At 48.0% G+C, this 922,746-nt stretch carries 834 protein-coding genes, 14 tRNA genes, 1 other RNA gene and 37 pseudogenes (2 of these 886 only partly in view); 401 read left to right on the forward strand and 485 right to left on the reverse strand.

The genetic code is table 11. The features are described 5' to 3' along the window. A protein-coding gene (gene trkA, locus K0C01_RS00540; protein ID WP_221170140.1) for a Trk system potassium transporter TrkA crosses the window boundary here: on the forward strand, positions 1-289 show its final stretch. It extends 1,049 nt beyond the left edge of the window; 289 of the gene's 1,338 nt are visible here — the last part of the coding sequence; its start codon lies beyond the left edge, outside the window; its stop codon occupies positions 287-289. 11 nt (positions 290-300) lie between these two features. Here trkA and K0C01_RS00545 read toward each other — a convergent pair whose 3' ends face one another. Further along, entirely contained in the window at positions 301-1,263 is a 963-nt protein-coding gene (locus K0C01_RS00545; protein ID WP_259372378.1) for a beta-ribofuranosylaminobenzene 5'-phosphate synthase family protein, read from the reverse strand. 154 nt (positions 1,264-1,417) lie between these two features. On the opposite strand from K0C01_RS00545, the gene ilvD reads away from it, so the two are divergent. Further along, complete coding sequence (gene ilvD / locus K0C01_RS00550; RefSeq protein ID WP_221170141.1) at positions 1,418-3,172, forward strand: dihydroxy-acid dehydratase; 1,755 nt, start codon at positions 1,418-1,420, stop codon at positions 3,170-3,172. Positions 3,173-3,266: 94 nt separating this feature from the next. Beyond that, entirely contained in the window at positions 3,267-4,229 is a 963-nt protein-coding gene (locus K0C01_RS00555) for a zinc-dependent metalloprotease (protein WP_221170142.1), read from the forward strand. Between the two features lie 137 nt (positions 4,230-4,366). On the opposite strand, the gene K0C01_RS00560 is transcribed toward K0C01_RS00555, so the two are convergent. Further along, on the reverse strand, positions 4,367-4,915 hold the full coding sequence (locus K0C01_RS00560; protein WP_221170143.1) for a hypothetical protein: 549 nt from the start codon (positions 4,913-4,915) through the stop codon (positions 4,367-4,369). A 30-nt stretch (positions 4,916-4,945) separates the two neighbouring features. On the opposite strand from K0C01_RS00560, the gene K0C01_RS00565 reads away from it, so the two are divergent. Then, positions 4,946-7,693: an AAA domain-containing protein gene (locus K0C01_RS00565; protein ID WP_221170144.1), complete on the forward strand. Its 2,748-nt coding sequence runs from the start codon at positions 4,946-4,948 to the stop codon at positions 7,691-7,693. Between the two features lie 93 nt (positions 7,694-7,786). Here the strand turns inward: K0C01_RS00565 and K0C01_RS00570 are convergent, their stop codons facing one another. Together K0C01_RS00570 and K0C01_RS00575 are read right to left on the reverse strand one after the other, a co-directional pair. After that, a complete protein-coding gene (locus K0C01_RS00570) occupies positions 7,787-8,971 on the reverse strand; it encodes a pyridoxal phosphate-dependent aminotransferase (protein WP_221170145.1) in 1,185 nt (394 codons plus the stop codon). Next, the gene (locus K0C01_RS00575) at positions 8,968-9,453 is read right to left on the reverse strand and encodes an Lrp/AsnC family transcriptional regulator (protein WP_221170146.1); all 486 of its coding nucleotides are present in this window, start codon (positions 9,451-9,453) and stop codon (positions 8,968-8,970) included. Before K0C01_RS00575 ends, K0C01_RS00570 begins: the two co-directional genes overlap by 4 nt. 136 nt (positions 9,454-9,589) lie before the next feature. Here K0C01_RS00575 and K0C01_RS00580 point away from each other — a divergent pair, with 136 nt between their 5' ends. Continuing rightward, positions 9,590-11,077 (forward strand): class I adenylate-forming enzyme family protein, encoded by a 1,488-nt coding sequence (locus K0C01_RS00580; protein ID WP_221170147.1) that lies wholly within the window; start codon positions 9,590-9,592, stop codon positions 11,075-11,077. A 15-nt stretch (positions 11,078-11,092) separates the two neighbouring features. Here the strand turns inward: K0C01_RS00580 and K0C01_RS00585 are convergent, their stop codons facing one another. The 7 genes and pseudogenes from K0C01_RS00585 to K0C01_RS00615 form a co-directional block, all read right to left on the reverse strand. Further along, positions 11,093-11,446 (reverse strand): helix-turn-helix transcriptional regulator, encoded by a 354-nt coding sequence (locus K0C01_RS00585; protein WP_221170148.1) that lies wholly within the window; start codon positions 11,444-11,446, stop codon positions 11,093-11,095. Positions 11,447-11,619: 173 nt separating this feature from the next. After that, positions 11,620-12,270 (reverse strand): triose-phosphate isomerase, encoded by a 651-nt coding sequence (gene tpiA / locus K0C01_RS00590; protein WP_221170149.1) that lies wholly within the window; start codon positions 12,268-12,270, stop codon positions 11,620-11,622. A gap of 89 nt (positions 12,271-12,359) precedes the next feature. Beyond that, the gene (locus K0C01_RS00595) at positions 12,360-12,896 is read right to left on the reverse strand and encodes a multiprotein bridging factor aMBF1 (protein ID WP_221170150.1); all 537 of its coding nucleotides are present in this window, start codon (positions 12,894-12,896) and stop codon (positions 12,360-12,362) included. 129 nt (positions 12,897-13,025) lie between these two features. Next, a complete protein-coding gene (locus K0C01_RS00600) occupies positions 13,026-13,637 on the reverse strand; it encodes a CDP-alcohol phosphatidyltransferase family protein (protein WP_221170151.1) in 612 nt (203 codons plus the stop codon). Further along, positions 13,634-14,149, reverse strand: a complete 516-nt coding sequence (locus tag K0C01_RS00605; RefSeq protein ID WP_221170152.1) for an adenylate kinase family protein — start codon at positions 14,147-14,149, stop codon at positions 13,634-13,636. Before K0C01_RS00605 ends, K0C01_RS00600 begins: the two co-directional genes overlap by 4 nt. Before the next feature lie 2 nt (positions 14,150-14,151). Next, positions 14,152-15,246, reverse strand: a complete 1,095-nt coding sequence (hisC, locus tag K0C01_RS00610; protein ID WP_221170153.1) for a histidinol-phosphate transaminase — start codon at positions 15,244-15,246, stop codon at positions 14,152-14,154. Between the two features lie 277 nt (positions 15,247-15,523). After that, positions 15,524-16,141 (reverse strand): annotated as a pseudogene (locus tag K0C01_RS00615) (RNA-guided endonuclease TnpB family protein); the annotation flags it as partial. A gap of 108 nt (positions 16,142-16,249) precedes the next feature. Between K0C01_RS00615 and K0C01_RS00620 the strand changes: the two are divergent. Both K0C01_RS00620 and K0C01_RS00625 read left to right on the forward strand, forming a co-directional pair. Further along, complete coding sequence (locus tag K0C01_RS00620; protein ID WP_221170154.1) at positions 16,250-16,501, forward strand: YhbY family RNA-binding protein; 252 nt, start codon at positions 16,250-16,252, stop codon at positions 16,499-16,501. 2 nt (positions 16,502-16,503) lie between these two features. Beyond that, positions 16,504-17,397: a mechanosensitive ion channel family protein gene (locus K0C01_RS00625; protein ID WP_221171156.1), complete on the forward strand. Its 894-nt coding sequence runs from the start codon at positions 16,504-16,506 to the stop codon at positions 17,395-17,397. A gap of 72 nt (positions 17,398-17,469) precedes the next feature. On the opposite strand, the gene ffs is transcribed toward K0C01_RS00625, so the two are convergent. Then, positions 17,470-17,783, reverse strand: an RNA gene (ffs, locus tag K0C01_RS00630) — signal recognition particle sRNA. Positions 17,784-17,863: 80 nt separating this feature from the next. On the opposite strand from ffs, the gene K0C01_RS00635 reads away from it, so the two are divergent. Further along, on the forward strand, positions 17,864-18,109 hold the full coding sequence (locus tag K0C01_RS00635) for a DUF5798 family protein (RefSeq protein ID WP_221170155.1): 246 nt from the start codon (positions 17,864-17,866) through the stop codon (positions 18,107-18,109). Positions 18,110-18,223: 114 nt separating this feature from the next. Further along, a complete protein-coding gene (locus tag K0C01_RS00640; RefSeq protein ID WP_221170156.1) occupies positions 18,224-19,168 on the forward strand; it encodes a thiamine-phosphate synthase family protein in 945 nt (314 codons plus the stop codon). A gap of 18 nt (positions 19,169-19,186) precedes the next feature. On the opposite strand, the gene purL is transcribed toward K0C01_RS00640, so the two are convergent. Beyond that, entirely contained in the window at positions 19,187-21,337 is a 2,151-nt protein-coding gene (gene purL / locus K0C01_RS00645) for a phosphoribosylformylglycinamidine synthase subunit PurL (RefSeq protein ID WP_221170157.1), read from the reverse strand. A 471-nt stretch (positions 21,338-21,808) separates the two neighbouring features. On the opposite strand from purL, the gene K0C01_RS00650 reads away from it, so the two are divergent. The 3 genes from K0C01_RS00650 (at position 21,809) to K0C01_RS00660 (ending at position 24,195) form a co-directional block, all read left to right on the forward strand. Further along, positions 21,809-22,495 carry a CehA/McbA family metallohydrolase gene (locus tag K0C01_RS00650; protein ID WP_221170158.1) on the forward strand — a complete coding sequence of 229 codons (687 nt, stop codon included), beginning with the start codon at positions 21,809-21,811 and terminating at the stop codon, positions 22,493-22,495. 2 nt (positions 22,496-22,497) lie between these two features. Continuing rightward, the gene (locus K0C01_RS00655) at positions 22,498-23,595 is read left to right on the forward strand and encodes an asparagine synthase C-terminal domain-containing protein (RefSeq protein WP_397541152.1); all 1,098 of its coding nucleotides are present in this window, start codon (positions 22,498-22,500) and stop codon (positions 23,593-23,595) included. 165 nt (positions 23,596-23,760) lie between these two features. Continuing rightward, positions 23,761-24,195, forward strand: a complete 435-nt coding sequence (locus tag K0C01_RS00660; protein ID WP_221170160.1) for an acyl-CoA thioesterase — start codon at positions 23,761-23,763, stop codon at positions 24,193-24,195. Position 24,196: 1 nt separating this feature from the next. On the opposite strand, the gene K0C01_RS00665 is transcribed toward K0C01_RS00660, so the two are convergent. Together K0C01_RS00665 and K0C01_RS00670 are read right to left on the reverse strand one after the other, a co-directional pair. After that, a complete protein-coding gene (locus K0C01_RS00665; protein WP_221170161.1) occupies positions 24,197-25,306 on the reverse strand; it encodes an AAA family ATPase in 1,110 nt (369 codons plus the stop codon). Positions 25,307-25,414: 108 nt separating this feature from the next. Further along, positions 25,415-26,245, reverse strand: a complete 831-nt coding sequence (locus K0C01_RS00670; protein WP_221170162.1) for an MBL fold metallo-hydrolase — start codon at positions 26,243-26,245, stop codon at positions 25,415-25,417. Between the two features lie 201 nt (positions 26,246-26,446). On the opposite strand from K0C01_RS00670, the gene K0C01_RS00675 reads away from it, so the two are divergent. From K0C01_RS00675 to K0C01_RS00690, 4 genes are all read left to right on the forward strand, one after another. Next, entirely contained in the window at positions 26,447-28,426 is a 1,980-nt protein-coding gene (locus K0C01_RS00675; protein ID WP_221170163.1) for an aconitate hydratase, read from the forward strand. A gap of 76 nt (positions 28,427-28,502) precedes the next feature. Further along, positions 28,503-29,006: a ribosomal protein S18-alanine N-acetyltransferase gene (rimI, locus tag K0C01_RS00680; RefSeq protein ID WP_221170164.1), complete on the forward strand. Its 504-nt coding sequence runs from the start codon at positions 28,503-28,505 to the stop codon at positions 29,004-29,006. 15 nt (positions 29,007-29,021) lie between these two features. Continuing rightward, positions 29,022-29,462: a DUF5809 family protein gene (locus tag K0C01_RS00685; RefSeq protein WP_259372381.1), complete on the forward strand. Its 441-nt coding sequence runs from the start codon at positions 29,022-29,024 to the stop codon at positions 29,460-29,462. Positions 29,463-29,524: 62 nt separating this feature from the next. After that, positions 29,525-30,097 carry an NUDIX hydrolase gene (locus K0C01_RS00690; RefSeq protein ID WP_221170165.1) on the forward strand — a complete coding sequence of 191 codons (573 nt, stop codon included), beginning with the start codon at positions 29,525-29,527 and terminating at the stop codon, positions 30,095-30,097. 103 nt (positions 30,098-30,200) lie between these two features. Here K0C01_RS00690 and yciH read toward each other — a convergent pair whose 3' ends face one another. After that, positions 30,201-30,494, reverse strand: a complete 294-nt coding sequence (yciH, locus tag K0C01_RS00695; RefSeq protein WP_221170166.1) for a stress response translation initiation inhibitor YciH — start codon at positions 30,492-30,494, stop codon at positions 30,201-30,203. Between the two features lie 232 nt (positions 30,495-30,726). Between yciH and K0C01_RS00700 the strand changes: the two genes are divergently transcribed. Together K0C01_RS00700 and K0C01_RS00705 are read left to right on the forward strand one after the other, a co-directional pair. Then, entirely contained in the window at positions 30,727-31,050 is a 324-nt protein-coding gene (locus K0C01_RS00700) for a transcription factor S (RefSeq protein ID WP_221170167.1), read from the forward strand. Between the two features lie 53 nt (positions 31,051-31,103). Further along, positions 31,104-33,800, forward strand: a complete 2,697-nt coding sequence (locus K0C01_RS00705; RefSeq protein ID WP_221170168.1) for a phosphoenolpyruvate carboxylase — start codon at positions 31,104-31,106, stop codon at positions 33,798-33,800. A gap of 1 nt (position 33,801) precedes the next feature. On the opposite strand, the gene K0C01_RS00710 is transcribed toward K0C01_RS00705, so the two are convergent. The 5 genes from K0C01_RS00710 to K0C01_RS00730 form a co-directional block, all read right to left on the reverse strand. Continuing rightward, the gene (locus K0C01_RS00710; protein WP_221170169.1) at positions 33,802-34,389 is read right to left on the reverse strand and encodes a GNAT family N-acetyltransferase; all 588 of its coding nucleotides are present in this window, start codon (positions 34,387-34,389) and stop codon (positions 33,802-33,804) included. A 64-nt stretch (positions 34,390-34,453) separates the two neighbouring features. Then, the gene (locus K0C01_RS00715) at positions 34,454-35,023 is read right to left on the reverse strand and encodes an NUDIX hydrolase (protein ID WP_221170170.1); all 570 of its coding nucleotides are present in this window, start codon (positions 35,021-35,023) and stop codon (positions 34,454-34,456) included. A gap of 276 nt (positions 35,024-35,299) precedes the next feature. After that, positions 35,300-36,724, reverse strand: a complete 1,425-nt coding sequence (gene purF, locus K0C01_RS00720) for an amidophosphoribosyltransferase (protein ID WP_221170171.1) — start codon at positions 36,722-36,724, stop codon at positions 35,300-35,302. A 3-nt stretch (positions 36,725-36,727) separates the two neighbouring features. Continuing rightward, complete coding sequence (locus K0C01_RS00725; RefSeq protein ID WP_221170172.1) at positions 36,728-36,898, reverse strand: 50S ribosomal protein L37e; 171 nt, start codon at positions 36,896-36,898, stop codon at positions 36,728-36,730. A 183-nt stretch (positions 36,899-37,081) separates the two neighbouring features. Further along, positions 37,082-37,939, reverse strand: coding sequence for an SDR family oxidoreductase (locus K0C01_RS00730; RefSeq protein WP_221170173.1), 858 nt, complete (start codon positions 37,937-37,939; stop codon positions 37,082-37,084). Positions 37,940-38,730: 791 nt separating this feature from the next. Here K0C01_RS00730 and K0C01_RS00735 point away from each other — a divergent pair. Next, a complete protein-coding gene (locus tag K0C01_RS00735; protein WP_221170174.1) occupies positions 38,731-39,648 on the forward strand; it encodes a DUF368 domain-containing protein in 918 nt (305 codons plus the stop codon). Positions 39,649-39,716: 68 nt separating this feature from the next. Here the strand turns inward: K0C01_RS00735 and K0C01_RS12980 are convergent, their stop codons facing one another. From K0C01_RS12980 to K0C01_RS00760, 5 genes are all read right to left on the reverse strand, one after another. Beyond that, positions 39,717-40,217 (reverse strand): DDE-type integrase/transposase/recombinase, encoded by a 501-nt coding sequence (locus K0C01_RS12980; RefSeq protein WP_221171158.1) that lies wholly within the window; start codon positions 40,215-40,217, stop codon positions 39,717-39,719. A gap of 256 nt (positions 40,218-40,473) precedes the next feature. Continuing rightward, positions 40,474-41,235: a sugar phosphate isomerase/epimerase family protein gene (locus tag K0C01_RS00745; protein ID WP_221170175.1), complete on the reverse strand. Its 762-nt coding sequence runs from the start codon at positions 41,233-41,235 to the stop codon at positions 40,474-40,476. 294 nt (positions 41,236-41,529) lie between these two features. After that, a complete protein-coding gene (locus K0C01_RS00750; protein ID WP_221170176.1) occupies positions 41,530-41,808 on the reverse strand; it encodes a helix-turn-helix transcriptional regulator in 279 nt (92 codons plus the stop codon). Between the two features lie 408 nt (positions 41,809-42,216). Further along, on the reverse strand, positions 42,217-43,338 hold the full coding sequence (locus tag K0C01_RS00755; RefSeq protein ID WP_221170177.1) for an aminotransferase class V-fold PLP-dependent enzyme: 1,122 nt from the start codon (positions 43,336-43,338) through the stop codon (positions 42,217-42,219). A gap of 96 nt (positions 43,339-43,434) precedes the next feature. Further along, entirely contained in the window at positions 43,435-44,772 is a 1,338-nt protein-coding gene (locus K0C01_RS00760) for an RNA-guided endonuclease TnpB family protein (RefSeq protein ID WP_221170178.1), read from the reverse strand. 228 nt (positions 44,773-45,000) lie between these two features. On the opposite strand from K0C01_RS00760, the gene K0C01_RS00765 reads away from it, so the two are divergent. Next, positions 45,001-45,741, forward strand: a complete 741-nt coding sequence (locus tag K0C01_RS00765; RefSeq protein WP_221170179.1) for an NRDE family protein — start codon at positions 45,001-45,003, stop codon at positions 45,739-45,741. On the opposite strand, the gene K0C01_RS00770 is transcribed toward K0C01_RS00765, so the two are convergent. Together K0C01_RS00770 and K0C01_RS00775 are read right to left on the reverse strand one after the other, a co-directional pair. Then, on the reverse strand, positions 45,734-46,183 hold the full coding sequence (locus tag K0C01_RS00770; RefSeq protein WP_255568325.1) for a hypothetical protein: 450 nt from the start codon (positions 46,181-46,183) through the stop codon (positions 45,734-45,736). The genes K0C01_RS00765 and K0C01_RS00770 overlap by 8 nt on opposite strands. A gap of 274 nt (positions 46,184-46,457) precedes the next feature. Further along, positions 46,458-47,159 (reverse strand): IS6 family transposase, encoded by a 702-nt coding sequence (locus K0C01_RS00775; protein WP_221169818.1) that lies wholly within the window; start codon positions 47,157-47,159, stop codon positions 46,458-46,460. A 68-nt stretch (positions 47,160-47,227) separates the two neighbouring features. Here K0C01_RS00775 and K0C01_RS00780 point away from each other — a divergent pair. The 6 genes and pseudogenes from K0C01_RS00780 to K0C01_RS00805 form a co-directional block, all read left to right on the forward strand. Continuing rightward, positions 47,228-47,422 (forward strand): annotated as a pseudogene (locus tag K0C01_RS00780) (DUF2892 domain-containing protein); the annotation flags it as partial. Positions 47,423-47,505: 83 nt separating this feature from the next. Beyond that, positions 47,506-47,916 carry an SRPBCC family protein gene (locus K0C01_RS00785; RefSeq protein ID WP_221170181.1) on the forward strand — a complete coding sequence of 137 codons (411 nt, stop codon included), beginning with the start codon at positions 47,506-47,508 and terminating at the stop codon, positions 47,914-47,916. Positions 47,917-48,153: 237 nt separating this feature from the next. After that, the gene (locus K0C01_RS00790) at positions 48,154-49,872 is read left to right on the forward strand and encodes a methyl-accepting chemotaxis protein (RefSeq protein WP_221170182.1); all 1,719 of its coding nucleotides are present in this window, start codon (positions 48,154-48,156) and stop codon (positions 49,870-49,872) included. A 94-nt stretch (positions 49,873-49,966) separates the two neighbouring features. After that, the gene (locus K0C01_RS00795) at positions 49,967-51,673 is read left to right on the forward strand and encodes a sensor histidine kinase (RefSeq protein ID WP_221170183.1); all 1,707 of its coding nucleotides are present in this window, start codon (positions 49,967-49,969) and stop codon (positions 51,671-51,673) included. A gap of 166 nt (positions 51,674-51,839) precedes the next feature. Next, positions 51,840-53,132 (forward strand): RNA-guided endonuclease InsQ/TnpB family protein, encoded by a 1,293-nt coding sequence (locus K0C01_RS00800; RefSeq protein WP_221170184.1) that lies wholly within the window; start codon positions 51,840-51,842, stop codon positions 53,130-53,132. A gap of 228 nt (positions 53,133-53,360) precedes the next feature. Next, a complete protein-coding gene (locus K0C01_RS00805; protein ID WP_221170185.1) occupies positions 53,361-54,911 on the forward strand; it encodes an MATE family efflux transporter in 1,551 nt (516 codons plus the stop codon). Between the two features lie 212 nt (positions 54,912-55,123). Here the strand turns inward: K0C01_RS00805 and K0C01_RS00810 are convergent, their stop codons facing one another. Then, positions 55,124-56,746 (reverse strand): tryptophan--tRNA ligase, encoded by a 1,623-nt coding sequence (locus tag K0C01_RS00810; protein ID WP_221170186.1) that lies wholly within the window; start codon positions 56,744-56,746, stop codon positions 55,124-55,126. Positions 56,747-56,947: 201 nt separating this feature from the next. Between K0C01_RS00810 and K0C01_RS00815 the strand changes: the two genes are divergently transcribed. From K0C01_RS00815 to K0C01_RS00825, 3 genes are all read left to right on the forward strand, one after another. Beyond that, positions 56,948-57,652: a phosphoglycolate phosphatase gene (locus K0C01_RS00815; RefSeq protein WP_221170187.1), complete on the forward strand. Its 705-nt coding sequence runs from the start codon at positions 56,948-56,950 to the stop codon at positions 57,650-57,652. Between the two features lie 83 nt (positions 57,653-57,735). Then, a complete protein-coding gene (locus K0C01_RS00820) occupies positions 57,736-58,842 on the forward strand; it encodes an OBG GTPase family GTP-binding protein (protein ID WP_221170188.1) in 1,107 nt (368 codons plus the stop codon). Positions 58,843-59,366: 524 nt separating this feature from the next. Further along, complete coding sequence (locus tag K0C01_RS00825) at positions 59,367-59,642, forward strand: DUF5789 family protein (protein WP_221170189.1); 276 nt, start codon at positions 59,367-59,369, stop codon at positions 59,640-59,642. A 138-nt stretch (positions 59,643-59,780) separates the two neighbouring features. Here K0C01_RS00825 and K0C01_RS00830 read toward each other — a convergent pair whose 3' ends face one another. Both K0C01_RS00830 and lonB read right to left on the reverse strand, forming a co-directional pair. Continuing rightward, positions 59,781-60,500, reverse strand: coding sequence for a CPBP family intramembrane glutamic endopeptidase (locus K0C01_RS00830; RefSeq protein ID WP_221170190.1), 720 nt, complete (start codon positions 60,498-60,500; stop codon positions 59,781-59,783). Positions 60,501-60,681: 181 nt separating this feature from the next. Next, positions 60,682-62,892 (reverse strand): ATP-dependent protease LonB, encoded by a 2,211-nt coding sequence (lonB, locus tag K0C01_RS00835; protein WP_221170191.1) that lies wholly within the window; start codon positions 62,890-62,892, stop codon positions 60,682-60,684. 166 nt (positions 62,893-63,058) lie between these two features. On the opposite strand from lonB, the gene K0C01_RS00840 reads away from it, so the two are divergent. Together K0C01_RS00840 and K0C01_RS00845 are read left to right on the forward strand one after the other, a co-directional pair. After that, complete coding sequence (locus K0C01_RS00840) at positions 63,059-63,586, forward strand: nicotinamide-nucleotide adenylyltransferase (RefSeq protein ID WP_221170192.1); 528 nt, start codon at positions 63,059-63,061, stop codon at positions 63,584-63,586. A gap of 174 nt (positions 63,587-63,760) precedes the next feature. Then, complete coding sequence (locus K0C01_RS00845) at positions 63,761-64,540, forward strand: SAM hydrolase/SAM-dependent halogenase family protein (RefSeq protein ID WP_221170193.1); 780 nt, start codon at positions 63,761-63,763, stop codon at positions 64,538-64,540. 447 nt (positions 64,541-64,987) lie between these two features. Here the strand turns inward: K0C01_RS00845 and thsA are convergent, their stop codons facing one another. The 3 genes from thsA to K0C01_RS00860 all read right to left on the reverse strand — a co-directional run bounded on the left by thsA (position 64,988) and on the right by K0C01_RS00860 (position 68,540). Next, positions 64,988-66,532, reverse strand: coding sequence for a thermosome subunit alpha (gene thsA / locus K0C01_RS00850; RefSeq protein WP_221171159.1), 1,545 nt, complete (start codon positions 66,530-66,532; stop codon positions 64,988-64,990). 360 nt (positions 66,533-66,892) lie between these two features. Then, positions 66,893-67,771, reverse strand: coding sequence for a glycosyltransferase family 2 protein (locus K0C01_RS00855; protein ID WP_221170194.1), 879 nt, complete (start codon positions 67,769-67,771; stop codon positions 66,893-66,895). A gap of 58 nt (positions 67,772-67,829) precedes the next feature. Beyond that, positions 67,830-68,540 carry a class I SAM-dependent methyltransferase gene (locus K0C01_RS00860; RefSeq protein ID WP_221170195.1) on the reverse strand — a complete coding sequence of 237 codons (711 nt, stop codon included), beginning with the start codon at positions 68,538-68,540 and terminating at the stop codon, positions 67,830-67,832. 158 nt (positions 68,541-68,698) lie between these two features. On the opposite strand from K0C01_RS00860, the gene K0C01_RS00865 reads away from it, so the two are divergent. Then, positions 68,699-68,989 (forward strand): helix-turn-helix domain-containing protein, encoded by a 291-nt coding sequence (locus K0C01_RS00865; RefSeq protein WP_221170196.1) that lies wholly within the window; start codon positions 68,699-68,701, stop codon positions 68,987-68,989. On the opposite strand, the gene mfnA is transcribed toward K0C01_RS00865, so the two are convergent. From mfnA to K0C01_RS00880, 3 genes are all read right to left on the reverse strand, one after another. Further along, positions 68,986-70,056 (reverse strand): tyrosine decarboxylase MfnA, encoded by a 1,071-nt coding sequence (gene mfnA / locus K0C01_RS00870; RefSeq protein ID WP_221170197.1) that lies wholly within the window; start codon positions 70,054-70,056, stop codon positions 68,986-68,988. The genes K0C01_RS00865 and mfnA overlap by 4 nt on opposite strands. Positions 70,057-70,135: 79 nt before the next feature. Continuing rightward, the gene (gene ppsA, locus K0C01_RS00875; RefSeq protein WP_221170198.1) at positions 70,136-72,454 is read right to left on the reverse strand and encodes a phosphoenolpyruvate synthase; all 2,319 of its coding nucleotides are present in this window, start codon (positions 72,452-72,454) and stop codon (positions 70,136-70,138) included. 494 nt (positions 72,455-72,948) lie between these two features. Continuing rightward, positions 72,949-73,842, reverse strand: a complete 894-nt coding sequence (locus K0C01_RS00880) for a PhzF family phenazine biosynthesis protein (protein WP_221170199.1) — start codon at positions 73,840-73,842, stop codon at positions 72,949-72,951. A 166-nt stretch (positions 73,843-74,008) separates the two neighbouring features. On the opposite strand from K0C01_RS00880, the gene K0C01_RS00885 reads away from it, so the two are divergent. Next, complete coding sequence (locus tag K0C01_RS00885; RefSeq protein WP_221170200.1) at positions 74,009-74,707, forward strand: phosphoribosyltransferase; 699 nt, start codon at positions 74,009-74,011, stop codon at positions 74,705-74,707. Positions 74,708-74,762: 55 nt separating this feature from the next. On the opposite strand, the gene K0C01_RS00890 is transcribed toward K0C01_RS00885, so the two are convergent. The 3 genes from K0C01_RS00890 to K0C01_RS00900 are packed head-to-tail and all read right to left on the reverse strand — an operon-like array spanning position 74,763 to position 79,467. Further along, a complete protein-coding gene (locus K0C01_RS00890) occupies positions 74,763-75,593 on the reverse strand; it encodes a segregation and condensation protein A (protein WP_221170201.1) in 831 nt (276 codons plus the stop codon). Beyond that, positions 75,590-79,156: a chromosome segregation protein SMC gene (gene smc, locus K0C01_RS00895; RefSeq protein ID WP_221170202.1), complete on the reverse strand. Its 3,567-nt coding sequence runs from the start codon at positions 79,154-79,156 to the stop codon at positions 75,590-75,592. Before smc ends, K0C01_RS00890 begins: the two co-directional genes overlap by 4 nt. 20 nt (positions 79,157-79,176) lie before the next feature. After that, positions 79,177-79,467: a DUF7518 family protein gene (locus K0C01_RS00900; protein ID WP_221170203.1), complete on the reverse strand. Its 291-nt coding sequence runs from the start codon at positions 79,465-79,467 to the stop codon at positions 79,177-79,179. A gap of 244 nt (positions 79,468-79,711) precedes the next feature. On the opposite strand from K0C01_RS00900, the gene hisD reads away from it, so the two are divergent. The 8 genes from hisD (at position 79,712) to tbsP (ending at position 87,827) form a co-directional block, all read left to right on the forward strand. Continuing rightward, on the forward strand, positions 79,712-80,980 hold the full coding sequence (gene hisD, locus K0C01_RS00905; protein ID WP_221170204.1) for a histidinol dehydrogenase: 1,269 nt from the start codon (positions 79,712-79,714) through the stop codon (positions 80,978-80,980). Positions 80,981-81,107: 127 nt separating this feature from the next. Beyond that, on the forward strand, positions 81,108-81,878 hold the full coding sequence (locus tag K0C01_RS00910) for a PHP domain-containing protein (RefSeq protein WP_255568331.1): 771 nt from the start codon (positions 81,108-81,110) through the stop codon (positions 81,876-81,878). 39 nt (positions 81,879-81,917) lie between these two features. Beyond that, a complete protein-coding gene (locus K0C01_RS00915) occupies positions 81,918-83,057 on the forward strand; it encodes an ArsA family ATPase (protein WP_221170205.1) in 1,140 nt (379 codons plus the stop codon). Positions 83,058-83,211: 154 nt separating this feature from the next. Continuing rightward, positions 83,212-84,048, forward strand: coding sequence for an RAD55 family ATPase (locus K0C01_RS00920; protein ID WP_221170206.1), 837 nt, complete (start codon positions 83,212-83,214; stop codon positions 84,046-84,048). A 289-nt stretch (positions 84,049-84,337) separates the two neighbouring features. Next, complete coding sequence (locus K0C01_RS00925; RefSeq protein ID WP_221170207.1) at positions 84,338-85,213, forward strand: hypothetical protein; 876 nt, start codon at positions 84,338-84,340, stop codon at positions 85,211-85,213. Then, positions 85,210-85,770, forward strand: coding sequence for a DUF8135 domain-containing protein (locus K0C01_RS00930; RefSeq protein ID WP_221170208.1), 561 nt, complete (start codon positions 85,210-85,212; stop codon positions 85,768-85,770). The genes K0C01_RS00925 and K0C01_RS00930 overlap by 4 nt, the downstream gene beginning before the upstream one ends. 2 nt (positions 85,771-85,772) lie before the next feature. Next, positions 85,773-86,855 (forward strand): THUMP domain-containing protein, encoded by a 1,083-nt coding sequence (locus K0C01_RS00935; RefSeq protein WP_221170209.1) that lies wholly within the window; start codon positions 85,773-85,775, stop codon positions 86,853-86,855. Between the two features lie 159 nt (positions 86,856-87,014). Further along, positions 87,015-87,827 (forward strand): transcriptional regulator TbsP, encoded by an 813-nt coding sequence (tbsP, locus tag K0C01_RS00940; RefSeq protein WP_255568333.1) that lies wholly within the window; start codon positions 87,015-87,017, stop codon positions 87,825-87,827. 137 nt (positions 87,828-87,964) lie between these two features. On the opposite strand, the gene K0C01_RS00945 is transcribed toward tbsP, so the two are convergent. From K0C01_RS00945 to K0C01_RS00965, 5 genes are all read right to left on the reverse strand, one after another. Continuing rightward, positions 87,965-88,618, reverse strand: coding sequence for a phosphate ABC transporter permease (locus K0C01_RS00945; protein WP_221170210.1), 654 nt, complete (start codon positions 88,616-88,618; stop codon positions 87,965-87,967). Positions 88,619-88,742: 124 nt separating this feature from the next. Further along, positions 88,743-91,688: an excinuclease ABC subunit UvrA gene (uvrA, locus tag K0C01_RS00950; protein ID WP_221170211.1), complete on the reverse strand. Its 2,946-nt coding sequence runs from the start codon at positions 91,686-91,688 to the stop codon at positions 88,743-88,745. Between the two features lie 62 nt (positions 91,689-91,750). Beyond that, positions 91,751-92,113: a cell division protein SepF gene (gene sepF, locus K0C01_RS00955; protein WP_221170212.1), complete on the reverse strand. Its 363-nt coding sequence runs from the start codon at positions 92,111-92,113 to the stop codon at positions 91,751-91,753. 174 nt (positions 92,114-92,287) lie between these two features. Then, entirely contained in the window at positions 92,288-92,782 is a 495-nt protein-coding gene (locus K0C01_RS00960) for an RNA-binding protein (RefSeq protein ID WP_221170213.1), read from the reverse strand. Positions 92,783-92,820: 38 nt separating this feature from the next. Next, positions 92,821-93,834, reverse strand: coding sequence for a type II glyceraldehyde-3-phosphate dehydrogenase (locus K0C01_RS00965; RefSeq protein WP_221170214.1), 1,014 nt, complete (start codon positions 93,832-93,834; stop codon positions 92,821-92,823). A gap of 139 nt (positions 93,835-93,973) precedes the next feature. Between K0C01_RS00965 and K0C01_RS00970 the strand changes: the two genes are divergently transcribed. After that, a complete protein-coding gene (locus K0C01_RS00970) occupies positions 93,974-95,170 on the forward strand; it encodes a phosphoglycerate kinase (protein WP_221170215.1) in 1,197 nt (398 codons plus the stop codon). Positions 95,171-95,299: 129 nt separating this feature from the next. On the opposite strand, the gene K0C01_RS00975 is transcribed toward K0C01_RS00970, so the two are convergent. Then, a complete protein-coding gene (locus K0C01_RS00975; protein WP_255568335.1) occupies positions 95,300-95,503 on the reverse strand; it encodes a zinc ribbon domain-containing protein in 204 nt (67 codons plus the stop codon). 384 nt (positions 95,504-95,887) lie between these two features. Between K0C01_RS00975 and K0C01_RS00980 the strand changes: the two genes are divergently transcribed. The 4 genes from K0C01_RS00980 (at position 95,888) to K0C01_RS00995 (ending at position 99,096) form a co-directional block, all read left to right on the forward strand. Beyond that, the gene (locus tag K0C01_RS00980) at positions 95,888-96,835 is read left to right on the forward strand and encodes an aminopeptidase (RefSeq protein WP_255568336.1); all 948 of its coding nucleotides are present in this window, start codon (positions 95,888-95,890) and stop codon (positions 96,833-96,835) included. Positions 96,836-96,913: 78 nt separating this feature from the next. Beyond that, complete coding sequence (locus K0C01_RS00985) at positions 96,914-97,564, forward strand: HVO_0476 family zinc finger protein (protein ID WP_221170217.1); 651 nt, start codon at positions 96,914-96,916, stop codon at positions 97,562-97,564. Between the two features lie 15 nt (positions 97,565-97,579). Then, positions 97,580-98,221, forward strand: a complete 642-nt coding sequence (locus tag K0C01_RS00990) for a protein-L-isoaspartate(D-aspartate) O-methyltransferase (protein WP_221170218.1) — start codon at positions 97,580-97,582, stop codon at positions 98,219-98,221. A 131-nt stretch (positions 98,222-98,352) separates the two neighbouring features. Then, positions 98,353-99,096 carry a protein-L-isoaspartate O-methyltransferase family protein gene (locus K0C01_RS00995; RefSeq protein WP_221170219.1) on the forward strand — a complete coding sequence of 248 codons (744 nt, stop codon included), beginning with the start codon at positions 98,353-98,355 and terminating at the stop codon, positions 99,094-99,096. Between the two features lie 3 nt (positions 99,097-99,099). Here the strand turns inward: K0C01_RS00995 and K0C01_RS01000 are convergent, their stop codons facing one another. Next, positions 99,100-99,588 (reverse strand): DUF7382 domain-containing protein, encoded by a 489-nt coding sequence (locus K0C01_RS01000; protein ID WP_221170220.1) that lies wholly within the window; start codon positions 99,586-99,588, stop codon positions 99,100-99,102. A 75-nt stretch (positions 99,589-99,663) separates the two neighbouring features. Between K0C01_RS01000 and K0C01_RS01005 the strand changes: the two genes are divergently transcribed. Beyond that, positions 99,664-100,767, forward strand: coding sequence for an ATP-binding protein (locus tag K0C01_RS01005; protein WP_221170221.1), 1,104 nt, complete (start codon positions 99,664-99,666; stop codon positions 100,765-100,767). A 54-nt stretch (positions 100,768-100,821) separates the two neighbouring features. On the opposite strand, the gene K0C01_RS01010 is transcribed toward K0C01_RS01005, so the two are convergent. Then, a tRNA-Asp gene (locus K0C01_RS01010) sits at positions 100,822-100,894 on the reverse strand. Between the two features lie 239 nt (positions 100,895-101,133). On the opposite strand from K0C01_RS01010, the gene K0C01_RS01015 reads away from it, so the two are divergent. The 8 genes from K0C01_RS01015 to K0C01_RS01050 all read left to right on the forward strand — a co-directional run bounded on the left by K0C01_RS01015 (position 101,134) and on the right by K0C01_RS01050 (position 110,672). Beyond that, positions 101,134-101,361, forward strand: a complete 228-nt coding sequence (locus K0C01_RS01015; protein WP_221170222.1) for a DNA-directed RNA polymerase subunit H — start codon at positions 101,134-101,136, stop codon at positions 101,359-101,361. After that, positions 101,361-102,926 (forward strand): DNA-directed RNA polymerase subunit B'', encoded by a 1,566-nt coding sequence (locus tag K0C01_RS01020; RefSeq protein WP_221170223.1) that lies wholly within the window; start codon positions 101,361-101,363, stop codon positions 102,924-102,926. The genes K0C01_RS01015 and K0C01_RS01020 overlap by 1 nt, the downstream gene beginning before the upstream one ends. Positions 102,927-102,928: 2 nt before the next feature. After that, complete coding sequence (gene rpoB / locus K0C01_RS01025) at positions 102,929-104,758, forward strand: DNA-directed RNA polymerase subunit B (protein ID WP_221170224.1); 1,830 nt, start codon at positions 102,929-102,931, stop codon at positions 104,756-104,758. A gap of 2 nt (positions 104,759-104,760) precedes the next feature. Next, complete coding sequence (locus K0C01_RS01030; protein ID WP_221170225.1) at positions 104,761-107,670, forward strand: DNA-directed RNA polymerase subunit A'; 2,910 nt, start codon at positions 104,761-104,763, stop codon at positions 107,668-107,670. Further along, complete coding sequence (gene rpoA2 / locus K0C01_RS01035) at positions 107,663-108,877, forward strand: DNA-directed RNA polymerase subunit A'' (protein WP_221170226.1); 1,215 nt, start codon at positions 107,663-107,665, stop codon at positions 108,875-108,877. The genes K0C01_RS01030 and rpoA2 overlap by 8 nt, the downstream gene beginning before the upstream one ends. 9 nt (positions 108,878-108,886) lie before the next feature. Then, entirely contained in the window at positions 108,887-109,318 is a 432-nt protein-coding gene (locus K0C01_RS01040) for a NusA-like transcription termination signal-binding factor (protein WP_221170227.1), read from the forward strand. Between the two features lie 349 nt (positions 109,319-109,667). After that, positions 109,668-110,096, forward strand: coding sequence for a 30S ribosomal protein S12 (locus K0C01_RS01045; protein ID WP_221170228.1), 429 nt, complete (start codon positions 109,668-109,670; stop codon positions 110,094-110,096). 3 nt (positions 110,097-110,099) lie between these two features. After that, entirely contained in the window at positions 110,100-110,672 is a 573-nt protein-coding gene (locus K0C01_RS01050) for a 30S ribosomal protein S7 (RefSeq protein ID WP_221170229.1), read from the forward strand. Positions 110,673-110,727: 55 nt separating this feature from the next. Here K0C01_RS01050 and K0C01_RS01055 read toward each other — a convergent pair whose 3' ends face one another. Beyond that, on the reverse strand, positions 110,728-111,480 hold the full coding sequence (locus K0C01_RS01055; RefSeq protein ID WP_221170230.1) for a DUF5781 family protein: 753 nt from the start codon (positions 111,478-111,480) through the stop codon (positions 110,728-110,730). A 212-nt stretch (positions 111,481-111,692) separates the two neighbouring features. Between K0C01_RS01055 and K0C01_RS01060 the strand changes: the two genes are divergently transcribed. From K0C01_RS01060 to K0C01_RS01100, 9 genes are all read left to right on the forward strand, one after another. After that, a complete protein-coding gene (locus K0C01_RS01060) occupies positions 111,693-113,879 on the forward strand; it encodes an elongation factor EF-2 (protein ID WP_221170231.1) in 2,187 nt (728 codons plus the stop codon). Positions 113,880-114,044: 165 nt separating this feature from the next. After that, positions 114,045-114,581 (forward strand): amino acid-binding protein, encoded by a 537-nt coding sequence (locus K0C01_RS01065; RefSeq protein WP_221170232.1) that lies wholly within the window; start codon positions 114,045-114,047, stop codon positions 114,579-114,581. Continuing rightward, on the forward strand, positions 114,581-115,528 hold the full coding sequence (locus tag K0C01_RS01070) for a homoserine dehydrogenase (RefSeq protein WP_221170233.1): 948 nt from the start codon (positions 114,581-114,583) through the stop codon (positions 115,526-115,528). Before K0C01_RS01065 ends, K0C01_RS01070 begins: the two co-directional genes overlap by 1 nt. Before the next feature lie 949 nt (positions 115,529-116,477). Then, positions 116,478-117,743, forward strand: coding sequence for a translation elongation factor EF-1 subunit alpha (tuf, locus tag K0C01_RS01075; RefSeq protein WP_221170234.1), 1,266 nt, complete (start codon positions 116,478-116,480; stop codon positions 117,741-117,743). Positions 117,744-117,746: 3 nt separating this feature from the next. Further along, on the forward strand, positions 117,747-118,055 hold the full coding sequence (gene rpsJ, locus K0C01_RS01080) for a 30S ribosomal protein S10 (protein ID WP_221170235.1): 309 nt from the start codon (positions 117,747-117,749) through the stop codon (positions 118,053-118,055). Between the two features lie 38 nt (positions 118,056-118,093). After that, positions 118,094-118,681 carry a rhomboid family intramembrane serine protease gene (locus tag K0C01_RS01085; RefSeq protein WP_221170236.1) on the forward strand — a complete coding sequence of 196 codons (588 nt, stop codon included), beginning with the start codon at positions 118,094-118,096 and terminating at the stop codon, positions 118,679-118,681. A 14-nt stretch (positions 118,682-118,695) separates the two neighbouring features. Then, positions 118,696-118,767: transfer RNA gene (locus tag K0C01_RS01090), tRNA-Ala, on the forward strand. A 179-nt stretch (positions 118,768-118,946) separates the two neighbouring features. Beyond that, the gene (locus tag K0C01_RS01095; protein ID WP_221170237.1) at positions 118,947-120,620 is read left to right on the forward strand and encodes a potassium channel family protein; all 1,674 of its coding nucleotides are present in this window, start codon (positions 118,947-118,949) and stop codon (positions 120,618-120,620) included. 283 nt (positions 120,621-120,903) lie between these two features. After that, positions 120,904-120,976, forward strand: a tRNA-Val gene (locus tag K0C01_RS01100). A 122-nt stretch (positions 120,977-121,098) separates the two neighbouring features. On the opposite strand, the gene K0C01_RS01105 is transcribed toward K0C01_RS01100, so the two are convergent. Next, the gene (locus tag K0C01_RS01105; protein ID WP_221170238.1) at positions 121,099-121,758 is read right to left on the reverse strand and encodes an alpha/beta hydrolase; all 660 of its coding nucleotides are present in this window, start codon (positions 121,756-121,758) and stop codon (positions 121,099-121,101) included. A gap of 157 nt (positions 121,759-121,915) precedes the next feature. Here K0C01_RS01105 and K0C01_RS01110 point away from each other — a divergent pair, with 157 nt between their 5' ends. Both K0C01_RS01110 and K0C01_RS01115 read left to right on the forward strand, forming a co-directional pair. Further along, positions 121,916-122,095, forward strand: coding sequence for an HVO_0416 family zinc finger protein (locus tag K0C01_RS01110; RefSeq protein ID WP_221170239.1), 180 nt, complete (start codon positions 121,916-121,918; stop codon positions 122,093-122,095). A gap of 118 nt (positions 122,096-122,213) precedes the next feature. Next, the gene (locus K0C01_RS01115) at positions 122,214-122,522 is read left to right on the forward strand and encodes a cyclin family protein (protein ID WP_221170240.1); all 309 of its coding nucleotides are present in this window, start codon (positions 122,214-122,216) and stop codon (positions 122,520-122,522) included. 166 nt (positions 122,523-122,688) lie between these two features. On the opposite strand, the gene K0C01_RS01120 is transcribed toward K0C01_RS01115, so the two are convergent. The 5 genes from K0C01_RS01120 to K0C01_RS01140 form a co-directional block, all read right to left on the reverse strand. Further along, positions 122,689-123,186 (reverse strand): phosphopantetheine adenylyltransferase, encoded by a 498-nt coding sequence (locus tag K0C01_RS01120; RefSeq protein ID WP_221170241.1) that lies wholly within the window; start codon positions 123,184-123,186, stop codon positions 122,689-122,691. A gap of 69 nt (positions 123,187-123,255) precedes the next feature. Further along, positions 123,256-123,843, reverse strand: a complete 588-nt coding sequence (locus tag K0C01_RS01125) for a winged helix-turn-helix domain-containing protein (RefSeq protein ID WP_221170242.1) — start codon at positions 123,841-123,843, stop codon at positions 123,256-123,258. A gap of 116 nt (positions 123,844-123,959) precedes the next feature. Then, on the reverse strand, positions 123,960-125,216 hold the full coding sequence (locus K0C01_RS01130; protein ID WP_221170243.1) for an RNA-guided endonuclease InsQ/TnpB family protein: 1,257 nt from the start codon (positions 125,214-125,216) through the stop codon (positions 123,960-123,962). Positions 125,217-125,219: 3 nt separating this feature from the next. Next, positions 125,220-125,360, reverse strand: a complete 141-nt coding sequence (locus K0C01_RS01135; protein ID WP_397541138.1) for a DUF2080 family transposase-associated protein — start codon at positions 125,358-125,360, stop codon at positions 125,220-125,222. A 184-nt stretch (positions 125,361-125,544) separates the two neighbouring features. Continuing rightward, the gene (locus tag K0C01_RS01140) at positions 125,545-126,615 is read right to left on the reverse strand and encodes a glutamate--cysteine ligase (protein WP_221171162.1); all 1,071 of its coding nucleotides are present in this window, start codon (positions 126,613-126,615) and stop codon (positions 125,545-125,547) included. Between the two features lie 35 nt (positions 126,616-126,650). Between K0C01_RS01140 and K0C01_RS01145 the strand changes: the two genes are divergently transcribed. Continuing rightward, positions 126,651-127,025 (forward strand): DUF7322 domain-containing protein, encoded by a 375-nt coding sequence (locus tag K0C01_RS01145; RefSeq protein ID WP_221170245.1) that lies wholly within the window; start codon positions 126,651-126,653, stop codon positions 127,023-127,025. A 10-nt stretch (positions 127,026-127,035) separates the two neighbouring features. Here the strand turns inward: K0C01_RS01145 and rad50 are convergent, their stop codons facing one another. Together rad50 and mre11 are read right to left on the reverse strand one after the other, a co-directional pair. Further along, positions 127,036-129,690 (reverse strand): DNA double-strand break repair ATPase Rad50, encoded by a 2,655-nt coding sequence (rad50, locus tag K0C01_RS01150; protein WP_221170246.1) that lies wholly within the window; start codon positions 129,688-129,690, stop codon positions 127,036-127,038. Further along, entirely contained in the window at positions 129,687-130,913 is a 1,227-nt protein-coding gene (mre11, locus tag K0C01_RS01155; RefSeq protein WP_221170247.1) for a DNA double-strand break repair protein Mre11, read from the reverse strand. The genes rad50 and mre11 overlap by 4 nt, the downstream gene beginning before the upstream one ends. A gap of 225 nt (positions 130,914-131,138) precedes the next feature. Between mre11 and K0C01_RS01160 the strand changes: the two genes are divergently transcribed. Continuing rightward, positions 131,139-132,395 (forward strand): Glu/Leu/Phe/Val family dehydrogenase, encoded by a 1,257-nt coding sequence (locus K0C01_RS01160; protein WP_221170248.1) that lies wholly within the window; start codon positions 131,139-131,141, stop codon positions 132,393-132,395. Between the two features lie 414 nt (positions 132,396-132,809). Further along, on the forward strand, positions 132,810-133,619 hold the full coding sequence (locus tag K0C01_RS01165) for an RIO1 family regulatory kinase/ATPase domain-containing protein (protein WP_221170249.1): 810 nt from the start codon (positions 132,810-132,812) through the stop codon (positions 133,617-133,619). A gap of 99 nt (positions 133,620-133,718) precedes the next feature. Here the strand turns inward: K0C01_RS01165 and K0C01_RS01170 are convergent, their stop codons facing one another. Then, positions 133,719-135,107 (reverse strand): sodium-dependent transporter, encoded by a 1,389-nt coding sequence (locus K0C01_RS01170; RefSeq protein WP_259372384.1) that lies wholly within the window; start codon positions 135,105-135,107, stop codon positions 133,719-133,721. Between the two features lie 222 nt (positions 135,108-135,329). Here K0C01_RS01170 and K0C01_RS01175 point away from each other — a divergent pair, with 222 nt between their 5' ends. Both K0C01_RS01175 and K0C01_RS01180 read left to right on the forward strand, forming a co-directional pair. Continuing rightward, a complete protein-coding gene (locus K0C01_RS01175) occupies positions 135,330-136,874 on the forward strand; it encodes an acyl-CoA carboxylase subunit beta (protein ID WP_221171164.1) in 1,545 nt (514 codons plus the stop codon). Positions 136,875-136,876: 2 nt separating this feature from the next. Beyond that, a complete protein-coding gene (locus K0C01_RS01180; RefSeq protein ID WP_221170250.1) occupies positions 136,877-137,116 on the forward strand; it encodes a DUF8022 family protein in 240 nt (79 codons plus the stop codon). 63 nt (positions 137,117-137,179) lie between these two features. Here the strand turns inward: K0C01_RS01180 and K0C01_RS01185 are convergent, their stop codons facing one another. The 3 genes from K0C01_RS01185 to K0C01_RS01195 form a co-directional block, all read right to left on the reverse strand. Beyond that, positions 137,180-138,592 (reverse strand): ribonuclease FAU-1 family protein, encoded by a 1,413-nt coding sequence (locus tag K0C01_RS01185; protein ID WP_221170251.1) that lies wholly within the window; start codon positions 138,590-138,592, stop codon positions 137,180-137,182. 163 nt (positions 138,593-138,755) lie between these two features. After that, on the reverse strand, positions 138,756-139,349 hold the full coding sequence (locus K0C01_RS01190) for a riboflavin synthase (protein WP_221170252.1): 594 nt from the start codon (positions 139,347-139,349) through the stop codon (positions 138,756-138,758). A 105-nt stretch (positions 139,350-139,454) separates the two neighbouring features. Then, positions 139,455-141,305, reverse strand: a complete 1,851-nt coding sequence (locus tag K0C01_RS01195; RefSeq protein WP_221170253.1) for a UvrD-helicase domain-containing protein — start codon at positions 141,303-141,305, stop codon at positions 139,455-139,457. A gap of 274 nt (positions 141,306-141,579) precedes the next feature. Between K0C01_RS01195 and K0C01_RS01200 the strand changes: the two genes are divergently transcribed. The 9 genes from K0C01_RS01200 to K0C01_RS01240 all read left to right on the forward strand — a co-directional run bounded on the left by K0C01_RS01200 (position 141,580) and on the right by K0C01_RS01240 (position 151,527). After that, entirely contained in the window at positions 141,580-141,975 is a 396-nt protein-coding gene (locus K0C01_RS01200; RefSeq protein ID WP_221170254.1) for a DUF7310 family coiled-coil domain-containing protein, read from the forward strand. Next, positions 141,972-142,652 (forward strand): DUF7311 family protein, encoded by a 681-nt coding sequence (locus K0C01_RS01205; RefSeq protein WP_221170255.1) that lies wholly within the window; start codon positions 141,972-141,974, stop codon positions 142,650-142,652. The genes K0C01_RS01200 and K0C01_RS01205 overlap by 4 nt, the downstream gene beginning before the upstream one ends. Before the next feature lie 16 nt (positions 142,653-142,668). Next, complete coding sequence (locus K0C01_RS01210) at positions 142,669-144,561, forward strand: ATPase, T2SS/T4P/T4SS family (RefSeq protein WP_221170256.1); 1,893 nt, start codon at positions 142,669-142,671, stop codon at positions 144,559-144,561. Then, positions 144,558-146,261 (forward strand): secretion system protein, encoded by a 1,704-nt coding sequence (locus K0C01_RS01215; protein WP_221170257.1) that lies wholly within the window; start codon positions 144,558-144,560, stop codon positions 146,259-146,261. The genes K0C01_RS01210 and K0C01_RS01215 overlap by 4 nt, the downstream gene beginning before the upstream one ends. A gap of 87 nt (positions 146,262-146,348) precedes the next feature. Next, positions 146,349-146,819, forward strand: coding sequence for a DUF7283 family protein (locus K0C01_RS01220; protein WP_221170258.1), 471 nt, complete (start codon positions 146,349-146,351; stop codon positions 146,817-146,819). After that, complete coding sequence (locus K0C01_RS01225; RefSeq protein ID WP_221170259.1) at positions 146,797-147,192, forward strand: DUF7285 family protein; 396 nt, start codon at positions 146,797-146,799, stop codon at positions 147,190-147,192. The genes K0C01_RS01220 and K0C01_RS01225 overlap by 23 nt, the downstream gene beginning before the upstream one ends. Further along, positions 147,185-148,033 carry a DUF7284 family protein gene (locus K0C01_RS01230; protein WP_221170260.1) on the forward strand — a complete coding sequence of 283 codons (849 nt, stop codon included), beginning with the start codon at positions 147,185-147,187 and terminating at the stop codon, positions 148,031-148,033. The genes K0C01_RS01225 and K0C01_RS01230 overlap by 8 nt, the downstream gene beginning before the upstream one ends. Beyond that, positions 148,030-151,005, forward strand: coding sequence for a DUF7286 family protein (locus K0C01_RS01235; protein ID WP_221170261.1), 2,976 nt, complete (start codon positions 148,030-148,032; stop codon positions 151,003-151,005). The genes K0C01_RS01230 and K0C01_RS01235 overlap by 4 nt, the downstream gene beginning before the upstream one ends. An 84-nt stretch (positions 151,006-151,089) precedes the next feature. Further along, positions 151,090-151,527 (forward strand): DUF5791 family protein, encoded by a 438-nt coding sequence (locus K0C01_RS01240; protein WP_221170262.1) that lies wholly within the window; start codon positions 151,090-151,092, stop codon positions 151,525-151,527. Here the strand turns inward: K0C01_RS01240 and K0C01_RS01245 are convergent. After that, positions 151,519-152,259: a hypothetical protein gene (locus tag K0C01_RS01245; protein WP_221170263.1), complete on the reverse strand. Its 741-nt coding sequence runs from the start codon at positions 152,257-152,259 to the stop codon at positions 151,519-151,521. The genes K0C01_RS01240 and K0C01_RS01245 overlap by 9 nt on opposite strands. 263 nt (positions 152,260-152,522) lie before the next feature. Between K0C01_RS01245 and K0C01_RS12985 the strand changes: the two are divergent. Then, a pseudogene (locus K0C01_RS12985) lies at positions 152,523-152,711 on the forward strand (hypothetical protein); the annotation flags it as partial. Positions 152,712-152,884: 173 nt separating this feature from the next. Next, complete coding sequence (radB, locus tag K0C01_RS01255) at positions 152,885-153,586, forward strand: DNA repair and recombination protein RadB (RefSeq protein WP_221170265.1); 702 nt, start codon at positions 152,885-152,887, stop codon at positions 153,584-153,586. A gap of 60 nt (positions 153,587-153,646) precedes the next feature. Here radB and K0C01_RS01260 read toward each other — a convergent pair whose 3' ends face one another. The 7 genes from K0C01_RS01260 to K0C01_RS01290 form a co-directional block, all read right to left on the reverse strand. After that, on the reverse strand, positions 153,647-153,913 hold the full coding sequence (locus K0C01_RS01260; RefSeq protein ID WP_221170266.1) for an elongation factor 1-beta: 267 nt from the start codon (positions 153,911-153,913) through the stop codon (positions 153,647-153,649). Next, positions 153,910-154,089 (reverse strand): HVO_2753 family zinc finger protein, encoded by a 180-nt coding sequence (locus tag K0C01_RS01265; protein WP_221170267.1) that lies wholly within the window; start codon positions 154,087-154,089, stop codon positions 153,910-153,912. Before K0C01_RS01265 ends, K0C01_RS01260 begins: the two co-directional genes overlap by 4 nt. 182 nt (positions 154,090-154,271) lie before the next feature. Further along, a complete protein-coding gene (locus K0C01_RS01270; RefSeq protein WP_221170268.1) occupies positions 154,272-155,513 on the reverse strand; it encodes a tripartite tricarboxylate transporter permease in 1,242 nt (413 codons plus the stop codon). Positions 155,514-155,594: 81 nt separating this feature from the next. Further along, on the reverse strand, positions 155,595-155,936 hold the full coding sequence (gene rpl12p / locus K0C01_RS01275) for a 50S ribosomal protein P1 (RefSeq protein ID WP_221170269.1): 342 nt from the start codon (positions 155,934-155,936) through the stop codon (positions 155,595-155,597). Between the two features lie 15 nt (positions 155,937-155,951). Beyond that, positions 155,952-156,992, reverse strand: coding sequence for a 50S ribosomal protein L10 (locus K0C01_RS01280; protein ID WP_221170270.1), 1,041 nt, complete (start codon positions 156,990-156,992; stop codon positions 155,952-155,954). Between the two features lies 1 nt (position 156,993). Next, positions 156,994-157,632, reverse strand: coding sequence for a 50S ribosomal protein L1 (locus tag K0C01_RS01285; protein ID WP_221170271.1), 639 nt, complete (start codon positions 157,630-157,632; stop codon positions 156,994-156,996). Positions 157,633-157,740: 108 nt separating this feature from the next. Then, positions 157,741-158,037: a DUF7545 family protein gene (locus tag K0C01_RS01290; RefSeq protein ID WP_221170272.1), complete on the reverse strand. Its 297-nt coding sequence runs from the start codon at positions 158,035-158,037 to the stop codon at positions 157,741-157,743. A gap of 240 nt (positions 158,038-158,277) precedes the next feature. Here K0C01_RS01290 and K0C01_RS01295 point away from each other — a divergent pair, with 240 nt between their 5' ends. Both K0C01_RS01295 and K0C01_RS01300 read left to right on the forward strand, forming a co-directional pair. After that, positions 158,278-158,550 (forward strand): DUF357 domain-containing protein, encoded by a 273-nt coding sequence (locus K0C01_RS01295; RefSeq protein WP_221170273.1) that lies wholly within the window; start codon positions 158,278-158,280, stop codon positions 158,548-158,550. Positions 158,551-158,752: 202 nt separating this feature from the next. Then, entirely contained in the window at positions 158,753-159,730 is a 978-nt protein-coding gene (locus K0C01_RS01300) for a transcription initiation factor IIB (RefSeq protein ID WP_221170274.1), read from the forward strand. Positions 159,731-159,817: 87 nt separating this feature from the next. Here K0C01_RS01300 and K0C01_RS01305 read toward each other — a convergent pair whose 3' ends face one another. Further along, on the reverse strand, positions 159,818-160,222 hold the full coding sequence (locus tag K0C01_RS01305) for a translation initiation factor IF-2 subunit beta (RefSeq protein WP_221170275.1): 405 nt from the start codon (positions 160,220-160,222) through the stop codon (positions 159,818-159,820). 193 nt (positions 160,223-160,415) lie between these two features. Here K0C01_RS01305 and K0C01_RS01310 point away from each other — a divergent pair, with 193 nt between their 5' ends. After that, on the forward strand, positions 160,416-160,661 hold the full coding sequence (locus tag K0C01_RS01310) for a UPF0058 family protein (RefSeq protein ID WP_221170276.1): 246 nt from the start codon (positions 160,416-160,418) through the stop codon (positions 160,659-160,661). A gap of 204 nt (positions 160,662-160,865) precedes the next feature. Here the strand turns inward: K0C01_RS01310 and K0C01_RS01315 are convergent, their stop codons facing one another. Continuing rightward, positions 160,866-161,315 (reverse strand): DUF555 domain-containing protein, encoded by a 450-nt coding sequence (locus tag K0C01_RS01315; protein ID WP_221170277.1) that lies wholly within the window; start codon positions 161,313-161,315, stop codon positions 160,866-160,868. A gap of 119 nt (positions 161,316-161,434) precedes the next feature. Here K0C01_RS01315 and K0C01_RS01320 point away from each other — a divergent pair, with 119 nt between their 5' ends. Further along, the gene (locus K0C01_RS01320; protein WP_221170278.1) at positions 161,435-163,078 is read left to right on the forward strand and encodes a phospholipase D-like domain-containing protein; all 1,644 of its coding nucleotides are present in this window, start codon (positions 161,435-161,437) and stop codon (positions 163,076-163,078) included. 98 nt (positions 163,079-163,176) lie between these two features. Here K0C01_RS01320 and K0C01_RS01325 read toward each other — a convergent pair whose 3' ends face one another. Beyond that, positions 163,177-165,060, reverse strand: coding sequence for a Hef-associated nuclease (locus K0C01_RS01325; RefSeq protein WP_221170279.1), 1,884 nt, complete (start codon positions 165,058-165,060; stop codon positions 163,177-163,179). Positions 165,061-165,202: 142 nt separating this feature from the next. Here K0C01_RS01325 and K0C01_RS01330 point away from each other — a divergent pair, with 142 nt between their 5' ends. Both K0C01_RS01330 and K0C01_RS01335 read left to right on the forward strand, forming a co-directional pair. Then, complete coding sequence (locus K0C01_RS01330; protein WP_221170280.1) at positions 165,203-165,706, forward strand: Mov34/MPN/PAD-1 family protein; 504 nt, start codon at positions 165,203-165,205, stop codon at positions 165,704-165,706. Next, entirely contained in the window at positions 165,703-166,131 is a 429-nt protein-coding gene (locus K0C01_RS01335; RefSeq protein WP_221170281.1) for an FAD synthase family protein, read from the forward strand. The genes K0C01_RS01330 and K0C01_RS01335 overlap by 4 nt, the downstream gene beginning before the upstream one ends. 27 nt (positions 166,132-166,158) lie before the next feature. On the opposite strand, the gene K0C01_RS01340 is transcribed toward K0C01_RS01335, so the two are convergent. Together K0C01_RS01340 and ribH are read right to left on the reverse strand one after the other, a co-directional pair. Then, on the reverse strand, positions 166,159-167,301 hold the full coding sequence (locus K0C01_RS01340) for a pyridoxal phosphate-dependent aminotransferase (protein ID WP_221170282.1): 1,143 nt from the start codon (positions 167,299-167,301) through the stop codon (positions 166,159-166,161). A 27-nt stretch (positions 167,302-167,328) separates the two neighbouring features. Then, a complete protein-coding gene (ribH, locus tag K0C01_RS01345) occupies positions 167,329-167,760 on the reverse strand; it encodes a 6,7-dimethyl-8-ribityllumazine synthase (protein WP_221170283.1) in 432 nt (143 codons plus the stop codon). A gap of 80 nt (positions 167,761-167,840) precedes the next feature. On the opposite strand from ribH, the gene K0C01_RS01350 reads away from it, so the two are divergent. Further along, the gene (locus K0C01_RS01350) at positions 167,841-168,971 is read left to right on the forward strand and encodes an SPFH domain-containing protein (protein WP_221170284.1); all 1,131 of its coding nucleotides are present in this window, start codon (positions 167,841-167,843) and stop codon (positions 168,969-168,971) included. Between the two features lie 94 nt (positions 168,972-169,065). Next, a complete protein-coding gene (locus K0C01_RS01355) occupies positions 169,066-169,704 on the forward strand; it encodes a MarR family transcriptional regulator (RefSeq protein WP_221170285.1) in 639 nt (212 codons plus the stop codon). Here K0C01_RS01355 and K0C01_RS01360 read toward each other — a convergent pair. Beyond that, positions 169,691-169,936, reverse strand: a complete 246-nt coding sequence (locus K0C01_RS01360) for a DUF7123 family protein (protein WP_221170286.1) — start codon at positions 169,934-169,936, stop codon at positions 169,691-169,693. The two genes, K0C01_RS01355 and K0C01_RS01360, sit on opposite strands and share 14 nt — an antisense overlap. 309 nt (positions 169,937-170,245) lie before the next feature. Between K0C01_RS01360 and K0C01_RS01365 the strand changes: the two genes are divergently transcribed. From K0C01_RS01365 to K0C01_RS01375, 3 genes are all read left to right on the forward strand, one after another. Next, positions 170,246-171,205 (forward strand): transcription initiation factor IIB, encoded by a 960-nt coding sequence (locus tag K0C01_RS01365; protein WP_221170287.1) that lies wholly within the window; start codon positions 170,246-170,248, stop codon positions 171,203-171,205. A gap of 470 nt (positions 171,206-171,675) precedes the next feature. Beyond that, positions 171,676-172,359, forward strand: a complete 684-nt coding sequence (locus tag K0C01_RS01370) for a type I 3-dehydroquinate dehydratase (RefSeq protein WP_221170288.1) — start codon at positions 171,676-171,678, stop codon at positions 172,357-172,359. 2 nt (positions 172,360-172,361) lie between these two features. Beyond that, positions 172,362-172,808: a zinc ribbon domain-containing protein gene (locus K0C01_RS01375; RefSeq protein WP_221170289.1), complete on the forward strand. Its 447-nt coding sequence runs from the start codon at positions 172,362-172,364 to the stop codon at positions 172,806-172,808. 3 nt (positions 172,809-172,811) lie between these two features. Here K0C01_RS01375 and K0C01_RS01380 read toward each other — a convergent pair whose 3' ends face one another. The 5 genes from K0C01_RS01380 to K0C01_RS01400 all read right to left on the reverse strand — a co-directional run bounded on the left by K0C01_RS01380 (position 172,812) and on the right by K0C01_RS01400 (position 177,927). Beyond that, positions 172,812-173,993 (reverse strand): 3-dehydroquinate synthase II, encoded by a 1,182-nt coding sequence (locus K0C01_RS01380; RefSeq protein WP_221170290.1) that lies wholly within the window; start codon positions 173,991-173,993, stop codon positions 172,812-172,814. Between the two features lie 214 nt (positions 173,994-174,207). Beyond that, positions 174,208-174,987, reverse strand: a complete 780-nt coding sequence (locus K0C01_RS01385; RefSeq protein WP_221170291.1) for a 2-amino-3,7-dideoxy-D-threo-hept-6-ulosonate synthase — start codon at positions 174,985-174,987, stop codon at positions 174,208-174,210. A 33-nt stretch (positions 174,988-175,020) separates the two neighbouring features. Further along, complete coding sequence (trpA, locus tag K0C01_RS01390; protein ID WP_221170292.1) at positions 175,021-175,857, reverse strand: tryptophan synthase subunit alpha; 837 nt, start codon at positions 175,855-175,857, stop codon at positions 175,021-175,023. After that, entirely contained in the window at positions 175,854-177,095 is a 1,242-nt protein-coding gene (gene trpB / locus K0C01_RS01395) for a tryptophan synthase subunit beta (protein ID WP_221170293.1), read from the reverse strand. Before trpB (K0C01_RS01395) ends, trpA begins: the two co-directional genes overlap by 4 nt. A 43-nt stretch (positions 177,096-177,138) precedes the next feature. After that, complete coding sequence (locus K0C01_RS01400) at positions 177,139-177,927, reverse strand: indole-3-glycerol-phosphate synthase (RefSeq protein WP_221171165.1); 789 nt, start codon at positions 177,925-177,927, stop codon at positions 177,139-177,141. Between the two features lie 231 nt (positions 177,928-178,158). Between K0C01_RS01400 and K0C01_RS01405 the strand changes: the two genes are divergently transcribed. Next, positions 178,159-179,403 (forward strand): RNA-guided endonuclease InsQ/TnpB family protein, encoded by a 1,245-nt coding sequence (locus K0C01_RS01405; protein WP_221170294.1) that lies wholly within the window; start codon positions 178,159-178,161, stop codon positions 179,401-179,403. 401 nt (positions 179,404-179,804) lie between these two features. Continuing rightward, complete coding sequence (gene dnaG, locus K0C01_RS01410; RefSeq protein WP_221170295.1) at positions 179,805-181,064, forward strand: DNA primase DnaG; 1,260 nt, start codon at positions 179,805-179,807, stop codon at positions 181,062-181,064. 195 nt (positions 181,065-181,259) lie between these two features. Here the strand turns inward: dnaG and K0C01_RS01415 are convergent, their stop codons facing one another. Then, on the reverse strand, positions 181,260-182,603 hold the full coding sequence (locus K0C01_RS01415) for a DUF92 domain-containing protein (RefSeq protein ID WP_221170296.1): 1,344 nt from the start codon (positions 182,601-182,603) through the stop codon (positions 181,260-181,262). 983 nt (positions 182,604-183,586) lie between these two features. Here K0C01_RS01415 and K0C01_RS01420 point away from each other — a divergent pair. The 3 genes from K0C01_RS01420 (at position 183,587) to K0C01_RS01430 (ending at position 185,217) form a co-directional block, all read left to right on the forward strand. Continuing rightward, on the forward strand, positions 183,587-184,195 hold the full coding sequence (locus K0C01_RS01420) for an undecaprenyl diphosphate synthase family protein (protein ID WP_221170297.1): 609 nt from the start codon (positions 183,587-183,589) through the stop codon (positions 184,193-184,195). Positions 184,196-184,430: 235 nt separating this feature from the next. After that, positions 184,431-184,625 carry a cold-shock protein gene (locus K0C01_RS01425; protein WP_221170298.1) on the forward strand — a complete coding sequence of 65 codons (195 nt, stop codon included), beginning with the start codon at positions 184,431-184,433 and terminating at the stop codon, positions 184,623-184,625. A 154-nt stretch (positions 184,626-184,779) separates the two neighbouring features. Beyond that, complete coding sequence (locus K0C01_RS01430) at positions 184,780-185,217, forward strand: DUF5778 family protein (protein ID WP_221170299.1); 438 nt, start codon at positions 184,780-184,782, stop codon at positions 185,215-185,217. Between the two features lie 13 nt (positions 185,218-185,230). Here the strand turns inward: K0C01_RS01430 and K0C01_RS01435 are convergent, their stop codons facing one another. The 4 genes from K0C01_RS01435 to K0C01_RS01450 form a co-directional block, all read right to left on the reverse strand. After that, positions 185,231-185,503, reverse strand: coding sequence for a DUF7513 family protein (locus tag K0C01_RS01435; protein ID WP_221170300.1), 273 nt, complete (start codon positions 185,501-185,503; stop codon positions 185,231-185,233). Then, entirely contained in the window at positions 185,500-187,050 is a 1,551-nt protein-coding gene (locus tag K0C01_RS01440) for a Na+/H+ antiporter NhaC family protein (protein WP_221170301.1), read from the reverse strand. The genes K0C01_RS01435 and K0C01_RS01440 overlap by 4 nt, the downstream gene beginning before the upstream one ends. A 232-nt stretch (positions 187,051-187,282) precedes the next feature. Further along, complete coding sequence (locus K0C01_RS01445; RefSeq protein WP_221170302.1) at positions 187,283-187,714, reverse strand: universal stress protein; 432 nt, start codon at positions 187,712-187,714, stop codon at positions 187,283-187,285. 70 nt (positions 187,715-187,784) lie between these two features. Further along, positions 187,785-187,859, reverse strand: a tRNA-Glu gene (locus K0C01_RS01450). A 362-nt stretch (positions 187,860-188,221) separates the two neighbouring features. On the opposite strand from K0C01_RS01450, the gene K0C01_RS01455 reads away from it, so the two are divergent. The 3 genes from K0C01_RS01455 (at position 188,222) to K0C01_RS01465 (ending at position 190,048) form a co-directional block, all read left to right on the forward strand. After that, positions 188,222-188,728: a YeeE/YedE family protein gene (locus K0C01_RS01455; protein WP_221170303.1), complete on the forward strand. Its 507-nt coding sequence runs from the start codon at positions 188,222-188,224 to the stop codon at positions 188,726-188,728. After that, positions 188,725-189,153 carry a DUF6691 family protein gene (locus tag K0C01_RS01460; RefSeq protein ID WP_221170304.1) on the forward strand — a complete coding sequence of 143 codons (429 nt, stop codon included), beginning with the start codon at positions 188,725-188,727 and terminating at the stop codon, positions 189,151-189,153. Before K0C01_RS01455 ends, K0C01_RS01460 begins: the two co-directional genes overlap by 4 nt. Before the next feature lie 166 nt (positions 189,154-189,319). Next, positions 189,320-190,048, forward strand: a complete 729-nt coding sequence (locus tag K0C01_RS01465; RefSeq protein ID WP_221170305.1) for a fumarylacetoacetate hydrolase family protein — start codon at positions 189,320-189,322, stop codon at positions 190,046-190,048. Between the two features lie 24 nt (positions 190,049-190,072). Here K0C01_RS01465 and K0C01_RS01470 read toward each other — a convergent pair whose 3' ends face one another. Beyond that, positions 190,073-190,819 carry a ribonuclease H-like domain-containing protein gene (locus tag K0C01_RS01470; RefSeq protein WP_221170306.1) on the reverse strand — a complete coding sequence of 249 codons (747 nt, stop codon included), beginning with the start codon at positions 190,817-190,819 and terminating at the stop codon, positions 190,073-190,075. Positions 190,820-190,901: 82 nt separating this feature from the next. Here K0C01_RS01470 and K0C01_RS01475 point away from each other — a divergent pair, with 82 nt between their 5' ends. Next, positions 190,902-191,549, forward strand: a complete 648-nt coding sequence (locus K0C01_RS01475) for a MinD/ParA family ATP-binding protein (RefSeq protein WP_221170307.1) — start codon at positions 190,902-190,904, stop codon at positions 191,547-191,549. Positions 191,550-191,555: 6 nt separating this feature from the next. On the opposite strand, the gene K0C01_RS01480 is transcribed toward K0C01_RS01475, so the two are convergent. Then, a complete protein-coding gene (locus K0C01_RS01480) occupies positions 191,556-192,509 on the reverse strand; it encodes an FKBP-type peptidyl-prolyl cis-trans isomerase (RefSeq protein WP_221170308.1) in 954 nt (317 codons plus the stop codon). A gap of 109 nt (positions 192,510-192,618) precedes the next feature. Between K0C01_RS01480 and cyaB the strand changes: the two genes are divergently transcribed. The 9 genes from cyaB to K0C01_RS01525 all read left to right on the forward strand — a co-directional run bounded on the left by cyaB (position 192,619) and on the right by K0C01_RS01525 (position 199,349). Further along, positions 192,619-193,158 (forward strand): class IV adenylate cyclase, encoded by a 540-nt coding sequence (gene cyaB / locus K0C01_RS01485; RefSeq protein WP_221170309.1) that lies wholly within the window; start codon positions 192,619-192,621, stop codon positions 193,156-193,158. Positions 193,159-193,360: 202 nt separating this feature from the next. Continuing rightward, positions 193,361-194,341 (forward strand): flap endonuclease-1, encoded by a 981-nt coding sequence (fen, locus tag K0C01_RS01490; RefSeq protein ID WP_221170310.1) that lies wholly within the window; start codon positions 193,361-193,363, stop codon positions 194,339-194,341. A gap of 170 nt (positions 194,342-194,511) precedes the next feature. Continuing rightward, the gene (locus K0C01_RS01495) at positions 194,512-194,802 is read left to right on the forward strand and encodes a 50S ribosomal protein L21e (RefSeq protein ID WP_221170311.1); all 291 of its coding nucleotides are present in this window, start codon (positions 194,512-194,514) and stop codon (positions 194,800-194,802) included. Continuing rightward, on the forward strand, positions 194,799-195,155 hold the full coding sequence (locus tag K0C01_RS01500) for an RNA polymerase Rpb4 family protein (protein ID WP_221170312.1): 357 nt from the start codon (positions 194,799-194,801) through the stop codon (positions 195,153-195,155). Before K0C01_RS01495 ends, K0C01_RS01500 begins: the two co-directional genes overlap by 4 nt. A 96-nt stretch (positions 195,156-195,251) precedes the next feature. Beyond that, a complete protein-coding gene (locus K0C01_RS01505) occupies positions 195,252-195,833 on the forward strand; it encodes a DUF655 domain-containing protein (RefSeq protein ID WP_221170313.1) in 582 nt (193 codons plus the stop codon). A 3-nt stretch (positions 195,834-195,836) separates the two neighbouring features. Further along, positions 195,837-196,667 (forward strand): 16S rRNA (adenine(1518)-N(6)/adenine(1519)-N(6))-dimethyltransferase RsmA, encoded by an 831-nt coding sequence (gene rsmA / locus K0C01_RS01510; protein WP_221171166.1) that lies wholly within the window; start codon positions 195,837-195,839, stop codon positions 196,665-196,667. Further along, positions 196,660-197,241: a HemK2/MTQ2 family protein methyltransferase gene (locus K0C01_RS01515; protein ID WP_221170314.1), complete on the forward strand. Its 582-nt coding sequence runs from the start codon at positions 196,660-196,662 to the stop codon at positions 197,239-197,241. Before rsmA ends, K0C01_RS01515 begins: the two co-directional genes overlap by 8 nt. A 66-nt stretch (positions 197,242-197,307) precedes the next feature. Continuing rightward, positions 197,308-198,297 (forward strand): 5-methyltetrahydropteroyltriglutamate--homocysteine methyltransferase, encoded by a 990-nt coding sequence (locus K0C01_RS01520; protein ID WP_221170315.1) that lies wholly within the window; start codon positions 197,308-197,310, stop codon positions 198,295-198,297. Next, the gene (locus tag K0C01_RS01525) at positions 198,294-199,349 is read left to right on the forward strand and encodes a methionine synthase (protein WP_221170316.1); all 1,056 of its coding nucleotides are present in this window, start codon (positions 198,294-198,296) and stop codon (positions 199,347-199,349) included. The genes K0C01_RS01520 and K0C01_RS01525 overlap by 4 nt, the downstream gene beginning before the upstream one ends. A gap of 124 nt (positions 199,350-199,473) precedes the next feature. Here the strand turns inward: K0C01_RS01525 and ndk are convergent, their stop codons facing one another. From ndk to rpl7ae, 4 genes and pseudogenes are all read right to left on the reverse strand, one after another. After that, complete coding sequence (ndk, locus tag K0C01_RS01530; protein WP_221170317.1) at positions 199,474-199,932, reverse strand: nucleoside-diphosphate kinase; 459 nt, start codon at positions 199,930-199,932, stop codon at positions 199,474-199,476. Positions 199,933-199,946: 14 nt separating this feature from the next. Then, positions 199,947-200,111, reverse strand: a pseudogene (locus tag K0C01_RS01535) (50S ribosomal protein L24e); the annotation flags it as partial. 3 nt (positions 200,112-200,114) lie between these two features. Continuing rightward, a complete protein-coding gene (locus K0C01_RS01540) occupies positions 200,115-200,339 on the reverse strand; it encodes a 30S ribosomal protein S28e (RefSeq protein ID WP_221170319.1) in 225 nt (74 codons plus the stop codon). A gap of 6 nt (positions 200,340-200,345) precedes the next feature. Next, the gene (rpl7ae, locus tag K0C01_RS01545; protein WP_221170320.1) at positions 200,346-200,708 is read right to left on the reverse strand and encodes a 50S ribosomal protein L7Ae; all 363 of its coding nucleotides are present in this window, start codon (positions 200,706-200,708) and stop codon (positions 200,346-200,348) included. 275 nt (positions 200,709-200,983) lie between these two features. Here rpl7ae and K0C01_RS01550 point away from each other — a divergent pair, with 275 nt between their 5' ends. The 4 genes and pseudogenes from K0C01_RS01550 to K0C01_RS01560 all read left to right on the forward strand — a co-directional run bounded on the left by K0C01_RS01550 (position 200,984) and on the right by K0C01_RS01560 (position 203,804). Continuing rightward, on the forward strand, positions 200,984-201,967 hold the full coding sequence (locus tag K0C01_RS01550; protein WP_221170321.1) for a tRNA(Met) cytidine acetyltransferase TmcA domain-containing protein: 984 nt from the start codon (positions 200,984-200,986) through the stop codon (positions 201,965-201,967). 417 nt (positions 201,968-202,384) lie between these two features. Continuing rightward, positions 202,385-202,642, forward strand: a pseudogene (locus tag K0C01_RS12990) (tRNA(Met) cytidine acetyltransferase); the annotation flags it as partial. A gap of 355 nt (positions 202,643-202,997) precedes the next feature. Continuing rightward, positions 202,998-203,144: pseudogene (locus K0C01_RS12625) on the forward strand (GNAT family N-acetyltransferase); the annotation flags it as partial. Between the two features lie 42 nt (positions 203,145-203,186). Further along, entirely contained in the window at positions 203,187-203,804 is a 618-nt protein-coding gene (locus K0C01_RS01560) for a GNAT family N-acetyltransferase (RefSeq protein ID WP_255568423.1), read from the forward strand. Positions 203,805-204,060: 256 nt separating this feature from the next. Here K0C01_RS01560 and K0C01_RS01565 read toward each other — a convergent pair whose 3' ends face one another. Beyond that, positions 204,061-205,845 (reverse strand): acetyl-CoA carboxylase biotin carboxylase subunit, encoded by a 1,785-nt coding sequence (locus tag K0C01_RS01565; protein WP_221170323.1) that lies wholly within the window; start codon positions 205,843-205,845, stop codon positions 204,061-204,063. Between the two features lie 116 nt (positions 205,846-205,961). Between K0C01_RS01565 and K0C01_RS01570 the strand changes: the two genes are divergently transcribed. Next, entirely contained in the window at positions 205,962-206,369 is a 408-nt protein-coding gene (locus tag K0C01_RS01570; RefSeq protein WP_221170324.1) for a desampylase, read from the forward strand. A 33-nt stretch (positions 206,370-206,402) separates the two neighbouring features. Further along, complete coding sequence (locus K0C01_RS01575; protein WP_221170325.1) at positions 206,403-206,711, forward strand: rhodanese-like domain-containing protein; 309 nt, start codon at positions 206,403-206,405, stop codon at positions 206,709-206,711. 106 nt (positions 206,712-206,817) lie between these two features. Here K0C01_RS01575 and K0C01_RS01580 read toward each other — a convergent pair whose 3' ends face one another. The 3 genes from K0C01_RS01580 to K0C01_RS01590 form a co-directional block, all read right to left on the reverse strand. Beyond that, on the reverse strand, positions 206,818-207,210 hold the full coding sequence (locus K0C01_RS01580; RefSeq protein ID WP_221170326.1) for a DUF5611 family protein: 393 nt from the start codon (positions 207,208-207,210) through the stop codon (positions 206,818-206,820). Positions 207,211-207,236: 26 nt separating this feature from the next. Continuing rightward, complete coding sequence (locus tag K0C01_RS01585) at positions 207,237-208,094, reverse strand: DUF7093 family protein (RefSeq protein WP_221170327.1); 858 nt, start codon at positions 208,092-208,094, stop codon at positions 207,237-207,239. A gap of 88 nt (positions 208,095-208,182) precedes the next feature. Next, a complete protein-coding gene (locus K0C01_RS01590; protein WP_221170328.1) occupies positions 208,183-208,893 on the reverse strand; it encodes a helix-turn-helix domain-containing protein in 711 nt (236 codons plus the stop codon). A 140-nt stretch (positions 208,894-209,033) separates the two neighbouring features. On the opposite strand from K0C01_RS01590, the gene K0C01_RS01595 reads away from it, so the two are divergent. After that, the gene (locus K0C01_RS01595; RefSeq protein WP_221170329.1) at positions 209,034-210,491 is read left to right on the forward strand and encodes a replication factor C large subunit; all 1,458 of its coding nucleotides are present in this window, start codon (positions 209,034-209,036) and stop codon (positions 210,489-210,491) included. A gap of 163 nt (positions 210,492-210,654) precedes the next feature. Further along, positions 210,655-212,913 carry an NADP-dependent malic enzyme gene (locus K0C01_RS01600; protein WP_221170330.1) on the forward strand — a complete coding sequence of 753 codons (2,259 nt, stop codon included), beginning with the start codon at positions 210,655-210,657 and terminating at the stop codon, positions 212,911-212,913. 179 nt (positions 212,914-213,092) lie between these two features. Here K0C01_RS01600 and K0C01_RS01605 read toward each other — a convergent pair whose 3' ends face one another. From K0C01_RS01605 to K0C01_RS01625, 5 genes are all read right to left on the reverse strand, one after another. Beyond that, positions 213,093-214,901, reverse strand: coding sequence for a site-2 protease family protein (locus K0C01_RS01605; protein ID WP_255568337.1), 1,809 nt, complete (start codon positions 214,899-214,901; stop codon positions 213,093-213,095). 40 nt (positions 214,902-214,941) lie between these two features. After that, entirely contained in the window at positions 214,942-215,514 is a 573-nt protein-coding gene (locus tag K0C01_RS01610; protein ID WP_221170332.1) for a DUF2150 family protein, read from the reverse strand. Positions 215,515-215,624: 110 nt separating this feature from the next. Further along, a complete protein-coding gene (locus tag K0C01_RS01615; RefSeq protein ID WP_221170333.1) occupies positions 215,625-217,247 on the reverse strand; it encodes a preprotein translocase subunit SecD in 1,623 nt (540 codons plus the stop codon). Then, positions 217,244-218,119, reverse strand: coding sequence for a protein translocase subunit SecF (secF, locus tag K0C01_RS01620; protein ID WP_221170334.1), 876 nt, complete (start codon positions 218,117-218,119; stop codon positions 217,244-217,246). Before secF ends, K0C01_RS01615 begins: the two co-directional genes overlap by 4 nt. 63 nt (positions 218,120-218,182) lie before the next feature. Further along, positions 218,183-218,650: a DUF5812 family protein gene (locus K0C01_RS01625; protein WP_221170335.1), complete on the reverse strand. Its 468-nt coding sequence runs from the start codon at positions 218,648-218,650 to the stop codon at positions 218,183-218,185. A gap of 706 nt (positions 218,651-219,356) precedes the next feature. Between K0C01_RS01625 and K0C01_RS01630 the strand changes: the two genes are divergently transcribed. Continuing rightward, positions 219,357-220,670 carry a phosphoglucose isomerase-related protein gene (locus K0C01_RS01630; protein ID WP_221170336.1) on the forward strand — a complete coding sequence of 438 codons (1,314 nt, stop codon included), beginning with the start codon at positions 219,357-219,359 and terminating at the stop codon, positions 220,668-220,670. A gap of 57 nt (positions 220,671-220,727) precedes the next feature. On the opposite strand, the gene K0C01_RS01635 is transcribed toward K0C01_RS01630, so the two are convergent. Both K0C01_RS01635 and K0C01_RS01640 read right to left on the reverse strand, forming a co-directional pair. Then, complete coding sequence (locus K0C01_RS01635) at positions 220,728-221,192, reverse strand: NOB1 family endonuclease (RefSeq protein WP_221170337.1); 465 nt, start codon at positions 221,190-221,192, stop codon at positions 220,728-220,730. Between the two features lie 6 nt (positions 221,193-221,198). Further along, a complete protein-coding gene (locus K0C01_RS01640; RefSeq protein WP_221170338.1) occupies positions 221,199-221,438 on the reverse strand; it encodes a PRC-barrel domain-containing protein in 240 nt (79 codons plus the stop codon). Between the two features lie 260 nt (positions 221,439-221,698). Here K0C01_RS01640 and infB point away from each other — a divergent pair, with 260 nt between their 5' ends. Continuing rightward, positions 221,699-223,504, forward strand: a complete 1,806-nt coding sequence (infB, locus tag K0C01_RS01645) for a translation initiation factor IF-2 (RefSeq protein ID WP_221170339.1) — start codon at positions 221,699-221,701, stop codon at positions 223,502-223,504. Between the two features lie 146 nt (positions 223,505-223,650). Here the strand turns inward: infB and K0C01_RS01650 are convergent, their stop codons facing one another. The 3 genes from K0C01_RS01650 to K0C01_RS01660 form a co-directional block, all read right to left on the reverse strand. Next, entirely contained in the window at positions 223,651-223,797 is a 147-nt protein-coding gene (locus K0C01_RS01650) for a rubrerythrin-like domain-containing protein (RefSeq protein WP_221170340.1), read from the reverse strand. Between the two features lie 86 nt (positions 223,798-223,883). Beyond that, positions 223,884-224,279, reverse strand: coding sequence for a DUF5811 family protein (locus tag K0C01_RS01655; RefSeq protein ID WP_221170341.1), 396 nt, complete (start codon positions 224,277-224,279; stop codon positions 223,884-223,886). Positions 224,280-224,356: 77 nt separating this feature from the next. Continuing rightward, complete coding sequence (locus K0C01_RS01660) at positions 224,357-224,848, reverse strand: pyruvoyl-dependent arginine decarboxylase (protein WP_221170342.1); 492 nt, start codon at positions 224,846-224,848, stop codon at positions 224,357-224,359. Between the two features lie 97 nt (positions 224,849-224,945). Between K0C01_RS01660 and sdhC the strand changes: the two genes are divergently transcribed. From sdhC to K0C01_RS01675, 3 genes are read left to right on the forward strand one after another with little or no spacing between them, the layout of a single operon-like run. Next, on the forward strand, positions 224,946-225,332 hold the full coding sequence (sdhC, locus tag K0C01_RS01665; RefSeq protein ID WP_221170343.1) for a succinate dehydrogenase, cytochrome b556 subunit: 387 nt from the start codon (positions 224,946-224,948) through the stop codon (positions 225,330-225,332). Position 225,333: 1 nt separating this feature from the next. After that, entirely contained in the window at positions 225,334-225,741 is a 408-nt protein-coding gene (locus tag K0C01_RS01670) for a succinate dehydrogenase/fumarate reductase transmembrane subunit (protein ID WP_310736329.1), read from the forward strand. 6 nt (positions 225,742-225,747) lie between these two features. Continuing rightward, positions 225,748-226,542: a succinate dehydrogenase/fumarate reductase iron-sulfur subunit gene (locus K0C01_RS01675; RefSeq protein WP_221170344.1), complete on the forward strand. Its 795-nt coding sequence runs from the start codon at positions 225,748-225,750 to the stop codon at positions 226,540-226,542. A gap of 75 nt (positions 226,543-226,617) precedes the next feature. Here the strand turns inward: K0C01_RS01675 and K0C01_RS01680 are convergent, their stop codons facing one another. The 4 genes from K0C01_RS01680 to pyrB form a co-directional block, all read right to left on the reverse strand. Continuing rightward, entirely contained in the window at positions 226,618-227,541 is a 924-nt protein-coding gene (locus tag K0C01_RS01680) for a radical SAM protein (RefSeq protein WP_255568338.1), read from the reverse strand. A gap of 264 nt (positions 227,542-227,805) precedes the next feature. Further along, entirely contained in the window at positions 227,806-228,153 is a 348-nt protein-coding gene (locus K0C01_RS01685) for a hypothetical protein (RefSeq protein WP_221170346.1), read from the reverse strand. A gap of 6 nt (positions 228,154-228,159) precedes the next feature. Then, positions 228,160-228,618: an aspartate carbamoyltransferase regulatory subunit gene (gene pyrI / locus K0C01_RS01690; protein WP_221170347.1), complete on the reverse strand. Its 459-nt coding sequence runs from the start codon at positions 228,616-228,618 to the stop codon at positions 228,160-228,162. After that, positions 228,615-229,529, reverse strand: coding sequence for an aspartate carbamoyltransferase (gene pyrB / locus K0C01_RS01695; RefSeq protein WP_221170348.1), 915 nt, complete (start codon positions 229,527-229,529; stop codon positions 228,615-228,617). The genes pyrI and pyrB overlap by 4 nt, the downstream gene beginning before the upstream one ends. A gap of 267 nt (positions 229,530-229,796) precedes the next feature. On the opposite strand from pyrB, the gene K0C01_RS01700 reads away from it, so the two are divergent. The 4 genes from K0C01_RS01700 (at position 229,797) to K0C01_RS01715 (ending at position 236,387) form a co-directional block, all read left to right on the forward strand. Further along, the gene (locus tag K0C01_RS01700) at positions 229,797-231,065 is read left to right on the forward strand and encodes a Single-stranded DNA binding protein (protein ID WP_221170349.1); all 1,269 of its coding nucleotides are present in this window, start codon (positions 229,797-229,799) and stop codon (positions 231,063-231,065) included. Continuing rightward, a complete protein-coding gene (locus tag K0C01_RS01705) occupies positions 231,062-232,549 on the forward strand; it encodes an RPA family protein (protein WP_221170350.1) in 1,488 nt (495 codons plus the stop codon). The genes K0C01_RS01700 and K0C01_RS01705 overlap by 4 nt, the downstream gene beginning before the upstream one ends. After that, positions 232,549-233,295: a metallophosphoesterase gene (locus K0C01_RS01710; RefSeq protein WP_221170351.1), complete on the forward strand. Its 747-nt coding sequence runs from the start codon at positions 232,549-232,551 to the stop codon at positions 233,293-233,295. The genes K0C01_RS01705 and K0C01_RS01710 overlap by 1 nt, the downstream gene beginning before the upstream one ends. A 257-nt stretch (positions 233,296-233,552) precedes the next feature. Then, the gene (locus K0C01_RS01715; RefSeq protein ID WP_221170352.1) at positions 233,553-236,387 is read left to right on the forward strand and encodes a DEAD/DEAH box helicase; all 2,835 of its coding nucleotides are present in this window, start codon (positions 233,553-233,555) and stop codon (positions 236,385-236,387) included. Here K0C01_RS01715 and K0C01_RS01720 read toward each other — a convergent pair whose 3' ends face one another. Next, positions 236,388-236,675, reverse strand: coding sequence for a helix-turn-helix transcriptional regulator (locus K0C01_RS01720; RefSeq protein ID WP_221170353.1), 288 nt, complete (start codon positions 236,673-236,675; stop codon positions 236,388-236,390). A gap of 137 nt (positions 236,676-236,812) precedes the next feature. Between K0C01_RS01720 and K0C01_RS01725 the strand changes: the two genes are divergently transcribed. Then, on the forward strand, positions 236,813-238,021 hold the full coding sequence (locus K0C01_RS01725) for a proteasome-activating nucleotidase Pan1 (protein ID WP_397541153.1): 1,209 nt from the start codon (positions 236,813-236,815) through the stop codon (positions 238,019-238,021). Positions 238,022-238,349: 328 nt separating this feature from the next. Here K0C01_RS01725 and K0C01_RS12630 read toward each other — a convergent pair whose 3' ends face one another. Continuing rightward, positions 238,350-238,475 (reverse strand): hypothetical protein, encoded by a 126-nt coding sequence (locus K0C01_RS12630; RefSeq protein ID WP_255568339.1) that lies wholly within the window; start codon positions 238,473-238,475, stop codon positions 238,350-238,352. Positions 238,476-238,614: 139 nt separating this feature from the next. On the opposite strand from K0C01_RS12630, the gene K0C01_RS01730 reads away from it, so the two are divergent. After that, entirely contained in the window at positions 238,615-239,172 is a 558-nt protein-coding gene (locus K0C01_RS01730) for a GMP synthase subunit A (RefSeq protein WP_221170355.1), read from the forward strand. Positions 239,173-239,221: 49 nt separating this feature from the next. Here the strand turns inward: K0C01_RS01730 and folP are convergent, their stop codons facing one another. Then, positions 239,222-241,672: a dihydropteroate synthase gene (folP, locus tag K0C01_RS01735; RefSeq protein WP_221170356.1), complete on the reverse strand. Its 2,451-nt coding sequence runs from the start codon at positions 241,670-241,672 to the stop codon at positions 239,222-239,224. A 140-nt stretch (positions 241,673-241,812) separates the two neighbouring features. Further along, the gene (gene purH / locus K0C01_RS01740) at positions 241,813-243,426 is read right to left on the reverse strand and encodes a bifunctional phosphoribosylaminoimidazolecarboxamide formyltransferase/IMP cyclohydrolase (protein WP_221170357.1); all 1,614 of its coding nucleotides are present in this window, start codon (positions 243,424-243,426) and stop codon (positions 241,813-241,815) included. A 186-nt stretch (positions 243,427-243,612) separates the two neighbouring features. Here purH and purB point away from each other — a divergent pair, with 186 nt between their 5' ends. After that, positions 243,613-244,989: an adenylosuccinate lyase gene (gene purB, locus K0C01_RS01745; RefSeq protein ID WP_221170358.1), complete on the forward strand. Its 1,377-nt coding sequence runs from the start codon at positions 243,613-243,615 to the stop codon at positions 244,987-244,989. Positions 244,990-245,056: 67 nt separating this feature from the next. Here purB and K0C01_RS01750 read toward each other — a convergent pair whose 3' ends face one another. Next, positions 245,057-246,166 carry a M20 family metallopeptidase gene (locus tag K0C01_RS01750; RefSeq protein ID WP_221170359.1) on the reverse strand — a complete coding sequence of 370 codons (1,110 nt, stop codon included), beginning with the start codon at positions 246,164-246,166 and terminating at the stop codon, positions 245,057-245,059. Then, on the reverse strand, positions 246,163-247,389 hold the full coding sequence (lysA, locus tag K0C01_RS01755; RefSeq protein ID WP_221170360.1) for a diaminopimelate decarboxylase: 1,227 nt from the start codon (positions 247,387-247,389) through the stop codon (positions 246,163-246,165). The genes K0C01_RS01750 and lysA overlap by 4 nt, the downstream gene beginning before the upstream one ends. An 80-nt stretch (positions 247,390-247,469) precedes the next feature. Between lysA and K0C01_RS01760 the strand changes: the two genes are divergently transcribed. Further along, positions 247,470-248,390, forward strand: a complete 921-nt coding sequence (locus tag K0C01_RS01760; RefSeq protein WP_221170361.1) for a VOC family protein — start codon at positions 247,470-247,472, stop codon at positions 248,388-248,390. Between the two features lie 9 nt (positions 248,391-248,399). On the opposite strand, the gene K0C01_RS01765 is transcribed toward K0C01_RS01760, so the two are convergent. The 3 genes from K0C01_RS01765 to dapA form a co-directional block, all read right to left on the reverse strand. Continuing rightward, on the reverse strand, positions 248,400-249,227 hold the full coding sequence (locus K0C01_RS01765) for a 2,3,4,5-tetrahydropyridine-2,6-dicarboxylate N-succinyltransferase (protein ID WP_221170362.1): 828 nt from the start codon (positions 249,225-249,227) through the stop codon (positions 248,400-248,402). 81 nt (positions 249,228-249,308) lie between these two features. Further along, positions 249,309-250,073, reverse strand: coding sequence for a 4-hydroxy-tetrahydrodipicolinate reductase (dapB, locus tag K0C01_RS01770; protein ID WP_221170363.1), 765 nt, complete (start codon positions 250,071-250,073; stop codon positions 249,309-249,311). Then, positions 250,070-250,954, reverse strand: coding sequence for a 4-hydroxy-tetrahydrodipicolinate synthase (gene dapA / locus K0C01_RS01775; RefSeq protein ID WP_221170364.1), 885 nt, complete (start codon positions 250,952-250,954; stop codon positions 250,070-250,072). Before dapA ends, dapB begins: the two co-directional genes overlap by 4 nt. Positions 250,955-251,256: 302 nt before the next feature. Between dapA and cmk the strand changes: the two genes are divergently transcribed. Then, a complete protein-coding gene (gene cmk / locus K0C01_RS01780; protein ID WP_221170365.1) occupies positions 251,257-251,829 on the forward strand; it encodes a (d)CMP kinase in 573 nt (190 codons plus the stop codon). Between the two features lie 2 nt (positions 251,830-251,831). Then, positions 251,832-252,722 carry an RNA-guided pseudouridylation complex pseudouridine synthase subunit Cbf5 gene (locus K0C01_RS01785; protein ID WP_397541141.1) on the forward strand — a complete coding sequence of 297 codons (891 nt, stop codon included), beginning with the start codon at positions 251,832-251,834 and terminating at the stop codon, positions 252,720-252,722. A 41-nt stretch (positions 252,723-252,763) separates the two neighbouring features. Here K0C01_RS01785 and K0C01_RS01790 read toward each other — a convergent pair whose 3' ends face one another. Continuing rightward, positions 252,764-253,201, reverse strand: a complete 438-nt coding sequence (locus tag K0C01_RS01790; protein ID WP_221170366.1) for a universal stress protein — start codon at positions 253,199-253,201, stop codon at positions 252,764-252,766. A 92-nt stretch (positions 253,202-253,293) separates the two neighbouring features. Beyond that, a complete protein-coding gene (locus K0C01_RS01795; protein WP_221170367.1) occupies positions 253,294-253,860 on the reverse strand; it encodes a hypothetical protein in 567 nt (188 codons plus the stop codon). Positions 253,861-254,062: 202 nt separating this feature from the next. On the opposite strand from K0C01_RS01795, the gene K0C01_RS01800 reads away from it, so the two are divergent. After that, positions 254,063-255,754 carry a radical SAM protein gene (locus tag K0C01_RS01800; RefSeq protein ID WP_221170368.1) on the forward strand — a complete coding sequence of 564 codons (1,692 nt, stop codon included), beginning with the start codon at positions 254,063-254,065 and terminating at the stop codon, positions 255,752-255,754. Between the two features lie 51 nt (positions 255,755-255,805). After that, positions 255,806-256,723 (forward strand): phosphatase PAP2 family protein, encoded by a 918-nt coding sequence (locus tag K0C01_RS01805; protein ID WP_221170369.1) that lies wholly within the window; start codon positions 255,806-255,808, stop codon positions 256,721-256,723. Here the strand turns inward: K0C01_RS01805 and K0C01_RS01810 are convergent, their stop codons facing one another. From K0C01_RS01810 to K0C01_RS01820, 3 genes are all read right to left on the reverse strand, one after another. Further along, entirely contained in the window at positions 256,724-257,125 is a 402-nt protein-coding gene (locus K0C01_RS01810; protein WP_221170370.1) for a TRAM domain-containing protein, read from the reverse strand. It abuts the gene before it with no gap. Between the two features lie 53 nt (positions 257,126-257,178). Beyond that, positions 257,179-257,682 carry a CinA family protein gene (locus tag K0C01_RS01815; protein WP_221170371.1) on the reverse strand — a complete coding sequence of 168 codons (504 nt, stop codon included), beginning with the start codon at positions 257,680-257,682 and terminating at the stop codon, positions 257,179-257,181. 73 nt (positions 257,683-257,755) lie between these two features. Continuing rightward, entirely contained in the window at positions 257,756-258,367 is a 612-nt protein-coding gene (locus K0C01_RS01820) for a YkgJ family cysteine cluster protein (RefSeq protein ID WP_221170372.1), read from the reverse strand. A gap of 146 nt (positions 258,368-258,513) precedes the next feature. On the opposite strand from K0C01_RS01820, the gene K0C01_RS01825 reads away from it, so the two are divergent. The 3 genes from K0C01_RS01825 (at position 258,514) to hemA (ending at position 260,639) form a co-directional block, all read left to right on the forward strand. After that, positions 258,514-258,885 (forward strand): hypothetical protein, encoded by a 372-nt coding sequence (locus K0C01_RS01825; protein ID WP_221170373.1) that lies wholly within the window; start codon positions 258,514-258,516, stop codon positions 258,883-258,885. Between the two features lie 6 nt (positions 258,886-258,891). Continuing rightward, a complete protein-coding gene (locus K0C01_RS01830) occupies positions 258,892-259,179 on the forward strand; it encodes a ribonuclease P protein component 4 (protein WP_221170374.1) in 288 nt (95 codons plus the stop codon). A 98-nt stretch (positions 259,180-259,277) separates the two neighbouring features. Next, the gene (gene hemA / locus K0C01_RS01835; RefSeq protein WP_221170375.1) at positions 259,278-260,639 is read left to right on the forward strand and encodes a glutamyl-tRNA reductase; all 1,362 of its coding nucleotides are present in this window, start codon (positions 259,278-259,280) and stop codon (positions 260,637-260,639) included. Between the two features lie 84 nt (positions 260,640-260,723). Here the strand turns inward: hemA and K0C01_RS01840 are convergent, their stop codons facing one another. The 3 genes from K0C01_RS01840 to K0C01_RS01850 all read right to left on the reverse strand — a co-directional run bounded on the left by K0C01_RS01840 (position 260,724) and on the right by K0C01_RS01850 (position 263,970). After that, on the reverse strand, positions 260,724-261,350 hold the full coding sequence (locus K0C01_RS01840; RefSeq protein ID WP_221170376.1) for a ribonuclease H family protein: 627 nt from the start codon (positions 261,348-261,350) through the stop codon (positions 260,724-260,726). Positions 261,351-261,402: 52 nt separating this feature from the next. Next, complete coding sequence (locus K0C01_RS01845; RefSeq protein ID WP_221170377.1) at positions 261,403-261,648, reverse strand: DUF8028 family protein; 246 nt, start codon at positions 261,646-261,648, stop codon at positions 261,403-261,405. A 96-nt stretch (positions 261,649-261,744) separates the two neighbouring features. Then, entirely contained in the window at positions 261,745-263,970 is a 2,226-nt protein-coding gene (locus K0C01_RS01850; RefSeq protein ID WP_221170378.1) for a CDC48 family AAA ATPase, read from the reverse strand. Between the two features lie 262 nt (positions 263,971-264,232). Between K0C01_RS01850 and K0C01_RS01855 the strand changes: the two genes are divergently transcribed. Continuing rightward, entirely contained in the window at positions 264,233-265,705 is a 1,473-nt protein-coding gene (locus tag K0C01_RS01855; protein WP_221170379.1) for a cell division protein CdpA domain-containing protein, read from the forward strand. Positions 265,706-265,775: 70 nt separating this feature from the next. Here K0C01_RS01855 and K0C01_RS01860 read toward each other — a convergent pair whose 3' ends face one another. From K0C01_RS01860 to K0C01_RS01870, 3 genes are read right to left on the reverse strand one after another with little or no spacing between them, the layout of a single operon-like run. Continuing rightward, a complete protein-coding gene (locus tag K0C01_RS01860; protein ID WP_221170380.1) occupies positions 265,776-266,231 on the reverse strand; it encodes a Mut7-C RNAse domain-containing protein in 456 nt (151 codons plus the stop codon). Positions 266,232-266,233: 2 nt separating this feature from the next. Further along, entirely contained in the window at positions 266,234-267,937 is a 1,704-nt protein-coding gene (gene polX, locus K0C01_RS01865) for a DNA polymerase/3'-5' exonuclease PolX (protein ID WP_221170381.1), read from the reverse strand. Then, entirely contained in the window at positions 267,934-268,368 is a 435-nt protein-coding gene (locus tag K0C01_RS01870) for a DUF5788 family protein (RefSeq protein ID WP_221171169.1), read from the reverse strand. Before K0C01_RS01870 ends, polX begins: the two co-directional genes overlap by 4 nt. Before the next feature lie 249 nt (positions 268,369-268,617). On the opposite strand from K0C01_RS01870, the gene K0C01_RS01875 reads away from it, so the two are divergent. After that, on the forward strand, positions 268,618-269,505 hold the full coding sequence (locus K0C01_RS01875; protein ID WP_221170382.1) for a rhomboid family intramembrane serine protease: 888 nt from the start codon (positions 268,618-268,620) through the stop codon (positions 269,503-269,505). Positions 269,506-269,508: 3 nt separating this feature from the next. Next, positions 269,509-270,231: an endonuclease V gene (locus tag K0C01_RS01880; protein WP_221170383.1), complete on the forward strand. Its 723-nt coding sequence runs from the start codon at positions 269,509-269,511 to the stop codon at positions 270,229-270,231. Between the two features lie 67 nt (positions 270,232-270,298). Here K0C01_RS01880 and larC read toward each other — a convergent pair whose 3' ends face one another. Then, positions 270,299-271,501 (reverse strand): nickel pincer cofactor biosynthesis protein LarC, encoded by a 1,203-nt coding sequence (gene larC / locus K0C01_RS01885; RefSeq protein ID WP_221170384.1) that lies wholly within the window; start codon positions 271,499-271,501, stop codon positions 270,299-270,301. Between the two features lie 136 nt (positions 271,502-271,637). Here larC and K0C01_RS01890 point away from each other — a divergent pair, with 136 nt between their 5' ends. The 5 genes from K0C01_RS01890 to K0C01_RS01910 all read left to right on the forward strand — a co-directional run bounded on the left by K0C01_RS01890 (position 271,638) and on the right by K0C01_RS01910 (position 276,894). Further along, positions 271,638-272,732: an ATP-NAD kinase family protein gene (locus K0C01_RS01890; RefSeq protein ID WP_221170385.1), complete on the forward strand. Its 1,095-nt coding sequence runs from the start codon at positions 271,638-271,640 to the stop codon at positions 272,730-272,732. A gap of 181 nt (positions 272,733-272,913) precedes the next feature. Beyond that, positions 272,914-273,945, forward strand: a complete 1,032-nt coding sequence (locus K0C01_RS01895) for a phosphate signaling complex PhoU family protein (RefSeq protein WP_221170386.1) — start codon at positions 272,914-272,916, stop codon at positions 273,943-273,945. 148 nt (positions 273,946-274,093) lie between these two features. Further along, positions 274,094-275,389, forward strand: coding sequence for a phosphoribosylamine--glycine ligase (gene purD / locus K0C01_RS01900; protein WP_221170387.1), 1,296 nt, complete (start codon positions 274,094-274,096; stop codon positions 275,387-275,389). A gap of 72 nt (positions 275,390-275,461) precedes the next feature. Next, the gene (locus K0C01_RS01905; protein WP_221170388.1) at positions 275,462-276,016 is read left to right on the forward strand and encodes an acyltransferase; all 555 of its coding nucleotides are present in this window, start codon (positions 275,462-275,464) and stop codon (positions 276,014-276,016) included. Positions 276,017-276,171: 155 nt separating this feature from the next. Next, positions 276,172-276,894, forward strand: coding sequence for a DUF1405 domain-containing protein (locus tag K0C01_RS01910; protein ID WP_255568341.1), 723 nt, complete (start codon positions 276,172-276,174; stop codon positions 276,892-276,894). A gap of 50 nt (positions 276,895-276,944) precedes the next feature. On the opposite strand, the gene K0C01_RS01915 is transcribed toward K0C01_RS01910, so the two are convergent. The 6 genes from K0C01_RS01915 to K0C01_RS01935 all read right to left on the reverse strand — a co-directional run bounded on the left by K0C01_RS01915 (position 276,945) and on the right by K0C01_RS01935 (position 280,792). After that, a complete protein-coding gene (locus K0C01_RS01915; protein ID WP_221170389.1) occupies positions 276,945-277,580 on the reverse strand; it encodes an FAD-dependent oxidoreductase in 636 nt (211 codons plus the stop codon). An 84-nt stretch (positions 277,581-277,664) separates the two neighbouring features. Then, positions 277,665-278,033 (reverse strand): hypothetical protein, encoded by a 369-nt coding sequence (locus K0C01_RS01920; protein WP_221170390.1) that lies wholly within the window; start codon positions 278,031-278,033, stop codon positions 277,665-277,667. Between the two features lie 216 nt (positions 278,034-278,249). Then, positions 278,250-278,333: transfer RNA gene (locus K0C01_RS01925), tRNA-Leu, on the reverse strand. 123 nt (positions 278,334-278,456) lie between these two features. Continuing rightward, positions 278,457-279,800, reverse strand: coding sequence for an alkaline phosphatase family protein (locus K0C01_RS01930; RefSeq protein ID WP_221170391.1), 1,344 nt, complete (start codon positions 279,798-279,800; stop codon positions 278,457-278,459). 120 nt (positions 279,801-279,920) lie between these two features. After that, positions 279,921-280,049, reverse strand: a complete 129-nt coding sequence (locus tag K0C01_RS12635; protein WP_255568342.1) for a hypothetical protein — start codon at positions 280,047-280,049, stop codon at positions 279,921-279,923. Between the two features lie 197 nt (positions 280,050-280,246). Continuing rightward, positions 280,247-280,792, reverse strand: a complete 546-nt coding sequence (locus tag K0C01_RS01935) for an inorganic diphosphatase (RefSeq protein ID WP_221170392.1) — start codon at positions 280,790-280,792, stop codon at positions 280,247-280,249. 319 nt (positions 280,793-281,111) lie between these two features. On the opposite strand from K0C01_RS01935, the gene K0C01_RS01940 reads away from it, so the two are divergent. Then, positions 281,112-281,465, forward strand: a complete 354-nt coding sequence (locus tag K0C01_RS01940; RefSeq protein WP_221170393.1) for a PadR family transcriptional regulator — start codon at positions 281,112-281,114, stop codon at positions 281,463-281,465. 31 nt (positions 281,466-281,496) lie between these two features. Here the strand turns inward: K0C01_RS01940 and K0C01_RS01945 are convergent, their stop codons facing one another. Then, the gene (locus K0C01_RS01945) at positions 281,497-282,027 is read right to left on the reverse strand and encodes a DUF7108 family protein (protein ID WP_255568343.1); all 531 of its coding nucleotides are present in this window, start codon (positions 282,025-282,027) and stop codon (positions 281,497-281,499) included. After that, positions 282,020-282,613 (reverse strand): ribonuclease HI, encoded by a 594-nt coding sequence (rnhA, locus tag K0C01_RS01950; protein ID WP_221170395.1) that lies wholly within the window; start codon positions 282,611-282,613, stop codon positions 282,020-282,022. Before rnhA ends, K0C01_RS01945 begins: the two co-directional genes overlap by 8 nt. Positions 282,614-282,756: 143 nt before the next feature. Between rnhA and K0C01_RS01955 the strand changes: the two genes are divergently transcribed. Continuing rightward, on the forward strand, positions 282,757-283,719 hold the full coding sequence (locus K0C01_RS01955; protein ID WP_221170396.1) for a transcription initiation factor IIB: 963 nt from the start codon (positions 282,757-282,759) through the stop codon (positions 283,717-283,719). 80 nt (positions 283,720-283,799) lie between these two features. Further along, positions 283,800-285,059: a DNA repair protein NreA gene (nreA, locus tag K0C01_RS01960; protein ID WP_221170397.1), complete on the forward strand. Its 1,260-nt coding sequence runs from the start codon at positions 283,800-283,802 to the stop codon at positions 285,057-285,059. Positions 285,060-285,099: 40 nt separating this feature from the next. On the opposite strand, the gene K0C01_RS01965 is transcribed toward nreA, so the two are convergent. After that, complete coding sequence (locus K0C01_RS01965) at positions 285,100-285,255, reverse strand: hypothetical protein (protein ID WP_221170398.1); 156 nt, start codon at positions 285,253-285,255, stop codon at positions 285,100-285,102. A gap of 135 nt (positions 285,256-285,390) precedes the next feature. On the opposite strand from K0C01_RS01965, the gene K0C01_RS01970 reads away from it, so the two are divergent. Then, the gene (locus K0C01_RS01970; protein ID WP_221170399.1) at positions 285,391-286,752 is read left to right on the forward strand and encodes an NAD(P)/FAD-dependent oxidoreductase; all 1,362 of its coding nucleotides are present in this window, start codon (positions 285,391-285,393) and stop codon (positions 286,750-286,752) included. 762 nt (positions 286,753-287,514) lie between these two features. Here K0C01_RS01970 and K0C01_RS01975 read toward each other — a convergent pair. From K0C01_RS01975 to K0C01_RS02010, 8 genes are all read right to left on the reverse strand, one after another. Then, entirely contained in the window at positions 287,515-288,384 is an 870-nt protein-coding gene (locus K0C01_RS01975; RefSeq protein WP_255568344.1) for a lycopene cyclase domain-containing protein, read from the reverse strand. 295 nt (positions 288,385-288,679) lie between these two features. Then, on the reverse strand, positions 288,680-290,710 hold the full coding sequence (locus K0C01_RS01980) for a bacterio-opsin activator domain-containing protein (protein WP_221170400.1): 2,031 nt from the start codon (positions 290,708-290,710) through the stop codon (positions 288,680-288,682). A gap of 316 nt (positions 290,711-291,026) precedes the next feature. Next, positions 291,027-291,857 carry a bacteriorhodopsin gene (locus K0C01_RS01985; protein WP_255568425.1) on the reverse strand — a complete coding sequence of 277 codons (831 nt, stop codon included), beginning with the start codon at positions 291,855-291,857 and terminating at the stop codon, positions 291,027-291,029. A 606-nt stretch (positions 291,858-292,463) separates the two neighbouring features. Beyond that, a complete protein-coding gene (locus tag K0C01_RS01990; protein WP_221170401.1) occupies positions 292,464-293,225 on the reverse strand; it encodes a proteasome assembly chaperone family protein in 762 nt (253 codons plus the stop codon). A gap of 100 nt (positions 293,226-293,325) precedes the next feature. Further along, positions 293,326-293,496 (reverse strand): RNA-protein complex protein Nop10, encoded by a 171-nt coding sequence (locus K0C01_RS01995; RefSeq protein ID WP_221170402.1) that lies wholly within the window; start codon positions 293,494-293,496, stop codon positions 293,326-293,328. 6 nt (positions 293,497-293,502) lie between these two features. Continuing rightward, positions 293,503-294,303, reverse strand: a complete 801-nt coding sequence (locus tag K0C01_RS02000; protein WP_221170403.1) for a translation initiation factor IF-2 subunit alpha — start codon at positions 294,301-294,303, stop codon at positions 293,503-293,505. Continuing rightward, on the reverse strand, positions 294,300-294,497 hold the full coding sequence (locus K0C01_RS02005) for a 30S ribosomal protein S27e (RefSeq protein WP_221170404.1): 198 nt from the start codon (positions 294,495-294,497) through the stop codon (positions 294,300-294,302). The genes K0C01_RS02000 and K0C01_RS02005 overlap by 4 nt, the downstream gene beginning before the upstream one ends. A gap of 6 nt (positions 294,498-294,503) precedes the next feature. Then, positions 294,504-294,782, reverse strand: coding sequence for a 50S ribosomal protein L44e (locus tag K0C01_RS02010; RefSeq protein ID WP_221170405.1), 279 nt, complete (start codon positions 294,780-294,782; stop codon positions 294,504-294,506). Positions 294,783-294,996: 214 nt separating this feature from the next. Between K0C01_RS02010 and K0C01_RS02015 the strand changes: the two genes are divergently transcribed. From K0C01_RS02015 to K0C01_RS02055, 9 genes are all read left to right on the forward strand, one after another. Further along, positions 294,997-295,245 (forward strand): HAH_0734 family protein, encoded by a 249-nt coding sequence (locus K0C01_RS02015; RefSeq protein WP_221170406.1) that lies wholly within the window; start codon positions 294,997-294,999, stop codon positions 295,243-295,245. Positions 295,246-295,363: 118 nt separating this feature from the next. Beyond that, positions 295,364-295,438: transfer RNA gene (locus K0C01_RS02020), tRNA-Met, on the forward strand. 253 nt (positions 295,439-295,691) lie between these two features. After that, positions 295,692-297,548: an ABC transporter substrate-binding protein gene (locus tag K0C01_RS02025; RefSeq protein ID WP_221170407.1), complete on the forward strand. Its 1,857-nt coding sequence runs from the start codon at positions 295,692-295,694 to the stop codon at positions 297,546-297,548. Positions 297,549-297,660: 112 nt separating this feature from the next. Then, on the forward strand, positions 297,661-298,719 hold the full coding sequence (locus K0C01_RS02030) for an ABC transporter permease (protein ID WP_221170408.1): 1,059 nt from the start codon (positions 297,661-297,663) through the stop codon (positions 298,717-298,719). After that, positions 298,716-300,515, forward strand: a complete 1,800-nt coding sequence (locus K0C01_RS02035) for an ABC transporter permease (RefSeq protein ID WP_221170409.1) — start codon at positions 298,716-298,718, stop codon at positions 300,513-300,515. Before K0C01_RS02030 ends, K0C01_RS02035 begins: the two co-directional genes overlap by 4 nt. Next, complete coding sequence (locus K0C01_RS02040) at positions 300,515-301,855, forward strand: ABC transporter ATP-binding protein (protein WP_221170410.1); 1,341 nt, start codon at positions 300,515-300,517, stop codon at positions 301,853-301,855. The genes K0C01_RS02035 and K0C01_RS02040 overlap by 1 nt, the downstream gene beginning before the upstream one ends. After that, positions 301,852-303,429: an ABC transporter ATP-binding protein gene (locus K0C01_RS02045; protein WP_221170411.1), complete on the forward strand. Its 1,578-nt coding sequence runs from the start codon at positions 301,852-301,854 to the stop codon at positions 303,427-303,429. Before K0C01_RS02040 ends, K0C01_RS02045 begins: the two co-directional genes overlap by 4 nt. Further along, positions 303,429-303,863 carry a DUF7555 family protein gene (locus K0C01_RS02050; RefSeq protein WP_221170412.1) on the forward strand — a complete coding sequence of 145 codons (435 nt, stop codon included), beginning with the start codon at positions 303,429-303,431 and terminating at the stop codon, positions 303,861-303,863. Before K0C01_RS02045 ends, K0C01_RS02050 begins: the two co-directional genes overlap by 1 nt. A 95-nt stretch (positions 303,864-303,958) precedes the next feature. After that, the gene (locus K0C01_RS02055; RefSeq protein WP_221170413.1) at positions 303,959-304,468 is read left to right on the forward strand and encodes a DUF7529 family protein; all 510 of its coding nucleotides are present in this window, start codon (positions 303,959-303,961) and stop codon (positions 304,466-304,468) included. On the opposite strand, the gene hpt is transcribed toward K0C01_RS02055, so the two are convergent. The 11 genes from hpt to coaBC all read right to left on the reverse strand — a co-directional run bounded on the left by hpt (position 304,465) and on the right by coaBC (position 315,013). Beyond that, on the reverse strand, positions 304,465-305,019 hold the full coding sequence (gene hpt / locus K0C01_RS02060) for a hypoxanthine/guanine phosphoribosyltransferase (RefSeq protein ID WP_221170414.1): 555 nt from the start codon (positions 305,017-305,019) through the stop codon (positions 304,465-304,467). The two genes, K0C01_RS02055 and hpt, sit on opposite strands and share 4 nt — an antisense overlap. Before the next feature lie 39 nt (positions 305,020-305,058). After that, the gene (locus K0C01_RS02065) at positions 305,059-306,906 is read right to left on the reverse strand and encodes a Na(+)/H(+) antiporter subunit D (protein ID WP_221170415.1); all 1,848 of its coding nucleotides are present in this window, start codon (positions 306,904-306,906) and stop codon (positions 305,059-305,061) included. Then, the gene (locus tag K0C01_RS02070; protein ID WP_221170416.1) at positions 306,903-308,789 is read right to left on the reverse strand and encodes a proton-conducting transporter transmembrane domain-containing protein; all 1,887 of its coding nucleotides are present in this window, start codon (positions 308,787-308,789) and stop codon (positions 306,903-306,905) included. The genes K0C01_RS02065 and K0C01_RS02070 overlap by 4 nt, the downstream gene beginning before the upstream one ends. Beyond that, complete coding sequence (locus K0C01_RS02075; protein ID WP_221170417.1) at positions 308,782-310,437, reverse strand: proton-conducting transporter transmembrane domain-containing protein; 1,656 nt, start codon at positions 310,435-310,437, stop codon at positions 308,782-308,784. Before K0C01_RS02075 ends, K0C01_RS02070 begins: the two co-directional genes overlap by 8 nt. Continuing rightward, positions 310,430-310,810 (reverse strand): cation:proton antiporter subunit C, encoded by a 381-nt coding sequence (locus tag K0C01_RS02080; RefSeq protein WP_221170418.1) that lies wholly within the window; start codon positions 310,808-310,810, stop codon positions 310,430-310,432. The genes K0C01_RS02075 and K0C01_RS02080 overlap by 8 nt, the downstream gene beginning before the upstream one ends. Further along, positions 310,803-311,342, reverse strand: a complete 540-nt coding sequence (locus tag K0C01_RS02085; protein ID WP_255568349.1) for an MnhB domain-containing protein — start codon at positions 311,340-311,342, stop codon at positions 310,803-310,805. Before K0C01_RS02085 ends, K0C01_RS02080 begins: the two co-directional genes overlap by 8 nt. Then, entirely contained in the window at positions 311,335-311,913 is a 579-nt protein-coding gene (locus K0C01_RS02090) for a DUF4040 domain-containing protein (protein ID WP_255568350.1), read from the reverse strand. Before K0C01_RS02090 ends, K0C01_RS02085 begins: the two co-directional genes overlap by 8 nt. After that, positions 311,910-312,320: a monovalent cation/H(+) antiporter subunit G gene (gene mnhG / locus K0C01_RS02095; RefSeq protein ID WP_221170419.1), complete on the reverse strand. Its 411-nt coding sequence runs from the start codon at positions 312,318-312,320 to the stop codon at positions 311,910-311,912. The genes K0C01_RS02090 and mnhG overlap by 4 nt, the downstream gene beginning before the upstream one ends. After that, a complete protein-coding gene (locus K0C01_RS02100; RefSeq protein ID WP_221170420.1) occupies positions 312,317-312,607 on the reverse strand; it encodes a cation:proton antiporter in 291 nt (96 codons plus the stop codon). Before K0C01_RS02100 ends, mnhG begins: the two co-directional genes overlap by 4 nt. Next, positions 312,604-313,665: a monovalent cation/H+ antiporter subunit E gene (locus tag K0C01_RS02105; RefSeq protein ID WP_221170421.1), complete on the reverse strand. Its 1,062-nt coding sequence runs from the start codon at positions 313,663-313,665 to the stop codon at positions 312,604-312,606. Before K0C01_RS02105 ends, K0C01_RS02100 begins: the two co-directional genes overlap by 4 nt. A 145-nt stretch (positions 313,666-313,810) precedes the next feature. Beyond that, positions 313,811-315,013: a bifunctional phosphopantothenoylcysteine decarboxylase/phosphopantothenate--cysteine ligase CoaBC gene (gene coaBC / locus K0C01_RS02110; protein WP_221170422.1), complete on the reverse strand. Its 1,203-nt coding sequence runs from the start codon at positions 315,011-315,013 to the stop codon at positions 313,811-313,813. A gap of 110 nt (positions 315,014-315,123) precedes the next feature. On the opposite strand from coaBC, the gene K0C01_RS02115 reads away from it, so the two are divergent. After that, complete coding sequence (locus K0C01_RS02115) at positions 315,124-315,432, forward strand: uS10/mL48 family ribosomal protein (protein ID WP_221170423.1); 309 nt, start codon at positions 315,124-315,126, stop codon at positions 315,430-315,432. 9 nt (positions 315,433-315,441) lie between these two features. Here K0C01_RS02115 and K0C01_RS02120 read toward each other — a convergent pair whose 3' ends face one another. Beyond that, complete coding sequence (locus K0C01_RS02120) at positions 315,442-316,806, reverse strand: geranylgeranyl reductase family protein (protein WP_221170424.1); 1,365 nt, start codon at positions 316,804-316,806, stop codon at positions 315,442-315,444. A 226-nt stretch (positions 316,807-317,032) separates the two neighbouring features. On the opposite strand from K0C01_RS02120, the gene K0C01_RS02125 reads away from it, so the two are divergent. From K0C01_RS02125 to K0C01_RS02140, 4 genes are all read left to right on the forward strand, one after another. Further along, positions 317,033-317,950 carry an ABC transporter ATP-binding protein gene (locus tag K0C01_RS02125; RefSeq protein WP_221170425.1) on the forward strand — a complete coding sequence of 306 codons (918 nt, stop codon included), beginning with the start codon at positions 317,033-317,035 and terminating at the stop codon, positions 317,948-317,950. Continuing rightward, positions 317,947-318,813 carry an ABC transporter permease gene (locus tag K0C01_RS02130; protein ID WP_221170426.1) on the forward strand — a complete coding sequence of 289 codons (867 nt, stop codon included), beginning with the start codon at positions 317,947-317,949 and terminating at the stop codon, positions 318,811-318,813. Before K0C01_RS02125 ends, K0C01_RS02130 begins: the two co-directional genes overlap by 4 nt. Positions 318,814-318,956: 143 nt before the next feature. Continuing rightward, a complete protein-coding gene (locus K0C01_RS02135) occupies positions 318,957-319,277 on the forward strand; it encodes a 2Fe-2S iron-sulfur cluster-binding protein (RefSeq protein WP_221170427.1) in 321 nt (106 codons plus the stop codon). 101 nt (positions 319,278-319,378) lie between these two features. Beyond that, positions 319,379-319,519, forward strand: a complete 141-nt coding sequence (locus K0C01_RS02140) for a hypothetical protein (RefSeq protein ID WP_221170428.1) — start codon at positions 319,379-319,381, stop codon at positions 319,517-319,519. Positions 319,520-319,799: 280 nt separating this feature from the next. Here K0C01_RS02140 and K0C01_RS02145 read toward each other — a convergent pair whose 3' ends face one another. The 4 genes from K0C01_RS02145 to K0C01_RS02160 form a co-directional block, all read right to left on the reverse strand. Next, entirely contained in the window at positions 319,800-320,378 is a 579-nt protein-coding gene (locus K0C01_RS02145) for a DUF7110 family protein (protein WP_221170429.1), read from the reverse strand. 104 nt (positions 320,379-320,482) lie between these two features. Further along, positions 320,483-321,115 (reverse strand): orotate phosphoribosyltransferase-like protein, encoded by a 633-nt coding sequence (locus tag K0C01_RS02150; protein ID WP_221170430.1) that lies wholly within the window; start codon positions 321,113-321,115, stop codon positions 320,483-320,485. A 184-nt stretch (positions 321,116-321,299) separates the two neighbouring features. After that, a complete protein-coding gene (locus tag K0C01_RS02155; protein ID WP_221170431.1) occupies positions 321,300-322,124 on the reverse strand; it encodes an aldo/keto reductase in 825 nt (274 codons plus the stop codon). Between the two features lie 86 nt (positions 322,125-322,210). Further along, positions 322,211-323,587 carry a geranylgeranyl reductase family protein gene (locus K0C01_RS02160; protein ID WP_221170432.1) on the reverse strand — a complete coding sequence of 459 codons (1,377 nt, stop codon included), beginning with the start codon at positions 323,585-323,587 and terminating at the stop codon, positions 322,211-322,213. A 287-nt stretch (positions 323,588-323,874) separates the two neighbouring features. Between K0C01_RS02160 and K0C01_RS02165 the strand changes: the two genes are divergently transcribed. After that, on the forward strand, positions 323,875-324,315 hold the full coding sequence (locus K0C01_RS02165) for a chemotaxis protein CheW (protein WP_221170433.1): 441 nt from the start codon (positions 323,875-323,877) through the stop codon (positions 324,313-324,315). On the opposite strand, the gene mce is transcribed toward K0C01_RS02165, so the two are convergent. The 7 genes from mce to grpE all read right to left on the reverse strand — a co-directional run bounded on the left by mce (position 324,312) and on the right by grpE (position 332,212). Continuing rightward, the gene (gene mce / locus K0C01_RS02170) at positions 324,312-324,698 is read right to left on the reverse strand and encodes a methylmalonyl-CoA epimerase (RefSeq protein WP_221170434.1); all 387 of its coding nucleotides are present in this window, start codon (positions 324,696-324,698) and stop codon (positions 324,312-324,314) included. The genes K0C01_RS02165 and mce overlap by 4 nt on opposite strands. Further along, positions 324,698-326,380, reverse strand: a complete 1,683-nt coding sequence (locus K0C01_RS02175; protein ID WP_221170435.1) for an acyl-CoA mutase large subunit family protein — start codon at positions 326,378-326,380, stop codon at positions 324,698-324,700. Before K0C01_RS02175 ends, mce begins: the two co-directional genes overlap by 1 nt. Positions 326,381-326,540: 160 nt before the next feature. After that, the gene (locus K0C01_RS02180; protein ID WP_221170436.1) at positions 326,541-327,125 is read right to left on the reverse strand and encodes a GNAT family N-acetyltransferase; all 585 of its coding nucleotides are present in this window, start codon (positions 327,123-327,125) and stop codon (positions 326,541-326,543) included. Between the two features lie 162 nt (positions 327,126-327,287). Then, positions 327,288-328,010: a hypothetical protein gene (locus K0C01_RS02185; protein WP_221170437.1), complete on the reverse strand. Its 723-nt coding sequence runs from the start codon at positions 328,008-328,010 to the stop codon at positions 327,288-327,290. A gap of 237 nt (positions 328,011-328,247) precedes the next feature. Then, a complete protein-coding gene (dnaJ, locus tag K0C01_RS02190) occupies positions 328,248-329,399 on the reverse strand; it encodes a molecular chaperone DnaJ (RefSeq protein WP_221170438.1) in 1,152 nt (383 codons plus the stop codon). A 100-nt stretch (positions 329,400-329,499) separates the two neighbouring features. After that, the gene (gene dnaK, locus K0C01_RS02195) at positions 329,500-331,440 is read right to left on the reverse strand and encodes a molecular chaperone DnaK (RefSeq protein ID WP_221170439.1); all 1,941 of its coding nucleotides are present in this window, start codon (positions 331,438-331,440) and stop codon (positions 329,500-329,502) included. 118 nt (positions 331,441-331,558) lie between these two features. Beyond that, positions 331,559-332,212 carry a nucleotide exchange factor GrpE gene (gene grpE, locus K0C01_RS02200; RefSeq protein ID WP_221170440.1) on the reverse strand — a complete coding sequence of 218 codons (654 nt, stop codon included), beginning with the start codon at positions 332,210-332,212 and terminating at the stop codon, positions 331,559-331,561. 167 nt (positions 332,213-332,379) lie between these two features. Here grpE and K0C01_RS02205 point away from each other — a divergent pair, with 167 nt between their 5' ends. Further along, complete coding sequence (locus K0C01_RS02205; RefSeq protein WP_221170441.1) at positions 332,380-333,138, forward strand: hypothetical protein; 759 nt, start codon at positions 332,380-332,382, stop codon at positions 333,136-333,138. Between the two features lie 11 nt (positions 333,139-333,149). Here the strand turns inward: K0C01_RS02205 and K0C01_RS02210 are convergent, their stop codons facing one another. After that, positions 333,150-335,054, reverse strand: a complete 1,905-nt coding sequence (locus tag K0C01_RS02210) for an SLC13 family permease (RefSeq protein WP_221170442.1) — start codon at positions 335,052-335,054, stop codon at positions 333,150-333,152. A 103-nt stretch (positions 335,055-335,157) separates the two neighbouring features. Beyond that, positions 335,158-335,598, reverse strand: a complete 441-nt coding sequence (locus K0C01_RS02215; RefSeq protein ID WP_221170443.1) for a universal stress protein — start codon at positions 335,596-335,598, stop codon at positions 335,158-335,160. A gap of 168 nt (positions 335,599-335,766) precedes the next feature. Between K0C01_RS02215 and K0C01_RS02220 the strand changes: the two genes are divergently transcribed. Beyond that, positions 335,767-336,228, forward strand: coding sequence for a universal stress protein (locus K0C01_RS02220; RefSeq protein ID WP_221170444.1), 462 nt, complete (start codon positions 335,767-335,769; stop codon positions 336,226-336,228). A gap of 31 nt (positions 336,229-336,259) precedes the next feature. On the opposite strand, the gene K0C01_RS02225 is transcribed toward K0C01_RS02220, so the two are convergent. Beyond that, a complete protein-coding gene (locus tag K0C01_RS02225; RefSeq protein WP_221170445.1) occupies positions 336,260-336,781 on the reverse strand; it encodes a DUF7122 family protein in 522 nt (173 codons plus the stop codon). Beyond that, positions 336,778-337,686, reverse strand: a complete 909-nt coding sequence (locus K0C01_RS02230) for an RsmB/NOP family class I SAM-dependent RNA methyltransferase (protein WP_221170446.1) — start codon at positions 337,684-337,686, stop codon at positions 336,778-336,780. The genes K0C01_RS02225 and K0C01_RS02230 overlap by 4 nt, the downstream gene beginning before the upstream one ends. A gap of 100 nt (positions 337,687-337,786) precedes the next feature. On the opposite strand from K0C01_RS02230, the gene K0C01_RS02235 reads away from it, so the two are divergent. Next, positions 337,787-337,857, forward strand: a tRNA-Gly gene (locus tag K0C01_RS02235). Between the two features lie 40 nt (positions 337,858-337,897). On the opposite strand, the gene K0C01_RS02240 is transcribed toward K0C01_RS02235, so the two are convergent. Together K0C01_RS02240 and K0C01_RS02245 are read right to left on the reverse strand one after the other, a co-directional pair. Beyond that, entirely contained in the window at positions 337,898-338,329 is a 432-nt protein-coding gene (locus tag K0C01_RS02240) for a VanZ family protein (protein ID WP_221170447.1), read from the reverse strand. 101 nt (positions 338,330-338,430) lie between these two features. Then, positions 338,431-338,856, reverse strand: a complete 426-nt coding sequence (locus K0C01_RS02245; RefSeq protein WP_221170448.1) for a TRAM domain-containing protein — start codon at positions 338,854-338,856, stop codon at positions 338,431-338,433. Positions 338,857-339,008: 152 nt separating this feature from the next. Here K0C01_RS02245 and K0C01_RS02250 point away from each other — a divergent pair, with 152 nt between their 5' ends. The 5 genes from K0C01_RS02250 to K0C01_RS02270 all read left to right on the forward strand — a co-directional run bounded on the left by K0C01_RS02250 (position 339,009) and on the right by K0C01_RS02270 (position 344,917). Next, entirely contained in the window at positions 339,009-339,956 is a 948-nt protein-coding gene (locus tag K0C01_RS02250; RefSeq protein WP_221170449.1) for a FlaD/FlaE family flagellar protein, read from the forward strand. A 209-nt stretch (positions 339,957-340,165) separates the two neighbouring features. Further along, on the forward strand, positions 340,166-342,223 hold the full coding sequence (metG, locus tag K0C01_RS02255) for a methionine--tRNA ligase (protein WP_221170450.1): 2,058 nt from the start codon (positions 340,166-340,168) through the stop codon (positions 342,221-342,223). Between the two features lie 63 nt (positions 342,224-342,286). After that, positions 342,287-342,646 carry a DUF7312 domain-containing protein gene (locus K0C01_RS02260; RefSeq protein WP_221170451.1) on the forward strand — a complete coding sequence of 120 codons (360 nt, stop codon included), beginning with the start codon at positions 342,287-342,289 and terminating at the stop codon, positions 342,644-342,646. 376 nt (positions 342,647-343,022) lie between these two features. Next, positions 343,023-343,187, forward strand: coding sequence for a hypothetical protein (locus tag K0C01_RS02265; RefSeq protein WP_221170452.1), 165 nt, complete (start codon positions 343,023-343,025; stop codon positions 343,185-343,187). A 299-nt stretch (positions 343,188-343,486) separates the two neighbouring features. After that, positions 343,487-344,917, forward strand: coding sequence for an RNA-guided endonuclease InsQ/TnpB family protein (locus K0C01_RS02270; protein WP_255568351.1), 1,431 nt, complete (start codon positions 343,487-343,489; stop codon positions 344,915-344,917). A 13-nt stretch (positions 344,918-344,930) separates the two neighbouring features. Here K0C01_RS02270 and K0C01_RS02275 read toward each other — a convergent pair whose 3' ends face one another. The 4 genes from K0C01_RS02275 to K0C01_RS02290 all read right to left on the reverse strand — a co-directional run bounded on the left by K0C01_RS02275 (position 344,931) and on the right by K0C01_RS02290 (position 349,287). Further along, positions 344,931-345,491: a proteasome assembly chaperone family protein gene (locus K0C01_RS02275; RefSeq protein ID WP_221170454.1), complete on the reverse strand. Its 561-nt coding sequence runs from the start codon at positions 345,489-345,491 to the stop codon at positions 344,931-344,933. 294 nt (positions 345,492-345,785) lie between these two features. Next, the gene (locus K0C01_RS02280; protein WP_221170455.1) at positions 345,786-346,607 is read right to left on the reverse strand and encodes an SLC13 family permease; all 822 of its coding nucleotides are present in this window, start codon (positions 346,605-346,607) and stop codon (positions 345,786-345,788) included. Then, complete coding sequence (locus tag K0C01_RS02285) at positions 346,564-347,328, reverse strand: SLC13 family permease (protein ID WP_221170456.1); 765 nt, start codon at positions 347,326-347,328, stop codon at positions 346,564-346,566. The genes K0C01_RS02280 and K0C01_RS02285 overlap by 44 nt, the downstream gene beginning before the upstream one ends. A 108-nt stretch (positions 347,329-347,436) precedes the next feature. Then, positions 347,437-349,287: an SLC13 family permease gene (locus K0C01_RS02290; protein ID WP_221170457.1), complete on the reverse strand. Its 1,851-nt coding sequence runs from the start codon at positions 349,285-349,287 to the stop codon at positions 347,437-347,439. Positions 349,288-349,532: 245 nt separating this feature from the next. On the opposite strand from K0C01_RS02290, the gene K0C01_RS02295 reads away from it, so the two are divergent. Further along, positions 349,533-350,072, forward strand: coding sequence for an NfeD family protein (locus tag K0C01_RS02295; protein ID WP_221170458.1), 540 nt, complete (start codon positions 349,533-349,535; stop codon positions 350,070-350,072). Positions 350,073-350,477: 405 nt separating this feature from the next. Beyond that, the gene (locus K0C01_RS02300) at positions 350,478-350,660 is read left to right on the forward strand and encodes a hypothetical protein (protein ID WP_221170459.1); all 183 of its coding nucleotides are present in this window, start codon (positions 350,478-350,480) and stop codon (positions 350,658-350,660) included. Between the two features lie 98 nt (positions 350,661-350,758). Here K0C01_RS02300 and K0C01_RS02305 read toward each other — a convergent pair whose 3' ends face one another. The 5 genes from K0C01_RS02305 to K0C01_RS02325 form a co-directional block, all read right to left on the reverse strand. Then, complete coding sequence (locus tag K0C01_RS02305; protein ID WP_221170460.1) at positions 350,759-351,586, reverse strand: bactofilin family protein; 828 nt, start codon at positions 351,584-351,586, stop codon at positions 350,759-350,761. Then, entirely contained in the window at positions 351,583-352,539 is a 957-nt protein-coding gene (locus tag K0C01_RS02310) for a hypothetical protein (RefSeq protein ID WP_221170461.1), read from the reverse strand. The genes K0C01_RS02305 and K0C01_RS02310 overlap by 4 nt, the downstream gene beginning before the upstream one ends. Continuing rightward, the gene (locus K0C01_RS02315) at positions 352,539-354,224 is read right to left on the reverse strand and encodes a hypothetical protein (RefSeq protein ID WP_221170462.1); all 1,686 of its coding nucleotides are present in this window, start codon (positions 354,222-354,224) and stop codon (positions 352,539-352,541) included. Before K0C01_RS02315 ends, K0C01_RS02310 begins: the two co-directional genes overlap by 1 nt. Positions 354,225-355,137: 913 nt before the next feature. Continuing rightward, positions 355,138-355,211, reverse strand: a tRNA-Thr gene (locus tag K0C01_RS02320). Positions 355,212-355,788: 577 nt separating this feature from the next. Further along, positions 355,789-356,766 (reverse strand): class I SAM-dependent methyltransferase, encoded by a 978-nt coding sequence (locus tag K0C01_RS02325; RefSeq protein ID WP_221170463.1) that lies wholly within the window; start codon positions 356,764-356,766, stop codon positions 355,789-355,791. A gap of 220 nt (positions 356,767-356,986) precedes the next feature. Between K0C01_RS02325 and dph5 the strand changes: the two genes are divergently transcribed. After that, positions 356,987-357,760 (forward strand): diphthine synthase, encoded by a 774-nt coding sequence (dph5, locus tag K0C01_RS02330; RefSeq protein ID WP_221170464.1) that lies wholly within the window; start codon positions 356,987-356,989, stop codon positions 357,758-357,760. Positions 357,761-357,901: 141 nt separating this feature from the next. Here the strand turns inward: dph5 and K0C01_RS02335 are convergent, their stop codons facing one another. From K0C01_RS02335 to K0C01_RS02345, 3 genes are all read right to left on the reverse strand, one after another. Beyond that, positions 357,902-361,642 (reverse strand): surface glycoprotein, encoded by a 3,741-nt coding sequence (locus K0C01_RS02335; protein WP_221171175.1) that lies wholly within the window; start codon positions 361,640-361,642, stop codon positions 357,902-357,904. Positions 361,643-362,659: 1,017 nt separating this feature from the next. Continuing rightward, complete coding sequence (locus K0C01_RS02340) at positions 362,660-363,391, reverse strand: hypothetical protein (protein ID WP_221170465.1); 732 nt, start codon at positions 363,389-363,391, stop codon at positions 362,660-362,662. Positions 363,392-363,437: 46 nt separating this feature from the next. Continuing rightward, positions 363,438-366,053, reverse strand: a complete 2,616-nt coding sequence (locus K0C01_RS02345) for a PGF-pre-PGF domain-containing protein (protein ID WP_221170466.1) — start codon at positions 366,051-366,053, stop codon at positions 363,438-363,440. Between the two features lie 216 nt (positions 366,054-366,269). On the opposite strand from K0C01_RS02345, the gene K0C01_RS02350 reads away from it, so the two are divergent. Next, on the forward strand, positions 366,270-366,536 hold the full coding sequence (locus K0C01_RS02350) for a hypothetical protein (protein WP_221170467.1): 267 nt from the start codon (positions 366,270-366,272) through the stop codon (positions 366,534-366,536). Positions 366,537-366,892: 356 nt separating this feature from the next. Here K0C01_RS02350 and K0C01_RS02355 read toward each other — a convergent pair whose 3' ends face one another. The 4 genes from K0C01_RS02355 to K0C01_RS02370 form a co-directional block, all read right to left on the reverse strand. Continuing rightward, complete coding sequence (locus K0C01_RS02355; RefSeq protein ID WP_221170468.1) at positions 366,893-368,080, reverse strand: PKD domain-containing protein; 1,188 nt, start codon at positions 368,078-368,080, stop codon at positions 366,893-366,895. 75 nt (positions 368,081-368,155) lie between these two features. Next, on the reverse strand, positions 368,156-369,391 hold the full coding sequence (locus K0C01_RS02360) for an ABC transporter permease (RefSeq protein ID WP_221170469.1): 1,236 nt from the start codon (positions 369,389-369,391) through the stop codon (positions 368,156-368,158). Continuing rightward, entirely contained in the window at positions 369,388-370,590 is a 1,203-nt protein-coding gene (locus K0C01_RS02365; protein ID WP_221170470.1) for an ABC transporter permease, read from the reverse strand. The genes K0C01_RS02360 and K0C01_RS02365 overlap by 4 nt, the downstream gene beginning before the upstream one ends. A gap of 3 nt (positions 370,591-370,593) precedes the next feature. Continuing rightward, entirely contained in the window at positions 370,594-371,340 is a 747-nt protein-coding gene (locus K0C01_RS02370) for an ABC transporter ATP-binding protein (RefSeq protein ID WP_221170471.1), read from the reverse strand. Between the two features lie 208 nt (positions 371,341-371,548). Here K0C01_RS02370 and K0C01_RS02375 point away from each other — a divergent pair, with 208 nt between their 5' ends. The 4 genes from K0C01_RS02375 to K0C01_RS02390 are packed head-to-tail and all read left to right on the forward strand — an operon-like array spanning position 371,549 to position 377,829. Continuing rightward, the gene (locus K0C01_RS02375) at positions 371,549-374,245 is read left to right on the forward strand and encodes a transglutaminase TgpA family protein (RefSeq protein ID WP_221170472.1); all 2,697 of its coding nucleotides are present in this window, start codon (positions 371,549-371,551) and stop codon (positions 374,243-374,245) included. 2 nt (positions 374,246-374,247) lie between these two features. After that, on the forward strand, positions 374,248-374,988 hold the full coding sequence (locus K0C01_RS02380; protein ID WP_221170473.1) for a DUF7269 family protein: 741 nt from the start codon (positions 374,248-374,250) through the stop codon (positions 374,986-374,988). Next, entirely contained in the window at positions 374,981-376,309 is a 1,329-nt protein-coding gene (locus tag K0C01_RS02385) for a DUF58 domain-containing protein (protein ID WP_221170474.1), read from the forward strand. Before K0C01_RS02380 ends, K0C01_RS02385 begins: the two co-directional genes overlap by 8 nt. Then, a complete protein-coding gene (locus tag K0C01_RS02390) occupies positions 376,309-377,829 on the forward strand; it encodes a hypothetical protein (protein WP_221170475.1) in 1,521 nt (506 codons plus the stop codon). Before K0C01_RS02385 ends, K0C01_RS02390 begins: the two co-directional genes overlap by 1 nt. Before the next feature lie 500 nt (positions 377,830-378,329). Here K0C01_RS02390 and K0C01_RS02395 read toward each other — a convergent pair whose 3' ends face one another. Next, on the reverse strand, positions 378,330-379,286 hold the full coding sequence (locus K0C01_RS02395) for an AAA family ATPase (protein ID WP_221171176.1): 957 nt from the start codon (positions 379,284-379,286) through the stop codon (positions 378,330-378,332). Positions 379,287-379,429: 143 nt separating this feature from the next. On the opposite strand from K0C01_RS02395, the gene K0C01_RS02400 reads away from it, so the two are divergent. Together K0C01_RS02400 and K0C01_RS02405 are read left to right on the forward strand one after the other, a co-directional pair. Further along, positions 379,430-380,635 (forward strand): DUF4330 family protein, encoded by a 1,206-nt coding sequence (locus tag K0C01_RS02400; protein ID WP_221170476.1) that lies wholly within the window; start codon positions 379,430-379,432, stop codon positions 380,633-380,635. Positions 380,636-380,641: 6 nt separating this feature from the next. Next, positions 380,642-381,406 (forward strand): hypothetical protein, encoded by a 765-nt coding sequence (locus K0C01_RS02405; protein WP_221170477.1) that lies wholly within the window; start codon positions 380,642-380,644, stop codon positions 381,404-381,406. A gap of 669 nt (positions 381,407-382,075) precedes the next feature. On the opposite strand, the gene K0C01_RS02410 is transcribed toward K0C01_RS02405, so the two are convergent. After that, entirely contained in the window at positions 382,076-382,990 is a 915-nt protein-coding gene (locus K0C01_RS02410) for an NAD-dependent epimerase/dehydratase family protein (protein WP_221170478.1), read from the reverse strand. Positions 382,991-383,090: 100 nt separating this feature from the next. Here K0C01_RS02410 and K0C01_RS02415 point away from each other — a divergent pair, with 100 nt between their 5' ends. The 3 genes from K0C01_RS02415 to aglF all read left to right on the forward strand — a co-directional run bounded on the left by K0C01_RS02415 (position 383,091) and on the right by aglF (position 385,378). Continuing rightward, entirely contained in the window at positions 383,091-383,861 is a 771-nt protein-coding gene (locus K0C01_RS02415) for a hypothetical protein (RefSeq protein WP_221170479.1), read from the forward strand. Positions 383,862-384,008: 147 nt separating this feature from the next. Further along, the gene (locus tag K0C01_RS02420) at positions 384,009-384,512 is read left to right on the forward strand and encodes a type IV pilin domain-containing protein (protein WP_221170480.1); all 504 of its coding nucleotides are present in this window, start codon (positions 384,009-384,011) and stop codon (positions 384,510-384,512) included. Between the two features lie 119 nt (positions 384,513-384,631). Further along, positions 384,632-385,378 (forward strand): UTP--glucose-1-phosphate uridylyltransferase AglF, encoded by a 747-nt coding sequence (gene aglF, locus K0C01_RS02425; RefSeq protein WP_221170481.1) that lies wholly within the window; start codon positions 384,632-384,634, stop codon positions 385,376-385,378. Between the two features lie 45 nt (positions 385,379-385,423). On the opposite strand, the gene K0C01_RS02430 is transcribed toward aglF, so the two are convergent. Next, positions 385,424-385,918 carry a VanZ family protein gene (locus K0C01_RS02430; RefSeq protein ID WP_255568352.1) on the reverse strand — a complete coding sequence of 165 codons (495 nt, stop codon included), beginning with the start codon at positions 385,916-385,918 and terminating at the stop codon, positions 385,424-385,426. A 381-nt stretch (positions 385,919-386,299) separates the two neighbouring features. Between K0C01_RS02430 and K0C01_RS02435 the strand changes: the two genes are divergently transcribed. Then, complete coding sequence (locus K0C01_RS02435; RefSeq protein ID WP_221170482.1) at positions 386,300-386,437, forward strand: hypothetical protein; 138 nt, start codon at positions 386,300-386,302, stop codon at positions 386,435-386,437. Positions 386,438-387,061: 624 nt separating this feature from the next. On the opposite strand, the gene K0C01_RS02440 is transcribed toward K0C01_RS02435, so the two are convergent. Then, a complete protein-coding gene (locus K0C01_RS02440; protein WP_221170483.1) occupies positions 387,062-387,511 on the reverse strand; it encodes a VanZ family protein in 450 nt (149 codons plus the stop codon). Positions 387,512-387,933: 422 nt separating this feature from the next. Between K0C01_RS02440 and K0C01_RS02445 the strand changes: the two genes are divergently transcribed. From K0C01_RS02445 to K0C01_RS02465, 5 genes are all read left to right on the forward strand, one after another. Beyond that, complete coding sequence (locus K0C01_RS02445) at positions 387,934-390,813, forward strand: hypothetical protein (RefSeq protein WP_221170484.1); 2,880 nt, start codon at positions 387,934-387,936, stop codon at positions 390,811-390,813. A 590-nt stretch (positions 390,814-391,403) separates the two neighbouring features. Beyond that, positions 391,404-392,126 (forward strand): nucleotidyltransferase family protein, encoded by a 723-nt coding sequence (locus K0C01_RS02450; protein ID WP_221170485.1) that lies wholly within the window; start codon positions 391,404-391,406, stop codon positions 392,124-392,126. A gap of 58 nt (positions 392,127-392,184) precedes the next feature. Beyond that, a complete protein-coding gene (locus K0C01_RS02455; RefSeq protein WP_221170486.1) occupies positions 392,185-393,651 on the forward strand; it encodes a sugar transferase in 1,467 nt (488 codons plus the stop codon). Between the two features lie 149 nt (positions 393,652-393,800). Next, positions 393,801-394,184: a hypothetical protein gene (locus K0C01_RS02460; RefSeq protein ID WP_221170487.1), complete on the forward strand. Its 384-nt coding sequence runs from the start codon at positions 393,801-393,803 to the stop codon at positions 394,182-394,184. Then, entirely contained in the window at positions 394,151-396,316 is a 2,166-nt protein-coding gene (locus tag K0C01_RS02465) for a CARDB domain-containing protein (protein WP_221170488.1), read from the forward strand. The genes K0C01_RS02460 and K0C01_RS02465 overlap by 34 nt, the downstream gene beginning before the upstream one ends. Positions 396,317-396,396: 80 nt before the next feature. Here the strand turns inward: K0C01_RS02465 and K0C01_RS02470 are convergent, their stop codons facing one another. Further along, positions 396,397-396,669: a hypothetical protein gene (locus tag K0C01_RS02470; protein ID WP_221170489.1), complete on the reverse strand. Its 273-nt coding sequence runs from the start codon at positions 396,667-396,669 to the stop codon at positions 396,397-396,399. A gap of 822 nt (positions 396,670-397,491) precedes the next feature. Between K0C01_RS02470 and K0C01_RS02475 the strand changes: the two genes are divergently transcribed. Next, positions 397,492-400,497, forward strand: coding sequence for a CARDB domain-containing protein (locus K0C01_RS02475; protein ID WP_221170490.1), 3,006 nt, complete (start codon positions 397,492-397,494; stop codon positions 400,495-400,497). A gap of 749 nt (positions 400,498-401,246) precedes the next feature. Here K0C01_RS02475 and K0C01_RS02480 read toward each other — a convergent pair. Together K0C01_RS02480 and K0C01_RS02485 are read right to left on the reverse strand one after the other, a co-directional pair. Then, complete coding sequence (locus tag K0C01_RS02480) at positions 401,247-401,384, reverse strand: hypothetical protein (protein ID WP_221170491.1); 138 nt, start codon at positions 401,382-401,384, stop codon at positions 401,247-401,249. Positions 401,385-401,462: 78 nt separating this feature from the next. After that, complete coding sequence (locus K0C01_RS02485) at positions 401,463-402,776, reverse strand: RNA-guided endonuclease InsQ/TnpB family protein (protein WP_221170492.1); 1,314 nt, start codon at positions 402,774-402,776, stop codon at positions 401,463-401,465. 176 nt (positions 402,777-402,952) lie between these two features. Between K0C01_RS02485 and K0C01_RS02490 the strand changes: the two genes are divergently transcribed. The 4 genes from K0C01_RS02490 (at position 402,953) to K0C01_RS02505 (ending at position 404,816) form a co-directional block, all read left to right on the forward strand. Continuing rightward, positions 402,953-403,240 carry an antitoxin VapB family protein gene (locus K0C01_RS02490; RefSeq protein ID WP_221170493.1) on the forward strand — a complete coding sequence of 96 codons (288 nt, stop codon included), beginning with the start codon at positions 402,953-402,955 and terminating at the stop codon, positions 403,238-403,240. After that, positions 403,227-403,628: a PIN domain-containing protein gene (locus K0C01_RS02495; RefSeq protein ID WP_221170494.1), complete on the forward strand. Its 402-nt coding sequence runs from the start codon at positions 403,227-403,229 to the stop codon at positions 403,626-403,628. Before K0C01_RS02490 ends, K0C01_RS02495 begins: the two co-directional genes overlap by 14 nt. Positions 403,629-404,085: 457 nt before the next feature. Then, positions 404,086-404,382 (forward strand): AbrB/MazE/SpoVT family DNA-binding domain-containing protein, encoded by a 297-nt coding sequence (locus K0C01_RS02500; protein ID WP_221170495.1) that lies wholly within the window; start codon positions 404,086-404,088, stop codon positions 404,380-404,382. Continuing rightward, the gene (locus tag K0C01_RS02505) at positions 404,379-404,816 is read left to right on the forward strand and encodes a PIN domain-containing protein (protein ID WP_221170496.1); all 438 of its coding nucleotides are present in this window, start codon (positions 404,379-404,381) and stop codon (positions 404,814-404,816) included. Before K0C01_RS02500 ends, K0C01_RS02505 begins: the two co-directional genes overlap by 4 nt. A gap of 522 nt (positions 404,817-405,338) precedes the next feature. Here the strand turns inward: K0C01_RS02505 and K0C01_RS02510 are convergent. The 12 genes and pseudogenes from K0C01_RS02510 to K0C01_RS02560 all read right to left on the reverse strand — a co-directional run bounded on the left by K0C01_RS02510 (position 405,339) and on the right by K0C01_RS02560 (position 416,069). Continuing rightward, positions 405,339-405,737 carry a PIN domain-containing protein gene (locus K0C01_RS02510; RefSeq protein ID WP_221170497.1) on the reverse strand — a complete coding sequence of 133 codons (399 nt, stop codon included), beginning with the start codon at positions 405,735-405,737 and terminating at the stop codon, positions 405,339-405,341. Beyond that, the gene (locus K0C01_RS02515) at positions 405,734-405,988 is read right to left on the reverse strand and encodes an antitoxin VapB family protein (protein WP_221170498.1); all 255 of its coding nucleotides are present in this window, start codon (positions 405,986-405,988) and stop codon (positions 405,734-405,736) included. The genes K0C01_RS02510 and K0C01_RS02515 overlap by 4 nt, the downstream gene beginning before the upstream one ends. Before the next feature lie 682 nt (positions 405,989-406,670). Beyond that, positions 406,671-406,954: pseudogene (locus tag K0C01_RS12950) on the reverse strand (type II toxin-antitoxin system RelE/ParE family toxin). Next, positions 406,947-407,228: a ribbon-helix-helix domain-containing protein gene (locus K0C01_RS02520; RefSeq protein ID WP_221170499.1), complete on the reverse strand. Its 282-nt coding sequence runs from the start codon at positions 407,226-407,228 to the stop codon at positions 406,947-406,949. The pseudogene K0C01_RS12950 and the gene K0C01_RS02520 overlap by 8 nt, the downstream one beginning before the upstream one ends. A 509-nt stretch (positions 407,229-407,737) precedes the next feature. After that, entirely contained in the window at positions 407,738-408,034 is a 297-nt protein-coding gene (locus K0C01_RS12995; protein WP_255568354.1) for a zinc ribbon domain-containing protein, read from the reverse strand. A 178-nt stretch (positions 408,035-408,212) separates the two neighbouring features. Continuing rightward, entirely contained in the window at positions 408,213-409,451 is a 1,239-nt protein-coding gene (locus tag K0C01_RS02530; RefSeq protein WP_221170500.1) for an RNA-guided endonuclease InsQ/TnpB family protein, read from the reverse strand. A gap of 5 nt (positions 409,452-409,456) precedes the next feature. Further along, the gene (locus tag K0C01_RS02535; protein ID WP_221169657.1) at positions 409,457-409,585 is read right to left on the reverse strand and encodes an AbrB/MazE/SpoVT family DNA-binding domain-containing protein; all 129 of its coding nucleotides are present in this window, start codon (positions 409,583-409,585) and stop codon (positions 409,457-409,459) included. Positions 409,586-409,722: 137 nt separating this feature from the next. Beyond that, positions 409,723-410,013 (reverse strand): annotated as a pseudogene (locus K0C01_RS13000) (hypothetical protein); the annotation flags it as partial. 107 nt (positions 410,014-410,120) lie between these two features. Further along, the gene (locus K0C01_RS02545) at positions 410,121-411,011 is read right to left on the reverse strand and encodes an AAA domain-containing protein (RefSeq protein ID WP_221170501.1); all 891 of its coding nucleotides are present in this window, start codon (positions 411,009-411,011) and stop codon (positions 410,121-410,123) included. Continuing rightward, on the reverse strand, positions 411,011-413,326 hold the full coding sequence (locus tag K0C01_RS02550; protein ID WP_221170502.1) for an AAA domain-containing protein: 2,316 nt from the start codon (positions 413,324-413,326) through the stop codon (positions 411,011-411,013). Before K0C01_RS02550 ends, K0C01_RS02545 begins: the two co-directional genes overlap by 1 nt. 194 nt (positions 413,327-413,520) lie before the next feature. Next, positions 413,521-414,771, reverse strand: coding sequence for an RNA-guided endonuclease InsQ/TnpB family protein (locus tag K0C01_RS02555; protein WP_221170503.1), 1,251 nt, complete (start codon positions 414,769-414,771; stop codon positions 413,521-413,523). Between the two features lie 299 nt (positions 414,772-415,070). Continuing rightward, positions 415,071-416,069 (reverse strand): IS110 family RNA-guided transposase, encoded by a 999-nt coding sequence (locus K0C01_RS02560; RefSeq protein WP_221170504.1) that lies wholly within the window; start codon positions 416,067-416,069, stop codon positions 415,071-415,073. A 292-nt stretch (positions 416,070-416,361) separates the two neighbouring features. On the opposite strand from K0C01_RS02560, the pseudogene K0C01_RS02565 reads away from it, so the two are divergent. Further along, positions 416,362-417,471 (forward strand): annotated as a pseudogene (locus tag K0C01_RS02565) (transposase). Positions 417,472-417,688: 217 nt separating this feature from the next. On the opposite strand, the gene K0C01_RS02570 reads toward K0C01_RS02565, so the two are convergent. Next, entirely contained in the window at positions 417,689-418,147 is a 459-nt protein-coding gene (locus tag K0C01_RS02570; protein WP_221170505.1) for a hypothetical protein, read from the reverse strand. Between the two features lie 284 nt (positions 418,148-418,431). Between K0C01_RS02570 and K0C01_RS02575 the strand changes: the two genes are divergently transcribed. Together K0C01_RS02575 and K0C01_RS13005 are read left to right on the forward strand one after the other, a co-directional pair. Beyond that, positions 418,432-418,686, forward strand: a complete 255-nt coding sequence (locus tag K0C01_RS02575) for a MarR family transcriptional regulator (protein ID WP_221170506.1) — start codon at positions 418,432-418,434, stop codon at positions 418,684-418,686. Continuing rightward, positions 418,686-419,165, forward strand: a pseudogene (locus K0C01_RS13005) (cell division control protein Cdc6); the annotation flags it as partial. The gene K0C01_RS02575 and the pseudogene K0C01_RS13005, both read left to right, overlap by 1 nt. On the opposite strand, the gene K0C01_RS02585 reads toward K0C01_RS13005, so the two are convergent. Beyond that, the gene (locus K0C01_RS02585) at positions 419,141-419,500 is read right to left on the reverse strand and encodes a hypothetical protein (RefSeq protein WP_221170508.1); all 360 of its coding nucleotides are present in this window, start codon (positions 419,498-419,500) and stop codon (positions 419,141-419,143) included. The pseudogene K0C01_RS13005 and the gene K0C01_RS02585 sit on opposite strands and share 25 nt — an antisense overlap. A 179-nt stretch (positions 419,501-419,679) precedes the next feature. Between K0C01_RS02585 and K0C01_RS02590 the strand changes: the two genes are divergently transcribed. The 3 genes from K0C01_RS02590 to K0C01_RS13010 all read left to right on the forward strand — a co-directional run bounded on the left by K0C01_RS02590 (position 419,680) and on the right by K0C01_RS13010 (position 421,291). Then, the gene (locus K0C01_RS02590) at positions 419,680-419,916 is read left to right on the forward strand and encodes a hypothetical protein (protein ID WP_221170509.1); all 237 of its coding nucleotides are present in this window, start codon (positions 419,680-419,682) and stop codon (positions 419,914-419,916) included. Positions 419,917-420,564: 648 nt separating this feature from the next. Next, a complete protein-coding gene (locus K0C01_RS12650) occupies positions 420,565-420,861 on the forward strand; it encodes a hypothetical protein (RefSeq protein ID WP_255568356.1) in 297 nt (98 codons plus the stop codon). Continuing rightward, positions 420,836-421,291 carry a class I SAM-dependent methyltransferase gene (locus K0C01_RS13010; protein WP_255568357.1) on the forward strand — a complete coding sequence of 152 codons (456 nt, stop codon included), beginning with the start codon at positions 420,836-420,838 and terminating at the stop codon, positions 421,289-421,291. Before K0C01_RS12650 ends, K0C01_RS13010 begins: the two co-directional genes overlap by 26 nt. A 137-nt stretch (positions 421,292-421,428) precedes the next feature. Here the strand turns inward: K0C01_RS13010 and K0C01_RS02600 are convergent. Further along, positions 421,429-422,450: pseudogene (locus K0C01_RS02600) on the reverse strand (IS630 family transposase). Between the two features lie 100 nt (positions 422,451-422,550). Here K0C01_RS02600 and K0C01_RS02605 point away from each other — a divergent pair. The 5 genes and pseudogenes from K0C01_RS02605 (at position 422,551) to K0C01_RS02625 (ending at position 429,277) form a co-directional block, all read left to right on the forward strand. Next, positions 422,551-423,186 (forward strand): annotated as a pseudogene (locus K0C01_RS02605) (IS6 family transposase). 720 nt (positions 423,187-423,906) lie between these two features. After that, positions 423,907-425,118 carry a glycosyltransferase family 4 protein gene (locus K0C01_RS02610; protein ID WP_221170510.1) on the forward strand — a complete coding sequence of 404 codons (1,212 nt, stop codon included), beginning with the start codon at positions 423,907-423,909 and terminating at the stop codon, positions 425,116-425,118. A gap of 48 nt (positions 425,119-425,166) precedes the next feature. Further along, positions 425,167-426,258, forward strand: a complete 1,092-nt coding sequence (gene wecB, locus K0C01_RS02615; RefSeq protein WP_221170511.1) for a non-hydrolyzing UDP-N-acetylglucosamine 2-epimerase — start codon at positions 425,167-425,169, stop codon at positions 426,256-426,258. Then, entirely contained in the window at positions 426,248-427,510 is a 1,263-nt protein-coding gene (locus K0C01_RS02620; RefSeq protein WP_221170512.1) for a nucleotide sugar dehydrogenase, read from the forward strand. Before wecB ends, K0C01_RS02620 begins: the two co-directional genes overlap by 11 nt. A 3-nt stretch (positions 427,511-427,513) precedes the next feature. Continuing rightward, on the forward strand, positions 427,514-429,277 hold the full coding sequence (locus tag K0C01_RS02625) for an alginate lyase family protein (protein ID WP_221170513.1): 1,764 nt from the start codon (positions 427,514-427,516) through the stop codon (positions 429,275-429,277). On the opposite strand, the gene K0C01_RS02630 is transcribed toward K0C01_RS02625, so the two are convergent. Together K0C01_RS02630 and K0C01_RS02635 are read right to left on the reverse strand one after the other, a co-directional pair. Further along, on the reverse strand, positions 429,274-430,368 hold the full coding sequence (locus K0C01_RS02630; RefSeq protein WP_221170514.1) for a glycosyltransferase: 1,095 nt from the start codon (positions 430,366-430,368) through the stop codon (positions 429,274-429,276). The two genes, K0C01_RS02625 and K0C01_RS02630, sit on opposite strands and share 4 nt — an antisense overlap. 172 nt (positions 430,369-430,540) lie before the next feature. Beyond that, positions 430,541-430,846: a transposase gene (locus tag K0C01_RS02635; RefSeq protein WP_221170515.1), complete on the reverse strand. Its 306-nt coding sequence runs from the start codon at positions 430,844-430,846 to the stop codon at positions 430,541-430,543. A 206-nt stretch (positions 430,847-431,052) separates the two neighbouring features. Between K0C01_RS02635 and K0C01_RS02640 the strand changes: the two genes are divergently transcribed. After that, positions 431,053-431,874, forward strand: a complete 822-nt coding sequence (locus K0C01_RS02640) for an alkaline phosphatase family protein (RefSeq protein ID WP_221170516.1) — start codon at positions 431,053-431,055, stop codon at positions 431,872-431,874. A gap of 255 nt (positions 431,875-432,129) precedes the next feature. Here the strand turns inward: K0C01_RS02640 and K0C01_RS12660 are convergent. Then, positions 432,130-432,906: pseudogene (locus tag K0C01_RS12660) on the reverse strand (ATP-grasp fold amidoligase family protein). Here K0C01_RS12660 and K0C01_RS02655 point away from each other — a divergent pair. Both K0C01_RS02655 and K0C01_RS02660 read left to right on the forward strand, forming a co-directional pair. After that, positions 432,896-434,099, forward strand: a pseudogene (locus K0C01_RS02655) (IS4 family transposase). The pseudogenes K0C01_RS12660 and K0C01_RS02655 overlap by 11 nt on opposite strands. A 231-nt stretch (positions 434,100-434,330) precedes the next feature. Further along, positions 434,331-435,503 carry a CDP-glycerol glycerophosphotransferase family protein gene (locus tag K0C01_RS02660; RefSeq protein ID WP_221170519.1) on the forward strand — a complete coding sequence of 391 codons (1,173 nt, stop codon included), beginning with the start codon at positions 434,331-434,333 and terminating at the stop codon, positions 435,501-435,503. A 213-nt stretch (positions 435,504-435,716) separates the two neighbouring features. Here K0C01_RS02660 and K0C01_RS02665 read toward each other — a convergent pair. After that, positions 435,717-437,335: pseudogene (locus K0C01_RS02665) on the reverse strand (transposase). Between the two features lie 564 nt (positions 437,336-437,899). Next, positions 437,900-438,993, reverse strand: a pseudogene (locus tag K0C01_RS02670) (IS630 family transposase). 30 nt (positions 438,994-439,023) lie between these two features. On the opposite strand from K0C01_RS02670, the pseudogene K0C01_RS02675 reads away from it, so the two are divergent. Next, positions 439,024-439,458, forward strand: a pseudogene (locus K0C01_RS02675) (ISH3 family transposase); the annotation flags it as partial. A gap of 438 nt (positions 439,459-439,896) precedes the next feature. On the opposite strand, the gene K0C01_RS02680 reads toward K0C01_RS02675, so the two are convergent. Next, positions 439,897-440,673, reverse strand: coding sequence for an O-antigen ligase family protein (locus tag K0C01_RS02680; protein ID WP_221170520.1), 777 nt, complete (start codon positions 440,671-440,673; stop codon positions 439,897-439,899). Positions 440,674-441,229: 556 nt separating this feature from the next. On the opposite strand from K0C01_RS02680, the gene K0C01_RS02685 reads away from it, so the two are divergent. Both K0C01_RS02685 and K0C01_RS02690 read left to right on the forward strand, forming a co-directional pair. After that, the gene (locus tag K0C01_RS02685) at positions 441,230-442,231 is read left to right on the forward strand and encodes a transposase (RefSeq protein ID WP_221170521.1); all 1,002 of its coding nucleotides are present in this window, start codon (positions 441,230-441,232) and stop codon (positions 442,229-442,231) included. 876 nt (positions 442,232-443,107) lie between these two features. Continuing rightward, a complete protein-coding gene (locus tag K0C01_RS02690; RefSeq protein ID WP_221170522.1) occupies positions 443,108-443,998 on the forward strand; it encodes a hypothetical protein in 891 nt (296 codons plus the stop codon). On the opposite strand, the gene K0C01_RS02695 is transcribed toward K0C01_RS02690, so the two are convergent. Next, positions 443,985-444,569 (reverse strand): hypothetical protein, encoded by a 585-nt coding sequence (locus K0C01_RS02695; RefSeq protein WP_221170523.1) that lies wholly within the window; start codon positions 444,567-444,569, stop codon positions 443,985-443,987. The genes K0C01_RS02690 and K0C01_RS02695 overlap by 14 nt on opposite strands. 373 nt (positions 444,570-444,942) lie before the next feature. On the opposite strand from K0C01_RS02695, the gene K0C01_RS13015 reads away from it, so the two are divergent. Beyond that, positions 444,943-445,272 (forward strand): hypothetical protein, encoded by a 330-nt coding sequence (locus tag K0C01_RS13015; protein WP_255568358.1) that lies wholly within the window; start codon positions 444,943-444,945, stop codon positions 445,270-445,272. A 716-nt stretch (positions 445,273-445,988) separates the two neighbouring features. Here the strand turns inward: K0C01_RS13015 and K0C01_RS02705 are convergent. Then, positions 445,989-446,501 carry a hypothetical protein gene (locus K0C01_RS02705; protein WP_221170524.1) on the reverse strand — a complete coding sequence of 171 codons (513 nt, stop codon included), beginning with the start codon at positions 446,499-446,501 and terminating at the stop codon, positions 445,989-445,991. Positions 446,502-447,020: 519 nt separating this feature from the next. Here K0C01_RS02705 and K0C01_RS02710 point away from each other — a divergent pair. The 7 genes from K0C01_RS02710 (at position 447,021) to K0C01_RS02740 (ending at position 453,308) form a co-directional block, all read left to right on the forward strand. Then, positions 447,021-448,145 (forward strand): DegT/DnrJ/EryC1/StrS family aminotransferase, encoded by a 1,125-nt coding sequence (locus K0C01_RS02710; RefSeq protein WP_221170525.1) that lies wholly within the window; start codon positions 447,021-447,023, stop codon positions 448,143-448,145. A gap of 144 nt (positions 448,146-448,289) precedes the next feature. After that, entirely contained in the window at positions 448,290-449,291 is a 1,002-nt protein-coding gene (locus K0C01_RS02715) for a UDP-N-acetylglucosamine 4,6-dehydratase family protein (protein WP_221170526.1), read from the forward strand. Continuing rightward, a complete protein-coding gene (locus K0C01_RS02720) occupies positions 449,288-450,229 on the forward strand; it encodes a Gfo/Idh/MocA family protein (RefSeq protein WP_221170527.1) in 942 nt (313 codons plus the stop codon). Before K0C01_RS02715 ends, K0C01_RS02720 begins: the two co-directional genes overlap by 4 nt. After that, entirely contained in the window at positions 450,229-450,930 is a 702-nt protein-coding gene (locus K0C01_RS02725; RefSeq protein ID WP_221170528.1) for an acylneuraminate cytidylyltransferase family protein, read from the forward strand. The genes K0C01_RS02720 and K0C01_RS02725 overlap by 1 nt, the downstream gene beginning before the upstream one ends. A 2-nt stretch (positions 450,931-450,932) precedes the next feature. Next, entirely contained in the window at positions 450,933-451,694 is a 762-nt protein-coding gene (locus K0C01_RS02730; protein ID WP_221170529.1) for an oxidoreductase, read from the forward strand. 24 nt (positions 451,695-451,718) lie between these two features. Further along, complete coding sequence (gene neuC, locus K0C01_RS02735) at positions 451,719-452,879, forward strand: UDP-N-acetylglucosamine 2-epimerase (RefSeq protein WP_221170530.1); 1,161 nt, start codon at positions 451,719-451,721, stop codon at positions 452,877-452,879. Between the two features lie 24 nt (positions 452,880-452,903). Then, positions 452,904-453,308, forward strand: coding sequence for an acyltransferase (locus K0C01_RS02740; protein ID WP_221170531.1), 405 nt, complete (start codon positions 452,904-452,906; stop codon positions 453,306-453,308). On the opposite strand, the gene neuB is transcribed toward K0C01_RS02740, so the two are convergent. Continuing rightward, positions 453,305-454,348, reverse strand: coding sequence for an N-acetylneuraminate synthase (gene neuB, locus K0C01_RS02745; RefSeq protein ID WP_221170532.1), 1,044 nt, complete (start codon positions 454,346-454,348; stop codon positions 453,305-453,307). The genes K0C01_RS02740 and neuB overlap by 4 nt on opposite strands. 506 nt (positions 454,349-454,854) lie before the next feature. Continuing rightward, positions 454,855-455,235: a DDE-type integrase/transposase/recombinase gene (locus K0C01_RS13020; protein ID WP_221171178.1), complete on the reverse strand. Its 381-nt coding sequence runs from the start codon at positions 455,233-455,235 to the stop codon at positions 454,855-454,857. Between K0C01_RS13020 and K0C01_RS02755 the strand changes: the two genes are divergently transcribed. Next, positions 455,167-455,457 carry a hypothetical protein gene (locus tag K0C01_RS02755; protein ID WP_221170533.1) on the forward strand — a complete coding sequence of 97 codons (291 nt, stop codon included), beginning with the start codon at positions 455,167-455,169 and terminating at the stop codon, positions 455,455-455,457. The two genes, K0C01_RS13020 and K0C01_RS02755, sit on opposite strands and share 69 nt — an antisense overlap. Before the next feature lie 127 nt (positions 455,458-455,584). After that, the gene (locus K0C01_RS02760; protein ID WP_221170534.1) at positions 455,585-456,280 is read left to right on the forward strand and encodes a PglD-related sugar-binding protein; all 696 of its coding nucleotides are present in this window, start codon (positions 455,585-455,587) and stop codon (positions 456,278-456,280) included. A gap of 8 nt (positions 456,281-456,288) precedes the next feature. Here K0C01_RS02760 and K0C01_RS02765 read toward each other — a convergent pair whose 3' ends face one another. The 10 genes and pseudogenes from K0C01_RS02765 to K0C01_RS02810 form a co-directional block, all read right to left on the reverse strand. Then, on the reverse strand, positions 456,289-457,203 hold the full coding sequence (locus K0C01_RS02765; RefSeq protein ID WP_221170535.1) for a polysaccharide deacetylase family protein: 915 nt from the start codon (positions 457,201-457,203) through the stop codon (positions 456,289-456,291). Positions 457,204-457,712: 509 nt separating this feature from the next. Continuing rightward, positions 457,713-458,821, reverse strand: a pseudogene (locus tag K0C01_RS13025) (transposase). Between the two features lie 365 nt (positions 458,822-459,186). Beyond that, positions 459,187-459,627 (reverse strand): CDP-glycerol glycerophosphotransferase family protein, encoded by a 441-nt coding sequence (locus tag K0C01_RS02775; protein WP_221170536.1) that lies wholly within the window; start codon positions 459,625-459,627, stop codon positions 459,187-459,189. Continuing rightward, positions 459,599-460,597, reverse strand: a complete 999-nt coding sequence (locus K0C01_RS02780) for a transposase (RefSeq protein WP_221169459.1) — start codon at positions 460,595-460,597, stop codon at positions 459,599-459,601. Before K0C01_RS02780 ends, K0C01_RS02775 begins: the two co-directional genes overlap by 29 nt. A gap of 1 nt (position 460,598) precedes the next feature. Further along, complete coding sequence (locus tag K0C01_RS02785; protein ID WP_221170537.1) at positions 460,599-461,528, reverse strand: CDP-glycerol glycerophosphotransferase family protein; 930 nt, start codon at positions 461,526-461,528, stop codon at positions 460,599-460,601. Between the two features lie 37 nt (positions 461,529-461,565). Further along, a pseudogene (locus K0C01_RS02790) lies at positions 461,566-462,516 on the reverse strand (transposase). A 272-nt stretch (positions 462,517-462,788) separates the two neighbouring features. Next, complete coding sequence (locus K0C01_RS02795; RefSeq protein ID WP_221170538.1) at positions 462,789-463,571, reverse strand: phosphocholine cytidylyltransferase family protein; 783 nt, start codon at positions 463,569-463,571, stop codon at positions 462,789-462,791. Beyond that, the gene (locus K0C01_RS02800; RefSeq protein ID WP_221170539.1) at positions 463,572-464,231 is read right to left on the reverse strand and encodes a gamma-glutamyl-gamma-aminobutyrate hydrolase family protein; all 660 of its coding nucleotides are present in this window, start codon (positions 464,229-464,231) and stop codon (positions 463,572-463,574) included. Then, positions 464,231-467,344 carry a PEP/pyruvate-binding domain-containing protein gene (locus tag K0C01_RS02805; protein ID WP_221170540.1) on the reverse strand — a complete coding sequence of 1,038 codons (3,114 nt, stop codon included), beginning with the start codon at positions 467,342-467,344 and terminating at the stop codon, positions 464,231-464,233. The genes K0C01_RS02800 and K0C01_RS02805 overlap by 1 nt, the downstream gene beginning before the upstream one ends. Before the next feature lie 827 nt (positions 467,345-468,171). Beyond that, a complete protein-coding gene (locus tag K0C01_RS02810; RefSeq protein ID WP_221170541.1) occupies positions 468,172-468,591 on the reverse strand; it encodes a DUF8112 family protein in 420 nt (139 codons plus the stop codon). A 1,095-nt stretch (positions 468,592-469,686) separates the two neighbouring features. On the opposite strand from K0C01_RS02810, the gene K0C01_RS02815 reads away from it, so the two are divergent. Beyond that, complete coding sequence (locus tag K0C01_RS02815) at positions 469,687-469,869, forward strand: hypothetical protein (protein WP_221170542.1); 183 nt, start codon at positions 469,687-469,689, stop codon at positions 469,867-469,869. Between the two features lie 129 nt (positions 469,870-469,998). Here K0C01_RS02815 and K0C01_RS02820 read toward each other — a convergent pair whose 3' ends face one another. The 4 genes from K0C01_RS02820 to K0C01_RS02835 form a co-directional block, all read right to left on the reverse strand. Then, a complete protein-coding gene (locus K0C01_RS02820; protein WP_221170543.1) occupies positions 469,999-470,418 on the reverse strand; it encodes a PIN domain-containing protein in 420 nt (139 codons plus the stop codon). Next, complete coding sequence (locus K0C01_RS02825) at positions 470,418-470,720, reverse strand: AbrB/MazE/SpoVT family DNA-binding domain-containing protein (protein ID WP_221170544.1); 303 nt, start codon at positions 470,718-470,720, stop codon at positions 470,418-470,420. Before K0C01_RS02825 ends, K0C01_RS02820 begins: the two co-directional genes overlap by 1 nt. 296 nt (positions 470,721-471,016) lie before the next feature. Next, positions 471,017-471,535, reverse strand: a complete 519-nt coding sequence (locus K0C01_RS02830; protein WP_221170545.1) for an HVO_A0114 family putative DNA-binding protein — start codon at positions 471,533-471,535, stop codon at positions 471,017-471,019. Beyond that, the gene (locus K0C01_RS02835; protein ID WP_221170546.1) at positions 471,519-471,839 is read right to left on the reverse strand and encodes a toxin-antitoxin system TumE family protein; all 321 of its coding nucleotides are present in this window, start codon (positions 471,837-471,839) and stop codon (positions 471,519-471,521) included. The genes K0C01_RS02830 and K0C01_RS02835 overlap by 17 nt, the downstream gene beginning before the upstream one ends. Before the next feature lie 352 nt (positions 471,840-472,191). Here K0C01_RS02835 and K0C01_RS02840 point away from each other — a divergent pair, with 352 nt between their 5' ends. The 3 genes from K0C01_RS02840 to K0C01_RS02850 are packed head-to-tail and all read left to right on the forward strand — an operon-like array spanning position 472,192 to position 473,197. Further along, positions 472,192-472,560, forward strand: coding sequence for a UPF0175 family protein (locus K0C01_RS02840; protein WP_221170547.1), 369 nt, complete (start codon positions 472,192-472,194; stop codon positions 472,558-472,560). Continuing rightward, positions 472,557-473,063 (forward strand): PIN domain-containing protein, encoded by a 507-nt coding sequence (locus tag K0C01_RS02845; protein WP_221170548.1) that lies wholly within the window; start codon positions 472,557-472,559, stop codon positions 473,061-473,063. The genes K0C01_RS02840 and K0C01_RS02845 overlap by 4 nt, the downstream gene beginning before the upstream one ends. Beyond that, entirely contained in the window at positions 473,060-473,197 is a 138-nt protein-coding gene (locus K0C01_RS02850; RefSeq protein ID WP_221170549.1) for a hypothetical protein, read from the forward strand. The genes K0C01_RS02845 and K0C01_RS02850 overlap by 4 nt, the downstream gene beginning before the upstream one ends. 24 nt (positions 473,198-473,221) lie before the next feature. Here K0C01_RS02850 and K0C01_RS02855 read toward each other — a convergent pair whose 3' ends face one another. Next, entirely contained in the window at positions 473,222-474,361 is a 1,140-nt protein-coding gene (locus K0C01_RS02855; protein ID WP_221170550.1) for a Fic family protein, read from the reverse strand. 359 nt (positions 474,362-474,720) lie between these two features. Then, complete coding sequence (locus K0C01_RS02860; RefSeq protein WP_221170551.1) at positions 474,721-475,971, reverse strand: RNA-guided endonuclease InsQ/TnpB family protein; 1,251 nt, start codon at positions 475,969-475,971, stop codon at positions 474,721-474,723. A gap of 152 nt (positions 475,972-476,123) precedes the next feature. On the opposite strand from K0C01_RS02860, the gene K0C01_RS02865 reads away from it, so the two are divergent. Continuing rightward, entirely contained in the window at positions 476,124-476,363 is a 240-nt protein-coding gene (locus tag K0C01_RS02865) for a hypothetical protein (RefSeq protein WP_221170552.1), read from the forward strand. 67 nt (positions 476,364-476,430) lie between these two features. On the opposite strand, the gene K0C01_RS02870 is transcribed toward K0C01_RS02865, so the two are convergent. Then, positions 476,431-478,230 carry an ABC transporter ATP-binding protein gene (locus tag K0C01_RS02870; protein WP_221170553.1) on the reverse strand — a complete coding sequence of 600 codons (1,800 nt, stop codon included), beginning with the start codon at positions 478,228-478,230 and terminating at the stop codon, positions 476,431-476,433. Positions 478,231-478,469: 239 nt separating this feature from the next. On the opposite strand from K0C01_RS02870, the gene K0C01_RS02875 reads away from it, so the two are divergent. Further along, positions 478,470-479,438 (forward strand): nucleotidyltransferase family protein, encoded by a 969-nt coding sequence (locus K0C01_RS02875; RefSeq protein WP_221171179.1) that lies wholly within the window; start codon positions 478,470-478,472, stop codon positions 479,436-479,438. 247 nt (positions 479,439-479,685) lie between these two features. Here the strand turns inward: K0C01_RS02875 and K0C01_RS02880 are convergent, their stop codons facing one another. Then, positions 479,686-479,874 carry a hypothetical protein gene (locus K0C01_RS02880; protein ID WP_221170554.1) on the reverse strand — a complete coding sequence of 63 codons (189 nt, stop codon included), beginning with the start codon at positions 479,872-479,874 and terminating at the stop codon, positions 479,686-479,688. A 1,231-nt stretch (positions 479,875-481,105) separates the two neighbouring features. Here K0C01_RS02880 and K0C01_RS02885 point away from each other — a divergent pair. Beyond that, positions 481,106-481,525 carry a hypothetical protein gene (locus K0C01_RS02885; protein WP_221170555.1) on the forward strand — a complete coding sequence of 140 codons (420 nt, stop codon included), beginning with the start codon at positions 481,106-481,108 and terminating at the stop codon, positions 481,523-481,525. A 206-nt stretch (positions 481,526-481,731) separates the two neighbouring features. Here the strand turns inward: K0C01_RS02885 and K0C01_RS02890 are convergent, their stop codons facing one another. Further along, positions 481,732-483,903 carry a transposase gene (locus tag K0C01_RS02890; RefSeq protein WP_255568362.1) on the reverse strand — a complete coding sequence of 724 codons (2,172 nt, stop codon included), beginning with the start codon at positions 483,901-483,903 and terminating at the stop codon, positions 481,732-481,734. Positions 483,904-483,960: 57 nt separating this feature from the next. After that, positions 483,961-484,194 (reverse strand): hypothetical protein, encoded by a 234-nt coding sequence (locus K0C01_RS02895; protein WP_221170556.1) that lies wholly within the window; start codon positions 484,192-484,194, stop codon positions 483,961-483,963. A 241-nt stretch (positions 484,195-484,435) separates the two neighbouring features. Here K0C01_RS02895 and K0C01_RS02900 point away from each other — a divergent pair, with 241 nt between their 5' ends. The 5 genes from K0C01_RS02900 to K0C01_RS02915 all read left to right on the forward strand — a co-directional run bounded on the left by K0C01_RS02900 (position 484,436) and on the right by K0C01_RS02915 (position 489,291). Then, positions 484,436-485,380 carry a UDP-glucuronic acid decarboxylase family protein gene (locus K0C01_RS02900; protein ID WP_221170557.1) on the forward strand — a complete coding sequence of 315 codons (945 nt, stop codon included), beginning with the start codon at positions 484,436-484,438 and terminating at the stop codon, positions 485,378-485,380. Beyond that, complete coding sequence (locus tag K0C01_RS02905; protein WP_221170558.1) at positions 485,377-486,558, forward strand: glycosyltransferase family 61 protein; 1,182 nt, start codon at positions 485,377-485,379, stop codon at positions 486,556-486,558. Before K0C01_RS02900 ends, K0C01_RS02905 begins: the two co-directional genes overlap by 4 nt. Before the next feature lie 196 nt (positions 486,559-486,754). Then, entirely contained in the window at positions 486,755-486,880 is a 126-nt protein-coding gene (locus K0C01_RS12680; protein WP_255568363.1) for a hypothetical protein, read from the forward strand. A 467-nt stretch (positions 486,881-487,347) separates the two neighbouring features. Further along, positions 487,348-488,505, forward strand: coding sequence for a glycosyltransferase (locus K0C01_RS02910; protein ID WP_221170559.1), 1,158 nt, complete (start codon positions 487,348-487,350; stop codon positions 488,503-488,505). A 51-nt stretch (positions 488,506-488,556) separates the two neighbouring features. After that, a complete protein-coding gene (locus tag K0C01_RS02915) occupies positions 488,557-489,291 on the forward strand; it encodes a hypothetical protein (RefSeq protein WP_221170560.1) in 735 nt (244 codons plus the stop codon). Positions 489,292-489,381: 90 nt separating this feature from the next. Here K0C01_RS02915 and K0C01_RS02920 read toward each other — a convergent pair whose 3' ends face one another. From K0C01_RS02920 to K0C01_RS02940, 5 genes are all read right to left on the reverse strand, one after another. Next, positions 489,382-489,615 carry an SET domain-containing protein gene (locus tag K0C01_RS02920; RefSeq protein WP_221170561.1) on the reverse strand — a complete coding sequence of 78 codons (234 nt, stop codon included), beginning with the start codon at positions 489,613-489,615 and terminating at the stop codon, positions 489,382-489,384. Positions 489,616-489,719: 104 nt separating this feature from the next. After that, positions 489,720-490,976, reverse strand: a complete 1,257-nt coding sequence (locus K0C01_RS02925; protein ID WP_221170562.1) for an RNA-guided endonuclease InsQ/TnpB family protein — start codon at positions 490,974-490,976, stop codon at positions 489,720-489,722. Between the two features lie 70 nt (positions 490,977-491,046). After that, positions 491,047-491,406, reverse strand: coding sequence for a hypothetical protein (locus K0C01_RS02930; protein WP_221170563.1), 360 nt, complete (start codon positions 491,404-491,406; stop codon positions 491,047-491,049). A gap of 298 nt (positions 491,407-491,704) precedes the next feature. Next, complete coding sequence (locus tag K0C01_RS02935) at positions 491,705-492,418, reverse strand: hypothetical protein (protein ID WP_221170564.1); 714 nt, start codon at positions 492,416-492,418, stop codon at positions 491,705-491,707. Positions 492,419-492,517: 99 nt separating this feature from the next. Then, positions 492,518-493,504 carry a GDP-mannose 4,6-dehydratase gene (locus K0C01_RS02940; protein ID WP_221170565.1) on the reverse strand — a complete coding sequence of 329 codons (987 nt, stop codon included), beginning with the start codon at positions 493,502-493,504 and terminating at the stop codon, positions 492,518-492,520. A 361-nt stretch (positions 493,505-493,865) separates the two neighbouring features. On the opposite strand from K0C01_RS02940, the gene K0C01_RS02945 reads away from it, so the two are divergent. After that, the gene (locus K0C01_RS02945; RefSeq protein ID WP_221170566.1) at positions 493,866-495,101 is read left to right on the forward strand and encodes an outer membrane protein assembly factor BamB family protein; all 1,236 of its coding nucleotides are present in this window, start codon (positions 493,866-493,868) and stop codon (positions 495,099-495,101) included. A gap of 158 nt (positions 495,102-495,259) precedes the next feature. Here the strand turns inward: K0C01_RS02945 and K0C01_RS12955 are convergent, their stop codons facing one another. The 3 genes from K0C01_RS12955 to K0C01_RS02960 all read right to left on the reverse strand — a co-directional run bounded on the left by K0C01_RS12955 (position 495,260) and on the right by K0C01_RS02960 (position 499,485). Then, on the reverse strand, positions 495,260-496,195 hold the full coding sequence (locus K0C01_RS12955; RefSeq protein WP_221170567.1) for a flagellin: 936 nt from the start codon (positions 496,193-496,195) through the stop codon (positions 495,260-495,262). Between the two features lie 333 nt (positions 496,196-496,528). Further along, complete coding sequence (gene glmS, locus K0C01_RS02955; RefSeq protein ID WP_221170568.1) at positions 496,529-498,331, reverse strand: glutamine--fructose-6-phosphate transaminase (isomerizing); 1,803 nt, start codon at positions 498,329-498,331, stop codon at positions 496,529-496,531. 2 nt (positions 498,332-498,333) lie between these two features. Next, complete coding sequence (locus K0C01_RS02960) at positions 498,334-499,485, reverse strand: sugar phosphate nucleotidyltransferase (RefSeq protein ID WP_221170569.1); 1,152 nt, start codon at positions 499,483-499,485, stop codon at positions 498,334-498,336. A 2,159-nt stretch (positions 499,486-501,644) separates the two neighbouring features. Here K0C01_RS02960 and K0C01_RS02965 point away from each other — a divergent pair. Continuing rightward, entirely contained in the window at positions 501,645-502,973 is a 1,329-nt protein-coding gene (locus K0C01_RS02965) for an IS4 family transposase (protein WP_221169716.1), read from the forward strand. A gap of 311 nt (positions 502,974-503,284) precedes the next feature. Here K0C01_RS02965 and K0C01_RS02970 read toward each other — a convergent pair whose 3' ends face one another. After that, a complete protein-coding gene (locus K0C01_RS02970) occupies positions 503,285-503,440 on the reverse strand; it encodes a hypothetical protein (protein ID WP_221170570.1) in 156 nt (51 codons plus the stop codon). A 553-nt stretch (positions 503,441-503,993) separates the two neighbouring features. Between K0C01_RS02970 and K0C01_RS02975 the strand changes: the two genes are divergently transcribed. Further along, positions 503,994-505,055, forward strand: a complete 1,062-nt coding sequence (locus K0C01_RS02975) for an ATP-binding protein (RefSeq protein WP_221170571.1) — start codon at positions 503,994-503,996, stop codon at positions 505,053-505,055. Positions 505,056-505,470: 415 nt separating this feature from the next. Here K0C01_RS02975 and K0C01_RS02980 read toward each other — a convergent pair whose 3' ends face one another. Continuing rightward, a complete protein-coding gene (locus tag K0C01_RS02980) occupies positions 505,471-506,361 on the reverse strand; it encodes a DUF8008 family protein (protein ID WP_221170572.1) in 891 nt (296 codons plus the stop codon). 394 nt (positions 506,362-506,755) lie between these two features. Here K0C01_RS02980 and K0C01_RS02985 point away from each other — a divergent pair, with 394 nt between their 5' ends. Further along, positions 506,756-510,214, forward strand: coding sequence for a translocation/assembly module TamB domain-containing protein (locus K0C01_RS02985; RefSeq protein WP_221170573.1), 3,459 nt, complete (start codon positions 506,756-506,758; stop codon positions 510,212-510,214). A 678-nt stretch (positions 510,215-510,892) separates the two neighbouring features. Here the strand turns inward: K0C01_RS02985 and K0C01_RS02990 are convergent. The 3 genes and pseudogenes from K0C01_RS02990 to K0C01_RS03000 all read right to left on the reverse strand — a co-directional run bounded on the left by K0C01_RS02990 (position 510,893) and on the right by K0C01_RS03000 (position 517,494). Continuing rightward, a pseudogene (locus K0C01_RS02990) lies at positions 510,893-511,890 on the reverse strand (IS110 family transposase). 481 nt (positions 511,891-512,371) lie between these two features. Beyond that, complete coding sequence (locus K0C01_RS02995) at positions 512,372-514,654, reverse strand: Ig-like domain-containing protein (RefSeq protein WP_221170574.1); 2,283 nt, start codon at positions 514,652-514,654, stop codon at positions 512,372-512,374. Positions 514,655-514,734: 80 nt separating this feature from the next. Then, entirely contained in the window at positions 514,735-517,494 is a 2,760-nt protein-coding gene (locus K0C01_RS03000; RefSeq protein ID WP_221170575.1) for a right-handed parallel beta-helix repeat-containing protein, read from the reverse strand. 212 nt (positions 517,495-517,706) lie between these two features. Between K0C01_RS03000 and K0C01_RS03005 the strand changes: the two genes are divergently transcribed. Beyond that, positions 517,707-518,456: a phosphatase PAP2 family protein gene (locus K0C01_RS03005; protein WP_221170576.1), complete on the forward strand. Its 750-nt coding sequence runs from the start codon at positions 517,707-517,709 to the stop codon at positions 518,454-518,456. 162 nt (positions 518,457-518,618) lie between these two features. Here K0C01_RS03005 and K0C01_RS03010 read toward each other — a convergent pair whose 3' ends face one another. Beyond that, positions 518,619-519,935 (reverse strand): MFS transporter, encoded by a 1,317-nt coding sequence (locus K0C01_RS03010; RefSeq protein WP_221170577.1) that lies wholly within the window; start codon positions 519,933-519,935, stop codon positions 518,619-518,621. 594 nt (positions 519,936-520,529) lie between these two features. Beyond that, complete coding sequence (locus tag K0C01_RS03015; RefSeq protein ID WP_221170578.1) at positions 520,530-521,255, reverse strand: phosphatase PAP2 family protein; 726 nt, start codon at positions 521,253-521,255, stop codon at positions 520,530-520,532. 154 nt (positions 521,256-521,409) lie between these two features. Between K0C01_RS03015 and K0C01_RS03020 the strand changes: the two genes are divergently transcribed. Both K0C01_RS03020 and uppS read left to right on the forward strand, forming a co-directional pair. Beyond that, on the forward strand, positions 521,410-522,120 hold the full coding sequence (locus K0C01_RS03020) for a DUF6517 family protein (protein ID WP_221170579.1): 711 nt from the start codon (positions 521,410-521,412) through the stop codon (positions 522,118-522,120). A 77-nt stretch (positions 522,121-522,197) separates the two neighbouring features. Beyond that, on the forward strand, positions 522,198-523,115 hold the full coding sequence (gene uppS / locus K0C01_RS03025) for a polyprenyl diphosphate synthase (protein ID WP_221171180.1): 918 nt from the start codon (positions 522,198-522,200) through the stop codon (positions 523,113-523,115). Positions 523,116-523,206: 91 nt separating this feature from the next. Here the strand turns inward: uppS and K0C01_RS03030 are convergent, their stop codons facing one another. The 5 genes from K0C01_RS03030 to K0C01_RS03050 all read right to left on the reverse strand — a co-directional run bounded on the left by K0C01_RS03030 (position 523,207) and on the right by K0C01_RS03050 (position 532,942). Further along, positions 523,207-524,463 carry an RNA-guided endonuclease InsQ/TnpB family protein gene (locus K0C01_RS03030; RefSeq protein WP_221170580.1) on the reverse strand — a complete coding sequence of 419 codons (1,257 nt, stop codon included), beginning with the start codon at positions 524,461-524,463 and terminating at the stop codon, positions 523,207-523,209. A gap of 3 nt (positions 524,464-524,466) precedes the next feature. Next, on the reverse strand, positions 524,467-524,607 hold the full coding sequence (locus K0C01_RS03035) for a DUF2080 family transposase-associated protein (protein WP_397541138.1): 141 nt from the start codon (positions 524,605-524,607) through the stop codon (positions 524,467-524,469). Positions 524,608-524,840: 233 nt separating this feature from the next. Then, positions 524,841-527,756: a PGF-pre-PGF domain-containing protein gene (locus K0C01_RS03040; protein WP_221170581.1), complete on the reverse strand. Its 2,916-nt coding sequence runs from the start codon at positions 527,754-527,756 to the stop codon at positions 524,841-524,843. Positions 527,757-528,228: 472 nt separating this feature from the next. Then, on the reverse strand, positions 528,229-530,628 hold the full coding sequence (locus K0C01_RS03045) for an efflux RND transporter permease subunit (RefSeq protein ID WP_221170582.1): 2,400 nt from the start codon (positions 530,626-530,628) through the stop codon (positions 528,229-528,231). Between the two features lie 55 nt (positions 530,629-530,683). Beyond that, positions 530,684-532,942: a COG1361 S-layer family protein gene (locus tag K0C01_RS03050; protein WP_221170583.1), complete on the reverse strand. Its 2,259-nt coding sequence runs from the start codon at positions 532,940-532,942 to the stop codon at positions 530,684-530,686. A 90-nt stretch (positions 532,943-533,032) separates the two neighbouring features. Between K0C01_RS03050 and K0C01_RS03055 the strand changes: the two genes are divergently transcribed. After that, positions 533,033-533,659: a TetR/AcrR family transcriptional regulator gene (locus K0C01_RS03055; protein WP_221170584.1), complete on the forward strand. Its 627-nt coding sequence runs from the start codon at positions 533,033-533,035 to the stop codon at positions 533,657-533,659. A gap of 3 nt (positions 533,660-533,662) precedes the next feature. Here K0C01_RS03055 and K0C01_RS03060 read toward each other — a convergent pair whose 3' ends face one another. Then, positions 533,663-537,469 (reverse strand): S8 family serine peptidase, encoded by a 3,807-nt coding sequence (locus K0C01_RS03060; protein ID WP_221170585.1) that lies wholly within the window; start codon positions 537,467-537,469, stop codon positions 533,663-533,665. A 177-nt stretch (positions 537,470-537,646) separates the two neighbouring features. Between K0C01_RS03060 and K0C01_RS03065 the strand changes: the two genes are divergently transcribed. Then, complete coding sequence (locus K0C01_RS03065; RefSeq protein WP_221170586.1) at positions 537,647-537,844, forward strand: dodecin; 198 nt, start codon at positions 537,647-537,649, stop codon at positions 537,842-537,844. Positions 537,845-538,029: 185 nt separating this feature from the next. On the opposite strand, the gene K0C01_RS03070 is transcribed toward K0C01_RS03065, so the two are convergent. Continuing rightward, complete coding sequence (locus K0C01_RS03070; protein WP_221170587.1) at positions 538,030-541,797, reverse strand: S8 family serine peptidase; 3,768 nt, start codon at positions 541,795-541,797, stop codon at positions 538,030-538,032. A 126-nt stretch (positions 541,798-541,923) separates the two neighbouring features. Here K0C01_RS03070 and gatB point away from each other — a divergent pair, with 126 nt between their 5' ends. The 4 genes from gatB to K0C01_RS03090 all read left to right on the forward strand — a co-directional run bounded on the left by gatB (position 541,924) and on the right by K0C01_RS03090 (position 547,538). Beyond that, a complete protein-coding gene (gene gatB, locus K0C01_RS03075; protein ID WP_221170588.1) occupies positions 541,924-543,402 on the forward strand; it encodes an Asp-tRNA(Asn)/Glu-tRNA(Gln) amidotransferase subunit GatB in 1,479 nt (492 codons plus the stop codon). A 271-nt stretch (positions 543,403-543,673) separates the two neighbouring features. Continuing rightward, the gene (locus K0C01_RS03080) at positions 543,674-543,994 is read left to right on the forward strand and encodes a DUF8106 domain-containing protein (RefSeq protein ID WP_221170589.1); all 321 of its coding nucleotides are present in this window, start codon (positions 543,674-543,676) and stop codon (positions 543,992-543,994) included. 178 nt (positions 543,995-544,172) lie between these two features. Continuing rightward, entirely contained in the window at positions 544,173-546,680 is a 2,508-nt protein-coding gene (locus K0C01_RS03085; protein WP_221170590.1) for a DNA topoisomerase I, read from the forward strand. Positions 546,681-546,821: 141 nt separating this feature from the next. Continuing rightward, positions 546,822-547,538, forward strand: a complete 717-nt coding sequence (locus K0C01_RS03090; protein ID WP_221170591.1) for a phosphoglycerol geranylgeranyltransferase — start codon at positions 546,822-546,824, stop codon at positions 547,536-547,538. Positions 547,539-547,676: 138 nt separating this feature from the next. On the opposite strand, the gene K0C01_RS03095 is transcribed toward K0C01_RS03090, so the two are convergent. Next, the gene (locus K0C01_RS03095) at positions 547,677-550,124 is read right to left on the reverse strand and encodes a universal stress protein (RefSeq protein WP_221170592.1); all 2,448 of its coding nucleotides are present in this window, start codon (positions 550,122-550,124) and stop codon (positions 547,677-547,679) included. Positions 550,125-550,638: 514 nt separating this feature from the next. Here K0C01_RS03095 and K0C01_RS03100 point away from each other — a divergent pair. Both K0C01_RS03100 and K0C01_RS03105 read left to right on the forward strand, forming a co-directional pair. Beyond that, on the forward strand, positions 550,639-551,109 hold the full coding sequence (locus K0C01_RS03100; RefSeq protein WP_221170593.1) for a winged helix-turn-helix transcriptional regulator: 471 nt from the start codon (positions 550,639-550,641) through the stop codon (positions 551,107-551,109). A 33-nt stretch (positions 551,110-551,142) separates the two neighbouring features. After that, positions 551,143-551,550: pseudogene (locus K0C01_RS03105) on the forward strand (transposase); the annotation flags it as partial. 372 nt (positions 551,551-551,922) lie between these two features. Here the strand turns inward: K0C01_RS03105 and K0C01_RS12690 are convergent. After that, positions 551,923-552,339, reverse strand: a complete 417-nt coding sequence (locus K0C01_RS12690; protein WP_255568366.1) for a hypothetical protein — start codon at positions 552,337-552,339, stop codon at positions 551,923-551,925. An 80-nt stretch (positions 552,340-552,419) separates the two neighbouring features. Between K0C01_RS12690 and K0C01_RS12695 the strand changes: the two genes are divergently transcribed. Continuing rightward, positions 552,420-552,695 (forward strand): RDD family protein, encoded by a 276-nt coding sequence (locus K0C01_RS12695; protein WP_255568428.1) that lies wholly within the window; start codon positions 552,420-552,422, stop codon positions 552,693-552,695. Between the two features lie 53 nt (positions 552,696-552,748). Here the strand turns inward: K0C01_RS12695 and K0C01_RS03115 are convergent, their stop codons facing one another. The 3 genes from K0C01_RS03115 to K0C01_RS12700 form a co-directional block, all read right to left on the reverse strand. After that, complete coding sequence (locus tag K0C01_RS03115; RefSeq protein WP_221170594.1) at positions 552,749-553,363, reverse strand: hypothetical protein; 615 nt, start codon at positions 553,361-553,363, stop codon at positions 552,749-552,751. Next, a complete protein-coding gene (locus K0C01_RS03120) occupies positions 553,353-553,679 on the reverse strand; it encodes a DUF8065 family protein (RefSeq protein ID WP_221170595.1) in 327 nt (108 codons plus the stop codon). The genes K0C01_RS03115 and K0C01_RS03120 overlap by 11 nt, the downstream gene beginning before the upstream one ends. A 106-nt stretch (positions 553,680-553,785) precedes the next feature. Next, a complete protein-coding gene (locus K0C01_RS12700) occupies positions 553,786-554,529 on the reverse strand; it encodes a zinc ribbon domain-containing protein (protein WP_255568367.1) in 744 nt (247 codons plus the stop codon). Positions 554,530-554,550: 21 nt separating this feature from the next. On the opposite strand from K0C01_RS12700, the gene K0C01_RS12705 reads away from it, so the two are divergent. Then, positions 554,551-555,543: a hypothetical protein gene (locus tag K0C01_RS12705; RefSeq protein WP_255568369.1), complete on the forward strand. Its 993-nt coding sequence runs from the start codon at positions 554,551-554,553 to the stop codon at positions 555,541-555,543. Positions 555,544-555,550: 7 nt separating this feature from the next. On the opposite strand, the gene K0C01_RS03130 is transcribed toward K0C01_RS12705, so the two are convergent. Then, positions 555,551-556,177, reverse strand: coding sequence for an IS607 family transposase (locus tag K0C01_RS03130; protein WP_221170597.1), 627 nt, complete (start codon positions 556,175-556,177; stop codon positions 555,551-555,553). A gap of 305 nt (positions 556,178-556,482) precedes the next feature. Here K0C01_RS03130 and K0C01_RS03135 point away from each other — a divergent pair, with 305 nt between their 5' ends. The 4 genes from K0C01_RS03135 (at position 556,483) to K0C01_RS03150 (ending at position 560,080) form a co-directional block, all read left to right on the forward strand. Next, the gene (locus K0C01_RS03135; protein WP_221170598.1) at positions 556,483-556,950 is read left to right on the forward strand and encodes a hypothetical protein; all 468 of its coding nucleotides are present in this window, start codon (positions 556,483-556,485) and stop codon (positions 556,948-556,950) included. A 105-nt stretch (positions 556,951-557,055) separates the two neighbouring features. Then, a complete protein-coding gene (gene aspS, locus K0C01_RS03140) occupies positions 557,056-558,354 on the forward strand; it encodes an aspartate--tRNA(Asn) ligase (RefSeq protein WP_221170599.1) in 1,299 nt (432 codons plus the stop codon). A gap of 61 nt (positions 558,355-558,415) precedes the next feature. After that, positions 558,416-559,249: a pantoate kinase gene (locus K0C01_RS03145; RefSeq protein WP_221170600.1), complete on the forward strand. Its 834-nt coding sequence runs from the start codon at positions 558,416-558,418 to the stop codon at positions 559,247-559,249. A gap of 24 nt (positions 559,250-559,273) precedes the next feature. Further along, complete coding sequence (locus K0C01_RS03150; RefSeq protein ID WP_221170601.1) at positions 559,274-560,080, forward strand: 4-phosphopantoate--beta-alanine ligase; 807 nt, start codon at positions 559,274-559,276, stop codon at positions 560,078-560,080. A gap of 78 nt (positions 560,081-560,158) precedes the next feature. Here K0C01_RS03150 and K0C01_RS03155 read toward each other — a convergent pair whose 3' ends face one another. Continuing rightward, positions 560,159-560,329, reverse strand: coding sequence for a DUF7557 family protein (locus tag K0C01_RS03155; RefSeq protein WP_221171276.1), 171 nt, complete (start codon positions 560,327-560,329; stop codon positions 560,159-560,161). 184 nt (positions 560,330-560,513) lie between these two features. Here K0C01_RS03155 and K0C01_RS03160 point away from each other — a divergent pair, with 184 nt between their 5' ends. Together K0C01_RS03160 and K0C01_RS03165 are read left to right on the forward strand one after the other, a co-directional pair. Beyond that, a complete protein-coding gene (locus K0C01_RS03160; protein WP_221170602.1) occupies positions 560,514-561,440 on the forward strand; it encodes a sulfide-dependent adenosine diphosphate thiazole synthase in 927 nt (308 codons plus the stop codon). A 102-nt stretch (positions 561,441-561,542) separates the two neighbouring features. Then, positions 561,543-563,126: a bifunctional phytoene desaturase/3,4-desaturase gene (locus tag K0C01_RS03165; RefSeq protein ID WP_221170603.1), complete on the forward strand. Its 1,584-nt coding sequence runs from the start codon at positions 561,543-561,545 to the stop codon at positions 563,124-563,126. A 108-nt stretch (positions 563,127-563,234) separates the two neighbouring features. Here K0C01_RS03165 and K0C01_RS03170 read toward each other — a convergent pair whose 3' ends face one another. The 3 genes from K0C01_RS03170 to dcd all read right to left on the reverse strand — a co-directional run bounded on the left by K0C01_RS03170 (position 563,235) and on the right by dcd (position 566,666). Further along, the gene (locus tag K0C01_RS03170) at positions 563,235-564,662 is read right to left on the reverse strand and encodes an APC family permease (protein WP_221170604.1); all 1,428 of its coding nucleotides are present in this window, start codon (positions 564,660-564,662) and stop codon (positions 563,235-563,237) included. A gap of 523 nt (positions 564,663-565,185) precedes the next feature. Continuing rightward, the gene (locus tag K0C01_RS03175) at positions 565,186-566,079 is read right to left on the reverse strand and encodes a thiamine-phosphate synthase family protein (protein ID WP_221170605.1); all 894 of its coding nucleotides are present in this window, start codon (positions 566,077-566,079) and stop codon (positions 565,186-565,188) included. Further along, entirely contained in the window at positions 566,079-566,666 is a 588-nt protein-coding gene (gene dcd / locus K0C01_RS03180) for a dCTP deaminase (protein WP_221170606.1), read from the reverse strand. Before dcd ends, K0C01_RS03175 begins: the two co-directional genes overlap by 1 nt. Before the next feature lie 155 nt (positions 566,667-566,821). Here dcd and pth2 point away from each other — a divergent pair, with 155 nt between their 5' ends. The 9 genes from pth2 (at position 566,822) to K0C01_RS03225 (ending at position 571,303) form a co-directional block, all read left to right on the forward strand. Further along, positions 566,822-567,163: a peptidyl-tRNA hydrolase Pth2 gene (gene pth2 / locus K0C01_RS03185; RefSeq protein WP_221170607.1), complete on the forward strand. Its 342-nt coding sequence runs from the start codon at positions 566,822-566,824 to the stop codon at positions 567,161-567,163. Beyond that, complete coding sequence (gene truD, locus K0C01_RS03190) at positions 567,160-568,485, forward strand: tRNA pseudouridine(13) synthase TruD (protein ID WP_221170608.1); 1,326 nt, start codon at positions 567,160-567,162, stop codon at positions 568,483-568,485. The genes pth2 and truD overlap by 4 nt, the downstream gene beginning before the upstream one ends. A 265-nt stretch (positions 568,486-568,750) precedes the next feature. Then, positions 568,751-569,467 (forward strand): DUF2103 domain-containing protein, encoded by a 717-nt coding sequence (locus K0C01_RS03195; RefSeq protein WP_221170609.1) that lies wholly within the window; start codon positions 568,751-568,753, stop codon positions 569,465-569,467. Between the two features lie 128 nt (positions 569,468-569,595). Beyond that, complete coding sequence (locus tag K0C01_RS03200) at positions 569,596-569,868, forward strand: 50S ribosomal protein L37ae (RefSeq protein ID WP_221170610.1); 273 nt, start codon at positions 569,596-569,598, stop codon at positions 569,866-569,868. Next, positions 569,865-569,999 carry a DNA-directed RNA polymerase subunit P gene (locus K0C01_RS03205; RefSeq protein ID WP_221170611.1) on the forward strand — a complete coding sequence of 45 codons (135 nt, stop codon included), beginning with the start codon at positions 569,865-569,867 and terminating at the stop codon, positions 569,997-569,999. Before K0C01_RS03200 ends, K0C01_RS03205 begins: the two co-directional genes overlap by 4 nt. Beyond that, positions 570,000-570,251 (forward strand): KEOPS complex subunit Pcc1, encoded by a 252-nt coding sequence (locus K0C01_RS03210; RefSeq protein ID WP_221170612.1) that lies wholly within the window; start codon positions 570,000-570,002, stop codon positions 570,249-570,251. It abuts the gene before it with no gap. Between the two features lie 135 nt (positions 570,252-570,386). Then, positions 570,387-570,767, forward strand: a complete 381-nt coding sequence (locus K0C01_RS03215; RefSeq protein ID WP_221170613.1) for a prefoldin subunit beta — start codon at positions 570,387-570,389, stop codon at positions 570,765-570,767. A gap of 150 nt (positions 570,768-570,917) precedes the next feature. Then, positions 570,918-571,151 carry a DUF3194 domain-containing protein gene (locus K0C01_RS03220; protein ID WP_221170614.1) on the forward strand — a complete coding sequence of 78 codons (234 nt, stop codon included), beginning with the start codon at positions 570,918-570,920 and terminating at the stop codon, positions 571,149-571,151. Continuing rightward, a complete protein-coding gene (locus K0C01_RS03225) occupies positions 571,148-571,303 on the forward strand; it encodes a hypothetical protein (RefSeq protein WP_221170615.1) in 156 nt (51 codons plus the stop codon). The genes K0C01_RS03220 and K0C01_RS03225 overlap by 4 nt, the downstream gene beginning before the upstream one ends. 15 nt (positions 571,304-571,318) lie before the next feature. On the opposite strand, the gene K0C01_RS03230 is transcribed toward K0C01_RS03225, so the two are convergent. From K0C01_RS03230 to K0C01_RS03250, 5 genes are all read right to left on the reverse strand, one after another. Beyond that, the gene (locus K0C01_RS03230; RefSeq protein ID WP_221170616.1) at positions 571,319-571,711 is read right to left on the reverse strand and encodes a secondary thiamine-phosphate synthase enzyme YjbQ; all 393 of its coding nucleotides are present in this window, start codon (positions 571,709-571,711) and stop codon (positions 571,319-571,321) included. 174 nt (positions 571,712-571,885) lie between these two features. Next, on the reverse strand, positions 571,886-573,859 hold the full coding sequence (locus tag K0C01_RS03235) for a SpoVR family protein (protein ID WP_221170617.1): 1,974 nt from the start codon (positions 573,857-573,859) through the stop codon (positions 571,886-571,888). Next, entirely contained in the window at positions 573,856-575,166 is a 1,311-nt protein-coding gene (locus K0C01_RS03240) for a YeaH/YhbH family protein (RefSeq protein ID WP_221170618.1), read from the reverse strand. Before K0C01_RS03240 ends, K0C01_RS03235 begins: the two co-directional genes overlap by 4 nt. Beyond that, positions 575,157-577,433, reverse strand: a complete 2,277-nt coding sequence (locus K0C01_RS03245) for a PrkA family serine protein kinase (RefSeq protein ID WP_255568373.1) — start codon at positions 577,431-577,433, stop codon at positions 575,157-575,159. Before K0C01_RS03245 ends, K0C01_RS03240 begins: the two co-directional genes overlap by 10 nt. Continuing rightward, positions 577,430-579,499 (reverse strand): PrkA family serine protein kinase, encoded by a 2,070-nt coding sequence (locus K0C01_RS03250; protein ID WP_221170619.1) that lies wholly within the window; start codon positions 579,497-579,499, stop codon positions 577,430-577,432. The genes K0C01_RS03245 and K0C01_RS03250 overlap by 4 nt, the downstream gene beginning before the upstream one ends. A gap of 248 nt (positions 579,500-579,747) precedes the next feature. On the opposite strand from K0C01_RS03250, the gene glyA reads away from it, so the two are divergent. The 5 genes from glyA to K0C01_RS03275 all read left to right on the forward strand — a co-directional run bounded on the left by glyA (position 579,748) and on the right by K0C01_RS03275 (position 585,649). Further along, positions 579,748-581,046 (forward strand): serine hydroxymethyltransferase, encoded by a 1,299-nt coding sequence (gene glyA, locus K0C01_RS03255; RefSeq protein WP_221170620.1) that lies wholly within the window; start codon positions 579,748-579,750, stop codon positions 581,044-581,046. Positions 581,047-581,370: 324 nt separating this feature from the next. Beyond that, entirely contained in the window at positions 581,371-582,264 is an 894-nt protein-coding gene (locus K0C01_RS03260; protein WP_221170621.1) for a tetrahydrofolate dehydrogenase/cyclohydrolase catalytic domain-containing protein, read from the forward strand. 704 nt (positions 582,265-582,968) lie between these two features. Further along, entirely contained in the window at positions 582,969-583,250 is a 282-nt protein-coding gene (locus tag K0C01_RS03265; RefSeq protein WP_221170622.1) for a PadR family transcriptional regulator, read from the forward strand. 148 nt (positions 583,251-583,398) lie between these two features. Beyond that, the gene (locus K0C01_RS03270; RefSeq protein ID WP_221170623.1) at positions 583,399-584,304 is read left to right on the forward strand and encodes an HhH-GPD family protein; all 906 of its coding nucleotides are present in this window, start codon (positions 583,399-583,401) and stop codon (positions 584,302-584,304) included. A 142-nt stretch (positions 584,305-584,446) separates the two neighbouring features. After that, on the forward strand, positions 584,447-585,649 hold the full coding sequence (locus K0C01_RS03275; RefSeq protein ID WP_397541145.1) for a lycopene cyclase domain-containing protein: 1,203 nt from the start codon (positions 584,447-584,449) through the stop codon (positions 585,647-585,649). An 8-nt stretch (positions 585,650-585,657) separates the two neighbouring features. Here K0C01_RS03275 and K0C01_RS03280 read toward each other — a convergent pair whose 3' ends face one another. Continuing rightward, a complete protein-coding gene (locus K0C01_RS03280; RefSeq protein WP_221170624.1) occupies positions 585,658-587,178 on the reverse strand; it encodes a TrkH family potassium uptake protein in 1,521 nt (506 codons plus the stop codon). Between the two features lie 111 nt (positions 587,179-587,289). Here K0C01_RS03280 and K0C01_RS03285 point away from each other — a divergent pair, with 111 nt between their 5' ends. Both K0C01_RS03285 and K0C01_RS03290 read left to right on the forward strand, forming a co-directional pair. Then, positions 587,290-587,769, forward strand: a complete 480-nt coding sequence (locus K0C01_RS03285; protein ID WP_221170625.1) for an MGMT family protein — start codon at positions 587,290-587,292, stop codon at positions 587,767-587,769. Positions 587,770-587,955: 186 nt separating this feature from the next. After that, on the forward strand, positions 587,956-588,966 hold the full coding sequence (locus K0C01_RS03290) for a mechanosensitive ion channel family protein (protein WP_255568374.1): 1,011 nt from the start codon (positions 587,956-587,958) through the stop codon (positions 588,964-588,966). On the opposite strand, the gene K0C01_RS03295 is transcribed toward K0C01_RS03290, so the two are convergent. Continuing rightward, positions 588,957-589,370 (reverse strand): universal stress protein, encoded by a 414-nt coding sequence (locus K0C01_RS03295; protein WP_221170627.1) that lies wholly within the window; start codon positions 589,368-589,370, stop codon positions 588,957-588,959. The genes K0C01_RS03290 and K0C01_RS03295 overlap by 10 nt on opposite strands. A 148-nt stretch (positions 589,371-589,518) precedes the next feature. Here K0C01_RS03295 and K0C01_RS03300 point away from each other — a divergent pair, with 148 nt between their 5' ends. The 3 genes from K0C01_RS03300 (at position 589,519) to guaB (ending at position 592,637) form a co-directional block, all read left to right on the forward strand. Continuing rightward, entirely contained in the window at positions 589,519-589,845 is a 327-nt protein-coding gene (locus tag K0C01_RS03300) for a DUF7116 family protein (RefSeq protein ID WP_221170628.1), read from the forward strand. 549 nt (positions 589,846-590,394) lie between these two features. Beyond that, positions 590,395-591,060 (forward strand): 2,5-diamino-6-(ribosylamino)-4(3H)-pyrimidinone 5'-phosphate reductase, encoded by a 666-nt coding sequence (locus K0C01_RS03305; RefSeq protein WP_221170629.1) that lies wholly within the window; start codon positions 590,395-590,397, stop codon positions 591,058-591,060. Positions 591,061-591,131: 71 nt separating this feature from the next. Further along, positions 591,132-592,637 carry an IMP dehydrogenase gene (guaB, locus tag K0C01_RS03310; protein WP_221170630.1) on the forward strand — a complete coding sequence of 502 codons (1,506 nt, stop codon included), beginning with the start codon at positions 591,132-591,134 and terminating at the stop codon, positions 592,635-592,637. 14 nt (positions 592,638-592,651) lie between these two features. On the opposite strand, the gene msrB is transcribed toward guaB, so the two are convergent. From msrB to K0C01_RS03325, 3 genes are all read right to left on the reverse strand, one after another. Further along, complete coding sequence (gene msrB / locus K0C01_RS03315; protein WP_221171182.1) at positions 592,652-593,047, reverse strand: peptide-methionine (R)-S-oxide reductase MsrB; 396 nt, start codon at positions 593,045-593,047, stop codon at positions 592,652-592,654. Between the two features lie 40 nt (positions 593,048-593,087). Next, on the reverse strand, positions 593,088-593,696 hold the full coding sequence (locus tag K0C01_RS03320) for a hypothetical protein (RefSeq protein ID WP_221170631.1): 609 nt from the start codon (positions 593,694-593,696) through the stop codon (positions 593,088-593,090). Between the two features lie 313 nt (positions 593,697-594,009). Next, a tRNA-Lys gene (locus K0C01_RS03325) sits at positions 594,010-594,083 on the reverse strand. 224 nt (positions 594,084-594,307) lie between these two features. Here K0C01_RS03325 and K0C01_RS03330 point away from each other — a divergent pair. Continuing rightward, positions 594,308-595,747, forward strand: a complete 1,440-nt coding sequence (locus K0C01_RS03330) for a DHH family phosphoesterase (protein ID WP_221170632.1) — start codon at positions 594,308-594,310, stop codon at positions 595,745-595,747. A 79-nt stretch (positions 595,748-595,826) separates the two neighbouring features. Here K0C01_RS03330 and K0C01_RS03335 read toward each other — a convergent pair whose 3' ends face one another. The 3 genes from K0C01_RS03335 to K0C01_RS03345 all read right to left on the reverse strand — a co-directional run bounded on the left by K0C01_RS03335 (position 595,827) and on the right by K0C01_RS03345 (position 597,287). Continuing rightward, positions 595,827-596,126, reverse strand: a complete 300-nt coding sequence (locus K0C01_RS03335; RefSeq protein ID WP_221170633.1) for a PRC-barrel domain-containing protein — start codon at positions 596,124-596,126, stop codon at positions 595,827-595,829. An 89-nt stretch (positions 596,127-596,215) separates the two neighbouring features. Beyond that, a complete protein-coding gene (locus K0C01_RS03340; protein ID WP_221170634.1) occupies positions 596,216-596,416 on the reverse strand; it encodes a heavy-metal-associated domain-containing protein in 201 nt (66 codons plus the stop codon). 91 nt (positions 596,417-596,507) lie between these two features. Further along, positions 596,508-597,287, reverse strand: coding sequence for an HAD-IIA family hydrolase (locus K0C01_RS03345; protein ID WP_221170635.1), 780 nt, complete (start codon positions 597,285-597,287; stop codon positions 596,508-596,510). A gap of 169 nt (positions 597,288-597,456) precedes the next feature. Here K0C01_RS03345 and K0C01_RS03350 point away from each other — a divergent pair, with 169 nt between their 5' ends. The 5 genes from K0C01_RS03350 to K0C01_RS03370 all read left to right on the forward strand — a co-directional run bounded on the left by K0C01_RS03350 (position 597,457) and on the right by K0C01_RS03370 (position 603,158). Next, the gene (locus K0C01_RS03350; protein WP_221170636.1) at positions 597,457-598,386 is read left to right on the forward strand and encodes an alpha/beta fold hydrolase; all 930 of its coding nucleotides are present in this window, start codon (positions 597,457-597,459) and stop codon (positions 598,384-598,386) included. 76 nt (positions 598,387-598,462) lie between these two features. Beyond that, positions 598,463-599,869 carry a cryptochrome/photolyase family protein gene (locus tag K0C01_RS03355; RefSeq protein WP_221170637.1) on the forward strand — a complete coding sequence of 469 codons (1,407 nt, stop codon included), beginning with the start codon at positions 598,463-598,465 and terminating at the stop codon, positions 599,867-599,869. Between the two features lie 248 nt (positions 599,870-600,117). Next, positions 600,118-600,729 (forward strand): superoxide dismutase [Mn], encoded by a 612-nt coding sequence (sod, locus tag K0C01_RS03360; RefSeq protein ID WP_221170638.1) that lies wholly within the window; start codon positions 600,118-600,120, stop codon positions 600,727-600,729. Between the two features lie 203 nt (positions 600,730-600,932). After that, on the forward strand, positions 600,933-602,294 hold the full coding sequence (locus K0C01_RS03365; protein WP_221170639.1) for a phosphopentomutase/phosphoglucosamine mutase: 1,362 nt from the start codon (positions 600,933-600,935) through the stop codon (positions 602,292-602,294). 48 nt (positions 602,295-602,342) lie between these two features. Continuing rightward, positions 602,343-603,158 (forward strand): nucleoside phosphorylase, encoded by an 816-nt coding sequence (locus tag K0C01_RS03370; RefSeq protein WP_221170640.1) that lies wholly within the window; start codon positions 602,343-602,345, stop codon positions 603,156-603,158. 145 nt (positions 603,159-603,303) lie between these two features. Here K0C01_RS03370 and K0C01_RS03375 read toward each other — a convergent pair whose 3' ends face one another. The 3 genes from K0C01_RS03375 to K0C01_RS03385 form a co-directional block, all read right to left on the reverse strand. Continuing rightward, complete coding sequence (locus K0C01_RS03375) at positions 603,304-604,458, reverse strand: NAD(P)/FAD-dependent oxidoreductase (protein WP_221170641.1); 1,155 nt, start codon at positions 604,456-604,458, stop codon at positions 603,304-603,306. Between the two features lie 83 nt (positions 604,459-604,541). Then, the gene (locus tag K0C01_RS03380) at positions 604,542-605,075 is read right to left on the reverse strand and encodes an Rrf2 family transcriptional regulator (RefSeq protein WP_221170642.1); all 534 of its coding nucleotides are present in this window, start codon (positions 605,073-605,075) and stop codon (positions 604,542-604,544) included. A gap of 86 nt (positions 605,076-605,161) precedes the next feature. After that, the gene (locus K0C01_RS03385; protein ID WP_221170643.1) at positions 605,162-605,830 is read right to left on the reverse strand and encodes a metal-dependent transcriptional regulator; all 669 of its coding nucleotides are present in this window, start codon (positions 605,828-605,830) and stop codon (positions 605,162-605,164) included. A 175-nt stretch (positions 605,831-606,005) separates the two neighbouring features. Here K0C01_RS03385 and rocF point away from each other — a divergent pair, with 175 nt between their 5' ends. Beyond that, positions 606,006-606,905, forward strand: coding sequence for an arginase (rocF, locus tag K0C01_RS03390; protein WP_221170644.1), 900 nt, complete (start codon positions 606,006-606,008; stop codon positions 606,903-606,905). 13 nt (positions 606,906-606,918) lie between these two features. On the opposite strand, the pseudogene trpB (K0C01_RS03395) reads toward rocF, so the two are convergent. The 9 genes and pseudogenes from trpB (K0C01_RS03395) to K0C01_RS03425 form a co-directional block, all read right to left on the reverse strand. Then, a pseudogene (trpB, locus tag K0C01_RS03395) lies at positions 606,919-607,902 on the reverse strand (tryptophan synthase subunit beta); the annotation flags it as partial. 11 nt (positions 607,903-607,913) lie between these two features. Beyond that, a complete protein-coding gene (locus K0C01_RS03400) occupies positions 607,914-609,152 on the reverse strand; it encodes an RNA-guided endonuclease InsQ/TnpB family protein (RefSeq protein WP_221170645.1) in 1,239 nt (412 codons plus the stop codon). Positions 609,153-609,174: 22 nt separating this feature from the next. Further along, positions 609,175-609,303, reverse strand: a complete 129-nt coding sequence (locus tag K0C01_RS03405) for an AbrB/MazE/SpoVT family DNA-binding domain-containing protein (protein WP_221169607.1) — start codon at positions 609,301-609,303, stop codon at positions 609,175-609,177. A gap of 20 nt (positions 609,304-609,323) precedes the next feature. Then, entirely contained in the window at positions 609,324-609,557 is a 234-nt protein-coding gene (locus tag K0C01_RS03410) for a hypothetical protein (protein WP_221170646.1), read from the reverse strand. Between the two features lie 86 nt (positions 609,558-609,643). Beyond that, positions 609,644-612,106 (reverse strand): DNA gyrase subunit A, encoded by a 2,463-nt coding sequence (gyrA, locus tag K0C01_RS03415; protein ID WP_221170647.1) that lies wholly within the window; start codon positions 612,104-612,106, stop codon positions 609,644-609,646. Positions 612,107-612,108: 2 nt separating this feature from the next. Next, positions 612,109-612,528 (reverse strand): annotated as a pseudogene (locus K0C01_RS13030) (DNA topoisomerase IV subunit B); the annotation flags it as partial. 6 nt (positions 612,529-612,534) lie between these two features. Next, positions 612,535-613,803, reverse strand: a pseudogene (locus tag K0C01_RS13035) (hypothetical protein); the annotation flags it as partial. Beyond that, positions 613,795-615,342: pseudogene (locus K0C01_RS13040) on the reverse strand (DNA gyrase subunit B); the annotation flags it as partial. The pseudogenes K0C01_RS13035 and K0C01_RS13040, both read right to left, overlap by 9 nt. Before the next feature lie 180 nt (positions 615,343-615,522). Next, positions 615,523-615,771, reverse strand: coding sequence for a hypothetical protein (locus K0C01_RS03425; protein WP_221170649.1), 249 nt, complete (start codon positions 615,769-615,771; stop codon positions 615,523-615,525). 162 nt (positions 615,772-615,933) lie between these two features. Here K0C01_RS03425 and K0C01_RS03430 point away from each other — a divergent pair. Further along, positions 615,934-616,007, forward strand: a tRNA-Phe gene (locus K0C01_RS03430). A gap of 147 nt (positions 616,008-616,154) precedes the next feature. Continuing rightward, complete coding sequence (locus K0C01_RS03435) at positions 616,155-616,613, forward strand: hypothetical protein (protein WP_221170650.1); 459 nt, start codon at positions 616,155-616,157, stop codon at positions 616,611-616,613. A gap of 39 nt (positions 616,614-616,652) precedes the next feature. Here the strand turns inward: K0C01_RS03435 and K0C01_RS03440 are convergent, their stop codons facing one another. Together K0C01_RS03440 and K0C01_RS03445 are read right to left on the reverse strand one after the other, a co-directional pair. Then, positions 616,653-617,204, reverse strand: coding sequence for a methyl-accepting chemotaxis protein (locus tag K0C01_RS03440; RefSeq protein WP_221171184.1), 552 nt, complete (start codon positions 617,202-617,204; stop codon positions 616,653-616,655). A 210-nt stretch (positions 617,205-617,414) separates the two neighbouring features. After that, on the reverse strand, positions 617,415-617,831 hold the full coding sequence (locus K0C01_RS03445; RefSeq protein WP_255568375.1) for a methyl-accepting chemotaxis protein: 417 nt from the start codon (positions 617,829-617,831) through the stop codon (positions 617,415-617,417). Between the two features lie 354 nt (positions 617,832-618,185). On the opposite strand from K0C01_RS03445, the gene K0C01_RS03450 reads away from it, so the two are divergent. Next, positions 618,186-619,445: a chemotaxis protein CheC gene (locus K0C01_RS03450; RefSeq protein WP_221170651.1), complete on the forward strand. Its 1,260-nt coding sequence runs from the start codon at positions 618,186-618,188 to the stop codon at positions 619,443-619,445. Between the two features lie 35 nt (positions 619,446-619,480). Here the strand turns inward: K0C01_RS03450 and rtcA are convergent, their stop codons facing one another. Then, positions 619,481-620,491 carry an RNA 3'-terminal phosphate cyclase gene (rtcA, locus tag K0C01_RS03455; protein WP_221170652.1) on the reverse strand — a complete coding sequence of 337 codons (1,011 nt, stop codon included), beginning with the start codon at positions 620,489-620,491 and terminating at the stop codon, positions 619,481-619,483. A 161-nt stretch (positions 620,492-620,652) separates the two neighbouring features. Here rtcA and K0C01_RS03460 point away from each other — a divergent pair, with 161 nt between their 5' ends. After that, the gene (locus K0C01_RS03460) at positions 620,653-621,783 is read left to right on the forward strand and encodes a M20 family metallopeptidase (protein WP_221170653.1); all 1,131 of its coding nucleotides are present in this window, start codon (positions 620,653-620,655) and stop codon (positions 621,781-621,783) included. Here the strand turns inward: K0C01_RS03460 and K0C01_RS03465 are convergent. Together K0C01_RS03465 and K0C01_RS03470 are read right to left on the reverse strand one after the other, a co-directional pair. Beyond that, the gene (locus K0C01_RS03465) at positions 621,762-622,775 is read right to left on the reverse strand and encodes a GNAT family N-acetyltransferase (protein ID WP_221170654.1); all 1,014 of its coding nucleotides are present in this window, start codon (positions 622,773-622,775) and stop codon (positions 621,762-621,764) included. The two genes, K0C01_RS03460 and K0C01_RS03465, sit on opposite strands and share 22 nt — an antisense overlap. A 119-nt stretch (positions 622,776-622,894) precedes the next feature. Continuing rightward, positions 622,895-624,544 carry a tRNA uridine(34) 5-carboxymethylaminomethyl modification radical SAM/GNAT enzyme Elp3 gene (locus tag K0C01_RS03470; protein ID WP_221170655.1) on the reverse strand — a complete coding sequence of 550 codons (1,650 nt, stop codon included), beginning with the start codon at positions 624,542-624,544 and terminating at the stop codon, positions 622,895-622,897. 249 nt (positions 624,545-624,793) lie between these two features. Here K0C01_RS03470 and K0C01_RS03475 point away from each other — a divergent pair, with 249 nt between their 5' ends. Continuing rightward, positions 624,794-625,990: a protein kinase domain-containing protein gene (locus tag K0C01_RS03475; RefSeq protein WP_221170656.1), complete on the forward strand. Its 1,197-nt coding sequence runs from the start codon at positions 624,794-624,796 to the stop codon at positions 625,988-625,990. After that, positions 625,983-626,708 (forward strand): hypothetical protein, encoded by a 726-nt coding sequence (locus tag K0C01_RS03480; RefSeq protein WP_221170657.1) that lies wholly within the window; start codon positions 625,983-625,985, stop codon positions 626,706-626,708. The genes K0C01_RS03475 and K0C01_RS03480 overlap by 8 nt, the downstream gene beginning before the upstream one ends. Positions 626,709-626,787: 79 nt before the next feature. Here the strand turns inward: K0C01_RS03480 and K0C01_RS03485 are convergent, their stop codons facing one another. Continuing rightward, the gene (locus tag K0C01_RS03485) at positions 626,788-628,884 is read right to left on the reverse strand and encodes an OB-fold nucleic acid binding domain-containing protein (protein WP_221170658.1); all 2,097 of its coding nucleotides are present in this window, start codon (positions 628,882-628,884) and stop codon (positions 626,788-626,790) included. A gap of 187 nt (positions 628,885-629,071) precedes the next feature. Here K0C01_RS03485 and K0C01_RS03490 point away from each other — a divergent pair, with 187 nt between their 5' ends. After that, a complete protein-coding gene (locus tag K0C01_RS03490) occupies positions 629,072-629,788 on the forward strand; it encodes a metal-dependent hydrolase (protein WP_221170659.1) in 717 nt (238 codons plus the stop codon). Positions 629,789-629,950: 162 nt separating this feature from the next. Next, complete coding sequence (locus tag K0C01_RS03495; RefSeq protein ID WP_221170660.1) at positions 629,951-630,400, forward strand: DUF5799 family protein; 450 nt, start codon at positions 629,951-629,953, stop codon at positions 630,398-630,400. 4 nt (positions 630,401-630,404) lie between these two features. On the opposite strand, the gene K0C01_RS03500 is transcribed toward K0C01_RS03495, so the two are convergent. The 3 genes from K0C01_RS03500 to K0C01_RS03510 form a co-directional block, all read right to left on the reverse strand. Continuing rightward, the gene (locus K0C01_RS03500) at positions 630,405-631,382 is read right to left on the reverse strand and encodes an isocitrate/isopropylmalate family dehydrogenase (RefSeq protein WP_221170661.1); all 978 of its coding nucleotides are present in this window, start codon (positions 631,380-631,382) and stop codon (positions 630,405-630,407) included. 105 nt (positions 631,383-631,487) lie between these two features. After that, the gene (locus K0C01_RS03505; protein WP_221170662.1) at positions 631,488-633,068 is read right to left on the reverse strand and encodes an acetolactate synthase large subunit; all 1,581 of its coding nucleotides are present in this window, start codon (positions 633,066-633,068) and stop codon (positions 631,488-631,490) included. Then, positions 633,065-634,462: an NAD-dependent succinate-semialdehyde dehydrogenase gene (locus K0C01_RS03510; RefSeq protein WP_221170663.1), complete on the reverse strand. Its 1,398-nt coding sequence runs from the start codon at positions 634,460-634,462 to the stop codon at positions 633,065-633,067. The genes K0C01_RS03505 and K0C01_RS03510 overlap by 4 nt, the downstream gene beginning before the upstream one ends. A 96-nt stretch (positions 634,463-634,558) precedes the next feature. Here K0C01_RS03510 and K0C01_RS03515 point away from each other — a divergent pair, with 96 nt between their 5' ends. After that, the gene (locus K0C01_RS03515) at positions 634,559-634,783 is read left to right on the forward strand and encodes a hypothetical protein (protein WP_221170664.1); all 225 of its coding nucleotides are present in this window, start codon (positions 634,559-634,561) and stop codon (positions 634,781-634,783) included. Positions 634,784-634,832: 49 nt separating this feature from the next. Here the strand turns inward: K0C01_RS03515 and glmU are convergent, their stop codons facing one another. The 8 genes from glmU to K0C01_RS03555 form a co-directional block, all read right to left on the reverse strand. Continuing rightward, positions 634,833-636,023, reverse strand: a complete 1,191-nt coding sequence (glmU, locus tag K0C01_RS03520; RefSeq protein WP_221170665.1) for a bifunctional sugar-1-phosphate nucleotidylyltransferase/acetyltransferase — start codon at positions 636,021-636,023, stop codon at positions 634,833-634,835. Between the two features lie 62 nt (positions 636,024-636,085). After that, positions 636,086-637,408 carry a phosphoglucosamine mutase gene (gene glmM, locus K0C01_RS03525; protein WP_221170666.1) on the reverse strand — a complete coding sequence of 441 codons (1,323 nt, stop codon included), beginning with the start codon at positions 637,406-637,408 and terminating at the stop codon, positions 636,086-636,088. Between the two features lie 84 nt (positions 637,409-637,492). Further along, a complete protein-coding gene (locus tag K0C01_RS03530; RefSeq protein WP_397541154.1) occupies positions 637,493-638,110 on the reverse strand; it encodes a 3-isopropylmalate dehydratase small subunit in 618 nt (205 codons plus the stop codon). 8 nt (positions 638,111-638,118) lie between these two features. Further along, complete coding sequence (leuC, locus tag K0C01_RS03535) at positions 638,119-639,582, reverse strand: 3-isopropylmalate dehydratase large subunit (RefSeq protein WP_221170668.1); 1,464 nt, start codon at positions 639,580-639,582, stop codon at positions 638,119-638,121. Continuing rightward, the gene (gene ilvC / locus K0C01_RS03540) at positions 639,575-640,588 is read right to left on the reverse strand and encodes a ketol-acid reductoisomerase (RefSeq protein ID WP_221170669.1); all 1,014 of its coding nucleotides are present in this window, start codon (positions 640,586-640,588) and stop codon (positions 639,575-639,577) included. Before ilvC ends, leuC begins: the two co-directional genes overlap by 8 nt. A gap of 56 nt (positions 640,589-640,644) precedes the next feature. Next, positions 640,645-641,310, reverse strand: coding sequence for an acetolactate synthase small subunit (gene ilvN / locus K0C01_RS03545; RefSeq protein WP_221170670.1), 666 nt, complete (start codon positions 641,308-641,310; stop codon positions 640,645-640,647). A 17-nt stretch (positions 641,311-641,327) separates the two neighbouring features. Continuing rightward, positions 641,328-643,097, reverse strand: coding sequence for a biosynthetic-type acetolactate synthase large subunit (ilvB, locus tag K0C01_RS03550; RefSeq protein WP_221170671.1), 1,770 nt, complete (start codon positions 643,095-643,097; stop codon positions 641,328-641,330). Positions 643,098-643,456: 359 nt separating this feature from the next. Then, positions 643,457-644,662, reverse strand: a complete 1,206-nt coding sequence (locus tag K0C01_RS03555; RefSeq protein WP_221171186.1) for a LeuA family protein — start codon at positions 644,660-644,662, stop codon at positions 643,457-643,459. A 186-nt stretch (positions 644,663-644,848) separates the two neighbouring features. Here K0C01_RS03555 and K0C01_RS03560 point away from each other — a divergent pair, with 186 nt between their 5' ends. The 4 genes from K0C01_RS03560 to K0C01_RS03575 all read left to right on the forward strand — a co-directional run bounded on the left by K0C01_RS03560 (position 644,849) and on the right by K0C01_RS03575 (position 646,836). Then, a complete protein-coding gene (locus K0C01_RS03560; protein ID WP_221170672.1) occupies positions 644,849-645,190 on the forward strand; it encodes a DUF5779 family protein in 342 nt (113 codons plus the stop codon). A 145-nt stretch (positions 645,191-645,335) separates the two neighbouring features. Beyond that, positions 645,336-646,016, forward strand: coding sequence for a hypothetical protein (locus K0C01_RS03565; RefSeq protein WP_221170673.1), 681 nt, complete (start codon positions 645,336-645,338; stop codon positions 646,014-646,016). Then, positions 646,016-646,453 (forward strand): JAB/MPN domain protein-containing protein, encoded by a 438-nt coding sequence (locus K0C01_RS03570; RefSeq protein ID WP_221170674.1) that lies wholly within the window; start codon positions 646,016-646,018, stop codon positions 646,451-646,453. Before K0C01_RS03565 ends, K0C01_RS03570 begins: the two co-directional genes overlap by 1 nt. 59 nt (positions 646,454-646,512) lie before the next feature. Continuing rightward, the gene (locus K0C01_RS03575) at positions 646,513-646,836 is read left to right on the forward strand and encodes a DUF5789 family protein (RefSeq protein ID WP_221170675.1); all 324 of its coding nucleotides are present in this window, start codon (positions 646,513-646,515) and stop codon (positions 646,834-646,836) included. Here K0C01_RS03575 and aglJ read toward each other — a convergent pair. The 9 genes and pseudogenes from aglJ to K0C01_RS13050 form a co-directional block, all read right to left on the reverse strand. Continuing rightward, a complete protein-coding gene (aglJ, locus tag K0C01_RS03580) occupies positions 646,819-647,778 on the reverse strand; it encodes an S-layer glycoprotein N-glycosyltransferase AglJ (protein WP_221170676.1) in 960 nt (319 codons plus the stop codon). The two genes, K0C01_RS03575 and aglJ, sit on opposite strands and share 18 nt — an antisense overlap. A 65-nt stretch (positions 647,779-647,843) precedes the next feature. Continuing rightward, positions 647,844-648,473: a DUF447 domain-containing protein gene (locus tag K0C01_RS03585; RefSeq protein WP_221170677.1), complete on the reverse strand. Its 630-nt coding sequence runs from the start codon at positions 648,471-648,473 to the stop codon at positions 647,844-647,846. After that, the gene (locus tag K0C01_RS03590; protein ID WP_221170678.1) at positions 648,473-649,330 is read right to left on the reverse strand and encodes a triphosphoribosyl-dephospho-CoA synthase; all 858 of its coding nucleotides are present in this window, start codon (positions 649,328-649,330) and stop codon (positions 648,473-648,475) included. Before K0C01_RS03590 ends, K0C01_RS03585 begins: the two co-directional genes overlap by 1 nt. A 64-nt stretch (positions 649,331-649,394) precedes the next feature. Further along, the gene (gene cofD / locus K0C01_RS03595) at positions 649,395-650,387 is read right to left on the reverse strand and encodes a 2-phospho-L-lactate transferase (RefSeq protein ID WP_221170679.1); all 993 of its coding nucleotides are present in this window, start codon (positions 650,385-650,387) and stop codon (positions 649,395-649,397) included. Between the two features lie 51 nt (positions 650,388-650,438). Continuing rightward, a complete protein-coding gene (locus K0C01_RS03600; protein WP_221170680.1) occupies positions 650,439-651,995 on the reverse strand; it encodes a glutamate-cysteine ligase family protein in 1,557 nt (518 codons plus the stop codon). Positions 651,996-652,130: 135 nt separating this feature from the next. Continuing rightward, positions 652,131-652,370 carry a hypothetical protein gene (locus tag K0C01_RS03605; protein ID WP_221170681.1) on the reverse strand — a complete coding sequence of 80 codons (240 nt, stop codon included), beginning with the start codon at positions 652,368-652,370 and terminating at the stop codon, positions 652,131-652,133. Positions 652,371-652,425: 55 nt separating this feature from the next. Then, positions 652,426-653,538: a DNA topoisomerase IV subunit A gene (locus K0C01_RS03610; RefSeq protein WP_221170682.1), complete on the reverse strand. Its 1,113-nt coding sequence runs from the start codon at positions 653,536-653,538 to the stop codon at positions 652,426-652,428. A gap of 8 nt (positions 653,539-653,546) precedes the next feature. Then, positions 653,547-657,254 (reverse strand): annotated as a pseudogene (locus K0C01_RS13045) (DNA topoisomerase VI subunit B); the annotation flags it as partial. Between the two features lie 12 nt (positions 657,255-657,266). Further along, a pseudogene (locus K0C01_RS13050) lies at positions 657,267-657,614 on the reverse strand (ATP-binding protein); the annotation flags it as partial. Positions 657,615-657,715: 101 nt separating this feature from the next. Here K0C01_RS13050 and K0C01_RS03620 point away from each other — a divergent pair. Continuing rightward, positions 657,716-658,408 (forward strand): DICT sensory domain-containing protein, encoded by a 693-nt coding sequence (locus tag K0C01_RS03620; protein ID WP_221170684.1) that lies wholly within the window; start codon positions 657,716-657,718, stop codon positions 658,406-658,408. Between the two features lie 143 nt (positions 658,409-658,551). Beyond that, positions 658,552-659,145, forward strand: a complete 594-nt coding sequence (locus tag K0C01_RS03625) for a HalX domain-containing protein (protein WP_221170685.1) — start codon at positions 658,552-658,554, stop codon at positions 659,143-659,145. Positions 659,146-659,243: 98 nt separating this feature from the next. Here K0C01_RS03625 and K0C01_RS03630 read toward each other — a convergent pair whose 3' ends face one another. From K0C01_RS03630 to K0C01_RS03650, 5 genes and pseudogenes are all read right to left on the reverse strand, one after another. Beyond that, positions 659,244-660,005 carry an ABC transporter permease gene (locus K0C01_RS03630; protein ID WP_221170686.1) on the reverse strand — a complete coding sequence of 254 codons (762 nt, stop codon included), beginning with the start codon at positions 660,003-660,005 and terminating at the stop codon, positions 659,244-659,246. 11 nt (positions 660,006-660,016) lie between these two features. Further along, positions 660,017-660,928 (reverse strand): annotated as a pseudogene (locus K0C01_RS03635) (ATP-binding cassette domain-containing protein); the annotation flags it as partial. Between the two features lie 47 nt (positions 660,929-660,975). Then, entirely contained in the window at positions 660,976-661,779 is an 804-nt protein-coding gene (locus tag K0C01_RS03640) for a nitrilase-related carbon-nitrogen hydrolase (RefSeq protein WP_221170688.1), read from the reverse strand. Further along, positions 661,776-662,204, reverse strand: a complete 429-nt coding sequence (locus K0C01_RS03645) for an SRPBCC family protein (RefSeq protein WP_221170689.1) — start codon at positions 662,202-662,204, stop codon at positions 661,776-661,778. Before K0C01_RS03645 ends, K0C01_RS03640 begins: the two co-directional genes overlap by 4 nt. Before the next feature lie 249 nt (positions 662,205-662,453). Further along, positions 662,454-662,681 (reverse strand): DUF7123 family protein, encoded by a 228-nt coding sequence (locus K0C01_RS03650; RefSeq protein WP_221170690.1) that lies wholly within the window; start codon positions 662,679-662,681, stop codon positions 662,454-662,456. A 177-nt stretch (positions 662,682-662,858) separates the two neighbouring features. Here K0C01_RS03650 and K0C01_RS03655 point away from each other — a divergent pair, with 177 nt between their 5' ends. Beyond that, on the forward strand, positions 662,859-663,938 hold the full coding sequence (locus tag K0C01_RS03655; RefSeq protein WP_221170691.1) for a geranylgeranyl reductase family protein: 1,080 nt from the start codon (positions 662,859-662,861) through the stop codon (positions 663,936-663,938). Positions 663,939-664,005: 67 nt separating this feature from the next. On the opposite strand, the gene K0C01_RS03660 is transcribed toward K0C01_RS03655, so the two are convergent. The 4 genes from K0C01_RS03660 to pepF all read right to left on the reverse strand — a co-directional run bounded on the left by K0C01_RS03660 (position 664,006) and on the right by pepF (position 669,452). Further along, positions 664,006-664,305, reverse strand: coding sequence for a DUF6432 family protein (locus tag K0C01_RS03660; RefSeq protein ID WP_221170692.1), 300 nt, complete (start codon positions 664,303-664,305; stop codon positions 664,006-664,008). A 620-nt stretch (positions 664,306-664,925) separates the two neighbouring features. Further along, positions 664,926-666,161 carry a proteasome-activating nucleotidase Pan2 gene (locus K0C01_RS03665; RefSeq protein ID WP_221170693.1) on the reverse strand — a complete coding sequence of 412 codons (1,236 nt, stop codon included), beginning with the start codon at positions 666,159-666,161 and terminating at the stop codon, positions 664,926-664,928. Positions 666,162-666,275: 114 nt separating this feature from the next. Beyond that, the gene (locus K0C01_RS03670; RefSeq protein ID WP_221170694.1) at positions 666,276-666,779 is read right to left on the reverse strand and encodes a hypothetical protein; all 504 of its coding nucleotides are present in this window, start codon (positions 666,777-666,779) and stop codon (positions 666,276-666,278) included. Between the two features lie 882 nt (positions 666,780-667,661). After that, on the reverse strand, positions 667,662-669,452 hold the full coding sequence (pepF, locus tag K0C01_RS03675) for an oligoendopeptidase F (protein WP_221170695.1): 1,791 nt from the start codon (positions 669,450-669,452) through the stop codon (positions 667,662-667,664). Positions 669,453-669,574: 122 nt separating this feature from the next. Between pepF and K0C01_RS03680 the strand changes: the two genes are divergently transcribed. Then, positions 669,575-670,813: a hypothetical protein gene (locus K0C01_RS03680; RefSeq protein WP_221170696.1), complete on the forward strand. Its 1,239-nt coding sequence runs from the start codon at positions 669,575-669,577 to the stop codon at positions 670,811-670,813. On the opposite strand, the gene truA is transcribed toward K0C01_RS03680, so the two are convergent. From truA to K0C01_RS03705, 5 genes are all read right to left on the reverse strand, one after another. After that, positions 670,786-671,610 carry a tRNA pseudouridine(38-40) synthase TruA gene (truA, locus tag K0C01_RS03685; RefSeq protein WP_221170697.1) on the reverse strand — a complete coding sequence of 275 codons (825 nt, stop codon included), beginning with the start codon at positions 671,608-671,610 and terminating at the stop codon, positions 670,786-670,788. The two genes, K0C01_RS03680 and truA, sit on opposite strands and share 28 nt — an antisense overlap. A 31-nt stretch (positions 671,611-671,641) precedes the next feature. Beyond that, the gene (gene hisS, locus K0C01_RS03690) at positions 671,642-672,946 is read right to left on the reverse strand and encodes a histidine--tRNA ligase (RefSeq protein ID WP_221170698.1); all 1,305 of its coding nucleotides are present in this window, start codon (positions 672,944-672,946) and stop codon (positions 671,642-671,644) included. Positions 672,947-673,053: 107 nt separating this feature from the next. Then, positions 673,054-673,653 (reverse strand): DUF7411 family protein, encoded by a 600-nt coding sequence (locus tag K0C01_RS03695; protein ID WP_221170699.1) that lies wholly within the window; start codon positions 673,651-673,653, stop codon positions 673,054-673,056. Continuing rightward, a complete protein-coding gene (locus K0C01_RS03700) occupies positions 673,650-673,994 on the reverse strand; it encodes a DNA-binding protein (protein WP_221170700.1) in 345 nt (114 codons plus the stop codon). The genes K0C01_RS03695 and K0C01_RS03700 overlap by 4 nt, the downstream gene beginning before the upstream one ends. 45 nt (positions 673,995-674,039) lie before the next feature. Then, a complete protein-coding gene (locus K0C01_RS03705) occupies positions 674,040-674,495 on the reverse strand; it encodes a 30S ribosomal protein S19e (protein ID WP_221170701.1) in 456 nt (151 codons plus the stop codon). Between the two features lie 131 nt (positions 674,496-674,626). Between K0C01_RS03705 and thiL the strand changes: the two genes are divergently transcribed. Continuing rightward, complete coding sequence (gene thiL / locus K0C01_RS03710; RefSeq protein ID WP_221170702.1) at positions 674,627-675,493, forward strand: thiamine-phosphate kinase; 867 nt, start codon at positions 674,627-674,629, stop codon at positions 675,491-675,493. A gap of 78 nt (positions 675,494-675,571) precedes the next feature. Here thiL and K0C01_RS03715 read toward each other — a convergent pair whose 3' ends face one another. Together K0C01_RS03715 and K0C01_RS03720 are read right to left on the reverse strand one after the other, a co-directional pair. Further along, positions 675,572-676,696 (reverse strand): site-2 protease family protein, encoded by a 1,125-nt coding sequence (locus K0C01_RS03715; RefSeq protein ID WP_221170703.1) that lies wholly within the window; start codon positions 676,694-676,696, stop codon positions 675,572-675,574. A gap of 78 nt (positions 676,697-676,774) precedes the next feature. After that, entirely contained in the window at positions 676,775-677,602 is an 828-nt protein-coding gene (locus K0C01_RS03720; protein ID WP_221170704.1) for a molybdopterin synthase, read from the reverse strand. A gap of 92 nt (positions 677,603-677,694) precedes the next feature. Between K0C01_RS03720 and pyrH the strand changes: the two genes are divergently transcribed. Together pyrH and lysS are read left to right on the forward strand one after the other, a co-directional pair. Then, complete coding sequence (gene pyrH / locus K0C01_RS03725; protein ID WP_221170705.1) at positions 677,695-678,387, forward strand: UMP kinase; 693 nt, start codon at positions 677,695-677,697, stop codon at positions 678,385-678,387. Next, positions 678,380-680,053, forward strand: a complete 1,674-nt coding sequence (gene lysS, locus K0C01_RS03730) for a lysine--tRNA ligase (RefSeq protein WP_221170706.1) — start codon at positions 678,380-678,382, stop codon at positions 680,051-680,053. Before pyrH ends, lysS begins: the two co-directional genes overlap by 8 nt. Position 680,054: 1 nt before the next feature. Here lysS and K0C01_RS03735 read toward each other — a convergent pair whose 3' ends face one another. Next, positions 680,055-680,588: a cob(I)yrinic acid a,c-diamide adenosyltransferase gene (locus K0C01_RS03735; RefSeq protein ID WP_221170707.1), complete on the reverse strand. Its 534-nt coding sequence runs from the start codon at positions 680,586-680,588 to the stop codon at positions 680,055-680,057. 93 nt (positions 680,589-680,681) lie between these two features. Here K0C01_RS03735 and K0C01_RS03740 point away from each other — a divergent pair, with 93 nt between their 5' ends. Then, positions 680,682-680,852 carry a DUF7838 family putative zinc beta-ribbon protein gene (locus tag K0C01_RS03740; RefSeq protein ID WP_221170708.1) on the forward strand — a complete coding sequence of 57 codons (171 nt, stop codon included), beginning with the start codon at positions 680,682-680,684 and terminating at the stop codon, positions 680,850-680,852. 285 nt (positions 680,853-681,137) lie between these two features. Here K0C01_RS03740 and K0C01_RS03745 read toward each other — a convergent pair whose 3' ends face one another. Continuing rightward, entirely contained in the window at positions 681,138-682,910 is a 1,773-nt protein-coding gene (locus K0C01_RS03745; RefSeq protein ID WP_221170709.1) for an ammonium transporter, read from the reverse strand. Positions 682,911-683,669: 759 nt separating this feature from the next. On the opposite strand from K0C01_RS03745, the gene gltB reads away from it, so the two are divergent. After that, a complete protein-coding gene (gene gltB / locus K0C01_RS03750; RefSeq protein WP_255568431.1) occupies positions 683,670-688,214 on the forward strand; it encodes a glutamate synthase large subunit in 4,545 nt (1,514 codons plus the stop codon). A gap of 90 nt (positions 688,215-688,304) precedes the next feature. On the opposite strand, the gene K0C01_RS03755 is transcribed toward gltB, so the two are convergent. The 6 genes from K0C01_RS03755 to gcvT all read right to left on the reverse strand — a co-directional run bounded on the left by K0C01_RS03755 (position 688,305) and on the right by gcvT (position 693,640). Beyond that, entirely contained in the window at positions 688,305-688,712 is a 408-nt protein-coding gene (locus K0C01_RS03755) for a universal stress protein (protein WP_221170710.1), read from the reverse strand. Positions 688,713-688,797: 85 nt separating this feature from the next. Beyond that, positions 688,798-689,229 carry a CopG family ribbon-helix-helix protein gene (locus tag K0C01_RS03760; RefSeq protein ID WP_221170711.1) on the reverse strand — a complete coding sequence of 144 codons (432 nt, stop codon included), beginning with the start codon at positions 689,227-689,229 and terminating at the stop codon, positions 688,798-688,800. Positions 689,230-689,305: 76 nt separating this feature from the next. After that, positions 689,306-690,754 carry an aminomethyl-transferring glycine dehydrogenase subunit GcvPB gene (gene gcvPB / locus K0C01_RS03765; protein WP_221170712.1) on the reverse strand — a complete coding sequence of 483 codons (1,449 nt, stop codon included), beginning with the start codon at positions 690,752-690,754 and terminating at the stop codon, positions 689,306-689,308. Continuing rightward, the gene (gene gcvPA / locus K0C01_RS03770) at positions 690,751-692,109 is read right to left on the reverse strand and encodes an aminomethyl-transferring glycine dehydrogenase subunit GcvPA (protein ID WP_221170713.1); all 1,359 of its coding nucleotides are present in this window, start codon (positions 692,107-692,109) and stop codon (positions 690,751-690,753) included. The genes gcvPB and gcvPA overlap by 4 nt, the downstream gene beginning before the upstream one ends. Before the next feature lie 45 nt (positions 692,110-692,154). Beyond that, a complete protein-coding gene (gene gcvH / locus K0C01_RS03775) occupies positions 692,155-692,541 on the reverse strand; it encodes a glycine cleavage system protein GcvH (protein ID WP_221170714.1) in 387 nt (128 codons plus the stop codon). 4 nt (positions 692,542-692,545) lie between these two features. Further along, a complete protein-coding gene (gene gcvT, locus K0C01_RS03780) occupies positions 692,546-693,640 on the reverse strand; it encodes a glycine cleavage system aminomethyltransferase GcvT (protein WP_221170715.1) in 1,095 nt (364 codons plus the stop codon). A 237-nt stretch (positions 693,641-693,877) separates the two neighbouring features. Between gcvT and K0C01_RS03785 the strand changes: the two genes are divergently transcribed. Both K0C01_RS03785 and K0C01_RS03790 read left to right on the forward strand, forming a co-directional pair. Then, entirely contained in the window at positions 693,878-694,351 is a 474-nt protein-coding gene (locus tag K0C01_RS03785) for an NYN domain-containing protein (protein ID WP_221170716.1), read from the forward strand. A 212-nt stretch (positions 694,352-694,563) separates the two neighbouring features. Beyond that, positions 694,564-695,400 carry a TatD family hydrolase gene (locus K0C01_RS03790; protein ID WP_221170717.1) on the forward strand — a complete coding sequence of 279 codons (837 nt, stop codon included), beginning with the start codon at positions 694,564-694,566 and terminating at the stop codon, positions 695,398-695,400. Here the strand turns inward: K0C01_RS03790 and rnhB are convergent. The 4 genes and pseudogenes from rnhB to K0C01_RS03810 all read right to left on the reverse strand — a co-directional run. Continuing rightward, positions 695,397-696,065, reverse strand: a complete 669-nt coding sequence (gene rnhB / locus K0C01_RS03795; protein WP_259372389.1) for a ribonuclease HII — start codon at positions 696,063-696,065, stop codon at positions 695,397-695,399. The two genes, K0C01_RS03790 and rnhB, sit on opposite strands and share 4 nt — an antisense overlap. A gap of 48 nt (positions 696,066-696,113) precedes the next feature. Further along, entirely contained in the window at positions 696,114-697,217 is a 1,104-nt protein-coding gene (gene fni, locus K0C01_RS03800) for a type 2 isopentenyl-diphosphate Delta-isomerase (protein ID WP_221170718.1), read from the reverse strand. 220 nt (positions 697,218-697,437) lie between these two features. Continuing rightward, positions 697,438-698,730, reverse strand: a complete 1,293-nt coding sequence (locus tag K0C01_RS03805; RefSeq protein ID WP_221170719.1) for a tRNA pseudouridine(54/55) synthase Pus10 — start codon at positions 698,728-698,730, stop codon at positions 697,438-697,440. Between the two features lie 337 nt (positions 698,731-699,067). Then, positions 699,068-699,379: pseudogene (locus K0C01_RS03810) on the reverse strand (zinc ribbon domain-containing protein); the annotation flags it as partial. Between the two features lie 165 nt (positions 699,380-699,544). Here K0C01_RS03810 and K0C01_RS03815 point away from each other — a divergent pair. Beyond that, the gene (locus tag K0C01_RS03815; RefSeq protein WP_221170720.1) at positions 699,545-700,105 is read left to right on the forward strand and encodes a TATA-box-binding protein; all 561 of its coding nucleotides are present in this window, start codon (positions 699,545-699,547) and stop codon (positions 700,103-700,105) included. A 12-nt stretch (positions 700,106-700,117) separates the two neighbouring features. Here the strand turns inward: K0C01_RS03815 and hisG are convergent, their stop codons facing one another. Beyond that, on the reverse strand, positions 700,118-700,972 hold the full coding sequence (gene hisG, locus K0C01_RS03820) for an ATP phosphoribosyltransferase (RefSeq protein WP_221170721.1): 855 nt from the start codon (positions 700,970-700,972) through the stop codon (positions 700,118-700,120). Positions 700,973-701,257: 285 nt separating this feature from the next. On the opposite strand from hisG, the gene K0C01_RS03825 reads away from it, so the two are divergent. Next, positions 701,258-702,466 (forward strand): HPP family protein, encoded by a 1,209-nt coding sequence (locus tag K0C01_RS03825; protein ID WP_221170722.1) that lies wholly within the window; start codon positions 701,258-701,260, stop codon positions 702,464-702,466. 152 nt (positions 702,467-702,618) lie between these two features. On the opposite strand, the gene alaS is transcribed toward K0C01_RS03825, so the two are convergent. The 7 genes and pseudogenes from alaS to thiC all read right to left on the reverse strand — a co-directional run bounded on the left by alaS (position 702,619) and on the right by thiC (position 711,683). Beyond that, positions 702,619-705,390: an alanine--tRNA ligase gene (alaS, locus tag K0C01_RS03830; protein ID WP_221170723.1), complete on the reverse strand. Its 2,772-nt coding sequence runs from the start codon at positions 705,388-705,390 to the stop codon at positions 702,619-702,621. Positions 705,391-705,565: 175 nt separating this feature from the next. Next, positions 705,566-706,174 (reverse strand): annotated as a pseudogene (locus K0C01_RS12905) (replication factor C small subunit); the annotation flags it as partial. A 3-nt stretch (positions 706,175-706,177) separates the two neighbouring features. After that, positions 706,178-707,251 (reverse strand): annotated as a pseudogene (locus K0C01_RS13055) (AAA family ATPase); the annotation flags it as partial. After that, positions 707,175-707,939, reverse strand: a complete 765-nt coding sequence (locus K0C01_RS03845; protein ID WP_221170724.1) for a uroporphyrinogen-III synthase — start codon at positions 707,937-707,939, stop codon at positions 707,175-707,177. The gene K0C01_RS03845 and the pseudogene K0C01_RS13055, both read right to left, overlap by 77 nt. Positions 707,940-707,942: 3 nt before the next feature. Beyond that, the gene (gene hemC, locus K0C01_RS03850) at positions 707,943-709,016 is read right to left on the reverse strand and encodes a hydroxymethylbilane synthase (RefSeq protein WP_221170725.1); all 1,074 of its coding nucleotides are present in this window, start codon (positions 709,014-709,016) and stop codon (positions 707,943-707,945) included. Between the two features lie 83 nt (positions 709,017-709,099). Further along, positions 709,100-709,513, reverse strand: coding sequence for a thiol-disulfide oxidoreductase DCC family protein (locus K0C01_RS03855; RefSeq protein WP_221170726.1), 414 nt, complete (start codon positions 709,511-709,513; stop codon positions 709,100-709,102). A 763-nt stretch (positions 709,514-710,276) separates the two neighbouring features. Continuing rightward, the gene (gene thiC / locus K0C01_RS03860) at positions 710,277-711,683 is read right to left on the reverse strand and encodes a phosphomethylpyrimidine synthase ThiC (protein ID WP_221170727.1); all 1,407 of its coding nucleotides are present in this window, start codon (positions 711,681-711,683) and stop codon (positions 710,277-710,279) included. Between the two features lie 129 nt (positions 711,684-711,812). Here thiC and K0C01_RS03865 point away from each other — a divergent pair, with 129 nt between their 5' ends. Continuing rightward, a complete protein-coding gene (locus tag K0C01_RS03865; RefSeq protein WP_221170728.1) occupies positions 711,813-712,619 on the forward strand; it encodes a 23S rRNA (uridine(2552)-2'-O)-methyltransferase in 807 nt (268 codons plus the stop codon). A gap of 11 nt (positions 712,620-712,630) precedes the next feature. Here K0C01_RS03865 and K0C01_RS03870 read toward each other — a convergent pair whose 3' ends face one another. Further along, positions 712,631-714,853 (reverse strand): twin-arginine translocase subunit TatC, encoded by a 2,223-nt coding sequence (locus K0C01_RS03870; RefSeq protein ID WP_221170729.1) that lies wholly within the window; start codon positions 714,851-714,853, stop codon positions 712,631-712,633. 141 nt (positions 714,854-714,994) lie between these two features. Here K0C01_RS03870 and K0C01_RS03875 point away from each other — a divergent pair, with 141 nt between their 5' ends. After that, a complete protein-coding gene (locus tag K0C01_RS03875; protein ID WP_221170730.1) occupies positions 714,995-715,867 on the forward strand; it encodes a twin-arginine translocase subunit TatC in 873 nt (290 codons plus the stop codon). On the opposite strand, the gene larE is transcribed toward K0C01_RS03875, so the two are convergent. Beyond that, on the reverse strand, positions 715,864-716,700 hold the full coding sequence (gene larE / locus K0C01_RS03880) for an ATP-dependent sacrificial sulfur transferase LarE (protein ID WP_221170731.1): 837 nt from the start codon (positions 716,698-716,700) through the stop codon (positions 715,864-715,866). The two genes, K0C01_RS03875 and larE, sit on opposite strands and share 4 nt — an antisense overlap. A 323-nt stretch (positions 716,701-717,023) precedes the next feature. On the opposite strand from larE, the gene K0C01_RS03885 reads away from it, so the two are divergent. Continuing rightward, positions 717,024-719,006, forward strand: a complete 1,983-nt coding sequence (locus tag K0C01_RS03885) for a MutS-related protein (RefSeq protein WP_221171190.1) — start codon at positions 717,024-717,026, stop codon at positions 719,004-719,006. Positions 719,007-719,093: 87 nt separating this feature from the next. Here K0C01_RS03885 and K0C01_RS03890 read toward each other — a convergent pair whose 3' ends face one another. After that, positions 719,094-719,546 (reverse strand): universal stress protein, encoded by a 453-nt coding sequence (locus K0C01_RS03890; protein ID WP_221170732.1) that lies wholly within the window; start codon positions 719,544-719,546, stop codon positions 719,094-719,096. 291 nt (positions 719,547-719,837) lie between these two features. Here K0C01_RS03890 and K0C01_RS03895 point away from each other — a divergent pair, with 291 nt between their 5' ends. From K0C01_RS03895 to K0C01_RS03915, 5 genes are all read left to right on the forward strand, one after another. Then, the gene (locus K0C01_RS03895) at positions 719,838-720,968 is read left to right on the forward strand and encodes an ORC1-type DNA replication protein (protein ID WP_221170733.1); all 1,131 of its coding nucleotides are present in this window, start codon (positions 719,838-719,840) and stop codon (positions 720,966-720,968) included. A 33-nt stretch (positions 720,969-721,001) separates the two neighbouring features. Continuing rightward, the gene (gene rpiA, locus K0C01_RS03900) at positions 721,002-721,664 is read left to right on the forward strand and encodes a ribose-5-phosphate isomerase RpiA (RefSeq protein ID WP_221170734.1); all 663 of its coding nucleotides are present in this window, start codon (positions 721,002-721,004) and stop codon (positions 721,662-721,664) included. 269 nt (positions 721,665-721,933) lie between these two features. Further along, positions 721,934-723,346 carry a RecJ family nuclease gene (locus tag K0C01_RS03905; RefSeq protein WP_221170735.1) on the forward strand — a complete coding sequence of 471 codons (1,413 nt, stop codon included), beginning with the start codon at positions 721,934-721,936 and terminating at the stop codon, positions 723,344-723,346. A 661-nt stretch (positions 723,347-724,007) separates the two neighbouring features. Further along, the gene (locus K0C01_RS03910; protein WP_221170736.1) at positions 724,008-724,358 is read left to right on the forward strand and encodes a NifU family protein; all 351 of its coding nucleotides are present in this window, start codon (positions 724,008-724,010) and stop codon (positions 724,356-724,358) included. A 313-nt stretch (positions 724,359-724,671) separates the two neighbouring features. Beyond that, on the forward strand, positions 724,672-724,959 hold the full coding sequence (locus K0C01_RS03915) for a hypothetical protein (RefSeq protein WP_221170737.1): 288 nt from the start codon (positions 724,672-724,674) through the stop codon (positions 724,957-724,959). A gap of 49 nt (positions 724,960-725,008) precedes the next feature. On the opposite strand, the gene thpR is transcribed toward K0C01_RS03915, so the two are convergent. Continuing rightward, complete coding sequence (gene thpR, locus K0C01_RS03920) at positions 725,009-725,563, reverse strand: RNA 2',3'-cyclic phosphodiesterase (protein ID WP_221171191.1); 555 nt, start codon at positions 725,561-725,563, stop codon at positions 725,009-725,011. Positions 725,564-725,722: 159 nt separating this feature from the next. Here thpR and K0C01_RS03925 point away from each other — a divergent pair, with 159 nt between their 5' ends. From K0C01_RS03925 to trxA, 5 genes are all read left to right on the forward strand, one after another. Next, positions 725,723-726,655 (forward strand): HFX_2341 family transcriptional regulator, encoded by a 933-nt coding sequence (locus K0C01_RS03925; RefSeq protein WP_221170738.1) that lies wholly within the window; start codon positions 725,723-725,725, stop codon positions 726,653-726,655. A gap of 157 nt (positions 726,656-726,812) precedes the next feature. Further along, positions 726,813-729,533, forward strand: coding sequence for a valine--tRNA ligase (locus K0C01_RS03930; protein WP_221170739.1), 2,721 nt, complete (start codon positions 726,813-726,815; stop codon positions 729,531-729,533). Positions 729,534-729,663: 130 nt separating this feature from the next. Continuing rightward, positions 729,664-729,852 carry a YgaP family membrane protein gene (locus tag K0C01_RS03935; protein WP_255568379.1) on the forward strand — a complete coding sequence of 63 codons (189 nt, stop codon included), beginning with the start codon at positions 729,664-729,666 and terminating at the stop codon, positions 729,850-729,852. Between the two features lie 68 nt (positions 729,853-729,920). Beyond that, positions 729,921-731,015 carry an IS630 family transposase gene (locus K0C01_RS03940; protein ID WP_221170741.1) on the forward strand — a complete coding sequence of 365 codons (1,095 nt, stop codon included), beginning with the start codon at positions 729,921-729,923 and terminating at the stop codon, positions 731,013-731,015. A 115-nt stretch (positions 731,016-731,130) separates the two neighbouring features. Beyond that, positions 731,131-731,457, forward strand: a complete 327-nt coding sequence (gene trxA / locus K0C01_RS03945; protein ID WP_221170742.1) for a thioredoxin — start codon at positions 731,131-731,133, stop codon at positions 731,455-731,457. A 93-nt stretch (positions 731,458-731,550) separates the two neighbouring features. Here the strand turns inward: trxA and K0C01_RS03950 are convergent, their stop codons facing one another. The 3 genes from K0C01_RS03950 to K0C01_RS03960 form a co-directional block, all read right to left on the reverse strand. After that, positions 731,551-732,132 (reverse strand): VIT1/CCC1 transporter family protein, encoded by a 582-nt coding sequence (locus K0C01_RS03950; RefSeq protein WP_221170743.1) that lies wholly within the window; start codon positions 732,130-732,132, stop codon positions 731,551-731,553. After that, the gene (locus tag K0C01_RS03955) at positions 732,129-732,416 is read right to left on the reverse strand and encodes a DUF211 domain-containing protein (RefSeq protein WP_221170744.1); all 288 of its coding nucleotides are present in this window, start codon (positions 732,414-732,416) and stop codon (positions 732,129-732,131) included. The genes K0C01_RS03950 and K0C01_RS03955 overlap by 4 nt, the downstream gene beginning before the upstream one ends. A gap of 484 nt (positions 732,417-732,900) precedes the next feature. Then, positions 732,901-733,923, reverse strand: coding sequence for a sodium:calcium antiporter (locus K0C01_RS03960; RefSeq protein WP_221170745.1), 1,023 nt, complete (start codon positions 733,921-733,923; stop codon positions 732,901-732,903). A gap of 274 nt (positions 733,924-734,197) precedes the next feature. Between K0C01_RS03960 and K0C01_RS03965 the strand changes: the two genes are divergently transcribed. Further along, a complete protein-coding gene (locus K0C01_RS03965) occupies positions 734,198-734,482 on the forward strand; it encodes a hypothetical protein (protein ID WP_221171277.1) in 285 nt (94 codons plus the stop codon). A 27-nt stretch (positions 734,483-734,509) separates the two neighbouring features. Here K0C01_RS03965 and K0C01_RS03970 read toward each other — a convergent pair whose 3' ends face one another. Then, the gene (locus K0C01_RS03970) at positions 734,510-736,225 is read right to left on the reverse strand and encodes a glutamate--tRNA ligase (protein ID WP_221170746.1); all 1,716 of its coding nucleotides are present in this window, start codon (positions 736,223-736,225) and stop codon (positions 734,510-734,512) included. Between the two features lie 109 nt (positions 736,226-736,334). Here K0C01_RS03970 and K0C01_RS03975 point away from each other — a divergent pair, with 109 nt between their 5' ends. Beyond that, positions 736,335-736,844, forward strand: coding sequence for a metallophosphoesterase (locus K0C01_RS03975; RefSeq protein WP_221170747.1), 510 nt, complete (start codon positions 736,335-736,337; stop codon positions 736,842-736,844). A gap of 204 nt (positions 736,845-737,048) precedes the next feature. Further along, a complete protein-coding gene (locus K0C01_RS03980) occupies positions 737,049-738,134 on the forward strand; it encodes an aminopeptidase (protein ID WP_221170748.1) in 1,086 nt (361 codons plus the stop codon). A 44-nt stretch (positions 738,135-738,178) separates the two neighbouring features. Here K0C01_RS03980 and K0C01_RS03985 read toward each other — a convergent pair. Then, positions 738,179-738,252: transfer RNA gene (locus K0C01_RS03985), tRNA-Arg, on the reverse strand. Between the two features lie 126 nt (positions 738,253-738,378). On the opposite strand from K0C01_RS03985, the gene K0C01_RS03990 reads away from it, so the two are divergent. Further along, positions 738,379-739,713, forward strand: coding sequence for a hemolysin family protein (locus K0C01_RS03990; RefSeq protein WP_221170749.1), 1,335 nt, complete (start codon positions 738,379-738,381; stop codon positions 739,711-739,713). 58 nt (positions 739,714-739,771) lie between these two features. Here the strand turns inward: K0C01_RS03990 and K0C01_RS03995 are convergent, their stop codons facing one another. The 8 genes from K0C01_RS03995 to mdh all read right to left on the reverse strand — a co-directional run bounded on the left by K0C01_RS03995 (position 739,772) and on the right by mdh (position 746,042). After that, positions 739,772-740,947 (reverse strand): inorganic phosphate transporter, encoded by a 1,176-nt coding sequence (locus tag K0C01_RS03995; RefSeq protein ID WP_221170750.1) that lies wholly within the window; start codon positions 740,945-740,947, stop codon positions 739,772-739,774. Between the two features lie 80 nt (positions 740,948-741,027). Next, a complete protein-coding gene (locus K0C01_RS04000; RefSeq protein WP_221170751.1) occupies positions 741,028-741,717 on the reverse strand; it encodes a DUF5828 family protein in 690 nt (229 codons plus the stop codon). Positions 741,718-741,878: 161 nt separating this feature from the next. Continuing rightward, on the reverse strand, positions 741,879-742,481 hold the full coding sequence (locus K0C01_RS04005) for an IMPACT family protein (protein ID WP_221170752.1): 603 nt from the start codon (positions 742,479-742,481) through the stop codon (positions 741,879-741,881). Beyond that, entirely contained in the window at positions 742,478-742,981 is a 504-nt protein-coding gene (locus K0C01_RS04010; RefSeq protein WP_221170753.1) for a TrpY family transcription regulator, read from the reverse strand. Before K0C01_RS04010 ends, K0C01_RS04005 begins: the two co-directional genes overlap by 4 nt. 131 nt (positions 742,982-743,112) lie before the next feature. Continuing rightward, on the reverse strand, positions 743,113-743,700 hold the full coding sequence (gene hisB / locus K0C01_RS04015; RefSeq protein ID WP_221170754.1) for an imidazoleglycerol-phosphate dehydratase HisB: 588 nt from the start codon (positions 743,698-743,700) through the stop codon (positions 743,113-743,115). 295 nt (positions 743,701-743,995) lie between these two features. After that, positions 743,996-744,244 (reverse strand): hypothetical protein, encoded by a 249-nt coding sequence (locus K0C01_RS04020; RefSeq protein WP_221170755.1) that lies wholly within the window; start codon positions 744,242-744,244, stop codon positions 743,996-743,998. 38 nt (positions 744,245-744,282) lie between these two features. Then, a complete protein-coding gene (gene hisA, locus K0C01_RS04025; protein ID WP_221170756.1) occupies positions 744,283-745,020 on the reverse strand; it encodes a 1-(5-phosphoribosyl)-5-[(5-phosphoribosylamino)methylideneamino]imidazole-4-carboxamide isomerase in 738 nt (245 codons plus the stop codon). Positions 745,021-745,127: 107 nt separating this feature from the next. Then, the gene (mdh, locus tag K0C01_RS04030) at positions 745,128-746,042 is read right to left on the reverse strand and encodes a malate dehydrogenase (RefSeq protein ID WP_221170757.1); all 915 of its coding nucleotides are present in this window, start codon (positions 746,040-746,042) and stop codon (positions 745,128-745,130) included. A gap of 171 nt (positions 746,043-746,213) precedes the next feature. Here mdh and K0C01_RS04035 point away from each other — a divergent pair, with 171 nt between their 5' ends. Continuing rightward, positions 746,214-746,741, forward strand: coding sequence for an Sjogren's syndrome/scleroderma autoantigen 1 family protein (locus K0C01_RS04035; protein WP_221170758.1), 528 nt, complete (start codon positions 746,214-746,216; stop codon positions 746,739-746,741). Between the two features lie 86 nt (positions 746,742-746,827). On the opposite strand, the gene K0C01_RS04040 is transcribed toward K0C01_RS04035, so the two are convergent. From K0C01_RS04040 to K0C01_RS04055, 4 genes are all read right to left on the reverse strand, one after another. Further along, positions 746,828-749,233 (reverse strand): DEAD/DEAH box helicase, encoded by a 2,406-nt coding sequence (locus K0C01_RS04040; protein WP_221170759.1) that lies wholly within the window; start codon positions 749,231-749,233, stop codon positions 746,828-746,830. Between the two features lie 311 nt (positions 749,234-749,544). Then, complete coding sequence (locus tag K0C01_RS04045; RefSeq protein ID WP_255568380.1) at positions 749,545-750,153, reverse strand: diacylglycerol/polyprenol kinase family protein; 609 nt, start codon at positions 750,151-750,153, stop codon at positions 749,545-749,547. Next, positions 750,150-751,904, reverse strand: coding sequence for a glycine--tRNA ligase (gene glyS, locus K0C01_RS04050; protein WP_221170760.1), 1,755 nt, complete (start codon positions 751,902-751,904; stop codon positions 750,150-750,152). Before glyS ends, K0C01_RS04045 begins: the two co-directional genes overlap by 4 nt. Before the next feature lie 3 nt (positions 751,905-751,907). Next, entirely contained in the window at positions 751,908-752,756 is an 849-nt protein-coding gene (locus K0C01_RS04055) for a CBS domain-containing protein (RefSeq protein ID WP_221170761.1), read from the reverse strand. Between the two features lie 155 nt (positions 752,757-752,911). Here K0C01_RS04055 and K0C01_RS04060 point away from each other — a divergent pair, with 155 nt between their 5' ends. Continuing rightward, on the forward strand, positions 752,912-753,280 hold the full coding sequence (locus K0C01_RS04060) for a thioredoxin family protein (RefSeq protein WP_221170762.1): 369 nt from the start codon (positions 752,912-752,914) through the stop codon (positions 753,278-753,280). Between the two features lie 16 nt (positions 753,281-753,296). Here K0C01_RS04060 and K0C01_RS04065 read toward each other — a convergent pair whose 3' ends face one another. Next, on the reverse strand, positions 753,297-753,539 hold the full coding sequence (locus K0C01_RS04065) for a hypothetical protein (protein WP_221170763.1): 243 nt from the start codon (positions 753,537-753,539) through the stop codon (positions 753,297-753,299). Positions 753,540-753,709: 170 nt separating this feature from the next. Here K0C01_RS04065 and purM point away from each other — a divergent pair, with 170 nt between their 5' ends. Both purM and K0C01_RS04075 read left to right on the forward strand, forming a co-directional pair. Then, the gene (gene purM, locus K0C01_RS04070) at positions 753,710-754,687 is read left to right on the forward strand and encodes a phosphoribosylformylglycinamidine cyclo-ligase (RefSeq protein ID WP_221170764.1); all 978 of its coding nucleotides are present in this window, start codon (positions 753,710-753,712) and stop codon (positions 754,685-754,687) included. 192 nt (positions 754,688-754,879) lie between these two features. Next, entirely contained in the window at positions 754,880-755,476 is a 597-nt protein-coding gene (locus K0C01_RS04075; protein WP_221170765.1) for an NAD(P)/FAD-dependent oxidoreductase, read from the forward strand. Positions 755,477-755,836: 360 nt separating this feature from the next. On the opposite strand, the gene K0C01_RS04080 is transcribed toward K0C01_RS04075, so the two are convergent. From K0C01_RS04080 to K0C01_RS04100, 5 genes are all read right to left on the reverse strand, one after another. Further along, entirely contained in the window at positions 755,837-756,376 is a 540-nt protein-coding gene (locus K0C01_RS04080; protein ID WP_221170766.1) for a CBS domain-containing protein, read from the reverse strand. A gap of 183 nt (positions 756,377-756,559) precedes the next feature. Beyond that, positions 756,560-757,057, reverse strand: coding sequence for a chemotaxis protein CheW (locus K0C01_RS04085; RefSeq protein ID WP_221170767.1), 498 nt, complete (start codon positions 757,055-757,057; stop codon positions 756,560-756,562). A gap of 74 nt (positions 757,058-757,131) precedes the next feature. After that, positions 757,132-759,057 (reverse strand): chemotaxis protein CheA, encoded by a 1,926-nt coding sequence (locus K0C01_RS04090; RefSeq protein ID WP_221170768.1) that lies wholly within the window; start codon positions 759,055-759,057, stop codon positions 757,132-757,134. Beyond that, entirely contained in the window at positions 759,054-760,109 is a 1,056-nt protein-coding gene (locus tag K0C01_RS04095; protein ID WP_221170769.1) for a protein-glutamate methylesterase/protein-glutamine glutaminase, read from the reverse strand. The genes K0C01_RS04090 and K0C01_RS04095 overlap by 4 nt, the downstream gene beginning before the upstream one ends. A gap of 217 nt (positions 760,110-760,326) precedes the next feature. Beyond that, the gene (locus K0C01_RS04100) at positions 760,327-760,698 is read right to left on the reverse strand and encodes a DUF555 domain-containing protein (protein WP_221170770.1); all 372 of its coding nucleotides are present in this window, start codon (positions 760,696-760,698) and stop codon (positions 760,327-760,329) included. A 440-nt stretch (positions 760,699-761,138) separates the two neighbouring features. Between K0C01_RS04100 and K0C01_RS04105 the strand changes: the two genes are divergently transcribed. Further along, positions 761,139-761,315, forward strand: coding sequence for a hypothetical protein (locus tag K0C01_RS04105; protein WP_221170771.1), 177 nt, complete (start codon positions 761,139-761,141; stop codon positions 761,313-761,315). A 122-nt stretch (positions 761,316-761,437) separates the two neighbouring features. Here the strand turns inward: K0C01_RS04105 and K0C01_RS04110 are convergent, their stop codons facing one another. Both K0C01_RS04110 and nikR read right to left on the reverse strand, forming a co-directional pair. After that, complete coding sequence (locus K0C01_RS04110) at positions 761,438-762,643, reverse strand: methionine adenosyltransferase (protein ID WP_221170772.1); 1,206 nt, start codon at positions 762,641-762,643, stop codon at positions 761,438-761,440. A 76-nt stretch (positions 762,644-762,719) separates the two neighbouring features. Beyond that, positions 762,720-763,136, reverse strand: a complete 417-nt coding sequence (nikR, locus tag K0C01_RS04115) for a nickel-responsive transcriptional regulator NikR (protein WP_221170773.1) — start codon at positions 763,134-763,136, stop codon at positions 762,720-762,722. Positions 763,137-763,246: 110 nt separating this feature from the next. Between nikR and K0C01_RS04120 the strand changes: the two genes are divergently transcribed. From K0C01_RS04120 to K0C01_RS04130, 3 genes are all read left to right on the forward strand, one after another. Further along, positions 763,247-764,308: an ABC transporter substrate-binding protein gene (locus K0C01_RS04120; protein WP_221170774.1), complete on the forward strand. Its 1,062-nt coding sequence runs from the start codon at positions 763,247-763,249 to the stop codon at positions 764,306-764,308. Between the two features lie 329 nt (positions 764,309-764,637). Further along, on the forward strand, positions 764,638-765,702 hold the full coding sequence (gene aceA, locus K0C01_RS04125; protein WP_221170775.1) for an isocitrate lyase: 1,065 nt from the start codon (positions 764,638-764,640) through the stop codon (positions 765,700-765,702). 131 nt (positions 765,703-765,833) lie between these two features. Further along, the gene (locus K0C01_RS04130) at positions 765,834-767,612 is read left to right on the forward strand and encodes an ATP-binding protein (RefSeq protein ID WP_221170776.1); all 1,779 of its coding nucleotides are present in this window, start codon (positions 765,834-765,836) and stop codon (positions 767,610-767,612) included. A gap of 145 nt (positions 767,613-767,757) precedes the next feature. Here K0C01_RS04130 and K0C01_RS04135 read toward each other — a convergent pair whose 3' ends face one another. Continuing rightward, complete coding sequence (locus K0C01_RS04135) at positions 767,758-768,750, reverse strand: KaiC domain-containing protein (protein ID WP_221170777.1); 993 nt, start codon at positions 768,748-768,750, stop codon at positions 767,758-767,760. Positions 768,751-768,976: 226 nt separating this feature from the next. Between K0C01_RS04135 and K0C01_RS04140 the strand changes: the two genes are divergently transcribed. Beyond that, a complete protein-coding gene (locus K0C01_RS04140) occupies positions 768,977-769,798 on the forward strand; it encodes an NAD(+)/NADH kinase (RefSeq protein ID WP_255568382.1) in 822 nt (273 codons plus the stop codon). Positions 769,799-769,860: 62 nt separating this feature from the next. Then, positions 769,861-770,784: a GTP cyclohydrolase MptA gene (gene mptA, locus K0C01_RS04145; RefSeq protein WP_221170779.1), complete on the forward strand. Its 924-nt coding sequence runs from the start codon at positions 769,861-769,863 to the stop codon at positions 770,782-770,784. Between the two features lie 83 nt (positions 770,785-770,867). Here the strand turns inward: mptA and npdG are convergent, their stop codons facing one another. Genes npdG through K0C01_RS04160 form a run of 3 tightly spaced genes read right to left on the reverse strand, consistent with a single transcriptional unit; the run spans position 770,868 to position 772,891 of the window. Beyond that, entirely contained in the window at positions 770,868-771,536 is a 669-nt protein-coding gene (gene npdG, locus K0C01_RS04150; protein ID WP_221170780.1) for an NADPH-dependent F420 reductase, read from the reverse strand. Between the two features lie 59 nt (positions 771,537-771,595). Beyond that, positions 771,596-772,462, reverse strand: coding sequence for a TIGR01548 family HAD-type hydrolase (locus K0C01_RS04155; protein ID WP_259372402.1), 867 nt, complete (start codon positions 772,460-772,462; stop codon positions 771,596-771,598). A 12-nt stretch (positions 772,463-772,474) separates the two neighbouring features. Further along, positions 772,475-772,891: a UPF0146 family protein gene (locus tag K0C01_RS04160; protein WP_255568383.1), complete on the reverse strand. Its 417-nt coding sequence runs from the start codon at positions 772,889-772,891 to the stop codon at positions 772,475-772,477. Between the two features lie 40 nt (positions 772,892-772,931). Between K0C01_RS04160 and K0C01_RS04165 the strand changes: the two genes are divergently transcribed. From K0C01_RS04165 to K0C01_RS04175, 3 genes are read left to right on the forward strand one after another with little or no spacing between them, the layout of a single operon-like run. Next, positions 772,932-773,453 (forward strand): archaemetzincin family Zn-dependent metalloprotease, encoded by a 522-nt coding sequence (locus K0C01_RS04165; RefSeq protein WP_221170783.1) that lies wholly within the window; start codon positions 772,932-772,934, stop codon positions 773,451-773,453. Beyond that, positions 773,453-774,004, forward strand: coding sequence for an NAD-binding protein (locus K0C01_RS04170; protein ID WP_221170784.1), 552 nt, complete (start codon positions 773,453-773,455; stop codon positions 774,002-774,004). Before K0C01_RS04165 ends, K0C01_RS04170 begins: the two co-directional genes overlap by 1 nt. A gap of 27 nt (positions 774,005-774,031) precedes the next feature. After that, a complete protein-coding gene (locus tag K0C01_RS04175) occupies positions 774,032-775,159 on the forward strand; it encodes an NAD-binding protein (RefSeq protein WP_221170785.1) in 1,128 nt (375 codons plus the stop codon). Positions 775,160-775,196: 37 nt separating this feature from the next. Here the strand turns inward: K0C01_RS04175 and K0C01_RS04180 are convergent, their stop codons facing one another. Together K0C01_RS04180 and K0C01_RS04185 are read right to left on the reverse strand one after the other, a co-directional pair. Further along, entirely contained in the window at positions 775,197-777,020 is a 1,824-nt protein-coding gene (locus K0C01_RS04180) for a ribosome biogenesis/translation initiation ATPase RLI (RefSeq protein WP_221170786.1), read from the reverse strand. 2 nt (positions 777,021-777,022) lie between these two features. Beyond that, positions 777,023-777,352 (reverse strand): EMC6-like membrane protein, encoded by a 330-nt coding sequence (locus K0C01_RS04185; RefSeq protein ID WP_221170787.1) that lies wholly within the window; start codon positions 777,350-777,352, stop codon positions 777,023-777,025. A 491-nt stretch (positions 777,353-777,843) separates the two neighbouring features. Here K0C01_RS04185 and K0C01_RS04190 point away from each other — a divergent pair, with 491 nt between their 5' ends. Further along, positions 777,844-778,125, forward strand: coding sequence for a helix-turn-helix transcriptional regulator (locus K0C01_RS04190; protein ID WP_221170788.1), 282 nt, complete (start codon positions 777,844-777,846; stop codon positions 778,123-778,125). Between the two features lie 65 nt (positions 778,126-778,190). Here K0C01_RS04190 and K0C01_RS04195 read toward each other — a convergent pair whose 3' ends face one another. Genes K0C01_RS04195 through K0C01_RS04205 form a run of 3 tightly spaced genes read right to left on the reverse strand, consistent with a single transcriptional unit; the run spans position 778,191 to position 781,674 of the window. Next, complete coding sequence (locus tag K0C01_RS04195; RefSeq protein ID WP_221170789.1) at positions 778,191-779,057, reverse strand: ABC transporter substrate-binding protein; 867 nt, start codon at positions 779,055-779,057, stop codon at positions 778,191-778,193. A gap of 2 nt (positions 779,058-779,059) precedes the next feature. Continuing rightward, positions 779,060-780,547 (reverse strand): carboxypeptidase M32, encoded by a 1,488-nt coding sequence (locus K0C01_RS04200; RefSeq protein WP_221170790.1) that lies wholly within the window; start codon positions 780,545-780,547, stop codon positions 779,060-779,062. Positions 780,548-780,555: 8 nt separating this feature from the next. Then, positions 780,556-781,674: a M20 family metallopeptidase gene (locus tag K0C01_RS04205; protein ID WP_221170791.1), complete on the reverse strand. Its 1,119-nt coding sequence runs from the start codon at positions 781,672-781,674 to the stop codon at positions 780,556-780,558. Positions 781,675-781,752: 78 nt separating this feature from the next. On the opposite strand from K0C01_RS04205, the gene K0C01_RS04210 reads away from it, so the two are divergent. Further along, complete coding sequence (locus tag K0C01_RS04210) at positions 781,753-783,594, forward strand: PINc/VapC family ATPase (protein ID WP_221170792.1); 1,842 nt, start codon at positions 781,753-781,755, stop codon at positions 783,592-783,594. Between the two features lie 106 nt (positions 783,595-783,700). Beyond that, positions 783,701-784,150: a phosphate-starvation-inducible PsiE family protein gene (locus K0C01_RS04215; protein ID WP_255568385.1), complete on the forward strand. Its 450-nt coding sequence runs from the start codon at positions 783,701-783,703 to the stop codon at positions 784,148-784,150. A 38-nt stretch (positions 784,151-784,188) separates the two neighbouring features. Here the strand turns inward: K0C01_RS04215 and K0C01_RS04220 are convergent, their stop codons facing one another. Together K0C01_RS04220 and K0C01_RS04225 are read right to left on the reverse strand one after the other, a co-directional pair. Then, complete coding sequence (locus K0C01_RS04220; RefSeq protein ID WP_221170793.1) at positions 784,189-784,608, reverse strand: hypothetical protein; 420 nt, start codon at positions 784,606-784,608, stop codon at positions 784,189-784,191. Between the two features lie 126 nt (positions 784,609-784,734). After that, positions 784,735-785,184, reverse strand: a complete 450-nt coding sequence (locus K0C01_RS04225; RefSeq protein ID WP_221170794.1) for a universal stress protein — start codon at positions 785,182-785,184, stop codon at positions 784,735-784,737. A 383-nt stretch (positions 785,185-785,567) separates the two neighbouring features. Here K0C01_RS04225 and K0C01_RS04230 point away from each other — a divergent pair. Then, positions 785,568-785,652: transfer RNA gene (locus K0C01_RS04230), tRNA-Leu, on the forward strand. Positions 785,653-785,835: 183 nt separating this feature from the next. Then, positions 785,836-786,345 carry a DUF5813 family protein gene (locus K0C01_RS04235; RefSeq protein WP_221170795.1) on the forward strand — a complete coding sequence of 170 codons (510 nt, stop codon included), beginning with the start codon at positions 785,836-785,838 and terminating at the stop codon, positions 786,343-786,345. Positions 786,346-786,415: 70 nt separating this feature from the next. Here K0C01_RS04235 and tmk read toward each other — a convergent pair whose 3' ends face one another. After that, entirely contained in the window at positions 786,416-786,994 is a 579-nt protein-coding gene (gene tmk, locus K0C01_RS04240; protein ID WP_221170796.1) for a dTMP kinase, read from the reverse strand. Positions 786,995-787,605: 611 nt separating this feature from the next. Continuing rightward, entirely contained in the window at positions 787,606-788,010 is a 405-nt protein-coding gene (locus tag K0C01_RS04245; protein ID WP_221170797.1) for a DoxX family protein, read from the reverse strand. A gap of 159 nt (positions 788,011-788,169) precedes the next feature. Here K0C01_RS04245 and K0C01_RS04250 point away from each other — a divergent pair, with 159 nt between their 5' ends. Then, positions 788,170-788,583, forward strand: a complete 414-nt coding sequence (locus tag K0C01_RS04250; protein WP_221170798.1) for an HVO_A0114 family putative DNA-binding protein — start codon at positions 788,170-788,172, stop codon at positions 788,581-788,583. A gap of 302 nt (positions 788,584-788,885) precedes the next feature. Further along, positions 788,886-789,317 carry a GIY-YIG nuclease family protein gene (locus K0C01_RS04255; protein ID WP_221170799.1) on the forward strand — a complete coding sequence of 144 codons (432 nt, stop codon included), beginning with the start codon at positions 788,886-788,888 and terminating at the stop codon, positions 789,315-789,317. Here K0C01_RS04255 and carA read toward each other — a convergent pair. Continuing rightward, entirely contained in the window at positions 789,304-790,374 is a 1,071-nt protein-coding gene (carA, locus tag K0C01_RS04260) for a glutamine-hydrolyzing carbamoyl-phosphate synthase small subunit (RefSeq protein ID WP_221171194.1), read from the reverse strand. The genes K0C01_RS04255 and carA overlap by 14 nt on opposite strands. Positions 790,375-790,547: 173 nt before the next feature. On the opposite strand from carA, the gene idi reads away from it, so the two are divergent. Continuing rightward, the gene (gene idi / locus K0C01_RS04265; protein WP_221170800.1) at positions 790,548-791,099 is read left to right on the forward strand and encodes an isopentenyl-diphosphate Delta-isomerase; all 552 of its coding nucleotides are present in this window, start codon (positions 790,548-790,550) and stop codon (positions 791,097-791,099) included. A gap of 34 nt (positions 791,100-791,133) precedes the next feature. Here idi and K0C01_RS04270 read toward each other — a convergent pair whose 3' ends face one another. Continuing rightward, a complete protein-coding gene (locus K0C01_RS04270; RefSeq protein ID WP_221170801.1) occupies positions 791,134-791,505 on the reverse strand; it encodes a DUF7994 family protein in 372 nt (123 codons plus the stop codon). Positions 791,506-791,651: 146 nt separating this feature from the next. Here K0C01_RS04270 and cofH point away from each other — a divergent pair, with 146 nt between their 5' ends. Further along, positions 791,652-793,001: a 7,8-didemethyl-8-hydroxy-5-deazariboflavin synthase subunit CofH gene (gene cofH, locus K0C01_RS04275; RefSeq protein ID WP_221170802.1), complete on the forward strand. Its 1,350-nt coding sequence runs from the start codon at positions 791,652-791,654 to the stop codon at positions 792,999-793,001. Here the strand turns inward: cofH and cofG are convergent, their stop codons facing one another. Next, positions 793,002-794,129 carry a 7,8-didemethyl-8-hydroxy-5-deazariboflavin synthase subunit CofG gene (gene cofG, locus K0C01_RS04280; RefSeq protein WP_221170803.1) on the reverse strand — a complete coding sequence of 376 codons (1,128 nt, stop codon included), beginning with the start codon at positions 794,127-794,129 and terminating at the stop codon, positions 793,002-793,004. It lies immediately after the preceding gene. Positions 794,130-794,188: 59 nt separating this feature from the next. Beyond that, positions 794,189-794,794, reverse strand: a complete 606-nt coding sequence (gene cofC / locus K0C01_RS04285; RefSeq protein ID WP_221170804.1) for a 2-phospho-L-lactate guanylyltransferase — start codon at positions 794,792-794,794, stop codon at positions 794,189-794,191. Between the two features lie 178 nt (positions 794,795-794,972). Here cofC and K0C01_RS04290 point away from each other — a divergent pair, with 178 nt between their 5' ends. The 4 genes from K0C01_RS04290 (at position 794,973) to K0C01_RS04305 (ending at position 799,566) form a co-directional block, all read left to right on the forward strand. Further along, entirely contained in the window at positions 794,973-795,119 is a 147-nt protein-coding gene (locus K0C01_RS04290) for a DUF2080 family transposase-associated protein (RefSeq protein ID WP_221170805.1), read from the forward strand. Next, positions 795,116-796,846, forward strand: a complete 1,731-nt coding sequence (locus tag K0C01_RS04295) for an RNA-guided endonuclease InsQ/TnpB family protein (RefSeq protein ID WP_221170806.1) — start codon at positions 795,116-795,118, stop codon at positions 796,844-796,846. Before K0C01_RS04290 ends, K0C01_RS04295 begins: the two co-directional genes overlap by 4 nt. 447 nt (positions 796,847-797,293) lie before the next feature. Continuing rightward, positions 797,294-798,955, forward strand: a complete 1,662-nt coding sequence (thsB, locus tag K0C01_RS04300) for a thermosome subunit beta (RefSeq protein WP_221170807.1) — start codon at positions 797,294-797,296, stop codon at positions 798,953-798,955. A 230-nt stretch (positions 798,956-799,185) separates the two neighbouring features. Then, positions 799,186-799,566 carry a cupin domain-containing protein gene (locus tag K0C01_RS04305; RefSeq protein ID WP_221170808.1) on the forward strand — a complete coding sequence of 127 codons (381 nt, stop codon included), beginning with the start codon at positions 799,186-799,188 and terminating at the stop codon, positions 799,564-799,566. Here K0C01_RS04305 and K0C01_RS04310 read toward each other — a convergent pair whose 3' ends face one another. Beyond that, entirely contained in the window at positions 799,567-801,252 is a 1,686-nt protein-coding gene (locus K0C01_RS04310) for an NAD+ synthase (RefSeq protein WP_221170809.1), read from the reverse strand. 287 nt (positions 801,253-801,539) lie between these two features. On the opposite strand from K0C01_RS04310, the gene K0C01_RS04315 reads away from it, so the two are divergent. From K0C01_RS04315 to pstA, 5 genes are all read left to right on the forward strand, one after another. After that, positions 801,540-801,944, forward strand: a complete 405-nt coding sequence (locus K0C01_RS04315) for a hypothetical protein (protein ID WP_221170810.1) — start codon at positions 801,540-801,542, stop codon at positions 801,942-801,944. Between the two features lie 240 nt (positions 801,945-802,184). Continuing rightward, positions 802,185-802,324: transfer RNA gene (locus tag K0C01_RS04320), tRNA-OTHER, on the forward strand. 274 nt (positions 802,325-802,598) lie between these two features. Then, entirely contained in the window at positions 802,599-803,591 is a 993-nt protein-coding gene (locus K0C01_RS04325; RefSeq protein WP_221170811.1) for a substrate-binding domain-containing protein, read from the forward strand. An 11-nt stretch (positions 803,592-803,602) separates the two neighbouring features. Continuing rightward, positions 803,603-804,607, forward strand: coding sequence for a phosphate ABC transporter permease subunit PstC (gene pstC / locus K0C01_RS04330; protein ID WP_221170812.1), 1,005 nt, complete (start codon positions 803,603-803,605; stop codon positions 804,605-804,607). Then, the gene (pstA, locus tag K0C01_RS04335; protein WP_221170813.1) at positions 804,607-805,518 is read left to right on the forward strand and encodes a phosphate ABC transporter permease PstA; all 912 of its coding nucleotides are present in this window, start codon (positions 804,607-804,609) and stop codon (positions 805,516-805,518) included. Before pstC ends, pstA begins: the two co-directional genes overlap by 1 nt. Positions 805,519-806,128: 610 nt before the next feature. Here pstA and K0C01_RS04340 read toward each other — a convergent pair. Genes K0C01_RS04340 through pstB form a run of 4 tightly spaced genes read right to left on the reverse strand, consistent with a single transcriptional unit; the run spans position 806,129 to position 809,436 of the window. Beyond that, a complete protein-coding gene (locus K0C01_RS04340; protein ID WP_221170814.1) occupies positions 806,129-806,908 on the reverse strand; it encodes a metallophosphoesterase family protein in 780 nt (259 codons plus the stop codon). A gap of 20 nt (positions 806,909-806,928) precedes the next feature. Further along, positions 806,929-807,939 carry a phosphate signaling complex PhoU family protein gene (locus tag K0C01_RS04345; protein ID WP_221170815.1) on the reverse strand — a complete coding sequence of 337 codons (1,011 nt, stop codon included), beginning with the start codon at positions 807,937-807,939 and terminating at the stop codon, positions 806,929-806,931. 4 nt (positions 807,940-807,943) lie between these two features. Next, complete coding sequence (phoU, locus tag K0C01_RS04350; RefSeq protein ID WP_221170816.1) at positions 807,944-808,633, reverse strand: phosphate signaling complex protein PhoU; 690 nt, start codon at positions 808,631-808,633, stop codon at positions 807,944-807,946. Between the two features lie 2 nt (positions 808,634-808,635). Continuing rightward, complete coding sequence (pstB, locus tag K0C01_RS04355) at positions 808,636-809,436, reverse strand: phosphate ABC transporter ATP-binding protein PstB (protein WP_259372404.1); 801 nt, start codon at positions 809,434-809,436, stop codon at positions 808,636-808,638. Positions 809,437-809,767: 331 nt separating this feature from the next. Between pstB and K0C01_RS04360 the strand changes: the two genes are divergently transcribed. Continuing rightward, positions 809,768-812,509, forward strand: coding sequence for a cation-translocating P-type ATPase (locus K0C01_RS04360; RefSeq protein ID WP_255568389.1), 2,742 nt, complete (start codon positions 809,768-809,770; stop codon positions 812,507-812,509). 150 nt (positions 812,510-812,659) lie between these two features. Here K0C01_RS04360 and K0C01_RS04365 read toward each other — a convergent pair whose 3' ends face one another. Then, a complete protein-coding gene (locus tag K0C01_RS04365; protein WP_221170819.1) occupies positions 812,660-813,094 on the reverse strand; it encodes a universal stress protein in 435 nt (144 codons plus the stop codon). A 149-nt stretch (positions 813,095-813,243) separates the two neighbouring features. Here K0C01_RS04365 and K0C01_RS04370 point away from each other — a divergent pair, with 149 nt between their 5' ends. Then, positions 813,244-814,119, forward strand: coding sequence for a complex I NDUFA9 subunit family protein (locus K0C01_RS04370; protein WP_221170820.1), 876 nt, complete (start codon positions 813,244-813,246; stop codon positions 814,117-814,119). Between the two features lie 49 nt (positions 814,120-814,168). On the opposite strand, the gene K0C01_RS04375 is transcribed toward K0C01_RS04370, so the two are convergent. Together K0C01_RS04375 and K0C01_RS04380 are read right to left on the reverse strand one after the other, a co-directional pair. Beyond that, positions 814,169-814,252, reverse strand: a tRNA-Ser gene (locus tag K0C01_RS04375). A gap of 147 nt (positions 814,253-814,399) precedes the next feature. Continuing rightward, positions 814,400-814,777, reverse strand: a complete 378-nt coding sequence (locus K0C01_RS04380) for a Rid family detoxifying hydrolase (protein ID WP_221170821.1) — start codon at positions 814,775-814,777, stop codon at positions 814,400-814,402. A gap of 193 nt (positions 814,778-814,970) precedes the next feature. Between K0C01_RS04380 and fer the strand changes: the two genes are divergently transcribed. The 4 genes from fer (at position 814,971) to K0C01_RS04400 (ending at position 818,243) form a co-directional block, all read left to right on the forward strand. Then, positions 814,971-815,360, forward strand: coding sequence for a ferredoxin Fer (gene fer, locus K0C01_RS04385; RefSeq protein ID WP_221170822.1), 390 nt, complete (start codon positions 814,971-814,973; stop codon positions 815,358-815,360). Between the two features lie 272 nt (positions 815,361-815,632). Further along, the gene (locus tag K0C01_RS04390) at positions 815,633-816,589 is read left to right on the forward strand and encodes an A24 family peptidase (protein WP_259372391.1); all 957 of its coding nucleotides are present in this window, start codon (positions 815,633-815,635) and stop codon (positions 816,587-816,589) included. A 120-nt stretch (positions 816,590-816,709) separates the two neighbouring features. Then, on the forward strand, positions 816,710-817,111 hold the full coding sequence (gene hisI, locus K0C01_RS04395) for a phosphoribosyl-AMP cyclohydrolase (RefSeq protein WP_397541147.1): 402 nt from the start codon (positions 816,710-816,712) through the stop codon (positions 817,109-817,111). Next, positions 817,104-818,243 (forward strand): DUF7118 family protein, encoded by a 1,140-nt coding sequence (locus K0C01_RS04400; protein WP_221170823.1) that lies wholly within the window; start codon positions 817,104-817,106, stop codon positions 818,241-818,243. Before hisI ends, K0C01_RS04400 begins: the two co-directional genes overlap by 8 nt. A gap of 70 nt (positions 818,244-818,313) precedes the next feature. Here K0C01_RS04400 and glmM (K0C01_RS04405) read toward each other — a convergent pair whose 3' ends face one another. Next, the gene (gene glmM, locus K0C01_RS04405; protein WP_221170824.1) at positions 818,314-819,669 is read right to left on the reverse strand and encodes a phosphoglucosamine mutase; all 1,356 of its coding nucleotides are present in this window, start codon (positions 819,667-819,669) and stop codon (positions 818,314-818,316) included. A gap of 81 nt (positions 819,670-819,750) precedes the next feature. On the opposite strand from glmM (K0C01_RS04405), the gene K0C01_RS04410 reads away from it, so the two are divergent. Continuing rightward, positions 819,751-820,602 carry a ribose-phosphate diphosphokinase gene (locus K0C01_RS04410; RefSeq protein ID WP_221170825.1) on the forward strand — a complete coding sequence of 284 codons (852 nt, stop codon included), beginning with the start codon at positions 819,751-819,753 and terminating at the stop codon, positions 820,600-820,602. 135 nt (positions 820,603-820,737) lie between these two features. Here K0C01_RS04410 and ileS read toward each other — a convergent pair whose 3' ends face one another. Continuing rightward, positions 820,738-823,932 (reverse strand): isoleucine--tRNA ligase, encoded by a 3,195-nt coding sequence (gene ileS, locus K0C01_RS04415; protein ID WP_221170826.1) that lies wholly within the window; start codon positions 823,930-823,932, stop codon positions 820,738-820,740. 105 nt (positions 823,933-824,037) lie between these two features. Then, positions 824,038-825,219 carry a pyridoxal-phosphate-dependent aminotransferase family protein gene (locus tag K0C01_RS04420; protein ID WP_221170827.1) on the reverse strand — a complete coding sequence of 394 codons (1,182 nt, stop codon included), beginning with the start codon at positions 825,217-825,219 and terminating at the stop codon, positions 824,038-824,040. A 139-nt stretch (positions 825,220-825,358) separates the two neighbouring features. Here K0C01_RS04420 and K0C01_RS04425 point away from each other — a divergent pair, with 139 nt between their 5' ends. Further along, positions 825,359-825,910 carry a DUF7858 family protein gene (locus K0C01_RS04425; protein ID WP_221170828.1) on the forward strand — a complete coding sequence of 184 codons (552 nt, stop codon included), beginning with the start codon at positions 825,359-825,361 and terminating at the stop codon, positions 825,908-825,910. A gap of 90 nt (positions 825,911-826,000) precedes the next feature. Here the strand turns inward: K0C01_RS04425 and K0C01_RS04430 are convergent, their stop codons facing one another. The 4 genes from K0C01_RS04430 to K0C01_RS04445 all read right to left on the reverse strand — a co-directional run bounded on the left by K0C01_RS04430 (position 826,001) and on the right by K0C01_RS04445 (position 829,875). Then, a complete protein-coding gene (locus K0C01_RS04430) occupies positions 826,001-826,684 on the reverse strand; it encodes a ParA family protein (protein WP_221170829.1) in 684 nt (227 codons plus the stop codon). A gap of 236 nt (positions 826,685-826,920) precedes the next feature. Further along, positions 826,921-827,349 carry an HIT family protein gene (locus K0C01_RS04435; protein ID WP_221170830.1) on the reverse strand — a complete coding sequence of 143 codons (429 nt, stop codon included), beginning with the start codon at positions 827,347-827,349 and terminating at the stop codon, positions 826,921-826,923. A 175-nt stretch (positions 827,350-827,524) separates the two neighbouring features. Further along, positions 827,525-828,877, reverse strand: a complete 1,353-nt coding sequence (glnA, locus tag K0C01_RS04440; RefSeq protein WP_221170831.1) for a type I glutamate--ammonia ligase — start codon at positions 828,875-828,877, stop codon at positions 827,525-827,527. Between the two features lie 197 nt (positions 828,878-829,074). Then, positions 829,075-829,875, reverse strand: a complete 801-nt coding sequence (locus K0C01_RS04445; RefSeq protein WP_221170832.1) for a M14 family metallopeptidase — start codon at positions 829,873-829,875, stop codon at positions 829,075-829,077. Positions 829,876-830,001: 126 nt separating this feature from the next. Between K0C01_RS04445 and K0C01_RS04450 the strand changes: the two genes are divergently transcribed. Together K0C01_RS04450 and K0C01_RS04455 are read left to right on the forward strand one after the other, a co-directional pair. Beyond that, positions 830,002-830,889, forward strand: coding sequence for an SDR family oxidoreductase (locus K0C01_RS04450; protein WP_221170833.1), 888 nt, complete (start codon positions 830,002-830,004; stop codon positions 830,887-830,889). Between the two features lie 24 nt (positions 830,890-830,913). After that, the gene (locus K0C01_RS04455; RefSeq protein WP_221170834.1) at positions 830,914-831,447 is read left to right on the forward strand and encodes a VTT domain-containing protein; all 534 of its coding nucleotides are present in this window, start codon (positions 830,914-830,916) and stop codon (positions 831,445-831,447) included. 264 nt (positions 831,448-831,711) lie between these two features. On the opposite strand, the pseudogene K0C01_RS04460 reads toward K0C01_RS04455, so the two are convergent. The 6 genes and pseudogenes from K0C01_RS04460 to K0C01_RS04485 all read right to left on the reverse strand — a co-directional run bounded on the left by K0C01_RS04460 (position 831,712) and on the right by K0C01_RS04485 (position 838,129). Next, positions 831,712-832,957 (reverse strand): annotated as a pseudogene (locus tag K0C01_RS04460) (RNA-guided endonuclease InsQ/TnpB family protein). A gap of 197 nt (positions 832,958-833,154) precedes the next feature. Next, on the reverse strand, positions 833,155-834,018 hold the full coding sequence (gene epsC, locus K0C01_RS04465; protein ID WP_221170835.1) for a serine O-acetyltransferase EpsC: 864 nt from the start codon (positions 834,016-834,018) through the stop codon (positions 833,155-833,157). 93 nt (positions 834,019-834,111) lie between these two features. After that, a complete protein-coding gene (locus tag K0C01_RS04470) occupies positions 834,112-834,798 on the reverse strand; it encodes a DUF502 domain-containing protein (protein WP_221170836.1) in 687 nt (228 codons plus the stop codon). A 52-nt stretch (positions 834,799-834,850) separates the two neighbouring features. Beyond that, positions 834,851-835,303: a TIGR00725 family protein gene (locus tag K0C01_RS04475; RefSeq protein ID WP_221170837.1), complete on the reverse strand. Its 453-nt coding sequence runs from the start codon at positions 835,301-835,303 to the stop codon at positions 834,851-834,853. Positions 835,304-835,349: 46 nt separating this feature from the next. Beyond that, on the reverse strand, positions 835,350-835,850 hold the full coding sequence (gene cgi121 / locus K0C01_RS04480) for a KEOPS complex subunit Cgi121 (protein WP_221170838.1): 501 nt from the start codon (positions 835,848-835,850) through the stop codon (positions 835,350-835,352). Continuing rightward, on the reverse strand, positions 835,847-838,129 hold the full coding sequence (locus tag K0C01_RS04485; protein ID WP_221170839.1) for an ATP-dependent DNA helicase: 2,283 nt from the start codon (positions 838,127-838,129) through the stop codon (positions 835,847-835,849). Before K0C01_RS04485 ends, cgi121 begins: the two co-directional genes overlap by 4 nt. Positions 838,130-838,333: 204 nt before the next feature. Between K0C01_RS04485 and serA the strand changes: the two genes are divergently transcribed. Next, on the forward strand, positions 838,334-839,935 hold the full coding sequence (serA, locus tag K0C01_RS04490) for a phosphoglycerate dehydrogenase (protein ID WP_221170840.1): 1,602 nt from the start codon (positions 838,334-838,336) through the stop codon (positions 839,933-839,935). Between the two features lie 85 nt (positions 839,936-840,020). Here the strand turns inward: serA and thrC are convergent, their stop codons facing one another. Further along, on the reverse strand, positions 840,021-841,280 hold the full coding sequence (gene thrC / locus K0C01_RS04495; RefSeq protein ID WP_221170841.1) for a threonine synthase: 1,260 nt from the start codon (positions 841,278-841,280) through the stop codon (positions 840,021-840,023). 133 nt (positions 841,281-841,413) lie between these two features. Between thrC and K0C01_RS04500 the strand changes: the two are divergent. Then, positions 841,414-842,207: pseudogene (locus K0C01_RS04500) on the forward strand (hypothetical protein); the annotation flags it as partial. Between the two features lie 169 nt (positions 842,208-842,376). Here K0C01_RS04500 and K0C01_RS04505 read toward each other — a convergent pair. The 9 genes from K0C01_RS04505 to K0C01_RS04545 form a co-directional block, all read right to left on the reverse strand. Beyond that, complete coding sequence (locus K0C01_RS04505; RefSeq protein WP_221170842.1) at positions 842,377-843,990, reverse strand: bifunctional N(6)-L-threonylcarbamoyladenine synthase/serine/threonine protein kinase; 1,614 nt, start codon at positions 843,988-843,990, stop codon at positions 842,377-842,379. A 3-nt stretch (positions 843,991-843,993) separates the two neighbouring features. Further along, on the reverse strand, positions 843,994-844,128 hold the full coding sequence (locus K0C01_RS04510; RefSeq protein ID WP_221170843.1) for a 30S ribosomal protein S27ae: 135 nt from the start codon (positions 844,126-844,128) through the stop codon (positions 843,994-843,996). Continuing rightward, positions 844,125-844,418 carry a 30S ribosomal protein S24e gene (locus K0C01_RS04515; RefSeq protein ID WP_221170844.1) on the reverse strand — a complete coding sequence of 98 codons (294 nt, stop codon included), beginning with the start codon at positions 844,416-844,418 and terminating at the stop codon, positions 844,125-844,127. The genes K0C01_RS04510 and K0C01_RS04515 overlap by 4 nt, the downstream gene beginning before the upstream one ends. 291 nt (positions 844,419-844,709) lie before the next feature. Next, positions 844,710-845,051, reverse strand: coding sequence for a hypothetical protein (locus K0C01_RS04520; RefSeq protein WP_221170845.1), 342 nt, complete (start codon positions 845,049-845,051; stop codon positions 844,710-844,712). A gap of 114 nt (positions 845,052-845,165) precedes the next feature. Next, positions 845,166-845,708: a GTP-dependent dephospho-CoA kinase family protein gene (locus tag K0C01_RS04525; protein ID WP_221170846.1), complete on the reverse strand. Its 543-nt coding sequence runs from the start codon at positions 845,706-845,708 to the stop codon at positions 845,166-845,168. 14 nt (positions 845,709-845,722) lie between these two features. Then, the gene (gene spt4 / locus K0C01_RS04530; RefSeq protein ID WP_221170847.1) at positions 845,723-845,920 is read right to left on the reverse strand and encodes a transcription elongation factor subunit Spt4; all 198 of its coding nucleotides are present in this window, start codon (positions 845,918-845,920) and stop codon (positions 845,723-845,725) included. Next, positions 845,920-846,492 (reverse strand): DNA-directed RNA polymerase, encoded by a 573-nt coding sequence (locus K0C01_RS04535; RefSeq protein WP_221170848.1) that lies wholly within the window; start codon positions 846,490-846,492, stop codon positions 845,920-845,922. Before K0C01_RS04535 ends, spt4 begins: the two co-directional genes overlap by 1 nt. Positions 846,493-846,495: 3 nt before the next feature. After that, on the reverse strand, positions 846,496-846,894 hold the full coding sequence (locus tag K0C01_RS04540; RefSeq protein WP_221170849.1) for a PIN domain-containing protein: 399 nt from the start codon (positions 846,892-846,894) through the stop codon (positions 846,496-846,498). Then, the gene (locus K0C01_RS04545) at positions 846,891-848,123 is read right to left on the reverse strand and encodes a translation initiation factor IF-2 subunit gamma (protein ID WP_221170850.1); all 1,233 of its coding nucleotides are present in this window, start codon (positions 848,121-848,123) and stop codon (positions 846,891-846,893) included. The genes K0C01_RS04540 and K0C01_RS04545 overlap by 4 nt, the downstream gene beginning before the upstream one ends. Before the next feature lie 150 nt (positions 848,124-848,273). Here K0C01_RS04545 and argS point away from each other — a divergent pair, with 150 nt between their 5' ends. Next, complete coding sequence (argS, locus tag K0C01_RS04550; protein ID WP_221170851.1) at positions 848,274-850,040, forward strand: arginine--tRNA ligase; 1,767 nt, start codon at positions 848,274-848,276, stop codon at positions 850,038-850,040. Positions 850,041-850,154: 114 nt separating this feature from the next. Here argS and K0C01_RS04555 read toward each other — a convergent pair whose 3' ends face one another. Further along, entirely contained in the window at positions 850,155-851,177 is a 1,023-nt protein-coding gene (locus tag K0C01_RS04555; RefSeq protein ID WP_221170852.1) for a MinD/ParA family ATP-binding protein, read from the reverse strand. A 775-nt stretch (positions 851,178-851,952) separates the two neighbouring features. Between K0C01_RS04555 and prf1 the strand changes: the two genes are divergently transcribed. Then, positions 851,953-853,203 (forward strand): peptide chain release factor aRF-1, encoded by a 1,251-nt coding sequence (gene prf1, locus K0C01_RS04560; protein WP_221170853.1) that lies wholly within the window; start codon positions 851,953-851,955, stop codon positions 853,201-853,203. Positions 853,204-853,245: 42 nt separating this feature from the next. Here the strand turns inward: prf1 and K0C01_RS04565 are convergent, their stop codons facing one another. Beyond that, positions 853,246-853,626: a DUF6276 family protein gene (locus tag K0C01_RS04565; protein ID WP_221170854.1), complete on the reverse strand. Its 381-nt coding sequence runs from the start codon at positions 853,624-853,626 to the stop codon at positions 853,246-853,248. A gap of 155 nt (positions 853,627-853,781) precedes the next feature. Here K0C01_RS04565 and K0C01_RS04570 point away from each other — a divergent pair, with 155 nt between their 5' ends. After that, positions 853,782-854,333, forward strand: a complete 552-nt coding sequence (locus tag K0C01_RS04570; RefSeq protein ID WP_221170855.1) for an AAA family ATPase — start codon at positions 853,782-853,784, stop codon at positions 854,331-854,333. Continuing rightward, on the forward strand, positions 854,330-854,743 hold the full coding sequence (locus tag K0C01_RS04575; RefSeq protein WP_221170856.1) for an RNA-binding domain-containing protein: 414 nt from the start codon (positions 854,330-854,332) through the stop codon (positions 854,741-854,743). Before K0C01_RS04570 ends, K0C01_RS04575 begins: the two co-directional genes overlap by 4 nt. Positions 854,744-854,747: 4 nt before the next feature. On the opposite strand, the gene K0C01_RS04580 is transcribed toward K0C01_RS04575, so the two are convergent. The 14 genes from K0C01_RS04580 to K0C01_RS04645 all read right to left on the reverse strand — a co-directional run bounded on the left by K0C01_RS04580 (position 854,748) and on the right by K0C01_RS04645 (position 869,043). Further along, positions 854,748-856,151, reverse strand: coding sequence for a signal recognition particle protein Srp54 (locus K0C01_RS04580; RefSeq protein WP_221170857.1), 1,404 nt, complete (start codon positions 856,149-856,151; stop codon positions 854,748-854,750). 119 nt (positions 856,152-856,270) lie between these two features. Then, on the reverse strand, positions 856,271-857,503 hold the full coding sequence (gene ftsY, locus K0C01_RS04585) for a signal recognition particle-docking protein FtsY (RefSeq protein WP_221170858.1): 1,233 nt from the start codon (positions 857,501-857,503) through the stop codon (positions 856,271-856,273). Positions 857,504-857,506: 3 nt separating this feature from the next. After that, positions 857,507-857,971 (reverse strand): prefoldin subunit alpha, encoded by a 465-nt coding sequence (gene pfdA / locus K0C01_RS04590; protein ID WP_255568392.1) that lies wholly within the window; start codon positions 857,969-857,971, stop codon positions 857,507-857,509. Positions 857,972-858,128: 157 nt separating this feature from the next. Next, positions 858,129-858,575, reverse strand: coding sequence for an SRPBCC family protein (locus tag K0C01_RS04595; protein WP_221170859.1), 447 nt, complete (start codon positions 858,573-858,575; stop codon positions 858,129-858,131). 137 nt (positions 858,576-858,712) lie between these two features. Next, positions 858,713-859,378 (reverse strand): translation initiation factor IF-6, encoded by a 666-nt coding sequence (locus K0C01_RS04600; RefSeq protein WP_221171198.1) that lies wholly within the window; start codon positions 859,376-859,378, stop codon positions 858,713-858,715. Positions 859,379-859,383: 5 nt separating this feature from the next. Next, on the reverse strand, positions 859,384-859,662 hold the full coding sequence (locus tag K0C01_RS04605) for a 50S ribosomal protein L31e (protein ID WP_221170860.1): 279 nt from the start codon (positions 859,660-859,662) through the stop codon (positions 859,384-859,386). Beyond that, entirely contained in the window at positions 859,659-859,811 is a 153-nt protein-coding gene (locus tag K0C01_RS04610) for a 50S ribosomal protein L39e (RefSeq protein WP_221170861.1), read from the reverse strand. The genes K0C01_RS04605 and K0C01_RS04610 overlap by 4 nt, the downstream gene beginning before the upstream one ends. An 83-nt stretch (positions 859,812-859,894) precedes the next feature. Next, complete coding sequence (locus K0C01_RS04615; RefSeq protein ID WP_255568433.1) at positions 859,895-860,551, reverse strand: HAD family hydrolase; 657 nt, start codon at positions 860,549-860,551, stop codon at positions 859,895-859,897. A 554-nt stretch (positions 860,552-861,105) separates the two neighbouring features. Then, positions 861,106-862,215, reverse strand: a complete 1,110-nt coding sequence (locus tag K0C01_RS04620; protein WP_221170863.1) for a pyridoxal-phosphate-dependent aminotransferase family protein — start codon at positions 862,213-862,215, stop codon at positions 861,106-861,108. 270 nt (positions 862,216-862,485) lie between these two features. Beyond that, entirely contained in the window at positions 862,486-865,995 is a 3,510-nt protein-coding gene (locus K0C01_RS04625; protein WP_221170864.1) for a DNA polymerase II large subunit, read from the reverse strand. Between the two features lie 18 nt (positions 865,996-866,013). Next, entirely contained in the window at positions 866,014-866,433 is a 420-nt protein-coding gene (locus K0C01_RS04630; RefSeq protein WP_221170865.1) for a PPC domain-containing DNA-binding protein, read from the reverse strand. Between the two features lie 135 nt (positions 866,434-866,568). Continuing rightward, a complete protein-coding gene (locus tag K0C01_RS04635; RefSeq protein WP_221171278.1) occupies positions 866,569-866,733 on the reverse strand; it encodes a DUF7556 family protein in 165 nt (54 codons plus the stop codon). Between the two features lie 128 nt (positions 866,734-866,861). Continuing rightward, positions 866,862-867,947, reverse strand: coding sequence for a class I SAM-dependent methyltransferase (locus K0C01_RS04640; RefSeq protein ID WP_221170866.1), 1,086 nt, complete (start codon positions 867,945-867,947; stop codon positions 866,862-866,864). Continuing rightward, positions 867,940-869,043 (reverse strand): 60S ribosomal export protein NMD3, encoded by a 1,104-nt coding sequence (locus K0C01_RS04645; protein ID WP_221170867.1) that lies wholly within the window; start codon positions 869,041-869,043, stop codon positions 867,940-867,942. The genes K0C01_RS04640 and K0C01_RS04645 overlap by 8 nt, the downstream gene beginning before the upstream one ends. Positions 869,044-869,245: 202 nt before the next feature. Here K0C01_RS04645 and htpX point away from each other — a divergent pair, with 202 nt between their 5' ends. The 3 genes from htpX to radA all read left to right on the forward strand — a co-directional run bounded on the left by htpX (position 869,246) and on the right by radA (position 872,240). Beyond that, positions 869,246-870,109 carry a zinc metalloprotease HtpX gene (htpX, locus tag K0C01_RS04650; protein WP_221170868.1) on the forward strand — a complete coding sequence of 288 codons (864 nt, stop codon included), beginning with the start codon at positions 869,246-869,248 and terminating at the stop codon, positions 870,107-870,109. Between the two features lie 214 nt (positions 870,110-870,323). Continuing rightward, positions 870,324-870,899: a PspA-associated protein PspAB gene (locus K0C01_RS04655; RefSeq protein WP_221170869.1), complete on the forward strand. Its 576-nt coding sequence runs from the start codon at positions 870,324-870,326 to the stop codon at positions 870,897-870,899. 309 nt (positions 870,900-871,208) lie between these two features. Further along, positions 871,209-872,240, forward strand: a complete 1,032-nt coding sequence (radA, locus tag K0C01_RS04660) for a DNA repair and recombination protein RadA (RefSeq protein ID WP_221170870.1) — start codon at positions 871,209-871,211, stop codon at positions 872,238-872,240. 4 nt (positions 872,241-872,244) lie between these two features. Here radA and hisH read toward each other — a convergent pair whose 3' ends face one another. From hisH to K0C01_RS04675, 3 genes are all read right to left on the reverse strand, one after another. Continuing rightward, positions 872,245-872,904 carry an imidazole glycerol phosphate synthase subunit HisH gene (gene hisH / locus K0C01_RS04665; RefSeq protein WP_221170871.1) on the reverse strand — a complete coding sequence of 220 codons (660 nt, stop codon included), beginning with the start codon at positions 872,902-872,904 and terminating at the stop codon, positions 872,245-872,247. A 208-nt stretch (positions 872,905-873,112) separates the two neighbouring features. Continuing rightward, positions 873,113-873,580 carry a hypothetical protein gene (locus tag K0C01_RS04670; protein WP_221170872.1) on the reverse strand — a complete coding sequence of 156 codons (468 nt, stop codon included), beginning with the start codon at positions 873,578-873,580 and terminating at the stop codon, positions 873,113-873,115. Further along, positions 873,573-873,857: an AbrB/MazE/SpoVT family DNA-binding domain-containing protein gene (locus K0C01_RS04675; RefSeq protein WP_221170873.1), complete on the reverse strand. Its 285-nt coding sequence runs from the start codon at positions 873,855-873,857 to the stop codon at positions 873,573-873,575. Before K0C01_RS04675 ends, K0C01_RS04670 begins: the two co-directional genes overlap by 8 nt. 320 nt (positions 873,858-874,177) lie before the next feature. Here K0C01_RS04675 and K0C01_RS04680 point away from each other — a divergent pair, with 320 nt between their 5' ends. Then, positions 874,178-875,578 (forward strand): RNA-guided endonuclease TnpB family protein, encoded by a 1,401-nt coding sequence (locus K0C01_RS04680; RefSeq protein WP_221170874.1) that lies wholly within the window; start codon positions 874,178-874,180, stop codon positions 875,576-875,578. 103 nt (positions 875,579-875,681) lie between these two features. On the opposite strand, the gene K0C01_RS04685 is transcribed toward K0C01_RS04680, so the two are convergent. Continuing rightward, entirely contained in the window at positions 875,682-876,626 is a 945-nt protein-coding gene (locus K0C01_RS04685; protein WP_221170875.1) for an eIF2B alpha/beta/delta subunit family protein, read from the reverse strand. A gap of 5 nt (positions 876,627-876,631) precedes the next feature. Further along, positions 876,632-876,898, reverse strand: a complete 267-nt coding sequence (locus tag K0C01_RS04690) for a hypothetical protein (protein WP_221170876.1) — start codon at positions 876,896-876,898, stop codon at positions 876,632-876,634. A 193-nt stretch (positions 876,899-877,091) separates the two neighbouring features. On the opposite strand from K0C01_RS04690, the gene uvrB reads away from it, so the two are divergent. Beyond that, entirely contained in the window at positions 877,092-879,143 is a 2,052-nt protein-coding gene (gene uvrB / locus K0C01_RS04695; RefSeq protein WP_221170877.1) for an excinuclease ABC subunit UvrB, read from the forward strand. A gap of 161 nt (positions 879,144-879,304) precedes the next feature. Further along, positions 879,305-881,146: a DEAD/DEAH box helicase gene (locus K0C01_RS04700; RefSeq protein ID WP_255568396.1), complete on the forward strand. Its 1,842-nt coding sequence runs from the start codon at positions 879,305-879,307 to the stop codon at positions 881,144-881,146. 10 nt (positions 881,147-881,156) lie between these two features. On the opposite strand, the gene K0C01_RS04705 is transcribed toward K0C01_RS04700, so the two are convergent. Beyond that, complete coding sequence (locus K0C01_RS04705) at positions 881,157-882,947, reverse strand: excinuclease ABC subunit C (RefSeq protein ID WP_221170879.1); 1,791 nt, start codon at positions 882,945-882,947, stop codon at positions 881,157-881,159. Positions 882,948-883,042: 95 nt separating this feature from the next. Between K0C01_RS04705 and K0C01_RS04710 the strand changes: the two genes are divergently transcribed. Further along, positions 883,043-883,303 carry a DUF7967 family protein gene (locus K0C01_RS04710; protein WP_221170880.1) on the forward strand — a complete coding sequence of 87 codons (261 nt, stop codon included), beginning with the start codon at positions 883,043-883,045 and terminating at the stop codon, positions 883,301-883,303. A 17-nt stretch (positions 883,304-883,320) separates the two neighbouring features. Here the strand turns inward: K0C01_RS04710 and msrA are convergent, their stop codons facing one another. After that, complete coding sequence (gene msrA / locus K0C01_RS04715; protein WP_221170881.1) at positions 883,321-883,851, reverse strand: peptide-methionine (S)-S-oxide reductase MsrA; 531 nt, start codon at positions 883,849-883,851, stop codon at positions 883,321-883,323. Between the two features lie 105 nt (positions 883,852-883,956). Here msrA and K0C01_RS04720 point away from each other — a divergent pair, with 105 nt between their 5' ends. Together K0C01_RS04720 and metX are read left to right on the forward strand one after the other, a co-directional pair. Next, positions 883,957-885,249 (forward strand): O-acetylhomoserine aminocarboxypropyltransferase/cysteine synthase family protein, encoded by a 1,293-nt coding sequence (locus tag K0C01_RS04720; RefSeq protein ID WP_255568397.1) that lies wholly within the window; start codon positions 883,957-883,959, stop codon positions 885,247-885,249. Then, positions 885,250-886,476 (forward strand): homoserine O-acetyltransferase MetX, encoded by a 1,227-nt coding sequence (metX, locus tag K0C01_RS04725; RefSeq protein ID WP_221170883.1) that lies wholly within the window; start codon positions 885,250-885,252, stop codon positions 886,474-886,476. It begins immediately after the preceding gene. Between the two features lie 248 nt (positions 886,477-886,724). On the opposite strand, the pseudogene K0C01_RS12720 reads toward metX, so the two are convergent. After that, positions 886,725-887,201 (reverse strand): annotated as a pseudogene (locus tag K0C01_RS12720) (hypothetical protein); the annotation flags it as partial. Here K0C01_RS12720 and K0C01_RS13060 point away from each other — a divergent pair. Continuing rightward, positions 887,202-887,489: a class I SAM-dependent methyltransferase gene (locus tag K0C01_RS13060; protein WP_397541155.1), complete on the forward strand. Its 288-nt coding sequence runs from the start codon at positions 887,202-887,204 to the stop codon at positions 887,487-887,489. Between the two features lie 112 nt (positions 887,490-887,601). Here the strand turns inward: K0C01_RS13060 and serB are convergent, their stop codons facing one another. Together serB and ilvA are read right to left on the reverse strand one after the other, a co-directional pair. Further along, positions 887,602-888,237, reverse strand: a complete 636-nt coding sequence (gene serB, locus K0C01_RS04735; protein ID WP_221170885.1) for a phosphoserine phosphatase SerB — start codon at positions 888,235-888,237, stop codon at positions 887,602-887,604. 56 nt (positions 888,238-888,293) lie between these two features. After that, a complete protein-coding gene (ilvA, locus tag K0C01_RS04740; RefSeq protein WP_221170886.1) occupies positions 888,294-889,502 on the reverse strand; it encodes a threonine ammonia-lyase in 1,209 nt (402 codons plus the stop codon). Positions 889,503-889,864: 362 nt separating this feature from the next. Between ilvA and K0C01_RS04745 the strand changes: the two genes are divergently transcribed. Beyond that, positions 889,865-891,382, forward strand: a complete 1,518-nt coding sequence (locus tag K0C01_RS04745; protein ID WP_221170887.1) for a stage II sporulation protein M — start codon at positions 889,865-889,867, stop codon at positions 891,380-891,382. A 231-nt stretch (positions 891,383-891,613) separates the two neighbouring features. On the opposite strand, the gene citZ is transcribed toward K0C01_RS04745, so the two are convergent. Continuing rightward, entirely contained in the window at positions 891,614-892,759 is a 1,146-nt protein-coding gene (gene citZ / locus K0C01_RS04750; RefSeq protein ID WP_221170888.1) for a citrate synthase, read from the reverse strand. A gap of 375 nt (positions 892,760-893,134) precedes the next feature. On the opposite strand from citZ, the gene K0C01_RS04755 reads away from it, so the two are divergent. Then, a complete protein-coding gene (locus tag K0C01_RS04755) occupies positions 893,135-894,091 on the forward strand; it encodes a succinylglutamate desuccinylase/aspartoacylase family protein (RefSeq protein ID WP_221170889.1) in 957 nt (318 codons plus the stop codon). A 109-nt stretch (positions 894,092-894,200) separates the two neighbouring features. Here the strand turns inward: K0C01_RS04755 and K0C01_RS04760 are convergent, their stop codons facing one another. The 3 genes from K0C01_RS04760 to K0C01_RS04770 form a co-directional block, all read right to left on the reverse strand. Then, positions 894,201-895,481, reverse strand: coding sequence for a TiaS agmantine-binding domain-containing protein (locus tag K0C01_RS04760; protein WP_397541148.1), 1,281 nt, complete (start codon positions 895,479-895,481; stop codon positions 894,201-894,203). Between the two features lie 153 nt (positions 895,482-895,634). Then, a complete protein-coding gene (locus K0C01_RS04765) occupies positions 895,635-896,501 on the reverse strand; it encodes a universal stress protein (RefSeq protein WP_221170890.1) in 867 nt (288 codons plus the stop codon). Positions 896,502-896,634: 133 nt separating this feature from the next. Further along, positions 896,635-897,813, reverse strand: a complete 1,179-nt coding sequence (locus tag K0C01_RS04770; RefSeq protein ID WP_221170891.1) for an MBL fold metallo-hydrolase — start codon at positions 897,811-897,813, stop codon at positions 896,635-896,637. A gap of 92 nt (positions 897,814-897,905) precedes the next feature. Here K0C01_RS04770 and K0C01_RS04775 point away from each other — a divergent pair, with 92 nt between their 5' ends. The 5 genes from K0C01_RS04775 to K0C01_RS04795 all read left to right on the forward strand — a co-directional run bounded on the left by K0C01_RS04775 (position 897,906) and on the right by K0C01_RS04795 (position 902,000). Then, positions 897,906-898,241 (forward strand): hypothetical protein, encoded by a 336-nt coding sequence (locus K0C01_RS04775; RefSeq protein WP_221170892.1) that lies wholly within the window; start codon positions 897,906-897,908, stop codon positions 898,239-898,241. Between the two features lie 145 nt (positions 898,242-898,386). Then, positions 898,387-899,349: a transcriptional regulator gene (locus tag K0C01_RS04780; protein ID WP_221170893.1), complete on the forward strand. Its 963-nt coding sequence runs from the start codon at positions 898,387-898,389 to the stop codon at positions 899,347-899,349. 68 nt (positions 899,350-899,417) lie between these two features. Then, positions 899,418-900,119: a DUF120 domain-containing protein gene (locus K0C01_RS04785; protein WP_221170894.1), complete on the forward strand. Its 702-nt coding sequence runs from the start codon at positions 899,418-899,420 to the stop codon at positions 900,117-900,119. A gap of 2 nt (positions 900,120-900,121) precedes the next feature. Next, complete coding sequence (gene ribB, locus K0C01_RS04790; RefSeq protein WP_221170895.1) at positions 900,122-900,811, forward strand: 3,4-dihydroxy-2-butanone-4-phosphate synthase; 690 nt, start codon at positions 900,122-900,124, stop codon at positions 900,809-900,811. Positions 900,812-901,055: 244 nt separating this feature from the next. Continuing rightward, the gene (locus K0C01_RS04795; protein WP_255568399.1) at positions 901,056-902,000 is read left to right on the forward strand and encodes a branched-chain amino acid transaminase; all 945 of its coding nucleotides are present in this window, start codon (positions 901,056-901,058) and stop codon (positions 901,998-902,000) included. A 223-nt stretch (positions 902,001-902,223) separates the two neighbouring features. Here K0C01_RS04795 and K0C01_RS04800 read toward each other — a convergent pair whose 3' ends face one another. From K0C01_RS04800 to K0C01_RS04810, 3 genes and pseudogenes are all read right to left on the reverse strand, one after another. Continuing rightward, positions 902,224-902,883: a DUF502 domain-containing protein gene (locus tag K0C01_RS04800; RefSeq protein WP_221170896.1), complete on the reverse strand. Its 660-nt coding sequence runs from the start codon at positions 902,881-902,883 to the stop codon at positions 902,224-902,226. 161 nt (positions 902,884-903,044) lie between these two features. Next, positions 903,045-904,271 (reverse strand): ornithine cyclodeaminase, nickel-pincer nucleotide-dependent, encoded by a 1,227-nt coding sequence (locus K0C01_RS04805; RefSeq protein ID WP_221170897.1) that lies wholly within the window; start codon positions 904,269-904,271, stop codon positions 903,045-903,047. A gap of 143 nt (positions 904,272-904,414) precedes the next feature. Further along, positions 904,415-904,957 (reverse strand): annotated as a pseudogene (locus tag K0C01_RS04810) (hypothetical protein); the annotation flags it as partial. Between the two features lie 340 nt (positions 904,958-905,297). Here K0C01_RS04810 and K0C01_RS04815 point away from each other — a divergent pair. Next, the gene (locus tag K0C01_RS04815; protein ID WP_221170898.1) at positions 905,298-905,474 is read left to right on the forward strand and encodes a DUF8024 family protein; all 177 of its coding nucleotides are present in this window, start codon (positions 905,298-905,300) and stop codon (positions 905,472-905,474) included. On the opposite strand, the gene K0C01_RS04820 is transcribed toward K0C01_RS04815, so the two are convergent. From K0C01_RS04820 to K0C01_RS04830, 3 genes are all read right to left on the reverse strand, one after another. Continuing rightward, a complete protein-coding gene (locus K0C01_RS04820) occupies positions 905,449-906,444 on the reverse strand; it encodes a 5,10-methylenetetrahydromethanopterin reductase (protein WP_221170899.1) in 996 nt (331 codons plus the stop codon). The two genes, K0C01_RS04815 and K0C01_RS04820, sit on opposite strands and share 26 nt — an antisense overlap. 2 nt (positions 906,445-906,446) lie before the next feature. Next, complete coding sequence (locus tag K0C01_RS04825; protein ID WP_221170900.1) at positions 906,447-907,187, reverse strand: coenzyme F420-0:L-glutamate ligase; 741 nt, start codon at positions 907,185-907,187, stop codon at positions 906,447-906,449. A 245-nt stretch (positions 907,188-907,432) separates the two neighbouring features. After that, complete coding sequence (locus K0C01_RS04830; RefSeq protein ID WP_221170901.1) at positions 907,433-908,113, reverse strand: class I SAM-dependent methyltransferase; 681 nt, start codon at positions 908,111-908,113, stop codon at positions 907,433-907,435. 153 nt (positions 908,114-908,266) lie between these two features. Here K0C01_RS04830 and K0C01_RS04835 point away from each other — a divergent pair, with 153 nt between their 5' ends. Further along, on the forward strand, positions 908,267-908,851 hold the full coding sequence (locus K0C01_RS04835) for a DUF7090 family protein (RefSeq protein WP_221170902.1): 585 nt from the start codon (positions 908,267-908,269) through the stop codon (positions 908,849-908,851). Between the two features lie 531 nt (positions 908,852-909,382). Here K0C01_RS04835 and K0C01_RS04840 read toward each other — a convergent pair. The 4 genes and pseudogenes from K0C01_RS04840 to K0C01_RS12730 form a co-directional block, all read right to left on the reverse strand. After that, complete coding sequence (locus tag K0C01_RS04840) at positions 909,383-910,006, reverse strand: OapC/ArvC family zinc-ribbon domain-containing protein (protein WP_221170903.1); 624 nt, start codon at positions 910,004-910,006, stop codon at positions 909,383-909,385. Next, positions 910,006-910,386, reverse strand: coding sequence for a DUF2073 domain-containing protein (locus K0C01_RS04845; RefSeq protein WP_221170904.1), 381 nt, complete (start codon positions 910,384-910,386; stop codon positions 910,006-910,008). Before K0C01_RS04845 ends, K0C01_RS04840 begins: the two co-directional genes overlap by 1 nt. A 4-nt stretch (positions 910,387-910,390) precedes the next feature. Further along, positions 910,391-910,921 (reverse strand): annotated as a pseudogene (locus K0C01_RS12725) (GTPase); the annotation flags it as partial. A 6-nt stretch (positions 910,922-910,927) separates the two neighbouring features. Beyond that, positions 910,928-911,581, reverse strand: a pseudogene (locus K0C01_RS12730) (Hint domain-containing protein); the annotation flags it as partial. Between the two features lie 525 nt (positions 911,582-912,106). Between K0C01_RS12730 and K0C01_RS04855 the strand changes: the two are divergent. After that, entirely contained in the window at positions 912,107-913,561 is a 1,455-nt protein-coding gene (locus K0C01_RS04855) for a Cdc6/Cdc18 family protein (RefSeq protein ID WP_221170906.1), read from the forward strand. Between the two features lie 183 nt (positions 913,562-913,744). Here K0C01_RS04855 and K0C01_RS04860 read toward each other — a convergent pair whose 3' ends face one another. Continuing rightward, positions 913,745-914,395, reverse strand: coding sequence for a S26 family signal peptidase (locus K0C01_RS04860; protein ID WP_221170907.1), 651 nt, complete (start codon positions 914,393-914,395; stop codon positions 913,745-913,747). A 121-nt stretch (positions 914,396-914,516) separates the two neighbouring features. Between K0C01_RS04860 and K0C01_RS04865 the strand changes: the two genes are divergently transcribed. Next, positions 914,517-916,091 (forward strand): DNA-directed DNA polymerase II small subunit, encoded by a 1,575-nt coding sequence (locus tag K0C01_RS04865; RefSeq protein ID WP_221170908.1) that lies wholly within the window; start codon positions 914,517-914,519, stop codon positions 916,089-916,091. A 202-nt stretch (positions 916,092-916,293) separates the two neighbouring features. Here the strand turns inward: K0C01_RS04865 and K0C01_RS04870 are convergent, their stop codons facing one another. Continuing rightward, complete coding sequence (locus K0C01_RS04870) at positions 916,294-916,728, reverse strand: hypothetical protein (RefSeq protein WP_221170909.1); 435 nt, start codon at positions 916,726-916,728, stop codon at positions 916,294-916,296. 185 nt (positions 916,729-916,913) lie between these two features. Here K0C01_RS04870 and K0C01_RS04875 point away from each other — a divergent pair, with 185 nt between their 5' ends. Beyond that, entirely contained in the window at positions 916,914-918,092 is a 1,179-nt protein-coding gene (locus tag K0C01_RS04875) for an aspartate kinase (RefSeq protein WP_221170910.1), read from the forward strand. Here K0C01_RS04875 and K0C01_RS04880 read toward each other — a convergent pair whose 3' ends face one another. After that, the gene (locus K0C01_RS04880) at positions 918,093-918,752 is read right to left on the reverse strand and encodes a metallophosphoesterase family protein (protein WP_221170911.1); all 660 of its coding nucleotides are present in this window, start codon (positions 918,750-918,752) and stop codon (positions 918,093-918,095) included. A 51-nt stretch (positions 918,753-918,803) separates the two neighbouring features. Here K0C01_RS04880 and K0C01_RS04885 point away from each other — a divergent pair, with 51 nt between their 5' ends. Next, a complete protein-coding gene (locus K0C01_RS04885) occupies positions 918,804-918,896 on the forward strand; it encodes a surface glycoprotein (protein ID WP_221170912.1) in 93 nt (30 codons plus the stop codon). Positions 918,897-918,929: 33 nt separating this feature from the next. Here the strand turns inward: K0C01_RS04885 and K0C01_RS04890 are convergent, their stop codons facing one another. Continuing rightward, positions 918,930-920,672, reverse strand: a complete 1,743-nt coding sequence (locus K0C01_RS04890; protein ID WP_221170913.1) for a helicase C-terminal domain-containing protein — start codon at positions 920,670-920,672, stop codon at positions 918,930-918,932. A gap of 194 nt (positions 920,673-920,866) precedes the next feature. On the opposite strand from K0C01_RS04890, the gene K0C01_RS04895 reads away from it, so the two are divergent. Together K0C01_RS04895 and K0C01_RS04900 are read left to right on the forward strand one after the other, a co-directional pair. Then, positions 920,867-921,775 (forward strand): Vms1/Ankzf1 family peptidyl-tRNA hydrolase, encoded by a 909-nt coding sequence (locus K0C01_RS04895; RefSeq protein WP_221170914.1) that lies wholly within the window; start codon positions 920,867-920,869, stop codon positions 921,773-921,775. Positions 921,776-921,912: 137 nt separating this feature from the next. Continuing rightward, positions 921,913-922,434, forward strand: coding sequence for a DUF5817 domain-containing protein (locus tag K0C01_RS04900; protein WP_221170915.1), 522 nt, complete (start codon positions 921,913-921,915; stop codon positions 922,432-922,434). A 108-nt stretch (positions 922,435-922,542) separates the two neighbouring features. On the opposite strand, the gene hmgA is transcribed toward K0C01_RS04900, so the two are convergent. Further along, a protein-coding gene (gene hmgA, locus K0C01_RS04905; protein ID WP_221170916.1) for a hydroxymethylglutaryl-CoA reductase (NADPH) crosses the window boundary here: on the reverse strand, positions 922,543-922,746 show its final stretch. Its footprint extends 1,008 nt past the window's final position; 204 of the gene's 1,212 nt are visible here — the last part of the coding sequence; its start codon lies beyond the right edge, outside the window — the gene reads right to left on this strand; it ends in the stop codon at positions 922,543-922,545.

The following is a 922,746-nucleotide window of genomic DNA, read 5'->3' on the forward strand; positions in this document are numbered from 1 at the left end:
TGCAGAAGCAGTTACACGGTTCACCCGGCAAGAGGATACAGAAAAAGTCTCAATGATCGGCTCACAGGATGGTGAAGTTATCGAGGTGAAAATTGATGATGAGAGTGAATTTGTTGGTGTAGACATTGACACAATGACAGACAAGTTAAAAAATAGAGTGGTCATTGGATCAATTATTCGGGACGGAAAGCCAGTCACACCTCGAGGAGAAACAACTGTCAAGGTTGATGACCATATTGTAATATTCACAAAAACAGAGTACGTGGACGCGATTCTAAAGAAGATATGATGGCTACACTATCACCTCATTGATGCACCATCATTATCGGGACAAGTAAGCATAGTACGTCCATTGAGTCCCAGTTCATCGAGCGCATCGTTTGCTGCTGTTTCTGCTTTGGAAGCTAATGAGTCAGTTGTAAGCGCATATACTGTCGGACCCCAAGACGATTGGCCGACACCAGCGATTGATTCACATGACCGAAGTTTATCAATTAGATCTCCAACTGGCGGACGATATACCCCGCCTTGTTCGTCGGAGTACCAAGATCCGTTAATCTGGTCAATTGTGGTAATAGCATCTCCAGCAGTCTGTATATCATCCATAACAATAGATGGTAAAAGGCGACGAGAGAGAATACCACTAACTTTATTTGCTACATCGGGACTTGCCTGTTCAATGATTGATCGCATACTTTCTTCTTCGGTTTCTCCGTTACGACCTTTCGGAAGGTCTGGAACAACAAGAAGAAACCTCCATCGATCAGGAACGGGTTGTCGTGCAATCACAGGCGGTACTTCCCATTCGCCTCGTGACGGAGGATCTGATGTAAACCGAGCGGTAGGGTGACCTCCATCAATAATGAATCCTCCTTCCTCAAAGCCAGCTACACCAATGCCACTGCGACCTCCACGGCCGAGTTTAGGAGCGATCGACCGAACAGAAAGGTCAGCATCATAGGCACTAGCAATTGCATGACTGACAGCGAGTGCAAGTTGCGTGCCACTACCAAGCCCGACATGGCGTGGAAGTTCGGACTTAATATTGATCTCTGCCCCTGGGAGAGAAAGATGGTCTATAGCAATGGTAGCATACTGCTGCGCCAAATCATGGCTGCAGGAGACTTGTTCAGCAGGCTCAGCAGAAACACTTACCGTAGGAGATTGAATTGCAATACCTATACCACCGTAGATTCGGTCGTATGCTAAAGATAGATTCTGGAATCCGACATGTAGTCGCGCACCTGCTTCGACAGTCGCCATGTAAATACTTGGTCTACAGCTATGATTTTGGTTTCGAAGTTAGCGAGAATTACCGTGGTAGCGGTGCAAACGTTAATGGGTTCAGCCGGGGGATGAGTTTAAGACTGACGTCGAGTTTCGCTAATGGTATTAATACAGACTACATTGTCAGGGTATGGCAGACAAAGAGTATTCATCCGCAGATATCGACACAGGAAAACCGGATCATTTTCCAAGCAGTGATGTCACTGACGGCTATGAGCGAGCACCACACAGAGCGATGTTTCGTGCAATGGGTTATGATGACGGGGATCTATCATCTCCGCTAATTGGAATTGCAAATCCAGCCGCAGATATTACGCCCTGTAATATACATTTAGATGAGCTAGGTGCAGAAGTGTGGGATACAACAGACGAGGCAGGAGGGATGCCTATTGAGTTTGGAACGATCACAATCTCAGATGCTATCTCAATGGGGACAGAAGGAATGCGAGCGAGTCTAATCTCAAGGGAGGTAATTGCTGATTCAGTTGAGTTAGTAGCATTTGGAGAGAGAATGGATGGAATGGTGACCATTGGTGGATGCGATAAGAATATGCCCGGGATGATGGCAGCAATGATACGAACAGATCTGCCATCTGCATTTCTGTATGCCGGATCAATTATGCCAGGCGAACATGATGGACGAGAAATCACCATTCAGAATGTTTTCGAAGGAGTTGGAGCAGTTGCTACGGGGGAGATGGACGATAAAGAACTCCACGAGATAGAGCATAATGCCTGTCCCGGGGCTGGCGCGTGTGGAGGGATGTTTACGGCAAATACAATGGCTTCAATCGCCGAGGCACTTGGACTAGCTCCACTTGGAAGTGCAAGCCCACCGGCTGAAGAGGAATCGAGGTATCAAGTGGCGCGTGAAACAGCACAACTGGCAATTGAGTGTGCACATGAAAACCGTCGACCGTCCGATATTCTGAGTAAAAGATCATTTGAAAACGCAATTACGCTACAGGTTGCTATTGGTGGATCAACCAACGCAGTGCTTCATTTGTTGGCATTAGCAGCTGAAGCAGGAATTGATTTAGATATTGAAGAATTTAACAGTATTTCGGACCAGACTCCAAAGATTGCAGATTTGCAGCCAGGGGGAACATACGTAATGAACGACCTGCATGAAATTGGTGGGGTTCCAGTTATACTGCGGCGATTACTTGATGCTGATTTGATTCATGGTGATACAATGACAGTGACTGGTCGAACTCTTGCTGAGGAACTTGAAAAACTTGAGAAGACAGGAGAACTCCCGCCTGAAGAGGAGATAAGTGCTGAATTCTTATACTCAGTAGATGACCCAATGTACAAGCAGGGGGCAATCAAAATACTAACTGGAAATCTTGCCCCAGGAGGAAGTGTATTGAAAGTGACTGGGGATGATGAACTCTATCATCGGGGACCAGCGAGGATTTTTGAGAATGAGGAAGATGCGATGGAATACGTGCAGGAAGGTGGTATTGAGTCAGGGGATGTCATTGTCATTAGAAACGAAGGTCCTCAAGGAGGGCCCGGTATGCGAGAAATGCTCGGAGTCACAGCAGCTGTTGTTGGACAGGGACACGAAGACGATGTGGCATTAATCACAGATGGTCGGTTCTCAGGGGCTACTCGAGGACCAATGATCGGACATGTTGCCCCAGAGGCATATGTTGGGGGTCCAATTGCTGCGCTAAAGGATGGAGATATTGTTGAGGTTGATATTCCTGACCGCTCCCTATCAGTAGAGATTTCAGATGAAGAACTTGAATCACGTCTTGAAGAATGGGAACAATCAAAACCAGCGTACACATCTGGGGTACTTGCTAAATATGGCAAAATGTTCGGATCCGCCGAAAATGGAGCTGTAACAAACCCAGCCGCCAAAATGGACAAGTAACTCTCTTGCTTGGTCTCTGATTTGGCTTAGAAGTTTTCTAACATAGAACCAGCAGTGGGGAACAGTTTTGTCCATTCAATACCAACGTATTTGCGTGACAGTATATCGGAGTATCCGCGCGGTTATAGGTGCTTCTGGAAACAATCTAATTGATTGGGACGCCGTTGCCGAAGCAGCAAAGGCATCGACAGCACCTGGAGATATCGATCTCTCCCGGGCCGAGCGAGAAGGATACGCAAAAGATGTTCAGGATGCACGAAATGAGATCCAGCGAGCTGCTGGAATCACATTTGACATTCCTGAAACGGTGGAAATTCAAAACCGACATCACTGGATAGATGCGAATATCAGGACATTTCAGCGTGTCATGGAACCACTTGAAGAGCGTGCTGACTCCGCTGTTCCTGGGATTGCTCGAATCGTCAATACCGGGAGTATGAGCGTGACGCTAAGTTTTCTTGGCCGAAATGTCCTTGGACAATATGATCCGTTGTTGCTTGCAGATGCACCACAGAACGAGCATGGTTTGTACTTTGTACGGCCAAATATCAAAAGTGCAGCAAATGAGTTGGATGTCGATTATGATCGGTTCCGTCGTTGGATTGCATTTCATGAGGTAACACACGCTGCTGAATTCTCGCTAGCACCATGGTTACCTGATCATTTGACCTCTCAAATGGAGAAGGGATTAGATGGGTTGACTGAAGGATCACTTGATAGAGAGGCATTCTCAGAGATGCAAACAACAATGACTGTTGTTGAGGGATACGCTGAACTTCTGATGGATGAAGCATTTGACGATGAGTACAAAGAGTTACGAGAAAAACTTGACCAGCGCCGCCGAAATGCAGGACCAATCTCACAGTTGTTACGATACCTGCTTGGAATCGAAATGAAGCGTGAGCAGTACGAAAAAGGACGCGAATTTTTCGATACTGTCATCGAAGAAACGGATCTACAAACGGCTACACAAGTGTGGGAGTCACCAGAGAACCTTCCAAATAAGAACGAGATTGAGAACCCAGATCAGTGGATCAATCGAGTAGCTGAGATCTGAACGAGAATTAACTTCTACAGGCTACGCTCTCGTCCTCAAAGAAGTACCCTGCGTCAGCAGTCAACTACCTCGGGGTCAAGCCCCGCAGCATCCGCCTTGAAATTTCTGTGAATGAGTAGGTAGGGGGAGTTCACTAACTAATAGAACCCTCGATCAACATCATCTTCTTCGATTAGCTGAGAGAGTTCTGCGTCTAGTAGTTCTTCAGCTTCTTCGAACGTCGTTGATAAGGAGTCAACTTTATCAGGGCGCTCACGGTGGTCAAACGTCATGGGGCCGTGAGCTGGGGAATTTAGCGCATTCATTACGTCCTCAAAAAGTGCTTCAGACGATGTGGGGGCGTCTGCATGAGTTTCAAGTACGGTCTCAACTTGCTTAGCAATCTGCTCTGCTTCGGACTCATCTTCTGGTGGTGTCTGGACGGCGAACCGCTGATTGCCTTTATCTGGAAACAGCGGTTCTATATCATCATCAATAGAGCGAGCGATTTTCGAACCAACACCTTTGACGTCAAATGGATTCTTGGCATATGTCTTGAGATGGTAAACTCCTACACCAGGATGTGCAAGATAAAGGTCTTCTCCAATACCATTCTTTCGTTGCCCGGCAATTGCTCGCCAGTCTGTTGCATCAACACCAGAATCAGCGACATCATTTAGAATATCCGTCCAGTCACGGATTCGCATATTTTCAGATATAGAGATTATCCAGAATCAATGTATCGGATAGCGGTCAATAGAAACGACAGTATTTTGCTAATCGGGGACTGCGTCTCGTACGTGATCCGGGGGACGGTAACTGAGACGGATACCCCAGAAGAGGTAACGACAAGATATGGAACCCGATCAGTTGCGACAGTAAAATTACAGGATGAAGCAGGTGATAACAACTCAGTAACGCTGTGGGGCGACTGGGCAGAGACAGCGTCTCTGGTCGATCCAGGGATGGAACTGCTGATTACGGAACTAAAGCAGCAGACAGGAAAAGAAAATAAATACGCAACAACGGGCGACTCGTATGTCATTGTTGAGCCAGATTTTCTCGTTGATGTAACAGATATCAGAGAATGGGTGCAATGTCCCCGGCAGTATTACTTGTCAAAGCTGGACAGTGCACGACAATCTGAGCCATTACTAATTGGGACACTTGTGCACGAAGTGTTTGAAGACTTACTACATGGGCAAGATCGAGCAGACGCAATCACGAAGCGAATTAATGCTGCCTCATTAGATATCGGTCTACTTGGGATGGACCAAGAAACAGTCAGAGCAAAGGTAGCAGGACATGCAGAGGCGATTGATCAGTGGCTTGCCCAGACAACACTTTCTGGAACAGATTCCTGGAGAAGTGAGCAGTTGCTAGTAAGCGATATGTTCGGAATGAAGGGGCGTGCTGATGCAGTACGTCGTGATATGCCAGTGGAGCTGAAAACTGGAAAAAACACGCAAAAAGAACCGAGGTTTCAAGATAAAATTCAGGCCGCTTGCTATGCATTGATGCTCACTGAACGTGGTCTCGAAGTTGATACCGGAATCTTACTGTATACGAAAAACGCAGTTGTTGATCGAACAGATGTATCTGGCGATTTGTCACCGGCTAAGGAATTCTCTATTCGGAATGGTCTGTTAGATTTTGCTGTGAGAGCACGAAACGAAATTGCTGCGATGGAATACGATATTGAGGTTCCAACCGGTTACGAAGGAGATGCAGATTGTGACAGATGTTTTGTACAAGATACATGTCTCGTTGTCTCGGGTCGTTTAGATCAAGAGTCAAAGGCTGGAGCGATTGGAACAGCGATTCCTGAACAACATCGACAATATTTTGACACGACATATGATGCAATTGAAAAAGAGCGGAGAGCAATTCACCGTGAATATCGAAAACTATGGGAACAGACCCCCGAAGAACGTCTCGCAGACGATCGGGCATTGATCAATCTCACAGTTGTAAACTCAAACCAGTACCCGGATGGTCGTTGGGAAATTACCGCTAAAAACCCAGCAACCTCAGTTGGGAAGTTCCAGCAGGGAGACTTAGTGCTCGCAAGCGACGGAGATCCAGTCCACGGAGAAGGAGAATTAGCGACGCTGGAGAAAGCATCCACAGATCATCTCACAATCAGTGTTGATGAGTTTATAGAGTTATCGCGAATTGACGTGTATCCATCGGAGATAACTGTTGATCGGATGCTTACCGCATTACACGATGCACTTCTGCGGGGATCAAAGCGAAAAAGAAGAATTCTCATGGGAGAGGAAACACCAGCGTTTGATGCAGTAAGTGAAGAAATTATCCCGAACAATAGTGCACAGAATACTGCCATTCAGCGTGCACTTGGCGCAAACGACTGTCTTTTGATACATGGTCCTCCTGGAACTGGGAAAACATACACAATCGCTAAACTGATCAAGGAACTTGTCGAGGACAATAATCGAGTCCTGCTAAGCGCATTCACAAATAGAGCCGTTGATAATGCAATTGAGCAATTGCGAGAAATTGGGTTTGCAGATATTATTCGAGTTGGATCTGCAACCGGGGTTAGAGAAGACATGATGGATCTACGGCTACAGCAGTCGGGAGATCCACAAAAGCAGGCAAAGAAACTTGAAACAGCCTCAGTAGTCGCAGCAACAGCTGCCAGTTGCGGATCTACCGTCCTTAGAGAGCAGTCATTTGATGTTGCAGTGATCGATGAGGCGTCACAACTGACAGAGCCTGAAACACTAGCCCCAATTAATCTAGCAGATCGGTTTATTTTGGTTGGGGATCACCATCAGTTACCACCAGTAACGCAAGTTGAAACAGAGGGTACAAATGATACGAAGAGCCCATTCAAAGGAGACCTTTCAAAATCACTATTTGAGCGGATGCTGGACACATATCCTGATGCATCAGTTATGTTGACACAACAATATCGGATGGCCCAACGCATTCAATCGTTTGCCTCAAGAGAGTTTTACAATGGAAAACTACGTCCAGCAACTGCAGAGATAGCTCGTCAGTCACTCTCTGGTCTCCCAACAGTAGATCAAGAAAAACTCCCCTCAGAATTCCAAGGCCAAGTAAACTTTATTGACATACCGGGAGATGATAGGCAACGGACTGATCATAAAGAAGCAGACCACATTGCAACACTTGTAGAGCGTGCAGTTAGTGCTGGAATCAAGCCCGAAGACATTGGGGTTATTGCCCCGTATCGAGCGCAGGTATCAGTTCTCAGTGAGCGTCTTCCAGAACAGGTTGCGGTTGACACTGTTGATAGATTTCAGGGATCCAGCAAAGAACTGATATTAATGTCACTTGTTGCAACCAAATCGCTTGACGGCCCAATTTTCGAAGATCATAGACGGGTAAACGTAGCACTAACTCGAGCAAAGCGAGGCTTAATTTTGGTCGGGGACAAACGAGCGCTTAGCTCTGATCCATTTTACGCGCGAATGATTGAGTGGGCAGAGCATTGACCTTCTTCCACAGCTGAAGCTGGGGACCTTCGCCTTGGTACCACTGTAACTGCAAGAAGAGATTAGGTAGGTGAGATAAAATAGAAGGAGGACCTATTGGTATTCCGAATTAGCAAGGAACTTCTCAATTCTGTTGAATGCTGTTTTGAGCTCATCTAGACTTGTTGCATATGACATCCGGAGATGACCAGTTCCATCATCACCGAATACATCGCCCGGAACAACTGCGACGCCAGCTTCAGTGAGAAGGTCTTCTGCAAACCCATGTGCATCACCGCCAGGCGCTTCGGGGAAAACATAGAATGCGCCTTCAGCTTCAAAGCAATCAATGCCTAATTCATCAAGCCGTGAAAGAACGAATCGGCGGCGGCGATCGTAGTGGGAGAGCATTTCTTCGACGGAGTCTTGGCAGGATCGTAATGCCTCGATTGCTGCATACTGTGCTGTTGTAGGAGCAGACAGCATTGAATACTGATGAATCTTATTCATTGCGCCAATTGCATCCGCAGGCCCCATTGCATATCCCAGACGAAGCCCGGTCATAGCATAGGCTTTCGAAAACCCATTGAACACAATTGTCCGCTCACGCATCCCTGGGAGTGTAGCAATTGAGACGTGGTCAGTCGTGTATGTCAGATCAGCATAGATTTCATCTGAGAGAACAAGCAGATCATGCTCTTTTGCAAACTCTGCAATTGGTTCCAGATCAGCTTGTGTCATGATGGCTCCTGTAGGATTATTAGGATAGCACATCAACAATGCGTCAGCATCCTGGGCTCCAGCACTCTCAAGTGCATCTCGAGTTAGCTTGAACTGGTCATCCCGAGTAGAAACTGGAAGTGGATTTCCTCCGGCAAATGTTACTTCTGGTTGATAGGAAACATATGATGGATCGGGAACAGCAACGGTATCACCAGGTTCAACAATAGCCCGCAAAGCCACGTCAACAGCCTCACTAACTCCAGTAGTAACAATAATCTCTTCATCCGAATCATAAGAGAGATTATACTGTTGGTCAACAGTCGATGCGATAGCTTCTCGAAGCTCTCGCTTCCCCCGGTTAGAGGTATATGAAGTTCGGCCCCGTTCTAGTGAGTGGATCGCTGCGTCACGTGCTGCCCACGGAGCTGAAAAATCTGGCTCACCAACACCTAACGAAATAACATCATCTGCCTCCTCAGCCAACTCAAAGAAGCGTCGAATTCCCGAAGGCGGAACTTCCTTAACGCGCTCAGCAATATTAAACGCCGATGCTTGTTTGGGCTCTTCAGCAGTCATGGTGATATCGATAGTCGGTCATCATCGTCGCCGCCGTTGAAGGCGACCCCATTTTCTTTGTAACGGTCCATAACGTAGTGTGTAACGGTCTGGGTAATCTCTGGAATCGGTGCAATTTGGTCGCTAACAAACTGAGAAACTTCACGCATCGAATCGCCTTCAACACGCATGTGGAAATCATAGTCACCAGAAACAAGTTGAAGCGACTCGACTTCAGGGAATTGGACAAGTCGATCAGCAATATCAATATAGCTTGTTTCGCGGTCGAGTTTAACATTGAGTTCAACTTCAGCTCGAACTCGCTCATCACTTGTCTCACCCCAGTCGATAACCGCTTGGTATCCACGAATGATGCCTTTTTCTTCCAACTGCTTAATTGCGGCTTCAACAGATTCCACATCAGTGTTAAGGATACGCGCAATGTCTTCAGTTGATCGACGGGCGTCGTCCAGCAGAAGGTCAATAAGTTCCTGTTCGTCCATGATATATAGGTGTGGTATGAAGACATATAATTCACCTCTTTTTGCAGTTACCTGGCAATATTAGAAGGATGATCAGTAAATGGAAATGTAAGCGACACTGGGACATACGTGCAACTGATAAGAAAAGATATGATGTATGATTGATGCTGATTGGTATTGTCGAGATTGGCTTGCTCGACGGGCAAATATCTCTCCGAATAAGGAGGCAGTAGTATCCCCATCAAAGGGAGACTCACTTTCGTATCAAGAATTTCATCGAATAGTAGAGGATCGAGCGAAGCACCTTGTCCAGCATCTTAATAACACAGCCCACATAGGCTGTCTCTCTAACTTACCACTGTCATTTGCGATTGATTTGTTTGCTGGCATTCGCGCAGGGAAGACAGTAATCCCGCTAAATCCTACCCGGCCGAAAGAAGTGTTGCTCAGCCAATTAGAGTTAGTCGATGCGCAATCAGTGATGTACAACACTACGACTAACGAAATTGCTACATCACTGGCTGAAAATGGTCAGATTACCGGAATTCAGACAGATGGTATACCAACGGAAGATGGATGTGTCGGGCTGTTTGAGTCTCAGCAACAGTCAATCGACAACATACCCCTACCTGACAAGTGGTTGATTTTATTTACATCTGGGACAACCGGTGATACAAAGCCAGTTCCACTGACGGCAAGCAATTTAGGATCAAGTGCTGTCGGGTCTGCAATGCGATTAGGGATTGATCAACAAGACCGTTGGCTAGATCCACTTCCAACGTACCACATGGGCGGTATTGCCCCGATTATACGGTCAGTGTTGTATGGAACGACTGTCGTACTGCAGGCTAATTTTGAGCCAAATCATACTATAAGGCTGATTGAAAACCACAGTGTATCAGGGATTTCCGTAGTACCCACGATGCTGCAAGAGATTCTTAACGCAGGAAGTCTTCCACTGCTTCGGTTCATTCTCTGTGGAGGAGCCAAAACGCCCCCTGACCTTATTGAAAGATGCAAACGTAGAAGACTCCCAATCTATCCAACATATGGTATGACAGAAGCATCATCTCAGATTGCCACCGCGACACCACTGGAAGCTTACAGGTATCCAGAGTATGTGGGTCGGCCGTTATTCCAGATGGACGTGAAAATCATCCAGGACGGAGAGTCAATGCCTGCTGGTGAAACAGGAGAAATCGTGATTGAGGGACCATCAGTGACAACTGGCTACTACAACGATAAACAAGCAACAAGCAAACGAATAAGTGAACATGGATTTCATACAGGGGATATTGGCCGAGTGACAGAGAATGGAATGATTGCAGTCATCGGTCGTAAAGACAGAATGATTGTTACAGGCGGAGAAAATGTTCATCCTGAAGAAGTAGCTGATGTAATCGAAGGACATCCAGATGTCTCTGCTGTTGCTGTTGTAGGGATTGAAGATGAGCACTGGGGAGAAAAAGTAGCAGCCGCAATAGTAGGAGAAATAACCGAGATAGAGGTAAATGAACTCTGTGGCACCAAGTTGGCGTCATACAAAGTACCAAAAACAGTTGTTACGGTCGAAGAACTACCACGAACGGCATCTGGTACAGTTGACTATTCTGCGGTGCGAGAATATATACGACGTAAAGAATGAATGTGGGAAGTTAAGTTATTCTTCGTATACAAGGTTCATGATCCACTGTGAAAAAGCGTCACTGTGTGGATCAAGTTCTTCCTCGCCAACGAACGGAGAAAGCATATCACCGGCCATGAGAAGAGAAAAGTCAAGATCCTGTGCAGCAGGCATGATATAGTAGGTATTGTGCCCTTCATAGACGGCTTCCTCTCGCCGAACAAGGTCTTGCTCGACGAGTTCACTAACAATACGGCTACCTTTTCGCGAAGAGACATCCAGTTTTTTCCAAAATTCACTCTGATAAATACCACCGGTTTCCCGGACTAACTCTAGACCAGCCAGCTCTTCTTCGGAGAGACTCTCTGTATCAGCAACGCTCACAGGCACCACCTCGCTACGGAATACATGTCCATGTCTGTGATGGGGGCTCAAGCGTGTTTAACTTTTCTAGGTATGACTGGAGAAGAGTTGGATTATAATCTCAGAAACGACACGTCAACAGCCGGGGGGCAAACTCCGCGTCCGCTCAAAAAGTCCGTAAATAAATCAGCTAGAAGTGTTCACGAAGTGATTCCGGAGGCGAGGTCCTCGATGACAGAGCGAGGGGAGTCTGATTTTGCAACACCACTGGCAAGTAATACACCATCGGCACCAAGACGATCCGCAGCAGCAACGTCCTCGCCGCTTGAAATACCAGCACCGCAGTAGACATCGACAGACTCATCGACTGCTGTAACAGCAGCAACCGCATCCTCGACAATGTTAGGATCTGCTTTGCTAACCGGGGTTCCTGACCCAATCAGCTCAGGCGGTTCAATTGCAATAGCATCTGGACCAAGATGAGCAACTGCGGCAGCCTGATTTGGATTGTTTGCACAAACAACGGTAGAAAGGCCAGCTCGTGTTGCAGATTGTATAGCAGCGTCAATATCAGCGAGCTTAAGCCGTTCTTCAGAATGATTAATTAGCGTTCCCGTTGCTCCAGCAGCAGCAACAGATTCAGGTAAGACAGAACCGGTGTGACTACCGTAATCGATTGGGTCAATGTGTTGGCTCCATGTCTCAATATTATAATCTGAGACTGAGTCGAGTGATGGCAGTTGTGGTGCAACGGCTAGGTTAACGTTCTGTGAAGTTTCAGCGTTTGCAGCAGCAGCAGCGATTTCGATAGGGTCACAGTCGTAGGCCTTCAGATTGATCAGGATAAACATACTAATTATCTGTACGTATTCACTCCCGATAGTAGTAGCTTACTTCTCACAGCAAAGCACACCAAAAATTGTTATGAGTAGGCTAGCGCTCAGTCTTTCCGTTCAACTACATCTCCGAGAGTATATCCATCGGTACCACTAGATCCTTGCCAATCAGTCGATCCGTCATCACTACCACCAGCACTGAGAGAGATATCGAAGAAGTTCTCAAGTTTGGCTTGCAGATCATCACTCGGGAGTGTGTCACCGCGCTCAACTTTTCGAATGAGGCTCGCCTTCTCGTTGATTTGTTTGGCCAGTTCAGCCTGCGAAAGCCCTCGGTCTTCGCGCGCTTGGCGAAGTTGCTTGTCGTAATCCTGGGCAAGTTCGTCAACAGAGTCAAACATATCACTCTGTTGGCTTGATGAGGAATAGGACCTAGAGGAAGTCTGGCCAGAAGATGCTGTCGTACTTGTTGTATCCGAGGAATCGGTCGAATATTTCGTAGATGTAGATGAAGATGACTCAGAGGTCTCAACTTCCGTACCAAAGTCAGCACAGTTTGAACAGACCTGGAGTTCTGCCCCTTCAACTTTAATCTTTGTAGGCGAGTCGGTCTCAGTGCCACAAAGCTCGCATTGGACCATGCCTTCTTCTAACACAGCAGTATGCATAAATGATGCGTTGTTCTGGAACACTGTTTTATATGTCAAATATTAGTTATTTTGCGTCAAAATCCGGAGCTGCCATCTGATTTTTGCTGTAATACCACACAGCTATTCATTCAGTGACCGCCAGGCACCGAAAAACCGTTGAATAGCTGTGAGATGTCCGACAACAGCAAAAATAATCAAAAGCCAGCCAACAACAGTATATCCATACACAGGATCGGAATACACAAACATAACAAATCCGATGAGGCCAATGAGCGCAAGGCGGTCAGCACGTCCAAGTAATCCGCCATATTCGCGTTCAAGTCCGATTGCTTGTGTCTGGGTGCCAAGATAGGAGGTAAGCAACACACCAGTAACAGCTAGAAATCCAATTGCATACTGCTGTACACCGGCTGCGAGACCGGCAATGAGAATCACATCAGCGTACCGATCAATGACGTGATCAAGCAGATCTCCAGCCCGTGAGCTGACTTGTTGTTTACGAGCGAGTGCTCCATCAATAAGATCAAGAAGCCCATTTAATGCAACGAATACTCCACCCGCTGCATACAGCCAATGGGCCTCCATAGCAAAATAAAAACAGAGACCTGCAAAGGCCGCGGCAATAAGTCCAAGCACACTAACTGAGTTTGGCGTAAGGCCGGCCCGGTCAGCCGCAGTAACGAATGGGCTTGTAACTCGATCTGCAGTGTTGCGAAATCGATCAAGTGTCATATGTCATCGATGTAATCAAGGTATGATACTTTACCTGCATTTGGCGAGCGGTTCTCTTCAATGACTGCTTGAATCTCACCTGCAACTTCCTCAGGGGTGCGGTTAGTTGTTGTTATTTCATACACTGAGTCTAGACCATGTTGGTCAACTGCCTCTGATAAAATTACATCAAGCGCTTCGCTTCTTGCATTTTCTTTGATGGTTGCTTGCGGTTCCTCTCGTTGCTCAAGTCGCTTTTCAATGGTCTCTGGATGGGCTCTTAGCACGATTACACGGTCAACCGGGAGATAATGAGAAAGATGGGACTCGAATATGAGGTTAGTTTGATCAGTATACCGTTCAGCAATCTCATTGATGTCAGCAATGACACTATCGCGGTTCTCATCAGTGTCTGTGTATAGTTGCTCTTGTTTGATGACATCATTTAGATGAACTACATCAAGATCAGTTTCAAGAGCGTTAGTCGCCGATGTCTTTCCTGTGCCAGGAGTTCCGGTTACTGCGACCCGCATGGTCAGTCACCGTGAGAGGAACTTAAAGCAGCTACAACATCATTTACTGCATTTATTGCTTCGGTTGTTTCTTGCTCAGTTCCACATGAAATGCGGATGCAGTCTGAAAGACCAAAGCTTGAACAATCTCTCACGATGACCCCTCGTTGTTTGAGTTGGTCTGAGACAGTGCTGGCGTCACCGACCTCTGCGAGGACAAAATTACCCTGGCTCTCCCACGTTGGAACCTTAAGTTCGGACTGGAGGCGCTTCCGCTGCGTTTTAGCCGAGCTTACGGTTTTTTCTACGTGGGACTGATCTGCAAGTGCGGCGGATGCGGCTCGACAGGCTATTTCATTTACGGCAAATGGCGTATTAATCCGACCATATGCGTCTGCCCACGAATCAGGAACCAACGCATATCCCACTCGAAGGCCAGCAAGTCCATAGGCTTTTGAAAACGTACGGAGAACAGCAATATCATCTCGGTGGTCAAGCAATTCACGAGCACTCGCTATTGATGAAAATTCACCATACGCTTCGTCAACGACCACAAGTGTATCCGAATCGGTCTGAGCGGCAATCGAACGGATTGTATCGTGCGTGACAACAGATCCAGTCGGGTTATGTGGACTGGTGAGAAACACGATACGGTGGTCGTCATATGCCTCAAGGACGGTCTCATCGGTAACTGTAAAATCACTTTCTCGAGAGACTGGATAGTGTTCAACAGCACCATGGTGATACCGACTGCTCATAGCGTAGTATGAAAATCCTGGTTGAGGAACAAGAATGCGATCACCAGGCCGAAGAACAGCCCGAGAGAGGTAGTCAATTGCCCCGTCAGCGCCAGGAGAAAGCCATACTTGTTCCGGGGACACGTCCCAATGTTTAGCAAGAGACTCAGTAAGGTCAGTATGACTAGATTTTGGGTATTCGTGAACAGAAGAGGCAGCCGATGAAATAGCATCAATGGCGTTCTCCGGGGGACCATGCGGATTCTCGTTAGACCCCAGCGCGACTAGCTCCTCTGGATCCATCCCCAGCTCTCTGGCAACCTCCACAAGGCCCTCTCCAGGCACATATACTTCATGGTCCGACAGGTCTCTGTAGTGCATACATATAATCAGATAGGGAAGGATGTAAGAGTTATCGAATAGAGATGGAAAATAGCATTTTACAGAGGTAGCAAGACGAAGGGCCACCCCTACACAGACAGAGTTCTCGTGCTTGCCGGAGTCCACAACTGGTGGTCTGAATCCCGTATTAACCACTTCCTCGGGCGGCTGGTCCGCCTCGGAACGATCATACTGCGTCTCAGTTAAGAATAACACTCTGGGGTGACGCTCTCACGTCAACTGCCTCGGGGTCAAGCCCCGAGGTTCTTCCCGTGGATCAGTCGGACACGCCTCGGATACCCTCGGTCTGGTCGCCTTGAACGGTATCAGAGGTCACGGTTGGGCCGTCCACAGGTCCCGATGCCTGCCGTCGCAACTTCCACTTCTGCACCTGTGGGAGTGTGTTGAGAGCAGGCACATTTCTATTGTCTTGTGTTCTCAACCACTTCTGCGCGACACTGATACCAGCGCCACGGTCAGCGTGGTCTTGATGATCGCACCCACAGCACTTGAACCGTTTCTTGTGACGGTTCGCCCGGTCTGTGTGGCCACAGACTGGACACTGTTGGCTGGTGTACTCCGGGTCAATATCATCTGACGGAATCCCGCACCATGCGGCCTTGTACGTGATAAAGTCGCGGAGTTTGGCGAACGGTAGTGAATGGAGTCGCCGATTCATTCGAGTCCCGTACTCAATATCATCTCTCATGTCTTTGAGGTCTTCAAAGACAATTACAGGACTGTCGAACCGGTGAATCCACTCGACCACGCGCCGTGACACCGTGTGGAGTTGGTCATGAACGAACCGTTGTTCCTTGTCGCGGAACACATCGTTGAACGCGGTCTGCCCGGCTTCTTGCATCCGCTTCCGCATCGTAGAGATGGCGTTCGTCTCGCTGCCGCTGTAAGTCGTATATTCTATCCAAGCAGAATGTAATATTATCCTACGACTCGTTGTTAGAAGCCAAAAGAATCAAGCCTTAAGATGCCATTTAAATACTCAATGAGTCGTTCTGACTTGCGTGCACGAGCACATGATTTAGATGTTACAGTTTGGGTTGGGAAAAACGGTGTCGAGGCCGTGGTAGAGGAAGCAGATCGGCAGTTGGATGATGATGACTTAGTTAAAGTAAAGTTTCTTCGTGCTGCACGTGGAGGTACCTCAACGGAGGAGTTAGCAGAGCAACTCGCTTCACAGGTTGATGCAGAACTCGTGGAAACACGTGGAAATACAGCCGTGTTCTATCGAGAATGACAATGTTTTTTGGAGTGATTAGTGATTTAATTGATACACTGGGAATAGCCTCTGATCCCGTAGTCATTATCGTCGACGCAGCAATGCCTTATGCGATTTTTATTGTTGCATTCATAGCTTTGTACTACGTTGGAAAGCAGACTGCGATTCCACTCTTCAGTAGAGCACTTCAAAAGCGCGATATTGACGAACACGCACGGAGACCTCTGTTGAAGGCTAGTCGATTTGTTGTCATGTTTGCCGCCATTGCAGTTGCATTCGGAGTGGCTGGATTTGGGAACTTTCTCACGGCGTTAGCAGCTGTCGCCGCTGCTGCAACGCTGGCAGTCGGATTTGCGATGCAGAATGTTATCCGAAATTTTGTTTCAGGACTGTTCATTTTTATAGAACGGCCATTTCGGATCAATGACTGGGTAGAGTGGGACGGTAATTCAGGGATCGTGCAGGATATTAGTTTACGCGTTACTCGGGTCAAGACGTTCGACAATGAACTGTTAACAGTTCCTAATTCAGAATTAACAGACAGTGTAATTAAAAATCCAGTTGCGAACGAAAAGCTCAGACTACGGGTTCTGTTCGGGATCGGATACGACGAAGATATTGAGCAGGCAACCGATATAATCATCGAGGAAGCAAAAGCGCATCCAGATATTATGAACGATCCGGAACCATCGGTGCGCGTGACAGAGCTAGGGGATTCACATGTCGGCTTACAGTCGCGAATCTGGATTGAAAGTCCGAACAGAGCGGATTTTGTAAAGACAAAAAGCGAATATGTACAATCGGTAAAAGAGCAATTCGATGCAGAAGGGATTAACATTCCATATCCACATCGAGAGTTGGTTGGGAGCATTACAGTTGATGAGCAAACAAACAGAGTCGGGACGAGCGATTGACCAAGAAATAACTACTGTCCTACTATTTATTTACTGGTAATAAATGGGTTTATTCTCTCTTTCCTAAAATAAAAAAGGACTCCCAGAATTGCCCAGTCATCCTTGATCGGGGAAACCCGGTTGCCTCCTCCACCCCGCTACCCATCGAGCGACAACTGTCCGGCAGTCCACTGCTCGCTTCCGCGCCTGATGGATTACCGCCGGTTAACCACGATGAGACATCCCTGCAGATGGTCACCGTGGTCCGTCGCCCCCGATGGACGAGGCTTCTATGTTGGCTCCCAGGACCCGATCAGTTCCGACCGGACGCCACTGGGTTTCGGCCCCCGCTGAAGACCTGAGTGCGGGTTTACGAGCAGGGCCTAGCTGCCCGGCCTAGTCCATTTATACATACGTGAACCATTTTTAAGGGCCTTTCGTTCTCCGGACACAAGACATAACAGCAAAAATAATTAAATGAGTAGACATGGGACTGGGAAGCACAGCAAAGAAAATCCAGGTTCTGACGGAAACAGCAGAAACACTACTTGAGCAGTTTAAAGCTGTGAAAGAACGGATTACAGGCTTAGAAGAAACCGCTGACGAAACAAACCGGCGGATTAAGGAATTAGAGCAGAAAGTGGAGTATCAGCAGGAGATACTCACTGCATTGGCTGAAAAAGAAGATATTGAGCTTCCTGAACCGCCTGAGACACAGTCCGAACAGGAATAGTAAGTACGAGTGAGATTTATGACAGATATCTGTTTACTCAGATAATCATAAATTGCATGATCATCTAGTAGGAATAGAAGTATATATATTCATACCACAAGTAGATGGCCATGTATGGTTCTTCGGCTCCCAAGCGAGGTGATTGCTGACAAGTTCATGCCGACCGTGCGCGCCATGCTGGCAGAGGAGTTGAGCGAACATGACTATACTCAGAAAGAAATTGCAGAACGGTTGGGGATTACTCAGGCAGCTGTAAGTAATCATCTAAATGGACGAACAGCTCAGGAAGAGCGAGTGTTAAATCATCCTGACGTACAGAAGACAGTGAAAGAAATTGCCGAAGGGTTTCAGGCTGACGATCTGAATCAAATAGATGCACTAGCGGAATTACTCGTATTAGTACATGACCAGCGGGCTGGAGGAGTCATCTGTGACTTACATCAGGAAGCAGTTCCGGAACTGCAGGATCACGATTGTGATCTCTGTTTGCACGGAAATACATCATCCTCTATACTTGCAAGACGCGATGCACTTCAATCAGTAGAACGATCAGCGTATCGGTTGAGCTCCTGTCCACATCTCCAATCGTTTATTCCAGCAGTTGGAACCAATATCGGAACAGCACTAGAAGGAGCAACTGACATTACAGATGTTGCCGCTATACCCGGCAGAATCAAGCAGGTTGGTGGAGAAGTGCAAGTACCTGCTGAGCCAGAATTTGGCGCATCGGTCAATGTCGCAGAAGCGATTCTTGCTGCAAATTCTGTTAATTCAGATATCCGGGGAGGGCTGAACCTACGGACGGATGAGCAATTAGTAGAAGTGGCGCAAGGCCGAGGAATAACCGTTCATGAATTTGAAGCAGAAAAAGAGAATCGGTCAGGAATGAGAGAGATATTTGAGCAACTTGGAGAGGTGCCAAAGGTGTGTTATCATCGTGGAAAGTTTGGCATGGAGCCAATTTTATTTATATTTGGAGAAACGGCAATGGAAGCTGCGGATTTGACGGTCACACTGACCACGGAAGTAGTTCACCGCGTATCAGACTCACCTAGCTGACAGGAAGGTCTACTATGCCTATGTCATTTCTTGGTCAATTGCTGATCGAAGCTCTGTAACTTGTTCAGCAGACCGGGTAATCGTCTGTCCATCGATGGTAATCGAGAGTGTGCCAGTATCCGTCCCATGGCCAATCCGAACTACAGGCGCGATACCATCAAATTGTTCTTGCACTTGTTCTGGATCAGTTGTCTGGATAATGGCCCTGCCCGGCTGTTCATGGAACAAAGCAGGACCTATGCTAGTATTCGATAGTTCAATTTCAGCGCCTACATTAGAGTCAATCATCTCTGCGAGTGCGACGGCGAGGCCACCATGTGAAACATCATGCATTGCGACCGTGTGGTCATCCTCAGCAACCTCAGCAAGATTCGAAACTACTTCGTGAGGAGTGTCAGGCAGAGTTGGGAACTGGTCACTTCCACCAAATGATTCCAGATACTGAGATCCACCGAGAGACGGTGTTGTCTCAATTCCAAAGTCCCCAACAAGGAGAATCTCTCCGTCAGTGTCCAAGGTAATATCCGGCGTCTCGTACCCGTATTTTACTCCTGTCATTGCGATGGTTGGAGTTGGAGGGATCGGGCCTGCAGGGGAGTCATTATATAATGAAACATTGCCACCGACAACTGGGACAGAGAGTTCTTTGCATCCATCGGCCAATCCTTCGACAGTCTGAGAGAATGCATTATATATATCAGGCTTCTCAGGATTGCCACCATTTAAGCAATCAACAGCAGCAAGTGGAGTTGCTCCGAGTACTGCTAAATTCGTCGCATTCTCAATTGCAACAGCGCGTGCACCGCTGTATGGTGCAGAAGTTGTCCAGTTCGGTGCAGAACCAGCGGAAAGAGCAACCGCTATTTCTTCGTCGCCAGCAGTAGCTTCATGCATTGCAAGCAGTGCAGCATCATGTCCGGGAGGAATTACTGTGCGGGTCCCGACTTCGTGATCGTACTGTCTGTAGACCCACTCCTTCGAGGCAATAGAAGGATGTCCAATAATAGTATCAAAGGCTGATTCGATATCGACATTATTCGGAATATTTGTTTCTGGAGAAGGTGACGGCTCAGTGGGTAGATCATGTGATGGCGCTCCTTCCGCAAGGAATTCTGCAGGGACATCGACGACTGTTTCGCCGTTGAATGTACAAACATAGTTTCCATCTGCAACTTCTCCAATTACCGAGCATCCAAGGTCGTACTTTTCAACGACTTCCACAACTCTATCGACATTTTCAGGTGTAACCTCATAGCACATCCGCTCTTGAGACTCAGCAAGGAGGATTTCAAGAGCGTTCATCCCTGGTTCTCGCTGGTGAACTCGCTCAAGTTGAATGTGTGCACCAAGGTCTCCTTGGGCTGCCATTTCACTGGTTGCACCACCAAGACCGGCTGCTCCGAGATCTCGAGCAGCTTCCACAAGGTCTTCATCGATTAATTGTTCGTTCGTTTCGATAAGCAGTTTTTCTGCATATGGGTCCCCAACTTGAACTGCCGGCCGATCTTCTGTTTCGGCGTCCTCACTCAGATCTTCTGAGGCAAAGCTAGCACCGCCGAGCCCATCACGTCCCGTCGCATTACCAACTAAAACGAGTTTATTTCCTGATTCGTTTACTGCTGCCCGAAGCATCCGATCTTCAGAAGTGACGCCGACACAGGCAACATTGACAAGTGGATTTCCTTCATATCCTGAGTGAAAATCAACACTACCGGCGACAGTAGGAACCCCGATTGAATTACCATAGTCTGCAATACCTTCAACAACACCCTCAAAAAGGTATTGTGAGTGTTCCTCTTCAAAGTCACCAAAGTACAAAGAATCGGCTAATGCGATTGGATAAGCACCCATTGACATGGTATCTCGGACAATACCTCCTACACCTGTCGCAGCTCCGTCGTAGGGATCAACATATGAAGGATGGTTGTGGCTTTCAATTCCCATCGTGATGTACGTCTCACTGTTGGGTAGTTCAACAACTGCTGCATCGTCTCCCGGCCCAACGACAACGTTGTCATCGTCCGAATCAAACGCAGTTAACAACGGTCGTGAGGATCGATATGCACAGTGCTCGCTCCAGAGGTTTTCAAACAGTGCCGCCTCCTCGCTTGTAGGCTCACGACCAAGTGTTTCAGTAATTAACTCCCGGTCTGGAACAGAGAGGCTCATTCAGATAGGTGTTACCCGAGATGCAATAAATGGCTTTCTAAGAGAATACTTACAAGCCTAGCAAGGCAGAAACTAACCTCTTCGGAAGTAGAAAGATGTTAATCAGAGGAATTGCGCAGGTTCAGCCGTTGACGTAGCTCTAAAGCAGTACCATGATCCGCAAGCGGTGGGTCGGCCATGCCCTGACATACTTGGTGGTGACGGGAGAATGGAGTCTGTCCACGGGTATAATCTCGTTCGAAGCCAGCCTCATGATCAAAAACCGTCACAATCTGTGATCCGGTATTACCTAACTTGAATGGTTCTACGTAGGCTGACCGACAGCTGTATCCTCGCCCTACCGCGCTACTCAGTCGCTCCACTCACTGCGTGGCTCCTTGAGAACAGGAACGTAGCCTGTAAAAGTTAGTCAATAAGTTATATGCTGTCTGTATCAAGAGACTTTTTTAACCAGCAGTTGAAGAAATTACTGTGCTGTCGGTCGAGTTGCATGCACATTCCGAAGCTTCGCATGATGGGCGTGATCCTGTTGAATCGCTTGTCGAGCAAGCTGACAGAGTTGGATTGGATGGTCTTGCGGTGACGGATCACGATACAATAGACGCATCTCTTCAAGCAGCAAAACTGGCTGAAAAAAAGGGAATGGTTGGGATTCCTGGTATTGAGATTAGCACAAAGGTTGGTCATGTCCTTGGATTAGGGATAACTGATCGAGTCAAGCCGGGACTCTCTTTTCAAGAGACACTTAGACAGATACACAGCCAAGATGGTATTGCGGTGCTTCCTCATCCGTTTCAAGAATACCGACACGGAGTAGGGGCACATATATCAAAAGAGGAAATGGCTATGGCAGATGCAATTGAAATATATAACTCACGAACACTGTTTGGGATACGGAACTTAGAGGCAAAATGGTACGCTGAAGCATATGGCCTTCCGATGACAGCAGGAAGCGATGCACACATAGCCAAGATGGTCGGACAAGCCAAGACAATTGTGAACACAACTGATCGGTCGGTTGAAGGAATCGTCAACGCAATCAAAGATGGAAAAACAGAGATTGATGCCCGCCGGACACCATGGCATATTAGTTTTCGACAGGCTGCAGGCGGCATCAGACGACGGGTTAAGCGGCGTGTTAAAAAACTTCGAAGATGACAATAAACGGAATATCACAGGATGAAGCTCGCCGTGCGATAGAAGGACAAAATCCATTTCCAGGAACACGAGGATTTGCTGGGGAGATTGATGGAGCCCTCATTCGAGATGTGCTCGGAAGGGAGTTGATATACATTGAAACAGAACCAAAACAAGGAGTCGGTCGGAAATGGGCATTTGATCCGGGTCAACTACAAGAGCCAGAACTCGTTCCAGCGGGATACAGATATTCGCTTACAGAAGAGGAACAGGAGCAGATTTGGAATCTTCCAAATCCAGATCCAGTCACAGAAAGAAAGACCGCACTTGCGCAACTCAGTACTGCAATAGAGACGGCCATTGCGGACGTTGACCCTACCATTCCAGTTGCTTTCTCAGGAGGGGTTGATTCAGCATATCTAGCGGCAGCAACCGAAGGGCCACTGTATGTGTGTGGATTTGAGGGAAGTAAAGATATAATTGCTGCTAAGAAGGCAGCAGCGACACTAAACCGAAATCTGAAGATAATTGAATTAACTCACGAACAGCTTAGAGATGCAACGGTGGAAGTAGTTAATGCAATTGGTCGAACAAATACAATGGATGTGACTATTGCATTGCCATTGTACTTGACAGCTAAGCAAGTTGCAGATGACGGCTTCGACCAGTTGCTGCTGGGACAAGGAGCCGATGAATTATTTGGTGGATATGCAAAAGTGGCAAATGCAAGTAATGATCCCAGAGTTTCGGCAACAACGATTAGAGAAGCTAGAAATGAGGTTTTGAAAACGATCCCAGATCAAATGGAACGAGACATGCGTGCGATAAAAAACGCTTCAGTGACGCCGATTTGTCCATACTTAGACGACAGAGTGGTATCTGCTGCGCTCGAGTTACCGGAGGAGCTGCTGATTGCTGATGATCAGCGAAAGGTTGGGTTACGACAAATTGCAGAGACAAAGCTTCCTGAAGAGGTAGCCTATAGAGACAAAAAAGCACTTCAGTACGGAAGTTATGTGTCACGAGAACTAGATCGTTTGGCTCGACAGGAGGGATATAAACGACGAATCGACAACCATGTTGAGAAATATATCCGACATCTGATTTCTAAAGAGAATTAACTAATGCAGCAAGCACGGTCTAAAGGGAGCACCTCGGCGCAATTTGTTATTGACTACTGAGAAATATAGAGAAACGATGTAAAGTGTGGCCATAATATAAGAAAATTTTATTTCTGTACTGGTCGAATACGGAACCTTCTTGCAAACGCTGTCGCAAGGCTATATATGCCAAATCTGATGGATACGTATCTTGAAAATCGGTTTCATGTTCAACCAAGTGATACAAACAATAATGGAACCGTACACGGTGGAACGGTGATGAAGTGGCTGGATGAAGTTGGTGCAATGTCAGCAATGCGGGTAGCAGGCGGAACAGTTGTAACAGCACAGATGGGCCCGATTAGCTTTGAATGTCCTGTTCCACTTGGAGGTATCGTGCTAATACGATCATATGCTTATCAGACTGGGAACACGAGTATCAACGTATGGTTTGAAGCCTATCGTGAGCACATTGAGTCCGGTGAAACAGAACACATCACGTCTGCAAAAGCAACATATGTAGCGATTGACGAAGACGGGGCACCAGTATCTGTGCCGGATATAGCAATTGAATCAGATGAAGAAAAACAACTTCACGAACAAACTAATAAAAATCTTTAGATTATTCTGAGAACATGTCGCTCAGCTGCTCTCTCCAAGCACGGAATTCATCCAGCTGTTCCTGTTGTTGATCAATTGTTTCTGTGAGATTATCTACTTGGGTTGCAAGTTCATCAACTTCCTGTGCATCTGGTAAGTCATCCGATTCGAATTCTGCCTCAAGACGATTTACATCTGCAGCAAGTGAATCAAGCCGAGTATTAACGTCACGTTCTGATAGTTTCGTTTCAATTTCGTCAAGACGACGGTCAAGACGGTTAACTTCTTTAGCTAGCTCTGAGGTATTTTTCTCTAAGTCTGCGAGAGTGTCATCTCTTGCTGCATCAACCAATTTTTCCAGAGCAGATTCGTATGCAGCAATATTCTCGACTCTCTTTTGTAAGTGATCGATTTTCGCATTAACAGACCGACTTACCTCAAGCCCCAGTGCCTCACGAAGTTGTTCAATTTCATCCTCGTCTACCTCTCCAGATTGGATCTCATCTGTAATATCAGACACAAGGGTACTAGATGATGAGGTATCAGCTTCAGCAGACGGGTTGGATGAACTGGCATGCTGTGCAACATCTGGTGAACCAGACTGAGATTGGCTTGTGCCTTCTGGTATTGTAGTAGACGATTGTTCTACGGCAGATTCTCCTGGACCTGTCGTAGAAAGCATGTCTTTGACCGATTGAGATTGTTCAATTGGCGCAATGTCCTCAATAGAGGTGATTGCCTCCTGTGCAGGGGCTTCAATGTCAGATTTATTTTCGGATACAGTAAGCTCAGGAGTTCTCATAAACGGAGAAGCTTCATCAGGGTCATCAATACGAATTCCATAGACAGTTTCAACTGTCTCTCCTGGAGAAATTGTACGCTCATAAACAATTTGGCCATCCTGATAAGCAGTCCACCGGTCTTTATCGTACTTTGGATGAAACCCGATGTCGTCCATCGAAAAGGATGGAGGGAGGGTGTCGGTTACCTGAATATTACGGGCTGTATCGTGTTCCGAGGTAATTCGAAGTCGAATAACAGGGACAGCAAGCTCATCAGCACTAAATGATTTTGTAACTTGAATGTTATCTTCTTCAAGGATAATCTCGTCGTCTAGTGTATACGTACTCATATTGTCTGTTTGTAATATACCTGAAAAGATAAAGGTTGTACCGCGAAACTGTGAATATATTCGTGATACCTTTATCTCCTATTAGTCCAACAGGACCGCCCTCAAGGACTAGAGTTCGATAGTGTCACCAATTCGTGCGATATCCAGTGATCGTGGATATTTAAAAGAGCTAGCATGCTCGTGTAGCGCAGTTGGATCTGCGGTTAATCCGCGCCACATATCCCAGTGACTTGGTAGTAATCGATCAAGTTGTAGTTGATTTGCTGCCTTGATAACTTCATTTTCGTCATTATACCATTTGGTTTCTTTTGGCTCTCTGGTTTGCTTGTCCAATATCATTCCTCGCGATCCGAATGCAAGCATTCCAAGATCAATATCGTATTTTTCGCCAATTTCAGTAAAGTAGTCACTGGGACGAGCATCGCCACCATGAAAAAATGTGCCGGACTCATGTTCTATAACATATCCAACTGGATCGGTCGCGTCAGGATCGTGAGCCCGTTCAATATGGATCGTGAACTCACCGACGGTAATAGTGTCTCCTGACTCAACCAAACCAAATTGTTCTTCGGTCAATTCCCCGTGTTCGAGCCAACTTTCTTCATCTGTTACATCAAGCGACGCTGGAGGAGCATACATTTTTGCATTAGTTTCCTCCATAATTGGGACCTTCGTCTCACGATGGACGTGGTCTGAGTGTTCATGAGTAGCAAGGATTGCGTCAGCATCAACAACATCCTCTGGGTTAAATGGAACGGGGATCATTCGTACAGTTCGGGGGGGATCTCCTGTCCCAAGATAAGGATCAATAAAAAGCGTAGTGCCGTTTGAGCCCTTGAGTACAGCACCGTTACAGCCAAGATACCAGATAGTAGTTGTTGATGGTGTTGCCTCAGCAATTGCATTTGGGAGCCAGTCTCCCCAGTCACTTGTCGGCATATTAGTAGTTGAGTAGCGTCGTCGTATAGATTCCACGCTTCGATGCAGCAAACCGAGGGAAACAACCGTAGGCACGGTGGGTCGAGGATTTTGTAGTTCCCTCAACCGTTGGTTTCGGGAAGGTAGCTTGGAGGTGACCTATGACTGAATGACAACCTGTTTCCAGAAATTTATATGTGAGTATTACTGATGACAGATAACATGGGCAAAACCATTACAGAAAAAATCCTGTCGGATCACCTTGTTGAGGGAACGTTGGAACCAGGAGAAGAGATTGGGATTGAGATCGATCAGGTACTGACACAGGACACGACTGGAACGATGGTCTGGTTGCAGTTCGAAGCGATGGATATTGATGAGGTACAGACAGAACTTGCAGCACAGTATTGTGACCACCAGACTTACCAGTTCGATTTCCGGAATACAGATGATCACCGATTTCTGCGATCTGCAGCCGGAAAGTTCGGCGCTTACTTTTCACGCCCAGGAAACGGAATCTGCCACCAGGTTCACAAAGAAAACTTTGCCGCCCCAGGAAAGACGCTACTCGGTAGTGACTCACACACACCAACTCCCGGTGGGCTCGGAGAGTTAGCAATCGGAGCCGGAGGTATTGATGTTGCCGTTGCAATGGGAGGTGCCCCATATTATATTGAGATGCCAGAAGTAGTCAATGTTCGACTTGAGGGAGAACTTCCAGAATGGGGAACAGCTAAGGATATAATTCTTGAGTTGCTTCGTCGGCTGTCCGTCAAAGGAGGAGTTGGAAAAGTACTTGAATATACAGGACCCGGAGTGGAGTCACTGACTGTTCCAGAGCGGACAACGATCACCAACATGGGTACCGAGTTGGGAGCAACGACATCAATCTTCCCAACTGATGAAAAGACAGAAGAATTCCTCTCTCTGTTAGGTCGAGAAGACGACTATACTGAACTTCAGCCAGATGAGGATGCTGAGTATCACGAGGAAATTGTTGTTGATTTATCTGAGATCGAACCACTGATTGCGGCACCGTCGATGCCTGACAATGTTGTTCCAGTCGAAGAAGTAGCTGGAAAGGATGTCGAACAAGTAATTGTTGGGTCTTGTACAAACGGGGCATACGAGGACGTACTTCCGGCCGCGAAAATGCTTGAAGGTAACACGGTGAATGAGACGACTGAAATGGTAGTTGCACCTGGCTCCAAACAGGCAAGCAAGATGCTTGCGAAAGAGGGATGGGTTGCAAAAATGATGGCTGCGGGAGTAAACTTCTCAGAATCGACCTGCGGCCCATGCATTGGTATTGGACACGTCCCAGCCTCAGACTCGGTGAGCCTGCGTACATTTAATAGGAACTTCGAAGGGCGGTCCGGAATTGAAGAAGACAACGTCTACCTTTGCTCACCTGAGGTTGCTACGGCGGCCGCAATTGCCGGCGAGATTGTTGATCCACGGGATTTAGCCGAGGAGTCTGATTCCGTTGAGGCACCAGGTATTGAATTGGCAGATAAGTACAGTACAGCCGGTGCTGAAGGCGATACAGATATTATTACACCGAATAAAGCCCCAGATGATGAATTAGTGAAAGGTCCGAACATTGGAGATGTCCCTCTTCGTGACTCTCTTGAGTCAACCATGAAGGGTCCAAATCTGCTGAAGATGGAAGACAATATTACAACGGACCACATTATCCCGGCGACGCAGGATATCCTAATGTACCGGTCGAACATCGACAAACTGTCAGAGTACACACTTTCCCGTGTAGATGAGAATTTCGCAGAACGTGCGGAAAATGCTGAAGGTGGATTCCTTGTCGCTGGTGAAAATTATGGACAAGGTTCGTCTCGTGAGCATGCTGCGATGTGTCCAATGTACTTGGGAGTACAAGGAGTTCTTGCACAGAGTTTCGCTCGCATTCACCGAGCAAACCTCTTTAATTTTGGCCTGCTTCCGCTGGTTATTGATGAAGAGACTTACGAGCGAATTAATCAAGGTGACACGATTGAAGTTGTTGATGACGTTCGGAAGGGCGTCTTAAATGGGAAAGAAGAATTTACCGTACGGGTTAATGATGAGTGGGAAGCGACTGCTATTCTTGATGCATCACAGCGTGAACGTGACATGCTAGCTGCTGGTGGAAAGTTAGCTTGGACGAAACAACAAGCAACAGGATCAGAATCAGTCGCAGACGACTAAGAAGAGATTGTTTCGTTGAGGTATTTCAACACACTACCGATAGACAAAACAAGCAAACAGCCTTATACATGTTTGTGTGACAGATTCAGAAGAGACGTTAGAAGAAGGCATCACAATCAGAGACGTAACAAGAGCAGATCTTCCACAAATTGAACGCATTGAGCAGCAGGCGTTCCCAAATCCATGGCCACGAACGTCATTTGAACGTTACCTGGATGCTGACAGTTTCCTTGTTGCCGAGTCTGAAGATGGAACTGTCTGTGGATATGTCCTTGCTGACGCAACCATTGCAAACAATATTAATATAGGTCATATCAAGAATATTGCTGTCGCAGTTCAATACCGGGGAAATGGAATCGGAACACGGTTGTTACAGCATGCAATTGCTACCTTAGCAATCACAGGAGTAACGATAGTGATGCTTGAAGTGAGGAAAACAAATCATAACGCACGAAAGCTCTACGAACGAGTTGGGTTTTCTGCTGTCGAAGTTCGCTCAAACTATTATCAAGATGGATCTGATGCAATTGTTATGTCAATGCCAGTTACGGATCACACAAGGCCGCAGCGAAAAACATGATGATTCATAATCTGTATGTGCCTGACAACCGAAGGTACAGACATGCATACAGTCGGGGTTATCGCACCAGAGACACCAGAAGAAGTCAGTGACATCTATCAAGAGTTGTCAATGCCATCGGAAGTTGTGGTCAAAGAGGTAGCACGGGCCATTGCACTTGACCCGGAGGAATATGATCAACGAGTTTCAGGAGAGGTTATTGAGACTGCTCGTGATGCGATGTTTGCATCATTGTTGACTGTTTCTGTCGGGACAAAAGCTGAATATGAAGACTGGAAAGCAGGTTTTGATGGTGATATCAGAGAGATTGGCAACGAGAACGTTGATAATGTAGTCTGGCATGTATTTGGTCAACAAGCAATCGCTGCTACATATCAGGCACAGCAGAATGCTGCAATTGCTACACTTCAGCGACAGGCCTTCGGGGAGATATACAGTAAAATCGTGAGGTCCTGAATAATTCGCGTTCCCGTTCCGCAACCGAAACGCCCAGAAGCAAGTCAAGCATATTGATTGACATGGATACAGATTCGTGGGCGGAGATTGACTCGGCTGTTGAATACAAGACCGGATGGTATACTGGAGGATATGATAAAGTAAGGCAACCAGACGGAAGTACCAAAAAATATTATTGGGCATCGCTTCCGCCAGCGGTCGTTATTGTTGCAGTGACCCCAGAAAATGAAGTAGTGTTTGTCGAACAGTATAGACCAACAATAAAAGAACAACAAGACGAATTACCAGCTGGAATTGTAGATGAACACTCAGGTGCTTCCGACGATCAAGTTCGCAAACAGGATTATATTGCCGCCGCAAAGCGAGAACTTCGCGAAGAAACAGGATATATTCCCGGAAAAACGGAATTAATTCAGGACTACGCAGTTGCAACTGGGGTTTTGCGGCATAGAAGGGGAATTGTGTTCGCAGATCAACTTGAGTCTGGAACGCCTGAACGAGATACCAACGAGTTTCTTTCCGTGAAAACAGTTCCAGCAGAGAAGGCGGTGGATGTTGCTAGAGAGCCACCGACAAATGATGCTACGATTAACGGGCTACTGTTAGCCAAAGAAGAAGGACTGCTTTCAAGATAAGGTCATAGTGAATACACCAACATCATAGAATCAGATCAGATTATCGTAGTTGCAACTCACATAGCACATATTACAAAGGGGAATCAGAAATAGGAAAGAGCTTTTACACTACATTGAACCCCCGATCGCGGAGAAATTCTTCGACCCCCTCAAGGTGGTCACCTTGCAGTTCGACAGCCCCATCTTCAACGGTTCCACCACAGGCAAACTGACTTTTCAGATCAGATGATAGACTGTCTAAGTCGACATCATTTGGGTCGAATCCTTCGATTATCGTTACCTCCTTACCGTAACGGCGCTCGTCGATGCGGACTTCGATTTCTTGGGAGTCTTTTGCAACGTCTTCACAGACACAAAGCTCCTCAGGGAGCCCGCACGTCGAGCAGACATCCGACATTTCACACTACACTATGTAATGCATGATATTAAATACTGTCGACAGCACTAGATGTGAAATCGATTTATACTGTCCAAAATCGGGCTCATCAACAAAGACCACCAAGAGAAATAATGATAATGAGACACAATTCGCATTCGATGTGCTCCTTATGTATGGTTGTCGTTGATGGACTGATGATAAAAAGCAACAGAAGAGTACAAGAGTGCAAATCAATTATTGATTGGTAACTATGCAGTTTTGCGATGAATGTGGCTCAATGATGAAAAGCCAAGATGGGAAAATGGTCTGTTCAGGCTGTGGTGCAACAGCACAAAAGGATGAGGAACGGGCAGCTGAATTTGTGAGTACTGAAACACAGACTGATGATGATGTTATCGAAACTGAAGAAGGAATGAGCTTTGAAGGTAAGCCTACTGCGAATGATGTCATCTGTGAGAGTTGCGGGCATACTGAAGCATGGTATACAATCAAACAGACAGCGTCTGCAGACGAGCCCCCGACGCGATTTTTTAAATGCAAAGAATGTGGGTATCGCTGGAGAGAGTATAATTAGATATACTGAGTTAGAATCGGAGGATTTAGCATTAAGGAGATAAGGTGACCGATATGCAACTTCATAATCGGACAGTTCGGCAAGATGTCCGCGAACTGGGTGCTCTTTTAGGGGATATTCTCAAAGAACAAACGTCGAGACGGGATTTTGAGACTGTAGAAGACCTGCGGACAACTGCAATCGCGTACCGAGACGGGGAGATTGAAAATCAGCGTGAGCTGCATGAAATCTTAAACACGCTCTCACCTGAGGAAGAAAGTATTGTCGCCCGAGCTTTCACCTCATACTTTGAGTTGATTAATCTAGCCGAAGAGCGAGAACGAGTTCGGCGGATTCGAGAGGGATCTCATGATGGGACATTACAGGGAACGCCAGAAGAGATGGTTAATAAGCTCACAGAGGCAGATTTGACAGCTGAGCAAGCAGAGTCGCTGCTTGAAGACATCTGTATTGAGCCAACATTTACCGGTCATCCAACAGAAGCCCGGCGAAAGACCGTTAAAACAAAGCTCAGGTCAATTGGAAATCACATAGAAACCCTTGATGAGCGACGACTGACAGACAAAGAACAGGGCCACGTTGAGCGTGATATCAATGCAGAAGTAACATCATTATGGCAGACCCCCCACGTCCGCACACGACAACCAGAACCAGAAGACGAAGCGCGAAACATTCAGTGGTATCTACATAACCCGATATACGAGACGATCGGCGAAATCTACGACGAATTAGAAGATGCCATGGCAGACGCGTATGGAGAAGAGATTACAGTGCCAAACCTCATTCGGTTCCGATCAATGGCCGGTGGAAATCGAGACGGTAATCCATACATGACACCGGAAGTGACGGAATCAACACTTGATCGGCATCAACAACTAATTCTTGATCGATATCGAAAAGATCTGAAAGAGCTACTCGGGGTGCTCAGCCAGGATGGTACTCGCATTACTGCGGGCGAAAAGTTTGAAAAAGCACTATCTGCTGACAGGGAATTGCTTCCAGGAGTTGCAGATGATGCTAAAGACCGGTATCCAGGGGAACCATATCGACAAAAGCTTGTATTGATGCGTGAGCGATTGAACCGAGTAAATGACGTTCGACCAGGAGGATATCAGGGCGTAGAGGAGTTCAAAGAAGATTTAGACACAATCGCTGAAAGTCTAGAACAGAACGGGGCACAGAGTGTCGTCGAAGGACATGTTAATCCGCTTCGTCGATGTGCAGAAACATTTGGGTTTTCCCTTGCAAGTGTTGACTTGCGAGATCATGCTTCCCGGCATACGGAGGCGGTAAGTGCTCTTCTAGAACGAGAAGGAATTGACTATGCTGATTTGTCAGAGCCTGACCGGATTGAGACATTGACAGACGCAATTCTGCAGGAAGACGCAATCGTTGACTTAGAAAAGACAGAAGACATTCCAGACGAGATTAGCGATGTGTGTGCCCGGTTTGTCCGTCTTGCTGACTGGCACCGTCAGTTTGGTGTCGAATCGATTCGAGCGTATTGTATTTCAATGGTTGATCGGGCATCGCATGTTCTTGAGGTATTATTCCTCGCTGACCAAGCAGACGTTGTTGAGTTACCAGGGCACTCTGGAATCGACATCGTTCCAATTATTGAAACGAAAGAGGCAATGGAAGGTGCTGATGAGATCCTTGAAACCTTGTTAGATAATGACGCGTACAGCCAAGCAATCGAAGCAAGAGGCAACGTTCAAGAAGTGAGTCTTGGGCATGCAGATGCTAATCAGCAGAACGGGTTCCTGACAGCTAACTGGTTGATTCATCAGACGCAGCGAAACCTCTACTCTTGCTGTGACACGCATGACGTTACCCTTCGGATGTTCCACGGCCGAGGAGGGCCAATTTCACGAGGAGGAGGTCCAATGAATGCTGCATTACGATCATTGCCAATTGAAACAATAACCGGACAGGTTCGGTTTACAGAAGGTGGAGAATCTATCGCAGAAAAGTACGGAAACCGTCGTATTGCCGAGCGGAATATCGAGCAAATGATCAACGCGCAGGTTCGGGCAAGAAAACAATCCCACCATGAAGAAACAAGGCCACCAAAACAGGAGTGGCTTGAGGCCATGGAAGTAATGTCATCGGCCGCAAGAGATGCGTATCGGGAACTAGTTGAAGCAGATGGATTTGTCGAATTCTTTGAGGAAGCAACGCCAATCTCGGTAATTGAAGAATTAGATCTCGGGTCACGATCATACTGGGAGATTGGAGAACGATCCGTCGAAGAAATTGGGGGGGTACCATGGAACTTTGCTTGGACACAGTCACGATACCTGTTACCGAACTGGTATGCACTAGCATCTGGGATCGATGCATATCTTTCAGAAGGTGGCGAGATGAGTGTGCTCAAAGAGATGTACGAAAAATGGCCATTCTTCAAAACAACCCTGGACTACGCTTTCCTTGCCTTAGGACGAGCCGATATGGAAGTCGCCACTGAATATGCACAAAATGCGCATCCAGAGTATCGAGAAAAATTTGTTCCGATTCTTGAGGAAGAATATGATCGGGCTGTCAAGCTGAGTAAGGAAATTACTGAACGAGCTCATCCAATTGATAGAGACTGGCTACGAGAGTCATTGCATCGACGAAATCCGTATATTAAGCCATTACATCTTCTACAGGCCCATTTACTGTCTCAGACACATCGGACAGCGACCGAGGAGCGAACACTTCGATTAACAATTAAAGGAATCGCTGCAGGGTTGAAAAATACTGGATGAGTTATTTGATTCGTTGTCCAGTGTAAGTTTGGTTGTCAACTTTATTGAATGCGTATTGGATTTTTTCAGGTGGCCCTCGATCCATACCCCGGTCAATTAACCTAACTTGGCGATCAGGAAGATCAGCTTTATCGAACGTTTGCAATCCTGTCTTATATTTGGAAGGCGATAAGAGAGCATCAGTAGAAAGAACCACCTCGTTGAGCTGACGAGTTTCACCCGTATAGTAAAATCCGGCACGATACATTGCTTCATACGCGATGGGATTGTTGACAGCGATGCGGACTAAAGAATATGGTTGTCCTATAATCTGATCCTGAACGAAGAGGGCAAGCTTTGGGCCCAAGCGTCTTCCACGAGTTGATTCAGAGACAGTGATATAACGAATACGAGCAGCGTTCTGAACACCACGATCATCATTAAATGCTACAGCGCCCTTAATTGGGTGAGATCCAGGTTGTGACGACCGAACAATTGCTTTGCCAGTACCGGGAAGAATAAACTTTCCAGCATAAGCAAACCTCTCATGCGAGATATCTATTGTGGGTCCATCGTCAGGCCATCCAAGAAACTCATACCGGAAGTCCATGCACGAGAAAACACCTAACTAAACATAAATACCCGTATAATTCATTTGTAAACGAGAATCTATGTCACGTAGATGGGGACCAGTCAGTAACAAGTGATAGAAACTGTGAAAGAATTCGACCGGTTGCCCCCCAGATTGTATATCCGTTAACATAAAAATAGTGAACGGTACTGTTACCATAATCAGGATGGTACTTCCGTTCAAGTTCATGGTTAGTATTATCAAGGAGTTTATCTAGCGGAAGTACAGCAACGTCAGCGACCTCCCGGTCATTCGGAGTATATTCGAGATCAGGTGCTTCAGCGACAAATGGTGAGACAACATAATCGGTTACAGTTCGGATGTCATCCAGTCGGCCAACAGTAGAGGCCTCATTCGGTGGCAATGCAATTTCTTCATTTGCCTCTCTGTATGCAGTCTCCTCCAAGCCAGCATCGTACGGTTCGTAGCCTCCACCGGGAAACCCCATCTGTCCGGGATGCCGCTCAAGTTCATCTGATCGCTTGATAAAAAGTATATGTGGGGCTGAATCACGATAAATGACTGGGATTAGTACCGCAGCAGACCGTCCAGGAGAGTCGATACGGCGCGGGGTGTACAACCGAATTGGGTCAATATCAATTGTATTAATCATAGCAGTCTCCGTGCAATTCATTCAATGTGTAGCTTGAACAGCCAGCTTTCGCGGTCAAACCAGTAGTTGCTAGTAGGCCGTGCCGATAGTATTTTGCGGTTTATCCCTTACCACTGACACTTGTTATATTCTCCATCTAAATCCCGAAGTAGAGTGTTAACGTAACTATAACTGTAATTCCTCATCAGAGATACTCCAACAGAAGGTTATAATAAAATATATGACCGCTTTGACCTCTTCCCACCCATTCAGGAGTGGGTTTTCACCTCACAATTTCTATAATTGATCAACTTGAGGTCTTGACACATCTCGGTCAGCAGGTTCACCTTCGATATCGTATGGATATTCTCCGGTGACACAACCGAAACAGAGATCCGTATCTGCCTTATTGAGCGTTTCAGCTACTGCATCAGCTGAGATGTATGCTAAAGAATCAGCACCAATCTTCTCACGGACCTCCTCGACGGACTTACCTGCGGCAATAAGTTCATCACGACTGGCCATGTCTATACCGAGATAGCATGGTGCTCGAATCGCTGGTGACCCAATGCGAACATGTACAGAATCCGCTCCGGCGTCGTTAATGATATCAATAAGTTGTGTCGACGTCGTTCCACGAACAATCGAATCGTCAATGAGTGTCACCGATTTCCCCTCGACTGTGCTTTTGATCGGATTTAGTTTAAGTCGGACAGCACGCTCTCTCTGGTCTTGAGTCGGCATAATAAATGTTCGGCCAACGTATCTGTTTTTCATCAGACCCTCAGCAAATTCAACATATTTACCTTCATCTTGTGCTGCCTCAGCATAACCGCTTGCAAATGCTCGACCGGAGTCTGGCACAGGGATTACAACGTCAGTATCAACACCCTCCTGTTCCCACAAGGCCCTTCCAAGCTGTCGGCGGGCTTCATAGACCAATTGATCATCAATTACTGAATCAGGACGAGCAAAGTAGACATCTTCAAAGAAACAGTGAGCATGCGTGTCTTTTGTTACCAGCTGATATGAATCAAATCCGTCTCCTTCATCCTCAAGTACGATCATTTCGCCTGGACGAACATCGCGAACCAGTTCGCCATCAAGCGTATCAATTGCAGCTGATTCTGAAGCAAGTATATAACCGTCATCAACCTGACCAATTACAAGTGGTCGATTGCCTCGGGGATCCCGGACACCAATGACCGTATCATCATGCATTATTGTCAACGAGTAAGATCCATGAATGCGCTGTACAGTATGCTTAACAGCGCGAACCAAGTCTTCTTCTAAGAGATTGCGAGCAAGGTCATGAGCAATGACCTCGGTATCTCCGTTGCTCGTGAATGCATGTCCAAGTTCTGCCAACTCATCTCTGATCTCATCGGCATTTACAAGATTGCCATTATGAGAAAGCGCTAACGATCCACTCTTAAACGAAACAGAAAACGGTTGCGCACAGCATGCCCCAAGGCCGCCCGATGTCGGGTATCGGACATGACCAATCCCATTAGTGCCATTCAATGACTCGATGTCATCAGGATCAAACACTTCACCGACGAGGCCCACATCAACGTGGTCATACTGCTGAAAGCCATCGTGAGTCGCAATACCTGCGGATTCCTGTCCACGATGTTGCAGAGCGTACAATGCGTAATATAGCGGTCGAGCAGCGTCCTGTTCCGCAAGGGAGACGCCTACGACACCGCATTTTTCGTGCATAGCCTACTCGCCAGATTTTGACTCCCACTCGTAGTCGCGTCGCTTACTCGACTTACCGAAGCCACAAGAGGAGCATCGGTCTTTTTTAACGTGGTATGATTTTTCACCACAGCGACGACATTTGACATGGATGTTCTTGTTTTTCTTTCCTTGTCCCGAAGTTCCCTTCGTCATAGTGTAATAGATACGAAGGAGTCCCGGCGTATAATCGTTATGTCTTCGATGGCAAATCTTCAATGAGAAAGTGTAGAATAGAATATATTATCATAATTGTTCAAAACATTATTCAAAAGTGATTATAATCGTTTGGCAGACAAACAATATAAGAGATACTCACCAAGCAGTCTCGATGCTGAGCTAATTAAGAACAGATTGTAGAACACGGAAGATTTTATCACGGATGGCAGCGGGCACGTGTCTTGTGAGAATCCCAACCGAAGCGGTAGTACCAACGGGATACCGAGGATTAGGATTGTCAACAGTGGCGGCCTGATAGATCGTTTGGGCAACGTTCTCGGGAGGAATGGCTTTTCCCCAACCGTCTAGCGATTCAAACTTGGACAAGGCTTGATAAAACCAGTCATAGGCACCAGTCTGCTCAAGAACATCGAGATCTTCCGTAATTCGCTGTGGGAATCGGGTGTCAACAAGGCCAGGTTCCACAACCACAACATCAATGCCATAAGGTTCAACCTCAGGCCGAAGGGCATCACTTAGCGTTTCTAATGCATGTTTGGACGCACAGTATGTACCTGCACTTGGTAATGCGACCCGTCCAGCAACAGACGAAATATTGATGATTGTTCCACTGCCCCGTTCTCGCATGTGTGGAAGGACAGTCCGGGTCAGACGGTGAGGTCCGTACACGTTGACGTCAAACTGTTCATGGAGAGATGTAGTTGGTACTTCTTCAACAGGACCAAACTGTCCATAACCGGCATTGTTGACTAAACAGTTAATTTGACCATTATCGGCAAGCACCTGTGAAATAACATTCTCTATCTCGTCGGGATCTGTAACATCAAGTTGATATGCATCACACCCACTCTCTTTGAGTTGCTGTATATCATCAACTATACGGGCAGTTGCACAAACATGCCATCCCCGATCATTGAACCATTTCGCAGTTTCTTGACCAATCCCAGAAGAGCATCCGGTAATAAGTACAGTCTTATTAGGAGCAGAGGACGACGTAGTATCGGATTTAGACGACATACATAACACTCAGAACAGAAGAATAAAAGACACGTGAACTTGGTTATAGGCTGAACAGGCGCAATACCACGGCCTTCAGGCCGTGGATACGCGCCGTCACTTGTGGTAACAGACCACCCCTCAAACACTCCCCAGAGTTTCCCACGCTAATATTTAATTGACAGGCCATCTAACCAAGGAAGAGGAATTGGTCGGAACGGAGCGGATTCCGAACCGTCCTTCGGAGGTCGTTCGAAAATCGGAGATTTTCGTGATCACGATAGACTCGTCTCTCGGACGACGGCCTGTCCGCCCACATAACAAGGCAGTACCCGGGAGGGCAGTCGGTGAACACACGTTCTAAAAGAGTGTGTCTGTGCCGACTGCTCAAAGCGAGCAAGACGATACCCCTGACTCTGCTGACACCTGCTGGCGTCCCCGTGGCGAAAACAACACTGGGACGCCGTACACGGTCGAGGATAGGGGTAACGGCGGGTTGGCACCGCCAGCAGTCCACCACACCGACACTGTGGGACTACCCGTGCCCGAAAGGTGTGGTAGTCCGTCGATTGGACTGCAAACCTGAAGCCCCCATCGCTCGGGATTCCTCTGCCTTCTGTCGGAGGAAAGTGTCAAATCAACGGTTAATGCATAACGTCAACAACCTCGGGGTCAAGCCCTGAGGCACGCTGCCTGCTTTTTCTGTGAATCTTGATTCTAATGTATTCGCAGTTATGCTATTATATCTGATCTGACATGCATCCATGAGAAATGAAGTAGTTTTTTCTGAGTAAGGCCCGGAACTGCGAGTAATGCGATCATTGGTATCTGTTTATTTGAAGGGTATTGCGATGGGAGCAGCAGACAGTTTGCCAGGTGTGTCTGGTGGAACGATTGCCCTCATCGTCGGCATCTATGATCGCTTGGTACAAGCGATTTCATCGCTGAGGCCAGATCCTCTTCGCCATATACTATCCCTTCACAGAGCTAAGTCTAGGTCCGCATTCATTGCGGAGATACGAGGAATGGAAGTTCCCTTCTTATTGGCACTGGGAGCAGGGATTGCAACAGCGTTCATATTTGCAGCAGAGATTCTAACGGCTGCATTTGCTCACTATGAGGTACAACTGTATGGCTTCTTTGTTGGATTAATTGCAGCTTCAGCAGTGTTAATCGGGAAAGAATTGTATTGGACACCTCAACGGTTGCTAGCAGGTGGGGTGAGTATCGGTGTTGTCGTGTTAATATCAGTAGTCACAGTTACTGCGGCGTCACCTGCTTTGTGGCTCGTTTTTCTCTCGGGAACGGTTGCCGTTAGCGCGATGGTTCTCCCTGGGATATCTGGGGCGCTGCTATTGATAATCCTTGGACAGTATGAATATCTACTCGGGGAATTACAGGCTTTTCTACAGGGGATTCGTACGCTGGCAGCCAATGATGTAGCAGAACACGGCGTCGTCGTTGTAACATTTTGCATCGGCGCTCTTATTGGGCTGTTTACTGTGGCGCACCTTGTTGACCGAGCATTAACCCGGGATCGGTATATGACGCTTGCAGTACTCGTTGGGCTTATGATTGGCGGGATATATACTCCGCTGTCAGTTACGATAACCGGAATTGACTCCGGAGGAATAGCGATTCAGGTACTAGTTGCCGCTGGATTTGGGGTTGGAACAATTGTAGCATTTGATTGGGCGACAGGAGATGTTTCATATACTGAAGCAAATTGATGCTTCAATTTATTATCTGAGCAATTCTGTCCTAATCGCTTCGGATACCACTCATAAGGGTGTCAAGGTTAGAGCGTCGCATTGTGGAGAGCGGCAAAGGCTGTAAGCCACGATCTGGTGGAGCTGGCGGTGCTATGGAAGGGAAATCGGTGGTAGAACCGTCTGGTTCGGTACTTGAAGATCCCGAACCACGCTACGATCAGCGACCGATTTCCCCACGTTTCACGTTCGTACTCGCAGTCTAAGAGTTCGAGCGGCCAGTCGTACCATGGGCCGCGGTCGGCCCGCACCAGCGGGCGACCGCGGCACCGCTCGAGAACGTCCCTCAAAAACAGAAGCGCGTCGAGACTTGATCGGCCGGGAGAGACCTCAACGGAAAGCACTTCGAGCGTCTCACAATCGACTGCCGCCCAGACGTAGTACTCTTCGCCGTCGATGTTAATTTTCGTCTCGTCGACGGCAGCTTCTTGTCGATCCCGGCAGTCAGGCTCGAAAAGGTGCTTGAGCCGATGAAACCATTGTCTGATCGCCTCATATGAGCGGTCAACGAACGTTCGATTCGTCGGTATGAGAGGCCAGCATGGTACAAAAACGCCGCGAGGACACGCCGCTCCGTCGGCGTGTCCTCACGGGAAAATACTTCCTGCTGGCGAGCCTTCTCAACCATGCGGTCGAGCATTGCTGAACCACCAACTCATCCTTGCTCGGCCGCTTCCTTCACGCCAAGTTGACACCCTTGTGTCGGCCTCAGCCCCGGCCCACCGTGGACGGGGAATCCGCCTCGCTACCTATTTGAACTACTATGATGGTAGGGCTAACAGTAACTCAAGGGAGGCTTAGGTTTCGATCGGAGCCTAACGCAGATGCAGCTCGGTCAGCTGAATCAACCAACAATGGGAGGTCATCAGTAAACACCTCAACCGCAACAGTGCCGTCAAAGTCTGAAAGTCGATCAGTAACAATCGAATAGTCAATTTCACCAGCACCAATTGGGATATGAGTATCCCCCCGACGGCGGGCATCATGTACGTGTAAATGAGAGATTAAATCACCATGGTACTTAAGAAATCGATCAATTCCGTCATTCCCCTCTTCCATGTACGCGTGTCCAACATCAAAGCATACGGAGGCATCAACCTGTTCGGCAAGATCGCCCAGAACAGATAGTTGCATGCCGTTTCGTTGATGGCCTACATTCTCAACTACAACCTCAACCCCAGCATTTTGTCCAGCCTCAACAACAGCTTCAAGCTGGGAGGCAAATGTACTCCGTTGATCTGTATCATACGGATCCCTAACCGCGCCATGAAGAACGGCCTTTTTTGCTCCAAGTTCACCTGCCCACGAAAGTAATCGAGACTGGTGAGCAATAATAGCCTCATTAATTTCAGGAACTGGTGTAGAAAGAACCTGTTTAAATGGAAGGTGAACACATAGATCGGCGTCGCACTGAGTAAGAACATGAGAAAGCCGTTGTTCATTGCAATTCGGTGAAAGCTCAGTTAGACCAAACTCAACAAAATCAAAAGGGTCCGCTGTCTGCTCGATGCGATTAATTGAATCGCCGACCGTCAGCCCAAATTGCATATAATGAGTATTCACACTCCTCATAATTGAGTGTAGGGATTGGTTTGAGAGAGTATTCATGGAGCGTCGTGCAGTTATAATAAGCGAGTTTTATAATTCATTTAGCAGCAGAAAAAGCAATCATGAGTTTCCAAGACGACCTAATAGCAACAAATCGCCGACACAAGGGACGGTGCCGGTCTGCTTGCTCAGCACGGTTATAACTTCTCATTGAGGACATGATATAGCCTAGAAGAACTGAAGATACGCGTAGCTAAGCAGAAAAACATGCAGGCCAAAGTTAGAATAAGCTCGTTATGTGAGGTCTACGTAGTCTTCTTCCCAATCGCGACGAGCGTCGATTTCTCGTTCACCTCGCTGCGTAACAGCGTATGAGTTAGTTCGATCGTCAATTGTTCCTTTCTCGACTAAGCCCTTCTTTACTAGGGTATCAAGATTTGGATACAAACGACCGTGGTTAATCTCTTTCCCATAGTACTCTTCAAGTTCGCTTTTGAGAGCGAGTCCATGAGGATTGTCCTTACCAGCGATCACATACAACAGGTCACGCTGAAATCCTGTTAAATCGTGCATGCATTCCGATATTTTAATCTAAATATTATTAAACCTGTCATTACAAGTCAGAAATACTCATTAAAAATTGTAATAGATACTGCACATACCGATTTGAATGGACAATTATGGCCGTTAATGTTTATTTTTGTAATTCACATTCACTGACATAATAACGGATATAAGTTATATAATATCTTATATAAACGGTGACTTAATCTACAATAATCAGAATTTAACTCCTAAGCCGAAGTCTTCATCCGGATAATTGACTCGATTTGCTTATAAAAGATCCGTAGCACGTGTTCTCAGGTGCGACGCATTTATACCAGTTTCTGCAATTGGCAATACCTCTCACGATCACTCGGAAGTGAAGTACCTCGGGGCAAACTCCTCGGAATGACGTTTTGGCGTTATTCTCAATTATGATTATGCTATAGCATCCTCAAAAGTAGAGACAAATTTCTCAATGTCAGAGGAAGTATTGAATGCATGTACAGAGACACGGATCCTATCGTCTGTTGGAAGAGACCGAACACGAATATTTTGGTCAGCCAGATAATCTACCACCTCTGCCGGATTGTCAACAGCAATACTTACGAGACCAGATTCGTATTCTCTGGGAGACCGAAGGCGGGAATTAGTAATTGCAGATTTAAGCTGATCAGTTAAATTATGGATTTGATTCTGAATAGATTTGATGCCAATGCGATCGACAACTGAAATTGACTCCTGTAGCCCGGCGTAGGGGGCAATTGCTGTAGTACCAATTTCAAATTGCTCAGCTGTTTCCTTAAGTTGGTACGATGTATCGGTAAGATCTGTAATTCCTCGATACCCGACATGGGACGGATGCAATTGGTCGAGGAGTCCCGGATTAATGTAGAGAATACCGGATCCCCAGAGCCCAAGAAGCCACTTATGTCCTGATGCTGCAACAATATCGGCACCCCACTGTGTAACATCAACTGGGAGTTGACCGATAGATTGGACTGCATCAATCATAGTGATAGCTCCTGCATCAGATGCAATGTCGACAAGTGATCCAACATCACGTCTTGCGCCGGTTAACCAACAAACTGAGCTAATGCAGACCAGCTTAGCATCTGATACAGCATCGATATAGGCCTCTCGATCAATGTGCCCACCTTGTGTTGGTACAGTCCGAATCTCTAGATCATATTGTTCCTGAAGTCGAAGCCATGGAAGAGAACCTGCCGGGTGCTCTGTATCCGATCGAACAATGACATCACCATCTTTCCAATTGATCGCTGTGGCAGCACGGTTAATCCCATCTGCAGTACTCTGTGTCAATGCAATAGATTGAGGAGCCGCTTGGAGAAAATCTGCAACAGCTGATCGAGTCTCGTCAAAGACTGAAAAACTATACTGATATGCACCCTCGTTTCCGATTGCAGTTGACTTTTGCTCTCTAGTCGCTGTCTCCGAACGAGCAGCGACAGATTCTGGAATCGGACCTGTTGCACCAGTATTGAAATAGATTGTTTCGTCTAGTGCAGGAATTTGTCTACGTAACTCTAGCAAATCCATATGTGGAGTATCTCATCAAAGGTCAAAACAGTTGTCAGCAACCACGTAGTATTCTCTGTGAAGTACCCCGCGCACGGTGGCGCGGGGCGTCTGTGTTTAGTCCTGCACTGCTGACGCAACGGACTTTAATTCCTCCCGCGCTCCCATCTCTGGTTGCGCCGACGTTCCGTGTCGGTGAATACCCGAACACAAATCGTGTCCGTGAGAGTCGGGGCCTCCACCAGCCCCCGATGCCGCCCGTCTCACCGTCCGAACTCGTGGAAGGGTTTCGAGAGGCGGCACAGTTCCATACTGTTCGTCTAACCACTCCTGCACAACGCATACCGCCGCCTTCCGATCAGCGTGATCTTGGAACTCACACCGTTTGCATTTGAATCGCTTCTTCTGTCGATTCGCTCGTTCTGTGTGCTGGCACTCCGTTCGTGGACATCGCTGACTCGTGTACTCCGGATCAACAGCGTCTGAAGGAATCCCTTCCCACGCAGCTTTGTACGATACCATCTCTTGGAGAGCTGCGAACGGCAGTGAGTGAAGGCGACGGTTCACTCGCGTTCCGTAGTCGATGGACTCTCGCATGTCTTTGAGGTCTTCAAAGACGATTACTGGAGCCGAAAACTGCGAGATCCAATCGACTACTTCCCGCGATACCTTGTGCAGGCGATCGTGAACGTAGTCCCGTTCTTCTGATTGGAAGACTGTCTCAAACGCAGTCTGCCCGGCCTTCTGCATCCGCTTTCGCTTGGTGAAAAACTCGTGGCGCTGCTCTTTCACCGACGGATACTCGAACACAACGGAGCCTCTCACCGAACCACTCCGACTCATCGCAACAAGTGCAATACAGTCTTCGTTCACATCCACGCCGATAATCGTGTCTGCATCATGCTTGCTGGCGACGTGATGAGTCTCGTGCGTGACTGTGACGTGCAGTCGCCACTCATCGTGTTTGTGAACGACTTCAGCGGTTCCAACCCGCCACTCTTTGTCGTTGAATGCAGTTTGGAGTCGGTCGAAGTGGTCTGGGCTGCCACGAAGGTCGCCTTTGACGTGGGTACCTTTTGTGGCAGTGATACGGAATCGAACCGTCCCGTCGTCTTGGGGGAACAGACGGTAGCCTTCGCCGTGGTTCATCACCATCGGGTACGACTCGTCGATGTATGGGTAGGGACGTCCCCAGCCGTCGTCTTTGTGTTCGTGGTAGGTTTCGATTTCACCGAGTGCCTTGTCAACGATAAGTTGGGTGGTATTGTTGACGTGATCGGCGTTATTCACGACGACCGATTTGATGTCATCCCACTCCCACCCTTGTCGGTCGAGGCGGTTGGTTTCGTTGCGGATGCGGCGGGCCTCAAGACAGCCGGTTTGCAGGTCGTCGCCACTCCCCGTATCAATGTCTAGTCCGAACGACAAGGTTTGGGTGAGTTTCGACGACTGCACTGTAATCTGGTATGATTTGCTACCTGTTAAAATTCGTGTTGTGACGCGCTTCACCCACGGGCACGGTGGCCCGTGGTACTCGCGCTGCTATTCTTTATAGATAGAGCAGGCCGAGTATCTCGGAGCTTGCCCTCTGAGTACCTCACTATTTGCTGACAGACGTTCGTTTCCAGAGAAAAGTACAAATAGCCGTGATTATCAGGAAAATGCATACAGGTGACTATTATCGTGTGTACGCATATTTACGCATGGAGGGTTTATGATGAAGTTCCGCTATGTGTTGCTGCAAACCGGGATGAAACACTCTCTCGTCCATTCAAAACGCCTCATGTGTGGAATAGCACCCCATCAATCTTTGCACCGAAAGATACAGACGAGGGGGGCACTTGGATCGGTTATAATAAAGAAAGGGTATTGATAGGCATGACAAACCGATGGCTCAATTCGGAAGGCCGCCGGTCTAGAGGACTCCTGGTCAGGGACTGTCTAAAAAAGAAGTCAGCGAAGAGAGCAGTTGATTATGCTCAATCCGAACTTAAACAAGAACAGTATCGCCCATTTCATCTCGTCTGTGCGGACGACCAGTCATTCTATACAATCACACATAATGGTGAGGGTTCAGCAACCACGGTAAGACGTGATCCTGGAATATATGTAGCAGAAAACGTTGGATTTGGGGGCGAGTGGTTTATTCCACTTCACCGTGCGAAGAAGGCTAAAAACCAAATTGAAAGCGCAAAGAAAATATATGAAAGGATGACCACACCGGTACCAGCAACATGTACTGAGTGGAAGGATATAGCAAAAACAGTATTACAAGATCATAAGTACGGAGCATGTCGTCACGGGGATGGATACGGTACAAAGTCATCTTCAATAATCACGGTCGGTGAAACTATTAACTATTATTTTGCTGAAGGGTCTCCATGTAAATCCAATTATAAATCTATCTCCGTGCCATTTAGCTAAGTCTGGTGCCCATGTAGCACCGGTTGACTGTCTTTCCCGGGTTCCGGCCCTGCATCACCAACTCCAGCCCTTGCTCGGTAACGGTCGAAATCGTGTCCGCGTTGTAGAACTCTGTCGCAGCGTCAGTGTACACCCGTTCGATGTCCACGTACTGCCTGCTCAAGCGAAGCATCCGGCGGACGTACTCTGGTGTCCTTTTCTTGTCCTTGACCGGCAGTACTACCAGAATCAGTGGTGTATCAGTCCCGACGAGCGCCATCGTGATGTATCTCCAGACCGACGAGTAGTTTCGTCCTAGCTTCGTCGGGCGGATGAACTCGTTACTCTCGTTATCGCCGTAGAACGGCCGATCCGTAATGTCGATAGCCACCTCCTTGCTGTCGCTGAAGTAATCGTTCCGGTCGGCGATCTCAAAGAATTCCTCGTTCGCTTCACGGAACATCCGCAAGACGGACTCACGGGAGGACTTCCGAAGATGGTGCGTGAAGTTCTGCCCCGTCGGAATGTCGCCATCGTCGTAGAACGGCTTGTACTTGAGGTTATTCGCGGTGTCGTTGACACCGTATGACCAACAAGCAGATTATCTACTGCGTGAGAATGTCACATACATTCTCCCAAAACTGAGTAAATGAATAAAACCCACAGAAGGGTTTTTGTATATTGATATCAATTTACATACATGGAACAGAACGTAGGAGAAACAGACAAGGGCACTGCTAGATTGACCCTCGCTGTTTGAGTGCTTCAACTGGCGGTTGATTGTCGAGTGCTTGGTGGCTGCGATGGTGATTATAGTAGGCAGTGTAGGCAGTCAGCCAGCGCTCGGCGCTGGCTTGACTGCCGTTCCACGTTTCGTGAAAGCGTTTGATTCGCATCGTATAGGTCTGAAAGAGTTTTTCGACCATGTTGCGGTCAGTATAGTTGAGCTCACCACTCAGATCAGTCCGAGCAAGCGCGGTGAGGTAGCCCATGCCATCGACGAGAAACTCCGCGTCGGAGACACGGTGTTTCTCTTTCAGTTCGTCTAAAAACTGTTCAGCAGGATCACGGCCTCTGTGCCACGAAAGTTGTGCGTGGAGCACGACTTTCGTATCTACATCGATTGCAGCGTAGAGCCACGCTTTCTGTTCATTTTCAAGCTGAATTTGCTTTTCATCGACAGCGATACGATCTGGTTCAGCGGTGAAGTCCTGATCGTAGTACTCGGCGTAGGCTTGGTACCAGTGATGGATCGTGGCTCGGCGTCGTTCGACGCCGAACCACTCACAGAGATCTCGACACTCGGCTAACGAGGCGGCTCCGGCGTGAGCAGCACACGTCAGCCTGATCAACCAGGCTGGCGTGCGCGTCCGATCACTATCCAAAAACTCCACATCCGAAGAATCCGTTATGTCTAGTTGGAGTTCTTCGAAGAGCATTTTCCCACTTCCCTCGAAGAACTCCTTTCATTTCAATCTCAATCTAGCAGTGCCCAGACAAGTTACTACGATACGTTGCGGGAGCAATGTTCGGCATCGCTTCAATAGCAATTCTGCTTGGTGTTCTCGAAACCGCAGATTTCATTGCGTTAATTTTTGGGCTTGCTGCTATTGTTCTGCTCGGGACAGCAATACTTGGATACTGTGGATTATATGCACTTCTTGGGATTGATACGTGTGATCTTGAGCAGCAGACAACATAACTGCACATATCACAACTGTGTGAGACTAATGCGTTGAGTACGACTGTACACACTTATCCCCGAAGCAACTGATATATACAGGTATGCGTACTGTCGAGTTGGCTGAAAAAGTGTCCGCCTCTCCGGTAAGAATTGATTCACATTTGGATCCTCCGACAATTATTGAATATGAAGGGAGTTTCGAAGTAGTTGATTTCGAAGAGAAAGATGAAGAGTGGTATGTCACTGCTGGGTCGTCTGGACTGCGTTTGAATTTTCGATTTGAGTCACTTGAGAATGGTTACTACTATGAACTTAAAGAAGACCAACCACTTGAAAAAATGAAAACAACCCTGCAATACCAACAATCTGGAAACGGGACAGAGATTTCGATTACATCAGCAGTTCGAATGGGGCGATGGCCAGCTGCGGTAACGGACCGTGTTGCCGCATGGAAGCGAAAGGGCGAATTAAATCGGATGTTAGAGCATCTTCACGAAGAGTTCAACGGGTAAGATTGTCAAAATCTACTAGTAGCACACTGTTCAGACTCGTCCATCAAAATCGGAGGTCAGCACAGATACTAACTTGGAGCGGGATATTGTAACTGGCCTCTGTCTGGTGAATATCTATAGGTTCATATGAACGTTCCTTTTATACGTATTAGATATTCATACAAAAATCTTCTTCCGGTTATCGGGACTGATATTTTTCGGGTAAAAATAAAATAGTCGTGTAATTGACTACCGAATATGAGTTGGTTTCAGCTGGGGACATTATTAGCGACTGAACAGGACGTCAAACAGAAAGATGCGCAATCGGGGGGAGGGGACAACTCATCTGAAGAATTAAAAGAATCTAGCCAGAAAGAGGCAAAACAATCAAACGAAATAGGGCAGACGGGAACAAACATTGAGAACTCGGATGAAAGTAGTGCCTCAAGTGAAACAAGGGAGTCCGCCCAAGAAGATCCAGAGGAACAGTTCTCAACAAAAATGATCATTAATGGGTTAGACGAGCCAGCGGTAATTGTAAATACAAGTGGTTTTATTACGCATTTAAATGATCTCGCCATTGATTTATTCGCAGTTAACCGTGAGAAGGCTATTGGTCAACAACCGTATGACCTGATTCATCCACACAGCAGCGCAACAAATCAAGTTGCAAAGGTCCTACGGGACAGCCAACCGATTAAAAACCAAGAAGAGACATTCCTTGTTGATGGCGATGAGATTTCGGTGCGTCGGAGTACCATACCGCTATACGACGAATCCGGGAATATATCTGGGGCAATTCAAACAATCTATGATATAACTGCCGAGAAAAAGAGAGAACAGCAGCTTGCAGCACTTGAGGAATATGAGGAAGAGGTAACAAATAATCTTGAAGAAGCACTTCACAATCTTGCTGAGGGTGACCTGACTGTATCGATGACCGTCCCAGAGCCAGATGAAGACTTCGAAGAGATTAATCACGCGTACGAAGACTTCCGTCAAATGAGTGATGCATTAGATGAAACAGTTGAATCGTTTGGAGGTGTATTTGCTACCTTAGAGGGTCTTGTAGATACACTCGAAGATAAGAGCCAAGAACTACGAGCAAATACCGAGGAGGTAACAAGCACAATCCAGCAGATCAACGCATCCAGCCGAGAAATGACAAATGGAGCTGAAGATTTAGCAGAGCAAACGGATACGGTTGATCAGGCAGTCGCTCAACTATCTGCTTCGATTGAAGAAATTTCAGCAACAGCAAGTGAAATCGACAATGAGGCAGAAAAAGCAGGAGAACTCGCTCATGAAGGTGTTGAAGAAGGATCCGAAGCGATTGATCAGATTCTCGGAGCAACAAAAACGGCAGACAACATTATGGACGAAATGGCAGAATTGGAATCAAAAATGGAAGAAGTCGATGAGATTCTTGATGTTATCACAGACATTGCTGATCAGACAAACTTGCTAGCTCTGAACGCAAATATTGAAGCAGCACGGGCTGGAGAAGCAGGAGATGGATTTGCAGTTGTTGCTGATGAAGTGAAGGCTCTTGCCGAAGAATCACAGGAACAAGCTGAAGAGATTGAAAGCATTATTGCGGGAGTAAAAGAGCAGACAGGCGAGGTTTCGTCTGGATTAAAGGAAGCAAACAAAGAGATTCACAACGGAGCTGAAGCCGTGGAGGTTGTTGTTGAACGACTTAATCGAATTGAGACAGCAGTCGAAACAACAAGCCGAGGGGCGTCGGAAGTGAGCAGTGCAGTCGGACAACAAGCTGAAAACGCAGATGAAGTTAGCCAAATCGTTGATGAAGCAGCCTCGCTTAGCGAAGAAATCAGTGCATCAATGGCAGAGGTTGAATCAGGCGTTGACCAACAGGTTCAAGCAATGGATCAAACAGCCCAGCTGGCCGACTCATTAGCTCAAACGAGCGAGAATCTACATGACCGGATTGAAGAATTCGACTACGAAAGCTAAGCAGACTGAATTCGATTGTTGGTATTATGTCTCATACCATTCAGTAAGCGGGATACTTATCAGTATAATCAACTGAGGTGCAATTATAGCTATCGTGGAATATCACTGGATTATCGCAGCGATATTCGCTGTGTCTGGAATTGCTTGCTTTGCTGGAGCATATCGTGGATCTCGGCTACAGAACCCGGATGCTAGTCTAGGTCTTCGGGTTCTACTAGTTGTTGTTGGACTATGGGCATCACTGCAGGCAATTCAGATGTCCGCACCGCTGTTTTTCACGTCCACCGAGCTAATGGAGCAATTCTCGATAGTATTCTTCACCACAGGGCTCGTTGTAGGATTTGCAACGGTATGGGCGTGGTTGTGGTTTGCTTCAGCATATACTGGACGAGCATTCCACCGAGACCCTCGGTTTCATCTCGCAGCCGGAGCGGTTTACCTATCATTAACACTGATTAAAATCACCAATCCATTACACGGACAGTACTTTACAGCCGAATTGGCAACAGAGCCATATGTTCGACTGGTCATCGAGCAGCAACCGTTCTACTGGTTTTCATTCGCATTAGCATATGGGTTGACAGCAGTTGGGCTGTATATGTTGCTCGTGATGTTTTATCGGTCAGATCATTCAACATGGACACTAAGCGGTCTTGTCCTTATTACAGGTGGTTCTATTATTCCGAAAATAATCAGTGGTTACCGGCCAGATTTAATTCCAGAGTTAAGCTACGAACCGGTAGGGGTAGCAATATTTGCGCTTGGAGCATTGTATGTTGTCGAAGATACATTCTTGAGCCTTGAGGCGTCAGCCAAAGAGAAATTCGTCCAAGAGACAGATGAGGCGATAATCACAATTGGGACGGACGGATGGATCCAAGATTACAATAGCCGCGCTGAGGACTTTATTGCAGGACTCGGGACAACAATTACCACCGTTAGCGATCTTAAAGATAAAATTCCTATTGGAGAGATAAATAACGGAGCTCGGGTGATTCAATATAACCATCCAGAAGGTAGTCGTTATTACCTTGTTGTTGACCGAGAGATTAAGGTTGGACCCCATCAGATTGGTCGGGCACTACTGTTACAAGATGTCACTGTGTCAAAACAGCGACAGCAAGAACTGAGCCGGCACAATGAGCAACTAGAGGACATGACAGGAGCAATTGCTCATGAGTTGCGTAACACAATCGCCATCATGCAAGGATATCTTCATAACGCCACAGATCAACTCGAAGAAGGTAATGTCGATTCAGCACGGGATTCAACAACAGTAGCGATTGAAACTGCTGATAGAATGGAAGGAGTAATCGATGAATTACACTCTCTAACCAAGTATGCAAAGTCAATTGATGAATTCACGGAAGTCGACATCAAACAGGTTGCCACCGAGGCAAACCAAGCAACGAAAGAAAATATTTCACTACAGTGTAATGACTTAGGGACAATTTTAGCTGACCGAGGTAGGCTGCAGTATCTTCTTGAGAATGTGTTTTGCTTTGCTGCGTATAACAAGGCTGATACAGTCACTATCTCAATGCGTGATGATGGATTTACGATCAGCGATAATGGAACACATACAAGTAGCGAGTACGGTGAGTTGCTATTCGAGTACGAGGGCTCAGCGCCAACCTCAGACGCTGGGCTGTTGCTTCCAAATGTCAAGACAATCGCAAGAGTACATGGATGGAAGATTGGAGTGGATACCGACTACACAGCAGGAGTGAGGTATCATATCACGAATGCTGATGTACAAGTAGACGCTTCCGGCAGAGCATCACTTTCTACACAAGACTGAAACTATAGATATCCTCACAGCGGTAACAGCGCGGAAGCCCACCGGCTTTAGCCGTGGGAGGAAGCGCGTAAGCTCCGTGCAACAGTCCACCGACTACAGCATTGCCGACTCCCCCCCCCACGCTATACAAAAATCTTAATAAAGAGTAGCTGTTGCTGTGACGTACATGGCGTGGGAGGTAACTCGAACGGTTCGTGTCCGTCTCGATGTACCTGACGACCGCAAGAGCGACCTCCATGCCACCAACTCCAAATTCCAGTACTGCGCGAACCGTACCGCAGACTGGGCGTGGCGCTACCCCGACGAGGACTGCGTAACCAGCAAGAGCGAAGCCGAGGACGCCATCTACGACGACCTTCGTGAAAAAACCGACTACCTGCACGCGAACCTCGTCCAGAAGGCCATCAAACGCGCCACCGACGACATTGACAACTGTGTTGACCGGCTTGCAGACGGAAAAAACACCAGCAAGCCCTACTACGATACATTCAGCATCGTCTACGACAAGCGAGCGGCCACTTACTACCGCGACAAAGTGAGTCTCGCCACAGTCAACGGCAGAGTTGAATGCGAATACAACCTGCCCGACAACCCTGACGGGACACCACACGGCAAATACCTACTGAACGACGACTACTCATTTTCAACCAGTACCGTCCACTACGACTCAGAAACCGACGAGTTCTACCTGCACGCGGTGATGGAACGGGAACTTGACGTGAACAGTCCTGAGAAAGCCGAGCATTCGAACGTGCTTGGCGTGGACTGCAACGTTGATGACCATATCGCCGTGACCTCGACGGGTGCGTTCGTCGGGAACGCCGACTACCTTAACCATCAACGCCGCGAGTTCGAGAAACGCCGTGCCAGCCTGCAACAGACAGGCACACGGAGTGCCCATCTGACCTTCCAGCGCATTGGCGACAGGTTTGGGCGCTGGAGCGAAGACTACCTGCACCAGTGTTCCAAAGAAATCGTTGCCGAAGCCAAGCGTCACAGCTGTACGCACATCGCATTTGAGGACTTGGAGCAGATTCGAGCGCGTATCAGCGACGGCAAGAAGTTTCAACAATGGGCATTCCGCGAACTGCAAGAACAAACCGAACATAAGGCAGAACTGGCTGGCATTGTCGTTGAAACAGTCGAACCATCCTACACCAGCCAACAATGCTCGAAGTGTGGCTGTACGCTCGAAGAAAACCGAGACGACCAACACTTCCAGTGTTTTGACTGTTCATACTCGGTGAACGCCGACTACAACGCGGCAAAAAACGTTGCTCGGAAACTCGCACTCAAACTCCAGCGAGGGCAGAAGTCCCCCGCTGGAGGGGCGTTCTGTCAGTACGCCCTGAAGTCGGGGACAATGACCGTGAACGCTACTAAAGTGGCGTCCGACACCTACGTATCGGCAGAACGGGAGTCCACCGACAAGCCAACGGCTTCAGCCGTTGATAGCTGACGTTAGACAAGAAGGTGTGGTAGTTAGTCTACCACTGGATTCGCTTTCCAGTTGAATTCGAGAGTTTTCGTCCTACTGTTATGAGATTATCGGGATGAATCATTTTTGGTTCAATTAGAAATGTATCATTGATAATTAAGCAATAAATGGTCAACTTCAAACGGGAAAGGCAATTAGTGAACATATGTTGAGAGTGAGGAATATGATGTCAAGAGCGGAAGGTGGACAATGAGCGAGGGGCAAAGAGACCCAAGTGATGTAGATGTTGGACAACAGCATGATACCCAGTCATCTGATGACAAAAGTATCACAGAAGGTAGTCTTACTCGCCCACTGATACGGCTTGCATGGCCAATCATTGTCATTCAGTTACTACAAGTAACCTACAACATTGCCGACACAATCTATCTTGGCCGGTATTCAACAGATGCGGTTGGTGCGCTTAGCCTTGCGTTTCCGCTTATTTTTCTATTAATTGCTGTTGCCGGTGGGTTTACTACGGCGGGAGCAATCTTGGTTGCACAATATACTGGTGCAAAAGGAGACAAGTCAGCAGGGCTAGTTTCTGGACAGACGGTTATGTCCGTCGGAATCTTTTCGGCTATTATTGGCGTAGTTGGATATTACTATACGCGGCCAGCGTTAGAGTTGTTACCTAGTGACCCGACGACATCTCAAGATGTTGTTCCACTCGCTGCGGATTATATGGAGATTATTTTTCTGGGAATGCCATTGATGTTTGGATTCTTTGTGTTCTCAGCCCTCATGCGTGGGTATGGAAATACACGCATACCAATGTTTGTCATGGTTGTGTCTGTCTTTGTGAATATCTTTATTGATCCAATTTTGATATTTGGATTTGAGGAAAACCCGATATTCAGGTGGACAGGACTCACGGGTGTAGAGTCCAGCCTCGCAAATGCAACTGGGTTTACCGGACTTGGAATCGAAGGCGCTGCTTTAGCGACCATTATCGCACGGGGAATTGGAACCGGCATTGGACTGTGGTTGCTGTTCTTTACTGACGTTGGGCCAGCAGTAGAGATTGCTCATCTTGTCCCTGATCTTGAGTTTATTAAGGATATTGTCCGGCTTGGGACGCCAAGTATGATTGAGCAAAGTACGAACGCACTTGCGATGGTTACGTTGACAGCAATTGTTGTGACATTTACTCCCCCGGTAGTCGCTGCGTATGGACTTGGAAATCGACTAATTTCGCTCGTGTTCCTTCCAGCCATGGGACTAGGGAGAGCAATTGATACCATGGTTGGTCAAAATCTTGGAGCTAATCGTGCAGATCGAGCTGCAGCAGTAACGCGCATCGCTGCCTCAACGGGGGCGGGGGTCATGCTGCTCGTTGCGGTAGTTGCAGTTACATTTACGGAACCAATCGTTAGTGTGTTTATCAGCGATGGTATAGAGGATGCCGCTGAAACAATCGCTCTAGGGGTGGAATATGTGGAGATCCGATCAATTGAGTTTGCATTTATCGGCATCACACAGGTTATTTTAGGGGCATTCCGAGGAGCCGGAAATACGAAGACAGCAATGGTAATCTCGTTGATTACTCTCTGGGTTGGCCGAGTTGGTTCGGTTTATACTCTGACATTTATTCTGGATTGGGGTGTAACCGGGATCTGGACAGGAATGGCTGTTGGAAATATCCTAGGAGCAATTGTCGGCGTAATCTGGTTTTCCCGAGGGACATGGAAAGAGCGATACATCAAAGAAGAACAAATCAAACAGCACCAAGACCAGGGTCAGCAACAAACTTCCTGATCCATGTTTTGACTTCCTACGCACAACTGAAGTCGTAGGATTTCTCCGTGGGTAATCCAGCCAGTCGGTGCCCCCGGCTGTACACTTGCGAGTTTATTGACGCAACATTGGCCCTCACGTTGGGAGTGAATCTCTCCGGGGTCAAGCCCCGGAGCGGTTGCCTCGACCGCCTGTACAAAATATCAGATTCTGAATATTGTCTAGCCAGTTGCTTACTGACGTGAAGATTCTAAGTTAATATCAATTTCATCTAACCGATCTTTCCATTCATCTCTTTTCTGTTGGTGGTCAGAGAGGAATGATTCCATCAGATCGGCCGCCTGCTCTTTACAACTGCCGCAAAGACGCTTTCCATTGACACACTCTTCGTATACTTCAGTTGCAAATTCATCGTTATCGTCTGCCAGTAGGTATGCATATAGTTCATATACAGGACATTCATCAGCTTTGCCTCCAAGCTCACGCTGCTTGTCAGCCGTTTCCCGTCCTCCGGTAGCAGCCGCCTGAACTTTTTTAGCTCCTCGTTCTGGGTCATCAAGCAAGGAGATGTGACTTGCCGGGACAGAAGAAGACATCTTACCACCGGTAAGTCCAGTCATGAATCGATGATAGATTGATGCTGGGGGTAAAAATCCGTAACCTCCATGTTCTAACTCAACATCTCTGGCGAGTGAAGCGGCTTGTGACTGGTCAAGATCAAATGTATCGATATGCTCATCGTATACTCTTTTTTCACCGTCAATTGCTTCGATAAGTGATTCAAATGCGTCATCAGTTGCATTGCGGTTAAGGATTCGAACACGTGGGCGAAGTGGTTCCTTACCAGCATTCTCAAGCTTCTGGACAACAGTACGCTCTACACTTGACAGATTGCTAGACTGTTCTTCAATCCACGTTGCTGCTTCAACACAGCGAGGACGGTCGGGATCCTCAGCATATTCTTCTCGATGAGCAAACGCGGTAGCAAGAATCGACCGTTCTTCATCAGTAACCGCAAAGCTTGCGTAAGCCTCACTTACGCCGAAATATCGCGTTCTGGCTGCCAAATCGCGAGCAAGCCGAACATGAGGGTCCTGGTCAGGTCCAACAGGGATAACCGTGGGCTTGGGCTGGTCAACTGCCTGTGGATAACAAATATCCGCCATTTGTGTTACGACCGACTGCATATGCGAGACATCTGTTTCGCCGTCAAATCCATAGATTGACTCAAGCTCAGAGAAATTCGCTTCAATACCCAATTCAAACGCAAGGTCTTGCACACCGCGGTTTTCGGACTGGCGGTAAAGAGTCCCCTGTTCAGGGTCAAATCCTAATGCAAGTAACGAAAGAATATAGTCCTTAGCGTGTTGATCAATTTCACCCCATGTCATTCCACGGGCAGCATGAGCCTCTAAATCTGCAATAAGCGCATAGACATCGCCACCCTGCTGTTGATGCCAAATGAGTTCATCGAAGACAAGTTTATGACCAATGTGAGGGTCGCCTGTTGGCATAAAGCCAGATAATGCAGCAAAGGGCTCATTATTCTGCATCGCCTCGGCTACTGGCCGGTAATCACGATGGCCAAATATGACACCGCGGCGCATTAGATAATGTGGGTTAGAAACCTCATCTAAAATTGATTCGAATTGTTCGATGCCGAACTCCTCAAAGAGTTTACGGTAGTCATTAATCGTCGAAGATCCCCACGGGTCAAGGACAGTGTCATCAACATCATCAGCGGTGCTCCCCCCATCAGTGCGCAATTGCTCTGGCGCTTGCCACGAAGAACACGAGTTGGTTAAGGAGTCTTCGTGACGCGATTCGTCTGATGGGGTTTCCCTTTCAGAAGTCATCACCTGTCAGTCACGGAGGAATCCGCAAAAAACTTCGCTTTTTCAGTTTCAGCGGAAAACTAAGACAGATTCTCCGCCCTACTGGACCTGAGATAATTGATTGAGTTCAAATAAGTGTCGAACAGGATTGCGATACACATTTCTGACGTCTGTCTAGATACAATACGCCGTGTATATCACCATCGGACACAAAGCGTATATATGCCGACACCACCGATTGCAGTTGATATCGATGGAACATTAACTCGCTCATCTGGGATGGGAATTGATCCAAGAGTACTGGACCCTCTCGCTAAATGGCCATCTCCCGTTGTTATTGCCACAGGAAAATCATTTCCATATCCGGTTGCACTCTGTCAGTTTATCGGGACTCCCGAACGTGTGATCGCAGAAAATGGAGGAATAGTATATGTGGATAAAGAGACAATCAAGCTTGGAGACGATAATGCCGTCACAGCATTGGAGGAAGAGTATCGTGCTGCTGGATATCAATTTGGATGGGAAGGTGCGGATACGGTTAATCGGTGGAGAGAAACAGAACTAGCGGTTGCTCGATCACAGCCACTTGAGCCGCTAACAGAATTAGCCAATAAGCATGGGTTGGAAGTTGTTGATTCACAGTATGCATATCATGTAAAAGACCCAGACATATCAAAAGGTGCTGCACTAAAGCGAGCAGCAGAGTTACTTGACCGGTCAGTATCTGAGTTTGTCGCTATTGGTGATTCAGCAAATGATGTCTCAATGTTTGAAGCAGTTGACACTGGAATTGCCGTAGGAAACGCGGCCGATGTTGCAAAGAAAGCAGCTGACTATGTTCTTGATAAAGAGTATGCGACGGGGACAGTGGCCGCACTACAACAAATAAAGGCAGGAACCCTCCAAGGTAGCACAGATTGTGAGTAACGGGCTAACGAATGTTAGTGTATGCAAGGAGAGCACAGAAAAGGAAATGTTTTCGGCCTGCTACGATTATGACCCGATAACAAATGGGACTTGAGGAGGAAATACAAGAACTCGAAGAAGAGATCGCTAATACTCCGTATAATAAGGCCACAGAGGAGCATATTGGCCGACTCAAGTCCAAGCTAGCGGAGAAGAAAGAAAAGTTTGCAAAGCGTCAACAATCATCTGGAGGTGGCGGTGGATACCATGTAGAAAAGCACGGAGATGCGACAGTCGCCCTTGTTGGATTCCCAAGTGTTGGAAAATCAACATTACTAAACGCATTAACAAATGCCGAGAGTGAGACTGGAGCGTATGAATTTACAACACTTGAGGTCAATCCGGGAATGCTTGAGTATAATGGAGCTAATATACAGATATTAGATGTGCCGGGATTGATTGAGGGTGCTGCAAGTGGTCGGGGAGGCGGCCAAGAGGTTCTGTCAGTAGTGAGGTCAGCAGATCTGATTATTTTTGTCCTCTCAGCATTTGAGATCGATCAGTATGAACGGCTTCAGGAGGAATTATACGAAAATAAAATTCGCCCCGACCAGTCACCACCACGAATTTCGATCCGTCCAAAAGGGAAAGGTGGGATCAAGGTCAATGCAAGTGTTGACTTGACATTGAACGAAGAGACGATAAAAAGCATTGTTCGAGAGCATGGGTATGTCAATGCGGATGTAACAATTAACGAGGAAGTCGATATTGATCGGCTTGTTGACGGCGTTATGGATAACAGAGAATACATTCCATCACTTGTGACAGTTAATAAGGCAGATTTACTCGACAAAGAGTACGCAAAGACTGTAAAAGATCAGCTTAGGGGGTATGAAATTGATCCAGACGAAGCAGTGTTCATCAGTGCCCAAGAAGAGAAAGGACTTGAGTCACTGAAAGAAGAAATCTGGGAAGAACTTGGCTTAATTCGTGTGTATATGGATAAGCCAGGAAGAGGGGTGGACTATGAGGAACCACTTATCCTTACGGAAGGAGATAACGTTGAAGACGCAGTCAAAAAGCTTGGTTTTACTGACCGGTATAGAATGGCTCGAGTGACAGGACCTAGCGCAAAGCACGAGGAACAGCAAGTGGGATTAGACCATGAGCTAAAAGATGAAGATATTCTCCGATTAGTTTTGAGAAAGTGAAACATTAACGCTCAAATTTAGCTGATTGCAGGCGCTAAGTCCCCCTTCCTTAACGAGCACCGCAGTCCGCATCAGCGGACAAGGAGCGCAGGAGGGAGGGGATACAGCGCCGTCTTCGATTCAATTCCATTCTGTACCGGGTATGTATCATACTGCCAGTCGAAGACTGGAAGTGTGATGGCAACTACTCATCGTCTCGACTTAGAGTCCGACAAGAAAGGCGGTCGAGATGCATCACCACCGAGTAGGAGTGGGACACTCCGAATCCACGCCTCTGGAGACTGCGCTCCCTGCGCGGACTGTCGGCGCAAGCCGACCGTCCGTGAAAAAGTGTGTCGCGGAACGAGGAAGCCACACCCTCAGCGAAGCCGTCAGGCTGAGCAAGGTGGAGTAGTTCACAGTAAAAGTTGCCTCTGACTGTCTCCTTGTGTGCTTATTTCGCATAGTTCACTCATACTTATGATATACAATACTGAGAGATAGCAAGCGAAAAGCATAATCAGGATACACGTGAATGAACATCTATGTCATCTGATGACGATGGTGTGTCTCTTGGGGAAAAAAGTTCAGTTTCTGGGGCACCACTTGCTAGGGTTGCATCTCGGTTGTCGTGGCCATTACAAAAGAGCAAAATAGTCCAACGCGAAGGGGATACAGCAATTCGAACACCAGATGGGCCAAAAAGTATAGAAGAAGTACTTGAAGAGGTATCAATTAGCTATTTTGCAACACGCAATGAGTTTGTCGAAGCGATCCAAGATGAGACCGGAGAAGGTCCCGTTCCAACCGATGCTGAGTGATAAGTTCAACTGTCTTACCTGATATTGAGCCGGGTTTCTGAACTGACTCAGCACATAGTTGACCTCCTCCACACGGCTAAAGCCGATGGGCGTTCGCCTCGATTTTCTGTAAATACCTACCCTTCAAAGACATTGCTTTCAGACGCGTAGACGCTGTTCAAGTTCAATGTCAAGCAACTCGTGCACACCAAACTCGGCTGCGTTAATCACATAATGTGCAACAAATACAATCAAAAATGAGTCTGTAACTACAAACACGACACCAAGAATACCACCAAGCAGACCAGTGACAATCACACCACCGGAACCCTGCGTTTCGTGACCAAGGGCGAAGGCAACTGATGATATAGCAACAAGAAACCACGGAGAAATACCTGTTCCAGCTTCAAAACCACCGATCATAGCAGCACGGAAAATCAACTCCTCGGAAAATGCAATGAGTGGAAGAATAATAACATACAACGATAACCATCCGCTAACCGTATTGGGTGTCAAAGACTGTCGAAGCGTTTCGTCATGTGAAATGCCCGCTTGATTAAGATTAACGGCTAAAAATTCATTTATTATATACAATACAGCACCGACACCAATTCCGAGTAAGACCTCACTAATCGACGGAGTAGAAATACTGATTTTAAAGACCGACATTGGGACTCCAGTAAAATATACCAGTATAAGAATAAGAAGAGCCAGTATCCCATGTGTGAACAAGATATTCAAGTATAGTGTTCCAATTGGGATTGACTCAAACGATTGATTATCAGTACCAGTCGTTGTAGAAGCAGTTAGACGTGATAAGATGATGACAGCAATGATCAGCAATGAGGTCCCAGCAACGAAAGTAGTCCAATCTGGCATATCAGAAACCGCTCGTACTATTTTATCAATACGTAGCGTAGCTGTTAGTTGATACTGGAGGATTACCTATTTTACCATTATCCACTAAGAAAGGAGATTAATTATTAGATACCGTACATAAACCAAATGTCAGATAGAATAGTTAATAACGTGAGCAAAGAGATAGTATTTCCGACAACGATTACTGAGGACTTGGCGAGGATCCTGCACCAGTCTGTTTTTCAAGTGCTGTTCCAGTAATACTTTTCAGTCGGTCAACGAGACTATCTTTCTCAGGTTCACCCTCCAGCGCAACATCAAGAACCTCGCTGATGTTGCTGACAGGAATAATTTCAACCATTTCCTCGTATTCATCCTCGATCATGACATCTTGCTCGTTTGCGGCTGGGATGATGACAGTGTCAATACCAGCTTTCGCGGCAGCTTCAATTTTGTGTGTTACTCCACCGACCGGAAGGACATCTCCGCGAACAGAGAGTGATCCAGTCATCGCAACGTTCTGTCGCACGGGCACATCTTCCAGAGCAGAGATAACTGCTGTTGCAACGGTAATCGAAGCAGAGTCACCATCAACACCCTCTCGGCCTGCTTGCACAAACTGGATGTGAACATCTTTCTCTGAAAGATCAACATCAGAGAACTTTTTGATAATTGCAGAGACATTCAGAACGGATTCTTCTGCGATCTCTTTGAGCCGTCCTGTTGCAATTACTTCACCAGGTCCTTGGGATGGAGTAACTTCTGCCATAACGGGCAGCATAATACCGGAGTCCCCACCCATCACAGCGAGACCATTAACGCGCCCAGTAACGCTTCCATCGGAAACACGGAGTTCATAGTCTTTCCGTCGGTCAATGATCGTATCGGCAAGCTGTTGCTCAATCGATCTGGAGCGCTTTTTCGCTTGGAGAACTTCCTCACGAGTTACGAGGTCGCGGTTCTCGGCTCGAGCTATGTCACCAGCAACCCGGACAAGTCCCCCTAGGTTACGGAACTCAAGCGTGAGATGATCCTTCCGGCCAGACCGTCGCTTCGCTTCGAGTACAACTTCTTCTGCAGCTTCTCGAGTAAAGTGTGGGAGTCGGCCATCCCGCTCAACTTCTTGAGCAATAAAGCGTGCGTACTTCCGACGCATTTCGGGAGTGTCTTCGATTGTATCTTCGAAGTACACTTCATACCCGTATCCTTTAATTCGGGATCGCAACGCAGGGTGCATGTTCTCCATTGCGTCCATGTTACCAGCAGCGACCATAATGAAGTCACACGGAACAGGTTCGGTTTGCACCATCGCTCCTGACGAACGCTCAGACTGCCCAGTAATACTGAATTCACCTTCTTGAATCGCCGTCATGAGTTTCTGCTGTGTGCGAATATCAAGCGTATTTATCTCGTCAACGTACAGAACACCCTTATTGGCTTGATGAATAGCACCTGGCTCAACACGATCATGACTCGGTGTTTCCATACCACCAGATTGGAATGGGTCGTGGCGAACATCTCCCAGAAGTGCACCAGCATGGGCACCAGTTGCATCCTCAAATGGTGCTGTCTGTGTGTCAGCGTTGTTAACGATCATGTTTGGGATCATCGCATCAGTGCCACGCTGTGTATATTTAAAGATAAAGTAGACAATGGCCGCTGCGATAATCCCTAGAAGGATGTTACCATAATAAAACAGAGCTAGTGCTAAGATAACAGCAACAATGATCAACATCAGGAATGTCCGCATCTGGTTACGCTTGTTTGCCTCCTCTTTGTGCGCGTCAATAATCTGTTCTCCTTTACCAGCTGGAACAGTTCTTACTTTTGGCTCGTTTCCGTCATCAGGATTGTGGTAAACCAGAACGTCTTGCAGTTCTTCTTTAGGGAGTAAGTGACTCATCGCTTTGGCAAGCATCGATTTACCAGTTCCGGGTGAACCGATCATCATAACATGACGGCGCTGCTTTGCTGCCTTGATCACAATATCTCTTGCTTCGTCCTGACCGATAACTTGGTCAACTAATCGATCTGGAACAGGAATTTGAGCTGTCGATTTGATATCTAGTCCACCAAGAAGATCATCTTCTTCCTCAGGATCATAGTCATCAGCAATCATCTCATCTTCAACCTCCTTCCCAAGGTCTTCACCTAGCTCGGGAGGCTCGTCTGATGACTCTTCATCAGAGTCTTCGATCGTAGAAGACATCTCTGGAGAGTCGGAAGAAGACTCGGCTGTTGTACCCTCGTAGAAGAACTCAGAATGATCTTCTTGCTCAGAGTTTTCTTCCGACGAAGATGATCCTTCGTTCACCGCTTGTTCGTCATCACGTTGTGGCCGTTTTTCTGAAGCTGGAGATTCTGTAGCATCTCCATCGGCCGGGGCATCATCTGTCTTCGTATCCTCACTCATAGTGGCAAAACTATAGTAAAAAAGGGACTTGCGATTGATATACTTTCCCCCCGACGATGACGGGGGGATGTGTGCAAAATTAGGTCGAAAACCGGCTGAAAAGGAGTTTTAGATAACTAAGATAAAACTCGTCACTCTTAAGAAGGGCCCAACCCCACAGCGGCATATGACGCGAGGTTTCTATGTTGGACGGTTCCAACCCTATCATAAAGGCCACCACAATGTCATCGATGAAATATCAGATTCATTAAATGAGCTAGTAATAGGTATCGGTAGCGCAGATAAGTCACACACACGACGGAACCCGTTTACAGCAGGGGAACGGTATGTGATGATCTCCAGAGCAGTCGAGGAACTGGATATAACAACGCATATTGTTCCAATTGAAGATATTGACCGAAATGCCATATGGGTAAGCCACGTTCAGAGCCTGTGCCCGCCATTTGATATCGCTATTTCAAATAATCCACTTGTAATCCAGTTATTCCAAGATACCGACGTAGAGGTCCGTGAAGGACCGATTTTCGACCGGAGTCGATATCAGGGTACCCGGATTAGAGAGTTGATGATACAACAGGAAAAATGGGAACACCTTGTTCCCGACCCTACTGTAGAGGCAATTCATGAGGTTGGAGGTGTTACGCGGCTCCGTCAGGTTGTCGAAAGTGATGATTTCAATGGACAGCGAGAGTGAACTCTCCCCTCTTACTCCCCACCGTTGGCGGCTCCTTGAGGCAGGGGCGTTCACTTCTTAGATCCCTCAGAATATCCGGCCAGAACTGTGAATGTGGATGGATTTACACTTTTTGACTCCATCACGCTTAAAAGATAAGCAAGACGTTTGCTGGAGCGAGCATAACATTGGCGTATGATCACACTAAGTTCAGACTTTGGTACACCATATCCAGCAGCGATGCGCGGGGTAATATTACAGAGAACCGATACAAGGGTTATTGATATTGCCCATGACTTTCCTCGACAGGACATTAGAACAGCAGCCTTCTGGCTTAATGAGATACTTCCATGGTTTCCACCAGCGGTGCATTGTGCGGTAGTGGATCCAGGCGTAGGAACAAACCGTGATGCAATTGCTGCTCGGGTTGCTGATCATATACTTATTGGTCCAGATAATGGATTACTACGGCCAGTCGCCAGGACGATTGCAACGCAGTCGAGTGCCAGTATTGAATGGTTTAAGCTTGAATGGGAGCCAGAAAGTAATACGTTCCATGGTCGCGATGTCTTTGCTCCAGCTGCTGCAGAAGTTCACGAAACAACACTCGAATTATTACAAGAAAATGGCAAGGCTTCAGTAACTAGCCCAAATGTTGATCTGCAGTTTCCGACACCGGAAGTTGAGCAGCGTCGTATTACAGGGGAGGTCCTTGTCGTTGATGGATTTGGAAATGCGATTACAAATATCCCAGATTCAATACTCAAAAATCAGATCGATTCATGCGATCGCCTGAAAATAAACGGCATAACTGTCCCATATGTCAGCAGCTTTGCAGAGGTAGATAAAAACAAACCATTAGTGACGATTGGAAGTCACGGAAATGCTGAATTGGCTGTGAATCAAGGGAGGGGAGATATTGCATTTGACGTGACAGTTGGCGATAAGGTTGTCATTGAGAAGGAAAGTACTTGAGTTGGCCTCCCACCGTTCTAATTTTCAGTAGGATTCGGTAGTGGTCGGTCACAACCAGTAGCATTGGCGAGTACCGAAACAGACCAAATTGTGTAACAGTTACGTTACCCCTGAAGGGCTGTCTCTTCCCCACAACTCGCGTCGCTGTCGGGATCGATGAAATCGGCTGAAATACCGATCTCTATGGATGTAACACCCTCATAGAACGGTTTTGCTGATCTCAGTTATCCGCATTCAGTCACCCCCTACCGCCGATATCACTGTCCGAATCGCTGTTCATCTCGATCGATCGAGTACAGATCGGGGTCGACAGCGTCTGAAACGTCCGTCTGAGCCTCGTGAACTTATGGGTAAAAGACAGCCCTGAAGGGGTGGATTTTCGCCTCAAGACTCTGTAAAAAAGCGTTAGTCGCTAGACGAAGCGAGACGCTACTGGTATTTCTTGGTTTAGCTGGATGAGATGACGTCGTCAATTCGGGCGATCATCGTTGACGCTTCAGTGGCACTTTTCACTGCTTCGTGTTTGACCTGTGCTGGATCGAGGATTCCGTGTTCAACCGGATCACCGACTTCTGCAGTCCGACCTTCAGCAATTAGTCCAGCGCGCCCAGTGCTGTCGTGTTCTGCTCGAAGGTCAACAAGGGAATCAATCGGATCTGCACCAGCATTTTCAGCAAGAGTCCGCGGGAGTGCATCAATTGCATCAGCAAATGCACGGACTGAAAGCTGTTTTCGACCGGAAATTGCATCAGCTTCATCGCGGATACGGTCGGCAATTGCGATTTCAGCCGCGCCGGCGCCTGGCACAACTGCATCGGTTTCAACCGTCGTAGCAACGACGTCAATTGCGTCCTTGACAGCACGCTCAACCTCGTCAACGACGTGATCAGTGCCACCTCGAACAAAGACAGTCACAGCATCAGCTGCTTCGCCACCTTCGATAAAGGTTAGTTCGTCTTCATCGAACTTCTCAATTCGAATTTGTTCGACGCTTCCAAAGCTATCTTCTGAGAGATCATTGAGGTCACCAATTCGTTTAGCACCAGTGGCATTTGCAACAGAGGTAGCATCAGAATCAGAGAGTCCATCAATAGCTAAGATACCATCGCGAGCAAGATATGAGAGGACACGATCATCGGCGTCTTCGGTGATAAACACAGCTTCTACCCCGGTATCAGCAATTTGCTGAGCATAGTCGCGGAGTTCCTGCTCTTCCGATTCCATAGCAGCTGTAAGCTGGTCAACGCTATCAACACTGTACTCAGCATCTACATCACCTGTGGATACCTCAAGCTCAACATCCAGGACAGCGACAGAAGCATTGCTGAGCTGTCGCGGCATTGCGTCAGCGGCAGGTTCCTCGTCAAGGACGATGCCTTCTACAAGTTCAGTGGATGAAGAAGAAGCTCCGGATTGTGTCTGAAGTTGGATATTGTCACGGGCTACGTCAGTGCCGCTACGAACAGCCTGTACTGCGTCAACAACAACTTGAGCGAGCTTGTCGGCTGTAACATCGCCTGTTCCTTTACCAGTCATCGATGATTCTGCAACGCGGAACAGGATTTCGGCGTCAATTTCAGTGTCAAGCGCCATCGCATCAATTGCTTCGGCCGCAATCGATGCAGCTTCATGGTATCCTTCTACGATTGTCGTTGGGTGTACATCGTCCTCAAACAGTTCTTCGGCTTGACTGAGTAGTTGTCCAGTGAGGACTGCTGCTGTCGTTGTTCCATCTCCAATTTCTTCTTCTTGGGTTTCGGCAACATCAACAATCATCTCTGCAGCTGGATGCTCAATATCCATCTCATCAAGAATTGTTGCCCCATCGTTTGTGATGACTACATCACCATCATCAGATACGAGCATCTTGTCCATACCTCGAGGACCGAGTGTGGTACGTACCGACTCGCTGATCGCTTTACCGGCAGCGATGTTTGACTGCCGAGCATCTTTTCCCGTCGTGCGTGAACTGTCTTCACTGAGAACAAGCATTGGCTGTCCGCCTAACTGTCGTCGAGAAGCACCTGATTCAGACATGTTGTATGTTAGTAGGACAGCGGTTCAATATAAATCTTACTAGCTGTATAGCATAGGAATTGTAATAGATAAAAGCAAGACGATATGAAATTGGAGATATGCCACTACTGCGGAGGTTTCTTGGGTTAAATCAAGACAGTTCAAAATAGAAGCACTATTCATAGTGGGTAGAGATCTAGTGTATTTAAGTTCATACGAGAGGTTGTACAGCAGAATACGTCGCAAGCGTTTAACTCCTACAGGCTACGTCCTCGTCCTCAAGGATCAAAACGGAGCGGAGTGAGCGAGTAGGGCGGGGTAAGTTCACGAATTGTATTACCTCCAATCATAAACCTCGACAATGTGGTCTGTCGCTGCAGAAACTCCACTGTGGTTTCGGCTAGATGAGCGATACCGAGCTGAGATGCCGTCCTTCCCACCTGTGAAAAGACCTCTAATAACGTCTTTCCCGTCTTTGAACCAATCTGTAAGATCAATACGTCCAGAGAAAATCTTCTGTGCAGCGTGTGCTGCATCGGTCACTGCATCTTTGATGATCTGGCCCGTTAGAACAGGACCCAAACCACGGTTTTTCAGTAACTGGTAGGTAGCCGACCGATATTGCTCAAACCGGTCAATATCTGTCATACCACCGTCTGTACCGTATGGGCTATGAACAGTCATTGCTGGCGCCCAATCAATTGAGTATTTCTCTGCCTGGAGTCGAGTGCAAAGATCAGACATACCACCAACACTGAGATATTCGTCGAATCCGTCAACAGATTTGATTGCATCAGCTGTGAAAGCAATGTTCTCTGGATTGTACCGCTGTTCCTGCCGGTCGAGCGTGGGGATTGTATGTGGAGTGTCTGCGCCTTGGGTTGGCCCACTTACAGCATCTGCCGATGCAGAGAGGTGATTTGTAATTGCACTTGTCCATGAGTCATCGATAAGACGATCGTGAGGAAGTAATGCGATAGCATCACCAGTGGCGAGTTTTACTCCGACGTTTCTAGCAACGTTTGCGTTTCTATCTGCCGTCTCAACAAGCACGTCAACATCATCACGGGACTTAATCATGCCCGTGGTGCCGTCGGCTGAGGGTCCGTTGACAACGATTGTTTCCGCATCTGGAGCATAATCATGTAGTGTGTTCAGACAGACTCCCAACCGCTCGCGACCATTAAGCGTCGGAATGACGACAGAGAGGTTCATCAATGGAATGTTGGTGGAAAACAATATAAAGCACTTGATTGCCAGTAGCTAAGTAGTCTTATTCTGGTACTTTTGCTGTCCAATAAGACACAGAAGCAATTCTGTCTCCGAATCCGGACCGTCCGAGTGTTGTGTCAAGTTTTCGGAATGGACGAGAGACATTTTTCGAAAGTTTTCGATAAAATCCATATGGGAAGAGAAAATCATGCTCTTCGTTAATAAGTTGGAGATCCGCCGACTGTAATAGCTTCTCCACATCAGACCGAGAGTACAAGTGAGAACCCATTGGAAGTGCCCAGTTATATATACTGCGCGTACTCCGAGAGTTAAATGTGTCAAACATCACAATCTCTTTTGAGACACGGCGCATCTCAGATATAAACGCCTCCGGGGTAGGTGCCAAATGGAAAAATCGCATCGCAAAGACGGCGTCAAAGTGATTATCTGGGAACGGTAGCTGCCCAGCATCACCTCGCATAAACTCAAGCGTTTCGTCGACTCCGAGTGCTTGAGCCTTTTTACGTCCCTGTGAAAGCATCGGCCCAGAAATATCGAGACCAATGATCTCAGCACCACGTTCTGCGAGGAGAGCTGTGAATCGGCCGGTCCCACACGCAATCTCCAGAATCGACTTACCTTCGACTGGCCCAAGTGCATCCAAAACAGCTTCCTTTTCACGACGGTCGATCAGCTCACCACCGCCAGAGAACCGTTTTGTCTCGTATTCCTCCGCAACATCGCTTGCCTGATACCACTCCTGCCCTTTCACAAGATAAACGCATGTTATCCCGTTTAATAATGGTGCCGGGACAGAACTAGTATGGGATGCATTCCCATAATAATGGTAATTATACTCCTAATATTGTTTTTATAATACTAACTTAAATATAGATAACTTTTACCACAAGGGATGTTCTGTGAAGATATATGTCCATGAGGACAGCAAATAAATCGGCACAGCAATCAGATGATGTCCTATCCCAGACAGAATACCGGGACCGACTTGATGACCTACCTCCAAGTGCTAAACTCGTTGCAAAAGTGCTTGAGATTGATGCTCCACTATCGCAGGGCGAGCTTGCTACTGAAACTCTGCTACCGGACAGAACAGTTCGCTATGCATTAAACCGACTAGAGGATGAAGAAATAGTCGGTGCACGATACAGCTTCCGCGATGCTCGAAAACAAGTGTACTACCTCAACACATCTCACACCTAGTTCGAAGTCGTCTTCGGAAGTAACCGGTCCAAGTCAGTGAGAAATTCCCTAATCATATCTCGTGAAACATGTGGCATGAATACAATACGAAGCTCGCCACGGGATGTTCGGGAGATACGCCAGCCACTGGATTTGAGCTCATTGAAAACATTATTAGGTAAGTCAACAGCAACGAGTGGAAGTTCTGGGGGAACAACGTCCAATCCCCGGTCCGATAATGCACTTGCAGTCCATTTCGCATTTTCTTGTTGTTGATTAACGATCGATCGATATTTCGATGGCCAGAGTTTCTCCAGCGCTGCTACGGTACCAGCAACTCCTGCACCACTCCGGGTTCCTGTCAGTGTTGTTTGAGAGGAGCTTTCTAAGTAGGGTGTTTCAATGGCGAGAGAGTCAAGAAGTTCCTCAGACCGAACAAGTAAGCCACCAGCAGGAATTGGAGCCTTTCCCATCTTATGGGGATCAATTGTCATGGTATCAACTGGGATGTCAGAGAAGTTCCAGTCGTGTTCGGTAAACGGGAGAGCAAATCCGCCCCATGCTGCATCAATATGAAAGATAGCCTGATAGTCGTAAGCGATATCAGCCAGTTGAGACAGGGGATCGACACGTCCGTACTCGGTATTTCCGGCAATACCAACAATACAAACGGTGCTGTGGTCTGTATGCCGCGAGATTTGTTTGGGATCAGCACGGTATTGATCGTCAACTGGGACTGTACGAAGCTCAAGATCAAGTACGTGTGCAGCTTTCTGGAAGCTAAAGTGAGCACTTTCCGGAACAACTACATTCGGGTTCTGGACAGGATGTGCATTACGGGCGATACGAAGCGCTTGAATGTTCGCCTCTGTTCCGCCGGCAGTGATATATCCGTTCGGAGATGAAAGGCCGGTAATCTCCCCAAGGATCGAAATTGCCCGGTCTTCAAGACGCGATACGGCAGGAAATGTAGAAGGGTCACCGGGATTCGTCGCGATATATCGGGTGGCAGCTTCGACTGCTTCGGGATGAGGTTTTGTACACATCGAAGAAAGAACCCGATCAAACGACTGTGACTCAGGTAGCATACACACGGAAAGGAGACAACAATTATAGATGTTATGAGTTATCGTCTCGTGAAAATATTCTAAATATTTTAGGATTCAGTTAACCGTCATTACGGACAGAATCAAGCAGCATACGCTGTTCGATGCGTTTGACTTCATGTTGAATGTCACGGACTGCATCAATGTTAGCAGAGATTGAGGTGACACCCTTTTCTACGAGGAATCTTGCCATTTCTGGGTCTGAACCTGCCTGTCCACAGATTCCTGTGTCGACATCATGCTTTCGGCATGTCTTGATAGCTTGTTCGATAAGCCGAAGAACAGCCGGATGCATTTCATCAAACCGGTCAGCAACAGCACCGTTATTTCGATCAACTGCAAGCGTGTATTGAGTTAGGTCATTTGTACCAAACGACGCAAAGTCAATTCCGACCTCTGCTATTTCATCAATGCAAAGAGCAGATGCTGGAGTTTCAATCATAACACCCCAAGACCGTTCTTGAGGATCGATACCGACATCTTCCATCAGCGATTTTGCTTGCCGAACATCTTTCTCATCATTGACCAGCGGGAACATGATCTCAACATTATCATATTCCATATCATAAAGCCGGTTGAATGCTTCCAGCTCTGCGCGGAAGATTTCTGGCTGATCAAGAGCTCGGCGAATCCCCCGGTATCCGAGCATTGGATTATGCTCGACAGGTTCTGAATCCCCGCCTTCTAGTTCGCGGAATTCATCTGTCGGCGCATCGAGTGTTCGAACTCGAACAGGGCGCGGATAAAATTCATCGGCGACTTTTCGGATACCACCAACAAGTTCATCGATGTATGCATCGCGACCATGATCGTTGATATATCGTTCTGGAGTTTTATCAAGAGAGAGGACCATGTGCTCCATTCGGAGCAGTCCAACGCCATCAGCACCGGTTGCTGCTGCACGTTCTGCGGCTTCAGGGATGGAAACGTTGACTTTCACTTGCGTGGCGGTCATTGGTTTTACTGGCGTATCTGGCTGCACCTCGCTTACTGGATCATGCTCTGCTTGATCCTCTTCGGTATCGGTGCCCGCTACAACAGTGCCTTTGTCTCCATCAATAGTAATGTCTTGTCCGTCTTCGATAGCGGTAGTAGCGGTACTAGCGCCAACAACAGAGGGGACACCAAGCTCACGGGAAACAATTGATGCGTGACTGGTCATACCACCCTCGTCAGTTACAATTCCAGCAGCGCGTTTCATCGCTGGTACCATATCAGGAGTCGTCATCTCGGTGACAATGATGTCACCCGATTCGACTTTATCAAGCTCATCAGCAGAGTTGATAACACGGGCTTGGCCGCTGACTTTACCCGGACTTGATCCTAAGCCAGTAACTAAAACATCATCTGAATCAGCCTGATCGCTATTGTTCTGATTCGAACTCTGATCGCCAATTGTATCTGAAAGCTCAGAAGAATCAGAATTATCCGCGGAGTCGTCGATAGTCGTGATCGGGCGAGATTGCAGCATGTAGATGTCGCCGTCAGAAACTGCCCACTCAACGTCTTGAGGAGCATTGTAATGGCGTTCTACTTTTTGTCCAAGTGTGCGGAGGTTTTCAAGCTCGTCATCGGAGAGCACGCGTTCTGTCCGCTTAGCATCAGAGACGTCTCTCTCAACAGTCTCGCCGGTCTCATCGTCTTTGACATACATTATTTCTTTTGTGGCAACAGAAACATCAAGAATGTCGCCCGTTTCTCGGTCGACAACATAGTTATCGGGCGAGACTTCTCCAGCGACAACAGCCTCACCGAGTCCCCATGCGGCCTCAATAATCATCTCAGAAGTACCGGTCGACGGGTGACTGGTAAACATTACACCACTTTTGTCTGCTTCAACCATCTTTTGAACAACAACTGCAATATTAACACTTCGGTGGTCAAAGCCCTGATTTTGCCGGTAATAGATTGCTCGCTGCGTAAACAGTGATGCCCAGCATTCTCGGACTTTTTCAATTAGATCGTCTCCGGTAACATTTAGGAAGGTTTCCTGTTGCCCAGCAAAACTTGCATCAGGAAGGTCTTCTGCTGTGGCGCTTGAGCGAACAGCAACAAATGTTCCTTCACCCAAATCATCTCGGTATGCTGCAAGAATCTCTTTACGGAGTTCGTCCGGAAACTCTGCTTCGAGAATCAAAGACTGAGCTCGATCAGCAGCTTCCTCCAGCGCGGAGGTATCATCAGCATCAACATCAACCGCTTCAAACAGTTCGTCATCAATTCCGGTTTCTTCCAAAAAGGATCGGTACGCTTCGCCGCTAACAACAAATCCAGGCGGGACTGGAAGGCCCGCAGAGGTTAGTTCACCCAGTGACGCACCTTTTCCGCCAACAAGGTCGGTGTCCCCTGCAGATGTCTCCTCAAGCCAGATTACTGCCATCTGTATTATTGTGTCACCACGACCGGAACAATGAAGCTTCCGAACTATCTGCCAAAATGTGTCGAACAATATATATAAATAGGAGAAATGAATCGATACATCACAATCGGAGTCAGAAGTTGGCACCTTCTTGCGATTTCAACCATGAGATTTCCACGTCGGTGGACTCAGGTCTGAAGACTCGTTGGTATGACCCGTCTTTTCGCGGGGCCAGGCCTCCGCTTCCAGCCCCGGGATGAGATCCGAAGTTGCCGGTATTTCGAAATCCACGACCAGTAGTCGAAAAGACTCTCAGAGTGGTGTAGTCTAGATTCCGGGATCATCCGTTTACTCAAGTGGCTAAGCTATCTCGGCATAGTTATGCATATGCTTCAGATGAGAACGAAAACGGAGGATACAGTGTCTCTGTAGTTATCTCCCGACTACCGTCTTCATTCAACGGCTAAATTCAAGCACTCTTGCCTTGCTGCCGCCGTAAACGGCTGCAGATGGAATTATGCCTCGATGATATCACCGGGATCAGGTGAATCAACTGAGAGCTTCGCATTCAGTGTTATTGTACCAGTTCCACCAACCCGGACATCACGGGCCACTTTGACAGAGACATGAGCTGGTCGGTTTATGTGATAACCTTGTTCAAAACAAAGTCCATCAGGAGACCCACCGTCAAGGGCTTGCATTTCACGGATATACACGCCAGCTGCTCCTGCGGCCATCCGAGCACCGGGAACCTCCCGTTGTCGATTCGGAAGAAAAACACGGGCATGAGCCGTTGTATCAGTCTGTAAAGTATCAAAAGTAAATGCATAAATGCCAGTCAGGTCGTGCTGATGACACAACTCCGTGAGAGCGGGCCATTTAGGAGTTATGCTGCGCAGGTCAGAGAAGTATGAGACAGGAACAATCAACCACGGTGCATCGACCGAAGCGGCAGCAATAGGCAGCTCTGGTGTGGCTAACCCGTTTTCGGAAATCCCCAGCCCGTCAGCAATCATCGTTGGACTTATCGAAACTTCATCAATCGCGCGATGAAGACCAGTTTGCCATACATGGTGATCATCGGTGATATCAATCTGGACAATGCCACGATTTGTTTTAACTTCTCGTTCGCCTGGCTGAACAGTGCCCGCATCAAGAAGCCCAATAAAAGCACCAATTGTTGCATATCCTGAGCTTTCAATCTCAGATTGTGGAGTAAAGTATCGAATCTGTGGGTCTGCATCATCACTTGGATACAAAAAAGCAATTTCGCCAACCGGGATTTCGCGGGCAATCTCTTGCATCGTACTGGTATCGAGACCGCTCGCATTAGGGACAACCCCAGTCGGAATGCCTGAAAGTGATCGAGTGGCAAATGTATCGACAAGCATCAACTGAATCTGTTCCATAAGCACACAGTTGAGTTCATGTAACATGAACACCAGGGGAACATGAGAGAAAGTGTGTTATCTATTCTCAATAAATACGATTTTCTGCCGCTTTTTGAGTTATTGGACCAACGATGAGGTACACGAGCATCGATATTTCTTTTTGAGTCGGACGATGAACTCAGGTATGGGTGAATTGCCCGATCAATTTCGTTGCGAGCTTGTGACGTGGGAGTATGTATACGATAGAACGCACTTGATTGCTGAGCAGGTGCGTGCAGAAGAGTGGTCACCAGACACGGTCGTTGCATTAGCCCGTGGGGGCTGGTTTGCTGGCCGAGTAGTCTGTGATCTACTAGGGATTGACGACCTTGTGAGTCTAAAAATCGAGCATTACGTTGGCACAGGGGAACAGGCCGACGAGCCACAGGTTCGATATCCGCTTCCGGACGGAGCAATTACTGATAAAGACATACTTATTATCGACGACATTGCGGATACTGGACAGTCAATCCAACATGCTCGAGAATATATACAGCAAAATGATCCTTGTTCAGTCAAAACGGCCACGGTATCACTTCTTGATACAAGCAAAACTGAGCCAGATTACGTTGGTGAGCAACTTGGGGACTGGGCCTGGATCGTGTTTCCATGGAATTTCATTGAGGACATGATCGACTTAATCACCGGCGTAATGGAAAAGTCAGAGAACACGTGGTTTACATCAACTGAAATAAAGGATCTGCTGCAAGAATATCACGGAATTAGCCATTTTGATTTAGAGGTAGTTCAACCAAAGCGGGTGGACGAAGTTCTCAACGAAATGGAACGCCGGAACGAAATCGTTGCTGGAGCAAGAGGGCTACGTTTGCCGGATACGTCCTAAAATTCTTAGACTGACAGAGTTTGTTCCTCTGTTGATCAAGAGGTCAATAGGCAAATTAGTCAGCAACAGCTTCAGAAGAGGAGATATCAGCAGTCGGATCTTGGAGCCAGAGATCGCCGAATAATTCGTCTTGCTGGAGTTGTATTTTTCCGCGGTGTGCGAGAAATAGCCCAGCAAGATAGGTTTGAACGCGCGAACCTCCTGCAGATTCAATCTCACGGAACAAAACCTCTGAGCGACCTGCGTTATAATGCTCTTGTAAGGTATCATAGAGTTGGTCGATGATTTCTTCAATATCTTCACCGTGTGTCCGCTCAGTAACCTCTGTAGCAGTTGGTTCATCGAACGCTCTAGTGGTATCCTGCTCATGATAACTAACAGTCATCGTGCCATCACGGTGTCCACTGGATTCAGTTGTGTCATATTCGCGAGACTGTTTCCACCGTGACCCCCGTTCTGCCTCACGAAGTTTGCGAATAAGTTCATCAAGGGTCTCAGGAGATCCACGTGCATTTTTTCGGTCTAAGCGACGCTCAATTTCATCTTCAAGCGTGTCAATTGGATCAGATGTAGGTCGTGGTTCATCGAAGGGCTGATCACCCGGACGAGGTTGATTAATTCGCTCATCTTCTTCATCGTCATCTTGCAGGAGTGTATCGCTTTTCATGCGGAGAAGTACAGATGCATAGAATAGGGCCCGACCAGACTTTCTGAGATCACCTTCATCTAGAGCAGCAAGGAACTCTTCAGTTACCTGTACGATATCTATGTCCCACGGATCAATCTCGCCATCTTCCGCGAGCTGTACCAAGAGTTCAACAGGTTCAGCTTTGTCATCGTCTGCTGAATCTTCTGTTGATTGTGAAGTTACATCGAGTCCATTCATGCTGATGCCTCCTCCGACAGATCAATTCCAGTGACTGTACTAACATTGTCATCTTGCATTGTGACCCCGATAGCACGTTCAGAACGATCAAGCATCGCAGATCGGTGAGAAACAACTACGAACTGGGCATCACCAGCGAGCTCATCAACCATTTCACCAACCCGTTCGGCATTTGCCGCATCAAGGAATGCATCAATCTCATCTAGCGCATAGAATGGAGCAGGATCATGTCGCTGAATTGCAAAGATGAACGACAGTGCAGTAAGTGATTTCTCTCCGCCACTCATCGCTTCGAGACGCTGTACAGGTTTATCACTCGGCTGGGCTTTCATTGTTAGACCTCCGGAGAATGGGTCTTCCTCATCTTCCAGAACCAGTTCTCCAGTACCGTTAGATAGCCGTTCAAAAATATCTCGGAAATGAGTATCAATTTCTTCGTAGGAGGCCATGAATGCCTCTCGCTTTTGTGCCTCATATGATTCGATTCGGGATTTTATTTCATCTCGTTCATCTACCAGCGTTGTTTTACGCTCTTTAAGATCATCGAGCTCACTTTCAACGCGATCATACTCATCAATTGCAAGCATATTCACTGGCTCAAGCTCAGCCATTTCAGACTCAAGTTCCTCAATTGATGCTGTTACTTCGTCGTATGGCGGGATGTCTTCGGGATCATATTCTCCAACTTCTTGTTGTAACTCTTCAATTTCCCACTCAAGGCGATCAGATTTCTCTTGGTAGTCCTCAATATCAGCTTCTATGTCACGAACCGTATCGCGAGCTTGATCACGCTCTTCCTTTGCTGCTTGGAGGTCCTCGCGCAATGACTCGCGTTGTTCTTTCAGATCTGCTAATTCGTTTTCGAGTTCCTCAACAGCCTCCTTTTTGGATTCTAGCTTGTCTTCCTGAGTTTCAATTTGATCTTCAAACTCTTGGATTTGTTCGCGCTGTTTAGCAACTTCATTTTGTGCTTCCTCAATATCGGCCTCAAGATCCTCAATTGATTCTTCGACATATTCTTTCTCAAGTTGCCGTTCATTAAGACGTGCATCGAGGTCATCGAGTTGAGAATTTAGTGAGTCAATTTCGTCTCGTATGTTATCTGCTTGCGCGGTCAATTCTGGGATGCGAGAGGACTCAAGTTGGGATTCTACCTCAGTAATTTCATCATCAAGTTCCGTTAGCTCTGAATCGATTGCATCAATATCCTCCTGTAGTGCCGTCATCTTCTCATCGACTGCCTCTCGTTCGTCATTAAGTTCATCAATCTGATTTTCCGTAGCTGTGATCTTATCATGAAGACTATCGATTTCTTCTTCAATGTTCTCGAAGTCTTTTTGGATTGACTGGACCTCTTCAGTTGCATCTGCCCGCTTATCTCTCGCTTGCTCAATACGAGAATCCACAGACTGAATATCGTCACGAAGCTGATCTCGGTCTTCCTGTAGTGACGTGATTTTTGCAGCGACTCTCTCCAGTTTTCCTTTTCCCGTTTTGGAGAATGAATATCGGGTTCCTTTCGATGAACCACCAGTCATTGCGCCGCTTTTCTCGACAAGTTCGCCGTCAAGCGTAACTAGCCGGTAGTCGCCCATGTAAGCGCGTGCAGTATCCAAATCTTCAACAACGAGTGTATCACCAAGAACATAAGAAAAGATACCTTCGTACTTTGAGTCAAAATCAACTAAATTATAGGCAAAGTCAATCACGCCGGGATCGGATGGGGCTTGTGGTAGGCGACGCTTGTTCATTTCAGTTATCGGGAGAAATGTCGCCCGGCCGGCGTTTCGCGATTTTAGATACTCAATGCACTGCTGTCCGACCTCATCATTATCGACAACGACATTTGCGAGTCGAGCCCCAGCGGCTGTCTCACAAGCGGTTGCATACTGATTTTCAACTGCTCCAAGTTGTCCGACAGTACCATGCACACCAGAGAAATCTGCGTCTAGAATGGTTGTGACCGCCCTCGCATAGGAGTTGTCACTGCCGCTTTGTTCTGCTCTGGCCTCAAGTTCAGCATATTCCTGTTGCTTTTGCTGGAGCTGATCTTCAATCTCCTGAAGTTCGGTCTCAAGGTTGCGTTTCTTCTCCTGCAGATCAGAGAGAACTTCGTTGATATTCTCACGATTAGCCTTTGCTTTCTGTAATTCTGTCTGAAGGTCGTCTTTTTCTGCCTCTAGCTCAGGGATCCGATCTTTTAGTGTTGAGAGTTCTTCTTCTTTCTCTTCAAGCTCATTCGAGCGACGTCGAGCCTCGTCAATCAACCGGTCCTGCTTAAGTTGCAGTTCATTTTTCTGATCTTTTTTCTCTTCACGTTTTTCTTTAAGTGTCTGAAGTTTGTCTTTGAGTTCTTCATACTCGGTGTCGACAGCTTCAATTTCGGCCTTAACATCAGCCAGATCAGCTTTCTTTTCTTTGACATCGGCCTTGATTGATGATTTTTCAAGCTTTATTTCCCGAATATCGCTTTCTAACTCCTCAAGGGTCTCCTGTTTACGATCGTGTTCAACAAACGCCTCACGGCGGTTAGCCTCAGCTGATTCGATTCGTTCGTTGGCATCTTCGATCCGGTCTTCAAACCGGCCAATCTCAGCCTTTATAGATTCAATTTCACGCTGTAGTTCAAGTTGCTCTTCCTCTCCTTTCTGTTGGATTTCTTCATTAAGATCAGATAGTTCACCTTCAAGACGAGTAACTCTCCCCTGACGCTTATCCAGTAGTTCTTGTTTTCGGTCGCGTTTGGCTTTTAGATCCTGTAGTGCAGACTCAACATCTGATAGCTCTGCATTTTTTTCTTCCAGCTCTGATGCCTTGAGATACCCCTCGTAAGTCTCTTTCTCATCCCGAAGAGATTGATATTCAAGAGCCTTCTCACGTTCTGTGCTAAGTTGATCAAGCTGCTGTTGTTTTTCCTCGATGCGAGTTTCTGCTTCGCTAATACGATCCTTAACTGTCTGAAGCTCGTCAAATGCGTCTTCTTTTTTAGCATCAAACTCAGCAACACCGGCGATTTCATCAATAATTTCCCGACGCTCTCCGGGCGTCATGTTGATTATTTCTGTGACATCACCCTGCATGACAACGTTGTATCCTTCAGGAGTCACACCAGCAGCTGCTAGCAGATCTTGGATATCGGAGAGGTTCACCGATCGGTCATTAAGATAGTAGTATGAATAGTAGTTGCTCTCAGTTTCTTTAATTCGACGACGAATCGAGACTTCATCGACATTACCAACCTTGTCCGTACCAGCGGCATTGACTACCTGGGATCGAGTGAGCGTCTCATCACTATTATCGAGAACGACCTCAACACTTGCTTCACGCTCTCTTTGGGCTGATTGATCATCGTCGTGCCCAGGGTTGTAGATTAAATCAGTCAGCTTCTGTGCTCGAATACCTCGTGTTCGAGCAAGTCCAAGGGCAAACAATATTGCGTCAATAATATTTGACTTGCCAGACCCATTTGGACCGCTAATAGTTGTGAAATCTTCATATAATGGAATATGGGTTGTCTGCCCGAAGCTCTTGAAGTTATCTAAGACAATTGATTTGATGTGCATGCTATGCGAGATAAAGGTTCCTACGCTACGATGATATCTTCCTCGATTCGTTCGTCTGCTTCGGTAGACTTTTGATCTGCGGTAGGATTATCTACTTGGTTTGTGTCGTTTTGCGGAGGTTCAACCGTATTCTCGTACTCTGGCTCAACATTTACAGATCGATGCTGGTCAATTTCAGATACATCAATGCCGAGTTCCTCTTCGATTACCCTGAGTTTCTCCTTCGTATCCACCAGTTCTTCAGTGAGACCTTGCACAGTCGATTCGAGCTCCGAAATGGTGGCTTCAAGCTCTTCGACTTTGCGTGACATACATTATACTGGTTTGTCAGGTCATATAAACGTGTGTCAGACATTGATTGTTATTCCGACAATACGATACGGGAAAATTCGATACCATGTGAAATTTGTGGCTAACGACACACCTTCCTCAAGGAACAGCCACGTCAGCGGTGGATGAGTAGGCAGAGGCAGTTGACTCACAATTCTTGGAGATATTCGTCGTTATTGCCTATAAAATGGAAATGGGTAAGGAGGAGGACACAAAGTCAATTACATGGACATACAGCGGCTCTCTGAGCTTACCACGTCAGAGAAAGAGAATTTTATCGAGCGAGACGCTGGTATTGAAGCTGCTCGGAAAGATGTAAAAGAGATTATTAGGGAGGTGCAAGCAGAAGGAGATAGTGCTGTTCGTCGCTTTGCAGAGAGATTTGACGGAGTAGATCTCGATACAATTGATATCACAGCAGAGACAGCAGAAGCGTATAATCGATTAGATTCAGAGTTACAGTCTGCAATTGATACGGCTGTGGAAAATGTCAAAGAGTTTCACGAGCAGCAAGTCCCAGATGACTGGCGAAAAGACTTTGATGGTCGGATGCTCGGAAGACGGTTTCGACCGATAGAACGAGTAGGGGTGTATGTGCCAGGAGGTACAGCAGCGTACCCGTCGAGCGCAATTATGGGGGTAGTTCCTGCCGCAGTAGCAGGGGTTGATCATATTGCTGTTGCTACACCGCCAGCGGAAAACTTGTCAGATGCAACATTGGGTGCGATTCATGCATCAGGAGCAGACCAGGTATATGCAATTGGTGGCGCCCAGGGTGTTGCAGCACTGGCATACGGGACAGAAACGGTTGACAGTGTCCAGAAGATTGTAGGGCCAGGAAATCGTTGGGTCAGTGCAGCTAAAGCGGAAGTCCGCGGAGATGTCGAAATTGATTTTGTCGCTGGACCAAGTGAAGTACTGGTGGTTGCCGATAAAACTGCAAAGCCGGAATATATCGCAGCGGAACTTGTGACCCAGGCTGAGCATGATCCAAATGCGTCAGTCGTCGCCATCGTGACTGACGAAGAAACTGCGCAGGCTGCGGCGTCTGAAGTAGAAAGACAGGCAAGCAGCCAGCCGCGTGAAAAAACTATTCGGTCTGCGCTCGCCAATGATTGTAGCGGGATTCTATACGCACAGTCAAGAGATGAAGCAACAGATTTTGCGGAAGATTACGCAGCTGAACACCTCTATATTAGCACAGCGGATGACGAGTCTGTGCTTTCAGAGATTGACTCGGCCGGGTCAGTCTTTCTTGGGGCGTATACACCGGTTGCAGCTGGAGATTATGCATCAGGAACAAACCACGTACTACCGACTACAGGGTTAGCAGCAGTTACTGGTGGACTGTCGGTTGATGAATTCATTCGACCGACCACAGTTCAGCGACTATCAGAGGAATCACTGAGCGATCTACGGGAGACTATCGAAACACTCGCAGAAGCCGAAGGACTCCACGCACATGCTGACAGTGTTCGAAAGCGCTTTGATTAGTTGAGCTGGTAACTGAATGCGACTGGCGCATGTTTTTGACATTTTCATCAAATCAAGCTAAACGCTGGGAAATCTCTAAGGACAGATTCCAGTACATATATAGAAGTTAGCAGAAAATTCACAGAGTGTGTCAATAACGGATCGCAATATCCAGAATGTTGATCTCCATGCTAAGGTGCTCTCTACAGACATTGTGAAGCGAGCAAAGCAACGGGGTATAGATGCAATTGTCTATGCGCCACATTTTACGCGGCTCCCAGAGATACGTAAGCAGGCAAAGCAGTATACAGATAAAGATCTCCTTGTCATACCAGGACGAGAAATTTTCACTGGAACATGGGAGAATAGAAAGCACGTGCTTGGACTCGATTTACAGGAGCCGATTCCAGATTTTATTACTCTGGAAGGCGCAATGAAGGAGCTTCAACGACAAGACGCGGCAGTATTAGTCCCGCATCCGGAGTTCTTTACCGTAGGTTTGACCGCTGCAGACTGCCGAAAATACAGCAATGTCATCGTAGGAGTTGAGACGTATAATCCAAAGCATCTCACAGTACATAACAAACGGGCACAGAAGCTAGCTGTCGGGTTACCTGCGCCAAGGTTTGGCTCATCATATGCACACCTCCCGCGGACAGTTGGTGAAGTTTGGACAGAACTATCATCACCGGTTTCTTCGGAAAGCGAGTTGATTACCGCAATTAAACAGGAGGCTCCAAGAAAAGTTCGACACCAAACAGGAAAGCGACACCGTTGGCAGTCAGTAAAAGAGTTCCTTCACTTAGGGTGGGAAAACTCGTGGAAAAAGTTTGATCGAATGATTGTTTCAGGGATAGAGGACACCCACCCGAGCCATCAAGCCTATACAGGGAAATTTGATGACGTTTCGGTGTATTGAACCGACGAGTACACATGTGATTAGCATCTACGGATTGATATGAGCGATATTGATGTTACACCAGTGGATGAAATCGATACAGAGGATCAAGAGATTGAGAAAGCGCTTGAGTCAGTTCCGAAGTTAGACGACTCCGCACCAGAGTACGTGTTATACGGTGGGAAAGGTGGTGTTGGGAAGACAACGATGGCAGCAGCCACCGGGCTTGCTTCTGCGAATACAGGGACAAAAACCCTCGTTATATCAACGGATCCAGCGCATTCGCTTTCGGATACACTTGAGGTAGATATTGGTGCAGAGCCGACGCCAATCGATGATGAACTTCCACTTTGGGGCGTTGAGATTAATCCAGAGAAAGCTATGGAAGAAGGAGCAACAATGTTTGGAGAAGCAGCTGAGGATGCACAGGATGATGCCTCTCCATTTGGTGGTGATGATCAAATGGACGGGATGGGCCCAATGGGTATGGGTGGCATGGGTGATATGATGGACGGTGGTGGTCCAATGGAAGCAATGCTAGGTGGATCAATGCCGGGGGCAGATGAAGCCGTAGCAATGCAGAAGCTTATTGATTATCTTGATGATGATCGATTTGAGCGGGTTGTTGTCGATACTGCTCCAACAGGCCATACCCTACGATTGCTAAAGTTACCAGAAGTGATGGACTCAATGGTCGGACGAGTCCTCATGATACAAGAACGGATCAGCCAGATGATGGATGGATTGAAAGGGATGTTTGGTGGTGATGCTGAGCAAGATAATCAAGATATCGAAGAGCTTCGGGAATTGCAGGAAGGTATTGAGCAACTACGCGCTGTATTGCAAGACCCTGCCATGACTGATTTCCGGATTGTAATGATCCCTGAAGAGCTAAGTGTAACCGAGTCAAAACGGCTTCGAGAACAACTTCGAGAATTCTCAATTCCGGTAAGCACAATTGTTGTTAATCGGGTTATGGAGCCTCTCTCCTCTGCCGCTGAAGATGTTGATGATGAAGACATTCTGTCGCCGAATCTAGAGGATTGTGAATTTTGTCAACGCCGATGGGATGTCCAACAGGCAGCGCTAAAGAATGCGCAGGATCTCTTCCGTGAACACGAAGTCAAGCGAGTTCCGCTATTCGCAGAAGAGATTCGAGGGAAAAAGATGCTCAAGGTCATTGCTGCCTGCTTGAAGTGAAGTATCAAGATACAATACCAGTTAGATAGGCTTTTGTGAGCAGATTTAGGGATGAATCCATAGAAGACAGACCTCAGTTGATAGCTATTCTCATCGGATTTGCTGGACAGCAAATAGGCGAAAGGGATTAGCCAAGTCAGGAGTATCTGTTATTATGACACGAATTCCGCTGGGCGTCTCGCGTCTTGATGAAATGTTTGATGGTGGAGCACCAGACGGAAGTACGATTTTACTTGCTACGGAGATCGGAGCTGGAGGCAGGGACTTTTTATATACGTCAGCGGTGATGAATGGGCTTGCGAAAGAGAGTAAAGATCAGTTTGATTTCTACTATGGTTCGTTACCTAAGCGATCAACATTGCCGGAATCTATTCAATACTATTCGTTTACTGCTAATGAAGAGGCTTTAATGAGAGAGATGGAGTTTACGATGGAAGAGGAGATTGTTAACCAGGGAACTGACGCGATTACATTTCGGGATCTATCACTTGAGTATTTCAGACAGAGTCAGGTGCCAACAGAATGGTATATGAAAGAAACACGTGATATCCGGACACTCGGGGAGGACAAAGGAAAAGAAGATGTGTATGATGCCATCGGGGAATATCTAGGTTCAGCGCCATCACGGAGTATTGTAGCAATCGATTCGGTAACGGATCTGCTCAGTATTGCGGATGACCAAGTTGGATGGTCAGATATTACCTTGCTCATGAAGGGGCTGAAGAAAGTGTTCAACCGAGAAGGAGGTGTGTTATTGATGCTTGCAAATCTGGAGTCACTGACCGATGAGCAAGTAGGTCGATTGATGGAAACAGCAGATGGAACATTGATGTTTGAATGGGAATCAAGCGGAACACAGCGTGATCGTACAATGTTTGTACAGGAATTTCGAGGCGTGTTATCAAAGCTTGAGGATGAAAACATCATTCGATTTGAGACGGAAATAACAGAAAGTGGATTCGACATTAGCGATGTTCGAAAGATTCGATGATAATCGTATTGTGTATCGACTATGTTCTCGGTCAACGACCCCGCAAACGGTGGCGCGGGGAATCCGCCTTGGTTTTCTTTTGAAGAGGGAGCTTCCTGCTTCGCGGCGATGAGTTCCGGTATCCACGACGCCACTTGCAAACACGAGGGAGTTCCTGAGTTGAGTGTCGGCCTCGATTTTCTGTAAAATTGAATACCGAGGAATCAGAGACAAAAGATCAGACAAAATGACTGACAACATATATGATAACAACCGGCCTCTTATACTCGGGGATATATTACATTAAATAATGGCAAGTTCAGACTCCAGACAGCAGTATACAATCCCGGACGAACTAAAGGAATGGATTGACAGAGAAGCCAGCCAGCGAGGACTGGAGTCTGATGAATTTATTCGGCAACTTGTTGCTGCATACCACGAATCTATTGAACATGAAGACATCGAGTTGGTCGGTCAAAAGGAACTTGATCAGCGAATTGAAACGACGCAAGGCGAGTTTAACGAATTAATTGAAGATGTCCGGAGTCGAGTGATTCAAGTAAAAAAAGAGACAGACAAAAAAGCACCAAAGGATCATAATCACCCAGAGATTGAGGAGCAACTTTCAGAAGCACGGGAATCAGTAGAAAGTTTAGCAGCAACAATCAGTGAGCAGCAAGAAGAGATCGATCAGTTACAGTCAAAGTTGGACCAAGGTTTTGAGAACTATGAAGATATTCTTGAATATCTAAGAGACACAACTACTGAAATTGAGGAGCGGGTTGATACATTAGGAAAGGCGCTACTTGATACCCGAAAGCAGCTTCAAAATGTTATCGGACAGCACCAGCGGCAAGAAGCGACAGCAGCGCTAAAAGATCAAGCAAATGAGCATGGAATCGCTGTTGCAGATTGCGAAGAATGCGGGTCGGCTGTCCGAATCGGGTTGCTAACTGAGCCAAAGTGTCCATACTGTTCAAGTACGTTCTCAGAGGTGGGCCCTCCCAGTGGAGCCCGCCGGATTCTTCGTCGTGGGGTGCTCAAGACAGGAAAGCATCCAGCACTAACTGGAGAGCAGTTTGAAACATTGGATATGCAAATTGAAGAGGAATTGGAGCCGGAGAAAACAGAAACTGCAGACGTAAGTTGGGACACAGTCGGAGAAAAAGACGATGAGAAACTATGAGTAACAGAAACAACGAAGAAGAATCTGATCAAGAGGACGTATTTGAATTTCCAGATAAAGAGGCGGAGGATTCGCTTGAGGAACCAACCTCAAAATCTCGAGTAGGCCCACTGAGTGACTTAGCAGCAGAGATTGATGACAGAACCGGAGAAACAGAATCCGACGGTGAGGCAGAAGAGAATCTGAACAAGGAGCAATCGAAGAAACCTAGAGAGGGCCCACTAGGAGACTTAGCAGCAACAATTGATGAGAGACAACGGGATTCGACGGGCGGAGATGGGCTATTCGACGAAAAAAGCGTACCAGAAATCGATACTGAAACTGTTTGGGAACAGTTAGATGCAGAGTCAGCTGAAGAGATTGCTGCGCCTGAGAAAGAGGAAGTCAGAACAATCAGCAAAGAGACATACTGTGAGACATGCGAGTACTTCTCTGCACCTCCAGATATGAAATGCTCTCATGAGGGAACAGAGATTCGTGAGCTTGTTGATTTTGAACAAGTTGTGGTTGTGAATTGCCCGATTGTGCGACAAGACGAAGAACTTGAACAACTATAGCGATGAAATTTATTGGAACAACCGTTCCAGGTCTCGAAGAATTTGCAATACAGGAAGTGGATGATCTTACCGGACAAAGCGCAAAGAGACACCATCAGGGTGCAATCCAGTTTACAGGAGAGCGAACTGATATATCGTATATAAATCAGTGGTCTCGCCAGTTACATCGCATGTTGCTGATTCTAGATGAAGGCAACATCAAAGAACTGGAAGACGCGTATGAAATCGCAAGGTCAGTGCCAATCGAGGAATATGTCTCTGCCGGTCAGTCGTTCGGGGTACAAGCAACCCGGCACGGAGAGCATCAGTTTACAAGCGTTGAAGTAGCTGATCGGATTGGACAGGGGATTGTTGATCGGACTCGAGCACAGTTCAACAGTAGGTTACCAGTTAATCTGGATCATCCAGAGATAATCGTTCGAGCATTTGTTCGCCATGATAAACTAATCATTGCAATAGACACAACTGGGGAGGTATCTCTGCATAGACGCAACTGGCGGGTTTGCGAGCATAATGCTCCTCTTCGTCCGACAATCGCCCATAGTATGTTGCGGTTGGTCGACTACCAGCCAGATGATCGACTCCTTGATCCGATGTGTGGGGGTGGAACAATTCCAATTGAAGCAGCCGGATGGCAGACACCACTCCCTGTTACGACCCAAGAGACACAGCGAGCATACCATCGATTATCAATAAACTGTCAGCATAATAGACAGGCTCCAAAGACAGAGGATGCAAAATCATTCTCTCTAACAGGGATTGAAAAAAGAAAAAGATGGATCGATTGTGCGCGCGAGAATATCAATGCTGCAGGATTGGAAGAGGAGATTACAATCAAACAGGGAGACGGAACCAAGAATTTACCAGATGCAGATATTATTGCGACAGATTTACCGTTCGGTATCCGAACAAACGAGGATCTATCGAGATTATACAGCAAATTCTCAAGCGCACTACAGAACGGATCGTGGGAACAGTTCGTTTGTATTACAACACGACCAGAGTTACTTGAATTATCTCCAACACAGACGATTAGAATCAAATATGGACAGTTGGATGCGACAATAGTATTGAAAAATTTATAGCATTATCTTTTATGTGTAAACATTTGAAAGATGAGTAATAATTTATTCACCCATGCATACAACCGAGTAATAGAATATAATTCGTATGAACAATTTAGTTTGCAAACATTAATGCCCGTTAATATTAAGTGTTAGACTTTCGATTATAATTGCAGATACATGAGCTCAAATCTGGTGGATGAGCGTCTTGAGACGATATATAAACGAGCGATGGATGAAACAGAGGAATTGATAACGGTCACTCCAACACAGAAGAGCATTGAAACACTCATCAATGTCACTATTTCATATAATCGAGAGTTACCGGACATCAAGCTGCTTGCTGAACGTCAACCACTCAAAAGAACGATGGATGATTTTATCACAGCTAGCCATGCTGCTGATTTGGTAGATCAAGGTACTCTATCAATTCGGGGAAAAGATCAATCAGTAGGGAACAATCTCATCATTACTGAGAAGCGAGTAATCACAGTTGTAGACACACAGGACTATTACGCAGGCTTGATTGGAGAGAGTGATGAGTTGGTAGAGGCAGCAGTTGAAACATACCGCTCACGCTGGAAAACGGCTGGAAAACATCAGTTACGCACACCACCAATATCAGAAGTGAAAGAAACGCTGGCCGAAGAGATTAACAAGCAGGTTAAGCAGGATTTCGTACAGATGCTCGACAGGGCAGAAGAGAACGGGCGAGAAGTAGATGAGGTGACATTGGCACTACTTGCGGCCGCAAGAAACGAAGAACTGCTATATAATATTAGTCGGTGGGGAGAAAACGTCGGTATTGCGTCAAAAGCGACGTTCTCTCGGACAAAAACAAAGCTGGAAGACAGAGGATTGATTGAGACCGAAAAAGTCCCAATCGATGTTGGCCGGCCTCGACTTAGGCTAAAACTCAATAGAAATTTGAGCGAAAATGAAGAAGGAAAAGATCAACAGCTCGTTAACACCATCAGAGCAGAGCTAGTGTGAGTATATTTTTGGTTTGTTCGGTCAAAAGAGAGATCGATTTCTTCTATGTGGAAACCATTCCACAGTCCTCCCAGATGAGCTTCATCTATGCCCCGTAGTGATGCGTTAACCTGCAGGAGCGCCTGAATAGGGGTGGATCAATTTGTTTCCTCTTCGTTTTTGTTCCGTAGCACGGACGCCCCTGGAAGGATTTTGGCGAGTCTCGTTACATATCCAAGTCGGAATAGACCCACTTGAGATAGAACGCCAAGTACGAATAGGCCGATAAACAGCGGTGCATATGGATCAAAGAGGATAGGCTCAATTGTCGCGTTATCGTGTACCATTTGGATATCGTCCATGGTCACCGAACGAGAAGCAAGTGCAGATCCAATTGCTGAGGTGACAATAATCATGACTGTTTTTGTGAAAATAAGCGTCAACAACGCCAGCAAGAGCCCAACACCTAATGCAGCACCCCATTCAACATACCACGCTCCTTCAATGAAGTCTGGAACGAGAACGACGTTGCCCAGATATATACCAGCCCCCAGACTAACAACGGCAACTGCAAGCGATAATACTGCGTACGCTAAGATCGCGCCGAGTAATGCTCCAGTACCAGCAGTCAGTATATATGATACAGGTTCTGCAACACCGATAATGCCTCCAACCTCAGGAGCGATGAGGTATCCACCGCCAGCTCCAAGAACAATTCCAAGAAGAGCAACACCATAGATCGACAACGCTGCACCAGAGAACAGTAACACCAGTCCGATGAGGACAAGTGCAACAGTAATGAGATCAACCATAGTTAAGTCACGTGGCGCAGAGAAAATAAATCTCCGGAATACTGTACTTACTAAGATAACATATCAACTACTTTTGAATTAGTCTTGGCATAACCCAGATCGTTCTGTGAGTATAAATAATAGACTAATCGTCAGCAGCGGAAGTCTGTTGTTGTGAAGAGCGTGGGCCTGGGAGCTCAACATCTGGAAGTAAGTCACGAAGGTATCGGCCGGTATGCGATTCTTCGACTTGTGCTATATCTTCAGGAGTTCCTGATGCAACGATTTGTCCCCCGTGCTCACCTCCTTCAGGGCCAAGGTCAACAATGTGATCAGCGTTTTTGATAAGATCAAGTTCATGTTCAATGACAACTACCGTATTCCCGTCATCGGTGAGTCGGTGAAGAACGTCAATCAGTTTTCGTTCATCTTCCGGATGAAGACCGGTCGTGGGTTCATCAAGTAAGTAGAGTGTTTCACCGGAGTCTTTTTTTCCGAGTTCTTCTGCAAGTTTGACGCGTTGAGCTTCACCACCAGAAAGCGTTGTTGATGGCTGACCGAGTTTCATGTATCCAAGCCCAACATCTTGAAGCAATGACAGACGTCGTTTAATTCGAGTATCATGTTCAAAGAAATCATAAGCTTCGTCAACAGTCATCTCAAGCACATCAGCGATTGTTTTACCACGGTATTCGACATCTAATGTTTCAGCATTGTATCGCTGTCCATTGCATTCCTCACAAGGTACGTGTACATCGGACAGGAAGTTCATATCAATTCGGACCGTCCCTTGGCCTTTGCACTCCTCACACCGACCACCTTTGACATTAAATGAAAATCGCCCCTTTTTATATCCGCGCTGCTGTGCAAGTTCCGTTTCAGCGAACAGTTCACGGATATAATCAAAGACATTTGTATATGTTGCCGGGTTTGATCGGGGAGTCCGTCCAATAGGACTTTGATCAATCAAACGAACAGATTCAATTGCATCAGTTTCAGTCACTTCATCGTGTTCTCCGGGATCAACATCTGTATTATTATGAATTTTTCTTGCCAGAGACTTATACAGGATCTCGTGCATAAGAGTCGACTTACCAGACCCAGAAACGCCGGTAATAGCTGTGAAACAGCCTATTGGAAAGTTAACATCCAGATTTTGAAGATTATGCTGTCTAGCCCCTTGTACAGTGATATGTCCCTGCGGGTCTCGACGGGTATCTGGTACAGGGATAGCTCGTTCACCAGAAAGATACTGTCCGGTGATTGATTCAGAAGCAGACTGGATTGACTCAACATCACCCGTTGCAACGACATCACCGCCATCTCGTCCAGGTCCGGGCCCCAAGTCAACAATATTATCTGCTCGACGCATTGTTTCGGTGTCGTGTTCCACAACAACGAGCGTATTCCCTAGATCTCGGAGTTCTTCAAGCGTGTTTAGCAGTCGATCATTGTCACGTTGATGAAGCCCAATAGACGGTTCGTCAAGCACATATAAGACACCAACCAGTCCGGAGCCAATCTGTGTTGCCAGTCGAATCCGCTGGTTTTCACCACCTGAAAGAGTTGAAGCCTCCCGGTTTAGGGTTAGATACTCAAGACCAACTTCGGTCATAAATTCAAGTCGAGAGCGAATTTCCTTGAGGATTTCCTCGGCAATAGCACGGTTCCGGTCAGAAAACTCAGATTCCATTCCTTGGAAATGATTAAGTGCCTCGCTAATTGCCATCTGGTTGACTTCGGTGATGGTAGTTTCACCAACTCGTACTTCGCGAGATGCGGGCTTAAGCCGAGTTCCATTACAAGACGGACAGGTCGAGACAGTCATGTACTCTTCAATGTGCTCTCTTGTGCTATCACTCTCTGTCTCAACGTATCGTCGTTCTAAGTTCGGAATAACACCCTCAAACGGCTGTTCTTTGTGTCGAGTTCCGTTGGATGTTTCCCATTCAAAAACGACATCCTCGTTAGTACCATATAGGAAAGATTCCTGTATATCGGATTCAAGCTCGTCAAACGGTGTTTCGACAGAAACACCAAAATGGTCAGCTACAGAATCGATCCGACGACGGTAGTAAGCTCTGTTATAGGTCCAAGGCTCAAAGACCTCTTTGAGTGGTTTGTCTGGATCGGTAACAACTAAGTCTTCGCTCACTTCTTTTGTTTCACCAATTCCTTCACATTCCGGGCAGGCTCCGTGCGGAGAATTAAATGAGAAAGAGCGGGTCTCAATTTCCGGGAGGTCAATACCACAGTTCGTACAGGCTAAGTCCTCCGAAAATTCGACAACTAACCGGTCATGGTCATCTGAGTCTGCGAGGTCACCAGTTTGTCGCACTTTTGTTCCAAGTCCATCAGTGTCATCCGGAGGATCTGGAAAGATAGCCTTTAGAAGTCCATCTGACTCTTCAAGTGCTGTTTCAACCGAATCAGCAAGTCGTGACCGACGTCCCGGGTCAATCTTTACTCGATCTATAATAACATCAATTGTGTGGTCATAATTTTTGTCTAAATCAGGTCGATCAAGGGTCAGGTCAAACGACTCCCCGTCAACTTCAACGCGAGTATAGCCTCGCTGAACAAGATCATCAAACAGGTCCTCAAATGCCCCTTTTTGATCACGGATAACCGGGGCAGCGATCTTTGCTCGGGTGCCCTCAGGCAGTTCGAGTAGTCGTGAAACCATCGTACTTGCCGATTGTTCGCCGACTTCCCGGCCACATTCCGGACAGTGAGGAGTTCCAACACGGGCGTACAGCAACCGGAAGTAGTCGTGTAATTCAGTTACTGTTCCGACGGTTGACCTCGGATTGTTCGCAGCATTCTTTTGATCAATCGAAATTGCTGGCGAAAGCCCTTCAACTCGCTCAACCTGTGGCTTGTCCATCTGTCCAAGAAAGTTCCGAGCATATGCGGAAAGTGACTCAATATAGCGGCGCTGTCCCTCCGCATATATTGTCTCAAAAGCAAGCGACGACTTACCAGATCCAGATAGTCCAGTAACTACAGTTAGCGTCTCGCGAGGAATGTCAACATCGATATCTTTCAGATTGTTTTCCTCAGCTCCACGAACCTCGATGTGCTCCTTCATTCACGGCAGTATAATAGATAGGGACACGTGTACCCATCGGTATCGGCGGAGCGTACCTTTAGTTATCTGGATCCTAGCTTTTCTCGGTTAATGCGGACACCTGTCGGAGTAACGATGATCTGGTCATCACCATTCTTTACAATATCGCCACCAACTTCATCAGCAACTTGCCGTAGTTCTTCGGTGATATGCTCTACTGTCGGGTCAGAGGTTCGGAGGCGAGTAATGTCAGCAACTACGAGATTTCCATCATACACGGCGTCTTTGATATCAAGAGCATCTTGCTGCTCATGGACTTCAGCAATCCGTACATCCATCTTCACTTCAGGTTCAAGTGATTCGGATTCATCTGCCTCAATTTCTGCGTACTCGTCGATATCTCGTTGGGTTTGCTGCTGGCCTAGAAACTTATCCATCAGGCCCATATCAGAAAATCACGGAGTACGCGTAAAGGCTTTACGTCAGACAATACTTGATATTTCGGGGATTTTGTCATTTGAGGTCAGTGTCCTCGAGGGCAAGCCCCGCGGCATCCGCCTCGATCCTTCTGTGAAAGTATAATATCTTGAGAGATACAACAGAGTCAGTATTTTACGAATCTATGGAGCAAATTCATAAAATTCATCTCCAACGTGATGAATTGAATTAACGACCTTACCGGAGTCACCGGACATTTCCTCACCAGACACTTGTGCTCGACCAACTGCTAAAGCCTTTCCGTGAGTTTCCTCAACGATGACAACTAAATCATCGGGGTCAATTGAATCATCAGCACTAACAATCCCAGGGCGCATTACGTCTGCGCCGTCACTGACAAACGAGATAGCGCCAGCATCAACAGTAACAACGTTTTTATTTGGATTAGTTTTGTTTGCACCGCGAACGGTAAGGAATGGGAGGCGCTCTCCGTCTTCAAATTCGTAATACATTGCTGTTGGATCTCCGTCGACTAAAACAAGATCAAACGGTGAATCAGCAAGCTCCACTAATTCGAATGTAGATCCAGCCAGATCAACTCCAAGTTGCGTTTGAATTTCTTCGGTAAGGTCATCAACTTCGTCACTTCGAAGATGGTGGCGACTTTTTATTTTCATATATAGTATGTTCTGATGGCAAGCAATAAACTGCCTGTTTATTTAATTCCCATTCCAAGGGTGTTGTTCGTCAGTTCGATGCTTTCTTGCTGATCGGCCATTTGGTTCATCGCACGGATTGCATCGATGTTTTCTGGGACAACATCTGCCTCCTGATGAATACCTTGGAAGCAGTAGAAATCATTTCCTTCAACAGTGAATGATTTTTCCCAGATGCAGTTCTCCCAAATATCTCCACGGGGACGACCAGCATCATCCGCAAGGTCAAGAAGTTTGCCTGCCCCATCTATCTCGAACCATTCTGGAATCAGGAAGAGACGAGACTCTTCGGAGAGAAGATCGCGAATTTCATCAACAGTCGGTTGCTCTTCAAAAGTGAAATTAACAGCATGTAGATGCATATGAGTTGCTGGAACCTTGACCCCGAGGGTATCAATATCAAGGTCAGGGAAAATCGTGTTAACGTCTGGGCCGTGGTGTGATGGCAGCGTCACTGGGTCTGGCAGGATGTCATCAATAGGCCCGCGAGAGGACTGAGAAGGATCGCCACCACGACGAATGAGCGTTATTCGAGCTTTTTCAATACCAAATGCATCATCAAGCGGTGTAATCAGACGAGAGAGCCCGGTCGTGTTACAGGAAACAACGCGCGTATACTGAGCGTCGGTTGCCTCACTGTAATTGGCACGTGCATTGAAGCTTTGGTCGACTATGTCATCATCTTCTGCACCTTGGAAGATTGCCGGGGTGTCTAACCGCTCGTACAGAGATTTATTTTTCTTGCCGATACCACCGGGAGTTGCATCAACGATAATATCACATTTTTCGACGAGTTCTTCGGTTGTTCCAGCAAGAGCAATCGGAGTGTCTTCAAACCGCTCCATATAGTCGGCCGGCACGTGCAGTTCATAGTTCCGATTGACTGCCTGTTGTGCTACGTAGTCTGGACTGGTTTTAGCGACACCAACAAGTTCCATATCCGGTTGCTCACAGACGGCATCAGCAACCCGCTTTCCGATGGTTCCGTATCCGTTGATTCCGACCCGAACCATATCATAGGCTCATCGTGAGTAGCGGTTAACGCTTTTCATCGACTGCGGACAGAACAGATGTTGTGACTACGGCTCGTATTTACTACGGTAGCGAGCCCGAAACGACCGATTGAAAAGTCACCCTATCGTCAGTCAATATATGAAGACAATCGGGGATTTGGATTCAGGCCAGCAGCTACTTGTTCGGATTGACATCAATGCCCCCGTGGAAAACGGTCGGGTCAAGGATCATAGCCGATTTGAACGACATGCAGAAACTATTAGCGAACTGTTAGCGGAAGATCATGCAGTTGCCCTCATTGCCCATCAGGGTCGTCCGGGTAGAGACACGTACGTCTCTCTGGAACAACATGCTGAAATCCTCGCTGGACATCTCGAAACGTCAGTAGAATTTGTACCGGGGCTTGCTGATGATCAAGCGATAACTGCTATCGAGAACTTAGACAAAGGAGAAGTACTGCTTCTGGAAAATGTTCGGTTCGATGAGGAAGAACTTGCTGATCGAACACCCGAAGAACATGCAGAAGCTAAGTTTGTACAAACACTCTCTGGACACTTTGATGCGTATGTCAACGACGGGTACTCTGTTGCCCACCGAGCACATGCATCCATCGTTGGGTTCCCGGAAATTATGGATGCATACGCTGGAACGGTAATGGAAGAAGAGTATCGATATAATACCTCGTTGCAGACACGTGATTTTGATGGACAGGTAGTGATGGTTCTCGGTGGGAAAAAAGCAAGTGATGTAATCGATGCCATGGAACATTTAGAAGATCGCGTTGATCGTTTTCTACTTGGGGGCGTTGTAGGAGAACTGTTTCTTCGTGCCTCTGGGCATCCGGTTGGATATGATATTGAAACAGATATTTACGACCAGTATTATGAAGACTGTCAAGAGAAGATTAATCAAGCACTTGATAAATACGGAGACCGGATCGAGCTACCTGTTGATCTTGCCTACAGAGCAGGTAACAGTCGGGCGGAGCATCGAATTAACGAATTAGATGAAAAAACCGTCGATTATCTGGATATTGGGCAAATAACAATTAGCCATTATGTTGACATCATAGAAGAGTCTGATGCGGTCTTAGTCAAAGGAGCTTTGGGCGTCTTCGAAGATGAGCTGTTCAATTCCGGGACCGTTGAGTTACTTGAAGCAATTGGAGCGACGGATTGTTTCTCGGTTATCGGCGGAGGCGACACATCACGGGCAGTTCGAATGTACGCACTTGATCCAAAAGCATTCGATCATCTTTCGATCGCTGGTGGGGCGTACATACGCGCGCTGACTGGTGAGCCTCTTCCCGGAATTGAAGCCCTGCAAAAAAATTAATTTTTGCAGATTACGTTTCCATCCTCAAGAATCAAGCCACTCCTAGTCAACTGCCCCGCGCACGGTGGCACGGGGCTTGTCAGTGAACTCGACCTCGGACCCCGAAACAGGGTGAGCCAGTGTATCTGGCTACCTCGGCGTCCTTACCCCTGACTTCAGAGCGTATTGACTGACGCTCCTCCGACTGGACGGCTGATGGCCCCGCCGGAGATACAACTCCGCTATGTTCTTCGCGGCGTTATAATCCGCATGATTCGACTTCCCACACGACCGACACTTGAACTGTCCAGCGTGCCGGTTGGCTTCGTGTTTGAACGTTGTTGGCGGGATCAACTGTCGGCTTGCCCCATGGGATCAAGCCCCGTGGCATTCGCCTCGATTATTCTGTGTAACGAAAACGGCGCTGTATTCCATCCCTACTGCGCCCCTTCTTCCCTTTCCTTGAAAACGGGGATTGGAGCCTGAAATCAGCTAAATGACACGGTTTTAACTTTTACAGGCTAAGTCCCCGTCCTCAAGAAGCGACCGAAAGGAGCGAGTAGGAAGGGGTAGTTCACCCGTTGAATAGATCAACAACGCTTAGGACGAATGTTGGGTGTTCCTAATAGTTCTACAGAGAAAACAGACCAGGCGTCTTAAGACTTGACTCCAAGGTAGTTCATTATGTTGAGTCTAGCAGCGAAAGGAACACTTGCCTGCCAAACTAAGGTGGGATTAATGGGACTTCAAACAGCAGCAGAAACAGCAATTAACCAGTGTCTTGACCTGAAAGATGGCGAATCAGTAATTGTAGTAACTGACGAGAAAACACAGGTAATCGGAAAGGCACTCTATCAAGCAGCGACAGATGTCACATCGGAAGCGACAATCATTGAGTACGAATCGCGAAATCAACACGGGACAGAACCACCTGCCCCCGTTGCTGCTGCAATGCAGAATGCAGATGCATTCTTAGCTCCAACATCGAAAAGTCTCTCACATACGCGAGCTCGGGAGCATGCGTGCGAAGCAGGAGGTCGTGGAGCAACACTTCCCGGAATAACAGAAGAAGTCTTCAAATCAGGGCTTGATGCCGATTACGAGTCGATTCAGGAAACTTCAAATCAAGTATATGAAAAGGTCGCCGGTGCCAACAAAATACGCATAACGACGGAGGCAGGAACAGACATAACAATCTATCCAGGAGACCGAGAATGGCATACAGATACTGGGATTATTCATTCACCAGGAGAGTTCTCAAACTTGCCGGCCGGGGAAGTTTTTGTCAGTCCTGAGTCAGCAGACGGTACATACGTTGTTGATGGAACGATGATGCCGCACGGAAGACTTGAGGGACAACAGCTGCAGTTCGAGGTAGAGGACGGGCAGATAACATCGATCTCGGACGAAGCAATTCAAGAGCAAGTAGAAAGTGCTGCTGAAGAAGTCGGTCAGGACGCGTATAATTTTGCAGAGCTTGGGATTGGGACAAATACTGCCGTGACAGATTTGGTTGGCTCAGTATTGCTCGATGAGAAGGCAGCCGGAACAGTTCACCTTGCAATTGGTGACGACGCTGCGATCGGGGGGGACACAGAAGCACCACTGCACTTAGATGGGATCATTACAGATCCAACAGTGTATGTTGACGGGACAAAGATGGACCTTCCAGTCCCAGATAACTAAATCAAACGGTAACACGTCTGTTATCACGAAACAACTAATGACCGGCTATTTTTACCATTAGCGCGCGTATCTTTCTATATGACAACTACAGCAACGCAGACAGCAGTTATCTGTCCAGCATGTTCGCCGGATACAAAGGTAGTACATGAAGTTCTCAAAGAACAAGGGCAGGCAACGGTCAAATGTACTGAGTGTGGACAGGTTCATAAAACACAGCTATCAGACCCGTCAGAGCACACTGTTAACGTTATAATCTCGCAGGAAGACGAATCATTTACAGCAACAACGACAGTCACAGAAGGGGAAACAAAGGAAGTTGGAGATGAATTTATCGTCGAAGCACAAGAGGGACTCTTTACAGCGCAGATAACGAGTGTTGAAACAAAAGATGGATCCCGTGAGGACGATGCAGTCGCGTCGGAAGTACAGACGCTATGGACTCGAGCTGTTGGAAATGTCGCCGTTCCAATCACTGTGCACCCAAAGGAAGGGACGCGAGATGGGACATACAGTACAAAAGTATACGTGCCGGGCGACTTTGAATTTGAGGTTGGAAAAGAAATCGATGTTGAGGATGAGGCGTTCATTGTAGAGGGTATTCACATTCGTGACGAGGCAACTAATTATGATCACCAAAAGCTCGATTATCAGGGAGATAGTGCAATAGCAAAAGATATCAAGCGAATATACGGCAGGGATCAGACTACAGAGGCGTGGTCTCCATGGTAACAATATAGAAGGATTATGAAAACTGGACAGTCTGACCCGTACAAAGACGCCCGACAACAAATGGTGGATTCCTTAATACAACAGGGGAGGCTGACCGACGAGAAGGTAATTAAGGCGATGAAGTCAGTTCCCCGCCACAGATTTGTTCCAGAACAACAACAAAGCCATGCGTACGAAGACCGACCATTACCGATTGGTGATGGACAAACAATCAGCGCACCACATATGGTTGGGATGATGGCTGAAATGCTCGATGTAGAAATGGGTAGCAAGGTGCTTGAAATTGGAACAGGGTGTGGATATCATGCAGCAGTTATGGCTGAAATTGTCGGTGATAAAAGTATATATTCAATCGAATATAGCGAAATGTTAGCAGAAAAAGCACGGACGCAACTCAGTAAGTTAGGCTATGAGATCAACCTTCGGGCAGGGAATGGACGAAAAGGCTGGCCGGAGAACGCTCCATTCGATGCAATATACCTGACGTGTGCGCCACAAGTGCTACCGAATCCATTAAAGAAGCAGGTTAAACAAGGTGGCATAATTGTTGCACCGATCGGAGTCGGGTCACAGACGCTGTACAAATATGAAAAGGAAAAAGATGGATCACTGCAACGGACTTCTCACGGATCAGTACGTTTTGTCACGATGCAATAGTCACTGAGAGAATCTCGATTAACTGACTGATTCTCTGTGGTATTGTGGTCGGCCCGCCAGCGAACAGTCTTTATATATTTGATAGGGATACAAGCGTTCAATTCATACTGTTCTATCCCGTTCTATTTGACATGGATCTAGCAGTGCTGCGGGACGATATGGTTGACAGCCTAGAACATGATGCCAAGGCAGTCGTCCACAGCGAAAATCTGGGACTTGCACTTCGAAATGTCCCGCGGCATGAATTTGTAGACGATGACCAACAAGCGTATGCAGATACTGAGCACAGACAATTAGGAACACGAGTACTTTCTCCCAGTACAGTTGGTCGGCTGTTCGAAGCACTGGATATCAAGCAGTCGAATAGTGTTTTAATTATCGGTGCTGGAGTTGGCTATACCGCAGCAGTCAGCGCAGAGCTTACTGACGAAGCTCAAGTTCATGCAGTCGATATTACACGTGATGTTGTGCTAGAAGCTCGGAATAATCTCCAAACGGCTGGATACGAAGGAGTTCTTGTTGACTGTAAAGATGGAAAGGATGGCTTACCATCGTATGCGCCGTTTGATCGAATTCTTGTTGAAGCAGCTGCTATTCGTCCACCACAGAGACTTGTTGATCAACTTACACAAGATGGGAAACTCGTCATTCCAATCGGAACAACGACACAGACCATCGCAGAAGTCCATGCAGACGGAACAACCAAAGAGCACGGAACAGTCAAATTTGCCCCATTATTAGTAGAAGGAGAGCAACAAGGTGCAATTGAGCGGAACCGAATGCGAAGGGAAGAGCGAGAACGACAGCAGCAGGCCAATGAGCGGCGACGAGGATGGGAACAGGATTGGATTGATTGGACTGATCAATTGGATTGAAACTTAAGCTCCTTCGTCAACGACAAGCAGGTTCGTATTGTCTCGCTCGTCCGTATAGTCACTCCCGGAAGGAGGTTTGATATCGATGATGAGATCACCTTGGTTCTGGTTGGAATGCAATTCGGGCGATATCTCAAAGTTAGCAATCCCATCCTCACCGGTTTGTGCGGTCTGTATTCCGCCAGAGAGCTGAGCAGAACCATCTTGTAAAACAACCGTTGCATCAGCGACAGGTGAGTGGTCTGGATCAATAACAGCTACTTCAACAGTCTCTGAATCACCTGCAGTCACAACTTCTGGCTGAGGATCTGCGTCAAGCTCTTCAACACCAAATCCACCAATTCCCGATATCATTCCCATCATTACGCTTAGGCTGGCGACGCCAACAACAAGTGCAATGACGAGTCGAATCGGGAGCCCCTCAATCGCACGAGTATCGTTTCGAAATCGTTCGAGCGCATCCACAGAGACGAGTTCTGTAAGGTCAATCACAGGCAGGCATGGCCTGACTCTGGTATATAAATCTGCGGCCGAGAGTTCAAATACAAAGCCAAAGGCATAGTCGATATGCAAGTTCTCGGTCGAAAAGAAGAGATTTCAACAGGCCCATCGGCATCAATTGGGACTTATCGAGCACGCGATGGCACAGAGGGAGCAGCCATAGAACTCGACATTGATCAGCCTCACGTGGGGATGATATTTGGAAAACGCGGATATGGTAAATCCTACACGCTTGGAGTGCTCGCAGAAGAATTATCACATGCTCACGGAATCGCGCCGATTCTCGTTGATCCAATGGGCGTCTTTCGTTCATTAGGAGACAACCCAGCAATTCCGGGACAGAATATAATATCACCAAAAGCAGCAGCAGACTCATTTCCCCCGGAGCAATGGTGTAACTTACTGGATATTGATCCAGAAAGCGCGGTTGGCACAGCAATCTGGAATGTAGCGAGTAGAAGTACAACACTACAGGAAATGATTGCCAAAATTGAAACAGATGATATACAGCAGACAACCCGACAGGCAGCGATCAATTATCTGCAGCTTGCAAAGAGCTGGAAGATATTCAATGGAGAAGGGATCTCAATAGAGCGTCTTATGGAAGGAAAAGTCACTGTGCTTGATTGTTCAGGGATGAGTAATGCAGCGATTAATGCTGTGTGTGCGACAGTGGCTGAAAAAATATATAGCGCACGCGTGCAGGACGAAACGAGTCAGCTACCGTGGTTACTGATTGATGAGGCACATACCGTATTCAATGGGATTGCCTTTCCCTCACTACGGAAGATAATCACGCGAGGGCGACAACCAGGGGTCAGCGTTGTTGCCGCAACACAGCGTCCTGCTGCAATCCCAGAGGTGGCGACGTCACAAGCGGACTTGTTGTTGACACACCGATTAACTGCTAAACCAGACAGAGAAGTATTGCGTCGGATTATGCCGTCCTACATGAGCGGATCACTTGAGCAACGTCTTCCAAGATCTCCGGGAGAAGTATTGTTAATTGACGACGTTACAGAAAATGTGCATCACATCAAAATCCGGAACCGGATCACGTCACACGGAGGAGACACTCCGAGGGCAAGCGCCTGTGGTAAGACCGCTACAGATACGGACAACGGGAATACAGCGGTTGAAAACACTGCCGCTCAGTGCACATCAGACTAACATCGGCCGTACGAGTTCAAATGACTGTCCAGCAAAATAATACAGAAAGAATAGCGCCCGAGGCGGGATTTGAACCCGCGTCACGACCGTGACAGGGTCGTATGATGGGCCCCTACACCACTCGGGCACGACGCATTAGTTCGTTGTCCGGAGATTAACTTAAGGGTTTTCAAACAATATGGATCAGGTTACGAATGTCTATCATGGGAAATTAGGGCAAGGAGTGCTGATCGTGGGGGCAGTAAACCGTGATATCACTCGACAAGGTCAGTCCAATTAACAATACCAGTTAACAAGGCTTATAAGTTCAACGGTCGTTAGATATCTGTAGTATCCTGTGACAGTCATTTCTCCACCTATAGACCCATGGTAGACGTAAGCCAACACGAACTCGTTCCAGAGCACACTGTTCTGGACGAGACCGAAATTGAGGAGGTATCAAACGAATACGGAATCTCGAAGACCGACTTGCCGAAGATCAGGCGGACTGATCCGGCACTGCCATCGGAGGCCGAAGTCGGAGACGTAGTACGTATCGTCCGAGATTCCAGAACAACTGACAAAGCAGTCACCTATCGACTTGTGATAAAATAATGGACCGGGACAATCGACGCGCGATTTCGCGCGAATATTTCTCTGAGGAACGGCTCGCTGAACACCACTTTCGATCATTCAATAGTTTCCTTAAACGAGGCATGCAGGAGGTCGTCGCTGAGAAAGGAACTATCGAGACAGACATCGGCGATAAAGAAGGTGAAGAACCGGTGCACGTGGAGCTCGGTGATGTACGAGTCGTCACGCCTCGTGTAAGAGAAGCAGATGGCAGTGAGGAACTCCTCTATCCACAAGAGGCGCGGTTGCGGAATATTACATACTCTGCTCCAGTGTTCATGGAGATGGCGATTGTCAAAGGAGATCCTGAAAAGGGTGAAGATCGGGTTGTCGACGAGACAGAAACAAAGATTGGTCGAATGCCGATCATGGTTGGATCAGATAAATGTAATATTGCTAACTTTGACGATGAAGAGCTAATTGATATCGGAGAGGACCCAGCTGATCCAGGAGGATATTTTATTGTTAATGGGTCCGAGCGTGTGCTAATGACGAGCGAAGATCTTGCCCCGAATAAGATTCTTGCCGAGTACGATGAAAAATATGGCGACGAGATTCAAGTCGCTAAGACATTCTCACAGCGGCGTGGATACCGGGCACTTGTTCTAGTTGAGCGCACGCGCGATGGATTACTTGAAGTCTCGTTCCCGTCTGTATCTGGAAGTGTGAATTTTGTCACGCTCGTACGCGCGCTGGGGCTTGAATCTGACGAGGAAATTGTCCACAGAGTCAGTGACGATCCAGAGATTGTGAAGTTCATGCTGGAAAACTTGGAAGCCGCAGACGTTCAAACAGAACAAGAGGCAATCGAAGCATTAGGAAAGCGAGTTGCCTCTGGGCAAGGAAAGAACTACCAGCTAAAGCGGGCAAACTACGTCATTGATCGGTATCTTCTTCCACACCTTCACGAAGAGGGTGTCCCAGAAGAAGATGTCCGTATTAACAAGGCATATTACCTTTGTCGGATGGCAGAAGCCTGCTTTGAGCTCGCTCTTGATCGACGGCAGCCAGACGACAAGGATCACTACGCCAACAAGCGTCTCAAGGTCAGTGGTGACCTGATGCGTGATCTGTTCCGGACGGCATTGAATAAGTTAGCACGAGATGTTAAATATCAGCTAGAGCGAGCAAACATGCGGAACCGACAGTTGTCTGTTTCGACTGTTGTTCGGTCAGATGTTCTTACTGAACGATTAGAACACCCACTTGCAACCGGAAACTGGGTAGGCGGCCGATCAGGTGTCTCACAACTTGTTGATCGTACCGACTACATGGGTGTTCTCAGCCACTTACGCCGATTGCGATCTCCGTTGTCACGGTCACAGCCACACTTCGAGGCACGTGACCTGCATGCAACACAGTGGGGTCGTGTATGTCCATCTGAAACGCCGGAAGGACCGAACTGTGGTCTAGTAAAGAATTTCGCACAGGCAATGGAGCTAAGCCAGAACGTTGAGAACGAACGTGAGCTCAAACGTGAGTTAGCTGCGATGGGCGTACAAGGAATTCCAGGCATTGAGTCACAGACACAGCGGGCAGGTGATTAATCATGAGCAGTCAACAACGAGAAGCAAAAGTATACGTTAATGGAAGTCTCGTCGGGACACATCCCGACCCAGAACAGCTTGCAGAGCAGATTCGAGAGGCACGGCGACGAGGAGATGTCTCTGAGATGGTTAATGTGTCTGTTAAAGACCGGACACGTGAGGTTATTATCAACGCTGACGCCGGTCGAGCACGTCGACCTCTTCTTGTCGTCGAAGATGGTGAGCCACTGATCAGCGACGATGAAATTGAGGCACTCAAGGATGGTAAGTTAGAGTTTGATGATTTGGTCGATGCAGGATATATCGAATTTATTGACGCTGAAGAGGAAGAAGACATATACGTAGCAGTTGAGCGTGAAGATTTAACTGAAGACCACACGCACTTAGAAATTGATCCTCAGCTTATTTTCGGGATTGGTGCAGGGATGATCCCATATCCAGAGCATAATGCGTCGCCCCGTATTACGATGGGTGCAGGGATGATCAAGCAGTCACTTGGACTACCGGCTGCTAACTATCGAATTCGTCCTGATACAAGGCAGCATCTTCTGCACTATCCACAACTCTCGATGGTTAAGACCCAAACAACAGAGCAGATTGGATATGATGACCGTCCAGCAGCACAGAATTTTGTTGTTGCTGTAATGAGTTATGAAGGATTCAACATCGAGGACGCCCTGATTCTCAATCAGGGATCTGTTGATCGAGGCCTTGCACGATCCCATTTCTTCCGAACATACGAAGGCGAAGAACGACGGTATCCTGGTGGGCAGGAAGATAGATTTGAGATTCCAGACCAGGAGGTCCGTGGTGCTCGAGGTGAAGAATCCTATTCGCACCTTGATGATGATGGACTAGTGAATCCAGAGACACGCGTTGGCGAAAATGATGTGCTACTCGGGAAGACCTCACCACCGCGCTTCCTTGAGGAACCAGATGAGCTTGGTGGATTGTCACCACAGAAGCGACGAGAAACATCGGTTACGATGCGATCTGGAGAATCAGGAATTGTAGATACAGTCACCTTGATGGAAGGGGAAGACGGGTCAAAACTCTCGAAGGTGAAAGTCCGGGACGAACGAATTCCAGAACTCGGAGACAAGTTCGCATCACGACACGGACAGAAAGGTGTCGTTGGCCACATTGCCCCACAAGAAGATATGCCGTTCACTGAAGAAGGAGTCGTTCCAGACCTTGTTCTTAATCCGCACGCACTCCCGTCACGGATGACGGTCGGACACATTCTCGAGATGATTGGTGGAAAGGTTGGTTCGATGGACGGACGACGCGTAGACGGGACGCCATTTACTGGAGAAGACGACGAGGAGCTTCGTGAAAAGCTTGAAGAACACGGGTTTGAACCTTCAGGCAAAGAGGTCATGTACTCTGGTATTACGGGAGAGAAGATTGAAGCCGAGATCTTCGTTGGTACGATTTTCTACCAGAAACTATACCACATGGTCTCGAACAAGATTCACGCCCGTTCACGAGGACCTGTACAGGTTCTTACGCGGCAGCCAACAGAAGGACGTGCTCGTGAGGGCGGACTCCGTATCGGAGAAATGGAACGGGACGTGTTCATTGGGCACGGTGCAGCGATGACACTCAAAGAGCGGCTCCTTGACGAGTCAGACCGTGAGTTTGTTCCAGTGTGTGGTGAATGTGGGATGACCGCTGTTGAGGACATCAATCAGAACCGTGTGTATTGTCCAAATTGTAAAGAGGAAACAGAAATCCACGATATTGAGATGAGTTACGCGTTTAAGTTGCTGCTTGATGAAATGAAGGCACTTGGTATTGCTCCACGACTTGAACTGGAGGATGCAGTATAAATATGGTCCGTGAAACTACCCCCAAAGAGATTGGGTCAATCAGTTTTGGTCTGATGGATCCAGAGGAGTATCGAGAGATGAGCGAAACGAAGATTATTACGGCGGATACATACGACGATGATGGGTTCCCGATTGACATGGGACTTATGGACCCTCGGCTTGGGGTCATCGACCCAGGACTTGAGTGTAAGACATGCGGAAAGCGATCCGGTTCATGTCCTGGACACTTCGGTCACATTGAGCTCGCCGCCCCTGTCATCCACGTTGGATTTACGAAGCTTATTCGTCGGTTGCTTCGGGGAACATGTCGGGAATGTTCTCGGCTATGCCTAACGGAAGGAGAAATGGACGAATATCGAGACCGAATTGGTCGGGTCCGTGATCTGCAGGGCGACATCAGCAATGTACGAAAGGATGCGATTCGAAATGCAAGGAAGAAAGATCGCTGTCCACACTGTGGTGCAAAGCAATACGATATCCAGCACGAAAAACCAACAAGCTACTACGAGGTTCGAGAAGTACTAGCCTCAGATTATCCAGAACGAATCGCTTCAGCACTGCAGCCGTCCTCAGAAGAGGAAGCGCGAATCACCCCCGGTGAACTTGCGGAGGAGACTGGGATTGATGTCGCACGAATCAACGAGATCCTAAGCGGAGAATTCCGGCCACGTGAAGATGATCGACAAGCAATTGAATCTGCGCTTGATGTGGATCTTACCGAAGAAGATACGGACAAGTTAATGCCGTCAGATATCCGGGACTGGTTTGAAGAGATCCCGGGTGATGATATCGAGATTCTGGGTATCAATCCAGAGCGTTCACGGCCGGAATGGATGATCCTAACGGTGCTACCAGTGCCGCCGGTGACGGCACGACCATCGATTACACTCGATAATGGACAGCGGAGTGAGGACGACCTGACTCACAAACTGGTCGATATTATCCGGATTAACCAGCGATTCATGGAAAACCGGGAGGCCGGTGCACCACAATTGATTATTGAGGACCTGTGGGAACTCCTTCAGTACCATGTGACAACGTTCATGGATAATGAGATTTCAGGTACACCACCGGCTCGACACCGTTCTGGTCGTCCACTGAAGACCCTCTCCCAACGGCTTAAAGGCAAAGAGGGACGCTTCCGAGGAAGTCTCTCCGGAAAGCGTGTAAACTTCTCGTCACGGACCGTGATTTCTCCAGACCCGACACTTTCGCTGAACGAAGTCGGTGTTCCAGAGCGAGTCGCCCGGGAGATGACACAGACAATGAACGTCAACGAGCGTAACCTCAAACGTGCTCGGAGGTACGTGGCCAATGGCCCAGAGGGGCATCCTGGAGCAAACTATGTCCGGCGTCCAGATGGTCGTCGGCTGAAGGTTACCGAGAAAAACTGCGAAGAACTCGCTGACAAAATCGAGTCTGGGTGGGAAGTAAATCGACATCTAATCGATGGCGATATTGTGATATTTAATCGGCAGCCATCACTTCACCGGATGTCGATTATGGCACATGAAGTTGTCGTGATGCCATACAAGACATTCCGTCTGAACACGACAGTCTGTCCACCATACAACGCAGACTTCGACGGTGACGAGATGAACATGCACGCACTGCAGAACGAAGAGGCACGGGCAGAAGCCCGTGCTCTGATGCGTGTACAAGAGCAGATGCTCTCCCCACGATTTGGAGAGAATATTATTGGCGCGATTCAGGACCACGTTACTGGGACATTCCTGCTAACATTCCAGAACCCTCAATTCAACGAAACACAAGCACTTGATCTGTTGCGACAAACATCGATTGACGAGTTGCCACCAGAAGACGGGGTTGAAAACGGAAGTCCATATTGGACTGGCCGAACAATCTTCTCAGAACTACTTCCAGACGGACTCGACCTTGAGTTCACCTCATCGGCTGGCGATACGGTAATTGTCGAAAACGGCCAGCTAAAAGAAGGAACAATTGACGAGGACGCAGTCGGAGCATTCGGCGGAGAAATTGTCGATACAATTACCAAGCAGTACGGACGAACACGAGCAAGGCAGTTCGTCAATGAAGTTGCAGCACTAGCGGTGCGAACGATCATGCACTTCGGGTTCTCGATTGGTATCGACGATGAAACAATTCCAGAAGAAGCACAGAAACGAATTGACGAAACCGTTGAAGACGCATATGATCGCGTGCAGGAACTTATTTCCACATACGAAGCCGGTGAACTAGAATCACTGCCAGGACGGACAGTTGACGAGACTCTTGAAATGAAGATTATGCAGACGCTCGGAAAGGCACGTGACAACGCTGGTGACATTGCCGAAGAGCACTTTGATGATGAAAACCCAGCTGTAATCATGGCAGAGTCCGGTGCACGTGGGTCAATGCTGAACCTAACACAGATGGCCGGCTGTGTTGGACAACAGGCAGTTCGTGGAGAGCGAATTAATCGTGGATATGAAAACCGAACACTGAGTCACTTTCAAGAGGACGATCTGTCTGCAGACGCCCATGGATTCGTTGAACACTCCTACACAGAAGGACTGGATCCCCGGGAGTTCTTCTTCCATGCAATGGGTGGTCGGGAAGGTCTGGTTGACACAGCAGTTCGGACATCCAAGTCTGGATATCTGCAGCGGCGTCTGATCAACGCGCTGAACGAGCTGGAAGCACAATATGACGGAACTGTTCGAGACACGTCAGATACGATTGTGCAGTTTGAATTTGGTGAAGACGGTACATCACCTGTTGAGGTATCGTCTTCTGAAGACCACAACATCGATGTTGAAGGGATTGTAGACCGGGTACTTGATTCAGAATTTGAATCGGAAGAGGAACGACAGACGTTCCTTGGCCGGGAAGAGCGAACAACGAACCTCTCAGAACACGGAGACTCTTGGAGGGTTGAAACTGATGACTGAATATAACGTAAATCCAGAAATCGAGGCAGTTGTGGAAGATACGAACTTGCCACGACGGCTAAAAGACAAGGTGTATAGCGAACTTGAAGGAGAAGAGGTTAGCCTTGAAGAGGCAAACGACGTCGTGCAAGCAGTAAAAAACCGATATGAAGAGTCACGCGTGGACCCACTTGATCCGGTTGGTACAGTGAGTGCACAGTCAATCGGAGAACCAGGAACGCAGATGACGATGAATACGTTCCACTATGCAGGGGTCGCTGAAATTGACGTGACACAGGGACTGCCACGGCTTATCGAGCTTGTCGATGCAAGAAAGGAGCCAGACACTCCAATGATGACAGTGTATCTGGACGATGAATACGCAACTGATCGAGAGAAAGCGCATGAAGTTGTCTGGCAGATTGAGGCAACAAAGATTCTCTCGCTCGGTGACGTATCAACAAACGTTGCAGACATGCAAGTCAAGGTAGACCTGAACGAGAAAACACTGCAAGAGCGATGGCCAACCGTCGATGATCCAGTAGCAGTTGCCGAAGAAATCGCAGATACAATTCAGTCAAACCTAGGCGTCGAAACACGACAGAAGGGTACGGTTATTCAATTTGGACCAGAGCAGCCATCGTACAGAGATCTACTTCAACTCGTCGAGGAACTTCGAGAGATTACCTTCAAAGGAATTGAGGACATCACACGAGTTGTTGTCAGAAAAGAAGAAACTGACCAGGGTGAGGAGTTTGTCCTGTACACCGAAGGGTCTGCATTCGGAGACGTCTTGCAGATCGAAGGCGTCGATGCAACCCGAACGTCTACCAATGATATTCACGAGATTTACAAAAATCTCGGAATCGAAGCCGCAAGAGAGTCAATCATCAATGAGACAATGGAAACATTGGAAGAACAGGGGCTTGATGACGTGAATATTCGGCACCTCATGCTGGTTGCAGACATCATGACCAATCGTGGAACGATTGAGTCGATTGGCCGTCACGGAATTTCTGGCTCAAAGGATTCCGTTTTAGCGCGGGCAGCGTTCGAGGTTACGGTCAGCCATCTGCTGGATGCAGCAATCCATGGAGAAATCGACAGCCTCAATGGTGTCACAGAAAATGTCATCGTCGGAAAGCCGGTTAAGCTCGGTACAGGCGATGTAAAGCTTCGAATGGGATCGTTCGCATCACAAGATCAGCCGGAAGAATCAGCAGACTAAGCGAGACTCATGCCACAACGCCGCCTCTCTGATGAAGCACGTCAACATCTTCGGTTGTTTGAGGAGAAGGCCGGCGTTGGGCCAAAAGATTGTATTGTTGACGAGGAATTTGACCGAGTTATTCTTCTTGTCAGTCCACGAGATATGGCAGACGCGATTGGCCCTGGAGGAAAGACAGTGAGAGATGTTGAGGAGTTAATTGGAAAAGACATCAAGATTGTCGGTGATGCAAAAACAGCAGAGGATTTCGTTGCTAATGCCTTGGCTCCTGCAGCCGTATATGACGTTACGATTGAAACAGAGGATGATCAGTCGGTCGCCTACGTAGATGTTGACGAACAAGATATTGGCGCTGCAATCGGAACAGATGGCCGAAATATTGAAGCAGCCCGAATGCTGGCGAGACGACATTTTGATATTGATAGCATCAGCGTAAATTGACATCCTCATCCGCCTGAAGGTGGGTGAATCCCAAGCGTTGGGATATTACGGTTTGTAGACTCCCTGTTCTCTCGGGGTGAACCGTCCGCTCTCGCCGTCGAGCAGGAAGGCTCCGAGCCTGCCGGTGCCGGTTGAATGTATCACTGATCGACGGCGCGTATCCACGGCCTTCAGGCCGTGGTATTGCGCCTGTTCAGCATATAACTGAAGAGTCAGTCGCAGGTGTTTTGATCATAAAGTATTTTTGGGAGACACAGCTAATGACGAGGATACAGCATGCGGATGACTCCCGTATTTTCCATGCCAAAAGGGGATGCTTAAGTATCCGCATCGGGTAGAAACGTCCACTATGGCAAACGGCAAGTATGCGGCGCGCAAGCTCAAGAAAGACCGCCAGAATCATCGGTGGTCCGACTCGAAATATGCGCGGCGAGAGCGTGGACTCCGAGAGGAATCTGATCCTCTGGAAGGGGCTCCACAGGCGCGTGGAATTGTTCTTGAAAAAGTCGGGATTGAAGCAAAACAGCCGAACTCTGCAGTTCGAAAGTGTGTACGAGTTCAACTGATCAAAAACGGAAAGCAAGTAACAGCATTCTGTCCAGGTGACGGAGCAATCTCGTTCATTGATGAGCACGATGAAGTGACAATCGCTGGTATTGGTGGGGCAAAAGGAGGTTCAATGGGTGACCTCTCTGGAGTTAACTACAAGGTCGAAAAAGTAAATGGTGTATCGCTGATTGAACTAGTTCGTGGAAACGCAGAGAAACCAGTCCGATAAATTATGAGTGAAGCAGCATCTACCGCAAAATTGTTCGGTGAATGGGACGTTTCAGAGATTGAGTACAACGACCCCAGCACGGAACGATATGTTACTGTCACCCCGGTTGCGAACACGATGGGCCGACACGCAAATAAGCAGTTCGAGAAGAGCAACATTTCGATTGTCGAGCGGTTGATCAACCGGCTAATGCAGACGAGTGAGAATACTGGAAAGAAGCAGCAGACCACGAACATCGTTCGTGAAGCAATGGATATCATTCACGAGCGAACTGAACAGAATCCAGTGCAAGTGCTTGTAGAAGCCGTTGAGAACGCCGCTCCACGAGAAGAGACTGTCCGTTTGAAATACGGAGGGATATCCGTACCAAAGGCAGTTGATGTTTCACCGCAGCGGCGCGTCGATCAGGCACTTATGTTCATCGCTGAAGGAACGTATAACGACTCATTCAAGAGTCCAGTCGATGTTGAAGAAGCACTTGCAAATCAACTAGTCGGGGCTGCGAACAACGACGTCAATACATACGCCATCAACCAGAAAGAAGAAAAGGAGCGCGTCGCCGCTGCCGCCCGATAATCTGCGCGATTTTTTATTCACTCATTCTATCAGGAAGAACACATACGGATAGTAGTTAGTCTGCAGCTGTGTTTTGCGTTGTTGCGTACTCGCGGGTGAGATCGACAAGAATTTGCTTATACTCTCGATCGGTCGGATCTGTTGGGAGTGACTTAAACTGGTTTTTATACCAGTCAAAGTGCACTGTCTGTGCATCGGTTGCGGCCGCATGTGCAAGGTCATAGATCCGATGTGAGGAGGGCAGTGCATCGTGGCGCTCAAGAAGTGCAAGAGCGAATGCAGAGTTTATCGCCGTCATTGCAGGATGGGTTTGGGCAGTTATTCGGGTACCATGCTGAAGCCCAAGATTTGACCGATCAGTAACGGCCGCAGCTAGCTGAGACTCTAAGAACCGAAGGAGCTTGGTACTTGGTCCAACGCGAAGGGTAATGTCGTCTGCGTAGATATCTTTCATATGGTTTGATATCTGATAGCAGTGTGTCAAGTGTTGTTGTTCGACGCTTTCTCCAGCCAATGCAAGGTATATTGCTTCACGCGTAGACTGTATATGGGAAGGATGCTCTTGTTCGTGCCGCAACATATGGCTATACTCATGTAATGCAAGTTCAGATGCCATCGCGCTTTGTGCTGCAGCACGAGAGATATTTAGTTTATGATGGTCCTCATGATGTGTTGTCCATGTTCTTGCATCCGGGTCCTTCTGAATGTGAACTTGGACTGGCAGAGTAAGTGAGTACTCTGTGGTGAACCGGTCACGAGCTGATAAAAACGGAGCTGCTGGACCGGGACCACGTGTGTTAACTTCCATCAGACATGTATACGGCTTCAACAATAATGACTGTTCTGCCGAAAAGCAGCAAAACAGTCTACACAGAGACGGACAGGGATATACTGGATAAATACATAAAGAAAAAAAGCAGAGCCATGTGAGTGATGAAATACCGTGGTAGCGTAGCTCTTACCCGAAAAGCCAAAATGAAAACACTACTCTTTTGAGTTCGGTGATAAAATACAATAGTAATGGGCCGACGTAAGAAAATTGTAGATCAATGTGAGCGGCTAATGGATAACCCGGACCATATCCGGAATATTGCAATTGCCGCACATATCGATCACGGAAAGACCACGCTGACAGATAACCTGCTTGCTGGAGCGGGAATGATTTCAGAGGATTTAGCTGGCAACCAGCTAGCGATGGACACAGAAGAGGACGAACAGGAACGTGGAATTACAATTGACGCAGCAAATGTGTCAATGACCCACGAGTACAACGAAAAAGACTATCTTATCAACCTCATTGACACACCAGGACACGTTGACTTCGGTGGAGATGTTACCCGAGCAATGCGGGCAGTCGATGGAGCACTGGTCGTTGTCGACGCTGTTGAAGGAACTATGCCGCAGACCGAAACGGTCCTTCGACAGGCACTCCGAGAGAACGTCAAGCCAACGCTCTTCATTAACAAAGTTGATCGTCTGATCAACGAGCTACAGGAAGGGCCAGAAGAGATGCAGAAACGCCTGCAGAGCGTTATTCGCGAGGTAAATGAACTCATTCGAGGGATGGCAGAAGAGAAGTATGAAGAAGAAGGCTGGAAGGTTTCAGTGCAGGACGGGACAGTTGCGTTCGGCTCTGCGCTCTATAACTGGGCGATCTCAATGCCGTTTATGCAGAAGACTGGCATTGACTTTGGTGACATTATCGAGTATAACCGAAACGACAACGTTGAGGAACTTGTTCAGCGAACGCCACTGTCGGATGTCGTTCTGAACATGGTTGCAGAGCACTTCCCATCACCTAACGACGCACAGCCTGAGCGGATTCCAACAGTTTGGCGAGGCGATGCTGACTCTGAGCTTGGACAGCAGATGGAGCTGGTTGATGCTGATGGTGAGGTCGTGTTCATGGTCACGGACATTTCAATGGACCCACACGCTGGTGAGATTGCCACTGGACGCCTATTTTCTGGAACAATCGAGAAAGGACAAGAGCTGTACGTATCAGGGACAGCGGGCAAAAACCGGATTCAGAGTGTAGGATTATTCATGGGTGATGAGCGAGAAGAAGTTGACCGAGTACCAGCCGGAAACATTGCATCTGTCACGGGACTTGATGACGCAATTGCTGGATCAACTGTTTCAAGCGTTGAGATGACTCCGTTCGAGGGCGTGGAGCATATCTCTGAGCCAGTGATCACAAAGGCCGTAGAAGCACAGAACATGGATGACCTGCCAAAGCTAATCGAAACGCTTCGGCAAGTCTCAAAGGAAGATCCAACGATCCAAGTTGAGATTAACGAGGACACCGGTGAACATCTGATCTCTGGACAGGGAGAGTTACATCTTGAAGTTATCACGCAGCGTATCGAACGGAACCAAGGTATCCCAGTCCATACAGGTGAGCCAATTGTTGTGTTCCGTGAAGCACCACAAGGCGACAGTCGAGAAGTTGAAGGTATTTCACCAAACCGCCACAACCGATTCTACATTACTGTTGAGCAGCTAGATGATGAGGTTCTTGAGGCGGTTAAGCGTGGTGAGGCGGCAATGGAGATGCCAGAGCAAGAGCGACGTGAGGCACTGCAGGAAGCAGGAATGGATAAAGAAACCTCACAGAATGTCGAGCACATGCATAATACGAACATCTTCATTGACGATACAAAAGGTATCCAACACCTGAACGAAACAATGGAACTCATCATTGAAGGGCTTGAAGAGTCCCTCAATGATGGTCCATTAGCAGGAGAACCAGTTGACGGGTCTCTGATCCGACTTCACGATGCTCGGCTACACGAGGATGCTATCCATCGTGGACCAGCACAGGTAATCCCTGCTGTCCGTGACGCAGTACACCAAGCCTTGATTGATGCTGAGATCCGACTGCTTGAGCCAGTCCAAGATGTCCGTATTGACGTACCAAACGAACACATGGGAGCGGCATCTGGTGAGATACAGGGTCGTCGAGGACAGGTCGACGACATGTACCAAGAGGGAGACCTCATGGTCGTTGAAGGCTCCGCACCAGTTGAGGAAATGATTGGATTCGCAAGCGATATCCGATCTGCAACAGAAGGCCGAGCGTCTTGGAACACTGAGAACGCAGGATTCCAGGTTATGGCAGATAACCTACAGCGTGAGCAAATTATGGATATTCGGGAACGAAAAGGGATGAAGCTTGAGCTCCCTGGATCAGTCGACTATATATAAATAGAAGACAGTCTTAGCGGCCTTTCTTTTCTACCTATATATCGTACGGACAGCAACTGCTTGTGTCAGAATACAATCCAAAAATTATCGCGTTACCAAAACTGTAATGCAGGACCAAAAGTCATGGTCTGATATGAAACCACAGATGACGTTGGAGGTGGTGTTATGAGCGAACATGCTGAGAGCGTACAGACATACACCATCCGATTGGAACTGGTTGATGAGCCGGGCGAGCTACTGAATGCGCTGGGACCAATTTCTGAGGAAGGAGGAAACCTACTGAGCATCCTCCATGAACGAGGGAATGTGACACCTCGTGGACGAATTCCAGTTGAAATCGATATTGAATGCCATCCTGAGCGTATCGACAACATCGTTGAGAGTCTACAAACAGCAGGTGTCAATGTCGTCAAAGCCGGCGAAGAGCGGTTTAGCAGTGAGCTGTCAGTTCTCTTGATTGGACATCTTGTTGACGCCGATTTATCGGACACGATCACATGTATTGAAGATCGCCAAGAAGCATCAGTGACTGACTTGACTCTTTCAGCACCAGATGGCGCAAGCGGTGTCGCAAGTGCTCAGTTGCGTATAGCAACTGAAGAGAATCAAGTTGATGAGGTTCTCTCGGAGATTCGAGATATGGCTGCATCGAAAGGGTTGACTGTCGTTGAACCACAAATCGACAGAGGAGGTGATGCGTAATGCGAATTGCAATTGCCGGTGCTGGAGCAGTTGGCACCTCGGTTCTGGAGCTTGCAGAGGAGTATGGACACACCGTTGTTGGTATTGCTGATTCATCCAGCGCAGCAACTGGTGATGAACAGGTTGATGTAGAATCAGTTTTACAGCGGAAAGAAGAGACGGGGGCTGTCGGGACCCAGCCAGCAGGCGAGTTGTTTAAAACAGAATATGATGTCTTGGTCGAAGCAACACCAACGACACTTGGAGATGCTCAACCAGCGTTTAGTCATTGCCAACGAGCACTTGAAGAGGATCGACATGTCGTGTTAGCAAATAAGGGACCAGTTGCGGAACGGTATACTGATCTACGCAAGATTGAGACTCAAAGTAATGGTAGTATTCGATTTGAAGCAACTGTCGGGGGAGCCATTCCAGCTATTCGAACAATTGAGGATTATGGACCGGAAAAAGTTCTTGCAGCTCGAGGGGTGCTTAACGGGACAGCGAACTTTGTCCTGACAAGGATGGCTGCAGAAGGACTGAGCTATGAGAAAGTGCTCTCTGAGGCACAGGAACTTGGTGTAGCAGAAACAGACCCGAGCTTTGATGTCGAAGGGACCGACGCAGCGCTGAAATGTGTGATTATGGCAAATGTACTGACCGGCGGTGATCCCGAATTCACCCTTTCCGATGCAACAGTTGAAGGTATTACAGATATACCGGGCAGTGCACTTGATCTGGCTGCACAGGATAACAAAACTATTCGGCTAATTGGAGAAGCAACTCGCGATCACGTCAAGGTTGGTCCGCGATTAGTACCAGAGAACGGCCCGCTATCTGTGACAGGAACACGAAATATCGTTCAAATCGATACGGAACATGCCGGTCGGCTGAATCTTTCTGGACGCGGAGCAGGCGGCCCGGAAACAGCAACAGCAGTGCTTGCTGACGTCGGTCGGTTAGGTTAACATGTAGCCCGTTGATCGGCTATCGAAGCAAGTGGTGAATAAATATTTAACTTCTACAGTCTACGTCTTCCTCCTCAAGGAGCCGCCAAAGGCGGTGAGTAGGCAGGGTAGTTCACCAACAAGTTGTAACAGGTTTAGTCGGGAAACTGGGTTATATTTAGATCGCCCACGATCAGACTCAATTACTTTTGACCCTCTCCACACGGGGAAAGCTGTGGGATTGCTCCGTGAGTAATTCCGGTTGGATTACCCCGGCTGTGAACGTGCGGATTCGCCGATGCATCTTTAGTCTTCACGTCAAGGCTGTGGTGTGTTGAATGGGCGTATCTACTCAGTTTTGCCCTCTTTTCCGGGAGTAGCACTCACGGGGGCTTAGGCCGTGAGCAGCGGATCAGGCCATCCTAACGCTCTATTCTATCCACGAAAGGAACGTTCTGTGATGATAATATCAACCGCTGCTGGTTGGGCTGCAAAGGTCTGTGAACGCGTGAGTAAGTTCCTCGTAGCAGCATGTCGTGTGTCGACCGACACATAACCTTTCGAGAGAGTAGACGATTGGATTACAGACTATTTTTGTCGGGGGGGGTTGTGGCATATCATGTGATTTATCCCTTGGCTAAGGCCCATGGGCGTTCACCTTGCAATTCTGCAAGTGCCGTCATGGGAACAAGGACTCCTCCCCGTGAGGCAGGAAGTCTCATCCTCAACCAAACGAGGCCGTAATCCGAGCGGAGCAGGACGGCGTAAGTTCATATATGTGTATATTTGGCGAATATAGGATCAATTTTGCTGCCCTTTACCACAAAATATGTGCTGCTTTATACCATGGATTTTGGGAAAAATGGGCATAATGCAAGGGAAATCGGTGGAATTTGGGTACTGTATCGAAATGGTTTTATTGTCTCTGGCCGAAAGTTTCCGGTATAGCGCCACTGCGCGCAAGATAACCATGAGCGAGAAACCTCACCAAAATCTGGCCATTATCGGCCACGTGGACCACGGGAAGAGTACACTGGTCGGGCGACTTCTCTACGAAACGGGAAGTGTACCCGAGCACGTAATTGAACAGTACAAAGAAGAAGCCGAAGAGAAGGGCAAGGGCGGATTCGAATTCGCTTACGTGATGGACAACCTCGCCGAAGAGCGAGAGCGTGGTGTCACTATTGACATCGCCCATCAGGAGTTCGAAACCGACGATTACAACTTCACAATCGTCGACTGTCCGGGTCACCGAGACTTCGTCAAAAACATGATTACTGGCGCAAGCCAGGCAGACAACGCAGTTCTTGTCGTTGCTGCAGATGACGGAGTCGCACCACAGACCCAAGAACACGTCTTCCTTGCTCGAACTCTTGGTATCGACGAGCTGCTTGTCGGGATCAATAAGATGGACATTGTTGACTACGAAGAAAACAAGTTCAAGGAGGTCCAGTCGGAAGTGCAGGAGCTCCTCAAGCAGGTTCAGTTCAACGTAGGAGATGCTTCCTTCATCCCAATCAGCGCATTCGAGGGCGACAATATTGCAGAGGCCTCGGACAATACGCCGTGGTACGACGGCCCAACGCTGCTTGAATCCCTGAATGCTCTTGAAGAGCCAGAGCCACCAACGGACGCTCCACTCCGACTCCCAATTCAGGATGTTTACACGATTTCCGGGATTGGTACTGTCCCAGTTGGACGAATCGAAACAGGTATGATGCATCCGGGCGACGATGTTTCCTTCCAGCCAAGTGATGTTGGCGGAGAGGTCAAGACCATCGAGATGCACCACGAGGAAGTTGACGAAGCCGGTCCAGGTGACAATGTTGGATTCAACGTTCGTGGAGTCGGCAAGGATGACATCCGTCGTGGAGATGTCTGTGGCCCAGCAGACGACCCACCATCAGTTGCTGAGACATTCCAGGCTCAGATTGTTGTGATGCAGCATCCAAGTGTCATCACCGCTGGATACACACCAGTCTTCCACGCACACACCGCACAGGTTGCCTGTACAATCGAGTCAATTGACAAGAAGATGGACCCATCGTCAGGAGAAGTCGCAGAAGAGAATCCTGACTTCATCCAGTCCGGTGACGCTGCAGTTGTTACGGTGCGCCCACAGAAGCCACTCTCAATCGAGCCATCGAGCGAGATTCCAGAGCTTGGTAGCTTCGCAATCCGTGACATGGGACAGACAATTGCAGCAGGTAAGGTCCTGAGCGTCAACGAAGCATAACGTATGCAGCAGGCACGAGTCCGACTCGCCGGTACGAATCCGAGTGCTCTCGATGACATCTGCGGTGATGTCGAAGAGATTGCGGACAAGACCGGCGTCGCGCTATCAGGCCCTGTTCCACTGCCTACCAAAACGCTTGAAATTCCGGCACGAAAATCGCCTGACGGCGAAGGTACAGCGACATGGGAGCACTGGGAAATGCGAGTACACAAACGCCTAATCGATATCGATGCTGACGAACGTGCACTTCGGCAACTGATGCGAATTCAGGTGCCAAACGATGTGAGCATCGAGATCGTTCTCGAAGAATAGGCGACGACCTTTTTTATTGAAGGTCCATACTGGCGGTGATGGCCAGACGACCTACGATTGAGGTACTCGCCCTCTGCGCTGTTATATTCATAATACAACAACTTTTTGTGGTATTTGTCAACACACGCGCAGCAGTCGAATTTTTTGCCTTAGGCTTTCCGCTGACTGAGTATCCGTGGACAGTTGTAACCAGCGTGTATGCTCATGCAAGCTGGCACCACCTCTTCAGTAATGCAATTGTAATTGCACTGGCTGGTCTTCCAATTGAGGGACTAACAACAAGGGTACGGTTTCACTTGTTCGTGCTGTGGACTGGAGCATTCGCTGGCTTCTCACAAATCCTCATCACAAGTGAATTGGTTTTGGGAGCTAGTGGAGCTGCCTTTGCACTACTTGGGTATGTTCTTACCTCAAACCGAGTTACGGGAGGGCTATTAGATATGCTTCGATTGTCAATTCGACAGAAAATTGCCGTGTATATTCTTGTAGCTGCTGGAATTTCGCTAATGCTACACACAGAAGGAGCTGCTCTATATGGGCATTTTACAGGGCTGTTGCTAGGGCTGATAGCCGGACGGATGAATATACTGCGGTCAAAAGAACGCAATACTCAAGTCGCTTCTTAATGTACTACCGATGAGGGCCGGTAGATCAGTGGTAGATCGCTTCCTTCGCAAGGAAGAAGCCCTGGGTTCAAATCCCAGCCGGTCCATTTAGTCTGGGCCTGTTAACCACCAAAAGTATACAGACGATTCCTCCGGGCAAAAGGTGTATTCCGCTTCCAAGAATAGAGAGGTTAGACGATAGACCGCTGAGAATGAGGATTGTCGAGGAACAAAAGAGGCATATTACAAGAATTGCGTAGTTCCTGATAAGGACTGATTATACGATATGAATATATTTGGTACGTCGCTTCGTGAACGTCTGATGTACTTCGCCGGGCTCTTCATCGGAACCATCATTTTATATACTATTATTTACCATTGGTTGCTACTCACATTCGAGCCAAGTGTTCACGAAAAAGCATACCACGACTCGCTGCAGAAGGTGGTAGAAACCTTAACAACGGCTGGGTTTGGAGGAGATACAGACAACTGGACAACTCCACAAGTAAATCTCTTTGTTGTGTTGATGAACCTGACTGGAGTAGCACTTGTCTTCCTAGGCATTCCAGCATTTGCAGTGCCGTTGCTACAGGAAGCGATAAAAGAGCAAGTTCCGACCTCCACAGATGAGGCAGATCACGTAATTATTTGCTCTGAAGTTCCGTCCGGCCGAGTGCTATGGGAACACTTTGAATCGGCTGACATGCCGTATGTGTTTGTACACGATGATCGAGAAACCGTTCGTAGGCTAGCACAGAACGAAATAAATGTGATCCACGGAGATCCAACGCAATTAGAAACGTTAGAGGCAGCAAACATCGCAGAGGCAAAGACATTGATTACGGATGTTGATGATCAGACAAATTCGTCGATTATTTTGGCTGCCAAACAACTCGAGCCGGAAATTGAAATTATCAGTTCCGTAGCAGACAGTGAAATCGCATCTCAGCATCAATTCGCTGGCGCTGATCGTGTAATAAAGGCAAAACAAATCCTTGGAGAAAGTCTCGCGTCTAAGGCAACAACATTCTATGCAGAAGAGCTTCGCGATTCAATCGAAGTTGAGTCAGAGATTGATGTGCTTGAGGTCCTTGTCGAGCCAAACAGCCAGTTGGTTGGACAATCAATCAGAGATGCAGAAGTGTTCGGAAGCGGTAGACTGACTGTTGTCGGGCTCTGGCACAATGGCCGATTTGTCGTCACACCGCATCCATCCACAACTATTCGGGAGAACATGATCCTATTAGTTGTCGGAGACCAAGGCCAAATTGCAGAACAACAGCTAGATCCAGTCCCGGCCCCTCGAGGTGAAATTTCATCAGTTGCCATATGTGGATATGGATTTGTCGGACAGACCGTAGAGGCAGAGCTAGAGCGAGCAGGGATTGATGTAACAACAATAGATATCGATCCATCGCTTGATACAGATGTTACTGGAGACGTGTCAAAGGAGAGAACCTGGGACAAGATTAACGTGGATGACATCGATGCTGTCGTGTTGGTTTTGAGTAACGACACGGCTATGATTGCAACCGCGTTGTTGCTTGAGGAACTACTGCCAGAAGTTGAAGTAACCGCTCGGGCAAACGATCCTAACAATATCTGGAAGTTGTACAGTGCGGGAGCGGAGTATGTCCTGTCGTTGCCAACGATTACCGGTGAGATAATCGCTGACCGAGTTTTACCAGAAGAGGGACTCATTACACCTGAAACAGGATTCGAATTTGGTCGGATAACAGCACCAAAACTTGCTGGGAAGACACTACGAGAGGTGGATATTCGACGTCAAACAAACTGTACAGTCGTTGCTGTCGAGCGAGAAGGTAAGTTGATTACGGAAGTTGATCCATCGATGAGAATCCAAGAAGATGATATACTTGTTGCCGTGGGAGATAGCAGTGCAATCAAAAAGTTGCGGGAATTTACTGAGCAGCCACCAAAGTCTCTTATGAAGGAATAGACCCCGGAAAGAAGAATTTTGATAGAGAGGCATTTGGGTAGCATTGTCGACGGCCTCGAGGGCGAGCTTCGAGGCACTTGGCCTGCCACGCCTGTAGATGTGGGCTGGACCTTCTAACCGTTGTCAGTACCACAAGTTTGTTTTTCAGTCCAGAGCACGCCACAATCCCAGTGTCGAATATTGAACTGTTTGTACATTCAACAACTGCTAAGAAAATGTGTGCAACTTTCTTTTCGGTAGAAGTCGGAAGCGTTTTTTACGCCCTTACCGTCATTGTAAATGTGGGTTCGTGGTCTAGTGGTTATGACGCGGCCCTTACAAGGCCGAGATCGGCGGTTCGAATCCGCCCGAACCCATAGAATTTTTCAGAGGACAATCGTACATAGCGAAAGGTGTACTTTGTTTCCCGAGAAGCTCGGGTGTCAAAAAGAGATAGTAATCATCGAAGATATTGATCACGGGCTCAGACGGAAAGAGACTATACTTGTTGTTGTATCCAGCGTACTGTGTCTTGAATTTCAGCGTCGGTAGCTCCATGTCCGACAGTGTACGTCTTGTAGGTAACGTCAACGCCGACGTCACGGAGCCGATTACTGGCACGCTCTGTTCGCTCTTCTGGGATCACCACATCAAGCTCGCCAGCGGCAAGAAACATTGAGACACTGCGGGCATTAGCTAATTTTGAGACAGACTGATGGACATCTGGAAGATATGAATTAAGAGCAACAACCCAGTTAACTCTGTCTGGGGCTTCGATGGCAGTGCCGATTGCAAGTGTTCCGCCTTGGCTAAATCCAAACAACCCGATCTTGCTGGAGTCGATTGGATACTTGGAAGAGATATAGTCGATGAATTTTGCAAGTCGGTAACTACTGGTGCGGAAGCTATCCGTATCAGGCTGACTGTTATGCAGGCCACCTTGGTCGACGGAAAGATTGTACCATGCATATCCATCTTCGAAGTCAATTGGACCTCTGACGCTGAAGATATGCATGTAGTCTGGAAGTTGTTTTGCGATTGGTAGGAGGTCGGTTTCATCTGCTCCCCGGCCGTGTAAAAAGATCACCGCGGGGGCTGATCCATTTACAGAAGAGGAGGGCGAGCGGCTGCGATAAGCAAGTGGGACCTCTGAAGACATTGAAAACATCAAAAAAGAGAACGGGAACAAACAAGTATATTCCGGGATGTAATACTGTCCGGTGAATTATACCATCGTCCGGCAAAAAGTCAACATTCATCCAAATTGTGAATGTTTCCCACAGATTTATATTCTTGTGTGACAATCATGTGCATGTATGGCAACTGCTCCCAATGACTCCGAAGAGGAGCTAATTGATCAGTTTCTCTCCCAGCGTGGTCACGAAACCGCATCATGGGAGACGGAATATAATAAGAAACAATGTCCGGAATGCGGCGGAATCCACGACACAGAGGCAGTAACATGTTCAGTATGTGGGTGGAGCCCAGGACAATAGGGAGCGGCGTCGAATAAATGAATCGGCAATCCAGCTAATTTCTGGAATAAGCAAGAGGGGGTAGTCATTGGTATTTTCGAAAAGAAAATACCCTTACATCCCTGAAATCCACAGAAAGATGTACAGGGCAAGAGATCAAGTTGAGCATCAACAGTGGATTGAAAGGCTAGAATCTGCCGTCAATGAGCTTGGGTTTAGTGAACAGGCCTATACTACAGCAGTAGATCTCTTCCTAGCGGATGTTCCGGAGGAAGATGAGTCAAAGCCAACCGCTCTGGCTGCGAGTTTATACGCAGGGGCACTAATTGCTGAGGAAAATCCATCGCAAACAGAAGTAGCAGACGCCTGCGATGTAGCCAGACTGAGTGTACAACAGTACTGGAAGGAACGAATCAAGATTGCTGGACTGACTCCACCCGCATGGTAAGAACTGCTGAGTAAATCACCTCATAGGAGGCTTTGGAAAACCTGCCTCGTCAGACAAGTTCAAAGCTTCCTCATGGGTCAGTAAACACCTCAGAATAAGTCATAAGACAGTCACTTCGTATCGGTTGTGCAGAATCAGCGATATGAACAAATATATCGGTTATATATTAAGACTGAAAGTCAGCATGCTGTGCCTCCTGCTTTGACACAACATTTCCATGTTGATCGATTTCACCGCGTAGAATCCGTGTGCTAGAAATAATACCTCCATCCTCTGCAGTAACGTGATCTACGACCTCTATATTAAGAGGAGCGTATCCGTTTTGCTTCCGGAGTTCATTAATCTCGTGAGCTGCTGGTTCAGTTTCTGGCGACACAACAAGGTACTCAAGTTCAGATCGTTCGCTTGCAACACCCGTCGGAGAAGAAAGAGGCCGAATTTCGAAGTTTCGATCATGCTGTTCGGCAAGAAGGCTGAGTTCACTCTGGAGATCAGCCTTTCGTTGTTCATACGGTCGAATAGGACGTTGTTCGTCGCGTGTTTTTGGAGCCAGTTCATCAGTTGTGAGCCCAATAACAGAATCTCCCAGTTCAAACGCCCGATTGAAAAGTTCCCGGTGGCCATCGTGAATAGGATCAAAAGTCCCGCCTAACGCAACTCGCATATGTCTGGAAATTGTTCTCAACCAGTATAAAAGAACGGAAAAGAATAGTTAAAACGTAACTATTTATTCTTACTCACGGGTTTCTTCATCATTTGAATCATCAGGAGACGAATCGTCTTCGTCACCTTCTTCAGATTCAGACGAGTCAGATGAGATGATATCTTCAGACGAAGTATGATCGGATTCATCATCCGTGTCATCTTCGACAGTAATAGTTACAGGGTCTGACTCAGGTTCAGAAGTACTACTAGTGTATGCGTCGAGGTTAAATACGGCATTGAGTTGATCTTGGATTTGCCCTTTTGTTGAGGAAATCAAATCACTCGGAGCCATCGCCGAATACTCATATGGATTGTTACCAGCACCTTCGCTTGACCGCTTACTACGCTCAACAATCTCATCGTCAGCCATCTCTGCCAGAGCTTCACGGACGGTGCTTGGATAGAGACCTGTTCCTTCAGCCACCTCTTCACTTGTTGATTGCTGGTTTTGTCGCAGGTAAATGTAAATTCGAGCTTTGGTCTCCGTTTCTAAGATCCAAGCCAGTAGGTCAACTAGGCGTTGATCAAACCCTTCAACTGCTCGGTCAGCACTCTCTTCAAGTCGTTCTGAAATGTCATCTCTTTTTGACTGATTCTCTGTGTTTTCATCGGACATAAGTCGTTTCTAGAAGAACAAAAACGTTCAGGAGTAAAAAGCCTTACAGTAATGATATATACTAGCATACCAGCCAAAAGACTAAGTTCCAATGCTCGGCAGTGAACTACCCCACCCTACTCGCTCACCGCTGACGCGGGTCGCTTCTTGAGGGTGGGGCTTCCTGTTTCCACGACGCGCTTTGCAGGAACAACCGCAGTTCCCGCAGGGAGCGCAGTCTCCACAGGCGTTGATTTGGAGTGTCCCATTCCTAGTTCAGAAAGACCGCGAAAAAGAACATTCAACGCGGCATTCAAATCTCTATCCGCTTCAAACCCACATGATGGACACGAATGTTCACGTATCCACAGTGGTTTATCCGTCTCCACACCACACTCTGCACACTCTTTGGTCGTCCCCCTTGGGTCAACCGCAACGAAGTGCGTTCCCTCTCGCTCACACTTGTATTCCAGTAGTTCGGTGAAGGTATTCCACGCCGCAGACGCCGTGTTGCGGCTGTTGCGCGGCGATTCCAGCATTCCTTTCACGTTGAGGTCTTCAACAGCCACAAGGTCATACTCCCGAGCGTAGTATGCCGAGAGTTTGTGCAGGAAATCACGCCGCTTACGCTTGATTTGCTGATGACACTCTGCTACTATCTGGCGTTGTTTCTCCCAGTTGTTCGACCGATGTTCTTTGCGCGAGAGACTCCGTTGCTCCCGTTCCAAGCGGTCGCGCTCGTCCGAAAGGTCAAGTGAGCCAACTGCCACACCGTCCGTATCGTGGGCGTACTTCAGAATCCCCACGTCAATGCCAACCATGTCGTCAGTGTTAATCTCATCCAGTGACGGTTTCTCCGGTTTTTCTTTGTCGTCAACGGCGAGAGAAGCGTACCATTCTCCAGTGGGTTCTTTCTTGAGTGTGACTTCTTTGATTGTTTCATCGTCGGGGATGTCTCGGTGACACTCTATTGGAATATCCGCAAGTTTCGACAGTGAAAGGACAGTCTGGCCGTTCTTCTTGTCGAACTCGAAGCCAGACTGAACATACGTGAAACTGCGGAACTCTCTGGGAAGTTTCCAGTTGAGACTGCCGACGCTGTACCCTTTCTTTTTCAGTTCAGAGAGCGCTTTGATACTGTCTTCAATCCGCATGACAGCAGCTTGTGCGACCGTTGCGTACAGGTCGTTTAATTCATCCCACCAGTCTTTGAGGGCGGGAAGTTGGTCACGGACTTGTCGTACACGTTGATTGAGTGTTCCCGCCGATTCGGGAATTTTGTCAAACTCTCTGAGCGCGTGGTTGTAGAGTTGCCTACAGGTATCGCGGTGGTAATCCAACACCTCACGTTGTTGGTCAGTTGGTTTGAGTTGGAATCTGTAGGCGTAGTGCATTGGTTACTCGGTCGGTTCTGATGTACGGACGATTTTCACGTCTGCGCCGCGCCAGCGTTTTGGGACGAGGACGTGTGCGCCGTTGCCGGTGGGTTTCACCTCGCCGTCGATGACTTCGTGGCCTTCAATTTCGTGTCTATCCATCACCAGAGTTTAGACATTGTTTCAACATAAATCTGCCGGTTCGTGGGGCTGTGGGTTGAGTGGAGAATGTGTCTGAGAGACGAAGACGGCGGTGTATCCCCTCCCTACTGCGCTACTCGGCCTTCGGCCTGCGTTGCTCCTTGAGGAAGGGGGCTTACCGCCTAAAATCAGCTAAAATACAAGATCACAAAAGAAGTGACTCACAGAGCGTATCGACTCCCTGGTTTTGACGACACTCACGCTGCTGTTCTGCACCACTCTGTTCATCAAACATTCGGCGAATACCAGTTATATCGAGCCGGTCACAGTGTCTAGTGATGATTGAATCAAGCGATTCAGGGTCTCCAGATGGAAGGATGAAATCTGCTTCATGTCCGTGTCGAATTGCTCGCCATTTGTTTTCGTCTAAGATTTCACGACGAATGTCAGTCTGTGATTCACCGTCTGTGTATCGATCAGCTAGATCATGAACGAGAGCGTGAACATATTCGACAAAGTCGACAACGCGGTCAACCCGAACCTGTGCATCTGGTGTACGCACCTCGACAGTTCCGTGCCCGGTGTGGGGACGGACATCAAACCATATCTCACCACGGTCATTCACGGAGCCAGTCTCAAGCATTTTTTTCTCATACTGGCGGTATTCAGAGAAATCCGAAAACGATGTAGGGATTCCCGTGTTAGGAAGGTTTTCAAAGATTTTTGCACGAGCTGACTGGAGGCCAGTATCAAATCCGCACCAGTATGGCGAATTTGCAGATAATGCCAGTATAATCGGAACGTACCATCGAAGTTCATTTGCAATCCATGTTGCCTTATCTGGGTCATTAACACCGACGTGAACGTGTAGACCAGCAGTCAGATTCCGATGCTGAGGATACTGTATTCGGTCAAGTTGCTCTTTATACCGGGGTTTTTCTGCGTGTTCAAGTGTACGCCAGTTCGCAGTCGGATGAAGACCGGCAGCAGCAATCCGCATACCGTGGTTCTCAGCGTGCGTACAGAGTGCAGACCGTGTTGCTTCAACCACATCGTGGACATTCTCAAAATCTTCGATGATTGATGTTTGCGTTTCAATAACGCACTTGAATAATTCGTGGTCGAGCTTGCCGGTTAGAAGGTCAGGTGGCGTGGAATTGTACACAAGCGTATCTGTGCCAGAAATCGGACGCCCCTGGTCGTCAACGATATAAAATTCTTCTTCAACCCCGATAGTACCCATATCAGTGAATACATCTGCAGCGCCACATTCCATCATAGGCTTATACACACTGCATATGTAAATACCGTATGAAGGCGACAAGCAATCTAGGTGCTTTTCCGACACTACTCGATAGTATGTATATGGCCCAAGAGGATGAGTCAAGCACAGACAATATTCCCACTCCTGGGGAAGAAGCCTCAGAGCCGGATTTTGATTATACATCCGGGGAGGAATTAGTTGAAGAATTACCGGACAAAGAAGAGATACCCAAGGATCTCCGTCGGCACTTTTGGAGAACAGTGCTTTTTGTTAACGGGCTTATTTTGTTTGTCTGTGTGGGGGTTCTCCTCTGGGTAATACAGGGAATGCAACAGGAAGGCCTATTTTTGATTGCTCTTGGAGGCTTCTGCGGATTGTTCGCCTACCGTCTATATCGACAATTTAATCGAGAATATCGATAGACAATAGCGACTAGAGGGGGTTTGCCTGCTGCTTGCTGACGGATGAACGGTTCGTCGTAGGATCTTTCATAACAGTGAGCCGATCATCGGCAGCATCGAGTAAGTGTTCATCGTGGCTGACAACAATAATTTGCTCAACACCAAGCTCGTACATGGTGTTAATTAGTTCCACAAGTTGTTTGACGTGGCCTGAGTCAAGGAATACCGTTGGCTCATCAAGGATTAATGGAGGCATTGGAGCGGCCCCATCGATCCCTTCAGCAAGGAGCCGATAGATTGCGCATCGTAGGCTAAGATTGAACAGAGCACGTTCGCCACCAGATAACTGGCCAGGATCTAGTGGTGTGCCATCTTTCTGGTAGACGGTGAGTGCGTATTCATCAGAAAGTTCGATTTCATCGTAAGCATCATTTCGATAGATCAGGTCAAAAGTCTCGTTTAGGAGTTGCTGTAGCGTACTGACATTTTGCTGTCGAAGCGTTGCACGGAGATTTTCATACATTGATTCAAGATCAGAAACTTCTTGATGGACGTTCTCAAGAGCAGCTTCGCGTTTGCGAAGTTGTTCTGCGCGATCGCGAAGCGATTCGAGTTCATTTAGCTCTGCCCGAACACCACCAATCTTGTTTTGCAATTTGTCTCGTTGTTCTGTCAGTGATTCAAGCTCGTCGTTAGCTTGTTCAATGTATTTTTTTGCCCGCTTACGCTCTTTTTTGGCTTCCTCAAGACGATCTGTGTTGTACTCTGTTTTAAGCTCCTTACGCTGTTGCTTGAGTCTGCTCACCGTTTCTTTTCGTTCGTCATTTTGCTCTTTAAGCAGTGACCGCTGTTCTTTTTTTGCTTCATATTGTTCCTGAATACGCTCAAGACGACTTGTTATTTCCTTCAGCTCTTCTGTAGTCTGTAATTCTGATTGCAGCGTTGTGAGTTCTTGATTTAACGTTGCAATTTCTTCTCGTTTGTCAGCTGCCTGCTGGCGGTTTATTTCTACTGTTTCCTGCTTGTTCTCAATTTTAGCCTCTGCGTCCTCGATATCTGCTTGGAGAGAATCAATGCGTTGTTGTTTCTCTTCAATTGAATCTTCGCGCTCAGAGATGAGTTGTTCAGCGGTCGAGATTCGGTCATCAAGTGTTTCAAGTTCTGTTCTTGTTTCTTTGAGTTGTGAGACTTCCTCAAGTTGCTCGTTTATTTTTTCAATCGTCTCTCGCTTGTTTTCAATTGACTGAGTAATTGATTGATACTTTTGCTGCTGATCATCAATGGAATCAACGTGGGGGGATCCATCGACTGGTTGTCCACACTTGGGACACTTGCCAGCACGCCGAAGCTCCTTTGCCTGCTCAATTTTGTCTTCAAGCGTCTGTTGATCGGCTACAAGAGAGCGAAGCTCCTCCTGAAGCTTTTCTTTTTTTGCTTCTAGTTCACTGTAATGTGAATCAAGTTCAGGTGGTTCGACAGAACCGGTTGTGAGTTGGTCAGAAAGTGTCTCGCGCTGTTCTGTCAGCGTATCAAGTTTCTCCTTTCGGTTTTGTAGTGTTTGCTGATCAGACTCGATTTCGTCGCTGATCGTATCAATTTCATCCTGTATCGACGAGATTTCATCTTGGAGGTTTTCAACTCTGTCCGTCGCTGTGTCTGCCTCGTTTTCGAGTTGCTGTATATCACGGCGAAGGGCTTCAATTGAATTACGGAGCTCTTCTTTCTCAGATCGCTTCGATTTGATTATTTGCTCGATAGAGTCAGCACTGACAGCTTCAGATAGGTCATCCTGTAAGGTTTCGCGCTTATTTTGTAGGGCTGTTTTTTTCTCTCTGAGCTTCTGTAAGTCTGACTGTAGCGTTGTACGCTGCTGCTCGGTGTTCTGTATCTTCTCGGTGAGTTGGTCAATATCAGAACTAATTTCTTCAAGTTCCTGCCGCTTTTCTTGATATTCTTCGATGGTCTCAACAGCGCGGTCACAAGTATCCTCCGCGGTTGCTTTTTGCTCTTCAATGCGGTTAATATCGTCAGTAATCTCGTTGAGATCTGTTTCAAGTTTGTTAAGTTGTTGGTGGAGATTTTTCTCTTCTTTTTCTTCGATCTGTTCCTGAATACCAGACAGTTCACCCTGAACACGCTCAAGGAAATCGCTGACTGCTAAGCGGGCATCGCCAGCGCGATCACGATAGTTTTCTAAATCGCCCAATTGCAGAAGTTCATCAATGATATCCTGTCTTGTCTCTGGAGAAGCATGGATGAGCTTATTGATTTCACCCTGTCTAACATACGCACAGTTGACAAACGCTTCTGAATCCATTCGAAGGAGTTGTGAGATTTTCCTTCGAACATCTCGAGCACCGTTGATAGTGTCACTTGGTGTTTCTAGTATACACTCTGCTGTGGTTGCTCTGTCACCCGTTACTCGAACACGACGACGAACGTGATATTTTTCTCCACTATGGGTAAACCATAATTCAACGGACCCTTCTTCAGCACCAGTCATAACGAACTGATTTAACGTTTCGTCAAGAGCACGAGACCCATAAAGTGCAAAGAAGCATGCTTCAAGTAGAGTGGTCTTGCCACTGCCATTTGGCCCATGAATAACTGTTACACCTTGGTTCAACGAGAGATCAGTTGATTTGTAACATCGAATATTTTCTAACTTCACACGGGTGAATTTCATAGATAATCACCCATTGAGAGTTGCTGATTGGATCCATCATCAGAACTGTCACCTGATGTGTCAACCTGTTCAGGTTCAGAAGATGATGATCCATCACCTGTTTTATCATCTATCTGCAGCGACGACAGTCCTTCATCTAAAGCTTCTTCGATGCTCTGATGAGCGTAATCTCGAACGTTACTGTCTGCAATCGCAGAATCACGAATCACCTGATCTAGATCACGACTGACAGTGCTCAAATCCATTTGCTTGAGTTGTTCACGAACGGCTGCATCCGGATCGGCAAAGCTAACATCCATGTCATCCGTAGTTTCGTCTAGCTCCCGCCGATCATTAACTCGGGCAATAAGGGCTCCTTCCTCAAGGGCGATTTCTTCAAGCGGCCCTGGGGTGATTTGTTCCCCTTCGCCCTCAATAGTAATAATTGTAACAGCATCGGTGTGGTCATACTCACGAACACGATCACGAGCATACGCAAATCCCTGTCCAGAATTCAGTTCAACATCAACAAATACAAATCGTCGCGTTTCAATTGTTCGGCGGCTGATCTCAATGTCGCCGTTCGAACTTCGAATGATGTTATACCCACGCTTTTCGCGTTCGGTAGCACTGGCGCGTTCAGTTGAGCCGGGATACATAAGCCACGTATCATCTATTTTTCGCGTACCGGGCTCATGATTGTCTCCCAAAAGTAAGGCGTCAAGCGAAATATTAGACTCGCTTAGAAGTCGTTCTGTATCCCAATCTCCAATCTCAAACGGTTCAAAGAGGCCGTGAGCAACAAGTACAGCGTGTTCGGTATTGGCCGGGATAAAATCATACTCCAGTTCGTCTCGTTCGGTCGGAGGGACATAATCAAGCCCATAGATGGAAATATCCCCAACAGTGTATGGATCTGATCCAAGTCGGTGTGTCAAGTCCAAATCGGCAAGCAGATCAAGCCACTGCTGATCTCTTTTCTCCTCATGATTCCCAACGATTGCAAGAAACGGGATAGATGCATCTCGGAGTCGGCGAAGAGCACTAACAACACCCTGTATATCTTGGAGATCAGGTCGTCGGTCCTGAAATAGATCACCGGAGTGGACGACAGCATCGACATCCAACTCAATGGCGTCTTCAATAACCGTTTCAAATGCGCGAAGAAAGTCTTGACGGCGTTCCGGTGAATGATATTGCTGATATCCAATATGCGTATCACCGGTATGGAGCAGCCGCGTCATGTATTATTATTCGTACAGACAATAGTAAATCCGCGGATCTATGTTGGGATCTTGACTATGTTTTGGTTATAGAGTGAAGATCATATTTCCCCAGTGAGCTAAAAGCAGGAATGTCATTTATACACATATGTTTAATTGTTATGAATATAGGGAATAAGATCAACCTTTTTCTTAAGTGGAATCTATATCCGTAATCTTATTTACTCGGGTATAGACTATCCCACCATGACCGAAGATGTGAACCCATTCAAGAGTCTGCAACAACAACTCGACCAAGCGGCTTCATATCTCGATATTGATGACGGATTGCTTGAGCGATTAAAACAACCAGAGCGTGTGCTTGAAACGAACCTTACGATCAAGCGTGATGATGGATCACTTGACACCGTTCAGGCATACCGATCACAATTTAATGGTGACCGAGGGCCTTACAAAGGAGGGATTCGATATCACCCAGGAGTTAATCGCGATGAAGTGAAAGCGCTGTCCGGCTGGATGGTATACAAGTGTGCTGTCGTTGATATTCCATTTGGGGGTGGAAAAGGTGGCATTGCGATTGATCCATCGAACTATTCTGTTGATGAAATTGAGCGGATTACACGGGCGTTTGCCACAGAGTTGCGACCACTGATCGGTGAAGAGAAGGATATCCCTGCACCGGATGTGAACACCGGACAGCGGGAAATGAACTGGTTTAAAGATACATACGAAACGCTGGAAGATACAACAGCCCCTGGAGTAATTACGGGTAAGGCCCCAGATAGCGGCGGAAGTGCCGGACGAGTAGAAGCAACCGGTCGGTCAACAGTTATTGCAGCTAGGGAAGCGTTCGAATACTTAGGCCGAAGTATTGAGGGTGCGTCTGTTGCCGTACAAGGATACGGAAATGCTGGTTGGATTGCAGCAAAACTCGCTCACTCGATGGGTGCTCAGATTGTTGCCGTTAGCGACTCTTCTGGAGGAGTATACTCAAAAGAAGGGCTAAATCCGGTTCGGGTTCGAGAGCACAAAGACGAGACAGGCAGTGTTGTAGGATACGAAGGAGCAGAAAGCGAACTTACAAACGAAGAATTACTGACACTCGATGTTGATCTGTTGATTCCAGCAGCATTGGAAAACGCAATTGATGAAGAGATTGCTTCCGATATCTCGGCCGATATAATTAGTGAGGCTGCAAACGGGCCGCTGACTCCGAAAGCTGACAACATCCTAGCTGACAAAGACGTACATATCGTTCCTGATATTTTGGCTAACGCAGGAGGGGTTACTGTTTCATACTTTGAGTGGGTGCAAAATCGACAGCGATTCTATTGGGATGAAAAGCGCGTCAACGATGAGCTAGAGTCAGTTATCGTCAATGCGTTTGACACACTGATCGATACTTACGAAGAAAAGAATCTACCAACACTGCGGACTGCAGCATATGTAGTGGCAATACAGCGTGTGATCAACGCATACGACCAAGGCGGAGCGTGGCCATAGTAATTAAGATCTATATGTCCGAATTCTAAGATATAAAGACTTCCTACTTACAGCGGTAGCAAGCCGAACGCCCACCCGTTTACGGGTGTGGATGAAGCCGACAACTGGGACCCGTTCCACGCTCGTAGCTTCGACTGGATATTCAACGGAATCCAAGAATTGATTTGCCGTCTACTACAATTAGCGCCTGCCGACGTAAAACAACGGTACCTCCGAGTCACCGGGGCAGAACCGCGCTCACACCGGCGGATAGGAAACGGCTGCTTGGCTCAGCCAGCACTTGTCGGTTTCAAACCACAATATCCCAACCAAGCGGTGCGGTTCCGTGGGAATCCCACGACTTCACTCGTGTGGAGGAAATCAACACTTCGGTAATTGCAAATATTTTTGCGTCATTTTGTCATAGAACAATATGTGGATATTCGTGACTTCGCCCGAGGAACGGTTAGCTGGGAGCACCTAGAGGATATTGGACTGAAACTTGTAACTCGCCTCGGACAAGATCAGGCAAGGATTAGATTTCTTAATGCAGATAACTGGCTATCCACCCCGTTGGTGGTTGATGATGCGTACTTTGTGAAGGTAATTACTTCTCAGAACGTAATGGTCCACAGTCTGATGACACGAGCACGCAATGCCGGTGCAATGATGAGTGGAACAATAGGATTTTTCGGTCAATTTGAAGATCCAAGGGCGATGGGAGAGCACGAACTAAAAACGATTAGTCAAATGCGAGAGATTGGGATCAATGCTCCAGACACAATTGATCATTTTGAACACGATGGATCCAGCGTAGTCGTACTTGAGTATCTTGATGAGTTCAGAACGTATGATCAACTTGCTATCGATGAGCAGCGTATGTATGCAGAAGATATTTTACGGTATTTGGCATTAATGCATGAGCACGATTTTGCACACGGAGACATTCGTGATGAAAATATTCTCATCGCTAATGGAGAGGTATATTTTATTGATGCAACTTCCATTCAACAGGGTCAATTGAATGCCGCACAGGCGTATGATGTTGCATCGGTCTTGGCAGTGCTAGGACCACGGATTGGATATCGAGAAAGTGTTTCAATGGCAGTCAACATGCTTGGAGCAGGAATTGTTAGGGACGCACAGCGGTATGCACAGTTTGTCTACTTTCGGCCAGACCATACGTTCGATATCCATCAATTACAGGATGAAATTCAGCACGTTGTCGGACAAGAGCAAACTTGATCAAGCGGGCATACCGATTGCTTTCTTATCTTTTAGCTTGTTTGCCTAGTGCTCCCCACATGGAGTTTGTGATATCAGAAAGTAAAACGAGACGTCAGCTCAGATATCGAGCCAGGCTGAGAAGTCCTCAGTGAGGAACTCCCAGTAGTCAAGGATACCAAGAACAAGTGAGACAACCAAGACAATAAGAACTGGAATACGGATCATCCAAATCCAAGTCGTTCCCCAATCGCCCAAGTCTTTGACACCTTTACCAAGTTCATCAATCGCAAAGTCCGACTGTTGCCAGCCAATGAATGCAGCCAGCAGTAGAGCACCAAGCACGAGCAAGACTCCATCAACAAGAAGGTCGAAGAAGTCCAGTAGGACAAGATCATACGCACTGAGAAGTCCAAGCAGGAAGATTAACCCACCTGCGCCGGCTGAAGCGCGCATTCGTTCAACACCCAGTTCATCAACTGCGTACGAAACAACTACCTCTAGAATGCTGATAGCACTGGAGAGTGCACCGATTGCGACAACAAAGAAGAAAATCGTACCAAGGATACGTCCACCGCTGACATCAGCAAATGCTTCAGCAAGGCCGATGAACAGTGCGCCAACACCACCTTCACCGGGCGTTACACCAGCAGTAAAGAGTACTGGGAAGATAACAAGACCGATGATGAATGCAATCAGTGTGTCAAGACCGATAATCGCAGCACTGTCTTTGGCAAGGTTCCGATCTTCTCCAATATATGATGCATAGGTAATCATCACACCCATACCGAGCGAGAGTGTGAAGAATGCCTGACCCGCAGCAGCCGGCAGAATACTCGTCCAGTCTGAGGCAATTACTCCAAAGTCAGGTGAGAGGTAAAACTCATATCCTTCACTTGCTCCATCGAGTGTGTAAGCGTATGCGACAAGGACAGCGGTAATCGCAATGATAGCAGGAACCATCAGTTTAACTGCGAGCTCAATACCACGGCGAATACCGAGACCAACAATGAAGATTACGATTGCCATGAAGATAGCATGGAAAATCATGGCCTCAGTGCCGGTCGCGATATTATCGAATAATAACGCTGCAGCAGACACGTCTTCGAGTCCTGCTGCATCAGCCTCATATTCCCCGATAGCGTTACTGTATCCATCGGTGATACCAATCAGAGTATATCGGATCGTCCAACCAGCGACAACACTGTAGTATGAAAGAATAACAAATCCTGTTACGACAAAGACGTATCCAATATATCTGAAGGGCCCTGTAGCAAGTTGTTTCAGCGCACCAACTGGATTGCGATCTGTTCGCCGGCCAACAACAAACTCAAGCAAAATTGCAGGTAACCCGATAATCAGGATGAAAAGCAGGTATACCAGCAAAAACGCCGCACCTCCTTCTTGACCGGTAATATAAGGGAATCGCCAAATATTCCCTAATCCCACGGCACTACCGACGGCCGCGAGGATAAAACCAAGGCGTGTAGCCCATCTTTCTCGTTCCATGATACACATTGCTGATTTACGGAATAGAATAAAAGTGTGTTGATATCAATCGATAATTACAAAAGCAAACAGGTGGAAGAAACAAGAATAGTTACAGAGCTAAGATTTTCACCGACAATACTGGCATGCTACCTATACGCAAAGTAAGTTGTTTGCAGAACGTTTTTTGCATCTCTGGTCAATTCTTCGCTAAATGACGTATTGGAGGGTCGTCACATGACGATGGAAGATCGAATTGATGAACTACAGGACCTCAAGGAAGAGGCACGACTCGGTGGCGGTGAAGACCGAATCGAGTCGCAACACGAGAAGGGGAAGATGACCGCACGCGAGCGGATTGAGTATTTCCTTGATGATGGAACATTTACAGAGTTTGATCAGCTGCGAACACACCGCACTCATGACTTTGGAATGGAAGAAAAGCAGTTGTTAACTGATGGTGTTGTGACAGGATATGGAGAAGTAAATGGGCGAACAACGTTTGTATTTGCGCATGACTTCACCGTATTTGGTGGCTCACTCGGCGAGGTATTTGCTGACAAAGTCTGTAAGGTGATGGACAAGGCGATGGAGGTTGGGGCTCCAATTGTTGGGCTCAATGATTCAGCCGGTGCTCGGATTCAAGAAGGCGTTGATGCACTAGCTGGATACTCAAAGATTTTCCAGCGAAATCAAAAAGCGAGTGGTGTTGTACCACAAATTACGGCAATTATGGGCCCATGTGCTGGTGGAGCAGTATACTCTCCAGCAATGACAGACTTCATTTTCATGGTGGAAGACACCAGTCACATGTATATTACCGGGCCAGGGGTGATCAAGACGGTTACCGGAGAGGAAGTAACGCATGAAGAGCTCGGAGGAGCAATGACACACGCATCAACAACGGGGGTTGCACAGTTTACTGGTCAGGACGATGAAACAACACTCGATCAAATTCGTCGGCTACTTTCATACTTACCACAGAACAACATGGAAAGTCCTCCGAGGATTGATCCATGGGATGATCCAAAACGAAAAGACGACGAATTAAAATCAATTGTTCCTCCAGAGCCACGGAAGCCATATGATATGCAGCGTGTCATTGAGTCAATTGTCGATGAAGGGTCATTCTTTGAAGTTGCTGAAAACTATGCCAAAGAAGTTGTTACTGGATTTGCGCGGATGGACGGCCGAGCTGTTGGGCTCGTTGCAAACCAACCCCGTGTGAATGCCGGTACGCTAACAGTTGATTCCAGCATGAAGGCATCTCGTTTTGTCCGAACGTGTGACTCATTCAACATCCCAATACTCACATTTGTTGACGTCCCGGGGTATATGCCAGGAACAGACCAAGAACATCGAGGTATTATTCGACACGGGGCAAAGCTTCTCTATGCATACTCTGAAGCGACCGTGCCACTTCTCTCAGTTATCACACGGAAAGCATATGGAGGCGCTTACTGTGTGATGTCGTCCAAGTTCCTTGGATCAGACATTAATTATGCGTGGCCAACCGCAGAGATCGCTGTGATGGGGCCACAGGGCGCAGTGAATATTCTATATAGCGACGAGTTAGAACAAGCAGATGATCCAGAAAAACGGCGAGAAGAGCTTATTGATGAGTTCCGAGAGAAGTTCGCAAATCCATACACTGCAGCAGACCGTGGATATCTCGACGATGTAATTGAGCCACAGGAGACGCGTCCGCGGCTCATCAGTGATCTTGAGATGCTACAGTCAAAACGTAAGTCGAATCCAGATAAAAAGCACGGAAATATCCCACTATAACAATGTCACTTGAGATCTCACCAACCGCTACCGAGGACGAAGCAGCAGCAATTGCTGCAGCGGTTAGTGCACACATACACGATCAAGAACAGGCTGCTACGGCAGGTGACAACGAAGAAGAGACTTGGGAAGGGGATCAGTGGCAATTTGCAGCACGAATGCAGCAGACAAAACGTAAAAGCGTTCGTATTCCGAAGACAGCGCCGACAGATCCGTGGACAGCAGCAGACCGACTGGAATAATTCACGGCAGTTAGGCCAGTCTGTCGGGGAAGTATTTATTTGCCTCAGGGCCTGTCCCTGAGGTTATTCAAGTGCTTTTTTGACACGAGAAGCAACTTGCTTTGCCCGTTCAGCGAGCGATTCCGATATATTTCCACTTTCAACTGCGTGTGAGAGTTCGTCTGCATCAACAATTTCAACGGTTCCATCAGGACGCTTGATTACGTCAATATGTAAGTCAACATAGCGAATCTCGTTTGGAAACACCTCAATTGGCGTACAGATATTGACATATGTCCCTTTCTTTTCTCCATCCGGACTCTGATAGACTGTGGGATACCACTCACGGCCTTCAACTACTTTTGTTACCGCAATATCCCCTGAGGAGCGCGTCGTTCCAAGGGCATCATATGTTCCACTGCCTTTCATTGTCCGGCGAACGGTGATTTTTCCATCTGAGCCGACTGAAGAAACGGTCGCTTCACCGAGCGTGTATAGATCGCCATTAGGTTTACCGTGCTGAATTTGCACGGAGGATCCTTCTCGTGGACCGAATTGCTCAAACACCGCTTGGGTCGGAAACTCTTCAGTTGGACCGCCACAAATCCGCTCAACAAAGTCGACAGCGTCTGATGCGTTGTCCGAGCCAGCTTTGATTCGATGGTGGCCGATCATCGTAGTTAGCACCTCGCGTCGATATGTGTCCATGGTAAATCGAGCATTACGCCCAAACCATGCCCATACAGTTCGGAATGGCATAGCAACTGTCCGTGGCGTTGATGATGTTGAACTTCCGGACTGTTCGAGCTCAGAGCCGATTGAACTAGCAAGATCAGCGACAGCAGAAAGCGCCTTATCACGAGCGTCCATAGGCGCCTCAAGGGCATGAGTATGCCATTCAACACCCCAGTCTTCTGGTAGGTTTGTCGAAAGTAGTTCTGTAGAACGAGCCAGTTCAGTTGCGTCTACACTATCTGAATCGACTGAAATGCCATCTGATCCATAATGAAGTGTCACCATCGGTTTTGATACAGAGATATCAGGAGACACCAAGGGTGCTCGATCAGACCAAGGTGGAGTCGGCTGTATAACTTGAACGCGAAAGGTGTCGCCAATATCAACATATCCATCAACCGCATCAAATGGAAGGTACCCTTCATTACCACCTGGAAGAGAGAGAATGGCTGCACCTCCCCGAGTATCGTCCACAACACCGTCAAAGATTGCACCAAACGGTGTTGGATCCGGCCAATGGAATATCTCGTCACTTAGCTCCTTCAAGTCAGTGGTGAGCGTCTCGGTAGTCTCATCCGGTCCAGTAACAGAGATACCCTGCCTATCGCGAGACATGTCCACAGTAACGTCTGCTGGCATGTGTTGTAATTCGGCATCGAATCGGCTGTTGATAGAGGGAGAAGGTTGAACGATCTCATGGCCGGAATCAAGAAAGTATTCAGTAAGTGCTGTTGCGTAAATGCCGCGCAAGCGAATCCTCATGTCTATGCGTTTTATGCACGCAGATATCAGCTTTGGTAATCTGAGCTGTCTTGAGCTCTACCGAAATAGCAGACAGAGTGCCTCGGGGCTTGACCCCGGAGCAGTTCACGGATTGGATGATGTGGGGAAAAGGTGGAAGCATGCAGAGACAGGGCGTATATTCTTACTTCAGATTTCGATCTTCAAGCATCCCTTCAACATATTTTGCAATCACATCATATTCAATGTGGACCGGGTCGCCAGGTTGTTTCTCAGAAAGTGTCGTTAGTTCATACGTTTCTGGGATGATGGCAACATCAAATGTATCTTCACGGAGTTCAGCAATAGTCAAACTGATTCCATCAATGGCAATTGACCCCTTGGAAACAAGATATTGAGACATCTCCGGAGTGTCAAATGTAAATCGCCAATCTTCGTCAACCGAGCTAATATCTGTAACAGTTGTAACACCATCAACATGACCCTGCACAATGTGCCCATCATAACGACCGTCTGCCGGCATTGCTCGTTCAATGTTGACTTCATCCCCGATATCAAGCTCCCCGAGGTACGTTACATTCCGGGTCTCTTCTGCAAGAAATGTCTCAAACCAACTGTCACCATGTGCCTCAACGGTCAGGCAAACGCCTGAAATAGCAATGCTTTGACCGTGTGAGAGCTCATCTCCGAATGGTACATCTATCTGTAGTCGAAGTCCATCAGTTGATTCCTCGCGTTCAATTATTTCGCCAGTCCCTTCGACAATGCCGGTAAACATACGTTATATTGAGCATAGCGAACAGAAAACAATAGCGAAACCGGCGGACAGAGCAGATTTACGTTAAACGCCATTATGAGCGCTAGAAAAAGAAGTAGCGCGCAATTAGTCGTTATGCGAAGTCAGCTCAACAGTTCCATGCGTATTGAGGACATCGGCATCATCGGAGCGTTGTGGTTCATTCCAAAGCAAGACATCAAGTGGAAGGGTTGGAGCCCCGCTAATAAGATTCTCAGCTAGCACAAGACGTTCTCGGGCACGAGACATCCCGACGTAGAAGACACGACGTTCGTTGTCAGTGAGGGTCGGAACGGGACTTGTTGATTTGGTAAATTCATCAACCCCAGGCACATCAGTTGGATCCTCGACAGTTGCTGCCATTTGTTCAACAACCTTCTCTGTAAGATCAGTTGCCATGAGGACATGATCTGCTTCACGACCCTTAGCAGAGTGAATGGTACCAACCCGAATACGATCACGGGGAATAGAACCTCGATTAAGCCGGAAATATGCATCCATACTTTCAGCTTGGAAAGATGTGATTTTCCGAGACATATCAGCGGCAGATTTTGGACCGGGCATGAATGGAGCATGGTCCGTAATCAGCTCAGGTTCGATCGTAATTTCTGTCAGATCATCAGTATCGGCGTCTTCAAGCCGTTCATCGATCACATCGAATAAATCATCACGATCGTTGGTTCCAAACGCAGCATCGGCCAGCATATCGGCGAGCCGTCGTGCCTGCAGACCATCAATCGGCTCGTTAGCGTCGATGGCTTCGATTGCGTTGACAAACTGTGAAAGGCGATCCGTCCACATCCGCTGGTCTGTCATTATTTGGAACGGAAATCCTTCGTCGATAAACTCATCGATAAACTGGAACATCTGGTATCGAGCCCGAAACAGAAGCATAACGGTTTCATCGGTATCTAAAATAGTTTGCCTAACCTCACGTACGACATCAAGCATCGACGGGCTCCGCATTGCTTCAACCAACCCGCCCTCTTTACGAGGGTTGAGGTCTTTCTCCTGTCGCTTGTCGATATGGGAAATTTCCTGGTTTACCACTTCAAGAACATTGGAAGGGAGACGATATGAGTTCGGAAGAATGACATCTTCGGTCACATCCTCATCGAGAAGTAGGTTTGGATCAGCACCCTGCCAGGAATACACTACCTGGTCGTCGTCGCCGGCAATAAGTACACGTTTGATGTACGGTTTCCACTCTTCGTAGACATCATATTGTAGTGTAGTGATATCCTGAAATTCGTCAATAATAAGATAGTCAACATTAGGAACGAGCGAGCGTTGTTTTACGCGTTCGAGCATGTCAGCAAAGCCAATCAAGTCGTGATCGCCTTTGTATACTCGCCACGCACGAATTGCCTCAGGAACATCAACTCGATCATCATCACTTGGCCACGTTGGAGTGTATTTGTTTCCGTCCTGTGCGTTAGGGTCTTTTTCAGGAGGTAAACGGACTTTTTCAACGTCCCACTGAAATGGAACATCATACCAGTCGGCTACATCTCTCCGGGTCCGCTGTAACCACTGGCTTGTTGCGATGACTTTGTTACCCAATGTTGTTGATCGGGCGGTTCGACGACTAGCTCCTCCATGTTCGTCCTCATACTCGATACCAAATTCTTCACAGAACTCTTCTTTATCCGATTCTGAAACAACATCATTTCGGGACAAGTTAAGAAGTTCATACGCTTTTGAGTGCATCGTACAGACATTTCCCTGTAGAGACCGTGGCGAGCAATCGAGACGCTCAGCAAGACGCTCACGGATTTCTGCTGCCGCAGCACGAGTATATGAGACTACAAGGATATCGCGAACAGTTACATCATCGTTTTCATCGAGTATTTTCTCGACACGATCAAGCAACGCTGTCGTTTTCCCACTTCCCGGCCCCCCAAAGAGGCGAGTTATCGACGGCTCCGATGTTGACATAAACAGTACAAAGGTGAAGAACGGTTATAAGCCCAGCGGGTTTCCTCGGCGGATATCTATGTTGAAATTTATATATGTCTGTAATCTCTAGAATCCAAAATTGGGCAATTTGGTAGGTAATTCAGCCATGAGTACAGGTACAGGACTGAATAATCAAAACAAAGATATCCGTATAAGGAACTTGTTAACCACTCCAGATGAAGCCCCGGGCAATCGTCGTGACCACCTGTACAATGGTTTTTGAAGGATAACGAGGGCAATCAAAGCCAGACCAATGGGATGCAATAATACATCAGAGTTCAACCAGACAGGTACAGCAGAGACGACCGACAAAGACGCAGAGATACAACGACTTGAGAAACGGGTTGCAGAACTTGAAGCAACCGTACAGTCGTTTGAATCATACATCAGCCATATTGAAGAAACAGATGGAGTAGTGGAGCGACGAGCCAATGTAGCACTCGCAGCCGTAGATCGGCTTGAAAAAAGAGTCAACACAATTGAATCCGAGCTAGAACAAGATACACAGATAACAGAACCCAATCAATCGTATTCTACATCACCTCCGCAAGAGGATAAAACAGAATCGCAATTTGATGCAGTTCTTGGAAACAGTGGATCATCACGAGAAACAGCAGATATCATCAAGCGGATTCAGGGCAAGCTATGATTCGAGTTGTGCTTGCTGTTTTGACGACGCTTGCACTGTTTGGTATATCATTACCAGCGATTGAAAGTGTCCAAACAAGCCAGACAGAAGACGCTATAGAAGCAGAACTACAGACACTTGATCAGACAGCAAATGAGCTATTAGAGACAGAAGAAGAGATTGAAGCACCAGGATCGCGTAGCACGGTGTCAATTGAGCCACCAGAAGCAAGTATGACGCATGCTCCGGTCAAGTATATTAATATTTCCCCGGACGAATTTCGATATCAGGTAGATGGAGGAGCTGAGCGGACAATTAATCCAGAGACACCGTTTATCCGATCCGCTGGAGCACAGACAGAGAAGATAATAATCAGCGGCAGTCAGGCTGAGAAACTCATACTGGAACCAGTAACAGTCGACGACACACAAAAGGTTCACATCAAGCGACTTGGTTCAGATATTGATTTCAAACAATCAACTAACGAAACATCAAGGTCCGACCCAATAGATGACAGAGATGCAGTAAGCCGAGATCCAAACAAGGGAACAGAAGACAAAACAGAGGAAAGAGCCTCAAGACCAGAGCAAAAAATCTCGCAACACGATCCAAACAAAAACGAAGAAAGTCAAGATGATTCACTGTTCGACCGGTTGACCGGAGCGGTTGATCGCGTCCTTGGGTTTATACCGTGGTAGGAAGCCAACCCATTTTATGTTGAATCTCATCAAGCGATTTCAAACATCTTCCTCTGGATGTACATGTAGGATTGCGGATGGAGGTGAGACACTCAATGCAATATCATGTAGTGGTGATTTAAGCACATCGCCACAGTGTCGGAAGACAGCAATCAAAGCGGTTACGGGAACACAACTATCAAAGCTTCGTGTAGTTTCCTCAGGCATCGAGCGAGTATATAACGAACAGACGGTTAGGTTTCTCAGGGCCGCTGGTGAATTTGCGACACTTGTCAAAGAGTACGACCAAACACTTGCCGCCAAATCACTGACAGATCCGTTAGAAGCAGCAGCGGCAGCCGATGCTAGACCAGATCCAGTGAGGGATATTGCAGCAGAGACTGGGTTGGTTGAGCTCGCATCATCTATTAACGACTACCAGCATGGATTCACTCCAGGGATAAAACCAACAGTTGCCGATGCAGAAATTGTTCACACCCTGCCTGAGGCAGCACAAAAAACAGCCGAAATAGAGCTACCGACTGACGGAAAAGCACGAATCTTTGAGACTCTCAAGCAGGAAACTGACTATTATCAGGTGCTGCCGGTTGAGTTTCAAATGGAGAAAGCAGCACTGCGGGTATTACAGGATGCATATGACTGGCTCGCTGAACATGCTACGAAAAGTACGTTGTCTGCTATGGTACAGGCAATAAGAAATGTAAGTGACGGTGGTGATGAGTTGAATGACGTATCAATTCGAACATTAGCCAAGGTTCTTCAGAAACATACACATGGATATGGGATTATTGAAGACCTCTTTGCAGATCCAGCAGTGGATGATGTGTATGCAACTGCACCTGCAGCAGAAAATCGGTTATGGATCGTGCGGAGTGGACAGACACTACAAACAAATATCAGATTAAGTCAAAGTGGAGCTGAAGCAATCGCATCACGCCTGCGACGAGAGAGTGGTCGAGGATTCTCTCGGGCAGCCCCTACATTGGATGCAACGGCGGATCTATCGCATGGACAAGCACGGGTCGCTGCCGTCGCTGATCCAGCCACAGATGGGATTGCGTTTGCATTCAGATCAGGGTCGAAGCAAGCCTTTACACTTCCACGATTAATTGCAAATGGGACCGTATCTGCAAGGGCTGCAGGATTACTTTCAACGGCTGTTCGGCGAGACGCAGCAATGCTAATCGGGGGAACAAGAGGAGCAGGAAAAACCACGCTACTTGGCTCGTTACTTTGGGAATTGCCACAGTCAGTGCGGACAATTACAATTGAGGACACACCCGAATTACCAATCGATGCTTTGCAGGCACACGATCGAGATGTACAGCAATTACAGACAAGTCTTGATGACGGGCCAGGAATTGATCCGACAGAAGCGCTGCAAACAGCACTTCGGCTTGGTGAAAGCGCATTAGTACTTGGAGAAGTCAGAGGTGAAGAAGCAGCAGTTCTCTATGAGGCAATGCGGGTAGGAGCAAGTGGCTCAGCAGTATTAGGTACAATCCACGGAGATGGAGGCAGGGACATCAAACAACGAGTGACGGGCGATTTGAATGTATCAGAGCCATCATTTGCAACAACAGATCTAATTGTTACTCTTGAGCAGCACCAAGCACCATCAGGTGAGCAGACTCGACGCGTTAAGCGTATTGAGGAGGTGATTGGCACTGAGCAAGTTCGCTTCGAACCGCTATTTGCGCTTGATGAGGGAGAGCTACAGCCAACAGGTCGCATTGACCGCGGAAACAGCCATCTAATCGATCAATTAGCAGCCTCTGACGAGACATATGCTGAGATACGGACAAAGGTAAATCAGCAAGGCGAGCTGTTACATACACTCGCCAGTGGTGGAGAAACAGCACCAGAACATATTACAACTGCATACGCACAGCAAGGAGGGGCAGTATGATTAATCGGTCATTACAGGTCCTTGCTAAAGCATTTCCGTTTGATGTTAACGGTGATAAAGAACTACAGCAAGCTCTTCGCTTTCTAGATAGCGATTTATCTACGAAAACAGTGATTAAAGCAGGGTATGTGACAGCATTCCTGACATGTATGTTACTGACCCCACTGGTACATCTTGTCCCTACTGGACACCAGATTGAATATCTAATTGGGATATTGTTGATCGCAATTGTCGCTGGACAATTAATATTCAAATACCCGCTTATAATGGCAACACTGCAGCAAACGACAGCACTCGGGACGGCCCCAGCACTTATTGGACGTGCAATCCTTCGAATGCGGATCGATCCATCGGAAGAAACTGCGGTTGCATTTGCAGCAAAAACCGGAAATGACAGACTGTCAAAAAGCCTCTCGAAGCACATTAACCGTGCTGCTGGAGAACCTGGATCAGGGCTTGATACATTTGCAAAAGAATGGCAGCAATGGTTTCCAGCGTTAGGTCGTGCAGCACAGTTACTTGGAACAGCTGGGTCTGCTCCGCCTGCACAACGGGAACGAGCATTAAATAGAGCACTATCTGCCGTGCTGAACGGAACGAGTGGCGAACTCCGTGCGTTTGTGACAAACGTCAATGGACCAGCAACAGCACTCTATGCATTTGGGGTATTGATACCGTTAGCGCTGGTTGCTGTGCTTCCGGGAGCACATGCCGCTGGTGTTACAATTACAATGCCGGTTATTGTGCTTATCTATAATGTCATCCTTCCAGTTGCTCTGCTATCTGCCTCAGTATGGTTGTTATTACGACGCCCAGTCGCATTTCCACCACCACAGGTTACAGAAGAGCATTTAGATAAAACACGGAGCAAATGGTACATCATTGGGCTCGGTGTTTGCACTGGGGGTGCCGCTGGAGCAGTGAGTAAGATGCTCATTGGCCTATGGACAGTTCCAATTTCGGTCACAGGAATTGGAGTTGGATCGACGCTCGTTCTCTGGTACCGACCACATACGAAAGTTAGAGATAAGGTCCGAGAAGTTGAGGCTGGACTGCCAGATGCTCTGTATTTAATTGGGCGACAGGTAGATGAGGGCACATCAGTCGAGCGAAGCATCGCTGAAGCAGGAAAGGGGTTGCAGGACGAGACAGGTAAGCTACTAACGGATGCTGCACGACGACAAGAGGTGCTTGCTGTGGGTATTCGAGAGGCGTTACTTGGTGAACAAGGAGCTCTGACACAGCTCCCCAGCCGACGAACTAAAAACTTAGCATCACTACTTTCTATTGCCAGTAAAGAAGGTCAGCCAGCAGGACATGCAATCGTAGCTATGGCAGACCATCTTGATGAGTTGCAGTCTGTAGAGCAAGAAGCCAGACACGAACTAGCCAAAGTCACAAACACACTTACCAACACAGCTGCAATTTTTGGACCGCTGGTAGCCGGATCAACAGTAGCGCTTGCCGAAGGTATGCATACATTTGGCGAAGGAGAAGATATTCAAACAATCGCGGTTAGCGAGCTAGGACTGGCGATTGGCGGGTACGTACTCTTGCTTGCTGTGGTTTTAGTCGGATTATCGACAACGCTCAAGCATGGGCTTGATCGGCCGACAATCGGGTACGGAACGGGTGGTACGTTAATCAGCGCAACAACTGTCTTTTTTGTAGCATACTACGGGACAGAATTACTGCTTTAGGCACTACGAGCACATTCAGTCCAGTTTCTTGGTCTCTTAGTGGAGACTGTATACAGATTTATAAGTGAGATGGCGGCCAATATCGCTATGCACGGACCACCAATCCAGGCCTGGTACGTTTTTGTTGCTGTCTCTCTCGTTAGTATTGCTATTGTTGGGGTAGCCATTGAGGTGACCCCGACTTCAAAACCACAAGCACAGTCGGTAGCAGAGACAATCGATAGTGTCGCTGCAAGTCCACCACCAACAACCGGAAAACATCAGACAGATGCAGAGTCAATGCGCGTCACCCCCCGGTCTGTTGAATTACAGAAAAATGGAAAAAGAGCCTATGCAACGTTTCAAATCAGTACAGTAACTCCAACCGTGCACAATGCAACGCTTCAGAAAGTGCTACAGGGAGTTCCTCCAAGCCAAGTATATGAGACTGAAACGGCATTTGCAAACGCTACCAGAGAGGCACAACTCCAGAATTCGACATGGCAGCCGCTAAACGAGGAAGTAACAATTAGATCTGTTTCATGGGGTGAGACAGATGCAACGCTGGTCGGCAAGTAGAGGTCAGGTAGAGCCTCTTGCAGCACTGGTTGCAGTTATGGCTGTTTGTACTGGTATAACGATGTATGCGGGCGTTGCGGTAGAGTTTACAGACCAAAAAGAAGATCGGTCAGTAGCTGATCCAACACTTGACAGAGTATCGACCGACCTCCTGACAGATGGAAGTATTGATCCCTCAGAACTATCAGACAAAAGCTACCTCGCTCCGCGAGATCATAAGCTCGCTATTACAGTTGAAACACCGCAACGGAAGTGGGACTGTGGTAAATCTGCCCCATCAACGGCAGAATCCGCTTCAAAGCCAGTGAGTGTACAGGTTGATCGAGGAGTCATCGAGACAGGGACACTGACCGTGGAGGTATGGAATGCATAGGGATCGAGGTATCAGCACAGTGTTTGATGTACTGTTGTTTCTTTTAATCGTTAGTGCAGCTATTGGATTGCTCGTCACTGGATACTCAGAGGAAAGCGAACAGCCTACGATGGAGACTGCATCAGATGTCGTGACCATCTTATCAACTAGCACCGAGACGATAGTATATACTCCAGATCACTCAACAGTCAATACAACAGATATCGATACTAGATCCGACTATGGGACGGTTGCACACCTGTTGGCTACAGCAGCCGTTTTAGAAGCAGAAAAATCAGGAGAAGAGATTGCAGCCACGCCAGCGTATACACAGGCAGTAACAGAGGCAACCAAGGGTGCAACAGCCCCGGTTGAGGATCGAGTACAAGTCAGGGCAATTTGGGAGCCAGTTCCAGATGGCTCGGTAAAAGGAGAAGTTATCGTCGGGGATTCCCCTCCACCTGATAAAGATGTGCAGGCGGCGTCAATCTCAATACCAGTTGCAACTACTGATACACCTGAGCAGGCAGAAAAGTCAACGCAAGCACTCAGTACGGTACTTGCTCAAGCGACCATTGAATCGCTCTTTGACACCCATCGGACAAAGACGGCAATGGAATCCAGTCATGATGAAGCAGAGATCAGTATCGCACGCTATCAGGATGCTGCCACGACGCTTGATACAGATCTATCGATTGCGCTTGAACAGGAGGATAATAGCCTTGCAAGGTCAATACTTGTAGGTGCTCTTGAAGAAGAATACCGTCGTGATATCGTGAGAAACCCTGACTCAGTGTCTGATATTTCAGACAAAGCAGCGCCGACAGAGGTAACAATTGTGGTTAGGACGTGGTCAGCATGAAGTTAGCAGAAGATGAACGAGCGCGAGTTCCGTTTGCATTGATTGCAATACTGTTACTTGTCAGTGCTGGAACGGTTGTCTACGTTCAACCAAATGAAATCACTGTAGAAGATGAAACAGCAAAGGCGACTGAGCGGTCAGTTGCGGCCGCGGAGACAATTGTGCGAGATGCAACACAGGAAGCAGGGGCAATAGCAGCCAGTGCACCAGTGACTGATCCGGAGAAGGATGGATTTGGTCAGGTACTGGATGACAATCGGACATTTGAGTCATACTTTGAGTTGCTAACCTACAGAGAAGCCGAAGACCGGATGCAGGGCCATACAGTTGAGATTGAAGAAACGAAGGCATCGATGACACTACCAGAGATCCAAGATACAACGACAGCCAAGCAAGCAATCGATAAAACAACAATTGAATCAGATGGAGATGGAACAGTAACAGCGACAATTGAGGGGGTAAAATTGCAGGCAGAAAACGAAGAATACGAGGTATTCAATGAAACACGAACAATTTCAGTTACCGTTCCAACCCCGGTACTCATGATGCATGAGAAGGTTGAAAAATTTGAATCAAAATTAGATGAAGGGCCAGTTGCTAGAAGCGGCTTAGGAGCAGAGCTGTCAGGTCGGTTGTACGCAATGGCCTGGGCACGGGGGTATGCACAATATGGTGGTGCCCCAATCGCGGACGTGTTGAATCATGAGCACATTGAATTAGCAGCTGCTGGGAGTGCAATTGACCTACAAGAAGAGGTATTTGGGACAGCAGATCCAGAAGCAAAGGAAGGGCTTGTCAAAGCAGGAGCAGATCTTGCAGCGGATGAATTACTACCAGACCGCTGGAGCGGTATCGCAGATGCGGCACTGCCAGATCCAAATACCAATCCAGATTCAGCAGACGAAATTGATTCACCAGGGTTACAGAGCACAGAGATAAGTGTTGATATACTTGCTGATGAGGCCTATCACGAAATAGCGGTTAAAGGGGATACAGTTGAAACGATTATTGATGATGCACATGAGGTTGAAACGCGTATAGAAGCAGAAACCGAGAAAAAGCAGGTAAACCAACTTAGAGCTGAGAGTCCAAGAGGCCCAGAGTGGCAAAAGATCAGTGAAGAATCATCCTTTGAAACAATCTCTGTCGAGCAGCGCGATGAGGCAGAAATTCCAGCAAGCGGCCACTGGCAAACGATCGAAACAAAACAGCGGACCGTTACAATTGAGCGAACAGTTAATCGAACGTGGTTGAAAGGATCAGAACTCAGAGAGTCAACAGACATCTATGAGGAAACACATGCAGTTGGGATCGGAATATATGCGACATCTCCATCGGTCGCACATGCTCCAGCAGAAGGGATTTATGACATAGATACACCAGGAAACCCACCATCAGGAGCTGTCGGTCCTTCTATCTCAGACGCTGCTATTGAGAAGCAATTAGACAAACGGGGAAGCGTTGACGAGGTTGCAGAAGAGGCAGTTGTTGATACGATCGATACAGAACCGAAGGTTATTGAAGTTGAGCCACCCGAAGCAGTACAAGCCTGGGTCTATGACGACATAGCGTCGCTTCGTGATACAGTACGTACTTTGAGTGTTGAAGTTGATCAAACAGAGATGGTAACCAGTGCACAGCCAACAAGTCAGCTGAAGACGGTTGTAGAAAAGCATGAGGAACAGTTGGTCAATAAACCAGATCAATACGAAAGTCGGGCACAGAAAGCGTTGATAGGTGCCAGATCTGCATATCTCGATCATCTACTGGACCATCTGAACGATGATACAGAGGAAACTGCCTCGATCCAAGATGCCTTGTCAGACCAAATCGACCGAATTATATCAGGACCAGAAGCAGCAATTGACGACCTCATTCAACGAGGTATGGATCATACACGGCCAGAGCCAGCGGATATTACAGCAGATCCGCCAGCAGAAAATCTCTCGTTGGCTGTTGAAAGTGATCCGTCGCATTTGACAAAGGCAGAAGTCACAACGACATCACCACGTGTTGAAAGGGAAGAATACCACCCATTGTCGATGCGAACAGCAACAGTTGCATCACTTCCTGCAGATCGTATTGTTGAGGCGTTAGCTGACCGATTATTGACGAGTGACGAAACCGTCTCACCAGAAGTTGCAGCTAGGGTAATGCTGCAGGCAGACAAAATTCCGGCGGACATAACGCCATCAGAACTTCAAGAAAACAAACAATCTCTGTATAGCGAGTTAGAGACAGTCAAAACAGAAGCCAAACAGGAGGCAGTACAAGATCTTGCTGAGCCGACAACATTGGGGTATGTCGAGCGATACCAAGCGGTTGAAAAAGGACTGTCAAACTGGGATACTGTTGGTGGACAAATCCTTGCAATGAGCAATGGCACTGCAGCAGAGGCGATTGCTGAAGAAGTAGAAACAAAGGATAAACGAACATACGCTGCAGATCGAGCTGAGTCGACACTACGAGTTACGTTTTCAGAACACCTGACTGATGAAGATGTTGAGATTCCTGAAGGGCCAGTAACTGACGTTGCTGACAAAGCACGATCAGTCGCAGAGGATACAGCAGAAGACGTCATTGAAGATCACACTGAGAAGGTAAAAGATAGACTTGATCAACGTCTGAACGGAGGTTTATCAATGGCCCCTGCCGGGGTACCTCTGCTTCCAAAACCAGGAGCATGGTGGGCAACAGCAAATGCATGGACAGTTGAGTTGGAAGGTGAGTATGCATCATTTGCAGTTCGAAGTCCGCAGGGATCACCTGAAACAGGTGGACAAGTAACCTATGTCCGATCGAACGAAGAAGTAGAGATGGACATGACTGGAAACGGGATGAAAGAGACAATTGGGTCATCGGAACGAATTTCATTTGACACGTGGACTACTGTGGTGGTTGTTGTTCCTCCCGGCAAATCAGGTGTCGGAAACATGGAATCTGATGGAATTGAATCCTCAAATGGTTGGTGAATTCAGAAAAGAGGGAATCAGTTGGAAGAAGAGCATAGTGAAGTTATTATTTAGTTGCGCAACGGAGGTAAAGTACAATCGTAAATGAGAGGGTTGCTCAATCAGGATCGGACTGATATTCCTCTGGGGGCTGCTGAAGACCGTTACAAAAGCTACATCGACGCAATCAGGCGGATTATTGATCAACATAATAGACAGAAAATACAGCAAGAAACTGCCCTTGATTTACCTCAAGTAATACGATTACAGAAGAGAAATCCACGAGAAATCACCATATATGAAGCAGCGACAGTAGAGGCACTTGTTGAGCCGCTTCCCCCACAGGAACTTGCATTACAGGCTCGAGAAACACTGGTGTTGGGAATGGCTGTTTCAGTCACAGACGTAAAATCACTTTTTCCAGAAGTCGAAGGGGTCACTTCAAAAGAGAAGTTGCAATCACTACTCGACGGTGAGAGATCCTGTAGTCTCACTCGTTACGCAGAAATTGAAGCAGCAGTTGCACGGCAACGATTAGCTTGATGAGTTCCTATGTTTGGCGAGTGCTTCCTGAAGAGACATTTCCCCATTAGCGACTGCCTTCGCCAGTTGCGTTGATATCTCTCGGTTTTCTGGTGACTTCTGCCGTGATTCTTGTTTTATTTCCTGAAGTTCGCCGGTTGTTGGATCCACATCACGAGCATCAATGGTATCACCGGGGCGACCAGCAATATTGATCGCTGCAATAATATCACCGGTACCACTAGCTCCTGCACCTAAGACCGGGGTTGTGCGCGTTTCATCAACTAGCTCAACAGACAGATCGTCATCGAGGGAGTCAATGATTTGTGCTCCTTTGATACGGGCACCATCACCGACACGGACAACCACGTCATCATGGTTGGCTGCTTCTTCGTGAATGACATCAGGTGCATTTGAAGCAGGAACTTGAAAGACGGCAACGACAGTATTTCCAACGACAACGGCAATTCCGGGCTTGTCCCCCGGGTCAACACCGATGACTCGCTGTGCGTCATCACTTCGACCAACAGTTAGTGCTTTTTCAACTGCTGCTTGTATACCATCTGGTGTAGCGCGAATGACTTGGAGTTGACTGTCATCAGGGACAGGATCTTTCGGACTACAAAGAAGAACAGTTGCACTATCCGGAAGTGAATCGCCCGGCTTAGCAGTCGTGAAGTCTGCCTCTTGGGATTTTAGTTTATCAACGAGGTCGTGGTACAATTCAAAGTCGTCAGTTGCGACGACAATCATAGAGTAGTATTATACTGAGTACTGCTTCGATATAGGTATTATCAGTTCTTCCACAGAGACGAAAATCTGTCTTAGCAGTTGTTGCAAATACGGTTTTCTTTATTCAGTAGTGATCCACACCAAGGAGTTCCCGACTTGGCGGCTTTCAGCACATCCCCTTTCTTCAAGGGATTTGAGGCGCGTGTATGCCGTTCGCCGGGTGCAACCAACCTCATCAGCGATCTCGGACGTACCAGCCATTCCATCTAGAGATCTAATTGGGGGACCACGGACAGGTCGTGAAGTACCTCGGCGATCGTTCAATTGGGACTGCGAAGAACGGCCTCACTCGGGGCGGCTCACACTCCCGATATGGCTTCGGTGAACTCCGGCTGAAATCGCTTCACAACCCGTGTCAAGAAATGGACAGAACGAGTAGATTGACCAACGCACAGATCCTCAAATACTGCTGAATTCGCCGGGATTATTCCAGCGGAAATTCTGAATAAAGAAATCGTATTTGCAACAACTGTTAGACCGTTAACTCAATTTGAATATTCCAGATCTTGGCGGCAAGTTCATTCAACGATGGATTGGGAACCTAACATCACTGTGTTTTTGCATGGACCAGTCATAGGTATCTTCTGTGAATTCAGATCCAGTATCAACTGGCTGTGATGCTCTTGACGAGTTACTGGGCGGAGGAATAGAGCGAGAAGCGGTAACACAAGTTTATGGACAACCGGCGGCAGGGAAGACCAACATCGCACTTAGCACTGCGATTACAAATGCGGCTACCGGTGACAAGACGATATATATCGATACTGAAGGTATTTCGGCTGATCGTTTTGAACAGATTGCTAAGCAGCAGGCTACTGGTGATGTTGACGAGATTGCCTCGAATGTGATCATCAAGGAAGCTACTACGTTTGAGGAACAGCACGGAGCAATTCAAGAGGTCGAGGAAATTGTGTCACAGGCGTCTCTGATCGTGGTTGACAGTGCAACTGGATTCTATCGATTACAGCGTGATAAAGAAGCAGAGGAAGGTGAGTCACTGCGCGAAATTGCTAATCAGATAGTTCATTTGCTCGGGCTAGCACGCAAGCAAAACACCGCAGTACTGATTACAAACCAAGTATTCACAGACCCAGAAAAGGAACAAGTTCGTCCACTGGGAGGACATACCCTCAAGCACTGGACAGCGACAGTACTTCGTGTTGATCGCTTCCGAGGAGGTAATCGGCGTGCAACACTTGAAAAACATCGGTCACAGCCAGCAGGCAAAAGCGTAACATTTCAGATCACTAAAAAAGGGATTCAGTCAGGAGATACGCCCAGTCGATGACAGCAGCAAGGCTGTTTAGCTGACTTACTCACACAAGACAGTGGACTCAAAAAGGAGGAGTTACAGTCGACCGACGTTTTCAACTTCAACGCTTTCAACATCTTCAACGCCTGCAAATGCCTCCTCAACGGCTTCAGTGCCACCTGCATCGTCTGGAACGATCACAGTTGGGAGAAGAGCAGTCAAACCGAATGCAACGTCATCACGTTCGACATTGCTGATTTTGGCGCCTTCCGGAAGGGCGTTTTCAAGGCGTTCATGTAGATCGTCAAGATCTACCTCTGGCGATTCTGGCATGACCTTAAGTTGGGCTGCTACTTTACTCATGGTCCTGTAAATCCACACTCAGAGCACTTATAGAGATTGCTTTGCTTGCGACACTTCTCACACCGATTGATCTCGTTACCACATTCTGGACACGAGAACGACGCTGCATTCGTGCCCATGACTTTAATACCACAGGAAACACATTGTCGAGTTCCCCGTTGCTCTGACTGACTCATATCATCTTGTTGCCGACAACAGCGTAAAACTCTTTTCAAGACCATCCTTATCCAGAGCAATATATATTAGAACTCAACAAAGAGCATGTGGCTTGTCCACTCACACATCCGAATGGAACCTATATCCGGTTATCTTCCTCATCAACTCCCAGTCAAAAACGCTCATCAATCAAAGTGATGGATCAAAACCCAAAGATGATTGGACCCATCAAGACACCCATTAGATGAACCCGATAAGCATGAAGCCGGACCGGAACAAATCCGATCAGAGTTGCAACAACAAACACGACTATGCCGATAGCACCTGCAAAAAGAAAGGAAAGAACAACAAGCAGGCAAAGGACAACCGCCGCAATGTACACGTGATTAATTCCTCGAACCACTCGCAGATAGAGATCACCAATAACAACGACCAGAACAGTTGCAATACCGCCAGCAATAACTACACTTAAAACTAGTATTGGAAGCTCAAGTGGGGCGGAGGCCTCTTCAAATGCAACCATTACACCAGATCGCGGTTGACCAATCGTTGCCAGCGCAAATAGTGCAAAGATTGCATTTGAAGTGTCGACGCCGCTTGTAGCAACAACATACCCCCGCTTGTCAACACCACCTGGAAGAACAAAGAGTACTGCCACCGCAGCGATTGCAGCTGAAATGCCTGGAAGATATCCAACAAGTGCTCCTGAAGTTGTGCCAGCAAAGACAGTGACACTAATTCGCCGCTTTGATGCATGAATTCGGGCATCTTGTTGCCGGGGAATACCGTTGCCAGCCATTGCATCAATGAGCATAGGCGCGCCGAATAGACCAGCAAAGATTGGAGCCAACATTCCTCCAGCAGAAAGGGGTGCATCAGGGGAGAGATCAAGCGTAAGGGCACCAAGTGCTGTGCTCAGCAAAAACGCAAGCAATCCGCCAAAACGGCTCTTATTTGAGGACTCTGAGATAATCAGACCAGCAACAACAGCCGCAAGCAGATACTCAATATGAGCTCGCAATGTCGGATACACAATCTCAACGACAATTGTAAGTGGTATCACGACCGGTAGAGCAAGTAAAACAGCAAAGCCACTGCCGAGTGCCGATAACCGAATTGCTTCTCGACCACGACCATTAAGAACAAGACGATGGCCAGGAAGCGCAACAGGAGCCATTTCTGCATCAGGCACTCCGATTGTCAATGCTGGTATAACATTGATAAATGAATGTGTGACACCAGCAGCGAGCATTGCCACGCCGGCCAAAAGCGGATCAATAGATATACCCGCGACTGCAGAAGCAAGCAACAATGCAAAGTTATTGGCATGAAGTCCTGGTACGAGACCGCTGATTGATCCTAATAGAACACCGAAGAGAATAGCGCAAAGGATTAGTCCAGTCTGTTGTGCATGTGCTACTAAATCGACACTCAATCCATACATTACCACGGAATGGTACGGATCTCAGATATGAATCTAAGGATCAGAAGTGCAAAAAGGAAACGACTGGATTAGCGAACGTGGTTAGCCGAAGAGTTCGCCAAGACCTTCACCGGATGCGTCGTCATCGTCATCGTCTTCTTCTTCTTCTTCCTCAGCGCCTTCTTCTTCAGCTTCGTCTTCTTCTTCATCGGCATCAGCGTCTGCATCATCAGCGGCGGCAGCAGCGCCTGCTCCACCAGCTGGGACAGCAGCAGCTTCTTCGATTGCTTCCTCAATGTCGACGTCCTCAAGTGCAGCAACAAGTGCCTTGACACGGGATTCCTCGACGTCAACACCTGCTGAGCTAAGGACGTCTGTAAGGTTGTCTTCGTTAATCTCTGCGCCTGTTTCGTTCAGGATGAGAGCTGCGTATACGTATTCCATAGTTCTAAGTTATGATTATCCAAACATGTTTCCGAGCCCAGCTGCAGCGTCATCATCGTCATCATCATCGTCATCTTCTTCTTCATCGGCTGCATCTTCAGGCTCTGATTGTTCATCTACCTGTTCATCAGTTGTTTCGGACGATTCCGCCTGATCAGTCGCGACATCGACGTCCTGAAGTTCTTCAGGCAAGGCTTCGTCATCATCGATCTGTGCGGCTAGAGCGCGAACTTGAGCGTCTGCCTTGCTGACGAGATCATCCGCAAGGGATGGACTGGCGATAGACGCTTGAAGTCCGAGGCTCTTGGCCTCTCCTTCTGCTTTTGCAATGAGAGTGGATGCCGTGCGATCCGTTGGGAAAACAGCATTGACGGATAGGTTCCGGGCACGTGCTGCTGCTGCTGAAACGTCTGAACGGTACTGCTCGACATCGATGTCGAGTTCTTCCGGACCGAACAGAACACCATCAGACACAACAGCACGCAGGTCAAGCCCAACTTCTTTGGGTTCGAGCCCGAGTTCACTTAATACGTTAGCGAGGTCAGTTGAAACTTCTTCGCCAGCTTCACAGACAAGGCTGTCTTCGGTAACGTGAATTGAACCGTCTTGAATACGGGCAGCTGCACCAACACTTTGTAAGTCACCGACAAACGGACCAGGATCAACTCCTGTGTCACCTTCTTCGATGACAATATCGTTTGGAGCAACCTCACCCGCACCAATTGGTGCCGGAGTCTTTGATTCCTCAAGTTGCTGGTATAGCCCAAACGGATTATCGTTTGTGCCGATAATACCAACTTGTCCGCTAATCTGTTCGTTAAGCTGATCAACGCCACCCTCAACATTGTCAAGGGCTCGTCGAAGCAACGTATTTCGGCTTACACGAAGTTGCGCTGTGCCGTGAAGCTCATTACGCATCTGCTGGAGCTGACGACTTGGAATACCAGCAATGTCAACAATACCAACACTCTCGTATGACTGGATAATCTCCGAGATGTTGTCGACCTCTTCCTGTTTCCACTGCGGAATCGTCTCAGTTTTGCGTTCACCACTCATATTACATCACCTCCACAGCAGGCCCCATCGTTGTCTTCACATAGACAGAATCGATATTCTGGGGACCTTTCTCGAGGTTTGCATACAGTCGACGGAGAATTACGTCGATATTTTCAGCGACGTCTTCAGCACTCATTTCTTCAGAACCAACTAGTGTATGGAAGGTACGCCGGTCACCGCTACGAACCTGTACGGTGTTTTTCATCCGACTGACGACTTCAACTACATCGTCATCCGGAGAAAGCGGTGTCGGCATTTTTCCTCGTGGGCCAAGAATAGTACCGAGATATCGACCAATGTCTTGCATCAGCGCCTCTTCAGCAACGAAGAAGTCAGTCGCTTCAGCAAGGTCTTTGGCCTCATCGTCATCATCACCAAGGTCAGCAAGCTCATCTGCATCGAAGACGTTATCAGCAACGTCTTCAGCACGAACAGCCGTTTCACCCTCAGCGAAGACTACAATACTTGTTTCTTGCCCAGTACCTTCAGGCAACACTACCTCTTCATCAATACGATTCGATGGATCGTCTAAGTCGATGTCGCGCAGATTAATAGCCAAATCGACGGACTCTTGGAAATTGCGATGTGGAGCCTCGTCTAATGCGCGAGATACTGCGTTCTCTATTTCCTGATCTGCCATTGTTCACCCCCGTAGTCCGCTTGCGCTCCTACGGATTGTTACAACAGGCGGTGCCTGTCTAGTTAAAAACGAGGCCAATGGTGCACTTAAGCCCGTCGAAGCGTCCTCTCAGTGCTGGTGGCCTGTCATTTCGCCAAATGTTTGTCCAAATCGCTGTTCAAATGCATCCATTGTTGCTTCTTCGATCTCTTTGAGTTCATCACTCGCCTCTGTCTTGCCATGGTGGACCGCTCCATGAAGCTGCTGAGCAGCCATAAGCATGGCAAAGTCACCAATTACAACAGATGGCCCTTCGTCTTCTTCTCGGAGCATATCAATAGCCCCAGCCGGGATAGTGAGTGTATCAGAATCATCGCCTGGGCCCTCAATTGTGAATTGATACTCAGAATCGGATTGTTCAGCCATATGAGAAATATGTGGCCAAGCCTTTTGAACATTGTCAGAATCGATCAAACCGGTACCACTGGTCTGTAAACATCCCCTAACTTTGGTTATTTTAGTGGAATCGCTGCTTTGAAAGATGATTTACTGTACAATTAGTTGAATATTTGCCGATTTATGTTGTTATTTACGCTAAAAACCAAATATTAACTAAAAGCGAAGAATGACAAGGAAGCTAATAGCGTGATTGCCTAATGTAGGGGTATGAGCGAGAAACTCAAAACAAAAACAGAAAAATATGAACAACTGCTTGAGGCGGCATTGACGGAGGCCTCTCCTGCACAAGAGCAGGCCGCTGCTGGGAAAGAATGCATAGAAATGGCCCAATCCTACCTTCGGGATGGACAGCATTTCAAACAAAACGATGATCTGGTGAATGCACTTGCTGCATTTTCATATGGTCATGGTTGGCTTGATGCTGGAGCTCGGGTGGGCGTGCTTGAGGTGCCGACACAGGGACATCTATTTACACAATAGCCGTATTATTCGGGGTTAATTCATATAGGTATAGATTAATCCTATAAATCATTAATACCGACACACTTTTGCGAGAACATGCGACAAATATAAGTCAAACAGCGCAAGCTTTATAAGCCTTAGTACCTAACATTCTGTTAGGATCAGGGGAAAAACTGGCTCATTATTAACACCGAACAGTGGTCCCCGTTCCACCTCTATCATGACTCGTAATCCAACCCGAACGCGAACAGACGAACGAACCTCAGAAGAACAGGATGAGAGTGTTGATCAGTGTCCTGAATGTGGTGGTAATCTCCGTAGTGACGAAGAACATGGTGAAACCGTCTGTGAAGAATGCGGTCTCGTAATCGAAGCTGACGAAATTGATCATGGCCCCGAATGGCGGGCATTCGACGCAAAGGAAAAAGACGAAAAATCACGTGTCGGAGCACCGACAACAAAGATGATGCACGATGAAGGGCTTTCAACGAACATTGGCTGGCAGGACAAGGATGCGTATGGTCGGCAGTTGAGCTCACGACAGCGACAGAAGATGCAACGGCTCCGAACATGGAACGAGCGGTTCCGTACCCGTGACTCAAAGGAACGTAATCTCAAACAGGCATTGGGTGAGATCGACCGAATGGCATCCGCACTTGGTCTCCCAAACAATGTTCGGGAGACAGCGAGTGTCATCTACCGGCGTGCACTTGACGAAGATCTCCTTCCAGGCCGATCGATTGAAGGCGTAGCAACGGCGTCATTGTATGCCGCCGCTCGACAAGCTGGAACGCCACGAAGTCTCGATGAAATTACCGAGGTAAGTCGTGTCGATAAAATGGAGCTCACACGAACGTACCGTTATATCGTTCGTGAGTTGAACCTCGAGGTAAAACCAGCTGATCCGAAGCAGTACGTGTCACGGTTTATCTCTGATCTGAGCCTTTCAGAAGAGGTTGACCGTACAGCACGAGATCTGCTTGATCAAGCACGGGACCGCGGTATCCACAGTGGTAAATCGCCAGTCGGCCTTGCTGCCGCTGCAGTGTACGCAGCTTCCCTGCTCACAAACGAAAAGGTGACCCAGAACCAAGTCAGCGAAGTAGCAGATGTATCAGAAGTTACGATTCGAAACCGATACAAAGAGCTGCTTGATGCTGCCGAAGGTGATGACCCTGGTACACCAGCAGCCGTCTGAAGTTTCTCTTTTGTTTTTCCTTTAGCTAAATAGTAGCAAAACACCGAACTAAGGCTAAACTGGATGCGTTTTTCTGCTAAAGAGAATTTATTCACTAGTTGAGGACAACGCACCACAAGCGGCACAGCGGAGCATCAGCGTTCCTTTCTCGCGCTCTAAGTTTGTATCTGGAAGACCACACTCATCACAAAGAACAAATCGATCAGTATAGTGTGAAAGCGCTTCATCAACACGGTTCTGTGAGAATTCCCCAGTCAAACGGGCTCGACCACTCTCATCAATATGACCGGCTGTACCTAGCTCATTTTGAAGATAACGCATAACATGATCCTCGTCACGGCCGAGCGTATCAACTGTAGACTGAAAGTTTTCGTATACAGTAACGTTGCCTTCTTGACGAATATTTGGGGTTGGAACTTCAAATCGACTAGAATCGCCTTCAATATCTGGTGTCTCATCCAAGGCCCGGTCAAGTTGGTCTTGATAGTCCATGTTTACATATTGGTCCGAGCAGATATAAGCGCTTTAACTCAGGATTATTCATTGTTAGAACATTTAATCCGGAGTTAAGAGCATTTCGCAAAAAGACAAATTATCTTCAAAAAGCGCATAAGAAAGCAGAGAACCGTGTTAACAGAACCCAAGATAATACTATAACCCTCCAGTTAGTATAGTTTATTGCATTATGAAAAAGCAAGAATTGATTCATCTTCACGGGTTACTCGCTGAGGTGTCGAATGATATTGCGGCATACTACGAAGCCGAGCTTGAGCTTGAAGAATACGAGTCGCTTGGTGTACGGCCAACATCAATCCATCAATCTAAGACAGATCACAAGGCGGCCGTATCAGCACTTGCCCGTGGAATTACATCGGAGATGCACGAACTTGAAGAAAAAGAAGAAGAAGCTGTCGCAACTACTGCAGATTAAATTCTAATTGTGTGTATTGACGTGTCGTTGGAATTAGCTCGGAGAGACATCTGTCTGCCTTTTATCGGACAATTACTTCAAATCAGTCGCCAACAGTAGCTTACGGGGGACGTACTCTGGTGTCAAATCTAGTGTTGTCGCTTCGAACTATGATATACATTGGTCTAAAGAAGAGTCTCAACCGCTGGGAAAGTACCAGAGAGACTATTCGATCAGGTCTTCAAACTCTGGCAGGACTTCTTCCTCATCATCGTCGGGGTCGACATCCTCATCAGCTGGAGAATCGCTGTCCTGCTCAGCATCTTCGTCTTCTTCTTCCTCCAGTACTTCTATTTCGATGACCTCAAGCGGGATATTCTCGAGGCATTGACCGATCTCCTTTCGAGCGATCCGAGACGCATGTTCCTCACGTTCGACGTTGAACACCGTCATCTCAAGTTCAAGAGCAACTAGACTCTCGTCGGCCGCGATAAACGCTGGCTCAAGTTGCTCGCCGCAGTGAGGACAGGAGCGCTCTCCCATGTTGATCTCAACATAATTGAGATCCGGGTTGAGCATTTCTCCTGTTTTTGAAATAGCTATTCGGACCGCTTCGTCAGGCGTCTCTACATCGTAGACCGGCACGGCTGCCTCGACAACAACTCTGCAGTTCATGGCTATTTGGTCTTTTCTCAGTCAAACAGTATGAAGGTTAGCCTTTTCGATCTGGTACTTAATTATTTTCAGTTATATTTTAGACATATTTATACACAATAACAAATAGAAGTGAGTCCATGGCTTGGCGGGTATGTCTATACTTCTTACTCGGAATGATTATTATAATTGGGTGTCCGGTTGTTTCCGGAGACCAACAGGAAAGGTCATCTGGTGCGGATATATCTGCTGATCAACAGGTACATCCAGAATTAACGAAATTATACCCTAATCCTCCAACGCACGGGAACGAAGGAGAATACATAGCTATCACGTTTACTGGGCCACAGAATGTATCGGGGTGGGAGCTCCATGATGATGGAAGGCAAGTCGCAGAACTCCCTGCAATAACAGTTAGTGGAACAGTCGCATTTAGTCATGATCCAGATACAGCAGCAGAGTTTACTGATTACCCGGTGTATCCACTCTCCGGATGGTTACAGCTCGCTGTTCAAGGTGACGGGCTGTCGTTGAAGACAGACGGTGGCACAACGTTTGACAGTGTTAAGTACGACCACGCGCCAGAAGAAAGCCGATATGAACGAGAGGGAAGTGAATGGAGTTGGGTACCGGTTGAGCAGCCAGATTTCACATTTCCCGATATACAGCCGGCATCGGCAGAAGCATTTGTTCTACCAGATAGTCCCGATCGGATTATGACCGCATTACGTGCAGCAGAACATGAAATTCGACTTGCTGGTTATACCTTTGAATCAGAGCAGGTAACTGAGACATTAATCGAGGCGCATCACCAAGGAGTAGATGTTTCTGTGCTAGTTGAGCAGGCACCTGTTGGAGGGATGAGTAAGAAACAGGTATCACTGCTCGATAGACTTGAGAACGCAGGAATAGAAACCAAGGTAACGGGTGGAGAAGACAGTCGATACCAGTTCCATCATGCAAAGTATGCGATTATCGATGATACGGCATTGATTATGACAGAAAACTGGAAACCATCGGGGACAGGCGGAAAAGGAAGCCGTGGATGGGGTGTTTTGATTGAAGATCGATTGTTTGCACAACAATTGACTGAAGTGTTTACTGTCGATAGCCGGCACGAGGACGCAAGCCGATGGAGCTCTAAGAGAATCACAGTTGATCCAGTCGAAGAGTCGCAGGCAGATGGATCGTTTGATACTGAGTTTGTGCCACAGGCAGTGGATGTAGAAACAGCACAACTCGTTGTCGCACCATATGATGCTGATGAAGAGGTAGATAGACTATTAGCAACAGCTGATGAGTCGATCATGATTAAGCAGATGAGCATAGAAGACACAGACTTCCAGTGGCTTGACTCAGCAGTTACAGCAGCAAAGCGAGGGGTTGAGGTAGAGATTTTACTGAGTGAAGCTTGGTACGTACGAGAAGAAAACGAAGCACTGGTTGATCAGTTAACAAACAAAGCGGATCGGGATGACATTGACCTGACAATCACAACAGCGGATTCAGGAGACAACTTCAAAAAGATTCATACAAAAGGCGTGATCATCGATGAAAGACATGTCGTATTAGGAAGCATCAACTGGAATGAAAATTCAGTGCACAACAACCGAGAAATTGCCGTAATTCTGACCGGAGATGATGTGGCTGGGTATTATGCTGATGTGTTCAGTGCGGATATGCAGTCTGGATGGGGAAATTATCCGATTATGCTAATCGGAGCAACAGTACTGACTTGGTGCACTGTAATGGCTATATTAGCAAAACGACTCGAATGGATATGACTTTTAACTAGGCTGCTTACAGCGGGAGCGAGGCAAAGCCAACCTCTGAAGGAGTGGGTTTTCGCCTCGCACTGTCTATAACATCAGCTGGCTACAGTTCACATAGCGCTCGTTGTGCTACCAACCTGTTCGTCAATTTCAGCGTCAGCCATCTTTTCAACTAGCGCAGAAAGAACCTCGTCACGGCGGCCTTCAACAAACTTGACTGAGCCAACAACCAAGTGACCACCACCACTTATTCCAGCACCTGGTATTTCCTCATTCAGTTCAGCAACCATCGTTGGGATATCAAGACGCACACCGTCACTTCGAAGGACAGCAAAGTCAGGACCATATCCGATTGTGATGGCTGGGGTATCATTTTCTTTGACTTTCTGATCATGGATTGCACCAGTTGTCTTTCCGGGAGCTGGATATTCAAATCGGCGTGCATATTCATCGACATCGATCTGGTACAGGTCAATTCCATTTGGTAGTGTTTGGTGCTCGACGTGTGAGAGTGCTACATCAAGCTGCTCGTTGACTGCTTTTTGAGCCTGATCTGAAAGTAACGAAACAAGTTCTTGATGTTGTTTATCGTTACCAGAGAGGTTCAGAACATCCTCAATAAGATATCCACCATCGTTGTATCGGAGCCAGTGAGCCGCATAGTCCAGTGCTTCGCCGATATTTTCAAGAGTGGCTTTTTCGTATCCTGCATCAGCTGCCAACGAAAGATAATCATTCATTGTTTCTGCACTTGAGCGGTCTGCAAGGCCTGCAACAGCAGGAATGTGTTCGAGATTCTCCGTTAGAGATGGATCGATCATTCGAGCCAGCTCGACAGACATCATACCCGTCGTGACACGATAGTCTTCACCGTGGAGGTATGGATTCACGTGGGCTTCAAGAAGTGGATCAACAGCATCCGGATCTGGGTGGTGGTGATCAACAACGATAATAGGTACATCGTAGTGTCGAAGGGTTTCATATGCAGGGGTGTCTTCTTCAGTACTACCGTTGTCAAGCATCAGTAACAACGGAAGTTTTTGGCCATGTCGCTGTCGATCTTCAAGCGCATGCGATAGATCCCGTGTTGAATCTTCCATCTCGTAGAACGGAGCTTTGCTCGGGAGTCGTCGAAGGAGATGCTGGTGGGCATCTTCATCTAAATGGTATGAATTAATGAACGATCGGAGTGCCTGATAAACAGGAACACTTGCACACATCCCGTCACCGTCTGCATGATGGCGAATCCGAATTGGTCGTCCTTCTAAAACGCTACGACGGAGCATTTGTGCTACCTCTTGTAGATCGGAATAGATCTTATCAAGCGCATCCCAATCGATAAGCGGATCAACATCCGCTGGCTCTGCCGTCTCGGAAATCGCCGCATTGATGCGATCTGCAACGGCCGACTGTTTTTCATCACGGATTATGGTGAGGTCCGTCAGTTCAACCTGAAGGGATTCATCGCGGCGTTCTACCGTGCCGGTTGCCCGTACATACGCGTCAAGTTCAATCTCCGGGTAAGCCCGAACTCCGGGATCAACAAATGCAGTACACGGAATGATACCATTCCCATCGTTAACGTGGAAAATCGTCGGACCGTCTGTTTGTTTGATCTGTATGACTTGTCCTTGAAGGTGAACGGTCTCACCAACATAACCGGTAAGATCAGTTATTGAAGTAATATCAAAGTCGTGATAGACTTCTTCAATCCGGTGTTGTTGTGTCTCAACAGCAACCTCGTCAAGAGCAATGTCGCCGTTTTGCCGTTCTTCTTCGATTGCTACTACAATCTCGTCACCAACATCATAGTCATTTTCAAGATTTGAGGAATGGACCAGCCCCGAAACAGCATCGGAAAGATCAACAAATACACCGTAATCAACTACTCCATTAACCGTTCCAAGATACCATCGATCAAAGTCTAAGTCGTCCCGAGTGCAGTCGTCAGCAAGCCGATAAATAATATCAGTCTCATCATCCGCAGTTGTCATGATAGAAAAAGCTTTGCAGCCAGGATGTAAAACCGCTTTGCAATACTGTCCGCAGGGTGCTCAGAGAAATAGTTGATCCCACGGCATGCTGGAAAGGAGATATTCGGAATGTTTAGCTAGCTTAGGCCCCAACCATTGAGGCATGGGTTTGCTCGGATCATTATTTCGATCGAGTGAGGTTCTTGGGATTGCAGAGGAGACCCTACAGTTTGGACTCCGAGCGAGCGAACAAACACATCCAAATGAGTATATGGGGTTACTTCGAGGGACGGAGGCAAAGAAGTTAGGACTTGACCGGACAGGCCAAGTAATTACAGATATTCTGGTAATTCCAGGAACAAAATCAGGGAACACGAGTGCAACATTGAAGACGAACAAAGTTCCAAATGATCGGAAATCAGTTGGATCAATCCACTCACATCCAAGTGGGGTGTTAACCCCAAGCTCTCAAGATTTGCAGACATTTACACGGGGGGAAGTGCACATTATTGTTGGATCTCCGTATCAGAGACACAGCTGGCAGGCCTATGATGCGTCTGGAAAACGAATCAATCTCGATGTGATTGATGTAGAGCTACCCGACAGCGAGGAATTTTTCCATTTTGACGAGAGTGATTTGGATATTGACGATGCAGGTGAACAATGACTACGGTACTGGCACAGGGAACATTTGACATTCTACATCCTGGACATCTTCATTATCTTCGTGAAGCAGCGGCAGAGGGCAATGAACTACACGTGGTGGTTGCCAGATCAACCAATGTAACACATAAACAACCCCCAATATTATCTGGTTCACAGCGTCGGGAGATGGTTGGCGCACTCGAGATGGTCGATGAGGCACATCTCGGGCACCCAGAAGATCCACTGCAGATGGTCGAGAAAGTCAATCCAGATATAATTGTTTTAGGGCATGATCAACACCACAATGTCGACAGGATTGAACAGGGGGTAAAACGACGCGGATTTGATTGTGAAGTAAAACGTGCGTCACCACGGGATCCGACCGACGATGAGATTCTTTCGAGCCGAAAGATCATCCAACAAATTCTCGACGAACGGAGGAAGTGAAAAATTCCCGTCTAAATAAGTATTGGCTTATATAAGGTCGTTTTCAGCAAGTCGTTCAACAGCTCCTCGTAATCGAGGTTTGCTATTGGCGTATGAGATTCGTGCGTATCCAGGAGTTCCAAACGCATTGCCGGGAACAGTTGCAACGTGAGCTGTCTCAATTGCATTTTCACACCACGCTTGATCGTCCTCTGCGACAGGGAGCATCATATAGAATGCGCCATCTGGGACAGAGACAGACACGCCGTGATCCTCGAACAGATCGACAAGGAAGTCGCGACGTTCTTCGAATGCAGCAACCATTTCTTCAACAACCTCGTCTGTATTCTCAAGTGCTTCAATACCAGCGCGTTGGACAAAGTTGGTCGCACATGAAACAGAATGTGACTGCAGTTTTCCAGCTTGGTCAATAAGATCTTGTGGAGCCGCAAAGTAGCCAAGTCGCCATCCGGTCATTGCGTAGGTCTTTGAGAACCCGTTGACAGTGATTGTTCGGTCTTCCATTCCATCGAACGTCCCTAGGCTGGTTGGCTCAGCATCGTAGCAGACAGTGTCATAAATCTCATCACTGATGACAGCGATGTCATGCTCAACAGCTAAGTCACGGACACCGGCCAGAGCAGCATCAGAGAACACAGCTCCGGATGGATTTGACGGCGAGTTAACGATCAACAATTCTGTATCATCTGAGACGACCTCTTCAAGATCATCCAGTGCTGGCTCAAGTTGGAAATCATGCGAAGAAAGATCAACCCGAGCAAGATCACCGCCAGCAATCTTGACCATAGCCTCGTAGGATACCCATGCGGGGTCAAGTAGTACTACTTCGTCTCCTGGGTTCACAATGGTTTGAACAACTTCAAAAAGAGCCTGTTTACCGCCAGGAGTTACCATAATCTGATCTGGATCATATGAAAGTCCATCAGAAGCGAGTTTATCGGCGATTGCAGACCGGAGCTCCGGAATACCACTTGACTGTGTATATCCAGTATGTCCGTTGTCTAGAGCCTCCTTACCAGCTTCAACAATGTTGTCTGGCGTGTCAAAATCAGGCTCGCCAACGCTAAGGTCAATAACGTCTGCTCCTTCTGCTTCTAACTGTGATGCTAGGTCGCTAATAGCAAGTGTTGCACTTGGTTCGACACGTTCAACGCGTTCTGAGAATTTCATATACTATTTACTATCAATAGGAGGGATTTACCCGTTGCGCTCTTCGTTTTGTATCTCTCGTAGTTCGCGAACAAATTGTGCTGCATCCTCAATTGTTCGTTCTCCTATGGAGATTCGCTCACGAGCCTCCGCTCCCGACATTCCAGGACCGGTAATACCTAATAGCACGGGAGTGTCTCGATCAAGGCTCACTTCTGTAAGCGACTGTGTTGTTGCAGTTCCGATTACTTGATCGTGATCAGTATCTCCCGTTACAATTGCTCCAAGGACAGCTACAGCGTCAATATCGTCTCGTCGAGCAAGTCGATCAGCAGCGAGTGGTGAGTCGTATGCCCCAGGAACATGTATTATTTCAGCAACTTCTACATTGTGTTGTTCTGCAGCATCGATTGCTTGTTGTTCCATTGACTCAGTCACAGACCGATTAAACTGGGCAACAATTAGTCCAAGGCGAATCATATGTTGTGCTTGCACTGAAGCATGCTTAGTACTACTGCCTTTGGCCGAAGCCTTTTGCTGGTCCTGCCCTAATGTGATGTATGTCGGCTATTGCCCCGATGCTCATTGAAACATTAGGTATCGTAGGACTATTGCTACTGTTGTTGTTTGTTGTGACGATTTACAGCGCGGTTGAAATTGTCGATGCATACGAAAAACGTGCACTGACAGTATTTGGTGAGTATCGGAAGTTGTTGGAACCGGGGTTCAACTTCATACCACCGTTTGTTTCCAACACATATCGGTTCGATATGCGAACACAGACACTTGATGTTCCACGGCAAGAAGCAATCACACGGGACAACTCACCAGTAACGGCTGATGCAGTAGTCTATATTAAGGTAATGGACGCAAAGAAGGCATTCCTTGAAGTTGACAACTACAAAGAAGCCGTCTCAAATCTAGCGCAGACAACGCTACGTGCTGTTCTTGGTGACATGGAGCTTGATGATACACTGAACAAGCGCCAAGAAATCAATGCTAAGATACGTGAAGAGCTTGATGAGCCAACTGACGAGTGGGGGATCCGAGTCGAGTCCGTTGAAGTACGTGAGGTAAATCCATCAAAGGATGTCCAGCAAGCGATGGAGCAGCAGACATCTGCAGAGCGGAAACGTCGTGCAATGATTCTCGAAGCACAAGGAGAGCGACGAAGTGAAATTGAGCGTGCTGAAGGTGAGAAACAGTCGAACATCATTCGTGCGCAAGGTGAGAAACAGAGCCAAATTCTCGAAGCACAGGGAGACGCAATTTCAACCGTGCTTGGTGCACGGGCTGCTGAGTCTATGGGTGAGCGTGCGGTAATCGACAAAGGAATGGAAACACTTGAAGGGATTGGCCAAGGAGACTCGACGACATTTATCGTGCCACAAGAGCTTTCATCATTGGTCGGCCGATACGGAAAGCATTTGTCAGGATCTGATGTCAAAGAGCAAGACGGGACACTTGACAGCTTGAACTTTGATTCTGAAACACGCGAACTACTCGGGCTCGACGATATCGAGGAAATAATTTCACAAATTGACGAGGAGACTGAAATGGATCTTGAGCAGATGGAGCAGGAAGCACAGGCTATAAAGGAAGGCGCAGCTGGTGCAGACCTCAAAGATCCAGACGAAGTGATAGAAGAGATGGAAGGGGAACCACCAGGCGTTGAGACCGAGACAGAATAATGTTGGATCTCTGAAGACAGCAAAAAACAAACGTATTCTCGAACCACAGAGGAATATCTTTATTGTTGGAAATCGTATAAACTATTGTGTATAGATGACCAGTCGCGATGTTGACGAAGATAAGCGAACAACGCTTCGGCGGTTTGCTGCGCTGGGAGCAACACTTCCGGTCGCTGGAATTGGAAGTTCCACAACCGCATCGGCAGACACATCCTCTAAAAGCGATGCTAGAGACGCAATTTCCGGATACATCAACACGACACCAGGGGCTCATTTCTCGAAGATTCGTGACGACCTACAACTTGGGACAGGGGAGACACAATATCATTTACAGGAACTAGAAAAGTCCGAACAAATATCAGCACAAAAAGATGGCGACTACAAGCGCTACTTCATTGCGGGAGAATTTAGCGATTTTGAAAAGACAATGTTGGGATACTTACGGCGAGAGACACCACGACATATGATATTGACAATTTTGGAGAGTCCAGGACTAACAGGAGCCGCATTGGCTGACAAGATTGGGGTCTCCGCGCCAACAATCAGTAAATACGGGTCTGAGCTGAGCGAGAACAATATTATAGCGCGTGATGACGGATATCAGGCAAAGAAGCCTGAGCTAACAATTACGCTCTTGCTCCGGTACGCAAATTCATTTGATACGGAAACGGTTGAGTTCGCACAGTCAGCAGACGACCTTCTTGAATATCGGCTGGACACTACGAAGAGGTGACTTTCCATGTCGTACTGGATGAGTATCCCCATTTTTCAACGGCGATATCAAGGTCATTTTCTGCGATAGCAATCATATTTGATCCAACTTCTTTTGGAGACATATCGAGTTCCTCTGCAATGAGTCGAGACTTAAAATAAGTCTGCCCCGGAGTATTTTGTCGAAGGTATTGGAGGATTCGAAGCTGTTTGTTAGTCAATGAAGGTTCGTCGGTAATTGTAGCTGCGCTCATGATTTCAACAATAAGTACGGTCAATTCACACTTATTGCGTTTGGTATATTTCATTAACCCTTTGCTTTCTTGCGTTTTTTATTCTTCCGCGAGGTAGATATTGGTAAATAAAGTCAGATATCCCTCAAAGAACATGAACAGTTGGTACAGTTTGTTATGTTTTGGAGAGCAAGTCATCGAGGACAAATAACATGACAACGGCTATCATAAGTAGCTAATACCAAAGTGTTTAACCAGATTGCACTGGGTGATTACATTAGGCCAACTACTGGACACATTCTGTGTCCGGTTTAGAAACCAGTTATTAGAATGAACGAACGCATACAGCAATTCAACCAAGAACAAGAGGAATCGGAATCAACAGACGCAGATGTTGCCTGTCCGGAATGTGGTGGGACAGTCATCAATGACGAAGAGCACGGAGAGTCTGTCTGTTCAGAGTGTGGGCTCGTCGTCGAAACCGACGAGATCGATCACGGGCCGGAATGGCGCGCATTTAATGCCAAGGAAAAAGATGAGAAATCGCGTGTCGGAGCACCAACAACAAACACGATGCATGATAAGGGCCTGTCAACAAATATTGACTGGCGAGATAAAGACGCATACGGGAACGCATTAGGATCCCGGCAACGGGAGAAAATGCAACGGCTCCGAAAATGGAACGAGCGATTCCGTACCCGTGACTCAAAAGAGCGTAACCTCAAACAGGCACTCGGCGAAATCGATCGAATGGCATCTGCACTTGGTCTCCCCGATAATGTTCGTGAAACAGCCAGTGTTATTTATCGACGTGCACTTGAAGAAGATCTCTTGCCAGGCCGATCAATCGAGGGAGTGTCAACGTCGTGCGTGTATGCTGCCGCGCGACAGGCTGGTGTACCACGAAGCCTTGATGAGATTGCGGATGTCAGTCGTGTAGAGAAACATGAGATTGCCAGAACATACCGCTATGTTGTCCGAGAACTCGGACTAGAAGTGAAGCCAGCTGATCCAGAAAGCTATGTTCCACGATTTGCGTCTGACCTTGAACTTTCAGACGAAGCAGAACACCGGGCCCGGATGCTGCTACAAAACGCGAAGGACAAAGGGATTCACAGCGGCAAGTCACCAGTCGGACTGGCTGCCGCGGCAGTGTATGCGGCCTCACTTCTAACAAACGAGAAAACAACACAGGCAGAAGTAAGCGAGGTTGCCGACATTTCAGAGGTAACAATCAGGAATCGATATCACGAGTTGCTTGAAGCAGAAGAAACGATTAACGCTATCTAGGAGATTCTGTTAAGCAAGAGTTGCATTAGCGATCTATCTCGCTGGTTTTGGTTTTGTAATATTTGACCGGACTATCCTGAAGTTATCACAGGCGAATTGACATCCTCCACCGGCTAAAGCTGGTGGGCGTTCGTCTCGCTACCGCTGTATGAACGACTATTCCGCGACAGCTCAGTCGCCTGAGAAAACGGATAATATCGGGATTCGGACCGCACTACTTCTGAAGAAATCCCTTCGGGCCGCTGGCTGTGGACTCCGGTAAGCACGGAATCTCCAAATCTCATGCCGAGTTCGGAGACTACAGTTTGGTCCCGCCAAGAGCCTAGTCATACTGACGAGGCTGCAAGCCGGAACCTCCCAACAGTTATAAGTTTGACTTCCTCCCACCCCTTCAGGGGTGGGTTTTCACCTCGCACTATCTATAAGATAGACTCGGCGGATTTTTGATGATTCGTTGGTACATATTATATATGGACTTTCAGTCGTTTGTGCTGGCGGCAAGCACAGGCAACCTTGCCGAGACAGACGATCCAGTGGTTCAGGCTCGGGCTAATGCAGTTGAATACCGAATGGATCTTGCTTCGAAGCCACTTGAGTCATTGAGTCAGTACGATGGTACACTGCCAGTGATTGCGACAAACCGAGTTGAATGGGAAGGTGGAAAAGCACCAGACACGGAGGACCGAATTGCAAAGTTGAAAACTGCAGCAGCAAATCCAGCAGTTGAAGCCGTAGATATTGAACTTGAAGCAATCAAGCGTGGTGATGCCGATCAACTATTATCTGAAAGTCATGTCAAAAACGGAGAGACATCTGTAATCGTTTCCGTACATGATTTTGATCGGACACCACGGATTGAAGATCTCAGAGACTTGCTTGACCAAGCTTTAGAATATGGAGATATTGGTAAATTAGCTGTGAAAGCAAATGGGGTTGAAGATGTTCCGCCGTTGTTAACCGTGACAAGAGAGTTCGCCGCACAGGGACAGAAGGTCGCAACAATGGCAATGGGTGAGGCAGGAAGCCACTCACGGGCTGTTGCTCCGTTGTACGGGTCAACAATTGGGTATGCTCCAGCAAAACCCGGCCAGGCGACTGCCCCAGGACAGTTGGATTTAACTACACTTGCAAGTCTCATTGAAACACTATCATAGAGATGTCAGAACGACAACCGTGGATCGCCGGGATTTTGGCACTGATATATCCCGGACTTGGACATGTATACCTTCGCGAATGGGGACGAGCAGTCATGTGGTTCGTGTTAGCTCTGGTTGCGGCAGTGATTGTGATTCCGGAACACGCATTTGACAGTTTTGAGGCGTCTCCAAGTTTTGACGGGCTGCTTGAAGCAACAGAGATAATCCAAGCAGAAACAGAGCCACTCGGAATTGCAACGCTTGGTGTTATTGTTGGGTTCAGTGTAATCGATGCATTTGTGCTTGCTCGGCGTTCCTCTACGGACAGTACTGATGAGCAACTAGAACCAAAGACAGAAAAACCAAAATGTCCCGAATGTGGGAAGCCGCTTGATGAAGATTTAGACTTCTGTCACTGGTGTACGACAAAAATCGATAAAAAGAAGATAGAACGAGAAGAGGACTAGTTCTTATTTTTCGATGATCTTCTCATCAATCGCCTCGCCGAAGTGGCGCGCAGTCTGTTCATAGTAAACTAAAATTTCATCTCCGGCAGATAAATCAGTAACCGCTTTCCGATCGTCTGGAGTTGGGACTTTAATTGTTTCCGCATTCTGAAGAAGAGTCTCAATACGGTCAGTTCCATCTTCTGTTTCTACTTCTGCTTCGATGCGGAACATTGGACGTTGCTCAATTTTTGCTCGTCCAACAACTGCTTCCCGGGTTTTTCCGTTACGGTTGACAATCTGGACTTCGTCACCACTCTCAAGCTCAGAGAGATACTTTGTTTCCCCACCAGGAGTTCGTACATATGCGTGGACAGCACCTGCATTAACCCGAAACGGTCGGGAAGCAACATATGGCGAATCGGCAGTTTCAGCGTGGACAAAGAAAAGTCCGCGAGACATAGACCCGACAAGCATCCCTTCGTCATGATCAAGTAGTTTCCCGGTATCGACACACACGCGATCAGCAGATCCTGCACGTTCAACAGATGTTACCTCAGCCCAAGTTAGATCAAGTGTTTCTCGTTCAAGCTCGTCTCGTACTTCAACCGTTTTATGAATCTCACTGGGATCGTCAGTATCCAAGAGTACAGCGTCGGCTCCAATCTCAAGCGTTTCGTATGCAGTCTGAGCTTCTTTTGCAGTAGTTACCCCTGCAACGAGTTCTGTTTCCTCGCCGATACGGGCGATCAGGTTCTCAAGCGGAATGATTTGCCAATCTTCACCGATAACTATCGTATGATCTGCTGTTTTGGCCGCTTCCTCAGCAAATGCCTCGTAATTCTCATCTAGAATTCGGATGTAAGCACCATTTGCTGCATCATCTGAGCGACGAAGAGCCGAAATATCAGCAGACCCGGAGAAGTCTTCTGGAAGAGATACACTTCCGTCACCTTCTCCATTTTTCCCCACAATGACAGCATCGGAAGAGACATCCTGCTGACTATGTTCCTCAAGCCTGTCAGCATCGCCACCACTACGGAACGCTGCTATATTGACATCGCCGAGATCACGGACGCGTTCAACATCAGTATCATCTACTAATACCCAATCAACTCCGGCTTCAATTCCAGCAGTGATGCGCTTTTTTCTTTTTTCCCAGTTACCGACAGCTGAATCAGCTTTGAGCCAGACGGATCGTGTCATTATTGTATTCACTCGCAGTCCGGTGGCTTGAACGTGGCGATTGAAACTGATCCTGACAAGAACATAGTCAACTACCATTTCGATGAAAAGACAACCGAATACTACTGAATTACATAACAGTAACACCGCCTGAAACGCCGGGATTCTCTCGCTGACTGGACATAGCCCTACCCGCAACGGAGCCGGAAGTCCACCTCGCTATCTAGTTTAGAAGCTATCGAAAGTGTTCCATTGCTGTTTCGACATCTTCATTCTCGTGTATAATCGCCGAAACAGCAGCAGTGATCGATTCAGGATTATCGTGCTGGAAAATCGATCTACCCATCGAAACGCCAGCACCACCAGCATCAAGCGCACCACGAGCCATCTCGATAGTTTCTCTGTCACTACTGCGGCTTCCACCGGCGATAACGACCGGGAGTTGAGTTGATTCAATAACGTGCTTGAAACTCTCTGGGTCACCACTGTATGCGGTTTTGACAATGTCCGCACCGACTTCTTCTGCAAGACGAACAGCATGTCCAAGGGACTCTGCGTCATGCTCATCAATGTCTGGACCTCGTGCGTACGCCATTGCTAAGGTTGGAATACCGTAGGAGCTTGCTGTACTGGTGAGTTTACCCAGAGCCTCAAGCTGCTCGCGTTCGAACTTGCTTCCAACATTGATGTGGAACGAAACGGCATCGGCTCCAGCACGAATGGCATCTTCAACAGTGCCGGTTTGTCGTTTATCATTTGAATCGGGGCCAATTGATGTAGAAGCATTGAGATGAACGATATATCCTGCACCGTTTTTGTTCGGATGTACGCGAGGAGCAATCCCTTTCTGGGTTAGAACTGCATCTGCCCCGCCCGCAGTTACCGCGCTGATAGTTGATTCAATGTCTTTGAGACCCTTTACGGCCCCAAGTGTGATACCATGGTCCATCGGAACGATAAGAAATCGGCCATCAGTGCCGATTCTATTAAGTCGTGCTTGAAGTCCTGCTGTCATAATGATTGTATGAGAGACTGTGGCAATCTCGTTTTATTTTCCTTCCGGTTCTGGTGCGGAAGAGATCTGTCCGCGCTGTGCTCCAGTTGTAAGCTCCTGAGATAATGACCGAAGCTTGTCAGCCGTTTCTTGTACAGGTCGGTTCTGTTCGGTGCCTTCTGCAATGATATCTACAAGTGCACTGCCAACAATAATACCGTCTGCGCCTGCATTGATAATTTGTTCGGCGTGATCGCCAGTTTTGATTCCAAATCCAACTGCTTTTGGTAAGTCCCAGTCAGCAATCCGGTCTAGACTTTCCTCGGTCTGGGACGAAAGTTCATCCCGCGCTCCTGTCGTGCCAAGACGAGCCTGAACATAGACATATCCGGATCCAAGTTCTCTGATTCGATCAAGCCGGTGACCTTTGGTTGTTGGTGCAACAATAAAAATGAGGTCTAGACCAAACTCATCACAGACATCGTGAAGAGGATCAGCCTCCTCTGCTGGCAGATCCGGAACGACGAGACCATCAATTCCGGCGTCTGCTGCGCGCTCGACAAACGCACCTGGGCCCTTCTCATCCCCGTATTGATAGATGAGGTTATAGTAAGTCATACAGACAAGGGGGACATCGACATCAAGGTCAGCAACAAACTCAAAAAACCGGTTGGGTGTCATTCCGGAAGACAGGGACCGGACTGTCGCTTCACGGATTGTTGATCCATCTGCAACGGGATCAGAGAATGGAAGGCCGAGCTCAACAACATCAGCGCCGCCTTCGACCACCGCTTCGACATAAGCAAGTGATGACTCATAGTCTGGATCGCCAGCGGCAAGATATGGTACGAATGCTGGACCGTCGTCAAACGCATTAGCGATGTCGCTCATGTATGATCACCCTCAAACAGGCTGAGATCTGGTGCATTTTCAATGTCATATGACCCCGTCTCCTCGATAACCGTTTCGAGGTCTTTGTCTCCACGGCCAGACACATTGATTACGACTGACTCCCCAAGCTCGTCTGCATGCTTTTCCAAGTATCCGAACGCATGGGCTGTCTCGAGAGCAGGAATGACACCCTCATCAGCAGAAAGTCTGTGGAACGATTCAAGAGCGACGCGGTCGCCTACATTTACAGCATTAACTCGTCCAATATCGACCAAATGAGCCAGCTCAGGGCCAACAGCAGAATAGTCAAGGCCAGCAGAAACAGAATGAGATTCCATGATCTGACCACTTGAGTCCTGTAGTAGCTTTGTTCGGGCCCCGTGTAGAATACCCTCGTCACCTGTCGATAGCGTTGCAGAGTTCGGGGCTACGCCGCGCTCTTCATCAATTTCAAGTGAAGATCCGCCAGCTTCCACAGCGTACAAGTCAACGGATTCGTCGTCAACAAAGTGGTGGAAGGTACCGATTGTATTTGATCCTCCGCCAGCACAGGCAATTACAGCGTCCGGTTGATGACCAATCTCTTCTTCAGCCTGCTTTCGAGTTTCTTCGCTAATTACAGACTGGAAATCACGAACCATTGACGGGAATGGATGGGGACCAACGATTGATCCGATAACGTAGTGTGTATTTTCGACAGATTCTGCCCAGTCACGCATTGTCTCTGAGATCGCTTCTTTCAGTGTTCCGCGGCCAATGTCAACTGGATTAACATCCGCTCCGTTAATCAGCATACGGAATACATTTGGTCGCTGGCGATTGATATCGGTACGACCCATATAGATTTCACATGGCATATCAAGATGTGCAGCTGCCATAGCAGTGGCAGTACCGTGTTGCCCAGCACCAGTCTCAGCGATGATCCGTTCTTTGCCCATGTACTTTGCCAGTAATACCTGTCCAAGAGCATTATTCAGTTTGTGTGCTCCTCCGTGGAGAAGGTCCTCTCGCTTGAGATAAACGTCAGTGTCGTACCGATCACTCAAGCCTTCAGCGTACTGTAACGGGGTTGGCCGACCACCAAATCGTTGTAACCGCTGTCGGAATTCGTCCATGAAGCCGTCCTTGTTGTTAAGGACGTACTCCTCGTATGCTGTTTCAAGTTCCTCAAGTGCAGGCATTAACACTTCAGGAACGTACTGTCCGCCGTAATCGCCGAATTTGCCATCTGTACTCATATTTATATTATTTTTGTGATTGCTATGTCTGTCTATCGATACATCAACTAATGTGAGGAGTTGTTAGCTGGCGCGTGTTTTTACGAATGGTCTGCATGTCAAGTTTTGATCCGTGATCCATTATTGCACTACCAATAAGCAATCCATCGGCGCCAGCAGATTGCATTCTTTCTACGTCCTCAGGCGTCTTAATTCCGCTTTCTGCAATAACTGTGACATCATCAGGAACTGTAACTTCAGAAAGTACAGTTTCAACTGTTGAAAGATCAACCGTGAGTTCTGTGAGATCACGGTTATTGATACCAATAATTTGTGCTCCCGAGTTAACTGCTTCTTGGAACTCAGCAGAGGTATGTGTTTCAACAAGAACATTGAAACCACGGTCGCGTGCTGCCGTAATCATCGACTCAAGATCATCAAGAAATCGAGCAATGAGCAAAACTGCGTCTGCTTTGACTGCATCTAACTGGGATTCCTCAAGAATGAAGTCCTTTCGCAGAACCGGGATATCAACAGACTCTCGGACTGAAGCGAGCATTTCTACCGATCCATCAAAGTGCTCTGGTTCGGTAAGAACGGATAATGCAGCGGCTCCTCCATCAGCCATCGCCTCAGCAAGTTCAACCGGATTATCAGAACGTTTGCCAGCAGTCGTTGGGCTTGTTGGTTTGATTTCAGCAATAACCGGTATACGGCCATCACCAGCCGCACGAGTAAGTGCATCGGATAGGCTCTGGGCTTGAACAGAGATTCGACCGCTGGGCGAGGAGCGGTTCCGAGCCTGCGAAAGAATATTAGATACCGCCGGATTTATTTCGTCATCAATACCCATCATTGTTCATTAACGGACGGATATGTACATAAGACTTGCGGGAAGCGATCAGCATAAGATAGCGCGGAGCCCCCTTCCTCAACGAGCAGCGCAGAGAGACGCCTGTCTCTCAAGCAGCGCAGTAGGGAGGGGAGGAGCGCGTCACGTCCCTCCACTAACACTGCTATCTGCACTCAACTCCCCCAATACTTAATAAAAGAATCTAACTGAATCGAAAACGCTGAAACACATATGGAAGTGCGTCGGACATTGCCAGTGAAACTCGTTGTGGCCGACAGCGACAGAGACGCACTTCTCGAAACCATTGACCAATATAAACACTGCGCCAACACGACCAGCGACCACTGCTGGGACGAGAACGACTACAAGAAAACAGCCAAGTACGCTGTCAAAGACGAACTGTACCACGACCTCAAAGCAACCCACGACTTGACGGCGAATCTCGTCCAGCAAGCCATCTTCCAAGCCGTTGAAGCCGTCAAATCTGGCGTCGAACGCCTCGAAAAGAACGAAGACACCAGCCGACCCGAGTTTACCGCTGACACCGCTCGCTACGACAAACGCGCTGCGACCTTCCACGACGACCACGTTTCCTTGTCGACCGTGGACGGGCGTATCGAGGCTGACTATGTTCTCCCGGTAGACGAGACAAACACACCGTTCGAAGAGTACCTCAACGACGACGAGTGGGAGTTTCGCACCAGTACACTCCACTACAAGCCCTTCGACGACGAGTTCTGGTTGCACATCGGCTTCAAACGGATCGAGGAAGCCACCGACAGCACACAAACTGACGCCGCTGTCCCCGAGAACAGGACAGTCCTCGGGATCGACCTCGGCGTCGAAAATCTTGCGGTCGCGTCAACCGGGCGGTTCTGGACGGGTAACGAACTCGACCACTGGCACCGTGAGTTTCAACAGCGGCGGGGTGACCTCCAACAAACCGGCACACAGGAGGCCCACCGCACGCTCCAGCGCGTCTCAACAAAAGAAACGGCCTACTACAAGCAGTATTTGCATATCGTCGCCAACGAGATCGTCGAAGAAGCGGTCGAACACGACTGTTCGGTGATCGCCTTCGAGGATTTAATTGACATCCGCAAACGAGCACAGGGGGCGACGTGGCATCACCGCTGGCGATTCAACCGCCTGTATGAGTACGTCGAGTACAAAGCGAAGGCCTACGGGATCGACGTTGAGGAGTTAGAACGGAGTCCGCAGGCGAAGACGGTGCCAGCCTACTACACCTCACAGCGATGCAGCAGTTGTGGGTTTACCCACGAGGACAACCGCCCCACGCAAGCGCACTTCGAGTGCCAGAAGTGTGGCTACGAGAATCACGCCGACTACAACGCCGCCAAGAACGTGGCAGTACGCTGCTGTCGCCGGCTACTCCGTCGCAACCAGACTGGGGGCGACGGAGGCGCACCCGTAGACGTTGCGCTGAATGGCGGGACGATGACCGTGAACGTGTAAGCACTGAAGCCCCTTGGACGGGGAGCCAGGCCTCTCCGTGCCACCTCATCGGTGGCCAGAACGGGGGTCCATGTCAAAGCCCCACCCTCAACGAGCGAACGCCTTGTGGGTGAGCGAAGTAGGGTGGGTAGTTTACTGGTCTAGTAATCATCTGATAGGTGGGTCTGTAGACGGTTATTCGCTTTTCTATTGATAACTGGTTGATTTTTTTGGAGGCACAACAGAAACAGGGTGAACTACGCCTGCCTACTCACCGACTTCGGCGGCTCCTTGAGAACGGGGACATAGCCTGCAGAAGTTAAATATATGTGCTGTTAAGTACCAAGTGTATTCGTCCATGACTATCTTCATGGATAGTTTCACTCATCACCATTCACTCATGTCATCGGAGGCGATCACATATGCAACATACAGGAAAATATCTCATACACGCACGAATCGAAGCAGATGGGGTGGTCGAGCGAAGTGATGTCGTTGGAGCCATCTTCGGACAAACAGAAGGATTGCTGGGCAAAGAACTTGAGTTGCGAAACTTGCAGAATGCATCAAAAGTTGGACGGATTGATGTGGAGATTGATAGTAATCAAGGGCGTTCAGTTGGGGAAGTAACAATTGGAACGACGTTAGACCGGGTTGAGACGGCCACAGTAGCTGCAGCACTGGAAACGATCACGCGAATCGGACCTTGTGAGGCATCAGTGACCGTTACAGAAATTGAGGACGTACGAGCTGCCAAGCGTAAAGAGGTCGTTGATCGGGCGCATGAGTTGTTAATTGAGTCATTTGATGGCGGGATGACTGGTGAAGAAATTATTGAAGAGGTCAGACGACGAGTTCGAAAAGATGAGATAACAACTTATAAAGGACTACCAGCTGGGCCCAATGTGGCCACAAGTGATGCAATTGTTGTTGTTGAAGGGAGATCGGATGTGTCGCGTCTATTAGAGGCAGGGATTAAGAATGCAATCGGAGTTGAAGGCACAGATATTCCAGAAGAAATCGGCAGACTGACTCAGTCACGAACAACAACGGTATTCTTCGATGGTGACCGTGGCGGGGAGTTATTGCTTAAGGAGCTTAACCAGATTGGAGCAATTGATTATGTTGCCGTAGCACCGGAGGGTCAGTCTGTCGAGGATCTATCTCGTAGAGAGATACTAGAAGCATTGAGACAAAAAGTGACATACAGCACTGTCGAAAACCCGATGTCTGCAATCGATCAGGACGAGATAGCTGGAAAGAGTACACAGAAAAATCAAGACAAACACACAGATGTTGAGCAGGATGATAAGCAAGTTGCTAGCACTGATGGAGCAGGGAAGATTATAAAAGAACGCAAAACAGAAACCACAGAGCCAACGACAGTACGGGATTATGTTAAGAAAGTTATCAAGCAGGAAGCCGGAGAAGTATATCTCCTTGATAAAGACCAGAATGTGCTGACCACTGATAGCGCAGAGAGTGCATTTGGAGTCATCGAGACAGCAGACGAAGTCCCGGAGACAGTGATACTTGATGGTTCAATATCACAGCGAATACTTGATGTTGCAGCACAGCGCGGAGTCGACCGAATTATTGGAACCGCAAAAGAACAATACACAAAGCAGCCAACCAATGTCCGTGTACAGACAGCCGACAAGATTCTTTCTGGTCCTCGTTGAACTTCTTCAACCGTTGAGGCTGCCTTTTCGATCTACTTTGTCCTCCAACAGAGCATAATATAAAAGATCAAACATCGGCTTGAGTGTCTGAAATTGCATCAGTAAACAGTACACGATGTTTTGAGCGTGTCACCTGCTCGGGGGGCAAGCCCCGAGGCATTCGCCTTGATTATTCTGTGAAAATTAGTATTCAACCTAATTGTCCAGCGCTGGGAGAGGCGGAAGCTCAGCAGTACCAACAGCAACTACCAAGATGGCTGCAATGATTGCACCAGAAAAGGTCGCAAGGAAATTGACACTACCATTGCCAAGAACCCGTCCTTCAACAGTCGCTCCAAGAAGGCTATCAATGACCATGCCAGCCACGCCAGCAGTGACAATGACGAGTGCTTCCCATGACGCAACTGCTGGGAATGTATAATAGGCAAGGCCTGCAATAATAGTTGCTCCGACAATTCCTGCAAGCATGCCTTGCCAGGTGATGCCTCCATCAGTTCCGGGTTCAACAGGCTTCAATGTCGTAATCAGCCGGGTACGACCGTATGAGCCACCGATTTCACTTGCTAAAGTATCACTGAGTGCTGTTGCGATCGCTCCGGCAAATGCAAAGACATAGAGAAGCGCATCACCAGAGATTGCACCCGCTTCAGTTAATGCATAAAAGAACAGAGCACCCATTCCGACACTGGCATTTGCAAGAACATTTTCGCCTCCACGAGCCCCTTGATTTTTCTCCGCGACACCGTGCTGCAGTTTACGTTCGTATCTAAACTTCGATGAAATACCACCAATGGCAAAAAATGCAAACAATACAGCAAACCAGTTGTAGCCGCCAAGAACAATGGCAAGTAATCCAAGAAGAACACCAGCGATCATTCCCTCAACAGAAGCAGCATCAAAATAGTATGCAAGGGTACCAAGAGTGAATGTAATAAGGACAGCAACGCTGATTGCGACGAGATCAGCATCAATACCGACTGCTGTAAGTAACCACAACAAAAGGCCCACCGAAAAGATAACAGGCGGTTCGTCACGAGAAAAAAGCATTGAGTGTATGAGGGCAGCCAATAACGCGCCAGATAGAGTTAGTGTGACAACAACAGGAGCAGCAAATGTTGTAATCTCGAATGTCCACATTGGAATGAGAACACCAAGAATTCCACCGATTAGTGCACCACCGATATACCCGAAGGTGGGATTAATACGCTTGATAATTGTCTGGCTAATAACTGCTCCAAGGTTGCCTAACGCCACAAGAAAAATAGTGCCAGTAAACACGGCCATTGGCATTTCGCCGGCACCAGCTAGTGTCCCTAACACAGCTGCTGAAAGAGAAAATCCAAACAAGCCACGAAGTCGACCGGCATCATAATCACCTGGCCGGGCAAGAAGATTAAAAACTGGTCCACTAGTAATAACGACAGACAACAATGCGACTAATGCAAACGGAAGCCCCGCAGCGGTTTCAAACATCGGCGCAATAAACGCAAGCGCCCCGATAAGTGTAAACCCACTTGCTCGCCGTATGTTTTCGTTCACACGTACGAAAATCCGGGGGTTGGTCACTTAACATTCCTGATTCTCTCTCCCGAATTGAAGATCAAAACTGGATAGTATTGAACAAGACAAATAGTCCACTGATCTGAACTATCCAGTCATTCGCTTATCAGGACAGTTTTCCATGTACAGGAGATCATCGGCGACGACAGCAGCCGAACGATCGAGATCGAAAAACAGGCTCACTCGCGTCGGGGATCACCCGAAGTACGGCTTCAGAGAGTTCCAAGACAAATCGGTACCGAAGCGAGGTGATGATCAAGGGAATGGCACTCACGATGAAAGTAATGAGGCCCATAGTAGCGTAATGGAAATGAGACCTAAGAGACCAATCATTTTCTCGGTATCCAGGTGGTTGGTTCCGCAGAGGCAGATCAATAAAATAATCGGACTATCGAGAACTGCTAAAACGTCAACTGCCTCAGAGTCAATCCCCGTGGTATCCGCCCCGATTATTCTGTGAACTGCGCATGCTTACAGGGGTAGCGAGGCGAGCGCTCATCGGCTTTAGCCGTCCTCAGAACGCTTCGCGTTCTGATGGGCTGCACAAGACCTTCGGTCTTGTGAACGGGGGATGAAGCCGACAATTGGGAAGTATTCCACGAGACTGAGCTATTCCGGAGTTAAACTGTGATCGAGACGTAGATGTGATTGCACCGAGGCGGTCTTGCCGCCGTTGTAACCGGATAATATCGGGGGTCGGGCCACACCACGTCTGAAGGCATCCCCTTCAGGCCGCTGGTTGTGGATTCAGATCAGCACGGGACCGCTGAATCCCATGCCGGGATCAGAGAGGGCGGTTTGGTCCCGTCGGGTCCGGTCATGCCGATTGGACTGCAACCCTGAAACTCCCAGCCCAGCGGTGCGGTGCCGTGGGAGGAGGTCAATTGCTGCCTTCGGTGGTTCTTTGAGGACGAGGACGTAGCCTGCAAAGGTTAAGGATACTCAAAGAATAGGTGTGAGATGTGGGAATATACGATAGATATCTTGCATTGCGGGTTCGAACACAGTCCTCCTCACCGCCGGATCACGTTGCACTAATTATTACAGAACGTGATCTGTTGGAGCCAGATGCATTTGAGACACTTGAGGAGTTTTTTGAGTGGGCATTTACATACGGAGCATCGACAATTACTGTCTATGTAAGTGTGTTAGATGAAGGAGCAATTCCATCATTAAGGCACTCGCTATCACAGGTATCAGCACCAAAGCCAGTGTCAATTCACGGACCGAATGATGAAACATATCAGGATGCTCCGATACAGATCAGTGTTGGATTAGGCGGAAAACACGAGTTTACAGAGGCAGTACAAGAGATTGCAGAACGAGCGGTTAATGGGGAGCTTAACCCAGAAGAGATATCAGAACAAGATATCGAGCAGTCTCTAGCGTTTCCAGAGGCACCTGATCTGATAATCAAAACTGGGGAAGAACGGCTATCCGACTTTATGATCTGGCAATCAGTCTACTCTGAGCTATACTTTACAGATGTTAACTGGCGTGATTTCCGACGTCGTGATTTCCTACGTGCAATTAGAGAATACAAAAACAGAACCCGTCGGTTTGGAGAATAAACTATTCACTCATAGTCTAAGCAGGCGTACCGACTTCCAGCGGAGCCAAAAGAATACGGTAGAGTGATCAGACAACATTTGACCATCTACATGGATTAATCGGTGTAGGTAATAAATATTGTGAAGATCTTGTCAGAACAAGTGGACAATGATAAATGCATTGTATGAAAAACTAGGCAATATTCTATACAAGAACCCACCATTTTTATACTTGTGTCACTTCGGTACAGATGCAATGCCAAGCGGAACGGTTGATTTTTTCAACGATTCTGGCGGTTACGGATTCATCGATACTGACGCCTCTGACGAGGACGTATTCTTCCACATGGAAGACATCGGCGGCCCAGACCTTGAAGAAGGTCAGGAAGTCGAGTTTGAGATCGTGGAAGCCGACAAAGGCCCACGAGCGAAGAATCTAACTCGCCTGTAGAGCGACTAGTTTTGACAAGGAGATAACTGCGCACTAGCGTGTCTAGTGCGTTGGAAATTATTCACCGTACAGTAGCAACACTGTCATAGGTGCATGATATCGGGGGCTTTCGCCAGTCTCTTCTATGGGAGAGTCAAAGACATAAGTAGCAATTATGAGTGACGATCCCTCTGCAGAAGTTGTTGATCCAGACCTGTATCATCGTACCCAGCGACTGCTAAAGCCGGGAGATATAGAACTGGAAGGTCTAATCATACATTCTGAGATTCCTGGGTCAGATGATATGGAAATGACTGATTTAACAATAGAGATTGGCGACATCATTGCGTCACATGCTACAGATAAGGAAGTATATGTTTACTCTGGAACAGACGACCCAGAATTTGCGTCAAATCAGCATCAAGGATTGACAATTGATGGCGATGAGTTTGTCTGGGAATGTCAGCAACTCCTTCGAAACGGGACATATGACATTGTGTTCTACTATGAGGCTGAGACTGACAGTGACGCGATTGTTAAGGAGGTAACTGCAGAATATGAGGTTCAAGCAGTACCTGTTGAAAATGCAGAAGAACAAGAAGACGAAGAGTAAAATTCAGATGCAGTTAGCCTGAATAGGAACTTTCTCCAACGACCTTGACAAATTCTCCTTCTCCGACAGACCGATCAGAATCGAATGACGTAACGCGCACACGAACTTGTTTGCCCTTATGTTTTTTAGGGAGATCATTGACGTAAAGTTGTGTGTCTCCAATCCGAGCAAGACCACGTTGACCGTCGTGTTCTGAGACAAAGACATCAACAGTGCTGTCGACATCAAGCGTTGGGCGTCCGGTTCGGAACTTCCAGCCTTTGAGATATTTTTTGAAGAAGCTCATAGGTTCATCACATCCTCACTTTCGCGGTCAGTAATGTATTCACGGCCAAATCCTGTAATTGCTGCGATGATAAAGACAGCTAACAGTAACCAGCCTTGGAACACAAACGGAACAACCTCGATTGGATTTACAACAGCCTCTGCAGGGAACCAATCAAAGTCATCAGGGAGAGAGCTCATAGCCTCAAACCCAACTAACACACCACCAGACCATGGGAAGATGTATCCAAGTGCGGCTGTCTGCGCATCAAGGATATTAGCTCGGCGATAGCTGTTAAGATTAAATCGCTCTCCAACACGGGAGATATACGGTCCAATAGCAATTTCGGCAGCAGTGTTAATCGTAATTGCAGAGTTAATTAATGCTGCAGTGCCGACCATTGTCAACTCGGCTCGACGTACTGTCGTTGCCAGCTTGTCGTATGTGAAGTCTAAGATTGCTCTGAAGGCTCCACCTCGCATCATGATCTGTGCACCGGCAACAATAAGCAACACCAGCACAGAGAGGTCAACAAAACCGACAATGCCTTCATACAGGCTACCAGAGACGGTCGCCTGATCTGCAGTCTCAACAATCTCAATGATTGCTATTTCACCGACAACATCTGCAAGTGGGGCAGATTCAGGTGCAGTGAACTGAACAATATCGCCAGCGCTTGAAAGGTTGAAGACCAAATTAAGCGCAATTGCGACAACAATTCCCCAGGAAATAGCCTCAACAATATGACGGCCAGCAATAGCAGCGCCAATGACAACAAACATCGAGAGTAGATGTACCAGCCCGAGAGGATCACTCTGTTCGTTGAGTGCCTCCAGAGCTTGTTCTCCGACACCTTCGTAGACAGGGAGCGTACTGCTAACGAAGATGAAAAGTGGGAACGCTATTGCAGCAGCAATAATCACGTATTTGAACCGACTGGCAACGACGCCTCCGATATCAGCATCTTGGGTGACAGCACTAACGATTGTGGTGTCACTGACTGGTGCAAGATTATCACCGAAAATAGCGCCGGAAAGGATAGCACCAAACATGAGCACTGGATCTGCGCCGAGCGCAATTCCAGCTGGGAAGAACAGCGTAACGAAAGCGATTGTCGCACCATACCCAGTACCAATACCAGTCGTTAACAATGCAGCAAGAAGGAACGTAAGTGCAGGGAAAAGAAGCGAACCAACTTCAAGCGCATCAGCCGCCCAAACTAATCCTTCTACGAAATCACCAGCCTGCAGCGTTTCAGAGAACATGCCTGCCCACAGCCACGCAACAATCGCTGTGACAGCCACCGGCTGTGTCATGCCCTCGAAAATTGTATTTGCGTATGTTTTCCATGACCCCTTTACAAAGAACATTCCAAGGATCAGTCCAATCGCCATCCCGACAATCAGCCCGGCAGTGTCTGAGACATACCAAAATGCTGTCTGGAAGATTGCCCAGATGATAAAAAACACGATTGGAATTGCACTCATCCCTCGCCCCCCGTAAAATTCTATCGAGGGGCTGTCGTCTGCCTGTATCGCGCTATCACGAACAGGATCCTGTTCTGACATGCAATCTGGCGTATGTACTCAGCACATAAGAACATATATTTACAAGATATATTCGCTAAAATAATGACTAAAATTTTATTGAAGACTTCACCAATTGAGAAAGTAGCCTAGACACTATATATTAACTCCCGCGGTTCAAGCCCCGGGGCAGTCGCCTTGACTGCCTGTATATATGATATTCAAATCATAGCTTCGGAAGGGGAACACTCACGGATTCAGCCGTGAGAAGAGATTACTCTTCTCTGACAACAAGAACAGGAGCCGAGGCATTGTCTACAACTCGTTCGGAAACACTACCAAGAGATTTGACTTTTTCGCGAGGAGATTTTCCATGTGAGCCGACGACGATAAGGTCAATATTATTGCTAGTGGTATAATCAAGAATTTCTTTCCATGGGGTCCCCTCCTCAATTGTTGTCGTTACATCGAGGCCAGCAGCAGTTGCTTCTGTTTCAAGTTGTGCAAGCGCATTTTCGCCCTCAGACTGAAGTGACCCGCGAATATCAGACTGTGAGTCTTCGGCCGCAGCAAGAACAATGCGTGAATCAACAATATAGAGGCCATGAACTGTTGCTTCTGAAGATTTAGCGACTTTGAATCCATGTGTCGCTGCAGTCATTGATTGGTCACTGCCATCAGTGGCAACCAAGATATCCCTGTACATAGATACTAGTTTGTAGGCAGGTGATATAGATATACGGGTCGCTAAGGGAAGATGAAATAAGGAAAATGAGTGCACCGCCAGGGATTTGAACCCTGGTCATCGGCTCGAAAGGCCAATATGATTGGCCGGACTACACCAGCGGTGCGCTACATTGATTCATTGTCCATTAGTCATTAAAAGCCTTCCGTAATGTGATTACAGAGATGAAAGACAACAACTCACATGCGAAGTGAGTCCATCAAACGATCATCAGTTATTGAAGTTGCAAAACCTATTCAATATCCGATACGGTTACAGTCGAAACAGACTTGCTGTGCTTCCGGACTGAATCAAGAAGTTGTATCACTAACAACTGTTATAAGAATGGATATGACGAAGGTTCATTGATGTTCTCCCCCGAATAAAGCCGGAAGTTCGCTCAAAACCGCTGCAAGTGTATGATTACAAGGTACCGGCAGGTTCAGGGAATAACAAAATGTGTTTACAGACGTGTGCTAAGCGTTGTATATGTTTGGTATATTCGACGTACTACTTTTTATACCGATGTGGGATGAACTCTTTCCAAAGGGGATTGAGCAATACCTTGTGGGCGGCATTTTCATTGGAGTTGGTACCGCTGTTATTTACTGGGGGACAGGGATTATCGCTGGCGCGAGTACGTTTTTAGAGTCGACATTGTCGTATGTCTCAAGACTTGATCGGTTTCAACAGACAAGGTTTGTACTGACACGCGACTGGCGCGTGGTTTTTACACTTGGCATCGTGCTTGGGGCAGCAATCTATCAGACACTACTAGTTGGAGAGATATGGACAACTGACGTACAGTGGTGGCGGTTGTTAGTTGGAGGGGTATTGATTGGTATTGGAACACGCGTTGGAAAGGGGTGTACCTCTGGACATGGAATTTGTGGAGTCGGGTCGTTTTCACATGCCTCATTGGTTAATGTAGCTGTGTTTCTGCTGATTGCGATTGGAACAGCATTAACGGTTCAGGCAGTGGGGGTGACGCCATGACAGAAGCAGAACACCCAGCGTTTCTGCCATTGATTTTCGCAGGTGGTCTACTGTTTGGGTTCGGTCTTGGATACAGTGAAATGGCGCAGCCGGAAGTAGTTTTGTCGTTCCTGCAGTTGAGGGACCTTGGACTACTGTTTGTGATGGGCGGGGGCGCCGGTGTCATGATTATCAGTTTTTATTTAGCCCCACGGATTGTTGGTAATGCACCTTTGACAAACGCATCATACGGTCGGCGTATCAAGTCACTCGATCAAAACGTGTTATATGGCGGCGTAATCTTCGGCATTGGGTGGGGACTTTCAGGAGTATGCCCTGGGGCAGGATATGCAAGTCTTGGCATTGGAAATTACCCAATTTTGCTGGCCATTGGAGGCATGTTCATTGGAGCATATCTACAGGGATACTGGCGGTCAAACGGATAATGTGAGCATTGATATTAATCATATTCAGATTAGCCATTCAACGCAACGATGACCGCTCTTTGCCGATAGAGTACGCCGGGGGCACTGGAATCGATCCTGAGATACTTTGCCACAAATATGCTGTCGATAGAAAAACATTCACATGCTGGTAAAGCAACAGAGAGGTATGAAGCAAATTCGGTTTCGAGATCCAGCCGGTGCTGTACGCACAGGGCAATGGGAAGAAGGTGTAATCAAATTTGGGGATAGCACGTACAGTCCAGATGACATAGATATTCTTCCGCCATGTGAGCCAACAAAGATCGTTTGTGTAGGAAAAAACTACGCTGCACATGCTGATGAATTGGACTCAGAGGTCCCAGATCGTCCACTTTTGTTTTTAAAGCCACCTAATACTGTTGCTGGACACACAGATACAATTCAGCTGCCAGAAGGAAAAGAGCGCGTAGACTATGAGGCGGAACTAGCCGTTGTGATTGGATCGCAGTGTCGAAATGTTGATCCGAAAGATGCAAAAGAAGTCATCGCTGGCTATACCTGCGGGGTAGATCTCTCAAACCGAGATGATCAGTGGGAGGAGCAAAACTGGATACGCGGAAAGGCATTTGATGGAGCAGCGCCTCTTGGACCTGTGCTTGCGTCTCCGGATGAGCTACCAGATGATGCACAGGTTCAGCTATGGGTGAACGATGAGCAACGGCAGGATGCGTCTATCGAGCAGTTGTACTTCTCAATTGAGGATCTCATTGCTGAAATAACGGAGTATATGACTTTAGAGCCGGGTGATGTGATTATGACTGGAACACCAGAAGGGGTCGGTCCGCTATCTGATGGTGATGAGGTGCGCGTTCAGGTTGAAGGAGTTGGTGAGCTCAGACACACAGTCAAGCGTTGAATATAAGCGAGTCGGCGGCAGTATTCATTCGATTGTGTTAACAAACAGGGATTGGTGAAGCTCTGTTGTGACAGCGTCCATAAGCGGTTTCATATTCACAGTATCTTCTTGATTGTATTTGATTAGTGTTTCAAGCGCTCCATCTTTTCCCGATTGGTATTCATACCATAAGCGAACAGCATCTTTACCGGAGATATCAGGCGATTCACGGGAGATGCCAAATTGCTGTTCAAGTTCAGAGAGCGTGCAAGAATATCCGACTCGACGGGCTAAAAACATCAGATCAACGTGAGGGCGATCGAAAGTTACATCAAATGATTTCCGTAGAAACGGCAAGTCAAACCGCGAGCCATTAAATGTAACAAGCAAACACGCATTATCAATTCTGGCCTGTAACTGGTCAGCGGTAAGATCGTGTCCCTGTACGAGAGTCTCAGTGGATCCATCTTGGTGTATTGAGACGGTAGTTACAGTATTGTTTTGCTGATCTAAGCCAGTGGTTTCAATGTCAATGAACGCAGTATTTGATCGAAAATTTTCATACAAGCGCCAATGCTCAGAATCAGGAACGGACTGACAGAAGAAATTTGGATTCTCTCGGTCAAGATGTTGTGATGCCTGATCGATGTAGGCATTGATATTCTGTGCTCGAGTAGGACCGACGACATCGCCAGAGAAATCTTCCCAGTGTGTTATGCCATGTTGCCAGAGTTTTTGTTCGGTCTTCTCCCCAACCCCTGATGCAGGTATGAAACTATTCTCAATTCGCACATGAAAAGAAAAGCCAACAGCAGGTATAAACACCACGGCATGTGGCGATAATTTATCAATCAAAACGAGTGCATCCCAGTATATGATTGGGGTAATCGGTGCCAAAGGAGGTAGCGGCCGGACAACCACTACACTTGGAGTAGCACAGGCAATAGGAACCAGACAACAGCCAGCACTGGCAGTTGATTGTGATTGGGGAATGCCAGAGTTGCACTTGCTTGCAAATGTTGATCGGTATCCGATAGCTAAACTCTCAGATCAGGACCAAATTCCAACGCAAAGTCAGGTTCGACGGCCCGATCAGTGGAGTACGGTCCGAGTATTGCCCGCAATAGAGCCAACGCGAGAACAAGGAATTCAACAGATGTTAGATCAAATGCGCTGGGAAGGCCAAATAATAGTAGACGGACCAAGCGGTGTGGGTCAAACAGTAAGTAGTATAATCAAAGCATCAGACCAAGTAATCGTCACCGGTACTGGAACTACGGTAGGGATTCAACAGACAGCTAAGACCATACGGATGGCAAATACACTCGACACCCCCGTAATTTCCGCTGTTATCCGTGAAGGAACACCCCCATATAATGCGTTTAATGGAATTATTCCAGAATGTCGAGTTCATACAGTCCCAGAGATTTCAGACGATCCACTATCGGCAACTGCAACCAAAGACGCGTATCAGGAGATTAGCAACGCTATTGGGAGCGTTGCACAGAAAGAGATGGTGTAAAATCAGTTATTCTTCGGAAAGTTCCTCAACGAGCTCGTCAGCATCAACATCGGCGTCTTCGAGTGCATCTTCAACATCGGCGTCAAGTTCGCCACCTAGGCCGCCCATCATACCGCCCATCGGTCCGGCAGCAGCACCGTCAAGGACTTCACGAACGATAACGCGGTTAACATCAGCATGCTCGATGACATCCTGAACGATCTGCTGTTTTGAGAACATCCACTGCTGATTCATCGTCAGTTCTGGCGTGGATTCAACGTACAGCGTTTCTTTTTCGGTTGTGACTGTTTCATATTCCGGCTCAGCATCTTCGTCGTCATCATCATCGGATTCAATAAGTTGAGTCTCTTCAACTTCGTCGGTCTCAATAAACATCTCAAGATCAATACCGAGGTAGGCGTCAAAGAGCCCTCGAGCTTTCTCAATACGATCTTCGACTTGTTCAATAATTTCGTACTCGTATTCGATGTCATCGCCAGCGAGTGGATGATTGAAGTCAACTCGGGCACGACCGCCGATGACAGCTTCGACATGTCCGTGTTCTCCGTCGATATCCACATGAGCACCTGGATACCGATCGTCTTCTGGGATCTTTTCGGCACTGATGGTTCGTACGTCGTCAGGATCGTGTGCACCAAATGCTTCATCAGACGGAACTACGACAGACCCAGTGTCACCAGCCTCCTTGCCTTCGAGATCGGACTCAACTTGCTCAAACAAGTGTCCGTCTCCAACTATGATTACGCGAGGCTCAAATGACTGATCCTGATCAGCAACACCTTCTTCCTCAGCAACTTCTGGATCAGTTGTGTCTACAAGTTGTCCATCTTCTACGGTCCGTGCAGTAAAGTCTAGTCGGACAAAGTCTCCAGTTTGAATACCGCTCGTGTCTGCCTCATCTACCTCAGATTCAGATACATCGTCAGCGTCAGCGGCAGATGCTTCTTGTTCGTCGGCCATACGATATACTACTGTGTTCGACATTTAAACTGTGTGATCCATGCTGCGCATTGCTAGATGTGAAGATACAACCGTCAATCTTTTTTAATACGGTCCTGTTCCGGTGGGCATGTACGAAGTTGAGCTTAAAGTTAGGGCAGATCACGAGACTATAAAATCACGATTGGAGGAGTCAAACATTACAGTAGATCGAGCAATTATCCAAGAGGATACCTATTACAATGCCCCACACCGAGACTTCGCAGAAACAGATGAAGCCTTACGAATCCGACGGCAACAGGAGCAAAGCGCCGACGAATGGGAAGTAATTGTTACGTACAAGGGGCCACTGTTAGATGAGAAGTCAAAGACCAGAGAAGAAATAGAGACTCACATAGCAGATGGCGAGACGTTTGATACAACACTCCAGCGCCTCGGATTTACACCAGCAGCAACAGTCCGTAAAGAACGCGAATACTATCAGTTAGGGGAGTACGAGCTGACATTAGATGCTGTGAAGGATGTTGGTACGTTCATTGAAATTGAGACGGAAACCGAAACAGACATTGAGGAGGCTCGGGAGGGGGCTTACGAGCAGCTTGAGGAGCTCGGGCTTGACCCAGAAGATCATATCCAACAATCATATCTAGGAATGTTACTCGAAGATTGACACCATCGCCGCGCTGAAGCGCAAGGGCACCCAGCTGTCGGCTTTATCTTGATCGTCAACTTCTTCAGGGTTAACCCCGAGGGTCGTCAGTAACCTCGGCCTCTGACCCAACTGGGTAGACTGGTATACCCATTGAGATTCCGTAACGATTGTTGGCAGTTGATGAAAGTTTGAAGCCTCTGTAAGAGTACATTCTCAGATAATGGGAAATCCGGATTTACGAGAAATTGCGGCGATCGAATCGATGGCAATGGACGATATTGCAGGATCGACACTTGCCATTGATACACACAACTGGTTATACCGGTATCTGACAATCGTTGTACGATATACAAACAGTGAGGCGTACACGACGAGTGATGGCACTGAGGTGGCAAATCTAATTGGAATTGTCCAAGGAGTATCGAAGCTACTTGAGCATGATATTACACCGGTATTTGTTTTTGATGGGATTCCAACTGATCTGAAGGAAGATGAAATCAAGGCAAGGCGTAAAAGTCGAAAGCAACGCGAGGAGCAACTCGAAACGGCCAAAGAAGAGGGTGATCAGGTTGAAATCGCACGGTTGCAGTCGCAAACACAGCGGTTGACTCCAACGATACTAGAAACATCGAGAGAGCTACTATCGATACTTGACTGTCCTGTCATTGAGGCACCAGCAGAGGGGGAAGCACAGGCAGCCCACATGGCAAAAGAGGGTGCAGTTGATGGTGTCGGATCTGAAGACTACGATACCCTGCTATTTGGTGCACCAACTACGTATCGAAAGCTAACAAGCTCTGGAAATATTGAGCGAATGAATCTTTCAAAAACGCTTGAAAAACACGACATCAGCTTTGAGCAACTCGTGGCAGCAGGGATTCTCTGTGGAACAGATTTCAATGATGGGGTACACGGGTTTGGTCCAAGAACTGCGATCAAGGCTATCAAAAAGCATGGAACACTTGATGCAGTACTCGAAGCAAATAATGTTGAAGTTCCAATGGCCGATCGAATTCAATCGCTGTTTCGTGATCCAACAGTGACAAGTGAATATAAGTTTGATAAATCGGTTGCTCCTGATGTCGACGTAGCTCGGGAGTACCTTACATCGAACTGGGAAATAGAACCCACGGAGATTGAGCGAAGTCTAGAACGGATTACGACAGCCACACAGCAGACGGGGTTAGACGACTGGACATAGTCATTATTGACCGATTCTGGTAAATTAGGGAACAGATAGAAAGTCCAAACACAGGATGCTGATGATCAAGCAATAACCGGTGTCTAGTCAGGTCAAGTCGGGCAAGGTTGATCACATTTACACAATTGATAAACGAACCCTTTAAGCCGCCACCTACGCAAAAACGGTATATGCCAAAATCGAATGGACCAAAACAAGGAACGCGGAACAAGTTACAAAATGATCCGCGTGAACGGGGAATTTCCCCGCCGCAGCGATCAATCGCGGAGTTTGAAGAGGGAGAAATCGTTCATCTTCGACTTGATCCGAGCATTCCGGATGGACAATTCCATCCTCGGTTTAATGGACTGACAGGTGAAGTCGTTGGTATGCAGGGGTCTGCATACAAGGTCGAGGTTGAAGATGGCAACGCTGAAAAAACAGTTCTTGCGAATCCAGCCCACCTCGTCTCTCAGGAATGACTATCTTCAAAGAGACAGTTGACGAAGAATATTTGACAATTTCTGAGGCAAAGGAGCTGCTTGAAGAGGTTCAGATGGAACGGGCAATGCAGGATGAGCGTGAAGTAACATATGAATTGGCACGAGCAATTGAACACGCAAATCAGTTTGCGGTTCTTGAAGCCAATGAGGCACAGGAACTAGTCGCTGAACTACAGGAACTCGAAAAGGTCGATGAAAAGACCGCATACAAAATTGCAGACCTTCTCCCTGAAACCCGCGATGAACTGCGGACAATATACGCTAAAGATCGGTATACGCTTACTGGCGACGAACTTGACGAGATTCTGAATATTGTTGCCAAGTACGTATAATCCGACATACAATCACGCGGAGTCGTCACACATTTTTGACAATCACATCGACGTGTACAACCATTGTTAAGTATCCGGTACTCTTAGGATACAACAATGAGCCAATCCGACAGCAGTGAGGAAGCCACACATGCAGTGGTTCTTGATTTCCTCGCACATGGGCGTACGGATGACAGCAGTCCACAGTATCAGCGGTCTCCAGTAGCATATGCTGTTGGTCCAGAATCTTTCAGATTATTTGAGATTGCATTTGAGGATAATCCGGATGTGACAATTGGTGATGAAATAATTGTTGAACCAGCTGAAAAACGGGTTGGAATTGAAGCGATTCGACAGGTTGAATACGAGGATTTATCGAGCGGAGCTAAATCAGAACTCGACTATGTAATCGAAGAGATCGTCGAGGCACAAGAAGATCGGTTTGTTGAGTTCTATAATACGGCTCAACCGATTACACTTCGGTTGCACCAGCTAAATCTTTTACCTGGGATCGGGAAGAAACTCCGAAATGGAATCCTTGACGAACGAAAGCGAAAGCCGTTTGATGACTTCGATGAGATCGAGGAGCGAGTGTCTGGGCTTCATGATCCAAAGGGAGTAATTGTCGAGCGTATCACTGAGGAGCTACAAGAAGACGATTTAAAGTATCAGATTTTCGTTGGACGAGACGAGGAATAGATGATGCGCGATCCAGACCAGTTGCTGGCACGAGCGGGTGTGCGCGGGAACCCGAAGAAGGATCAGCACTTCTTAATTGATGATCGAATACTTGATCGGCTACCTACGTATTTGGATGAGATAACCGCTACCACCGGAACAATCCTCGAGATAGGTGCCGGAACGGGTGCACTTACCGACCGGTTGCTCGCCGCTGGAGACCACGTAATTGCTATTGAAAGGGATCAGGAGTTAGTAGAATTCCTACGGAAAGAGTTTGCAGATGCAATCGAAGAAGGAAGAATGACGGTAATCCAAGGAGATGCTCTTTCAGTTGAACTTCCTGAATTTGACAGTTCTGTCTCGAATCTACCATATGGAGTCTCCAGTGAAATACTCTTCCGATTGTTGCCAAAGGGTCGACCACTGGTTGTCACTGTTCAAAAAGAGTTTGCAGAACGGATGGTTGCAGAACCAGGAACAAGTGATTATGGACGGTTATCAGTGAGCACAGACTACTACGCAGATGCAGAAATTGTCGAACCGGTTCCTCCAGAAGCATTTTCCCCGCCACCAGCAGTAGAAAGTGCTGTGGTTCGGCTACAGCCAACTATAGGAGCAGATACAGTAAGCGATCCAGAATTTTTCCTGCGGTTCGTGAAAGCAGTATTTACACAGCGTCGAAAGACACTGCGAAATGCAATCCGGAACACAACGCATATCTCTGGAATTACAGACGCAAATGCGCTTGTTGAGGAAATAAGCGAAGATTTACTTCGTAAACGACCTGGGAACATTACTCCTGAAGAATTTGCTACACTGGCCGAAAAAGCAGTAGCATACACAGATGACTGATCTCAAAGAGCGTCGCGGGTTAGACGGAAAAGTCTATCAGCCCGCTGAGGACTCATACCTACTAGCAAAGTCAGTCAGTGCCGAACTGCAGAATCGCGATGATAATCCTCGGGTGTTAGATGTAGGAACCGGATCCGGGTTTATTGCCGAGTACATCAAAAAGCACGCAGAAGTCCCAGTCATTGGAACAGACATTAATCCACATGCCTGCCAGGAGGCGCAAAATCGAGGTATTGAGGTTATTCGAGGAAACCTCGTTGAGCCGTTTCATAGAGATGCATTTGATGTTATTGTCTGTAATCCACCGTATTTACCAGATTCACCAGAAGGAACGTTTGACGACTGGATGGAAGTTGCATTATCAGGCCAGACGTCTGGAAAGGATGTCATAGATCAGCTACTAGAGGCAAGCCAACGGGTCTTAAAGCCGGATGGGGTGCTGTATCTGCTAATCTCAACACTCACAGGAATTGATGAGGTTATTGACAGTGTTGAGAGGACAGGACGATCTGCAGCAGTCATCGCTGAAGACAATTACCCGTTTGAAACACTTGTTGTGCTGAAGATTATCTAGTAATAACTCTCAGTCATAAAACCGACTCGCAAATATTAAAGACCATCATTACATATCTACAGTAGAATGACAGAATTGGTAGCTACAACACCGGGACTTTATCCACTCCCGGACTGGGCCAAACGAGATCTAGAGGATCTCAAAGGCCACCAGAAACACGATTTAATCAGCGGTGACGAAGGTGAAGAGATTATCGACGTCTATCAAGAATCCAGATCACAGGTAATTGAGCGACAACAAGAGGCTAACCTTGACCTCGTTGTCGAGGGGCAACTTCGGTGGGACGATATGTTAGTTCACCCATTTGCAGTACACGATGCTGTTGATACGCGTGGGATTGTGAGATACTACGATAATAACAATTTCTACCGTGAAACTGTCGTGACAGATGAGCTCTCATTTAATGGGGACATTGCGGCAGAACTTGAAGAAGCAGAGGAGCAAACTGACTCACTAATGGCAGTGCTACCAGGTCCGTACTCACTTGCCGATCTGGCAACAGATGAGTATTACAGTGATGAACAGACGTTTGTTAATGCAGTTGGGGAATTCCTTGCTGAAGAAGCAAATGCCTTCCCAGAGGTCGAAGCACTCTTTCTACCGGACCCATCGCTTGTAACGGCACCACCGGAAGATGATGTGCTAAGTGCAGTAAAGGAAGCGCTTAATACAGTAAGCAATGCGGTGGATGCACCTGTACTTCTTCATCCATATTGGGAAGCATTCGACGAGGATACATACACGACTGTGCTCGATACGGATATTGATGCAGTTGGGTTTGATTTGATCAATGCTGCAGAGAAAAACAAGCGGGTTGCAACCGAGTATGGCATACCGGATTCTGTCGTACTCGGGGTTGTTGATGGACAGAACACGCGCGTTGAATCGTCAGCAGAGATCAACAATCGCGTCGATCAGTTTACCAGCGCAACTAGCAAACCAGAGACAGCGTATATTACGTCAAATACAGGTCTATTCTATCTACCAATGAATCGATTCGGTGAAAAACTCGACGCACTTGGTGCGGCAACTGAGTATACGGAGGTGGAAGCATGAGCAAAGAACAATTTAGGCCAGAGGATCACGACCACGACCACTTCCTGATGACGACAGTCGTCGGCTCGTATCCAAAGCCAAAATGGCACAATCGTGCGCGGGAACTGTACGAGGATCAAGATGCGGATTTTGATGAAGACGCATGGGAAGAAGCAAAAGATGATGCTGCTCGTCTAATCACCGATGAACACGAGCGAGCAGGCATTGATGTCGTCGTTGACGGAGAAATGCGGCGTAATGAGATGGTTGAGTACTTCGCACATCGGATCAAAGGATATGAATTCAACGGGCCGGTTAAAGTATGGGGTCACAATTACTTCGACAAGCCGTCGGTCGTTGATTCAGTCGAGTACAGTGAGACGTGGCTAGTTGATGAATATGAATTTACCTCATCAATTACGGACCGACCAGTAAAGGTTCCAATTACTGGACCGTACACACTGGCCTCTTGGAGTTTCAATGAAATCTATGAAGATGATGCTGAGCTCGCAAACCAGCTTGCCGATCTGGTAAACGAAGAGATTGAAAAACTCGTTGAAGCCGGTGCTCGCTACATACAAATTGACGAGCCGGCACTTGCCACAACGCCAGACGATCACGCAATTGTCGGAGAAACACTTGAGCGAATTGTTGATGGAATTGACGAAGATATCCGGATTGGCCTACATGTCTGTTATGGTGACTATTCACGGATTTATCCGGAGATTCTGGATTTCCCAGTCGATGAACTTGATCTTGAGCTTGCCAATGGAGACTTCGAGCAAATCGACGTGTTCAAAGAACCAGAATTTACAAAGGATCTCGCACTCGGAGTTGTTGACGCACACGTTGCGGAAGTCGAATCGGTTGAGAAAATCAAACAGAACATAAGGAAAGGGCTGGAAGTCGTCCCACCTGAGCAACTTGTTATATCGCCAGACTGTGGTGTAAAGCTGCTACCACGGGAGATTGCGTACAAGAAAATGGAGAATCTTGTCCAAGCAACACGAGAGGTGGAAGCTGAGTTAGATTCTGGTGAAATCGATATAAAGGCACCGACCTCAGCAGACTGAGCCGAGCCTCACTTATTTTTGAGTGGTAGAGAACTATTTTGGTCCTGGAAATCAGTATCAGAATCGACAGCGGGTGGTCGATACTACTGAGGCAAAGAGTGAGTCAGAAGAAGTGCTGACTATATTACTCGTAGAGCCACGTCTCGTCGATTTGTTCCCATTCGACGAGCTCTTCGTCATCAAAGAAAAGCTCTATTTCGCGCTCATTTGCGCCTGGATCTTCGTGGTCAGAGCCGTGGATAACATTCCGACCAAGGTCAAGACCAAAGTCACCGCGGATAGTTCCTGGAGCAGATTCAGCAGGATCGGTTTCACCCATCATGCGACGGACTTGTCGGGTCGCGTCTTGCCCCTCCCAGACCATCGCCATAACTGGGCCAGCAGTAATAAAGTCGACAAGATCATCGAAGAATGGCTTGTCTTCGTGTTCGCCGTAGTGCTCATGTGCTAAGTCCTCGTCAATCTGCATGAACTTCGCGCCAGCAAGTTTGAGCCCTCGGTCTTCAAATCGGGAGATAATTTCTCCGATCAGTCCACGCTGAACGCCATCAGGCTTCACCATGACGAACGTACGCTCAGACATCAATTATCACCGTCGTCTTCAATCCACTCAAGATCGCGTGGTTCACGGCCCATGAAATAGTTTTTCTCGCACTTCGAATCCTTGAAGTGCAGCACGGTACCATCGTTTTTCACATACATAACGCCCGTTCCGGGCTCAATTTCTTCGCCGCTGTAGTCACAAGTTCGTTTCTCGACCATGGTTTATTGGCCTCCAATTGCATCTGCTTCACGTGCAGTTTCACGCAGTTGCAACACATCTCCTTCGCGGACGGGACCAAGGACGTTTCGAGTGATAATACGGCCTTGATTCTCTCCTTCTTGGATGCGGCACTTAACCTGCATAGCCTCGCCGTGCATTCCCGTCTTGCCGACGATTTCAATTACTTCCGCTGGTGTCGAACCGTCTTCGGATTCTTCCGCGCTCATGGGTTATTATTGCAGGTCCTCAACCTTTTCAGCTATGTTTTCAACATCGTCTGATGCTTCACCAGCATCAACAATTGCTGCGGCCGCGCTACCAACTTCAAGACCAGCAGCGTGTCCAATATCATCTTGGGTATCAACAAATACGTATGGAATACCCTTCTCATCTGCTATTTCTGGCAGATGCATTACGATCTCTTCTGGCTGAACATCTTCAGCGATAAGAACCAGCTCGGCTGTGCCGCGCTCAACTGCTTTGGTTGCTTCGTTTGTTCCTTTCTTTACTCGGCCGGTGTCCCGGGCTACCTCAAGCGCCTCGACGGCGTCGTCTTGAAGGTCCGCGGGTACGTCAAAGTCTACATAAACTGGCATAGTGTTTCACCTCCCTGCAATGGGCTCACGCTCCCCCGCCGTATCAGTAGCCTTTTTCGGACTACTGACCCGCAGATGCGGGAGAATCCTGTGTGGCTAGGAGCATCATCAACCCAGAGCAGGATGTATTCCGGTATAACGTTACACCCCAATAAAAGCGCTTTCAAATGTAACTCCCCGTGGTAGCCGGACACACGCTAAAAAACGCCATAATAACAGGTGTACTGACAGCAAAATACTAACAAGGAAAACACCTGTATACCGCGTACGCTGATATGTTGAAAAACAAGGTCGTAAAGCAGGCGCAAACATTGTATACCGAGGCAAGCACGGTGAATGAACGTCGAATTATTGTCTTAGCTGGCGATCGAGAGGCAGGATATGCGCTTGCTGAGCAAATCATCGATGGGTGTGGGATTCCATGGGAAGATACCACCGCAGTTAGCTCATACGCAGGCTTTCCCTGTGAAACAGTCAATCGACAGGAAACATCAGCACTTCTCGGACAAACCAATACGGGAGTGATTTATGACCTGCATACTGCATTTTCACCAGACGGGATTGGACGAGCGACAGGGGGTATCGACGGGGCTGGATTGGGCATATTCCTTATGCCAGATGTTGATCAATGGGCCGAAACCAGAAGCGATATTGATCAATATCTGGCAGTACCACCGTTCGATATCAATGACGTCACTGGACACTTCCGAGAGCATTTGATAAAAACACTACAACGTCATCGGGGTATTTGTATCATAAGCCTCGAACGTGAGTCAGTAGTCAAAGACGGACAGACACATCCGGCACCTCGATATGTTACTGAGAACAACAAGAAACGACCATCTGGAACAACATTTCCAGATCAAGCCTATCAGTACTGCCAGACCAACGACCAGCGACAGGCATTGCAGGCCATTGAGAGCCTTACAACAGCACCAACAGCAGTTAGTCTTGAATCAAATAGAGGCAGAGGAAAATCGGCAGTAGCTGGGATCGGTGCAGCATGTTTAGCCACGATGGGCTACAATATTGTGGTAACCGCACCAGCATACCAAAACGCACGACCAGTATTCGAACATGCGAGCAAGTTACTTGAGAGACTGGGAGTAGAGACGTGCTCAAATAACGAGACAAAGATAACAACGTCAAGTGGAACCATCCGTTTTTTTGACCTCCTCCCACGACTGAAGTCGTGGGATTCCTCCGTGGGTAATCCACCCAGATTGATTACCCCGGCTGTGAACGTGCGGGTTCGCTGATGCACCTTTGGCCCCCAAACGGGGGTGTGGCGTGTTGGGTATCCACTCGGTGTTGCCCTCCCAAGAAGGGAGTGACACTCACGGGCGTCCAGCACCGTGAGCAGCGGGCCGGGCCATCGGCCCCACTCCCCGTTACAGCCACACGTGGGGAGCGCTTGGGTGACATGCCAACCGCTGCTGGTTGGGCTGCGAAGGTGTGTGAATGTAAGAGTTGAGACGCACTCGTGGCCAGCTTGAGCGTGAGCACGTTCCCCGCAGCAGCATGTCGCATGCCTACCAACTTATAGTATTTCGCATAGAATAAACGTTGGGATTACAACCGGTCTATGTCACGTTGTTTGTGACATATCATGTCGGCTTCATCCACACCCCTGAAGGGGTGGGCTTTCGCCTCGCTACCGCTGTAAGCCAGCAGAGATTCCTGACCAATGTGCCGATATCCTGATTGTCGATGAAGCAGCCGCGTTACCAGTAAATATCTTGGAATGCGCCCTCAGCTTTGATCGGATCGTGTTTGCGACAACTGTTCACGGATACGAAGGAGCTGGAAGGGGATTCTCCCTTCGATTCAAGGGAACACTGACTGATAGCGACCACACAGTACATGAAGTTGACCTTAAAAAGCCAGTACGGTACGCTGAGGCTGATCCGATTGAGGTCTGGATGTTCGAAGCATTACACTTAAACGCAAAACCAGCCGTTGAGCAACGGGTAACCGATATATCCCTCGATGCACCTGAGTATCGTTCCATCAGTCCTGAAGCATTGATGAAAGATCGGCAACTGCGACACGAGATATTTGGAATCTTGGTATATGCACATTATCAGACAGAACCGAATGACATACACCGGATACTGGATAGTCCGAACACAGCGATCCGAGCGATAGTTGACGATCAAACGGTACTGGCAGTTGCAGTGGTTGCACGAGAAGGAGGCCTTAGTGAGGATCAGCGGAGGCGGATGTACAGGCGGTACAAGGCGACTGCCCCGGGGCTTGACCCCGGGGTGAGTTCACGAAGGGAATCAGGTCAGAGGGAATATGATCCCAGACGTACTGACTGGACAGCTTCGAGACGAACAGGCAGGGGAGCCAATTGGTGCGCGCGTCCTACGGATTGCAACGCACCCAGTGATACAATCAAAAGGATTTGGAACACGACTTCTATCGGAACTGGAAAGGGAACTAGAGACAGGTATCAGAGAATGGCCAGGAACAATTGACTGGCTTGGTGTTGCATATAGTGCTACAACAGACCTACTGAGATTCTGGCAAAGGAACGGGTATCAAACAATACATTTTGGGACAAAAAGGAACGAGAAAAGCGGTAAGTACTCTGTGATCATGCTACAACCGCTAACAGCAGTCGGCAGAGAGTTGTTTAATCGAACATCAAGACGGCTGTCATCACGAATTCGGCATGTTATTGCAGATGCACTCAGTGAGGCGGACGCAGGGATTATTCAAGCCGTGCTGAGTAGTATTGAGTATGAAACACTGGAAGTACCGCCAATGACAGAGTGGGAGTGGAATGTCGTCGTCAGTGTAGCCTATGGCCCTGGCAACATGGACGTCGCCCCTCGTCCGTTTAGTATTCTCACACTGCGATATTTTGCGGATCCCAGTACAGATACTAGTGAGCTCACAACACAGCAACAACAGTTGCTTGTAATGCGAGCGTTACAGTATCGAAGTTGGGAAGAAGCTGCTGCCAAGTTGGAATACCATTCAGCAAGCGAGTGCCGGCGTGCTATTGGAGATGCCTGTAAGCCGCTGATCAAGCAATACAGTCAAGAGAAGGTTGATGAGTTGGTGGATCGATTTGATAATAACTGAATTTCTGGCGCTCATCTCGAGGCTACTAGCAATTTGGTTGGAATCCCAGAGACAATTGTAATGCTTGTCGGATTGGTACTGTACTGAATCAGTGTAGGAGGTGCTGAACCTGAACTAGTGATTACCTTGTTTGCAATTTTATTTACCATCAATTCATAAACCTATGTTGCTAATTACTGCCGGGGATACAGTACTGTAGTCGAAGCTTTTCGATCAGGGATTTAGGATTCAAGCGGGTAGTTGAGTAATGCGAGTCTTACTCGAGGACTACAAGTGGATCGCCTGTATCAACGTTCTGACCAGCCTCGATTGGTACCTCAGAGACAGTGCCACCAGTTTCAGCGACAATGTCGTTCTCCATTTTCATTGCTTCGAGTACACAGACAACATCACCAGCACCAACCTCGTCACCTTCATCGACGTTGACATCAAGGATTGTACCTTGCATTTCCGCCTCAATCACTTCGCCCGCACCACTGGTGGTTGTGCTACTATCTTCTGCAGCGTCCGGTCTTTCAGCGAGTCCACCACTGGAATCCTGTTCTGTAGCGATCGTTGGCGGATCATGTTCCTCAAGGTCAACGTCAAAACGCTTGCCATTAACTTCAACAGTGAATTCTCGAGAGACCGTCTCTTCTTCGTCTGCTGATCCAGACGGCTGTGTTCCCCACTGTTGCTGCGCATTTTCGATACGAGCTTCGTCAAGTTCCTGATCGAGATATTTTGTAGAGTGAGTTCCTTCATTGAAGGTTTCATCTGTCAGCATCAACCGGTGGAACGAAATGATCGTCGTAACTCCTTCAATATCGTACTCGCGAAGAGCACGGAGGCTTCGTGAGATACACTCATCGCGGTCGCTCGCATGAACAATAAGCTTAGCAATCATCGAGTCATAGTCGGTGACAAGTTCATCTCCCTGTCGAAGTGCATCGTCGACACGAACGCCAATGCCGCCTGGTGGATCATAGGTCGTTAGAGTACCACCTGATGCAGGGGCAAAATCATCTGCTGCATTCTCTGCATTGATACGGAACTCCATTGCATGTCCTTCGAGGTCTACGTCATCTTGTTCAAAAGAGAGTTCTTCCCCAGCTGCGACTCGGAGCTGCCACTTGACAATATCAATGCCTGTTAGTTCTTCAGTAACCGTGTGTTCAACCTGGATTCGTGTATTAACTTCAAGGAAATAGAACTCTCCGTCCTCAACAAGGAACTCAACGGTACCAGCGTTTGTGTACTCTGCCTCTGCAACACCACGTCGAGCAGCCTCACCGATCTCCTCTCGGAGTTCGTCTGAAAGCGCTGGTGAGGGACCTTCTTCGATTACCTTTTGATGACGGCGTTGCAGTGAACAGTCGCGTTCACCAAGATGTCGGACGTTGTCGTGCTCATCCGCGAGAATCTGAACTTCAATATGGCGTGGCTTTTCGAGATACCGTTCAAGATAAACGGAATCGTTATCGAAGTAGGCTTCGCCTTCACGGCGTGCAGATTCTAGCTGCTCTTCAATTTCAGACTCATCACGCACAACTTTCATGCCGCGGCCACCGCCACCGCCTTCTGCCTTGATGGCGATCGGATAGCCGTGTTTTTCACCAAATTCTTCGACCTGTTCTGGCTCGGTCACAGGATCGGTTGTTCCGGGGACGATAGGGACGTCAGCCTTTTGCATGATGGATCGAGCCTTTGTTTTCTCACCAAGCGACTCCATCGCGTCACTGCTGGGCCCAACCCAGGTAATACCTTCTTCCTGTTCAACGCGCTGAGCGAATTCAGCGTTTTCAGCAAGGAATCCGTACCCTGGGTGAATGGCGTCTGCATCTGCTTTGCGTGCCGCTTCAATAACTGCATCATGGTCTAAGTACGAATCTGCTGCTCGGGCGGGGCCAACATTGTACGCTTCATCTGCGTACCGAACATGGCCAGCATCTTTATCAGCGTCACTGTATACTGCGACAGTTCCGACGTTTAGCTCTTCACAAGCGCGCATAACCCGGATAGCGATTTCCCCTCGGTTTGCAACCAAAACCTTCCGAAACATCGTTCGTGATAGATTTTCAACCCCCGGGGTACCTGACTTTTCCGATTGATGTGTGTGAAAAGATAACTCTCAGTACACGTCCGTCCGTTTATATGTAATTCTCAACTACTTGGTGTGTGATCACGATTACAGAACAGGTTGCAGACCAGCTGTTTGAGCATGCCAGACAGGCAGCGCCAAATGAGTGCTGTGGTGTTCTTGCTGGCAAGGATAGTGGACACAAAACTCAGATTACATCGAGATATTCTGCAACAAACATCGCAGAAACGACTGAGCGAGAGTACCACATTGATCCGGAAGAACTGATCGGTATCATTAACAGAATTGAACAAACATCTCAGTCGGTAGTTGGCTTCTACCACTCACATCCAACAGGCCCTTCCTCCCCGAGCGAGACTGATCATCAACAGGCAGCATGGGTAGATCACTTATATGTGATCGTGAGTTTAGACCCAGAACGAATAGCTGGATGGATCTGGACAGGAAAGACATTTGATAAAGTCGAAATTCAGGCAATGGCTTAACAGGCACGGACACTTGAGATCTCATAAACAGCAATGGTTGACGAAATAACGGTAGAAACGTTAGAAGAATGGAAATACGAACGCGACCCATTCATCATTGATATACGAGCGCCGGAAAAATTCGAAGCAGGACACATACAGAAATCGAAGAATATCCCAATGAACGAGCTGGTACAACAGATTGATACGAGAGAATGGGAGGAACCGATTGTTGTAGTCTGTGACGTTGGTGAAGCATCAAGACAGGCAGCCCGGTTGTTAGCAAGTCATGAGGCAATTGATGCTGACACAGTCTGGAACTTGTCTGGGGGGTATCGGGCGTGGAAACAGCACCGTGAGTGAACTACCTCTACCTACTCGCTGTCGTTGGCGGTCCTTGAGGACGGGGGATTAGCGTCTACAATCAGCTAAAGATTGTGATAACACAGGCGCAGAAAGTACCAACAAATTAAGCTTCGAAGTCGTGATCTGAATCGTCTTCAACGGATCGTTTCATTGATTTTCGGCGAGATTCGGCATCACGACCTGTCACTTCCTCCAGAAACTCATTTTTAAGTGAAAGTGCCTCTTCGGCGGCATCAACATCACCAGTTTCAATCAGCTCAGCTGGAGATCGTTCCTCAAAGTGGACAGCAAGTTTGTCTTTCTTGCCTGAATATTCTGCTGCTCCTGCTATGATCCGCTCAAACGACGCATTATCTGGATCTTCGACAACATATAGATCATTTCCTTTGTAGTCTTCAGTACCTTCAACCGGTCCGAAGTACTCTTCAATCTTGGCTTTCAGATCTGGAACGCGGTCATCAAGGTGTTCCCCGCGTCGCATTTTGTATTCTTTCATAGGTCAGTATTCGGCAGTGCTTCGGTTTACTTGTTGTGTTCTTCATCTACTACCATGTACTCCTCTAAGCACTGGGGACAGATGTCTCCTCGCCGAAGTGATCCATTTGAGCTGTGATCAGAATGACCACATCCTGGACAGATGAGCGGATCTCCCTCCGTAGCAAGGTCAACTTCAGCAGGATCTAAGCTGCCTTCAATTTGTTCTGGAGGGCCAATATCAACATCTTCCGTTGGTTGCTCAGATGGAGCAGTGGCATCGAACCCTTGATCTTCCGTTTCTTGTTGTGGCCAAGGGGTGTATTCGGATGAAGGATCCGGTGACGCAGAGAGATCCTCTGAGTCTTCAGTGTCATCTAAGTCAACGCCTGGGGACCCTTTTTGCGCGGCATTCGAAGAGGATGTTTCAGAGTCATCATTAAGAATAACAGCATCATCCTCAGTGGCTTCAGAAACATAATCTGGATCCGAGCTGTAGGCGGCAGAGCTAAGTGATTCAGTCTCAGGTTTCCCTGAATTGCGGTGCTGATCAGACCGGCCAGCAGCAACCGATGGTTCCGTGTTTCCACTATGTGTGTCTGTGGTCGACTCAGGTTGTCCGGTAGGATCAGCAGCCATAGTCCCACCGGCTGATTCCGAAGTAGGCCTATCAGTTGCCGAAGGAGCCTGATCAACTGTGGACATTTCTTCGGAAGCATCAGGGGAGGTATTCGCGTGGTTTGATCGAACCTCTTTGCTCTCGCTTACCAGCTTTCGTGAACCACAAGCAGAGCAGATTTTATACTCTCGTTTTGTGATAACTACTTCATCGCCACGAATCTCTCGTTCGCTTTCGGTCTCGGTCTCTCCATATCGATGACCAAGCAGCGAGCACTTGATACCCATTGCCACGATAATTTCATCGGCGGATTCAAAAGACTACTGTTGTGTCGGACAGACTCTCAGTATGTAGGCGAATGTAATTACTCCAACATTACCGACATAGTGATCGGAGGTTATCAGAGAGCTTATCGACATCCATGTTTGTCAGTGCGAGTGAAAATCCATCTACCCGGGCTAGATCAGGAGCATGGTCCCAGAGCTCCTCACGATCAAGACCATGTAGAATGACAGCATTTGGCGTTGGATTCACAACACGTAGCGCAACAAGTGGAGATTCCCCCCGAGTAATGTTCGTAAAGACTAGCGCACGACTGGTTGATTGTCCATACAGTCGGAAGAAATCGTCACTGGAGAGGCGGCGAATAGCAGCAATGCTATTGATGATTGTGTGTCCAGTAACAGTATCAAAGTCACCAGAGACAAGCTCTTCGGCATCAATAGCATCGTAGACACGTTCAATTGGAATTGAAGCAGAATATTCTTGAAGGTCTCGGACAACATCACTCTCAAATCCTGCTGACAGAACCCGGGCATATTGTCGGATACGATTACCACCTCGACGCTGATCAATATCGAGTAAAGCAAACACCACCCGCCGGATCAATGCAATTCCTGGGCTTTCTCGACGGCCGCTTTCATAATCGCTGATGACAGATGAAGAAACATCAAGTTCGTTTGCAAGTTCGGTCTGGGTCACGTCAAAATCCGTTCGCCATTTACGGAGTGTTCCTCCTGGATCGTCACTCAATGCCACTTCTCCGGCAATCTTTTCTGCGAGTTCTCGTCGCGGAGCATCACTCATATGCGATACGTATACCGCACAACGGATAGGTTTGATGAATCAACTGGCAGAAAACCATTCCTCCTACAGATGCGAACAAACAAATTAAGGTACGACACGCTGCTACGTATCAATAACCGGTCTGCCGGTAGCTATATACGATGACAAATTGGACAGAAAAATATCGCCCCAGAACGTTAGATGAGGTACGAGGTAACGACAAGGCTCGAGACCAACTAAGAGAATGGGCACAGACGTGGGACGAGCACCAGCAGGCAGTAATTCTGTACGGAAGCCCGGGAGTGGGGAAAACATCAGGTGCACACGCACTAGCGAATGAGATGGGTTGGGCTGTGATGGAGCTGAATGCAAGTGATTCGCGAAAGAAGGATGTTATTGACCGAATCGCTGGTGAGGCCTCAAAGACTGGAACCCTCGGTAGTGGAGGGTCTGGCCGCCGATTAATCATTCTTGATGAGGCAGATAACTTCCATGGAAGTGCAGACTACGGTGGGGCTCGGGCGGTAACATCAATCGTTAAGGAGGCAGATCAGCCAATTGTTTTGATCGCGAATGAGTACTATGAGATGTCAAGAGGGCTGCGAAATGCCTGTAAAGAGATTGAGTTTAGAGACATATCAAGTAGATCTGTTGTTCCGGTGCTTCGAGACATCTGTAGAAAAGAGGGTGTTGAATTTGAGCAAGAAGCACTTGAAGCGATTGCTGATCGATCAGATGGAGATTTACGCTCAGCAATTAACGATCTAGAAGTTATCGCCGAAGGAAAAAATCGTGTCACAGAGACAGATGTTGTTACCGACCGACGTGACACAACAATGGACATCTTTCCATTCGTCGATGCAGTACTCCAAGAGTCATCAGCACAAGACGCATTACAGCAGTCGTACGATGTAGATGAAACCCCGGATGATCTCATACAATGGATTGAAGAAAACGTGCCAAAGGAATATGATCGAGACGAGCTCGCAGATGCATATGGACATCTCGCGGTGGCTGATCGGTGGCTGGGCCGGGTACGGGCAACGCAGAATTATTCGTTCTGGCGATATGCAACCGATGCGATGGTGGCTGGTGTCGCGGCAAGCAGAAAGGGACAAAAAGGTGGATGGACACGATACAGTCCTCCGAGCTATCGGTCTAAGTTAGGCCGGAATAGCGGACACAGAAACACCAGAGACGAAATTGCACGTCGCATCGCAGAAATAGAAGGTACGTCAATTGCGACAGCCCGCCGAATGATGCTTCCGTATCTGGCTGCGATGATCCATCACTGTCGTCCCCGAGAGATGACAGTCGAGATTGCTGCAGCGTATGAACTTGACGCAAGCGAACTGTCTTTTATAACGGGAAGTGGAGAAGATACCAACAAGGTTCAGTCAATTATCGGAGATGCGGCAGAGCGACGAGAAGAGAAAACAGTCGAAGCATCATCCGGTGCTTTCGAGGCAGCAGAGAAGGACTCTACTGAACCAGAAAATGAACAAACAGAAGAGAAGACAGCTGAGAGTGAGCAAGAAGACGAGCCAACAGATACAACTGAGGACACAACAGACCAAGAACAAGACGAACAACAGTCAGGTCTGGGAGATTTCTTCTGAAGGTACAGTCGTCTATATCCCGCGTCTACAGAATTGAGAGTGCTGTTACTGGCCGTGCAATATTTGCAAAGACTTCAGAATAGTACCAAATGATAATTGATGACGTAAATCATAGAAGGTGAAGAATCGTCGGACTTTTTTAAACAGAATATGAGGATTAAATATGAGCTTAGACGATGATGCTCTGGAGTATCATAAGAGGGAACCTCCGGGTAAACTCGCAATAGAGACGACAAAGCCCACGAATACACAGCGAGACCTGAGTCTCGCATATTCGCCTGGAGTTGCTGCGCCGTGCCGCGCTATCGACGAGGATGAAACGGAAGCATACACATACACCGGAAAAGGCAATCTCGTTGGAGTTGTCTCGAATGGATCTGCAGTTTTAGGCCTTGGAGACATTGGTGCACAAGCATCCAAGCCAGTAATGGAAGGCAAGGGTGTGTTATTCAAGCGATTTGCAGATATCAACGTGTTTGATATTGAGCTCGATCATGAGAGTGTGGACGCAATGGTTGAGTCAATTGCAGCAATGGAACCAACATTTGGGGGGATCAATCTTGAAGACATTTCGGCCCCAGAGTGTTTCGAGATTGAGAATCAACTCCGTGATCGTATGGATATCCCGGTTTTCCATGACGATCAGCACGGAACAGCAATCATTTCGGGAGCCGCGCTAATCAACGCTGCAGAAATTGCTGGCAAAGAGGTTAGTGAGCTCGATATTGTCTTTTCAGGAGCTGGCGCAAGCGCAATCGCAACAGCCCGGTTCTATGTCTCACTTGGTGCTGATCCGGACCGAATTACAATGTGTGATTCAAGCGGAATAATCACAGAGGAGCGATCAGAGGCCGGTGATGTAAACAAGTACAAGCGAGAGTTCGCTCAAGACGTTTCAGAAGGCGGTCTTGCGGATGCAATGGAGGGTGCTGATGTCTTTGTTGGATTGTCGATTGGAGGGCTTGTAGATCAAGATATGGTCCGCTCTATGGCTGATAATCCAATCGTGTTTGCGATGGCTAATCCAGACCCAGAGATTGGATATAATGAAGCCAAGGCAGCCCGTGATGATACGGTTATTATGGCTACGGGGCGTTCAGACTATCCAAATCAAGTAAACAACGTTCTTGGATTCCCGTTCCTGTTCCGTGGCGCGCTCGATGTGGGAGCAACAGAGATCAACGAGCCGATGAAAGTTGCCGCAGCAGAAGCACTGGCGGAACTGGCTCGAGAGGATGTTCCAGATGAAGTGCGAAAAGCATACGAAGACGAGGAACTCCAGTTTGGCCCAGACTACATTATCCCAAAGCCGGTTGATTCACGAGTTCTATTTACCGTAGCACCGGCTGTTGCAGAAGCAGCAATCGAAAGCGGCTGTGCACGAATTGAGGAGGTCGACAAAGACGAGTACGTTGAAGAGTTGGAAGCCCGGCTTGGAAAGTCGAGAGAGATGGTTCGTGTCGTCCATAATAAGGCAAAAAGTGATCCAAAGCGGGTTGTCCTTGCTGAAGGGACAAAAGAAAAGATGATTCGAGCGGCAGCACAGCTTGAAGAAGATGGAATCGCTGAGCCAGTACTTATTGGGAACAGAGATGAGGTCTACCGAAAAATGGAAGAACTAGGACTCGAGTTTGACCCAGAGATTGTCTGTCCAACAACAGACAACTTGGAACCATACGCCGAACGAGTCTATGAGCTTCGAAACCGCAAAGGTGTTACTCGGTCAGAGGCAGATGAGCTGGTGCAAGACAGCAACTACCTGGGCAGCACGTTGGTCGAGATGGGAGACGCTGACGCAATGGTGACAGGTCTAAGTCACAGCTATCCGGATGCACTTTCGCCTTCGCTCGAAGTGATCGGAACAAAAGAAGGGGCATCACGGGTTGCTGGAGTGTACATGCTGACGTTTGGAAACCGAGTGATATTCTGTGCTGATGTGACTGTCAATCCAGAGCCGGATGCTGACGTGCTTGAGGAGATCACTAAGCAAACGGCTGATCTGGCACGCCGGTTTAACGTTGATCCACGAGCAGCTATTCTCTCATACTCGAACTTTGGAACGATCGACAACGGAGGGACTGGACGGCTCAGAGAAGCCGCTAATCGTCTTCGGACAGATCCAGATGTTGACTTCCCAGTCGATGGTGAAATGCAAGCCGACACCGCTGTTGTTGAAGATCTGTTACAGGGAGATTATGCATTCTCTGAGCTTGATAAGCCAGCAAATGTCCTCATCTTCCCAAGCTTAGAAGCAGGTAACATTAGCTACAAACTCCTGCAGCGACTCGGTGGAGCAGAAGCAGTCGGCCCAATGCTGGTTGGCATGGACAAACCAGTTCATGTACTACAGCGGGGAGATGAAGTTGCAGATATCGTTACACTGGCTGCAGTCGCTGCGGTGAATGCACAAGAGGACGAATAAGCACAGATTTTCCTTGTGAACTACCCCTGACTCACCGCCGTTGGTGGCTCCTTGAGGACGGGGACGTAGCCTGTAGAAGTTAAATTCAGGCTAACGCGGTTCTGCCAGGGCATCAAATTAAGTCTCTCTCAGCAAAAAGGCGGGTACCGTAACTGTTTCTCTTTTGCTTTTCTATGAGTTCACGAAAGCAACTGTGGCCCAAACAAGACCACTAGGAAGCTCAGTAACATGGTTAGTCCAACAGTGACTGTGACCGCTTTTGTGAGCTCATAGGATCCTTCCACCGGTAATCGAGACACGACTGCTTCAGTACTCGATCGTAAGATGTGACCACCATCAAGTGGGAATGCTGGGATACAATTGAAAAATCCAAGGTTAATATTGATCCAGCTAGTCCAGAACAGAATATTGGCAATGATAAATAGCCACCCACCAAGGAAGGAAAGTGATCCATCAACGACGTAGAAATTCGAAATATCTCCAGAAAAGCCAGGGAAATTAAATGGGAGAACGTCAACAAAGCCAGCAATTGGCAGGAAAAGCGAGAATAATGCTTTGCCAATGAAAGAATCACTGATGCTTATTACCTGATCCGAGATATCGTCGTGGGCATCAGTATCAACGTCACCACCAAGCAACATTAGATAGGTTGCAGCCGGATAGTATTCTACACCAAAATCATCGGTGACTATTCCAGTAATACCAGGGAAGGGCTGAATGCCAAGGAACGCATTATCGCCGCTTCCAGCTAGCTCAACTGTGTCTTCTTCTACGTCACCAGAGGCATGATCGTGATATGTGAGTTCAATTTCATCGCCAGGTGCATACCTATCTAGAGTGTCTTGTAGGTCATCGGTATCGATAATTCGCTCATCATCGATTTCGAGAATCGTCACATCATCCGACTCGGACAGATGTGTATCCTCCACGAACGGCTCACCGCCAAGCAAAAGTGAGTATGATCCAGCCGGAACAGTAGCCTGGTCATCTTCTGTCTCAAGTTCAATTTCATACTCAACATTCTCCGCGTATACTTCTTCGGCAGCTTCATAGATCGCTGCAGACCGGAATATTTCCTCGCCATTGACGTGAGTTATCACATCACCATCTGCAAACCCTGTCGGCCCATCCGCGGCCGCCTGCATAATCAGAACCGAACGTTCAACGTCAACGGTTTCCTCGTCATTAATCTCAACTTCTAGTTCACGTTCTGTCTGATTGTCAATAACATTCTGGAGATGAGAGTTTGACTCAATGGCCACATCTTCAACGGCAGTGACTCGATCCCCACTTCCGATGTCAGCTTCATCAGCCGCTGAATCGGGGTAGGCTCCACCGATAGCAGCACCACCTGCAAGAGAGATTGAACCAACAATTGGACCAAACAACAGCAGTAAAATAACAACCGCAATTGCAAAGTTATTCGTTACGCCGGCAGCGAACATGCGGGTTCGTCCACCGCGGTCTGCGTTCTGCTGGCTTTCAACTTCTGGTTGGACAAACGCACCAACCGGAAGGATAGCAAGCATTGCAACGCCCATCGACTCAATTTTAATATTTTCGACCCGGCAGAGTAATCCATGCCCACCTTCATGAATCACCATTCCAACAATCAGTCCAATTATAATCTCAGGAGCAACAGAAAGTGGAAGAAACTCATTGACACCGGGGATAACAAGTACGTTCTGTGGCTGTCCGATATCCGTCTCAGGTGGGTTCTGAATGACACCAATTGCTGACTGCACTAAGAAGAAAAATGCAGCGAGCATGACCATCAACGCGATACCGACACCGATGTTCGCCCACGCACGCCAGAGACGCTTATACTTGGAAAGTCGGTCAAGTGTCTTTCGTCCCCGGACGGTGTGAATCGTCAAAAGCGGTCCGCTGACATTGACAAAAGATGGGAAAAGGCCACGTCGGTCTAATACTGCAACTAATGCCCAGTACAACAAGATGCCAACCAGCACCCAGATGAGGGTGTTCATCGACATATTGTCAGGGAGCGCCGCATTAATTTCTGGCGAACTATTCTTCCTCGATTACTTCAGGGTCACTCATCGCGCTCTGGAGACTATCTAATCCATTAACCCACTCGGTGACCAGACCATACTCAATCTCTTCTGCAATGCTGATGTCCAGTTCTTCGCCATCAAAGACACGCGTTCCAGCCTGAACGACGAGACCTAATGCAGCGTCAAGATCTTCTTCAGCTTCGGCTTCGGCTGCAGTCTGGATATATTCCTCAATCGATGCCTCAGTGGCAGGTCCAGACGCAACATACTCCTCTGCTGCGTGGAACACGCACATAAGACTGGTCTGTACCCCGTCAATAAGCAGAGCAGTGTCCTCATCGTCAATTTCAGGCTCGCTAAGGACAATCTCTCGGATCTTCGCAACCTCATCTAGTGCAGTATCAGCATCAATGTCCTCGTTTTCGTATGCTGTGACAATCTTGACGACGGCAAGTGCTGCGTCATCCTGCAGATTCAACAGCAGCCGCGCGGAATCTTCATCTTCTGGGTCAATATCCTCTTCCTCAAGGCGATTAAGCCAATTCTGCCAACGTTCTTCGGTGTAGAACTCCTGCTGTTCTTCCATACAATCGGGTACGTTCGTGTCTTGAAAGACCTTTCTCCTTTCACTCAGGATCTGATCAAGTCACAAAAAAGAAACGATTCAGTATAGATGAACGAAAAGCCGACAACTAGTTATTTTCCGCGCGTTTTCAGGATTCGGAGAATGTTCCCGTATGCTGGGCGAGTAACTAAGACTCCGATAAGTACACCGATGATGGTGATGATTGCAAAGCCACGAAGGTCACCGAGGTCAAGAATTGCCAGTGGACCCATCGCAATGAGTGTCGTGGAAGCTGCTGCACCAATGATCCAGAAGGCCTTCTTAAAGCGGCTATCAAAGACCTTGTGCGAGTTCACCTCGCCTTCTGACATCACCTCGTCAGCAATGATAATCAGATCATCCACCCCCGTACCAACGACAACAATGAATCCGGCAACGTGAGCCAAGTCAATTGGCATTCCAATGGCAGCAGCAAAGCCGAGCAAGATGATAACCTCAGACATCGCGGTTACAGACATTGGGACAGCGACTTGCGGCTCACCATACCGAAGGAAGACCATCATCACGACTGCAAAGATTGCAAATAGACCCACGATGAGTGAGCCAATCTTGAAGTCTTGGGCTAGTGTTGGGCTGAGTTCATAGTCATTTGAATCATCCAAATTCAAATCTGACGGGAGCTCCCCAGCAATCAAATTGATGTGCAGCGTTGAGGCTTCTCCATCGGTTGTTGTCTGGATCTGGAAGCTTGGATTTTCAGCGAAATCGCCGTCATCAATACTCTGTGCAAGAGACCTCGTCATGCCACCTTCCCAGATAGTTTCACCATCGATCACCGTCTGAAGTCGATATTCAACCATTTCATCCTCATCAGACTCAAGTACAGCGTCAATAAAGCCAGAATCAATCAACGTCTGTTGATATTTTTCAGCGGCAGAGTCGGTTAGTGTAACAGGAACATATGGCTGTCCGTCTTGGCTATCTGGAAGACCAATCGAAGCAAAGTCATCGATGGTCAGCACAGTTTCAGTGGTTCCGTTTGGATATTGTATCTGTGTTTCAACCTGTCCTCGATAATTGATCTGTTCTTCTAGATCACTGATAGACTGTCCAGGTGCCTCAACAACGACACGGGTTTCACCACCGGGGCTATGACTTGTGGTGACACTGCTTCCACCTAGTCCAGTCGCATCTAATCGTTCGCTGAGGACATCAACAATCTGGTCACGCGTGTAATCAGTCACGCCGGTTGAGATTGAGACATCGTCTATGTCAACACCTGCGTTTTCAAGCCCATTTTCGAAGTCTGACTGGTTGCCTTTAGCAGTAACTTCAACGACGCCAGCCAATTCTTGTGGAGACTCCTCGTCGGTATAGATGTTGACATCAGCTTCGGAGATATTCATCGAAGCAACAAGCTCAGATCGGATCTCATCGGCAGTAGCATCATCATCAAGATTTTGGACATCCTCGGCAACAAATCCATGAACTGGAGCAGCAATTCGTGCACCTCCGCCAAGTTCAATACCAAATTGTAGGTTGGTCCATCCAGTATCAACCTCAAGGTCTTGAGCCTCGCTTTCGTTACCATCTGAAAGATTTAGCGCAATGTCGTCTTGTGGTTCATCATCAGAGCCTGGAAGTTCAGTGATTGGAGCACCAGGAACAAACAGGAAGTAGAATGAAGCACCCAGCAGCACAACTAACAGAACAATGCGCCAGTTTGTTTTCAACCTTCCATAAATTCCCATCATCGTTTTACCCCCTCAAATTTGTACCAGCGGAGCATGCTGAGATTCATCAGATACGTATTCATCAAGTCAGCCGCTAATCCAATAAAGAGGATCAAACCAACCGACTGTAGCAATCCAATTCCAAAGAATGTCGCAACAATCGCCATTGTCGCCATCGCAACCATCGATGTGACTGTCATTGTTACACCAGTTTGCATGGCACTGTAAGTCGACTCATAGAAGTCACCGCGCCGGCGTAAGATATGATTGTTTAATAGGATATCTGAGTCAACGCTATATCCAATTAACATCAACAGTGCAGCGACGGTACCGAGTGTTAACTCAATACCAAGCAAATTCATCATCGCAAGGGGGATAACCATATCAGAGAATGCGGATGCCACAATCGCAACACTAGGCACAAATGTGCGGAAAAATACAAACGCAAGAATGCTCATTCCTACAAACGCAATAGCAAGTGCAAGTAGTGCTTGCATCTGCATCTCAGCAGCAAAGAGCGGACTGATAGTCTGTTCCCCGACAACAACCTCAGAGTCATCATCAACAGGTGTTAGACTTTCATTCGCAACTGAAGAGAGATCATCACCTTCAGAAAATGTGATAATATAGCGATCGCTTGGCTGTTGGACATCTTGGATAGAATCAATTTCAGTATCAAATGCCTCGCGTATCTCATCTTCGTCATCTGCAGTATCAACCGTCAACTCTGTTCCACCAGCAAAATCAATACCGAGATGAGCTGGGGACCCCGTCACTACCCAGAACCCGCCAATGATTAGCAGGGCGATAGTAAGAGTAATGAGCGGGACAGCGAGGAGCTGACGGTTCGTGTACCGGTCGTAGTCTGGTTCCGGTACATCGAACTCTACCATAGTTATAATCGGCTATCTGCGAGAATAAGCCTTGTTTTTTGTCGGCGCTGTGTAGACGGCAGATTAATCCGAGCAATATTGGACACAAAGATAGTCGTCACCAGTGGAAATTTTAACGCGAGTGGCACCAAGGCGGGCGGCACGCGCGTATGTTTCCTCATCCTCGCGGATGTCAGCAATAGCTGCTTCATGCTGGTCAGTCGGCACAGCAAGGATGTGAACTTCATCGTCGGTATCAGGCGTATGTCGTTCCAAAGCGCCCATTTCTAGGTCAGCGGCAATCGACTGTGCAGCCTCGGGTGGAGTTTCGTCGGTTGTCTCTATAGAGACAGTCCACCGCTGACCTACCGACTGTACGCTCCATGTGACCTCAAGCGGAGGATCAGCAGTAAGGGTTGCACGCAAGATTTCGTATGTGGAGACTGTTGGACTATCTGAGATTGTGTAGACCTGTCCTGTGGTTACCTCACGCCAGACAGGAGAGTCATCATCACCGTGAGTTACGAGAAAAGTTCCATCAGTAGTGGTCATTATCATACATTCATGATTGAGCCATTTTGGTATTTCGTGTTCTGCCAGCAGCCCTGCCGATGACGCAGAGTTCAAAACTGTTGGAGACATTCGCTTATAAATTTGGTAACTTACAGTGGTTTGAGGCGGAATCTCACCGGCTTTAGCCGTGTGAAGTACCTCGGTGTCAAGCCCCAAGGCTTCCCCGTCTTGGGTCAGCACCGCACCCGCAGGCGAATGTAATTCCTCCCAACCTTCTCCGTGAGGAGTCGGCTGAAATTCACACCCGAACATACCGATGTGTCCGTGGGAGTCGGCGGCTCCACCGCCGCCCGACAGCTCCCGTCTCACCCACCATAACGGCGGGGTCTTGAGAGGAGTCGCAGTTCCAAACTACCAAACGACCAGCAACGGAATTGAGGTATTCAACTCCATACGTTGAGCAGTTTGTTTCTGGCCGTTGTCTGTATGTTATCGATCAAAATAGTTAAATTTGTATCATATTGTGACGGCATTCACCCTCGGGGGCAAGTCGTTCGAGAATCAGAGATTCTCGTGATCACGAAAACCGGAGGGTTTGCGACGACCCCGAGGCACTCTGCCTTAACCTCTGTAGAGGAGGTTAATACGTGGGAGCGCAGGCTATAAATTGCCTCGGTGCCCAAACTTTGTGGCATTCGTTACGGAATTCTGTAAAAGTTAAGCCATAGCGGTGTGCACCGTCAGTATGGACATTGATATTGGATGTGCACTCGCTGAAACTGCATCTCCGGGGATATCACGAGAGTCATTAGATGAGCTTGATCAGCGAGTCACCAGCATCCATGAGACAATACAAGACCAGCGCGCAAAAGGAGAGCATGGATATGCAGCGCTAAACCTCCCATCAACGGTTAATCTTGAGGAGATTTCCAGTGCCACGGACCAGTTTGACGACGCAAAGGCAGTCGTTGTTGCAGGGATTGGAGGAAGTGCACTCGGTGCTGCAACGCTAGCTGAAGCTCTCGATACAGAGATACCACTATATACGCTCGACAATGTTGATCCGGCTACCACGAATGACCTATTAGATTCATTGCCACTTGAGGATACAGCACTGGTCGGAGTGTCCAGATCCGGGACAACAGCTGAAACCCTTGCTAATTTCCTTGTGGTCAGAGACGCGATTGATGAATCAGGGGGCGATTGGACAGAACAGACACTGGTTATTACGGGAGACTCTGGACCACTTGCCGAAATGGCTGAGGACCATGAGTTACCAAAGCTATCTGTGCCAGAAGGAGTTCCAGGGCGGTACTCGGTTCTCTCTGCAGTCGGTCTTGCTCCGGCGGCTATTGCTGGCGTTGACATCGAACGGGTTGTTGAGGGGGGAGCAAGCGCAGAGAAGACACTGACTGATTCCCTTTATGAGTGTCCCGCATATGCGTATGGGGCAGTAGCGTATGCGCTTGATATCCGGGGAGCGACGGTAAATGCAGTAATGCCATATTCAGAGCAGCTTGAGTGCTTTGCAGAGTGGTTTGCACAACTATGGGCAGAAAGTCTTGGAAAAGATGGACTCGGGCAGGTACCAGCCCGATCGCTTGGCGTTACAGATCAGCATTCACAGCTACAATTATATCGTGCTGGTCCTCGCGAGGTTCTTGTAACGTTCATTGATATTGAGTCTCGTCCAACCTGTGAGATCCCTCCATCAGAACATGACAGGCTGTCGTATTTAGAGGATACAACACTGAATGAGTTAATGACGGCGGAGCAAGCAGCTACAAAAGGTAGTCTTGCTGCCGCAGGTCGACCAACAGTCGAACTCTCAATGGCGGAACTCTCACCAGAGTCACTTGGTAGTTTGTTATATACGATGGAAGCAGCCTGTATACTTGCCGGAGAGCTCTACGAGATAGATGCATTCACGCAGCCGGCAGTTGAATGGGGTAAGCGAGCTACGCGGGCACTGCTTCGAGGCGAGACGACAAAGGAGACGATGACAATAAGTGATCAGCCAGAGTTGCGCATTTCATCACCAGAGCAGACCTCAGAATAGCAGGCAACAGCCAAGGCTAACAGGGGATAACGAATTTGCCGCTTTCGACCTATGATCCTATACGTTTGAAGGATTTTTGCGGGCTAAATCAGTTCCACAGATTGGACAACGGTCATGATTTTCATCGAACTCACGTCCACAGCCTTGACATTGGAATTTCCAGTCTCGCTGTTCTTGAATTCCTTCTTGAGCAATAACTTTGACATCGACCTCAAGTTGTTCAGCAACGTTCTGCATAGCATAATCGTCGGTGACAAGCGTTCCATCAAGTTCAAACGCAGCCGCAATCAAACGGATGTCTGTTTTTGAGAGTTCATCAGCATCACCAGTATCTGAAGCGACACGGCGAACTCGTTCAATTGCACCGTCATCTGGAATGTGAATATACATTCCGGAGCCTTCCATGGCGTCAAACCGGTATGCGCTTTCGTCTTCAAGCTCTTCACGAACGAGCGGGATGGTTGCAGTTCGCTCTTCGGTGTGGAATTCATTTATGAAAGCAGAGGAATCAAGGACGTACATCGATATTTACAGGCGAATAACGAGGTGGTCTTTAACCGACTCAACAAGGTGGTTTGGAACTCGATACCGGCCGCGTTCGTCTGTCTCAAAGTCAAAGTTGGTATCGTTGTCAGTTGGCGAGACAATCACATCTTCAATACGACCAGATTCGATGTCCATTGTGAGGTTGTACAACGTTCCGATCTCAGATCCATCGGTGCCGATCACCGCCTTTTCTGAGAGAGTTTGTGCAAGTATTCCTGACATACCTATCTGTTTTATACGAAATAGTATAAACGCCACGGGAGCAACCTAAAATAGGGAATTTTGGAGTCCAGTAATCGCTACGATAACTCCAATACACCGCCAAACTAACGATAGCAATTTCTATACAGAGCAGATTTTCTATGGTAGCCAATCCATGTTTGGAAGGAGTTAACGAATGATTATTCGAATCTGAGGCGTTTACGATGGACTTAACTGATACGGCTTGAACTTATCAGTAAGAGAACTTCTGGGTGGGAACTATGTCGGATACAGACTATAATGATACAGCGGCTAAGGATCTTCGAACACCGATCGTTGCCGTACTTGGACACGTCGATCACGGAAAGACTAGTCTGCTGGATAAAATCCGTGGTTCCGCAGTGACGGAAGGAGAAGCTGGAGCCATCACACAGCATATCGGAGTCACAGCTGTACCACTGGATGTTATCTCGCAGATTGCTGGCGACCTTGTCAACGCTGATGACTTTGACTTACCAGGATTACTGTTTATTGATACACCTGGCCATCACTCATTCACCACCCTTCGATCACGAGGGGGAGCATTAGCAGATATTGCTGTACTTGTCGTCGATGTAAACGACGGATTTCAGCCGCAAACTGAAGAGACAATTGACATCCTACAGCGGACACAGACTCCATTCATCGTTGCTGCAAACAAGGTTGATACGATTCCTGGATGGAATCCAAACGAAGGTGCACCAATTCGAGAATCATATGACTCACAGAGTCAACGAGCACGCTCTGCCCTTGATGAGCAACTGTACGAGATTATCGGAGAGTTAAGCGACGAAGGGTTCTCAGCGGACATGTACTGGCGTGTGCGTAACTTCCAGAAAAACATCGGAGTTGTTCCGGTAAGTGCAAAGACAGGAGAAGGGATACCTGATCTTCTGACGGTGATGATGGGTCTTTCACAGCGATATATGCGAGACGCAATGGAGATTGATGTTGGTGGTCCTGGTGTCGGAACCGTTCTTGAAGTGAAAGAAGAACGCGGATTCGGAAAGACACTTGATCTGGTGTTGTACGATGGAACGCTCAATGTGGACGACACAATTGTAGTTGGGGGTGAAAACGAACCGATTGTCACAGAGGTACGGGCGTTACTACAGCCTCGTCCACTCGCCGAAATTCGAGCTGAAAGTCGGTTCGAGCAGGTGGATTCTGTTGGAGCCGCAGCTGGGGTAAAAGTCGCTGCGCCGGATCTTGAGGGTGCAATGGCTGGAGCGCCTCTACGGGTTGTGCGTGATCAGTCAGTTGAAGATGTGGTTGCCGAAGTCCAAGCAGAATTGGAGGAAATTGCGGTTGAAACCGATGAGGAAGGGGTGGTAATCAAAGCTGACACGTTGGGAAGTTTGGAAGCCATGGCATCAACACTGAAAGAAGAGGAGATTCCAATTGTGCGTGCCGAAGTTGGAGATATCGTGCCACGTGATGTCTCAGTGGCGAGCACTGCTGATACGCCAAAGCACCAAACTATTCTTGGCTTTAATGTCGATATGCACTCGGATGCAGCAACACAGGCTGACCTTGAGGATGTTGAAGTATTCCAGAGCGACGTGATCTATCAGCTCGTGGAAGACTATCAGGAATTCGTTGAAGAACGTGAAAAAGCACAACAAGAAGCTATTCTTGAAAATATTACACGCCCTGCTCGGTTCCGAATCCTTGACGATCACGTGTTCAGACAGAGCGACCCAGCAGTTGTCGGGGTTGAGATTCTTTCTGGAACACTACGAACAAATGCCGGTGTTGCGCTGTTCGATGATAATAAACCGGACCGTGTTGGACAGGTAAAAGGTATTCAAGATCAAGGAGAAGATATCGACGAAGCGCGATACGGCGATCAGGTTGCGGTTGCAATTGATGGACCAACAGTTGGTCGGCAAATTAAGGAAGGCGATGAGTTGTGGACATATATCCCTGAAAAACACGCGAAGGTGCTTGAACAAGAACTAGCGGATGAGATTCCAACAGATGAAGTTGAAGCACTAAATCAGTATCTTGAGAAACAGCGACAACGAGATCCTTTCTGGGGCAAGTAGGCTATTCTGCAATCAATACTATACGTGTCCAACTGAGGAGCTAAGACTGTAGCTATCCCAAATGAACAGTATTGTATAAAGTGGTAAAATCCCGTCGCGTCAATAATGCCAGAACAGTTGTAGCTGGGGACAACTCCCAAGTTGAGTTACTCCATTGGAAGGCTCCGGTTTCGGAGTGTTCCTCCACACTCTGGACAATTCGATGGATCAGTTTCTTCGATCAAATTACCGCAGTCTAGACACTCATATTCAGACTCTTCAGCCGGATCATACTCTGGGTCGGGTTGTGGCATGTTACTTCATAACATCCCAATGAATAAAACAGTGTCGGGAGTGGCCAAATCAGTATACAAAGAAAGGACAAACAAAAGGTTGGTTGTTATCTCGCAACAGAGGTAATATCAGAAGAGACTGCCTGCTTAACTTGGAGAATAGCAGAGGCAGCAAGCCCACGTGCGACTTCTGTTTGATCATCTGTATCAATTATCTCACTTGATTGAAGCTCATCTTCAGACGGGGAAAATCCGGCACTGACAGGACGGCCGGCAGGAGGACGAACAGCAATTTGTGCTTTAACTCCAGTTGCACCGCGACCGACGTTAGTATTAACCAGATATCCATTTGGGAGGAGTTTTCTTGTTTCCGCAGCGATTTCAGACATATTTTCTTGTAACCGACGTATTTGATCGGGGGCTGGATCAGAAATATCAGCTGAAGCTCGCTTTCCGGCTGGTGTTACCGTTGGAGTGCCCCCATATGGTGTGTTTCCGTTCATCTTGATGGCATACAGTATGTGCACCAGCCTAAAAAACATTTGCCAGTGTTCGAAAACCGTGGAAAGCAAAACGTCTTTTAGCTGTTATTTTGAATAAGATCTATCCCCTCACCATAGACAGCAAGAACAACCACAGCACCGGCAGTATCTCCGGTTTGTTCAACGTCAAGCTGCTTGCTCTGAGTGACAGGACTTGCGAATTCATTATCACGCTGCGCAATGCCGTGATTAATACCAGTAAGAGCATGCGAGGTAATCTGCTCGGCTGATGAGTTGCCGGCAGCTTCGTAGAAGATACCGTATCCACTAGTTGAACGGGCCCACGCTAATGTTGCCGCTACAGTTCCGGTCGTTGCAGTTTCAGAGGCTTCGACAACGTAGAGACCACTTCCATGGGTGCCGAGATCTGGAGCAGATCCAACTTCTTTGATGGGCACTTCAGGAGGGATAACAGAAGAAAGCGGTATGAGATTGTAATTATGGACATTCGCATCTCGTAACGCAGCATCATAGGCAGCTAGTTCGGTAGGACCAGTGCCGGTCCCCCAAACAATCCGAATTTGACCCATAATGTTATTCAATTAGGTAAAAAGATATATCCGACGACTTAATTCATCATGGAAGATAACGCATATATAGTTACACACAAACAGTCACAACAGACCGATGAGTCAGTCATACGACCGAGGGACAGTCGAAGACCTTAGTCGATGGAAAGAATTTTCCGCAGGGATGTGGGCCTGGGTCCTTCATAAGACAACAGGTTGGGTTCTCATTGGGTATATGTTTGTTCACATTGCGGTTCTAAGCACAGCAATCAGCGGACCAGAATTATACAACGAGGTACTTGGTGGACTCGAAGAGCTGTTTGTCGTCAAGCTTCTTGAGCTAGGCCTTGTTGCCGCGGTTGCATTTCATATTCTCAATGGAATCCGCCTGCTACTACTCGATATTGGATTTGGTGCACAGTATCAGGAAGAGTCATTCTATGCATCACTAGCCGTTACGGCTGTTTCAGTTGTAATTACTGCATGGGTGCTATTTGGAGGATGATATGATGTCGCAACAACAAGGACAACCATCGACGTTTAACGCAAACACAGTTAATTGGGTACTACAACGCGTAACAGCGGTTGTATTGATTGTGTTGCTCGCCGGACACTGGATTACGCTTCACTATCCAACTGGGAGCATTCTTGGATTAGAATTCCCAGACCGTGCGGCCGAAATTACACTAGCTGGGACAGAAGCAAGGATGGAAGAGTGGTGGTATTTCGGAGCTATGTGGCTGTTTTTAGTGACAGCTTCGTTCCACGGTATAAACGGTGTGTACCAAGCGTTGATTGGGTTTGGTGTTGAGGGAGCAAAACGAACAATTGGCAAGTGGGTGCTGATCGGATCTGGCGTTCTTATCATTGTGCAGGGTACGCGGGTCGCACTCCACATGGCTGGAATACTCTGATGAACTATGAGCAAAGCAACATCAACAGACGAGCAGACAAGCGCAGAACAACTTACACAAGCAGATGAGACTGTTGTCGTGAAGATTTATCGGCACAATCCAGAAGAAGAAGGTGATGAGCCTGAATTAGTTGATTATGAGGTGCCGTTCGAACAAGGGATGACAGTGCTTGACGCGCTGATCTACGTTCGAGATAATATTGATTCGACACTGGCATTCAGACATTCCTGTCGACAAGCGGTGTGTGGTTCAGACGCATTATTCATCAACGGAAAACAGCGTCTGGGATGTAAAACACAGATTGCTGATCTTGAAAAACCGGTGCGAATAGAACCATTACCACACCAAGGAGTACGGAAAGACCTCGTTGTTGACATGCAAGACTTCTACAACCGGATGGATGAAGTCTCACCAGAAGGACAAGAAGTCGACGTTATCGAAGAGGACTGGGAAGATGGTGTAAGCGAGCGGTTGCAGAGTGCCGAGAACCGTGAGAAAATCAAGTTGTCAACCCGATGTATCTGGTGCGGTGCCTGTGTTTCGTCATGTAATATCGCAGCAGGTGATAAGCGGTATCTTGGTCCAGCGCCGATCAACAAAACATATCGCTTTGTGATGGATGAGCGGGAAGATGACGAATTGAACGATAAACGGATGGAAATCGTTGAAGATTCGCATGGAGTCTGGCGTTGTCAAACGCAGTTCTCCTGTACAGAAGTCTGTCCAAAGGATATTCCACTCACAGAGCACATACAGGCACTTAAACGGAAGGCAGTCAAGCGTAAATTGAAGTTCTGGTAAGATTCACTCAGAGATTCTGAGTTCGGTGCAGATAGCTTATTACTATTTTGAGGAAAAAGCATGAAACACAGCAGTTTAGTGGTCAGCATTAACACGAGAGAGCCCACATTGCTCAGCATACTCAATAGCTCTTTGATATTCCTCAGCTGAAATTGACCGATTAATCTGCTCGTATGCTGAACCCTGTAAGACGCGGTGTTGTGGCCGGTATTGAGACATCAGATTCACATATGTTTCCGGCGAGACCTCATTCGCAATATACTTCAGGATTTGTTTTGTCTGCTCGATATGATTTGGCATAGCGAGATGACGGACAAGCACACCTGATGTAGCAATACCGCGATCATCGATTGTGAGTGTGCCAACCTGTCGATGCATCTCAGTAAGTCCAGTTGATGCAAGCTTCCAGTAGTCAGGAGCGTCAGAGTATCGTCTCGAGGCAGTGTCGTCTGCCCATTTGATGTCTGGCATATAAATATCAACAATTCCGTCTAGAAGACGGAGAGTTTCCAACCGTTCGTAGCCGCTACAGTTCCAAACAATTGGAATTGAGAGCCCACGTTCACGAGCAATACGGATGCTCTTGACAAGAGCTGGTGTATGATGTGTTGGTGTTACAAAGTTGATATTATGGCAGTCCTGTTCCTGTAATTCAAGGGCCATTTCTGCAATCTCTGCGGGCGATACTGGGCTGCCGCGTTCTCCTCGACTAATAGCCGGGTTCTGGCAAAATACACAGGAGAGGTTACAGTGGCTAATGAATATAGTGCCACTACCATGAATGCCTCTGATGGGACGTTCTTCTCCATGGTGGGGAGCATAGGACGCAACATTGACAGTTATATCAGCACCACACCGCCCAGATTCATCAGCTTGCCTGTCCACGTTACACGCGTGGCCACAGAGAGTGCATGACTGATACTGATTTTCAAGCCTTCTAATACGGCTATGAAATTCTGAGAGTGGAAGTTGCTGATAGCTTGGTTGGTTGGTACTCACACAATCATACATACACTTAGCAGTCCAAAGAGCGTGTCGACGGATGGTGAGGTAAGGTCTATAAAAATCAGGTAGAGCGCCTCGGGGTCGTCGAAAACCCTTCGGTTTTCGTGATCACGAGAATCTCTGATTCTCGAACGACTTGACCCCGAGGTACTTCACGCTGTTATCATGAAAAACACGTATAGAGAAAAACCACCAGAAGCAATTACGGTTCTACAAAGATATCAGATAAGGTGTCTCAAAGCTTGACCTCGGATTAGTTCACTGATCCTTTTGTCCTTCAGCGATTTTTTCGACGGTCTCTTCAATTTCCTCTGTTTTTGGTCGGCGATCAACTCGTTCATTTACCTCTTCAACGCGATCGATCACTTCATCGACCTCCTCAGCGACGGTTTCCTCAACTGACTCAGCAACTTCTTGAGTCATCCAATCAGGATCAAAGCGAGCCATCTTCCAGCCAACATGGAGAAGATAAGACAGAAAGACACCAATTCCAAACGCAATCCCTGCCGTTGTTCCAACCTGTAGCATGAGAACAATGGCAATGAAGATTAACACGCCATATGCAAAGTCAACAGCAATGTCAACGCGATGTGGATTAAGCGCCATTGTTTGTCACCGTGAAATATGTTTAATGAGGTCATCCGTAATAATCGTCTCACAATATCTGCATCGAACGCCTTCTCCAAGTACATCAAATGTGGATTCAACTGGTTCGTTATCCGCAGTGATACAGTCAGGATTAGGGCACTCAAGGACACCAGAAACAGTTTCTGGGCGATCAAGGCGATGCTTCTCAATAACCTCGTAATCGCGAATAATGTTGATCGTTGCTTGAGGAGCAATCAATGATAGAACATCAACTTCTGCTTGGCTAAGCTCTCGATCTTCGACCTTGACAACGTCTTTTTCCCCAAGTATATCACTGTCAACGTTCATACCGATTGAGACAGTTTCACCACCACTACCATCAATACCAAGAATCGCCAGTACGTGCAGTGCAGCGCCACCGGGTACATGGTCAATGACGGTTCCGTCTTGGATTTTACTTACACGAAGTTTATGATCACTCATTGGTTGTCACCTAAGAGAAAATCGAGGAGGGCCATACGGACTGGAACACCATTATGTGCCTGTTCAAAGTACTGTGCCTTTGAGGTTACGTCCAAATCTGGGTTAATTTCATCAACGCGGGGTAGTGGATGAAGCACAGATAGCGAGTCTTTACTTTCTGAAAGAGTTCCGGTGTCAATTTGGTATTCGCCAGCAACTTTCCGGTATTCATTTTCGTCAGGGAACCGCTCCCGTTGGATCCGAGTCACATATAATACGTCTAGTTCTGGGAGGATAGCATCTAAGTCAGTGTGTTCTGTGATAGATGCACCAGCAGCATTAAGATCATATTTGACACCGTCTGGTAACTGCAAGCTTTCCGGGCTGATAAAGTGTTGGTCAACGTCGAAGTTTGTTAGCGCAGTAGCAAGCGAATGGACGGTTCGGCCGTATTTTAGGTCACCCATGATGCCAATTGTCAGATCATCTAAGCCGTTGAGTTCCCGAATTGAATACAGATCGAGCAGTGTCTGTGAAGGATGATGGCCAGCTCCGTCGCCGGCATTGACAATTGGGACGTCAACGTATTCACGGGCCATTCGAGCAGATCCCTGTTTTGGATGTCGAAGAACGAGTGCATCCGCATATCCTTCAACAACTCGAACAGTATCAGCGAGGCTTTCACCCTTGCTTACGCTGGATGATGTTGTTGAGCCCATATCCACAACATCCCCACCCATACGCTTGATTGCGGCCTCGAAACTCATTTTCGTTCGCGTGCTTGGTTCAAAAAACAGTAATCCAAGCAATGTGCCCCGATGTCGATCCCGGATTGCATCCGGGTTCTTTTCAAACTCGGCAGCACGATCAAGCACCTGCAGAATGTCCTCACGCGAAAGTTGTTTTGCAGTAATAAGATGATCGTGATCCATCGTTGAAAAAAGGGTCCTGTATCCTATTGAAACCTCGCTATTCGAATGAGAATTTGTCGCTGATCAGGTCTCCCGTAGTATGGTGCAGTAGTCAACGGCCTCGGAGTCAAGCCCTTGGCATCCGCCTCGATTCTTATGTGCAATTACAGCAGCTGATGGGCAAAATTTCACGTCTTTAGCGGGGGAAGAGATAATTCGTCTAGGTAGAACAACGCTCTCCGAATCAGACGGTAATCATTATACTTCTGGCCGGGTGAGTGTTATATTATGCAATTAGATGATCACGCCGAGGAGCTTGCCTCCGACCTCGGTGTCGACAAACAGGAGGTTAAGGCAGACCTTGAGAACTTAATCGAATATAGCGTACCGGTAGATGAAGCCAAACAAAGCCTACGACGAAAGTATGGGGATACACAGTCGGGAGAGACACCTACAGTTTCATCCATTGATGAGATTGATCCAGACGATGGGACAGTAAATCTCACAGCTCGCGTGTTAACAGTTGGGACCCGAGAGATTCACTATGATGGGGAAACACAGGTGATTCGAGAAGGAACAATTGCGGATGAGTCAGGAAAGATCGGATACACAGCATGGGATGATTTTGGTTTTGAAGCAGGTGATACAGTCACAGTTGGAAATGGGAGCGTTCGAGAGTTTCGAGATAAGCCAGAGATCAACATAGGAGATTCCTCAACAGTCACGATTAAAGACGAATCGCTTGAGGTACCATATCGAGTTGGAGGAGATCGATCACTGACAGAATTGTCTGTTGGAGACAGTGGTCGAGTTATAGAAGTTGTCGTAGAAGAAGTTGAAACACGAACGATTTCAGGACGAGATGGTGAAACAACGATTAAAAGCGGCGTCATCGCCGATGAAACAGGTCGGCTACCATTCACAGACTGGGCGGCTCGACCTGAGATGACAACTGGGGCGACACTGCGACTGGAAGACGTATATGTCAGAGAATTCCGCGGCGTTCCGGAGATCAGCCTTTCAAAGTTTACTACGGTTACTGAACTTAACAAGCCAATCGAACCGCAAAGCGATCGAACACGGTTGACAATTCAAGAGGCGGTCAAGACTGGAGGTGTATACGATATTGAGATTGTTGGAAACATCGTAGACATTCAGGACGGATCTGGATTGATAGAGCGCTGTCCGGAGTGTAATCGAATTGTACAGAACGGTCGATGTCGCACGCACGGAGATGTTGATGGGGTTGATGATCTCAGAGTGAAGGCAGTTATCGATGACGGGACCGGAGCAGCAACGGTCGTGCTTGACAAAGAACAAACAGCAGAGATATACGGTGGCGGTATCGACGCAGCACGACAGGCAGCACGGGATGCAATGGATCAGTCGGTTGTTCGAGAAAAGATTGGTGAGGAGATCATCGGTCGAGAATATCGCGTGAGCGGACACCTTTCTGTAGATGAATACGGGGCTCGGATCGAAGCAACAGAGTTTGTAGAAGCCGATGGCAACGTAGCACAGCAAGCAGAAGAACTACTTACGGGGGTTGAATCATGAGTGCACCAGACAACCGGCGAGAAGTCGCCGTACGAATATTTGCATCAGAATATGATCAGGCGGAATTCGAGTATGCAGAAAGTGACGAAGAACGAGCACCAAAATATGTCGTGTCACCAACTGGCGCACGGATCAATCGACTGTTTACGGTCGGAGTTCTCACAGCAGTTGAACAAGTAAACGAAAATACAATCCGGGCTAGAATTGCAGATCCAACTGGTGTATTTGTCGTGTATGCTGGACAATATGAGCCGGATGCGTTGGCATTTTTGCAGAAAACTGAGCCACCGGCATTTGTTGCAATTACTGGAAAAGCAAACACATTCCAGCCAGACGACAGTGATGACATACTCACGTCAGTACGACCAGAGCGGATTAACGAAGTTGATGCTAAAACCCGGGACCGGTGGGTTATCCAGACTGCAGAACAAACACTGACCAGAATTGAACAGATGGCAACTGCGCTGGCTCTCGAAAAGCAGGGCGATGAGCTCAAAATGGCATTACAGGAACGATCAGTTCCAATCGAGCAAGCAGAAGGTATCGTTAAAGCGATTAACTACTATAATCCAACGCCAGACTACCTTGGAGCAGTAAAAGAGCAAGCAATTCAAACACTTGAGGTCGTTGCAGGCGAGCGAGACGAGGTCGAAGCAATAGAACAGGTGCCATCAGAGGAATCTGGAAAATATATTCTCGATGAATTGCAGGATATCACACCAGAACGGGTCGATCAGACGATAGAGGCTGAATCGATAACAGAGTCAGAGATAGCGTCTGGTGAGGTAAAACAAACATCAACACCTGATGAAGAAGAGACAAACAAGATAAGTTCATCAGCAGCAAGTGAGATAGAAACTCAGGAAGACGGATTAGAATCTGAACCACCATCATTCGAAGAAGGGTTGGCAGAAGAAACCCAAGATGAGGGGATTGCGGTAGATGAGCAGTCGCTTGATTTAGATAGTTCAACAGAAGAAACGGAGTTCGATACAGTGGATTCAGTTGATGCCGAATCGGATCCAGATGAGCTCTATACAGTTGACGAAGAAGAGCGAGAGCGGATTGAAAGTGAGCATGGACTGGAGTTTGAAACTGGAAACGATGTTCCAGAACCGGAAGAAACGGAGTCCAAGGTCGATCCGGATCTTGACATGAACGAGGAGCCGATAGAGTCTGATACCACCCAATCTGAAGAGGTCACTACAGACTCGATCTCTGAGGAAACAATAGCAGCCGGACAAGAAGAATCCGCAGTAGAACCTGACGACGATGAATCAGAAGAGGAGATAGATATCGATACCGTGCTTCTGGATCAGATGGAGTCGATGGACGGCGGAGCGGGCGCTAGTCGGTCAGAGTTGATTGATATCGTCACGACAGAAACGGGTGCCTCAGCGGAGGATGTCGAAGATGCAATTGATGAGGCACTAATGGGCGGACAGTGCTATGAACCGGAAGATGGGAAGCTTAAACGAATCTGATGCAAGTTGAGCCAGTAGCTGGCGAACCAGCCGCAATAGCCGATGTCGATGGAAGCCAAAAGCTGATCATTGCAGACTATCATGCTGGTGTAGAAGTTGCACTCCGAAACGAAACGGGCGTTGAAGTGGATAGTCATGCAGCAGATAGGCGGGACCGACTACTGTCATTAGTTGAGCAGACAAACCCAGACCAGTTGATCGTGCTGGGAGACCTAATGCATTCAATCGGTGATCCAGGAGGCGCAGAGCGTGGGGAGCTTGAGGTGTTGTTTGAGTCACTTCCAGAATCCTTGGATGTATTCTTAGCAAAAGGAAACCATGACGGGGCAATTGAGTCATGGATTCCAGATATCGAGATTACGCCAACCGCTGGAGAAAAAATTGGTAATCTTGGCATTATGCATGGTCACACGTGGCCAAGTCAGTCTGTCCTGTCAAGTGAGATCATTTGCATGGGACATGAGCATCCGGTGGTTAGACTCGAAGATACGGTTGGAGGATCAGAAATAAGGCGAGCGTGGATTCGAGGGACACTAATAGAGGACCCGTTTGCCCGACGGGGCAAAATAAACAACTGGAGGGGTCCAGAATTGATTATCTGTCCAGCATTTAACGAACTTGTAGGCGGTACATGGATCAACGAGGGACAGGACGATTTCCTAGCACCGTTCCTACCAGACGGATTACCAGCTGGTGACGCATTTTTACTTGATGGAACGTACCTCGGTGATTATCGGTCAATCTGAAGCTGCTACCGGATCACAACAAATCAACGACAAGACGGCGTTTTTATGCTGATTGAGCCCATATACTTGTTTGATTCAAGACGGCCTGGCCGTCATACTTTCAGAGATAACGGGAAGCCTGAGCATTCACTTCGGTCGATATATCGCTGTACTACAATCAACACGGAACCCTCCAAGTATCCGAACAGACAGTATCACCAAGTAAGGGACTATCATGTGCTAAGGCGATTCCCTGGGACGAATATGAAGTGTGAAAAATGACAGACCAGCTTGCAACAATGCATTCGGCCTTTGAAGTATTGGACGAAGATGTCCAAGCAGCGCTTGCTGAACAGGGATTTGAATCCCCAACAGAACCACAGGACCTTGCAATCCCGCCTATTGCTAAAGGAGATCACACGCTTGTGATTGCTCCGACAGGGACCGGAAAGACAGAGACAGCAATGCTGCCCATTTTTAATTCAATTGTCCAAAATGGGACAAGTTTTGGCATTTCTGCGCTGTATATCACTCCACTTCGTGCACTTAACCGAGATATGCAAGATCGGCTTGATTGGTGGGGTGAGCAGCTTGACATCGAGATCGACGTGCGCCATGGCGATACCTCAGACTATCAGCGCCGACAACAAGCAACAGACCCGCCAGATGTTCTCGTGACAACACCTGAAACACTACAGGCGATGTTTACAGGAGAGCGGCTGAAAGAAGCACTCGCAGATATTGAACACATTGTGATTGACGAGGTGCACGAACTTGCCGCCTCAAAGCGAGGTGCACAACTTGTCGTTGGGCTAGAGCGGCTACGAGAGCATGCTGGCCCGTTTCAGCGGGTTGGGCTCTCGGCAACAGTTGGAGATCCGGAGGCTGTTGGAACGTTTCTGACCGGAGGACGAGATGTAACAATCAAACGGGTTGATGTTGGCAGTCGTTTAGAGGTCGATGTTGTTGTGCCTGAGGTGACAACAGAAGACGAGTCACTTGCTGGTGAGTTGATGATTGATGCAGAATTGGCGAGCCATGTCCGAACAATCCGGGATATTGTTGCAGAAAACGAATCGTCACTCATTTTTGTCAATACCAGACAGACAGCAGAAGCACTAGGATCGCGATTTACACAGCTCACAACAGTTGATATCGGCATCCATCACGGATCACTTTCTCGTGATGCTCGGGTTGAGGTTGAAGATAAATTCAAGCAGGGTGAATTGGATGCATTGTTGTGCACGTCTTCAATGGAACTGGGTATCGACGTAGGGCATGTTGATCACGTTGTACAGTATTCCAGCCCCCGACAGGTTGCTCGATTACTGCAGCGTATTGGGCGTGCAGGCCACCGGTTTGAAGAGATTTCATCTGGAACGATTGTCGCGACGAATAACGATGATGCGTTCGAAGCGTTGTCAATTGCAAGACGAGCAAAAGAAGGACTCGTTGAGCCAGCAGAGATTCACGTAGGGAGTCTTGATGTCGTAGCGAACCAAGTTGCAGCAATCGTAAACAGTCGTGATGAGATAGACGCGAATAAAGTGTACGAGATCATTAATAATGCAGCACCATTTCAGGATCTTACTGAAGAGACATTCCGAGAAGTTGTCGAGGAATTAGCAGGAAATCGGATTTTGCAAATACGAGAGACACAGAATCAGCTTGTTGCGACTGGCACCTGGCAATATGTGTATAACAACCTCTCGATGATCCCAGACGAAGAAACATATGATGTTAAAGACGTCGCCAGTGGTAATCAGGTTGGAACGCTCGATGAACGGTTTGTCACAACGATTCTCGAACCTGGAGAGAGTTTTATTCAAGGAGGAGATGTCTGGCGGGTAGTGACCATTGATGACGGCGATTCAGCAGTGAAAGTGTCACCAATTGAAGATCCAGTTGGAGAGGTGCCATCATGGATTGGACAAGAAATTCCAGTTCCATACCCAATTGCGACTGAAGTTGGCGAACTTCGACGCGTCACGACAGCGCAGTTCGAGCATGGAGCGACAAAATCAGATGTTGCGCGTGATGTGGTCCAACGCTATCCTGCAAAACAAGAAATTGTTGAACGATCATTAGGCCAGATTGAGCGGCACTCCGAAGTGGCACCCCCACCAACCGACAGTCGGATTCTAATTGAACAGCATGGGCGTACAGTGGTACTAAATGCATCGTTTGGCCATCAAACAAATGAAACACTAGGACGAATCCTTTCGTCGTTGCTTGGACAGCAAACAGGCTCTTCAGTTGGATTACAGACGGGACCCTACCGGATTGAGCTGGAAGTGCCACCAAATACCGGCGCAAAGACAGTTAAAAATCTCCTTTATGATACAGATCCAGAACATGTTCAGCCACTAATCGAATTAACACTGGATCGATCAGATACGCTTATGTTTCGTCTTGCTCAGGTCGCAGAACACTTTGGAACAATCAAGTCATGGAGAGGCGACACAGGGATGGGACAGGACCGCCTGCAAAAGATCCTGAAAGATACGCCAGCATATGAAGAGGCCAAGCGAGCGGTAATACACGACGATTTAGATCTTGAGCAAACAGCAGCGATACTACGACGGATTCAGCACAATGACATTGACATTGAATTAGTTGGTGAACGAACCCCGATTGGAACAGGTGGACGCAACAACGGAGGCGAATTTCTGGCCCCAGAGAATGCAGACGCAAGCGTGATCACGACAGTGCGAGATCGAATCCTTAGCGATGATATTACGTTGCTATGTGTTCACTGTAAAGACTGGGAACGGACAAAGCCAGTAAAGCGAGTCCGAGATCAACCGACATGTTCAGAATGTGGGTCGACAATGATTGCAGCATTAAACGCTTGGGACGAAGAAACAATCGGCGCTGTCCGCGCAAAAGACAAGGACGACGACCAAGACCACCGCACGCGTCGAGCGTATCAAGCAGCCAGTCTTGTGCAGGCACATGGAAAAAAGGCAGTGACCGCACTCGCCGCACGAGGGGTTGGACCAGATACGGCTGCTCGAATTATCAATAAACACCGAGAAGAAGAGATAGACTTTTACAGAGATATTCTGGAAGCAGAAAGACAGTACGCGCGAACACAATCGTTCTGGGACTAGCTAGTGTTGATATTCGGGAGGATCAACAGAAAGCGTGTAAAGACGTTTACGCGCATCTGAAAACGAAAACTGTGATTGAACAATATCTCGGTCCTCAAGTCGCCCAAGAGCGTATCGGACAGTTCGGGCAGGGAGAAGCGTTCGTTCTGCGATCTGACTCTGAGTAAGCGTACCACCATACTGAAGAGATTTGGCAACCAGCTTTGCACTTGGTGGAAGGTCACTGATATCTTCCCATTCTGCGGATTGATCCTGCGTGTCAACTTGTGACAATTCTTGCGTGCTCATGACGTATAACTGTATTTTGGATACACACTAATAATATTTTCTGTATACTGATTACTGTTAGTAATCAAGGGCGAAGATATATTTCACCCGAAGTCTCTTAAGATTCATTCCCCTATTATAGTGTAATGAGTGACTCATTGAAGGACACAGATGAAGCGGATCTCCCATATGATGAGGAGATGCCGCGGCAGGAGAAGATTGAAGTGTTACAGGAGCGGCTTGAGGTATTAGAAGCGCAAAACGAGGAAATGCGGGATCGGCTACTTGATGCAAACGCTGAAAATAACAAGTATCAGCAAAAACTTGAGCGATTGACACACGAAAATCGTAAGCTGAAACAGTCACCGCTTTTTGTTGCAACGGTCCAAGAGATTTCAGATCAAGGAATCATCGTTAAACAGCACGGGAACAATCAAGAGATGCTCACAGAAGTGACGGAAGAAATGCGTGAGCGGATTGAGCCAAACGACCGGGTTGCACTGAACAACTCTCGCTCAATAGTCAAAATCTTGGATGACGAGACAGATGTCCGGGCTCAGGTAATGCAAGTCGATAAATCACCGGATGTTCGGTATGAGGACATCGGCGGGCTTGAGCAACAACTGAAAGAAGTTCGAGAGACAGTAGAGATGCCACTGAAAAGGCCAGAAGACTTCGATACTGTTGGAGTCGAGCCTCCAAGCGGTATTCTTCTCCATGGTCCACCAGGTACAGGAAAAACAATGCTGGCGAAGGCTGTTGCAAACCATACTGATGCCACTTTTATCAAGATGGCTGGATCAGAGTTGGTCCATAAGTTCATTGGCGAAGGTGCGAAACTTGTCCGGGACCTATTCGAAGTCGCACGTGAAAACGAGCCAGCAGTACTGTTTATCGATGAAATTGACGCAATTGCCACAAAACGGACTGAATCCAAGACATCGGGAGATGCAGAAGTTCAACGAACGATGATGCAGTTGCTCAGTGAGATGGACGGGTTCGAAGAACGAGGTGAAGTGCGCATTATTGCGGCAACCAACCGATTCGACATGCTCGACCGAGCAATTCTTCGTCCAGGTCGATTTGACCGTCTTATCGAAGTTCCGAAGCCAGATAAGGAAGGCCGCAAGCGTATCTTCGAGATACACACTCGCGACATGAACGTTGCGGACGAGTTGGACTTTGATCAACTTGCTACTGATACCTCAGGGGCATCAGGAGCAGATATCCGTGCAATCTGTACTGAGGCTGGTATGTTTACGATTCGCGATGACCGCACTGTCGTAACCATGGAAGACTTCAAGAGTGCATGGGATAAAGTGCAGGCAGAAAATGAAGATGAAGACATCTCGAAGACATTTGCCTGAGATACCGAGGCAGAAATAGTCATCTGATTTTTTATTTGATAGCCGATAAGAAAACTGGATTATCCAGTATGTCTATTTTTCCTAACAATCGTTGAAAACACGCCTATTCTATTCAGTAGTGTTTCCAAGCCCTGGTCGGGATCAGAAGGGCTCAGAGCAAGAGGAATACCGCCGTCCGTACACACATAAGAAGACAGCGAGGTACCTCGGCGACCGTCTGGTCGAGACCGCGAAGAACGGCCTCCAATGGAACACCAGAATCAGGATGAATCGGCCGAGAAAAATACAGCGGTGCGGCTGAATAAAGAAATCGTATTACCAACAACTGCTAAAATAGTAAGAAGATAGCGTACGGGATACCAAAGAATACCACGGTCATCGCGATAAGAATAATTGCATACGATACGAGTGTTGCGCCCAATGTGCGCCATGGTGCTGAGTTGACATATTCCATGATAATCACCAATATATGAATTATCGTTGTCGTTACTTGAGTTGAGATGATTTACCATACTAAATCTTCCGAACATCCGCTGGAGAGCATGCCACAGAATTCGGATTTCTTATACGCGTTCCGCCGATATCAGAAGACAATGACACAAATCGATGTTATCGACAATCATGGGCAATTTACCCATCTTGAGAAGCGTGCCTTACGTGATCTTGGGGTGGACTGTTCACTAATCGAAAATACGACGCCTACAGAAGAGATTGATGCAGATGGATTGGTGCTATCCGGTGGGCCAAGTATGGAACGAACCGGACGATGTGAGGCGTATCTGAAATTAGATATTCCAGTCCTTGGAATCTGTCTCGGACACCAACTGATTGCTGAGTCATTGGGAGGCACAGTGGAGAGTGGTGACTACGGTGGGTATGCAGATGTTACTGTTGAGATTTTAGATGACACAGATCCACTTGTTGGATCACTCGCACCGGAAACGCGGACATGGGCAAGCCACGCAGATGAAGTAACAGAAGTTCCACCGGGGTTTACAGAAACAGCAACAAGTGCTGTCTGTGACATTGAAGCAATGAGCAACACGGAAGAGGACATCTACGGAGTACAGTGGCATCCAGAAGTTGCACACACAGAAGAAGGGGACGCGATCTTCCAGAACTTTATTAGCATCTGTACTGACGATCAGTGAGTTGATCGAGGATCCGAAGCGGGATATCTCCAGAGCTGAATATACGTAGTTAGTTTTCCGGAAGTGTATCAACAGTACGAACAGCGGCAATGTTTTCTTCAGCGTCATGAACACGGATAATATCAGCACCTCGATCTGCTGCAAGAGCAGTTGCTGCAATCGTAGGGGGAAGTCGTTCACCATGCTCGTATCCTGCAAGCTCGAACATTGATTTATGAGAATGGCCGACCATAATAGGGCAGCCAAGCGCATCAAGTTCGTCGAGGCGGCTCAGTAGCTCGAAGCTTTCCTCTGCTGTTTTTCCGAATCCGAATCCAGGGTCGATGATAATCTGCTCTCGGTCAAGGCCAGCTTGTTCAGCCAGCAGGACACGTTCGTTGAGTTCCTCAATTACATCACGAACAACATCGTCGTACTGGACATCGCGATCTGGATTTACCGGCGCTTCGATGCTGTGCATAATCACAAGCGGTGTGTCATACTCCGCAGCAACAAATCGCATATCAGGGTCTTCGAGGCCTGAGACATCGTTGATGATATCAGCTCCTGCCTGAATTGCTTTTTCGGCAACTGCTGCTTTTCGCGTATCAACTGAGATCATGGCATCAAGGTCAGCGATTTCTTCGATAACAGGAACAACACGATCGATCTCACGTTGGACTTCAACTGGATCAGCGCCCGGTCGTGTTGATTCGCCCCCAACATCAAGAATGTCAACACCGGCATCAATCATTGCTTTGGCGCGATTTCGTGCATCTTCTAATCGGTTGTAATCTCCCCCGTCGTGGAAACTGTCTGGTGTGATGTTCAAAATCCCCATAATTGATGCATTATCATCCCATGGGAAGGATTGGTCAGTAGATTGGGTGCGATCAGCAAGTAGTTGCTGAAGTTCCAGTCCAACCTGATCGAGACCCTCTGATTCATCTTGGAGTTGGTCAATAACTGTGTTGAACTGGTTAGTTGTGCCCATCAGTGCAACTCGAAGCCGTTCGCCATCGTGGTTGATCTTTGAGATTGCACAGTCACCGCCAGTTGTCTGAAATAGCTCTTTGAGCCGATATGCTTGTGGCCGGTTCACACGGAGTGTTATCGTGTGGGCAGTTGCCTTTTCGGCAGTACGTTGAACATCATAGTCTCGGATGCCATTCTGCTCAAGCAGTTGGCCAGCAGATTTTGTGGAGGAAAATGAATGTGGGATTGGACGCCGGGTCCATCGAGCACGAGCTTCTCGGACAGCAAATAACGAGCCAGTGACAACGACACAATCATCCTCGGATGCATTTGAAAGCGCATTGGTAAGTGCATCATCAACGGATTCGATGACGGAGACCTCAGCGTTACCAGCATTTCTAAACACGCGAGCAAGCACTTCTGGGTCTGCGGACCGATCAAGCTGTGGTCGACAGGTTGTAATGCGTTCAGCGTTCGGGAGCTCTCGCGCCATTGCTGCATGTCGTTTATCATGCATTGCGCCGACAACCAAGTGCAAGTTATCGTACTCAAACTCATTGATTACATCCGCGAGGCGAGCACATGCACCTTCATTATGAGCGCCATCAAGGATGACAATTGGATCAGTACTTCGGACCTCACAGCGGCCCGGCCAATATGCTTGTCGAAGCCCTCGAGCGATAACATCGGTTGAAATCGAATCGCCTCGTGAGTTAGCAAACTGTCGGGCAAGAACAGCGGCAATGCCTGCATTCTGTGCTTGGTGGGCTCCAAGGAGGAGAATATTTGTCTTGACATTCCACTGGTCAGCAACAAGTTCAATTTCTGCTTCAGTGCCATTGATTTTGCCATGATAACGAGTCTGCACATCGAAGGATTCGTCTGACGAGTCATCACCGACAACAATAGGATCTGTATCAACAAACTCGCGAATTGCTGCAAGCGCAGATTCATCAGCACCAGTAACAATCGGTCGATTACTGGGCTCGACGTGTGCTTTGTCAACGGCAATTTCTTCAACAGTATCACCAAGTACATCTGAATGTTCCAGTGTCACTGATGTAACTGCACTGGCAACCGGATCAACAACACTTGTCGCATCCTTACTCCCACCAATTCCAACCTCAAGTACGGCTACATCAACATCTTTCTGGGCAAAATACCAGAGTGCAAGAGCGGTAGAAACCTCAAAGAACGTTGGAGGAACACTTTCTGCCCCCCGATCGGTGACATACGGCCGAACAAGGTCAACAAATCGAGTTACCTCAGATTCGGGAATATATCGGCCGTCAACGCGAACTCGATCCCTGAATTGCTCAATCTGTGGGGAAATATATAGCCCGACAGAATAGCCAGCCTCTCGAAGAACTCGCTCTGTCATTCGTGCTGTGCTACCCTTCCCGTTTGACCCTGCGATTTGGATGCATGTGAGATCTTCATGCGGATTACCTAAATGAGAGAGTAACTCACGTACAGATGTAATCCCCGGCTGAGGGCCAAAGCGCTGTAAATTAAAAAGGAAGTTCGTCGCCTCGTGATAACCCATGCAAGGTATTACCGGGGCCCCTGTGCATTAAGCTTATGAGTTAAAACGTTGGAAATCCGTATCATTTGCGGAATTATTTGACGGTTTTTTAGTGATAAGACAAGAACCGGAGATATGTGTATCTATGTTCAAGTTGGTCTTCAGTCGTGGCGGAAACACCGCTGACCGGTAAATGCCATCACCATGTCGTGTTCATTGGCTGCTTCGATAACCTCATCATCGTTGACCGAGCCACCTGGTTGAATAATAGCTTTAATACCGGCTTCAGCTGCTTTTTCGACCCCGTCAGGGAATGGGAAGAATGCATCAGACGCCATCACGGCACCGTCGGCAGATTTACCTTCAGCGTCAGCATCGGCTTTCATTTTGGCAATTTCAACAGCATCAACACGTGACACTTGACCGGCACCAATACCGACAGTTTCTGTCCCGTCGGCAAAGAGAATGGCATTCGATTTGACATGCTTGATCACATGCCAGGCGAACAACATTGAATCAAGTTGCTCATCAGTTGGCGTCTGCTCAGTGACAATCTCAAGATCATCAGCTGTGAGAGCCTGCTGATCTCGCTCTTGGACCAGCCGGCCGCCTACGAGCTTTTTCTCGGTCCAGTTTTCAGCAGGCACATCAAGGGAGCCGACGTCAAGAACACGGAGATTCTCTTTCGTACAAAGAACCTCAAGAGCAGCATCAGAGTAGCCAGGCGCAACAACGACCTCCTTGAATGAGTCAATGATCTCAGTTGCGGTTTCTTCGTCACACTCCCGATTTAACGCGACAATTCCACCGAACGCACTCTTTGCGTCAGTAGAAAGAGCATTCCGATATGCATCGGCAAGAGTATCAGCAACAGCAGCACCCGCAGGATTCGTATGCTTGATCACAGCAGCCGCCGGCTGATCAAACTCCTTAACAATTGACAGCGCAGCGTCAGCATCATTGTAATTGTTATATGAGAGTCCTTTCGCACCGGTGTTGAGTTGCGGTGCATCAACCACAGATGCGTCATCGCTCGTATAGTCGACGTAGACAGCGGCATCTTGATGCGGGTTTTCACCGTATCGAAGTGTTTGTACACGGTCACCAGTCGCAAGGTAGCGTGAGGGTAGGTCGCGGTTCTCTGGTTCCGGTGTTATGACAGATTTTTCATCAGGGTCAAATGTAGCTCGGTTCTCAGCAAACCATTTGACCGCCCGAGGGTAAGCAGCAAATTCACCTTCATATAGAATTCGTTCTTTTAGATCGTCGCGAGAATCGTCATCGTAGATAGGTATTGGCTCTTGGGTAACAATTGGTCCAGCATCAACTTCATCCTCGATAATGTTACCGTCTGTATCAGTGGCATCAGTAACAACGTGGACTGTACAACCAGAGAGATCGACACCGGCCGAGAGTGCATCTCCCCACGCATCCATTCCGGGGAACGACGGAAGTAGTGATGGGTGCACATTCAGCGATGTTGGTTGCTCATCGAGGAAGGTATCAGAGAGAATTCGCATGTATCCGTCCAAGCAAACTAGTTCATATGAATGCTCAGAAAGGGCATCATTGATACGGCGTTCATGCTCTTTCCGCGACTCATCGGAGCGTCGCTCAACGACCTCGGTTGGGATACCACGCTCTTTTGCTTTCTGGAGAACAGGGGCGTCAGCGTCATTTGTGAGAACAACACCAAGTTCGGCTCCGCCAGGGGCACGTTCATGGATGTTGATCAGGTTTCGACCACGGTTACTTGCCAAACCAGCAATGCGCATACTTGAATTGCTAACCGGGACGTGCAAAGAAATTGCGATTGTCGATGTCAGACAGAAGGATTAGCAACAGGAACGTGGAAGAGGAGCAGACAAAGCAATTGTCATTGGTATAGTCTATCAGACGGCTATAAGTGAAGTACCAAGAGATTCGACATTCTTTTGCAGTGTCGTAGAGGAACCTGAGGTATGACAGATCAGTTGTATGCGGTGTCACCTCTTGACGGGCGATATGCCAGTCGAACAGCACCGCTATCACCATATGTAAGCGAAGCGGCGCTAATGCGTGCACGGCTAAAGGTTGAAGTTGAATACGTCATCAAGCTTGCTGAACTCTCGGAGATTCCAGTAGAGATTTCTAACGATGAACAAGCAGCGCTGCGTGAGACGTACGAGACATTCAGTGAGGAAGACGCCAAAGTCATCAAGCAGCTTGAGACAGATGGGTACGGAGAATATCCTGCAACAAATCACGATGTGAAAGCGATTGAGTACTATCTGCAACTACAGTCGAACGAGGAGATCCATCCGTGGATTCATTTTGGACTTACAAGCGAAGATGTGAACAATCTCGCATACCGGTTACTGATTAAAGACGCAGTACAAGAGGTGCTACTTCCTGAACTCTCTACTCGTAGAGAGCAGTTAACCGAACTTGCCACCAAGTACAGCGATACCTCAATGCTTGCTCGGACGCATGGACAGCCAGCAACGCCCACGGCGTTTGGAAAAGAAATGGCAGTATACGCGGATCGTCTCGAGAAAGTAATTACAGAAGTAGCAAACACTGCTGAGGGTCTGGCCGGTAAGCTTGGCGGAGCATCTGGAACGTATGCAGCACATGATGTTGCGTACGAGGAGATTGACTGGCCGGTGGTTGCGGAAGAGTTTGTAACTGAGCTAGGACTTGAGTTCCGAGGACTGACAACGCAAGTCAATCCATGCGACGACCTGGCTGAACTGTTTGATGGGCTACGTCGTGCGAATACAGTGCTGATTGATTTGGACCGAGACATGTGGCTTTATATCTCGGATAAATATCTAGGACAGGAGGCTGCCAAATCTGAGGCAGGATCGTCAACAATGCCACACAAGGTCAATCCAATAGATTTTGAAAACAGTGAAGGAAACCTCTCGAAGGCAAATTCTGATTTAACCTTCCTTGCAGACTATATTACGACATCTCGATTGCAGCGTGATCTCTCAGACTCAACAGTCAAACGAAATATCGGTACAGCATTTGCACATTGTCTGATTGGATACAGCAAAGCCGGAGACGGGTTGAGTAAGGTAGTGCCAAATGAAGTGATAATGAGCAAAGATCTAAAAGAAAATCCGGCAGTTATCGGAGAGGCTGTTCAGACAATCCTTCGACGAGAGGGTCACGATGATGCATATGAACAGGTAAAAGAGCTAACCCGAGGCGAAGATGTGACGATTGAAGATTTTCACGAGTTGTTTGCTGAACTTGACCTGCCAGACGGAATTGTTGAAGAACTGCAGGCACTCACACCAGCCTCCTATACTGGCGTCGCAGATACGCTAGCAGAATCAGTTGAAGACTGACATCCTCACACAACTGAATCCGAAGGCTTTCGCCTTGAAGTTCAGTGAGGAACGACAGTAGCGATTTTCACTCCGGTCCCACTAACCGCGTTACCGCCTCATCCAAAATCTGTGCTGCCTCATGGAGTTGATTAACAGGCACGTACTCTCGTTGTGCATGTGCGACAGGGCCGTGTTCGTCTGCGAGAACACCAGGGCCAAAAACAACTGTTGGTGAATGAGCCGCAAAATATGATGCTTCTGTTGCAGCCCCAAATGGTCGAATGTCGCCACCAGAGACATCTGCAAGCGTCTTCGTAAGCTGGTTCTCTGGAGATGTGGAAAACGCTTCAAGGAAAGGCCCTTCACGGTCAGCCAAGGCGGCAGTCACACTAACCCAGTCAGGCGCATGTGCTCGCAGGTGAGTCCTAAATGTCTGTTCAAACTCATCGGCTGATTCTGGGGGGACACTACGGCGATCGAATTCGATTACACAGCGTTCTGGGATCTGGTTTCGAGCTTCCCCACCAGAGATAACAGTCGGTGTGAGCGTTGGTTCACCGAGTGACTCGTGACTCCCTGGACCATATGTGGTATCATACGAGTCTATTGCGTCGACAATCGGTCCAACAGCGCGAATGGCATTACGACCAGCGTCCGGTTGGGCAGCATGCGCGGCCTCGCCGGTAATCGTGACCGTGCCTTCAAACTGTCCACGAGCGGCATGACAGACATCCAAATCGGTCGGTTCACCAACAATGACTCCGTCTGCATCAAGCGTTCCTTTGAGTGCTGCTGCACCTGCCTGTGTTGTTTCTTCGTTAGGAGTTAGTGCTATCGTAAGTTTCCCATCTGTTGGAGATGAAGAAAGAAATGCATGAAGTAAAGCAGCAAGTGGGCCCTTAGCGTCACATGATCCTCGCCCTTTCACGACGTCCCCTTTGATGTCTGTATCTGGGATGTTATCAGCTGTACTGTAAGGAACATGCGGAGGAACAGTATCTAAGTGTGTGTTCAAAACGAGATGATAACCAGATTCTGCGCCTTTCGTAGCGACAATGTTCCCATGTTCATCAGTTCGAGGACAAATACCAGCTGACTCAAGCGTGTTAATAATCAGTGACTGCATCTCCTCAACGCTCTCATGTGATGGGGTCTGAACTGCTTGAGCGTGAAATGATTCTAAATCAAATGTCATTGTGCTTCTTCCTCCACACGAAGAACATCATCAAGTGTCTCACGGCGGCGAACGACATCACCGGAAAGTGTTACTTCTGCTGGACGGGGCTGTGAATGGAACTGACTGGCTAATTCATAACCATATGCACCTGCATTCCCAATGGCAAGAATGTCATCTCGAGTTGGCTTCGCAATTGGACGATTTGTAGCAAAGACATCTGCACTGGTACAGCATGGGCCCCCAATGGAGACAGGTGAGTTTTCACGATTAGGTGCGGTTATATTTCGAATTGGGTGATATGAGCCAAACATTGCTGGTCGAACGAGTGTAGCAATTGAAGCATCAACACCAACGACGGTGGTCGATGGAGCTTCCTTAATTGTATTGACGCGAGTAAGAATGAGTTCTGCGTCAGCAACAATATATCGCCCAGGCTCAAGTTTGAGCGTTGCATCAAGTCCGTCAACAGCCTCACGAACTCGATCACTTACGACAGCGAGATCAAGCGGAGATTCATCTTCACGATAAGGAACACCAAAACCACCACCAATGTCTACGAACTCTAAGTCACCGACAGTAGCAGCTAGATCTGCAACTTTCGCGATAGCTTCGCAGTGTGCATCAAGGTCATCGTGTAACACACCGCTACCCATGTGCGCGTGTAATCCAACAAGATCAAATTGGTCTCGAAGATCAGCAGCAACTTCCTGAACCTCACCGTATGGGATACCAAACTTTGCATCCTTGCCGGTAGCAACTTTCTCATGATGCCCTGTTCCTATCCCTGGGTTGACTCGAATAGCGACACGGCCGTCATATCCGCGTTCGGCCAATCGGTCAAATGTGTCACGTGCACCGCCGGTAATCGTAAGTCCGGGGTAATCAGCACCAAGCGAAGCAGCATAGTCGAGGTCTTCGGCCGGCGGGTTAACAGCCGTGTATTGTAGGTTGTTTGGATCAGCACCAGCACGGATTGCTCGCTTTAGCTCTCCTGCAGCAGCACATTCAATGGTTGCACCAGCATCAAGGAGTTGTGAGAGTACCGCCTGACCGGTGTGTGCCTTTGCAGCATACATTACATCGGCATCCGGAAATGCCGTTGTAAACCGCTTGTAGTTTGCCTCAATTCGGTCTAAGTCCAAGACGTAAAGTGGTGTTCGGTGAGATTCAGCAAGAGACAGGAGACGATCATGATTCCAGTCTGAAAGACGTTTAACAGACGCAAGTTCTCCAGCAGTCATTAGTTAAGATTCGGCAGTCAAATGATTGAATGTGTTGATACAGGCAGTAGGTTATTATCGTCGAGTGCTTACCTGAGCATATGTCAATCGATACTTCTGGGATTCATCACGTAACAGCAATTGGAACAGATCCGGCACGAAACAGGCGTTTTTATACCGAAACACTCGGATTGCGATTGGTCAAGCGTAGCGTTAATCAGGATGATACGTCAGTGTGGCATCTTTTTTATGGAGATTATGAGGGATCACCTGGTACAAGTATGACTTTTTTCCCATACACAAATGCGAGGAGAGGTCAAGTAGGTGCCGGACAAGTCAGCACAACCGGATTTTTGGTTCCAAAAGCATCAATCGAATACTGGCAGCGACGGCTCGAGGAACACGGTGTAGATGTTGGGAGTCCAACTCATCGATTTGATGAGACTGTGTTAGAGTTTGAAGACCCAGATGGATTACAGTTGGAGCTTGTTGGCCGCGATGACGTGCCGGCTGGCAAGCCACCCGATGGTCCGGTGCCAAAAGAACATGCGATTCGAGGGTTTTCTGGCGTAACATTACAACTTCAGTCCGCAGAAAAGACAATTGATTTGCTCAAGACAATGGGCCTGTCCGAAGGGGGAACCGATGGACCCCGACAACGCTTCAAAACAGAAGTTGATATTGGATCAACAGTGGATGTGATTGATAACGTTGGCCAGCGTGGTATACAGGGTGCCGGAACGGTACATCACGTTGCATTTCGAATTACTCGTGAAAACCGAGAGGAGTGGCGGGAGTTACTCATGGACCAAGGCCTGCGACCAACAGAAGTAATTGATCGGAAGTGGTTTGAATCAATCTATACGAGAGAATTTGGTGGGATTCTCTTTGAGTTTGCTACCGAGGCACCAGGGTATACAGTCGATGAGCCACTGGAAGAATTGGGCGAATCACTGGTACTTCCTGAATGGTTTGCCGACCAGCGAGAACAGATTGAAGCAAACCTCCCGTCTCTGAATTAGCCGTTCACACTACTCCCGGAGTGCGTCCTCTCGCTGAGTACCTTCCAATGTTTCTTCCTCAATGTGAGTGGCAACAACGGCAGGTTTGTACGCACCACCCTCAATTAATGAATGCTCTGATACAGAGGATTCAACAAACCGCTGGAATGCACGCCGTTCCGGTGGCAGATGGCCGTAAATGATTTCTTCTTCGACAAGGTCATAGACTGGAATTCGTGGCGTAAGAAGCGTATCTTCCCCAACAACAGACCCTTCTCCAACAACGAACCCACTTGTGACTCGACATCCAGCACCGATTGTCACGTTGTCTTCGATAATAACCGGGGTATCTTCAACAGGTTCGAGCACACCACCAATAAGTGTATTCGCTCCCAGCTTAACGTTTTCACCAATTTGTGCACATGACCCTACGGTTGTACATGAGTCAACAAGTGTTCCGTCATCGACGTGTGCGCCGATGTTTACAAAGCTCGGACTCATCATGATGCAGTCCGATCCGAAGTACGCTCCGCGTCGGATTGCTGTACCATCGGGTGTATTTCGAGTTCCCTTTGTTTCGAGATCCTCGGTATCGCGGAGAGGGAGGACATCATGGTATGTTACATCGCCGTATGTGCGAGGTACAGTGTTTCGAAGGCTAAAATTCAGTAGAATGCCCTGCTTAACCCACTCATTTGTTTCCCATGCCCCATTTGTTTTCTCTGCAGCCCGAACTGATCCTTCTTCAAGTGCTGCAAGAAACTGGTCTAAAGCGTCTGGTGGATGATCTGGAGCTTCGCCAGCCTGATAGTTTGACCACAATTCTGAAATCTCAGTTTGGAGATTCGACTCGTCCATATCAGTTCATTATGACGTACGGACAAAACTTTTGACACCTCAGTATCCAAACCAGCAGAAAAGAAGACAGGATAAGACGAGCTATTCAGCTAGAACATCCTGAAAGTCGTACCGTCCAGAAGGTTGATCAGCCAACCAAACGGCTGCATCGACAGCACCGGCAGCGAAAACACCGCGATCCTCAGCTCGATGTGTGATACGGAGCTCCTCGTGGTTACCAGCAAGCAGTAACTCATGGATGCCGGTGATATTTCCTGCGCGAAGAGCGTGGACGCCGATATTGTCTTCCTGCCGTGGTGCATGTCCGGATCGACCATGTGTTCGATCAGCAATATCGCGGGTTGCTTCAATCTCTTCGAGAATTTGGTTAGCAGTCCCACTTGGTGCATCACGCTTACCATTATGATGTGTTTCGGTAAGCTCAATATCGTATTCAGGAAGGGCGGCAACGACATCGCTGACGATACTGAAGAGAGTTTGAATACCACGAGCGAAGTTTGCTGCCTTGAGAACTGGAATTGACTGACTTGCTGTCTCAATTTGCTGAGTTCCTGCTTCGTCAAATCCGGTGGTGCCAATGACAACTGGCGTTGATGTAGTTGTGGCTGCGTCAAGATACTCGCGTGACGCTTCTGGAACAGTAAAGTCGATGAGGGCGTCGATATCAGCATCTTCAAGAACCGACACTGCTTGGGATGGGTCTGCAATCACACAGTCCTCGCGTTCAATAGACTCAGGACGTTGGGTAAATACCACGTCTACTGAGACATTAGATCGGCTATCTGCCTCTTCGATGAGTTCTGTGCCCATACGGCCGGTTGCACCAGTAATTGCGAGTGAGATCATGCTTCCAACTCAGCAAGAATCGCTTCAAGTTCCTCACGGTTTTCTTCCTCAATGCGGGTGAGCGGCAGTCGAAGCCGTGCTGGTCCGTAGTCACGAATCTCCATTGCCTCCTTGACAGGGATTGGATTAGATTCAATAAACAGCGCACGTGCCAGTGGACCAAGCTCGTGGTGGAGTTCGCGTGCTCGTTCAAAATCACCATCAAGAGCCGAATGTACCATTTCAACGGTCCGTTCTGGTTCAATATTACCGATCACACTGATTGTTCCTGTACCGCCCATTGAGAGGACGGAAAGCGTCATTCCATCGTCACCGGATAGCACAGCAAATTCCTCATCGCGTGTTCGTTCGATAATCTCAGATATCTGTCCAGTATCGCCGCTTGCGGCCTTGTATCCAACAATGTTTTCATGAGCAGCAAGTTCAACAGCTGTGTCAGGTTCTATATTCTGTCCAGTTCTGCCAGGGACATTATACACGATCTGTGGTAGATCAATTTCGTCTGCGATTCGCTCATAATGATCAACAAATCCCTGTTGTTCTGGAAGGTTATAATATGGTGAAATCAGAAGTAATGCGTCAGCGCCAACATCAGCACAGCGGCGCGAAAGCTCGAGTGCTTCGCGTGTATTGTTTGAGCCGCTTCCAGCAATAACTGGAATGTCCTCGACAGCATCAACAACTGCTTCAACAACATCAACGTGTTCTTCATGTGATACAGTTGCACTTTCACCGGTTGATCCCATTGGAACAAGACCATCGACACCAGCCTCTTCAAGGCGACGTGCGTCAGATTGCAGTTGATCAAAGTCGATACTTCCGTCCTCCGTAAATGGAGTTGTCATCGCGGGATAGACCCCGCGGAGTGGGTCAGTTGTCATGGTAACTATCTGTTTGTGGGTATGGGTTATGTACGATGTGATTGAAACTCGGTGCCAGCAAAACGCACCTCCGACGGGGTTGCTACGCCCGCCACAAGCACAAGCTACTGACCACGTTTACGTTTGAAAACAGAGTCGCCGCTCCACCATAAACGAGCTATCAGCGTAGTGGAACGGATCATATCTGTACGAACTGACCGAAGAATGATAAATATTACGAGGTTCAATCGTGAGGGCTGTTCTCAGATGTCTGTATACGGCGGATTCAAAACGTCTTTGAATAAAGCAACCGCAGTATAGATATGTTACTAACCGTCTCGGGACCGCCGGGCAGCGGGAAAAGTACAACGGCAGCTGCACTGGCCGAGCGGTTCGATTTGTCCCACACGAGTGGCGGAGATATTTTTCGGTCTGTAGCAGCAGAGCGTGGAGTCTCAGTTGGAAGGTTGAATGAAATTGCTGAGGAAGATCCATCAATTGATAAAGATCTTGACCGGCGACTGCAGCAGATTGCTGCTGAAAAGGATGATGTTGTTCTTGAATCTCGACTGGCTGGATGGCTGTCCGCAGACCATGCTGCGTTTCGTATCTGGCTTGATGCACCACTGGATGTGCGAGCTAAACGAATCGCTGAGCGCGAAGACAAAGAGATTGATACAGCACGAATAGAGACGGAACAGCGTGAAGATAGTGAAGCTGATCGATACGAGGAATATTATGACATAAATATCAAGGACTTGAGCATCTACGACATTCATATTAATACCGCTCGGTGGGGGCCGGAGGATGTTCCAGAGATTATCGAACATGCAATTGCTCAATACGATGCAAATGAAGATGAAGGACAAGCCCCGATTAACACAATTGATATCTGATAATGCGCTCTGCACCTGCCGATCGGACGGTCGACGAGCTCTGTTCATTTGGAGTCATTAATCTCGATAAACCTCCAGGACCATCTGCACATGAGGTTACAGCATGGATTAGAGACATGGTTGGTGCCGATCGCGCAGCACACGGAGGAACCCTTGATCCTAAAGTAACAGGCTGTCTACCGATTTTACTTGGGGATGCAGTACGATTTGCACAAATCTTTCATCAGACAGAAAAGGAGTACGTCGCCGTACTGGAGTTACATGATACCCCAACAGGTAATGTTGAGTCAGTGATCAGTGAATTCGAAGCAAACCTATATCAGAAACCTCCGAAAAAGAGTGCCGTATCCCGTGAGTTACGAACACGAGAAGTATATGAGTGTACTCCAATAGAGATACAGAGTCGGAAGGTGTTACTTCGGATTCGCTGTGAAAGTGGGACATACATTCGGAAACTGTGTCACGACATTGGGCTCGCGCTGGGAACAGGAGCTCACATGGGAGATCTGCGGAGAACCACGACAGGGCCGTTTGATGATCGGTCGTTAGTAACAATGCAGGAGGTGGCTGACGGGTTGGCATATTGGAGAGAAGGCAGTGAGGACCCCCCGATCAACATAACAGACGTGATAGCCCCTGCTGAGGCTGCGCTGACAGAGTTTCCAACAGTAACAATCGCCAGATCAGCAGCACAAGCAGTGCAAAATGGAGCTCAAGTATATGCACCGGGCGTGATTACAGTTGATGAGTCATTAGAGAACCTCAGTGCTGGTGAGAATCCAACGGTTGTCTGTAAAACAAAGGATGGAACAGCAGTATGCTTAGGAACGCTGGTTGGATCGCCAGACGACGAAACGGGGACGGTCGTTAAGTTAGAACGCGTACTGGTATAGTACGCTGAAATGTATTTTGAAGGCGGGGCTACTGGGAAAAACTAGATATCTTCAAGCACCTGTTCTGGTAACGCGATAACAGGACGGTCAGCGTCAGTAATAAGCGAGTGCGAAATATCGCCAGTGAGCAACCGAACAAGACGGCCGCTTGGGCGTGGAGTAAACACGATTGAATCTGTATCAAAATCAGCAGCAGCCTCAATTACTGTATCGGGGATATCGGTGCCATACCGTATCTCAGTATCAATGTCCGTGTCAGGAAGTTCCTGCTTAAATGCTTCAAATGCTTCGTCCGCGACATCCTCACGTTGAGAAACAGAGGCTGAGTCAATGCCACCGCCCGATTTCTCAACGACATGAAGGACAATAATTTCGTTTGGATCGTACTGTTTGATGGTGCGTGCGGTACGTTTTGCGTTTTTCTTGCCTACAACCGGTACCAAGATAGACCGGAGAAGGTTTTCTGATTTTTCGTTCATTGGAATCACCTATGGAAAGTCCGCTTGTATAACTGTTCCTCTAGGTAATGCTGATTCGCATGGCGCATTAAGTGTTGCGAGCCAGCAGACGGTCAGCTTAGTTCATCACGGACACGGTGAACAAGAACGCCACCAGCGCCAATCAGAAATCCGATCACTGCAGCAGTAAACTGGATTGAACTTACAGATACAAGATATGCAAAGCCACCGGTAGCAATACCACCGAAGATCATCCCAGGTGCACGATGTGTTGGGCCACGGTGGGGAAGCCGATCAAGAAATCGACCAAAGCCAATGACACCTAAAACGGCTACTCCCAGAATTAACCCAGCAGAGATTATCTCTGGATCGGTAACCATCTCAGCAGGGGAAAGAGCATTTGAAAGATAATCATGTGGTGCACTGAGTAGGGCCCAAACAGTAAATCCAGTCGCAAGCATCAAACTAGCGGTCATGGCATATCGTCTAGGTCGTGAGTTATGATGGTCCGTATCAGGAAAAACAACCATCACCGTACCACAGGCACTGATAACAATCACAGCCTGTAACCATCCAGTACTGAAAGGAACTGAAGTGAAAATCGCAAGTGCAACAAGTCCGATAGCTGTCACCGTACCATATATTGTAGCGTCGCGTGAATGCACCGGCCAATTTGCCATATACTAGATGCAAGGACAGCAAGCCTAAAACAATAGCGAGTGACCAAGAATTGTCTGACAAGGTGGACTACATACTCGCCGCCTTTTGCGGCTCTTTGAGAGTGAGGGACTAGCCTCCAAGAGTCAGCGGATGGAATCAACAGTCTGTGGATCACCGGTAGTGTTCAAGGCTGTTATACGGATGGAGATGCTATTATTGCTGATGACCAACGAGGACCCGACTGTTACAATCGTGGATGGGTATGTCGATGAACCAGCACACTTCGGGGTACCGCCGTATATTTCGACATATCCTCGATATACTGCGGGAGCTCTCGTTGATGCGGGCATACCGGAGAAAAAGATAAAATACCACACGATTGATGAGCTTCGGGAAGATCGGAGTCGCTGGCAAGACATTGCATCAGCCACACTTGTAGTCTATATTGGTGGGATGACAGTGCCAGGGAAATACGTTGGAGGAACGCCAGCAACTCCGGAGGAAGTCAAAGAGATTGCTTGGACTGCAGATGGAACCAGCATAATGGGTGGCCCCTCACGATTTGGTGTTGGCGAGGAAAATGTTGGCGGCGTAGAGGCTGAGCGAACGGATATGGATTTTGACCATGTTGCAATGGGTGATATCGAAGCGATTGTGTACGATTTTGTTGCTAGTGGTTTTGAGGAGCTAACAAATCGGTATCGGAAGATGGAAGAGGCAAACCAGTGGGCCCAGCAGGGTGCATTTGTCCTTGAGCAACACCCTAATGATACAGATTATCTGATCTGTGAGTTAGAAACTGGTAGAGGGTGTGCATATCGATGTTCATTCTGTACAGAGCCGTTGTATGGTGATCCAACATTCCGACCACCAGAGACAATTGTAGATGAAGTTCAAGCACTTGCAAATCACGGAGCAGTGCATTTTCGACTTGGTCGACAAGCAGATATCCTCGCATACGGAGGCGATGGAGAGCGGCCAAATCCAGATGCGATTGAACAATTATACAGTGGGATCCGAGATGCAGTTCCTGCCTTAGAAACACTACATCTGGATAACATGAATCCAAAGACGATTGTTGATTATCCAGAGCCAGCCAAGGAGGCGATTAGTACAATTGCGAAATATAACACACCAGGAGACACTGCAGCATTTGGACTCGAGTCAGCAGATCCGGTCGTTCAAGAGCAAAATAATCTCGTCATCTCAGCTGATGAGTGCTTTGAGGCGGTTAAAATACTTAATGAGGTTGGGGGATGGCGTCCAGATGACCGGCGATTGCCTAAGCTACTTCCGGGGATTAACTTTGTCCATGGGCTTGCAGGTGAGCGGTCAGAAACATTTGAGCACAACGAAGAATTCCTTAACCGAATCTACGATGCTGGATTAATGGTTCGCCGAGTTAACATTCGGAAGGTCATGGCGTTTCCCGGAACTGAGATGGAAGAAACAGGAACAGCAGTACTTGAGGAACACGAACAGAAGTATCAAGCGTATAAGCGTCGGGTTCGGGAAACAATTGATAATCCCATGTTACAGCGAGTCGCCCCTGCTGGAACGATCCTGCCCAACGTGCGATTCGAATACCATGAAGATGGGAAAACATTTGGCCGGCAGCCAGGCACCTACTCACTGTTAGTTGGACTTCCAGGGGAGTATGAGTTGGATGTGTTTCAGGATGTCGTCGTCGTTGACCACGGGTACCGATCAATTACAGCCGTTCCGTATCCTCTTGACGTTAATACTGCATCGATGGACGAGTTAACGGCAATTGACGGCATCGGAAAACAGCGTGCTGGCGATATTATCGTTAACCGACCATACAGAACGCTGGACGACGTACCTGTTGATATTGATCTGTCCTCATTTATGACAGTACCAGATACAACAAAAGTGACCAACCAACCCAAGTAGCCAGCCAACAAACATACATAATCTGACGGCCATTTGTGTGGATATGAACAAATGAACGGATTCCCAAGTCTTGTCCCAGCGTACCAATTTTACGATGCACAGACAAATGAAGCAGTCCGAGATGTAGTACCAGAGCCAATTATATGGCTGCTGACACACGTTACACATCTTGGTGACGGCGCAGTCTTAGTTGTCCTTGGAGTTACATTGTATTGGTTTGGTGCTGGAGACCGCCGTCAACGGGCGTTTGTACTTGCGATAGCAACTGCATCGCTGGCGGTGGCAGCAGGGATTAAGGGTATTTTTGCAATTCCACGACCAGAGACAGCATTTACCCCACTCGAGTATCCGGGCTACAGTTTCCCAAGTGCACATGCACTGGGGGCAGCAGCAATATACGGAACGCTTGCAGTTGTATTAAACATCTGGACGAAACGTACACGAATACTGATAGCTGGAATCGTGATTATTACCGTGATGCTCTCACGAGTCGTGATTGGAGTTCACTACGTTGAGGATGTTATTGTAGGAGCACTTCTTGGAACGGGGCTAGTTTTGATTGGAATGTATTTCAATCGGAACCCATACTCTGTTTTCACATTCGCACTGGTTATATCAGCAGTTGCATTTGTGATCGGATCGCGAGAATTCACGACACTGGCATTCGGAGCATCGATCGGTGGGATGGTCGGCTGGCAATATGTCAGAGATCAGGAGTTCTCCTCGTCAGGTGCTGCGATCGCTGTATCTGGGATACTGGCGATTCCTCTTATGCTTGGGTTCCGAGGGGTTGAGCTTCTGCTATTTAGCCACTGGCCGACAGAGATTTTCATGTATGCCGTACTCACAGCATTTGTGCTGGCAGTTCCTGTGTGGGCCAAGCAAGTCGAAGACTGGACAGCTGTGAATCGACTACAGGACTCGGTATTTAGCAGACGTCAGCCGAATATTCCAGAGATGGATGACTGATTAGCTGACCGGTTCCGGTTCAATAACCTCTGCAACGGCAAAGTTCGGTTTGACCTCTGTGATCTCAACCTTGACCCGGTCCCCCATATCAGTATCTGGAACAATAATTACGTATCCTCGTTCAACACGCGCTATTCCGTCACCTTGTTTCCCGAGATCTTCTATTTCAAGATATCGTGTTTCACCAATTTCTACCGGCGGCTGTGGCTGATCAGGCGCAGTAGATGAGGATTGTGGCTGTTCGTCATCGCTAAGATGATCTAAAAGCGCAACCCGATAGATCTCATTTGGAGAAACGGTTTCTGCATCGATTTCTCTGCGAGGTATTTCAATAACGTATTTATCCGATTTCTCTTCGACACGAGCACTGAACAAACAAAGTAGGTTATCAGACATATCCACGATTTAAGCCCCTCTAATAGCTATCAGTCGAGGGAATCGTAAAGTATTATCGACTATTGCAATCTCTCAAACAAGTCTGTCAACGCTTGAGTTGCGACATGCTGTTTAACCTCTCTTCGGTCTCCATTAAAGACATACCTAGACACAGAAACTGTAGACTCTCCAGAGTCCCACGGAGCAGCATATGCAATACCAATGTAGGCGGTACCGACGGGATTTTGTTCAGTTCCACCAGCTGGTCCTGCAATTCCAGTTGTCGCAATTCCCCACGTCGTGTCAGCTCGGTCTCGAATACCACGAGCCATTGCTTTTGCTGTTTGTTCGCTAACTGCCCCGTGTTCGTCGAGTGTTTCTCGGGGAACAGCCAGCTCTCGGAGTTTTGAGCCGTAAGCATAGGTGACATATCCCCGATCAAAATAATCGCTGGCGCCTGGAATATCCGTCAGCCTAGATCCAATTAGTCCGCCGGTACAAGACTCTGCAACAGCAACAGTTTCATCTCGGTCACGGAGTCGATCACCAACGCGTTTTTCGATAGCATCGCTTGTACTGGTCATATTTAATATTATCAGTCATCCCGAATACAAGTTATTCTTACCGTCGGGGATTGTGGTCAGCATGATAATATATTCAGGGCTCAAAGGTTCGTCCATCAGGATGTTTTAGCCCTTCTGAGTCATAGACAGCTGGTTCATCCGTCGTATGAGGATTTGTACTGTACTGTTCTTGAACAGCTAAGGACTCTCGCCGATCAGTAATCGCTCGCTGTTTAATTTGCTTTGCAAGCTTACGAGCATCTTCACGGGAAATGTCATTCTCTAGCCCCGGACACTCAGACGCATAGAGGTGATCATGTGATATCCGCTGGTCATCATGCTCAAAGTCAATATCGAATGGATAGGTTTGACAAATCAGCGGACGCTGCTCATACACACTGCACTCGCCATCCGCATAGAACGTGCAGTCACCGCAGTCATCAACCTGCAATGCCCACTCGAGCGTGTCGGCGCCAGTCTCAAAACCAAACGGCATCGGACGAGCAATATCTTCCCAGTCACGTTCCGCTGTTTTGAGGTCTCGAACTTCATCTGGGAAAATTATGGCTGTGTGAGGAGCATTCTCTTCTGCAGTGCAGCATGCACCACATTGAGTGCACTCAAACCCAATATCAACGATCGCCTCAGCTAGAGCGTCAACATTCAGACTTTCCGCCATCGCTAATTCTTCATGTAAGGTTGGCATAATATTCTAGCAAATGCTGTTGTTGCTATTAGCCGCGAACGTTACTAAAGTACATCGACGAAAAATCTCGATCTGAAGGGGAGAGATATACCGGATGAAAATCCGCGACAACAACGTTTTTCGGTTTAGGGAGAATACCGTGGTGCATGACCGACGAAAATACAGAAGAAAGTGAAGCGGACAACGAAGAGAAGTCGTTCCGAGAGCGAGTAGAAGAGATTCGTCAACAGCGAGAAGAAGAAAGCGATGAGGAACGACGTGAACGAATGGAAGATATGATGGGTGGCGGCGGTGGCCCAGGCGGCGGCCCAGGCGGAATGGGAGGGAACCCATTTGCACAGATGATGGGCGGCATGATGGGCGGTGGCGGCCCAAGCGGTCCTGGTGGAGCCCCAGGACAGCAAGCAGAAGAAGGCGGTAACGAAGAGGTCGTTCGAGAACTGCGACAACTGCGAGACGAGGTTCGTGACGTAACCCGACAACTCCAGCGAATTGCTGACGAACTTGAAGACAACTAATCCCGGATGTCGACAGCGCGAATCGCAAAAGAACGGATTGTGCGGCTTGAAACTTTAGCAAGGGACGCCGCCGAAGATGGAGAAGTTGATCAGTCCCGACGATATGTTCGCCTTGCACAGCGGATTGCAGAACGAAACCGGCTAGAGCTACCGGAGACGTTCAAGCATTTTACCTGTGATCGATGTGATCTGTACTTGCGTCCGAGCAAAAACGCACAAGTGCGGCTTCATGATGGACGCGTTGTGATGACATGCAGTTGTGGTGAACAGAATAGATATCCCTACAAGGATTAGCCGATTCCCCAAGACTAACCAAGTGGAAAAATTTAGGTAGGAGCATCATAAACGCGTAACAGACGAAATACGCAGTGTATGATTTCTGTAAGGAAACGATGACAGGAACATCGGGAATTATCACGGGAGTATGTGTTGCACATGACCACGCCACGGTTGATGAGATTACTACCGCCGGAGCCGAGAAGCAATGCGAAGATGTCAGGCGATTGCTCAGAAAAAGCGGCGTAAGAGAAGCATTTGCGCTACATACGTGTAATCGGACAGAAGCGTATGTAGTAACAAATGACCCAGAGATGGGAAAGAATGCGCTAAGAGATATTGCACCAAATGTCAGAGATACAGCGGTGCGATACTTAGATCATGACCAAAGCTTAGAGCATTTATTGCGTGTTGCCGCTGGACTGGAGTCAATGGTTGTTGGTGAGGACCAAATCTTAGGCCAAGTCCGCGATGCATACGAAGAGGCTCAAAATGCCGGTGGAATTGGCCCGATGTTCGAACAAGCAGTAACAAAAGCGATCCACGTTGGAGAGCGTGCGCGAGCAGAGACCAAGATCAATGACGGAATTGTGTCGGTTGGAAGTGCTGCCGCAAAGTTTGCATCGGAGGAAGTCAAGTTAACAGAAGCAACAGCAACAGTTGTCGGCGCAGGAGATATGGCTGAGCTGACGGCCAAAGCACTCGAGGTACGGGGTATAAACGAACTAAAGCTTACGAACCGAACACCAGAACGAGCAGAAGATCTTGCACGCCATCTTGAGGTCTCTTGTAATATTATCCCACTTTCAGCAATTACATCACACCTCCCAGAGACAGATATCGTTATCACAAGTACGGCAAGCAGTGAACCACTGCTAACAGACACAGAATTTGCAGATGCTGGACAAACAATTGTTATTGATATTGCACAGCCACGGGATGTGAAGCCAAGCGTTGATAAATACGAACACGTGACAGCATACGATCTTGATGCACTTGAGTCGGTTACAGAAGCAACGCAGGAACAACGACAGGCAGCCGCAAATAAAGTCGAAACTATTGTTGATGATGAGCTAGATCAATTGCTTGAGCAGTTCAAACGCAAGCGTGCCGATCAGGTTATTCAGGCAATGTACGAAGGAGCAGAGGAAATCAAAGAAGAAGAGCTTCAAAACGCAATTCAACAGGCTGAGACAGCAGGCGAATTGACTGATGATCAAAAACAGGCACTGGAAGCAATGGCAGATGCGCTAATGAATCGACTGCTTGCTGCCCCGACAAAAAGTCTAAGAGACGCTGCCGCAGAAGATGACTGGAATACAATCCATACTGCAATTGAGCTATTCAATCCAAACTGGGACGGAAACAATCCACCCCAGGGCCACAAGTCAATGTCAAGGGGACATCACTCAGGTACAAACGCATCCTCAGCAGAATTCCCACACGGTCAGTCTCCTCCATCAAAACAAGGAGACTGAATACCTATTTTTCTGCAGGCGGAGCAGGCCGAATGCCTCGGGGCCTGATCCCGAGGTACTTCACGATAAAGAAGACATTATCGTTCAATCACTTGCAGGTGGTCGTTTGGATCGAGACGGTGGTGGAACTCCTTCTGGAGTGTTCTCGGTCTCAGGGTTAGTGGATCGTTGTGGGAGTTCACGGTTTACATGTCCATATTGGTCGGGACGATTAGCAAGTGGATGCGCAGGATTATGATCACTCCTAATTCGAGCAGCACGGATATTATCAAATCCAGCGATACGTGCTTGAATGCCTCGCCAGTGGTTTTCGGTTATCTGTGGCACAGTTACGGAATGTGTAAACTCATAATCCGGCCGATTAATCGCCAACGTCATCGAGTTAACATTCTCTGCGAGCTGGTCGTGATCAACAAGAATACCAACAGTTGCATCAGCGGATACGTGCTCAGCGAGGACGTCTAAGCCGAGATGTAGTGCTCGGTACTCAGCAACGTTATTATCTGGTGGCGAGTCAGGAACGGAAAGACGAGTCACTCGTGAGCCATCATATGCCTCAATAACAACGCCGAGCCCTCCTCCACGTTCACGGAAGGACCCATCGGTTGCAACATAGTAATCACGATGGTGAGAATGTGGTGGATGAGCAATGTGCGGCGTCGGTGACTCATCAAAGAGGTCTCGCAACACCGGCCGACCATGTGTTGCCATACAGTATCATTGTCCTGCGATGTTATATAAATTACGAGGGGAAAGGTCGGAGCTACTTAAGTCGCCAGAGGTGGATCATCAAGGCATTCAGCGAGAGTAACAACAGGAAAGCAATAGTCTGTGTCACAGTGTTCAGACCGGTAAACAGAAGGGGAAGATACAAGAATGGAAGCGAAATCGAAGCCCACGCACTTATTGCACGAAGTTGGTCACCGAATCGATGGACAAACTCGGAAATATGCAACGACTGCTCAGAACGAGATTGAGAAAACTCCGAGGAATCCGGAACCTGTGACATCTTGCCACAGTGTATGACACACATGCACATATATTTTCGGAATGACAATTGTATGACAAATATCAGAAAACAAGAACAAAAGAAGAGAGAAGACAGCTACTGGAAGCCAATGCGGCCGCTTTGTCGTCGGTCAGTAGGCCCGGACGTATGACCTTGGAATTCCTCTTCAATTTGCTCGTAGTAGTCAGTCAGCTCGTCTGTAATTGTTGGACGGACTGAGCCAAGTGCATCCTCAAAGTGACGCATATTAACGGTTTCAGCATCAGGATCGTCGCGTAATGCCTCAATGGCAGCCTCACGGGCAATTGTCTCCAGATCTGAACCAACGTACCCATCAGTATCCTCAGCCAGTTGTCGAAGGCTGACATCAGGAGCGAGTGGAGTGTCTTCAGTGTGAATTTTCAGGATCTGTTCTCGGCCATCAGTATCCGGCTCTCCAACCATGACGAGCCGATCAAAGCGACCCGATCGGATCAGAGCTGGATCAATCATGTCAGGTCGGTTCGTAGCGCCAACAACCATGACGTTCTCCATTTCTTCGAGTCCATCTAGCTCAGTCAGCAACTGGTTGACAACTCGCTCTGCAACGTTTGAGTTTGAGTTCTGCGAGCGATTTGGTGCGAGGGAGTCGAGTTCATCGAAGAAAATCACGGTTGGGGCGACTTGCCGAGCTTTCCGGAACGTTTCTCGAATCGCTTTCTCCGATTCACCAACCCATTTGCTCAGCAGTTGTGGGCCGCGAACTGAGATAAAGTTAGCATTGGTTTCATTTGCGACGGCTTTGGCCATAAGGGTCTTTCCGGTACCCGGTGGTCCATAAAGTAAGACACCCTTCGGTGGCTCAATGCCGAGACGTGTAAACCGTTCAGGATTGCGCATTGGCCATTCGATTGATTCTTGAATGTCTCGTTTGGCATCTTGCAATCCACCAACATCATCCCACGAGACTTTCGGGAGCTCAACAAGGACTTCTCGCATGGCGGATGGCTCAACCTCACCCAGCGCATTCTTGAAGTCTTCGCGTTTGACAATCATGCGGTCGATGAGGCTCGGCGGGATGTCTTCCTCATCAAGATCGATTTCTGGGAGATATCGCCGAAGTGCACGCATTGCTGCTTCTTTTGTAAGTGACTTAATGTCAGCACCAACGAATCCATGCGTTTCGGCAGCAAGGTTGTTAATATCGACGTCATCAGATAGAGGCATTCCTCGGGTGTGGATCTGAAGGATTTCAGAGCGACCGGTTTCATTTGGTACTCCAATCTCAATTTCACGGTCGAATCTGCCAGGTCGACGTAAGGCTGGATCAACCGAGTCAACACGGTTGGTCGCCGCGATGACAACAACCTGTTCGCGGGTTTCAAGCCCATCCATCATGGTAAGGAGCTGTGCTACAACCCGACGCTCAACTTCACCCGTTACGTCCTCACGCTTAGGCGCAATCGAGTCCAACTCGTCGATGAAGATGATCGATGGAGATTCTTCGGCTGCATCTTCGAAGATTTCCCGAAGTTGTTGTTCTGATTCACCGTAGTACTTTGAAATAATCTCTGGGCCAGCAATCGAGAAGAAACTGGCATTAGTCTCATTTGCGACGGCTTTGGCCATAAGGGTCTTTCCGGTACCTGGTGGACCGTGTAGTAACACACCTTGTGGCGGTTCAATGCCGAGCTTTTTGAAGATTTGTGGATGCTTCATCGGAAGCTCGACCATTTCTCGAACGCGCTGAATCTCGTTCTCTAAGCCACCAATGTCTTCATACGTGATTCCACCGCTTGCTTTTTCGTACCCGGTAATAGGTTCTTCGCGAAGTTCTACGTCGGTGTCCTCAGTTATCAGGACAACATCATCAGGCTCAGTCTCAACAGCGATGAGCGGGATTGCTTGTCCAGGAGAGCGCATGAACGGGTGATTTGTGCTGCTCATGACTGGGACAATGTCATTTGCGACGACAGGTCGTTTCAGAATCTGGCGTTTAACCATGCCAGCAGCGTCAGATCCAAACTGAACACTCGCATCTTCGGGTGGAGCAAGCGTCAGGGATTCCGCCTTAGTTGCTTCCGCTTTTCGAATTGTCACCCGTTCACCAATACCTACGTCAGCGTTCTGTCGGGTGAACCCGTCAATCCGAACGGTATCCGTATTCCAGTCTTGGCGATCTGCACGCCAGACCTTTGCTGCTGTCGTTTCCGCACCCTCAATTTCGATGATGTCGCCCGGACTAAGTTTGAGGTGAAGTAACGTATCCGGGTCTAGTCGAGCGATCCCTCTGCCCGAGTCATTCGGGTAAGCTTTGGCAACTTCCAGTTGGACTTCATTCATGCTGTAAGGTTATTTGATATCAGATGTGAACGCCGATATGTCTTTTGTTGGCAATACCTATATCACAATATGTACCAATTGATAGCATTATATAAACAACATAGGCAGCCACCACTTTGAGCATACAAAGTGAAATCATGTACAGCGATATGGAATGTTTGACAATACAACGATTATAGCGCAGGGCAAGCCAGAAACACCGGTGCTGTTGTCCGAATGTCTGACGTACTGTTATAAGTATGGACTACAAACTACAGGTAACATGAATAGCCTTGCGGATACCTATGGTAACGGTTCTATTGGGAGCGACGGGGGTGGACGGCGACGGCCACTAGCGATTGGGCTGATTGTGGCAGGAGCAATATTGATTCTTGTAGGGGCGATAATGCTGTTTGGATCCGTTGGAAGTGGGGCAACGCCATATCTCATCGCTGGGGTACTTGGCGGGCTGGCGTTGCCAACTGTCCTCGTCGGAGTTGTAGCAACGCTCCAGACGTCACCGGAGTTACGGGTGATTGCAGCAATTGGTGGAAGTTTAACTATCCTTGGAGTTACCTTATTTTGGTATGCATATCCCGGACAGTGGGGGACATTTGGAAATAATCCGGCCGGCTATGCCATCGTCAGCTATCTCCTTGGCATGATACTGATTTGCGGTAGTATACTTGCTGGAGCGATGCTTCGACAAGGAATGAGACAAACTTCCGGATTGGGAGGGTCAAGTACCACCCACACAGGAAGTACATCCGCCTCCACCAGCCAAAGTTCACAAACATACACAACCGCCAACACGAGTCAAGCACAGCAGTGGGATGGAGGAACACAGACTGTTACAACGAGCGATGGTGGTACGGTTGAGCGACGAATCAAAGAAGTAGATACGATCGGGACATCATCATCCAGTAACTCACAGTCGAGGGCACAATCTCAGAGAGGAAGCATGTCATCATCCCCTGAGGTTGATAAGATAACTACATCAGGACAGTCTCAGAGAGAGACACAGAAAAAACAGCCAGATGAACCATCTCAACAATCACCACGTCTAGATTCACCAGATCGGTCAACAAGCACAACGGGAAGACAGCAAGTAGACGCGGTTCCTGACTCACGGGATCGATGGGTGGAAAAAGGAAAACAAGATACGACCACTTTTGATCAGGGTGCCGGTTCTACGAACACAAATGAGCAGTCAGGTAACACCGGATCAACATTCGGGTCAACAGCCGAAGTGTTTGGATCATCTCGGCAACAAACGAATACGGATACTGGACCAGCAACAAACAAAAATATAGACGCCTCACAGGTCGGCTCAAGTAAAGATAGAGCGCGATCAGGGCCAAGCACAGCTAACAGCCGAGAGACATCGGGAGACAGTACCACAACAGAATCTGAGTCCACTGGTGGGATCGATATCATTGCTGGTGAGGATCAAACAGAGACCACAGAAAGCACTAGTTCGTCCCAAACAACAGGTGCTGCACCAACACAAACGAACTCCTCGCCTGCACAGTTGGACACAGAGAACACGTCTACATCACGTTGGTCGCCTGATTCTCCACTTGGGGATCCAATCCCAGAGGATCGGAAGCCTGACTTAGCTGATCGTTACTGTGGGAACTGTGCATACTTTGGATACGGTGACAGTGGTGTACAGCCACATTGTCAGTATCACAATGAAGACCTCAGTGATATGGAAGCCTGTCATGATTGGCAACCAAATAGCAAGAGAAACTAATCCCAGTCGGTCAACTGCTCCGGGGTCAAGCCCCGAGGCACCCTGCCTATATCTCTGTAGACAGAGCAATTCAGGATTCTTCTTTAACTTGTTCAAGCGTTGATTTGACTTGATCCCAGTGGCCACCTTTCCAGAAGTACTGTCCACAGGACTGACATTGCCAGATACTTTCTGTATCTGGCGAAGGAACATAATCTGGAACAGTAGTTGCTGGGGGAACTGACTGAACATCTCCGTTACACTGTCCACAGTATTCTGGTTGATCAGCAAGTATCAACGGAACACCAGCACCGTGAAGCTCTGAAAGTTGTTCTGTCGTGTGTTTGCTTGTGAGTAGGATTGAATTGGTGGCACGATCTGCAAGCGCCTGGTTGCGAGTAATAAGTGTGCGATTCTCAGATTCTGAAAGTTCTAGTAAGGCGTCGTCAGCAGTAATATCTTGATCTAATGCATATACCGTATCATGGCTACACATTCGTAGGTACGAAGCGAGACTACCACACATCGCATCAAGCAGCAGTCGCATGTTTATAATGAGTCAGCGGGCATCGTATTAATAATATCGTCTGCAGTTGCCCAGCCTCGTCTGGCTGTATGAACTCCAAACCGGAGGTATTCATATTCGGGGATTGAATGACTATCTGTATTAATTGCAATCTGTGCACCGGTATCAATTGCTTCCTTGATAACCTCACCCCATAGATCCAATCGTGCCGGGTTGCTGTTGACTTCCAGAGCTGTATCCGTGCGGGCAGCTGCCTCACCCAATGCAGTTGCATCAAATGAAAGCCCAGAGCGTTGGTTAATCAGTCGGCCACTTGGATGGCCAATAATGTCGACATCCGGGTGTTCCATAGCGGCAATAAGGCGGTCAGTGCCATCTCCGCCAAGCCCACTGTGTGGGGATGCAACAACGATATCAAGGTCTGCAAGCAGTTCATCACTGGTTGAAAGATCGCCGTCAGCCGTGATATTTGTTTCAACACCAGTTAAAACATCAATCGGAGCATCTGCATCAACTTCATGAACACGTTCAATCTGGTCTCGAAGTTCTGAGTCAGACAACCCAACGCTACCGACAATTCCTGGGCCAGAAGCGTGGTCAGTGATTGCAATGTATTCGTGGCCGTATTCAGCTGCACCTGTAATCATCTCTTCAATTGTCCGCCGACCATCTGACCAGTCTGTATGGACGTGTAAGTCACCACGGAGATCAGCATGGATGATAAGATCTGGAAGGTCACCTGCTGCAGCTGCATCAATTTCTCCACGGTCTTCTCGGAGTTCTGGCGGAATCCATTCCAGCCCAAGAATATCATACATTGATTCTTCTGTTTGTCCAGCAAGCCGCTCACTGTCTGTTCCCTTGTCAGCATCGAATGCTCCGTATTCATTCAGTGAGATATCCTGGTCCAATGCATAGTTTCGGAGTGTCACATTGTGCTCTTTGCTACCAGTAAAGTACTGAAGTGCACTGCCGAACTGATCTGCATCGACAATGCGAAGGTCGGTTCGAACACCGCGGTATCGGATACTCGCTTTCTTTGAACCAGACTCAATAACTTGGTTAGCCTGGTCAACGAACATTTCAACGACATCTTCAGGGGAGTCACTTCCAACAAGGATATCAACATCACCGATTGTCGGGCGCCAGCGGCGAATTGAGCCAGCAACTTCACACTCGTCAACAGCATCGTGTGCATCAAAAAGATCAAGCAGTTCATCAGCGATCGGACGGGCATCACCAAGCAGTTCTCGCTCTTGAGCTTCTTTTGCAAACTGGATATTTTCAAGGATATTCTGCTCAGTTTTAGCACCAAAGCCAGAAATATCTCGGATGCGGTTTTCCTGTGCAGCCTGCTCGAGATCAGTCAGCGTGCGGACATCCAGTTCAGTGTAGAGTTTACCGGCAGTTTTTGGGCCAACACCTTCAACGCTGGTCAATGCAGCAATATCAATTGGCATCTCCCCGCGAAGTGCCTCTAATTCTTCAATTGAATCAGTTTCAACATACTCGTTGATTTTTGTAGCAATCGCCTCACCAACTCGATCGATCTCCTGTAATTGATCGGGAGTCAGTTCTGCGACTGGTTGTGACTGTTCACGAATATTGTCTGCAGCGCGGCGGTATGCCGTTGGTTTGTACTCGACACCAGTCGCCTCTAAACGATCAGCAAATTCTTCCAATAGTGATGCAATCTCGGTATTTGTTGGTGTAGATGTATCACTCACAATTTTTCCCTCCGCTGTGTTGGATCGTTCCCAAGAACTTGTTTGAGAAACCGAACCCAGCGCTTCTGTGATTCAACCTGATGTTCGGATGCTTCCTGCTCAATCTCCGGTGAAAGCTCATCTAAGGCATTAAGCGCACGATCAATGCCGATAATTTCGTCAGCAAGCGTTTCTCCCTGTTTACGAGAGATGGATCCTTCCTGAAGCGTATGAAGACGCATGCGGCGTGCTCGGCGAAGATTACGCTTTGCCTGTCGAATGCGCTCGCGTTCCGCTTTTGGATATGTCTCACGACGACGGATTTCAAAGACGAAGTCACGTAGTGCCACAGAGCTTTCCTGAATTGTAATCTCATCAGGGATTGAAGCACCAATTGTTGCCCCTTGTCGCTCAACACGCTCAAGAAGCTGCTTGCGTTCGTACTCTCTCACAGCGATTACTGATACGGCTACGTGATTGATCAATGCATCGCCAATGTTGGGACAAGTGCCATGTACAAATAGTTTAACAAAATTGAACACTAGAATGAGGATGAATCGGGCGAGAAAAAATACAGCGGTGCGGCTGAATAACAAAATCGTATTACCAACAACTGTTAATCACATTGTGAGAGGCAGGAAAAGCAACGATGGGCTAAAGCAATCGCAAGTTCCTTTGTCTGGGCCTACATAGCACAGATGATGCCGAAATGTGACGTGTGCGGTTACGAGGTAACGCTCCCGCGTGAGTGTTCATATTGTGGCGGCACGTATTGTGAAGACCACCGCCTGCCAGAAGCCCACGATTGTCCAGGGCTCGATCAGGCAACTTCACCGCAACGAGGAAGTCCATCTGACGGCGCATGGGGAAGGCAGCAGCAAACAGGACCGGACTTTGATGGTGCACCATATGGAAGCGATCCAGACGGCAGCGGCATTGCCGGATATTTCAAGAAGAACATGACCTTCGTGTTCTTGATGGCAATGTGGCTTGTGTTTGGCCTTCAGTTGGTGTTACAGCAATTTGGAGTTAATACGGTACAATATATTGCACTGGACACATTCCACGTTGCGTATGTATGGACATGGATTACTGCCATCTTTGCACATGGTGGATTTGCTCACATTGCGATGAACAGTATTGTCCTGTACTTCTTTGGGCCATTACTGGAACGGCGAGCTGGAAGCAAATCATTCACACTGCTCTTTATTGGTTCAGGAGTACTCGCTGGGCTCGGACAGATACTGATCAGCTTTATTGAAGGCGCACCGACAGCTGTTGTTGGTGCCAGTGGTGCGATACTGGCAGTAATGGGTGCAATGACAGTACTGAATCCAAACCTTCGGGTACTGTTGTTCTTTATTATTCCGATGCCACTCTGGGTCCTGACAATTGGGTTTGCGATGATTTCGGTGTTCATTATGGTGACAGGCGGAGTCGGATTAGGTGGAATTGCACACGGAGCGCACTTGCTTGGATTGCTTGTTGGGCTTGTATATGGCCGCCATCTGAAGAAGAAGGGCGTTTCAGCACCTCAACAGCTTCAGTTTGGCGGCGGCCGCCGTCGTGGGCCTGGTGGAAGATTCTAAATAATGGAAGTAAGACGACCAAAATTTGTTCCTGACTCTGCGTTGTCTCGCAACGAAATGAAAGGACTACAGCGAGAAATCGCAGCGACAGCAACGTTTGGTACAGAGGTCAGTAGCTGCAAAACAGTCTGTGGTATTGATCAAGCGTTCTTCGATGAGCAAGCGATAAGTGCTGCAATTGCCATGCAAGATGGTGAGATCATTGAACAACAAACAGCGGTTGAGCCGGTAAATATTCCGTATATTCCAGGGCTACTTGCATTTCGCGAAGGGAACCCAGTTATCAGTGCACTGAAGAAACTTACAATATCCCCAGATTGCCTACTATTTGATGGAAGCGGACGGATTCATTTTCGTGAGGCTGGGTTGGCAACGCATATTGGCGTGATTTTCGACATACCGACGATAGGAGTCACGAAGAATCTGCTCTGTGGAACGCCGAAGCAGTCTGTTGATAATCTTTCCTCTGGCGAAATGGTCCCAATCGAAGCTGATGGTGATATGTCTGCAGATACAGGGGATATCGTTGGATATGCTGTGCAAACGCGGACGTTTGACTCATCCAGTCGACATATAAATCCAGTATATGTGAGTCCGGGCCACAAAACCGGGGCACGACAGGCAGCAACAATTGCACTTGATGCCTGTCGTCAGTATAAACTACCAGAGCCAGTTCGACAAGCAGATTCAGCAGTTTCGTCAATCGCCGCAGAGCGACGAGATTGACGTTCTCTCACCCTGATGGGATGGGTTTTCACGTCGCAATTTCTATAATAATCGTACTTTTTGAGACCTACTCTTCGTTTACAGTACTTTCAGCGCGTTGCATAATAGATCGCAACGAGAGATTAGTTTCACGGGCAACAGCAAGTGCATCATCATATTCGGCACTTACATCATACACCGTGCCTGACTGATCACGAGCGATTTTGACTGTAATATCATAGTCATCGTCGCCAACAGGGAGTGTAACTGTTTCATATTCCCGGTCAGCAATCCATCGGTGCGTGACACCCGCATCCCGGATTCCAAGCGTTCCTGTTTCGGTCGCTAAGGTTTCCGTGACGGTCGGTACATCTTCAGGCTTGACAATGACTTTGATTAGGTGGCCCGGTCGAGATTTCTTCATTGTAGTCGGAATTATTGAGACATCTCGAGCACCAGCATCAATGAGAGTCTCCTGTAGGCTACCCAGAACCTCTGGTGAAACGTCATCAACATTCGTTTCAAGGACACGAATCGTATCTGAGCGAAGCGTTTGATCAGACTGACCAAGCAGGCCACGGAGAACATTTGGCCGAGGAGACAGATCATGATCACCTGCCCCATATCCAGTTGTACTTACGTCAAGGGCTGGAAGGGTATCTACGCCGTCCGCATAATATGCAAGGATTGCGGCACCAGTCGGAGTAAGTAATTCTCTGTCAACAGGACCAGTCGTTATTTCCCAAGTAGCACGTTCTGCAATTTTCGTTACGGCTGGACCAGGGACTGGATACACACCATGGCTCATCTCAACTTCACCTCCACCGGCCGCAACTGGTGTCGTGAGGACCCGTGTAACATCAAGATCATCGAGTAGTAGGGCAACACCGACAATGTCAGCAATGGCATCATCAGCACCGACTTCGTGGAAGGCAATGTCATCTAACGTTGTTCCATGGACGGTTGCCTCAGCCTCACCTAAAATTTGAAATATCTCAATGGCAGCTGATCGAACATCAGCCGGAACGTCCATTTCCTCAACAACATCAATGACCTCCGTATACGTGCGATGATGATGGTGATTATGCTCTGCGTGATCACCTGTACTGGTACGAACATCAACGCCTATCGCTTCAATCCCACAGTCGGTGACGGTATGGATATCGTAGGCAACATCAAGTTCGTCTTCAACTGCGGTGAGCACATCTCGATCAGCACCAAGGGAAAGTAACGTACCGAGAAGCATATCACCACTTGCGCCAACTCGGCCATCGAATGCGAGTGTTTGCATACAAAAGCATAGACCGGCAGTAATCAAAATTCCGTCGTCTCTAAGGATCAGCTGGGCTTATTATTGAGAATGCTGCCGCAAATACCTCGTGCTTTTTATAGGGCTGGCAATCACACAAAAGGACAGTATCTGAGATATGCGAGTAGGAATCATTGTCAATCCGATTGCTGGGATGGGTGGACGTGTCGGGCTGAAAGGCACAGATGGGAAAGTTGAGGAAGCACGAGAACGCGGAGCCATACCACGGGCACCAGAACGAGCGCGGCGAGCACTCAAGACGCTACGTGAGATCATGGCAGATGTAGAGATTGTTGCTCCGCCAGGAGAACTAGGTGCATATCCAGCTACAGACGCTGGGTTCACGCCTACCGTTGTGGGGAACATTGCTCCAGAGGCAACAGAGGATCCAGCCGAGACAACGTCTGAAGACACACGAGCAATGGTCAGAGAACTGGTCAACCATGATGTTGACATAGTGCTGTTTGTTGGCGGAGATGGAACAGCCATTGATGTTGCTGAAGTTCTTGATGATGCTGGAGTGAAAACACCGATGCTTGGTGTACCGGCAGGAGTAAAAGTATATTCGTCAGTGTTTGCTGTCTCACCAGAACAGGCTGGACAAGTGCTCGCAAATTACGACCGCGTTGAAGAGCGAGAAATTAACGATATTGATGAAGATGCGTACCGCGAAGGAGAGGTACGAGCTGAATTAAAAGCTGTTCGACCTGTTCCGGTCGGTGAAGGTCTACAATCAAGTAAACAAATTGGTGGAGGGACGGTAGCAGCAATCGCTGATGGGATTGTAGCGGATGTCACACCAGGAACAACGTACGTACTTGGACCGGGGGGGACACTACAAGAGATCAAATCAGCACTCGGCATTGAAGGGTCGCCACTTGGTGTAGATGTCTGGAGAGCAGACCAAGGCGGTGGTACACTCCTCGTCAAAGATGGCAGTGAAAAAGAGATTCTTAACGCGCTTGGAGAGACGAATAAGGTAATCGTTTCACCGATAGGCGGACAGGGATTCGTGTTTGGTCGAGGGAATCACCAGATATCTCCAGCTGTAATTGAAGAATCAGAGGTTGAGATTGTTGCTTCAAAAGATAAACTGGACGAAATTGACGTACTCCGCGTTGACTTGGATAGCCCAGCAGTTGAAGAGAAAGTGCGAGGGTGGCATAAAGTACGGATTGGTCGTGTCGAGCGGCGTATGATGAAGGTTGAGTGAGCTATCACTGTCTACTCGCCGCCGTTAGCGACTCTTTGGGGAGGAGCCTTAGCGCCTGCTATTAGCTAAAGCCGAAAACGTTCGCATTGCTGCCGCTGTAAAGAATACGTATACTAGTTCTTACTGGAGAATATAAGGAACATGGGGATAGTATTAAGTCACACCAACGATATCATATTGTATGGAAACGCGAAAGGTCCAGCGACTTGGGCCATCAACACTTGCAATGACACTTCCCGCAGAATGGGTGCGGTCACATGAGGTTGCAAAAGGGGATGAAGTTTCATTGCGAACGGGGAATTCGGGAACATTAACGGTAATGACTGATTCTGTGAATGAGGAAGATACTGAAGCAATTGTGCATGCAGAAGGCCTTGATGCAGATGCAACTGAACGGGCTATTGTCGCACAATACGTGCTTGGTCGTCGGGTGATTCGAGTGACAAGTGATAATGGGGTACTCGATAGCGACATAATCAACGCAGTATATCGGGCAGAGAACAAGCTCATGGGGCTCGGAGTTATCGAAGAAACACCAGAGAGCATGGCAATCCGCTGTTCAGTTGATGCTGAGGACTTTCGATTAGACAATCTGCTTCAGCGGCTGGAATCAACCGGTAACACAATGCGAGGAGAAGCGATCAAAGCGTTGGCACATGGTAATCCTGACCTTGCCGAACGGGCGCTAAATCGTGAACGACAGGCAAATAAGATCTTTGTGCTGATGCTTCGGTTGATATTCACGGCACATCAAAATCCGAACCTTGCACCAGCAATCGGATTAGAGTCTGACTTCCCGCTTATTGGATACCGAGCAATAGCAAAGAATCTGGAGTTAGTTGCGGACAAAGCTGAGGACATCGCCGAAATTGTACTGGACACGGGGAAAACAGTTCTTGAGATTGACCAACAGACAATTAGACGGATTCGCGACTTTGCTGATGAGGTCGATGAACTCTCGTCACTGACAATTGACTCGGTCGTAGAGCGCAATTATGATCTTACCGTTGAATCACGGGACAAGTACTACGCATTGCAAGACCGGGAAATTGAAATCCTGAAAGATCTCCCCGAGATGAGCAACTATAAATTACTAAAAGCACGGGAAGTACTTGTGAGTCTGCGGCAAACAGCAGAGTACTCAATGCGAAACAGTGAGATTGCAGCCAATCTTGCGCTGAATACAGACAGCGAGTATATTACAATCAAGTAGTCAAGCTCTATGTCTTGTCTAACTGGTTGTTAGCAGGAAAGTTGGTGAGCACTGTGATTATGCTTTTATTGCTACTCACCGCGTTACAAATGATTTTATATTCGCACAAACAGCAACCTTTACACGGTTATATACCAGCGATTCACATATGACGGAAACAATTCTACTTGTTGGTGGTGGCGGGCGTGAACATGCAATTGCGCAGGCAATTGCCGAAAGCGATCAAGATGTTGATTTATACGCCTGTGCTGGGAACCGGAATCCAGGAATTACTGCACTTGCTGACGGATTTGAAACACTCGAGACAACAGATCCACAAGCAGTCTGTGAGTATGCAACAGAGATTGATGCAACACTCGCAGTTGTCGGTCCAGAGGCTCCACTTGCAGCAGGGGTAGTTGATGCGCTTGACGAAGCAGGGATCTATGCATTTGGACCACAGCAGAACGAAGCTCGGATTGAAACAGACAAAGCATTTCAGCGAGAGTTCATGGCAGAGAATGATATCACAGGCTGTCCAGACTTCGAGGTTTTTACTGATCTCGACGCTGCCTGTGATTTCATTGATGAATACGATGGCGACCTTGCTGTAAAGCCAAGAGGTCTGACTGGCGGCAAAGGAGTTCGAGTAATCGGAGACCAGATTACCGCTGAAGAAGCAAAAGAATACATTCAGGAAAGCAACTACGAAGAATTTGTGCTAGAAGAGCGACTCGTCGGGGAGGAATTTACTGTACAGGCGATGGTCTCGGACGGGGAGGTTCGCTGTGCACCAGCTGTGCAGGATCACAAGCGCGCATATGAGGGCGACAACGGTCCAAATACCGGTGGAATGGGATCATACAGCGACGCAACAACAGCGTTGCCGTTCATGACAGAAGAAGACTATGCGGAAGCTGTAACGATAATTGACGAAGTGATTGATGCATTACCAGAGTACAAAGGGATCCTCTACGGCCAGTATATGCTAACAGCCGATGGCGTCAAAGTAGTAGAGTTCAACGCTCGGTTTGGAGATCCAGAAGCAATGAACACACTTCCTGTTTTGGAGACAGACTTCGTCGATATACTAGTTGCTGCAAGAGATGAAGCTCCGTTACCAGAGCTCTCATTTGCCGACCAAGCTACGGTCTGCAAGTACGCGGTTCCTGATGGATACCCAATAGATCCATCCGCAGGAGCAAAAGTAACAATCGATGCCGAATCCGCCGGGGATGCAAAGTTCTTCTATGCCAGTGTCGACGAACGCGACGATGGAATCTATACTACAACATCACGTTCATATGCCGTTGTTGGCGTTGATGATACGATCAGTGAAGCAGAGCAAATTGCTGAGGGGGCATTGGAGCGTGCTGGAACAGAGGGGCTGCGAGTTCGACATGACATTGGAAAGCCAGAGCTGGTACAATCACGCATTGACCATATGAGCGAAATTCGAAGATAGTTGGACAATAAAATAGTTAGATGTCAGACAATATACGAAAGGTAATTGATGATATAACCGGTATTAAATAGTGTGCCAGACGATGAGGATGTAACGTCACGACATGATCGTATAACGCGAACACCGACACCCGGACACCGCAATTCGTTGTTTCACTGGCCAGATGCCAAACACCCGGTACGTGTAGCAATTCAGTATCTTGTTGTACTGGTATGTCGCATATGCCCGAGCCTCCGGTTGAAGAATTGGCTGTTTAGACGGATTGGCATAACTGTCGGATCTGGGGTCGCGTGGGGTCTGGAATCAACACCTGATGTCTTTTTCCCGAATTTGATTACTGTCGAAGAAAACACAATCATCGGATACGATGCCACAATCCTCTGTCACGAATTTCTACAGGACGAATATCGAACGGGGGAGGTACACATCGGGGAACGAGCAATGATCGGAGCCGGCGCGACAATATTACCAGGAGTACACATCGGCAAAGGGGCATCAGTTGCAGCCAATTCGCTTGTCACGGAAGATGTGCCGCCAGAGACAACGGTCGCTGGGGTCCCGGCAATGCCAGTAGACGGCATGGTAAATAGCGAGAAAAGATCATCTGATGGGCCAGAAGAACAATGAGAGAAGATGTCTGATCCAAATCAGAATCAGACGAGAGAACTATGAACCTCTCCGGGGTCAAGCCCCGAGGCAGTCGCCTCGATCGCCTGTACAGAAAGCCCAGATACCGGGAAAGAACCGATAATGATTTGATGGAATTTAACATGGTATGAAGTGTGTCTGACATCTATCTTAGCTCAAAAAAGATCCCAGATCGGGAGTCACTACCACAGTGGGTTGCTCCAATTCCGGCAATAATTGAACGCTGGGGACTGCGACTAGTCTGGCCGGTAATTGTTATTAACCTGCTTGGCACGGTATTTGGATTTATTTACTATCTGCCACAGTTTTCAATGACTCCTTCAGTAATGTGGCCGTTTGTACCGGATAGCCCACTTGCGACATTGTTTATTGCAGTCACACTACTCCTATGGGTAACTGATAACCACAGCGAGTATCTAGCAATGCTCGCCTTTTTCGGGAACATCAAGCTCGGACTATGGACACCATGGACACTTGCAGTATTCTCGGATGCCTTCCTTGAGACGACAAGTACCCCGATGTATGTATTTCTCTTTGTCAGTCATCTTGGGATGGTTGTGCAAGCACTCGTGTTACATCGGATTGCAGAGTTTCGACTTGACGCTATTCTGGTTGCACTTGGCTGGTACACGATCGATCTAACGGTTGATTATTTCATCCCAATTGTCGGAGAAACACATGAATGGGTGCCGATTCGGCCACACCATACACTGATCCCGGTTGCATACGAAACGCCGATGTTTGGCGGTGCAAGTGCATTTCAACTTGCTGCATGGGGCGCTGTGATCCTAACATTATTACCACTATTGCTAGCAGCGGCAACACGAATGTATAAGCTTGCTAATAAAGGGGAATGATCAGGAGAGTGGGTTAGCAGTAATAAAAATGCAAATATGTCAAACTACAGTTATCCAAAATTCTCAATGGAAACATTCTCTGCTGGATATCCAGCTTCGTCAAGTGTCTGCTTGGCCAACTCAGTAAATGACGAAAATCCATACACAAATACAGATACACTAGTCTCATGAAGGGAAGCAACTGTTTCAGTGAACCGCTCATCTGAGTCAGTAAAGTACACAGAACTCCCGTTGGCGGCAAGGTCTGCAAGCCGGGATTCATGCAGGATACCCTCTCCATGACAAACAACTGTCGTTGTGCCGCCTTCCGCAAGAGTTCGCTCTGCAACAGCGATCGCTGGGCCGATACCAGGGCCAGATCCAAGAGCTATTGTATGTTCTTCATCGGTGTAGTATGTAGCTCCGAATGGACCGCTAAACTGTATTGTATCGCCTGAAGACAGCGTTTCAAACCACGGGGAAAGTTCACCGCCCGGGTCGATTGTGACTGTCATTTCAAACGTTTCGGAAACAAATGGAGATGAGACCGTGTAGTATCTATCAACAGAGCCAGAAGGGCGCTCAACACGGACTCGAACAAATTGTCCTGGTTGAGCAGTAAAATTGGTTGGGGTGTTAGCAGTAATAGCGAGTGCATCTGGTCCAACATCCTCAATCTGTGTAACGGTTGTAGTCATCCAATCCATGAACTAGAGTACGTGCTGCGCAGTCAAAATCACTCCGCTCAAAACATCAAAATACCAGTTGGCTACTCAGCCGTTGCAGTCAAGTTACGCACTATGAGAACCCAAGGCAGTAACAGTAGCGATCAGTACGCCGAGCACTCCTCCGCTGATGGTTCCAACCTGAACACCAGACATGGTCGTCTCACCTACTCCCCACGCAGCAATTGCACCGACAATGGCACCAAGAAGAATACCAATGACCAGACCACTAGCAATGAGAGAGAGTCGTTGCCGATCAGAAGATGCAATCCGTGGAGCAAGTCGGGCAATGAATGCACCAATGACGATGCCAGTTCCTGCACCAAACCCAGCACCAAGGGCAACACCTTGGCCGGCCAAGGTGCCAGCTGTCCCACCGACACCAGCACCAAGGGCAATACCACTGCCGACCGCCGTAGTGTCTAATTCGGACATTATTCTTAAAAGGTGATATGTATTCTTGTTATTTATATAATATGTAGTTATAAGAAGAAAACCCGTATAGAGCATTAGTGGATTTCAGTGGAGGTAGCCGACATATTGCTGCACGAGCTATGCAGTCTCACGTCAAGTGGATATCACTCAAAGAGGTGTGGATGGTTCCTTGAGCGCCACGGAGAGAGACTCTATAGCAAACAGAAAAAGATTGGATGCACGGGACCGGATTTGAACCGGCGGACCCCTACGGGACAGCGTCCTAAGCGCTGCGCCGTTTCCAGGCTTGGCTACCCGCGCTCACGACCTCAGTCGGTCGCATGCAGATGTATGTACGGAAGCATGATAAACGCTAAGATTTAGATCCGACATAACTATTCAAGCGATAACAAACAAAAACAGAGAAATCGGACTATCGAAAAATCACAATAGTGCTGCACCGTCGTATTTTGAGCGATTATAGTCGATTTCCAGTAGTTTGAGAATCGTCGGTGCAATGTCAAGCAAATCAGTGTCCTTGATCTCAGCCTCTGGATGGTCAATAAACAGCGAGGCATTATCGAACGTGTGCATGCCATTACGCGGGCCTGTGGAGAAGACGGAGGTATCATCGGTAAATTCAGCTTTCAGATCAAAGCCATTGTTCGGAATGATCGTCAAGTCAGGCGCAATAGAAGCATGTTCGCCACGGAACGCATCTTCTTTTTCAACAATGCGCTTACAAACTGGCTGTCCTTCTGGTCCTTCAAGCGATTGTAGGTCTTCTACCAGCTCATCACGGACCTCATCATAAGCATCGCCTGGCACGGAGCCTCGAGGTTCACGATCGTCGAGATTAAGATAGAGTCGCCCAGGGATAAGGGAGTAAGCTCGTGTATCAGATGTAATGTCGCTTAGTCCATCTGGATCGTCATCATCAAACGAGAGCCAGCCATTCTGCTGCAGCCAAGCGTTGATATCAACTTCATATTCAAGCGTAGTGAACCCGTGGTCGCTGGCAACAATAAGTGTCACATCATCCGGCAGCATGTCTCGAATCTGGCCAATATAGTCATCGAGTGTACGATAGAACTCGATAAATTCATCTGCGTACTTGCCATCGGATTCATAATCGCCAAATAGGAAATGATTCACTCGATCAGGAGTCATAAACACCCCAAAGAACAGATCCCAGTCATCCGCCCGTAGATATTTTTCGAAGGCTTCCATTCGTTTTTCGAGTGTTGCATACGCATCGTCGATGAAATCAGATTTGTCGTCCTGATGGCCAAGTTTTGCATCAACATCGATCCGGTAATCAATGGATTTCAGGAACTTCCTAAGTGAATCAGGATGAGCTGCTTTCTCAAGTTCAGGAGAAAGGAATCCAGACACCATCCGTTGTAGTTCACGCTGAGGAGGGAACGTGACAGGTACATTCATCACAGTTGCGTCACGGTCTGTCTGCTGAACGATATCCCAAACGCGCTCAGCCTGTACATCTTGGCCCATCGGGACATACGTATCATACGATCCAACCTCTCGATCCTGAAAGCCATATACGCCGGTCTGACCTGGGTTTTTGCCAGTTGTTAAGGCTGGCCAGCATGCACTGGACTCCGGAGGCACAATACTATCGATTGGACCAGCAGTGCCTTCGTCAGCGAGTGCAGCGAGGTTAGGAAGCTCATCAAAGTGCGAAGAGAGAAAGCTATACGGAACACCATCAATCCCTATGAAGGCAACGCGGGGATTTCCGCCTCCACGAATTCGGTCAAATAGCCCCATGTATATCACGCATTTATAGAAGTAACCACATCAATGTTAGCGTTACAAGCGGGCTGTGTCAGATAACCGAACATCACCATGGTCACTAAAAAATGCAGAGTAAAGCAGCATATCTGCCGGTTATTCCTCATCAAGCGATATTTCCGACTCTTCGTCCATCGACTGAGCCTCTTCGGGAACAACGGTCGGATGGTTAATGTGTGGCGGACCAGTCGTGTCTGCATTTGAGTCGGGGCGTTTGGCTGACATTCTGATTAGTCATTATACATTAATACTTAAAAGATTACTCATAATTATAATACATATCATGCGTAGAGAGATTACTATGGATTATGAGACAGATCAACACACTACAAAAAGAAGGCGATGACACGCCTATACTACAGCTCAGGTTTGACTTCCTCCCACGGATGAAGCCCGTGAGGTTTTGATAAGCTTCTATCAGATCACGCCCGCGGACTATCGAAGTGTTCGTCGTATAGATTCATTGCATGTTCGATGGCATCCTTGGCTGCGTCGGCATCTTCCCAGCCGATAACGGTCGTTTCTTTGCCTTCCTCAAGGTTCTTGTAGGTCTCAAAGAACTCAGCAATCTCGTCACGCTCCTGCTGAGTGATATCATCGACATCCTGTACCACATCAAATCGTGGGTCTTCAGTTGGGACGGCAATGACCTTATCGTCCTGCTCACCGTCGTCATCCATTTTCATAAGTGCGACTGGACGCGCCTCAATGACACAGCCCGGGAATGTCTTGTCCTCAACAAGAACTAAGACATCGAATGGGTCTTCATCGTCGTAGTATGTGCGAGGAATAAACCCGTAATCGCTCGGATAGTGGACATTCGAGTGAAGGACCCGGTCAAGAACAACACCGGGAATGTCCTTTTCATATTCATATTTGTTTCGCTCGCCCTTCAAGCACTCAACAATGGCATAAATCGTTTCTGGCGGATTCGGTCCCGTCTCAAGTTCTTCCCACTTGTTAACCATATGTGTTATTCCGATAGATGCCTAAAAGTGCGTTTCGGCATCGGATGGTGAAGACGCTACCAGTCAACTGCCTCGGTGGACACTCCTCGAGGCACTTGGCCGATATTTTCTGAACCGTTGATGATACGATTGCATTATTCAGTCCGGGACGCGCAGCAGACCTGCTCTGAGTATGATTATGTATCGAATCCAGAAGAACACGTTTGGAGTTTCAACGGCTGCTAAACGAACTTCGTGACTCGTGTTGTTGTGCAACAAATTTGAACAATTGCAAAATTCAACAAGATATATAAATGGGAGAACACTGTATCACATCATCATGTCGCAGGTGTCAACAGAACCTTCGTCTAGCAATCTTGAACTAACCAAGTTCCAGCGAGATATCTTGGCAGTTCTTGCGCGTGGGCCAAACTATGGCCTCGGGTTAAAACGGGAACTCGAAGACCGGTACGGCGGAGAAGTAAACCATGGGCGGTTGTATCCAAATCTGAATGAGCTAGTTGATGCTGGATATATTAAAAAAGGTGAGCGGGACCGACGCACAAACGAGTATCAATTGACAGAGCCTGGCAAAGCGGCGTTACTCGATGATCTCGAATGGGTACTCGAAAATCTCGGAGCGACTGACGAACACAAAAAGGCAGTAACAGACGTCGTTAACGAGACACTGTAACCAAACAAAGAAAGGGGACAAACGCGGCGAACTACTGGAAGTCAATCAGTGAAATCGACTCATCAATTGCGTCTTGCTGGTTCTGGGATGGCCACGCATTGCGGGGGAAATACTCTTCTTTGAATTCTGCGAGCTCCTGCTCGGTAAGTGACTCAATTGGTTTGGCATAGTGATTGCTCGCAAACTGAGCAAGAGCCGTGATATTGTCGCCATGAATTTCACCGTGTTCTTCTCTAATCTCTTCGGCAAGTAATCGATTATGCTCCCAGACAGAATCCCACTCGTCAGGATCACCTGTACCAGAAAGCGGGAGTTCAACACCACGGTCGATATCATCGATCCGATCTGGATAGACAGTGCCATCGACAACCCACTCCTCTGGGTAACAGACAAGCGTACGGCCGGAGTCATCCTCTCGAATACGGGCGGTGTATGAATACTCGGCAAGTAGTTTATCACGACGCTCTTGATAGGCATCCTGCTCGTCAGGGTTGCCAGTGCGCTCGATCAACTTTGTGAGGCGAAAGGCCTCCTGTTGAACATCGTCTGGTAGCTCAGCCATGATCCAATGCCTCATTTGCTAGTGAGTCAGCGCGATTATTTACTTCTCGCGGTACGTGAGTCAGTTCCCAATCGGAGAACTCGCTGAGTAGTTCGTGGGCTGTGACGCGGTGTTCACGCAACGTTGGATCAGAGACTTGGTACTCACCACGGATTTGTTTAATAATAAGTTCTGAATCACCTCGAATCTGAAGTTCATCAAACCCGTATTCACTTGCAACCTCCAGGCCAGCGATCAATGCTTGATATTCGGCCTGATTGTTGGTTGCGGTTCCAATAGTATCACTCCCTTCCGCAACAATACCATCAGATGTGACGATAACCCATCCAACGGCTGCAGGACCTGGATTCCCACGACTTGCACCATCAAAATATAGATGAGCACGGCCAGCAGTATCAGAGATCACTGCCTGCAGTCGCTGGGGATTCTGTCCCTGAATAACAACTGAGTCATCATACGCGACAGCAACAGCATCATCAGTTTCTGCGCGCCACTGCTCATGTTCAGTATTACCCTCCGTAACAGCAATATCTGCCTCTTCAAGCCGACGACGGGCAACCGCTGGATCAACATCAACAACCGGCATATATGGGATATATAAATGAACAGACATAGGCATTCTGATCAGACAATCATAACGCTTTCATACAAATTTTCACAACGTGAAGGGCTAATACAAAACATCTGGCAAAGCTTTAAGTCCGACAATCTTACTACTATATAAATGCGATGACACGGTCTACGCGTCAGCGGGAGACAGAAGAAGTAATCGAGCAAGAAGAAGGGGACGAGGATGTCAGAACCTGCAATGAGTGTGGATCAACAAATCTGGTCAAAAGTTCTGATCGCGGTGAGTTAATTTGTGAAGACTGCGGGCTTGTAATCGAGGAAGAAAAAATCGATCCAGGTCCTGAATGGCGGGCGTTCAATCATAAAGAACGACAAGAAAAATCCCGTGTCGGGGCACCCACGACCCAGACAATGCACGACAAGGGGTTGACGACGACGATTGACTGGAAAGATAAAGATGCTTATGGGCGGTCAATTTCTTCAAAAAAGCGGAGTCAGATGCACCGACTGCGGAAATGGCAGGAGCGAATCCGAACGAAGGATGCAGGCGAGCGGAACCTTCAGTTTGCACTATCGGAGATTGACCGGATGGCATCAGCACTTGGCGTGCCACGATCTGTACGAGAAGTTGCAAGCGTGATTTATCGGCGTGCACTCAAAGAGGATCTTATTCGTGGGCGATCAATTGAGGGTGTTGCAACCTCGGCGCTGTATGCGGCCTGTCGAAAGGAAGGGATCCCCCGTAGCTTAGAGGAAATTTCAGACGTGTCACGTGTTGACCGCAAAGAGATTGGTCGAACCTATCGCTATATTTCTCAAGAGCTTGGCTTAGAGATGAGACCAGTCGATCCGAAGAAGTATGTCCCCCGATTCTGTTCTGAACTGGAGCTAAGTGAGGAAGTACAGATTAAGGCAAATGAAATTATCGAGGAAACCGCAGAGGAAGGCCTGTTATCCGGGAAATCACCAACAGGATACGCCGCCGCCGCGATCTATGCCGCCTCACTGTTATGTAATGAAAAGAAAACCCAGCGCGAAGTTGCTGACGTCGCGCAAGTAACAGAAGTGACGATCCGGAATCGGTATCAAGAGCAGATCGAAGCAATGGGCATCCACGGCTAGCTATCAGTAGGGCTCAAATAGTCGCACTGCGCATTATTCTCCCGCAAGTAACTTGCACAATCAGTGATTACTACCAATAGATGCGACTGGGGGAATTTATTGAAGATTTTCAAGAAGACGAGTCGGCCAAGAAGCGTCGACTCGCAAAAGAGAAATCATATCAGATTACAGAATACCTCGAAGACGTTGAAACCCGGGTCACGGAGCACCTACAGGGTGATACACTGGTCGGATCCACTGCGCCTGAGATATTCGTTGGTCGATCAGGATACCCATCGGTATCAACAGGTGTTCTCTCCCCAGTTGGTGATGAAACAAATGCTGCAGAGTATGCAACGTCTGGCAAATGGTACAATAAGGAACTTGGGGTATCCGAAGTCCTCCAGCGACGAACCGGGCTTGTAAATTCACGACGGGAAGCATCAGTTGATGTAAACGATGTCTGGGACGGATTTGTCGGGGCTCAACGAGAGGTTGCAATTGCAGATCGTCCAGTCGATATTGAGATTGGGCTTGAGAACCGACCAAAAATTGATTTTTCGATGGATGAGGTGACAACCCCAACAGGGCCGGATGCAACGGCACAGTCAGTGAATTTAACCGAAAATCCACGTGTTCCACGTCCAGTACAGAAGACATTGGAAGATGACGACTGGCGAGCAGGGGGCGCAATGCGGTATCTGTACCGAAGAGGATTTGACGTCTATGAAATCAATAATATCCTCTCAGCCGGCGCACTTGGCCGTGGAGACCAGCGGCGACTCGTGCCAACTCGATGGTCGATCACAGCTGTCGACGATCAAATTGGAGAGTTTCTACGAGGACAGATTTACAATACAACAGCAATCGATCAGGTTGAGGTCTGGTATAATGAGTATATGGGCAACCGATTTTGGATCATTCTCGGCCCGGGACAGTGGGAATTTGAGTTAGTTGAGCTGAAGGCGCCAAACTCAGTGTGGAATCCAGAGGGATCGCAGCATCTGCTGATGGCTGACAGCGAAGGATATGAAGGCCGTCAGTCATACGTTGATGAAACCTCTGGAGCATACTACGCCGCCCGACTGGGTGTTCTTGAGCATCTCACGGATCGAGACCGACAGGCAACATGTCTCGTGCTGCGTGAAGTAACAGACGAATACTGGGCACCAGTTGGTGTCTGGCCGATACGGGAAGCTGTCAGAAATGCATTTGCAGAAAACCAGCCTGCAATCGCTGAGAGTTTCCAGTCAGCTGTTTCTACTGTTCTTGACCAATTGCCAGTTTCAAACCAGCGACTCTACCGAAAATCAACACTTGCTTCCGGACAACAAGCACAGCTGTCGGCATTTGATTCTTGAGAGGATCAATAGTAACGTGCAGAAATTAATCAGCAAAGATTCACTTCCTGAGCAGTGATTCGGGGACCAGCGCTGGACGAATCGTAACATCAATGCCGACTAGCCGGAGAGCAAGTAGAAAGAGTACATATAGTACCTCGGTCAGAACAATGGCAACAAGAATTGCTCCACCAATAAGCGCCGCTGTCGACAACATATTCTACCAGAACATCACAGTCGAGCCTATCTAAGAGTTTGCAATCGGGAAGATGTGGGACAGGCAGGACAGAAAAATAGTCCGGGCAATCGGAAGATAATGGTCTTTATTGTTTGGCATCACCCCATATAATACATGGACCGGTATGATGTGGCAATCGTCGGTGGCGGACCAGCCGGAGCCTGTGCTGCTCGGGTTGCCGCACAGCAAGGTGCACGAACAATATTGTTTGAATCTGGAGTCCCTCGCGAAGATCGAGATAGTCCCGGCCCAGACTCAACGGATGCTGCAGCACTGTTAGATTACTGGGTTGACATCGCCGATCTGGACTATGATAGCGTGCCAGACGACGTTATTCTGCGAGAACTTGAGCAAGCGGCTTTCGTTAGTCCGCAGCAAGAACTGGTGATTGACCGTACAGGAATCGATAGTACACATCCGTCGTTTGGATTTACGTTTAATCGAGTGAAAATGGACGACTGGCTCCATGAACAGGCCAAAGAAACTGGTGCAGAGCTTGAAGTGGGAACCAGCGTTCGGAGTGTTAATCCTGATCAGGGAGCGATTCCGGAACATCGGCTACAACTCTCAACTGGCGAGGAAGTGATCGCCAAATCACTGATCCTTGCAGATGGCCCACAGCGTCGGATTACAAATGGGACGCTTGATGATCTGCTTCCAGTAGATGAGACAAGTACAGACTATCTTGGAACACAAGATGCAAATCATATTGCATATCAGGAACACCGACGAGTTCCTGAAGAACTCTTTGAAGATGATACACTGCGGTTTTGGTGGGGTGCAATACCGGGTGAAACCGCGTACCCATGGGTATTCCCAAATGATGAAAACATTGCACGAATTGGACTAACAATGCCAATTGGATTGGGAATCGACGACGTGGAAGAGCCAAGTTCCTACACGCTCGTTGACTACGACGATGACGAACTCCCGTCACCACAAACGTACATTGAACGATTACTTGAGCGGGAGTATCCAGAGTACGACATCTCTGATTTCCCACGCGTTGAGTCACGCGGGAAACGAAAGGGTACCGAGACATACTCAATCTCGTCAACAAAACCGATTGATTCGCCAGTTGGCGCAAACATCGCCGTAGCCGGTGGGGCAATGGGCTCAACCTCCGCATTCCATGAGGGCGGATACCATACTGCGATGCGAACAGGAAAAATTGCTGGCTATCTGGCGGCAAACGATAGCTTAGAACAGTACAATGATGCATGGAAAGCAGCTATCGGCACCGAAGTGATCCGAAACATCATCTTTGCTGAGTTTGTCCGGGATTACAAGCCAGCAGATTGGGATAAGGCATTTAGTATTGCCAAGGAGCTCCAGTCTGATAGCGGAAATGCCGTGAAACCATCGTTATCCGCTGGGCTAACAGGATTGTCACTATTTGGAAAATATAAGCTCCAAAAGTTATGGTATAGGTACACGGACTTCGTCCAGATTAAAGAATCAGACTATATCGTGTGATCAGAAAGATCTGATGGACACCTGCGTTGTTTGTGTTTTACCCGTTGACTGTACAGGCAGTCAAAGCGACTGCCCCGGGGCTTGATCCCGGAATGAGTTCACAGCGAAGGTTGTGATCTGATCGAAGGATCAAAAACACATGGCCGATCAACGACAAGGATTAGATGATAGAGACTGTAATAGAAAGTGAACCCGGGAAATATTCCACGGGTTCAGATCACTGCGTGTTTCAATCCCTGTCCGAGCTGCTATAAGGCAACGATGAATGGCAGAGAACCCAAACACGCAACACCTGATTGAGTTCAGAGTTGGTTACTTCGACCCGCCCGGCACGAGGGTTAGCCGGCTGACTTGGTGTGCCGCCACAGGATGATGCCGGTCGTTAGTGTTCCGGGCGTATATTTTAAGCGTTCTATGAAAATTATTTATGAATAATCTCCGTAACTTACAGCGGTAGCAAGGCGAAAGCCCATCGGCTTTAGCCCTGTCTTTTACCCATAAGTTCGCGAGACTCAAACGGACGTTTCAGACGCTGTCGACCCTGATTTGTACTCGAGAGATTGAGATGAGCAGCGATTTGGGCAGTGATATCGGCGGTAGGGAGTGACTAAATGCGGATAAACAAGATCGGCAAAATCGTTCTATGAGGGAGTCACATCCGTAGAGATCGGTATTTTCAGCCGAGTTCATCGATCCCGACAGCGACGTGATTTGTGGGTAAGAGACAGGGATTCAGCCGTGTGGAGGAGGTCAAGATAGTATCTAGTCGTCGGAGAACTGGGTAATCCGGGGAACATCACGTTCAACGTCTTTCTGAAGCTTGCCAATCCGGTCCAATAGCCACATCCAGAGGACAAGACCTTGGACAAGGAAGACATTTGTTACGAGGAAGAATGTTGCTTCTTCAATTGGTAGACCAAGTGGGTCAATACCAGTCAGATAAGTATAATCGAAGAACCAGATGCCCCAGCGATTGATCGCAAGCCAGTCAGCAACCCAGAGGTATGTGGTCGGAATACCAATGCCAAGGATCACCATCTTTCGAGCCTTGACCAGATACGGCCAGCCAAATGCCCACTGGATAGCAAAGACCGGTCCAGCCCATGCCAGTATCATTCCCATGTAAAATGTTGAATCCTGCCAGAAAAGCAGGACGATCCCGACGGCAGAGACAAAAAACCCAGCAAGTGCTCCGCCAATTCGCTGTCGACGAGGGATATTCAACGACATCGATTTAACGTCAATAAACTGGTATAGTATGAGACTAGTGAGTATCGACTGGAGAATAAAGAACAGATACTCTCCCGGAGGGATATACCAGAACCGGCCTTGAATTGCGTTCGCTGGATAATCCCAGACCCCAACCTGAATAAGATAGCTATCCCATGGGGTCGTATATACAACCGCCATGATGACCATGATTCCAATGCCAATGAGTGCTTCACGATCCCACCACGCATCATCACGACGACGGGCTAGATAAGCAAACAAAACAAGCGGCGGTATGATCAGTAGAGCGTGAAACTCCATATACGTAAGATCCGCGACTCGCTCGTTTGTTTCAGATGCTACGCTGCTAAGGAACGGCAACGAAGACTGTCCCATGGGTAGTGAGGTGAGTGCTGTGTTCATATGGTGAGGTTACAAGATTCTACAGTTACTGTCACGTCGATACCAACTAGTCAAAAGTAGCCAGAGCCGTCACATATATGTACGGATTTCTTGTCGCGAAGCGCCTGCAGAGGCCACGCACCGAAGCGCGAGGAAAATACCATGAGTTAAGCGTCAACGGCTTCGGGGTTAAGCCCCGTGGCATCCGCCTCGATTATTCTGTGAAATCCAAGGTTGAACTGTGGCGTATGGCGAGAAAGACGCAGTGCTGATAGAACACAATAGTGAAATGTCAACTAAAAACTAAGACAGAGATTCACGACTCAGATGTTTGCTCAGGGAAGAATGCAGAAATAAGCTTTCGCTGTGCCGTCCGAAGATGCTGATGGAACGTCTGTCGTGTAATTCCCATTGAATCGGCTAGATCCTCTCCCTCAACAGGACGTGGCCACTCGAAGTAACCGGCCTGATAAGCAGTTTCTAATGCCGCATATTGTCGATCAGTCAAGTCGTCGCGAACTGTCGAGATAAACTCACCAGGCGTGCGGGTACTACCACTTCGTTTACGCTGTGAGATCAGCGAAACATCGGCAAAGCGATCATCAAGAATATTAACGACACGGCGAATCTCTGTTTCAGGTAGTGCTGTGAGTTCAACATGCACCTCACCAGCTGTCGCTTCTAAGTCTGTAATCTCTAGCCCATGGTCAGATACAACCTCGATAATCGGGCATCGTGTAACATCAACTGAGACAATCGCCTGATCACCATGGTCAATAACAGATGCAATAGTATCGATCGCATTGATTTCGGTCAGCAATGACTTGACATCTTCAGGAGGGTCACGGACAGTAAGATGCAAACGAGGGATATCTCCTACGTGGGCATCAAGCCGTTTGTACTGAATACTGGTATCGAGAGCAGCTGCAATGTTAGGTAACAACAGTGATGAGTCACATATCCGGAATTCAAGTTCAATTCGCATGTCGCTGTGTAGAGCTCGGCGAGTCTGAACAGCATTATACGAGCCGCCAACAAGAGTTCCGAGTGATTTCATGACCGAGATCTCTCGTTCATCGCCGACAAGTGCACGATCTATGTAAACGCCAAGAATGCCATATACAGTGTTCCGATACAACAACGGAACAGAAACAAGCGTTGTGGCATCGAATGAAACGGGATCAATTGAATCAGAGGTGATCTCTGGGGCTGTTGAGGTGATTACATCTTGTGAGTGGTATGCTTCGGCGATTGGACCACCAGTATCCAGTCGGATACGTGTCGAACGAGACATTGGATGGTTTCCATCGGTAACAACGGCAACAGGGTCACCACGTTGATGATTTACCGTTGAAATCCAGCCGCCACGGTATCCGTCAACCGCATCAATTGCCCCGAGTACATCAGAGAGTAGTGATTCAACATTGCTGGCGTTCATTGCAGCTGTTGTTACGTTCTCGAAGACAGTTTGGACACGACTAAGAGCGTCATCTAGAGTCCGTTTTTCATCATGAAGCGCGCTTGCCCGTCGCTGTGCACGTTGTTCAGCCTCACGACGAGTACTGACATCTTCTTGGAAATAAGCCCAGTATTTAACCGCAGATTCATCCGTATTGTATAGTGGCGTAACAGTAACACGGTTCCAGAAGGCACTTCCATCGGCCTGATAGTTCAGCATTTCAACGCTTGTCGATTCATGATTCTCGATTGCTTGCTCAAGCGTCGCAATATCACTTGGATCGGTCTCAGGCCCTTGTAGAAGAGTATGATCGCGGCCGAGGACCTCTGCCCTATCGTAACCCGTTAGGTCCTCATATGCGTCGTTTACGTACACTATTGGGTTGCCTGACAGTGTCGGATCAGTAATCGTGACACCGATCGGTGCATCCTCAAGCGTAGCTGCAAGCTCCTCTGCAGTCGGAGCGTGTTCTTTGGGATCCTCAATCAACCGTTCTGAAGAGGTGGTATCCACATGCTCGGGGGCATCACCATTGAGAATGTTATTGACTATACGTCGCAGTTGTGTTATCGAGGTTGGACCGTCACGCTTGATTGCTCGAAGAAAATCATCCGTTACAGGGTCAACCTCATCAATGGTGGGTTCATCGGTGTAGAAGACATACGGTGGTGTCCGTGGTTGGTTTCTAATATATTCAAGTAGGTCATCAGCACCTGCCTCTGGATCAAGCCCCGCACTGACAATGCAATCAAACTCAGTTTGATTCATCCACTCCAGCGCAGAGTCAACATGCTCAACGGTCACAACAGAACCATCAACATCCAAGAGTGCCTCGACAGCGTCGTCAACTCCCTCATCGTGAACAAGAAGAACCCGGGGCTTGGCCATATTACGGTATTTAGACACTCAACCAATGAATATTGCGAAACCAGAGATTACGCGAGAGACAGTATATCACAATCGCTCATCTGTAGAAGCGAATACCCGGCGAATTCAACCGCGGATCTATGAGCGAGAGGTTCTCATCATTCCAAACAGAACCGGTTATTGACGCAAGTACCCGGGTCTACAGATGAGCGTATCACAATAATATATCAAAAAAGTGCAGCGCGAGTGCTGCAGCTATGAGGTGGTAATTCACGAAGAAAGGAAATCAGTTAGAAAGCTATGCGAAGAGGTAACGATCTAACGACCGGTGGGGTCGTTAGTCGTCGTCACCTGGGGAGACGCCTGGGAGTGAGGCGCCGTAGTCACCACCAGCAGTGACGGTCTCTGGCTCATCAACAACGTAGTTGATGAGGATCAGAGCCAGTGCGTACTTGGTGATGATGTCAAGACCACTGTAGAGCCAGCTGGTCTGACCGACGTTGAGGAAGGCAACACCTTCGGAACCAAGTGCCCAGACGACTGGGTAACCAAGCCATCCGACGACGGTCAGGAGCTGAAGCGTACGGAAGATGTCGAGGGTACCGGCTGCTTCTGCGTCCCGTGGCCACTCAACGAGGAGGATGTACAGGACGACAATGAAGAATGCGCAGCTCAGTAGGTACCACCACCAGCGCATCCAGTGTGCGCTGACGGTAAGTGCTGCGGCAAGACCGGTAACACACATTGCGATGTCGAAGACAATCGCAGTGAAGATCTTCGTGATGTTGGAACCAGCGATGAGACCGATTGCGAGAAGGATGAATGGCGTGGAGAGTGCCCACGTCAGGTAGCGGCCCCACATGGTAACAACACCGGTTGCGTCAATGTACTGGTTGGAACCAGCAACGTTCTCTACAACATTTTCATCAGCAAGATGTCCTTCCGGCATCTCAAGTACGCTCATTGTAAGACCGGAAGCAAGTCCAGTGTAGCTGGAGATCGAGACGACGGAGACCATCATAATGGAGACGGTGATGATCTTCGTTCGTGGGTCAGAAAGGTTACGTGCCCAGAACGCAATTGCGAGGATCGTGAATCCTGCGAGAACAATGTTCGCGTAGAGCGATGTCCCGAGGACTGCGTTCTCTCGCAGTGCGTAGTTGTACATTTCGTGTTGCGTTACTGCTTCGCCCTTGATGACGCCCTGGTCTGCTGCGGAGTCATTAACGACAGAGTAGTCAGCAAACCGACGGCTGAAGTAGTCATCGAGGTCAGCTGGCATACCCCAAGCGTGGTCTGCCAAGTCGTTAACGTAGGCCTCGAAGCCTTCACCGCGGACGCCTTCGTTCTCAATTGTGTAAGTTAGTTCTGGCATACTGCATTAGAATCTATTTGTAGATTCCATTGTGAATGAACATCCTAACTGGTTAATGTTGATAACGGTATTCGTACACAAGCAAATGCAGAACACACATAGGAAGTTGATCGTCTAAAACCATACTAGTTAGCAATTAATTACTAGTGGTAAAATAGCTCTTTAAGTTAATCCGTTATTTTAGAGAATACATGATTATAACATAGATCTAGATTAACAACAATGAAGGATTATAGGTCTACTGTGCGCTACATAGAGCGCTTGCTGACCAAGAAAAAGCTAAAACTCGAAAATGAAATTGAGTCAATCAGAAGATACTGTCACGTTAGGTATGCTGTAAAACCGCTGCAGGTCTTCGGGTAATCACACACAACAACTGAGGTAAAACAAAACGAGAGATTATCCGATATACCGAAGGTCGTCTTCGGTGGGCGCAGGCGCGGACTGCTGAGACTCCATTTCTTGGATGCGACTAACGACTTCTTCCATCTTTTCTGCACGATCTTCAAGCTCACTGTAATCAACATCGAAGGAAAGCGCGTCTTGGAGAATCTCAAGGACAGCGCGGGCACTTTTTGGATCGACCATGTATCCACTCGTTTCACCCATAAGACAGGCTGCATTAATTGATCGGTTCTCACCCAAGCCGAGTAGTAAGCCGCTAACGCCAACAATACCGCCGGTTGGTTCATTATCCCGGAACTCAACCCCATATTCAGAAAGCTCCTCAACCATCGTGTCGACAGTTGCTGCACCTAACACATCGTACTCTTCGATCAGTTCGCCAGTTGGCACACCGCCAAGGGCATAGATTGTTGAGACATCGTAATCATCTGCAATGTCAAGGATAGCATTTGTAATCCGATAGTGACCGTGATTACTCTGAGCTTGATGGTCACCCGTAAGAAGTAGAACATCCTGATCATCGAGCGTCGTTGCATAGAATTCCATCGCAGTCAATGACGCAATCCCATCATCGTCAACAGACACCTGTGGTGGAAAATGTTCCGAGTAAACACGACAGACAAGTTCAGCGTCAGTTTCATCGAGGAGATGATTGACGGCAAGCTTTCCAACGTTCCCAACACCAGGTAAGCCCTCAATCAGTACTGTATCAGTGAGATCCACATCTGTGACTGTTTCAACTGTAATTTCGTCCATATGACAATATGGGCGTTCCCAATCCTAAAGAACGCGTCGGTCTCAATGCTATGGGACATATCAGAACAAGATGAGGGTAGGCTGTGGGCAGGGAAATCAGTCACTCACGAGTACGGCGACGGTATTCTGCGTGTGGATCTGTTGGTGAGTACGGTGCTGGAGCGCTGTTGATCGCATCAGCACCACAGTCAGGACAGGTGTTAGAAAGTGTATAGACAGGGCGGTCATGGACTGCTTTCCATGCAGAACAGACCTTGATGTCCGATTTCATACGCGGTTATTCTTCGTCGGTGTGTCGGTCCCGGTGGAAGTTTCCGGACCCACCACAGGACTTAATTGCTGAAACGGCTCGGTCAGCACTAGCTTCGAGCTGTTGTTCAGCGGTTTTATAATTCGGTGCTTTCACTCGAATTCGGTATTCAGGCGCACCAACATAGGTAACATCAAGTTCAACATCTTCAGGGATGTCACCGTTGCCTTCTGCAGCCTGTAGGGCTTCTTTAACATCGTCGACACCATTACCACCAGGACATTCAAGATCAACGTATCCAGTGACAGTAACGTATGGAACAGAGACGTTTTTGCGGGCAGTTTCAACGATAGCGTCGATGTCATCTTCTGAAAGACCGAGTTTGTCGAGTGCTTCATCACCGTGGATTGCCGCCTGTTCGAATCCTTTGTACAAAGATCCGTGTTCGGCAATCAATTCATTTGCAATCTCTGCGTATCGATCCGGGCCAATATCTTCACCGAAGGCGATCTCCATCCAGTTGTCGGCCTTTTGTTCGCTTTTCCATTCCTGGATTTTATCGGATCGCTGGTGATCATTGACATCCTTGAGCGAGAGATCAATCTGCTGTGATTCTGGATCGACATCAAGGACTTTTGCAACGACGGTCTGGCCGGCATTGACGTGATCTCGAACGTTTTTGATCCACCCAGAGGCGACTTCGCTTACGTGTACAAGGCCCTGTTTGTCTTGGTATTCTTTGAGATCAACGAAGACACCGAAGTCTTCAATCTCATCAACCTCTCCAACAACGAGATCACCGGGTTCAGGCCAGCCGCTGTATTTCATTGGTTAATTGCCCCAGCTTCCGGACGATCCTCGACAATCTCGACGATTTCGCCTTCAATGTCGGCAGTACCGCCGGTCGGGGTAGCAAGGGTATGGCCACAGACCGCACATGAGACGGTGGATGCGGCTTTCCCGAATACAACTTGTTCACTTTCACAATCCGGACATGCAACGCGGTAGAAGCTTCCTGGCATAGTTTGTTAATCTTGGAATGTTAGTCGACCAGCTCGCCATCCCTCGCGGAGATGAGCTGTACCACAATCACTGCATCGGTACTTTAGGTCCGTCTTCTTCGTCGGCTTGTCACCACCAGGAACCTTCGAGAACTTTCCGTCGTTCCCGATACCGCTGTTGCGTTTTTCCTGTCGGTCAATCCATTTCATACCGGTTGAACGCCCGGTACGTACCTTTTCGATCTCGTGCTCATTGTGCGAGTCACAATGAGGACAATACGTGTTGAAACGGCGTGGCATCTCCATGTACAATCACCTGATATCGGATAGGAAAGCAGCATTTATAATCCGTTTGGTTCAGTGACGAGATTTTACATCAGGTGTATAATGGGATATCAGATAATACATTGATGCGTGCACGCGCGAGACAGAAAGAGTCCGCGGAAAAGGAAACAAAAAGTGAATATGAGTGAGATCCACAATGAGACGTTTTATTAAAGAGTAGTCATATCCCAACGGTATGAAACGACTGATTATCTTGGGCGATCCCGGCGTTCGGAAAGATGATATCATCGAGTACGATGGGGAAGAACTCATTTGCTTCCAGATCAATCGAAACGGAGAGTGGCATGGACCTGATCGTGTCCAACTCTGGTGTATCGTTGGGACCGAAGACGAACGAGAAGCATTTGACACTCGGGATTTCATTCCACATTTCCTTGATACAGAGCGTGCAGATGCTGAAGAAATCGGTGTTGTCGCGTCATAATCAAGGCAACAAACTGCAGTGACAATCAGTTTATATGCAAAATCTTGTGAATAAATCGCATGCAGGCTAGCGATTCTGGATCACAATCCTTAACTACTGCACACGGTTACATTATAGTAGCGGGATGGGATAGCCAGGAGATTCCGGCGGGCTCATAACCCGCAGATCGGTGGTTCAAATCCACCTCCCGCTATTCTCTATTTTTCTACGTCAATTACTGCTCTTCTAAGGAATTCTTCAATTTCGGGACAGAAATATCATGGACCAGACAGATATATTTAATTAATACTTCTACTATCTGAAATTAAGTATTATTTCTCGGTACGTCGCATTGATACACTACATACGTATTCTGATAAGAGCAGACATTTGAAGGCACACGTGCATTTCTTCTCGTAAAATTAAATGCAAGAAACTTATTTACTGGTATATCTTACAGAAAGTGTATGGCAGACAGTGACGATTCTTCTTTACAGCGACGATCATTCTTGGCAATTGCTGGTGGAACATCGGCAGCAGCACTCGCTGGATGTACTGACCTATTTGACGATGATGAAGAACCAGAAGGGTGGGAGACATGGGACCACCCAGACAATGTACAGAAAGCTCAGGACGCTTGGGAAACAATCGAACAGAACACTGGCCCGACTGAGGAAGAACAAGACGCACGTGCTGAAGCTCACGTAGAGATAGAGGAAGCACGGCGGGATGACATGATCATTCTGCCGTTCTACCACGGGCTGGAAGAACGGTTTATTCTTCCTGAAGTCGACATTGAACCATTCGGAAGTCTGGGAGAACATCGACAGCGGTTCGATGAGGTTGAAATCGAAGACTCTGACAGGACAGATAGCGACACACTTGAGCTAATTAATTCAGGGATGAGCACGTTGGATCCGATCGAGTCAACGGACACAGCATCCGGTATTGTCATTAATCAGGTCTACGAGAACTTAACTCAATACGAAAACGGAGAAATTGAAGGACTGCAGGGACAACTAGCAGAAGACTGGGATATTAGTGACGACGGGGAGACTTATACGTTCCACCTGAAGGAGGATGTTGAGTTCCACAATGGAGAAGAATTGACTGCTGATGACTTTGTGTATTCATTCCGACGGCTCGCTGAGTCTGACAACAGTCAGCGAGCGAGCTTCATGTTAAACTCTGAGAATCTTGCTATTGAGTATGACGAAGATGAAGATGGCGGGGTAGTTCCAGACAGTATTGGTGTAGAAGCTGAAGATGACCATACACTTGTGGTTGAACTTCGTGAGGCAACGCCAGCGGCACTTGACATTCTCGCATATGATGCATTTGCTGCCATCCCAGAGGGCTATGTGGGCGACATTGAGGGGTATGACGGTGAGATGGATCAGGAGGACTTCTCTACAGAAGAGATGATTGGAACCGGTCCGTTCGAGTTTGTTGAGTGGACATCTGGAGAGGATGTTGAAGTCGAGCGGTTTGATGATTACTACGAAGGGGCTGCGAGTATTGAAACTGTACACTGGGAAATTGTTGAATCAGATTCTACTGTAAATACAAGAATTGAGGAAGGGAATGTCGATGTATTTACAATCCCAATTCCATTCTATGAGCCAGATAAAGTAGAAGTAGATGACACAGATGATCTTGGCAGGGAACTTGGCACATATGATCACGACAATCTAGGAGAGATTGATTATGTCAGTGTTGGAACGCTCAGCACATATTATATCGGATTCAATGCACGGCATGTGCCACTTCCAGTTCGGGAGGCTGTTGCACATGTGACAGACCACGAAAGTTTCATTGAAGACATATTCAAAGGACGTGGAGTACCAGCATTTAGCTTTACACCACCATCAATGTGGGAGGAAGAGTTTGGAGATGTAACATCATACGATGATTTTGCGGAGAACTTCCCATACAGCAAAAATGACAACGACAGAGACGCTGCAGAAGAAGTCCTTGAGGAAGCTGGGTATACCGACGACGATCCATTTGAGGTCACGATGACAACGTACGATGACGAAGCATTCCAAGAGTTCGGTCGATCAGTTCGTGACCGGCTTGAGGGCATTGGTGTTGATATGGATCTGCGTGAAACGGAATTCAATATTCTGATTGGCGACGGCGAAGATGGAGACTTAGAGATATTTACGCTTGGATGGATCTGGAGCTGGAATGACCCTATCTACGGTCATTTCGGATTTGAGCCTGAGAACACAGATACGTCACTGATACCAACTGAAGCAGATGGATACTATCTAGATTGGCAGAAGGCAGCGGAAGGAGTCGTCGAGGACGAAAACGAATAAAAGTGAATTAGTACCGCTACTTCCGGAAGAGAAGAAATCCTAGTATCTAAATACCCTTCAGCGACAACGAGATAACAGCCTTATTCATGAGAATTAACGGGAGTGAGCTGTCATGAGCCGATGGCGATATTTTCTTAAGCGCTTGTTGCTATCAATCCCAATTCTGTTTCTTGTCGCCACCATTCTGTTTGTCATTCTCCGGCTAGGACCACTTGACCCGGTTGCTGCTATTCTTGGTCCTGATGCCGGAGGTGGCGATGCAGCAGAAATACGTGAATCACTTGGACTGAATGAGCCGCTGTGGACCCAGTATTACGAGTTTATGGTAAACCTCGTAACCTTTGAAGGCCAGTCGTGGGTGATCCAGCCAGGTACGTCCGTACAAGCAATGATTGCGGACTTCGCACCACGGACAATTTGGCTTGGATTCTGGGCAATTCTCTTGCCATTATTTATTGGAATTCCCCTCGGGTTCTACGCTGGACTTCGTCCAAATAGCTTTGGAGATTACGTTGCGTCCTTTGGTGGAATTGTGTGGCTTGCAATGCCAAACTTTTGGCTGGCAATTATAATTATCGGACTTCTTGTGTCAACCCAAAACGGTGCTGGACCGCTTGGATTTGATTGGTATACGTTTGGACCGGAGATTGACTCAGTTGTTACAGCACCGCCATTGAACTTTGTCGATGAGTGGGTCTCACTCTGGTTTATTTCAATACCAATAGCATTTAATTTTGGCACGATTGCAGAAGCGATTAAGATCATATTACCACCAGCATTGGTACTGGGATCGGCTTCAATGGCAACAGAGTTACGTATTGGACGAACCGCAATTCTTGAAACAATCAACTCGAATTACGTCGAAACTGCGAAGGCAAAAGGACTGTCTGATCGAGTTATTGTCTGGAAGCATGTATTTCGAAATGCACTGATTCCATTGATTCCAGTGATCTCTAATGAAGCATTCCTGCTGCTTGGAGGATCTGTAATTGTTGAAGTAGTCTTCGGTATCAATGGAATTGGTTGGTTGTTCTTCGAATCAGCAGTCGATGGAGACCTTCCACTTGCAGGGTCACTATTATTCCTGTTTGCAATAATTATTGTGCTTGTTAATATTCTCCAAGATCTTCTCTATACAATTCTTGATCCACGAGTAGGGTTGAACCAATGACGATGGAAACAGCTGACACCAAGACATTTCGCGAACGTATCGCTGAGAACCCTCGGCCAGCAGTAATATGGGGAAGTGTGCTCGGGGTTTTGGTTCTCCTTGAGTTGGGCCATTACGCTGCTGGTGCTCTCTGGTTTGGGGGAGCGATTGGGACTGCTCTCTCCGGGATAGCGAGCATCCCATGGTTTGTGGGAGGAAATATTAATAGTGTAGTCATTGACTCGTTTGAATCAATTGGAGTCGATGCTGAAATTGCGGCTATACTTGGGGTGACTGCCGGCATCATAGCCATCGGAATAACGGCCGTAATATTATTGTATATCGCTGCAGCAATCATACATCAGATTACGGACTATTCGCTCGTGGGTCAGTTTGGTGTCGAAAAAGGTAGTCAAATCTCAATACTCGGACGAGAAATAGTGATAACAGAACCAGTCAAAAAGCGATTAGAGCGAATTGTCGGAGCAGGAATACTAGCTGTTGTGACAGGCTTGCTGTTAGTACCACCAGTCGCAGCAGTTGTAGACATTATTTTGGGCACAATGCGCAATGCCATCAGCTGGGTAGCATCACTCCCCCATCTAACGGATCCAAGTCTTATTTCCAATGATGGATATCACGGACCCAACGGTTGGGAAAATACGTTCCTTGGACTCAGTGCAGCACTTGCATGGTTTATTCGTGTAGTCGTTGTATATGCATACGCGCTATTCTTACTGTACTGGCTCTGGCGAGGATACAAGATATTCAAGAATAACTATCGAGTCGCTGACTGGACACCGACTGATGACTGGATACGTCGGTTTAGCACCCACTCATGGGGAATATTTGGGTTCGTGACGATATTTATCTTCGTCATAATGGCAGGTTGGGCACCATCTCTTGCGACATATCCAATCAGTCATAATATCTATTCGCCTTTCGATTACCATATTCAGTACTGGGATGGACAAGGCGTTGAAACAATCAGTCACGGGGAAGCAAACGATAATACCCGTTCCGATGGAGGGGAGTCGACAGTTGGACCGTTGAGCTACGATCAATATGACCGATGGGCTCCAATGGGCACAGCAAGCGGTGGACAGGACCTGTGGACATTCGTTGTCTACGGTGCCCGAACGTCGCTGATCATTGGTCTAACAGCCATCATCCTCGGTGGGTTGATTGCGCTTACGCTCTCGATGATTACAGCATATTACAAAGGGATCGTTGATACGCTAACAGTTGTTGCGACTGATACGATCATCTCAATTCCGGCGTTCCTGTTTGCATTGCTCCTACTGGTGGTATTCGGAGATGCAAACCACCCAATCGCCGAACCGCTTGATGGTGGAATACTACTTGCATTAGCATTTGCATTTGTTTACTGGCCAGGGATGTGGCGAGCAATTCGTGGGCCATCCTTGCAAGTTGCCGAGCAAGAATGGGTCGACGCAGCGAAGAGTTACGGTCAGAACCCATTTGTGATAATGCGAAAGCACATGGTCCCCTACATTGCCGGGTATTTGATGATCTATGCATCGTTGCTCCTTGGGAGCATTATCATTGCAACAGCGGCACTTTCATATCTTGGAATCGGAGTTAGTCACCCAACTGCAGAGTGGGGACGACTTATCAGTGAAGGAGAAGTCTACATTAACACGAATTCATGGCATGTCGCCACGCTACCTGGAATTATGATTGTGCTCATCGTGACTGGATTCAACGCCCTCGGTGATGGAATTCGAGACGCGATCGATCCAGAAAGCAACATTGAGTCAGGTGAGGGTGGTGCCGTTGGAGGAGGTGGTGCATAATGGCAACAACACAAGCAACTGATGATATGATGACGGCCGAAAAAGATATTGTACAGGTTAGAAACCTCCAGACAGCATTTTTCACGGATAAAGAGACAATCCGAGCGGTCGACGGAATTTCATTTGATCTCACTTCTGGAAAGACCATAGGAATTGTTGGAGAAAGTGGGTCAGGAAAAAGTGTCACCGCTCGTTCCCTGATGGGGTTAGTTGATGCTCCTGGGCGGGTACTCCAAGGAAGTAGTATTCAATTCCACAAGTTGGAGACGGTCCAAGCATTCGCAGACTCATTTTCACGACGGGCCGTCGATATAACGGAGCTTGAAGCTGAGTATGACGCAGAGACGATATTCGAAGAAGAAGTCAATGCAACACCAGAAAGCCTTGGATACGAATCTATCGAGGAAATTGGACTTGCAGAGCTAGCTGCCCATGACTATCTTGATGATTTAGGAATCGTAGATTCCAGTGATTGTATATTCATTACAGAAGGGTCAAAGGAGCGTCCAGAAGCAGGATTTATCGAACTTAGCCGGATCAGTGGGAAAGCACAGCGAAAAATGCGAGGAAAGCAGATTGCAATGGTGTTCCAAGATCCATTGACAAGTCTGAACCCCGTCTATACAGTCGGTAACCAGATTAAAGAGGCACTCCGCTTGCATCAGGGACTAACAGGGAGTGCAGCAGATGAAAAGGCAATCGATCTACTGGACTCCGTTGGAATTCCTGATGCACGGCGGCGGCTGACAGAATATCCACACCAATTCTCCGGTGGCATGCGACAACGAGCAGTTATTGCGATGGCACTTGCTTGTGATCCGGAGGTTTTGATCGCTGATGAGCCAACAACAGCACTTGATGTTACAATTCAGGCGCAGATTCTAAACCTACTAGAAGAACTGCAAGAGTCAAGAGACCTAGCAGTAATGTTCATCACCCACGATATGGGCGTGATTGCTGAAATCTCTGACCGCGTTAATGTCATGTACGCCGGAGAAGTTGTAGAATCGGCAAACGTTGAGACACTGTTTGAAAATCCAAAGCACCCGTACACGAGAGGATTGCTCAATTCAATCCCAGCACGGCAAACCGGTGATCGTCTAAGCACAATCGAAGGGAGCGTGCCAACACCGAACGAGCCAGCGCAATATTGTCGGTTTGCTCCACGGTGTCCAAAAGCATTCGATGAATGTGAAAAAGTCGCTCCAGTTCCAGTAGATGTCAACGAAGAAAGTACAGACCATAGCGCAGCATGCCTCTTGTATCCAGAGCAGCTATCGAAAGGTGCAGCTGTAGAACACCATCAGAGTCGGCAGAAAAAACAAGGTGATAACCAATGAGCCGAGAAGTAACTAAGCCCAGAGATGAAAAAAGAGAGGACGAAGATGTGCTTGTACAGGTTCGCAATCTAAAAACATACTACGACGACAGTGGTCTCCTTGATGGAACTCCGCCGGTGAAGGCAGTTGACGGTGTTTCATTTGACATCAAAAAAGGAGAAACACTTGGGCTTGTCGGAGAGTCAGGCTGTGGAAAAACAACGTTAGGCCGCACACTACTGCAGTTAGAGGATGCAACTGCAGGTGAAATAAAGTTTGACGGAACCGATATAACGACGCTGAGAGGTGACGAAATCAAGCAATGGCGACGCAACGCACAGATGGTCTTCCAAGACCCAGATTCAAGTCTCAATGATCGAATGACTGTTGGTGAGATCATTAGAGAGCCGCTTGATGTGTATGACTGGAAAAGCAAGAAAGAACGTCGTGAGCGTGTAAAGGAGCTACTTGACACCGTTGGGTTAAAACAGGAACACTACTTCCGATATCCACACCAATTTTCTGGGGGTCAAAGACAGCGAATTGGGATCGCACGGACCTTGACGCTGGAGCCAGACTTCATTGTGCTTGATGAGCCGGTTTCTGCCCTTGATGTATCGGTGCAGGCCGAGATTCTAAATCTTCTCAAAGATCTACAGGACGAGTTTGATCTGACATATCTCTTTATCGCACACGATCTTTCAGTTGTAAAGCACATCTCTGATCGAGTTGCAGTAATGTATCTCGGAAACGTGATGGAAATCGGTCCAGTTGATGAAATCTTCGAGGATCCAGCACATCCCTATACACACTCATTGCTGTCAGCAATTCCACGTCCTGACCCAACGGCTGAAAGCAACCGGATTACACTCCGAGGGACACCCCCAAGCCCACGATATCCGCCAAATGGATGTCCATTCAGCGACCGATGCCCAGCCCGAATTAGACCAAAGGAGTACAAAGATGTTGATGAGGACCTATGGAATAAAATCAGCATTCTTTGGACAGTAATCAAAGAGCGGAACCGCGCTGATCGGACAGTTACAGAGCGGATTAAAGAGTTACTTGGTGGAAAGACCCGGTTTGGGTCAATTGATGAGATTTATGAAGAGGTGTTTGACGGACGAGACATGCCTGAGAAGGTTGCTACAGTGCTTGATGAAGTTGCAGAGTACGTTCGAGATCACGAAGAACAGAAAGCACTTGATCTACTGAACCAAGAGTTTGGTAGTATCTGTGATCGTTTTAAAGACTCTTGGACTCGAAACGTTGTCTCTGAGATTGAAACACAGGATAGCATCCAGAAGTCGATCGCGGTTTTGCTAGAAGAAACGGATGGGATTTATGATGATCTTGAAGAGCAGGAGGCGAAGTCGATTGTTGAAGATGTACAACGACACCTAGAAAATGAACAAAGGGAACAAGCAGTCAAAACGGTGGCTGAAGCCGTTGGTGGAGCATACGATCCGATGACAGAAGAGGAGATCAACACACCTCGCCTGCATAATATCGGAGACAAAGGTCGAAAGAGTATGTGTCATCGCCATCTCTCCCGATATCGGGATCCAGATGAAGTACTGGAAGAACGTTACTAATGGCTATTAAAGGAACGACAAGGTCAGATCAAATTAAACGACTGCTGTTGCGGTGGACAGACGCATTAGGCTATGCGCTCTGGTTTGCAGTTGGATCAATTATTGGAACGATAGTTCTTAGTGCGGCTGCTGGCTTAGGATTGGCTGGATCAAAATACCTCTTGTTTGTCTGGGGATTTTTACTTATGGCATATGCGACAATAGCATTGTGGCCAACCTCTCCGGAAGATGTCGGCCGGGACCCCAAGACAACCTCAATTCCAAAGAACCCAGACACAACCCGGTTTCAGCGTCTTGTTCGGTTACTACCGCCTCTTAGATGGCTTCCAGTACTGAGTGCACGTGAGCAATACAGTAACGGCGCAAAGCTATTTTTAAGCAGCATACTCGTTCTGTTGAGTTCAATCATAATGGAGATTGGGTTGGGAATTTAGCTAATTCGCGGGCTCTCCTAGCTGGGTAAAGCTTCTTCATTCTGCACATGAATCCATCGAAAGGCGTAACGGGGGCAGAATCGTAATATCTACCAATGAATCCTGATGATAATGCACCCCCATCAGTAGGAAAGGGCTCCCAAACACGGAAGAAAGCATGGCAGCGAACCATAGCAGAACAACAGGAACTGATAAACTCACGTGAAGAGGATGGATGGACGGTCGTCAAGGTCCGTTCCGGAAACACATCCCCACTCGTTGAAGATGAAAAGGCCGGTATTGAGTTTATTGTTCCAAAGAGCGATGCAAATGAAGTATCATCTGTTATTGAGGATAACGAATTTGACGACTACGTAATGTACCGGAACAAGGTTGGAGGATCGATAATGCTGGTTCTTGAGCTACTTGATCTAGACACGGAAACTGCAATTTCAGTCGCGGGAGACTTTCGAGGTGCAAAAACAAGTCAAATGATTGATCAAATCATTGATCTTGATGAAGTTACATTTCGGCTTTCAAAACTGGACAAGACCGTTGTAGCAGAATTCACGTATGGGCATTACAAGCCATTGATGCCCGTTGACTCTGACAAAGACGGTCCCTAATCGACGATCTTCACTTCTCCGTCTTCGACAATGACATTGACAAGTGATTGAACATCATAATCGATCTCAAAGTCATCAACACCGTCTGCCTTGCGGATTGCAACGATTGTATCGACAATTTCTGCGCCAATTTCATCCTCTAATGCCTGTGTAATAGCCGTCAATGTGCCACCAGTTGAAAGAACATCATCGATGACAAGGACTCGATCACCTTCGTCAACATCGTTAATATACATCTGACTTTCGTCATAGCCTGTCTCTTGGAATAGTTCTACCTCACCTTCGAGGCCGTATTTCTTTTTTCGAATGACGACCATCGGGATGTCGGTCATCATGGATACAGCTGAGGAGATGTGTATTCCCATCGCAGCGGGCGTAACGATCTTATCGATTTGTTCAACATCGGTGCGCTGAATAATACTGACAGCAATTTCTCTGAGCAATTCTGGGCGAACCATTGGAACCCCGTCACTGACTGGATGTACGAAGTACTGGTAACCGTCTTTTTCAACGATCGGGGCATCCTCAAGTGATTCCTCAAGTAAGCGCATGTCTACAGTAGACGATTTATAAGTAATAAATGACCGGTCTCAGAACAGCAATCCATCTCCTGGGCCAAACAGTACCAGCACCATGATGAGAGTGACAATCAAAACGACAATGGCAATGCTTGTTCCAATCCCCGCACGAAGCTGATGATTCTGCTCTTCGACAGGCTTGAGCATCCGTTCACCAATCTGAGTTTGCCGAAGTACCGTTTCAGGGTGGGTTCCAGCGTACATTGCCGCATTAGCACTGCGAACAGCGATCCGATCAACAGCAGCGTATAGTTCGGTGACGCCAACAACCAGACCTCGAGTGCTATAGAAGCTGACCCGGTTGAGAATCCAATCAATATCCGGTACGTGTCCAAGATGATGTAGAGGACTTTTCAGGATAACAAATCCAATCAGACCAGCAGCAGCCAGTGCAAGGCCTTCTAAAACGTGCCCAACAGTGTAGGCTTCGTAATCGACACCAGTTATTGACTCCTCAAGGAGAGGCACGGTGGCGATTGTTTCTGCGCCAGCAACAGGGAGAATTGTGTAGAGTGTATCTGGCCACAGGCCGTAGATAACACAGAGTGCAGCAACACTAACCATTGCAACTGACTGGCCAATGTTTGCATCCTTGACTGTTCCAGCGTACTCGCCTTCGATGAATGCGAAGTAGCCGAGTTTGATAAAGGAAAGGAAGGTACCTACACCTCCAATCATCAGCATCCACCAGAGGGCAGGTTCCCCAAGAACGACATGATAATCAAAGTGGTAGCTAGCCCCATCGAGCACCATTCCTTTTGAGACAAACCCGTTGAATCCGGGGAAACCAGCAATAGATAGCGCTGCAATGGCAAAAGCAATCGCAGTAATTGGCATTGCACGGGCCAGACCGCCGATCTCATCCAGCATCTCTTCGCCAGTTCGATAGATAACAACACCAACAGTCATGAACAGCAACGCCTTGTACAGGATGTGATTGTAGATGTGGGCAAAGGATCCAGCCGTTGCAAGTCCTGCAGTGATACCCACACCAGCGACCATGTATCCAACCTGTGATTGAATGTGATACGAGAGTAGTCGTCGCATGTCGTCCTGTAATAGGGCAGTATATGCGCCGAATATGGCCATTGCACCACCCATGTATGCGATTGCGATGTGACCTTCAGGGAACGCACGGTAAAGCGCATAGACGCCGGTCTTGGTCGTATATACGCACAGGAAGACACTTGCTGCGATATGTGGTCGCGGATAGGTATCAGGAAGCCATGTATGCAGGCCAACGAATGCAACGTTGACACCAATTCCAATGGCAGCAAACAATGCTGGAAGGCCATCTGCAATGCCACCATCTGGGTCAAAGATCAACTGACCAGTAGCAACGAAATGCCAGACGACGGCAGCTAGCAGTAGGCTGCCACCGATGCCGTGTAAAATTGCATATCGATAAGCTGCTCGGATGGCGTCAGCCGTTCCAAAGTGCCAAACGATCAGCGTGCTTGTGACAGCCATTAATTCCCAGAAAATCACAAGTGTAAGCCAGTCACCGCCGAAGACAGCGCCTAGACTTGAGGCAACATAGAACAGCGCAAAGGAAGTCTGCACCCGGGGAGCTTCACTGTACCATGAATAAAGCACGGCAGCAGCTCCAATGATCCCAAAGACGAGACCCATAATTCGGGTAAATTCATCAACAGTGTACAGTTCAGCCTCGAAAACAGCGAATAGCTCAACACTTGCATGTACGCCATCAGGTACTTGCCACGAAACAAGCGTGACGAGTAACATTGCAACGACTCCGAGCGCGTGACCAATCGATCGTGGTAGTCGCCACATCAGAATAGCCGCAATGAGGATGATCAGTGCTGGATGAGCAACCGTCAGTAGACTTTCAGATATCATGATGAAAACACCTCCATAAGATCTTGGCCAGTACGATCTTCGGCTACTTCGATGGCAAGCTCAAGGAAACCAACAGAGCCTGGGATAACACCGAGGATGACGGCCCCGATCGCAATTGCAGTGATTGGCATAAGCATCAGCCATGTCGTTTCGTTCCATGGCTGACGGCGTTCCCAGCCACCTGGCGGTGGACCGCCATGATGGGCATGTCCATCATCCGCATGTGTATCGCCAGCACCAGCGAGTGGGTCCTCTTCGACATGTTTCACCTCAGCGTCGCTTGGATGATGGTCAACCGCATATCCATGATCCTCAGAGTCCCACTCATCATCGTCCGGTTTGGGCGTTTGTTTGCCACCATCAGTATGAGCCTCCTGCTCATTGGTATGGTATGATTTGTAGAGTCCGCCGAGTTTGTTCTCAATAAGCGGCTTTGCCTCGTGATTGTCTTCTGATTCGAAGAAGGCTGTGTAGATAATTGGCCAGAAGTACGCGATGTTCAGGACACCAGATACGATCAATGCCATGGCAAAGATGATACCAGCAAAGTGCGCCTCAACAGTCGTTGCCTGGAACAGCGTCGTCTGTCCTTCCATGCCGACAGCTCCAATAACCATGTAGAACTTGCTGACAAATCCAGCAATTAGCGGTATGCCAGCCATTCCAGCGGCAGCAACACCGAATGCTGAGAGGGTTAACGGCATTCGTTTTCCGATGCCGGCCATATTCGAAATATAGTCAGTATGCGTTGCAACATGGATTGCACCTGCACAGAAGAACAGTGTGAGTTTCATGAATGCGTGTGCTGGGATGTGTAATAATCCACCGACAATACCGTATGGTGTCAGGAGTGCAATACCCATGATAATATATGAGAGCTGGCTTGCAGTCGAATAAGCGAGACGACGTTTGAGGTGATCTTTTCGAAGTGCAATAAGTGATGCTGCAAGGAAGCTGAATGCTGCCAGTGCGGCCAATGGGATATGCATTCCAAGTTCCATTGCAAGGTCCGGCTCAAATACATCAAGAACTGTGCGGGAAACACCAAATGCACCAGTTTTCACGACCGCGACCGCGTGAAGGAGACCAGAGACTGGCGTTGGTGCGACCATTGCGTCCGGAAGCCATGAGTGCAATGGCATGATAGCTGCCTTGGCTCCAAAACCAAGCGCAAGGAAGGCAAATGCCACCTGTGCATACAGGGGCTCAGCCTCAGCCAGATGCTGTGCAGTCTCACCGAAGGTGACTGTTGCCTCACTGCCGTATGCATTTGTCAGCCAGAAGACAATGGCTGTACCACCTAGGACAAGGAATCCACCACCAAGGAACGTGTACAGAAGGTATTTACGACCAGCATCCCGGGCTTCCTTGGTCTCATCGTGTGCAACAAGCGGATAGGTTACAACAGAGAGCAACTCATAGAAGATGAATATCACAAGTAGGTTTTCAGCAAATGCGACGCCGATTGCAGTCGACAATGAAGCTGCGAACGCAGCGAAGAACCGAGTTTGTCCGTGTTCATTCAGTCCTCGCATGTAGCCGGCTGTATAGAAGGCCGTAAAGATCCACAGGAAGCTTGAAAGCAAGGCAAATACCATTCCGAGAGTATCAACCCGGAGTGCAAATTCAATTCCAAAGACAAACTCACCGAGTGTCCAGCGGTATGTTTCACCACCAAGTACCCCGGGAAGCATGCTAAGAATCAGTCCAAACTTGGTCAACGCAGCCAAGACAGACCATGTTTCACGAACATTCGGATATCGATACGAGGCGACAATGAGTGCAACAGCAATCGCCGAAACAAGAACAGCAGCGATTGGTCGCGGATCGCCTTCACCAATCAGTGTCCATGCAGATAAATCCAAGAATACTGGTTCAATCATCGTTGATCACCTCCGAAAGATCGGCACCAATGACGGGGTCAGATTGCTCTGCTGCGGTAACAACTGGATCAAGCAGCTCAGCAAAAGTTGCACCGTAAAACCCGAGGATGAGGGTAAGGACGGCAGTGCCAACGGCCAGTAAATACATACCAGCTGAAGCACCACTGCCGTCAGTTCTTGGGCCACCATCGGTCACCGCGTGAGCGACAGAGCTTGGCTCAGCATACGATGGAGCATCGTGTGGCAAGTAATCGAAGTATAGCTTCTCAAGCAGACGTGCGATGTAGAGCAGCGACAGCAGTGTACTTGCGAAGACAACAAAGACAATGGTCCACAGCTGTGTTTCAGCAGCGCCAATGGCGATATACCACTTCCCAACGAAGCCAAGCGTTGGTGGAACTCCGACGATACCAAAGCCGAGAATAGCAATGCTCCCGGCGAGGAACGGCCGTCGTTTGGCCAAACCAGCATATTCACCGATTTTGCGGGCACCTTCTCCAGCAGCAAGAGCACCAGCGGTGGCAAAGAGTCCGCCCTTAATGACCGCGTGTGCAGCAAGATGGATGATTGCGCCATAGATTGCATACCGCGCTGCAGCCTGACTTGCATCGGGATGAACGGCAAGTCCAAAGGCGATGATAATCAGCCCAAACTGGGCGACTGAAGAGTAAGCGAGCAGGCGCTTAACCTTGCTCTGTGCGGCTGCCAGCGCACTCCCAACGATAACGCTAACACCAGCAACAAGAAGGACCGCTTCAATTGCCAGTGGTGTTTCCGCGAAGAACTCAGGGGTAAACACATTCAGAGAGATGCGTCCAAAGGCGTATGCGGCAGATGTCGAGACTAGTGCTGAAACATAGATTGTCACCGCATCAGGAGCACGGTCGTAAGCATCAGGCTGCCACGTGTGCAGTGGGAATATGGCCGCCTTCACAAGCAGTCCAGCCGCGATAAAGGCAAACCCAGCAAGGACAAGGGGATCAGTATACAGAGCACTGTCAATCCATTCTGGTTCGCCAGCCAGAGACCGGGAAACATCGACCATGTTGAGTGTCCCTGTTCGGACATAGATGTAGCCAACACCCACGAGATACAGGGACGCACCGATTGTTCCAATAATCAGGTATTTTAGCGAAGCGACAGCGGATCCAGCTGACCTGTTACTGGCAATGAGAGCGTATGTAGCTAGTCCGGTAATCTCAAGGAAAACAAAGAGGTTGAATAGGTCACCAGTAAGAACGACACCCATCAGGCCACCGGTTAACAGCAAGTATCCAGCATAGAACACATCACTTCGGGGGCCACCCTTACGAGAGAATGCAAGAACAGCTAACGCAACAAGGGCAACAAGGAAGACGACAACAGCCGACAATTGATCGGCAATAAGCTCAATACCGACAATGAAGCCCTCTTCAGAGACACGACCAAACGATTCCCCACCGAGGACGTGTGCAATGCGTTCTTCTTGGATATAGACGGTGTAAGCAAGCGCGACGGCAACGATTGCTTCAACCACCAGAACGATTGCTGCTAGTGGCCAGCCGATCCGCTGTTTAAACAGTGTTGCTGCAAATGGAAGTGTCGCACCGATAATTGGGATGATGACCAGTAGTGCGGGCAATAAGTTCCCCGGGATCAGCTCATTCATCAGAATACACCTCCATCAAGACGTCTTCTCGAAGCGTTCCGTAATCCGAGTAAATCCGGACGACGAGTGCGAGTCCAACTGCGGTAAGGGCAACACCAACAACAATTGCAGTCAGGACAATCACGTGCGGAAGCGGACTGGCGAATGGATCGTACGCCTGTGCAGATTCTGGAATGACTGGCACAGATCCATCAGCAACGTACGCTGTGGTAACAAAGAAAAGAAACACACCGGTCTGGAAGATGTTCAGGCCGATAATCTTTTTTACCAGATTTTCACTGGCAATTGCCATGTACAATCCAAGCGTTAGGATAATTGCAAAGAGTAAATACGTGTATTGGCTTGTAATAAGTGTTTCAACAGTTTCAATCATCGTCGTTCACCTCCTCTTCTGGGGATTCAAATGCGACCCATGAGTCGTCATGGGACCATCGATCCTCGCTTGCACGCGATCCAGCGGCGATAGCGAAGAATAAGCCGATAACAACACCAGCAACAATTGGGGCAACCCCGCCGATTTCAATCGCTTCAAGACCCCATTTTGTGTTGATGCCGAATTCAGCCTCGAAGAACGGATGCTCAAGGAAGCTTCCGCCATACAGCATCGGGATGAGTCCGATAAGTGCAAAGACTGCCGTTCCACCGCCAGCGAGAACAACAATCGTACGGTTGTGCAGCCAGTCACGAGTGGGTTCAATCCCGAATGCAAATGCAATCATTAGGATTGAAGCACCGATAATGGCACCACCTTGGAAGCTACCCCCTGGCGTATCAGCTCCATGGAACATGAGGAACAATCCATAGGTTAGCGAGAATACAGCGATGATCCGAACAGTCGACATAATGACGGGACTCTCAACATAGGCGTGTTCCTCACGGATTGGATCACGGTCGTCGCTACTCACGGGTAAACACCTCCGAGCGGAGGACAATAAGTGCGGCTACACCAGCGGCAAAGACAACGACGGCTTCACCAAACGTATCGAATCCTCGATACCCAGCTAAAACGGCAGTTACTGCATTTTCAACGCCAGTATCACTGTATGCGTTCTCAATGTAGTACTGAGTCACTGCCGGATTACCCCAAGCAGATTGTACTTGGTCAGTACCAACAGACGGGAACTCGACGATTGTAACGAGCATCACAATCAAGAATGCGCCCATTACAATCGCTGCCGGGATGTTCACCGACTCAAACAGAGACTTGGATACCGGCCGCGATGTCTTAGCAATGGTCAACAAGAGAAGAATCGATGTCACTCCAGCGCCAATTGCTGCTTCTGTCATCGCAACATCCGGAGCAAGTAACAGTGCATAGAACACTGCCATGCCGAGGCTATACGCCGCAAAGACGATGATGACAGATAGGACATCGCGCAGAAAAACAGTCACAACTGCGGTGATTAGGACAAACAAGGCAAGTGTAATCTCGATGGCGGGAGCTGACTGTAATGCATCCATGAGTGCATCAATCATTTGTGATCACCTCCAGCGTTAGACTGGGACGATTCGACGTACCCGCCATCAGGCTCGACTGCTTGGACCAGCTCAGTGTCGTCCTTCGTATCGTCCTCTCGCCATGGGACGATCCCTTTTTCATTTGCGGCACGAGCAATGGCATGCGCTGCCGTTGGATTGGTAATGAAAATGAAGAACAACAGCAGAACGGTTTTTACAGTAGGAGACCCCCAGCCTAATTCAATCGCTGCGAGCGTAACTCCGGCAAGTGCAAATCCCGCACCGAGTGTATCAGCCTGTGAAGCAGTGTGAGCACGAGAATATATATCTGGAAGACGTATTACACCAGTCGCTGAAACCAGTGTGAACAGAACACCAAGGATAACACAGGCGATAATCAGCGTAAGATATGCCAGATCGATCATAGCACACCACCTCGCTCGACGGAGAACTTCGAGAAGGCAATGGCCATCAGGAAATTAAGGAGTGCGTAGATCAGCGCGATATCAAGTAGTGATGGCTCGCCAAGACCAACAGACAACAGAGCAAGCACAACGACAGTGTTCGTGCCGAGGACATTAACCGCAAGTACACGATCAGGCACTGTCGGACCCTTGATTGCTCGATAGAACATTGCAATGGCAAGAATAATAAAAATCGCTGCTGCTGCAAGGAACAGCGTTTGGATGATTTCATTACTTACATCAATCATGACTGATCACCTTCTGACTTCGATTCTGATCCATCGCGTTCAACCATGGAAACATCATTACGCTCTTCTGGTGTCCCAATATCCGCCGATTTGCGTCCATAAAACACAAAACGGACAGCACGCTCAAGGCCTCCATCACGGATGCCGTCGCGGGCCCACGGAACGAGGGTATGAATTACCAGTTTACGACCGGTAACTCGCACAGTCAAAGTTCCGGGGGTAAGGGTGATACTATTTGCAAGCGTTGTCGTTGGCAGTGCTCCACGAACGGCTGGACGGTATTCGAGCACTCTGGGTTCAATTGGGAGTCGTGGATCCAAGATAACCGCAGCAACGCGGATATTTGATTTGAAGATTTCCCAGAGAAGATAGATTCCGTATGGGATCGCACGGAGAAGTCGGATTGGGCTCTGCAACGATGGATCTCGGCCAAGAGACACACGAGAGAGTCCAACTGCGACAATAATCCCACTAATGGCACCGGTAACGATATCAAACCAGTAGAACGACCCGCCAAGAACCTGATAAAAGACGAATGACACAGCAAACAGCACGCCGATACGTGCTGGTGTCGTGCCACCGACGAATGGAACTCGCCGCGTTTCCTTCGGCGATGGCGCTTCTCGGACAGTTACGCCTTTGGCTTGTAGCTCCTCCTTAAGCGGACGCAACATTGGAACGCCAATTGCCGGATCGTATTCTGGATCGAGAACAACACGATCAATATTATTATCACGCGTTGTCCGACGGATTGCTTCCGCGACATCGGCCGGATCAAAGAGATATTCTTCAGTCCCGATATGAGCCGTTTCAATTGTGACGCGATCACGAATGTCTTCAGTGTCTTCGCGAGCCCACGCCTTGGCTTTCGACAACACTTCATCTGCATATTCAAACCGTTCAGATCGCATCTCCTCAACGCTATCAGTCGGCGGATGAACAAACACAAACTGAATGTAGCCGGAATCAGCATCCGCGACTGTTGCTGCGACATGCTGTACTGTATCACGCAGCGTGGATGACTCGGATACCGGGACGAGCAGTCGTTCTTGAACCATCGTCAATCACCTTCGATCATAACGTGCAAACCAAACATCGGGATAAATAACCCCTGTTGGAAGAACCATGGTGGACACTTGCGAAAACTATTTCGTTCTAACATCGAGACTCTTCCGGTTCAACAATTATAATACATCAATTTAACTATACGATAGCAGAAATTTCCGCCGCTATACCGTCACCAACGGTTGATTTATCGCCGCTATATTCAGTGGTGATTGAATCAGTCACGACATGTACATGTGCAGACTGGGCACCCATGACGCTTGCATCGTTTGCAATAACACAGTCAAGTTCTGCCCGTTCCATTGTCTCTTTGGCAGCTTCAATCAGGGCCGTACTGTCGGTTGTTGTTTCAGTCTTAAAGCCGACAATCGGGAGGTCAGGATATTCGTCTCGGACTTGATCGACGAGTTTGGGGGTAGGGTGCAGCTGTAACGTGCGTTCGGGGCCTGACTTGAGTTTTTCATCCCGAGTGTCGATAGTGTAATCACTAATCGCAGCCGCGGAAATGAAACAATCAGCAGTGTCAATATGATCAAAAACAGCATTTCGCATCTCAACAGCAGTCTCAACCTCGATAACAGACGCATATGGGAGGTCCGGATCAGCGTAACGCTCATCGAGTCCACTTGTCGATGGGTGGCGCATGCTAATTGACCCATGTACAACCGTCAGATCAGCACCTCGAATATAGCAGGATCGGGCAATTGCACGACCCATCTGTCCAGAAGACCGGTTTGTGAGCACACGAATTGGATCGATACGTTCGGCAGTTCCCCCTGTTGTCAGAAGAATCTCCGTGTCAGCGAGAGAGTCTGGAGTGGCTGCACAGGCAGTTTCCAGTGCTATCGTATCGACGGTTGCCATTTTAGCTTTATTTTCCTCAACGCGAGGAGCAACGAATGGGATGTCCCACGATTCAAGCGTATCAATCGCATCAAGGACGCCTGGATGGTCGTACATTGGTTCATGCATGGCCGGCGCGATAACAACAGGGACATCTGCGCCGATTGCTGTGGTTGCTGCTGTAGTGACAGGAGTATCATCAATACCAGCGGCGATTTTGCCAATAGTATTTGCGGTTGCCGGGGCAATCAAGAGTACATCAGCCCATCCGTCGCGACCGCATAGCTCGACATGTTCAACTGCCCCTGTGATTTCAGTAATTGGAGTATGTTCAGTACCGAACTCAGCAGCCCATGGATGGATAATATTTGTTGCTGCTGAAGTCATGATCGGGCGAACGGTGGCACCGCGACGACGGAGCTCATGTGCAAGTTCGACGACGCGAACAGCCGCCACACTGCCGGTGACACCCAAGGCAACGTTAACGTCAGAGAGCATGCTCCGAAGATTATAGAGGAACTGGAATAAATCACTGGTATTTGGTCGTCACTCACAGACAAAAAGAGAGATGGATGAACATTTGAGGATGAACAGTTGAATGTCTGGTAATGAGCTTCGTAACGACGCTGAAACTAGAGAGTGGAGACCGGGCGGTGCTTGACCGGATTGTTGAAGAGATCCAGACGACAGCAAAGCAAAAAGGGGCTGAGCTCAACGGACCACATACATTCTCTCCAGAAGAATACTCGGTACCACAGTACGGCGACTACAACAGCAACGGTCGGTTCGGCACGTGGGAATATACGGTGTATCGGCGAGAGCTTAGTTTAGTCGGCCACCAACAGTTAGCAAGCAAAATTCTTTCGTGGGATTTCCCCGATGCAATCCGTGTCGAAGCAGAAGTCGAGCAGATATAAATCAGTCAATCAGTATTTTGGATCTGCGCCGGTCGTCTCGTAGACAGCATCCATGATGGTATCACGGCGTTCTTGCCAGAACGGAAGTAAATTCGGGGACTCTGGATAATCTTCGTAATGTTCGAGTATCTGGTCTGCTCGCTGTTTGGTTTTGAACAACTTGTAGATTTTCCCCCAGTGGCCAAATGTCTTGACAGCAGCCTCAGCTACAAGGCGTGGCGATAGATCAGCAGACCCGGAATAAAGCGATTCAGCAATCTTCTCGCCAGGCATCACTGCAAGCAATTTCATCATTTCATCAGTGTCAACAGCCGTTGAGAGAATATTGTAGACATCCAGCGCAGCATATCGAGCACCGAAATGCTCCATGACACGCTCGTTGTACTCCCATAGCGCTTCTTCTGTTGGGGCGCCATTTTCTAGCGCATCAATAACTGCCTCACCAGCGTAGACGCCTGCATATGCTGCACCAGCGATACCACCACCGGTCGTTGGATTGACGTGACCAGCAGCGTCACCGGCTGCGATAAATCCGGGAGCAACAGCCGAATCATATGGACGTCGCGTTGGCATTGAAGCACCAAGTTTGCTTGTTACTGTACCCCCCTGTAATTCAGGGCGTTTCTGAATATTCTCCCGAAGATCTTCAACAAGTTTCATCGGCTCCTCGGTCATTTGGAAGCCAAGCCCAGCATTGATCTTTGTTTCGGAACGGGGGAAATACCAGACGTATCCAGCAGATCGTTTGGCTGGCCTGAACACTAAGGCATCGCTGTAGTCAACTGGTTCATCAACTTCGATAACCTCACGATAACCAGAGCAAAATTGCTTGGATTGAACGTTTGTATCGAATGTAGTATCAGTGAGATCAGCTTTATCCTGAAGGATAGATAGAGATCCACCAGCATCGATAACAACATCAGCTTCATAGGTTGTTGAGTTGTTATCCTGAACAGCATGGACGCCGGTCACCGTGCCGTCATCGTCCTGAACAACATCATTGACAACAGTATTATATTCAATTGTTGCGCCAGCGTTCGTTGCACCCTCGATGAGGCGGCGGCCGTATTCTGGTCTATCGATAACCGCAAGATCGCCAGGGATTGGAATCTCTAAGACAGTATCTTCCTGTGGGATTTCAAATCGGCCATGGTCAACATCAGTATTTGTGAAGGCTGGCTCAATCTGTTCGAAGGGGATCGATTCAGGAAATTCTGATGCACCCTTGAGTGCGTCGCCACATGCGATAACGCCAGCATTTTCTTCGGATTTCCGTTCAAGGATAACTGTTTCGAGCCCGGCACGCGCGGTTGTAGCAGCAGCATAGCAGCCAGCGGTGCCTGCTCCAACAACAACGACATCGTACTCTGGCATAGTTGTACATCAAGGAAAGAATCCAGATAACGCTTTCCAAGTTTATTTGACAAACACAAAGACGCGGCCGGCTGTTGACAGATCCCAGTTACTACGTCTGGAAGTTGTGCCAAATAGAAACGTCGTTGGGGTAATGTTGCCAATGAACTTATGTTATTCATCTTATTATTTTGTGTTATGCTACTCATAAGTACATCAGTGAGTGCTGGAATGTGGGGGGAGGAACATGGCAGCAATTGAGATTACCAACCTTTCAAAGCACTTCGGCGATGTCGTTGCCGTAGACGAACTAGATTTAACCGTAGAGGAAGGTGAGATATTCGGCTTTCTTGGGCCCAACGGAGCGGGAAAATCAACGACAATAGACATCATTCTGGATTTTGTTCGACCCACTTCCGGGCAAGTAACGGTACTAGGTCACGACGCGCAGAAAGAGGGGCTTCAAATCAGACAACAAACAGGAGTCCTTCCAGACGCATACCATGTTTACAATCGACTGACTGGCCGACAGCATCTTGAGTTTGCTATTGAACTCAAAGGGACTGACGATGACCCAATGGAACTACTCGAGCGTGTTGGGATCGCTGAAGCTGCCGACCGGAAAGCTGGCGGCTACTCAAAAGGGATGAAACAGCGACTTATGTTAGCCATCGCACTATTGGGAAAACCTGATTTGCTGATTTTGGACGAACCGTCGACTGGACTTGATCCCAACGGGGCAAAAGAAATCCGCGATATCATCCGACAGGAAAAAGCCCGCGGTGCAACGGTCTTTTTTTCTAGCCACGTGATGGAACAGGTCGAAGCCGTCTGCGATCGTGTAGGGATCATTAACCGGGGACAGTTGGTGGCTCTGGATAATGTTGAAGGATTGCGGGCCGCCAAAGGGGCCGGCGAGACGCTATACTTACAAGTCAAGACTCTCTCAGAGGCCGTTCTCAGGAAGATTACTGATGTTGATGGTGTCGAGTTGGCCACCATCGACGATAGACGAGTACGCGTAATGGTTGGGGACCGATCAAAGTTTGAAGTGTTAGACGACATCGACGAAATCACCACAGTTGAGGACTTTTCCGTGGTGACATCGTCGCTTGGTGATCTTTTTATCCAGTACACTAACGAGACACAGGAGGTGCAAAGATGAAAGCCCTAACAGTCGCAAAGAAAGACTTTAGGGATGCATCTCAGTCACGAGCACTGTGGGCACTGGTTGGTATATTTGTTGTCCTTATGCTAATCCTCGCATATGCTGTTGTCGAAGCACCAGAGGTAATTGGCATCTCTGATGAGGTAGGGTTTGACGACCTGTTATTTATGACATCAGCGTTTGTTGCGCTGTTTGTACCGCTGGCCGCCATTATTGTCTGTTATAAGTCTATAGCCGGCGAGCGGGAACTTGGGAGTATCAAGATAATAATGTCCTTACCAACGACCCGTCAGGACGTGTTCTTCGGGAAAGTGCTTGGTCGGGGTGCTGTTATCACCACAGCACTCGCGGTAGCAGTACTTATTGGATTAGGATTTGGATCGGTGCTGCTTGGCACGGTCGATATCGTCGCAGTGCTTGTATTTCTACTGCTCACGATATTTTTCGCAATTGTCTATGCGAGTATAATGGTTAGTCTCTCAGCGAGTACTGGATCAACAGTCCGGGCAACAACCTATACGCTCGGATTTTTTGCTGTGTTTGAGTTGCTTTGGGATGCGATTCCACTAGCAATTGTATATGTCGTTGAAGGGTTTCAGATGCCGACAGCATTACCTGACTGGTTTACCACAGTTCTCATGGTTTCTCCATCAACAGGATACTTTTCAGCGGTCAATGCATTTGTTCCGGGAATCGACTCTGAAACCACTGGTGGCGGAGGTGAAGCTGGAGTTGAAGTCGATACAGCATACGGCGACGCAATATACGCTCAGCCTGAGGTTGGACTGCTCTTTCTGGTAGTTTGGATGGCTATTTCACTGGCTGTAGGGTATTCTCGATTCACGCGAGCGGATCTGTGAGCGGTGTCATTCCAGATCAAACGTTATGATAGTCACCTTGAGGCGGCTGTGCAACGCTAACTACAAGCTGGGGAGAGCGATTGTTGAGAGCTGAAACATCGGAAACCTAAAGCCATATGTTGGAGGTAATTATAACTACGTATATGACTGAGTACACGGTAGAATTCGTTGGTGCCAACGAGACGATTACCGTCTCAGATAAGGAGACAATTTTGAGTCGCTGTATTGAAGAAGGAATTAACCAAGAGTACTCCTGCCGAGTTGGTACCTGTCTGGCCTGTTCTGCTGAGATTATCGAAGGGCAAGTAGCTCAGCCAGCTGCTCGGGGATTCACAGATAAAGAGAAAGAAAACTATGCATTAACCTGTATGGCACGGCCACAATCTGATTTGAAACTTGAAATGGGTGTGTATCCACCAAGCATTGAGGACGACGTCGAAACAGGCGCGGTTGCTGATGACTGAGTCCCACTATTGGGGAAAATAAACCAATTGCGAGTGGAGTCGGCTATTCTGCGATAGACTAAGCGTTAAATATTAGCCGTCGGGTTACAAAACTTCAGGATATGAGTAGCAACAACGAGCGAGAGCGAGAAAGTTCAGTTGACATCATGTTTCGATTTGGCATGCTGTTCGCTGTAATCATTGGACTTGCGGCGCTTGGATTTGGAGTCTACCATCTCATGGTAATTGCTGGATGGATCTGAGGCTAGGCAAGTCTCCATATCAACCGCGGTTATAGGTACAGCGACATCAGGATGGATGTTGATGACTGATTTTTTCAGCAATGATGGATGGTGTTGGCGTCCTACAGTCCCGGCATTTCCATACAGGGCGTCCTGCGCCTCGTTCTTGGATTAGATCGTGATTGTACCTGAGTGTTCGGCCACAGACACACTGATATTCGGTTTTGGACATATACGTAGAATACTATCGGCTACAGACTATAAGCACAGCGGCGTGTAGAAAGGTTGTAACACTAAATCGTCAGTCAGAGATAAACTTGTTGTCGCGCCAGTTAACACCGTTTTGTGAGTCAGAATCTTCGCCAGGGCCTTCAGCAACTTCAACAGTTGATGCACGCTCTTCGCCATCAACAATGCGCCACGATTCAAGTTCGCCGTTTTGTGCCGTGATCGCTGTTAGCGTGCCTTTCTCTGCTTTTCGAGCAACCTGACAGAGTACTTCAAACATTTCATACTGAAGTTCTGTGTTCTGAAGAACCGTCTCACGATCGCCTTTGAATCCAGCAAACTCAACCAACTCAGATTCAGGTTCTTCCTCCTCTTCTCCGCCCCACTGTGGACCCCGATTCTTTGGGTCGTCCTCCTCGTTTTCGTAGACACGTGTTTCTGTAATACTGGCTTTAAGCTGCGCAGTCGGGGTGTATTTGCTAATTGATTCGTCTTCGGCAACTGCCCGAAGAATAAGTGTGTTATTCCGGCGATTAATCTCGACGTCCGCAACACCGTCGGGATAATCAATTTCGTCGATTAAGTCGTGGACATCTTCCAAGGGCAATTCAAGCGTCGAATGGAGTCGATAGACAGTAGCTTCCGATGACATGGTGAGCCCCACTGGGTAAACAGTCATGCTATATTATGAACGCCGCATATAAATGGGTAGTCATTTTCCTCAGTAATATTACGATAAGAGGCTAACAAAATAAATTACGACTGACCGCCAACTGAGATAATCTGCAACATTGAATGGACCGGAACATCCTCGACAGATCCAAGTCCGCGCTTGTCAGCCAAGACAGCACAGGCAACAGGATTACCACCATGCTCACGAACCGACTGCACAGCTTCGGTGATCGTGGTGCCTGATGTGATAGCGTCATCGACAATAACACAGCGCTCACCCTCAATAGTAGCAAAGTTTCTGGAAAATGTCCCACGAACATTTTCGGTAGCGCTTCCTGTATCGGATTCGAGTCGGTGCTTTCTGGGAGCATACGCAGCAAGATCGTGATCACACTCCTGTGCAACCACGGTCGCCAAAGGAACACCCGCCTTCTCAATACCAACGACGGTTGTTGCATCGTAATCAGCAAGCAGATCGGCCATCGCAGCACCAATATAGTTCATCCGCGTGCTACTCTTTCCGATTGTGCTCCAGTCGATGTGGATGTCATCCGATCGGGTCGTATCGATGGATTCTGACTCCTGATTAGCTGCCCGATCAACAAGCCAGCTTGCGGTCTCTCTTGATACATTAAGCTCATCAGCAATTTCACCCGTTGAACGACCCTGATCCGCAAGTGTCGTCGCATTATCGATCAAATCGTCTACGTTTTTCATATATCCGATTATGTAGACAAGGATCATATACGTTCGCACAATTCAGTCCATCCCAAACGCAGGGCACAAATTCGTCACACTGGATCTCTGTCCGGAGGAGAGACCAGCGGAGAAAAAGATCAAAGACTACCAGAAGTGACAAAGTCATCGCAGGCGAGAGTCGACGTTCAGAGACGGTAATCCACTACCACGGTGCAAAATCAGGATCGACTTTCCGTTCTCGTTCAGAGATGTTGTTGATACGTTCAATTTCCTCGTTGGATAGCTCAAGCGTCAATGCTTCGTAATTATCTTCGATGTGATCTTTACTGGTCGCTTTGGGGATCGGAACAGTTCCCTGTTCCAAGAGCCAAGCAATGCTGACTTGAGCGGCACTAACACCATGGGACTCAGCGATTGACACAATTGTATCATTCTCAAACACACCACCACGAGCAAGCGGAGAATAAGCGACAAGTGCATGTCCATGCTGGTCTGCGTATTCGCGGAGCTCAGGCTGTTGAAGCATTGGATGGCATTCAACCTGATTAGCCATAATCGGAGTATCAAGGATGTCACGGGCTTGATCTAAGTGGCGAGGTTCAAAGTTGCTAACACCGATACCATTGATGTAGCCATCTGAATAGAGTTCATCAAACGCTGGAAGGGTTTCTTCTGGATCATACGCACCAGCTGGCCAGTGGACATATAGCAGATCGACGGTATCCAATTGTAACCGAGAAAGGCTCTCTTTTGTTGACTCGATCACGTCGTCGTGCGCAAGGTTGTCAATCCAAACCTTTGTCGCAATAAACAGCTCGTCACGGGAAACTGACGCTTGTGCAATGCCCTTTCCAACTGCCTGTTCGTTTTCGTATACCTGTGCAGTGTCGATGTGCCGATATCCCATCTCAATTGCTCTTTTGACACTGTTCGTACACGCTTCAGGATCTGTATTCTGCCATGTTCCAAGGCCAAATGCTGGAATGCCATTAACTGCTGGAACACGATCCGTAGCAGGAATAGTCATGTAACAATATTCAGTGATTGGAAGTCAAAGTTATTGCGGAGAAGTCAAATAATCCAAGATCAAAAGAAACAGGGCTAAACGAATGGTTAGTATTTCGGATCTGCACCCGTTAGGTCGTATACTTTGTCATAGACAGCATCACGACGATCTTGCCAGTAGTGAAGATCATCTGGTCGTGATGGGTACTCGTTGTAGACTTGTTTGATGTTATTAGCTTGTTCATGGACATGGTACAGCTCATACAGAAGTTTCCAGTGTCCGAACGTTTCTAGCAGAATCCGGGCCATAAGTGGAACATCGAACGACGAAGTACCCTTCTTTCCGAGCGCATCGATGAGTTGCTGACCCGGCATCGCGGTGACAATATCCACTAGCTCGTCGATCTCGTGGGCTGTGCCCCAGATGTTGTACAAGTCCATCGCAGCAAACCGTTTGCCGAAAGAGCGCATAACCTTAGCATTGTAATCCCACAGTGCTGGTTCAGAAACATCACCGTTTGAGATAGCCTCGACAGCCTGTTGAGCTGCCCACGTACCTGCTTTAGCAGCTCCCGGAATGCCACCACCGGTCGTTGGGTTGACATGGCCAGCAGCGTCTCCAGCAGCAATAAATCCCGGAGCAACTGCAGAGTCAAACGGTCGACGCGTCGGAACCGCTGCACCAAGTTTGTTCTTTACGGTGGCATTCCTGAATTCCGGTCGACGTTTAATATCACGGCGGAGTTCCTCGGCCAGTTTCACTGGTTCTTCGGTCATCTGGTAGCCGAGACCGACGTTAATCTCGGTAGGGGTGCGAGGGAAATACCACAAGTAACCAAGTTCAGCAGTGGGTTTAAACACAATCGCATCATGATAATCAACCGGTTCATCAAGTTGCAAGACTTCTCTGTAAGCAGCACAGAACTGTTTGGCTTGGACATCTGTATCAAAGTGTGTTCCAGAGAAGTCGGCTTTTTCTTGGAGAATTGAAAGTGCCCCAGTCCCGTCAATCACAACATCGGAGCGATACTCTCTGTGATCACCTGCGTGAACGCCTTTAACGCCAACAACCGTTCCATCGTCATCCTGAATGACATCATTGACGACCGTTTCGTACTGGATATCTGCACCGAGTCGCTCTGCCTCTTCAATCAGGACTTCTCCGTACCGCTTACGGTCAACAACGGCACCAGTTGTTTCATGAAATGTGATGTCAACAGCATCGGGAGAACCAGGATCACCAAAGATTCCGCGCCGAATATTCTGGTTGGTGAATGATTCGTCTTTGAGATATTCACGGTCTATGACATCGGGAAACGTACTTGTCCCTTTGATTGCATCAGCACAGGGGATATAACCGGCGTTCTCCTGCGTTTTTCGTTCAAGAACCAGCACATCCATTCCTTCTTGAGCGGCCGTTGCTGCGGCAAAGCATCCGGCCGTTCCCGCACCAACGACGATAATATCACGGGACTCGGTTGTCATTACTCATAGCTACTCAGTGCGGCAGTAAAAAACAGCGGGAAATCGATGCGCCAGCCGGAACAATAAGTATTCTTAGTATTTTGGAACAGGCAACCGGTGCTGGTTTTTACAAGCGTCTGCTCAGGATGAGATCAACAGACAGCAAACCGAAATTAGTTAGAAACAATTTATCGGGGGTGATGAGATCATCAGGGACAGTTGGTGAGATATGGCGGTTATCTGAGCCAATTCTGTGCTGCCAACAACTGTTATGATGATCCGGCGTGTAGCTATCTATATTAGCAGTAATGACCGCAACTGATACACAATCAATTGAAGACGAAGGTGAGCTTCAGATCGTTGAATTCTATCTTGGCGATCAGGCATACTGCGTTGCAATTGATCAAGTCTTTGAGCTGGTCGATATGCAGTCACTGACAAAGATTCCGGATTCTGATCCCCGAGTGATGGGCATCGTTGATCTACGGGGGGAAACAACACGGGTAATCGATCCACGTGAACCACTTGAGGTCGAATCTGACGGCCCACAGCGTCGAATACTAATTTTTGATGACGGAGACGGAAAACAAGGCGATGTTGGATGGGTTGTCGATCAGGTAACGGAAGTACGGACAATCAAGGGCGAACACGTAGAAGACAAAACAACGGGCGATTTTGTTCAAGGATTGATCAAAGACGGTGATGACTTTATCCTCTGGGTTGACGTCGAAGCCGTCAACAACGTCTAGTGCTCAACAAACTCAATAAGCACACCGCCAGTGTCTTTTGGATGTAAGAACGCTACATCGTGTCCCCAAGCACCCGGACGAGGTTCCTCATCAATACAGCGGATGTCCAGATCACGAGCCTGATCTAATGCATCCTGCACAGATTCAGTTTCAACAGCCAAATGATGAATGCCAGAGCCGTTTCGATCAAGGTACGAGGCTATGGTACCATTATCCGAAAGCGGCTCAAGCAACTCAAGCGTTGCATTGCCAAAGTCAAGAAAAACAACTTGCATGTCGTTAAACGTCTCTTCGTGAACGACAGTGGCGTCAAATAGGTCTGTGTATAATGCACCAAGATCAGCTGCGTCCGCTGTCGCGATACCTACGTGATCGATCTGCATTAGATTCCCCCTCCGTGGTATTCACCGAACACATCACGAAGCGTATCACTAATCTCACCAACTGTGGCGCCGGCTTTGACAGCATCAATGATCAATGGCATAAGGTTGGCGTCTCCCTTTGCACCGTCCTCAAGTGTATTGAGGCTTTCTTCGACAGCCTCACTGTCACGTTCGTCTTTGAATTCTTGAAGCTGCTCTTTCTGCCGACGCTCTTCTTCTTCTGAAACTTCCTCAAGTCGAACATCATCGTCTTTTTCCTCGATCTCGAATTCATTGACGCCAACAATAATGCGCTCACCACTCTCGATTTCTTGCTGTCGTTCAAACGCAACATCTTGGATCTGCTGTTGTACCCACCCTTCTTCGATTGCCTTGACCATACCACCGCGGTTGTCGATCGCATCAATCATCTCTTTTGCCTCCTCCTCGACTTCGGCAGTCAATGCTTCAATCGTATATGAACCAGCAAGCGGATCAATTGTATCAGCAACACCAGACTCATGTGCGAGAATCTGCTGTGTTCGCAGGGCAGTACGGACAGACTCTTCAGTTGGGATTGAGAGTGCTTCGTCTTTACCGTTTGTGTGGAGACTTTGGGTACCACCAAGGACGGCTGCAAGCGCTTGATAGGCAACACGGACAATATTATTCTCAATCTGTTGTGCAGTCAGTGTTGATCCGGCTGTCTGGGTGTGGAATTTCAGTTGTTTTGAAGCCGGATTGTCTGCGTCAAACCGCTCGTCCATGATCTGGTACCAAAGTCGGCGGGCAGCACGGAACTTGGCAACCTCCTCAAGAATGTTGTTATGGGCTGCAAAGAAGAATGACAGCTGTGGAGCAAAGTCATCCACATCCAAACCGGCCTCAACGGCTGCCTCAACGTAGGCAATCCCGTCTGCGAGTGTGAAAGCAATCTCTTGGGCCGCTGTTGCTCCTGCCTCACGGATATGATATCCAGAAATCGAGATTGTATTGAAATTTGGAGTCTCTTCAGCACAGAACTCAAAGATATCAGTGATAAGTCGCATTGACGACTCAGGTGGGTAAATGTGGAGATTCCGGGCGATATACTCTTTGAGGATGTCATTCTGAATTGTCCCGCGGAGTTTCTCACGATCAACTCCCTGCTTGTCGCCGACTGCAATGTACATTGCCAGTAAAATCGAAGCCGGAGCGTTAATCGTCATACTGGTGGAGACTTCATCGAGTGGGATCCCCTGGAAAACCCGTTCGAAGTCATCTAAGGTATCAATTGCAACACCGGATTTACCAACTTCACCAGTAGACATCGCATGATCCGAGTCATGGCCCATCTGTGTTGGAAGGTCAAATGCCATTGAAAGGCCAGTTTGGCCCTGATCAAGCAGGTACTGGAAACGTTCGTTTGTTTCCGCTGCAGTTCCCATCCCGGCATACTGGCGCATCGTCCAGAGTCGACCACGGTGCATCGTCGAATACGCCCCTCGCGTGTACGGTTCTTCACCTGGGAATCCAAGATCATCGAGATAGTCAAGATCGGCGATATCATCAGGCGTATACAACCGCTCCAAAGTCTGTCCACCGGTATCGGTGTCGAACGATTCCTTTCGCTCGCCGAACCGCTCAAGCGTTGGCGAAAGCGTCTCCTCATCCCACTGCTGTTTGGCATCACGTATTTCCTCTAATTCATCAGCATCGAACATTATTATTCAGTGTGAGTAGAACAAACTTAAATCTCAACAATTTCCCTTGCGAAACAAACATATCAGTCGTATATACGAGTGATAATTATTCCGCGCACGGTGGGGCGGGGAATCCACCTTGTTATTTGGCTTGGGCTAAAGTGAGAATCGAAAAATCTGTCTAGATGTCGTACTTGTAGCTGGCATCGTCAGTGTCGATACCGAAGTCCTCGACCATCTCATCTTTCATTGACTCGCGTTGTTGCTGTCGGCGTTCAACTGCTGCCTGTTTGAACCGTTCGCGGAGCCGATCTGGCATCTCAAATGCGTCAACATCAATTCGCAGAGAAATCGCGTCAGAGTGTTGTTCTCGGACCTCGGAGAGTCGACTCTCAAGCGCGTCTGGGAGATCGCCTGTCGAAATCGGTGTGAATCCAAACTGAATGAAATACTCTGGGTCCTCGGAAAATACGTACGCCTGCTCAAACATATCATCACTTGCTAGTGCCAGTAGCCGTTCAACAATGTGTGCACCAACACCTTTCGACCGCCAACCAGGTAACACGCCAACAGAGGTGATCTCACAGAAAGTCTCTTCATCAGTTACGTGTTCACGAAGGCGTCCAAACCCGGCTTTTGTGTTTGTCGTTTCATCTACGGCAACGACAAAATCATCGACTTGTGGTGAGTCTGCTTCTAAATCCAAGTCACGAATCCAATCAAGCAACCACACCTCTTCCTGAGATTTAGCATCACGAACGTACATGGTATCAGATCAGTCGTGATCAGAAACGGTGAGCCATGGTGGTGGTCACCGGATCACGGTATGTAATTATATCAGTGCGCGCTGTACTAGAGTGTTGCGGACACCTTGATATTGCCCTGCGGTCGATAATGTTCTCAACAAACCGAGCAATGCAGTCACTGATCAAGCATCGAGTGGAACATCAAGCGGCAGCAACAGACGAGGTTCTGGGGCTGCTTCACTGGTAATTGCCAAGTCGCCATGCGAACTGGTATCTGTCGGGAATCGGATTGTTGCCCCAGCCAGTAATGGCGCGATAAATCCGGGTGCAATTGTGCGCGGATCTGAAATTGATGAGCGAACGACGACGGTCATCTCTTCGTCCATTTCGCGAGCCTTTACAGCTGCTTCTGCAGCTTTGATCACACGCCGATGCGAAAACGTTGCTTCAGGCGTCTTAAGCAACGATGTTGAAGGGAGGACAGACGCCTCGGGAAGTGTCGGATCTGTTTTCCAGACAAGCTTCTCAAAGTGCATGATCTTGTCATGATCTGGGGATGACCCAAAACCAATCCGGGGTGATTGCGCCGGAATACGGTACTTCCCGACAGAGTTGGTTGGACCAACCAATGCATCAACGGCCGTTCCAGAGATATCTTCAAGTTGAATCTGAGCTCCTAAGGCTGCGGCTCCAAGCACACTGATAACTGTCTGGCCATTGCCTGATGGAACAATACCGACGAGGCTCTCATTGTCAACCCCGTGTTCGGAAAGAACATGTGCAAACGAATAGGTGGTCTCTTGTAGTTGTTCATATGTATAGACATTCTCACCAGCTCGAGGAACACCAATTGCAGTGCCTTCCCTGCTGGAGAGATCCTCAACAAGCGAGCGAAGTGTGTTCATACAGTAGCATCGATGACCGTCAGCAAAAAGGATTCTTACAGAAATGGGTACGTATGATTCTGGGAGTAGCGAGCTCCAAAAAACAAAAAAGATAGATAAGAAAGGTTGTCATCTGGGGAGGGCCAAAACGCCGGGGGTTGGGAGCAAGGCGGGCTGTAACCAGATGACGGCATTGACAAATTGCTGAGAGGTGTATAAAAAGGGTGGGGCCCAATTATCAACAGTGAAAATGATATTTTACAGTGAATTTCGAATTCGGTCAAAGAACCCCTGCTCGACCTCAACTTCTTCTCCACCAGCCTCGGCGTAGTCTTTGAGTGCTTCACGCTGCTCTTCGTTGAGCGAGCCTGGAGTAACTACCTGCACAGTGACAAACAAATCACCACTACCCCGACCACGGAGACGAGGCATACCCTTGTTCCGAAGGCGGAGCGTTTCACCACTCTGTGTCCCAGAAGGAATCTCTAGCTCAACATCACCGTCAAAGGTTGAGATCTGGATCGTATCACCAAACACGGCTTGTGGGAACGAAATTGCCTGCTGGTAGTGTAGGTCATCGCCATCACGTTCGAAGTCTTCGTGATCACGGATTGAAACGTCAATTAGCAGATCACCGCTTCCAGCCCCCTGTTCACCTGCAGCGCCTTCGCCCTCCATGCGAAGTGTCTGACCATCGCGAATACCCTCTGGAACTTCAACGGTCAGTGTTGCTCGGTTGCGAACGGTACCATCCCCGCCACAGTTACTACAGTTTTCGTCATAAATTTCACCACGTCCATCACAACGTGGGCACTGCCGAGTCTGTTGAACCTGTCCGAGTGGCGTTCGTTGGACCTGACGGACTTGACCGCGGCCATTACATTCAGGACACGTTCGGACATCGGCATCAGGTGGATGACCAGCTCCATCACAGACATCACATTGTTCTGGGCGGCGAATTGTGACTTCTTTTTCTGTCCCGTGATATGCCTGCTCAAGATCAATAGTGAGTTCCGTACGAAGGTCGCGACCACGGTTTGATCCGCCACGACCACCACCGCCGAAGAACTGATCAAATATGTCTTCAACGCCACCAAAGCCATCGAATGGATCCTGTCGAGCACCAGCACCACCACGGCCTGCACCGGCACCGCCAGCACCTTGGTCAAATCCACCGTGCTTCTGTGCCTGCTGAAATCGTTCGTGTCCAACTTGGTCGTAGATTTGGCGCTTCTCTTCGTCAGTTAGGACTTCTTTCGCTTGCTGAATCTTCTTGAATTTCTCTTCAGCATCGGGATCATCGCTGACATCCGGATGATATTCGCGGGCTTTCTCACGGAATGCCTGCTTAATCTCATCCTCAGACGCATCCGAACTTACACCGAGAATCTCGTAAAAATCCTTGCTCATCAGTTATTCACCTATAAGAAAGTAAGCTACTTGAAACACGCGACTGCAGTATCAGCTCTACGTCCGTCAGAACGGGTAGAAAGGAAAAAAGAGAACTCAGTTAGTTGTTGTCGTCGTCTTCGTCAACGTCTTCGAAGTCTGCATCAACATATTCTTCGTCATCATCACCAGCAACATCACCCATATCAGCACCTGCACCTGGGCCTGCTCCAGCACCCGGACCAGCGCCAGCACCAGCGGCACCAGCAGCGCCTGCACCAGCAGCACCTGCACCGGCACCGGCAGCTCCTTCAGCGGCACCTTGGTACATCTGCTTACCAATTTCCTGAAGTGCTTCAGTTAGGTCTTCAGTTGCAGATTCGATTTCTTCAAGCTCAGCATCTTCATCCTCGAGGACAGCTTCGACGTTTTCGATCTCAGCCTCAATATCTTCGATGAGATCAGCCTCGAGATCGTCTTCATTCTCATCAATCAGCGTCTCAGCACGGCGAACAGCTGACTCTGCCTCGTTACGTGCTTCAATTCGTTCACGACGACGCTGATCTTCTTCAGCATGTTCTTCGGCTTCTTGTTTCATCTCTTCAATTTCTTCATCGGAAAGGCCTGCACCGCCTTCGATCGTGATCGACTCTTCGGTTCCAGATCCTTTGTCTTCCGCGGAGACGTTGACAATACCGTTTTCGTCAAGTGCGAATGTAACTTCAATCTGCGGTGTTCCGGCTGGAGCCGGTGGAATACCCGTCAGCATGAACTCGCCGAGAAGCTCGTTCTCTTCAGCAATTTCTCGCTCGCCTTGGAAGACGCGAATCTGAACTGATGTCTGGTTGTCCTGCGCTGTTGTGAAGATCTTTGACTCTTCGGTTGGAATTGTCGTGTTACGCTCGATGAGGCGCTCGAAGAGACCGCCCTGCACTTCCACACCAAGGGAGAGTGGCGTAACATCAAGAAGGACAATGTCGTCAACATCGCCAGCAAGAACACCACCCTGAATTGCCGCACCAAGTGCGACTGCCTCGTCTGGGTTGACATTCTTCTGTGGTTCCTGGCCGGCGAGTTCTTCAACTTTTTCCTGAACCTGCGGCATTCGGGTTGACCCACCAACGAGGATCACTTCATCAACGTCGCTGGTATCATAGCCGGCATCCGAAAGTGCCTGTTCCGTTGGGCCAACGGTCCGTTCAATCAAGTCCTCGGTAAGAGACTCAAAGGTCGCTCGAGTGAGTGATTCCTCAAGGTGGACTGGGCCATCATCAGTAGCCGTAATGAATGGGAGGTTAATCTCCGTCTCCTTACGGCTTGAAAGCTCAATCTTGGCCTCCTCAGCGGCATCTTTCAGTCGCTGGAGTGCCTGTCGATCATCACGGAGGTCAATACCGTGTTCGTCTTCAAAGTTATCGGCGAGATAGTCGATGACTGCCTCGTCCCAGTCGTCGCCACCAAGGTCATTATCACCGTTTGTCGCAACAACCTCATAGACACCGCCACCGAGTTCAAGGACGGAAACGTCGAACGTTCCGCCACCAAGGTCATAAACAAGAACAGTCTGATCCTGTTCTTCATCCAGACCGTATGCCATTGAAGCAGCGGTAGGCTCGTTGACGATCCGTTCAACCTCAAAGCCAGCAATTTCGCCGGCATTTTGCGTTGCTTGCCGTTGCCGGTCGTTGAAGTACGCTGGAACAGTAATAACAGCTTTCTCAATCTCGTCGCCAAGATAGTCTTCAGCATCTCGCTTGATCTTCTGGAGGATCATCGCCGAGATCTCTTCTGGAGTATATTCACTATCATCGATCTCAACGGTATAATCCTCCTCACCCATGTGTCGCTTGATCGACTGAATTGTCCGTTCTGGATTCTGAACGGCCTGATTCTTCGCTGGTTTTCCGATTAGCCGCTCGCCATCGTCGGAGAATGCAACAGCCGATGGAGTAGTGCGGTCACCCTCACTATTGACAATAATTTCTGGGTCACCACCTTCCATAACCGCAAATGCGCTGTTCGTCGTTCCGAGATCGATGCCGAGAATCTTCTCACTTGCCATCTTAACAATACGTTAGTCATTCTTCCGTAAAAACGCTCCTATCCAATGGTATCAAGAGAATATCCCACATGAATTGATGGCAGTACGGGAGGCAAAAACAGGTTGTTGACGCGCGGTGTTATTCGCCGCTTTCGTCGCTTGAATCATCGGGTTCGCCAGTACTGACAGTAACCTGTGCAGGTCGAATAATATCATCTTCGCTGAGTTGGTAGCCGGGTTGGTACACGTCAACGACAGTTCCGGCTGGCTGATCAGCATCAACACGCATCATGACCTCATGGCGGTGAGGATCAGTGTCCTCGCCAGCATCCGGATTAATCTCAGTGACATCCTCAGCATCAAGCACGCGATCAAATGACTGAAGTGTCATACGGATACCTTCACGAATATCATCGATATCGTCATGATCGGCTTCAATAGCCCGTTCTAGGTCGTCACGAACCGACAGGAATCGGTCAATAAGCTCTTTGGTAACCCGTGTTTGAATCCGCTCTTGTTCGCGCTGTTGACGCTTCTTGTAGTTCTGGAAGTCTGCCTGTTTACGTTTGAGCTTTGATTGGAGCTCGTCAACCTCCTCTTCAAGCGACACAATTTCTTCGGCTTGGTCTTCGACGGTATCCTGGAGATTCTGAATCTGTGCATCTTGCTTATCAGTATATGTCCGAAGGTCAGCTGCTAACTCGTCATCATGTTCTTCGACTGCATCAGCAAGAATGTCAATATCAATTGTTGGCTCAGAGTCTAAATCAACCACTTCCTGATCGTCGCTCATGTTATCGTCAGTATGCTTTCTGCGCCTAAAAGAATTCAGAAATACAGACACAGAACAGGACAATTAGCTTGGTGATATCGGTCTGTTCGAGCTGTGGGAGACTCACATCCGGATAACATTGATACAAGACTGTGGGACAATAATTTGCATATTTCAACAAATGGTCATTGATTGGTGATGCAGTTAATGCAATTCAAGATCAACTATTCGGAGCAAGTGGAGATGATCCATTCGATGAGTTCGATGTCAACTATGCAACAACAGATCTGATTGTCGGTGAAGGGGAAGTTGAGATCGAAGCAGCAGGTGACTTTGATGGGATGGAAGACCTAGAACGGGAGTTCATCGGTACAGACACGCCAATGACTAGCGTGTTTCTACAGATGGGAAGTGATGTACAGATGTACATGCACCTAGATGGAGAGCCAGGTGCAATGGCGGAGGATTATGCCGGATGGTATGACGCTGACCAGACTGAAACATACGATCTTGAAGATCTTGAAGAGCAGTCACAGATGGATGAAGGAACCGTAGAGACGATGTTGTCGGACTTTACGATTGCAGATGCAGAATTTGAAGATGACGAAGTTACTGTCGAAGATGAAATTGAGGCAACAGCTACAATTGAAAACGCACAATCGTATGACGGCACGAAGGATGTTGAACTGATACTCGGAGATGAAACGGTTGCAAGCGAAGAACTGTCAGTTGACGCAGACGGTGAAGAAACTGTAACGTTAACTGCAGATGCTCCGGATGAAGCCGATGAATATACGTACACGGTCCAAACACCAGATGACAGCGTTGATCTGACCTTGACAGCTGATGATGACGATGGAATTCCTGGCTTCACACTTGGTGCCGCTGCAATTGCAACGCTGCTCGGAATCCTATTGCTCCGTCGTCGAGCAAAGGAAAATCGGTAGTAAGGGAAAGATCAGTCGTTCCCAAACGCTTCTTCGAACGTGGCCGGTAATTCGGCCAGTTCAATCCCCCAAGCGACAGGAAGCCACGTGAGGACAATAGCTAACACGAGGATGATCCCGAGGATATTGAGTCCAATTCCAACTTTTGCCATTTGTGGAATAGTAATATAACCACTACCGAAGACAATCGCATTTGGAGGCGTAGCAACCGGGAGCATAAACGCGAATGAGGCAGCAGTTGCAGCGCCAATCATCAATCCGTACGGGTGAACGCTAATTCCGATTGCGACGCCAGCAAGGATTGGCATCAGCATGGCTGTTGTTGCAGTATTCGACGTGACTTCGGTCAGGAAGACAGTCATCGTAACGACAACCAAGATAATGATAAGCATTCCAGTGCCTTCAAGCACTGAGAGCTGGTCGCCAATCCAGACTGCAAGACCGGTCTCACCGAACGCGTTCGCGATGGCAAGACCACCGCCGAACAGGAGGATAACACCCCATGGAATCTTTACAGCATGTGTCCAGTTTAATAGGAACGTATGGCCGCCATCACTGGTTTTGGTTGGAATGGTGAACAACACCATCGCACCACCGATTGCAACAATTGTGTCTGCATCATCAGGGATTGGGATTGCATCAAAGTCGATGCCGAGAAGCACAAAGCTTGCTTCATCGATTAGACTGACACCGATCCAAGAAACTGCCATCCCGGCAAACACAATAAGCACCATCAGTTCCTGTCTGGACATGTCTCCGAGTTCTTTGAGTTGTCGGTCAATCGTATCAATTCCGACAGGGAGGGATTCAAACTGTGGCTTCATAGCAAGTCGGGAAACATATACATACACCATTACAATGCCAACTGCAGCAATTGGGACCCCATAGAGCATCCATTCATAGAAAGAGATTGTTTCACCAAAGAGTTCGCCTGCTTGACCAGCGAAGATAATATTTGGTGGGGTGCCGATTAGTGTTGCAACACCGCCAACGGACGCGCCATATGCAATACAGAGCATAAGCGCGACACCAAAGCGGAACTCACCCGTTCCTGTTGGAATCGACATATCAGTTTGTTTGACCAGATCAGCGGTTTGATAAATAACTGCGAGTGCGATTGGAACCATCATCATTACCGTCGCCGTATTTGAGATCCACATTGAGAGGAATGCTGTTGCGAGCATGAAACCCAGAATAAGTCGTGAAGGAGTGGTTCCAACAGCCTTGATGATTCGTAGGGCAATACGGCGGTGTAACCCCCAGCGTTGCATTGCCATTGCCAAGAAGAACCCACCCATAAAGAGGAAGATCAGTGGATGAGCATACGAGGGCGTCGTTTCAGCAACAGGTAACGCCCCTGTTACTGGGAACAGAACGATCGGAAGAATACTCGTTGCTGGGATCGGGATCGCTTCAGACATCCACCATGCTGCAACCCACGCAGTGATGGCCGCCGTTGTCTGTGCTTCATATGCCAGGCCCTCGGGAGACGGGAACAGAAAAATCAACAGGAACAACGCTGGTCCGAGCACAAATCCAACTTTCTGTCGCGTATCATATTCGCCACCAACATCAAATGATGAGGTCTCATCGTCCTGTACTTCTGCCCGTTTCTCGTCCTCATCGTCATCACCACTGGAAGAACCACCAGACCCATCGGGGGAGCCGCCAGGGGATCCAGCCGAATTGTTGTCCATATTCGATGCAATCTCCGCTGGGTCTTTATCACGACCACCGTCAGCAAAGACCCGCTCAGCGACTTTGCGCTCCTCTTTTGAGACAATCGACAGATCATCGAGGATCGCCGGCGCATCAAATCGAAGGTACGCCTTCGTTTGGGCATGTAAGTACCATAGATACGCCCAAAACGCGGAGATATGTTCTTTCAGCGTCGTATAGTAGGTACGTGGATGCATCTGCTAATACTGACGGAAGAAAAACTTATAAATTCATCCGAAGTTCTTTTGTCAGCGAAATATAGCATAAGAAATATATTCCAAATATTCGGAGACGATAATGTTATTCTTCAGAGATTACCATCACAGGATAAGTACTATCCAGCAATACAGCTTGGGCCACGTTGCCAAAGATTACCTTCCCGATTGGAGACTGTCGGCGAGCACCCATGAAGATGCTATCACAGTCAATTTCCTCAGCAACGCTGAGAATTTCTTCTGCAGGGTCACCGGATCTGCCTTCAACAGAAGAGGAGATTCCAGCGTCGGCGAGTTTTTTATGTGCATGTTCGACTGCTGATGGAAGCGGTGGATCATCTAACTCTTCTTCAATTTCATCGGAATAGCCGCCTGCAATCCAGATGGTGTCAGGGACTTCTGACTCAAAGACGTGTAAGAGTGTGACCTCGATGTCATCAGGATCAACTGGAAGATCGAGGATAGCATCAACCTGCAGCGACGCTCGGCTCTCATTGGTATCAATCGGAACCAAAATATTGTACATACAGTTCGTAATCAGAGGAAACGAATAACAGTTGCTAACGGCCTCAATATGTGTAATATTTGTGGTACTGCAACACATGGATATCTACCGGCAGACAGAAGTTTTATCGAAACGGATAGGAACTATCCGGATGTACGCTATCAAACGTAGCGGGAACTGGAGATAAGCATGACATTACTTGTTCCATTTGACGGTACTGAACTTGCAGAAGCAGCATTGCAGCGGGCAGATGAGTTTTCCGACCTACTTGGGGAGGAAGTGATCGTTCTGTCGGTGGTGCCAAAAGATGCACAATATGCCCGTGGCCATGGCTGGCTTGATGTTAACGAAGAGTTTGATACGGATCTCGTCTGTACACGACTCGAAGAACAAGCCAAGGCCATTGCAACAGATATCACATTCCGTTGTGAGCATCCAGCGGATCGGGACGAACGAGCATCAATGACAACCAACGTAATTCGGACCATTCGTGATGTTGCCAGCGATATTGACCCATCGATTTTATTCATCGGTAGTGAAAACGCTGGACAGGTTGCAACCCCAATCACAAGCGTTGGATCGCCTGTTTCAGAAGATCCACGCTACGATGTGCATATTGTTCGGCATCCGGTTGCAGAAGACGAAGAATAGCAATTGCAATAGTCAACCGGTTTGGCGTTTGTTATTTTAGCTTACTCAGATCGAAATCACGGCGACGGCCCTTTGAGATCATCGACTGTAGTTCACCATGAACATATAAGCCAACGCCCAATAGGACACGCTCATCATCAATTTCAATGGCTGCAATAAGATATCCCCAGTCACCATCCCAGTCCAAGTTCTGATCATAGCCGGAAATAAACGCTGCAGCCTCGCCTGCAGAAAGTGTGATAACATTCTTGGATGCTAGATGACCGAATCGCTGTACTGCATCTGTCGTTGGCTTCCAATACTCAGAACGGGTCCGAAGGAACGTCATTCCGAGGCCTTCAATTGCGATTGGATCTGGCGCGTCACCGCGTGTAATCCAGATCTTACCACGACCACGCTCCCAGAACGAGAAGTCAGCGAATACGGATTGATCAATGTCAAATCGATCTTCCCACCACTCCAGTACTTCTTCACGAGTAGGACGGTCTGGATCAGTACGGTCAGCATCTGTCGCTGGAAGTCGATCAAAGCGTTGTCCGTCGTGCTCAGTCATGCTGTCACCTCCAGTGTGGCACAGAAAAAGCCACCAGTATCATTATGATGTGGGTAAATCCGGGCGGCCTGTTGGACAGCCGGATCATACTCTTGATCTTCCCATTCTGTAATCCCGTGTGTATGGTTAATTGGAAGTTCTTGCTCGACAATCCGACATGGCTCGTTGGCAAGAACATGATCAAGAACAGCTTCGTTTTCCTCTGGAGCGAAGGTACATGTTGAGTAAACAACGCGACCACCGGGACGGGTTGCCTGTACAGCACGGCGTAACACGCCTTTTTGCACACCAGCAATTCCGGTTACCTGATCAAGACTCCAATCATCAATCGCGTCAGGGTTCTTCCGAATAGTTCCCTCACATGAGCAAGGGACATCGACAAGAGCACTATCAAACTGCTCAAAGTCAAACGGCTTTAACGAGAAGTTCCGTGCATCAGAGTGTGTTACAGCGAGATTGGTAACACCAAGTCGCTCGGAATTAAAACGAAGTGCCGAGAGTCGACCAAGATTGTTATCATTAGCAACGACTCGGCCACGGTCGTCCATCAGTGCTGCCAGTTGTGTTGTCTTGCTTCCTGGAGCAGCACAGCTGTCAAAGACAACCGTTTCCGGGTCAGGATCAAGAACCTGTGCTGGAATTGCTGAGACTTCTTCTTGTCCGTGTGTCCAGCCAAGAAAAGATGGGAGGACTGATCCAGCACTAACGTCGGAAAGTCGGAACAGTCTGTTGTTCCAAGCAACCTGTTCGTATGTAATCTCCTGTTGATCCAAGACAGTTTGTACCTGCTGTGGTGTCGCTTTGATTGTGTTTGTTCTGATTACAGCAGGAAGTGGCCGGTTGCAGGCCTCCATAAACGCATCAAAGTCGTCGATAATCGATCGATACCGTTCGAGTGCCTCCATTGCCCAGAGTTAGCGGACCGGACCGTTTGTTGGTTTCGGCTTGTCGGAAGTTCGATTCGCAACGCTTATACAACTATCAACTGGTATATATCGATGAAGGGCGCGGGTAGTGTAGTGGTATCACGTGACCCTGCCACGGTCGCAACCCGGGTTCAAATCCCGGCCCGCGCACTTATTTTCCTATATATTCACCGACTCTGAGCGATAGCTACTATTCAATGAACTCATCATATGATTGAACCTGAAAACGAGGATGAAGACCATACCAGAGCAACACTCCAGTTGCTCCAAGAGTATTTGTGATCACATCCTCAATTAGGAAGTCAGTTCGATGAGGAACAAACATCTGGCCAGCTTCGAGGCCGGCACCGTATACTGAGGCCACAACAACCACGCTGATTGCTTTGTGCCAGCGTGGAATCTCCCACGGCTCAATTGCATATGCTACTGTGCAGGCAAGGACAAAATACGCGACAAAATGTCGCCAAGAGCTTAGCGGAATGATACCCGGATGAGTCTCATCAACAACGGTCTCAGGGACAGTAACAAGTGATGCATAGAAGATGAGTCCAGCAACGACAAAGACAGCAGCCCAGCGAATGGAAGCAGGCAACAATGGAATAGGCAACGTGATGCGAGACATGTCTGTGAATTCCTATAAGAGTAAAAAAGAGAAACAACGCCCGTATGTGTTACCATCGAAAGGGATGAGAACACGAGACCAACAGAGAAACGGCCTGTTCGTTATTCGACGGCCGGATCGTCAACGAGTTCAGCAAACGCGACATTTTCACGGACTTCTTCAACTTTAACAGTGACTTCATCACCTGGGCGAGCACCAGGAACGATGAGGACGTACCCTCGCTCGACTTTGGCGATACCATCCCCTTTGTCACCAAGCGATTCGATTGTAACGGTCCGGGTTTCGCCTTCCTCTACTGGTGGCGTCTGGTGTTGTTCCTCGCCTTCAGGAGCGGATGTTGCGTACTCAGGTGTCGATGCATCAGTCGTCGTGCGTGAAAGTAAGGCTACTTTGTACGTTTCAGCAGGTTCGACGGTCTCGTGTTCAATTTCGCTTTTTGGGATTTCAATGACATATCTATCATCTTCATCATGTTCCTCGACAGAGGCAGTAAATAAACTACGCAATGAATCCGGTATATCAACCATATACACAATGTTGTGCTCAACCAATGTAACTTATTCCCTTGGCGCATACCAGAACTGAGGCGTGAAAAATGGTACAGACAGGTTACCGCGAAAAGCTGTATGAACGTGAATTTCAAGGCCACAGAACTGGTGTAAGTAACTAGAGAATATCTATGGGGTCCGATGACAGTTCAGATGATGCCATGTCTCGATTCGAGGAGTTAAAACAACAATACGAAGAGGAAGGTGGATTTGAAGATGATGGTGAAGAGAACTCCGGCACGACAGAAGCGACAGAAACAGTAGAATCAACTGCGGATCCACCAACGCCATCGTCGAATACAGCACCATCTGCTTCTAGTACACAGGACACACCATCACCAACAGGAACATCATCACAGAGTAAATCACAAGAACAAACGCGGGAAACACAGCCAACGAAGACAGAGCAGACGCAGTCAGAGCAGTCATCGGACACAACAAAATCGGCAACACAGTCCAGCACGCCGACGGGCAGTATACAGCCATCTCGGCAGTCAGATCCAATACAACAGGAATCAGGATCATCGCAGCCAACCCAGCAACAATCAACAAACGCAGCGCCACAGTCAAACCAGCGCCAACAATCGACATCCCAGAGTCAACTAGAGCGTTCGAAGCAAACAAAACAAGATCAGACGACATCGGACACATCACGCTCATCGCAGCCCCCACAGACACAATCGACATCTACAACGACGACACGGGAACCGTCAAAATCGACAACACCAGAGAAAAGCTACGAGTCAATCGCAGAAACACGGCAACGAGCACAACAGCAGAACGATATTGAGTTTGCTGGACGCCCATATCTTAAGCAATTACCAGCTGATTTGCATGCAGAAGAGCGTATTATTGACTGGATGGGATACTTGATCGAGACTGGAGGCCGGGAGCGAACAGCACAGGCACTCGCGTATTATCGATCAATCGGCTGGATTGGTGAAGATGCAGAAGATGAACTACGCGAGTATTTGGAGATGTTTGACGAGCGGACAGGAACAGAAGAGCTCACGATGGACCATCACGCTCGAAGTTTAGAATATATTGCACAGTTAGCTGGCGGACGAATTATACAGTAACAGACAGTTGCATCCGGCGGTCGTGGACCCCTGTTTATATTTTCTTTTTCGTTTGTTGTTGTATGATCTCGAATACCCCGGGACAATTTCCGTGGTATTTACCTCAAGCCGTTGTAAACAATAGCAAAATACACAGGCAGTTCTCACCGAGTGAGAGACGGTGGCACAAAAGAGAAAGCTAAAGGGCTGTCTGGGTGAAAACACAATACATGAGTTCTCCGACAGTCGTCACGTGCGGACTTCCATACGCTAACGGAGATTTGCATATTGGGCATCTCCGCGGATATGTTAGTGCGGATGTCCTGCACCGAGCGCTCGAAAAGACGGGTGAGAAAACAGCGTATGTCTGTGGGTCAGACATGCATGGCACACCAATTGCGGTGAATGCAGCACAAGAAGGCATGTCTCCCAAGGAATTTGCATTGAATTATCACGAGCAGTATAAGGAGACATTCCCGAAGTTCGACGTTGATTTTAGCCATTATGGGCATACCCATGATGATGTAAATACCAGCACAACGCAGGAAATCGTCAAAATACTGGACGATGAAGGATACGTCTACGAGAAAGAGATCAAAGTAGCATTTGATCCAATCGAGGAGCAGCCGCTTCCAGACCGGTTTGTTGAAGGGACCTGTCCATACTGCGGTGCCACAGCCCGCGGTGATGAATGTGACGAAGGCTGTGGTCGACATCTTGAGCCAGGAGAGATTGAAGATCCAGTATCAACGATTACTGGCAATCCTGCTGAGTACCGGGACCGAACCCACAAGTTCTTCGAAGTCTCTGAGCTGAGTGATGTCTTGACATCGTTCCTCGATCAGCTGGAAGGAACCGATAATGCGCAGAATCAACCTCGACAGTGGATCGAGGAAGGGCTACAGGACTGGTGTATCACGCGTGATATGGACTGGGGGATTGACTATCCAGAAGAAGACACTGATCTTGTCCTATACGTCTGGGTGGATGCCCCGATTGAATACATTTCTGCGACAAAGCAGTATACCGAGAAAGTCGGAGAAGACGAGTACGACTGGCGTGATGTCTGGAAAGGAGATGGCGACATTATCCATGTGATTGGGCGAGACATTATCCAGCACCACACGATTTTCTGGCCATCAATGTTGCATGTCGCTGATTACAATCTCCCAAAAGCAATCTGTGCAACCGGATTTATTACAATCAACGGCAAGGGACTTTCGACAAGCCGGAATCGAGCAATCTGGGCACAGGAGTATCTCGATGAAGAACTGCACACAGATCTGCTTCGATACTATTTGACAACAAACGGTGGGCTACAACAAGATGTTGACTTCTCTTGGGAAAAATTCCAGAACCGTGTCAACGGTGAGTTGGTCGATACGCTCGGGAACTTCCTCTATCGGGCAATGCTGTTTGCACATCGGAACTACGAGGGCACGCCTGACACAGCGGTAAGTGATGAGGTCAGCAATCGCATTGAAACAGCCTGTGAAGACTTTGAAACGGCAGTTGATGAATATGATATCCGGCAGATCGGACAGGTTGCGGTTGAACTTGCAGGCTATGGAAATGAGTACATCCAGCGAAACGAGCCGTGGAACCTCGTTGATTCAGAACCAGATCAGGCAGCAACGGTCATTCGTGACTGTGTGCAGATTGCAAAGGCCGTCGCCGTGCTTGCAGCACCAACACTTCCACAGAAGGCACAGACCTTGTGGCAACAGCTTGGAGAATCTGGATCAGTCAGAGACGTTGGACTCGATGCAGCACTTGAAGCACCACCAGAAACGTTCAATGAACCGGTCGAGCTCTTTGCTGGCATCGAAGACGAGCGGGTCGAAGAGTTAGATGCAAAGCTACAAGAACGGGTTGCGACCGCTACGGATGATGAGAACGAATCAGAAGATACATCGACAGGAGACGACGAAGAACAAACAATGGCAGACGATATTGAACCAATCGCTGAGGAACGGATAAGCTTTGACGATTTCAAAGAGCTGGATATCCGTGTTGGACGAATCGAAACCGCAGAACCAATCGAAGGTGCTGATGAACTGCTTCGGCTGGAGGTCGACATCGGTACTGAAACACGACAGATTGTCGCTGGATTACGACAACTGCACGATGTTGATGAGTTGCCCGGAACAAAGATCATCGTCGTGGCAAACCTCGAAAAAGCAGAGCTATTTGGCGTCGAGTCAAACGGGATGCTCCTTGCAGCCGGTGAGCAGGCAGATCTGTTGACCACGTACGAAGACGCAGAGCCAGGCGAAAAGATTCAGTAACGCACGTTGTTTTTCCAGTAGTTTTGGAAACGACTTATAGGAGGCTATACACTAGTTTTAGATATGACAGACAATCCGGAGGGCACCGACGAGCAGTCGGCCCACGATGACGAGTCAGAGCAGTCGCTTGAATCAATTGTCAATCCACCGGATGATCCAGCAACGCAGTCTGAACACCGACAGGCACCGGTACAGTCTGAACAGAACCAATCAGAGACAAATGATACAGCAGAAGAACCACTGCAGGTTGGAGATGCTGTAGAGACAGCAGAAGACAGTGACAAAACCGACGAAGAGCCAGAGTTCCCGCGTCCGGACATTGAACCGGGTGATCCAAAGCTTGAGCACGTCATCTTTGTACTTCTTGGCGTATTGCTTACCCTCGGAGTTGTCTATCAGGCAGCAAATGTCTTCATTCTGTAGTGATATCAAAGAAGTGGATTGTTAGCCAACTGCTGGACATTGGATTTTGCGCTGGTGACGAGACACCATCACATGTATCCGTAGTCCTCAGGAGCCACCCGGGTTTGTTCTTGTTGATGCGCTTCAACTTGGGCAGCAAGTTGCTCATAGTGTTGCCGTGTCCGGTTAGCGAATGTCCGAAGATCACTGGTATCAATCGAGAAATCGTACAGATCAGCAACGCCCTCAACAAGCCGAAGTGTTGCTTCGCCATCGAGCGGCTGCCATGGGTGACGTAACTGTTACTGAATCCAGTAGTATTCGGCAATAAGCAGCAGTTTTCAGAAGCATACTCTCACCGTGAAGTGCTTATACAAGGCTAATGTATTGATAAGTAATGACCGAACGCGAAACGACCAACGTAAACATCGAACTCCCCCAAGAAGATTTCGAATTCCTCAAAGAATACAAAGACGAGATGGGCCTCACGTGGGAAGGTCTACTGAAAAACGGAACCCCATTCCCCGAATGGAAAAAGAAGCAGTACACTGACAACGAATAACAATGCCGCTCACCGAGCAATTTCACATCCCGGACGAATACCACAACGCCTGTAATCGAGTAACGACACTCGTCCAGACACATACCCAGCGATTGCTCGCTGACGAATACTGGACTGACGACCACCTCAACGCCATCAGTGACCACACCGGCCAGTCCTACACCTACATCCGCGACGACAACCACGACGCCTTCGAAGACGTCGAAGAATACGTCTACAGCCGATTCAAACGCTGCGTCTACCACCGCGTCACCCACATCCTCGACGCCCATACCGACGAGTATCAGGCCTTCCAGTTCGTGACCGACACGGTTGCCGAGCGCAAGATCCGACGCATCGGCTGGCACAGACTCCGCCAACGGCTGTTCGACGAAGACTCACCATACATCGAATGGCGCGTACTGGAGTCGGTCGTCGACCAACTCAACACCTACTACGACCGACACGGACGCTTCCCCGAAACATACACTGAACTGGTCGAGACGCCGAAACCGAACGGCACACTACCGTATGCACCGGACAAAGGCGACTACAACATCCACGAACTGACGGTCAAAAACGGAGAACTCTGCTTCGTGTTGAACACGCCGGACTCCCTCTCGCCGGACAGTTACCACGACTGGACGAAACACGAACTCCGCTTTCCGACCCATTCCCGATTTAACGAGATGCTCGACGCGGGAGACGTGAAAGCCCCAACACTTCACGCCTCCGAACACGGCTACACCATCGACGTACCCGTTGAGATTCCCGAGCAAACCTCTGAAACGGAAGACGGGAGGGTGTTGGCAGTTGATCTCGGCGTCAAAAAACAGGCGACTACGACTGTGCTTGACAGCGGGGACGGGACGCACGAGCAAGTTGCGCCGCCACAGTTCATCGACCATCCAGCGAAAGACAAACTGTTCCGGGTGAAAGCTGACGCCGAAGGGATTAACGACCGCCTTGCAGAACTCCGGCGACAGGGCAACGCACACACCGAACGGTTCGACCACTTGCTCAGTGAGTATCGCCAGACACGCCGGAAGGAACGGCGGTTGCGCGAGCAAATCCAACACAACGTGGCCAACCAGTTGGTGTGGTTCGCTGTCGAGAACGACTGTGAAACGATTGTGTTCGAGTCCCTCGGCCAGTTCGACGCAGGCGATACAAGTGAGGCAGTCGCGTGGTCGATTTCGTCGTGGGCACGAGGGGAATTGTTGGATTACGTCGAGTACAAGGCTGGTCTGCTTGGGATTGAGTTTACGACGGTGAATCCGTGGGGGACGAGTCGGTTCTGCCCCCGGTGTGGTGAGCGTGGTCGGACGGTAAACGCACCGAATGATCATACGGAGTGTCGTTACGGTGGACATTTCCACTGTCCGACGTGTGGGTATGAGTGTGATCGGGATGTGGTGGGTGCGGTGAACGTCGGGCGAAAGTACTTCTCCGAGTGTCAGATGGAGGAGGCGAACCCTGTTGAGTATATCTCGGCGGGGAATCACGCCAGTTTTCCATCGCCTTCGGAGGGTGCCCGTTCTGCTGGTGTTCAGTCCGCGACCGACAAACAGGATCAGGCGAGCGGTCGTCAGACCCACCTGTCTCAGCACTGTTCGTCGTCACTCACTGCGAAACGGCGGGAGGCAGTTATGGGTGGACTGCAGCAAAATCACGGTAGTAACACGGCCCAGCAGTGGGGCAGCGGGAGTATCACACAGTACGCCCTCGCCAGTACTACCGAATGTGGTTGAATACTCCCAAATACTACTGAAAATTAGAACGGTTTGCGCCAGTTGCCAGAACACCAACCCGCAGTGATGTGTTCATCGATCGAGAGATAAGGCTAGCATTAACACCAGTCAAAAATCCACCCGAAAGTGGAATCATTGAACTATCAGAATCCTGAAGCCGGGCTCGATGGTAATCTTCTGAAGCAACATATGCCAGTTTCTCAGAGGAGTTAAGAGATGGAATCGCCGTGAGAAGCGCCACTTCTTTGACACCCTCTGTATCAATCCAGTTGATAATATCACGACCAAACGGCTCAGAGAACTGAATCGGAATCGGCAATTCACTGAGCAAAATCGTGTAATCAAAGCCGGGCTTCGAAAACAGTCGGGTGTGATGATGTGGGCGGCCATCCTCGTAGGGAGTCACCGCAGGGATGCCCTCAACCTGAACATGGCCGGTCTCCTGTAGTCCTAGTCGCTCAATAATGTACTGATGAGCCGAGACAGCTGCCATCCCCGGGCCGGGAAAGGCTGCAAGGAGCGTTGAAGCCGGAGGTTCTGCAGTGTCGACATTGGTAGTGAATTCCACCGTCATAGGTCACAATATGCTACCAGCTAACAAATATGTTATTACATGTCAACCCTCATTCATTAGATAATGCTATAGTAATAGGACGAGGATGGCCTCAGGCTAGTTTGCCTGTCAACTATATCGGGACAAATCGGTCAAGAATTTCCGATTCCCGTGGTTACGAACGTCTTCGGTTTTCGGATGCCCCCGAGGCACGCTGTCTGTCTTGTCTGTAGAACATGGTATTCACTGCGCCGGTAATTTCAGATCATGAACAGAGTGAATGCCGATACCGAGCACTGAATGCAGACGAAGGGATCAAGCCCAGACAAGCGGAATCCACCAGACCGCAAATATCGAGATAACGAGAATCGCTGGGAGCGTCAAAATGAGTCCGATTTTGACCATTTGAGGAATGGTCAGGTATCCACTCGCGAAGACAATTGCATTTGGTGCGGTTGCAACTGGGAGCATAAACGCAAACGATGCCGCAAAAGCAGCCGTCGCCATCAACGTAAGTGGAGTTATCCCAAGAGCAAGGCCGATACTAAGCGTGATTGGCATGAAAAGAGACGCAGTTGCTGTATTAGAGGTTACATTTGTCAGCAGAATAACCGTTGTTGTCACAATTAGGACCATGACAGAGAGCTCGGTTATACCAAGTGAAGCGATAGCATCAGCAATGATACTATCTAAACCACTTTCCTGAAATCCACGAGCAATGGAAAATCCTGCCCCAAGCAACAGTAGGACACCCCACGGAACCCGGCTAGTGTATTCCCAGTCAAGCATCTGTTTACCGTTGACAGGGACGAGAAACACAAGAATACCACCAGCAATCGCAATCATAGCATCAGTAACCGGTAAGAATGGTTCAATGACAAATGGGCGAAGAATCCATCCAGCAGCAACAAGAGCAAATACAGTAAGGACACGTCGTTCGCCAGTCGTCATTGGGCCAAGTGCCTCAAGTTGCTTAGCAACAACATCACTGCGTCCTGGTTGCCGATCGATTGTTGGTTGCAGAACGATGATAAGAATGCCCCATGTGATGATAAGGAAAACAGCAGCAAGTGGAACGCCAACGAGCATCCACTCAAGAAATCCGATATCGACACCGAGGTTTGGATTCAGCGACACCTGCCAGCACAGCGTTTGGAGGACTGCCAATGAGTGTTGCTGATCCACCAATCGAAGCGCCGTAAGCGATGGCAAGCATAAGTGCAAGACCAAAGGCAGTATTCGGAAGTTCAGTAGGATCTTCTTTGATTGACTGCAATAGTTCCCCTTCAACATCAAGAGGATCATTTGGCTCTTTGATGTCTTCGCGGTCGAGCGGTGGGATGCGACGGCCACCAACAGCAGTAAGTTCAACGATAACAGCGGCACCAATTGGCACCATCATCATCGCTGTTGCAGTATTTGAGATCCACATTGAGAGGAATGCTGTTGCAATCATAAAACCAAACACAAGTGCCCGACCACTGGTTCCAACCGCAGAAATAACAAGTAAGGACAAGCGATGGTGGAGATTCCAGCGCTCAATGGCAAGGGCAAGCAAGAAGCCTCCAAGCAACAAGAAGACAATCGGATCGGCATACGGTGCTGTTGTAGTTCCAATCGACATGACACCGGTCGCCGGAAAGAGAACAACCGGAAGCAGTGAGGTGACAGGGATTGGAATCGCTTCTGAAACCCACCAAATAACAACCCATGTGGTACTTGCAAGTGCTGCGGTCGCCGCTGGATCGAGTCCAAATGGTTCACCAAGATAGATAGCAGCGAAAAACACAGGGCCAGCAACAAGTCCAACCGACTTTCGCGTGACCGAGATTCCTAACTGAGAACGGTTCACTGACATAGAACTCAGTAATGAAATACTATTCTTGTAAACACTAAACAAGTACTGTCAGTTCAATATGTGATCACCGAGTGCAGTGTATGATCAATCGAGGTGCGATAATACCGGTTACAGACCCCAGATAACAGCAATCCCGGCCGTTGCAACAAGTGCAAGAAGAATCTGTAGCGGCCCGCCAACACGGAGGAAGTCTGTGAACTGATATCCGCCGGGACTGTAAACCATCAAGTTTGTTTGATAGCCAATTGGCGTCATAAACGACATTGCTGATGCAAACATGATCACCAGCAAAAAGGCCAGTTCATTTGCACCAAGCTGGACAGCTGCATCAACTGCAACTGGGATCATCAACACAATCGTTGCAACGGGTGTGATTGCACTGGCAAGTAATCCAGTAACGAAATAAAACAACAATGCAACGCCAAACAGCGGAAGAACATCAGCTGTTGTGATGATAAGCTCAGCAAGGAATGCAGCTCCACCGGTTTGTTCCATGGCGATCCCGAGTGGGATCACACCAGCAAGTAAGAAGATAATATTCCATGAAACAGCGTTGTACGCTTCAGAGGGTGACAGACAACCAGTGACCACCATCAAGAATACACCACCAAGTGCAGCGACAGCAATTGGAAGAAAGTCCAGTGCTGCGACAAGGACAACACCGGCCAGAATCATTACTGAAATCGGGGTTTTTGCTGATAATTGGGTTATCTGCTGTTGTTGTTGCTTAATCGCCTGATAAATGGCGTCATCCCCGATGATAATCAGTTTCTCGGACTCAGTCAAGTACTGAATATCTCCCTCAGTACTCTGAAGTAATAGCAAGTCGCCGGATTGAATCTCAACATCTCGGAGATTAGTCTGAATAAGGCGGCCACCCCGACGGACAGCCAGAACAGTTGTTCGGTGAAATTCCTGTAATCGAGCGTCACGTAGCTCCGATCCAGCCAGCGAAGAACCCTCTGGAACGATGCCTTTGACCAGCGTTTTACTCGACGTGGGACTCGTAAAGAGGTCATCGGTAATACGGCGATGGCTCAGTTGGCGAAGAGATTGGGTTTCCTCAAGTTCGGTCACCGCAGCTGGTGGACCATGTACAATGAGAATATCTCCACGTTCGATTATTTGCTCGGCATCGGAGGGGCCGAAAATGTCTCTCCCTTTTCGGACCTGAAGAATCGTCACAGGGTCAGGTAGTGCGTCATCCAGCTCAGCAATCGTCATATCAATAACCGGCGACTCTTCACGGACCCTGTATCGAGTTAAATAATTCTCCAAGCTAAATTCATCAACCAGTTCAGCGTCAACAGGAATACGGGCTGGAGTCAATCGCCAGCCGACTGTGACAAGGTATACGAGTCCAACAGCAAGAGTGACTACACCGAGAATTGTAAACTCAAACATTCCTAACGGACCTCGGTCAAACTGGTCAAGAGCAACAATAAACTCACTTGCCAAAAGATTCGTACTGGTTCCAATGAGTGTCAATGTGCCACCCAGAATAGCAGCATACGAGAGTGGCATAAGCAGTTTTGACGGAGACATCCCGATTTGCTTTGCAAGATCCGTGATCATCGGAATAAACACTGCAACAACAGGCGTGTTGTTAATAAACCCAGCAATAGGTCCGGTGGTGCCGACGGTTGCAGCGAGGGCCCGCCGATCATTGCCGCGGCTAAATTCGGCAAGGTAAATGCCAAGCCGCTGTACAAGCCCGGTCTTTTGGATACCAGCACTCAGCATGTACATGGCAAGAATAGTTATTGTCGCTGGATTAGCGAAACCGGAGATCGCGTCTCGAGGGGTAACCTGTGTCCATGGCTCAAGGATAACAAGAGCAACAATGATACCGATGGCAGTGGTATCGTTTGGAATAACTTCCGACACAAAGAGAATCAGCGCAATAGCAATCAGTGCAAAAACAACCAGAATATCCATCGAAAGGTCGGAAAATACCATATCTATGTCAAATTGATGAATCTATTTGAGTGTTTCTTGGTAACATAAGCCGCTTATTAGCAGATATGAACAAGACAGTATTAAAGGATCACGTGAATACAACAGTTAGATTGGTCGTTGGAGTGCTTGGCTGGGGAGTGTATCACTGGCGACAGACAAATCAAGTAGTAAAATGACGGGCGATGGCTTAGATATCAATCAAATAATATATAAGATTAATCGTACGGAGCCATAATAGGACAATAATGGTGTTGGAGAATCTCCCGCTGATACTTGTCTTGGCGGGCATCGTGCTGATGGTGCTTGAAGCGCTTGCGCCGGGAGCGAATTTTATCGTTGTCGGAGTAGCTGTGCTTGCTGCCGGGCTTGTTGGGTTACTCGTTGGGTCGGCGGGATTACTCACTGGCGGTGCATTGGTGGCATTGCTTGCTGCCCTGACGATTATATTCGGAAGTGTTGCCTTGTACGTGTATCGTGAATTCGAATTCTACGATGGAGGTGATTCCGGGGCAACGTCTGATTCTGCATCTTTACGGGGTAAGACCGGGCGAGTAACTGAGCGGGTGACCGAAACGGATGGTCGCGTAAAGCTTGATGAAGGCGGCTTCAGTCCAGTCTATCAGGCCCGGGCAATCGATGGTGAGATTCCAGAAGGAGAGCGAGTGTTTGTTGTGGACCCGGGGGGCGGAAACGTGTTGACAGTAGAGTCACTTGGTGCAATTGAACGAGATGAAATTGATCGGGCTCTAGAGCAGGAAGAAGAATCTGAGTATGAAACAAATTGACAGAGTACTGCTCTATAGATTGGCATCCTTCTGACGTTATATGCACAAAGTTTCTCTGTCAACTGCCCCGCGCCATCGTGCGCGGGGCTTGTCAGTGAACTCGACCTCGAACCCCAAAACAGGGTGAGCCAGTGTATCTGGCTACCTCGGCGTCCTTGCTCCTGACTTCAGGGCGTATTGACTGACGCTCCTCCGACCGGACGGCTGATGGCCCCGCCGGAGATACAACTCCGCTATGTTCTTCGCGGCGTTATAATCCCCATGATTCGACTTCCCACACGACCGACACTCGAACTGTCCAGCGTGCCGGTTGGCTTCGTGGCAGGCAAGCGTAGCGTGCTGATCGCCTAACTCGGTTTCCTGCTTGAGTTCTTGTTTCGTGAGGTGTCTCACGTCGGACTTGGTATGACACTCGTTCCACGCAAGAGTGCTGGCGATGTTGCAGCCGTCGAGCCACTCCCCGATTGTGTGAAAAAGCAGTTGCTCATCCTCGTCACTACGAAGGGTGAGGCGAGTGATGAGCGTTCGACGATGATACTCGTCCGACGCCATATCTTCAACAAAGTACCATTGGCTGATGAGGGTTAGGGTTGGGCGTCGGCTTCAACCCTGTCCACGGTGGGACGGGGAATCCGCCTCGCTACCTATTTGAATTCTCATGATAAAATCAGTAAAGCAATAATTGGTTATTCGACTGGCTTGGGAGGATCAATGTCAGCCTCAAGATGGGAGAAAACGTCTTCGATACCCATTGTTGCACCTTCATCATCACTGGTATCAGCTACTGTTTGCATAACCGCGTCTTCAAGTTGATCAAGCCGTTCGGTTACGCGCTCTAAGTTTAGAATTCGAGGCGACAATGACAGATACGTCGTTCCGTTCTGTTCGTATCGATCGTTGTTTGTCATTACTGGGAGACGCGGTTCGTCTGCAGTATCGGCCTCTGTCTTCGCTTCCTCTACGTTGAGATCACCGAGACCAGCAACAGTAACAGGCGTCTTAAGATCCAGTGTTCCACCGACAGCAATTTGTGGAAGAATCGTTGTTGTGTCGTCTAAGATAGTATCTCCTTCGCTTCGAACGGTATAGCAAACCGTATCCTCAACCGTCAGCTCTCGGTCTGCGGTCACAATCCCAAGGACGACGGAGTTTTCGAGGATCACATTCATTCCGACAACATTCCCACGAATGATACAGTTGGTGAGCCGCACACGCTTGCCGGTAACTGTGCCTGCAACACGGGTAGATTTGGCGTGAACACGACCTGGCGAGCCAACCTCTCCGGTGACCCGTCCATTAGTCAGTTCAACAGCTTCAGACGCCATGACCGATCCTTCAACGGTGGCCTCATCAGATATTTCGACAGTCTCGCCGTAGATACTACCGTGTACTGTTGCCCCGTCATAGACACGGACCGGACGATCAATTTCGGCTTGTGTTGTTGGAATGATCTTCCCATCGTAAGTCTCGCCATCGTTTACGATTGCTCTGGTGGGTTCGATATCCGCCATCATTCCTCACCCCTGGCGGTTCGGACTGGAATATCTCCTCCCTCAGGAACGGCTTCTGTTACAGCAGATTCGTATGATAGACCAAGAAGGGATTCGTCTCCATGTTTGGATGCCGTTTCTTCTATTGTTGTCTTTCTGAGAACCGTCTCAGGTGTGTAATGTTCGGGGTCATGAGTATCGCCAATATCCTCATCGATCCCTTCAACGGGAGACAGCGACACAGAATACCACTCATTTGTGTCTTCTGCGGATAGTTTTGATGGGACAACTGTTGTCCGCTCTGTGACACCATCGATTTCGTATTCGACGACATAATAGCAGAGTTGTAGCGGTTCTGGCGTATCAACATCAATCGGAGAAGAATCAGGATCAAAGCGGTGCTTGTCAATTTTGTTTAGAATGTCTTCTTTTCGTTTGACATAGTTGTTGATATCTTCAGCAACCGATTGGGCTGTCTCACGGAGTTGTTCGTTTCGTTCTTTCCGAACAGTTTCGTTATGGGATTGCAGGAGATCCCATGTGTCGGTTACCTGTTGAGTAAATGGATCTTCGATGCCGTCCTCAAACTCCTGTTCGTTGATTTCAAAGATATGTGAGCCAAGATTTCGAACTCGTTGTTGTGCCTTCTCGTCAAGTTCGTCGTGTTTGCGTTGATACCGGTTCTCGATCTGTTCAAGCGTTTCTTCTAATTCTGTTTTTTCCGATGATAGCTGCTCTCGTTCAGCTTCAATTTGTGGCTCGACAGACTGGACCTCCATCATGTGCTCCATCAACTTGAGCTCGGCTTGGGCTTGCGTGTTATCGTCGATCGCGTTTTGAATAGCTTCAGTTCCCTTCTCGATTACCTCAGGGATCTTTTTTACAGTCCCGTGGAGTGATTCAATCGCTTCTAGAATGTTACTAAGAGTTTGCAGAATCTGTTTTTGATACTCTTGGAGATCCTCATTCCCAGACATTACCGACCACCTCCATCAGTTCGTGCCGAAACACCGATCAGCCTGTCTTTCTTCATTTTTGTTCGGTTAATGAGCCCTGAGGCAGACACTCGTCCTCGTGTCTTTAACATCCAGTTTTCACGATGTTGCCGTTTCTCCATCGACATCTCAGCTTCGTGTTGTTGTGCGTTTTGTGCTAGTACCGCCTGTGTAGCCTCGGCCTCTAACTGTTGTTGCGCGGCGAGTATCTCCGCGTCTCGCTGTCGTTGCTCCAACCGCATGAGTTCAGCCTTCTCTTTTGCAGCCTGCTCGGCTTCTTCAAGTCGTTTTTGCTGTTTATGTTGTGTCTGTTCCAACACTTCTTGTGTCTTTTTGTCAATCTCTGCAAAGCTATCTTGAACATCGCGCCGGAATTCTTCTTTTCGCTCTTTTCCGAGCCGCTCATATCGTACCATTAGTGAGCTTATCTGTTCAACAGTACCTCGGGCTGCCTTTGCCTGTGTCTTGAGATCTCGAATTCGCGAGCGCAGGTCCTTGATACGGTCTGTGGCTGATCTTATTTCTTCCCTGCGCTCTTCAAATTCTCGCTCTTGGAGTTCTTGCTTTTGATCTTCAATCTTCTCGTATATCCTCCGGCGTTCATCGTCTTTTTCGATCCATAGTTGATCACAGACGGGTGTCACTACGTCGTCTTTGAGGCGGTGGCGTGGCACGGTATCACCCATGTCGTGATAGCTGCGACATGTTTCACAGTACCATTCACCGGCTTCTGGGTCAGAGATTGTGACTTCCGACTCGATGTCGTCCTCTAAGCAACTTGGGCAATAAAAGTTGTAACTGACAATTCCAAATGCATCTGCAGCCATCGTGATATGATCATTCAACAACTCGATTGCTGTCTGTTGCATCCCTGAGAGGTCATCGACGAGTTGTTGACTCTTCTGTGATATCTGTCTAAGCTTGGCGTCATCTTCGTCAGTAGCGCTAATCCGTTGCAGTGTTGACAGGGATTCGACATCGGACCGGGCCTCATCGAGTTCGATGTCGACAGGTGAGTTGTATGAGTTTTGTTCAATATCGGCGAGCGCAGTGATTTCTGAAATTCCCGTTGACTGTGGAGCATCTGTCTGCATGATTGGCATCTCGCGTGTGTGCTGTTCTGCAGCGTTAATCTCGGACTGAACCTGTTCCAGCGTATCGGTGACGTTCTGTTCGACATTCGTATCAGATGGCATTACAACAGGGAAGTCATCAGGCGAATCGAGTTGCGCCGCTGCCCGGTCAATTACCTCAGTGTCGGTTATCTGATCGACTTCAAATGTCGTATCGTCGATTGTTTTGTTTGCATCATACAGCACGATGCCTTTGTTATCGGGGATGCCATAGACCGTCCAGTGCGCTTTATCAATCCCTTTAATTGTGACATCAGGGTCTTGGGTGGATGCATATCCATACCCGATCATGCCAGCGGCAACGCCACCAACAAGTATCAGTAATGCAACCGTCCCCCCAACGCCTGTCACCAGCATACCTCCCCCAATGATGATGCCGATTCCAACTGCGGCTACAGCGCGGGTGATAATCTTCTTTTGCTTGTCAAGGTACTCCGATATTGGATCCGACACTGCTTCTAAAACCGCTATTGAAAGGGCACGGTCTTCGTCTACTGGTGATGACCCATCAAACACAACATCATCCACTCGCATGTGTATCCCCCCGGTTTTCGGCTTTAATCTGTGTTTTTGATCCCCCCTCATACTCTTGTGTGGTCATTGCTACCAACATTTGTACGAGTAACATAACTCATCGATATTAAAGATAACCATTGGTATGATATATTACAATTTTATAACTTAACTGAGAAGGCCGGCAAGTCGTTTTTGAAGGGTGGAAATCAAGCGATCTCTCACGTCACACAAGGTGTAATCAGAGTCTCGTTGACATGATGGACGATAGGCAGATGGATTTACATTGAAGCCAGACTGAAAGCTTTGGAGCTTGCTTCCAAAGTACTTCACAGAATATCGAGGCGGATGCCACGGGGTCGTCCGGAAATCTCCGATTTCCGTGATCACGAGAATCGAAGATGCTCGAACGACTTGACCCCGTGGAAGAGGCCGACACGCAACCGAATACAACATATTCAAAGAGTTTAACATCGTATTCAAAACTAGTAACTTGCAGCCAGATGTGTTGTGAGTTACGGGCTGTCCGTCAACCAGCCCCTCGAAGTTAGGGACGTTGAACGTGAATGGTCAGACAGACCCCACCGAGCATTTCTCGGTTAGAACGGGAGTCCACTGACAAGCCTCAGGGTCAAGCCCCGAGGCAGTTAACACTGTAGCTTGAATGCAATTGAAACAACGCTGGACAAACGTCTAGAAGTTCATCCAGCAGTAGGCGAAACGTTTGTGTTTTTCCTTCAGGGCTAAGACTGAAGCAAAAAGAACGTTGCAAAACGCGAAATAGTAGTATTAGTTCTATTTAGAAAAGTGAAGTACCTCAGGGGGAAGTCGTTCGAGAATCGGAGATTCTTGTGATCACGAAAACCGGAGGGTTTTCGACGACCCCGAGGTCTGCCTGCTTTCTCTGTAGAAGATTTAACGCTGGAATTAGGCAAGCCGGTGGAGGGATTTGAACCCTCGACCTAATCCTTACGAAGGATTCGCTCTGCCAGTCTGAGCTACACCGGCACTCATCATACTGTTGCCGAATCCGCAAATTGACATCCTCCTCCGCGTTCACGCGGAGGAATCCCGAGCGGTGGGAGTTTCAGGTTTGCAGTCCAAGTATAGACTACCACACCTTTCGGGCACGGGTAGTCCCACAGCATCGGTGTGGTGGACTGCTGGCGGTGCCAAACCGCCGTTACCCCTATCTTCGACCGTGTATGGCGTCCCAGTGTTGTTTTTGCCACGGGAACGCCGGCAGGCGTCAGCAGAGTTGGGAGTATCGTTATGCTCGCTTTGAGCAGTCGGCACGGACACACCCTTCGAAGATATGCGTTCACCGACTGCCATTTCGGATACTGCCTCGTTACGTGGGCGGACAGGCCGCCCCCGAAGGACGGTTCGGAATCCGCTCCGTTCCGACCGATTCCTATATTGGTGTAGGGCAGCCTGTCACTTAAACGTCACTGTAGCAAACTCGGGGTGACGTTCGAACCGTGGTCTGTTACCCAGAGTGACGGCGCGTATCCACGCCGTGAACGACGTGGTATTGCGCCTGCTCCGCGTATAATCATGAGAGTGAGTCGATAGTCGCGGATTACTACCGGGAAACCTTGATATCAAGCACGACATTCAGCTCGTGTGGTGCATATGAACGGACAATGCGCTCGTTCTCAACTGTGACCGAGTACTCCTCAGCATGCTCCTGAAAGAGCTGTTTTGCAGGACCAAATGGATCATCCTCGTGCTGGATATCATAATAATGGATCAGACACTCATCACCAGCGAGCGCAAGAGCCGTGTCAACGAACTGATCAGCACTGTGTGGTAAATTCATCATTAGTCGGTCTGCCCAGTCAGTATACTCGTCAGTGACAGCCCGAACATCACCAGCAATAGCAGTTACATGATCAGAGACACTGTTGCGAGCGGCGTTTTCGTTAAGGTACTGTATTGCAACCTCGTTTTTGTCAACACCGACTGTAGTGGCTCCCTGTGCTGCTGCTGGAATCACAAATGGACCAACGCCGGCGAACATATCAAGCACTTGCTCAGCTGCTGTGATCTGTTCAGTAACGCGGTGCCGTTCGGTGGCCAGTCGCGGCGAAAAGTAGACACTATCGAGATCAAGTGCATATTCAAAGCCGTATTCACGGTGGACAGTTTCGGTGCTGTTACCAGCAAGGACCTCCCAGTCCCGGACACGGAGTTCGCCTTTAATTTTTGATGCCCGGTTGAGTACGGTGGTAACGGGTAGATCCGATTCAACAATTGCATCGGCGAGTTGCTGAGCACGATCAGCGTCATCCTCGTCGATGATCACGATGTCGCCAATCCGTTCATACGAGACGTCAAAATCAACAAGATCAGCTGGCATCGTTGGCTGTTCTCTGGCTGGAACCTCGTGATACTGGATGGTATATTCGTCTGGCACAGCATCTGGATCAGTAACTGGAAGATACAGGGTGCCATCTTCGACGGTGATTTGCCAGTCATCAGCCAGCACATCGGCCGTAGCCAGCGTCTGGCGGGTTTCTTCGCCATCAGTTCGATCGACAACAACGCAAGGTACCTTCATAGTCGGTGGATTGTCTACGTGTGTATATCCTGCGGAGCTATAATTGCATTTGTGTTTATCCTTGCATACACGATTGGGACGGCTTCTGGATGAATCCCTAAGGTGTCCGCTATGGTATCTGATGAAAGGCCACAACAGTAATTGAGGTTGGGGCAGACGATGCGAGCAGTGGCTATGTCGATGAGACATTGTTTTGATGACAGAGCGTCCAGTTCGGTGTATGCTTAGTTTCGTTGGGCTGGGATTATATGATGAACAATCCATTACGCTACGCGGACAGAACCGATTACAGGCGGCTGATCGGGTGTTTATTGAGACGTACACCAGCAAGCTTGCTGGAACAACACTTGATGCATTATCCGACTTTCATGGAATAGAGATTGAACATCGGGATCGAGCCGGAGTTGAGCAGGATCCAGCGCCAATCCTTGATGCAGCTGAGGCAGGCCATGCTGCGTTTGTGACCGCCGGTGATCCAATGATTGCAACAACACATGTTGATTTGCGATTGCGGGCTGCACAGCGAGACATTGAGACGGAGGTAATTCATGGTGTAACAGCACAGACAGCGGCCAGTAGTCTGACTGGGTTGCAGAATTATCGATTTGGCCCGGCAACGACGTTGCCATTTCCATGGGCACACGGAGCAGATGGAGTTCCGAGTAGTGTCATCAAGACCATTACAGACAATCTTGAGCGTGATCTGCATACACTCGTGTTTCTGGATATCAAGGCCAGACGAGATGAGTATATGACTGCTGATACAGGCGCTGAACTGTTGGCGGAAGCGTTTGATGACCAGCTAGCGATTGGGATTGCTCGGGCTGGTTCCGATGATCCGGTACTAAAGGCAGACAATCTGGATGCGCTTGCTGACTATTCTTTTGGCAAACCGTTGCACATGCTTGTGATCCCAGGAACATTACATGAGATGGAGGCACAGGCAGTCAAGGCATTCTGTGATGGACCAACAGCAGTTATTGATTCACAATAGGAGGACCTGGACGGAATTGCGTCTTTTTTGGGTAGATAGAGAGATAAGAGAAGGTAGCCGTTGCTACGGGGTTGGTGAAAAGGAATGAAAAGAAAAGGGGAGAAAAGTGAACCGCTCAGTAGTCGGCGTTAGCCGAGTACCTTATTCTTCGTTACGCAGGCGCAGAGCAAGCAGTGCAGCACCAAGCAGGGCGAGGGCTGCAATGCCAGCCGTGAAGCCTGGGATTCCTTCATCATCTTCTTCAATGGTTAGGGTTGCCGTGTCGGATGCGTCATCATCGTCGTGGGTTGCGGTTGCCTCCATGTCATACTCATCAGCATCGAGATCTTCAGTTTCGACGTCTTCGAAGGTAACCGTTTCAGTGTCACCTGCATCAACATCAACGGTATCATCTACGGTGATCTCGCCGTCGTCAATGTCAAGTTCAACATCGACATCTTCGGCGTCAAGGTCACCGGTGTTTTCGACATCAACGTCAATGTCAGTGTTTTCACCTTCGTCGATCGTGAGATCATCCAGTGTAACATCAAGTTCAACAACTGGTTCCTCGACGGTGAGTGTTGCATTTGCAGTGTCGTCGTCGGTCATCGCGGTCATGTCATAGTCATCAGCGTCGAGGTCCTCAGTGTTGAGGTCAAGGCTGACAGTCTCGCTGTCATCAGGACTAAGTTCTTCAATTTCCTCAGTTGCGCTGATGTCTTCACCGTCAACTTCAACTACGACTTCCTGTGTACCTTCAGCATCTCCTTCATTCGTGACTTCAACATCGACAGTTGCTTCGTCACCTTCAGTGATTTCTACATCGTCGAATTCGGTAATCTGGAAGTCGGCCTCGTCATCGACAACGCTCAGAGTTGCGGTTGCAGCGTCGACGTCGAACTCGTCGAGGTCATCTTGTTCTGGTGTAGCTTCAATATCAGTCTCACCGATTTCGTCACCAATGACCTCTACTTCAGCGAGTCCGTCTTGTTCAGTGTCAGCAGTCTCGTCACCGGTGAATGATGCAACAGAGGTATTGGTTATTTCGAAGTCAATTCCAATTCGTGGAACCTCGATTACATCGTCGTTTTCATCAACGAGGTTGGCTGAAACGTTGGTGGTCTCATCTTCAGCGATAGAGTCTGTTTCGAGTTCGATGTTACCTTCTTCAGCAAAACTGTAGAAAGTTGCATCAGCATCATCACGGTCGATGCCTGCAGTTTCTTCAACAGGGTTGACATCCAGGTTGATATCGTGTGTGCCAGAGTTAGTACTATCTACGAATACGTAGAAATGTCCATCAGTGATCTCTTCGCCAAGTTCGTTGCCAGTGATTCGCTCACCGAGGTTTTCATCCTGAATAACACCCGTTGGCTGCCCATCATCGATATCATCAGCAATGACTTTTGCAGACCCGGCAGTTGTGAGTTCGAATTCGAACGGCTCGTCATCTTTCTCGGTCAAAGATCCAAACTCATCGAAAATACTAACATTGTAGGCAGCAACGCGGTGTTCTCGGGTAAATTCTTCATTAGTTGAATCGTAACTTGTACCACCACGGATTGCATTTTCTTCGAGATCAACACTGATCTCATCAGGAGCACCAGCTGTTACTGTGTATTCAAGATCAACGTGCTCTTCGCCGTTGTCAGTTTCAAGTGTTGCGTTGACAGTGTAATCACCAGCGAGGGTACCACTAAACTCAAACGGAGCTGTTCCGTATCCTGGGTTTTCAAAGTCAAACCCTGCTGTCTCAAGGCTGGTCGTGTTAAGAACGTCACCAGCATCAAGATCGCCAGGGGATTCAGTTAACTCTAGGGAGACATCGGCACCGCCAAAGGGTCCATACGTCTCATTTGTGACCTCAACAGTTCCTACTTCGGTTTCGCCAGCAACAACATTTTCAGGACTCTCTCCAGCATCGCCGGTAATGTCATCGGCCATCACATCGACTGTGTCAACATCACTGGTGGTGGTGACGTCGTTACCGCCATCAGCTTCAGTTGTCGTATTGTACGTAACTGACATGTCCACATCGTCAGCTTCGGCAGTCACATTTAGAAGTCCGAATGGAGCAACAGTCAGCTCATCATTAGTGCTAAAGTCACCGTCCGCTTGGACAATAAGCTCGTTGTCACTTACTTCTTGGAAGGTAACATCGTCACTACCAAGTTCAGGTTCGTCTTCTGGACCATCAACTACAACTTCCCAATATGTGAAGTCAACTCGTTCACCAGTGTCTTCATCAATGGCATTTCGGGTATCAAAGGTAATCTCGCTGTCAGTTGGGAACTCAAAGGTGATATTGGTTCCGTCTGCGACTTGAACAGCATCGTCATCAGAAATCTCTGCCGGAACTACAGTAATGGCATCGTCACCATTCCCGGGATTACCGATGATTGAGCCATGTGCATCTGCGTCTTCGACAGGAATCTCGTCAAATTCTCCAAACGATTGACCGACTTCGACATCAGCTTTTTCAACGCTAATCAGAGCGTTTTCATCAACGGAAGTGACCTCTCCAGTTTCACCGGTCTGGAGCTCGATATCAACAGACGTCTCATCGTCGATGTCAGCAGAAGTGTTGAAGTCAAGTGACTCCTCATCGCTAGCATCTGCAATGAAAAGTGACTCTCCATCGGCTGGTGGGGAGTCTGTAACATTGAAAGTCAAGACATTGTCTTCGATGACTACATCATAATCTGCTGAAACTTCACTTTCATCATTATCGTAGATGGTAATCTCCTGTCGTTCATCAAACGTAACATCAGAATTATTCGTTGCTAATGTTATATTGGTATTCTCTGCAATGACACCTTCCTGATTCGTGATTTCAACGACAAAATCATCATCCGGTTCTGCAATTTCTTGGCCGTTTATACCAGCGCCAAGGGTAACCTCATCACTGCCGAAGATTGTGAGTTCAGGCTTGCTAATCGCAATTGTGTGAGTCTCATCCGCTTCAACAGAGCCAGTCGAAGCTTCTGCCTCTGTAGTCATCGAGAGTTCAGTTTCATCAGGAACATCTGCATCGACATCAACCTGAATGTTTTCGACATGAACGGATTGACCAGACTCGAATGATTCGCTCACAGGAAGGAAAAGTTCGTTTGCCTCAGCAGAGATGTCATCTTCCTCAATGTTTCCGGCATCACTGCCACCTTCGATACTAATGTCATCGACGTTAGCGAATTCTAAACCTTCATCCTCAATGGTGAAAATAACATCTTCGCCTTCAGCAATTTGGCTGTTTGCTTCTGAAAGACCATCTGTAGCATCGGCTGTTTCAACAGTCAAAGTCTCCAGACCTTCACCTGATGAGTCAGCACCAACAGATGAGTCGTCGTCGTCATCGAGTGATGGTTTCTGTGGGTCGAAGACCTGTTCGTCAACATCGCCGAGGAAGACGTCAATGTTGACATCTTCGTCATCAGATCCGAGATCAGGAGTTGTATCAAACTCAAGTCCTTTCAGGCGAAGTTGGTCATCATGTGAGGTGGGGCCGTCAATTTCGACTTCTAGTGTCTGGTCATCAACGATAGTGACATCGGTGAAAGTAAAGTCCGCCTCGCTGTTCTTTGAGGTTTGGATATCATCTTCATCCAGACCATCGCTGAAGCTAACATTTTCTGGCAGTTCTATGGTTGTAGTGCCATCAATAGCTCCGTCCGTACCTCCATCTTCAATGACAAACACGTTAGTAGCCTGATCGCCACTGCCAGCAATTAGTTCTGCGTTATCCAAGCCGGTGGTAAATCCAGCGCTGATGTCACCTTCGGAAAAATCTGCCTCTGGATCAGCAGCAGCACTGCCAGCAAGCGCGGTTGCCCCCATTGCGACCATCGAGACAACCATTACAGTCGCAAGGAAAATAGCACGGAATTGCTCGCGCCTACTTGTCATAGTTCACCTCCATATTCATAATCAAAATACGATACTCCACCGCCAGAAGAAAGGCGGGTACTGATACTATGCATAGTCAATTGTGTCATAATGGAATCGTGAGTCTACCAGTTTATACGTCTTATCCCCGACTATAAATATTTTGTGAGATGTGGAGAGAAATACGTTCAAATAATGGACATAACCGCCTGATTAGGAACCCGACACACAGGTACGCACTATTTTCGATACCAAACAATATTTCTCATAACGCAGACATAAAGTATGCTATAAAGCATGCGCGCGTCAGACAAGTAGCTGGACAGCTTGACCCGATATATATGCTATGGTGTGGGGGTGATAAAATGCCAGATCAGCGGGTAGAGACCATATTTCTGGTACTTTGCCATTGTCAGCTACCAACGACTTAATGACCAAGACGTGATTTGAAACCTTGCAATCTTAGCAGTGGATAGAGCCCTTCAAACGGTGGATTTAAAGAGCGCGAAGTGTACAGATATCCGTTTATATGTAGGTGTCGATATCAGGAGTCTTGTGGCTTCTACCGGTGGTATTTTGCCCACCACCACCAATCCAGCAAACACCCCTCAGAACATCCCGGGCTAGCGAACAAACGCTTAAACTCCTCTAAAATGCTTTTGCGCTCCTCTAAGGAGATAATTTACACCGGAGAAATTAAATTTCAAACCTTCTCTAAGCCATTAAAGTCGTTGGCTTGTCAGTTGGACTCCCGAGTTTCGCGCTTCTAGCCCGAAGGTCCCACGTCCCTGACGTTCTAATCAGAGACGTTCTCAGGCGACAATCAGGCAGAGAGTCGGAGGGACTCGTTCGCTGTCCCCTGACTCCGGGGCTGGCTGACAGACAGCCCGTCCCACCGACCGCTTCTGGGCCTGTGGGACGTGGTTTGACGTACGGTCCAGAGTCAAATCAAGCGTATGCACTTCTTCCCACCGCTAAAACGGGTGGGCTTCCGTGCTGTAACCCCGTGAGAAGACTACGGTGTCGGGAGAAGTTGCATCAGCTAGTCGTAGAGTCACTCGAGGTAAGCCGGTTGCTGTGTCGCAGGGCCTGAACAACCAGTCCAAAAACAAACACCCCAGCGAAGACGATCGGAGAGGGTTCAGCCTGGCCCGTAACAACGATTGTGCTTTCTGTGATGATTGCTTCCCAGATCGGGTACACTGTGCTAAGTAACGCAGCTCCAAGGCCGGTCAGAGTGATTGCCATAATGGCCCCATAATAGCGAAGGGAAATGATTGCTGCGGCAATTCCGACAATGATTGCAAGTGCAAGGAACTGTTGAAGTTCTGGATCAGTAAAGAGTGAGAGTTCAGCAATTTCGGTGAACAACAATTCAGGACGGGATGCAGCACGTTCCGCATCCGGGACAGAAAGAGTAGATAGGGCTTCTTCGCCAATACCAAGGACCAGCGTTGCAAGCGCCCCCGTGACAAAAGCAGTAATGGCAACCGTAAACTGGGCGAGCATCGAGATGAGAATTCGACCGAGGACAGCCCCGACAAATACGGCCACAGCAACAGCAACCAAATGCTCCCCGAGGGCAAGTGATTGATCAAGGAGTTGTGGGACGAATATCCAGCCAGCCATACCTCCGAGCGTGCCACCGGCGAGCCAGCCAATCCAAGCTAACAAGAGATTACGAAGGTCATACCCTCCAATCGTGAACACAAGCCCAATTGCAGTGACCACCGCTGTGGCAACAGTGATTGTCGGATCGATTTCTGTCACACTCCAATAGTTTAGTGCCGATTACCTAATCCGTTCCGGTGTTTAGCTACTTCGATTGTCCGTTAGAGTTATCATCAGATTCGGTAACGCCGGCATCACTGTCATCAGATCCATCGCTGTTCGAGTCATCATCAGAGTCATCACTGCGCATCGAGCGTAACAGAACGTACCCGATTAACAGAAGCAGGACAAGAATTCCTAAGATGGCAAGGATTGAGACATCATCGTCATCAGGACTAGGGTCAACATCTTCCTCTGCGGTTAACGCGAAGAATGAGAATCCAGGGACATCAGCACGGAGTGTGATAAACTCATCATCCTGATCAACGACTTCAGCATCAAGTGTTTGCCATTCGTCGGCGGTATCGTTGTATCTGACCGCTTCGACATCTTCAGCGTCGGCATCTAGATCATCGACAGCGTCAACAGAGACGTTCATCAGCATGCTGCCACTTCCATCAGCTGCGGCCTCTGGAAGATCGAGATGGGAGACTGCAAGCACCTCATCATCCGGCTCACCGGTTCGTTCTGGAGCGGATGCAAGAAGACTGGTGCTTGCATCGCCGGCAATCTCACCACCGATCCGGACATCTTCAACGGATGTAGCACCGGTAAAGCCATAGATTGTCTCATCATCATCGGTACCATAGACCGGTGAGTTGCGTTCAGAGCGGGTGAACACAACATCGTCATCGTCCGGGAGAAGGTCTTGACGGGTCGTATTGAGCGCCTCTTCATCTTCTTCTACCGCTGGAACAGGTAAAACTTCAAGTTGCGCAGTATCACTTGCACCATCAAATGCTGCGGTGATAGTTACGATACCTGGCCCCTCGCCGGTAATGACATTGTCATCAACGCTCGCAATGCTGTCATTGGCACTGGTGATGGTTGCCTCATCGGTTACATCTTCTTCAGTGCCATCCTCAAAGGTTGCAGTGACGGTTGCAGATGTCGTTCTGTCAACTTTAATTGTCTCACGGTCTAGTTCAAGATCAAGGTCATCAACCTCAGTGTCGCTAACTGTCAGAGTTGCAGTAGCAGTGTCGGACGCGTCCGTGTCCGGATGGTCTGCTTCTAACTCCATGGTGTAGTTATCAGGGGAAAGGTCATCCGTTTGGACTGACTCAAAGGTCACGGTCTCCGTAGCCCCTTCCTCAATATCGACAGTCTGTGTGTCAACAATCTCGCCAGCACCGATATCGAGTTCAACATCAACTCCGTCTGCATCGGCGTCGCCGTCATTCTCAATCACAGCTGAAATATCAGCCTGCTGCCCTTCGAAGATGGAGACATCATCAAACTCGATGATCTCAAGATCTGGTTCGTCTGGATCAGGATCAACAACGTCCTCCTCTTCGATTGTTATCTGTTCTTCTGTTGTCTCAAACTGCTGGCTGGTGTCGTTTTCTGAGGCAACGTGAACAACCTGATACTCACCTTCATCAAAGTCTTCAAACGTTTCAACAGTAATCTCCCCATCGGCACTGCCCTGAAGCGCCGTCATTGACGCATCAAGTCGCTCATCACCAGTTGCCTCAAGTTCTGGTGTGTCAACACCAGCTTCATCAGCAAGCCGCTCAATGACGGCTTGGAGTTCAAACTCACCACTCTCCTCTTGTTCAGAAAGAGTCATTCCGGCCGCTGAGATGTCAGTGGCAATGTCGGCAATACCATTGACCGACGCAATCGAGTGTTCAAGAACAAGGTCCTCATCATCAAGGTCGCCTAGTTCATCAAACTCTTCTGTGACATCTAGGGTAAACTCAGCATCAGTGAAGGTCTCTTCATTATAGATACCAACAGCATGAATGACATCATCATCAGCGTCATCAAGATCTGTATCGACATCAACAGTAATGTCATCGCCAGGTTCTGCATCATCAACCTCAATGGCTGATTCGTCGGCGTGAACAGCTGCCTGTTCAAGACCGATCACAGTTCCTGGATCATCAGCAATATCCTGCACTTCGTTGTTCTCAATCTCAACGACCGGGTCATCACTGAGCATCATCGCATACTGGCCAGACCCAGGATCAAATGGATCATCAATATCATCAGCAAGATTGACATCGTCCGCGAAGGTTCCATCCCCATCAATCGTCACGTCTTTTTCAGCGAATGTGACATTGTCATTGAGTTGCGTGCGGTTTTCAGCAGTTGCAGAATCTGCAAGGAAATCATCAAGTTCTGCGATGGAACTCGGAAGTTGATTCATAATGCCGTCGTCTGGAATATCCTCTTCGGTCAGTGACTCATCTAAGTATGCAACAACAAGTGTTGCGTCACCGTCCCACTGTGCGGTGTCTGCATCGTCACGATCACCATATTCAACAGGAACATTATCGGTGCCAAATACTGAGATATCTGATCGAACATCAAATGAGTCAGTTCCGTCTGGATCGTTAATACGGAGGTCGGGAGCCTCTACAGAGGTCTCCGCAGCATCTGAATCGGTCTGTAAAGGAAGCACACTACGGTCCCACACTTCAACCGTTGTCTCGTTCACAGTAACATCAAAGGTATTATCAGTGCTCTGTGTCTGCGTACCAGAGCTATCAGCACCAGCGATGCCCCCCATCGCGGCCGGTGCAACCAACAGCGCTAAAATCATCAGAACAACGGTAAATAGTTGAAATACTGACTGTCCTGAGTCTGAATCCATACTATACTGGAACGCTATATGTCGCATCGGATATAATATTACCGACTTTCTACCTTATTTGACACATATCAAGCGGAAGTCCATCCGCTTTAGCGGTGGGTGTGAGCAACAACACGATGAAACGGTCCGCCGCTGTACAGTCGACTGTAATCCTTCCCTTTTACTCATCTGAAAACATATAATACAATAGGCAGGTTGGGGGAAACGTGGAGTTGGATGGGTGTCTCCACTACAATCAAAAAGCGAGGCCCCGCATTTGCCACTGCTACACCAGACCGGAACGGCGGTGAGGCCGATGGCCCAGCCTGTGCCCACCCGAGCGAACACGACGGTGGACGCACGCTTTGCGGCAACGCGAAGCGGCGTGCCGTGAGCGGATCCCCAACAGACCAGACCCTCTTTACGAGGGCTAAAGCGGAGCGCACAGACTGGAGTCCCCGCAAAGGGGAATCTTGCCTCCGGTGGGAACCAGCACCGGACTAGAGTACCCACGCGAGAGGAATCTCACGGCTAAAGCCCTGTCTCTTATCCACAAATTACGTCGCTGTCGGGATCGGTGAGATCGGCTGAAATACCGATATCTACGGATGTAACACCCTCATAGAACGGTTTTGCCGACCTTGTTTATCCGCATTTAGTCACTCCCTATCGCCGATATCACTGCCCAAATCGCTGCTCATCTCGATCTCTTGAGCACAGATCGGGGTCGACAGCGTCTGAAACGTCCGTTTGATCCTCGTGAACGTATGGGTAAAAGACAGGGGGACAACCGTTGGAGGAGGTCAAACAAATATTGCGAGTACTTGTTGTGAGGAAGTATAGACCAATTTGCTGAAAGATCAGTCAGTTCGAGAGAGACCGATGATCAGACCAAGAGTCAACGCAACAACGGGTACGATGATTGACAGTGGAATTGGATCATCCTCATCATTGTCATTTGTCTGGTTTGTTAATTCTTGTGTACTGTCTCCATTGTCAGTCTCGTTGTTGTCATTATGATCATTTTCGGTGATAGTGATTGTCGTTGTGTCAGATACTGATTCATCATCTGTATCGACAGTAAGCGATACGTTGTACGTGCCTGCGCTATCGAAGGTATGTGTATGTTCGATCGATTCACCGGAATCATCCATCCCATCGATTTCCCACGTAAACTCAGCGTCTTCGGCTTGCTCTGTTGTGAGATTTGTCGAAAATGTCACGGAGTCGTTAACGGTTGGTTCAGCAGGGGACTCAATATCCACACCGTCAATTGATGGGTCATCACTTGGGGGTGATGGATCGGTAGGAGAAGAACTGTCGTCATCAGATACGTCAAGCGTAGTAAGTGGAGAAAAGGCAATCCGTTCGGTACCAAGACCAAATGCCGTATCTGATCCGCGGACACTGACATGAAGCTGATACGCATCAGCAGACAAATCTGCATCAAGAGGAATGTCAACGGTATATGTGTGCTCCTCAGCAGTAGCATCTGCTTGTTCAATGACAGGGTCGTTATCTGCAGTGAATCCAACCTCGACATCAGCAGCGTCAATGTCTGTATCAGACACAGCGTCGTCAATCGGATTGAGAGAAAACTCAACAGTTACCTCATCTCCCGGTCCTGGTGTATCTGGAGTTTGCTCCTCAACTGTCGGTTTATACCCGGAAATAACAAGCGGCTGTACTGCTTCAATACTTGCGTCATCAAGAAGAAGAACCGCGTATGTTCCTGCATCAAGTTCAGCAGCATCGATTGATAATGAATTATTGGTAAGAAGACGTTCTTCGTCAGAACTTCGGAGCTCAAGTTCACCCGATGGTACATCGTGGTCAAACTCGATCGATTCATCACCGGGAACATACGCGATATCAGTGATTGTATACTCATCACCGCCATGTTCAACAGTTTCCTCAGGAATTGAAATAAGATTGCCAGAATCTGTAATGATATCAGGTTCGGTATCAGCTGTTGTTCCAGCGGCAACGCCAGAAACTAGAATCATGCCAAGACAAACAACAAGACAGATCAATCCAAGCTGGCGCATTTAGTTAGATATCGACACACTAGGAGTATATACTCTTTGGGTTGATCAAGCCTGCAAATTCGGTAATTTGTGGCACTACGGTTCTAATCGATCAATAACTGCATACCTCGACATTCGAACACCAGCGATTAATGCCCCAAGTGTGCCGACACCAACAGCGATGATGAATCCACCAGCATAGATCCGTGGGTCAGTCTGGACGAGCCCCTCAAAACCCACGATCAGCGCTGCTAAGTGATTCAGCACAGATGCGGCCGGTGCAGTTAGGAGAATACCAGCAAGACCACCAAGCGTACCAAGCAATAGCCCCTGAACGAGTGCAATCGAAAGGACAAATCCGGTTCCAGCACCTTGAGCCTGGAGGGCTGCAAGCGGTCGGCGCTGTTGATAAATAATAACAGAAAGCAATGTAAATGTAAGTGCAGTGCCGCCAATAAACGCAAGGACAACTGTCGATCCACCAGCAGCAAAAACAAGCACTTGATCCTCTACAATCGCTTGGAGTTGCTGTTGGTCAGTCCGGATCTCATAGTTTGGATATGCCTCCTGTAACTTGGCCTGCACGGATGCTGTGTCTGCCTCATCATCGACACTAACAGTGATAAATGTCGCCGGCTCGGTACCGGTGGTGCCGGTTTCAGTATGGAACTCACTGAGTGGCATCACAACGGTACCAGCCCCAAGCAGTTCCTGATAGGTTGGAGAGATACCAGCAACGGTCATGTTGTTTGCGGTTGCAGAAAGCGTTGTATACCCAGCATGAACCGTATCACCAACTGTCACGTTAAGGCGGTCTGCAGTGCCCTGATCAAGTAGCACCTGGTTGGTTTTCTCACCATCATAGGTACCATCGGCATAATGTGGGTCACCGGGTAAATCTGCACCATCAGTGACCTGAACAGCATCGCCGCCGCCGGGAACGCCCACGCCAATGACCGTTTGTAAAGCATCGGTATCAGGCTCTTCGCCAACATACAGTGTTTCAAACGAAAGTGGGGTTGCTTGAGTGACATTATCATTGGCTGCAATTGACTGTGAGAGATTGCGCGAGTCATCGATTGTGTTGGCAAAGCCGCCACCAACGGGAGAAAGACTCGTTTCGCCACTTGATACCCAGAGGTCCCGATCTGCTGTTTCAAACTGGTCCTGACCGGTATCAATGACACCAAAGCCAGCCCCAGCGAGGAGCGTAACAGCAAGGACAGCAAGCGCAATCCCAACAATGGCTAACAGTACCTGTGTGCGGCTGGATCGCCATTGACCATAGGCATATGTGATGCTAAACCGAATCCGAGTAAGATACTTGCTCATGCTGGCACACCTCCGCTAAGCCGACGGAGAACAATCCAGATTGCTGGAAGTGCAAGCAGGGCAATGATCATCGTGACGAGAAGCCCATACCCAGCCAGCAAGGGATGAAAGTAGGCGACTGGATTAGTAATGATGGTTGCTGTCAGGATAGTATTAAGCGCATAAATCCCACCAAGCCCCAGTAAACTCCCAAGAATGCCACCAGCGATTGTCAGGCCAAACATCTGTGTGCTAATCAGCAGAAGCTGACTTCGCACAGAGATACCAATTGCCGAGAGTGTCTGGAGGGTCGATCGGTCACTCGCAATTTCAAGTCCGGTAACAGTGCCAACAAAGAGTGTACCAACAACAACAGAAATCACAACAGCAGTAAGCGCAAGCGCAAGGGCCATCTCTTCGTCAAACAACGCCGAGACAGTCATGCTTCCTCGGGTTTCAACCTCCGCATTTGGATACAGATCAGCGAGTGTTTCCTCGACAGCAGGGTCGGTTGTCTGAACCACAAACTGATCAGCCTGATCGTTTGCGGTCGCCCCCATCAGCTCCTGCATATCACTGAGTGGCAGCAGTGCAACCGGAAGGTTAGCTGCGAAGTCGCCTGATCCTTCATCAACAGCAACGATAGTAAACTCGGTTGTATCGATTGTTACGTTGTCACCCGGCTCGACAGCCAACTGATTACTTGCCGCCTCTGTCAACACGATCGTTCCGGTTGTTTGATTGGCAGTATACTCAGGGGGAGATGGCAACCCGTCTGGACTGACGCCGGTAAATGACTCAAGCTCAGGGGAGTTTATGATGCCGTGTACAAGAAGGTACTCTGAGTGGTTGTTGGCTTCTGTGAGATGTGGATGAGAAAGAACAGGGGTTGTTGCGTCCACACCATCGGTATCAGTGATGATCGTGTGGGCTTCATGTGCGTCAGCAAACTGTGGACCGCCAGTATCGACCAGCGGCGAATCCTCACCGTCATCTGCCGGAACAAGCCAATAATCCATCTCATCATCATAGACGGTCGTGCCAACAGCCAGTCCAAGTCCAATACCGGTGACAATCACAAGCAACGCAATGGCCAATGCAATCCCAAAGACGGTATACCGAATCCGGCGGCGGCCGGACTGTCGGGCCTGAACAAGAAAGCGTCGGATGCCAAGCCCAATCAACGAGCGAATACGATGGACTGAGTTGCGGATCGACATAGATTAGGATGAATCAGCGACACGTTTGCCATCTTGCAAGTGGATAACACGATCAGCAAACGAAAGTACCTGCTCGTCGTGTGAGGCAAGCACAACAGCCCGGTCAGTGGCAACCTCGCGAAAGAGATCAAGAATTGCCTCACCGGTGTCCGTATCAAGTTCACCGGTCGGTTCATCAGCAATCAACAGCTGTGGGTCTGTAACCAGCGCCCGGGCAATCGCGACACGCTGTTGTTCGCCGCCGCTCAGTTCTGTTGGTCGATGGCCAATCCGGTCACCAAGCTCAACAGCCTCAAGCATCTCAGTTGCCTGGGTACGCCGTGTCCATTTTGACCGGCCAAGTTCAATGAGTGGTGCAGCAACGTTGCTGCGGGCCGAAAGGGTATCAAGCAGATGAAAATGCTGAAACACAATGCCAATCTGTGAAAGCCGAAGTGAGCGGCGTTTGCGGGCTGAAAGATTTGTAATATCAGTGCCATCAATAGAAACGGTCCCCTCCGTTGGGGTGATCAACGCTGCAAGTACATGCAGTAATGTTGATTTTCCGCTTCCGCTTGGGCCAGCAATTGCTAAGATTTCACCACGGGACACAGTTAGGGAAACCGCATCAAGTGCGGTGACAGTTGGCGAAGAGGTGGCATCAGAAGCCTCGGAGATGGATTGTGAGCCACGTGCATACCGTTTGGTGACGGCATCACAATGAGCAATAGTTGATTGCTCTTGAGACTGGTTACCGGCTGTTGCCATCATATATGTATCATTGAACCAATGCGTATAATCCTGTCTGTTTTTGCCGAACAACGATAACAGCGGTAGCGAGGCAAACGCTTATAACTTCGATCGGGGAGAAAAATCAGTGTGCGACGGAAGTGCTTTGGCTCATGGGTATGTGTTTTGTGGAGAGAGGCGTAGCCTGCAAAAGTTAAGAACATGTAGTCAGTACGGTTAATTATAGATTGTGAAACAGGTCGTCCAGCGCCGTCAACTCTGGAATCTAGTACTCATAGTGACGTTTATTATTGCGATCAGCCTTGCAGCGGTTGTTTTCATTGGAGCTGACGATCCATTTGCAAGTCCGGGAGAAGATGACCCTGACACAGCGACAGATGCGTTTCCGGCAGTAGATGAATATAGCACTGTTGGTGGGGGAAGTATTGGCGGGGCGGCAGTCAATCCGGTCGGAGAAGCGATCAACGAGGATGTGACAAACCCATTGGCGACGACAAATGCAACCAAGCAGTTTACCGTTGAGACAGCACAGCCGCAGTACTGGCGGGTAAACGCATATGACCGGTATGAAGACGGCGAATGGCTCCGGACAGAGCCAACAGTAGCATACACTGATCGATTACCGGAAACAGGGCCAACAACGGGAACAGCTGATCATACAGTAACACTGCAGCGAGATACCACAATGCTGCCAGCAGCGTGGCAACCAGCAGAGATTGACTTTGACGGCGAGGGAATGATTGGCGTGAGTGGGGAGCATGGGATTGATCTTGAAACAAAGCAGTCGGCCGAAACAGAGTATACAGTCGAGACCTATACGTATGATCCCGATCCAGCGGCATTATCAACTCCATCGGGGGATCCACCACAGACAATTGTCCAGCAGTATGGATCCGAAAAGGGAGCAATCCCCGATGAGATTGAAGACGTTGGCGAGGCGGTAACTGAAGATACAGCAACCGCCGCAGACGCAGCGTGTGCCGTCCAAGACTGGTTGCAGGCAAACTATGACTATAACCGAACAGCGACACCGGCCGGCGACGATCCGGTAACAGAATTTCTGTTTGATACAGAAACCGGCAATGCAGAATATTTCGCCTCAAGTATGACGACGGTATTACAGTCACAAGATATTCCTGCCAGATACGTAACCGGCTATGGTCCAGGCGAAGCACAAGAAGATACGGAGGGCAGTTACAATATCTATAGTGCAAATACACACGCGTGGACAGAAGTGTATGTAGCTGGCCATGGATGGATTCCATTTGATCCTACGCCAACAGATGACCGACTGGCCGCAGCACAGACACATATTGAGCCAGATGGAGAGCTAGTCAATCATACAGTAGCGGAGGTCTGTGATGCAGACACTGATCCGGCCCTACCACCAGCAGATGAAATCGGTGACGAGGACGAAGACGAGAACGGTGCTGAAAACGGCAACGAGTCAGACAACGGCGATGAGCCAACAAATGGGGATGATCCCGTTGTGATTGATCCTGATCCGGGAGCAGATACAGACTATACGTTATTGCTCTCTGATGAGTCACCACTGCCGGGAGGTCAGATAACGGTAACAGTACAACAGGAGGAATCCCCGGTAGCTGGTGTTAATGTGTTCGTTAACAGTGAGGATGTTGGATCGACCGACGAAAATGGAGAAATAACAATCACGGTTCCGTATGCGTCGAACCTTGTGATAACACTTGAAACAGCCGAGACGGCAACGGTAACAACAAACACAGCGGCGACGACTACAGGGACAACAGACCACACTTATACCGTACCAATTACAGGATCACTGTCAGTAACCACAAATCCTGCACCATTGATTGCTGATGGAACGGCAACCACATATGTGACAATTGGGGGAAATCCAGTGACAAACGCAGCAGTTGCAGTGAATGGGGACCATATCGGCATGACAGATGAGACAGGCAGCATGACAATGGATGTGCCAGCCAAAGATGAGATTGCGATCACAGTTGAACGTGGAGAACTAACCAAAACAGCATCACACGCGGTTGTGCCACTGGAACTATCAACAGAGACAGATCGTGTGCTGGCGATGCCTGGACAAAACGTATCGGTAACGCTAACTGCCGGGGGACAGCCAGTTGCCGGGGCACAAATAACAACTGGAGAGACCACAGTGACCACAGATACAGATGGGACGACAGCAGTGCCAATCTCGGCATTGCAAACCACAATAACAGGCGAGCACGCAGATGCTGAGACAACACACGAGGTACAGAATCTATTACTGCCGGGAATTGGTGGCGGAGTTGCTGGAGTAGTACTTGTAGTTGGCGGCGTAATTGGCATGCGTCGGTATACGGGTGTTACAGAACGAGCAACCACAGTTACACGAACACTCACGCAGCGATTGTTACAGGCACTAAGCCGGATTGAAACCGGAATACAGGCGATAAGCACACGGGCAAACGAAGGCACTGGTGCGATTGGGCAGTATCTACTTGCGCAAATCAAACGCGGGATCAGATGGGCAAAGTCAGTCAATGTGACTGGCGGATTATCCATGATTGTTCGGGGAATCTGGGCAGGGCTCATTGTTCCGGTGCGGTGGATTAACACCCGATTTCGAGAGACAGACGAACCAACAACAGATACAGCAGACGGCGAGCAAACAGCACAAACAGAAGTACAACAGTCAATTCGTGATATCTGGGGACGGTTTACGATGCTTGTAACGCCACAGGAAGGAACAACAGCAACGCCAGCAGAGATTGCCCAGCAAGCAGTTACAATGGGGCTGCCGAAACGACCAGTCACCCGGCTACTGGACATATTCCGAAAAGCAGAATATGGCCCGCCAGAACAACACTCAGAACAGCTAGCAAACGACGCAGCAGACGCCTTCGCTGAACTCGAAGACGAGCAACAAACTGGCGAGGATGAGACATAACAATGCAACAGACGCTGTCACGACTGGGCCCGATAATACTGATTGGGGGATTACTTGTTGTGGGCATTGTTGGTGTTGTGCCAGGGCCAATTGCAGCAAGCCTTACAGAATGGAGTGCCGATAGGCTCGCCCCAGTACTTCGGATCGGCGCAGCAGAAATACTGGCGGGCGGATTCTTCCTGATTGGCGGATACCTTTGGTATGTCACTGCCAACACAGAACGCCAAACGCATACACTAACCGGATCGTTGCCGCCAGAGCAGCCTAGAAATCCACCAGCAATTGTTGGTGAATCCATCCAGAAAGACATCGAGGATGCAGCAGATGCCATCACAATCAAAGGTGTTCCATACGAAGAGACAACACCAAGAGAACAACTCCAAGATATCGTCAGAGAAGCAACAATACAAACTAATGGACAGGCCCCGGAAAGACAGCTACAAACAGGGGCATGGACAGATGATCCCGTTGCTGGTGCATTGTTGAGTGATGACCGGGGATATCCACCACGGTTTCAGCTATACAGATGGGCGCGCCCGGAGAAAGCATACAGACAGGCAGTTCAGCGAACGGTCAAAGCGATTGATCGGCAGTACAACCCGGCTGGAAATGATAACGGAGAACCACTGACAGAGTCCGATGGGCTGTTCAAGAATCGTATCAATTACAGTACAACGGCAGAACCAATAGACAAGAGGCAACAACCGCCACAACCATCTGCAACGGAGGGCAACGATGACTAATCTGGTACCACGCTGGCGGGTGGTGATCGGGCTTGCGTTTGTACTGGTCGGGGTTGGTGTGCTGGTTGTCGATCCGCGAATATTGATTGGTGCAATCATTCCCGTGCTTGTTTTGGGATATGGAATGGTCGGATCCACACCGGAGATAACAGACGCAATTGTGCTGCGTCGGTCAGTGACGCCTGCACAAACACATCCAGGAGGAACACCAACGGTCACGCTGACCATAGAAAATACTCGTGATACGTGGATCACCGACCTACGAGTCGTCGATGGCGTTCCAGACGAGGTAGCAGTGATTGATGGCTCACCACGAGCAACAGTACGTCTGGCCCCCGGCGAATCAGCCACACTAACATACACGGTCCAAGCTCGATACGGGACAACGGAGTTTACATCAACGACGGTTCGGAGTGTTGGGGTTGGGGCCCTGCATATGCAGACAGTCACAATGGAGCCAGCAGGGGACAACCACATTACAGCGACAGTCACCCCGGAGACAACAATAACACAACGACAACCAACAGACATTGTAGGACAACAGACCACCGATCAAGGCGGAGAAGGAATTGAGTTTCATGGGGTCCGATCCTACCAGCCAACAGATCCAGCACATAAGGTAAACTGGCGACAGTACGCAAAAACCCGTGAGCTATCTACTATCCAGTATCGACAAGAAGAGGCGCTTGATACCGTTGTTGCGGTTGATCTACGCCCCTGTACAAAGCAGGCACAGCGGAAAACAGCGCCAACCGGCACAGAATTATGTATCTACATGGCCCACCAGCTGGTCAGTGAGTTACTTGCAAACAGAAATCGGGTTGGGATGCTTGCGTTTGGAGTACAGGCGAGTGAAATCGATGGGCCCGTCGCTGGGGAGACTGGCTATGTCTGGATTTCACCAAGTGATCGAACAGAAACACTGACGCGCGTTCAGCAGGTCCTTGACCATGCAGGACAGGCCGCAGATCCATCGGTAACAGAACAAATTCTATCGGATACCGTTCCAACAGCGACCGAGATTACAGAACGAATAGATGGACAAACACAGGTGCTGTTTGTCAGCCCACTGTGTGATGAGACTGCGGTTGATCTGGTCCGAGCATACAACCAAGTCAGTCACACGACCAAGGTCTATCTGCCAGATATCACAAGCCGGGCCTCAACAGGCGGACTCATTACACAGACCCAACACAGAATGCGAATGCAGCAAGTACGGCAGTATGGAGTACCTGTTATATCCTGGCGTCCGGACACAGAATCCCTGGAAACAGCATTACAGGAGGGAACCAGACGTGTACCAGCAGGAGGTGAAAGCTAATGGCACAGCGATCACAGTCGGCGACGGACCGAACAAGCACAGCAGTCCCAGAGAATACCAGTGGATACCGTATTCCGACTGCCAGTGTGATAATCTCTGGGTTACTTGCTGGAAGTAGCCTGCTATGGATTGGCGTTGTACTTGATGCAGGATGGCTAATTGGTGCTGGATTTGGGTGTGGTGTGATACTGGCAGTCACGGCTGCAAACACGACAGATGACGGTGGACTGCGGGCAGATGTATTTGGAATTGGCTTTTTGCTTACGATAGGCGGGACAGTAGCAATACCAGCGTATGCCGTGACGACTGCAACAGCAGCAGTTGCACTTGCAGTTGGTGGGAGTATCATTACCGGCTTTGGGATTGCACAACTGCGAGCATTGTTGATTGGAAATGGGGCATTGATTGATGCACTCGGCTGGTTGACCAGAGTTGCAGTTGTGTTGGGACTGTGTACAGGTCTTGTGGCGCTAATACAGCTTGAGGTGAGTGCTGTGCTTGGGCCCCTGTCAGCCCTCATCGCGCCGACAACGGCGACAGCCGAAGCTGTGAGCTTTCTTGTGCTGGCATGGCTCTGTGTCGGTGGTATATGGGGAATTGGTGCTGTCTTACCACCGGCGACGGTGTTTGGGTCGGATACGAAAGCGCGGTATCAACGACTCACAACCAGCATACAGTATGGTGTTGGAATCATCATCGGCGGCGGGAGTTTGCTGGTGGTCCTTATCTATTTGATTAGCGTTGAAACAACCGTTGCAGCCGAGACAATTGAGCAGACCATCGGCCCGCTTGTGACCGGAACTGCAATTCGAGGAGCACTCATGCAGGGACTGTTATTGTTGGGACTTGTAATCGTTAGCATTCGAGTCTTTCGGACAGCCGGGATTGCACTGTTGTATGAACGGCCAGCATGGATTCCCGTTGCAGCAGTACTGACTGGAGGGGCAGTACTGATCGCATGGCAGTTTGGAGATCAAATACAGACGACAGTCACACAGACACATGAGCTTGTAGCCACGCCGGTCACGGCAGGAACAACGCTCACCGGTGAGCTAACGGTTGGGCTTGGACTGATCACGCTTGGAATCTTCGGTGTCATTGCAGTATTCCTTGGTGTTGTCATCGCAACCCGGACAGGACTGCTTCCAGCAACAACCGGACCAGCACGACTGGCCGTCGTTGGACTGGTGTTAGGGGCCATTGGAGCAACACTTGGAGACACAGGCACAGGGACGGTACTCTTTGGGATTATGAGCGCAGTCGTGGTGTGGGATATAACCGAGTTTGGAATTGGACAGACCATTGCCGTGGGATCGATGCCGGCTCATCGAGACGGAGCGCTGGTGGCTGCAGGCATAAGCATTCTAGTTGGTGTTGGGAGTCTGTTGTTCACAGGTGGATTGTACACACTCTTGACAAGGGTAACAGTCGAGATTCAGTATGGAATTTTGCCACTGGGAGTCGCATTACTGGCCGCAGTCCTTGCAATAGTGTTTGTGTACTGGAATCAACGCGATTGAGTGAGGCCAATAAACCAGTGCGTGCAAGCAAGACAGACTAGATGCTGGAGTTATCTTGATTCACCGAGAGAATCCCACCTTTCCCACGAAGCATGAGTGTTTCGACAGCCAGTCGAAACTGAAGACTGAGCAGGGTGGGAGTGGATCGCGTTCGCTCCGTGAACCAAGAGACAATGATACTACAACACCGAAATTTAATATTCCCTATGCCACTACATGACACACACTGAGGCGGTTCGCCGCCGTCGTAAACGGATAATATCGGATTCGGGAATTGATGTCTGAAGGAATCCCCTTCGGGCCGCTGGATTCCCGGTACACGGTACCTCCGAATCCCTCACAGGATAGGAGTAACGGCTGTCTGGCCCAGCCATCGGTTCGTCTGTTCGATAAACAAACGGGACGAGTCCCCACAAGAACAGGTGCGACCGTACACCGGCAAATATCCCAACGCTTGCGGTGCGGTTCGGGAAGCCTCGTTGTGTACGACGAGGAGGAGGTCACGCAGAGTTGACCGCCGGAACGCTGATGTCTCCAAGCACATCTTCAATGACTGCAGTCCGTGTAATGCCATCGACGTGGGCAGAAGAGCTTAATACAAGTCGATGTGCAAGCACAGGAACAGCAAGTGTCTTGACATCGTCTGGGACAACATACTCGCGGCCATGAATAACCGCACGGGCTCGGCTTGCTTCAACAAAATGCTGGATTCCGCGTGGGGAAACACCAACGTCAACACGCGGATGGTCACGGGTTGCCCGTCCGATGTCAAGAAGGTAGTCCTGAATCTCGGGGGCAACATGGACGTATTCTGGCATCTGTTGCAGCGTGCTAAACGCATCAACTGTTGTTGTGCGGCTAGGGGTCGGGGTTGCTGCAGTACGATCAAGTCGACGTGTAATCAAGTTGGCTTCGGCATCCCGGGTTGGATACCCAATACTGGTTTTGATGACAAACCGGTCTCGCTGTGATTCAGGGAGTGTGAATGTCCCTTCCTGTTCAACAGGGTTCTGTGTTGCAAGGACAAAAAACGGCGTCGGCAGCGAAAGCGTTTCATCGGCAATGCTTACTTGTTTTTCTTCCATTGCTTCGAGTAAGGCTGCTTGGGTTTTTGCTGGTGCACGATTAATTTCATCAGCAAGGACAATATTCGCAAAGATTGGCCCACGATTAAGCCGAAATTCATTGCGCTGTTCATCAAAAACCATTGACCCAGTAATATCAGCTGGGAGCAGGTCTGGCGTGAACTGAATGCGGCCAAACTCAAGACCAAGCACGGTCGCAAGCGAGCGAGCAGTCAGCGTTTTCCCCGTGCCAGGGACATCCTCAATTAGTACATGTCGGCGAATCAATGCCCCGGTTAGCATTGACTCAAAAAACTGTCTGTCTGCAACAACCGCATCATTAAGGGCACTGATAATCTGGTCAATCTGTTTTGAAGCCCGGTCAAACGACATCGGTGGATCGCCTTGCGACGTACTGCTCATATGAGAGGTACTTGCGATACGGACATATATTGGTTTGGACAACACGATGAAGGATGGATTCAGACTGTCAGATAGAAGATGTTAAGTTACCAGTAGATGTTTAGCTATTCATAATGGCAAACGAGGAGGATGCACAGCCGGACAATGATGAGACAGCAGGGACACAGTCGGACGATGGCCAACCGGAACAGGATTCTGGACGGGCAACGACAACTGATTCACAGCCAGCGGCTGAACAGACTGACAGTTCACAGTTTGGATCACTGATCGACGATGACGGGAAGCTATTTGGGCTTGTAAACGTCGTCGATGCGCTGGTTGTTGTGTTGATCGTGGCAGTAGGTATTGCTGGCATTGCACTGTTGGTGCCGGGCGATGGCGATGATACGCGATATGTAACCGTTGATCTTGGGTCAGAGGCAGAGTATGTCGCTGAACAGATCAGCGAAGGCGACGAATGGGGCAATAACTTTGAGATTACAGATGTGTATTATGCACCCGGAGATGACGACGGTAGCACGAATGTCCTGATCCGTGCTGAAGTACAGGGAACAGCCGTTGATCCAGACCAAGCTGAGACCAGTACAATTGATTTTGACGGAGAACCGTTACGATATGATCAGGAGCTAGAAATCGAGACAAGCCAGTACGCAGTAACCGGTTCAGTTATTGATGTGAGTGAATCAGGTGAAACAATCGAAACTGAAGAGGAAGCAATGGTCCTTGATGCTGAAGTGAGTCAGTCTACGGCAAATCAGATTGCTGAAGGTGATGAGTATACACTTGGTGGACAGACACTGCTTACAGTCCAGTCAGTAACGAAATATCCAACCGGTGATAGTGACATGCGACAGCTTGTGCTTGGCGTTGATGGGGTTGATCTGCGAGATGATGGCGGAACACTCCGCGTTGGGGATACGCCCGCCGTCGAGGGTGAAACAATACCGGTTCGGACAGGGGACGTGAACTTCGACGCAGAAATTCTACAGGTTGGAACCTTCGAAGAACCGGGGGTTGAGACGACACTCACTGTAGAATACGAGACAGACGGACTCAGTGCTGGACAGGCTGACCGGCTTGCTGCAGGCATGACAGAATCACTCGATGGACTCCAGACAGCCGAAATACTGGAGGTAGAAGGCAGCGGCACGGACCGTACGTTACTCCTTGAGCTTACCGTTCGTGAGCTAGACGATAACGGCGGTGATGAAACATATCTGTTCCGTGGCCAAGAGTTGTTAATCGGGGATGAGCCGTCATTCGAGTTTGGCGGACAAATCCCATCGGTTGATGGTGAAATAACTGATATTAGCACATAAAGAAGCATGGATATGACATCCGCTAAAGAGCAGTCACGGATATATCAGCGATATCAACAGATCCAAGAGACATTACGGACTGCAAGCGCGGAGTCACGAGTGGTACAATTGGTTCGATCAAAGACCCAGCAGCGTCCAGCAGAGAAAACACAGACTAAAACAACAACATCAACGGACAGCCAGCAAGCAAAGCATAATGCTAACCAAACCGTAAAGTCACAATCACCGGTCCATCAGTCAGCTGTGTACCAGGCCATTGCTGGGGGCAAAGAGTATCTTCGGTCAGCATGGCTGTATCGATGGCTCACGAAAGAGCCAGAACCGGATATCATCGTGATTGATCTGCGAGAAACACGGTCTGTTGGGCCGGTATTAGCGCGGGTTGATCGCGTACTAACAGCCCTCACCCCGGCATTGCTCCGATCAACCGTATCAAGAGTCTGGTATCGAGGCCAACGACAACTGCAACAGCGACCGATTCGAACAGCAAGTTTCGGAGCAATTGCAGGCGTTATTGTGGGACTGCTGGTCATGACAACGATTGCAACGGTGAGTGTACCAGCAGTGTTGCTTCTGACAGCAGTCTTAATTGGCGCACTTCGGGGCACACAAAGTGACATGACACTACAGGAGTGCAAGCAGACACGATGGTTTGGGTATCTTCAGCGAATTGGACAGGCATTTGTCCCACCCGAGCCACCAGAACAACAAGAACCCACACAACAGTCATCTCAGTTAGATAAAGAAAACATATCAAAGAACAATAACTAAAATGCGAACCAACAGCGAGATAATTATTGGTAAGTGGTAAAGAAGAAAGAATTACTGGCGTAAATAAGTTTTAACTATAATCAGTACAATATAACAGGTACTCCCAGTACAGGGAGTGTGTTCCGGGACCCCCTGTTTTCCCCTACCCCCCTACCGACAGAAGGCCCCCCGGAACATTGTTTTGTACAGGCGGTCGAGGCAACTGCTCCGAGGCTTGACCCCGGGTAAATTCATAGAAGAATCAAGGCGGATGCCACGGAGTCGTCCGGACATCTCCGATTTCCGTGATCACGAGAATCGAAGCTGCTCGACCGACTTGCCCCCGTGGAGGAAGCCGACACGTTGGAATTAATCAACACAGTAAACCAATCCAACTCCCTGATTGAAATGCGACTATTTATTGAGTAGTGTCCTATGGTTGTAGTACATCCATCGCGGGCAGACGTCTCGTGGTGGATGGGCCACTAGTCAACTGGCCCTCACGTCAGGGGCGCTGAATGTGAACGGTCAGACCAGCCCTACCGTATCACACGGGTAGAACGGGAGTCCACTGACAAGCCTCGAGGCTTGACCCCGAGGCAGTTGACACGGAGTAGGTGCAATACCACGTTGTTACAGAAATATCGAGGCGAATGCCACCAGACGCCGATAATTCGTGGAACCTCTTGGTCAAAGTTCAGCGTATAGTTCCTGTGTTGCCCGTCGAACAGCCTGTGTGCTTTCATACGCAGGTGTCCAGCCAAGGGCTGATAGCTTCTCAATTGACAGCCGCATCTTTGGAACATCACCTTTCCAGCCACGATTTCCCCCGGTATATTCAAAAGTTGGCGCAAGTTGCATCTCCTCGCTGACAATCTCAGCAATTCGATCAACAGACGTTGTCGTGCGGGTGCCAAGGTTATATGTTGCGACCGGGCCGGTAGCATGCTCATAGACATGTATCATGGCATCAAGACAGTCCTCGATGTGCATGTATGATTTTTGCTGGCGACCATCCCCTAAGATCTCAAGTGTTTCAGGCGTGTGCTGTAGCTTCTGGATAAAATCCGGAATCACAGCGCCACGAAGCCGGGGGCCAACAATATTTGCAAACCGGACCGTATACACGGTCAGATCAGTTGTATGTGCAGCCGCCGATAACAGGCTTTCACAGGCAAGCTTGCTGGCACCATATGCGCTGATCGGTTCTAATGGCGCATAATCCTCTGGAGTTGGACGTGGAGCTTCGCCGTAGACGGTTGAACTTGAGGTAAAGAAAATATCGGTAATGGCATGCTCCTGTGCAGCAGCCAGCACTTCCTGTGTCATCGCTGTGTTTTCCTGAAACTGATCTCGTGGGTTAGCATCGTTAACGGCTTTTCGGGCAGCAAGATGGAAGATGACATCATGGTTGTCTGAGACGATTGACCGAAGCGAATCTGGCTGGCTAATATCCTGTTCAATAAATGTAACAGCATCTGGAAGCCGGTCTGGCTGCCCATTCGAGCAATCATCAACAACAGTAACCGTATGGCCACTGTTGTGCAGTCGTTCTGTTAAATGTGAGCCAATAAATCCAGCACCCCCGGTCAGTACTACGTTCATGACAGGGCGTTGGAGAATCTGGGACAAAAATACCTCGGGTTAGGAGACAAAAAGAGAATGCTGAAATAGACTCCAACAGAAAATAAAACAGAGCGTCAACGTGGATCGAGCAACACTGCGGGATGCCTTTGCACAGACCTATTCGCCGCCGAATGATATCGATCTAGGTGAACTGCTGGATCAGTATCGTCGGTTTGTTGACTACCAAGCAGAGCACCCAAAGGCCGGTCGATACAAGATTGCAAACGCGCTTGGTATCCCGGAAGGTCGAGCCCGGTCATGGATCGATGGTGGAATGCCGGATGTGGTCCGCGGGATCGAAACAGCCACAAAGCATGGCTGGTTTCAGACCGACGGAGAAACCCATCTCGCAGTCACACGACTTGTTGCCGGAATCTTCGCTGCCGGCTCGGTCAATAACGTGTGGACACCACGGTGGTCTGCAACTGATGGAATTCCAGTTGAACAGGATTTACGCCAGATTGGCGCTGGCGTAAAACAGATTGATCGAGTACAAGCAGAACGTGGCGATGAACTGGAGCCAACCACACACCCTCGCGTGCTTGGGCGGGTGCTGGTTGCTCGCGGGGCAGTCAAATCGCGGAACAGTGCATCTACGTTACCATCGTATCTGTTTGCTGATCAGTCGGCCGGGCGCGTGTTTGTCAAGACATATATCCAGGCCCGCGGTGTGACACCAACGGATAGAAACCATATTCAGATATACGAAAACAAACGTTCGGATACATTCCACGAGGAGCTTGCACAGCTGGTAGCAAAACACGTTGTGGGTGATGTCTCTTGTGTTAAACAAGGGATTATCCTACCGCCAACAACGGTATCTCAAACAACATGGCTAGATGACGATTGACACGATATTTATATGTGTAGTGGACACGTATATACAGTACGTAAGTCACCGTTTACGGGACAGATGAGCAGTTGGCGATCAATTGCAACAACGTAGTCCATGACGGTGGACTTAGGTTATGCGTAACTAATTGCGCAATAGAAACTTATGATACGAAACTTATTATCCGCCGATTCAGATGAATCGGAGCGTTCACGAGGAGTCTCTCCCGTTATTGGGGTCATCCTCATGGTTGCAATCACTATTATCCTTGCCGCTGTCATCGGTGCATTTGTACTCGGATTCGGCACAGATACCGAAACACCACCAAACACTGCATGGGACTCGAGTCAGGATCCAGTTAGTATCGGTGATGATGGTTTAGAGTCAGATGATGACCTTAATGTAACATTCACCTTAGAGACAACCGATCGGACAATTGATGGGTCAAATCTAAATGTTGTCCTCACTGGTGATGGAGAAGTTGATGGGGATGATATCGACCTGAATGATGAGACGTACAGCGCTGGAAGTTCAATCGTTGTTGGAACTGCTGACAATGTTGATGTTGACATAACGGATACTGAGGGGATTAACCCAGATGATCAGATCCGAATTGTCTGGGAAGGTGACGATACCTCATCGACTCTAACAATACACACGATCAACTAACAGAATCGAATAGCTAGCTATACATTTTTCTCTCAGTGCAGTCAATAGAACAACCAGGAGCTACGGAAACAATAGACAAAACACATGATTTATGTGACGTGTCGTTCTGGATATCTGTTATGGATGCTGTTGTGCTGGCAGCCGGCGAAGGCACCCGGCTTCGGCCACTAACGGAAGACACTCCAAAAGCGATGGTTGGGGTTAATGGCAAACCGATCCTAACACACTGCTTTGAGCAGTTAGTCGACGTTGGAGCAGATCAGCTGGTGGTCGTTGTGGGCTACAAAAAAGAACAGATTATCGAACACTATGGAGACAGTTTCCAGGGAGTTCCGGTCACATATACACACCAGCGTGAGCCAAAGGGACTGGCACATGCATTGCTCACAGCCGAAGAGTATGTTAATGATGAGTTCATGCTCATGCTTGGTGATAACATTTTCCAGGCAAATCTGGAGGACGTAGTCCAGCGACACAACGAATCCCGGGCTGACGCAGCATTCCTTGTCGAGGAGGTCCCCTGGGAGGAAGCATCGCGGTATGGCGTCTGTGATACAAACGACTACGGGACAATTACGGACGTTATCGAGAAACCGGATGACCCCCCATCGAACCTCGTCATGACCGGCTTTTATACGTTTACGCCAGCGATTTTCCATGCCTGTCATCTGGTCCAGCCATCTGATCGGGGTGAGTACGAACTCTCAGATGCGATTGATTTACTTCTAGAATCAGGGCGGACGATTGATGCAATTCCACTTAATGGATGGCGAATTGATGTTGGGTATCCGGAAGATCGAGATCGGGCCGAACAGCGCTTGCAAGCAGAAAAAGCAAGCAAAGCAGAAACATCCAAAGAAGTATAACAAACAGTAACGAGACAAGACAGGTAGTAGGAGATCCAGAAAACGTTAGCGTTCTGAGGAAGGCAGAAAGGCTGAGACTGGTCGCAGGGTGAGATAGGGGCGAGCAAGATACCAGAGCATGACACCGCTGGCACCAATGGTATTGATGAGAACATCACTGAGAAGAAACGAACTGCGATGAGGGACAAAGATCTGCCCGACTTCCATTAGGGCGCCATAGCCAGCAGCAAGCCCAATCACAATCAGTGCATGGCGCCAACGGGGAAGCTGCCAGTGATCAGTTGCATATGCTAAGACACAAGCAAAGACAAAGTATGCAGTCAGGTGTCGCCAATGGCTCAATGAAATCAGACCAAATCCTGAGTCGCCACCTGTGCTAGCACTTGAGGAAGCCTCATTGGTGACGACTGAGTCGGGTTGAACCTCATCAACAACGGTCTCGGGGACGGTTAGTAACGAGGAGTACAGGATCAAACCTGCAATAATGATCACCCCGGCCCATCGAACACGGCGGGAGAACAACGGCAGTGGAATCTGCATCTAAGTGAATCGAAGGATGCCGATTAAATAAGTACACTGAAAACGACATGTTGGAATACAAGTACATTTGACCTCCTCCCGCGGCTTCAGCCCCGTCTGTAATTCACAAACCGAGTCGCTATCACAGCCGATAATCCCGGATGTACATCTCAATGTCTACAGAGATATAGGCAGAGTGCGTCGGAGTCGTCGAAAACCCTCCGGTTTTTGTGATCACAAGAATCCCCCCGATTCTCGAACGACTTGCGCCCGAGAATGAATGCCGGCCAAATATAACACAGATTACGTAATTCGAGTGATAATACGCAGACAACGGCCAGAACACAACTCCTCAAAGTATGAAGTTGAAGACCTCTCGTTCTTTGCTGGTCGTTTGGTAGTTTGGAACTACGACTCCTCTCAACACCTGCTACTGGCGTTGAGACGGGAGTTGTCGGGTCGTGGTGGAGCGACCGACTCCCATGGACACATCGGCGTGTTCGGGTGTGGATTCCAGCCAACTCATTTCGGGAAGGTTAAGGGGAATTACATTCGCCTGCGGGTGCGGTACGGCCCAAGACGGTGAAGCCTCTGGGCTTGACTCTGAGGTACTTCACAGATAGAATATTCTTTGATGGTGATTGTGTCGATCTCGTTTGCCCGTATTCAGTAATTTTTCCTCGACGATCTCAGCGCCTGATTTGCTTTTCACCTCCGTCTTCCAAATACCGATCAAGGCTAAAAGCGTCTGAAACGTCTGTTTGGGCCTCAATGAACGTGTGGATAAAATACAGGAGTGAACTCGTTGGGCTCCGTGTTGCACCGCTGTGAGCTGTCCGAAAGGAAGTTAGAACGAGAACTGGATGCAGTGTCGGATTCCGATAAGTTGGAAATCGAAGACCACTAACGAGGAATCCAGAACAAAAAGAGATTTGCAGAAAATATCAATCGAACGCTGATTGAAAGAGCTTTGACCGCTTTGCATGGACTGCTGTAGTGATTCCAGATAACTTCTGAGTGAGATGATTTGAGCATCCGTCAAAAGAAGCCTCAACTCTTTCAGACAGGTCAATCAATGCACCTAATTCTTCTGTGAACTACCAGAGCAGTCACCTTGTTACCGCTGCGACGACCAAGACGGTGCCAACAGTCAGTCATAGTTTACTAATCACGAAGAACGAACTGCAAAAGCGGTGACAAAAACGCTGAGACTGGTCGCAGGGAGAGATAGGGACGAGCAAGGTACCAAAGCATGACACCGCTGGCACCAATGGTATTGACAACAACATCACTAACGAGGAACGAACTGCGATGAGGAACAAAGGCCTGCCCGGCCTCGATTAAGGCTCCATAGCCAGCAGCAAGCCCAATCACAATCAGTGCATGGCGCCAACGAGGAAGCTGCCAGTGATCAGTTGCATATGCCAGCGAACAGGCAAGCACACAGTATGCAACAAGATGTCGCCAGTAGTTGATCGGAATTGAATCCGGCTGTGTGTCATCCACAACGGTCTCTGGAACCGTCAGCAAGGACGAATACAAAATAAAGCCAGCGATAACAAGGACCCCAGCCCATCGGAGCCGACGAGAGAACAATGGCAGCGGAACCTGCATACGGGTAGGCTGATGGGCGCAAATTATATAATCGTGCTGAACACAAGCAAGTGAAGTACTTGGGGGCAAGTCGTTCGAGAATCTCCAACCTCGTGATCACAAAAATCGAAGGAGTTCGGTCGATCAGACACCCGGGCTATTTCTCTGTAGCAGCCAGAGTAGCATTACAATCTTATTAGTATGATATTAATTGGTCGTTCGTTGTTTAACGATGTACGGAATGTTATTTGGAAAATGTATAAGTAATTTGGGTATATAATAAACTATGCAGTAGTTAATAGCACACATGGAACATGATGTCAATTAATGATCTCGAAGGAAAATAATTGAAAGCCAATTCTATGATGAAGACACAGATACAATATTCTCGACCGGTGCGGATAGGTATCGTATTGATAATTATACTGTTAGCTGGTATCGCAATGGGCACCCTGTCGGTAGCTGCCCAAGAAGACGACCTGTCGTTTGATAATCAGGCGACAGGATCAACATTTTCAGATGGAGGAACAACCAATCCGGGCGTAGTTGTTGAAAATGTCACAGCAACGCAGGACAGCGCTGTCGTTGTGACGTATGAGGACGCTGAGGGTAATACCATTATTGCTGGTGGAGAGTTCTTTGATGAAGAAGAGCTTGCTGGAGATGATGTTACACTCATAGTTGATAATATTGGGGGGTTCCCAGGTGAGCACACGGCCCATGTGATTCCAGAAGATGAACTCAGTGATGAAGAGTATGACGTTGGGGACACGGTGTCTGATGAGACTGCTGGTGCCGTGACAGCAGCTGAGACTGCAACAGTTTTCCAAGGGACACTAGAGTTTGCAGATCAAGGATTTGACGAAGAACTTGACACAGACGATACAATCACACTTGATACGGCCATACTGGACGATGGCGAAGGAGAGGCTAGTGATACGCTCTTTACTGTTGATATTCACCCAACAGATGATGACGGCAATCTCGTCGGTGATGAGTTTATTGGTAGTTCCGATGTACTTGTTGGCGAAAACGATGATGTGACAGTTAATCTTGATCAGGTACCTGAGGACGGCGAGTTCAACGAGTTTCCGATTGATGAAACAGATGAGTATATTGCAATGATTCATGTTGTTGATGATGATGATGCTGAGGAAGGCGATGCGGCAGCCCCCGGCGAGTACCCGGTCTTGCCAAATGTTGATGGAATAGAAGGGCCAGTACCAGGTGGGATAACTGATACGGGAACGGTATTCTTTGAGGATGCAGTGTCATTCAATGACCAAGCGACAGCCTCACCAAGTGCTACACTTGATCGTGATACTGACCCTGGAGTGATTGTTGAAGATGTACAGGCCCTGCAGGACAGTGCTGTTGTTGTGACCTACGAAGGATCAACGGCAGTACAAAGCGGTGACGAGGTAACAATCGATCTTGATAATGTTGGTTCGGATGCATGGGAAGTAAACGGCGTCTCCGGAGCAACCGATAATATTGAAGATGTCGTCCGAGAGGATGAAGCCAATCCAACACTGCTGCTCGTTGAAGGGGTAGAGTATACCTTTGAGGACTTACCCGGAGAGGCCCATCCACTTGAATTCCAAGATGACGAAGGCAACGCATTGCTTAGTCAAGATGGTGATGGAGCCTTTGAAGATGATGGAGAGGTTGGCTGGAATGATGAAGGAGATGAAGTGAGCTTTACGCTAACTGCTGATCTCAACGCAGAACTCACAACGTATGTCTGTACCATCCACGGAGCAATGGAAGGACAAATTCAAACACCGCTGACCATTGCTGGGCTTGCAGAAATTGATGGCCAGACTGGTGGCGATGTTGCTGTTGAAATCGAAGATGATGGTGGCTTCCCGGGTGAGCATACAGCACATCTAATCCCAACTGCAGAGCTGAGCGAAGACTATGCATCCGGTGATGTTGTCTCTGAAGAAACGGCTGGCGAAGTCAGTGTGGCTGAACAGGCAACAGTCTTCCAAGGGGACCTAGAGTTTGCAGATCAGTCATTTGAGGGCGCACTTGCAGAAGGTGATGATAGCATCGTTGTTGAGACAGCAACGCTGAATGGCGATGAAGATACGTTATTCCAGATTGATGTCCATCCGGTGGACGAAGAGGGAACACTTGTTGGCGATGAGTTTGTTGGTAGTTCAGCAGTGCTCAGCGGCGACAATGAAGACGTTGAGATTACCCTAGATGCAGTTCCAGAGGATGGCACATTCAACGAACTGCCACTTGCTGAAACAGATGACTTTATTGCAATGGTGCATGTCGTCGATGATGAAACGGTCGATGAAGGAGATCAGGTCGAGCCGGGGACGTTCCCAGTATTACAGAATGCTGACGATCAGCTGGCATTTGTTCCGGGTGGCATTACAGACCAAGCAACAGTAACCATTAACCCAGGATTGAGCTTTGTTGATCAGGCCACTGAATCAAGTACCATTACAAGCGAGACACCAACAAATGCCAGTGTCGTCGTTGAGGATGTTGTTGCAGCTGAAGACAGTGCTGTTGTCATAACCTACGAGGAAGGGGATGAGTCAATCATCGCTGGGGTAGAGACCGTTAGTCCAGACATTGGTGGCGATGCAGTGACCGTTGAACTAGATGACACAGACGGATTCCCGGGCGAACACACAGCACACCTGATTCCAACGGATGGGTTAAGTAATCCAGAGTATGAAGCAGGCAATCAGGTGTCCAGTGCCACTGCTGATGCCGTAGAAGCAGCAGAGACTGCAACAGTCCTCCAAGGCGAACTTGCATTTGCAGATCAAGAATTTGACGAGCCAGTTGAAGCAGGCGATGAAATCATCGTTGAAACAGCAAACCTCTCGGCTGGAGTCGATGATGATACAGCATTTACGGTTGATGTCCATCCAACAAATGACGAGGGAGAACTGGTCGGCACTGAATTCGTTGGTAGTTCCAATGTGCTAGAAGGCGATAACAGCGATGTTGGGATCGAACTTGAGCAGGTCCCTGAAGATGGTGCGTTCAACCAGCTACCGCTTAATGAGACAGATGACTTTGTAGCAATGATCCATCTTGTTGGTGATGATGATGCAGCAGCTGGAGATGATGCATCACCCGGAGCGTTTCCAGCATTACAAAACGCCGATGCTGAAGACGGCTTTGTGCCGGGTGGAGTTACAGATGATGCAACACTCACCATTGTGGAACCAGATCCAGCAGATCCTGGTACAAATGGAGAAGACGATGACTTCGGATTTATCTTTATACTGATTGGAATTGTTGCTCTTGCAGCCGCAGCAATTGCGTTGGTCCTGTCAGGATCTGATTGAAGCTAGCACGGCTGATATCCTGTTTTTTTCATATATTCATCGAATTGCTGGCAGAACATTTCGGATACCGTGGACTGCTCCAAGATCAAGCCCCGAGGCACTCTGCCTGCTATTTCGATAGACATGATAGAGATGCGAGCGCATACCCCCGCCTTCCCGTGAGTGACGAGTGTTTCGACTCCCTGTTGGAACCGAGGAGCGAACAGGCGGGGGTCGAGCGGACACTCCTGCCAAGAAACCGCCGTACTGTGACCCGACCAGAGGACCAACCGAACGTTTTTGTTGTGGCCTGACAAACTGGAAATTGCTACGGAATCGGTGAGACGCCGGCCCCGAACCACAAGGGGCGGCGGGCCGGCGGTGGTTCGCACGGCGATGACACGGATTCCGATGGGGCCTGTTTGACCGGGCCACAGCCCTACACAGGGGAGAAAACGAGAGTTTCGCCGGTATGCTGCCGGTTCCCATTGAGTGCGGGTTGGAACCTCGAACGCCACGCTCGGCGGAAATCCGATGGTCGGATTCCTCCGCGTTCACGCGGAGGAGGAGGTCAACCCTGCTTCTTTGGGTGAGGAAATCAAAAGTGGATTATGAACGGTGTTGTCCCAGCAGCAGGCAAAGGCACACGGCTGCGACCACGAACGGATGAGATTCCAAAAGGGCTGGTCGATGTGGCCGGACGGCCGCTGTTGTCCTATGTCTTTGATCAACTGCTGGAGAGTGGCGTGACACAGCTGTATGTCATTGTGGGCTACAAAGCTGACCAGATCATCCGTGAATTCGGTGATACATACAACGGCGTCTCAATCACGTATCTCTATCAGCGTGAACAGCGGGGACTTGGGCATGCAATATTACAGGCCGAATCACATCTTCAGGACAGTGATGAACCGTTTGTTGTGCTAAATGGGGATAATATCGTCGGGGGAACAATACAAGAGCCAATCACAGTCGGGAGACAACCCGGAGTTGATGCCGTCATCGGCATTGAGACAGCTGATCAACAGACAGCACAACAGACAGGGGTGGTGGTAACTGATGAAGACGGGCAGGTGACAAATGTGATTGAAAAGCCAACGGAGCCACCAACAACACAGATCACGACCGGCTGTTATGTGTTGCCAACGGAGATTTTCCCAGCATTGCGGCTCGTGCAACCGTCTGATCGCGGAGAGATTGAACTAGCAGACGCCGTTGATCTGCTGATCAGCGCCCGAATGCATGTCCAGGCAGTCCCAATTGAAGGACCACGGGTGAATGTCAATATCCCAGAAGATATCACGCAAGCTGAGAAAGTGATTTCGAGCAGATAGAGATCATTATCCAAGCCACCGTAGACTTTATTTTCATGTATATAATTATATCAGTCGAATGGGGACAACCCGACGGCATCGTGTTGTAAGCATCATTGGGGCAATGATAATTACGATGGGGGCGGTGGCCATCGCAAACACACAGCCGGTACAGGCTGTAATTACAACATATGTGCCGTTGTTTTGGCGACTGGATCCAGTGACAGTAACTGGACAGGAGCTACTATTGATACTGAGCCTGACAACAGCAGTTGTCCTGACAGTATTATGGCCACTCTACAAGCCGGTGCCGCGGCGGACGCTTGATACAATTACCCTGACCGAACAACGAGTCGTCATTGCTGGTCTGTTGTTGGCAACGCTTGGGTATTTCAACTGGTCGTATCGACTGCCACGGGCGACGTTGCTGGCTGTTGTGCTACTGCTTGGGATTGTACTGCCGGTGTGGTTTGTGCGGATTCGAACAACAACGGGCAACGGGGATCCCCGTGCATTGCTTGCTGGTGATGATATCCAGCAAATGGATCACATTGTCACTGAAACAGCTGTTGACCCGATTGGCTATCTATCACCATCCAGTGTTGCTGGGATTCCCGATGGAACACGACAGATTGCACAGCAAACAGCCACTGATGGTGGACAGACACCACAGACAACGGAAATCGATGCATATCCACGACTTGGTGGCCTCTCTGGGCTTGAACCAACAATCGAACAGGAAAACATCGATACGGTCGTCTGTGCATTCCAGCAGGCTGATCGCGGAGAGTTTTTCAATGCGCTTGAGGTCTGTCATAGACATGGCGTGGATGTGAAAGTCCATCGGGAGTATGCCGATGATGTGTTAACCGCAAACGAAGATATGGGAACGCTGGTTGATGTCGATATTACCCCGTGGGATACACAGGATTATCTGTTGAAACGACTGTTTGATATTGGGTTTGCTGGAACCGGGTTGTTGGTGCTGGCACCGCTGGTAGTTGTGATTGCGGTTGGGATTAAACTCGATAGTCGGGGGCCGGTTCTGTACACACAGGAACGAACAGCCGGATTTGGAGACACCTTTCCGGTGTATAAGTTTCGGACCATGATTCCAGAAGGGGCATCTGCAGACCCAATCGATGATGATGACAATGATCGGATTACGCGTGTTGGACGGATATTGCGGCGAACGCATATGGATGAGATTCCACAGCTCTGGGCAATTCTTGTCGGCCATATGAGTGTTGTCGGCCCACGAGCGACATGGACCGAAGAGGAGCGACTATTAGAGAACAAAACAGGAGGCTGGCGGAAACGCTGGTTTGTAAAACCTGGATTGACAGGGCTCGCACAGATTAATGATGCAAAAAGTACTGATCCACAACGAAAGCTTCGCTATGATCTGCGTTATATTCGAGAACAGTCCTTCTGGTTTGATGTGAAAATCGTCATTCGGCAACTATGGAAAGTGTTCAAAGACGTACTCAAAACACTGCGAGGAGACAATCCAGAAGGTGATAACAGAACAGCGGATGATGACTGAGAGGGCCGGGCGAATGCGACGACAGCACGGGCAGCTCTTTGTTGTGTGGACGTTCATGCTGTATCTGTGTGTTTTGCCGTCAAATCGGTTCAACTTCTGTCAATGATAAGTGGTACAATTTTTATTGCTCTAAGTATTCGTACATAATAATGGACTGGCTCCCTACTTGGGTGATCATCCTTCTGCCAATGCTCGGACTGTTCCTTCACGAGCTGACTCACCTCATTATCGCAAAGCATCAGGGAGCCAACGGCGTTGAACTTGTCTCAACATTTCCCGTTTTTCGACTTGGAGTGGATTATCCGGATCCCCCATCATCGCGTCAGTTGCGTGTGATGGCTCTAGCTCCGCTACTGATTGGCATCGTCACAGGCATCGTTGCATACACATCCGGCCTCTGGGCATCTATTCGTCATAGTCAACCGTATTATTTACACGTGATTGTGGGACTGAGTTGGCTGTGTTACACACATGTAAGTCCAGCTGATCTACAAACCGCATGGCGGCCAACACAGTATTTCAAACAATGCTAACCCAACGACAATTTGCTGATGATACCCGTGGGGTAACGCCACTGATTGGGTTTATTCTATTGTTTGGAATCGGAATTGTTGCCTTTGCCGGGTATCAGGCAACAACGGTTCCAGACCAGAATACGGAACGAGAGTTTCTCCACTCACAGGATGTTCGGGATGATATGGTTGATCTCCAGGCCACGCTCCAGCAGGCACATTCAAACGCTGAGGCAGGGTCTGATGCGCCACAGTCTGCTACAGTAAAGCTTGGCACCCAGTATCGGGAACGACTTTTGGCAGTGAATCCGCCGCCTGCACCCGGCTCACTTGGAACAACTGATGCATATACGGTTGAGACGCCATCCGCAGTTGGCGACCAATTTAATCAAACCCGATTTATTGAGTACCAGCCATACTACAACTACTTATCGCCGGATCCATTACGCATTGAAAACTCCTTGCTGTATCGTGATCCACGGGCCGGAGGGGATATGCCGGCTGGTGATAATGTGATTGTGCATGCTGGACCAAACCTGTATAACAATGACCAAGATAAGCTTCGCATTCCGACAATCGCCTCATCGGGCACGTCAGTAGCACAGGGCACACAACGGGTTGCTGTTGAGGCAAGTCCGGTAGACAGCGACACGGATAACCGCGTAATAACAATTCCGACCAAAGTGAGCCTGGAGGTGTGGGACGAACAACTACCTGAGTTACAACGAGGTGTAGATTTCGAAGAAGTGCAGGGAGAGAATGCGCCAAACGCTGACCGTGATGAAGTTCTTGATCTTCAGTTTAATGTCGGGGAGAGCGATCAGATTGAGAAGGTTGCGTTAACTCGAGTCAATGTTAACCTTGGAGGCGATGATCGCCCTGAGGTACCACAGTCAAACTTTAAGGTAGACATTACAGACATACCAGAGCGTGTGACCGAAGGAGAAGAGGTCAATGTAGACTATACAATTGAAAACACGGGAGAGATCGAAGATACACAAGATATTGAGTTTAGTGTCGATGACGAACCCAAAGACACTGAGGAGGGAGTGGAACTCGACACTGGTGAAACGTTTTCTGATACATTCAACTATACAACAGACAGTGAGGACATCCCAGAAATCACTGTTAGGGTACGTTCAGAGGATGATACTGCCAGTGAAACGGTATCCGTCGGGCCAGAGGATGAGCCATTCTTTGCCGTCGATATCATCAGTGCTCCGGACGAAGTTGCTGAAGGTGATGATATTGATATTGACTACGAAATTGAAAACATCGGGGGAGATGAAGGCACGCAGAATATTGAGTTCAGGATTGATGACGAACTCGAAGCGACTGAAGAAGATGTGACGCTTAGTGCTGATGAGACGTTTTCTGAGATATTCAGCTATACAACAGACGCTGATGATATGCCCCAGGTTACTGCTAACGTTGCATCGGTGGATGATACCGCAACAACTGATATTCTTGTATCGGAACGAGGTGAGTTGTTGGTTGAGAATCTTGATACACCAGATACCGTTGAGCGTGGCGGTGATATTACAGTTAGTGCTGACATTGAGAACAATGGTCAAGCCCCACTTACACAAAATATTACGTTTAGTGTAACCGATGCTGAAACAGAAGAAGTCCTTCACACAGAAACAAGAGAAGAGTTTAACGTTGAAGGGTTTGCTACCGATTCCGTAAGCTTTGATTACGAAGTTGATGAAGGTCAAGATAATAACCTTGAAGTTAAAATTGCAACAGAAGATGATGCTGAGTCAGAATCCATTGCGGTAATTGCTCCTGATGCATCTGTATTTGTGAATGTTGATGAAGATGGCGTACAAGGCCAGCAAGATGTAGACACTACCTTTGATGTTAATCCCGCTGATGCCGATCCTGTCGAATACGGTGTATTTATCGAAATCGGTCCTAATGCAGAGGAGAGGTCTGTGACAATTGACGAAGAAGAATACACATTGACTGAAGACGCAGCAGAGAGCATAGAGGATCAAGATCCAACGGATATTCTTGACGCAAATACCTACGAAGACGCAGATCAAGCAGAGTTGAATATATTTAGGGACTCAATCGATACTAACGCAGAGGTTGAGAATGTAGATCAAGGTACTCAAACAACCTTAGAAGTCAATATCAATCCAATTTAGCACTAGATATTTCCATACAGCTTGAGTAAGCCATAATTCGGTCATATGTAGAACTGCACTGTCCACTCAAGTGCTGCGAATCACTGTACCGACGATGTTGGCCGCGTACGTTCTTCAGTCCAGGCTTTGTTACTTTTCGTGGAATCGATTGCGCAGGTTACCGCTTCCTCAGCAGAATCTGTTGGCGAAAATGTCTCTGACTCGCCATCGCCAAGGTCGTGAATTTCGTACAGTGCTTCGACGAGATCGTAGGTGAGACCGGAAGACAGACCAGTCAGTGCCTCAATTTGCCGGATCGTCACCTCGCCATTGCTGTGTGCTTTGATTAGATCATGGGCGAACACGAAGGTCACAAGACCGCACTCGTCACGGACTCGACCGATAACGGGATGTCTCTCTTCTCGCGCAACTAGTTTAGCTTTTGCAGGCTAAGTCCCCGCCCTACTCGCCCCCGCTGGTCGCTCCTTGAGGACAGAGACGTAGCTTGCAAAAGTTAATAACAGAATATCGTTTGGTAATCGATCGTTACTGTATCTCAAGGTCTGTTATCGCCGCTCCGGGACTTGCAGTGTACAATCAGCTTGTTGCTCAGGCAGTGTATACTAATGTGAGTTTGCGTTGAACACGACCGTAGCTCTGAACATGCGTGTGAGCATTCATGGACGACAATACAAGAAAAACAATCGCAACATTAGGAGGACTCTCAGTCATTGCTGGGGGCAGCTGCAGGCACAGGCGCATTTCTTTTCGAACAGAAGAACACACATACCTACCCACCAATATAACATTGGTACGCCATATCGTGATCAGATGATGCCGCAGTCCTGTGAGTTCGGTATCTCATGCTGGGATTTCCCATCCACCGACGACTTCCCTGTTGGCGTCCAATGGGCTTTTTTTGGAATCCCATTGATAGCTGGTATCTTGGATTCTCAACCCTCTCAACGTCACCCAATATGGATTGATCCTGTCTGTCTGCCGTCTCGACCTGACCTCCGCTCTATGCGGCCTCTCTTTCAACCGGCAATGACAACTGCGCGTGGTGGTCCAACGGAACTTCGTACTGGCGGTTGTTCTCTTTCTACCGATGGTGCTGGATCCATGCTCGGGGATACAGGCAGAGGTTTGTCTTCTGTATCGTTCGCTGACTACACGTATTTGTCCAATTATCACGTATGAAACATAACAGGCAACTTCGCGTTTTTTTCGTTACGACGGTGGTATTCATGTTCGCTGCTGTTGGGACAGCCGCGCTCGCAGTGCCAGCCATTGCCGATGAGCTAGAGGATGCTGAAGACTCTCCGGAAGCAGAGCTTGACAATCTTAAGCTTGATGGCACTGACTTGGAAGCTAATGATGTAACCATCGTCCAAGATGCGGATGTAAACATAACTGTTGAGGTTGAGAACGTCGACGACCAAGCCGCTGAGTTCGATGTTCAGTTCTGGATGGGTCAAGACCCCGACAAAATAACCGTTTACGAAAGCAAAACAACCAACAAGTTGGAGCCGGGAGAGACTGAGAAGGTGACGTTCACGGAGGTTACTGACGGGTTAGCCGCCGCTGACGACTACGATGTAATCGTGCAAGCGGCTGATGACGTCATTTTCGCCGAGGACACATTGGATGTTGAGGGCCCACAGTCAGAGTTTAGTAATCTCGAACTTGATGGCACTGACTTGAAAGCTGAAGATGTGACTATCACGGAAGGTGATGATAAAGAAATAACCGTTGAGGTTGAGAACGTTGGCGACCAAGCCGGTGATATCGACCTCCGGTTGGGGATTGATCAAAACGCTTCATTTACGGCCCCTGTTGGATTTAAGACAACCAGTGAGTTAGAGCCGGGGGAAACTGAGAAGGTGACGTTCACTGGGGTTACTGACGGGTTGTCCGCCGCTGGTGATTACAATGTGAGAGTATCTGACAGGCCGTGGACAGGCAGCATCCTCGCCGAGGACACATTGGATGTTGAGGGCCCACAGTCAGAGCTTGACAATCTTGAGCTTGACGGCACTGACTTGGAAGCTAAAGACGTGACCATCACCGAAGGTAGTGATGAAGAGATAACAATCAATGTAACGAACGCTGGCGAATACACTGGTGATTTCGATGTCCACTTGCATATTCTTGGTGATCGTAGAAGGTCTCTCACAGCGACGACCAGCGAGTTGGAGCCGGGAGAAACCGAGGAGGTGACGTTCACTGAGATCACTGAGTTTTTGCCCGTCGCTGACGACTACGATGTGGAAGTGTTCACGAGTGATGACTCCGTCCTTGCCGAGGACACATTGGATGTTGAACCGGGTCTAGAGTCAGAGCTTGACAATCTCGAACTTGATGGAACTGACTTGGAAGCTAATGATGTAACCATTACCATTGGTGATGATGAAGAGATAACCGTCAATGTGACCAACGCTGGCGATCAAGCAAATAAGTCTGTCGTTGAGTTCAGGATCGGCCAAAACATTTCTGATGGTGAGGTTGACTGGTATCGCAGCATGCCGACCAGCGAGTTGGAGCCAGGAGAAACTGAGGAGATGGCGTTCGATATCCGGTATGGCTTGTTCGGCGTGAGAGTCGCTGACGACTACGATGTGGAAATGTCCACGGGTAATGACACCATCCTTGCCGAGGACACATTGGACGTCGACGCGGGTACAGTGCCTGCAATTGATAATCTCGAACTTGGTGGGACTGACTTGGAAGCTAATAATGTAACCATCACGGAAGGTGACAATGAAGAAATAACCGTTGAAGTTGAGAACGTTGACGACCAGGTCAGTGAGTTCGATGTATTCTTGTCGATTGCTCAAGACATCCATGATGAGCAAGCGGCTGTTCTCGAAGGCAAAACAACCAGCGAGTTGGAGCCGGGAGAAACTGAGAAAGTGACGTTCACTGAGGTTACTGACGGGTTGGCCGTCGCTGACGACTACGGTGTAGCCGTGCTAGTGCAGGATGGATATGCTGATGAGGCCGTCGCTGCTGAGGACACATTGGATGTTAAACCGGGTCCAGAGTCAGAGTTTAATAATCTCGAACTTGATGGCACTGACTTGGAAGCTGAAGACGTGACCATCACGGAAGGTGACAATGAAGAAATAACCGTTGAAGTTGAGAATGTCGGCGACCAAGCCGATGAGTTCGATATCGACTTGATGATTGGTCAAGACATCTCAGGTGGTGATATCGACGTTTCCGAAGGCAAAACAACCGGCGAGTTGGAGTCAGGAGAAACTGCGGAGATGACGTTCACTGAGATTACCGACGGGTTAGCCGCCGCTGACGATTACGACGTGAAAGTGTCTACAGAAGATGACGTCGTCCTTGCTGAGGACACATTGGATGTTGAAGCCGACGAAGATGATGGCGGTAATGGCGGTGGATCACCTTCACCTTCACCTTCACCTTCTCCTTCACCAGATCCAGAGTCAGAACTCGCCAATCTTGACATTGCTGGTGAAGGTGATGACGCAACGATTACCGAAGGTGACGACGAAGACGTGAGCATTGACATAGAGAACGTTGGCGGTCAGGGAGGAATGTTTACAGTTGATCTGTTCATTGACAATGGTGAAGAAGTCGCTGTGAGTCAGGATGTTGATGATATCGCTGACGGCGAGGAGGTGACTGTGACCTTTGAGAATGTCACGGGCGATCTGGACGCCTCTGATTCACCATTCGATGTAACAGTCGAGGCTGATGATGATGCCCTCAAAGGTGACTTGGAAGTCGATGCTTCCCCCGAGTTAGAGTTAACTGATCTCAAACTCGCTGGTACTGACTTGGAAGCTGAGGATGTGAGTATCACTGAGGAAAATGATAGTGAGATAACGGTTGATGTTGAGAATGTCGGCGGTCAAGCTGACGATTTCGATGTTGAACTCTTCATTTATGGGGATGACCCCGCTGACGGCCCAGAAATTGAGCAGACCGAGACAACGGATGAGTTGGCGCCGGGTGACACGGAGACGGTGACGTTCACTGAGTTCGCTGACGATTTAGCCGTGGCTGACAGCTATGATGTGGCAGTCTCAACAGAGGATGATGATATCCTTACAGAGGACACACTGGATGTTGAGGAAGAAGATGGTGATGACGGAATTCCTGGATTTGGAATTGCTGCCGCCGTTATTGCGGTTTTCATCGCGACAGTAGTTTTGCGATATCGAAACTAACGTGTGGCTATCTTAGTGAACTGCCTCGGTGTCAAGCCCTGAGGCTTGTTAGTGGACTCCCGTTCTACCCAAAGATGACTTGGTAGGTCTGGTCTGACCATTCACGTTCACCATCCCTAACTTCGAAGACTGGTTGACAGACAGCCCGTAACTCACAACGCTTCTGGCTGTGAGTCACTATTAATAGCTACGATTTCAAACCATTTACATAGATTGCATTCTGTCATGTGTCGGCTTCCTCCACGAGGGCAAGTCATTCGAGAATCTTCGATTCTCGTGATCACAAAAACCGGAGGTTTTCGAACGACCCCGAGGCACTCGCCTGATCCGCCTGTAGAGGTGGTCTAAAATCCAAACACGACAGAACAAAAATCATAGAAAGCCCAAACTCGCGCTGAGACTCATTCCGCATTGTCACCGTCCTGCTCAAAGAGGGACATTGACCTCCTCCCACGACTGAAGTCCTGTCTCTTACCCACATCTTTCGTCGAGAGTCGTGTACCTCAAATAGCGCGTAAGCCTTGCTACGGCTGATTCTACATCTGTCAGTCTGTTGACTGTACTTCCCAGTGCACCCGATTACAGTAAAATAGAGTCATATTACGGTAAACCCGTCTGATCACGCACGACTGAACATCAGTCAGTATGAACTATACCGCTACCGTATTGCGATCTGCTGAGTACCATCCGAATGGTGGCCTGTGACTTATGGGTAAGAGACAGCCCTGAAGGGGTGGGCTTTCGCCTCGCTACCGCTGTAATTCTGTTGCGATGATGATTTCGATGGCATTGTACGATCCAACCTCGCGCAGGTCCTTGTCGCCAGAGACGATGCGATCCGCGTCAGCGCGAGCAGGGTGGGAGTAGTTCACTAATTCCGAGATCATTTGCGATTGCTGCAACAGGGCCAGTGTTGTCGAACGAGACAGGATCAATCCCGTATTCGAGAAGTGAACTACCCCACCCTACTCGCTCACCGCTATCGCGGTTCGCTCCTTGAGGGTGGGGCTTCCTGTGTCAACGACGGCACTTGCAGGAATCACGTCTCTAGACGAGCTAGAGCGTGACCCCGCAGCGGTGCCAGTCTCAGCAGGCGTTGATTCGGCCAGTTCCTGACCTAATCCCGATTCATTTTCAACCACCCCCAGCTCAAGCAATCCAAGACGCTGCACTTCAAGAGCCGCATTCTGGTCACGGTCAGTCTTGAATCCACATGACGGACACGAATGGTCGCGCACCCACAACGGCTTCTCCGACTCCACACCACACTGCACACACCGCTTCGTCGTCCCCTCTGGTGGAACGAGAACCACGTGACAACCGTTCTTCTCGCCAAAGCGTTGGAATGTTTGCAATGTCTCATACCACGACATCGACGCAATATTCCGATGATTACCGTTCTGCTGCATCATACGACCGACGTTCAGGTCTTCAAGGAACACGGCATCGTAGCGTTGCGTATACGCGTTGGTGAGTGCCTCGCGGTACGCTTTACGCTTGTTCGATAATCGCTCGTACGCTCGCGCTAAGCGTTGGCGTGCCTTGTTCCAGTTGTTCGACTCGTGTTCTTTACGAGACACGACTTGATGACATTTGTTGATTCGTTCGCGGTCTTCCTTTTCGTCCAACGGTTTGAACGCTCGCCCGTCCGAGTCGTGGATGAACGTCGTGATACCGAGGTCGATGCCAACCGTGTCTTCAACGTCGATGTCTTCGACGGCGGGCTTCTCTGGAGAGTCAGCGTTGTGTTCGACGATGATGCTGATCGTCCAGTCACCTGTTTTCTGCTTTTTCAGGATGACTTGCTTGATGTCACCGTTGTTTGGGAGTGGTCGGTGAAAGTTCAAGTGGAACGTGCCGATTTTTGAGAGTTCGACCGTCGCGTGGTCAGTCCGGCCCGTGTTACTATCCACGTCAAAGCCAGACTGGTTATAGCAGATGCTGCGGAACTCTCGCGGGGCTTTCCACTTGAGTTCACCAACATCAAATCCACGCTCTTTCAGCTTGTCGAGTATAGTTTCCGAGTGCTTGATGCGCCGTACTGCCATTTGCAGGCACTTCGAATAGACGGTGCTCCACTCAGGCCACTCGTGCTTCCACTCGGGAAGTTTGTTCTGCATCGTGGTGTACGATGGCTTGTCGTAGTCAGGAGCGGGTTTGTACTCTTGTGTGAGTGCGTGGTTGTACACTTCTCGACAGGTTTGAATCGCTTGCCACGCACTCTCGGCAGTAGTGGTGTCCTCGGGCTCAGCAGCGTATTTGAACGCTTTCTCAACCACTGTTTGCTCGTTAATCCTGTCTAGAGTTGTATGTTTTGGTTGCAGCGAGCGTACGGCTGTATCCCCGCCCTACTGCGCTACTCGCTTCGCTGCGTTGCTCCTTGAGGACGGGGACTTAGCCTGCAAGAGTTAAATCAACAGCCAATTTTTTGTATTTGTGTACACAAACACAAACTATGGGGACAAAAACAATCGGAATAAGAGAAAAGGTGTATGAGCGTTTGAAAGCTCGAAAACGGGACGATGAAAGTTTCACAGACCTCATGGACCGTCTCTTAGACGAGTCGAAAGGCGATTGGCGAGAGGGGTTCGGAACACTCGGTGAAGACGATGCAGCAGAACTTGAAGAATTGGTTGAACAGTCCCGCGAGCGGTTGAACGAAGGGCTCGCAACCCGTCAACAGAACGCACTGGAAGAACTCTCCGATCTTGATGACGTGGAGAACGATAATGAAACTGCTTGACACAACGTTTCTCATTCACTATTGGGCTGGAAACCAAGACACAAAGGACTATCTCGAACAGCACAGTGAGTCAGAGTTCGCCACAACAACACTGAACATCAAAGAGATAGCTGTTGGACGAGAACTTCAAGGCAAACTCAACCGACAGGAAATACTGACTACGTTTGAGTGGCTGACTCTCATTCCATTGCGGGCCGACCATGCCTTTGTTGCTGCCGAATTGGAAGCAGAACTTCACCGGGAGAGCAGTGTCAACCAAGACAAAATCAATGCTCTCGCTGGGGACATCCTCATTGCTGGCGTTGCCAAAGAGATGGGTGCAACCATTGTCACAAAGAACACCAAAGACTTTGAGCGATTCGGCACGATCCCTGTAGATGGATATTAGTTCCACCTCTGTAACACTGTTAGGTTTCGTTTCGAAACCAAGTGGCAATTTGGCGACTGTACGAGTCATAGCGGATGCAGCGCGGAAACCCACCCCTTCAGGGCTGTCTCTTCCCCATAAATTACGTCGCTGTCGTGATCGATGAACTCGGCTGAAATACCGGCACCTACGGATTAACACCCTCATAGAACGATTTTGCTGATCTCAGTTATCCGCATTCAGTCACCCCCTACCGCCGATATCACTGTCCGAATCGCTGTTCATCTCGATCGATCGAATACAGATCGGGATCAACAGCGTCTGAAACGTCCGCTTGAGTCTCGTGAACGTATGGGTAAAAGACAGGACTTCAGTCGTGGGAAAAGTCAGTCGTGGGGTAGTAGCGTAGTAGCTGTTGTTCTGGGTCGTTTGACTGCGGTAGCTTTAGTAATATAAAAAACTAATAGTACAACAATCAATGAGTAGTACAACAAACGAACCAAAAGTAGTACGAGTGTCGCAGAAAGGGCAGGCCACGATTCCGAAGGGGCTGCGAGAGAAGTTTGGGATCGAGACGCCGGGCGAGGTGTTCGTCTACGAAGAGCAGGGCCGCATCATCATCGAACCAGTACCGTCGGCGGATGAGCTCCATGGAATCCACGCCGGAGAGCACGAACGCGGTGCGGTACTGGATCGGGTTCGTGAGATGAAGAAGGCAGAGAAACACACAGAAGAAAAGCGAGCTGAACGGCTACACCCGTCCGAGGACGCATGAGCGGCGGGTACGTCTTCGATACTGAAGCGGTCATCGCCTTTCTGTACAACGAACCCGGCCACGAAGCCGTCGCTGAGCTTCTCGACGAAGTCTTCACTGGCGACGCTGACGGGTTCCTCACTGAAACAAACGCAAGTGAAGTGTTCTATCTCATTGCTCGGTTCGAAGGTGTCGATGACACGCCGACAGACGCCTCGCTGCGGGACGCTGATCGAGATATTCGGGCTCTCGTGCGGCAGGGATTGGACCTCGAAGCGGCTGATTGGCGACGCGCAGCAGAACTGAAAGCCGGTGGGAGTCTCTCACTTGCCGATGCATACGCTGTTGCGCTCGCCCACGAACGTGACGCGACACTCGTCGCCAGGGCTGACGATGATTTTGATGCGTTGCCTGTCGACGTTGATCTGTCCCGGTTCCGAGACCACGGTGTTTGACCTCCTCCCACCCGTGAACGGGGTGGGATTCCCACGGCACCGCACCGCTTGGTTGGGAGTTTCAGGTTTGCAGTCTAATCGGCATGACCAGACTGCTGGCGGGGCCAAGCCGCCGTTACTCCTATCCCGGCATGGGATTCAGAGTTACCGTGTGTTCGGAATCCACAGCCAGCGGCCCGAAGGGGATTCCTTCAGACGTGGTGTGGTCCGAATCCCGATATTATCCGTTTAATAGGGCGGCGAAACCGCCTCGGCGTGGTCATGCCTACGTTCTGATTGCTGATAAAACTCCGGGATAGCTCAGCCCCGTGGATAGATTCCCAGTTGTCGGCTTCATCCACACCCGTAAACGGGTGGGCTTTTGCCTTGCTAACGCTGTAAGACTGCGCCGAAAAATCGGAGCAATACCGGATTTCGGTCGTACTTTCGAGGAATGTCTCCCGGGAAAGCGTCTCCCGTTTCCACATCAGTTCGCTGTGGTACTGCTCAATCTATTCGAGTTTGATCGCGACAACTCGCTCGTCACCATGATTCGACAGCCAATCCATCGACACTCCCGAAGTCGTCCGTGTCGTTGGTCAGAATCGGTTCAGCACGGACGAGCCCAGTCGCCGCGACGATGGCATCGAAGCCCCCGAGTTGGGGCTTCGAATCGCTCGCTCTGTGCACACCCAAAATCAGTCCAGCTTTGCGAGCAGTATTTTCATCGAGGGGAACAACCGGATAATTCGCCACGAGCGCTTCGAGTGCGGCCGCGTTTGCGTTTGGATCGGTTCCCAGTCCAACCGAGACGTACAGTTCAACGATTACGACCGTCGGGATGCGAAGTGGAATTCCATCTGCTTCGAGTCGTTGTACGGTCTCGACTGCGTTACTATCGTTCTGATCCAGTGCAATCAGCAGACTCGTGTCGACGATCATCTATCCCGTTGCTCGTTTGCACTCACCGTCTCAATTGTCTCGTCGACGTTTTCGGCAGTCGTCTGCTCGATATCTGCAACCGCTTCGGTGAATTGATCTAGTCCATCCGCGTCGAGGCCAAGGTCGAATTCCGTGAGCTGCCAGCTTGTGATCAGTCGCTCGACTGTCTCACTGAAGGTTTCGTCAGGTTGCTTCTCGTCGGCGATTTTGGCATACACATCCTCATCAAGGCGGACCTGTTTTGTCCCCATGTGTAAATGTCGTTGACAGAGTCGGTTGAATCTGTCGCCCGCTGTGTTGACATCCTCCGCACGGCTGAAGCCGTGGGATTCCTCGGTGGGTGATTCAGGCCGGGCCCGAATCTGAGGTAAGGTTCCCACGCTCACGCATGGTACTCCGGTTTGTGGGCTCCTCTTTGTTCGCGTGACCACGCTGTCGCCAGCAGTGGTCGTTCCACTCAAGGCGAGGCACCTTGCGGTGTCCCCTCTCAGGCCCGTTCTGACCCGAGTCCACAGGCCGTGCCATCGGCCGTGCTCCAGTGAAATCAACATCGCCATCCACTCGACTCCGCCTCTAGTAACTTAGGAAAGCTATTGAGGAAATTCAGCAATCGAAGGGATAAGTGCCGTCACGTCCGGTGAATTTTGACCGTTCATTTCTCAGTTCCTCAAAAACTTCTACGGAGTACTAGCGGCGGAGTTTGCCCCGGGCAGGCTTGCGTTTTTGATAACGGATGAGCGCCAATCCACACCCACATTTCCCGAGTTGCTGGGTTTGTGTACGACCCCAATAGGCACGAAATCGTGGAAAGCAGAATGAAAGTGACGCGATTCACGCCCGCCCTGTTCGGCCCTCGGTTCCGACTGTGGTCGGAACACTCGCCCCTCACCGGAAAGGCGGGATTCTCTCCCTGTTGAAAGATAGTCGGGGCGATTAATCGTCGTCAGCCGTGTATGCACTCCCACGGCGCTTGATTCGGGCAACTACTAACCGACGCGTATCCTGTCGGAAGACAACGGAGAGTCGGAACTCACCGATACGGATTTTCTTGTACGGGCTATTCTGGAGTGGTTCGCCGTAGTCGGGTGGATCACGCCACGTGAAGTCGTGATTTCGTCAAGTTTTTCGATTATCCGATCTTGTCCTGCTGGTGAGAGCGCATCGAGATCGTCCTCTGCGTTCGAGGAGAGTTCCCACGTCCACTCGTCGTCACTCATCGTCCGTGCCGAACCGCTCGCGTGCCTCCTCTGCCGACACTGTTCGTCCTGTCCGGACATCCTCTTCAGCCTCAAGAAGGGCAATGAGTTCGTCACGGTCGAACGTCGGAAACTCCACAGCGTCGCGCAGGGTATAGCGAATAAACTCACTCCGGCTGTTAAAGCCACGTCCCTGCCACGTGTCGTCAATTTCGTCAAGGAACGATTCGGTGAGCTTGAAATTCACCGTAACAATCTCATCTTCTTCGTTTGCCCCTGTAGTTGCTTCAGACATACAGAGGTAATACGCTGGTCTTACCGATAGTTGTTTCGTCAAACAAGGTCTGATAGAGATGCGAGCGCATACCCCCGCCTTCCCGTGAGTGACGAGTGTTCCGACTCCCTGTCGGAACCGAGGAGCGAACAGGCGGGGGTCGAGCGGACACTCCTGCCAAGAAACCGCCGTACTGTGACCCAACCAGATGACCAACCGAGCGTTTTTGTTGTGGCCCGACAAACTGGAAATTGCTACGGAATCGGTGAGACGCCGGCCCCGAACCACAAGGGGCGGCGGTGGTTCGCACGGCGATGACACGGATTCCGATGGGGCCTCATTGACCGGGCCACAGCCCTACACAGGGGAGAAAACGAGAGTTTCGCCGGTATGCTGCCGGTTCCCCTTGAGTGCGGGTTGGAGCCTCGAACGCCACGCTCGGCGGAAATCCGATGGTCGGATTCCTCCGCGTTCATGCGGAGAAGGAGGTCAATCACCCATGGCTACATACACATCCTCTACTGACCGTTCTAATTTTCAGTAGTTTTCAGTAGCACACCGTACAAAACAGGTACACTGCTGGACGATTGAGCTACGTTCAGTGCCCCGGTGTAGTCCCGGTCGCTCTCGAACCCACACCGAGCATTGTCACACCGGAAGTGTCCGCCGCACCAGTGTTCTTGCTGGTGGTCGGGTGACTTGCAGGTGTGCCCGGTCGAACCACAGCGAGGACACGACCGACTCGTTCCCTGCGGGTTCGGGAGACTCAGGGAGACATGCCTTCCGAAGGTGGAGACACTGCTGTGACCGTTGGTTCGGCGAGACACAATCGGTGCTGTTGTATTCCCGAATCCGAGACGACAACCAACCGCGCACTAACACAGACTTCTGTTGCACCGAGTGTCGGCATTGTGATTTCGTCGAGGGCACAGTCGGGACACCGACAGCGAGCGAGATGCCAGCGTGGCGTTTCCACGGTTCGGCAGGCGTGAACTCACCCCGGGGTCAAGCCCCGGGGCTTCCTGCTTCAACGACGCGCTTTGCACTCACAGCCTCCCGGTGAGGCGTGAGCGTAGGGAGCGCAGTCTCCACAGGCGTGGATTCGGACTGTCCCAGCCCTAACTGCTTGAGTCCTCTGTAGAGAATATTCTTCGCCGCGTTGAGGTCGCGGTCTTCCGTATGGCCGCACGCTGGACACGAATGCTCGCGTACCCAGATTGGCTTGGCTGTTTCGACACCACACACAGCGCATTCTTTGGTTGTTCCTCCCGGCTTCACCTTTTCGACGTGTGTGCCGTGTAGGTCAGCCTTGTACTCCAGCAGTTCGATAAACTGCGACCACGCGGCATCCTGCTTGTTCTTGGCGTTCTGGCTGGTTTCCAGCATCGGTTTCACATCCAAGTCTTCGACGGCCACGAAATCGTACTCTGTGACAAGCCACGTAGTGAGCTTATGCTGGTAGTCTCGCACCTTCCGCTTGATTGTTCGTTTCGCTTGGGCGACTTTCCGGCGTTGGTTCTCCCAATTGTTGGACCCGTGTTCTTTCCGGTTGAGTTTCCGCTGTTCGCGCGCGTAGCGGTCGTACTCATCGGACAGGTCGAGTGTATCAACGGACAGGTTCTCCGAAGTGTGGATGTAGCTGGTGATACCAAGGTCAACGCCCACGCAGTCCTCGGCTTCAATCTCACTGAGTGGCAGTTTCTCGGGTGTGTCTTCGACAGTGGTGACGAGTGAGACGTACCATTCGCCAGTCGTCTCTTGTTTTAGGATTACCTCGTCAATGTCCTCTGCTGGTGGTACGTCGCGGTCTGCTCGGATTTTGAACCAGCCAATCTTTTCGAGTCGGAGTCGCACGAATCGGTCGTCGCCCGTGTTGTAATCCACGTTGAAGCGACTTGACTGATTGTACGACACTGACCGAAATTCGCCTGCCCCTTGCCACTGCAACCGCCCAACATCGTAGCCTTCGTTTCGGCGTTCTTGCAGCGTCTCTAGGTCGCTGTGAATTTGGCTGATAGCCTGTTGTGCGGCGTGTTGTGACGGGTCGGCAAAGGTGGGCCACTGGTCTGTCCAGTCTTTGAGTTTGCTGTGTTGGTCGTAGTCAGATGGCCTGTCGTTGTAGTCTGAGTTATAGTAGTCTCGGACAGCGTGATTACGAATCTGCCGGAGAATGTCGATGTGCCGCCACGCTTCGCTTGCCACGTCGTCGGGCAGGTACGCGCGGAAGCGAAGCGTATGTTTCATCGGTGTTAGTCGAGTTTTTCGACGGTGAGTTTCAACTGGTCGCCTTCTTCCAGATTAAGCCCGTCTCGGACTTCTTCTGGGATTGTAACGACACCGCGCTGTCGTATCTTCGGATAACATTCCATCTGACCCATACTGTATCATACTTTTTGATTCAGCATAAAGCTGTCGGCTTCAACCCCGGGGTCAAGTCGTTCGAGAATCTTCGATTCTCGTGATCACGAAAACCGGAGGTTTTCGGACGACCCCGGGGCAGTCGCCTTGACGGCCTGTACACGTCGTCCTTCATAAAATTCGCGTTGGCTTCGCCGGGATGGCAGACCGTCGTGTCGTACCCCTGGACGATCTGTTCCATCCCGTGGCGCAGCCACCCCGACAGCGGGAAGGCAGGAATGATCCCACCGGTCTGGTTCTGGGGGTCGTCGTCCTCGTAGTTGCCATGGCTTGCGTGGTGGCGATCGGTCATGATCGAGTCACCGATCACGAGCAAGTCTGTCTGGATGCGAACGTAGACATCGTGCTGTGCAAGCGTGCCGGAAAGTTCAAGCGACGGCAATCCCATATGAAGCCCGGTGAACAGCTGTTCGAGTGGCGCAATGACGGCATAATCACCAGTGGCATGCTCATCGCCGGTCACGTGGAGTCCCCCATCCGTCTTGATCGACTCCATCACCGCTCACCTCCACTGGTATCAATCTCGCTCGGATACACCTGCACTGGCACATCCGCGTGGTCGGTACGTTTGTCACCGGTGAACTCGGCGAGGGGCCCGGTCCACGCAGGCTGTGGGTCACGCCCGACCGCCTGCGTGAACAGACGTGCCCAGACGGGACCATCGTCAAGCCGCTCGCTGTCCTGTGGTGCGACCTCAAACAACGACGTGCTACAGACCACAACTGTCAGCAGCTTCGATCGAGAAATCGCCACGAGCAACCGCCGGAGATTGAGGATAAACCGTTCCTCACGACGGGCAAACTCCGGATCAGTAACCGTGGCCGACACAACGATGATGTCTCGCTCACCCCCCTGATACTGTTCGACCGTGTTGGCTGTGATCTGTGCAGAGAGGAACTGTTCGAGTCGGCCACGCTGGGCGTTGTGGGGCGTGACAACACCGACAGTTGGAACCGCGTCGTCGGACTTGGCTGTCGGTGGAACAGACTGACTGGTGGTCGTGGGGACATCGGGGCCCTCGCCGAGGGGCCCGGTGGTGCCACCATCAGAGCGGGCTGTCGATGGAGACGTGTTGATCGCCTGGGTGAGTGCCGTGATCAGCGTGGTCTCGACAGGATTGACCATCTGGTAGCCACGATCATCATAACAGACAAACACCAGCGAGTTGTCGCCGCCAAACACTGCCTCCAGCCCAGCGGTATGAGCAACAACAGTTGCTGCCGGGAGTGGCCGGTCGTTCGTGGCTGTTAGCGTGATCCCATCAGCCCGGTACTGAAACTCGGTGAGCAGACTGGCCAGCTCTGCATCGAACCGATACGATGTGGTGAGTTGCTCGAACTGCAGTGGCGTCGGGCGCAGTCGGTGAGTATCCTCATCGGCAGCCATCACTGGTCACCTCCGGTGCAATCGTGGTCGTCGTTCCTGCTGTGTACCATCGACACGGTGGTCTGATGGGATCCGGCCGTTGTTGATCCGGGCTGGGCGGTCGTAGCCAGGTACTGAACATACTCCAGTGCCGACCGGTGGGCCTGCAGGTCGTCGATGGGTTTGCGCCGTGTCTGTTCCCAGTCGTACTCGGTGACCGTTGCTAATTGCCGGTGATCTCCGACCAGTAACGTCTGTCCGGTCGGCTTGAGTACACTTGTCGACAGGAACAACTCGGGGAGATCAAGCATACTGGCTTCATCCAGACAGACCACATCCGCGAGGCCGGGTGGATACCGCATACCAGCCGGCGCACTCGTTCCATCGATTGCTGCCAATGTCTTGGCGACGGTGTTGATGACCTGATACAGGGTTGGTGGAGTCGCGAATAACAACTGCTGTGAGGCCCCACTGGTAGTCCCGGGGCCCATGGCGTTGGCCAGCCGGCGGAGCGTGGCGGTGCCGTCCTCGCTGTGATAACCACAGTAGGTGACATCTACATTGGGCATGTCAGTATCAACACGCTCGGCCGTCGCCGCCGGTGCGGTTGGTAGGACACGAACCAGTTCCAGCTCATCCAGTGTATTGTGTGCTTCCAGCCAGTCATCCAGACAGGCCGCTACACCGGACAGTGTGGCATCAACAGCCTCATGCGATGGCCCGACAACAAGGCCGGTGAACAACTGATTGTTGCTGCTGCGAGCATACGCCCGGGCAAGCAATGCTGGCGCAATGGCACCGCTTGTCTTACCGGTCCCAGGCGGACCCTGCAATGGGACAATCGGGCGATCAATTGCCGCAATGAACTGCCGCTGGGCGTCGTTGGGTGTCAAGCATTCATCAGTTGTGGTCAGACGTTCACAGAAGGTCGTAATGGCTGCGGGCGCACCAAGCGCAACCGGCGGTAACTGGCCCGACTGCTGGTACGCCTGTAGGTGTTGCCAGAGGGCGTTGTGCTCGATTGTACCACGACGAAGGGCCCGGTCCGCTTTCGGTGCGCCAAAGTCATCGACCATGGGATCCAGCATGTACACGTCGCCGGTGTTGATCTGGACTGGTGGCCGCTGAGCAACGTAGCCATCACGATCGGCCGGTGGCTGCGCTGGATCCTCAAGATTGCTCCCGGTTGGCGTTTGCCAGCCACAGTGATCAACCCGGAACCGACTGCCATGGCGCTGGAAGCGATGTGGCATGGCCGTCAGGACGACGGTTCCAGTCTCCGGATCGAGGTCGTCGATAACGACCGGCGGGGAATGTTTGATGTCTTCTGCGGTGTCAATGTTGGCCTCGGGACGGCCAGAGGTGCTACCAATGTCGGCTGTGTCCGGCGTGCTTGCAAGGCGGGTGAGTACCCGCCAACTGCCGCTACCCGCGCCATTGCTGCCGCGGACCCGGATACGCTGGGCAACCTTGGCAGCCGTCGCTGGGTCGGCAAACAACGCATCATAAGCCAGTTCGCCGGTGATCGTCAGCGTCCCATCATCTGCAATCGCGTGATCAGTACACCGAATCGGGAACGATCGGCCGCCACGAACACGGTCACGGGGACTGGTTCGGTACTGCTTGATCGTCTCGTCCCGCCGGGCACCAGCCTCAATGCACAAGACATCCCGAGCCGCATCGGGCAGCCCGCCAACGGGCAGTTCAAAGCCATCCAGTTGTGTCACATCAAGTGGCTCCTTTGGGTGATAGACATCTTTGTAGGGAATGGCCTCAACGAGTCGCTGCAGAGCGTAACTGAGTCGTTCAACAAGATACGCCACATCATCGCGCTTGAGTGGCTGTTTGGTATCATCGGTCCGGTAGTAAAACCGGTTGATTTCCTTGCGATACAGCACTCGATGCTCGTCTTCGATTGCCCACTCATCGACAACATCCGGGTGAAGTCGGGGCCGATCATCATCGGGCTGCTGTGGCAGGGCTGCCCAGAGGTACTCGACTGGAAACTGGCCGCCGCTGCGCTTGCGAATCCGGTACCAGCCATCAGGATCCGGATTGTCCTGATCAACGGCGTCAGCAGCTGGACCCTCGGCGAGGGGCCCGCGGCCCACATGCAGGCGGATGCCATCATCGTCGCTGAGATACGGTACCGCGTCACCGAGAAACTGCTCGTGAAAGATCTCTCGTAGCAGCGGCGCGTCCGGCCGGTGATCCTGTGGATCAAACGTGTTAATCGTCCAGGTTGGGTCGAACTGATCGACAACGCTCAGCAACCCCCGTGAGACCGACGTCAGCGCAAAATGGTCGTTGATAACCGGCAAGACAGGAGTGACCATCGACTGATCGACACCAGTGTGGCCATCTTTGTGGAGACTACAAAGTTCACGTAACGCGTGGGCCCGCGAGAGCGCATCGCTATGGCGTTCAAGGCCGTCAATGAGTGCATCCAGTTCGTGATCGCTGTACGTGTGACATCCTCCTCGCCGTAAACGGCGAGGCTTCCCGTACCGCAGGTGGGATATTTGCCGGTCTACGATACGACCTGTTCTCTCGTGGTGAACGTCCCGCTTTCGCGGTCGAACAGGTGTACCGAGGGCTGTGCCACACAGCCGTTACTCCTATCCTCTCCATGAGGACTCGGAGTTATCTTCTGACGCATATTCTCCGCCCCATTACAATCTGCGTTCCCGACCAGCTCACACGATGAGCAGACGTACAACCCACGTTTGACACGGTTCGACTTCGTGTCGTCACCACACGAGGAACACGTTTTCGAGGTGTTCCACTCGTTCTCTTTCAGCACCTCGACACCACGTATCTCGCCTTTGTATTTGAGGTACTGGTAGATGCGGTCGAACGCCCACGTGTGCAGTTTCTTGTTGCCGGTTTTGCCCCAGTCGGACTGGCGCACGTCTTCGGGCCAACTCACTGCAAGCGTACCAACACCGCGCTCAACACATTCAGTGATAATCGTGTCCGTGAGGACGTGGTAGAAGTGAGTTTCACGCTCTGCAAGTTTCCTTCGCGCCCACATCGACTTTTCTGACGGGCCGTTCTCACCCTCAGTGTCGTACTCTGATCGCGTAAAGTAGTGCTTGTCTTCTTTAAGTGAATTGCCGGGGTAAAGAACGTACTCGTCGGGGAAAGCGACCGTGGCGATGTTCTTGATGCCAAGGTCGATCCCTGCCACTCCGTCGTCTGTCGAGTCGGTGGTTTCGAGGCTGACTTTGCAGACGAAGTGCAGTTCCCACTCGTCACCCGTCCAAACGGCACGAACGTTCTGCACCTTGTTGACTTCCGCGAGGTCAACGTCTGGACAGGTCTGGTACTCGCAGAGCAGGAAATCGGAACGGTGTTCCTTCAGGTTCTTCCCCTTTGAGAGTCGGACGCGGTTGTTTTCGGGGTCGTGTTTGAACCCGTCTGCTTTGAACGTGACCGTACTGCGTAGTCGGTCATCACCGTGTTTGCGGTAGCCGGGCGGATTCGCCTCTGGGTCTTTCTGCCGCAGGTCGAACCACGACTGGAAAGCATCAGAAAGTTCTTCGATGACTTTCTGACTGGATTGTGCGTTCAAGTCTTTCCAGCACGGTTGGTTCTTCATATACGCTTTGAGCGTCCCTTCATCTGGGATTTCGCCTGTTGCGTTCCAGATGCGGTCGGCTGTCCAGCGTGCGACGTTCCAGATTTTCGAGGCAGAGTCTCCGAGCGAATCGAGGCCATCGCAGACCTGTCGCTGGTTCTGGATCGAACCAACGTAGGTGCGAGTGACCTCAATCGCCATACATAGCCTATGTAGATAATCCTACTTAATAATGTGGATAAGCGTTGAATATCCAGTCTGCCATCGAGCGGTGGATTGTGTAGGCGAGTGACGCGATTCACCTATGGAAACGCTGCTACCTACACAAACCACCGTTTTCGATAAAATAGTTACGCCGTCTCGGAGGCTGCTGCTCTCCCAGTCGATATGCGGTCCCAATCGTGATGCGGTGCGGTCGCTGTCTGGCGATAGCAGTCGCTCACGAAGGGCCTCGACCAGCCACTGAGGGCCGCCCGACCGGCGGCCCTCAGATCCCTCGTCTACGCGCTTACACCAGGTGGGTCGTACACTTCGCCTCGGTCAAGCATGTGGTACATCGACACCAGCATCTTTCGAGCTGTTGCCACGATTGCTTTCTGTGAGTTCTTCCGACTAGCTAACCGCTCGTAGAACCGACTCAGATACTCGTCGTTACAGGTGTGGACAGCAGTATGAGCGGCCTGAACGAGCAGCCACCGGACTCTCCCTGAACCACGTTTCGAGAGTTCACCTTCGATCCGCGAGTCGCCGGACTCGCGGATCACCGGGTTCAACCCGACGTAGCTGATGACTTCTTTGTCACCGTCAAACCGATCAATCTCGCCTAATTCAGCGTAGATCGTCAACGCCGTATAGTAACTCACACCAGGAATCGTCATCAGCAGCTGGGTCTCCTCCAGAGACCCAGCGCGTTCTTCGATTGTCTCTTCGAGATTCTGTATCTCATCAGTGAGCGTCTCAATCACTTCGAGGTATGACTCCAACACCGATTTCCATGGCGTCGGGAGCGAGAGTTCCCGCAGGAACTCTCGTCCCTCTTGGGTCAACGGCTTCACATCTTCGCTGATGCCGTGATCAGAGAGGAGGCCGTGAACCTTGTTGGCATACTCTGTCCTGTGTTCGACTAACGACTGTCGCCCGCGCACGAGTGCGCGGGCTTCCCTGATTTCGTCGGTCGGAACATAACTCTCAGGCACGGAGTTCAACCGAACCATCCGCGCGAGTTCTTTGGCGTCAACACGATCAGTTTTCTTATCAGTATCAGCGATCTGGTTCAGTTCCTTCGGGTGAGCAACAGTCACATCCAAATGCTCCGACAGCGTATCGTGGATGTGGTAGTAATTGCTGGTCGCCTCTATCGCGGCTTGTGCGCCAGCGTACCGCTGTGCAAGGTCATCGAGGTTCGCGTTCTCGACGCGAACCTCTTCGACGATTTCTCCAGACTCATCCATTACTGCCACCTGTGCGTACCGTTTGTGGACGTCGATTCCGAGGTACATGGTTTGTTCACCTGGGACGCCAGTGCGTGAAGCAGAGATTCACCTATTCGGGCTTTCCCGGATGCCGCGCCGCGCGGCATCCGGGCTGTAACGCCCATGACTCGGCTTCTTTCGCACACGGACCAGTCACTCCCACGTGCTCTGAGGCACGGAATCGCGTTCGGTCTCTTGCGCCCCACATCTTGTTTCACGCTCTCGGGGAGTAGCAGCGTTTCCATCGAGTCACGCCCGCCGTGAACAGTAGTTGCCGAACCTAACTTAGCTTCATTTTGCTTCGGCCTTGAGTTTGAGTATGGTAGAGACAACTGAGGCAAAACAGGTCTGTCGCGCTGCTTCAACGGTGCTGTACCCGCAACTGGATTTCGGAGTCAAACAGTGCGGTAAGTACACGAGAGAGGATTTCAAAAGAATCCTCTCTCGGATCGCCTTCGATTAGGAGTTTGCAAACACGGGGGGCAAGACGCTCCAATTGGACCGGGAAAAACAGGTTGCCATCACGTCCACTGCTCGAAATCCGCTTGCTAAATCCCTCCTGTACCACTTGCGAAACCTCTCGATGGACGCCGTCAACGACCAGTTTGATGGCGTCCGGGATCGATTGTTCGAAGTCCTTCGTTCACAGCGGCGACTCCCCGCGTTCGTCGATGTCGCCATCGATCTTCATCAGTGGCGGTTCTACGGCTCAGCCGAGACTGACCACGTCATAACGACGTATCCCGATCTGGGAACGAACAAAGCGTTTTGCTTTGCAACGCTCTGTATCGTTGCTCCTCGTACGCGATTTACGCTTGCTGTTCTCCCAATGGATTCGACCGGCTTTCGCGCCAAGCGCGAAGCCGTTCGTTCCCTCATAGAAACCGCACGTGAGTACGTCTCAATTCGGCACGTCTATCTTGACCGTGGATTCTACCAGGTCCACGTCGTTGCGGAATTAGAACAGTTGGGTGTAGACTACATCATCCGTGCACGCCCGAGTAGTGGGATGAAAGGCCGTCTCAGTGCCGGCGCTGAGACGGTTGTTGATGAGTACACGATGCAGCGAAAACGTCCGCCGACAGCGACGGCTGATGTGACGGTTTTCGCGGTTCCACACCGTTCGAGCGATGATGCACACGTGTGGTTTGTCACGAGCTTGGGTGTAGATTCTTCAACAGCGAAAGCGTACGCGGCGGCATTCCGCCGCCGCTGGGGCATCGAAACCTCATATCGGCAGATTGGTGACTTTTTGCCGAGAACGTCTTCGCCGACGTTCTCGGTTCGATTATTTTACTTTTTGTTCGCGGTCGGACTGTACAATCTGTGGGTTCTGGTAAACGTCCTCGTCGGTGGTGAGTACCAGCCGAAGAGACCGCCAATTTCGACGCGAATCTTTCGACGACTTGTCGTGACTGACTACGGTTAGTATAGCCTCTTGTTTCGACCGGGACCCCGGTTAGTGAGTGGTTTCTTGAGAGGTATTGCTCAGGAACGCCGCCTGACGGCGTTCCCTCGTATCCTTTGATCATCCAGCACTGGGAGAAAAGTCACACTTGCTGCGATCCCGGAGCCAACTTTGTCGTAACTGCCTCGACGAAAGTCTGATTCGGCAACTACTGTGAACGACGGGATTCTCTCGCTGCTTAAAGATAGACAGCTTCCTCGCCGAGGGTCCCGCTGAGTGGTGCCTGGTAGAGCAGTATGTACGGCGGATAGTTAGCAGTGCCGGTGAGCGTGCCGGCCCGATCAACAGCACCGGTGAGTTGTGCACGGCGGCCCCTCGCCGAGTCAGCCCACGTCTCATCAACGTCAATGTCCGGAACTGCAGATTTTGACTGGTCAGCAAGTTCGGGAGCGATAACCTGTGTCGCGCCGGCAGCTAACGTTTCGATCTGTGTTGCTTCGAATTCTCTGCCTTTGGCCAGCAGGGCAATGTTCATCAGTCCAAACGCTTCTTGCCAGTCACGGGCGTTGGCTTCTTCATCAGCGTGGATCCGCTGTTTCAGATACCGGGGGCAACGATCGTGCTCGACGAACTGGGCGATACCGCTTGGTTCAAACGGTGGGTCGTCGCCTTCCGACTCGTAAGGATGTCCCGTCATGGAGCGGCCCTCCAATAACGGGTCGGGTGGTTAGCTAGCGTTACGACGGTCTGTCCGGCGAATTGAAGTACCGGTAGAGTGTATAATCGCATGCTTCGGTGGATTCCGAAGCGCGGTCGGACGTGCTACCACACGTTCGGCCGGATTTTACTCTCGACCGAGTTCCGCGCTTCTGATTCCTATCTATGATTTGATTACGGACAAGCGTTACTAAAGAACATCTTGGAGAACAACTCAAAGATTCATAACGAAACACTAAGAAGAGTTGGTTGTAATTTTCTGATGTGGTCAACCAGCAGCACGAACCGTCCGAGTACGAAGAAAGAGTCTTAGAAGTTCTCAAGGAGGGGCGGGACGACGACCGGCCTTGGGGCTATACGACACCTTCCCGTGTCGCCGAGCGGTTCGATATCCCTCGCCAGCGTATCAACGAAGCGATCGGCCGACTTGAGGCTGCAGGATGGATAGAACAGGTTGAGGAGAATGGTACTCTAGTTCGAGGATTGTACTCTTTTGTCGACGACCCCCGAGAACACTAATAGCTCGCCAACTCGCAGACAAAATTGAAAGAGACGAAATCCTGCGCTTTGGGATTGCCACAGATGATTACCGAGATATCGTTTGGGAATTCCTCAACGGGTTTCACGTAGATGACTTCGTAGTCATCCTGGACGATATCGACAAGCTCGACGACGACGAACTGCTCCGAAGTCTCTTGCGGGCACGCGAGAGGGGGAAAATAGACGCACACGTCGGTGCAATCTGTATCAGTAACAAGATCGAATACAGAGAGCGTCTCAACGAACGGATCGATTCGAGTCTGCAGGACAACGAGTTGATTTTCGACCCATACGACGCTGGCCAGCTCCGCGCGATTCTGGAACATCGTGTCGATGCCTTCGAAGGCGACGTGCTGGATGATGGTGTCATCCCGAAAGTGGCAGCACTCGCTGTAAAGGAACACGGGGATGCACGGAAGGCTGTCGACACGCTCTACGAGGCAGGGCAACTCGCCGAGTCCGCCCATATCGTGTCAACAGCCATCGCTGGGATTGCAGCCTTCGATTGGTTTGGGAGGTCTGGGCCGATAATCGTCGTTGCGCAAGGAACAAGTGTCTCTATTTGTCTGGCTTCGAATTCCTTGCCTTTGCCCAGCAATGTAATGTTCATCAGCCCAAACGCCTCCTGCCAAGCACGGGCACCAGCTTCTGGGTGTGGATCGACATGCTGGTTGAGCCATCGTGGACATCGATTATGTTCAGCAAACTGGACAAGCGCGCTTGGTGCAGATGATGGTTCATTGCCATAAAGGCCGTCTGGGTGATCGTTAGACACAATGTACGCACCTCGCATTACACGCATTATCTGAGGTCGATACGATTAGCATGCCGGCGAATTGAAATGCGGGTAGGTCAAAGTACGCCATGCTTCGGTTGTGTTCAAAGCACGGTCGCCTGCCCCAACAGGCGGCCACTTTTCTGGACTGAAACCCGCGCTTCATAGACATGTATTATCAACGTCTGCTATACGACATGGGACTTTATGCAGACATTCTCAGCGATCTCGATCGATATATCCTTGATACCCTTACGGAAGGTCGAGCGACGCCAACATTGATCAAGAAAATCCGCAATGATCAAGGGTGGGAATATAGTCGACAATATATCTCCCAACGGCCAAAGAGGTTAGCAGAACACAATCGTGTGGTAAATATACGCGATACTGGAGTATACGAACTGAACGACGACCCACAAGTCAGCAATACATAGTACAGTCACAATCGCTTTTGAGAACAGGATGCTGCTCGAAGCCTCAGACCCCATGATGTCGAATACTACTAGCTATCTATTGTTACGAGCCCAAACTTCACTAAGTGTGTCATATCAGATTATGACTGACAGATCGACGTTTTCACTGTTGATTTTGAATATTACCTCATCGGCCAAAGACTCCTGATATTCTCAACAATCAGGAACAAACAAGTGTCACAACGGATGAAATTATCGTCTGATACTGTATAGGACTCTCAGCGAACGGATCATTTTACGCTTTGAGCTACCCAGCGCTATAGTAACTCAGGAAAGCTATTGAGGAAATTCAGCAATCGAAGGGAGAAGTGCCGTCACGTCCGGTGAATTTTGACCGTTCATTTCTCAGTTCCTCAAAAACTTCTACGGAGTACTAAAGCCGTGGGGTTTTCTCCTGTATTTCGTATAACAAGTCAGCGTAGTACAGAAGCATCGCTTTGTTGGTGTGTCTTCATGGAAAATACGTTTTCTCCGTGAGATTTCTTGACCATGTAGTTGAGAATTACTGGTCCATCAAACTCAATCACGCACGGCTGTTCCTTTTATCCTAAGGTTGACACGCTCTGGAGGTTGAATCAGCATATTTATTAATCTTCACTTGACAATTACGTGGTAGCTTTGCGAGACTATATAAAACAAGTAAATCAGAGGGTTAATGAGTATCTGGCTCCGAAGTGTAGGGACGGTAGTGACGTATACCGATCAATTCTGACCGGAATTGAATTTGATCGAGCACTGCATTTTGGGTCTGGTCGAGACAAGCGGAAACTGTGGAGTGAATTAAATGCAAAAGGTAATGATATCATTGCGATAGATCCGGATAAGGGGGGGGTTATCCAAGAACAGCGCAGAGCAGCGTATACAAGCGGATGGACAGCGGTTGCCGTTCGCAGAGAATACATTTGATTTAGTATTCTCTGAGTATGTCTTTGAGCACCTTCCGGATCCGAAAGAGGCCCTTCATGAGATCAATCGGGTACTCCGACCTAGAGGCTCATTTGTCGTACTCGTTCCTAATCCGTCTCACTACTATGCAAGAGTCGCTGATCTGACTCCATTTTGGTTTCATATATTATGGTCTAAGTTCCGGGGGGTAAAATCAGCAGAGCAAGATCGGTTTCCAACGCAATACGAATGGGGATCATATGCGGATATTCATAGTACTATGTTCGATTGGCAATTGAAGGCATTCATAAGCATTCCGGGTCCAACAAAATATACAGAGATTCTTCCAGTGCATGTTCTGTTCGTATTATTTGATCGGATAATGGCTAATCGTCCACAATTTCACGTTGCATATGTCGCACATTACAAAAAGTTACGAGACAGTAGGTGAAACCACGAGTAGTAAGTCGGACAATCGCGGAAGTACTGAAAGAAGTTTGTAACGACACTTTAGATCTGGAAGGGACGATTCGAAACAGTAGGCCAAGGAGCAGATGAGGAAACTCTGTTAGGAAGAGGATATTATACTCAGGGACAGAGATATTGATGCACTCCCGGTGGATCGATTGTTTCGAGTGTTAGCCAGATTGCTGAGCGTGTCTCATCAAGAGTTCCGAAATAGCGGTTTCCGAGGGCCTGTTTGAGTCGCTTCCAGTACTCTTCTGTCGGGTTTAGATCAGGTGATCCGGTCGGGAAATACACTAACGCGATCGGTTCATCGGCTACGAAGTCCTTTACCGCCTCGGCGGTGAAGGACATCGCTTGATCCAGTAATACGACCAGTTTCTCGCCAAACTCCGCTTGGAGATGGTGCAGAAAGCGGATCGTCACCTCACTGGTGAACGATCCGCCACACTCCAAAACAGTCGTCTCTCCATACTCGGTGACTGCTCCAAGCAGATTTACACCCTTGCGAGAGGCCGACACGCCGACTGTCGGCCTCTCGCCAATGGGATACCACGCCCTGTAGAGGTCTGCTCCAATCGCTTTCCGTGTCTGATCAATCGTAACGACTGTTGCGTCTTCATCACGTCGGCCTACTTTTTTTCGACTTCGCCTTTGAACTCCTCGCGTTCAGTTTCATCAGCGGAGGCTGGCTCCGGCCGGGGTCTCTTCGGGGAGACCCCGGCCTTGTGCATGAGTCGGCGGACGTGCCGACGAGAGAAGGCAATATCGAATGCTTCGATAAGATACTGTTGAGTGAGAGCAGAGCTCCACGCTGGAGCGTCGTAACCTGCTCCTTGAGGCGACTCATGAAGAACAGCGGCGAATTGGTCAAACTGGTTGCCACTGAGTTCAGAGGGACGACCGGGACGAGAATCATCGCAGAGCGCGGCCTCAAAGCCGCGCTCTTCGAACCGATCCAGCCAGTTGTAGACCGTCTGGCGATCCTAGCCATATTTGTCTTCGATATCAGCAGGCGAAAGTCCTTCTAGATATTCCCGTGCGGCAGTAAGACGCTTGATCGCCTTCGGATCGGTCTCGTCCGCGAGCCGCTCGCGGACTCGACCTTTCGTTAACTCAGGGATCTTGCCCCCTTCCTCGGTCATGCCAGCAGTTGTTTCTCCAGAGTGTCAAAACTTTTGACCGACAGTATGGCGGTGTTCAGATAGGGATGAAGAGTGAGGCGGTACGTTTTCTGAGTGATTCATGCCCGAAAACGACCGCCTCAACGGCTGTTTGAACGAGATTGAGTTAGGTTTTGTGGAGTGAGAAGCGACACCGAGATTGCTGATGAAGCTCGGTATTCAGCTCCATCTGGCGGGCTTATCACTTTCGAATACCGTTTCGATTCTTGAGATATTCGGTGTCAAACGGGCGAGATCCACCGTTCACAACTGGGTGCACAAGGCCGAACTACAGCCCGAAGCCGGTCGAGATCCTGATCGCGTTGCGGTTGACGAACCCGTGATCCAACTCAATGATGAGCAGTACTGGCTGTATGCCGCTGTCGATTCTGAAACAAACGAATTACTGCATACAGCGCTTGAACCGACGACAAACAAGGTAATTGCTCACGCATTCTTTGCTGAGCTTCGTGAGAAACACGACGTAGACGACGCCGTGTTTCTCATCGATGGGTCCCACTCACTGAAAGACGCCTGTCGCCGCCACAACCTCGATTTCAAATATGAACGCCATGGAAATCGGAACAGTGTCAAACGTGTCTTTCGAGAAATAAAACGACGAACTACCAGTTTCTCAAACTGTTTCAGCAACGCCGAAGCATACACCGCCGACGAGTGGCTTCGATCCTTCGCCTTCGCATGGAATCACCTTATCTGAACACTACCAATGTTTCAAATGATACATAGAAAAAGGAGTGTATTGGGAATAACAATTGAAATGGTGGTGTGTATAGTAAACGATGCGTGTCTAGATGTCCAGTAAAAGGGTAGAACAATTGAAACAGTGGTGTAGGACAGAGTAAGGGCTGAGTGATAGCAAAGCGAGAGTTGATTGATAGAGCGAAAGCAGTTGAAACAGTGGGGTGTCTCCATGGTGTACCTATAATTTCAATGAATCTGAGCAGGTATCAGACCCTGACAACGTGGTATCCCATAGCGGGGCCCTTCGGTACAAAAGCAATCATCAAAATGCGAAGTTAACCAGAATAACTGCGATCTACGGACAAAAAGATAAAGGGCTCATGCAGAGAAAGAGAGGGCAGTTACTGAAAGAAATATCGCTTGTAGCACGTCGCAAGTGGCCAAGATAACAAATTAGAGTAATGGAAATAAGCATGTAAGGAAAACCAGTGTGGAATGTGCTACAGAGATTTAAGTAGAGTGTGACTCTATCATTTATTCGCTTAAGCAAAATGTCGATTAGGTCATCCACAGAGGCATCCTTTAGTCCTGGTCGCACTGATAACTCGACAATAGATAAGCAGGAAGTAAAATCACTTTAATGCCTGAATTATTCTAGTAAGGTTCAAATCCAGACCTCTGAATATCTATATATGAGCATAGCTGTTCAACTTATCAAATTATCCCCACGTAATACATGTGCGATAATGAATCATCTGTTGTCGTAGTTTCACAGTATTATCCACCTGAAACGGGGGCTGCGCCAACGCGATGGAAAGAGCTTACAGACCGATGGGCCGATGACACGTCGGTAACAGTGATTACGTCAGCCCCAGATTATCCAGAAGGTGAAATATACGATGGATATGATAATAGGTGGCTTCGACGTGAGCAACAAGGTAATGTTGAGGTATTTTACACCAAGACAATTACTGCCTCAAGTGGGAATCTGCTTCGTCGAAGTCTAAAATTTATCTGGTTTATGATTATGGCTCTTCTTGTGGGATTACGGTATACAACCCCAAATGCAGTCATTGCCACGTCACCACAACCTTTGACTGGAGTGTCAGCATGGATACTTGCTCGAGTGAAACGTGCAACGTTCGTATTTGAGGTAAGAGATCTCTGGCCTGAATCGATTACTGCCGTCAGTAACTTTGATAATACCGTCGTGATCTGGATGATAGATCAGACGATAACCATTCTGTACCACCGGTCAGACTATCTGGTAGTTGTCTCACAGGCGTTTATTGAGCCGATTGTTGCAGAGGGTGTCAATCCAGACAAAATCAAATATTTTCCAAACGGGATTGACTTAGATTTTTATGAAACAACAGAAAAAGAGAGCCCAGTACTCAAGAACGTTGATGAACGGTTTACAGTCTCATATGTTGGAACGATTGGCCGTGCACATGGACTCTCTGTCGTATTAGATGCAGCACAAGAACTTAGTGAGGTGCAGTTTGTGATTGTCGGTGATGGTGCCGAGCGTGAAAAGTTAGAAGCGCGAGCAGCAGATCATGAAAACGTCCTGTTTACTGGACGGCGACCAAAAGAAGAGATACCATCCATCCTGCGAACATCTGATGCTGCACTGGTCCATCTTCGACCGCGCGAAATATTTGAAACAGTCATTCCATCGAAGTTGCTTGAGGCGATGGCTGCTGGGCTGCCAGTTATTCTTGGAGTGCGTGGGGAAGCAAGACGAATTCTGATGGAGGCAGATGCCGGGATCCCGATGGAGCCAAATAACGAAGAAGATCTGATCAACGCTGTAAGACAACTACAACAACAAGAGAAAGCTCGTTTACATGGAGCAAAGGGGAGGGAATACGTTGTCGAAGAATTTAATTGGGATCATATCGCAGCTAAGTATCTCACAATTCTCAAAGCAGACTCCTGTCAGTGAATATCTGAACATTTAATTTTATAGCTACCGTCGACTTCTGTAATTAGCGTGACCAATCAGACTATTGCATTCGTTCTTGGGACACGGCCGGAAATTATCAAATGTGCACCGGTGATTCGGGAATGTGACCGGCGTAATGTTCCATATGAGATTATCCATACAGGACAGCACTACTCTGATGAGTTAGATCGTGTCTTCTTTGAGCAGCTGCAGTTACCAGTTCCAGAGTGCAATCTGGAAATCGGATCCGGAACACACGGGAAACAGACCGGCGAAATGATCGTAGAAATCGAGAAGGCGTTAACAGACGGAGACCCGGATGTTCTGCTCGTTCAAGGGGATACAAACTCAGTTCTTGCTGGTGGCATTGCAGCAAGTAAGCTATCTGAAGTTGCTGTGGGACATATCGAAGCGGGACTTCGAAGCTATGACCGGAACATGCCTGAAGAAACAAACCGCCGGGTTGTCGATCACGTAAGCGATTATCTATTCGCCCCGACAGACGACGCACAGCAGAATCTCTTGGAAGAGGATATTCCGAAAGCTCGTATTGAGGTGACTGGAAACACAATTGTTGATGCAGTCAGACAAAACGTCGGAATCGCTCGTGAACAAAGTGATATTCTTGAGCAATTGAATCTTGACAGTGAGTTTGCGCTGCTGACTGCACACCGTGCGGAAAATGTCGATACAAAAGACCGATTTACTGCACTCTTAGAGGGAGTATCACAGGTTAGTAAAGAATGCGGATTTGATGTTGTGTATCCAATCCATCCACGTGCTGAAAAGCGGATGAATGAGTTCGATATAGAAGTACCATCTGAGGTCCATCTGATTGAACCGCTTGATTTCCTTGATTTTCTTTTACTTGAGGATCAGGCTACGATTGTACTCACTGATTCCGGTGGGGTTCAGGAAGAAACATGTATTCTTCAGACACCGTGTGTGACACTCCGGGACAACACAGAACGACCTGAAACAGTTGCAGTTGGTGCGAATCGAGTTGTTGGAGTGCAACCAGATCAGATACGCAACGGAGTCACAAAAATGCTTGAAGAGCCGACAGATTGGAAGAACCCATTCGGTGACGGAACGGCTGCCGAGCAAATTGTCTCGACGGTGATAAACGATGAAAGATAAGAACCCGACCATCTGTGTACACGGGCTTGGGTACATTGGACTTCCGACTGCAGCTGTGCTTGCAAATGCTGGATACAAAGTATATGGATTTGATGTCGATGTACAACTCCGAGATCAGTTACAATCAGGCGAGATATCACTCGATGAAGCTGACCTTGAACGATTCGTGAAGCGATCGCTCGACGATGGGTTCACAGTCGTGGGAGAAATACAACCAGCAGAGTTTCATTTGATATGCGTGCCAACACCGTATAATGAGGATCTAGATAAAACAGATCTTAGCTATCTCAGAAGTGCGGTCGAAGGAATTACACCAGTACTTCGGGAAGGTGATACAGTCATCGTAGAATCAACCGTTCCACCAGGGACGACAGAGGAGTACGTTAGGGCTCGGATAGAAAAGGATGGATATGCTGTCCCAGAAGAGATTGGTCTTGGATATAGCCCAGAAACGGTTTTGCCAGGGAATACACTCACTGAACTACGAGAGAATGATCGATTAATCGGAACAGTTCCGGGCTGTTCTCCTGCTCCGGTTGTTGCGCTGTATGATTCTTTTACATCTGGAGAGATTAGAACAACGGATGCGACAACAGCAGAGTTTGTCAAATTAATCCAGAATGCATACCGTGATGTAAATATCGCCTTTGCGAACGAGGTTGCGAAATTAGCTCGGGAATTTACTCTCGACTCACGTGAAGCGATCGGGATGGCAAACAACCATCCGCGGGTTGATATTCTTCGACCGGGACCGGGAGTAGGTGGGCACTGTCTCCCGATAGATCCATTGTTTTTGGGTGAAGGAAACGATATTCCGATGCTGATTGAAACCGCCCGTGCAGTCAATGACGGAATGGTCGAGTACGTCGGGCAGTTGCTCGATGCCGCTCTTGGGGGCTTAGAAGATAAGAGGGTGACATTGCTTGGAGCAGCTTACAAAGGCGGTGTTGCGGATACCCGTGAAAGTCCATCGTTAGCGCTACTCGATTACTTTCGTGGCAAGAACGTGGGCTCAGTACGCGTGACAGATCCGTATGTTGATGCCGCTGACGTTGACCTGACGATTCTTGATCTCGCCGAAAGCCTTGCAGGTGCAGACGCCGCAGTGTTGGTCACAGATCATCCCGAGTATGGGGCCCTTTCCCCGGGTCAGTTTGCTGAACAAATGACTGGCGATGTGGTGATTGATACGCGAGCAATGCTCGATCCAGACCGATGGAACAATGCAGGATTTGATCTTTATCGAGTGTGACTTATGACTGACTATCTAACACTTGTGGGGACAGCGCTCAACAAGCAACCACGGCAATTACTGGGAATTGGACGGCGGATCGTCAAGTCAAATGTATTGCCTCGATTGCCGGTCGATATTGATTCCCGATATGAGAAACAGATTCCAGACAATTTCGAGCCAGAAATTGAGCCGCTTCGAAGTAATACTGAGGCATTACAAGCGAGCACTATCGAGCGTCGAGAGCAGTATCGTGAAAACGCACGAAAGGCAGCAGATGGAGAGATCACGTTTCTGAACGAGACAGTGACGTTTAGCAACGGAGAGTCGGTTGCCATGGACGCCCCCCAAATATTGAATCAGTCGTTGCACTGGCAACTCAAGTGCTGGGGGTTCGAACATCTTGAGTGGGCCTGGCTGGGATACGGAGATAAACAAGAACTGTCCGACGAAACAATTGCAGTTCACAGAACGTGGATGGACGAGTGGCGCGAGAATTATCCAATCGCCGCTGACACGGACTATCTCCGACGGTACTGGATGCCACACTCCGTGTGTCTCCGAATTTTGAACTGGGCGCGATACGACGCGCTGTTCCACGAGCGTCTAGATTTTGAATTCAAGAAGCAGATTCGGGAGTTTATTTATAAGCATGGGGCATTTCTCTCCGACAACGTCGAACACGGTGTCGGTGGAAACCATCTCATCGAGAACGCCGCTGCACTGGTCATTGCAGGTGTTTATGCAGACGAACGCAGTTGGCGCAAGCAAGGAACTCGGTTGTTTGAGCGGGCTGCTACCGAACAGTTTTTTGATGATGGTGGACACTTCGAGCGGTCACCAATGTATCACCTCATCGTATGCCAGCGATACCTGACAGCACACTCGCTGTTGAGTGCTGTAGACGAAAGATCAAAGATCGTTCAGCAGTGTGCATCAGAGGCAGTCCGTTTTCTGCGGAAGCTGCGACCCCCAGACGGTTGTATTCCGCTGCTGAACGACTCTGTCTTCGGGGAAGCACTCAAGTTAGATGAATGTCTCAGGTATGCAGAGGAAGTCGGAGTGAGGGGTGCTGTCAATACTGAGTCGAGCTCTGCTGGGTTACCTGATTCCATGCCTGAGTCAGGGTTTTATTGGCTTGGACATGACGACAATCGAATGCTTGTAGCGGCACACGAGATCGCGGTTCCACACATACCTGCTCACGCTCATGTCCATCCCGGCCAGTTCTGTCTATGGGTTCAGGGAGAGCGTGTGTTAACAGACACTGGAGTCTACGAGTACGCTGCTGGTGACCGACGACAATATGTCCGGGACATTGCCAGCCATAATACGGTTCAGGTGGGGGAGCGCAACCCAGTGAGGTTGGCATCGTCGTTCTGGTTATGGGGCCAAATTAATCCAGTGGTCAATGTAGAGGAACAGGAGAATACTCTCCGCATGACCTACAACGTCGACGGAATCGGACGCCCCTCCTATAGTCACGAGAGAACAATAACCATGAGTGGCAAGACGTGGCGTGTGATGGACGAGTTATCGTGTAACAAATCTGTTTACTCCCGTCTACACATCCACCCAGCGTACGAAACTGCGCGAGACGGGAACAAAATAATCGTTTCTGGAGAGGTGCCTATCTTACAGATTGAGCCACAAAACTGTGAGGGTGTGAGAACAGAAACCACCCCGTATTATCCGGAGTTTGGTAAGTATCTAGATCGAGATGTAATTGTTCTGGAGCGGGATGGGAGTGGAACAATTAACATGAAAATTCGCGTAGTGAGGGATTAGATATTATTTTGTGAACTTCTATCTGGACTTAAGTCCCACCCGATATTCATAAGGGATTTAACAAGACGATTGACGACACTCTCTGCAGTGTATTTTTTACTCTGTAATTGAGCCCTCTTCCTCATTTGGATAAATTCCGACGGATGGTCACACAACCACTGTAGCTTCTTTTTGAGGTCATCCACGTCTTTCGGATCAAACAACAGGCCTGTCTCTCTGTGCGAAACAACTTCTGAATTATAGTTCCAATTTGTAGCAATAACAGGCAAGCCAGCCATATATGCCTCTACAATAACTCCAGGAAATCCTTCACCATAGTAATAGGAAGGGAATACAAATGCGTCATATTGACTAATTTCAGTGATAACAGAGTCATGTTCTATTTTACCTCTAAATTCTGCATTCTCTATTTCATTAACTTTTTCTAAGAATTTGCCTTTATACTCATCGTTGTCAACAAAATCACCGTAGATATGTGTATAAAGCTTTGTAGTCGGGTGGCCAAACTGATCGGTGGCTCCCAAAAGCTCATCAAGACCCTTTGATCTCACCAACCGACCGACATATACCACATTTAGTTCATTTAGTTCGGCACAATCATTGAATTGCGTGCTATTTTCAGTTTCTGGCTTAAACCTCATGTTGGGCAACTTTTTAATACGGGTCTCAGATAGGGTAGTCTCCAACTTCACTTTCAGTCCTTGTGTCTGTGGATATATTATGTCAAAATTATTAAATAAACGTATATAAGCCTGTCTTATTAAAAAAGGTAACTTATTGATTTCATCCATAAATTGACCACCAGCGGGAATAAGCGCTGCTCTTGCGGGAGAGGTCATCACCTTCGGAATAATAACTGGTGATAATGCAAGTCTACCATTTGTAGAAACACTAATAATATAGTATTTATATTCATTTATATTTTGGAGTATTTCAAGGAAAGCACTTGGACGTCTGTTTATAGTATCCACCCAGTCAATTGATATACCCAAGTCATCCATCTTCTTTTTTATACAAGAGTTTTTTATTCCTGGTCCCGATACTGGCGGAGCAAGGGGACCGATTCCCAAGATATCTGATTCAGCAACCATCTAACTACTACGTTCCGGTTCCTGTTATTTATATAATGTGAAAGGTTTTCTGCTACCTCAGTGTAAACGAAGAATTCATCAAAAAATCCCTTATCTATGAGTGTGTGATCCGGCGAGGAGACTGGCTTTACGGTAGACGCCGGAGGTGTAACCGGTGTTAATCCAACTATACTCACGGACAGAGATATTGATAGATGCTTGGTGGACTGATCGTTTCGAGTGCGTTCCAGATTGCTGATCTGATCTCATCGAGCGTAGCGAAGTAGCGGTTTCCAAGTGTTTTCTTGAGCTGTCGCCAGTACTCTTCCGCCGGGTTCAAGTCGGGCGATCCTGTCGGGAAATACACCAACTCGATGGGTTCCTCGGCTGCGTCGAGCAGCGAGTACAGTTCATCGGCGACGGTTTCGTCAGCATTGATATTGCTGGCGTTCGTTACATCCCCTGACGGCCTGTCTATTGGTTTCGATGCTACAGACATCGCAGGCCGTCACTACCGTTTCACGCAGCTTTAAATACTCAGAACGCGACAGGATTCGATGAGGAATGGATACTAATCTCAGAACCTGGTTGGAGAGTCTAAAACAAGACTTCAATGAGGAGTCGTACCAACGAGCCGCATTATCAATGTGCAGAGGCCTTTTTAATAGCGGATGGTTTGGGATCACTTCACGGTATCCACTTGGAATGAATATCTATTCACGGGACTGGGACGCACTTATTGTCTTAGATGGATGTCGGGTAGACGCATTGAAAGAAGTCGCAAGTGAGTATGACTTTATTAGGGACATTGACATAATCTGGTCTGTTGGAAGTGCATCCCATGAATGGACAGTCAAAACATTCACTAAAGAGTATGAAGATGAAATTAGAGAAACAGCGATGATTATGGCGAATGCCTTCGCTGATAGGGTGTTTGAACAAAGAATAATGCCGCCATACGAATATACAATACCTGTTGACCTCTCTTCTTGGAATGTTGTAGGACCCAATGATTTCTACTATACAGAATGGACCAAAAATCACCGTGATCCTTATTCAGAGTCTCGGGGATTCCCAGAGTTAGCTTCAGCCGAATATCCTACTGAAAGAGCAATTTTGGCAGGGAGGGAACAAGATTGTGATCGACTTATAGTACAATATTACCAACCCCACCGTCCATTTCTCGCTGAGGCGATGGAAACAGAAGAATTGACAGAGGAAATGTATTATCCATTTGAATCGCACAAAGAAGATCGTATTACGTTTGATGAATTATGGAGGAGTTATATTGATAACCTGAGGTATGGGCTTGATAATGTAGAATTACTTCTCAAAAACCTAGACGCAGATAAAGTGGTCATTACGGCGGACCATGGAGAACTGATGGGTGAACTGGGCTTATATGGGCATAAAGAGGGGCTGCCCCATCCGGCATTAAAAAAAGTTCCATGGGTAGAAACAACGGCAACAGATCAACGTACGGTTGAACCAAATCCCGAATTAAAATACAAAGAAAAACATGTATAACGGTGCAGCTCATTACTGCCGAGGCTCTTGCCTGATCTGGTGAAACAGCCGTCACCGTTTTGATATTGACACTGGTTGGCGTGCAAGATGGAATGCGCTCAGCACGCGAAAGGCAACTGGTTCCAAGCTTTGAGTATGCACCGGAAGTGGGACGAGGTGCGTACTTCGGACGGAGCAACCTACGGTGAATTGACTATCCGAGAGATGTGTCGGAGTAACCACGAGACCTTCTGAGGCAAGTACATTCAGTAGCCGTCACCATAATGAGCCTAATTCAAAATCAAATTTTTGTGGTACGAATGGATTCCCACCAGAGGACTCTGCTACAGTCATTTCACCGAAATATATCTCATCCTTGCTGGGATTATACAAGTCAACTCGGATATGTTCGAAATCTTCCCCCAGCTTTTCCGAAATATCAATCATTCTATCTAAGTTTGGAGGTTTATCCACACCTTGCCCTTTTTCGAAATGTAACTTCACATTTATGGGATTCCAGTTTCGGTCGTAGAAATTCCGTTTGGTTGTGGTATCATCGAATCTATTATAAGTCACATGAATGAATTCAACTCTTCCATGAAAAATCATAAACTTATAATCTATTGGTGGCTTATATCGTTCCGATTTGATATATTCTTCAACAATTATTTTTGGTTGTATGTGGGAATACCAGTATTCCTCTTTCATTTGACCATATGTCTTGTCAAGCTACTCGGAGCACTCCTGTTTGATTTTTTCAATATTCGGTGTTAATTCTTGTTCAATTATAAAATTGGCTCCTCCCGAAAGATGGTTGGGCTTTATCACATACTCATCTGGAAGTTCATCAAATGGTATAGTGTTCGGGTCATCGGTAACATGATAAACTTCAGGCAGAATATTGTCTCCCACCTTTTGCTCAACATATTCCCTGACTCGCCATTTGTCTTCGACCAGAGAGAACAATTTATTATCTGTATATAATTTTCTGTCTGTCGCGTTTGAGTATTTAAAGCCGGCGTGAGCCGGTAGTGACGGCCTGATGTCTGTGATTGGTGATCAAAGGTTAGGGCCGTCATCAAGAGAAACGAACGCAGTTAACTTCAATTCTATCCACTCCGTTTCGAGTGAGTTGTACTCGCTGCTCGACGCAGTCGACAGCGAGTCCATTGCCGATCAGTTCGATATCGGCAAGTACAGTTCAACGCACGACTTCGACAACCATCTCAAAATCGCCGTCCGTGAAGGCCTTGACCCATCAACTTCTCTCGCTGAACTTGCGGACAAAATTGAGACTGACGAACAACTCGAAGCAATGGCTGCTTCCACATTCTCACGGTACACGAACGACCGCGACTACCGCGCGGTCGTTCGCTTTCTTTTCGCGCTGCTCCACACGCCACAGTTGTATTATCAACGTGCCGTTCAACGAAAACGACTCGAATGGCTCACTCGTGGTGTTGTTGCTGTTGACGCAGCAAACCTCAAGCTCACTCGTTCAGTCGTCGTCTCTGACGAGTTCGTCGGAGACGACGAGCAATCCTACGAGATTGACACAGACGATGGCGGACTTGAGCTTCACTGCAGCGCCCGTATAAGATGAACATAAGTACCCGCTTGGCGCAACTGTCACAGAGGGCGAGACGCATGAGAACCCACAGTTTGACCATCTCACAGACGACGTCGAGGTCTTCGCAGACCTCGACTCGGTCATTTGGGTGTTTGACCGTGGATACACGCGCTATCATCGGTTTTGCGAACTCAAACACAGCGACGACGACTTCGTCACACTACTGCACTCAGATGCTCGTCTCGACGTTCTGGACGCGCTCCAGGACGTCGAAGTCACCGATAAGAACGGAACGAGACGGATCCGTGATGAACAGATCGAACTTGCCGAGACTGGAGAGACGTTTCGTCGTATCGTCTTGGAAACACCAGACGGAGAAGAGATTGAGGACCTGACGACGCTGGCGTCGTCAGCGTACGATCCAATCGACGTGATCAGCATCAACACGCTCTGAACTGTGATTGAAATTCTCTTCCGAGAGTGGAAGCAGTATCTGAACATCAAGAACATTCATTCGAAATCGCTGAACGGCGTCTTGTTCGAACTGTTCGCTACGTTAATCGGGTTGGTGTTGATTTACTGGCTGTGGCAGCATCACCCGGTGAAGGGTGGCGTGCCACGAACAATACAGAAAGTCCGAACGCACTGGAACAAATCACTGGATACGTTCGGTTGAGCTGGTCTCAGGTGGCTGGGTCAGCCGTCGCTGCCAGCGACGGCTTTGGCCAGAGCAGTCGAAAGACGCCGTATTGACACAAGGAATCTTCTCATTCACCGCTCCGAGCCGGTTACAATCTCGTCTGATCAAGCTGCTTTCGTTCAGACAACACACTCATCTTGCTCTCGCAGAATTCGTTCTCTCGATGGTTTTATTAACTCAAAACGTGACAGCCTATACACTAATTTAATGAACAAACAAATAACCTTTTTTACAGCGGGGGCAGAAAAATGTGAGCAGGCGGTTCGACCAATAGCCAAGGAAGCCGAGCGACGCGGGATTGGGACAAGATTCTCAAAAGACCCGTTAGATTCCGCGGAAATCGGTGTCTATACAAGCAAAGTTTGGCCTATCACCCCCCGTTCAAACACTGATCTCTCTGTGTTTCTTTTTCATGGTCTTGATTCGGCGTATAGCTCTGGACCAATCAGATACAATTGGAGCCGATTTGATGTCGGTCTGTTGCCGGGTCAGGCTGCAGCGAGCCGTTACCGAAGATATTCTCAGCACCCTGCCGCCCGTCCAAGCATCGGTGCATACGCGGTTGGATGGCCCAAATCAGACATACTCTTCTTGAGCTCATTTCAACAGAAGGTAAACGAATATAGAGAGTCTCTCGAGCTCACAAAAGACAGAGTTGTGCTTTATGCCCCGACGTACGAATGTGGTAATCTTCCCCGACTTGTGGACAGTGTCGATACCTCAACCTACGAGCTTCTTATAAAGCATGGGAATTACGATGAAGGACAATATCTTGAGGATACGTCACTTGACGCGTTGTACTCACAATATATAGATGAGGAGTCAGTGACGATCCTTGACAGTGAGGACAATATTATGTTTGCTCTGGCTATCGCTGATGTGGTTGTTTCTGACTCGGATAGTATTCTACTTGAAGCACTGATGGCTGAAACCAATCCAGTAACAGTTACGGACTGGCCAGTGAAATCTGGTTCGTTAAGAGGAGGAAGTGATATTTCCTCATCTGTAAATGAACTTGCTGAAGCAGAGTTGCGCGATTTCTTCCATACGTCGAGGTGTGATTATACTACACCTGATCTCGATGAGGAACGTGATCTCCACTTTGACAATATCGGTACCAGTGCGGCGGCTACTATTGACCTCATTCAGGCTCTCGCCGGAAGTGAGGAACCACCAGTTGAACCAATTACTCCGGCAGAGATGGCGTCGCGATGGCAAAAAGTTGAAACACAGGTACAAAATACGCTTAGTCTCACACTCTCGTCTATACTCGTTCGGTTGAGCGATTCTCAGCGGAAGTGGCTTGTAGAGAGTAACCTACGCCACGTTGTGAGTAAATTGGTAAGTTCTGGCAAACAAAGGGACAAAAACCACCGGTAAGCATTTGTCCACTATGCTCAGATGTTCGGAATGTGCATCAACGGTTGATAAGCGGCGGTGAGTTTCGGCAACAGACGACAGAAGTAACACCAATTTACTGCCTGTTCACTCGAACAACGAGCTGATTTGTCGATTTCGATGGAAATTGAGGCAAAAATGAGCAGTCTGCATAGAGATGTCCCTCACGAGTCGGCGTTCCGCCCGGCGGAACGCCTACGTCACTGGCATCTCCTTGCGCACGATATTCAGAAACGTTCGGGCGGGCACACGCGGTTTCAGTCGTTGTTCAATATTAAGACTGATCTGTACCAGCAAGTCAACCACCAACCACATATCATAGAGAATTACCGCGAATCCAAAGTAAAACACTCTTACAGCCGTGGTTTGTGATGTTGTCCACGCCAGGAAATCTTTGATCGACTTGTAGCTGTTTTCGATTCCACATCTGCGAGCGTACCGCCTCATGACGCGGCGGGTACGCCCACGTGCTGCTTTCGTGCCGTCACTCACCTGAAAGTTTGTCACGAACACTATCGTCGTATCTTCCTTTCGAGTTGAGGGAACTCCGACCAGCGTCGGAGTGACCGTCACCGTCTCGCTTCCAAGCTTCTTATCCATCTCGTGAGAGTGTTTGACTGCTACGTCATGTTCCATATCACCAACAAACCGGTCAACACGATCGTCTAATGACTTCCGTATCAGGTACGATAGATCCTTCTCTTCGAGTGCATTAATGACGCCGATGCCGTCGAATTCGGCATCGGCATACACTGTTCCAAGCGAGACATGGTCGCTTGCGATGTCGATTAGTTGCTTGACAAGCACACCCCGAGGGATGTAGCCGCGTAGCGGCCGCATCCCGAGCGTGAATTTCATTTCCTCACCGACGAGTGAAATTGTCGCCATCTTGTAACACTACGAGTAGGACTTGCTCGGTGGCGCGCCGGTACTCATCTGAAACTCATCGCGGTTACCGTAGTATGCGACGTAGGTGATGTCGATCGCCACATCGGCATGGCAATCCATCGAATAGTATTGCTCAGCAGCCCACACCATCTCTCCAATCGCACCGTTGACCATCGACGCGATAGAGATCGCGTCGAGTTGCTTGATGTACTGGAGGTGCGTATCACCAGCAGGACCACCGGCGTCACGAGTGGTTTCCTCGTCGAATATCCGGTTGCCTTGGTTGGCAGCTGTCCCGGTCAATCTAAGGTAGCTCTGGAGATCGAGGAACGCAGTATCGGCATACGGCGTTCCGTCATCGGGACGGTCAAGGTAAATCGCGGGAATACAATCTGACAGAGTGCATCGGTTACGTTCTTGGCTTTCTTGGCGATATAGCGCTGTTGTGAGCGGTTTGAACAGTTGCTTTTGTCAGTTGGTTCGAGTGCACGCATTCCGAGCGGGTTGCCCATATCGTGGGCAACCGCGAGGATGCGTTCTGCAGACTGTGTGATAAAAGATTTGAGCCGATCAGAGAATCGATCACACCATGCGCGGCCAAGTGTGGTTCGGTCTGGAGCAGTCTTGTCAGCAGCGAATTGGTCAAGGTTGAAGCCGAGCGTGCGGGCACGCTCGGCGTCGGCAAGATACTCGTACAGTTCTGTGGTGGTGAACCCCGCGAGTTCTTTGCAGTAGAACGCTCGTACCACCGGGCGATGTTCGTGCTGCGCCTCCCACTCGTTTTCAACTGGACCTGATACAGGTATGTCAGTGAACGCAAACTCAGTGACAACGGCCAGAAGATCAGTGTCTTTGTGTATCAATTCGGCAGCTTGGCGTTCGAGCCGCCTGATAGCCGGCTCGAACTCGGAGGTTTGCTGTAACATCCTCTCAACACTGGTGATCAAGTCCGGTTAGCCACTCGTTTCATGCACAAAATCTGTCGTTCCGAACTATAGATGCTCATCGACGGAAGGATTGATACATTTACAGGGGATTGACTGTATCAAGTGCTGGCCAGATTGCTGAGCGAGGTTCACCGAAAGTTCCGAAGTAACGGTGTCCAAGGATTCGTTTGAGTCGTCCTCAGCGCTCTTCAGTTGGATTTAGCTCCGGAAAAACAGTCGGAGAGTGCGACTAACTTGATCGGTTCATTGTCTGTTACAACCACCTATGTCACGTACCTATTTCAACGTGCAAGGAATCCATGAAAATCCAGTAGTCCCTGAGGCGTGAACGAGGCACAGGGACTGGTCGAGACCGAGACTCAGCTAGTGCAGAAAACACGTCGCAAAGAATGGTCCGGACCGTTATAAGACGCGGAAACTTGTGCCACAGAGCACGTATAGGAGGATCTCTCGTTCACGCCACAGTCCCAACGGAGGCGTCCAATGTACCTTGGTGTCGATACCCACACAGAGTACTCGCAAGTTGCCGTCGTGGAATAATGACTAAGATAGCTTTTGAAAGTCAAGGAATTCTCACACCACTTCTTTGCAAAGCTGACACGATTCGTTATTTTCTCGAACGTTCTCTGAACAAGGGTTTTGAATTCACTTTCGTTGTCAATGACAATCGGTGCCATTGTCCACTTGAGATGTTTCCAGACCTGTTCGATTGGGTTGAGGTGGGGTGAGCCTGATGGAATGAAAATCAGGTCGATTCCGAGTTCATGCGCACGATTGCGCGTGTATTTACATCTATGAGTTCCGTGCTTATCCAAGGCGAGCAGAATCCCGGCAAGCGGATTCTGCTCGCGAACCATTTCTAATACACCACAGATTCGTTCCTTCTTTTCGTCTTCAGTGAGCTCAACCAAGCTCTCGCCATTGAACGCGTAGAATCCAACCGCAGAATCATGTGTCTTGACTAACTCCCGCTCAATGTGAGGATCGTCTACGTACCAGACACGTCGTGAATTATCGTACGGTTGTGGCTTCGATGCGTCAAAAAATCCGAGGACTGTACCACCATCGGTGCAGATATCATCGTCAACAGTCCATCCTTTGTCGTCTTCTCCCTCACGTTTGTTGTGTGGCTGGTTGTCCTCGTCGAGCGCGTCATCGACGCGCTCTTCGAGGATTTCATCAGGATTCTCTGGTCGATGTGGACGCTTTGGCCGTGGTTTCGCGTATGAGAGACCGAGTTCCCGAAGGAAGGTACCAAGGTAATTTGGACTGTAGGAAACGCCGAATTCCTCCTGAAGAAGATGCTGAATCCCCTGTGATTTTCACGGCTGGCCGTCACAAAGCATCTTGACCAGCTCTTCTTGCTCATCTTCGTCGAGTTTCGGGGGCCGGCCGCCCCCGAAACTCGGCATCAGTCCTTCTAAGCCGTCCTCGTTCCAAGCGTCGGCCCAGCGACCACTGGGGATGGCCGACCGACTTTCTCGGTCGGCGGCCTCCGGGATCGAGTCGCCTTGGTAGAGATTTTTCAAAAATCCAAGCCGGCGAAGGTGGTGACCGTCTTCGGCCTCACGCAGTAATTTATCGATTTCTTCCTCAGTCAAGTGACACTTAATTTCTTTTCGACGTGAGGGTTCCACTACTCTTCTATCGAGCCTAGCTCACAAAAGTCTTCATACTCATTATGCTTCCCGCTTGCGGTCGCTGTCTCATACCAGAACGGTAATCGTGGCAAGCATGGTGAGGTTGTTCGAGGCTACGTGGCCTGCAGTGTCGCCAAGAAGTCACCAAAGCAGGCTGAACGCCTCTACAGGAAACGTTCAGGCATCGAAACGACCTACCGGTTACTCCGGCAAGCACGCGGGATCACGACGACACGTGATCCCGTCGTGCGGTTTGCAATCATGCTTATCGCAGCACTGCTGGAGAACCTCCGGCTCGTGTTACGGTGGGCGCTCGTCGCCCGCCCACGGCGGGGCGGGCGCGAGCTGCCCGACGAGTTCACGTTTAAGACGTTCTGCGACTGGATTCGGAAGGAACTGGAAGAGGAGTTAGAGAGACGCTGGTACATTGAGACAAACGACATGGGAGTTCCTGAGACGTACGGTTCGGTGGGCCGCGGGCTGACCGCGGTCAGCCCACGGCCTGTTTCCGAGGCCCACCAGCGACAGCTCTCTGCTAAATCTGCTTGTACTGGACTGTTCTCGTTCTGTTGAAGCTGTCGCTCATTTCTGGCGACGCTTGTTTCAATATAGTTTTAGGAATTACCTCTAAATCATATAAAAAATGATTATTTTACGACGTTCAGATCACGGTGTACCGACTCGTTCGTGAAGTACCGACACTATGAATCCAGCAGAGTAGAGTTGAGTACTGCGTTTTATCGGTAGTCGTGGTATTATTTCTCGCTCCACAGAATCTAATTTGAACTGAGCAATAGTGTCAACGATGAGATAGACGTTTTGGGTGTGCCCACTTTGGAAGTATTATGCCTTGTTCTTTAATGCTCATCTGAACACTGTCACGCCGCCACTCAATTCATGTCAGTTACGATGGCTAACTTGAGATGCAATCATTTTGTTACTTTTACCAGAGATCATCATGCCAAAGATAATTAATAGAATAACTGCATCCCATTCATTGCCAACGATCCAATTACCACCGACGAAATGCCATACAAGAGTTCCAATTGCAATTGAAATTAAAAATGGATCGTTTTCACTTAATAAATGCTGAAGATATACGTACAAAATAAATAATATATATATCATTAGGCCTAAAATGCCTGTAGACAAATAGATTGACATATATGCACTGTGTGCACTGTAACCTTGGTTTTCAGGGTGGTGTTTTTCGATAATTAGATATTGGTCTTTAAGTCCATTTCCGATCAGTCGTGAGTTTTCATTAGCCTGTAATATTGATTCCCAAACAGTAAATCGACCGGTGAAATCAATTGGTATGGCTCGTTCCAGAATTTCCATCGAGGTGAATAGTAAGAAGATAATAGATAGAAATACAACAGGGAATGAATACAGACCGATTTTCAATAGTATTCCTGTCGGGAGGAGATATAATAAATAGATAACCGCTGAAATAATCACACCACCAATAGCACTTCGACCGACAGTTACTAAGAGGCCAAAACCAGTAAATAGCAGCAAAATTAAACCCCGTTTCTTGTCAATATTAAAAAAGATGTGCAGCGAGCCCAAGGTAGAGAAGAATAAAACTTGAGCCAATTGATTGGGACTGCCTTTCATTACTGAGCTAACTGTATAATCCCCAAGAATAGCTTTACGGGTTTCGTAGACTTCCACAGGAATTCCGAGTAGTGAATATTCTCCTATGAATAACGAAGGAATTGCAATTATCACAAGGATTGTGCCAATAAGAGATATTTGTGACGAAAGGTTATCGACAGTAACATAGTTTGATATAATGAAGAAGCATATGAATAAAGGCACATATGTGTAGATCAGATAAAATACCTGATATTCTGAGGAATAATTACCTAGGAGTATGTGAATAGAAAAAATGAAAAATAATACCAGCATGAAAAACAATATGTAACTATTCCAGATGATCTCGACTTTTTCTTCACGTCTGTATATATATACTAAGACAATAAGTAACGTCGATATGAATATAACGCGCCCCAATTCTCCGGGAACAATGTTGGTATGCGGAGCGATTGCTGAAGATAGCAATATATACAACCAAATTGCGTCTTTTGACGCCATAGTCGGTACAAAAAAGAGATAAGACTATATCTCTTACCCATTTGGACATCGGTACCGGCGAGCAATTATTCTTTACTAGCATCAGAGCATGTCATAGAAACGTTCTCAATGAAGGAAGCAGGGTGTTGGAACTGTGTCTACGAGCGCCAGCACCCTGCAGGACGTAGCTTCGGTCGACGACTTCTTGAATGTCGCGGCTACGGAGACAGCACCGCTGTTCGAGTATTTGGAGTTCGATTTTCTGCTTGAGTACGAAGTGTTCGCCCCCGCGAGCAGGGGGCGAACACGAGTACACAAGCCACCAGAACTCTTCAAAGGTTTTCTCCACTGCTACTACAAAGGTATCTACGGCACACGCCCAGTTACACGAGAGCTCCGAAATACACTGACTTGGCTGTCCTGGGGTTTCGAGAAACCACCTTCACGAGACACTGTTGACCGGTTTCTCACTGATCTTGAATTGGTGGTGGATGATGTCTTTGACCGTCTCGTCGAGCAGGCCGCCTACCGGGGCCTGCTCGACCCCACATACCGCATCGATTCGACTCACATCACTGCAATCGAGTACAACGATGAGGCGACGTGGAACTACGACTCAACTGCTGAAGAACACTACTACGGCTTCGGCTGTGTGATTGTTTCAGCCGGGCCAAAGATTCCGATTGCAGCGGAGTTCACACAACGAAAGCAAATTAATACTGAGACGGTGATGCGCGTCACGAAGGACGCGCTCGCCGTCGAAACACCGATCTGGATGCTCGGAGACAGTGCCTACGACATCCTGAAGTGGCACGACTTCCTGCTGACGCAGGGAATCGTGCCGATCGCACCGTACAATCCACGCAACACGGACGACCCGTTTGACATCGAATACAGGGTCGAAGACCGTATCGACGAACACGCTGAAGACATCAGTCTCAAGCAGTCAGTACTGGACAAGACGTACGATCACCGGACGCAAGTGGAACGAACAAACGAAGCCTGCAAGGACTGCGGCCTCGGGCACGTCCGCGCCCGAGGCCGAGTCCACGCACGAACACAGGTGTTCGTGGCGCTTTGTCTCCGTGTGATCGTCGCCATCACCAATTACGAACAGGGAGACAATCCCGGACGGACAAAGCTCAAGACCCTGTGATTGATTCTATGACACGCTCACAGTAAGTATGTAGTTTTTCGCGTTGTATGAAGCTTATAAAAGGAGAGTATAACAGCAGGAGCTAAAAACCGGGCAGTCTGATTAGAACTTCCAGAAAATATTGAACGAAGACTGTCACCCCATGTCCTAATAGTGAACCAAAGAATTTCGACTTCGCCATAACGGAGAGTTATGAATCCAATGACAGAAATAATCCCACCGACAGCAGAGACAAGTATTGCAAAGTAGTTATAATTAAGGTAACTCGGGAAAACGAACATAAATAGAAATACTATGACGCCAGTATATGCAAAATAAAAGTACTGCGGTGTACCGTGTGCTCCACCAGTAGCAATGTGGGAAAAAATCCCGGTAAAGATTAATCCAGTGGCAAACATGACATTTTTACTGGTAGTTAATTTAAGATGTCCACCAGACATGACAACAAAGTAGGCAGCGACCACTACAGAACTCAGTAAGAAAATGATAGTCCCTACAGAAGAAGAAGTGAACACAGTTCCAGGAAGCAGTCCTGTAAGTATCAGGATCAAAAGAGCTGGGCACTGACTGTAAGTGTCAAATCTGCTCTTAACCACAAAATCATAAATCAGTTTGTATGTATCGGATAAAAAGCATACGGATTTAATTATTCTGTCTTGTTATTTCCACCTAGGTCCAGAGAACTGCTAGATACTCAAAATGCCGCACAACTGAGCCCGTGAGATCAACAAATAAAATAGTATGTCGGAATAGATCAAGATTCATAGGCTCCTCTCAGGTGATTTTATTAGTCACACAAACAACGGTACATATATGGATAGACCAGTGTCATCGAACAGTCTGCTGCGAGTAATTGGAAACTTCGGTAAACGGCGTATGTTTGTCCCATATTCACTAGGTTACACTGCTGCAAAAACTATAGAGAATAGGTATATTGTTAATAAGCTTTCAGAAAAGACAGGAGTGCCCACGATCGCGAGTTTGGATTTTACAGGCATCAAAGAAAGTGATACCTTGTTCGTCCTTGGTACAGGATCATCAGTCACTAGATACTCAGATGCACAATGGAGTACAATCGCAGATAACGACTCAGTTGGAGTTAATTATTGGGCGACTCACGATTTCGTTCCGGACTTTTATACATTTGAGCTACCGAGAAATAAAGACTATCGAGATGCACTTTACCATATTTTTCAGGCAAGAGCACCAGAATATAAGGGTACACCATTCCTACTAAAGGATATCCCAACACTATCAGGAGAGATTGAGCTCAGTCGGCTGCCACAGGCTATTAAGTCATATCTATACTTTTCTGTGGAGACAGGGATACCAAGAAATTCCGAAAATCTTACATCATTGGCTCGTGGGTATGAGATAATTGATAATTTAGGATACTTTTCACAAAAATCAATTAATGTTATACCTTATAACTGTGCTTCAATTATATACTTGATATTGCTAGGCTTACGAATGGGTTATCAAGGTATTGTTCTATGTGGTGTTGATCTCAGTAACCCGGAGCACTTTTACACAGAGAAAAGCAGACACTATCTTGACAGGGGTATTCCAGTCAAAAAGCCAGAAGTAAAACGCAAACAACACAAAACAGCTAATAAGAGCGAAAAAGAGATAACAGTACCAGAGGTGATCAGTGTACTTCAACAAACTGTGCTAAGAAAATATAATTGCAGTCTATACATTGGTGCTAAGGAGTCGGCACTATATCCACAGTTACCATATTACTTTGACCAACCTACAGATTCTTAAGATCAGGGTGGCCAAAATTCTCGTTTGTTTTCTCTTCACTGTGTCTATCAAGTTTTTGCTGCCATTCTTTGTGCCGAACGAATATCCTTACAGGAATACGATCTATGTCCAATATTTTCGCGATTGAAAGTCGATGGTGGCCACCAACGAATAAAAATTCTCCATCACGACCGAGGTTACAAACAACTTCATCATATTTGTAATAAAATCGCATTGGATTAAGCTTTGGAGTGTATCGGAGATGGTCATTGTCCTCATTTAGTAGTTCCCGTCGACTCTGATATCCATTCTCTTTTATTATATTGTATAGTTTATCTAGCTTTGCACACCTGCTGAGCACATCTTGTTTTGATTTGCAGCCATGCCAAACAGACTGTTCGTCTTCTAATCGGTCTAATATATGCTGTATGAACTCAGTCTGTTCCCATGGTTTGCCATTTTCAAATCGACTCCGTAAACCGCTGTAGACGGTAATATGAGGCTCAGGAGAATCATAAATAGTTTCTTCACAGAATTTTTGATCTGATTGATCCCAACTGCCACCTGCGACTAAGCCGATATCCCGGTACATATCAGATAAATACGAGAACCGGTTTTTTGAGTTATATACAATCTTTTCAGGTGAGATCCAAACAATCTTTAGTGGATCTGGCCGTACAGAGAAATCTCCGGATTGATTCCAGTTACGCCAAGCCTTCCATTGATAATAGAATGGAATCCCGGTGGGGGGAATGCTCTTTGGTAGATATTGAACTATTTTTCTTATTGTCGGCTGGATGCCTTCAGTCCTGAAATGTTCAATGACTCGTCCTACTGTCACGTGGTTTAGTCAGATGGACGCTAATATAAAGTCTGTGGAGCAGCAAAGTCGGGCACTGCTAGATTGAACCCTCTCGCTTGAGTGCTTCAACAGGCGGTTGATTGTCGAGTGCTTGGTGGCTGCGATGATGATTGTAGTATGCGGTGTAAGCAGTCAGCCAGCGCTCGGTGCTGGCCTGACTGCCGTTTCAGATTTCGTGAAAGCGTTCAATTCGCACTGTATATGTCTGAAAGAGCTTTTCGACGATGTTGCGGTCAGTATAGTTAAGCTCACCACTCAGATCAGTCCGAGCAAGCGCGGTGAGATAGCCCATCCCATCGACGAGAAACTCCGCGTCAGAGACGCGGTGGTTCTCTTTCAGCTCGTCGAGGAGCTGTTCAGCAGGATCGCGGCCTCTATGCCACGAAAGTCGTGCGTGGAGGACTACTTTCGTATCCCGTCAATAGCGGCGTGAAGCCACGCTCTCTGTCCATTTTCGAGCTACATTTGTGTTTCATTGACAGCGATTCGCTCTGGTTCAGCGGTGAAGTCCTGGTCGTAGTGGTCAGCGTAGGCTTGATACCAGTGCTGGATCGTGGTTCAGCGTCGATAGTACTCCGCAGAAGTTTTTGAGGAACGAGGAAATAAACGGTCAAAATTCACCGGACGTGACGGCATTTATCCCCTCGATTGCTGAATTTCCTCAATAGCTTTCCCGAGTTACTAACGACACCAAACCACTCATAGAGGTCTCGACACTCGGCTAACGAGGCGGCTCCAGCATGAGCAGCATACGCCAGCATGGCTGATCAGGCTGGCGTGCGCGTCTGATCACCATCCAAACACTCCACATCCGAAGAATCCATTATGTCTACTTGGAGTTCTTCGAAGAGCATCTTCCCACCATGATTGAAGAACTCTGTTCAGTTTAACCTCAATCTAGCAGTGCTACTATACCAACTATATCAATCAACCGGTAACTTGGGATCTCAGATATGAGGAGATAGTGATTGATCAATGTATGGTTTCATGGAATTAGCGTAGGTGTCATCAATTACGTTTTGAACTCTGTCATATGCTTTCTAGTTGTTTTCCTGCTGACGTTCGATAAACGAGAATACGTTATCAACAGCATCGCCGCTTACGAGGCTTTGAGAAGTTTGGTATCAAGAGTACCAGAGGAGATTTTGCTTAGCAAATAGTTAAGTTCCCGAGTAGGGAGATATTCAGCCTATGTCTACTTACGCGACCATGGAAGGAGTCCCCTTTAGGATCATACGCGGGGAAGCCGCCTGTGCCTAACGTTTCGTTTAGTCCCTGCGCCCGAGAGTCTTCAGCAAGTACAACAGACGGTCGTCGCCAGCGGAGATGTGCTAAGTGACCGTGTTTTCGGTATCCGACGTGTAGATCAGATTCACGGTACAGCTCTAAATTATCTGTGTCATGACTGGCGTAGTGGGGTTGCCAGTTATATTCTCGAGCAAAGGAGATTAATTCACGATCAAGATCTTTAGGTGCGGATTGTAGCACAATGTATCTATCAGAAGATTCGAATTTTTTTGCAAGCCGTGCAAGTAGTGCTTTTGCCTGTTCAGCATAAATATTGTCGTGTGGAGTAGTAAACACGAGTTGATCAATACTATCTGGTTTGTGGAATGAAGTGCCAATCATTTCGGGGTCGTACCATGCTGGATCACCAGTCATTATTGTATCATACCCGTTCTGGTTAAGGACTCGACTAACCCAATCGGTACGAGTTGGGATGTTCTGATCCGGGCAGTGCTCTTTTACAAAGTTGAGAAACTCAGTTGTCGTTGAATCAAACACACGTCTCTGTAATTCCTTCTTGTCTCCCGGAAAGAACTTATGAATACCTGAGATAGGGATAACAGGAGTGTTCAAATCATCTAGGTACTCCACAATTCGGTAATATCGGGGACAAATATTTGACGTTACAACCAGAAGTCAAAACAGGACAACTGTATCAGCATTGTTAAGATGCTCTATTCGGGAAGTGAAATCACCTCATCAAGGGTTTCACGTGAATCTCGGGAATACCTGTAGTCAGTCGATCCCAATGTTTCTGAAAGCGTGATACGGACATGTCGTTAGCTCCGTGAGCACGCTGGTGAGACATAGTCATAGTCAGCAAAAACAATGTTGATGGATAATAGGCGAAGGCAAAACCATTCATTAGCATGGATACAGTAACTCGATTATAGAATGGCAAACATCCCACTTTTTGAGATTGACTGGGAGGAGAGTGACCTCAAACATGTAACGAACTCAATTCAGCGCGGAAGCTACTGGACAAAGGGCCCCTATGTGGACAAGCTGGAAGAGACGTTAGAAGAGTATCTTGGAGTGAGCCACGCACTGACGGTAAACTCAGGGACAACAGCCCTTGTTGCAGCACTGAAAGCAATGGGGGTATCAAACGGCGATGAGGTAATCGTCCCATCATTCACATTTATTGCAACAGCAAACGCAGTAAAGTTAGCTGGTGGGACACCTGTTTTCGCAGACATCGAAGAAGAAACGTATGGCTTAGATCCAGTGTCGGTGAAAGCAAAGATCACAGACAGGACAAAAGCAATCCTACCGGTACACGTATACGGAGCAGCGTCGCAAATTGAAGCAATTTGCCAGATTGCCGAGGAACATAAGATTGCAGTACTTGAGGATAATGCCGAAGCACTGGGTGCAGAATACAACGGACAGAAACTGGGGTCATTCGGGAAAGCAGCAACACTGAGCTTCTGTCAGAACAAAATTGTTGCAACAGGCGATGGTGGGGCAGTTGTGACTGACGACGATGAACTTGCACGGCAGATCAAACTGTACCGATCGCATGGACGGGCAACGAAAAATTACTTTGATCGCGCAGAGTCGGGATCGTATGTTGATGTAGGAACAAATATCCGGATGTCGGATATTACAGCCGCACTCGGATACTCGCAGATGAATCGGGTTGATACATTGATTGATAAGCGACAATCAGTAGCAGAAAAATATACTAAACAATTCGAGGAGATACAGGGAGTTAAACCACATGCACCTTCACAGGGGGCCACACATGTCTACCAGCTGTATACAATTGAACTCGATTCAACTATAGAGCGGAATAAGGTCATTACCGCACTCTCTGAACAAGATATTGCATCAAAAGTGTACTGGGATCCACCAGTTCATCAAACTGAGTACTATCGTGAGTCACTTGAGGAAATTCCAGATCTACCAGTTACAGAAGACATTGCAAGTCGGGTATTATCGCTTCCAATGCACCCAAATCTTAGCGAAGAAGAAATCGCACAAGTTGTTGGGACAATTGAAGATGTTGTTAGCTGATATTCATACCAGTTCGAACATGAGCAGTACGATAAAAATGAACAAGTGCATTTCGATCTGATACATTGATTGAGCAGCCGACAGACAATGTAGTCAAATTACTGAACCGTAATGTGTATCAAATTATAGGATGAGTATACAGGTATGTCGTCGCTCTCGGGAAAGAACATTCTGATAACGGGTGGCTGCGGATCGATAGGATCTCATTTAGTAGAGAAAGTGTTAGAACACGACCCTAATGTCGTGCGTGTCTTTGACAATAGTGAGAGTGGACTGTTCCAGCTTCAGCGTGAATTTGAGGATGATCAACAGCTTCGGTTTCTGTTAGGGGATGTTCGAGACCAAGATCGGCTCAAGCTTGCTGTTGAAGATATTGATGTTGTATTCCATGCTGCTGCGTTAAAACACGTGACAATTAATGAGTACAATCCATTTGAAACTGTACAGACAAACGTACAGGGGACACAGAATCTGATTCGAGCGGCATTAGAAGAGGAAGTGGAATCGTTCGTTGGTATCAGCACCGATAAAGCGTCAAATCCGACATCGGTAATGGGCGCAACAAAACTGCTCTCTGAGCGGCTCATTATTGCAGCAAACACGTATAAAGGAAGTCGAGAGACACGGTTCGGTTGTGTACGGTTTGGAAACGTACTTGGGTCAAGTGGCTCGGTTGTTCCGCTCTTTTTTGATCAAATACAATCAGGGGGACCAGTAACAGTTACAGATCCAGAGATGACCCGATTTATTATGCCTACTGAAGAAGCAGTTGAGCTGGTAATTACCGCGCAAGAGCGGATGCAAGGGGGGGAAGTGTTCGTATTAAAGATGCCAGCCTTCCAAGTAGGGACCTTAGCAAAAGCAATGATTAAAGAATACAGCGATGATTCAGATAGCGTAGATGTGAAAATTATCGGTAGTCGTCCCGGAGAACGAAAACATGAAAAGCTGATCTCCAGAGAGGAAGCTCATCACGCCAAAGAGTTAGACGAAATGTTTGTCATCCTTCCTCAGATTGAATTTGAGGGATATGAGGTTGACACAAATCAGTTAACATCTATTTCTTCAGAGTACACCTCGGCTGATACGCAACTACTTTCGGAGAAACAATTAATTGAGACTATTGATTCGTTGGACGTAGTATGAAAGTACTCGTCGTCGGACTAGGGTCTATCGGGCACCGGCATGCAAGGTTGCTTAAAAATATAGACAAACATATTGATGTAATTGCTCTCAGGCAGGAGTGTACTGGTAATAGTCTGGGCATCCAAGAGTATAGCAGTTTTAAAAAGGCATTTAAAAAGGATATAGACGCTGCAGTGATAGCAAATCCAACACACAAACATGTAAAGACTGCAATTAAATGTGCGAAGAACGATTGTCACTTGCTCATTGAAAAACCATTATCACACTCACTTGAAGGGGTTGATACATTGATCAATATAGTGTCTGATAGAGAACTTATTACCCTGATGGGATGTCAGCTACGATATGATCCAATTTTAGAGAAAATTAGAGAAATGATCAAAGAAACCGCTTTAGGCGAGATAGTGTCATATCGGGCTGAAACGGGGTCATATTTACCTGACTGGCGGCCGGATCAAGATTATCGAAGCTCATACAGCGCAGATCCACAAATGGGTGGCGGAGTCGTGCTTGATTTAATCCATGAGCTGGATTATACATATTGGTTGCTAAAAGAACTCAAGATCACTGCGTCAGAGATATCATATGTAGATATGTTGGATATCAATTCAGAGGCGGTTGCTGAAATGATTTTTCGTAGTCATAACGGACCTATCGGGAGTATACATTTGGATTATTGTAGGCGGAAACCAAAGCGTGAGATTGAAGTTATCTGTGAGCAAGGAACAATAATCGGAGATTTGAAGAACAAAGAACTAACTGTGGAACGTCACAACTCAGTAGAAAGAGAGTCATTCGATTATGGACGTGATGTCCGATTTAGGAATCAACTTGATTACTTTTGGGATTGTATTCAGGAAGGGAAACAGACACACAATGATGTACAGGAGGGAAAAAGAATTTTAGAGTTAGCACTGCAAGCTAGGAGGAAGAACTAATGTCTGATATTCTTTGTACAGTTTGTGCTAGAGGAGGTTCAAAGGGCGTAAAAAAGAAGAATATACAAAATGTGGTCGGCAAACCACTACTTGCACACGCGATAGCGGACATTCGACAGTGGAAGCGAGACACTGATTTAGTAATCTCTACAGATGACGATGAAATTGCTTCAGTTGCTGAACAACATGGAGAGGAAGTACCGTTCATGAGACCCCAAGAACTGGCTGAGGATGAAAGTCCAAAGCGCCCTGTGATTCAGCACGCCGTCAAGAAGATGGAAGAAATTACAGGTAAGGATTACGAGTTTATTGTCGATATTGGAGTTACCACACCGCTTAGGGAACCTCAGGATATAGAAGACTGCTTTCAAGTCGTCGTAAATAACGAGGAAGTTACGAATTCGTATACCGTATGTGAAGCTGAAAGGAATCCATACTTCAACATGGTTGAACGCACTGAAGATGGGTATGCCAGATTGAGTAAAGACTCGGGTGGGGAAGTGACTCGGCGGCAGGATGCTCCAAAGGTATATGAGATGAACGCATCGGTGTACACGTACGAAAAAGAGTTTCTTATGAACACAGATTCAGTTCACGATGGGAAGGCAAAAGTATCAGTCATGCCACGGGAAAGATCAATAGATATTGACTCTAAATTGGACTTAAAAATCGCCCGTTGTTTGGCAGAGCAGAGGGATTAAACATGCGGAATATGTTCTCCTTATCTGGTAAAACAATTTTAGTTACGGGGAGTTGTGGTCTAGTAGGAAAAGAGATATGTAAAGCGTTACCAGAATTTGGCGCAAACGTAATCGCTACCGATGTCGATGATGCAAAAGGGAAAGAACTAGAAGAAACCGTGAAAGGGGTAAGGTACAGCCACTTAGATATTACAGCTCCAGAACAAGTCAAAAGCGCAATGAGTTCGATGGATCAAATAGACGGGGTTGTCAACACGGCTTATCCACGAAACAAGAACTACGGAAATAACTTCGAGCAGGTTGCATACAAAGACTGGGTAGAGAACGTGACCATGCATCTTGGAGGATATTATCTTGTCTGTCGAGAGGCAATTCTAAATATGCTGGATGCGAATACGATAGGATCTGTAGTTAATTTTGGGTCAATATATGGAATACAGGCACCTGACTTTCGCGTATACGAGGGGTTAGATATGACAAGCCCTATTGAGTATTCCGCTATTAAGGCAGGTGTTATCAATTTTACTCGATATATTGCTTCATACTTTGGGGGTGATGGGATACGAGCTAACGTCATAAGTCCGGGTGGCATATATAATGGACAGCCGTCTTCGTTTGTTGAGGAGTACGAAAGTCGGGTGCCGCTGGATCGCATGGCAGAGACAGAAGACATCATTGGGACCGTCGTGTATTTATTGAGCGAAGCAAGTTCATACGTTACAGGCGAAAATATTGTCGTGGATGGAGGATGGACAATTAAGTGATATATAGCTCTTAAAAGACCAATCATGCAGAATATTACAGTATTGACTGGTACACGAGCGGAGTATGGATTACTAAAGTCATCAATGGAAGCGATCCAAGCACACGATAGGTTAGAGCTGTCCATCGTTGCAACTGGAATGCATCTGTCTCCAAAACATGGGATGACTGTCGAGGAAATAGAAAAAGATGGCTTTGGCGTTGATCGAAAGGTCGAAATGCAGTTGGATGGCGATAGAGGAGTGACGATGGCAAAGTCACTGGGAATCGGAACAATGGGGATTGCAGATGTATTTGATAGTCTCGATCCAGATGTCGTCTTGGTACTTGGAGACCGCGATGAAGCATTGGCTGGAACACTTGCAGCTGCACATATGAATATACCAGTTGCACATATTCACGGTGGAGATGCAATGCACGGGGCCGTAATTGATGACAGTATTCGACACGCGATTACGAAATTCGCTCATATACATTTTCCAGCTTCAGAAAAAAGCGCAGAGCGGATCAGGCGTCTTGGAGAAGAAGACTGGCGGATCACTATCGCAGGAGCACCGGGGCTTGATGATATATTGAGAGGGAAGTATTCTTCCTCCGAAGAGATACGTTCAAAATACGATATAGACCCATCAAAGCCGCTTATGTTGATAGTTCAGCATCCAGTAACAACCCAACCAAAAAAGGCTGGTGAGCAAATGAAAACGACATTAGACGCGGTGGATGAGTTTGACGCACAGAAGGTTATCATTTATCCGAATTCAGATGCTGGTGGGGATCAGATGATCGAGGAGATTCAGAGACGATCATTTGACGGTGATACACAAACATTTCAAAGTATTCCACGAGCAGACTATTTAGGATTAATGAATATTGCAGATGTATTGGTTGGCAATTCGTCCAGTGGAATTATCGAAGCACCATCATTAGACTTACCGGTTGTTGATATAGGACCTCGTCAAGAGGGGAGAGAGAGAGCAGAGTACGTGATTTCTGCTGATCACTCCCGTCAGGACATTCAGGCTAAAATCAATAAGTGCATACACGATGACACTATCAAGCAGACAGCAACAAAGGAGAGTAATCCATATGAACACGGAGGGGCAGCAAAGCGGATTTGTGATCGGTTAATCTCTATTGAAGGGAACAAACAGACCCTATTAAGAAAGAAGTTAACGTATGATATATAGCGTTATAGTTTATTGATACAACCAATGGACAGTGATCCCAGAGAACGTTTTGAAAATTGGAGAAACCCAGACATAGAGGACGGAGAGCTAACAAAATATAATTGGGTCGTGAATTCGCCAGAAAATCTTGAGTTGGCAGAGTACGTTGATATTGGGGCCTTTACAGTAATCAATGCACACGCTGGTGTGGTTATTGAAGAAGGAGTTCAGATTGGCTCTCACTGTGCAGTCCATAGCCGATCAACAATTGATCAAAAGCAAGGAAAAGTACGGATAGAAGAAGGAGCGAAGGTGGGATCGCATACAGTTATTTTGCCAGGAGTTAGAATTGGGAAAAATGCTGTAATTGGTGCACAGAGTCTGGTCAATGACGATGTTAGCGAAGGAGAGGTGGTAGCCGGGGTTCCAGCTGAAGAGTTGAACAGTTAGTTATCAAGTGTTTCGTAGGTTATTGGTTGGTCCTGATCAACATCAACTACAAGCTTTTGATCAATTACATCATCTAGCGCATACGGCGGAATTCCGTGGTTTGGTCGGGTTATTGTAACACTGTCTTGTGTTAGCGTAGTTCCAGCGGAGAGGTCTTTAGCTGCATGGATGCTTTTCCGTGATTTTGTTTGACTTTCAAGCTCAGAGTCTACTGGTCGCTTCTCTGGGTGACCTAAAATTTTGTGCGCATCTCTGGTTAGTTCCACGGCCGCATTTAGCTCATCAGGCTCCAAGGAGGCGGCGTGGTCAGGGCCGGGAAGTGAAGAGCTCAGAGTAAAGTGCTTTTCAATGATCTGTGCTCCCGCAATTGTGGCAAATGCAGGAGTTTCAATAAGAGTCGTATGGTCTGAGTACCCAATAGGAGTCGGTAATTCCTCTTTCATCGTTTTCATGGCACGAAGGTTGACATCATTAAGTTCACAGGGATAAGAGGACGTACAGTGTAAAAAGATAATATCGGGATCAGGATCAACCGACTGAATTGCATCATATGCTTCCTTAATTTCATCCATCGTACTCATTCCAGTGCTCACAATAAGTGGAACATCATACGTTGCAACATGTTTTAGCAACGGATGATTCGTAAGATCTCCTGATCCGATCTTAATCGCCGGGACACCCAACTCACGAAGCATGTCAGCACTGTCTTTGTCGAACGGAGTTGATAGAAATGTGATGTTATGTGAGTTTGCGTACTCAATTAGCTCATAATGTTCTGATTTATCTAATTCATACTGCTCGAGCATTGCTTTCTGGGATTCAAATCCAGCCTGCTCTTGTTGATACTCTGCGGCTTCGGCTTGGTCACTAACTAATCGATCTGCACTGAATGTCTGAAACTTCACGGCATCAGCACCAGCGTCAGCAGCAACCTCAATTAGTTTCTTCGCAAGTTCAACGTCACCGTTGTGGTTTACACCCGCCTCAGCGATAAAATATGGCGACTGGCCAGAACCGATATGCGTTCCATCGATTTCCATTGGGAGTATTTATATATATAAGATTGTCCAAAATATCAGTTTCGCAGTATACTCTATCTCGGTCATTACATTATAACAGCAACTGGAGTATAGCTTATTATATAATAGTAGTTGCTACCCATGGGGTAAAAGTATCCACGTCGATTACCACCAAGGCCCACACTCCTTTTTCCCTTAATTCTGAGGTTGTTCTTAACGACCGCGACCCGTGGCGGCGAGGCCGTCGACGAGTTCACTCTGTTGGTCGGACAGCGCTTTTTTAATTCCATATTATCTAGTGATGGTGATCGATACTAGGCTCGACTTCACACAACGACAACGCTATCGAGTAAGGTTGAACCGTAAAGCAGCGGACGAGTGTCGGTGTGTACTTGTACTCATTCTCTTAAGTGTCTTAACTGTCTACGTTTAAGTTATTCGTGACAAGTCCGTGAATGGTATAGGAACCCTCAGTATAAATTGTTTTCCTCTCAAATTTTTTGATCTAACCAGTTCCGGAAGGGGTGTTAACGTTGGAGCATGGCATTGTGGAGAGTTGCGAAAGCTCTGAGCCAACTTCTGGTTGATTCTCGTGTACTGTACTGGGGAAAACGGTGTCTGAACAGCATGGTTCGGAATTTCAGCACCCCGAACCATGCTTCGATAAGTGAGCGGTCTCCCCACGTTTCTCGCTTAGGTTCGCAGTTGAGAAAATCCAGCGGCCAGTCGTACCACTCGCCGCGGTCAGCCAGCACTACCGGCCGACCGCGGCGATACTTCAGTGTTTCTTTCAGAAACAACAACGCATCAAGGCTCGATCGACCGGGCGAGACATCAACATGCAGCACTTCAAACGTGTCTACGTCAACAGCTGCCCAGACGTATACCTCTTCGTCTTTAATCTCCAGTTTGGTCTCATCGACCGCGACCGCCTGTCGCCGGTCGCGGTCAGGCTCAAAGAGATGTTCGAGCCGATGATACTAGTCGTGGACGGCGACGTGACATACGTCTACGAACGGTTCGATCCGCCGGAACGACAACCCGGTGTGATACAGAAAACTAGCGAGGACACGCTGCTCGGTCGGCGTGTCCTCGCGGGAAAATATTTCTTGCTCGCGCGCCTTCTTTAGCACATGGTCGAGTATTTCTGATCACCAAACCAGAATTCAGCTCGACCACACTTTTTACAATCTCGCTAAAGTTGACACCTCTTTCCGGACACGAGAAATATTGAAGTAATTTAAATATAAAGATAACATGATGTCACCGACAAAGCTTGCTATCTTAGGGGCAGGAGGACCTGGAAAAGACACGCTTGGTATCATAGACGATATAAACAAGCGAAGTGAGAATAAGCGAGAGTTCAATTGTATTGGGTTTTTGGATAACGATAAATCGAAGTGGGGTAAAAGCATTCATGGAGTGGAAGTACTGGGGCCAGTTGAAAAAGCGAGTGATCTTGACTCAGATGTTCAGTTTGTAAATACAATAGGCGGACCATCTTATTTTTGGAAGATACCTGACATTATATCAGAAGCAGGCATTGCTGACGAACGGTTTGTTTCTGTAATACATCCAGACGCGTACATAGCTGAAAGCGCAGATCTTGGTAGAGGTGTTATTGTATATTCAGACTCTTGCATATATGAGAATGCTATTATAGGAAATCACGTGATGGTCAAAGATGCTCGAATAAGTCACGATGATAAGGTCAGCGATTATACTCGGATCGAAGGTGGTACTTGTATTGCAGGAGAGTCTACTATCGGAGAGGCATGCTATCTTGGGATGAATTGTACGATCAGAGGTGCAACAACTGTAGAGGATCAGGCATTAGTCGGGATGGGTGCAGTTGTGGTAGACGATGTTCCGGCAAAGACGGTTGTAGCAGGTGTACCGGCACGAGAAATGAGAAAATCCACAGAATCAGATGACAAATATTCCGATATTTAGACAACTTTCTAAGCCTGAGGCAGATCATTAGTATCAAGCCGGGGTAATTCGAGGGGGCTGTCAGTTTCAGTATCAGCCCTTCGAGGGGATGTTGTAAACCCAAGATTGCAGTCGTATTCTTCAAGTAATTCAAGTGTCGTATCATCATACCCGCCGTATGGGTAGCACATCGTCCAGTCGTCGGTTGTGCCGTTTATGTCTTCGAGAAATGAAAGCGACTGCTCAATTTCATGGACCGCGTCCTGTAAAGACAGTGTATCCAGCCAATAGTGATTCGCAGTGTGGCTTCCAATATGCATGCCGTTGTTCGCCATGACTCGAAGTTGATTTTTGGTCATGTACCACTCTTGTGAGAGGGTCTGTTCGTCAACATCGACATACTGGTCAAAAAGATCATCAACGACGAGTTCTCGTGGTTTTTCTGGAAGCACATGTTGGAGTAATCGCTTTACAAAGACAATTTCTTTGGGATCCCATCTTCCTTCTTCGGCTAATTCTGTGTAGTACTGTTCTGGAGTGTCTAAATCAAACTGGGGCTGGTAATGTTCAAGACAATCAAAAACATCATCAACCAACTGCTTGTCAGTTTCCCGTTGGGCAAGGATCGTATGGATTTTATGGACATCAAGAACGATATCATTCTCAATTGGTTCTGCAGACGGGAAGAAGGCGCCTTGGATACCTCTCTGTTTAAGGATTGGATACACAGTATGGTAGTGATCAATGAATCCATCGTCAAAAGTTAGCAATACGGGATTGTTCGGTAGATCTGTTCCATGGTACAGAGCTGACTGAAGTTCATCAACCGTAATAAAGGAATACTCAGCTGCAAGGTGGTCAAGCTGATATTTGAACTCATCAATCGTAAGCGCATTAATCTCCGGATACCTGCTTCTGCTGAGATCCCGGACGTAGTGATACATTACTATTGTGCACTCAGGCATTAAATATACATCTTGGGAGAGTACACATCAAAATACGGATTTCTTAAATGATAACATAGTCTGAGCGGCACTACTAGATTGACTATCGATATTTGAGTAGTTCAACTGGCGACTGATTATCAAGTGTTTGGTGGCTTCAATGGTGTTATAACAAGTGGTGTGCACAGGTAGGCTGGTTTGCACATCCGCTCATTATCCAAAAGGTCTGTATCCGAAGAGCTCATTCTGTTTGCTTGGAGCTCTTCGAAGATCATCTCATTTTGACCGAAGAACTCTGCTCGGTCCCACCTCAGTACAGTAGTTGCCGAATCAGACTTTCGTCGAGGCAGCTACGACGGAGTTGGCCCCGGGATCGCAGCAAGTGTGACTTTTCTCCCAGTGCTGGATGATCGAAGGATACGAGGGAACGCCGTCAGGCGGCGTTCCCGAGCAATACCTCTCAAGAAATCACTCACTAACCGGGGTCCCGGTCAAAACAAGAGGCTATACTAACCGTAGTCAGTCACGACAAGTCGTCGAAAGATTCGCGTCGAAATCGGCGGTCTCTTCGGCTGGTACTCACCACCGACGAGGACGTTTACCAGAACCCACAGATTGTACAGGCCAACCGCGAACAGAACGTAAAATAATCGAACCGAGAACGTCGGCGAAGACGTTCTCGGCAAAAAGTCACCAATCTGCCGATATGAGGTTTCGATGCCCCAGCGGCGGCGGAATGCCGCCGCGTACGCTTTCGCTGTTGAAGAATCTACACCCAAGCTCGTGACAAACCACACGTGTGCGTCATCGCTTGAACGGTGTGGAACCGCGAAAACCGTCACATCAGCCGTCGCTGTCGGCGGACGCTTTCGCTGCATCGTGTACTCATCAGCAACCGTCTCAGCGCCGGCGCTGAGACGGCCTTTCATTCCACTACTCAGGCGTGCACGGATGATGTAATCCACACCTAACTGTTCTAATTCCGCAACGACGTGGACCTGGTAGAATCCACGGTTAAGATAGACGTGCCGAATTGAGAGTACTCACGTGCGGTTTCTATGAGGGAACGAACGGCTTCGCGCTTGGCGCGAAAGCCGGTCGAATCCATTGGGAGAACAGCAAGCGTAAATCGCGTACGAGGAGCAACGATACAGAGCGTTGCAAAGCAAAACGCTTTGTTCGTTCCCAGATCGGGATACGTCGTTATGACGTGGTCAGTCTCGGCTGAGCCGTAGAACCGCCACTGATGAAGATCGATGGCGACATCGACGAATGCGGGGAGTCGCCGCTGTGAACGAAGGACTTCGAACAATCGATCCCGGACGCCATCAAACTGGTCGTTGACGGCGTCCATCGAGAGGTTCCGCAAGTGGTACAGTAGGGATTTAGCAAGCGGATTTCGAGCAGTGGACGTAATGTCAACCTGTTTTTCCCGGTCCAATTGGAGTGTCTTGCCCCCCGTGTTTGCAAACTCCTAATCGAAGGCGATCCGAGAGAGGATTCTTTTGAAATCCTCTCTCGTGTACTTACCGCACTGTTTGACTCCGAAATCCAGTTGCGGGTACAGCACCGTTGAAGCAGCGCGACAGACCTGTTTTGCCTCAGTTGTCTCTACCATACTCAAACTCAAGGCCGAAGCAAAATGAAGCTAAGTTAGGTTCGGCAATTACTGCAGTATAGCGGGGCCGTGTCGAAGGTTTGGCGTCTCAAGAAGAAACGCTCTGAGCTCAGAAATACAGGACATCAACTTACTGTTGTCATTGTAGTACCGATTCTATTAATTGTTTCCACAATATTTCGCAAAATCCAGGTTCGATATTAGATAGCCCGTTGCATGTGCAAAATTAGCTGATAGTTAGTGCCCGTGTATGGGCATTATTAGCCAACTCTGTTTAAAGGAACCTGCAACATTATCTGGTTTTTGGCCCTAGTTTCGAAAGCGTGCAACGTGCTATTAGAGTATTAATAGTATAATGAGCCTGTTCAACGTACCATAGATTCAATAAGTTCTGCAACTCTATCAGATGATTGATTGTCTCTGTGCTTATGGATTACTTCACACCTCTCTTGACGCTTATCTTCATACGGATCATTTTTGATTGCTGACTCGACCTCGTTTAAAAAATCTTTTTGTGAATCAACAGCAGGTCCGGGTATAGTATCGAAGTAATCATACAGAAGTCCTTTCTCTGTTTTATACTCGTCATAATCATACGGGATAAAAATCATTGGACGGTCAACTAACATAAAATCCTTATATATTGACGAGTAGTCCGTTACCAAGATATCTGTTATTGCTAATAATTCATTGACATCTTCATACTTATCCGCAGAGGCTATCTTTATATTATTAGATTTGTTCTCTAAGCTGTTAGGCGGTGGTGCAGAATGGTTCTCATAGCATGATGTTGGGGCTGGCGACATCGTTTCCTCGATGGTGATTAGCGAGCGCAACGGCCAACCGAAGACACAGAACCAGAAAAACGTGTGCTTTGACCCTCACTCGGCCTCGGACCCGCGAGGTCCCGAGGCCGAGATCCTTGCAGACACCAATCGCTGTTTCCACCCGTGAGCGTTGATCATACGTCTTATCGAGCTGTTTCTGCCAGAGACGAACTGTGTCGCTGTGCCGTTTGATCTGGTCTTCGACGCGATACTCAATCTCTAGCGGGTCGTCCGTATTGCGTGGATTGTACGGTGCAACCGGTACGACCGCCTGCGCCAGCAGGTAGTCGTGCCACTCCAGCATATCGAACTCTGAATCACCGACCATCCATCGAGGGATTTCGACGGCGAGCGCGTCACGCGTGACGCGCATCGCCGTCTCCTGATCGACTTTCTTTGCTGGAGTGAACGCTGCTGCGACCGGAATGTTGTTTGCCGCGGTCACGACACAACAGCCGTAACCGTAGTAGTACTCGTCTTCGCTGTGGTCATAGTTCCAGCTAGCGTCATCATCACGCTGATCGACGGGAATGTCGGTACCATCGATGCGGAAGAGCTTGCCGAACGGGACCTGCTCGGCAAGCTCATGCACCAATTTGATGAAGATGTCTTCTGCGACGAGAGCGAAATCAGTGATAAACCGTGAGAGCGTCCACCGGGACGGTGGGCGCTCGAATCCACATTGCCGCCACACATCTTCATTCCGGAGTTCTCGCGCCATTGGTCGGAGCCCGTAGATGTCGTTGTAGAAGCAGTGAAGGACACCTTTCAGCAACTCTGGGGGCTCGTGGACCCGTGTTCGCCCCCTCGAATCAGGGGCGAACACGGGAAGGTCCTTGAGAAAGGAGAGATCAAGGTGTTCGAACAGCGCTGTCGTCTCCGTCTCCAGTGCTTTGAAAACCTGTTCGACCGTATCGTTACTCGGTAGGACGGACTTGCTGCTGGACACATCAATTTCGTCCTACCGCTTTCCTTGTGAAGACTTCTGCACCACCGCCTAAGCTGTTAAGGAAATGTCTCAATGATTCATATTCATCACCGACATGTGTACCCCTCGTAACATCCGGGTGAGGGCGTATAAGAAGTAAAATATCGTGTTCTTCTAGTTTTTGAAAAAGCTTCTGTGGGTTGAAATCCTCAAATGGAAAGAACTTCATCTCTAAACTTTCTGTTTTTCTATGAGTTGGAGCATACATAACAATATGAGAGTAATTATTGGCGAAATCTATCTCAGGGTTTGAAAATATTTTGTCATTTCTCGGGTAGCCGGTTATAGCAAAATCATCCTCTGATAAAGGTCGGGTTTTCAATCTTTGGTTGATTTGGAATTCTGAAGTTGTTAGAACATATTCAACCTGCTCATTCCGCTTTTTCTTGTGTGTTCTTTTATCTGGGTTCGCTTCGGGGTCCCCTTTTATTGGATTCCCGTGCTGACAGTAGATTAGATTAAGCGACGACGGTATTCCCATCCTCCCTGTGGGAGAAAGATCACTTGTTTGGTGAGTAAATAAACCTATATTTGCTCGAAAAAGAGTTTGTAAGCTGCGGATCGAGTTCATGTGAACCACTGGTTTGTTTTCGTTCTTCAGTCTATCATAAACCTGCGAGCTTCTGGTTATCCAAATAGGAGTTAATTCATAATCGTTATCCAATATATGTTCATAGACTGCTTGAGGATTACCGCGATAACTTTCTCCCCTGTGCGCTCCAAAAATAACTAAGTCGGGGCGATTTGGAACTACCCCACCGACATAACGTATTATATATCTGTTAACTTTTTGGGCCAAATACTTCAAACTTTTTTGTGCAAATACTAGTAATCCCTCTTTGCGAATAATTTCCTTTGACCTTTTGAGCATATCCATTGCCATGTTGCGCATTGCTTTGTTTATACGTGGCGGTGGTGCAGAACTGTTCTCATAGCGTGATGGTTGGACTGGCAACATCGTTTCCCCGATGGTGATTGGCGAGTGCGACGGCCAATCGGAGGCAGAGAGCGATGAAGACGTGTACTTTTACGCGTACTCGGCCTCGGACCCGCCGGGTCCCGAGGCCGAGATCCTTACAGACACCAATCGCTGTTTCAACCCGTGAGCGTTCTGCATACGTCTCATCGAGTTGGTGCTGCCAGAGACGAACGGTGTCGCTGTGTTCTTTGATTCGCTCTTCGACGCGGTATTCTATGTCTGGTGGATCGTCCGTATTCCGTGGGTTGTACGGCGATATCGGCACGACTGACTGCTCCAGCAGCCAGTCGTGCCACCCCAGCATATCGAACTCTGAGTCACCGAGGAACCAGCGTGGGGTATCGACCTTCTTAGCTGGAGTGAACGCTGCTGCGACCGGTATATTGTGTGCTGCGGTGACGACACAGCAGCCGTAGCCGTAGTAGTCGTCTTCTGCGTGATCGTAGTTCCAGTCAGCGTCCTCGTCACGCTGATCAACCGGAAGATTTGTCCCATCGATGCGAAAGAGCTTGCCGAGCGGCACCTGCTCGACAAGTTCGTGAACTAACTCGATGAATACGTCTTCAGCGACGAGTGCGAAGTCAGTGATGAACCGTGAGAGTGTCCGCCGGGACGGCGGACTCTCAAAGCCACACTGTCGCCAGACATCCTCGTTGCGGAGTTCCCGCGCCATTGGACGAGGACCGTAGATATCATGTTAAAAGCAGTGGAGGACACCTTTCAGGAGTTCTGGTGGCTCGTGAACCCGTGTTCGCCCCCGATCCAAGGGGGCGAACACGGGATAGTCGGTGAGGAACGACAAATCGAGGTGTTCGAACAGCGCAGTTGTCTCAGTCTCCAGTGTTTTGAAGACCTGTTCGACCGTATCGTTATCCGGTAGGACGGACTTGGTGCTGGACACATCAAATTCGTCCTACCGCTTCCTTGTGAGGACTTCTGCCCCACCGCCTTATACGTTTTAATAAATTTCTGCTCCGAGAATTTTGAGTTCTCTCGTTCAAATAATAACAACATTTTGTTAAGAGTGCGTCCACAGCAGCAAATTGCTAGCCATTTTCTAACGATATATTAGTAACGCTTCTGAGTTTTTTGCTACACAGGGAAGCCATAAGTTTACAAACTAGCTGCACGTAACCAAGACGAATTTATTTGTGAACTTATTTGTAAGCAATTTCATACCGCGTCGAGCCACGAAAGATGAGAAATTATACTCTGGCCTATATTCTCATTGTAATATTCTAGATCTGTTATTGTGTCAACCTCAATCCAACCACCAGAAACTGGGACGGCTTGTATATCCCAACCGTGATCAATAAGATGCTGAAGAAAGTGTGTCATCTCAACAGCCGTCGATCCACCATCTGAAAGCTCTTCATACACATCGGTGAACGCGCTGATCCGATCACTGCGGATTTTGATCAGCCCGATATATTGACCCTCAATATCCGACCGATCGGTTGGCTCGGCTCCAATTGACTCAATCTGACCAGTTGCATCACACTGTAACGTCTCAGCATCGCTAAGCGGATCATCAAACCGCGCCTCCCAAAGCTCCTCCCAAGCCTCATCAACGACAACACAAACCGACGCATCACAGTCAAGAAGGGACTCAACAACTGACTCATCATAGACAATGTCTCCATATGAAATGACTAAATCACGGTCATCCGGAAACTGATCAGCCGCACAAAAAAGACTGTATACCATCTCAGTCGAATCGTACACATCGTTATGGACAGTCTCATACCCAAGCGCATCAATTTCCTCTGCCATGTACCCAGTCACAATCACATGATCATCAATCCCCACAGCTTCTAGTGTGTCTAAATTTCGCTCTAACAGCGACTTACCAGCTAACTCAACTAACGGTTTTGGACGATCATCTGTCAATGGGCGAAGTCGTGTTCCCTGTCCGGCTGCTAAATGCACAACCCGAGGCGATGAATGTGATGACATCTACTCATCACTCTCGAATACATACCTGAGAATCTGTTGGTCTACCCTTGCTGATGGAGAATGACGTTCCGGATGCCACATGATCCCCCAGATCGGAAGCGACGGGTGGAACAAACATTCAACAGTCTCATCAGGCGCGATCCCGCCAACGGTCAACTCAGCGGCGACATCGTCCTGGTTGATCCCCCAGTTATGATAACTGTTCACCGTGATTGTCTCGGGGATAGATAGGCCATTGGTCTCAGCAAACGATATCTCATGGGAAACATCGACATGATCAGAAACAGCCGACAGATCACCACCAAAATACACATTGAGCAATTCAAGCCCTCGACACACCCCAACAACAGAAAGTCCAGTCTCAACGGCAACATCAAGCACTGCCTGCTCAAACGCGTCGCGAGCCGGAGCTGGTGTCTCTGGGTCTGTATGTCCCACAATGTCATTCCCACCCGTGAGAATCACACCGTCAATTGATAGACGAGTCAGATATGAACGAACGTTCTCTGGCGCAATCCGATTCGGTAATGGAACTGGAGTATACCCTAACTCTTGGAGTAACGAAATCCATGCCTGATCCAGACAGTCACGACGCTCCCCATACTCTTCGATAACACTCACACGCTGGGTCACACCAATACGAAGTGGCTCATCTGTCATCACTTGACCTCACGAATATCTTTTGCACCACAATGCAGTTCAAGCACATCAAACCGACGGAGCTGATCATACCGTTGTTCGCCGACGCCAATCGCCGCCGGTAGCGAAAACTCCGCCGCACGAACGGCCATATGCGAGTTTGATCCACCATACATCGTAATCAAGCCGGCAATATCATGTCCAAACAGCCAGTCATATCCCGGATCAGCCTGCGGAATCAACACAATTTTGCCGTCAAGATCAATCTCAGTGACAGCCTGTTCATCTTCAATCTCAATGACATCTGCAGTAACTGACTTGCCAGTCACAAAATTTGGTTCTCGAGCGGGACGCTCAAAGACCGTAAAGTCAGACGTATCAAAGAGCAACGGTGGTAACTCAACGCTCTGAGTGATCGTGTGTTGTTTGCGGCCCTCACGAATCTGCTCGTCAAGCCACTGTGAGAGGTCTGCAGGTGGCCGGTTAACACTCAACTGGAAAAATGACTCAATCGGGATATGCGAAAGCTCTTCACGTGAGACATCATGCTGCTCGCCAAACATCGCGATTTGTTCAAGTGCCTCGCTTAGATTTTGGGAGAACATAAACTTTGATTGCTCACGACCTTCGATGGCTGCCACGAGAAAGTCAATAAACGCGTCAATATCAGCTGGCAAGCCAACGCGTGCAAGTTCAGATTGTACAGCCGTTTTCGTATCCTTATCCCAGACATGATGCGGATCAGGAAGATCATCCGGGGCAGTTGCTTTCTCAACCATCGGCCGAAGATACGTCTCTGGCTCAACATCATATCGTGGCGATGTGATCTCATAGGTACCCGGACGAAGATGACCATACTGGGAAACAAAGTTGTCCCATGAAAGCTTATCGACCGCAACCCGATATGCGTCACGTTCGAACTGTCGAGCAACGGTATTGAGCGAGTTCAAAAAGGCACTATGCTCCTCAGCAGACAGGAGACCAACCCGTTCAAGCGAGCGGAGAAGCGTTGTCGCCACAAACGCAGTCCGGGCCAAATGGGCAAATGGAAGGGTTCCAAGCCGACGACAGTCAGCAAGCAGTTGCCGGGCTGTTCGTAACGGAGGCAGATCCGCTGCCATAATGTCCTCATACCGCTGTTCAAGCGTCTCAACAGCCTGCATATCAGTCCGTGTCTCAATCCGCTCAAAGGCATGCTGATTAATCTCGTTGAGCCCTGATCGCAACGGCGCAAGCTCTGACTGCTCAAAGCCAGCATCTAACAATGGCTGAATCTGCTGATCATAATCAAACGGCAAGCAGGTAAGGACAATATCAAACTCGACTTTGTCATGGTACGCTGGATTCTCCGCTAACCGCTGGAGATAATATTCAACAAGCTCTTCTGCCAGCTCATCCGGCACTGAGGCTGGAATAAACGACGTAAAATCAGCCCGCACATCAACAAACGGCTGACCAGCAAATTGGCGCATCAACGGATGTGGACGAACATCACGGTAGCCGTATTCAGCACGCTGTTGGGCCCAGATATCATCCATCACAAGATATCGATATAATGATGAGGCAAGCCGTCGAGGACGGCGACCAATGATTTCAGCCGGATTCCAGTCTGGCATGACACCATAAATTGTTGAGTCACCCAAGACACTTGGGGGCGCGTCCTGAGTTCGCTCAAACTCACGCGTGGCAGTATCAATTGCCGTATAGACTGCCCCGTCATCGGCGGTTGATTCGGCCGGATCGATTGTCATTGGACGAGTCTGGAGAATATAGACCGTCTCGTCTGCATCAATCGCAAACTCAATATCAAGACTATCATGCCCGATGACATCCTCAAGCTCACGGATGGCCGCCAGTAAGGGCTCAAGCGCAAGATCAGTTGGATACTGCGTAGATAGCGAAGCGTCCGTCTCGTTCATATCATGTCCAAGGTCGGACCGCTGGTCAGTCTTGAACAGATCTTTTCTGATAATAGCAGTCTGAAGGTGTTCGCCTGTCCCATCAGTAACGGTCTCTGTGCTGCTGGTTGTGGCATCATAATTAACGACATAATACGGACTGCCAGTATCGAGAGTGCGAGTCATCACAACACCACTCTGTTCTGGCTCATCAATCATCGGTTGGACCAGTACCTGATTCTCCGGATTCTCATCGGGATATGAATCGATAACAGTTTGCACCGCGTTTGACAGTGTCGCCGGATCATCAGCGCGTACATCAAGAATGCTTTCAAACCGGCCTGCATTTGATTCATCCCATGAGTCCTCGGCGAGGGCACTCGACCGAACAATCACCGGATCACCGCCAAACATATCAGCAATGTCAGTACAGATCTGGTCTGCTTGCTGGTCCCAATCTGCTACGGTGAACGTATATTGATCGAGAATCGTGCTTTCAGAGACAACAGATTGGAGCCGTCGTAAGGTGTTTGCCTTCGTATCGAGGATAAATCGAGACAGATCAGCCTCAGTTTCTAACTCAGCCCATGCATCTTCGATATCAACAACAGCAATATCAGCGCCAGCAGCTGCTGTCGTTGTGAGTAATTCCGGCAAGTCAGCATCATCAGTTAGAACATTACGATTCCACAGCGAATGGATCCGATCAAGATCCGCTGGATCAATCCGAACAAGTCCGGTAAACTCAGCATCCGCCTCAGTCACAGCGAGGTCCGTACCTGCTTTAACAAAGTGATTGTCTTCTGTAACGATCTTCTCAGCACGCTGGAGACTATCATCTGCTCGGTCATGATATCTGGTCTGCCAGCTACTGTCAGCTGCAACCGTCGTTTGTCCGTCCAATCGTGTGACGGCTGTTTGCTCGAAGACTGTGTCAGCATAGCAGACATACACAGGCCGATCAGTCGGAATTGGTGCGGTAAAAAGCGATCCAACAGTACCGGTCTCATCCCACTGATCGTTACGGGAGAAATGAATGTCAGGATACTCATCGATAATTTCGTCAATCCGGTAACCACCAACAAAGTGAATCTCTGGGCGTTCAAGCGCCTGTGTAAAGGCATCAATTAGCCAGTCAAGAACACGCTGATTACCAGACGGTCGTGTAAGAGCCGAAGGTTCGGTTCCAGTAAATGGCTTCCCAGCACCAAGAATGACAACAACTGAACGAGTCACGTATGTAATGAATAAGTGAGTTACTAAAAACGATTACTATTCAACTGAAAAGAACCGAGCTCATCGGCGTTATAGTCGGTGCAGTTTGACGCTGAGATCAGTCGTCTCTGAATCTACAGACAGGCAATACTGCTCCAGATTGCAGTAACAGACAAGAGTCCACGTAGATTCACCAACTAACAGACATAGTGTGATGACAAGAGACTCATCCTAAGGTAATGTTTCGCGTTTATTACAGTATAGAAGCTCAAGCAGTCAGTTGTACCACGAACCGCAGTCTGGCTCTAGCAGTAAAGAACCAGAATACCGTTCGAGAGTAGTATTCAAAACAGGAATGCGTTGAGGTCAAATCAGCTAAGAAAAACTGGATAGCAAGGAAGGTGAGTATCCCGAGTTGCATGCTGACTACGAATATCTGTTTGGCTGTCCAACAACGAGATCAGTAAAAGAGCCCGATTGTGAGTGCCAATAGGCATTTGAGTGTAAGCGAAGAGATACCGTCTGGTATTCTTAATGTATAGTCCCAAACAGCTCCTACAAGCATGTCAATCTAATACACACCGTATCACAGAAGCATTAATCAGAAATGTAGTACTGTCAATCGGTGTTACAATCCTCAAAGGGCACGATAGAGATAGAATCAACCTGCAAGTCTCCAGTTCTGTGAGTTTAATTACAACAGCATATCATCAATTAAAACATCCAAAACCTACCGATCAACAACTCAGATGGCTGCCGTCCTGAGTTTAACTAAACCCGCCACTGGATACAACAAACGACAGCCGTCACCGAACAACGCTCATTATTATAGCACAACCCAGCACCAATCAGTCATCACCACGCCGTGAACAATACAGACTACGCTCAGGCAATGACACTGCCTGCACACGCGGGTCAAGCAGACAGTATGCATGAGACTGTGTATGCACGGCGGATTGGGTTCCAACCCGACCAGTAACCTGTAGTTCCATCACCCCAAGCGTGGGTGTCTCGATTGTTTCTGGCGCACACCGCTGACAGTAACAACGACCAAGCTGCCAGCGGGCCTGTTCAGCCGGCCGGTAAGCAGCCACTACAATCGATCGACCAGCAGTCATCGCACAGCCACAGGCTACACACTGTGGTGGCTCCCCCAGCCCAGCCAGTGACAACCCAGCAAACAACTGTGCAACTGTCCCAACAAGGACAGGCCCGGATGCACCCGGATCAACAACCGCATGGCCACCATCCACACTTACCGGACGCATGGATTGACACCCCCACAGACAGGACCAGTCAGTGACCGAAGAGCCATCCCAGTTACTGGCTGGAGATCAGTAGCATCTGTGTATGCACGATCCTGCAAGCGGAGGGTCGATTGATGTCCACAGCAGGACTGAGCTGGCCGGCAGCGTGACTGTCCAGAGCGGGTCGGGTGTTCTCGAAACAATACCATCAAATACGACGATGTGATTATTCGTCGAGACATTGCAGGTGCTCTGCAAGACACAAACAAAGCAAGAACAAGCCGAATATGAGGATATGTAATATGGCCAGTCAACACAGAAGGCATGTGCTTGACACAGAGGAGTGCAGATCACGCAAAGAAGGATAGAAACACGACAGAGTAAACCACATACGTTCCACCTAATAATCGCTGTAGATGCTAATACACTACCAAATACTGGTGTTTGACCTCCTCCCACCCGTGAGCGGGGTGGGATTCCCACGGCACCGCACCGCTTGGTTGGGAGTTTCAGGTTTGCAGTCTGGTCAGCATGACCGGACTCCTGGCAGGGCCAAGCCGCCGTTACTCCTAGCCTGGCATGGGATTCAGAGTTACCGTGTTGTACGGAATCCACAGCCAGCGGCCTGAAGGGGATTCCTTCAGACCTGTCTTTTACCCATAAGTTCACCGAGACTTAAACAGACGTTTCAGACGCTGTCGACCCCATCTGTACTCGAGAGATCAAGATAAGCAGCGATTGAGGGCAGTAATATCGGCGGCAGGGGATGACTGAATGCGGATAAAGAAGATCGGCAAAATCGTTCTATGAGGGTGTTACATCCATAGATATCGGTATTTTCAACCGAATGCATCGATCTCGACAGCGACTTCATTTGTGGGTAAGAGACAGTCCTTCAGACGTGGTGTGGCCCGAATCCCGATATTATCCGTTTAATAGGGCGGCGAAACCGCCTCGGCGTGGTCATGTATACGTTCTGATTGCTGATAAAACTCCGGGATAGCTCAGTCCCGTGGATAGATGCCCAGTTGTCGGCTTCATCCACACCCGTAAACGGGTGGGCTTTCGCCTTGCTAACGCTGTAAATTTCAGCAGTCGCCGCTCGGATACGGCGCATTGTCGAGGCTTCAGAGCCACACTGACGAGCTTCGATGGACCCCACAGGACGGAAGCGACCGGGTTGTCGAATATGCTCTCTTCTCTCGCAGTGGGTTCGAGCCGTCAGTCGAAGAAGCGGCTACTCAACGAGACGACCTCCGCTTGTTCACCGTTGCTGACGTGGTCGACAGGCTGACCTGATTGCCGTGACTCTTGGTGCGTTCGCCGAAGAGGTCAGCTACCAACGGCTGTAGTACCTCAAAAAGATTTTGAGCAATAGGTCTCTGATACTGCCGGAAGCAACTACTCTATGACCCGCTTTTGGAGCGTTTACGCAGATCCGCTTCGGAACCGCTCTATCGGTACGTCGGTGATCTCGTCGTAGTCGTCATCGCCGCCAATCAAGAGTGCCGCTTCGACATGCTCAGCGGTCGCCAGCGCGAACGAATCACCGAGCGCCGGGTTGTACATGAGGACGTACTCTGAAGCTGCCATCCAAGCCTCGTCAGCATCCACGCGTTCGATCCCAAGGTCGGTGAGCCAGTCGAGATACTCGTCGGCGGTGGCCCGGTCGTACTTTCGGGCGATGGTGTACCGGATCTCAGCGAGGTTCACGCAGCTGGCGTAACCGGTCGCGTCTCCAACAGCGACTGCGTCTAGGTACTCCTCGACTACATCGCTGCCGGGTTCGTCGTCTGCGTGAGCGATCAGTGGCTCGGCGTCGAAGACAATGCGGTCAGGACCCGCCATTATTTCTCCGACACGAACTGCGCATCACGCGCTTCGCGGTCCTGCTCGCGCTTCTCGCGGAGAATCTCGGATGCAGGCTTGTCAGTTGATGCCTCGCTGCGGGCGGCAAAACCGCGCATCTCGCTCGGGGAGCGAATCTGCTCGACGAGTATCTCACCGTCCTCAGTCTCCCGAAACAGTACCTTACCGGGAGCCTCGATCCCAAGCTTCTCGCGGAACCGCTTCGGGATGGTTGCCTGCCCGTGCTTGGTAACAGCAACAATTTCTTTCTCAGACCCATTCGATTGTTCTGTCTTGCTCATTATTCATAACATAATTTGCGTTCATAGGTAAGTCTTTCCTACCTCATTAAACGGTCAGTCCTTGCTTCAGCAGAGAAGTCAGTAAGATCACTACCTATTCGCTTGCCGTCTATCGCTGAAAATCTACAACGCGGAATTAAGCTTAAGAATAAAGTTAAGTGAATCAGACGCCGGAACCTCAGACCGGGACATCAACTCTCTCTCAGTCATCGTTGTGAGTTCATTCGTTCGCTTTCTTCGCATAGGGCCGACAACCTCGGCGCGGTAGATTCGACTGCGACGGTACTGACGATAGTTCAGGCTGGTGCAGCATCATCAGCTGGACGCGTCGAAATTTCGAGACTGACTTCAATGGTGTCGTAGGGGACGAACGGGCGCTTCGCCCGGCCAGCCTGTTCGAAGTGGACGATGTCGTAGTCAGCGAGGACCTGAAGGTCGTCGTGAATGCTCTTGACATCGCGGTCTAGGCGTTCGGCCAGTTGGCGGATACTGTCCGGGCGCTCGGTCATGATACTCCGAAGGAGTTCGACGCGACGGTCAGTGAGCAATGCTCTGAGATCACTCGGGTTCTGGAAGTTGATGACGTGCGGGATCTCCTCGCCCGCCTGCCAGCGGTCGAGTCGGTCGAGAGCGTCCTGGCGGTGCGCCTGTTCAGAGTCGGACGTGATCCGAAGCATCGAGGGATAGTCCTCAGGATCGCGGTCTTCGAGAAAGCCCGCCTCGGCTTCGATGTCGTCCACCACGATCTCCTCGGTCTCAGAGTCGGTGCTGTTGGCATCATCGATGTCGTCAGGTGTGTTAGGTTGGTCGTGCATGTTGGTCACCTCTCGCGGCGGTCGTCCATCTCGTTGTGAACTGCCGGACATGGGCTTTGAGGCCAGTGTACTCAATGTCGTCGTAGACACCGGTGGGGGTATGGTAGTGGTGACGGTCTACCCCGGGATGGTTTGGGTAGTTGTCGAACCGAAGTAGCGTGCGACCGTCTTCGGCCATGTACTGGAATCGGTACTTGACTCCTTCGGGGTAGTCGTCACTTTTTGGGATGGCGGTGGCGATCATCTCGTACCGGGTGCCGTCGTCGAACGTGTCTTGGTCTTCGTAGATGACCGTCGATCCCATCTATGCTACCTATGTTGGTACAACGTGCCAGCATACAATAAGACTTTTCGTTGGTGTCAAGGGCCAACATAGGATCTCACATCTCGATTTCGGAGACTCCGCACCTCTAACGACGGGAAGTCGGCAGGCCGGGCCTTCGCTTTAACCAACAGTCAAACGCGCAACTTCCGCTGATGTTGGTTAATATCATACGAGGCTACCGCCACCACCCTTTGACCAACTTTTAAGATTAATCTTAAGGTCAACTACTTGGCGAAACGCGCCCAACCAGGAGTTGAAACTGGTCGTCTCAATGCGTATGGCATTCTGGCGCAGTTCATAAATAGTATGAAGACGTAGTCGGGATAGAACGATGGCACGAATTACCGGTTCCTACCCAGATGACCTCGACCTCCTCATCGAGGGCGCCGTCGAGGCTGGTGTGTTCGGGGGAAAGAGCGACGCGTTGCGCGAGTTCGTACGTGAATACTTCGAGGATCACGAGAACGAACGTATTGCAGCTGCGGTCGCCCTCTACGAACGCGAGCGGATCACACTCGGTGATGCTGCGAGGCTCGCTGATGTCGACCGCTGGACGATGCGTGACATCCTCCGTGAGCACGGTGTTGAACTTCGCCTGGGGCTCGTTGACGAAGACGACGCAGCCTACGAGGTAGAGGCAGCACGCGAACTCGAATTCGATGATGAAGACTCGTCTGATGAGGAGTCACGTGCTAAATGACAGGTGACGATCTCCCAGCGAACCCGAGCGTCTTGAACACGACTGTCCTCTCGAATTTTGCGTACATCGATCAGCTGTGGGTAGTTGCTGGCCTCTCTGGAATCTGTACGGTACCAGTCGTTCGTGAGGAGCTTGAACACGGCGGTGATAACCACCCATATCTCCAGAAAGCACTCGATACGCTTGATGACGAAATCCCAGTCGCGACGATTTCGGATACTGTCGCAAACAGGGAAGCCGTTGTCGGGGGGCATCTCGACCCGGGGGAAGCACAGGCGTTCGCCCTCGCTGACGCACACGACGGTCGACTGCTGACAGACGACGGAGATGCCCGGTCGTTTGCGAAAGACCAGGGTGTGACCGTTGTCGGGTCAGTTGGCGTTCTGTTGGCTGCAATCGATACTGGGAAGATCGATGAATCAACCGCTGACGAGTGGCTGTCGACGTGGATCGACGAGATCGGCTACTACGTCCCGTATCGAACGATCTCCGAGTATCGATGACGGGGTTCCAGGGAGCAGGAGATGAAAAGAAGCGTTACGCTAAACGAGTGGCAATGTTCCGGGCACCTGAGCTGCTCGATGAAAATGATCTCAAAACGACATCGACTGGAGCCCGTGGGGAGAATTTGTTATGATCTGATGAGCTAAGCTCTATCGAGCTACGGTGTTTCGACGATCGCGAGAATCTCTGGCGCTCGGTACACCCTCCGGCGTTCTTTCCCAGTAATTTCATCGATGATCCCGTCGTCGGAGAGCATGTCGATCGCGTTGTAGACGGCCTTTTTGGACCGACCAGTCGCTTCCTGCGCGCGGCTCGCCTGTAGATACGGTTCCTCAAAGAGGTGGGTGACGACGTCGCAAACAGCTGGGTAGTCCTCGTACTGTTCAAGATATGTGCCTCGAAGGTCTAAGAGCTCTTGGCCACACTCGTAGGCGTCGTGGGCTTGGTCGCAGATCGCAGTCAACGCGAACCGCACCCACTCGTCCCATGCCCCGTCTCTGCTGACGCGCAACAGTTTGTCGAAGTACTCGCTCCGGTTTCGGTTGAAATACGCAGACAAGTATAGGTACGGCTCATCAAGCAAGCCAGCGTCGTACAACTGGAGCATGATAAGGAGCCGTCCGAGTCGGCCGTTCCCGTCGCGGAACGGGTGGATCGTCTCGAACTGGTAATGAGAGAGGACGATATCGATGAGCGGCGGGTAGTTATCCATCCGGTTGTACGCGATGAGCTGATCGAGTAGCATCGACACGTGGGCCGGGTGGGCCGGGATGAACTGCGCGTCCTCGGAGTTCTGGTTCGGACCGATGATGACAGGGGTATCTCGGATGGTGCCAGGACGCTTGTCTTCACCACGAACATCGAGTAGGAGCGATTCATGGAGTTCACAGAGGAGGGTGCGGTCGATACTCTCGCCCTGTTCGAGCCGATCGAACCCCATCTGGATAGCCTCGACGTAGTTGTACGCCTCTCTGATGTCTCGTTCGGATGCTGCTGCCCGTTTAGGGTCGTCGTCTGGCTCGTGGAGGATGATGTCTGAGACGGTGACTGCGGTGCCTTCGATCTGGGAGCTCATTGCCGCTTCTCGGACCACGAACGGGGCGAGCAGGAGGTTCTCGTTTTCGATGTGGTCGTGAAGGGTCGAAAGCTGGCCGAGCGCGTAGAGAGCGTCGCCGTAGGCGTCGAGAATCTCCGAAGTGAGTTCAAGCTTTGGAGGGAGGCTTGCCGGATTGTAGCAGGGGAGTCCGTTGTGTGGCTCGATCCGACCAGGCCCATCTTCGAACTCAGCGGGGTTCATTACAATACAGATGGTTCTCAACCCGCATAAGTGTACTGAATCCCGATCAAATACACTTAAAGAAGATTCAAACCAGAATAAGTGTACTGAATCCCGATCAAATACACTTACAGAAGATTCAAAAAAGAAACCAAAGCGGATTCCCCGCCCCACCGTGGGCGGAGTTCCGAGGCCGAGATCCTTGCAGACACCAATCGCTGTTTCCACCCGTGAGCGTTGATCATACGTCTTATCGAGTTGTTTCTGCCAGAGACGAACTATGTCGCTGTGCTGTTTGATGCTGTCGCGTTTCGAGTATACAAAAGCTGGTGCTGCGAAAGAATAGCAGCATCTGGATAAAGCAGTGAACCGCCTCGGGGTCAAGCCCCGAGGCTTCCCGTTTCAATGACGCGACTTGCAGGAACCGATGAAGACCGGCCTCCATCGGTTTCCACAGCGGTCGCAGTCTCCACGGGCGTGACTTTGGCGTGTCCCTTACCTAGTTGTTCAAGACCGCGAGAAAGAACATTGTACGACGCATTCGCATCTCTGTCCACCTTGAACCCACAACTCGGGCAACTGTGTTCTCGTACCCACAACGGTTTCTCCGTTTTAACGCCACACTCAGCGCACTCTTTGGTTGTTCCTGCAGGGTCTACTTGCACGACGTGCGTGCCGTACAAGTCGCCCTTGTACTCCAGCATCTCGATGAACCCACGCCACGCAGCGTCCTGCTTGTTCCGCGCATTCCCGCGCTGTTGAAGCATTCCCGAGGCGTCCAGATCTTCAACGAACACGGCGTCGTACGTCCTGACGAGCCACATGGAGAGCTTGTGCTGGAAGTCTTCGACCTTTCGCTTGATTCGACGCTTACCTTTGGCGACCTCCCGGCGTTGGTTCGCCCAGTTGTTGCTCCCGTGTTCCTTGCGAGAGAGACTGCGCTGTTCTCGGCGCAAGCGGTCGTACTCGTCGGAGAGGTCGAGCCAGTCCACGCTGTCTCCATCGCTCGTATATATGTAGTTCTGGATTCCAAGGTCAACGCCAACGCAATCTTCCACGTCTAGGTCATCTACGTCGGGTTTCTCGGGGAGAGCGGTGTCTTCAACTTCGAGGCCGAACGTGACGTACCACTCACCCGTTGTCTCTTTTTTCAGCGTCACCTCTTTGATGTCTGCGTTGTCGGGAAGGGATCGGTGGTAGCGGATTGGGATGTCACCGATTTTCGAGAGCCAGAGCGTGGCAGTCTGGCCACTCGTGTTTTTGAGTTCGAAACCGGACTGCGAGTATGTCATGCTCTGGTACTCTCGCGGTGATTTCCACTGAAGTTCACCGACCTTGTATCCCTGCTCTTTTTTGTCTGAGAGGCTGCTGAGGTTGTTGTAGAAGCGTTCGACGGTTTTCTGCAACGCCTTCGAGTGGACTTCTTTAAAGACGGGCCATTCGTCTTTCCACTCGGTGAGACGTTTTTGGTGTTGGTACGCGGAACCGATGTTGTCTTCGTCGGTGTCGAGGGTGTTGTATTCGTAGCGGGTGTGGTTGTAGGCTTGGCGGTGAATGTCGATGTGGCGTTCCGCTTCCGCAGTTATACCTGTTCGGTTAGGATAGGCGCGGAAACGGTAATCGTACCACATCGTTGTACCGTGATTATTGGTATGTTTCGACTTAATCGTTTGGTTCACGAGCTGTCGGCTTCATCCACAGGGTCAAGCCCCATGACATTCGCCTCGACAGCCTGTAAAATTACGTTGCAGCAGCTGCAACTGGTTTTTAGGGAGTTTTACAGATGTCAAACACGGAATTTGGCGTGTCCATTGCGGATGAACTCCTCGAAGAATTGGATGAACTGACCGAGGAGTGTGTGGATCTGCAAGCAAGCCGTTCAGAGGTTGTTGAGGCGATTCTGACAGCGTACTTCCAGAGTGATGTTGACCACAAGGCACGAGTCCGCAAGCTCATCATCCCCGCCGAAAAGAGACTCTTTGAAGAGTTTTCTTTCCGTTGCAGCGGCTGCAATCGATTCTAAGCCAGTATCTTCACAAAGAGTGAGAGACTGCACCACTAGCCTTTAGATACTCGAAACGCGACAGCAGTCACTGAGATTGTATAGTGTACAAGCTCGCATACTGTCCATCATTGTCAAGCAATTCGTGATGTGTCCCTTCCTCAACGATTTCACCATCTTCCATCGTGTAAATCCGATCTGCATTCTCAACCGTTGAGAGCCGGTGAGCAATTGCGATCATCGCATAATCACGGTCCATCTGCTCGATAGCACGCTGAACCTCACGTTCGAGATGGGAATCAAGATCACTGGTTGCTTCATCTAAAATGAGCAGATCAGCATCGGTCAACAGCGCACGAGCCAAGGCAACCCGCTGTTTCTGTCCACCGGAAAGACGGACCCCGTCATCACCAAGTTGGGTATCATATCCGTCTGGCAGATCATCAATAAACTGATCAACTTTGGCAATCCGACAGACACGATCAATCTCGGCTTCGGTTGCATTACGATTACCAATCGTGAGGTTATACCGGAGCGTATCATTGAAAATAAACGGATCCTGGCGGACAACCGCAATCCGATCTCGCCAGCTATCAACATCCATGTCTGTAATCCGATGGCCATTTGCCCGAATTGCACCACGATCAGGATCATACAGCCGTGCCAATAGGGACACAATCGTCGATTTACCGGCTCCGGACTGGCCAACAAAGGCAACAAACTCGCCTTTCTTTACGTCGAAGTCAACGCCGTTGAGGACTTTCTCATCTTCTTCATAGGCGAAGTGGACATCATCGAATTCGACATCTCGCACCTCATTTGGTGCTGGCTCACCGGATTCACGCTGTTCAGCGCGCTCATCAAGATCATCAATAAACTGCTGGGTCCGAACTAAGTGTGGCAGATGGTTTTCGATCTTGTAGTAGTATTTATTCAATTTACTTACTTTCGGTCCCATCTGATACATAGCAAACAAGAAGACACCAAGGGCACCGATTGAAAGATCCGCAACGGTAAGCGCCAAGTAGATTAGCACGAAGACCGCCCCAGCAACACCAAGATTATAGAAGTTATCCAGAATTGCTTGGTTCCGGCTCTGTCGGATTTTATACTCTGTGTATGTATCAACAGCGCCTTTGAAGTCTTGATACAGTTCCTCGGCAAGATTAAAGAGTCGGACATCCCGAATACCCTGTGTACCAGCCTGTGCGGTTTCCTGACGACGTTCATTTGCCTGTGCAACAATTTGTCCAAGATCATAGCCGGGCTCAATAATTCGGCGTAAGAACACGGTCAGAAAGCCGAGCACACCAACTGCAAACAGTGTAAGCCATGGTGATATAACGACTGCAACGGTCAAGTACACGAAGACCAAGAACAGTTTCTCGAAGAATCTGACGACGTATCGAATCACCTTTGCGCTGTATCGTGTTTCAGTAATAATGGCGTTAAGAATATCATCGGATCCTTCTTCATCGAAGTACTCAACTTCTGCCTCAATTGCATTATCAAAGGCACGCGTCTGCAGATCACGGATATAGTAATTCTGCAGCGCTGCCTGAAACCACGCAACAAGAAAGCTCGTTGTATACCGGACGGTCATGACCACAATGACACCAAGGATGACATAGCCAAGTGTAAATGGAATCCCAAGCGTCTGATAGGCAGTCACGAAGTATGCCATGAGTCCGTCTGCTTCTGCAACCGGATCATCAAGCTGTACAATCTCGATGACCGGCATAATGAAGCTCAGTCCAATGCCCTCAAGTGCAGCTGCAAGTAGTCCCAGCCCGATAATCAGAACAGTAAATTTGGGATCGAACTTGGCAACATCAAGTAACGCATTGATTTTCTCCTCACGTGAGACGGACTCAGTATCGTCAGACATACAGCAATTGTTAGGAGTTGAACGGTCAACGAAAATAATACCACCGGAATGATGCCACGAAATTCAATTCCGTCCGGGAAGCATCTGGGCAACACCACTCTGCCAGAAAGATATGCACACAACGACACGCAACAAACAGATATATGCTGTAAAACAGTATTTTCAACAGCGTGACCGCCGGAATGTGCATTCAGTGTCAATCAATAAGAATTTGAGGGACAGGTATGAAGGTAGAAAGTATGGATGCAGTGGTGCTTGCTGGTGGATATGCAACACGGTTGTGGCCAATCACCCGACATCGGCCGAAGATGGTACTCCCAATCGGAGAAACAACAGTCATTGATCGTGTACTCAGTGATCTTGAAACAGATGATCGCATCTCGTCTGTGTATCTCTCGACCAATGCACGATTCAAAGACACATTCGAGGCGTTACTGGCAGACCGTCCATACACAAAGCCGGTCCTCTCAATTGAACAGACAACTGCAGAAACAGAAAAACTGGGTGTCATCGGAGCACTGGCACAGCTCATCGAGCGGGAATCAATCACAGATGATCTACTCGTGATCGCCGGGGATAATTACATTAGCTTCAGTGTCTCTGCGTTTCTTGATCAGTTCAACCAGACAGGGCAACCGACAATTGCTGCATACGATGTTGGCTCAACACAGCAGGCACAGCAATATGGCGTAATCGAAACTAAAGATGGACAGCTCACAAACTTCGAAGAAAAGCCGGAAAGTCCGGATAGTTCATTGGTCTCAATTGCGTGCTACGGATTTCCGAGCGATGTTGTCTCGCTGTTTGACACATATCTCACAGACGGGAATAATCCAGACGAGCCGGGATGGTTTATCCAGTGGCTCTACCAGCGACAGCAAGTAGCCGTGTTCACATTCGATGAGGCGTGGTTTGATATTGGAACGCCACAAGCCTATCTTGAGACTGTTGCTCATCATCTAAACGGCGATGTGCATGTTGCCCCATCTGCAACTGTTAAAGATAGTGACCTCAACGAAAATGTCCATGTCATGCCAGGGGCAACAGTGACTGATAGTTCGCTCGAGCAGTGCGTGGTCTTTCCAGAAACTGAAATCCATGACTGTGATTTAGAGCAAACGATTGTCGATGAGCAAGCACGACTGCAGAATCTCACATTGACCGGATCAACCATTGGAGCACACTCGGAGGTATATGGGGAGCGGTAAAGAAACGTTGGCCTGAGAAGCGTCCAATAGCGTACCTAACTTGGCTGGAGGTGCACAAGTCTGAGTTCTTTTCACCGTTGAGGCCATGGTCGTTTGTCTCGCTACCGTTGTACTTTTTCTCGCCCTTCCTGATTCAGAAATCCATCATCCCGGCCGGTCTTCCGCTCAGCAAGCGCATCTTGAATTCCTCAGCAGAGACGCCTACAAGTTCGGCTGCTCGATTGAGGCTTATGGCTTCTGAGCGGTATTATTCGACGGCGACAAACAAGGGAAGCCTCGGACGCTGCCGGAGCAATTCACGAACCGTATCTGAGACCACAGCATCCTCATCTTCATATCCGCCAAGTGCCGCAATTGTTTCGATGTTCATATTCATCGCGTCTAATTCCGATGGATATTGTGGTAAGTTGTGCTCGTCTGCCAGTATCTTAATCATGTTTGTCCCACGGTAATGATAGAACAGTCGCTGTCGGTCCAGTGAAATAAGCCAATGGTATCGTGTCTTTGGATTCAAGACGACAGCGAGTTAGTTTATTTACACGAGTAAACCATTGATATTAGTCATGCGGAACCCCCGTTCTTTTGTTTCTGCTGTTTCCGCTGATGATAACTATTTATAAGTTCCCCCCACCCGTCATTTCCGCTGTTCTCGGAGATAAACAGAAGTAGGGTTAAATTTAGAAATGGGTGTAAGCATGTTCTTGACCTGCTCCCCCGACTGGCGGGGGTTTTCGCCTGTACCACCTGTAGTCAAGCGATGTTTTCTTGATTATCATCAGAGTTGCTAAGTTCATGAGATATCTCTTCTGAGGAGCGCACTAAGGACCGTTTTCTGCTCTGATTCGAACGTCGCTCTGGCTACTTGAGTAATAATAAGATCATACTTTGAAGTACGATTATCAAAAGCCGGTTATTCACCCAATAGCATAGCTCAAATGCCAGATTTTATAACAGGATCTCCTTTCTGTAGATCCTGATACTGAGACAAGAAATGCAATCTCTATGATTCATTTGGTTGCCACTCAGGAATCTCACCGTCATAGAAATCTGACTGTGTAGGCAAGGCACCTTCTAACGAGACGACGGCGAACAGGGTGTCAACAATCTTCTGCAGGAAATTGACCACCAGTTTGTTCACTCAACAGCCGAAGCAAACGTGCGAAGCAGAGTCCTTTAGCAACGATGGCCAGCAGTCGGACACTTGTGAATGAGTTAGCGTACAGTGGATCAGTATTCTTGTCGTATAATAAATCTCGCTACATGACTAGATAATCACATGTAACTCGCTTTATAAACGCGTGACATAAGTAAATTTAAACTCTGTTTGGTTCCCTGTTTTCTTTCAAGCAGAATGCCAACCGGGAAGCTAAGAAGGTTCTCAAAAAACATGAATAAATATGATACACGCACAGTATTTCATTCTGCCTTCAATTCTATCGTATCATGGGCAAGTGATCGGTGGAGCCGGACTAAAAACCAAATTAAGTATAGGAAATCTTACCCAAGTCCGTATAAATTGATCCGCATTGATCCAAATAACGTAGATTGGTTGATTGTCCCTCGTTACATTAAGCCCGATAAGTATAAAACCTATATTCATGCAGGTGACTGGGATCAAGCATATTCCGACGAAGTAGTTCATTATATGGGAACTTCAGAAGGATACGATGATCGTTCATCTCCAAAACTCATTAACTTTGAAAATTTTACATTCTGTACTTCTCTTGAGAGACATTTCAAGGGATAATGTACCGTGGGAAGAAACAGAGATTTACAATAAGTTGATGTCCAGAGATATCTCAAGCAGATATGATAGTGATGATAACATAAAAGCTAGATTAGGCGAAGTGGATGTACTTCATAATCAAGTTGATGAGAACGGATACATGTCTCAGCGACAACTGCAATATAAAGATGATACTGCTTTTTCGCCAACAGAGAAAAGTCCACCTGAAAAAGAAGAAGTTCTTGTAAACATTGGGCGAGACGGTGAAATTATATTCTGTACTGGGCGGCATCGCTTCTGTGTTGCCCGTGTGTTAGATATTGATCAGATCCCAGTGAGGGTTCACGTCAGGCACCAGTAGTTGAAAGTACACCCCAAATACGGAACGTATTCTGGCCCACTTGATGCAGTTTACTGTCCCAAAACGAAGCTGGCAGCGAAGACTCTTCTCAAATGTGAGTTTTATCTGATAGCTCGGGGTGAAATTAGCGACGAAACGCGAGAACAGCCGACCGTTGACGAGTGCTGCGGCTCACCGTTTTGCTACCACGAGAAGCGGTTCAGACGCTACCCGTAGTCCACGTCCGGGAACTCCAGGTCCAGACTGAGGCCGCTGAGCACGCGCCGGTCCAGCTCGTCCAGGTAGGTGTTCTGCTTGACCACAATCTCGTCATCATCGCGGTCGGGGCTCTGGTCGGCAACGGCTGTGTTCAGCATCACCCAGCCGTTGTACAGCAGGTTCTGCATCATCCAGAGGAACCGCCGGTAGCCGAGGTCTCGGGACCGCGTCTTGGCGGCAAACTGGCTCTTCTTGTCCCGGAACGCAGTCTCGACGCCCCAACGGTCCCGGTACAGGCGACCGATTCCCCAGGCCGACCCCTCAGGATCGTGGGCGATGGGATTCTCGTCCGGGTCAATACCGGCGCGATCGACGTTCTTGCTGGTGATGATGCAGAAGTAATCGATCTTCTCGCTGTCCTTGTGGGACTCTTCGACCATCTGGTCCAGCGTCATCTGCGCGTCATCCAAATCGTCATCTCCATCATCGAAATCATCGAGCGTCGTGTCCGGCTCATCGTCCCCGTCACTGTCCTTCTTCTTGTGGTCGGGGACGCTCTTGAAGTCCTTCTCCAGGCCGACGAGCGTCGTGTCGTGTGTCTTCCGCCGTCCGTCGCTGATCACGGTCCAGTCGTTGTCCCAGTCAGCGCGACCTTCGAAGTCCTTGACCCGATCCTTCACCGACTCCGTTGCGCCCTTCCGAAAGCTGTAGTGACAGCCGCAGTGCCGGATGTACCGCAGGATCTTCGTGTCTACGAACTCGGCGTCTGCCAGTACTGTGTCGATGTTCACGAGCTCCCGAGCGCGGTCGAGGATGTACTTCACGCTTCGGAACTGGTCGTTCACGGGCAGATAGGACAGCGTAGCGATGATGAACGCCCGACCGTTGATCTTGATGGTCCCCTGGAGTTCCTTCCAGGCGTAGCCAGTGTCGAGATGTGACTGCTTGTGAAGGCCGATCGGCGGCGCGCTGTCAACCGAGGAGTGACGGCTGTGATCGTGTGTGGTGTAGTCGATCCGCAAATTGAACGTCTCGTCTTCCTCGATCACGTCCTCTTCTTTCAGCCAGTCGATCTGCCGCTCGATTGCTTCCTCGGTGCGCAGGTGCCACGTGGCCGTTTCCCCTTCGGAATTGAGTGGGTCGATCGCCCAGGCCTCTTCGTAGGCTTCGCGGAGATCTCCCTGAACGAGATTCTCGTCTACCAGCTCGTGCGCAGGGAGCCACTTCGCCCCGTATTTGTCCTCGTTGTCCCAGTCGTAATCGGGGATCTTCTTGCGCTCGACGTTGCGAGCGGTTCTTCGGAACGTCTGCTGCTTGAAGAGATCCCACTCCTCACTGCCGTCCTCTTTCTCCTCGATCAGGCCGTAGTCCTTCCCCATCCGCTTGATGCCCTGCTGTGCGTACTCGTTGCGCCGACACATGTGGGCTGCAGCATCGGTGATCAACCTGTCGTCCCACTCCTCGGAGTCATCGCGGTCATAGGAACACACGTCGCGGATGATGTCCGCCTGAATCGTGTAGGCATCGTCCTTGATCTCCTGCTCCAGCTCCCCAATCGGGTCGCTCTCCCCATCACCCTCAAGCTGGAAGTCCTGTACCAAGTTCTCTCGGACGTTCTCGGCAGTATCCACGTCGTACTCTTCGCACTTCACGGCGATCTCGGCGGCGCGGTACCGGATCAGATCGCGGAAGTTCGGCCCGACACGATCCCACCAGTTCTCCCGAAGGGTTCGCTCGCTCGGTGTTTTGTCCGGCGCAAACCGCAGTTGCTCGGCAATCTTTGGATCTTCCAGTCTCTCTTCGAGCTGCTCCCAACTCATCACGGAGTAGCCGTTTGACGGCGCGACCAGCCGGTAGACCCAGGCGTTGGACATCGAGCGAATATCGTACGGAGAATTCGAGTAGCGATCGTCTCGGTCCGGGACTACGTCCAAAAAAGTGGTCCCAAGCACGTCGGCAACAGAGTCATGCCGTTCTGATAACAGATCACGGACTTTAGCGGTCTTCTCCGTAAGTTCCTCAAACTCCTCGGGGAGCTCGTTGTTTTCGGGATCGAACGGCTCGCGGACTTCCCACAGACTCTGGCATTCCTTTGTCTCGATAATCTTCTGCGATCCCGAACCGTCCCCGGTTAGACAGCTATCGCCGCCGCGAGCGCCCGAACCGGGGCCGTTCTGCATACACGGCAGAACGTCCTCGTGGCTTATAAGTCTGCTCCGCGTGGAGCGCGGGCGACGTTACTTCGGAATCCAGTAAGAGACGCGATTCTCGCCGTGCTTCTTCTTGCTGATCTTGCCGTCCTCAACGAGCGTGTTGAGACGGCGCTGCACGGTCCAGCGGCTGGTATCCTCGAAGGTGTCAACGATGTTAGAGACACTGTAGGGCTCGCAGGGATTCATTTCAGCGTACACCTGCTCGGGCGGCGGTTCTCCCGGCTGCCTGGGCACACTATTGGCTTGCGAGTCGGCCATGATTATACTTGCCCCATGTGGGGTAACGTACTTCATTCTTCCCCGCACAGTGCATAATAGGGTGCTGCCTCGTTCTGCACCACGTGGATCAACCTGGAAGTATCTATACCACATAGGAGATAATGTGGGCGCAAAAGGTGCTCAAGACCATTATGTGAAGGATACAGAAGTCCTGTAGAAGCACAAAAACGGCTCAGTAATGTTAATAAGTTTGATTTGAGATGAGATACACGACATAGATATGACTCACCGTGTTTTGATTACAGGCGGAGCCGGTTTCCTCGGCAGTCACCTGTGTGAACGGCTCTTATCTGAGGGGCACGAAGTGATTTGTCTCGACAATTTCGGCAGTGGCCAGCGAGATAACATCACAGAGTTCGAAGATCATCCTGCGTTCACAGTCGCTGACCGAGATGTTCGCATTCCGGGCTCGCTTCCGTCTGTGGATCGAATCTACCATCTCGCATCACGAGCGTCGCCAGCTGACTTCACGGATTTTCCGGTCAATATCGCGCTAGCGAACACACAGGGGACGCGGCGATTACTGGACCACGCGCGGGCGTGCGATGCACGAATGGTTTTTGCCAGCACAAGCGAAGTGTACGGTGATCCTGAGGTCCACCCGCAGCCTGAAACCTATACAGGCAACGTGAATATCCGCGGGGTTCGAGGCTGTTACGATGAATCCAAACGATTCGGAGAAACGCTGACTGTCGCGTATCAACGGAAGTACGATGTCGATGCCCGCACAGTCCGTATCTTCAATACATACGGTCCGCGAATGCGTCCTGATGACGGACGGGTCGTCCCGACGTTCGTCACTCAAGCGCTTCGTGGTGAGGATCTCACAATCTACGGTGACGGTGAGCAGACCCGCAGTTTCTGCTACGTAGACGATCTCATCGAGGGCCTTGTCTCACTCATGCGGGTTGATAATCCTGAACACGATGTCTACAACATCGGGAAGGAGAATGAGCGGACAATCAAGGAACTAGCGCACGAAGTGCTGGATCTGACTGATACTGAGTCCGACATCGTCTACGAACCGTTACCTGAAGATGATCCGAGTCAACGCAGACCCGATATTACCCGTGCCAAGACAGAATTGAACTGGGAGCCTGAAATACCGCTTAGAGAGGGACTAGCCAGCACGATTGCCTATTTCAAACGCCACACACAAATATGAAAGAATTATTCTATAAAGGGTTGAAAAATCCGCATAAGGTACCCCCCTTTTTGATCCGTAAGTCACTAAACTATTATACCAGGAATAAATATTCAAACTTAGTACACGATTCCGCTGAATTGAAGTCTGTCGCTAATAACTACTGGGAACTACCTGATAATACTGATGGGCTGAATGCTTCACTAGCCGAAAGGATTGCTCCAGGCGGAGATAGCGTTCGTATTAAAAAGACGCCAAATTTTGTTTTCACAAACCCGTTTGTTTGTGAAGTAAATGATGTAATCTTATCGGGGCCATATGCAGCAGGAAAAACCCCACAGGGAAAATACATCGAAGATATGATTGGAAGACCAATAAGTCATGGAAATCGTTATTCGCAAGTCAGTAGAACAATCACATCCGAATGGAATCTGTATAAAAAGACCACCCAACCACAGTCTGTCACACAACTTGCTACCGCCGCAGTGATTCATCGAGCGAGTGGTTCTCAAAATTTCTACCACTGGATGATTGACCACATACTCAAACTACGGGCGATTGAATTCTATGAAAGAAAGACAGGTGATGATGTGAAATTAATTGTATCAGAACATATTCCCGGTTTTGCGAGAGAAGCTATTGATTTGCTCGGGTTCGGAAACCATTCAATAATCGAATGGAAAGAAAACAAAATGAGTGTCGATAAGCTCATTGTACCTTCATGGCCTGACCCAACTCCCGGTAATCTGCATTGGATCGAATCAAAAATCAGATGTGAGACAAATGAGTTTGGTGATAAGGAGTGGGTGTACATCTCTCGCCAGAATGCTTCCCGAGGAAGAAAAGTTGCCAATTTCGATGAGCTGACACCGATACTGAATGACTTCGGTGTTGAGGTGATCTATTGCGAAGAATATTCACTAGAAGAGCAGATTGAATTGTTCCGATCAGTGGACGGAGTTATTAGTCCACATGGTGCTGGACTGACCGGTATGATTTGGACGGATTCGTTGTCAATAATAGAGTTATTCAACGGTATAGTTAAAATGCCATTCTACGTCTTAGCAGATATTCTTGAGCATGAATATTCCTATTTAATCGGTGAAGCAGTAACTGATCAAAACCATAGAGGGGTTAGGGACCGTGATTTGGTTATTGATCCTGACAACTTTGAGAACATTTTGGAAAAACAATTATAGACGTGTATGCCGAAGGCCACATACCTTCGGCCAAGTGAAATGTTCGACTTTTGTATGTAGAAGCGAACGTTTTAGCCACTCGCTCCCGCCCTTGTTCATAAGCTGACTACGACAACCAGCGCCGATACAATAAACTCGAACATTTCGTGGTTGAAGCCGGATCAGTCGAAGCGATGCGTGATGCCGCTCACAATGGATGGCACGGACTCCACGAGCACTCGTAACAGTACTGTACGATACCGGGCTTCGCCGTGCTGAGCTAGCAGCCCTGGATCGTGACATGGTTAACCTCACCGAAAGAGAGTTCCGAATCCCAGCCTGAATTCAGAAAAATCATTCAACTAGAATATATTTCTCCGGACTGCTACACCGAGCCAGAGAGCGATCGGGCGAGGCAACTGCACCACTCGGGGTGAATTTTAGGTAAATCACCACGTGGTTCAGAATAGCATTAAAGAATTTGAGAAAAGGGATTCGTATATACGAAAACAAAACCGAAACAAAATGGCGAGAAATGATTACCAATCGACAAAGCTGGGTTCCGGATTTGGCCCGTTTTCAACTACTGAGGCACAAACAATGGCAACAACTCCGAAATAAAGTCTACAATAACGGAATATCTGAGGAGTACGAAACATTGCGAAGCCATCCGGATTTACAGGATATAATTAATTGAAATCGACGAAGTGTCGAACATATACCCCATTTTGAAAAAACAATAATAGCATAGCAGTTCAGTTCTATAACAATCCAAAAAGGCTTAATCTTCAGAGTATCACATCTGGATAGATGAATGTCTCATATGTGTATCACACAGACTGGGACCCCGCACGCCCGCACGGAAAGCAAATTATACATACTATCAATGGTTTAGCAAATCAGGAAAACAAGATTTCGCTTTTTACACCAGCAGCTCCAAACCAATTTCTGGATGAAAATCAAGTTGATTTGAACGCGAACATTCAGACGCTACCAACAGCGCGAGTAAATGCATATGCCGGTCGGTTTGATAACTATTCTAGGAAGTATATCGATCAGTTTACTTACTATATGTTCGCAACGTTTGCATCGGTTCGACAGGATCTTATTTTTACACGTGATTTTAGGTACCTCAAATTTCTTCAGTATCTCCCGTCATCACTTTATCCGCCGGTTCTGTATGAAGCACATCAGTGTTACTCAGGTTACGATGAATTTTCAAAGAAAGAAGAATACACGCGATTACAGGAGGCAGACCGGATTATTACTCAAAGTCCAGGAGTTGCAAAAGACATCAGAGCACTTGGGATTGAGGTTGCCGAAGTAATTCCAAACGCTGCCCCCCAGTCGTTTGTTCCAGAGGAACCACAGGCCGAGCTTCGGGATCAGTATGGTTTCAATCAAGAGTCAACTGTGATTATATACGCAGGGAGTTTCTCACAGTGGAAAAATGATCTTGAGTTGGTTGTTGATGCAGTAAGCAAGCTTGTGACCGACGATACTAACGACGCTACTAATATTGAACTTGCATTTGTGGGAGGAACAGACGAAGAGGTCAAAGAACTCGCTGAATACTGTAACACAATCTTACCTGACAGCATTCGATGTCATCTATTTGGCCGTGTTCCGCATCGATCCGTATTTAGATATCTCAAGGCCGCTGATATTGGCGTAATTCCACTCCGAAAAACAAGTCAGGAGGCAACAGAATACACGTGTCCAATCAAGCTTTTTGAATATCTAGTGAGCGGGTTACCGGTCGTCTCGTCAAATGTTCCTTCAATTAATCTGTTATGTGACTCAGAAGATCCGGTAAGTACATACACCCCTGGCGATTCGACAGCCTTCGCACAGGCAGTCCGTGACGCAATGAAAGAAACTTCGTCGTCCGTTGAGACAAGTAAATATACTTATGAAAATCGGGCCAAGCGACTCAATGAACATCTACAGGCCACTACAAGCAAGTGACTGAGAAGAGTTAGGTGAGACAAGCATCAGAATAGCGTATAGGTATTATATATGAATCAGATAGAATTCATTGGACCTCCGGGAGCAGGAAAATCCACCTTACATGCAGATCTAATCGAGCAGAATAACTTATTCGGCGGTGTTGATGATGGGGCGATTGATCGACTAATACAGGAAGATCACCGACTCTATCAGTTGTTCTATCGGATGGCCTTCGGGCGGATACAATCTACCTTAAAATGGGAGTTGTTTTATCATCGTTATCACCGAGACGCATTCAGACGATACATAAGCGAAAATGTGGCCGCTCTCGATATTGTACCTGAAATCTCACGTTGCGCGACACGAGCACCAGAAGAAGCAGTCCTTTTTTACAAGAAAACAATCGAAAACTATCAGTTGGCAATAGACTCAAAAATGCCACAAGAAATATTCTGCTGGGACGAAGGATTTGCAATGGCAGCAGTTGCAATCCTTTGGCGAGCAGAGAGCAATAACTTTCCGTTAAAAAAGTATTTTCAGGGAATACCAACACCGACAGCATTGGTATATGTCGATGCACCAAGAGAGGTATGTCTGGAACGCGCTAACAGCAGGGAACAACAAACGTTGAGCAAGGGGTGGATTAACGACCAGCAACGTGCATATGATCGACATCAAACAGCGTGCGAGCATGTAGTTGAGACACTATCCGATGAAGTCAAGATAATACACGTCAAGAATACTGGATCAATCAAAAAAACGTCTGAAGAGGTTTCTACAAAGTTAGATGACATGCTTGAGTAGTAGTAACGGCTGCAAAACCGATGTGGGTTGATTCACAGGACAAAAGTAGAATACCGGTGCGCTCACAAGATCATGTTAATCTGAGGTTAATTAAAAAGAGTTGATGACATCCTGCATATCAGGGTGTGCACGAAGATCTGAGAAGGAGCCGAGAGAGGAGGTGTTCGACTGGTTCTGAAAAAAGGAATCACGAAGGTGTTGCCACTCTTCATGCCGACAAACAACATGGACGGGAACAACATCTAAGTCAAGAAGTTGAGCGATTGCAAGCCGATAACGACCGTCCCAGAGGTAAATTTCTCCGTCCTGATTAATGACTGTCAAAATGCTCAATTTCTGCTTATACCCGATCGATCCACGATATGTAGGGCCAGTGTGATTAGCCTGATACCCTTGATCTCGAATTGTCTCATACAGTTGGTCTTGAGCTACCCACCCGTGAACGGGTGGGATTCAGCGTGGACTCCCGTTCTGGCCTCAGTTGAGGCAGGAGGTTCATACGCTCCATTCACGTTCAGCGTCCCGCTGTTCAAGCGCACGCCCAAGGGTGCGCCTCCGTCGCCGCCAGTTTGGTTGCGACGGAGATACCGCAAACCGATGTTTTTCGCGGCATTGTAGTCGGCGTGGTTCTCGTACCCACACTTTAGGCACTCGAACGACTCACCCTCACGGTTGTCCGGGTGCGTAAACCCACAGTGTGAACATCTTCGAGACGTGTTCTCAGGGTCTACCTGCTCCACGTCGATACCGTATCGTTCGGCTTTGTATTCGACGTATTCGTACAGGCGGTTGAACGCCCATTTGTGGCCCCACGACGCGCCAGTGCGCTCACGAATATCGGTCAAGTCCTCGAACGCGATTACCAAACATTCGTGTTCACGAGCTTCAGCTACCAGCTCATTCGATATACGGTGGAGTGTCAACTTGAACCGGCCTTCTTCCTTCCGACCGACAGCCTGCATATTCTCGTGTGCCCACCGTGTTCCGCACTCTTGTAGGTCGCCACGCCGTTGCTCGTATTCTCTGCGCCAGTGGTCGAGCTCGTCACCCGTCCAGAACGTACCCGTTGAAGCAACGGCCAGATTGTTCACACCGAGGTCAACACCAAGCACCGTTCCGTGCGTGGTCGTTGCCTGTTCCGGCGTGTCAGACTCCACATCCTTCTTGCAGTGGATGTGAAGCATCCAGTTACCGCTGCTGTAGTGTAGCTCTGCCCCTGTCGTCTCGTATTCGTCCGAGAAGAAGTATTCTGCGTGGGGCGTGTCACTGTCCCCGTCTGGTAGTACGTAGTCGGCTTCGATGCGACCGTCTGTGGTGGCAAGACTCACGTACTCATCGTGAAACGTGGCCGTGCGGTGGTCGTAGACGACGTGTGGACTGGTAAAGGTAGGTTTCGATGCCCTCTTGCCGTTCTTCCAGCGTGCGACGACGCTTTTGCAGGCTTCGGCGGCCTTGTTCCGAGCGGCCTGAACTAGTCCACCGTTGAAGCCGTCCGTTTTCTCGCGCACGTCGTCGTAGGTTTCGTCATCCAGCGTGGTTTTGCTGGTGGTAACGTATTCGCGCTCGAACGCATGGTCTACGACGTACTGAGCGCACCACAGGAACGTGTCTACGGTGTCTTCGAGGAGTGCGGCGTCGTCACTGTCCACGTCGAGTTTGACCGGGACAGTACGCCGCACTTTCATATGTTATATGTAACGGCGTAGGTTCAAAAAAAGTTGGGGGAGTGGGCCGAGCGTTTGCCGGTAGATTGCCTCAATAGCTTACGGATTCATCCAACCCCTGAAGGGGTTGGTTTTCTCCTGCATTTCTATAAAACAGACATCGTTGTTTGAGTGTTTGCTGATCAGTGGAGCCACGTAGTTCCTGATAGTATATCGTATCCGACCAATCATATCCTTTCGTAAAGCGTTGTACAAATCCGCGCTTGACATAATTTTCAGAGAAAGAGGAGCGGAAATGAGAAGAAGAGTTCCAAACAGCAATTTGCCCAAGGCCTCCGTTCCATGTATGGAGTTTATCGATTACCGGAGTCTCTCTACTAAAGTCCCATTCAATAGTATGTGGATCGACATGGATGAGGCGGTATGGGTGAGCAGGTGCAGTATAGTTCATTCGGTTAGTAAGCCAATTCCGTCGCGTAGCCGTTCGAAATTTTATTTCTCGATACAATTCGCTGGCAAGAAACTCATTGTATAATCCCCGGGGCCTTGGCTACGAAGAATGTCGAATGCCTGCCTGGCATAATATTTCATTATCCAAGTTCTTTCTGCTCCCATTTCAAGTTACTTGCGACAAAAAGTGCCAATACAATTGTATAAATATTGAAACGCTATAGATAGCAGACAGTTTGGGTTTAGTACATCGGAGCCTGGAGTTCTTCGGATCCTACTGATGAGAACAACACGTATGCCTACAATTGAATAGGAATAATTCCTCGACTATCGTACCCACCATCCCAGTCTGCATGTTCAATTTGAACAATTCCCGGCACCGTATCAATACCGAGTAACTTGGCAACTGCCATCCGGTGACGACCAGATGCACAGTAGATTGGATTGCCATTGCGATCAATGGCAACACGCATTTCATCAGGGACAGAAACACCTCGAACAGTACGGGTCCACTCCTGATCAACATGTGACCGATACCCGTTTTCCTTCATGTCGGTATACAAATCATCGATACTACGACAGTGGTCCTGCAAGTCAGCAAGCGTTTTACAATTATTGTCTGCTCGCTTGCCGTTCTCGATTTTGGTCTCTGCCTGCTGGTATAGTGGCGTTGCCTCCCACGGTTTGTTCTGCTGATAGCGTAGTTTGAGTGACTGATACACCGGTTGTTCAGTGAAATCCTTCGTCATCAAATCCCAGTTACCGCGTAACTCCCCAAAAACGGCATCATCACCACGAACACTAAATGGGAACCACTGGATTTTGTCAAATGCATCAACATCGAGTTCAATGATTTGCATGTCATATGACTGCTCAGGCGTGAAATTCCAGTGCTTTCTCAGTGCTTGTTGATGCGTCTGTTTGCGATCAAGCACGTAGAGTAACGTTACAAAGGCAGTATCAACGGCAGCGTTACGCAGCACATCAACAGCGGATTGCAGTTTCCAGTTCATCGATCACGTGTACGAAGTTAAAATGAAAATAGCAAGTGGGCATACATATAACCCGTCGTTCAGCTCCCAATAGTAACTCTATCAGAACACAATGATCAATCAGGAGTTCCGGACAAGCGGATCATACCAGTCTTCGTTAGCACGATACCACTCGATAAACTGCTCAACACCCTCCCGAATGCTGACTGTCGGCTCATAATCAAGCAGTTCACCAGCCTTTGTGACATCAGCATGGGTGTGTTCGGCGTCACCGGTGCGTGGGTCATCATACACGAGTTCAAGTGACGGGTCAATCGCATCACGGACAACCTCCGCAAGCGTCTGAATATCGATGTTATCTGAGGATCCAATATTGAGAATCTCGCCATCAGCACGATCATCCGTCAGCAGCTGCTTGTTGACACGTCGGACATCATCAACATACGTGAAATCACGGGTCTGCTCACCATCACCGTAGATTACTGGCGGTTCACCATGCAGGCACCGTGAAACAAAGTTCGTCATCGCCATGTTTGGCCGCATCCGTGGGCCATAGACCGTAAAGTATCGCAGCGAAACAGTCGGTAGCCCGTAGACTTCATTGTACACACGAGCGTACTGCTCGGTTGCCAGCTTTGAGACACCGTATGGTGAGACTGGCTCGGTTGGATGGTCCTCATCATATGGCAGATACTGTGGCTTACCATACACAGACGAGGAAGACGCAACAACAACCCGGTCAACATCATGCCTTCGGGATGCTTCAAGGACATTCACCGTTCCGGTGACATTGAATTCATTTACTTTGGCTGGTTCTTCGACACTTTTTCGCACCCCGGCCTGTGCAGCCTGATGATAGACAACATCTGCATCAGCGATCTGTGCATCAACCATCTGCTCGTCTGTGATTGACTCTTTAATCAAGGTATACGAGCCATCACTCTCGGCAGCGGCAGCACGTGCAGCCTCGACGTTGTGTTCTTTGATACCCAGATCATAATACGGGACAAACGTATCGATCACGGTCACATCATGGCCCTCAGCTGCAAGCTCTTCGGCGATATGGCCGCCAATAAATCCTGCACCACCAGTGACTGTTACCTTCATTGTCACATGATTCTAGAGAGAATTGCTAAATCTTTCTGGTTTAGACAGGTGTGACTATTCCAATTGTTATATCAATTAGCCCAACCGTCGATCAGTCACAGGCTGTCTTTCGGGTTTGTCGCTGACCTGAATTCTACTGAGGGATATACTGGATTCTGCAGCAGGTATACAATCCGACTCGCCAGATCATTCGTCGTTTTTCATCGGTCCAAAGAGACGTTTACCAGCGTCAGCCGAGGTCGTGCTCTCCCATGAATCACGGTCAGTTGTTGCCGTCTGTATCTTCGAGTTCGGTTTGGGATTAACTGCTAATATGAGATTACCAATAACACTGATAATTATGTAGGCTCTCAGATATGATATGGTCGCAAATAAGCGTCCCGGGAACATACTCTGGAAATCAAGCAAACGACGCTGGGAGGACTCTTCGCCGACAGTGATTGGCAATACCGTTATTGCTGGCAGTAAAAGCGGCATATACGCGTTTAATGTTGCTGACGGAACACGACGATGGCAACTACAAACAGATGGAGCCGCGACAACCGCACCAATGGTTGTCGATGGAACTGTCTACATGGCAGATACAAGCGGATCAATCTACGCTGTCGATTTGACAGATGGGACAAAACAGTGGCAACTGGATATGGATGTTGCAATGCATGGGTCACCAACAGTCGTTGATGACCAGCTGTATATCGGTGACATGGATGGCGTGCTTCACAAGGTCGATATTGGAACACGAGAATCACAGTGGGAGTGTGAAGCCGAAGGCGCAATCAACAGCTCACCCGTTGTTGTTGATGAAACGGTCTATGTCTGTGCCAAAGACAGCACATTGTACGCCATCTCGACGGACCATGGTACAGTTGAATGGACCGCATCAGCAGCCCGATCAATGAATGCATCACCGACATTCTACGATGATATGGTCTATGTCGGCAGCATGGATAACGAAGTACACGCGTTTGATGCCGAGACTGGTGAAGAACAGTGGGCAACTGGCGTCCGGGGAACAATTCAATCAACGCCAACCGTTACTGATGAGGCAGTCTATGCAACAAGCGTTCGTGAACTGTATGCACTTGACCGAGACACTGGTGAAAAGCAATGGACCTACTCACTGAAGGGCAGTGTTTCAGGATCACCAACCGTTGCTGGTGGCAACGTGTACATTGGCAGTGAGAATACCGTGTTTGCGATTGACGCAGAGTCTGGAGAAAAGGCATGGGTCAACAGGATCGGTGGTCGACTGACATCAACTGGAAAGATCAAGTCATCGCCCACGGTGGCTGACGGGGTTGTCTATGTCACCAGTGATCGGTCACGAATGTACGCACTCAAGGCCGGGGATGGTGAATTTGACAGCAACTGTTCACGTGTGCTGCTTGGCACGCTTGGCCACCACGAGCGACTGGTTTCAACGGATCCAGCAGACATAACGATTCCTGACAACTCAAGCGAAGAGTCTGACGGAGGAAACCCAGCAGCAAGTGAAAATAGTGATGAGACAATGGAGTTCTGTCCGGAGTGTGGTACAGATATCTCCGCGTATGATAATCCAACGTACTGTCACAGCTGTGGGACAAAATTAGCGTGAGATAGAGGATAAACCGGACACCGGTAAATATCTATCTTAAAGCCATTCATAAGTAGAACAGAACAACAGGCACGTCATTTTTATCTACAAGCCAGACTCTTAATCAAGGTCCAGCATATTATCACACAAAAAGAAAAGTTGGGAAAATTAATTCGTCGTTACGTCAGGTCAACGATGTCCTGACCGTCATCACCATCGATAAGCTGTGGTACCTCAAGAGTAGCAAAGGTGTCACCACCACCGGCAGCTTGGAACGTTAGCTCTGCGTCATCTCCCTCAAACAGAGCGTACAGTTCTTCACCAATGGCGTCTTCACCATTGTTAGCATCGAGAGTGATTGAAATCTCAGCGGTATCACCACGATCAACTAAAACATTGTTGTCACCGACACCAACGACGCCCTCAACTGCAAAGGTTGGGGAATCATCAGCGTCAGCTGCTTCTTCTGAAACAATAGTTTCGGAGACGCCGCCTGCCTCATCAAGATAGTCAATGGTCATTTCATCAAGGTCAATTGGTCCGGCACCGGCCTGTGGGTTAACGGTGGCCGTGAGATTAACTACGCCGGTCTCTGGTGCTTCGCCAAAGAAGTCATAATCAATTTCATCAATTTCATCTTCGCTCTCGATGTCAATGTCACCCTCAGTACCATCGTATTCGAGGTCTCCGTCTGTCGCCTCAAAATTATCTTCATCCAAGTCTCCTAAATTACCAGAGTCATCAAATTCGAGTTCGGTTAGCTCCGTCACAAACCGATCAGTGAATGCAGCATCTTCATCATCAACAACACTGCTTAGATTGTCATCAACTCCCAGTGTTGCAGTGTCGCCAAGGTCAATGCCATCTTCAGTATCTGTGTCTTCTTCTGTTGGGATATCATCAAGTGAGCCAACGATACTAGAGACATCAACACGATCAGTTACTTCACTTTGCGACTCGTCGCCGGTATCTTCTGCAGTTTCTTGCAGGAACCCGGCGGTATTAATCAGAACACCCGCGGCAATAGCAGCCACTAGGACCATTGCAATGAATACGATCAGTGTCCCAATGCCCACCTGACCACGGTCGTTTTCGAATGACAAGTCAAGACTCATAGTTAGGTCATATCCCCCTGTGTTTCGGGGATACATGTGAGTGTGCGGTCAAAATTTTCAGCACTGATAACCGCGGGTCACAGACCGTAACATACTAACTTGATAAACAATCTCTCAGCGTAAAACACCGCATCGAACAGCGGATATCCGACCCAAAGAACTCAATCAGAACCCAACAGAGAGTACAACGAACCAGAATTCTCATAAGTCGATATCAAACAGTCGCGCGGGACAAATCCAGCCAACTAATTGATCGGGGCAACCTGTTTACACCAGACTGACCAACACAGTGCTGGATCGAACAATACAGAGACACAAAAACTGCAGAGAAAGCTACTCGACAGTGACGCTCTTTGCGAGATTGCGTGGCTTGTCGATTGATCGATCCTTGAGGTCAGCAACATAGTACGCGAACAGTTGCCAGTAGACATTTGCAACAAGCGGGGAGAAGACACCCACATCAGGGACACTAAAGGTTTCATCGAGATATCGATTATAGTCACTGGTTGTTGCACCAATGACCGGCGCTTCACGGGCCTGTACTTCCTTGACGTTGTTCTGTGTTTCCTGTGGGCGTGCACCCTCGGTCAACACAGCCAGTACCGGCGTGTGACCAGTCACAAGCGCAAGCGGGCCGTGCTTAAGCTCACCAGCAGCAAAGCCTTCGGCGTGATCATACGAGATTTCTTTGAGTTTGAGTGCCCCCTCAAGGGCGACCGGATAGCCAAGATGTCGACCAATGAAGAAAAACGAATCTGAATCAGCATAGGCTTCTGCAACAGCCCCAATCTGTTGATCCCGATCAAGCACCTGCTGGATTGCACCGGGGATCGAACGGAGATTTTCAAGGACCGTTGCAGCACGGTCACGGGACAACTCACCTCGCTTCCGACCAAATGCAACTGCCAACATGCCAAGCGTTGCAACCTGTGACGCGAAGGTTTTGGTTGCAGCCACCCCGATTTCAGGGCCAGCGCGAATAAACACACTCTCGTTTGTTTCACGAGTGACTGAGCTGCCAAGTGTATTTGTCACAGCCATTGTTTTCATCCCAGCATCGCTGGCCGTTCGGATTGCCGATAGCGTATCGGCCGTTTCACCACTCTGGGTGACAGCAAGGCCGAGTGTTCGCCATGGGTCTCGACTGTCATTGACCGCATACTCACTGGCAATGGTCACGGTCGTCCGAACGTTCGCCAGTTCTTCAAATAACCGAGCAGCATACTCGCCGGCATAATACGAGGTTCCACAGGCAACAATCTGGATTTCATCCAGTGACTGCAGATACTCATCCGGAATCGCAAGTTCAAGATCAGCCTCCCCAGCATCGACATCAAGCCGTCCTGAAATTGTCTGGCGAAGTGCTGATGGCTGCTCGTGAATCTCTTTGAGCATGTAGTGGCTGTAACCACCTTTTTCAGCTGCGTCTGCTTCCCAGTCCAGCGTTTCAATCTCGGGGTCAACCATCTCGCCGTGTCGATACAGATTCAATCCAGTAGCTGATAGCACAGCCAGATCGCCATCCTGCATGTAGGTCACGCGTTGTGTTTCCTCAAGAAACGCAGTCACGTCACTGGCGAGAAACATACCATCGTCACCATGTCCAATCACAAGTGGGCTCTCGTTCCGTGCCGCATAGATCCGATCATCACCTGCAACCATCACAACAATCGCGTAACTACCAGAGAGACGGTTGACCGTTTCTCTGACAGCATCTGCTGGCGTGAGTCCGTCATCTAAATACTCACTGATGAGATGTGGGATGACTTCGGTGTCGGTGTCACTCTCAAAGGTGTGATCTGCGAGTTCGTCTTTGATCGTATCGTAGTTCTCAACAATTCCATTGTGGACGACAGCAACGGATCCATCGCAGTTGGTGTGTGGATGGGCGTTTGTATCCGTTGGTGGGCCATGGGTTGACCAGCGTGTATGCCCGATTGCCCGTCGAGCGTCTGCTGATTCTGGTGCAGCCGAGAGCAGTTCTTTGACCTTGCCAGAGCGTTTGTAAATTGAAAGTTCGCCGGTATCGGCTGCGATCCCCGCAGAGTCATAGCCGCGATATTCGAGATTCTGTAGCCCTGTCCGAACAAGTGGTAATGCGTCTTGATCGCCAATATAGCCAGTAATGCCACACATAGTTAGCCCCGTGTAACGCGTGTTTCTGATCCAATCTGTCCAGCAAGCGATACGCCATGATCGACTGATGTATCATCACCAAGCAATGTCCCGGGTTCAAGCAGGACATTCCCACCAATCGAGGCATTGTCACCAACAACGCCGCCACAGGTCACAGCATCATGGACAACACCATCGATGGGCATTGCCGTCTCGCCGCCAGGAGCGGTTGTGTTTGGACCGACGGTGACGTTTGCAGCAATGACACAGTCCCGGAGGACAGCACCATCCTCGATTGTTGTATCCTGCATGATGACGCTGTTGCCAACGACGGCATTTGCACCAATCGAGACGTTTGGGCCAATCGTGGTATCGGATCGGATGACCGCGTTCGGGCCGATATACGCATCCGGATGGATATGTACTTGATCGGCAACCACTGCCGTCTCATGAATTATGCCCGCAGTTGATCCACCGTGTTGATCTAGCACCTGTCCGTTGACACGGGGAAGATCCCAGACCTGTGAAACGTCTGCCCACATGCCATCGTATCGGACAATCTCGACCTCGTTGTCATCAGCAAATGTGCTAAGCGCCCGTGAAAGCTGGATTTCACTGTCTGGTCCGGGCCCAGTTTGCTGAATGGCATTGAAGATATCACGTGGTAGTCGATAGATGCCGGCATTAATGATTTCTGAGGCCGGACGACCGACAGGTTTCTCCTCAATCGTTGCAAGTTGTGTGCCGGTTCGCTTGAGCACACCGTATTCGCGTGGTGTTTCAACACGGGTTGCAGCAACGGCGGCATCGCCGCCTGCGTTCATAACCTCAGTTACAATCTCGGGAGAGATAATGCGATCTCCGTTAAGTACAAGGAAGTCACCGTTCAGTTCTGTACGGGCTTGCTGAAGGGCATGCCCTGTACCGAGCTGGTCTTCTTGGAACACATAGGAGATATCGACATCCCAGTCATCGCCATCGCCAAAGTGGGTCTGGATCCGATTACGCTTGTGTCCGACCACAAGCACAATGTCAGTAACCCCTGCATCGGCGACGGCCTCAATCACATATTCAAGGATCGGGCGATTTGCGACCGGCAGCATCGGCTTTGGACGACGTGTTGTCAGCGGCCACAGACGCTGTCCCTCACCGGCGGCAAGGATAACGGCCTTCATTGGTTGGATACTCGCCTCACAATGTATACGGTATAATACACGTCAGCAAAAACGTTTGTTCTTCGTGCAAGTACACTGTAATCCGTCAGCGTTTGTTTGCCATCACGGTAGTGTTGTCTGAGACCAACGGTGGGGAAGCCCATCAACACTCACGCACGCCGACGCTTTGGAGCATTTGAAATAAACTTGAGAAAGACCCCACCATGTCGAGTGTTTTCTCTATTTTAACTCTTACAGGCTACATCCCCGTCCTCAAAGAGCGATCAACGGGAGCGAGTAGGGCGGGGTAAGTTCACCTGCGATAGATGGTCCTGTCGCACACCCCCCACCATGTCGAATGTTCATAGTACAGAACCAGTGAGTATACGTTGGACTTTTCCCACCCCACTGTGTCGAATGTTTATGCTGAATTTGGATGGTTTTGGTAGTAGCTTCTATGCCGGTTGTTGGTAATACAATTTTGTTATTCAGCCGCACCGCTGTATTTTTCTCGCCCGATTCATCCTCATTTTAGTGTTCTGTTGGTGGCCAGTTAGTCGTTACTTCTCTGATTCCTGATACTGCTCGCCGAGGGGCTTCAGCCGCGGGTTTCCGAAGCCGTATCGGGAGTGAGACCCAATTCGTTGGAGGCTATTCTCGACCGGACGGTCGCCGAGGGACTTCACAACCTGCAAAGACGGCGGGTATGCGACGGCGAGCGAGCTGATCTGAAGGCCAACTTGACTGTCTTCTTATGTGTGTACGGACGACGATATTCCTCTTGCTCTGAGCCCTTCTGATACTGACCAAGGCTTGGAAGCACTACTGAATAGAATAAGCGTTTTTTCGACTACTGATACAGGTATCATAGTATATTATAAGGACCCCCCACCATGTCGAGTGTTCTTGTGACTGCACAGACTTCTCGTCCTCACACCCCCCACCGTGTCGAATGTTCTGGCTCTACAGAGAATTAGGCAGAGTGCCTCGGGGCCGTTTGGAAATCAGAGATTTCCATGATGACGAGACGCTTTGCGTCTCGAACCACTTGCCCCCGAGGGTGAATGCCGTCGAAATATTATACAAATTTAAGGTGTTCGATCTATAATACACTGACAACGGCCAGAAAACGACCTCTCAAAGTATGGAGTTGAAGACCTCAATTCCTTCGCTGGCCGTTGGATTGGAAATGCGACTCCTCTCAAAACCGTCCATTGGGCGTGAGACGGGAGTTGTCGGGTGGTGGTGGAGCCGCCGACTCCCACGGACACATCGGTGTGTTCGGGTGTGAATTCCAGCCGACTCCTCACGGAGAAGGTCGGGAGGAATTGAATTCACCTGCGGGTGCAGTGTGGTCCCAAGACGGTGAAGCCTCGGGGCTTGACCCCGAGGTACTTCACTAAATACACAAAGGAACATTCGACACAGTGGGGTGAGGGAAGGTGGGATGATAATTCTGGTCTCTGCCAGATACACAAAAGAACACTCGACACGGTGGGGTGGGGCATCAGCAATTAACCTCCTCCACACAATTGAAGTCAGAGGGTTCCTCCGTGAGTAATCCAACCAGATCGATTCCCCCGACTATGAACTTGTGGGTTTGCTGATGTACCTTCGGCCCTCGAATGAGGGTGTAGCATGTCAAATTCATGTATTCGCTCGGTGTTGCCTTCCCTCTCGGGAGTGGCACTCACGGGCGTCCAGCATCGTGAGCAGCAGCCCGGGCCATCGGACTCACCCACATTGCAGCTGCCACAGGGAGTGATAAAGAGACATGCAAACCGCTGGTGGTTTGACTGCGAAAGTGTGTGAGTGTTGTGAGTTGTAGTGGTGAGACGCACTCGTGTCCGTGTTAAGCGGGAGCACGTTCCCCGCAGCAGCATGTCGCACGTCTACCGAGATATACCATTTCGGATAACATGAACAATGGGCCTACAGACAGATGAATCACATTGGTTGTTATCCAATTATAATAGGAAATTTTTCAATCAACGAATTCCATATCACAATAACTCCCACATATAAATGATCTTCACCGTCGCCACACTGCTGTTCTTTGTTGCGTTGCTTTTCTTCATAATGGTTGACAGAGGTGCATTCGTTCTAGTTTAGGCAGCGAACCAGCAGACGTGGCTACGGAAATCGCTGAAGCTACATGAGTAAGGAACCCGGTAGGAGATATGACCTACTCTCCACCGGATTCGGTAGTAGTTGAGCGAATCAAAAGAGCGTTTCCCTCCGATGAATTGCGCGACCGCGGTCGCGCAATGACAGAACGTGACCGGAAATTCGACTTCGTCGCACTGTTCTACACACTCTCGTTTGGATTTGCTGCTGGGTCAGATCGGTCTCTTCAGGCGTTTCTTGAACGCTACGTGGAGATGGCTGACTGTGATTCTCTCTCATATCCCTCCTTCTACGAGTGGTTCTCACCAGCGTTCGTTGCACTCCTTCGAGAGATCCTCGATGACGCTATCGAGGATCTCGACCCCGGCAGAAACGACTTGAGAGGGCGTCTCGAACACTTTCGAGACGTTCTCATCGTTGACGCAACATTCATCTCACTCTACCAAGACGCTAAAGATGTCTACAGAGCAACTGGTGATGACCAAGCTGGGCTGAAGTTACACTTGACCGAGTCGCTTTCGACCGGCCTTCCAACCCGGTTTCGAACCACCGATGGAGCGACCCATGAACGGAGTCAGCTACCCACCGGCGAGTGGGTAGCTGACGCCCTCATCCTGTTCGATCTCGGGTTCTACGATTTCTGGCTGTTCGACCGTATAGACGCCAATGACGGGTGGTTTGTCTCCCGCGTCAAGTCCAATGCTAACCCGAAGGTCGTCGAAGAGTTACGAACATGGCGGGGCAACAGTATCACGCTGGAAGGGAAGTCGCTGAAGGGCGTCCTCGACGACCTTCAGCGACAGGAGATCGACGTTCTCGTGGAATTGGAGTTCGACCGCAAACGTGGTTCTTCAGCCACTGCAACACGTCAGTTCAGATTGGTTGGGCTGCTCAACGAAGACGAAGACGAGTACCATCTCTACTTCACGAATCTACCGCGTAACGAGTACTCCGCGCCCGATATCGCGCAACTCTATCGGGCGCGGTGGGAAGTAGAGCTACTGTTCAAAGAGCTGAAATCGCGGTTTGGACTCGATGAGATCAACACGACTAAACCTTACATCATCGAGGCATTGGTGATCATGGCGGCGATTTCGCTGATGATCAGCCGCGAGATTGTCGATGAACTCCACAAGCTGGACGCGAAACGACGTGAGGCCGCGGACGCCGACGAGTCGGCGTCGCGGCTTCCTCCTCGTCGTGGTTCACTGGCGGTTGAGCGACATTCCCATCTGATTCAGTTGTACTTGATGCTTGAGCTGGGCTACGAACTGCCAGATCTGGACGAATTATTGTTGTGGGCGTCGCAGAATCCAAATCCACACAGGGAACGGTTACGCAGAGAGGTTGAATCGGGTGAGTTCGCCTTTGACCGCGACTAAACTAGAACGAATGGACAGAGGTGGACATTTTTTCTGGACAGTTGGCGTGATCGCGCTCAGTCTGGGAACGATTGCAGCAATACTGAATTGGATGTTACAGTTCTCTATCCCGTTCAGGTCAACACTCGTATACACCGAGCCAATCATTCAACGGCTGTTCACACAGCCATATGGATTACAAACTTGGCAACATGCAGTGGCAGCAGGGCTGCTCCTGATCATTTCGACAGTATTCAGTGACCTTGACGATCACATTGACAGAGACACAGAGAGCTAAAAGAACGAAACGACAGATGGAAGATCAGACCAGATCACGAGTCGTCGCCAATTGCTTCCGTCGCCTGGAGCGCCTGTCGAATGTAAAAATCTTTTTCATCACCATCATCTGCGTGCAACGCCTCTTCAAGCTGCTGGCAAACAGCGTCGCGTGGATCAAACGAGAGGTGATCGTTGTTCTGTGAATTCATTTACTATCTATGTGGTCACCTCATCGATAAAAAATATTGTGGTTAAGCAGTCAACTGTCTCGGGGGTCAAGTCCCGAGGCTTCCCCGTTTTGGGTCTGCACCACACCCGCAGGCGAATTTGATTCCCCTCGACCTTCCCGAAATAGGTCGGCTGGAAGTCACACCCGAACACGCCGATGTGTCCGTGAGGGTCTGGGCCTCCACCAGCCCACGACAACTCCAGTCTCACCGCAAGTAGCAGGTTTTGAGAGGAGTCGCAGTTCCAAACCTATCCAACGACCAGCAAAGAACGAGAGATCTTCTCATTCATACTTTGAGAGGTCGTTTTCTGGCCGTTGTGTATGCATTGCACCTCAAACCAGTTAAATTTATGGTAGATTATAACGGCCTTCGCCCTCGGGTGGCAAGTCGTTCGAGAATCGGAGATTCTCATGATCACAAAAACCGAAGGATTTCCGACGACTCCGAGGCACACTGCCTATTTCTCTGTAGGTCGGCGTATGTTGACATATGGGAAATGTTTAAGTAAATGACAAATATATGTAAATAATACATGGATGAGGATTCTTTTCGGTCAAATGACACCTATCAAGAGCGATATAATAAGTTAGTTGAAAACCTTCATGATCCGATCATGGAGGCTAATATTACTGACCGAGGTTTTACAATTCACCGTGTGAACGATGCGTTCGTTGATGTCTTTGGTTATGCAGATATCTCTGGCAATTCAGTAATTGAGCAAATTGTGCCAGCTTGGAAACGAGAACAGGCAAAGGAGATCAGGGATCGACTGTCAGCAGGAGAGACCGTCAGCAAACAGCTAACATTGGAGACAAGCGATGGGCTCAAAGAATTTTTGTTCAGAGGCGTTCCGCTTGAGGATGAGCAATACGATGTTGATGTCGTTAGTGTCTATACTGATATTTCAGAGACGATCGAAAACCGTCGACAACTGCGAGTGATGAATCGAGTTCTACGTCACAATTTGCGAAATAAGTCAAATATTATCAGTGGACATGTGGCACAACTACTCGCTGAACTCCCAGAGCAAGATCAGCAGCACACGGAGGTAGGGGCAAAGATTGAGCGATCCGCGAATAGTCTTATGGACTTATCAGAGGAAGCACATCGAATTCGAAAAATCATTTCCTCAGAGTCAGTGACCCAGTCAGTTGACTGTGTGCCACATGTACAGCGAGTCGTTCAAGATATGCAACAGCAGTATCCGTCCGCTGAGATTCAACTCGATTTGCCTGATGTGCTTCGTGTCAGCGCTGATCAGACACTCTGGATGGTGTTTGAGAGTGCAGTTGAAAATGCAATCGAGCACAACATAGCTACAGAACCGCAGGTGATAATTGAATGTGAGCAAGTGACTGCCGATGGTTGGGTTGAAATTCAGATTAATGACAATGGCCCCAAAATTCCAGACGAAGAGCGGAAGATCCTCAACAGCAATAAAGCTATTACACAAACACAACACGGAACCGGTCTTGGTCTGTGGTTGATTAACTGGGCGGTGCGATCCTATGGAGGACGAGTGACTGTGGAACGAAGTGACATCGGCGGGAACAGTGTGCAAATACGATTACTACAAGCACCAGCACAGGACTGACATTGACTTCCTCCACACAACTGAAATCGGAGGGCTCTCACATTGAGATAGCTAGTTTGCGACCGACGAGTACCAGCTAAGTTAGGCAGCTGTTGTTCTTACTCGTTAGTAGGAATGAAAATACAACGATACTGTCCACAATTCAATGCGTTATTGCAAATGGAACGGGTTTGTTGCACGTTCTGAACCGAATAACGAAATCATATTACCAACAACGGTAATCACGACTCCGGTGACAGGTGTCGTCACCGGAAAGGACCTCTAGCCCCGTCCCCCTCTTTCGTCGTTTGTCGTCGTTTGCTAGAACATACATACAACTAACCGTACAACACTAACATAACCAAACTAACATGATCTAGTTAGTTGCCTGAGAGATGAACCCTTCTCAGGGGTGAAATTTGCCCCGGGGACATGTTCATCCGGTGACGACACTTGTCCCCGGACTGGATTGATCACTATCCATTGAGTGTGACTCTCCGGGAATCTCTGCGTCATTCGGGATAATGATGCGTCGCTCTTTGTAGGTCAACCCGTCTGTCCGTCGCGTCTTTTTCTTCACCTGAATTCGATTCCGCGTGAGCATATGCATCACGTCGATAATCCGTGAGACTAACTTCTTCGCGTATTCTTGGCTCACGTCTGAGCGTTCTCGAATAATCCACATCTTGAGATCAGATGCAGACACATACTCACGGACGTTTTTACACCCACGTTTCCATGGACTATGCCGATTACCTCGAGAAGCCCACAGTTCCGCTGCTAACTCCTCAGCATCCGAGTTTGTGGTTCGATTAAACGTCTCCTCGTCCATCCGGTTTAATTTCTGAATCGGTAATAGGTCTTCATATGGAAGGGCATCAGGGCCATTTGCTTCGATATCATCTGGGAGATCTTTGGCTTTGTAGAAGACTTCACCGTCTCGATTGATTGTCTTTAATTGGTCAGGCCCGTCCGGCAGCAGATCCGGCATAACGTGGTCTTTCCGGAGTTTACTGCCCTTTTGGAGTTCTTTACTGTGCAGTTCACAGAGCATGTCTCGGTATTGATCGATCCACTCGGTGACCCAACCTTCTTGCTTGGATTCAAGATCAATAATTGTCGAATTGAGCTCATCTAATTCTTCATTCGTTTCTTCAAGTTCTTCACGTAGTTCGTCGTTTTCTTCGCGTAATTCCTCGTTGGCTTCTTTCAACTCAGCAATCTCGTCTTTTAGCGAATCAATTTGAGCTTCCTTTGCTTCAAGTTGATCGGTGAGCTTGATTACCTGCGATTCAAGCGAATCAACACGAGAAACAAGATCACTCATCACAACCACCTCTGGTAGTAGCAAAAGCAGCCTGCTGTGCTGGGTTGGTGGCAATGGTATATGCTAGCGATACACCTGTTCGTGCGAGACATTGATAGTCTCGTAGCGAATTGCTTTGCATGGCTTCCGTACCTCGGATACGGGAGCCGTCGCAGGCTGGTGTCACCGCACCGGCCTGCAACTTCTCACTAATTCTGACCCGCTGTCAGAAACAAGTGTCTCCCGATAATTCCATATCACTTAGCCGAGACTATAAAACCTCAGGAAAGCGCCTTGGTAGGGCCCGCTGATTAGATGGTCAATGAGATTAGTAAGACTGTACGAGAGGAACAGACCGGCTGAAGTACATCGACTGATAGAGTCAATCCTTATTTATCCTCATCTCAAAGTTACAATGACTACGATCGTGCAGATGCACCGCTTATCGACAGAGACGAACACTGAGTCGTCATCTGGCCGGAGTCTACGAGAGGACACAAGAGCGGTGACGCCACTAATTGGATTTATTTTATTATTTGGAATTGCAGTTGTTGCGTTTGCCGGGTACCAAGCAACAACAGTACCGGAGCAAAATCTGCAGACGGAGTTTCAGCATCACCAAGATGTACAAGACGACATGATTGATGTTCGGTCGGGGATACTATCAGCAGCAGAAGGATCCGACACGTTTCGTTCGATTAAGCTCGGGACAACGTATCGAGATCGGATCTTTGCAGTTAATCCATCAAATCCTGCTGGAACAATAGAGACATCAGATCCGTATCCAGTGTTAGTCACCGATGGCGACTCACTTGCTCCGATCGGTGCGCCGATTAGTGACAGGTTTGATACAGAGAAAGATCCGATCACTCGATTATTGACTTATGAAAATCAGTACAGAGAGTTCGAGGCAGGACCAATTACATACGACAATTCACTGGTGTATCAGGATGACAGAGATCGGGGTGGAAATATTGTAGAACGTGCTGAGCCTCGGATTGTCAGAGACGAAGAGGTTCAGATTGGAACATTACAAAACGAGTTTTCAAGATCAGGGATTGATCGAGCCAACATTGATCTGATCGGTGAATCTGCTGAGTTCCAAGATGACGGTAACACTGACAGTGCTAATGTCTGGCTTCCAACCAAGATTGATACAGAGAATGCCGAGCTCTGGGAAGACGAGTTTACAGACAGTGACCTAGTTCAGTTCAATGGGATTACTGAAGATTACTTTGATCCGGGGGTCCATCGACTGGAGGTTATCGTACAGGATGTAGACGCACTTAACCTTGGAACAGTCGGTGTCAACGGTGCTCCAGACGATAGTGTCGACGAACTTGATCCAGAACCGCGGTTGGCAAATCTTGACATCGATAATCAGGGGCCAACAGCTGTTATCGATTCGGGCATAGAGAATATTGATGTTGATGTAGATGTGCTAAGTCTTGGATCACAAGCAGAAGATCCACATGTAGTCACCCTACAGATTGGTGAGGACGAAGGAATCGAGGAGACAGTGGAGGCAAACAGCCCTGAATTTGGCCAATTTGAGCCAGTGAGTTTCAGCGATGTTGACGTGGGGGATCTCGATGGGGATGAGACATATAATGTCACAGTATCCATTGACGATGAAACGGATGCTATTACAGGAGAACTCGGAATACTACCAGAAGAGGAATCGCCGGTGGACATCAAAATAGGTGACCTAAACAATAATCAAGACGGACAAACACAGATCTTCACGTTCAGTAATCTTAACGAAGCTCTAGAGGAAGGTGATGATAACGAAGCTCTAGAGGAAGGTGATGAAATCGTCGTCGATCTCAGTGGTATTCCACAAAGCGAGATTGACTATAGTATACCACCAGGGCAGGGCCCAGATAATGCAGAATTAGTGCGCGATGGACAAAGTGCAGGTGCACAAGTGACCAGCATCATATACACGATTGACGAAGAAGAAGGAGATGAGGTTACCATTGAGCTCGACCAAGTAGACGTCACAGACGCAGAAGATGGATACACTGTTCCAGTTGACATTGCTGGAACACTTACAGAAGGAAGCTTCAATGTAATTCAGTTATTCAATGCTGAACTCGATGACAAAGGTTTTGCAAAAGAGGGGATCTATGATGGGGAGAACCATGTCAGCGATGATTTGTCTGAGTTAGATGGGTCAAGCGACACTGGTGAGCAACTAAATGCCCTATCGACCGAATCAGAGATTGAGGAAGTTGATATTGACGATGAGTATGCAGGATTTAATCTTGAGGGAACTGGAGAATTAGTAATTGAAGACCGGCTACGAGTGAATGATGTCACCGGAGATGTCCAACTCTATGCTGGGGACAATATTAATATCGAAGATGGGGATATTGAGATAACCGACAAAGTAGAGGGTGACGTCAGGATATATACTGGCGGCGACTTAGATCTCAACGAGAATGACATCGACGTTGAAGATATTGACGAGGATGTTGAAATACGTGCAGAGGGAGATGTTGACGCTGACAATATCGATATCTCAGATGTCGGCGGTTCCGTTCAGATTACTGCTGGAGAAAATATAGATGTCGATAATAACATCGACATTGAAGATATTGACGAGGATGTTGAAATACGTGCAGAGGGAGATGTTGACGCTGACAATATCGATATCTCAGATGTCGGCGGTTCCGTTCAGATTACTGCTGGAGAAAATATAGATGTCGATAATAACATCGACATTGAAGATATTGATGGGGATGTTGAGATAGAAGCTGAAGGTAATATAGATGCTGAGAATATTGATATCTCAACAGGAGACAGTGACGAGATAAGTGGGGATATTCATGTCGGAGCCGGGAACAATATACATGCTGAAGATATTGATATTTCACCAGGAGACAGTGGTGAGATAGGCGGAGACGTTGAAATACATGCAGAGGGAGATATTAACGCTGACAATATCGATATCTCAGATGTAGACGGGTCGGTTCAGATTACTGTTGGTGATATGATAGATACAGATGGTGACATGACGATAGATAATATCGAAGAGAATGTTGACATACGAGCTGGGAGCTCCATAGAAGTTGGCGAAGATGGCGGCAGGGGAGACGTTACACTCGGAAGCAACGATCCAATTGACGGAGATATCTCAGTAACAGCAGGTAAGGACATTCGTGCTGGGGTCGACGTAGGCGAGTTTACTGGAGACCTCGCAATTGGTGCTGATAGTGAAATAGCAACCGGAGATCAGGGGATCTCAGTTACTCCGGATGAGAAAGATACCGGGACAATCTCAATAGAGGCTGCAGAGATTGGTGGAGAGAAAATAGAAGTTGATGTCGATGAGGATGTGACAACAGATGAAGTACTCATAGAGAGTACTGGAGACATCATACCTGAGGAGATTACCGTCAGTGACATCAACGATGATCTCCAAATTCAGGCCAGCGGAGACATTGATAGTGATATTGAGATCGAAGGTAATGCGCCAGTTAGAGGTGACGTTTCAATAATAGCAGAAGAGAAAATTACGAATACTGATGGAGACATAACGATCGAGGACGTTACTGGCGAAGTAACGATAGTTTCAGAGGATGAAATTGATGCAGATGACATAACAATTGAGGATATTACAGATCAGATAAATCTGTTCGTGGAGAATGAGTTAATACTCGATGGTGAACTCGAGATTACGGACAGTTCCGATGCCGATCTACATGTGTATATTGGGGTAGGAACCGATGACGACGATATTGGCGAGACAGACGTTGCTAACGTATTCTTATACTATGATGACAGCGATGCTGATCCAAAGTACGACGGGTTTGATGATCCTGAGCCGGAAGATCAAAACCGTGATGACTTCCCGGTTGCAATCGGCTAATATTGTATCACGTAGCTACATCCAGGAGAGATTGATTTTGAAAGAGAGAAGGTACAACAAAAGGTTAGTTTGAAGATACAGCTATGCTAATTCAAATGTCGCCTCGGCACTATCAGCATACTGCTCTCCAGTAATTTGCTCTTCAACATCTGTGACCTCCTCCGCGTCCTGAAGGACGCGGCTTCCCGTACCGCAGCGGTGGGAGATTTGCTGGTTTGCAGACCCATCGGCATGACGCGTCTCTTGGCGGGGCCATGCCGCCGTTACTCCTATCCCGTGTGGGATTCGGAGTTACCGTGGTTGCGGGAATCCAGCGGTCTGAAGGGGGGATTCCTTCAGACGTAGAGTCCCGAATCCGATATTATCCGTTTACGACGGCGGCGAACCGCCTCGGTGTATTCATGTAACGGGTCACAGAATATTAAATCTCGGGATTGCAGCATCGCTGTCAGGTGTTCCCCCAGAACGGACGCGATTCACCTATGGAAACGCTGCTACCTACACAAACCACCGTTTTCGATAAAATAGTTACGCCGTCTCGGAGGCTGCTGCTCTCCCAGTCGATATGCGGTCCCAATCGTGATGCGGTGCGGTCGCTGTCTGGCGATAGCAGTCGCTCACGAAGGGCCTCGACCAGCCACTGAGGGCCGCCCGACCGGCGGCCCTCAGATCCCTCGTCTACGCGCTTACACCAGGTGGGTCGTACACTTCGCCTCGGTCAAGCATGTGGTACATCGACACCAGCATCTTTCGAGCTGTTGCCACGATTGCTTTCTGTGAGTTCTTCCGACTAGCTAACCGCTCGTAGAACCGACTCAGATACTCGTCGTTACAGGTGTGGACAGCAGTATGAGCGGCCTGAACGAGCAGCCACCGGACTCTCCCTGAACCACGTTTCGAGAGTTCACCTTCGATCCGCGAGTCGCCGGACTCGCGGATCACCGGGTTCAACCCGACGTAGCTGATGACTTCTTTGTCACCGTCAAACCGATCAATCTCGCCTAATTCAGCGTAGATCGTCAACGCCGTATAGTAACTCACACCAGGAATCGTCATCAGCAGCTGGGTCTCCTCCAGAGACCCAGCGCGTTCTTCGATTGTCTCTTCGAGATTCTGTATCTCATCAGTGAGCGTCTCAATCACTTCGAGGTATGACTCAACACCGATTTCCATGGCGTCGGGAGCGAGAGTTCCCGCAGGAACTCTCGTCCCTCTTGGGTCAACGGCTTCACATCTTCGCTGATGCCGTGATCAGAGAGGAGGCCGTGAACCTTGTTGGCATACTCTGTCCTGTGTTCGACTAACGACTGTCGCCCGCGCACGAGTGCGCGGGCTTCCCTGATTTCGTCGGTCGGAACATAACTCTCAGGCACGGAGTTCAACCGAACCATCCGCGCGAGTTCTTTGGCGTCAACACGATCAGTTTTCTTATCAGTATCAGCGATCTGGTTCAGTTCCTTCGGGTGAGCAACAGTCACATCCAAATGCTCCGACAGCGTATCGTGGATGTGGTAGTAATTGCTGGTCGCCTCTATCGCGGCTTGTGCGCCAGCGTACCGCTGTGCAAGGTCATCGAGGTTCGCGTTCTCGACGCGAACCTCTTCGACGATTTCTCCAGACTCATCCATTACTGCCACCTGTGCGTACCGTTTGTGGACGTCGATTCCGAGGTACATGGTTTGTTCACCTGGGACGCCAGTGCGTGAAGCAGAGATTCACCTATTCGGGCTTTCCCGGATGCCGCGCCGCGCGGCATCCGGGCTGTAACGCCCATGACTCGGCTTCTTTCGCACACGGACCAGTCACTCCCACGTGCTCTGAGGCACGGAATCGCGTTCGGTCTCTTGCGCCCCACATCTTGTTTCACGCTCTCGGGGAGTAGCAGCGTTTCCATCGAGTCACTCCCGCCCTGTTCGTTCCTCGGTTCCGACTGGTGTCGGAACACTCGTCACTCACGGGAAGGGCGGGATTCTCTCGCTGTATGAAGATAGACACCTCGTACTCTCCAGTTGGGTCATCATCGAATGTCTGATACTCACGTGTTGGCATCAAAACTTGGAATCCAGCGTCTTCCCAAGAATACGTAGGCTCTGAAGTCTCCCACATGGTCCCGTCTGGATCTTCAACACTGAATGTAACGTCTAAGAAATGACAATGCTATCCACGAAAAAGTGAACCCGAGCCAGACTCATCGTCGACGTTGTCATCTGCGGAACCATCCACAGAATCGGAGACAGGGCTATTTTCAGCATCAGCGTCACTGTGAGCAGTAGAGACAGTGTCAGTTTCAGCGACATCGTTCTGCGATTCCGCTTCGCTATCATCGTCACGGTATATATAAAGTAATCCGATTGCAATGATTCCAAGCGTGCCACCACCGACAGTGGTTACAAGCAAGATCAATCCAAATGTATTGTCATCGTCGTCTTCGCCATTACGATCAGGTTCTTCTGGGGAAGGATCGGAAGTATCATCAGGGGAGGAAGGTTCATCCTCAACTGCCGGTTCAGCGAGTACGAACACAGAAGGTGACGTAAGATCTGTCGTCACTGTTGTCTGGGCATCACTGGTAGTTAGCGTCTCTGTATCTGTAGTGATGTTGTGTATTGTTTCCTGAGTTCCGTCGTGATGGATCAACTGAAGGGGATCAGACACATTTGCTGTATATTGATCGAACAAATCAAAGAGTTGGACATCAACAGTTCCGACCTGCTCATTCTCAGCGATTAGTTCCGTGGTCGCCAGTACGGTTCCATCAGGATCAGAAACCTGCTCTGGAACGGTTGATAGATTTCCAGCATACAGAGACTGTTCTGTAACGTCCTCACCTGTTGTCACAGAGGCTGCAAGCATTGAGGAGGAGAATGCAGCGGTACTTTCGTCCGAGACTGAATCGTAGGTGAAGACAGCCCGTTCTGCGTCAGTGATTGTACTTTCTGGTACTGCTGAGTAATTCGAATAGACCGAATGCTGTATGTCTTTAGTAGTATCAAGAACGTCAATCGTAGTACTCTCAGTAAGCGTCGTGTCCTGCTTCGTGTAGGTTACTGCAATTGTTGTTGTGCCGGGATGTTCAGCAGTGAACGTGCCATCACTAATCGTTCCAACAGAGTCGTTGGCAACGGTATAATCAGTAGTTTCATCGGAGGTGACGTCGTGTGAGGACCCATCAGAGTAGACAGCAGTAAGTCCAATCTCATCAGTTGCATCAGGGACCATTGTTTCTGGAGCATCTGAGAAGTAAAGATCAGTCAGGACGGGTTCAACGGTAACAGTTGTTGACTCAGTTTGTTTTACACCGCCTTCAGAGTACGTGACTGACAGAGTAGCTGTCCCGCCAGCTTGAGCGGTAATGGTAGTTCCATCGACAGAGACAATGCTTGGATCGCTAGTTTCGATGGATGTTGATTCATGAGATGTCACATCAGCATCTTGTGCCTCATCGAAGAGTGCCGTTGCTGAGATCTCTGCTGTTTGGTCGGGCTTTAGCTCGGAAGGTTTGAGATCAACAGCAAGGTCAGTTGGTGTGCGCTCTTCTACCGTTATGTTGATTGAGTCGGATATTCGAATGCCTGTATCAGCATACGAAAACGTTATTTTGGCACTTCCAGCAGATTGTGCATTCAAACTTGACTCCGCAGCTACAATCGCATTCTTGTTATGTGAGGTAATGTTCGCATTTTCAGTTACTACTTGATGTGAGCCGCTTCTGTATTCGGCGGTAATAGTTACTTCAGGTGAGTCTCCCACAATTGGAGATTTGGTTTGAACATCAACTTGGATATCGTCTAGTTTATCAATGACGTGAAGATCAGCAACTGTGCTGTATTCATTGTCATGGCTATCAGTGTATGTAGCACTGATCGTTGCTTCTCCTGGATCACGGGTTGCTATACGATCTCCATGTAGTTCCGCAACATCTGGGTTTAAGGAATCCAAATTAGCATCTTTGGTGATATCAGTTTCAGATCCATCGTCACATACACCTATAACACTTAATTCGACAGAAGTTGCAACGGTAGTTTCGTGTGTTTCTAACTCTATGTATATGTCATCGACTTCTACGAAAGTGAGATCCTGTTCATACATAGAATTATCACCAACGGTGAACGATTCAATCGCCTGCGGTCCGTCAGAATACTCTTGATAGAATGTGATCTCATCACCGGTCGAAGCTGGAACAATAAGATCATTGTAACATCCTGAGTCTTCGACTTTTGTCGATGCCTCACCACCTGAGTCGCTAACAGCAACAATTTCGGTTTCCGGCTCAAGAGGGTCTCCAGATTCGTCTGCTGCGTGACCATAGAAGGTAACTGGATCCTCAGGTGCGTCTGCGCTAACAACAGGGACACCGACGCAAACTAGTGTGGCGATACAGGCAAAGACGATTGAACACGATACTACAGTTCGTGTAACGGAGGACTGCTGATTGTACATGTATACTCTTAATAACGTGGTGTTGGTTCTGGGTGTGAGCGCGTGGGGGGCAAGGCAAGAATCAATTAGCAAACCGATGGTTAGCCTCCTGGGTCGGGATCATATACTGGAGTTTGGATAGACCGATCGACAGGGGTGGCTCCATCCTCAACATAGATCCAGTACAGGCTATAGCTCGATATCGTTGAATCAGCATACAGGCGCTTCGCAGAGTCAACAGTATAGGCGACGACGTCAGTGTCGCCGTACTTTGTATCAGAATCTGAAACCTCAATTCCTGACAAGTCTTGATTGACAGAAACTGTGTTACTACTGCTCACGTCATAATTGGTACTGACAAGATTCCATCCGTCCTCAAGTGAGACATTTATTGAGGATTCATCATCAGTTGGTTCAGTTGCATATGAGAACCCATATCGAGTGTTGGCATCAGACAGATGAAAGTAAAACCCATTATTGAGAGGTTCACCTGTAATAATATCTCCCGTATTGATGGGAAGGTCAACTGACTGATACTCTTCTATAGACGCATTCCAGGTGACGGTGTGTGGATCTGTCTGATCAAAATATACTGCCGACGGTTGTGGAATTGAGACAGGAACATAGCCAGATTCTGGTGATTGATGCGCCTCATGTAAGAGAGTAATAGAGTCAACGGGACCAAGATCTGTGTGAGGAATAGTGATATCAACCTCACCAGAGTCGATATCTGCTGCGTCGAATGATTCGGTCGGATCATCAATAGTAAGGTTTGAGATAGATCCAGAGTCAAGTTCTCCGGTGAATTCTACGCCAGCAATCTCAATGACGATAACTCCGGATGCCGGTCGAGGTTCTCCAGTATCACGAGGGTCATACGTTATATTCTGACCGGTAAAATTGATAGCTTGTTCTGACTCAGCAACTGGATCACGTTCTATCCCAAGAAAGTCTATCTCCGGTGATATATTTCCGACATCAACGACGGTGGCAAAGTCATATAGCTCAATCTCACCATCTCCTTTGTTAATTATCGGATCTCCATCCCCTTCACCAACACCGCCGGGCCCATTCGTTGAGTTCCACCAGTTACCATTCAGACGTAGAGAACGGTCATGTTTCGCTAAAATAGCTTTTTCGTGACTACTGGCAAAGATGCTATCTACAACTCTAGCAGTTGAAACAGTGTGTAGGGCCTTATGGTTGGAGTCAAATACACTACTACTAATCTGTGAAAATCCCGTATCAAGATACAATCCTGTTGAAAAATTTTTGATATTGTTGTCGCTGATATATGAGTCAGCTGTACCTGTAACGGAAACCCCGGTGGTTATCACTTCATTTCTGAGAGAGACAATATCGTTTGATGAGATGTGTATATCACTATCGTGAATGATATCAATTGCCGGGGCATCAGTAACAGTATCAGACCTAGTCTCAGTGAGGCGTACTAAGTTATTATTAAATTCCACGTACGATTCAGACTCAATGTCTACGATGGGCGTATAGCAAGATTGGATGGTACAGTCCTTCACATATAGTTTATTTTTTATATTCTTTGCAGAGATTACGGGCCCACATTTACTCTCAGAATTGTTGAATCGAAGATTAACCATTTGTATTTCTGGTTCAGTACCAAGAGTTGCGTCTGCGCCATCGGCTGGAGTGGCTATGTTCACTGCTCCACGTATCAGTGAGTGATTACTAGTGCCGGAAAGAGTGACTGGAGAATCTACTGTCACAGATGAATGAAATTCACCTGCATGTATCTGAATTTCATCCTCAGCCGATGCACCATCCACAGCCTCTTGAATACCGAGATATGTCTGATCAGCGTTTTCAACAGGAGCAACTGCTGTGGTAAGATTCTGGTCGGCATACCACGGAGTCACCTCAATAGGTGTTGCATTAGTAACAGACAATGTCGCTGCGTTGCGATCTGGGGACAAGGCGTGCTGTGGATTGGTAAGTTCAGCAATGGTGGTAATATCTGGTCCATACTGATGACCCCACCAATTTGGAGCAAGCGTCAACTCTCCAGTTGAGCAGTCTGGCATATCGACCTCCATATGCGTGGAAGACGAGAATTCATTGTCAGCAATTACGGCAGCATCTATGTCATCTGTCGCTGAGTCAATGACTACCGTCAGGTCTGTGTCTGTAGCAAACGTATTATCCCGTATCGATATACCGCCGTTATCAGGACGAATATCAGCTATCTCCACAGAAAGCCCTGCTGCAACAGTATTCCGTTTGAATTCGACATCGACAGCAGAATCAACAACGATGGCGCGCTCACCCTGGTGGCTGAATTGACTGTCGTGAATTGTGAGTTCGTCTACCGACGTGTATGCTGCAAAGCCAGTCGAAGGTGTACCGTTGACCACGATATCGGTAAGCGTAATATCAGTCATAGGTTCAGCTTCAGAAGTGGCGATTACTGCATCACTATCGACATTCGCATCGTCAGTAGACGTAATCTCAAGTGAAGAAAGTACGACATCAGAACTAGTAATTTCAAACAGCTTCTGTGTCTCTGCCGGAGTGTTGATGGTCGTCAGATCATCGGTGGCACTCGTGATCGTTACCGGCTGATCAATGACAATCGGAAGTTCAGGTTCAGCAGCCGGATCATATGATGCATCAATATGGATGTCACCACCGTCAGCAACATGATCCAATGCCGAGTGAATATCAGATACCTCAGTCTCCGTTGTAGGATTGTCAGTGACAGTAATGGTTTTACCATCCGGTGCAGCAGCGGCAGTGCCAGCAACAAACCCTACAAAGAAAACCAAACAAACAACGATAGTGGCACTAATGCGGAAGACATCTGAGTGTTGGTATGGGAGGGCAGGCATAATTGCTTACATGGAAATTTTCAGTCAGCAGGCGGCAATATGTGTCGATAGTTCAACCTGAGTATTTATTTGCATTGATTTAGCCGCAAAATTAATTAAATAAAATTAAATAGCGATACTAACACGTGGTAAATTGAACACGTTCAGCGAAAAGAAATCGAACATATTAGTTTTCGGAGTACATAACAGAATGTACGACTGTGTATACCGGTGTGCTATTTGACGCGGAGGTTGTCGAAGCTGTTGCCGGAGGAACACCAACGTGGCTTGCGTTGATTTTCTTACTGTTTTCGTATTTAGGAAGTATCTATGTTATTGGTCCAGCAATGGTGTATGTCTATTTCCGGGGGGATGACCGATTAACAGCAACATGGCCAGGAATTGTACTTGGGGGATACGGATTATTCGTTATTTTGAAGGCATTGATTAATATTTCCCGGCCAGATGTGGCGTCACCACTTGCTGATGTTGGATTACCACCGCTGGTCGATCAGTTGCATGTCCTTGCCGTGGGATTTGAAACAGGAAGTTTCCCCAGTGGCCATGCCATTGCAACCGTTGTTTTCTATGGACTGCTGATTCTCGATAGCGACTGGAAAACACAACGTCTTCGATTATTCCTGCTGTTCCCACTGATATTGTTAGTCGGATATAGCCGAGTAACGCTTGGCGTGCATTTCGTTGGAGATATCATTGGCGGATTCTTGATCGGGGCACTGTATCTCGGAGGGATGGTGTACCTGCGCCAGCAGTATCTACAACCTGCGCAAGTAATGTTCAGGGTGGCATTCCTGATCGCTATTGGAGCCGCAATTGTTGAACCAGCACCAGATACGATTGGACTTGCCGTAATTGCAGGGGTATCAGTTCCACTTCAGCAGAAACTTGATGAGTTCCAGAACACAGAAGCATCACGATATCGGCGTGTGTCACGGTATGTGCGTGACCGGTTGCTTTCCTGACTATTGTAAATACAATCTCGTTGTTCAGCCTGCAGCGGGATGTTTCAGACCAATTCTTCAGTTACACATGGATGATCTATCTTCAGTGAGAGCTACTATTTTTGCCGCGCTCTGACACCAACTCTTCAGATCAGTAGCTGAATAGAATTTGTATGTAATCAGCTACTGATATGGGTCAAATTCACGGCCAAACAGTACGAAATACACTACCCCAATCATGCCAATAGCAGAGGCAAGAATAAAGGAAAGTTCCGGGCTGACAAACTCCCAGAGAAAGCCACCAAGTACACCGCTCGGGATAACAATCAGGCCACGAACGAAATAGTACGAGCCAGTAACCCGACCACCTGCACCCTGTTCGGCCGGTCCGACAATCAGTGCCTTGTGAGCTGGTAATCCTGCAAAGCGGAGTCCCGAAAACGCAAACAACACAAGCAAGATCCAGACGTTTTCCGGGGCAAAAATGAGCAGGATGGGAAAGATTGCATATACGAAAAATCCAAGCCCAACAACAGGCTTGAGCCCGACATACTCAGCGAGTTTTGCTGCTGGAGCCATTGTCAACAGCGCCACGAGCATCTCAATACCAAGGAGGACACCGAAAAATGCTGCTGGTGAAAGATCAATTGTACCAAGGGCTGGTACCGAAAAGGTAAGCCCAATATCAAGCAGTTGTGTGATGACAAGGATGAAAAACGCGTAGACCATCCCATTGGCAAAGCGGACAAATGTATCTGCGACAAGTAATGGTCGAAGTTCGTCAGGAAGTGCGCGAATATCACTGATAATCTGCCCAAAGCCTTCGAATTCTTTGCCGATTGAATCTCGCTTTGCCACATAGAGGTAATGCTGAGCGATTGTTCCAAGCAGTCCAAAGACAATGGCAATTACAAGTACCCATAGAAAGCCGGGTATCAAATCATCAGCAACAAGCACAGCAACAATCAACGGCGCGAGTAAAAACGCAGTGCGTCGGAATGTTTCAGTGCTAGCAAATCCACGTGCAAGTTCATCCGGGCTGGTGCTTTGCTTGACAATCGCATAATGGCCGCCGATACCAAATGACTTCCAGCACTGGGCCAAGAAAAGTCCGACAAACACCCAGATCCACGGCTCGAGAGTTAAACCTGCAACCACGACAGCTGGGATATACGCGGAGACAAGCCAAACAGCAAACCCAATGGTCGAGATGAATCCAAAAACGGTTAGCGCATATCTCGATCCAACGCGATCTGAAACAACGCCACCGTAGTATGGATAGACAGCACCGATGATATTCCCAAGTGTTGCAAAAAGTCCAACCACAAAGCCACCGGCTCCTAAATACACGAGGTACTCCGGCAGGAATCGGTTGGTCATCTGGAAGCCAAGGCTAAACGCAAACATCGCAAGCGAAAGAACCAGCACATCTCGTTCAAGTGAAAGAAACCGTCGAAATGCATCGATTGGACCAGAAACCTCGACTTTTTCCTGTGACATGTGGATTAGTAGTATAGTGGTGTACCATCTGCTCCCGATGAGTATACACGGAAGAGAGCTAATTCCATATTGAGACTCGTCTTACTAGACAGTTATGCTGATTCCAGCGTTTTGTGCAGGAAAACCACACGACACAGTGATATTCAGGATCAGGGGAGATGGTGATTTCCGGCTTCCTTTGAGACGAGTGTCGATCCGGTGAGGATTCACAGAGTCGCCGATTCCTTCGTGATTTGCTGGCCAGCGACCGCTATCACGTCCTTCCTTTCGAGGCTACGGAGTGCTTCCTCGAGTTCGGAGACGGTAGACTCATTATCAAGTTCCGCTTTGTTGTAGCCAGTGTTGCATTAATACGAAGTGAATATAAATAACTTCGTACTTTCGCAACGAGCCGCTATGCGATCAGGACGACCGAGTCGTCTTCGAAACCGTCCATCGTCTCCTGAATCCGTCGCAACTGTTCGTCCACGCCTTCGAGTACTCGCTCGGCTCCTCAATCAGTTCCCAGAACGTAATAATAGAAACTTGACCAGTGTAGCCCAACGAGGATATTGCGGGTTCAGTCGCCTCACAGGCAATCCGATCAGCGGTGATCTATCGGATCGAAACAACGAATTGAGCAATACGATTGCGGATAGACGGTAACTCAACGATCTTCCAGCCAACAACTGCTCCAACAGTTCCAGCGAAGGCAATTAGGCTACGGGAGCTTGCCGCTGTAAAGATCACAGCAGCGAGTGCAAAGACAAGTGCAACAGCAAAGCTACGCTTAGGCTGCTCCCAGAGGAGTACTCGAGCAATGCCAAGATACAGCGCGCCAATCAGGATGGCTGCAATGACATCAGCAAGATAGTGGACCCCAAGACCGACACGGGAAAACGCGACCATCGCGATCAGCACACCAGCAGTGAGGTCACGCTGCCATGATTTACCAGTTGAGAAAAACAATGCCAGTCCACCCCACAGAATTGTCGCTGCCATTGTGTGCCCACTCGGGAAGCTATAGGGGCTAACAGCGACAGCATGCCATTCCTCTGGTGGTCGAGAGAGTCCAAACAGTGCCTCAAGGAACACAATCAAGCTGAGGCCACCAAAGACGATGGCGATGAATGCGACGGTGTTATCACTTGCAATCCGCGTCAGTTGTTCAGGGGAGCGGATATTCTGAACACGGGTGAAAAAGTCACCAAGATACAGCGAAGCAAGAACGGCTACAACGAGTAATAATTCGCCAGGAAGCGAGCCGAGAACAAAGATCCATTCGACAGACTCGGGGACAGCACCCCGAATTGATTCTGTTACGCCGAGATCACGATTCATTAGTTCATATCATTGTGTTTCTGGACGGTTAGACAACGCTGTACAGCGGAAATACGTTTGTGCTCATAAATAAACGTCCGTATTCGCTAATGAAATATAAATACCGGAGCAATGAAGCAGGTAGAACCCGAATATAAGAGCAATAGAGATTAATATGGTTTCGCGACGGCAAGTATTAGGAACAATTGGTGGAGCAGCACTGGTCGGGACAGCAGGCTGTGTTGATTTTGTCACTGGTGAGGGCCTATTCTATGAATCCGCACAGGCAACGGTTAGTGAAGAGGCGCTGAATGAGACCGGATACGCCGAAGACGAAATTGATTCTTTCGGCATTGATGAGTCAGTTGGTGCATTTGGCATATCCCGGACAGTGGAGATTACCAACTGGCAAGCCGAGTACGAACGGACAGTTGACATAGATGGCATAGATTCATTCTTCGAAGCAGGTAGTATTGATGAGATTACTGAAGCTCCATATTCGTTTGTGGCGGTAAGTACACCACAGGTGAGTGTATTCGGACAAGAGCTAAATCCGGTTGGAAATATGGATGCAGCAGAACTAATTGACAGAGTAGAGGGTCAATACGATGGGATCGCCAATATTGAGGAGCGTGAAGAAGTAGACGCAACGGTCCTTGATGAAAATACGACACTGACACGGTTCGAAGCAGAGGCCAGTGTTGCTGGAATTGAAGAATTCCCAATTATTATTGAGATTACAGAAGCAGTCGAATCGGAAGATGACCTAGTACTAACGGTTGCGACGTATCCTGACTTAGAAGAATTTGGAGAAAATCTGGTTGAGGACAATCCTGGAGCGGAAGAATCTGCAACGCTACGTGGCGGTGTTGAGCACCCACAGTGATACCTATCTGATTGTCATATTTGACGTGTCACCACAGCTGATCAAAATCCATCAGATTCATTAAATAAACTACCATACTGGAATATGTGATCCGTGATCGAGTCCGTCGAGCATATGAGCGACATCTTGAACGAACGATCACAGACCCTCCACAACATATTGCTGTGATTCAAGACGGGAACCGCCGATATGCCCGCAAAAAAGGTGCTGAACGGGAGACCAAAGGCCATCACAAAGGGGCCAAGACAACCGAGCAGCTACTGGATTGGTGTCAGGACTTTACTATTCAGGAGCTAACCTTGTATGCATTCTCAACAGAGAACTTCAATCGGCCACAAGAAGAACGCGAAGAACTGTTTGACCTCATCGAAGAGAAACTGTACGAGTTTGCTGAAAGCACGATGGTCCATGAAGAGCAAGTGAAAATCGTCGCGTTAGGTGAACGGAGTGAATTACCACAGCGTGTTCGGGCCGCAATCAGATATGCAGAAACCCAGACACAGGGCTACGATCAGTTTCGATTAAATGTGGCACTGGCATACGGCGGCCGATCAACGTTACTCGGAGCAACAAAACAAATTGCACGTGATGCAATTGAAGGCAACGTCGATCCAGAAGAAATCGATGTGGAAACAATCAAGGACCACCTGTATGAGGAGCCAATCCGGGATGTAGACCTGATTATCAGAACAGGTGGTGAAAAACGGACCAGTAACTTCCTGCCGTGGCATTCCAATGGCAACGAAGCCGCTGTCTACTTCTGTACACCATACTGGCCATCATTCTCTCGAAGTGACTTCTTACGAGGCCTCCGTACCTATGAGCACCGACAAGAGTCATTCCAGCAATCCAGAGTACAACGTGCCTTAGCGCTACTGCGAGAACTTGGATCAGCAGAGCTGGAAGAAGCACGAGAAATACTAAGCCGGACGAATACGGATGATCCAGAGTTACAGAGCGCAATTGAAAATAACTCTGGAGCAAAAGGCCGTTAGGCAGTGGAGATTATGCGAAAAAGGTTATGACAGGGCAGACGGCGAGGACCACATGAAACACTGTCGATAGGTTGTTGTGAACTACCCCACCCTACTCGCTCACCGCTGACGCGGGTCGCTTCTTGAGGGTGGGGCTTCCTGTTTCCACGACGCGCTTTGCAGGAACAACCGCAGTTCCCGCAGGGAGCGCAGGCTCCACAGGCGTTGATTCGGAGTGTCCCATTCCTAGTTCAGAAAGACCGCGAAAAAGAACATTCAACGCGGCATTCAAATCTCTATCCGCTTCAAACCCACATGATGGACACGAATGTTCACGTATCCACAGTGGTTTATCTGTCTCCACACCACACTCTGCACACTCTTTGGTCGTCCCCCTTGGGTCAACCGCAACGAAGTGCGTTCCCTCTCGCTCACACTTGTATTCCAGTAGTTCGGTGAAGGTATTCCACGCCGCAGACGCCGTGTTGCGGCTGTTGCGCGGCGATTCCAGCATTCCTTTCACGTTGAGGTCTTCAACAGCCACAAGGTCATACTCCCGAGCGTAGTATGCCGAGAGTTTGTGCAGGAAATCACGCCGCTTACGCTTGATTTGCTGATGACACTCTGCTACTGTCTGGCGTTGTTTCTCCCAGTTGTTCGACCGATGTTCTTTGCGCGAGAGACTCCGTTGCTCCCGTTCCAAGCGGTCGCGCTCGTCCGAAAGGTCAAGTGAGCCAACTGCCACACCGTCCGTATCGTGGGCGTACTTCAGAATCCCCACGTCAATGCCAACCATGTCGTCAGTGTTAATCTCATCCAGTGACGGTTTCTCCGGTTTTTCTTTGTCGTCAACGGCGAGAGAAGCGTACCATTCTCCAGTGGGTTCTTTCTTGAGTGTGACTTCTTTGATTGTTTCATCGTCGGGGATGTCTCGGTGACACTCTATTGGAATATCCGCAAGTTTCGACAGTGAAAGGACAGTCTGGCCGTTCTTCTTGTCGAACTCGAAGCCAGACTGAACATACGTGAAACTGCGGAACTCTCTGGGAAGTTTCCAGTTGAGACTGCCGACGCTGTACCCTTTCTTTTTCAGTTCAGAGAGCGCTTTGATACTGTCTTCAATCCGCATGACAGCAGCTTGTGCGACCGTTGCGTACAGGTCGTTTAATTTATCCCACCAGTCTTTGAGGGCGGGAAGTTGGTCACGGACTTGTCGTACACGTTGATTGAGTGTTCCCGCCGATTCGGGAATTTTGTCAAACTCTCTGAGCGCGTGGTTGTAGAGTTGCCTACAGGTATCGCGGTGGTAATCCAACACCTCACGCTGTTGGTCAGTTGGTTTGAGTTGGAATCTGTAGGCGTAGTGCATTGGTTACTCGGTCGGTTCTGATGTACGGACGATTTTCACGTCTGCGCCGCGCCAGCGTTTTGGGACGAGGACGTGTGCGCCGTTGCCGGTGGGTTTCACCTCGCCGTCGATGACTTCGTGGCCTTCAATTTCGTGTCTATCCATCACCAGAGTTTAGACATTGTTTCAACATAAATCTGCCGGTTCGTGGGGCTGTGGGTTGAGTGGAGAACGTGTCTGAGGGACGAAGACGGCGGTGTATCCCCTCCCTACTGCGCTACTCGGCCTTCGGCCTGCTTGCTCCTTGAGGAAGGGGGCTTACCGCCTAAAATCAGCTAAAAAGAGAGCAATGAGCGGGCTATCAAATAAAGAAATCAGGTTTGCGAAAATTCGTGAACTTACTGACGTAAGAGTTCTGAGATACTTAGATTCTCGTCAGTCTGCTGTTGCTGATAGAATAGGTATATTAGAAATGCGAGAATGACAAGAAGGATGATGAGAACCGGAATCAGCATCCACGTCGAGAAGAATCCATCTTCTTCTTCCTCGTCAACTTCGTCAGTGTCGTCTTCTTCAACATCAGCAGTAATTGCGAACAGCGAGAAGTCTGGTACCTCGGTGCGAAGCGTAATTACATCATCTGTCTCCTCAGTTGCAGTGATCTCGAGTGTTTCCCACGTTCCGGCGGTGTCGTTGTATCGAACGACAGACAGATTGTCAACATCACCATTGACATCATCAACAGCATCAGTTGAGACATTCATCAGCGTGGAGCCGGATTGGTCAGTCGCAGCATCCGGAACGTCGAGTTGAGACGTAACAATAGTCTCATTGTCTCCATCAAATGGTTCACCAACCTCCGGTGGAGTCTGGTTTAACAGTGTCGTTGTAACAGCACCACTGATTTCACCTTGAACACGGAGTTCCTCAAGTGATGTTGCACCAGTAAATCCGTAAATGGTCTCATCAGCGTCTGAATCGTATGTTGGATCATTGTTTGTTTCGGCACGTTCTGCCGTCACGTTCTGTGAAATATTGACCAGATCACGAATATCATCTTCATCATCGAGTACGTCAGGGTTTGACAGAACTCGAAGTGACGCCGTGTCGTCATTGCCCTCGTATGTAGCCTCAATATCAACGACGCCTGATCCCACCCCTGTGACTGTTGTATCATCAACCGAAGCAATGTCGTCATCGGCACTGGTGATGGTTGCGTCATCAGTTACGTCGATATCTGTATCGTTACTGAGTTGTGCGGTCACGGTAGCTTCAGTTGTCCGGTCGACACGGATTTGATTAGCATCGAGTTCCAGTTCAATCTCCTCAACTGCAGCAACCACACTCACCGTCGCCTCTGCAGAATCGTTGGCTGATGCAACAGTAAATATTACATCGCCAATATCATCGACAGCGGTTTCGTATGTAAATGTATTAGAGAATGTATCACCAGCGCCAATCGTCACATTCTCTTCAGTAGCTTCGAGTTCATCATCAACAAGGAACTCAATATCCTGTGTTCCTTCAAGATCACCAGTGTTTTCAATTTCATAGTCAATCTCAATATCATCACCTTCGGTAACTTCGTCTGGTGAACCAGTGATGGAAACCTCAAAGTTCGGATCTGCTAAATCAAACGTGAGATTACGCTCAAATGTACCATCCTCGTAGTCAATCGGACTTTCTTCTGATGTAGGCCCATCTTCATCGCCAAATCTGAATGAAACCTCATCAGCATCATCGGCACTAAGCGTTAACTTGGATGCAAACGCTCCCTCATCCGCATAGAACCCATCTTCATCGACTGTAGTGCTGTTTGATTCCACAATACCGTCGTCATCAAGAGCAACAGCGTAGATTTCAGTCCCTTCTTCTAATGGTTCATCATCACCATCCAATGCTTGACCATAATAGCCCGTCGGCAGCCCCGGGCTACCATCAGGACGGTCTGCGGGTTGAATACTAGTTGTTCCGACGGCACCAGAGGAACCAGACCCGTCATTTGCCGAGGAAGCAGTTGACGCAGTACTGGTACTTTGAGTAGTTGAATCGAAGGATACACTGCCATCATTGACTGACGCAGTGGCTTCATCATTTGCAGTTCTAATTGTTACATTGTACGGAGTATCAACATTATCAACATTGAATTCTGCATTGATAGATGCATCTGGATCTAAGTCTTTGACCAACTGCTGGTCTGTAAAGTCATTATCAATGACTTCAAGTGTCACGATCTGAGTTCCGCTGGCATCTCCGTCGTTGTTAATTGCTGCTTCGATAGTGTCGCCGTTGTCGTTCACAATCCCATCAATATCATCGATGAAGAACTCAGCAACATCATTCTCAAGAACATCATTGAATCGTGCATCGGTGTTATACGAGGGATCATCAATAGTCCGCTCTCCAATTTCGTCATCAGCTTCTAACCAGTATGCTTCAAACTCAGCAATTGGTCGATCAGGCTGATTAATCACGCCAAAATCAGCGTCATAAACTGTGAGATCATCATCGTCGAAGTCAATACCACCAAGGTCATCGTTGATTGCTGCAGGAGTTTCATCTGGGTCAGAGATATTGTAGTTTGAGCCGACAAAATGCCAGCCTTCACTGATCGTTACCTCCTCATGGCCAGTCGAATCATCATCGAATTCAAGCCCAAGTCGGGCATCAGCATCGGCGTCAAAGTACCATCCTTCGTGTAGATCTACCGTCTCAGTTGTGTACTCATCGGTTGGGCCATTATCAGATGGCGTAACGTATGCATCTTCAGTCGGATCCCACTGGTAGCTTCCTGTCACGTTCTCTGTGTATAGGTCTGCATTCTGTGGTATCGAAACAGAGCTGAAGCCATTATCAGTGAGATTTCGCACTTCATGAACAATGCGGGTGCTTGTCGTCGCAACAGTCTCTACGTCATCAGAATTAGATTCATATAGCAGGTCAACAGACGCATCATCTGGATTACTCAGGTCATCAGGAAACACGCCCACATTGGTCGGATCAATTTCTGTATCAAATGTTCCGTCGGTGATATCATCATCGTTGATACTTGCAACTACGCTTTGTTCAATTGCAACATGATACTCGCCGTCAGTATTTGTAACACCATCAGCTGATACTGTGACAGTATCATCGTTAACAACGCCAATAAAATCAGCATCAATTTCGAATGACTCTACTTCAACATCCGTTGATGACTGTGTTTCTGTCGGAGATGGGGCAGTAATGTTGACTGCACCAGCAGCGGCAAACAAAACGAGCACTGTCACAACGAGAAGAACGCGAAATGGTCTATGAGCCTGTGTATCTATCATGGTAGATCGGAGCTGTATGCTCTGAAGGAATGATCGATCCAACTGGTTTGCCACCAACCGGCCACAACGACAAGATGTGCGCTGGGTCTACCCGCAATGAAACTACAATCTGTAACGGGCCAACTTCCGAATCAGGTATACTGGGAGATCGGAGAGTAGGAAAACCCGGATGGCAATCATAACTCGTCGATGGGAATCTCTGTGCCGAGAAACCAGACGGTAGCAAGCCGAATAATGCGGAGGGCAAAGCAGGTCGATCAAAGGCAGAGTACCCCAGAAGCGACGGTGTCATCAATCCTATAGTCATATGCCAACGAGTAACAAAAGCATAATGGTGAAGGCATACACCACAGAATGGTTGGAAGAAAAGACCATACAACCAAAATAAAGGCCACTTTGCGTGTCGCCTCCGGTCAGCACCCGAAACAACTGTTGAAACCAGCAGTATCGAGGATAGCGTGGCTATAGCGCCTTACTGCATTACTTTCTCCCACAGGATCAACGTTGGTGGCAAAACAAGGATTGCAGTCAGGAACGAGTACAGCACACTGATTGACATCAAGATCCCGAACTGGCCAAGAATTGGAATAATCGCCAAGATAAGTGCTGATGCACCACCAAGTGTAGTCAGCATACTACCAGTCAGTGCACCACCAGTACCACGAAGGGTTGTCATGAGTGCTTCGTAGCTATCATCTTCGTACTCATCGATAAACCGGTGGGTGATATGGACAGAATACGCCACTCCAACCCCGATTGTAATTGAGAGAATTGTTGCGGTCATTGCATTAAGTGGAATCCCAATCAGCGGCATTGTACCAACTAGTAGCACGACTGTCACGACAATCGGGACAAGGTTAGCCAGTCCGATGGAGGCATACCCTTCGAGGACGTGGTAGATGAACATTAAGAACAGTGCTGTGGCGATCAGCGCAATGATCAGTCCCAGTATCGCAGAGTCAAAGATCAGATCACCAATTTGCTGGTAAACGACAATCGTACCGGCCGGAGTTGCTTCATAGGGATAATCTGCGGCCATTGACTGGATGTCTTCGACGATTTCTTCGTCATCAGCATCGGCTTCAACATCATACTGGATCGTTGCATACCGATAATCGTCGGTGACATATTCGCGGGCATCATCACCGTACTCTGACGCAAAGAGATCATCAAGTAATGGGCGGACGTTTTCATCCGGAGCTCCAGAGTCCGTCGTATCACTTGCTTCAAGTTTGTTTGCAAACTCGGGATCATCATCAGCGTAGCTGTGCATAACATCAATGATGCTCTGTGAATCCGCCATTCCCTCGTCGTCAGTGATTATCGTAGAAGGCGGATTCTCTCCAACGCGGTGCAGTTGCTCAAGACTACCATCAGCGTGCATCGGTCCTTTGATATAGAGCTCAACTTGGTCGTCATCACCGGACGCAAAGGTGTCTTCGATATAGTTGATAATCTCCGTTGAAGAATACTCACCCGGTGTCATTGGATCAGGGAACTGATAGACATATGCCGGGAGATCCTCCGGTGGAAGGAAGTCATCATCGTCGAAGGTTGTATCAACCTGCACAGCTGCGATCCCACCACCGACGGTAATTAATCCAACAACGAGTAGCAATGCAATCGGAGCCTTGCGGCCGATGATTGCTCCTGCTGGCAGAATTTTGCCAAGCAGAGAATCTTCTGAACCAAGTGGCTGGGATCCAAATTCAGGAAGGTTGTATTGTTCCCGAAGGCGGTCAAGATAGACCTTCATTGCTGGGAAGAATATGCCAAAAATCAGGAACGTAAAGACCACGCCGAAGGCGGCAACCAATCCGAATTCAGCAATTGGCCCAAGATCACTGATTGCATTGGCACCGAATCCAATCATTGTTGTTCCGGCAACAATGAAAAACGCAACCAGAAGTTGGTCGGTTGCAGCATCCATACTCTGTCCAATATCTTGATCTTGCACTCGTTCTTCCCGATAGCGGTTAACAGCGTGAATGCCGAAGTCAACGCCAATTGCAAGTAACAATGGGGGAATCGCAATCATCATCTCAGAGAATGGGACACCAGCAAGGCCGGTGAATCCAAACGTCCAGATAATGACCATCGCAAGCGATGTAAGACCAAGTAGTAGATCAACCGGATCACGGTAGGCAACGATCAAAAACAGCAGGATAAGGACCACAACAACGGGGATTACAAGCCCAAGCGAATCGCCGATAATTGCATCGAACTCTTCATCGATTAACCCGTCAGAGAGCATCATGTACTCGCCAGGATAGGAATCGCTAACACGATCTGCGTACTGCTGGATTGTATCAGTATCGCCAGAGATATCCAGAATAGTCAGTGATGCTGCTGCGGATTGATCTTCAGGATTATAATCTTCATCAAGTAAGTCATCCAGTCCAGTTTCTTCAAGAAGTTCCTCGGTTTCTCGTTCAACTGTACTATCGGGAGCTGCCTGCAGGACATCGTGTTGCTCCTGTGGCGTTTCAGCGGCTGGATCAATTGACTGGGCAACACCAGGAGCAACACCGGTAACACCCTCAACATCAAGTCCAGGGTGATCATCGATTTGTGCAATGACACGAAGATTTCGCTCAAGTCCATCGGGCGTGAGTACATTCTCATCGCGATGGATCATCTGAAGGCTGTTTGTATCCTCGCCATAGGGGGCAGTAAACTGATCATCAATATTTTCGCCTGCATCATATGCATCAACACCTTCAGCGAATTCCTCAGTTCCTTCCTCTGCTTCAACATTGACAAGACCGACAGCAAAGACACCTGTCAGCGTGAGAAACAGGAGAATAATCAGTCCTGGATAGCGGACAATCAGCGTTCCAAGCCTATCAAGGATATCTTCAACAGTACTCATTGTATGGAAACGGCCGATGGATGCTTAGTGATCAGTACTACTGCCAAAGGGGGATTCATGATCCTCGGAGTGATGGGATTGCGTCAAAGTATCGAAGTGCAATTGCGCCACCACCAACGAGAAGGATACCAAAGATCAGGGCAATCTGGATCCAGTTTCGCTCTTCGGCAGTGACATCAACAGGGACAGTGTACACATCTGAGAGCTGTGTGTCACCATCGCTGTCCTCATACTGGAAGTCAACCTCCGCAGGATATGTCTTCTCAACAGCAGTGCTGGAAGCATCAATCGTGAACTCAACAGTTGCCGTTTCATTAGCAGCAAGACTGTCGATAAACGCTTGATCGTCATCACTACTCAGTGGATCTTCCGTGTAGAGCATCGCTTCAATATCTGTGACATCTTCATCAAGTTGGTTTGTCACTTCAAGCGTCAGGGTCTCACTGCCGTCGATTGGGACGCTGGCATCGATAATCTCGACATTAAACTCATCTCGTTCTGAATCAACATCCAGTGGAGCAAACAGCGGGGAAACTGTATATTGATCCCCATCGGTGTTTTCGTAATCTGTTTGTAATGAGAGGGCTCGTGGACCGGGTTCAGCGTCGCCGCTAACATCAACGCTTAGCGCAAATGATGTAGACTCACCAGCATCGAGCGTACCGATGTAGTAATTGTCTGTTTTGACTTCTACATTGTCGACATCTCCAACTGAGAAGTCCTCGATGTCGGTCTCTTCTGGTCGCAGAATGACATGAGATAGTTCCTCGTCACCGACATTCGTGATGTTCCCTGTAATAGTGCTGGATTCACCAACATACAGATCTGCTTCCTCAATATCAACTGTAAAGTCCTGTGATGGAAGTACATCAGCACCGACTGTTGCTGAGGCTGATTCACGGTCAAGACCATCATCAGTTTCGTATTCAACGGTTGCACGAACCGGTAAGTTGTCACTTGGCGCGTCACCATCAACCGTTATTGTGACATTGGCAGTGTGCGTGTCTCCTTCAGCCCACTCACCAATTTCGACTTCACTAGCTCCTTCTGGCAATTCAGCATCAGGAGATTGCGCCTGAAATCCAACAACCGCATCGGAAATGTCGCCATAATCCTGATTTGTCAGCTCAACTGGGACCGTTCGTGTTTCACCAACCCGGAGCGGATCACCACCGTAGTCAGCACTAAAGCGCTGTTCAGAGTCAACACTGACACCGGAAATCACAGCCCGAGATGTCCGGTCAGCACCGTCGTCTCGGTAGTCAACAGTCACTGCAAAGGTCGCATCATCAATTGGTGTTCCATCATCGGTCGTACCGGACACGGAGACACTGTGTTCCTCATCACTGCTCCAGTCACCAATGTATTCTTCATCTTGGCCACCGGTGATTGTCACGGCACTACTGAGGGATTGAACCTGGACAGTTGCATCAGAGATACTGTCTCCGGTGTTTTCAACATCAATATCAACAGTCCCTGTTTCGCCGTATCGGAGTGTCGAGGCATCAATATCGGCATCAAACTGTTGATCGTCATCAATTGGAACTGTTGTGATCAGTTCTCGGGATTGCTGTGTGACACCATTTTCGTCCTTGAATTCAACGCTTGTCCGCAGTGGGACATCACCAGCAAGCGTTTCGTCTGTTACTTCAAGATCAACCGAGAAGTCATCGGACTCGCCATCTGCAAGTTCATCAAGAGAGCGCTCAGTTGGTGCCAATACATCAACACCACTGATTGCTGGTTCAATATCTACAGTAACATCGGATGCTGATTCATATCCCACATTTTCCAGTTCATAATCGATAGTTCCGGGCTCTCCAATCTGGATTTCACCGTCAGCATCACCAGTAAAGTACGCCTGTTCTTCAACCTGTAGTGTTACATCAACATCGGTTGACTGTCCTTCTTCATAGTACACTGTCATTGTCGTGTCAACAGTAGTATCGTCATTTCGCTCGTCAGCAAATCGAAGCGAATCATCCGCAACAACAGTGAATGATGTAGAAACAGTCGAGTTACTTGAAATACTGGACGTGATATATTGTTGTTCGGTTCGAACATCAAGCTCGTCTGGATCATCAGGAGACAACTCTGCACTGATATTCCCAACGGTGTTTGTCACACCGGTAGCCTCCTCCCCTCGGTACTGCAGGTCAATCGTGACTGTCTGTTCAGCACCGGGGTCAAGTTGAGGTTCTGGAACAAATGCACCAAAATCTTCATCTGTTTCATCGGCTGCCGCTGTTCCAGCACCAAGTGCGGGAATTGCAAGCACAAAGAGACCAACGACTACCCAGCGGGTCATTCGCATTGTTGGTATGTATTATAACAAGTACCTTGATAATGTTTTTGATTGATCAATCAACAAAGCTTAAAGTACCCTGATTGGTGATATGGAGACATGGCAGACGAGGGGGAGCAACCGGAGGATGTCAATGCTCTGTTCTTCGATGATCCAGAAGACACACAGCGGAAACTGCTGGCGGCAACGTACCGAGCGTTATGTGAGCACGGATATGCTGATTTGTCTTTGCAGACAATTGGTGATGAGTTCGGTAAGAGTACGTCACTAATATACTATCACTACGACAGCAAAGACGAGCTTGTGCTCGATACGCTGGACGCAATGCTTGACCAACTTGAGGAAACGCTCTCAGATCATCCAGATGATCCAGAGGCAGCACTGGAGGTATATCTGGACATGATTGAGCCGGGGAAAACAGAGGAGCCTACCCTTGAACGAGCAATTGTGGAGCTTCGAGGACAAGCACCAAATAGTGAGCAGTATCAAAAGCGATTCAATCGCGCTGATGCTGTGATCGATCAACGACTCAAACAAGTCGTACAGGCTGGAATTGAGCAAGGAGTTTTCGTTGATCAAGATCCTGAAGAAACAGGGCGCGTATTGTATACGCTGCTGACGGGGGTCATGGTCCGCAGAGCATCGACAAATAACGACGAGTGGGTCACGTCAATTAGCAATGAAGTTCGAAATCGACTGTATGGCGATAAGTCACAAGATAGCTAAGCGTTAGTTTCGATACCGCAGCCACACTGTCGCAATCAAAAGCGCAATCACGGCGGCCGCAACACCGAGTCCAGGAATCCCATCATCTTCGTCGTCAATCTCGTCCGGGCCAAGAACTGTTACCGTGCCAAATGACTCATCGTTGAGCAGCACATCATACTCGCCTGGCTCATCTAACGTTACACTGAACGTCTCAGACTGTTCATCGTTTGCATCAATAAGGACGACATCATCAACAAGTGTAGTATCGCCGACCGCTAGTGTACGTTTGAACGTGCCGTCGCCGTCACCACTATTTGTCAGCTCGACGGTGACATCCAGCGTGTCACCGGCTTCAATTTCATCATCAAATGAAACATTAGCGGTGATGTTTGCGCTTGCTGCCTCCTCATCGACGATAACTGTGTCAGTGTAGGTATCATTCGATGTACTGACTGTAAAGCTATATTCACCTTCAGCAAGATCATCTGGAGTCTCATGTGCTAAGGAAACAATCTCGGATTCATTGGGCGCAAGTGTGACCGGTGCAGTATCGACATGTTCGCCATCAAATTGGTACTCAACGTCATCGGTTCCTGAAACAAGACCCTGATTCTCGATGTTGGCAAACAGATCAAATCGGTCACCTGGTTGTATTTCACTAACCGCAAGTACCTCGTTGATATTCATGAACGGTACACCCTCACCATAGACACCGATCGTACTGTATTCATCAACTGCTGCCGAGACGGTCTGTTGGTCAGTGTCTACAGTTGAGCCCTGAATTACATTCCATGATCCGTTGTCAAACCGGTAAAACTGCAGCGAGTTCTCGTTAACAACGGTTGTTTCATCCGTATCATACCCAACAGTGATATTAGTTTCAGCTGCAGCGTTATAGCTAGTCAAATTATAGAATGCGCCAATTGGGCCATGGCTATCTAGTGAATCTGGTTCATCAGCTGGTGTGATCGCTGTCTCTGTCGCACTGAGTGTTACTTGCCGGTCGATGTACTCACCGTCAATAATATTCGAGTCGAATGGTACGTCCTCAAACACAAGATCACCGTCCTCTAGGTTACTATCGCCAATTGTCGATGTTTCCGTGCCAGCAGTGAACTGGGCAGCCGTTTCGTCAGCGACGACTGTCGAGTCGATAATCTCAACGTCTGTACTTTCGGCGAGGACAATGCCAGTCTCAAGATTATCAAGATCGGCATCAAGTACGTCCGCACCGGATGTGTCAGTAATCTCAAGCCCGGTATCGCCGTCAGTAACGGAGACATACGACATTTGACCAACAGAACCACCGTCGATAATAATTCCATCACCTGATCCAGAGAGATCAACATCCAGATTTTCAGCATCGGAAACTGCCCCTTCAATGATAACACCGCTGTCGTCTACAGTCGCAGTGATATCATTTAGGTCGGTAAATCCGGTATCAACGATGACTCCAGTACCGACGTTGTCGTATGTTGCGGTAGTCAGTTGATCACCAGACGTCGCAACGGTACCAACAGACGGACCATCAACAGACAGATCAGTCGCAGTAACGTCAGATTCGCTCATTGCAATTCCGGTATCAACATCTCCAGAGACAGCAACTGACTCAAGATGTGCACCAACGCCGTCAATATCAATACCAGTTGTTTCATCATCAGATGAGCCACTGATATCAATTGTTGCTGTCCCATCATCACCAGTGAGCGTCATCGAACGGTCGATATGAACCGCTGTTGGCTGACTATCGTCGACGGACTCGTCAAACGTTGTATCAGAATCAAGTGACAGCGTTGTACCACCATCTAAGACATTAATGACCGTTTGCAGTCGTTCTGGATCAAAGTCATCAGGAACATGCACAGGGTCGGGATGGACATGAGTCGTTGTCGTTGAAAATGAAATAGATTCTGATTCACCTGTACCTGTAAAGGTATGGTTCAGCGTGGCAGTTCCGAACGCACTCTCGTTAGACGTGACAGAAAGATCAAGTGAATCTCCATCAACATTGATTGCACTATCAATCTCTCCATCATCATGTTCAATAGTAAATAACTCAGAGTTAATGGCTGCTCCATCGCCGCTTACACCGTCAATCGAAACAGAATATGTATCGACATTTGCAAGATCAAATTCAACAGGATAACTCTCTCCGGGGTCAGCACGTGAAGGAGCATCAGTTCTAACGGCTACATCGGTTGTTTCTTCAAGTTCAAAATCGGTCTCATTGATGATTTCTTCATCTTCAATATTGATTGATGTAGTCGCAGGAGCCCACCCAAAAGCGCTGGCCGTGATATCTTGTTCACCTGCTGGAACGCTAAGTTCATACTCTCCGTGGGCGTCTGTAGCTGTGCTGGTACCTTCGGATGATTCAACAGTCGCAGATTCAAGTGGCTCGTCACTACCCCTCACTTCACCGGTCACAATGCCACCATCGAAGGCTTCAGTTGCCGCTGCAAAGCTATCAACGATCCCATATCCATACTCAGTATCAAGGGAGCCAGTGCCGTCAGGATGATCAGCAGTTGAGGTCAATATTTCTTCAGTCTCCCTTGGTGCAATTTCGTCCTGAGAATCAAATATTGAGAGCACCAAGGCTGCACTTCCTGCAACATGTGGTGATGCCATACTTGTTCCTGAAATTCCAGTAAGTTCATCCTCAGTCCCTGCATTTGCACTTAGAACGTTAACGCCGGGAGCTGATAAGTTCGGAACAGTGTACTCATCCGGCCAGTCATCAGGTGCTTCATCTTTCCATGCACCGTCAGTATCAATCACTTCACCGCTGGAAAAGTTAGGAACATTTTTATCTTGATCAACAGCTCCAGCAGAAAGTACCGTGTATATGTTTCCGGGAGTTCCGGAAGTTTCTTGCCCATCGTTACCAATTGCTGCAGAAACAATCTGGCCAGCATCACGTGCATTTTCTACGGGCTCAATGAATTCATCATGATAACCCTCTGAGCCGAGACTCATCTGGAGAATATCAATCTCATTGTCACGTTCGGTCGCCCATTCCATACCAGTAATAATCTGAGTGAAGGTTCCAAACCCATCATCGTCGAGGGCTTTTATCCCATATAGGTCAGCTTCAGGAGCAACGCCAATTGCAGTCCCGGAGGCATCACCACCGGCAACGGTTCCAGCAACATGAGTTCCATGACCGTCATTGTCTTGTGGTTCAGAGTCGACAGGGTCCCCATTACTGTCAAAGTGGGCCCAGTCTTCGAGTTCAATGTCTGCATGGTCATCATCAACACCAGTATCAAGGACGGCAACACCGACACCCTCTCCTTGTGTATCATAGGTCTCCCATGTCTCAGGAGCCCTGACCATATCGAGTCCATATGTCGTTTCAGTATCTTGTGTCGTTGAATGGTCAGTAGTAGTGTTAGACGCTGTCTGTGAACTGCTATTAACAGAGACATTGAAGTTCGGATGAACTCGGTCGGCTCCAGAAACATTTGTTAGATCATCCTCTGAGAGTACACTACTGTCATATTCAATTAACATCGCATTAGCAAGCCAGAGAGATTCCTGAATATCAACATAGGGACTCTCATCTGCTGCATCAGCAAATGTCGCTTGGCTGTCTTCTGCATGTGCTTGCAAGTCAGCTGTCGAAGAAATATCAGCAGTTTGTGCGCCATCAGAAAACCGAACAACTGCAGTCTCTGTCGTATCATTGTCAGTGTGGGTGGCCGCTGTGTCAGGAACGAGTGGATTTGAATCAACTCCTCCCCCGCCAGCGGCAACTGGAACAAAGACCAGACCCAAAAGTACCGCCACACCAATGACAAGAAGCATTCGCTGCTGTGTAGCCATAACAGACATAATTTGATGAGACTAATAAGCGGCATGCCGCAGTTGATCAAGCTGATAATTTCGCCAAAAGGGACAGTAATAGAAAATTAGCAAGCCAGACAGACGACGACATATCAGAACCGCCAGAACGCATATGTTACCTCCGGTCAAAGATGAATGTGGAGGTAATGCATACCAATGGTATTTAAGAAAATTACACTCATCGGAATGAGTGAGGAAAGTTTTGATGACGCTGTTGACAATGCAATCGATGAAGCACAAGAAACAGTTGATAATATCCACTGGGTTGAAGTTGATGAGTTTGGCGTTGAGGTTGCATCGGTGCCAGACCGACAGTATCAGGCCGAAGTGACGGTCGCGTTTGAAGTCGAATAATCCAGAGTTGAAAGCTCGGAGGTCTATATTCTCTCAGGATACCGATCAACGCATTATAGCGGCAATCGGGGTTTCGACTATCCGGGCTGCCGAGATAAGGAGATTATAAACGTATTTGTCAAAGTAGCAGAGTCAGCTACCTCGGGGACAAGCTCCGTGCATCCACCTCAATATTTCTGTGAACATCAAATATTCTCAGTATACCGCCACTCTAAAAGAGCGAACCCAAGAATCACAAGTAATGTTCCGACAACGAGGAGCAGTAGCTGTGGATATTCATCCAACAACGATTGATCTGATTCAACAGTGAGCGTTCCGACCTGCTGTCCGTTGACGGCTATGTCATATTCACCTGGATCCAGTGGCTCACTACTAATTGTTGTTGTCATCACATTATCGGGTTCGACATAACCAACAGTATTGTTGATTTCAGTGTCATCTGCAGTGACCGAAATCGGATATGTGCCGGGAAGATCACCAGCATTCTCAAGGGTAACAGATACTTCTGGAGACTGTTCAGATGAAATGGTTGCGTTAAAGAGTACTGAGTCAGTGAGTGAAATATCAGCACCAGTAGCGTCTGAATCAACAGTATAGCTCCCGTTCCATGTAGTATTCATAGTAGAAATTTGGTATGGGAACACCCCGGAAGCGTGGTCTTCTGGGTCATGAAGTAAGGCAACTTCAGTATCGGAATGTGGAGCAAGCGAAATATCGGCGGTATCAACGGTTGTGTCGTTGGCAAAATAGCTGACGGTATCCTCGGCTGAAGCGGCTCCCTCATTTGAAAGCGTGACACTTGCATCAAGTCGGTCATCAGGAGCAATCGTATCCGGAATGGTGACCCCAGTTACATTGACATATGGAGCACCATCACCGTAGAGTGCCGCTGTCGTATCTGTGTCAATCGTGACATCCAGCTGTGACTGGTTAAGTGTATACGCATTCTCATCGAATGCAGTCCAGTCACCGCCGGCGTGTTCGTACAATGCGACAGTATCAGAAGCAACACCGCGTGTTGCCCACTCATCATACTGTGTTGTCATCGATAATCTCCCATCTGATGACTGCGGAGATACATTGAACGCACTACCAACAAGACCGTTACCTGCTGGCGGCAGCGAAGTTGATCCATTCAATTCGACCACTGTATCGGTGCCATCAAACGTAGTTGTCACGTCCTCGTGTTGGAGTGAAACATCTGTGGCTGACTTTTGACCATCAAAGACGATTGCCGTGTCGCCGACAGAAACATCGTCAACGGTGATCCCAGTCGCATTTCCACCAAAATCAAACGCTGTTTCTGTGTCTTCGATAGTACCATCGGCAATCTCAAGCTCGATGGTATCAGTAACATCAACGCCCGTTGTGCTGTCGGTAATCGAAAGCCCAGTTAATATCTCGATAGTACCCCCATCAACAAACACACCTGTGTCTGCGGTATTGATAGTGAGATTCGCTACCGTCGAGATATCCTCGGTCACGGCCAAGCCTGTCTCAACATCAGTAAGCGTAAGATCAAACACGTCATTATCGTCCGCAGAACTATCTCCACCGATTTGCGGATCATCAATCGGGCCATCAGTAACCTCAACACCGACAGTCATGTTGGTTACATCGACGTTTGAAATCGTCCCACCACCAAGGACAATACCGGTATCGGCATCGCCAGATAGTACAACATTCTCAAGCGAGCTGTCCATTGAGATACCAGCACCAATCCCTTGTTCAGTCGCCGTTGTATCCTCAACAGCGATAGTTGCCATCCCTCCTTCACCACGTAGTGTGATATCTTTATCAAGAGTAACACCGACGGGTTGCTGATCATCAGCAGTTACAGAGAATGTCTGATCAGCATCAAGTCCAATTGTTGTTCCCGGAGCAACAAAGTCGACGAGATTCTGTAACTGATCGGGGTCGTCATCTGTTGGAACCGTCAGTGGATCAGGATGAATAGTTGTTCCAGTTGTTTGTATTGTTGTTGTTTCGTCTAATCCTTCGAACGTATGTGTAACATTGAGTGTCCCGACGAAATCACTGGGGGGAGTAATTGACACGTTGATTATCTCTTCGACCGAAGCACTGTGGTATGTCTCACTGGGGCTGAGCTCTTGACCGTTAACTTGGATGGCAAAATCGTCAGTGTCCACGGGATTCCCGGCGAGGTCAGTTGCCTCAAGCTGCGCTGTATAATTATGTACCTGTAGAGTCTCGTGGCTGACAGTATAGTCCTCACCAGAAGCGAGATAGTCAGGAGCTGGTGACTGCAGTTCAGTCTCAAATGTCTGGGTGTCAAGATGGAAATCAATCTCAATCGGATCGCTATGCTCATCCGGCGTTATTTCTTTTTCAACCGGTTCCCAGCCGACTAGATCAACAGTAATTGTTTGGGTTTCACCCTCACTTGTTATCGGGAGTGTATATGCCCCGTCAGTATCGGTTGTCGTCGAATACTCACCAAAGTTAGACTGCACAAGTGCATGTTCTGCAGAGATATTTTCTCCACTGGCATCCGTGAGTGTTACCTCACCAGTAACCTCGATGTCAGATGTTGCGTAGGCCATTGCCGAGTAGCTATCAACAAGACCGTGTCCATGGCGATGATCGACTTGATTAGGTCCTTCAGGATGAACGGCTGTTTCAGCAATTGCTTCCTCAGCGGTTGGCACGTCAACCTCATCGTCTGTCAGTAGCAGCGCTGCAATTCCAGCGACATGCGGGGAAGACATGCTTGTGCCGGATTTTTCAACGAGTCCAGTTCCATCATCAGAGCCTGCCTCCGCACTCAAGATGTCATCACCGGGAGCAACAACATCAGGGACAGTATATTCATCGGGCCAGTCCGGATCGGGCCAGTCATCTGAAGATTGGTTCCACTGTTCTGCCGTATTAATAACCTCACCGCCAGAGAAGAACGTAATCTCACTATCTTCATCGACTGCACCGGTCGAGAATGATTCATACACATTGCCGGGAGAACCAGATCCGTTTTCACCTTCGTTACCAACAGACGCAGACACCATAATGTCATTGTCGGCGGCTTTTTGGATCGGATCAATGAGGACCTCAGCAGTGGAGTTATCTGTTCCAAAGCTCATCTGCATGACATCAATATCGGCCTCGGAGTCCTCAATCGCCCACTCAATCCCAGCGATGATCTGTGCAAACGTACCACTAGCATCATCACCATCGAGCACTTGTACTCCGTGAAGCTCCGCATCGGGAGCAACACCAATTGCTGTTCCGTCCACAGGGTCCCCGGCAATGGTCCCGCCAACATGTGTTCCATGGCCATCCTGATCATCCGCATCTTCTGGATTGTCGCTAGTTAGTGTACCATTTTCATCAAATGCAGCCCATTCATCAATTTCAATCGCGTCGTGATCGGGATCTAATCCAGTATCCAGAACCGCAACATCGACGCCATCACCGGTCGTATCAAAGGTCTCTCGTGTTTCGTGGGCACGTATCATGTCGAGACCATACGTCGAGTCTGCAGCCTGTGTGCCGATTGCCGACGACGTAGTCTTAGAATCAGAGTTAGCAGAAACAGTGAGTTTCGAATGGTCATAGACATCCTCAACACCGTCGATGGAAGCAATATAGGACTGATTTACAGCTGTGGTGTTGGCACTAACAACAGCGCTACTGGTGAGCCAGAAGCTATTCTGGACATCAAGATAGGAGCGATTAGCAGCATACGACTGAAATGACTCCTGCGATTGATCAGCTGCTGCCTGTAGTGTCTCCGGTGACGTATCATTGTCAAGCAGATCAGTTGTATTAAACGTGACAAGATACGTTGTCTCAGAAGTGGTTGTTGTGCTGGTATTTTGGGCGTGAGAAATCGCTTGTGCGTCAGGGCCGAGGGCAATGCCAGAATGCACGAAAAGGCCGAATCCAGCGATTACAGCGAAGAATAGAAGAAAAGCAAGCCCGCGGCGTGCGTACATGTTCGCTAGATTTTACCCGTAGTAAGATAAGTGACATGGAAGATCATATTGGTACTGAAAATCCAAGCAGATCCGCACAGAGAAAGTTAGCGAAGACATTTATGAATTGACGACAAACGACGGATAATGAGTACGCAGGCGACACAAACCGACAGTGATACTTATACTGTCGTCATCGGGCTTGAGGTACACGTTCAACTTGAGACCGATACCAAGATTTTCTGTGGCTGTTCGACGGAGCCAGCAGACGAACCAAACACACATACATGCCCGGTTTGTCTCGGATTACCGGGGGCACTGCCGGTACTGAATGAAGCAGCCGTTGAAGCAGCTGTCAAAGTCGGAAAAGCACTCGACTCGAATATTCCTGAAGAAACACGATTCCACCGGAAAAACTACTATTATCCAGATCTTCCGAAGAATTTCCAGATTACACAGTACGATAACCCAATCTGTCAGGGTGGGACCCTTGAGATCAGTCATCAGGACGAGCGTCGAGAGATTGGCATTAGACGTGCCCATCTTGAAGAAGACCCGGGGAGTCTACAACACGTTGGAGGCTCAATTGACACAGCCGATTATACGCTGGTCAATTATAACCGAGCCGGAACGCCACTGCTAGAGATTGTAACAGAACCAGATTTCCGGGACCCGGAAGAAGTTCGAGCATTCTTAGCGAAACTTGAAGAAGTGCTTGAGTATCTTGGTGTCTTTGATGCCAGTCGAGATGGCTCACTGCGCGTTGATGCAAATATCTCGCTAATTGAAGGCGATCATAACACGATCGAGTCAGAGACACTAGAAGAAGCCAACCGAACCGAGGTCAAGAACATCTCCTCGCATAAGGGCGCTGAAAAGGCACTCTCATACGAAGTGACACGACAGAAAAACGCTCTCTCCCGGGGCCGAGCAATTGATCAAGAAACACGGCACTGGGATGAATCAAAAGGCATCACCGTTTCGATGCGGTCAAAAGAAGAAGAAAAAGATTATCGGTACTTCGAAGAAGCAAACCTCCCACCGCTACAGGTTTCAGACTGGAAAGACAAGCTTTCAATTCCGGAATTGCCCGATGCCAGGCGAGAGCGGTTCCAGGAAGAGTATGATATTGACGCCGAATCAGCCGACAAGCTGACAACAACAAAGCAGGTGGCTGATTTTTTCGAAGCAACCGCAGACGAGTTTGATCCAGGGCTAGCGGCGACGTGGGTCGCCGATACACTGCTCGGAGAGCTACACTATCGGGACATGATAATTACTGATGTAGATGATCGATTTGATGAGTTCCGTCGACTCATTGAGTTAGTGGATAACGAGGAGATTACAGAAAAGAATGCCCGTGAGGTTGTTCTGCGAACAATGCTGGATGAGCAAAAAGACCCAGATACAATTGTAGATGAAGAAGGGCTCGGAAAAACAGATGATGATGCCGTCGCAGCGGCTGTGACTGAGGCAGTTAATGAGAACCCACAGGCGGTTGAAGATTACCGCAGTGGCGAAGGTGATGCGCTAAACTATCTGGTCGGACAGGTCATGCAAAAGACCGGCGGTAGTGCGGATCCTCAAACTGTCAATCAGTTGCTTCGTGAAGAACTGGCAGACTAACAGGTATTGGACGTTTAGCAGTTTTTCAGTGATTTGCTTACTATACACCTCCAGTATAATAGCAGTTATAATCTCTTTTTCACCCATTTTACTGGCACATATCCAAACATACAGTGATGCGGATCGGTAAATGATGTGGAAAAGAAAATTCGTCGTAAAATTTGCGTGAATAGTTGAGATATGTCAGTAGATCACGGATTGTATGAGTACATTAACCAATGAAAATGAACAACCAAGGAGGTTATTTACATCCAGAACGTACCCGTAATTGATGCCACACCCCTCCGAAACAGACGACGGGACGGATCGTATCTCGACCCTCTATTGTCCCGATTGTACCCATCACAGCCCTTACGATGGTGACTGGCGACTTCAGGGGCGTGGCGACCGTCTTGCATTTGTCTGTCCAGACTGTGGAACCGTGCTAACAACGATTCCACGGACAGAAGAAGATCCTGTGCTTCCAGAAGAACACAGAGATCCCGAAGACGGCTTTGCCCAACTCCTGAAAGAGCCGGTTCGAATTGGGCTAGACGCAGGATCGAACGTACTCGATAAAGTACGACCAGACCGATCAACGCCCGCAGACTAACACCGATTGCGGGAGAGCTGTTCGCAGCAGGTGCCGTCACTGGGATATCTGTGTGTATTTTTCATAGGTGTTGACGAACAAATTGCCAATCAAATGCTCGTCATAGTCACGCATATGCAAAGCTAGCCCGAAAAGTTGATACACATTTTGCTCGTATCGACCGGCAGGACAGTATCGAATGACGGTGATTATTACTGAGAAGAACAATGCGGCGCGTCGGATTGCTGATATCCTGAGTGACGGCTCTTACGAGATTGATGAATCACGTCCCGCGCCAATTTATCGATGGGATGGAACAGTCTGTGTTGGATTATCAGGACATGTTGTTGGTGTTGATTTTCCAGAAGAATACAGCGACTGGAATGCCGTTGATCCGTCAGCATTAGCCAGCGCTGAGGTCATCAAAGAACCCACACAGAAGGGAATTGTCGACACCGTCAAGTCACTGGTTGAGGATGCAAGTCGCGTTGTGATCGCAACAGACTACGATCGTGAAGGTGAGCTAATCGGAAAAGAAGCATATGAGATTGTTCGCGAAGTCAATGAATCTGCACAGATCGATCGAGTTCGGTTTTCATCGATTACAGCACCAGAGGTGACAGAAGCATTCGAAAACCCAGATGAGCTTGATTTTGACTTGGCTGCTGCCGGGGAAGCACGGCAAATTATTGATCTTATCTGGGGGGCTGCATTAACCCGGTTCTTATCGCTATCAGCCAAGCAGTATGGCGATGACTTCATTTCAGTTGGCCGGGTGCAAAGCCCAACGCTCAAGGTAATTGTTGATCGAGAGCGGGAGATCGAAGAGTTTGATCCTGAAGACTACTGGGAGTTGTACACTGCGTTACAGGCCAACGATAGCATCTTTGAAGGCCAGTATTTCTACCACAACGAAGACGGTAACGAAGCAGAACGTGTCTGGAACGAACAGGCTGCAACGGCAGCACAAGATGCACTACAACAGGCCAAGACACTTGATATCGAGTCGGTATCACGTCGCCAGCGAACAGATAACCCACCAGCACCGTTTGACACGACAGCTTTCATCCGCGCTGCTGGTAGTCTTGGATATGGAGCCCAGCGGGCGATGTCCATCGCCGAGGAGCTGTATACGGCTGGATATATCACCTATCCGCGAACGGACAACACCGTCTATCCAGATGATCTTGACCCAGAAGAGCTGACTGGAGCGTTCACTGACCATGAGGACTTTGGAAAAGATGCTGCACAGTTACTGGAGAATGCGCCTCTCACGCCAACATCAGGGGATGAGGAAACGACAGACCACCCGCCAATCCATCCGACAAGCGAGCTTCCAGACAAATCGGATCTCTCTGATGACGAGTGGGAGATTTATGAATTGGTTGTGCGACGGTTCTTCGCAACAGTTGCCGAACCAGCTACCTGGGCGCATGTCCGGGTGGTAGCAACAACACCAGCACCGGATCCATCCACGCTTCCAGATAACAGCGATACCATCCGTGTCAAGGCAAACGGCAAGCGGCTCATTGAAGCCGGATATCACGCTGTATATCCATATTTCTCGGCGGATGAGACACACATACCACCTGTTGAAGAAGGGCAGCAACTACACATTGACGAGGTTCGACTGGAGGACAAACAAACACAACCACCACGTCGGTACGGTCAATCTCGACTTGTTGAGAAGATGTCTGACCTTGGTATTGGAACCAAGTCAACGCGACATCATACGATCGACAAGCTGTATGATCGTGGATATGTAGAGAATAATCCGCCACAGCCAACGCAACTGGCAAAAGCCGTTGTTGAGGCCGCAGAGGAATTTGCAGATCGGATTGTCAGCGAAGAGATGACCCAAGAGCTGGAAGCAGACATGGATCAGATTGCCAAAGGGGAGAAATCGCTGGATGAGGTAACTGAGCAATCCCGAGAAATTCTAGAGGAGATCTTCGACGCATTATCCGGTTCAGAAGAAGAGATTGGTGAACTCCTCAGAGAATCACTCAAAGCTGATCGGACAGTCGGGTCATGTCCAGACTGTGGATCAGATCTCCTGATTCGAAAAAGTCGGTACGGGAGTCACTTTATTGGCTGCGACGGATATCCTGAGTGTGAGTACACACTGGCATTACCAGAAACGGGTGAGCCATTGATTCTTGATAAGACATGTGACGAACATGGATTACATCATATCAAGATGCTCGCCGGGAGAAATACATTTGTCCACGGGTGTCCACTCTGTGTTGCTGATGAAGCAGGGGAAGGGGAACACCTCGGGGATTGTCCAAAGTGTGGTGAAGGAACGCTGGCAATCAAGCAATTGGAAAGCGGATCACGGCTGGTTGGATGTACCGAATATCCTGATTGTGAGTATACACTTCCACTGCCACGGACTGGCAAGATTGTTATCACCGATGAGTTCTGTTCAAAGCACGATCTACCAGAATTAGTTGTTGAAGGATCTGGCGAACCATGGGAACTTGGCTGTCCGATCTGTAACTATCGGGAGTATCAAGCACAAGAGTCTGAATCAGGATCAGATCTTGAAGCACTCGATGGAATTGGACCAAGTACAGCAGAGAAGTTTATCGATGCTGGTGTGTCTTCGATTGATGAACTGCTTGAGGCTGATCCAGAGGAGCTTGCAGATTCGGTGTCTGGTGTCAGCGCAGATCGGATTCAGAGGTGGCAATCAGAGGCTTGATTTTTGATAATCAAGATTGAGGAGGATAGTTTATTGTACCGGATAGCTGTTGTATTCGGTGGATACAGAGGATGAGAGTGATAAAAGCAGAAAACGAAGAGGATCGAAGTAATTATGACTTAATGGGATATTAATTCGGTTATGGCCGCTCCGTGGGAAGACTGGGACCATATCGTAAAAATCGATCCCGACAAGTCGCTCGTTGAGGGTGAAACTTTTGGCGATATCTGTCAGACAGGCACGGATGCAATTGCAGTCGGCGGAACAACCGGCATGACCCAAGAGAAAATGAAGCGTGTAATCAGTGCCTGTTCCGAGCATGACGTGCCATTGTATTTGGAGCCATCGACACCTGAGGTAGTCGTTGATTCATCAGATCTTGACGGATATCTCGTGCCAACGGTATTGAATGCTGGTGACCAATTTTGGGTGACTGGCGCACATAAAGAATGGGCACGGCTGAATCCAGATTTTGACTGGGATCGAATGACGACGGAAGCATATATCGTATTGAATCCTGACTCAGCAGTTGCAGAATATACACAGGCGGATTGTGGGATCGGCGTTGATCACGTTGTTGGATACGTGACCATTGCGGAGGAGTTCTTCAATCAAGAAATCGTGTATATTGAGTATTCTGGAATGCTCGGTGACCCAGAGATTGTAGAAGCTGCTGCTGAGGCAAGTGACTCAGCAACACTATTCTACGGCGGTGGAATCTGCGATTATGAAACTGCAGAACAGATGTCACAGTATGCTGATGTAGTCATTGTTGGTGACTTAGCACACGAAAAAGGTGCAGATGCGGTGGCTGAAACGGTACGTGGAAGCAAGGCTGGTAAGCAGCAACAACACTGATTGCATTTAGCGTCGCTGTTCTGATTTTCTTCGGTCGTTCAAAGTTAGAGTGTACTTTATAGGATACTAACTGACGAAATACGGAGTATCCGTAGAAGCAAGCACAGATACAGAAAACAAAAAGAAATCGGCTATCGATTATTTACCAGCACCGAAGATGTAATCCATCAGAATGTGCTGGAGGAAGGTCTTGTGTTCAGCTTCGTGTGGCTGAACGAGGATCGTAGTACAGTCAACGGAATCAGCCAGACTGTGGCCAGAGACACCAATAGCTCCTTCGGATTTATCGACACTTGCACTGGTAACAAGCAGATCATGTTGATTTGCTCGTTTGGTCAGTTCGTCAGAACCATTGTCAGTCTCAATGAGATCACACGTCATTTCAACGGTCAAGATGGATTTGAGCTCACTGTGGTAGCGCTTAAGAGTCTCACGTTCGGAGGCCTTGAGATCGGTTGGAACAGCCTGCAGAAGATGCAGTGATGCTCCAGTCTCTTCGGCAAACGCATCAGCAATGAGCAACTTCAGTGGGTCATAGAGACCGTGGGTTGCGACAACAGCGATTTCATCAGCATCCTCGAAGTCACGGTCCTCAACGAGGACAACGTCACATGGTGCGTTATCCATGATCCACTCTGTTTCACTGCCAAGGAACCGTTCACTAAGGCCACTCTCCTGCCGTTCGATAACCAACAGGTCATAGTCCTCATACGTTGCAAAGTCAACGATTGCCTGCTTGTGATCATCGCTGTTAATCGTCCGATGCTGAATCTGTGCATCGAACTGTCGAGAGTAGCCAGCCTCGTTCTCAGCTGTCTCTTGCGTTTGTGGTTGTCCACCAGAGGTTCGGATATCATCTTGTTCTTGGTTGGGCATCCAGTCTGGACGTTCATCAGGATCTTCAGGAACCCAGTCTGGGAGTCCTTCCTGAATTGTTGGATGTTTTTCGCCAAAGAGCCGACGAGGTGCATCGTAGAACTCAACGACCGAGACAACAGCTGAGCGGATTCGCCCAAGATCCGTTGCCAGCCGAAGCATCGTATCTCGTGCGTTTGCGGCAGTTCGATGAGTGACAGCCACAAGAACATCGTATTCTTCACGGTTCTCAAAGAGACGTCGCGTACGTTCCGCGGCAGTTACGTCTGCCGTCTGCATTTCGTTTCGACCTGGCTCGTCTGGCTCAATCTGGTCACGAGCGTACAGGTAGTAGTAGGCAACTGCTGCACCAACGATCAACACAGCACCAACAAATTCGATAGTACCAATCTGCGTCAGGACAACTAACCCGCCAAAGATGCCAAACAGCTGCGTCCATGGGTACAGTGGGGATTTGAAAACCGGGTTGTAATCCTCCATCGCACCCTCGCGGAAGCCAATCAATGCCAAGTTAACCAGAATGAACACAATAATCTGGAACGCACTGCCAGCTTTTGCAACGGTCTCGATCGGCAGGAACGCAATCATGAAGAGCATCATACCACCGGTAACACCAACGGCAATTGCTGGCGTATTGAACCGTTCACTAACCTTAGCGAATGCCTGTGGTGCAAGGTTATCTCGGGCCATTGCAAATGGGAACCGAGATCCAGAAAGCAATCCAGCGTTAGCAGTTGAGGCGAGTGCCATCAACGCAGCGATTGTCACAGCAATCACGCCGATCCAACCGAGTGTTGCATCAGCAGCAATCGCCATAATTGGACCTTCGCCGGATGCATCGAGTAGACCCTCTGCATATGCTTCTGATGGATCCATTCCTTCACCTTGTTCAACCAGTGAAGCAACACCGCCGAATTCCTGCTCGATGACTGCGATTGCTACATAAACAATTGCAACGTACATCAGCGTCGTAATAATGAGCGATCCAATCATCGCTCGTGGAATAATTCGACCGGGATCTTTGACTTCCTCAGCGACAGCTGCAATCTTAATCACACCGGCATACGAAATAAAGACCAGTGCAGTCGCAGCAATGAAGTCAAGGCCACCATGGCCAACCATGATAGCTTCACCGGCAATATCGCCGTGAAGATTGCTATCAATACCAAGTAGCCCATCAGCAACGAACCAACCCATCGTCAGGATCATCAAAGCGACAATGTAGAACTGTAGGCTACCAGCACCAGAGGCACTAACGATGTTAATGCCGATGAAAACCATTGCAAGAAGCAAGGCAAGAGGAATTACTGGGTCACCAAAAAGAGGAACGCTGATATCCTGAATCTGTGGAAGAACATAGACAAGGTACGGGACACCGCCGATCAGTGCAAGTGCACCCTTGAATGATAACATAAACCAGTTACCAATACCGGCGATTGTTCCCATCAGTGGTCCCATACCACGTTCAACATAAATATAGGAACCACCGGACTCCGGCATCGCAGTCGCCATTTCGGACGCCGAAAGCGCTGCTGGTAGTACGAGAATCGCGGAAAAGAGGAAGGCCATGATAACCGATTCATGGCCGCCCCCAATCGTCATGAACGCAAGTCCGGGCAGAATGAAAATACCGGATCCAACCATTGCACCAATCGCAATGGCTGTTGTTGCCGGCAGCCCAAGGTCACGTTTCAGATCGCCGCCTGCCATCGTACCACCTCCGAATCAGTTCGGGAGTTATTAGAAGAAGGATACGCCGCACTGTTTCCTGCTGGGGAAACCAATACGGCACCTTCGCTGGTTTCAGGGACTGGTTTACTCACACCCGGAGAGAGTGTGGATTCACCGACCCCGCACGACACGAGTTCATCAGTAAGCGTGCATAAAGCGTCGCACGATAAATGCATCGACAATATATTAACTACATTATCATTATTAGGCTTTTGGATTGTACAAAGATTCGACTATCAATAGGCTAAAATCGGGGAATAATACCATCAGAGGGGTAGAATGACTAGCAAATGTCAGATTGGAATGTGTATTTGACTTACATATGACCATATCCCGAAGATACAGTCATCGAAGGGCTAAAGTCCATTTTATTGGGTTCCCAACCAGATAGAATCAACTATATGACCAGATATACGTTAAGATATAAAAATTAAACGTTCCCCACACTAACTGCCGATTAAGGACGACCGTCCCGACAGACCAGTAATAACCCATGAATGACATCGAGTCTGCGCTAGTTAAGCACATATCAGAGCATCCCGGAGTTCACCACAATGAACTCGTGCGCGCGCTCGAGATAACCCCAGATAAGCTGCAACGGGTTAGTCAGAAATTACGCGAGGATGGTATAGTCATCATCAACGATTTTCACGGAAAAACGCACTATTTTCCATCGGATTGTGATCCTTGGATGCAGGAGATAATTGCACTGCTACGACGAGAAACGTCACGAGAGATTCTCCTGTACTTGCTAGAAGAACGACGATCCTATCCAGCCGAGATGGCAGAAGAGATTGGCGTTGCTAGAAGTACGCTCGAGTGGCATCTTGATCGGCTGATTGACGCCAGATTAATTGATAAACTACACGACGGACGACAGGTTGTACTTATCTTGACAGAGAAGGGCCGAGTCAGGAAAGGAATCGAACAAATTGACTCATCAATCTCGGCTCTGGACGTTTAAGTAGGGTCGGGATGTAGCAGTCAGCAACGGCTGATGCTACCGATTACGGATTTCCTGTCATGCACTGACCCACTGGATGAGTTTGAGTCGCTCTCATACCATCAGACACATTACGCCAAAACGTACGTGACAGGGCTTGCTGCGGCCAGCAGCAAGACTGTCACTGGAATCGCACGCGAGGTACTCCCTGCTCAGAGTTCCCGTGCACTCAACAAGTTCCTCACTCAGTACGACTGGGACGAGAAAAAACTCAACCACGAACGGTTAGAGGAGTTGCAAAACCACGGTGAAACACGCTGGTCACAGGATGGCTACATTGTCATCGACGATTCCGTGAGCCAGCGAACCGGGGAGCAACTCCCCGGTGTTGGCGAGTTCTACAGAGAAGCAGGCAGAGTGTCTCGGGGTCGTTTGGAAATCGGAGATTTCCATGATGACGAGACGCTTTGCGTCTCGAACCACTTGACCCCGAGGGTGAATGCCGTCACGATATTACACAAATTTAAGGTGTTCGATCTATAATACACTGACAACAACCAGAAAACGACCTCTCAAAGTATAGAAATGAAGCCCTCATTTCCTTTGCTGGTCGTTGGATAGTTTGGAAATGCGACTCCTCTCAACACCGTCCAGTGGGCGTGAGACGGGAGTTGTCGGGCGGTGGTGGAGCCGCCGACTCCCACGGACACAACGAGTGTTCGGGTGTTAATTCCAGCTGACTCCTCATGGAGAAAGTCGGGAGGAATTAAATTTGCCTGCGGGTGCGGTGCGGCCCCAAGACGGTGAAGCCTCGGGGCTTGACACCGAGGTACTTCACACCGAGAACAATCGGCGTGTTCTCTGCGATAATCGTGATCGTCGCAAGCTTGTATCCACGCTCATCGCTGTCTTTGAGCCCGATACTAAGTCCGGATGCTCGGGGGCCAACAGTTTCTCTTTTCCATCAATGGTCACTCTGATGGGTTCTCTGTCCGAGTTACGAGCTTGTTTCTCGGACATGAACGGCGAGGCATAGAAATACCACGCAGTGATGTCTATCGCCGCGTGAACCGGTTCCGTGAACCCAGCATCATCGTACTCCTCATCGGTAAGTTCGTCTAAAATGTTCTCAACGCCCGCTTGGAACGGTTCGAGGACTTCGTCACGGATTCGTTTCCACGCCGGAACCTGCTTCCCGGTCACGAATTCGTCGAACGTGAGTTGCGAGTCAGGCTTGGCGACCTTCTTCATCGACAGTATCCTTATCGGATTGGTTTGGGGAAGTCTTCGTTCTCACCGGGACAGCCTTCGGTGATATTGGCTTTCTGGTGATGGCATTTGTCGGATTGACTGTGACCTTGGTTTACGGGTTTCTCCTTGAGGAACTGTACGGCTACACGCCAGGGAAATACCTGCTCGGACTAGTCGTTATCAAGTCCGACGGCTCAAACTGTACAATCGGCGCGTCAATAGTCCGGAACCTGTTATGGATCGTTGACGCACTCCCGACATTCAACCTCGTCGCAATGGTATTGATATTGCTGACGGACGACAACCAACGGGTCGGCGACCTCGTTGCAGATACAGTCGTCGTCAGACAACAGTAATCGGATCGGGATCTGTTTGCCCTGTACTGATCAGATTGACAGTATAAGCCAGATCATTTCGGTGGAAGGGCGTCATCATATTCGCCGTCAAGGATTTCGGAACAATCAACGGGAATGCTGGTCCACGCGCTCTTCACAACCTCGTACCCGGTCCACCCTTCCGTCCGAATCATCTCCACGGTCGCCTCGCAGAATTCAGGCTTTGCGATGAGGTTGTTATCAAGCAGGATGTAGAGGAGATACGGTGGCCCCACAACGTCGATGTCGTACCCGTTGTCATCGATGAGACGCCGAATTGACCGTCTCGCAGCAGAGTCAAGAATCGATACAATCTGATACGACGAACCGTGTTCGGAAAGTTCCTGCTTGAGCGATTGCTCGCCTGCATCTGGTCCATGCGGGCGGGGAACGACAGTGACGCACGACCACGACGACGAATCCGCGTCTAGATGTTCAAGAACACGTTGGCTTCCTTGCTTCAAATAGTGTTCACGGCTGCCCTCAGGCGGGTATTTGTTCGAGTTGACATGGTTCTGAAGTTCGTGCTTGCAGACGTTTGTCGTTGTGAGGTGAATCGCGTCTTTCAGCAGTTCCCACTGAGTGGTGTTTGCAACCGCGATTAAGGAACTCGTGTCAGCTAGTATCGGGTAGCGAGCATCACTCGCCATCGCTGCCCATCAAGAATTCAGACGTGTCTCGTTCCATAGCCGCCTCGAACGACTCTTTCTCCTCTTCCATCCTATCGAGTTTCTCACCGAGAAGGACACGGGCCACGTCCTCACCGATCTCACCACGACTGTATCGTTCGTACACCGCAATCTTGTCTTGTTCATCTAATGACTGCCGGAGCATTTCGACCAGGCCGACGCGGGCGAGTTCGCTCACGTTGACGCCACCGATGTGAATCTCATCAAGCAGCTCCGCAGCCTCTTTTTCGGCTCCGGCACGGAACTGAATCGTCTTGTCATAGCTTGATCCGCTCATATATTGGTGTTCGACGTGGAGAGGCATACATGTTATGACGCGTACTTACTTGTCATTACAAGTGGCCAAGAACGTAGCACTACCAGACAGGTCACCGTTCCAATTTTCAGTAGCTTTCAGTAGTACACCGTAAGAAACGGGTACACTGTTGGACGACTGGGCCACGTCCATCACTACCATCCGCATTCGACTCGGGCAAGGCGACAGCGGGCGCTATGACAGCCGACCCACCACCAGTGGTCGCCTCTGCCTGATCGGGTTCGTAGGCAAGAACGCCACGCCCGAATGTGAGCCGCGTGCCAGCGTCAGAAGCGAGTTCTGACGAGGATCGCAGTCCATCGGACTGCTCACCAGCGGAACGGCCAGCTAGCACGATTTCAGAATCCCCCGTGTAGGAGGACGTGAAACCGTGGTCTAGCCCGTCCGTCTCGCTGAAGAACACGCGAGCCACGTTCAGCGCCCCGATGTAATCCCGGTCGCCTTCGAACCCACACCGGGTGTTGTCACACCGGAAGTGTCCGCCCCACCACTGTTCTTTCTGGTGGTCGGGCGATTTGCAGGTGTGGCCGGTTGAGCCACACCGGGGACACGACCGGCTCGTCCCCTGTGGATAGACTCGTTCAACAGTGAGGCCGGCACACTCTGCCCGGTATTCGATTTTTTCGATGATGTCCCGCCGCGCCCACGATGACAATTCCCACGACAACGTGCCTTCGTCGCTCGGCGGGGAGAGCGACCGCAAGTCCTCGTGAACGATGGCGTCTACGTCGTAGGCGAGTGCAAGTGCGAGGACTTGGTTGGCTACGTCGTGTGTTAGTTGCTCGCGCTTGTGCTGGATCTTGCTGTTCACTCGCTCGTACTCACTGTGGATATGAGCGAACTCGTCAGTATGCGAGCGACCGTCACGGCGCAACGTGGCAAGGCGGTCGTTCAGGCGGGTGCGTTCGCGGTGCAGTCGTCGCATCTTCTCGCGGTCTGTGAACTGGATGAACTGTGGCGTGGATCGTTGCTCACCATCGTCTGTGGCCACCACGGCAGTCATGTCTTTTCGCATCCCGGCGTCGAGCGCCAGTACACAGTCTGTGCCGTCAGCCGTCTCCGCGTGTTCGACTTCGACGGGAAAGGAGAGTTCGTAATAGGTGTCACCGGTCTTTCGACGGGAGGGCTGAAACTCGGGAGCCGAGAGATCGCCGTGAGCGAGGAGGTCATGAAACGCTTCGTAGCCGTCACGCTCGTACTCTGTCCACGACCAGTCACCTCGTGTCTCCGGCGACAGCGTGTCCGGTGTCTTGAGGCGAATGGTCAGCGTCTCACTGTCGGCGTCATACTGGTATTTGACGGCTTGGCCGCTGGTTGGGCCGTCGTCCGCAGAGAACGGCAAGACGCCGCTATCGTACTCTGGACAGTCCTGCATTTCGAAATACGTGGCAGGATACGTGCCATGACGGTCGTAGTAGCTGTTGAGTTGGTCGATGAGGATGTCCACGTATCCCGACGAGAGGTAGTCACCGTCATCCCAGAGTTGTTCTTTGATGCGACGACGGTGGATACGTCGGATTTTATGGTCGGGCAACACGCTCTGGATGGACTGAAAGGCGTCTCGGCGGTCGGCGTGGCTTCGGAGCGTTTCACCGACTTTCTGCAAGATGCACCGTCGAAACCGCGAGGGGAGATACAGGTCGAGTGCTTCGAACGGTTCGTGTTCATCGAAATATTTCCACGCCTGATGCGATGCGTCAGCAATCCCGTTCACCTGGACTGGAGTCCAGTGGTCTTCGAGGACATGGTTGGCGACACGACGGGTGAGTGCTGCCAGTCGCTCGAATCGGTTGTCCTCCTCGTCTGGCAAGCGAATTGGGAGTGAAAGGTGGTCACTCATCGGGTTTCACCTCAGATTCGACGGTGTTGACAACCTGTTTCTTTTTCGAGGAGCGCATCCCGTAGAGTTTGCCGCTGAAGCTGGCGACGAGCTTGATGAGGTCGTCGACGAGTTCTTCCTGTGCTGATTTGTCCGTCTCGTCTTCGATGACGGTGACGGTGACACCGTAGCAGTCGAAATACCGTTCGAGATACGAGAAGCCAAAGCGAGTAAGTCTATCTTCGTAGGTGACGAGAATGCGTCCGTAGTCGGCTTCTTGTACGTCATCAAGGAGCGAGTCGAGTCCACGACGGTCTTCGTTGAGGCCACTTCCAACGTCGGTATAGGTGTTTTCGACGCTCCATCCGTGGTCGTGAGCGTATTCTGTGAGTCGGTCGAGTTGGCGGTCGAGGTCGCCGTTGTCTTTCTGGCCGTGGCTTGAGACGCGGGCGTAGAGGGCAACACGGTCTGTCGGACGAGTATCGCCAGCAAGTCGGCGAAGTTCTCGATGTGGTATTCGTCGTTCACCGCCGGGTGTTCGGGTGTAGTTGAGATCGTCGTTGCGACACCAACGTTTGACGGTCTGTGGGTGGACACCGAGTTCGTCCGCGAACTCGCCAATCGAGTACGACCGTGGCATCCTGATGTTACTGTTTACTACTGGTGAATACTTATAGGTACTGAATTCTGTAACAGTTACACAACCCTCTTTCAAGGGATGCGATATGAGTTAGGAACCGCGCAGATGGGTTTAACCCCTTGCAGGCTAAGTCCCCGTCCAAGTCATCAGTGATGGGCGATGGGCTACGGGTTAACCCAGCAATATCCACGGTATACTACCGAGGAGGTGCTTCGACATGCATCACACGACACATAGTCATCTCGGTCTATAGAGTTGCGCGTTACTTCACGCTTTTGTCAGTTCAAACAATAGGCACCTATAATATGGATGGAACCAGACTGGACGCAATCTGGCGAAGCAGTGGCCGGTTGGACAGTATTGATCAACGGATCACACATTGGATGAGCCAGCGAGGAATAACTGTATTACGGGGATCAATTGCGGTTATTTTCATCTGGTTTGGAGGCCTCAAAGTCATCAATGAAAGTCCAGCAACAGGACTTGTCGAACAAACAGTATTCTTTCTGCCGCCAGAGGTATTTATTCCGATTCTTGGGATATGGGAAGTTGCAATTGGACTCTGTTTCTTGTACAAGCCATTAATTCGAGTCGGGATTGCATTGTTATTTCTGCAGATGCCTGGGACGTTCCTGCCAATTGTCGTATTGCCGGGAGAGGTCTTCACACAATTCCCGTACGGGCTCACAATGGAAGGGCAGTATATCTTCAAAAACCTCGCGATCATTGGGGCAGCATTGGTGATCGGGGCGACGGTTAGGGAAAAAGACTGATGAAGAGACTGAGAGCACAGGTTGAACAGTCCCGGTTTTGGCTCAGTTATAGAGGAAACAACTGGAAACGGCGACTTTTTACAACAGCGAAGCCCATATTGGAGTATGGACGAGCGTACATATACGGCAGATGTCGAGCCGGGAACGACGGTAACAGTTGCTGGCTGGGCACATGAGATCCGTGATCTTGGTGGCATTGCATTTCTAATTGTTCGGGACACAACGGGACAAATTCAAGTCAAATTCGAAAAAGATGAGATGGACGACGAGCTCGTTGAAACCGGAACCGATGTCACACGGGAGAGTGTTGTGCAGGTTTCAGGGAAAGCTGAGGAAGAGCCTCGAGCACCGACAGGTGTTGAAGTTGTTCCAGAGGAGGTTGAGGTTATTGCTGAAGCAGACCCAGAGCTACCACTTGACCCGTCTGGGAAGGTTGACTCTGATCTCTCAACGAGACTCGATAATCGAACGCTTGATACACGAAAACCAGAGGTACAGGCCGTATTTGAAATCCGGTCTGCTGTGCTCGGCGCAGTTCGAGAGCAGTTCCGCGAACTAAAGTGTACAGAAATCACTACACCGAAGATTGTCGCTACAGGAACAGAAGGTGGTACTGAGCTGTTCCCGATTACATACTTCGGTGAGGAAGCGTTCATGAACCAGAGCCCACAACTGTTCAAACAGCTGTGTGCTGGCGGTGGGTTCGAGCGTGTCTTCGAGATTGGTCCAATTTTCCGTGCGGAAGAACACAACACACCTCGTCACCTGAATGAGGCAACATCGATTGACTTTGAGGGCGCATTCTGTGGCGCAGACGAGGCAATGGATGTCGCAGAAGAGATTATCATCGCAGCATATGAGGCAGTAGACTCCCAATGCAGTGATGAACTGGAAGCACTGGGCATTGCAGACGAGTTTACCGTACCAGAATCCGGGTTCCCACGACTAACCTACGAAGAGGCAATTGAGAAGGTAAATGCAACGGGCGAACTCGACGATGTGCTTGTCTGGGGCGATGACCTATCGACAGAAGCAGAACGTGCACTGGGTGAAGTCGTTGGTGAACACTACTTCATCACAGAATGGCCAAGCGAGATCAAGCCATTCTACATTATGGATGAAAGTGACGATATTTCGACCGGCTTCGACATGATGCATCCATCGATGGAACTGGTCTCAGGTGGCCAGCGTGAGCATCGATACGAACAGCTGGTAGAAGGCTTCAGACAACAGGGACTTGATCCAGAGGAGTTCGATTACTACACGAAGATGTTCAAATACGGCATGCCGCCACATGCTGGGTTTGGTATGGGAGCCGAGCGGTTATTGATGACAATGCTTGATCTTGACAACATCCGCGAAGCAGTGCTATTCCCACGAGATCGACAGCGACTGTCACCGTAGCGACGCCCAAGGCAGGGGAACTGGCAGGAGAATAATACATTATAACTAAAACACAGTAACTATGGAAGCACATGCAACGGTACCCGGCCACGTAACTGGATTCTTTAGCGTTCATCAGGCATCTCAGCCAGCAAAGGCCGGGTCACGGGGGGCTGGAATTGCACTTCAGGATGGCGTCACCGTTAGCGCCAAAGAGACGCCATTGGAAAAAGTCAAATTGAACGGACGCGAGGCAACGATCGAGCCGGTTGAGTACGTGCTTGAAAGGTTTGACTCGACCGTAACAGTTGAGATTGAAACGCAGCTACCAATTGGCTCTGGATTTGGTGTCTCTGGGGCCGCAGCGTTGGGAACAGCACTTACTGCAGCAACAGTGACAGAGGAATACCAGAGTGAGCAGGAACTGGTTCGACTCTCACATGTAGCTGAAGTCAAGGCACGGACCGGATTGGGGGATGTCGTAGCTCAGGCACGAGGAGGCGTCCCAGTTCGTATCGAACCGGGAGCAACCGGAATGCTTGACGGCATTCCTGCAACACAACGGCTTGAATATATCACACTCGGAAACTTGTCAACAGCTGAAATACTGACAGGCGACACAACCACATTGTCACAGGCTGGAGAAAATGCACTCGATCGATTGCTTGATTCACCGACCATTGAGGAGTTGTTTGAATGCAGCCAAGAGTTTGCACGCGAAGCTGACCTCTATACGCCAACAGTGCAGGAGGCAATTGAGGCAGTCCATGAGAATGGCGGAACGGCAATGATGTCGATGCTTGGACAGACCGTGATCGCTCTTGATAGGGGGCTCTCAAACGCCGGCTATGATCCCGCTGTTACCAAAATTGACCACAGTGGAGCTCGATTGACACAAAAATCGGACGACTTATGAGTGCTGACAGGTGACGTGTCAGGCGTGCACGGGGAGGATGCAAGCACGAAGAATTCTGCACCGCCAGAAGTAGACAGCGAGGAAGAGATTCCTGAAGACCACCCGCGATATCAGGATTTGATTACGCGGCATCGAATTGAAGCAGGTGTCGAAAAAGGGATTACACATCTTCAGGGTATGCATGCTGAAGGGCGCGGTAGTGCATTTGATTACTTACTTGGAGAAACAACAATTCCAACTGCAGATGCAGCCGAAAAAGCCGCTGCTGCACAATTGCTACTAGCTGATCAACCAGTTCTCTCGGTTAATGGGAATGTTGCTGCACTCGTTCCAAGCGAAATAACCGAGTTGGCAGAGGCGGTCGATGCAGATCTTGAGATAAATCTCTTCAATCGGACCGATGAGCGTCTACAGCGAATTGCGGACCACCTGAAAGAACATGGAGCCACTGATCTCAAAGGGCTCGATGCCGATGCTAAGATTCCAGAATTAGATCACGGACGGGGATTAGTTGACGAAGATGGTATCTACAGTGCGGATGTTGTTCTTGTTCCGCTAGAAGATGGGGATCGCGCAGAGGCACTTGACGCAATGGGGAAAACCGAGATTGTTATTGATCTAAATCCACTTTCCCGCTCACCACAGACAGCAGATATCCCGATTGTTGATAATATCCTCCGAGCAGTGCCAAATATCACAGAACATGCCCAGGACCTTAAGGGTCGCTCCGAGTCGAATTTACAAGAGATAGTCAATTCCTTCGATCCAGAAAGTCATCTTACAGCAGCAGAAGATCGAATTCGAACCGGAGAATCAAAGCCTGAGAGCTAAGATCAGCACTTGACATCCCTCCCGAAGGAGAATCCAGCAAGCTCTTTTATTGGGCTATTGACGATGTGGCGTCTTTGTTTAGCTAATTTCAGGCGCTAAGCCCCCGTCCTCAAGGAGCGAGTAGGGCAGGGGTAGTTCACTTCTGTCCACTGCAAGGCGGGTCAGCAGTTCGTCGAACGTCTCATCTGTCCGCTTTACGGCTTTAAGCTTCCGCTTTGTTTCCTCACTGATTCTAATCGATGTACTCATGCCTAATACAATGTATTCGAACATAGTAGGAGTACTGCTGGCCTCCTCAAAACAGTCGGATCGATTGGCAACTTGCTGGTGCCCTCAGTCGATTATCCATATCCTGATTCGAGGCTCAAAGTCCGCATCGCTAACAAAATCTCGCACAAGTCATAAGTATTAACAGAAAATATTAACGAGTGGTATGCAAGGATTTGATCAATTCAGTTCCGCCAGTGAGGCACAAGTAACGCAAGCAATCACATCCGAGTGGACAGACGAATTCATGGACTTTACAGAAAGTGATGTGATCATTGTCGGAGGAGGCCCATCAGGACTAATGGCCGCCAAAGAGCTCTCGGAGCGCGGGGTCAAAACAATGGTTGTCGAGAAGAACAACTACCTCGGTGGTGGGTTCTGGCTCGGCGGCTTTTTAATGAATAAAATCACAGTCCGAGAGCCTGCCCAAGAGATTCTCGATGATCTTGGAGTCGACTATAAGCCCGCAGAAGAGCAAGACGGACTGCATGTGGCTGCAGGGCCACATGCAACATCAGCACTCATCAAGGCTGCCTGCGATGCTGGAGCGAAGATTCAGAACATGACGGAGTTCACTGATATCGTTATTCGGGATGATCATGAAGTGTCAGGAATCGTCATGAACTGGACACCGATTCACTCGTTGCCACGGGAGTTGACATGTGTTGATCCAATCGCAGTTGAAACCGACCTCGTAATCGATGCAACAGGCCATGACGCAATGGTTGTCTCAAAGTTGCATGAACGAGGAGTTATCGATGCACCGGGTGTTGAGGACGCACAGACAGCTACGGGAATGGACCAAACTGACGAAGGCGAGTACGGTGCTCCTGGCCATGATTCCCCGGGACATGGTTCGATGTGGGTGGGTGAATCCGAAGATGCAGTTGTTGAGCACACTAGCGTTGTGCATGATGGGCTGATAGCTACTGGAATGGCGACAGCAACAACTCACGGCCTTCCACGAATGGGTCCAACATTCGGATCAATGCTTGTTTCCGGCAAGCGAGCAGCACAGTTAGCACTTGATGAGCTCGGGGTTGAAGCGAGTCCAGTTGAGATGACAACAGCGCCAGCTCCGGCAGACGACTAACCTGTAGCAGGCGCTTAACTTCTTTCTCTCTCGTGTTATATCGTGTCCAATTAGCCGAATAGGGAACACAGAAGTACCGAGAGTACGTAGTTAAAGTACACAATGCAGCGTCCAGTTGGCAGTCCCCTTGGCGGTGAAGATATCACCATCATCGGTGCCGGATTTGGCGGACTTTCGGCCGCCTGTTATCTTGCCGATGCTGGTGCAGACGTGACGATTCTTGAGCGAAATGAACATACTGGCGGATACGCAGGGCGAATTGAAAAAGACGGGTTTCGCATTGATACGGGTCCGTCTTGGTATTTAATGCCAGAAGTGTTTGAGCGGTTCTTCGATCACTTTGGCCGTGAGCCAGACGACTTCTACGAGCTAGAGCGGCTAGATCCGGGATATGAAGTTTACTGGAAAGATGGCGATTATGCCAAAATGCCAATTGATCGAAAGGGACAGCGAGAACTATTTGAGTCATATGAGGACGGTGCCGGTGAAGTGCTTGATGAGTATCTCGCTGACTCGGCTGAAGCGTATGAGCTTGGGATGGAACGGTTTGTGTACCCAAGCCGATCCCGGATCCGAGACATGATTGACCTTGATCTAGTCAAGTCAGCCAGAGCAGTCAACAAACTGAGAACGATGGACGACTATGTCCAAGATTATTTCTCACATCCAAAGCTTCGCCAGTTACTAGAGTACAAGCTGGTGTTCCTCGGTGGATCGCCGTACAACACCCCGGCGATATATACGCTGATGAGCCACGTCGATATGAACCTCGGTATATATCATCCGACAGGTGGCATTGCCAGTGTTATTGACGGGTTTACTGAACTTGCAGAAGATCTCGGTGTTACGGTCGAAACCGAAGCAGACGTAACGGCAATCGAACCAGCAGACAAGCCGACTGTACAGAAGCGGTTTACAGTTACAACCGCTGATGGCACAGAACGGAAAACGGACTACGTCGTTAGCAACGCAGCGCCACCACATGTGGAAAAAGATCTCCTCCCAGAGAAGTATAACAACCGGGAAAAATACTGGGAATCTCGTACGTATGCTCCGTCTGCGTACCTGATGTACTTCGGTGTAGAGGGTGAAATCGACGAGTTAGAACATCACGGGCTAGTGCTGCCAGAAGATTGGAGGCCACATTTCGACGCCATTTTCGATAACCCGCGCTGGCCAGACAATCCAGCGTACTACGTACACGTTCCATCAAAGACGGACGACACTGTCGCCCCAGATGGACATGAAGTTGTATTCATTCTTGTGCCGCTTGCAGCCGGACTTGATGATGGTGAAGAGATTCGTGAGCAATATCGAGATTTCATCTTGGAGGATCTAGCAGAACAGACAGGAGTTGACTTCCGGGATGACATTGTACTTGAAGAGGAAGCATGTGTGTCAGACTTCGCAACACACTTCAATGCACCAAAGGGCACTGCACTGGCACTGGCACATACGCTTGACCAGACAGGACCACTTCGACCATCACATCGTTCGCCGGATGTTGACGGACTGTACTATGTTGGAGCCTACACAAATCCAGGGATTGGAATGCCGATGTGTATTCTCAGTGGAGAACACGTAGCACAGGCAGTCGTTGATGATACGCTGAACCAAGATAGCCGGATTCCATCTGTTGTGCCGACGTCCGTGTGGCGGTCAAAGTTCCCGCGTATTTCAAAGTAGCCGCGCTGTTTATTATTCAGAATCGCTGTAGCCAAAAGAGACACTCAGTTCCATGTGCGAAGTCCAGTATTGAGTATTGATTCTGCAAAAGAGGATATTGTACTAATGTTAGTTCATTCGTTCAAGTAGTCCCGGGCTGTCGTGATCCATATTCTTTCGTGCGTAGACGAAGTACCAGATAACAGCCAAAACGGCGATACCAAGTGCACCAGCAATTGCACTGGTAGGCATCTGTGATAGAACAACGAGACCACCAATTGCACCGAAGATTTGTACCCATGGATACAGTGGAGAGGTGAATTCAGGCTCATAGTCAACAACATCACCACGTCGGAAGGCGATGACTGCAAGGTTCAACAAAATAAATACAAGAATCTGGAATGCGCTTCCAAACGAAGCAACTGCTTGAATTGGGAAAAACACCATCACGCCGATTACAATACCAGTGAGTAACACAGCTGGAACAGGCGTGTTGAATCGCTCGCTGACATTGTCAAGTGGGGATGGGAACACACCATCACGAGCCATTGCAAGTGGGAAGCGAGATGCAGCGAGCAAACCGGCATTTGCCGTGGAAGCAAGCGCCAGCAAGGCGGCAACAATGACTGCTAAAACACCGATCGTACCAAGGAATTCAGCGGCAGCAAATGCAATGATTGCACCCTCACCGTCGCTCGACAGTGCTCCTGTAGCATCTGCCTCACCAGGATATACATAATCATCCTGCCATAAGATGTCTTGTGGTGCCTCAATAAGCGCCTGAACATCAATAACGAGGAATGAAACAAGAACAGTTAGCGCATACATTAACGTCACAATAACAACGGACCCAATCATTGCCTGTGGGATAATTGTTCCAGGATCTTTGACCTCTTCGGCAACAGCCGCAACCTTCGTCACACCCGCGAACGCAACAAAAATCGTAGCAGTTGCAGCTACAATACCTCCGGTAACAGGATCAAAGTCACTGAACCCATAGGCACCGAAATCTGCATCAAATGTACCAGCCCCAATGTAGGCAAACAGAACAAGCATCAAAATCGCAACAAGGGCAAACTGGAAGCTTCCAGAACCTTTGGCACTGAAGACATTAATGGCAGTAAACAAAGCGGCTAGTGCCAGTGCAAGGATAATAACAGCATCAATGCTAAGACCGAGGAATGAAAATGAACCGGCTAATGCACCACTGAGAAGAGCCAAATATGGTACTCCGCCGACAAGAGCAAGTGCGCTTTTTAGAGAGAGCATAAGCCACGTTCCGACACCGGCAACGGTTCCCATTAGCGGGCCCATCCCCCGTTCAACGAATAGATATGGACCACCATCTTCTGGCATCGCAGTTGCCATTTCTGCGGCAGAGATTGCAGCAGGAAGAACAAGAACACCAGCAAAAACAAACGCCCAGACGGCAGCCATACCACCGGCTTCACTGTAGGCAATACCGGGGAGGATGAAAATCCCCGACCCAACCATTGCACCAATAGCAATCGCCGTCGTAGCGCCTAGCCCAAGATCCCGTTTTAATCCACCAGCCATACTTTCTCACCATCAGTAAGCTGCGTTGTTCCTCCAGACTTGGCTAAACGGGACTTGCATGGGTAGAGAGAATGCATCTTCAATCGACAACGACGTCTTGGTTTGACTCTCTGGACAACTGATCTGCGTATTAATTTTGATGCATACATTCGCATCGGCACTATGTTTGTGCAGTCGTACTATCAGTGTTATGTTTGATATTGATAGATTTGTAGTAATATGAGGTAAAATCTAATATGAATCCCACAATGTGAATAAGATTAATCATATCTAGAAAATGCGGGGGAAAATAAGTGAAATATCAAAATGTTTTATTTTAACATTGGTGCTGAAGTTCGTATCAAAACGTTAGTTTTCTTTCGGTACTGTAACGTATTGTTACCAAAAGTAGGATAATTAGTAAATTTATTTATAGTAAATCATAGACGATATTCAAATTACAGAATAATCAGATCCACGATAAATAAATGGCCGGTGCTGATATCGCTCGGGAATTGAGAACAGAACGAGTGTCCAAGAGTAGCTAACAGAGTGGACGAATTGTTTCTGCTACGGTTGGTGGGGTATCTCCAAGAATATAGATGATTGGTTCAACACCGACATCGCCGGTCTGATACACAATCGTGGCAGAAGGATTTTTCTCAATTGCTTCTTGAACGGCAACTTCGGCCGACAGTTCAGGGTTAAATTCAACTGCCTCGTGTCCGACATCTCGAAGGTGTGCAAGGTTTTCTTGTGAGTAAGCGATATTAAGTGCTGCTCTCGCATCACTGCCACCACGCTGTGCAGCAAGCAATACTGTAGCAACGTATTCACTGACACCAAATTCCGGTTCAGCAGGGATTGTCGTCTGACCCTTGATATCAAAAATTCGTCCAGGAACCCCGGCGATAGCGCTTACATCGTCGGCATCTGGAAGCGCAGAGACGAGGTTCGAACCGACATTGGGGATTAATTGTGAGAACCCGGATGTCGTTTCAAGCATCCGTAGACCGCGCCGAAGCGAGGCAAGGGTTTGTTCCTGAAGACGGAGGCGACTTTCAGGATCATGGATACGTTTTCCATTGTAGTCGGTCAATGCTGGCATGCGCTCTTCGTGGAGTGTCGCCAAGACATCACCCGATTCAAGTTCTCGGATGAGAATTTCAAGTTCAACAAGCGCCTGGACATTGCTCATTGTATCCGAAGCGAGTCCCTCAGAGATTTCTTCAACGATCTCTTGCACGTGAGGGTGATCGCGGATTTGTCCGTTTGTGTCGATTTCATTGTGGATATACTTCGAGACGGCACTCTGGCTAATGCCAAGTATATCAGCGATTTCTTGTTGGGTAAAGTCCTGTTTACTGAGTCGTTCAGCAAGCATTGATCGAACAGTTGGGAGGAATTCGTCAACAACGACTTCCTCGATAAATTGCATTACTGGTCACCTCCGAACTCACGATCACCGCCGATGCGAGAGGCTTGTGGACCGGACTGGTCTTGATATTTTGACCCGCGTTCATCTCCATATGGACGCTCGGCTTCGGAAGTTAGTTCCGTAAACGTAAGTTGAGAGATTCGCATACCGGGCGTCAGTGCGACGGGAGCAGCACCGAGGTTAGATAATTCAAGTGTGATTTGTCCTTCATAGCCCGGGTCACAGAGACCAGCAGTCGCATGGACAACGATCGCTAATCGACCAAGGGAGGATCGGCCCTCAACATGTGCAATCAAATCAGCTGGGATTTCAACACGTTCTCGAGTGGTTCCAAGGACAAAGTCTCCCGGATGGAGTACAAAATCATCGCCATCATCGACAACGGTTTCAGAGACGTATTCATCAATCTCTTCATCGCTTTCAGGGTGAATACATGGGATATTCGTTCGCTGAAATTCAAGAAACGTGCGCCCAAGTCGAAGGTCAACGCTCGCAGGTTGAATCTGTAGGTCAGGTTCGTCAAGCGGCTCGATATGAAGTTCCCCATCTTCAAGCCGACGAAGAATGTCCCGGTCAGAGAGGATCATAATATAACCAACGAGCAACAAGACAGTAATAATTTTGTTCTTGCTTTTCCGCATACCAGCGAGACAGATTTTGATTCAAGCAGGTGTGGTGTCGTAAAGATTGGCAGAGATCTGCTGTCAGAACTGGTATAGGGATCGGTGTGTGAAAATACGATATGAAACAAGCAATCGTTGCTCGAGAAGACATTGGGATGGGAACTGGGAAACTTGCAGCACAGGTTGCACATGCATCCTTACAAGCATACGAAGACGCAGATCAGCAACAACAGCGACAGTGGAAGCAGGGCGGACAAAAGAAAGTCGTACTCAAAGGGGAAGGCGAACAGCAGCTGTTCGAGCTTGCAGAGCAAGCAAAACGGAGCGGTCTCCCAAACGCTATTGTTCGTGATGCAGGACATACGCAGCTAGATCCAGGAACGGTAACAGCACTGGCTGTTGGGCCAGCAGCAGAAGCAGATGTAGATAGTGTAACAGGCTCGTTATCGCTATACCGATGAATGAATCATATCCATCAGAGCAAGCCATCGGGATAGAATACTACGTGAGTGAAACAACCGGCGTAGGAGGTAGAATGCGAGCACAGCCGGATGATTTTGCTGTCACAGAAATTGAGAAATTTGACACTGAGCCTGCCGGTGCAGATGCAGGCGCATATCCGTATCTCATTATTCGGGCGCAGTTGTACAATCGTGAAACAAACGAGTTTGTACAGGCACTATCGAGCCGTTTGGGAATCAGTCGAAAGCGAATTGACTGGGCGGGAACCAAAGACAAACGAGCTGTTAGCACGCAGTTGTTCTCAATCAAAGGCATTGATCCGGAAGCAATTACTGAGGTTGAGCTCGGAAGGAGTGTCGAAATTGATATCGTTGGGCGAGCAGGACGAGCACTTGAATTTGGAGATCTCGCTGGGAACCAGTTTACAATCACAGTGAGTGATCCCGAAAGACCAGAAAACGCGAAAGAGATCACAGACGAACTTGAGACATTTGGAGATGAGACGGTCGGCGTTCCAAACTACTTTGGACAACAGCGGTTTGGCAGCATGCGGCCAATTACACATGAAGTAGGGCTGTCGATTCTTCGGGGAGATTGGGAAGATGCTGTGCGAACGTATGTTGCTGAGCCAGCAGAGACGGAACCAGAGAAAACCCAGCAGATACGGCAAACTGCAGGATCACACCTTGCTGCCAGTGAACTACAACAAGCGCTTGATGTGTTACCAAATCGATTAGATTACGAGCGGACACTCGTGCATGCATTGATTGAAGGGAAATCACATAAAGAGGCAATCGAGACACTTCCATGGAATCTGCAGCGACTGTTTGTGCATGCAGTACAGTCATATATATTCAACCAAATTCTTTCCCGTCGTCTGGAGGAAGGGATCTCGTTTGTAGAGCCAGTGCCAGGAGATGTCGTTTGTTTTGCGGATCGGTCAGCACCTGAGGGCGTTGTTATCCCTGATATGGACCGTACACAGACAGTGTCAGAAGCGCGTGTAGAAACTGTCAGCCGACACTGTAAGCGTCAGCGAGCGTTTATTACTGCACCACTCGTTGGAACAGAGACGGATCTTGGATCTGGGAAGATAGGTGAAATTGAGCGCGATGTGCTTGAAGCGTTTGACATTGATACCAGATCATTTGCACTACCAGATGACTGGGCTTCAGAAGGGACAAGGCGAGCAATCTTTCTGCCGGTTGAGCCAGAAATTACACAAGACCCATTGCAGTTTTCGTTTGCCTTGCCAAAAGGATCCTATGCGACTGTTGTAATGCGGGAGTATCTCAAGACACCGCCAGTAGAACTTGGTTGACTTCCTGCTGTCAGTTGTTCAGGTGCAGGTAGTGCGAATTCGTTATTCAGCTCAGAACGCACACCAAGCCCATCCCATGTGCAATTACGGATCGAATAGTGAATGAAAAGGTTATATTTTCGATGACAGTTGTTACCATCGGCATATTTTACTTATCCGATTTCAGGCAGAAAGAATATAAAATGTCAAGACAGTGCTAAACGTACAGATATAGTAACAGATAGCGGCTATTCTGAAGGCTGCTACATATGAACGTGATAAACCTATGGAATGTGAGCAGTGTGCGTCGCCGCTGGAGAAGCCAGGCGATTACTGTCTGGTCTGTCGAACGGCAAACGCAGATACAGTTGTAATTGACACAACTCGAGAACGCGCAGAATTGACGATCTTGAATGAGGAAACAAAACTCGGTACAACAACGATACAGACAACTATAGAAGACGGGGAAGATGAGCGACGTGAGCTCAGAAATTTCGCTGGGCGTGTTGCTGATGAAGTTCATCGAAAGCGTCCAGAGACAGTATACGGTGCTGGAAACCGAACGGTATTACAGGCGATTAACGGGCAAAGCCGATACGAATTGCTTCGTATCGATGACGACGACCCCGTCGAAGCAGCGATGAAGCGGCATGGGGACCGCGCACTCGATGTAGTTGAAACTGATCCAGCAGACAAGATCGGCGGATCTCACACAACAGTCATTGGTGGGCGAAAAGGTCGATCAGCAATTCAAACCGTAGCGAAACATCCCCACGTTAAGAAGGTAATTCCGGGCCCGATTGATGCAGGAGGGACTGGATCACAGTCAGGATTGCGAGCAAAAGTGACGCGTGCTGATAACGGAGGAAATGTTCGGTTGCTCTTGCGTGATGGATCGTCGGTACAAGAAAACAGAATTGTAACAACGGCTCGTGATATTGAGTCAGGAGAACGGGTCCGAGATGACCTCAATGAAGCACTTGTAGAAGCAGGATTGCAGTAAATTTCTTTTTCTGACATATATCACTGTTCTGTGCATATCACGCTAAGTACAAATGGCGAATCAAGAACAGACATTGCAAAAGAAAATACAAAGGGTTTATTTACAGAACGGAGTTAGAATGCTGTACTATGAGTAAGGGTAAACGTAGTGTAGGAAGCGCAGGTCGATTCGGGGCACGATATGGTCGTGTTGCTCGAAAGCGCGTTTCCGAGATTGAGTCTGAGATGAACAAAGATCACGTCTGTCCGGAGTGTGGCGCAGAGAAGGTGTCACGCGCTGGAACTGGAATTTGGGAATGTGGAAAATGCGGCTATCGCTTCGCAGGCGGATGTTATAAACCAGAAACCCCAGCCGGAGAGGCTGTTACCCGTTCAATCCGAACGGCACTTGAGGACGAATGAGCTACAAATGCGCACGCTGTAAACGGGATGTAACGGTTGATGAATATGGCGGTGTTCGATGCCCATACTGCGGACACCGTGTCCTATTGAAGGATCGAAGCCCCGACGTCAAAGAAGTCGACGTCAAGTAGATGGATCATACAGCCACGATCTCTTGCACTTACGACTCTACTGAAATTGCATCGGTAATTCATGATGCAATTGTTATTGAGACCAAGACAATCACGGGTGACAGAGCAACGGCAACAATAAGCCAAAACAAAGCAACGGTGGTTATTAAAATTGATGCGAGAGATCCGCGAGCACTTCGGGCAGCGAAACACACTTGGTTTTCACTACTAAAAGCCGCAGAAAAAACATCTGACGCTGTTTCTGCCGGGTGACTGGTGAAGTACCTCGGGGTCAAGCCCCGAGGCACTCTCGCTGTCTCTCTGTAGACGAAGTGCGGTCATCTTCTTGATTACCGGATGACGTTGGCAATGGGGAGGTTTTTGTGTTTGGCGGACGATTATTTGTGTATGCAAGGTAGTCTACCGCCTCAGGCACAGGAGAAAGTCGAAGAATTACAGGACCTTCAAGAGACTGCACAGGAAGTCGCTGTTCAGAAGAACGAAGCAGAAACGCAGCTTCAGGACGCACAGACAGCTCTCAACGAGCTCGAAGGTATTGATGACGATGCGACAATGTATCGTGAAGTAGGCGAGCTGTTCGTTCAGACGTCATACGACGACGCCAAAGACAGTCTTGAAGACAAGGTTGACACGCTTGAAATCCGCGTCGAAACTCTTGAGAAACAGGAAGAACGGGTCCAGAACCAGTTCGAAGAACTACAGGAAGAGCTTGAAGATCTCCTCGGAGGCGGCCTCGGCGGCGGTGCCGGCCCAATGGGCGGATCCTAACGTAACGGTTCTTCTTTCTTTTTCAGAACTTAATACCGGATCATAGCAGCAGCTGGAACACGGATGTTTATTACTTCTATGTCCTTAGTTATGTACAGAACAGCCTGCTGACTATTCCACACAAAACAACATGGCACGTGACAATTACTTATGAGCGAAATTGATGACACACGCGTGGTTGAAACCGCGTCAGATGCAGCGCAGAACGTGATTTTCTCTCGGTATGAGCGATCAGAGATCAACGATATCGATATTACGATTCATTTTGAGGATGACGTTCTTGAAGTCGATATCTATCTTGATGCAGATCATGGCGACCCAGATCAAGTCGCAAATGATGCAGCACTGGCAGCACGATCGGCTGTTGATCGACTGCTTGAGTGAGAAAAAGCGTTGGTGAGAAGTACGGCAACAACTACAGAACGACAAAAGACGTTCTTGGAACCGAGGCTAAGAGGAATTCTCTGTTTGTCCAGATAAACTTTGACATCCTCCCCGCGCTGAAGCGCGAGGCGTTCGCCTCGAATCTTCCGTAAAACGGTTGTACGATACTATTTTTCGACCACAGTGACTTCGATGGTTCGTCTTCGTGGACCATCAAAATCAAAGAAAAGGATTGATCCCCAAGTGCCAAGTGCCAATGATCCATCCCGAACCGGGACAGTCACGTCAGGTCCAATCAGCGTCGCACGCAGATGAGAATCGGCATTATTGTCGATAGTATCGTGTTTGTGCCCAGCAGAGGGAACGAGATCGTGTAAGAAAGATTCTGTATCAGTACGTAGGCCTGATTCATTCTCATTAACGGTTACTGCGGCTGTCGTGTGTGTGACATACACGGAGCAGATACCGTCGGTAACTGACTCTGGGATCGCCGCCGCCACATCATCTGTGATATCAATTGTTTCCATTCGGTTGGAGGATTCAATTGTCAGTTGCGGCATGGGTTAATATAGACAAAGATAGTCAGAGCACCAACATTTAGCTGTCGATAAAAGAACTGTAGTTAGCAGAGATATACCAGCAGTTGAAGTTGGTGGCATCAGAGAGCTATTGCTCTAAGATTGATCTGTCGGCTTTACCATACGAGTCAAAGAAAGCGTCAAGAGAAAACTAGGCTACAACCATTCATCTGGACGAGTATCGTAATCAATATCGTCTGCGGCGAGGTGTTCAACTTCAGTCCAATCTAACTCTTGATCTGTAAACGCATCGCCATCATATGTGATCAACAGGCCACTTTCTTCAGGCTCTGGCTCACGGTTGCGCCGTCGTGCGACTTCAAGGTCATGATCGGAAACTTCCTTGATGATTGTCTTGAGATGAACCGGACGTCCCCAAAGTTCGAATGCCCGTTCAAGGACTCGGCGAGCTTGATCAATATCAAGCATAATGCCGTTGTACTTGTGAGCTAAGAGCAACTCATTGCGGTTGTTGTAGTTGCCATCCTCGGCAATGATAGTTGGTTTGCCAAAGTTGGTGAATTGCAATAACAACTTCCGCTTGACGTCCATCGGGTCAACGCTTGCAACCCGCGGACCTTCTGAAGCACGGGAGTGCTCATAGGTGAAGTAATCATTAGCCTCAACAAACTCGGGGGTTAGATACTCATCGAGGAATGTCACATCATTGTGACTGGCACGAACCTCACGCATCCGGTCCCAGCCGGCGGCAACATCAACATCAGCAATCGCCTCCTCAACTGAATCATATCGGTCAACATCGAACAAATATCGACCGATACGCTCAAGCTCATCTTGCTTACAGTTTGAAAGGAACTGTCGATTCTGGGGCTTTGTCAGCGAGTAGTGCCGGTGAGCAAGTCCTTCATAAGTCAGCACTTTCCACGGATAAGTATCGACATCAATATCTCCTTCTCGCGCTTGTGTAAGGGCGTCCTGATCTACATACTGATCGGGCAGTTGCTCGATAGTATCAAGGTCAACTGTCACAAGCGGTTCCGGAGGTTCAAGCTGTTCAAGAACAGCATCGAAGTCAACAGCGTCTTTGAGGTTTCGCCACGTGATGCCTTTCACACGCAAGAGATGCTCAAGCACTTCTCGGCGGTTCGCCTGATTTTCGACGTACTGCCAGAGTTCGTACCCGAGTTTGTATGGATTGAGCCCAGGTGCACCGAGCACCTGAGACATATGATCAGCATACGTAACAAATTCATCACCAGCAGCGAAGTTTTCGCCGGCCATCATGATTGATTCCCAGTAGCTTGCCCAGCCTTCATTGAGGACTTTCGTCATACGCTGGGCAGCAAAGTAGTATGCCTCAGTACGGAGTATTTCAATAATCTCCTGTTGCCAGTCTTCAAATTCAACTGCTCGGTCGTTAGATTCGTCATATTGTTTCCCGTATTCACGGAGAAATGCCAGCACATCAGACTCTGGTGCAACAGTGTCGAGTTCATCATCTTCTGACTGCTGAGACTCAAGCCACTCGTCATCGAAAACAGTCTCTCGGACTTCGTCATCAAGGTCTAGTTGATCAAGTTGTTTGGCGATATCAGAGTCTGTGTCCGGTTCTTCACGGTTAAGTTCCCGAGAAAACGATCGATGTTGATCAATAGTATCGGCGAGCGATAGAATGTTATCGATCCATCGCTCAACACGGTCACGGTCGACATCAGGGCGGTCCATGATCGACCGGATTCGGTTTGCATGCTGTGAGAGCATGGCTGTTGCACCACTATCTCCGTCGGGGAACATACCGAACCACTCATTATTAGCGAAGAAGTCCGCATGGGCCTCAACATGTGTGATGACTGCTTTCTGATCAGCAAGTGTGTTTGATTGCTGGAGGAAGGCATGTGCTGGTGAGTCGTTGTTCACGATTTCGAATGCCTTGCCACCAAGGTATTGGTCTTGCTTTTGCTGTTTATCGTATTTCATTCCCCAGCGCCAGTGTGGATAGCGCTCCTGAAATCCTCCATACGCAATCAACTGATTCATCTCATCGTGATCGACAATCCAGTAGTTAATCGGGGTCGGTTCCAAGCCCAGTCGTTCTGCAAGTGCTCTAGCTTCCGCGACGGGACGCTGGAGACGACTGGCTTCCTGTTGTGGGTCGTATGCGTTACTCATTCGTTATCACCTGCTTCGGTAGAGAGGATTTGATAGATTGCATCAATAACATCATCTGGTGTTGAGACACGGGCAACAGCAACGTCATCGCCTGAATCAAAGTGACGCTCCAGTTCCTCTGCGTGGGTTGCATTCGCTGCAGTCCCATCAGGCTGAGCCTCAACGTAGGCATGAAGATTGGCATCAATTTCTTTCATAAGTGGGATGACACGGTTCTCGGTGTCAGAGCTGGAGTTTTCACTGTCACCAGCCGCAAAGACATACCGATTCCACTCACTAAATGGATACTCAGTAAGCAATTCTTCTGCGAGCTCGTATGCCGATGAGATTCGTGTGCCACCACCAGATCGAATCCCAAAGAACTCCTCGCGCTCAACTTTCCATGCATCTGCATCGTGTGCGATATAGATGAACTCCGCATTGTCGTATTTGCCCTGCAGGTACCAGTCAAGCGGAGCAAACGTGCGCTCGACAAGCTCACGCTTATTTTCTCGCATGCTGCCAGAGACATCTCGAATATTGACGATTACCACATTTCGCTCGCGGCGCGTCTCTGGTTCAGGATGGCGGTACCGTTCGTCTTCACGGCGGAATGGAATGTGATCAATACCCTCCTTACGAATTCGTTCGCGTATTGGCGTGCGCTCAACAGAGGCCTGTACTTCATCAATTGATGTCCATTTCGATCGCTCTGTGTCGGGGATATCGTTGTATTCCGTCTGTAACCATGCCAGTGATACTGGAATGCTCTGGTTCCGGGCCCAGTCATATGCTTCGTCAGGACCCCATCCTTCAATTTTCAGCACCTCACGCATGAAGTCTTCATCAAACTCAGTAGCTAACTTGCGTTTTAAGCCCTCAGTGAACATTTGCTCAAAGTCAAGCGTCGAGTCTGGGCCAGTACGGGTAACATCTGTGTACGGGCCTTCCGTTTCAGTGCTGACTTTCTTTCCTTTGGGCTCTAAGTCAAGTCCAAGTTCTTCATCGAGTTCTTCTGCAAACTCTTCAGGATCCATCTCGTAGTACTCATGCTCTGCACCTTCGTCACCGGGATCGCCATCACCATCGCCATCGTCATCTGCATCTGGGTCCATTTCTACTGGATCACCAACATCGGCTTCACCTTGTCCAACACCACCGACATCGTACGGGTCATACTCGAATTCAGGCAAATTAACGATCTTAATTGGGACACGTACCGTCTCATCGCCGTCGCGGAGATCACCATATGAGATGAAATCCGTAAGATCCTGCCGTCGCTGTTCACCGACTTCACGGAATCGTTCAAGATCGTCTTTTAGTCCCATTTGTAACTCACCTCGTTCATAACATGCCGACTGGTCAACTCTGCTGAGGCCGGCGTGTAGTCGAATAGTTCAATCATATTCTCAATTGCTCGTTCTTTGATCTGTTCTGTCTGGGTATCTGCTGGAGGGTCATCCCACTGATTCGGGTCAAAGTCATCATACCGCCGGGCAATGTCCTCCCAATCGTTTGATTGTAACACACTGCGGATAATCGGGATCTCAGTGAGATCAACGTCTGAGACTGCAAAGTCTTCTCCGCGCTGCTCCCAAGCTCGTCGGTTAAGCGCGTTGATGACCTGCTCTCTGCGGAAGGACTTAACGACAGAGGTCGGCTCATTACCTCGGTAATCATCTTCCGAAAACCGACCCAAGTGTTCAATCTCAAAGATTTTCATCCGAAGCTGATCAGGACCAATCCGCTCGCCGCGGTCGTTAGTAAGGACCTCATCAGTTCCCCAAGCATAGACATGCTCAACGTATGCCTCGACTAGCTCTGGATCAACAGATTCGTTGTGTGTCATGGCGGTGATCACATCGTCAGCCTGTCGGTCGAAAATGTAGTTTTTGACAACAGCTACCCGGGACTCAAATTCTGATCGTTCTGAAGAGGAGAATACTGGAGCCTTTCGAAGCCCATCAGCCATCTGATTAAGGATATCTCGAGGCATGATCACATCCTCAACGTCATACTCTGGATGACTGCGATCAGTTTCTTCTTGGAGCAACCGAGAGAAGGTATCACGAGTATATGTGACAGGAATCCCCCGACGGCCGTTGGTAGCCGACCCAACAGCAATGTCGTCTTTTGTGCGTCTGGTATCGTCCTCGACAAGATATCCGCGGTCGAAGAGCAACGCCTTGTCAACCAAATCGAGGTCCGAAGGAAGGTCTTCATCTTCCAGTCGGGTTACAACACTATACAGTGCTGCTGCTTCGATAGTGTGGGGTGCGAGTTCCTTCGTGTGGTGCCATCCATTTCGCTGTACATCAACCTGAACTGGCTCGACAATCTTCTCATCAAGGTCATTATAATCGTCAGCCTCCCAGACAGCCGTTTCATTTGTCAGTTCTCGTCGGATTAGCTGTGCTTCGAGGCTCAGGTTAGTTAGATAGGCAAACTCATGTCGGTCAAGCCGTCGTTTCAGTGCTTTGAGTGGATCGGCATCCTGCCGGTCAGCATGCTGGTTGAGCGTTGCTTCCAAGTCGGGATTAGAGATAACGATGATCTGTGTATCAATTTCCATCCCGATTCCAGTATCTAACTTAACATGCTTCTCATCAGGAACATTCAGCAGTTTCTGGAGGAGATCAGCATGTTGGGCTGCATCCTCAACGATGGTCAGACCGGAGTTACCCTGTGAAAGTACGCCGTCGTAGGAGAACGCCTGCGGATTCTTTCGTCCACGGGAGTCAAGCTCCTGTAGCATACCTGGCATCCATGTTCCGACCAACCGCTCTTTTGCTGATCCATCATCCTCAGCGTGCAACACGCCAATTCCTCGTCCAACGTCAACAACGTAGTTTTTCACTCGGAGATGCTTTGGATCAGTGATCTGTGAGAACAGATCTTCAATTTCCTGCCGACGGTACTGCTCTTCAAGATGAGAGTATGCCTCTCTGGAGAATGGGTCAAGCTCCGTGTTAAGCCGAAGCGTGGTATGATCATCAGTCCGAAGGTCAAGCTCTGCAAGGATATCCTCCCGAACTGATTCAGGAAATACGGCAAGTGGATGAACCTGAACTGGACTTTGATACCAGTCATCCTCGTCAACAGGTTCCTCACTGCCGTAGCTCAGACCACGACTTTCTGAAACGCCCTTGATATTCCACTCCAGTGTGTATCTACGACCAGCAGGCGTCTTTGAATATTCACGAAGGCCATTGACCAGACAACGCTTGAGTTCAGATTTCCCGGTTGCTGTTGGGCCAGCAAACCAGATCATTTTTTCTCCCTTGCCTCGACCGGTCGCAATTGATCGTAGATCATCAACAAAGGCGTTCAGCGTCTCAGTGTTACCCAAGACTGCGTGTTCCCCATCGTTTGATGGGTCATCGAAGAATCGATATCGCTGCTTTTCTTCACCTTCCTCGACGACCGTTCGGGTGCCTGCTGCCTCAATTGCGTCGAGTAGATATTTGGCTGCATGCGAAGCTAGCTTCGGAGACTCAAGCAATGTCTCGACGTACTCCGCAAGTGACATCGGCTCGTCGTATGTCTCCTGAAGCGTATCGTCACTCGCACTGATGAAGGTTGATCCGTCAGTCACTGTTCCAGTTCCTCCCGTGCAACCTCTGCACCAGCAAATTCGAGCACCTCTTTAGCCCCTGCTTCAGAGTAGCCAAGCTCAATCAGTGCATCGACCCACTGGCTGTGTTCTTCGTCGTCTACTTCACTCGCCGACACCAGTGCAGAGAAGTTAATATTGTGTTTTTTGTCTTCCCATAGCTTGCGCTCCAGAGCACGGCGTAGTCGGTCGTTGTCTGTTGGATCAAATGCCTCGCCTTCACGAGCACGACGGGAAACCCAATTGGAAACCTCTTGGCGGAAGTCATCTTTCCGGTCTTCAGGAACATCTAGTTTCTCTTCAACAGCACGCAGGAAGGTTTCATCTGGTTCCTGCTCAGTGCCAGTGAGTTCATCTGTGACCGTATCATCGTCGATATACGCCATGACATGATCCATATATTTCTCACCCTGTCGACGAATCTCATCAACATCGTACGCAAGTGCATGACGGACATCTTCGATTGCCCGCTCTTTGTATTCCTCTCGGACCATCTCAAGGTAGCGGTAGTACCTTTCAAACCGCTCCTCTGGAATCGAACCATGGTGTTCAAGATTGTCTTCAAAGAACGTGAAGACGGTCAGTGGTGAGAGGAAATTCCGGTCACGGTGTTTGGAATCCATAATTGCCTCGGCCATTTCGTCGCCGATGAACCGGGAAGAGACACCTTCCATACCTTCACCAAGTTCAGCACTCTCCTCAGCTTCCTCGCGGAGCTTTGAAACATCAACATCTTCGATAGCGTCTGTCTCTCCATTGTAGGCTTTTGCCTTCTGAAGAAGACTGATCGTCTCGACATCAGGTTCTTCGATTCGGGTTAGGACTCCGAATAGACCGGCCATCTCTAGAGTGTGAGGTTCTACGTGAATATCAGGAACATCCGCATTGCCGAGCATCTTCTCGTAGATTTTTGCCTCATCCTCGTAGGCAAGGACATATGGGAAATCAATGCGTTTGGTCCGATCATTGAATGCCTCCATCTTCTGGTCTCCCTTCTTGTCCTTGTATTCGGGCATATTCGTTCGTCCAACAATGACCTGATCGATGTCGATCCGGGGGTTGTTCTTGGGTTTGATCGTCTGTTCCTGTGTGGCGTGGAGGAAGTCGTACAGGAACTCCCGTTGCAGTTTGAGTAATTCCTCCCCAGAGAACAGACCACGGTTAGCATTACAAAATGCACCGGAATAGTCGAACGCTCGGGGATCAGATTCTCCGTATACAGCAATTTTGCTGTAATTTACATCGCCGGTAAGCTCCGTCTCGTCCTGATTTTTCTTATCTTTCGGTTCGAACGTCTCCAGAGCCCGACGTTTGTTCTCATCCGCAACAAGTCGGATAACTTCGACGTGATTGTCTAGTACAGATTGTAGATCATCATCATAGTGGGCCAGAAGCTTCTCCATGTAGAATTCAGATTCAGGATCAAGTGCCTGATCGTTCCGAATTGTGTATGGTGCATCGAGCTGTTCGTTGATGTCATCAAGGATTTGCTGTCGTTGTTCTTGTGGAAGCAAGACCAGTGGATCCTGATTCATGGGGGATCGAACTGTATCGTCCGTCGGATCCTGATCTGCGATTACGTCAGTTAGGTTTGTCCAGCGGAATGTGTACATCCGCCCCTCTTCGCGCATCGTATAATCTTCGAAGTAACGTCGGAGTTGTGCGTCAAACGCTGATTTGCCTGACCCAACAGGACCGAGTAACAGCAAAATTCGTCGTTCTGGACCAAGTCCACGGGCACCACTTTTGACCTTGTTTACAAATTCATGGATGGATTCGTGGATTACTTGTCCATAAAACCGGTTTTCACCGTCATTGATCGGGTCTTCTGTAGCAAGCTTGTACTCAACGAGCCCAGTCTCATCGTCATATTCAGTCCCATAATAATCAAACATATCGGCAACCCGCTGGTGGGCTGCGCGTGCAATTTTCGGGCTGGAATACAGCTCCGAAAGGTACCAATCAAAAGAATGCGTTTCTCGTAGGTCTTCCGGAATTGACGCCTGATACTCCTGGCTTAGCGATTCAAGGGTAGTGTGTTCTGTCATTGTGTCTTTGGGCTATGTTTGGGACGTGTCATATCGTTCCGTGTTAACAACAGTCACATCTTCTGCGACATCTCACGATATTGAACACGTCTAAATCCTATCTAGTAAAGGTATTGGTACCACTTAACACTGTCCCATAACATTAATTAATAACAGAATGTGATCGAAATAAAGTATGTAAAATATCGGGAAATTCATCCGGCACCGATGCTTATACACGGGAGGACATTGATAAGAGGTATAGAACTATGGATCATGAAAATGTTCGTGAGGTCGATCCAGAACTGGCAGACGCGCTCGAAAACGAAATCGAGCGACAAAACAGTGAGTTGCATCTAATTGCATCGGAAAACCACGTAAGCGAGGCTGTTCTTGACGCACAGAGTAGTGTTCTAACTAACAAGTACGCAGAGGGATACCCAGGAGCACGATATTATGGAGGGTGTCAATACGCTGACGAAGTTGAAGAGATGGCAATTGACTATGCAGAAGAGCTGTGGGGTGCCGAGCACATTAACGTACAACCACACGCTGGGACGCAAGCAAATCTCGCAGTGTACTCAGCAATGCTTGAACCGGGAGATAAAATCCTGTCCCTGGAGTTAAGCCATGGAGGACATCTGTCGCATGGACACCCAGCAAACTTTGTTGGACAAACCTACGAGGTAGAGCACTACGAAGTTGACACGGAAACAGGATACATCGACTATGAAGGTCTGAAAGAGAAAGCAGAAACATTTGAGCCGGACATAATTGTCTCCGGATACTCAGCATATCCGCGGGAAATAGAGTGGGAAGAGATTCAGGAGGCTGCTGATGCAGTCGATGCATACCATCTCGCTGATATCGCACATATTACAGGTCTTGTTGCCGCTGGCGTTCACACATCACCAGTTGGCACTGTGGACTTCGTAACTGGCTCGACACACAAAACCATCCGCGCCGGTCGAGGCGGAATTGTCATGTGCAAAGAGGAGTACGCCGACGATATTGACAAGGCAGTCTTCCCGGGTGCACAGGGCGGCCCATTGATGCACAATATTGCTGGGAAGGCAGCCGGATTCAAGGAGGCTCTACAGCCGGAGTTTGAAGAATACGCACAGCAGGTCGTCGATAATTCCGCTGCATTAGCAGACCAACTACAGGAGCATGGGATAGAACTTGTGTCTGGTGGAACAGACAATCACCTTGTGCTTGCCGACCTTCGTGAATCTCACCCGGACGTATCCGGTGGAGACGCCGAAGAAGCTCTTGAGAGGGCCGGACTGGTACTAAACGGTAACACAGTTCCAGGAGAAACACGATCAGCATTTGATCCAAGCGGGATTCGCGTTGGAACACCAGCAATCACGACACGTGGCTTTGATGAAGATGCCTGCCGAACGGTTGCTGACCTAATAGTGAAAGTAATCGATGCAGTCGATGAAGGAACAACAGACGAAACAATTCCGGAAGTGAAAGAGCAAGTCGAAGAACTCTGTGAAGAGTACCCACTGTATGATACTCCACAGCAGTCAAAAGCATTAGCAGACGGTTCTGGCGAATAACGAGCGTTCTTTTTTTATACTGGAGCATGGCATAGAATCGGTTGTACACTCTGGAGTGATCTCGGTTGCATCGGTCAATCCACATCGCTACTGACCGGTTACTTCATCGAAATGTCGGTGAAACAAATTCCGCGTGAATAATTCCCTGACACGTAGCTAGCGGAAGTCCACAGTCATCAGCCGTGGGAAGAGGTCAAACGCTACACACTGAGTTGATCATCGATTCATCACAAGCGGATAGAATTCTGTTAATTGATACCATTATTCAGACGGTTCAGAAGCCCCTAGTTATAAGAGGTCGCCTTGAGAGGTGATGTATTAAACATGGCAGAAATTATTGATGGAAAGGCAGTTGCACAGGACATCCGAGACGGACTAGGCAACGCAGTTAAAGAACTCGAAGAAGAGGGTATCACACCGTGTTTAGCAACAGTGCTGATGAGCGATGACCCGGCAGCTGAGAAGTACGTCTCAATGAAACAAAGTGACTGCGAAGAAGTTGGAATTGCAACGCGAGATCCAGAGATTACTGCAGAAGATTCTGCCGAGGACCTGTATAATCTAATTGAGGAGTTGAACAACGATCCAGAAGTACACGGAATACTGGTTCAGCTTCCACTTCCGGATCACGTGGAAGAGCAACCTGTTATTGACCAGATTAGCCCACAGAAGGACGTTGATGGATTCCATCCGGAAAACGTTGGAAAACTTGTGATTGGTAACCCGCGGTTTAAACCGTGTACACCACACGGAGTGCAGATGCTATTAGATGCATACGACATTGAAACGGAAGGAAAGGACGCTGTTGTCGTTGGACGGTCAAACATTGTTGGAAAGCCAATGGCGAACATATTTATCCAGAAGGCAGATGGTGGAAATGCAACAACAACGGTCTGTCACTCTCGAACTCAAGATCTAGAATCAAAGGTAAAACAAGCGGATATTCTCGTTGCTGCAGCAGGGGTTGCTGAATTTATCGACGGATCGATGATTTCTGAAGACACCATCGTTATTGATGTTGGCACAAACAGCGTAGAGCGAGATGGTGAACGGACACTGGTAGGCGACGTTGAATTCGAAAGTGCTGAGCAAAAGGCATCAGCGATTACGCCAGTGCCGGGCGGAGTCGGACCAATGACCCGGGCCATGTTGCTATATAATACGGTCAAAGCCGCTGCACTACAGAATGACGTCGATGTTTCACTCCCGAAACAATAGTGAACACACCTCAGGTGTCAAGTCCCAGAGCAGGCAGCTTGACCGCCTATACAACAACTCCAGAATTTGAGCAAACAAGCTAAAACCGGCATCAGAGATAACCAATCATAAATTTTATTTTGTTATGGTGGCATTTTTCATCTGACGCTTCGCTTGGAGGGCCGAAGCGTCAGCGGGGACCACATCGGCGGCACGACGGCCACAGGTTCTCGTGGCCGTTCTTTTATTTCTCGTTTGAACTAGTATGTCACAAACAAAGACGAGTATATTAACTTGTGCAGGCTACGTCCCCGTCCTCAAAGAGCGACCAACGGGAGCGAGTAGGACCGGGATACAGCCGTCACTTAGCCACAGCAAAAACAGTCAACTCAATTGCTAGCAAACACTGAATTGTGACAGGATTTACTCATGAGGTTGGCTTCGAGTGGGATCATACCCACGATCAGACTTCATCTCGCAACTATCGTTAAAGAGAGAAAGATCTTGATTATGTATAATAGATAATATATAGCACATACCATACTTGTATAATTTACATTATTATTCAATTATTTTTGTATTCGAATCTGAAATCCCCCATGTATCCGTATTTGAGGCATTCATCAGCCGGATTTTAAACAGAGGAATGTTGTTCTTTAGAATGTAATTCAGATTATCCGATAATTTTATGTTCGGAGAAAAGTAATAATCAACTAGATTATAACATGCACGATCTAACTGGTTTTCAGCGCGACCTGCTGTTCGTAATTGCCGGGGAGGAGGAGCCACACGGGCTGTCAATCAAGCAGGAACTTGAAGATTACTATGGAAAAGAGATCCATCACGGACGGTTGTATCCAAACTTGGATACTCTTGTTGAGAAAGGGCTCGTTGAAAAAGGGCAGTTGGATCGGCGAACAAACTACTATGTTCTAACCAGCCGCGGAGAACGAGAAATTGATGCCCGCAGAGACTGGGAGGATCAGTACCTCGCCGCAGAGAACTGAATCTGATAGGTCCGGACTTTTTTTGCTTTGGTTACAGCGGTATCGAGGCGAAAGCCACCGGCTTTAGCCGTGTGGAGGAGGTCAAATCGATAGCCCAACCGTGTTGGATTACGGAGGGCTGATATTGCTTCAGTCGAATCAACTGCTAATGGAGGAGACGATCGATCTTGATGTTGATGTAGGACGGATTCAGCAGGAGCTATTACGGTGGTATGAAGAAAATCATCGAGAGTTTCCGTGGCGTAACACGACTGATCCGTACAAGATACTCGTATCAGAAGTGATGAGTCAACAGACACAGCTTTCTCGGGTCGAAACAGCTTGGAAAGCATTTATTGACCGATGGCCGTCAGTTAATGCACTCGCCAACACAGAACAGGCGGCAGTTGTTCAGTTCTGGACGGAGCAGAAGCTCGGATACAACAATCGAGCAAAATACTTACACACTGCTGCGCAGCAAGTTGTCGAAGATTATAATGGAGAGATTCCTGAATCACCAGAAGAATTAGAGTCGCTGACAGGGGTGGGTCCATACACAGCAAACGCAGTTGCCAGTTTTGCGTTCAACAATGGAAACGCTGCTATTGATACGAATGTGCGTCGAGTTCTGTATCGTGCCTATTCGGACCCAAAACAAGAAGAAGAACCGCCGTACGAAGTGCTTGCAAATACTCTGCTGCCAGCCAATAACTCACGAGAGTGGAATAACGCAATAATGGAGTTAGGAAGCGAAGTCTGCAATAAAACTCCACGCTGTGATCGTGGCCCCTGTCCGTGGCGGTGGTGGTGCACTGCATATGCGACGGGAGATTTCACCGCACCAGACGTACCAACACAACCATCATTTGAAGGATCACGCCGACAGTTTCGTGGACGGGTTATTCGAGCACTTGGAGAACATGAGACAATAGCAATTGATAAGCTTGGTTCAATCGTACGGGTTGATTATACGCCAGAGGGAGAATATGGTCGGGAGTGGCTTCAGGGCTTACTTGATGATCTCAAAGAAGATGAATTAATTGAACAAAAAGAAAACATCATACAGCTAAAATAATCACTCAGACAACATTTTTGAATCCTCAATTAGCATTGAGCTATCCCCCGGCTTTACCCGGGGGGGAGGACAACAAGAAGAATCCCGTAACATTTGGGATGTCGGAAGGGACTTACTTACCCGGGACTAGTTATCAATACACATGGCATTTGCACGCCACGAAAACGGAACACAGGCAGATTTGCGGGCGCTTTTATCACAGGTACATCCAGTGTTTATGTTGCCACCGGTGGCATCCGCTGTATTTGGCGGGGCGGCAGCGGGCATTGTGACTGGTGAGGCGCTACTTGTTCACGTTGTGGCAATATTTTTGGCTGTATACACAGCTCACGTCAAGGATGGATATGTTGATTACTACATTCGCGGTGAAGACGAGGACCATCCGTTAACTGCACAAGGATGTAAACTTGCACTCATAGGATCGACAACAGGATTTATCATTTTACTTGGAGTGTTGTATGTGATGGCCGGGCCGGTTGCCGTACTACTCACTGCGCCAACGTGGATACTAGGGTATCTACACGCTCCGCAGTTTGATACAAATCCAGTGACTGCAACGCTAGATTATCCGAGTGGAATTGCACTCGCTATTCTTGGCGGGTACTACATCCAAGCAGGAACACTTTCACTGACTGCAGTTGGGTTTGCAGTTGTATTTCTGCTAATTCTATCAGGCGTTTCAATAATCGATGATGAACAGGATTACGAGTATGATCGCTCAATTAACAAGCGAACTGTCTCAGTTATTCTTGGCCCGCAACCAGGGAGAGAGTTCGCACAACTATTGATCGCGCTGGGGCTAATTGGCATCCTTTGGGGAGCTGTTAGCGGTATTTTTCCTCCATCCGCACCAGTTGCCGCGATTGCATTCGGAGCAATTGCTGTGGTTGCGACTCGGTTTGAACCTGAGTTAGCAACAATGGTTCTAGTACGAGGGGCATACGTACTACTGGGATTGTTGTTTGTGAGTGTCGTTCTTCAGCCACTGTCAGCAGTGACACTACCTGATATCACGATTCTTGGGTCATACACATACCTAGCGACCGAGGTCGTCTTCGGTGCAATTGCATTCATACTGCTATACCGTGCAAATGCACTCCGATCCGCCGCCAAAACTATCATTGTACTGTATCCGGTGGCCTACATCTGGGACTGGTATACGTTGGAGGTTGGTGTCTTCGATATTATCAAGCGAACAGGAATCGATCTTTTTGGTATTCCAATCGAGGAGCATATATTCATGATTGTTGTGCCAGCACTGGTCCTTGGGTTTCATGAAACACTACGGAACACGAAGACAGCTAAGACGGCAGATAAGCAGAGTGAACGCTCAGAAAATAGCTAACGGCACATTCAGGACGTCCAATAGGATAGAGAAAACAACACAAGAACTGGAATAATCTCGATACGGCCGACCCACATCACAAATATCATTGCTGCTTTCGTTGTCATCGGAAAGACATCATATGTACCGAATGGACCAGCAGGACCGAATGCCGGGCCAATATTCAAAAAGGTCGATGCGGCAGCACCCATTGCGTCGAACTCAGTGAAGGTGCCCGCGTAGAATGCAGCATCAACACCTTGATATGACGTATCAGCAATGATGAGAATTGTCGTGAGAACAAAGCCAATGAGAACAAGCAAGACATATGCATAGATATCACGGATTGTATCCTCATCAACAACTCCCTTGTTGACTCTGACGGGGCGAACGGCATCGGGATGAATTGCTGTGAAGATATCACGTCGGAGAGACTTAAATACCATCAACCACCGGATGGATTTGATTGAACAGGTCGTTGAACCAGCCATTCCACCAAGGAACATACCAAGAAAGAGGAAAAGCGTTGCGTACGGCGTCCAAATTGCAAAGTCAGCGTTTGCATAACCGGTTGTCGTGATAATCGAGACGACGTTGAACGTCGCCTGACGGAACGTTTCTTCGAATCCAGAGCCCGTTGGATTTCCGGAGGCAAATAGCGTAACAATAACAAAACCACTGAAGAGAACGAGAGTGGTAAGATAAAAGCGGAGCTCCTCACTTTGTCGGATTCGGCTAAATTGCCCGCGGAGTAAAAATGCAAGCAATACAAAACTCGTTGAACCAACGATCATGAACGGCATAATAGCGTACTGAACAATCGGCTCAAACGTACGGAGGCTGCCAGCTTCAGGAGAAAATCCAGCTGTTGCAACGCTCGTAAAGGCATGGGCAACAGCGTTGAACAGCGTCATATTCGGAGCGAGATCAAAGAGATACAAAGTATACAACACGACAATTGCAAGCCCAGTAAGACCAGCGTATATGGATCCAACTAGTCGAGCAGTATCTTTGATGTGAGGTGTCAGTTGTTTAGTATGTCGTCGGGTCTGGGACTCTGTTTCCATTAGCTGTGCACCACCAACAGAGACCTTAGAAAGAATCGCGACAGCGAGAACAAGGATACCAAGCCCTCCAAGCCATTGGACAAGTTGTCGCCACATTAAAATCGATTGGGGGTGGTCAAAGTCTCGAAGAACGGTTGCTCCAGTAGTGGTAAGACCGCTCATTGATTCAAATAGCGCGTTTATCGGATGTGCAATCGTACCGTTTCCTGCAGCAACAAATGGAATAGCAGAAACCATCGCAACAAAGAGCCACGACATTGAAACCATCAAGAACGCCTCTCTGGAACGAAGTTTTTTTCCAGAATCAATGTACTCAAGCCCATATCCAGCAAGAACGGTGATAGCAATTGCAACTAAAAACGGAACCGGCGACTCTCCATAGTACAGCGCAACAAGTGTCGGGAATAGCAGTGGAATTGCCAATATTTTCAAAACAGTACCAGTCAGTCCGAGACTACGACGCCAGTTAACACGAATATTCACGAATAGCACCCCCAGACAGAGATAGAGAAAATATAGAAGTCATTATTAAGTGCATGTTTGTGGACAATTGTTAGCGTTTCGACAGCGACGCGGGGATTCTTCTGTACATACATGATATTAACATATATGACAGCAGAAGCAGGCATATATGCTCGAGAATTCCCAGCACTTGGCTGCTATGTACAGGTCGGCGTTGCTGGAGGCAAGATATTACGGCTCTCATTTCCAAAAGAACCAGATGAAGAAGCAAGTGAAGACAACCACGTGGTGTTTGACTGTATCGAACGGTATCTTGAGGGAGATCGAGAGACCTTCCGAGACATTGAGATTGCACTAACAGTGCCTACTGATCAGCGAAAGGTACTCGAACAGGTCCGGAAGATTCCGTACGGGACAACAATTTCAGCAGACTCACTTGCCAGTCAGGTACCAGGCCTTGAGAGTGATAGTGGAGAAGACATCAATCATATTCGGCAGACACTAGCAACAAATCCAATACCATTGGTCATTCCAAGCCATCGAGTAGCAAATACGCCAGGTCCAGTATCAGACGAGATACAACGGCGATTTCAAGCAATTGAGCGACAGTAACTCTTAGGATTTGACTCTTTTCCACGGCTGAAACCGTGAGAGGTTCTCCTACCACTTCTATAAGAAATAGCAGCGCAAGTGCCACAGGTCACTGCGTATGAGACACTTCACGGGGCGTTCGCCCTCATGGAAATACGGAGAAGGAGGCAATAATACTTATCCACAAGGGGAATGACCATGTACATAGTGGCAACGGAATTGGTCGCCGAATTGGATCCATCAACTTACCTCGTGATCGATACAATACGCGAGTTAGTCAGAGAAGCGGTTGATTGGTCACAGGAGTCGCTGGTGAGTTTTGCGTTGGCAGTTTTAATTGTCATTGTTGGGTGGTATATTGCACGAGGGGCTGTTCAATTACTCCGGCGTCCTGTCGCCAAGCGATTTGATCGGCCAAGTATTGTGCGAACAATATTACAGACAGTCCGAGCAGCGTTAGTTACACTTTTTCTGGCTATCGCAGCAAGTATACTTGGGTTTGAGCTTAGTGAAATTCTCCTATCAGTCACAGTCTTCTCTGCAGTACTGGCGGTGATTTTAGCACCAATTGTTGGGAGTTTCATCAGCGGGTTGTTCGTACTCGCTGACCAGCCATATGAGATTGGTGACATGATTGAATTGGTGAATGAAGATACACGGGGATATGTCGATGATATCACGCTCAGATATACCAAGATGTTTACACTTGATAACACATTCCTCGTAATTCCAAACTCCACAATCCGCGAACGGGATATTGTAAACTATTCAGCAGAAGATGAGCGAACTCGAGAGTCACTATCGATTGTTGTAACATATGAAGGTGATCTTGATAAAGCGCGACGAACAATCGAGCGTGCGGCCCGAGATGTTGAAGATGTAGTTAGCGGGGGACCAGATATCAGGGTAACAAACGTCCGGTATCCAGCCCGACCTACCTGCTTTATTGAAGAGTTTGGGGACCACGGAGTCCATTTGACACTTCGATACTGGGTTGAGCAACCATACTGGTTGCCTCGTGTACGGTCAGAAGTACAGGAGAAAATCTGGGAAGCAATCGAAGACATTGACGTAGAAATCGCGTACCCGCATCAGCAGTTGGTCTTTGATGAGCATAGCGGCGATCTGTCCGTACAGTTGACAGACAAAGAGCAGTTATCTCCTGAGCAAAGTCCGCAACCCCCAGAACAATATGAGGATATTGAGTCTCAAGACTGATCAGGTGGAGAGACAACAACGAGTTCAGCATCAATCCGGTCATTGAGAAATGAAGCAATATCAGGATCACTGAATAATCGACGAACGGCACGTCGCCATCTACTCAGTTGTTTGTGACCGATAACGACAGTATCAGGGTTCTCAGACGCGACAGTCTCAAGGATTGTTTGTTCAACGATGAACCCCTGTCTGATAAGATATCTAGCATTTTCCATTCGACCAAATTCTCGTTCAACAGCACGTTTGAGCTCCGAGCGCGTGACCCGCTTTCCCTCCTGATAAACATTGATATGAAGAACGATGAGGTGGCCGTCTTCCACATCGGCGATATCAACCGCCTCAGCAAGTGTGCGCCGAGAGTGATCCGAAAGCGGATATCGAACAGGAGCGAGAACCGTCGTCATTAGAATACTAAACGAGTGCCGGAATGAAAGCCGTTGTGGCCTCCAGATTATAAATGTTTCAGCCAAACTCCCATGTCAATTGTACGATGCAAAATTTGCTGAAAATTACCTCAACATTTATAGCGTAGTGTGTGTAACGTTACCATGGATGGAAAGCGCGACAACGGAGTTAACTGAACAAGCACAATCAATTTTTAGCCAACTTGGATACACTGTCGTCGGCGACGGACAGCAATTCCGAGCTGAACGGGATTGGAAAGTTGTTCAGGTAACAGCAACAGCAAACGGCATTAGTCTGCCTGAATCTGGATCGCTACACTGCTTTGTAACACCGACATCAGAAGCGGAGCGTCTCCGGCAACAACTCCGTGATCGCGACCCCGACTATGAATGGGCAGTAATAAGCGTTGATGAGGAGCAGGACGACTACAGCGTTGAACGTGCCCCACCAGGACCACAACATGATCTCACCTAAGTCCTGGTGTGTTAATTGACTCCCTACAGTTAATTCGGGGGAGTTTCGACTTGCTACCACTGTAACACGCAGCCAGTGAAGTACCTCGGGGTCAAGCCCTGAGGCTTCCGTGTTTGGGTCTGCACCGCACCGGCAACGGAATGTAATTCCGCCCGACCTTCTCCACGAGGAGTCGGCTGGAATTAACACCCGAACACACTGTATGTCCGCGGGAGTCGGCGGCTCCACCACCGCCCGACAACTCCCGTCTCACCGCCGTAGCGGGTGTTGAGAGGAGTCGCAGTTCCAAACTACTCCAACGACCAGCAACGGAAATGAGGTCTTCATTTCCATACTTTGAGTGGTTTGTTTCTAGTCGTTACCTGTTAGTACACTCTATTGATATTTAAAAGATGACCTTCTGACGGCATTCACCCTCGGGGGCAAGTGGTTCGAGACGCAAAGCGTCTCGTCATCATGGAAATCTCCGATTTCCAAACGACCCCGAGGCACTCTGCCTGCTTTCTCTGTAGACTCTGGCTTTTTGTATATGTCTCACCGAGTAGTGACATGGACATCCTCGTAAACGCGGCAATAAGTGTTGATGGAAAGCTCTCGAATGCAGATCGGGAACAGGTTGCGATTAGTGGTTCTAGTGATTTTGATCGTGTTGACCAGATACGGGCAGAACGTGATGCAATTATGGTTGGAGTGGGGACAGTAATTGCGGATGATCCGCATTTAGATCTTGATGATCCAGCGTTGCAACAGCAGCGGAAACAGCGGGGGGAGCAGCCAAACCCAATTCGAGTAGTTGCTGATTCAGATGGCCGAACTCCGTTAGATGCTCGAGTCCTTGATGACGTTGCTGAAACGTATATACTAACAGCGGAAACAATCAACCCCAAGCGAAAGCGGCAACTCGAAAAAGCAGGCGCAACAGTGATAGTAGCAGGAGATAATAAGGTTAACCTGCCAGCTGCGATTGATGAGCTTGAGGATCATGGAATTGAGTCGATGTTAATTGAAGGCGGTGGGGAGTTACTCTATTCAGTTTTTGCACACGGATTGGTCGATAAACTATCAGTGTACATTGGGTCGATGATAATCGGGGGACGAGATGCGCCAACACTCGTTGATGGGGAAGGATTTGACGAAGACTTTCCAAAATTATCGCTTGAAACAGTCACGCAAATTGATGACGGGGTATTACTTGAGTATACACTAGAACGGTAACAATCCCCACGAAAATGCCGGTATGCGTAGTATCTCGCAACGTTTTTTGCTCTTGGCAACCGACCGTTTACATGGCGAACAACGTTTCAGAATCAGGTTTTTTCTCCGAGAAATTGGACGTTCCGGAGGCGCTGACTTTTGACGATGTTTTATTACGGCCAAAAAAGAGTACTGTTGAGCCTGACGAAGCAAATCTATCAACACAGGTGTCAACAAATGTTTCGCTAAACGTTCCAGTACTGTCGGCTGCCATGGATACAGTAACTGAAAGTGAAATGGCAATTGGAATGGCCCGACAGGGGGGCCTGGGCGTTATCCATCGAAATCGTGATATTGAGTGGGCAGTTGAACAGGTCAATCGTGTCAAACAGGCTGACGAGCTAGTCATTGACCGAGAAGACGTTGTTACTGCCCGACCAGAGCAGTCAGTGCAAGAAGTTGATCGGATGATGGAACGAGAAGGAATTGGGGGTGCACCAGTCGTCGATGAAGATGACCGGGTTCTGGGAATTATTTCTGGAACAGACGTGCGTCCGCATCTGGAAGTTGCTGAGGAAGATCCGGTGCGAGAAGCAATGACGGATGAAGTCGTCACTGCATCACAGGACATCGACGCTCGGGAAGCATTTGATTTAATGTACGAGCATAAAATCGAACGGGTTCCTGTTGTTGACAGTGAAAATAGACTCACGGGATTAGTCACGATGGCTGGCGTTATTGAGCGCCGTGAATACACGGACGCTGTTCGAGACGAGAACGGTAAGCTTCGTGTTGGTGTTGCAGTCGGGCCATTTGACTATGAGCGTGCACAGCGCGTTGATGAAGCTGGGGCAGATATTCTATTTATCGATACGGCACACGCACATAATCAAAACGTCATCGACGGAGCGAAGGAGATCAAAGCCTCCGTTGATGCAGATGTTGTCGTTGGAAACATTGGCACTCGCGAAGCAGCAGAAGACTTAGCTGAATTTGCAGACGGAATGAAAGTTGGTATTGGCCCAGGTTCAATCTGTACAACGCGAATTGTGTCCGGTGCTGGAATGCCACAGATTTCAGCTATTGCGCAAGTCGCTGATGTTGCTGCTGAGTATGACATTCCAGTAATTGCCGACGGAGGTATCCGATACTCAGGTGATGCAATCAAAGCAATTGCTGCCGGAGCTGATGCAGTGATGCTTGGATCGTACTTTGCTGGTACTGACGAAGCGCCTGGCCGAGTTATTACGATGAACGGCAAGAAGTACAAGCAGTACCGAGGAATGGGATCGGTTGGAGCGATGAAATCCGGAGACCCAGAAGAGAATCGATATCTCAAGGATGAGCCTGACGAGGAAGAGTATGTACCAGAAGGTGTTGAAGCAGCAACACCATACAAAGGAACGCTTGAAAGTGAGCTTCACCAGCTCACTGGTGGTATGCAGTCCGGAATGGGATATGTTGGTGCAGAGACAATCCCAGAATTCAAAGATCGTGCAGAGTTCGTGCGTGTTTCATCAGCTGGGCAGCGAGAAAGCCACGCACATGACGTTGTCATAACAGACGAAGCACCAAATTACAGCCCAGATCAAGAATAACGGGATAAAACGAACTATTCCTCAGGTTCAAAGTCAAGTGCAACGGAATTGATGCAGAATCGTTTACCAGTTGGTTCTGGACCGTCCTCGAAGACGTGTCCCAGGTGTCCTTCACAGTTTTTACAGACAACTTCAGTTCGTACCATTCCGTGGCTCCGATCTTCGCGATATTCTATTGTATCATCATTCGCTGCTTCCCAGAAGCTTGGCCAGCCACATCCATGATCGAATTTGGTGTCTGAGTCGAATAGCACAACACCACAGCCAGCACAGCGGTATGTGCCATCTTCAAAGCGATCAACATGTTCGCCTGTATGTGGCGTTTCAGTACCTGCCTCGCGGAGGATATGATACTCTTCTGAATCAAGTTGCTCTTTCCATTCTTCTTCTGATTCGGGGAGTTTGGACATAGCTAGAATAGGCTCTGTAGACACTTTACATGCGCGCCGCCTAACGATCCATATAGGTGCTGGGATACTCTGTGCCCGAGTCATCGTCATCAGCAAACATCGACATGACGCCGAACTGGAAGAGTATGCCAAAGGCAAAAACAAGGAGAAAGACTGCTCCAGTCATATCGAAGGCAATTGGGTCAAGCGATTGTGTTTCTGCAACTGATCGCAGATCATCAACAGTGATAGAGAATGTGAGGACTGACGCCCCAGCGAATGATGTGAGCACGATCATAATAGATTTAAAGAGATACAACGCGAGGCCAGCGCCAAAGATAGCAAGGATAACCACAAGCGCAAACGTGCCAAAATCGCTGAGTCCATATTCAAATGCAGCCGCTCGACCGATCCAAGCCCCGAGGAAAAATCCGGGAAGCGCTACCAAAAATCGCTGAATGAAAACAAAAACAATAGCAGCGATGGCACCAACAATAACAGTGAGCAACAGCTGGATATCAGTCGAAGCACCTTCGATTGCAAAATACGAGTATGTGATACCACCTCCAAGTCCAAATCCGAAAAGCGCGACCAGTAGCAGATATAACTGATAGCCGAACAGAAGAAATGCCAATCCAATCATAAATAGGCCTATTGTGAGTGTCTCCATAGACGACAGTAGACAGATACGGAACAAATACCTATTGTTAGCGAATTGTTCTTACCCAGATGAAATATCAGGCTCAGACCAATATTGACTTTCACTATGTTCTGAAAGACGGAGACCTCCGCATTGGGAGTTTCAGGATTGCAGATCGGTCGACGTGACTGGGACGCTGGCGAAGACAAGCTGTCATCTCCGATTCTAGCATGGGAGTCAGAGTTACCGTGTGCTGGAATTCGCGTCAAGCGGCCCGAAAGAGATTCCTTCAGACGTGGTAGGTACTGACGTATTTACAAAGAAGTTCGGGGATACAAGAAAGCGGGCCGGGAGGGATTTGAACCCCCGACCGACGGATTAAGAGTCCGTCGCTCTCCCTAACTGAGCTACCGGCCCAAGACATTATATTATCAACAACCGGCTCACAAATAGGTTTCCTTTCGGAAGTTCAACGGTGATTCTGTACGGTGGATGGATCGAGGAGACAACGGCACCAATCGATAAGGAGCGTCAGACATTATAAAGCGTGTAAATTGCATTAAATTCAATTTAACAATTTTTGATGCCATAATATCAAATCCCCGAGTGTTAAGTATTAGGCGGAGATACCTCAACATACCATGAGTAGCGGAGTAGGTGTCTCGGCAATGTCTTCATATGCGATTCTCGGGTGCGGTAGTGTTGGATTTGCCGTTGCAGAGCGTCTTTCCGAGCAGGGAAAGGATGTGCTGATTATAGATCGTGATGAGGACAGAGTTGAGGCACTCCGCGATCAAGATTTGAACGCCAAGACGGCGGATATGACCGAACAGTCAACCGCCGAAGCAATTGCTAACCGAGATGTTGTGCTAATGATGGCTGCTGACGCGCAGACCAATCAAGCTGCACTTGAACAGCTTCGAGAAGTATCCGATGATCCATATGTTGTTGTGCGGGCAGATGACCCAATATCAAGTAACGAGCTCGAAGCGGCTGGTGCTGATGTAGTAATTAACCCATCTGACGTCATCGCAGATTATGCAGTTCGTTCGCTTGAGACGGGAGAATTGGAGCACAAGGTAGCCCAACTTGTAGAGGTGCTCGGGGAAGCCGACAGGAAAGTGGGGATTCTGACCCACGATAGTCCAGACCCGGATTCGATCGCAAGCGCAGCAGCGCTACAGGCAATTGCGGAGCACGTTGGAGTCGAGGCAGACATTCTCTATGACGGCGATTTAGGACATCAAGAGAATCGTGCATTCGTAAATCTGCTAGATTTAGGACTGCAAGAATGGGATGAGGTTGAGAAATCGGAATATGATCTCTTTGCGGTGGTCGACTTAGGCGAAGAGGAAGTTGACGCTGACTATGACATCCTAATTGATCATCACGAGCCAGAGGAGATACCTGAGATCAAATTTGTCGATATTCGTCCGAATGTCTCCTCGACATCAACCATTCTCACAAAATATACACAAGAGTTGGACTTGAATGTCAGTGAGGCTGTGGCAACAGCATTGTTGTACGGGATTCGTGCAGAAACCGTTGATTTCAAGGAAGAAACTACACCAGCGGACCTAACGGCGGCTGCATACTTACATCCGTTTGCTGATCATGACACATTAGAGCAAGTTGAGTCGCCGTCAATGTCGCCTGAAACGCTCGATGTGTTAGCTGAAGCAATTCAGAATCGAGATGTCAGAGGATCACACTTAGTTTCAAATGCAGGATATATTACTGAACGTGATGCATTGAACCAAGCCGCTCAACACTTACTCAATCTTGAAGGGATTTCAACGACGGCTGTCTTTGGAATTGCTGAGGACACAATCTATCTTGCAGCCCGGTCTAAAGATATTCGTCTTGATATTGGGAAAGTTCTGCAGGATGCATACGAAGAAATCGGGGAAACAGCAGGTCACTCCACACAAGCGAATGTCAGGGTTCCAATGGGGATTTTTACCGGCGTGGAAGTCACAGAAGACAACCGAGATACCTTACTTGAGTTGACAGAAAAAGCTGTAAAGCAACGGCTCTTCGAAGCGATGGGCGTCGACAGTGGCGAAGGAAACGGGTCCTAGTTCAGCAAGAGTCAAGAATCCATTTTTGTGAGATACGCAGAACTAATCGCTAACTGCCTACATCGTGGTAACTGTTTAGCTAATTTTGATGTTCGTTACCTTCGGCTTCCTCTGGATCGTCTGAAACCCGCTCAATAACATCACTGACAATGACAATATCACCGACTGCCTGAATCCATCGGTATGGAATAATTACACCACGGCTACGATTAATGTCATTATCAAACAAATCATCGTTGACACGATGAAGTGCTAATCCAGTTACCTGATTTGCACCTGAATCAATGCGGAGATCTTCAACTTTCCCAACATAAACACCACTGTTCGAATAAACATCCAGATCAACAAGCGCAGTGATTTCCTGCGGTTCGTTGTTCATATACGCTAAGTGTTGGCGGAGGTTATTAATTATGCAGGGAGTGATCTAAGAGACACACCATTCTCGGTCCGTGCGGAGACAAGTGATCGTTACTCGGATGCCTCGTAGCCAGCCAACTCGACTTGTTCAATCAGGGTATCAATGTCGTCGACAGATCCCTCGACGATAGCAACCTTGTCATATCGGTCTGCTTCGGCAGACTCAACGCCGTCTGCCATCTCAAGTGCCTCTTCAACAACTTCTTCGCATTTCTCGCATGTCATGCCTTCAACAGTCAATTCTGTTGTCATCAAATGGCCATTTGATAGCATCGGAAAGAAGCGTTACGGTTGGCTGCCGAAAATCTGTGGAATAGACCAGTCCAGAGGAATTGCAGACCTATTATAGTACCTGATCTACAGCGGCCAATGAATCAAGAACATAATCTGGCCGGTGGTCTGAAGAAGAGATTGTATCTCGGTCAGTAATCCCAGTAGTCACAAGTGCAGTTGTCATCCCAGCACGGTTACCCATCGCGATATCTGTGTTTAGCCGATCACCAATGACAAGACAACGTTCTGGAGTAACAGAAAGTCGGTTTAGCGCTGTATCTGTAGCAATTGTAGAGGGTTTTCCGGTCGTAATATCTGGTGACCGGTCAGCAGCCGCTTCAAGTGCTGCAACCACTGCACCAGACCCGGGCATTGGCCGTCCGTCTGTTGGGATTGTCGGGTCAGGGTCAGTCAGTACGAACAAGCGCGCGTGCTCAAGAGCCTCCACTCCGCGCGAGAGGACCTCATAATCAAAACCACGATCGATTGAGCCAACAACAATGTCGGCCTGTGTTGGATCAGAGGTTAGCGAGAGACCACGGTCAGTAAGGGCATCACGGAGACCGGATTCACCAACGACATAGAGATTAGCTTCAGGATGATTGCGAACAAGATATTCACCAGTAATCGTTGCTGAAGTCAAGACAGAAGCTGTTTCGACATCAAAACCACAGGAAAGGAGCCGATCACGATAATAGTGTGCAGATTCGGTTGGATTATTTGAGAGTAACAATGGTTGAATACCGGCATCAACAAGCGTGTTAAATCCATCAACTGCACCAGAAATCGGTTCTGAGCCGACAACAAGTGTGCCATCTACATCAAGGATTACACCGTCAAACGTACTCATTACCAGTATAGTGGGGATTCAGGCCATTAACTGCATTGACATACATCAAACGAACTATATGATATCCGATCAGCAACCATCAATATTCACCGTTTGGAGTGATATTTATTCTTAGAGATATTTGATATGTTTCCTGAGAAATTAAGTTATTCCCACCCAATTACTACATATGACATGGCGCTCAAAGCTGGCATTGGCAGGGATCGGGGCTGTTGGAGCGGCGATAAACAAGAGTCTTGCAGAGAGTGGCGGAAGTATCTCCCCAGGAGTGCTCGGAGCACAGGAGACATACCGATGGCGGGGACAGGATATTGCGTATACCGAGACAGGTCCCGAAGATGGACCTGAGGTCGTGTGCCTTCACGATGTTGATGTCGCAGGTTCAAGCTTTGAGTTTAGAGAACTCGTAGCTGAACTTTCCGAAACATATCGAGTTATTATTCCAGACCTGCCAGGATTTGGCCGATCAGATCGACCAAAGCTCAAATACTCAGCAACACTGTATCAGTCATTTTTACAGAGTTTTCTTGAGGACGTAACCGACCAGCCATACATCATTGCATCAGGAACAACAGCAAGCTACGCAGCGAATATCGTAACACAAGATACAGCAGAGCAATTAACGTTGATTGAACCAGCGGACTATACTGTCGCTCGGTCAGCAACGATGCTGATGTTGCTCCGGTCACCTGTAATTGGGACAGCGATGCATAATTTCATTACAAGTAAAGTTGGACTCTCATGGATTGGTCGGAAGGATTTCTACAGTGATGTGCAAGCTAACTCAGATATACTGGATTATCGGTGGAAAACAGCGCATCAACCGGGAAGTCGGTTTGTCACCGCAGCACGATTAACTGGATATCTTGATCCAGAAGAACGTCTTGAATCGATTCTTGCGGACGTTACTGTTCCGACGACACTGCTGTGGGGACGAGAGTCCACAACAGAGTCACTCAAGCGGGGTAGAACCCTCGCTAATGAAGCGGATTGCCGATTGATAGTACTCGATGATACGCGGCGACGACCACATATGGAGTACCCGGCCGATGTTGCCGGAGCCCTTGTTGAACGTATCCCTGAGTTTGGCACACCGTGAGGAAGTTCAGAACTCAATAACGTCTTCTGGAGTCGAAAAAGCCCAAGTTGAAATTACCGGAGGAACATGTATAGGTATGCAAATTCACTGGCATCGACGTGATTTACGCGCAAGTGATAATATGGCTCTTTCGAAGGCCGCCAGTCAAGGATCAGTTCTTCCAGTGTTTATTTTTGATCCTGAGTTGCTCGATATCGCAGGGTCACCGCGAGTGGCGGCAATGCTGGATGCACTCAAGCACCTTCGATCGTGGTATCGAGAACAGGGAAGCGATCTGTTAGTTAAGCATGGAAACCCGCGGGAAATTCTTCCAGAGTTGGCAGAAGAATACGACGCGACAGGTGTAACGTGGAATCGTGCATATACAAAGATTGCTCGTGAACGTGACGCCGATGTACGACAGGTACTAGATGATCATGATATCACACGTAATGCATATCACGATGCAGTACACCACAAGCCGGGATCAATCACGACAAACAATGGGGATCCATATTCGGTATACACATATTACTGGAAAAAATGGCGTGATCGGGACAAAGAGTCCTCGTATGGCACACCAGATAAGGAAAGCTTAGTTGAGATAACGGGGAAACCACTGCCAACACTGTCGGATCTGGACATCGATCAGCCGGAAGCAACAGTGCCAGAAATTGGAACAGAACTTGCCCGAAAACGACTATTGGAGTTCTGCGACGGACCAATCTATGAATATGAAGAAAAGCGGGACTATCCAGCAGCAGAGTGCACATCGCGGCTGTCAGCCGATCTTACCTTTGGCACAATAGGAATACGAGAAGTCTACGAGAAGACACAGGAAGCGTACGAGAACGCGGAGACAGACTCAGAGGAAGAAAGTGTCCAAGAATTTCAGTCACAGCTTGGGTGGCGTGAATTTTACATTCAGGTACTGTGGGCAAATCCCGACCTTGTCACAGAGAATTTCAAAGAGTATGAAAACGAAATTCAGTGGCGATCTGATCCGGAAGCACTCCAAGCTTGGAAAGACGGGAAGACAGGCTATCCAATTGTTGATGCTGGAATGAGACAACTCAGAGAGGAGGCATACATGCATAATCGAGTTCGAATGATCGTCGCATCATTCCTCACTAAAGATCTCCTAATTGACTGGCGTGAAGGATACAAGTGGTTCAAAGAAAAGCTCTCTGATCACAATACGGCAAACAACAACGGTGGATGGCAGTGGGCAGCATCGACCGGAACTGATGCCCAGCCGTATTTCCGGATTTTTAATCCGATGTCACAGGGCGAACGGTACGATCCAGATGCTGAGTATATTAAGAAATACGTTCCTGAGCTGCAAGATGCTGATCCAGAAGTAATCCATTCGTGGAACGAGTGTTCACTGACACAGCGGCGAAGAGCAGCCTCTGATTATCCAGACCCAATTGTCGATCACAGCGAACAACGAGAAAAAGCAATGCAGATGTTTAAACGGGCACGCGGAGACCTTGACGATTGAGCTACCCACGGCTGAAGCTGAGGGGATTTTCGCCCTGTCATTTACTATAAATACGCTATCGGGTTTATATAATATAGCAGACACTATTTATAAAATATTATTATACCTATTTTACATAACGTTATTAGCGAAAAATTAGCGGATGTATCGTAATCATCTTTTAGTGCTGCACTTAATTGTCCCCAATATTAGGGTACATGGGAAACTTTATCAATAATCACGTTGTAGATATAAACAGGTTCTAAAATATGTCAGAGTATTCAAATCCAGAACTTCGTGAACTACCATACGAATATGATGCACTTGAGCCGCATATTTCCGAGCAGGTTCTAAAGTGGCATCACGACACCCACCATCAAGGATATGTGAATGGGTTAGCGGGAGCTGAGGAGACGCTTGCAGAAAACAGAGAAGCTGGTGAATTTGGTGGATCAGGCGCAGCAATCCGGAACGTTACCCACAACGGAAGCGGTCATTATCTCCACACGCTGTTCTGGGAGAATATGCATCCAGACGGTGGTGGTGAGCCTGAAGGAGAACTCCGAGAACGGATTGAAGAAGACTTTGGCTCATACGAAGGATGGAAAGGAGAATTTGAAGCAGCCGCCAAAGCGGCAGGTGGCTGGGCACTGTTGGTATATGACCCAGTATCGAAGCAGCTCCGAAACCTCGTTGTAGACAAACACGACCAGGGTGCTCTCTGGGGATCTCACCCGGTCTTGGCACTTGACGTTTGGGAGCACTCGTACTACTACGACTACGGACCTGCCCGTGGCGACTTTATCGATAACTTCTTTGAAGTCGTTAACTGGGACCATGTCGCCGAACAGTATCAGAAAGCTCTCGAAAATCACGAGTAAATAAACAACTGGCCTGAGATAACTGGCCGACCATTCTTGCTTTTTCATTTTGAGCTTCGTTCGTTCGACGCCAATTTCGACAGATGAGTCAATACAGAAGGAAAACAAAGCGATTTGAGTGTATTCGATTCACCCACAAGTGCGGCATATTAGGTATTTTTGCAACCAAGAGACTCTAAGTGGATCGCAAACAACGAATGCATATGGACTTATTCGGGACCGCTGGGATTCGGGGAGATGTAGCGGAGACAGTAACACCTGAACTTGGGGTTAAGGTAGGACGGTCGGTTGCAAGTGAAGCAGAGGAGTCAACATTTGTACTTGGATATGATGGTCGAGTAACAAGCCAAGGATTAGCCGCTGCGGTTACTGCTGGGCTAACAAGCGGCGGCGGGACGGTGTACAAAGTTGGCGAAGTGCCAACACCAGCATTAGCATACGCTAGCCAAGGTAGACATGGAGTGATGATTACAGCAAGCCACAATCCGCCTGAAGATAATGGTATCAAATTGTTTGCAGACGGGGTTGAGTATAGTGAGGAGCAAGAGCACCAAATTGAAACACGGTATAAGGAGGGAGTTGATACGGCAACATGGGAAAACTGGGGTAATACGGAAACGGAAGAGATTCTGGCCGAGTATCGGACACAAATAAGTCAGTATGTGATTGACAATGTTGGGAAAGTTAAGGAGATAACAGTTGCAGTCGGGTGTGGGAACGGGATGGCGGGACATGCAACTCCACAGGTGCTGAGTCAAATTGGAGCACAGCCGATTTCCCTAAACGCTAACGTTGATGGACGATTTCCAGCACGAGAAAGTAAGCCAACGCCAGAGTCGCTTGAATCGTTTCGGGCATTTGTTGCTGATCGAGAATGTGATCTTGGTATCGCACATGACGGAGACGCAGATAGAGTGGTGGTTGTGGATCAGGATGGTGAAGTAGTACATGAAGATACAATTTTAGCAATTCTGGCAGCATGGTATACAGGTCAAAGTACAGCCGAAGATCCTGTTGTTGTGACAACTCCGAATGCATCAAGTCGGGTTGACGAACAAGTAAGCGAAGCAGGTGGACGGACAGAGCGAGTTGCGTTAGGGAAACTGCATGAAGGGATAAGCCGAGAACGGGCTGATGGAACGGACGAGACTGCAATTGTATTTGCCGGAGAGCCGTGGAAACATATCCATCCAGCATTTGGCGGCTGGATTGATGGCGTGGTTAGTGCAGCAATGATAACTGCTCTGGCAGGCAGTGAAGGCGGAATAAAATCCTTGACAGATCCAGTGACAGAGCGTCCATATAGGAAAAAAAGCGTTCCATGTCCGGACGAAAAGAAGGCGAAAGTTATGCATCGAATTGAAAAGACAATATCTGATGTATTCCCAGACGGACGTGTCAAAACAGAGTACGGAGTTCGGGTTACACTACCAGATGAGAGTTGGATACTGATCCGACCAAGTGGAACAGAGCCATACATTCGTGTATACGGAGAAAGTGAGTCAGTTGATGCGTTGATCCGGCGAGCTGAGTCGCTTATCAAAGAACAGATTGCTGAAATTTAGCTTAGTCGCCGAAAGTATCTTCTCAGTCCTAATTGCTAGTACAAAGGCATGCGAGATAGCGAGGATCCAAATACAACAGAACAATATCATCTAGAGGTTACGCCAGAGAATGTTGCGGACCGTGTACTGTTGCCCGGAAATCCAGAGCGAGTGGAGATTATTGCTGACCAGTGGGATCAATATCAAGAGGTTGCAAATCACAGAGAATATCGAACACTAACAGGAGTCCATAACGGAACAGATATCTCTGTCACATCGACTGGAATCGGCTGTCCGTCGACAGCAATTGCAGTTGAAGAATTGGCTCGTGTGGGAGTAGATTCAATGATCCGAGTTGGATCATGTGGCGCTGTACAATCAGACATTGAGCCAGGAGATCTTGTCATTACAACGGCCGCAATGCGACAAGAGGGGACAAGTAAAGAATACGTTCCAGAAGAATACCCAGCAAGTGCTGATGATCGCGTCGTGAATGCCCTTGTGACTGCTGCGGAGCGACTTGGATATGACTATCATACCGGAGTGACACTAAGCACAGACAGTTTCTATGCCGGACAGGGCCGTCCAGGATACAATGGCTATCAGGCAACTGATCCAGAAGCATTTATTGACCGTCTACAGCAGCAAAACATAGCAAACATCGAGATGGAGGCGAGCACAATCTGCACACTTGGAAATATATATGGGCTGCAAGCAGGTGCAGTATGTACAGTATATGCTAACCGGATTACAGGCGAGTTCAAAGTAACAGGAGAGAACAGGGCGGCAAAAGTTGGCTCAGAAGCGATGAACATTCTTGAAACAATGGAAAAAAGAGCGGCAGAAGCCGGTACAGACCGGTGGCATCCAGGATTAGGGCTTTGACTCTCTTATGACAGACCCAAGGAATTCGTCTCGAACCGCTGTAAGGCGAGAGTAAACACAAATAAGCGATAACGCCGTTGTCTGCGATTTACCATCAAAAAGGAGTAAATGACAACGTGGCTAACTGGGTTCTCAACTGTACAGACTATAGATCTCCCCAAGCGTTCATTGCTCGGCTCCAGCTGGTAATGTCAGCAATCCATCTAGCAGCAATCATCTTTTTCAGTGTTGCTGCCGGAACAGAGCCAATGGATTTTATCGGCATGTAGACAACATCGTGGGCAACGGCATCTTCGCCGATTGAGATTGCTGTTCCTTTATCGACGTGTGAGTAATCTTTCAGTGGCTCTCCGTTGATTGTATTGATGATGTTATCAGCAGCAACATCGGCAGCACGCCAAGCTGCCTGTGCTGTTGGAGGTACGGGATCATCTTCAGTTCCAAGTAGTGCACTGTCACCAACAGCAAACACGCGTTCGTCGGACGTCTGGAAGTTTTCACCTGCCATCAGTCGGTTATGCTCATTTTCGACGGATATACCATTAAGTGCATCACGGCCGGTAATACCTCCGGTCCAAATCAGAACATCATAATCAAGTGCATCACGTTCGTCAAAATGGACTTGGTCACTTGTTGCCTGAACAATCGGATCATCAGTAAGGATATTCACGTCATTGGCTTCGAGTTTGCTTCGGAGTTTCTGTTGTACACCAGGATCATTCCCAGGATAAATTTCTTCAAGGGCTTCGACAAGATGAATATCAATTGGCGCATCGTTATGATCTCGATATTCAGCAATTTCACCAGCTGTTTGGATACCTGATAGTCCAGCACCGCCAACGACGACCTGTGCAGGGTCATCCTGACTCGCGTCGATGGATGCTTGTTCCACTTGATCGTGAATCTCAAGAGCATCATCAAGTGATTTCAGCGTTAGAGAATTCTCTTCAAGCCCGTCAATGCCATAAAATGCAGTCTGGCTACCAAGTGCAACAAGGACATAATCATAAGAGACGTTTTCAGCTTCCGCAAGTTCAACTGTCTGCTCGTCAGTATCAAGTTTGGTTACCTCAGACTGAATAAACTCTGCACTATCAGGAATAAGATCATCAACAGAAATGGTAATACTGTCTTGAACGGAAGGGTCACGGATACATCGGTGTACCTCGTGAAGGATTAAGTGATAGTCATGTTCAGAAATCCATACAAGCTCGCCGTCGTGGGGAAGGGATCGGCCAAGTCGCTGGATTGCACGGGTACCAGCATAGCCTGCTCCAAGTACCGCAATTGTAGTTGTCATACAGACGCATGCGGTACCGTTCAATACAAAGCCTTTGATACACGTTCGAGATTGTAGCGACAGTATATAAAGGAAAGCAGCAGTTATTTCTGAGGTGGTTCGGCTGGCGCTTCCATACCAGCAATCTGGAGGATGATAATTCCATCAGTCTCGTCTTTGCCATCGACAATACCATCGATGACAAGTTTTGAAAGTGGAGTTGGGCCAACAGTGATTTCATCGCCTTCTTCGATGTCACGTACTGATCCTTGCAGGTGGATTTCTGCTCGGCACAGTTCAGGATGGTGAACAGAGGTCAGTCCAATCTCTTCGACATTTGCTTCAGGCATTGCCTCACCGTTCCGCTCAAGCGGTACAAATGCTGGTTCATCCATTCGTTGGACATCCAGCGCGTCGTATGCGTTGGCAGTTGGCTTGTACCCACCCTTTGGACCAGGCACTCCCTCGACAAGCTGAAGCGCTTTGAGGCTCTGCATCTGGTTACGGATTGTTCCCGGGTTTCGATCTACTTGTTCTGCAATTTCTTCTCCTTTTACTGCATCATCATCGCCGCTGTAAAGGTTTACAAGCGCACTTAGGATTGATTTTTGACTCGGAGTTAGTTCAATAGACGACATACTGTAAATATAGGTTACTGATTGCCTTAAATCCCCTGACCATTTTTACGACAAATGTCGTACTGAAATAAACGTATTGGTATATTTCACTCGTCAATTGGATGAATATGAACGGCTTTTGCGATTGACTCTGGGAGAGAGATTTGTTGCTGATCATCAGTGCGAACAGTGATCATTCCAAAAGGAGCAACATCCATAATCTCAAGTTCGCCGTTGGGTTTAAGCCCCCTTTCAGACAGATACTCAAGCGTTTCAGCGTCGTCGTCATTGATCCGAACCACAGTTGCTCTCATACCAGCATCGGCAGCTGAAAGTAGAATAGCCGATGGCTCTGCCGGTGGTTCAAGATCCTCACTTGGTATTGGATCACCGTGTGGGTCGGTCGTTGGATCATCAAGTTGTTCGGCTAATCGCTGTTCGAATTTTTCGCTAATATGATGCTCAAGCCGGTCAGCCTCATCGTGAACTTCACTAAAGTCGTAATCAAGGTGCTCTGTAAGGTAACTCTCAAGGAGTCGATGGTGACGAATAACTTCAATCGCAATTGTTTCCCCCTCATCAGTGAGAGTTACTCCTTCGTATTTCTGATAGTCAAGAAGCCCTCGGTCAGCAAGTTTCTCAATCATACTGCTGACGGTGGGTTGTGTAACATCGAGATGGTCAGCAATCTCCGAGGTAGAAATACGGTCATCAGAGCGGCGTTGTAGTTCATAGATACCCTTCAGATAGTCCTCCATTACGTCACTGAGCATCATTACTGGAACTTACTCGTTGGAAGACTTAACTTTTGCAGACATTTGTCGGGAAAGATTTGAAAAAAGGTGGGAATATTGTTATTTCTGGCCTCTCCAGATGAACTCAGACAAGGTGATCGAAATATTACAAACCGAGGAAATCAATAGCGGGGGAATCATATGAAAAAAAGATAGTATGAGCCAAGTGCAGTTACTCGGAGTGCCAACAGACTATGGAGCAAACCGACGGGGAGTTGATATGGGCCCTTCTGCGATTCGGTATGCAGGTATCAAGAAGACACTAAAAGAGGCAGGCATCGCGTGCTCGGACGATGGCGATTTAGGGATATCACATCCGCATCCATCATCGGATCAACCGCCGGTAGATGATAAGTTGAAGTTTTTTGATCAGATCCGTGATGTCAATATCGCACTTGCTGATCGAGTTGCAACGATCAAGGAGAATGGAAATCGACCCATTGCACTTGGCGGCGACCACTCTCTTGCAATTGGATCATTGGCTGGAACAACGCGCAATGATACACTTGGGGTGTTGTGGATAGATGCGCATGGTGATTTTAACACCCCAGAAACAACGCCCTCTGGAAATGTCCACGGGATGGCACTTGCCGCTGCCCTAGACAAGGGAATGTTTGCAGACATTCCATGGACAACGGCTCAGCATTTACACCCAGAAAATATAGCACTGGTTGGGACGCGAAGTCTCGATCAGGGAGAACGGGAGTTATTGAATGAGAGTCCGGTGAGTGTATTTACAATCTCTGAGATTGACAAACGGGGGATCCACGCAGTCATGGAGGATGCAATAGATATTGTAACAGAGGGAACAGAAGGGATTCATCTCAGTTTGGACTTGGACGTACTCGATCCGAATATTGCGCCTGGTGTCGGTACTCCTGAGCGAGGGGGACTAAGCTACCGAGAGGCACACGTAGCGATGGAGATAATCGCAGACAATCAATTGCCTCAATCAATGGACATTGTTGAAGTAAACCCGATTCTTGACCAGAAAAATGCAACGGCAGAATTGGCGTGTGAACTGACCGCAAGTGTATTTGATAAATCAATTCTCTGATCAGTAGGCGTCGTCACTCAAAGTCAAAGTGTTCAGTTGCCTGGTCCATGTCCTTGTCACCGCGGCCACTGAGATTGACGATGATCGTATCGTGTTTGTCTGCAATATCACGGGTTAGAGCAATCGCGTGACTGGTCTCGAGTGCTGGAATAATTCCTTCAGATTCGCTCATGAGCTGGAATCCTTCGAGGGCTTCCTCATCGGTGACGCCAATATAATCACAGCGTCCAGTATCGTGGAACATCGCATGCTCAGGACCGACACCCGGGTAGTCAAGACCAGCAGAAACGGAGTGAACTTCAGTATCGTCATCAATGACTCGTGTTTTCATGCCATGTAGTTCTGCCTCTTCACCGTCACTAAGTGGAGCGGCATGTTTGTTGCTGTCAGGGCCCTTTCCTGCGCCTTCTGCCCCGTAGAATGCAACATCATCATCACGGAAGGCATGGAACAACCCGATCGAATTGGACCCACCGCCAACACAGGCTACACAGGCATCTGGAAGCTCACCAGTCTTCTCCTGAATTTGTTCTCGGGCTTCTTTTCCAATAACAGACTGGAATTCACGGACCATCCGCGGGAATGGATCTGGACCAACAACAGAACCAACCAGATAATGAGTGTCCTCAATATTTTCTGCCATATCCTCGAGTGCAACATCAACGGCTTCGGCTAATCCTGCATCACCACGTGTGACTTCAGTAACTGTTGCACCCATCAGACGCATGCGTCGGACATTCATTTTCTGACGCTCAACATCCTTCTTTCCCATGTAAATTTCAGTTGGAATATCAAGCGCTGCTCCGGCCATCGCAGTGGCAACGCCATGCTGTCCAGCGCCGGTTTCAGCAATGAGTCGATCTTTGCCTGCTTTTTTTGCTAACAGAGCCTGGCCAACAGCGTTATTGATCTTGTGAGCACCGCCATGTAGCAGATCCTCTCGCTTAAGATAGATGTCTGCCCCAAGCTCGTCCGAGAGGTTATCGGCGTAGTGAACTCACTCCGGGGTCAAGCCCCGGGGCTTCCTGCTTCAACGACGCGCTTTGCACTCACAGCCTCTCGTTGAGGCGTGAGCGTAGGGAGCGCAGTCTCCACAGGCGTGGATTCGGACTGTCCCAGCCCTAACTGCTTGAGTCCTCTGTAGAGAATATTCTTCGCCGCGTTGAGGTCGCGGTCTTCCGTATGACCGCACGCTGGACACGAGTGTTCCCGCACCCAGAGTGGCTTATCCGTCTCAACACAACACACAGCGCACTCTTTTGTCGTGCCTTCCGGCTTCACCTTTTGAACGTGTGTGCCGTGTAGCTCAGCCTTATATTCCAGTAGTTCAAGAAACCGCGACCATGCAGCATCTTGCTTGTTCTTGGCGTTCTGGCTGGTTTCCAGCATTGGTTTCACATCCAAGTCTTCGACGGCCACGACATCGTACTCTGTAACCAACCACGTCGTGAGCTTATGCTGGTAGTCTCGCACCTTCCGCTTGATTGTTCGTTTCGCTCGGGCCACCTTCCGACGCTGGTTCTCCCAGTTAGCGGAACCGTGTTCTTTTCGGGCGAGTTTCCGCTGTTCGCGGGCGTAACGGTCGTACTCATCGGACAGGTCGAGTGTATCAACGGACAGGTTCTCCGAAGTGTGGATGTAGCTGGTGATACCAAGGTCAATGCCCACGCAGTCTTCCGGTTCAATCTCACTGAGTGGCGGCTTCTCGGGGGTGTCTTCGACAGTGGTGACGAGCGAGACGTACCATTCACCGGTTGTTTCTTTCTTGAGTATGACCTCATCAATCTCGTCTGCTGGTGGGACGTCGCGGTCTGCTCGAATTTTGAACCAGCCAATTTTTTCGAGTCGAAGTTGTACGAATCGGTCGTCGCCCGTGTTGTGATCCACGTTGAAGCGACTAGACTGATTGTACGACACCGACCGAAATTCGCCCGCTCCTTGCCAGCGCAACCGCCCAACATCGTAGCCTTCGTTTCGGCGTTCTTGGAGCGTCTTTAGGTCACTGTGAATCTGACTAATGGTTTGTTGTGCGGCGTGTTGAGAGGGTTCTGCAAAGGTGGGCCACTGGTCTGTCCAGTTTTTGAGTTTGCTGTGTTGGTCGTAGTCAGATGGCCTGTCGTTGTAGTCTGCGTTGTAGTAGTCTCGGACAGCGTGATTGCGAATCTGCCGGAGGATGTCGATGTGCCGCCACGCTTCGCTTGCTACGTCATCGGGCAGATACGCACGGAAGCGAAGCGTGTGTTTCATCGTTGGACGGTCGAGTTTTGGTTCAGTCGAGTTTTTCGACGGTAAGTTTCAGTTGGTCGCCTTCTTCGAGATTAAGCCCGTCTCGGACTTCTTCTGGGATTGTAACGACACCGCGCTGTCGTATCTTCGGGTAACATTCCATCTGACTCATACTGTATTATACTTTTTGATTCAGTATAAAGCTGTCGGCTTCAACCCCGGGGCAGTCGCCTTGTACCGCCTGTACAATGACGTCGGCCGTCCAGCAAAGTCTTTAAGAGTTTCTCGAAACTCAGACTGAAATTCATCAGATAAGCCAACTGTCTCAAACGTTTCAGCAATTTTCGCAAGTGGTTCCTGAAGCATTTCGGGGACGTGACGGCCACCGTATGAACCAAAGGTGCCCTGATCAGCGTTTTGACTCATTATATTCAAGGTAGACAGGATGTACAATAAAAAATCCCCGATATAGCGTTTTCAAACAGAGAATTTAGAAACGCAGACAAAGTTGGTTACTCTGTTGAGCAACTATCCGAACAGAGAGTTCCAATAGCAGCAACGGAGTCTCCGGATTCAAGTTCCATCACAATCACTCCTTTCGTATTTCGCCCAACACGAGAGATGTCAGCAGCTCTCGTCCGCATAATCTGACCGGAAGCACTGTAAACAAACAGATGATCATCGTCTTCAACAGGACGAACGGCTGCAACGGGACCGTTTCGCCCAGAGGTTTTGATATCAACGACACCCTTGCCGTACCGGGACTGAGGCCGATACTCAGAGAGAGGGGTCCGTTTCCCGTATCCATTTTCGGTAACAGTCAGAAGTGTTGTTGAGTCGGGATCAGAGATTGAGCTAACACAAACAGCGGTATCAGCCTCTCCAAGATTGATCCCTTTGACACCACGTGCAGATCGACCCATAGATCGGACATCAGATTCAGAGAAGCGAATCGCCATTCCATTTCGGGAGCTGATCAGAAGATCATCGTCTCCGTCTGTTGTGGTGACATCTTGGAGTACATCTTCGTTTTCAATGTCAGCAGCTATAATGCCGGTTGAGAGGATATTCTCGTATTCATCAACATGTGTGCGCTTGATATACCCCTGTTTAGTAATAGTGACAAGATACTCGTCGTCGACATCAGAGGCATTAACGACCGCAACAGGTGACTCGTCTTCGTCCAAGTTGAGAACATTTACTGCAGCAGTTCCTCGGGCTGTACGGCCCATTTCAGGGACCTCATACCCTTTTGTAGAATAAACGGTCCCCTTGTCAGTAAACCATAGTAATCGGTCATGCGTGCTAGCACAGAGAACGCGGGCAACACGATCGTCTTCTTTGACATCAGCACCGATGATTCCTTTTCCACCACGGCGCTGATCATCAAACTGGTCAACAGACATCCGTTTGACATATCCAGATTCAGTTAACACAATAACGGACTGCTCTTCGGGAATAAGGTCTTCATGTGTTACGTCTCGGTGGTCATCAATAATATTTGTCCGTCGTTCATCACCGTACTCAGATTTTGTTTCACGGAGTTCCTGTTTGACGACGGCGTTGAGTTCTGTTTCATCCTCAAGGATTGCGCTAAGCCGCTTGATGTCTTGCTGAACGCTTTCATACTCATCACGGATTTCGTCTGCTTCCATCGATGTCAGACTACCAAGCTGCATCCGGACAATGTGATCAGCCTGATCAGTAGAGAAATCAAAGGTTTCCCGCAGTGCATCTTTTGCATCTGATCGGTCCTCAGCTGATCGAATCAACTCGACAATATCATCCGCATTCTGGACAGCCTGAAGGCGACCTTCAAGGATATGGGAACGGTGGGTAGCTTCATCAAGTTCATATTCACTCCGACGCCGGACGACTTCTTTACGATGAGCGATGTACTCTTCGAGCGCCTCCTTCAGCGACAGGACCTGTGGTTGACCGTCAACGAGAGCAAGGAGAATAACGCCGAACGTGGATTCAAGATGGTTATCAAGCAGTTGGTTTTCGACAATATCGACGTTGGCACCACGCTTGCACTCGACGACAATCCGAACACCGTCTCGGTCAGATTCGTCTCGAAGGTCAGAGATTCCTTCAATATCACCAGATTTGATATCATCTGCAATGCGCTCAACAAGACGAGCTTTGTTTTTCTGGTATGGAATCTCCGTGATAATGATTTTATCACTACCGCGATCAGATCGCTCAATCTCATAATCTGCTCTAACACGGAGACGACCACGGCCTTCAGCGTATGCCTTGTGGATACTATCTCGACCAACAATAGTCGCTCCTGTGGGGAAGTCAGGCCCCTTGACGTATTCCATCAGATCAGGCACAGAAGCCTCAGGATTATCAATTAGATGAATTGTAGCATCAATTATTTCGCCGAGATTGTGTGGAGGGATTTTGGTTGACATGCCAACCGCAATCCCTGATGCACCGTTAACAAGCAAATTCGGAAACGCAGCCGGTAGGACATCGGGTTCAGTGAGCCGATCATCATAGTTAGATGAAAAGTCAACGGTGTCTTTATCGATGTCGTCAAGCATCTCCTCAGCAATCGAAGCCATGCGAGCTTCGGTATATCGCATTGCGGCTGCCGGATCATCATCCATTGATCCAAAGTTACCCTGGCCATCAACGAGCGGATATCGCATCGCAAAGTCCTGGGCCATTCGAACAAGGGTGTCATAAATCGACGAGTCGCCGTGTGGGTGGTAATTACCCATCGTTTCGCCAACAATTGAGGAGGACTTCCGATGTCCTGATGTTGATTTGACACCCATTTCATGCATCGCATATAGGATGCGTCGATGGACAGGTTTGAGACCATCGCGGACATCTGGAAGTGCACGACCAGCAATAACACTCATCGCATAGTCGATATAGCTTTGCTCCATCTCCTCTTCGATCCGGACAGCTTCAATATCGGCAGCTTCGATGTCAGGTTGATCTGAAATTTCTGAACTCATAGTTAGATGTCCACCCAATCTGCTTCAGGTGCATGTTCTTCGATAAACTCCTTACGTGGCTCTACAGCATCACCCATCAAAATCGAGAACATTCGGTCAGCAGCTGCCGCATCCTCGACGGTGATTCGCTTGAGGTGTCGATTTTCGGGATTCATTGTTGTTTCCCAAAGCTGCTGTGGATTCATTTCACCGAGACCTTTGAATCGCTGTACTTGATCTGGTGAGCCGTCGCAGACTTCATCGACAATACGATCACGCTCAGCTTCGGTCATCACATCGTATGTTTCGCCATTGTGTCGAACCCGATAAAGAGGTGGTCGTGCAGCATACACGTATCCGGACTCGATAAGTGGTTTCATGTGTCGATAAAGGAGTGTAAGCAGCAGTGTTCGAATGTGGGCTCCGTCAACGTCTGCGTCTGTATTGTGAGCGCAAAGGCCGCCAACACCGGCAACGAAGTTCTCGTCATCAGCCACAGAGAAATCATAGACATATTCGCTTGTCGGCTCAACTTCCGAAACAGATGTAACATCAAGTGCAACTAGATCATCTGAGACAGTGGTTATCGATTGACCAGCACTCACTGATGGTGTGGCAAACAATTGGTCGAGTGCGGCATCGAACGTTGTATGTGGTTCTGAAAGACTAACACAGATCTGATGAACTGTGTTACTATTATCAGATGTACGTGTCGAACGATCAGCAAAGACGCCAATACCAGATAGTAGATACATCAGGCCACTAGCCAAGTCTCGAGACGATGTAGACCAAACGGCAGTGCTGTCAGTAAGATTGCCACAGACAGCAGAGAGCCCTCGTACGAATGCTTTCTGTTGTTCCGTCGTTGTGTTATAGATTAGGTCTGGAACAGTAGAAAGTTCACCTGAGAGGTCACCAGTTTCGGAGAAGAATTGAGCAAGCAAACGACCAACAACAAGATCATCAATCTGGATCACAGTGTCTGTTGTCTGTGTTTTCTTTGTCACCGATGTGTTGAATGTTGACTCGATAACATCGATATATTGATCAACATCACTCACGGCGTCAGCTGGAAGGTAAATATCAACAGTATTTGCAATAGTAACCGATCCTCCAGCGATAACACCGAGCAGTTCAGCAAACTCGTCAGTGACAGAGATCGAGCGAGGAACCGTCGAGAATGTGTTATCGTATTCAAGTGAGATTGTATCTGACGGCAGAGCATCCTGCTGTGCGGGAGTAAGGTCTGAGACAGGTACAGTTCCGCCATCAGCGACTGGTGTTACGGAGGTGTTCGTTGTTGACTCGTTGTCTGGGAGACGGACAGAAATCTGTGCATCTGAACCAAACCAGTCAAGAAGATCAATCGACCCAGGTGCTGCTGAGGACGGAAGTGGGAGCTGACGAGGTGCAACAACCTGATCATCAGTCGTAATCGCGTCGCCTGTTTCAAGAACAACCTCTCCATCACGGTATACAAAGACACTGTGTGATGCAGTTACCTTGAGGCTCCGGCCATATTCCGTCTCAATTTGATATAGCGGCTCAGAGATTTCGTGACGAATGACTTGATCAATTGGTTTAAACTGTGTTTCATGGGTGTCTCGATCAAAGCATAACACCTCATAGTCCTCATAGCCATCCCCGTCAGTATCGATCACTGAATCGATGAAGTCACCAATGGTGATAAACCGAACCGTACCGTCCGGAGTTCGAATGAATCCATGCTCATCACCATCGACACTCATGATAATGAGCTTCTGGTAGCGTGCATCATCGATATCGAATTCATCACCAATTCCCGTACCAAGGGCGGTAATCAGTGATCGAATTTCATTGTTCTCAAGAATACGATCAAGCCGGTGTTTTTCAACATTGAGGATTTTCCCCTTGAGTGGGAGTACAGCCTGGAATTCTGGGTTACGAGCCTGTTTTGCGCTGCCACCAGCACTGTCACCCTCAACGACATATAGCTCTGCTTCAGATGGCTCACGAGTTTGGCAGTCAGTCAGTTTACCTGGCAACGCTGTCGACTCCAGAGCACTCTTTCGACGAGTAAGCTCTTCAGCTTTCTGCGCAGCTTTACGGGCCTTTGCTGCTTCGACAGCTTTCGAAACGATAGCCTTTGCAGTTGATGGATGCTCCTCAAAATACGTTGAAAGCCCACTATGAGTTGCACTTTCGACAATGCCTCGGACGCCAGAGTTACCAAGTTTGGTCTTTGTTTGTCCCTCAAACTGTGGATCAGGATGACGGACCGAGATAACGGCTGCCATTCCTTCACGGATATCTTCACCTTTTAGGCTATCAATGTCTCCAAGAAGGTTGTTCGATTTCGCATAGTCGTTAACGCATCGCGTCAGTGCGGTTTTGAACCCTGTCAGGTGGGTGCCACCCTCACGAGTATTGATGTTATTTGCAAACGCGTGAATCGAACCTTGAACATCCTCTGTTGCCTGTAGGGCAATTTCAACAGCTACATCCCCATCAGCATTTTCTGCTGGTGCTGAATCGGAGAAGTACACGACTTCATCATGGAGCACATCTCGGGTTTCATTGAGATACTCAACATACTCTCGGATGCCTCCTTCATACATGAATGTCTGCTGAGTATCATCTCGCTCATCAATGAGCGAAATTTCGACACCAGAGTTAAGAAACGCAAGTTCACGTAGTCGATTTTCTAAGGTTGAATATGCAAAGTCAGTTGTTTCAAAAATTGAGTCGTCTGGCCAAAATCGAATTTTCGTGCCAGTATCCTCATTCGGTTCAAGATCCCGTACTCGCTCAAGCTCATATTCTGGGGTTCCACGGTCGAATCGCTGCCGCCAGACAGCGCCATCACGCTTCACCTCAACTTCAAGCCATTTTGAAAGTGCATTCACTACGGAAACGCCAACACCATGGAGTCCACCAGATACCTGATAGGATTTACTGTCGAATTTTCCCCCTGCATGGAGAACTGTCATAATAACCTCAACAGCCGGGCGATCATGCTCTTCATGCATATCGACCGGAATCCCTCGTCCATCGTCAGCAATTGATACTGAGTTATCTTCATGAATCGTCACGTCAACAGATTCACAGTGTCCAGCAAGCGCTTCATCAATTGCATTATCAAGAACCTCATAGACGAGATGGTGGAGTCCACGTTCATCAGTGGAACCAATATACATCGCCGGGCGTTCCCGAACAGCTTCAAGCCCCTCCAAAACATCGATCTGTCCGGCACCGTACTCCGTTTCATCACCACTCATAAAATACGCTATATAGTAGACTAGCCGCCCCTATAAGCGTTCATATGTGCCCGCGTGCGCGTGCGCGTGGAGCGGTGCTCAAACGACTAAGTCGCTCAAAAACACAGTTCAGAGATCAATCCGGTAATCGCTACCTCGACCGTTGATACAAGCAAAGAAAGGACAATTGAGTTAACCTACTCACCGACGATCACGGTATGTATAGAGATTATCCGTAAGGCGCTCTCGAAGGTCCTTGTCAGATTCGTCTTCCTCGTCATTTTCGTTTTCAACGGCCATCTTCGAAGCCGTTGACTCACCGTAGTCAAACTGAACCTCTCCTTTTCGGGAACTCACCCTGCGATATCGGAAGATAACTGCAAGGGTGATAACAGCCAACACAGCCGCAACTCCGAGAGAAGCGATCCACACAGTGTCAATCACCAGCATGTATCTCCTTAGGCGCTAGCCGATCCCTTTAAATTATCGGATTGCGTTCGAGAGACGCTGGTTGAGAAAAGCGAGACCGAAGAGCAGTGTGATCAAGAAACATACCAAGCAGGAGGTGCTTTCGAAATTCTTTTTACTACGATTACTTGATTGATTGATAGAGCCGCCTTAGCTCAGACTGGGAGAGCACGCGACTGAAGATCGCGCTGTCCCCGGTTCAAATCCGGGAGGCGGCATTCCGTTTTATTCGATAAGTGCAGTATAAAATGTACCCTGCCACGGTCAATATCGCGTAGTTTCGTCTCAGGTCGTGTTCTTTCGGAGAAAGAAGATATTCCATACGGCTAAATATTTAATATTTTGACAGTACATGGGTCAACAAAATGCCAATCAGTGAAATTCTTCGGCGACTGCCGTGGCAGGCACTGTTTCAGATAACATACCTATTCCGCCGGTATGTATTTGCAAGGCAACCTGAGAGAGTCAATCATATGATCGTTGAGAATAAATCACCTGATCAGTTACAGCGACTTTTTCTCAAACAAGGTCTGATGAAAGGCGACTATGCCTCATACTATTACTATGGAGAAAATCTGAATATGGTTAGAGGACTCTTTAAGCGAGACAGGTACGAATGGTATCAGTATCACGTGCGAGGCTTTGAGAGAGACTCAGGTACGTTGTTACGGCCACACACTGAGCTGTACTGGCGAATGTATCCACGGAAACATATGCAGTTTGTAAATCTCGATGTCGATGAGGGGATCGAGATCACAAAGTCAATTCTTGATGCGGAAAACGTCGATTATACAATTATCGAGGTAGATGAAAACAAGACGTGAACGACCAATATCAAACTACGTGCTGTATGTGAGAGCGGATTATTCGTTGCGGTTGTTAGAGCCAGCAGGACTATTATCAGAACGGACACTAAATTGGGCAAGTTTAGTGCTAAGTTCTTGCGAACGTTCAGAGAGAGACTGAGCACCCTGTGAGATTTGAGAAACTGATGCAGTTTGTTCCTCTGCGGCTGCAGCAACACTTTCAGCCTCAGCATTTGTTTCTTCACTGCTCTCAGTCGCCTCATCGAGCATGTTCACTACCTGCTGACTTGATGTAGCTTGTTCATCAGTGGCATCGTCAATTGCCTGAATGCCATCATCAACGTCAAGGATGCCGTCTGCAACCTCGTTGATTGCGTCAAGTCCTTCTTCAACATTTTCAACGCCGGTAGCGACATCCTGTCGCATAGCTCGAATTTCATCCACTGCTTCAGCAGTAGAAGCTTGAACGCCAGTGATAAGTTCATCAACCTCGTTGGTGGCTTCGGCGGTCTCTTCTGCAAGGCTCTTGATTTCATCGGCAACGACAGCAAAACCCTCACTGTCGCCGCTGGTACGAGCAGCCTCAATAGATGCATTTAACTTTTGCAGGCTACGTTCCCGTCCTCAAGGATCGATCAACGGGAGCGAGTAGGGCGGGGATACAGCCGTCACTTAGCCACAGCAAAAACGTTCAAGTCAATTGCTGACGAACGCTGAATTGTGACGGAATTTACTCATGAGGCTGGCTTAGAGTGGGATCATAACCACGGTCAGACTCCATCTCACCGTCACCAGCAAGTAGGGTTGGGACAATCCGAATCAACGTCTGCGGAGACTGGCACCGCTGTGAGCCTGTCCCAGCGCAGGACAGGGCTTGCAAGTGCCGTCGTGGAACCAGAAACTCCTGTCCAAAAGGCAGGAAGCCCCGCACTCAACGAAGGAAGGGCACAGCCCGATCGGAGGAGAGCGGGGTAAGTTCACCGCGAGCATATTTGTTTGTTCGGCAATATCATCGATGATGTCGACAATTTCTCCAATTTCGCTGATTTCGCCGTCAAGTTTCTCAACACGGGCAGTGATATCCTCTGCACGTTGGTCAAACTGCTCCATTTCATCTAATGCGTCAGTAGCAACGTCACTTGCATCATCAGCACGACTGGCAACGCGGTCAGAAACCGAGGCTACTTCATCAGACGTTGAAGCAATCTCTTCAATAGTGGCAGAAAGATCATTCATTTCCTTTAAAACCTCTCGGAACCGCTCGGTCTGTCGTTCAGTTGCAGCAGAAATCTCTTCAGCTGATCGGCTTACCTCATCACTCGCTTGATCTACTTCCTCAACGCCGATGGAAACATCCTCAGGTCAAGCCCCGTGGCATCCGCCTCGGTTATTCTATGAAATAGTCTCGGAGCAATTCCCGAAAGCACTCAGCCCGCGCTTCTGCTAGCTCCTCCAAGATTGATCTCTAAAAGGCGGACTCTGGTACTGGAAAACTTTCATACCAATCCAAAGGCCGATATATAGCCATTTCCTACAATCAGACAACAACCAGATGGTTACTCAGATGATGCAGCCACGGAGGCAAGAAGAATGCGTTTTGATGTAAAGACACTTGAGACATTTAATCAACTTGCCCGTGAAGGAACAGAGAGTGCTGCTAACTCACTAGCAGATCTACTTGGGACACAAACAACAATTGATATTACGGCTGTAGAAATTGTACCGCTGCCTGATCTTGCACTTGAGTTTGCCGGAACAGAGGTTCATGGAGTTGAGATTGGGTTTGACGGAGGAATGCGCGGGTCAGTGATCTTAGTATTCGATGAAGAAAGTGCTCAAACATTGGTACAGGAAATGATACCTACGTCAATGGCAACGGACGAAGCAATGTATGAAAGTGGTGTAACCGAAGCAGCAAACATCATGATAGGAGGGGTACTTGGAGCATGGGGGGAGCATTTTGAAGAGAAGCTTCAGCCAGAACCACCAGAATACATCCACGGTGATTGGGAGATCGTAGTTCCACAGACAATGCCTGCATGGACGGGACATCAAGCAATTCTCTCATTTGCCAGTCGACTTCGGTGTGAAGAACAAGAACTTGATTTTGATATCTATATTCTTCCAGAAGAGCGGTCGTTTGAGTCGATGGTCGGAGCAGTAGACGGAGACGAGGCTTCTGAGCTAAGCGTCGAAAAACTCTCAGTGTTTAACGAGATGACGAAGATCGGAGCAAAAACCGCATCAAGAAAAATCACTGAGATGACTGATATACGAACAACGGTTGATATCAGTCGTATTACTGTTGCACAAACAAGAGATATCGATGCTATTCTCGGAAGCTCAGAGCGGCTTGGAGCGGTGGCGACATTAGAAGAATCTCCAAACGGGATTGTCGCAGTTCTATTTGATACAGACTCAGCCAAGACGGTCGGAGATGCAATGCTACCGATGGCAATTGAAAGTGATAGCCTGACAGATCAGCATCATGCGGCGATTAAAGAAATCGGAAACATGATGATCTCAGGATTTATTGACGGATGGGCAAACGTGCTTGGCCGAACAATTCAGCATTCGCCACCGGAGGTAATCAAGGGCGGTGCCAAAGAGAAAATGATTGAATCACAGCTGGTCAATGCACACGATGAGGAACATGTGTTTATTATCAACTCAGCGATCAAGCAACCTGGAGGGGAAGTCGACTGTCATCTTGTTGCCTTACCGACTAAAGACGGGTTCCTGCAGATAATTGAAGACGTTTCTGTTGAGACAGCGACAGAGGCAGTCCACCAGCCAGAGATGTTGCAAGCAGCAGACTACGAAATAATACAAAACGAAATAGAGGATTGAGATCGATAGGCCAAGCGAAGATATCAGTGTATGACTTAGCTAGTTATTCGGGGGTGTCCATCCTCAATTTCTTCAACGGAAACTGAATAGCCAAATTTTGACAACAGTTGACTGTTCGTTTTGATATGATCAGTGACTGACGGGGCAATAATTGTACCACCATGTTGAACGAGGAAAATAAGCAGTTGATCGGCCATATGTTGATCGACCGTTGCTGGCGAATCAAGGAGTGAACGGACATCAGCAGCAACTCCATTCGCAACTGCTTCAGCAGGTGTCCCTCGTTCGCCAAGGGCATCAAACCCAAAGATAGTGTTGTCAAACTTAAGGACTGCCGTTAAGAATGAGCCAGCAGAGTCCGCATTTGAATACAAAGCTGTTCGGTGGTGAACATCAATCCCATCATTATCCAACTCCGAAACAAGTTGCTTGGCCTGTCGTTCAGCGACGGACTGCTCAGCAAGCGATTCTGAAGCCCCTGAGAAAATAGACGTAGTATCAAAGTCACCTCGCTGAGTAATTGAAATCGATGACGGAGTAGAAGGAAAGACGTAGAGCGTAGTCATTCCGCCGCCAGCGGGATAAAATCCTCTTCGAGAGACATCGACGGTGGAATAAACCCCAAACTGTCGAAGCAATGGCAACTTGGCATGGCGGAAATAGCTCATTGTTGGCGACCACTTGACGTCAGTACCACCAGACGCAGTTATTGATAGCGGGGCCTCAATAGCGCTAGCAAGTGGTAACACAGTATCAAAAAGCAATGTAACACTTCCGGCAGTGCCAATGTTGATCGTGTATTCCCCGGGGACAATGGTTTCTGGGATAAACCGGAGCGCTTCAGATCCAACTTCAACATCGGAAACTGTTGCATTGGAGATATCAGCCATTAACCGGACACAGGAAAGATGCTGAGGGCGTAATCCCGGTGTGGACCGATTTCCACGAATATTGTGCATGTGTATCCCCTCTCCGGAGAGAACAGAACATGTCAGCGCAGACCTGAGAAGTTGCCCGCCACCAGCATTGCCATCGATATCGATCATATTGATACTGGAAGATAGAAGTACAAAGGTATCTCGGGGGAACACCGTTAGAGCGGGTTAAGTTGAAAGTCAACAGAGAGAGCGGGAAGAAACCAAGAAAAATAACGATTATTAAGGCAAGTTGAACAGATACATATTCATTAGGCAATAACTCAACGGCAATGACGGAGATGCCGTATCGAGATCGCGTCGTCGACCTGACGACGGAACTGATGACATACAAATCGACGGAGGATCGGCCTGAAGAGATTGACGCTTGTATGGATCATGTTGCTGCATTCTTCGAGGATGCAGGCCTCGATGTACAACGCCATCGATTTGATGGGACTCCATCACTTGTCGCAACACCGGATGGATCAAAGGCGCCAGCAGTTATGTTCCATGGGCATATAGACGTAGTTCCGGGCAACGAACAACTGTTTGAGCCAACGATTGACGGGAATAAACTGCAGGGAAGAGGATCTGCCGATATGAAAGGAGGCGTGGCAAGTATGATGCACGTGCTCTCGGACCTGCAGAGTCTTGAAGATCCACCGTCAATCGGGATGATGGTTGTGAGTGACGAAGAGCGAGGAGGTCTGCAGGGGGCGAATGCGTTAATACAGGAAGGGTATCAACCAGAGTTCTGCATTACGAGTGAACCAAACAATCTTGACGGATATATTGATGTTATCAATAGACAGAAAGGGATCATTCAGCTTGAGCTAACGGCAACCGGGATATCAGCACACGCCGCGACACCCGAAAATGGAGAGAACGCGATTGAAAAGCTCATGGAAACGTATCCAGAGATACGCGATATCTTTGCAGAATACAAGGACGAGGAATGGGGTACAACAGTCAACTACGGGAGAATAGAAGGTGGGACAGTCATCAACCAACTTCCAGATGAAGCAAGGCTGTCTCTTGATGTCCGGTTTCCAAAGCTTGAGGACAAGGATGATATTCTCATGAAGTTGCGAGAGATCAGTACAATTGATGTAAAAAGCCGGGGAGAAGGGGCACCTGTTGACACAGATCCTGAGAATCCATATGCACAACAGCTAATACAGAAAGCCGAGGAAGTGATTGACCAAGAAGTTAAGTTTGCGAGTAAGCCACACGCAAGCGATCTTCGACACTTCGCACAGCAAGGTATTCCAGGAGTTGTGTTTGGCCCAGAAGCGTACGGTTCACATGAGCCGTTTGAGCATCTAGTTATAGACAGTATCGATGACTACTGTCAGTCGTTGTATCAGTTTGGAAAGACAGTCACCAAGGCAAAACAGGATCAGACAATCAGTTCCCAGTAGTCGTCGTGTTCTGCAGTGATTTGATATTCATAGCCAAGATGATCCAGTAGAACCTTCATACCGTTAATAAACTCAACATCTATATCTGGATCGTCTTTCAGATACTGGAAGATGACTGCGTCACGGTTTTCACCATCTTTATGCAACCAGTCAGGGATAACGCCAACTGGCGTAAGTCCATACTTATATGCTACCTCATACAGAGATTTGGCATCAGGTGAGTTCATATCCGCTGCAAACATGATATGTGCTCCCTCACTGTGCAGCGCATCTTCAAGACCCTCAGCGGTATGATACCAGTCACCCATACCTGAAAGCTCAGGATCCCGCTCGATTGTTGGTTCTGGCTCGTCTACATCAAGTTCGATATACCGTACGTCTCGGTTGAGATACGAATCAGAGAAATGACCAAACGCATATTCAACAGCATCTCGCAATCGCTGAGGGACATACAAGGGACGTTCTTCCGTCGAAACGCTATTTTCGTGGAGAACAATTGCCTGGCTTTCAGGTTGATCACCGAAGAAAGGCGTCTGAAGACCCTTATGGAATGAAACAGGCATCAGACCACGTGAATTGAGATTCTGCTGGGAGTAAGGATGTTCAGTCACAGCAGCAGAAAAGATCGGCCCAGAATGGCCAATATCTTCTAAATATCCAAGCCGGTGTTGAAGCAGGGCTCGAGCAAGGCCATTGCCTTGATAGTCTGGTTTAACAGCTAATTTACAAATTTCAGCGTTATCTGTATAGACAGAATTAAAACGGATTGAAGCTGTAGCCGCGATGTCACCATTGTCAGCCTCAACGGCAAATGTCACGAAGTAATCGTCGTTGAGCAGGCCGTTTTGTGCCTTCTTCGGGTTGGCATATGGATAGGTAGTGCCATCAGGGTATGCGGCTGAAAATACGCTTGCAATACCCTCAGCATCAACTTCTGTCGCTTCGCGAAGCGTAAAGCCGTCCGGTACCTCTGGATACAGTTCAATTGCCATATCTAATTATTATGAATCAACTATTTGAGCCTACCGAGTCAATTTCAGACTTCATCTCAGATTACTAAAACTATAAATATAACAGTGCGCTCAAGAAACATCGAAGATTGGGAACGGAGCTATAGGTCTTTGACTACGTATGGACCGTCTTGCTCGTATTCGAGTTTATTTCGATAGTACTCACGAGCGCCAATGCCACTGATAACAGCAAGTCGATCATATCCGGCGTCGGCAGTGATTTCCTCAGCCCGTGCGAGTAATTGTTTTCCGTATCCTTGATGTTGCCAGTCGTCACTTGATTTGCCAATTCCGATCTGGTTTCCGTAGACGTGAAGTTCGCGAATGATCGCTGCGTTCTGGAGTTCAGGACGATGCGGGTTACCGGGGAATCGAAGTCGACAGAATCCGATAAGAAGATCCTGGTCTTGATCTTCAAAGCTGAGGAAATATTCTGTACCGCCGACAGCCTCATACCGTTGTTCAAGAAGTTCAATTGAGTCAGGAGTCTCTTCGTTCATGCCGACCTCACGACAACGGATACACCGACATGTCTCTCCCCGATCTTCCAGTTCATGTCTTGCGAGTTGTCGAAGATTCGACTTCTGAATACCAGCAGAGATATGTCCTGCAGGAATATCACGCATCACACGCTGCAGACGCGTATACGGTGGAATCATCTCCTTAATATCAGCAATTAGTTCGGCTGCACGCTCACTTTTTAATGGACTAAATTCGTCGCGATGGTGCATGTCATACACGACGGTGTCAGGAACTACAAGCGTCGGGTAGATTTTAAGATAGTCCGGACGCCAATCAGATTGCTCGAAGATACGTCGGAAGTCTTCACGAACCATCTCAAGAGAAGTTCCTGGTTGTCCTGGCATCATGTGGAATCCAACTTTGAATCCAGCGTCGCGTAGACGACGGTTGGCATCAATTGATTCCTGAATGCCGTGCCCTCGACGCATCTCACGGTTGACACGCTCAAAGGTTGTCTGGACACCAACCTCGACTTTTGTACCTCCTAGGCTAAGCATGCGGTCGATTTGCTCAATATCGCACCAATCTGGTTTTGTTTCAAATGTAGTTGCAATATTACGGACACTCGCAGTTTCGTTTTCCTCGATTATATCCTCAAGATACTTGAACTCGTATTCGGATGGATCCTGAGCGAAGCTCTTTCCTTCTGCTGGGTTCGGTTCAGCTTCTGGATCAAAGTCATTCATTGCCTCAAGCGCCCGCTTGACAAAGAACTCCTGATAATCATGACTACGTGCAGGGAACGTTCCACCCATGACGATAAGTTCTGTCTTATCGACAGGGTGCCCAATCTCGCGGAGTTGATTGAGTCGAAGTGTAACTTGTCCATATGGATCATAGTCATTTTGTTCAGCTCGGGCTGCTGCTGGTTCATCGCCAGTGTAGCTTTGTGCTGATGAAAACTCAGAATCTGGTCCGCCAGGACAGTAGAGACACTGGCCATGAGGGCAAGTCTTCGGACTAGTCATAATCGCAACGGGCGAGACACCTGAAGCTGTTCGGACAGGCTTACGTTGAAGAATTGCCTCTAGATCCTCACGGCGGCCATCAGGAGCGTGGTCAAGCAACTCAGTATTTTTAGGGACACGAGGTGCTGAGTGCTCTGAGCAGACTTCTCGTTTGAGTGGCTCAATATCATCTCGATCAAGATCCTCTTGAAGAATTCGATTAATGATTTCAGAGCAGACACGCTCAAAAGTATTTGATTCCGCCGCTGAACCTGTACTCATCGTATATTAACCAAGGTCGTCGCGTGAATAAGGATGACGGAGCACGTCGGAGCGAACAAGAAAGGTTTTCTAACGTATCTCCATGACACAGTGGACTTCCTGGCTACTCGCCGCCGTTGGCGGGGGCTTGAGGAAAGTAGCTTAGCGCCTGCTATCAGCTAAAATCAGCTAAATGTATTTATACTATTAGAAATGTAGTACCAAACACTAGAACAGTTTTCAAAACAACCGTAATGGAGAGAAATATAGATGATTTCTGGTAGTTCACCTCTTGATCCGGATCAGATTTCGGAGTTAACCTCAGATGAGCTCCGACAACGCATGTCAGAGTTAGTGTACTGGATTGAGGATGGAACAGCAGATAAACGGGTGACAGCTGCATGGGGACTATGCCAAGCAGCAACAGAGCATCCAAAGTTAGCAGATGAAATCCGTCATCAACTTAGACAGATAGCAACGAAGGAAGCAGACCTTGTCAGACAGTGGCTACGACAGCAGTTTCCACAGCAAATACAGCGGCGAGGGACACCACGTGACTGGCGAACTACGGACCCATTAGTAGGTGACAAAAAAGAGCTATCGAAGATACCGAAGGATAAAGTTGTCAAGGAAAACCGGATCACACTGGGGGTAGATCAGACAGACGTCGCTATTGAGAAGGTGATGGAACGGCTCAATAGTAGCAGTTATACTAGAACCTACGTGGTTTTAATTCGAGAACAGAATAATCGACAAGCTGCACTACTGCGCACCTATGTACCACCAGAGAAAACTCCAGGAAAAGAATTCAAGCAGCAATGTAGGACAGCATTTAATGGATGGAAGCAGGTAGACGATCATCCACACATTGCCACCGTATATGATTACGGAGTGTCCCCACATCCATGGATTGTCATCGAGTATGCAGATAGTTCATTGATTTCAGCAGAGAAGACATCAGTTGTAGCAGCGCTGGAAACAAGCTACCGGTTAGCAAAAGCTGTTGCACACGCACACGAACGAGGAATAGCACATACTGCAATTGATCCATCACAGGTTATGGTACAGGACGATGACAAGGAGTTAATCGTCGGATTTGGCATTGATACTGTTCTCAGTAGTGTGGATAATACAATCTCGACTGACCCCCGGTTTGCAGCGCCGGAGTACTTTGGAGAGCAGTATGGACAACGAGACTGGGCAACAGATATCTATCATCTTGGCACGACGTTTTATTACATCTTAACTGGAGAGATACCAGCAATACAGACAAAAATGCAAACGACAAAGCAGGCACTTCGGTCAATTGAGCCACCATCAAGCATTCACGAAGATATCCCAGAAAGTACAGATAGGATTGTGCAAAAAGCACTGGCAACGCGAAAGATCAGGCGGTATGAATCAGCTGATGAGATGTGTAAGGATATCAGAGACGCAATGGCAACAGTAAGAACCGATCATGACTGAGATGTTTGGAACCGTTAGCACCACATTATCAGATGGCGGGGCATTGACGATACTGATTGGATATGTACTTCTTGTGATCGTGAGTGCTCGTATGGGAATACTTTCATGGCGTGCCAGTCGTCGCGCTGGTCGGCCACAAATCGGCCTGTGGCGATATTTTCTGTTTGTCGGGCTCGCCGGGAGTATAACGGGCTTTGTTGGACTTCTTGAACTACTAACGGCGATGAGTGGGATGACTGCTGTGCTATTACTCGGAGTTGCAGTCTTGCTAGCGTTGACAATGCGAGAAGCGTACTACACAACCACACTATCAAATACGGAGACAGAACGCTTTGGACAATTCCAGTTCCGGCAGGCAGGAGAAATACTATTAGTCGTAGTAGTACCGATTGCAGCAATTGGTGTATTTGTAACTAATTCACCAGTTATAACAGGCGCAGTTGCCATCGCTGCACTCATTGCCATCGGATACGGCGTCTACTTTCAGCAGAAGCGAATACGTGAGCCAGCTACTCGAGGGACACTGATTGACACGTTATTACGACAGTCATTACCAGTACTAGTATTCACGGGGGCGGCAGCAGTAGTCCCGCTCTTCGAGCAAATGGAAGATGGTGCTGCAATTAGTTATGCAGCAACAACAGCATTTGTACTCCTGAGCGTTGGATTTTTGTTATCAATCTCGCTCAAATTAAGCCAGCATCTAACAACCCGCTAGCGCACTAAGTGAGTGAAGCAACAAAAAGAACGAGCTATTTGTTGATTTTTCTAAGCGAATACAGGCCGGTTGAGATCAGTTATTGTGATCCAACTTCGTTTGCAATTGCTCCAACGATTGCATCAAGTGCATCCTCACGAACACCAGAGAGGAACTGCACATATCCATCTTTGCCACCGACACCAGAGACACTCGGAACAACTTCTGAGGCGCGATCAACGATTGCCTGCAGATCAATCGTTTCGGTCGAACGAACGTGGAGTTCATCAGTTCCATATCCGAGCGTAACAAGTGGTCCGCCGATCTCGGTTTGTTCCTGTCGATGAAGTTCGTCTAACAGAAGTTCTGTTGGTGGATAGTCAAATCGATGGGTGAAACTATCGGTATCGAGTTTCAGGAACGTCACACCACCAGACTCTTTCCGGGATAGATTTTCACGAGCAGGCTGAAGGCTGGTCTCAAGCCGCTCACGGGACTGCTCAGCAATGTGAGCAACAAGATCATCAACCTTGCCAAAGAGAAGATCCTGTATTAGCTCGCGTTTGTCATTATATGACTGATAGTGCGCTTCAAGTGCGAGTGCATCTTTGAGTTGCCGACGGTAATCCTGATCATAGCCTGCTGATTCGGCGGCTGTCTCATATGCGAGAACACCATCATGCCAGTAACTAATTGCTGGAAGATGCTGCAGATCATCAGCAATCTCATCGTTGATTGTCGCAGCGACTGCCGTTGACATAGCGGTTGTCGTCAGTTGCTCGTTAGTTGCTTCAACAAGGTGTGGATTAACAACGGCCTCTGCCGCAGAAGTGATATCATCAGCCGGTCGGGTGTCGTCAATAACAACGCGATTAATGTTGTAGACATCAAGCATTTCGAAGGCATCTTTAGCCTCATTCGTGCTACCAACACCAACGAGCACCATCAGTGGTTTTCGCTCTCCGTAACGTTCGCATGTCTCAAGCGCATTTGAGACGTCGCCTGTGACAGAGGACATACCGTAGACGAAGTTGTCGAGTGGTCGTCGTTTGAAGTAATGGTACTCAGCGTCACTTCGGGAGTGTTCCTCACGAATCAATGGGAGCGCAGCCCGTTCCAGTGCAGCACCAGCAGCATATCCATCAATCGTCGCTGCATGACGAACGATAACCGGACGGGCATTCTTGATAGCTTTCCGGATAACAGTTGCAGCCTCGTGAATATCTCGCTCAAGCACGGAGGCAGGGTCATCTTCAATTGGATAGGTCACCTGATCTGGGCGAACAGCTTCGCTGATAGCTGACTCTATTCGACCAGCAACGGCATCACGCTCTTCACCAGCAAGCTGGAGAATGGTTTCTGTCTCAACTTGAATGTCGTCATGTCGATATTCGACAACACCATCAAGTCGGACATAGTCACCGACGTCAATCTCGGGGAATGCACGAACACCAGCACCTTCGAATGCAGCACATTCGATAGTTCCTGTCTCATCACGAACCTCAAAGAGTGTTGGTCCACTAGTTTGTCGGACACCAGTTACTTCACCTTCAACACGAACAGCATCGTTAACGCGATCAGAAAGTGAGCTGATCGTCGCGATCTCAAAGTCTCGGCCAGACTGTTCAGACGATGTGTCTGGCTCGGGCTGGTCATCAGACTCTTGTTCAATAGGACTTGCTGGGCCATCTTGAGAGACCTCTTCAGATGAAGTCTGAGACTCAACGTCCGTAGAATCAGGTTCGACGGACGGCTCAGATTCCTGCTGTGTTGTCTCCTCGTCTTGCTGTGTCGTCTCCTCATCTTCAGAACGGTCATCGTCACGCCGAAGGTCACCGTTTGGCGTGTCAACGAGACTCCCACGGAATTCATTAACTGCCTGTCGAACAGACCAACCAAGATCAACGTTACCATTGTCGCGGATGTTTTTCACCTGGACATACACCGTATCGCTGACTTCCCAGTCGAGACTCTCGATACGCTGGTCAAGTTCATTGCGGTGCAAAAGCCCGGTAACGCTATCGCCAATGTTGATGAAGACACCAAAATCAGCAAATCCATCTACTGTACCACGATAATATCGGTTGGGCGTCAACTGATGCGGAGAGTCTCCTTCAAATATGAAGGCAACGTCTTCTTCATGAATAGGACAAACTTCCCCATCAGTTGAGGAGCCACAAATGATACACGAACCCATTTGCGGAAAATCAATAGGTCCGGCCTAAAACTGTTGTCGAAATGTTCGTCAACTATTGTCGGATCTCATAGGACAAAAATAAGATGTACAGGCAAAAAATTCCTATAAACTAGGAAATAGTCTATATGACAGGTAAAATATGATTTGTTACAGGACAGTTAATAAAGTTCCGTGAAAATACATAGATATGGAACTCACCTGGCATGGACATTCAACCTGGGCTGTAACAGTTGGAGAAACAGAGTTTTTAATCGATCCATTTTTCGATAATCCACATACTGATCTGTCGCCAGAATCGATGGAAGATCCAGATTATATCCTGTTAACGCATGGACACGCGGATCATATTGCACACACAGGTGTTTTTGATACATCGACAGTTGTCGGAGTACCAGAGCTAGTTGGCTTTGTTGAAGACGAATACGAAATAGAGGATACAATAGGGATGAACATCGGAGGAACAATCGAATGTGGAGATGCATATGTAACAATGCATCGTGCCGATCACACAAACGGTATTGAAACTGGATACAATCAATCAGCGGGAATGCCAGCCGGCTATCTCATCAGTGACACAGATCCGACAGCGATGCCGGCAGAAGAGGGAACAACATTCTATCACGCAGGAGATACCGGACTAATGAGCGAGATGAGAGATGTCATTGGGGAATACTTACAACCGGATATCGCGGCATTACCAATTGGCGATCACTTTACAATGGGCCCAAAGCAAGCCGCGATTGCCGCGGATTGGTTAGATATAGAGTATGCACTTCCAATGCATTATGATACATTTCCACCAATTGAAATTAACCCAGAGCGATTTGAGCAGGCTGTTGAGAAGGTAGCGTCAGGGACAACCGTCAAGGTCATAGACGGGGATGAGACAGTAACTGTAGACTGACATCAGCATCGCAAATCGACAGAGATAGCAGGCAGAGTGTCTTCGGGCATGCCTTCAGAGCAGATTATCTGATCTGGCTCCCGGAAGGAGCATTGCGGATTTGCTTTTTCTGCCGTCTGGCGGCCGCAATTCTGATAGGTGCAACACACTATCTCATTATCAATGGCAGATTGGACTGATCAGTTTATCGGTGACAGGATGGCAGTTGACCAAGAGTTCTCTGACCGGATACAAAGCTCATCGTTTACGACGCAAGAGTGGGGAACAATTATGACAGCTGTTGAGTTTGTGATCGAGAGTCCAGAGGACCCAGAGTCAGCAACGCTTGTTGCAAGAACAGATGACATCGAACATGTGTTGCCGGCACTTGAGGATATGCAAGGGCCAATGGGACCAGCTGCCCCCGAATCATCTGGACAATCCGGCTCTGGCGGAATTGTCTCACGAATTCTGGGGTCACTCGGTATCGGGGAAGAAGAAGAAGAAAAGATCGATGAAGAGCAACTACAGACTGCAAAGCAGCTTGCAGACGAATATGCAAGTGCATTTGAGGATCATCTAAAAGAGCAAGAAAAGTGGGAACAAGCCTGTAGTGTGGCTGCAGAAGAATGAGAGACTACAGCTCTTCGATTACGGCACTGGTGAATTCTGAGGTTGTCGCGTCGCCACCAAGGTCAGGCGTGACAGGGCCAGATGCAAGAGTGGATTCAACCGCCGTGCGAAGTTGATCTGCTTTTTCAGGATAGTCCAGGTGGTCTAGCATCATTGCGGCAGAGAACATCGTTGCCGCCGGGTTTGCAATATTTTCCCCAGCAATATCAGGGGCAGAACCATGGACCGGTTCGAAAAGAGCATTGTCATCTCCAAGGTTGGCACTTGGAAGTAGTCCTAATCCGCCAACAAGGCCGGCAGCCAAGTCAGAGAGAACGTCACCAGCAAGGTTTGGACAAATAACGACACCAAACTCTTCAGGATGCATAATAAGATGCATTGCTAATGCGTCCATCAACACAGTATCGTAGGCTGCACCTTTCTCATCTGCGACTGTCTCAGCTGCTTCAAGGAATTGTCCGTCTGTCGTTCGCATTACGTTTGCTTTGTGTGCAATTGAAATAGAGTTATATCCCCGGTCGGCTGCGTACTCAAATCCAAACTCAGCAATTTTACGCGAAGCGTCTTCAGTGATAACACGAGTAAGTGTTGTAACTCCGTCCGTGATCTCAGACTCAATGCCGGAGTAGACGCCTTCAGTATTTTCCCGGATAAACACAAGATCCGTCTCAGGCTGAAGTGCGTCTGTGCCTGGATACGCACGAGCAGGTCGAACGTTTGCAAATGATCCAACAAGTGATCGAAGTGGCAAAATAACGTCGGCCGCTGTTTCACCAGCAGCACCAAATAAGGTCGCATCAGCGTCGGTAACGATTTGTTTCGTGTCTTCAGGGAGTGCAACACCGCGTTCTTCTTTGACGTGATCGCCAGCCTCAGCCTCGACAAATTCAAGATCGACAAGATGATCGAGAACGTCGGTTGTTGCTGGAACTACCTCCTGGCCAATACCATCGCCCGGAATGACAGCAACTGTCTCTGTCATAGAGACAATGATGATAGTCTATTAAAATAGCATTCCGATTTGTCTCGTTGGACAGGCAATCTCAGAGTTAGTTAGGCATGATACTGACAGAATACTAGAAAGAGACTATGTTGGGAGCGGGACCTCTACTAGATCCATTTCGTCAGAAGGCACAACAGATTTGAGGAGGTCTTCAAGCTCATCCCACGATTCAGGACGATATCCATTGATACCAAAGCTTTCTGCAAGAGTTTTGAAATCAGGGTTCGTCAGTCGGGTGCCAAAGCTTTCGCTTGTCGACTCGATTTGTTTCTTCGAGATCAACCCATAGTCATTGTCATTAAACAGGAGGATAGTAAATCCAAGACCAAGCCGCTTGGCTGTTTCAATTTCAGCAGCATTCATCATGAAGCCGCCATCGCCGGTAGCTGCAACGACATTAGCATCAACGGCCATATCGGCAGCAACACCACCAGGAACGGCAATTCCCATGCTTGCTAGACCGTTCGAAATGATACATGTCCCAGGCTCGTATGTCGGGAAGTACTGTGCAATATCCATTTTATGACTGCCAACATCGGAGATAAGGATATCGTGATCTCCCATTGCTTCGCGAAGATATGGTAGTGTCTTTTTTACGGAAAATGGTTCATCAGAATCAGGGAGCCCATAGGCATCTACCATAATCGGCTCGCGGTAGTCTTTACACCAAGTTGGACCAAGTGGTCCATCGATCTCCGCCATAAGCGATCGAAGTGTAGCTGAGATATCAGCGACTAGTTCGACATCTGGGTTGTAATGACGGTAGACCTCAGCAGGTTCACTGTCGATGTGGATGATCCGCTTATCAAGGTCTGGATTCCACGATTTTGGATCATGTTCGGCAATATCATATCCAATTGAAACAACACAGTCGGCTTTAGACATTGCATCAGAAGCCTCATCATTTGCCCCCGAATCAAGCGTCATAAGTGAGCAGTTAATTCTGTCCGAAACAGCACCCTTACCCATGTATGTGGCGACAACGGGCATTCCGGTTTGCTGAACCAATGCTCGAAGTCGTTCGGCTGCTCGGGTTCTGACTGCGCCATTACCGGCAAGGATCATCGGAGAGTCACTTCGCTTAAGCAACTCAACAGCACGTCGGACAGATTTCATATCTGGATCTGGACGGCGGACACGGGGTCGTGTTGGAAGAGGACGGGAATCATATGATTCTGTAGCAACGTCCTCTGGGAATTCAAGATGCGTTGCACCAGGTTTTTCCAGCTCTGAAAGCTTGAATGCTTTTCGTACTGATTCGGGAACCACTTCAGCTTCGGTAATTTGCGTGTTCCACTTGACAACCGGGTCGAAGATATTAACGATATCAAGGGCTTGATGACTCTCTTTGTGGAGTCGCTCACGGCTTCCCTGACCTGTAATTGCAACGACAGGAGACTTGTCTAGTTGGGCATCTGCAATACCAGTAATCAGATTTGTTGCACCGGGGCCCAGTGTTCCTAGGCATACACCAGCGTTACCAGTAAGGCGGCCATGCACGTTAGCCATAAACGCCGCTCCTTGTTCGTGGCGAGTAGGAATGAACGTGATATCCGAATCACGTAACGAGAACATCAGATCTTCAAGTTCCTCACCAGGGACGCCAAATACATGCTCAACACCCTCTGCCTCAAGGCTTCGTACGAGAAGGTCAGATGCCTTCATTCAATTGTCACCTCATCATCCTCTTGGGTGGATGGTTGGACCCAGACAGTCTTCCGATTGACGAATTCTTTAATTCCGGCTTCAGAGAGTTCACGACCGTAGCCAGAGATGCCTACACCGCCAAACGGAACGCGAGGATCAGATTTGACGAGTTCATTAATATATACGCATCCAGCGTCAATCTGCTCTGCAACATTTTGCCCTCGCTCGAGATCATTTGTCCAGATGCTCGCGCCAAGGCCAAACTCGGTATCATTTGCAAGTGCAATCGCTTCGGACGGATCTGAAACGCGATAAACAGCTGCAACAGGGCCAAATGTCTCCTCGGAGTCAACAGGACAGCCGTCTGGAATCTCGGTTAGGACAGTTGGAGGATAGTAAGCTCCCTCGCGATTTAGAGGCTCACCTCCAGCAACGACATTTGCTCCCATTTCAACACTTTTCTGTACCTGCTCGTGGAGATCCTCGAGTAAATCAGGACGTGCCTGTGGACCAATATCTGTTTCTTCTTCCATTGGGTCTCCAATTGTCAGCGAGTCAATTTCATCAAGGAATCGATCAAGGAAGGTATCATAGACATCATCTACGACAATGAACCGTTTGGCAGCAATACAGGATTGTCCACCGTTTTGATTTCGAGCCCAGACACCGGTTGATGCTGCTGTATCGAGATCAGCATCATCAAGGACAATATATGGATCACTTCCACCGAGTTCTAGTACAGTTTTTTTGAGGTGTTCACCGGCAGTGGAAGCAACAGCTCGTCCAGCTGGACCACTTCCAGTAAGCGTTGCTGCTTTGACTCGGTCATCGCTAATTACAGAATCAACTTGATCAGAGGAGATTAACAAGGTTTGAAATACTCCTTCTGGGTATCCAGCTTTCTCAAATATCTCTTCGATTGCAAGTGCACTGCCTGGGACATTGGATGCATGTTTAAGCAGACCAACGTTACCAGCGGTGAGATACGGTGCTGCAAAACGGAAGACCTGCCAAAACGGAAAGTTCCACGGCATCACCGCAAGAACAGGACCAAGTGGAGCATGCTCAGTCCGGGCAGTTGTTCCGGGGGGACTTGGGTGAGTTGTCGAATCGACATAAGAGCTCGCATGTTCGGCATAATGTTCACAGACCCAAGCGCATTTCTCGACTTCAGCGCGGGCTTGTGTAATAGGTTTCCCCGTTTCTGTCGTCATCTGCTCTGCATATGTCGATTTGTTATCGCGTAGTACATCCGCAACATTAGAAAGCAACTGCTCGCGCTCTCGGATTGACCGGGAGCGCCATTCCGTAAACGAAGAACTCGCTTGCTGAAGTTTTTCCTCAACTTCTTCGGATGTATGTTGCTCATAAGAAGTTACCTGCTTCTCAGTTGCAGGATTAATAACATCCATGCAATACAGCAAGGGGCGAATCAAGGTAAGCGTTCGGGGAGGTCAATAGGTTATGTCGCAATGATTTATATGTTGGCTGGGCAAATAGTAGAATGTATGTCATTGCAACGGATCAAGCAAGCGCTAATGTTAATTGGTCTACTAGCCGTCCTCGCTGTTGTGGCTATGGTCGGCCTAATTAGCTATCTGTGGTGGGACACCCGAAACACAGATGTTGAGGCCGACTTCGATACTGACTTTGAGACGGATTATGACTTTGAAGAGGACGAATCTGATGAAGAAGAGTTAGCCGAAGCCGACGATGAAGAAAACGACGAATAACTGGCAGAACAGTTAACCCACTCTTTTCATCATATAACGGTGGCAATTATTATCGATCAGACAAGACAGTCTCTCCCGGGTTGGTAGTTGATTGTTCAGATAACTTGACGCCGGCATTCAGGCTAGTATTGATCCCGGTTTTCGTGTTAGCACCAACAATAACACCAAGTTTTCGGCGGCCGGTATCAATGGATTCGCCTTTGATATTTACCTGAATATTACCGTCATCATGTCGTAAGTTAGCGACAGTGGTTCCAGCACCAAAGTTAACATTCTCTGCTAGAATTGAGTCACCAACATACGAAAGGTGGTTTACATTGGTTCCGTTCATCAAGATACTGTTTTTAATCTCAACAGCATTGCCAACACTTGCATTTTCGTCGATTACGGTCGCACCACGAAGATATGAGTTGGGGCCGACATCAGCACCAGATCGGATAACAACAGGTCCCTCAATGTAAGTCCCAGATCGAACGCGCGCATCTTCTTCAATGACAACCGGGCCATGGATATGGACGTCGGACTCGACTGTCCCTGTCAGGTCGCGACTGAGAGTTGAAAGTTCTGTTTCGACTGCTTCAAGTAGTTCCCACGGACGACCAACATCAAGCCAAAGCCCGTCATATTCAGCGAGATGAATAGTCGTTCCGTCAGCAATTAAGTGTTCAATTGCATCAGTAATCTCATATTCACCGCGAGGGCTGCGGTCAATTTCTGTAATTGCATCAAAAATATCGGGAGTAAACGCATACAAACCAACATTAATTAGGTTAGATGGAGGATCGGATGGTTTTTCCTGGAGATCAGTCACAGTGCCGTCAGTAACCTCAACGACGCCGTAAGATGTCGGATCTTCGACGGTCGTTGCCGCCATGGTATGGCCGTCTGCTGCGGCTAACGAATCGATTAGTTGCTGGTCAACCATCACATCTCCATTGAGTACAAGGAATCGAGTGTCGACAACTGGGCGCGCTTGCTCAATTGCGTGAGCAGTTCCAAGAGGAGATTCTTGATGGACATATTCAATTGGCGTTGATCGGTATTCATCACCAAGTACTTCTTTAATGTCATCGGCACGATAGCCAACGACGATCACAAAACGATCAACAACAGGAAGACATTGATCTAGTAGACGCTCAATAAGGGTTCGTTCGCCGATCGGAAGCAATGGTTTAGGACGAGAGCGAGTCAGCGGCCGCATTCGCGTGCCTTCACCAGCAGCGATAATTACTGCGTCCATGTGATGGAACACATACTCAACAAAGAATAATGATTTGATCAGTAATTTGAATTGGAGACAAACTACCGATATGTTTGGAGGATATCTCGGGCCTCGGCAAGTAACTGATCGGCCTTCTCAGAGCTTCGTGATTCTGCAGTCAAGCGGACTAAAGATTCTGTCCCACTTGCGCGAAGGAGCATCCATCCATCGTCTGTTTCAATTCGAACTCCGTCAACACGAGTGACCGAGTCATATTGCTGTGCGTGATCTGCAATCTTATCCATGATTACGTGTTTGTCATCGACAGAATGACTTTCACGCCGAAGGGGATATGATGGAATTTCAGCGACAATATCCGAGAGAGGACCACGGTTAGCAACAAGATCTGCAAGCCTGATCGCTGCTAGTGGCCCATCTGGGCATAAAGTTTCTTCAGGCCAAATCCATGCACCACTCGGTTCACCGCCGAAGACAACCTCAGAGCGTTTGGCTTCTGTGGCAACGTATACATCACCAACTTTTGTCCGAACAATATTTCCTCCAGCTTGTTCGACCGTATCCTCGACACTCAGGCTCGTATTGATCGGAACAGCAATTGAGTCTCCGGGGGAAACAGCTTCTCGGGCAAAAAGAGCAAGAAGAGCGTCTCCAGTAACAAAGGAACCAGTTTCATCAACCGCCATCATTCTGTCTGCATCGCCATCATGTGCAACCCCAAGGTCTGCATCAGTAGAAGCAACATGTTGTCGAAGGACAGTACACGCCTCGGCAGTCGGTTCAGCTGGCCGTGCTGGGAACTTTCCATCGGGGTTTGCGTTCAACGTATTAACCGTACACCCGAGATCCCTGAACGCTTCAGCTGTGATTTTACCGACTCCATTACCAACGTCAACGACAACAGAAAGTTCACCAATATGATCACTAACAGCAGCATCAACTAACGCTGATCGATGACGACGATGAGCAGCCTGGGTATCAACGGTAGTAGCACCAACGCTGTTCCAAGATGGATTAAATGACATTTCATCAGATTGGACAATCTCAGTGATTCGCTGCTGTTTCTCTTCGTCAAAAGCCATCCCATCACTGTCCCAGAGTTTAATTCCATTATCGGTTGGAGGATTATGCGACGCTGTAACAGCGATACCAACGTCTGCATCAGTCCATGGAACATTTCGGGCAATTGTCGGTGTCGCTGCGTAACCAATACTGATAACATCAGCACCGTATTCTCGCGCGCCAGCCGCAGCCGCATCAAGAAGTACTGAGCCGGTTGTTCTGGAATCTCGGCCAATAAGGATACAATCGGCCCCATTAATCGCAACAGCGCGTCCAATCTCAAGCGCTAAGTCCGCCGTAATCTGCTCCCCAAATTCACCTCGTACACCACTTGTGCCAAACATATCTGAATGCTACAATAGCAAGCATTACAGGTGTTTCGAGGGAGACACAAAAATAGTGACTAGCAGGAGATCTCAAATTAACGATCAGGAGTCAACAGTGTGCCCATCGACATATGGAAGATCAGCTGCTGTCTGTTCAACCTTAGAGAGGTTAGAATACATGAGCGTTGTTGTATCCCAGATTCCTTCAACTAATGCCTCCTGCATTGCTTGATCAATATGAACATCAATTTCGGTGTCATTATACGCAACAACGGCGTTCTCGACGTCGATAGTAACAGACTCTTCAGGATTTGCCTCAATCCAGTCCTGAAGCTTGCTGACAGTCTCGTGGTCAGTTGTAACAGCCGGGATGCCAAGTGACTTGCAGTTGTCTTTGAAGATTTCAGCAAACGATTCACCAACGACACCATCAATTCCCCAGCGCATCATGGCCTGTGGAGCATGTTCGCGGGATGAACCACAGCCAAAGTTGTCATTAACAACAGCGATGTTTGCACCAGAGTGGACATTTATTGGATGGTCGTTTAGCTCACCATCTTCATCGCGCCGAGCATCATAGAACAGATAGTCATCCATCGACTCGAATGTTACTTCCTTCATAAATCGAGCCGGTAAGATTTGGTCAGTGTCAATATCATCACCGCGAATCGGAACACCAGGACCAGTAACGGTCGTAACGGCCAGAGATTCAGATTCCATGTCAGTCATTAGTCAGCCACCTCCTCAGCATCCTCAGTGACAGGTTGATTTGTTGGACGATTCGTAAGATGTCGTACATCAGTTACTTCGCCTTTAACGGCTGCTGCAGCGACCATTGCTGGACTCATCAATACGGTTCGTCCATCTTTGGACCCCTGCCGGCCGATGAAGTTTCGGTTTGAGGAGGACGCACAGACTTCATCGCCAACAAGAGAGTCGTCGTTCATTGCTAAGCACATCGAGCAGCCAGCACGGCGCCATTCGAACCCGGCGTCAATGAAGACTTCATCGATGCCACGCCGTTCAAGTTCCTTACGGACAGACTCGGATCCAGGAACAGCAAGTGCACGAACATCATCCGCAACAGTTTTGCCATCAAGAATCTCAGCGGCTCGTTCAAAGTCTGAGACACGGCCATTGGTGCAGGTGCCCAAGAAAGCAACATCGATTGGGAACCCGTCCATGGTTTCGCCTGGTTCATGGCCCATATGGTCATATGCTTTTTCGGCTGCCTCCTGCTGTGTTCGAGAATCAAGCGAATCTGGTTCAGGAAGTGGCTCATCAATTGCGACAACTTGCCCAGGGTTAACCCCCCACGTTACCATTGGTTTGAGGTTGCCAGCATCAATTGTAACAACATCATCATATTCAGCATCTTCATCAGAGCGAATTGATTCCCAGTATTCAACGAGTTCATCAAAATCGTCCCCACCAGGAACGTATTCACGTCCCTGAAGGTACTCGTATGTTGTTTCATCGGGATTGATATATCCAGCGCGGGCACCACCCTCAATTGACATGTTACAGATGGCCATACGACCTTCCATGTCAAGTTCTTCGATTGCTGGACCACCATATTCGTATACGTGTCCAACACCACCATCAACGCCAAGCTTTTCGATAACCTTGAGGATGACATCTTTCGCATAAACATCCTCAGGGATCGATCCATTAACCTGAATACGGCGAACTTTTTGTTTGTCAGCAGCGATACAACCGGTTGCCAATACGTCCCTAATTTGGCTGGTTCCAATCCCAACACCGATAGATCCAAATGCACCGTGGGTAGCTGTATGCGAGTCACCACAAGCAACGACCATGCCTGGCTGTGTGAGTCCAAGTTCTGGTGCTACGACGTGAGTGATCCCTTGTTTGTCTGAGTCAAGTCCAAAGAAGGTAATCCCCGCTTCGGATACATTCTCTTCAAGCGCAGACAGCATTGTCTCAGCCTCATCGTCGTTGAGTGGGCGTTTGCGTTTTTCAGTTTCTGTGGGGACAATATGATCTGTCGTTGCAAAGGTTCGGTTAGGATAGGCAACCTGTAGGTCTCGTTCCTTGAGCATTGAGAATGCTTGCGGGCTAGTAACCTCATGCATCAAGTGAAGACCAATGAACAACTGGTCTTGACCATTCGGCAGTGTAGTCACTCGGTGACGCTCCCAGACCTTATCATATAGTGTATTTTCACTCATTGTCTTCTTCCCATGCAAACAGTTCACGCAGGCGTTCACCTACGTCTTCGATCTCACGGTTGCGTTCCTGTTCATACAGCTGCTTGTAACTTGGACGGCCAGTTTGATTCTCATTAATCCACTCTCGTGCAAATTCCCCATCTTGAATTTCTTCAAGAAGTTCCTCCATATTCTCACGAGCAGTCTCATCGACAACTTCTTCACCACGTGAAAGACCACCATATTCGGCGGTATCGGAGACAGAGTCCCACATCTCTGCAAGTCCGCCCTCATACATTAGGTCAACAATAAGCTTGAGCTCATTGAGACATTCAAAGTATGCAATTTCTGGGCTGTATCCATTTTCAACCAGCGTATCGTAGCCGGCCTTAACAAGCGCAGTTGCGCCACCGCAGAGAACAGCCTGTTCTCCAAAGAGATCAGACTCAACCTCTTCTTGGAATGATGTTTCAATGACACCAGCACGGGCACAGCCAATACCTTGTGCATAAGCAAGCGCTTCATCAGCCGCTTCGCCGGTCGCGTCTTGGTAGATAGCCATCAAAGCAGGGGTTCCTTCGTCTTGCTCATAATTTCGGCGAACAAGGTGTCCAGGGCTCTTTGGTGCCACCATAGTCACGTCAACATCTTCTGGTGGTTGAATCTGGTTGTAGTGGATATTGAAGCCATGTGCAAATTGCAACGTGTCGCCGGGCTCAAGGTTTGGCTTGATGGCCGTTTCGTAAACATCCGGCTGAACGGTGTCTGGAAGCAGTACGGAAACAATGTCAGCCTGTTCAGCAGCAGAGCTTGGTGTTGCAACCTCAAGACCGGCATCACGAGCTGCCTCGCGTGAAGAAGAGCCTTCACGAAGACCAACAACAACATCAATGCCAGAATCATTCAGATTCTGGGCGTGAGCATGGCCTTGACTTCCATAGCCAAGTACAGCAACGGTTTTGTTTTCAATGTTCGAGCGATCCGCGTCGTTATCATAGTATACGGGTACAGTAAATTCGTCTGTCATAATTATTTGCTATCGGGTTGGTAATCGTACAGCACTATTTTACAAGCATCGATTTGTTAGTCGTCAGCCTCAACGGGGGGGAGGTTATCAACTTTGGCATTCCATTCATCTTCAACAGGCGCAGTCCAGTCGGTACCACGTGCAATTGCCGCTGTTCCAGTACGGGTAACTTCACGGACACCGAACCGTTCAAATGCATCGACAGCAGCATTCAGCTTTGGTCGGCTGCCAGTGATCTCAACGGTTACAGTTTCTTGGCCAGCATCAACAGCTTGTCCACCATACATCTCTGCAACGGATTGGACAGCATCGGGACTCTCAGCATCAACCTTAATTAAGGCGAGTTCGCGCTGAACAGCATTATCCTTGAGCTCACGAACAGCAATCACAGGGACAAGCTTTCGAAGTTGTTTTTTTGCCTGTTGGACGCCAGGGCGAGGTTCTTCAATAACGAGGGTAATCCGTGCCTGAGATGGGTCTTCAGTTGGACCAACAGTCAGACTCTCGATATTGAACTGCCGGCGGCGGAAGAGGCTAGCAACCTGTGCTAGAACTCCGGGTTTATGCTTAACTAGCGCTGAAAGTACAGCGCGTTCTGGGTCTGGACTAGCCTGTGCATCAGGGTCAATACGAATACCCTGCTTATTACGGCGTCCACGAGGTTTGGGTCGTTCATCAGGAGCCGGTCCTTCTAACGCTTGGGGGTCACTTTCGTCACTCATTGTTCGTAATTGTTTAGTTAAAGTTGGTTCTTGGACAGTGCGAACTCAGCGTTGTTACCGCCGCTTGGAACCATCGGATAGACGTTTGCTTCAGGGTCGATGCGTGCATCAATCACGGATGGGCCGTCATACTCGACTGCTTCTTGGATGGTTTCTGCAACCTCGTCATATTCTTCGATGGAGAAGCCAGCAGCACCAAAAGCTTCAGCGAGCTTATCGAACTCTGGCATCCAGTTGTAGTCAGACGCAACATGTCGGCCACCGAAGAACGCGTCTTGCCACTGTCGGACCATGCCAATGTATTCGTTGTTCAGAACAACATACGTGATATCAAGATCCTCACGGACCGCCACAGTAAGTTCCTGAATTGTCATCAGGAATGACCCATCACCATCAAATCCAATGACGGTTTGGTCATCGTCAGCAGCATATCGAGCGCCGATTGCTGCTGGAACGCAATATCCCATTGCTCCGAGGCCCTGTGAAGAGACCCATGTTTGAGGTTCCTTATATGTCCAATATTGACAGGCCCACATTTGATGCTGTCCAACACCAGTAACGACAATGGTATCATCATCTGTCGCTTCGTCGGTTGCTTCAACAACGAACTCTGGTTGGACGGGACGATCATCGGGGGTTGGGTACCCCATTGGGAAGTTGTCTTTCCAATCCATAACCTGTGATCGCCAGTCATCGATAGCAGGGTCAGTATTCATCTCGTCGGTTATAGCCTCAACTGATGCACCCGCATCCCCGACGACTGGGTAGTCGGCCTTGATATTTTTGGAGATTTCTGCCGGATCAATATCGATATGGACAACTTCGGCATTTGGAGCAAACGTTTCAATGCCGCCAGTTAGTCGATCGTCAAACCGGGTTCCAACTCCAATCAGCAGATCACAATGAGAGATAGCCATGTTAGCGTATCCGGTACCGTGCATGCCGGCCATCTCAAGTGACAACTTGTGGTCTTCAGGGAAGGATCCAAGACCAGGCATTGTGGTCGTAATAGGAATCCCATACTCCGTTGCAAATTCGCGGAGTTCCTTGCTTGCTTCAGACTTAATAACACCGCCACCAGCAAGGATCAATGGCTTATCAGCTTGCTCAATTGCGCGAGCAGCATCCTCAACTGCACCGCGGTCCGGCTCTGTCCTGTACTCATAAGTGTCTGGCGTGGACGGAACATCTGGACCTTCGGAAACCTCAGTTGTTGTCACATCTTTTGGTAGGTCAACAAGCGTCGGTCCGGGCCGACCCTCTCGTGAAAGTGCGATAGCTTCGCCAACATCGTTGCCGACTTCCTCTGGGTCAGCCGAGAAGATATTATGTTTTGTGATTGGATCGGTGATACCTGTCGTATCCACTTCCTGAAATGCATCATTTCCGACAAAATCTGTAGCCACTTGGCCTGTTAGAGCAACAACCGGATCTGAGTCCATTTTTGCATCCGCAATGCCAGTAATCAGATTTGTCGCACCAGGGCCAGATGTAGCCATGCACACACCCGGGTCATTTGAGACCATACCGTATCCATCAGCGGCATGTGCAGCACCTTGTTCGTGGGCCATAGTAATGTGGTTGAGCTCGTCAGAATAGTGCAGTTCATCATAAACCGGCATGATAGCACCACCCTGGATACCAAACAGATACTCGACATCAGCCTGCTCAAGTGCTTTAATGACTGACTCAGCACCGGTTGAAACCTCGTCGGTATCAGCTTGCTCGTTGTCTGCCTGTTCTGCTGCCGTTTCTGTTTCAGGGCGAACGTGTGCTTGCTCGCTCATGGGTGGTCACCATATAGTTTGAAAGTAGTTTGCGAACGATACTGTCGTAAGTTGTTAGATGTATGATTCATTGGTAATGGGGTATTGGATGGTTGTTGAAAACCGTCGAACGTTACGTCAGGTGAAAATAGTTGGTGAGGGGCTATGCAGCCCCTACAATAATAGCTACAGGAAGTACACGAGCAGCGTCGCTGTTGGAGATGAGAGAACTTCCAACGAACTGACGCTGATTCATTACCTGTAAAGGATGTCTCTCTACTCTTTAAGCTTTCGTAATTATTTTTGTAAATACTCTCAGCTTGACGATGGACATCTACCGGTCGCTTTGCGAGTTTGATCATGGCAAGTATTCTACTGGATTAGGCGTGGATTTCGTCTTCCTCTTCGCGTGGTACTCCAATTTCGCGTGCAAACCGTCGGAGTTCCTCAACCGTGACTCGGTTTTTCTCCGCACCATAATCCTTGACTCGCCGGGTAACCGCTTTGACCTGTTCTTCTGATGGGTCAAAGCCAGCCTCAGCGAGCCGCTTCCGGACTGAGTTAGTTCCGGTGTGCTTGCCAAGTACGAGTTGACGTTCTGCCCCGACCATTTCAGGAGTCATAACGCCAGGCTCGAACGTGTCGGAATTTTCAATGACACCAGCGGCGTGAATACCACTTTCATGTGAGAAGGCGTTACGACCAACAACGGGCTTGTTCGCAGGGGTGGGAACATCGCTTTTTTCCTCGACAACGCGAGAAAGTTCAGTAATACGGGTTGTATCAATCCCAGTATCAACCTGATATAGAGACTCAAGTGCCATTACAACCTCCTCGTAGGCTGCGTTACCAGCGCGTTCACCAATCGAATTAACTGACACCTGAGCCTGATCTGCCCCAGCTTCGAAACCAGCAATAGCATTAGCCGTTGCCATCCCGAAATCGTCGTGTGCGTGTACATCAATGCGAGCATCGGTGTGTGCTCGCACTGTTTCAATTAAATCGTACATACGCCGCGGAGCGGCAACGCCTGTTGTATCAGGAATATTAATCCAGTCGGTTCCTGCCTCGGTTACGGCTTCAATGACTTCAATTAAGAATTGTTCGTCAGTTCGCGTCGCATCCATCGGTGAAAACATACAGGTCGCACCTGCATCGACAATCTGTTCGACAGATTTGACGGCTCGTTCCAATACATCCTCACGGGTTGCATGCATTGAGTCTTCAATTTGCACATCACTTGTCGATACAAACGTATGGACCATCTCAGCACCGCTGTCAAGCGCAGCTTCGATGTCTTTCTCGACCACACGCGCCAATCCAGCAACAGTGGTGTCTGTGGATTCAGCGATATCTTGTACAGCTTCAAACTCGGCATCAGAATTAACTGGGAAACCAGCCTCAATGACATGCGTTCCCATGTCGTCGAGCAACGCGGCTATTTCTCGTTTATCTTCGTATGAAAACGAGGTACGTGGTGACTGCTCACCATCACGGAGTGTAGTATCAAAAATCCGTGCGTCATCAATCTCGTTAGTTGAGTCCAGCGTGCCCTTGAAGAACTCGACCCCCCTGACTGGTGTCAGAGGACGTGTCGTTGTGAGACATTGTAATAAGACAGTTGATGAGTATACATTTAAATCTAACCATCGATTGTCAGGTGTGTGAACATTTCTAATTTGGTTAGAAAGCAGAAATATTGCACATCCCAGAGAAAACAGCGAAGGGCAAAGAACCAACAATCCTGATTACTAATATATCAGTAAGTGACTATGAGCGATTTCGGCCTTGACTTACAGACGGTTGAACAAGAAATACAAAATCAACAAGACGCCACGGCTCGTGAAGATGAGAAAACAAAAAATACAGAAGACACAGGTGAGGAAACCCGTCGTATTGTCCTTGATGTATTAGATGGTACGGCAAATACTGACGAATGGACATCATTAGTACAATCAGGAACACCGCTGGTACTTGCTGTAGAGGGTGACATCGAAGAAGGCGCTTCACCGTTCGTTCGTGAGATAGTTGAAATGGGTGGAGATATCGTGCATTTTCGATCGTTCCTCATTGTTGTTCCACCAGAGGTCGAGATCGACAATAGCCGGCTCTGATAGCTACGTACAGGAGTACTACGACAATTGTTAGTTCAGAAAGAATCGATTTTAGCCCCCATTTACGACATCCAGTTTGTGCTAATTTGATTGCAGCACGGGGATGCATTTACCATGTGTCCACACATATATGATAACAAGAATCATGGCGAATCATGATGACTCCGCAGAATTAGCAATTGTTGGATCATTTAATGGAAATATGACATGGATGGCCTATCCAGAAGAAACAATGGAACGTGCAAGTCACGTGCTGGAAGACAAAGGAGAGCTCTGGATTATCGATCCTGTTGATCAGTCAGGACTTGACGAGGAGTTATCTGACCGTGGAGAAGTCAAGGGTGTCGTGGTACTGCTGGATCGGCACAAACGAGATGCAGCAGAGATTGCAAAGCGATTTGATGTACCAGTATATGTCCCGGCAGTGATGAGTGATATCGAGACAGAAATTGACGCCAAGACAGTACAGTTTACTGGGGAGCTTGCGGAAACAGGTTACCTGTCACGTGTTATTCTTGATACTCCATTCTGGACCGAAGTCGCATTATATCACGATCAAAAGCGGATGCTAGTTATCCCAGAAGCAGTCGGAACTGCCTCATATTTTCTAGCAGATTCAGAGCGACTTGGTGTTCATCCGATGTTGCGGATGACCCCTCCCCGGGATGCCCTACGTAATATAGATCCAGAACGAATCCTTGTTGGTCACGGCAGACCGATTCTAGACAACGGAGAAACAGCATTAGAGGAAGCATTGGCGGGTTCAAGGAGAAATGCCCCGGGGCTTGCCGGAAAGACAGTTAAAAACTTTATATTTGGTAGATAATGAGCAAGACAGTATATATTACAGAAGGACTGGTCAAGGCACTGTTAGAGATCGCAAGCCGCCAAGATCCTCAACCAGTCTCAGTTGATCTGGGAGCAACGAAAGCAAGGGAATATAACGATGTATCAGATAAACTCGGTGCAGAGACGCTGATTCTGACGGACATGTATATGCCAACAGACCAGCAGTCGGTCAGTGCCGTGTTCGGCATGGACATCTCCACTCCTGCAGGCCGGACATATGGTCGGTTTGTTTCTCATCCAGATGGAACGCTCGGTCTCACAACAAAGGATAACTTACATGAGATTGTGATTGTTGCAGTCCCTCCGTGGAATCAAAAGCAAATTAAGGCATTTGATCGGAAGGGAAAGGCCATGTCGATGGAAATGTTAGATGTGGATCTGCCAGAGAGCGAAATTGATCTCAAAGGGCATTGATGAATATCAATCATGAGGTCGTAGCGTTCAAGAGACCGACGATACAAGTATAAGTCAATATGGGGGCACGGCCGCCGACCAACGACAACGAAGACCCGGAGATGATTGAGTTCGGTATCGCAGCTATTGACGCTCGGTTGAAGGATTCAACACTATCATACCCGGCGACAGCAGAGGAAGTAGCCACTGCAGTAGGGACCTCCGAAGTACCCTATGACGCGAAGGGAAGATCAGTGGCTATTGAAAAAGTGCTCGAAGAGACAGGAAAAGAAGAGTTCGGAAATCGTCAGGAGTTGATGAATTCGTTACACGAAGTATTTGAGGAATACCGAGAAAAAGACCCAGGAATGTTATCGCAGATCCGCTCAATGCTTCCATTCTGAGTCTTCTTCATCGTCTTCAACTTTCTCCTCAAGCCGTTCAATACGACGTCGCTGATCTCGGTGAAGAGAGACAACCATATCTGAAAGAAAGGCCAGCGTGAGCAACTGCATGCCAAGGAGAATACCTGCGGTCGCAACAACCGCAAGGACTTCATGAGCAATACCTTGTTCGATCCACCGATAGCCAACGAAACTTGCAACAGCTAAACCGGAGAGGAGAGCGAGTGTCCCGACACTACCGAAATAGAAGAATGGATTATTTGTTTTAGCTAGTCGGTAGAGAGTAACGATAATGACAGCGCCGTCACGAACGGGGCGAAGATTTGTTTCAGAGCCTTCTGGTCGGGGAAGGTAAGTAATTGGGACTTCAACGGTATCAATTCCCTCACGGACGCATTCAACGGCGATCTCAGTTTCAATGCCAAATCCTTCTGCCTGAAGATCGAGCCGTTTAGCGGAGCGTAATGTAAAGGCACGATATCCACTCAAAATGTCATGATGATCGCGGCGGTGGATAAGGCGATAGGCCCAGTTGATAAGACGATTACCAACTTGGTTGAGCCGTGTCATCGCACCGGGTCGCATATCTGCAAATCGATTACCAATAACATGTTTAGCGTCGCCAGAAAACAGTGGCTCTACCATTTTATCAGCATCTTCCGGACGGTACGTCCCGTCACCATCAACCATAAGCACATATGGACGGTCAATTAGGTCGAAAGCTTCGCGGACAGCCTGTCCTTTACCACTACCAGATTGCTCAACAACGCGTGCGCCGTGTTCAGAAGCTATTTCCTGTGTCTGATCATCGGAGCCACCATCGATGACAAAAACGTTCGTGTATCCCGCATCGTTGTAGCCATCGATGACATCACCGATTGTTTCTGCCTCATTCAATGTCGGAATCAGCACACACACCGCGTTCCGGTCAATCTCCGCCATTGGTCGAAAATCCTTCCGATAGCGATAAAATACTGGCGGTCTTGATCAAGTACGATATTCGTCCCTCAGATTGGCTCAATCTGAGAATGGTCAACAAGTTCAGTAAGTCGAAGAAATGCTTGCTCGGATCTGGTACATCCACAGCGTTCAACGATTGATCGGCACCACTCAATACGATTAAGAAGTATGTCTGAGTCGTAACTCGGGACACATAACCGGGATGCCGCAACAGTTGCTTCAATAACAGCAGCCCTCCCCCGGCGGATTACTGGGATATCCTGCCGAACGGTGTCTCCAGATTGAGGCGTAAACTGCCAATCAGTCCATTTGGTTCCCCCCTCTTCCCCGCGATTTATACATTCAGCATCAGCTCGAATCCACGCATTTGCAGATTCGAGAACGGGATTCGGTGTCTGATACATACCAAGAGAGGCTTCCACAAATACCAGAGGATCAGCGAGGATTTGAATGGTTCCGGATGTGGATCGAGAAAGATTTGAAGCAGTTACTGTTTGGCCCCATGTTCTAGCAGCTGCTGCTGTACCATCTCCATCCCGCAGTCCAATGGCAGCATGATGATATGTTCCGTCAGAGCATTTAGTGGAAATAATCGTCTCAACAACCCCGTCTAAGTCAACCGGCCATGTGTCAAGCGATCGATTCTCAGGATGGAAGCTAGATGGTAAGTCAGTCATTAAATATTGATGTCTCCTCGTTCTAAGGCAATAAATAATCCTCCGGCGAGCAGGTCAGCAGTCATGCCTGGATTAATCTGGCGCTCGGTAAGCTCTCCGGCAAAGGTACGTACTGACGCAAAATCGATAGTATCCCCCGGCGAGTCAGGAAGTAACTCCGCTGCTCGTTGCTTGACCTGGTGTGCTGTTTCTTCTCCATGTGCAACAGCGACTAATGTATCTGGTATCTCTGCAAGAAGTTGAAGATGAACAGTAGCGGTCCGCTTGGACAGGGATTGTGCTTGCGTTGTTTCAGCAAGCCAATCAGCAGCCATAAACGTGCGAGAAAACCCATGAAGGAGTTCATACGAAATACCGTTTCTGTCAGTGCTAGGTTCTAGGACATCCACCAGTGTGAGTCCTCGTGAACGTATCTCATCAATAGCCTCCGATCCCTTATTAGCGTCTGGTATATCTTCTGGAGGGTCAGGAATATTAACGTCAACATGATCGAAAGCAGCGTAAAATCCAGTAGCACCCTCAACTCCAGCCTTCTCTACAGTCGTGTTTGCTCGGGAGGGTGTCAACGCGCCAGTACTTGCTGTCTGAACCAGTGGCATCAACAACAAAATGGCACCAAATTGGGTGTTAGTATTGGTGTAGTCTGTCATGCCAGCAATGGCACGTTCAAATCCGCTACCAAAATCATTTGTCTCAACAGCGGTGGCAAACCCATCCTGTGCTCCGACAGCGCCAGCAAGAAAATGCTCGTATGAAAGCTCATCAAGATCGCGTTCGCGATCAACATTGCCAGGAGTAGGAGTACCAGAGACTTCTAGTAATAGCGCAAGTTCTGCATTATCAACGACGGAAGGCATGGTATAGTTAATTCTAGCCCGAGGGACTAAGACCTATCCTAAGCGTCTTGGAAGAGAGGCAAAATTATTTCAGACGATTGAGAAGCGATTCTATAGCCGTCAAGATCCGGCTTGCATCGGTGGGTGAGTCAATAGTAATGTCTGTACGGATAGTTGGTGGTTCAATATTCCGAGGATCAGATTCATCAAGAACAAACCCATCAGCAAACGGATAAGCGTCTGGCAGTCCTTCGGATGACGGAGAAAGTCCAACTGCGTCCATAAGTTTTGCTGCTGGACCGGAAAACACATCTGAACCGATAAATGGTGACACAGCGATAACCGTCGTAGATCGAAGCGCTTCTTGAAATCCATCGATGGCAAGCATCGGCCCGATACTTGTAACTGGATTAGATGGGCCAATAATAATGGTATCCGTCAATGCATCATTGACTTCTGATGACAGAGTAGCTGATTCGCCACCGCGAAATTCAACGTCAGAAACGTTTGGAGTACCATCACGAGCAACCCAGAATTCTTGAAAGTGCATAACGCCGGAAGGCGTATGAATAAGACTAGCAACAGGATCGTTTGCCATTGGAAGCACGGTGATGTCAATATCAAGCGCATCAGCTATTTGATGGGTTGTCTCGGTGAGAGAAGCTCCAGATTTGAGTTGCTGTGATCGATAGAGATGGATGGCTCGATCACGGTCAGAGATGTGCATAAACTCTGGTAGTGCAGCAAATCGTCGCCAGTGGGTCAGATCGTGGCCAGCTGTTTGCTGTTGATCGGAAAGGTACTGCGGGTCGGTAGAAACATCGGTCGCATCTTGGAGTTCTGTGAGTTGAGCATGTGTTGTGGCTGAGTCATCAGCAATACCCCACCAAGTGTCACGATCCAGCATATCAGCAGCCCAGTAAAGAACAGTATCAACATCGGGGGAGATGAATAGATCACCAAGGACAATATCATCTCCAGTATTCGCAATTACTGTTATTTCGTCAGGACTGTAGTGGGATTCCGCACCATCAAGTAGCTTTGGGGTGCCAGTGCCACCAGAGAGAAACGTAACCATACTTGTGATAATATCTGGCCGTATATCAGTTGTCGAATCTCACTAAGTTAGTTACTCAGCAAGCCATTCTGCGAAGCTTCCGTCAAGGAGCGTTTCTGCTTGGCGGTGCATATACTTGCGCTGGGCCTGATAAATCGCCTCAGTGAGATCAGCACCATTATCAGCAGCCTCTCTGGCACGCTGTCGTTTCCATTCAGCTGGATTCTGCTCGTGATAGACACGGTATCGGAGCGGGCGAAGATATTCTTCGACTGTCTGTGCAGGAACACCGGCTGACCGAAGACCATCAGCAGCGTGTGCAAGAAGATCACTGTAGATCGCTTCGTGATTACGGGTTTCCAGCCCGTCATTGGTGATCCACATAAGGTTTGCGTCCATGCCATCGCGCATGGCTGCATAGAAGTTATCGTATGCATGACGCCAGTCAAGATCATGGACAGGATGTTCGACTTTTGGCAAGGCTTGCATAAGGCCAGCAAATGCTGCCTGGAACGCGATAGTGTCAGTAACCGTTGGTTGACCGGAAAGCGGCCGGAATTCAATTCGTGCATTTGCTCCTGACTGAGATGGACCATCGAACACGGGACGAATCCATCGCCAGTATGTGCCGTGCTTGTGACGGAAGTGAGCGAACTTATCATCAAATCGTCCTTTCTCTGTTGGAGGCATCGGAACCAGAGCCGGATCAGAAGCAATGCGATTGACTGCTTCTGCAGTTGATTCGTAATCTTTTGGGAAACGAACCTTACCAAGCGGACTTGTCGGAGCATTGAGTACGGTTTCAAAGACCGCAATTCGATGCTCATCCCAGCCATCCTGCAGGACATCATCGATGGTGGTCCCGTTATCATACAGGTCAGGAGGGAAAAACGGAGTGTTCGCTCCAAGTGCAAGAAGTGGCCCAGCAATTCGTAATGCGTATCGGAGATACGTCGGTAAATCATCCGCTTGTGGAACCTGATAGTGTGGTTGAATCGATGTGATTAGACTTTCCGGCATCACGGTCTCCGAGGACAACGAAACGTGTGGAGCATTCAACTGAAGTCCAACACGATCACGCTCAGTATTTGCCATCGCATGGTATCGTGCTGCATCAGACATATTTGATGCAACTTTGATCCCATTGACACCGATTTTAGAGGTAAGATACTCTTCGGCAGATTCACCATCTGGTGGGATCGTCCACATGCCATCACTAATCAGACGGATTCCTTCTGGACGGGTAAATGCTAGTGCAGCCTCAAGCCGGGCTTGGACTTCCGACTGCTGTGCCTGTAGCCCGTATTGATTGAATGGCTGTGGGCTGGTACACATCTCAGCATTGTGCAGTCCCAGCTCTTTTTCCATCCCAATCATCCGGAGAATTCGACGGGGAACACGACGAAGTCGACCTTCTTCACTGGCGGGATTACGCTGATTATTACTATCAGATACAGTTACGGCATAAAACTCATATTCAAGACCAATATTCGCCTGCGGGTTATCGAATGTTCCATCCTGTAATTCCTCGATAATAAGTTTTCGCTCCTCCTCAACGCGCTGCTGAAAAGCATCAGAATCCGTCTCAAGGGCATCTGCAACACGGTCGACGATCTCAACAGAGGCCATGTTGTGTGCATGAGGAGTCGCTCAGATGACTTGAATGATGCGCTTGAGATCAGATATGAGATAATTTCAGACAGGAGATGATGTAAAATAGTTCGGTGTCGCAATATTTGCAGATATTATATACAATTTTGAAGATTAGCTTGTGATTTCGAATATTGGTCCGTCACGGTCAGACAACTGCTCCCGGACAAACGCTTCAAATTCGGTGAATGTTCCTTTGAACAGAAGTCGTTGATGTGCGACACCTCCGCTCCCATAGCTCGAGTTCTCGACTGCCGTCTCTTCTGTTGACGCAGAGACAAACTCAACATGGTCCTCGTAGCCCTGCTCGTCAGTCCAATACACAACATATAGTGAATCGGAGTTATCCTGCATATGGAAGCATTGAGGCGCTGGTTCAATTAGCTTTCGAGAAGGGGAAAAAACGTTTTTACAAGTATCCCATCTCAGAAAGACGTTCTGGAAGATAAGTTTCTGTTACGAAGTCAAGACCGTACGATGCTAGCGATTGCTGTTCTGACTTCTTACCAATATCAAGTTGAAGGTTGATTTGCTCCTCCCAGTAGTCAGTCTGGAATCGAGGGTCTTCAAGTTCGCTCTCAAGCGCGTTAACATCTGCATCGCTCAGAGGGTCAGTTGGGAGATTATATTCAACGATATCCTCTGGTTGGACGCCGATAAACTTCGCTTCTGGAGTGGCAAGATACTCAGAAAGATGGGCAGACTTAATAGAACCGTATGCAACAGACGCATAGATACGGTATGACCATGGATCCCCGTCTGTAAAGACTGTTACCGGGATGTTAAGTTCATCGTGTAGTCGTTTCGTGAGTCTACGTGTTGCTCTGGCTGGTTGTCCTTTCAGGTGAACGATAAGCGCATTGTATTCTTCATCAAATCCATTCTCGACAAGCCGATCACGCATACCACCAGTCTCAACAGCTAAGACAAAGTCGGCATCATTATCGAGGAATTCAAGCGTATCTGGGTTATTCGGGATTTGGTAGCCCCCCTCACCAACATCCTCCTGACAGTGAATCTTGCGTTCTCCACGGCGCGTTTGTTCGCGAATCAAAAGTGGACCCATGATTGTCGCTCCAGACTCTTCAGGGCGCATGTGGAAATCCTCCCGGGTAACATTAGAGAGGATTTCAAGATCTTCGATAAGCTGGTTGGACTCATCTTGGTCGTTAAATTGGGCCTCTTTGTTGTCCCACGATTCAGAGAGATAGTACAATTCCCGAAGGGTTGATGAACGGCCTTCTTCGAGTTGATCAACAAGAAACTCGATAGTGTAGACTGCTTTAAGCAGCTTTCTGGCTCCGCGAATTGAATTTGCAGACCTGCTTGATGTTCTGTCACCGTAGACCCAAACATGGTCATCTTCATCATATTCGATGTTACTTTTTGTTCGGGTCGGTAGCGATATTTCGGGTATATCACCGGCATCAAGTTGATCATAAAGGTCTGCGGCAAGCTCAATAAGCTGTCGTTGAGCCCTTTGCTGTACCGACTCGGTGTCGTCTGAAGTATCACTGCTCATTGTTTGTATTATTCACTAACGATGAGTTTTGCTGTTTCGATCCCATCAACGGAGAGATCGAACGATGCATCTGCGTCTGTCTGGTAGTTGAGTGTTGCACTTTCATCAGGCGAAAGAGTTACTGACCATTTAATAAACCACTCTCCATCGACTTCAACAGCGGTGGCTGTATCAGGAACATTAGTAGGTTTTGAGTCAACCATCTCTGTGATTTCTAAGTCCTCAGATCGAGACATGTGGTTCTCTACAGTTAGTGCCACTTGTGCGGTGCCATCGTCTGTTGAAACGTGACGCTCAACCAACAAATTATTCATAATTTTTGCCAGCGCATCACTGTAATCTGGCTCCTCTTTCTCAGTCACTTCAGCCACCTTCTTGGCCATTTCTGGAAGAATATCAACCAGTGCATCCTGCTTGCGGCGCCGTTGTTGCATCGAGCGCTTTTTCTTTAGATACGACTTGAGTTCGCGAGCCGCTTCACGAACTGCTAATTCAATTTCATCCTCAATCTCAGGGACGTTTGCAACCGCGTCTTTCGATTCACTTGTAAACGGAACATTTGTTGAGGCGACATGGATCATAATCACGGCCGGGCCATTCGGTAAACCAGATCCACCAGGTTGGTCAAGATTATAGTTTCGCCAGCCGATTTGCTTGACAACATCTGTTGTCGCACAGGCTCCACGCTGGTAGACAAGTGGAACGCGATTGGCGAAACGAAGTACATCAACGGACCCGTCCTCAAGTTCGCCACCGTATGCAATGCCGGCCTCGACAATGAATGGATCACCACCATGGACATCAGCATCGCGTGTTGCTGCCGCATAGAAGTCCGCATCAAACTCTTTGCGCAGTCCAGCCTCAATCAATTCCTCAGTAATTGGTGCTAGACATGACGTTGGAGGCGAGAGGACGCTTGTCTCGCGCATTCCTTCAAGCAAGTCACTAACCATATCGCGATTGCTCTCAAGTTCGCGGATGGTCGGAGGATCATCTGGAACAGTTTTAGTATATTCCCAGATCGCGTTGACGATATTGTCACGAGCAGTATCACCAACAGTTACATCGTCTCTTTTTTCAGTCATGTCTGAGGCCCGATCGACATATTCAAGCAATTCATCTCGGGTTAGCCGATCACGGGAGTTGGTCTCAGAGATGAACTTTTCAGCGATCCGACGGGAGAGTCCTTCAATGGTTGCTTCGTCTTTACGCGTGCTCGTTGCAGAATCAATAATCCGATAGAGATCATTCTTCCGACGAGAGTTGTCGGCCGCCTCTGGGCCGGTTATTGCATTCCATGCGGCCTCCACTGCATTTTCACGAACAGTGTCACCAAATGTAGTTTCATACTCTTCGGCAATTGAATCGGCAGCTGAATCAACAGCAGCGATAATATCATGATGGGCTACTCGGTCATGTTCACGAATACGTTCTGAAACAGCTTTGGCAAAGGCAGCAGTTGCATCAGCACCTTTATTTGCGGTTGCACTGGAAACAGCTGTTTCGATATCAGCATCTTCATGTGCTCCGGGAACAGTCCATGTGAGTTCACGCCCGAAGTGGCGGTCACGGAAGCCATCGATGATTGATTTGGCAGTTTTGCGACCCACACGCGTAAACTCACCTTGTAAGAATCCAGAGACAGTCCTGGAATCTGTCGAAGAGATCATCTTCAGCAGTGTTCCAAGTTCAACACCATGTGGATGAGGACGGATTTCTTCCGTTTCAGATGGTAGTTGATCGGTTCCGCGTTCGAATTTCAATGGCTCATCAAGGCCCGGCTCACGAAGTTCAATTCTTGCGTGAGGATTGACTACGGCTGTATTTCGGATATACTCATGTAGCTGTTTCCGAGCCCGCATATTTGCCTCCATTTCAATTTCAATGCGGGTGCCGTGAGGCCGGTCCCACGTTGTGGGTTCCTCTTTTTTGATTTCAGGTTCGTTTGTATCTGTATCAATGATCAGCTCAAAATACTGTGCATCTGACGATCCTTTAGGACGAGAAGTAACTCGAGCCGGTTTACCGCTTGTGAGTTGTGCATACAACACGGATGCTGAAATTCCAATTCCCTGCTGACCGCGGCTATTTTTGACAGATATGGCCCCGTCATTGACGACGACGAAGTTTTCATCGTAGCCCGTTTCGCCAGGAACAGAGATATCATAGACGTACTCAGGTGGTTCAGTTTCAGTTATCTCTGTAACAGTGAGCAAAGACAAGTCAGATTCAGAGAAGCCGTGTAGTTGCTGTATCGATTCCCAAAGATCACGCAGCCGCTGGGTCGGCTCGTAGCTTGAGTCAAGCAGGCCGAATTCACAGAGGTCCTCCACACGTCTTGAGCGTGAAATTTCGCCATCACCGAGGGCGGCTTCAATAACAGCCTGATACTGAGCAGCCTCTTCAACAGAGGAACCAACACCTGCTCCGAGTAAGAGGCCAGGAATAGTATCGGGAACAGACGCGAACTCAGGATCACCAATACGGACGTTGTCAAGAACAGTAATCGGGATTTGTGAACGAGATGTGTCAGGTCCAAATACACCAGATTGTTCGAGCTCATTTTCACTAACCCGGACATCATAAACCGAATCTGAGCCATCATCATGTGACTCGATAGCCGCGATTACACCCTGCATGTTCCAGAGAACGGACAACTGACTAGCTAAGGTCTGACTGTCTGTCTGGAATACCGCTGGTTCATGAATTGACCGAGAGTAGTCAAGATCATAGAGATCAATGAGGAACTGTTGTTGCACAGTATTATCGGCATCAAATATGAAATCTGGAAGGTATCGTTCTCCAGAATCCGATCGGCAAAGTGCAGTGAAAAGATCAGTAAGCAGTTCCGCAGTTCGAAATAGATCGGTTACCTGATCACTGCTAGATGAGCCGACAGCGGAAATTCCACCGTCCGTAGCCGGGTGGTACTCAGCAGAGAGACCAACGGCGTCCCATGACAGCGACTGAAGAGTGTCTTCAGTAATGCGATCGTGTGCAATCTGGTTACTGAATAGTGTCGAAGACGCATCAGTGATAGGGAGATCAACAGGAAGAGAGAGGCGGGATACATCTGCCTCGGAGTAGACAAGGTCGCAATCTTGACGTTTTGCACGCTGTTCCCAACCGAGCTCTAAGACGACATCAACCGGTAGACGGCGGTTAGGTAGGAAGTCATTTTCAAACGCTGTAGCAGATACTTTCACACCATTGTGAGTGTATGCTCGTGTATGATCCTGAGCGCCAGTAGAAGCACGAAGGCGTTCAAGCGTTTCTGCGTCAAATCCACGGACATACCAATTAGAATCAAGTGATTCTGTGGAGAGGTATGTAAGGATGTTGATTGAATCAACTGTTTCGGCTGTCTCTGGAAGGTGTTCCGGGACAAGAATGGGATCACCAGCAGAGAGTTCAGCAGCGCTAATTTCCTCAGTCTCTCCAGTAGACGTAATCGTAAACAGACTGTGATCTTCAGTCACTTCGACGGTACGACCGGATTCAGTTGTGAGAGAGTAAGTTGAACCCGAAGTATCATGTCGAATTGCATGGGTTACTGGCTGCCAAGTCATCGTATGAGCTTCTCTATTAAATGCTGGAACCTCAATTGAGTCTGGAACAACAGCAGTATCACTCTCTTCATCAGAAAGATACCGGTTACAAAACGTACCGATTGAGAGTTGTTTAACGGTGCCATTTTCCCGTATCAAGAGTTCTTGGTCAGGTGTTAGAGACTGCTCGCGTTTATGAAATCGGGATCCGTAAAGCAGTTTACCGAAGACCTTTGGAATCTGCTCTTTGGTAATTCCAGGACCATTATCCTCAATAACAAGTTGATAGTAATCACCGACTTCAGTGATTTCTACATAAATATCCGGTAAGATACCAGCTTCTTCAGCAGCATCAAGTGAATTATCAACTCCCTCTTTTACTGCAGTGACAAGACCTCGGGCCGGACTATCGAACCCGAGCATATGCTTATTTTTCTCGAAAAACTCGGCGATAGAGATAGATCGCTGGCCCTCAGCCAGTTCTTCAGCGATACCTGGGTCGTCGCCGAGTGTAGACTGTTGAGACATTACCGAAAAATAGCAACGGGAAGATTAAAAGATGCCCGGAGCACGGTGAAACTAAAGCCAGCGTCGGTTTTTTATCGTCTGCCGTCTCAAGACATATTCGAATGGGGCTTGCAGATATTGTTGACACTGTCAGGGAGCGCAGTGCAACGCTACGAGTGTATAATACTGAAGAGCAATCTATGATTGAAGAGCTCCGAGGTCATCTAGCAGACCGAAACATAGAGATAATTACAGAGCGGACAACAACTGGACGGCCAAATAATACAGCTGTTTTAGAACATCCGGATCGATCCCCCTCCGCCTATCCGGTTCCTGAATTACTTGAAATGCTTCAGGCAGAGCGAGAGATGGCAAGTCGACTGTCACGCCACATCGATGAACGTTCGTTTCCAGCTAGAGACACACAGGAAATGGTCCATATGTCCAGAGAGATTGAAGACCGTGCAATGCGGATTGGCGAAGGGACCTTGCACGCCGGGTTTCAGTATGTGAGTTCTTTCAAGGATCAACAGGAGACATATGAGTCACTTGCAAATCAGAGTATGGACGTTAACATCTATGCTGTTCCAGATGAGGACCCACCTGAATCAGAACAGATAACACTACATCTTGAAACTACAGATGAAATCGAGCAGACATGGTTTGTGGTATACGATGGAGGAGGAGATCCGCTACAGCAGTGTGCACTGATTGCAATTGCTGAGGATAATGATACATATAAAGGTGTTTTAACCTACGAACCGTCTATCATCGAGCAATCGATAAACCATCTTAATGACAAGTATCTCAAATAAATAGTAGCCACTAATAGTAGAATCTTAGTAAAATGTTTAAGTGCGGTGGACAGATAGTACCACACGAAACAAGTCGGCATCAATCGCAAGATAAGTAGTAGTAGATACGAACATTAAATTAACAAGTTATCTAATTACATACAATGGCATCTGACAGCGCGAATATTCTTGTTGTAGACGACGAATCTAGGCTCGCTGATCTTTTTGCAGCGTGGCTTCAGCAGGATTACACTGTTGAGACGGCCTATGACGGTGAAAACGCACTTGAGAAGATGTCTGAAGAGATAGACCTTGTCCTGCTTGATCGTCGGATGCCCGGTCTCTCTGGCGATGAGGTTTTAGAGAAAATCCGGGAAAAAAAGTATGATGCACGCGTTGTGATGGTCACCGCAGTTGACCCAGACTTTGATATTATCGAGATGGGATTTGATGATTATCTCGTTAAGCCAGTTTCAAAGGATGAACTTCTAGATTTGGTTGATCGGATTCAAACTCGGTCAGAATATCAAAAAGAAGTCCAGGAGTACTACTCGTTGGCGTCTAAAAAGTCGCTTCTTCAGACTGAAAAATCAGAGCAAGAGCTTGAGAAAAACGAGGAGTATCAAGAGCTTGTTGAGCGTGTTGATGAGCTTAGAGAGAAGCTTGATGATCGGATCAACCAGCTCGAAGGTCACGATGATTTTGCTGACGCATTTCGTGATCTCGATAACGGAGCTGACGAGTTCAACGGATTTTGATCGAATTACAACGAACTAATACAGTGCAAGAGTAGCGTACAGTTATCGACACATAGCGATCAGAATCCGACGGTCTTCAGCCGTGGGAGGGGCCAAGGTTAATTAGTAAGGCCATATCCACGTTTAACGAGTAAAATATCAACAGTAAGAACAATAGCTGTAGCAACCAGCAACACAATAATGGATACATACGGCGTGAGATCCGCATATCCGAGCATACTGTAACGGACAGTATCAACCATATACACCATTGGATTTAACATTGAAACAGTTTGCCAGAATGGAGAAAGGACCTCAAGAGAATAAAAGACTGCACCAAAGAAAACCAGTGGTCGGATGATAAATTGAGTCATCACAGTAAGGTCGTCAAAGTCGTCTGCCCACAGTCCACCAATTACTCCGAGGCCAGCAAATAGGACACAGATAATGACCATTGTCACAATAAGTAACAATGCATGTTCAACACCGATTGGTGTGAATAAGCGTCCAACAGCAGCAATAATAACACCAACAAGAAGTCCACGGACAGCACTGGCACCAACATAAGCAACTACCATCTCAGTATGAGACATTGGTGAAGTAAGCGGTGCATGTATGTACTCATTCCACCGACCATGGAAGATAGAGAATGAAGCATTTTCGAACGCATTGGATATCGCTCCTAAAACAATCAAACCAGGCAATATGAACAAGATATACGAAAATCCAGCAATCTGATCGATCCGTCCACCAAGAATGACACCGAAGACGGCAAAATAAAGCACATTTGTGATTGCTGGTGGCATAAACGTGTTTTTTGGGCGACGGATGTATCGCTTGATTTCACGCTTAAAGAGCGTTCGTCCACGTATAGTCCACATTAAGAACTCACCTCATTGTGTGTTAGGTCAACAAAGATATCCTCCAGTGATGTTCGGGTAATTTCAAGATTTGTAATATCATATCCAGCTGCCTTTATATCTGAAATGACTGCTGGCGCGGCTGATCCACCGTCCTTGACTTGTACAGCAATACGACCAGAGTCCATCCATATATCTTCAGCATGGCCATTGAGTTGTGGTGGAACAGTCGGGGGATTCTCAACGCTGACATAGATTGTATCAGTTCCTCGGTGTTTGAGTTCGGTAGGTGTTGCAACAGTGATCACATCACCCATGTTGAGAATCGCAACGCGGTCACAGAGACGTTCTGCTTCCTCAATGTAATGGGTCGTGAGGAGGATTGTTGTCCCCTGTTCGTTTAGTTCTCGAATGATATCCCAGAGATCATGTCGGAGTTCAACATCAACACCAGCCGTCGGCTCGTCAAGGATAAGTAAATCCGGATCAGTAACTAATGCTCTTGCAAGAAGGAGGCGGCGCTTCATTCCACCAGATAATTCATCAAATGTGGCATTTCGCTTGTCATATATCCCGACCAGTTGGAGCACTTCTTGTGCACGTTCTTTTGCCTTTGCTGCTGAGATACCATGGTACCCAGCCTTGTGTACGAGAACCTCTTCAATGGGGAAAAATCGATCAACATTAAACTCCTGCGGTGCGATTCCAATCATATTTCGGGCTTGCTGGTAATCAGTCTGTACGTCATGGCCAAAGACACGGGCTTTGCCACCGGTTTTGTGTACCAGCCCAACCAGAATGGAAATGAAGGTAGTCTTTCCAGCACCATTTGGACCAAGTAGTCCAAAAAATTCTCCATCTTCAACAGTAAGAGAAACTTCATCAAGTGCCCGAAGATCACCATACTCTTTGACAAGATCAACAGTTTCGATCGCTGGCGGCATGCCAAGAACAAAGCAGGGACTGAAGAAAAGACGTTTGCATTCAGGTACTATCTGATATGACGGTCGTCAAGGGCAGAGAATCGATCACGAACAGATTGAACACGATCTGGGTAAATCTCATCAATTACAAGGTCAGGACTATGACTGGTGGTTGCAACAGTTGTCCCCCAAGGGTCATAGATAGCTGACCTCCCAACTAGCTGGGAATCAGGTGTATCAGCACCGTTGACTGCACCAATATACAGAAGATTTTCTACGGCACGAGCCTGTGGAAGAAGTTTCCAGTGCTCAACACGAGGGTATGGCCACGCAGACGGGACAAGGACAAGTGTTGCGCCCTGATCAACTAGTTGACGATATAACTCAGGAAATCGGAGATCATAGCATGTTGTTATCCCGATGGTAAATCCACATAAGTCAGTAACGGAAACTCGATCACCAGGTGTGAGAAGGTTACTTTCCTCTGAGTGGTAGCCAAATAGGTGATGTTTTCGATAGATAAGTTGACGTTCTCCGTTAGAATCAAGCAGTACAGCTGTGTTTGATAATCCGGTCTCTGCTGGCGTCTCAGCAGTTGATGTAGCAGCTAAATCTTCAACAATTGTGCCGGCAAGAACAGCGATATCATTGTCAGCAGCAACATGAGAAAGTTCCGCAAGCGTATCGCCTGAGATTGGTTCTGCAGCCTGTTCGTAAATGTCAAATGCAGCGTATCCGACGTTAAACATTTCTGGAAGACAAACAAGATCAGCGCCAGCATCGGCTGCATCACGGATAGATTGACAGGCCCGAGAGAGATTTCCTTCAATGTCTTGGGGCTTAACATCCAACTGCGCTAATGCAAGCTTCATTGCTTGAGTGCTGCTCGAAGTTCAGTTTCTAAATTCTGTAGCTCCGTGTCAAGGTTCCGGACAAAGTACTGCTCGATACCAGGAAGACGACCATCAACAACAAATTCATTCGTGAGCTGCGCACCATTTTCAGTTTTTTCGATAGTGTGTTCACCCTCGACACGCATGGCTTTTGACCGGCCGACAAATCGAACAAAGTGCGGCGGATTTCGTTCAGTATCTTCTGTGTGAACAGATACGGTTCGATTGACAAACGGAATTGGGATTTCAACATACCATGTTGCAGCAGTTCCGTCTTCGTCTTTTAGTTCATAGTCAGAAACAACACTAACGGCTTGGGCACGCTTCGCCGGGTCAGAGATGAATTCCCAGACATCTTCCGGCGATGCATTAACTTCAATCGTACGATCGACCCGGACTGTCATGATTGATTAGTCAAGATTGTACGGTAAAAAGCCAATGGTATCCGCAAATGGGGTAACGATACCGGACGAAAGGGCGATTAATACCCTGCAATTGCTTGGAGCTTGAATCATGGTTAATAGATTTTATTAGTGTTTGTTGGAAGGGACATATATTATTTGGTAGTTACAAATCACGCAAAGATAGGCCAAGATATGTAATATATCAACGAGATAGACCGCAACAGACCAAAGTGGATATAGGATCAGAGGTCATGTGGAAAGGGTGACCTTCCACGTCGTGGAACGAGCACGGCCCCATTTTTCGATCTCGAAGTCTTCTGTTTTCTCATCAAGTTCTGGTAGGCGAGTTCCAACCTGTTTCGAAGACAGATCAAGTGCATCAGCGATATGCCTAGCGCGAAAGTAGCGCTTTCCTCTGTCGGCACTGTCTCGCAGGTATGCGAGAATTTGCCGTTCTTCTTCAGTGAACTCTCCCATCGTAATCGTTTATACGGGCGTTAGAAACATTAACCTTTCCAAGACAGTGAATACAGGGGCAGTTCAGAGTCGCTATTTTGGCATATTCTGGAAAATTTCTAGGATATATAGCGCTCAGTACACTTGCCAAGCTATGGAAACGAGCCATTGAACTAGATAGCGTCATAGTATCAATACATGTGGGACTTTGCTGTCGTTGGGGCTGGACCAGCAGGATCACGGTTTGCACAGCAGGCAGCAACCAACGGATATGACGTGCTTTTGCTAGAGCAAGGCTCAGTTGGAGATCCACTAGCGTGTTCTGGACATGTAAGCCAAGATCTCTGGGAGTATGTTGATTCACCACGAGAACAACTCTTGCAAAACGAGATTCGTGGGGCTAGATTTCATACGGAATGGAAAGGATATACAAAGGGTATTCCGTTTTACCAGCAGGATCCGATCTCAGGGGTAATTGACAGGAAAGCGCTGGATAAGCAGATGGCCAAACAAGCGACAACAGTTGGAGCAGTGCTTAAGACAGAGCATTCGGTGATCAACGTCAGTGAAGGGAAAAATCACGTTCGTATTGAATCACGAACCCAGAATGATGTAGAAAAGTTCAACGCCAAGATGGTAATTGGCTGTGATGGTCCACAGTCGAGGGTAAGATCAGAAGTCGGACTACCAGAGCCAGAACAGTTTCTGCATGGAGTTTTCGGACACAGCAGTAAACCAGATACTGGAGATTTTGTGGACGTACATTTGACCGTTCCATCGTTTTTTGCGTGGCGGATTCCACGCGGACAGGCAGGAGTGGAGTATGGGGTCGGGGCACCTCCTGGGTCTGGAGTAAAGCAACAATATAATCAGTTGTGCACAGCATATGATGTCAACCCGGAGCACACGTATTCTGGTGTGATTCCAATTGGGCCGCCTGATACAGTAACAGGGCATCGGACTGCGCTGATTGGAGATGCAGCCGCGCAAACAAAGCCATTCACTGGTGGCGGTATTCTCTACGGATTAGCCTGTGCAGATCACGCCGCACAGACACTTGAACCAGAGAATCCAGCGACAACACGCCAATATGAGTCACAATGGCGCGACGATTTAGCAATTGAGATTTCTCTTGGGAAGCTTATTCAACGAGGATATAATCTTCCTAAAAAGGTACAAAGAGCAGGAATGCATGTTTTCGCTGGAGAAATCGGAGTAGATATGGACCGTCCAACCACCTTACTCTCCAAGGAACAGATTAAATCGATGCTAAATTGACACATAGCGAGCGGAAGCCCACCGTCTTCAGCCGGGGGAAGAGGTCAATAGCTGAACATGACTAACATCAGAAAGGAAGTCGATCACGAAGCTCATCAAGGAAAGATGAAGAAGATTCGTTAAACTGAGTCGAATTAAGCGCACGTTCAGTTGGTTTAATGACAATCTGATCATTGGATGACTCATCAATTTTGATAAATCGGTCTTGTTTCAGTTCAGTCAGATGCGACTCAAGAGTATCAATATCAATATCCGTCCGGGCACGAAGTTCAAAGATTGTCATCCCTTGCTCACTACGGTCAGCAAGAGCTTCAATAATCGCGACCTTAACCTCATCTTGGTCGCGAAGTCGTCTCGGTTCGGACATCTGATATAGTATTTGAGTGAAACGTATAAAACTCTTCGCGGGGAAACACCAAGATGAAAAAGAATCTTGCCGGTCGTTGATGATTTGATCAAAGATTAATTGAACTCATTGGTGGAATCAGGACAAGTGAGCTCTTGTTGACCTCCTCCGACCCGTGAACGGGGTGGGATTCCCATGGCACCGCACCGCTGGGTTGGGAGTTTCAGGGTTGCAGTCCAATCGGCATGAACGGACTGCTGGCAGGGTCGTTTGAAACTCTTTGATTTTCGTGATGACGAGAATCTTCGATTCTCGAACCACCAAGCCGCGTCTCCGATCCTGGCATGGGATTCAGCGGTACCGTGCTGGTCGAAATCCACAACTAGCGGCCTGAAGGAGGATGCTTTCAGACGTGGTGGGCCCGAATCCCGATATGATCCGTTTGTTCGGGCGGCAAGGCCGCCTCGATGCGGTTGTGTTTATATCTCGATCACACGTTAAAACTCCGGAATAGCCCAATCCCGTGGAACACTTCCCAGTTGTCGGCTTCATCCCACGGCTAAAGCCGATGAGCGTTCGCCTCGCTACCGCTGTAACACTGAAACCGGACTAATGAACGTTAGCAAGAAATAGCGGAAATATTAGTACGCGTAATCAGCGTATCCGTCTGAGCTAACAGTATCTGTTGTTTCGGAGTCACGGATCTTCTCAAATGCCTTGAGGAAGTCTGAGTTTTGAACAGTAGTTCGGTCGTCACGAATCGCAAACATTCCTGCTTCTGTTGTGATATTCTCAATTTTGGCACCAGAAAATCCTTCGGTTTTGGCTGCTAATGCATTGAAATCAACATCGTCAGAGAGGTTCATACCGCGGGTATGGATTTGCAGAATCCGCTTTCGCCCCTCTTCATCTGGATTCGGTACCTCAATAAGACGGTCAAACCGACCCGGACGAAGAATTGCGCGATCAAGCATGTCAAATCGATTTGTCGCAGCAATGATCCGGACTTCGCCGCGGTCATCAAAACCATCCATTTCATTGAGGAGTTGCATCATTGTCCGCTGCACTTCAGCGTCACCAGACGTTTTTGACTCCGTCCGTTTGGCTGCAATCGCGTCAATTTCGTCAATAAAGATAACCGCTGGAGCACGCTCTTCAGCAAGCTCAAACAAGTCACGAACAAGTCTGGACCCTTCGCCAATAAATTTACGAACAAGTTCAGATCCGGCCATCTTGATAAATGTCGCATCAGTCTGATTGGCAACAGCTTTTGCAAGCATGGTCTTTCCGGTACCTGGTGGACCATAGAGGAGCACTCCGCTTGGGGGATCGATACCAACCGTTTTGAACTGCTCAGGATTCTTAAGTGGTTGTTCAACCGCCTCTCGAACCTCTCGAATTTGTGCGTCAATACCCCCGATGTCTTCGTATGTTACATCTGGTGAGGCATCGATTTCCATAGCTTGGGCTCGAGCATCCGTCTCCTGATCAAGGGTAGTTTTAATTGTGAATGAATCATTGACGGTTACTCGGTCTCCCGGTTCAATCTCTTGTGCTAAGCGGTCAGACACTGAGGTAAGAATCTCTTGGTTGTTACCATGCTGGCGAACAATTGCCTCGCCGTTTGCGATCTCTTCAACGGTAGCAACATACAACGAGGTCGTCTTGAGCTTCTCATTCTCTCGTTCAAGACGATCAGTTTTCTGTTGTAATTCTTGCTTGCGATCGTCAGCAGTTTCGAGTTGTTCCTGAAGTTGATTATGAACTTCAAGAATATCGAAGTAGTGCTGGCGAAGTGCTGAAAGACGTTCTTCCTCGGACATATCCGGATCAAGATCCAGCCTTGGTCGATCTGGAAGCGAAGGGCTGTGTGACATCTATTGATAACTAGTAGGGCCTTAAGCTTAGAAGTGCCTTTTGGGTGATGGTTGGTACCAAACGACAGATTTATGAGCTCGTGGTAAGCGATAGCTCAAAATCTGTAATGAGTCTCATCTGGTTGCCGCATCAGCAATTGCGACTGTCTGGCCGATACCAGCCAAGATAGCCCCAAAGACAAGAGGCGGAATGCCAGCGACAGACGGGACAGCACCAGCAACAATAGCTCCGAGAAAACTGAGCAATCCCCCGGCCAAATATAGTTCTTGGCGAGAATCAATCTCAACGCCAGTATAAATTAGCGCTACACCAGGAAGTAGCATCCACCCGTATAGCCCAGCTGCAAGCATTCCGGCGTGTTCATCCCACAAAAGCCCAAGTGTGCTAATGAGTGTAACGATAAATCCAACAGCGATTACGACTCGCCAGATACGAAGAACCCCGTAGTCCATCTGTGACCAACCAGTGATAGCGAAGATTGAGAGGAATATGCACATAATGATGTGTGCGATAAGAAGAGTTCGTATTGAAAAGTAGCCAAACTCAGCCAGAATGGCTACAATCCACGCCGCCGGGATAAGACCTGCTGGCGCAGTCTCAAGAATACTTTGTCTCATGGATAAATACACACCGCCGAGAACAATGAATGTACCTTACTACAAGATCTATCAGTTGTTGTGAATACGATTTCTTTATTCACTGAACCACGTGATGTTTAGTCGTCGATTTGCCTGTCATCGTTCGGGTTTCTCACTCCGTTGTTTCGCCGTTCTTCTCTGAGTTCTTACACTGGTCTGACCGGGGTTCGGCCGGCTTCACTCGGAGCTCTCCGAAGCCGTACTTAGCTCTTCTTATTATTTACTTTACATTTCTTCCGGGTAAACGCGGAGGAATCCCGATCGGGGGGATTTTCAGGTTCGCAACCATGGCTCCGTCGCTTTACCGGAGTGTGCATCTAACCCAGCCATCGTGACAGTGGCTGACTGGCCATGCCAAGTGGCCGTTACTCCTATCCTCAGCGTCGTCGGCGTTCGTGGTTGTTTTTGTCCGGCGAACGCCGAGTCAGCGTCAACAGACTCGGAGGTATCGTAGGTTGCTGCAACAGGAAGCACGCGGCCGCACTCTTCTGGGATACGGTGTTCACCACCTGTCTTTCGGATACTACCTCGTTACGAGAGCGGACAGGCCGTCGTCCGAGAAACGACTCTCTCGTGATCACGGAAATCTCCGATTTTCGAAGGACTTCCGAAGGTCGTTCGGAATCCGCTCCGTTCCGACCTGGCCCTACCGGTGTACAGAGATTCCTGTAACATGAATATTAGAATTGGAAACTCGGCTATGTTCTTGCCAGCAGAACGTGGCACTGAGTCACGACGTGTATCCACGGCCTGAAGACCGTAGTATTGCGCCTGCTCAACCTAGAACACGTGCTCAAATTCAGGAAACATAGATCATCACGGTGATGAAAATAAAAATAACGCAGCTATCCGGGCGACCTGTTACTGGAGTGACTTCATCTCATCAAGACTGCGCTCGTACTCCTCAATAGCTGACTCAAGATAGCCAGCATCTGTCACATCAACGCCGGCTGTTTCCAGTACATCAACCGGATATGCAGAACCACCAAGCTTGAGAGCCTCAAGATACGCATCACGAGCATCTGTAGATCCATCAAGAATACGAGTAGCAATGTCAACAGCAGCACTAATCCCTGTCGCATATTGATAGACGTAGAATGCACGATAGAAGTGTGGGATGCGCATCCACTCACGGCTCATTCGGTCATCAAAGGAAGCAGATGGATAGAATGTAGATTTGAGATCACCGTATACCTCATCAAGCCGATCAGGAGTAAGTGCTTCACCGGCTTCAATAAGTTCATGCGTGCGATGTTCAAAGCTCGCAAACATCGTCTGGCGGAACAATGTTGACCGAAATCGCTCAAGATACTCATTTAGGACGTGTCGGCGGAAATGAAGATTATCAACTGTCTCAAGGAGATGGTTAGTGAGTAAAACTTCATTGACAGTCGAGGCGACCTCAGCGACGAAAATATCATACTTGCTATAGACGTACGGTTGATTTTCACTGGTTAACTGCGAATGTATCGAGTGACCAAGTTCGTGCGCTAGCGTGTACATCGAGGAGATATCATCTTGATAGTTCATCAGAATGAATGGCTGTGTATCGTACGTTCCTCCTGAGTACGCTCCAGACTGTTTACCCTTATTCTCGTAGACATCAACCCATCGTGAAGAGATACCGTCAGCAACACGTTGTTGATAATCATCGCCAAGAGCACCAAGAGCCTCTGTCACATGTTCAGTTGCTGTCTCATACTCAATATCAGGACCCTCACTCTGTGCAACAGGCATATACAGATCCCAGCCTCGAAGTTCGTCGACATTGAGCGCGTCCTGTTTTAGTTTAGCGTGCTCATCGAGCACATCGAGGTTATCCTGTACTGTATCAAGTAGTGTATCATACACGGATACAGGAATATTGGAACTGTGAAGAGCCGCCTCCCGAGCAGAGTCGTAATTGCGGATCTGTGCGTGTTTAACATCTGATCGAACAGATTTCTCATAGGCCCGACCAACGGTGTTCCGTACAGATTCCCATTTATCATAGAATGTTTCGTAGACACGGCGACGAGTGTCTCGGTCGGGGTTTTTTTGTAGTGTTGTAAAATTAGAGAGTGTAATATTGATAGAATCACCATCAGGGCCTTCAGCACTTGGGAATTCCATATCGGCGTTGGTCAATGTTTGATATACTTCGCCTGACGCACCAGTTACCTCTGAAAGGTCAGCAAGGACTTCTTCAACTTCGGATGACCTCGTGTGGGGCTTCAAGCGGAGAATATTATCAAGGTAATGCTCATATGTATCGAGTTCAGGATTGGTCTCAATAAGGTTGGAGACTTCATCACGGTCAAGTTGCTGGATAGCTGGCTCAATAAAGCTTGCAGCACTGGCAGCTTTACTTTGTAGAGATTGTGATCGGGCAACCATTGCTTGGTATTCTTGATTTCGTGTATCTTCATCACGACGCATACGAGCATATGCAGCAAGTGTGGACAACTCACGCATAATTTCATCCCGGAGAGAAAGTACCTCATAGAGTGGTTCTGGATCCGTCAAATCAGCGGAGGCGTACTCAGATAACGTGGAAACACGCTCCTGGAGATTGACAAAATCGGACTCCCACGCTTCATCAGATTCATAAACGGTGTTAAGACTCCAGCGATACTCAAGGTCGATCTCAGAACGTTCTGGGACAGATGCCATACAAATTCTTTGTCCCACAAACAATATCAATTGTGGCAAACGTGGCCCCACGGATCAAAATTCAATCAATGCGTTGCATATTATCGTGACATGTATTACCATCCTATTTCCTAATCTCACACATGGGCAAAATTGTACGGGGAATCGGACTCACACTGCTGGGGCTACTATTGTTGTTATCACTGACAACTGCAACAGTAACGATTGGATTGGACCGGAGTGTGCTCGATGACGAATTTACAAAAGAAACGCTTGAGGAAGAAGGAGTCTACGACGTGGCATTTGAAGAGGGATTACAGGCACTTGAAGAGGAAATCGAAGATCAAGAGAATGAGACAGGTGAGATAGACGCAGTTATACAAGGTGTTGAGCAGAATTTATCAGCTACGTATATACAAGAGCAAACAGAACCAAACATAGATCGAACGTACGAATTTTTAGATGGAGAACGGGATGAATTAGTGCTGTCAATAAATACTGTTGAAGTGAAAGAAGCAGTCTCTTACAGTGCTAAGGTTGAGGTTCGTGACAGTAGCTACGAAGAACTCTTCGATGAGTACATAGATGATGGGGAAGGATTTGAGGAGATTGGAGAACAGATTGTTGAAATGGCAGAAGGCGAAGATGATTACGAAGAGATAATTGCTGAGAATGAACCAATGGACCTGAATGGAGACAGAGTAATTGATACTAGAGGCGACGCAGAGGAATACGCCGACGAAATAGGTATTGATGAGCACCTACAAGGCGGTGTCGCTGGGTTCATATTAGCCCATCAAGATGCAGTCGATGATGAGACAGAACTAGAATATGATGAGTACATAGATCGACTTGAAGAATCACAAGAAGATTTAGCGGACGGAGTAGAGACACTGACCAGAGAGGAAATTGACGAGTCAATTGATGATGTAGTGAGTACGGAAGTAACAAACAATGATGACGAAGACGTTGCACTTGTGCAGTCTGGAGTGTCGATGATCGGGACAGTCTCGATTGTACTGGCAGCATTCTCGGTGTTGATCGCCGTGCTAATGTTTGCTGTAGCAGAGACACGGTCATGGGCGCTATGGGAGATTGGCGGAATCAGCGCGCTTGTTGGTGGAATATGGATTCTTGGAATATCAACTGCCGAATCATTTGTGGGTGAAACAATACAAACAGTTATCGAAGAGGAAGAGCCACCAATTGACCCAACAGAAACAATCACTGGAGTTATTGGACGATACCTTGGCGTGTTTAGCGAGATGGGTATGGTTCTGCTGCTACTGGGAATCGGATTTGTCACATTGGGTATCCTTGCACGAAAAGGAGTTGGACCACTCGCAGATCCAGGTCAGGCAGACTCTACAGACAAATCTTGAATTCGGTCAGAGATCCGTGAAACAACACCTGCGCGGAGTAGATGCTGTTTATGGAATTTAGTAAACGTTGAGACGTGGTTCTCAACAGCATTAGAAGGCTGAAATGACCGATTAGAGTAAACAACATCAACTAACAGCAGTGGAAGTGGGGATGCTGGTGCTATACCGTCTGGCCCCGGTAGAGGCTGATCTGAAAGGACACGGTCAATAAATGCCAAGTCACGAGCACCAGTTGCAATCATGCGAAGTAATGAGACCGCCCGTCGAACAAACTGTCTAGGGAATCCATCTGATTCGAACTGAAGGACAATATACGGGTCATCAAGTTGAAACTCAATTGTAAGATCTCGGTGAGTGCCAGTTGAGTCTAGAGTCAAATTGTGGAAATCATGATAGCCAGAAAGACGGGTAATGGCCGATTCAAGCCGGGAAGTATCTAGATGTCCGTCAGGATAAAGCAGGTACTCATACCGCCGACGGACAGCATCGTGAGTCGGATGGAACTCTTCAGGAACTGTCGTGTATGCCCATACGATGATATCATCTGGAAGATAGGTATTTATTGCTTCCGGGGTAAGCCATTTTGGCGCATCAAACGCAATGGTTTGTGCGACCGCAGAAACACCAGCATCAGTTCTCCCCGAAGCCGCATATCCCGGAGGGATGTTTTCGTCATGAATATCAAGTGCAGCAAGGGCATCTAAGAAGGTGTCAGAGATGGTATCTACGTCAGGCTGCCGCTGAAACCCATGATATCCTTGGCCATCGTAAGCAACCCGAAAAGCATGCTTAGGCATATGTCACAATAGGTCTCTGGTTTCGTGAGTATTAGACGAAGGTCTCGTATGTTGGACGGGAATGGTCGCCCGGGAACTCGTCTACAGGAACCTGTATTTGATCTCCGGACTGCATGTCTTTGATCGTCACTTCGTCATTTTCGAGGTCTCGTTCACCTACGATGATAACAGTTTCTGCGTTGATGCCATCAGCGTAGTCAAGCTGAGATCCAAATCCTCGGTCAGCAAGATCAACCTCAACAATGTGACCTCGTTCACGGAGACTACGCGCAATTCGAGATGCAGTTGGACGAGTGTCACCTACCTGAAGGACATAATAGTCTGTGGAGAGCGTTTCTTCAGGCCATACACCAGCTCGTTGGCAGAGGAGCCCAAGCGTAGCGTGACCGGGAGCAACACCGACAGCTGGGGTTGGTTCGCCACCAAATGATCCAATAAGGTCATCATATCGGCCACCACCAAAGATCGAGCGTGAAACTTCCCCTTCAGTATCAAAGCACTCGAACACCGTTCCGGTGTAGTAGTCAAGTCCTCGTGCAGTCTCAAGGGAAAGATTGCAGTGGTTACGGACACCAAAGTCATCTGCTGCTGATAAGACAGCCTGTAGATCAGAAACAGCACTTTCAACGCGGTCAGTACCAGCAGTACGGGCTAGCTCGTCTAGTTCGTTCTCTGGGACAGAAAGAAGCTGGTCAAATTCTCGGGCTTGATCTTCAGAGAGACCAGCATCGGTAAGCAACTGATAGTATTCGTTTGTACTGATCTTCTCTTTTTTGTCAACAGTGCGGATAGCTGCAGTTGTGTCGACCTCACTGTCGAATGACTCAAGCAGGCCTCCTAGAATATCACGGTGTGAAACTCTGAACTCAAAGTGGTCATTCGTTAGTCCGAGATTTGTCAGGGCATCAGCTGCCCAAGCAAGGATTTCCGCATCAGCAGCTGGCTCAGATGAGCCAAAGATATCAACGTTTGTCTGGTAGAATTCACGAAATCGGCCCTGCTGTACCTGTTCGTATCGCCAAAACGACCGGGTGGAATACCATTTAATTGGTTTCTGGAGTTCTTTTCCCTTTTCGACAACCATGCGAGCGACAGTCGGAGTCAATTCAGGTGTGAGAGCGACTTCTCGGCCACTTTTGTCTGTAAATGCGTAGAGCTCGTCAACAATCTCTTCGCCACTCTTGTCAACATACATCTGTGTTCGCTCTAAGGCAGGAGTACCAATTTCGCGAAAACCATACTGGCGTGCTGTTTCCTCAAGCGTCCCAGTTACCGCACGCCGAGCCTGCATCTCTTCAGGATAAAAATCACGAAACCCCTTGAGTCGATCGTACATACAGGTGAATTAGGTAAGGGAGTGTTTGAAACCTTCTGTCCTCTATCAAGATAATCAGTCCACAAAGTAATACAAAAAGTCGAATCTGGTTGAGAGGACGAAGATCGTTATTTGAGACCAGTCACAACAGTTTGATCGTGAGCAGGAAAGATGTCAGTGATTGCGACATCTGACCATTCATCGCGGATAATTGCTCGGAGTTCTGCCTCGTAGTCGGCGCGAGGGATATCTTCACTTGGACCAACGGTCACCTCAAGCGTTTGTGATACTAGATCATCCACAGCTGATCGTCCGAATCCGGAAAGTGGAGCGATATAATCAACATTGTATCGATCCTCAATACTCTGGGCTGCCGCCCGAGAAACAGTTGGAGCGCGATCATCACGGCGCGTGCCATCAGCAATCGCATCAAAGTCACGATCAGCAAGGGCCTCAAGGGCTTCGTCGTGGGCATGCTGAATTCCGTTGCGAGGATACCCATCATCGGTCATGATTTCAACAGCCGTCTCAGCAATCGATCGGTCAAGCTCAATCGCTTGGAATGAGCCAGGCAATTCAGCAGCTGCCGACTGTGCATGCTGCCACGCGTCAGTGATTCCAAAGTGAGTTGTTACAAGCGTAACGTCATAGAACCGATCAAGTAGCAATGCAGCTAGTGTGGAATCCTTACCTCCACTGTATAGAACACCAACTGTTGGGGTGGTCATCGGCGACGAATGTTAAACCCGTCATCGTCGGGTTTCAGTTCTTGGAGCAGTTCTTTCATCTGTTCTTCATCAATCTGGTCTTGTATCCGGCCACTTCGTGCGAGCGCAATGACTTGCTGTTCGACTTGTTTTGCGAACTCTGGTTTTGACATTTCAACCGTGTTAAGCCGCTTTCTGGCACCATCAGTCAGATGCTGCCGAAGTAGAGCCTGCTTCTGTGCTTCTGCCTGCTCCCGACGCGCTTGTTGAGCATCTCCTTGGTCATCTTGCGCCCGGTCACGGAGCTCTTCCATCTTTTTCTTGCGTAATTCTTCGATGTCATCATCAGGGCTGCCGCTCATACTTGTAGTATTGTATTGGCAGTGAAAAAACCGTTACGACAAATTCTATGCGTATCGCTCAAGCTCCGGACGGTCTAGATCCGCAATCACGTCAGCAGCAGTCTGGTCGAGAAGACTTTGGCCTTCCTCGGTAACAACTCGGCCGTATCCTTCTCGGGTTTCAACAAGATTTTCATCTTCAAGTTCCTGCAGTAGTGTTCGAATGATGTTTTTACTGCCGTCGACGCGGTGATCTGGAGCAACGCGATAACGGTTGGAGCCACCCTTGCTTCCTCCGTATGCCGTTGAAAGTCGTTCGACGCCAACTGGACCATCAGCAGCGACACGACGAAGCAGGCTTGCAGCACGGGTTGCCCAGAAGTCTTCCTGTTCTGGTGGCAGTTCTGTATCAACACCAGACTTGGTGTAATCTGCCCAGTCTGGCCGGTCGATTCGGTCTTCGAGTTCTTCGGCGAGCGCGTCAATCAGCGCGTCGGCCGGAGCATCATAGAATGTAGTCATAGCAGTTTCTACCCTTTCGGACCATTAAAGAGCATCGATAGCTTTTGATTCTGAAGCAACGCCGGAACTGACACGCTAAACAAATCTCTTCTTGCGGAGATATAAAGATGAACACGAATTAACATTGGAACATGGATGAGTCTGCTGCACTCGCTATGCTTGCTGAGAAACTAGAACATGCGGGAGATGATGCAGCTGTAATTGACAATCTGGTAATAACGACAGATATGCTGCATGCAAAAACCGATTTCCCGGATGGTGTTTCCCACTATACAGCTGGCTGGCGGTCAGTTGGAGCCTCTCTGTCAGATGTTGCCGCCATGGGGGCAACAGGGAAGGGGGCAGTTGCGGTATATGCATCTCCGGAATTTGACGAAGATGATCTTGGAGCATTTATTGATGGTGCTGTTACAGTGTGTGAGCAGGCCCAGACGGAGTACATTGGTGGTGACCTCGATAGACATGATGAATTTACTGTGGTATCCACGGCAATTGGAGAGACGGACTCACCTGTGTACAGATCCGGAGCGCAAGTTGGAGACAAGGTCTGTGTGACAGGCACACTGGGGAGAACAGCGGCAGCAATAGAATTATTTGAACAGGGCAAAACAACAACCGCAAACGAGCTATTTCAATTTCAGCCACGCATCGCTGCCGGAAAAATACTCGGGACGTATGCAACGGCGATGATTGACTCGAGTGATGGGTTAGCAAGGTCGGTCCACCAACTCGCTACTGCATCCGATTGTGGAATATCACTACAGTCAAGTGAGATCCCAGTTGCATCAGAACTACGAAGGACAGCAAGTGCAGACGAACGGTTACATCAAGCAATAACCTTTGGTGAAGACTTTGAGCTGGTATGTACAATTCCAGAAGAAGATGCAGACAAGGCGATTGAAAAAACACCAGTACCCGTATCTATAATCGGAGAAGTAACAGAGACAGGAGTTACTATTGATGATACCCCACTTGCTGATGAGGGATATACGCACTGAGGAAAGTCCATGTACAGGCGGTACAAGGCGACTGCCCCGGGGCTTGACCCCCGGGGTGAGTTCACGACGGATAAACGGTTATTGGACCTGAATTGGGATAGGTGCAAAGCATAGTGCTGCAAGAGCGAACGCAACAATGCCAATGATTTTTCTTTTCGGGCCAAGCGTGTCACTATCACGAACAGGATTAGCTGGACCAGCAAATGCAACAAGGAGTGCTAATCCTCCCCAGACAATCCAAACGAAGATACTCTGGAAAGCAACGTCATAAAAGAAGTACAGCACACCAGCAAGACCAAACAATGCACCTGGAACCAGCGACGCGATTGTTTCCTGGTACTCAGCCGCAAGTGCACGAACAATATGCCCTCCATCAAGCTGACCAACAGGAATCATGTTAAGGAAAGTAACAAACATACCAACCCATCCGCCGATAACAACAGGGTGAACCATCTTTGTAGGGTCCTCATAATACAACTGCTGGCCAGTTATCCACGCAAGAATTTCCATTAATGGAGGGTAGCCAAGTTCAATTTCGACTGCATTCTCGGCTTCGACAACCGTTTCTGGAACAGTGACAGGACCTAAAAACAATCCAATAGTCGTTACAATAATCGTGGCAATGATACCAGCGATCGGTCCAGCAACACCAATATCGAATAATGCACGTCGGTCTGGGATACGACCCCTAAGTCGAATAACTGCTCCCATTGTTCCAATCAATGTAGGAATAGGGATGAAATACGGCAGCGTTACATTCACACTGTGATATCGGCCAAGAACATAGTGACCGAGCTCATGAATACCTAATACGGTCAAGATTGCTGCCGCAAACGGCCAGCCACGCCAGATTTGTAGTGGCTCACTGGTGACATCAACATGGAACCACATTGCGCCAGCAAACAGAGTAGATAGTACTGTTAGGGAAAATAAGATAATATGAGTCCATGGAATACTGTTAGAGCTAGTCGGTTGTTTGGGGGTAACAACGAGAACATCTTCCCCGGTCCGTCTTGTATACTGGACTTCATATCCAGATTGTTCGAACACCGGCCAGAGATTTTCAACTATGTGATTTGGGGGGACCTGCGGAATCCCGTAATACAGAATCGCATCCTCGGTCTTATCGACATCATAAACATCAAACACTCCAGAGAGTTGGTCTGGAGAGGGGGGAGTATTAGACGACGTGGCGTCACTCATCAAGCATCAATAGCAACTGAACGTACATCAGTAATGCGATAGTTTTCCCACTGACACACAGATGGCTCAACATCACAGTCACGATGGCGTATCGTGTCGCCAGAATTCATCATCAACCGTGATTTCTTTTTTAAATATCGGGACTTCTTCTTTAAGCCGATCAATCCCATCCTCGACAGTATCGAACGCCTCTCGTCGGTGGCCTGCTAAGACAACAACATAGACAATATCATCTTCTGCTGGTATCGTCCCCGTCTTGTGATGAGCAAGAACACGATAGACCCCATCTCGGGATTCTAACTCAGAACAAAGTTCGGTAAGTCGATGCTCGGCTACATCTTCATATTTTTCAAATGTGAGATGTTCCGTCGGCGAATCTTCTGGGCCATCAAGGCGGCGAACACGGCCAGTAAAGGTAGCAATTGCACCTGAATACTCGGATTTTGTGGATTGCTTAATCCGATGAACAAGAGATGACAGAGTAATGTACGGCTCAGTGTCATGAAGCAACTCGGTGAGTTTCTTAACATCAACGCTATCGCCGTGGGATGCACGCATCAACGTTTTACCATTTCCTTCGCGTGATCCAAGCTCAACGTGTGGAATCGATGCCCAATGGAATCCCTCAACTAGAGCATAGTCATATGAAGGTGCCAGTTCATCGAGAGTTTCATTGAGTGAGCGGGTTTCACCGGTGGCAAACCAACCGTGCTCGTCAGCTAATCCGTACGTCGTCGTAGCGCCAGCGTCGCGGTGACGGGCAGTGTCTTTCTGTTCCGTATCGATATCCGGTTGGTGAGTACAGTGTTTGATTGTCGCTATCTGCCCATCGAGAGAATCCAGAAGCCGTTCAACTAGAAGTGTCTTCCCAGATTCAGATGGACCAGTAATGCCCAGAACGTACATGCTGTGCTATTGAGAACTGAACACACTTGTATACTCTGTAGCTGAGAAGACATGCGGTTAGTTTATACCTTCGACAGGGATACGCTTAGTCAATGAATATTGTTGTTTCTATTGGCGGGAGCGTACTTTCACCGGACGATCCTACACGGATTGCAAAACATGCGGATGTGCTCACGTCACTCGCAGAAAGCGGCCACCAAGTCGCCGCCGTTGTTGGTGGAGGTTCTCCCGCTCGGACGTACATTGAGACGGCACGGGAGCTTGGAGCAAACGAAATGAAACTTGATGAGATTGGAATTGCTGCGACGCGTCTTAATGCACGATTGTTGATTGCAGCTCTTGGCGATAAGGCTGTGCAAACGCCTCCGACAAGTTACGAAGAAGCAAGTTCAGGATTACAGCGAGGAAAAATTGTTGTGATGGGTGGTGTGGTCCCCGCACAGACGACAGATGCAGTAGGAGCGGCACTGGCAGAGTACATTAATGCTGACCTACTCGTATATGCAACATCAGTTGATGGCGTGTATACAGCTGATCCACGGGAAACAGAAGACGCAGAGTATATCTCTAAGTTGTCCGCAAGCGAGTTGATTGATATTATCGTCGATATTGAGATGAACGCAGGGGCTGGTGCCCCAGTTGACTTACTCGCTGCGAAGATTTTGCAGCGATCAGGATTGAGGGCAATTGTTCTCGACGGGACAGATCCAGCAAACATCGAACGAGCAGTTCAGAGCGGAGAACACACTGGAACAGAAATCACATCAGGATCAACAGATGTCTGAGCAAACAATTGGATTTAATGAACTTCCTGAAGAGTATAATCCGTACAGCATTGGGAGCAATACCCACCATGAATTTTGGGCAGATGCAGTAGCAGATGAGGTCGAAGCGAATGCAAAGAGTGAACCGATTGTAATCAAGGGTGGAATTTCACCGTCTGGAATCCCTCATTTGGGTAATGCAAATGAAATTGTCCTTGGTTATCTCGTTGCAGAAGTACTACGAGAACGTGGATATGAAGTGAATCAGGTGTTCACAGCCGATGATCGTGATCCTCTGCGAGGACTGCCAAGGAAGCTTGCTGATCTCGATGGTAATATCGTTGGTCTAGGTGATGTTGATGCAGGAGCACTTGGAAGAAACTTAGGCAAACCGTATACAGATATCCCAGATCCGTTCGGATGCTGTGACTCGTACGGCGCTCACTTCTCAAATTTGATTAGGGATATCGCCACGGATCTTGACATTCCAATTGAGCTCAAGTCAAATACTGAGCTGTATGAGTCAGGCGAATTTGAAGGACTGACTACAGACTTACTCAGAAACCAATCAACGGCAAGCGCTGTGTTATCAAAGTATCAGGATACGGTTGGGGATGATTACATACCGTTCAACCCAATTTGTACTAACTGTGGAAAGATCACAGAAACAGTAACGTCGATTGATATAGAGGCACAGACTGTAGAGTACGAATGTACCGATATTGAGGCAGGAGATCAGATAATAGAAGGTTGCGGTCATGTAGGCGAAGTGTCAATTCGAGATGGCAAGCTACCGTGGCGGTTTGAATGGGTTGCCCAGTGGAACCTGCTTAATGTAGATTTTGAGCCATTCGGAAAGGACCATGCAGAAGGATCGTGGCCAAGTGGTGTTGATATTGCAAAGAATGTCTTTGATTTTGAGCCACCAACGCCGATGGTTTATGAGTGGTTTACACTTGAGGACAAACCGTTCTCGTCATCAGAAGGCCACATTGTACTTGTATCAGAGGTTCTGGAACTAATCGAGCCAGAGGTGCTGTTGTACTTCTTCGCTAAAGATCCAACAAAGGCTCGTGATTTCTCGATTGAGCGATTAGACCAACTTGTCAATGAGTTCGATCGGATAGAGCGTATCGCACTCGGGAAACAAGATGCAGAAGAAGACGAAAAAGCATACGCAAAGCGAGTGTACCCGTTCCTTGTTGATACGGTCGAAGAAGATCGAATTCGGATTCCGTACACGTTTGCCGCTGTTCTTGGGATGACAGATGATCAAGAGATGCGCGAAGAGGTTGCTCGTCGTCAAGGACATATCCCAGAGGACGCCCCTGATTGGGCAGTTGAAGATGCACTGACACGAGTTGAACGTGCTCGGCAATGGGCAGAGCGAACAAACAATGAATATAATTATGAACTGAAACGAGAGTCAATGCCAGAAGTTGACATTGACGAAAAGACAGCTGTAGCACTTGATGAATTAGCTGCGTTCATTGAGACACACGATGATCCAGATGCAATTCAAGGTGCAATATTTGAGATTGCCCGTGATCATGATATCGAAGTGGGGGATTTCTTCACAACAGGATATCAACTGTTCTTCGGACTTGAAGAAGGGCCGAAACTTGGGCATTTCTTAGCAAAGCTTGACAAGCAATTTGTATTAAAACGGCTTCGACGAGAAGAATAGGTCAATACGTGGGTGATTCTTCTTCAACACCATCACGGCTGTTAACGACACGACCCAAGACAAACAGAAGATCTGATAGCCGGTTGAGATACACCATCGCTTGGTCATTGACCGGATTATCGGCTGCAAATGCAACAGCACGCCGTTCTGCACGGCGGCACACAGTCCGAGCGTAGTGCAGTTTTGATCCTGATTCACTGCCAGTTGGTAGAATGAATGACTGAAGTGGCTCAAGCGATTCTTCATGTTCATCGATCCATGATTCGATAGTATCAACATGCTCAGAGCGTATTTGTGGATCATCAGGTTCAGAATCCGGATTAGCAAATTCAGCTTGAAGGATGTGAAGATGATTCTGTACACTAGATAAGATGTCATCAATTTCGTCGTGCTCGGTTGGCCGGATTGTGCCGATAAGTGCATTGAGTTCGTCAACAGTTCCATATGCCTCAATGCGGGGACTTGTCTTCGAGATACGAGATCCGTCTCGGAGGCCAGTCATACCCTCGTCACCAGAACCAGTATAGATTTTCATACAAGATTGGAAGGGAAGCGTCCACTTTAGCGTTCGGACGAAAACCAAAAGGCAACCGTTATGTTGATAGGATATGAGAATACATAACAGTCAATGAGTCTTGAAACCCCAAAGTACTGTCCAGAATGTGATGAAGAACAAGATTTCTGGTTAAATGCACGAACATCAATTGAGTTGGGTGAAAAAAGCAAGTGGGAGTGTACAGAGTGTGGACACCAAGTTGTTGAGATAGAGGATCAAATCAGTTCTGTCTCACAAGCCTAGTTTTTGAGAGACAAAACATCAAAATAGTGTAATCCTGAGCCTCTGGCAAAGGACCCTGATATGATATGACATAACATCCATTGAAAGTGCAAAATACATTCACTATCACATATATGTGGAACAGGCTTTGGCGCGTTCTGGATAACGAAATCGTATTACCAACAACTGATTGATAAAAGAAGATAAAAAAGTCAAGTGCCTCGGGGGCAGGCCCCGTGGCATCCACTTCGTACCGCCTGTGAAGTATTCCGAGGCACGCTGCCTGCTCTTTCTGTAGAATCCGATTTAGACAGCGTCAGGGCCTGACTCTCCGGTTCGAATCTGATGAGCGTCGCTCACTGGAAGGACAAAGATTTTGCCATCTCCCGGATTACCAGTTTGAGCGTTACTAGCAATTGCATCAACTACGTCATCAACCGGGACATCAGAGACAACACATTCGATTTTTACCTTCTGGTGAAGGTCAACACTGTATGACTCTCCTCGCCACTGACTTGTAGAGGTGTCTTCCGACCCCCGTCCAGAGACATTCATGACGGTAAGGGAGGTAACCCCTGTGTCGATTAACCCCGCTTTGACATCACCAATGAGCTCGGGACGGATATATGCCATAACAAGGTGGATGTCTTCTGGGGTACCACCGTCTGTGCGAATTTCTTCGTCGGTATTGTACTCATCGATGTCGACAGTTTGGCCACCATCAGTCGCATATTCACGACCGAATTCAGGGTATGTTTCAACACCGTGTTCAGCGACGTCAAGGCCAGCTTGTTCATGATCAGGAGTAACGCGTGCCTGACCAATTGCTTTGAATCCACCCCAGACAAGAGCGGTGGCAATAACTGTCCAAGCAGTGATTACACTAATTCCGAGAATCTGTGGAACAAACTGTCCCGCATCGACAGAAAGGATTCCACCCGCAACAACACTGCTTCCGATTGCTGATCCTTCTGTCGAAAACAGAGGGAATAACAGCAGGCCTAATACACCTGCTGTGCCGTGGACTGGGAAGACAGCACATACATCGTCAATTTTGAGTTGACGGTTGACAAACCGAAACACAATCGGAAGATGCAGACCAGCTAGCAATCCGAGTGCAATTGCGCCCATTGGTGTAAGGAAGTTCGCTGGCCCAGTTACACTGACCAAACCCGCCAAAAATCCATTTGCTACATATAGTGTGTCGACTTTGCCGGTGAGATACCAAGCCATCAGTCCAGCACCGATACCTCCCATGCCCATTCCGATTGCTGTTGCCATTGCAACCCGTCCAACATATGCAAAGTCCCCGAGTTCAGCAGCCCCATCAAGGACAACGGGGGTAGCAGCAGTTCCAACGTTAAATCCAAACCACCCGAAGCTCAGGATCAATGTTCCAAGGACCGCAAACGTCATTGAGTGTCCCGGAATGGTGTTGAGACTTCCATCATCGTTGTAACGGTCCATGCGTGATCCAAGGACGTATGCTGCCGTCAGTCCAGCAATACCCCCGACTCCATGTACGACCATACCGCCGGCAAAGTCTTCAAATCCAAGGTCTGCGAGCAGGGGAGCTCCCTCAGGTGCATACCATACTAGTCCCGAAACAACCGGGTAGATGATCGCTGCCAGTAAGAATGTATACCCTACGTAAGCGCGTAATTTTGCTCTCCCAGCAACAGCACCAGAGACAATCGTGGCTGCAGTCATTGCAAAGACAGCACTGAATAACCACAGCACCCAACCATCGGCAGCAGCACTGGTTGCTTGGTCTGGATGACCATCGAACATCGTAAGTGCAGTGGTGTCTCCACCACCAAGTAGAGAGCCAACGTTGTTTGCGACGCCCATCCCGATCAAGAAGAAAACAACAATTCCAACGGCCCACGTGAGCATGTTCTTTGTCAGTTGGTTGGCGACATTTTTGGAGCGGACTTGTCCCGCTTCCAGCATTGCGAAACCTGCGTGCATGAAAAAGATGAGGAAGGTGACAACGAGTGCCCAAACAAGATTTACTCCATCAATAGCCGCTTGAAGATCTCCAGTCGTAACCGCCGGCAAAATCAAGCCCTCAATCATATTTTCCCCCTATAAAATTTGAAAGATTATTCGTTACCGATGCCTGCAAACATTTGTTTGCTATTTTTCCGATTTGTGATGCATTCATAATATCCTGTGCAATTTCAGAAAGCAAATCATAACTACAAAAGGATTTGTGTTGTCAAATGGTCATAAATAGACATATTATCAGAGAAACGTACAAAATATGATTTTCCTTATATTGTATTGATATATCGAATATACACTTGCTAAGCAATAATTGCGCCAAAATTGGAAGTGTTAAGAATACATTTTATCGAAATTATACATGATCACAGACGGTTCCATAGAATTGATAAATATCAAATCTGCTCTTGCGGGAAGAAACGAAGGATACAGAGCCTAAGAACTCCGAATAACCAAAAAAGAGCCTACTACAGGGTGGATTACATTAAAAAGCGATCTGAGACAGAATCAGAAACTGAACAAATGCAAAAAAGCAACTGTGTACCCGGATTTTAGGAAGAAAAACAGTAGTATTTCCGCTAATATCGTAGCTAGATGAATAAATAAAGCATCACATATATATCTTGGTCAATCAAAGCCTATTAACTTACATTTGGCATCAATTGTGTTGACAAAAGCATTTATATTGGACATACACAAATTACATGTTGACGGGGGGCTTGGTGCTTTAGTAGTGGTAATACTGTTAATATATATCCCCTTATATGCACTTATAATACCCTTTTTCATTCAGGGAATAGTACTTATTGGTCCAGTACTCAAAGGTGTATGATGACAACGCGACACACGAAGTCAATGTCGTCTTCTTCAGATCGGCTTGCAGATCCCGACGCAGTACATGCAAACTGCGGGGTCGGGATGGTTATGGATCTAGACGGGGGCCGGTCACACGAAATTTTATCAGATGGATTGCGCCTTTTGGAAAATCTTGAGCATCGTGGAACGACAGGAGCCGAAGAATCGACCGGCGATGGAGCTGGGGTATTATTACAGCGTCCGGATGCTTTTTTTGCAGACATTATCGACAGAGAACTTCCGGACATGTACGCTGTGGGAATGATTTTTTTCCCGCAAGAAGAGTCAGCACGGCAGGCAATAGAAGAAGAAGTTGAGCAAATAGTATCAAGTCACGGACTCCAGGTGTTTAACTGGCGAACTGTACCAACAGACAATTCGACATTAGGGGACACGGCTAAGGAAGCTGAGCCGGTGGTTCGTCAGTGCTTTGTCAGACCAAAACAAGAGGTAAAAAACCAAGAATTGCCAGCATATGAAGCATTTGACAAAGCGCTATATGTTGCACGACGTGATATCGAAAACAATGTTGAGGAGAAACAACTAGAGGGACACGAACGATTCTATGTCTGTTCGCTGGATAGGGAAACGATTGTCTACAAAGGACTTTTAAAAAGCACACAACTCACTGAATACTACCAAGATCTCAGTGACACTCGGCTACAGACAACGTTTGCCTTGGTCCACGCACGGTTTTCAACAAATACGCTTGGTGCGTGGCACCTGGCTCATCCATATCGAAGGATCATCCATAATGGTGAGTTCAATACTATACAGGGTAACATCAATTGGATGCGAAGTCGAGAAACGGATCTCGATGTGCCAACGTTTGATCAAGAAGAAACAGAGACAATCAAACCGGTCATTGACGATCCAGGACAGTCTGATACAGCATCAGTTGATAATGTTATCGAGCTACTATTGAAAAGCGGCCGATCACTTCCACATGCATTGCGGATGCTTGTTCCAGAGGCATGGCGTGGTAGTGAGCTGATGGACGAAGACCGGAAGGATTGGTATGACTATCACGCATCCCTTATCGAGCCATGGGATGGACCGGCACTTGTGTGTGGAACCGATGGTGATCGTGTTGGAGCAATTCTTGATCGTAATGGTCTACGACCATGTCGTTATGATATCACCACAGATGATCGAGTGATCATGGCAAGTGAGGCAGGCGCGTTAGAGCCAGACTATGGAGAGATCAAAGAGCGTGATCGGTTACAACCGGGACAATTGTTCTTGGCAGATCCTGAAGAAGGACGAGTAATTCCCGATGAGGAGGTATTTGAAGAGCTTATTGATCCAAAATACAAAGAATGGGTTGAAAGCCAGCAGGTGACATTGGCAGACGCAAACGGAAAAGCCGGCAAAGAGATCGGTGATATTGAATCACTCCGGTCACGGCAGGCAACATTTGGATACAGCCACGATGAATTAGAAAATCTCATTGAGCCGATGATTGAGACGGGAAAAGATCCAGTCGGTTCGATGGGAGATGACACTCCGCTATCGGTTCTTTCAGAGTATAATCGGCCGCTATCATCGTATTTCAAACAGCTATTTGCTCAGGTTACAAACCCGCCGATAGACTATCTCAGAGAGGAGTGTGTAACATCGCTCGAAACACGGCTAGGATCACAGCGGAACCTGTTGGAGGAAAGTCCTGAACATGCAAATCAACTGGTTCTCGAGTCACCAATTCTGACCAACGACGAATTAGCGACAATCAAAGATGTTCAACAAAACGGCCTGAAGAGCAAAACTGTCGATATTACCTTTGATCGAGAAACAGACATGAAGACGGCCGTTGAACGCGTTCGCGCAAAAACTAAAGCAGCAATCCAGGAAGGAAATGATATAGTTGTGCTATCGGACCGGAAGATGGATGCTGATCGACTTCCGATTCCGGCACTGTTAGTAACAGGGGCTGTACATCACTATTTGGTTCGACAAGGATTGCGAAACGATGCCGGAATTGTGCTTGAGTCTGGTGATCCAAGGACCGTACATCAGTTTTCAACACTGATTGGATACGGTGCTGGAGCGATAAATCCATATCTTGCGTTTGATACGCTTGCTGATCTCTCCAAAGACAGGAGTGAAGCAAGCATTGAGCAAGCCGCTAAAAATTATGTCAAAGCAATCGAGAAGGGAATCCTCAAGACAATGTCAAAGATGGGGATTTCAACCGTCGAAAGTTATCGTGGAGCGCAGATTTTTGAAGCTGTAGGCCTCGATTCAGACTTTGTTGCAGAGTACTTTGAAGGAACAACAGCTCGTACCGGGGGCATCGGTATCGAGGAAATAGAGCGAGATCTTTGGGATCGACATAATCAAGGATGGAATAAAGCTGAGATCGACCGATATGGCGAGTTTGAATTTAGATCCGGAGGTATCCATCACCAGTGGAACCCACAGACAGTCGGGGCACTACAACGAGCTGTACGTAACGGTGATTACGAGACATACAAGGAATTTGCAAGCGACATCAATGAGCAGGAAGATACGTTGCAGACATTACGAGGGCTACTGGAGTTCAACACCGATGAGCGTGAGTCAGTACCAGTCGAAGAAGTAGAACCTGTTGAAGACATTGTTACGCGATTCTCGACCGCTGCGATGTCACTTGGGTCAATTTCCCCGGAAGCACATGAAAATAATTCAATTGCGATGAACCGAATTGGGGGAAAATCTAACACCGGCGAGGGCGGTGAGCAGCAAGAACGGTTTGGAACAGAAAAAGAATGTAATGTGAAGCAAGTAGCTTCCGGACGGTTTGGTGTTACTGCAAAATACCTTTCCTCCGCTGAGGAACTTCAGATTAAAATGGCTCAAGGATCCAAGCCAGGAGAGGGTGGACACCTGCCCGGAGAAAAGGTCAATCAAATGATCGCAGAGGTGCGACATTCGACGGAAGGAGTGTCCCTGATTTCACCACCACCATTGCATGATATTTACTCGATTGAGGATCTGAAACAGCTAATTCATGACCTCAAAGCAGCGAATCCAGATGCAGACATCAACGTAAAGTTGGTTTCTGAAGATGGGATTGGAACGATTGCCGCTGGAGTTGCAAAAGCAAATGCGGATGTCGTGCATATCTCTGGCCACTCAGGCGGGACTGGGGCCAGTCCGCGAACGTCAATAAAGAATGCAGGACTACCTTGGGAGCTTGGACTTGCTGAGGCCCAACAGATGTTAGTCGAGACAGAATTACGCGACCGAATCAAAGTCGCTGTTGATGGGGGATTAAAGACAGGACGAGATGTTGCGATTGCAGCTCTGCTGGGAGCAGAAGAATACGTTTTCGGAACTGCCTCACTCGTCACGTCCGGATGTGTTATGGCACGACAGTGTCATGAAAACACATGTCCGACGGGAGTCGCAACGCAGCGGGAAGACTTACGGCGGCGGTTCCCGGGCGAGCCAGATAATGTCATTAACTACATGACATTCATTGCGGAGGAACTCCGGGAAATCATGGCGGATTTGGGCTTCAGATCAGTAGACGAAATGATCGGTAAGGTTGATTTACTTGCCCAGCGGGATAATATCGACCATCCGAAAGCAGAGAATGTCGATTTATCAGCAGTGCTTGCAGAGCCAAATGGTTCTCAACGAAGAAAGATTCGTGAACAGTCTCATGAAATCGATGGTCAATTAGACTACGAATTAATTGAGCAAGCAACGCCAGCAATTGAAGAGCAGACACCAGTCTCAATTGAAGCACAAGTAACAAATCAAAACCGAACTATTGGTGCCACACTCTCAAACAAAATTACAAACGAGCATGGGGCAGAAGGGCTACAGGAAGATGCTATCTCAATTTCAACAGAAGGAACAGCTGGGCAAAGTTTTGGGGCATTTCTGACCTCAGGCGTCGCAATTCATCATACTGGCTCAGCAAATGATTATGTCGGTAAGGGACTTTCCGGCGGTAAAATATCAGTGACAACGCCTCCAGAGACTCCGTATGATCCAGCAGAGAATACTGCAATTGGTAATGTCGCACTGTATGGAGCAACAAGCGGGGAGATGTACATCAACGGACGAGCTGGTGAACGATTTGCCGTCAGAAATTCAGGGACAAAAGCAGTTGTAGAAGGCGTCGGAGACCACGGCTGTGAATACATGACTGGTGGAGTCGTTGCCATTCTGGGAGATACTGGACGAAATTTTGCTGCGGGAATGTCTGGTGGAATTGCGTATGTACATGACCCAGAGAAGACGTTTAAACAGAAAGTGAATAGAGAGATGGTGACAGTTAAAACAGAGTTGTCTGAACGGGATCAACGGATGCTACATCGACTAGTTGAGAACCACGCAGGATACACTGGCAGTGAAAAAGCTGAGACGATACTCAACAACTGGGAGTCAGCAATTGAAGACTTTGTTGTGGTTATCCCAGAAGCATACCAGCGTGTGCTAGCTGAGCGCGATGTGACAGATGTTCGAGAACAGCTACCAAGCAGTGTTTCCACATCAAACAACTCTAGTCCAGCACCAGCAGATGACTAACTGAGTCCATTGTCTTTCCCCCTCGCAACTGCTGTAATTTCGCTGAAGAAGTCATTATTTTCAACAATCCATTTCAGGCAAGACTAGATATTATCTAACAACTGTTACAGGAACAGGAGCCCGGCGAGTAACACCTTCAGCGACACTGCCAAGCAAGATACGAGAAATCCCTGATCGGCCATGACTGCCAAGAACAATCTGGTCAATATCATTTTCTTCAGCATATGAAACGATTTCCCGGGCAGGAGATCCGATCACAGTATCGGTTTCAAGAAGTTCATCGGGGACAATTTCGCTTGCACGGGCAAACAGACTGTTTGCCCGTTGCTTGCCGGCATCCAGAAATTGATCGTATGAGGTGTAAGCCTCGCCGGTTCGAAGCCCAACAGCTGGGTCAATAACGTGAATTACAACGACAGCATCGGGATCGTAGTCAACGGCATGCTGAAGTGCTTGTTCTGCTGGGTCAGAACCGTCAATAGGGACCAAGACACGCATGTCTACATATAGTTTGTTTGAAGTATGTGTATTTTTCCCAGATTCAAGTGCCAACTAATCTTGTATGATCAAATGTCAGCCAAGGTCATTCAGCTGCCTCGAGTGTGTGAGTGAATTCTGATATAGGGAGGATAGAATAGTCAACAGAGAGAGTATCATTTGTGGCTCGAATTTTTCCGACAAACGAAGAGATGTCATCAAGTTCACCCTCAACAACAAATAACTCAACACAGTAATGATCGCCAACGTGGCTATGGAAATTCGATGCCACTAGATCTTCATGTTCGTGGCGAAGATGCATCATCTGCTCCTCGACACTTGTTGTTTCGTAGTCAAAGATGACGGTGACAATCCCCATCAGCTCTTCATCCTCAAGATTTACATCATCAAATTCCCCGAGAAGATTCCGAGCGGCTTCTCGAACAACTTCGCTACGACCAGTGTATCCATGCTCATCTGCAAATCCATCGAGGCGTTCAAGTAGGTCATCTGGCATAGAGATGCTAACGACTGTCATATATTAACTAACGTTCGACAAGATACTAAATGTTACTAATTTTGTCCAAAAATAACGCAAAAGTTAATATCAGCAGTTAGTCATCTGCTGGCGTCTCAACCCCAATGTCTTCAATAGCATCCCACGTGAGCCGAGGATTACGGTCAGCAGAAGACTGATCGATCCGGCGGGCAGCAGTATTTTGCGGAGATGCTTTAAGTTCTTCTTCAGTTGCCTCAGCAGCGATATTAAACGCCTGAGCTAGTTGATCAAGAGTATCCTTGCTCTCGATTTCGGTTGGTTCGGTCATTAGTGCTTGATCAACGATTTCTGGCCATGCTGTAGTTGGCGGATGAACACCAGCATCAAGCAGACGCTTTGCGACATCTGTCGCATGATGTTCACCTGCACTCGCAACGAACTCATGGAAGAACGGACCGTACGGAATGGCAAAGTCAATCTGGCTGGCAAGATAGTTTGCATTGAGGATAGCCCGCTCACCAGTGTCGAGAAGTCCCTCATCGCCGAGGCGGAGAATATAGGCAAAGCTTTTTAACAGAACAGGCCAGTTGCCGTGGAATCCATGGACCTTACCAATCGTATTGTCTGGTTCGTAGAATTCGTAGTCGCCATCCTCAGTCTCACGAACGTGAGGCTTTGGAAGGTAATCGGCCAGTTCTTCCTTGACTCCGACAGGACCAGCACCAGGACCACCACCGCCGTGAGGGGCAGCGAATGTTTTATGCACATTATAGTGCATGATATCGAAGTCCATATCACCTGGACGAGCTCGTCCCATCAATGCGTTGAGGTTCGCTCCGTCGTAGTACAATAGACCACCAACATCATGAATGGCATCGGCAATCTCCTGAATATCATCCTCGAAGACACCAACGGTGTTTGGATTGGTAAGCATCAGAGCGGCAGTTTCCTCTGATACTGCGTTTCGAACAGCCTCAAGATCCATACAACCTTCATCATTACTCTCAATAACGACCACGTCATAGCCAGCCATCGTGGCTGTTGCTGGATTCGTACCGTGAGCTGTGTCTGGGACGATAACTTCGCTACGTTCGTCGCCATTAGACCGGTGATACTCTTTTGCAATCATGATGCCGGTAAACTCACCGGCTGCACCTGACGGGGGCTGCAGTGTAACAGCATCCATGCCACCAATCCGAGCAAGATAGTCCTGCAGCGTATGCATAATCTCCAGGTTGCCCTGAATTGTGTCTTCTTGCCGGTCTGGATGAACAGCGCCTGCTGGATGAGCAGCAAGATCTTCGGTAAACTTCGGGTTGTACTTCATAGTACATGATCCAAGCGGATACGGACCATTTTCGACGCCATATGTCATCTCGGAGAGCCGTGTGTAGTGACGAGCTAGCTCTGGTTCAGAAAGTTCCGGCAGTTCGATCTCGTCGCGCGTTATTTCATCTGGAAGAGAAACATCATCAGTGCTAACTGTCGAACGATCCTTTTCCGCAAGGTGGGGTTCGTATACATTATCTTCTTCTCGAACCCAGCGAGCTTGTTCAAATTTCATTGTGTTACCTCCTCAAGTGCGGTGACTTCTTTGAAAGCTTGTACGAAGTCGTCTGTGTGATCCCGGTTCGTATCAGTCACACAGATCTGAATCTCATCCTTGTTAAGAGCGTGAACGGCAAAACCTTTGTCCTGAAGTTCATCACGGATATCGGTCGCTGAACGTTCAGTTTCAACGACAAACTCGCGGAAGTGATTACGATCATTAACAGGTGCCGTTACACCTTCAATCTCATTAAGTTCCTCCGCGAGGGTTGCGGGCTCTTCAATACAGATTTGTGCCAAGTTCATGAGACCAGTCGGACCGAGCATTGAGGTGTGCATTGCCGTTCGCAGAGCGACCCACGCAGCATTTGTACAGATGTTTGATGTAGCGCGCTCTCTTCGGATATGCTGTTCACGAGTTGAGAGTACGAGTGCGTATGCTCGGTTATCATCAGCATCTTCAGTAACACCAGCTAAGCGACCTGGCATCTGCCGGAGAAATTCCTCGCGGGCAGAGAACAGGCCGAGACCAAGGCCAAAGCTCTTTGGCATGCCAAGGACACTCGCATCACCAATGACAACATCAGCACCAACTGAAGCTGGTTCCTCGATAACAGAAAGTGCAACAGGGTCGGAACCAAGGCAGAACATTGCGTCATGTTCATCAGCTAAGTTGCCGATTTTATCGAGGTTTTCTTCAAGTGTACCTCGGACAGTTGGTGACCGTGCATAAACCATCGAAACATCATCGTCGATACTTGACTCAAGATCGTCAATGTCGACATTACCGTCTTCCATTGCAAATTCATCAATATGGAGGCCAGTACCATCTACATAGTTCCCGAGTACTTCACGGTACCGTTCGTCTGTCAGTTCAGGAATAAGAATGCGCTCACCGCTGATTCGTCGAGCACGAGATGAAAGTGTTGCTGCCTCACCGAGTGCAGTTGCAGCATCATAGATTGAACAGTTAACGATTTCAAGCCCCGTTAGCTCAGACATCATCGATTGGTACTCGAAGAGTACCTGCAGGAATCCTTGCGACACTTCGGCCTGATACTGGGTGTAGCTTGTTAGGAACTCAGTTCGCAAGGAAAGGTGATCAATCATGGAGGGGATATAATGATCATAATGTCCTCGACCGAGGAATTCGATAATATCGTCATTCTGCTGTAACATCCCCTCGACCTTCTGCATAGTTTCACGTTCAGTATGCGATTCAATTCCCAGCTCGTCATCGTAAAGTAATTCATCAGGAACAGCAAACAACTCACTGACGTCATCAACACCGACGGCGTCAAGCATTTCTTCTGTGTCTTCTGGGTGGTGTGGCGCAAACGGCGTTCCACCACTTGTATGATGTTCACTCATATTTCGTGAAGGATGGTGATTGTCGTGAAGGTTGGCTAGCGGTACTCAGTCAAGAAGCTCTTCTTGATACGCCTCAACGTCGTAGAGGTTCTCAACTTCAGCTTCATCAGACATTTCGACTTTGATTATCCAACCGTCACCGTATGGATCATCATTGACCAACTCTGGTGCATCAAGAATTTCTTCGTTTACGTCTACGACTTCACCAGAAACCGGCGAGTAAATGTCTGCAACTGCTTTGATCGATTCGGCAACGCCAAACGCGTCGCCCTGTGCGACTTCGTCACCGACCTGAGGGAGTTCGAAGAAAACTAGGTCGCCGAACTCATCCTGCGCAAAATCGGCAAGTCCAATCGTCGCCGTTCCATTTTCGATACGTGCCCATTCGTGATCTTCTGTGTAGTAGAGATCGTCTTTAACTTCGTAGCTCATAATTTTAGTTTAGGAATCGATGTGATGTAATTGTTGCACTTTTCGGATTACCACGGACCATGACATTGATGTCGGTGCCTTCTTCGGCATACGACGAGTCGACATACCCGAGGCCAATCGCTTCACCAAGAGTTGGAGCCATGGTTCCACTCGTCACCTCGCCAATTTCCTCGCCGTCAGTTGATTCGATTGTGTATCCATGCCGTGGTACCCCACGGTCATTTAGCTTAAGTCCAATCAACTGTTTTTCGGTTCCATTTTGGATCTGATCCGCACAAACATCTTTACCGACGAAATCATGATCAAGATCAACAGCAAAACTCAATTTAGCTTCAATCGGCGTTACCGGCATCTCTTCAGGATGGAAGTCTTGTCCAGACAGTAAGAGACCAGCTTCAAGCCGGAGTGTATCCCGACAACCGAGGCCACAAGGGGTAACACCATCAAAAGCATTCCACAGGGACTCTGCTTTATCAGCAGGGCCAGCAATCTCAAATCCATCTTCTCCTGTATAACCAGTACGAGCAACCCACATTTCAGCACCGTTAATAGTAGCCCACATACCTTCGTACCGACCTAACGAGAGAACATCTTCTTCAGTCGCAGCATCAACATGTTCAGGCGCATTTGGGCCCTGAACAGCTACCATCGCATAATCCTCAGTTGTGATTGTGACGTCGGCATCTAATCCCAGCTCATCACGATATGATCGCCATCGATCAGCAATCATTTCATCGTTACCTGCATTCGGAACACCAAGGTATCGCTCCTCTCCGTCTTGGTCTGGAAGTCGATAGAATATAATATCTTCAATCATATGGCCATCTTCATTGAGGATGGCACTGTATCTGCCCTGCCCTATATCCATCTCATCAACAGCATTCGTTACCAGATTTGCATTAAGCTCAGCAGCATCGGGTCCGGTAACTTCTATCTGCCCCATATGTGACACGTCAAAAATACCTACGTCCTCCCGAACAGCACTGTGCTCGGTACGAATGTCGTCAAATTCAACCGGCATCTCCCATCCACCAAAGTCGGTGAATGAAGCACCAAGTTCGTCGTGTACCGCATACAGTGGCGGTTTTTGTAACGACATACAATTTTACGCACGCGGAAACAACTTAATAGTTGCTAATCACGAAAGTTCCGCCGGTCAACTAGTTCAATATTATATGTTTCATGGCATATTTCACCGAATAAGGAAATAATCGTTGTATAATAGTACTATTTTTAGCCCATACATTAATCCATTAAATATACAATAATTATGAGTTAAATTGTTAATCTGCAAGTAGGCCGAAAGGAACAACTCACGCGACTCATATTGCTAGGTATGACTCGCTTGGAGTCGGTATTTGAACGACTGGCAGCAACAGATTCGCAAGTAGCACTGTTTGTTGATGGACCAAACGTTCTGCGAGAGAACTTTTCGATCGACTTAGATGATGTTCGTGACGTTGCCCGCAATCGGGGGAGACTGACAGTATCGCGGCTATACTTAGATGAGCGTGCACCAGGAAAACTTGTTCAGGCAGCAGAAGCACGAGGATTCGAAGTAATCGTAACAAGTGGTGACGTCGATGTTCGGATGGCCGTGGAAGCGACAGAACTGATTCTTGAGAAAGATATTGATCTGCTGGTTATTGCATCTCGAGATACAGATTTCAAGCCGGTGCTTGAGTTGGCGCGTGAGCGGGGGATTGCAACGATTGCGCTTGCACCCGGAGAACATGGGCGGTCAGACGCACTACGCAATGCGGCTGATGAAGCTATTAAACTTTCAGGTCAATCAGATGAGGACGAGTAGTTTAAGTCCTACAGGTTACGGCCCCATTCTTGAGAGGTTGTCGAAGACAGCAAGCAGGCAGTCATAGTTGACACTACAGCGGTAGCGAGACGAAACCTCCAGGATTTAGCCGGGGGAGCCAAAGAGTATGGAATTGTTCCTATGTATACCACCACCGGACCTTTGGCAACAAGACACACCAGTTCAAGTGTTGCCAGCACGACTTAATAACTATGAGTAAAAATACACCAATTCTCGATAATCATCTTCATTTGAACCCTGAAGAAGGAGATGGTATCGAAGCAGTTGATGCATTTGCATCGATGGGAGGGACACACATGCTAATCGTGAATCTACCTTCATGGTATTTTGATGTTCAGGCATCAAAAGGAGAGGATTTTCAGCCGGTATTTGACAAAACAGTTGAGATTGCTAAACAAGCAACAACCCGACTTCCGGGAAAGGCTTGGCCGGTCCTTGGAGTACATCCTGGGTTGATCTCAAAACTAATTGAACGTGGAGAAAGCCCTGATTCAGCCAAAGAAATTATGCAGTCGGGGATTGAAACAGCAGCAGAATATGTTGCAGAAGGCAAAGCACTGGCATTGAAATCAGGTCGTCCACATTATGACGTATCGGATGAGGTTTGGCAAGCATCTAATGACGTGATGCGACACGCATTTCAGATGGGCGCCGAGCATGACTGTGTCGTTCAACTGCACACAGAAGGTGGTAGTGATTTCAGTGAAGTGACAACATGGGCAAAAGAGGTTGGACTCGATTCCAAACATGTTGTGAAACACTATTCACAAGGACCGATTGAGGGACCTGTTCCCAGTGTAATTAGCTCTAAAGACGCAATAGAAGAGGCTGCTGAAGGAGATGAATTATTCTTCATGGAGACAGATTTTCTTGATGATCCAGACCGTCCGGGTGCTGTTCTTGGGCCGAAGACAGTCCCACGGCGAGTTCGATGGATGGAGGAAAACGGTTATGAGGAGGCGATTTACCGTGCACATGTAGAAGCTCCAAAGCGGGTATACGGAATTGACACAGAGTCCACACTCTAGAACTCATCAAGCCCAGACTGTTCAGCGGCAGCCAGCAAATCATCACATGTTTGCCAAGATTCTCGGGCAAACGGAGGCAAAGATCCGTAATCCTCGATGTATGAGGCGAGAAAGTCACGCGTGGTCTGGTCACTTGGATATCCACTGCCAATTTCACCATATTCACTGGCAAGGTCAGAAATATGGGATTCTCGTCTCGTTTTGGCGACGATAGAGGCAGCTGCGACGATTGGATATTCGACGTCTGCTTTGTGGGTTGCTTCAAGCTCAAACGAGAAATTACACTGCTGTTGGATTCGAGATGCAAATCGTTCAGGCTTAACATCACTTGCATCAACAACAACGGCAACGTCCGACGCTGGATTACTATCAATTATATTATTTATAGCAGTAGCATGGGCTGAAACAGTCAATGTATTCATGTCTGTCTCTGGCGCGTCAATGTCAGAAGGCGAAACCTCAATCGTCGCAGTATAGATTGAACTATGCTCCGCAATCTGGGTGGCAAGTGTTTCTCGGGAAGCATCTGACAATTGCTTAGAATCGGCAACAGAATCTGGAATATTAGACAAGTCGGGGACAGCAACCGCAGAAACAAACATTGAACCGATTACGGGACCTTTTCCTGCTTCATCAACGCCAATGTAAATTGTCGATGTAGTCATCTGTGTATCAAACGATTGCTACAAAAGCATGATGAGTGTTTACAGTATTTATTGGGGCGGGGAAGCAAGACGATAGGAGCCGGCGTCGGAATCCAGCTGTCGTTGTTTGATATACTGTGCTGTTCGGCCCAAAATAACAGTATCTGTCTGTTGGAGTTCAGATACCGTTAAGGACCCCGTTACAAACATGGCAGTACGAAGTTCAGCGGTAAGATTCTCAATCTTATCAACGAGTGCATCAACACTGTCGCTTGCTGGTTTGAGCAGTGGTTTAGCTAGGCCACCAGCTTGTGCACCAAGTGCAATGGATTTTGCAATATCAAGGCCAGATCGAACACCACCGCTTGCAATCACACAATCGTGTTCAGATGCTGCTTCGATTGTACTGGCAGCCGTTGGGATCCCCCACTTCCGATACAAAGTTCCAACTCGGTGTCGTTGCTTATCATCAACAGCAGCGGCACGATACGCTTCAACACCAGACCAAGTTGTTCCTCCTCGACCAGCTACATTAATTGCGTCAACGCCAGCATCCGATAATTGAGCAGCAGTCTCTGCGCTGATGCCATTTCCAGTTTCCTTGACAATTATTGGAACAGAGAGGGAATCAGCTAGTCGCTCAATAGCGGCCAAGCAGCCTCGAGCATCAACGTCACCCTCAGGCTGAACGGCTTCCTGAAGGAAATTAAGATGAACAGCCATGGCATCTGCATCGATCATCTCCACAGCCTCTTCTACTGTTTCAGTATCATACGAGATGACCTGTGCCGCACCAAGGTTTCCAAATATAAACGCATTGGGCGCAGCATCACGGACAACAGTATAGGACTCAAGGACATCAGGGTCATCCAGTTCCAGTGCAGCCCGCTGGCTGCCAAGCCCCATTGCAACGTTGCACTCTTCTGCAGCAGCTGCGAGTCGTCTGTTAATCTTAATTGTGTTCTCGCTCCCGCCAGTCATGCTGTCTAAAATAATCGGTGCAGAGATTTCTTTTCCGCAGAGATCAACAGACAAATCAATTTGTTCCCTATGGACTTCAGGAAGTGCCTCGTGAACTAACTGGACATCTGCAAATCCGGTTGTTCCTTCTTCAACGTCTTCATCGCGGATGATGCGGATATGGTCGTCCTTCCGATCCTCAGTTTCCGACATACGGGAATGTGCGTATGGGGAGAACAAAGTAATGTCGATTTTTAGCTTCTTCTAAGTTAGCCCTTATCAGTAGTTGAAAACACAGTTTTATTATTCAACACGAGTCATGTGATAATGGTGTATCACGGGTTGTTACCGGATCACCACTGAATAAAGAAATCGTATTATCAACAACTGTTATCGTTAAGATGCTATACACGGGGCCGATTGATGGAGTAGTTTACGCAATGAGATGGTCTTCTTGTTCAAATTCCTCATCTTCCCCTTCAACGGCGATTACATCAAGTTCTGTAACGGTCGCACCAGTATTAACTAATCCAGCTAAGCTTGGCGTTGTTCGACCATCATCACCGCTGACAAGTTCTTTAATATAGAGACCGCCTTCGCCGTCAATTGTGATTGTCGCCGTTGTCTCATCGACAAGTTCGCCACCAGCGGCGTAGACATCACGAGTTCTGGTCTGACTTGCACGGCGATGGTCGACCCGTTGCGGAGTAAATTGCTCGATGGTAGTTCCTTCAAGCTCATCAAGTGCAGCACTTAGTGTTGAGGAATCAATTGGATCATCGAACTGAACAGTTGCTCGGTACACTTTGCTAGCATCAAGTTCTTTGACACGCTCAACCATTGTGTGGGTTGCCAGCTGAAGTCCATCTACTTCAACACCGTCAGCGTGGTCGTTAATAGTCTTCTGTAACGCCTCAATGTCGGGCGTTCGAATAGCTGGGTTTTTGACTTCAACAACAAAAGGGCGACCAGTTCCAAGCATTAGTGCGTCAACATCTTCACGACCTGCACCGTGAAAAAGCGCTTCTTCACCATTCATGGCCTCTTTAACATGAGGAGAAACCTCCTCCTCTACACTTGTCGGATAAAGATATCCTTCGCCGTCACAGTGTTCACATGGGACTTCACCTTCATCACCAAATTGTTTCCCGGATCCACCACATTCACGACATGGCCATTCTGTTTGTGGAATGTCTCGTTCGATTTTGCGATATCGACCGTATACAAAGGCTGGGTTAACCTGTAGGTCCACATCGCCCCGCTCAAGATTCAAAACAGCAAGAATATCCGGACGCTCAAAGTCGACTTGCGAGTCCGTAAGTGCACCAACGCGTTTGCCGACCTCGCGGTTAAATGCAGATTTAAATGATTCACCAGCATCAGAAGGGAGATCAGCATCCTCGCGAAGAAGACGATCATTTTCTTCGATGAGTGGTGGGACTCGGGTACCCACTTGGTATGTATTAAATTCATAATCACGAGCTTCCTCTGCTACGCGTTCGGCCCACGTTTCATATTCATTACAGTGTCCTTCACAAACCCAGCATGCATCAGGGTCAGGACGTTTGTACTCAATGTCCTCATCTATTGCAGCAGTTACACGGAGGGCTTTACCTCGCTCAATATTAGTGAGTCCAAAGCTACGATCAGCGACAACACGGCCGAGACACGCATTGCAGAGTGGCCCAGTGTCAAGAAGTTCGCGGGTTATTCGGAGAAGATCCATACATAAACGGAGTTCGGGCGCGTGTTAGAACGTTTCGGAGCACATATACTCAGCGAAATATCTGCCCTATTCGAGCTTTTGGCACAGGAGGCATAACCAGCAAGAAGTGAACTACCTCTGCCTACTCACTCACCGCTGACGCGGTTCGCTCCTTGAGGATGGGGACGTAGCCTGTAAGAGTTAAACCAAAAACAGTTGATATATTGATCTGGTATAGGCTCTTGCCTAACTGAGCGAAACAATGATCAGATAAGCGATATCGTTACTGATTGGCGTTTGACCTCCTCCACACGGCTGAAGTCGTGGGATTCCTCCGTGGGTAATCCAACCAGATCGATTACCCCGGCTGTGAACGTGCGGGTTTGCTGACGCTGGGTTGGTCGAATGAACGCGACTGTTCCTCAACATCGGCGGGTCTCCAGTCGTGTTCGTTCCACTGCCAGTACGCCCCCTCGTGGGGTGCGTCCCTGTCGCGTTCAGCAGACAGGGCAGCGGGCCGGGCCATCGGCCCCACTTCTTGCTGCAAGATGTTCCACGCTCCTGCCACGTCACTGTGAGCGTTTAGCTCGCAGTCTTGACACCGGAACGAATCGCCTCTCCGAGTGACATCACTACTTCCACACTCGGGACACTCGCTACTTGCACACCTCGATCTGTCAACGACGGGGGGGATATCTGTGTATCACTGAATTAGGCAAAAGCGCTGGTATATTATCCATCTGAATACCACAACCATAGGAAAAAAGAGATAGGAGCAAAATGCCGTACAGGTCACCAACCTTTATAAAGCTTAAATACGACTTTTAAATGTAGTATGACCAATCCAAAAGAGACTATTAATATCGAAAATGTAGTTGCTTCGACGGGAATCGGCCAAGAGCTGGATCTCCAGAGTGTTGCAATGGACCTTGAGGGAGCTGACTATGATCCAGAACAGTTCCCAGGACTTGTTTATCGTACTGAAGATCCGAAATCTGCTGCTCTCATTTTCCGTTCAGGAAAAATCGTCTGTACTGGAGCTAAGAGCACCGATGATGTGCACGAGAGTTTACAGATTGTCTTTGACAAACTTCGAGAGCTTAAAATTAACGTCAATGACGATCCGGAGATTGTCGTTCAGAACATTGTTACCTCGGCTGACCTTGGACGTAACCTAAATCTCAATGCGATTGCAATTGGATTAGGACTCGAGAATATTGAGTACGAGCCAGAGCAATTCCCCGGGCTGGTATATCGACTCGACGATCCAGAAGTTGTAGCTCTGCTTTTCGGATCTGGTAAACTCGTCATTACTGGCGGAAAAGAACCAGAAGATGCAGAACACGCGGTTGACGAAATTGTTGATCGTCTGGAAGATCTCGGATTACTCAACTAATCGTTGAGGAACTTATTCAACGAGTCGTTCAATTTCTGTAACAAGGATATCGCTGGCACCAACTTCTTTTACTTCCGTTATTGTCTCGAAAACATCACGCTCATCAACTACAGCATGAACAGCCACCTTGCCATTTTGTCCATCGGCGATATCCATTACGGTCGGGCCACCCATGCCAGGAATGACTGATTTGACAGTTTCAAGTTGGTCAGTTGGTACATTCATCATAAGATATCTTTTTCCTTCAGCATCAAGAACAGATTGTAGTGCTGTAGTAACTTGTTGCACCTTTGTGTCAGTGGCGACATCATCACGAGCAAACAGGCGAACAGAGCTGTTGAGCACTTCATCGATGATTGCAAGTCGGTTTACCTGTAACGTGGTTCCCGTTGAAGTAATATCTACAATTGCATCGGCCATTCCAGCGTGTGGGGTTAGTTCAGTAGCGCCGGTGACTTCGGTAATGTCCGCATTGATACCTTCTTGCTCAAGATACGATCGGGTGATCGTTGGGAATTCTGTAGCAATTGTTCCGCCTTCAAGATCAGTTGGGGATTGGATCTCACCTTCTTCTGGCGCAGCAAGTACAAGTCTGCACTGTCCAAATTCAAGATCAAGTAGTTCGGTCAGAGTATCAGCATTAGCTTCCTTGACTTGATCATAACCGGTAATACCCATATCCGCTGCTCCATCACGCACATACTCAGGGATATCAGCGGCACGTGCAAATAGAATCGTGACATCTGGATCAACTGTATCAGCGTAGAGTTTTCGGTCAGCACTGTTAACGACAGGAAGGCCTGCCCGCTCCAGTAGATCCATGGTTGGATCATGAAGCCGCCCTTTGTTCGGCACAGCAATGCGCATGTGTCGACTTTGCGGCCGAGAATGAATTGTTTTTCCATCTTCGATTGCTAAGATTACACAGAAATTACTCTGAGACTGTTGTTCAAAGCCAAAAAACAGAGAGATTGAGAGGATTATATGCTTTCTTAGCTACGTACAGTATAAACAAGGCAAACATAAAAGACCAGACACAAACAAAGACTAAAGACGAAGGTTAGAACCTTGCAAATCAAAAAGAGCCTTCAAGACCGGCGGGTGGCAGCTGGTTTCTGGTTACAAGAGTCGTCACACCTCATTCGAATTTCAGTGCTTGTACTTGTGCCGTTAATTGTCGGCATTGTTACGTGGCTCTCAAACGTCTCAAACGCGATTTCGTTTCTGTTATTCCCGCCAATTGCTGCTGGCACCTATACGCTATTTGCTGCACCGGACCGGTCGTCTCCTCGACGATTTGTGATGGGGATTACAGCAGGGGGAGTGTGCGGATGGATTTCATTAGAAGCAATCTTATTTTTTGATGTAGCTGTTGTGGAAGCGCCAATTCCTCCTGAAGGAGCGGCACTAAGCGTCTTACTTGCCGGAATTGTTACATGGATTATCAAAGTAGAGGAACCATCTGCGTATTCAACAGCACTACTCGTCCTTGTCACGGGAGTTGATGAAATCACCTACGTGTTTGGGATAGCAACGTCTAGCTTGCTTGTTGCTATTGTATTCATCCTCTGGAGAGATCAAGTATATCAGAAGCGGGCAGAGTTTCTATATCGAAAAAAAGGTCAGTCAGAGCACGTGCTTGTTCCAATGTGGGAAAATGAAAGTAGTACGTTGGCCCACATAGGTGGAAAGGTCGCTGCCGAGAGTCCATCCAGCCGGGTCATTTTACTAGGGAGAGAAAGTGAGACACAATCCAAGTCAGAAACCGTTGCTGAGGTTGAAGAACAAGCCGAAGAGATTGAGTCTAAATACAATGTTGTTGCAGATGTAATTATAATCCCGCAAGGGAGCGATACAAAGCAGTTGCTCTCTGTAGCAGCAGACACAAACTGCACTTCGATTGTTACAAGCTATAATCCGGACAATGTCAAACCATTGGAAAAGCTATTTAAATCAAATATCGAGATTATCGGAGTCGAAACAACGCCAGAGAAGACTGAATGGCAAAGTGCTATGGTCGGCGTAATGGCAGCCGACGTAGCAAATCAGCGCTTGGCAGAAATTGGATCCCGAATAGCATCCGAGACGAGCCTTTGTTACTGCGTTCCTGAAGATAAAACGCAGCGAGAAGGAAGACAGATGGTCACCGCACTGGCTGAGTCCGTAGATAGGAGAGTAAATACAGTTGTCACAGGAGATTCACCACAAGTATACTTCAATAAAGCAGCCAGTGAAAAGGATTTGCTAATTATCGGAGCAAGTACAGATCGAGGGACAATATCACGCACATTAGTTCCTCCAACGTACTTTGGATTGGATGTTGACTGTGATATTGCAGTCGTTCATCAGCCTGGAAATTAGTTGACCTTCTCTTAGGCTAAAACTGAGGGATTACATCGATACTCTGTGAGGCTACGTGCTTAATAAGCACTCAATTTGTTTGATGAGAAATGTATAACAAACTACAGAGGAAACAGGAGAGAGCCCACGATTTCAGTCGTGGAAGGGGGAGGTCAAGCGTGGAGTCGCTCTCGAAGAAGGTCAGGAACAGACTCAAGCACGTCGTCAAGCTTCTCAACGTCTGGACCACCTCCCTGCGCAAAGTCGGCTGGACCACCGCCGCCGCCGCCAACAGACTGTGCGAGTTCGCTGACAATCTCACCAGCATTGAGGTTCACTGATTCGGGGACAGCAACAACAAACTGTGCACTGCCGTTACCACTGCCAATAACTGCCACAGTTCCATCTTCTTGAAGTGCTGTTGCGGTTGCACGCAGTTCATCAATATCGGCATCAATGCGCTGAATGACGGCCTCAGCATCGTTCAACTCAATGTTCTTTCCAGTGCTAGTTCCACTTGCACGGGCTGCAGCGAGTTCTTCTTTGAGTTCAGAAATGCGTTTTCCTCGGTCTTTCCATTCCTTGAAGAAGCGATCAGCTGTTTCTGGAACTTCTTGAGGCGTGACATCAAAGGTATCAGCTGTTTCAAGGAGAGCATCTTCTGTTTCCTGGATACCTTCAATGGCTGCCTCACCAGCAGAGAAAATCAAGCGTTCAACACCGTCTTGGACACGTTCGTTTGAGTGGATCTTGATAAATCCGATATCACCAGTACGACCCACATGTGTACCACCACATGCCTGAACATCATCATCAACGGTTATAATGCGAATCTCTTCACCAGCTGGAATGCCACCCTGATACAAATCAAAGCCATATTCGTCTTCAGCATCATTTCGGTGGATCCATTCCTGCGTAACGGACACATTCTTGCGAACGATCTCGTTGGCACGCCGCTCGATAGATTTAATCTGTTTACGGTCAATCCGCTGATAATGAGTTAGGTCAATCCGAGAGCTGTCAATGCCTTTTTGTGCACCTGCCTGTCGAATGTGCTCGCCGAGGACTTCTCGAGCACTGTCAATCACAATATGAGTCGCCGTGTGGTGTGCCATAAGCCGACTGCGGCGATCCCAGTCAATACTTCCGCGGATCATAGCACCTTTATCAAGCGGGGCGTCTGTTCGATGAAGGACAATGCCATTCTCAATCTGAACATCAGAGACAGAAACCGTTTGTTCGTCGCTTGAGAGAGTTCCCTTGTCAGCTGGTTGTCCACCACCTTCTGGGTAAAACATCGTCTGATCAAGGACAATATCATATCCTTCATCTTGTTCAAACACATCTAACACAACTGCCTCAAAGTCAGTTCCAGACTGGTTCTCGTAATAGAGTTTCTCAGTTTCAGGAAGATCAAAGAACCGTTCATCATCAGCTGCAGTCTCTGATTCCGCATCACCTTGATCATGCCGATCAGCTACAAGGGAATAGAAGTCATCCGGAATATCAAGATCAGCGCCTTCCTCAGCAGCGATTTCTCTTACCGTATCGGGTTGAATACCATGAGAATCATATAATTCGATAAGTGTCTCAGATGGGATTGGATCATCTTGCTCTGCATACTCAACTGCGATATCCTTCACCTTTCGGCGACCACGAGTTAGTGTTTCGCGGTATTTTTTGACTTCTGTTCGAACAATGTCTCGAATTGTATCTCGGTTAGAGTACCCAAGTCGTTTGGCTTGCATATCGACGAGTTCATCGATTGGAGCATCAACTCCTACATCATCAACAAGTCGCTTTGTACGGCGTAAAACCATTCTTGCAAGATATCCGGTTCCAACGTTGGATGGAACAATTCCATCTCCAAGCATGTAGGCGAGCGTCCGAGAGTGATCAGCAATTGCATAGATGGTCTCAAGCGGCTCAAGAAGTTCACGAAGCCGGTCAACAGAAACCCCGAGTTCATCGGCAATATCACCACGAGCTGCTTCGACATCATCTACATCATCGATATCAAGAGTACCGGCGAGGCGGGAAGCATTATGAATAAGTTCGGATTCAGCTTCTGTGTACTCAATATCAGCACTTTCCTTGAGGAAATCAATCATGTCAGGGTAGATTGCCTCATAAACAGTTGGCGTCCCCTGTGACATCCAGGTCCATCGTTCGAGGCCGTATCCAGTATCGACAACGTATGTATCCATCTCAGAATAGCGATTGCCGTCTTTGAGTTTATATTCGCCTTCTGGATCCTGCTTCATCGACATGAAGACCAGCGTCGACAATTCTAGTCCCCGGTAAATAACTTCAATTGCAGGGCCAGCGTTTCCGCCACCAACCCATGGATCTTCGATGTAAATGACCTCATCTAAGTTCGCTCCCATCTCCTCTAACAATTGGTCACAGAGTTCAACAGTCCGGTCTTTCCAGTATACTTCACCCTCGTATGCATATTCGTCATCAGCATCCTCTCGGGTATTGAATGCGTGATGAGCCATCATCTCGAAAGCCATGGTGTGTCGACCGGTCTTTCCAACGTTGTCAATATCCTGCATTCGAATACATGGCTGTGAAATTGTCAGAGGATTCGCAGGAGGCGGAGTCTCCCCACTTGTGACAAGCGGTTGGAAGTCATAGATCGATGCTTGGGTAAGCAACACGTCATCGCGCCACCGGTTCGCGGCGACAGGGTATGGCTCAATACGCTCGTGACCGTGCTCTTCGAAAAAAGAAAGGAATGCCTCGCGCATCTCCTCAAGCTCGAGTTTCTCGTCAAAGCCGGGATTGTCGATAAAGCTGTACGGTTCACAAGGGGGCTCACCGCACAGTTCCCGCTCAGCATCTCGCGTCCAGAAATGATCCCCACACTCCGGACATTGCTTGCGGTGGAACCCGTTTTCGGTAAAGTAGTCTAAGCGATACTCTTCTTCAAGTTGACTCATTGAACTATACTGACTGGGCAGTGAGTAAAATAGTTCGGAAATAGTTTGATTAATACAATGAAAAATAAGATAGAGATGCACTAGAATAGATTAATATTCACTATATTTTACGCATATATGAGACCATACATTGAACGAACAAGTAGAAAATAAAACAAACAGAATCGATTGTAAGTTAGTCAAGCGCAAGAGAAGCAAGCATGGCTTCGAGTTGGATTCGTTCATCTGCTCCTTCAACAATTCGATATTCAGTTTCACCCATTCGGTCCATGAGATGGACAGTTGTCTGTTCGTCAAGATCAAGGTCCCAGACGGATCGATGAAGTTGATCGAGAATGTCGCCACCAGCAATACCACGGTTAATAAGCAGATCCTCTAGACGCGATCTAGCAGCCAAAAAGTCACCATCGATAGCATATTGAGCCATTTCCATTACTTCTTCGGGACGGGCAGTTGACGTAATCGCATAGACATCTTCTTCGGTGACGGTCTCACTGATAGATGCAGTGGCTTGTAAAGCATTAATTGCTCGGCGCATATCTCCATCTGCAACATACGCAATTGCGTCCAGACCGTCTTCAGTAATCGTTAGGCCTTCAGAATCCGCAACCCGGCGAATTTGTTCAGTAACAGCTTCATCAGAAAGTGGTGAAAATCGGAATACAGCGCACCGGGACTGAATTGGGTCAATAATCCGGCTGGAGTAGTTACATGAAAGAATAAATCGGGTCTGATCAGAGAATTGTTCCATCGTTCGTCGCAACGCGGACTGTGCGTCACTGGTATTGTGGGTCAAGATGCCGTTGGAAAGCATAAAGTTTGGTGTTCCTTCCATGCTGATGTTGTATGCTTTTCCACGGTGACTGTACTCGATTTGATCGATAGGGGCTGTTGAGACAGTTTTTAGCCCACCGTCAGAAACAATCGTCTCAGACGCTTGATTAGGTGATATATTCGTGGGAGCTGTGTGTGCCGGCGTATCACCAGTATGGTCACCTGTGCAGTCGGAAGAACAGTATTGTTTGGTGGTCCATCGGCCACAGTTCTCACACGGAGAAACACCAATCTCCTGGCTGAAGTCAGCGATTTTGTCCCCTGCTGAGAGTTCACGAAGTTCCTTCTCAACAAGGTATCCATTATCATCTACGACAAAGAATGGATGAGTCAGGCTTGCCTGCATGGACCGACCATCACACAGTGTGAGCTCAAAGAAATCCGCAACACCAGAGTCAACCTGTTTTCCGACATCCGATTGAATTTCATTGGTTTCAAAATCAACCGAAGGGATTTGCTCTCCTGTGCTGGAAACATCTTCAATTGGTTTAATCTCGGGGGACGATGGGTCACCAGTGATAACCTCAGTACCCGGTGGTACACACAGTGCGTCTGCCTCATCAAGGAAGATAATACGGAATTCGTAGTCACCAAACGACGATCGGGCAAAATCTTTGATCCGACCTCGGACAACATCGATACCACGTTGATCAGATGCATTTAGTTCAAGGAAGTGATTCTGCCAATCATCACCATAAATTTCACGCGCGATTGCTAACGCTGTGGTTGTTTTTCCAGTGCCTGCAGGGCCAGCAAAAAGGAGGTTAGATAAGTCATTATCGTCGACGTACGCACTAATCCGGTCGATAATTGCTTCGTGTCCTACGACTTCCGAAAGTTGCTGTGGCCGGTATTTTTCAACCCAGACATCTTCTCGTCCCATCGACAGTTCAGCGTCGGCTTCGCTCATACTCACATCAAACAGGTTTGGAAGCATAAAACGCGCGGGATTAGTTTTCAGAAAAGTGATCCTGAAGCTCTGAAACAAGGACTTCAAAGTCGGCTGTAGATGCAACAAAGTCAACATCAATCTCGTTGCTTGCTGCTGTATCAGCCGTTGGAGGGCCTATGACACCGACAGTAACAGAACGTAGTTGATTTTTGAGATCCGAGAGGGTCTGTCGTTCAGTTGCAACGTCTATAAAGTGGGTAACCGTGAGTGAGGATGTAAATAGAATTGCGTCCAATTTACCGTCAATAAGTAGATCAACTGAGACACCGGCATCGTCTGGACGATTAAGTGTATACAAAATAGTTTCAGAGACAGTGGCTCCGGCATCTTCAAGACCATCAATTAGCACATCGCTTCCATGATCACTCCGAGCCACTTCCACGGTAGCACCGGGCATATCTGTTCGGAGTTCAGTGACGAGGCCGGAAGAGGTGTATGTCTCTGGGATCCGATCAACAGGATACCCAGCCGTTCGCAAGGCATCAGCAGTCGACGTTCCGATAGCAACGATTTTCGCATCAGTATTCGGGGTCCAATCTGCATCTGAGATGATATCAACACCGGTTTTGCTCGTAAATACGATGTAATCTGCATTAGGAGATGGAAGAGATCCGGTAGGAGTAATTGCAAGCATCGGATCTGGAACTGGATCAAATCCAGCCTCTGTAAGCAACTCGACAGCAGTATCAATCCGCTCATCATCTGGCCGGAATACAGCAACGGTAGGCCTCGATTCAGATGATTGTTGAGCTGATCCAGACATTATTTAGTATTGCTTTTTTGCGGCTTCAATAATATCTGCAGCACCTTTCTCACGGAGTGAATTGGCAAACTCGATGGCCGCCTCTCGATGTCGCTCGATTGGAAGGTCACGGGCCTCTAAGATAACATCAGATGCATCTTGGGAAAGAACATGCACAGTAGTATGGACATACTGACCTTGAACAACTGCCGAGATACCAAGCGGTGCGACACATCCACCGCCAAGTTCAGAGAGGATTGTTCGTTCAACGATCACCTCAGTACGACTAACAGCATCATCAAGATGCGTCCGTATGATTTCAATGACATCCTTATCAGCGGCGGAAACAGCGATTGCTCCTTGGCCGGGAGCAGGAACAAAATCAGATTCCGGAAGACGCTGATAGTTTAAATGACGGAGAAGGCCAGAGCGGCGGAGTCCTGCTTCCGCAAGAACAATTGCATCATACTCTGTTGATACCTCTTGTTCAAGAGCTTCTCGTTCAATTTCAGCTAGTCCATTGAACCACTCATCCAGATCTTGATCAAACGATTCGCCAGTATCGTCATCACTTTCCTCTGCCTCAAGGCGCTTTTCATGTTCAGCCTGAAGCGATGGAGCAAGAAGCTTCTTGATGCGAGTGTCAACATTTCCACGGAGCGGCTGTACATCGATATCTGGGCGTACAGCGAGTAGTTGCGCCTTTCGTCGGAGACTCGACGTCCCAACGGTTGCATTGCTTGGCAGATCATCAATCGCCGCTCCATCAGGAGAAACCAGTACATCATTTCGGCGTTCTCGTTCAGGGATAGCAGCAATCGTTAGCTCGTCTGGCATATCTGTCGGAACATCTTTCATAGAGTGAACAGCTGCGTCAGCTTCAGAGAAGAGAACACGTTCGTCAAGACTTCGGACGAATGCACCGGTCTTACCGAGATTCTGTATAAGCTCATCTCGAATTTGGTCCCCAGTTGTCTCCACTTCAAGTAGTTCAACATTGTATCGATAATCTTCCAGTACCGACTGAACAGATGCAGACTGTCGAAGAGCGAGGTCCGATCGGCGTGTCGCTAACGACAGTGTCTCGCGGGTGCTCATATATACTCACTATAGGTGAATACAAAAAAACTCCTCAGTTCGACGTCAGTTGATGTGGCATTTTATTAGATGGCAATATTGGATCAAACTGAGCCAGCAGCAGCCAGCAAATCATCAAGCTGATGAAAAGCATTTTCGGTCATAGCAACAGTTTCGTGCACCAAGTCAAAGTCCGGCTTTGCGTCTGATGTTTCACGAGTCAGCTGTGCCAATGACTCATAATTTGTTTCGATGGCACCGGCTGCGAATGACGGGAGACCAGCTCTGTCACTTATCTTACGAGCAGCGTTCCGACCAACATGAACTTCCTGATGTTTGAAGTCAGCAAGGACCAAGGAAAAGGGAATCGAATCAAATTGTGCGGATAAAAAGATCTGCGCTGCTTCGTGTTCCCACGGTACAACCTCAGTTCTTGCTGTTCTTTGCGCAATGGCTGCTGCACGAGAACAGAACTGACAGTTCCCATCGAATAAAAGAACAGCATTGGACGAGCTCATTATGAAATATAGGTGACGAGAGTGAATATATGTTACCTCAAATTTAACTTTTGCAGGCTACGTCCCCGTCCTCAAGGAGTGAGTAGTGCGGGGATACAGCCGTCACTTAGCCACAGCAAAAACAGTCAACTCAATTGCTAGCAAACACTGAATTGTGACGGGGTTTACTCATGAGGTTGGCTTCGAGTGGGATTATAACCGCGGTCAGACTCTATTTCCCGTCACCAGCAAGTAGGATTTGGACAATCCAAAGCAACGCCTGCGGAGACTGGCACCGCTGTGGACACGGATGCCACCCATGAAGTGTCTGCAAGTGCCGTCGTGGAATCAGAAAGTCCTGTTCGAAAGACAGGAAGCCCCGTCCTCAACAAAGAGGGTGCAGCCCGAGCAGAGTAGGGCGGGGGAAGTTCACAGAATATCAAGGCGGATGCCACGGGGTCGTCCGGAAATCTCCGATTTCCGTGATCACGAGAATCGAAGATGCTCGAACGACTTGACCCCGTGGAGGAAGCCGACACGCAACCGAATACAACATATTCAAAGAGTTTAAAATCGTATTCGAAACTAGTAACTCGCAGCCAGATGTGTTGTGAGTTACGGGCTGTCCGTCAACCAGCCCCTCGAAGTTAGGGACGTTGAACGTGAATGGTCAGACCAGACCTACCGAGTACTTCTCGGTTAGAACGGGAGTCAACTAACAAGCCTCGGGGCTTGACCCCGAGGCAGTTGACAGAGACACGATTTCCAGATGGATCAATTTGAGCTATGGGATATGGGCAGGACAGGACGAAAAGTCGATCTCCTCAGAGATATCTGGAAGATTTTGATGCGGAGCATCTGAGTCTTGAATAGCAGTAATATCTGCTGATGTATCAGATTCTGTTGTGTCTTTTCGATCTTGATCGATACGCATCGAGCAATACTCAACACCACACATTGAGCAGAATCGTTGCTGTGTAGACTCTGACTGATCATCATCAGAATCATCTGATTTGAATCCATCATGGGCACGTTCAGAATCAATCGCAAGTTCAAATTGTCGAGGCCAATTGAATGAAGCACGAGCGCTCGAAAGAGCGTTATCCCAGTCGTGGGGAGTGCCAGTGGCAATGTCTGCTGCATGCGCGGCAATGCGAGCGGCGATAATTCCTTCTCGAACATCGGATTCGTCTGGAAGGCCAAGATGTTCAGCTGGCGTTACATAACAGAGCATTGCCGCACCAGCCCGAGCAGCTTCAGTTCCACCAATAGCACTGGTGATATGATCGTATCCAGGGGCAATATCAGTCACAACGGGACCGAGGACATAATATGGCGCTCCGTCACATATCTCCTGTTGTCGTTTCACATCGTCTGCAATTTGATCAAACGTCATGTGCCCTGGTCCTTCAATCATGACTTGCACACCGTGCTCTTTCGCCCGCGTAGTTAGCTCGCCAAGAACGTCCAGTTCAGCATATTGAGCAGCGTCACCTGCATCTGCAATTGAACCGGGACGGAGTCCATCACCAAGACTGATTGTTACGTCGTGCTCACGAAGAATCTGGCAAATATCATCGTATGCAGTGTACAATGGGTTTTCTGCATCGTGTTCATCCATCCATGCTGCAAGAATCGATCCTCCACGCGACACAATTCCCGTAAGGCGGTCATCAGCATACGACAGGTGTTCCTTCAGAAGGCCAGCGTGGATCGTCATATAGTCGACACCTTGTCGAGCTTGTGATTCAATTTCAGTTAGCAACTGATTCTGTGTAAGTTCAGTATGACTATCAACGGTTGTTGCTGCAGCATAAATTGGAACAGTTCCAATTGGGATAGGACTACGGGCAATGTGATCCTTGCGAATCTTGTCAAGTGGCCCTTCCGTTGAAAGGTCCATTACGGTGTCTGCACCGTAGTCCAGTGCTGTTTGGAGTTTGTCTCGTTCAGCGCCCAGATCATCACTAAGAGAGCTAGTTCCAATATTGGCGTTCACTTTTGTTGAAAATTCTCGACCAATGACGATAGGATCAAGCGACTCATGGGATGGATTTGCTGGAATAACTGCATCTCCAGAGGCAACAGCCTCCCGAATTGTCTCGGACTCAACCTGTTCTCGGTCTGCAACACGTTCCATCGCAGCAGTAATAGTGCCAGATCTGGCGTGCTCTAGCTGCGTTTTCGACATTATATTAACTAGTAATAACACCCGCTAATAAAAATAACGGTTGAATATTCAACAAATTGAGTAAATACAATATAGGTGAAAGAACAACGACATGCATATCCAACCGGATGGGCTATTAATGAATGAATAATGGCTCGAAAAGATGATTATTACAATCGGGCAAAACAGGAAGGATATCGGGCCCGGTCAGCATACAAGCTAAAACAGATTGATTCAGAGGTGGGATTATTTGATGATGGAGCAGTAGTGGTTGATCTTGGGGCAGCACCTGGTGGATGGATGCAGGTTGCCGCTGAAAAAGTTGGAAAAACAGGAACAGTGGTTGGGGTTGATCGGCAACGAATTGATCCACTAGAAGACACAGAGGCAACAGTTGAGTTACTTCGCGGAGACATTACCGAAGAGGAGACACATGAGCGAATAACCAGTACAGTCGAATCTGTAACGGGTATTCAGCCAGAAGGAAAGCAAAATGGTCCTGTTGATGTAGTGTTGTCGGATATGGCACCGAATATGTCGGGAGATTATGATCTTGATCATGCCCGATCAGTCTACTTAGCAAAACAGGCAGCCAACGTTGGACAGGCTGTGCTACGGGCAGGAGGTGACCTCGTAATTAAGGTCTTCCAGGGCCGAGATCTTGACGATCTAGAAGCAGAACTTGAAGAGGATTTTGAATACGTTCGGCGATATACTCCAGAAGCGTCTCGTGATGAATCTTCTGAGATTTACCTTATCGCAAGGTCATTCCTAACAGCACCTGTTCGTCCGGGCGATGAACTAACAGTGGAAATCACAGATACTGGACAAGAAGGAGATGGAATCACGACAGTTGAGGGGTATACGCTCTTTGTGTCAGGTGCGAATGAAGGGGAGTCAATTGATGTTAGGGTCACTGACTGTAAAGCGAATTTTGGCTTTGCAGAGCGAATTTAGTAATAAAATGTTCACGAGGTTTGTGCATCTACGTTTCTAGCTCTGGAAGGATACGTAAGGACCCACAGTAGCCCAACTCCAATACTGTAGGCAATAATCAATGGAATTACCAAGAGCAGCATCGTGATGATGCTACCCGGCGTAAGGAGTGCTCCAAGGATGAGAAGACCGACGATAATCGGCCGCCACGTCTCATACATCCACTCAAAGCTGGCAATTCCTGTGTAATGGAAGATAAGAACAGAGACTGGAATAGCGAAAAACAGTCCAATACCGATCGTAAGGAAGAACACAAACCAAAGCAGATTACGGATTCTATATGAGATTACAACGCCTGACTCAAGAGCATCAGTAACTAGGTACGACACGGTTACAGGCGCAATATACACAAATCCAAGGACAGTACCTCCAAGGATAATACCAAGAAGCGTAGCACCCCAGACAAGGAAGCCGCGTCTGTCGCCTTCTGTGCTTACGAACCCACGATTCTGGATAGCAGGCCACGCATAATACAAGAGCAGTGGAAGTGTAGCGATGATTGCAAGAATTCCACTAAACTTAACGATAAAGATTAGGACTTCAACAGGGTGTAATGCAACGACATAATCGATTGAGGCGGTTGGAGCATCTCCTGCGCCAGGTTGAAATTGCTCTTCAGGGACTCGAGAGGTAAACTGAGACATAACATCGCCAATACCTCGGTAGTAGAAATACGAGAATGCCGCAAGAAAAACACCGAGGAATACTCCAAACAGGACAAACATCCGGGATCGAAGGCTGTTAGCAATAAACTGGATATCGTAAAGATATCCACCGATATCATCCTCTGTTGTCCGGTCTTCACTGAAGGCATCAACGACACCAGCAGCGGTATCCCGGAGTAGATCTTCATCTTCTTCTTCAGTTTCCTGGCCGTCACTTGTTGTAGTATCTTCCTCAGACTCTTGTTGAACCTCCTCCCATCGATTGAGAATGAGCTCTGCTTTCTCAGGATTGGACTCCATACTGTCTCGCGCAAGTTGTACCGCATCGTCTTCTGACAGGGCTGCAAACGTTGCATCAGGAGCCTGTTTTACTTCGTTGACGTCAAGTTGAGAGAGATCAATTTCCTCAGGATCCATTCGTGCTCCGGCATATAACGGTTGAACAACTGGTTCCCTAAGAATAGAAACCAGCTGAGTAAACAGGATAATACCTCCAACAAGAGTTCCAACCTGTATGCTTGTCCAGACCTGTGAAAGAGTAGCTTCAGTAGCTAACAGTTCAACAGAAACAATAGTGCCGAGATACGGAAGCGAAAGCCCAGTATCAAGGGTAGAGTAAAGGGACTCAGCGATACCAGTGACGAACACGCCGAATGTGAGTAGAGTACCAGTAGCAAATCCATATCCAACATACTTTGCCTTGGTTGTGTAGCGTGCGATATCAATCGCGCTATCATTTCTGCGTGCCCTGCTGATATTTGTCACAATCTTACCGATTCCAAGACTGAACAGATAGAGTGCAATCAGCGGGAACGCCCACATAAGCAGTGTGAACGGGTCTGGCGGAGAGAAGATCATCCCAAACACAAAGATCCCCAAAACAGCATATCGCCAGTTATCTCGGAACGTTTCGTATTTTACAATTTCAGAGTACGTGAGTGCGCCGATGAAGAGTGGTAGCTGTGCAGCGATTGCGAAAGAGAGCGTTAGGAAGAGAAGAAACTCGGTAAACCTAACAACACCAAAGCTCGGCTTAACACTTGCTTGGAGCGCTTGTTCGATCAATATACGAAACATAACCGGAAAGAAAACACTGTATGCATAGATTGCACCAGCGATAGCAAGCGATAACGAGAAAAATACGAATCCGTAGATACGACCCCGAGTCACATTCGCTCGCTGGTCAACACGTCTGAGAATTGCTTTTCTACCAAGATACCCAGCAGTAATTATTGCGGCGATGATGCCAAGGATCAACCCTATTTTAGCCTGCATCAGTAATACGTCAAAAGGCGTACGAGCAACAATATCAACTTGTGCCGCATCTGCTGCCGAAAGATATGAGACGGCAACGGATTCGAGATACTCCCACACATACGCTCGCATAGCGATGATGGTGCCAACCAGTACGATCACAAAGACAATGAATACTTTTTGAAGCTCAGTCCTAGCACTCTCGAAGAGCTCTATAGCAGTATCTCGGGTTTCGTTGATGGTTTGTGCTGTATCCTCGTCGACAACCGAACCCATCAGTGATTGATATTGCAATCTAGTTATTATCAATCTTCTCCATATCACCGAGTCAAATTCAAGATGGTGCGAAAGATTATGTAGGTGTACTGCCCGTCAACAAAAAAGCCTATAATGACCCGTGGCTGTACCTTTGTTGAGATGTCGGAGGAGTCGGAAGTCCCACAATTAGATGACAATAATAGTCGAGGGACCGCCGAAAATGGCAACAAGGTCCGCCCTGACGGGGGAACTACTGGTGGTGTGGAAGCTCCGCCGGACGACGAAGAAATGCCGATCACGGAACATATCGAGGAGATGTTCCTCCGACTGGTTGTTGTTGCAGTATCAGCAACGATCGTAACGCTAGCGATAGTGCCACTTACAGATGATGTAATTATTCAGATGTGGTACGACATCCATGACGGAACTGTTGAGGCATGTCAGGATGTTGGCGGAGATCTAGCAGGATGTACACCACCACATATATACGGTCCACTTGAGTTCCTGATTACCAGATTAAAACTGGCAGCAATTGCTGGACTGGTTATAGCATTTCCAATTGCGATATATCAGATTTATCGGTTCATGCGTCCGGGACTGTACCCGCGTGAGCGACGATACTATCTTGCATCAGTACCATTGAGTTTTGTACTGGGCGTCATTGGAGTGCTCTTTGCGTACTTTGTTGTACTTCCATTGCTGTTTACGTACTTTATTACATACACAGAAGGAACAGGCGCCATTGAGATTGCATTCCAGTTGCAAGATACAATGAACCTCATCATTATCATGATGGGGATGCTTGCCGTTATTTTCCAGATTCCACTAGCAATCGTACTTGCGATTATGATGGGAATCACAACACGACGATGGCTGGAAAATCGACGGTTGTATTTCTACATGGGATTCGCCAGCGTTGCGTTCCTGTTTGGACCAGACCCAACGGGAATGGCACCACTTATGCTTGCAGTTACGATGATTATTCTGTTTGAAGGGACACTGCTGTTACTAAGATGGACAGGCACGAATTAGTTATCTGGGCTAACACTTCCCGTTTGATAACCAGCAAGGTCAAGGGTGACGTGATCAAATCCGAGTTCACGGAGGTGATGCTCAGCAGCACTAGCAAAGTCCTGTGATAGCGCTACATCGAGTTCAGCCTGATTGACTTCAATTCGAGCAAGTCCGTCGTGATCACGAACACGGAACTGTTTAAATCCCCATGATCGAAGGAATTGTTCTGCTTTTTCAACCCGTGATAGCCGTTCCTCAGTTACTTCAATTCCAGTAGGAATGCGGGAAGACAAGCATGCCATTGAAGGTTTATCTGCAACAGAAAGTTCGTAGTGCTCCGCAATATCCCGCACTTCCGACTTATTGAGGTCATTGTCAGCTAACGGGGAAATAGCATCTAATTCTTGGACTGCAGCTAACCCTGGTCGGTGGCCAGCGTCAAAATCAGAGACATTTGTACCCTCACAGACAACGTCCACATCAAGTTCATTAGCTCGCTTAGACATCTCCGATAGCCGCATTGAGCGACAGTGATAGCACCGTTCATCATCGTTCGAAACAAATGCGTCCGACTCAAGTTCAGAAAAGGAAACAATATCATGCGGAATTCCGATCTCGTCTGCGACGCTTTGTGCTGTCTCAAGTTCTGCTTCCGGGAGAGTTTCACTTCGGGCTGTACACGCAACTGCGTCCTCACCTAAAACATCGTACGCAATAGCTGCAACAACGCCTGAATCAACGCCACCTGAGAAAGCAACTAAAGCACTGTCGTACCCTGCGAGTTGTTGTTTGGCAGCATTGAGTTTTTCCTCAGTAGCCGACGAGAGTTCGCGCTCGATTGCCTCAGTCATCAGATAATACTCCGGTCCAAGAGAAAAAAGCACATCGTCTCAAAAATACGATGTGCAACAAACATGTATGAGAATCACAGCGGTAGCAAAGCGAGATTCCATCGACTTTAGCCGGAGGAAGGGATCAAATGTGCGAAGAGGGAGTGAACTACCTCTGCCTACTCACTGTTGTTGGCGGCTCTTTGAGGACGGGGACGTAGCCTGCAAAATTTAAGTTGACTCAAATGAGAGTATTGTTTGTTATAAAACGTCCATAGAGATTATCGCATAAGCGCCAGAAAAACACAAATATATTTTGCCCCTGCATGAGTACCGAACACTCGATGGAACTGGAAGCAATTCCAGGTGTTGGAGAAAAAACTGCTGCGGCATTGCAAGAGTTGGATGATCCACACGCAGCGTTACAGGCTGAAGACGTGGCGACAGTAGCAACTGCGGATGGAATTAGTACCGGTAGAGCCGCAAATATAGTTCGAAATGCAATTAAAAAACGGCATGGCGAAGAGGGTGATTTTCTAAAGACACACCGTGCCAAGGAGATTTATGAGCAGTTATTAGAGATGCTAACTAATCGCGCAGTGACGAATTACGCTGAACAGCGGATGAAGACACTGTACCCATCGACCGCTAAGTCGCGCGTCGATGAGGTTCGGGGGTTAGTTGATGAAGCATTGAGTAGAACGCCGAGTAATGCAATTACGTCCGCATTAGAAGACGTTGAACCACTTGAACAGCCACAACAAGTTCGCGTCCGAGAACGGTGTTTAGCAACAACAGAAGCAGAAACATACCGAACTGCACAGCAAGCAATCCCCGAGCTACCAGTTGAAGTGATTGATAACACACGTGAGCTAGCAGAGCTTGCTCGGGGGTATTCAACAGTGGTTGCACTTGATGAAACGTTTGCGGGCGTTGATGTAGAAGGCGACGTACGGGTTGACCCTGACGCATTAGAAACGCCAGCGAAGACAGTTCCAGAAAGAACGCTGGCGTTTTTCGCGAATAATAAACAGCAGATTCAAGCAGCAACCGCAGTTCACCAAGAGGCAGATATTGATCCTCCATGCGATGTTGAGAAGCTTGAGTCTACACTCAATCAAATCGACGAAACAGGAACACCAATCGGAGATGAAGAGTTTGATCGACTGGATGCTGCAGTCAATGATATAGACGCAGCGGTTTCGACTGCTGCAAGTGTCGCAAACGATAACCTGCAGTCATCAATCCGAGAGCGGGATGTAACTGTGGAGGGATCTGATTTACTTTCACTTGTTGAACAAGGAGCTGGAGTCGATTCAATTCTTACAAGGGAACTATCAGAGGAGTACGCTGATGCCATTGAGCAGGCCCGAAACCACTTGATTGATGCACTACAGTTAGAGGGACATGAAGCCGAACAAGCCAAGCGTGTGTTTCCAGAACGGCCGACGTTTCCAGTTGAATATAATGAGGAGGCAGTCGACCGACTCCGAGAAACGCTAAAAACAGCTCGAAACCAACGGTCTGAGCGACTCAAACGAGAGATCGCTGAGGAGTTAAGCGAATTTGAACCAGCAGCAGAAGAGCTGGTTCAAACAGCACTTGACCTTGATGTAGAACTCGCAATTGCACAATTTGCTGCCGATTTTGACTGTGTGACACCAGAGTTTATCTGGGAGCAGGAGAGGCGGCAATTCGAAATTCAGGATGGTAAGAATCCATTGCTAAATGAGGATTGGAATGAGATCGAACCGGTAGATTACAGTGTTGAAGGAGTGGTCCTATTATCTGGAGTCAACAGTGGTGGCAAGACATCGACACTGGATCTTGTGAGTGCAATCGTAATTCTGGCACAGATGGGATTACCTGTGCCAGCAAATTCTGTTCGACTAACGCCATTTGAAGCGCTATATTACCACGCTAAGACACAGGGAACACTTGACGCCGGGGCATTTGAGTCAACAGTAAGAGAGTTCGCCGAATTAGCGACTGGCGACAAAGGTGCATTAGTGCTGGTCGATGAGCTGGAATCAATCACCGAGCCAGGGGCAAGCGCCAAGATTATTGCTGGAATTCTTGAGACACTCTCAGAGAGTGACACAACCGCAGTATTTGTCTCTCACTTAGCAAAAGAGATTCAAGAGGCAGCTAAAGTCAAACTGCCGGTTGACGGAATCGAAGCAAGAGGACTAGAAAATGGAGAATTAATTGTTGATCGGTCACCGAAAAAGGATCATCTGGCTAGGTCAACACCAGAGTTGATTGTAGAGAAATTAGCAGAAGAGCATGAAACTGGATTTTATCAGAGCCTACTTGAGAAATTCTGAATACTATCGCGTTTTGCCAGATAAGGAGCAAGAATACTATACGTTTTATGTGTCAGTACTGCTGTGAGTGACAGGAGCACGGAATGTTTATCGAACAACAGTGACCGGAACCTGTGCGCGCTGGACAATGGCTTGAGCGACACTTCCAACTAAATGGTCGTTACGGATCGACTCGCCTCTGTGCCCAACATATATAGCATCAATCTCATTATTTGTGGCATAATCAACAATTTCGTTAACAGGATTACCGTAAAGCAGCGATGAGGTAACAGAGACTTCATCTGGAACAGAGTCGACCGCATCTTCAAGTGCTTCCCTTCCCCGAGCCTCAGCTGCCTGTACACTTTTGACCAAATCGCGCTCATAGCCTTTAGCTCGGTTAGCAGGAGCTGGTGTATCAGACTCTTTGTATATATCGGGATGGACCGCATGAACTATATCAATATCCGCATTCATTGCCACAGCAATTTCCGCGGCATGGTCAAGTGCGCGTTCTGACTCGGTTGTACCATCGATTGCAACAAGAAAGGTTTGTGCCATTACCAGAAATGAACACAATATAGCTACCTAACTCTTGTGAATAATCATGGTAGTCGTTTTAAAAAGTATGACATTTGTGCTTTAAGAAAAATAAAATTCAGGTGATAAGAAGTAGGATATTATTGGATAATAGGGTTAATAGGCTCTAAAGCATGTGAAATTATACAATACGTGAACACGGCAACTATGTTCAGATAGTGCAATCGTTTTGACATTCCCCCACGACTGAAGCCGTGGGCGTCCTCGCTACCGCTGTAAGAGTTAAGTCTCTGGGGAAGCGTGGTGAAAGTAATGGCAGAGGATCCCAACTCGGGGATGCTCTCTTGGGACGAGACCATCTTCCGGGATGAACGTGTGTTCGAGATTGATTTTGTTCCGGAGACCTTCAAGCACCGTGATACCCAGATGGAGAAGCTAAAGTACGCACTTCGTCCAGCGACGCGAGGGTCCCGGCCGCTTAATGCACTAGTTCGTGGCCCACCTGGAACGGGGAAAACAACAGCAATTAAGAAAATATTTGATGAGTTAGCGACGGTGTCAGATATCTCAACGACCCGTATTAATTGCCAAGTAAACGATACACGGTATTCGGTCTTCTCCCAATTATTTAAGCACGCATTTGATTATGAACCGCCAAAGAGCGGTGTTTCGTTCAAGAAACTATTCAGTCAAGTGACAGATAAACTTGTAGAAGAAGATGAGGTGCTAATTGTCGCTCTTGACGATATTAATTATCTCTTCTACGAAAACGAAGCATCAGGAACATTATACTCATTGTTACGAGCGCACGAAGAACAAGGCGGCGCACGAATTGGGGTAATCACAGTCTCATCAGATCCAGATCTAAAGCCTGTCGCAGAGCTTGATAGTCGTGTACAGAGCGTGTTTCGCCCGGAGAAGATTTACTTCCCGACATATGGTCAGAGTGAAATTGTCGATATTCTCCAAGAGCGTGTTGACAAAGGCTTTCGTGATGACGTTATTGGCTCACGGCCATTAGATAAGGTTGCGAAATATACTGCCGAGAATGGTGATCTTCGGGTTGGAATTGACCTACTGCATCGAGCAGGGTTGAACGCAGAAATGCGCGGAAGCAAGACTGTCGAATTAGAAGATATCGAAGAAGCATATGAGACAGCTAAGTACGTACATCTTGATCACAGTCTCCAGACACTTTCGGAGAGTGAAACTTCACTTCTCGGGGTAATTGCGGAGCACGAAGGGAAGCAGGCAGGAGAGATTTACGAGCAATTTCATGCAAAAACTGATCTTGGATATACTCGCTACTCAGAGATACTCAGTAAGCTTGAGGAGCTCGGTGTTGTCGAAACAAAGTATGCAGAATTGGATGGACGTGGGCGATCACGGTCAATTTCACTAGCGTACGAATCTGATGCGATCTTAGATCGGATCGAGACCTGAAAGGCTATTGTGAGGGAGGAAAACTACACTGGTATGGAACAACTAAAGCAACGAGCCGCAAAAAAGGCGGTAGAATCTGTCACAGATGGAGACGTTGTTGGGTTAGGATCAGGGAGTACAGCAGCATTCGCGATTCGAGAACTTGCTGAGCGTGCAATCGAAATTAAAGGGGTGCCGACCTCATTTCAAGCACGAAAAATAGCAATAGACGAAGGGATTTCAGTGGTTGATTTGGATCAGGTTGAGGCAATCGATATAGCGATTGATGGAGCCGATCAGGTTGGTGATAATAATATTATTGTCAAGGGAGGTGGCGCCGCACACACAAGAGAAAAAATCGTCGACAGCGCCGCAGAGCGTCTGGAGATTATTGTAGACGAATCGAAGATGGTCTCAACACCGGACTATCCTGTCCCAGTTGAGGTACTTCCAAGTGCTCGTTCTGTCGTCTATGAACGGATTCGTCAGCTTGGTGGTACCCCATCACTACGAATTGCAGATGAAAAGAGCGGCCCAGTAATCACAGACAATGGCAACATGATCCTTGATTGTGCGTTCGGTGAAATTCAACAGCCAAGGAAATTAGCTAAAAAGTTGAGTGCATTACCGGGAGTATTGGAGCATGGGTTGTTCATTGAAATGGCAGACCAGATTATTATTGGAACAGAAAATGGAGTCGAAACCAGAGCACCTTAACTCCTTTTAGCGTTCGGGGCCGTCGGATTCCCTTTGTGGATAATCCTCGTTGAATTAGTGCGGCTGGGGACTTGTAGGTTCGCTGATGCACCCTTTTGCCTTCGGCTGAGGATGTAGTGTCTTGAGTACGAGTATATTCCCCAGAACAAGCATAACACATGTATATTATGTGATACTTAGTTCAGTTTATATTCAAATTCGAAGAATTACGGGAATCAAGAATACTCGACCTGTTTTTGTAGGTGGAGTCTTTCAGATATATATACGCAATGTCGGGGCCAGTTCCGGAATTAGCTGATCGTGCCGCGCGATGTGCAGAGGCAGTTATGAATGCAGACGAAGTTGTTGTTGCATCACATATTGATGCAGATGGGTTAACAAGTGCAGCAGTTGCCACAGAGACACTGAAACGATGCGAGATTCCGCATCAAGTAGTGTTCAGAAAGCAATTAGACGGAGAAGGAATCAAGCAAATCTCTGAGCTGGGTGCAGATACAGTCCTGTTTACTGATTTCGGGAGTGGACAACTCCGTGACATCAAAAAATATGCTAAGGACGCATTTACCCCCGTCGTCGTCGACCACCATCAGCCCGTGGATGTAGAAATTCAATATCACCTGAACCCATTGCTTGAAGGAATCGATGGAGCTGCAGAATTGTCTGGAGCAGGAACAACGTACGTACTTTCCAGAGCATTGGAAGACACTGAGGGTGCGAATAAGGATTTGGCTGCGCTTGCAATTGTCGGCGCCATCGGGGATCGACAGCTTACGAATGGTACACTAACCGGAGCAAATACAGCAATTGTTGAAGAGGGAGTACAAACTGGGGTACTGAAGACACAGACAGATTTGTCACTGTACGGAAAACAGACACGAGAGTTGCCAGATCTATTGGCATATGCGGGCGATATTCGGATTCCAGGAATCACTGGAGACAGAAATGGAACAGTCCAGTTTCTTGATGGGCTTGATATTGAGGTGCGATCCGATGAGTCCTGGAAGCGTTGGGTCGATCTTTCAGAGTCCTCGAAGAAGACTCTTGCCAGTGCGCTGATCCAGAAGGCAATGACGAAAGGGATATCGACTCAAAAAATTGATCAGTTGATCGGAGAGTCATATATTCTCAGTACCGAGCAAGAGGGAACAGAACTACGGGACGCAAGTGAATTCTCAACGTTATTGAACGCAACAGCACGGTACGAACGGGCAGATGTAGGCTTAGCCGTGTGCCTTGGAGATCGCGACAAAGCATATGAGAAGTCACAAAGGCTGCTGCGAAATCACCGGAGAAATCTCTCAGAAGGGGTTACGTGGGTTGAAAACACCGGGGTCGAGCGTGAGAATCAGTGTCAATGGTTCCACGCACAAGACAATATCAAAGAAACCATTGTTGGAATCGTTGCAGGCATGGCGCTCGGAGTAGAGGGAGTAAGCCGAGACAGACCAATTATTGCATTTGCAAATAAGACAGACGATACGGTCAAGGTCTCTGCGCGGGCTACATCAGAACTAACGGGGAAAGGAGTCGATCTTTCTGAAGTAATGTACGAAGCTGCCAATGCAGTTGAAGGAGAAGGAGGAGGACATACAATTGCCGCCGGAGCAACGATACCGTCTGGAACCGAAGAGACATTTCTCGATGTAGTGGAAAGAACACTCAAGCGACAACGGGAAGAATAGACCGTCTTCGAGTACCTTGAAGCAAATAGGTTGATTTATGTACAGTCTTCGACCAAAGCCAGAGAATTTTGGCTGTGATACTACTGTATTTTGAGGATTATAGCGACTGAGAGGCAAAAATCACCCGTTAACGGTGGAACGAAGCTGAGAACTGGAGATTGTTCCCGCTTGAACTGCGATTATCAGATCTACAGTATTTGATATAGCGCAATACAGTTTATGGCATTTCAATAAATAAATATCGGTCACATAATTTCAGACTCTGAAAAGCCAATTTTCTACAGATGGAACAGACCGAGTGCCTCGGGGCTTGTCCCCGAGGTACTTCACAGTATTGCACCCGGATCAATGATAGTTACAACACCAACTGCCGGGGATAACCTCACGGATATTATTGAACAAATCTCAAGGAAAATAAAACAGCTCACTCAGAAATACTGGTACATCAGAGCTGCTTTGGCCTCCTCCACACGGCTAAAGCCGGTGGGGGCTTTTGCCTCGATACCGCTGTAACGAGAAGTCGATCGGACGACTGAAGTCGACAGCCTCGATAATAAACGCACCTCAGGGTTGATCTCGAAGTCGTCGCGTTGACTGTTGATATACTGCTGAGCCACTGTTCCCCAAGACCTAAGATGAATAGGTCCATAATATGGTTACCATGAGCACAGATACACAGGAGACGGAAGACTTGGAAACAGAAGTAACGAATTTCCTCCGACGAAACTTTCCACAGATTCAGATGCACGGAGGAACAGCCGCTGTGGAGAATGTTGATCCAGAGTCAGGTACAGTTTCAATTCGTCTTGGAGGGGCTTGTAGCGGGTGTGGTATTTCGCCGATGACAGTGCAGGCTATCAAGAGTCGAATGGTCGAAGAAATTCCAGAGATTGAAAAAGTCGAAGCAAATGCTGGTGGAGGTGGAGGATCATTCGGACCATCACCGTATCCAGATGTGGGCGACGATACAGAGGACACCGAAGATGACGGAAGTCCTTCCGCTCCTTTCTAGCTTTAGAAACCATCGATATACGAGGCACGAAGGTTCACTATTTTTAGAGCGATAATTAATCTCGTAGTTGCTGAATGTATGCTTCGACCTGACTGTAGTTCGTGATACGTTCAACGTGAACCGTTCGGGGTCAAGCCCCGAGGCACTCGGCCTGCTTTTTCTGTAGAGTTACGCATTTCATAAATCATATATCGCTATATCAAATCGTTTTGAGTTCGACGATTAGAGCAGTCATCCTCCGCAGTAAGAGATAGAAGATTCTGGAGGTCGTTATGCGGAACATTCACATGTATACCGTATTCAGATAATGGATATGGCTTCACCGTCGTATGCGATTCACCGGATTCGAAAGGTCCATCGGGCAATCGAAGAAAGCGAAGACAGTGATCAAATAGACTTTCGGGAAGAATATCGGAAAATACTGCAAGCAATCCACCAGCATGCTGATGAAGAAACGCATGATGATCTGATGGGCTGGGTCATTGTCGAAACAGTACATAGCCAAGACTTACCTGATCCGGCGGACTTGCGAGACCGGGCCCGAGACCTATGTCGATATCGAGGAATTACGATTCCTCCAGATTCACCACTTCAGCGTTGACATCCACCCGTGTCTGAAACCGGGGACTTTATTTCAAAATTGCCGTGAATTATAATTCAAACGATTCAATCGTGGAATACACCGGGCCGTCCTGTGTGAGTGTTGACTCCTTGAGTTGGATGGTATCTACGTTAAACGACCCTATATCAGGTGACTTATCCCGAACCATATCTTGGACACTCTCTTTCCCGCCTGCATGTTTCATTCGGGCAATTGTGACGTGTGGTGTGAAATCATTATCCTCAGGATCAAATCCGGCATTGACAGCTTGCTTTTCAATTTCCTCGTGAAGTGTAGTTATCTCATTAGCACCATCGCCGACACCAAGCCAAACAATGCTGATATAATCAAGGGAGGGAAATACACCTAATTTGGTAATAGACACGTCAAATGAACCAGTACCAGCATCTGAAACAGCCGAGGAAATCAGACTAGAAATATCGTCTGCTTTCTCAGACGAGACATCACCAAAGAATTTTAGAGTAATATGTGCTTGAGTTGGATCAGTGAGTTTGATTCCAGAAGCACTGTCGATACGTGATTGAACAGCTTCAATGTCAGAGACAAAAGACTCGGGAAGATCGATACTAGCAAACACACGCATGCTCATTTGGAGTAAATATAGGGCTTATGACAATACATGTATCGGAATACGAGATATGAAGTGCAGGAATTGATCTGTGAACTGTCTTGGTGCCAATCCTATGATTTCTGGCTATATTCTCGATAGAGGTTTATCTGGAGAGTGAATAATATCGTATACATGCAAACGCACATCGTCCCGGTCGGATTCGATTATGATCGACTAATTGCGCCGTTGATTCGTGATCAACGTGAAGTCGACCGGGTAGTACTGCTCAAAGGTGCTGTTGGGAGCCAAGCAAATGTCGAGTACTCAAAGCGTCTGACAATGAAACTTGAGCAGGACTTTCAAAATCTTCTCGGAGCAGAAACGGAGCGGGTGCTTGTTGAGGACGTTTATGACTACGATGCAGCGTTTGAGCAGGCATTTGACTTGATTGGCTCTGAACTGGACGGAGGTAACGAAGTTTGGGTCAACGTGTCAGCAATGCCTCGAACAGTCTCGTTTGCGTTTGCAGCTGCGGCTCACTCAATTATTGTCGAGCGAGATGATGATCGGGAGGAAGTACATACATATTATACTGCCCCTGAGAAATATCTTGAAACAGAACTTGCTGAGGAACTTCGGAATCAAGTCGATGTGCTTTCTGAAATAATAAACAGTAACAAGACAGTTGATAATAGTCGAATTAAGGAACGATTGGATTCCGCCGAGGAGTTGCTTGCTGAGTTTGATGAGCGAGGTACGACAATTGGGGCAAAAAAGATTGGTAACAGTCATATTGTCGAGATACCAGTTGCTTCATTTCGGAATGTGAAGCCATTTGAGGAAGTAATCCTATTCAAGCTTGGTGAAGAAGGAGAGTTCAAGTCGGTCTCAGAACTTGCTAAAGCACTGGCCAAAGAGTTGGGAGAAGAGTATACTGACAGTTTCCGATCTAAGGTAATTTACACAGTTGACCGGCTTGGGCAGAATGGAAAAGGGTATATCAAACAGGAGCGGCACGGAAAGTCGCATCGAACTCGGTTATCGCAGCTCGGATCGCTGTGGGTTCGGGCACACTCGAAAGACAAACAGCAGCAATCAACTCTTGGACCGACAGAACAAGGTTAATATCGCCGACGAAAGATATAATTACACGAACAAGCCACTAACGAACTGATGAAAGCGGTCGGCGTGCAGGTGGATGTATTTGTAGGGGAAATATAGCCCCGAAATTACAGCCCGTTTTCGGTGCGTTTTCCTCGCCGATCATGTTATAGATCAAGCTATGTCTAAGGAAACATCACAATCCAAGTTTGACGCACAGGGTTCACTCACTGGCGAGTATGACCCGCGCGAAGTTGAATCGCGATGGCAACAAGAGTGGGTTGACCAGCAAACATACACGTACGACCCAGAGACAGCAGATCCAGATCTCACGTTCACTATTGATACACCACCACCGACAGTTTCTGGTAGTCTGCACATGGGTCATCTGTATGGGTTCACGCTGCAGGATATGATTGCTAGATTCCGTCGGATGTACGATGGTAATGCATTGTATCCGTTTGGCTACGACGACAACGGAATTGCGAGTGAACGGTTGACCGAGCGTGAGTTGGGCATCCAACATGGAGATTTCTCGCGCCGCGAGTTCCAAGAAAAATGTAGGGAGGTATGTCAGGAATATGAATCAGAGTTCACAGAAAAAGTCCAAGGATTAGGAGCGTCAGTTGACTGGACACGAACATACAAAACGATTGAGCCACGTGTGCAACAAATTTCGCAGTTGTCGTTTATTGATCTGTATGAGCAAGGCCGAGAGTACAGACAGCGGGCACCAGCTATCTGGTGTCCCGAGTGTCAGACAGCAATTTCACAGGTTGAAATGGAAGACGCTGAACGTGATTCTCATTACAACGATATTGCATTTACTCTAAAAGAGCTCGGAGGTAACGCTCCGGAAGCAGTTGGTAATGAAGATCAAGAGTATCCAACCCCAGTTGAGACAGGCGATGATATTGTAATCTCGACGACACGACCAGAATTGCTTCCTGCTTGTGTTGCCATGTTTGTGCATCCGGAAGACAAGCAGAATGCTCACCTTGTTGGCGGGACCGCGGAGGTGCCGCTATTTGAGCATGAGGTCCCGATATATGCGGATGAAAGAGTTGATATGGATACTGGGACCGGAGTTGTCATGTGCTGTACGTTTGGTGACCAAACAGACATTGAATGGTATCAGGCACATGATTTAGACCTTCGAGTTGCAATTGACGAAACAGCAACACTGACGGAATTAGCTGATGATTACGAGGGGATGAGCACACATGAGGCAAGAGATGTTATCGTCGAAGACCTAGATGATGAAGGACTACTCCTTGATCGGCGAGCAATTACACATACGGTAAATGTCCACGAGCGATGTGAAACGGATGTTGAATTCCGGGTGACAGAACAATGGTACGTTGAATTATTGGATAAAACCGATGAATATCTTGAAGCTGGCAGGAAAATGGACTGGTATCCAGAAAAGATGTTTACCCGGTACCAGCATTGGATTGAAGGACTAGAGTGGGACTGGTGTATCTCTCGACAACGTGATTCAGGTATTCCATTCCCAGTCTGGTACTGTGAGGAGTGCAACGAAGAGATACTTGCTGATCGAGATGATCTGCCAGTAGATCCAATTCAAGATGAGCCTCCAGTTGATGAATGTCCTGCCTGTGGGAGTACCGAATTTAAGCCAGAAGAAGATGTATTCGATACGTGGGCAACATCGTCATTGACACCACTGGTTAACTGCGGTTGGGATCCAGAAGAGGTTGGAACAGGAAAGGCTGGGAAGAGTGATTTCAAGTATCCAGGGCTATATCCGATGAGCCTTCGCCCACAAGGACATGATATCATCTCATTCTGGCTATTCCATACAATTGTAAAATGCTATGAGCATACTGGAGAAGTGCCATTTGAGTCTGTGATGATCAATGGGATGGTGCTCGATGAGAATCGAGAAGCAATGTCAAAGTCTAAAGGGAATGTTGTTGTTCCAGATGAGGTGCTGGCAGAATTCCCGGTTGACGCAACTCGATTTTGGGCAGCAGGAACATCAATTGGAGACGACTTCCCCTTCAAAGAGGGTGACCTCGAAGCAGGAGAAAAGCTCCTGCGGAAGATATGGAACGCATCAAAGCTAGTTGACCAACTTACGCCAGAAACAGTCGAAGAACCAGCATCACTGACACCAATTGATGAGTGGTTGCTCGCTCGTCTGGATACAGCAATAGAGACAATCGCTGATCACTTACTCAACTACGAATTCTCGAAGGCAAGAAACAAGCTCCGGATGTTCTTCTGGAATACATTCTGTGATGATTATCTAGAGATCGCAAAACAACGGTTAGATGGTGGATCCTCTGAGTCGACAGAATACACCCTGATCACTGCACATAGGGTGTTTTTGAAGATGTTTGCACCGCTGTTGCCGCACATCACTGAGGAGATCTGGCAGGCAATGTACGCCAACGAAGAGAGTATTCACACAACCACATGGCCAGACAAGACTGGGTATGATGCTGATATCGAAGCAGGAGAGACAGCAATGGAAGTAATCTCAGCATTGCGGCGATACAAAACGGATAACCAGATGCCACTAAACGCAACACTGGACGATGTGATTGTATATGGTGATGTCACAGGATTTGAAGATGCAATTACAGATGTAATGCATGTGAATAAGCTTGAGACAACTACAGATGAAGCTCCGATCACAACGGAAGTTGTAGATGTCAATCTGGATTATGCGACAGTTGGACCAAAGTATGGTGGAAAAGTGAGCGAGTTTGATGCGGCAATTGAAGCAGGTGAGTTCGAGGATACAGACAACGGACTTGAGATTGCCGGAGAAACCCTTGCTGAGGATGTGTACGAGCTACAGGAGGAACGGACGTATGCTGGTGAAGGTGAAATGGTAGAAGCAGGAGGAGCGGTTGTAATCGTCAAAGGCTAGTTAATCTTGTCTTTCATGCACAACGCAATCAAGCCATAGATAGTATTTTACTATCCGTTTCGCGCATATCGATCGTCAAAGTGCCACCGGAACATTTAGTATTGTAAAGGATTGTATATACTATACACATATGCTAGATGCATGCGAATCGCAGGTGCGGTTGATGGCAGGAATTGTAGTAACTGCTGGGCTGATTCTTGGAATTTTTTGGAATCAGTGGGCACTAGTTGTGCCGGCGTTTGCAGGGCTCAATCTATTCCAGAGTAGTATAACAGGTGTCTGTCCTGCCGAGTGGTTTTTACCGGGCTGTTCAGAGTAGCACAGTGAACTGCCTCGGGGTCATAATGAGTATGAAAACTTTTGTGAGCTAAGCTCGATAGAAGAGTAATGGAGCGCTCACGTCGAAAAGAAATTAAGCGTCACTTGACTGAGGAAGAAATCGATAAATTACTGCGTGAGACCGAAGACGATCACCACCTCCGCAGGCTTGGATTTTTGAAAAATCTCTACCAAGGCGACTCGATCCCGGAGGCCGCCGACCGAGAAGGTCGGTCGGCCACCACCGGTGGTCGCTGGGCCGACGCTTGGAACGAGGACGGCTTAGATGGACTGATGCCGAGTTTCGGGGGCGGCCGGCCCCCGAAACTCGACGAGGATGAGCAAGAAGAGCTGGTCGAGATGCTTCGTGACGGCCAACCGTGGAAATCACAGGAGATTCAGCATCTTCTCCAGGAGGAATTCGGCGTTTCCTACAGTCCAAATTACCTTGGTACCTTCCTTCGGGAACTCGGTCTCTCATACGCGAAACCACGGCCAAAACGTCCACATCGACCAGAGAATCCTGATGAAATCCTCGAAGAGCGCGTCGATGACGCGCTCGACGAGGGCAACCAGCCACACAACAAACGTGAGGGAGAAGACGAGAAAGGATGGACTGTTGACGATGATATCTGCACCGATGGTGGTACAGTCCTCGGATTTTTTGACGCATCGAAGCCACAACCGTACGATAATTCACGACGTGTCTGGTACGTAGACGATCCACACATTGAGCGGGAGTTAGTCAAGACACACGATTCTGCGGTTGGATTCTACGCGCTCAACGGCGAGAGCTTGGTTGAGTTCACTGAAGACGAAAAGAAGGAACGAATCTGTGGTGTATTAGAAATGGTTCGCGAGCAGAATCCCGGCAAGCGGATTCTGCTCGTTTTGGATAAGCACGGAGCTCATAGATGTAAATACACGCGCAAGCGTGCGCATGAACTCGGAATCGACCTGATTTTCATTCCATCAGGCTCACCGCACCTCAACCCAATCGAACAGGTCTGGAAACATCTCAAGTGGACGATGGCACCGATTGTCGTTGACAACGAAAGTGAATTCAAAACCCTTGTTCAGAGAACGTTCGAGAAAATAACGAACCGTGTCAGCTTCGCAAAGAAGTGGTGTGAGAAGTTCCTTGACTTTCAAAAGTTATCTTAGTCATTAAGCCCCGAGGCACTCTGCCTGTTTTTTGCAGATAAGAGATAATGCCCTTCGGCCCGTATTTGCAGATTCGGGGGCTACGTTTTTATTTATTCGAGAAATACACGATGATATGGGTACTGCTACCGAACCAATAGTAATCGAAACAAGACAAGATTTTGAAACAGCACTCGACGAGAAAGGAGTGGTGCTTGTCGACTTTTATGCAGACTGGTGTGGGCCATGCAAGCGAATGAATCCAGTATTGGAGGAAGTCGCCGAAGAAACAGCAGCAACCTTGGCCAAAGTCGATGTCGACAGCCAACAAGAACTAGCTCAAGAACATGAAGTACGCTCAGTCCCTACAATAAAGATTTTCGCAGATGGAAACGAAGTAGAGCGATTGGTTGGAGTGCAGAAAAAAGAGCAATTGGCTGAAATAATCAAAAAGTACAACTGAACATAAGGCATTACCGTGTTGTGGCTGAAATAGTTGCTCCTGATTGATAGGTTTCGTGGATTAAATAAAAGTTCTTACTGGCTATTTTCGGGGTCAACCGGGGAGGAAAATACTGATAATAGCGACCACAAGCCCAGCTAAACCCATCCGTAATGCCGATACATACCAGCGCTGTCTGGAGATAACACCCATATATGCACCAACGATTCCAAGCAGGAGGACAGCAAGGATAATCGACAGAACAACAGCTTGGAACATTGTCAGTGTACTTTCAACGAAGAGGAAAGGGGTTAATAAGATTAGTATTGCCAGTACAGGGCCAGTAGCAGAAGCAAGAGAAAGCAGCATCTGTTCATATCGCAGATCACGGGTAATACGGGTATCCCCCAGACTGGTGAGCATTGCCTCTTCAACGCGTCGTTGCTCAATTTTCGTCTCAGCTCGTTCAATCTCCCAGACACTCCAAATGCCGGAGATGCCGAGACCAACAGCAGCTCCTAGACCAACAGCAATAACAGCCTGACCATTATCGACTCCAGATAGATAAGAACTAACGATAACACCAATGGCAGTCAGTGTACCATCGAATCCGTTAGCAACAAAATATCGGCGCATAAGCGACTTCACATCGTCTTTGCCGAGGACGCGTCTGAACGATTCTGTTGGGAGATTCATCGGACTAGCATGTCATCAAACTCTGTTGGACGGTCGCCACAGACAACTTGATCAACAGAATGTACAGCACCACCGAGATCACGCACTTTTTCATCGATAGTGTCGATGTCAAGATTTTGGCCTTCGACAACCAGCTGTAATGAGCGAGTATCTTCCTCGATTTCAACAAGAGTGGCAGAAACAGCCTCTACACCGGAAATATCACTAAGTGGCTGAGTAAACTCAACAAGCGGCGGGTCATGTGGCTTCAATACATCAAGGACAAGCCGAACAATATCGGACATGTGTAAATGTATAATGATAGCTCCTTATCAGTGCTTAGGTGATCAGATTCAGAGAGAGGAAACTTGACCTCCTCCCACTCCTTCAGGGGTAGGTTTTCGCCTCGCACGATCTATAATCTCTACCTTCAAAGAGCGCATCAGCGCGAACAGAGTGAGGTAGTCCATAGAAATATCAAGGGAGATACCACGAGGCTTGTCTCCATGGAAGAAGCCGATGTTCGAGAGTACGCATGAACTATTCTGGGTGTAGTACGGTATATGAGTGCCAGTTGGGCAGACCGCAACTGACATGGGCTAGCAGTCACCTGACCTTCAACTCAGGGACAACAAAGGTGAACGTTGATTACACACCTGTCGAGTTGATCGGGGATATCTGGAGTCCACTGACAGTCTTTGGGGTTTGACCCCGAAGCAGTTGACCGTTAAAATCGTTATTGGTATTCAACACGTACGAAAAAATGAACGTCATATTCTGTACGAGGATTCACGCGACAATATTAACAACACCAGTGCTCTCTAACAGCATCCATCCGACAAAGCCGACATAGAGGAGAAGTAGGGAATAGGCCTCACGATTTGTGACCTCTAAGTCAGTTCGAGTTGCAACGAAAACCGCAATCGTTGCTACAATTAGAAAGCCCATCATCGGGGCAGTACGATCAAAGTTAATAACAGTGGCACTTGACTGGAGAGCAGCAAGCAGCACTCCGGCAGGGACTGCCACCAGAAGGTCGAAGATATTGCTGCCAAAGACATTAGCGAGGCTTACACCCGATCGTCCGGAACGTGCAGCCTTGATGCTAATGAATGCGTCTGGCAGACTTGTTCCAGCAGCAATGACAATAAGCCCCCATAGGAAAGGCGAGGTATCGAATATATCACCAAGTGTCAATGTCGCGTAGATAAGCCCTTCAACACCAATAAGAATCAACACGAGGCCGCCGATCAAGAGCCCCCATTGATACGGAACATTAACCGAAGGTTTGGGACCTGGCTCATAATCTTGGACATCCTCATATTGGACAAAAATATATAGTCCATAGAGTGCAAGCAGGATCAAGCCAAGTTCGACACTAAATACGCCCCGAAGGGTGTCTCCTCCGCCTTCCGGGAAATAGATAACAGCCATGGAGAATGCAAGTGTCAAAGCAGCGAGTGAGATCAGATAAAATTGAGCCTCTTTATAAACAAGGTCACGGCTGGCCTCAAGTGGTTTATCTTTAGCTAGGCCAGCAAGTGCAGGGATAATAAGGATATTAAACAATGCGGATCCGATAACGGCAGCAACGCCAAGTTCAAAGTCGCCATGACGGAGCGTTGACAACACAATACTCGCTAGTTCTGGAAAGCTGGAACCAGCAGCAGCGACAATTGCTCCTTGAACAATCGCCGGTAATCCGTAATATTTTGATAGGCGATTACCAGCACCTTCTAACCAGATACTGCCCTTCCATATAAGTGCAGTGGCAACGACAGCCACGACCAATAACCAGGCAAATATCAACATGTGTATCACCACAACCGATAAGAAAAAGAAACCTCGGATCGGTGATCGCTGGAGTAGGTAGTTCGTTATCAGTTGTTGCAAATACGGTTTCTTTATTCAGTGTGAAGTACCCCGCGCACGGTGGCGCGGGGCGTCTGTGTTTAGTCCTGCACTGCTGACGCAACGGACTTTAATTCCTCTCGCGCTCCCATCCTTGGTTGCGCCGACGTTCCGTGTCGGTGAATACCCGAACACAAATCGTGTCCGTGAGAGTCGGAGCCTCCACCAGCCCCCGATGCCGCCCGTCTCACCGTCCGAGCTCGTGGAAGGGTTTCGAGAGGCGGCACAGTTCCATACTGTTCGTCTAACCACTCCTGCACAACGCATACCGCCGCCTTCCGATCAGCGTGATCTCCGAGTCGGCAGTCACTCGAAGTACGGTTTTGGTGAACTACGAGTGAAGCCTGTCGAGCCCCGCCCAAATCAGTGTCAGGACTCAGAGGAAAAGACGAAGGTCACCGGGGAAGATAACTCATGCGAGACGGAAGAATCGGCACGAAAAAATCACGCCGCAGACTGAATAAAGGAATCGTATCTGCAACAACTGTTATTGATGGGCGAAGTATGCGATTGGATCTTGATCTTGCTGATCGATTCGAACGAACCCAACACGCTCAAATTGAATAATAGTGTCAGGAAGAAGGTCGCTTACAGCGGGTTCTGCGTAACCTTGTACATCTCCGCTTGGCGTACGGCAGCGCATATTGATGCTGTCATCATCAGGAACCCAGTGAATCACAGGGACATCTTCCTCTCGAACAGCGGAGATATCATCGCCGGTAGTAACAAACTGATCACCATCATATCGAACACAGCCGAGCCCTTTAAGCCAGACTCGAGTATCAGGTTCAGGCATATCATCTGGTTCAATTAAAACAGCATCGGTGATGGGGATCGATCGCGAACCTCGGTCTGGGTAATCGGGATGCAACGGTGGAGAGGCCGTTGAGGGGGTATCTCCAGTGAGTGGTATGCTCGTAGGGTTCCTGACGAAAAAGTACCGGTCTGCCTCCTTATCAATTCGTTCTCGATTGGCCGAGTAAACAGAGCTCATTGATAAGTCAACATTGGATGTTGATGTTCCCAGCTCAACCATCGCATCGACGATAGCATCACCTTTGATACCGCGGCGGCGGAGACTGGCGAGAGTCGGGGCGCGAGGGTCATCCCAACCGTCAAGTTCGCCATTGTTTATCATTTCAGCAATACTGGATGTCGACATTGGAACATCGTATCCGTCAATCTGAACGTGTCCCCAGTGGACAACTTCTGGGTACTCCCAGTCAAAGTAGTCATAAACAAATCTCTGGCGTTTAGCAGAGTCCTGCAGGTCGATGCCACGGATAATATGTGTGATGCCGATCTCATGATCATCAATTCCAGACTGGAAGTCCAGCATCGGCCAGCACCGATATTCAGCAGCGTCATCACGAGGATGAGGAGTATCAATCATTCGGAATCCAACCCAATCACGGAGGGCAGGGTTTTTGTGTTTAATATCGGTTTTTATCCGAAGAACCATCTCTCCCGAGTCATATTCACCGCTGATCATTTGCTCGAATTCATGTTCGACGGTCTCTACTGGTTTATCACGGTGAGGGCATGGTTTTCCGTTGTTTTTGAGTTGGGAGAACTCATCAGCGGGACACGAGCATGTGTAGGCGCCTCCTTTTTCAATTAACTCACGAGCATAGTCATAGTAGAGTTCAAGTCGATCACTTGCTTTGTATACTGCATTAGGATCAAACCCGAGGTATGAAACATCGTCTAAGATAGCATCATACGCATCTAAGTCCGGACGTTTTGTTTCGGGGTCAGTATCATCAAATCGAACACAGAACCAGCCGTCATATCGCTGTTTATACGTGCCAATGACGGCAGGCATACGAGCGTGGCCAAGATGCCACGGACCATTAGGGTTTGGAGCGCACCGCATTCGAACTTCATCATATTGATCCACATTTGGAAGCTCAGGGAGAGGATGCTCATCTTGTTCATCAGACGCTTCAATATCGGCAAGGGCTTCAGAATCAAGATCGGCCAATTGCTCACGACGCTCTTCGTGAGACATTCCAGCGATATCAGAGACAATTGGGCCTGCAATCTGTGGGATTTCATCTCCATGCTCACGGAATTTGGGATGATCCTGCATGAGCGGACCCATAATTGCGCCCACATTTGGCTCACTTTCATGTTTGACAGCGTTAATCAGCGCATGCCGTTTGACCGCACGCTTAATCTGATCACGAAGTTCAGAGTCCATTACATGCTGTTATGAGACCCGGTTTGAACTAGTTTACGAGAAACAAAAAGAGACAATCAGAATAAATGGTATCAAAACAACAAACGATCCTGAGAACAAACTACAAGGTATGATTGTACTTCTATCAGATACACATCGACAAAGAAAACCGGATTTAACGGGACATTTGCGGGCACGAATTCAAGAAGCAACAGCAGTGTGTCATGCAGGAGATTTTACAACTACAACAGTTCTTGAGCACTTTCAGGATATAGCGCCACGGTTATATGCCGTTCACGGAAATGCAGATGAACGTGCCGTAATTGACCAATTGCCACCAAAGCGTACGATTAGAGAAAGCGGGGTGAATATTGCAATGACACATCGTAAACGAGGCGGAAAGACTGGATTGATGATGTTTGGCCGCGAACGGGACGCAGATATTGTTGTCAGTGGTCATACGCACAATCCAACAATAGTGCAGACAGATGGTCCATTACTTGTGAATCCGGGAAGTCATGCAGACCCACGGGGGAATCAACCAGGATACGCAGAAATCAAGCAGAGTCCTGAGCAGATAATCGCCACTATATACACACCCACAGGCAGTAAGATACAGGAAGTGAAAGTAACAGAATAGCTAGCAAAAATGTCATAATGAAGGAAAAAGTGAACGTATACTAAGCATGGATCCACTGTTTGTAATCTTACTCGGGATTGTTGGCTTGTTGCTGTTTTTTGGGTTTTTACTGCTTCGTCGGACACTGTTAGGGTTCAGAGAGGGGTACGATAAAGGCAAGCGGTGACCGGAACCGGTTTTTTCGTCGGGGAAATAGCCATAAACATGGACCCTCGCGTTCGTGAGCATGCAGATATTATCGTATCACACTCAGTTGAGCTTGAAGAAGGCGACGACGTAGTTATTCATGCACCTCCCGTTGCTGAGGACCTGGTTGTAGCACTATACGAGCGAATCGGAGACGTGGGAGCCAACCCAATTTCGCTATTCGGTAGTGACCGGGCACAACGTGCCTATCTCAAAGCCCGAGATGAATTTGAGACACCAGAACATACACTGGCAATGGTAAAAGAGGCAGATGTTCACATTGCTATTCGAGCAAATCGTAATGTAACTGAGACAGGAGATGTCGATCCAGAGACAAATGCTGCATATTCAAAGGCAGTGATGCCGGTTCGAGAAGAACGACTCTCAAAACGGTGGTGTCTAACGCAATATCCAGCTCCTGCTAATGCGCAATTGGCGGAAATGTCAACCGCAGGCTATGAAGATTTTGTCTGGGATGCCGTGCTAAAAGACTGGGAAGAGCAACGAAAGCATCAGGAACAGCTGGTTGAAATACTTGATCCAGCCGAAGAGGTTAGAATTGTGTCAGGGGATACGACAGATCTGACAATGTCAATTGATGGGAACCCAACAAAAAATGACTATGGAGAACACAATATGCCAGGAGGAGAGGTATTCACAGCCCCACAACCAGACAGTGTAAACGGAGAGGTGTTGTTTGACAAGCCACTTTATCACCAAGGCCGAGAGGTCGAAAATGTATACTTGGAATTTGAAGATGGTGTTGTTGTTGACCATTCGGCAACGAAGAATGAGGAAGTGCTGACAGAAGTCTTAAATACAGATGAAAATGCTCGACGACTCGGAGAGCTAGGCATTGGGATGAACCGGGATATCGACCGATTCACATATAATATGCTGTTTGACGAGAAGATGGGAGATACTGTCCATATGGCGGTTGGTCGAGCATATGAAGACACGGTTGGGAAAGATAACGAGCGAAACGACAGTGCAGTGCACGTGGATATGATCGTTGATATGGCAGAAGAATCACGGATTGAAGTTGATGGAGAGACAGTTCAAAAGAACGGATGCTTCATTTTCGAAGACGGGTTTGAAGAATAACGTATAAAGCTTGGCGAAGATATCGAGTTCAGAAATCAAAATGACGGGCATACTGGGATTCGAACCCAGAATCATCGGCTTAGAAGGCCGACGCCTTGTCCAGTTTGGCCATATGCCCTACTGGATATTAGTTGATGACTTCAAAAATGTATTGCGCTTTCATTTATTGAGCGGTGGACGAATTCATGATAAATGAGAAGGAGCCGCTAAAGTTATTTAAGTAACGGAACAACGCAAAACCGCGATGGTATTTGAGGTGGCAACTGCAGCAATAGGACTCATTGAGTTGGAGCTTGGTCGGTCAGCGATACTCTGGATTGGCGCAATCACACTTGTCATATTGTTAGGGTTATCTGGGTTTTTTTCTTCTTCAGAAATCGCCATGTTTTCGTTGCCAGCACATCGTGTTGAGCCGTTGGTTGAAGAAGGACGAAAAGGGGCAAAAACACTAAAACAACTAAAAGAGCAGCCTCATCGGCTGTTAGTGACAATTCTTGTTGGTAATAACATTGTTAATATTGCAATGTCGTCGCTTGCAACTGGGTTATTAGCGTATTATGGAGTCGGACAAGGTGCATCAGTTGCAATTGCTACATTCGGTGTAACAGCTGTTGTATTGTTATTCGGTGAAGCGGCACCAAAATCATATGCGGTTGAGAATTCAGAGTCATGGTCACTACGGATAGCGCGTCCACTGAAAATCTCTGAATATCTCTTATTACCGCTTGTCGTCACATTCGATCACCTCTCGCGATATGTGAATAAGCTGGTCGGCGGCCGATCAACAATTGAGAGTACATACGTGACTCGATCAGAGATCAAGGATATGATTACAACCGGCGAGCGAGCAGGTGTGATCGAAGAAGATGAACGAGAGATGTTGCAGCGGATTTTCCGGTTTAACAATACGATTGCAAAAGAAATCATGACACCGCGGTTGGATGTTACCGCAGTTTCTACAGAGGACTCAATCGATGATGCGTTAGCTACTTGCGTTCAGAGTGGACATACACGGTTACCTGTTTACGAAGGAAGTTTAGATAACATTATTGGGGTAGTCATTGTTGAAGATCTTGTTCGTGAAAGTGTCTATGGTGAACGAGAAGACATCACGTTGTCAGATCTTATCAATCCTACACTTCATGTTCCCGAATCAAAGAATGCAGATGAGTTGTTAACCGAGATGAGAGAGCAGCGAGTACAACTAGCGATTGTGATAGACGAATTTGGAACGACTGAAGGGATCGTCACGATGGAAGACATGGTAGAGGAAATTGTCGGTGAAATCTTGGAAGGAGAAGAGCCAGAACCAATCGAACAGATAGATGATCAAACAATCATCGTGCAGGGCGAGGTTAACATTGAAGAGGTGAACGAGGCATTAGATATTGAACTTCCTGAAGGAGAAGAGTTCGAAACAATTGCTGGGTTTATTTTCAACCGTGCTGGAAGGCTTGTTGAAGAGGGCGAAGAGATTGAATACGATGACGTGTCGATTCGCGTTGAAACTGTTGAAAATACCAGAATTCGAGAAGCAAGAATTGAACGAGAAGGGACAGTCGCTGAAACCACAGAATAGCAAAATATTATTGGAGCATATCGGTGGCAATCTGTGACCGATGTATCTATTTCTCAGGTCAGATAAGTGATGTCACAGTGTAAGCTCCGTACCCTACTGTTAAAGCCGCAACAAACGAAGCAATCCATGCAAGGACGGTTATTCCCATTTTACGGCGGCTCACTGAGCTGCCTCCAACAGCATATCCGCTGCCAATGATTGCGCTGATGATAATCTCATTAAAAGAGATGGGAATACCAAAAAGTACAGCAGTTTGCGCAATTGCAAACGACGGAACAAGAGCAGCGATAGATCGGCGTGGGCCAAGCGACGAGTAGTCCTGTGAGATTGCCTTAATCATGCGGGGGGCACCAGTCCACGAACCAATAAGTAAGCCCAGTCCTCCACCAAATAGAATCAGCGTGATTGAAATCGAGAAGGGTTCAAGTAGAGGCAATAGAGGGCCAATGGTAAGCCCAACCTGACTACCACCAGCAGAGAATGCAACAAGGCTGCCAAGCAAAATTAGAAACCGTCGCTGTGCAGTGACACGATCAGTACGGGTCCGTTGGTAAAGAATGCCGCCAGCAAGGCCTGCAGCAACAAGGGTGACAAGCGAGATACCAAGCATTGTGGTGTCTGTAAAAAATGCTGAGAGTTCGGCAGCAATAGTAGATCCGTCACCATTGCTCCCAAGCACCGCAAATTCAATATTCACGAGCATAGCGCCAACAACCGCTCCAACAAGAGACATCGAGACAGATGGAGAATCATATTCGCGGAGAAATCTAGCAACAGCATAGGCAACACCACCGCCGATGAAAGGAGTCAAAATCCACATTGCGCCAATTTCAGCGTATTTCTCCCAAGCTGGAGCACCGCCCATGGCAAGTCCAACACCAATAACAGCACCAGTGACGGTGAAAGCAGTAGCAATTGGATATCCTGTAAAAACACCAAAAGCAACAAGAGCAGCAGCGAGCGAAAGAGCAATTGCGGCGGCCTGAGCAGATAGCTCTTCTCCAATGATCAGTTCCTGGCCAACTGCTTCAGTAACATTTTGGCCTTGTAAAACGGCACCAGCAAGACATAAAATGCCAACAAGAAGTCCGGCCCGCATTATTGAAATCGCATTGGCACCAACAGCCGGAGCAAATGGCGTAGACCCACTTGATCCGGCGCCAATAGACCACGACATGAATGCACTGGCTATAACAGCGATAAACAACGTCGCCAGTGTCGCAATATCTACCATTGATACCGAATTTAGTACTGAGATACAAGTTACTTATTCTTCACTGGAGCGGATTAGGATCTGTATCTGTTTAACTTAGATTAGTTGACAGTATGTTTAGACTCTTCAGAATCTTCTGTAGACGGGAGAGATTCAATACCTTCAGCAGCCTCAATTTGCTCGGTTTCTTTCTCGGTTGTGACATGCCAGCGTTTAATTTCATCATCGTATGTATGGAGTTGTTCTGAAACAGCGTCTTTTAACTCATCATCGTTGACATTAACCTCGAAGGTAAATTCTCCCTGGTCGGTCTGTTGAATATTTGCACTAATGAGGTCATTGTCAAAGTAGTATGGAGCGAGTTGTGTCATCACGCGCTTGTAGACCGTATCTTCGACTTTTCTAATCGCCTTCCGGCTTGCAGAGTCAGCGGCACGAGTGACATAATCGATTGACTCACTCCAGCGGCCAACAGCCTTTTCACGGTCTTCAGTCAGTTTTTCATATGACTCGCTGAGCTTTTCGCCTGCTTTTTTAATATCTTCATCAGGGTCCTTTCCTGCTTGTTCTCCTTCACCCTCTTTGACGTGTGCTTGTTCAGCGGTTTTCTCGCTCACATCTTCATCAATAGTTTCATGAGCACGAGGGCGCCATTGGTCCCACTCTTCAAACGCATCAGGGTACTCTTCATCAGCACCAGTTTCGCGGAGTGCCTGTGTAATCCGCTCACCATGTTCAACGACATCTCCCCAATCGCTTTGAACTTTGAATCCAGATACGCTTTCTTCCATAATCAGTTGAAAAAGAGGTGGTTATACAGTTGGTTGTAAGCAAGGGCTATTTGAGAGCAGTACCGACCGACACGAAATCGTGTACTCACATTGAGAAGCCTAGGTTGCAGTGAATAAATCTTTCTCGGTCAGAGAAAGGTGAATAGGCTATCTTCTCAGAGTTATTCAGTGATCTGTGCTCGACCACTTGTTGCGCTTTGGATGCGGTCCTTGAGAGAGATAGTCGCGTCTTCATCGATTTGGATTGAGAAAACAACGTCTTCCTCATACTGTGCCGTAAATTCGGCTTGACTACTCTCTAGAATACCACGAACAGTACCAGAGTCATCATACGTCACCTGAACATCAAAGCGTTGCTGTGGCCGCTGGGTTATGATGTCAGCTGTTTCGATTGCTTCGGCGGCGGCCCGCGAATACGCGCTTACAAGTCCACCAATACCAAGATTAGTCCCTCCGTAGTACCGTGTGACAACAGCAGCAACATTCTCAAGATTTTCCCCCTGTAGAACATTCATTATCGGTTGGCCTGCAGATCCACTTGGCTCGTTATCATCATTCTCGTATTCACGAAGAAAGTCGCCTTCTCGAACCCGATATGCTGGAACATTATGTGTTGCGTCTGGATGCTGCCCCCGGATTGCTGATATAAATGATTCAGCAGCATCGATAGACTGGACGGGAGCCACATAACCGATGAACTCCGATCCTTGTATCTCAAAAGAGGCCTGTCCCTGAGAAGTGATCGTACGATAACTGTCAGTCATTGTATCTCGACTGATCGAACATATGGTAAGTTAGTAAGATCATTAATCAACTCACCGGGAAGTTCTTCATCACTGACAACATGCAACCGGGGTTCATCAGTGAACTCAGGATCCTCGGTAATAAGCTGCCGAATAGTAATATCATATTCAGCTAGAAGCGCAGAAACGTCGGCGACAATACCCCGTTCCTCAGCATCACGCACTGCAACAGTTAGGACCGTCAAATCAAGAACAGGGCCCAAATCCATAAGGCTTGGAACCTGTGATATATTTTGGAAGATACGACGAAGTTCGTCATCTTCAAGGATGGCATCTGTTGTTGAGTCAACAACGCGCCGATCAACACCAAGTTCACGGGCAATTCCCGTATTGGGAATTTCAATTCCACCAGAAACAACTCGACCTTCATCGTTCACGGAAAACCCTCGCTCAAGTAATAGTCGAATAACAGTCTGTTGGCTCGGGCTGCCTTCGAACTTCTCCATTATTTGTTCGAACATATCTGTACATTCACGTTTTGAGGCCTTGAAGATGGTCTTTGTTGTCCAAAGACGAGTAAAATAAGCCAGTGTAACTCACTGTGCACAGAGGTAGTTGTGGTATTCAGAGAAAGGCCTGTAATAGGCTGTATTCACAGTGAATTTTTGGTGCTAGGGGTGCCACTACGCCGTTGGTCGATACGTGTTGCATCATCAAGTGCTCGAGCAGTTGCTTTGAACAGAGCTTCAATTTCGTGGTGAGCATTTGCTCCAGAAACCTCAGTGTGGAGGGTTATATTCGATTGCATGGCAAATGACTCAAAAAAGTGCCGAGCCATATCGCTGGTAAAATCACCAACAGCGGATTGAGAAAAGTCTCCATCAAAATAAAACCGGGGACGACCAGATAGATCAACGACGACACCGGCTACAGACTCATCAAGCGGAACCCGCCGATCTGCAAATCGAGTGATTCGACTACGGTCACCAAGAGCCTCATCAAAGGCAGTACCAAGGACAATACCAACATCCTCTACAGTGTGATGATCATCGATGTTTAGGTCACCATCACAAGAGACGGTAATATCAAAGAGACCATGTTTGGCAAATGACGTCAACATGTGATCAAAAAAGCCAATTCCGGTATCAACGGTTGCTTCACCATCGCCATCAACTTCGAGGGTAACTTCAATTTCAGTTTCGGCTGTGGATCGGGTTTTTGCCGCTGCTCTGGAAGTCATGACTAGAATAAACAGCGGCATCCATATATCAATGACGAGTCAATAAACTATTTCACTCAATTTCCCTGACTCATGACAGTTGTTGATAATGCGATCTCTTTATTCAGTTCAGAACGCGCAACAAACCCGTTCGATATGCAACTGCGTATCGAATAGTGAATAGCATATTTGTATTTTTAAGTTCTACAGGCTACGTTCCCGTCCTCAAGGAGCGAGTAGGGCGGGGATACAGCCGTCACTCAGCCGCATCAAACCATTCAACAAATTGATACCAGACATTGAATTGTGACGGGCTTTACTCATGAGACTGGCTTCGGGTGAGATCATAACCACAGTCAGACTCCATCTTGCCGTCACCATCGAGTAGGGTTGAGACAATCCAAAGCAACGCCTGCGGAGACTGGCACCGCTGTGAGCCTGTCCCAGCGCAGGATAGTGCTTGGAAGTGCTGTCGTGGAACCAGAAACTCCGGTCCGAAAGGAGAAAGTCCGCCCTCAACAAAGCGAGGGCGCAGCCCGAGCGGAGTAGAGCGGGGTAAGTTCACTAACTGACAAGGGGATCGATCGTTGAGAGAGATTCGCACTATCTTACAGACTGAACGGCAGACAGTGCTTCATCAAACGTTAATTCTCCTTCATACAATGCAGAACCAATAACAACGGCAGACGCCCCCGTAGATTGTAATTCTTGGATATCTTCCTGCGTTGCAACGCCACCGCTTGCAATTACAGGAATATTAACAGCGTCAACAACAGCAGCGGTGTGCTCTGACCGGACACCGGCTAATTGTCCTTCAACATCAACATCAGTGAACAGAATCGCGGCTGCACCCAGATTCTCGTACCGAGATGCTGCCTCTGCTGGGGCAATCCCTGTTCCTTCAGTCCAACCCTCAACGACCACTTCACCATTTTTTGCGTCAAGGCTTACAACAACACTATCTGGCCGGCGATCATTGATCTCTTCCACAATACTCGGGTTTTCAACCGCTGCAGTACCCAAGATAACGCGATCAACTCCAAGATCAAGAAGTTCAATAGCATCAGAAGCGGTACGGATTCCTCCGCCAACCTGAATTGTGACAGTGTCAGATAAATCGACAATCGATTCGATTGTCTCTGCATTAACTCGCTTACCCTCAAAAGCACCATCAAGATCAACGATATGAAGTGTCTGAGCACCAGCATCAATCCAATCTCGTGCAGTTTTGACTGGATCACCATATTCACTACCAGTACCACGTTTCCCGCCGATTAGCTGGACGGCCTGGCCATCTTGAATATCAACGGCTGGAATAATCTCAAATGACGCTGAGTCCATACAGATTCATAGACACAGGAGGTCAAAAAGAACAGGAAATATCGAGCAGAAGAGACAATTAACCTGCTACAATCAAGTCAGAGTTCACTTGTGCGTTCGGAATGGGATTACGAGATTTTTTCGTATTGATCAGAGAGTTTTTCTGCAGCGTCATCAAGGAGTTCGTATTCTTCTTCGTTAAGGTCCCACTCAATTACCTCTTCAACTCCATCAGAGCCAAGTTTAACCGGTACGCCCATCGCAGTATCATCATATCCATATTCACCATCGAGGGCAACGGAGCATGGAAGTACTTCTCCAGTATCATGAAGGATCGATTCAACAATGTGAGCAACACCGGTAGCTGGTCCCCACTGTGTTGCACCTTTACGCTCGATCACATCCATTGCGGATGCTTGAAGATCAGATAGAATTTCTTCGCGTTCATCAGCGGAGAATGCTGGATCCGTCCCGTTTACTCGGACTTTCGAGAAGACAGGAACCTGTGCATCACCGTGTTCACCCAAGATTGTTGCATCTATATTCTGGACCGGTACCTCAAACCGTTCCGATAGCACATATCTGAACCGAGCAGAGTCAAGTCGGCCACCAAATCCAATAACCTGCTCTCGAGAACGGGATCCAGATTCGTAGAGATGACGATTAAGGAGATCAACAGGATTGGAAGTAGTGACAGTAATGAAATCTTCGTTGTACTCTGCCAATGAAGATTGGATATCCTCCATAATCGGAGCATTATCTTCAGCCAAATCAATACGGGTCTGGCCAGGTTGACGAGGGATACCAGCTGTGATAACGACAACATCTGAGCCAGCGGTATCAGAGTAGTCTCCTTGCCGGACAGTCGTGTTTGAATCGTATGCAACACCGTGGTTGGTATCCGCTGCTTCACCGATTGTCTCGTCTTCCTTGTCCGGAATATCTACAAAAACCAGTTCATCAGCAATGTCACGATACGCGATATTGTAGCCGGCCGCGGCACCAACAGTGCCCGCGGCACCAACTACGCTTACCTTCGTCATACTATGCCAAATGTCACATTTCCATTTGTTAAACGCTTCGAAAAGTGGTTTTAAAACAGACATCTGCCGTTAAAAATATTCGACGATAGTCGAATTGGTGGAGGCAGTAATTATTTAGACCAGCTGTAAGAAGACAGACGACTTTTAATTCCAAGTTACCTTCTTATAGATATGAGCGATTTCGACAAGGAAGCTGAACGTGAGAAATTGCGTAAGCGGTTCCAAGAAGAAGAGAAAAAACGAAAATCAGCCGAGCAGATGAGTGAGTTGCTGCTGAAGGGTGCAACAATGACAAACAAGCATTGCAGTGAGTGTGGGAATCCGATCTTCCGGATGAATGGACAAGAATTCTGTCCAAACTGTCAAGGAAACCCAGAAGAGAATCAGAAAGAAAAAGAAATACAGGAAGAAGAGGAAAAGAACCCGATTCAAATAACTGGTGAAACAACAATCAAAGAGATGGAAGATGCTGAGTTGTCAACCCAGACTGAGCAACCATACTCAGAGTCGGACGAAGAGCAAACTGTTGAGATTGCGGATACAGATCTGGAAGAGGGGTACAAAGCACTTGTCCAGGCATTAAACACACACGCTAAGCACGCTGCGTCGACAAGCGATCCACGAAAAGCAAAAGAACATCTTGAGGCTGCAAACGAAGCGGCCGACACACTTGGAACACTAAAACAGACACAGAAGTAGGTGTCAAGGACACAGTATCTCTGTTCAGCCGACCTTGGGAACCAGACTAAGACTTGGCAATATAGAACTTCGCAAATATTTTTTGACTATTGATACTGAGATCCAACGACATCTCGGATTCGTTCAGCAGTTACCTCGCCAACACCTTCTGCTTCCATGAGTGTCTGCTTATCAGCAGTCATGACAGCTTCTACAGACCCAAACTCAGAAAGCAATGATCTAGCTGTAACAGGGCCAATTTCAGCAATTGAGGCGACTACATACTCCTGCTGTTCAGACAGAGTTTTAGCCTGCTTTTCGCCGTGAACGCTGATGGTTCTATCGTTGTGTTCTTGCTCTCGGGTAGTAATCGTCGAGATAATCTTCGTGGTGTCGTCTTCATCGGAACTGAATAGAACGCTGACGCCAAAGTCAACAGCCAGAGAGGTTAATGATCCGCGGATTGCATTAGGGTGGACATCCCGCTTTTCGTATAGGTTATCTCCCTCAATGAGAAATACCGACCGAGGATAGTGGCGAGTAAGGTCACTAGCTTGTTCGAAAAGTGAACGTTCTTCTCCCAAAAGCGTGTCAAGGAAGTCATCAACTGTTTTTCGCTCAACTGCGACCCGATCAGAGCAGATGTAATCTCCAACGCTGAGCGTCTCAAGACGGGTTTGGATATCACTACGCTTCGACAGTTGGCGAGCAACTGTCGAGTGGAGCTCCCGTTGGTCAACGACAACTTCAAGTTCATCAGTAGCAGGAACTGGAGTATCATCAGAGGATGCGCTATCGGCGTTATCACTTTGTTCTGTTACAGAAGAGATTGTTTGCTGCAATGTTGCCTGGCTCTGACCAGAGTCAGCATTTGTACTCTTAGAGCCAGTATTGTTCGAAACAGAACTAGAATCAGGCCGATCTCCAGAGGAGAAGTTTGTAAGATTGGCCTGGGACAATTCAGAGTTTAGCTCATCGGTCATTGACTTGAGTTCTCTGAGCTCTTCTTGCATTTTCTGTTCACGTCGTCGAGACATCCAGAAGAATGCCTCATCCCGGGTATCTTCGGTCATAAGCACAACAACCGCTCCCTTTGCTTGGCGACCAGTACGACCTTTGCGCTGTATCGATCGAATTGCCGTTGGAACAGGTTCGTAGAACAGAACAAGATCGACTTCAGGAACATCGAGTCCCTCTTCCGCTACGGAGGTTGAAACAAGAACTTCAAAGTCGCCTGCACGAAAGGCATCAAGCGTTTCCTGTTGTTCTTTTTGTGTCATCCCGTCAGAATGTTCTTTGTCTCCCTGTCCGACAAATCGATGAGTGTCAAAGCTCTCACCGAGGATTTCCGTTAGAACTTCAGCTGTATCCCGAGACTCAGTGAATACAATTGCTCTGTCTCCACCATCGATCCCAAGTGTCTCAGCGAGACGGGCACGAGCACGTTCAAACTTTGGGTGTCGACCATCGAAGTCCTCAACACGCCGTATAGCCTCAAGAATTTTCCCGTCTGAGATAAATCGTTGACTTGCTTTAGACGCCCCTGAAGAACGAGCAGCCTGTTGCTGACGGTCGAAGTATCGCTCAAGTGCTTCGACAGATTGTGTTTCGATTAACTCACGAGCACGCCGAATCTTCATAATCTCAGCGTGGATTGACATCGCCTGATAGCCGGCTGAATTGTCATTATCGATCAGCTCTTGGATCTTTCCACGCAGTTTATTGAGATCTTTCTGTGAAAGATCAGGATCGGAACGGTTGGTGATTCCGAGTTCACGGAGCGTCCCGAGTCGTTGTTTAATCACATCAACAAGCAGATCTCGAATATCGGCTAAGTCATCTGGAAGGGTTACTTGTTCCCAGTCAATTTCAGTTGCATGTGTATACGAATCAACATCGGCATCATCTTCTGTCATCACATCGACAGACTTGATGCCAAGATTCGAGCAAATAGTGACAATCTCATCTTTGTCACTTCCAGGTGATGCGCTCATGCCAGTAACAAGGGGCTGGTCAGCGTCCTCATGATATCGCTCTGCGATATAGGTATATGCGTAATCTCCGGTCGCACGATGACACTCATCAAAAGTGCAGTGTGTAACGGATTGAAGCGAGATTCGTCCGCCAATGAGGTCATTCTCGATAACTTGTGGAGTTGCAATAACAATTTGGGATGTAGTCCAAAGCTCTTCCCGATCATCTGGTCGAACATCACCAGTAAAGACAACAACATCGTCTTCATCCATACGCAGTGCCTCACGGTAGAAGGTTGCGTGTTGTTGGACAAGCGGCTTTGTCGGAGCAAGCAAGAGAATCTTTCCACCAACCTCCTCAAGGCGGCGGACGGTAACAAGAAGGCTTACTGTCGTCTTTCCAAGGCCGGTAGGAAGGCAGACAAGCGTATGATTCTCAAGTGCACGGTTTGCTAATCGCAACTGGTAGAGTCTACGTTCAACCGTCTTCGAGGTAAGGAGTGGGTGATCAATATATGCTTGTCCGTCCTGTGTCGCCATGTAAATCTATTATAGTTCCAGTCTGCAAAAGAGTTCATATACCACGGTGAAAGTGACCTCCATCCCCGGCTGAAGCGGGGAGTCCCATCAGACATAGCGTTGCCCAAATTCCGATATTATCCGTTTCCTCTGTGGAAAAAGTCGCCTTTGTCCGCCAAATATACGTGCTAAAACGGAACTTTCTCTTTGATTCTCCGTTGGCCTCCTCCACACGGCTAGAACCGATGGGTGTTCGCCTTGAACCTCTGTAAGCCGGAATTCCCGTGACTGACACTAGTGTGGAGCATTTCGCAACAAGATATAAAATGTGATTATATAATTATTGAAGCGATCCAACCGCCAACAGCAGCAAAGATCGGCAAAGAGAGATTATCATCAATAACAAATCCACGAATCTCCATGAAAACGCCATCAGCAATCGTGGCAGCAACACCAACAACAACAGCTACGACCGTTGGAAGAAAGAGCACAGCAAACAAAAACGACAAAAGAAACATACCGATAAGTGCTACTGGTCGTTTGATTGGTATTGGGTCTTCTCCAGCAAGCGCACCAGCAATTGGATCAGCAATTGCCAGAATTAACATCGCCGGAACAGCAATCTCTGGCGAGAATAGGAGTGCAACAGTTGCCATTCCGACTGCATAAAGCGCATACCCAGCAATGCTATCTTGTTCATACTCTCGAGTGAGATGTTCATAGATCCACCACTGAAGGCCAATCTGGAGACGAATCGTCTCCAGAACTGCTGCACCGAGAACAAGAACAATGGTGGCTATTTGAATGTACTGCCATTCGACACCAGCAAGATACGCAAGAGGAATAACGGCTCCTGAGGAATGGACAAGCCGTCGTCCAACTTCCCCTTTAATCGAGTTGAGAAGTCCCTGAGTCTGTACTCTATCTGCGTTCTGTTTCATTCGTTGACTATCTCAGAAAATCTCAGTTCACCGTCCCGAAGATTACTAAGGATAGTGGATAAGTCGTCAAGCGGAGCTCGTACCTGTTCCGTCGTATCCCGCTCGCGGATGGTCACCGTGTCATCATCAAGTGTCTGGTAGTCAACAGTGACACAGAATGGTGTGCCAATTTCATCTTGACGACGGTATCGGCGTCCAATAGCGCCAGACTCATCATAGGCAACAGACAGTCCAGAGCGGCGAAGTTCTTCTGCAACATCACTGGCGACCTCATCCAGACCGTCTTGAGTCATAAGTGGGAACACGCCAACGGTCGTCGGAGCAACCTGTGGATCTAATGCAAGATAAGAGCGCTGTTCATCATCGACCGTATCCTCACGATAAGCGTGTTCAAGCACAGTGTAGATAATACGATCAACACCGAACGATGGCTCAATTACATGGGGGAGGATATGTTCGCCTGATTCAGTCTGTTCCTCTATTGAGTAGTTAACGTGTTCAAGTGGAACATCATAGGTGACGTCGTCAATATCGACAGTGACAGAGTCATCAGCAGTTTCGAAGACTGTCGGATTATCTTCGGTAAGTCGCTCAAGTTCATCAGCAATAGCAGCAGCGTCGCCACCAAATTCTGGGCCGAGAGCGCTCATATCCGGATCAACAGTCGGGCGCTCGACCGTTATAGGTTCATCGTACTGTTTGAAGATTGTGAACTCTTCGTTGCTGTACTCATCGTGTTTCCGAAGGTCATAATCTCCTCGATAGGCAAAGCCAGAAAGCTCAATCCAATCACCAGTTGCATATGCCTCAGCGTCCCAGCAATCAGCCGCATAGTGAGCTCGTTCGCCGCTAAGATGCTGACGGAACCGGAATCGGTCCATATCAACACCAATTGACTGGTACCATTGTTTGGAAATACCGAGATAGTATGCAATCCAAGGACTCTCGATGATGCCTTCATCAATCGCCTCACGAACCGTCCGATTGATGACCTGTCCATCTTCTTTGTTCTGTTCAGTCACCGGGTAAAGAGACAGTGTTTCATCAGCCACGGAGTTGATATCCGGGGAATCTTCTTCTGGATCAATGAATAGTTCCAGTTCAGCCTGCGTGAATTCTCGTACCCGAATAATAGATTTACGAGGACTAATTTCATTGCGGTATGCACGACCAACTTGAGTGACTCCGAATGGGAGCTGTCCTCGGGCATACTCTTTGAGCAGAGGAAATTCAACAAATATACCCTGTGCTGTTTCTGGTCTTAGATAGCCAGGATCAGAAGATCCGGGGCCAATGTTAGTCTTAAACATAAGGTTGAAATCTTCAACAGACCGACTTGCAAGGCTGGCACCGCAGTCTGGACAAACAATATCGTGTTCTGCGACAAGAGACTCAACTTCATCCAGCGGCAGTGCTTCCGCATCTTCGATATCAGTATTATCTTCAATCAGATGGTCAGCGCGGTGAGTAGCACCACAATCGCCACACTCGATCAGCATATCGTCAAACCCGTCAAGGTGGCCAGACGCCTCAAATACATCTTCGGGCATTACGGTAGGAGCATCTACCTCTTGATGGCCTTCTTCGAGCGCAAACCGCTCACGCCATGCGTTCTCGATATTCTGTTTGAGAGTAGCGCCATGTGGACCAAATGTATAGAACCCAGCAACGCCGCCGTAGGCGCCACTGGATTGGAGGAAAAATCCTCTACGCTTTGCAAGTTCGGTAAGCTTGTCAGTAGTTTCACCCATATATTACAATGCACGGAGGAGGTCAATGTCCCTAACGATTCCAACGAGTTTGTCACCGGAAACAAGAGGGATTTGCTCAATATCGTGAGTGATCATAGTCTGGGCTGCATCCTGAATGGATTTGTTTGTCGCAATTGTGATAACATCATCAGTCATGAGTTCATCGACAGCAATTGACGGGAGTTCAACGTTCCGGGTTGGGAGGGTTCGACTTCCAACACCTTTGATCCCTTCCCACATCCACTCGTTATCTTGGTCAGCAAAACTGTTGCCAGTCGATTCTGATCCCTCAACAATCTCAGCAGTGCGAAGGATGTCAACAGAGGTAACAATGCCAGCCATTCCACCGCTGTCATCAAGAACGATGGCATATGGCACATTTGCATAGAAAAGTTGTCGCTCAGCCGCACCAATCGGCGTATCCGTATGTGTGGTCATAATTTCACGAGTCGCAATATCACCGACAGGAGTATCATCACCAACTTCACCCTCTGCGATCGAGCGGACAACATCGGTAACAGTGATTATGCCTTCAAACGAGTCGTCTACAACGGGCAGCCTACGCTCTTCTTCAGTGAACATAAGACTAGCAGCATCTGTGATAGAAGCATCAGGGGCAACTGTCGGTATTTCGTCATCCATTAACAGAGCTAATTGATCTTCGTCGGGACGCTCAATGAGACTTTCTCGAGTTACAATACCTCGATATTCTTCACCATCATCGGTAGGTTTGACAACTGGAACTGATGAAAATTCTCGGTTCTGGAGATATTCAAGAGCATCATCACGAGAACCAGGAATCTCAACAGTGACAACTGACGAACGTGGAGTCATTGCTTCAGCTACGTTCATAACATACTATTAGAACAATCGACATATAAACAATTCTGCTTATTCATCAGTTATTTCGTTCAGGTCTGTGACAGTTACCACACATCACATTGTGAGATTCACTTGACAATCCTTCGCGAGAAAGTGTTTAGGTCTGCTTGGTCCTAATGTGTATTATGGAACTTGATGTGATGGACCCGGAAAAAAGCGAGTATAAGCCGACGGAAGAAACAGTCGAAGTATTTGAGTCCCAGGCTGACACAATTGCAGTCAAGATTTGGGGTAGTGATTGGTGTGTCGACTGTCAAGAACAATTACCACCATTTGCAGCACTCGTCGCTGCTGCAGGAATTCCACGTGAATCAGTTGAGGTATATCCAGTCAATAAAGAGAAAGAAGGAACAAAAGTAGAAGAATACGGAGTCGAGTTAATTCCAACAATTATTATCGAAAAAGACGGAAAAGAAATCGCTCGTTTTGTGGAAGCGGAGGATGTGCCAGCACCGGAATACTTAGCAGAGCAGTTAAAGAAGGTCAAAAAGTAAGAGAATACACAGCGAACTACGTACTATCAAGAAGGAAGTTCCGCAGTTTCAGACCAATATAGAGTCCTCCGATAAGGAGGACTAACGTCGCAGTAATTGGGTCAATGACAGTGGCGGTAACCTGATACAAGACAACAGCTCCAAGCCACACCGCAAGTACAATAACCACGAGTTGAGGTAGGCCATTACGAATGCGCTCGGTCGCCGTGTCTCCCTCAATGGTAAACCATTTACGAATTCTTCGTTGTAAGTCTGACATTATTCTAGTGGTAAAACAAAAGAGCGACAGCCGAATAACGGTTTATGAACTACATCGTTCTACTTGTGTCGGGTAATCACTCTTGAGGACGGCGGCAGAGCGTCTGCAATCAGCTAAGTGGAAACAAATCGACCGGTGGGCTTTTGACTACACCGAACAGTCACTCGTGCATGACCAATTCAGAGAATGGGCTAACATACTCAGAGGTCGGGGTTGATATTGAGGAAAGCGAGGCAGCGACAAGTGCGTTGCTCAATGCTGTAGGAAATGTTGTCGATACAGAATACGCCGGTATGCTGGAAATTGGAGATCAGTATCTTGCCTTGGCAACAGACGGGGTCGGAACAAAGCTTCTCGTCGCGGAAGCGATCAAAGATTACTCGACCATTGGGATTGACTGTATCGCAATGAATGTCAACGATCTGGTAGCTGCAGGTGTGGATCCAATTGCATTTGTTGATTACCTTGCTGTGGAATCTCCGAGCGAAACAATGACTGAGCAAATCGGAGAGGGCTTAGCCAGAGGTGCTAAACTGGCAAACATTTCATTGTTAGGAGGTGAGACAGCTGTACTGCCAGAAGTAATTTCAGGATTTGACTTAGCAGGGGCCTGTGTCGGGATTGCCGACAAAGATGACGTATTGGAGGGAAAAGCCCAGCCAGGTGATAAGCTCGTGGGAGTTCCATCAAATGGCATCCACTCAAATGGACTGACACTGGCTCGAAAAGCAATCACAAAGGAGTATGAGTACACAGACAAGTATCCACACGACACATCCAGAACAATTGGAGAAGTACTACTTGAGCCAACACAAATATACACTGACCTCCTTGAGCCAATGCGATCTTATGAAGTACGTGCTGCTGCACACATTACTGGAGGAGGGTGGGCGAACCTCACTCGGATGGGCGAATTCCATTATGAGATTACAAACCCATTCCCTGCGCAACCAATATTTGAGCTAATCCAAGAGTGTGGTAACGTTAGCCGTGAAGAGATGCATCGAACATTTAATATGGGTACTGGATTTGTAATGGCTGTTTCAGAAGAGCAAGCAGAGGCACTGGCAGAAACGGTTGACGGCCAGGTTATTGGAGAAGTAGCCGCTGGGTCAGGGGTATCTATTCGAGATATCAAAATAGAGTAGACATCACAGTTCACTTGCTTAGCGTCAACTGCTCGGGGTCAAGCCCCTTTCATTCACCTCTGTAGCCTGTACAGCCATTTGTCCGATATAATGACAGAAATATACAGGAGTTTCTTTCTGTATGGCATTTATATTCATCAGGAAATTGAAACTGCCGATAGAATTTACCGTTCTGAGTCATAATTTTGATCTATGGCATCAGTTACAATAGTCGGTGGTGGTCCCGCCGGCCTAAGCGCAGGCGTATTTGCTAGTAAAAATGGACTGGACGTTACAGTATACGACACTGACGGGACATGGATGCACAAGGCACACCTGTTCAATTACTTAGGGATAGGCTCAGTTGGAGGTTCAGAGTTTATAGAAATTGCCCGGCAGCAAGCAGAAGACTTTGGGGTGGATTTGAAGCAGGATCATGAGGTGACAGGCGTTGAGGTAGATGGGGAGGAGTTCCACATCACTTCAGAAGAAGGGGAGATAACATCAGATTATCTCGTATTAGCGACAGGTGCTGATAGAAGTCTTGCAGAAGAGATAGGGTGTGAATTTAACGAAAATGGTACTGTAAATGTTGATGTTACCATGGAGACCTCGATTAACGATGCGTACGCAACAGGAGCAATGGTACGTGCTGAGGAGTGGCAAGCAGTAATTTCAGCAGGTGATGGAGCCGCAGCAGCGCTAAACATCCTGACAAAGGAACGCGGCGACCACTTCCATGACTTCGATGTGCCAGCAGATGCAACCGCCGCATTTGGTGAGATGCGAAAAGACGCTGTAGACGAATAGGAGTTGATGAAATCGGCCATGTGATCTACAGAAAAGGCAGCCGATTGCCTTGGGGACTCCGAGAATCGGAGGTTTTCGTGATCACAAAAATTGAATATTCTCGACTGATCTGACCCCCGAGGCCTTCACTTCATTTGATCTAAGCGACGGAGACACTGCGGAATTCTTCCAATCAGTGTTCACTTGTTAGGGCTCCGACCTCGACTCTTCTATCTGGTTTTTTGTCTTCGTTTCAACGGGAGTGACTGGCCCCACTCGAAATCGGGGAAGTTCAAGAGAGAGAATTATCAGAGTCCGCTAAAAAAGGTCGTCCCGGAACAGCGTCAAGCTGAATAACATCATCCCCATTGCCAACAACTGCTAAGAAAGTCGAGCAGCGATATCTGCCTCGGTAATAATCCCGACAGTGTCTCCGTTTTTTGTAACAATAGCAGCTTTGTAGTGATCGAGAAGGCCACGCAGTTCGTTGAGTGTTGCATCGGGAGAAACAGTTGGGAAGCTTTCTGTCATGTGCTCGCTCACAGGATCATCTCGAGCGTGTTCATCAACATCCACAAGTTCGCTCTGACTAATTGAGCCAACTGGGATTCCTTCGCGAAGAACAGGAAGTTGAGAGAAAGCTTCTTCATTCATTTTCTGAACAGCGGTGCTTACAGGATCATCAGGTACGACATGAACGACATCTGTGTGCATAAGATCCTCCGCTCTAACGACGCCTCCTTCTGCTTCTTCAAGGGCATTGACTATCTTACGAAGTGTTGATAACCGAGGATCAACATCTCCACCTTCAATACGAGCAATTAGCGGCTGGGAAACTTCCGCAGCATCGGCGAGCTCACTCTGAGTTAATCCAAGATCAACCCGTCGCTCGCGTAGGTCAGCCGGTGTAGGTAAGTCCATATATACAATTACTATTAGTTATAATTAAAGATTATGGTACAGAATACCACAAAACAGACAGGCAGAAGTATCGGATCAATGTACTCTCAGAGCTCCACTTGACTAGTAAACTACTTCTGCTTACTCACTTCCGTCGTGCACTCCTTGAGGACGGGGACGTAGCCTATGGAAGTTAGAGAAATATTATTTCGGAGTCTGTCCAACCTGATATTCTTCAATAGCTTCCTCGACGCGAGAGACGACTAATTCGGGCGAAATAATAATTGTATATTCATCATCGGAAGAGTCAGGATCAGAAACGACAGCTTCCATCCACGTTTGTTGTTCTGGAGGATCGATTGCGTGTTCCGAGTTTATTTCCGAAACACGTTGTACGTCATCGACAATCCAGCCAATGTTTCCTTGTTGATCGTTAAATTGCTCTGTATCAAAGATAATAATCAGTTTTGTATCGGTCCCTTCGTTGTCAATATCAAGTACATCAGTTGGATCAAGAACGGTAGTGACTCTACCACGAAGATCAATAAGTCCTTTAACGCAGTCAGGAGTGTTCGGCATGCGGGTAATCGTCTCTCTTTCTACAATTTCTTCGGTATAGGAGACATCGAAGGCGTACCTTTCATCTCCAAGCGTAATTTCGATGTATTTTTGATCGGTATCAATTGAGGTTGGTGTGCTCATATTATCGTTAATGTGTGTTTGATGTATGATGGTTGGATATCAATACACAAAAGCGTTCAACGGCTAAGAGAGTATCAGAGTGTACCAGCGTCAATCAAGTACATGATTTCTCCATCGCCGAGTATTGCAGTTCCACTCAATCCCGGTGTTCCGCTAAGCAATCCTTCAAGCGGCTTGACAACGACAGTTTGTTGTGCACGAACGTCATCGCAGGTAAGTGCGACTCTTCGCTCGTCACGGTCAACACGGATGACCTTTTCACCAGCGCCAGCATTTGGAACGTCAAAGTTGTCAGATAATTCAATCACGCGATAAATATCATCTTCATACTCCATGATAAGATTATTATCAAGGGTCGACAAGGAGTCGCGTGTCGTAATTTCATCAACGTGTTTTATTGGGATACCATATTCTTCGTCACCAACCTGTAGAATCAACACTTCAACAATGGCCATAGTGACCGGAAGTTCAAGCGTAACGGTAGTCCCCTTTCCAAGTTCACTCTCTACATTGATTGAGCCATCAAGCTTAGAGATGGTCTGATACACAACATCCATACCGACACCACGTCCGCTAACATCAGTAACTTCGTCTGAAGTAGAAAATCCGGGATGGAAGACCAAATCATATAGTTCAGATTCGGACATCCGTTCAAGTTCATCCGCAGTGCGGACGCCCTGCTCAATTGCGGTTTCCTTAATATCTTCGACATCAAGTCCGGCGCCGTCGTCATCAATTTCAATTATAACATGATCACGCTCTCGTCTTGCTCGGAGTTCCACGTTCCCCTCTGGCGGTTTTCCAGCATCTTTACGCTCTTCTGGCGGTTCAATTCCGTGATCAACCGCATTCCGAAGTAAGTGCGTGAGCGGGTCGCCAAGTTCAGACAGTATAGACCGGTCAATTTCAACGTCTCGACCAGAGATTGTGAATTGAATTTCTTTATTTTGATCTCGAGCAAGGTCGCGAACGAGCCGAGGAAACTTGCCAACGACCGTATCAAATGGAACAAGCCGCATATCAATGACTGTATCTTGGAGTGTCTCGGTTGTTTTTCCGAGTTCTTCTACATTCTCCTCAATACTTGCAATATCTTTGTTCTCAACGGCCCGCTCAAGCCTAACATGACCTGTTACGAATTGTTCAACAAGACGATAGAGATGATCAAGTTGATCTACATCGACACGAACGCTTTCGATTTCACTGACAGCAGCGGAAGGCTCAGATCGATCAGTCGTCATTGATTGGTCCAGGTTGGTAGTTGACTCTGAAGAATCCGGATCTGGATCTTGTTGATCAAGCTTGTTTATGTCAATATTATCGACAGATGAGTTCGACTCAAGTTCATCAACGAGATCATCGGGAGCAGACACATCTACAACAGCAGCAAATGTATCTTCGAACTCGCCATCTTCAATGGCATCCCTACGAGGATCAGTATCAAGGAGAATGGATTCTTCTTCAATTGTTTCAAGAACAAGCATTGCGTCAACACCTTTGATTTCTCCGGGATCAAGAGTGATCGTTAGTTCATGTGCGTGGTGATCAACCTGGTTAGCATCAATCGTATACGCGCTAAGTGATGAAGCAGATGACGAATCTGGTTTTTTTTGCTCAGTATCAGATTGATCAATCTCTGTCCGAAGATCGTTAATGAGTGAATTGGGATCGATTTGCGTTTCTCCAGTGTCACCGATCTGGTCTACAGCAGTTTCAATTTGATCAACACCTGCAAAAATGAGATCCATTCGTTCAGAGGTAACTGCAATATTGCCAGCACGGATTTCATCAAGAAGATCTTCGATTGCATGTGCAAGATCACTTGCAGCATCAAACCCCATCGCTGCAAAGTTACCTTTGAGAGTATGTGCTGTTCGGAATATCTCTTCCATCGCAGACTCATCATCCGGATCGGACTCCAACGCAAGCAGCGAGTTGTTCAGTTGTGTGATCTGTTCATCTGCTTCTTGCAAGAACGCATCAAGGTATTCATCATTCATGATGTATCTGAGGTGCTGATTGCCTCAAGGATTGTCTCCGGTATCGATTGGTCTGGTTTGACAAAGTCAACACACCCTGTCTCGATCGCGTGGCGAGGCATACTATCAACAGCAGAGGTTGATTTGTCCTGTGCAATTGTTGTTGCACCAACTTGCTTCAGTGCTTCAATGCCTGCAGCTCCGTCTTTGCCCATTCCGGTGAGGATAACACCAACAAGAGAGTCAGTGATCGTATCTGCAGCACTCTTCATCATTGGATCAACAGCTGGACGACTACTGTGGACAGGTGGGTCATCAGAAAGGCGTAATCGTAATCGACCCCTTGCATAAGAGTCTACAACCAAGTGCCGATCTCCGGGAGCGACGACCGCTTCTCCACCGCCTATTCGGAGACCATCTTCTCCTTCAACAACATCAAAGTCACAGGCACTGTCAAGCCGCCGAGCAAACCGGCTAGTAAATGAAGCAGGCATATGTTGAACGATCAAGATTCGAAGGTCAGTATTGCCAGGTAACGAAGAGAGGATGTGTTCGACAACCTGTGGGCCTCCCGTGGAGGACCCCATTAAAAGAGTAGGATAATTTACATAAGTTCTGTTCTTGGCAGGCTCAGGCGTCTCATGTTCTACTGATCGCTGCGAAACCTCTGCAGCAGCGACAGAGCGGACAAGAGATGCTAATTTTTCTTCGTGATTTGATAGTCGAGTAGATACTTCCCCACCAGGTTTTGGATAGAAATCTATAGCACCTTTTTCCAAGGCATCAAATGTCGTTTGAGCACCCTCTTCGGTGTGTGCACTGAGCATTAAGATAGGGGTTGGATTCTCATTCATAATTACATCAACGGCCTCAATACCACCCATCTCCGGCATTTCGACATCCATTGTGACAACATCTGGGCTAAGTTCCGCCACTTTTTGAACGGCTTCAGCACCATTACGAGCAGTGTCAACGACATTGATGTCCTGTTTTTCGAGGATGTCACTAACGACAGTGCGGACAAAATGAGAATCATCAACGACAAGGGCTCGAATCGGCTTACGGCTGGGCATTCTTCGACGTGTCAACGAGGGACATCTGATAACGATCCATGGAGGGCGGGGTCATATTTGAATAAACGACACTAAAAGGCAAAACTATTCCGACTGATGTGAAGTACCCCACGCACGGTGGCCCTGGTACTCGCGCTGCTATTCCTTATAGAGGTCATGCCCATTGCAGTTGCTACTTGAAGAATCAGTCAGTCGGGTCAGAGAAAGACCGCGTTACTTAGCTATCAGAATCTTCGTCTTCTTCATCTTCCATCTCAATAGTTTCAACCACCGAAAGCGGAACATCTCGAAGCGCACCGCCGACTTCACTTTTCGCGATACGCTCTGCATGCTCCTGTGTATCAGCATTGAAAACCTTCATTTCAAGACCAAGACCAACTAATGCAGTATCTGCCGCGATGAATGCGGAGTCAAACGGTTCACCACACGCTGGACAATCTGTTCGTCCGACATCAACTTCGACATAATCCATGTCCTTGTCGTTAAGCCGTTTACCAGCCTCACTTACCGCGACACCGATAGCGTCGTCAACCGATTCAACATCTCGAACCAGCCATGCTGCCTCCATCGCAACGAGATAGTTGCTCATGCATATCTATGGGATTCCCGAGGTTACTCATTGTTACGAAACAGAACGGGATTGCGGTAAGTAGTACCAAGATATATACAAAGCATCATTTGAACATCAATATCTATGATTGGCTCATACTTTTGTAACTCAGTAGTTCACAGTGAACTCACCGGGGTCAAGCCCCGGGGCAGTCGCCTCGACCGCCTGTACACAGGACAGCTCAGTATTAGCAACTGCCACAGGAATATTACAGCGCACGTACACACGAAAGAGTAGAATAATATAAATATTATTTTCAGATATACATTGTATAATACTGTCATTATATGAACACAAATCCAGATGATTGAGTTTATTATGAATGTCAATACTGGCAAATATCGGTAAATAAGAGCGTTTCAGCGCGGTATATAGCGTAGAGCTTAAATATAGGAGATACATTCAAAACCTTACATTCAATGATAGAACGGGCCTACCGTCTGGGACTGTTCACACTCCTGCAGGCAAGTATCGTCGTTGGAATTGCGCTAATGCCAATAGCACTAGCACTATCACGGCTGGGAATAACACTTCCAATCAACCGAGCAATTGAGTTGCTGGATGAAGCACACGAAGACGCAAAAGACGCATACTAGCAGGGACATCACAAACTCTTTTTGGATAGTACTGAAATAGTTCAAGAAACTTATAGCAGAAAGCAAATACGTCGTTAATAGGAGAGCAGAAGAACTAAACTGGAGAGACTATCTGTGTGTTTTTAGAAGGTGGAGAGTTCACCGTTGATGACCTGCTCGGTGACTGAGGTGACACCAGCAAGTTGTTGATTCACAATTTCGATGATATCGTTCTCAAGCTCTTCGATAGAAGTTCCTTCTTCAGTGACAACATGAACATCAGCAACATGTGGATCATCTATTGGTCGACCGATCTGTGAGAGCAACCGAACACGGAGATCGCGAATGCCCTCTACATCGGCAACTACGGCGCGTGCAATCTCGGTTGACAGGAGATTGTAGATTTTTCCGATATGGTTGACTGGGTTTTTCCCAGACGAAGCTTCCATTGACATCGATCGATTAGGAGTAATGAGACCACTTACACGATTGCCTCGTCCAACGGAACCATCATCTCCGTGTTCCGCTGAAGTGCCACTGACAGTGAGATATATCGATTCCTCCTCGTAATTGTCAGCGGTATTAACGTGGACGGAAACACTCCGATCAGTGTGTTCTTCTGCAACCTGCTCAGCAAAGTCCTGTATATCATCAACAACTGACTTGTACTCTTCAAGATTTGATATGTACTCATCGACAATTGCCGCAGCAATTGTAACATCAATGTGATCGCCTTCGCGCTTACCCATTACTTTAACATCCGGTCCAAGAGCTGGGTTTTTGTTTGCAAATTCGTTATTAAGTCGCTGCTCAGTCTGAAGCACAATTTGCTCGGTTTCGGAGAGTGGAGCATGGCCGACACCAAAGCTGGTGTCGTTAGCCATTGGAATTGACCCACCCTCATCACCAAAGACCTGCTGAAGATCGCCACTACCTTCGCCAAACCGAACATCAATTACTACGTCCTTGCCGACATCAAGCCGCGGAATATTTTCATTGAGATATTCCCTAGCAGCCGAGAGTGCAATTGACTCTGCTGGAATCTTGGTACCGTTGTACTCTTGAGTGGCTCGTCCGACAACGAGTAAATAAATCGGGGAGTGAATTTCTCCACCGTTGAAAGCAGGAACCGACTCGCCGGCAACTAATTGCGTTTCATCAGTATTGAAATGAAGAACTTGTCCAACTCGGTCCAGATACGCTTGCGAAAGTGCACGAGAGACTGCTTCAGCAACGCCGTCACAGATTGAGTCTGGATGACCGATTCCCTTACGCTCTACAATTTCAATTTCTTGATCTTCAACCGCTCGACGATCAATTGACTCAACACGAATGTTCCGATCAGTCATTATCGAAGAATATTGCTGCACTGGTTCTATAACTTGCGAAAAGTTGTTCACCCAAGGATATGCTTCCAAGTTATATTCATGCTGAGTCAGCAACCACAGCTGCTTCAACGTGGAGGACTCCTGAAAGAGAACGCAGACGAGTAGTTAAGTCTTGAATGGCATTTCCTGGACCGTCAATGGCGATCGTTTCCATGCAGATATTGGATGTGAGGTGGATATGCTGCACAGCAATAATATGCTCATTCATTTCATGTTGGATCGTAGTAAGTTGATCATCAAGGTCAGTTTCGTGGTGATCATATAAAATAACGATTGCGCCACGCTGAGGTTGGTTGAGAGCCCTTTCTTTTTGATATTGTTGAAGAAATGATCGCATTGCATCCCGAACTGCCTCTGATCGAGTGTCATACTCCCAACCATCAGTTACCTCATCAAATGAGGAAAGAAGCGATTCAGGGACGGTAATACTAATTCGTTCAAGATTATCAGACATACCAAAAAGAAGAGCAAGCGGGAATAAAAGGATATGAGTTCGAGAGAGAGATATTACGTTGGTTCCAAAAAATAATACTGCTTAAAACCCGGAGAACATGTAGAATCTGTATGGTCACACGAAGGGCAGTTTTAGGATCTGCAACCGCAGGTATTGGACTATTTAGCGGCTGTACCAACATCCTTGGCGAAATTGACGGGGGTGAAAAAACAGTTGTCGATATGGCAAACCGAGAGATATCAGTACCAAATAATGTAGAGAGTCTTGTTGGTGTAGGACCGGGAGGATTACGATTACTGAGCCACTTGGAGCTGACAGATCGGGTATCTGCTGTTGAAACTGCCGAAAAGGAACAATATGAGGGAGAAATCCCATATAATATTGCAAATGAAAATGAGTTTCAGTCAAAACCACCTGTCGGGTCGCGGGGGGGAGATGTAGAGTATATCGTACAGTCAGATCCAGATGTCATTGTCGCAACAACAACAGAGAATGCAAAAACGATTCAACAGCAGACAGAAATACCGACGGTATATGTGGACCAAGGTGAGTTCACTGGAGAAAATCCACTAATATACACGGCATGGGAAATAATAGGAAAAATCACAGGAAAATCTGACCGGGCAACAGAATTGATTGAGTATGTAGATCAAATAAGAGATGACTTGAACCACCGAGTTGAAGAAGAAAATGATCACTCTGATGTATATATAGGAGCAGTTAGCCATCGAGGAGCAAGAGGGATTCAAGCAACAGAGATACCACATCCAGTATTTGAAATGATAAATGCGAGTACCGCAGTGTCGGTCGAAAGCCAGGGGAAAATCGACATTGACAGAGAGGTGATCATTGACGCAGATCCAGAGTTTATGTTCTTTGATCGATCAAACGCTGAGAACATCCAAGATGACCTAGACGATGGAGCATATGATAGCATAACAGCAATCGAGCAAGGTCAATGGTACTGGATTCATCCTGAATATCACTATCAGTATAATCTCTCGACAATATTGTCAAATGCCTATTTTATCGGAAAGAAACTGTACCCGGATGCATTTACAGATGTAGAAATAGCTGAGAAAGGAGATGAGATATATAGGAAAATGCTTGGAGCCAAAGTTCTAGAATCACTGGAAGCAACAGTCGGCAGGTACGGAGAGATACGTCTGTAGTTTCCAGGTGATGGATTGGCATCTCTACGCATTTTTAGAGGCACCATTATATCGGCAGTTCACGACCTTATGGAGAAAAGAAGATAGAACAACTAATTGGAAATGGTTAGTTTCTAATGATAACGATTAACAAACTACATTATAATTCATAAAGGTTTTATACAACAGGTTATTCTATTCGACTGCATGTTGAGCGAACCACAGTTGTGCTGGACGGATTTGACGGGAACTCTGGGTTGTATTATTGGCCTTACGCCCACAACGGTGGTTGGTTCAAGAACAACCGCAGCCGGACGGTCATCCGGTAACCATCAGAACGTTTCATAAACATGACAGAAGAAAAAGACCGTGAGGACGAGGTTGCAAGCCGAGTCCGGACCACAGAACCGCACATTCGAGATATTGACAACCAAGCAGCTACCGAACTTCGTGAGTTGCTGAACGATCAAGACTATGTTTTTGCTCCGGGAATCTACCATGCGCTTGATGCCCGACTTGCTGAGATGGCAGGCCTTGACGCCGCATACATGTCCGGGTATTCAACAGTCCTTGGACAGTTTGGCTTCCCAGACCTTGAGATGGTGACGATGGACGAGATGGTTGAGAATGCAAAGCGAATTGTTGAAGCAACAGATCTGCCAGTTGTTGCAGACTGTGACACTGGATACGGTGGCACACACAACGTTCGTCGTGCTGTTCGCGAATATGAAAAGGCAGGTGTCGCAGCAGTTCACATTGAGGACCAAACCACACCAAAGCGCTGTGGACACATTGCTGGAAAGAAGATCATCTCACGCGACGAAGCAGAAGCCCGATTCAGTGCAGCTGTCGATGCAAAGCAGGACGATGATACAATTATCATTGCCCGTACAGACGCATATGGATCTGCGAATGGCGACTGGGAGGAACATCTTGAGCGAGGTCGAATGTATGCTGATGCGGGCGTTGACCTTGTTTGGCCGGAAATGCCAGATCCATCACGTGAAGACGCTGTTGAATATGCAGAGACAATTCACGAGACGCATCCTGATCTCAAGCTAGCATTTAATTACTCATCTAGTTTCGCTTGGAGCGAAGAAGAAGATCCACTAACATTCGAAGAACTCGGAGATCTCGGGTACAACTACATCTTCATTACACTGTACGCACTGCACTCCGGTGCACATGCTGTCTATGAGGATATGGTCAACATCGCAGAAAATGCCGAGCAGGCACAGTTTGACCTCGAAGATCGGTACCTTGGTCATCCGACGGAGAGTCACCACGAACTGTCGTTCGTTCCACGGTATCAGGATATCGAAGCACAGTTCGATCCAGAAGCACAAGACCGAATGGAAGAATCAGCAGGGTTCAGTGAAGAAGAGACGGATCCATTGACCTCGAACGACGACTAATCGGCGGCTAGCGAGAAAGAATCTCAAGTCTATTCTATCATTTGCTTTTGTAGCAGCGTCGAAAATATAGAGACTGTTGGACAGTGGAAAAACCAAAAAGAGCTATTTTTGCCCAGTGTTTGTAGATACGTATGGGCCTTGAGGATTTCACGGAGTTTGATGAAGACACGTCAGCACAAGAAGACACAGTAGATGAATCTACAGGGGAAGTCAGATTTGAGACAACAGATGTTACAACACAAGATAGTTACTCCGGCCTTGGGGTCGTTTCCGTATCAAGAGGTCTCAAAATTGACGAAACAGGGGATGACACAAATCTTCAAGTGTACATAACAGCCCCAAACCGCTCACGGATTCGAATTGGATCATATGTGTTAGTTCCATATCCGGATAATGAGCGGCTATTTTGTCGCATCTCGGGGCTGGAATACGCACAAGAGTTCCACAGTGACGATGCTACTGAAATTAACGCGCGGCGGGCAATGCAGACAGACAATATCGATGAAACGGACTACAAGTTCATGGCTGAACTGGACCCAGTAGCTGTTCTATATGAACAGGATGGTGAACTGAAACGTCGGATGACAGATCGTGTTCCAAAACCAAAAACAGTCGTAAGGGAAGCCACAGATAAAGGTGAAATTAAAACAGGGCTTAAGATACCTGATGATGGAATATTTATTGGACACTTAGCCGTAGGGGGAGAACGAATCACAACAGCAGCCGAGCCCCCAACAATTGATTACCGGTTGAAGGACAAATATGACGACGGCGATCCATTGATTTTCCGACACACACTGGTTGCCGGTGGAACTGGATCAGGGAAGACGCACGTCGCAAAGAATATTCTTCGGCAGGTGCTCGATCAAAGTCGTTCATATCCATTATCAGACGGCCGCGAGCGTAAGCCAGCAGTAGTGCAATTTGATCCGCAGGACGAGTATGCACAGATGCACGATGATAACGACCAGATTACAAAGGAAGATCAACGTCGGTGGGAGCGCGAAGATATTGCATATGGTGGGTATGATAACACGATTGCATTCGTTCCGAAAATCAAAGGCACAACCTACGACACAAAGGGCCATCGTGCAGAGCAGCGTAGATTCACAATCCCGTTTTCTATGGTACGACAAAATCAATGGCTCGTTGCAGGAGGCGACCTAAATAACAATCAGTACCAAGCAATACGATTGCTACTAAAGCGGTTCTTTGATCAGTTTGGTAACAGTGGAACATATGCACAGTTCAAACAATTTCTCGAAGATCCGGCGCTACGTGAGGAGTTGAGTGAGTCCGGAAAAGTACATGAGAGCACATACGATGCCGTTGTTCGCCGGATTCAGGGTTTTGAAAACGTGTTTGATCAAGACGCACAACCAATTACGGATCAGATTGATGAATTTGTCCGGCAGGGGCGGTTATCAGTAGTTCCGACGTACCACCTAAATGATTCTAGAGCAGCCGAGACAATTGTGCTTGCAGTTGCGTCATTGCTCGTCGATGAAAAACTATCAAGCAATCCAAGATACGAACAAGTAAAAGACACCCCACTGGTAGTCGGAATGGACGAGGCACATAATTATCTGACCGACGCTGATAGCGTTCAAGCCAGAAAGGTAATCAGAAAATTTACCGAAGCAGCAAAGCAAGGGCGAAAAGAGCGGCTCGGGTTATTCTTGATCACGCAGGATCCTCAGGATATCCACGAAGCAGTGTTCAAACAGATCAACACAACAATAGTGCTAAATCTTGGCGATGAGGATGCAATTAGTAGCGTGAATATTCCGACTGAACTTGAAGGCAAAGTTCCTTACATGGAACAGGGGCAGATGGTTGTATACTCACCAGACAACTCAGAACCAGTTGAGTTGGTTGGTCTTCCGAAATGCCTAACACAGCATAAGTGAACTACCCCTGCCTACTCGCCGCCTTCGGCGGCTCCTTGAGGACAGGGATATAGCCTGAGAGAACATATCTGTAGCACAGTTTGAGAACCTATTTTGCTGAAGGATAGTAGACTGAAGAGATTGGTTTTTGGAGATATGAAAAGTCTCAGAAGATCGTTGCCCGTTGATACACAGAAATACCGGTATCACTGATCTCATATGGTTTTGTTTCTCTTGAGTGATGGGCGTCACGAATCTTCTGAATTTCAACACCCATCCGTGTCTCCTCAAAATTTTTGGGGCGAATATACTGCAGGATAAAAACAGCGTCAGTGAGATACTCCACAATCCCGTATCGAGATACATACGGATTATCATCACTAGCTTCGCTTGTCATCATCGTTGTGACACCGGCCTCTTTAAGCGCATTGGTGAAATTATAGATTTCATTTCTGCGTTCCGCTCGAGTCTCAAACATCATTTCAAGCAGTGAAACAGAATCAAGGACTAGTCGACTGGCATCAAAGTCGTTGATGAGACGAGGAAGGTCACTACGGATGCTCTGCAAACTATGTGCCATATCAACTGCATCAATATCAACAATCGCCAAGCGACCGTCCTTGATATATTCATCGTACGGGAAGCCTTTTTCTGTTGCACTTCGAACGACACGGCGCTTTGATTCCTCAAGGGTAATGAAGACGCCACGCTCGCCTTGCTGAAGACCTTGATTGAGAAACTGTAATCCAAATGTCGTTTTACCGCTACCAGCAGAGCCAATCGTAGTAATCAAAGACTGTTCTGGGATGCCCCCGCGGATCATCGCATCAAGTCCATCGATACCAAGTTCTATACGAGGGATTTCCGATTCTGGATCTTCGTCTGCAAATTCCTCACCATCAGGACTTCCTGGAGGGAGGTCCATCTCATCTGGGGGGGAAGTGGATTCATCTCCCGGGAACTCAACATCGCGGAGTGCACTTGAGAAATCATCTTCAAAAAGTGAAGAGTCTTCCTCAGATGGCCCGCCAGAGTCCGGATCAGAGACATCTTCGGTTGGCTGCTCAGTAGTTGCATCAGATTCAGTGACATCATCTTCACTGTCAGCACTCTCACGAAGGGCGCGTTCAAACCAATCAGCATCGTCGTTATCTGTCATTGATAGCTAGCAGACGGATAAAGTGTCTATTTCTGTGTCAGATTACCACCGGGAATGAATTAAGTGTGTTGCGTCAGTTGTCAGTAGTATATGTCCAGAAGAGATTCCAAAGCAATTCTTTTGTGCTTTCATAGCGGGGAAAAAGTATCATATTCTAAGAGATGAGAAAACGGAAGCTAAATGTGGGGGTGTAATATTTTTGACTATAGAGATGGTTGATAGGAATATGCGCGTAGGGATTGTTGGACAGCGTAATAACGAGAAAGCAGAGCAACTTGTTTCGGAACTCGCCACCGAATTAGAGACGCAGGGAGTTGAAGTATATATTGATCGTATCACAGCCGAGAATTTAGATAGAGAAGGGGTGTTTCCCCGAGATATGGAGGAATGTGATCTCGCAGTGAGTGTTGGTGGTGATGGGACATTTCTATATACGGTTCGTGCCGTTGAAGGGACACCAATCATTGGAGTAAACTTAGGCGAAGTAGGGTTTTTAAACGCTGTTAGCCCTGAGGATGCAGTAGAAGCGGTTAGTGAAACGGTACAGCAGCATCAGGAGGGGTCTGCATCAGTACGGGAACTACAGCGGCTAGTCGCGGTGGGAGATGAACAGAAGCTAAAACCAGCGGTCAACGAGATAGTTGTCCAAGGTACACGGAGAGGACCAGGCGGCGGTGCTGAAGTTGCAGTTACAGTAAATGGTGAAACATACACTGAGGGATATGCTGACGGGGTGCTGATCGCAACACCAACCGGGTCGTCGGCATATAACTTGAGTGAGGGTGGGCCTTTGCTGTATCCAACAGTAGATGGGCTCGTGATCACACAGATGTGCCCACGAAAGGGGAGCAGACCGCTTGTAGTTGATTCAGATGCAGAGATAGAGATTATGATATCAGAGACAGAGGTATGTCATGTCGTAGGTGATGGTCGGGAGCGCCGGTCATTTGACCCCCCAATGACAGTGGAGATAACTACCGCAGCGGAGCCATTGCGACTTGCAGGGCCAGATATGAGTTTTTTCAATGCTCTTGGAAAACTTGAGTAGAAGCGAACTTTTGCTCAGGTTTCCGAAAGGTCTAATCGGAAGCAAGCCTTTTTCTAGATCAGATGTCAGGAGAACTTCCGGATGTGCAAGCGACGAGCCCAGATGTGACAGTTGGGCTAAATCAAGTTGGTGTAACAGGCGTTGAAAAAGTTGTAAAAGTAAACGGCTCCGGTGGCACACCACTTATTTTAATGGCTGAATTTGAGGTCTTTGTAGATTTACCTTCATGGCGAAAAGGGGCAGATATGAGTCGGAATATGGAGGTTATTGATGAAACACTTGAGGCAGCAATTGATGAAGAGGTTGAGCGAGTTGAGGATGTATGTGGGAGTGCTGCAGACCGGTTATTAAATAAACACGAGTATACCTCAAAGGCAACCGTTTCGATGGAAGCAAAGTACATTATGCCAGAAGAGACTCCCGAGAGTAAGCGGGAAACACAATATGCCCTTGATATTATAGCATCTGCAACTGCTACAGAGGGCGAAACTCGAACCGAAATTGGAGCAAAGGTGACTGGTATGACAGTTTGTCCATGTTCACAAGGGATGTCTGCCGCGCACGCACGAGAGACGCTTGAGGATCTCGATGTGGACGAGGAGACAATCAACGATTTTCTAAAAGAAGCCCCACAGCCAGGGCATTCACAGCGGGGTCACGCGACCCTGACTGTTGAGTCTTCTGGAATGCCAGATGTTCATTTGCACAATATTATTCGTATTGCGAGAGACGCGATGAGTGCTCGAATTTACAACCTTGCCAAGCGGCCAGATGAAGATCACATGACCCAAGCAGCGCATGCAGATGCCAAGTTTGTCGAAGACTGTGTTCGAGCGATGGCAGATGGAGTTGTAGATGAATTTGCACACTTACCTGATGATGCGGTGATAACGATGAAACAATCAAATGATGAGTCAATTCATCAGCATAACGCCCACGCAGAACGAGTCGTCGAGATGGGAACATTACGAACAGAAGTCGAATAAGCTACATTTTGTACTACTTAATCCATCGTATAAATTCACTGCAATGAGCCGCCTCGGGCCTTGCCCTCGGAGTGGTTCACCTACTATGTGAACTTAACGCCAACGTCGCTTAGTCCATCGTTGTATCGAGCAAGGTTGATTAAAAGAGGAGTCATTGACTCAACTTCAGCGGCATTATCAATTGGTCCTGCATCAAGCGCGCGAATTCCTGAGATGGATTCAGCAAGTTCAACAACAGTCTCCTTAGCCTGTGAGTTCTCTCCAACGACTAAAGTGTCAAGTGAAAGGGATTGGTCAAGATCAATCAAAGCATGTGCCGAGAGGTTGTGAAATGCGCCAATAACAGGAATCTCGTCAGGGGCAGCTTGGGCCGCAACGGCAGTTACACTGCCTGCACCCGGTCGATGGTAGTGAAGGCCAGATTCATTTGATTTCATCCCGACTGCTGGAGAAACAATAATAGCGTCATCGGGCAAGTCACCACTGACTGATTCAACAGTGTCGGAAACGTGGTATGGCGGTACAGCGAGAACAACAATATCTGCAGATTGTACAATGTTTGAGTTAGTACCAGCCTGTAGATTGGCATTAATGTCGTGTTCAGAAAGTGTATCTTCGTATTCAGCAACAGCATCTTCAGCTCGATCTACATCCCGAGAGCCAATATTGATAGTATAATCAGTATCAGCAGCCCAGCGAAATGCTAGTCCCTGTCCAATATCGCCAGTTCCACCAAGAATTGCAATTTCCATATGTCATGGGTAGGGCGAGTAAACGAAAAACGTTGTGTCACCGGCGGAGTTCGACGCAATCACTCTAGAATCGCCGGCAGATCATTAATATTGTCAATAACTGTTTTAGCACCTGCATCTTTGAATGCAGTAATACCATCGCTTCCGGAGAGACCGCCAGTAAGAACACCAACGCCGATGTATTCACGTTCAGGGTCGGCAGCTGCTGCATTTTCTGCTGTTTGTATATCATCGAGAGTATCACCAGCAAACACAACAGTCTGTGCATCAAATCGCTCAGCGAGAGTTAATAGTGCATCTGGATCTGGCTTGCTACCATCCCAGTCGTCCATCGTGAACTGTTGGTCTGGAGAAAGGTCCAAGCCAACCCGTTCAAGCGCGATAGTAGCTTCCTGACGAGGACGGCCAGTCACAACACCAACACTGAACCGGCTTGTTAAATCCGCTATTGTGGATTCATCAGCGAGGATGGGCTCATCATTAATGTATCCAGCAGTATGGGCTGCTGGCTTCTTTCCCTCGATTTCAGCGTATAAATCAGCACCAAGGTACAGCTGCTGAAATACATCGCGTATCTGATCTGGATTCCAAAATGAGAACGCGTACTCAGAGCCACTATCGGAAAGCTCATGCTGAAGCAACTCACGGACAGCAGAGAGACCTCCACCTCTGCTGGATATTTCGTTGGTATACTCAGTTAGATCAGCTTCATATCCAGTTCGTCGAGCAAGGATATATAACGCTGCTGCGTCAGTGAGTTCCCAGTCATTGTTAAATCCGCCAGCATTTTTGAACTGCTGTATATCTGATTTAGGGATTGTTTCATCGTAGATGACTTGAAGAGTATCGACAATTGCTCGCCGATAGGACTGTGAAACATCGACAAGAACGCCATCAACATCAAGAACAACAGCGTCAGGAGCGATTACCATATCTGGTTATACATCATCATTGGCTAAGGTATTATTGTCTCGATACTGGAATAGTGTCGTTCCTGGAATCTGGGTGCGAGTAACGGGAACAACAGCAGGATCACTACCAAGGGTGGTAAAATAGACATCCGCATTGATATCACTGCCTAATTCACAAAGAGGTCGTTGTAACTCCGGAGGACAGCGGAGAAAATAAAGTGCCTCAGCATTCTCATAATGTGTGTTGGTGGGATCAGTAAGATCATCACAGACAAACGTAATATCCGGAGGAAGAGATTGAGCGGTGATATCAGTCGCAATAATAGAACAACCACGTTCGGCTAACTGTTTAGCGACCGCATGCCGCGAGCCAATGCCAACCTCTACAAGGCTCTCATAAGAGGCAAGATATGTAGCAAGTGTATCTGTCTGGTTGGAGCCCACGCCGGGATATTTATATCTACGACAATATAAACTATTGACAATGCTTGTCGATATCGTGCCGGTCGGGGACATTCCTGCACGCGTTAAACGGGAAGCATCGAGTGCGCTGCAGAGTGTATATGACTGTGATGTCGTTATCAATGAGTCAAAGCCAGTTCCGGAAGGTGCATATGACGAAGCCCGAGGACAATATAGAGCAGAAGAATTCATTGAGATGGCCAGCAGGGTAGGCCGAGGAGATAAAAACATTGCAATTACTGTAGAGGATTTGTATTATCGTCGGCGAAACTACGTCTTTGGTCTCGCATATCTGGAAGGTAATGGTAGTGTTATTTCGACACACCGGCTACGAACGACATCTGATGGAGGGAAGGCAAATCTTGATGCGGAGGAAGTATTCGCTAATCGAGTGCGAAAAGAGGTTGTACACGAAATTGGCCATAACATCGGTCTTGAGCACTGTGACAATAACCGGTGTGTGATGAATTTCTCGGCCACAGCAGTGGATATTGATCAAAAAGAGGAATATCTATGTGGTTCCTGTTCCCGAGAGATTAGCTAATGAGTGGTCATCTTATCGTTGTAGGATACGACACATGGACTGATGCAGTAATAGAATTACTTCGTTCCTCGAAGATTTCTTATTCAATATTACTTACTGACAAGGAAGCAGCGGAGAACCTCCGCTCAGAAGGAGAAGAGGTTGTCTGTGTTTCAGATTTCAACGAGCAGGCATTCAGAGATGCGGGGATCGACAGGGCAGACGCAGTGTTGGTAGCAACACTGGACGATCAGCAAAATATACTGGCAGTACTGACAGCGACAGATATTGATGAGACAATGACAGTCGGTACATTCACTAGCAGAGAACGAGATGGGCCAAAGTTGCGACGTGCTGGTGCGGATGTGATTGTAAACTTGGGTCAAGCAGTGGCCGAGCTAATTGCAGAGACAGCACTGACAGGAGCTGAGCCTCAACAATTGCTAGAAGAAATTTTGTCTGAAGAGACAATAGTCGAGCTCGCACAACCAGCGCAGGTAACGGGGGAAGGAACAGAATCTCACGAACAATCAGATGCCGGAATTGAGAACGATGCAACAACTAAGAGATAAAATCAGGGTTTATAACGTCAAGCAATTATGAGTGCCGAGATTAACACGAGTATTAATTCTGCTAGAGGATCACAGTTTGGAGTAGGCTTAGTATTTGCTGTCGGGGTTGTGGCGGTCATAACAGGTATAGTTCATATTACATATACTCCAATCAGCGGAGTGCTAGAGCCATATATTCCAGAAGTCATACAGGGCGCCGTTGGATTTACGGGGACAGTTACTGGGTTTATTTTGATGGTCAGCGGCTATAGTTTACACCAGCGATACAGAGTAGGTTACTATCTTGCTCTTGTATTTCTCCCAATTGCAACAATACAGGGCATTGTTCAGTCAAGCATCGCGTCGTTACCACTAATAATTCTATCGCTGATTGCACTGGTAATCGTACATATAAACCGAAGTCGGTTCCAGGAGCAGGTTGATATGACACCAGCGCAGTTGGCAGCCATGGTAGCACTAGCTGGCGTGCAACTGTATGGAACTGTCGGGACCTATTCGCTTAGAGACCAATTTGATGGGGTAAACTCAGTATTAGATGCATTTTACTTTACAATTGTAACAGCATCGACAGTTGGATACGGTGATATAGAAGCATTGACTGCACAGGCACGGTTATTCACAATTTCGGTTCTGGTGCTTGGAACAGCGAGTTTCGCAGTTGCACTTGGTGTACTGCTAGGACCGATGATTGAGGCACGGCTTGCGGCAAGCTTAGGTCGTGTTCGTGATCGTCAGCTGAGCCAGCTTGAGGACCACATCATTATTTTGGGCTGGAGTGAATTAACAAGCCAGCTTATTGAGGAGCTTTCAGAGAAGGTTCATATAGTGGTCATTGCACGAGAGGATTCAGGGGTCCCGGATATACAAAATCAAGAACGAACAACGCTAGTTGGTGACCCGACAGAAGAAAACATCCTTGAACGAGCTAGAATTGAACGCGCCAAATCAGTAATTGTCGCAACAACAGATGATTCAAAAGATGCGTTTGCGATCCTTACTGCTAGAGAAATCACTGGAGATGCACAAATCATTGCCACAGCAGCGAACTCGGAAAACGTTTCAAAATTAGAACGTGCAGGAGCCAATGTGGTCTTAGATCCGGCACATGTTGGAGCACAGCTGCTCGTAGATTCTACGCTTCGTAACAACGAGTAATAGAAGATCTATATAATCGGTCAGTGGTGGTCAACAGCTAAGAGTCAGTTGGGGTGTAGTAGTATTCACCCTCTCGTTTCTGCTGTCGGTCGAGCTGGCTGTCCGGCTTGTTGATTCGAGGACGGCCAACGCGCTCATCTCGTCGGAAAGTAATTTCGAGGTTCGAAAGGAATTCGTTCATCCCAGACCGCATATTTTGTGGTGTGCCAGCATGACCGGATACCGCCGGTTCGCCGTCGAATACAAGCAGACGATCAGAGAGAAGATCAATCAGGTATATATCATGGTCGATAACAAGGACAGTCGCATCATTTGATTCTGCATACCGGCGAATTGCGTTCGTTGCTTGGACACGTTGTTCAACATCCAGATGCGCTGAAGGTTCATCGAGTAAGTAAAGGTCAGCATCCTGCGAGAGACAGGCAGCAATTGCGACACGCTGTCGCTCACCGCCTGAGAGTTCAGTGAGACGCTGTTCCATTATCGGGTCAAGTTGGAGTGGTTTGGCAATTTCAGTATTCCAGTAGGAGGACCCAAAGTCAGAGGTGATTCCTGACAAGAAAGTGTCAACACGACGGTTTTGATCAATTTCGATATACTGAGGTTTATAGGAGATATCAAGATCCGCATCAAGTGATCCACTATCTGGCGTTAATTCACCAGCAAGCATCTTCGCAAACGTTGACTTACCAATGCCATTTGGACCAACAATGCCCAGCACCTCGTTTTGATAGATCGTTCCTGACTCGACTGTTAGCGAAAACGCGTCTTCACCGTAGCTTTTCTCAACTTGTGGGTACTCAACCAGTTGATCTCCGGTTGTTGTCGTACGAGGAGCATGCTCTTCGAACTCAATCTGTTCTGAACGAATACGCATGTTCTCATTTTCAAGGTATCCAGCAAGGTACTCGTTGATGCCTTTTTTCACCGACTTTGGATCGGTGATTACACCGTAAGCGTTCGGGTCACCATATGCGACATGGAGCGTGTCCGCAAGCAGATCAAGGACGGCAAGGTCGTGCTCAACAACAAGCATTGAGCGATTTGATCCCTCTGCAATATCACGAATCAGACGAGCAGCAGCGATCCGTTGGCCGATGTCGAGGTATGGTGTAATTTCGTCAAGGAAATAGAAGTCAGCATCTCGAGCGAGACAGGCTGCAATCGCGACACGTTGAAGTTCGCCACCAGAGAGATCTTCGATTGGCTGGTCAATCACGGGGCCAAGAGAAAGTCGGTCGACAATCGTATCAAGCTGATTCCGCTCATCCGTTCCAGCCAGTAGATCCCGGGTGGTTCCATTAAACTGCTCTGGAATTTGATCAACGTACTGTGGTTTTTGTGCGACCGTCCGGTCACCTTCCACAGTACCTGTAAGATATTCCTGAAGTTGTGTACCACTATATTCACGGATTACAGTATCCCATTCAGGTGGAGATTCCCATTCACCTAAGTTAGGCGTGAGTTCACCTGCAAGGATTTGGACGGCAGTTGTTTTACCGATTCCATTAGGACCTAAAATTCCGGCTACTTGGCCTTCAGCTGGAAGTGGAAGTCCATAAAGTCGGAACGCGTTGTCACCGTATTGGTGAACAGGATCATCGCTGAGTTCTGCTGGGAGGTTAATGATCTCGATTGCATCAAAGGGACATTTTTCAACACAGATACCGCACGATTCACCAAGACAAATCTCTTCACTGATTCGGATTTGATCAGGACCACCTTCTTCTGCTTCCTCCCCCCGAATAACAATGCATTCTTTACCTGTCCGGTTTGGTGGACAGTAATTCATACACTCGTAGTTACAGCGATCCGGCTGGCACCGTTCTAAGTCAACAACAGCGATACTATCGTCGGTCATAGTTAGAGGATGGTTGCTCCAGTTGTCAGTAAGATGCCCCACGTGATAAACCACAGGCAAAACGTCATGAACACAACATAGAGGGCATCACGGCCGCCACCCCAGTCGTCGTAGAGATATTGGAAGAAAAGCATCTGCGCTCCGATTGCCGCGGCTAGGATAAGGAGTGCAGTCGTGTCAGAGGCAGCAGCATTGAGTGCATCTGCATCATAGGTTCCGTCAAATGCGACAGCATGCGAACCGATGCCAGCAAGGATTCCAAGCAACGTCGTAACTGCTGTGATAACTATTGCTCGGAAATGCTGCTGATCGACGTCATCAGCAAATGCCATATTGTAACTCCAAGACCACCGATTAAAAGCCGTTCGTTTGCGGTTCGACTAAAAACAGAAAACGGTTACATGAAAGAAGATAATAACTCTCTGGAAAATTTTGTATAAGCTACCCGCCTGACTTGCTTCCGTTGGCCGCTTCTTGAGAACGGGGGCATAGCGTCGTCACCGCACCGCTAAGACCACGACAGGTTGTAACGCATTTGTATACTACTAGTAGCATATTTCTAAATATAATTTCAGATACATTTCTAAGTCTTGAACAAGAATATAAGACTAAATTTGCGATAAGGATAGACCGGCAGACAAACAAAATACAAATGTTCAAATAATATCTAGATAATACCAATAGTATATATGTTGTCTACTATAGGACAAAGATTCTAAGGAGATGCCTCAAAAAAGTAAAAATATATCAGGAGTAGAGCCGCTAAGACTGCCATGGAACTCGGTATCAACCTTTATACGGGTGGGAAACGTGTTATATTTCAATGGCAGGGACTGACGAAGATAGTCTCGCGGACCTCCCACCAAGTGCGAAGCTTGTCTACAAAGTGCTTGAATATGACGGACCAATGACACAAAAGCAGATTGTAGAAGAGTCAATGCTGTCAGCACGGACGGTTCGGTACGCACTTGAACGACTTGAGGAGATTGGCATCGTGAGTGAAGATGTGTATTTTGCAGATGCACGACAGAACTTATACCGAATAACTGAAGAGTCTCCATCAGACCCGGAGCAAGGGACTGACGCCGGAGCATACGCAGAGTAAGGTGTCTACTGATCTTTCAGGTCAGTAAGTGTTTTGATGGAAATAGTTGCCAAAGATGAAGAGCGCTAAGATTGGATAACAGTACTAATTGATCGAACCACTTCACTGGGGGGTGCATTGAACCGATCGGGATGGATAAGACCAGCAAAGTACCGTGCAGTCTCAATTAGACGGGGGCCAGGCCGGTTAACATAGTGGTTGCCGTCCATGAAGTATATCTCATTATTTCTGACTGCGGTTAATTCAGACCACTCTGGCATAGTCTGTAGTGTATATAATTGCTTGCAAGACTCATCAATCGAATAATTACATGGAGCGACGATAATTATATCTGGGTCAACTGACCGAAGTAAATTCCATTCGTCTTTTTCTTCTATTTCAGGTGGCTGTGACATATCATCGTATATACCCCCACCAATCTCCACGAGTTCGGGAACCCATCCTCGTGCAATCATTGTAGGTTCAATCCAATCAAGAACAAGAACCGTTGGACGTTCAGCAAGTGACTGTGTCCTTGTTTTTAGCGAATCAAGGCGAGTCCGCAGCTTATCAACATATGATTGTGCTTCCGACCGACGATTGACCGCAACGCCGATGTTCTGTATATTATCAAACAGATCCTCAGTTCCTGTCGTGTGAGTGGAAACAATCGACGAATCAAGGTTCATTTCCTCGATCTTTTTTTCGACTGCGAGGGAATCAATCGCGCATTCACCACATAGTGACTGAGTGAGGATTACGTCCGGGTTAATATCTTGAAGCAGGGACTCTCGGAGAGAGTACTGCTCTCCGTCAAATTCTGTAATAACAGGCTGGCCTTTTACAGCAGGAGGATAATCGCATGTATGGGAGACAGCTTCTGGAATTACTCCCAATTGAGTGGAGATTTCTGTCGTCGCTGGAAGGAGTGAGACAACCGTTGGAGTGTCCATTATCAGATATTATAGATTTGAGAATATTTGTCTTCTGCATACGTGCAGAAATATTCCGCAGTAAGTGGCTCTCCAGTTGCATGTTCAATCAACTCGTCTGTTCGATACCGACAACCATGTTGATGGATAGTCTCCTGGAGCCAGTCAGTAATCTGATCAAATGACTGGGCACGAACGAGAGAAGAAACATCAAGTTCGGACCTAATCGTATGATTAATCTGTGCTGCTAGTACGCTACCAAGGGAGTACGTTGGGAAATACCCGAACGATCCGTGGCTCCAGTGAATGTCTTGGAGACATCCTTCGGCGTCGGATTCCGGCCGAACACCAAGATATTGTTCATATTTCTCGTTCCATACCGCTGGAACATCTTCAACAGAAAGGTCACCAGAAATAAGATCTCGCTCAATCTCGTATCGGATAATGATATGAAGGTGGTATGTTAGCTCATCTGCTTCAACTCGGATTAAGTTATCTGGATCGACCTTATTGGCTGCTTCATACGCTTCCTGTAGTGGAACCTCAGCGAGTTGTGGAAAATGTTCAGATAAGATTGGTAGAAGTTGCTCCCAAAAGGGTTTTGACCGACCGATATGGTTTTCCCAGAACCGGGATTGGGATTCGTGTACTGAGAGGTCTCGTGATTCACCAAGCGGAGTTCCGTACTTATCTTGGGGGAGGCCTTGGGTGTACCTAGCGTGTCCGAATTCGTGGATTGTACTAGTAAGCGAGTCAAGTGGGTCCTCTTCGTTAAATCGAGTCGTTATTCTAGCATCGAATTGTGTCCCAGACGAAAACGGATGAGGTGCAGTATCCAGCCGACCGCGGGTCCAGTCATATCCTAGCAGATCAAGTACGTCTTCAGCAACACTGTGTTGTATGTCTGAATCGTATGATCCAGTAAATGGATCAGCAATCTTTGTATCTGCGTCAGCAATATCATCAATCAGTGGAACAAGTTGGTCTCTAAGCTCAGTGAGAATTGTATCAGCTGTTTTCAGATCCAGATATGGTTCATATTCCTCAAAAAGCACAGCGTACGGATCACGATTGGGATCAATGTGCTCCGCATATTCTCGTTTAAGTTCAACCAGTTGCTCTAGAACGGGTGCAAACTCATCAAATGAGTCAGTCTCTTTTGCTTTTTTCCATGCAGGATGTGCTTCGCTTGTTACTTCTGATATCTTCTCGACAAGGTCTGTTGGTACCCGGTTAGCTCGTTCATACTCACGGCGAACTTCGCGAACTACTGCCTGTCTATCATCTGGAAGGGATGCATCATCCAGCTTGTCGAGCCATTCGTCCATTGGATCCTCCGTGAGTAATTCATGCTGTACAGCAGAAAGTGCAGAAAGTTGCTGTGATCTTGCAGGTGTGCCACCTTTTGGCATCATTACTTCCTGATCCCACCGGACAATGCCCGCAGCATTCGAGATATTTGTCATTCGTCGAATTCGGTTTTCAAATTGTGTATATAAATCGTCTGGCATGGATATGGCTATACATCGGAGAAGGATGAATTGTCTGATGTCCAAGATCCAAAATTTTCGAAAGCTCGTTGATATATTCGACGACACTGATGTAGTGCCGAAAGAGAAACACTTTCAGTATCAGTATGTGCTTCACCCTGTTCTGCTGGTCCACAGACAACACAGGTTGTGCCTGCTTGATTAAGTCGACCAGCATCGGTCGTATGGGGTTTTGTAACTAGTTTTGAATCTGTTGTTTGGCTTTTTACAGCGGTGTCTTGCATAAACTCGGCAAACGCTGGGTCATCACATCGCATTGCAGGGAGATGTTGTTCACACTGTATCTCAATATTATCTGATCTAATTATCGATTGAAGATCCGTTAACTGTTCTGGAGCCGTTCGTTCATCAACCGTGATTGTGCAGGAATCTGGAATAGTATTTGAGGCAGTTCCACCAGAAATCATTGTTGCAGCAATACTACCTGAAAGTGTTTTACCATACACAGTAATTCGGGGAGGATCAATATTGCGGATATCTTGTATGGCATCAGCAGCTCGATAGATTGCATTTGCTCCTGTTTCTGGAACACTGGCATGGGTTCGAGTTCCGGTTGTGATAATTGATAGTTCACGACGTCCACGGTGTGCAATTACGATATCAATTCCAGCAGGTGTTTCGTATTCGGCTGATCCTTCTCCAATGATCGCATATTCTGGTTGATAGCCCGAATCAATCGCATGCTTTGCACCAATTCCGCCCCGTTCTTCACCGACAAAGCTTGTAAATTGTATAGAGGTATCAGGGTCAGCATTACGAAATCCGATCATTGCTGCTGCGAGTGCCCCGGTCATATCTGCCGTCCCTCGGCCGTATAGACGGTCACCCCGTCGTTTGACCACATACTCCTTATGATGTTGCTGCCGGGAAGCAGGCGGGACAACATCATGGTGACCAACAAATGCGAGTGTAGGGGACCCATTGCCCTTTGTTGCAATTATATTGCCGCCGTTTGGGGCATCATCACGACGAACATCGGCATTGGTATGATTTAATAGCCATTGTTCAATCTGTATACCCAGTTCGGTCTCATCATCGTGGCTCGGGGTTTGAACTAGTTGACGGGTCAGTTGTTCGATCTCATCCATCGTTTGTTCATTACTGTCTTGGCTGATATGTCCTACTGGTTAGACATGCTTTTTATTCGACGAGACCCATATTAAACTATGAACGTTGTTCCGGATACGAGCGTGGTCGTTGACGGCCGTGTTTCCGAGCGGATTGAAGCGGGGGGATTTGTTGATGCAACAATCTCGATTCCCGAGGCCGTAGTAGCAGAACTTGAATCCCAAGCGAACGAGGGGCAAGACAGTGGCTGGAACGGACTGGAAGAGCTTCAACGTCTTGCCGAATTAGATGACGAAGGGAAGATCAAAGTTGACTACATCGGTGATCGTCCTGACGCTGGTGAGCGTGGTCACGCTAGTGAAGGTGAGATTGATGCGCTTATTCGCTCTCTTGCTGCAGATCTTGATGCCGTTTTCTTTACTAGTGATGTTGTACAAGCAGAGGTTGCTCGGTCTAAGGGCTTGGCTGTCGAATATGTTGCACCACGGACTGAGACTGTCGAGCACCTTGCAATAGAGGAGTTTTTCAATGAAGAGACAATGAGTGTTCATCTTCGAGCAGGCACCCAGCCTCGTGCGAAACGGGGTACCATTGGAGAGATGTCATATGAGGTAATCGACGAAGACCCGATTACAGCCGAAGAGCTCCGAGAACTTTCACAAGAAATTCGAAATGCCGCCAGGCAGTCGGATGAAGGGTTTATTGAGCTCTCAGAGCCAGGAATGGACATCATCCAGTTCCGAGAATATCGAATTGCGATTGCAGAGCCTCCGTTTTCCGATGGACTTGAGATCACAGCGGTACGGCCAATCGCACAGACAACACTGGATGATTACGAGCAGGCAGAAGAGCTTAAAGATCGATTCTTAGAACGTCAGCGTGGGGTACTCATCTCTGGATCACCTGGAGCCGGGAAATCGACGTTTGCACAAGCCGCTGCTGAGTTTCTAGCTGACAACGATTACGTAGTCAAAACAATGGAAAAGCCACGAGATTTGCAGGTTGGAGACGAGATTACGCAGTATACTGAGCTTGGAGGTGAAATGGAACGGACGGCTGATTCGTTGCTAATGGTCCGGCCTGACTATACCATCTACGACGAAGTTCGAAAAACTGAGGACTTTGAAGTCTTTGCAGATATGCGTCTTGCCGGTGTTGGAATGATCGGGGTTGTGCACGCAACACGTGCAATTGATGCATTACAACGGTTAGTTGGACGCGTCGAGTTGGGTATGATTCCACAAATCGTAGATACAGTAGTGTATATTGAAGCTGGAGAGATTGATACGGTGTACGACGTATACACCGAAGTAAAAGTTCCACACGGATTGAAAGAAGAGGATCTTGCACGGCCAGTCATTGTGATTGAGAATTTCACGACAAACGAGCCAGAATATGAGATTTATACATTTAACCGACAGGTTGTTACTGTTCCACTCAAAGAGGGCGAAAATCAACAGTCAGAGCAGGGTGTCGAGCAAATTGCACGACAGGAAATTGAGCGAGAGATTAGGTCAGTCGCCAACGACTACGTTGATGTAGAAATTCAGGATTCAAATCGAGCAACAGTGTACGTATCAGAAAATGATATCTCACAGGTTATTGGAAGAGGAGGTGGCAGAATTTCCGACATTGAGGACCGTCTGGGTATAGAAATTGACGTTCGGACGCATGAAGAGCAACCTCAGCCATCAACGAGTCAGCAACCAACATCTGGCGAAGGGATTGTTGTAACGCCCGAGGTGACATCACGACATGTCGTTATTTCAGTCGAAGGGCATGCAGGTGAAACGGTTGAAGTTCGTGCAGACGGTGAATACCTATTTACCGCAACAGTATCTCGTGGAGGAGATATACAAGTATCTCGAGGGAGTGCTATTGCCGATGAACTTGAAAAAGCAATTGATCACCGTCGACAGGTAACTGTCCATCCATCTTAACAACGACCGATATATTCAAATTCGACGTATTCAGACCGAGGTTCCACAGCTTATAATTTGAGACGGCTGGCTGCCTTTTTATACTTATAGGACAGACATTTATGTGATGGTTGACATCGAATCGTTCATCAAGCCGTCTGAAAGATCCTTGCGGTGGCTTGCGTTATTTGTTGCATACGTGCTCGTGTTTTTGTTTGCGATCGGCATCATTGATCTATTAATTGAGATGTATAGCGTGTTTGCGTCAGGGGATTTCACTGACCCAATAGCGATTATTGAGTTGATAGAGATTGTCCTCTTGCTTCTGATCATTCTGGAAGTGCATCGAACACTTATTGCAATCGTGCGGGAAGAGCCAGTAGTACGAATTATTATTGGTGTGGCCATTATCGCGATTGCTCGGCAGGTCATTAGTTTCCGTGTCGAGGATTTTGCAACAGCGAATGAAGCACTTGTTTCCGCAGCAGCATTAATCGGACTGCTCATCGTATTGATTGGCGGATATTTCATGGTTCGCTATCTCGAAGTATCTTCGCCGCACGAAAGAGAACGGTAGTACGGGTTCTGCCCAAAACAGGCAACACATTAATTAGATTATTCTTCAATTTCCTGTGACCATTCATCACCAGCACGAAGAATGAAGATCACAAATGCGACAATGAATGTAAGCAACGCGACAACTGGGCTCAAGATTATTGATGCTGTCGTAACCTGGAGCAGCAACCCAGTCACAACAATGCCAACAATTCCGCCGCCAAGTGTACTAAACGCATAGTCCCAGAACATCTCAGACCCTTCTCGTTTAGCATAATATCCAGAAGAGTCGAATCCTTTCATCATAAGAGCAATAATCGTCAGCATTGTAGGCATCGCAACAGCAATACCGAAGGACTGGGCAAATCGGTTGGCATCAGTTTCTGTGGCAGCACCGGTCAATACAATCGTAATCACCACTGCTGCAAGAAACCCAGCGACGATAATCGCACCAGCAACAGCGAGTGGATTATTCCTCATATGTGGTTTCTTGCTTAGCAGTTACATAAGCGACCCGAAACAGTCTGCACTACGAGTTGGTATACACGTTCAATTGGAAACTACAGACTACAAATCGGCCTACTTGAGTTAGAACCTGAGATGTGATTACTGATCGGGGAGTTCTTTAACGATTGTGATCGGGATACGTGTGAGCCGGGCAACACGCTCACTAACACTACCGAGTAATCGTCGGTACTCTCCAGATTGTTGTTTCGATCCAAGCACAGCAAGTTCAATGTCATTGTTATCAATGTATTCAACAATAGCTTCATGCGGAATTCCGTCGCGGATAGCAGTCTCAACATTAACATCAGCAGACTGAGCCTGTTCTTTAACGCTAGCGAGAGCTTCTTCGCCCTCTTCTCGAAGCGTTTGTTCTACGCCTTCAGATTCATGAACAAATTCATCACCGGTGTAGGCACCATAGATACTTTCGTCAACGACATATAGAAGATGCAAATCAGCATCATACCGCTTAGCAGCGTCAATGGCGTGTTCAATCGCATTTCGTGTATTGTCTGTTCCATCCGTTGGAAGCAAAATCCGATCGTACATAGTAGATAATTACTCTCCACAGTTATAATTCCACACGTTGAGAAAGGGGGCATGATTCCAGAGAAAACTCCTCGGGGAGAACGTGTGTGACGGCCTCCAGCTCGAAGATATACGGAATTAGGTGCGAGACGATCACACAGGAAGACGGACAAGTCGTTGACCTATAGGACCTAGATCACCCGCATCTCAAAGACGGCGAGACGTTCATCCTTGATCTTATGACACTGTTCGTTCTCCGGTCGGAGCAATGGCAGACGAACAATAATCGGCAAGGATTCCGAAGTTTTCCGGACGGTCAAACTGAATAAAGTGGATCATAATGCCAACAACTGTTAATGCGAATCCGTAACCCACTTAGATAAGACGGCTATATTTTAATGTGAGCGAGGGTAGCCGAGCCAGGTCAAAGGCGGTGGGCTTAAGACCCGCTCCCGTAGGGGTCCGAGGGTTCGAATCCCTCCCCTCGCATATATCCAATTTTACTAAGTTAACTTTTGCAGGCAAAGTCTCAACCTCACGGAGCGACTGAGGAGAACGACTATTAAGAATGGTTCACAGAAGGATCAAGGCGGATGTCACGGGGCCTGACCCGAAGCCATTGACTGTTCCAGCAGTGCGGTTGAAGTTTATGCAGCAGTAATAGAGATTACTGTGAGTCAAATTGAAGATCGTCTTCGGAATGCACTCAGCCGGCATGATAAATTTCGTAGTCAGAACTCCGGATACGAGTACACAGGGACAGCATTCGATGTAACAGCCATAGTTCGGGATGGCGAATGTCAAGTCCGAGTGGTGCTTCCAGAGCTTGACACGGTAGTTCAGAATGAAACAGTGCCAGATGTTGTTAGATCTGGGTGGAGAGACACGCTTGATCGTCGACTGAAAGATGGACCGAAAGCAGCTGGACTCCAAGGGGATATTGAGTACACGTTAGAGGAAAAAGATACAGTAGTAATAGCTAGATATACATTTACACCAAAATCGCCGGGGGTAATCGGAGAAGAAGTAAGTGCAATCGCAACGTTTGTCGAAGGAACATATGTACAAGGGATTATTCCAGGATACGAGTATGATGAGCCAGTTACTGGACTAATACAGCAGGCAGGAGAGCAAGCCGGAAGTGACGAAATTGATCCAGAAAAAGGAGGAATGCCGCTTTGAGCCCTTCTTCCTTCAAAGTACTTCGGAGCACTTGATTCATTTTAGAGGCAGAAGAAGGAAGATCAGTTTATCAACTGAAGCTCTCAATGGCGTTGATGCTTTCAGAAAGAACTGACTCTGGTGACTGTGTCGCGTCAATCACAGCAAATCGGTCGGGATCTTTGTTGATCACCTGCTGATAGTTATCATAGACGGATTGAAGGAATTGTATTTGTTCGAATTTATTTGCCTGATCACTTCGTTGAACAGCTACTTCTGGAGGGAGATCAAGATAGATTGTCAGATCAGGAACACGAGTAAACGGCTCATGTATCGTCTTGATGTATTCAAGAGGCGAAGAAAGTTGATCAGAAAGTGTGGCTGCCTGATATGCATATCGTGAGTCAGCGTATCGGTCAGAGATGACCAACTTTCCTTCTTCCAAGGCAGGTTCAATAACAGAAGCTAGATGGTCGGCATGATCAGCAGTGTATAGAAACAACTCTGCAAGCGAATCAGCGTTATCAGCCGAGATCGACTTCCTAACTGCATCTCCATACCAAGAGTTTGTCGGCTCACGGGTAAAAACAGCATCTGGGAACTCTGATTGAAGTTGTTTGCACAGGGTGGTTTTGCCGCTGCCATCAATTCCTTCGAGTGTCACGAGCATTATCGTAGTCTCAAGCGGGGAGTTACCTACATTTGTCGTTCAGGTCGGAACAGGCGACAGTCAAAGAGAATGAGTTAATAACGGAGCGTGTGCAGGCGGCATAACGGGTGTTGGTAATACGATTTCTTTATTCAGCCGCACCGCTGTATTTTTCTCACCCGATTCATCCTCATTCTATTGTTCTATTGGTGGCAGTTAGTCGTTACTTCTCTGATTCCTGATACTGTTCGCGAGGGGCTTCAGCCGCAGTTCTCCGAAGCCGTATCCGGAGTGGGACCCGATTCGTTGGAGGCCGTTCTTCGCGGTCTCGACCGGACGGTCGTCGAGGTACTTCACAACCTGCAAAGACGGCGGGTATGCGACGGCGAGCGAGTTGATCTGAAGGTCAGCTTGACTGTCTTCTTATGTGTGTACGGACGGCGGTATTCCTCTTGTTCTGAGCCCTTCTGATACCGACCAGGGCTTGGAAGCACTACTGAATAGAATAGGCGTGTTTTCAACGACTGATAAGGCGACTGTTCTAGGGCTTGACCCGGGTAAGTTCACTGTTCGATAGTGTCTCAGAAGTTATCCGCTAAAATTGAAGCCAATTCTAACGGTTGGCCGTGGGATTATTCTCTTTGGGATTGATAAGCACGATGCAAAAACGCAATAGCACCACCAAGCATAGCAAGATTACCGAAGAACGCAAGACGATCACCTTTCGGGCCATCCTCAGCGTTCCAGAAATCATGCATAGTGGGAGTAACTGTCAGTAAAAATGCAACAGCGGCACCAGTTGCAAGTCGAGGAAGTCGCCAGAGAGCAATGCCCAAACCAGCAAATACCATCATGCCAGATGCAAATGGGGCAAAAAGTTCGGGAACCGGAACACCTTCTGAGCGAGCATATTCCACAGTATCATCCATGTCACGGAAGTCTTCAGATGCTTGGAAAGCTAGACCTGCTCCAAATAAGACCCGACCAAGCCGATAAAGATGTCCGGTGGTTGTTTCAGTGTCTGTTTGTTCTTCCATAATCGTTTTTCTAATCGAATACTGATAAGCAAGATGGTTAGATTTACCAGATGTATTGAACCGATGCGAGGGTAATACAGCGCAGGAGGTCTGGGTGGTTACACAGCATAGCTATCGAGAGAAATCGTTCTAACCTTCAGATAGTCAAATAATAACAAAATGAACAACAACAATCCACGTAACCAGGATAACACTGGTGTGCAAGACCGGAGAGTACTCCAAGTCCAAGTTTCTCTCACGAGAGACCTCGATAGGGAGACGATCTTACCTGAAAGAGAACGGGCAGAAAACGCTGACAACTCTATTGTTTTTGAGACAACAGATAAACTGCGAGAGGTCCTTACGCCACCGAGAATGGAGATTGTTTATGCGTTAGTTGAAGCCGATCAACCAATATACATCAAAACATTAGCAGAGAACCTTGATCGGAGCATAGGATCAGTACGTAATGACATTGAGTTGCTTTCAGACCGGGAAGTAATCCGTGTTGTGAAAGATGATGGAATATACAAACCATACCTCCCATATGATAAAGTTCAAGTCGATATCGACTTTCCTGTTGTGAAGGCATAATACTAAGAGTTTATTCAGACCACAGGAAGTGTCTATGAAGCCATCAACTACCGAGCCTACTCGGTTCTATCGGTCGTTCCGTGAAGACAAGCGTAGCACTCATACCACACCGCTAACGAAACCCCTTTTGACTCCCTCCAACGGTTGAATCCAGAGAATTCCTCTATGGGAAATCTAGCCAATTGACATCCTCCCGGCGCTGAAGCGCGAGGCGTTCGCCTCGAAACTTCCGTAAAATAGATGTTATCGAGTAAAGGATCGAGACACACATTGATCATGATGGAAAAGTCGTACTATACTTTATGAAGGGGACATATGCGTTGCTGATCAGGTTGCCGGAAAGGACGACTGTAAAAATAGGAGCACTTGGAGAGATAACGTTCAATGATGGTTGGTACGTATACTCAGGAAGTGCATTTGGACCAGGAGGATTTTCTCGAATTGATCGTCATAAGGAGCTAGCGAACGGTAACAAAAACACCCGTCACTGGCACATCGACTACTTTCTCGGAGACACAGAGGCTATAATTACTACGGTGTTTAGAACCCCAGAAAAAGATATTGAGTGTAACGTTGCACAGGGTCTACCTGGAACGCGAGTAGCAGAATTTGGTGCGTCAGACTGCAATTGTGCGTCACATATGATCCATCATACGAAAAGAGAAAGACTGGCCAGTGTATTGCGTAAGGCGCACGAGACAGTTCAAAAAGAGGCGAACGTTAATCAGCGATAACTGGGGATTTGTCTTCAGTTACCATTTCTAAAACTTCATCGAAGAAGTCCAGAGAATCATTTGGTCCTGGATTGGCTTCTGGATGATACTGACGGGTAATAATGTCGTATTCAGCACTGTCCAAGCCCTCTGACGTTCCGTCATTAACGTTAAGCTGAGTGACAGAAAGGATCTCTCCAGGATCAGAGACGGCATAACCGTGATTTTGTGTAGTCATAACGACTCGATCAGTTCGAAGGTCACGAACCGGTTGGTTTACACCACGATGGCCAAAGTCCATCTTTGTTGTGTCGCCACCAAGTGCATTAGCGACAACCTGTTGTCCGAGACAGATACCAGCAATCGGCATTTCCCCAAGGAACTGTTCGACGAGGGACTCAGCTGTCTCGAAATTCTCTGGATCACCAGGTCCATTCGAGACGAAAAGGAGATCAGGATCTACGGCCGAAATATCGGCAGCTGTGGCATCATGTGGGAACATTTCGACAGTCGCATCTCGTTCAACAAGTGAATCGATGATTGATCCTTTCGCTCCACAGTCAATAAAGCCAACAGTAGGTCCGGATCCTGATTCGTTGTGTGTTACATGTTGTTCGATACTGACCTTTGATCCGATATCAGTGTGCTCGCTCATTTCTTTGCAAGCATCTAGCTGCTCAAGTGCATCCTCTTCGGTTACATCCTCACCAACGGCAATACCACACTGCATTGCTCCCTCCTCTCGGATATCAATCACGAGGTCTCTGGTGTCAAGCTGATCGACAGCAGGGACGCCTTCATCAGAGAGCCATTCAACGATTTCATCCGTAAGCTCTCTGGCAATAACACCAGATGGATGCACCCGATCAGATTCAAAGCGACTCTCTCGAACCCCGTAGTTACCGATCAGAGGATACGAAAAGGTTAGGATCTGCTCTTCATATGATGGATCTGTCAGACTTTCCTCGTAGCCAGTATATGCAGTCGTGAAAACAAGCTCTCCCGGAGTCGTTCCAGGAACACGGCCACGCCCTTCTATAACATGGCCGCCTTCGACTGCCACGTACGCCTTGTACATCATCAGACTGGAAGGTTTATCCGGGGATAAAACTTGTCTTCTTCGCATGCTCAAACGACGGTCATAAACTTTGGAACAACACAAAAAGCAGATTATTTGCGGTAGTTTTCGCAACACAAAGGTAGGTATGCAGGTTTCGAAGGGAGTTTGTGGATAGGTCCCAATATGTAGATATGGAACATGAAAATATGCGTGAGAACGTTGTTGCGGTGGATGAAGACGATAACCCAACAGGAACGGTAAATCGATTAGAGGCACATACTGGAGATGGTATTCGTCATCGGGCATTTACCACGCTTATTTTCGACAAATCAGGCCGAATTCTTCTTGCACAGCGTAGTCCAGAAAAGCGGTTATGGGATGATCACTGGGATGGTACAGTCGCATCACATCCGGTAGAAGGCCAATCACAGAAAGAAGCAACACGACAGCGACTGGCCGAAGAATTGGGCATTACAGAAGAGCAGTATGACAATGTGCGCATCACGGATGTATTCGAATATAAGCGGTATTTTGAAAATCAAGGAGTAGAGCACGAGGTGTGCACAGTTCTAAAAGTTACACTAGATGACACAACGATTGATCCTGATCCAGAGGAGGTTGCTGGGGTACTATGGGCACCGTATAAACGACTCTATGAGAATCCAAAGTGGTATCGGCAACTTGATTTATGCCCGTGGTTTGAGATTGCTGTTCGACGTGATACGCAAGACAGCGTCGAGTGACGGTATATCCAAACATTGAAACGATTATTGGGTATTACAGAGGATCCTCACTGAGATACACATTATAAGCCAACAAAACTAACAGCAGGCTGAGAAATACTGAAAATATTGCTATTAGAATATCAACACTGGATGTGCTGCCAGCAATTACTGAAGGGAGATATAGCAGAGGCAAAATGGGGACAAGAAGTAGGTATGTGAGGCTAGCAAGGATAGACCAAGAGATTGTGTGTGATCCAATTGGAAATGTTTGGTTAGTACTAACAGCTATTGCAGAAATTCCTGATCCAAGAAGAAAGATACCAGCAGTAAAAGTTGTCATCGTAGTATAGTAGCCAGCGACGATTCCCGCACTGCCGAACACCACTCCAAAGATTCCCCACCACAGAAAATATCGCTGGCGCATATCGATAAGTATCATGTGGAAGCGTTTGTCTGTTTATCATTTGACCTCAAGATAATTGCTGCCACTATCAAGGGAAATATAAATGAAATTGAGGAACGTTGCCGGTTTCTTGCTGGTTTTAATCCCCTAACACTTTCGTTGTGCCAATGGCAGATGGCTTCAGGCTTGGTGTTACTGTGCCGGAACTCGATGTTGATATTGAATATGATCATGTTCCCATCACCGACCAATCATTTGAAAATGCATTAGAGCGGGCAAAAAACAAGGAGCGGCTCTCTGTTGCAGATGGTATTGAGCTAATCACAACAGGGACAGAAAAACCGGGGATTGATCCAGAGCGAAAAGCTCAGGTTATCGATATTGCCAATCAGCGTCGTGCGGAAATTGTAGGGGATGAAGTGACATTTGTTGCGAATCTGAATAACAATATAACAACAGTATGTGATGCTGGATGTCTGTTTTGTAACTTTAGTACCCCCTCCTGTGAATACCGGAATGCAGATAATCCTGCCGGATATACTCGCACGCCAGCGGAATCAAGAGAGCTAGTTGATACAGCACTTGATCGAGGGATTTCAGAAGTGACCGTTGCGTCTGGGCTGCATCCATCCTTGGCACTAGATGGAGAGCACAAAGAGATTCTACGTAACACTGACGAGTTAGTCCGATATGAGCCGCCTAAATCGTATCCGGACGATCCAGGAACATACACAGAGCAAATTGACGCAATATCATTCGATGGACTGCATGTTCATGGTATAACACCTGAGGAAGCAACGCACGCATCACGAGGAACAGATTGGGAGTATGTTGATGTATATCGACGATTAGCTGACGCCGGATTAGACTCGGTTCCAGGGACAGCAGCGGAAATTCTCGTGGACGAAGTCAGGGACGTTATTTGTTCAAACAAAGTTTCAGCAGACGATTGGATGCATGCTATGGAAGCAGCGGCAACAGCTGGTCTTGAGATCACAGCAACGATACTCTACGGTCACATTGAGAACGCTGCTCATCGAGTTCTGCATTTACAGAAGATTCGTCGGTTGCAGGAACGAACCGGGTCAATTCGTGAGTTCATACCGTTATCTTTCGTTCATCATAACACCCCGTTATACGAGCAGGGATATCTTTCAGAAGGTGCAACACCGGCTGAGGATGAGCTAATGGTCGCAGTCTCGCGATTGTTCTTGGATAATATTGATCATATTCAGGCATCATGGGTAAAGCATGGTGACGGCCGATCATTGAATCTTCTAACCTGTGGAGCCGACGACTACATGGGAACTTTGCTGTCTGAGGAGATTACCAAGCGCGCTGGAGGAGACCACGGAGAGTATCGTACATTCAAGGATTATGTTGACATGATCACTTCGATTGGTCGTATTCCGGTTGAGCGATCAACCGATTATCGGACACGAAGACGAATTGATCCAGATGACCCGCCATTTGGACCGACAATTGGTCCGCGGGCGGATGGGTCTCCAATATTGTAATTAGACAGTTTCTGGGATATAGGAGTCAAGAGGCCGTAGATCTTTAATTTGCGTGAGAATCTGATCTGAAAGCCAAGAAGCAGTAGAGTCGGAATCAAGCAACCGAGATGTCTGTAATTCAGTTGGAAGGAATCGGTCACGAACGGGAAATCGTTCAAGAAGAGGCACCTGAGCTGATTGAGCTAACGATCTAAGACTTTCAAGTTCAGGCCATTCGTGATCAGGATTAACGTAATCATCTGTAATTGGCGAAATACCGCCTAAATCATCAACGCCACAGTCAAGGACAGATTCAATATCGGTGAGGTTTGGCGGGACTTGAATTGAGACATCTTGTGGAAGAGCTACACGTGCCATAGCCGTAGTTCTTCGAACGATGTCAACGGAAGGGCTCGGCTGTTGCCAACGGTTGTTAGGAACTACTGGCTGAATTAGAACCTCCTGAATATGGCCATGGCGGCGGTGTAACTCTGCAATAGCCAGAAGACTGACTGCTCGCTCGCGCCATGATTCACCAATACCAAGCAACAATCCAGTGGTAAATGGAATTTGTAGTCGGCCAGCAGCGTCAATAGTGTGTAGCCGCTGTGCAGGAGATTTTGATCGATGTCCGCTGTGAGCTGTTACATCGGCTGTTGTTTCGAGCATTGCACCCATGCTGGCGATGGTTGGTTTAAGTGCCTGCATCTCTGCTGCTGTTTGATCTCCTGGGTTTACATGAGGCAATAGCCCATACTCCAGTGCCATTTTACACGCGTCTATCAGATAGTCGTGAAATGAATTATATCCCCATTCGTCCAACTGGGAAAATATCTTAGTGTATCGATCATCTGGACGGTCACCAAATGTAAAGAGAGCCTCTGTACAGTTTGCCTGTGTAGCCGTTTCAAGCTGAGATCGTAGTTCGGAAGGAGAGAGAATTGACGCGTTGCCAGGAGCATCAAAGAACGTACAGTAACCACAAGAATACCGGCAGGCGGTAGTAAGTGGCAAGAAGATATTTTTTGCAAAGGTCAATTGATCTGCAGCTGATACATCGTCTGGGCGCACCTCAAGAAGACCCTGGATATCTGACTCAGCGATGGGTAGATCGTCAACATGAAGACAAGAGGCGCCCGGACGTGACATGATGCTTGAATAGGGAATGATCACCAAATGGTCTTTCGGTTGCTGGATCAATCAGCTGATTAGCGATGGATTGAGACGCCTTGTGATCGCTGAAGTGCAAAGCCATGATCTTGTAACCACTGCGCAGCAGCCCCGTCAGTATGGAGAAGAACCTCAATAAGGTCGTCACGTTCATCAATATCTGTTGAGAGTCGAAACGAGTCGACCTCAGTGTATGTAGATCCAGTCTGTTCAGCCGCCAGTCGATGGTCGACGATAGAGGCTTCGTGGTAGTCTACTCGAAAGTCAGATTCCCGGGTGAGGAAAGCATTTGTTCCACCACGACGGCCCGGGACGAGGACGATATCTGCCGTTGACTCAAAAATTCGATTAATTGCGGCTGGTGTTGCAAGTCCAAGGTCAGCCATAATAACAGCCACTGGACCAGATGTTTGTTCTAAAGCTGAGTTTACTGCAAGTGTCAGTGGACGGTCATCAACAGTGACTGGCCACTGACTATCGATCGGAGATGTAGAAAGAATTTCAGGTGTATGGCCGGTTGAAGCAATAGCGTCAGTAACATCTGTCAGTAAAGCACGAGCAAAGGCTTGACATTCACCTGAAGAAAGAAAGGGCCGCAATCGAGTCTTTGGATCATGCGAATCAAAGGGGACAAGCAGACGCATCGATACGGTTCGTACAGGCTACCAAGTGGTAGAGACAAAAGTAGCCTTCTATAGAGAGATAGGGTTCTCAACTGTTAGCGAATATGGTATGATTCAGTACGATATAACCTAAAAGAGTAGTCTCTAATTCTACTCCCCAATAGAAAGTTTAACAAGATACTATGACGATACATTGTATATGGCAGAGTTCACTGTTGAAGGCGAGGAACTGATCGAAAAAGAGGCGACAGCGACTGGTAACAGCGCACACGTCTACGTTCCAAAAGAGTGGCAAGGCTGCACACTCAAAATCATTCGCGTTGATGATCTTGAGACTGAAACATGACACAGCTCACCGAACAGTTCCATCTTCCCGAAGAGTACCACGAAGCGTGTGACCGTCTCACCACACTCGTCCAGCAACACACACACCGATTACTCGCTGACGAATACTGGAGTGACGAGCATCTTGACGCCATCAGTGACCACACCGGCCAGTCCTACACCTACATCCGCGACGACGACACCGACGCCTTCGAAGACGTTGAAGAGTACGTCTACAGTCGATTCAAGCGGTGCGTCTATCACCGCGTCACGCACGTTCTTGACGCTCACACCGACGAGTTTCAGGCATTTCAGTTCGTGACCGACACGGGTGCCGAGCGCAAGATCCGACGCATCGGCTGGCACAGACTCCGCACACGACTGTACGACGAGGAGTCGCCGTACATCGAGTGGCGCGTGCTGGAATCTGTTGTTGACCAGCTCAACACTTACTACGACGCACATGGACGCTTCCCCGAGACGTACACGGAACTGGTCAAAACGCCCGAACCAAACGGCACACTACCCTACGCACCTGATAAGGGTGATTACCACATCCACGAACTAGCAGTCGAAGACGGAGACCTTCGTGTTGTATTGAACGCACCAGACTCGCTCTCGCCGGAGAGCTACCACGACTGGACAAAACACGAACTCCGCTTTCCGATTCATTCCCGGTTTCGAGATATGCTTGATACGGGAGAACTGAAAGCCCCAACATTGCACGCTTCCGAGTATGGCTACACGCTCGACGTGCCTATTGCCGTGTCCGAACAGGACACTGAGACAGTTGCCGACCGCGTGCTGGCGGTCGACCTCGGGGTCAAAAAACAAGCCACGGCGGTCGTTCTCGACAGCGGTGACGAGACACACGAGCAAGTGACGCAGCCACAGTTCATCGACCATCCAAACAAAGACAAACTGTTTCGGATGAAAGCCGACGCGGAAGGCATCAACGACCGGCTGGCAGAACTCCGCAGACAGGGCAAAGCACACACCGAACGCTTTGATCACTTGCTTAGTGAGTACCGCCAGACGCGGCGAAAAGAACGCCGCTTTCGTGAGCACATTCAACACGACGTGGCCAACCAGCTAGTATGGCTCGCTGTCAAGAATGGCTGTGAAACCATCGTGTTCGAGTCCCTCGGCCAGATCGACGCACCACAGACGAGTGGGGCTATCGCATGGTCGATTTCCTCGTGGGCACGGGGAGAACTGCTCGATCACGTCGAGTACAAGGCCGGGTTGCTCGGAATCGACGTGACGGCGGTGAATCCGTGGGGAACGAGTCGGTTCTGTCCTCGGTGTGGTAAACGTGGTCGAACTGTGAACGCGCCCAACGACCACACAGAGTGTCGTCACGGTGGACATTTCTACTGCCCGAATTGTGGCTACGAGTGCGATCGGGACGTGGTTGGAGCGGTGAATGTCGGGCGGAAACACCTCTCTGACAGCAAGATGGAGAAGGCAAACCCTGCTGAGTATAGCTCGGCGGGGAATCACGCCAGTTTTCCATCACCCTCAGAGGGTGCCCGTTCTGCTGGCGTTCAGTCCGCGACCGACAACCAGGATCAGGCGAGCGGTCGTCAGCCCCGCCTCGCTCAGCACTGTGCCCGGTCACTCACTGCGAACCCGGGTGAGGGAGATATGGGTGGACTGCAGCAAAATCACGGTCGTAATACCGGGCAGCAGGTGCCCAGCGGGAGTATCACACAGTACGTCCTCGCCAGTACCACCGAATATGGTTGAATACTCCTAAATACTACTGAAAATCAGAACGGTCAGCGCAGTGAAGTACCTCAGGGTCAAGTCGTTCGAGAATCAGAGATCCTCGTGATCACGAAAACCGGAGGATTTTCGACGACCCCAAGGCACTCTGCCTGCTATCTCTGTAGACACGTTCCCAAGAGAGATTATAAAAGAATTAGCAATAAACTCACAGACGTAGCGGTTGGAGGAGGCGCCATCTCTGGCATATAGATCACTTCTCCAAAATCAATATAGCGAGCATTCGAAACAAACCTAATAAAATGACCGTATATTTGTATCTCAATATGCAGTGATTTCATATCCACAAGCCACCAATATACGTCGCATATGTCCTCTAACGGCACATTAGCAATATTAATTGATAGCATCTATTTGCGACCTAAAGACAAGTTTATATAGAAGGGCTATCATAGTTACAGTTAGATTATGAGTCAGCGAATGCAGGGACAGCCGATGGTCATTATGTCAGAGGATTCGGAGCGAGTTAAAGATGAAGATGCCCAAAGCCGCAACATTGCTGCCGCGCAGGCAGTTGCCGAGTCAGTACGCTCTACTCTTGGGCCAAAAGGAATGGACAAAATGCTGGTATCGTCGATGGGCGACGTAACGGTCACAAATGACGGAGTGACCATCCTTGACGAGATGGACATTAACGATCCGACAGCCGAGATGATTGTTGAAGTTGCTGAAACACAAGAAGACGAAGCTGGTGACGGAACAACAACTGCCGTCGCAATTGCCGGTGAACTTCTCCAGAACGCAGAAGACCTTTTAGAGCAGGACATTCATCCATCCACAGTTATCAAAGGATTCCACTTAGCCTCAGAGCAGGCACGGCAAGAAGTCGATGAGATTGCAACTGAGATTGATACAGATGATGAAGAGATTCTTCGATCAGTAGCAGAAACGTCGATGACTGGGAAAGGTGCAGAGCTAAACAAAGAACATCTTTCCAATCTTATTGTTAGTGCAGTACGACAAATTACGGTTGAGGGAGACAACGGTGAGCCTGTCGTTGATCTTGAGTACCTAAAGATGGAAACACAGACAGGTGGGGCTGTTGAAGACTCCGAAATGCTCGAAGGGGCAATTATCGACAAGGACCCAGTCCATGACAACATGCCTCGATCGGTCGCCGACGCTGATGTCATGCTCCTGAGCCAAGCGATTGAAGTCGAAGAAACAGATGTTGATACAGAGGTTAGTGTTGCAGATCCAGATCAACTTCAGCAATTCCTTGATCGTGAAGAAGAACAACTCAAAGAGAAGGTGCAGCAGATTGTCGAAACTGGTGCTGATGTTGTCTTCTGTCAGAAAGGGATTGATGATCTCGCCCAGCACTATCTTGCTAAAGAAGGTATCCTCGCGGCACGCCGCGTAAAGAAGTCTGATATAGAATTCCTCTCTGAGGTGCTTGGTGCAAATATTGTATCAGATCTTTCGGAGGCCTCAAGTGACGATCTAGGTTATGGTGATGTCAGCCGGGATGAAGATAATGACACATTCCACGTAACAGGTGATAACGCACACGGCGTTACGCTCCTGCTACGAGCATCAACTGACCATGTTGTAGACGAAATTGAGCGAGGGGTTAGCGATGCACTAGATGTCGTTGCATCTACCGTTGCAGATGGACGGGTTGTTGCTGGTGGAGGCGCAATTGAAGTTGAGCTCGCAAAGCGACTCCGCGACTACGCCGATAGTGTCGAAGGCCGAGAGCAATTGGCAGTTGAATCATTCGCTGATGCTGTAGAGCTTGTTCCGCGCGTCCTTTCCGAGAATTCTGGCCTCGATCCAATCGACATGCTCGTTGATCTTCGAGCTGCACACAGCGAAGGGCAGGTCAGAGCCGGAATAGATATTGAGAACAACGACGTAACAGATACACTTGAAGCCGGAGTCGTCGAACCGGCACACGCAAAGAAGCAGGCAATCTCATCTGCAACTGAAGCCGCAAACCTTGTGCTCAAAATCGACGACATCATCTCAGCTGGCGATCTAACGACAGAAGGCGACGAGGACGAAGGAGACATGCCAGCCGGTGGTGGCATGGGCGGTATGGGTGGCGGTATGGGCGGCATGATGTAAACGCCATCCCAGGATTAAACAAACTTTGAACACAGCAGACAAGTTCTATTCTATCTGACCAGATCTCCAGTTGAAATAGAGGGGTTGTTAATTTACTTTTACTAAAAAAGCCAAACGGTGCGGCAAGAGAAACAGGCTAAGTGTCTCTGGCTTGCTCCCAAAGTGCTTCACACAGACTTCATGAGAGATGATACCAGACACTTTTTCGGATTGAGTGTATAGTACAATACATGCCAGAGGGACAAAATACGCCCAAAATCAAACGTGCAGACGAGCTCTCATATGACGCAGTTTCGAAAGCTGATGGTGTAAACAAAGCGGTGATTTTTGATGAATCTGATGGTGCCACTAACTTCCGTATGCGTCGGTACCAGTTAAGCCCGGATGCAACGGTTCCAAAGCATACCAACAGCGTTGAACATGAGATTCATGTACTTGATGGCGAATTAGTTGTTGGGCTTATGGAGAATGAAACTGTAGTCACTTCTGGTGACTCAGTACTGATTCCAGATGAAACTGTGCATTGGTTTCGGAATGAAACGAATCAAGAGACGGCATTCCTCTGTATGGTTCCAGCCGAGGACGCGTCATTGCAATTAGTTGACGAATGATTAGCTTGAATCTAAGTTCTTAGTTAGTGGTCTAAACGATGCCGCAATTGGATACCGCCAGTCGCGGTTGAATGCTTGTTTTGTGACCCGCAATGCTGGTGGTGTTTGCCAGCGTTTGAATTCTGAGCGCACGATTCGTTGGATGACATCTTGTGTATGAGACTTGTCCCTTACGTGTGCCTGAGACGGTACTGGATCCTCGATGTATCTCTGCAAGATCGGGTCGAGTACATCGTACGGGGGAAGATCATCTCGGTCACTTTGATCTTCAGCCAATTCGGCTGTAGGGGGTTTCTCAAACACGGATTTCGGGATAACGGGACTTGTGCTTTTGTCTGGAGGATTATGATTAACTTGTTCTGCTAAGTCATATACCATGTGCTTATAACAGTCGCCAAGAGGGGCTAATGCCCCGACTGTATCGCCATACAGCGTACAATATCCGACTGCTCCCTCGCTTTTGTTGTCAGGAGTCAGTACTAGTGCGTTAAGTTCATTTGCAAATCCCATCAAGATAGCCCCTCGAACGCGTGCTTGGATATTTTCAAAAGCAACATCAGTAAACGCATGATTGAGGTGTGTTTGCAACTCCGTTTGAATCGCGTTTATTATTGATTTGATTGGTAACACGTCGAACTCAATTCCCAGTCGTGACGCAACAGTTCGGGCGTCAGTGATACTCTGTTCACTGGTAATTTCGCTGGGCATTGATATTCCATATACATGGTCAGCACCAAGTGCATCTACGGCAAGTGCCGTTGTAACGGAGGAATCAATTCCGCCTGACATGCCGATAACTGCCTGTGAAAAGCCAGTTTTCGCAAAGTAATCACGAATGCCGAGTCGTAATGCAGACCGGATCTGCTGGTTGGAAAAATTGAGAGATGACACCTGTGATCGAGAATTATTTGAAAGTTCGACAACAGCTTTTGCTGGTTCAAATCCGGGAAGCTGAGCGTGTAGTTGTCCCTGCCTGTCTATCAAAAAGGAATGGCCATCATAGACCAAGTCATCATTGCCACCGACCTGATTCGCAAGGACAATTGGACAGTCTGCATTCACTGCGTGTTGTTCAAACTGCTCATATCTTTTCTGAGGTTTGTTAACGCTAAACGGACTCGCGGAGATGTTAACAATAAGATCTGGGGACTCTGCAGCGACGTCTGCAATTGGATTCGTACGGTACTGTTGTCGGCCGGCAACAGTCATGTCGTGCCATGCATCCTCACAGACACTGAGCCCGAGATCTATTCCATTTACTGATACTACAGCTGGTTCAGAACCAGCAATAAAGTACCTATCTTCATCAAATACCCCATATGTAGGAAGTAGTCGCTTGGCGTATCTCGTTTTCACTGCACCATTAGACAAGACAGTTGCTGTATTTTGTAACGGGGATTTAGGATCATCCGTAGCCGGAGCAGCAGCACCGAGAATAATTGGAGGGCCAGCAGATGTTTGTGCCGCTAAAGCATCGAGAGCAGAGTTCTGTGCGGTAAGAAATTCCGAGCGAAACAATAAATCACGAGGTGGATAACCTAATATCGCCAATTCAGGCATTACAACAATATCAGCACCCGCTTCTTGCAGTCCATCGTATGCAGTTTGAAGTTGGTCATAGTTGCCATCGACATCACCAACGGTTGGGTTATGCTGTACAATTCCTACACGAATACCTGCACACATTTTCAATATAGATAGGGATTTAACTGATATCATTTAGAAGAAACCGGGGGTTTTGATACGAACCGTTAAGAACAGTACCATTGAGTAGTTTATCTGTAGAGAAAGCAGGCAGAGTACCCCGGGACTTGATCCCGAGCAGTTCACAAGACAAAAGCAAGTTCAAGAAGGTTTCTATCTGCTGAAGGCCGAAAATACATCAAGTATTTCCAGAGTGGATCTAAGCCTGCTGCATGGACATGTAACAGTTACCGAGAACTGTTATTAGTATCGAATGCCTATGATATGTCGTGAATCGAGACGACGGCACTGCAGAAATTCCGGTATATGATGGGCAACAAGCAGTTGAGAAAGCATACGCACAAGCGGAACATAATAAGCAGCCGTTTTTTGGAATTGAGCAATATGAAGAAGGGTACGCTGTAACCTATGATTTACTTCCAGCTGGTAAGCAACTTGCTCCTACAGCACGGAAGGAGTTACAGGTGCAACTCACAAACGAGATAGAAACAATCGTTGCTAATGAGAGCCTGAGCACAATTGAAGTGAGTAAGTCAATCAGTGAGTCACTAGGGAACATTTCATTTCTTGCATCTGAAGAGAGTGCCAAGCAGGTAGCACAGGTCATTAAGCCAATTGTACTTGATGAAGCAAACTGGACGAAGCATTCGGACGGAAACGAACTTCGTCGGTAAAGGCCACACTGCCGATGAGATCTGTGGAAACCAAAATACTATGATTGGATGACAGCGTGTCTGGAATATTTGAATGACAGAGAGAACGGATAAAGCGGCCAAATAGTTCATTATACTCTTGTCATTATTACATATTAAGATAGTATCATAACCAGAGATAACTAATTAGTAGCATACAAAGACTGTAATTATTGGTGCAAACCGGCAAAATTTTTCTATATTGATTCGTATTAAATTATAGGGCGCGTAGTTCAGCCTGGAAGAACGGCCGTGTAATGGGTCAATATTATTGTGATCGTGAGTCCGCGCGGCACAATCACAATCCCAATGCTCATCTGACTCACCACGGACAGCCCGGGGTTCAAATCCTCGCGTGCCCACTCTTCTATTACACAATAACCTGAGATCTGTATCAAACAGTCTTGAGTAAATGACATTTAGATAAATATAGACGGAACAGTTGAGATGTAATTGTCCGGTTTGACAGGAACTTTGCCAAGTAGGTTGTTACTACGTAGTTAGCAAACTCGTGCTGAATGATCTATATAGACATATATACTGGTATAGTGTAATCCAGTTGCCTCTATATACATACCACGTCAAATATATAAATATTATAATAATACTTGTACAGTATCAGCGTTGTACTAGTTGATGGCAGCAGAAGATACTCCAAGAGGAGGAATCTCACGACGAAACGCACTAACTGCGCTTAGTGGAATCGGGGTTATTTCCCTTGCAGGGTGTACTGATATATTCGGGGATGATACGATTGAAGCGTCTGGGTCGAACACAGTCCGACCGTTAACAGAAACTGTTGCAGAGAGCTTTGAAGACGACTACGATGAAGATATATCGATTAATGTAGAGGGACCTGGAACTGGAGCTGGATTTGAGTCCTTTACACAAGGAGAAACAGACATTCAAAATGCAAGTCGGGCCGCTACTGACGAAGAACTTGATGATGCAGATGATAACGATGTCGAGTTTACTCGATTCCAAGTCGGACAAGACGCATTATCAGTGTACATCAATGACGAGAATGAGTTCCTTGATCCAGATGAAGACAATTTTATTACAATCTCTGAGTTGGGAGACATCTATGAGTTTGAGTCGGAAGTAGAACAGTGGAGTGATGTGCGTGATGAATGGCCGGACGAGGAAATAGATATTTGGGGGCGTGACAGTGATTCAGGCACATTCGATTATTTCACTGAGGCAGTAACTGGTGAAGCAGGTAACGTCCGTACTGATTATAATGATCGTACCGAAACACTGGCAGTTGTTGAAGGCGTTGAAGATAGTGAGTTTGCCATTGGGTTTGGTGGATACGCATTTCTTGAAGAAGGTGATGTTATGGGAGCTGCGGTCAGGTATGAAGAAGAACATGACGAAGGCGAAGCGTATCCCCCGGAACCAGAAGCTATTGAAGCAGGGGATTATCAGCCACTTACACGACCACTGTTCATTTTTGTAAATCACGATCTATTTGAAGAGGAACACGGACGGGATTTCATTCGGTATTATTTCGATAACGTCGATGAAATTGCTCCAGAAGTGGATTTCTTCCCGGCACCAGAAGACGTATTGGAAGAGAATCACGACAAGATGGACGATATTCTGGACGATCTAGGAATTGATGAGTAATAAAGCAGACCATGAGTGAGCAAAATCAGTTGGAGGTTCAGGCAACTGAAACAGCGGTTAAAAGTGCCAAACGGACAAGCCAGATTATTCGCTGGGCACTGTTTGGTTGTATGTTGATTACGGTACTTACTACGCTGGCAATTTTTGGTCTCCTTATAAACGAGTCAGCGCATTTCTTTTTCAACCGTTCACTGGTTGGGATCATTACAGCGGTGTTTACTGGTGGTGAGATTATACAGCGTGTATCATTTGTTGAATTTTTCACAGACACAGAATGGCGACCGTCACACGCAGTTGATCCCAGATTTGGTCTTCTCCCGTTAGCAGCAGGAACGCTTCTGGTAACATTTGGTGCAGCAATGGTATCGATTCCAATCGGGACACTGACTGCCCTATATGTTTCCGAATATGCTAGTGCAAGGACAAAGGCATATCTCAAGCCAACACTTGAGATTCTCGCTGGTATCCCTACGATTGTATACGGATTTTTTGCCATCTCATTTGTGACACCGGTGGTAATTCGACCACTGGCGGATATTCTCGGGTATGAGGCGGGTATTGTCAACGCCGCGTCAGCAAGCATCGTTGTCGGGATCATGACTATCCCGATGGTTGCTTCAATCAGCGAGGATGCAATGGACGCTGTACCCGACAGTCTCCGAGATGGAGCATATGCACTGGGGGCGACCAAATACCAAGTATCAACACGAATTGTACTTCCTGCATCTATTTCTGGTATTTTTGCGTCCTATATTCTTGCCATTTCTCGCGCAATTGGAGAAACAATGGCTGTCACTCTCGCCGCCGGGCGAAACCCACAGATAACGCTGAATTTCTTCGATGAAATTCAGACAATTACTGCATACATGGTTAATGCAGCACGGGGAACAGCCGTTGTCGGGAGTGTTGAGTATCAAAGTCTGTTTGCTGCTGGTCTTATTCTCTTTCTTATCACATTAGCGATGAACACGCTCAATGACTACATGAAACATCGGTTCCGGGAGGTGTACAAATAATGGCGGAACAAGACACGCAAGCGCTTTCCACACAGTCAAAGAGCCGGAAAGTGCAGGTTGAACATCTTAAAAGCCGTCTGTTCAAAGTTGTCTGTTTGGGTGCTGCACTTGTTGGATTTGCAGCACTGACATTGTTACTTGCAGATATTATCTGGGAAGCATACGTTGCAGTTACCGATTTTGGGATTGATATCATTCAGTTTCTTATCAGTCCAGGATCAACGGACCCTACAAGTGCTGGGATATTAGCTGCCGTTATTGGATCGCTTTGGTTGATGATCCTCACAGCGCTTTTCACCTTTGGCATCGGGGTTGGAGCAGCAATCTACCTTGAAGAGTTTGCACCGGAAAATCGGTGGAAACGTGTTATAGAAATAAATCTCGCTAATCTCGCTGGGGTCCCGTCTGTTGTTTATGGTCTCGTTATACTTGGACTGATGATTCATGTACTAGGTTTCGATGCGATTATTATTGTTGGTGCTATCGCACTCTCGTTGACTGTTATGCCAATTGTTATTGTATCAGCACAGGAGGCGCTTCGAGCAGTCCCAGACAGCATGCGAGAGGCGTCAGATGCAACAGGGGCGACCCAATGGCAAACAGTACGAAATGTTGTATTACCAGCAGCAATGCCGGGAATTCTCACAGGAATGATCCTCGGGCTAGCGGACGCATGGGGACAGACAGCACCAATAATTATGGTTGGAACGCTGGTTGGAGCTCGTCACGTTCCATGGACACCGTTTGATCGAAACGTTGCGCTTACAGCAACGATTTTTGAGTGGTCATTTAGTTTTGAACCAGGATTTCGAGCGATTGCAGCACTTGGTATTGTTATTTTGTTAATTATCCTATTGGCGATGAATGGTATTGCTATTTACCTTCGTCACCGATACGAAACTGCTGTGTAATCTGTATCAATCGGATTCAGAATGTTGCTTCCTGATTGACTTCCTCTAGAACTGAAGTCCTGTCTTTTACCCATAAGTTCACGAGGCTCAAACGGACGTTTCAGACGCGTTCGACCCCGATCTGTGCTCGAGCGATCGAGATGAGAAGTGGTTGAGGGCAGTAATATCGGCGGTAGGGGGTGACTAAATGCGGATAAACAAGATCGGCAAAATCGTTCTATGAGGGAGTCACATCCGTAGAGATCGGTATTTTCAGCCGAGTTCATCGATCCCGACAGCGACGTGAGTTGTGGGTAAGAGACAGGACTGAAGTCGGGGAATTCCCACGGCACCGCACCGCTTGGTTGAGAGATTGTGGTTTGCGACCGACGAGCGTTGGCTGAGCCAAGCGGCCGTTACTCCTATCCGCTGGTGGGGGCGTGGTTCTACCCCGGTGACTCAGAGATACCGTTATTTTAGGTCGGCATGCGCTAATTGTTGGTAAATCTATGTACATGCTTGTATTCCGTTGAATCTCCAGCCGTGGCTACGAGCGTGAAGAAATTCCCGGTTGTCGGCTTCATCCACACCCCTGAAGGGGAGGGCGTTCGCCTCGCTGCCGCTGTAATAGCTAAACTGACTTGCCAGACCAAAGTGCGTTTGCATAGCAATCGGGAAGACCTGATTGTTTAATGTCTGTTACGACGTCTGATATGTCATATTGCACGCGACGGTGATCCACAGACAGGCCTGATCCGTGTACTTTCAGATGAACGTAGCATGCCCTAGAATCGCCATCCTTTGGCTTGCCTATGCTACCAACATTAATTATATGTCGTCCATCAGACAGTTGCTTGTGATATGGGATATGTGTGTGCCCACAGACAAGAACATCCGAATCGATAAGATTCAGTAAGCGCTTGAATGTTGACTCAGGTCGGTCAGCATACAGGTACTCGTTAATTCGCCGGGGGCTTCCATGAACAAGCGTGATTTTGGTTCCACCGACTACTAGAGTACGTTGCTGGGCCAATCTTTTGAGATAGCCTCGATTAGTATCAGAGATTACATTATTCGTCCATGTTATTGACGTTCGTCCGTGCTGACGAGCTTCTGTAGAGTTGTATGCACAACCACATTCATCGCTATCCATCCCAACTCCATAGTCGTAATTTCCCTGAATCGTAGGAATATCATGGTCTCTGATGAAGTTGACTACTTCGTTTGGATGTGGACCGTACCCGACGAGATCTCCGACACAATAGCTATGAGAATTAAGGCCCTCTGTAACAATCTCATCATATACACTAGTCAATGCTGGCATATTGCCATGAATATCCCCAAAGAGAGCGATCCCTCGTGAGTCAATGCGTATTTGTTGATTCTCTACACGGTCTTGATCAATATTCATGATTGGTTAGTTATGTGGGACTATCGTTCCTTGGCATGGCGCATACGAAATTGCAAGCCTGCGTCAGCAATGTTTGCGCCATATTCTGCTGTTCGAACAATACTATCAAGTACGGTTGCTAATAGGTAGCTGTCCGTGATATCTTTTTCATATAGATCGCGATCAAGTGACTCTGCGTCCGCAGTTACGCTGTTAGCATCAGAGATTACGTCGCCGAGTTCAACATCTGAATCCTCATCAAGGACTCCAGAGACTGCCATATCAACAATGTGCCGGGAGCGAGTGCTGAGTGTATCGAGTTGTTCGGCGACATCTTCTGGAGGCGGGTCTGACATACGATCAGCAACGGCGGCAATTTTCTCTGCGTGGTCTCCAATACGTTCGATTTGTCTGGCTACTGTATAGTAGTCGAACATCGACAATCGATCAGTTTCTGCAGCAACGCTCATATCGCAAAGTGTCTGTTGGAATTCACGACAGACCAATCGAAAAAGACGATCAATATCGTCGTCCTGTCGTCTAATATGTCGTGGTTCCTCGGAGTTATTGGTAAGTACTGCGGTGGTCGCAGCGTTATGCATGGAAACAGCAGTTAGTTTCATTTGAGTTAACGTTTGTTGAACTGAAATATTATCTGTATCCAGCATTGTTCGCGCAACCATTATCTCTTCAGTCTCTTCGTGAATTTCAATTCCAACAAGACCCGTAATTGTATTTCGTATTTTGCGTTTTTCACCATGGTCACATGAACCGCTAATCGTGATCTCTTCAGCACCAGAGACATAGGCAGCAACAATACGACGGGCAATATCATCGCCTCCACGATTGTGTGTATCGATTACGACGTGGTCTTGATTTTGTACGCTATTCTCGTTCGTAATAACCAGTTGATCTTGTGCAGTGTACAGGTTGACCATTGATCCAGGACTAATGTCCTGCGTTGCTGCCCAATCTTTAGGTAATGAGACAGTATATGTTGATCCACCTGTTAACTGTACTTTCCGTGTTTCTGGGTCATTTTGTTTTGACATGGTGTCAGTAGATTAATCCAGCATCCTGTTGTTCCATATAAAGCGTTCTAGCGCAGATATTGACTGCATGGTCACCAACTCGTTCAATGTCTCGAACAGCAAGTAATGCATTTGAGATTTCATCAAGAGCCTGCTTTTGTGTCTGTACAGGCCGCTCTTGAAGATCACTGTTGATGAGACTACGTATTATCCGATCACTAGCAGCTCGACAGTCTTGGTCAAGTTGCTCATCACGAGCGGCGATATTCCAAGTTGACGTTGCATCGCGTCCATCGTATGCGGCAACTGCATCCATCAGCAATTCTTGTGCTGTTTCCGCGATGTACAGGAGATCATCGATTGAAATCGGCTGTAAGAGATCCATCTCTTTCCAAGCGGTGGCATACTTAGCCAAGTTTGTGGCAATGTCTCCTACTCTTTCTAAATCAGTGATAATCTTGAATGAGGAAGCAACAAACCGAAGATCGCTTGCAACGGGCTGCTGTAAAGCAAAAAGGTCGATGCATGTCTGCTCAAGATCAAGATAACGTTCATTTATTTCATGATCCGCATCAATGATTGCTCTTGCGTCCTGCCGATTTCCAGAGGTAAATAAGTTCAAAGCTTGAATATATCGATCATTGACTTCATCAGCCATCAAGACGACATCCTCGCGCAGGTCGTCTAGCTGCTGTTGATATGAATCTCGAGGCATTGTTATCCAAATTTCCCGGTGATATAGTCTTCAACTCGGGGATCATCTGGATTCTCAAAGATGGTTGCTGTATCAGCAAACTCAGCTAACTCACCACCGGTCAGGAAAACCGCTGTTTTATCGGAAGTACGGGCCGCCTGCTGCATGTTGTGTGTAATAATAACAACGGTATATTCCTCAGCCAATTGCTCAATGAGGTCTTCAATCTCAGCAGTCGCGACCGGATCAAGAGCACTGGCTGGCTCATCCATTAATAGTAGCTCGGGATCTGGGGCAATTGCACGAGCAATACATAGCCGTTGTTGCTGGCCACCAGACAGCTCAAGCCCAGACTCGTCAAGTTGGTCTTTCACCTCATCCCAGAGGGCAGCATCCCGAAGTGCCTGTTCAACAACTTCATCAAGATCAACATCATCTGCCTTCCCTTGAATTCGGAGTCCATAGGCAACGTTGTCGTATATTGATTTAGGAAACGGGTTGGGTTTCTGAAAGACCTGTCCGACTTTCCGACGTAGCACAACAGGATCAACATCAGAGTCGTATATGTTGGTGTCTTTAAAATACACATCACCTTCTGTACGTGCGCTATCAATCCGGTCATTCATACGGTTAAAACAGCGAATAAATGTCGATTTACCGCAGCCTGAAGGACCAATAATAGCGGTGACTTGCTTTTCTGGAATCTGGATTGATACGTCGTCAATTGCTTTCTGGTCACCGTAGTATACGCTGAGGTCTTCAGTTCTAACAACAGTGGTGTCAGTCTGTGTATGCTGTGCTGACGACTCGACATCTATGTCCATCGAAATTAGTGTATCTTCTTGATTATCAGTGATCGTTGTGGAAGAATCAGAGGCAGGCGTTTTTTGGGACATGGTATCACAAAAAGCCGGAGCATAACTGTGACGGCTTCAACTGGATAATGTATGTAGCTACATAAGGTAATTACTATTAGTTATATATTGATCGCTATTGTACTCTATTGAGCTATATAGAGATATATACGACTATTTTGATTGTACCAAAATTCCCTACGGCAGAGGTATATTATAAATATATACTATTTTTTAGATGCAATTTTGGGTATATCAGAGTATTACAAACCATTTTGATCTCTCGGTCATAGTTGTCAGTGTGGGATCGACATCCGATACTGCTGTTGAAGGTATTCCTGATAGTTCATCTGATGTATCGCACGAGCATGCTAGCTCGGTCTCTGACGTACTTGCTGCCTATGATACAGACGAATCTGGGCTGTCGTCAGATGAGGTAACAGAGCGGCTTGAGACATATGGAGAAAACAAAATCGAACGGCAGGAGGCTCCATCCGCTCTAGAAATTTTACTCGATCAGTTTCGAGATTACCTCGTCTATATCTTATTTGTTGCACTGGTGTTGTCGTTAGGAGTTGGGGCAATACCAGGTGAGTCTCCTCGATATGGAGAGGCAGTCATTATATCGCTGATTCTGGTTGGAAATGGATTGTTCGGGTTTTTCCAAGACTACCGAGCTGAACAGTCAATCGCTGAGTTACAGAAAATGTCAATGCCGTCGGTAACGGTTCTGCGAGATGGGTCAAAAGTTGAGGTGGATGCTACGGAACTAGTCCCAGGAGACATAGTCTTCCTTGAGCAAGGGGACGCTATTCCTGCTGATGCCCGGGTGATTAAATCGGATTCACTTGCCACAATCGAAGCCCCATTGACTGGAGAAAGTACACAGGTGCGAAAGTCAACTGAGACAGTTGCTCCAGAGACACCTGTCGCGGAACGACAGAATATGATCTTCAAAGGAACAGATGCTGCCCGTGGACAAGGCGTAGCTGTTGTAACGCAAACTGGAATGGATACCCAGCTTGGAGATATCGCAGACGAACTCCAAACTACAGAGGATGAACGAACGCCGTTTCAGAAAGAAGTAGATGATCTTGGGCGTCGACTTGGAATTTTAATTTCAGGATTTGTCGTCGTTCTCGCCTTTATTCAAGGCGTGGTTACAGGAACAGATTGGTTTACACTTGCACTTCTCGCCATTGGATTGGTGGTGGCCGCCATTCCAGAAGCACTGCCAGTAATTGTTACATTTGCACTTGCACTTGGATCTCGTCGGATGCTTGATCAAAATGCACTCGTCCGGCGGCTGCCGGTGGTCGAGGCACTTGGGTCTGTTAACTACATAATCACAGACAAAACAGGGACGTTAACGCAGGGAGAAATGACAGTCACACGTCTTTTTGCCGCTGGTTCAGATCATAAATTCAGCGAGTTACAGGAGCACTCTGATCTATCGGATACCGACAATCCTGTCGCCGATGTCCTTCGTTGTGGTGTATACTGTAATAATGCTGAGCAAACTGAGGATGGGTACACTGGAGGTCCAACGGAAGTTGCATTGCTTCGTGCAGGACATCAAGTAAATATTTCGGCAAGAGACGAAAGGACACGGCTTATTCCGTTTGACTCGGATCGAAAGCGAATGACGACCATTATTGACGACGATACCGCGTATATGAAAGGAGCACCAGAGATGGTTCTTGAACGCTGTGATCGTCTTCGAACAGAGAATGGGGTTGAAGAGCTTACTGATGCTGACAGAGAGCAAATTGAGCAACAAAGTTCAACATATGCAAACGATGCACTTCGTGTATTAGCATTTGCTAGAAAGCAGGTCGAAGATCCAGATGCAAACGAGGAGGACATTGAGTCGGGGATGATTCTTCTTGGGATACAGGCAATGATTGATCCGCCGCGTGAGGAGGTTAAAGAAGCGGTCGCCGACTGTAGAAACGCAGGAATTCAGGTTGTGATGGCAACAGGAGACGATAAACAGACAGCTCGTGCCATCGGCCGTAATCTTGGTTTTGATGATTCAAAAGTGTACACTGGCAGCGAAATCGAACAAATAGGGGAGGATAAACTTCGTGATGTTGTGCGAGACACTGAAATATTTGCACGTGTTTCACCATCGCACAAAGTTCAGATTCTCCGAATCTTACAGGACCTAGGTTATAATGTGGCAATGACAGGAGACGGGGTCAATGACGCACCAGCATTGAAGAGTTCAGATGTAGGTATTGCGATGGGTATTCAAGGTACAGATGTAGCAAAAAAGAGCAGTGATATTATTTTACAGGACGACAATTTCGTCACAATTCGAAATGCCGTCAGAGAAGGTAGAACAATATATGATAACATCCAGAAGGTGACAAATTATCTGCTTTCAACGAATGCTGCTGAGGTGCTGTTTGTATTTATCGGGGCACTTATCGGCAGTTTATTTTTTCAAGAAGAGTTCTCAGCAACTGAAGGTGTCGTGCTAACCGCAGTGATGATTCTATGGGTGAATTTTATTACTGACGGTCCACCAGCAATTGCACTTGCTGCTGATAAGACGATGCCAGACGTTATGAATCGGCCGCCAAGAGAGCCTGACGAATCAATCATCGATAAAACAATTCTTGGGATGACTGCTGGGACTGGAATTATTGCATCAGCGGCATTCTTGCCATTGTTTTTCTTCTATGTCGGGGCTGATCCAGCAGAGTTTATTCTCGCCCAAACAGTGTTGTTCACAGCTCTTGCAATGTTTGAAATTGCAATGGTACAAGTTGTCCGTCGAGAATATAATCTTTCGATAGTTTCAAATCGATGGCTAATACTGGCTGTTGGAGTTGCATTCGTTTTCCAACTGCTGATCCTGTATACACCACTTGCTGATTTGTTTGATGTTGTTGCTATTGGAATTGAACCATGGATATTGATTGGTGCTGCGTTAGTTGTATTCCTGGTTTTGATTATTGGATATCAAAGGCTTGTACTTCGACGATTTGGCCGCCGTGATGAGTTTGAATCGGTAACGACAACTGAATCAGACTGACCAGTGTTGATTACACAGTTTCCAGTCAACTACACGCAGATTGTTTGTATGATATTTCGTTAATTCTGAGATTTATTGATAGTCTGTAACATCAAATACTGTTTTCTGAAGACGTGAGTTTGAGAGATCAATTCGTCTTTTTTCTCGCCGTTAGGGAGTTTCCGAATCTTGTCTCATCGTTATTACAGGGACAGGAGCATTTCGCACGACTCGTTCAGCTACGCTCCCGATCATGGCACGGTCAAGTCCAGTTCGTCCGCTTGTACCCATAACGATCAAGTCACAATTATTATTCTCAGCATACGAGGTAATAGCAGCGGCTGGAGAGCCTTCCGTGACTTGGGTAATAGCTTCTCCTGAGACTCGTTCTTGTGCGGTCTTTAGTGCTTGTTTACCCTCTGTGTGCATTTGATCGGTAAGATCCTCAAGTGCAGCCTCCATTGGCAACCCACCAAAGGACCCCGTATCGACTACATAAAGCAGATGAATAACTGCCCCATGCTGCTGTGCAAGTTGATCGGCATACGCAACAACAGTATCCATAACTGGCGATCCGTCAGTCGGAACCAAGATCGCATCGTGCATATGATAACTTATTGGCTGCGCCTACAAGTCTCTTTGCTACCATATAACATGTACTAAGGTGGATTGTAAAATCAGTACAACATTTTACTGTAACGAGAGTTTGCTGCTGCTGCCTCGTTGTTTATGTTGGTGGACCACTATATTGTAGTATGCGCATTCTTCTTATTGGTGGTTCTGGATTCATTGGAACTGCATTAGCAACGGAGCTACAGGGCCGAAATCATGATGTAACCGTATTTTCACGTTCACCAGATGACGCGATACTTCCTGAAGGTATTGAAACCATCGCTGGTGACGCAACCGATCAAAAAGCGGTTATTGATGCAGCAGAGAACCACAATGTACTGGTTAATCTCGTTGCACTGTCTCCATTGTTTGAGCCTCCAGGAGACCTAACACACAAGAAGGTGCACGTCGGTGCGACTAATTCGACGATTAAGGCGGCAGAAAAACACAATATCAGCCAGATCATACAATTAAGTGCACTTGGTGCCGATCCACACGGAGAAACGGCCTACATCCAAGCGAAAGGCCGATCAGAAGAACTGATCAAACAAAGCTCTGCTGACTGGACGATTTTTCGGCCGTCAATTGTATTTGGTGATGGAGGTGAATTTATTCCGTTTATTAAGAAAGTATCTCCAGGTCCAATCAAACCGCTTCCCGGCGGCGGTAAAACAAGATTCCAACCAATCTGGGTTGGTGACCTGACTAAGATGATTGCTGACGCAATAGAGGAATCCAAACACAAAAACGAGATATATGAGATTGGTGGACCAGAAGTTCTTTCCCTCGCTGAAATTACAAAGAGAGTAGCTAAAGCGGATGGAAAAAAAGCAACAATCGTCCCGGTTCCGATGTCATTGGCTAATATAGGACTATCAGCTCTGGATCCGATTCCGTTCTTTCCGATGGGGGCAGATCAAGCAAAGGCGCTTGCAAAGGATAACATAACAGAGCATAATGACATCGACGCATTTGGCCGAGAAAAAGAAGATCTGCTCACAATTACAGAGTATCTCTGAGTTCATAAACGGATATAAGCGGATTCAGAGTAGTGAAGTTGAATAAAAGCGCCAGGACTGGGATTTGAACCCAGAATCCCGTGAGGGAACACGCTTTCCAGGCGTGCGCCTTACCAGATTCGGCCATCCTGGCCTGTTTGTGTATAGTAGGGGAATTGGGTTAAAATCTTCTGATTATCAATGGCCAGCGGTGAGACGGAATGGTAATAATTATCAAAAGACATGCCAGTAACAAGATAAGGATCATAACTTCTCCGCTCAGAAGTTGCTTTGAGTTACTTCACCGAGCCGCAATAGCCTCTATTTCGACACCGACGCCCTTTGGAAGGTTTGCTACTTCAACGGCACTCCGTGCTGGAGCTTCCTCATCGAAGAAGGAGCTGTAGGTTTCGTTCATGCTGTCGAATGAGTCAATATCATCGAGGTAAACAGTTACTTTCAGAGCATTATCCATTCCTGATCCCGCTTCCTCAAGAACAGCTTTGATGTTTGAGAGTGCTTGCTCTGTTTGTACATCAATTGGTTCGTCATCAAGTAGTTCACCGTCAGCAGTCATTGGGAGCTGTCCAGCGGTAAAAACCAAGTTTTCAGTTATCGTTGCCTGATTGTATGCGCCTACTGCTTCTGGCGCGTTATCCGTATGAACAATATCCTTCATACGCTCTGGAATCATCCTGATACCTCTTAAATCTACTCCCAACGAATGGTATTGCAGGAAAACAAGATCACGAAGAAACATTATTTATCGGAGGATATCAGAAGGATAATACCGTACAAGGCTGCATTTATTGAGAATCATTCACATCCAGAATAGTAAGTTCTAACAAAGAGTACACAGAATAAAGGGATTGATGCCGACAGTAGAATACCTCAACTACGAAGTGATTGACGACAACGACTGGGATCTGTACGATGAAGAAAACTTCGAGAAAGCAGCCGAAGAGGGCTTAGGAGACGATGACTACGGTGAGTTTGAAGTTTCACCTGGCGAATACATCCTTGAAGCCGCTGAGGCACAAGGTCTTACCTGGCCGTTCTCATGTCGCGCCGGTGCATGTGCAAACTGTGCAACAATTGTAGTCGATGGCGAGGTAAACATGGACATGCAGCAGATTCTCAGTGATGAAGAGGTTAACGACAAAAACGTCCGTCTATCTTGTGTTGCAACCGCAGAAAGCGACGACGTCAAAATCGTCTGTAACGCTAAGCACCTCGACTACCTGCAGGATCGCGTCATATAACGCGCCTGCCGGCTGTTTTCTCGTAAGTGATAACAGCTAACAACTAGATGTATGTGAATAATATTTAACTTTTGCAGGCTACGTCCCCGTCCTCAAGGAGCGACCAACGGGAGCGAGTAGGGCGGAGTAAGTTCACACTGCGATGAGTTGCACGTAAACGGCCTCGAGGTCAACCCCCGAGGCACTCGGCCTGCTCCGCCTGTAGATTATGAGACAACTGCAGTGTCAAAGAATTCGGAATCACTAAGCATATTCCAGACACGTTTATAACCGTGATTGAACTCGGACCAATTGCAGCTCGCTGGACAGACTTGCTCCGGCTAGTTGTTCTCCCAGTACTGGTCTGGGCGGCTATAAAAGATATTAGAATTCGTCGCGTTCCTGATCAGATTTGGTTGCCAATTGCAGGTCTCGGGATATTGGTTTTACTAGCCGACACAGTGCACTATTGGGGCCAAGGGATAGTCTGGACGCAGTTTTTAGTTGGGACAGTGGTTTCTATCGGACTCATTATCCCACTCGCGTACGGGTTCTGGTTAATCGGAGGATTTGGTGGAGCCGATGCAAAAGGACTGATGGTCTTAGCAGTGTTGTTTCCAGTATTTCCAAGATATGAGATTGGAGAAGCAGTATATCCTATTGTAACAACAGACATTGGAGCATTTGGGTTGACAATACTGACAAATGCAGTATTAATCGGGGCAGTATATCCCGTGGCGTTGGTTGTACAGAATGCTCTTAACGGCGACTTCGAGAGACGAATGGCAATTGGCCGTCAAGAGGATTGGGATTCGTTATCAAATTCGCATGGACAACTACTGGAGAGCGCAGAAGGTCCGGTTCGAAGAGGACTTGATCTTGACGCATTGCGGATGTATCTCCGGTGGCGAGGCGTTTCATTAGAGGACATTCGAAACCGATCGGAGGAACTACGAGATCCAGAAACCATCCCTGATAATCCAAACCCGCCAACAGATGGGGCAATTGCTGATGGAGGAGATTACGATGACCCGTGGGGAGCCGAGCAATTTCTCGATTCAATTAAAGGGAATGCATACGGAACAGATCCGGAGACATTGCGGCAAGGATTAGATGTAATTGTACAAAAAGACCGTATTTGGGTATCACCGGGAATGCCGTTTTTTGTTCCAATAATCGTCGGATTGATCGTGGCATTGACATATGGTGATATCTTGTATGGGATCGCAGAGTTATCTGGAATTCTATAGTTGAGACGACTCCGGAATGATTCCCTAGCGAGAACACTATATTAGGTAGAGTAAACGGTCATCTTGAAAGTCAAATCGTCTGTGACGGGAGGACTCTACAAAAGAAATTGGACAAAATCCATGTCTACTGAGAATGTAGCTAATAGTATGGAGAATACATTTGACCCCAATCTTGATTTCGGAGAGACTGGTCGAATACCAGCCATCGCACAAGATGCAGAAACGAAGGAGATACTTATGCTAGCATTTGTAACGCCGGAAGCAGTTGCGAGGACAAAGGAAACAGGACGTGCGCACTATTACTCACGTAGTAGAGAAGAGATCTGGGAAAAAGGTGCAACCAGTGGCCACACACAGAATGTACAAGAAATTCGTGTTGATTGTGACGGAGATGCAATTCTATATTTAGTTGATCAGAAAGGGGGAGCGTGTCACACAGGATATCAATCTTGTTTTTATCGTACAATTGATGGCGAGGTAGTTGGGGAGAAAGTCTTTGATCCAGAGGAAGTTTATGAGTGAGACACCAGAGTCTGCCTTAGCAGAGCTGGAACAAGCAGTAACAGAATATATAGAAGCCACACAAGCGGTCAATGAGTATGGAGAGGAGCAGCTGAGAACGGTTGAAGAGCGATATGAAACGGTCAGAAAGTTACTGTTAAAATATCGTGATGAAGCGACCGATACAGGCATAAGGGAGTACGTTAGTTATGCTGAGTTCAAAACAAAATTTGAGTCATTTGTCTCGAACCTAGATGATGATTTTCCCAGACGACAGGCATTTGAAAGGGCATTTGACACGATTGATAAGCGACGATTAAGCGAGAATGACTTTGAGCAAGCACATGAGCATCTAAAACCTGTGAAGCAGCTTGCAGCACGATTAGAGCAACGTGAAACCACCCGTAACAAACTTATTGAGGCAAGAAACAGGGTAGAGGGGCAGATCACTGAAACGCAGGAAGAAATCAGTAGACTTGAGCAAAAAATTGAGCTTGGGGAGGCTGATTTTGATGCTCCAATTGAACAGCTCAAAGGTCCAATCGAGATATACAATTCAGCGGTTACGGAGGCATTCACTGAGATACGGCGTAATCAGCCAGTAGAAAAGCTTCTTCGAGTGGTTGAACGAACTCGGTATTATCCACTTGTGCCATTTAAGTTGCCTCCTAAGGATTTACGATCTTATTTAAGAAAGCCTGAAATACGGGAGTTGTCGGTGTCAAAATTGCTTGAATATGCTGATTATTCAAATTCGAAGTTATCACATTATGTTACAGATCCTCGGGAATTTAAGCGACATATTGCAACAAATCGAACATATCTAAAAGGATTAAATGCAGACCCTGCATTGCTTGACTGGCCGCCAGACGAAGCCGATAAGTTGGCATTTCGAGTCCGTGAACTTCGGTCAGCACTTGGATCACTCTTATCAGAAGAAGCAATTGCTGCATTGCGGGAAATCAAAGAAATGACGGCTAATCGGTCTGAGTATGATCGAATCCGAAACGCAGCTAAGGCTACCTTTGAATTAGATGAGGAGGACCGGCGACAACTCAAAGATGGGACGATCCAACAAGAATTGCAACGGCAGCGTGATTTATTACAGGACCTCAAGGCAGAACTTGAATCGGCTCCGGATCCTTCAAATTGATATTCCATCGTGACTGATCTTCGTAACCGATTCACAATCCCCCAAGGTATGGGCTTCTGTCCTGACGATGTCATGCATCAGCCTGCATAACAGCGGTTACAGAGTCAAGTAGTTGATTTGCTCGCTGTTCAGTTTGTGCTTCAGCATAGGCACGAATAAGCGGCTCAGTACCACTCGGACGAACAAGCACCCATGAGTCGCCAAAATCAACGCGATGTCCATCTTTCATATCAAGGTCTCCGTCTTGTGCACGAGCCCATTCTTTGGCGCGTTGCAACATTTGCTCACGATCACTGTCGTCAGAATATGTAAGATTGCGTCGAACTGTTGCGTAGCCACTGTATCGTTCTGCAATCTCACTTGCAGGAGTTTCTGTGATAAGTTCTAAGAACCGGGCAGCAGTATAGGCACCATCACGTGCTGTCCGATATGGAGGATACATGACACCACCATTTCCTTCGCCAGCAATAGGCACGGAAACACCACTAGACCGGAGTTCACGTATGCGTTGGACGAGATGTGTTGCACCAATTGGAGTAAGTTCAAGCGATGCTCCAACATCAGAGACAGCGTCAACAACCCGCTGAGAGACGTTTACTGCTGAAACTATTGTGTCATCAGAAGAGAGTTCAGCAGCAGCAAGGGCCGCAAGGGAAGTACTACCATCAATTGGCGACCCTGTTTCATCAACAAACACAGCTCGGTCAGCATCACCGTCATGAGCAATACCAATATCAGCGTCTGTTTGTTTTACAAGACGACAAAGGTCACTTAAATGAGCTGGTACTGGTTCCGGTTCCCGACCAGGAAATCGGCCGTCTGGATGTGCATTGACAGTAATTACATTGCAATCAAGAGCACGAAGTAAGTTCGGACTGGTGAGGCAACCAGCTCCGTGGCCAGGGTCTAAAGCAACTGTTAGATCAGCAGCAGCAATACGTTCTGCATTGACAGAATTGCATACAGCATGGATGTATTTATCAGTAATAGAATTGACAGTACGACATTGTCCTATGTGCTTCCAAGATACAGTATCAAATGCTTCTTCGATAAGCACTTGCTCAATTTGTTCAAGTTGATTGATTGGAAGGCCGATGCCATCTGAGCCGATGAGTTTAATTCCATTAAATTGCGGTGGGTTATGTGAGGCGGTGACAATTACGACTGGAATACCTTGATCTTCAGCGTACTGTTGGGCTGCCGGTGTAGGTACCGTGCCGAGCCGGTCAACATCAATACCAATACTAGCCAGACCGCTGGTAGCTGCGTCAGTAAGCATCGAACCAGACGTGCGTGTGTCATGAGCAATAGCAACGCGAGACGTATCCCAGACGGTGCCAGCCGCCTGTGCAATTTGCATTACAAAGTCCGGAGTCATGCCCTCATTTACAACACCGCGCACCCCGCTTGACCCGAAAACGTCCATGGATAATGATTCTGGATGCGGGCACATATCCGTTCCGACAGCATCGAAAGGGGATTTAGCCCCCAACACATTGCATTAGATATGATCATCAGCGGATCCGTATCACAGTCGCTCGCCAGTCGGCTGGCGACAGAGCTAGACCGGCCACTGGCAGTAGTCGAGTATGATCGATTTCCGGACGGAGAATTGTACGTGAAAATCGATGATGCGGTCTCTGAGGAGGTGGTAATCGTTGGGTCAACAATTACATCAGATGCACATATCGAACTATTACAATTACAAGACGCCGCTCGAGAGGCTGGAGCGGAGAAGATTACAACCGTAATTCCGTATATGGGATATGGACGTCAAGATAAGGCGTTTAAATCTGGTGAGTCCGTCAGTGCCCGGGCTATGGCTAATGCAATCAGTGTCGAAACGGACCAAGTGTTTGTGGTTACGCCGCATGAAAAAGCTACCTGTGAGTTCTTCACTCCAACAGCAGTCTCGGTAGACGGGGCAAAACAGCTAGCAGAGCCACTGCCAGATGATCTACTTGATCCAGTGATATTGGCTCCGGATGCCGGAGCGACTGACTTAGCAGAGGCAGTCAGAAATGAATACGGGACAGGTACTGTCAAATCATTCGATAAGATTCGGCATTCAGGAAATGAAGTCGAAATATCAGGAGACGAGATTAATGTTGATGGTCGAGATATCGTCATCGTCGACGATATCATTGCAACAGGGACAACAATGAGCGAAGCGATTGAAACACTACAGACCGATGGGGCTCGGAATGTGTTTGTTACGTGTGTGCATCCGTTGTTAGCACAGAATGCGCGTCTGAAGTTATCAAAGGCAGGCGCAACAGAGATTTACGCAACAGATACAATTGAGCAACCAGAAAGCGCGGTGTCTGTTGCACCGGTGCTTGCAGAAAAGTTGGCCTAGCAGTATTTTGGCGAACAGTTGTAGGTGATTTTTTATTCAGTTCAGAACGCGCAACAAGCCCTCCCAGATATAATTACATGTCAGATAGTGGATTATTTGTTGTATTTTCAACAACCACTAAGGGGATAAAAGCAACTACTCAGTAGATGCAATCGCGATCTCAGCCGAGATGTCTTCGATATCCCATTCACGACGAAGGCCACTATCTACGGTGGTAATGTCGGCAGCACGGACTTCTTCCATGATCAAGCCTTCGTGCTGTGCGACCAATTCAGAAATGCGATCATCGCCAATTGAGTATTCAAGATGGATATTCTCCTCAATGTCTAATTCGAGTTCTTTCCGCATCTCCTGAATACGACGAATAACTTCACGAGCATATCCTTCTGCTTCAATCTCATCACTAAGAGCTGCGTCAACGTAGATTACACCAAGTGTGTTTCCAGTTTCGTCGATTGTCGCACCGCTAACACTGTCTGGCGTCTCACGGACAAATTCGACCATCTCTTCGGTCAAGTCATCTTCAGAGTCAAGTACGCCGGATTCATGGAGTTGTTCGGATAGTACATCGAGGCTAGGTTCATCAATTCGAGCTTCATTCAAAGCGTTCATCACTTCACCAGCACGTCCGCCAAATGCAGGTCCAAGTTCACTCATATCTGCCTGAGCGCTATACGACAGCCGGCCCCACTCCTCATCAGGCGTCAGCAGCATGATGTTGCGAGTGTTGAGACGGTCAGATAATAGTTCTTGATGGGTATCGATTGCCTCGTAAACACGCTGGTTATCTGGTGCAATGATAACTGACCGAACAGGCCATCGTAGTTTTCGATCGGCTTGCTGTCGCGCGTTTGACCCTGCTTCTTCAGTTGCTCTGATAATCTCAATATCGCGTTCAAGTGTTTTGTCTTGCCACTCTTCTACCGAGGTGGGCCAATCGCACATATGAACAGTTGGATGACCAGCTTCAACGGTGAGCGTTTGATAAATCTTCTCTGAAAGTAACGGCGTATATGGAGCTAACAATTTGACAACTTCACGAAGCGTGTATGTGAGAGTATGATAGGCTGCAAGCTTCTCTGGATCATCTTCCTCACGCCACATGCGTTCTCGAACGGCCTGAACATAGAACCGAGACAGATCCTCAATAACGAAGTCCATGATAGTCTCAAAGGCGCGATCGAGGCGCAGTTCATCCCAGAATTCAGACGTTGTCTGAATAACAGTTTGCAAGCGAGAAAGGAGCCACTGATCAATTGTTCGCAAGGAATCAGAGACAGCGTCGGGATCAGCAGTTGCTGGATCGAAATCATCTAGTTCCATGTACGGGAGTGGAAACCGGAACACATTCCAGAGAATGTTCAGATCCCGCTGTGTATTCTCAAGCTCTTCCCAAGCGAACCGCATGTCTTCTCCGTGCGGATTAACTGAAAGGACAAATGCACGCATTGGGTCAGTTCCATGTCTGTCAATTGCTTCCTGTGGCGTGACAACATTACCAAGTGACTTTGACATTTTCCGGCCATCTTTGTCAAGCGCCCAACCATGCATCAGCACTTCATTGTATGGGACTTCTCCCAGTGCCGCGGAAGCCATACCGAGCTGTGACCAGAACCAACCACGTGTCTGATCGTGTGCTTCAAGAATAAAGTCTGCGGGCCATAACTCCTCAAAATCTTCAGTATTAGATGGATAATCTAATGTACCCCAAGAGGCAGCTCCCGAGTCAAGCCAGACATCAAATACATCTTGAACACGTCGATATGTTGTTCCGTCTTCCGTTATCGTAATATCATCAACAGTAGGACGGTGAAGGTCAACCTGTTCTGGATCGATATCTTGGTCTGCCCGATCAGCTAACTCATCACGAGTGCCAATTACGATAGCATCATCCATGTTTCCACTCCAGTCGTCCGGAATCCAGATTGGAATTGGAATCCCCCAGTACCGCTGTCGAGACACGTTCCAGTCTGGCGAATCTTGGACGAAGTTGAGGAACCGATTGTCACGAGCTTCTTGTGGGTACCACTTGCTTTCTTTGAGATTCTCAATTAGCTCGTCTTTGATATCAGTAATTGTAATAAACCACTGATCAGTGACAAGACGAACAATGTCTGTATCACAGCGCCAGCATTGCCCCTCACGAACAGTATGTCCATCTTCGCTGGCCAGAAGATGCCCTGTCGTATTGAGATCATCAATTATGGTGCTATTGGCATCGCGGATAAATGTGCCACTGTACTGGCCAGCTTCATCGGCGAATGTACCGTCACCGGTAACAGGACAGAAAACAGGAAGATTAAGCTCTTGGCCACGATCGAAGTCTTCTTCACCGTGTCCGGGGGCACTGTGTACGAGTCCGGTCCGGTCTGCTTCAACATAGTCAGCTGTGTAAACCTGATGAACATCGTCACCGGTTACAGGATCTGATATATATTCGTCAAGTGGATGTTCGTACTCCCAGCCAACAAGTTCTTCACCTGAGTATTCTTCAACTACCTCATAATCCTCGTAGCGACCACGCTTGAGAACATCTTCAACGCAGGCTTCTGCCATGTACAGGCGCTCAGTATGACCATCTTTGACTGCGTCGACACCGACATACGAAAGATCGCCATCAGCAGCCACAAAGGTGTTCGCAATGATCGTCCATGGGGTTGTCGTCCAGATTACAAGACTTCCTTCCCGGTTACGAAGTGAGAACTTGACGTAGATTGATGGTTTTTCGACTTCATGGTATTCAACCTCGTTATTTGCGATTGCAGTCTCACAACGAGGGCACTGGTTTATCGAACGTTTACCTTGTTCGACGAGGCCACGTTCATGAGCCTTTTCGAATCCCCACCATGCTGCTTCCATGTATTCAGGGGAAACTGTTTTATATGGGTTATCCCAGTCCATCCAGACGCCAAGAGATTGGAAATCGGACTGAAGACCATCGAGTTGTTCGTGCGCAAATGAATTACATTCCTCGATGAAATTTTCCATGCCAAAATCTTCGATATCTTTCTTGTTCTCAAATCCTAGTTTCTCCTCTACTTTTGTCTCAATTGGAAGCCCATGCATGTCGTAGCCGGGGCGATCAGTCACATCGTAGCCCTGCATCCGGTGGTACCGAAGAATTGCATCTTTGAGCGTCTTATTCCATGCTGTCCCCATATGCGCAGCCCCAGAAGTGTATGGAGGACCATCAACGAAGAAGAAGGACTCATTACCCTCACGGTGATCTACTGTCCGCTCATATGCATCGGTTTCCTCCCAGTACTCAAACATCTCAGATTCAACAGCATTGGGATCGTACTGGTCGGAGACATCCTCGAACCTGCTCATACCTGTATTTGTCTTGCCCAAGAGATAAATGAGAATCGGTCGCAAGTCGCTACTGTGTCAGACCTGTTGGCACAGAAAGTGGGACACAATAACCAGATATGGTTATTAGTTGCTCATTGGTGAGACATTTGCTGTCTCAGAGGAATTGACATCATATCCCTGCTGTTCGAGAGCATCCGAAAGACAGGAAAGCACGTATTCGACATTTTTCTCTCTGGCAGAGTAACCCATACAGCCAATACGCCAAATATCGCCATCAAGGGCACCAAGACCAGAGGCAATCTCTAAGTCATACTCTTCAAGCAGGTATGCGATGACTTCTTTGTCATCAACGCCGTCAGGCACCTTCACAGCGTTAAGCGAGTGAAGCCAATGTTCATCTTCAGCAAACATTTCAAGACCTAAGTCTTGAAGACCAGCTTTGAGTTTGCCTGCAACATTTCTGTGTCGTTCCCAGCGATTCTCTATTCCTTCTTCAGCAACAAGTCGTAGTGCTTCATAGAGGGCATACACATTTGTGATCGGAGCAGTATGGTGGTAGGACCGATCACTACCCCAGTATCCTTCGAGGAGGGAGAGGTCAAGATACCACGACTTCGTAGGGCTATCACGGTTAAGCACTTTCTCCATTGCTCGGTCACTCATCGTTAGTGGGCTAGTGCCCGGAGGCGAAGAGAGACATTTTTGATTCGCTGAGTAGGCAGCATCGACACCCCACTCGTCAACTTGGACCTCAACACCGCCTAGTGAAGTCACACAATCCATGATTGTGTATGCATCATGATCTCGGGCAATAGCGGTTAGTTCTGGTACATTTGTCTGTCGGATGCCAGTTGTCGTATCGGCATGACAGAAGCCAAATACGTCAATATCATTCTGTGCAAAGGAATCTTTGACGTCTTCGGGATCAACTGGCGCATGTGGAGACACATCAAGATCAACAACATTACCTCCGACACGACGAGCCATCTGAGCCATCCGGTCGCCCCAGTACGCCGATGTTCGGAGGAGGACATTGTCGTCTGGCTCTACAAGATTACCAACTGCGGTCTCCATGGCTGCAGATCCGGTACCTGAAACTGGAATCGTCCATTGATTGTCGGTCTGAAAAGTGTATCGCAGAAGATCTTGGACATCATCCATTATCTCAATGAATGATGGATCCAGATGCCCCACCAGAGGCGTACTCATCGCTTGAAGAACTCGAGGGTGAACATCACTTGGGCCGGGACCCATTAGTGTTCTGTCTGGCGGGGTCAATTCGTCAACATCTGGCCTTTCGGTCATATTTGTAACACACCACTTAGTTGAAAAAGCGTCCCGAATGGTGCAAGTCTCGCCAGTAATATTGAGATTTGTCAAAAAACCGGCGAAATTATCTGGAGATGACTTCCGACAGGATCGTTATTATTATCCGTTATCACGGATGAAATCCAATGAGGGAAACGGGATGGCACTACAAGATATTGCATCAGGACTTGAGATAACTGAAAAACAGCAAGACAAAGGTGTTGCAACCGTTGATAAAACAGAACGCAATCTTACAGATCGGTTGGCACCATTTGCTGATGAGCTCCCGTGTAATGTGGAAAAAGCAGCTTCAATAGTACAAGAACACGCCAGTGGAAGTGCTCTTGATAAAATCGGAATGAACGTTGGGATCCCAACGATCACGGTTGCCAAAACACTGCATTTACTTGGCATCGAAGGTATCTGCCCCCTGACGCCACAATCTAGAGAAATTGTACGCGATTGGCTTCATGCAGAGGTCGGTCGGAGCACTGCAAGAGAATTAACAGGCGCGTCAGAAACAGAATTTCAACTAACAGTTTACATAGAAACGCATGAGCCACTTGAGGGGGCAGCGGAAGCTATTGAACCAACACTAACTGCTGGCTCAAATGCATCTATTGAGAAAAAGGAGCTACTGCAGGAGACAATGAGCACTGTCGATGATTTACACAACGGTGGTTGGTAGATCAAATCGTATGAAATTCAGAGCATAGTTTTATTCAGGAATTTACAGCGGTAGCGAGACGAAAATCCACAACTTCATCCGGGGAGGATGTCAATCACTGACACTTGGAAAAACCGCTTCTGCGACTGAACTAAATTCTGATGAGTGTGTACCATGTATAGTGACTGGAACCGAATTTGGGTCCGTAGGTGGTAATTCTGGAATAGCCGCAGTAGGATTATCAATAAATGAAGAGTTATCAGTGAATGTTATAATTTGTTTATCAACGTCAACATCAATGTCAGATAGTCGTTCATGCATTCGACGCAAGCCGTCAATACCCCGTTGAGTATCCTGGGTTATGGCCACAATGTCATCGGCTGCAGTTATACCAGCAAGAGATGGATTAGTCGCGACTGGTGGAGTATCGATAATAATGAAATCATACTCAGGGGGCATCTGTTCGATAACGGCATCTAGTTGTTGTGCGTGTTCTGTTTTACTGGCTTCAGCAATTTTAGACAGTGGTCCAAAAGCAGGGATTACTCCAAGTTTTCCGTCGACCGGTTTTTCGATAGTGCAGATACCCTCTTTTGTACACGATGGATCGATCAGGGCATCCATCATATCTGCTTCGAGTGGCGCATCAACATACCCTGCAAGTCCTTGAGTCGAGAAATTAACATCAAGAACAGCCGCTGCGTGCCCTTGTGCTGCAAGTACGCCAGCAGTTTCGATTGCAACCCGAGTTGTTCCAACGCCACCGACAACACCGGTAAAGGCAGCAGTTTCCATATTTTGCATATCTTAATATAGCGAAATAAATATTGATAACGAGTCATATTGGCGATGGACCGCTCTGGAGCCAAGCTTAGGCACTGTGCCTGCTATTCTTGTCAACTGCCTCGGAGTCAAGCCCCGTGGCATCCGCCTTGAAATTTCTGTGAAGCAGAAAAATCACGCTGGGTTCGTTGAGAGCAGTTATGATCGGATAGAAAAGCAAGTGTTGCTGGATCAGACGCAGAGATAGTTTAGATGCGTGTTTCTATATCCTGTGCAAGCTCAGTTAGTTCATCATCCCCGATTTCAGGAGTGCCACCAAAGATAGAATGAATTGACCCACCATGGTCATCAGGGGTTCGCGGGATTACATGAGCGTGGACATGGGGGATTTCCTGGCCGGCATCCTCACCATTATTGATCCCGATTGTCGAGGCATTAGCACCAACACTATTTTCGACGACCGGAGCAAGTTGTGTCAATGCACGTCCAATCGCTGCTCCAACCGCATCCGGCATCTCATCCATAGTTGAATAGTGGTCTTTTGGAATAATGAGTGTGTGTCCTTCAGCAAGCGGGTTAGCATCAAGAAATGCCATCACAGCATCATCCTCGTAAACGGTATGGCTTGGGATTTCTCCGTCAACGATCTGGCAGAAGATACAGTCTGATTCGTCCATATGTTGATTATTAAGATGGCAACATAAGAAGTATTACGGACAGACAAAACCATTGTGCACCCAATCAAAAGGATATGTAAAATTATTTTATAGGTGAGAGACTGCTTGTCTTCAAAATGTATACCAGAGATATTATCGCTATTTATACCAGATGGCAGCGGCTGAGCACGGCGGGCTAGAATTTTTCGAGATACTGGTCGAGTTCCCACTCAGAGACTTCTGCAATGTATTCACTGTACTCGGCGCTTTTGGCTTCAACAAACTTCTCACAGACGTGTTCTCCAAGGGCGTCTTGAATAACTTCATCACTCTTGAGAGCATCAACCGCTGCTCCGAGGTTTGGAGGGAGTGTCTCGATTCCGTACTCCTCTCGTTTCTCTTCATCAAACTCATAGATGTTCTCACGAACAGGAGCAGGGCACTCAAGATCGCGCTTGATACCGTCAAGCCCAGCTTTGAGCATAACCGCAAGTGCGAGATATGGATTTGCAGATGGGTCTGGTGACCGGAGTTCGATTCGACTAGACGCAGGAGTACGTGCCGCAGGCTTGCGGACAAGGGCAGATCGGTTAGTATCAGACCAAGCAACGTAGATTGGGGCTTCGTACCCCGGAACCAATCGCTTGTATGAGTTGACTGTCGGGTTACAGACAGCAGTGATTGCCGGAGCATGGTCTAAAATTCCGGCGAGGAAGCTGTATGCCGTACTGGAGAGGTTATATTCATCATCACCATCGTAGAATGCATTGTCACCATTTTCAAACAGCGAAAGGTGTGTGTGCATACCAGATCCATTGATACCAGCAATCGGTTTAGGCATGAAGGTGGCATGCAGGTCGTTCATCTCAGCCGTTGCTCGGACAACCGATCGGAATGTTGCAATGTTGTCGGCCGTCTGCAGGCCGTCAGCGTACTTGAAATCAATCTCATGCTGTCCACGAGCCACTTCGTGGTGAGACGCTTCAACATCAAATCCCATCTCGCCGAGATTATAAATGATCTCTCGGCGAAGATCTGACGCAAGATCCTTAGGAGCGAGGTCGAAGTAACCGCCGCTATCATGTGTGGTCGTTGTCGCACGTCCGTTCTCATCGTTCTCAAAGACAAAGAATTCCGGTTCTGGACCAGCATTAAGCGTATAGCCCATCTCTGCAGCTTCATCGAGAACAGATTTTAGTACGGTTCGTGGATCACCGGTAAACGGGTCGCCAGTAGAAGTATTATATACATCACAGACCATGCGCGCTGCAGATCCGTTATCAGTTTCGCGCCATGGCAGCACCGAGTAGGTTTCTGGATCAGGAACGAGACGCATGTCTGATTCCTGAATCCGGACAAACCCTTCAATTGATGAACCATCAAAGTAGATACCTTCTGTAAACGCTTTCTCTGCCTGATCAGCAGGGATTGAGACGTTTTTAACAGTGCCGAGAATATCGGTAAATTGGAGTCGAAGGAAATCTACATTTTGTTCATCAATTTTCTCAAGCGTTGCCTCTTCAGTGGAAGTAAGTTCTCCGTCTGTCATCGCATCAAACTATATTGGGCGCTTAATGGATAAACCGGTTGTGCACAGCGCAAATATTAACCAACAATCCGATATAATCCTATAATATCAATTTATTTCCCACTTTATTAAAACATCATTTACAAGATATCATTATCTGCCAGTATAGTTGACAAACACATGGTAATCGTTATCAAAGGGCTGGGTAATAGAACCCATCAATGTTCTTCGGGAGTAATAATTCCATCCGGTTCACCAAGAACCCCGAAAATATCTTCATAACCGTGTTCACTCGCTAGCACAAGCACTTTATTGTTGTCGGGTGCGCGGTGGGAAACTTCATCGTCTTCTGCATATAGTTCGCCTGCTGGGATACGCTGGAAATTCCGATAATACAATCGAGGAACACCAGTCCCTTTCTTAATTTCATGAAGGGCTTTAATGCGGCGTACAGATGTATAAAGAGGATCTGCATCGGCAAGAACGTGGTGAGCACGAAGAAACGCCAGTCCAGCTAAAAGACCAAATGAGACAGCCTCCTCGCTCCCTTGAACGCCGGCTTCGAGACTAATTGCACCGGGGTGGACAGAGTCAAGGGTTGTTTGTCTCAGCCCCGAAGAATCAACTGCATAGTCAACTGGCATTCCCGTTATACTTCTTCTGGTTACAGGATTGAGAGACGTAAAGATGGTAAATGGCGGAGGAAGACTATGGCTGGTATGAAGGCCAAGGACAGCCTGTGCATCTTCAAGTTCATCATAGACTTCTACGGCTAGTCGTTCTTCATATAGATCAGAGTCGGGATCTCCGGGGAACGCTCTGTTGAGATCACAGTCAGTATATCGAACACCAGCATCGAGTGCAGGTTCATTCGCAATGACCAGTTTTACCGTACCTGCAAACTCCAAGTCCATATCGGCAATACGGTCAACAACCTGCTTTCCGGCAGGTTCATCTCCATGGATCCCTCCAACAATAGCGACCGTTGGATCCCCACTCCCGCGAGTAATAACGTTCACATCTTAATGTTATATGCACTGATTAAAGTCAGTTCCGTCCGTTGCAATTGCTCTGGAGCTATCAGCTACGCTTAGAATAGCCCCAAGCTACTTGTTCATCGTCCCTGTAGCACTGATTTGACGATAATGCATGCGACTATTCTCGGGTGTGGATACGTTGGTATTAAATTAGCTGAGCAACTTCAACAGGATGGTCACGAGGTAACGGGGGTTCGTCGATCACAGGCTGGCCTCAGAGTGCTAAAAAAGCACGGGGTAACCCCATTACAAGCAGATATTACAGAAGAACAGTCATTATCATATTTACCTGAATCGGACTGGGTTATTTTTATGCCGACGCCAGATAAGCGAACACCACAGGCAACCAAAGATCTCCATGTAAAAGGGTTGCAGTCAGTGATTGAAACATACGCATCACGGTCAAGCCCTCCAAGACGACTCATCTATGCATCAACTACTGGGGTATACGGTGACCACGACGGGAGATGGGTGAATGAAGACACGCCGGTTGATCCTCCGACAAAGCGATTGGCAATGTACCGGGAAGCCGAGCAACTAATTGAGACCGTAGCACCACAGCGTGGGATAGACGGTACAGTAATACGGTTTGCTGGGCTATATGGTCCTGAACGGTATCGGCTGGGCAGATATCTTGAAGGCCCGGTTGTCGAAGGATATCTAAATATGATTCATAGGAGTGATGCTGCCGGTGTTATCACGAAATTGCTCTGTGATCAACTATTGATGAATGATGTTGCGATTGGTGTTGATACCGAGCCGGTGCACCGTTGGGAGTTTGCTGATTGGCTGGCGGACCTACACGGTAAGGAACGACCAGAAAAGCAATCAGTTGAAGAATATCTTGCTGGCAAGTCATATACAAAAGCAAGAAAACAGCGAATAAAGGCAAGCAAACGCTGTGCGAACAAGGGGCTCAAAGAGATAGGATATAAGTATAGAGTGCCAACATACAGAGAAGGCTATAAGCCAACAGTCGAATCAAACAACAGCTGAGCACTGTCCACTGGATTATAGAGAATGGAAATTGAGTTTATTACCGAACTTGCCGGAGAGACTGTTTTGCAAATCGGACTTCCTGTACTGATTGGACTGTTCTTCTTGGAGGGAATGATTGTCGGGAAACTAACACAACCTCCGGTGCTGTTTGTAGGGGTTGTCGCAATTACAGGCCCGTCGCTGGTATATGTGAGCGCGATAGCGATGTTATGCACATTAGCGTTTGTTGGAGGGCAAATGTTGATATATCGAAGTGTTGATCCTCGAGTTGAAAGTGCGATCAAAATGCAGGATAAGATCCCATACTTTCAGCGGGGTCAGAGATGGATTATTACACGATTTGGCAAACACAGACTGAAGATTGTTGACACAGTATTTAACCGGTACGGAACAATTGGCATAATAATTGGTACATTTATACCAGGAATTCGAGCTGTAATTGCGGTTCCTGCTGCACTGAGTTCATACACGCAACGACGGTTTGTGCTCGCTATATCTGTCGGGCATCTGCTGTACTTCGTCTTGCTCGGGGCAATTGCATACCAGTTGCTGTAGTGTCGGACGATATTTGCGACAGCATCCTCATGGATCTGAAACAACATGCAAAACTCAACAACCTCAGAGCCGGTCCTCTGGACCCATCTCGATTTGGCTGTGAAGATGGCTACTAAAAAGTGAGACTGTAAACTACTCCACCCTACTTCGCTCACCCGCAGGGAGTTCGCTCGTGGAGGGGAGGGATTTGACGTGGACTCCCGTTCTGGCCACAAGAAAGTGGCACGGAGAGGCCCGGCTCCCCGTTCAGGGGGCTTTCGGTGCTTACACGTTCACGCTCATCGTCCCGCCATTCAGCGCAACGTCTACGGGTGTGCCTCCGTCGCCCCCAGTCTGGTTGCGACGGAGTAGCCGCCGACAACACCGCACTGCTATGTTCTTCGCGGCGTTGTAGTCGGCGTGGTTCTCATAGCCACACATCTGGCACTTGAACTGTTCTTGTGTGGGCCGATTGTCCTCGTGGGTGAACCCACAACTGCTGCATCGCTGAGATGTGTAGGAGGCTGGCACCATCTTCGCCTGCGGACCCCGCTTCAACTCCTCAACGTCAATGTTGTAGGCCTTCGCTTTGTACTCAACGTATTCATAAGGGCGGTTGAATCGCCAACGGTGATGCCACGTCGCTCCCTGCGCCCGTTTCCGGATATCGGTTAAATCCTCAAAGGCGATCACTGAACAGTTGTGTTCGACTGCTTCCGCGACAATCTCGTTGGCGACAATATGGAGATACTGCTTGTAGTAGGCTGTCTCCTTCTTGCTGACACGCTGGAGTATGCGGTGGGCCTCCTGTGTGCCTGTTTGTTGGAGATCACCACGGCGTTGCCGGAACTCGCGGTGCCAGTGGTCAAGTTCATCACCCGTCCAGAAGGTGCCGGTTGACGCGATAGCAAGAGTTTCGACGCCGAGGCCGATCCCGAGGACTGTGCTGTGCTCGGGGACAGCGGCGTCCGCTTGCGTGCTGTCGGTGTCTTTTTCAATCCGTTTGAAGCCGATGTGCAGCCAGAACTCGTCTTCGAACGGCTTGTAGTGAAGTGTGCTGGTGCGGAATTCCCACTCGTCACCGTTGAGATACTGTTCGAACGGTGTATCCGTTTCATCCTCTGGAGGAACGTAGTCGGCCTCAATGCGCCCGTCCACGGTCGACAAGGAAACGTGGTCGTCGTGGAAGGTGGCGGCGCGTTTGTCGTACCGAGCGGTGTCAGCGGTAAACTCGGGTTGGCTGGTGTCTTCATTCTTTTCGAGGCGTTCGACGCCAGCTTTGACGGCTTCAACGGCTTGGAAGATGGCTTGCTGGACCGAGGTTTGCTGTCAAGTCGTGGGCTGCTTTCAGGTCGTGGTAGAGCTCGTCTTTGACAGCGTACTTGGCTATTTGCTTGTAGCCGTTGTCGTCCCAGCAGTGGTCGCTGGTCGTGTTGGCGCAGTGTTTATATTGGTCAATGGTTTCGAGAAGTGCGTCTCTGTCGCTGTCGGCCACAACGAGTTTCACTGGCAATGTCCGACGCACTTCCATATGTGTTTCAGCGTTTTCGATTCAGTTAGATTTTTTATCATATATTGGGGAGTTGGCCGAGTGCAGAGAGCGGTGTTGGTGAAGGATGTGACGCGCTTCTCCCCTCCCTACTGCGGTACTTGAGAGACAGGCGTCTCTCTGCGCTGCTCGTTAAGAAAAGAGGCCCCGCGGTATCTTATACTGAATATGCTGAGTTGTTATTGTCTTGGTTTTCTGGCCTGTTCAGGGTGTTCAGAGACAAAGACAGTCGTGTTACTCGGGATGTCATCAGTAACCCATGAGTTGGCTCCAATACTGACGTGATCACCAATCTCAACTGGGCCTAAGATGTTGCTACCAGAGCCAATGACGACATGATCACCGATGTCAGGGTGCCGTTTATATCCTTTCTGTAGAGTGTGTTCATCGTCTTCACGCTCTTTGAAGTGCAATGCTCCCAGTGTCACATTCTGGTATATACGGACCCAATCTCCAATGGTCGCTGTTTCTCCGATTACGACGCCAGTTCCGTGATCAATGAAGAAGTAGTCCCCAATTTTCGCACCAGGGTGGATATCGATACCGCTTTCGGTTTTCGCATACTCAGTTAGTTCCCGAGCGTATTCCTGTGCCTGGTTGTTGTATAGTTCGTGTGCAACACGCTGAACCATAATTGCACGGAAGCCTGGATACGATCGAATTACTTCGAGATAGCTTTTTGCTGCTGGATCGCCACGATATGCAGCCTCAACATCTTTTTTCAATGTCCGGCGGATAGCAGGAAGCTGTTCTACAACAGCATTAACAATCGGTTCTGGGTCAGTGTCTATATATGGATCAATACCGCGATAGCACAGTGAGGCGAACTCCCGAACAGCCTTTTCAACTGCGACTGGATCAGTTGTAAAAGACCCTGAATTCCAGCATCGAGGAAAGAAGAGGTGTTTAAGAAGGGAGACCTCTTCTCTGAGATCTTTCTGAGGTGGAAAGTCAAGTGTTGAATCAGTTGGAAAAGGGTCTTCATCTTCATTATACGACGCTATAAGCTCCTGATGGACCTCACCTGTATATGTATACCCCATGTTTACGCCTTTTCGTATATCAGGACCTCGCGCATGTTAACTCTTTCAACTGACTGCACCAAGCGCCATTCAGCAGAAAGAGAATATAGTCAATCAGTCTTCATCGGATGAATCTGAACTTTCTGGAGCAGAATGGTATAGGCCTTCAACAGGAGGCTCATGAGAAAGTGTCTGTCCAGCTCCAAGAGTAACTATCGCAGTGACAGCTTCCCGGATACTTAATGAGGTACTAATAAGTCGATCTTCAGAAACAAATAGAGTGTGTCCTCCTAGCGTTGGATTTGGTGATAAAGGCACAAATACGGCAACACGGGAGTCAGACAGTGCTGATTGGACATCAGAACGTGCTGATCCGGTGACAAACGCAAGGACGTGTGTTTGATTTCCTAAGTCAACGAGGACAACATCGTCAAACTCATCATCACTTCGATCGACAAATGCTGCCCGAGCTTCACTTAGTCCGCGATAAACTGGGCCGAGAACAGGTATCTTTACTAAATTACGGTCAAGAAAATCCAAGACGGAGCCACCAAGCTGGTTCCGAACAAATATACCCAAGACAATCAATCCAAAGATAGCAAAGGCAATTCCACCAATAACTGCAATGACCTGAGCAGCTACGCCTTCAAATCCAAGAAGCAACGGGAAATATATCAACTGAGAAGAAATGCTAGCGATAATCCCATATATTCGTTGTAAAAGAAGGATGATGATAACCACTGGAAGGGCAACGGCGGCCCCAACGATAAGGTTCCGAATTACTGGTGAACGTGATGGCATACAAAAGAGTCAGTGATTAAGTAAAAAAAGGTAGCGGCGACCGGCTAGATAGTCACATGCTGTTGTTCACTTCGTGCTCTATAGTGTTGACTGCTTCAGATGGAGATTCAACAGGGGTAACTCCTGATACATTGTGTGTATCAAGCCCCGCGACGGGCATGTCAGAATCGAGTGCAAACGCGATTTCTGATAAAGTTCCGTATGCTCCATCAATGGCAATCGCCGCGTCGCCATTAAGTACAACTAGCACGTTACGGGCATTACCAAGGCCGGTTGCGACAGGAATATCAATATAATCATTAGCATTGGAGGGGTCATCGGTTGGTAACACACCGATTGTTTGCCCCCCGGCTTCAGATGCTCCCTTACTCACTGCCTCCATAGCACCGGTTAAACCACCACAAACAACCGTGTGACCGCGATTAGCCAGCGTCTGACCAACTTCATAAGCAACATCATATGTCTGATCATCAATAGTGCTACCTCCGATAACGCTTACTCTCATAGCTACAACTGAGCATCGAAAGGTAATGATTGTTCGGCAAGAGAGACTATTTTTCAACAGTAAGGAGAGCGACTCGTTCAGACACGAGGAACTCTATTGGAAGATTGGTCGCAAGCTCTTGATCGGTGATGTCAAACCATTTCTGAAGATGCTGTTGGCTACCGTATTCTGCACCAGGATTAAGATTTGACACTGTAACGCTGTCCACATTGGAAACCTCATCGCGGGCTTTGTCTTCATCACCACCGTGGAGAATTATCAATGCGGGGGTTCTTCCAGATCCTATACCAATATTGAATGCGTTATTTATCTGCCGTGACGCTGCCAAATACAACATAAGCTCGACATTTGGATCACGGGCGATCATATCATCTTGCTGAACAGCACGCAAAGTATGATCAACAGCAGTTTGGATGTGAGTCTCTCCGGCAATATACCGAGCATCAACAACCTGTAACAGACAGTCGCGTTCAGATCGAATTGTCGAGATCGTATCTATAAACGCGTCGAGATCAGAGATGTCAGTATAACATTCGACCACAATCATGAGAAATCACCTAAGTGTGACTGGTCATCGGATTTTGTAGAGGTCGAGTTATTGTCAGTCGTATCAGATAACTCAGGCGACATAGTATGGTCAGCGGGATTTGCATCGTCAGGTTGTACATCGTCCACCGAAGGATCGTCTCGGTCGGCATTTTCAAGGATTTTTTCAGTCGTCTTCTCCCTGCCGTCAAGGGCACTCAGAATAGTCGCTTTATTTGCTGTTCGAAGGTCTTCTGGTGTTTCAATACCGGCTTGATAGAGCTTTCTTGCCCGTTTCCGACCAATATCGCGAATATTAACCAGCTCAAGGAGTTCATCACGGACGCCGTGTTCCACTCTACGACGAGCGCGGCGAATACTTGTTGTTAAAGAAAGATCAAGCTCTGCGGCAAGTTCTTCAGCTGCACCCAGTAGCCATTCCGTGGTATCAACTTTGGACCGAATATCACCAGGGCCAATGCCATATCGTTCCGTAATATCGTCTTCATCAAGTTCGGAGGCCCAGTCCTCAAGCATTCTTGCAGTCTTTAGGGCAGAAAGCCAGCTCTCAAATGCAGATTCGTCAAATTCGCTTGGAGCAGGTCCCAAAAGTTCTGTCTCGCGCTGGTAATGAATTTCAGTGTATTTCTCTCGATCACCAGATCGAAGATATAATTCATACATATCTGGGGTTCGGGTAACAAGATGATACAGTCCAAGTGCTGAGATCGAGCCAGATCCTGCGGAGCGAAGGCCAGCAATGATCTCAGCTGCACTCATCGGATCTAAGTAAAGCCGAGAGACGGTATGACCGAGACTAGTTGCCGATAACGATTCTTCTGATTGGGTAAGAAAGCCGTTGTCAGTGAGATATCGGAGGACACGCTGAATAATAGATTTGAGATGTTCCTCATCGGCGTACTGACTAGCGTAGAAAGTCTCAGAGAGAAAAGAGAACAGTCCACTGCGGGTTGTAACAAATCCAGAGGCGATAGTAGAAAGCACGTGCGTTCTGAGTGCTGGTTCAGCAGCCAGTTTTGAGTCGACTGGTTCCGGATCAGCGCTAATATATCGGTCAAAGAGCTCATCTAACTCATCATGATTTTTTGCTAATAAAAACGCCTCACCGTATGGGTCGCGTCCGGGTCTACCAGCTCGGCCCATCATTTGATGCACTTCAAGAACAGGAAGAGGCTTCATTCCGCCAATAGATCCATCGTATCGACGCCAGTCACGGATAATAACACGTCGGCTGGGCGTATTGACGCCAGCAGCCAAGGTCGGCGTGGCAGAGACCGTCCTGATAAGCCGATCTCGAAATGCATCTTCGATTAATGATCGATGCTCAGAAGTTAATCCTGCATGGTGAAACGCGGTACCGCGGGCAACACAATCCGCAAGGTCACTGCTCGTCTCAGTATCACTGACACTGCGTATTTCATCAGCCAATTCAGAAAGCTCATTTTGCTCCTCTACAGACAGCTCAGAAGAAACGGTCTCACCGAGCCGATCAGCAGCAGTCTCAGCATTACGACGGGAGTTTACGAAAACTAATGCTGAACCATCATCTTGGAGAGTGTCACGAACGATTGCTGCAGTTGGGTTCTCGTTAGGCTGAACTGAAAGTTTCTCTGTGTCACCAGTATCATAGTGTAGTGCATCGCCATAGTGGACTCCTGAGCGGAGTTCAATAGGACGCCAATCCGTATCAATAAGCGCAGCATCAAGCCATTCAGCAATAGCTTCAGCGTTATCAATGGTCGCTGATAGGGCAACACTCTGGACAGCGGGGTTAAGTCGACGGAGCTTAGCAAGCGTAACCTCAAGTGTTGGTCCGCGTTCTGGGTCATCGATAAGGTGGACCTCATCGGAGACCACGCAGGAGAGATCATCAATCCACGGAGCATCATTACGAATTAAGGAGTCGACTTTTTCGCTTGTCGCTACAATGATATCTTTCTGGGCAAGCCATTCACCCCGATCTTCATAGTTTCCAGTTGCCACTCCAATAGTAATCCCAAGCGATTCAAATTCTTGAAACTCTTCAGCCTTTTCACTCGCAAGGGCACGCAGCGGAACGATATAGAGCGCTTTTCCTCCGCGTTCAATCGCGGATAGCATAGCCAGTTGTGCAATAAATGTCTTACCGCTGGCTGTGGGGACACTTGCAACAAGATTCTCACCAGTAGTGACACCAGCTTCAACTGCTTCAGCCTGTGGCGGGTACAACTCTGTAATACCCTCACGCTCAAAGAGATCAACAGCACCAGCAGGAAGGTTCGACACCGATGCAACGTTCATTAGTAAATGATTGGTTCGTCATTTGGTTGAACCTGTCGAAGGATGTTCAATTTAGGAGGGAATAGTAACTCTTGGTCTACAGACAGAGCAGGCAGAGTGTCTCGGGGTTTTGTCCCGAGGGGGTTGACAGAAGTCAACAGATATAACGCTTATCGAAAATCTGTGAACGAAGACAATTAACCGCAGCACGGATAATTTAGTAATATGAAAGTAGTCATAACGGATCCAATTGCAGACGCCGGAGTCGAAAGATTAAGAGAAGCAGGTCACACTGTCGAGGCAGAATACGAGGCAGAAGGGGAAGAATTGCTGGATGTAGTTGCTGATGCCAATGCATTGATTGTGCGGTCTGGGACAACTGTAGACGCCTCTGTGTTTGAAGCCGCAGATGATCTGGTTGTCGTTGGCAGAGCAGGGATTGGTGTCGACAACATTGATATCGACGCAGCGACCGAACACGGGGTAATTGTCGCTAATGCTCCCGACCCCAACGTGAGAGCAACAGCAGAGCATACTATAGGTATGTTGTTTGCGGCTGCACGTTCTATTCCGCAGGCTCATCAGCGATTGAAGGCTGGTGAATGGGCGAAAGGCGACTATCTGGGGACAGAAATAAACGATAAGACTCTTGGAATTGTGGGGCTCGGACGAGTGGGACAACAAGTAGCTAAAAAATGTGATAGTTTGGGAATGGACCTTGTCGCGTTTGATCCGTATATTCCAGAAGAGCGAGCAGAAAAGTTGGGCGTAGAGCTTGTTGAGGACTTAGATGAGTGTCTCCGTGCTGGAGATTTCATAACAATACATACTCCATTGACACCTGAAACAGAGGGACTAATCGGGGCAGAAGAATTCGAGCTGTTGGATGGGGGGTATGTAGTGAATTGTGCGCGAGGTGGAATTATTGACGAAGACGCATTAGCTGATGCTGTGCTGCAGGGAAATGTTGATGGAGCAGCCCTTGATGTCTATAAGACAGAGCCACTGCCAGAAGATAGCCCGCTACTGGAAGTTGATGAGATTGTTACAACTCCACACTTAGGTGCCAGCACAGAGTCAGCGCAAACAGATGTTGCACTGCTAACTGCAGATCAGGTGATTGCCGCACTTAATCAAGAGCCGGTTACTCATGCATTGAATGCACCATCTGTTGATGAAAGCACGTTTGGTCAAATACAACCATACATTGATATTGCGGAGACAGCCGGGCGTGTCGCCACACAGATGCTTGATGGCCGAATTTCCACAGTTGAAGTGACTTACTCCGGAGAAATTGCAGAAGAAGACATCGAGTTGGTAACAGCGTCCGCACTGAAGGGAATATTTGAGCCGCTACAATGGAAAGTAAATGCAGTAAATGCGGAAAAAGTCGCCAATGACCGAGGAGTAGAAGTTATAGAATCAAAAACACGGCAGGCAGAGGATTTCCAGAGTGTGGTTCGAGTGACGGTCGGCAACGACGATAATGAAGTCCATGTTGATGGGACGTTATTTGCAGACAATGAACCACGCATTGTTCGGATTGATGATTTCCGCGTTGATGCAATTCCATATGGACGAATGCTAGTCGTTGACAACTACGACGAGCCGGGGGCAATTGGACATGTTGGAACGGTACTTGGAGAACACGAGATTAATATTGCTGGGATGTTCAACGGCCGTGAGACAATTGGTGGGGAAGCGATGACTGTGTACAATCTTGATGATCAGGTTCCAGAAGAAGTAATAGATGAACTGGAATCAGATGAGCGAATTATCAAGGTGACACAAATCACACTTCAAGAACGAGACGAGGAAGAAGAGTAAACTACTCTAGGGTCAAGCCCGGGGGAGTCGGCTTGACCGCCTGTACACCACAGATTTCTATTCTAGATTCGGTACAAAACTGATCTCAGTTATTGATATGATTTAGTACACCGTCAGTGTCACCGGGGACAGGCTCAGGGTCACCACCTGCTTTAGCTGCTGCCTCTGGGTCTTTCAGGAGATGGCCTGTTGTGAGGCAGACAACCTCTTCATCGTTAGAGACAACACCACTTGAGCGAAGCTTGCGAAGGCCAGCAATGGATGCAGCACTTGCCGGCTCGACCCCGATGCCCTCACCTGCAAGGTCACGCTGTGCGGCAGTAATCTCTTCGTCAGTGACGGAAACAGCGGTGCCGCCTGTCTCACGAATGCCAGGCAGGGCCTTCGGTGCATTTACTGGATTTCCAATTCGAATCGCAGTTGCTATCGTTTCAACATCGTTCCACCGCTCAATGCCGTCCCAGTTATTTTCGACTGCTTCGACAATTGGTGCTGCGCCCGCAGCTTGGACACCGGTAAGGGCTGGAACATCAGCCGGATCCAGTGCTCCGGGCTGTACCATTTCTCTAAATGCCTTATACAATGCGGAAGTATTGCCAGCATTACCGACTGGTAAGATGATTCGATCGGGGTATGATCCGTGACGCTCGTAATGTTCTTCAAGGATTTCAAGGCCGATTGTTTTCTGGCCCTCTAGACGGAATGGGTTAAGCGAATTGAGTAGATATACTTCGCCACGGGCAGCCAATTCTTGGACGATATCAAGGCAGACATCAAAATTACCATCAACTTCAAGAATGCGAGCTCCATGAAGGCTCGCCTGAGCTACTTTCCCGGCAGCTACTTTCCCAGCAGGAAGTAACACAAGTGTCTCCATATTTCCCCGTGCTCCGTAGGCCGCTAAAGCAGCAGAGGTGTTACCAGTTGAGGCAACAGCCAAGCGGTCCACGCCAAGTCTTTGTGCAACACCTACTCCGACGGTCATGCCTCTGTCTTTGAAAGACCCGGTCCCGTTCATTCCTTCATGTTTAACATGGAGAGACGAGACACTGAGTTCATCCTCTAGATCCGGCACGTGGTAAAGAGGAGTATCCCCTTCTTGGATTGAGACACCTTCTTCAAGTGGAAGCATATCAGTATACCGCCATACACCGCTTCCAGAGAAATCATCGAATGTAGGAAGAGAGTCATAGCGGACTTCGAGCAGTGAATTACAATCAGGACAGGTGTAGAGAATATCGTCAAACGGTGAGTAAGTCTCCTCGCAACCGATACACGAAAGCCAAACACCATTCGTTGCCTCGGGCGGCGATGGCTCAGCAGCTGAATCCAGTTCAAGCGTCATTATACAATGTCATGATATCAAGGGTCAAAAACCAGTAGGTTTCCGGCGAGCTATCACATGAAATACTCACAGCGGTACCGAGGCAAAAGCCCACTCGTTTACGGGCGGAGATGAAACCGACAACTGGGAAGTGCTCCACGGGATGTTCGCCCCCGGCCAGTTCGGGACGTTCCCCGAAGAGCACTCTCAGAGCGGCATCCGACCGTACCTCGGGAGCGGCCTGCCGGACGTCGAATCCTACGACGACCTGTTCCTGATGCGGAACCCGGCCTATCGTTGGCTTCTCGACAGCCGCCCGCGAGACGCGCTGAACACGCACGACAGCCGCGCGCAGAGCGGGTACCCGGCACTTTCCCACGAGACGATCATGGACAAGCCGGAGGGCGCTCGCAAGCAGCAGACCACGAAGTGGTACATCAACACCTACCTGCACGCCGATGACCCCGATACGCTCCCGCTGGGCGAGGACGTGCTTGACGGCCTCCAGTTCGGGGGCAAACGGAACTACGGCTACGGTATCACGCGGCTGAAGGACACGCAGGTTGTCGGCCTCAATGACCGGGACTACTCCCGGCTCGAAGACGGTGAGGCCCTCCTCGTGGAGGTGACAACGCCGTTCGTGCTGGAGTCGGAGTACCCCAAGCCGCCGATCAGGATGTCCCGTGATGGCGGAAGGAGAGTCGACGCGATCTTTGTGAGCGAGCGGAGAAGATCCTCGAGCAACGGGAGGTCTACAAGCTCCAGACCGTCGACCACGGACAGGTCGTGAAGTACGAGGGCGACCGGCCCATCGAGACCGCGAAGAGCGGCATCCTTCGGGTCGACAGTCACTTGAAGTACGGCTTCGGAGAGCTCCGAGTGAAGCCGGCCGAACCCCGGTCAGACCAGTGTAAGAACTCAGAGAAGAACGGCGAAACAACGGAGTGAGAAACCCGAACGATGACAGGCGAATCGACGACTAAACATCACGCGGTTCAGTGAATAGAGAAATCGTATTCACAACAACTGATATAGAACGCACAATGTGCCCGTTCTGATCTGAATAACGAAATCGTATTACTAACAACTCACATCTTTCAGCCGAGAGGAGGGGAAGTCACTGGTACCTACCTCGTCCTTCAATTTCATGAAGGCGATCAATAACGGAGCTCGTATTGAGGGTAACATCTGCAGATTGATATCCAGAGAGAAGCGATTCTCGAAGCGGAACTGGATCGTCAACAGTACCAGTTATTGACTGATCAAAAATATGTAAGTCCATTGCAAAATCTTCAATATGATCAGTGTAATATCCCAGCCCAAAGTCAATAAAGTACACTTGTTCTGAGTCGACTCGGATATTACGGGTGGTAGGATCACCGTGTACAATACCGGTATTATGGAGCACAGCTAACTGCTTGCCGACCGTGTGGATGTTATTTTCAGTAGGCACTGCCTGAAGATCTTCTGTTCCGACGTATAGAAACTCAAGTATCGTTTCATCGAGGTTGATGGCCAGAACTGGCGGTGTAGGAATTCCTGATCGTCTTGCTTCACTGGTAATTCGAGCCTCAGATGCGGTTCGTTCATTGCGAAGCCGCTCATCTAATTCTGGATGTCGGTATGTTTTTTTATTTCGGCGCTTGGTGACTCGGTCATTTTGGTAGGTAACTGTTGCCTCTGCACCTTGGACTGACCCAGATAGGACTGAAGATTGGCTCTGGGCAACCGATTCCTCTGACCGCCAACTGACAGGAACCTCATCCGGGCGGTATGTTGGGATAACCTCTGAGTCATCAATAGAGATCGTATCACCTGCCGCATACATTTTTGCCCCGAGAACGGCAATCATACCGGCATTGTCACGGAGAAACCGTGGTTCGGGGGCATAAAAGGAAGCACCACGTTGTTCACACATCTCCTGTAACATCTCTCGAAGACGATCATTCTGTCCAACACCGCCGCCGAGAACTAACTCATCACTTCCAGTCAGGGAAAGCGCACGTTCTGCGACCTCAGTAAGCATCCCAAAGATCGTTTCCTGAAGTCCGGTACAGACATTTTGTACGGGAACGCCGTCATCGACTGCGTCTTGTGCAGCTGTGACAATGCCTGCAAATGAAAAGTCCATTCCCTTGACGACATATGGAAGATCATAATATTCGCCTTCTTTTGCAGCCTGCTCAACTTTTGGTCCGCCAGGATGAGACCACCCAACGTGACGAGCAAACTTATCAAGACTGTTACCTACGCCAGTATCCATGGTCTCGCCAAGAATACGATATTTACCATTGTGGAATCCAAGTACGTGTGCATTTGCGCCGCTGGCATTAAGACAGATTGGGGAATCAAATCCGGATTGGTGACGGCCAATTTCAAGATGTGCAACCATGTGGTTTACACCGACGAGAGGAACATCAAGCCGAGCTGCAAGCGTGCGTGCTGCTGTTCCAACAATGCGAAGACAAGGTCCAAGCCCAGGACCGCGAGAGAAAGCTATTGCATCAATATCGTATGTCGAATCAGGCGAAGCAGTATCGGCTGCATGGTCCAAAATAGCATCAATGACGGCAGGCAGCGCATCAGCCATGTGGCTGGCTGCTTCTTGAGGGTCAATACCTCCATCAGAAGGGAGGTATGCATCTGACTCTATCTGGACATGGTTCTGGTCGACGTCAAAAAGAGCTGCACTTGCGGCCCAAGCAGTTCCTTCAAGACCAAGAATGCGCATTCCCTACGTCCATTCAGTATATCCGCAGTTTCCACAGTGCTTGCGATCGTCGTGATTAGCAAGGTAGGAATTATCGCAACGTGGGCACGGATCGTTGGTCACATCGCCATCGTCGGTAAAGAGTTCATGCCGCGTCATGCTTCTTCCTCCTGGCCAATTTTGTTACGCTCGAGCATGTGCGTCTGTTCAATTTCTTGGGCATATTTTTGATCCTCATAAACTCGAATTTCACCAACGGTCTTCCTCATTCCAAATTGGGTATTAAGTTTACGAACGACTACTTCGTCAGCGTCTTTATTGAGCATAGCTGCGACACTATCTCGAACGGACAGTCGTTCAGGCGTTGCGTCTTCATGCTGGATTTCGACCCGAAGATCCGTACGATGGAGCATCGGATTTTCATCCTCTTCAAGAATTTCAATTTCCATGGTTCGTTGAACCAAAATTGGCACTGAGCCGACTAAAAGGATTTCGAAGAACGTACCAAAGATGTCGTTCTCTGAGACAGATTACCTAAAGAGATTTTTAGAGGTAGTTATATTACTGAGACAGCGGTTGAACGACCTCTACCTACTCACTGTATTCGACGGTTCTTGAGGACGGGGACATAGCCTGCAAGAGTTAAAACTATAGTTTATTCGATATATTCAGCATAAATATACTTATATTGTCATTAATAAACTTCACTACGTACACCAACAATATGCCGATATATCAAACTATTTGTTTACAAGCCAAAGAGTTCGTGAAAATAGAAATCCACCCGCTAAACCGAAAGATGCACTGGCATATGTTACAAGAGATGGTTGAAGCTCAAAGAGAATCCAGAGTACGGACCCACCTACAACAAAGCCAATGACAGCGCGCATATTCCGGGTGAGAGTAAATGGTCGAATTTCATGAGTGATCCAGAGATCAGCCATAACAGAGACGGCTATTCCAGCGGCAATCCATAGAGGCGCTACAGAGCCCTCAGTGTACAGAAAGCCAGCAAATCCGGCTGTGATTAATCCAAGAACGATAAGATGACTAATGGCAAGTCGATTGATCGATTGGCTCATATAGGTCAGTAACAAGGCTAGATATATTACTGGCCACGATTCCGATCCAGCAAGAAACAGAAGGTAGTTGACTCAGAGGAAATCCTCTGAGGCGTTAGTATGAATTAGTGTACGTTATTTCGCAGCTAGTTTGTCGAGCAACTGAAGGATTTGTTCAGTGTTTCCGTCCATCTTACCAAGCAGTGCACGAAATGTCGCTTTTTGCTTATCGGTCACATCAATTGGGACCATCCCCTTGCCAGGTTGTCCATAGACGACAGTGGCTCCAGTCGGGGCAAGGATAACAGCTGGCACAGCAGCTAAATCTTCTTCACCATCGACAAGGATTGTAGCGGCTGTATCTGAGTTGATTCCATCAGCAAGAGCGGTGATGAGTTCTTCAGTGATTGTGCCGGGCGGGTTTGTGATCTCCAGTTGATTAGGACGCTGAGTAACAAGAGATTCAATGTCTTCAGCGACGGACTCTCGTTCCGTTCGACCATCAATTACAGCGAGATGAGGCCGGAAGTCAGCACGCTCTAAGTGCCATGTGACAATATCACCAACCGCAATCACTGGTGGGGAAAGGTCACTAATTAACGTCGCTGTGTCTGTATAAATTGGTCCAAACGGACCCTTGAATGCTGGGCGAAGATCTGACGGTAAAGAGACAGACACATTGCTTGGCACGGTTATCGAACCTTAAGAGCGTATGGGCCTGGTTCAGTCACTTCCATTTCTTCAGCAATTTTGCTTTTTTCGGGGTGTGCAATCACAACGTATCCTGCCCAATCTTCGGTCAGCGAAGTAGATCCACACGCCGGACAGATTTCTTCATCAGGCTCAACGACACGGTGGCAGTCATGACAGACTAACCGATCCTCTGCCATTATGAATCACCTGCAGTAGCTTCCTGCTTTCGCCGCTCTTCCTCCAACCACTGGTGTTTTCCAAGACCAGGCTGTTTTGCTGTGAGACCAATCTTGGAATCGCGTGGATTTCGTTCGTCGATTGACATAGTGACGATCCGAGCGCGAACAGGATCATTCTGCCCAATAATTCGATCAGATTCACCTGACGAAAGTTGCTGATTTTCAGCATCAAAGGAAAGATACTCATCAGATATTTGGGAGACGTGAAGTAGTCCATCAACTGGCCCAATGCCAACGAATGCACCGAACTCAACAACTTCAACGACATTACCGTCGACAACTTCCTGCATTTCAGGCTTGTATGTAAGCGCATCAAATTCAGCTTCATAGTAAACGCCCGGCCGGTTAGGAAGAACTCGGCCGTCACCGATGTCATGGACTTCGGTCACAGAAACGATGGACCCAAGATCTTCGTCCATTTGACCTTCAAGTTTCTCTTGCAGTAACTCACGAACTAACTCTGGCGTTACATTCGCAAGTTCTTCTGGCGGTACTTCAACCGTATCGCGAACTCGAACCCGTTTATACATATATTATGGCTCCGTGATTGCTAATTTGTTTGTGCCGCGTAAACTAATAATGGGCACACTAGTACTCAGGATACGCTCCTGTAGTGCTTGGTCGTTTGTAACAACATAGTCTGCGGTTCCCTCTTGTGCGAGTTCAACAACTGCATCATCAGCATACGATACTTCCGTGCTGATTGGAACACAGCGATCCGTTGCAAGGTCGTGTCCTACACTTGCTGCGATGCCTTCTTCACCACCTTTATCTGAGAGTCTGCGGAGTTCCTCAATGACTGGTTGGGGTACCAACACCTCGATATCGTCCGTATGGCTCCGTAACACGCGTTCGATCTCATCGAAGAGTCGAACATCGAGTTCGACTGGCATCATCAACGCGTTCGTGTCAACAATAACAGTTGTCGTCATTGGATAAGTGTTCCGATGCCGATAAGCCGCCACCTAGATCCAACCCGTCGGTTAATTGCAATTGTGTCGCCTTCCTGCGCACAAACAGGTCGTTTGAGTCGGACATCACACTCGCCATCACGAGCACTGGTTACAGATCCAACGGTAGTCGCCGTTCCGACGGTAAGCATCAGCGGTTCGCCGGTCGAGATTTCATCGACAGATCCTTCCATCTCACCGACAATTCGGTCAAGGAGATCGACCTTCATTGTGAATTGATCCCACGTAGGGGGGAGTGAACCAGGTGGACCAGCAAGTTGTCCGGCAAGGGCGTCACCTTTAGTCAGAGCAGGATCAAGGCCCGTTCCAACACCGAGGAGTCCTCCTGGTGTCGCTTCTTCAATCATGTCTCCTCCAGCTTGGAGCGACCGAACTGTGGTGGTAATCGGCTTGTACTTAGATTTGCCTCCTTCTTCGACCTCGCGACCAGGATGGATCTCAATTTCATCCCCAGCTTCAAGGGTGCCACTTGACAGGCTTCCGCCAAGAACACCGCCAAGCAAATCATTCCACGTTGCACCGGGTCGGTTAATATCAAAGCTACGCGCTACCTGCATCCGTGCATCAGTGTCTGGGTCACGGTCTGGCGTTGGAATTTCTTCTTCAATCGCTTGCATAAGAAGGTCAATATTAACCTCTTGCTGTGCACTAATTGGAACAATCGGGGCGTCTTCAGCAACGGTACCAGCAACAAACTCTTTGATTTCTTCCGCGTTTTCCATTGCCTGCTGACGATCAACAAGGTCGATCTTGTTCTGTGCAATGACGATGTTCTCAACGCCAATAATATCAAGTGCCATGAGGTGTTCCTCTGTCTGTGGTTGAGGAACTGGTTCATTAGCACTAACAACCAACACAGCACCGTCCATAATTGATGCGCCAGAAAGCATCGTCGCCATCAGAGTTTCATGCCCTGGAGCATCTACAAAGGAAACAGTTCGGACTATTTCACTTTTTGAGCCGTCAGGACACTCTTCATCAACCGTGTAGGCTTCTGGGGTATCAAGATTAGGACATCGACGGAATGTCGAGTCAGCATACCCCAGTCGAATAGAAATCCCACGCTTCATCTCTTCGGAGTGTTGGTCGGTCCACTCGCCACTCAGTGCCTGGACCAGTGTTGTTTTACCGTGATCCACGTGGCCAACAAGACCGATGTTTACCTCCGGATGTCGATGGTGTTCTGCCATAGAGGATATAGTCTTAGTATAATTTCGCTGTGAATGAATGATAAACCTACTGTTCTATAGGCGGAGCAAGTCAAACTGTATACGTCCTCAACATCATAGCGTTCGGACTGTCCCGTTATCCATAAATCAACTGCTACTCTACTCCGTGACATGTTCCTTGCAGCCAAGCAGGAGATTAAAGATGCACTTGAGAGCGCTCTTTCTGATCTAAGCTATACGACAGAAGACCTTGGAATTGAACGTCCACCAGAGGATGTTGATGCAATCATTGCGTCAAGTGTTGCTTACCGACTTGCAGGAAAAGCACAGGCACCGCCACCAAAAGTTGCAGAGGAAATTGCAGGGGAAATTAACACTGCCGAGCTCCAATATATTGATGAGGTAACTGCTACAGGCGCATATGTGAATTTTGAGCCCTCTTCAGAGTATCATATTCGGACTCTGGAAGCTGGTCAAAATGAAAAATATGGAAGACGCCCAGACAAACAGAAGTCAGTTGTCGTTGAGCATACCAGCGCAAATCCGACAGGACCAGTCCATGTTGGCCGAGCACGAAATCCGATCATTGGAGATGCAATTGCCAGACTGCTAGACTACGCCGGATTTGATGTGGAAACACATTATTATGTAAATGATGCTGGACGACAGATTGCGACATTTACCTGGGCATACGAGACATTTGATGAGACAGAGTTACCAGAACCAGAACGAGACAAGCAAGACTATGATTTAGTCCGGTATTATCGAAAAGGGAACACATTTCTCGAAGAAGGGCCAGAAGAAGAAGTCGAAGTCGCAGAAGAAGAGATTGCAGCGATTATGCAAGGTTTAGAGGAAGGTAAGCCGGAAACATACGATCGAGTAAGTGAGGTCGTCGACACTGTTCTTTCGGGAATGCAGGATACACTTAATCGGCTTCCTGCAGAATTTGATGAATTTATCAAGGAGACAAAGTTTATTCGTGATGGATCGACAAAAGAGATAGTCACACAGCTTAAGAAAACAGAATACGCGCAGGAAACTGAAGACGGCGCGTGGGAGCTAAAACTAGACGATTTTGGATTTGAGAAGAATCTCGTTTTCGTACGGTCAGATGGAACATCGTTGTATACAACACGGGATATTGCACACCACAGCTGGAAGTTTGATAACTTTGATCGGGCGGTAACAGTGCTTGGAGAGGATCATAAGCTGCAAGCAAAGCAACTCAGCACTGCATTAGAGTTACTTGGTGAAGATACAGACGCATTAGATTCGATCCATTATTCATGGGTGAATCTCCCAGACGGAACAATGAGCACCCGCGAGGGTAAAGGGATTGATCTCGATGACCTTCTGGATGAAGCGGTTGCAAGAGCTAAAGAAGAAGTCGAGAAGCGACTCGGAGACCGGGTAAGGGAAGAAACATTGACTGAGGAGAAAATTGAGCAAATTGCTCATCAAGTTGGAATCGGAGCAGTTAGATACGATATTGTTGCCAAGCAACCAACAAAGCAGATTACGTTCAAATGGGAGCAGGCACTTGACTTTGAAGCACAGTCAGCACCATATGTACAGTACGCGCACGCACGGTGTTCGGGAATCATCGAGGAAGCAGCGGCTGCAGGGATAGCCAGGCCCTCACCTGAAAAGATCACGACAACAGAACTTGAAACGGATGCAGAAGTTGATCTAGTAGAAACAGTTGCCCGGTTTCCAGCAGTAGTCGAGGATGCAGCAGATGAGTTACAACCTCACGTTGTTGCAACCTACACGAGGACAATTGCAGACAAATTCAACGGATTCTATCGAGAATGTCCAGTGCTTGATGCAGAAGGAAAAACACAACAGCAGCGACTTGCAATCGTCGTCGCAACAAAGCATGCGATCCAGAACGCACTAGATATTTTGGGTATCGACGCACCAAATATAATGTGAAGTACCTCGGAGTACCTTGGGGTCAAGTCGTCCAAGAATCCCCGATTCTTGCGATCACGAAAACCGGAGGTTTTTCGACGACCCCGAGGCACCCTGCCTGCTTTTTTCTGTAGATTATCGAAGAAGTCGGGAGAAAAACCCTCCACCGTCTTCGGATTCTTCTGTATCATCTGAACCCTCATCAGTGGATTGTTCATCAGTTGATGAATTTGTATCAGCATCATCAAGAGCAAGAACAGGACTATCATCTGCAGGACCTTCGTCTGAGGATTCGGAGTCAGAAGAAGACGAATTGATGTCGATATCTTCCATTTCGAGTTGCTCGATATCAATATGCAGTTGCCCGTCTTCTACATCAATGGCATCCATGGTGGTCAGTTCAATTGAATCGAGACCGGCATCAGCAAGGGGATCAGATTGTTCAGATACAAGTTGTTCGTCACCAGTGATCCGTTCAGCCACTTGCATAAAACCAGCGGTCGCATCAGAGTCAGGAAGTTCAAGTACATGAGGTATGCCGGTCTCATGAGAAGCCTGAACGGCTGAGTCTGATGGAATGGTGCCAAGAATCATATGCTCATCCGTGAACGACTCTGGAAGAGTATCACCAGATGTTGTCTGGTTAACGATCAGACCTGCAACTGCTCCGTCGAGACGGTGTATTAGCTCGATTGTCGTGTTAGCATTTTCGAGCGAAGCCTCTTCGGGAGTAGTAACAATAATAGCAGCATCTGAGAGTCGGAGTGGTAAGACTGTCTCGTGACTAATTCCAGCTCCAATATCCAAGAATACATAGTCATATCGGGAGCGAAGATCCGAGATCACCGATTCAAGAAGGGATGTGTCGGTCTCAGTATATGACTCAACATCAGATCGGCTTGGAATGATCGTTACACCACCAGCAGCGTCGTACTCTGCATCAGTGAGATCAGCATCATCAGCTAAAACTTCATGTAGTGTGGGTCCGGAAGGATCAAGCGCAAACCAGCCGTTGAGATTTGCCATGCCCAGATCAAGATCGACGATAGCGACATCGTAGTCGAGTTTAGCGATTGCAACGGCGACATTGGCAGTCGCTGTTGTTTTTCCTACACCACCTTTTCCACTGGCAACTGCGTAAACTGTGTCCCCGCTCATCGCGTTCTATTGAATCTATAACACGGGAATGGTCTTAATTCCTTGCAGAATTAGCTGGGGACAGAAACGAGACGGATTTTAACATTTGGAGGCTGCGTCCCCGTCCTCAAGAAGCGACCGGCGTGAGCGAGTAAAGCGATGATAAGCAGTTCGCGTCTCTGGCCTGTGGGTGCGAGATAAATACAGATTACAATGCGGTGAAGAGCATCGCTGCCGGAGATTGTGATTGACCACCTCCCACCCGTGAACAGGGTGAGATTCCCATGGCACCGCACCGCTGGGTTGGGAGTTTCAGGGTTGCAGTCCAATCGGCATGACCGGACTACTGGCAGGGTTGTTCGAAAATCGGAGATTTTCGTGATGATGAGACTCTTCGATTCTCGAACCACCAAGCAGCGTCTCCGATCCCGGCATGGGATTCAGCGTTACCGTGCTGATCGGAATCCACAACCAGCGGCTTGAAGGGGATGCCTTCAGACGTGGTGTGGCCCGAATCCCGATATTATCCGTTTATTCGGGCGGCAAGGACGCCTCGGTGCAATCGTGGCTATGTCTCGATCACACATAACACTCCGGAATAGCTCAATCTCGTGGAGAGATTCCCAGTTGTCGGCTTCATCCCACGGCTAAAGCCGATGAGCGCTCGCCTCGCTACCGCTGTAAATCCATTGCCTGCAGACGTCTCGTGGTGAATGGGCCAACAGTCAACTGGCCCTCAGGTCAGGGGGGTTGAATGTCAACAGGTACTTACCCCCTGTGAAACTACTAGACAATAATGACTACTCAGGAGGCAGAAGAAGACTCGGGCCGTCGGAAATACGAATTCCGGAAGGTCATCGAGCAGCTACAGGAGTACGAAGGGTCAGGAACACAACTTGTCTCCATTTACGTTCCACCAGATAAACGAATTAATGAAATTGTTCAGCATGTTACTACAGAGCACAGTGAAGCAGCGAATATTAAATCAAAGCAAACTCGGACAAACGTCCAAGATGCGCTGTCTTCAATAAAAGCGCGGTTGCAGTATTATGACGAGCCACCGGAAAATGGAATGGTATTGTTTTCGGGCGCCGTGGACTCGGGGGGCGGACGAACAGACATGGTAACGAAGGTGCTGGAAAACCCACCAGATCCGATTCAATCATTCCGGTATCACTGTGACTCTCATTTCCTGACGGAACCGCTTGAGCATATGCTGGCTGATAAGGGACTGTATGGGCTCGTTGTGCTTGACCGACGAGAAGCAAACGTCGGATGGCTCAAAGGAAAGCGTGTTGAGCCGGTCAAGTCAGCAACATCATTGGTACCTGGCAAACAGCGGAAAGGAGGCCAGTCCGCACAACGATTCGCTCGATTACGCTTGGAGGCTATCGATAACTTCTATCAAGAAGTCGCTGGGATGGCAAACGAGTTGTTCGTTCCCAAGCGTCACGAACTAGATGGTGTCTTAATTGGCGGACCTTCGCCGACCAAAGAAGAATTTGTAGATGGAGACTATCTACACCACGAACTTCAGGAGAAAGTACTTGGAAAATTTGACGTTTCGTACACCGATGAGTCGGGACTGTATGATCTTGTTGATGCAGCAGAGGAGGCACTCGCTGACGCAGAGATCATGGAGGACAAGCGGTTAATGAAGGAGTTTTTCAGCGAGTTACACGGAGGAGAGCTGGCGACATATGGATTCAAACCAACGCGGCAAAACCTGATTATGGGCTCAGTAGACACACTACTAATCAGTGAGGATTTGCGCAAGGATGTAGTTGTATTCGAGTGTGGAGAATGTGGCAATACAGATTACGAACTCATTGATCAGCGTCACGATACACCAGAGCACAACTGTTCAGAGTGTGGGGAGCCAGTCACAGCAACAACTCGGGAAGATGCAATAGACCACTTGATTAATATAGCTGATCAACGTGGAACGGGTACGGAATTTATTTCAACTGACTTCGAGAAAGGAGAGCAACTGTACAATGCGTTTGGTGGAATAGCTGGAATCCTTCGATACTCAACAAACGTGTAAACATTTTTATATTAATTCCCTGAATGTCTGATTGGTTCTTGATTATAAAAATTGCTCAAGATGTCGGATACGGCGATCCAAGTCAATTGCTGGGTTAATATCTGGGTCACGGTTAATACGTGATAAGGTGCTAAAAACGTCGACACCAGCGTGCTCTAACTCGGAAACGAGTTGCTGAATTTCACTCCGATTGCTTGCGATAGAGTCGAGTAAGTAGAACAACAGAACAACCCCTGATCCGGCTTCACCACTAGGATAATGATCAGTTATAACTTGTGGTGAGACAGGATCAGAACCCCCTGAAGCAACACGAAAACAGATAGGACACTGGCGAACGACACCTGCTTGTTCAGGAGTATATTTCCGAAACTGATTGGGTACGGCAACAGGAAGCGCAGTGACATCGTGATCACACGGTTGCATAGTGGTTGTCTGGTTTGGAAGAACATGTTAGTTATGCTACGTCATAGTTCAACGTTCAGGCAGTTCAGGTAAGGTTTGTCCTGAATCATGTTTTTGACAGTGTATGAAAGAACAAATGCGATTATTTAACGGAACGAATAACATAGTATTAGTTAATGACTGTGATTGCCACTGTTGGATTGCCGGGGAGTGGAAAAGGGGAAGCAGCAACTGTTGCTGAAGAATTAGAGATTCCAGTTGTGGTGATGGGCGATATTATTAGAGAGGAGTGCCGTAAGCGTGATTTGGATCCATCGATACATCATGGGGAGGTGGCGAAAAATTTGCGTGAAGAGAATGGTCCAGCTGCGATTGCTGAATTGTCGCTTCCACGAATCAAAACGTATCTGAGAGGAAATGATATCGTACTCGTAGATGGAATTCGAAGTGACGAAGAGCTTGAGGTATTTAGAGACGAATTCGATGACTTTCAGTTAATTAGTATTGAAGCACCATTTGAGACACGGTTAGAACGGCTTGATGATCGAGAACGTGATAGTACCGACACAAAAGAAAAGTCACTTCGTAAGCGAGAGCAGCGTGAATTAGATTTTGGGATGGGAGAGGCGATGGACCAAGCCGACATCCAGATCAAAAACACGGAGTCTCTTGAGGAGTTTCATAGGAAAATCAAATCACTACTGACGGAGGATGTGCAAGCACCATGATTCGGAGCGTTGATATTCAAATAACGGCACCTGTATACGATACCGAGATAACAGACCGGGTAAAGACCGCAGTGACAAATATGTTTCCAGATGCGGATTTAGAAGAAAAAAATAGTGAAATTATTGGGACCGCACACTCGATGGAGCATCTATCAGAAAAGCTTCACGAGCAGCGAATATTGGATACGGCGCGAAAGCAGTTTTTCAACCAGCGCCGAGGAGATACATTTTCCTTCAGCCTAAAAAAGCAGGCAGCGTTTGTTGATAGAGTAAACTTTGCTGTTGGGGAGCCGGATGAGCTTGGAGAAATTTATGTTCGTGTACGCGTTGAAGAGCCAGAAATCGATGAGTATATCGATATGATCGCACCACAAACAGAGGATGGAAATCCGGTTACGGAGGACAATTAGCCAGTTAGAATGGGCCACCGCCCATGCCACCCATACCGCCCATTCCACCGCCACCACCGCCTTGCATTTGTTTCATCATTCGTTGCATGTCCATATCGCCCATACCTTGGAACTGCTGGAGCATGCGGTCCATGGTGCGGTATTGTTCAAGGAGATCGCGGACGCGTTCTTCTGAAGTGCCACTCCCACGAGCAATGCGTTTGATCCGACTTTGGCCAATACGGCGCGGATCTTCAAGTTCTTCTTCTGTCATAGAATCAGTAATGATCTCGAAGTCACGGATACGTTCTTCGGTTACATCCATGACATCGTCCGGTAGGTCATCGAGCGGGCTGGATCCACCTCCTCCCATCCCGGGGATCATATCAACAACTTGATCAAGTGGACCCATGTTGTTCATAGTCTCCATTTGCTTTTTCATATCCCGGAGAGTGAAGTCACCATCAAGCATATCTTCTGGTTCCCAGTCATCTTCTTCATGACCAGTGTCCTCCATCGCACGCTCAACACGTTCTGCGAGTTGCTTGAGGTCGCCCATCCCGAGCAATCGAGAGATAAAGCCATTAGGCTCGAATCGCTCAATATCTTTGATCTCCTCGCCAGTACCGAGAAATGCGATTGAAGAGTTAGTTTTACGAACTGCTGTCAGCGCACCACCACCTTTTGCAGTACCGTCAAGCTTCGTGATCACAACACCATCAATGCCGATTGCAGAGTCAAATTCTTCTGCTTGATCTTTAGCTCCTTGTCCGATTGCACCGTCGAGGACAAGCAGAGATCGATCAGGCTCAACGGCTTGATCAATTTGTTTGATTTCCTCGATGAGATCATCCTCTAGCGCGTGTCGTCCAGCTGTGTCAACAATATGAACATCAGCATCAGATGTTTCTTCAAGACCATTGCGAGCAATTTGGACTGGATCGTCTACGTCTGGATTACCATAGAAGTCGATATCAGCGCGCTCAGTCAGTTCTTTGGCTTGGTCATATGCTCCTGGACGGAAGGTGTCGGTCTGGATGACGGCAGTACGAAGTCCTTTTGTAGAGAGCCACCACGCCATCTTAGCCGCTGATGTCGTCTTACCGGATCCCTGTAAGCCAGCAAGGAGAATTGTTTGCTCTTCAAGGGGTAGCTCCATCGATTCGCCAACAATGTCGACCATCTCTTCATAGACAATACGGAGAACATGCTCTCGAGCCGTGGTTCCACCTGGTGGGTCTTCATCAAGGGAGCGGTTTTTAATGTTCTGTGACAGTTCCTGAACAAGCGAAACCTCGACATCACTCTGCAACAGAGAACGTTGAATCTCACGGACAACATCATCGATTTCATCTTCCGTGATTCGGGTCTCTCCACGGAGTTCATCGAGAGTGTCCTGAAGTGAGTCCCCGAGATTATCAAGTACCATTTGTATATAATTACACGTCAGACCGGTTAAAGTCTTACATACTGGTTCTGTTAACAACCAAAGATCAATCTCTGAAAGGTCTGCCTCGTTATTATATAAAACTCGGAAAGAAAATAGTTCTATTTGCCGAGAAGTTGGTCAACCAACCATTCTGGGTCAAATGGTTCTAAGTCATCATACTCTTGTCCAGTACCGAGGAAAAAGATTGGTTGGCCGGTTACATGGGAGATGGATATCGCTGCGCCACCCTGCGCATCGGCGTCAGCTTTCGTGAGTACTGAGCCATCGATTGCTGCTGCGTCATTAAACTCTTCTGCACGACGGACTGCATCCTGACCTGCGACAGCTTCATCAACGAAAATAGTCAGATCAGGGTTGACTACTCGATCAATTTTAGCAAGCTGATCCATCAGACCTTCGCTTGTATGGAGTCGACCAGCAGTGTCGCCTAAGACAACGTCAATGTCGTTAGCTTTAGCGTATTCAACCGCATCATAGATAACTGCCGCAGGGTCTCCTCCCTGTTCGTGACTAATTAGTTTTTTATTTAAGGCGTTAGCGTGTTCTTCAATCTGCTCGTTGGCACCAGCACGGAACGTATCACCGTTTGCAAGCACAGAGTCGTAGCCTTGGTTTTCTAAGTACCGAGATATTTTAGCAATAGAAGTAGTTTTTCCGACTCCGTTAACACCAGTGAAAACAAGGACAACTGGCTTATCTGCTTCTTCAATGGCGGCATCAAAGTCGACATCATCAACCGTCATGACTTCAAGCAGGGCGTCACGCAAGGCATCTTCAACAACTTCATCAACAGATTTTGTAAACCGACGACTCTCGCCAAGGAGGTCATCACGGAGGTTCTTGAGGATTCGTTCAGTCACCTCAAGTTCGACATCTGACTCAATCAACGCCATTTCCAGCTCCCAAAGCGGATCCTCAAGCTCTTCTTCTTTGATAACAACTTTTCCAGTTGCGATGTTTTTTGCTTTTTTTGCAAAGCCGATACCAGAGGAGCTATTCTCTTGTTCTGGTTGGTCCGTATCTGTGGTCGAAGGAGACTGGTTGTCGGTCGGCTCTGTGGTTTCAGCCGAGGAAGAAGAAGACTGGTCAGAATCGAGGGTATCCGTCTCTGTTTTTGTAGATGTGTCTACAGACGCTGAGGTAGAAGAATCGGTGCTCTGTTCAGGGTCAGATGTTGTCTCGGATGTTTCCTGAGGCTCCGGTTCAGGCTCAGCCTCAGGAAGTGCCTCCTGATCTTCGGGGTCTTCATCTTCCTCTGTTGGCTGTTCTTCGGCCGCCTCCTTTGCGCCTTTCCGGAAGTTTTTGATTTTATCTTTGAGCCCGTCAAACATAGCCTATTCTTCTTCAGATTCTCCTTGCATTTGTTGCATCTGTTGCTGGAGTTGTTGCTGCTGTAACTGCTGTGCTTGCTGCTCAAGCCGATCAGATTCTTCTTCAAGTTCTGCAATCTCGTCGTTGATCTCTTCAATTCGTTCGTCAAGATGATCTTTCTTATTCTCTAATGTCTCAACAGCACCTTCGGAGTTCCGCTCTGCCGCGTAACCGCCACCGAGGTCAACAATGATTTCCTCAGCATCAAGAATCTCAGCGCGGACTTTAGCACCACCGCCAAGTGGAACCTGAACAACAGCACCATCGTCTATCGCGTTAATCGCGGAAATCGCCTCATCGATTTCTGACTGATCATCACGAAGTGACTCAATCTCGTTATTTAGTGCTTCAATCTGCTGATCGAGTTCTTGTATCTGCTGTGATAGTTGCTGAAGCTCCTGTTGGCTTCCACCGCCTTGGTTCATCATTGTCGAATCACCTCTGCTGCTGTGGAGGTACTATGACGACGATAACAACAATTGCGAGCAATTGGTACTTGCATATGACTATATGGGACATCACGTCAGAAGTATGTTCCTATCAGTTGCTATCAATAGCTCAGAAACTCCCCACAATCACAGATAATTACTGAGACGGGGCATCAACCTCAAGTCGGTCCTTAAGATTTTGAAGGGTCGTTCTAAGCTCTCGTTGATTATATCTTCGAACGAAAGGCTCAGCAAGCCGAGAGAGAACTCTTCCCGGTAATTTATACGTAGCGGCATATGAGACACGGGTTCCATCATTTTCCTCGGTAAAGCGCAGATCCAAGTCCCCTTCAAGTTGGCCCCGAAGTTCAAAATTAAGACGCTGGTTCTCTTCATGAAGTATCTCAACAAGTTCACCATCAAGTGACACTCCAGCCATCCGGTAGGTATGATCAGCTCGTTTCCCCCCATTGTCAAGAGGCTCGACATTTCGAACCTCAACTAAGCTCGGGGTAATCTCAATGTGGTGGTATGGGTCATCGAGGTAAGTAAAAACGTTCTCGACAGGGGCATTGACGTAAATCGTCTCACTGACGGTAACCATGCGTCTAAAGTAGGTAACCAGTGCTAAAAAGTTGTGTGTTATTTACGTGCTATATTTCATCACGATACAAAAAATGTAGTCTGGATTTGAGGATATTTTTTTAATAGAACCAAAATTGAACAAATTAAGAATCAGAGTCAATCAATGTATCCGAGGGCATCCTCAATACGACCAAGTTCTGGGCCGGTTGTTTCTTCACCAGCCACATATCCAGTGTTGTTTGCGAGAAGTCCACTTCCGACGAGTGGGCCTCCGTAATTGATTGTTCCAACATCTGCATAGACATCGAGCAAATTAGATAGACGTTCAAGTTCACTGTCAGTTGCTTTAGGATGACAGAGAACTCCTGAGTCAGTCGCAACAGCCGCCATTCCTACGGTCCGAACATCAGCGATCATTCCCTGCTCAACAGTGACATCAAGCGTATCAGCAATTGTCTCAACTGTTTCGTTTGTAAGGTCAGGGTGAACGTATGCACCAGAGTTATTCGCTAAGATAACATTACCAACAGCGGTAATCCGACTGGGGAGTTGCTGAACAGGAACGGATACAGCATCTTGAAGGGTGGATTGTTCTTCTGATGAGATACGGTTACTAACGAGAAGTCCATTGTCATTTCCCGCAACGAGTGATCCAACAGTCGTTGATCCACCGACTGTCGTTTCAATAACAGATACAGAGAGCTCACTGGCAATCGCGTCAACAAGTTCTTGATCTAGATTAGGACGGACTACCAGATAATCATTCGTTACGTGGGCGAACACACCAACGTACGGCGAGCCAAGAAATGATGTCTGAAGCAACGTTCTCACTCAGAGTGTTCAGCTTCGACGATTCCGCGCCCCGCTTCTTGGAAGCGAGCAGCGCGGACACGAAGCTTGCTCGGCGGTTTTGATCGTCCGCGTTCCCAGACTGCTTCATTGATCGACGGATCAAGCCGGACATCATCCTCCTCGACCGAAAAGTGCTGGGCTAAGTGCTCACGGACGATTGCCATTGCCTTGTCAGCTCGTTCATGTTTCGGTGCAGCCTTAGCATCACGAAGCGGAATTGTCATGACCCGCTCCTCGAATTCTTCTGCGCTCATTCGTCAGTATTTGATCGACGCCAGTTTCGGCGTTTTGGGTTTCGCATAACGTCGCGGTCAGTTTTCATCATTACCCATGCTGGAACACGGCTGTTCTGCCGTTCTAATTTGGCGAGTCGTTTCTTTTTCGCCCTTGATTTTCCACTCATATGTTGCTGTTATTTTATGCCGACCGGTAAAACCTTGTTCTTTTTGATGCGTATCACAGGACATAGAAGATTATGAAAGATTTTCATCCCGTGATTTCAGCGACCAGTGTCGTAAGATCAGGAACTTCTATAGTTGGTTTGACGGGCAGTTCAGCAGATTTGCGATGCGGACGGCGGATAAAAGCTGCATCAATACCAGCTCGCTGAGCCGCGATAACATCTTTAGGGCTGTCTCCGACATATAACGCATCGGTTGCAGAAAGATCAGTCAGCGCTTGCTCAATATAATAGGGATTAGGTTTTTTTCTCATTACATCTTCAAGCGTGGGCTGACGGCCATAAACGGTGTTGAACTGATCAATTAACCCGTAGTGCGAAAGAATATACTGAACGGTCCGGTGCTGGTTGTTACTGACAACACCAAGCGGGCTAGTAATGGCGTCCAACGTAGCAACATCTTCATAGAGATCTTTCGTACCAGCATCAATCAGCTGGATCTGTGCTGCGGCAACGTTTTGATCACGTCGTTCCCAAAACCGTCCTGGGTCAAGACCATACGTTGAGCACACACTAAGTAAGTCGGCCATTGTCACTCCGAACAGCTGCTCAATATGCGTTGGATCTGGATCTTGCACGCCAAACTCATGAAATGTCCGCCTTATTGCATTTCGTACCGCTTCACCCTCAGTGATACGAGCAAGGACACCATCGTTATCGAAGACGATGGCGTCATAGTCCATAGATGACACTGTCCGTATATTAGGAAAACACGATATTAGGTGTTTGTGAATAGGTCATTTAGGTGAGAAACTATGAGGAATGTGTAATTGCTCCCTCCTACTTACAGCGGTAGCAAGGCGAAATCCCACCCGTTTACGGGGGGTGAAGTCGACAGCTGAGAATCTATCTATGGGTTTTGCTCTCCTACTGTTTTATATGCAATCAGAGCGTGGGTATGATGGTACCGAGCAGCTCAGTCGCCCAAGGAACTGGATAATCTCGGGAGCGGACCACACCACATTTGAAGCGATCCCTTCTGGGCCGCTGGCTGTGTATTTCCAAGTAAACCCGGTAACTTTGAATCCCACGGGATCAGAAACGGCGGCTTGGCCTCGCCAGTAGTCCGGTCATGTCGACTGGTCTGCAAACCCGTAATTCCCAACGTGGGAATCCCACGGATTCAGCCGTGAGGGGAGTCAATCACTTGTGCTTGTTACTGAGAAAGGATGCCTCTTGCTTACAGTCGGCTATAATACGGGCAGACCAATACAGGAAATCAGTTTTTCCTGTTTTACTAGAGTCCAGCGACATCTTCTATTGCGTCAGTGAGTGCCTTGATGCTTTCCAGGTCGTGCTCTCCCATGTGTCCAATGCGGAATGTTTTCTCCCCTATGTCACCATATCCATTAGAGAAGACATAATCGTATTTTTCAGAAACTTGCCCAATTGTCTGTCCGACATCAATGTCTTGAGTATTCTCAATGCAGGTTACTGTTTGGGAGCGATATCCCTCTTCAGCAAAGAGGTCAAAGTGTTGCTTGGCCCATTCCTGTGTGTACTCTGCCATTTCGCGATGACGACGATCACGCGCTTGATGTCCTTCCTCAAGCATGTGCTTCATTTGCCTTCGATAAGCAAGCATAATAGGAATAGCGGGGGTAGAGTGAGTCTGGCCTTTTCTGTCGTAGTAATCTAAGCAGCGCTGAAATCCACCATACCATGATGCTGAATCTTTCTCTAACTCTTGTTCATAGGCATCATCGCTGACAACACAAACAGCAAGGCCAGGAGGCATTGCAAAGGCTTTCTGTGTCGATGTAAAGATAGCATCAATTCCACTGCCCTCAATATCGATGTAATCACCACCTAAACAGGAGATAGCATCAACGATAAAGTAGGTATCTGGATACTCAGACACGATCTCCCCAATTTCTTCGACCGGATTTCGAACGCCGGTTGAAGTTTCGTTCATGACCATCCCAACAGCATCATATTGCGTATCAGCTGTTTCTAAGGCGGTTTTAATATCGTCGGGCTTGACAGCTTCTCCCCACGTATACTCAATTCGGTCAACATTCTTACCAAGACGTTCAGCAACATTTGCTTGTCGTTCACTAAATGCTCCAGAGGTGGGTACCAAAAGTGAGTCCTCAACCAGGTTCAGGGTTGTTGCCTCCCAAAACTCAGTACCTGATGCTGTAAGAATGGTAAGGTCATTATCAGTATCAAGAAATTCTTTCGTATCTTCGACTATTGTCGTATAGAGGTCAGTCATTCGGTCCATCCGATGGCCAAACATCGGTTGAGACATTGCATTGATAACGTCTTCTCGAACTTCCGTTGGACCCGGTAAATAGAGTCGTTTATTTGGGTAATCACCAGTATATTCACGTTTTTCTGTCACAGCAGTTCACCGTACTTCCATGATTATAAGTCCGAAGATATGCACGTTTTGTATTGTAAATAACTACGCCAGGTTTGAGCTACAGTATGTAGACTCCATACACAGACAAAGTAGCTTTATCAGTCATTGGAAAACAAAAATGCCGTTCACTATTCGATGTGCAATTATATATGGAACGGGCTTGTTGCACGTTCTAAACTGAATAATGGAATCGTTTTATCAATAACTCAAAATCAGAATAAGCATATCTCCGGTGTCGGGCCTCGATTCCTACATGAAATCAGCAATACCACTTTGTTTGCTTTTATCATTTTCAAAAATTCGGCTAATTGATCTGTCAAGAACTTCAAGTCGTTGCCGTGTGTATTCGCGAGTGCCGTATTCTTCTGCAATTTCGATTGCTGTTTCAAGATATTTATCCACTGACCCTTCATGAACGGTGAGATTAATATCGCCATCACACTTACGGCAAGTACCAGAGAGGGGTGCACGACGGTATTTGGTGCCGCAATCCAGACAACGAACTTCTTGTCGGGCAAATGCACGAAGATTTCCAAGCAAGTCTGGTAAAAAGTGGAATTCAATAATTCGCTCAGCAACATCAGTTTCATCGACCGATCGGAGTTTTCGCGACAGTTCAAGTTGAGCATCCATTTTGTCTTCCATCGATTCGAGAGTCTTGTACGCTGAAAGACTTGGTCCAGCAGCAATATCAGAAGTCGGATGCGTATGATCAAATCCGGTGTATTCATGTTCAGTTCCGACGGTCTCTTCGGCAATTGTCATCATATCAGCAACATCCTCGGGATGAGCGAGTTCACGGGTAGCCTCAAAAAACTCACGTGGATACTGTGACATAATATCAACATTGTGGGCCTCATCGTCAATCTCTGCAGGATCAATGCGGGATGACATAACAAGAGGAGCGTCCATTGAGCCACCGCGTTTGTCGGGAAGATATGTTTTGCTGAAGTTCAATAATCCATCAAGCAGGAGCATAACACAGTCTTCATCACCATCACAATTACGCCGTTTAGCAGCATGGAAGTACGGATGTGCATACCCACCGGCGACCTCAGTAATCCCGACAACTCGTCCCACAACAGCTGCGGAAGTGTGTGGGGCCATACCGAAGACTAATTCTCCAATAAGATCTTCTGAATTCTCAAGGTCGTAGTAAGAATCCATATCATAGTATGAGGTAAGTAGATCGTCAACAAAGTCAGCCGTTTTACGCATATGCTCTGCACCGCCTTCAGAAAGAATGATATCTTGAACTTTGAGCTCAACCACCTGATCTGCGTGCTGGAGTGGGTCTCCGTGAATATCTTCCGTATATCCAAGTTGTCTGAACTGATTGACTGACGCATTGACTTCTTCTGGTTTAACCGCAGTAACAGGGAGGTCAGTCATATCATATCGGACAGTACCATCTTTAAATGCGGAGACACCGTGTTTAGCACGAAGAATTCCTTTTTCCAGAGGCTCCGGGGTCTTGACTTCTGAAGTGAGTCCCTTAACGCCCTTGAGAATGTCAAAATGGCTTTTTCTTTCCCCAATGTTTTCAAGCGCTTCTTGGAACTCATTGGCAAGGTCAATTGTTTGTGTTGCAACGGCCGTTCCTTCTGTTTCACAACGATCACAGTAAACGCGACCAGACTCATCGGGAGTCAACCCGCGCTCACACTCAGGACATGTGTAGTGTGGATCGATGTGTGTGCCACAAGAAGGACAGCAAGACTTGTGTGTCTCCACATCGCATTCATTACAGCGTCGGATACCAACTTCGACTTCAATTTCACCAGGAGTATCTGAAAGAGAGGCTGCCTGTTTTGTAGCGGCCTCAAAATCACGCTGATTCCCGCCAGCCTCCCCGATCGGGAACAAGGTGTGAACAGCGGGGGAGAGTTCGCGTTCCTCAGATTTTTCTGGGCGACCCATACGATTTCCAACGCGGGTAGGGGCCCGTTCCTGAATACCAAAAGGAGCGACTTCGTTGATAGCTTTGACCGCATTATCCCATTCTCGAGCGGATGCAGATAATGACTGCCACGTTGGTTTTAGATCAGTTGTCAGACCAGCAGAGAGAACAAGTGGTCGCCACGTAGGTATAGTAATCGTCGCATCATGTTGTTGGTGTTCGACGACTAGGTTCTCAAGAGTCTGTTGAACAGCATCTGTTCGTTCAATCCGTAATACATCATCAACAACAGTTCCCTCACTCAGTGCTTTTGTAAGAGTCTCAAGATTATCGGTGGTGATGTCGTGCCATAGGTAGGTATATTTTGGATGAAGTGGTGCGTCGTATTGTTTTGCCCACGAGATTGCCTGTTCAGGCGAGGGGTGTGAAAGATTTATAGCTGGATCGTCTTGGAGTGCTTGAACATCCGTTTTTGTAGCTTTTAAATCTTGAATCCACCACTCAACAGTGTATGAAGCCGGGGCAAGTGGATGATTATTTTCAACAAACTCACCATAATTGACAAGGTACTCACCTAGATCAAGAATTCTCTCAACGCCGTTTCGAATTTCAATTGCCTCTTCAGCACTGTTGACGCGTCGAACTTCACCATTAGCTAAGCGAACAGTTGGGCCCTCGATTGAGTCTACCGGGACAATACCTGCTGCTTTTCCAGGCAACTCAGTTTTGATTTGTGTGCCTGGTGCGAGAAAGTCATCAACAAGATGCATTGTTGCTGGGTGAATGCCAGCAGTGGCATCACCAAGATTTCGAGTACGACCATATCTAAGACGAAATCCACCAGCTTTGCTTGGATGTCCGAATACAGGGCGGCCAGCAATTAGGTCCTGAAGATACTTTTTGTTTGGCTCGATACGTTTAGGCCCGGTCATGTCCGTAGAGTCAGAGTCATCAGACTCTGTATCGGATTCACTGTCATCAGACTCTGTATCTTCATCCTCGTCTTGTGAATTATCCTCACCAATAGTACCGTCAATAAGGTCTTGAAGCCAAGGCCACTCGACCTCATCAAGGTTACGAGTATAGCGCTGGATCTTCGGGGCCTTTAGGGCAATGCCTTCTGCAAGTACAAGGCACATCCCGCCTCGAGGAGCATTCGTGTCAATACGTTCGAGATCGCGATATCCAGATACTTCCTCATCACCGGTTGCCTCCCCATCAAGCATGATAGGACAGTTTTCGACAATAAATTTCGTTTCCTTATCTTTCGGGGAGTACTGTAATCCAGATTCAGAATCATATAGGCCAACCTCCTCAGCGTATCGTCCGATTTCATCATCGCGTGGTTTGAATTCATCTATCCCAAGTAATGATCGAGCATAGTCGGCAACAAGGACAGATAGCGCTTGAGCTGTTCCTCCAGCTGATCGGATTGGCCCAGCGTAGTAGACGGAGACATATTCCGTACCATCGTCGTTAGTATTGACCTCAACGCGGTCAATACCCTCAATGGGAGCGGCAACGACTCCTTCGGTCAGTAATGCTACGGCTGTCCGAACGGCACCTTCAACTTTTCCGCTTTTACTTTCATAATTACCAACCTCGCCGGAAACAAAACCACCAACAAGTTCAAGCGCAGCTTCCTCACGGCTCATCTCTCCTTCAAGTTCACGAACCCGTGTAGCGACCCCATCAATGCCAAGGATATTTTCAACACGGTCAGCCATATCTCGGGCAGTTGGGATTTCAATGTCAGGGCTAGGATCGTTGCCGCGCTGTCGGGCCTGTCGGGCAATCTCGGATGCTCGTTCAAGTTCCGCCTCAAGCCGGGTAAAGTATTGCTCGTCCTCAGGACGCATCGTTATAAATCGGCTCCATTATAACCAGAGATCAAGTTCAGTAACGTCATCGAATTCTCGATTAAGTTCAGTATCAAAGACACGAAGATACAATTCACCTGCAAAGGTAGTACCAGCGTTAAGATGGCCTGCAACGGTTGATCCATCTTCGCGAGACAATACCGCATGAGTATGCGCGAATCGATCACCATCAAGCCAAGAGATATTGCCAGTACAAGATGCAACTTCAAGCGGTTCATCGAATTCTACAGGGTAGTACTCTTTATCATCCTGATCATAGAACCAGAGTTCGGCATCCTGAACTGCACCCATTGCCATGAACCAAGCGGCATCAGCATCGACCTCACCGGCAAATGACTCGATCTGCTGACGCCAGTCTTCTCCTGTTTCGAATCGACCAAGATATTCAGCCGTGGTGGTAACTTCCCGATAGTCCATAGACCATGTTTGCACTGACGGGCCCTTAACTCTTACAAGACATAAAATTAGTTGTGGATATAGTAGTATATCTTTATTTTGACATATTCAAGCGAGTGGTGAAAACAGAAATTTATCGTAATTCAGAAAGATCTGTTACCGCCAAGATGATAGGTCAGGGGCATCCCCTGCATCCATTGAAAGCCAGGCACCATCTTCTGTGATATCAGCGATTACATACTCCTGATCTCGACCATCGCCATCAACTGAGCTAACGATGCGTGAGTCGCCGTTATCTTCGGGATTTGGTGCCACGGCCATGTTAATCGGTAACGAACACCGACATATAAGTCCGTCGGATTTGATCCGAGGAAAACAGAATAGATAGATACAAGAGGGCGATCAAATCTGAAAATTTTATACAAAGTAATCTAACGCGAAACAAATTATCAAAAAACGCGAGTATCAATTACAACGTGATAAATTCCTTCAGCATACGATTTAATCCGATGCTGGCCTTCTATTGAGATATCACGATCAACTGAACTTGCTGCTTCTGTTAGAGTACTGGCTGGCTGGGACCAAAGGTTCGCATCTGGTACGAGAGCATGATAGTGGACAACGCCGTTATATTGGACCGTCTGAAGAGCAGTCTGTAAGTACTCAGAAGAGTCATAATGACCCATAACAACACGATCCACGGCATTGGGTTCTAAATTCCTGCAGTTTGTGCGATAGGGCGTGACTCGGTCATCAACGTTATTCAAGGAAAGATTCGTGCGAAGATATTCAAAGGAAGTCGGATTAATCTCGGCAGCGGTGACAGATGCACCAGCAACAGCTATTGGGAGAGTAAAGTAGCCAATACCAGCAAACATATCAAAGACGTGTTCATCGGGGGAAATACCGTCAAGTGAGCGAAGATCATCTGGAATGTCCGAAACAGTTGTTGCCGGGCGATCCTGGGTAGTTGATTCTGCAATAAGAGCAGCCATGCGGGCGCGCTCACGCTTGTTGCCAGGAGAAAACATAACCTTAGAGAGGTCAAGTTTGTATTTGACTCCGTGCTCTTCATGGATTGTTTCTGTGTTACCAGTTCCAGCGATGACACGATGGTCAGGGATTCGGCGCTGTCCACTGATTTCGTGGCGATTTAACACTGTCTCTGCGTGTCCGTGAAGTTCAAGAAGAGCGTCACCAAGTTCAGATTCGTCAGGACAGTCGTCTGGGACAGAAACCAATATGACAGATCCAATGACAGCCCAGGAAGAAGGCGCACAATTAATATCCTGTTCAGACCATCCGCGGTCTCGAAGGAGTATATCTAATGTCTTGGGTCTATGTTCAGGATATTTCTGTTGAATGACGCGGATAATATCTACATCTGGGGGTTCCGTGATAGGAATCGCTAGTGTGCCGTCCGAATGCTCAATAATGCGTCGAGAATCATCATATACGCCTTCAGAGCGAAGAGTGGAAAGAACTTCTTCCCCGCGTGGTTTTCGGACAATAGCTGCTAAGCGGTTGTCAGTCATGATCTGATGGGAGAATATGAAGACCAGCACGACTCTTTAAAACCGTCGTCATTTCAGAAGAAGAGTCAAAATATGTAGGACGGGCAATCGTCTTCGACTCATATGTATCAGGATCTAACACCTGAACAGCGTGTTCGTCCTCGACATTTACAACTGTTGTCTCCTCACCGTCGCTAACGGATCCAAGGTACTGGGCTTCCGGGAAATCATCAATGTCATATTCGGTCTCATATGCTTCGCCTGTCGTTATATACCGTCCTTTGAGATTACCTTTGACACTGTCAACAAGAATTGGATCATCGAGGTCTTCAATGGTAATTATATCACCCGGTTTGTATGGCGGTAGACGAACAGCATACGTAACCCGATAAACCTCATTTCCGTCCGCATCCTCAGTGACAAGAGTTTCTGAGGCTGAGACTGCTCCGCCGAAACGATTGACAATTTTGTCTGCAATTTTGCGACCGATTTTAGTTGTAGAGACCTTCATGTCGAGACCGCCAGCAACTTCTCCAGTTTCGGTGATAAACGCGTTTCGGTCGCCGGTTTCTTCCATTGAGGAGACAACATCTTCAGCAATTTCTCGAGCAGCCTGTTGTTCTTCATCAGTTGGTTCTCGATCAACCGCTCGAACTTGGACAACGCTTGCATAGTAATCACCAGCAATACGGCCACATCGCGTACATGTCTCTGCGGCTAACGTCACTGGTACAACCACGGTTTCTTCAACAGGAGTTTCTCGAACCGCTCCTGAAAAGTGACAATGCATCCGTATCGTACTATTGTCAACCTGCTCTGGTTCCACACGCCATGTAATTGAATCAGCATCAACGTGTACTCCAAGCGATTGCCGAACAGCTTCAACGGCAATATCGGTGTAATCCTGTGCACCGATATCAACCCATCTGTTGCCTTGATGTACAGCTCCGCATTGTGTACAGTGTCGGACGGTAATTCGATCGGGCGCATCAACAAGTTCGAAATTCTCAAAATAACAAGCGTCACATAGAGACGGATCTCCACGCTCCGCACGAGTAGACCGTGCAGTTTCAATTGAATCGCCGCATCGAGGACAGATTTCGTGTTTATTAGTCATAATTAGCAGATAAGCCACCGTAGGATAACACGGAAGTGCAAATAACTTGGTTCAAGACTTTGGCATCCGCAAGTATAGGTGTTTCTTGTTAGATGGGATCAGCACAGAATCACGACAACTGGTCAATGAAGTCGATTCAAAACTATCATGAAATTATTCGATAATCGTCTTTATTAATCCTCAGACCGTATATAAGAGTACGATGAACTGGCAGAATGATTGGGGTCTTCGCGGTCGAATGATGGTCACTGCCGGGCTACTTGCAATCCTGTATATTGCGTTTGCAGTCGTCCTGATTGAGGTTCTCGGCGCAGGGATCCCAGTCGCACTGATGTTTGTCGGAGGGTTTTCGCTTGTTCAGTACTACCTCAGCGATAAACTGGCTCTCCGTAGCATGGGTGCAAAAAGAGTAGATGAATCGGAATATCCGGAGTTACATCAGCAGATTTCCCGCCTTTCACAGCAAGCTGATCTTCCAAAACCTGATGTCGCAGTTGCTGAGTCAGAAGTTCCAAATGCATTTGCAACTGGACGTAACCAGAATAACGCAGTTGTCTGTGTGACGACTGGATTGCTACGTACGCTGGATGACGACGAACTCGAAGGCGTTCTTGCCCACGAGCTAGCTCACATCAAAAACCGTGATGTGATGATTATGACGATTGCGTCGTTCCTCTCAACGATTGCATTTATGGTGGTGCGCTATGGGGCGCTCTTCGGTAATCAGAACCGACAGGGTGGAATTATAGTCGCTATTGGAGCATCATTCATTGTCTGGATTCTGAGCTTCATCCTTATCCGGGCACTGTCGCGATATAGAGAGTATGCCGCTGATCGGGGGGCAGCTCAGATCACAGGAAACCCAGGTGCTCTGGCTTCAGCGTTGATGTCGATTTCCGGGAAAATGGATCGAGTACCGAAGAAAGATTTACGAGAGCAATCGGAGATGAATGCGTTTTTCATCATTCCAATCTCAAAGGGGTTCATCGGGAAATTGTTCAAAACCCACCCATCGACAGAGAAACGAATCAGTCGGCTACAGGAGATGCAGGCCGAAATGGCGTAGTTGCCCGTTGAGCTAATTTTTATTCAGAATGATTGATACAAGAGTAGAGCTGGAGGTTACTATACCCATTTCTAGTTAGGTTGACTGCTCTAGCCTAACAATTTTTATGTATGCCAATCGCGGTTGATTGATTGGTATAGATCGGGGGACAGGTGAGTGACAACACAAGCAGAAGAGACTGGTACATATAAACACGGAGAATGGAATACAAATAATGGGATTATTTGATCGAGTCCGGTCGATATTTTCAGATGCAGATGAGCGACAGGGTTCTGATCCCGAGGATTTGCTTGACATAAGCTCAGCAGCGTTTACGATGAAAGACATTGGATATGAACTTATACCGAAAGCGGCGCTGTGTTTTCATGCACCTGACGGGTTTGAGACGACACTTGATGAGCTGCAGTCAATTGTTGATGCAACAGGAGAAGAAAAAACGGAGGTTCGAGAAGATAGCCACGGATTTCGATGGCTAATTGTAGAAGACACTGCAGCCGAAGGGTTAGCAACGGCATTACAGTTTAGTGCAGAGACATTTCTGACAAAAGGAGCGGAAGACGAGCTTCTTGCCGCAGTATTCGGGTTTGAAAAAGATCACTCGGCATATTTGATCTACTCGTTTGAGCGGGGTCGATTTTATCCATTCGTCCCAGAAGGGACGGAAGATCGTGATATGCAAACAGAGTTTAAGATACAAGGTGTCCTTAGGGAGGAAATACCAATTGAAGATGATGAGTCAGAGTGGTATCCGTTGTGGCCAGACCGTCCCGGAAAGCACCCATGGGAGTGATTATAGTAATCTACCTCAGTCTACTCACGCACCGCTGACGCGAATCGTTCCTTGAGGCAGGGGCACTCTAATTCCTCGACACACTTTTTCGCAGACTGTTGGCTGATGCCCCCATCTGCACAAGGAGCGCAGTCTCCACAGGCGTGAATTTGGACATGCTCCGATCTATGCAGTGGTGACGGAAAAAGAAGTCTGATCGGGGGGATGAACCCACTTCAAGCCAGACTCATGAGAAAAATATGTATATTTATTTTACTTTCACTATCCTGTTAACGGGGGTTTATGTGCCGAGAGAATACAGTTACAAACATGGCAGGAGATGATCTTGAAGAACTTCCCGGTGTTGGCCCAGCAACTGCAGAGAAGCTACACGACGCCGGATTTGATTCGTATCAAGGTATCGCAGTAGCGAGCCCAGGTGAACTTTCAAATACAGCAGACATTGGTGAATCGACTGCATCCGATATTATTCAGGCGGCACGACAGGAAGCAGACATTGGTGGATTCGAGACGGGATCAGCAGTGCTTGAACGACGAGAAAAGATTGGTAAATTAAGCTGGATGATTGACGAAGTAGATGAACTACTTGGAGGAGGAGTTGAAACACAGTCGATCACAGAGATATATGGAGAGTTCGGGTCAGGAAAGTCGCAGGTTACACATCAGCTGTGTGTAAATGTGCAAGTCCCACCAGAACACGGCGGTCTCGGTGGATCTGCGATCTTTGTTGATAGTGAGGATACGTTCCGCCCAGAACGAATTGATGACATGGTTCGGGGGCTGTCAGATGACGCAATTAATGCAATGCTCGAAAACCGGGAAATCGAAGGGACAGCAAATGATAGTGCTGCCCTTGACGAGTTGATTGAAGACGTATTGGATAAGATACACGTCGCCAAGGCATTCAATTCAAACCACCAGATTCTGCTTGCAGAAAAGGCTCAAGAGCTCGCCAGTGAAAGTCAAGAGGACGAATATCCTGTGCGGCTACTCTGTGTGGATTCACTGACAGCACATTTCCGAGCTGAATACGTTGGTCGGGGAGAACTCGCCGAGCGACAGCAGAAACTTAACAAGCACTTACATGACTTAGCACGTGTTGGCGATCTCAACAACACAGCTGTTGTAGTAACGAATCAAGTAGCTGCAAACCCAGATTCATTCTTTGGGGATCCAACAGAGCCAATTGGTGGGAATATTCTTGGACATACGTCCACATTCCGTATCTACTTGCGAAAGTCAAAAGGGAACAAGCGAATTGTTAGGTTAGTCGACGCACCAAACCTTGCAGACGGAGAAGCCGTAATGCGCGTTGAAGATAGTGGACTGAAACCAGAGTAAGCAGCTAGTCAGCACAGTACGAGACGAAATTTTGGAGGATACGAAGTCCCGTTTCTCCACTTTTTTCGGGATGAAACTGTGTTCCAAATACATTTCCATCTTCATTGGCGATTATACTTGGGAACTTAGCTCCGTACACCGTCTCTGCAACAACTGCATCTGAGTCATTTGGCTCAGCGTAGTATGAATGGACAAAGTATGCGTACCGACCGTCAATTCCTTCTGTCAACGGATGTGATCGGGTTACTGAAAGCTGATTCCATCCCATATGGGGAACTGTTTGATGGTCCGAGAACCGGATATTGTTTCCTGGGATGAGATCAAGTCCTTGAGCATCTCCTTGGCCTTCGTGAGATGCTTCTTCGCTATCAGTTAGTAACATCTGCATGCCAAGACAAATACCAAAGAGCGGCATACCAGAGTCAGCCAACTCAATAAGCGTGTCACGGTAAGGACCAGCATTCTCGACACCTTCACGAAATGCACCGACACCTGGAAGGACAATGCCATCAGCATTAGCAAATGCATCCGGATCAGAAGAGATATCTACAGATGCGCCCGCTCGGAGAAGACCTTGTTGAACGCTCCGAAGATTGCCAAGACCATAATCAACCACAATAATGTGCGCATCAGAGTCGACGGATTCTGACGACTGATTACTCATATGTAGTGTTTAATTCGAATAATCAAGTCCCTTTCTCTTGTATCACTTGTTTCTGCAGCGTAATAGAGAAAGGATGGTGGCTCAGTTGAACCCATCATCACAAGGGGCTCAGTGGGGGTAACAGTTCGTCACAGCCACCATCTTGGAGTACGATGGTCCGACTGAAAAACCCGTTCGTTGGAGCGTCCTGGTGTCGATGGACTCGAAATCACGTTCCAAGAAATCTGTTCAGTTCGGCAAACTCGTCAGGTGATAGAATTACTTCGGTCTCGAACGCATCGAACTGTTCGAAATCATCGTCGATCGTCAACATCGTATTCACTCCTTCGTCAATCGCAACCTGCGCATAATATCCGTCCCATCCGTTGATGTTTGCTTCACTCGCTTGTGAAAACCCACCTCGAACAACATCAGTAGGCATCCGGTCGTACCAGTGGATTCGCTTTGCATCCATGAAATTCTGAAGGACACGCGAGGCATCTTCGTTTGCGTACCCGTAGTAGGTCGTGAGGACGGTATGAGCTCCGAACAGTGCAGGATAGGGAACAACAGCATCGATGGCTCCAGTGATTCCCTCCCGAACGTACGAGAGTGCAGACTCACGAACCGGTGCTGGCGAGTGTGCAAGAGCAATCACCCCAACATCGAGCAGATACGGGCCACCAGGGTTACTCATCACTGTCACGCTCCGCTCCGCGCTGAACAGCAGTTCTGTGTTTGTGAGCGACTGGATCGACCCCTTCAGAAAGCGGTGTCGTCTCCGCTCTGTTCGACGCTGCTTGTTCAACGAGCTGTTCCATCCGTTCGAGAATTTCGTCGGGGCTGTCCTCTGGCTCGACAACCACTTCCCCCTCTTCTTCGCGGACCGTTACCTCTGTCCCCGGCGTAATACCGAGGCGTTCTCGTATTTCCTGCGGGAGAACAATTCGTCCCTTTGAATCTATCTTGGGCATATTCCCACATAGAGTGGGAACAAGTATAGTCGTTTTGGATGGGACACAGGATTTTGATTCGTTTCTGAACAGTAATGATCGGTCTATTAATAGAAACTGGGTCTCAGTGGAGGTAACAGTTCGTCATGGCCATTGTTAGATGGTTGGAGAGCAATGTATGTTAGCCGTTTGGAAATCGACATGACCCGTTTACGGAAGATTCGAGGCGAAAGCCTCGCCCTTTAGGGCGGGGATGAAGCCGACATGACATACCACTTTCTACATGACTGTGACCCTCTGTAATCCCAACGTTTATGATATTTGACTTTTAATAATTCGGTGTGAGTGACCGGCCACAACGAACGAATACCTATACTGCTGAAGCAACTACCGCCAGGTATCGGCAGTGTTTGTTCGACTGGCTGGCCACCCAACCCCCACTCTGGAACCAGATTAATTACCGCCGCCGACAAGCGTACTTCAGCGACGATGGTGACGTATGGGACGCTGACTACACCGGTCTCTACGACGAGTATGCCCCCATCATTGGGAAAGCAACCTGCCAGCAAATCGCTCGCAAGAATAGCGAAGCATGGCGCAGTCATTTTCGGTTGCTCGATCAGTACCACGACGACTCCAACATGACGGTCACTGAGAAACCGTCACCGCCGGGATACTGGGGCAATCGTGAAAAAGGCTACGAGTTGCATGGTCTCGTCCGCAATGACCTCTATACGTTCGACTGGGACGAAGACAAAAGCACACTCTCATTTGGCGTTGGTGACGTACTCAAAGACCGATACGGTCTTGGCGGTAACGAGCGCATCACGCTCGAAGTCAAAGGCAACCCACAGTGGGACGGTGACGACAGTCGACTTGAGTTCATCTACGACGAACACGCTGACCAACTTCGTGTCCAGCATCCTGTTCGCATTCAACCAGACAAGATCCGTGAACAGCGAGAGGATGCCTTCACTCATACACTCGATCCCGAGAACACGACGCAGGCAGCCGCTATCGACGTAGGTGCGAACAATACGTTGGCTGTTGTCACAGAAGACGGTGGTACTGCGGTGTACCACGCTCGCCCAGAGTTTGAGCGATTCCAGAACTATTCCGAGCGAATCGCCACACTTCAATCGAAACTTCCAGAAGATGGATACACGAGCGACCGTATCCAACGCCTGTATGATGAGCGGTCACGAAAGCGAGATCATAGTCGAGATGCAGCGGTGAAACACGTTGCTGAGTGGCTGCTCGAACGCAACGTTGACACGGTATACGTTGGTGACTTGACCGATGTGTTGGACACACATTGGAGTGCTGACGTGAACGAGAAGAATCACGCCTTCTGGTCACATCGACAACTGCTGGAGCGGATACAACTGACACTCGGTGATGTTGGTATCAGTGTCCAGGAAGTGAGCGAAGCGGATTCGAGTAGCGAGTGTCCCGAGTGTGGAAGTAGTGATGTGACTCGCAATGGCGATTCGTTCCGGTGTCATGACTGCGAGCTAGACGCTCACAGTGACGTGGCAGGGACGTGGAACATCTTGCAATCCGAAGAGGGGCCGATGGCCCGGCCCGCTGCCCTGTCTGCTGAACGCGACAGGGACGCACCCGTGGATGGGGCGTACTGGCAGTGGAACGAACACGACTGGATACCTGCTGATTTTGGGGAACAGTCGCGTTCAGTTGACCAACCCAGCCTCAGCAAACCCGCAAGTTCACAGCCGGGGTAATCGAACTGGTTGGATTACCCACGGAGGAATCCTCGCGCTTCAGCGCGGGGAGGAGGTCAAAGATTATCAGGTGAACACACGTGCTTTAGCGGGACAAAGAGAGTCAACAATTATCAGGAGTTACCTCATTGATTTCATCTGGCGTAAAAACGCCTTTGTCGGTTAAGTATTGAGTAATATATTTTGCTGGAGTAACATCGAACACCGGATTGAGCACGTTTATATCTCTTTTCCCGTTATATATTGCCGAGGTTTCTCCGTGCTCAAGACTTACTGCCGTTTTGCCAGTGATTTTGTCAGCCGCTGAAACAACATACACTGGTGTGTCTTCAGCAAAAGCCGCTATTGCGAGCGTCCGAGTTCCAGTCTTATTCACTACTGAACCGTCTCGGAGAATTGTGTCAGCTCCAACTAGCACTGCATCGACTGTGTACTTGGAAAGTACGTGTGCCAATGCAGCGTCCGTGTGGACCGTTACTGTATTAACAGACTTGATGTCTTCAGCAACTTTGATCCCCTCACGCTCCGGGCGAGATTCAGCCACGTATAGCTGTTGTGGTTTATTCATTTGAATTGTTGTATTTACTGTATCAGATCTGGAGTGTGTTAGAATTGTGTTCGGAGAGATTGCTTCCACGGCCGTGGTCGCTGCTTTTTTCTGTGCAGAAACTGCTTGCTGAATTTCTTTGTTTACTCGTTGCAGGATTTCTTTTGTAGTCATTCCTTCGGATAGTACTCGTTTTACACGGTTGTGCAATACAGCCATACTAGGACGAGACTCACATAATCGATCTCCAAGTGCTTGTAGTTCATCTCCCGTGTCCCCTGGCTCCTGAGCCAAAATAGCGGCCTGATCCCGGATTACCTCCAGTGCCCTGATTGAAAGATATGCTGCCCCGTGTTCGCTATCTGCAGCGATTGAGCGAACCGATGGTCGAATACGGTCATATGCATCCCAGAGCCAAGGGACAGTTGCTCGTGTAAGAATTTCCTGCGGGGATGCCCATTCTATTTCCCTGTTGTCTATCTCAGTAACCTGTGATTGCACATCGACTAAGGAAGCATATACCTCTGTTTGGCGTTTTCTTTTTCAATGGTTGTAATTGGTGATTCAGTCAAGCGTACAACGGTAACTGATTCGATCGGATTTCCAATCTCAGATGACACTTTTTCTGCTACCGATTCATCTGATGGTTTTGAGTCAATCGATACGGAATAGCCATCCCATACATTTGAATTAAGCAGAGAGTGATCTGGACAACGGGAAAGTAAAATATCACTATCAGAACGACAAAATATGGTTACAACTGCGTCCTCCATGATTGACGATTTCGCTCGGAATACAAGAAATTATGCGAAGAGCTGAATATATAATTTGATCTCTCTTCACCACGAAATCGGAGTGAGTTCGTCTTGGAGACTCGGGAGATTGGCCGTAGTATTGACTGAGGATCTGTGATTAGGTATGTGGAATTGCGAGTGTTTCAAGCCGCTGAGGCCGTAATGTATTGTAATGGCATCTAGTAGTCCGCTCTCACCAGACAATCCTGAAGAGGAGCGGCAATTTCAAGTTGATGCACCGTTCGAACCAGCCGGCGATCAGCCGGAAGCAATCAGCAAATTGGTCGAAGGGTTTAGTCAGGGAATGGATAAACAGACACTGTTAGGTGTAACTGGATCAGGGAAGACGAACACGGTATCGTGGGCTATTGATGAGTTAGAAATGCCAACATTGGTTATTGCACACAATAAGACATTGGCAGCACAACTGTACGAAGAATTTCGCGAGCTTTTCCCAGACAATGCAGTTGAGTATTTTGTCTCATACTATGATTATTATCAGCCAGAAGCCTATGTTGAGAGCTCTGATACCTATATTGACAAGGACGCGTCAATAAATGAAGAAATAGATAAGCTGCGACATTCAGCAACGCGATCACTGTTGACCCGCGATGATGTGATTGTTGTAGCCTCTGTTTCTGCAATATATGGGCTTGGTGATCCAAGCAACTACACGGAGATGGCGCTTCGATTAGAGCGTGGCGAGACAGTTGGGCGTGAGGGATTACTCTCAAAACTTGTTGACTTGAACTACGAGCGTAATGATGTTGATTTCACTCAAGGAACATTCAGAGTCCGTGGAGACACAATTGAAATCTATCCAATGTATGGACGGTATGCCGTCCGGGTGGAACTGTGGGGAGACGAAATTGATCGGATGCGAAAGATCGACCCAATTGATGGAGAGATTATAAGCGAAGAACCAGCAGTCTTAATTCACCCAGCAGAGCACTATTCGATTCCAGAAGAGCAACTGAATCGCGCAATAGAAGAGATCGAAAAAGATCTTGACCAGCGTATTCGGTATTTCGAGCGACAAGGCGATCACGTTGCTGCACAACGGATTGAAGAGCGAACGACGTTTGACATAGAGATGCTCAAAGAAGCTGGATATTGCTCCGGGATTGAAAATTATTCAGTATATCTATCTGATCGAAATCCAGGGGATGCGCCGTATACGTTGCTAGATTACTTTCCAGATGACTTTCTCACTGTGATTGATGAATCGCATCGGACAATTCCGCAGATTCGGGGGCAATTTGAAGGAGATAAATCTCGAAAGGAGTCGCTGGTCGAAAACGGATTTCGGTTAACGACAGCGTTTGATAACCGTCCGCTGACATTTGAAGAGTTTGAAGAACGGACTGAAAAAACACTGTACGTGAGTGCAACACCGGGGGAATATGAGCGAGAAGAAAGTGGACAGGTGGTCGAGCAAATTGTGAGACCGACATATCTTGTGGATCCAGAAGTATCAGTTCGGCCAGCTGAAGGGCAAGTTGAAGACCTAATTGAGCAAATCAATAGCCGGATTGAGCGAGATGAACGAACGTTGGTGACAACATTGACAAAACGAATGGCAGAGGATCTTACAGAATATCTCGAAGGTGCCGGGATTGATGTAGCATATATGCATGATGAGACTGACACGTTAGAACGACATGAGCTAATCAGATCACTTCGTCTGGGTGAAATTGACGCACTAATCGGAATTAACTTACTTCGTGAAGGACTTGATATCCCAGAAGTCTCTTTGGTAGCAATTCTTGATGCAGATCAAGAGGGATTCTTGCGATCCGAGACGACACTTATCCAGACGATGGGCCGAGCGGCACGAAATGTCAACGGTGAAGTAGTTCTATATGCAGACGATCCATCTGATGCTATGGGGCGTGCAATCGAAGAAACAAAACGTCGTCGTCAGATTCAGAAAAAGTTTAATGAGACGCATGATGTTGAGCCGACAACGATTCAAAAGGAGATTAGCGAACCGAATCTGCCAGGTGCAGAAGCAGATACAGAAGGTGTCTCAACAGAAGATCCGGAAACAACACAAGAGGCGGTACAGCAAATTGAAGAACTAAACAGTCGAATGCAAGAGGCCGCAGAAAATCTTGAATTTGAGTTAGCGGCAGATATTCGAGATCGGATTCAGGAGCTTCGTGATCAACATGATATTAGCGGGGATGACGGAGTATTACCCGAGATCAACTCAGAGTTTTAGCTGATAGCAGGCGGTGGATTGCTTTTCAAAGAGGTAGCAAGGCGAGGTCCCCACCCCACTGTGTGCGGGGCAGTTGATCGTATAAGTGGTCATTGCAGCAAGGTAGGTATGACAGTTTGTAGTTGACAGCACTCTTTGCCGTTCAGCGGCTAAATGTGGATGTGGCTGAAGAAGGGTTTACGCTTGAGGAGATTCACCAAGTGTTACAGACGATTGAGCAGCCAGTAGTAACGGCTGAGCGACTGACACGAGAATTTGAGCGCACACAGGCAGATATCGAAGCCCAACTTGCTGAGTTGGTCGAAGCAGGTGATCTCAATCGATTAGATGTACAGTCAGATCCAATTGTATATTATCCGTCTGAGTTGGCAAAGCTAGCGCAGACGGAACGAGTAGTTCCATTTCCCGATCGAAGAGAGATTGCGATAGACTATCCAAAACAGTTCACACGAGCACAATGTTCTCAGTTTGCACGGCTCATAACTGTTGAAGATGGGAGATATCTTTACGAGATTCGTCCAGAAGACATCTGGGGGGCACCATACGAGACAGTTGACCGGTTACTCGAAACAGTTCATGGCGTATTGCCAAGTCCAGCACCGAATCTTGATAGATGGATAAAAGATCAGTGGGCACGGGCAGGGAAGTTCAAACTACTCACCCACAAGGATGGATATACCGTACTCGAAGCAGAATCGGAGTCGTTAATGGGAAATGTCGCACAGCAGAAGTTGGATGATGGACAATTACGAGCGCCAATCTCTGACACAGAGGCATGGGTGGCAGAGGAAGCAGTCGCTGAAGTAAAGCGAGTCCTGTACGAAGCAGGATATCCAGTACAGGATATTCGTGAATTAGAGTCAGGGGAAGAACTCAACGTTGAGCTAGAATTGCCACTGCGCGACTATCAAGAGGAGTGGGTAGAGAGATTTATAGAAGCAAAATCTGGGGTGTTGGTTGGGCCTCCCGGATCAGGAAAAACGGTAGCAGCAATGGGTATTATGGGGGAGATTAAAGGTGAAACGCTTGTTTTGGTTCCAAGTCGAGAGTTGGCAAGTCAATGGGAGAGTGAGTTGTTGATGAAAACAACACTCTCCGAGGAGCAAGTTGGTCAGTATCACGGAGGAACAAAGCGTCAACGGCCAGTAACAATAGCTACATATCAAATAGCCGGGATGGACAAACACCGGCAACTATTCGAATCAAGAGAATGGGGACTAATCATATTTGACGAAGCTCATCATATTCCAAGTCCAATCTACCGACGAGCAACACAAGTGCAGTCTAAATATCGGTTGGGTTTGACTGCATCACCAGTCAGAGAAACAGGTGATGAAAGTGAAATATACACATTAATCGGTCCACCAATCGGAACAGATTGGGAAACACTATTTGAAGCGGGCTATGTCGCAGAGCCGGAAATCGAATTACAGTATCTTCCGTGGGACACAGAAGAAGTACAGAATGAGTACGTAAGCGCAAGTGGACATAAGCGTCGACAAGTTGCAGCAACAAATCCAGCAAAAATCAAGCAGGTAAAGCGCTTATTGAAACAAAATGCGGGAGCTAAGATGCTTATTTTTGTAGACTATCTACAGCAAGGTGAAGATATTTCCAGTGCAACAGAGATTCCATTCCTAAGTGGTGAAACACCACACGCCCGCCGAGAGCAGTTACTATCGCGATTCCGATCAGGAGATTTGACAAAACTCATCGTGTCTCGTGTTGGAGATGAAGGGATTGATTTACCAGAAGCTGAGGTTGCTATCATTGCGTCCGGATTAGGAGGATCCAGAAGACAGGGCGCTCAGCGTGCTGGACGAACCATGAGGCCTGCAGGAAAAGCACAGGTGTGTATACTTGCCACGCAGGGAAGTGAGGAAGAAGAATTTGTACGGAAACGGACACGATATCTAGCTGGGAAAGGGGCCCGAATCAAAGAGACAGTAATTGAAGAAACAATTCTACAAGCAGGTCAAGAAGACCGTGCAGAGGAGACATAATCAACTTTAGTTACAGCGAACGGTGAATCTGCTGTGCTAATGATGGACCTACGCCATCGACATCTTGAAGCTCCGTCACTGAGGCTGTACGAATCCGATCGATGCTTCCGAAACGACGGAGCAGTCGATCTCTGGTGGTCGGACCAACTCCGTTGATCTGATCAAGAGCTGTAGAGACATTATCACGAACTGTTTCGTGGTACTGTACAGCAAAACGGTGAGCCTCATCGCGAATCTGGGTGAGCAATGTGTGTGCATCGTCGGAGATGTTAACTTGACCGTTTGGGCCGAGGATTCGATCGCGCTGTTCTGACTTTGCAATGGCATATGTTGGGATATTCCATCCTGCATCAGTGATAGCATCGACTGCTGCTTCTCGCTGGCCTTTCCCACCATCAACAAGCAGGATATCCGGATCCGGACGGTCGTCTCTCTCCTCAACAGCGCGGGTTGCGCGCCAGTGAAGAAGAGTATACATATTACGATAGTCATCATTTTCATCATGAAGACGCTTTCTTCGATAGCCGGATGCATCACGAGATCCATTAGTAAATGTCACATTGCTACCAACAACACCAGAACCATCTGTATGGCTAACATCAAATCCCTCAATTCGAGACATAGAAGAAAGTCCAAGGTCAGCCGCAAGAGATTGGGTCGGGTCAGTGGTCAGCTCGCCTTTACGTGCATTTTTCATTGCCAAGTCAACAAGGCGAGCACCACGTCCAGAACCAGGAACACGGACACCAACACCATTGGTCGATAGCCAGTTCCGCACATCATCATCGTCCGGTTGGTCTGGAAGCAGCAGTGAATCTGGTAAGTTACGATCAGCGTAATACTGCTGGATAAACGATGATATAACAGTAGCCACCTGCCGGGGACCATTCTGTGGAGCAACCAACGTGTGTCGGTCGCGATCGATAAGCTGTCCATTCTCGCTGTGGAGTCGAGAGACTATAGCCTGATCATTACCAGTCGAGACACCAAGAATATCTGTTGTTTCCTCTTCATCACCTCCTTTGATTGCTGGATCACCATCAGAATGGAATTCTTGAACAACTTGAAGACGGTCACGAAGGGTTGCAGCCCGCTCAAATGCTTGATCCTTGGCTGCATTTTCCATTTCTGTTCGCAGGGCCTCGGAGAGAACACCGGTTTCTCCATTGAAGAACCGTTTGATCTGTTTTACGTCACGCTGGTAATCCTCAGTGGAGATTTCATTAGTACATGGCGCCGTGCAGATACCCAACTCATAGTCAAGACACGGTCGATCACGGTTTGCATACTTATGATCAGAGCAACCTCGAAGTCCATAGATATCTCGGATTGCCTTCAGAACAATTTCAAGTCGGCTACGATTCGTAAAAGGACCATAAACAGTTGCTTGCTCATCTGGGTCACGGGTGATTTCAATACGGGGAACAGGATGGTTAGTCAATTGAATGAGCGGATATGATTTATCATCCTTTAGCCGGACATTATATCGAGGGGAGTATCGTTTGATGAGGTTTGCTTCCAAAAGTAAGGCCTGTGTCTCAGTATCAGTGACAACAGCCTCAATTCCGGTGGCGTTATCAACCATCCCGGCAATGCGTTCACTTCGGGGATCAGTGTATGATCGAACACGGTCACGAAGATCAACTGCCTTGCCAACATAAAGCACTCTTCCATCAGACGCTCCGACATTCGAAAGGGACTGCTGCGCAGAAGTTGGATCAGGATTTCCAGTGTGAAATAGGTATACACCAGGCTCAGTTGGAAGGTTTGCAGCACGATCACGCAACGCAGCAAAATCCATTTTTGTAGTATCTAGTGTTATGAGCGATTGTAGGTTACGATATAATCACCAGCGGAGGACAGCATTTCTGTAGCTACAATAACTATGTGTAGGTAATGGAAGAAAGCATGCAATGTTGGCTTGTTGAACGGGATTTTTGGGATGAAGATCTGGTGACGCTCGTTTACGCAACGGTTGATGGAAGAAAACACCATCAACGGCAACTCTCGGGAAGTATGCTTTACGAGGTCGAAGTAACAGCAGCAAAGAGATTTAATAAGTCAACACTTGAGCCCACACCAGCCGAGGAGCAAGAGCGATATGCAAAGGAAGCAAAACGGATGAAAGAACGGCATGAACCTAGCGATATAATATAAAATCAGTCAATTCCCAGCTAATCATCTAGAGTTTCAAACTGATCACGGACTTTATCAACTTTGGGCTGAGCGTGCATCTGACAGTATGCATCTTCCGGATTTTTTTCAAAGTAGTCTTGGTGTTTCTCTTCAGCTCGATAGAATGTATCAAGCGCTTGGAGCTCAGTAACAATGTCATCATCGTATTCTGCATCAAGCGCGTCTATAAATTTCTGAGCTTGTTGCTGTTGATGGTCGTCATGATAGAGAATAATTGAACGGTACTGAGAACCGACATCGGGGCCCTGTCGGTTCAATTGCGTCGGATCATGAACTGTGAAAAATACTTCAAGTAACTGGGCATAAGTAATGATCTCAGGATCATACGCAACCTGTATTACTTCCGCGTGACCAGTTGATCCGGCACAAACCTGTTCGTATGTGGGATTAGAGGTATTTCCGCCAGCATAGCCAGAGACAACAGACTGGACTCCGTCAAGTGGCTTAAACGCTGCTTCGGTACACCAGAAACAACCGCCGCCGAAGGTCGCTTTGGATGTGGAAGACATTGCTGTGACATAGGGGGTCAGCGCCTATGTACCTGTGGACAAGAGAGCGGCGATACTTACCGTTACTATCAGTTATAATTGTTTGCGAGTATATGCATGAGAAACATGACCGACAGGGAATTTCGGACGGAAAGCATCCACGCAGGTCAATCGCCGGATGCAAGTACAGGAGCGCGCGCCCCTCCTATCCACCAGACGACCTCGTATGTTTTTCCAGATGCGGAAACTGCGGCCGAACGATATGCACTTCGCGGCGACGGGCACCTTTATTCACGAATCAGCAATCCGACAGTCAAAATGTTAGAAGACCGGCTTGCAACATTAGGAAATGGGGCTGGGGCAGTAGCAACCGCCAGTGGACTTGCGGCTCTGGATGCATTGACGTTAGTGACCGCAAAAGAGGGAAATAACATTGTCTGTGCGACTGATGTATATGGGGGAACAGCAACGTATTTTAAAACAATTGCAGCACGCCGAGGTATTGAAGTTCGGTTTGTTGATACATTGGACTATGACAAATTTGAGAAGACAGTTGATGCAGATACGGCATATGTGCATGTCGAGACAATCGGTAATCCGTCGTTGAAAACGCCTGACTTTGAAGCGTTAGCAGAGGTTGCACATAACGTACAGGCCCCACTAGTTGTTGATAACACATTTGCGACTCCCGCAATCTGTTGTCCACTCGATCACGGAGCAGATATTGTGTGGAGTTCAACGACCAAGTGGATTCATGGATCTGGAACAACAGTAGGGGGGATCGTTATTGACGGAGGAGACTTCGAATGGAATGCAAGTAAATACGAAGAACTGGCTGGGGAAAGTCCAGCATACACAGATATCGATTTTTCAGAGGATTTTGCTGATGCTCCATTAGCAGCAGCCGTTCGATATCGATCATTACGGGGGTTAGGGAACCAGCAATCACCATTCGATGCATGGCAGACTCTACAGGGCATCGAAACGCTGCCAGTAAGAATGGAAAAGCATTGTGAAAATGCGCTCATCGTTGCGGAGTATCTGCAAGATCACCCCGAAGTTGAGTGGGTTAGTTATCCAGGGCTAACATCCCACCCTACGCACCAGAATGCAGAGGAGTATCTTGATGAGTACGGGAGCGTAGTAACATTCGGATTGTCTGGGGATGGATATAAAGCAGGTCGAAAGTTCTGTGAAAGAACAGAGCTAGCGAGCTTTCTTGCAAACATTGGCGATGCCAAGACGGTAGTTATTCACCCAGCATCGACAACACACGCACAGTTATCTAGGGAGGAGCAACGAGAGGCCGGTGTGCAGCCGGATTTAATCCGACTCTCTGTGGGTATTGAGGATCCAGCAGATATTCTTGCAGATATAGATGCGGGGATTGATGCTGCCACGGATAGGAGGTATACATAGATGTCAAATACAACGATCGATGCTGTCGATCTGGGATCATTTGAGTTTGAATGTGGAGAGACGATCCCTAATCTCCGTGTTGCGTATGAAACATATGGAGAATTTGACGGGGATAATGCCATTTTGATCTGTCATGCATTAACTGGCAGTTCGCATGTAACAAACCGACGTGATCCAGAGAAGAAAGTCAGGTTACCTGAAACTGGGGGACAAGCGCGTGCTTGGTGGTCGGATGTCGTTGGTGCTGGTAAAGCAATTGATACAAACAAATATTTTGTTGTGTGTCCAAATTTGCCCGGATCGTGTTACGGAACGACTGGTCCTGCAAGCACAAATCCGGAGACTGGGGAGCCGTATGGAACTGACTTCCCGCCAGTGACAGTCACAGATTGGACTAGAGCACAGCGAAAGGTGCTCGACGAACTGGGTGTTGGACGGCTGCATGCTGTTGTTGGAGGATCAGTAGGAGGAATGAACGTGTTGGACTGGCTAAAACAATATCCTGATGACGTTCATAGAGCAGTACCGATTGCGACAGCCGCTCGACTTGACCCACAATGTATTGCGATGGACGCCGTAGCCCGGCGGTCAATTACAAGTGATCCAAACTGGAAAGGTGGGGACTATTATGACGGCCAACCGCCAAAGAAAGGGTTAGCACTTGCTAGACAGTTGGGACATATCATGTATCTCTCCAAAGCCTCGATGGAACAACGATTTGGGCGCCGCGCTGCTGGGCGTGAAGCTGAACGAGAGTTATTTGAAACTGACCGCGGAGCAGACTACTTCCCATATAGAGATGTAGAATCGTATCTTGATTATAATGCCCAAAAGTTTGTACAGCGCTTTGACGCGAATAGTTATTTATACCTGACCAGGGCAATGGATAACTACGATTTAGCATCAGGATATGAGTCAAATAGAGAAGCCTTAGCTGCCTTTTCGGGAGAAGTACTAATAATGAGTTTTACTGGAGACTGGCACTTTACCGTGGAACAGGCCGCTGATGTGGCCGATGGAATCAGAGAAACAGATGCGGAGGTCGCACATCATGTCATAGAGTCTGAACACGGTCATGATGCGTTTCTGGTTGAGCCTGAGAACGTTGGACCACCAGTGGAAGACTTCCTCGCTGACGGAACAGATGGACGGTCAGTGATAGACACAAAGGAGATCGAGCGGAAAGAAAAACAATCAATTCCGCCGGTCCATAGTAGCCTGTTCTGAACGGGAAGTAACGTGTGCTCTGACAGACGCAACCTGTTCGCTTGCAGTGATTGCAATGAGATTAGTTTTAGCAGGAGAATTAACAGCGAAAAGTAAATTACTGAAACGGGTATCATAATTCGCTCTGGACTTGATAACAGTTCTCGGTAATCCGATTTTCTTTATTAAATTCGTCCCGTGAGACCAACTCCTTGGATACCGGTGATAGGAGTGGCTCTATTCGGGACACGTTTGTCGCATACTATCACTTAACTGATTATCTTTCGATTTTTGTCACATTCTTGATCGACCCTTCTTTTCGGAACCGGTTTAACTCGAAACTCTCCGAAGCCGTACTTCGAGTGTGATCCGACCCGAGTAATTCCGTTCTTCGCAGTCGCTGTCGGACGGTCGCCTTCGTAGCCAACCACAACACCGTGGTCTATCGCCTCCAACTTGTAGACATCACCACCTTCGACGACTTTCTCCAGACGGCGGCGCAGTTGCGCTTCGTCATTGACACTCCACCACCACGGCACGTCTACGTTATTCGTTGCTGGATACTCCGACCGGAGTACGAACGGCGTCACGAGCTCGGGGATGAACGCCTCGCCGTCTTCGAGACGCGAGTAGTCCAGTTCGTTGAGGTCCACGACCTGCGTGTCCTTCAACGAGGTCGTGCCGTAGCCGTAGTTGCGCTTGCCACCGAACTGGAGTCCATCAAGCACATCCTCACCCAGTGGGAGATTCTAGACGTTGGCTGTGGCACTGGACAATTGCTAAAAGATATCCTTACTGATCATAATGTTCAAGTCAGGGGAATCGACATTAACCCCGGCATGCTTGAAGTTGCGAGAGATTATCACGGCATACACGGAGCAACTTATGCAGATGTCCGGAATTTTAATCTTCCATACCGATCCTACGATATGATTCTCGCTTTTCGTGAACTCACCCCGGGGTCAAGCCCCGGGACAGTCGCCTTGTACCGCCTGTACAACCGCAGATTGCCCAATTTAATTTCACTAGAATAGTTTGAAAAATCATCTTGGATTACCGAAGACTGATGAAGGATAGTTTGAGCGTTCCTACAGCTTTAGCCGGGCACTTTCGTCTCGAAAACCGCTGTAAGTTCGTCTAAGAATACTACAAGAGGTTCTCTTCCACAAAGAGCTCCCGGAGCTCGGTCATATCCTCCACTACGACATCACAATGTGGAGCAACAGCAGGACGAGGAGAGAAGCCAACAGCGAGACCTGCTATCTTTAGCATAGGAAGGTCATTGGCACCATCACCAACTGCAATGGTCTCAGCAAGAGAGACATCCTGTTCATTAGCAAGTTTCTCAAGGACATCGTCTTTTGTACCCTCAATGAGTGGTCCTTCGACCTCACCTGTCATCTTTCCGTCCTCTATGGTAACTGAATTTGAAACAATCGTGTCTACACTTACATTCGCCTGTTCAAGTGCAGACATGACACCGCGCCGGAATCCTCCGGTTAAAATCGCTGTGTGGATGCCGTTCTCATTTAATTCCTGAATAAGGTCGCCTGCTCCGGGACGAAGTGTAACTTGCGAGAACGCATCATTGGCATCCTGTTCATCAAGATTAGAGAGAAGGCTCACTCGTTCTCGAAGGCTTTCAGCATACTCGATTTCGTTGTTCATTGCTCGCTGGGTGCTTTTTGCCATTTCATCAGCAACGCCTTGCTTTTCGCCGAGCAAGACGGTCATCTCAGAATCTGAAATCGTACCATCGAAGTCAAATGCAACAATTGTCATAGGAGAATATTTGGAATCAATCGATGTGAAACCCCCGATACGACAAAGAAACGGGTTCAAACAAGAACCTCGACCTCGTAACCAGCCTCACTCATGCCATCAAGGAGTTCCTCAATGTGGTCATGTCCTTTCGTCTCTAGATCAAGTTCAACCCATGCTGCATCCATACCGATGTCACGTGAAGTCCGGTCATGCTGGATCGCATAGATATTTGCTTCCAAATTAGCAATAACATCGATCAACTCATCAAGGGCACCAGGACGGTCTTTGAGGATCGTCCGGATACGAACATAACGGCCTGTTTCAACAAGACCACGCATGATGACGGTTGTGACTGTGTTAAGATCGATATTACCACCACAGAGACCAACGGCAATCTCTTCTCCCTCTGTATACTCGAATTTATCAAAAAGGACGGCTGCAAGCGGTGCAGCACCTGCTCCCTCTGTGAGAACTTTGGAATGTTCAAGTAAGCCAGTTAACGCAACCGCAATCTCAGAGTCTGAAACAGTGACAACTTCATCAACGGTGTCTTGAATAATCTCAAAGGTCTGATCGCCAACTCGACGTGTGGCTATTCCATCCGCAATTGTATCAACCGAGTCCCGTTCAAAAACATGTCCCTGTTCTAAGGATTGAGGGACACTTGCCGCTCCCTCAGCCTGGACTCCAATAACTCGAGCATCAGTCTGGGCTTTAATTGCAGTAGCAACACCACTGATCAGACCGCCACCACCGATGGCACTCACAACGGTGTCAACGTCAGGGAGGTCTTCAATAATTTCTAAGCCAAGTGTTCCTTGGCCAGCCATGACTGCTGGGTCATCGAATGCATGTACATATGTACGTGATTCTTCCTCCTCAATTTCGTGTGCACGCTGAGCTGCCGAGTCATAATCCATACCGTGTAGGATGACATTTCCACCATATGATCTGGTGGCCTTAACCTTCGATAAGGGAGCATACTTCGGCATTACAATAGTAGCATCAACGCCAAGTCGATTAGCCGCAAGAGCAACTCCCTGAGCATGGTTACCAGCACTTGCGGTAACAACACCAGCTTCCCGTTCAGCCTCACTGAGTGTTAAAATTCGGTTTGTGGCACCGCGAACTTTAAACGACCCGGTTCGCTGAAATGTCTCTAATTTAAGATGAATGTTAGCACCAGTTGTTTGGGAATAATATGGAGAATACTCAAGAGGGGTTTTACGAGCAGTTTGAGCAACGCGGTCGCGAGCATCTAAGATGTCCTCAATAGATAACATGGAAGTAAATTTGCGTTTCTGCCAGATTAATTTATGAGGTCACTTAGGAAATCATATTACTATCATGACTTTGCGAGCTATTATTGTGTGTATGTATTCTTTTTGGCAAATTTCTCCGAAAATACTGATCAAAGTGAAGATACAAGTCAGTAAGCAAGTACAACAGAAATCAGAGAGGGGAAAGAGAGATTAAAGATAAGGGGAGCGGGTTAAGTCCGCGGTGCGCAACCGTGTGACACCAATTTATAATTAAAACTGGCCCGTAATAAAGCCGTTCCAAGCGGAGTGAAAGTAAAATTAGGAGTAGAATGCACGTTCCCGTATAGAAAACTGATTTAACTCCAATAACACAATAATTCTATATGGGTTATGGAGAAGTATTTACTGCTGCATATCGGACATACGTAGCCCGAGCATCGGATATTCTTCCGTTCTATTTCTTCGGGATTGCTGTCTCCGCTATTGCGCAGTCAGTGCCGATATTGGTCGGGATGATAGGGTTGGTATACCTCTGGTCAACAGGAAGACTAACAGAGATACAGGAAGCGCTTGAGGATGTCGGACCAATTTCAATCGATGAACCAAGTGAAGCTGCTGTAGATGAATTTAGTGAGGTGCAAGAAGCAATACAAGAAGCAATTGGGCTATCAGTCGCAGAGTTGGGAATCATTGGGATACTGGTCGGAGTAGTAACACTCATTGCAATTGGGATTATGCAGGCAGCAGTCAGCGCTGGACAAATTCATGCCGCGTTTGCAGCAACCGAGAACAGATTAGGTGTAAGTGCTGGTGTATCCGGGGTCTTCCAACATACAAAGACGTTCGTGGGACTTTTACTAGGTGAAGTCTTCGCTCATATCGCCGTTCTTGGTGTAATTGGAACCATAATCGCTACATTAGCACTAGTTTCGCCGGGACTTGCAGTCGTCGTCGGGGTACTATCAATGTTGGTATGGCTACTACTTGCTGCTGTAATTCGTTTGTTCTTTGCGTTTGCACCGGTTGTCGCAGTAGTTGAAAATACAGGGTTCTCAGGGGCAGTTCGGCAGACGGGAGAATATATGCGGAAGTACCCAGGCGACTTCCTTGGGTATACATTGATGACCATAGCAATCATAGTTGCTGGAGGGATTACTGTTGGTCTATTCTCACAGATTGGAGCAGGAAGTGTTGGGTTAATAGTGTATGGTTTGATTATATTCCCGATACTTGATCTACTGAAAGTGCTTCTCTACGGTCGAACCGCAGAGAGTACAACATTTGTGATTGTAAAGGACTTTGTTATATCGCCTGTGAAGCGGATTCAGATGGGACTTAAGCGGGGCTGGGAAGAATTGATGCTATTTACGCGGGAACAAATATCGCTCGTCGTCATTAGTGCGTTGATCTTTGGAGTAGCACTACAAGCAGGTGTTTCCCTTGGAACAGTATTTAGCACGGCACTTGAGGCATCGATCGAGCAGCGTATCGAGGAAATGTCTCCAGTTGGAAGCTTCTTTGAGTTTGCCGCCAACAACTGGAGTGTTGCAGTAGCCTTGAGTTTCGGTGGTGTTGTGCTTGCGATTCCAGCTGTTCTAACACTAGCGTTTAACGGTCTTTTTATTGGTGTATTGTACGAGCTAGACGCTGACCCGGATCTACTATTAGCATTTGTGATCCCACATGGGCTACTGGAAATTCCAGGATTACTACTAGCCGGAGCAACCGGCCTATATGTGGGGTTAACATGCTGGCGATATATTCGAGGAAGGGCAGATCGCGATTCACTCGAAGAAATGGTTCATAGAACCTATCTGATACTTATTGGATTAATCATTGTTTTTGTTGCTGCAGCAGCAATTGAAGCATTCATCAGCCCTTACTACTGGCGACTCTTTTGAGATGAGCTGATATTTTGTAAACGAAGTCCAAGCTATCAATCAGATTATCTAGTCGGTGGGGTTAGAATCTATAGAGAAAGCAGACAGAGTACCTCGGGGTCGTCGAAAACCCTTCGGTTTCCGTGATCACAAGAATTGGGGATTCTCGAACGACTTGACCCCGAAGTACTTCACGCCTTGCGATTGTGCCAAATTCATCGAGCTTGCGAATACACAAAGATCAGAAATACCTTATCGTTCTTCGATTGAGATGAACTCGTTGTCAGTTTCTCCTGTGTATTTTGAAAGCGGTCGGATAAGTCGGTTCTCCTCCTGATACTCAAGCACATGTGCAATCCAACCACTGGCCCGGCTCATTGCAAAGATAGGAGTATACATGTCTGCTGGGATGCCAAGTTGATAGTAAACAGACCCAGAGTAAAAATCAACATTTGGCGCGATTCCATTTTCAGTGAGGCCTAAATCTTCTGTCAAGTAGTTCTCAATCGTCGTCGTATAATCATACCACTTGGACTCACCAACATCAGCGAGTTCCCGGCTACGCTCTTGTAAGATTTCAGCACGGGGATCCTTCACCTTGTAAACACGGTGTCCGAACCCGGGCACACGTTCACCATTTGAACGTGCTTCTTCGATCCACTCGATTGGATCCATCCCGTTCTCGTCGATCTCAATCAACATTTCCATCACATCTTGATTAGCACCGCCATGAAGCGGACCAGACAGGGCTCCAATACCTCCGGTGACGGCACTGTAAACATTTGCTCGTGTAGAAGCAATAACGACAGCAGTAAACGTTGATGCATTGAACCCATGATCGGCATGTAGTGTTAGTGCTTGGTCGAAGCTTTTGGCCCCAATCTCGTCCGGTTCCTCTCCGGTAAGCATGTAAAGGAAGTTAGCCGCTAGATTTAGATCAGGATGAGGATCAAGTGGTTCTTTTCCAAGCCGGAGACGCTCATAGGCAGCAAGAATTGTTGGCATTTTTGCCAAGATACGGCGACCCTGGCTAAGAGCGACATTCCGGTCAGGATCGAGACGTTGATCAGGATCATGAGGTTCCAAAGCAGAAACACCCGTCCGAAGAGCGGTCATTGGATGGGCATCAACAGCAGCAAGCGATCGAAGGGTCTCTATTACATCGTCCGGCAGTGATCGTTCCTCACGAATCGTCGCTGTAAATTCGTCAAGCTGTTCTTTTGTTGGCAACTCACCTTCAAAGAGTAAAAACAGTACTTCTTCGAAAGTTGCGTATTCTGCTAGGTCCTGTATGGAGTAGCCGCGGTACAGTAATTGACCATTCTCGCCATCAATGTAACTAAGTTGGGATTCGGCGACGACCACGTCGTCGAGTCCTTTGTGAACCTCGTCGGACATATTTCCTTGTTTCTTGAATCTGTATTCTGGAACAAAAATGTTGATATTCTTCGTTAGATGTGTCACATAGCATATATTTAAGTAGTTGGAGTAATCAAACAACGAGAATTAGAAATCAGTTAAATCCCGAATATATAGTGTTAGAGGCGCTAATACACTGTATTTATATAATAAATATAATTGGAAGATATACCATATTATCGTTTTGTATATATACAAAACGAAAATTATATTCTTTATTGTATGTTTCAGCGTGCATACTGCGACCAAAAAACATAGTCCGCTCTTTCTGCGGATCAAAAATTTCCATGACCAGAAGGACCATCTGAGACGTGGACCGAATCGCTCAATATCATGCGCGGATGAATCCGGTGTATGACGAAAATTGGCACGGCCAGTGCAAGTCCCGGAGAAATGGACACTGGCCGGCTCCCTGTCGGTGAAGCACGGGATGGAAGCACGGTATCTCTGCCTGTGGCAGTAATAAATGGCATCAATAACGGTAAAACACTATATATTCAGGCAGCAAGCGATGGAGACGAAGTGAACGGAGTCGGCGTTGTGCAACAACTTGTGCCTCGTTTAGATCCAAATGAAATCTCTGGTCAGATAATTATTGTAGGAATTGTTAATATCTACGGATTCCGGACAGGGGAGCACCGAAATCCAATAGATGACACGAAAATAAATCGAGCATACCCTGGCCGAGAAGATGGATCAGCAACGGAACGAATTGCTGCTGCGACATTTGAAATCGCTAAAGATGCGAATTACATTTTGGATCTACACCAAGGTTCAACAAGTAGGATGATCGAAGAGACACGAGTGCGATGCGGACGGCGACATCGAATGCACGGGAAATGTCTTGAATTGGCAAAAGTATTTGGATGTGGACATATCCTTGATAAAAAGGGACCAGATAATCAACTCGCACGAGTTGCACCCGATAGAGGTATTCCAACAATTGATCCAGAGCTCGGTGGAAGTGTCGGCTGGAACGACGCCTCGATTAAACAAGGGGTTGAGGGAGTATTCAATGTCCTTCGTTACTATGGATTTTTAGAAGGATCAGTACAGGTCGAAAAGCAAGTCAGAGCAACTGGATTCGATCAGTATGCAGCTTCAAGTGGTGGTCTCGTGCAATTTGAGGTAAATCTTGGAGACCGGGTATCAAAAGGCCAAACCATAGCAACAATCACTGATGTATTTGGCGAGACAAAAGAAGAGATTGGAGCTAACAAGAGTGGAATATTCTGGCGAACACGGCGACTCCCACAGGTTGCAGCCGGAGAATATATTTGCTCTGTTGGAACAGGATTAGACCGGTATTGATTGCGATGGTGTTCGGTAGTTTGGTTTCCGATTAGACAACTGTTGTGCCGCTTGAGTTGACCTCTTTCCACAGCTGAAGCCGGCGGGCTTTCACCTCAAACCGCTGTAATTACCGTTCTGGGTATATCGGGGCATCAAAATTGCCACGAATCAAGGGTTTAGCGATGTGCCGACGGGCGACAGGAGGTACTTCATACCATCCGATGTCAAGTGTTCGTTCAATCGGGTGAGGAACTTTACTAGGAGCAGTTGTTTCACAGTCTTTACAGCGATATCCTTGATCAGCGCCAGCACTCTCCATAGAGGTAAAGCACTGCGAACAGGTAGGGGACGACAAAACTGATCTAACAGGGTCTCGCATAGCAAATTTTTCCATCTTTAGCGTTCCGGAGCTATATTCGCCGCACACGGTTATGCAGTCACCACAACGAAGATTGCGGATATAATCACGGAATCGTTTTGTTGGCTCAAAAGCAGCACATTGAATGGTTTCATCTGGGTAGGAATCCCGTCGGAGAGAGAAAAAAACGTGACCACCAGTTTGTGTCTTCGGAGGTTCAATAACGGTCCCAGTCACTCGATAACAGTGTCGGTCAGATAGAGGTTCAGTTGGGGCCGGTAAGATGTGAGCATCAGTCCCCTGATTCGTGTGGAATAGGGTTGATTGGACAACCGCTTCACTCTCAATGTGATCTACAGCCGCGTCGATTGCTGAGATATCATCTCCTCGGATACCATATAGAACAGGTCCCGGTGTGTTAGGTACACAAACCGCTTCACCTTCATACCGGTCAACAGTATCCCAGATAAGAGGGTACCATCTATCGGCTGCCTCGAACACAGATCTTTCATCAACTGAACGAGGGGATCCCCACTGGAATGAATCCCGATATGTGAGACGCTCATACGTCCAGTCAGTGACTGCCTTCCATGCTCCAGTAGCAGCCAATGCACCAATAATACCATTGCCGTCGCCCCATTGAGACATGGTATAGTCAAACCGACCAATGAGGTCTATGGCATCAGAAACATCCAAATGTGTCGTGACAGCCGCTTTCGTGAAGTCAGTAACTGGGGATGGAATGTTCTCAAGATCAAGGCGAGAAACAACGAGACCGGGATTAGTATTCGGATCGGAGGTTGCCGCAAGGTCGTTAATCGTTTCTTTAGCGATAGTAAAGCACTTGTGTGGATCAGCATCGATGTGCAAAGCAACAGCTGCATTTCCCCGGGTTTTGCGTTTAACTGCTGGATTACAACGGATCAAAAGATGACGAATGACAGAACCGCCGGCAGCTTCGATTCTGCGTCCGATTTCGGTACCAACATACGTAGTACACATTCCCTGTGTTCTAGAGTCAGTGTCATCAATCCCAACAACGGTCAGCATATATTAGTATAGGCAATAACCCGATAAGAGTTGTTCGTTCCGGATTATCCGTTGGATGTAGCAGGAAAAAATAGATTCAGACAGAGCCAATTCCCACGACAGTAAACAAGGGATTAATTTCACGAACTAAGGAAAATCAAGTTACCAAAACTGTTATCGAGCAACAGTGATTGGGATAGGTGATTCACGGGCAACGGATTCAGCCACATTACTGATTGATCCATGGCGCCCACCTCGGCGAGTGCCAGCACCAACGACAAGATGATCATAAGTGGATTCTTGAGCAGCATCGACTAATCGTTTATCAGGACGCCCAAATTCTACGCGAGTTGTGATGGATTCTCGGTCAACGGAAAGATCATCGATGACTTCTTCAAGTGCGGTAGTTGCTTTGTTGTGTGCTTTATTTCGGAGGTCTTCAACGTACGTTCCTTCAGGTGCCTCAGCAGCTGAACGACTGAGTTCTGTCGATACGTACATCGCAGTACACTCTGAAGCTGGAAGCTCTGAAACTGCAAAGGAGAGTGCCAGTCGGGATTTTTGACTTTCATTGACACCGACAAGAGAATGGAACTTGTTTGCTGATGGACCACGGACAGAGCTAGATGCACGGACGATAGTAACAGAAGTCGGAGAACGTCGAACAATAATCCCAGATACACTGCCAAGCCGAAGGTTAGGAATACGAGCCCGTCCCGTACTAGCTATGCAAACATGTCCAATGTTGTCCTGTCTAGCGTACTCTAGAATTTTGCGATGTGGTGATCCTGTCTCTTGTACTGTTTTGATTTTCCGGTTGTGTCGGCCAGCAACTTCCTGAGCCTGTCGATGTGCTCGTTCTGCACGGCGAGTTGCCCGTTGCTGCCAATCACCAGACTCTGGACTACCATGAGAATCATCGTTGGGATCGCGAACATACAGCACAACATGAGGCGTTGTAGGGAACAGAGTTAGGCTATACTCAAGTGCTCGATAGCTGGGATCAGAACCGTCAACGGGAACAAGGATATGCTGTGACATTATTAATCACCATAATATCGGTTGGAAAGTCGGCGCTGAGGAAACAAATACGCATCCTCATTTACATGGCATGTTTGGGAAGTAACCAATAAATATGTTATCAATAGACATATCAAGATTGTCATTAACAGTGTCAATCGGCTGCTGAGCCAGCGGCACAGTTATTTGGCCCTAATTCCAGTTCAAATGCTTCTCCCTTATCTACTGACCTCGTACCGAGATTAACAGTAATAATTTCTTCATAGTTATTTGGTCGTGGAGGCATATCCGTAAGGAGTTTCTCAACAAATGTGTCAACATCAACATTTAGAAGTGGTTGTGATTGTTGAAGTGATTGGATAGTAGCAATTGCTGGGTTGTCTACGGATGGCATTGCTTCTGAACTGGTATGAGCTGGAGCAATAAGGGTATCAGATGGGAGCTGCTGAAGATGGGTGAGGGTATCATAGAGAGTATATGCAGCATCCCTTGCAAGGTCAGGGTCCTCAAGATCAGGGCGAGCAACACCTTCAAGAAAAATTGAGTCACCAGTAAGACAAAAATCACCGACCCGATACCCAGTCATCTCAGATGTGTGTCCAGGAAGGTGGACAGCCTGAATTGTTGTAGTGTCCAGGGTGATGGTATCCCCATCGGAAACAAATTCGCCGTCATATGTGAGTCCCCGATCAATTGCTCCGGTTGGATAGACAGCAGTTGTCTCTTGAGTTCCAGCTAAAGTCGGAACACCACTAAGATGGTCTGCATGAACGTGAGTATCGATCGCATATGTGAGTGATGCATCAAATTTCTTGACATCATTGAGATACTGGTCAGTGAACGCATTGAGGGGATCAATGACAGCTGCTTGGCTATTATCGACAATGAGATAGCTTAGACAACCACTAGATGGACGATGGTACTGGAACAATCGAAAGGACCCAGAACATTCTAATTCAAATCGTTCATGGACACGAGCCCATCCTTCCATACCATTTTCTAGCGTGGAGACATCCCACCCATGAGAGGCAAGGAACTCACCCACATATTGACTTGAGACGCCGATACCACATGAAACAACGAGAGGCCCATCTGGAACCCCCTCAGGCACTTCTGGCGCTGGCTGGCCATTATCGAGGAACTTAGAAAATGGGATATTCACAAGAGAAAGGTTTCGATGGGTAATTTTCCATTCCTCAAAGTCATTGGGACGTCTGGTATCTAAAAGAGTAAGCTCTTCACCGCGGTCAAGTCGCTGTTTGAATTGTTTCGGATCGATTGACGGAGCTTGTGCATCAACGGCTGGAAACTGCTCGCGTGACGGTCGTTGCATACATGATATATGTACTGAATAGTTATAAACGGTTTATCGATGCTGGAAACAACTACCACAGCAAATAGGCAACATCAGTAAATGTCTTATTAATGGAAAACATAATACATGCTGTGATAGAAACACTGGCAATAGCTGGACTGGCGGCCGCAGCAGGAGCGGCCGGCTTTACGGCTTATAAAGTTACGAAAAGCCAGTCATTGACGACCAGCAGTAGGCCACAATCGTTTCTCCATGGCCTTGGAATGGCGTTAATGCTGTTTGTCTGGACGGCCGTAACATTACCAATCGCTGCACTTGTGTTAACAGGAGGACTAGTGCTGGCACTTGTTGTGACGCCGTTAATATTAGCAGCTGTCGGTGCGGCAATACTGACTGACTGGAGAGTGCGTTCACCGGCAGAGCCAGATACAGTTACAGTAAATTGATCTGGTCTTGTGAACAGTACCTGAATGCAAATAGCACATAATTAGGGCTATTTATGTCAATAAATTTCCCGTAGCAGCAGGTATACGGCACAATTCGAGAAGATCAGCATAATACATATATCCAGTGAGCCACTTACATATAGTTATGTCCCGGTCTGCACTGGTAGGTAATGTAATTGCGATGCTTGAAGATGCTGGCTTTAGAGTGAGCGATAGATGTGCAATCCGGCCAAGAAGCTTTGATATCGCTGCCCGCCGAGGCGAAGATCTGATTCTTGTGAAGATTTTACGAAACATAGATGCATTTACTGCTGAGAGTGGAGCAGAAATGCGAAGGATCGGAGCGTATCTAAACGGAACGCCGCTTGTAATCGGGCTCCGAACAAGAGACGAAAAACTACAGCCAGAGGTTGTGTACTTCCGACACGGAGTGCCAGTATTGAGCCCAGATACGGCGACAGACTTATTCGTCGAGAAGATTCCACCGCTGATCTACGCTGCGCCAGGTGGATTGTATGTTAGCATCGATAGCGAAATACTGGCAGATAAGCGTGAAGAGAAAGGATGGTCATTAGGACAATTAGCATCAGAATTGGGTGTGTCAAGGCGGACAGTGTCAAAATATGAGGACGGAATGGATGCATCGATAGAAGTTGCAGCACAACTGGAGGAGTTATTTGATACATCATTAACTTCGCCAGTAAGTGTCCTTGAGGAAGAAACTCCCCGCCAAGAAGAGGAAGTGGACCCTGAGCAGCCAGATGTCGATGGAGATCGACAAGTGGTTACAGTTCTGAATAGAGTTGGATATGAAGTTCATCCAACTGTTCGAGCACCATTCCAAGCGGTAAGTCAGGATGGAGACCAGCAACAAGATGTGATCCTTGTTGGACATTCAAAATTCAACGAAACTGCGGAAAAGCGTGCACGACTAATGTCCTCAGTTGGGGAAGTAGCAAGAACGCATTCAGTGTACTTTGTGAACTCAACTAATCGTGATGCTGTGGGGACAACGGCATTAATCGAACGGGATGAAGCAAGCAATATTAGTCACGCTGAGGAGTTTAAGAATCTAATACGACGGCGAGCAAGGGAAGAATTAGCATAGGTATTTCATTTCTGTTAAGCATATCACTTCCGGTATACTTATGCGGTTGAAAAAACGAAACATGAGTAATGAGTAACACGGCATCAAAGGCAGTAGGAAATGATGAGTTAGCAGTACTCAAGGAGCTTGCATTACTCGGGGGTGTTGATGGCGAGATCAAAACATCCTGTAGCAAGCTTGGGGCAAAAACAGGGGTTTCAACACAGACAGCATCACGACGGTTGCAGCAATTGGAAACCACCGGGTTAGTTGTGAGAGATACAGTGAGTGATGGACAGTGGGTCAAAGTGACGAACGATGGAGAGCGAACGCTCCGAAATGAATACAACGACTATCGGCAGATTTTCGAGACAATTTCAACAGTAGAATTGACGGGTAGAGCAACGAGTGGGATGGGAGAAGGTCGACATTACATTACACAAGATGGATACATGGAACAATTCAAATCGAAGCTCGAATATGAACCATTTCCGGGAACATTAAACATCGAGCTTACAGATGCAAGCAGTCGGCGGCGGGCAACATTAGATTCACTTGATGCAGTGCACATTGATGGGTGGGAGTCTGAAAATAGAACATTCGGACCAGCACTATGTTACCCAGTAAGTATCACCGCAGGCGAAAAGGCTGTAGACACGGCGCATGTTGTTGAACCAGAGCGGACACATCACGACGAAACGCAAATAGAGGTTATTGCCCCAATTAAACTTCGAAACAACCTCGGTGTGGAAGACGGTGATCATATTCACATCACAGTTACGGGGAAATAGATATGCCAGGGAAGACTGACATTGAACAGAATGACCAAACAGTACAGCGAGCAATTAACGCATTACAGGCTGGCCATCCAGTTTGTGTGCATGATTTTGATGATCGAGAAGGAGAGACAGATCTGATATACCCAGCATCTGGGATAACAGCCGAAGCAATCGCGCGGTTACGGAACGATGCTGGAGGATTAATCTGTGTAGCAGTCTCTGATCAGGTTGCAAAGGTGGCTGACCTTCCGTTTCTTGCTGATATAATTGACCATCCCGCAGCAGAAATGGACACACTAGCATATGGTGACCGGTCAACATTTTCAATCCCAGTGAATCATAAGGATACGTTTACTGGCATAACAGACCAAGATAGAGCATTGACAATTCAAGAGCTTGGAACCTATGCGGAAAAGGCAGTTGAAGGGCTAACAGATCAGACAGAGTTTGCAGAGAACTTTCGAACACCCGGACATGTACACGTCCTCAAAGCGGCGCCGAGATTACTTTCTGAGCGCCAAGGGCACACAGAACTTGGAATAGCTCTCGCAAAAGCAGCTGGGCTTTCACCTGCTGTTGTTGTTTGTGAGATGCTTGATGATGAAACTGGGGAAGCACTATCTGTTCAAGACGCCAAATCTTATGCACAGTCGCACAATCTTGTATTTCTCGAAGGGTCAAAAATCGTACAGACACTCCGATAATTGTCTTCAAGAATTGGTTTTTATATCATAGTGAGCTACCTCTACCCACCCGCTCCTGTCTGTGGCTCCTTGAGAACCGGAGCTTAGGCTGCAAGAGTTGATCTTCTCCTACCCATGAACGGGCAGGCTTTCGCCTTGCTACCGCTGTAAATGAGTGAATAGCAAAGAATAACTAGAATAGCCGCAATTGTTGGAATGAGACCGAAACACAGTCGGACGTAGATAAAAAAAGAGGTGAATAACGATGGGAAATCGACCGGAAATGTTTGAAGGTACAGATACAATTTGGATGGATGGGGAATTTATCGACTGGGAGGAGGCCCAAGTTCATGTATTGACCCACAGTTTACACTATGGAACAGGGGTATTTGAGGGAGCGCGTTGCTATGACACATCCCAAGGACCAGCACTATTCCGCTGGGAGCCACACTTAGATCGCCTGTATAGTTCAGCAGAACCTTTAGATCACGAAATTGAGCACACCAAAGAAGAGTTGACAGAAGCGACAATTGAACTGATCAAGCGCCAAGGTCTTCGGTCGTGTTATATTCGACCGCTCGTGTTCTATGGGTACGAAAGTCTAGGTGTTGGACCAGGAGACTCCCCAACACGAGTTGCAATTGCTGCTTGGCCGTGGGGTGCATATCTTGGCGAAGACGCGCTCCAGAACGGTGTAGCCGTAAAGGTCTCTTCGTGGCGAAAGCATGCCTCAAGTCAGATTCCAACAAACGTCAAGGCAACAGGGCCCTATCTAAACAGCATGTTAGCTGGGGAGGAGGCTCGTCGTGAAGGGTACGTGGAAGCAATTCTACTCAATAAAGAAGGGCTTGTAGCAGAAGGTCCAGGTGAGAATCTCTTCTTAGTTAGAGACGGAGAAATCTATACGCCGGGACTATCACAGAGCATTCTTGATGGGATTACCAGAAACTCAGTAATTGAGATCGCTGAAGATATTGGATATACAGTACACGATAACACATCAATCAGCCGTGGAGAATTGTATACAGCTGATGAATTGTTCTTTACCGGAACAGCTGCAGAGGTTACGCCGATTTCAAAGGTCGATAATGTTGAGATAGGCAACGGAGGACGAGGGCCAATCACAGAGGAACTACAACAGCGGTTCTTTGACGTCGTCGACCGGAAGACAGAGGATTACGAAGAGTGGTTCAAATATATTGATGTGTAGTTAGCTTTTGACTATACCACCGAGTCAACTGCTTCGAGGTAAGCCCCGTGGCATCCGTCTCGATTATTCTGTGAACTACCCCTGACTCAAGGAACGAGCAACGAGCGGCTACGCGGCGAGTGAGTAGGGAGGGAATTCTGGTTCCGTCACGTACTTTGTTATAGATGGTTGGCTGACGTCGGGCATCCGCACAGGGAGCGCAGTCTCCACAGAAATAAAGCATCTAGTCAGATGAATCAGGTGACTGATCACGGTCATCTCGAGAAGAAAAGGGCTGCTCACCAATTGTGCGCTGAACTCCGGTATCTTCGCCGAAGCCAGCACTGAGGAGACGGGTTAAAGCTTCTTCCACGCTTTCGTCAGTCTCTTCATAGTCTTCTTCTCGGACTTCAAGGACAAAGCCACTAGTGATATTGGGGGCCGTTGGCATAAAAACAATTTCTCTACCATCAGAAGTCCGTTTGCCAGTTTTAAACGCGGTGACACGCATGTTTTTCCACGGTTCGAGTTTGATGGGTTTCTGTAGCGATTCGGTACCGGTTAAAGCGGTCTCAGCTGCCATCTTCGATGCATTGTACACAACCCGAACACCTGGCACACGGTTAATAACTCGATCAATTGCTGATTCAATAAGTCTGCCAAAGGCAGTACGCATCATGTACCCAACTCCAAGAACTAATAGCGCAAAAATGGCCAAAGTAAGCATCACGCGAACAAACTCAGCAACTTGATCGGGAAGAGGAATGAATTGCTCTCCTCCAATATATTGTAGGAATGGTGTGCCAGCAATGAAAGTGTACAGCCACATAAGAACAAATAGCGTGACAATAAGTGGAACCAGTACAATGAGTCCACTCGCAAAATCACGTTTTAACGTAACCATTGTATATATGTCATAGTGTCCAGACTAATCAGCGTGTTTGTTTTATCTATGCGATAAGCGTGAAGGTAGCTTGTCTAATAGATCTCAACAACATCTTCTCCTGCTATTTGGGATCAAATGGTTGGATTCGTATATGTTTCAGATTTAGAGATATGAAGTGCCTAATTCTCATCTTCAAGTAACTCATCAGCAAGCATAGGGACAAAAGCACCAATATCAGTCACAAGCCCAATGGCCTGAGCACTACCACGGTCGAGTAGTTGCGTAACAGTAGCCGGATTAATATCAACACAGACAGTTTTCGTTGTTGAAGGAAGACAGTTTCCAACAGCAACAGAGTGTAAGAGTGTAGCAAGCATTAGCACAATATCCGCATCTTTAGCTTGTTCACGAATTGCGTTTTGTGCCTCAATCGAGTCAGTAATCGTATCCGGAAGAGGCCCATCATCGCGGATCGAACCAGCTAGTACATACGGGATATCATTTGTAACACACTGATACATGACGCCAGATTCAATGACACCAGCCTCAACAGCTTCTTTAATGCCTCCATGACGGGTTATCTCACTAATTGTGTAGATATGATGTTTATGACCCTCTCGGGGATGCTCAAGTGATTCGATGTCCATACCCAAGGAAGTGCCATAGAGATCACGTTCTAGGTCATGCACTGCAAAACCGTTGCCAGCCGAGATCGCATCGATATATCCATGCTCAATAAGTTTAGCAAGATCAGATGCGCCTCCAGAATGGATCAGTGCAGGTCCACAAACAGCTAACACGTTTCCGTCGTCTTCTTTGGTAGCTTTGATTTCTTTTGCAACTTCAGCGATCAAGGATTGAGAAGGTCGTTCACTGGAAACACCACCTTGCATAAATCCGAATGATCCACCACTTTCTCTGGGGCGTTCAGGAGGACTAACTCGGATTCCAGACTCACCGATAACAACCATATCGTCTTTTTTGACGGCGTTAAGTACTTCTGTGTAGGCACGATTTTCATCAGGTTCAACAATAATAGCACAATCCATTTCCGGATTCTCAACTTCAATCCATTCTCCGTCATATCGGATCTCAGTTGGATGGTTAGTAGTGGAGTAAAACCCTGGAGGGACGACTCCATCTGCAGGTGCAGATTCCAAGACGGCATCAATTGGATCAGGTACTGAAGCACCAGTTTTATTTAGTTCATGGAGGATGTCGCGGAGTTCAGACTCACTGTCGGCAATGACTTCCATGCGACAGTAAGATTCAGCATGTTTATGACGGCCGATATCGAACTCCTCAATCTCGAAATTGCCACCCATGTCCATGACAATACTGAAACACCGCTCCATCATCCCAGAGTCGATGATATGTCCCTCGAGCTCGACAGTGCGTCTGGGCATGACATACGGTTAGTGGTGACACCCTTGAGTATTGCCATTTCCTTCGTCGTTTGCAGAGATTGCTGTACAGTCGAGTGAGTCAAGTCAGGTTTGAAGCTGATTGTCGATAGGTTAGCTAATTTTAGCTCTGAACGGTAAAGGTGTCATTCTATAACCAGCAGCAGTCTCGGTAGTACTCTTTTCAGCCTCGATAACAGTTCTCGCTCCTCGTACAGCGGATTGATCAGCTCACAGTCGACGATGCCACCGCCGAAGTTGCGGGCACCGCCGAGCTGGTGCATGAAGTCCGTCTGATTGGCATCGAGAAAGTCGATCGCCTCGATCAGTAGCCCGACGAATTCGGGCTTGAGTTCTCGGAACGAGAGGTGCCAAGTTCCGTCAGGGTTGCCAACGGCATCGAGTTCCGTGTTCCGGAGTGGCTGGCGGTTGTGCTCGGGGCTTCGTGAGACGACGTTACGGTTGAGCCGTCGATAGTGCTCTTCTGCCTGTCCACGGGTGTAGTCGACACTGTCGCGGACGGGCGAGAACTGGATCGGTCGACGCATCAGCTTCCCTTTCCGGTTGCTGAAGCCTCCGAACAGGTCGAATATCACGCAGCCATCCTCGTCCATCGGGTCGTCGACGCACGCATCTTTCTCGTGGTAGCCGCTGTCCAAGTCGTGGTCGTAGATGTCTTCTTTCCGGAAGGTTGGAAACGCACGACTCTGGCAACTACCATCCACCGAATAAAGAAATCGGATTACCGAGAACTGATAAAACTCAAACGGTTCAATCCCAAGACTTGCACTTGCTGCATACAAGCTCATCTGAATCTGCTGTCCAGAATAAAGTACGATCGCGTTTACAAACAGGACATAGTTTACTGTCCGGTTGCCATTGCATTGTGACAATAGAGGATGTAGCCGAATTTGATTCAGAAGGAGAGTGAGAAAACTCGGTTAGTTTCGTGTCTTTCACGCCGGTCATTGCATTAATTATTATCGACCGTGGGATTCAAAAACCATCGGATTAGATTCAATATAAGAGATGGACACAATCGTAGACGAATTTACAAGCCTAGTTAATAGCTTTGTACAGGCAGCAACTGTTGATCCGCTTTCAGCACTACTTGTATTGTTTGGGATGGGATTGCTTGCTGTCACAATTGGGGTTGTAGGAGTATTGGCGATTGGAGCAATTATTGATCTAGTCCGGACGGTATAGCTCGATCAAGAGCTGTTTTTGAAAGTGAGATTGCATTCATAATATCGGGGCCAAGCGGAGTACCAACAACAATACCGTCAGCATATTCCAAAATATTACTAAATTGTTCAGAAACATCATCAATTGTACCGGCAGCAGCAAAGGCGTCGATCATGGCTGGTGTTACAGAGTCAAATGCTGCTGTAAAGTCACCCCGTTCAATAGCATCACCGATGTTATTAGCATTCTCAGGATCAATCCCATGTCGATTGAGGACAGGATCAGGAGCATCAGCAGCAATAAACGCAACAGGAGGACGCGCCGCCTCCCGAGCTTCCTCTCGATTCTCACTGATCGATACACTTGCATACACAGAAAAGTCAAATTGGCCGGCATCATCAGGACGATCTGAAAGGCCTTCTTCAACACGTTGGGCAGCCCATGCAACATCATCAGGGTGTGATGCATTCAACAGTAGTCCATCGGCGTGCTTTGCACTCATACGGATCATGTGGGGACCCTGAGCACCGATATACACAGGGATAGTTCCTGAAACATCGTACTCCAGCCCAGCATCAGCAGCATGGAAGGTCGAATCAATCGAAACACGTTCGCCATTCCAAAGATCACGAGCAACTTTGAAGCTCTCTAAAACTCGACGAAGAGGTCGGTCACGAGAAATCCCGAGTGAGTTGAGTGCAGACTGATCACCTGGTCCAATTCCAAAGACAGCTCTTCCATCACTGATTTCCTGTAGTGTCGCTAAATTGGAGGCCATTGATACGGGATGTACCTCATATGGGTTTGCTGCTGCAGGACCAATATCAATTGTCTCAGTCTCCGTTGCAATACGAGCAAGGGTCGCAAACGGATCTCGATTGAAATAATGGCTGCTAACAAGCGCAGCATCGAATTGTTCTTCTTCTGCTTGTCGCGCAAAGTCGACAATCTGTTCAACCGGATGTTCTGGTGTAAGTTCAATTCCGTACATAGTTATTCCTCATAGTTCCATGTTTGTAGCGCCTGTCGGATAAGGTCAGAGTCTTTGTCACGATATAACTGATCACTGCTATCGTGATCTCCAAACTGGAAGCCGCTGGCAACAGCAACGGGAGTACCGCCGTTACCTTCACCGGTTACGATATTTGCTGCGGCAGCAAGTTCATCAACGACTGCTTCAACAGTAGCCGAAAGTTCCCGACCATCACGGTCAGATTCACCACGCCAATCACGACTTGCCGGAATACCTGCGTAACCGATTGCTACTCCTCGCTGGCCAGCACGGAAAGGTCGTCCACATGTATCGGTGATAATCACCGCTGGATCAGTAGAAAATTCATCTCGAATTCGCTCAGCACTATTATCTGGATCAGCAGGTAAAAGAAGCAAGTCAGCGTTGGGTACATTAGACCGGTCAATGCCAGCGTTTGGACCTACATGACCAAATGATGTAACAGTAAGCAAAAATGGAGATTCTAACAGGAGTTCATCACTCTCTTGAAGGACAGCTTCAACAAACCGGGAATCAGCCTCAAGATTGTTGGCAATAGATTTTGCTCGATTGCTGGGCTGATATGTATCAAAGTTAGTGATCCTGCCTTCGACTTTCGAGACGATTGTGCTCGATATACAGACAACATCATTGTTTGATATATGATATTCTGACTCGACTGCCTCAGCAATGGAATCCCCGGGTGTGAACTCTGGAAGACCCTCAACAGCGGATATCTCCATATGAAATATAAGGGGGTTGCTGTAAATACGGTTACTATGTCAGCAAAAAGGAGTGATATCAGTTGTTGCAAATACGATTTCTTTATTCAGAATTGTTGCTGAAATAATCTTGGTAAATTCAGCAGTAACTGATATGAAAAATGCTCATCACCACGGCGAGGGAATTTTACTCTGATGTATTAGTGGCCAGTTACTTACAGCGATAGCAAGGCGAAAGCCCATCGGCTTTAGCCGTGTGGAGGAGATTAAGGAGCAACACCAACAGTAAGTAAAGTTCCCCAGACCCGGTATCGATCCATCATTTGTTCCCGGCTGTCCCATTCTTCGGTTGGAAACACATCCTCTTCTGGTATCTCAACTTCTAAGTCTGGAATGGTATCTTGCTGTGCAACATAGAGACCAGCCTCTTTGAAGGCATCTCGATAGTCCTGCCGATTCCATAGTTGCATCTCAACGTTAACCTGCTCCTGCCAGTGGTGGGTGTGTGTTGATTCTTCAAAGAAATTCACAGCACAGTAAAATGTTCCTCCTGGACGAAGGATGCGACGAATTTCACTAAGAGCTTTCTGTGGTTGAGTAGCATAGTAGAATGCCTCCATACTCCAGACATGATCAACTGAGTTGTCTGAAAACGGCAAAGAGTGAAAATCAGCTACGTAAAATTCAACGGCATTATCAGTGGTATAACTGCGCGCATTGGAGACCATCTGTGGGCTGCCATCAATTCCGTATCCAGCAGCGATATTCTGTGTTTCACGAAGGGCACGAAGAGCGTAGCCAGAACCGGTTCCAAGATCTAAGACAGTGTCAGTAGACTCGACAGGCATTCTAGAGAGAGCATGCTTTGCTGTATGCCAATGCCGCTCTTCCATGCCTTGGTCTTTCCCAGAACTAGCCCACTGGTCAAACTCCTGTTGAATACTCATAAATAACAACTGTTGTTCAATAAGTAGGCATTGTTTATCAATTCCCTGAAGACGATGATATCTATTTTGCGCACGATGATATGAGGAAACTAATCCAAGTTAGAGAATGTCTGTCGCATAAACTTGAGTTGTGTCCGCGTGCTTTCGGTAAACATGGATTATCAACTTGCAATTGAGAACGCACCGAAAACAATCCCTGCAGGGACAGGAATCCTGCTCATACACCCAAGCACAGGAGAAACAGACCGAATCGATACAGATTTTTTTAAGACAGATACAGACCAGTTCTTAGTAATCTCGACTCGAACAACAGCAAGGGAAGTAACACAAAAGTTGGAATACTACGATGTCAACGAAGATCGAGCAGAGATTCTGGATACACTGAGTGTGGAGCGAGGATATTCAAGACGGCGTCGAGACGATGTGTCATACGTTTCTGCACCGGACGACATTAAAGGGATAATCGAAGAAACAGAGAAATTCCTAACAGAAAACGAAGGAAAGCTTAAGCTAAGTTTAGATTCTGTAACAGAATTGGCATACTATGCAGATGTAGAATCTGCGCTCAAAACAGTTGATCAAATCACATCACTATTAAAAGAGCATGACGCAGTCGGACTGTTTCATTTATCAAAAGAAGTGCACGATGATGATGTCTTGGAAACATTTCGAGAACGATTCCTGATTATTATTGAGCTTTCAGAAGATGGGAGTGTAAGCGTTGAATCTAAGATATAGAAAATATCACTTCCAGAGCAGTCATCACCAGACTAGATAGTAAAATATCCAACAATAACGAGAGTTACAACCGTCGTTACAAAGACAGTACCAAGAACGATCTTCGTTGCCTTAGACATGATTATATGATTCGGGATTTTTGATGAACATTCAATAGCGTTTCTAAATGAGTCTAGTATTCCAGTCGAGATAAACTATCAATTAGCGATGCGGTCAACTGCCTCAGGGTCAAGCCTCGAGGCTTGTCAGAGGACTCCCGTTCCAGCCAAGGAGTTCGGCAGGCGTGTACTCGCCGTTCACTTCAATATCCCTGAATTGAAGACCAGTTGACTGCTGGCCCATCCACCACAAGACTTCTGTCCACGATGAATTCCTCCACAGGGGCAAGTCCCATGGCATCCGCCTCGACAGTCTGTGAAAACGCTATGCCTCCCATCCTCAAGAAGCGATCAGCGATCGACAGGAGCGAGTGGAGCGGGGTTCTCAGCAGAGTTCACAGTGGAGGAACAGGGAAGCTTATTAACAGAAAGGTCAAGAATCAGTATTATTTGGAGATCCATCCCAGTCATCGGGTAATTGGATTGAGTATCTACCATCCTCCAGTAACGAGATAATGTACGTTTCTCGGTTGTAAAGTTCCATAAGGTTGAGTTCATATTCCCCTGGCCGAATAATTTTAATCCCCTCAAATTGGTCATTAAGCTCATCACGGAGCTCTTCTTGATCAGGCGGATCAGATGAAACTGTCTCGGGGTCTTCGATGGTATCAGAAGCATGTCCTGAGCTTAACTCCGAAGAGGATTGCTGCGGAGCGGAGGGATCACAGAGTTGGTCAGAAGACAAGGACGTGTTTTGTTGATCTGGTTGATTGTCAGATTCGATCAACCGTTCGGTGTTCTCAGAGCTCGAGGCAGAAGATGTGGACCCAGATGAGCAAGGTTTGGAAGGAAGTTCACTGCGATCAACTATCGCAGACCTAGCCTCAGCTTGTGCGGAATCTTCGGATGAAGACTGGTTCGAGACCGTGGTGGTATCATTGCTTTGGATGTCTGGTCGGTACTGAAACTGTGTTCCACCACACTGTGGGCAACCCTGGAGTATCTCATCAGATCCGTCTGGAAAAACACGAGAGCAGTTTGTACACTGGTGTGGCATTAGTTTCCGGAAACTAAGGCACTGATAACGGTTTCATCTTTATGAAGTGTTTCGATCTGATCTGCGGGTCCGATAACAGTTAAACGAGATGAATCATCGTTCCCCATGATACGGCCAAAAAGACCAGAGTCACCTCCACTAGACTGAGGGTATGTCTCAATTTCAATCCCGTTAAATCCATCTGGATCAATCTCAGACATGGTTGTTTCGATAAGTCGACTTTCCTCATCTGGAGTTAGCCCTTCCTCGAGGATTACGATGTCACCATCGCGAACAGAGTCAAGGATTAATTGGATTTTCTCCATGGTTGCCATGCCATCAAGCCGATCACTACTAATCAGGTCAATTTGAACGCCGTTGTGTTTTTTTGTTTCCGTCATCCTATCACCCAAAGTACTCAGCAATTTTGTCGTATACTTCATCCATATTATCACCCTCTAAAGCAGAGAGCTCCACTACATCGTGCTGTGGGAATGCTTCTCTTACCCGTTCGATGTCAGAGTCTTCAAGATCAATCTTGTTAGCTAAGATGAGAACCGGAAGATCCCTGCTTTCGATAATGCCGATAAGCATTGTATTGACTTGAATAAGAGGATCTTCTGTGGAATCAAGGACATATATTACGCCTTCAATGTCCTCTCGTAACCAGTGCATTGCCTCAGCAACGCCTTCTGTTGCCTCTCGAGATCGTTCGATTGCGTCTTCTTCGTCAATATCGTACTCAAGGAATTCTTCATAATCAACTTTAGTCGTAACGCCAGGTGTATCAACGATGTCAATTGAAACAGTTCGACCATTTCGTTCAATCTCGACGTTTGTCTTCTGCTTGGCCTCTCGGGTTTCGTGAGGTATGTGACTCTCTGGCCCGATTGCATCACCAGTCCAGTCGCGAGAGATTCGATTTGCGAGGGTTGTATTGTGGACTACAATTCCATCCCGGGTCGTGAACGTGTGGTGATCTTCAACGGTTAAATCATAAATATAACCGTCATAGTCGATGATCTCAATTGTTTCAACTGGTTCCCAGTCCACACGGTTGATTGGAGCACACGTAGGCGTTGAATCGGTAGCAATAGTTCCACCGTCAGCGGCTGGGACTGGACGAATTGCAATCATCTGATCCTCACAAAGATGTTTTGCCTGGCGGTAGATATCGTTTGTATCGTCTGAGATAACAAACGGGTGCTCGGGACTAACAGTTACCTGTCTACCAGACTCAGTTGATACTTTGTACATGTGGCCAGAGTATTGTTGGCGGAAAACGTGAGAAACAATGCCATCAACAGGATTTATCTCGTTTGTTACTGCTGGAACAGCAAGGTGATCTTCACATGCAATCCATGTTTCTGTTGGGTCCTCACTTAGATCCTCACCAGCAGAAGATTCATACACTGAGTTAAAAATATTTTTTATCTTATGTTTAGAACCATCTGAAAGCAAAACTTCTTCATCTGCAGCCAGACACTTTCCTGCATTTGGTGGGCCATAGATTCCAATGCGTTTTGGATCGTCTGTAGAAAATATCTGGCCTGTTACCTTCGATATACTGTCTCTAAGTCCTGATATAAATCCCATCCTTGTTACAACACCCGCTATCGGTGTTGTAGTGTAAAATGCCACGTAACTTAAGCGTGTGTCATACACGAAGGACGATTAGAACACTGAGCTCGAAGGGCCTAGAACACCCCCACCCCTTCGTTTCGACTGGAACCAAGAACACCCCCACCCCGGGGAGGGGGCCTATTACAATACCGGTAGATTTATTAGATAATGTAAGAAACAGTAACCGCACTGCGGAAATCATGTTCTATATGTATTATTCTTTAGTAAGATACTAGACTAGAAAAACTAGTCTAGAGCGTACTTTGGACAACGTGGGTAGTGTTTGTGTGGAGTTCCACTTGAAACAAAGGGGTGGGGGTGTTCTATTTTGGTTCGAGCACATCATAACCTTTATTGTCCATATCAACTTCGGTTTCAAGTGCATCAACTACAAACCATGATTTCATCTAACGCTTTGCCTATTTCGTGTTTCTCAATATCTACTGAGCTCTGTTCGAGTTATCTGACTCCCGTTTCAGTAATATTCACTTCACAACCATGACTGACGACGATCCGTTCCCTGATACTCCGGGTCAATTTGATGATTCCGAAGAGGGTGGTCTATTTGACGAACTGCTTGCTGGGGAACCGATCTTTGAAAACAAAGAAATTTTACAACCATCATATACTCCTCCAGAACTACCCCATCGTGACCAACAGATCAATAAGATGGCGACCATCCTTGTTTCTGCTCTTCGCGGTGAGACCCCATCTAACATCCTAAGCTACGGGAAAACTGGATCTGGAAAAACTGCGAGTGCAAAATATGTAAGCAAAGAGCTTGAACGAACCTCGCAAAAGTACGAAGTCCCTTGTGATGTTGAGTATATTAACTGTGAAGTCACTGATACTCAATACAGGGTTCTTGCACAGTTAGCAAATCAGTTCAACGAGGAAAACCGTGAGCATATCAACAGACAACTAGGTGAACTCCGTTCTCTCCGGGAGCGTGCAACCGATGATCTGTCTGTCCTTGATGACTCTGAATACAGTACAATCTCTGATATTGATGAGCAAATTGCCTCGCTGCAGGATGACAAAGAGTCTATTCAGTCTGTCCCAATGACTGGTTGGCCAACAGATCGTGTGTACTCTGTTTTCTTTGATGCTGTCGACTATCGGGAACGTGTTGTTGTTATCATGCTTGATGAAATTGACAAATTAGTTGAAAAAAGCGGTGATGATACTCTATACAATTTATCACGGATGAACTCTGAGCTTGAGAATTCTCGAGTGTCAATTATAGGAATCAGTAATGACCTCAAATTTACCGATTTCCTTGATCCTCGAGTTAAATCATCATTAGGTGAGGAAGAAATTGTGTTCCCTCCCTATGATGCTAACCAACTACGTGACATCCTTGAACATCGGGCTGAAAATGCCTTCCGAGAAGGCGTTTTAGGTGATGATGTTATACCTCTTTGTGCTGCTTTTGCAGCCCAAGAACATGGTGATGCTCGTCGGGCTCTTGATCTTCTCCGGACTGCAGGAGAGCTTGCTGAACGTGAACAAGCAGACGAGGTAAGTGGTGAACATGTCCGAAAAGCTCAAGATAAAATAGAGCTTGATCGAGTTGTCGAAGTCGTTCGAACCTTACCACTGCAGTCGAAGGCTGTCTTGTACGCGATTATTCTCTTGGAAAAGAGCGATATTCAACCAATTAACACTGGGGAGGTGTATAATATATACACGCAACTCTGTGAGAATATTGATGCAGATCAACTTACCCAACGACGTGTCACTGATTTGATCAGTGAGCTTGATATGCTTGGTATTGTAAACGCCGTAGTTGTCTCTAAGGGTCGATATGGCCGAACTAAAGAAATTAACATCTCTGTCCCAACTGAAGAGACCGAAGCAGTGCTCACGTCTGACCTGCGGGTTGATGATCTTGATGAAATTCGCCCTTCTGTTCAAGCCCGCTTTGATGATAGTTCAACATTTGATTCGTGAGTTCAATCCGTCTTACAGCGGTATTGAGGCGAAAGCCCACGGCTTCAGCCGTGGGAGAAGGTCAATCTGCTCGGACTAGCTCCTCGCTTTGTTGTGATGCTACTTGAAGATGGGGATGTAACGCCTGCTATCAGCTACAAGCATTCATCGATACACACAAAGTGTACAGAATTAACAATTAAATTAATTGAATAATAACCGCACTCGACCAAGATATGGTATTCTAATCAGTGCTTTTCCTCTAATTTGATCTTTCTCTACAATCTCATAGCTTCTTGCTTGGTCGTATTGATCATTCGCGTCACCCTTTGTAATATACCCGGACCGATCAGCTTCACAGTTTTCTACCTCTTCACACGAGACATTCAACCCGTCTGTCCAGTCATTGCCAGCTTCTACATATCGTTCAACTCGATGTATGACTGGAGTATCACTTTCGTCGGTTGGCTGAAATACTATGACACTTCCTGATGCTCCAAACCGTTCATGTCCAGCGTCTTCGCCGTCTTCCCGAGTCACAATCCCATCGTCTGTTGCTGCATCATGTACAAACCGTTCGTTGTCTACAACAAGAACAAGGTCCCCTTCCTGGATATTTGGTTCCATACTTCCACTTTCAACTGCTACAAGCGGCGGCCAAACACCTGTAATACCCACGAGAACGCCTCCGATAACTGCTACGATCGCCAGTGCAGCTAATACATCTCTGGACATTACGATGGCCCAGTGAGTAGAATTAATGTACCATTGAATTGGCTGTTCAGTCGGAGAAGGTGTACCTTCATCTTTTTCTACTGTTTCGTTATCTTCCGACTGACTCTCCATATCAGACATTAGTCACATCTACGTCTAGCAAGTCAATCAATTTTCTGGGAGCCAACGGGAATCTCTTCGACTCACATATCGTGTAGTAAAACTCGGTATTCTTTTTGCCCACGACTGAATATAACTTTATGTGTATTCTGAGTCTTCCGAGCAGGTCGTCCAACTACTCCTTGACCATGGATATAATGCAGATCCGGACGCGGTCAAGTATCTTTCTAACCTAGACAATCCTCAGGCTGCAACCCATGAAATAATTCAGAGTGTTCCGGATGATACGCTGATCCTCACTTCCAATATAGTTAAACAAGCACTTGATGGTATTCCTGAGAATCAAACCTCATCTCCTCAGTCATTCAACACAGACCCCTCGGTTTCAAGTGCAGACCAACACCTTGACAATTCTAAAAATCTCTCAGGTCAGTCAAAAGAATCTCCAGATGAAATGGAGGGGGTGAATTCATCAGCCGGATCATCTTCGCGCAATTCTGGTCGCTCGCTTGAACGCCAGACTGTTGACATCTGTGGCGATGTTACCGGTGAAAGTATCGGAACAGGCGAATACGATGACTTTGTTAAGCTCTTTCGGGACAGATATGAGAAGCTATCCAATCAGCTTCGTAGCCGTGTAAATCATCGGCCGACTGACTCAGTCGAGAAGATGAGTGGAGGATCTGATGCCGCACTCATCGGTATGGTAAATGATGTTCGTTCTACTAGCAATGGACACTGGCTTATCGAATTAGAAGATCCCCACGGTACATTTCCATGTCTCATCATGAAAGACCGAGATATTGCTGAGGTTGTAGATGAATTACTTCTTGATGAGGTAATCGCTGTTGAGGGAACATTATCTGATGACAGCGGTATACTATTCGCGGATTCAGTTCGCTTTCCTGATATTCCGCGTACATACACTCCTTCTACGGCTGACAGACATGTTCAGGCTGCTCTGATCAGTGATGTCCATGTTGGTAGCGTTGACTTCGTAGAGGATGCTTGGCACCAATTTACCAGTTGGCTCCATAAGCCGGAAGCTGAGTCTATTGAATATCTTCTTATTGCTGGTGACATGGTCGAAGGTGTTGGTGTTTACCCTGGACAAGATGAGGAACTTGAAATCGTTGACATATATGAACAATACGAACAATTTTCAGAATATCTCAAAGAGGTGCCCGATGATATTGAGATCATTATGATCCCCGGTAACCACGATGCTGTTAGGCTAGCTGAACCTCAGCCAGGATTTGATCAGGAATTACGGGATATTATGGCAGTTCATGATGCGCGTATTTCTGGTAATCCTTCGACAGTGACGATTGAGGGAGTATCTGTTTTGATGTACCATGGCGTCTCTCTTGATGAACTCATTGCTGAACTTCCTGATGATAAAGCTACTTATGATGATCCACATCTTCCGATGCATCAGCTGCTCAAGAAACGTCATCTTGCACCGCAGTATGGGGGTCACATGCGGCTTGCTCCTGAGCCTGAGGATTACCTAGTTATTGATGAAATCCCAGATATCTTCCACACGGGACATGTTCATAAGCGTGGGTTTGGCAAATATCATGGCGTATTAGCTATTAACTCTGGATGCTGGCAATCCCAGACAGAGTTCCAGAAAAGTGTCGACTTAGTCCCTGATGTCGCTGGAGTCCCTGTTGTTGATTTAGATACTCTTAATGTTACTGTACATACGTTTTAGCATAATTTGAGCATCTACAGGCAGAGCAGGCAGAGTGCCTCGGGGTTAAGCCCCGAGGCAGTTCACTGAGCTCGGTAACAACCATTTTCTCCAACTAATTTTGTTTATTATCATAGGATACAGCTTCTTCCGTTCACTGATCGCACTCATGGTAGCTCATAAATAATAGACTGTGCACCTCAGTATTTACTTAATGGATATATCACCGCCGTGATTTTCGGTATTTGATTGTTGGAGTTCCTTCAAAATCCGGTCCCCGGCCTGATCGACGAAATCCGACTTCTTCAGCTGCTTCAGCGATGTCCTCTCGTGGAAGGGGAACAAGTAGCTCAATATCCATATCCTCCTGTTCTGCGAATCGAATCGGTTCTCCAAGTAACTGTTTACACGCCTCTTTCGTCCCATCCAGTTGTGTGATATAGACCGTTTGATCTCTAGCATCAAAGCTTACAAATCCGAGTAGATCTGTGCTTCGCGCTTCTGTATCCGCGTGCGGATCCATGTCATTAATCCCTTCTTCTGGTTCGGCAACGCGAACTGTCCGATCATGAATTAGGTTTCGCATCACATCTGCCGGTGCGTCAGCAATATCAACCATTGCCTCTGCATCAGCTTCTACCGCATCCCGTATATTCATCCATTATATGATAAACATCCTCATGGATAATAAATCTGCGGCGCGATTGGGGAAAACGAACGTCAAATTACAGGATTTCCCAGATCATATTCATTTCAACCGGAATCGTAAGGACAACGTTAACCCATACAAAAGACCAACGTTATGGAACAACGAACCATGCAACAATCTTCAAGGGTGATTATATGCGAGTTGTAGCGAAGTTTGGTGGAACAAGCCTTGGAAGTGGAGATCGTATCGAACGAGCCGCTGATAGTATCGCTAAAGCAGTTGAACAGGGGCACGAAATAGCGGTTGTCGCCTCAGCAATGGGTGATACTACGGATGATCTCCTAAGCGAAATTACATTTAACGCTGATGAATCTGACCAAGCAGAAATTGTCAGTATGGGTGAGCGCACCTCTGTCAGAATGCTCAAAGCTGCCTTAGCTTCTCGAGGTGTTAACGCTATGTTCATTGAACCAGGTCATGAACTTTGGCCGGTGATCACTGATGAACGTGGTGAAGTTATTGTTGAGGAAACAAAGAAATGGGCATCAAAATTAGCAGACAAGATGGACAATGTCGTGCCGGTCATTACTGGTTTTCTTGCCCAGACAAAAGACGGTAACATGACAACCCTGGGGCGCGGAGGATCTGATACAACGGCCGTAATGCTCGGTAAGTACATGAATGCAGATGAAGTTGTTATTGTCACCGATGTTGAAGGAGTTATGACTGGTGATCCAACTGTTGTCGAAGGTGCTCGAAATGTGGGTGAGATTACGGTTGATGAACTCCGCAACCTATCTTTCCGGGGAGCTGAGGTCGTCGCGCCTAGTGCTTTGGCATACAAAGATGATCGAATGGATGTTCGTGTCACACACTATCAACACGGGGACTTACTTACTGGTGGAACCCGTATCGAAGGTGAATTTCGTAGTCTTGTCGATATGCGAGAAGATCCGCTTGCCTGCTTGACCATTGCTGGTCGTGCAATTCGAAATACGCCTGGTATCCTACAACGAGTTTCGACAGCACTAGGAGATCACGACATCAATGTCGATGCTGTTGCTTCGGGGATGGACTCAATTACATTCTACATCGATGAGTCATTAGCCGCTGAGGCAGAGGATGTCTTACATTCAACCATCGTTGATCTTGACCAATTATCCAGTGTAACTGTTGACAAGGACGTTGCGGTTATTCGTATCACTGGCGGTGAACTTCCTAATCGACCGGGTATCTTACAGGATGTCATTGCGCCTATTGCAGATGCGCGCATTAATATTCATGATCTCATCACAAGTGCAACTTCAATTGCAATCTTCATTGATTGGGATGATCGGGAAGAAACTCTAGAAATTGTCCAAAGTCAGTTCTGATTACTCACCACGTCGAAGCCGACTTCCAATCCGTCTTGGTAACGATGCCTTTTCTACAGCGTCAACAACTGCCTCAATATCATACTTAACTCGACGAAGCTCAACGTCCCATGTCTTCAAATTGACCACAGCATACGCTGCCTTCGGATTCCCGTCTCGCGGTTGCCCTACACTCCCCGGATTTACCACAACTCCGCTTGAATACGTTTCTGCGTGCTGTATATGCGTATGACCCATCACGAGCACTTCTTCGTCCGACAATAGCTTTTCACTAAAATTTTCAGGGTAAGTATATCGATCTGGATCATCAGGATGCCCGTGTACAATCTTTACTCGGCCATCCACTGCGGTCCGAGTTTGTGGCAATGTCTGTAGCCACTCACGCTGTTCTTTAGATAGCTCACTCTGTGCATGTTCTACGCCTGCCCCTGCCATTCGATTGAATCGAAATCCAGTTTGTTGAGCAACTGCTCTGTCATGATTACCCTGTACGGATGGAATCTGACTATCACGAACTCGCTCTACACACTCAGCAGGCCATGGATTGTACCCAACGATGTCCCCAGCGTTGACGAGCAATTCCACGTCTGGCATATCTGCCAACACGGCATCTAGTGCTGGCTTGTTGGAATGTATATCCGAAACCACTCCTACTCGCATATCAACCGTATTATTCGCGAGATTATTAAGTAATGAGTGTCTATCTACAGTATGATTGGTATGAGCCGTGATAAACTCATAGCGATTTTCTTTGCGGCGCTTATGTTTACGTCAATGATCGCAATGGCTGCTGTCTCATTTTGAGCAGTAGAATGAACACCGCAGCGAAATGATTCGCTACGATCCCCAAACATCACTCAGTGGCCCGTCTGACTGTTGTTTGGATGAACGGTCGTTTTGAGACCCTTGTCTTTGTTTCTGCATCTCTGTAGATTCAGATCCTACACTTGTGGCGGATTTACTTTTAATTGTCTCTGGAAGATTAGGTTTTTCTATCCGATCGATTGCTTCTTGAAACCACGGTGGAATATCTGCTTTTATTCGCTGGAATACTTCAAGAATTGACTTATCTGCGACATATGTTGCCCCATAGTCATCCGGTGTTCGAACGATTCGGCCGCTTGCCTGAATGATCGTACGCAGTGTGTTCCGGAAATACCAAGCCCAACGGTCTTGCTCTAGCCGGTACTCGACTCGAGCATCATTCGTATTTGGATATGGAGACTTACAGAGCACTTGCCACCTAGCTAAGTCTCCTTCCAGATCAAGTGCTTCTTCCATTTTGACTGACATCAAGACGCCATTTCCAGATGACTGTTTCCATGTTTTGAGAATATCTTCTCTGTTGTCTCGGTTATGCACCCAAAGCCGATCTCCAACACCAAGCGTCTCCAACTCATCAATGAGTTGGTTTTGAATCGTGTACGCATGACAGTGCACAATTCCTTTCTGATCGGCATGCTTGGTCATAACTTTTCCAATTGTCTCAGCAATCTTTGGAAGGGTTTTCGAACGATGTTTTCTAGTCATCTTGCCGCACGTGACATCGTACAATGGGCGGTTTTCAACAGGGAATGTATGATCAATCTCGACGAGTGCAACTTGCTCCGAATCCAGCCCAACACTCCGACAGAATGCTTCCTTATTCAGAATCGTTGCTGATAGGAGTGCAAAATGCTGTGCTCGTTCCCAAACAGTATGATTCAAATAACGAGCTGGCTCAAGTGGTTTGATTGTTACTGTTTTTTGATCTCCTTGGCTCGTCAACCACGTAGTCGTACTTTCTGCATTTTCAACGTCCTGAATAAACCACTGGAGTTCGGAGATACGTTCTTGTAGTCGATCGCGAACCTGGATGTCAGCTGCTGAAAGCTCTTGGCTTTTTGTTAGCTGTTTAAGCACTCGTTGGCTCTTATTGATCACCTGTGCTGCAAAGTTAACAGCACTATCTATACCTTCTATATCCGGAATCGATAAATCGTCCCAGACTGGAACTGTATCCTTATTCAGTTCAATTGTCGCGTACATCTCTGCCCATTCGCCTAATCCATGTGCTTCGTCAATTACACAGATATCTCGAGGGCCAAATACATCTGACCCAGCTGTTCGCATGAAATATGCAAGCGTCATTGCCGCGATTGAACCGGTCGCTGCCCCCGACCGATCCACATAGTACGGACACCGATGCTGAACTGAACATTCATAACCTTGCTTTCGAACACAGGGAGCATGATTCACGGCAGTGTCACGCTCTTCTGGTAGAATGCACTGATAATTGTTCTTTCCTCGAACAATCGAAAAATCATCAAGAAGCTGATCTTCTGCAACGTCATCTAACTGTGATACTTGTGGTGTTGTATAGTAGGCTCCTGTCAGTGTTGCTTTATCTTCTTGTCCCCTTGATCTCGCACAACCGCATATTGCCCGAGCTAATAATGATTTTCCACTTCCTGTTGGTGCTTGGACTAAGACTACTTTGTTTCCTGCTTCAAATGCATCCTGGATAGATCTCAGGGCTTGTTCCTGGTGACCTCTGTATGATGGTGCTGGAAATGCATCGAATATCTCCGATGGGTCCACGACAAATCAATATCCGCCCTGCCTAACAGGCATTGCGATTTCTTTCGTCGTAATTTTCTGCAGTTATTAGTAGTGCAACGAGACTCAATGGTAAACTACTTCATTCTACTCGCCGCCGTTGTCGACTCCTTGTGGCAGGGGTAGTTCACCAACCGTCGGAACCTAGAAGTGTTTCCCCCCCCGATTTCTATATAATGATCGACGACCTGCTTGGTCGTTCCGAACTCAAGGAACGGATCAATGAACTCGAAACAAAGGTCTCTGAACTTCAGGATAAACGCGATCGGCTTGAAGAACAATTACAAAAAGCTGATAAACGTCGTAAAGAGGCTGTTCGAGAGCGACAAGAAGCAGCCGAACAGATCAACCGTATGGAAGACCGCATTGCTCAGTTACAAGGAGAGGTTGACCGACTTTCTGATGATTCTCAAGAATTATACTACCGAGGCCGCAAACACTTATCGAAATCAGAAACTGAAGCAATTCTTGACCGTTGGATGACTCTGACTAGCCAAGAGGAGTCCGTTGTAACTGCCGCAATCGTCAATACTGTACCAGATGAGCTTCGTCAAACGTTCGGTAAACGATCAGCTCTGTTATCGCGAGCAGCTCCTTGTATCGCTGTTGCTGATGAAGATAGTTTGCTAAGTGCCGCCTTTTCACCTCCTATTCAACCTGAACCGTTCGTTGAGTGGGATAATACTTTGTCACTTGACCGCTCTTGGTTCCTTCCCACTGGAGAGTATACATTTGCACTCGTCCGCAGTGACCTCTTTGCCATGGCAGAATATCGTGGGGACGAACAACTCTCTGTGACCGGATTTACTTCTGATGTTATGGGTGACCATTCTAAAGGCGGTTTCTCCCAAGACCGGTTCGAGCGGCGACGTGAGGAACAACGGACTCAACATCTCAATGAGTGTCAGCGAGAATTATCGAACCGCCAATTTGACCGACTAATTCTTGTTGGTGAACAATCTGTTCTGGGCGACCTCGATGTTGACCCAGATACAACAACTGCAGTTGATGCGACTGGATCTCCTGAAGAGGCACTTAAGAGTGCCTATCATGACTTTTGGATGACAAACTTGTATCTTATATAATTGTACTCGCACAATAAATGTTAAAACACAAACATGTTATTCACTATTCGACGCGTAATTGCCAATGGAACGAGCTTGTTACGCGCTCTGAGCTGAATAACGAAATCGTATTACCAACAACTGATAAATGAACACAAATGACCCGATATTCTGTTGTAGGATGCCGAAACTGTTCGATGCTCTGGATTATAGACGGTCAACCTGTAACCAGTAAATGCCCTCGTTGTAGTACTCGGTACCAGACTGATCGTCTTCGTACTTTAGCAGAGGCTAACGATAAGACACAAGCAAAAGAGCTCCGCGCACAGTTACTCGCTGATGAACAAGATCAAGCTGACGGTTATGATCAACTTGATTCATATTCTGAGATGGATGATCAAATTGATGACGTTGGCGTCACTGACGAAGAATACCTCTCATCCTTCGGCGTTGACCCAGATGCTGCACAGGCAGCAGCTTCTGACTCATCGACAGCCACTAAAAGCAATCGTGAGATTGTACTTGATGCCATTGATACGCTTAACAGTCCTACCGAGACCGACATTATTGAATATGCCTCTGATAGAGGTGTGAGTCCAGACTACGTGAACAAAGCCCTGCCTAAACTAGTTGAGACAGGAGATGTCTCTAAACACCGAGGCACTTACCGCTTGATCTGACACAGCAGGGAGTCATACATCTAAATCATTTGACTACTGAGCCAACAACTTCGGGTCGAAATTCGTTATCTCTGCCTTATTTGCTATGCATAAAAACTGAGTTTAGACTTATCTCCCCAAATCCTCGTGTGCCCCGGATAAATGCCGTGATGCAAGTGCAGCAAGTAACGAAAGCTCTCCAGCTAACGTTCCTGTAGCAATAACCTCTGCCAGTTCTCCGGCATTACTTCCTGGGGGATCACCTCCACCAGCTACGCCAATTATTTCTAGTGCCTCTTGCTGAGTTGGTAGACTTGTTCCGCCTCCTACCGT

It is taken from the genome of Salinarchaeum sp. IM2453 (assembly GCF_019693215.1).
In the GTDB taxonomy this organism is placed as follows: Archaea; Halobacteriota; Halobacteria; order Halobacteriales; family Salinarchaeaceae; genus IM2453.

What these genes read in the sequence shown, in the direction of transcription:
- K0C01_RS00545 (WP_259372378.1), bottom strand. Translation starts at nt 1,263, where the DNA reads ATGGCGACTGTCGAAGCAGGTGCGCGACTACATGTCGGATTCCAGAAT.
- ilvD (WP_221170141.1), top strand. Translation starts at nt 1,418, where the DNA reads ATGGCAGACAAAGAGTATTCATCCGCAGATATCGACACAGGAAAACCG.
- K0C01_RS00560 (WP_221170143.1), bottom strand. Translation starts at nt 4,915, where the DNA reads ATGCGAATCCGTGACTGGACGGATATTCTAAATGATGTCGCTGATTCT.
- K0C01_RS00565 (WP_221170144.1), top strand. Translation starts at nt 4,946, where the DNA reads ATGTATCGGATAGCGGTCAATAGAAACGACAGTATTTTGCTAATCGGG.
- K0C01_RS00570 (WP_221170145.1), bottom strand. Translation starts at nt 8,971, where the DNA reads ATGACTGCTGAAGAGCCCAAACAAGCATCGGCGTTTAATATTGCTGAG.
- K0C01_RS00575 (WP_221170146.1), bottom strand. Translation starts at nt 9,453, where the DNA reads ATGGACGAACAGGAACTTATTGACCTTCTGCTGGACGACGCCCGTCGA.
- K0C01_RS00580 (WP_221170147.1), top strand. Translation starts at nt 9,590, where the DNA reads ATGATTGATGCTGATTGGTATTGTCGAGATTGGCTTGCTCGACGGGCA.
- tpiA (WP_221170149.1), bottom strand. Translation starts at nt 12,270, where the DNA reads ATGTTTATCCTGATCAATCTGAAGGCCTACGACTGTGACCCTATCGAA.
- K0C01_RS00595 (WP_221170150.1), bottom strand. Translation starts at nt 12,896, where the DNA reads ATGGTCCAATGCGAGCTTTGTGGCACTGAGACCGACTCGCCTACAAAG.
- K0C01_RS00600 (WP_221170151.1), bottom strand. Translation starts at nt 13,637, where the DNA reads ATGACACTTGATCGATTTCGCAACACTGCAGATCGAGTTACAAGCCCA.
- K0C01_RS00605 (WP_221170152.1), bottom strand. Translation starts at nt 14,149, where the DNA reads ATGCGGGTCGCAGTAACCGGAACTCCTGGCACAGGAAAGACATCGGCG.
- hisC (WP_221170153.1), bottom strand. Translation starts at nt 15,246, where the DNA reads ATGCACTACAGAGACCTGTCGGACCATGAAGTATATGTGCCTGGAGAG.
- K0C01_RS00620 (WP_221170154.1), top strand. Translation starts at nt 16,250, where the DNA reads ATGAGTCGTTCTGACTTGCGTGCACGAGCACATGATTTAGATGTTACA.
- K0C01_RS00625 (WP_221171156.1), top strand. Translation starts at nt 16,504, where the DNA reads ATGTTTTTTGGAGTGATTAGTGATTTAATTGATACACTGGGAATAGCC.
- K0C01_RS00635 (WP_221170155.1), top strand. Translation starts at nt 17,864, where the DNA reads ATGGGACTGGGAAGCACAGCAAAGAAAATCCAGGTTCTGACGGAAACA.
- K0C01_RS00640 (WP_221170156.1), top strand. Translation starts at nt 18,224, where the DNA reads ATGGTTCTTCGGCTCCCAAGCGAGGTGATTGCTGACAAGTTCATGCCG.
- purL (WP_221170157.1), bottom strand. Translation starts at nt 21,337, where the DNA reads ATGAGCCTCTCTGTTCCAGACCGGGAGTTAATTACTGAAACACTTGGT.
- K0C01_RS00660 (WP_221170160.1), top strand. Translation starts at nt 23,761, where the DNA reads ATGCCAAATCTGATGGATACGTATCTTGAAAATCGGTTTCATGTTCAA.
- K0C01_RS00665 (WP_221170161.1), bottom strand. Translation starts at nt 25,306, where the DNA reads ATGAGTACGTATACACTAGACGACGAGATTATCCTTGAAGAAGATAAC.
- K0C01_RS00670 (WP_221170162.1), bottom strand. Translation starts at nt 26,245, where the DNA reads ATGCCGACAAGTGACTGGGGAGACTGGCTCCCAAATGCAATTGCTGAG.
- K0C01_RS00675 (WP_221170163.1), top strand. Translation starts at nt 26,447, where the DNA reads ATGGGCAAAACCATTACAGAAAAAATCCTGTCGGATCACCTTGTTGAG.
- K0C01_RS00685 (WP_259372381.1), top strand. Translation starts at nt 29,022, where the DNA reads ATGTGCCTGACAACCGAAGGTACAGACATGCATACAGTCGGGGTTATC.
- K0C01_RS00690 (WP_221170165.1), top strand. Translation starts at nt 29,525, where the DNA reads ATGGATACAGATTCGTGGGCGGAGATTGACTCGGCTGTTGAATACAAG.
- yciH (WP_221170166.1), bottom strand. Translation starts at nt 30,494, where the DNA reads ATGTCGGATGTCTGCTCGACGTGCGGGCTCCCTGAGGAGCTTTGTGTC.
- K0C01_RS00700 (WP_221170167.1), top strand. Translation starts at nt 30,727, where the DNA reads ATGCAGTTTTGCGATGAATGTGGCTCAATGATGAAAAGCCAAGATGGG.
- K0C01_RS00705 (WP_221170168.1), top strand. Translation starts at nt 31,104, where the DNA reads ATGCAACTTCATAATCGGACAGTTCGGCAAGATGTCCGCGAACTGGGT.
- K0C01_RS00710 (WP_221170169.1), bottom strand. Translation starts at nt 34,389, where the DNA reads ATGGACTTCCGGTATGAGTTTCTTGGATGGCCTGACGATGGACCCACA.
- K0C01_RS00715 (WP_221170170.1), bottom strand. Translation starts at nt 35,023, where the DNA reads ATGATTAATACAATTGATATTGACCCAATTCGGTTGTACACCCCGCGC.
- purF (WP_221170171.1), bottom strand. Translation starts at nt 36,724, where the DNA reads ATGCACGAAAAATGCGGTGTCGTAGGCGTCTCCCTTGCGGAACAGGAC.
- K0C01_RS00725 (WP_221170172.1), bottom strand. Translation starts at nt 36,898, where the DNA reads ATGACGAAGGGAACTTCGGGACAAGGAAAGAAAAACAAGAACATCCAT.
- K0C01_RS00730 (WP_221170173.1), bottom strand. Translation starts at nt 37,939, where the DNA reads ATGTCGTCTAAATCCGATACTACGTCGTCCTCTGCTCCTAATAAGACT.
- K0C01_RS00735 (WP_221170174.1), top strand. Translation starts at nt 38,731, where the DNA reads ATGCGATCATTGGTATCTGTTTATTTGAAGGGTATTGCGATGGGAGCA.
- K0C01_RS00745 (WP_221170175.1), bottom strand. Translation starts at nt 41,235, where the DNA reads ATGCAATTTGGGCTGACGGTCGGCGATTCAATTAATCGCATCGAGCAG.
- K0C01_RS00750 (WP_221170176.1), bottom strand. Translation starts at nt 41,808, where the DNA reads ATGCACGATTTAACAGGATTTCAGCGTGACCTGTTGTATGTGATCGCT.
- K0C01_RS00755 (WP_221170177.1), bottom strand. Translation starts at nt 43,338, where the DNA reads ATGGATTTGCTAGAGTTACGTAGACAAATTCCTGCACTAGACGAAACA.
- K0C01_RS00770 (WP_255568325.1), bottom strand. Translation starts at nt 46,183, where the DNA reads ATGTTCCGTGAAGCGAACGAGGAATTCTTTGAGATCGCCGACCGGAAC.
- K0C01_RS00775 (WP_221169818.1), bottom strand. Translation starts at nt 47,159, where the DNA reads ATGCTCTTCGAAGAACTCCAACTAGACATAACGGATTCTTCGGATGTG.
- K0C01_RS00785 (WP_221170181.1), top strand. Translation starts at nt 47,506, where the DNA reads ATGCGTACTGTCGAGTTGGCTGAAAAAGTGTCCGCCTCTCCGGTAAGA.
- K0C01_RS00790 (WP_221170182.1), top strand. Translation starts at nt 48,154, where the DNA reads ATGAGTTGGTTTCAGCTGGGGACATTATTAGCGACTGAACAGGACGTC.
- K0C01_RS00800 (WP_221170184.1), top strand. Translation starts at nt 51,840, where the DNA reads ATGGCGTGGGAGGTAACTCGAACGGTTCGTGTCCGTCTCGATGTACCT.
- K0C01_RS00805 (WP_221170185.1), top strand. Translation starts at nt 53,361, where the DNA reads ATGAGCGAGGGGCAAAGAGACCCAAGTGATGTAGATGTTGGACAACAG.
- K0C01_RS00810 (WP_221170186.1), bottom strand. Translation starts at nt 56,746, where the DNA reads ATGACTTCTGAAAGGGAAACCCCATCAGACGAATCGCGTCACGAAGAC.
- K0C01_RS00815 (WP_221170187.1), top strand. Translation starts at nt 56,948, where the DNA reads ATGCCGACACCACCGATTGCAGTTGATATCGATGGAACATTAACTCGC.
- K0C01_RS00820 (WP_221170188.1), top strand. Translation starts at nt 57,736, where the DNA reads ATGGGACTTGAGGAGGAAATACAAGAACTCGAAGAAGAGATCGCTAAT.
- K0C01_RS00825 (WP_221170189.1), top strand. Translation starts at nt 59,367, where the DNA reads ATGTCATCTGATGACGATGGTGTGTCTCTTGGGGAAAAAAGTTCAGTT.
- K0C01_RS00830 (WP_221170190.1), bottom strand. Translation starts at nt 60,500, where the DNA reads ATGCCAGATTGGACTACTTTCGTTGCTGGGACCTCATTGCTGATCATT.
- lonB (WP_221170191.1), bottom strand. Translation starts at nt 62,892, where the DNA reads ATGAGTGAGGATACGAAGACAGATGATGCCCCGGCCGATGGAGATGCT.
- K0C01_RS00840 (WP_221170192.1), top strand. Translation starts at nt 63,059, where the DNA reads ATGACGCGAGGTTTCTATGTTGGACGGTTCCAACCCTATCATAAAGGC.
- K0C01_RS00845 (WP_221170193.1), top strand. Translation starts at nt 63,761, where the DNA reads ATGATCACACTAAGTTCAGACTTTGGTACACCATATCCAGCAGCGATG.
- thsA (WP_221171159.1), bottom strand. Translation starts at nt 66,532, where the DNA reads ATGCTTGTTCTCAGTGAAGACAGTTCACGCACGACGGGAAAAGATGCT.
- K0C01_RS00855 (WP_221170194.1), bottom strand. Translation starts at nt 67,771, where the DNA reads ATGAACCTCTCTGTCGTCATTCCGACGCTTAATGGTCGCGAGCGGTTG.
- K0C01_RS00865 (WP_221170196.1), top strand. Translation starts at nt 68,699, where the DNA reads ATGTCCATGAGGACAGCAAATAAATCGGCACAGCAATCAGATGATGTC.
- mfnA (WP_221170197.1), bottom strand. Translation starts at nt 70,056, where the DNA reads ATGCTACCTGAGTCACAGTCGTTTGATCGGGTTCTTTCTTCGATGTGT.
- ppsA (WP_221170198.1), bottom strand. Translation starts at nt 72,454, where the DNA reads ATGGCAGTAATCTGGCTTGAGGAGACATCTGCAGGGGACACCGACCTT.
- K0C01_RS00880 (WP_221170199.1), bottom strand. Translation starts at nt 73,842, where the DNA reads ATGGAACAGATTCAGTTGATGCTTGTCGATACATTTGCCACTCGATCA.
- K0C01_RS00885 (WP_221170200.1), top strand. Translation starts at nt 74,009, where the DNA reads ATGGGTGAATTGCCCGATCAATTTCGTTGCGAGCTTGTGACGTGGGAG.
- K0C01_RS00890 (WP_221170201.1), bottom strand. Translation starts at nt 75,593, where the DNA reads ATGAATGGACTCGATGTAACTTCACAATCAACAGAAGATTCAGCAGAC.
- smc (WP_221170202.1), bottom strand. Translation starts at nt 79,156, where the DNA reads ATGCACATCAAATCAATTGTCTTAGATAACTTCAAGAGCTTCGGGCAG.
- K0C01_RS00900 (WP_221170203.1), bottom strand. Translation starts at nt 79,467, where the DNA reads ATGTCACGCAAAGTCGAAGAGCTTGAAGCCACCATTTCGGAGCTCGAA.
- hisD (WP_221170204.1), top strand. Translation starts at nt 79,712, where the DNA reads ATGGACATACAGCGGCTCTCTGAGCTTACCACGTCAGAGAAAGAGAAT.
- K0C01_RS00915 (WP_221170205.1), top strand. Translation starts at nt 81,918, where the DNA reads ATGAGCGATATTGATGTTACACCAGTGGATGAAATCGATACAGAGGAT.
- K0C01_RS00920 (WP_221170206.1), top strand. Translation starts at nt 83,212, where the DNA reads ATGACACGAATTCCGCTGGGCGTCTCGCGTCTTGATGAAATGTTTGAT.
- K0C01_RS00925 (WP_221170207.1), top strand. Translation starts at nt 84,338, where the DNA reads ATGGCAAGTTCAGACTCCAGACAGCAGTATACAATCCCGGACGAACTA.
- K0C01_RS00930 (WP_221170208.1), top strand. Translation starts at nt 85,210, where the DNA reads ATGAGTAACAGAAACAACGAAGAAGAATCTGATCAAGAGGACGTATTT.
- K0C01_RS00935 (WP_221170209.1), top strand. Translation starts at nt 85,773, where the DNA reads ATGAAATTTATTGGAACAACCGTTCCAGGTCTCGAAGAATTTGCAATA.
- tbsP (WP_255568333.1), top strand. Translation starts at nt 87,015, where the DNA reads ATGAGCTCAAATCTGGTGGATGAGCGTCTTGAGACGATATATAAACGA.
- K0C01_RS00945 (WP_221170210.1), bottom strand. Translation starts at nt 88,618, where the DNA reads ATGGTTGATCTCATTACTGTTGCACTTGTCCTCATCGGACTGGTGTTA.
- uvrA (WP_221170211.1), bottom strand. Translation starts at nt 91,688, where the DNA reads ATGAAGGAGCACATCGAGGTTCGTGGAGCTGAGGAAAACAATCTGAAA.
- sepF (WP_221170212.1), bottom strand. Translation starts at nt 92,113, where the DNA reads ATGGGCCTGATGGATAAGTTTCTAGGCCAGCAGCAAACCCAACGAGAT.
- K0C01_RS00960 (WP_221170213.1), bottom strand. Translation starts at nt 92,782, where the DNA reads ATGAAAATAAAAAGTCGCCACCATCTTCGAAGTGACGAAGTTGATGAC.
- K0C01_RS00965 (WP_221170214.1), bottom strand. Translation starts at nt 93,834, where the DNA reads ATGGTTCGGGTCGGAATCAACGGATACGGAACCATCGGAAAGCGGGTT.
- K0C01_RS00970 (WP_221170215.1), top strand. Translation starts at nt 93,974, where the DNA reads ATGAAGACAATCGGGGATTTGGATTCAGGCCAGCAGCTACTTGTTCGG.
- K0C01_RS00980 (WP_255568336.1), top strand. Translation starts at nt 95,888, where the DNA reads ATGGGACTTCAAACAGCAGCAGAAACAGCAATTAACCAGTGTCTTGAC.
- K0C01_RS00985 (WP_221170217.1), top strand. Translation starts at nt 96,914, where the DNA reads ATGACAACTACAGCAACGCAGACAGCAGTTATCTGTCCAGCATGTTCG.
- K0C01_RS00990 (WP_221170218.1), top strand. Translation starts at nt 97,580, where the DNA reads ATGAAAACTGGACAGTCTGACCCGTACAAAGACGCCCGACAACAAATG.
- K0C01_RS00995 (WP_221170219.1), top strand. Translation starts at nt 98,353, where the DNA reads ATGGATCTAGCAGTGCTGCGGGACGATATGGTTGACAGCCTAGAACAT.
- K0C01_RS01005 (WP_221170221.1), top strand. Translation starts at nt 99,664, where the DNA reads ATGCAAGTTCTCGGTCGAAAAGAAGAGATTTCAACAGGCCCATCGGCA.
- K0C01_RS01015 (WP_221170222.1), top strand. Translation starts at nt 101,134, where the DNA reads ATGGTAGACGTAAGCCAACACGAACTCGTTCCAGAGCACACTGTTCTG.
- K0C01_RS01020 (WP_221170223.1), top strand. Translation starts at nt 101,361, where the DNA reads ATGGACCGGGACAATCGACGCGCGATTTCGCGCGAATATTTCTCTGAG.
- rpoB (WP_221170224.1), top strand. Translation starts at nt 102,929, where the DNA reads ATGAGCAGTCAACAACGAGAAGCAAAAGTATACGTTAATGGAAGTCTC.
- K0C01_RS01030 (WP_221170225.1), top strand. Translation starts at nt 104,761, where the DNA reads ATGGTCCGTGAAACTACCCCCAAAGAGATTGGGTCAATCAGTTTTGGT.
- rpoA2 (WP_221170226.1), top strand. Translation starts at nt 107,663, where the DNA reads ATGACTGAATATAACGTAAATCCAGAAATCGAGGCAGTTGTGGAAGAT.
- K0C01_RS01040 (WP_221170227.1), top strand. Translation starts at nt 108,887, where the DNA reads ATGCCACAACGCCGCCTCTCTGATGAAGCACGTCAACATCTTCGGTTG.
- K0C01_RS01045 (WP_221170228.1), top strand. Translation starts at nt 109,668, where the DNA reads ATGGCAAACGGCAAGTATGCGGCGCGCAAGCTCAAGAAAGACCGCCAG.
- K0C01_RS01050 (WP_221170229.1), top strand. Translation starts at nt 110,100, where the DNA reads ATGAGTGAAGCAGCATCTACCGCAAAATTGTTCGGTGAATGGGACGTT.
- K0C01_RS01055 (WP_221170230.1), bottom strand. Translation starts at nt 111,480, where the DNA reads ATGGAAGTTAACACACGTGGTCCCGGTCCAGCAGCTCCGTTTTTATCA.
- K0C01_RS01060 (WP_221170231.1), top strand. Translation starts at nt 111,693, where the DNA reads ATGGGCCGACGTAAGAAAATTGTAGATCAATGTGAGCGGCTAATGGAT.
- K0C01_RS01065 (WP_221170232.1), top strand. Translation starts at nt 114,045, where the DNA reads ATGAGCGAACATGCTGAGAGCGTACAGACATACACCATCCGATTGGAA.
- K0C01_RS01070 (WP_221170233.1), top strand. Translation starts at nt 114,581, where the DNA reads ATGCGAATTGCAATTGCCGGTGCTGGAGCAGTTGGCACCTCGGTTCTG.
- tuf (WP_221170234.1), top strand. Translation starts at nt 116,478, where the DNA reads ATGAGCGAGAAACCTCACCAAAATCTGGCCATTATCGGCCACGTGGAC.
- rpsJ (WP_221170235.1), top strand. Translation starts at nt 117,747, where the DNA reads ATGCAGCAGGCACGAGTCCGACTCGCCGGTACGAATCCGAGTGCTCTC.
- K0C01_RS01085 (WP_221170236.1), top strand. Translation starts at nt 118,094, where the DNA reads ATGGCCAGACGACCTACGATTGAGGTACTCGCCCTCTGCGCTGTTATA.
- K0C01_RS01095 (WP_221170237.1), top strand. Translation starts at nt 118,947, where the DNA reads ATGAATATATTTGGTACGTCGCTTCGTGAACGTCTGATGTACTTCGCC.
- K0C01_RS01105 (WP_221170238.1), bottom strand. Translation starts at nt 121,758, where the DNA reads ATGTCTTCAGAGGTCCCACTTGCTTATCGCAGCCGCTCGCCCTCCTCT.
- K0C01_RS01110 (WP_221170239.1), top strand. Translation starts at nt 121,916, where the DNA reads ATGGCAACTGCTCCCAATGACTCCGAAGAGGAGCTAATTGATCAGTTT.
- K0C01_RS01115 (WP_221170240.1), top strand. Translation starts at nt 122,214, where the DNA reads ATGTACAGGGCAAGAGATCAAGTTGAGCATCAACAGTGGATTGAAAGG.
- K0C01_RS01120 (WP_221170241.1), bottom strand. Translation starts at nt 123,186, where the DNA reads ATGCGAGTTGCGTTAGGCGGGACTTTTGATCCTATTCACGATGGCCAC.
- K0C01_RS01125 (WP_221170242.1), bottom strand. Translation starts at nt 123,843, where the DNA reads ATGTCCGATGAAAACACAGAGAATCAGTCAAAAAGAGATGACATTTCA.
- K0C01_RS01130 (WP_221170243.1), bottom strand. Translation starts at nt 125,216, where the DNA reads ATGCACTACGCCTACAGATTCCAACTCAAACCAACTGACCAACAACGT.
- K0C01_RS01135 (WP_397541138.1), bottom strand. Translation starts at nt 125,360, where the DNA reads ATGGATAGACACGAAATTGAAGGCCACGAAGTCATCGACGGCGAGGTG.
- K0C01_RS01140 (WP_221171162.1), bottom strand. Translation starts at nt 126,615, where the DNA reads ATGGAATGTGGCGCTGCAGATGTATTCACTGATATGGGTACTATCGGG.
- K0C01_RS01145 (WP_221170245.1), top strand. Translation starts at nt 126,651, where the DNA reads ATGAAGGCGACAAGCAATCTAGGTGCTTTTCCGACACTACTCGATAGT.
- rad50 (WP_221170246.1), bottom strand. Translation starts at nt 129,690, where the DNA reads ATGAAATTCACCCGTGTGAAGTTAGAAAATATTCGATGTTACAAATCA.
- mre11 (WP_221170247.1), bottom strand. Translation starts at nt 130,913, where the DNA reads ATGACGCGGCTGCTCCATACCGGTGATACGCATATTGGATATCAGCAA.
- K0C01_RS01160 (WP_221170248.1), top strand. Translation starts at nt 131,139, where the DNA reads ATGACCGAAGATGTGAACCCATTCAAGAGTCTGCAACAACAACTCGAC.
- K0C01_RS01170 (WP_259372384.1), bottom strand. Translation starts at nt 135,107, where the DNA reads ATGGAACGAGAAAGATGGGCTACACGCCTTGGTTTTATCCTCGCGGCC.
- K0C01_RS01175 (WP_221171164.1), top strand. Translation starts at nt 135,330, where the DNA reads ATGGAAGATCGAATTGATGAACTACAGGACCTCAAGGAAGAGGCACGA.
- K0C01_RS01180 (WP_221170250.1), top strand. Translation starts at nt 136,877, where the DNA reads ATGTCACTTGAGATCTCACCAACCGCTACCGAGGACGAAGCAGCAGCA.
- K0C01_RS01185 (WP_221170251.1), bottom strand. Translation starts at nt 138,592, where the DNA reads ATGAGGATTCGCTTGCGCGGCATTTACGCAACAGCACTTACTGAATAC.
- K0C01_RS01190 (WP_221170252.1), bottom strand. Translation starts at nt 139,349, where the DNA reads ATGTTTACCGGCATTGTCGAAGGGACTGGCGAAATAATTGAACGCGAG.
- K0C01_RS01195 (WP_221170253.1), bottom strand. Translation starts at nt 141,305, where the DNA reads ATGTCAACATCGGAGCCGTCGATAACTCGCCTCTTTGGGGGGCCGGGA.
- K0C01_RS01200 (WP_221170254.1), top strand. Translation starts at nt 141,580, where the DNA reads ATGGGATGCAATAATACATCAGAGTTCAACCAGACAGGTACAGCAGAG.
- K0C01_RS01205 (WP_221170255.1), top strand. Translation starts at nt 141,972, where the DNA reads ATGATTCGAGTTGTGCTTGCTGTTTTGACGACGCTTGCACTGTTTGGT.
- K0C01_RS01210 (WP_221170256.1), top strand. Translation starts at nt 142,669, where the DNA reads ATGTTGAATCTCATCAAGCGATTTCAAACATCTTCCTCTGGATGTACA.
- K0C01_RS01215 (WP_221170257.1), top strand. Translation starts at nt 144,558, where the DNA reads ATGATTAATCGGTCATTACAGGTCCTTGCTAAAGCATTTCCGTTTGAT.
- K0C01_RS01220 (WP_221170258.1), top strand. Translation starts at nt 146,349, where the DNA reads ATGCACGGACCACCAATCCAGGCCTGGTACGTTTTTGTTGCTGTCTCT.
- K0C01_RS01225 (WP_221170259.1), top strand. Translation starts at nt 146,797, where the DNA reads ATGCAACGCTGGTCGGCAAGTAGAGGTCAGGTAGAGCCTCTTGCAGCA.
- K0C01_RS01230 (WP_221170260.1), top strand. Translation starts at nt 147,185, where the DNA reads ATGCATAGGGATCGAGGTATCAGCACAGTGTTTGATGTACTGTTGTTT.
- K0C01_RS01235 (WP_221170261.1), top strand. Translation starts at nt 148,030, where the DNA reads ATGAAGTTAGCAGAAGATGAACGAGCGCGAGTTCCGTTTGCATTGATT.
- K0C01_RS01240 (WP_221170262.1), top strand. Translation starts at nt 151,090, where the DNA reads ATGAGAGGGTTGCTCAATCAGGATCGGACTGATATTCCTCTGGGGGCT.
- K0C01_RS01245 (WP_221170263.1), bottom strand. Translation starts at nt 152,259, where the DNA reads ATGATTGTCGTCGCAACTGACGACTTTGAATTGTACCACGACCTCGTT.
- K0C01_RS01260 (WP_221170266.1), bottom strand. Translation starts at nt 153,913, where the DNA reads ATGAGTAAAGTAGCAGCCCAACTTAAGGTCATGCCAGAATCGCCAGAG.
- K0C01_RS01265 (WP_221170267.1), bottom strand. Translation starts at nt 154,089, where the DNA reads ATGAGTCAGTCAGAGCAACGGGGAACTCGACAATGTGTTTCCTGTGGT.
- K0C01_RS01270 (WP_221170268.1), bottom strand. Translation starts at nt 155,513, where the DNA reads ATGTATGGATTGAGTGTCGATTTAGTAGCACATGCACAACAGACTGGA.
- rpl12p (WP_221170269.1), bottom strand. Translation starts at nt 155,936, where the DNA reads ATGGAATACGTATACGCAGCTCTCATCCTGAACGAAACAGGCGCAGAG.
- K0C01_RS01280 (WP_221170270.1), bottom strand. Translation starts at nt 156,992, where the DNA reads ATGAGTGGTGAACGCAAAACTGAGACGATTCCGCAGTGGAAACAGGAA.
- K0C01_RS01285 (WP_221170271.1), bottom strand. Translation starts at nt 157,632, where the DNA reads ATGGCAGATCAGGAAATAGAGAACGCAGTATCTCGCGCATTAGACGAG.
- K0C01_RS01290 (WP_221170272.1), bottom strand. Translation starts at nt 158,037, where the DNA reads ATGGCTGAACAATCCGATTCTGAGTATCAATTCACAATTGAGGGCCCA.
- K0C01_RS01295 (WP_221170273.1), top strand. Translation starts at nt 158,278, where the DNA reads ATGAGCGAGAAACTCAAAACAAAAACAGAAAAATATGAACAACTGCTT.
- K0C01_RS01300 (WP_221170274.1), top strand. Translation starts at nt 158,753, where the DNA reads ATGACTCGTAATCCAACCCGAACGCGAACAGACGAACGAACCTCAGAA.
- K0C01_RS01305 (WP_221170275.1), bottom strand. Translation starts at nt 160,222, where the DNA reads ATGGACTATCAAGACCAACTTGACCGGGCCTTGGATGAGACACCAGAT.
- K0C01_RS01310 (WP_221170276.1), top strand. Translation starts at nt 160,416, where the DNA reads ATGAAAAAGCAAGAATTGATTCATCTTCACGGGTTACTCGCTGAGGTG.
- K0C01_RS01315 (WP_221170277.1), bottom strand. Translation starts at nt 161,315, where the DNA reads ATGAACTGCAGAGTTGTTGTCGAGGCAGCCGTGCCGGTCTACGATGTA.
- K0C01_RS01320 (WP_221170278.1), top strand. Translation starts at nt 161,435, where the DNA reads ATGGCTTGGCGGGTATGTCTATACTTCTTACTCGGAATGATTATTATA.
- K0C01_RS01325 (WP_221170279.1), bottom strand. Translation starts at nt 165,060, where the DNA reads ATGACAACTGCGGATGATGAGACTGATATTATTTATCGGCTTGCTGAC.
- K0C01_RS01330 (WP_221170280.1), top strand. Translation starts at nt 165,203, where the DNA reads ATGGGTTTGCTCGGATCATTATTTCGATCGAGTGAGGTTCTTGGGATT.
- K0C01_RS01335 (WP_221170281.1), top strand. Translation starts at nt 165,703, where the DNA reads ATGACTACGGTACTGGCACAGGGAACATTTGACATTCTACATCCTGGA.
- K0C01_RS01340 (WP_221170282.1), bottom strand. Translation starts at nt 167,301, where the DNA reads ATGAAATTCTCAGAACGCGTTGAACGTGTCGAACCAAGTGCAACACTT.
- ribH (WP_221170283.1), bottom strand. Translation starts at nt 167,760, where the DNA reads ATGATTCGCCTTGGACTAATTGTTGCCCAGTTTAATCGGTCTGTGACT.
- K0C01_RS01350 (WP_221170284.1), top strand. Translation starts at nt 167,841, where the DNA reads ATGTCGGCTATTGCCCCGATGCTCATTGAAACATTAGGTATCGTAGGA.
- K0C01_RS01355 (WP_221170285.1), top strand. Translation starts at nt 169,066, where the DNA reads ATGACCAGTCGCGATGTTGACGAAGATAAGCGAACAACGCTTCGGCGG.
- K0C01_RS01360 (WP_221170286.1), bottom strand. Translation starts at nt 169,936, where the DNA reads ATGAGCGCAGCTACAATTACCGACGAACCTTCATTGACTAACAAACAG.
- K0C01_RS01365 (WP_221170287.1), top strand. Translation starts at nt 170,246, where the DNA reads ATGAACGAACGCATACAGCAATTCAACCAAGAACAAGAGGAATCGGAA.
- K0C01_RS01370 (WP_221170288.1), top strand. Translation starts at nt 171,676, where the DNA reads ATGGACTTTCAGTCGTTTGTGCTGGCGGCAAGCACAGGCAACCTTGCC.
- K0C01_RS01375 (WP_221170289.1), top strand. Translation starts at nt 172,362, where the DNA reads ATGTCAGAACGACAACCGTGGATCGCCGGGATTTTGGCACTGATATAT.
- K0C01_RS01380 (WP_221170290.1), bottom strand. Translation starts at nt 173,993, where the DNA reads ATGACACGATCCGTCTGGCTCAAAGCTGATTCAGCTGTCGGTAACTGG.
- K0C01_RS01385 (WP_221170291.1), bottom strand. Translation starts at nt 174,987, where the DNA reads ATGACAGCAGGACTTCAAGCACGACTTAATAGAATCGGCACTGATGGC.
- trpA (WP_221170292.1), bottom strand. Translation starts at nt 175,857, where the DNA reads ATGAGCGACATCGCTAATGCGTTTGACGACGGTCCAGCATTCGTACCA.
- trpB (WP_221170293.1), bottom strand. Translation starts at nt 177,095, where the DNA reads ATGAGTACAGATGGCAAATTCGGCGATTACGGCGGACAGTACGTTCCT.
- K0C01_RS01400 (WP_221171165.1), bottom strand. Translation starts at nt 177,927, where the DNA reads ATGGGTATTGATGACGAAATAAATCCGGCGGTATCTAATATTCTTTCG.
- K0C01_RS01405 (WP_221170294.1), top strand. Translation starts at nt 178,159, where the DNA reads ATGGAAGTGCGTCGGACATTGCCAGTGAAACTCGTTGTGGCCGACAGC.
- dnaG (WP_221170295.1), top strand. Translation starts at nt 179,805, where the DNA reads ATGCAACATACAGGAAAATATCTCATACACGCACGAATCGAAGCAGAT.
- K0C01_RS01425 (WP_221170298.1), top strand. Translation starts at nt 184,431, where the DNA reads ATGCCAAGCGGAACGGTTGATTTTTTCAACGATTCTGGCGGTTACGGA.
- K0C01_RS01430 (WP_221170299.1), top strand. Translation starts at nt 184,780, where the DNA reads ATGAGTGACGATCCCTCTGCAGAAGTTGTTGATCCAGACCTGTATCAT.
- K0C01_RS01435 (WP_221170300.1), bottom strand. Translation starts at nt 185,503, where the DNA reads ATGAGCTTCTTCAAAAAATATCTCAAAGGCTGGAAGTTCCGAACCGGA.
- K0C01_RS01440 (WP_221170301.1), bottom strand. Translation starts at nt 187,050, where the DNA reads ATGTCAGAACAGGATCCTGTTCGTGATAGCGCGATACAGGCAGACGAC.
- K0C01_RS01445 (WP_221170302.1), bottom strand. Translation starts at nt 187,714, where the DNA reads ATGTACAGGGATATCTTGGTTGCCACTGATGGCAGTGACCAATCAATG.
- K0C01_RS01455 (WP_221170303.1), top strand. Translation starts at nt 188,222, where the DNA reads ATGTTTGGTATATTCGACGTACTACTTTTTATACCGATGTGGGATGAA.
- K0C01_RS01460 (WP_221170304.1), top strand. Translation starts at nt 188,725, where the DNA reads ATGACAGAAGCAGAACACCCAGCGTTTCTGCCATTGATTTTCGCAGGT.
- K0C01_RS01465 (WP_221170305.1), top strand. Translation starts at nt 189,320, where the DNA reads ATGAAGCAAATTCGGTTTCGAGATCCAGCCGGTGCTGTACGCACAGGG.
- K0C01_RS01475 (WP_221170307.1), top strand. Translation starts at nt 190,902, where the DNA reads ATGATTGGGGTAATCGGTGCCAAAGGAGGTAGCGGCCGGACAACCACT.
- K0C01_RS01480 (WP_221170308.1), bottom strand. Translation starts at nt 192,509, where the DNA reads ATGGCCGACGAACAAGAAGCATCTGCCGCTGACGCTGACGATGTATCT.
- cyaB (WP_221170309.1), top strand. Translation starts at nt 192,619, where the DNA reads ATGTACGAAGTTGAGCTTAAAGTTAGGGCAGATCACGAGACTATAAAA.
- fen (WP_221170310.1), top strand. Translation starts at nt 193,361, where the DNA reads ATGGGAAATCCGGATTTACGAGAAATTGCGGCGATCGAATCGATGGCA.
- K0C01_RS01495 (WP_221170311.1), top strand. Translation starts at nt 194,512, where the DNA reads ATGCCAAAATCGAATGGACCAAAACAAGGAACGCGGAACAAGTTACAA.
- K0C01_RS01500 (WP_221170312.1), top strand. Translation starts at nt 194,799, where the DNA reads ATGACTATCTTCAAAGAGACAGTTGACGAAGAATATTTGACAATTTCT.
- K0C01_RS01505 (WP_221170313.1), top strand. Translation starts at nt 195,252, where the DNA reads ATGAGCCAATCCGACAGCAGTGAGGAAGCCACACATGCAGTGGTTCTT.
- rsmA (WP_221171166.1), top strand. Translation starts at nt 195,837, where the DNA reads ATGCGCGATCCAGACCAGTTGCTGGCACGAGCGGGTGTGCGCGGGAAC.
- K0C01_RS01515 (WP_221170314.1), top strand. Translation starts at nt 196,660, where the DNA reads ATGACTGATCTCAAAGAGCGTCGCGGGTTAGACGGAAAAGTCTATCAG.
- K0C01_RS01520 (WP_221170315.1), top strand. Translation starts at nt 197,308, where the DNA reads ATGACAGAATTGGTAGCTACAACACCGGGACTTTATCCACTCCCGGAC.
- K0C01_RS01525 (WP_221170316.1), top strand. Translation starts at nt 198,294, where the DNA reads ATGAGCAAAGAACAATTTAGGCCAGAGGATCACGACCACGACCACTTC.
- ndk (WP_221170317.1), bottom strand. Translation starts at nt 199,932, where the DNA reads ATGTCTGAGCGTACGTTCGTCATGGTGAAGCCTGATGGCGTTCAGCGT.
- K0C01_RS01540 (WP_221170319.1), bottom strand. Translation starts at nt 200,339, where the DNA reads ATGAGCGCGGAAGAATCCGAAGACGGTTCGACACCAGCGGAAGTAATT.
- rpl7ae (WP_221170320.1), bottom strand. Translation starts at nt 200,708, where the DNA reads ATGCCAGTTTATGTAGACTTTGACGTACCCGCGGACCTTCAAGACGAC.
- K0C01_RS01550 (WP_221170321.1), top strand. Translation starts at nt 200,984, where the DNA reads ATGTTGAAAAACAAGGTCGTAAAGCAGGCGCAAACATTGTATACCGAG.
- K0C01_RS01565 (WP_221170323.1), bottom strand. Translation starts at nt 205,845, where the DNA reads ATGTTTCGGAAGGTTTTGGTTGCAAACCGAGGGGAAATCGCTATCCGG.
- K0C01_RS01575 (WP_221170325.1), top strand. Translation starts at nt 206,403, where the DNA reads ATGGTTGACGAAATAACGGTAGAAACGTTAGAAGAATGGAAATACGAA.
- K0C01_RS01580 (WP_221170326.1), bottom strand. Translation starts at nt 207,210, where the DNA reads ATGAAAGAATACAAAATGCGACGCGGGGAACACCTTGATGACCGCGTT.
- K0C01_RS01585 (WP_221170327.1), bottom strand. Translation starts at nt 208,094, where the DNA reads ATGGGTATCAAGTGCTCGCTGCTTGGTCATCGATATGGAGAGACCGAG.
- K0C01_RS01590 (WP_221170328.1), bottom strand. Translation starts at nt 208,893, where the DNA reads ATGAGTGATGCTCCGCGACGAGAACTCGCAGAAAAGATTGCCGGAGAA.
- K0C01_RS01595 (WP_221170329.1), top strand. Translation starts at nt 209,034, where the DNA reads ATGACAAATTGGACAGAAAAATATCGCCCCAGAACGTTAGATGAGGTA.
- K0C01_RS01600 (WP_221170330.1), top strand. Translation starts at nt 210,655, where the DNA reads ATGAGCTTAGACGATGATGCTCTGGAGTATCATAAGAGGGAACCTCCG.
- K0C01_RS01605 (WP_255568337.1), bottom strand. Translation starts at nt 214,901, where the DNA reads ATGAACACCCTCATCTGGGTGCTGGTTGGCATCTTGTTGTACTGGGCA.
- K0C01_RS01610 (WP_221170332.1), bottom strand. Translation starts at nt 215,514, where the DNA reads ATGGAAGAACAGCAGGAGTTCTACACCGAAGAACGTTGGCAGAATTGG.
- K0C01_RS01615 (WP_221170333.1), bottom strand. Translation starts at nt 217,247, where the DNA reads ATGATGGGAATTTATGGAAGGTTGAAAACAAACTGGCGCATTGTTCTG.
- secF (WP_221170334.1), bottom strand. Translation starts at nt 218,119, where the DNA reads ATGGTAGAGTTCGATGTACCGGAACCAGACTACGACCGGTACACGAAC.
- K0C01_RS01625 (WP_221170335.1), bottom strand. Translation starts at nt 218,650, where the DNA reads ATGACCACTACTGATGGAACTTTTCTCGTAACTCACGGTGATGATGAC.
- K0C01_RS01630 (WP_221170336.1), top strand. Translation starts at nt 219,357, where the DNA reads ATGGACATTGATATTGGATGTGCACTCGCTGAAACTGCATCTCCGGGG.
- K0C01_RS01635 (WP_221170337.1), bottom strand. Translation starts at nt 221,192, where the DNA reads ATGTACGTCCTTGATTCCTCTGCTTTCATAAATGAATTCCACACCGAA.
- K0C01_RS01640 (WP_221170338.1), bottom strand. Translation starts at nt 221,438, where the DNA reads ATGTCAGGAATACTTGCACAAACTCTCTCAGAAAAGGCGGTGATCGGC.
- infB (WP_221170339.1), top strand. Translation starts at nt 221,699, where the DNA reads ATGTCGGATACAGACTATAATGATACAGCGGCTAAGGATCTTCGAACA.
- K0C01_RS01650 (WP_221170340.1), bottom strand. Translation starts at nt 223,797, where the DNA reads ATGCCACAACCCGACCCAGAGTATGATCCGGCTGAAGAGTCTGAATAT.
- K0C01_RS01655 (WP_221170341.1), bottom strand. Translation starts at nt 224,279, where the DNA reads ATGAACGGAAACACACCATATGGGGGCACTCCAACGGTAACACCAGCC.
- K0C01_RS01660 (WP_221170342.1), bottom strand. Translation starts at nt 224,848, where the DNA reads ATGGGTCAAATTCGGATTGTTTGGGGGACCGGCACTGGTCCTACCGAA.
- sdhC (WP_221170343.1), top strand. Translation starts at nt 224,946, where the DNA reads ATGAGTCAGTCATACGACCGAGGGACAGTCGAAGACCTTAGTCGATGG.
- K0C01_RS01670 (WP_310736329.1), top strand. Translation starts at nt 225,334, where the DNA reads ATGATGTCGCAACAACAAGGACAACCATCGACGTTTAACGCAAACACA.
- K0C01_RS01675 (WP_221170344.1), top strand. Translation starts at nt 225,748, where the DNA reads ATGAGCAAAGCAACATCAACAGACGAGCAGACAAGCGCAGAACAACTT.
- K0C01_RS01685 (WP_221170346.1), bottom strand. Translation starts at nt 228,153, where the DNA reads ATGGCGCTTAATCCACATCGCGTTGACATTGCTGTTGACTTTGCATAT.
- pyrI (WP_221170347.1), bottom strand. Translation starts at nt 228,618, where the DNA reads ATGAGTGATCATAAACTTCGTGTAAGTAAAATCCAAGACGGAACCGTC.
- pyrB (WP_221170348.1), bottom strand. Translation starts at nt 229,529, where the DNA reads ATGGATCACGATCATCTTATTACTGCAAAACAACTTTCGCGTGAGGAC.
- K0C01_RS01700 (WP_221170349.1), top strand. Translation starts at nt 229,797, where the DNA reads ATGCAATTAGATGATCACGCCGAGGAGCTTGCCTCCGACCTCGGTGTC.
- K0C01_RS01705 (WP_221170350.1), top strand. Translation starts at nt 231,062, where the DNA reads ATGAGTGCACCAGACAACCGGCGAGAAGTCGCCGTACGAATATTTGCA.
- K0C01_RS01710 (WP_221170351.1), top strand. Translation starts at nt 232,549, where the DNA reads ATGCAAGTTGAGCCAGTAGCTGGCGAACCAGCCGCAATAGCCGATGTC.
- K0C01_RS01715 (WP_221170352.1), top strand. Translation starts at nt 233,553, where the DNA reads ATGACAGACCAGCTTGCAACAATGCATTCGGCCTTTGAAGTATTGGAC.
- K0C01_RS01720 (WP_221170353.1), bottom strand. Translation starts at nt 236,675, where the DNA reads ATGAGCACGCAAGAATTGTCACAAGTTGACACGCAGGATCAATCCGCA.
- K0C01_RS12630 (WP_255568339.1), bottom strand. Translation starts at nt 238,475, where the DNA reads ATGGAATATGTCAACTCAGCACCATGGCGCACATTGGGCGCAACACTC.
- K0C01_RS01730 (WP_221170355.1), top strand. Translation starts at nt 238,615, where the DNA reads ATGACACAAATCGATGTTATCGACAATCATGGGCAATTTACCCATCTT.
- folP (WP_221170356.1), bottom strand. Translation starts at nt 241,672, where the DNA reads ATGGGTTATCACGAGGCGACGAACTTCCTTTTTAATTTACAGCGCTTT.
- purH (WP_221170357.1), bottom strand. Translation starts at nt 243,426, where the DNA reads ATGCGCATTGCTGGTTTGGCAAGTAACCGTGGTCGAAACCTGATCAAC.
- purB (WP_221170358.1), top strand. Translation starts at nt 243,613, where the DNA reads ATGACAGATCAGTTGTATGCGGTGTCACCTCTTGACGGGCGATATGCC.
- K0C01_RS01750 (WP_221170359.1), bottom strand. Translation starts at nt 246,166, where the DNA reads ATGACATTTGATTTAGAATCATTTCACGCTCAAGCAGTTCAGACCCCA.
- lysA (WP_221170360.1), bottom strand. Translation starts at nt 247,389, where the DNA reads ATGACTGCTGGAGAACTTGCGTCTGTTAAACGTCTTTCAGACTGGAAT.
- K0C01_RS01760 (WP_221170361.1), top strand. Translation starts at nt 247,470, where the DNA reads ATGTCAATCGATACTTCTGGGATTCATCACGTAACAGCAATTGGAACA.
- K0C01_RS01765 (WP_221170362.1), bottom strand. Translation starts at nt 249,227, where the DNA reads ATGGACGAGTCGAATCTCCAAACTGAGATTTCAGAATTGTGGTCAAAC.
- dapB (WP_221170363.1), bottom strand. Translation starts at nt 250,073, where the DNA reads ATGATCTCACTCGCAATTACTGGTGCAACCGGCCGTATGGGCACAGAA.
- dapA (WP_221170364.1), bottom strand. Translation starts at nt 250,954, where the DNA reads ATGACAACTGACCCACTCCGCGGGGTCTATCCCGCGATGACAACTCCA.
- cmk (WP_221170365.1), top strand. Translation starts at nt 251,257, where the DNA reads ATGTTACTAACCGTCTCGGGACCGCCGGGCAGCGGGAAAAGTACAACG.
- K0C01_RS01785 (WP_397541141.1), top strand. Translation starts at nt 251,832, where the DNA reads ATGCGCTCTGCACCTGCCGATCGGACGGTCGACGAGCTCTGTTCATTT.
- K0C01_RS01790 (WP_221170366.1), bottom strand. Translation starts at nt 253,201, where the DNA reads ATGAACGAAAAATCAGAAAACCTTCTCCGGTCTATCTTGGTACCGGTT.
- K0C01_RS01795 (WP_221170367.1), bottom strand. Translation starts at nt 253,860, where the DNA reads ATGGCAAATTGGCCGGTGCATTCACGCGACGCTACAATATATGGTACG.
- K0C01_RS01800 (WP_221170368.1), top strand. Translation starts at nt 254,063, where the DNA reads ATGACCAACGAGGACCCGACTGTTACAATCGTGGATGGGTATGTCGAT.
- K0C01_RS01805 (WP_221170369.1), top strand. Translation starts at nt 255,806, where the DNA reads ATGAACGGATTCCCAAGTCTTGTCCCAGCGTACCAATTTTACGATGCA.
- K0C01_RS01815 (WP_221170371.1), bottom strand. Translation starts at nt 257,682, where the DNA reads ATGACCAGTACAAGCGATGCTATCGAAAAACGCGTTGGTGATCGACTC.
- K0C01_RS01820 (WP_221170372.1), bottom strand. Translation starts at nt 258,367, where the DNA reads ATGCCAACCTTACATGAAGAATTAGCGATGGCGGAAAGTCTGAATGTT.
- K0C01_RS01825 (WP_221170373.1), top strand. Translation starts at nt 258,514, where the DNA reads ATGACCGACGAAAATACAGAAGAAAGTGAAGCGGACAACGAAGAGAAG.
- K0C01_RS01830 (WP_221170374.1), top strand. Translation starts at nt 258,892, where the DNA reads ATGTCGACAGCGCGAATCGCAAAAGAACGGATTGTGCGGCTTGAAACT.
- hemA (WP_221170375.1), top strand. Translation starts at nt 259,278, where the DNA reads ATGACAGGAACATCGGGAATTATCACGGGAGTATGTGTTGCACATGAC.
- K0C01_RS01840 (WP_221170376.1), bottom strand. Translation starts at nt 261,350, where the DNA reads ATGGCAACACATGGTCGGCCGGTGTTGCGAGACCTCTTTGATGAGTCA.
- K0C01_RS01845 (WP_221170377.1), bottom strand. Translation starts at nt 261,648, where the DNA reads ATGTCACAGGTTCCGGATTCCTCGGAGTTTTCTCAATCTCGTTCTGAG.
- K0C01_RS01850 (WP_221170378.1), bottom strand. Translation starts at nt 263,970, where the DNA reads ATGAATGAAGTCCAACTGGAAGTTGCCAAAGCTTACCCGAATGACTCG.
- K0C01_RS01855 (WP_221170379.1), top strand. Translation starts at nt 264,233, where the DNA reads ATGAATAGCCTTGCGGATACCTATGGTAACGGTTCTATTGGGAGCGAC.
- K0C01_RS01860 (WP_221170380.1), bottom strand. Translation starts at nt 266,231, where the DNA reads ATGCGACTGCTGCTTGATGCGATGTGTGGTAGTCTCGCTTCGTACCTA.
- K0C01_RS01875 (WP_221170382.1), top strand. Translation starts at nt 268,618, where the DNA reads ATGCCGAAATGTGACGTGTGCGGTTACGAGGTAACGCTCCCGCGTGAG.
- K0C01_RS01880 (WP_221170383.1), top strand. Translation starts at nt 269,509, where the DNA reads ATGGAAGTAAGACGACCAAAATTTGTTCCTGACTCTGCGTTGTCTCGC.
- larC (WP_221170384.1), bottom strand. Translation starts at nt 271,501, where the DNA reads ATGCAAACACTCGCATTCGATGGCCGAGTTGGCGCAAGTGGTGATATG.
- K0C01_RS01890 (WP_221170385.1), top strand. Translation starts at nt 271,638, where the DNA reads ATGCGAGTAGGAATCATTGTCAATCCGATTGCTGGGATGGGTGGACGT.
- K0C01_RS01895 (WP_221170386.1), top strand. Translation starts at nt 272,914, where the DNA reads ATGGAAACGCGAAAGGTCCAGCGACTTGGGCCATCAACACTTGCAATG.
- purD (WP_221170387.1), top strand. Translation starts at nt 274,094, where the DNA reads ATGACGGAAACAATTCTACTTGTTGGTGGTGGCGGGCGTGAACATGCA.
- K0C01_RS01915 (WP_221170389.1), bottom strand. Translation starts at nt 277,580, where the DNA reads ATGGATTGGATGACTACAACCGTTACACAGATTGAGGATGTTGGACCA.
- K0C01_RS01920 (WP_221170390.1), bottom strand. Translation starts at nt 278,033, where the DNA reads ATGTCCGAATTAGACACTACGGCGGTCGGCAGTGGTATTGCCCTTGGT.
- K0C01_RS01930 (WP_221170391.1), bottom strand. Translation starts at nt 279,800, where the DNA reads ATGGGGCTATTTGACCGAATTCGTGGAGGCGGAAATCCCCGCGTTGCC.
- K0C01_RS12635 (WP_255568342.1), bottom strand. Translation starts at nt 280,049, where the DNA reads ATGTCAGCCAAACGCCCCGACTCAAATGCAGACACGACTGGTCCGCCA.
- K0C01_RS01935 (WP_221170392.1), bottom strand. Translation starts at nt 280,792, where the DNA reads ATGGTTAACAAGTGGGAAGAACTTGAGACGGGACCGAATCCGCCAGAA.
- K0C01_RS01940 (WP_221170393.1), top strand. Translation starts at nt 281,112, where the DNA reads ATGTCGCAGGTGTCAACAGAACCTTCGTCTAGCAATCTTGAACTAACC.
- K0C01_RS01945 (WP_255568343.1), bottom strand. Translation starts at nt 282,027, where the DNA reads ATGGCTGAGCTACCAGACGATGTTCAACAGGAGGCCTTTCGCCTCACA.
- rnhA (WP_221170395.1), bottom strand. Translation starts at nt 282,613, where the DNA reads ATGCCGGTTGTTGATGTTGATCCAGCGGTTGCCCGTCGTCGGCTTGAA.
- K0C01_RS01955 (WP_221170396.1), top strand. Translation starts at nt 282,757, where the DNA reads ATGACACGGTCTACGCGTCAGCGGGAGACAGAAGAAGTAATCGAGCAA.
- nreA (WP_221170397.1), top strand. Translation starts at nt 283,800, where the DNA reads ATGCGACTGGGGGAATTTATTGAAGATTTTCAAGAAGACGAGTCGGCC.
- K0C01_RS01965 (WP_221170398.1), bottom strand. Translation starts at nt 285,255, where the DNA reads ATGTTGTCGACAGCGGCGCTTATTGGTGGAGCAATTCTTGTTGCCATT.
- K0C01_RS01970 (WP_221170399.1), top strand. Translation starts at nt 285,391, where the DNA reads ATGGACCGGTATGATGTGGCAATCGTCGGTGGCGGACCAGCCGGAGCC.
- K0C01_RS01975 (WP_255568344.1), bottom strand. Translation starts at nt 288,384, where the DNA reads ATGAACACAGCACTCACCTCACTACCCATGGGACAGTCTTCGTTGCCG.
- K0C01_RS01980 (WP_221170400.1), bottom strand. Translation starts at nt 290,710, where the DNA reads ATGGCCAAGCCCCGGGTTCTTCTTGTTCACGATGAGGGAGTTGACGAC.
- K0C01_RS01985 (WP_255568425.1), bottom strand. Translation starts at nt 291,857, where the DNA reads ATGTACAACTACGCACTGCGAGAGAACGCAGTCCTCGGGACATCGCTC.
- K0C01_RS01990 (WP_221170401.1), bottom strand. Translation starts at nt 293,225, where the DNA reads ATGGACGAAATTACAGTTGAAACAGTCACAGATGTGGATCTCACTGAT.
- K0C01_RS01995 (WP_221170402.1), bottom strand. Translation starts at nt 293,496, where the DNA reads ATGAAATCGGACATCAAGGTCTGTTCTGCATGGAAAGCAGTCCATGAC.
- K0C01_RS02000 (WP_221170403.1), bottom strand. Translation starts at nt 294,303, where the DNA reads ATGAAATACAGCGGCTGGCCTGAACCCGGTGATCTCGTTGTTGGAGAG.
- K0C01_RS02005 (WP_221170404.1), bottom strand. Translation starts at nt 294,497, where the DNA reads ATGCCAGGAAGCTTCTACCGCGTTGCATGTCCGGATTGTGAAAGTGAA.
- K0C01_RS02010 (WP_221170405.1), bottom strand. Translation starts at nt 294,782, where the DNA reads ATGGAGATGCCACGCCGTTTCAACACGTATTGTCCTCATTGTGACTCG.
- K0C01_RS02015 (WP_221170406.1), top strand. Translation starts at nt 294,997, where the DNA reads ATGAAACGACTGATTATCTTGGGCGATCCCGGCGTTCGGAAAGATGAT.
- K0C01_RS02025 (WP_221170407.1), top strand. Translation starts at nt 295,692, where the DNA reads ATGGCAGACAGTGACGATTCTTCTTTACAGCGACGATCATTCTTGGCA.
- K0C01_RS02030 (WP_221170408.1), top strand. Translation starts at nt 297,661, where the DNA reads ATGAGCCGATGGCGATATTTTCTTAAGCGCTTGTTGCTATCAATCCCA.
- K0C01_RS02035 (WP_221170409.1), top strand. Translation starts at nt 298,716, where the DNA reads ATGACGATGGAAACAGCTGACACCAAGACATTTCGCGAACGTATCGCT.
- K0C01_RS02040 (WP_221170410.1), top strand. Translation starts at nt 300,515, where the DNA reads ATGGCAACAACACAAGCAACTGATGATATGATGACGGCCGAAAAAGAT.
- K0C01_RS02045 (WP_221170411.1), top strand. Translation starts at nt 301,852, where the DNA reads ATGAGCCGAGAAGTAACTAAGCCCAGAGATGAAAAAAGAGAGGACGAA.
- K0C01_RS02050 (WP_221170412.1), top strand. Translation starts at nt 303,429, where the DNA reads ATGGCTATTAAAGGAACGACAAGGTCAGATCAAATTAAACGACTGCTG.
- K0C01_RS02055 (WP_221170413.1), top strand. Translation starts at nt 303,959, where the DNA reads ATGAATCCTGATGATAATGCACCCCCATCAGTAGGAAAGGGCTCCCAA.
- hpt (WP_221170414.1), bottom strand. Translation starts at nt 305,019, where the DNA reads ATGCGCTTACTTGAGGAATCACTTGAGGATGCCCCGATCGTTGAAAAA.
- K0C01_RS02065 (WP_221170415.1), bottom strand. Translation starts at nt 306,906, where the DNA reads ATGATATCTGAAAGTCTACTGACGGTTGCTCATCCAGCACTGATCATC.
- K0C01_RS02070 (WP_221170416.1), bottom strand. Translation starts at nt 308,789, where the DNA reads ATGATTGAACCAGTATTCTTGGATTTATCTGCATGGACACTGATTGGT.
- K0C01_RS02075 (WP_221170417.1), bottom strand. Translation starts at nt 310,437, where the DNA reads ATGAATGAGCTGATCCCGGGGAACTTATTGCCCGCACTACTGGTCATC.
- K0C01_RS02080 (WP_221170418.1), bottom strand. Translation starts at nt 310,810, where the DNA reads ATGATTGAAACTGTTGAAACACTTATTACAAGCCAATACACGTATTTA.
- K0C01_RS02090 (WP_255568350.1), bottom strand. Translation starts at nt 311,913, where the DNA reads ATGATTGATGCACTCATGGATGCATTACAGTCAGCTCCCGCCATCGAG.
- mnhG (WP_221170419.1), bottom strand. Translation starts at nt 312,320, where the DNA reads ATGATCGATCTGGCATATCTTACGCTGATTATCGCCTGTGTTATCCTT.
- K0C01_RS02100 (WP_221170420.1), bottom strand. Translation starts at nt 312,607, where the DNA reads ATGATTGATGTAAGTAATGAAATCATCCAAACGCTGTTCCTTGCAGCA.
- K0C01_RS02105 (WP_221170421.1), bottom strand. Translation starts at nt 313,665, where the DNA reads ATGGTTCAAGAACGACTGCTCGTCCCGGTATCCGAGTCATCCACGCTG.
- coaBC (WP_221170422.1), bottom strand. Translation starts at nt 315,013, where the DNA reads ATGCTCTCTGACGTTAACGTTGCCTTGGGTGTCACCGGCAGTGTGGCG.
- K0C01_RS02115 (WP_221170423.1), top strand. Translation starts at nt 315,124, where the DNA reads ATGAGCTTCGTAACGACGCTGAAACTAGAGAGTGGAGACCGGGCGGTG.
- K0C01_RS02120 (WP_221170424.1), bottom strand. Translation starts at nt 316,806, where the DNA reads ATGCCAGAGTACGATGTCGTTGTTGTTGGAGCAGGCACCGCTGGCTGC.
- K0C01_RS02125 (WP_221170425.1), top strand. Translation starts at nt 317,033, where the DNA reads ATGGCAGCAATTGAGATTACCAACCTTTCAAAGCACTTCGGCGATGTC.
- K0C01_RS02130 (WP_221170426.1), top strand. Translation starts at nt 317,947, where the DNA reads ATGAAAGCCCTAACAGTCGCAAAGAAAGACTTTAGGGATGCATCTCAG.
- K0C01_RS02135 (WP_221170427.1), top strand. Translation starts at nt 318,957, where the DNA reads ATGACTGAGTACACGGTAGAATTCGTTGGTGCCAACGAGACGATTACC.
- K0C01_RS02140 (WP_221170428.1), top strand. Translation starts at nt 319,379, where the DNA reads ATGAGTAGCAACAACGAGCGAGAGCGAGAAAGTTCAGTTGACATCATG.
- K0C01_RS02145 (WP_221170429.1), bottom strand. Translation starts at nt 320,378, where the DNA reads ATGTCATCGGAAGCTACTGTCTATCGACTCCATTCGACGCTTGAATTG.
- K0C01_RS02150 (WP_221170430.1), bottom strand. Translation starts at nt 321,115, where the DNA reads ATGAAAAACGTAGACGATTTGATCGATAATGCGACGACACTTGCGGAT.
- K0C01_RS02155 (WP_221170431.1), bottom strand. Translation starts at nt 322,124, where the DNA reads ATGACTATTCCTGCTACGGATCGTGTTCCAGCAGTTAATGGCATTCCA.
- K0C01_RS02160 (WP_221170432.1), bottom strand. Translation starts at nt 323,587, where the DNA reads ATGACAACCGAGTCCCGTGATATTATCGTCGTTGGTGCGGGAACGGCC.
- K0C01_RS02165 (WP_221170433.1), top strand. Translation starts at nt 323,875, where the DNA reads ATGACCGCAACTGATACACAATCAATTGAAGACGAAGGTGAGCTTCAG.
- mce (WP_221170434.1), bottom strand. Translation starts at nt 324,698, where the DNA reads ATGCAGATCGATCACGTAGGTATCGCGACAGCGGACGCAGCTGATCTT.
- K0C01_RS02175 (WP_221170435.1), bottom strand. Translation starts at nt 326,380, where the DNA reads ATGTTCGATGCTGATGAATTAGAGGAAATACGTGATGCCAAACAGCAG.
- K0C01_RS02180 (WP_221170436.1), bottom strand. Translation starts at nt 327,125, where the DNA reads ATGTACGTTCGTGATGCTAAATCTCAGGAAGAGGTGTGGTTGCTTGAT.
- K0C01_RS02185 (WP_221170437.1), bottom strand. Translation starts at nt 328,010, where the DNA reads ATGAACACACTTCGCTCGCTTGTTGAGGATCTCTCCAGCAGGGAAGGC.
- dnaJ (WP_221170438.1), bottom strand. Translation starts at nt 329,399, where the DNA reads ATGAGCAAGGATTTTTACGAGATTCTCGGTGTAAGTTCGGATGCGTCT.
- dnaK (WP_221170439.1), bottom strand. Translation starts at nt 331,440, where the DNA reads ATGGCAAGTGAGAAGATTCTCGGCATCGATCTCGGAACGACGAACAGC.
- grpE (WP_221170440.1), bottom strand. Translation starts at nt 332,212, where the DNA reads ATGAGCGACGATCAGGAAGTGGTTGATTTAGACTCTGAGCCAACAATT.
- K0C01_RS02210 (WP_221170442.1), bottom strand. Translation starts at nt 335,054, where the DNA reads ATGCATCCACGTACCTACTATACGACGCTGAAAGAACATATCTCCGCG.
- K0C01_RS02215 (WP_221170443.1), bottom strand. Translation starts at nt 335,598, where the DNA reads ATGTACAATATTTTGGTTCCGATTGATACCAATGAGAGCCGAGCGTCG.
- K0C01_RS02220 (WP_221170444.1), top strand. Translation starts at nt 335,767, where the DNA reads ATGACATTACTTGTTCCATTTGACGGTACTGAACTTGCAGAAGCAGCA.
- K0C01_RS02225 (WP_221170445.1), bottom strand. Translation starts at nt 336,781, where the DNA reads ATGACTGAGCACGACGGACAACGCTTTGATCGACTTCCAGCGACAGAT.
- K0C01_RS02230 (WP_221170446.1), bottom strand. Translation starts at nt 337,686, where the DNA reads ATGGAGGCACTCGAACGGTATCGATCGATTATCGACGACTTTGATGCG.
- K0C01_RS02240 (WP_221170447.1), bottom strand. Translation starts at nt 338,329, where the DNA reads ATGTCTCGCATCACGTTGCCTATTCCATTGTTGCCTGCTTCCATTCGC.
- K0C01_RS02245 (WP_221170448.1), bottom strand. Translation starts at nt 338,856, where the DNA reads ATGGTTGATATACCGGATTCATTGCGTAGTTTATTTACTGCCTCTGTC.
- K0C01_RS02250 (WP_221170449.1), top strand. Translation starts at nt 339,009, where the DNA reads ATGGGGTCCGATGACAGTTCAGATGATGCCATGTCTCGATTCGAGGAG.
- metG (WP_221170450.1), top strand. Translation starts at nt 340,166, where the DNA reads ATGAGTTCTCCGACAGTCGTCACGTGCGGACTTCCATACGCTAACGGA.
- K0C01_RS02260 (WP_221170451.1), top strand. Translation starts at nt 342,287, where the DNA reads ATGACAGACAATCCGGAGGGCACCGACGAGCAGTCGGCCCACGATGAC.
- K0C01_RS02265 (WP_221170452.1), top strand. Translation starts at nt 343,023, where the DNA reads ATGACCGAACGCGAAACGACCAACGTAAACATCGAACTCCCCCAAGAA.
- K0C01_RS02275 (WP_221170454.1), bottom strand. Translation starts at nt 345,491, where the DNA reads ATGACGGTGGAATTCACTACCAATGTCGACACTGCAGAACCTCCGGCT.
- K0C01_RS02285 (WP_221170456.1), bottom strand. Translation starts at nt 347,328, where the DNA reads ATGTCAGTGAACCGTTCTCAGTTAGGAATCTCGGTCACGCGAAAGTCG.
- K0C01_RS02290 (WP_221170457.1), bottom strand. Translation starts at nt 349,287, where the DNA reads ATGGTATTTTCCGACCTTTCGATGGATATTCTGGTTGTTTTTGCACTG.
- K0C01_RS02295 (WP_221170458.1), top strand. Translation starts at nt 349,533, where the DNA reads ATGGTGTTGGAGAATCTCCCGCTGATACTTGTCTTGGCGGGCATCGTG.
- K0C01_RS02300 (WP_221170459.1), top strand. Translation starts at nt 350,478, where the DNA reads ATGACACTCGTTCCACGCAAGAGTGCTGGCGATGTTGCAGCCGTCGAG.
- K0C01_RS02305 (WP_221170460.1), bottom strand. Translation starts at nt 351,586, where the DNA reads ATGATGGCGGATATCGAACCCACCAGAGCAATCGTAAACGATGGCGAG.
- K0C01_RS02310 (WP_221170461.1), bottom strand. Translation starts at nt 352,539, where the DNA reads ATGTCTGGGAATGAGGATCTCCAAGAGTATCAAAAACAGATTCTGCAA.
- K0C01_RS02315 (WP_221170462.1), bottom strand. Translation starts at nt 354,224, where the DNA reads ATGCGAGTGGATGATGTTGTGTTTGATGGGTCATCACCAGTAGACGAA.
- K0C01_RS02325 (WP_221170463.1), bottom strand. Translation starts at nt 356,766, where the DNA reads ATGAAGGTACCTTGCGTTGTTGTCGATCGAACTGATGGCGAAGAAACC.
- dph5 (WP_221170464.1), top strand. Translation starts at nt 356,987, where the DNA reads ATGCTTAGTTTCGTTGGGCTGGGATTATATGATGAACAATCCATTACG.
- K0C01_RS02335 (WP_221171175.1), bottom strand. Translation starts at nt 361,642, where the DNA reads ATGACAAGTAGGCGCGAGCAATTCCGTGCTATTTTCCTTGCGACTGTA.
- K0C01_RS02345 (WP_221170466.1), bottom strand. Translation starts at nt 366,053, where the DNA reads ATGGATTCAGACTCAGGACAGTCAGTATTTCAACTATTTACCGTTGTT.
- K0C01_RS02350 (WP_221170467.1), top strand. Translation starts at nt 366,270, where the DNA reads ATGGGTGTCTCCACTACAATCAAAAAGCGAGGCCCCGCATTTGCCACT.
- K0C01_RS02355 (WP_221170468.1), bottom strand. Translation starts at nt 368,080, where the DNA reads ATGCGCCAGCTTGGATTGATCTGTCTTGTTGTTTGTCTTGGCATGATT.
- K0C01_RS02360 (WP_221170469.1), bottom strand. Translation starts at nt 369,391, where the DNA reads ATGAGCAAGTATCTTACTCGGATTCGGTTTAGCATCACATATGCCTAT.
- K0C01_RS02365 (WP_221170470.1), bottom strand. Translation starts at nt 370,590, where the DNA reads ATGTCGATCCGCAACTCAGTCCATCGTATTCGCTCGTTGATTGGGCTT.
- K0C01_RS02370 (WP_221170471.1), bottom strand. Translation starts at nt 371,340, where the DNA reads ATGATGGCAACAGCCGGTAACCAGTCTCAAGAGCAATCAACTATTGCT.
- K0C01_RS02380 (WP_221170473.1), top strand. Translation starts at nt 374,248, where the DNA reads ATGCAACAGACGCTGTCACGACTGGGCCCGATAATACTGATTGGGGGA.
- K0C01_RS02385 (WP_221170474.1), top strand. Translation starts at nt 374,981, where the DNA reads ATGACTAATCTGGTACCACGCTGGCGGGTGGTGATCGGGCTTGCGTTT.
- K0C01_RS02390 (WP_221170475.1), top strand. Translation starts at nt 376,309, where the DNA reads ATGGCACAGCGATCACAGTCGGCGACGGACCGAACAAGCACAGCAGTC.
- K0C01_RS02395 (WP_221171176.1), bottom strand. Translation starts at nt 379,286, where the DNA reads ATGTCGTTTGACCGGGCTTCAAAACAGATTGACCAGATTATCAGTGCC.
- K0C01_RS02400 (WP_221170476.1), top strand. Translation starts at nt 379,430, where the DNA reads ATGGCAAACGAGGAGGATGCACAGCCGGACAATGATGAGACAGCAGGG.
- K0C01_RS02405 (WP_221170477.1), top strand. Translation starts at nt 380,642, where the DNA reads ATGGATATGACATCCGCTAAAGAGCAGTCACGGATATATCAGCGATAT.
- K0C01_RS02410 (WP_221170478.1), bottom strand. Translation starts at nt 382,990, where the DNA reads ATGAACGTAGTACTGACCGGGGGTGCTGGATTTATTGGCTCACATTTA.
- K0C01_RS02420 (WP_221170480.1), top strand. Translation starts at nt 384,009, where the DNA reads ATGATACGAAACTTATTATCCGCCGATTCAGATGAATCGGAGCGTTCA.
- aglF (WP_221170481.1), top strand. Translation starts at nt 384,632, where the DNA reads ATGGATGCTGTTGTGCTGGCAGCCGGCGAAGGCACCCGGCTTCGGCCA.
- K0C01_RS02430 (WP_255568352.1), bottom strand. Translation starts at nt 385,918, where the DNA reads ATGCAGATTCCACTGCCGTTGTTCTCCCGCCGTGTTCGATGGGCCGGG.
- K0C01_RS02440 (WP_221170483.1), bottom strand. Translation starts at nt 387,511, where the DNA reads ATGCAGGTTCCGCTGCCATTGTTCTCTCGTCGGCTCCGATGGGCTGGG.
- K0C01_RS02445 (WP_221170484.1), top strand. Translation starts at nt 387,934, where the DNA reads ATGGGCACCCTGTCGGTAGCTGCCCAAGAAGACGACCTGTCGTTTGAT.
- K0C01_RS02450 (WP_221170485.1), top strand. Translation starts at nt 391,404, where the DNA reads ATGAACGGTGTTGTCCCAGCAGCAGGCAAAGGCACACGGCTGCGACCA.
- K0C01_RS02455 (WP_221170486.1), top strand. Translation starts at nt 392,185, where the DNA reads ATGGGGACAACCCGACGGCATCGTGTTGTAAGCATCATTGGGGCAATG.
- K0C01_RS02460 (WP_221170487.1), top strand. Translation starts at nt 393,801, where the DNA reads ATGGACTGGCTCCCTACTTGGGTGATCATCCTTCTGCCAATGCTCGGA.
- K0C01_RS02465 (WP_221170488.1), top strand. Translation starts at nt 394,151, where the DNA reads ATGGCGGCCAACACAGTATTTCAAACAATGCTAACCCAACGACAATTT.
- K0C01_RS02475 (WP_221170490.1), top strand. Translation starts at nt 397,492, where the DNA reads ATGAAACATAACAGGCAACTTCGCGTTTTTTTCGTTACGACGGTGGTA.
- K0C01_RS02480 (WP_221170491.1), bottom strand. Translation starts at nt 401,384, where the DNA reads ATGATCTCGGAATTAGTGAACTACTCCCACCCTGCTCGCGCTGACGCG.
- K0C01_RS02490 (WP_221170493.1), top strand. Translation starts at nt 402,953, where the DNA reads ATGGGGACAAAAACAATCGGAATAAGAGAAAAGGTGTATGAGCGTTTG.
- K0C01_RS02495 (WP_221170494.1), top strand. Translation starts at nt 403,227, where the DNA reads ATGAAACTGCTTGACACAACGTTTCTCATTCACTATTGGGCTGGAAAC.
- K0C01_RS02500 (WP_221170495.1), top strand. Translation starts at nt 404,086, where the DNA reads ATGAGTAGTACAACAAACGAACCAAAAGTAGTACGAGTGTCGCAGAAA.
- K0C01_RS02505 (WP_221170496.1), top strand. Translation starts at nt 404,379, where the DNA reads ATGAGCGGCGGGTACGTCTTCGATACTGAAGCGGTCATCGCCTTTCTG.
- K0C01_RS02510 (WP_221170497.1), bottom strand. Translation starts at nt 405,737, where the DNA reads ATGATCGTCGACACGAGTCTGCTGATTGCACTGGATCAGAACGATAGT.
- K0C01_RS02515 (WP_221170498.1), bottom strand. Translation starts at nt 405,988, where the DNA reads ATGGGGACAAAACAGGTCCGCCTTGATGAGGATGTGTATGCCAAAATC.
- K0C01_RS02520 (WP_221170499.1), bottom strand. Translation starts at nt 407,228, where the DNA reads ATGTCTGAAGCAACTACAGGGGCAAACGAAGAAGATGAGATTGTTACG.
- K0C01_RS02530 (WP_221170500.1), bottom strand. Translation starts at nt 409,451, where the DNA reads ATGAAACATACGCTTCGCTTCCGCGCGTACCTGCCCGACGACGTGGCA.
- K0C01_RS02535 (WP_221169657.1), bottom strand. Translation starts at nt 409,585, where the DNA reads ATGGGTCAGATGGAATGTTATCCGAAGATACGACAGCGCGGTGTCGTT.
- K0C01_RS02545 (WP_221170501.1), bottom strand. Translation starts at nt 411,011, where the DNA reads ATGGCTGCCGATGAGGATACTCACCGACTGCGCCCGACGCCACTGCAG.
- K0C01_RS02550 (WP_221170502.1), bottom strand. Translation starts at nt 413,326, where the DNA reads ATGGTCACTCCTGTCTTGCCGGTTATCAACGACCATTTTGCGCTGACG.
- K0C01_RS02555 (WP_221170503.1), bottom strand. Translation starts at nt 414,771, where the DNA reads ATGGCGATTGAGGTCACTCGCACCTACGTTGGTTCGATCCAGAACCAG.
- K0C01_RS02560 (WP_221170504.1), bottom strand. Translation starts at nt 416,069, where the DNA reads ATGTACCTCGGAATCGACGTCCACAAACGGTACGCACAGGTGGCAGTA.
- K0C01_RS02570 (WP_221170505.1), bottom strand. Translation starts at nt 418,147, where the DNA reads ATGACGGGACATCCTTACGAGTCGGAAGGCGACGACCCACCGTTTGAA.
- K0C01_RS02585 (WP_221170508.1), bottom strand. Translation starts at nt 419,500, where the DNA reads ATGCGAGGTGCGTACATTGTGTCTAACGATCACCCAGACGGCCTTTAT.
- K0C01_RS02590 (WP_221170509.1), top strand. Translation starts at nt 419,680, where the DNA reads ATGGGACTTTATGCAGACATTCTCAGCGATCTCGATCGATATATCCTT.
- K0C01_RS02610 (WP_221170510.1), top strand. Translation starts at nt 423,907, where the DNA reads ATGTGCGATAATGAATCATCTGTTGTCGTAGTTTCACAGTATTATCCA.
- K0C01_RS02620 (WP_221170512.1), top strand. Translation starts at nt 426,248, where the DNA reads ATGAAAGATAAGAACCCGACCATCTGTGTACACGGGCTTGGGTACATT.
- K0C01_RS02625 (WP_221170513.1), top strand. Translation starts at nt 427,514, where the DNA reads ATGACTGACTATCTAACACTTGTGGGGACAGCGCTCAACAAGCAACCA.
- K0C01_RS02630 (WP_221170514.1), bottom strand. Translation starts at nt 430,368, where the DNA reads ATGGTTGCTGAATCAGATATCTTGGGAATCGGTCCCCTTGCTCCGCCA.
- K0C01_RS02635 (WP_221170515.1), bottom strand. Translation starts at nt 430,846, where the DNA reads ATGTCTGTAGCATCGAAACCAATAGACAGGCCGTCAGGGGATGTAACG.
- K0C01_RS02640 (WP_221170516.1), top strand. Translation starts at nt 431,053, where the DNA reads ATGAATATCTATTCACGGGACTGGGACGCACTTATTGTCTTAGATGGA.
- K0C01_RS02660 (WP_221170519.1), top strand. Translation starts at nt 434,331, where the DNA reads ATGAACAAACAAATAACCTTTTTTACAGCGGGGGCAGAAAAATGTGAG.
- K0C01_RS02690 (WP_221170522.1), top strand. Translation starts at nt 443,108, where the DNA reads ATGTTTGTCCCATATTCACTAGGTTACACTGCTGCAAAAACTATAGAG.
- K0C01_RS02695 (WP_221170523.1), bottom strand. Translation starts at nt 444,569, where the DNA reads ATGTACCGGGATATCGGCTTAGTCGCAGGTGGCAGTTGGGATCAATCA.
- K0C01_RS13015 (WP_255568358.1), top strand. Translation starts at nt 444,943, where the DNA reads ATGATGATTGTAGTATGCGGTGTAAGCAGTCAGCCAGCGCTCGGTGCT.
- K0C01_RS02705 (WP_221170524.1), bottom strand. Translation starts at nt 446,501, where the DNA reads ATGACTGGTGATCCAGCATGGTACGACCCCGAAATGATTGGCACTTCA.
- K0C01_RS02710 (WP_221170525.1), top strand. Translation starts at nt 447,021, where the DNA reads ATGGCAAACATCCCACTTTTTGAGATTGACTGGGAGGAGAGTGACCTC.
- K0C01_RS02715 (WP_221170526.1), top strand. Translation starts at nt 448,290, where the DNA reads ATGTCGTCGCTCTCGGGAAAGAACATTCTGATAACGGGTGGCTGCGGA.
- K0C01_RS02720 (WP_221170527.1), top strand. Translation starts at nt 449,288, where the DNA reads ATGAAAGTACTCGTCGTCGGACTAGGGTCTATCGGGCACCGGCATGCA.
- K0C01_RS02725 (WP_221170528.1), top strand. Translation starts at nt 450,229, where the DNA reads ATGTCTGATATTCTTTGTACAGTTTGTGCTAGAGGAGGTTCAAAGGGC.
- K0C01_RS02730 (WP_221170529.1), top strand. Translation starts at nt 450,933, where the DNA reads ATGCGGAATATGTTCTCCTTATCTGGTAAAACAATTTTAGTTACGGGG.
- neuC (WP_221170530.1), top strand. Translation starts at nt 451,719, where the DNA reads ATGCAGAATATTACAGTATTGACTGGTACACGAGCGGAGTATGGATTA.
- K0C01_RS02740 (WP_221170531.1), top strand. Translation starts at nt 452,904, where the DNA reads ATGGACAGTGATCCCAGAGAACGTTTTGAAAATTGGAGAAACCCAGAC.
- neuB (WP_221170532.1), bottom strand. Translation starts at nt 454,348, where the DNA reads ATGGAAATCGATGGAACGCATATCGGTTCTGGCCAGTCGCCATATTTT.
- K0C01_RS02755 (WP_221170533.1), top strand. Translation starts at nt 455,167, where the DNA reads ATGCAGCACTTCAAACGTGTCTACGTCAACAGCTGCCCAGACGTATAC.
- K0C01_RS02760 (WP_221170534.1), top strand. Translation starts at nt 455,585, where the DNA reads ATGATGTCACCGACAAAGCTTGCTATCTTAGGGGCAGGAGGACCTGGA.
- K0C01_RS02765 (WP_221170535.1), bottom strand. Translation starts at nt 457,203, where the DNA reads ATGTATCACTACGTCCGGGATCTCAGCAGAAGCAGGTATCCGGAGATT.
- K0C01_RS02775 (WP_221170536.1), bottom strand. Translation starts at nt 459,627, where the DNA reads ATGTCGCCAGCCCCAACATCATGCTATGAGAACCATTCTGCACCACCG.
- K0C01_RS02785 (WP_221170537.1), bottom strand. Translation starts at nt 461,528, where the DNA reads ATGCGCAACATGGCAATGGATATGCTCAAAAGGTCAAAGGAAATTATT.
- K0C01_RS02795 (WP_221170538.1), bottom strand. Translation starts at nt 463,571, where the DNA reads ATGTCATCACATTCATCGCCTCGGGTTGTGCATTTAGCAGCCGGACAG.
- K0C01_RS02800 (WP_221170539.1), bottom strand. Translation starts at nt 464,231, where the DNA reads ATGACAGATGAGCCACTTCGTATTGGTGTGACCCAGCGTGTGAGTGTT.
- K0C01_RS02810 (WP_221170541.1), bottom strand. Translation starts at nt 468,591, where the DNA reads ATGCGTCCGGTAAGTGTGGATGGTGGCCATGCGGTTGTTGATCCGGGT.
- K0C01_RS02820 (WP_221170543.1), bottom strand. Translation starts at nt 470,418, where the DNA reads ATGGCGGGTCCTGACCGCATTGTCTTCGACGCCGAGCCACTGATCGCT.
- K0C01_RS02825 (WP_221170544.1), bottom strand. Translation starts at nt 470,720, where the DNA reads ATGAGCAAGACAGAACAATCGAATGGGTCTGAGAAAGAAATTGTTGCT.
- K0C01_RS02830 (WP_221170545.1), bottom strand. Translation starts at nt 471,535, where the DNA reads ATGCACGACCAACCTAACACACCTGACGACATCGATGATGCCAACAGC.
- K0C01_RS02835 (WP_221170546.1), bottom strand. Translation starts at nt 471,839, where the DNA reads ATGGGATCGACGGTCATCTACGAAGACCAAGACACGTTCGACGACGGC.
- K0C01_RS02840 (WP_221170547.1), top strand. Translation starts at nt 472,192, where the DNA reads ATGGCACGAATTACCGGTTCCTACCCAGATGACCTCGACCTCCTCATC.
- K0C01_RS02845 (WP_221170548.1), top strand. Translation starts at nt 472,557, where the DNA reads ATGACAGGTGACGATCTCCCAGCGAACCCGAGCGTCTTGAACACGACT.
- K0C01_RS02850 (WP_221170549.1), top strand. Translation starts at nt 473,060, where the DNA reads ATGACGGGGTTCCAGGGAGCAGGAGATGAAAAGAAGCGTTACGCTAAA.
- K0C01_RS02855 (WP_221170550.1), bottom strand. Translation starts at nt 474,361, where the DNA reads ATGAACCCCGCTGAGTTCGAAGATGGGCCTGGTCGGATCGAGCCACAC.
- K0C01_RS02860 (WP_221170551.1), bottom strand. Translation starts at nt 475,971, where the DNA reads ATGTGGTACGATTACCGTTTCCGCGCCTATCCTAACCGAACAGGTATA.
- K0C01_RS02865 (WP_221170552.1), top strand. Translation starts at nt 476,124, where the DNA reads ATGTCAAACACGGAATTTGGCGTGTCCATTGCGGATGAACTCCTCGAA.
- K0C01_RS02870 (WP_221170553.1), bottom strand. Translation starts at nt 478,230, where the DNA reads ATGTCTGACGATACTGAGTCCGTCTCACGTGAGGAGAAAATCAATGCG.
- K0C01_RS02875 (WP_221171179.1), top strand. Translation starts at nt 478,470, where the DNA reads ATGGATGCAGTGGTGCTTGCTGGTGGATATGCAACACGGTTGTGGCCA.
- K0C01_RS02880 (WP_221170554.1), bottom strand. Translation starts at nt 479,874, where the DNA reads ATGATTAAGATACTGGCAGACGAGCACAACTTACCACAATATCCATCG.
- K0C01_RS02885 (WP_221170555.1), top strand. Translation starts at nt 481,106, where the DNA reads ATGATCGTTCATCTCCAAAACTCATTAACTTTGAAAATTTTACATTCT.
- K0C01_RS02890 (WP_255568362.1), bottom strand. Translation starts at nt 483,903, where the DNA reads ATGCAGAACGGCCCCGGTTCGGGCGCTCGCGGCGGCGATAGCTGTCTA.
- K0C01_RS02895 (WP_221170556.1), bottom strand. Translation starts at nt 484,194, where the DNA reads ATGGCCGACTCGCAAGCCAATAGTGTGCCCAGGCAGCCGGGAGAACCG.
- K0C01_RS02900 (WP_221170557.1), top strand. Translation starts at nt 484,436, where the DNA reads ATGACTCACCGTGTTTTGATTACAGGCGGAGCCGGTTTCCTCGGCAGT.
- K0C01_RS02905 (WP_221170558.1), top strand. Translation starts at nt 485,377, where the DNA reads ATGAAAGAATTATTCTATAAAGGGTTGAAAAATCCGCATAAGGTACCC.
- K0C01_RS12680 (WP_255568363.1), top strand. Translation starts at nt 486,755, where the DNA reads ATGGCACGGACTCCACGAGCACTCGTAACAGTACTGTACGATACCGGG.
- K0C01_RS02910 (WP_221170559.1), top strand. Translation starts at nt 487,348, where the DNA reads ATGAATGTCTCATATGTGTATCACACAGACTGGGACCCCGCACGCCCG.
- K0C01_RS02915 (WP_221170560.1), top strand. Translation starts at nt 488,557, where the DNA reads ATGAATCAGATAGAATTCATTGGACCTCCGGGAGCAGGAAAATCCACC.
- K0C01_RS02925 (WP_221170562.1), bottom strand. Translation starts at nt 490,976, where the DNA reads ATGAAAGTGCGGCGTACTGTCCCGGTCAAACTCGACGTGGACAGTGAC.
- K0C01_RS02930 (WP_221170563.1), bottom strand. Translation starts at nt 491,406, where the DNA reads ATGAACTATACTGCACCTGCTCACCCATACCGCCTCATCCATGTCGAT.
- K0C01_RS02935 (WP_221170564.1), bottom strand. Translation starts at nt 492,418, where the DNA reads ATGAACTGGAAACTGCAATCCGCTGTTGATGTGCTGCGTAACGCTGCC.
- K0C01_RS02940 (WP_221170565.1), bottom strand. Translation starts at nt 493,504, where the DNA reads ATGAAGGTAACAGTCACTGGTGGTGCAGGATTTATTGGCGGCCATATC.
- K0C01_RS02945 (WP_221170566.1), top strand. Translation starts at nt 493,866, where the DNA reads ATGGTCGCAAATAAGCGTCCCGGGAACATACTCTGGAAATCAAGCAAA.
- K0C01_RS12955 (WP_221170567.1), bottom strand. Translation starts at nt 496,195, where the DNA reads ATGAGTCTTGACTTGTCATTCGAAAACGACCGTGGTCAGGTGGGCATT.
- glmS (WP_221170568.1), bottom strand. Translation starts at nt 498,331, where the DNA reads ATGTGTGGCATTACTGGCTATATTGGCGATCAAGACGCATTACCACTT.
- K0C01_RS02960 (WP_221170569.1), bottom strand. Translation starts at nt 499,485, where the DNA reads ATGAAGGCCGTTATCCTTGCCGCCGGTGAGGGACAGCGTCTGTGGCCG.
- K0C01_RS02965 (WP_221169716.1), top strand. Translation starts at nt 501,645, where the DNA reads ATGACCTACTCTCCACCGGATTCGGTAGTAGTTGAGCGAATCAAAAGA.
- K0C01_RS02970 (WP_221170570.1), bottom strand. Translation starts at nt 503,440, where the DNA reads ATGAATTCACAGAACAACGATCACCTCTCGTTTGATCCACGCGACGCT.
- K0C01_RS02975 (WP_221170571.1), top strand. Translation starts at nt 503,994, where the DNA reads ATGGATGAGGATTCTTTTCGGTCAAATGACACCTATCAAGAGCGATAT.
- K0C01_RS02980 (WP_221170572.1), bottom strand. Translation starts at nt 506,361, where the DNA reads ATGAGTGATCTTGTTTCTCGTGTTGATTCGCTTGAATCGCAGGTAATC.
- K0C01_RS02985 (WP_221170573.1), top strand. Translation starts at nt 506,756, where the DNA reads ATGACTACGATCGTGCAGATGCACCGCTTATCGACAGAGACGAACACT.
- K0C01_RS02995 (WP_221170574.1), bottom strand. Translation starts at nt 514,654, where the DNA reads ATGTACAATCAGCAGTCCTCCGTTACACGAACTGTAGTATCGTGTTCA.
- K0C01_RS03000 (WP_221170575.1), bottom strand. Translation starts at nt 517,494, where the DNA reads ATGCCTGCCCTCCCATACCAACACTCAGATGTCTTCCGCATTAGTGCC.
- K0C01_RS03010 (WP_221170577.1), bottom strand. Translation starts at nt 519,935, where the DNA reads ATGTCACAGGAAAAAGTCGAGGTTTCTGGTCCAATCGATGCATTTCGA.
- K0C01_RS03015 (WP_221170578.1), bottom strand. Translation starts at nt 521,255, where the DNA reads ATGAATCGTGATCTCGGCGTAACAGAATCAATTCGGGGTGCTGTCCCC.
- K0C01_RS03020 (WP_221170579.1), top strand. Translation starts at nt 521,410, where the DNA reads ATGGTTTCGCGACGGCAAGTATTAGGAACAATTGGTGGAGCAGCACTG.
- K0C01_RS03030 (WP_221170580.1), bottom strand. Translation starts at nt 524,463, where the DNA reads ATGCACTACGCCTACAGATTCCAACTCAAACCAACTGACCAACAGCGT.
- K0C01_RS03035 (WP_397541138.1), bottom strand. Translation starts at nt 524,607, where the DNA reads ATGGATAGACACGAAATTGAAGGCCACGAAGTCATCGACGGCGAGGTG.
- K0C01_RS03040 (WP_221170581.1), bottom strand. Translation starts at nt 527,756, where the DNA reads ATGATAGATACACAGGCTCATAGACCATTTCGCGTTCTTCTCGTTGTG.
- K0C01_RS03045 (WP_221170582.1), bottom strand. Translation starts at nt 530,628, where the DNA reads ATGAGTACTGTTGAAGATATCCTTGATAGGCTTGGAACGCTGATTGTC.
- K0C01_RS03050 (WP_221170583.1), bottom strand. Translation starts at nt 532,942, where the DNA reads ATGCGAATGACCCGCTGGGTAGTCGTTGGTCTCTTTGTGCTTGCAATT.
- K0C01_RS03055 (WP_221170584.1), top strand. Translation starts at nt 533,033, where the DNA reads ATGGCAGACGAGGGGGAGCAACCGGAGGATGTCAATGCTCTGTTCTTC.
- K0C01_RS03060 (WP_221170585.1), bottom strand. Translation starts at nt 537,469, where the DNA reads ATGGCTACACAGCAGCGAATGCTTCTTGTCATTGGTGTGGCGGTACTT.
- K0C01_RS03065 (WP_221170586.1), top strand. Translation starts at nt 537,647, where the DNA reads ATGGTATTTAAGAAAATTACACTCATCGGAATGAGTGAGGAAAGTTTT.
- K0C01_RS03070 (WP_221170587.1), bottom strand. Translation starts at nt 541,797, where the DNA reads ATGTACGCACGCCGCGGGCTTGCTTTTCTTCTATTCTTCGCTGTAATC.
- gatB (WP_221170588.1), top strand. Translation starts at nt 541,924, where the DNA reads ATGAGTACGCAGGCGACACAAACCGACAGTGATACTTATACTGTCGTC.
- K0C01_RS03080 (WP_221170589.1), top strand. Translation starts at nt 543,674, where the DNA reads ATGCCACACCCCTCCGAAACAGACGACGGGACGGATCGTATCTCGACC.
- K0C01_RS03085 (WP_221170590.1), top strand. Translation starts at nt 544,173, where the DNA reads ATGACGGTGATTATTACTGAGAAGAACAATGCGGCGCGTCGGATTGCT.
- K0C01_RS03090 (WP_221170591.1), top strand. Translation starts at nt 546,822, where the DNA reads ATGGCCGCTCCGTGGGAAGACTGGGACCATATCGTAAAAATCGATCCC.
- K0C01_RS03095 (WP_221170592.1), bottom strand. Translation starts at nt 550,124, where the DNA reads ATGGCAGGCGGCGATCTGAAACGTGACCTTGGGCTGCCGGCAACAACA.
- K0C01_RS03100 (WP_221170593.1), top strand. Translation starts at nt 550,639, where the DNA reads ATGAATGACATCGAGTCTGCGCTAGTTAAGCACATATCAGAGCATCCC.
- K0C01_RS12690 (WP_255568366.1), bottom strand. Translation starts at nt 552,339, where the DNA reads ATGAAGAAGGTCGCCAAGCCTGACTCGCAACTCACGTTCGACGAATTC.
- K0C01_RS12695 (WP_255568428.1), top strand. Translation starts at nt 552,420, where the DNA reads ATGGCATTTGTCGGATTGACTGTGACCTTGGTTTACGGGTTTCTCCTT.
- K0C01_RS03115 (WP_221170594.1), bottom strand. Translation starts at nt 553,363, where the DNA reads ATGGCGAGTGATGCTCGCTACCCGATACTAGCTGACACGAGTTCCTTA.
- K0C01_RS03120 (WP_221170595.1), bottom strand. Translation starts at nt 553,679, where the DNA reads ATGAGCGGATCAAGCTATGACAAGACGATTCAGTTCCGTGCCGGAGCC.
- K0C01_RS12705 (WP_255568369.1), top strand. Translation starts at nt 554,551, where the DNA reads ATGAGCGAACTCGTCAGTATGCGAGCGACCGTCACGGCGCAACGTGGC.
- K0C01_RS03130 (WP_221170597.1), bottom strand. Translation starts at nt 556,177, where the DNA reads ATGCCACGGTCGTACTCGATTGGCGAGTTCGCGGACGAACTCGGTGTC.
- K0C01_RS03135 (WP_221170598.1), top strand. Translation starts at nt 556,483, where the DNA reads ATGGATGGAACCAGACTGGACGCAATCTGGCGAAGCAGTGGCCGGTTG.
- aspS (WP_221170599.1), top strand. Translation starts at nt 557,056, where the DNA reads ATGGACGAGCGTACATATACGGCAGATGTCGAGCCGGGAACGACGGTA.
- K0C01_RS03145 (WP_221170600.1), top strand. Translation starts at nt 558,416, where the DNA reads ATGGAAGCACATGCAACGGTACCCGGCCACGTAACTGGATTCTTTAGC.
- K0C01_RS03155 (WP_221171276.1), bottom strand. Translation starts at nt 560,329, where the DNA reads ATGAGTACATCGATTAGAATCAGTGAGGAAACAAAGCGGAAGCTTAAA.
- K0C01_RS03160 (WP_221170602.1), top strand. Translation starts at nt 560,514, where the DNA reads ATGCAAGGATTTGATCAATTCAGTTCCGCCAGTGAGGCACAAGTAACG.
- K0C01_RS03165 (WP_221170603.1), top strand. Translation starts at nt 561,543, where the DNA reads ATGCAGCGTCCAGTTGGCAGTCCCCTTGGCGGTGAAGATATCACCATC.
- K0C01_RS03170 (WP_221170604.1), bottom strand. Translation starts at nt 564,662, where the DNA reads ATGGCTGGTGGATTAAAACGGGATCTTGGGCTAGGCGCTACGACGGCG.
- K0C01_RS03175 (WP_221170605.1), bottom strand. Translation starts at nt 566,079, where the DNA reads ATGCAATTTATCGAGGAAGTCGTTGTTGACGAATTCCTCCCAACTGTT.
- dcd (WP_221170606.1), bottom strand. Translation starts at nt 566,666, where the DNA reads ATGATCCTCTCTGACCGGGACATTCTTCGTCGGCTTGAAGATGGGGAA.
- pth2 (WP_221170607.1), top strand. Translation starts at nt 566,822, where the DNA reads ATGAAACAAGCAATCGTTGCTCGAGAAGACATTGGGATGGGAACTGGG.
- truD (WP_221170608.1), top strand. Translation starts at nt 567,160, where the DNA reads ATGAATGAATCATATCCATCAGAGCAAGCCATCGGGATAGAATACTAC.
- K0C01_RS03195 (WP_221170609.1), top strand. Translation starts at nt 568,751, where the DNA reads ATGGAATGTGAGCAGTGTGCGTCGCCGCTGGAGAAGCCAGGCGATTAC.
- K0C01_RS03200 (WP_221170610.1), top strand. Translation starts at nt 569,596, where the DNA reads ATGAGTAAGGGTAAACGTAGTGTAGGAAGCGCAGGTCGATTCGGGGCA.
- K0C01_RS03205 (WP_221170611.1), top strand. Translation starts at nt 569,865, where the DNA reads ATGAGCTACAAATGCGCACGCTGTAAACGGGATGTAACGGTTGATGAA.
- K0C01_RS03210 (WP_221170612.1), top strand. Translation starts at nt 570,000, where the DNA reads ATGGATCATACAGCCACGATCTCTTGCACTTACGACTCTACTGAAATT.
- K0C01_RS03215 (WP_221170613.1), top strand. Translation starts at nt 570,387, where the DNA reads ATGCAAGGTAGTCTACCGCCTCAGGCACAGGAGAAAGTCGAAGAATTA.
- K0C01_RS03220 (WP_221170614.1), top strand. Translation starts at nt 570,918, where the DNA reads ATGAGCGAAATTGATGACACACGCGTGGTTGAAACCGCGTCAGATGCA.
- K0C01_RS03230 (WP_221170616.1), bottom strand. Translation starts at nt 571,711, where the DNA reads ATGCCGCAACTGACAATTGAATCCTCCAACCGAATGGAAACAATTGAT.
- K0C01_RS03235 (WP_221170617.1), bottom strand. Translation starts at nt 573,859, where the DNA reads ATGAGTAACGCATACGACCCACAACAGGAAGCCAGTCGTCTCCAGCGT.
- K0C01_RS03240 (WP_221170618.1), bottom strand. Translation starts at nt 575,166, where the DNA reads ATGGGACTAAAAGACGATCTTGAACGATTCCGTGAAGTCGGTGAACAG.
- K0C01_RS03250 (WP_221170619.1), bottom strand. Translation starts at nt 579,499, where the DNA reads ATGACAGAACACACTACCCTTGAATCGCTAAGCCAGGAGTATCAGGCG.
- glyA (WP_221170620.1), top strand. Translation starts at nt 579,748, where the DNA reads ATGGATCATGAAAATGTTCGTGAGGTCGATCCAGAACTGGCAGACGCG.
- K0C01_RS03260 (WP_221170621.1), top strand. Translation starts at nt 581,371, where the DNA reads ATGGCAGAAATTATTGATGGAAAGGCAGTTGCACAGGACATCCGAGAC.
- K0C01_RS03265 (WP_221170622.1), top strand. Translation starts at nt 582,969, where the DNA reads ATGCACGATCTAACTGGTTTTCAGCGCGACCTGCTGTTCGTAATTGCC.
- K0C01_RS03270 (WP_221170623.1), top strand. Translation starts at nt 583,399, where the DNA reads ATGGAGGAGACGATCGATCTTGATGTTGATGTAGGACGGATTCAGCAG.
- K0C01_RS03275 (WP_397541145.1), top strand. Translation starts at nt 584,447, where the DNA reads ATGGCATTTGCACGCCACGAAAACGGAACACAGGCAGATTTGCGGGCG.
- K0C01_RS03285 (WP_221170625.1), top strand. Translation starts at nt 587,290, where the DNA reads ATGATATTAACATATATGACAGCAGAAGCAGGCATATATGCTCGAGAA.
- K0C01_RS03295 (WP_221170627.1), bottom strand. Translation starts at nt 589,370, where the DNA reads ATGACGACGGTTCTCGCTCCTGTTCGATATCCGCTTTCGGATCACTCT.
- K0C01_RS03300 (WP_221170628.1), top strand. Translation starts at nt 589,519, where the DNA reads ATGGAAAGCGCGACAACGGAGTTAACTGAACAAGCACAATCAATTTTT.
- K0C01_RS03305 (WP_221170629.1), top strand. Translation starts at nt 590,395, where the DNA reads ATGGACATCCTCGTAAACGCGGCAATAAGTGTTGATGGAAAGCTCTCG.
- guaB (WP_221170630.1), top strand. Translation starts at nt 591,132, where the DNA reads ATGGCGAACAACGTTTCAGAATCAGGTTTTTTCTCCGAGAAATTGGAC.
- msrB (WP_221171182.1), bottom strand. Translation starts at nt 593,047, where the DNA reads ATGTCCAAACTCCCCGAATCAGAAGAAGAATGGAAAGAGCAACTTGAT.
- K0C01_RS03320 (WP_221170631.1), bottom strand. Translation starts at nt 593,696, where the DNA reads ATGGAGACACTCACAATAGGCCTATTTATGATTGGATTGGCATTTCTT.
- K0C01_RS03330 (WP_221170632.1), top strand. Translation starts at nt 594,308, where the DNA reads ATGAGTAGCGGAGTAGGTGTCTCGGCAATGTCTTCATATGCGATTCTC.
- K0C01_RS03335 (WP_221170633.1), bottom strand. Translation starts at nt 596,126, where the DNA reads ATGAACAACGAACCGCAGGAAATCACTGCGCTTGTTGATCTGGATGTT.
- K0C01_RS03340 (WP_221170634.1), bottom strand. Translation starts at nt 596,416, where the DNA reads ATGACAACAGAATTGACTGTTGAAGGCATGACATGCGAGAAATGCGAA.
- K0C01_RS03345 (WP_221170635.1), bottom strand. Translation starts at nt 597,287, where the DNA reads ATGAGTACGTTTGACGGTGTAATCCTTGATGTAGATGGCACACTTGTT.
- K0C01_RS03350 (WP_221170636.1), top strand. Translation starts at nt 597,457, where the DNA reads ATGACATGGCGCTCAAAGCTGGCATTGGCAGGGATCGGGGCTGTTGGA.
- K0C01_RS03355 (WP_221170637.1), top strand. Translation starts at nt 598,463, where the DNA reads ATGCAAATTCACTGGCATCGACGTGATTTACGCGCAAGTGATAATATG.
- sod (WP_221170638.1), top strand. Translation starts at nt 600,118, where the DNA reads ATGTCAGAGTATTCAAATCCAGAACTTCGTGAACTACCATACGAATAT.
- K0C01_RS03365 (WP_221170639.1), top strand. Translation starts at nt 600,933, where the DNA reads ATGGACTTATTCGGGACCGCTGGGATTCGGGGAGATGTAGCGGAGACA.
- K0C01_RS03370 (WP_221170640.1), top strand. Translation starts at nt 602,343, where the DNA reads ATGCGAGATAGCGAGGATCCAAATACAACAGAACAATATCATCTAGAG.
- K0C01_RS03375 (WP_221170641.1), bottom strand. Translation starts at nt 604,458, where the DNA reads ATGACAACTACAATTGCGGTACTTGGAGCAGGCTATGCTGGTACCCGT.
- K0C01_RS03380 (WP_221170642.1), bottom strand. Translation starts at nt 605,075, where the DNA reads ATGTCGTCTATTGAACTAACTCCGAGTCAAAAATCAATCCTAAGTGCG.
- K0C01_RS03385 (WP_221170643.1), bottom strand. Translation starts at nt 605,830, where the DNA reads ATGATGCTCAGTGACGTAATGGAGGACTATCTGAAGGGTATCTATGAA.
- rocF (WP_221170644.1), top strand. Translation starts at nt 606,006, where the DNA reads ATGAGCCAAGTGCAGTTACTCGGAGTGCCAACAGACTATGGAGCAAAC.
- K0C01_RS03400 (WP_221170645.1), bottom strand. Translation starts at nt 609,152, where the DNA reads ATGAAACACACGCTTCGCTTCCGTGCGTATCTGCCCGATGACGTAGCA.
- K0C01_RS03405 (WP_221169607.1), bottom strand. Translation starts at nt 609,303, where the DNA reads ATGAGTCAGATGGAATGTTACCCGAAGATACGACAGCGCGGTGTCGTT.
- K0C01_RS03410 (WP_221170646.1), bottom strand. Translation starts at nt 609,557, where the DNA reads ATGAGTCAAAACGCTGATCAGGGCACCTTTGGTTCATACGGTGGCCGT.
- gyrA (WP_221170647.1), bottom strand. Translation starts at nt 612,106, where the DNA reads ATGAGTTCAGAAATTTCAGATCAACCTGACATCGAAGCTGCCGATATT.
- K0C01_RS03425 (WP_221170649.1), bottom strand. Translation starts at nt 615,771, where the DNA reads ATGCTGGTGATTGACACTGTGTGGATCGCTTCTCTCGGAGTTGCGGCT.
- K0C01_RS03435 (WP_221170650.1), top strand. Translation starts at nt 616,155, where the DNA reads ATGCCAATCAGTGAAATTCTTCGGCGACTGCCGTGGCAGGCACTGTTT.
- K0C01_RS03445 (WP_255568375.1), bottom strand. Translation starts at nt 617,831, where the DNA reads ATGAATGATCTTTCTGCCACTATTGAAGAGATTGCTTCAACGTCTGAT.
- K0C01_RS03450 (WP_221170651.1), top strand. Translation starts at nt 618,186, where the DNA reads ATGCGTTTTGATGTAAAGACACTTGAGACATTTAATCAACTTGCCCGT.
- rtcA (WP_221170652.1), bottom strand. Translation starts at nt 620,491, where the DNA reads ATGATCGATATCGATGGCAATGCTGGTGGCGGGCAACTTCTCAGGTCT.
- K0C01_RS03460 (WP_221170653.1), top strand. Translation starts at nt 620,653, where the DNA reads ATGACGGAGATGCCGTATCGAGATCGCGTCGTCGACCTGACGACGGAA.
- K0C01_RS03465 (WP_221170654.1), bottom strand. Translation starts at nt 622,775, where the DNA reads ATGGCAATTGAACTGTATCCAGAGGTACCGGACGGCTTTACGCTTCGC.
- K0C01_RS03470 (WP_221170655.1), bottom strand. Translation starts at nt 624,544, where the DNA reads ATGAGTACAGGTTCAGCGGCGGAATCAAATACTTTTGAGCGTGTCTGC.
- K0C01_RS03475 (WP_221170656.1), top strand. Translation starts at nt 624,794, where the DNA reads ATGATTTCTGGTAGTTCACCTCTTGATCCGGATCAGATTTCGGAGTTA.
- K0C01_RS03480 (WP_221170657.1), top strand. Translation starts at nt 625,983, where the DNA reads ATGACTGAGATGTTTGGAACCGTTAGCACCACATTATCAGATGGCGGG.
- K0C01_RS03485 (WP_221170658.1), bottom strand. Translation starts at nt 628,884, where the DNA reads ATGGGTTCGTGTATCATTTGTGGCTCCTCAACTGATGGGGAAGTTTGT.
- K0C01_RS03490 (WP_221170659.1), top strand. Translation starts at nt 629,072, where the DNA reads ATGGAACTCACCTGGCATGGACATTCAACCTGGGCTGTAACAGTTGGA.
- K0C01_RS03495 (WP_221170660.1), top strand. Translation starts at nt 629,951, where the DNA reads ATGGCAGATTGGACTGATCAGTTTATCGGTGACAGGATGGCAGTTGAC.
- K0C01_RS03500 (WP_221170661.1), bottom strand. Translation starts at nt 631,382, where the DNA reads ATGACAGAGACAGTTGCTGTCATTCCGGGCGATGGTATTGGCCAGGAG.
- K0C01_RS03505 (WP_221170662.1), bottom strand. Translation starts at nt 633,068, where the DNA reads ATGAAGGCATCTGACCTTCTCGTACGAAGCCTTGAGGCAGAGGGTGTT.
- K0C01_RS03510 (WP_221170663.1), bottom strand. Translation starts at nt 634,462, where the DNA reads ATGGATGTTATTAATCCTGCAACTGAGAAGCAGGTAACTTCTTATGAG.
- K0C01_RS03515 (WP_221170664.1), top strand. Translation starts at nt 634,559, where the DNA reads ATGTCATTGCAACGGATCAAGCAAGCGCTAATGTTAATTGGTCTACTA.
- glmU (WP_221170665.1), bottom strand. Translation starts at nt 636,023, where the DNA reads ATGGACGCAGTAATTATCGCTGCTGGTGAAGGCACGCGAATGCGGCCG.
- glmM (WP_221170666.1), bottom strand. Translation starts at nt 637,408, where the DNA reads ATGTTTGGCACAAGTGGTGTACGAGGTGAATTTGGGGAGCAGATTACG.
- K0C01_RS03530 (WP_397541154.1), bottom strand. Translation starts at nt 638,110, where the DNA reads ATGGAATCTGAATCTCTGGCCGTTACGACCGTTACTGGTCCTGGTGTT.
- leuC (WP_221170668.1), bottom strand. Translation starts at nt 639,582, where the DNA reads ATGAGTGAAAATACACTATATGATAAGGTCTGGGAGCGTCACCGAGTG.
- ilvC (WP_221170669.1), bottom strand. Translation starts at nt 640,588, where the DNA reads ATGACAGACGAATTTACTGTACCCGTATACTATGATAACGACGCGGAT.
- ilvN (WP_221170670.1), bottom strand. Translation starts at nt 641,310, where the DNA reads ATGAGTGACGAAAGTGACCCCCAAGCGTTAGAAGGACCGGCTCCTGAT.
- ilvB (WP_221170671.1), bottom strand. Translation starts at nt 643,097, where the DNA reads ATGAGCGAGCAAGCACACGTTCGCCCTGAAACAGAAACGGCAGCAGAA.
- K0C01_RS03560 (WP_221170672.1), top strand. Translation starts at nt 644,849, where the DNA reads ATGAGCGATTTCGGCCTTGACTTACAGACGGTTGAACAAGAAATACAA.
- K0C01_RS03565 (WP_221170673.1), top strand. Translation starts at nt 645,336, where the DNA reads ATGGCGAATCATGATGACTCCGCAGAATTAGCAATTGTTGGATCATTT.
- K0C01_RS03570 (WP_221170674.1), top strand. Translation starts at nt 646,016, where the DNA reads ATGAGCAAGACAGTATATATTACAGAAGGACTGGTCAAGGCACTGTTA.
- K0C01_RS03575 (WP_221170675.1), top strand. Translation starts at nt 646,513, where the DNA reads ATGGGGGCACGGCCGCCGACCAACGACAACGAAGACCCGGAGATGATT.
- aglJ (WP_221170676.1), bottom strand. Translation starts at nt 647,778, where the DNA reads ATGGCGGAGATTGACCGGAACGCGGTGTGTGTGCTGATTCCGACATTG.
- K0C01_RS03585 (WP_221170677.1), bottom strand. Translation starts at nt 648,473, where the DNA reads ATGACTGACTTACCATCTAGCTTCCATCCTGAGAATCGATCGCTTGAC.
- K0C01_RS03590 (WP_221170678.1), bottom strand. Translation starts at nt 649,330, where the DNA reads ATGCCTTCCGTCGTTGATAATGCAGAACTTGCGCTATTACTAGAAGTC.
- cofD (WP_221170679.1), bottom strand. Translation starts at nt 650,387, where the DNA reads ATGGTTACGTTTCTCTCTGGTGGCACTGGCACCCCAAAGCTACTTGAT.
- K0C01_RS03600 (WP_221170680.1), bottom strand. Translation starts at nt 651,995, where the DNA reads ATGGCCTCTGTTGAGATCGTCGACCGTGTTGCAGATGCCCTTGAGACG.
- K0C01_RS03605 (WP_221170681.1), bottom strand. Translation starts at nt 652,370, where the DNA reads ATGCAGGATAACTCCGATTCACTATATGTTGTGTATTGGACTGACGAG.
- K0C01_RS03610 (WP_221170682.1), bottom strand. Translation starts at nt 653,538, where the DNA reads ATGAGCAGTGATACTTCAGACGACACCGAGTCGGTACAGCAAAGGGCT.
- K0C01_RS03620 (WP_221170684.1), top strand. Translation starts at nt 657,716, where the DNA reads ATGGGGCTTGCAGATATTGTTGACACTGTCAGGGAGCGCAGTGCAACG.
- K0C01_RS03625 (WP_221170685.1), top strand. Translation starts at nt 658,552, where the DNA reads ATGGCATCTGACAGCGCGAATATTCTTGTTGTAGACGACGAATCTAGG.
- K0C01_RS03630 (WP_221170686.1), bottom strand. Translation starts at nt 660,005, where the DNA reads ATGTGGACTATACGTGGACGAACGCTCTTTAAGCGTGAAATCAAGCGA.
- K0C01_RS03640 (WP_221170688.1), bottom strand. Translation starts at nt 661,779, where the DNA reads ATGAAGCTTGCATTAGCGCAGTTGGATGTTAAGCCCCAAGACATTGAA.
- K0C01_RS03645 (WP_221170689.1), bottom strand. Translation starts at nt 662,204, where the DNA reads ATGACAGTCCGGGTCGATCGTACGATTGAAGTTAATGCATCGCCGGAA.
- K0C01_RS03650 (WP_221170690.1), bottom strand. Translation starts at nt 662,681, where the DNA reads ATGGGAGAGTTCACTGAAGAAGAACGGCAAATTCTCGCATACCTGCGA.
- K0C01_RS03655 (WP_221170691.1), top strand. Translation starts at nt 662,859, where the DNA reads ATGTGGGACTTTGCTGTCGTTGGGGCTGGACCAGCAGGATCACGGTTT.
- K0C01_RS03660 (WP_221170692.1), bottom strand. Translation starts at nt 664,305, where the DNA reads ATGTCCGAACCGAGACGACTTCGCGACCAAGATGAGGTTAAGGTCGCG.
- K0C01_RS03665 (WP_221170693.1), bottom strand. Translation starts at nt 666,161, where the DNA reads ATGTCACACAGCCCTTCGCTTCCAGATCGACCAAGGCTGGATCTTGAT.
- K0C01_RS03670 (WP_221170694.1), bottom strand. Translation starts at nt 666,779, where the DNA reads ATGAGACAAAGTATTCTTGAGACTGCGCCAGCAGGTCTTATCCCGGCG.
- pepF (WP_221170695.1), bottom strand. Translation starts at nt 669,452, where the DNA reads ATGGCATCTGTCCCAGAACGTTCTGAGATCGACCTTGAGTATCGCTGG.
- K0C01_RS03680 (WP_221170696.1), top strand. Translation starts at nt 669,575, where the DNA reads ATGGGCAAAATTGTACGGGGAATCGGACTCACACTGCTGGGGCTACTA.
- truA (WP_221170697.1), bottom strand. Translation starts at nt 671,610, where the DNA reads ATGCCTAAGCATGCTTTTCGGGTTGCTTACGATGGCCAAGGATATCAT.
- hisS (WP_221170698.1), bottom strand. Translation starts at nt 672,946, where the DNA reads ATGTACGATCGACTCAAGGGGTTTCGTGATTTTTATCCTGAAGAGATG.
- K0C01_RS03695 (WP_221170699.1), bottom strand. Translation starts at nt 673,653, where the DNA reads ATGACCACCCCAACAGTTGGTGTTCTATACAGTGGAGGTAAGGATTCC.
- K0C01_RS03700 (WP_221170700.1), bottom strand. Translation starts at nt 673,994, where the DNA reads ATGAGCGGCAGCCCTGATGATGACATCGAAGAATTACGCAAGAAAAAG.
- K0C01_RS03705 (WP_221170701.1), bottom strand. Translation starts at nt 674,495, where the DNA reads ATGACTACATTCTATGATGCTCCGGCCGACGCGCTGATTGACGCGCTC.
- thiL (WP_221170702.1), top strand. Translation starts at nt 674,627, where the DNA reads ATGGATGAGTCTGCTGCACTCGCTATGCTTGCTGAGAAACTAGAACAT.
- K0C01_RS03715 (WP_221170703.1), bottom strand. Translation starts at nt 676,696, where the DNA reads ATGAGTGACGCCACGTCGTCTAATACTCCCCCCTCTCCAGACCAACTC.
- K0C01_RS03720 (WP_221170704.1), bottom strand. Translation starts at nt 677,602, where the DNA reads ATGTACGTTCTGGGCATTACTGGTCCATCTGAATCTGGGAAGACACTT.
- pyrH (WP_221170705.1), top strand. Translation starts at nt 677,695, where the DNA reads ATGAATATTGTTGTTTCTATTGGCGGGAGCGTACTTTCACCGGACGAT.
- lysS (WP_221170706.1), top strand. Translation starts at nt 678,380, where the DNA reads ATGTCTGAGCAAACAATTGGATTTAATGAACTTCCTGAAGAGTATAAT.
- K0C01_RS03735 (WP_221170707.1), bottom strand. Translation starts at nt 680,588, where the DNA reads ATGAAAATCTATACTGGTTCTGGTGACGAGGGTATGACTGGCCTCCGA.
- K0C01_RS03740 (WP_221170708.1), top strand. Translation starts at nt 680,682, where the DNA reads ATGAGTCTTGAAACCCCAAAGTACTGTCCAGAATGTGATGAAGAACAA.
- K0C01_RS03745 (WP_221170709.1), bottom strand. Translation starts at nt 682,910, where the DNA reads ATGATTGAGGGCTTGATTTTGCCGGCGGTTACGACTGGAGATCTTCAA.
- gltB (WP_255568431.1), top strand. Translation starts at nt 683,670, where the DNA reads ATGACAACGCGACACACGAAGTCAATGTCGTCTTCTTCAGATCGGCTT.
- K0C01_RS03755 (WP_221170710.1), bottom strand. Translation starts at nt 688,712, where the DNA reads ATGCGTGTCTTGGTCCCTATTGACGGTTCTGACCCAGCAGAACAAGCA.
- K0C01_RS03760 (WP_221170711.1), bottom strand. Translation starts at nt 689,229, where the DNA reads ATGACAGTCGTTAGCATCTCTATGCCAGATGACCTACTTGAACGCCTC.
- gcvPB (WP_221170712.1), bottom strand. Translation starts at nt 690,754, where the DNA reads ATGAAATTTGAACAAGCTCGCTGGGTTCGAGAAGAAGATAATGTATAC.
- gcvPA (WP_221170713.1), bottom strand. Translation starts at nt 692,109, where the DNA reads ATGAGTGAACATCATACAAGTGGTGGAACGCCGTTTGCGCCACACCAC.
- gcvH (WP_221170714.1), bottom strand. Translation starts at nt 692,541, where the DNA reads ATGAGCTACGAAGTTAAAGACGATCTCTACTACACAGAAGATCACGAA.
- gcvT (WP_221170715.1), bottom strand. Translation starts at nt 693,640, where the DNA reads ATGTCGTTACAAAAACCGCCACTGTATGCGGTACACGACGAACTTGGT.
- K0C01_RS03785 (WP_221170716.1), top strand. Translation starts at nt 693,878, where the DNA reads ATGACTCGCTTGGAGTCGGTATTTGAACGACTGGCAGCAACAGATTCG.
- K0C01_RS03790 (WP_221170717.1), top strand. Translation starts at nt 694,564, where the DNA reads ATGAGTAAAAATACACCAATTCTCGATAATCATCTTCATTTGAACCCT.
- rnhB (WP_259372389.1), bottom strand. Translation starts at nt 696,065, where the DNA reads ATGACTACATCGACAATTTACATTGGCGTTGATGAAGCAGGAAAAGGT.
- fni (WP_221170718.1), bottom strand. Translation starts at nt 697,217, where the DNA reads ATGTCGGAAACTGAGGATCGGAAGGACGACCATATCCGCATCATCCGC.
- K0C01_RS03805 (WP_221170719.1), bottom strand. Translation starts at nt 698,730, where the DNA reads ATGGATCTTCTCCGAATAACCCGCGAACTTCTTGACACTGGGCCACTC.
- K0C01_RS03815 (WP_221170720.1), top strand. Translation starts at nt 699,545, where the DNA reads ATGACCAATCCAAAAGAGACTATTAATATCGAAAATGTAGTTGCTTCG.
- hisG (WP_221170721.1), bottom strand. Translation starts at nt 700,972, where the DNA reads ATGCGCATTGCTGTGCCGAACAAAGGGCGGCTTCATGATCCAACCATG.
- alaS (WP_221170723.1), bottom strand. Translation starts at nt 705,390, where the DNA reads ATGAGTCAACTTGAAGAAGAGTATCGCTTAGACTACTTTACCGAAAAC.
- K0C01_RS03845 (WP_221170724.1), bottom strand. Translation starts at nt 707,939, where the DNA reads ATGTCTGGATCAGCTCAACAATCATCTGAATCGAGGCCTACCGTTGCT.
- hemC (WP_221170725.1), bottom strand. Translation starts at nt 709,016, where the DNA reads ATGAGCACCCGCGAGACACTGTCGTTAGCGACACGCCGATCGGACCTC.
- K0C01_RS03855 (WP_221170726.1), bottom strand. Translation starts at nt 709,513, where the DNA reads ATGAGCTCGTCCAATGCTGTTCTTTTATTCGATGGGAACTGTCAGTTC.
- thiC (WP_221170727.1), bottom strand. Translation starts at nt 711,683, where the DNA reads ATGTCGAAAACGCAGCTAGAGCACGCCAGATCTGGCACTATTACTGCT.
- K0C01_RS03865 (WP_221170728.1), top strand. Translation starts at nt 711,813, where the DNA reads ATGGCTCGAAAAGATGATTATTACAATCGGGCAAAACAGGAAGGATAT.
- K0C01_RS03870 (WP_221170729.1), bottom strand. Translation starts at nt 714,853, where the DNA reads ATGGGTTCGGTTGTCGACGAGGATACAGCACAAACCATCAACGAAACC.
- K0C01_RS03875 (WP_221170730.1), top strand. Translation starts at nt 714,995, where the DNA reads ATGTCGGAGGAGTCGGAAGTCCCACAATTAGATGACAATAATAGTCGA.
- larE (WP_221170731.1), bottom strand. Translation starts at nt 716,700, where the DNA reads ATGACTGAGGCAATCGAGCGCGAACTCTCGTCGGCTACTGAGGAAAAA.
- K0C01_RS03885 (WP_221171190.1), top strand. Translation starts at nt 717,024, where the DNA reads ATGGAACTGGAAGCAATTCCAGGTGTTGGAGAAAAAACTGCTGCGGCA.
- K0C01_RS03890 (WP_221170732.1), bottom strand. Translation starts at nt 719,546, where the DNA reads ATGGCACAAACCTTTCTTGTTGCAATCGATGGTACAACCGAGTCAGAA.
- K0C01_RS03895 (WP_221170733.1), top strand. Translation starts at nt 719,838, where the DNA reads ATGGCAGAGGATCCCAACTCGGGGATGCTCTCTTGGGACGAGACCATC.
- rpiA (WP_221170734.1), top strand. Translation starts at nt 721,002, where the DNA reads ATGGAACAACTAAAGCAACGAGCCGCAAAAAAGGCGGTAGAATCTGTC.
- K0C01_RS03905 (WP_221170735.1), top strand. Translation starts at nt 721,934, where the DNA reads ATGTCGGGGCCAGTTCCGGAATTAGCTGATCGTGCCGCGCGATGTGCA.
- K0C01_RS03910 (WP_221170736.1), top strand. Translation starts at nt 724,008, where the DNA reads ATGAGCACAGATACACAGGAGACGGAAGACTTGGAAACAGAAGTAACG.
- K0C01_RS03915 (WP_221170737.1), top strand. Translation starts at nt 724,672, where the DNA reads ATGGCTTCACCGTCGTATGCGATTCACCGGATTCGAAAGGTCCATCGG.
- thpR (WP_221171191.1), bottom strand. Translation starts at nt 725,563, where the DNA reads ATGCGTGTGTTTGCTAGTATCGATCTTCCCGAGTCTTTTGTCTCTGAC.
- K0C01_RS03925 (WP_221170738.1), top strand. Translation starts at nt 725,723, where the DNA reads ATGCAAACGCACATCGTCCCGGTCGGATTCGATTATGATCGACTAATT.
- K0C01_RS03930 (WP_221170739.1), top strand. Translation starts at nt 726,813, where the DNA reads ATGTCTAAGGAAACATCACAATCCAAGTTTGACGCACAGGGTTCACTC.
- K0C01_RS03935 (WP_255568379.1), top strand. Translation starts at nt 729,664, where the DNA reads ATGCTAGATGCATGCGAATCGCAGGTGCGGTTGATGGCAGGAATTGTA.
- K0C01_RS03940 (WP_221170741.1), top strand. Translation starts at nt 729,921, where the DNA reads ATGGAGCGCTCACGTCGAAAAGAAATTAAGCGTCACTTGACTGAGGAA.
- trxA (WP_221170742.1), top strand. Translation starts at nt 731,131, where the DNA reads ATGGGTACTGCTACCGAACCAATAGTAATCGAAACAAGACAAGATTTT.
- K0C01_RS03950 (WP_221170743.1), bottom strand. Translation starts at nt 732,132, where the DNA reads ATGAATCTCCCAACAGAATCGTTCAGACGCGTCCTCGGCAAAGACGAT.
- K0C01_RS03955 (WP_221170744.1), bottom strand. Translation starts at nt 732,416, where the DNA reads ATGTCCGATATTGTTCGGCTTGTCCTTGATGTATTGAAGCCACATGAC.
- K0C01_RS03960 (WP_221170745.1), bottom strand. Translation starts at nt 733,923, where the DNA reads ATGTTGATATTTGCCTGGTTATTGGTCGTGGCTGTCGTTGCCACTGCA.
- K0C01_RS03965 (WP_221171277.1), top strand. Translation starts at nt 734,198, where the DNA reads ATGCCGCCCGTCTCACCGTCCGAGCTCGTGGAAGGGTTTCGAGAGGCG.
- K0C01_RS03970 (WP_221170746.1), bottom strand. Translation starts at nt 736,225, where the DNA reads ATGGACTCTGAACTTCGTGATCAGATTAAGCGTGCGGTCAAACGGCAT.
- K0C01_RS03975 (WP_221170747.1), top strand. Translation starts at nt 736,335, where the DNA reads ATGATTGTACTTCTATCAGATACACATCGACAAAGAAAACCGGATTTA.
- K0C01_RS03980 (WP_221170748.1), top strand. Translation starts at nt 737,049, where the DNA reads ATGGACCCTCGCGTTCGTGAGCATGCAGATATTATCGTATCACACTCA.
- K0C01_RS03990 (WP_221170749.1), top strand. Translation starts at nt 738,379, where the DNA reads ATGGTATTTGAGGTGGCAACTGCAGCAATAGGACTCATTGAGTTGGAG.
- K0C01_RS03995 (WP_221170750.1), bottom strand. Translation starts at nt 740,947, where the DNA reads ATGGTAGATATTGCGACACTGGCGACGTTGTTTATCGCTGTTATAGCC.
- K0C01_RS04000 (WP_221170751.1), bottom strand. Translation starts at nt 741,717, where the DNA reads ATGGAAGAAAGCGTATCTGGATTCAAAGTTCAAAGCGATTGGGGAGAT.
- K0C01_RS04005 (WP_221170752.1), bottom strand. Translation starts at nt 742,481, where the DNA reads ATGACTGACAGTTATCGTACGATCACTTCTCAGGGACAGGCCTCTTTT.
- K0C01_RS04010 (WP_221170753.1), bottom strand. Translation starts at nt 742,981, where the DNA reads ATGTTCGAACAAATAATGGAGAAGTTCGAAGGCAGCCCGAGCCAACAG.
- hisB (WP_221170754.1), bottom strand. Translation starts at nt 743,700, where the DNA reads ATGACTTCCAGAGCAGCGGCAAAAACCCGATCCACAGCCGAAACTGAA.
- hisA (WP_221170756.1), bottom strand. Translation starts at nt 745,020, where the DNA reads ATGGACTCAGCGTCATTTGAGATTATTCCAGCCGTTGATATTCAAGAT.
- mdh (WP_221170757.1), bottom strand. Translation starts at nt 746,042, where the DNA reads ATGACGAAGGTAAGCGTAGTTGGTGCCGCGGGCACTGTTGGTGCCGCG.
- K0C01_RS04035 (WP_221170758.1), top strand. Translation starts at nt 746,214, where the DNA reads ATGAGCGATTTCGACAAGGAAGCTGAACGTGAGAAATTGCGTAAGCGG.
- K0C01_RS04040 (WP_221170759.1), bottom strand. Translation starts at nt 749,233, where the DNA reads ATGGCGACACAGGACGGACAAGCATATATTGATCACCCACTCCTTACC.
- K0C01_RS04045 (WP_255568380.1), bottom strand. Translation starts at nt 750,153, where the DNA reads ATGAAACAGAACGCAGATAGAGTACAGACTCAGGGACTTCTCAACTCG.
- glyS (WP_221170760.1), bottom strand. Translation starts at nt 751,904, where the DNA reads ATGGGTGAAACTACTGACAAGCTTACCGAACTTGCAAAGCGTAGAGGA.
- K0C01_RS04055 (WP_221170761.1), bottom strand. Translation starts at nt 752,756, where the DNA reads ATGAACGTAGCTGAAGCAATGACTCCACGTTCGTCAGTTGTCACTGTT.
- K0C01_RS04060 (WP_221170762.1), top strand. Translation starts at nt 752,912, where the DNA reads ATGGAACTTGATGTGATGGACCCGGAAAAAAGCGAGTATAAGCCGACG.
- K0C01_RS04065 (WP_221170763.1), bottom strand. Translation starts at nt 753,539, where the DNA reads ATGTCAGACTTACAACGAAGAATTCGTAAATGGTTTACCATTGAGGGA.
- purM (WP_221170764.1), top strand. Translation starts at nt 753,710, where the DNA reads ATGACCAATTCAGAGAATGGGCTAACATACTCAGAGGTCGGGGTTGAT.
- K0C01_RS04075 (WP_221170765.1), top strand. Translation starts at nt 754,880, where the DNA reads ATGGCATCAGTTACAATAGTCGGTGGTGGTCCCGCCGGCCTAAGCGCA.
- K0C01_RS04080 (WP_221170766.1), bottom strand. Translation starts at nt 756,376, where the DNA reads ATGGACTTACCTACACCGGCTGACCTACGCGAGCGACGGGTTGATCTT.
- K0C01_RS04085 (WP_221170767.1), bottom strand. Translation starts at nt 757,057, where the DNA reads ATGAGCACACCAACCTCAATTGATACCGATCAAAAATACATCGAAATT.
- K0C01_RS04090 (WP_221170768.1), bottom strand. Translation starts at nt 759,057, where the DNA reads ATGAATGATGAATACCTTGATGCGTTCTTGCAAGAAGCAGATGAACAG.
- K0C01_RS04095 (WP_221170769.1), bottom strand. Translation starts at nt 760,109, where the DNA reads ATGCCCAGCCGTAAGCCGATTCGAGCCCTTGTCGTTGATGATTCTCAT.
- K0C01_RS04100 (WP_221170770.1), bottom strand. Translation starts at nt 760,698, where the DNA reads ATGAGCAACTATCTCGTTGCGATGGAGGCAGCATGGCTGGTTCGAGAT.
- K0C01_RS04105 (WP_221170771.1), top strand. Translation starts at nt 761,139, where the DNA reads ATGATAGAACGGGCCTACCGTCTGGGACTGTTCACACTCCTGCAGGCA.
- K0C01_RS04110 (WP_221170772.1), bottom strand. Translation starts at nt 762,643, where the DNA reads ATGACTGATCGGAACATTCGTGTTGAGTCAATTGATCGTCGAGCGGTT.
- nikR (WP_221170773.1), bottom strand. Translation starts at nt 763,136, where the DNA reads ATGTCTGATAATCTTGAACGAATTAGTATTACCGTCCCTGAATCGCTT.
- K0C01_RS04120 (WP_221170774.1), top strand. Translation starts at nt 763,247, where the DNA reads ATGGTCACACGAAGGGCAGTTTTAGGATCTGCAACCGCAGGTATTGGA.
- aceA (WP_221170775.1), top strand. Translation starts at nt 764,638, where the DNA reads ATGACAGAAGAAAAAGACCGTGAGGACGAGGTTGCAAGCCGAGTCCGG.
- K0C01_RS04130 (WP_221170776.1), top strand. Translation starts at nt 765,834, where the DNA reads ATGGGCCTTGAGGATTTCACGGAGTTTGATGAAGACACGTCAGCACAA.
- K0C01_RS04135 (WP_221170777.1), bottom strand. Translation starts at nt 768,750, where the DNA reads ATGACAGATAACGACGATGCTGATTGGTTTGAACGCGCCCTTCGTGAG.
- K0C01_RS04140 (WP_255568382.1), top strand. Translation starts at nt 768,977, where the DNA reads ATGCGCGTAGGGATTGTTGGACAGCGTAATAACGAGAAAGCAGAGCAA.
- mptA (WP_221170779.1), top strand. Translation starts at nt 769,861, where the DNA reads ATGTCAGGAGAACTTCCGGATGTGCAAGCGACGAGCCCAGATGTGACA.
- npdG (WP_221170780.1), bottom strand. Translation starts at nt 771,536, where the DNA reads ATGGAAATTGCAATTCTTGGTGGAACTGGCGATATTGGACAGGGACTA.
- K0C01_RS04165 (WP_221170783.1), top strand. Translation starts at nt 772,932, where the DNA reads ATGCTTGTCGATATCGTGCCGGTCGGGGACATTCCTGCACGCGTTAAA.
- K0C01_RS04170 (WP_221170784.1), top strand. Translation starts at nt 773,453, where the DNA reads ATGAGTGGTCATCTTATCGTTGTAGGATACGACACATGGACTGATGCA.
- K0C01_RS04175 (WP_221170785.1), top strand. Translation starts at nt 774,032, where the DNA reads ATGAGTGCCGAGATTAACACGAGTATTAATTCTGCTAGAGGATCACAG.
- K0C01_RS04180 (WP_221170786.1), bottom strand. Translation starts at nt 777,020, where the DNA reads ATGACCGACGATAGTATCGCTGTTGTTGACTTAGAACGGTGCCAGCCG.
- K0C01_RS04185 (WP_221170787.1), bottom strand. Translation starts at nt 777,352, where the DNA reads ATGGCATTTGCTGATGACGTCGATCAGCAGCATTTCCGAGCAATAGTT.
- K0C01_RS04190 (WP_221170788.1), top strand. Translation starts at nt 777,844, where the DNA reads ATGGCAGGGACTGACGAAGATAGTCTCGCGGACCTCCCACCAAGTGCG.
- K0C01_RS04195 (WP_221170789.1), bottom strand. Translation starts at nt 779,057, where the DNA reads ATGGACACTCCAACGGTTGTCTCACTCCTTCCAGCGACGACAGAAATC.
- K0C01_RS04200 (WP_221170790.1), bottom strand. Translation starts at nt 780,547, where the DNA reads ATGCCAGACGATTTATATACACAATTTGAAAACCGAATTCGACGAATG.
- K0C01_RS04205 (WP_221170791.1), bottom strand. Translation starts at nt 781,674, where the DNA reads ATGGATGAGATCGAACAACTGACCCGTCAACTAGTTCAAACCCCGAGC.
- K0C01_RS04210 (WP_221170792.1), top strand. Translation starts at nt 781,753, where the DNA reads ATGAACGTTGTTCCGGATACGAGCGTGGTCGTTGACGGCCGTGTTTCC.
- K0C01_RS04215 (WP_255568385.1), top strand. Translation starts at nt 783,701, where the DNA reads ATGGTTGACATCGAATCGTTCATCAAGCCGTCTGAAAGATCCTTGCGG.
- K0C01_RS04220 (WP_221170793.1), bottom strand. Translation starts at nt 784,608, where the DNA reads ATGAGGAATAATCCACTCGCTGTTGCTGGTGCGATTATCGTCGCTGGG.
- K0C01_RS04225 (WP_221170794.1), bottom strand. Translation starts at nt 785,184, where the DNA reads ATGTACGATCGGATTTTGCTTCCAACGGATGGAACAGACAATACACGA.
- tmk (WP_221170796.1), bottom strand. Translation starts at nt 786,994, where the DNA reads ATGCTCGTGACACTCGAAGGAATTGATGGCAGCGGCAAAACCACCCTG.
- K0C01_RS04245 (WP_221170797.1), bottom strand. Translation starts at nt 788,010, where the DNA reads ATGGAAGAACAAACAGACACTGAAACAACCACCGGACATCTTTATCGG.
- K0C01_RS04250 (WP_221170798.1), top strand. Translation starts at nt 788,170, where the DNA reads ATGAACAACAACAATCCACGTAACCAGGATAACACTGGTGTGCAAGAC.
- K0C01_RS04255 (WP_221170799.1), top strand. Translation starts at nt 788,886, where the DNA reads ATGAAGGGGACATATGCGTTGCTGATCAGGTTGCCGGAAAGGACGACT.
- carA (WP_221171194.1), bottom strand. Translation starts at nt 790,374, where the DNA reads ATGTACAAGGCGTACGTGGCAGTCGAAGGCGGCCATGTTATAGAAGGG.
- idi (WP_221170800.1), top strand. Translation starts at nt 790,548, where the DNA reads ATGGAACATGAAAATATGCGTGAGAACGTTGTTGCGGTGGATGAAGAC.
- K0C01_RS04270 (WP_221170801.1), bottom strand. Translation starts at nt 791,505, where the DNA reads ATGCGCCAGCGATATTTTCTGTGGTGGGGAATCTTTGGAGTGGTGTTC.
- cofH (WP_221170802.1), top strand. Translation starts at nt 791,652, where the DNA reads ATGGCAGATGGCTTCAGGCTTGGTGTTACTGTGCCGGAACTCGATGTT.
- cofG (WP_221170803.1), bottom strand. Translation starts at nt 794,129, where the DNA reads ATGTCACGTCCGGGCGCCTCTTGTCTTCATGTTGACGATCTACCCATC.
- cofC (WP_221170804.1), bottom strand. Translation starts at nt 794,794, where the DNA reads ATGCGTCTGCTTGTCCCCTTTGATTCGCATGATCCAAAGACTCGATTG.
- K0C01_RS04290 (WP_221170805.1), top strand. Translation starts at nt 794,973, where the DNA reads ATGGCAGAGTTCACTGTTGAAGGCGAGGAACTGATCGAAAAAGAGGCG.
- K0C01_RS04295 (WP_221170806.1), top strand. Translation starts at nt 795,116, where the DNA reads ATGACACAGCTCACCGAACAGTTCCATCTTCCCGAAGAGTACCACGAA.
- thsB (WP_221170807.1), top strand. Translation starts at nt 797,294, where the DNA reads ATGAGTCAGCGAATGCAGGGACAGCCGATGGTCATTATGTCAGAGGAT.
- K0C01_RS04305 (WP_221170808.1), top strand. Translation starts at nt 799,186, where the DNA reads ATGCCAGAGGGACAAAATACGCCCAAAATCAAACGTGCAGACGAGCTC.
- K0C01_RS04310 (WP_221170809.1), bottom strand. Translation starts at nt 801,252, where the DNA reads ATGTGTGCAGGTATTCGTGTAGGAATTGTACAGCATAACCCAACCGTT.
- K0C01_RS04325 (WP_221170811.1), top strand. Translation starts at nt 802,599, where the DNA reads ATGGCAGCAGAAGATACTCCAAGAGGAGGAATCTCACGACGAAACGCA.
- pstC (WP_221170812.1), top strand. Translation starts at nt 803,603, where the DNA reads ATGAGTGAGCAAAATCAGTTGGAGGTTCAGGCAACTGAAACAGCGGTT.
- pstA (WP_221170813.1), top strand. Translation starts at nt 804,607, where the DNA reads ATGGCGGAACAAGACACGCAAGCGCTTTCCACACAGTCAAAGAGCCGG.
- K0C01_RS04340 (WP_221170814.1), bottom strand. Translation starts at nt 806,908, where the DNA reads ATGAATATTGATCAAGACCGTGTAGAGAATCAACAAATACGCATTGAC.
- K0C01_RS04345 (WP_221170815.1), bottom strand. Translation starts at nt 807,939, where the DNA reads ATGTCAAAACAAAATGACCCAGAAACACGGAAAGTACAGTTAACAGGT.
- phoU (WP_221170816.1), bottom strand. Translation starts at nt 808,633, where the DNA reads ATGCCTCGAGATTCATATCAACAGCAGCTAGACGACCTGCGCGAGGAT.
- pstB (WP_259372404.1), bottom strand. Translation starts at nt 809,436, where the DNA reads ATGGACATAGATGTCGAGTCGTCAGCACAGCATACACAGACTGACACC.
- K0C01_RS04365 (WP_221170819.1), bottom strand. Translation starts at nt 813,094, where the DNA reads ATGCACGATGCGATCTTGGTTCCGACTGACGGATCGCCAGTTATGGAT.
- K0C01_RS04370 (WP_221170820.1), top strand. Translation starts at nt 813,244, where the DNA reads ATGCGCATTCTTCTTATTGGTGGTTCTGGATTCATTGGAACTGCATTA.
- K0C01_RS04380 (WP_221170821.1), bottom strand. Translation starts at nt 814,777, where the DNA reads ATGAAGGATATTGTTCATACGGATAACGCGCCAGAAGCAGTAGGCGCA.
- fer (WP_221170822.1), top strand. Translation starts at nt 814,971, where the DNA reads ATGCCGACAGTAGAATACCTCAACTACGAAGTGATTGACGACAACGAC.
- hisI (WP_397541147.1), top strand. Translation starts at nt 816,710, where the DNA reads ATGTCTACTGAGAATGTAGCTAATAGTATGGAGAATACATTTGACCCC.
- K0C01_RS04400 (WP_221170823.1), top strand. Translation starts at nt 817,104, where the DNA reads ATGAGTGAGACACCAGAGTCTGCCTTAGCAGAGCTGGAACAAGCAGTA.
- glmM (WP_221170824.1), bottom strand. Translation starts at nt 819,669, where the DNA reads ATGGACGTTTTCGGGTCAAGCGGGGTGCGCGGTGTTGTAAATGAGGGC.
- K0C01_RS04410 (WP_221170825.1), top strand. Translation starts at nt 819,751, where the DNA reads ATGATCATCAGCGGATCCGTATCACAGTCGCTCGCCAGTCGGCTGGCG.
- ileS (WP_221170826.1), bottom strand. Translation starts at nt 823,932, where the DNA reads ATGAGCAGGTTCGAGGATGTCTCCGACCAGTACGATCCCAATGCTGTT.
- K0C01_RS04420 (WP_221170827.1), bottom strand. Translation starts at nt 825,219, where the DNA reads ATGACCGAAAGGCCAGATGTTGACGAATTGACCCCGCCAGACAGAACA.
- K0C01_RS04425 (WP_221170828.1), top strand. Translation starts at nt 825,359, where the DNA reads ATGAAATCCAATGAGGGAAACGGGATGGCACTACAAGATATTGCATCA.
- K0C01_RS04430 (WP_221170829.1), bottom strand. Translation starts at nt 826,684, where the DNA reads ATGGAAACTGCTGCCTTTACCGGTGTTGTCGGTGGCGTTGGAACAACT.
- K0C01_RS04435 (WP_221170830.1), bottom strand. Translation starts at nt 827,349, where the DNA reads ATGGACGAATCAGACTGTATCTTCTGCCAGATCGTTGACGGAGAAATC.
- glnA (WP_221170831.1), bottom strand. Translation starts at nt 828,877, where the DNA reads ATGACAGACGGAGAACTTACTTCCACTGAAGAGGCAACGCTTGAGAAA.
- K0C01_RS04450 (WP_221170833.1), top strand. Translation starts at nt 830,002, where the DNA reads ATGCATGCGACTATTCTCGGGTGTGGATACGTTGGTATTAAATTAGCT.
- K0C01_RS04455 (WP_221170834.1), top strand. Translation starts at nt 830,914, where the DNA reads ATGGAAATTGAGTTTATTACCGAACTTGCCGGAGAGACTGTTTTGCAA.
- epsC (WP_221170835.1), bottom strand. Translation starts at nt 834,018, where the DNA reads ATGGGGTATACATATACAGGTGAGGTCCATCAGGAGCTTATAGCGTCG.
- K0C01_RS04470 (WP_221170836.1), bottom strand. Translation starts at nt 834,798, where the DNA reads ATGCCATCACGTTCACCAGTAATTCGGAACCTTATCGTTGGGGCCGCC.
- K0C01_RS04475 (WP_221170837.1), bottom strand. Translation starts at nt 835,303, where the DNA reads ATGAGAGTAAGCGTTATCGGAGGTAGCACTATTGATGATCAGACATAT.
- cgi121 (WP_221170838.1), bottom strand. Translation starts at nt 835,850, where the DNA reads ATGATTGTGGTCGAATGTTATACTGACATCTCTGATCTCGACGCGTTT.
- K0C01_RS04485 (WP_221170839.1), bottom strand. Translation starts at nt 838,129, where the DNA reads ATGAACGTTGCATCGGTGTCGAACCTTCCTGCTGGTGCTGTTGATCTC.
- serA (WP_221170840.1), top strand. Translation starts at nt 838,334, where the DNA reads ATGAAAGTAGTCATAACGGATCCAATTGCAGACGCCGGAGTCGAAAGA.
- thrC (WP_221170841.1), bottom strand. Translation starts at nt 841,280, where the DNA reads ATGACGCTTGAACTGGATTCAGCTGCTGAGCCATCGCCGCCCGAGGCA.
- K0C01_RS04505 (WP_221170842.1), bottom strand. Translation starts at nt 843,990, where the DNA reads ATGCGCATTCTTGGTCTTGAAGGAACTGCTTGGGCCGCAAGTGCAGCT.
- K0C01_RS04510 (WP_221170843.1), bottom strand. Translation starts at nt 844,128, where the DNA reads ATGACGCGGCATGAACTCTTTACCGACGATGGCGATGTGACCAACGAT.
- K0C01_RS04515 (WP_221170844.1), bottom strand. Translation starts at nt 844,418, where the DNA reads ATGGAAATTGAAATTCTTGAAGAGGATGAAAATCCGATGCTCCATCGT.
- K0C01_RS04520 (WP_221170845.1), bottom strand. Translation starts at nt 845,051, where the DNA reads ATGAGCCAATCGATCAATCGACTTGCCATTAGTCATCTTATCGTTCTT.
- spt4 (WP_221170847.1), bottom strand. Translation starts at nt 845,920, where the DNA reads ATGGCAGAGGATCGGTTAGTCTGTCATGACTGCCACCGTGTCGTTGAG.
- K0C01_RS04535 (WP_221170848.1), bottom strand. Translation starts at nt 846,492, where the DNA reads ATGTATAAACGGGTTCGAGTTCGCGATACGGTTGAAGTACCGCCAGAA.
- K0C01_RS04540 (WP_221170849.1), bottom strand. Translation starts at nt 846,894, where the DNA reads ATGACGACAACTGTTATTGTTGACACGAACGCGTTGATGATGCCAGTC.
- K0C01_RS04545 (WP_221170850.1), bottom strand. Translation starts at nt 848,123, where the DNA reads ATGGCAGAACACCATCGACATCCGGAGGTAAACATCGGTCTTGTTGGC.
- argS (WP_221170851.1), top strand. Translation starts at nt 848,274, where the DNA reads ATGTTCCTTGCAGCCAAGCAGGAGATTAAAGATGCACTTGAGAGCGCT.
- K0C01_RS04555 (WP_221170852.1), bottom strand. Translation starts at nt 851,177, where the DNA reads ATGAGCGGGGACACAGTTTACGCAGTTGCCAGTGGAAAAGGTGGTGTA.
- prf1 (WP_221170853.1), top strand. Translation starts at nt 851,953, where the DNA reads ATGACTACTCAGGAGGCAGAAGAAGACTCGGGCCGTCGGAAATACGAA.
- K0C01_RS04565 (WP_221170854.1), bottom strand. Translation starts at nt 853,626, where the DNA reads ATGCAACCGTGTGATCACGATGTCACTGCGCTTCCTGTTGCCGTACCC.
- K0C01_RS04570 (WP_221170855.1), top strand. Translation starts at nt 853,782, where the DNA reads ATGACTGTGATTGCCACTGTTGGATTGCCGGGGAGTGGAAAAGGGGAA.
- K0C01_RS04575 (WP_221170856.1), top strand. Translation starts at nt 854,330, where the DNA reads ATGATTCGGAGCGTTGATATTCAAATAACGGCACCTGTATACGATACC.
- K0C01_RS04580 (WP_221170857.1), bottom strand. Translation starts at nt 856,151, where the DNA reads ATGGTACTTGATAATCTCGGGGACTCACTTCAGGACACTCTCGATGAA.
- ftsY (WP_221170858.1), bottom strand. Translation starts at nt 857,503, where the DNA reads ATGTTTGACGGGCTCAAAGATAAAATCAAAAACTTCCGGAAAGGCGCA.
- pfdA (WP_255568392.1), bottom strand. Translation starts at nt 857,971, where the DNA reads ATGATGAACCAAGGCGGTGGAAGCCAACAGGAGCTTCAGCAACTATCA.
- K0C01_RS04595 (WP_221170859.1), bottom strand. Translation starts at nt 858,575, where the DNA reads ATGGTTACCGTCAGTGAGACGATTTACGTCAATGCCCCTGTCGAGAAC.
- K0C01_RS04605 (WP_221170860.1), bottom strand. Translation starts at nt 859,662, where the DNA reads ATGAGCGCAGAAGAATTCGAGGAGCGGGTCATGACAATTCCGCTTCGT.
- K0C01_RS04610 (WP_221170861.1), bottom strand. Translation starts at nt 859,811, where the DNA reads ATGAGTGGAAAATCAAGGGCGAAAAAGAAACGACTCGCCAAATTAGAA.
- K0C01_RS04615 (WP_255568433.1), bottom strand. Translation starts at nt 860,551, where the DNA reads ATGGACTATGACGCCATCGTCTTCGATAACGATGGTGTCCTTGCTCGT.
- K0C01_RS04625 (WP_221170864.1), bottom strand. Translation starts at nt 865,995, where the DNA reads ATGCGTCCTGAGGACGAGCAATACTTTACCCGGCTTGAGGCGGAACTT.
- K0C01_RS04630 (WP_221170865.1), bottom strand. Translation starts at nt 866,433, where the DNA reads ATGGACTATCGGGAAGTTACCACCACGGCTGAATATCTTGGTCGATTC.
- K0C01_RS04635 (WP_221171278.1), bottom strand. Translation starts at nt 866,733, where the DNA reads ATGGCCGTGGCACCAAATCCCGAAGATAACGGCGACTCACGCATCGTT.
- K0C01_RS04640 (WP_221170866.1), bottom strand. Translation starts at nt 867,947, where the DNA reads ATGACTGACAACCGCTTAGCAGCTATTGTCCGAAAACCACGCGGGGAA.
- K0C01_RS04645 (WP_221170867.1), bottom strand. Translation starts at nt 869,043, where the DNA reads ATGACTAATAAACACGAAATCTGTCCTCGATGCGGCGATTCAATTGAA.
- htpX (WP_221170868.1), top strand. Translation starts at nt 869,246, where the DNA reads ATGAACTGGCAGAATGATTGGGGTCTTCGCGGTCGAATGATGGTCACT.
- K0C01_RS04655 (WP_221170869.1), top strand. Translation starts at nt 870,324, where the DNA reads ATGGGATTATTTGATCGAGTCCGGTCGATATTTTCAGATGCAGATGAG.
- radA (WP_221170870.1), top strand. Translation starts at nt 871,209, where the DNA reads ATGGCAGGAGATGATCTTGAAGAACTTCCCGGTGTTGGCCCAGCAACT.
- hisH (WP_221170871.1), bottom strand. Translation starts at nt 872,904, where the DNA reads ATGAGTAATCAGTCGTCAGAATCCGTCGACTCTGATGCGCACATTATT.
- K0C01_RS04670 (WP_221170872.1), bottom strand. Translation starts at nt 873,580, where the DNA reads ATGAGTAACCCTGGTGGCCCGTATCTGCTCGATGTTGGGGTGATTGCT.
- K0C01_RS04675 (WP_221170873.1), bottom strand. Translation starts at nt 873,857, where the DNA reads ATGCCCAAGATAGATTCAAAGGGACGAATTGTTCTCCCGCAGGAAATA.
- K0C01_RS04690 (WP_221170876.1), bottom strand. Translation starts at nt 876,898, where the DNA reads ATGGAGGACGCAGTTGTAACCATATTTTGTCGTTCTGATAGTGATATT.
- uvrB (WP_221170877.1), top strand. Translation starts at nt 877,092, where the DNA reads ATGGCATCTAGTAGTCCGCTCTCACCAGACAATCCTGAAGAGGAGCGG.
- K0C01_RS04705 (WP_221170879.1), bottom strand. Translation starts at nt 882,947, where the DNA reads ATGGATTTTGCTGCGTTGCGTGATCGTGCTGCAAACCTTCCAACTGAG.
- K0C01_RS04710 (WP_221170880.1), top strand. Translation starts at nt 883,043, where the DNA reads ATGGAAGAAAGCATGCAATGTTGGCTTGTTGAACGGGATTTTTGGGAT.
- msrA (WP_221170881.1), bottom strand. Translation starts at nt 883,851, where the DNA reads ATGTCTTCCACATCCAAAGCGACCTTCGGCGGCGGTTGTTTCTGGTGT.
- K0C01_RS04720 (WP_255568397.1), top strand. Translation starts at nt 883,957, where the DNA reads ATGACCGACAGGGAATTTCGGACGGAAAGCATCCACGCAGGTCAATCG.
- metX (WP_221170883.1), top strand. Translation starts at nt 885,250, where the DNA reads ATGTCAAATACAACGATCGATGCTGTCGATCTGGGATCATTTGAGTTT.
- serB (WP_221170885.1), bottom strand. Translation starts at nt 888,237, where the DNA reads ATGACAATTGTTGCATTTGACTTCGATGGTACGATTTCAGATTCTGAG.
- ilvA (WP_221170886.1), bottom strand. Translation starts at nt 889,502, where the DNA reads ATGTTATCTATTGAGGACATCTTAGATGCTCGCGACCGCGTTGCTCAA.
- K0C01_RS04745 (WP_221170887.1), top strand. Translation starts at nt 889,865, where the DNA reads ATGGGTTATGGAGAAGTATTTACTGCTGCATATCGGACATACGTAGCC.
- citZ (WP_221170888.1), bottom strand. Translation starts at nt 892,759, where the DNA reads ATGTCCGACGAGGTTCACAAAGGACTCGACGACGTGGTCGTCGCCGAA.
- K0C01_RS04755 (WP_221170889.1), top strand. Translation starts at nt 893,135, where the DNA reads ATGACGAAAATTGGCACGGCCAGTGCAAGTCCCGGAGAAATGGACACT.
- K0C01_RS04760 (WP_397541148.1), bottom strand. Translation starts at nt 895,481, where the DNA reads ATGCTGACCGTTGTTGGGATTGATGACACTGACTCTAGAACACAGGGA.
- K0C01_RS04765 (WP_221170890.1), bottom strand. Translation starts at nt 896,501, where the DNA reads ATGTCACAGCATATCCTTGTTCCCGTTGACGGTTCTGATCCCAGCTAT.
- K0C01_RS04770 (WP_221170891.1), bottom strand. Translation starts at nt 897,813, where the DNA reads ATGCAACGACCGTCACGCGAGCAGTTTCCAGCCGTTGATGCACAAGCT.
- K0C01_RS04775 (WP_221170892.1), top strand. Translation starts at nt 897,906, where the DNA reads ATGGAAAACATAATACATGCTGTGATAGAAACACTGGCAATAGCTGGA.
- K0C01_RS04780 (WP_221170893.1), top strand. Translation starts at nt 898,387, where the DNA reads ATGTCCCGGTCTGCACTGGTAGGTAATGTAATTGCGATGCTTGAAGAT.
- K0C01_RS04785 (WP_221170894.1), top strand. Translation starts at nt 899,418, where the DNA reads ATGAGTAACACGGCATCAAAGGCAGTAGGAAATGATGAGTTAGCAGTA.
- ribB (WP_221170895.1), top strand. Translation starts at nt 900,122, where the DNA reads ATGCCAGGGAAGACTGACATTGAACAGAATGACCAAACAGTACAGCGA.
- K0C01_RS04795 (WP_255568399.1), top strand. Translation starts at nt 901,056, where the DNA reads ATGGGAAATCGACCGGAAATGTTTGAAGGTACAGATACAATTTGGATG.
- K0C01_RS04800 (WP_221170896.1), bottom strand. Translation starts at nt 902,883, where the DNA reads ATGGTTACGTTAAAACGTGATTTTGCGAGTGGACTCATTGTACTGGTT.
- K0C01_RS04805 (WP_221170897.1), bottom strand. Translation starts at nt 904,271, where the DNA reads ATGCCCAGACGCACTGTCGAGCTCGAGGGACATATCATCGACTCTGGG.
- K0C01_RS04815 (WP_221170898.1), top strand. Translation starts at nt 905,298, where the DNA reads ATGGACACAATCGTAGACGAATTTACAAGCCTAGTTAATAGCTTTGTA.
- K0C01_RS04820 (WP_221170899.1), bottom strand. Translation starts at nt 906,444, where the DNA reads ATGTACGGAATTGAACTTACACCAGAACATCCGGTTGAACAGATTGTC.
- K0C01_RS04825 (WP_221170900.1), bottom strand. Translation starts at nt 907,187, where the DNA reads ATGGAGATATCCGCTGTTGAGGGTCTTCCAGAGTTCACACCCGGGGAT.
- K0C01_RS04830 (WP_221170901.1), bottom strand. Translation starts at nt 908,113, where the DNA reads ATGAGTATTCAACAGGAGTTTGACCAGTGGGCTAGTTCTGGGAAAGAC.
- K0C01_RS04835 (WP_221170902.1), top strand. Translation starts at nt 908,267, where the DNA reads ATGGATTATCAACTTGCAATTGAGAACGCACCGAAAACAATCCCTGCA.
- K0C01_RS04840 (WP_221170903.1), bottom strand. Translation starts at nt 910,006, where the DNA reads ATGCCACACCAGTGTACAAACTGCTCTCGTGTTTTTCCAGACGGATCT.
- K0C01_RS04845 (WP_221170904.1), bottom strand. Translation starts at nt 910,386, where the DNA reads ATGACGGAAACAAAAAAACACAACGGCGTTCAAATTGACCTGATTAGT.
- K0C01_RS04855 (WP_221170906.1), top strand. Translation starts at nt 912,107, where the DNA reads ATGACTGACGACGATCCGTTCCCTGATACTCCGGGTCAATTTGATGAT.
- K0C01_RS04860 (WP_221170907.1), bottom strand. Translation starts at nt 914,395, where the DNA reads ATGTCTGATATGGAGAGTCAGTCGGAAGATAACGAAACAGTAGAAAAA.
- K0C01_RS04870 (WP_221170909.1), bottom strand. Translation starts at nt 916,728, where the DNA reads ATGAATATACGGGATGCGGTAGAAGCTGATGCAGAGGCAATGGTTGAT.
- K0C01_RS04875 (WP_221170910.1), top strand. Translation starts at nt 916,914, where the DNA reads ATGCGAGTTGTAGCGAAGTTTGGTGGAACAAGCCTTGGAAGTGGAGAT.
- K0C01_RS04880 (WP_221170911.1), bottom strand. Translation starts at nt 918,752, where the DNA reads ATGCGAGTAGGAGTGGTTTCGGATATACATTCCAACAAGCCAGCACTA.
- K0C01_RS04885 (WP_221170912.1), top strand. Translation starts at nt 918,804, where the DNA reads ATGATTGGTATGAGCCGTGATAAACTCATAGCGATTTTCTTTGCGGCG.
- K0C01_RS04895 (WP_221170914.1), top strand. Translation starts at nt 920,867, where the DNA reads ATGATCGACGACCTGCTTGGTCGTTCCGAACTCAAGGAACGGATCAAT.
- K0C01_RS04900 (WP_221170915.1), top strand. Translation starts at nt 921,913, where the DNA reads ATGACCCGATATTCTGTTGTAGGATGCCGAAACTGTTCGATGCTCTGG.